Consider the following 898294-nt stretch of genomic DNA (forward strand, 5'->3'; position numbering starts at 1 on the left):
GAATCACTTAACCCGGGGGGATTAGGTATTCATCGCAGGTTCAGGCTGAATAGCTCAAAGTGATTGGCAGATAGGAGGAGTTACGATGAAAAAGCTCTTATCCGCCTTCGCAGCGATTGGCTTGGCCGCGACTTTCGCCTTGCCGCTGAGCGCCGCTCCGATATTCGTGCCGAGACCCGAAAACGTACAGACGGGCACTGTCGAACAGGTCAACCACCGGAGCCATCGTCATTGGCACGCAGACCGCCGATGGGATCGTCGATGGGATAGGCGCCAAGCCTGGCGTTCATGTGGCTATTACGGCAGGTGCTACCCGCGCCAATACGGGTACTTGGCGGCTACCGTGATCGCGGGTACTATGGCTACCATGACCCATACCGCTACCAACGCCGCTCAGGCGTCACGGTCTACTTCGATTTCTAGCGCACCGACCTTGGTCGGCGCTTGAAACAGCAGGTCGACGAGATCACGGCTTAAGTTCCGGGCTGATTTGTTCGACCTGCTCCTACGACCACGCGAGCGTCTACCAAGATGCTGAGCCGTTTGCTGCATGCATGTTCGTGACGCGTGTCGCCGCACGCGAAGTGGATTCTCCAAGCGACTGCAATCGCAATTGCCAATTTATTGGGTATTCGTGGTGAGCGCGCAGGGATTCGAACCCTGGACCTACTGATTAAAAGTCAGTTGCTCTACCGGCTGAGCTACGCGCTCCCTGGCCGCGGCCGTGAAGCCCGGCGGAAGTGGGCGGACATATGCACGGGTGTTTCCTGTCGGTCAACCGAAAAATTGCGGGTTTTGTGAAGAAACGGTGCATGGCGCAATGATCGCCAAAAGGTGATTGGTATCATCATGATCCTGCGGCTAAGGAATGGCCCAAATGCCGCGTGCCGGAGTTCTTGCCGTTGTCGATCGCCGATATTTCCATCTGGACCGCCGTTCTTGCCGGCGCCCTCTCGTTCCTTTCGCCCTGCGTTCTGCCTCTCGTTCCGCCCTATCTTTGTTACATGGCCGGCGTTTCGGTCGATCAGTTCCGCAGCGGTGATGCGGCAACGATCGGCAGCACCCGGCGTGCGGTCCTTCCGGCGGCACTGTTGTTCACGCTCGGCTTCGCGACGGTCTTCGTGGCGCTCGGGGCAGGGGCCTCGTCGATCGGCATGCTGCTCCGGCAGCACATGGATCTGCTGTCGCGCATCGGCGGCGTGATCATCATCATCATGGGCCTGCATTTCCTCGGCGTATTCAAGATCGGGCTCCTGGCGCGCGAGGCGCGCTTTCAGGGGGGCGGCAAGCCGGCAACGCTCTCTGGCGCCTATATTATGGGGCTCGCCTTCGCCTTCGGCTGGACGCCCTGCATCGGCCCGGTTCTCGGCACGATCCTCGGCGTAGCCGCTGCACGCGACACCGTGACCGACGGCGCCATGCTGCTCGCCGTTTATTCGCTCGGGCTTGCTATTCCGTTCTGGATCGCGGCGGGCTTCTCTGGTGCCTTTATGCGCTTCCTGTTCCGCTTCCGCCGCCATCTCGGCCTGGTCGAGAAGCTGATGGGCGGTCTTCTGGTGCTGGCGGGCCTGGCGTTTCTCTTCGGTTTCATCAGTTCCGTTGCCATCTGGTTCCAGACGACCTTCCCGATCCTGATGAAAATCGGCTAGGGCATACCCTCGTATTTCGGAATCACTTATCGCCGGACCCGGCCTAATCGTCTGGGCGGTTCCTGAGCTAGGCGTGCGAGGCGGGCGCCGGCGCAGGAAAGTGAAAGATGCGAGGGACAAGATGACGGAAATCGCGGGCCTGGTGCTGCCGTTCTTCGGCCTGATCTTCCTCGGTTATCTGACGGCGCGCTTCGTCCAGCATCCGGGCGAGGCGATGGGTTGGCTCAACACCTTCATCATCTATCTCGCGTTGCCGGCGCTGTTCTTCAAGCTGGTCTCACGCACGCCGATCGAGCAGCTGGCGCGCGCCGACTTCATCCTGACGACTGTCGGTGCGACCTACATCGTCTTTTCGCTGATTTTCCTCATCGGCGTCTATGTCAGGCGCAATTCCATTGCCGAGGCGGCGATCCAGGGTTTTGGCGCCGCTTACGGTAACATTGGCTACATGGGCCCTGGCCTGGCGCTTCTCGCCTTGGGCGATGCCGCCGCGGTGCCGGTGGCGCTGATCTTCAGCTTCGAGAATGCGGCCCATTTCGCCGTTGCGCCGGCGATGATGGCGATATCCGGCGGCCGGCAGGAAAAGCCGCTGGTGCTTGCCGCAAGCGTCGGGCGCAAGATCATTCTGCACCCGTTCATCCTAGCGACGCTTGCCGGCGTGGTTGCGGCCTTCTTCGCGGTACAGCCGCCGGTGCCGGTTCAGCGGCTCATCGACTATCTCGCGCAGTGCGCGGCACCTTGCGCGCTGTTTGCCATGGGCGTGACGCTGGCGCTGCGTCCGATCAAGCGCATTCCTGTCGAGATCGGCTACATCGTTCCAGCCAAGCTGCTGCTGCATCCACTCGTCATGTTCACGGCGATGAGCCTGATGGGGAATTATGATCCGGTCTGGGTGCAGACGGCGGTGCTGCTCGCAGCACTACCGACGGCAACGAACGTCTTCGTTATCGGCCATCAATACGGTGTGTGGCAGGAGCGCGCCTCGGCGACGATCCTGATCACAACGACGCTTTCCGTCGCCACCGTCACCGGCCTGCTTTACCTGATCCGTTCAGGCGCTCTTCCGCCCGATCTTTTCCCGTAAGCCTTCCTTGAGGGCGTGGAGCGCGCTGCCGGGATGAACGCCTTCGCGCATCAGGAGGCTGCGGAGCGGTCCAACGGCGGAAAGCACATGCAGCCCGAGCGCGCGTAGCGCCTGCACCGGCAGGAAGCCGGAAAGCAGCGACCGATTGAGCAGATCCACGCTCGCCGTGCGGCTGATGATATCAAGTCGGCGACGGCAGTCGAACCGATCACTGATGTCGGCGGCAAGTGCCTCTCCGTTTGCCACGCCGATGATATCGACGAGCGTCATCACATCGCGGAGGCTGAGGTTGAGGCCCTGGGCCCCGATCGGCGGAAAGGCATGGGCCGCTTCGCCGAGAAGTACGGCGCGGCCCTTGCCGAAGCGCTGCGCGGTCATGCCCGAGAGCGGGAAGGATTGCGGCGTGCCTTCGACCGTCACCTTGCCGAGTATCGATTGCATCCGTTCTTCGACCGCGCGGGAGAGTGCAGGAAGGTCCAGCGTCAGCGTTTGTGCGGCATCGTCCGGCTTGCGCACCCATACGAGGCTGGAGTGGTTGCCGGGCAGGGGAACCTGGGTGAAGGGGCCGCTTTCGGTGTGGAATTCGGTCGAGATGTTCTGGTGCGGCAGTTCGTGGCCAAAGTTCAGAACGACGGCTGTCTGCGGATAGGACCAGGTGCTGACGGAAATCTTCGCCGCCTCGCGCACCGGCGAGCGGCGACCATCGGCGCCGACAAGAAGATGCGCGCTGCATTGGCTACCGTTGGCAAGCGCGATCGTGGCGACAGTGTCCGAAAGATCGAAGCCGATAGCAGACGTGGTGATGCGCGTCAGCGTCGCACTCTCTTCAGCCCGCTGGCGCAGAATGTCGATGAAAGGTGCGTTGGGGATGTTGTAGCCGAAGGCGTCGAGCCCGACTTCGGCAGCACGGAAATTGACCGGCGGCGCGCGCAGCAGCCGGTTGGTTCCGTCCAGAATGCGCATGGTCGAAAGCGGTGCCGTCAGCGGTTCGACCTTTTCCCAAAGATTGAGCTTCTTGAGATACTCAATCGATTGGTCCATCAGTGCAGTGGTGCGTCCGTCGGCGACCGCCGGCTCCGGGCCGATCAAGGCAACGCGGTAACCGGCGTCGGCAAGTGCGATCGCCGCGAGCGACCCCGCGAGACCCGCACCGATGATGGCGATGTCGTAGTGATCCATGATCCAACCAACCTTTCAAGCACGCTGGGAGGCGTTCTTATCAAGCCTCGATCATACCCTTAGTCGCGGGCGAGAGCGAAATAAATGGGTAGAATCAGCGCAGAAGCAATTTGCAAGTGTCCACAGGACAATAGGGTTGTGGGATGGCGCTAAGCTTGAATTTTAGTGGCGATGCGTTGCAAAGGGTGCATATTACGCGCAATGCGCCGCAGAGCGGTTGAGGCGGGCCCCAAGCTCGCCCGGGAAAAACAACCCGTACGGGGAAAAGTCAGGGGTAGGCGGCGTCCGCAGATGAAGTTCTTTAACTACAGACGAGTTCCCTACGCCGAGATCCGAGCCTTTTCCGTGCACATCTTGACCGCATCGGGGTCGTTTCTTGCCTTCCTCGGCGTCGTCGCAGCAGCTGAGCACCGCTTTGTCGATATGTTCTGGTGGCTGGGCCTGGCCCTGTTCGTGGACGGGATCGACGGGCCGATCGCACGCAAAGTGCGTGTCAAGGAAGTGCTGCCCAACTGGTCGGGCGATACGCTCGACAATGTCATCGACTATGTGACCTATGTGCTGTTGCCGGCCTTTGCGCTCTACCAGAGCGGCATGATCGGCGAGCCCTGGTCCTTCGTTGCAGCCGGTGCGATCGTGGTTTCCAGCGCGATCTACTATGCCGACATGGGCATGAAGACGGATGAATATTTCTTCTCGGGCTTTCCGGTCGTCTGGAACATGGTGGTCTTCACACTGTTCGTCATTCAGGCGAGCGAGGTGACGGCGTCGATCGTGGTCTTCGTTTCGGTGGCTCTTACCTTCCTGCCGATCAATTTTCTCCATCCGGTCCGCGTCCAGCGTTTGCGACCATTGAACCTCGGTGTCTTCCTGATCTGGTCGGCGCTGGGTGTCTACGCGCTGCTCTTGCACTTTGCGACGCCGGCCTGGGTCGTGACCGGTTTTGTCGTGACAGGCATCTATCTCTACGTGATTGGCTTCGTGCTGCAGATTTTTCCAAGTCTCGGCCGGAAATAGGAGCAGGCAATGGCACAGGCGATTGTGGTACGCGATCTTGGTGGACCGGAGGTCCTGAAACTCGAAGGCGTCACGCTCTCGCCGCCAGGCCCGGGCGAGGTGCAGATCCGCCAGGTCGCCGTTGGCCTGAACTTTATTGATGTCTATTTCCGCACCGGTCTCTACAAGTCCGCCTCGGGCTTGCCTTTTGTGCCGGGCAAGGAAGGTGCTGGTATCGTCACAGCCGTTGGCGATGGCGTCAGCCTCTTCTCCATCGGTGATCGCGTCGCCTATGCTTCGGCCGATGGCGCCTATGCCAGCGAACGCAATGCCGACGCCTCGCAGCTCGTGAAGGTGCCCGACGGCATCAGCCTCGAGACTGCGGCTGCGATGATGCTGAAAGGCATGACGGCGCAATATCTGCTCAACCAGACCTATCAGGTCGGCCCCGGGACGACGATCCTCTTCCATGCCGCCGCCGGCGGCGTCGGCCTGATCGCTGGTCAGTGGGCCAAGGCGCTCGGCGCCACCGTGATCGGCACCGCGGGATCGCAGGACAAAATCGATCTGGCGCTGGCACACGGCTACGACCACGTGATCAATTACCGCACAGACAATTTCGTTACGCGGGTCAAGGAACTGACCGATGGCCGCGGCGTTGACGTGGTTTACGATTCCGTCGGGCGCGACACCTATCCGGCGTCGCTGGACTGCCTGAAACCGCGCGGCCTATGGGTCAGCTTCGGCAATTCGTCCGGTCCGGTGGATGCCTTCAGCATCGGTATTCTGGCGCAGAAGGGCTCGCTGTTTGCGACCCGTCCGACACTCTTCGGTTACGTTGCCACGCGGCCTGCGCTGGAAGCGTGTGCAAATTCCCTGTTTGATATTGTGCAAAGCAACAAAGTGCGTATCAATATAAATCAGACTTATCCGCTTGCCGACGCAGGGCGGGCGCATACGGATCTCGAGACAAGAAAAACAAGTGGAACAACACTGCTGATTCCGTGATCGAAGCCTTAAGGCGGACGCGGATCAACAGAGGGGAAAGAGGGCAGCGTGCCTGTTGAGGGAGTAGCAGCGAACGGTCATCTATTGGCTGTGAGCAACCTGACGAAATTGTTTGGCAGCTTCGCGGCCTGCAATGGGATCAATCTGCAGATTGAACAGGGCGAGATCCACGCCCTTCTCGGTGAAAACGGCGCCGGAAAATCGACCCTGGTGAAGATGCTGTTCGGCGTACTGGCGCCGACGGCTGGCGAGATCATCTGGCAGGGCCAGAGCGTGCGTATCGCCAATCCCGCCGCTGCGCGCAAGCTCGGCATCGGCATGGTTTTCCAGCATTTTTCGCTGTTCGAGGCGCTGACCGTCGCCGAAAACATTGCGCTCTCGATGGACGCGAACATCTCGCTGGCAAGGGTGGCGGAAGAGGCCTCGCGGCTGTCGCATGCCTACGGCCTGCCGCTCGACCCCAAGGCGCATGTGGCGGATCTTTCCGTTGGCGAGCGCCAGCGTATCGAGATCGTGCGCGCGCTGCTGCAGAATCCGCGCCTGATCATCCTTGACGAGCCGACTTCGGTTCTGACGCCGCAGGAAGCCGATCGCCTGTTCGAAACGCTCTACAAGCTGAAGGCCGAAGGCCGCTCGGTTCTATATATCAGCCACCGCCTCGAAGAGGTGCAGCGCATCTGCGACCGCGCGACGGTTCTGCGCCACGGCAAGGTGACCGGCGCCTGCGACCCGAAGGCGGAAACGCCGTCGTCGCTGGCGCGCATGATGGTCGGAAGCGACGTTGCGGCCGTGACGGCGGAAGGCACCAGCGCCAAGGGGCAGGTACAGCTAGAGGCACGTCATCTGACAGTTCCCGCACGCACGCCCTTTGCCGTATCGCTGAAGAACATCTGTCTGAAAGTTCATGCCGGCGAAGTACTGGCGATTGCCGGTGTCGCCGGCAACGGCCAGGGCGAGCTTTTCGATGCGCTCTCGGGCGAGTATCCGGTTGCTGACGACAATGCCGTGCAGATCCGCCAAAGACCGGTCGGCACCAGGCACATCAATGCCCGCCGGTTGATGGGCGCCGGGTTCGTTCCCGAAGAGCGCCACGGCCATGCCGCCGTGTCGGCGCTGCGGCTTTCGGACAATCTCGTGCTTGCCCGCAGTCGCTCGGACGCCAAAGCATTCCTTGGCGGCGGCTTCCTCAAAATCATCCGCCGTGATGCGGTGACGAGCGCCACGCAGCGCATCTCCGAGGCAATGGATGTGCGCAAGAGCGGGGAGGACCCGCCGGCCGGCTCGCTTTCGGGCGGCAACCTGCAGAAGTTCATCGTCGGGCGTGAGCTCGACCGCCAACCGAGCGTGCTGGTCGTCAACCAGCCGACCTGGGGCGTGGATGCCGGCGCGGCCAGCCGCATCCGCCAGGCGCTCGTCGATCTCGCCAAGGCAGGTTCTGCCGTTCTGGTCATCAGCCAGGATCTCGACGAGATCTTCGAAGTGGCGACGGAGATCGCCGTCATCAGCGACGGAAAGCTCTCCGATCCCTATCCGGCGAAAGAGCTTTCGCGCGAGAAGATCGGCCTGCTGATGGGCGGCATGTACGGCAAGACGGAAGGCACGGAGGCCGCACATGCGCATTGAACTGGAAAAGCGCGCCAAGGTCTCGACGCTGTTTTCAATCCTGTCGCCTTTCATTGCCTTCCTGCTGACGATCGTCTTCGGCGGCATCATGTTTGCTCTGCTCGGCAAGAACCCGGTCATAGCGCTCTACAGCTTCTTCGTAGAACCCTTGAGCGAAGTCTGGTCGCTGCACGAATTGGCGATCAAGGCAGCCCCCCTGATCCTGATTGCCGTCGGACTTTCGGTCTGCTTCCGCTCCAACAACTGGAACATCGGCGCCGAAGGCCAGTTCATCATGGGCGCCATCGCCGGCTCGATCCTGCCGGTGGTCTTCTATGACTGGCAGTCGCCGCTGGTGCTGCCGCTGATGATGTTGATGGGCATGCTCGGCGGTGCGCTGTTCGCTGCCATCCCCGCCTTCCTCAAGGCGCATATGAACACCAACGAGATCCTGACGAGCCTGATGCTGGTCTATGTCGCCCAGCTTTTCCTCGACTGGCTGGTGCGTGGGCCCTGGCGCAATCCGGGCGGCATGAATTTTCCGGAGACGCGCACCTTCGCCGTCGACGCGATCCTGCCGGAAATGCTTGCCTCAGGCCGTACCCACTGGGGCTTCGCTTTCGCCATCATCGCTGCGATCCTCGTCTGGTTCATGATGCGTTATACGCTGAAGGGCTTCGAGATTTCCGTGCTTGGCCAATCTGAGCGGGCAGGGCGCTTTGCCGGTTTCTCCTCGCGCAAGATGATTTGGTTTTCCATGCTGCTCTCTGGCGCCTTTGCCGGCCTTGCCGGCATTTCCGAGGTCAGCGGCGCGATCCAGCAGCTGCGCCCGGTCATCTCGCCCGGCTACGGCTTCACTGCCATCATCGTTGCGTTCCTTGGCCGCCTCAATCCGCTCGGCATCGTCGCCGCCGGCCTGGTGCTCGCCTTGACTTATCTCGGCGGTGAGGCAGCACAGCTTTCCATCGGCGTTTCCGAGAAGGTGACGCGCGTCTTCCAGGGCCTGCTTCTCTTCTTCGTGCTCTCCTGCGACACGCTCATCCACTATCGCATCAAACTGATCTTCGACCGGTTGACCGCGACAACGACGGAAGGTAGCCGCTGATGGGCATCGTCGAAGCGATCCTGTTGAGTGTCATCACCGCTGCTACCCCGCTGGTACTGGCCGCAATCGGCGAACTGGTGACGGAACGTTCCGGCGTGCTGAACCTCGGCGTCGAAGGCATGATGATCATGGGGGCGGTCTCTGCCTTCGCGATCACCCAGATCACCGGCTCGCCCTATCTCGGCATGCTCGCAGGCGTCGCCTGTGGCGCGATCTTCTCGCAGCTCTTTGCGTTCCTGACCCTGACACTGGTGGCGAACCAGGTGGCGACGGGCCTTGCCTTGACGCTGCTCGGGATCGGTGTCTCCGGCATGATGGGCGAGAGTTTCCTCGGCATGCAGGGCATCAAGCTGCAGCCGATCACGATACCGCTGCTTGCCGATATTCCCTATCTCGGTCCGTTGCTGTTCCGACAGGACATCATCTTCTACCTGTCGATCGCGATTGTCGCCGGCGTAAACTGGTTCCTGTTTCGCAGCCGCGCCGGCCTCAAGCTGCGCGCCGTCGGCGACAGCCACGCGTCGGCCCATGCGCTCGGCGTCAACGTGATCCGCACGCGCTATCTGGCCGTCATGTTCGGCGGCGCCTGTGCTGGCCTCGCCGGCGCACAGCTGTCGCTCGTCTACACACCGCAATGGGTGGAGAACATGTCGGCCGGCCGCGGCTGGATCGCGTTGGCGCTGGTGGTCTTCTCCTCCTGGCGGCCCTGGCGATTGGTCGCGGGTGGTTACCTCTTCGGTGCCGTTTCGATCAGCCAGCTGCACGCCCAGGCCTTCGGCCTTGGCATCCCCTCGCAGCTGCTTTCGTCGCTTCCCTATGTCGCGACGATCCTCGTGCTCATTCTCATTTCGCATAATCGGCGTATGACCTTGATCAATACGCCGGCATCGCTCGGCAAACCGTTCGTGCCGGACCGCTGACATCAAGCATTTCAGATAACTGTTTCTCAAACCGACAGGGGTGAAAAAATGAAGAAACTACTACTCGCTCTCACAAGTACGGCGGCCGTCATCGGCTTTGCATCGACTGCGGGTGCCCAGGAGAAGGCCAAGATCTGCTTCGTTTACGTCGGTGCCAAGACCGACGGCGGCTGGACCCAGGCCCACGACATCGGTCGCCAGGAGCTGGAAAAGGCGCTCGGCGACAAGATTGAGACGCAGTACCTCGAAAGCGTACCGGAAGGCCCGGATGCCGAGCGCGCCATCGAGCGCCTGGCGCGTTCCGGCTGCGGCCTGATCTTCACGACGTCCTTCGGCTTCATGGATGCGACGATCAAGATCGCGCAGAAGTTCCCGGACGTGAAGTTCGAACACGCCACCGGCTACAAGACCGCGCCGAACGTCGCGACCTACAACAGCCGCTTCTATGAAGGCCGCTACATCCAGGGCGTGATCGCCGCCAAGATGTCGCAGAAGGGCGTCGCCGGCTACATCGCCTCCTTCCCGATCCCGGAAGTGGTGATGGGTATCAACTCCTTCATCATCGGCGCGCGTTCGGTCAATCCGGACTTCAAGATCAAGGTCGTTTGGGCAAACACCTGGTTCGACCCCGGCAAGGAAGCCGATGCCGCCAAGGCATTGGTCGACCAGGGCGTTGATATCCTGACGCAGCACACCGACACCACGGCACCGATGCAGGTTGCCGCCGAGCGTGGCATCAAGGCCTTCGGCCAGGCGTCTGACATGATCAAGGCCGGCCCGGAGACGCAGCTGACGGCGATCGTTGATACCTGGGGCGCTTACTACATCAAGCGCACGCAGGCCTTCCTCGATGGCAAGTGGGAAACGACGTCGAGCTGGGACGGCCTGAAGGACGGCATCCTGACGATGGCGCCCTACACCAACATGCCTGACGACGTGAAGAAGCTTGCCGAGGACGCCGAAGCCAAGATCAAGTCGGGCGAATTGAAGCCCTTCACCGGTCCGCTGAAGAAGCAGGACGGCAGCGAGTGGCTTGCGGCCGGTGCGTCGTCCGATGACGGCACGCTGCTTGGCATGAACTTCTACGTCGAAGGTGTCGACGACCAGCTGCCGAAGTAAGCGATCGCGCAGAAATGAAGTTAAGCAAACCCCGCCGCCGTGGCGGGGTTTGTCTTTTTCAGGATAGAGGCGAACGCCGATTCTGCTTATCTTTCCGGGGGCTTTCCGGAATCGGTCGATCAAACTACACTTGCTTGCGCAAGTTTGAGGCAAGCGGTCGGCGGTGCTTCGGGGCATCGATATCCGTGCGTCGGCAGGAATCAGGCAGGGGAGTGCCTGGAGGAGATGGATTGAACAGGAGTTTGCTGGAAACCGTTGTGTCCGGCTCGCGCAAACGCACGAGCCATGCGCATGTCGTCGATCAGCTTGGAAAGGCGATCATATCCGGCGAGTTCCCCGTGGGCTCGATCCTTCCGGGTGACCCGGAACTCGCGGCACGCTTCAAGGTGTCGCGCACGGTTCTTCGCGAGGCGATGAAGACGCTGGCGGCCAAAGGGCTGGTCGTGCCGCGCGCACGCATCGGCACGCGCGTAACGCCGCGCAACGACTGGAACCTGTTCGACAGCGATATCCTGACCTGGCACTTCGAGTGCGGCGTCGATGAAGATTTCCTCTATCACCTGAGCGAAGTGCGCCTCGCCTTTGAGCCGCATGCGGCGGCGCTTGCCGCCAGAAATGCGTCGGAGGCCGAAATCAGCCGCATGATGCGCCTCGCCGTCGCCATGGGCGAGGAGGGCCATACCGCCGAGAGCCTTGCCGTCGCCGATCTGAAGTTTCACCTCGCTGTCGCCGAAGCCTCCGGCAATCCGTTCATGCGCACGGTCGGCGGGTTGATCGAAGCGGCGCTCGTTGGCGTCTTCAAGCTGAGTTCGCCCGTTGCCGAAAGAGGCGGTATCGACGAAGTCGCCCGCAACCATATCCGCATCGTCGAGGAGATCGGCCGCCGCGACGAAGTCGGCGCGCGGCTCGCGATGGAAAATGTCATCAAGATCGGTCGCGAACGGGTCCGCAGCGCCCTGCAAAACAGCAACTGACCTTTCTGAGCGGCCGGGATTGTTCGAAATTCCGCCATTGGGCGATCTTCAATGTTCGGCGATCGCATAGATTTCAACGCTTGCGCTTGCTCAGATCGCCCGCTGGGCTTATCTGGTGATTGGTCGTTCCCAGCGGAGCGGCTTTCGTCAACGGTGATCTGGAGACCATGTCCGAGTTTTTTGTCATTTTCGTCCTGCTTTTGATCAATGCATTTTTTGCTCTCTCGGAAATGGCAATCGTCTCGGCAAGCAAGCCCATGCTTCGCCAGATGGCAAAACAGGGAAATCACCGCGCCGAGGTTGCACTGAGGCTGGCGGAAGATCCGGGCAAGTTTCTTTCCACGGTCCAGGTCGGCATTACGCTGGTCGGCACGCTCGCCGGCGCCTACGGTGGCGCGACCATCGCCGCCAAGATCGCGCCGATCCTCGATGACATCGCCTGGATCCATCCCTACGGCAACACGGTTGCCGTTGCGCTCGTCGTCACCCTGATTACTTTCCTGTCGGTGGTCATCGGCGAACTGATCCCGAAGCAGCTGGCGCTGAAGAATTCCGAAGCGCTGGCGATGTTCGTTTCCAGGCCGATGCTGTTCCTGTCGCGCATCACTGCTCCGGTCGTCTACCTCTTCGAAACGGCCGCATCGGTCGCCATGCGCCTTCTCGGCATGCGCCCGGACGATCCCGATCACGTCACCGAAGAGGAAGTTCAGGCGATCATGGCCGAGGGTGTCGAGAGCGGTGCCATCGAAAAGTCGGAACATGAGATGCTCCGGCGAATCATCCGCCTCGGCGACCGCAACGTGAAGTCGATCATGACACACCGCACCGAGGTGAGCTTCATCGACGTCAACGACAGCCTGGAGGCCGTTGGCCGCAAGATCGACCAGTTCGGTCACTCTCGCTATCCGGTGGTCGATGGACCGAGCGGCGATGTACTCGGCGCCGTTCTGGCGAAGGAAGTCCTGAACGCACCGGCTTCCGGACCGTTCGACGTACGTAAATACATTCGCGAGATCCATACTCTGCCGGAAACCGCGTCCTGCTTGAAGGCGCTGGACGCCTTCAAGTCGTCGAGCATCAACATGGCGATGATCGTCGACGAATATGGAAGCACCGAAGGCATCATCACCATTGCCGATATCCTCGAAGCTATCGTCGGCGTGCTGCCGTCGAACTACGACGACATCGAACACGCGCTGATCCGCGTGCGCGAAGATGGCAGCTATCTCGTCGACGGCCGTACGCCGATCGATGAAATTCACCTGACGATCGGTATCGAGGGGATCGATGCCGACGGCAACTTCGAGACGATCGCCGGCTTCCTGGTACAGCAACTGCGCAAGACCCCGGAGGAAGGCGACATCGCCATCGCCCACGGCTACCGTTTCGAGGTGGTCGATATGGACGCGCGCCGGATCGACAAGATCCTGGTCAGCCGCAGCGACGAAGCGGCCAGCTGATCGAATCCATGAACTTGTCGCGAGGGCCGGGGACGCGTTTGCTCCGGCTCAGGGCGCTGGCGTCGTCTGGTGCGCCCAGTCACAGAAATGCAAAAGGCCGGGCTGAACCCGACCTTTCTCCAGATCACCGCGGGTCCGCTAGTACATCCGTAGTCGGACGTCCTCAGCGGCGATCAAGTAGCTCCCTTGTACAGGGCTATCATGTCGGCGCCATGACATCAGCCCCAGTTGTGGCGTGGAAATGAGCCCGCCCAGGTCACGGCGCTTCACAAGCCAATTCGCAGATGCCTGCAGCCGGACGCGATCGCGTCAGCGAAGCCTGAGAATGTCGCAGGATGCACCGATCGGCGCTTCTGCAGAGTGTGGCCGGCGCACGATCAGGCAGTCGGACTGCGCAAAGACCTTCATCATCGACGAGTCCTGCCGCGAGAAGGGGTGGGCGACGAGGTTCCGGTCTTCGTCTTTGGAGAGACGTGCGCGAACGTAGTCCTGCCTGACGTCGTTGGCCGGCAGCGGGCTTGCTAGCCTGGCGGTTGCCATGCGTTCGCGGGACGGTAATCGTGCGAGCTTGCGTGTCAGCGGTTCCAGGAACAGCAGTGCGCAAACGAGGCTCGAGACCGGATTGCCGGGCAGGCCGAGCACTGTCGTTTCTCCGAGTTTGCCCACCATCAACGGCTTTCCCGGTCGCATGGCGATACGCCAGAAGTCGAGCGTCATGCCGCAGGAAAGCAGCGTTGCCTGGACCAGGTCATGGTCGCCGACCGAGGCGCCTCCGAGCGTGACGAGCACGTCTACGTCGGCGGCCTGAGCCCGCGCGACCTGGGCGGCGATCGCCTGCTGGTCGTCGGCGACGATGCCGAGATCGATGACCTCTGCGCCGTTGTCGCGGGCGATTGCCCCGACGCCGAAGCTGTTCGAGGCGATGATCTGGTCCGGCCCCGGTTTGCTCCCGGGAGGCAGCAGTTCGTCGCCGGTCGCAAGGATTGCGATCTTCGGCCGCTTAAAGACGGGAAGGTTCGCACGGTTCATGCCGGCAGCCAGCGTCAGTCGCCCGGCGTCGAGCACGTCACCAGCCGAGAGCGCCTTCTCGTCCCGTGCAAAGTCCTGTCCGGCCAAGCGGATATGGCGACCCTTGCCGGGCACGAACTTGGTGCGGATCCGGTCTTCCGGCAGGCGCTCGGTATCCTCCTGGATGATCACCGTATCGGCGCCGACGGGTAGGGGCGCTCCGGTAAAGATGCGGACGGCCTGTCCAGGGCCAACCTCTCCCTTGAAGCCATGGCCGGCGGCCGATTGGCCAATTACGGCAAGTTCCGCGCCAATGGTCTCGATATCCTGATGGCGAATGGCGTAGCCGTCCATCGCCGAATTGTCGAAGGCAGGATGGGTGACGAGCGCCGCAATATCTTCGGCAAGGACCCGGCCGACAGCATCGTGAAGACCAAGATGTTCGGTCAGTGGTCTCGAAGCCGCGCTGCCAAGTATTCGGTCGAGCGCATCTTCGACGGATAGCAGCGACATGGCCTCAGTTCCCTTCGCGGCGAAAGTCGCCGGACCGACCGCCGGACTTGCTGACCACCTGGATTCCGCCGATCTCCATCTCGCGATCCGCAGCCTTCGCCATGTCGTAGATGGTAAGGCACGCGACACTCACGGCCGTCAGCGCTTCCATCTCGACGCCGGTGCGGCCGGTGAGCTTGGCAAGCGCCTCGACCCGGAGGCCGGGAAGCGTTGGGTCGGGCGTGATGTCGACCGCAACCTTGGTCAGCATCAGCGGGTGGCAGAGCGGGATGAAATTGGCGGTCTGTTTGGCGGCCATGATGCCGGCGAGCCGCGCCGTACCGATGACATCGCCCTTCTTGGCGTCGCCTTCGAGAATGAGCGTCAGCGTCTCCGCCTTCATGCGCACATGGCCTTCGGCGACCGCCACACGCACGGTCTCGGCCTTGTCGCCGACATCCACCATGTTCGCTTCGCCGCTGCCACCAAGATGCGTGAGCGTCGGCTTACCCATTACTCGGCCGCCAGCGTGGTTGCTGCGCCGGTCAGCAGGGTGCGTGTTGCCGCTTCCACATCGCTTTTTCGCATCAGGCTTTCGCCGACGAGGAAGGTGGTGATGCTGCTCTTTTCCAGGCGCTGGCAATCCTCATGGGTGAAGATGCCGCTTTCGCCGACCAGCAGCCGATCGGATGGAACCATGCCTGCAAGCTGTTCCGAGACGGCGAGATCGACCTCAAAGGTGCGCAAATTGCGGTTGTTGATGCCGACAAGGGGGGAGGCGAGCTTGAGTGCCCGTTCCATTTCCTCGGCGTCGTGCACCTCGATCAGCACGTCCATGCCAAGCTCGAAGGCCGCCTCTTCAAGGCGACGGGCGTCGTCGTCGCTGAGCGACGCCATGATCAGCAGAATGCAGTCCGCACCCCAGGCACGCGCTTCGAACACCTGGTAGCTGTCGAACATGAAGTCCTTGCGCAGGGCCGGCAGGCCGCAGGCCGCACGCGCGGCCTCCAGGAAGGCCGGCGCACCTTGAAAGCTCGGCGCATCCGTCAGCACGGAGAGACAGGCGGCCCCACCCGCTTCGTAGGCCTTGGCGAGCACCGGCGGATCGAAGTCCGGGCGAATGAGGCCTTTGGACGGGCTTGCCTTCTTGATTTCGGCGATCAGTCCGAACGTGCCGGCCGCCTTGCGCGCGGTGAGCGCTGAGTAAAAGCCGCGCGGCGCAGATTGGTCGGCGATGCGCGCCTTGAGCTCGGAAAGCTGTGTCTGTGCTTTCGCGGCTGCGATCTCGTCGCGCTTATAGGCTTCGATCTTGCGCAGGATATCCGTCATCGTTGCCGATCCTTCCTCAGGCCGCGTTCGAAACGCTGATCAGGCGCTGCAACGCCATCTTGGCGCCGCCGCTCGAAAGCGACTGGCGGGCGAGGGCCATGCCCTCGCCGAGGTCCTTTGCCCGTCCAGCTATCATCAGTGATGCCGCCGCATTGGCAAGGGAAATGTCTTTGTAGGGGTTCTCGGCACCATCGAGCACGGCCTGGAGCGCAACGGCATTGTGTGCGCCGTCGCCACCCTTCAGTGCATCGAGCGTCACTGTCTGAAGGCCAAAATCGGCGGGCGTCAGCGTGAAGGTCGAAATCTTGCCGTCCGCGAGAGCAGCCACCTGCGTCGTGCCGGTCGTGGTGATCTCGTCGAGGCCTTCGCCGTGAACGACCCAGACATTTTCAGACCCGAGATCGCGCAGAACCTCGGCGAGCGGCTGCACCCATTGCGGCGCATAGACGCCGACGAGCTGGCGCTTGACCCCTGCCGGGTTGGAAAGCGGGCCGAGCAGGTTGAAGATCGTACGCGTGCCGAGTTCCACCCGGGTAGGGCCGACATGGCGCATTGCCGAATGATGCTGCTGCGCGAACATGAAGCCGACGCCTGCCTCACGGATGCACTGCGAGATGGCTTCCGGCCCGATGTCGAGCTTGACGCCGAGGCACGAAAGCGCGTCGGCGGTGCCCGACTTCGAGCTCAGTGCGCGGTTGCCGTGCTTGGCGACCGGGACGCCCGCGCCAGCTACGATGAGCGATGCAAGCGTCGAGATGTTGTAGGTGCCGGCGCCGTCGCCGCCGGTTCCGACGATATCGACCGCATCGGCCGGTGCATCGACGGGCAGCATGCGAGCACGCATGGCGCCGACCGCACCGACGATCTCATCGACCGTTTCGCCGCGCACCCGCAGCGCCATCAGGAAGCCACCGATCTGCGATGGCGTCGCGGCCCCCGACATGATGATTTCGAAGGCGGCACGTGCGTCTTCGCGGTTCAGCGCCTCGCGGGCGGCGACCTTGGCAACGAATGGCTTGAGATCGCTCATCGGTTGTTTCCTCTGGGCCTATCGTTGCGCGACGGCGGTTTCGCCAAGCGTCTGGTTGATCGACACGCCGTAGGCGGCCTGCAACGTGGCGACCATCTGATCCAGGATGTCTTCGCCGCTGACGCGGGCCATGGCCTCGATCTGACGGCTATCGTCCTGCAGCGCGTCCGTCGGGCCGCCGTCTTCGACTGCGGTTACCTGCAGGAGCACCTGTCCCTCGCCACCGATGCCGGCAGCGTTGGTGACGAAACCGTTCGGGCCAGAGAAGGCAGCAGCGACGGCAGCCGGGCTGAGGGCCGCGTCCGAGGTGGAGCGCGTCAGGCCGGACTTCGTTTCAACGGCGAGGCCGAGTTCATTGGCGATGTCGGCGAGCTTTGCGCCCTGCTCGACACGCTGCTTGAGCTCGCCGGCCCTCTTGGCAAGGGCGGCGCGCTGCTGTTCGGCCATCCAGTCGGCGCCGATTTCGTCGCGAGCTTCGTCCAGTGTGCGGTCGCGCGCAGGGATGACTTCGTCGAGGTCAAACCAGACATAACCGTCGCGGCCGACATTGACCGGGAGTGTTTCTGCGCCGACATCGGCCTTGAAGGCTTCCTGTAGAAGGGCTGTCTGCTCCGGCAGGCCGGCAACGTCGTCGCCGTTCTTGTCCTTGCCAGTAGCGTCGGTCGCGTCGATGGTCACGAGTTTCAGCTTGAGCTGGTCGGCGACTTCCTTGATCGGAGCACCCGACGCGCGTTCATCCTCGATCTTGTCGTGGAGGCGCATGACTTCTTCGCTTGCCACGGAAAGGGCAAGGTCCTTGCGCAGTTCTTCCTTCACCTCGTCGAAGCTGCGGACCGCTTCCGGGCGGATATTCGTCACACGGACGATGACCGGGCCGAAGGCGCCGTCGACGACCGGAGATACGCCGCCGTCGGCGGCAATTGCGAAGGCCGCTTCGCCGATCTTGGCGTCAGGCACGCGATCTTTGGTGAACTCGCCGAGAAGGACGTCCGCCGACGTCTTGCCTTCGGCCTTCACCAGGTCGTCGAAGCTCGTGCCGGAAGAAAGCTTGGCCGATGCCGCGTCAGCCGCTGCACGCGACGGGAAGGTGAGCTGCTCGATGGTCCTCGTCGCAGGGGTGCGCAAGCTTTCCTTGCGCCGGTCATATTCGGCGCGGATCTGATCATCGGTAACGGCGGCAGTGTCTGCGACGTCGACCGGCTCGAGCTTCACGAAGCTGATCTTGCGATATTCCGGGGCGCGATAGTTCGCCTTGCGAGTATCGTACCAGGGCGTCAGTACATCGTCTCCCGGTGCCTTCACGGCGTCGATATTGGCGTTCGAGAGCAGCAGATAGTCGACGGTGCGCTTTTCGTGGCGGTAGGCGCCGATCGCGTCGGTCAGGACCTTGGGTGCGGCATAGCCGTCCGACAGCGCGTCGACGATCTGGGAACGGATAGCCGTCTGGCTCTGGCTGTTGATATAGTCCTGTTCGCGCAGGCCGGCATTGCGCAGAACGCTCGAGAACGTCAGGCGGTCGAACTGGCCGTTGACGCTGTGAAACGCCGGATCGTCGGCGATCAGCTTGGCCAGCCGATCCTGCGAAAGGCCGAGGTTCATGTCGTTGGCAAGCTGGTCGAGAGCAGCGCCGGCGACGACCTGCGAATAGACGCGCTGTTCGATGCCGAAGGCGCGGGCCTGCTGCGGCGTCAACCGGGTGCCGAGTTGGCGGGAGGCTTGAGCCAGCATGGTTTCATAGGCGAGCCGGAACTCCGGCGCCTTGACCTTGACGTCGCCGACGACCACCACCGCATCCGACTGGTTCGTCATCGTCAGCGATGAGCCGCCCCACACCATGAACGACAGAACGAGAACGATTAGCAGGCCTTTGACGACCCAGGTCTGGGCAGCGCTTCTCAGGAATTCGAGCATGGGGGCAGAAACCTCTTTGCAATGCGGTGGCCAACGGCCAAACGAAATCGTTCCTTAAAACAAACGAAACAGGAAATGAAGGGTTGTTTGCCGCAAATTGCGCGCACGCGTGCGATGGTTCGTCCACCCCGATTGCCCGGTTTTCAATGCCTGCCACCAGTCCGTCGTGGCAAAAGTGAGAGGTCGCCAAGGCCCGCTCGACGCATTGGGCGCACTCGGTACAATCCGTGTCGGATTCATTAGCCGGCAATCGAAATTTATCTGTCAGATTGAGTCGAATACGCGTTGGATCTGTGGTTCTGTTGCAGGAGTTAGGGGCGATTCTGAAGACCCCGCGGGAAGGCATGCCATGCAGTCGACAATCGTGATGGTCAATCTTTTCGGCGCAGTAGCGCTGCTTCTTTTCGGGCTGTCGCTCGTCAAGGATGGCGTAACGCGTGCTTTCGGCGCACGTTTGCGCGCCGCCCTCGCCCAAGGAACCAATGGGGGCGTCCGCTCTTTTGCGACCGGGCTTGTCGCGACGCTGGCCTTGCAAAGTTCGACGGCTACGGCACTGATGACCGCGTCGTTCGTGGAAAAAGGGCTGGTGCGCTCGCGCATGGCCCAGATCGTGCTCCTCGGCGCCAATGTCGGCACCGCCCTGACGGCCTGGATCGTCGCAACCGGTATCGAGTGGCTGTCACCGCTGGTAATCCTCGTCGGCGTGGTTCTGCATCGCGCCAGTCGTTCGAATGCCCGCCAGGGTCTCGGGGCGGCGTTCGTCGGCATTGGCCTCATGCTGCTGTCGCTGCATCTGCTGGGCTCTGCGACCGAGCCGATGCGTGATTCTCCAGCACTTGCCGCCTTCCTTGGCATGCTCGACAGTGCGTGGCCTGTCGCGCTCATCATATCCGCCGGGCTTGCCTTCGCCTCTTCCTCCAGTCTGGCGGTCGTCATGCTGGTGCTCTCGCTCTCGTCTGCAGGCATCCTGACCGTTGGGCTGACCGTGGCGCTCGTGCTGGGTGCGAACCTCGGAGGGGCGATCCCGCCGGTCATGGCAACCTTGGCCTCCGCTCCATCGGCGCGCCGCGTCACCCTCGGCAATCTCGTCATTCGCGCGATCGGCTGCTTGATCGCACTGCCGTTGACGAGCATGAGTGTGGAGTTCCTGCAAAGCCTGCCGCTGCCGCAGCAAAACCTGCCCGTCGATATCCACCTTGCCTTCAATCTCGCCGTGGCGATCCTCGCATGGCCCTTTGCCGGTCCGTTGTCGCAACTGATGGTCCGGTTCATTCCCGATACGGAGACCGAAGAGAGCGGACCGCGCTACCTCGATGAAAATGCGCTGCATACGCCGGTCATGGCGCTGTCGGGGGCGACCCGCGAGGTTCTGCGCGTCGGGGATCTGGTCGAAACGATGCTGATGCGCGCCGCGAGCGCCTTCGAAAACAATGATCTCTCGGATATTCGCGACATCGGCAAGTTCGAAAAGCAGGTCGACCAGCTGCAGCAGGAAGTGAAGATCTTCTTGTCGCGGTTGGGGCGCGATGGCTTGAGCCAGGAGGACGGCCGGCGCTCGATCGTCATCATCGACTATGCCATCAACCTCGAGCATATGGGCGATATCATCGAGAAGGGGCTCTGCGAGGAGATTGCCAAAAAGGTCAACAACGGACTGAAATTCTCGGAGGAGGGCTATCAGGAGCTGAAAAGCCTCTTCAATCTGACGATCGACAATCTTCGCGTTGCCCAGTCCATCTTCGTCAGCCGCAATGCCGATCTTGCCAGGCAGCTTATCGAAGTGAAGGTGAGCGTTCGCCACATGGAGAAGCGTTCGGCCGAGCGGCACATCGAGCGGCTGCGCGACGGGCTGGTTCAGAGCCTGCAGACCAGTTCGCTTCACCTCGACATGCTGCGCGACCTCAAGCGCGTCAACGCCCACGTCGCGTCCGTCGCCTATCCGATCCTGGAGGAGAGCGGGCTTTTGACCGAGAGCCGGCTGCGGCCCGAGGCCTAGTCGCCAACTCTCAAGAGCCGCTGGCCGCAGCCTTCAGGTCGTTGCGGATGAAGGCGTCATAGCACTTGGTCAGCGGCACCCGGCTATGGCCGGGCTCGAGGCTCGGCAGATAGAGCGACAGCAGCATGCGGTTGACGTTGGTGACCGGACAGGTCGGCACGAGCGCGACGTCGACCGCGCGGACGGCGGCGCGGACATTTTCATTCGGCGGCGGCACGGCGCGGAAGGGATCGGCGCCGATGGCGACATGGTGCGGGGCGCGGCGATCCATCAGCCAGGGAAAGGGATTGGTGAAGTCGATGTTGAGGATCGTCTTGAAGTGCACGCTATTTGCGGCTTCGTAAGCACGCATTGCATCGATGGCGTCGTCCACATTCTTCAGCCAGCCCGCCTGGAAATCGAAATCGCTGTAAAGCAGGAAGGACGGCAGCTCGCCGGCATCCGCGAAAGCATCGAATGTGGGGCGATGGGCCGCGTAGAGTTCGCGCAGGCGCTCCGCGCGCAGTGCCAGGATGGGGCGGAGATTGACGGCGCCCATCGTTTTGAGGTTCCGGCTCTCGAGCGGCACATTGTTGATCGCGCCGATCCAGGCGCGAGCGCTCTTTTGTAGGACGGCGGTGACCGGAGGCAGCGCGGCCGCTATTGCAAGAATGGCCGCTGTGATCGCACGCCGCTTGGGCGCGCCACCGGTGACCTCGTCGGCTACGATCTTGAGGAGCAGAGGCAGCAGAAAGATAAAGGCCTGGCTGCCGGTGTTCTGGCTTTCGAAAAGTACGCCGGCGAGGACGAAGGCGGCCAGCCAGAAGGACGGTTGGTCGAAGACTTGAGCGAGCGCCGAAGCAGAGGGCCGCCCGCCAAGCTGCCGCAAGGACCGCGCGAAGGGTGGAAGGTGCGTCACGAAAAGCACCAGCGTAAGCAGTCCGGCTGGGATCAGCAGGCCGGCGTTGAGCGATGCGGCCTGTAGCAGGCGTGGCAAAAGGCTGCCATCGTTGACCGCCAGAAGCGCAAGGATATCGTCGATGTAAGCCGAAACGGCGCCCACCGAAAATTCGACCACGCCGAGCACGGCGAAGAACAGCAAGGCAGCAGTGACCGCTGATTTGAGAGCGATGCGGCCTGCGGCAAAGGCCATCAGGCAAAGGACAGTGCCGGCAACAACGCCGGTGATCTTCACGAAGAAGAGAGCGGCCATCGCCGCTGCAACCACAAGCACAAGGATACGGCGGTCGCGGACATGAACCAGTGCTGCCGCCAGCACGTAGAGCAGCTGGCAGACCTGGCGGTTGTAGATACCGAAACCATCAGAGCCGGGGTAGGGATAGAAATCGCCGGTGTTGAACGGCAGCACCGAGAAGGCCAGAAACGGCAGCAGGATCGCATAGGCAAGCAACGCCGACCGCTTTTGGATGTCGAAGACGACGAGAGCGATCGTCGGCCCGGTGACGAGCAGCAGGCACCAGCTCGCCAACAACAGGGGCTGGCCGTTGGGGAAGATGCCCTGCAGACCCGTGAACAAGTAGTAGCCGAGCGCGCCGCCGGGCGTGAAAAAATCGACCGACGGCACCTGGCCGTCTCGAATTCGGTTGGCGGCATCGAGATAAAGATAGTGATCCCAGAACATCGGGCCGATCGGCTGCGGGATCGTGATGGAGAGCAGCAGCGCGAGCACGCCAAGAGAGAAGGCAAGCAGGAACAACGGTGAGCGGACGAAGCTGAGGGTCACGCTCGCCGGTCGTGCCTGTACATCCAATTCGGTGCGGCTATGCATTGCGGTTTCGTTCCCCCCGGGGGAGCGATGCACCCGCACTGTTTGCTGACACAGGCTCCGCGCCTTCTTATGCCATCATCCGGTTTTAAGCCGGTTAATGCGACGTGATTGTGAGAATTATGCTTCTCGCAATATCTTGGCGGTACCACCGCGCCGAATCGAGCGTGATTTTGTACTTGAGCCGATTTCGATTTAAGGAATTGTGCGAGGGGCTTCAGCCTCGGAAAGACCAAGGAGAGTATTGTATGGAACGCACGTGCCTGGCCATCATTCTGGCTGCGGGTGAAAGCACGCGGATGAAATCGTCCATGTCGAAGGTGCTGCATCCGGTTGCCGGCCGGCCTATGATCGCGCATGTCGTTCAGGCGCTAGCGAGCGCCGCGATCTCCGATATCGCCCTGGTGGTTGGTCGCGATGCGGAATCGGTTTCGGCGGCTGCCGATGTCGGCGGTGTTTCGGTTTCTTCCTATCTGCAGAAGGAACGGCTGGGTACGGGGCATGCGGTGCTCGCCGCGCGTGACGCCATTGCAAAAGGCTATGACGACATTCTCGTCGTCTTCGGCGACACGCCACTGATCACGCCAGAGCCGCTCAAGGCGGCCCGTGACGGCCTTACCGCCGGCAACGACGTGGTGGTGATCGGCTTCGAGGCGGCGGATCCGAGCGGCTATGGCCGTCTGATCGTCAAGGATGGTGCCTTGCTCGCCATCCGCGAGCACAAGGATGCGACCGAAGAAGAGCGCCGCATCACCTATTGCAACGGCGGGCTGATGGCGATCGACGGTCGCAAGGCGCTCGATCTGCTCGGCCGTATCGGCAACGCCAACGTCAAGGGCGAGTACTACCTGACCGACCTCGTCGAGATCGTGCGCGAAATCGGCGGCCGGGCGATCGCCGTCGAGGCCCCCGAAGAAGAATTGACCGGCTGCAACACGCGCGCGGAGCTCGCCTTCATCGAGCGGCTCTGGCAGCAGCGCCGGCGCCACGAACTGATGCTGTCGGGCGTATCGATGATTGCGCCGGAAACGGTGTTCCTCGCCTGGGACACGGTGCTCGGGCAGGACGTGCTGATCGAGCCGAATGTCGTTTTCGGCCCCGGCGCGCGGGTGGAGAGCGGCGCGATCATTCATGCCTTCTCGCATGTCGAGGGTGCGACGGTCCGGGCAGGGGCGACGGTTGGTCCGTTCGCGCGACTGCGTCCGGGCGCAGATCTCGGCGAAAAGTCCAAGGTCGGCAATTTCTGCGAGGTCAAGAAAGCGGAGATCGGCGCTGGCGCCAAGGTCAACCACCTGACCTATATCGGCGATGCTTTCGTCGGCGCAGGTTCCAACATCGGTGCAGGTACGATCACCTGCAACTATGACGGCGTGAACAAGCACGAGACCAGGATCGGCGAAAATGCCTTCATCGGCTCGAATTCGTCGCTGGTTGCACCGGTGGCGATCGGGGACGGCGCCCTGGTTGCCTCGGGCAGCGTGATCACGGAGGATGTTCCGGCGGATGCCGTCGCTTTCGGCCGTGCGCGCCAGGAGATCAAGCCGGGTCGGGCACGACTGCTGCGTGAGCGCTACCAGGCGGTGAAGGCGGCCAAGAAGGCTGCGAAGGCTGCGGAATAGGCCAAGATCGCTGCGCGTCCTGTGGGACGTGCAAAGGTCGCTGTGGCGCCTGGATCGCTGTCGATTTCTTGCCAGTGTCGGCTGCGATTTTGGGGAAACCTGCAGAGCGTTAAATACTGAAACCGAAAGTGAAATCGGGGCGGATTGCCTCGCCCGGCAAATGCTTTACCAAGGCAGCGCAAGAGGCGGGAGATCCGCCCCTAGGCTGAGGCGCCACGACCGGCGCGGGGACAAATCGGAGACGACTATGTGCGGTATTGTTGGCATCGTGGGCAACCAGCCGGTATCGGAGCGACTGGTCGATGCGCTGAAGCGTCTCGAATACCGCGGCTATGATTCCGCCGGCGTCGCGACCATCACCCGTGGCGCATTGGAGCGCCGGCGCGCCGAGGGCAAGCTCGTCAATCTCGAGATCCGGCTTCGCGAACAGCCGCTCGCCGGCACGATCGGCATTGCCCACACGCGTTGGGCGACCCATGGCGCGCCAACCGAGCGCAATGCCCATCCGCATTTCACCGACGGTGTCGCCGTCGTCCACAACGGCATCATCGAGAACTTCGCCGACCTGAAGGACGAACTGATCGGCAGTGGTGCCAAGTTCGAGACCGAGACGGATACCGAGGTCGTTGCTCATCTGCTCTCCAAGTTCCGTCGCGAAGGCCTTGGCCGGCGCGAGGCAATGCACGCGATGCTGAAGCGCGTCACCGGCGCCTATGCGCTGGCCGTGCTCTACCAGGACGATCCGTCGACGATCATGGCGGCACGCAACGGTCCGCCGCTGGCGATCGGCCATGGCAAGGGCGAGATGTTCCTCGGCTCCGACGCCATTGCGCTTGCGCCCTTCACCAACGAGATCACCTATCTGATCGACGGTGACTGGGCGGTGATCGGTGCGAACGGTGTGCATATCTTCGACCTTGACGGCAATGCCGTCGATCGGCCGCGCCAGATCTCTTCGGCCGCCGCCTATATGATCGACAAGGGCAACCACCGGCACTTCATGGAGAAGGAGATCTATGAGCAGCCGGAGGTGATTGCCCACGCGCTCAGCCACTACATCGACTTTGCCGGCAACCGCATCAAGGCAGCAGACGGCGCCATCGACTTTGCCAAGGTGCCGAGCCTTGCGATCTCGGCCTGCGGCACGGCCTATCTCGCCGGTCTCGTCGGCAAGTACTGGTTCGAGCGTTACGCCCGGCTGCCGGTGGAAATCGATGTTGCTTCCGAGTTCCGCTATCGCGAAATTCCGCTCTCGCCTGAGGCCGCGGCGCTGTTCATCTCGCAGTCCGGCGAAACGGCCGACACGCTGGCATCGCTGCGTTACTGCAAGGAACTCGGCCTGAAGATCGGTGCCGTGGTCAACACGCGCGAATCGACGATCGCCCGCGAGTCCGACGCGGTGTTCCCGATCCTCGCCGGTCCGGAAATCGGCGTCGCCTCCACCAAGGCGTTCACCTGCCAGCTCGCAGTTCTCGCGTCGCTGGCAATCGGTGCCGGCCGTGCCCGTGGTACCGTGAGTGCCGAGGAAGAGCGTGTCCTGGTGCGGCATCTCGCCGAAATGCCGCGCATCATGGGCCAGGTGCTGAACGCCATCCAGCCCGTGATCGAGCTGTTGTCGCGCGAGCTTTCGAAATGCCGCGACGTGCTCTATCTCGGCCGCGGCACCAGCTTCCCGCTGGCGATGGAAGGCGCGCTGAAGCTCAAGGAAATCTCCTACATCCACGCCGAAGGCTACGCCGCCGGTGAGCTGAAGCACGGGCCGATCGCGCTCATCGACGAGAACATGCCGGTCATCGTCATCGCGCCGCACGATCGCTTCTATGAGAAGACGGTGTCCAACATGCAGGAAGTGGCGGCTCGTGGCGGCCGTATCATTCTCATCACCGACGAGAAGGGGGCTGCGGCCTCCAAGCTCGAAACCATGGCGACGATCGTGCTGCCGAATGTCGACGAAATCATCGCCCCGATGATCTTCTCGCTGCCGATCCAGTTGCTTGCCTATTACACGGCGGTGTTCATGGGCACCGACGTCGACCAGCCCCGCAATCTCGCCAAATCGGTGACCGTCGAATGATCTACGTCCGGCATGAGCGTCAGGGAGACGAGAATGCGATCCGCGACGTCACCGCGGCCGCCTTCGAAGGGCATCCGCACAGCGACCAGAGCGAGCCTTTGATCATCGAGCGACTGCGCGAGGCTGGTGCGCTGAGCGTGTCGCTGGTTGCCGAGATGAACGACGAGATTGTCGGACACATCGCCTTTTCGCCCGTCACCCTCACGCCGGCAGAAACCGGCTGGTTCGGGCTCGGACCGGTCTCGGTGAAACCTGACGTTCAGGCGCAAGGCATCGGTAGGCAGCTGGTCCTTGAGGGGCTCGAATGGCTGCGGGCCGAAGGGGCAGCCGGCTGCGTCGTCGTCGGTGATCCCGCCTATTATCAAAAGTTCGGTTTCCGCAACGAATCGGCTCTTGTATTCGCCGGTTGTGCGCCGCAATATTTCATGGCGCTGGCTCTTTCCGGCGCGATGGCGGCGGGCACCGTCGCTTATCATCCTGCCTTCGGCGTCGAGTGAGGTTGAGACGGAAGAAAGCATGACGGAACATTCAAAACGCAGCTACATCGCGACGCGGCTGCGCAACTACTTCCTGACCGGCTTGATTATCTGTGCGCCGGTGGCAATCACCGTTTGGCTCGTGCGAACGTTCATCGATTGGGCCGATGGCTGGGTAAAGCCGTATCTTCCAAACTTCTATAATCCGGACACCTATTCACCCGTTGCTATTCCTGGCTTCGGTCTGCTTGTCGCCATTTTCGTGATCACCTTCGTCGGCTTCATGACCGCAAACCTCGTCGGTCGGTCGATCGTGAATCTCGCCGAATCCCTCGTCAACCGGACGCCGCTCGTCCGCACGATCTACAAATCCACCAAGCAGATCTTCCAGACGGTGCTGCAGGAGCAATCGTCCTCCTTCAAGAAGGCCGGACTGATCGAGTATCCGAGCCCGGGGATCTGGTCTTTGGTGTTCATTGCAACGGATGTGAAGGGCGAGATCGCCTCGAAGTTCGATGAACGTGGCATGGACATGGTGGCTGTCTTCCTGCCGCCGACCCCGATCCCGACAGCGGGATTTTTGCTGTTTATCCCGCGTGAAAAGATCATTCCGCTCGAGATGAGCGCGGAGGATGCGGCCAAGCTGCTGATATCAGGCGGTCTCGTGACGCCCGACCACAAGCCGCTCGCCAATGCACCATTAAAGATTGGCCAGCAGAAGACTGCCTGACACCGAGGCGTACCCTCGAATGCAAGCCGCTGCAGATATCCTGGGAAACGTCTAGCCGGCGCGCAGGAAGCGGATCGCTTCGTCGCGCCGGTAGAGATAGAGCAGCGTCCGGAGCGCTTCACCGCGTTCCGACGTCAGGTCCGGATCCCTCTCGATTACGTAGGCGGCGTCCTTCCGGGCGATTTCCAGGAGGTCACCATGCGCTTCCAGGCTGGCTATGCGGAAGCCTGGCGTGCCGGACTGGCGTGTCCCGAGCAACTCGCCTTCACCGCGCAGTTTCAGGTCTTCCTCGGCAATCATAAAGCCGTCCTCGCTGTCGCGCAGGATCGAAAGCCGTGATCGGCCATTTTCGCTGAGCGGTCCCTTGTAGAGCAGAATGCAGGTCGACGCCTCGTCGCCCCGGCCGACCCGTCCACGCAACTGGTGAAGCTGGGCAAGACCGAAGCGTTCCGCATGCTCGATCACCATGATTGTCGCGTCCGGCACGTCGACGCCGACTTCGACGACGGTGGTGGCGACCAGCAACCGGATCTCGCCGTTCTTGAAGGCGAGCATGACGGCATCTTTCTCGGCTCCGTTCATCCGGCCATGCACGAGGCCGACATTGTTGCCGAAGCGCTTGGCGAGGCCCTCGTATCTTTCTTCGGCGGACATGACGTCGACAGCCTCCGACTCCTCGACGAGCGGACAGATCCAGTAGGCTTTCTTGCCTTCGCGAAGCGCCGCGTCCAGTCGATCGACGATGTCGTCCGTACGCTCGGTCGGGATCGTCACGGTTTGGATCGGCTTCCGGCCCGCTGGCTTCTCCGTCAGCTTCGAAACGTCCATGTCGCCGAAGGCCGCGAGCACCAGCGTGCGCGGGATGGGCGTCGCCGTCATCACGAGCATATGCGGGGAGATCCCTTTGGCGGTCAGACGCAGGCGTTGGTGAACGCCGAAGCGATGCTGTTCGTCCACGACCGCCAGCGTCAATTCCTTGTAGTTCACCGTGTCCTGGAAGAGCGCATGGGTGCCGATCACCATCCGCGTTTCGCCGGATGCTATGCGGTCGACGATGGCGTCGCGCTCCTTGCCTTTCGTGCGACCGGTCAAGACGTCGATCGTGATGCCGGCAGGGGCCGCCATCCTGGCCAGGGTAGCGTGGTGCTGGCGGGCGAGGATTTCCGTGGGCGCCATCAGCACGGCCTGGCCGCCGGATTCTACGGCGGCGAGCATCGACATCAGCGCCACCATCGTCTTGCCGGAGCCGACGTCGCCTTGGAGCAGCCGCAGCATGCGTTCGGTGCCAGACATATCCTTGAGAATGTCGGCAATTGCCGTGGATTGGCTTGCTGTCAGCGAAAAGGGAAGCGCGTCGATGACCGGCCGGGAGAGCACACCGGTGGCGTGAACTGGCGTTCCCGCAACCTTGCGCAGCCGCTGCCGCACGAGTGCCAGCGACAGCTGACCGGCGAGAAACTCGTCATAGGCCAGGCGGCGGCGCGCGGGCGCCTGCGGATCTATATCCGTCGCGTCACGGGGATCGTGCATCGCCCGGAAGCTGTCGGCCGCGCTGCTGAAACCTTGTTTGGTGAGCAGTGCGTCGTCCACCCATTCCGGCATTTCCGGAACGCGCGCGACGGCCGCCTCGATCGACTTGCGCAATGTCCTGGGCGAAAGCCCGGCGGTGAGGCCATAGACCGGCTCGACCAGCGGCAGGTTTTCCGCCTCGCTTGCCCGAACCGCGTAGTCCGGATGGACCATGGACGGCCGTCCATTGAACCAGTCGACCTTGCCGCTGACGATCACCGTCTCATCAACCGGAAGCGACTTTTCCAGCCAGTTTCCCTTGACCCGGAAATAGGTGAGCGCCAGCTCGCCGGTCTCGTCATGCAGGAATACGCGGTAGGGCAGATTGGGTTTGCCGCGCGGCGGCGGCTGGTGGCGATCGACCCGGCCGGTAATCGTGACGATCACCCCTTGCGGGGCGTGAGCAATGCCTGGTTGCTGGCGGCGGTCGATCAGCGAATGCGGCGCATGGAAGACGAGATCGACGACGCGGCAGTCGTCGATCGCTTCACGGCCGAGCAGTTTGGCATAAAGTTCACCGATCTTCGGGCCGATGCCTGGAAGCGTGTCGAGCGGTGAGAAGAGCGGGTCGAGCAGGGCGGGGCGCATGGCGATGAAATTGCGATGATAAATCGGGCTTTGGCAAGGCTGACAATCACCTATTCAGCGTTTATAGAGCGCTGTGACGACAAACCGTAGCCTAGAGCGTCCCGCGTTCAAGTGATATCACCGGAGGCGACAAGTTGCTCTGGAAACAAGGTGCTAGAGCATTTTCGCGTGATCGTTCGAACGCGCGGTGCTCTCCTGCATGTCTTCTTTCTCCTTGGATCAATCCGATTTAAGGACAAAACCATGCAGCAACTTAAAGTGCTACAGCGACTTTCGTGCGCCTGGGAAGGTGCGCGGCGCAGTAGCAGGCGGCAGGAAGGAATTCCCATGACTGGCATTTCACGTACCAGCGCCGATCTTGATCCGCGTCGACGGCGGATCCTTTTCCGCGCCTGGCATCGCGGCATCCGCGAGATGGACCTGATTCTCGGGCAGTTTGCAGAGGCCGAGCTTTCGCTGCTTTCCGATGCGGACCTCGATGAACTCGAGACGATCATGCGCGAAGAGGACAATGATCTCGTCAGGTGGATCACTGGCGAACAGCCGGTGCCGCCCCAATATCAGACGTCGATGTTCGAGCGGATTGCCGCCTATCGTCCCGATTTCGAGAAGCTTCCCGAAGAGATAAAGTAACCGATGATGCTGGCTGGCCTTGATCCGAAGAAAATTGTCGAAGCGCAGCGGGAGATCACGATCGGGCCGGTTCCCTCCGGTGCCGAGGCACTGGTTCTCGCCGAACTTGCGCGTGCCGGTCAGCCGGTTGCCTATATTCTGTCGGATGGTCAACGGATAGCGGATCTTGAGCAGGTCCTCGGCTTCGTCGCGCCGGATATTCCGGTGCTGACGCTGCCGGGCTGGGACTGCCTTCCCTATGACCGCGTATCGCCGAGCGCCGACACGTCTGCGCGTCGCCTCGCAGCACTGAGCGCACTCATCGCACACAAGAAGAAGCCGCATGCAGCGATCGTGCTGGTGACCGTCAACGCTGCCCTGCAGAAAATCTCGCCTCAGGATGTGATCGAGAGCCTGGCGTTTTCGGCCCGTCCGGGCAATCAGGTACGCATGGATGACATCGCGATGCGGCTCGAGCGCAACGGCTTCGAGCGGGTCGCGACCGTGCGTGAGGTCGGCGAATACGCGGTGCGCGGCGGCATCCTGGATGTCTTCGTGCCCGGCAGCGGCGAGCCTCTGCGTCTTGATTTCTTCGGCGATACGCTCGAGACCATCCGCTCCTTCGATCCCGCAAGCCAGCGCACGACGGGCCAGGTCCGCTCGCTCGATCTCAACCCGATGAGCGAGGTGTCGCTGACGCCGGAGACGATCAGCCACTTCCGCAAGCAGTATCTGTCGCTGTTCGGTGCGACGAACCGCGACGATGCGCTTTACCAGGCGGTTTCCGAAGGGCGGCGTTACGCCGGCATGGAGCATTGGCTGCCGCTCTTCTTTGACGGGTTGGAAACGGTATTTGATTATCTCGATGGTTTCCGCATTGTCACCGATCACCTGGCGCGCGAGGCAGCCGCAGAGCGCTCGAAACTCATTCTCGATTATTACGACGCCCGCCTGGCATCGGCCTCTCCCGGCAAGACGCAGACCACCCAGGGCACGCCCTATAAGCCGGTCCCGCCGGAACTGCTCTACCTGAACTCGCAAGACTTCAACGCTGTGCTCACCTCGCGCGATGCCATTCGTTTGTCACCGTTCAACGAGCATGAAGGCGAAGCGCGGCAGGTGATCTCGGTCGATGCGCGTCAAGGGATGCGCTGGGCAAAGTCGGCCGGCGAGGGGGAGACGGACAGCGAACGCGTCAACGTCTTCGATCAGGCGGTCAAGTACATAGCCGAGCGGCGTTCAAAGGGCGCCAAGGTGATAATCTCGGGCTGGAGCGAAGGGTCGCTGGACCGCCTGTTGCAGGTGCTGGTCGAGCACGGACTCGGCAACATCAAGCCGATCAAGGCACTGGCCGAGGTCAAGAGCCTGAAGCCGGGCGAGGCGGGTGCGACCGTCCTCAGCATCGAGGCCGGTTTCGAGACAGGCGATCTCGTCATAATCGGCGAACAGGATATCCTGGGCGACCGCATGGTGCGCCGCTCGAAGCGGCGCAAGCGTGGTGCCGACTTCATCGCCGAGGTGGCAGGCCTCGACGAGGGCAGCTATGTGGTACACGCCGAACACGGCATCGGCCGCTTCGTTGGCCTGCGCACCATCGAGGCTGTCGGCGCGCCGCATGATTGCCTCGAACTCGTCTATGCGGAGAACGCCAAACTGTTCCTGCCGGTCGAAAACATCGAACTCCTGTCGCGCTACGGCGCAGAAGGGACCGATGCAATCCTCGACAAGCTGGGTGGCGTTGCCTGGCAGGCGCGCAAGGCCAAGCTCAAGAAGCGGCTGCTCGATATGGCGGGCGGTCTCATCCGCATCGCCGCCGAGCGGCACACGCGCCGGGCACCGTCTCTGATCGCTCAGGATGGCGTCTACGACGAATTTGCTGCTCGCTTCCCCTATGACGAGACCGAAGATCAGCTGAACTCGATCGAGGCCGTACGCGATGATCTCGGCAGTGGCCGGCCGATGGATCGCCTTGTTTGTGGCGATGTCGGCTTCGGCAAGACGGAGGTTGCCTTGCGTGCTGCCTTCATCGCGGCCATGAATGGCGTACAGGTTGCCGTCGTCGTGCCGACGACGCTTTTGGCGCGCCAGCATTTCAAGACCTTCTCCGAGCGCTTCCGTGGGTTGCCGATCCGCATCCAGCAAGCCTCACGTCTCGTCGGTTCCAAGGAACTGGCGTTGACGAAGAAGGAGGTGGCAGACGGCAAGACGGACGTCGTGGTCGGCACGCATGCACTGCTTGGCACGTCGGTCAACTTCGCCAATCTCGGCCTGCTGATCATCGACGAGGAGCAGCACTTCGGCGTCAAGCACAAGGAGCGGCTGAAGGAGCTGAAGTCCGACGTGCACGTGCTGACGCTTTCGGCGACGCCGATCCCGCGCACCTTGCAGCTCGCCTTGACCGGCGTTCGCGAACTATCGCTGATCACGACGCCGCCGGTCGACCGCATGGCGGTGCGCACCTTCATCTCGCCCTTCGATGCCCTGGTGATCCGCGAAACACTGATGCGCGAACATTATCGCGGTGGCCAGAGCTTCTATGTCTGTCCGCGCCTGAGCGATCTGTCGGAAATCCACGATTTCCTGAAATCGGACGTGCCGGAACTGAAGGTCGCGGTTGCGCACGGCCAGATGCCGGCAACCGAGCTCGAAGACATCATGAACGCCTTCTATGACGGGCGATACGATGTGCTTCTGTCGACGACGATCGTCGAATCCGGTCTGGACGTCCCAACGGCCAATACGCTGATCGTGCACCGTGCCGATATGTTCGGCCTCGCCCAACTCTATCAGCTGCGCGGTCGCGTCGGTCGCTCGAAGGTGCGTGCCTTCGCGCTATTCACCTTGCCGGTCAACAAGACATTGACTGGAACGGCCGAGCGCAGGTTGAAGGTGCTTCAGTCGCTCGACACACTCGGTGCCGGCTTCCAGCTTGCCAGCCACGACCTCGATATCCGCGGCGCCGGCAACCTGCTTGGCGAGGAGCAATCGGGTCATATCAAGGAGGTCGGCTTCGAGCTCTACCAGCAGATGCTGGAGGAAGCGGTCGCCGAGCTCAAGGGTGAGGAAGAAATCCACGATACCGGTTGGTCACCGCAGATTTCGGTCGGAACCCCGGTCATGATCCCAGAACACTACGTGCCGGATCTGCATCTGCGGCTCGGTCTCTACCGCCGTCTCGGCGAACTGACGGATCTCAAGGAAATCGACGGCTTCGGCGCCGAGATGATCGATCGCTTCGGCCCGTTGCCGATCGAGGTCCAGCACCTCTTGAAGATCGTCTACGTCAAGTCTCTGTGCCGTACGGCGAATGTCGAGAAGCTCGATGCCGGACCGAAGGGGGTCGTTGTGCAGTTCCGCAACAAGGAGTTCCCAAACCCCGCGGCGCTCGTCGGTTACATCGCCAAGCAGGGCACGCTTGCGAAGATCCGGCCGGACCATAGCATCTTCTTCCAAAAGGAACTGGCGACGCCGGAGAAGCGTCTTTCGGGCGCTGCGATGGTGATGACGCAACTCGCTGGACTGGCGAAATAGCCGACCGCAGGAATAGCGCTGCCGCCGGTTGCGGCAACGCCAGGATTGCGGCGGCTCAGTTCGGCTTGCCGCTGGCTTTCATCTCCGCGATTTCGCGCAGCGCATTTGTCAGCACGTCGACGGATTGCGCTCCCATCACGGCATATTGTCCCTCAAGGATGAAGCAGGGCACACCGGTCACGCCCATCTCGCGGGCCATGCCGACCTCTTCCTTGACTGCGTCCTTGTCGGCATCGGAGGTGAGCAGCGCCGTGATGACGGGGCGGTCGAGGCCGGCCTTCTCGGCGATATCGAGCAGCACGGCGTGATCGCCGACATTGCGGCCTTCTTCGAAATTCGCCTTGAACAGCAGGCCGACAACTGCTGACTGCGCTGCCTGGCCGTTGGTTGCGGCCCAGCGGACCAGCCGATGGGCGTCAAGCGTGTTCGGGCTGACTTTCACGGCATCGAAGTCGAAGGCGATGCCGTCGGCGTCTCCGAGTTCGCACAACATGTCATGTGCGCGATCGACGGCCGCTTGGCCGCCAAGCTTCTCGGCAAGGTGCTTCTTGTGGTCGATGCCTTCCGGCGGCAGGTCGGGATTAAGCTGATAGGGACGCCAATTGACCGTGACGAGCACATCCGGGACATTGGCAATTGCCTGATGGAGCCTTGCCTTGCCCAGATAGCACCAGGGGCAGACGACGTCCGAGACGATATCGATGCTGACGGTTTGCATGGTGCGGGTGCCTTTCCTTGTTTGGTATATCGGCGAGATAAGCCGGTTTCAGCCGGCTTTCAATGCGTTACCAAAAGGGAACCAGCCTCCTATTGCGCGTTTTGATCCCACCAGGTCGGAAGTTGGTAGCCATAGAGCGGCAACACATCGGGACGGCCGATATGCTTGCGCCGCGCCACCCACTGTGCGTCCAGATGATAGAGCGGCACGAGGTAGGAGTTGTTGATCAGCAGCCGGTCGTGCGCGCGCACGGCAGCCGTGAAATCCTCGGTCGTGCGAGCCTGGAGAATGTTGTTGATCATGCGGTCGACATCCTTGTCGGCGACGCCGGCAAAATTGTCGCTGCCCTGCCGGTCTCTCGCCTGGGACGACCAGCGCCCGGCTTGCTCGACGCCGGGTGACAGCGTTGACGGGAAGGATTTGATGATCACGTCGTAGTCGAAGGATTGGCTGCGCTGCTGGTATTGCGAATCGTCGACGGTACGCACCGACACCTGGATGCCGAGCGGGGCGAGGAAGCGCTGATAGGCGAGCGCAATCTTTTCCTGGCCCGCGTTCTGGCTCATGATTTCGAAGGCAAGCGGCGAACCCTTGGCGTCCACCATCTTGCCGTCCTTGATCTGGAAGCCCGCCTCCCGCATCAGCGAGACGGCGACGCGCAGGACGTTGCGATCACGACCGGAAGCGTCGGTCACGGGCAGCCGGTAGGTGCCGTCCAGGATCGCCGGGTTGATCCGGTCGCGTGCATCCCCGATGAGGCCGAGTTCACGATCGTCAGCCGGCGCGCCGAGGAAACTCAGTGTCGAGTTCTGCCAGTAGCTCTGGGTGCGTGTATAGGCACCATCGAAGAGGTTCTTGTTGACCCACTCGAAATCAAACACCAGAGCCAGGCCTTGGCGGAGCTTGAGATTGTCGAACATCGGCTTGCGGGTGTTGAACACGATGCCGAGCATGCCGGAAGGCGTCTTCGGCTTGAAGGTTTCCTTGACCACATCGCCGGAGCGGACGGCCGGAAAGTCGTAGCCGCGCGCCCACTTGGTGGCGCTGCCTTCCGGGTAGATGTCGATTTCACCCTTCTTGAACGCTTCGAACAGCGAGTTTTCCTGGAGGAAATACTCGACGGAGATTTCGTCGTAATTGTCCTGGCCGACCTTGGATGGCAGGTCCTTCGCCCAATAGTCCGGGTTTCTCTTGTAGACGATGCGCTCACCGGGCTTCACTTCGACGACACGATAGGGGCCGGAGCCGAGCGGCGGCTTCAAACTCGTCTGATCGAAGGTCGCAACATCGATGGCGTGCTTCGGCAGGACCGGAGAGAGGCTGAGCAACAGCGGAAGTTCGCGGTCGACGTCTTCGGTAAAGGTGAAGCGGACGCTGCGGTCGCCGACCTTCTCCATCTTTGCCACTTTTGCCAGGCGGTTGCTGAAGGGTACACGTCCCTTGTCGCGCAACAGTTCAAAGGTGAAGATGACGTCGTCGGCTGTGACCGGTTGCCCGTCGGCCCAGCGGGCGTTGGGGTTGAGGTTGAACTGGATGAAGGTCCGATCATCGTCCCATTCGACCGATTCGGCGAGCAGGCCGTACATGGTGAAGGCTTCGTCCCGCGAGCGTTGCATCAGCGATTCGTAGACGAGGTTGCCGTATTCCGGGTCCCACATGCCGCGCGCTGTCGTGCGCATGCTTTTCAGAATGAAAGGATTGAGGCTGTCGAAGCTGCCGACGACGCCATAGGAGATCTTCCCGCCCTTCTTCACGTTCGGATTGACGTAAGGGAAGTTCTTGAAATCGGCGGGCAGCGCCGGCTCGCCGTGCATGGCAATGGCATGCACTGGCGCGGCTACCGCAGCGTTGCCGAACGAAGTGACGGTCATGAGCAGGGCCAGACCGGAAAGAATTGCACGCAAAGTCACCTCCCGTGAGGGGTATCAACAGGCCGATTCCCTGAACGTTACCAATGGTGACCGATGAATCCAACCGATCAGCCGCCCAAATTCCGCCCAGTAGCAAGTCAAAAAATGACAGGAAACACTGGATAAACGAAGCGAGCCAATGTAACAGGTGTTTCCGGAAACGGGGTCATGCATTTGCCTTATTTGGCCAACAGGACAACGGCGGCTGACGATACTCACCTGCGGAACGATGTGTTCCGTTACCGGATTTCAGGAGACGGAATCACAATGATCTTCAAGTCGAATTTTACCAAACGCTCGGGTATGGCAGCGCTGGCGCTCTCTGTAGCTGCTGCGGGCGTACCGAGTGTTGCGTCCGCCCAGCAGGCAGGTGGCAAGCCTCCGCAGGGCTGGTTCAAGATCTGCACCAAGCAGGAAGACAATGACGTCTGCATCGTTCAGAACCTCCTGACTGCCAACAATGGTCAGCTCGTGACCGCTGTCGGCCTCATCACCGTAAGCGGCAAGGTCAACCGCAAGGTCCTGCAGGTTTCCGTACCGTCCGCGCGCCTGATCCCGACGGGTGTCCAGATGCAGATCGACGGTGGCAAGCCGGTAAAGCTCGACTACGCAATCTGCATGCCGGACAAGTGCGTCGCTGAAGCGCCGCTGTCCGACCAGCTGATCGCCAGCCTGAAGAAGGGCAACGAGGTGGTCTTCACCTCGGTCAACTACCAGCGGGCTCCGAACCCGATCAAGATGGCTCTCACGGGCTTCACCGGCATCTTCGATGGCGAGCCGATGGAACAGTCGCAGCTCGAAGAGCGTCAACGCCTCCTGCAGGAAGAAATGCAGAAGAAGGCTGAAGACGCCCGCAAGAAGCTTGAGGAAGCCCAGAAGGCTGCCAAGCAGAACTAAGCGATCTCACGATCCCAAAAAGAAACGCCCGGACTTTGTGTCCGGGCGTTTTTTATTTGTCCGGGGCGATGCCTTAATGTCGGAACGCCGCCTTTGGCCTGTAGTGGCCGACACCATCCTTGTCGAACAGCGCATCGACCTGTGCGTGGCGCATCGGTCGGTCGCTGTCGTCGAACTCCAGGTTCTGCTCGGAAACGTAGGCGACGTACTCGCTGTCATCGTTTTCGGCGAACAGATGGTAGAAGGGTTGATCCTTGCTCGGGCGGATCTCCTGCGGAATGGCGTTCCACCATTCTTCGGTGTTGGCGTATTCCGGATCGACGTCGAAAATGACGCCGCGGAACGGGAAAATCCGATGGCGAACCACCTGTCCGATCTCGAATTTGGCGTTTCTTTGTTTCATGACGCAAAACATCCTTTCAGGAGATTATCTGGGTTGGCGAACCCAAAACATCAATAGGGATCTCCCTTCCGTCCGGCGTTGGACAATTGCGCTGGGTATCCATCTAGACGCGCAAAAGTTGCCGTAGGCATAATATCACACAATTCTGCAAGGCGTGCTGTCGACCGCTGAGATGCAGTGTCTCCCAGGTGGGGGCAACGGGCCAAAAAGAAAGGCCGGCGCGTCGATCGAAGCGCCGGCCTTCTGCATAGGTTGCCCGGCCGGAAGCGATCTCGCTGCCGGCCGGCACGGCCTTAGACCGAGTAGTACATGTCGTACTCGACCGGATGCGGGGTCATTTCGAAGCGCATCACTTCCTGCATCTTCAGTTCGATGAAGGAGTCGATCTGGTCGTCATCGAACACGCCGCCGGCAGTCAGGTACTTGCGGTCCTTGTCGAGGCTTTCGAGTGCTTCGCGCAGCGAGCCGCAAACCGTCGGGATCTTCTTCAGTTCCTTCGGCGGCAGGTCATAGAGGTCCTTGTCCATGGCCTTGCCCGGATGCAGCTTGTTCTTGATGCCGTCGAGGCCAGCCATCAGCATGGCCGCGAAGGCGAGGTAGGGGTTGGCGGTCGGGTCCGGGAAGCGGACTTCGACGCGCTTGGCCTTCGGGTTGGTGCCGAACGGAATGCGGCACGAGGCCGAACGGTTACGGGCGGAGTAGGCGAGCAGAACCGGGGCTTCGTAGCCCGGGACGAGACGCTTGTAGGAGTTCGTCGACGGGTTGGTGAAGGCGTTAAGCGACTTGGCATGCTTGATGATGCCGCCGATGAAGTAGAGGCAGCTTTCCGACAGGCCGGCATATTCGTCGCCCGCGAAGGTCGGCTTGCCGTCCTTCCAGATCGACAGGTGCACGTGCATGCCCGAGCCGTTGTCGCCGAAGATCGGCTTCGGCATGAAGGTTGCGGTCTTGCCATAGGCATTGGCGACCTGGTGCACGACGTACTTGTAGATCTGCATCTTGTCGGCGTTGCGCACCAGTGCGTCGAACTTGACGCCGAGTTCGTGCTGAGCGGCAGCGACTTCGTGGTGATGCTTTTCGACCGTTACGCCCATCTCGGACAGAACTGTCAGCATTTCCGAGCGCATGTCCTGGCAGCTGTCGATCGGCGGAACCGGGAAGTAGCCGCCCTTGACGCGCGGACGGTGGCCAAGGTTGCCGGTCTCGTAGTCGGTGTCGTCGTTCGACGGCAGTTCCGAGGAGTCGAGCTTGAAGCCGGTGTTGTAAGGATCGGCCTTGTACTTGACGTCGTCGAAGACGAAGAATTCGGCTTCCGGACCGACGAATACAGTGTCGCCGATGCCGGATGCCTTGAGGTAGGCTTCCGCCTTCTTGGCCGTGCCGCGCGGATCGCGGTTGTAGGATTCGCCCGAGACCGGATCGAGAATGTCGCAGATGATAACCATCGTCGACTGCGCGAAGAACGGGTCCATATGCGCTGTTTCCGGATCGGGCATCAGCACCATGTCGGACTCGTTGATGGCCTTCCAGCCGCCAATCGAGGAGCCGTCGAACATGACGCCGTCGGCGAACATGTCTTCGTCGACGCAGACCACATCCATGGTTACGTGCTGCAGCTTGCCCTTGGGATCGGTAAAGCGCAGGTCGACGAACTTGACGTCGTTGTCCTTGATTTGCTTCAGAATATCGCTTGCAGTCGTCATTTGCCGTTATTCCCTGTGTGAGATGACGAGGTTTGAAAAGAACCGGGCCGGACGGCCCGTGATATCAGATGGCGTCGAGGCCGGTTTCGCCCGTGCGAATGCGGATGACTTCTTCCACATTGGAAACGAAAATTTTTCCGTCACCAATGCGGCCGGTCTGCGCGGCATTGCGGATCGCCTCGATGACGGCCTCCGCGTTTTCATCCGCCAACACGACCTCGACCTTAACCTTCGGCAGGAAGTCCACCACGTATTCGGCGCCGCGATACAGCTCCGTGTGACCCTTCTGCCGCCCGAAGCCCTTGGCTTCCGTGACGGTGATGCCCTGTAGTCCGACTTCCTGAAGGGCTTCCTTCACTTCGTCGAGCTTGAAGGGCTTAATGATCGCTTCGATCTTTTTCATGAGAAAATGTCTCTCCGCTTCTCCCTTGAAAGCAGGATCATGCCCGCTCGCCTTGAATATGCACGTTGCATGCCAGTTTTTCTGCGAAAATCTGTCAGAACGACAAAAAATCTACTGCCAGAACTGCGATCGCCGGGTTTCCATGCCATTCCAGGCCGTAATCTGCCTAATTTTTGTAATTTTCGATTGAAACATGCCCGGCTTTGACCGTGGTCTGTTGTCATCGATACGGCAACGCACGTTACTTGAGCAACAAATATGTGCAAATGCACATTTACAGGGCAATGCGCGTGGTGAGCGTGGGACCTTGCTTCATGCCGTTGGGCATGGATAAGTCTGGCGCATGCGCTCCGAACTTCAGCACTTGTTGATCACGCCCTCGGAAATGACGGCAATCGATCAGGCCGCCGCCCGATCCGGCATCGATAGCTTTACGCTCATGCGCAACGCCGGCCTGGCCGTGACTGCGGCGGCGCTGCGACGCTTCCCGGATGCCGCCCGCTTCGTCGTTCTCTGCGGGCCGGGCAACAATGGCGGCGATGGCTACGTCGCAGCCCGCGGTCTGGCGGAAAGTGGTGCGGACGTCACGGTCTTCGCACTCGGCGACGCAACAGTCCTTCAAGGAGACGCCGCGCGGGCTCGTTCGGAATGGAATGGGCCGGTAGCGGCGCTTGCAGCATTCGATCCCCAGCCCGGCGATGTCGTCATCGACGCGCTGTTCGGCGCCGGGCTTTCGCGTGATCTCCCGGGCAATGTCGTTCAGCTCATTGAACGCGTCAATGCAAGCGGGCTCCCGGTTGTCGCGGTCGATCTGCCAAGCGGCATCGACGGACGGACCGGCGAGATCCGTGGCGCTGCATTCGCGGCCCGCCATACGGTAACTTTCATGGCGCCGAAGCCGGGCCACTGGCTTCTGCCCGGGCGCCCCCTGTGCGGCACGCTCGAAGTCTTCGATATCGGCATTCCGGCCCGCGTCATGTTCTCCGGAGCCGGCTCGCTGCGTCTGAACGCACCGGCGGTCTGGTCGGGCTGGGGAGGTGACCTCGCACCATCGACGCATAAATTTAGGCGTGGTCACCTGGTCGTCTTTTCAGGTGACCGACAGGCGACGGGCGCCGCACGCCTGGCGGCCATGGCTGGTCTCGCGGCCGGCGCCGGATTGGTCACGGTGGCAACGGGAAAGGCGGCACTCGGGATCAATGCATCGCAATTGACCGCGGTGATGGTGAAGGAAGTGGAGGGTAAGCGTGACCTGACGAAATGGCTGCAGGATCACCGCTTGGGCAGCTTCGTTTTGGGGCCTGGTTTCGGTGTCGGCAAGAAGGCTAGGGACTTTGCGCTTGCGCTGTGCGATCGGTCGTTGGTGCTGGACGCAGATGGGATCACTTCATTTCAGGCGAACCGCGAGGAACTCTTTGCCGCGCTCCTAAGGGGCGGAGGTCGGATGGTTCTGACGCCGCACGAGGGGGAGTTTGCCCGCCTCTTTCCCGAAATTGCCGGCGACGGCAAACTTTCGAAGGTCGAAAAGGCGCAGAAGGCGGCCCGCGCGAGCCATGCCGTCATCGTCTACAAGGGGGCCGACACGGTGGTCGCCGCACCGGACGGACGGGCCGTCGTCAACAACAATGCGCCGCCGTGGCTGGCAACGGCCGGCTCGGGAGACGTGCTCGCCGGCATCACCGGTGCGCATCTTGCCCAAGGGATGCCGGCCTTCGAGGCGGCAGCCGCCGCCGTATGGCGACATGGTGCTGCCGGCGACCGGGCCGGGCAGGGGCTTACGGCCGAGACATTGATTGGCGCGATACCGCCAATGGCGTGAAGCCGAAAGATAAAGCGCCTCGAGCAGCCGGACTTCATGGAAGGAGCCACTCGAGGCGTCTTTGATACATGTTCGCCTGGCTGTTAGCCGCGGGTGCCCTTGGCAATCGGCTCCTGGTAGGTGAAGCCCAAATCCCAGGGGAAATAGATCCAGGTATCCTGGCTGACTTCGGTAACGAAGGTATCGACCAGCGGCCGGCCCTTTGGTTTGGCATAAACGGCGGCGAAATGCGCCTTCGGCAGCATGGCGCGCACTTCGGCTGCGGTCTTGCCGGTGTCAGTCAGGTCGTCGACGATCAGCACGCCTTCGCCGCCATCCTTGGTAATTTCAGGCGTAATGCCTTTCAGTACCTTCATCTGCCCCTGCGTATCGTAGTCATGATAGGAAGCGACACAGACGGTTTCGATCATCCGGATATTGAGTTCGCGGGAAATGATCGCGGCCGGAACCAGGCCGCCGCGGGTGATGCAGACCATGGCGCGCCATTCCTGGCCGTTGTCGGCGAGGCGCCACGCAAGCGCGCGCGCATCACGGTGGAACTGGTCCCAGGAGACGGGAAAGGCTTTATCGGGCAGCGACATCAGTGGGCTCCGGCTTGTCTGTATAAGGTAAAGGCGAAGCGTCCGGCAGATCGGGCAGGCGGGAACGCGTCATCCTGATTTGCCGACATGCAATAGCGGCAATGGCGCCCTGAGCGCAAGGCTCTACAGCGCTTCACGTCTCTCAAGACGCTTCAAGACCACTGTAACGTCGGAACCTTCCACCTGATTTCCCTGGATCGATGCTGATCCAGGGAAAAATGCAACAGCAATCAGGCCTTCGCGCGCGCTTCCGTGATTGCCTGGATCATCGCGTGCACGTCGGCTTCGGCAGCGGCCAGCGCTTCCGGATCACGGGCACGCACGACGATATCGGTCGAGAAGTTCTTGCCGTCGAACTTGGGGTAGGAGCCGATGCTGGTTTCCGGGTGGTTCTTCTGGACTTCTGTCAGCGGGCTGCCGATGTCGCCTTCGCCGAAGGGCGAGCGCACAGTGCGGGAGAGGAGGGGCGAGCCGACCTCGAGGCCGGGCAGCAAGGCATCGAGCATGGCCTGGAACACCTGCGGCACGCCGGCCATGACATGCACGTTGCCGATGGCAAATCCTGGCGCGGTGGAAACGGGGTTCGGGATATGGCGTGCGCCGAGCGGCATGCGCGCCATGCGCTTGCGCGCGTCGGTGAACTCCATGCCGCGACGCTCGTACATTGCGCCGAGCAGGGCCATTGCCTCGGGTTCGTAGATGCATTCGACGCCGAAGGCGCGCGAGACCGCGTCGGCGGTGATGTCGTCATGGGTGGGGCCGATGCCGCCTGACGTAAAGACGTAATCGTAGCGGCTGCGCACGGCGTTGATGGCTTCCACGATGGCAGCTTCGTCATCGGCGACGATCCGCACTTCGCGCAGGTCGATGCCGACCATGGTCATCATGTCGGCGAGATGGCCGATGTTCTTGTCCTTGGTACGGCCCGACAGGAGTTCGTCGCCGATGGCGACCATCGCGGCGGTGACGATTTTTGTGCTGCTCATCGGTGATCCCTATTTATTTCAGCTAATAGTTTAACAGTGATTGTTTATTGTTCGACGGGCGAGAACAGTCTGTTTCCCGGGCAGCTCCTGGCAAGCGGCCGCATTTTGATAAATCTTCCCGGCAGCGGTGATCAAGTGGGATCGCTTGAATCCAAAGGAGCATTTTATGGCCAAGGTTCTTGTTCTCTATTATTCGGCATACGGACACGTCGAAACGATGGCCTATGCGGTGGCCGAAGGCGCGAAAACGGCTGGCGCCGAAGTGGACGTGAAGCGCGTTCCCGAACTCGTATCGGAAGAAGTCGCCAAGGCTTCCTACTACAAGCTGGATCAGGCGGCGCCGATCGCCAATGTCGAAGAGCTGGCACAGTACGACGCAATCATCTTCGGCGCAGGCACGCGCTATGGCACCGTCGCCTCGCAGATGCGCAACTTCATCGATCAGACCGGCAGCCTGTGGGCCAAGGGCAAGCTGGTCGGCAAGGTCGGTTCGGTCTTCACATCGTCCGCAACGCAGCATGGTGGGCAGGAGTCCACGATTCTTGGCTTCATCCCGACGCTGATGCACCACGGCATGGTCGTCGTCGGCCTTCCCTATGCATTCCAGGGGCAGATGGGCCTCGACGAGATCAAGGGCGGCTCGCCCTACGGCGCTTCGACCATCACCGGCGGCGACGGTGCGCGCCAGCCCTCCGAGGTCGAGCTCGAGGCTGCTCGGTTCCAAGGCGCACACGTCGCCAAGATCGCCGCGAAGCTCGCCGGCTGATCGACCTAAGAGATTGGAATTCTTGATCAAGGGCGGCTCCGAAAGGGGCCGCCTTTTTGATTCGATATGAGCCAGATCCAAGTGATTCGCGAAGGTGGCTATTCGCACCATACCTGTGGTACTATCCGCGGCGTTCGGCATGAGAAATGCCTTTGACGAGGAGGAAAGAAGGGCCGTGCGGCAACGGCCCGCCGGAGACCGAAGGTTTTCGGACTGCTGGGAGGGAAGTATGGCGCGGATTACTTACACCATCGTTCCTCATGACGGAGGATGGGCCTATAAGGCCTCCGACGCATATTCGGAACCCTTTCCCAGCCGCGAGTTGGCGCTAGCCGCCGCCAAGGCTGCCGCCGCCGAACAACAGGTCGGCGGCGACGACGAAGATATCAGTTTCCAGGATGAAGAAGGCCACTGGCACTTCGAGCACACTGACGGCGGCGATCGGCCGGAAGCGACCGTAGAAGACGGCTAGTTCGCTACAAGGCAGCCGGCTCAATCCGAACACAAGCGTTAGTATTGCGTGCACACCATCTCTCCACGGAGGATATTCGATGCACTATAGCGTTCAGATCTTTACCTGGACCCCGCGGCAGGGAGTCCACCAGGTCGGATCGGCAATCGAGGTGGACGCCCCCAATTCCAAGGCGGCAGCGGTCTCCCTTCTCGGCCTCAGGCTCGAGAACCAGGGATGCGCAACGAAGCTCGCCGTCCGGGTATGGCACGACGATGCCTACCAGGCCGAATGCGATTGCTATTACTACAACAACTGAGCGGCCACTCTTTTCGGCGTAAACCTGTCGCTGCCGAGTGACAGTCAGACGCCCGCCGCCAAATGATCCCACAAGCCGTTTGCCTGGTGCGGGCGACGGGGGTCGAACCCGTACAGCCAAGGCCGAGAGATTTTAAGTCTCTTGCGTCTACCAGTTTCGCCACGCCCGCATGTTCCCTAGATCAATCACTCAAGGCGAACAGTCAAGTGCATCAGACGGGTGAAAGGCGTATTGATGGCCACGCAGCCTGTTGCCTCGACTTCAGGAAGTAGAAAACAACGGCGGCAATCAGTGCGGCGATACCATAGGGCACAAGCATTTCGAGGTAGGGCAGGCCGGAATTGACCGAGTAGACGGCGGGGGCCGCGAAGGCCAGGCCGATCAGTCTCGCCAGACGGGACGAAGAGCACGCTGAGCGCGGAGACCTTGCGCAGCAGCCATCCGAGCAGCACCATCAAGATTGTCGCGCCGAATATCTAGGCCATTCTCTCACTCTCCGTTGGCGAAATCGCGCGAGATTACCGCATTGAGTGGCGTGCAATGGATAGCGGATTCAATCCTGGGTTTGTTTAGCCTTCTCCCCGTGATGTGGCTAGAGCGGCAATCGTTCGAGGATCGACGGCAATCCGCCGAGGTCGTTGATCTCGCGGAACCGTGGATGGCTCTCGGGCTTGTCGTGGTGCTCGAACGCCCAGGTCAACGCATGCGGGACATAGACAGCCCAACTGCCCGCATCAAGCGCGGGCACGACATCGGACTTCAGTGAATTGCCGACCATCAGGCTCTTGGACGCGCCGTCGCCGTGACGCTTGAAGATGCGGTCGTAGGTGCTCGCATTCTTGTCGCTGACGATTTCGACGGCATCGAAGTAGTCGCCGAGGCCGGAGGCAGCGAGCTTGCGCTCCTGGTCGAAGAGGTCGCCCTTGGTGATCATGACGAGGCGAAACCGGCCGTGCAGCGCGTCGAGTGTTTCCTTGACATGCGGTAGCGGTTCGACCGGATGGACGAGCATGTCGCGTCCGGCCGCGAGGATTTCAGCAATGACCGAGGACGGGACCTTTCCGTCGGTCACGTCCACCGCGGTCTCGACCATCGACAGTACGAAACCTTTGATGCCGAAACCGTAGAGGCCGAGATTGCGTTTCTCTGCGGCAAGTAGCCGCTCGGAGAGATGCTCGGTGTTCGTATGGGGAGCAAGCAGTTCGGCAAAGCGCGTCTCGGTCAGGCGGAAGAACTGCTCGTTCTGCCAAAGCGTATCATCGGCATCGAAACCAACAGTCGTTATTGCATGGGGCATGGTCTTACGGTCCGGCAATCTTGAAGGGCTGGTCAACGCTGGCGCTCTTGCCGCTGTTGACGTCGTTGAAATGGAAGCGCAGCACGTAGTCCCCGGCCGGCGCTCCGGAAACATCGATGGTGAGCGTCGAATAGATTTCCTGGTTTCTGAGGTAACCGGTGAAGGTGAAGTCGCCGAAGGCCTTCTGCCCGGCGAGAACGTCACCCTTCGGATTAAGAATATCAAAATCGACGGTGAAGTGGCTCTCGAGCTTGCCCTTCTCCGTCGCATTCTTCCAGGAAAGACCGATCGGCTCGATATAGGAGATCAGCGATTCGCCTTCCTTGAAGACAGAGCCTTCGCGCGGTTCGTACATCGCATAGCCCGTCGGCTGCTTGGAGACGAAGACGGCCTTGCCGATCGCGAAGGGCAGCGTCTGCGAAAAGTCGCTCATGGCCTGCAGAAGCAGGTCTCGCGCCTTTGCCGCATCGCCCGAAGCGGCAAGTTTCTCCGCTTGCGCCGCCGCATCGGTCAGCGGTCCGGCGTGGGTGGTGGTATTCCCGGATAGTGTCGTGGCGACGGTCAGCGTCGCCAGAAGAAGCATATGTTTCACCATGACGTCCCCCATCGCCGGATGACACCGACTTTCGGCATCTGCCGCATCGAGTCAAGACGATAGGGCCGCCCGGCCATTGGTCAATGCTTCCAGAAGACCGGCGTCAGGATCACGAGCACGGTCAGCACTTCCAGACGGCCGAGAAGCATCATCAGCGACAGCAGATAGAGTTCAGGATTGCCGAGCGTGGAAAAATTGCCGGCCGGTCCGATGATGGGGCCAAGTCCGGGCCCGACATTGGAGAGACAGGTGATGACCGCCGAGGTCGCCGTAACCAGGTCGTAGCCGAGCGCGCCCATTGCGAGGCTGCCGAAGACCCAGAGCAGGATATAGGTGATGAAGAACAGGAAAATCGCGCGCTGCGTGTCGGCATCGACGGTATTCTTGCCGTAGCGCACCGCATAGATCGCGTTGGGATAGACGAGCTTGTTGAGCCCCGACCGGATCGCGTTGAAGAGCACAATGAACCGGTAAGCCTTGATGCCCCCGGCGGTCGACCCGGAGCAGCCGCCCAAGAAGGTGGCGACGAAGGCGGCCATGACGACGAAAGGCCCCCAGAGGCTGTAGTCCTGGCTGGCATAGCCGCTCGTCGAAAGGATCGAGGTGATGTTGAAGAAGGAATGCGCCAGTGCCAGGTGGAATTCGACCCCATTCGCGAGGCGGTGATAGACGGCCACTGCGATCGAGAAGGCCGCGAGGTACCCGAGGAAGACGATGATCTGCGGATCGCGCAGTGCATCGAAACGGCCGCGGGCGACAAGCACGATCAGGATCGAGAACGGCAGGCTGCAAAGCGCCATGAAGAAGGTCGCCGTCCAGAGCAGTGGGATGCTGCCGAAATAGGCGAAGGATGCGTCGTGGGTCGAGAAACCGCCGGTCGCAACCGTCGACATCGCGTGGTTGATCGCGTCGAACCGGTTCATGCCGGTCAGAAAGTAACCGATGGCGCACAGAAGGGTGATGACGACATAGACGACGAGGAAGGCGCGGCTGAAGCTCGCGAGGCGTGCAAACGGCTTGTCGTTGGTGTCGGAGGATTCCATCTTGAAGAAGGACATTCCGCCGACCCTGAGATAGGGGATGATGAACAGGCCGAGCACGACGATGCCGATGCCGCCGAGCCAGCAGAGCAACGAGCGCCAGACCAGCAGCCCCGGCGGCGCATCGTCGAGACCGACGATCACGGTCGCGCCGGTCGTGGTGATTGCCGATATCGATTCGAACAGCGCCTGGGCAAAATCAAGTTTCAGCGACGACAGCCAGAGCGGGATCGCGCCCGCCACCGAAAACACAGCCCACAGCATGTTGACGAGGACGAAACCGAATTTCTTGGAAAATGGTGGCGGTCCCATGCGTGTGGCCATGAAGGTCGTCAGCGACAGGCCACCGACGATGAAGGCGGATGCAGTGAAGATGCGCCAGTCCGGGTGTCCGTAGTAGAGGTCGACCATCGCCGGCACGAGCATCGCGCATGCGAGGTAGATGCCGAGGATCGCCGCGATATGCACAGCATGCCGGATCAATGTAGCGTTCAAGCGTTCAATTTCCCGGAAAGTGTTGCGGGCGTCCCGGCCGAAGGTATGCGGCTGTATTGTTCACGGCGGTCGATTCGAGTCAAAGCGATGGCCTCGCGCGTTGCAATGTGCAATAGCCACGGCCATCGACCAACTCAACGGAAGACCGCACGCGATGAAGCAGGATGTTGAAGCCGCAACCGAAGCCTTGCGGGAGATCTTCCCACCGACGCCGCTGCAGCTCAATGAGCATCTCAGCGCCCGCTACGGCGCCAACATCTACCTGAAGCGCGAAGATCTGTCGCCCGTGCGCTCCTACAAGATCCGCGGCGCCTTCAACTTTTTCCGCAAGGCACTTGGCGCCGGTGCTTCCGGCAAGACCTTCGTCTGCGCCTCGGCCGGCAACCACGCCCAGGGCTTCGCCTTCGTCTGCCGTCATTTCGGCGTGCCGGGCGTCGTCTTCATGCCGGTGACGACGCCACAGCAGAAGATCGACAAGACCCGCATGTTTGGCGGCGAGTTCATCACCATCCGCCTCGTCGGCGATATCTTCGACCAATGCTACAAGGCGGCGCGGGACCACGTGGAGGCGATCGGTGGCGTCATGGTGCCGCCTTTCGATCACGCCGACATCATCGAGGGTCAGGCAAGCGTCGCGGCGGAAATCGCCTGGCAACTGCCTGATGGCGTTACGCCGGATCTCGTCGTTCTGCCGGTTGGCGGTGGCGGCCTTGCTGCGGGCGTGACGGGATATCTCAAGGATGAGGTTGCGCCGGAGCATTTCATCTTCTGCGAGCCGGTCGGCGCGCCCAGCCTGCGCGAGAGTCTCGAAACCGGTAGCGTCGTGACGCTGGATCAGGTCGACAATTTCGTTGACGGTGCCGCCGTCGGACGGATCGGCGACCTCAACTTTGCAGCGCTTCGACGCTTCTCGGCCGATCAGGTGATGCTGCTGGCGGAAAACGCGATCTGCCTGACGATCGTCGAGATGCTGAACGTCGAAGGTGTCGTGCTGGAACCGGCCGGCGCCCTGTCGGTTTCAGCGTTGGAGGCGCTTGGTCCCGAGAAGCTTGCGGGCAAGACGGTCGTCGCCGTCGTCTCCGGCGGCAATTTCGATTTCGATCGCCTGCCCGACGTCAAGGAGCGGGCGATGCGTCATGCCGGGCTCAAGAAATACTTCATCCTGCGCATGGCGCAGCGACCGGGCGCGCTTCGCGATTTTCTCAATCTGCTCGGCGATGAGGACGACATCTCGCGCTTCGAGTATCTGAAGAAATCTGCGCGCAATTTTGGCTCCATCCTGATCGGGATCGAGACCAAACATGCCGAGAACTTCCCGGTCTTGAAGGCGCGTTTCGACGCTGCCGGGCTGCGCTACCAGGACATCACCGAGAACGAGATCCTTTCCAATCTGATCATCTAGAGCCTTTCGCTCTCGTGCCGAATAGTTGGAAGCGGAAAAGCGCTCCGGAATCAAAATGCCGGAGCGCCTTTGATGCGTCCGGCTGAATGCTCGGCGCTTCTTGTGAGGGTGGAGGCGCGTTGTCGCCGAAAATCGGCACTTAAGCTTTGACAGTGCCGGTCGCGGCGTCTAAGTCTTGGGCATGGCATCGTTTTTCTCGAAATTGTTCGGCCGTTCCGGCCCCTCTGAAAACCAGACGCAGGCTGCGCCCGGCAAGACCGAGGCTTATGCCGAATGCACCATTCGCGCGACGCCCATGCGCGAAGGCTCGCAGTTTCGTCTGGCCGGCAGCATCGAGAAGGCTTCTGCCGATGGCGGAGCCAAGGTCCGCAGCTTTATTCGCGCCGACCTTTTCACTTCCGAGCAGGACGCGATCGACGCTACCCTGCGCAAGGGCCGCCAGATCATCGACCAGACTGGCCCTTCGTTGTTTTCCGACGACGCCCAGTCGCGCCAGGTTTGATCGATCGCGCCAGCGGTGTAAGCAAATTTTCTCAGATAGATAGCGGACATTCCTAATGTCTCGCGTTCGCATTCCGCGCCCCGCAGAAGGGTTGGCGAATTCTCGCGCTTCCGGTCGAAATGATGGGCCGCCACAGACAGGCGGCCCGGTCCTGGTTCGCTGGAAACCTAGAGCTTGATCCGGAAACGGGCAAAGCCTTCGGCGGCATCGCCCGCATCTTCAATCGTCACACCTTTCACCTGTGCCAGGAACTGGCGGGCCTTCGGGCCACTTTCGAAGGTCACGCTGGTATTGGCGAGCGGCACGAAGGTCCAGTTGGCGTCGGCCGATGGGTTGATCGTGCCCTGGCCGATGATGTAGCGCACCACGACATCGCGATTGGTATCGGGCGCTACGAACACCACCTTGTCGGCGGCGATATCGGGGAAATTGCCACCGCCGCCAGCCCGGTAGTTGTTGGTGGCGACGACGAATTTCTGCGCGGGGTCAATCGGTTGCCCGCTGAACTGCAGGTTCTTGATGCGGTTCGAAGACGCATTGATCGTGGTGCCGTCCTTGTCGAACTTCGGCGGCTGCGAAAGATCGATCTGGTAGGTGACGCCGTCGATGACGTCGAAATTGTAGGACGGGAAACTGCCGTTGATCAGCGGCGCGTCCGAAGCGCCGGCTTCGACCTGATTGAAGATTCCGGCCGACATCTCCAGCCAGTTGCGCACCTGATCGCCGGTAATGACGACGGCCTGAACGGTGTTCGGATAGAGATAGAGGTCGGCGACGTTCTTGATCGCAATGTCGCCGGCCGGGACGTCGGTGTAGTAGTCCGCGCCGCCACGGCCGCCGGCCTTGAACGGAGCCGCTGCCGAAAGCACCGGCAGGTCGCGATACTCGGTGTCCTTCAGCATGTCCTTGATGTACCAGGTCTGCGCCTGGCTGACGATCTGCACGGACGGGTCGTCGGCGACCAGGGCAAAGTAGGAATAGAGCGGCGCACTGGTCTTGCCGACCGGTGTGCGCACGTAGGTCAGCGTCGCCTCGTGATCCATTTGAGCCGCAGCCAGCACCTCCGGCTTGTCGGCGACCTCGGCGATCACCTTCTTCTCTTCGCGGCGGTAGATCGGCCGCGCCTCGCTCGTGGAGTTGACGACGCGCCATGAGCCGCCCTCGCGTTCGACAAGCAGGTCGATCAGGCCGAGATGCGAGCCCCAGAAGCCGCCCATGACGCCGGGCTTGCCCGAGATCAGGCCCTTGTTGTTGTCGACGCCCGCGATGCCGTCGAACTTCGGTCCAGGGAAATCGAGGTGGCTGTGACCGGTGACGATGGCATCGATGCCTGCGATCGCAGCAAGCGGAACGGACGCGTTTTCGAGGTTCTCCGCATAGACCTGCTGACCGATGCCGGAGTGGGAGAGGGCGACGACGATGTCGGCGCCTTCTTCGCGCATCTGCGGCACCCAGGCTTCGGCCGCCTTGACGATGTCGCGGGCATTGGCCTTGCCCGCGAGGTTCTTGGCGTCCCAGGTCATGATCTGCGGCGGAACGAAGCCGATGAGGCCGACGCGAAGCTGGTGCTCCGTGCCGGAACCATCCTTCACCTTGCGGTCGAGAATGACGTAGGGCTTGAGAAACAGTTCATCCTGACGGGCATTGGCGGCAAGCGCACCCTTTGTCAGGTTGGCGCAGACGAGCGGGAAGTTCGCGCCGTTCAGGACCTTGAACATGAAATCCAGGCCATAGTTGAATTCGTGGTTGCCGAGCGTGCCGCAATCATAGCCGAGCACGTTCATCGCGGCGATAACCGGGTGGATGTCGCCATCGTTCATCCCGCGCTGATAGGCGATGTAGTCGCCCATCGGATTGCCCTGGAGAAAGTCGCCGTTGTCCACGAGGATCGAGTTTGTGGCCTCCGCGCGGATGGCGTCGATGATCGAGGCGGTACGGGCAAGACCGACCGTGTCGTTGGGCTTGTCGCCATAGTAGTCGTATGGAAAGACGTGAACGTGCAGGTCCGTCGTTTCCATGATTCTGAGATGCGCCTGGTTGGCGGCGGCGCTAACGGAGAACGGGTGCAGCATGACGAGCGCCGAGGAGGCCGCGGCCCCTGCGAGCAGCGAGCGGCGCGTGAGGTGGAGCGGGGATGTCATCGTTGGCATGCGGTCCTCCATTTATCAAGGATCCCGGTTTTTCCGAGACGAGTGCAATCCGGAGTTTTGTTCGCAGACGTGCGAACCACGGTGGGTTGGCGGCGACTATGCCGGAAAGGCGACATTTCCGAAAGCGGCAGATTTTCGCATTTCGAAGTCCGGCAATCGCCGGCTCCGCTAAAGTTTTCTTCAAACTTCCGGTTTAACCGTGCTTCGGGAAACGGAACTTTTTCAAGCACATGCCAAACGCCAACCTTCTTCTCTTCGTCGGCGAGGCGCTGGTCTACGTTACGGCGATGATCGGGCTGCTGCATCTTCGCGCCCGGCTGGGGCTTGGCGTCTTCGTCGCCGCGCTCGGCGTCATGCATTTCATCGAGACCTATCTCGCCGCAGTTTTCTATGTGCAACTGCCGTTCGGCGTGATCTCGCCAGGCTCTGCCGTGCTTTTCTCCGGCAAGCTGATGATGATCCTGCTGCTCTATGTCAAAGAGGACGCGGCGACCGTTCGCCAGCCGATCTACGGCCTGCTCGCCGGCAACTTCCTCACGGTCGCGCTCAGCCTTCTGCTGCGCCAGCACGACACCGTTTCGATCGTTGCGGAGCGATCCGCAGACCTCGCCTTCATCGATGAGATGGGCTGGCTGATGGTCTGGGGGACGACGATCCTCTATTTCGATTCGCTGATGATCATCCTGCTTTACGAACGCCTGGGCCGTTGGCTGCGGCGCTTCGTGACCATCCGTTTCCTTGTCTGCGGTATCGTGGTGCTTACATTCGATCAGGCGGCCTTCTATGCGGCACTGCGCTGGTGGAACGGCGCGCCGGCCGAAGTGTTCTGGGGCGGCTGGATGGCGAAGATGCTGGCAGCACCCTTCTATGCCGTGGCCGTCGGCCTTTATCTCAACCTTTCGCGTCACCCGTCGCTGGCAATGTCGGACCGGCCGCTTGGCGATATCTTCAACACGCTGACCTTCCGCGAACGCTACGAGGACCTGCTGTCGCGCTCCGGGCAGGATACGCTGACGGGCTCGCTCGACCGCAGCCGGTTCGAGGTCGAAGCGCCGGAAATGCTGCGTGCGGCGAGCGCCGACAATGCGGCCGTGACGCTGATGATCATCGACGTCGATCATTTCAAGGGCGTCAACGACCGCTTCGGCCACCAGGAGGGCGACCGCGTGCTGCAGCGGCTGGTCGAAACGGTGAAGTCGAAGCTGCGTCCGGTCGACCGGCTGTTTCGCTATGGCGGCGAGGAGTTCGTGATCCTCTGCCCGGCCATGGTCCACGGCGATGCCTTGCGGCGCGCGGACGAGATTCGCATTGCCGTGTCGGATCTCGTCTCGACGCCGGACGGACGGCCGGTGACGGCAAGCATCGGCCTGTCGTCGACGCCGGACGACGGCGCGGCGGTCGAGAACCTGTTGTCGGAGGCCGACCTTCGGCTCTACGCCGCCAAGGGGCGCGGCCGCAATTGCGTCGTCGGACGCTAGGCCGATTCCATTCGCTCAAATGCCGACATTCGGCCGGTCGATTACTTCGCGCAGCGAGAAGCTGGAATTGATCTTGACCACATGCGGCAGGGCCGAGAGCCAGTCGCGGTGGATACGCTCGTAGTCCTGCAGGTCCTTGGCCGCGACGCGAAGGATGTAGTCGTACTCGCCTGACATCAGGTAGCAGACGAGCACGTTCGGGCAGAGTTTCACAGCCGCTTCGAACTCCGCGAGCGTCTTGGCGAACTGGCCTGATAGCGAAATATGCACGATCACCATGATCTGGTAGTCGAGCGCCTTGTGCGCGATGCGGGCATGGTAACCGGCGATCGTTCCCGATTTCTCCAGGATGTCGACCCGTCGCGAACAGGCGGAAGGCGAGAGTCCGACCTTCGCCGCGAGGTCGGCATTCGAGATCCGACCGTTTTGCTGAAGTATGCGCAGAATCGCATGATCGATGGCATCAAGTTCGCTCATTCGTTATTTCCGCCAATCATGCATCCCTCCACGCAATATTCTTCGAAATCAATGCGCCTTGGGATTCGTCTTTGCAAGGACATTCGAAAGACGGCGTGTTTTGCTGAATGCCTCGTCAAAAGTGGCGCAAAGCCCATAACAGGAGAGGAACGCAAGGATGCGTGTCGGTTGCCCGAAGGAAATCAAAAACCATGAATATCGAGTTGGCCTGACGCCCGGCTCGGTGCGTGAATATGTTGCCCATGGCCACGAGGTGATCGTGGAAACCAAGGCCGGGGCAGGGATCGGCGCGGATGACGATGCTTACCGTGCCGCTGGCGCGAAGATTGTCGCGACGGCAAAGGACGTGTTCGAAAAGTCGGACATGATCGTCAAGGTCAAGGAGCCGCAGCCCTCCGAATGGGTGCAACTCCGCGAAGGCCAAATTCTCTATACCTATCTCCATCTTGCGCCCGATCCGGAACAGACCAAGGGTCTGCTCAATTCCGGCGTCACGGCGATCGCCTATGAAACCGTCACCGACGACCGCGGTGGGTTGCCGCTGTTGGCTCCGATGTCCGAGGTTGCCGGACGCCTGGCGATCCAGGCAGGCGCAACCTCACTGCAGAAGGCCAATGGCGGCCGCGGCATCCTGCTCGGCGGCGTGCCGGGCGTGCTGCCGGCGAAGGTGACTGTGATCGGCGGTGGCGTCGTCGGTCTGCATGCCGCACGCATGGCGGCAGGTCTCGGCGCCGACGTCTCCATTATCGATCGCTCGATCCCGCGCCTGCGCCAGCTCGACGATCTCTTTGCCGGTCGGGTGCATACACGCTACTCGACCATCGATGCGCTGGAAGAGGAAGTCTTTTCCGCCGATCTGGTGATCGGCGCAGTCCTCATCCCCGGTGCTGCGGCACCGAAGCTCGTGACCCGCGAAATGCTGACCGGCATGAAGAAGGGAGCGGTCATCGTTGACGTCGCCATCGACCAGGGCGGCTGCTTTGAAACGTCCCATGCGACGACGCACTCCGACCCGACCTACGAGGTCGACGGCATCGTGCACTATTGCGTTGCGAACATGCCGGGCGCTGTGCCGGTGACGTCGGCGCATGCGCTGAACAACGCCACGCTTCACTATGGCCTGCAACTCGCCGACAAGGGCCTGAAGGCAATCGCTGAGGACCGCCACCTGCGCGCCGGCCTCAATGTTCATCGCGGCCGCGTCACCAATGCGCCGGTCGCCGAAGCGCTCGGCTACGATGCCTACGCGCCCGAGGCCGTCCTGAGCGTCGCCTGACGATTGATCCTTTCGGCCCGGCAGCGATGCCGGGCCGATTTCACGTCAGCGCATTTCGATCCGGCACTGGTAGCAATTGTTCTTGGCTGAACGCACATGCACGGACGAAACGTCCGGTCGCGCCAGCAGTTCTTCCGCCCGCGCTTGCAGTTTTTCCGTCGGAACGACACCGCCGGTCCCGTAGACGATCCGTTCGTTCTCGCCATAACCGCGCAACAGATAGCTGACACTCGAGGCCAGGATCGGTGGAAGCGCGTTGCCGTCATGCGCCGGGCATTCTTCGGCATGCATGAACACCGGGCCGGTCTCGGCATAAGGCTGCAACGAGGAAAACGGCCGCAGCGCAAAGATCAGATAGGGCTCGCCGCCTCCGACATTGCGCAGGCAATGCCGACAGGGAACGCCATCCCCATCGGAAATCTCCCGTTCCGGCGGGTTGCCATAGGCATCTGGCCCGCCTTCTCTCATCCGGCGGGCTTCATCGTCGGACATGGGAATGTAGCGCAACGGCATGGTGTATCTCCTTGATCGGCTTGAATTCAGGAGAGTGCACCTGCCGCGATCATCAAGACACCCGGAACTTGCCGGATGGTGTTCGTCAGAGATTTTTTGCGAGCGCGAGCAGTTCGTCGTCGGTCAGAGGCTCGACCGTGGTCTCGCGGGTGGCGACCGGCGAGAAGCCGAATTGCTGGTAGAGCTGGAGCGCGCGCGGGTGGTCGAGATTGTTGGTCGTGACCGTCAGCTTGCTTGGATTCAGCGCCCAGGCGGCAAAAAGTGTCTGGAGCAGGAACCACTTGCCGAGGCCAAGGCCGAGTGCATGTTCCATCAGGCCGAAATGGACAAGCTCGACGACGTCGTCTTCGCCCTGATGCAGCTCGAAGAAGCCGGCCGGTGCGCCGTTCACATAAAGCACCGTGACGCTCGTCCGCTTGTCGGCGAGCGCCGCGGCAAGATCCTCGTCGCTCATCCGCAGCCGCTCGGTCCAGTGCCAGCGGCGGCCGACACGCAGATACAGAAAGCGGTAGTAGCTGAGCGGAATGTCCGAGACGCGCAGGATCGCGGTCTGGATATTGACCGGCATCGGCAGGCTCTGCTTCGGCGGCGCCGTCATTTCGAGTTCGGTTACGTGCACTGTCAGGGAGGCGAGCTTCGGCGAGCGCATGATATCACTCTCGACCGGTCACGATCGCCGTGTCTGAGCGGCCACCCCATTCAGACCAGGAGCCGTCATAGAGCGTGTTCTCCGTATGGCCGAGCGATTGCAGCGCCAGGGTGATGATGGCAGCGGTGACGCCCGAGCCGCAGGTCGTGACCACCGGTTTCGCAAGGTCGACGCCGGCGTCGGCGAACATCTGACGGAGGCTCGCGAGATCCCTAAATTTTCCGTTCTCTGAAAAGGTGCCGGACGGGAGGCTATGGGCGCCGGGCATATGGCCAGACCGCATACCGGCGCGCGGCTCTGGTTCTTCGGCGTAGAAACGTCCGGCGCCGCGGGCGTCGGCGATCTGGATCGAGCCATCCGCAACGATTTCCGTCATCCGCGCGAAGGAGGTCACGGCCGCCGGATTGAAATGGGCATTGAACGTCGCCGGCTTGGGTGAGGGCACCTCGGTGGTGACGGGGCGGCCTTCTTTGTTCCAGCCGTCCATGCCGCCGTCGAGTACGTAGACGTCTTTGGCACCCATGATGCGCAGCATCCACCAGACGCGCGGCGCGGTCATAATGCCGGGACCGTCATAGACGACGATCGTGTCCTTTTCGCTGACGCCCAGTGTGCCGACTGCCGAGGCGAAGGCTTCAGGCGAGGGCAGCGTGTGGGGCAGGCCGCTCGTGTGGTCGGCAATAACGTCCTGATCGAAAAACACCGCGCCGGGAATGTGTCCGGCATCGTATTCCGCCTTCGGGTTGCGGTTCTGCGCGGGCAGGTACCAGGCAGCGTCCAGGATCCGGATCGAGGGATCGCCAAGGCGCTCCTGCAGCCAATCGGCGGAAACGACAAAGGCGCTTTTGTTGTTGGTCACGGTCGCAACTCCCTACTCAAACTGATGCGCGATCTTCGGGCGTGCCGAAGCGGATACGGAACCTACGGTTTTCCTTGCCCTTCTTCTCGATCTTGGCGATGTGGATGGCGCCGACTTCCTGCGTTTCCGACACATGTGTGCCACCGCAGGGCTGGCTATCGATCGCCGAATTCTCGCCGATGCAGACAAGGCTGACGCGCCCTAAACCCATTGGGGGGCGCACATTCTTCGATTTGACGATGCCAGGGTTGGCGGCGAGTTCGTCGTCGGTGATCCACTGGACGTAGACGGGGTGATTTTCTTCGACGAGCTTCATCAGCGCCGCGGTGACGTCGTCCCTGTCGATCGTCTCGCTCATGTCGAAATCGACACGGCTCTCGTCCTCGCCGACCGAGGCTCCGGTAATCGGGAAGGGGCAGACGACCGAAAGCAGATGGCAGGCGGTGTGCATGCGCATCAGGCGATAGCGGCGCGGCCAGTCGATGTGAAGTACGAGTTTCTCGCCAATATCCGGTACCGGCTGTCCTTCAGCCGGCACATGGACGATGATGTCCTTGGTCGCGCCATGGCGCGCGACCGCGATGTCGATGCGGCTGCCGTCGGCGCGCTCCAGAAAACCGGTGTCGCCGGGCTGGCCGCCGGACGTTGCGTAGAAGCAGGTCTGATCCAGTTCGATCCCGCCGTCCTCCAGAATTCCCGTCACGCTCGCTTCGCAGGTCGAGAGGTAGAAATCGTCACGGAAGAGGGCAGTCACGGTCCTGATCATCGCATTCCTATCCCACTGATTCGTATGGCACGGCAATGTTGGAAGACGTCTTCAACCAGGCCGGCACAGGCAGCCCCTTGGAGGCCAGGAAGTCCGGGTTGAAGAGCTTCGACTGATAGCGGTTACCATAGTCGCAGAGGATCGTCACGATCGTATGTCCGGGACCGAGTTCCCTTGCGAGACGGACCGCACCGGCAATGTTGATGCCCGTCGAACCGCCGACGCAGATGCCTTCTTGCTCGATCAGGTCGAAGACATAGGGCACGGCTTCCGAATCCGGAATCTGGTAGGAGAAATCCGGGGTGAAGCCCTCGAGATTGACGGTAATGCGGCCCTGGCCGATTCCCTCTGTGATCGAGCTGCCCTCGGCCTTCAGTTCGCCATTGGTGTAGAAATTGTAGAGTGCGGCGCCTTGCGGATCTGCAAGGCCGATCTTGATAACCGGGTTCTTCGCCTTCAGTCCCTGCGCAACGCCGGCAAGCGTGCCGCCGGACCCGACTGCGCAGATGAAGCCATCGACCTTGCCATCCGTGTCGCGCCAGATCTCCGGCGCCGTGGTTTCTACATGCGCGTCGCGGTTGGCGACGTTGTCGAACTGATTCGCCCAGATAGCGCCGTTCGGCTCAGTCTTTGCCAGTTGCTCGGCAAGCCGGCCGGAGATCTTCACGTAGTTGTTGGGGTTCTTGTAGGGAACGGCCGGCACTTCGACCAGTTCGGCACCAAGCAGCCGCAAGGCGTCCTTCTTTTCCTGGCTCTGGGTTTCCGGGATGACGATGACGGTGCGGTAGCCGAGCGCCTGACCGACGAGCGCAAGGCCAATGCCGGTGTTGCCGGCCGTGCCCTCGACGATGACGCCACCGGGGCGCAACTGTCCGGTTTTTTCCGCATGCCGGATGATCGACAGCGCGGCGCGATCCTTGACCGATTGCCCCGGGTTCAGAAACTCGGCCTTGCCGAGGATCGTGCAGCCCGTGGCCTCCGATACGGCCTTCAGCCGAATCAGGGGTGTGTTGCCGATCGCTTCGAGGACGGACGGTAGAATGGCCATTTTCAGAACCTCGTGTTTGAGGACAGGCGCCGGAACAGGGCGGCGAGTACCAGGGAAAGACGAACGGCGACTGACGAAAATCAACAACGATCCCGGACCGCCGAAATGTTGGCGTGTTTTCGGCTCAGCCTGCACTTCAGGCAAGAAATAGCGTTTCGCCGCCGCTCTGTCCCGAACAAAAATCGTCTCCAAGGCATGTGGGGCTCAGCGGCAACGAAGCGTTGCCGCGATGAAGGGCCGGGCAAGTCTTTTCGCCCACAAGGAGATGCGTGCGTGTTTCCCGGCGCGTGCCGAGGAGTGAGTGATGAGTATTCAGTCTGCGCAATCCGAAAATAAACTGGCTTGGGTTACCGGCGCGAGCGTCGGCGTCGGCCGGGCCTTGGCGCTCAAGTTGGTGCGCGAGGGCTATTCGGTGGTCGTCACCGCCAGAAGCCACGAAAAGCTGGTGGACCTGCAGCACGAGGCAGCAGGCGAGGGAAGGATCACGGTTCTCGACGGCGACGTCACCGACCCGAAAGACATGGAGCGGGTGTTGGCGGCGATCGAGTACGACCATGGCCACTTGTCGCTGGTGATCCTCAATGCCGGAGTGGCCGTCCCGGTGCGGGGCGATGACCTTCATCGCGAAGCCTTCGAAAAGAGTTTTGCGGTCAATCTCAATGGGGTTGTCAACTGCCTGCTGCCTGCCGTCACGCACATGAAGGCGCAGGGCTTCGGCCACATCGCCATCGTGTCTTCCGTCGCCGGCTATGGCGGGCTGCCCACCAGCGCCGCCTACGGCGCTTCAAAGGCCGCGCTGATCAACATGGCCGAGAGCCTGAAGTTCGATCTCGACCGGATCGGCATCCGCCTGCAGATCATCTGCCCCGGTTTCGTCGATACGCCCGGCACGGCGCGGATACGCTTCCCACGCCCGGCTCTCGTCAGTTCCGAGCAGGCGGCGGATCGCATCATTGCGGGTTTGAAGTCGCGGCGCTTTGAAATCAGCTTCCCGCGGCATTTCACCTACGCGGTGAAGCTTCTGCGTCTGCTGCCCTATAGTCTCTATTTCGCGCTTGTCCGGCGGCTGACGGGTGTCGTTGCCGAAGCAAGGGACGCGAAAAAGCATGCGGGCTCCGGCGAGCGCCGGCGTCAGGCGGTGTGAAGTACCAGCACGGCGCCGAAGATCAGGGCAAGTCCGACCCAGCCGATCGGTTTCAGCTTCTGCCCAAAGAGCAGCCGTCCGCAGATGGCCGTTCCGAAGATGCCGGTTGCGCCAAGCACGGCATAGGCGATCGCGAGTTCCATGCCCTTGATCGCCTCGGCGAGGAGCGCGAAGGCGGCAAGCACCAGCAGAATGGAAAGCGCGCCCCAGCCACGGCGGGCAAAGCCTTCCGATTTCGTCGAGGCCAGGTTGGCGGCAACATCGAGAATGCCTGCCATCACGGCGAGCGCGAAATAGATGCTAGGCGCGCTCATTGGCTGCTCCTTCCGCCGCGGCTTCTTCCTCGTCGTGGCGCTCTCCCGCATTGACGAGCAGGATGCCGACGATCGCCATCGAAAGCCCGAGAATCTCGCGTCCGGTCAGCACGTGACCGAAGACGAAGACAGAAACGAGCGTGATGATCGCGACGCCCGAACCCTCCCATATCGCGTAGGCGACGCCGACGGAGATCGTCTTCACGGCCTTGGCAAGGAAGACGTAGGAGAGCGCGATCGAGACATACATGACGATGTGGCCGAGATAAGAGCCGCTTGAGGACGCGGCCTTCATCACCGTCAGGCCCACCACTTCGGTCGCGATGGCGAGCGCGAGGAAAAACCATGCAAGGCGCATGCGGAACCTTCAATTGAGAACTGGATAGACCGCCTCATAAGCGCTACGCGCGGCGCGGTAAAGACGCGCCAGTTGCGTTCCTATTCGAACACGATCTGCCGGACGTCGATGTTGCGGGCCCGGAACCCGGCTTCACAGTAGTAGAAATAGAACTCCCACAGCCGCTTGAAGCGCAGGTCGAATCCGAGCGGCTCGATCTTGTTCCAGACCGACCAGAAGCGCTGGCGCCATTCGCCAAGTGTGCGGGCATAGTCGATGCCGAAGCCGAAATCGTTGCTCATGCGCAAGCCGACATGGCGACCGAGATCGATGAGATGTTCGCGCGTCGGCAGCATTCCGCCCGGGAAGACGTATTTCTGGATGAAGTCCGGGTTGGCGCGGTATTCCTCATAGGCTTCGGGCTTGATTGTGATGATCTGCAGTCCGGCCTTGCCACCGGGCTTCAGGCATCGCTTGAGCTGCGAGAAATAGGTCGCCCAGAACTTTTCGCCGACCGCCTCGAACATCTCGATCGAGACGATGCGGTCATAGGTGCCATTCTCCTCGCGATAGTCCTGGAATTTCAGTTCGACGCGGTCGGCAAGACCTGCCCGGTGGATGCGTTCGCGGGCGAAGGCCAGTTGCTCGCGGCTGATCGTCAATCCCGTCACCTTGCAACCGATTTCGCCCGCGGCAAATTCCGCAAAGCCTCCCCAGCCACAGCCGATCTCCAGCACATGGTCTCCGGCGCGAAGGTTGGTCGCTTCTGCCAGAGCGCGATATTTGGCCGCCTGCGCGGAGCGGAGATCGTTGGCGCCGGTTGCATAGAGCGCCGATGAATAGGTCATGCTCGGGTCGAGCCATTCGCTATAGAAGGCGTTGCCGAGGTCATAGTGAGCGGAGATGTTGCGGCGCGCACCTGACTTCGTATTGGCGTTGCGCCAATGCAGGAATTTTTCGACAAGGTGAAGCAGGCCGTGCGCCCGGTTCGGGAAGTGTTTGCCGATCTCGGCATTGACGAGAAAGAGCTCGAGAAAGGCACCCACATCGGGACTGTCCCAGTCGCCGTCGATATAGCTTTCGGCAGCCCCGATCGTGCCGCCAGTCACGGCGCGTTGCGGCAGGTTCCAGTTGTTCAAGGTGAGGATCGCGCTCGGGCCCGCCCTCTTGCCCCTGATCACCAGTTTGCGGCCATCCGGCGCTGTAAGCATCAATGTGCCGGCCTGAAGATGCACGAGGGCGCCCAGCACCATGCGTGCCTTCAATGGGAAGTCCCTGAGGACCATCGAGAGATTCTCGGCAGAAAGCTCCTGTGCGCCTTTGAACGCGGCGAGACTTGCTTCCAGCTCACGCATACACCACCCCCTCAGCTGTTGCATCCGTAAGGTGAGCGTAGCGGCATTCGTCTGAGACGCCAACCGTGGAATTCTACCGGGGGCCTGTATTCGCTACGGCTCTCTCGGCGCGCTTGTGATCTCGCGGAACGCCGCGAGCGCGCGGTCCCGGGCCATGGCATGGTCGACGATCGGCTTTGGATAGGTTGCGCCGAGTTCGATGCCGGCATCTGCGAGGATAGCGGCCGGAGCAGCAAAGGGGCGATGGATGTAGCGCGGCTCCAGCCGATCGAGTTCCGGCACGAAGCGCTTTACATAGGCGCCGTCCGGGTCGAATTTTTCGCCCTGGAGAACCGGATTGAAAATTCGGAAGAACGGTGCCGCATCGGCGCCTGATCCCGCGACCCATTGCCAGCTTGCTGCATTATTTGCCGGATCCGCATCCACCAGCGTGTCGCGAAACCAGGCTTCTCCCCTTCGCCAGTCGATCAGGAGATCCTTGATGAGGAAGGACGCGGCGATCATCCGCACGCGGTTGTGCATATAGCCATGCCGCCAGAGCTGGCGCATGCCGGCATCAACGATCGGAAATCCGGTCAGGCCCTTGGACCACAGGGAAAAGTCGCCTTCGTGGTCAAGCCAGTGGAAATGATCGAATCGGCGATCGAGGTTGCGCCGGGGGAGTTCGGGATAGTGAAACAGCAGATGGTAGGAGAACTCGCGCCAGGCGACCTCCTTTCGGAAGGTGGCGACACCTTCACCGCCTTCGGTCTGTAACCCTTGTGTCGCGTGCCAAATCTGCGCCGGCGATATCTCCCCGAGGGCAAGGTGGGGAGAGAGCAGGGACGTGCCGTCAGCGTCAGGAAGGTCCCGGCGAACTTTGTAATCTTTGAGCTTTTCGTCGATAAATTCGTCGAGGCGAGCGGCCGCGCCTTTTTCTCCCGGCGTCCATATTTCGCTGAACGTGGCCGCCCAGTTCGGTTTTGTTGGCAGAAGCGACCATTGGCCAAGCGGTTCGGACGACGGCCAGGTTTCCGGTGACACGATTTGTTGCGGTTCGTCGATTGGCGGAGCCGGTTCAAACTTTGAATCGAGGGCGCGCCAGAAGGGCGTGAACACGCGATAGGGGCCGCCGGTCGTCGTCAGCAGGCGCATAGGTTCATGCAGCAATTGTCCGGCAAAACTCTCGGTGGCGATCCCCTGAGCTGAGAGCGCCTTCTTCAAGGCGGTATCGGTGGCGATGCCCGAGGGATCGTAGCGACGATTCCAATGAACGCGCTGCGCTCCTGATTTGCGCGCCACGTCGGTGAGCACGTCCAGCGGGTCGCCGGAGCGGAAAATGAGTTGCGAGCCGAATTGGGCGAGGCGAGCCCTCAACGCCTCCAGCGAATGATGCAGCCACCATCGCTGCGCAGCCCCCAGCGGACCGTTGCCGCTTTCGTCCGGCTCCCGGATATAGAGCGGAATGACGGGAGCCTCACCGACCGCGGCCGCAAGGGCGCGATTGTCGGCAAGACGCAGGTCCTTGCGGAACCAGACGATGATGGGCGCCGCCTTTGTCATGAATACCGTCTAGGTTTGGGATTGCTCACCCGCGGAACTTAGGTGCAAAATGAAAAAGAGCCATCTGCATCTCTGCAAATGGCTCTTTTAGAAAGTGGCTCCCCGGGCCGGAGTTGGCTCCGCCGTATGGGTTCATATGCTCTCATGAGTTTTCAAAGCGTTAGGCTGAGTATCTTCAAGTCGATCGCGGATGCGTGTAACCAGAATGTAACCAAAATGTAGGCCGGATGGCTCCGAATATTTTTGCTCATCGGGCAAAGAAAAGCCCCGCAGGCTCGGTGTGGGGCGGGAGTCTGCTCGATTGGGTCGAATCAGCTAGCTGGCGCTGATCATCTTGCGGATGCGGTCAACGGCTGTACCGCGTGCCTTGGCGGCCAGGTACTCACGCTCGAGGCGATCGAGGATTGGCTGCGCGATCGGGCCGCGCCGATCGACGAGTTCGGCGGCAATCAGCAGCATCTTTTCGATGCGTTCCACGGAGATCTCTTCGACGCCGGCTCTCATTGATCCCTCCGGGCGTCGGCGGCGATTTCGTCGCATGTGAATGCGGGGCCGCCGTTGTGACCGAGCATGCCGCGCTTCGCCTTTTCGCGGCGCTTGGCATTTTCTTTTCGGGTGACCATCTCGACGTGACCCTTCTCCGGCCGCACACAGCGCCGGTTGCGGCAATAGTGGTCGAGTTCCTTTTTGCCGGGGATGTAGCCATGTTCGTTCGTCCACATGGCGATATGCACGGCAACGGTTTGACCATCGAGCGACATGCGGGGATAGCCGAAGCCGCGGCCGTTCTTGCCGGAATCCGGGCCGGTCCATTCATGGCAGCCGGTTACCGGGTTGATCTCGACGCGCGCCATGATCTTTGCGCGGATGCGGTCGCGACGGCTGCTCATCGTCTTCTCCATGCGTCGAAGTCGGCGCGCAGGTTCTGCCAGCGGGCAGCGGCGGCCGGGTCATTGTTCAGCTCGGCGCGCGAGCGAATGTTCAGGATTGATCGGAGCTTCGTCACGACGCGGTGGTCGGTGAGCGGCCGATCGAGGCCGTGGCGCTCTTGCATGTATTTCTTGAAAGCAGGCTCAGTGCACTTCATCGCGCACTCGGCGGCGTAGTCCTTCGGCTTCTCCTGGCCCGGCCGCAGGCGTTCGATCTCGTCGAGGGCCTTGCGATAGTTGGCGGCAACAACCTGGTAGAGGTCGAGCAACCAGATCAGATCCTGCGGGGCATTCAAGACGAGTTCGCGATCGATGAAGTTCGCTGCATTCGGCACGATCGCGATCAGTTCCTTGCCATCCTCGCCGGCCAAAAGCCGCATGCCGTCGGCCTCGCCGGCGAAACCCCAATTTTTCGAGGCTTCGGCGGCGCGGGTGCGGATGGCATTCAAGCGACGTTGGCGGGGCGAGGTGGCGGGCTGGTTCATTTGGCGGCCTCGCCGCTTTCGATGGCGCCGGTGACGGGTTTTGCGTTGGAGCGATCGGTCATTGGCGATCGTCTCCGAGGGCGCGGACCTTCGCCGTCACCGATGCCTTCATCTCATCTATGAGTTGAGGAAGAGGCAGGGGGCCGAACGAAGCCTCTCCGAACCCATGCTGCCATCCATCGTAATAGCCGTTGCTGCGGCTCGGGTCGGCTCCGAGGTCTTGGTAAATTTTCCAGTGCAACTTCGGCGCCGTCTCTGCCACGAACGCCTCGAAGTCCTTTACGTGAGCACTTCCGGAGCGGGGTGTCATCGGCGGATCTCCGGGAAAGCCGTTGTGCTCGATGCCGTCGAGAAGGCGGCCGGCGGCCTTCTTACCCACATGCTCTAAAACCGTGGCGCCGCCAAAGAGGTCTATTTGGCGCGGCCAATGCCCGATCTCGACGACGTGCGCCGGCCAGAACTCCGAAGCGCCTTCAGGCGATGCGGCGAGCGCAAACCTGCCGGGGGTGCCGCTCGGCCGGGGTTTCGTCGGTTTTCCCCACGCTCCCCATTGCTTGAAGTGGAACGGTACGCCGGCGTCGGCGCACTGGTCTCGCAACTGGCGCGGCCAGTACGGATGCATAGGTCGCGCGTTCGGGCCGCTTTCGCCGCCAGCGACGACCCACTGCGGCAGACTAGATTGATGCACTCGCGCGTCGGGGCCGACCTCTCTTAACCCAGTCACTCGCAAGAGGATGCGCCCTAGCAAAGGCTCGGCCGACAGCCATGTCAGCCACCCAAGTTCCTGAAGCTCCTCCATGTAGGGCCAGCGGCTGCTATAGCGGTCCTGATCTTCCGCTGATGTGCCAAGCCAGACGTTCGGCAGGGGCCAGGGGATATCTTCGATCGCGCCGGCGGCACATGGCGATCCGGTCACCTCGGCGGCGGCCGTGCCCCATCGGCGGGAAAACTCAGCACTGTCATGCTCGAAGCAGCGGGCCATTTCTTGAAGATAGTCCCGCATGCGTTCCGGCCGTTTCGTCAGCACCTGGAAAGTGTGCTGCGGCGCCAGCGCCATGACGGCAAAGATCTGGTCAATCCATTCGTCAGGCACGCCCTCGGCGAAGAGATCGCCATGGGCGCAGACGAAGATCATGCGTGGCTTTTTCCAGCGCAACGGCTCGTCGAGCCACTGCGGATTGAAGCGGACTTCGCCAGTCCAGACAGGGCCTGCCTTGCTATTGCGCGTGAGGCCTTCTCGGCTCGGGTGATGCTTCAGCCGCGTGCCGGCGAGCTTCATCGCGTAGCAGTTGGTGCAGCCGGGGGAGACGACCGAGCAGCCGGTGATCGGGTTCCAGGTCGCGTCGGTCCATTCGATCTTGGTGCCGTCAGCCATTGGGATCCTCCGGCATCGGCTCGTTGCCTCGAGCGACGATCAATTCAGCGAGGCCAGTCAGGAAATCTTTGCCGTAGGTGCCGCGACCATAATCTGCGGCGACCTGCACTAGGACCGAGAGGCACTCGTCCAGCTCCATGCCTCGCAGCTGCGCAGCGTAGATCGCATCGGAAACAGCGTTCGCGAGGACAGTGAAATTGGGGCCTTGGCCTGTAATCATAGCGGTTTTAGCCATTGGCGATTACCTCGCCAAGCACCGCGTCGGCGCGCTTGAGGAGCGGCCCGAGGATGTCGCATTCATCACATTCCGGCGACTGGTATGCCCGGATTTCGGTCACGAAATCGCGCAGCACAACTTCGGCGCATCCGGCTTCCTGCTGGAAGCCAGCCGCATTGCGGTGGCCGCCGCCGCCGAAGCGCTTGGCGACCTCTGAGACGTCGAGGCGGTTGTCTTCAGAGCGAAGCGACCACTGCACCATGCCATCGGCACGGCGGAACCAGGCCGCGGCAAAGGGTGCCTGCGGATGCTGCTCGAGCAGCTCGTGCGCCGCGTCGCTGGCGTAGTGGTAGGGGACGTTGACGACAGGGACCGAGTGCCCGGCGATCTCGACGAGGTAGACCTCGGATGTGAATTTCCGGAGGTTGCTGCGATGAGCGCGCAGGATCGCCTCGCCGTCGTCGATCAGGCTGTTCGGCTTCCTGGCGATCTCGTCCCACACCTCGAAGGTTTGCGGGAAGGTGCGTAGCGCAGCCGAAAACTTGCGGGTGTCCTCGCCGAGCGCAAAGCGCCACAGATCGCGGTCCTCGATATAGGCGATCATCGCCGGAACCGTGCCGTTTGCCTCGTCGAGGCCGTGCGCAAACTCCCAGGCCATGCGGGCGCCGGAGCGGTTCATATCGAAGCAGACCGCAATCTTCGGGATGTTCTGCGTCCAGTTGATCTGAAACGCCTTGTCGAGGCCGGTCAGAGTGCCATCAAAGGGCGGCAGGCGCTGCAGCCCCTCCTGCGCCGTCTTGTGGTGATCGAGCACGACCAGGCTGCGGGCGGTGAACGACAAATCGACGAGCACTTCATAGGGCGCCGAGAAGTCGACGAAGAGCACGTCTTTGTCGGTGACGTCCGGAAGCGGCTTGCCATAGTGGCCGGGAACGAAGGCGCAGAGCGGCCAGCGTTTCCGGATTGCCCAGGCGGCGCCGAAGCCGTCGTCGCAATGGCCGTGATAAATGCAGATAGTCGGCTGCCAGTCAGCCATAGGCTTTCTCCTGAAGTTCGGCGCGCCGGCGGCGCAGCCAGGTTTCGCAGTCGCTGCGGAATTGCTCGGCGGCGGCGGTGTGTGCGCTCCAGGCCGGTGCGCGGCGAATGTGGGCGTTCCACTGGCGCAGCTCTGCCTCGAGTTCCTCGATCGACATGTCGCAGTGAGGCTTCGTGGTGACGGGCGCTTCAGCCATTGGCCGTCTCCTCGTCGAAGCCGGCCTGGATGTTGATGAGCGATGCGATCGTGAAGGCGATCGCCGAGACGACTGCGTCGTCGCGCTGGCCGTTGCTGTCGACGGTGAAGACGTCGCAACCGTCATCGTCAAGGATGACGCCGACATCCTCGTCGCAGAGCCGGAGCGGCAGCTTGACCTTCATGTCGGCAAAGCAGGCGCGGATAACGGCCTCGGGATTGTCTATCTCTGCCGAGTGCTGCGTGCTCATACCTGCTGCTCCATCGCCCTGACGTGCATGGTGACGCGCGGCAGGGAGATTGGCCTGACGTTATAGTTGCCGGTGTCGCGAGCGATGCGGGCATAGACGACGGTGCGGCGCTCGTCCTCGCGCACGCCGCTGTTTTCGAGCGATTCCCAGTTACGACGATGCTGGGCGACATAGGCGCGCATCACGTCCTCGGTGACGGCGAAGGCGGCGGCGAGCCGGTAGACCGTCAGGCCGGCGAGATAGCCGGCGCGGACCGCCGGCTCTTTCAGGTTCGCGGCAGTGCGCGACAGGCCGGCCGGCGGGCGGTGATTGACGACGTGGATCTTCATAGCTGGAACCTCTTCCCGGCGCGACGCGCTCCCTTGCGAATGCTTGCCTCGACTGCGGCGACCTCCGCATCGATCGCCGCGGCGTCGCGCTCGACCTTCGTTGCGTCGCGTTCGATTTTGGCGGCGACCTCGTCGATTGCCGGCCCGCACGGCGCCAGGCCGCCGCCGTGGAAGACGTATTCCTTCCAGTGGATCCAGCACCAACGGCCGTCGCGATGTTTCAGAAAGCCCCAGCGGCGTTCGCCCTTGCCGCGCCAGACGATCGTCACGATGCGGGCGCCGTCGGTCTGTGGCTGGTCGTGCTCGCCGAGCTGTTCGCCGATGTAGAGGAATCCCTCGGGCGTCACCCACCAGCCATCAAAGGCGCCGATGATGCGATGCAGGTGCTCTGCCGGCCGATGGTGCCAGCGGAAGGCGTGCACGACCTGGCGGTGCTTGTAGAACATGTTGGGAAACAACAGGCTCGGCCGCGTCACTTCCTCGACATAGGCGGTGAGCGGGAAGGTCCAGAAATCCCAGGGGTGATCATGCGGATCCGGATCGGCATCGCCGCGATAGAAGATGTGCAGCCGGAGGCGCCAGAACCAGAAGCGGGTGAGGTATGGCGTCGGATGCTTGCCGTCGATCCCGTAGATCGTATCCCAGCCGAAAAGGCGCGTTCTCATTTGCGGTGCTCCCATGCGACCATGCGCTCGAAGCCGGCCGCCTGCTTGGCGGTGAGCGTTGCGGCGAGGATCAGCAACAATCCGCTGATGAGGATCGCGCCGCCGAGAAAGAGGAAGATCGGGTTACGGCTGAGGTTGAGCGGGGACTGGTCGTCGACAGGTTCGGCGATCGTCTTGACTGCGGATTTCTGCTTCCTGCCTGCCATGGAATGCTGCTCCTGTGTGTTGTCGCTGACCTCTGAATGAAATCAGGCGATGTCCGCGTCGGATGCCTCAAACATCGAGGCCTGCCAGCGAGTTTCTGCGCTGAGTTGTTGCGTGGTCATCCGCCAAGAGCGGCCGCATCTGAAGCAGCGGGCCCGGCCTTCGAGAATGTCCGCGTCATAGTCCTCGCAGTCGCAATCGTCGGGTTCGTCGAGGTAATCCGAGTTATCGTCGTCCATCGCTCTGCCCATAGTTTGAGGTCGCTTTTGAACTCGGCCGGGTTCGCCGGCCGACGTCGAAGGCGATCGATCAAGGGAGGCTGAGGACTGCGCCGTGGCACATCTGGCCGTGACCGGAGGCGGTGCGGCCGATCTCGGCGAGGCGCGCCTTCAGTTGTGTGTTTTCCTCGGCGAGCTTGACGCCGAGTGTGGCGTTGATGGTGTCGACGAAGGATCCGATCACGTCGTTCGGTGTGATCTGCAGCGCCTTGCAGATGAGGATCAGCGCCGAGGTGGAAACCCGGTTAACGCCCTTTTCGTACTTCTGCAGCTGCTGGAACGTGATGCCGAGCTTGGCGGCCAGCGCGCCTTGCGACATGTCGCGGGACTTGCGAAAGCGGCGAATGCGGGCGCCGATTTCCCGGTCGATTTCTGCGGTGGCTGCTTTGAGATGTTTCGTCATCGTTTCGTTTCCCTTGTTTTCTGATTTTTGGAGGGGATGAGGCGTTTCCGGCTCATCCCCTGGGGATGCGGACCTTTTGTATTGGGGAGCAGCTGGCTACATGGGCGACCTCCTGGGGAACCGGGTTCCTTTGTTGGGTACGCCTAAAAAATTGCAGATTGTGCAAGTTGCGTCAAGCGGCAATCTTGCACATAGTGCAAGTCAAATCTTGCACGCAAGCGAATCGATTTTGTGCTGGTTCGGAACGGGTGCGGGGAAAATTAAGGGCGGCCCGTCGCAGGATAGGCTTTGACAGGGCTGAAAATTTGAATTTGTTTAAGCTAAAGTGCTAATTGAAATGCGGAGTGTGGGCTGGTGCTAGGGGTTGCGGCGATGCGGCCGATGACGAAGGCCGAAGGGGTGCGCCGCAACAGCGGGTCAGCTGTCCGATTTCTTCTGCCGCTCCATCGCGGCGATCAGCTGCTGGGTAAACTCGGCGACAATCGCCTTCATCTCGGTGGGAATGGGCTGAAAGCTCGTTTCGAGGCGCTCGATAATCTCGGCGGTCATGGAGCGGTTGTTGTCGGCCGCAGCCTCCTCAATCCTGCTCTTCAGGCCTTCCGGTATGCGCAATCGAAAATGGAGGTCGTCTCTCGCCATGGATGCACACATGACATAGAACGTGATTAGCTGATATGCCACACTGATGCCACACGTATGGCTGGGGCATATCTTCGCGACTGGGGGCTGTCATGGATGAGACTGTGAGAATGCAGGTTCGGCTGCCGAAAGACCTGGCGGATTTTCTGGAAAAGGCAGCCAAGGAAAACCTTACCTCGCGCAACGCGGAAATTGTCCGCTCGGTGCGCGAGCGCATGCAGGCTGAAAAACTCAAGGGGCAGGTTTCGGGGGTGCTGAATGAATGAGGAATACGGCAGGCGGGTCGAGAATGACACCGAGGGAGGCCTGCATTTTCAACGACTTTCGCTGAACGACGATCCGTTGATCCGCGCGATCGCAAGTTACAAAAGGCAGATGGCGCTGTTCAACCGCATGGCAATGCTTGGGGGCGAGGACCTCGAGGTGTTGGCGGAAAAGACCTATCGGCCTCCGTTGGCGGTGATTGCCGCCTGGGAGAAGCCGGCACTGTCGAGGGAAGGCGCCATGGCGGCGTTGAAACTGGCGGACGAGGGGTGTCGTGACAATGATCTGGTGATCACCGGGCCGATGATACGGGCGGCCTTGGCCTATCTTCAGAAAGAAATCTGACGATCAAGGCGTGCACGCCGCTTCGAACAAAGCCTCTGGCGTGCTTTTCCCCAAATATTTTTAAGAGCTTTATTACAGTCCGCTAAACGGCAGGGTTGCGATCAACCTTCTGTGCCGGTGCGCTCGTCATCCTTGAACAGCAGAAGCAGCATTTCGATCGCCTTGTTGCGTTCGGCCGGCGTGCGTGTGCGCAGGAGTTGTGCGATCCACTCCTCGTCGGGATGACGAAAGAGACCGTGCACGTCTGTCCCGAACAGCTCGGCGAGCTTCGGCAGATACTCGCTCGATGGCACGTTGCCGGCATACCAGCGCGACACGACGCCTTGAGAGGCGCCGACGCGCAGTGCGACCTCAACTTGCTTCATGCCTTTTGATTTCGCCCATTCGGGGATGAAGTGCAGCCGCTCTGGCATGTCCACAACATGTAACGGTTTGATGTTGTTCATGGTGCAAGTTTATCCCAAGTGTGCGCTGCTGTCCTTGGCTTGATGTGTAAGTCACCGGCTTGCTAAAACTTGCAGATTGTGCAAGTCTGCCCGCCATGGAAAACAAATCGCCTATCGCTCGCTACCGTGAAGAACACGAACTGACGCTGAAGGAATTCGGCGCGCTGTTCGATGTCGACCAGTCGACGGCGCTGCGCTGGGAGCGCGGCCTGCATCTTTCCGCGAAGAAGGCGATCGAGATCGAGGCCAAGACCGGCATTTCTCGTCACGCGCTGTTGCCGGATATCTTCGGCCCGCCGCCTGCCGCCAAAGTCGAGGCGGCCGAATGAAGTTCCCCGTGCAAGGCTCGCCTCTCTCCTCATTCTCCCAGGGCGGCCTTGCCACCTGGCAGGGACGCGGCACCTCGTCTCGCCGCGTCCCTGCCTTTTCTGCTTTTCCATGCGGGCCTCCCTTCGTGGAATTTGATTTACGTTAGGTGAAGCGGTCCGCCGTTTCACTGAATCATTCCGACAAAATGTTTCCCTGAACCCTTTTGACTCCTGGGGGTGATTTCGTGCGCACCATTCTTGAACAAGACCTTTTCGCGCTGAAGGGCGCCACCGAGGCCAGCTTCGTCCTCGGCGGCGGGTTGACCTCTTTCCAGCATTTCACGCGCGTCGGCGTGGCGAACCTTTCGAAATACGCTTCGCGCAATGACGATCAGTTCATTCCGATCGACGTCGCCATCGAGGCCGACAAGCGTGCGGGCGCCCCGGTTATCCTTTGCGAGGCGGCCCGGCAGCTCGGCTTCAGGCTCGAGCCGATGATCGAGGCCGACCAGGTCGAGCCGCACGAGCTGACCGATGCCGACGGCGTGACGCTGTCGCTCGAGACGGCCGACGTGGTGCGCGCCATCCATGAATCGCACGGCAAGGTGAAGGGCAGGCTCGACGAGTTGTCCCGCAAACGCATCAGCCGCGAGCTGCACGAATTGAAGCGGGCGGTCGACAACGCGATCGCCGCAATGTCGAGGGTCGCATGATGACCTCGGCAAAGAGAAGGCTCCGGCCCTATGCCGGATCACCACAGTCCGCTCCGCGGGTCGCGCGTGTTGCCGATGGCGGCCCGATTGGTCCTCGCGGCGTCGCCTTCCTTCGGCGTGTCCGTGAGGCGCGCGGTGTCTATCGCATCACGCTCAACGCCGATCGTGAGGTGCTCGACCGGGCGATAGATGGCGGCTTTGTCAGTGTCGATGCTGGTGATCGCGACGCGGTGAATCTCACCGAGGTGGGTGTTGCCTACCTCGACCATCTCATGAGGGCGTTGTGATGCGGAAGATCGCCATATCCGAACGCGAGATGGTCGCTGACGTCGATGCGGGTTCCGCGCCGATGTTGCAATGGATCGATATCGACAGGCTTGTCGTCGACGACGATTACCAGCGCGAGCTTCGCGCGGACAACTGGAAAACGATCCGGCGGATCGCGCGGCATTTCCGGTGGTCGATGTTCTCGCCGGTGTTCGTCGCGCCAGTCGAGGGGGGCGCGTATGCCATTATCGACGGCCAGCACCGCACCCACGCGGCGGCAATGTGCGGATTTTCGCAGGTCCCGTGCCAGGTGGTGCAGATGTCGCGTGCCGAACAGGCTGCAGCATTCGCCGCCGTCAACGGCAGGGTGACGAAAGTCACCAGCTGGCAGATCCTGCGCGCGTCGATTGCCGCCGGCGAGGAGTGGGCGGTGACGGCCGACCGCATCGCCCTCGAGGGCGGCTGCCGGCTAATGACCCGCAATTCGACCGCATCGCACAAGAAGCCGTGCGAGATCTATGCCGTCCGAGGCTTCGTTTCACTTGTCGGGCAGAGACGGGCGGCTGCGCTTGTCTCGGCGTTGAAGGTGCTCGCCGGGGCGGAGGGCTATGGCGACGTTGCGGCGATCTGGGATGGAAAGCTGTTGATCCCACTGATTGCCGCGCTCTCTGAACGGCCGAAGGCTTTGGCACAGCCCGCCTTCCGCAAGTCTTTCGAGGAGTTCGACATTTGGGACCTCATTGATCGCGAACAAGAGGAGCGGCGCCGAAAGGCGCGGACAGGCGCACCCACGCCGCCGCTGTCGGATGTCTTGCGCGCCGGCATCCTCGAATGGATCGACAAGACATTTCCCGAGCGCGTCGCGCTCCCGGTACACGCCGGGGCAGTCGTATGAATGGTCTCGGCTCCCAGCAATCGCGCGTTCTCGCTCTTATCGAGAAGCATGGCAGCTATCGCTGCGAGACGGCGCCCGAGCAGAACGCGGCGCGCAAGCTGAACGGCAAGGGCATTATCCGTCGTGACATGAAAGACGGATTCCTTTGGTATGCGGCGGCCGATAGGGCGCCGAGCGAAGAGGGAGGCGAAGGCGGACCTGACGCGCCGGAAACGGGCGTCGATCGCCTCCCTCAAGTCGTCGAGGCGACAGAGATCGCCGTTCCACGCCATGACGCATCGGATCTGCTGGCGACCGTCGAGCGGGCGCGAAAGCTGCTCGACGACGGCGACGTGATCGCCGCGCGGATGCTTGCCTCGGTCGCCTATGATCAGGCGAAGCTGGTGGCGCAATATGGCGAGCGGTTCAAGGCGGCAGAAAAGCTCGTCAGCAAGGCGCGGCAAATGCAGGCCGACGCGCTGCTGATTGAGACGCGCGCAAAGATCGGCATCGCACGGCAATGGGACGCCGCGACGGAAGCGGGTCAGACGCTGAAGGGGCGCCCGAAAAGCGTTCCAAACGAGAACGCTTTCACCGCCGCCGAGGCTGGCCTTACTCGCAAGGAAATTCATGAGGCTCGCAAGCTGGCTGCTGCCGAGGAGAGGGCGCCTGGCATCGTCGAGCGCGCGATTCAAGCGCGAATCGAAGCGGGGCTAGAGCCGTCTCGCGCCAATCTGCGCGCCGCCGTCGGCACCTCCAGTGCACCGAAGGAAGATCGCGGGAACAATCTCTATGAGACGCCCATCGAGGCGATGCATACGCTGATCGCGCTCGAGCAGTTCGCCTCGGTCGTCCTTGACCCCTCCTGCGGCCGCGGCGCGAGCAGCCGACCGTTGGAGGATGTCGGCTATACGGTCAGCCTCGCCGATATCGAGGATTATGGCACTGCCGACCAGTTCGGTGAGGTGCAGCGGGTCGAGGATTTCCTGACATCGGTAGCGCTCGACGGCCATCCGGATATCGTCACCAATCCGCCCTATGGGGCGTTGCTGAACCGCTTTGTCGCGCACGCGCTGCGGGTCCACCGGCCGCGCAAGATGGCGTTGCTGCTCAATCTCAACTTCCTCTGTGGTTTTGACGATGACGATCGCAACTTCGCCATGGATGAAAATCCGCCGTCGCGTGTGCTCGTCTTCAAGCGCCGCCTGCCGATGATGCACCGCGACGGCTGGGACGGGCCGGAGGCGACAAGCCGGATGAATACGGCGTGGTTCATCTGGGAGATGAACGAGGCGGGCGAGTACGTCGGGCCGACCGAGATCCGCCGTGTCGACTGGATGGATTACATGCCCGCGGAACAGGCGGAGGCGGCGGAATGAGACTGGTTATCCTTGAAAGCCCTTATGCCGGCGACATCGAAGCGAACATCGCCTATGCGCGCGCCTGCGTCCGGGACAGCTTACAGCGCGGCGAGGCGCCGATCGCGTCGCATCTGCTCTACACGCAAGCTGGCATCCTCAATGATGACATTCCCGGCGAGCGATTTCTTGGCATTGCCGCCGGACTGTCTTGGGGTCCGATGGCGGAGGCGACGGTCGTCTATCACGATCGTGGCATCTCGCGCGGCATGGAACATGGCATTGCCCGCGCGATCGCCGACGGCCGACCGGTTGAGTATCGCTCGATCGAAGGGGGGAAGGCGTGACCGATCCCTATCGACGCAAAGAAATGATCGGTAGCTCCGAGCTCTATCTGGGCGATTGCATGGGCGTAATGCCACTTCTTGGCCGCGTCGACGCGGTGGTTACTGACCCTCCATATGGGATCAATGAGAATTCCAAGAAGGTTGCCTCGCGGGGCAAAATCGCGGCGCCGAAAGATTACGGAGACTTTGATTGGGACAAGTCTCCTCCTCCTCCCGAATGCATCGAACTGATGCGGCGGATTAGCAAGCACCAGATCATTTTTGGCGGCAATTATTTCGACCTCGGGCCGACTTCGTGCTGGTTGGTTTGGGATAAGGAGAACGGCGCCAACGATTTTGCCGACTGTGAGCTTGCCTGGACGAACCTTCCGAAAGCGGTTCGCCGTATAAATTGGCGCTGGAATGGCATGATCCGGAAGGGGCAAGAAGAGCGGTTCCATCCGACGCAAAAGCCGCTTGGCGTTATGAAGTGGTGCCTCGGTCACATTCCTGAAGCGTCCACAATCCTCGATCCTTTCATGGGGTCCGGCACGACCGGCGTCGCGTGTGTTGGGGGGGGGCGTCGGTTTATCGGAATAGAGCGAGACGAGCGCTATTTCGAGGTGGCGTGCGAACGCATCCGCAAGGCCTATCACCAGGCGGATCTGTTCGTCGAGCAGCCAGCGGCTCCGGTGCCTTTCGACGAGCAGGTGAGCTTGTTCGGAGGCGCCGATGATTAGCCCTCTGGCGCGCCCTCTTCGTGTACTGGTCGGCTGTGAGACATCCGGCCGTGTGCGCCGTGCCTTTCTCGATCGCGGTCACGACGCATGGTCCTGCGATCTCTTGCGGGCTGATGATGGCAGCAACCGTCATATCGTTGGCGACGTCCGCGATTTGCTAGGCGACGGCTGGGATCTGCTCGCCGTCATGCATCCGCCATGCACGCGGCTCTGCAATTCCGGTGTTCGATGGCTCGACGATCCAGTGCAGAAGAACCCGCCGGATGAAGCCACTCCCGCAGAGAAGCTGGCATGGGCAGGCCTGTCACTTGATGAGCGCCGCATCATCATGCACCGGCTCCTCGACGAGGGCGCCGCGCTCTTCTCGGCCTGCTGGAACGCACCGATCCAGCGAGTGGCCGTCGAAAACCCGATCATGCACAAGCATGCGAAGGCGCGGATCGTAAACTACGAGCAGCCGGCTCAGACCGTCCAGCCATGGTGGTTCGGCGAAGCTGCCTTCAAGGGCACCTCATTCTACCTCCGCGGCCTGCCGCCGCTCACCGCCACCAATCGCCTTATTCCACCGAAATCCGGGACCGAGGAACACAAGGCGTGGTCTGCAATCCATCGGGCGTCGCCGGGGCCGGATCGCTGGAAGATCCGCTCCGCGACCTTTCAAGGCATCGCAGAGGCAATGGCGGAGCAGTGGGGCGGTCATGCAATGCGGGAGGTGGCAGCGTGACGCCGGCCCGTCCTGCACTTCGCTGGCACGGCGGCAAATGGAGGATGGCGCCATGGGTGATCAGCCACTTCCCTTCGCACCGGGTCTATGTGGAGCCGTTCGGGGGCGCCGCGAGCGTTATGCTTCGCAAGCCTGCTATCCCTGCCGAGGTCTACAATGATCTCGACATGACCGTCGTCACGCTATTTCGTGTGCTTCGGGATCCGGTTAAGGCGCTCGAGTTGCAGCGTCGATTGCGCCTGACGCCTTTTGCCAGAGCCGAATTCGATTGGTCTTACGAGGCGGCTGTCGACGACATCGACCGCGCGCACAAAACCATCATCCGCAGCTTCATGGGGTTCGGATCAGATAGTGTCACGCGCTCGTGCAGAACCGGTTTCCGCACGAAATTGAGTGACGAGAGGGCGCTGCCGTCGCAATCCTGGTCATCGTTCTGGGAGGCTGTTCCGAGTTTTACCGATCGCTTTTCAGGCGTGACCATCGAGAACAAGCCGGCGCTCGAAATCATCGATCGCTATGACATGCCGCAGACGCTGTTCTATCTCGACCCGCCTTACCTTCATGGCACCAGATCCTCGCTCGTCGGTCGCTCAAAGAGAACTCACGGCTACACCCACGAGATGAGTGACGACGATCACGAGCAATTGCTGGATCGGATCAATGCAATGTCTGGGATGTGCATCATCTCCGGCTATCCGTCCCCGGTTTATGACGCGGCTCTATCGGAGTGGCGAAGGGTCGAGCGCAAGGCGATGGCCGACGGCGCGAGGGCACGAACAGAGGTGCTCTGGCTGAACCCGGCTGCGACCGAGCAACTCGCCTCAGAACAACGTGCCGCCGAACGGCGGTCCCGCACCTATCGACAGCAATCTCTCTTTCAGGAGGCCGCGAATTGAGCATCGCGATTATGTCCGTACTCTTCAAGGCGCATCTCGGCTCGACGAGCCGCAAGATGCTGGCGGTGCGCCTTGCTGATTTTGCCGACGACGACGGAAAAGGCATTTGGCCGACAGTGGCCCGTCTTTCCCGCGAGACTGAGCTTTCGGAGCGCCAGGTGCAGCGTATTCTCGCCGAATTCGTCGACGAGGGGTTGTTGGTCGTCAAGTCGAGGGGCGGTAGCAAGCCTGGTGAGGCGACGCGCTACGATTTCAGCATGTCGGCGATTGCTCGCCTGAAGGACCCAAAAGCGAAAAGCGAAGGGTGTCATGGTGTCACCCATGACACGGAGTCACCCACGACACCGGCGGCGGCTATGGGTGACACTGACGACGCCGACGGGTGTCACCATGTCACCCAAACCGTAATAGAACCACCAGTAGAACCATCAGATCTGAGAGAGGGTGCGCGCGAAGGTTTTTCGGAAGAATGCCAAACCGAGACGTCGGGCTCTATCGAGCGGTCTTTCCGTCGGTGGATGCCAAGCTGGCCGACGTATGTCGGCGACAGTGTCGATGCGGCGAGGTCTGCGTGGGTTGCTCTTTCGCCCGAAGAGCGAGTAGCAGCCGAGGCGCGCACGGCTGACTACCTCGATGCGGCGAAGGTTGGTGGGCGCAAGACGATCTGCTCGATGGCGGTCTATTTGCGGGAAAAGCGCTGGGAGAAGCTACCAGCAAAGCCGGCCGCCGCTCAAGGTCCGAAACTTGCCGGGCCTTTCGGCAAGCTCTGGATGGCGACGCGCTTGGCTGATCTCTTCCGCAAGCCCTACGGCACGGGGATCGAACTAAACCAGTTTGAGCGGCGGCTTGCTGACAAGATACAGCAGCTTATCACCAGTGGCGCAGAGGTGCCGGCGGACCTGACGAAAATGGAGCTATCTATGCTCGCTGACGGTAATCCTGTCGGTTATCTGATGCGCGACAAGGTGCTTCGCCACGGCTGGCCGCTAGTCAACGAGATGCAGGCGAGGGCTAGCGAGGCGAAGGGATATCCTTGTCCGCAGGACCTGATGCCCTATGCGGAAGCCTTTCAGCAGGTCCCTCGTGAAGGCGAGCTGTTCTCCGCATGGAAGGCCGAGCACAGCCGGCGTGGATGGCCGTTCTTCTCCGAAGGGCGGTTGCCAGAGTGGATCTGGTTCCCACCGCTGATCACCATGGACGGCGGTGGCCTAGATGTGAGCGCAGCGCTCGATCACTTCCACCATCAGATTTCCGACTATCTCGCAGCGAGAGGCAGGGGCCATGACAATGCAGCGTAACGACTTCACCGGAACGCCGATCGCTGCCGAAACGGGCGACAGATACGCGGATCGCATGCGCATACTGACCGAGGAAATGCTGCATGAGGCGAGCCTGAAGGCTGCGGGTGATTCGCCCTGGTATGTGCTTCAAGTGATGACGGGCCGAGAGAACGCTGTGGAAAAGCTGCTCGGAGAAGCCGAAATTGAAGTTTGTGTGCCGATGCGGAAGGGGCGTAAAAGACGGGTCAGGCACCGGATTATCGATGGCGCTAGCACGCCAGTGATCATCGGATATGTGTTCGTTCGCTGCCGTTATTCATTGGCAGCGATGGCGGGCCTACTGGCTGCCGAGCACGTGGTGGGCATCCTCGGCGGCAGCGACAAGCCGCATGTTGTCTCTGCCGAGGAAGTGAATCAGTTCAATGAGAAGGCTAACACTGGTCTCTTTGATTGGGATGTTCAATCGGACGTCTTCAGGTCAGGTCAGAAGGTGCGTCTGAACGGCGGAATGTTCACCGGTTTCATCGGCACGATCGTCTCCTGTAGGGCGGACGGGATGGGCGACGCGGTGGTCGCGCTTGATGCTTTCGGCCGGATGAAGCCGGTCCTCGTGCCTCTTGCAATCCTCGAAAGAATATGAGTCTCTCTGCCTCGGAAGATCCGATGATCCAGAGTGAGCCCTTGAGCCGATGGCACTGACCGGAGGCGAGCGAAGCCCAAAGCTTCCGGGTCGGTACGCCGGTCGGACCCAGCCCTGACCGCCTCGACGAGGCACCGCTTCAGGGCAAGTGCGAAAGCATTGCCAGTCACCTCCGCATTCAGGCGGGCCTCAGACCGAGCGCCCGCCGACCCCGCCCTTCGGGTCCTTCCCGCCCAAAAACTGTAAGCGGGTGAGGCGGCAGCGCGGGCCTTTTGGCTGTGAGTGCGCCCGGCGCACTTTGTTTTGGACTTGTTGTTGTTTAGCTCCACATGACCGATCAACTCACCGAGACCGACATTGTCGACCTCGTGCAGCGCTATCCGCTGCCCGAGGTGGTGGAAGATTGCGTCATGACGCAGCAGGAACTCGCCGACGCAATGGATGTGTCGTTGCCGACGATCGCCGCCTGGATCTCGAAGGGTATGCCGGTCAAGCAAAAGGGCGGCGCCGGCAGCGCTTACGAGCTGCAGCTCTCGCATTGCTTCGCCTGGCGGCAGGCGCAGAAGGCAAACGAGGATCTGCGGTCGGAAAAAGTGCGCCAGGCGACGCAGGCGCTGCGGCTCGCCCTCGTCGGCGGATCCTCTGGCGACACGATGGCCGCGCTCGATCCAAAAACCCGCCGCGAGATCATGGCTGCACAGCGCGAACACGAGATGTTCGAGCGCGATCGAAACCAGCTGATGCGCCGCGATGATGTACGCGAGACCTTCGACGTGGTTTTCAGTCTGATCCGCGATCAGTTGAATGCAGCGCCTGACGTGATTGAGCGCAAGCATGCGCTCGAGCCGAAGCTAGTGCACGCGCTCATCGATATTTGCGACGACCTTGTCTCCGGTGTGAAAGAGGCGATCGACGCATTCTGGCGCGACCGGCCGGTGCGCGAAGCGACCGCGCAGAAGCGGGATCTCTTTGATTCATGAAAGAGGCTCGGGTCTGGGAGAAGTTCCTTCCTCCGGTTCCGCCGCCAGCCTTCGCCGATCCCTGGGACGTGGTCGGCGAGGCTTTGCCGGTACTGGCGCCGGCGCGGCGTATCGACGTACCGACCTGGGCAGAGAAGGGGGCTGACGGCAAGCAGGGTCGGAAGATCTCGTCGCCTGGCTTTTCCGGAGGCTGGCGAAACGACTTCGCGGCTTACATGGTCGAGCCGTCGCGCATGACGACTTCACGCCGCTTCGGTGCGGTAGTCTTTGCAGGGCCGGCGCGTACTTCGAAAACCGAGCCGCTGATCTTGAACACGATCGGCCATCGCATCGTTTGCAATCCGCGCGACATGCTGGTCGTCTGCTCGACGCAGGACGTGGCGAAGCAGTTTTCCGAGCGAAAGCTCGCCCCGATGATCCGTGCAAATAGCTCGATCGCCGAGCGGCAGATGACCGGCCGCGGCTCGGATAACATTCACGAGAAGCGGTTCGCGGGGAACATGAACCTGCAGATCCGCTGGCCGGTCATCGGCTATTTTTCGCAGAACGAATATTTCGACGTTCTGCTGACCGATTACGACCGCATGCCCGAGGATGTCGACGGCGAAGGGGCGCCGTTCATGCTGGCGCGCAAACGCACGCAACATGCTGGCTCGCAAGGCATGGTGATCTGTGAATCCTCTCCGGGTCGGTTGATCGAGCGCGACGACTGGCAGCCATCGACGTTGCACGAAGCGCCGCCCTGTTCGGGGATCCTCGCCGAGTACAATCTCGGCACGCGGGGCGGGTTCTACTGGACTTGCCCTTCTTGCGGTGACCCGTTCCGGCCGCTGTTTGAACGGCTGCACTATGAGCGCAAGGCGACGCCCGGCGAGTCAGCGCGCACCGTCGAAATGGTTTGCCCGAACGGCTGCTGCATCGGCGCCGATCGCAAGCACGAGCTGAATTGCTCTGGCATCTGGTTGCACGAGACGAATAACGGTCAGAACCTGGTCGAGATCGACGATCCGGCCGTGCGCGACACTGATGTCGTTTCCTACTGGCTCGAGGGGCCGGTCGCCGCGATGCAAAGCTGGGAACAGCTCGTGATGCGCGCCGAGCAGGGGCGGATCCAATTTGAGGAAACTGGCGACGAAGGCGCGCTGAAGGCGACGATCAACCTTGACCAGGGGCGGCCGCATCTGCCGCAGATCCGCACGGTCGGCGACACGCTCGCGCCGGAGACGCTGAAGGCGCTTTCCGAGGCCTTTCCGATGCGGGTTGCGCCGGCCGAGACGCGGTTCATCACCGTGCAGGCCGACGTGCAGCCGAACCGCTTCGTTGTCCAGGTCGACGCCTGGGGGCCGGGGCTCGAGCGTTGGTTGATCGATCGCTTCGACATTCACGAGCCGCCGGCCGATGCGCCGAACGCCGCGAACCGCTCGATCGACCCGCCGCGCTATTACGAGGACTGGTCAGCGCTCTCGGCGCTGCTCGAGCAGCGTTATCCGGTCGCCGGATCCGGCTTCGCGCTGGCGCCGCGGGCCATCGTCGTCGACTTGCACGGCGCCAAGGGCACGACGGATCACGCCTATCACTGGTGGCGGCATCATCGCCTGGCCGGAAACTCCGGTCGCTGCTTCATCCTGCGTGGTCGCGGCGGCGTCACTCGCGAGCGTGCGACGCTGAAAGTGCCTGAGAAGGTGCAAGGCACGAAGCGGCGTCGGAAGTCGGATCTTCTCTACATCGAGGCGGGCACCGATCCGCTGAAGGATGAGGTGATCATGTCACTCACCCGCAAGGATGCGGGGCCTGGCAAGTATCACCTGCCGGAGACGTTGGCTGAAAACGTCTTCGCCGAATTCTGTGCCGAGGTGCGCACCGATCAAGGCTGGCGCGAACGCAAAAGCGGGCTGCGAAACGAGGCGCTCGACCTTGCGGTGTACGGCAAGGCGATCGCCATCGTGCTCAAGGCCGAAAAAATCAACTGGACGCGGCCGCCGGCATGGGCGGCCGAGATGCCGGAGAATTCTTCCGCTCTTCCGGTCGAGACAGGCACCGCGCCGCCGAAGCGGGGCAGGGCGCCGAAGCCGTCGGAAAAGCCGACAGAGGCGGCGCCGGCAGCAGCAGCAACCCGGCCGGCGGCCTCGCCGGCCAACCAGTCATCATCCTGGATCCGCCCTCGCGGCAGCTGGTTCTCAAGGTAGGAACATGGCCTATACGCAAACGCAGATCGACGCCCTGAAAAAGGCAATCGCCTCCGGCGTCCTGACCGTTCGCCACGGCGACGAGCAGGTCACCTATCGCTCGTTTTCCGAGATGCGGCAGCTGCTGAAGGATATGGAGGCGGAGGTCAATCCGTCATCCCAGCCTTCGCGCCGCACTGTTGCCGGTTTCACGCGGGGGCTTTGATCCATGAACCTGATCGACCGGATCATTGCCGCGGTCTCGCCGTCGGTAGCGCTGAAGCGTGAGATGATGCGCGGCAAGGCCGCAGCCCTTTCCGACGCCCGTATGGCCTATGACGGCGCAACGCGCGGTCGCCGGGCTCAGGGCTGGCGGGTTGTGTCGACCGATGCCAATGCCGAGAACCTGCCGGCGCTGGGGCGGTTGCGGGATGTAGCGCGCGACATGGTGCGCAACAACCCTTATGCGGCGCGGGCAAAGTCGGCCCTGAAAAACAACATCGTCGGGCCTGGCATCTTTCCGTCGGTGGAAGCGAAGAACCGCAAGATCCGGACGCTGCTCGAGGATCTCATCAAGCGGCATTTCGACACGAGTGCCTGCGACGCGCATGGACAGAGCGACCTTTACGGCCTCGAAGCCCTGGTTATGGGAACGGTCGCCGAGGCCGGCGAGGCGCTGGTGCGCCGGCGGTGGCGCCGTGCCGAGGATGGACTGGCGCTGCCATTCCAGATCGAAGTGCTCGAGCCTGATTTCCTCGACACGTCGAGGGATGGGCCGCTTCCGAATGGCGGATTCATCATCCAGGGGATTCAGTTCACCCCTTTCGGTCGTCGTGAGGGCTACTGGATTTTTTCCGAGCATCCCGGCGCCGCATCGATGCGCGCGACTAACTTCGAAAGCAAGTTGGTGCCGGCGGCCGACATCGCGCATATCTATCGCGTAGATCGGCCGGGGCAGGTTCGCGGCGTCACCTGGTTTGCGCCGGTCATCCTGAAAATGCGGGATCTCGCGGACTATGCCGATGCGCAGCTCGTGCGGCAGAAGGTGGCGGCGTGCTTCGCTGCCTTCGTCACCTCCGAAGATGACGTGACCGGCGGCGGCGATGCGGTCAAGGATGCTGATACCGGCAGCCCTTACCTGGTCGAAGAACTGCAGCCGGGCATCATCCAGCGCCTGAAGCAAGGCGAGGACGTGACCTTCGGCACGCCGCCCTCGGTCGGGGAGTATGGGGCCTACAAGCGGGCCGAGCTGCAGGAAGTCGCCGTCGGCATGGGAATGTCGTACGAGGCGCTTTCCGGCGACCTTAATGGCGTCAACTTCTCGTCGGGCCGGATGGGCTGGCTTGAATTCCAGCGGACCATCGCTGCCGCGCAGTATCACATGCTGCTGCCGCAGCTCTGCGATCCGCTCGGCCGCTGGTTCCTCGAGGCAGCTGCGCTGATGCTTGGCGCGGGCGTCATGGACGCAAAGGTGCGTTGGACGCCGTCGCCGCGCGAGATGATCAATCCGGCCGAGGAGATTAAGGCTGCGGTCAGCGCGATGCGCTCCGGCCTTTCCTCGCGACCCAGCGAGCAGCGCAAGCTCGGTCATCATCCAGAGGATCTCGATCAGGAGATCGCCGACGCAAACAAGCGAGCCGACAAGCTCGGTCTCGTCTTTGACAGTGATCCGCGCCGCGTGACCAGCACCGGCAATGCCGTCGCCCTTGGCGGTGAAACTTCCAAACCGACAGGAGAAGAAGGCGATGTCTAGTCTGATCGTCAATGGTGAACTCGTTCTGTATGGCCCTGTCGGTTATTGGGACTGGTGGGAAGATACCGGCTTCAACTCGGCAAGGGTGATCGAGGCGCTGGCCGAGCTCTCCGGAGATATCGTCGTGCGGCTGAATTCCGGCGGCGGCATCGCTATGGAAGGCTCGGCGATCTACAACGCGCTGAAGCGCCACGACGGCAAGGTAACGATCAAGATCGACGCGATCGCCGCTTCGGCTGCTTCGGTCATCGCTATGGCCGGCGACGTGATCGAGATGCCGCACGGCACGCTGATGATGATTCACGAGCCGGCGGGTATCACCGCAGGGCCTGCCGATGAACATCGCCGCACGGCTGCCGTTCTCGATACGATGACCGGCGTCTTCGCGCAGCTTTATGCCGAGCGCACCGGCCTTTCCGAGGCCGAGATCCGCAAGATGATGAAGGATGAGACCTGGCTTTCGCCGACCGAGGCGGTCGCCAAGGGATTCGCCACGGCGGCGACTGAAGCGGAAGCTGCGGCGACCGCCGACAGCACCTTCGACTACCGGACTTACATGCATGCTCCTGCGGGCCTCGGCACGCAGGCTCGAGATCGCCAGGCACAAGGCCTGCCGATGGTCGCGGTGGCGTCCGCCCCGCTCTCTACAAAGGAGACGCATATGTCTAAACCCCTGATCCCGACGGCGGACAATCCTGCTCCCGCCCCGACTGCATCCATTACTCCGGCGCCGGCTCCGGCACCTGCCGCCGACCCGGCTGTCGTGGTGGCAACCGGCGACGTCGTCATGCGCATTCTGGAACTCTGCACGACTGCGAAGATGACGCTTGCCGATGCAAACAAGATCGTCGCGGATGCTGGTGGCGACTTCGGCAAGGCGCAGACGCTTGTGATCAATCACCTCGCCGGCCAGGATCCGACCGGCGGCCGCGTCAGCCCTGGCGCGACGACTGTCACCGCCGACGGCCGCGATCGCTTCAAGCAGGGTGCCGAAAAGGCGCTGCTGTTCAAGGCCGGCATGCAGGGAGGTGAGGTCAACGAATTCACCTCGATGTCGCTGCGCGAGCTCGCTCGCGAGCACCTGCTGATGTCCGGCGTCTCGAAGCTTACCATGGGTGATTCCATGGCGATGATCGGCATGGCGCTCGGCATGCGCCAGTTCTCGATGTCTGGCGCGGCTCATTCGAGCTCGGACTTCGTCGAGATCCTCGCCAACATCGCCAACAAGTCGATGCTGAAGGGCTATCTTGAAGCCGGTGAAACCTTCCCGATTTGGACCGGTCGCGGCGTTCTCACCGACTTCAAGCCCACGAAGCGCGTCGACCTGAACCTCTTTCCGGCTCTGTCCGCTGTGCCGGAAGGTGGCGAGTATTCGTTCGCGACGATTGGTGACCGTGGTGAACAGATCCAGCTTGCCACCTATGGCAAGATGTTCTCGATCACCCGCCAGGCGATCATCAACGACGACATGTCCTTCTTCACGAAGGTGCCGTCGCGCATGGGGCGTGCGGCAATCCGCACTGTCGGCAATCTGGTCTATGCCGTGCTGACCGCGAACGCAGCCATGGGCGACGGCATCACGTTGTTCCATGCTGACCACGACAACGTCGGCACTGGCGCCCTGACGACTGCCAGCCTCGACGCTGGCCGCGCCGCGATGGCGAAGCAGAAGGATCCGGACGAGCATGCAGCCGGCGGCCTCAACATCCGTCCGGCGCATCTGATCGTGCCGACCGAGCTGGAAGGCAAGGCTTCACAGGTCATCAATTCGGAATACGAGGTGACTGCCTCCGGCACGAATAATACGCGCGCCCCGAACTATGCCCGCTCGATGGCGCAGGTGGTTTCCGAGGCGCGCCTTTCCGCCGACTCCGCGCTGAAGTGGTATCTCGCCGCAAGTGCCGCGCAGCACGACACGATCGAGGTTGCTTATCTCGACGGTCGCGATCAGCCGGTGCTCGAGCAGCGAGACGGCTGGAACGTCGATGGCGTCGAGTTCAAGGTTCGCATCGACGCGGCCGTCAAGGCGCTCGACTTCCGCGGCCTCTACCGCTCGACCGGCGCCTGATAACGCGGCGCCCGGCTCTATCTCGGGCGCCACGTAACCCCCTCCGTTTTTTAGTTCAGCGAAAAGGAATCTGGCTATGAAGAATTACATCGGGCCGGGCACCCGGCTTGCCCTCACCGTCGCGGATACATCCGCCGCGGTCGATATCGCCTCGGGCGACGGCTATGTCGTCGGCTCCATCTTCGGTGTCGCCGTCAGCGATGTGGCGGTCGGCGAGGAAGGGATCTTCGAGACCGAGGGCGTTTTCGAACTGGCAAAGGTCTCGGCACAGGCCTGGACGGTCGGTCAGAAAATCTACTGGTCTGCATCCCTCGGGCAGGCGACGACAAGCTCGAGCGGCAACACGCTGATCGGTGTTGCTGTTGCTGTTGCGGCTAACCCGTCCGCGAAGGGCCGCGTTCGCCTGAACGGCTCGTTCTGATCGGGACATGAGCCATCCGGCGGCGTGGTCTGTTCCTCGAGAATGGGCCGGGGAACCGGCTTTCATTCTCGGCGGCGGCGCGTCGCTGGAGGGCTTCGATGCTTCCCGGCTGATTGGCCGGGGGCGCATTATTGCGGTGAACGATGCGGGGCTTGATCTCGCGCCCTTTGCCGATGTGCTTTACTTCGCCGACGGCATGTCGCGCTGGTTTCGGCTGGAATAGGGATCGGCTGCAGCTTTTCCGCGGCCGTTACGTACTCACCCGAGCCGTTGATGTGACGACCGTCGAAGGCGTTTGGATTCGAAGGCTCTGGCGCGACAAGACGTCCTCGCTGTCACGGGATCCGACGAAACTTGCCGGATTTTGCAGTGGTGCCAACGCGCTGAACCTCGCTTTCCACTTCGGCGCCAATCCGATCTATCTGCTCGGGTTCGACATGGGCGGCGGCCATTGGCACGGCAATCACCAGGCGCCGGCGCGGGATCTCTATCAAGCGGAGTTCATCCCCTCGCTCGAGCGCATGAGCCGTGAACTGGCAATCGAGGGCGTACGCGTCTTCAACTGCAATCCGGCCTCGGCGCTCAAGTGCTTCCCTTTTGCGGACGTCTCCACGGTGATCGGTCATGAATGAAGATATCGAAGAGGCGCTCGAATTGGCAGCCGGATTGCGAATTCCGTGCGGCCTCGACGATGGGCGCCGTACCGCGAGCCGCCGCGATGTGACGGTCACTCGCAAAACCATCCTCCTCTTCCTGGAGAGCCTCGACGCGGAACTGACGGTCGCCGAGTTGAGGGAACGTCTCGATCAATGACCGCTTGCCGAAAAGGAAAGATCATGAACACGAAGATGCGTGCGAAGGTGCGTGTCGGCTCAAGTGTGCCGTACCGCAATCCGGAAACCGGAGAAACCATCAACGAAACCTTGAGGTTTCACGGGGTGTCGAAGAGCGATGGCTATTCGGCTGATGGAAGCGACGAGAACAACACGTTCTCGAAGTTCTCTCCCGCCGTGGACTTCTGCATCGTTGTCGCCAATCCTGAGCTTTTCGGAAAATTCCAGGCTGGCGACACGTTCTATGTTGATTTCACGCCGGCTGAATGAACGTGGCTCGAAGTCAAACAGCCGAAGCGCTGACCATGCCGGAAGGCTATCGGCTCGAGCGCGGCCTTATGTGGCCGATCGAAGATCGTGCCTGCGCTGCGGTCGTGTTCGATACGGTGCCTGACATGGATCATGCGCTCGAGCATTGCCGGAAGTTTGATCTGGCTGTGCAGGCCGGCGGCAATATGGGCGTGTGGGCGCTGGCGCTTGCGCCGAAGTTCGGCCGCGTCGTCACCTTCGAGCCGGATCCTCGGAATTTTCGCGCGCTCGTGCACAACACTGCGTCGGCTGAGAACATCCTGGCGCTGCCCTGCGCGCTCGGCGCTGACGGCGGCGAGTGGTGCGGCCTCGAATTGTCGGCGCGTGAAGCGAACAATGTCGGCGCCTACCAGGTGACGAAGGGTGCCACCGCACCGATCGTCGCGCTCGATAGTTTCAACCTGCCGGCGCTCGATCTTCTCTATCTCGATATCGAAGGCTTCGAGATGCCGGCAATCCTCGGAGCGATGGAGACGATCCAGAAGTTTCGGCCGGTCATTGCGATCGAGGACAAGGGGCTCTCGGAGCGCTACGGCTATCTCAAGGGCTCCGCTGAACAAGCGCTTGCGCCGCTTGGATACGAGGTTGTCGCGCGACCGCATCGTGATGTCGTCATGGTGGCGCAGCGATGACCGAGCCGGTTCCTGTCTTTCTCCTCAAGTGGGGCACGAAATACTGCGCCGCCGATGTCAACCGGCTGACCCGATCGATCCGCCGGCATGCCGATCGGTCCGTCAATATCCTGCTCTTCACCGATGATCCGGCCGGCGTCGACGGGGTGAATGTCTTCAGGTTGCCCGCCGACGAGAACCTTATTGGCTGGTGGTGGAAGGTCTGGCTGTTCTCGGCGGGGATCCCGTTCCTCTATCTCGACCTAGACTGCGTCGTCGTCGGCGATATTACGTCGCTTCATCGTCCCGATCGGTCGCTGACCATCCTCAAGGATCCCTGGCAGGCGGGCTTCAATTCCTCGGTCATGTCGACCGATGGCAGCCTCACGCGGATCTGGCAGAGCTTCAAGGTTTCGAACGCGATGAAGGAAATGCACGGCGACCAGGACTGGATCACCGAGCAGGTGCCGGATGCGGCGCTTTACCAGGATGGGCTCTGCCGTTCGTTCAAGGCGGAAATGCAGGAGTTCGACCGGCCGCCGGCAGATTGCCGGCTGGTCTATTTCCACGGCAAGCCGAAGCCGCTCGATGCGCTGATGCGCGGTGCGAGCTGGATCCGCGACGAATGGGGGGTGCCGGCATGATCGACTATGGCTCGCTTCTCTTCGGTCCGATCTACGGCACGCTAGGGGTCGAGGCGGTGCTGACGCTCGCGGATACCGCCGAAACGCAAGTTACCGTCACGTTGATCGACAAGACGGGCGGTCTGCCGGTCGGCCCAAACGTCGAGATCGGCACGGTCGTGCCAGGCGCGACCGTGCAGGTCGCCGACCTCGCTGCGGTCGGTGTGACGGTCGAGCAGCTCGACGATGCGCACGTCTCGTTCTCTGGCAGGACCTGGAGGATCGCCAGCCATCATCCGAAACCGGTTCCATCAGGTGAGGCCGATGGCGAGCAGGTACTGATCCTGGAGGCGGACAATGGCTGATCACAGGGAACTGATTCTCGCACGGTTGCTGGAAATCGGCCGTTCGATCGAAGGCATCAAGACGGCTAAGCGCAATGAACTCGGTCTCCCTGAAACCGCGCTGCCGGCTTTCGTGGTGCTCGACGGCGACGAGACCGGTGACGATCGCGATCCAATCTCGCGGAAGCCGACCGCGCCACGCGTCGTGACGATGACGCCTGAAATCTATGTGGTGCTCCCGGAAAAGGCATCGGCGGTCGGGACGCAGCTGAACCTGCTGCGTGGTCGGGTGGTCAACGCGATCGCCACTGATGAGACGCTCGTGAACCTGACAAAGGATCGTGAGGGCGGTCGATACGAAGGCGGTGCCTCGGGCCTTTCTCGCGGCCGCTCGATGATCGGGGAGGTGGGGCTTTCCTTCTCGTTCCGCTACGTGCTTCGCCCCGGATCTGTCTGACGCCGGCCTCGCCGGTTTTTCCCATCATCCACAAAGGAGACCGAAATGGTTGCTTCTCCCAGCATTGACAACCTTGGCATTCTCAAGGGCATTCTCAAGTTCACGCCGTCGGGCGGCACGCTCCGGGATCTGGGCGAAGCGCCCGAAGTGGAGATCACGCCCGCTATCGAAAAGCTCGATTATCGTAGTTCCCGTTCCGGTGTCCGCACCAAAACCAAGTCTGTCGTCTTGGAAAAAACGCTGACGCTGCGTGCGGTCCTCTCGGAGCTGAATGCTCAGAACCTCGGTCTGTTGCTGATGTCCGAGGCGACGACAAACTCCGCCGGCAACCTGGAACTCGACATTTTCAGTGAGTCGGAGGTCAAGGGGGCGATTAAGTTCGAAGGCACGAACGATATCGGCAACAAGATCAACATGACTTTGCCCTCCGTGTCGTTCGGCCCGTCCGGATCCCTGAACCTCATCTCCGATGAGTGGGGGCAGATTGAGATCACCGGCGAAGTGCTGACCGTGAACGGCAGCTTTGGCACGCTCGAGGTCATCGACGAAGAGTAGGCCTCTCAATCTAAAAAAGCGGCGGCCATCGCCGCCGCTTGTCCTTTCATCCAAACCAACAGGAGACCCGCATGGCGGGATTGCTTGATATCGCTCCGGTCGCCGAGACCGTCACCATCAATGGCACTGCCGTCGAGGTGATTGGGATTTCGGCCGAGGGCATCGCCTATTTGTTCAACCGTTTCCCGGAAATCCGTATGGCTATTACCGGACGGAAAGTTGACGCCGATCGCTGGTCAAATATTGGCGCGGGCGCTGTTGCGGCGATTATCGCGGCGGGCTGTGGTGGCCTCGGAAGCGAGGCGCACGAAAAGAAGGCAGCAAGCCTGCCGGCCGTTGCGCAGGCGGACCTGCTCGACGCGATTATGAAGACGACGATGCCGGGTGGCCCGCTCCCTTTCGTTCAAAGGCTGATGGGAATGTTCGACCTCGACGGCGTTCCATCAAATACGGCGCCGGGTACGAAATCGCCGAAGGGGTCGAAGCCCTAATCGCGATGGGGCATGCGCCAGCGGCGGTCTGGCAATACACGCCGCGGCAGATTGCTGGGTTCCTTCATTTCGCATCCATCCGTCGCCGCCGTGAGCGGGCCGATGCCCTGGCAACCGGCTTCAATGCATCGCGCGGAAAGCCGCAGGATGTGAAGCAGCAACTGAAGGCTTTGCAGAAGGAATGACGCGCGGGATCACGATCACGGTCAAGGCGATCACCGAAGGCTTCGATGTGGCTCTGCGGGAGAAGTATCGCCCATTGGCCGAGGCGGGGCAGGAGACGATCATCGAGATCGCCAACGCCATCAAGAACGCAGGTCGCGCAGAAATCGCGGCTGCTGGATTCTCGGCGCGCTGGCAAAATGCGCTGCGCGCCGACGTCTACCCCAAGCGCAAGGTGTCGTTGAACGCGGCGACGCTGGTCTTTCACAAAATCCCTTACGCGGACGTTTTTGAAACCGGTGCCACGATCAGAGGCAAGCCGACATTGTGGCTTCCGCTGTCTTCGACGCCTAAGAAACTTGGGCGCTATAAGATGACGCCAGAGCGGTATTCAAAAGAGGTCGGTCCGCTCACCCTGTTAAGGCGGCCAGGAAAGAAGCCGCTGCTAGCGGCGAAAATGGCGGTCAGTGGCCGTCAAGCTGCATCGGGTGAACTAGGCAAAGTAACGTTGCCAAAGCTTCGCAAGGGCGCTTCCGGGAGCGGTGTCATCCGTTCTGTTCCGCTCTTCGTTGGCGTCGACAGCGTCACGATCCGAAAACGGTTCGGTTTGAGTGAGGTCATCGAGCGTGAGGCGGGCCGGATCGAGGCGGTCTTTACCGGCAATGTCGCCAAGAAGTTCCCGGATTGACCGAGGCCTATTTCGGGATGAGCAGGTTCTTCGCCATCGTTCCATTTGGGCCGAAGGCTTCAATCCCCTTAGAACACGCGAAGGTAGATAGGGGCATAGCCGTCGATACGATCTTATCGACCCTGCGATGAAACTCACGCTTGGCTTCTTCGTCTCCGAGGCCGGAAACGACCATCATCTCCGCAGCTAGCTTCGTGTTGAGCGTGCTGTGCTTGCAAAGGATCGCGTTGGCGGCCGCGGTAGCGATACCGTCCATCACGCCATCCTGAAGCTCCGAGTAGGCTGCCTGCGCTGCTAGGATTACAGCAAGTATCTTCATTGGCCCCTCTCATTCGACGACGGAGGGGTCCATCCATTCACGCAACCTCCGCGCACAAATCATGCACCAGCGATCGACGAACGTCGAATCGTGTCCGCACGGGAAGGCATTATGGCCCGCAAAACAATCAAGCAGCGCATCGCACTGGACGGGGGCAAGGAGCTTCAGCGGGAACTGGAGCAGCTTGGCGACAAGGGCGCAGCGGCGTTCAAGTTGCTTCAGGAGGCGGCAAACCAGGTCAAAGGTCCGTCGTCTGCCTTCCTTCAGTCGCTGGAGCAGGCGTCTCAAAAGCTCGATGCCTTCGGCAGAAAATTCCGCGACCTCGGCCAGCAGATGCGCGACGTTGGCAGCAGCTTTACTGCGAAAGTCAGCCTGCCGATTGCCGGTCTTGGTGCTGGCATCCTGAAAGTCGCAGGCGATTTCGAGTCCGGACTAAACCGCATCCAGGCCGTTTCGAGCGCGACCGGCGCTGAGATGGAGAAGGTACGCGAGCTGGCGCTGCAACTCGGCGCCGATACTGTGTTTTCCGGCAGGCAGGTGGAAGAGGGGATGGAATCCCTTCTGAAAAATGGGCTTGCGCTCGAGCAGGTGACGGGCGGAGCGATCCAGGGCGTGACGAAGCTCGCCGCCGCAACCGGCTCGGAGCTGGCCGGCGCCGCGGACGTTGCCAGTGACACCATGCAGAGCTTCCGGCTGGGAGCGGAACAGTTCAACACGTCCGTCGACCAGATCGTCGGCACACTTACTGCGTCAAAGTTCGGCTTCGACGATTACAAGCTTGCGTTGGGTCAGGCCGGCGGTGTTCTCGGTGCGCTCGGTGTCAGCTTCGAGGATTTCAATACCGTTCTGGCAGCCACATCGAACCTGTTCTCGTCAGGCTCCGATGCGGGCACGAGTTTCAAAACCTTCATGACGCGCCTGGTGCCGCAGTCGAAAGACGCGGCGGCGGCGATGAAGGAATATAATCTCCAGTTTTTCGACGCGCAGGGCAACATGCGATCGATGGCGGAGGTTGCCGAGGAACTGCGGACGAAGCTAGCGGGCCTCTCAGATGAGGATCTGAGCAAGACGCTGACGGATATCTTCGGTGTTGATGCTCTGCGCACCGCTGTCGGTTTGATGCGGAAGGGCGCTGATGGCCTCCGGCTCGTGCGTGAAGAAATCGCCAAGGGGGACGCCGAGGCGCAGGCGACCTCGCGCATGCAGGGGTTCAATGGCGCGCTCGAGCAGCTCGGTGGATCTCTCGAAACGCTGGCAAACCGCGTCGCGGATGCGGGACTTCTGAAATGGGCGACCGATCTGGTAAAGGGGCTGGATGGCCTCGTCGACCGGTTCTCTAAAACCAATCCTGCAACCTTTAAATTCGGGACCGTGCTGGCCGGCGTTGCCGCTGCGATCGGCCCGGTCATCTTTGGACTTGGTTCGCTGGTGGCGCAGGTCGGATTCGCATCCATCGGCTTTGCGCGTATCCTGGATCTGATCCGCGCTGTCAGGGTAGGCCTGATTTCGATGCAGGGTGTGATGCTTGCGAGCGGATGGCTTGCAGCAGTCGCCGTCATCGGTACCGGCATCGCGCTTTGGGCCAGCAGTACTGACGCCGCGACCAAGGCGATGGAGACGCATGAGGGCGTCGTTGGACGCGTCGAAGAGGCCTATCGAAAGGCGGGCTTCCAGGTCGCGAAGATGGCGCAGGATGTGCGCGATCGGCTGCTGCTCGAGACGCGTGCGGCATTGGAGGAGACGAGCAAGCAGCTTGCAGAATCTCTTTCGGCGGCACGAACTGAACTGACGCAATGGGAAACCGACGAAGCCTTTGCGCAGCCTCTGCTCGCTCTCGCCAAGCGGTTTTCCGACAGCAAGATTTCCGTCGAGGAGTTTCAGGCAGGTGTCGCCCGGCTGGCCGCCACAGACCCGCGCCTTGATTGGCTTGCTTCCAACATGCTCCGCATCACCGACGAATCCGCAAAGCTGAGCGGAGCCGTCAAAGAGGACGCCGACAAGGTCGCTCTTCTCAAGGGTGAAATGTCCGACGCTAGCTTTCAGGCGCGGAATTTCTCCGAAGAACAGCGGGCTGCTGCCGCGGCAGTCTCGGGGGCCGGCGAGGCGGCTGCGCAGACAACTCAAAAGGTCGAGGCTCTCGGCAAGACCATCACCGTCCATTCGAGTGACGGAGATAAGGTCGTGAAGCAGACCTTTTCCCTTGTTGATGGCGTCGCAAAGGCGGTCGATACGAGCAAAAAGAACCTCGACGATGTTGGTGAAAGTGCCGATCAGGCAGGGAAAAAGATCGCGAAGGTCAAGAATGACGTTTCGGACCTGATTATTCATGTCCCTGATGAATTGAAGAGCCAGGCCAGCCCGGCGGAGACGCTGACAGAAGGGCTTGACCAGGTCGGGCCGGCGGTGTCCTCGGCGGTAGAGGGATCGAAAGAGGGTATCGCATCGGTTGGCGAAGCCTGGAAGGCTAGCGGCGAAGCTGCTGCCGGAGCTTTCGCGGGGGCGTCTGAAAACACGAAGATCGCGGTCGATGGCGTGATCGCTGAAGTCTCTCGCGTCCAGCCGGCGGTGCAGGCGGCGCTCGCTGGTGGTGCTGTGCAGCAGCCCGGCGAGGAGGGGCAGCAGCAGGCGGCGGGCATCGCCGATGCGCTTGCAAGGCCCTTCGAGGACGGGCGCGACAGGATCGGCGTTGCGCTGCAAGAAGTGCCAATCAAGCTCACCGTTGCTGTCACGGCGATCCAGGCAACGATTGCCGAGGCCTCGGCCGGGCTTGGCGAGGGCCTTGTCACGCCGTTCGACACGGCCGCGACTGGGATTGCGCAGGTGCTCGAGCGCATGGTTTCGGTGGTGCAGTCGCAATTCGACGCGGTGCTTTCCGCCGTTCAATCGGCGGTCGCCCAGCTGCAGTCGTCCGTCGCCAGCCTCGAGGCTCTTGCGTCTCGGGCGGAAGCGGCGGCCGCGCGGGTTCGGGCTGCAAACAGCGATAGCGGCGAGCGGCGTGCCAACGGCGGGCCGATCGGCGTCTTGCACCGCGCCGGCGGCGGAGCTGTTTCCGGGCCGGGGACAAGTACCAGCGACAGCATCCTTTCCTGGCTTTCGAACGGCGAATTCGTCGTTCGTGCAGCCGCGGTAAAGAAGTACGGGCTCGATCTGCTTTATGCGCTGAATGGCATGCGGCTGCCTAAGAAGTTGCTCGAGGGGTTTGCCGCTGGCGGCGCGGTCGACTTCTCGGGCGTCGTCTCGCGTCTGACCGATGGCATGCGCATGCCGCGCATGATGCCGGCGCTTGCCGAGGGCGGAGCGGTTCCAGCCGCAAATGGTCTGCGGCCGTTGATCCTCGATTTCGGAGGGGAACGGTTTGAGACCTTCGCGCCTGAAGACGTCGCCGATCGCCTGGCGAAACATCAGGGCCGCAAGGGGCTGCGCAAGGCTGGCAAGAAACCGGGATGGAGGTGAGGCATGGCAAACGAAACCGTGCTTGTCATGGCAGGTATCGGCGTCGCGCCCTATTCGGCGCGCGGCCTCGAGCAAACCCTCCAGCCAATCAGCGGCGCCGGCCAGTTACGCCGGACGATCAACGGCACACTTGTCGATCTGTCAGAAAGCCAGATGCGTAAATTCACGTCGACGATCAGCGGGTCAGATCAGCTTTCACCGGCGCTGAACGGAATCTGGCCGGGGCAGGCGGTGACCGTCGATTGTATTGCGGAGCTTTGTTATCCGACCTCCGGCGGCTCGCCGGATCGCCCGGTTGTTTCCGGATCTCCGCGCGTCGAAGGGGCGATGACCTATTACCGGCCGCAGCTGTCGATGATGGTGACGGACTGGCAGCTGCGCGAGGACGAATATGGCCGGCAGGTTTCCTGGACGTTGCAGCTCGAGGAAGTGTGAATGACGACGTTCTATTTCGCCTGGGTCGACGAGACCGATACCAGCTTCGATAGCGCGTATTTGCGCGAGGACGAGCAGGCGCTGGCGTTCGAATTGAGCCAGGCCGAAGGCGAGTTTGCAGCACTGACCGTCGACATCCGCAACCCGCGCAAGGGCCTGCTGCATCCGACGCGTAAGCAATGGGCGTGGCTGTCGGCGGACTTTGGCGATACTGCCGGCGGACAGCCGCTGTTCTTCGGACGTCTCGTCGCCATGCCGGAAGAGATCATCGGCAATGCCGTGCGGCTCACCTTCGCGGCGCGACCGGTCGACTATGCCGCCGCCAAGGCTGCGGCTGCTGATCCGCTCAAGGTCGAGCCCTATTGGGATCCGGTATGGATCACGCCGGAGTTGCTGGAAGATCCGGATGCAGTGCTCGAAAGCCGAGCAGCGCTCTGGCACATCGACCGCGTAACGCATGCCGTGACCATCTCTGATGTGCTCGAGGCAGAGGATGGCGTTATCGATCTTGGCGGCAACGTCATGCGTGATAGCGTCGAGCTTTCCTTTGGCGTAGCGCCGGCGACCAAGATCACCTGCGAGGCCGTCGTCGGCTGGGATCAGACCGCAACCGGCGAGTACGATCTCGTTCCTGCGCTGATCGTCGCCTTCCGCACCGCCGGCACCTCTACGGCGAACATGATCTCGTCCTTCACGGGGCAGGGGCTGATGGAAGACTGGCCGAAGGCCGGCGCCAATATCGGCGGCGGCTGGTCGTTCGGTCAGTCCTCGATCAGGCGGGCTGACGGGTTCACGGTGCCCCTGGACTTTCAAACGCAGGTCTTTGTCGGCGGAAATGGCTGGTTCGGGCAAAAGGCCTCCTGGCCCTGCTGGAAGATGCTGCCGACGCTGACCGCCAAGTTCGATGTCAGCCGCACGCGCCGCGAGGTGCTGCGCTTCACGATGACGGCCGACGCCCAGGCCTTCATTAGCGATCCTGATGAAGCTGAACCGCTGATGCTTTCCCTGTCGTCGGACCTGGTCGGCGAGCCGATCGATCCTGGCGGGGTGCTGCCGATCGGCGCCCGTTCACGCCGGGCCTACTTCACGACAGAGCGCGGCCGGCGTTCGGCGGCCTATCTTATCGCGGTCTGCCGGGCACGGTTGCGGGCGCGGGCGCGTTCGGTCGAGATCAAGGGCGAGACGTCGCTTGCCGCCGGCGTGGCCTTCTCTTGCCGTAAGGCAATCCGTGTCGAGGATCCGCGCCTGCCGGGCGGCGCGGCTGTCGGCAAGATCATCTCCTATTCGCTGTCCATGAGCGGCGACAGCGGCAAGCCTGTCGCGGGCTTCGTCATCGGCTGCAGCATCGGCAAGGGCAACCCGGTCTCTGCGGCGACCGGCACGCCGACCTATGCCGAGGAAGGCTATGCCGAGACCGGCTGGCAGTTTTACACCGGCGCCTCGTCGTCTGTCGTCTCGGACGAAGTGACGATGGCTGACTTTTCCAACGTTCCGCCGAACGATGACGGGCTCGACTTCGATCACCTTACGGAGGCGCAGGTGATCGACACCTTCACCGTCTTCAATGGTGAGGCGGAGCAGCGGGCGTTAATCGCGGCCTATAGCTCTTCGTTTGAAGGCGTCGCAGCGGCGCTCGACCAGGCTTTCACAGAGGTCGAGCTGAAGCTGAAGCCGATCAGCAAGGGGCCATTCGAGACGGTGTACGACGTCACGGTCAGCGCGCTCGCGCTGCCGAAGACGATCGACCTCGAGGCGGCGTGAGGGCAGGACGATGAGCGGGACATTTTTCGGCGGCGGCTACGGCTTCAGTTCTCCCTCGGAGGACAATCGCGGGGATCGCTTTCTGGCGCGGCTGCTGGCGCGCAAGCCTTCCGAGGACCAGGAGGCCGAGGCGCTGGTGCGCTGGGGTGCTGCATCCGACTTCATCCAGGCGATGAGCGGGCAACCCTTTTATCCGTCCATCAACACGGTGAACTGGCCGGAGTTTCCGGGCGGTCAGGAAGGCGAGGAAGAGGAAGAGCAGGAAAAGGAAATCCCCGTCATCGACTGGACGGAAATGTGCCGCACGACGTCGGACGTTCGTGTCGAAAATCCTGACGATTCCGAGCAATACGTCATCGTGCAGCGGATCGAGGCGGTCGTCTTCCAGACCCGCAACGGCGAGCGGATCCGGCTCAACTTCCGCAATGGAGCTGTCTGATGCCGGGTTCTGCCAGTGATCCCGTCATTCTCGATCCGTTCCGCACCATCATTGAGGTCGGCTGGCGGAGCGTGCCGGAATATATCGAGATCCTGATCCCAATTGGCTCCGCCATCGCAGGTGACGGCCTGATCGCGTGTCCGGCCTTTTACCCGACTCCCTTTCCTTATTCCGGTGTCAATTTGACGGATACCTACCTGGTTTCCTACGTCGTCGACAACGTGATTGATGCGGGCGCGCCTTATGCACTTTCCGCTGCCGGTTACTGGCGCACGCATAGCAGGACGTTGACCGTCGATAGCGGCGAGCATCCGGTTACGATCTCGGGTGTTCCGGCGGGGCCGTTCATTAACGTGTCGCCGGGCGCGTGGACTTACACCTATGTCGGTCTGGCGAGTAGCAGTGGCTGCGGCGTGCGCATTGCGGCACTCACGGCGGACGCCTTCGAGGATCCGGACTATCCGGGCATCGGCGACTTTTTGACTACAACGTCGCAGCCGTTGGCTATGCTTGCGCATCAGATCACGGGCGCGCCGGAGTGCGGTTATCAGGATCCGGGACCGCCACCGACGAACTATATGCCGTCACAGACGGCGCCGGATACGGGCACCGGGGCCGATCCTGATCCGAACGTGTTCTTTGCTGCAGCCGCCACAATCGGCACTGCCACCTTGAGCTTCGCCGGGATCGCCGTCAGCTATCGCGGCGCCACCTATAGTCCAGTCGCCATCTCCGGATCGACTGAGAATGAGTACCTGGTTGAAAACGGCGCCATCACGATTTCCGTGCTCTGCAAGCGCGATCCTGTCACGCCTTAAAGGACCTCTAAATGACGCTCACTTATCGCACGTCCGGCGCCTGGGGCTCCGGCAAGGGTTCCAATCTGACCGCCGCAGAGATCGATGGAAACACCCATGAACTCGCCGAGCGCGTGGCGGAGCTCGAGGGCAGTGCTCCCGAGCCGAACCAAATTTCCAACATCACGCAGGCCGGCAACACGATCACCATTCACCTCGAGGATGGATCGACCTTCGGGCCGTTCATCCTGCCGCGGCCGGTGCAGCGGCCGACGCAGGCGGTCGACGTGACGGATGACACGCTGACGCCGGCGGTTGCGCAAGCGATGTACTATTTTCGCTGCGCTCACGGTTTCGGCTGCGAGATCACCATTCCCGCCAATTCCACCCATGCCTTCCTCGTCGATGCTGAACTGCACTTCCGGCAGAGTGACGCTGGGCCGCTGACCTTCGTTGCGGCGGATGGCGTGACGTTGAACCTGATCGATGGCTATTCCGCGGCGACCGATCGCCTCGGGGCGGTCGTGACGGTGAAAAAGGTCGATACCGACACATGGGATGTATTCGGCCTCCTGGCGCCGGAGACACCGTAATGTATGGCGCTGTTGCATCCCTATTGCTGCTGCCGCCGGTCGTGTCGCCGTTTTTCGGTCAGGTCTTGCTCTGCGGCTTCGATGGCTCGGACGGCGCGACCAGCGCGCCGGATGAGAGCGTGCGCGCACATACCCTGTCATTCGTGGGCAATGCGCAGCTCGACACGGCGCAGTCGAAGTTTGGCGGCTCGTCGCTGCTGCTCGACGGCACGGGCGATGCGGTGCTCGTCGACAACTCGCCGGACTTTCTTTTTGGCGATGGCGAATTCACGGTTGAATTCTTCGTCCGCTTCAATTCGATTTCACCGAACCCTTACCTGATCGGCGTCTATGACGTTTTCGGCGAACGGTCGTGGGCGATCGCCAAAGGCGCCGGCGGATCTGGGAAGTGGCAGTTTCTCGCATCGACTGGCGGCTTCAACGGCGATTCCACGCCGATCGATGCAGCCGCAACGACGGTCACCGGTCAGTGGTATCACATCGCCGTCGATCGTGATGCAAGCGGCGTGCTGCGCCTGTATCGCGACGGCGTCATGCTGGCGAAAGCGACTTACGCGGATGCCTTGCATCCTTCGATTGGCAAGTTGTCGATCGGCTGCAACACGAGCAACGGAAGCGCTAATGCCGGCTTCCACGATGGATGGCTCGAGGAGATCCGCGTCACGAAAGGCGAGGCGCTCTACGGGTCCGATTCCGGCTTTACCGTGCCAACTTCGGCCTATCCTCGGCCCGGTGCTCCGGCTGTGTTGTTGGCGGAAACAGGCACGTTAAGCTTGGCGGGCAATGCGGCGACGCTGAAGCGCAGCCTCGTTATGCCGGCTGCGAATGATGCCTTTGCCCTCGCGGGTAGCGCCGCCGTATTGCTCAAGGGTGCGCGCCTGTCGGTCGTGAACGGTACATTTACGCTGACTGGGGTCAATGCCGCTTTCCTGCGCTCGCTGAAGATGGCGGCGGGTTCCGCTGCCTTCACGGTTACCGGCAACAATGCCGGGCTGTCGACCGGTCATCCTGACCTTGTTGCGGATGCCGGGGCGTTCACGATCACCGGAAATGCGGCGGCTCTGTCTCGTGCGCTGCGCATGGCGGCGAGTGCGGGTTCGTTCTCGCTGGCCGGCAATGCGGCCGCGCTCCACAAGGCACTCAACCTGCTTGCTGCTTCCGGCACATTCACGTTGACGCGCGTCGGCAACGCCTTCAAGCGCGCGCTGGTCATGTCTGCCGTCAAGGCAACATTCACCCTGACGGGGAATGCGGCGACGCTGACCTATGGCGGCGGAGCGACATGGCAGACGGTGCGGAATAGCTCACTGTCCGGCAACTCGACCGGCTGGAGCGGATACACGCTCCGCTGCTTCTTGGACAAGAGTCTGTACCTCGTGTCCGGCGGCACTCAGATACGCGTGACTTTCCAGCCGGGCTCCACGGCCGGCTTCACGATTGACAATGCATTCATCGGCCATGGCCACCCCACGAATGACGACTACGATTTCGAGACGACGCCGACCCGGCTGACCTTCAGCGGCGCGAACGGCGTCACGACCTCCGCTGGTGTGGACGTTGTCTCAGATGGTGTCGCCTTCGTCCTGGATTCGGCTAAGGACCTGGTCGTCTCGGTGCACTTCAGCGCGGCGTCGGCCGTCGGCGGCCGGTCGGGATCAGGCCTGACAGAGCGCGGCTACTACAAGAGTGGGGTCAGCGAGGCCGCCACGGTGGACGTCACGAGCTACACCAACTCGAACCAGGCATACATGGTGAAGAAGATCGAAGTGCTGCTCTAAAGACCGACGCCCAAAAAACCGATCGGCCAGTCAAACAGCGCGGCTACCAGCATCATGAATGCAGCCAGCAATGCGGCGGCGAGGGCGGCGTGCTCCAAGGTCGATCGGCGCTGCTTCCCCTTAAACATGTCGATAGCAATTTCCTCCCGGCTGCGTTGCACAACTTTACGACGGCGCGGGCAGAAATCAACTGCGCGTTAGGCGCGATCTAACAGGAGACAGGCAATGGCATCATTCAACAAGTTCAATTCGTTCGTCGAGGCGCTGGCCGAGAAGGTGCATAACCTCGGGTCTGACCAGCTGAAGGTAGCGCTGTGCGCGGCCGCAAACGCGCCGGTAGCCACCAACACCCAGCTGTCGAACCTGACCCAGATCAGCTACACGAACCTCTCTGCGCGCGACATCACGACGTCCGCGTCTGCGCAGTCGTCCGGAACCTATAAGCTGACGCTGACTGACCTGGTATTGACGGCCTCGGGTGGTTCCGCCGCAGCCTTCCGCTATGTGGTGCTTTACAACGACACTGCCACCAACGACGAGCTGATCGGATGGTATGACTACGGCGCCGACCTGACGCTCGGCAACGGCGAATCCCTGACGATCGACTTCGACGGAACGAATGGCGTTCTGACGCTGGCGTAATATTTCGGCGCCGGCCCGCGTCGCACTTCTTTCATCCCTAAAGGGGTTCTCCATGCAGCTTGCTGAATTGAAGCGCTTCGCGCCGGCCGCGAAGCATACGATGCTGTCTGGCCTGATGCAGGCCTGGCCGCAGGCAGAAGCCGCCGGTATGGTCACGCCGGCGCGCATCTGTCATTTCCTGGCGCAGTGCTTCGTCGAGAGCCGGGGCTTTACCGATGTCGAAGAGGATCTTTCCTACTCGGCGAAGCGCCTGGTGCAGGTCTGGCCGAAACGCTTTCCGACAATCGAGAGTGCTGCGCCCTATGCGCACAATCCGGAGGCTCTGGCGAACAAAGTCTATGGCGGCCGGATGGGCAACACCGATCCTGGCGACGGCTGGAAATTCCGGGGGCGCGCCATCAAGCAGATCACCGGTCGGGCGAACTATAAAGCCTGCGGCGAGGCGATCGGTATCGATCTCGAGAAAGATCCGGACGCGCTCTTTGATCCGACGATCGGGGCGAGGGCTGCGATCTGGTACTGGTCGCAGGCCGGCTGCAATCGCTTCGCCGACCAGAACGATATCCGCGGCCTGACGAAGGCGATCAATGGCGGCTTCAACGGCCTCGCCGATCGGCGCGCCGCGTTTCGCAAGGCGGTGGCGATCTGGGGCGAAGATGACGTCGCAGAGACGGGGCGCAAGACGGCGGCAACGAGCAATATCGGCAGGGCATCGCTTGCGGCCGGGGGCCTGTCGCTCGCCGGCGTCGGCGGTCAAGCCTATGAGGTGGCGCAGGCAGTCGACAGCGGCCGCTCGATCGCCGATGCGTTCGGCGTCTCGATGTTCACGCTCGGGCTGCTGATCGTGATCATCCTCTTGCTGATCTACATCTTCCGGGACCGCCTCTTCATCTCGAAGTGGGAAGGGTTCTAAGGATGGGTGCATTCCTGCTCTGGATCGCCCGCCAGATCGGCATCACCGGCTGCGCCGTGCTCCTGCTCCTCGGCTACTACGAGGGAATTCCGGGCCTTCGCGATATTCCCTTCGTCGAGCGGATCCCGGTCGTGCGGGAATTCGTCGCTGGCCGGGTGGCGACGGCCTCGGCCGACGCAGCAGCGCGCGCGACAAAGAACCTGGTCGGCCGGGTCGAGCTGACCGCGGCCGAGGCGCGCGTCAAGGTGCTCGAGGTGCAGCTCCTCATTCACAAGCAAATGGCCGAGGCGGAACGCCGGCAGGCAGAACGGGCGCGGGAGCAGGCCGAAACCGCGCGCCGGGATTTGGAGGCGAAAATTGCGGAAGATACGGCGGACGATGGCGGGGCTTGGACTGCTGGTGATGACGAGTGGATGCGCGCACGATGAAGCCGCGCGTGTTGATGCGCCCGCCGCCGAGCTGGGGAAACTCTCGGCCGGCGTTCACCTTCCGGCCTGGCCTGCTTACTGCAGCGATCCCATGCCCGCCGTGGTTCCAAAGGTGGGCGAAAAATACCGATGGGCGCAGGCGCGGTGGGAAGTCGTCCGCGATCAGGAAAACCGTCGCATCGAATGGTGCGCCGAGCACTACCGTGCAACCGCCGAGAGCTTTGCACGAAGTTCGCCGTAGCGACCCTTCGGCGTATGGGGGCATGCAGTCCGAAGGTAGCGAGCGCGCAGAGGGGATCGAATTGGAGACACTCGAGGCATCCGTCCATCATCAATTGGGAATATTGCTTGCGGAGGTGCAGCACCTTCGCGAGGATCTGAGAAAGTCGGAAGACAAGTCCGACCGCAGCCGCAGCAAGATGCACGAACGTGTCGACGCCCTGGTCGATCGCATCGCCAAACTCGAAACGGCGAACACCGGGGCGCAGGCTGAAATCAAGGAAATGAAACCTGTCACCGAACAGGTGAAGAAATGGCAGTTGATGGGGATGGGCGCGCTCGGCGTCGTCGGGATCGGCGGCGCCGCTATGGGGGTGACCTTTGGCGACGCGATCCGACGGCTCTTGATGTTGCTGATGTCGAAGTAAAAGGAACTTTCCGGCCTGGCCGACGTTGTCCGCCATACCCTTATAGATGTCCATAAACTGGCCCTCCCGCCCACGGAGGGCCTTTTCTTTTTCAGGGGCTAGGGTTCGATCTTCCCATTCTTCGCCACCAGCACGATCCGCGCACCTTCGCGCAGGATCAGGCGGCGGTTACTGTATTGCGGCACCAGCGCATCGAAGGCGGCGCGGGCTGCACGGATATTGTCGGCGCCGGCAAGTGATCGCGTGCGCTTGCCGGCGTCGTCCGTTTCGTCGATCGCGTGGTGGAACTTGTCGCCGAAGAAATTAGGCCGATCGATATCCGGCATATCCTCGATCTGATGTTCCTTGCCGACCTCGCAGAAGAACTCGCCGTCGCTGTTGCGCAGCCAGGCGATGATCGGCCGGCCGTCGAGCTTGCCTTTCGCCTGGAAACAGATCTGCCATTCGGATTTCAGTCGCACGAGTTTCAGGTCTGACCGGTAGGGGATTTCCATATTAAGAGCGCGCGCCATCGCGGGCACCTTGCCTTTCAATTTTCGCCGCTTTGGTTTCAGGAATGGCGCGCCGCGCGCCGTGGGTATTTTACTACCGGCCGGGCGGCCAGGTGTTGTGCTTGTGTTCGAAGCAAAACCAGTTCGGGGCGGCCTTGCCGATCGCAAAGCCAAAGCCTCCCCATTTCTTGCAGCCGTCCCGGATGCTCGCACCAATGTTCGACGAGCACTGAATCCGTCTTCGGTTCGGTGCCTTTTTCGTCGTTCATGATCTGCCCTTTCGCTTGCTGGCGTTCTCAATATGTTCTCATGGCGGCAAGAGTCAATGAGACGTTTTCGACGAACTGTGCGTTAATGCCGAAATGGCCCGTACGCCCTCGAGGAAAACGCCCGAACCGCAGCCCGCCGACCCGATGCCGGCATGGGCTCCGCCCTGCGTGGCGACCCTTGCCAGCAAGCCACCGGAAGGCCCTGCGTGGGCCTATGAGGTGAAATGGGATGGCTATCGGATCGCGCTTCATATTGAGCCCGACCGCCTGCGGATCCTCACGCGCAACGGCCACGACTGGACGGCACGCTTCCCGGCGATCGTCGCCGATGTGCCGCAGCTCGGCGTCGCCAGTGCCATCATCGACGCGGAAGCCGTTGTCCTGGATGATGAGGGCCGATCTGATTTTCACATGCTCGAGCGCGCATTGGGACGCCGGCCGGCGGGGCGCGGATCGTCCGACTTCATCGCCATGGCCTTTGACCTCCTTTACCTGGACGGTCGCGATCTCCGCGGGCTTCCGCAAGCCGAGCGGCGGCAGTTGCTCGAGCCATTGATCTCTGGTCACGGCGGGGCGCTCCGCCTTTCCGAAGAGATCGAGGCCAGCGGCGCCGATAGCTTTCGGGCCGCCTGCGAACTGAAGCTCGAGGGGATCGTCTGCAAGCGGCGCGACAGCCCGTATAGATCCGGCCGGCGACCGGAATGGCTCAAGGTCAAATGCGCACGCCGCGACTTGTTCGTGATCGTCGGCTTTGAGCCGTCGTCGCCAGGCAAGATCCGCCGGCTGCTTCTGGCGGCAAGGAAAGGGCAGGGCCTTGTCTATGCCGGCAGCGTCGGAACCGGCTTCACCAACAGGATGTCACGCGAGTTGCGAGAGGCGCTCGAGATGATCGCCACGGCGTCGCCGGCGGTGGCGCTGGATCGAAAGGGGGTCGTTTTCACCGAGCCCCTGTCTGCCGCAGAGATCGAATATCGAGGCTGGACGGCGGATGGAAAATTGCGCCACCCGTCATTCAAGGGCGCGCAGAAGATTTCGCGGGCTGTGAAGGTCTATCGCTTCTAAGGATCATGCGGCCTCCGGCCAAGCGAATTTGATTCCCTCGAGGAAAGCCTGCCGGCGTTTCATCTCCGGGCCATCGCCATAGCGCGGCCGTCCGAATTCGTGGCCCATCAAGTCCGCCTGCATTCGATCGGAGCAATTGGCGTTTTCGATGCGGTCCTGGAAGCTGTGGCGCAGAGAGTAGACCGTGTGATCATCGGTCGGCATCAGTCCGTTGTTTCGGAGAACCTTGTTGATCAGCGCTGATGCGGAGTCTGCGTTGTCCTGGTATTTCGCGAAGCCGTTCGGACGCTGGCGCATCGCCCAGAGCGAGACGCCGACGAGAGGCACGCGGCGAATGGAATAATCACTCTTCTGCCGGCGATCGCTGCGCTCGGCGACCTCGATGTGCGGCACCTCATCGTCGAGGCGGATATCCTGCGGTCTGAGATTGCAGATCTCACCGAGCCGGGCGCCAGTCTCCACCATCGTGTAGACGACCAGGCGGGCATCGTCGTCGAGCATATCCATCGCGCCAGGCAGCAGGATCTTGTCGGTGATCCACTGGTTCGGGAAAGGCGGACGGCTGCGGCCCTTGGTGGCGTTCGTCTCCCTGATGCGGGCCTTCTCCCATACCGCGTGGTAATTCGTGTGCAGGGCCGCGTCTATGGGCGTGAGCATGCCCATGATGTCGCTGAACGATCGATTGGCCGTGTCGGCCTTCAGTCCCTCGTCGATGATCTTGTCGGTCCACCATTTCCGAAACTTCAGAACATCGGGGCGTCCGATCGCAGCTAGCTCGAGATCCTCCATGACGGCGATCGCATAAGTGATCGCGCGCTCGCGTGAGACCTTGTGCTTCCTCAGCTGGTTTTTGGACATTCCGGTCAGGCCGGCCGCGTTGTGCTGCTCGTAGAGCGTCCAGATGCTGCTGAGGCGCGGCGCGGGCTCGTCGATGGTTCCGGCCGCCGCGTCGACAATCATCTGTGACCGGTCGAAATTCTCGGAGACGACGAGCAGCCGTTTTTCAAGCTCCTCGAGGGGAAGTGCTGCAACCTCGGCAGCTGGCCGATAGGTAAAGCCGAGCGACTGCGCAAGCCTCACGGCCGCCTCGTATCGGGCAAAGGCTGTTTCGTTGTCGTTGCCGGCCAGAAGCGCTCGCCAAAAATTTTCTGCCGCATCGTGAATCGCCTGTGCCCTGTCGATCGCCTCTTTCAGGATCTTTGTTTTGAGCGATTGTTTGATGTGAGTTCGCTTGTCGAGGTGAGCGACCTCGAGCGGAACGCGCCGATAATAGCGATAGATGCCGCTGGCCGGGTGCTTCTTTACGAATTGGGAAACGTCATCGGAGCGCATGGGGATCGCTTTTCGGGGGGCTCTGTAGTCCGAAATGTACCCAAAATGTAACCAAAATTGCAAGCTTTGCAAGGGAAGCGGCGGGGCTTGCGCCTTATGGACCTGCCGTAAGGCATTGAAACCGCAAAGAAAAAGGGCCGTTCAGTTAAGAACGACCCTTTTAGAAAGTGGCTCCCCGGGCCGGATTCGAACCGGCGACCTGTCGATTAACAGTCGAATGCTCTACCGCTGAGCTACCAGGGATCATCCGCGCCGCTGTTTGCTGTGCGCTTCAGAAGTGAGGCTGCTAATACGCATGCTTTTCTGATTTGCCAAGCGGTTTTTTCAAAAAAAGTGACAAGTTCGGTTGCGAGGCTGTGGAGAAGTCCCCAATTGTGGGAAAAGACGCCGGATAGGGAATGATGAACAAAAACAGGAAGCAGATGCATTTCGGTATCGATCCGCAGACACGACAGATCGTGCTCGGCAAATGGCGCATCACGCTGCCGGAATCGCCACTGCTACGTATCCTGTTGGGTTCGCTCCTAGTGTTCTGCGGCTTTCTCGGCTTTCTGCCGGTGCTCGGCTTCTGGATGATACCGCTCGGCCTCATCGTCCTTTCGCACGATCTCCCATCCGTCCGCCGTCGCCGCCGCCGTCTGGCGGTCTGGTGGGCGCGCTGGCGCGGGCGGGCAAACTCGTCGAAGGGGTCGTGAGCCAAAATTCGTCGCGTCCGTCTCTCGGTGGCCGTGTTCGTCCACGCCGAACCGCACCGACCTGTCTCGTTCGATTCTCCTGCCACTTGATTCTTTCCGAGCCTGCATCTGGCTATTGAGGGGCTGCCGAAAACTTTTCGGCAACGCATCGAACGCATAATGCGGTCGCGAATCAGGATGAGGATGCATGGCCAAAGCCACTACGAAACGTCGAACCAGGAACTCCGGCCGGAGCAGGGGCAAACAAGGCGGTATGGCGCCGTGGTATCTGGCCGCCGCAGTTATCGTCGGCGGCGTAGTCGCCTATGATCATCGCGCCGAGTTGAAACACTGGCCGGTGGTATCGGATGTCGTGGCGTTTACGTCCCGTCATGATTCGAAGCCGAAGCCTGTACGTGTCGCACAGAAAGCGGACGAGCGTCCCGCGCAGCAAGCGGAGAAGCAAAAGCCGAATCCCGCGACAAGAGTTGCGCTTGCAGCTCCCGTGCCGTCCGTCGACGTCGGCGCGAACGCGCCGACACCCGCAGTGCGGCCGAGTGCGGAAGTCAAAACGGCATCGATCCGCACGGATCAGTTTTATTTCTGCGGGATTCGCAACGACAACTGCGTGATCGACGGCGCCACCTTCCTCTACCACGGAGAAACGATCCGCGTGGCGGACGTCGACGCACCGCGTATTCGCCAGGCAAGCTGCGACAAAGAGCGTTCGCGCGGCTTTTACGCCAAGCAGCGCCTGCGCGAACTGCTGAACGCAGGTGACTTCAGGCTGGAAACGTCGAACAGTCGTCAGGACGCCAAGGCCGGTGAAAAGTTGCGGCTGGTCACCCGCGGCGATCAATCCATCGGACGCGTCCTCGTTAACGAGGGACTGGTGCGGCCGTGGACGGGACACGCGACGCCCTGGTGCTGAGGCCGATATTTGCGGAACCGCAATGCCTTCGAAGGAAGACATTGCCGCAGCACGTTTCACTAATGTGGAGTTTTTTGGAAGCCTCAGCTCACGCGGTAGTGGTGTGATGATGGCCTCCTGACTGGATCGTCGCCTGTCCCGCCGATCCGCCGCCTCAACCGGTTCTGGCGGCAACGGCTCTGGCGTCGTGTTCGTCCGGTATCAGTACGAGAAAATCCCACCTTGGCTTCACTGTGCTGATCGCAGCTTACCCGCGTTCATGAATGGAAGAATGCGCGGGACGTCGAGCGCATAGGCAGGATAACCGGGGAACGCAGTCTGCAATACTCGTTCCTCGTTGATCATTCTGCGAATTTGCAGCAGCCACTGGACACCCCCAAGAAGTACTGACCAGACCGAAAGATTGAGGACGATCAAGCCGATCATGGCGATCTCTTCCGTTAGATAGAGCGGGTGGCGAACAATCGAGTAGGGTCCGCCCGTGATCAAGGTCCGGGCCTCGGGCATGATGCTGAAGGCGCGACCGAGCCAGAAAAGAACGACGGCTGACGAAACCATCCCGACCACGATCATAGCCGTGCCGGCCATTTGGAGCGCCAAACTTGTATCGGCGGGCTCGGGCAAGTATGCGATCAGGCCGAGAAGAAATGTTCCTGCCATCGCAGTCAAATAGGGTTCGAAGCCGGTGGCGGCTCTGATCGGCGGCAAGCGGGTAATGGCTACCACGCAGACCATTCCGAGGAATAGGACGGTGGCGGCGGTTGAAGTCAACGCCAAGACGTCAGCCGACTGCAACTCGTCTTTCGCTACGATTTGCGCGGCGTGAACGATGCGCCGCAACATCGCGATCGTAAAATACGCGCAGATACCGAACCTGCCGATGTAGTCGGCGGCGAGCAACATTCTACCCTTCAGCATCCAAATACCTCCCCTCTATCGCCGGTAAGAATGCCACGGTTGCGAGCGGCTTCAAGCGTAACTTTAGAAGTTGCTTAATTCAGAAGGTGGACGCCATGCTGTGCCGCCGCAGCGACGGGAAGGAACCCACGCTTAAGCCGCAGCGCGACTATGTTTTGCTGGCGACGATGTCGAAATACGCCGGCGAGGGATTTGTGCGATCTTTGACGGGTTTGGTGTCTCGGAACCCTTTCCGCGCCACGCCCAATTCGGCAAGGAGGCGCCTCTTAAGGGACGACAGACAGCATCAGGAGTACCTGTTGAGCCTCGAAAAAATCGCGGAGGTTGTCGTCGGAATCGTGCTCGCCGAGATCGATGTGAAGGGCGAGCGCTTCTTGCGGAAGGTGATGGAGTGGCAGCGTGACCGATCCCGTCGTGACCCTTATGGACGCTCACAGGGCGGCCCTGAGGGCACTATGACAGCCTTCGGCAGAGATGGTGACCTGCGACGTGTTTGTCGGCGCCGCGAAGGGAACCGGGGTTCAAGCACCTACAGCTGGTGAGCGGGTTTCTGGCTCGGGGTTCGCATTGAACATGTCGCATTTCATGTCGTGTGGATCCGCCGTCGCCTCGTGGAAGTGCAGGGAAAGCAAAGGATTCTCGCAGCAACATAGCGTTACGCGGAAGCGGTGTTTTTTCCGCTTCGCGACGACTGCAACATATTGATTATATTGGTGAATGTATTTGGAGGCCTCGCCCGGAATTGAACCGGGGTACAAGGATTTGCAGTCCTCTGCGTCACCACTCCGCCACGAGGCCTCACGGCTCGGATAACCGAGCGTTGGCGGGGATTTAGAATGATTGCAGAAAATCCGCAAGAGGCATTTTCGGAAAAAGCACAAAGCGAATTTGCGGTTCGGGCGCTTTCCACAGGCAGAACGTCCGGCAAGGCCGATTGCTCCTGCCCAGCGAGCAGCAATGCTTCAAGAAGAGGTCGGAACGATTACCTTCCTCAGCTTACTCCGGGTTGCGACGCGTAGGTGCTTTCGCTCAGGCATGCCACACGCCCGCACAAGCCACGTCTTCTAAGCCCCGTACGGATCTTATCGCTTCGGTGAAATCGGTAGAGGGGGAACGATGACTCCGCTGACATCAGCCGCATCGGTAGCGTCCGTCATCATCAAACGGAGGCAATGGCTTATATGAAGACGAAACTTGTCCTGACGGCGTTAATCCTCTTTGCTGCGACCACATTCGAGGCGCGGGCAGAGGACCTGGTTTTCAAGCTGAAGAACAACACAAGTGCAGTTCTGACCAATTTCTACACGTCGCCGGTAGGCGTCAACGAGTGGGAAGACGATGTTTTCGGCCGGCAGGTTCTGAATCCCGGCGAGAACATGGAAATCACCATCGCTGACGGCCGGGATGTCTGCAAGTACGACATGCGCTTCGAGTTCGAAGAGGATTCGGGCCTCGATACGACCGAAGATACGCAGGACCTTTGCGAACTCGGCGAATACACCATCCACGAGTAGGCGACGCGTTATCGGATGAACAAGAAGAACCTCGCTACCGCAAGCGGCAGCGAGGTTCTTCCGAGTACCAGATTTTTATCTGGGATCAGTGGTAGCGGCGGATCAGCCCAACGAGCTTGCCCTGGATCTTCACACGATCAGGCCCGAAGATCCGTGTCTCGTAGGCAGGGTTTGCGGCCTCAAGCGCAATCGATGCGCCCTTGCGTCGGAATCGCTTCAGCGTCGCTTCCTCGTCATCCACGAGCGCCACGATGATGTCGCCGGGGTTGGCGGTATTGCCATTTCGGATGATCACGGTGTCGCCGTCGAAGATGCCGGCTTCGATCATCGAGTCGCCCTTGACTTCGAGGGCGTAGTGTTCGCCGTTGCCGATCATGTCGAGCGGAACGGTGATGTCGTGCGTGTTGTTCTGGATCGCCGAGATCGGCACACCGGCAGCGATGCGGCCCATGACCGGCACGGAAACTGATGTGTTTTCGGCCACCGGCGCCGGCTTCGGTGGTGCGGCAGGGGCTGCCGCCGCCGGCTTGCCGAGGCTTCCCTCGATCACGCTCGGCGAGAAGCCGCGACGTGGCTGCTGCTGGCTGGACGCGTAGGCTTCCGGAAGCTTGATGACCTCGAGCGCGCGGGCCCGGTTCGGCAGACGGCGAATGAACCCGCGTTCTTCGAGCGCGGTAATCAGACGGTGGATGCCGGACTTCGACGCTAGGTCGAGCGCATCCTTCATTTCATCGAATGACGGTGGGACGCCCGACTCCTTCATGCGTTCGTGAATGAACAGAAGCAATTCCTGTTGCTTGCGGGTCAGCATGGCACGTCGCTCCAGAAGGCGTGAAACAAATCAAGAACAGACACTATCTGTTCCATATGTGTTCTGCAAGTGCCTAAAATTCCGTGAATTCAGTCAATTGGCGGGACTGCGCGTGCCGGTTGGTCACTTTTACGGGAGCAAAGCGGGTTTTGGTGATGATTGTGTGGTTGGAAACGACCGTATTGGACTGCGTCGAGCGAATCGCGAGCGTTCTGATGGCGAGGGTCAGGCCGGCTGCGTGGCGGCGCAGGCGTCTTCGAATTCCTTCACCGTCTCTGCGCTGTTGTCTTCGGGAAGCACCGCGTCCGCCGCATCGGTCGCGACGGGCGTGTCGCCGTCATAGACGAACGACTGGATGTAGAACGCAATGGCACCCTTCCACACGTTGCGTCCATCAATCTGGTGGCAGGGGACGGCGGTTTCGAAGTCCGTCTGGAGTTCATCGACCGTGGCGGCACTGAGCTTGACGTCAGGCATGTTAGGCGATGCGACTATCGAAGCGAGAAGCAGGGCGGCAAGCACGGTGATCGTCCACTTTGAGGCAAGGGTGGCACTACGGGGCGGTTAACGATGTGAACCGCGCTTTCGTTCCGAAGTCCAGCAAACTTGGCGATCACTCTCACGTGTTCAACAGGTCTTTGAGTTCAGGCTGTGACCGGTTTGCGCCAGAGGTGCGCGGCGGCAGGGCCCGTCGATCCTGGCGCGATTGGCCGACTTGCGATCGCATCGGTTGTAGCAGTCCGTGTCCTCGCTTTCGGCGCGCACAAATCCATGTTGTGATCGCGCTGCACTGTCTCGACAGGTTGCAAAAATACGATAACTTTGCGGGGAAAGTGGGGTGGTTGCATGCATAGATTGTCGTTGGCGGTTCTCGGTCTGTTGGCGGCGGCCGGAGCGGCCTCTGCTGAAGAAGGTCGTTCGAATATCTGGAAGCGGATCAATGCCTGGACGGTCGGTTCCGATCCGTCCTTGGGCGGCTCGTGCTACGCGGCGACGAGCTATGACGCCGGCGCGATCCTTCGTATCGGCTTCTATCCAAGGGGATCGGCGAACCTGGCGTTTCTTTCGATCGGCAATGCTACCTGGAAATCGATCGAGCCTCAAAGGGAGTATGACGTCGCCTTGCAGCTCGACCGCGGCCGCCAGTGGCCGGCCGTTGCGTTCGGCGTGGACCTCACGGGTTCGAAGGCCCTGGTCGTCAATTTCTCCAATACAGATTTCTTCACCGAATTCGTGCGCAAGAATACGCTGGCGCTGGCGTTCGAAGGGCGCGTGGTGGCGAGCCTCAGTCTGCGTGATTCGATGAAGGCCGTCAGCGAGATGTTCAAATGCCAGGAGGCCGTGAACGCGCTGATGCCGAACGGCGGGCAGGGGAAGGCCGCCGATCCCTTTGCGGGCGCCGGCAGTAATGCGCCGAACAATGACCCGTTTGCGGGCGGCGGCCAGACCAAGTCGTCGAAAGATCCCTTCGCCATGTAATTCCCTGGCGTGAGCATCGGTCTGCACGAGAGGTGAATATTCCTAAATATTGCGTGGGTACGGGTCGCCCACCCTCGACAGTCACGCGGCGACCTATCAAAATGCGCGCAAACGGGGGCTTTGCATGCGTAGATTGCTGTTCGGGTTGGTGGGCTGTCTGATGGTGACGGGGCCGGCCGTGGCTGAAGAGGCCGAGATCATCAAGTGGAAGGAAGTCGGCGGCTGGACCGTTGCTTCCGACACGTCGATGGAAGGCTCGTGTTTCATCACGTCGATGTTCGAGGGCGGGGTCACGCTGCGCCTGGGGTTTTATCCAAAGGGCTCCGAATCGCCACTCTATATGAGCTTCGCCAGCGACGACTGGAAGTCGCTCGAGATCGGCAAGGACTATGACCTGACGTTTCGCTTAGACAAGAGCGATCCCTGGAGCGCTTCGGCGACCGCCGCCGGAGACGAGAACGGCAAGTTCCTCTTCGTGAACGTCACCGATCCCGAATTCCTCACAGGCTTCGTGCGCAAACGGGCTTTGGCGATCGCCTTCGACGAACGCGTGATCGCAAATCTCAGTCTGCGTGGCACCGGTCCGGCGGCAGACGAACTCATGAAGTGCCAGCGCGCCGTGGATGAGATCATCGCCGACGAAGGGCGCAAGTCCAAGGAGAAGAAGGCCGATCCGTTCAATGCGCCGAGCGAGAAGCGATCAGCGCGCGACCCGTTCAGCCTCTAGCATTGTCGAATTCCGGGCTTCTTGCAGGCCTCCGGCAATCGGGTTGCGTTGAGGACGGAGAACGCCGGTTCCTTCTGCCTGCGGCGAACCAGCCGCGGTATCGGAAATTCAACTCAACCTTGCCGATGGGGCCCTATTGAGATGAAACGGCACCGCCGATGGCGGTTGTTGGTCGGTCTATATTCCTTGGGAGAATGGCGGACAGGGTGGGATTCGAACCCACGGTACGGTTTCCCGTACGCTGGTTTTCAAGACCAGAGCCTTAAACCACTCGGCCACCTGTCCTTGCACGAGTTTCGCAGCTAACTGCTTACCGGGCACGGCGTTATTGCGCGAAGCCCTGTCGCTTTGCAAGATTTAACATGCATCGCTGAAAGATTTTCTCCACGGCCGTATTGGAGAGCACGCGCCCGGTCGGATGGTAACCATCTGTAAACCATAATGCATGAAATCAGGCGCTGAACTGTGGATGAGTTCGCATTTTCGCCTTGTTGCTGTCATGTTTAATCGACTGTTCCGTTTCGGGACGCCGAGATTTCCGCTGGGGGCAAGAGCGGAAGGTTTCGAGTACGGCTTATTCGATCGATGTTGTGGGACAGATGACCTCCAGTAAGAATGCGGCATATCTGGTCAAGGGACTGCGCCTTGCAGCTATTCCTGCGCTGTGCGTAACGCTTGCAGCCTGTGGCTCCACATCGAGCCTCAAGAAAACCGCACGGAGCAAGGAATACTTTCCTGAATCGGTCTACGGCGTAAAGGCGAGCCCGCGTGTCGCCACCGGCAACAATATCCCGAAGGGCGGCGGACGCTTCCAGGTCGGTAAGGCCTATCAGGTCAAGGGCAAGTGGTATCAGCCGAAGGAAGACTTCGGTTATAACAAGACGGGTGTCGCTTCCTGGTACGGCTCGGCGTTTCACGGCCGCCTGACTGCCAACGGCGAGGTCTATGACAAGGCCCATCTGTCGGCCGCGCACCCGACATTCCCGTTGCCGAGCTACGCGCGTGTCACCAATATGGAAAACGGCACCTCGGTCATCGTGCGCGTCAACGATCGTGGCCCCTATGAATACGGTCGTATCATCGACGTGTCCTCGAAGACGGCCGACATGCTTGACATCAAGCGCAAGGGCAGTGCGCAGGTCCGGGTACAATATGTCGGTCGCGCGCCGCTTGAAGGCAATGACATGCCCTATCTGATGGCGTCCTACGTCGAGAAGGGTCAACGTGGGCCGAGCGTGATGCCGGAAGGCCAGATCGCGACCGGCGTCATGGTTGCCTCGAACGAACCGTTCCGCAATCAGAGCCTTGGCACGATCACCGTTCCCGCAAAGGCCTCGCTCGACGTCAGCGAGCCGGTGACGGCACTTGCCGCTCCCGTGCCGCAGTTCGCCCAGCCGCAGTCGTTCAATGAGTTCGTCATGCTGCCGGAAATCGGCCCGATCCCGCGCGAGCGTCCCGAATACATCCCGATGCCGAACGGCAACATGGCCTATGCGGCCGCCTATTACGAAGTTCGCGTCAGCGATGCCGAATCGCCGTTCGAAGCGATCATGGTCGACAAGAAGCAGCTGACGCCGCAGGTAATCGTCGATTACGCCAAGCGCCAGAAAGCAAGCGGTTCTGTCCGATAAGCACAGGCGGCGTTGTGCCAAAATGACCACGCTGCTATGCCCGACGGGAAACCGGAGTTTCCCATGCGCATGAAGATGTTTTCGGCGTTGTTTTTCGGCGTTTCGCTGCTTGCCGGTGTCGCACTCGCGCAGGCACCGGCGCCTGCCTTCGACACCAAGGCAAAGCAGATCCTGCTTGTTGATGCCGAAACCGGCACCGTGCTTTTTTCACGCGCCGAAAACCAACCGATACCACCCGCGTCACTAGCCAAGCTGATGACGATGGAAGTCGTGGCCGAGGCTATCGGCAAGGGTGAGCTTTCGGCCGAAACCACCTTCGAAGTATCCGAGCATGCCTGGCGTACCGGTGGCGCACCCGCCGGCACCTCGACGATGTTTGCCGCGTTGAAATCCCGCATCCGCGTCGCCGACCTGTTGCAAGGCGTTGCAGTGCAGCTTGCCAACGATGCCTGCATCATCCTTGCCGAAGGCATGACCGGCAACGAGGGCGCCTTTGCCGAACGGATGACGGCGCGCGCTCGCGAGCTTGGCATGCCGGTCGCAACGTTCCGCAACGCGACCGGGCTTCCCGATCCAGGCAACCAGATCACGATGAGCGAACTGGTGACGCTCATCCGGCATCTCCACGAGGCTCATCCGGATCTCTATCGGCTCTATTCGCAGCCGGAGTTCGAATGGAACAAGATCCTGCAACGCAACAAAAACCCGCTGATCTCGGCCAATATCGGCGTTGATGGTCTGGCGACCGGTTTTGCCGAAGGTTTCGGCTTTTCGCTCGCCGCTTCCCTCCAGCGCGGCGACCGCCGGGTCTATCTCGCCATGGGCGGTCTCGAGACCGACAAGGAACGCATCGAAGAGAGTCGCAAGGTACTCGATTGGGCAATGTCTGCCTTTGAAAAGAAGCGGATCTTTGCCGATGGGGAAGCGATCGGCGAGGCGGCCGTCTATGGCGGCGATGCCTCCCATGTCGCGCTGGTTGCCGGCGGCCCGGTCGACGTGCTGCTGCCGGTCGACAATCCGGATCGGTTGACGGCGCGCATCGTCTACAAGTGGCCCTTGCGGGCGCCGGTGACGGCGGGAACGGAGGTCGGCGTCGTCAAATTGTGGAACGGCGAGAAACTGCTGCGTGAAGTGCCGGTCAAGACCGCGAGCGCCGTCGGGCAGGGCACGCTGACCAGCCGTGCCCTCGATGCGCTGCAGGAACTGCTGTTCTTCTGGATTTAGCGACAGCAAGCCAAGGCGAGGGGAAGTTCCCGCCAATTCATCGCCACCTGACGGTTTCACAGCGCCGACCAATCGGCTAAACAGAGCCGGAGCGGGATGAGGATGGTTCGCGCAGTTTTCCGCCCCACCCCGCTCTAACCTATTAGAACCGGTCACGAGGTCGATTCGACCTGAACTCAGCGTGATCGGGGTCGCATGCCGATATGGGAACGCATGGTGTCGCTGAAAAAGGGTCTGTTCGTAACATTCGAAGGCGGGGAAGGCGCCGGCAAGTCGACGCAGCTCCGTCTTCTCGCCGAATCGCTGCGCGCGCGCGGCTGCGAAGTGCTGACGACACGGGAGCCCGGTGGTTCAGCTGGCGCTGAAGCGGTGCGCCACGTGCTGCTTTCTGGCGCCGCGGAGGCTTTCGGGGTGCGGATGGAGGCGATCCTCTTTGCCGCCGCCCGCAGCGATCATGTCGAAGAGGTCATTCGGCCGGCGCTCGATAAGGGCACTATCGTGCTTTGCGACCGCTTCATGGATTCCTCGCGCGTCTATCAAGGCATTACCGGGAACCTGGAGCAGAGCTTCGTCGAGAGCCTCGAGCGTGTGGCGATCAACGGCGTGGTCCCGGACCGGACCGTGATCTTCGATCTGCCGGCCAGCGTCGGCCTCGAGCGGGCGCAGCGCCGCGCCGGCGACGACAATCCCGATCGTTTTGAGAAGGAACAGCTCGAGACGCACGAGAAGCGGCGGGATGCCTTTCTCGACATCGCCAGACGCGATTCCGAGCGATGCCGCGTCGTGGATGCGACACAGCCTGTCGAGGCCATAGCCGCCGAGGTACTTTCGCTCGTCGAGACCCTCCTGCCGCATGGCGATGGCACCGATACGTCGGCCGAGGAAGTGGTGTCATGAGCGAACGAGCCGGCGTCCTGGATGGCGCCATCGCGCCCGCCGAGAACAATCGGCTCTTTGGCCACGAGCAGGCCGAAGCATTCCTCGCGCAGAGCTATCGCTCCGGCAAGGGACACCACGCGATCCTGATCGAAGGACCGGAGGGGATCGGCAAGGCGACCCTTGCCTTCCGCTTTGCGCATCACATCCTGAAACATCCCGAGCCCGCGGAAGCGCCTGAAACGATTTCCGATCCGGATCCGGCTTCCACCATTGGGCGCCAGCTTGCCTCGGGCGCTTCGCATAATCTGTTGCACCTGACGCGCCCGATCGATGAGAAGACGGGCCGGGCGAAGGGCGCGATCACGGTCGACGAGGTCAGGCGGGCCGGAAAATTCTTCAGCCAGACGTCCGGTACCGGCAATTGGCGCATCGTCATTATCGACCCGGCCGACGATCTCAACCGCAATGCGGCCAATGCCATCCTGAAGATCCTCGAGGAGCCGCCGCGCCGCTCGCTCTTCCTGGTGCTGACGCATGCGCCCGGAAAGTTGCTGCCGACGATCCGCTCGCGCTGCCTGCCGTTGCGGCTGAAGCCGCTCGACGCGGCGCCGCTGAGCCAGGCTCTGGCGCATCTCGGTTTCGATCTCGAGGGCGAGAATTCCGAGCGCATCATTGCGGCCGCCAATGGCAGCGTCGCCGAAGCGCTGAAGCTCATCAATTACGGCGGGCTGGAGATCGCCGCGACATTCGAAGGGATCCTCGCAGGGCAGGGCCCGTCGGTGCGCAAGGACATGCACAAGCTGGCAGACGTACTATCTGGCAAGGACAGCGAAACGATCTTCGAATTTTTCCAGGCGCTCGCGAGCGACCGCATCATGCGTGACGCGCGGGAGGCTGCGATCGCTGGAGACATCATGCGCGCCGAGCGCTTCGCGCGGCTTTCTGTCTCCGTGACTGAGCGCTTGACGGTCAGCGACGCCTACAATCTCGATCGAAAGCAGACCATCCTGTCGCTGCTCGATGACATGAAGGCGGCGCTATAGCGCGGCCTGGAAGCGCCACTTGCGCTCGATCGCCGCGCGGAGGTCGAGCTTGTGGTGGTGGGCGAACAGCAGCACATGCCCGAGTAGATCGGCGGTCTCGTCGGCCATCAGCGCTGTGAGTTCCTCCGTCGATACGCCGTGGCGCCGACCGCGGCCGCTGAGCTTGTTCCAGACCTGCGTCAACTCCCCCAATTCCTCCTGCATCTTCAGGATGAACCAATCGGGATCACGTTCTATGCCGTGCGCGCCGGCATAGCCGGCGGACGCAGTTTCAATTTGGCTGCCAAGCCGTTCCAGCATGATTCGTCCTTCAGTTTGTTTCTGTTTTGTTCTAATCGGCGCGTGCTAAGCGCGCAAGGCTGGGAGCAGCGACGACGATCGCGCGGCCCGGGCTTTTCACGGATCGCATGTTTCTTCCTTGCGGCGTATGCGCTAAGAGCGTGCGTAGCTTAATCCGAGATAGATCGAATCCGCCTATGAGAGACACGTCCCCCTTTTACATCACCACCGCGATCTCCTATCCGAACGGCAAGCCGCACATCGGCCACGCCTACGAATTGATCGCGACGGATGCCATGGCGCGCTACCAGCGCCTCGATGGACGTGACGTGTTTTTCCTGACCGGAACGGACGAGCACGGGCAGAAGATGCAGCAGACCGCGCGTAAGGAAGGCGTGACGCCGCAGGAGCTCGCCGACCGCAACTCAGCCGAATTCCAAAAAATGGCCGTGGTTCTGAACGCGTCCAACGACGACTTCATCCGGACGACCGAGCAGCGCCATCACCAGGCGTCACAGGACATCTGGACCCGTATGGGCGAGGCGGGCGACCTCTACAAGGACTCCTACGCCGGCTGGTATTCGGTGCGCGATGAAGCCTACTACCAGGAGAACGAGACGGAGCTGCGCGACGACGGCGTGCGCTACGGGCCGCAGGGAACGCCGGTTGAGTGGGTCGAGGAGCAGAGCTACTTCTTCAAGCTGTCCGAATACCAGGACAAGCTGCTGAAGCACTATGAGGAAAACCCTGACTTCATCGGCCCGGCGGAGCGCCGCAACGAAGTGATCTCCTTCGTGAAGTCCGGCCTCAAGGACCTCTCGGTTTCGCGCACGACCTTTGACTGGGGCATCAAGGTCCCGAACGACCCGGCGCATGTCATGTATGTCTGGGTCGACGCGCTGACGAACTACATCACCGCGACCGGCTATCTCGACGATCCCAAAGGACCGCGTGCCAAATTCTGGCCGGCGAACATCCATGTGATCGGCAAGGACATCATCCGCTTCCACGCGGTCTACTGGCCGGCCTTCCTGATGTCGGCCGGCCTGCCGCTGCCCAAGCGCGTCTTTGCCCACGGCTTCCTGCTCAACAAGGGCGAGAAGATGTCTAAGTCGCTCGGCAACGTCGTCGATCCGTTCAATCTTGTCGAGCATTTCGGCCTCGACCAGATCCGCTACTTCTTCCTGCGCGAAGTCTCCTTCGGCCAGGACGGCAGCTACAGCGAGGAGGGGATAGCGACCCGCATCAACTCCGACCTCGCCAACGGCATCGGCAATCTGGCGAGCCGCTCGCTGTCGATGATCGTCAAGAACTGCGACGGACAGGTTCCGGTCTGCGGTCCGTTGACCGACGAGGACAAGGCGATGCTGGCCGCCGCCGACGCGCTGCATGAGATTACGCGCGACGAGATGGGCAAGCAGATGATCCACCGGGCGCTGGCGGCCATCATTGCCGTTGTTTCCGAGACGGACCGCTATTTCGCCGGCCAGGAGCCCTGGGCGCTGAAGAAGACCGATCCGGCTCGCATGGGCACCGTGCTTTACGTCACGGCGGAAGTCGTGCGCCAGATCTCCATACTGCTTCAGCCGTTCATGCCGGGATCCTCGGCAAAGCTGCTCGACCTGGTGGCAGCACCTGCCGACAAGCGCGACTTTGCAGCCCTCGGCGAGGCGGGGCGTCTGGTCTCGGGAACGCCGCTCGAAGCGCCGAAGCCAGTGTTCCCGCGCTATGTGGCACCGGAAGCGCAAAAAGGCATTTGAGCATGCTGATCGATACCCACTGCCATCTGGACTTCCCCGATTTCGAAGCGGAGCGTGATGCCATCGTCGCGCGGGCGCGCGAGGCGGGTGTCGAGCAGATGATCACGATCTCGACCCGCGTGAAGCGGTTCGAGATGATCCTCGCGATCGCCGAAGCCTACCCAAACGTCTTCTGTTCCGTTGGCACCCATCCGCACAATGCGGACGAGGAACTGGACATCACGACGGAGGATCTCGTTCGGCTTTCGGCGCATCCGAAGGTGGTGGCGATTGGCGAGGCGGGTCTCGATTACTTCTACGACAACGCGCCGCGTGACGCGCAAATAGAGGGCCTGCGCCGTCATATCGCCGCGGCACGCGAGACGGGCCTGCCGCTCGTCATTCACAGCCGCTCGGCCGACGAGGACATGGCGGCGATCCTGACCGAAGAAACAGGGAAGGGGGCCTTCCCTTTCCTTCTGCATTGTTTCTCGTCCGGTCCTGACCTCGCCCGTGTCGGCGTCGAACTCGGCGGCTACGTCTCGTTCTCGGGCATCCTGACCTTCCCGAAATCCGAAGAGCTGCGCGAAATCGCCAAGACCGTGCCGCATGACCGCATGATCGTCGAGACCGACGCGCCTTATCTCGCGCCGAAGCCGTTCCGCGGCAAGCGCAACGAGCCGGCTTACGTTGCCCATACGGCCGCCGTGCTCGCCGAAACGATCGGCGTAAGCACGGAGGAAATCGCAACGATCACCGCGGAAAACGCCTTCCGCATCTTCTCCAAGATGCCGAGGCTCTGACGTGGCGTTCCGGCGCGCCTTCACCATTCTTGGCTGCGGGTCGTCGCCTGGCGTGCCGCGGATCACCGGTGACTGGGGCGTCTGCAATCCCGACAATCCGAAGAACCGGCGCTTGCGCGCTGCATTGCTCGTCGAGCAGACTGCGCCCGATGGCGGCAAGACGACTGTCGTCATCGACACCGGGCCGGACTTCCGTGCCCAGATGGTTGCCGCACAGGTGCGCCACATCGATGCGGTGCTATACACCCATTCGCATGCCGATCATCTGCATGGCATCGACGATCTGCGTGGCTACGTCATTGAAAACCGGAGGCGGGTGCCGATCTGGGCCGATGCCTATACGATGGGGCGCATCCGCGAGGGCTTCGGCTATTGCCTGGAGTCACCGCCCGGCAGCGGTTATCCGCCGATCGTCGAGCCGCGGATCATTCCCGACGATTTGTCGCCCGTGGTGATATCGGGCGCCGGCGGGCCGATCGCGTTCCGGCCGCTGATGCAGTTTCACGGCAACATCCATTCTCTCGGATTCCGCGTCGGAGATTTCGCCTATTGCAGCGACGTCAGTGATTTTCCGGCGGAGACCGTCGCTAAGCTCGGCGGCCTCGATCTGCTGGTGATCGACACGCTGCAGTACAAGTTTCATCCGAGCCATCTGTCGCTGGTACAATCGCTCGGCTGGATCGCCAGGCTGCAGCCGAAGCGGGCGGTGCTCACGCACATGCATGTGCCGCTGGACTACGACATGGTTCAGAGCGAAACGCCCGACCATATCGAGCCGGCCTATGACATGATGCAGCTCGAATTCGATGTCGACGATCCGGCATCCGCTGACACGTAAATTAGATTAATATTCCTATCTAATATACTGATTTATTTGGAATAATATGGAACGAGATTAGCCCGGATGCGATCCAGAACCGTGGCGCCGGAAAGATCCGGAACGAAGCGCTTGCCGGTGATCTTCTCGAAGGCCTCGATATAGACTGCCGAGGTCTGCTCGATGAGATCAACAGGAATTTCCGGGATCGGGTCCTTGTAGGGATCGCAGCGCGCGGTGACCCAGGCGCGGACAAAATCCTTGTCGAAACTTTTCGGGCGTTCGCCGCGCTCGAAGCTCTCTTGGTAGCTGTCGGCGATCCAATAGCGGCTGCTGTCGGGCGTATGGATCTCGTCGGCAAGAATGATCGTGCCGTTCTCGTCGGTGCCGAACTCGTACTTGGTATCGACGAGGATCAGGCCGCGCTCGGCGGCACGCTGCTGGCCGCGGGCGAACAGAGCCAGCGCATATTGCCAGACCGTGTCGAGCTGTTCCTTCGTCAGCAGTCCTTGCTCGAGGATCGCTTCAGCCGAAAGCGGCTCGTCGTGGCCGCCGTCGAAAGCCTTGCTGGTGGGCGTGATGATCGCCTGGGGCAGCTTCTCATTGTCGCGCATGCCGTCCGGCAAGGTAATGCCGTACATCTCGCGCTCGCCGTTGCGGTACTTCGTCAGGATCGAGGTGCTAGTGGTTCCGGCGAGATAACCGCGAACGACGACCTCGACCGGCAGGATGTCGAGCCGCTTGCCGATGACGACATTCGGATCCGGATAGCTGACTACATGGTTCGGGCAGATGTCGGCCGTTTCCTCGAACCAGTAGCGCGCGGTCTGCGTCAGCACATGACCCTTGTTCGGAATCGATGTCAGGATGACGTCGAAGGCGCTGAGCCGGTCTGTGGCGATGATGATGCGATTGCCGTCGGGCAGGTCGTAGTTTTCACGAACTTTGCCTTTGTAGCGGTTTGGCAGTTCCGGAATGAAAGCATCTGTAAGAACGCGCAATTCGCTCATCGCATCTGGCCTTGAAAGTGGTGTTCGGTGCCGGAACGCTAAGCAGGCTGCAAAGGCCGGGTCAAGCTCGGCAAGGCAAGGATTGGCCGCAATCCATGTTTTCCGGCATATGGAGTAGTTCCATAATCTATCTTATGTGATCTTTATTTGTAGCCGGGTACATTCTATTTCCAAGTGCGACATGCCAATGATTTCAATGGTTTCCCCTTGGAGATTTTGGCATGTCCCGCCGCTATTCGCAGCTGAATCTGGCCGATCGACGCCGGCTCTTCCACTTTGTCGAACGCAAACTGCCGATCAAAGAAATGGCGCGCGAACTCGGGCGTCATCGATCGACGATCTACCGTGAGATCCGGCGCAACACCTTCCACGATCGCGAGCTGCCCGACTATAGCGGTTACTTCCCGACCGTTGCTGACGACATCCGCAAAGAGCGGCGGCAGCGTTTGAGGAAACTTGTGCGGCACCCGCGATTGCGCGAACTGGTGATCGAGCAGCTGAAGGCACTGTGGTCCCCGCAACAGATCGCCGGTCGTCTGCTCGCCGATGGCGTGAGCGCCGTGCGGGTCTGCACCGAGACGATCTATCGCTTCATCTACGGCAAGGACGATCAGGCGCTGGAGCTCTATCAGCATCTGACGGAAGGCCGCCGCAAACGCCGTCCCCGCGGCGCGAGGAAACCGCGCGGCGGCACTTTTCCCGCTGCCTGCAGGATATCGCAACGTCCCGATTTCATTGGTGATCGTTCGCAGTTCGGGCATTGGGAAGGCGACTTGTTGATCTTCCAACGTGACCTGGGCAACGCCAACGTGACCTCACTGATCGAGCGCAAGAGCCGCTACACGGTGATGATCAAGAACCACAGCCGGCACTCGCGGCCGATCATGGACAAGATCATCGAAACGTTCTCTCCCTTGCCAGCCTTTGCCCGGCAGAGCTTCACCTTTGATCGCGGCACGGAGTTTGCCGGATTCAGGGCTTTGGAAGATGGCATCGGCGCGCGGAGCTGGTTTTGTGACCCCAGTGCACCGTGGCAAAAAGGTGCCGTGGAAAACATCAACAAGCGCATCCGTCGATACATGCCAGGCGATACCGATCTTGCAGGCGTGTCGCAACGCAAGCTCATCCAGCTTGCTCGCCATCTCAACGACCAGCCGCGAAAGTGCCTCGACTACAGGACGCCGGCCGAAGTGTTCCGCGCACATTTGCAAGAGGGAGGCTGAACCCCTACCCTGAAAACCGGCGTGTTGCACTTCAGTTAGGATCTCCCCCGGGCGGATTCAAGGATGACATGCGACCCTCTCTCCAACGTTTGCGCAAAGCGCGCCCTCGTCACTTGCGGCACGCCCCTGGCGCTCAAGCCGTCCCAAACGCGGCACGCTCTTCCATGTAGGCCAATGGATCAGGTTTGTCTTTCATCAGTGTCTTTCGCCAGGCTTCCTGCTCGGCGTTGATCAGCGCCAATTCCCAAACACAGGCAATGACCGGTCTCCTTGCAGCATCCATCGGCTCAGAAGCCGTATAGAGTTTCCGATAGTCTGCCGGGTTGGGATGACAAAGCCGAGACCATTGCTATCGCCCCCGGCCGCCATGCACGGAATGACGTCCTGTCGGACGAATGACTGAGCCAGCGTAACCATCGCGTCATCGATGCGCCTGCCATCGGCGGCAAGGCCACAGGCTTTGAGCTTGAGACCGCCGATGTTCCAGTCGCCCAGGGTGGAAACATCACGTGGGCGGTAAATCTCGATCGTTCCGGCATTCATCGGCGCGCTCCCATCGATACATTGCCTCCCGCCACCTTGGGTGGTGACATTCAGAGAAAAACGACGAACTGCCAAGCGGTCGGCAAACGTTAGCGTCGCGTCGCGTGGAGAAGCTCAACCGGGAACCTAACCCGGCTCAGCGCCTTTCCTTATGGCTGGCTCCATTGGGCGAGCCTGAATGGTTGGAAGGCTCCGCATAGCTGAGGTCGTGCATGTCAGCGGGCACTCGGCATTCCCCTACCCGCATTAGGTGCAATCATCGCCTTGACAAAAAAATCTGTCAAGGCGATGATTGCACCATGCTCGATCTCGATGTCATAGACGCGCCGGCCGCCGCCGCACTTGCCCTGGAGCCGATTAAGGCCCGTTTGCTGGCGGAACTTGCCGCGCCCGCATCGGCTGCCGCGCTGGCTGTGCGGGTGGGGCTGACGCGCCAGAAGGTCAACTACCATCTGCGTGCGCTCGAAGAGCACAAACTGATAGAACCGGCAGAGCAACGCCGCTGGGGCGGGTTGACCGAGCGCCTGATGGTCGCAACCGCCACGTCCTATGTAGTTTCGCCGGCGGCGCTGGGGCCGATTGCTGCCGACCCCGGGCGGAGCAGCGATCGCCTATCTGCGAGCTATCTGGTCGCACTGGCGGCCCGCATGGTCCGTGAGGTCGGCGGACTGCTGTGCAGCGCCCGCACGCAAAACAAGCGCCTAGCGACGCTGTCGATCGACACCGTGATCAACTTTCGTTCGCCTGCGGAGCGCGCCGCCTTTACCGCCGATCTCGCCCAGGCGGTGAGCGCGCTCGCCGCGCGCTACCACGACGAAGGCGCGCCGGACGCCCGGCCGCACCGGCTCATCATCGCCTCCTACCCTGCGCCAAGCGACGAGAGCGCAGCCAAGGGCGAACCCGACGACACCAACTCCTGAAAGGATAACCCATGCCGATCAAGAAGGATGGCAGCGGAAAGCGCTGGGTTGAAATGGAACTGATCGTGCCCGGCTCGCCCGAAGAGGTCTGGCGGGCGATCGCAACCGGCAGCGGCAACAATGCCTGGTTCACCAAGACGGAAATCGATGAGCGGGTCGGAGGCAAGATCGCCTTCGACTTCGGTCCGAACGGCAGCTCGACCGGCGAGGTGACGCATTGGGAGCCGCCTGCCCGCTTTGCCTATGTGGAACGCGAGTGGAGCGAGGGCGCGCCGCCGGTCGCAACCGAAATCACCGTCACGGCGCGTTCCGGCGATCGCTGCGTGCTGCGCATGGTGCATTCGCTGTTCACAGCGAATGACGACTGGGACGACCAGTTGGAAGGCTTCGAGGGCGGATGGCCGGCGTTCTTCGAGATCCTGAAGATCTATCTCGCACATTTCGCCGGCGAGAAGGCGGTCAGCAGCTTCGCCATGGTTTCAACCGGGGAACCGCAGGCAAGAGTCTGGGAACGCCTGACCGAAGCGCTGGGACTTCTCGGCGCCAATGTCGGCGAGGAGCGCAGCACGCCACCACGGCCCGAACGCCTTGCCGGCATCGTCGAACGGGTACAGCAGGACACCAAGCAACGCTATCTGCTGCTGCGCCTGAAGGAACCCGGCGCCGGCATCGCGCTCATCGGAAGCTATTCGACCGGCGAAGGCACCAATGCCAGCATCGCGCTCTATCACTATGGAGACGGTGCCAAGGCGCGCGCGAAAGACAGCGAGCCGAAATGGCAGAAATGGATGGCGACAACGTTCAACTAGATCGCCCATTGGCAGAGGGCGCTTCGCCGCCGCCAGCCTGCGCACGCCATTACGCGGACATCACCAACTTATGATATCTAATATCTGACTTTCATATCACCAGACAACAAATTGAATTAACACGATTTACATAGACAGATCTGAGCAACTATCTGAAGCTGCCACCAAAGCTCCTGTTTCCAAAAGCCGCGACTGTCCTATGGTCTTTCATTGCGGCTATGGAGATCGGCGATGTTCAGGACCCTTGCTATTGCCCTCGGTCTGGCGGCTCAACTGGCGGGCATGAGCGCTTCGCGCGCGGAAGAACCTGTCGATACGGCACGCGCCATCATTCAAGAACAGATCGCGGCCTTTCTGCACGACGATGCAGAGACGGCCTATTCTTTCGCCTCACCTGAGATCCGGGGAAAGTTCCCCGACAAGACCGCTTTTTTCGACATGGTCAAGCGCGGCTACCGGCCGGTTTATCGGCCCGGCAATTTCGCCTTCGGCCGATCGAAAGTCGTGGGCGACCAAGTGATCCAGGAAGTGCTGATCTCAGCCCCTGATGGTAAGGACTGGACCGCGCTCTATCAACTCGTGAAGCAGCCGGACGGCAGCTACAAGATCAATGCCGTGATGATGCTGCAGTCGGCGCCGGGGCCGGAGATCTGAGCGCTATCGCGTCTCAGACCGGCGGAAGGTCCCCTCGCCGCCAGGTTTCCTGCGTCTCGGCCATGAAGTCGGCGAAGCGGCCTTCGTCGATCGCCTGGCGGATGCCCGCCATCAGCTCCTGGTAGTAGGCCAGGTTGTTCCAACTCAAGAGCATGCCACCGAGCGATTCGTTCGAGCGGATCAGGTGATGCAGGTAGGCACGCGAATAGTCGCGCGTTGCCGGGCACGAAGATTGCTCGTCGAGCGGGCGCATGTCCTCAGCGTGGCGCGCATTGCGCAGGTTGATGCGGCCGTGGCGCGTGAACGCCAGGCCATGGCGCCCCGAGCGGGTCGGCATCACGCAGTCGAACATGTCGATGCCTTCGGCCACGGACCGCAGGATATCGTCAGGCGTGCCGACACCCATGAGATAGCGCGGCTTGTCCACAGGCATGATCGGGCAGGTAATGTCGAGCATGCGCAGCATCACCTCCTGCGGTTCGCCGACGGCGAGACCGCCAACGGCATAGCCCTTGAGGTCCAGACCCTTCAGCGCTTCGGCCGAACGTTCGCGCAGCTTCGGAATGTCGCCACCCTGGACGATGCCGAACATCGCCTTGCCCGGCTGATCGCCGAAGGCGACCTTGCAGCGCTCGGCCCAGCGCAGCGACATCTCCATCGCGCGCTCGATTTCCTTCGGTTCGGCCGGCAGCGCCACGCATTCGTCGAGCTGCATCTGGATATCGCTGTCGAGCAACCCTTGAATTTCGATCGAGCGTTCCGGCGACATGTGGAAGAGCGCGCCGTCGACATGGCTCTTGAAGGTGACGCCCTGCTCGTCGAGCTTGCGAAGGCCGGCGAGCGACATGACCTGGAAACCGCCGCTATCGGTCAGGATCGGCCCTTGCCAGCGGATGAGGCCATGCAGACCGCCGAGCCGCGCGACGCGTTCTGCGCCGGGCCGCAACATCAGGTGATAGGTATTGCCCAGAATGATGTCGGCGCCGAGGTCCTTCACCTGGTCGAGATACATCGCCTTGACCGTGCCGACTGTGCCGACCGGCATGAAGGCGGGCGTGCGGATCGTGCCGCGCGGCATGGAAACCTCGCCGCGACGGGCCTTGCCATCAGTCTTGTGCAGTTTGAACTGGAAGGTCTCGGTCATCTAGTCTTTCCGGAAAAGCAGGCTGGCGTCGCCATAGGAATAGAAGCGGTAGCCGGTTTCGATCGCATGCATATATGCCGCGCGCATCGTTTCGAGGCCAGAGAAGGCCGAAACCAGCATGAACAGCGTCGATTTCGGCAGATGGAAATTGGTCATCAGCATGTCGACGGCGCGGAAGCGATAGCCGGGTGTGATGAAGATGCCGGTTGGCCCGGACCACGGCTTGACGGTGCCCTCTTCCGAAGTTGCGCTTTCGATCAGCCGCAACGAGGTCGTGCCGACACAGACGATGCGGCCGCCCTTCGCCTTGATGGCGTTCAGCTGCTCGGCCGTGCGGGCGTCGACGTAGCCGATCTCTTGGTGCATCACATGGTCGTCGGTGTCATCGGCCTTGACCGGCAGGAACGTGCCCGCTCCCACATGCAGCGTCACGAAGTGCCGCTCGATGCCAGCCTCGTCGAGTTTGGCGAAAAGCCGGTCGGTAAAGTGCAGACCAGCGGTTGGGGCCGCAACGGCGCCCTCCTCCCGGGCGTACATGGTCTGGTAGTCGGCGCGGTCCTGTGCGTCCTCGGCGCGCTTCGAGGCGATGTAAGGCGGCAAGGGAATATGGCCGACAGCCATGATTGCTTCGTCGAGCGGCGGGCCCGAGAGGTCGAAACGCAGCGTCACCTCGCCGGCATCGCCCTTTTCTTCCACCGTCGCGTCAAGCGTTCCAAGAAGGCAGCTCGTGCTACCGTGGCCGAAGGCGATGCGGTCACCAATCTTGAGGCGCCGTGCCGGGCGGGCAAAGGCCTTCCAGCAATCCGGTGCCGCGCGCATGTGCAGCGTCAGCGAAACGGGTGTGGTGATCTCCTCGCCCCGGCGGCGAATGCCTTCGAGCTGTGCAGGGATCACCTTGGTGTCGTTGAAGACCAGCGCGTCGCCTGCCTTAAGGAAAGACGGCAGATCGAGCACGCCCTGGTCGGACAGAACGTCTGTGCCGTCAGGGCGGACGACGAGCATGCGGGCACTGTCGCGCGGGCTTGCGGGCCGAAGCGCAATCGAGGTTTCCGGAAGGTCGAAGTCGAACAGGTCTACGCGCATTGTTTTCTTCAGACAAAAGCAAACCCGCCCCGGCGCTGTTGGCGACCGGGGCGGGTTTGTGCATTAGCGCAAATCAGGCGTCGGCGGCAACCCGCATGGAGACGATGGTGTCGGGATCGCGCACCGGTTCGCCGCGCTTGATCTTGTCGACATTGTCCATGCCTTCGATGACCTGGCCCCAAACGGAATACTGCTTGTTGAGCCAGGGGGCATCGGTGAAGCAGATGAAGAACTGCGAGTTTGCCGAGTTCGGCATCTGGCTGCGGGCCATCGAGCAGGTGCCACGGATGTGGCTGACGTTCGAGAATTCAGCCTTCAGATCCGGCTTGGAGGAGCCGCCCATGCCGGCACGCGCCGGGTTGAAGTGTTCGCCGCCGGTCTTGCCGTACTGAACGTCGCCGGTCTGCGCCATGAAGTCCTCGATCACGCGGTGGAACACCACGCCGTCATAGGCACCTTCGCGAGCCAGTTCCTTGATGCGGGCGACATGACCCGGAGCGACGTCAGGCAGAAGCTCGATAACGATCTTGCCCTTGGTGGTCTCCATGATGATCGTGTTTTCCGGATCTTTGATCTCGGCCATGGGTTTTCTCCTTCTGTTTGACTTTACTTGCCGACCTTGACGCTGATCATGCGGTCGGGATCGGTAACGGAGCCGTTGTTGGCGTCGTCGCCGAGCTTGATCTTGTCGACGTTCTCCATACCCGAAACGACCTTGCCGACGACCGTGTACTGGCCGTTCAGGAAGTCGCCCGGTGCGAACATGATGAAGAACTGCGAATTGGCGCTGTTCGGATCCTGCGAGCGGGCCATGCCGACCGTGCCGCGTTCGAACGGAACGTCGGAGAATTCGGCCGGCAGGTCAGGCCGCGACGATCCGCCGGTACCGGCAGCCTGCGGCTGGTAGCCGTTTTCCATGTCGCCATACTGCACGTCGCCAGTCTGGGCCATGAAGCCCTTGATCACGCGGTGGAAGGCAACGTTGTCATACTCGCCGGCGGCCGCAAGCGCCTTGATCTGCTCGACATGCTTCGGGGCAATGTCGGGACGCAGCTCGATGACGACAGGCCCATCCTTGAGCGTGATCGTGAGAAAATTGTCGGCCGACTGTGCGAATGCCGTTCCCGTCCAGGAGGCAAGCGCAAGCGCGCCGGCAAAAGCGAGGTGGAGGATTTTCATGGTTTCTCCCTGCGTGGTGTAAAGGGTGCCGCGCTTCAAGCGCGGCGTTTGGCCTGCAGTGCTTGGTAAACTGCCGCGGGCACGAAGGCGCTGACGTCACCGCCCATGGCCGCGATCTGGCGGACCAATGTGGCCGTAATGGGCCGCGATGCCGTGCCTGCGGGCAAGAATAGTGTCTGGATGTCGGGGGCCATCTGCCGGTTCATTCCGGCCATCTGCATTTCGTAATCGAGGTCCGTGCCGTCGCGAAGTCCGCGCACCAGCAGTTTCGCGCCGCGCTCGCGTGCCGCGTCGACAACCAGATTGTCAAAGGCGACGACGTCGATGTCACTGGCCCTGTCGGGCAGAAACTCCTGAAGCGACTGACGGACGAGACTTGCACGCTCTTCGAAGGAGAAAAGCGGTGCCTTCCCGGGATGGATACCGATTGCGACGATAACCTTCGCCGCCACGTTCAGCGCCTGCACGAGCACGTCGAGATGCCCGTTCGTCATCGGATCGAAGGAGCCGGGATAAAATGCCGTGGTCATCGCACCTGTTTCCGTTTGGTGATGCCTTTTGTCATGGACGGCGACGGATCGCAAGAGTTGTGCCGAGAGCCAGAGGCTGTTCCCTGGGAAACAGCGGGGCAGAAAGAATGAATGCTAGATGAATGCCATGTTCAAAGGTGCTTCACACGCAAAACGCTAGTGTAGCGCAGTAAACAACGGAACTTTTTCGAACGTACTGCCGTTTAGGACGCGAAAGGATTACGGCTATGGGACTTGCTCTGTTTTCGATGGCGATGTTTTTCGCGATGCTCTTTGCGACGATACATGGACTTCGCGACGAGTCCCGTGACCGGCGCGATAAATTCGCGACCCAGAAGATCTTCCATTGATGGAGGGCGTCATGGCCACCCTGTTCATGATCGCGGCAGCGGTTATCAGTTTCGTATTCTTGATCGATTTCGCCCGAACGATACGCGACCTCCAGCGCGATCGCCAGGGTTCGGAGCGGCTCGACGGTTTCAACGTCTAGCGGTTTCGAGGCTTCGTCATCGAAGCTTGGTAGTAGGCGACGCCGTTCCCTTCCCCTGAGGCGGTCGCCATTCTAAGCCGGACGGCATCCCCTGCCCGTCCGGCTTTTTCTTTGCCTCCACTCTACATACCGCTCAGTGGGTCGCCATGGCGGCAGCCTTTGCCGACATGGCGTTGAGCATGCGGAAGAAGCGCCAATTCAACAGCACGGCCGCAGCGGCTAGCCCGAGCACGAAGCCGAACCAGACACCGATCCCGCCGAAGTTGAACAGGAAGGCGAAGGCCCAGGCGCACACAAAGCCGATCGGCCAATAGGAGATCAATGCCAGCAGCATGGGTACCTTGGTGTCCTTCAGCCCGCGCAGCATGCCGGCAGCGATCGCCTGCATGCCGTCGACGAGCTGGAAAGCGCCGGCAATGACGATGAGCGGCGCGGCAAAAGCAAGAACCGCGGCGGCGTCCGGCCGCTCGGTGTCGAGATAGAGCGCGGCGAGCTGGCTCGGGAAAAGCGCATAGATCGCGCTGCCGACGATGGCAAAGCCGGCGCCGAGCACGAGCGACGCAATCGCCGCCCGGCGCACGCCCAGGAGATCGCCGCGCCCATAGGAAAGACCTACGCGCACGGTTGCGGCTTGGGCGAGACCGAGCGGGATCATGAAAGCGATAGAGGCGAACTGCAGGGCGATGCCATGGGCCGCAAGCTCGACCGTGCCAATGGTCCCCATCAGCAGCGACGCGACCGTGAAGAGGCTGACCTCCGCAAGGATTGTCAGCGAGATCGGAATGCCGAGAAAGACGACTTCGCGAAACGCCACCCAGTCGGGGCGCCAGAAGCGCACGAACAATTCGTACTGGTTGAGCTCCGGCTTGCTTTTGATGTAGGCGATCGTCAGTGCCGCTCCGAGCACGGCAACGCCGAGGGCGGCGACGGCTGCGCCGAAAATGCCGAGTTTCGGAAAGCCGAAATGACCGAAAATCAGGACGTAGCAAAGCAGGGCGTTGAGCACGAGGGTTGCCAGCGTCACGTATAGAATGATGCCTGCCCTCTCCAGCCCGCTCAGGAAGGCGCGGAGCACCATGAAGATGAGACCGGGAAAGATCGCCCACTGCGCAATGCGGATGTACTCGCCTGCGAGTGCTGCGACCTTCGGCTGTTGCCCGGCAAAAAGCAGGATCGGCTCGGCCATCCAGAGCACCGGCGCCGTCAGGACGCCGTAAAGCAGAACCACCCACATGCCCATGCGCACGGAACGGCGCACCGAGACCTTGTCGCCTCGCCCGACGGCTTGGGCCGCCATAGGCACCACGGCGTTGGCAAAACCGTTCCCGAAGACATAGACCGTGAAATACATCTGCGTCGCGAGAATGATGGCCGCAAGCTCGGTCGCGCCGAGCTTGCCGACCATCAGCACGTCCGTCGTGTTGATGGCGAGCTGGGCGAGCTGGGCACCGATGAACGGGACGCCAAGATAGAAACTCGCGCGATAATGCGTCCGCCAGGAATTGTCGGTCGTCAAAGACGTAGGGCTCGCATTTGCGGTCAGCATGGCAGATTCCTGGCAGTCGATACGGCCTCAGGCCGCAACTAAAGATCGGAGGGAGGAAAACCGGAGATAGAATACCGCCGGGCAAAGAGCCAGCCGCAAGGGCGAGGTTGCTCAAACTTTCATCGATAGATCACGAAAATTGATCAATTTCCGTGCACTCGCGAACGCTCGACTGCCTCGGCCGCTTCCGGCGCTGCAACCGTGACCGGCTCGGCAGTCTCCGTGCCCTGCGGTGCGACCGCCCTGCTACTCGGGATCTTCATGAGGAAGACGATGAGCGCGCCGACGAGGAAGCAGCTCGCCAGCGCATAGGGGGCGCCGGCGAAGGCGGCGGGAGCGCTGGGGCTTGTGAAGTAGCCGAAGGCCTGGGTGAAGATCAGCGGGCCGATGATGGTTGTGATGCTGCCGATGCTGGTCAACGCCCCCTGAAGCTCGCCCTGTGCCGAAGGCGGCACATGGGCGGCCGCGATGCTGCGCAGCGGCGGATCGGCGAGACTTTCGAGCGCGGTTGCGATGATCACCGCATAGATCATCCATCCCTGCCAGGCGCCGGCATAGCCAATAGCGCCGAGCGTCGTGAAGGCCAGGCCGAGCGCCGCTGTCCGCCACTCGCCGAGCCGTGGCACGATGCGCGGCAGGATAACGGCCATGACGAACGCGCCGCCGATGCCGAAGATGCCCAGCGACAACCCGATCTGCCCCTCGCTCCAGCCATAGCGGTAGTTGGATACGAACGACCAGACCGACGGATAGACGGAGTGGGCGAGCCAGAAGAGAAAGAAGACGAGCCCGACCCAGCCGATGCCCGGATAGTTGCGCATCTGCTTGAGGGCGCCGAGCGGATTGGCGCGTTTCCATTCGAAACGACGGCGATGGGCACGGTCCAGCGTTTCCGGCAGCAGAAACACGCCGAGGATGAAGTTGAGGAAGGATAGTGCTGCAGCGCCATAGAACGGCACCCGCGGGCCGAGTTCGCCGAGCAGGCCGCCAAGCACGGGGCCGAGCGCGAATCCGGTGCCGAAGGCGATGCCGATCAGCCCAAAATTCTTGGCGCGGTTTCCGTCATGGCTGATGTCGGCGATATAGGCCGAGGCCGTGCCGAAGCTCGCGCCGCTGATGCCGGCGAGAACACGACCGATGAACAGCATCCAATAGCTGGTGGCGACCGCGCAGATCAGATTGTCGAGTGCGAAGGTGAAGACGGACGCAAGCAGTACCGGGCGCCGTCCGAAGCGGTCGCTGAGGTTGCCGATCAGCGGGGCGAAGAGAAACTGCATCGCCGCATAGACGAGCAGCAGCCAGCCGCCATCGATCGCCGCCTCGCTGACGCCCGAACCGGTCAATTCCTCGAGATAGGTCGGCAGCACCGGGACGATGATCGCGATACCGATGATATCCAGGAACAGGATGAGAAAGACGAGGAACAGACCACGTCGCACAAACTTCTCGTCGAGCATGCAACTCCTCCCCCCGAGCGCTGCCCCGAGGACAGGGACAGAACGTGAACAACGCGACCAATTTAGGTGTAACGGATCATTTCGGCCGAAACAATCCGTGAACAACTCAAATTATCTGATGGGACTATCGCGGTGGTTGATACGTCGGTTGACGTGCAGCCGCTTGTCAGCCGTTTTTGCGCCGCTGTTCGAGCTGCAGGAAATCCACGAAGGCGCGCAGCGCCGCCGGCATATGTCTGCGGCTTGCGTAGTAGAGAAACGGTCCGGAAAAGCTCGTCGTCCAGTCGCCGAGGATGGGCACGAGCCGCCCCGCGGCGATTGCGGGGGCGACGAACTCTTCGAAGGTTCTGATGATCCCGAGCCCATCGAGGGCAGCACCGAGTTCGAGGTCGATCGCATTTGCGGTCACTACCGCCGGCGGTGCGATCGTCAGTGCCATATCACCCTCGCCGAATTCCCAGGGAAGAGAAATGCCGCTTGAGAAACGGTGGCGAATGCAGGCGTGCTCGAGCAGATCGCGCGGATGTTGCGGCATGCCCCGCCTGGCGAGGTAATCCGGCGCAGCGGCGGTGACATAGCGTTGGCGGCGCGGCCCGATCGGTATGGCGATCATATCGCGTTCGACCCGTTCCTCGTAGCGCACACCGGCATCGAAGCCGGCCGCCAGAACGTCGACAAACCCGTCTTCGGCTGTCACTTCCAGGGCGATTGCCGGATGCTCGCTGAGGAAGCGGCCGACAATCGGTGGTAATATCTCCCGGGCGACGACGGTCGGAACATTCAGTTTCAGCGTTCCCGCCGGACTGTCGCGCATCTCGTTCACCTGGTCGAGCGCGCCGGCAATTTCGCCGAGCGCCGGCGTCAGCCGATCGAGCAGCCGCATGCCCGCCTCCGTCAGCGTCACGCTGCGGGTTGTGCGGTTGAGCAGGCGCACTTGTAGTTTGGCTTCAAGCCGCCGCAGCGCCTCGCTGAGCGCGGACGCAGAAACGCCGCGTGTCTTGGCTGCTGCGCGGAAGCTGCGTGCGGCGGCGACGGCGGTAAAGGCATCGAGATCGGCAAGTGGAAGGTCGTTCATTGTGCGAAATTTCGTACAAGGCGTTCGGTTGATATCGGATTATCGCACGACGCAGAGCGAAGTAAACAAGAGACCGAGCAAACGGCCGGCAGATTTCGGCCTTGTCGAAGGAGAACGAGAATGGATTGCGTTTCACTCGGAAAGACCGGCCCCTCGGTCTCGGCGCTCGGCCTCGGCTGCATGGGCATGTCCGGCATGTACGGCCCGGCCGACCGTGCCGAAAGCATCGCCACCATCCACGCCGCGCTGGAGGCTGGCATCACGCTGCTCGACACCGGCGATTTCTACGGCATGGGTCACAACGAGATGCTAATCGGCGAAGCGCTGAAGGGCGCAAAGCGCGAGAAGGCCCTGATAAGTGTCAAGTTCGGCGCCTTGCGTGACGCCGCCGGCAACTGGTCCGGCTATGATTCCCGCCCGAAGGCCATTCGCAACTTTCTCGCCTATTCGCTGCAACGCCTTGGCGTCGATCATATCGATATCTATCGCCCCTCCAGGCTCGATCCCGATGTGCCGATCGAGGACACGATCGGCGCGATCGCCGACATGGTGAAGGCTGGCTATGTCAAGCATATCGGCCTCTCCGAAATCGGTGCCGAGACCATTCGTCGTGCGGCTGCCGTCCATCCGATCTCGGATCTGCAGATCGAATACTCGCTGATTTCGCGCGGGATCGAGCACGAGATCCTGCCCGCCTGCCGACAACTCGGCATCGGCGTCACGGCCTATGGTGTTCTCTCACGTGGCCTGATCAGTGGCCATTGGGAGAAGGGCGCCGCCGGCAAGGGCGATTTCCGCGCCATGAGCCCGCGTTTCCAGGAGGGCAATATCGACAAGAACCTCGCCCTCGTGGAAGCGCTGAGGCAGATCGCTGAAAAGAAGGGTGTTTCAGTGGCGCAGATCGCGATCGCCTGGGTGGCCGCCCAGGGCAAGGACATTGTACCGTTGATCGGAGCACGCCGCCGCGACCGCCTGGCGGAAGCCCTTGCCTCGCGCGACGTCCATCTCAATGCGGGCGATCTCGCGGCGATCGAACTGGCGGTTCCGAAAAACGCCGCCGCGGGCGCCCGCTATCCCGAGGCGCAGCTCGCCCATATGGACAGCGAACGTTGAGGCAACAAAAGAAAGGGCCGGCAATCGTGCCGGCCCTGACGGTTTCTTGGCTTGGTGCAATCAGACGCCGCCGGAGAACGTATCGCAGGCCGACATCTTGCCGCTGTCAAAGCCGCGCTTGAACCAGCGCATCCGCTGTTCGGAAGTGCCGTGGTTGAAGCTCTCCGGCACCACGTAGCCCTGCATGCGCTTCTGCAGCGTGTCGTCGCCGATCTGGGTGGCGGCGTTCAGCGCCTCTTCGAGGTCGCCTTGCTCGAGCAGGCCCTTCTGCTCCGTGTATTTGCCCCAGACGCCGGCGAAGCAATCGGCCTGCAGCTCGACGCGGACGGACATCTGGTTGGCCTCGGTCTCGCTCATCGACTGGCGCATCTGGTTGAATTTCGGCAGGACGCCGATCAGGTTCTGGACGTGGTGGCCGACCTCATGGGCGACGACATAGGCCTGGGCGAAGTCACCCGATGCGTCGAACTTCTGGGCGAGTTCGTCGAAGAAGCTCATGTCGAGATAGACCTTGTGGTCGCCCGGGCAATAGAACGGCCCGGAGGCGGCAGACGCGAAGCCGCAGGCCGAGCGCACCTGGCCGCGGAAGAGCACCATCTTGGGCTCCTCATATTGCTTGCCATTCGCCTGGAAAATGCCGTTCCAGGTATCCTCTGTCTCTGCAAGCACCGTCGCCATGAACTGCTTCATTTCCTCTTCCTGGGCAGAGCCGCGCGGTGCCGGCGAACCGTCGCTCTGCTCGAAGCCGGGCTGCTGTACCTGACCGCCGCCGCCTTCCAGCACCTGCAGCATGTCGATGCCCACGGCCTTGAGAATGAAGTAGAGGATGACGAGGAAGATGATCGTGCCGAAGCTCATGCCGCCGCCGGCGCGCCGCATGCCGCCTCCGCCGCCCGGCATGCGAAATCCGCCACCACGGCCGAACGGATTGCCGCCGAGGCCCCCACCCGGGCTCGCGCCGCGCTGGTCTTCGATATTCTCGGATTGGCGGCGGCCTTTCCACTCCATGATCTGTCCTCCGGCGCTGTGCAAACAGGCATTGTCGGTACGTACATTTATAAGACGGCCCTAACGTCGTTGTAAAACGCAATCGCCACCCGTAAGTTCGCGATCTCGCCAATCTTTTTTGCAGCGCCAGCGAGGCGCCGCTTCGGACGCCGGCAGTGAAATGCACGCCGGCCGAAGATGGCACCGCTTGCCTTGACGCCATATCGCTTTGCCGCTCCTATGCCATGGCGGACAGGAGCGAGGAGGAGCGTTCATGAAGGCGTTGCGGCTTGAAGGAATCGGTCGGCTCAGCGTGGTCGAAGTCGAAAAGCCCCTGCCCGGTCCACGGGACCTGCTCGTCCGGGTCGAAGCCTGTGGCATCTGCGGCACCGACCGGCATCTGCTGCATGGCGAATTTCCCTCGAAACCGCCGGTCACCCTTGGTCATGAATTCTGCGGCATCGTCGAAGCCATAGGAAGTGAAGTCTCGGATATAGCAATCGGCGCGCGCATTACCGGTGACCCCAACATCGCCTGTGGCGCTTGCCCCCAGTGCAGCACAGGACGTGTCAACCTTTGCCGCAATCTGCGGGCAATTGGCATCCACCGTGATGGCGGCTTCGCCGACTATGTTCTTGTGCCGCGCAAGCAGGCTTTCGAACTGCCGCGGGCCCTCGATCCGGTTCGCGGCGCCTTTTGCGAGCCGCTGGCCTGCTGCCTGCATGGCGTGGACATGTCAGGCATTCGCGCCGGCTCCTCCGTCATCGTTCTGGGTGGCGGAGTGATCGGCCTGCTGGTGGTGCAGCTCGCCAGGCTCGCGGGCGCCACCACGGTGATCCTGTCGACCCGACAGGCGGTGAAGCGTCGCCTCGCCGAAGAGCTCGGTGCGACCGCGACCGTCGATCCCTCCTCGGCCGATATCGTCGAATTCGTCACTGGCGATTCCGGGCTCGTTCCCGGTGGGGTCGATGTCGTCATCGAATGCGCCGGTGTTGCCGAAACCGTCGGGCAGGCGACACGCCTCGCAAAGGCGGGCGGTACGGTTGTCATCCTTGGCGTCATGCCGCAGGGCGAGACCGTGGAGATCGAGCCCTTCGATATTCTCTTCCGCGAACTGCGCGTGCTCGGGTCCTTCATCAACCCGTTCGTGCATCGGCGCGCCGCCGAGCTGGTGGCCTCCGGTGCCATCGAGATCGACAAGCTGATCTCCCGGCGCGTGATGCTCGATGAGGCTGCGGGCGTCATCGCGCATCCGCCGGCAGCGGGCGAAGTGAAGGTTCTGGTGATCCCCGGTAGCGCCTGATGCTTTGGCGTGATTTCGATACCGCCTCGCAAGCGACAAAGCAGAGCACGCGCAAATATCCCCGCTTCTTGTCGATTCCGGAATTTTCGGGGTTTCGCTTGCAGATACATTTGCCTATAAGCCGCTTCTAGCCTGAAAAGACCCATCAATGCGTGCCCGGCCGGTGACCTCCCACTTTGGCCGGTTTTTCGCGCAGCTAGAAACGGATGACCGACCATGCCGAAGCGCCAAGATATCAAGTCCATTCTTATCATCGGCGCAGGGCCGATCGTCATCGGTCAGGCATGCGAATTCGACTATTCCGGCACCCAGGCCTGTAAGGCGCTGAAGGAGGAAGGCTACCGTGTCATCCTCGTCAACTCCAACCCCGCAACGATCATGACCGATCCGGGCCTCGCCGACGCAACTTACGTCGAGCCGATCACCCCGGAAGTTGTCGCCAAGATCATCGCCAAGGAGCGCCCCGACGCCCTGCTCCCGACCATGGGTGGCCAGACGGCGCTCAACACCGCGCTGTCGCTGCGCCGCATGGGCGTGCTCGACCGCTACAATGTCGAGATGATCGGCGCAAAGCCGGATGCGATCGACAAGGCCGAAGACCGCGCGCTCTTCCGTGAGGCCATGGCGAAGATCGGCCTGGAGACGCCGAAGTCGCGGCTGGCCAACGCGACCGACATCAAGGACCACGACCGTAAGGTGCATGAGGCCGAGCGCGCCGAACTGAAGAGCCGGCTCTCCGGCTCCGAGCTCGACAAGGCGCTGGATAATCTCGAAAACCAGTGGAACCTCGGTGAAGGCGATCGCAAGCAGCGCTACATGAACCACGCGATGGCGATTGCAGCGCAGGCGCTCGACGATGTCGGCCTGCCGGCGATCATCCGCCCGTCCTTCACGCTCGGCGGCACCGGCGGCGGCATCGCCTACAACCGCACCGAATTCTTCGACATCGTCGGCAGCGGTCTCGATGCATCGCCGACCACCGAAGTGCTGATCGAAGAATCGGTGCTCGGCTGGAAGGAGTACGAGATGGAAGTCGTCCGCGACACGGCGGACAACTGCATCATCATCTGCTCGATCGAAAACATCGACCCGATGGGCGTCCACACCGGCGATTCGATCACCGTTGCTCCGGCGCTGACGCTGACGGACAAGGAATACCAGATCATGCGCAACGCCTCGATCGCGGTTCTGCGCGAGATCGGCGTTGAGACCGGCGGTTCGAACGTGCAGTTCGCCGTCAACCCGAAGGACGGGCGCCTGGTCGTCATCGAGATGAACCCGCGCGTTTCGCGCTCTTCAGCTCTGGCGTCGAAGGCGACCGGCTTCCCGATCGCCAAGATCGCGGCGAAGCTTGCGATCGGCTACACGCTCGACGAACTCGACAACGACATCACCGGCGGCGCAACCCCGGCTTCGTTCGAACCGTCGATCGACTACGTCGTCACCAAGATCCCGCGCTTTGCATTCGAGAAGTTCCCGGGCGCCTCGCCGGTGCTGACCACCGCGATGAAGTCGGTCGGCGAAGTCATGGCGATCGGCCGCACCTTTGCCGAATCGCTGCAGAAGGCGCTGCGTGGCATGGAGACTGGCCTTACCGGCCTCGACGAAATCGAAATCCCGGACATGGACGAAAACGGCGATGGCCGTAACGCCATCCGCGCCGCGATCGGCACGCCGACGCCGGACCGTCTGCGCATGGTCGCCCAGGCGCTGCGTCTCGGCATGAGCGAGGCGGAAGTCCACGAGGCGAGCAAGATCGATCCGTGGTTCATCGCTCAGTTCAAGGCGATCGTCGACATGGAAGCCCGCATCCGCGAGCACGGCCTGCCCCAGGATGCCGACAACCTGCGCATGCTGAAGGCCATGGGCTTCTCCGATGCCCGTCTGGCAACGCTCGGCGGCAAGCGCCCGAAGGAAGTGGCCGAACTGCGCAATGCGCTGAATGTGCGTCCGGTCTACAAGCGCATCGATACCTGCGCCGCCGAATTCGCCTCGCCGACCGCCTACATGTACTCGACCTACGAGACGCCCTTCGTCGGTGCCGCCCGTTCTGAAGCCGAGGTTTCCGACCGCAAGAAGGTCGTCATCCTTGGTGGTGGCCCGAACCGCATTGGCCAGGGTATCGAGTTCGACTATTGCTGCTGCCACGCCGCCTTCGCGCTGAAGGATGCCGGCTATGAAGCGATCATGATCAACTGCAACCCGGAGACGGTTTCGACCGACTACGACACCTCCGATCGCCTCTACTTCGAACCGCTGACCGCCGAAGACGTGATCGAGATCATGCGCGCCGAGCAGGAAAAGGGCGAGCTCGTCGGCGTCATCGTGCAGTTCGGTGGCCAGACGCCGCTGAAGCTCGCCGAAGCGCTGGAAAAGAACGGGATTCCGATCCTTGGCACCGCGCCGGACGCGATCGACCTCGCCGAAGACCGCGACCGCTTCCAGAAGCTGCTGATGAAGCTCGATCTCAACCAGCCGAATAACGGCATCGCCTATTCGGTCGAGCAGGCCCGCCTCGTCGCTGGCGAGATCGGCTTCCCGCTGGTCGTGCGCCCGTCCTACGTACTCGGCGGCCGCGCGATGCAGATCATCCATTCGGAAAGCATGCTGCAGAGCTATCTGCTCGACACGGTGCCGGGCCTCGTTCCTGAAGACATCAAGCAACGTTACCCGAACGACAAGACCGGCCAGATCAATACGCTGCTCGGCAAGAACCCGCTGCTGTTCGACAGCTACCTGACGAACGCCACCGAAGTGGACGTCGACTGCCTCTGCGACGGCAAGGATGTGTTCGTCTCGGGCATCATGGAGCACATCGAGGAGGCCGGCATCCATTCGGGCGACAGCGCCTGCTCTCTGCCGGTGCACACGCTCGATACTGCCATGGTCGACGAACTCGAGCGCCAGACGGCAGCCCTTGCCAAGGCACTCAATGTCGGCGGCCTGATGAACGTGCAGTTCGCCATCAAGGACGGCACGATCTACGTGCTCGAAGTCAACCCGCGCGCATCGCGTACCGTGCCCTTCGTTGCCAAGACGATCGGCGCGCCGATCGCCAAGATCGCAGCCCGCGTCATGGCCGGCGAAGCACTTGATGTCGCGATCGCGGCCTACGGCGAAAAGCCCGATCCGCGCAACCTGAAGCACATCGCCGTCAAGGAAGCCGTGTTCCCCTTCGCCCGCTTCCCGGGTGTCGATACACTGCTCGGTCCGGAAATGCGATCGACCGGCGAAGTTATCGGTCTCGATACCGACTATGCGCTCGCCTTCGCCAAGTCGCAACTCGGCGCCGGCGTCGACCTGCCGCGCGATGGAACGGTATTCGTTTCGGTGCGCGACGAAGACAAGACCCGGGTTCTTCCGGCGATCCGCATCCTCGTCGACATCGGCTTCAAGGTCATGGCCACCGGTGGCACGGCCCGCTTCCTTGGTGAACACGGCATTGCCGCCTCCAAGGTCAACAAGGTCCAGGAAGGCCGGCCGCACGTCGAGGATGCGATCCGCAACCGCCAGGTCCAGCTCGTGTTCAACACCACCGACAGCAACAAGGCGATCTCGGACTCGAAGTCGCTGCGTCGCGCGACGCTGATGCAGAAGGTTCCCTACTACACGACGATGGCCGGCGCCGAAGCGGCAGCGCACGCGATCAAGGCACTGAAGGCCGGCAGCCTCGAAGTGCGTCCGCTGCAGAGCTACTTCAAGGCCTAATACGACGAGCGGCGCGTGATGACCTCACGCGCCGCTTCCATTTCCAGCGGACGCCTGTGATCGGCGCTTTCGTCCACCCCGTCCGGCTGAATGCAGCATGAATGGGCGGTTCAGGCTGCGTTCGTCCGCGCCATGCTCCAATATGTCTGCGCTTAGGTATCGGAGGGGCCTCCGGTGGGCGCGCTACGGGGCAAGATCGTGCAACTCTACTTCTTCGATTTGCATTGGGGTGACGAGCACTTCGTCGACGAGGACGGCATCATCCATTTCGATGAGGGCTCGGCCCTCTATTACGGTCAGCGCATCGCCGACAGGATCGGCCGCGATACGGACTATGGATCCCTGAAGGTCGAGGTTTTCTCCAGCAATCGCAGACTGCTCGCGACGATCTTTCCGTCGATTGGCCGCGGTGGCGAGCAGCGCGCGCTGCTTGGGCGCCGACAGGTCGGTGCGCCACTCCACGCGGCTGCCTAGTGCGCCATTGACCGCACCGCGCTCTAGTCTCCGGCGAACGCGCCGAGCGTCGCTCCGCCTTGGCCCGGCCGCGATCGTTTGGCGGCAAGCCGCACGGTTCTGAGGCCGAAATAGAGCGATGCCGTTGAGATCACGGACGCGACGACGAAGACGGTGAACAACGCGCCATGCATCGTCGCAACACTTGCCTTCTCGTCGAAGCCGCGGAGATTTGCCGTCAGTCCGCAGATTGCGGCGCCAATGGCGTAGCCGGCCGATTGCAGCGTCGGCAGGAACGCCGACGTCTTGTCGCGCTCCTTGTGTGGCGACACATCCATCATCAACTGGCTGAGCGTACCCCAGGAGATGCCGAAGCCGGCGCCGACCGCGATCTGGCTCGGGAAGACCAGCCGGAATTCGTCGATGGCCATCGCGACCGTCAGGCCGGCAAGTCCGAGGCTCAGAAGCGCCGGCCCCAACGGGATCAGTTTCACACGCAGGTCGTGTGAGCGAAGGCTCGCAACGAGGATTGCGGTAAAGCTCCATGAGATCGCCATCAGCGCACCGGAGAAACCGGCAGCCGTCGGGCTGAAGTCCCACACGTGCTGCAGTCCGTAGATGAGGTAGATCGAGCCGGACGCCTGCGCCAGCGGCATCAGCAACACGACCCAAAGGCCGGTGCCGAGCGGTTTTGTCAGCGCGAAGGCGCCGGCAGGCAGGATCGAGTGCTCCGCACGCCGGTCAGCCTGGACCACCGCCCAGAGGATTGTCAGAGCCGTTGCCAGCGCGGCGATCATCAAGGGAACACTTGCGGCCGTGGTCGACACCGAGATCAGCAAAATGCCGGTGCCGACGATGATTAGCCGCAGCAGCGGGATCGGACGGGATGTGCTGGCCGCAACCTTCTGTGCCGGCACTATAGCAAGGACGAGCACGACGAAGATTGCGGCTGCCGGGATATTGACGCCAAATGCTGCCCGCCAGGACCAATGCTCTGTGAGAAATCCGGAAACGAGTGGCCCGCCGAAGGCAGCCGTTGCCCAGACGATGGCTTCGGCTCCAAAGATCTTCGGTACCAATCGCGGCGGGAAGAGCGCGGGAATCAATGCATAACAAACCGCGGCTATGATTCCTTCGCCGAAACCCTGAAAGATCCGGCCGGCAAGCACCTGCGGCATGCTGCCTGCGGTCGTCGCGATCATGGTTCCGGCGACAAAGACGATGGCGGCGGTAATCAGCGTGCCGCGTGCGCCGAATCTTGTCTTGAGATTCGCGGCAATTGCGCCGCCGAGAATGGCGAAGACGAGATAGAGCGTGACAGCCCAGGAAAGCAGCGTGGCCCCGCCGATCTCGGAGACAGCCGTCGGCAGTGCGGTCGCAATGAAAAACTCGTTGAAGGCAAAGAGCGCGACCCCGAGGCAGAGCGTGACGGTCGCCGCCAGATAGTTCGGCCTAAGCAGTTCGCTCCAGCGGCCATCCTCCTGCGGCGGTACGTCCAGGTCTGCCCTGATGTTGTCGTCCTTGGCGAAATCCATGGGGCACGCTTCCTCATTGATATTTTCTGGGAGCAACTCTGATACGACCTCAAGCGCTGTTGAGGTAAAGCGGTTTCTGAAAAACTTGCCACCGGTTTCGTTCGTCTACAAGTTGCGGACCGTTTGTTGCCTTCGGTGGATGGTGGCGAAATATCTGGCTTTCGCGCTTCCGTTTCTGCTATAACGAAGGTTCGAAGTTTCGGACGGTTCCGGTGCTCGCGCGCCGGAGACCGTTTTCTTTTGCGTTGGCGCCGCCCCAAGGGCGGCGCCTCGTGCTTGATGAAGGACATTGAAATGGTCGAAAAAGTGCCGATGACACAGGGCGGATTCGTCAACCTGCAGGAGGAGCTGCGCTGGCGCCAGCAGGAAGAACGACCGCGAATCATCGAGGCTATTGCCGAAGCCCGTGCACATGGCGACCTGTCGGAAAATGCCGAATACCACGCTGCCAAGGAAGCGCAGAGCCACAATGAGGGCCGCATCACCGAGCTCGAAGACTTGATCGCCCGCGCGGAAGTCATTGATCTCACGAAGATGTCCGGCTCCAAGATCAAGTTCGGCGCCAAGGTCAAGCTCGTCGACGAAGACACCGAAGAAGAAAAGACCTATCAGATCGTCGGCGACCAGGAAGCCGACGTGAAGGCCGGCCGCATCTCGATCTCGTCGCCGATCGCGCGCGCCCTGATCGGCAAGGAAGTCGGCGATTCCATCGAAGTGAACGCCCCCGGCGGTTCCAAGGCCTACGAAATTCTCGCGGTCAACTGGGGCTGATCAGCCCCGGCAGGGGCGAAGCCTCCCTTCGCCCCGTTTTTTCCTCTTTCCAAAAGACGATCATTGCTCGCGCAAGGAGTGCGCTTTCGTGGCCGATATCCGGAACGTCGAGGTCATCGCTCCCAATTTCAAGCGCCGCCTCTCGGGCGTGACGTCCACCATCATCCAGTTGATTCCGATCCAGCGCGCGCTGGGCGAGAAGATCGCCGTGCTTGGCCCTGGGCTGCCGGACACCCTGCCCTCGATCCGCTTCCGCGATCTTCTGCGTTTGTGGAGCGCCCCGGATGGCCGGCCCTGTCGGGTCTGGCACGCACGCCGCAACGTCGAGATGCTGCCGGCGATTGTTCTGCGCGATCTCCTGGGCATGAAGCTGAAGATCGTCTTTACCTCCGCGTCGCAGCGCCGCCATACCGGCTGGAGCAAGTTCCTGATCGCCAGGATGGATGCGGTGATCGCCACGAGCGGCAAGACCGCCGCCTATCTCGAAGTGCCGAACACGGTCATCCTGCACGGCATCGACACCAAGCGCTTTCAGCCGCCGGCGGAAGCGGCCGCTGCCAAGTCGGCGCTCGGGCTCGACCCCGCGCAGAAATATGTTGGCTGCTTCGGACGCGTTCGTAAGCAGAAGGGTACCGATCTCTTCGTCGACAGCATGATCGCGCTTTTGCCCTGCCGGCCAGGCTGGAGCGCCATCGTCGCTGGCCGTGCGACCGGCCCGCACGTGGCGTTCGAGAACGAACTGAAGGAACGGGTCGCAAAGGCGGGCCTCACGGACCGCATCCGTTTCGTCGGAGAGCACACCAACATTCCCGATTGGTACCGTGCGCTCGATCTTTTCATCGCGCCGCAGCGTTGGGAGGGGTTTGGCCTGACGCCTCTGGAAGCGATGGCTACCGCCGTGCCTGTTGTTGCGACCGATGTCGGTGCGTTTTCGGAGCTGGTCGTCGTTGGCGAGCAGGAAACGGGCACCGTCATTGCCGCCAACGACTTGCAGGCGATGGTCGAGGCGGCCGCCGGCTTCATGGACGACGATCGCCGCCGCACGATGGCAGGCGCCAACGGCCTGGGACTGACGTCTGCTTCCTTCGCGATCGAGGGCGAGGCCCGGGCGATCAACACCGTCTACGAGCGTCTGATGCGCTTCTGACCGGCTGCCATCTGTAATGGCAGCCGCGCGATCGAGATTGTCTCAGCGCTTGGAGGCGAAGAGCTTCAGATAGGCGTCGGTGATCGCCTGCTTCGAGAACTGGTTCATCAGGGTATCGTGGCCGCGTTCGGCGAGGCGTTCGCCGAGCGACGTGTCGCTGGCAATGCGGTCGATTGCCTGGGCGAAGCCGTCAGCATCGCCGATATCGACCATCAGCCCGTTTTCGCCGTCACGCATGAACCATTGCGGCCCTTCCGAGCGGCTGGACACGACAGGCGTGCCTTGGGCCCAGGCCTCGAGGATCACGTTGCCGAGCGGCTCATGGCTCGACGCCATGACGAAAATGTCTGAGGCGGCGAGAAATGGCCGCGTATCCTTCTGCCAGCCGGCAAAGCGCACGCGCTTCGACACGCCGAGATCGGCCGCCAGCTTCTCCAGGTTTGCGCGTTCTTCGCCGTCGCCGACCAGCCAGAGATAGGCGTCCGGCACCTTGGCGACCGCCTGGATCAGCGTGTGGAAGCCTTTGCGCGGGACGAAGCGCCCCATCGACATGATGACCGGCGCGTTCTCGGGTGTGTCGAGCCTCGCGCGGTTGACCGGCGCGACGCGCTCGGTACCGGTGAAGTTGGAGATGACTTCGACATCGCGCTTCCAGCCGATCTTGCGCACATGCTCGGCGATCCCCGGCGTGTTGCAGACGAGGCAATCGGTGTTGCGGAAGTAGTCGAGGCGCAGCGGATAGTCGCCGAGGCGGGAGATCTTGATGCAGCCCTTGTAGTTCGGCATGAGACGGCTTGCACGCGGCATCCAGGCGAACAGCGCGTCCGGCTTCTCGCGGCGCGCCATGCTGCTGACTTTCATCGGCAGCAGGATCCGGTCGAGCGACAGGTTGCGGAAATTGCTTTCGATGATGCGCGTCGCGCCCTCGATGTCCTTCCGCCAGATGCGCCCTGGCCGGATGACGGAGGTCTGCTCGACGCCGCGCTCGCCAAGCGCATTCACCAGATGAACGAAGAAGCGCTCCGCGCCGCCATCCTTGCCGAAGTGGAAATGCATGACTTTCATTGGAACCTCACGGGCTGGTCTGGCGCCGATCCATGTCGTCATGGTTCGGGTGACGCTTCAGCGCGTGCCTCTGATAGATTTTGGCTGCGGTGAGAAAGGCGTAGACGGCGCCGGTCATCGCTTCGATGAAACCCGGAAACCCGCAGCGCCAAAGGCCGTTGCGGAAGTAGAGCCGGTAGAAATAGAGTGGCGGGCTGAACAGCATCTTGTAGGGGCGCGCGGACTTGCCGGCCGCAAACTGCTGGTCTGCCTTGAGCGTCGAATACTTGTTTTCCTTGAGGATCTGCTCGTCGATGATCAGCGGCCGGTAATGCAGCAGACTTCCCCTGCGTGCGGCGGCGACGGCGCCGTCCGGAACGATCCCCTCATGGACCTTCTGATTGAGGTCGTAACGCCCCCTGCCCTGGCGGATCAGTCTGAGGTTCCGTCGTTCATGCACACGCTCGGGCGTATAGCCGTAACCGATCAGATAGGGCCTGCGGGCCACGCGCCAGCCGACGGTCTCTGCCGGTGCGGCGAGCAGCGATGGCAGTAGCGCCTTCAACGGTTCGTCGAGGCGTTCGTCGGAATCGATGTTGAGGCACCACGGTTGCGTGCACTGGTCGAGGGCGAATTGCTTTTGGCCGGCATAACCGCGCCACGGCTCATGCAGGAAACGGATCGGCCACCCCTTGTCGATGTAGGATTGCACGAGCGCCGGCGTGCCGTCGGTCGAACCGGAGTCGACGATGACGATTTCCGCGCATTGTTCGAGGCTCTCGATGCAATTGCCGAGGTAGGCTTCTTCGTTCTGGCAGATGATGAAGGCGGAAAGCGGAAGCTTGCTCATGGGCGGGCCCTAGATCTGAACGAGGCCGATATCCTTGACCTGGCGAATGGTCAGCATCGTGCGCACCGTGTCGACCCGCTCGTTGGCCGTCAGCACTTCGATGACGAAATCCTGGAAAGTTGTCAGGTTCTCGGCGACACAATGCAAAAGAAAGTCGCTTTCGCCGGAAACCGTCCAGGCCTGGCGGACGATTTGCCATTCTGCGGTGGCTGCCGAGAACGCCTTGAGGTCGGCTTCCGACTGGCGCTTCAGGCCCACCATGCAAAAGGCGACCAGATCGAAACCGAGCGTCGGTGCGTTCAGTAGGGCATGGTAGCCCTTGATCACGCTGGTTTCTTCGAGCTTGCGCACACGCCTGAGGCAGGGCGGCGCGGAGATGCCCACCCTTTGGGCGAGATCGACATTGGTCATCCGGCCATCACGCTGGAGCTCGCGAAGGATCTTGAGATCGATTGCATCGAGCTCGACTTGTTTCGTCATGAACGTTCGTCCTTTTTGCGTGGTGACTTTGTGCGTGAGGGCAAAGTCGAAATCTTGTATCTGCTGATGGTTGGGCAGGCCTTGATGGTCGGCGACGTTGACCGCTACGTTCCCTATCCCGGCGCAGCCGCGACCATCTCGATCGAGATTGTCGGCAAGGCGCGCTCCCCAAGGGTGAGGTCGTCTCGAGTCGGTGCGTGGCCGAGCGCAGCGCGTTCGCGATGGAACCAAGCACGGCCGGCATTCAACCCCATATGCTTCTCCAGCAAAGTGAATCCGCGTGAAATATCGTCAAACCCGCTGGACAACAAGCAGTCCCGCCGACTATTCGCGGGAAAATGGCGTTGCCGACACCGATCGGGATACAAATAGCGGCGCACACTGCCCGAAGTGACGTGCGTCGCGCCATTGCACGGAGCATTCGCCGCCCCCAGAACGCCCAGGCACGAGACTTGGGCAGTATGATCGTCGGCCGAACCTGGTGCACAAACGCGTCATCTGGTGGCAAAACTAGATTTGGCGCTCAAGCACTTGTGTGTATCAGGGCTGACGCCCTTGAAAGTCATGGCAGGGAATCCCTAAACTATGGAACTATTTCCCATTGACGCAATGGAATCGGACGAGAGCCTTCCCTCTCCCCGTGAACGAAGGACAAGACTATGACTGCCCGTCACGTGAAAGTGCTGATCATCGGCTCCGGCCCGGCCGGTTATACGGCCGCCATCTATACTGCGCGCGCCATGCTTGAGCCGGTTCTGATCGCCGGCATGGAACAGGGCGGCCAATTGATGATCACCACGGACGTGGAGAACTATCCGGGCTATGCCGATCCGGTCCAGGGTCCCTGGATGATGGAGCAGATGCTGAAGCAGGCGACCCATGTCGGCGCCGAGATCGTCAACGATCTCGTGACCGACGTCGATCTGTCCGTGCGCCCGTTCCGCATCAAGACCGACAGCGGTAACGACTGGACGGCCGATGCCTTGATCATCGCCACCGGCGCCAAGGCAAAGTGGCTCGGCATCGAGACCGAGCCGACCTTCATGGGCTTCGGCGTCTCGGCCTGCGCCACCTGCGACGGCTTCTTCTACCGCAACAAGGATGTTATCGTCGTCGGCGGCGGTAACTCGGCCGTCGAGGAAGCGCTGTATCTGTCGAACCTCGCCAAGACGGTCACCGTCGTGCATCGCCGCGATTCCTTCCGCGCCGAAAAGATTCTGCAGGAGCGCCTGTTCGCCAAGCCGAACGTCAAGGTCATCTGGGACCACGAGGTCACGGAATACCTGGGCGCACCAGCCAAGCCGCCGATGCCGGCCTCGGTCAACGGCGTGAAGCTGCGCAACACCAAGACCGGCGAAACCCAGGACATGGTCACCGACGGCGTGTTCGTCGCGATCGGCCATGCGCCGGCGGTCGAGCTCTTCAAAGGCAAGCTTCGGCAAAAGTCCAACGGTTATCTGTGGACCGCGGCCGATTCGACGGCGACCGACGTGCCCGGCGTTTTTGCCGCAGGCGACGTGACGGACGACATCTATCGTCAGGCGGTGACGGCGGCCGGCATGGGCTGCATGGCAGCGCTTGAGGCCGAGAAATACCTGGCGGGTCATATGCCCGTCGCAATTGCAGCCGAATAGAAGCTGCGAATCGGGGTGGTGCCGCCAAGGCACCTCGCCCGAGTGGGAACAGACGCATCAGCCACATCCGGGAGACAAGACCCCGTCTCCCGGAGTGGTTTCATATGGGGGACTTCATGTCGCTGGACTGGGACAAACTGCGCATTTTTCACGCGGCGGCCGAGGCTGGGTCGTTCACGCATGCGGCAGACAAGCTTCATCTCTCTCAGTCTGCGATCAGCCGGCAGGTGAGCTCGCTTGAACAGGACGTCGGCATCAAGCTTTTTCACCGCCATGCGCGCGGTCTGATCCTCACCGAACAGGGCGAGATCCTCTATCGCACCGCGCACGAAGTGCTGATGAAGCTCGAAAGCGTCAAGGTCCAGCTGAGCGAAACCACCGACAAGCCGAGCGGCAAGCTGCGCATCACCACGACAGTCGGCCTTGGCCAGGGCTGGCTCACCGACAAGATTCAGGAGTTCATGTCGCTGCACCCGGACGTGCAGGTTCAGCTCATCCTCGACAATGAAGAGCTCGACGTGAACATGCGCCATGCGGACTGCGCCATCCGTCTGCGCCAGCCGCAGCAGTCGGACCTCATTCAGCGCAAGCTGTTCACGGTGCACATGCACGTCTATGCGGCACCGTCCTACATCAACAAATACGGCGAGCCGCAGTCGGTCGAAGATCTCGACAATCATCGGATCATCACCTTCGGCGAACCGGCGCCGAACTATCTGCTCGATGTCAACTGGCTCGAAATCGCCGGGCGGGATTCCGACAATCCGCGCGTCTCGCACCTGCAGATCAACAGCCAGACCTCGATCAAGCGCGCCTGCCTGCTGGGCATCGGCGTCGCCATGCTGCCCGACTATATTGTCGGCCGTGATCCCGGCCTCATCCAGCTGCCGATCAGCGCCGACATTCCGTCCTTCGATACCTATTTCTGCTATCCTGACGAGATGAAGAACGCCGCCAAGCTCAAGGTCTTCCGCGACTACATTGTCGCCAAGGCCCGGAACTGGAACTTCTGATGCCAGGTTGGCAAATGCTCTTTTTGTGAGCATTTCTCGGATTGGCTCGTAATTATCTGTTTTCAATGCAATATTTTGAATGCGCCCCTTTCGTTGTGCGGCGCATTTTTGCTGTGCGATGCAGAAATGGGCAGGGATGCGCACATGGCATGGCTGTCATGCATATTAAATGATTGCTGCACGCCCAAAAAAGCAGCATACCAAACTCAGCTGATGCATCTTTGGTGGCTTCTCCTCCCAGTGCCACCGCAGCAGCTGTTCCCCTCTGGAGGTTTAATTACCTTCACAACTTATAAGGGCCCAAGTCATCTTGTGGCCCTCTTTTTTTGTCTACTGTTAGATACAGGCGAACCGTGACGAAAATCACAGCCGGCTATTGAAAGCCGATACTTCGCTTCCCATATTAAAATGCAGCTGATGCATTCTTGGTGGCTTCTCCTCCCCGCCACCGCATTAGCTGTTCCCCTCTGGAGGTTCTCATTACCTTCACAACTACAAGGGCCCAAGTTTTCTTGAGGCCCTCTTTTTTTACCTTCCCGGTGCTCACGGTCTTGTGATTTGAATATCGTGATTTAGCGATACATCTATCGATAAAACACGATATGGCGATATACGATGGACAGAGACGAGATATTGAAGGCGCTTGCCCACCCGGTGCGGGTGAACATCCTTGCCTGGTTGAAAGAGCCACATCGTCATTTCCCGACGCAGGAACATCCGCTCGATCTCGGCGTATGCGCCGGCCAGTTCGAACGTTGCGGCCTGTCGCAATCGACCGTTTCCTCGCATCTCGCCGTGCTTCAGCGCGCCGGCCTCGTGACAACGCGCCGGGTCGGCCAATGGATATTCTACCGCCGCGACGAAGAGACGATCGCCGCCTTCCTCAAGAGCATCGGCGACCTCTGAGCCGAGCAACTCCTCCCAAGCAGACCTCCATGAAAGGACCTCCCATGGCCTCGCTTTTCGACCCCATCACCATCGGCGACATCGCGCTGAAGAACCGCATCGTCATGGCGCCCTTGACCCGCAACCGTTCTCCCGGGGCCGTTCCGAATACGCTGAACGTCACCTATTACGAGCAGCGCGCAACGGCTGGTTTGCTGATATCTGAGGGCACGGCGATCACCCAGCAGGGCCAGGGCTACGCCGACGTGCCCGGTCTCTATACGCCGGAGGCGCTCGAAGGTTGGCGCAAGGTGACGGATGCGGTGCACGCCAGGGGTGGCCGGATCGTCGTCCAGATGTGGCATGTCGGCCGTATCTCGCACAATTCGCTGCAGCCTGAAGGTCAGAAGCCGGTTGCGCCCTCCGCAATCCGCGCCAAATCCAAGACCTATCTGATCAATGCGGATGGCACCGGCTCCTTTGCCGAAACCTCCGAGCCGCACGCGCTGCAAATCGCCGAGATCGGGGCGATCGTCGAGGACTACCGCAAGGCTGCGCGCGCTGCGATCGACGCCGGCTTCGATGGCATCGAGATCCATGCGGCCAACGGTTATCTCATCGACCAGTTCCTGCGTTCCGGCTCGAACCATCGTACGGATGCCTACGGCGGTTCGATCGAGAACCGTGCTCGGTTCCTGTTCGAGGTGATGCATGCGGTGACGCAGGAAATCGGCGCAGGCCGTGTCGGCATTCGTCTCTCGCCCGTGACGCCTGCCAACGACGCCTTTGATCCGGAACCGCAGCCGGTGTTCGGTTACGTGGTCAAGAACCTTGCGCGCTATCCCCTCGCCTATATCCACATCATCGAAGGTGCGACGGGCGGCCCGCGTGATCACCAGCAGGGTGACCGGCCATTCGATTATGACGCGCTGCGTTCAACCTATGTTGCGGCCGGTGGCAAGGCCGCCTGGATGACCAACAACGGTTATGACAAGGCGCTGGCCGGACGGCGAAATCATCGTCACGCCCTCCAGCCATCTTCATCCCGTCCGCTATCGCAACCAGTCGGCGATGCTCAAGGTCGCGCAGGATCCGGAAGAGAAGTATGGCCGTCTGCCACTGCTTTATTGGAACGGGCAAGGCGCCGCAAAAGTCTATGAATCCGATGGAGATGCCGTTCTCATGGAGCGCACTGACAGTCAGCGCAACCTGTTCCATATGGCGATGACGGGAAGTGATGAGGACGCGACGCGCATCATCTGCCGCACCGTGGCCGAGCTTCATGCGCCGCGCCCGACACCGGTTCCGGACGATCTCGTCCCGCTCGACAAATGGTTCGCTTCACTGGAGGCGGCGGCACCCGCTCAAGGTGGCGTCTTTGCGCGCGCACTCGAGGCGGCGAAAAGCCTGTTTTCAGATCCCGAACCGCCGGTCGTGCTGCACGGCGACGTCCATCACGCCAACATCCTCGATTTCGGCGACCGTGGCTGGCTGGCGATCGATCCGAAGCGCGTGCTCGGCGATCGCGGCTACGACTATGCGAACCTCTTCTGCAATCCGGAACTGCCTCTCGTCACCGCGCCGGGCCGGCTGCAGCGGCATCTGCCCATCGTCGCCGTGGAGACGGGCCTTCACCCACGCCGCATCCTCCATTGGGTACTGGCCTATGCCGGGCTTTCCGCCGCCTGGTTCCTGGAAGACGGTGATGATTTCGGCGTCGAGAGCGACCTGACGATGGCTCGGATCGCCATCGCCGAGCTCGACCGCTAGGTTCAGCCGGTCCGCAATAGCACGACGGCATAGATACAGGTCTCGCCGCTGGCATTGCGGAAAACGCAATCCTGCGGCGGGCCAAGCTCCAGGCAATCCCCCTCGCCGAGCGCATGAGTCTCAAGGCCTTCGACGAAGGTCAGGCGGCCATGTTTCACCCATATCCAGCGACGATGAAGTGCGTAGGCAGATGCCGGGATTGGTACGTCGGCGCCGGCCGGAAGCTCGATCTCGACGAGTTCAAGCGGCAGGTCCGACATCGGTGAGACGTGGCGCCGGAGATATCCAGTCTGCGGATCGTGCCACACCGCCTGGTCCTCGCGTCGCGACAGCCTGCCCTGGCTCATCTCCGCGCGCGCGATAAGGCTGGACATGGTCAGCCCGAACGCGCCGGCGAGCTTTGCAAGCAGTGTCGCCGTCGGGCTGCTGTCGCCCCGCTCAACCTTGTGGATCATCGCGCGCGAGACGCTCGATCGCTCCGAAAGCTCGCTGAGTGACCAGCCGCGCGCCTCCCTTTCCAGACGAATTCGTTCACTGAGCCGTTGATCCAGGCTGTCTACTTTAGTATTCATATCGTAGTCATATAGTGAACGAATGCGAGGAGCAAGCATGCTGATCCGGGCGGCCATCCAAGACGATCTGCCAGTCATCTGCGAGATCTACAACGACGCCGTGGCGAACACGACGGCGATCTGGAACGAGACTTTGGTCGATGTCGCCAATCGCGCGGCCTGGCTGAAGGCGCGCACGGAGGCGGGCTATCCGGTGCTGGTGGCGGTCTCCGACGAAGGCGATGTCATCGGCTATGCGTCCTTCGGTGATTGGCGCGCCTTCGATGGCTATCGCCATACGGTCGAGCACTCCGTCTATGTCCACAAGGATCGGCGCGGTGGCGGCATCGGCCGGAAACTCATGGTCGCGCTGATCGCCGAGGCCGAACGGTCGGGCAAGCATGTGATGGTCGCGGGTATCGAGTCGGAAAACACCGCCTCGATCCGCCTTCATGCCCAACTGGGCTTCGTCGACACTGGCCGCATGCGCGAGGTTGGAACGAAGTTCGGTCGCTGGCTCGATCTGACATTCATGCAACTTGTGCTGCCGACCGGCTCTCCGCGCTAGGCCCCGACGCCCGCCTCGACAATGCCGTTTGTCGAGGCGACCGGAGATGCTATGAACGCTCAAGGACCTTTTCTGGAAATATTTTGGACGTGGGTCTTCGGCGGAAGGTCAGATCGAGCGCCTGGGCACGTGTCGCGAGAGCGGCACTGGTGCTGGCTGCCAGCTGTTCGGCATTGAGCGCGCTCCCCGCGACGGCTCGTATCGACGATCTCGTCCCACAGCCGAAATGCGTCTATTCCGGTCGATCGGTGACCGATCCCGCAAAGGCACTCTGCATCAGCAAGGAGAATTTCGCCCGCGACATCTGCGGCGTGATCGACCACTATGCGGCCGCCAACGGCCTGCCAGCGGCCTTCTTTGCCCGCCTGATCTGGCGCGAAAGCCTGTTCCGGCCAAACGCAGTCAGCCCCAAGGGCGCGGAAGGCATCGCGCAGTTCATGCCGGGAACGGCGAAGATGCGGGGGCTCAACAACAGCTTCGATGTCGTCGAGGCGCTCGGCAAGTCGGCGGAATATCTGAACGAACTCAAGTCGCGCTATGGCAACCTCGGCTTTGCTGCCGCCGCCTACAATGCCGGCGAGAACGGGCTGGAACGCTTCCTCGAGGTCGATTGGCTGCCGACCGAAACGCGCAACTACGTGCTCGCGATCACCGCCTACAGCGTCGAGGACTGGCGCGACAATCCGCCAAAGGCGCTCGACATGACGCTCGACAAGGGCAAGACCTTCCTCGATGGCTGCGTGGCACTCGCCAGCACCCGCAACCTTCGCGACATCGAGGTGATCGACGAAGCCGAATGGGCGCCCTGGGGCGTGCAACTCGCCGCGCATTTCCAAAAGTCCGTTGCCCAGCGACTGTTCGTCAGCGCGGTCAAGCGTCTTCCGGAACCAATCCGCAGCGAAAAGGCGCTTCTGCTTAAGGAGCGCAATGCCAGTTTCGGCCTGAGGATCCGCTACGCCGCCCGCATCGGCCGCGACACACAAGAGGAAGCAAACAAGCTTTGCGCCACCATTCGCAAGAGCGGCGGCGCCTGCCTTGTCTTCAAGAACTGACGGTCCCCGCGCCGCCAGCCGTATCGGGCGGCGCCCGGTCGTTCCTCGTCGAGCTACGCAGGCATGCGGCCAGCGGTTGTTGCCCTGGTGGCTATCTCCTTCGGCATGCAACCAAGCCCCTTGAGGGTCGTTGCGACCGCCTCGTCGATCGGCGTATGCGGTTCTTCGCCGAGAACTGCCAGCAGCCGCTCGTTCGGCATTCTCAGAGGCTCGCGCCAAACGTAGCGCATCCTGTGCAGTTCCCGGAAGAGCGGGACGAAGGGCGAAGCCAGGCCGATCAGCCACCACGGGAAGGACCGCACTGGCACGCCCGGTTTTCCGAGGGCACGGCGGATCGCCGCAACCATCTCCGTACCGTTCCGATCGAGGAAGCCGCGCATGTGGTAGACCGCAAAGCGCGGTAGGCTTTCGGCGCGTTCGACGAGGCGGACCATGATCTCCGCGACATCAGGTAGATAGGCCCACTGGTGCGCGATCCCTTCACGGCCGGGGTAGGAAATCGTCGTCACCGGTTTTCCGGGTTTTACCAGCCCTTGCGAGAACCAGTTGTTGGCGGCACCCGGTCCGAAGAAGTCGCCCGCCCTGACGATGATCACGCCGACGCCTGTCTCTGACGCATCTTTCAGGCGACGCTCCATCTCCTTGCGGATCAGGCCCTTGTCGGTATCCGGATTTTGCGGTGCGTCCTCGTTCAGGATTGGAAAGGCGTCGCGGCCGAAATTGTAGATCGTTCCTGGCAGCAGGACACGGGCTCCGACGGCTTTCGCCGCAGCAATCGTGCTGTCGAGCATCGGCAGTACCAGGGTGCCCCAGTTGCGGTAGCCGGGTGGATTGACGGCGTGCACGATCAGATCGGCTCCTTCGGCCGCGACGCGAACGTCGCGTGCGTTCATGGCGTCGCCCTGCCGCCAGTCGAATGCAGGCTCGACCTTTGCCGCCTTCTCTGCGTTGCGGTTCAAGGCGCGCACCTGCCAGCCGCGCTTGCTAAGCCCGCGGGCAACCGCGCCGCCAATGCCGCCCGTGGCGCCAAGGACCAGAGCTATCCTTGCTTTTTGCTGCATCTCGGTCATGCCATGCTCCATTCATCTCGAAGAAGGCAGGATCGCGCATCGATTGGCTAAACGGAATTGCCGAAAAATATTGATCAGATATACTGAAATTTATGAGCAAGATGGATCTGAGCTGGGACTTCTACAGGACGTTTCTCTCGGTGCTGCAGGAGGGATCGTTATCGGCGGCCGCCCGCGAACTTGGCTTGACGCAGCCGACCGTCGGTCGGCACGTGGACGCAATGGAAACAGCACTCGGTTATCCGCTGTTCGTGCGCTCTCCGCACGGCCTGCTGCCGACCGATGCCGCACTGGCGCTCAAGCCCTATGCGGATACGCTCTCCGCAACATCGGCGGCGCTGTTGCGTGCCGCATCCAGCCAGCGCGACATGGTCAGTGGCACGGTGCGCATCAGCGCCAGTGAAGTCATCGGCATCGAGGTTCTGCCACCGATCCTCGCAGACCTGCACGAGGCCTATCCGGCACTGACGATCGAACTCTCAGCCTCGGATACGGTCGAGGACCTGTTGCGCCAGGAGGCCGATATCGCGGTACGCATGGTCGCGCCGGCGCAGGATGCGCTGATCGCCCGCCATCTCGGCGTCATTCCTATCAGTTTTCACGCCCACCGCCGTTACATCGAGCGGCGCGGCATGCCGCGGGCGCTGACCGACCTCGCCGACCACAGCCTGATCGGCTACGACCGGGAGACCGCGGCGATCCGGGCGATCATCGCCCGCTCGCCGGAGCTGCCGGCCGCAAGCTTTGCGCTGAAGGCTGACAGCAACCTTGCCCAACTGGCCGCGATCCGCGCCGGCTTCGGCATCGGCGTCTGCCAGAACGGACTGGCGGCGCGCGACCCCGATCTTCTCCCGGTACTGTCGGGTCTGTTCGAGATGAAGCTCGACACCTGGCTGGTGATGCACGAGAACCTGAAGACCGCGCCGCGCTGCCGCGTCACATTCGATGCGCTCGCCAGGGGCCTGCGAGACTACATCCGCGGTGTCCCGCCCGAGGCCAACGATCCGTCCGTCGAGCACAGAGACTAGGCATCAAGCAGCGTCGTGCCATAGGAATTGTCGATGACGCAAAGCCATTTGCCGGCGTCGGTCTTGCGGAAGACGTAGGTCGCTCGCCGCACGATGGCGACGTCGGCGCCTTCCGGGTCCACCGTGTCGAGCACCGTTTCCATGATCACCAGGGCGGTGTCGCCGCCTTCGATCACTTTCATGGCGCCCTGGCGGACCTTCATCCGATTGTCGAAATGGGCGGCGATCGCCACGAACGCTTTTTGGATCTGGGACTTTCCGGTCGCGTTGAGGCCCGGTTTGACGACGAGCGTCGCGTCTTCGGCGTAGAAATCCATAGGGCTCCCGAAGTCTTCCGCCGTGATCGCACGGTCGGCAGCCTCGATAACCTGTTTCAGTTCGTGATCTGACATGTCCGTCTCCTGGTTGCGCAAGACGGATGGACAAAACCCGCCTTGCGGCGGGTTGCTGCTTTCAGAAAAGGAGCGCGCGTCAACCCACCATTCGATGAATGGCGCGAATAATCGAAGCGTTGCTGTTGCGGACCTTTTCCATGACGTGCGCGTAACATGGCTCGGCCGGTGTCGGCAAGCTTGCGTCATTGGTGAGGCAACACGACGACCCCAATAGAAAAAGCCCGCCAGGATGGCGGGCTTTCGATTTCAAGGCGTTTCGATTGTTTGGCGGTTAACCTTCGGATTCGGCAGACGTTTCCGGCGCACCGTTCTCAACGGCTGCCTCTTCGCCCTCCTCCTCGTCGCTTTCCGGCTCGCTGATGCGCTCGACCGAAACGACCTTCTCGTCCTTGGCGGTCGAGAAGATGGTGACGCCCTTGGTGGCGCGGCTTGCGAGCCGGACGCCATTGATCGGCACGCGGATCAGCTGGCCGCCATCGGAGACGAGCATGATCTGGTCGTTGTCTTCGATCGGGAAGGCCGCGACGAGCACGCCAATTTCCGTCGTCTTCGAGGTGTCGGTGGCGCGGATGCCCTTGCCGCCACGACCCGAGGTGCGGAAATCATAGGACGAGGAGCGCTTGCCGAAGCCCTTCTCCGAGACCGTCAGCACGAACTGTTCGCGCGCCTTCAGCTCCTCAAAACGTTCGTTCGACAGCTCTCCGCCGTCAGCGACTTCCTCGCCGACCAGTGCGATTTCTTCCTCGTCGCCGTTCGTCGCCCGACGCTCCGCCGCAGCGCGCTTCAGATAGGCCGCGCGCTCCCATGGTTCGGCATCGACATGACCAAGGATCGCCATCGAGATGATGCGGTCGCCGTCGCCGAGGTTGATGCCACGAACGCCGATCGAGTTGCGGCCGGCAAAGACGCGCACGTCGTCGACCGGGAAGCGGATGCACTGGCCGAGCGCTGTCGTCAGCATGACGTCGTCATGCTCCGTACACGTGTCGACGGAGAGGATCTCGTCCCCCTCTTCCTCGAGCTTCATCGCGATCTTGCCGTTGCGGTTGACCTGGACGAAGTCCGACAGCTTGTTGCGGCGAACCGTGCCGCGGGTCGTCGAGAACATGACGTCGAGGTTTTCCCAGGTCGCCTCGTCCTCGGGCAGCGGCATGATCGTGGTGATGCGTTCGCCGGGCTCCAGCGGCAGCATGTTGATCAGCGCCTTGCCGCGCGATTGCGGCGTGCCGATCGGCAGACGCCAGACCTTTTCCTTGTAGACGATGCCACGCGAGGAGAAGAACAGAACCGGCGTATGAGTATTAGCAACGAATAGCCGGGTAACGAAATCTTCGTCCCTGGTCGCCATGCCTGAGCGGCCCTTGCCGCCGCGGCGCTGCGCCCGGTAGGTCGTCAGCGGCACGCGCTTGATGTATCCGAGATGCGAGACGGTCACGACCATGTCTTCACGGGCGATGAGATCCTCATCGTCCATGTCCGGGCCGCCTTCCATGATCTCGGACCGGCGCGGGGTGCCGAACTCGTCGCGGATGACGACGAGTTCGTCCTTGACGATGGTCATGATGCGCAGGCGCGACGACAGGATGTCGAGGTAATCCTTGATTTCCTCGCCGATCTTGTTGAGTTCGTCGCCGATTTCATCGCGGCCGAGTGCCGTCAGGCGCTGCAGGCGAAGGTCGAGGATGGCGCGGGCCTGCTCTTCCGAGAGGTTGTAGGTACCGTCCTCGTTGATGCGGTGGCGCGGGTCGTCGATCAGGCGAATGAGGCTTTCGACGTCATGGGCCGGCCAGCGGCGCTCCATCAACTGCTCGCGCGCCGTCTGCGGATCCGGAGCATGGCGAATGAGCTTGATGATTTCGTCGATGTTGGCGACTGCGATGGCGAGGCCGACGAGCACATGAGCGCGGTCGCGCGCCTTGCGCAGCAGGTACTTCGTACGCCGGCTAACGACTTCTTCGCGGAACGCAACAAACGCCCTGAGCATGTCGAGCAGCGTCATGTGCTCCGGCTTGCCGCCGTTCAGCGCCACCATATTGCAGCCAAACGAGGTCTGCAGCGGCGTGTAGCGATAGAGCTGGTTCAGGATGACGTCCGCATTGGCGTCGCGCTTCAGTTCGACGACGACGCGATAGCCCTGACGGTCGGATTCGTCGCGCAGGTCCGAGATGCCCTCGATGCGCTTGTCGCGCACCAGTTCGGCCATCTTCTCGATCATCGTCGCCTTGTTCACCTGGAACGGGATCTCGGTGATGATGATCTGCTCGCGGTCGCCGCGCATCGGCTCGATATGGGCGCGGCCGCGCATGATGACTGAGCCGCGGCCGGTCTCGTAGGCCGAGCGGATGCCGGAACGACCGAGGATCAGCGCGCCGGTCGGGAAATCCGGACCCGGGATGATTTCCATCAGTTCCGGCAGTTCGATCGCTGGATTGTCGATCAGCGCCATGCAGCCATTGATGACTTCGACCAGGTTGTGCGGCGGAATGTTCGTCGCCATGCCGACGGCGATGCCGCCGGCGCCGTTGACGAGCAGGTTCGGGAACTTCGCCGGAACGACAGCCGGTTCCTGCAGGGTGCCGTCGTAGTTGTCGCGGAAGTCGACCGTTTCCTTGTCGAGATCGTCGAGAAGCGAATGCGCGGCCTTCTGCAGGCGGCATTCGGTGTAGCGCTCGGCTGCCGGTGGATCACCGTCGACGGAACCGAAGTTGCCCTGGCCGTCGATCAGCGGCAGGCGGAGCGACCAATCCTGCGCCATACGCGCCAGCGCATCGTAGATCGCCGCATTGCCGTGCGGGTGGTACTTACCCATCACGTCCCCGGTCACACGGGCGCATTTGACGTATTTCTTGTTCCAGTCGATCCCGAGCTCGCTCATCCCGTAGAGGATGCGGCGGTGCACGGGTTTCAGACCGTCACGCACGTCGGGAAGCGCGCGGCTGACGATGACGCTCATCGCGTAATCGAGATAGGACCGCTGCATTTCCTCGATGATGGAAATCGGCTCGATGCCTGGCGGAGTTTTTCCGCCGCCGGGGGTGCTTTGCTCAGTCAATGGTGATCACGATCTTTGTTCAGAATCAGTCGGATATTTATAGCGGATTGCCACCGGAAGCGCCAATTTGCGGCCCACGGCACCATTCGTCCGCCCAGGTGTGAAGATGTCACTGTAACGCTTTGAATCGCTGCATGATTCTCTCCGAAATCCAGATCCGGACCCGATGAGCCACGCGGCAGTTGTGAACAGTCTTTTGCCGCCGGAGCAGGCTTTTCTAGGGCATTGCGCGGGAAATCGGAAGACCCCGGTCGCCGATCGCCGAAATGCTGCGCATTTGCGGTCCGGTTGGCGGTAGGGATTGCTCAATAAGTCATTGCTGAGACTTTGTTTGCGGCCCTCTTCCCAAGCCTCTGCCGCTTGCCTAACAATACCCTCCTGCCACCGGGAAAACCCGGGGCGAAATCCGGAAGGGGAAACGGATGTTCAATGTCGACCTCCTGGTCAATGCGCTCACCACGCTTCTCGTCACGCTCGATCCGCCCGGCCTTGCGCCGATCTTCCTGAGCCTGACCGTCGGCCTCAGCCGGCAGGAGCGCTTTCAGGTGGCCACCCGCGGCTCGCTCATCGCCTTCTTCATTCTCGCCGCCTTCGCGCTTTTCGGCAACGGCATCCTGGGGCTGCTCGGCATTTCGATTGGTGCCTTCCGCATCGCCGGCGGCCTGCTGCTCTTCTGGATCTCCTTCGAGATGATTTTCGAGAAGCGTCAGGAGCGCAAGGAAAAGACCGGCGAGAACGCGACCACGAAGGATCACATCCATAACATCGCGGTCTTCCCCCTCGCCTTGCCGCTGATTGCCGGTCCGGGCGCGATTTCGGCGACGATCCTGCTTGCCGGCTCCTTCCCGACGGCCATAGAGCGCACCCAGCTCCTGATCGTCATCGCGCTGTCGATGCTCAGCCTGTTTCTCGCGCTGGTCATAGCCGAACGTATCGACCGGTTCCTCGGCGTCACCGGCCGCGCCATCCTCACCCGCTTGCTCGGTGTCATCCTGGCGGCCCTTGCCGTCCAGTTCGTTGTCGACGGGGTCAAATCCGCGATGGCCCTCTAAAGCATCCGCTTTGAAGTGGAGGCGCTCGAAGCCGAAAGATGGACTGGAAGCAGGCGGCTCGAGCGAGCCTTGTGCGTTCGTCTGAACGCGCTGCCATTTGAGCAATCAGCCGCTGACATCGCGAGATGGCACCTCCGCTCGAACAAAAAACGCCGCGCCCCCAAGGGACACGGCGTTTGAAACAGTCCGAGCCTGATACGACGATCAAAACGGTAATAGGGAGTGAGGAATGCAAACTGAGAGAGAGAACATAGAAGATTCAATCTGTTGTTGGCTTCGTATAACTAGCGTCACCGCGATTTCGTCAACTTACAAGACCAAATGCCGGATTTTCTCTTCGTAAGTTTACATTTTTGGTGCCCCAGAAAGGGCTTTTTCGCGAGAGCGCATCGTCCAGTCTTGCTCGTGTACGACCAGGAAGCTGAGCGAGCCTCAATGACCGGACTGGTTCACCTGCACGCGGACAACATGTTCCTGACCGCCTTGTCGACCTGCCATTCGCCGTCGAACATCTGCTCGAGACTCCATTTGTCATAGTCGAAGGTACTGAAGGCCAACCGCCCTACCTCGAGTTCGCTGTCAACAAGAGGAGGTAACGCAAGTTTCGTGGCAATCGACAGCGAGATCGTTAACGCGGGATCGAACGTCGCAGAACGAGCCCTCGCCGACTCGAGACCGGCCGACAGAAGATAATGGGTGGGAAGCGTCCAAGCCGTGTCGGGAAGCTTCGACTTCCCTTCCAGAATAGCAATAGCCTTGTCTCTGATCTCCGCGTCTGCCGGGAGGTTGGAAGCCTGCAGGCCGACCCTTAGCCAGCTCTCCACAGTACTGTCGGCCGACCAAGTGCCGGCGCTGATGCAGATGCAGGCGAATGCGAATGCCGGGTCCATGTTTTGCTTGGCGGCGTCGGTCCACTTGCCCCATGCGTTCATCACCTCGGGCGGTTTCAATTGCTCGAAATCGGCCTTGTCCAGGTTGAGACAAACAAACGCTAAGCTCGCCGCTACGCGATACGCTTGTGTGAAGTCGTCCAGCTTGGCGAACGAGGCGACCATTCGCACCGGCGCAGTGTAAATTGTAAGATCTGGATCGGAGAGAAGAACCTCAAGATCTTTCTCGATCAGGCGTTTCTCAACGACATCAGCGCCGGGCTTCAACGTGGCGGCTACCTCGAAACCAGTCGCGATCTCCGACCACGTCGCCGTGGTTTCGAGGAGCGCGCCGACAGTCATCGGTTGCCTGATGAAAAGCGTGCCGGATCCATAGAAGCGCACGAAGAGGATCGGACGCTGGTGGTCTTGGTGCCCCAGCGAATCGAACTCGATCCCGGCACTGAAGTCGACCGTGCTCTCTCGTGGCGCACCAAGCTTGCCCTCACCTTCCTGCACTCGGTAGTAGTCCGGATACATAAGACGACGCGTCTCGTCGTGGAGATAAACCATCTTCCAGAATTCGCCTTCCGAGCCTCGGGCTCGCAGCTTGTCTAGGATGCCGAGCACGGAATGGATGTCGTCCATATGACGGCGCCCCCAAAGGGTACCAGTCATGTCCGACCAATGGGTGAGTTCATGGAATATCGTCGATATTTCAAACCGTGAGTTGGCATAGTCGGCCGGTTCAGAACGCCCTTCGAACTGATCACGGTGGATCTCGTTGAGGCCGATAACTTGAGATCGAAAATGGAACTCCGCGATTGAACTCCTGGCGGGAAAGATCGATTTGCCACGAAGTTCGGCGAATTGCGTCTTGAAGTCCGGCATTGTCTTGCTGATGGCTCCTATTCTGTCCACGCGTCGACCACAGCACGCCAATCAACCGGCCGCGCTTGCTCGCCTGTCCACACGTCCCAATACGCCGGGTCTGCCGATCGCGGCTGGTGGGCCTCCGGAAGGTCGCGCATCTCGACCAGGATCGGGATTGGTGCCGCCCATCCCAGAAGCACCGCGTGCCTTGCTGGGAGGCTTGGCAGTTCCCGCAGCAGCCCGCCGACGGAGTCGGGCACCAACTTGCTGACGAGCCGCTGGTCTGCGTCGTTGACGATGCGGTGAAGAAGGAACGTATTGCATTGCGCCAGAAGCGTCGGAGATAGCTCGGAAGGGCGTTGCGACGACACTAGTAGGCCAAGACCGAACTTTCGTCCCTCCCGCGCAATCCGTTCGAACACGTCGCGGCAGAGATCTGCAGCCGACCACGTTTCCGTGTCGGATGATCCGATGCCCTTGACGAAATTGTGGGCTTCCTCGAGCACAAGAACGGTCGGCAAGGTCTCGCCGTCGTTCTCCCGCCTGTACCGCTGAAGCGCCTCGAAGACTAGGCGTGCAAGGACGGACACCACGATGTGCACGATCTCAGAGGGGATCAGAGATAGATCGATCACGGCGACGTTGCCATTGGAGGCTCCGTCTGCACCTACATATGTTTCCAGCCAGTCCTCGAAATTGAGGCGCTCGGGGTCATCGATCACACTACCGAGCCGACGATCGGCCAGCATGCTCTTGATGCGCAGCCCCAAGGTGGCGATGAAGCCGGCCATGTTGGAGCCCTGCCGCTGGGCAAGGCCCTCGAGGTGCGACGAGAGCAGTGGAAGGTCGAATGGGATCGGAGCATCCTCGTGCATGAACGCGCCCTGTCCTTCATTCTCAGGCTTGGCGCCGGCGACGGGAGCCAGAGCGTCTGAGATCGCCTGCAACTCAGCCGTAGCGAAATCTGACCAGAAGCCTCGGGCGTTGCGCCTTTCGCCGATCAGCGACAGCACAGCGTCCTCGAGAGCATCGACGTCATCTTTGATCGCGGCCGACGCGACCTGGCTCCATGCCGAACTGTCTTCACCCAAAGCTCTCAGGATGCCTCCTATGTTCAACGTTGGTTGAAAGCCGGTGTATTCCTGCCGTCCAGCAGCAAGGGCGGCATCGATGCTTGTCTTGTATGAATGAGCCACAACCCCTATCCGCTCATCCTCAGAGAGCTGAGCCTGATAGCCGCTCTTGAGCTCTCGAAGTCCCTGGCGCAGCAGAGGTCTTTGAACGCCTGGCTGCGCGTGCGAAAGAGTGCTCCACTCCAGCCCATTCCACAGCCACGCGGGAACCTTAAGAGCGGTCTCATCCCTGTCGAGCGGTGGCACGCGGAAGATGCGAGCGTTGCCGGGATCGTCGGCGAACGCCTGGCGATATTCGCCGTTCGGATCGAGAATTATGAAACGCCCGTTCGGTCGACCTTGTCTTCCACGTTTCTCGCGCTCTGAGGTTGCCGCATCGAGAGACCATCTGATGAGGCCCGCGACCGAACAGGATTTACCGCTCCCCGTATTACCGAGTACCGCAAGATGTCGTCCGAAGATCTTGTCCGGGTCGACCATGATGTCGGCGTCCATCGCCAACGGAGAGGTTCCGATCTGGACGCGCCTGTCTTCGTCACGCGCACCGACGATCGCGGAGATCTGAGCCGCGGTGGGTACCAGCACTTGGTCGCCGACGGATGGAAATGCGCGGACCCCACGCGAAAGTTCGAGCTCATCGCCGGATGGCGACGTCGATCTCACCATCAAAGTGCCGATAGGCGACACAGTCATTCGCCGAGTTGGAAATGGAAGGTCGATTACGTCGAGCTGTCTACCCTCACCTCTTGGAAGCGGCGACCGCGTTATGCCGATCCAAGTCACGTAGGCGACGGTGGCGCCCGCTTCGTTTGGTAACAGAACATAGCCGTTGATCCGTGGGAACGGCGTCGGCATTCCAGTGTTCAACGCGATTGCCTGAGGTGTTTCCCCGCCGAGAGAAACCACGATCTCGCTTGGCGACACCGCCTCCACCGTACCGACGACGAGATCGGCAAGCGCTTGGACCGGAAACGTCATGCAGAACTCGCTGTATCTTTCTGGCCGGCCTCGTTCCCCTTGCCATCATCGACCAGGCTCGGACGCCGCTTGAGAAGTTCTGCCAGACGTGTGCTGATGAAATCCAAGGCCGGCTTCGGCAAGTAGTGCCTCGTTAGCGTCTCAAGGTCCGTGAAATGCTTGCCGACGATCAGGGTGGTCTGGGCGTCGCGCGTTTTCTGTAGGAAGGACTCGAGGCGGTCGCTCATCGAACGCGCGGCGACCACGATATGCGTCGACGGGATGGCCAACATGTCTAGGATGATCCGGTTGATATGGTCGTCGCCGAAGCCATAGCCATATACGAAGAGGACGGCGTTCGGTCTGCACACCGATGCTGCAAAGTCCCGGAACAGTTCAGCGTAAGGATAGTAAGTTGTCTCGAAGTCCTTGGCAGGATTCGGATATATCATCACCGTGTCTACTGGTTCACTTGGGATATCCGTGTGAGTCTTCGGAGCGCCAAAAGGTAACCCGATGCGCTTGATGGATCTGCGCCGGGCGTCGTAGTTCCAATCGAGCGAGCCATGAAGCTTCGTTAGCCTCAATACGCCCTCCATGAACCTCGGTTCGCCTCGGATGCCCGGCGGATTGTAATGATAGTCCGCATCCACTCTTGACGCTCTGAACACTGGATTCAATGCGCCGACGAACCGATCGATGGTCCGGATTCCTGCAAGGTCGCAGCCGTACTCCAAAAGCCGGTCGTAATTGGTCGTGAAGACGTGGAGCCGCTCCCTCGACGCGGTCCTGCTTGCAAAGCTCAGGAGGAAGGACTGAAGTACAGAATCAGCGCGATCAGCCTTTTCGCCCTTCGCACTCTCGATGCCACGTTCGGTTTCCAGCAAAGATTCGAGGAAAAGCTTCAACTGCTTGTTCAGCTTGTCCCGCAGATCCTCGCCATCGCTCAAGTTCAGAATTTCGGAGCCTGCAAGCACAGCCAGCGCGCTTCGGAACTGATCTTCGATGTTCGGCGCACCTCGTCCCATTCGTTTTGCGGTTTCCGTCGCATGGGCGTCGATCTCGGCATCGAATTTGGTGTCTAGCGTGATCTTGTCCATCCCCGCTGCAGGGGAACCGGCTATGTGCCCGATGGCAGCCGTGAAACCACTCCCGAGCAGAAGGTTCAGATGTTCCGCCTGGCAGGTGGCGGTGAGCCACGGTTCTATCTTTTTTCGATGTTTGGCGATGAACTCGTCGAGTTCAGGAGCGTTCGTGGGGATAACGTCAGTCGAAAACGTCGACGTTCCTACCCGGTAGTAGTGTTGTGCCAGGTTGGCCATCCTCCCTCCCAACAGAGGCTACCCTCCAGCGAGCCCTTGATAACGTGGCTGACCATAAGTTGATTCATTTCGTTTAGGAAGGCAGTTCGGTGGGATCTGGCGTGGCATTCTGAAAAGCTCAATTTTGCCGCAACGGACATCGAATCATGTGATGCGATAGACGATGAAACTCTGGCTACCACGCCAGGTTCACAAAATAAGCTGTAGTACTTCGCAGAATCGGGAGTGCAGACTCAAGCCTCGCGCGATAGGGTTGTGAAAAACAAAGCATTTCACGCAAGGTGAGCCGCGCATGTCCGACAGCCTGACCGACCTGATCCTCAACTCGACGCCCGAGGATGGTACCTCCATTGGCAACGGAGCCATCCTGGCCCTGTTACGCGAGCGTCTGCCGGACCTGTCGGACGAAGAATATGTCGCCGCCCGTGACGCATTAATCGATGATGGAATCCTTGGACAAGGGCGTGGACGCGGCGGGTCGATCTATCGTGCAGATGTGATGGACCTAACGCTAGAGATACAGGATGAGGCAGAACCGGTACAGCCCCGAGGCAAAGCACGTGCCAGGGCGCGACGATCAGGAGAAGCGGTGCAAGTGCTCAGTTATCGCCACGGCGAGACGCGGGTGAACAATCCCGAGGTAGGAATGGTCCATGCCGGGACTGATCCGGACGGGGCCAGGACCACCTGGAGTTATGACCCGCATCTGGACCCGGTGCTAAACTTCGACAGCGCCCGTGCCGGGATCGAAAGGCTTATCGACTCAGCGCTCTCCAACGGAGATCCCGAAAGGATGAGGGATGCACTGATCGAGCTCAGGCGGTTGCAGGCTCCGTATCTAAATTGGACGGGAAAGGCCGAGCGGACGTCGTTCGAGGTCGATACCGTATCGCTTCACGTGCATGAACGCGTGGACCCGGCGACGATCCTCGCCAATGCGACAAAGCGGCTGAAGGGTAAAGACGCGAGCGCGCAGTGGCGTCAGCCGGACCTCTTCGCGGCGCCGTTCGAAAACCTGCCGCTGCGCCAAGCATTGGATTTCTACGCGCATGAAAAGGGCTGGTCGAACCGGCTGGTGGCGGGTGACAGCCTGCTGGTGATGAATTCGCTGCTGACGAAGGAGAGTATGGGTGGCAAGGTGCAGATGATCTACATCGACCCACCCTATGGCATCAAATACGGGTCGAACTTTCAGCCCTTCGTCAGCAAGCGCGATGTAAAGGACCGATCGGACGAGGACCTGACGCAGGAACCCGAGATGATCAAGGCGTTCCGTGACACCTGGGAACTAGGCATCCATTCATATCTTACTTATCTCCGGGACCGGCTGGTGCTGGCGAGGGAGCTGCTGAGCGAAACCGGCTCCGTATTCGTACAGATCTCGGACGAGAATTTGCACCACGTAACGGAAATCCTTGAAGAAATATTCGGCGGGGACAACCTTATCAGCGTTGTGACGGTTCAAAAGACAAGCGGCGCTACCTCAGAATTGATATCCAACACAGCAGATTATTTAGTTTGGTTCGCCAAGAACAAAGAGTCGGTAAAGTACCGCCAGCTCTATGAGTTTAAGGCGCTGGATGGTGCGGGCGGAGGTGAATACCAATACCTCCAGTTTCCAAACGGAGATTCGCGGCGCATAGCGGTAGAGGAAAGGTCAAAGTATCAATCTCTCCGTGAAAAGGGCTCGGTCTATGCGTCGCATCCGATGACCTCTCAGAGACCGCCGGGCGATTTCCCTGTCGATTTCATGGGGCAGACAATCCGGCCGCGTTCGGGCTATTGGAAAACCGGTGAAGTAGGCTTCCCGCGCCTCATAAAGGCAAATCGGATTCTGCCAGCAGGATCAATATTGAAGTATCGGCGTCTGTTCGAGGACTTCCCTGTGATGCCCCGTAATAACCTTTGGGGCGATGTGAGTAGCGGAGCAAGCGCATCTGATCCGAAGGTCTACGCGGTTCAAACGACCCCAAGGGTCATCGAACGATGCCTCCTCATGACTACCGATCCAGGCGATCTTGTTCTTGATCCCACTTGTGGCTCGGGCACCACCGCTTTTGTTGCGGAAAAGTGGGGGCGACGCTGGATCACATGTGACACCTCCCGCGTGGCGATCACGCTCGCCAAGCAGCGGCTGATGACCGCCAGTTTCGACTACTATTCACTCCGCTACCCGCACGAGGGGCTGAAGGGGGGCTTCGACTATGAAACCGTGCCGCACATCACCCTAAAGAGCATCGCCAACAATCCCGACATCGATACGATATACGCCGAGGATCACTCCAGGATCGAAGCGGCGCTGGCATCCCTAAACGCCGCGCTGACCGCCACTCCGCCGAGTCCCCTTCGCCCGGAGCAGGGCGTGCGCAAGGGGCAGCAGGTGAGGTTCCGTGACGGTGAGACGCTGTATGAATGGGAGGTGCCCTTCGATTGGCCGGACTATTGGCCCGAGGCAGCACGCGCACCCTTCGACGCCTTTCACTCCAACCGTCAGGCGATGCAGCGGCGCATTGATCAGAGCATCGCTGACCATGCCGAACAGGAAACGCTCTACGATCAGCCGCGCGTAGACCGGAACCGCGTGCGCATCACCGGCCCCTTTTCGGTTGAAGCCGTACCAGCGCCGACCGTCCTGTCGCTTGACGATAGTCTGCCGCCCACCGAGGCCAACGACAGTATCGCCCGAACAGGCGAAACGTCGCGCCAATCGGTTTGGCGCGACGAGCTCTTGAAAACGGGCGTCCGCGGAAAAGGTGGCGCGATGTTGACCTTCGCCGAGTTCGAGACACTGCCGGGGCTGCGGCATCTCCATGCCAGCGGATTCCTTGCCGAGACAGGAGAGCGCGTCGTCGTTAGCTTTGGCCCTGAGCATGCGGCCCTAGAGCAACGGCAGGTGGAACTCGCGCTGACAGAGGCAGAAAACCTGAGGCCTGCACCGAAGTTCATCCTCTTCTGCGCCTTCACCTTTGATCCTGAAGCCGCGAAGGACATCGACGAGGTAAATTGGCCCGGCGTAACCCTGCTTAAGGCGCAGATGAACACCGATCTTCTGACCGAAGATCTTAAGAAGGCACGGTCCTCGAATCAGTCCTTCTGGCTGATGGGCCAGCCCGATGTTGAACTGCGGACACGCAAGGACGGAATGTGGGAGGTCGAGGTCAACGGCTTCGATTATTTCGACCCAAAAGCTGGCGATTTGGTGTCAGGCGGAAAGAGGCAGATCGCCATGTGGTCCCTGGACATTGATTATGACCAGCGATCCCTTATGCCGCATCAAGTGTTCTTTCCGATGGCAGATGACAAAGGTGGGTGGAATCGGCTGAAGACGACGGTTCGCGCGGAACTGGACGAGGACCTGCTGGAGCAGTTCCACGGCACGGTGTCGCTGCCGTTCTCCGCGGGCGACAATAAACGTATCGCGGTGAAGATCGTCGATGACCGCGGCATCGAGTCCCTCAAGATCATGCCGCTAGAGGGTTGAGCGTCATGTCCCTCATTATAAATACCCCATTTGTCTGCCCGGCGCAGCATTGGGTCGAAGTCAACGGCGGCAAGCTCGAAATCAAGGCCGAGCGTCGTCCCGCGAGCTACGAAGTCTTCGACGCTCGCAACAACACCAAGCGGACCGAAGTTCTGGATTTGGTGAACACGATCCGCACCCGCGTTGACGCGTGGCGCGAGGCGGGCTGGCCCGGCGTAACTATCGTTACCCGCAAGCTACTGGAGCACTGGTACGACCGGGAGGCGCGGCAGCATCCGTTCTATTTCTGCCAGCTCGAGGCGATCGAAACCCTGATTTGGTGGGTCGAGGGAACCGAAGCATTTAAGCAGGGTATCGCGATTCCAGGCGACGGTGGCGGCTGGGAGCGACTCTGTAACAAAATGGCCACCGGCGCCGGCAAGACGACGGTGATGGCGATGATTATCACCTGGCAGGTGCTCAACGCTCTGACCTACCCCAAGCGGAACAAGAATTTCAGCCGCGCGGTCTTCATCGTAGCGCCGGGCCTTACGGTGAAAGAACGCCTACAGGTGTTGCTGCCTCGCGAGGGCAGCTATTACGACGAGTTCAATCTCTGCCCCTCGGAAGCGCTGCGTCAGAAACTCAACCAGGCCGAGGTCCTGATTGAAAACTGGCATACGCTGATGCCCCTGAAAGAGGTGGAACGCTCGGTTGTGAAGAAAGGGCAGGAATCCGACGAAGCATTCACGCGCCGTGTTCTTGGAAAGCTGGCCGCTCACAAGGACATTATCGTCATCAACGACGAGGCTCATCATGCCTATCGCAAGCCACCTGAGGTGAAGATCAGCAAGAAGCAGGCGGCCGAACAGGGGATCGATCTCGACGAGGCGACACGCTGGATCGAGGGCCTGGATCGCATCCATAAGACCCGCCGCATCCAACGCTGCTTCGACCTCTCGGCCACGCCCTTTGCCCCTACCGGCAAGAAGAGCACGGATACCGCGCTGTTCGACTGGATCATCTCCGACTTCGGTCTCAACGACGCGATCGAAGCTGGGCTGGTCAAGACGCCGCGCGTCGTGGTGCGGGACGACGCGCTCCCGGATGCTAGAACGCTGCGATCAAAGCTCTATCACATCTACCGCGACCCATCGGTCTCTGAGGATCTGAACAGATCGAAGGCGGAGCCGCACGAGGCGCTGCCCAAGCTGGTACAGGACGCCTACACCCTTCTCGGTGCAGATTGGCGTGAAACTCAGCGCCAATGGGCAGCGGCCGGGCATCATTCGCCTCCGGTCATGCTGACGGTCTGCAACCGCACCGAGACCGCCGCCCGTGTAGAGCACTATTTCAATAAGGGCGACTCGCACTGGCCGGAATTGCATGCCCCGACCAGAACGCTGCGCGTCGATTCAAGGGTGCTCGATAAGGCGGAGATCGGCGAAACCGCCACGTCCGACAGAGACTACGAAAACAGACTGAAGACCATCATCGAGGCGGCGGATCTGCAGGACAACCGAAAGCAGCAACTTCTCGCCCTAAAGAAAGAAGAGCTGCTGCGAGAAATCGTGGACAATGTTGGCAAGCGAGGCGCCGCAGGCCAGGACCTGCAGAATGTCATCTCGGTCGCGATGTTGTCTGAGGGATGGGACGCCAAGAATGTGACGCACATCATGGGCTTGCGCGCGTTCACCTCGCAGTTGTTATGTGAGCAGGTAGTGGGCCGTGGTCTGCGTCGGGTTTCCTACGACACGGATGAAAACGGGCTATTCCTGCCGGAATATGTGAATGTCTTTGGCGTTCCACTTTCTATTTCTGAAACCGGCGAAGGCGGCGAAGCGCCTCCGCCGCCCAAGCCGACAACCCAGATCGAGGTCGTCTCAGATAAGGCGCACCTCGAAATCAAGTGGCCCAACGTGCTGCGGGTGGAAACGGTGGTTAAGCCACAGTTGACCATCGCCTGGGACATAGTGCCGGCCCTTGTGCTCGACCCGGCATCAACCCCGATCAGTGCCGAACTGGCACCCGCATTGGGCGGAGCGGCGGATATGGGCAAGGTCAGAGAGATCGATCTTGAACGCCTTCCGGACGGATTTCGTCTGCAAAGGCTTGTTTTTCAGGCTTCGCGCAAAGGTTTTGCCGAGCTGAGGCACAACTTCTCTGGGACCGAGGAGTATCTTGCTGCGCAGTTAGTTCGCATCGTGGAGAGCTTCCTGAATTCCAGACTCCTTGATATTCCGTCACTTTTCCACTCCGATCCTCTGCGCCGACGCATCCTGATTGCGTTGAATATCGACTTGGTCGTCCAGCATCTCATGCGACATGTTCGCGAACAGAACACAGAGCGCCTTGTTCCGGTCTTCGATGAGGAAAACCCCATCGGAACCACGGGACAAATGCAGACTTGGTACACGACCAAGCCGTGCGTTCCGGCGACGAGGTCGCACATCAGCCACCTTGTCGGCGACTCCTCATGGGAGGGGCACGCAGCGAACATTTTCGAGAGCCGAAACGATATCGTCGCCTATGCAAAGAACGATCATCTGGGCTTTCAGATCCAGTACATGTGGGCTGGCTCTCGGCGCAGATATGTCCCCGACTTCCTTGTACGACTATCCAATGGCAAGACACTTGCACTCGAAATCAAGGGAACGGACGGCCCGCAGAACAAGGCGAAGCGCGACGCATTGAACGAATGGGTCAAGGCGATCAACGGGACAGGTGGATTTGGATTGTGGGCTTGGGATGTTGCATTCCGACCGAGCGATGTGCAGGACATAGTCAGCAAGCACTCGGAGTCGATCGGCGTAAAGTCCGGCTAGCAGCGCCTCGGCTAATCACGAGGACTTATGCTGGCGCAGGCTTCGCGATGGGGTCCGTCCAGGAAAGGCAACACCGTCGCCGAGCCAGAAGGCAAGATTGCCGTGGCCAGGGATCGGGTTGTCAGTCAATCATCGTGTCCAGTCCTACGGCTAGGTGAGAGTTAACCATCGGGTACCTGAGAACCGCGTACTATCCTTCGGAACCAGTGAGTGAACCACTGGACTCTCAGCGCTCGCCGTAGCCCTGTACTCCGTGCAACGAGAAATGCATCATCACGGCCGGGTGGTGCGAGGGCATCATGTAAATTAGAGCGCAAATCATCTGGACGCTCGTCGCCGCTAGTGAATTTCTAGTCCCAGTATCCTGAAAACGTGGCGGTTCTGTACAATATCGTCCTCTACAGCGCGCTGCAGTTGTTCGCATAGAAGCGACGCCTCCACATCGCCTTCTGTCACATCTCGCAAGTTCTCGAAATCTTGCAGCATGTCGGCAACCGCAACACGCATGGCGTGCCCACACGAGACGATCGTGCTGATTGATAGCGTCAAATTACGAATCAGTTTCCTCCGTTCTTCTCTGGAGAGTACGTCGTTCATTTCTCGATCCGTTCGCTTTTAGATTTCTTGGGCCAGACGTGTAAGCTTCGTCGAAAAACTACTTATTTTTCTTGTTTCTCGCCATCCCGAAGCTCTTTGCGCGAACTGTCTCGGTCAGCCAGATACCGCCTGAGCTTCCCCCTGGGGCGACCGTGCCCCACTATCAAACGCGCTCTACGGAATGCGCGAAAACCGAATTCCCTGAGCTCATCGAGGAGGCTCTTCGCGGGTTCTTCGTCCATCAGGCCACACCTAGGTTTCGGCAGCGCCAGCGCCGAATCCTCGCTTGGCGCGCGGCGATCCTCTTTATGAAGATCGGCGTTGTTCTACCCCTGCGGGCTGAGAGCAGTCAAAGCCGATGAAGGTTCACCAGGTTTGCCAGGCGTATGGTCATCGCTTGAACGCTGACCCTGTATTGGGTGGCGAGTTCTTTGATATAGCTTCTTCATATTCCAACATCTGCAGATGTGGCCAGGGCATCGCCCCCCTTTAAAGCGCATCAGTGACGCTCCTTACCATCGCCAATATCCAGGCGATACCAGCGGCTCATCGTCCGAGCTACTCCGACCTCAGTATCGATGTAGAATACTTGGCTTGTCGTGATCTTTCGACCGGAACCCAGCCTTGGATGTCCTTCAACGACTCCGGAAAGCATCCCTACCGAAAGTGGAAGGATACGATGGTTGTACAATATCGGTGCATCACGAAGATCGATAGCATTGACGCGTCCTGCTTCCACCAATCGCAGGTCATCAACCAGGAGCGCGAGCGCTTCCGCAGGTGCGAATTTTATTCTCATAATCTGTCCTTCGACATTCGGTATGTAGGCGATTTTACGGCTAGAAAGTGCTGTTTCCGTTCCCAACTGAGTATGTCGCAAGGACTCAATGGGTAGTCACTGAAGTCATATATGACGTCACTGACTACCTTGACAACAAGCATTTGCAAGCATTCAATTTTGATGTCACTCATCCAGTATGAGACCCCCGGACCGCATCTTAATTGCAGCACGAATCCTTGTCGGGCAGACCCAGCGCGAGCTGGCGAAAGCAACCGGCTTCACTCAAAAGACCGTTTACCTGATCGAAAAAGGCGAAGCGGGTTTTGGTGCAGTGGAGAGGCTCACGCAGCATTTTGAACAATGCGGTATTATCTTTATCAAACCGGACGGGTCGGAAGGTTGGGGGGTACGAGCTTCATTTTTGACCGCGGACTACCGAAGAAACACAAGCGATCAAAGTTCAAGCGACTGAGACATTGCCAATGGTCAAAACAAGGCGTCCCGATAGTTCTTAATCTAGCCAGAAAACAGGGGCTCATTGCCGCCCCTCTGACGTCCCTGCGGGCCGCCATTCACCCGCTAGGATATTTTCAGTGAACGATTTCCATGGTAGTTCAGGACTACGGTACAGCCGGGGACGGCGATGGCCGTGTGAACGACGACGGACTGGCGAGAGTCAGTCCGTTGCCATTTCAGCGGCTCGCAGTCCAAGTGCCACTTCCCTGTCCAGAGATCTGGGATGTGGCCGCACACCGCGGCCGAATCCAACCTCGGAACCAACGAGTACCACCCGATCGATCGCGCGCGTCACGGCCGTGTAGATCATCGCCCGATCCATGTTCGCGGTGGGCAGAACGGGCATGACCACGTTCTTGAACTGGCTGCCCTGAGCCTTGTGAACGCTGATGCAATAGGCAAGGCTAAGCTTCTGGATCTCGCCCGGTTCGATCCGATGGCTGTTCCCATCGAACGCCGCAACGACAGCGTCACGGTCGAAGCCCACGACCGTCCCCATCGATCCGTTCCAAAGATGGCGATCATAGTCATTGACGGTCCAGATGCAGGGGTCGCCCTCGGCGAACCCGTGCATCGCACTGAAGCCGGCCCGCTTTCGGAGATCATGGAAGTACGCGTTGATCGCGTCGATGCCCGCAGCTCCGGCATACACCGCCGCGACCACCTGCACTTCCTCGTGCCCAAGGTCGTGGAGGATGTCCTCGATGGTCTCGACGATGCTGGCTTCCGGAGTGGCGGCGAAGCTGCAGCCACCGCACTCACTATTGTATGTCGGAACCTGAGGGACGCGGCCCTGCCTGATGGCAAGCGACACCTCGGGAATTCCGGATTCTGCCGAGGCTCTCAGGATGCGCGTCAGTTCAGTCTTCGCAATCCGATCTTCGAGGACAAGACGATGGAGCGTGAGACCGAAGCCGATCGGCGGAAGCTGCGCGGTATCTCCCACCAGCAGACAGCGCGCGTCCTCCGGCAGATGGAAGAGTATCCGGTAAAGGGTCGGAAGATCGAGCATCGAGGCTTCGTCGACAATGACGAGGGTGTGCCGCCCGAGTTCGATCCGTCCGTCCGTCACCTCTTTCAGCCAGGATGCGACTGTCTGGGCTGGTTGTCCGGTCGTCTCGGCGATCCGCCCGGCGGCGCGCCCGGCAATCGCAAGCTGGTAGACGTTCATGCCGAAGTGCCGGGCTGCCGCGTTTATGGCTCTCAGCGCGGTGGTCTTTCCAACGCCAGCCCCGCCTATCAGGAGAGAGAATGCGTGCTGCATCGCCATCGCAACGGCATGGCGCTGCTCATCGGTCAGGTTCCGGGACGGGTCGAACCGCTCGAGGAAAGCCGAGATGTCTGCGGGACTGATGTCATCGAGAAAGAGGTCTCGGGATGTGCGCCGGAGATGTCCTTCGATGCGAGCTTCGATGAACCGTTCCATGTAGGCCGCGCCGGCGGGCTGGAACCCACCTTCGATCGGGATTGCAGCACCATCGGCCACCGCCAGTCGCACGGCGGCAGAAGCGCTCTCAGTGCTCGTTGAGAGCCGCTTCGCCACGAGCTCGACGAGAACGGCTTCGTCACACCAGGTATGCTTCCGGTCGAGGCGGTCGTAGAGGACGCTCTCGACTGCGGCGACGAGCCGCCGCGGATCGTCTTTCCGCATGTCGAGTGCCGTCGCGACCCGGTCGACCTGCGACCACGTGCAGACGGTCAGCAGGCGGTACGGGTTATCCCTCATCTTCAGGACGGCCTGATCGCCCCAGAAGTCGACGGCCTTGCGGGAGAGACCGATATCGATCCCGTGCTCGTCGAAGAATACCACGCAGTCGGCCAGCGCTTGCTGGTTCCGCCACGCCTCGATGACGATAGCAGCCTGATTGCGGTCGAGCAGTTCCGACAGGCGGTCGACATCGCCATCGCCAAGAATCACATAGAGGTCCGATCCGTACCGCTCCCACAGACGGGCGGCCGTCGCCTTGCCCACGCCGACGAACTCCGGTCGCGAGGCAAGGAATTCAACGATGTGGCGGCCCCGCGGTATTGCGGTCATGGCATCACTCGCCTCCCCGTCAGCGTGGCATGCTCATACCTCGCGAGCTTCCGCCTTAGCTCATAGTTCTCGCCTCTCAGCGCTGCGAGCTGCTGTTCGAGCATGGTGATGCGCGCCTTGTCGGCTCCATCGCGCCGCGGTGGCTCTGGTGCGGACGGGCCTTCCAGACCCAGCATCGCGACAGCCTCATCCAGCCGCTGCTCGAAGCGCTTGTTTTGGTTGAAGGTCTCCCGGTTGAACCCGCACGCTGTGGCGACGGCCGTCTTGTTGACCTTGCCGCCCCTGCTGGGAAGCTTGAGCCCAGCGTTTTGCATCTTCTCGATGTACGCCTCGAGCCGAAGGAAGTTTTCCTCGCTGATCTGCTGGAAGGAATTGAGGCTCATCGCTTCACCTCGCTCGCACCGCGGTTAACGGGAGGCAGCGCCTTGTTCAAGTCGGCTTCGCCAAGGCCGCGGCTTCTGGCGTTGTACAGCCAGGTGGCAAAAGTCTCGAGCAGCCTCTCCCGTTCGGCCTCGAGCCGGGTGACCTCTGCCGTGAGAGTGTCGATGCGCTGCTGGGAATGTGCAAGCTCAGGCGGCAGATCGCTTTCGACGCACTTCTTCTTCGGACGCGTCCGTATCCGATCCTTGGCCAGACCGAAGGCCAATTTGATGCTGTCGTTCTTGTCCAGTCCCTGCCGGGTGAAGGATCGCCGTAGAAACGGCTGCACCTGGTCGAGTAGCTTTTCCCAGGTCAGCGTACCCTTCCAGGAGGCAAGCGTTGCGACGATCATCTCGACTTCCTTGTCCGTCAGTCTCGCTCTCGCCATCGTCAGTCTTTCCACATGTCGGCGAGCAAAGCACGGAGCGCCTGATCCTCGTCCTCCGCAGCTCGATCCCGGAGCGCCATGGCGACTTCGTTGTCTGGCGAACCGTCGGGCAGAGCAATAACCGTGCCTTCCCGGATTGACTGATCGTCATGTATCGCCAGCATTCGCTGCATCCGATCTATATTCCTGCGATGAGCATCCACCCAGCGGTCGGCTCCATGGAATTCCTCGCCCATGGCTTCCAGAGCATGGGCGAGCTGGAGGTTCGCGAGAATCAGGCGCTGCTCGACATTCTCGCGATGCTTGATGTCGCCCTTGACGAACACGTTCTCGGAACATCCGACGCAGTCGCCGTGCTCCTGGCAAGGTAGCAGCGAATAGTCGTGGACGCAGATGCCGACATCGGTCACGAGTGCGGATCCGATCTGCGCTTCGATGAAGTCGCGGGGCTCGACGGGGCGGTTCGGCCCCTGAATCCTGGTCGCCTCGAACATCGGCCCGCTCGCGGTCCCATCGTCCACAGCCTTTCTGATCTGGGAAAGGATCTCCTCCGATGTCACATGGTTGTAGGCCTTGTTCTGCTCGATGTCGCGGCCGCTCCATTTGGCGATATCAAGGTCGCTCAAACCCTTGAACTGGGCAACGGTGTTCAGCCAGTGCCTGAACGAGTGGGTCGTGATCTTGATCCTGCTCCCATCGCGCTCGGTGAAGCCGTGGACCTCGAACACGCTCGGCCACTTGCCGTTGTCATGGCCGGACAGCCAGTACCCGAACCTCGACACGGTCGCCTTGTCCAGCAGTGCCGGGCAGGTGCCGCGCTGCGCATGTCCTTCGTTGTTAAAAAGGACGATGAGCGTTTCGGAGTACCGCTGATCCTTGTAGCCGTTGAAGTTGGGAAAGTCGGGAGGCATCATGTTGAGGAGAGCGGGCGCAAGCGAACTCAGCCTTGCGCTCTCGAACGTCTGTTCCACATGCAGCTCGCGAAGACGCTTTCGGATCGCCGACGGATCCACGTAGCCCATGACACCTGTCAGTGCGCCGATCGGAACCCAGTCGCTTTCCCTGTAGGTCTCGAGATGGTCCGGCAGCCACAGTTTCCCGGGGTTTCTTTCGCACCAAGCTGCCAGCTCCCGGGCAGACGCACACATAGTGCGGAGCCTCTGGACAGCCTCACGGACCACTGAGACCATCACAGTCGGAACCCACTTGACCTGCGGCGCATTGCCCTTGCCGGGCCAGATGCGAATGCCGTAGGTCTCGACTTCCTTTCCAGTCTCGGGCGACACAACTCGCCCCTCCACTTCGCAATTGAGCCGGAGCTGAAGGACTTCGTGAGCCCGTATCGGAACCGACACGCAAATAGCGGATATGGCCGAATAGAGCCGATCGATGAATGTCGTCGACGTCCGGAACACATCCGCGAGCGCATGGAAGGCTTCCGGCGTTGGCAGCTTCCTGTCACGCCGTTCCTTCGCGGCCGCGCCGATGGCCTCGCTATCGTCCTTCGGCTTTCGCACTCCATGTTTCCACGGGAACGGCGCGTCGAGGAAGTGCCGCGCCATGCAGAACCTGTAGACCGCCTGGATGCTTGAGGCGAACTGGTAATGCCTTGCAGCTCCGATGCCAGGCCGCGCGAGTTCGACGGCCTCGTTCAGTACGACGACGTTGAGGCGCTCGACAGCGGGTTCAAGGCCAAGCTTTCTGAAGGCGGCTTCGATGAACTCGATGGCCCCCATCCGTCTTCGCGTGCCCGAGTGGGCCACAGGGGACGTCGAATGCAGGTAACGGACATATGCCTTGGCAAAGTCCTTGATGAGCGGGTGAAGCGGCTCGCCGGTGACTACTTGCTGGCTCGATATAGTGGCGTCACTGTTGTAGAAAGCCAGAATGCGTTCTCCATAGTTGTGGCTCTTCTCGTCGAACTCGCCGGCGACCAGCCAAATGTCCTCGTCCCATTGCTCGGAAGGGATCAGCGCCGTGATTTCCTCCCGTGCCAGCCGGATGAAGTCGAGCACCCGGTCACGCGCGAGCACCAGCGTGTCGGGAGACAGCTTGTGGATGTTCATGCGGCGGCTTCTCCGCGCAGTTCGATCTCGGCGGCGCAGAGCTGGATCACTTCAGCGATGGCGAGGATGGTGCGGTCCCGGTTCGCGTAAGCCTGTGCCGGGATGCCCGCTTTCTCCATCCGCTCGCGGTTGGCGAGGAGGGCGGCCATGAACTGTTCGTGCGGACCATTGAGCCACGGCTGGAAGTTTCGGCAAGTGTAGCACGCCACTGGAGCAAGGAGACCGCAGAAGCTCATCTGACCACAGGTGCCGAGAGGATCGTTCACATTGTCCGCCAGTGATCTGTCGTAGATCCGGCTGCTACGGTCCTCCCCCCTCCTCGCCTCGGCTTCTGTTGCTACCAGGACACCAGAGAAGGCCTGCGCAAGGGGTGCCAGTTCCATCGCAAGGTGACGGTCGAGCCGCAGCACCAGGGCCGGGCTGGCCTCGTAGTAGACCTCGACGCTCTGCGTGTCCGAATGGTCGAGCATCTCGGCGACGGTAAACTTGTCCTTGCCGTCGTCGACGGCCCGCTGGGCGAGCGTGATCCGGAACCGCTTCGAGTTGGTCTTCAATCCGGTGAGCCTGCCCAGCGCTTTGACCAGCAATGTACCGATTTCGCTCGCTGACATATGGTGTTCAAAGCTGGGAAGTCCGCCAACTTTCGGCGCCATGAACATGGGCCAGTCCCCACCCGCCAGTCCCAGCTCGTCGCGAAGCTTGGAATTGTGCTCAATCACCTGCTCGAGGAGTAGGCCGATCTGCTTGCTGCAGTACCGCATTTTCAGGGACGAACGGAGCGGCATGCCCCGGCGCTTTGCCCGCGGGATCATCAACGCGTAGAGCTTCTGACCTTCTGTTTCAGAGACAACCAGATCCTGTTCCTTCAGCAAGGCAATCTGGGCTGGACGGGATCCGTAGCCCAGGAGCAGCCAACCCAGTGCGTAGGGATAGAGCTCGATCTCGCCCTTCGCGTAGGCATCGTTCAATGCGGACTGGATCGCCAGCAATTCGAGGTCGCTGAACCCGCCTTCATTGGGATCGCGTGTCCTGATGGAAGTGCCTTTGACATTGGCTTTGATGGTCGCCTCTGAGAGGTATTCGAGCCCCTCCCGGGAGACGATGCCAATCCCCAGCCCCTGCATGCTCTCGAACAGGATCCGAATGACACCAAGCTTCCAATCGGTCACGTCGGAAAGTGTCGCCCGATAATTAAGAATGTGCGCTAGTTCGACGACGTCGACGGGACGGCTCTGCTTCGCCAGCACTTCATCGTGGAACGCCTTGAAGCGGCTGTTTTGGTTGCGGGCATGGCTGAACGACGAGTTCTGGAGATGCCAGAGTATCGCCAGCTTGATCTTGTGGCGAACCTCATCAGAGATCGAAGTGAGACGAGCAAAGTCGAATGTCGTGCGGCCAAGTACCAATGATGCTACCGACCATAAATCGGGCCTAGGGTCGAAGGTCACCCCGTCTCTCGTTGTTGCGATCTCTGGAAGAGCGGGTGCTGCATAATCCAGCGCTAATGCGATGCCCTGAGTCATTCATCGTCCCTGCGCGCTGCAATGTCCAGTTTCTCCTGCATTTCCCTGAGCGCCTCGTCCGAACGGCGACGTACTGTCCGTCTCAGGTAGGATTGAGCTGAGCCCTCGCTCCGCCACCCCTGAAGACGCGTGCGCCACTTCACCTCGTCCTCGGCCGAGACCTTCTTTTCGTCCATATCCTCGGAGAAGGCGTCGTTCCAGGTGTGGCGGAGCCTGTGCGGCCCTAGCTCCTGCGGCATGTCCGGCACACGATCCCTGAGCGCCTCCATGATCTTGTTCACATTCGACAGAGACATGGGCTTGCCGCTGTCAGTGCTGACGATGAGGAACGGGTGCCGCCGAGCGTTGGGGATGCGCGCTCTGTGGTGGACGATGTACTCGTGGAGGATTTCGGCCAACCTTGGACTGAGTGCCAGATCCCGAGCCTTGGTTTTCGTTGCTGGCTTTTCCCGCCGGGGATCTGCGGGGTCGTCCGGCCTCCGGTGTATGGTGATCCGCCCCTTGGATCCGAGCTGGCAATCGGCGACCTTTATGCCGAGAAGTTCCCCGCGGCGAATGCCAAGGTCAAGCAGCAGCCTGACAATCAGATAGTTTCGAAAGCGGACCGATGGACGGAACGGGTTCTCGGGATGATCCGGTTCGATCACATCCCTGAGGCGCTTCACGGCCGCATCCGCAAGCCCCTCCGGAAGGTCGAGGTCGTGGCGGCCGGTCTTCACCAGCCCGGCAATGTGCCCGTCGATTAGTTCGAGGAACTGGTTGCGGACGGCGCCGTACCGGTGATGACGCTGAGGCCATCGAGCCAGATTCGAGAGGATTTCGGCGCTGGTGAAGACGATGAACGACCTGATGGCGGCAAGGCGAATGCGCTTCTCGTCGAAACCGACGACCTGAACCGCATTCTTCCTCCGGGTTTGCAACTTGACCACGTTCGACAGCCGCTCATGAATCTCGGCTATGGCCTCCCCCACCCGGCGACTGCAGAAGTTCACGATGTCCAGAGTTTCCGAGAGCGAGAAGAAGATGCCTTCCCTGATCCGCTCGACGACATCGATCCCGCGCGCGTCTCCCCACAGGAAGAGATGAGAGAGAGACCTGAGCTCGTTCGCCAATGTGTTTGGCTGCAGACCCAGCGGTCGCCTGTCCGCCAGGATCCAGAAGGTCGGCGCCTCCAATGGCACGCCCATGGCTCTCGGTACGAGGAACGGCATCCGCTCGCCATCGGCGAACTTGGACCACCGGATCAGATATGGATTTTCGCTCTTAGTTGACAAAAACCAGCGCTCCGCCCCATCTGAGGCGGAACGTATAAGTCATGGAATTTTTCGTCAACAAAAAAGGCAGCAAATACAATAACTTGCATTCTGCAAATTTGCATTTTGCGAACTATTCTTTTTTAGAACGGAATGTCGTCGTCCATATCGCGCGAGAAGCCGCCGCCCTGACCGCCCTGGCCACCTTGGCTGCCACCCGAACGGCCGCCGCCTGAAGACTGGCGCGGCTGCTGATCGTAGTCGTCGTAACCACCACCGCCACCGCCGTAGTTGCTACCGCCGAAGTCGCCGCCACCGCCGCCACGGCTGACGCCGGAGCCGCCGCCCTCGCCGCGACCGTCGAGCATCGTCAGCGTCGAGTTGAAGCCCTGCAGTACCACTTCCGTCGAGTAGCGGTCGTTACCGTTCTGATCCTGCCACTTGCGGGTCTGCAGTGCGCCTTCGATATAGAGCTTGGCGCCCTTCTTGACGTACTGCTCGACAACCTTGCAGAGGCCTTCGTTGAACACGACGACCGTGTGCCACTCCGTCTTTTCCTTGCGTTCGCCGCTGTTGCGGTCGCGCCAGGTTTCCGAGGTTGCGATGCGCAGGTTGGCGATCGGCCGGCCGTCCTGCGTGCGCCGGATTTCCGGGTCTGCCCCGACATTTCCGATCAAGATCACCTTGTTGACGCTTCCAGCCATTGTTGCTTTTCCCGTGGTTTCACCGCGCCTAGGGCCCGGCTTGGAATTTCAAGAGCGCGCATCTTAGCGGTCCGCTGCCGTCGATACGCCCCGCCTCGCACATAATCCACAACAGTTTTGGTCGTTTTATGGGCGATTTGTTCTTTATTTGTTCTAGTATTTGGCTATGATCCTGTCAACCGACTCGAATTGGCCACCTGTTTTGCCGATTGCGCCTCGACATGGGCGTTAGCGTCATTACATAGGGGGCTTTCAACAGACATGCAAAAGCTGGCTTCCGATGAGTGAACTCAAGACCATCTCCATTCGTGGTGCGCGCGAGCACAATCTGAAAGGCATCGACCTCGATCTGCCGCGCAACAAGCTGATCGTGATGACCGGCCTATCGGGCTCGGGCAAGTCCTCGCTCGCATTTGACACGATCTATGCCGAAGGGCAGCGCCGCTATGTCGAGAGCCTGTCGGCCTATGCGCGCCAGTTCCTCGAAATGATGCAGAAGCCGGACGTCGACCAGATCGACGGGCTGTCGCCGGCAATCTCGATCGAGCAGAAGACGACCTCGCGCAACCCGCGTTCGACGGTCGGTACGGTCACCGAAATCTACGACTATATGCGCCTGCTCTTTGCACGGGTCGGCGTGCCCTATTCGCCGGCGACGGGACTGCCGATCGAAAGTCAGACGGTCAGCCAGATGGTCGACCGGGTGCTCGAATTTGGCGAAGGCACGCGTCTCTATATTCTTGCGCCGCTCGTTCGCGGCCGCAAGGGCGAGTACAAGAAGGAACTCGCCGAGCTGATGAAGAAGGGTTTTCAGCGCGTCAAGGTCGACGGCACCTTCTACGAAATCGCCGAAGTTCCGCCGCTCGACAAGAAGTACAAGCATGACATCGATGTGGTTGTCGACCGCGTCGTCGTCAGGCCCGATCTTGCCTCGCGCCTGGCTGACAGCCTGGAGACCTGCCTGACTCTGGCCGATGGGCTTGCCGTTGCCGAGTTTGCCGACAAGCCGCTGCCACCCGAGGAGACCGCTGCCGGCGGTTCGGCCAACAAATCGCTGAACGAAACCCACGAGCGCGTGCTGTTCTCCGAAAAGTTTGCCTGCCCGGTTTCCGGCTTCACGATTTCCGAGATCGAGCCGCGGCTGTTTTCGTTCAACAACCCCTTCGGTGCCTGCCCGACCTGCGATGGTCTCGGCAGCCAGCAGAAGATCGACACGGCGCTGATCGTGCCGGAAGAACACCGGACGCTGCGCGACGGCGCAATTGCGCCCTGGGCTAAGTCCTCCTCGCCCTATTACAACCAGACGCTGGAAGCGCTCGGCAAGGTCTTCGGCTTCAAGCTCGGCAGCCGATGGAACGAACTGTCGTCCGCGGCGCAAGCTGCGATCCTGCACGGAACGGAAGAAAAGATCGTCTTCCACTATGAAGACGGTGCGCGCTCCTACAACACGACCAAGAATTTCGAGGGCATCGTGCCCAATCTCGAGCGCCGCTGGAAGGAAACCGACAGCGCCTGGGCGCGCGAGGAGATCGAGCGCTACATGTCGGCGGCGCCCTGCCCGGCCTGCGCCGGTTTCCGCCTCAAGCCCGAGGCGCTGGCGGTCAAGATCGACAAGCTGCATATCGGCCAGGTCACCGAGATGTCGATCCGCATTGCGCGCGACTGGTTCGAAGCTCTGCCGGCCCATCTCAATACCAAGCAGAACGAGATCGCCGTTCGCATCCTCAAGGAGATCCGCGACCGTCTGCGCTTCCTCAACGATGTCGGCCTGGAATATCTCAGCCTGTCGCGCAATTCCGGAACGCTCTCGGGCGGTGAAAGCCAGCGTATCCGGCTTGCGTCGCAGATCGGTTCGGGCCTGACGGGCGTTCTCTACGTTCTGGACGAACCATCGATCGGCCTGCACCAGCGCGACAATGCCCGTTTGCTCGACACCCTTCGCCACCTGCGCGACATCGGCAATACCGTGATCGTCGTGGAGCACGACGAGGACGCGATCCTGACGGCAGATTACGTCGTCGATATCGGCCCGGCCGCCGGTATCCATGGCGGCGAGGTCATCGCGCAAGGATCGCCTGCCGATATCATGGCCAATCCGAAATCGCTGACCGGCAAGTATCTGTCCGGCGAGCTTGCGGTCGACGTTCCCTCCGAGCGTCGTAAGCCGAAGAAGAAAAAGGAAATCACCGTCGTCGGCGCCCGCGCCAACAACCTCAAGAACGTCACCGCCTCGATCCCGCTCGGCGTCTTCACCGCGGTCACCGGCGTGTCCGGCGGCGGCAAGTCGACCTTCCTGATCGAAACGCTGTACAAGGCCGCTGCCCGCCGCATCATGGGTGCGCGTGAGAACCCGGCCGAGCACGACCGTATCGACGGATTCGAGCATATCGACAAGGTGATCGACATCGATCAGTCGCCGATCGGCCGCACGCCGCGCTCGAACCCGGCAACTTACACCGGCGCCTTCACGCCGATCCGCGACTGGTTCGCCGGGCTGCCCGAAGCAAAGGCGCGCGGCTATCAGCCGGGCCGCTTCTCCTTCAACGTCAAGGGCGGTCGCTGCGAGGCGTGCCAGGGCGACGGCGTCATCAAGATCGAGATGCACTTCCTGCCTGATGTCTACGTCACCTGTGACGTCTGCCACGGCAAGCGTTACAACCGCGAAACGCTCGACGTGCACTTCAAGGGTAAATCCATTGCCGACGTGCTCGACATGACCGTCGAGGAAGGTGTGGAGTTCTTCGCAGCCGTCCCGGCCGTGCGCGACAAGCTGGTGACGCTCAACCAGGTTGGCCTTGGCTACATCAAGGTCGGGCAGCAGGCAAACACGCTGTCAGGCGGTGAGGCGCAACGCGTCAAGCTGGCGAAGGAACTGTCGAAGCGTTCCACCGGCCGTACGCTCTATATTCTTGACGAGCCCACGACAGGCTTGCATTTCCATGACGTAGCCAAGCTTCTTGAAGTTCTGCATGAGCTCGTGAACCAGGGCAACTCGGTCGTCGTCATTGAGCACAACCTCGAAGTGATCAAGACAGCCGATTGGGTCATCGACTTCGGTCCGGAAGGTGGTGATGGTGGTGGCGAAGTGATCGCCAAGGGTACGCCTGAGGACGTCGTCAAGGAAAAGCGTTCCTATACCGGCCAGTTCCTGAAGGAGCTCCTGGAACGCCGGCCGATGAAGAAGGTCGAGGCGGCGGAGTGAGCCGCTCGGCTGAGATCTGCGGCCGGAAGGAGTGATCCCGGCATGATGCGGCCTGCTCGTCTGGAGGATCTGGCTGCGGTGCAAAGCGTGACGGCGGCAGCCTACGAGCCGTATCAGGCACTTCTTGGCGGGCCGCCGCTGCCGGTAACCGAGGACTACGCGCCCCGCATTCTGCGCGGCGAGGTCTGGCTTCGCGAGCGAGAGGACATTGTTTCGGCGCTTGCGGTCGTCGAGCGGCACGCCGATCACCTGATGATTTTCAGTCTCGCCGTTGCCCCGTCCTTTCAGGGTCAGGGGCTCGGCATCGAACTGCTGACGTTTCTGGACGGCAAAGCGGCCGAATGGGGCTTGCCGGAGATGCGGCTCTACACCAATTCACGCATGGAGCGAAACATCGCGCTCTATCGCACCTATGGATTTCAAGAAACGGGTCGCCGACCCAATCCGTATCGTCCAGGGTGGACACTCGTGGACATGACGAAATCAATCAAGGACTGAACGCACGCGACCGCATGTCGGTCGCTGTTGAGGAGGATGGCATGGCAAAATCCGGAAAGATCCGCGTCGGCATCGGCGGCTGGACCTTCGAGCCCTGGGAGGGCACCTTTTATCCGAGCACGCTGGCCAAGAAGCGGCAGCTCGAATACGCCGGCAAGCAGCTTCGCACGATCGAGGTGAACGGCACCTATTACTCCTCGCAGAAGCCCGAGACCTTTGCCAAATGGGCTTCTGAGGTCCCGGAGGATTTCATCTTTTCGTTGAAGGCGAGCCGCTTCGTTACCAACCGCAAGGTTCTGTCGGAAGCCGGTGAATCCATGGAGCGATTTTTGACGCAAGGGCTGACCGAGCTCGGGCCCCATCTTGGACCCATTCTCTGGCAGTTCGCGCCGACGAAGAAGTTCGAACCTGACGACTTCGAAGGTTTTTTGAAGCTCCTTCCGGAGAAGCAGGACGGGCTTCCGCTGCGTCATGTGGTCGAGGTGCGAAATCCCACCTTCCAGGCCCCGGAGTTCGTTTCACTGCTCGAGAAGTACGGCGTTGCCGTGGTGCTCGCCGAACATGCGGATTATCCGATGATCGCCGACGTTACCGCCGATTTCGTCTATCTCCGCCTGCAGAAGGGCAGCGACGATATTGAGACCTGCTATGCGCCCGACAAGCTCGACCTCTGGGCAGAGCGCGCGAAGACCTTTGCAGGCGGCGACGAGCCGAGCGGGCTTGAAAAGAGCGCCCCGGACCGCAAGGCGAAGAATGAGGCGCGCGATGTGTTTGCCTACTTCATTACTGAGGGCAAGGTGAACGCGCCGAACGGTGCGCGCGAACTGCAGAAGCGCGTCGATTGAGTTCCGATGCGGGATCAGCGCGCGCCGATCCCGCCTGCCCTTCACGAACCGGCCGGCGTTCGTGCCTGCGCCGGTATCACTGGCTGGGCGTGAGGCTGAACAGGCACCAGGAGCAGTGTCTGTGTTTCGTTGTGGCGACAAAAGGCCAGCGGTTACAGGGCGCGAGATCCGAATCACTCGGGCCACCCCATATCACTTGATCTGGCGCAACCGAGGGTGCCGTTAGGGATGGTTTTTATACGGCTTTTTACCCGTCAATTTTTTGATCTGGCGCGGATTGTTGCGGCAGTCTCACAGGCAAGCTGCGGAAGTGCCTGATTTTCATGGGGTTGCTCGATGTCCCCGTTTTCCACAGTCGGTCCACACAACATCTAGCGCTCAAACTTCCGTCACAAACCACCCCTTGACGCCCCCGGACGATTCACGGTTAATGGATTTTACGTTGCGACGGCGGCGGACCGGATTGTTTAGCGCCCGGTTCATCTCACCAAATCGGCGGTTCTGACAGGCGGCGGTCATGGATTTCACCATGCGGTCGCCGTGAGGATTTTTGTGCGATCTTTGAGGCCCGTTTGAGCAACAATTGGCTGGCATAAATCAGCTGTTAACACTATATTTAGTGCTTGCAGTCAGCCTATCTCACAAGATACAGGGTCACCCAACTGTGGGTTTCTCTCCAAAGGACGGAAGCTGAGACTGGCTGCGGGATGCCCCTCGCGGCCGGGCGGGGACAATTGCGCCTGTGGCGGGCGCTAGGCAACACGAAGGACCAGGGACAATGAAGATCGAACGTCGTTTCACCAAGGCCGGGCAATCTGCCTATGCGGAGATCGAATTCCGCAAGGCTACGAGTGAGATCAAGAACCCCGATGGTTCGATCGTGTTCCGTCTTGCCGATATCGACGTTCCGGCACAGTTCAGCCAGGTCGCTGCCGACATTCTCGCCCAGAAGTATTTCCGCAAGGCTGGCGTTCCGGCCAAGATGAAGCGCGTCGAGGAGAACGATGTCCCCTCTTTCCTCTGGCGCTCCGTTCCGGATGCTGAAGCGCTGAAGACGCTGCCCAAGGAAGAACACTACGGTTCCGAAACCGATGCTCGCCAGGTTTTCGATCGCCTGGCCGGTACCTGGGCCTATTGGGGCTGGAAGGGCGGCTATTTCGATACCGAAGAAGACGCCTCCGCCTTCCGCGACGAACTCGCCTACATGCTCGCCACCCAGCGCGTTGCGCCGAACTCGCCGCAATGGTTCAACACTGGCCTGCACTGGGCCTATGGCATCGATGGCCCCGGTCAGGGCCACTACTATGTCGATCCCTTCACCGGCAAGCTGACGAAGTCCAAGTCGGCCTACGAACACCCGCAGCCGCACGCCTGCTTCATCCAGTCGGTCGCTGACGATCTCGTCAACGAAGGCGGCATTATGGACCTTTGGGTGCGTGAAGCGCGCCTGTTCAAGTATGGCTCCGGCACCGGCTCCAACTTCTCGCACCTGCGCAGTGAAGGCGAAAAGCTCTCGGGCGGCGGCAAGTCCTCCGGCCTGATGTCGTTCCTGAAGATCGGCGACCGCGCCGCCGGCGCCATCAAGTCGGGTGGCACCACCCGCCGCGCCGCCAAGATGGTCGTCGTCGATATCGACCATCCCGATATCGAGGAATACATCAACTGGAAGGTCAAGGAAGAGCAGAAGGTTGCCGCGCTCGTTACCGGTTCGAAGGTCGTCGCCAAGCATTTGAAGGCGATCATGAAGGCCTGCGTCAACTGCGACGGCACCGACGACGCCTGCTATGACCCGAAGCAGAATCCGGCGCTGAAGCGCGAGATCCGCGCTGCCAAGCAGGCGCTGGTTCCGGAAAACTACGTCCAGCGCGTCATCCAGTTTGCCAAGCAGGGTTACAAGGACCTCGAGTTCAAGACCTATGACACCGACTGGGATTCGGAAGCCTACCTGACGGTTTCCGGCCAGAACTCCAACAACTCGGTCTCGATCAAGGACGACTTCCTGCGCGCCGTCGAAGCCGATGGCGACTGGAACCTGACGGCCCGCAAGGACGGTCGCGTCATGAAGACGCTGAAGGCGCGCGATCTCTGGGAGTCGATCTCCTACGCCGCCTGGGCATCGGCCGATCCGGGACTGCACTTCAACACGACGATGAACGACTGGCACACCAGCCCCGCCGCCGGCCCGATCCGCGCGTCGAACCCGTGCTCGGAATACATGTTCCTCGACGACACCGCCTGCAACCTCGCCTCGCTGAACCTGATGATGTTCAAGGATGCGGCGACCAAGCGCATCAACATCGCCGACTACGAGCACGCAGTCCGCCTATGGACCATCGTTCTCGAAGTTTCGGTCATGATGGCGCAGTTCCCGTCCCGCGAGATTGCCGAACTCTCCTATGAGTACCGCACGCTCGGCCTCGGTTACGCCAATATCGGCGGCCTGCTGATGTCCTCGGGCATCCCCTATGACAGCGCCGAAGGCCGCGCCATTGCCGGTGCGCTGACCGCGATCATGACGGGCATCTCCTACGCCACCTCCGCCGAAATGGCCGAGAAGCTCGGTCCGTTCCCGGGCTTTGCGCCGAACCGCGACAACATGCTGCGCGTCATCCGCAACCACCGCCGTGCCGCCTATGGCGAGACAACTGGCTATGAGGCGCTGTCGGTCAACCCGGTCGCCCTCATCCACTCGGACAACCCGGACCAGGACCTCGTCATCCACGCCATGAGCGCCTGGGACAAGGCCCTGGAACTCGGCGAGAAGCACGGTTACCGCAACGCCCAGGCAACCGTTATCGCGCCGACCGGCACGATCGGCCTCGTCATGGACTGCGACACGACCGGCATCGAGCCGGACTTCGCGCTGGTGAAGTTCAAGAAGCTCGCCGGTGGCGGCTACTTCAAGATCATCAACCGCGCCGTTCCGGAAGCGCTGCGTTCGCTCGGCTACAGCGAAAGCCAGATCGCCGAGATCGAGGCCTACGCGGTCGGCCACGGCAACCTGAACCAGGCGCCGGCGATCAACCCGTCAACGCTGAAGGCCAAGGGCTTCACCGACGAGAAGGTGGAAGCCGTCAACGCCGCGCTGAAGTCTGCCTTCGATATCAAGTTCGTCTTCAACCAGTGGACGCTCGGCGCCGACTTCCTCAAGGGTACGCTGAAGGTCTCCGACGAACAGCTCGCCGCGATGGATTTCAACCTGCTCGACCACTTGGGCTTCTCCAAGAAGGACATCGAAGCTGCCAACATCCATGTCTGCGGTGCCATGACGCTGGAAGGCGCGCCGTTCCTGAAGAACGAGCACCTGCCCGTCTTCGATTGCGCCAACCCCTGCGGCAAGATCGGCAAGCGTTACCTCTCGGTCGAAAGCCACATCCGCATGATGGCGGCGGCCCAGCCGTTCATCTCCGGCGCCATCTCCAAGACGATCAACATGCCGAATGAGGCGACCGTCGAGGACTGCAAGAACGCCTACATGCTCTCGTGGAAGCTGGCGCTGAAGGCAAACGCCCTCTATCGCGACGGCTCCAAGCTGTCGCAGCCGCTCAACGCCTCGCTGATTGAGGACGACAAGGACGAGGATGCGCTGGAGGATCTGATCCAGGCGCCCGCCGCCGCCCAGGCCGTGACCATCACCGAGAAGATCGTCGAACGCGTCATCGAAAAGGTGATCCGCGCCCGCGAAAAGCTGCCGAACCGCCGCCAGGGCTACACCCAGAAGGCCGTCGTCGGCGGTCACAAGGTGTATCTGCGCACCGGCGAGTTCGGTGACGGCCGCCTCGGCGAGATCTTCATCGACATGCACAAGGAAGGGGCCGCCTTCCGTGCGATGATGAACAACTTCGCCATCGCCATCTCTCTCGGCCTGCAATATGGCGTGCCGCTCGAAGAATATGTGGAGGCCTTCACCTTCACCAAGTTCGAGCCGGCCGGCATGGTCCAGGGCAACGACGCAATCAAGAACGCGACGTCGATCCTCGACTACGTCTTCCGGGAGTTGGCCGTGTCTTACCTCGGCCGCCACGATCTCGCTCATGTCGACACGTCCGACTTCAGCAACACGGCGCTCGGCAAGGGCATCCAGGAAGGCAAGACCAACCTGATCTCCACCGGCTGGACGCGCGGCTACAAGCCGACGATCGTTGGTGGTACGGCCGAACGCGCCGGTGAGCCGAAGGGTTCGTCGACGACCGCCCCTGCCCGAGCCTCTTCGACCGCCACCGTAACCTCGATTGCCGGCAACACGGTCCGCAAGATCGAGCAGACGACGGCGATCTCGACTTCTGAAATCGTTGCCTTCAAGCGCGACTACGAAGAGCGCGCGGCGGAACTGGCCGAGGAGATCGCCGAAGAAACGGTCGAGACCGCAACGGAAGTGACCGCCCTCTTCTCCGACAAGGCAGCTGCGGAAGCGGCATCGGCCAAGACGGACGCCAAGAAGGTGGAAGCCGAACGCCGCGCCCGCTCGATCATGCAGGGCTATACCGGCAACATGTGCACCGAGTGCCAGAACTTCACGATGGTGCGCAACGGCACCTGCGAGAAGTGCGACACCTGCGGCGCCACTAGCGGCTGCAGCTAAGCAGATCGCAAATGCGGTGGTGGTGGCCGCGGCAACAAGCGTCGCGGACACCGCTGAGATGACATGATGATATCGCGAAGGGCCGCTGGTTTTCGACCAGCGGCCCTTTCTGCTTGATCACGGGCGGACCTCCGCCCCTCGGAAGCCAAACACGCCAATGCAACCTTGCGCAGGCCGATGCGGTCTCTAAATAATGTGTCGCACCATCCGCATCCGCCACACGGCAAATAGGGAGAGTGTCAATGGGACTGTTCGATGGGCTGCTTGGTCATGGTTCGACGGTGGATCCTGCGGACGAAGAAGGAAACGGACGTCCAGGGTATTCAAAGGGCGCTTACGACGGCGGTCCTTCGATAGCGCCGGGGATTGCCGATCTAAGCGAAGGTGGCCCCGTCGGCCGATGATTTCAGCGGCAAACCGAGTTTTCGTCATGCCCGCCCCCATCATTGACATCATTCTCGAGGACCCCAGCAGAGATGACCTCCATGGCATCGTCGCCACGCTGGATGCCTACAATGAAGCCCATGCAGGCATGGCGGATCTGCCCGGCTTTGCCGTTCTGCTGCGTGACGCTGAGACCGGGACCACGATTGGCGGACTCTACGCGGCGGATGGTTACGGCTGGGCCTTCATCCGCTACCTCGCCGTTCCCGATGAGTATCGCGGCCAGGGCCTTGGTCGGCGATTGATCGAGGAAGCGGAGAAGATTGCGCGTGTCGGACTCTGGCTCGACATCTTCGAGTTCCAGGCCCGCCCCTTTTATGAGAAGCTCGGTTTCCTGGTGTTCGGTGAGCTTGAGGGCGGCGAAGGCGCGATTGCGCGCTATTTCCTGAAGAAGCGCTTCTTTTAGTGAATGCCGGGCGGTGGAGAGAGCCTCCGGCTTATGGCGTTGCGTCGCTCCCCTCTCGCAGTTCGTTTGGTATGACGGGGCCGGCCATCCAGTGTCGTTCGCTGGTGACGTGGTTACCTCGAACCCACTTGGCGATGCCATCAAAGAAGCGGCCGGCGCTGCCCGTTCCCGCAGGGTAAGGCATCTGCTCGGCGAGGCGGATGACAAAACCTTCCTGGCGCGACATATCCAAGCCCGCCACGACATTCTGGACGAGGTCACTGCCGAACGGTCCATCATAGAGGACCGGGACCGGTTCGACTTCCAGCATCGCCAGGATTTCGAGCGTGGTATCCCAATCCAGAAGCGTGTTGCGATCGTCCCAGACGCCAAAGCCGTAAAAGTACGACTGTAGAGCATTGCCGGATGCGCGAGTGTAGGCAATCGAGTGCCGGGCGTAGAGATACTCGCCCGAAACCCGCCAATCATTCGGGATATGAGCCGCACGGCGCGCATGGTAGGCGCGCAGCCAGTCGCGCGAGGGATGATAGCCACTGTCCGGCGATCGGGCAAAGCATCTGGTCGCGGTGAGCGTCGTGCATTCGCCGTCCATTTTTTCGGTGACGATCACCCGCCTACCCTGGAAAGGTGCAAGGTCCGGCATCCGCTTGTCGTCGCTTTGGAGCCCGGGACTGGTCGGCAAGTGATAGGTACGCGGATATTTCAGATCGTCCATCAAAGTCCCTGCACGAAAGTGTTGCCTTTCGATACGAGAAAAGCGCGCTACCTGTCAAAGTTGAGCTAGACCCATCGCAACCTGGGTGGACGGCCTGCCGCCACTCGCAGATTCCGGACGGACCTAGGTTCGTTACGTTGCTCTTGCAAAGACCATGGATTTGTTCATGATCCCACTGGAACGGGGCCGTAGCTCAGTTGGGAGAGCGCCGCAATCGCACTGCGGAGGTCGAGGGTTCGACTCCCTTCGGCTCCACCAGGAACATCCTGCGCACATCGAGACAGCGAAACCCGGTCGAGCGATGCACGGGTGTGCGCGCTCGCCTAGAAGCTGCAACGGGGTTCAGTTATCTGCAGCGCCCAACTCGAGTATCGCCCCACGAACAGGTTGTCGAACAGCCACGATAGGTTTACCTTACGCTCGCTGGTGACGGTACCAAAGTCCTTTTCGGGGTTGGATCGACATGCGCGTTAAAGATGTGATGACGACGTCCGTCGTCAAGCTATCCCCAGACAACAGCGTCAGACAGGCAGCCCGGATTATGCTCGACAATCATGTCAGCGGCATCCCCGTCGTTGACGATGAAGGCCGTCTGGTGGGGTTGATCAGTGAAGGCGATCTGATCCGTCGGACGGAGCTTGGCGGCGGCGTGCCGGTGGTAGACGCAACGCTGGGCGCCGATGATCGGGCCAGCGCCTATGTACGGCGGTCCTCCTGGCGCGTCGGCGACGCGATGACGGCCGATCCGGTCACGATCGACGAAGGTGCGTCCGTTGCGCGCGTGGCGGCGCTGATGCAGGAGCGCGGCATCAAGCGCATTCCTGTCCTCAGAAACGGAGTTCTCGTCGGCATCGTCAGCCGCGCCGATCTGTTGCAGGCGGTTTTGACAGCAAAGCAGGATGAGACGGCTGCGGGGGATGAAGCCATCCGGCGCAGCATTCTCGTGCGCCTCGGCGAGAACACCGGCCTCGAAGGGCTGGATGTGAAGGTCGCGGTCACCGACGGCATCGTCCATCTCTGGGGCAACGTGGAGACTGCCGACTGCCGGAAGGCCGCGCGGATCCTCGCCGAAAGCGTGCGTGGCGTTCGGGGCGTGGTCGAGCACTTCTCCGAGCCCTATCCGCAATAGCGCCCGCCGCGAGACCGCCGCGGCATGGACGTGTTCGCGGCGCCGAAATAGCAAGACGATCCATGCCGCTGTCGTCCGAAGACAGGCGTTCCACCTTCCGTCCGTCACCGGGAAACAGCAACAACCGTATCGAACTCACAAGACTGCAGTGGCTTGCACGACTGCAAGCCGGAGAAATCCAGGCAATGTCCTAATGATCGGGAGGTTCAGATGGTTTCGCCTGAAACGGCATCGATGAAAGAGACGGCATCCGGGAGCTCGCATTCAACAACGCCATTGTCGGCAGATGAACTCCGCCTGATGGACGCCTATTGGCGCGCCTCGAACTACCTCTCCGTCGGCCAGATTTACCTGCTCGACAATCCGCTGCTGCGCGAGCCGCTGAAACGCGAACACATCAAGCCACGCCTGCTCGGCCATTGGGGCACCTCGCCCGGCCTCAACATGCTCTATGTGCATCTCAACCGCGTGATCAAGCGCGACGATCTCAACATGATCTACATCATCGGTCCGGGGCACGGCGGGCCGTCGCTGGTGGCGCACGCCTATCTGGAAGGGACCTACACCGAGTTCTATCCGAACATCAGCGAAGACGCCGAGGGCATGCAGCGGCTGTTCAAGCAGTTCAGCTTTCCCGGCGGCATACCGAGCCATGTGGCGCCGGAAACGCCCGGCAGCATCCACGAGGGCGGCGAACTCGGTTATGCGCTGAGCCACGCCTATGGCGCCGCCTTCGACAATCCGGACCTCGTCGTCGCCTGCATCGTCGGCGATGGCGAGGCCGAGACCGGGCCGCTTGCGACCGGCTGGCAAAGCAACAAGTTCCTGAACCCTGCCCGCGACGGCTGCGTCCTGCCGATCCTGCATCTGAACGGCTACAAGATCGCCAATCCCTGCTTCCTTGCCCGCATTCCGCGCGACGAGTTGCAGAAGTTCTTCGAGGGCATGGGTTACAGGCCCTATTTCGTGGAAGGGCATGATCCGGCAAGCGTGCATCAGCAGCTCGCCGCTGTGCTCGATACGGCGATGGCCGAGATCCGCCGGATCTGGGACGATGCCCGCGTGAGGGGCAATCTGAAGCGGCCGGCCTGGCCGATGATCGTCTTCCGTACGCCGAAGGGCTGGACCTGCCCCCCGGAGATCGACGGCAAGAAATGCGAGGACTACTGGCGGGCGCACCAGGTGCCGATGGGCGAGATGGACAAGCCCGAGCACATCCGCATCCTCGAGCAATGGATGAAGAGCTATCGACCCGAGGAGCTTTTCAGCGATCAGGGCCGGCTGAAGCCGGAGATCGCAGCACTCGCGCCAAAGGGTCATCGCCGCATGAGCGACAACCCGCACGCCAATGGCGGGCTGTTGTTGCATGACCTGAAGATGCCGGCTTTCCGGGATTATGCCGTCGACGTTCCGCGTCCAGGCGCGACTACTGTGGAAGCGGCCCGCGTCATGGGCAAGTTCCTGTGCGACGTGATGAAGAACAACATGGATGCCAAGAACTTCCGTCTGTTCAGCCCGGACGAAAACAACTCCAACCGCTGGCAGGATGTGCTGGAGGTCACCAACCGCTGCTACATGGCCGAGATCTATCCGGAGGACGACCACCTCTCACCGGATGGACGCATCATGGAGGTGCTCAGTGAACACCAGTGCCAGGGCTGGCTCGAAGGTTATCTCTTGACCGGCCGCCATGGCTTCTTCTCGTGCTACGAGGCGTTCATCCACATCATCGATTCCATGTTCAACCAGCATGCCAAGTGGCTGAAGGTCTGCAACGAGATCCCCTGGCGCCGGCCCATCGGGTCGCTGAACTATTTCCTGAGTTCCCATGTCTGGCGCCAGGACCACAACGGCTTCAGCCACCAGGATCCGGGCTTCATCGATCACGTCGTCAACAAGAAGGCGGAAGTCGTGCGTGTCTATCTGCCGCCGGATGCCAACACGCTGCTGTCCGTTACCGATCACTGTCTGCGCAGCCGCAACTACGTCAATGTCGTCGTCGCTGGCAAGCAGCCAGGCCCGCAATGGCTGACGATGGAACAGGCCGTGCGCCATTGCAGCATGGGCGTCAGCATCTGGGAATGGGCGAGCAACGATGCCAATAGTGAGCCGGACGTCGTGATGGCCTGCTGCGGCGACGTGCCGACATTGGAAACGCTGGCCGCAGTCCAATTGCTGCGCGAGCATCTTCCGGAAGTGAAGGTCCGGGTCGTCAACGTGGTCAACCTGATGAAGTTGCAGCCGGCCGAAGAGCACCCCCATGGCCTCTCCGATCGGGATTTCGATGGCATCTTCACCCGCGACAAACCGATCATCTTCGCCTTCCACGGCTATCCGTGGCTGATCCACCGCCTCACCTACCGCCGGACCAACCACGACAACCTGCATGTCCGCGGCTACAAGGAGGAAGGCACGACGACGACGCCGTTCGACATGGTGGTGCTGAACGAGCTTGATCGCTTCCACCTCGCTGGCGATGTCATCGACCGTCTGCCGCAACTCGGCGCCCGTGCTGCCTATTTCAAGCAGGCAATCCAGGCCAAGCTGATCGAGCATCGGGAGTATATCGAGAAGCATGGTGACGACATGCCCTCGATCAGCGGCTGGAAATGGGGCGTCAAGGATGCGCAACAGGCAAAACCGTCGACGTCAACGGAAGGCGACAATGTCTAGGGCCTGCGTGCTGCCGCACTGACGACCTTGCTCCGATCGCTTGATCGGGCTCGCGGGTCGCTCCGGAGGGAGCGTCTCGCCTACGTTGGATGAATGAACCACGCGTCGCAATCGCAGCTGGCTGGCTATGTCGGAATTATTGTCGACAGATCCCGAACTGAACCGGATGCCGACCGAGCAGGATCTTGCGCGGCTGCAGTTCACCACCCTGCTCTACTATCTGCATTGCACGAACCCCGACAACGGGCTCGTGCGCGACAAGACGCAGGAAGATGCGCCCGCAAGCATCGCGGCGATCGGCATGGCGCTCGCGACGATCCCCGTGCTTGTCGAGCGCGGCATCGTCATTCGCAAGTTCGCCGCGAAGATCGCGCGTCGACGGTTGCAGTTTCTGCTGCAATGCCCGCAAGGTCCTGAGCCGGACGCCTCCGGCTACAAGGGCTTCTTCTATCACTTCCTCGATATCGAAACCGGCAGGCGCGTTTGGGAGTGCGAACTGTCGACGATCGACTCCGCCTTCCTTTTCGCCGGCGCGTTGACGGTTGCCGCCTATTTCGACGGCGACGATGCCGAGGAAGTCGAAATCCGCAGGGTGGCAAACGCACTCTATGAACGGGCCGACTGGAACTGGGCCTGCGACCACGGGTTAACGCTCACCCACGGCTGGCGGCCGGAAAACGGCTTCATACCCTATCGCTGGCGTGGATACGACGAGGGCCTGCTGCTCTATATCCTCGGCCTCGGCTCGCCCACCCATCCGCTACCGCCGGAAGCCTATACGGCCTATACGGCGAGCTACGATTGGCGGAACCTCTACGGTCGAGAATTGCTCTATTCGGGACCGCTATTTACCCACCAGCTCTCGCACATGTGGATCGATTTCCGCGGTATCCGCGACGAATTCATGCGCGAACACAACAGCGATTATTTCCAGAACAGCCGGCACGCCACCTTCGTCCAGCAGGAATATGCCATCCGCAACCCGCTGAATTTTGTCGGCTACGGCGAGCATTGCTGGGGCTTCACGGCGAGCGACGGACCGGGCTGGACCAAGCGCAATGTAAACGGCACCGAACGAGAGTTCTTCGACTACCTCGCCCGCGGCGCTCCCTTCGGCCCGGACGATGGTACCGTGTCGCCTTGGTCCGTCGTCGCCTCGCTGCCGTTTGCCCCGGAGATCGTGATCCCGACAGTCTGGAATTGCGCCCGCATGAACCTCGGCATGACCAAGCTTTACGGCTTCAAGCCCTCCTTCAACCGAAGCTTTCCCGTCGAGGGAAGCGAATCCGGCTGGTGGGTCAGCCCCTATCACTTCGGCATCGACCAGGGCCCGGTGGTCCTGATGATCGAGAATTACCGAACCGGCTTGCTATGGAACATCATGCGCGGGTGTGCGCCGATCGTGGTGGGGTTGAGGCGAGCAGGTTTCTCCGGCGGCTGGCTCTGAGGGCCAAATCAACAAAGGTACTCTGATGGACAGCCAGCCAGTGCCGATCAGAACAACCGCACTTCGCTTTGCACGGGCTGTTCGAATGCTCTTGACCTCCGAAGTCGGTGGCAGGGCCAGGTGGATGTTCGTCGGACTGATGGCGCTGCTGTTCGGCTTGAACGGCCTCAACGTCGTCAACAACTACGTCGGCCGCAATTTCATGACCGCGATCGCCGAACGCCAGATGGACGAGTTCATCCGGCAGGCCGTGTTTTATGTCTGCGTGTTTGCCGTCCTCACCGTTACCGGTGTCATCGCACGCTTTGTCGAGGAACGGTTGGCGCTGCTCTGGCGCGAATTCATGACCCGGCGCGCCGTCGATCTCTATCTGGAGAATGAGACTTATTACCGCGTGGAGGTCTCGGGCACGCTGAGCCATCCGGACCAGCGAATATCCGAAGACATCCAGGCGTTCACCGTCACGACGCTCTCCTACATCATCATGCTGTTCAGCAGCACGCTGACGGTGGTGACGTTCTCCGGTGTGTTATGGTCCATCAGCCCGCTGCTATTCGTCGTGGCTGTGCTCTATGCCGCCTGCGGCTCGTACATGACGATCGTGCTGGGACGGCCTCTCATCGGCCTGAACTACGAACGGCTCGACAAGGAAGCGAGCTTCAGATCCAGCCTCATGCATGTCCGCGAGAATGCCGAGTCGGTGATGGTGACGGGCGTCGAGGGGCAGCAAAGAACAAGGTTGATCCACCGCCTCGACGACCTCGTCGGCAACATCCGCATCATCACCGCTGTCAACCGGAACCTTTCCTATTTTACGAGCGGGTATAACTGGATGATACAGATCATCCCGGACCTGATCATTGCGCCCGCTTTCATGCGAGGGGAAATCGAGTTCGGCGTCATCACGCAATCCGGTGCGGCCTTCGCGATGCTCGTCGGCGCGTTCTCCCTGATCGTTCGGCAGTTCAACTCCATCTCGAACTTCGCCGCGGTGGTGTCGCGGCTGAGTTCCCTGCTGGAAGCCATTGAGAAGAGCCGAACAAGGGGTGCGACTGGCGTCGAACTGGTCAAAAAGGAGGGCGATCTGGTCTTCGACCACGTGACGCTGGGTTCAACTGGTGGTCACGCCTTGCTGCACGACCTGTCGATTTCGATCCCGCAGGGAATGCCGGTGCTGATATCGGGATCTCATGCGGCTGCCGGCGCAGCGCTCTTCAGGGCGACTGCCGGAATTCCGACCACCGGTACCGGGCGGATCACACGTCCGAACGAGGTGATGTTTCTTCCGCAGCGACCGTACCTGCCGCCGGGCTCGCTTCGGCAAATTCTTCTGCCGCCGGATGAACCGGGCGACATCTCCGACAGTCGAATGCTCGAGGTTGTGCACAGCCTCGGTCTCGGCAGCCTTGTTCACGATGCAAGCGGGCTGGAGAAGGAACAGGACCGGGAAATGTCGTTGGGCGAGCAACAGCTTCTGGCTGTCGCGAAGGTGCTATTCGCCAGACCGCGATATGTTTTTCTAGATCGGCTTGAAGCGACGCTCGGGCACGAAACCTTCCGGAAGGTGGCGAACCTGCTCACCGAAAACGCGATCACTTGTATCAACAATGGCGAAGAAGGCGATGCGCGTGATCTCTATGGCGCCGTCCTGGATTGTCAGGACGATGGCCGTTGGACCTGGACGCACCTGCGAACATGATCCGCTGGCACCGCTCTCGTTACCCGGCGCAGCGCCGAGGGCGATGCGGGCCGGCCGATGTCCTGCGGCACAGGCCGGGCTAGGCCACCCTATGCCTCTTGCGAAGGCGCCCGGATCAGCCAAGTGATCGATCGAGAACGACCGCTGTTACCGTGGGGCGACGATGCCCTGGTAGTAGTCGCCGTCACCACCGACATAGCGCGGGCCGCCGCCGCCGGTCTGCGAGCAACCGGCCAGAGTGGCGAGTGCGAACAGCAATACGATCGTTCTCATGAAGTCGGTTCCTTTCGGGCCTTATCAGCGGCTATGTCCTTGAGACTAGTGGGTATATAAGGACTATCGCACAGGACAAGCAGCATCTAGTTGGTGGTATAACAAAACGCTTGATCGTTGAAGATGTAAATTGTGCTGGCGACCGCTTGGCGGCTCGCGCACCCAGCAATTTCATGGATGAACGTGAAACGTGGTCAATGATCGGTGAGCGCGCTGGCTAGATCGGCTGGTGCTTGTCCGCCTGTTCCCGCTCCTGCCAATATCTGAGGCGCAGCCGCGGCGCCATGATCCAGGCGACGAATGGCGTCGTGACGAAACAGGCGACCACCAGCGCCGGGATCGAATATTTGGCGTTGTCGGCAAGCACCGGGACCGAGAGAACCGTCACGATGCCGATCCCGAACAGAATGGCATTGATCATCAGGCCGACCATGATGGCGAGTTGCAGGCGGACGGACATTTCGACCTCCCCGAGCTCCAAGGCGACATTGCGCCTCGAACATAATCCGTCATCGATTGTATCAGAGATCGGGAATGCGCGAAATGGTCGAAGGTACAGGTGGCTGCGTGGCGCGTCGGCGACAATGCGTCACGCATGGCGCACTGCCCCTGTCGCGCGCAGAAATCCGCCCTATGCTCTTAGGCATGACTATCGCGCACGCAGGGTGTCGGTGACCCGACCTTGATCGTTGCCGCCTGAGGGAGATCCATGACGAGCCCATACGAAACGCTCGGCGTCAGCCGCGAAGCGACACAAAAGGACATCCAGAGCGCCTATCGAAAGCTCGCCAAGAAACTGCACCCGGATCTGAACCCGGGAGACAAGGGGGCGGAAGACCGTTTCAAGGCGGTTTCGGCGGCTTACGCGCTCCTTAGCGACGAAGAGAAACGCGGCAAATACGACCGTGGCGAAATCGACGAAACGGGCGCAGAGACTGCGCCCCGCCACTACTATCGCGAATACGCCTCCTCCGGCGATACGGCGGGACGCTACGAGAGTGCCCACGGATTCTCGGATTTCGCAGATTCGGACGATATCTTCTCGAGTTTCTTTTCCCGTCGCGGCGGCCAGCAGCAACGCCAGCGGGGCCGCGATCTGCATTTTTCGATGGAGATCAGCTTTCTCGACGCGGCCAACGGCACCAGGACCGAGATCAACCTGCCAGGCGGCGGACCGGCGCTCGATCTCACGATCCCGCCCGGCACGCGCGATGGCCAGACGCTGCGGTTGCGCGGCAAGGGCGAGCCCGGCTTCAACGGCGCGCCGGCGGGGGACGCCCTGATCGACATTCGCGTCCGGGCCCATCCTCTGTTTGCGGCCGATGGCGATGATGTTCGTTATGAAGTGCCGATCTCGCTCAGCGAAGCGGTGCTCGGCGGCAAGATCCGGGTTCCGACGATCGACGGCGCGGTCAACGTCACGATCCCGCCGCACACCAACACCGGCAAGACATTGCGGTTGAAGGGCAAGGGTCTGCACAAGTCCGGCGGCGGCCACGGCGACGCCTATGTCAGCCTGAAGATCGTGCTGCCGCAGAGCCCTGATCCGGCGCTTTCCGCCTTCGTTGAAACCTGGGCAGCCGGAAAGACGGAAGACCCGCGCAAGGGCATGGGAGGCCAGGCATGAACGACCGTGAATTCTGCGAAAACCTCGATATCGAAGTGAAGGTCCTGCGCATCTGGGTCGAACAGCGCTGGCTGATGCCGCAGGAGGTGGAGGCCGGCTGGCTGTTCGAAGAGGCCGACCTTGCCCGCGCCCGACTGATCCAGGATCTGACAGGTCCGATGGGCGTCAACGACGATGGCGTCGATGTCGCCATGCGGCTACTCGACCAGATCCACGGCCTGCGTGGCCGTCTCGCCGTGTTGATGAACGCCATCCGATCCCAGAATCCGGAGGTTCAAAGGCTCATTCTGTCGAGAGTCGAGGGCGAATAGTCTACACCCGACCTGCCCAGCAGCCCCATCGTCTCGGCAACGAACAAGGTGTCGACGAACTCTGTCAGATCGACGATCCGGCCGTTACGGAACGTGAACTTGTCGATGATCTCGGTCCGTTCGCGGGTTTGCGAGGGAACGAAGCAGACGACGCCGGCGCGGTGGACGACGATGGTGTCGCCATCGGCGTAAGCGCCGACCATCTCCATCTCGCTCAGGTCCCAGTTCTGTACGAGCGCCTCGAAACTGCTGCGCACCGTCTCCGGTGTGTTGACCGCGAGCGCCATGGTGCCGAGCCTGGCGTTTCCGACGATGCGGAAGCTGAAGTCGGGATCGAGTTGCGCCATCATTGTGTCGAGGTCGTTGACATTGCGGGCGCTGTAGAGGGCCCGCACCCTGGTTTCCAGCATGCTTCGCTCGGTCATATGAAGCCTCCCCGTTTCTATCTGGGCGAGTGTGCGCGCACTTTAGTGACATCGCAAGTACAGCTTTGCGTTTCCGGTCTTTCGCCGCAAACGCCGCCAATCCGGCCGTCGTTAGGATTTTATTAAAAGGCAAGCACCGGTTTTTACACGCCTGCAAGTGGAGTTGAGCGAAAAGAATGGATTGACAATGGCAAGGCAGGAAAGACGTGACACAGGTCGTCACAGTATCCGCGACGACAGCGGCCTATGCAGCGGAAGCGCTGAAGCCGTCTGCACGCGTGCGTGGTGACGGCCCGACTGATGAAGCAATCACCTTGCTTGCGACACGGCGGCCCGAGGAGCCCGCGCTGACGCCGGTCTCGGTCCCCAAGACCAGGGGCGCCCTGCCCCTCGCCTTCATGCTGGCAAGTGCCGACGGCCGCCTGCCGGAGCGTTCGGAAGCCGATGCCCTGCGCCGCTACCTCGAATTCATGCGCGATGACGACGATGGTTCCGAGGACCAGGAAAACGAAGGCCGGCAGGATGAACCGGCCGGCCAGGAGGGTGAAAGCGACGCTGCCTGAGGCGGCCGTCGCAATCTCATTGATCAATGATGCTTGTGGCCGCCGGCCGCCTCGCCGCCCTTGGCCGAGCCGACCGGGAACGCCGCATCGACTTTGCCTGCCTTCTCGAAGACGAGCGTGACAGGAACGGCATCGCCTTCCTTGAAGGGCGTTTTCACGTCCATGAACATCAGATGCAGGCCGCCGGCCTTGAGCTCGACCGTCTCTCCGGCCGGCAGCGCAACGCCGTCATCCAGCTTGCGCATCTTCATCACGTCGTTTTCCATTTTCATCTCATGGATCTCGACGCGTGCGGCCGCAGGGCTTTCGACGGCGACGAGCCGATCTTCGCTCGAGCCGCCATTCTTGATTGTCAGGAAGCCGCCACCGACCTTGGCGCCGGGCAGCATGGCCTTCACCGAGCCGCCAGTGATCTCGAGGTCGCCGAGTTTCGCCGATCCGTCTGCGCCAGCCATATGTCCGCCATGGCCGGCATGCGGATCTTCGGCGTCGGCCATCGTGACCGTCACGGTCGGCGCCGGGCTCTTCAGGTCATGCGCGTTCTGACCCTCGGCGGCAACCTGGTCCCAGACGACCTTGCCTTCGGTTCCGCAAAGCTGCGTAGTCGGGAACGCAAGTACCGTCTCCTTGTCGAAGCCCGAGACTTTGCCGCGCACGACGAAGGTGTCGTAATATTCGTCCGGCAAGCTGCCGCCCTTCCAGCGGATTTCCACCGGGCCGGACGTGACCTTCTTGCCGTGATTGTCGTAGGCCTTCTTGTAGTCGCCCTTGATGATTTCGATTTCCCAGCCGGGCTTCGGCTGCGGCTGGGCGAGGACAAACCCTTCCGGCAGCTTGATCTGTACTTCTGTCGTTGGCTTGCCGTCGCAGCCGTGCGGTACCTGCAGCACCGCCTTGAAGGTGCTCTCAACCGGCGCCGTGTCGTTTTCGAACGTGGCGTGCGCGTGGCCAATGCCGCTTGCGGCAAGGGTAAGGCCGAGCGAAAGCGAAGCAATCCTGGTCTTTGTCATGTCGTAATCTCCTGACCACGCGCGGGACTTTGCCCGATTTGCGGTGGTCCAAGCCGCTTGACGGCGGCGCATTGAATGGGATGCGAGAGGAGGATTACGAACGCACGGGCGGCCCGCGTGAAGGCGGCAGCAGGCGCAGATGCTGATGTGCAGCGTCGTTTTCTTCAAGGGGCGGAGAAACGAGCCATGTGCCCGCCTCGGCGCGCACGCTCTCCACCGGCGGAACCGGCAGGAGGACCGAGCCCGAGAGACGGCAGGCTTCACAGACCGGGGCCATCGACTGGCCCTTGCCACTTTGGTGGTCGACACCGTCCATGCCGAAGCAGATTTCGGCGATCGAACCGTCAGGCAGTTGATAGGCGGCGATCTCGGCCGGTGTCAGCGTCTTGGCGCTGAGCGGCTTATGGGCAAAAGTCAGGAACACGAGCGCGAATACGGCGATCAGCCGCACCGCTATCCCGAACCTGCCTTCGCGCCCTGTCATCGTGATCGACTCTTGTGGGTTAGAGCGGCACGCGGGCGGAAAACGCACATGCCTTTCCACACCCCGCTCTGGTATCTGCTTTGGGTTATCCTCAACCGGAGAAGAAAGCAAAGGCAGAATTGCCGCAGTGGTGTCGGCTGCGTCTTTTGGTCATGCGACAAAAATGTGTTTCAGCGCGACACCGCCCTCTTGCCAAGCTCCCGCCTTCGCCGTTATCTGGAGACGATCTTGTTGGGAGAAGCCGGTTCAATCCGGTGCCGAAGGAGCAACCGCCCCGGAAACTCTCAGGCCAAAGGACCAGCAAGGTGCCGGTAGGACTCTGGAGAGAAGCGTTTTCACGCTCGCCGAAGGGATAACAATCTCAGGCAAAGGGACAGAGGGGGCTCGAATCGACGGCGATTGACGCCGGAAGTGTGAGCCGGCGCGGGAGCGCCAGACCTGGAGGCCGGATTTGGAAGACAATCCTCATTTGAAACATACGCCGCTGCATGCGCTGCACCTTTCGCTGGGCGCGCGCATGGTGCCCTTTGCCGGTTACGATATGCCGGTGCAGTACCCTGATGGCGTGATGAAGGAACACCAGCACACGCGTGTCGCCGCTGGCCTCTTCGATGTCTCGCACATGGGCCAGGTCATCGTCCGGCCGAAGTCCGGCAAGATCGAGGACGCGGCTCTGGCGCTCGAAAAGCTGGTGCCGGTGGACGTGCTGGGCCTCGCTGAAGGACGCCAGCGCTACGGCCTCTTCACCAATACCGAAGGCGGAATCCTCGACGACCTGATGATCACCAATCGCGGTGATCATCTCTTTCTCGTCGTCAACGCCGCCTGCAAGGACGCCGACTTCGAGCTTCTGAAAAAGGGCCTTTCCGACACCTGCGAGGTCACGCTGCTCGACGATCGCGCGCTGATCGCGCTTCAGGGGCCGCATGCTGAGGCCGTACTCGGTGAACTCTGGGCCGATGTCTCGGCCATGCGTTTCATGGACGTCGCCGAGGCCGACCTGCACGACGTGACCTGCATTATCGCGCGCTCGGGCTATACCGGCGAAGACGGCTTCGAGATTTCCATCCCCGTTGCCTCCGCCGTTGATGTGACACAGCGCCTGCTGGAGCATCCGGATGTGAAGCCGATCGGCCTCGGCGCCCGCGATTCGCTGCGTCTGGAAGCCGGACTTTGTCTCTATGGCAACGATATTGACACCAGCACGACCCCCGTCGAAGCCGGGCTCGAATGGGCCATGCAGAAGGCGCGCCGCGCCGGTGGCGCCCGTGAAGGCGGCTTCCCCGGTGCCGACCGTATCCTCGGCCAGTTCGCCGATGGCGCTTCGCGTCGTCGCGTCGGGCTAAAGCCCGAGGGACGCGCGCCCGTTCGCGGTGGGGCAAATCTCTTTGCCGATGCCGAGGGCAAGACTCCGGTCGGCCAGGTGACGTCGGGCGGTTTCGGTCCTTCCGTCGATGGTCCTGTCGCCATGGGCTACGTCGCCGCCGGCCACATCGAAAACGGCACCACCCTTTTTGCGGAAGTGCGCGGCAAGTACCTGCCTGTCGTCGTCGCCGCCCTGCCCTTTGTCAAACAAACCTACAAACGCTGATCAGGAGAGAGCGCAAATGTTGAAGTTCACCGACGAACACGAGTGGCTGAAGGTCGAAGCTGGCGTAGCAACGGTCGGCATCACCGAACATGCCGCCGGCCAGCTCGGCGACCTCGTCTTCGTGGAACTACCGGAAACCGGCTCCACGTTCGCCAAGGGCGATACTGCCGCGACCGTCGAGTCCGTCAAGGCGGCATCCGACGTCTATTGTCCGCTTGATGGCGAAATCGTCGAAGTGAACCAGGCGATCGTCGACGATCCGTCGCTCGTCAACAGCGATCCGCAGGGCGCTGCCTGGTTCTTCAAGCTGAAGCTCGCCGATCCGAACGCGGCCGACGCCCTTCTCGACGAAGCGGCCTACAAGGAGCTCGTCGCCTGATGAGCATGCCCAAGGATTTCACCTTCACGGACTATAAGCCGTATGACTTCGCCAATCGGCGTCATATCGGCCCGTCGCCGGCCGAAATGGACGAGATGCTGAAGGTCGTCGGTTATCCGACGCTCGACGCGCTCATCGACGACACGGTCCCGCCGTCGATCCGCCAGAAGACGCCGCTCGCCTGGGGCGCGCCGATGACCGAGCGCGAAGCGCTCGACAAGATGCGCGAAACGGCCAATCGCAATCAGAAGCTCGTTTCGCTGATCGGCCAGGGCTATTACGGCACGATCACGCCGCCGGTGATCCAGCGCAACATCCTGGAAAACCCCGCCTGGTACACGGCCTATACGCCCTACCAGCCCGAGATCAGCCAGGGCCGTCTCGAAGCGCTGCTCAACTACCAGACCATGGTCTGCGACCTGACCGGCCTTGACGTTGCCAACGCCTCGCTGCTCGACGAAGCGACGGCTGCCGCCGAAGCCATGGCGATGGCCGAACGCGTATCGAAGTCCAAGGCGAAGGCCTTCTTCGTCGACGAGAACTGCCATCCGCAGACGATCGCACTGCTGAAGACCCGTGGCGAGCCGCTCGGCTGGCAGATTGTCATCGGCAATCCCTTCACCGATCTCGATCCGGTCGACGTCTTTGGCGCGATCTTCCAGTATCCGGGCACCTACGGCCACGTGAACGATTTCACCGGCCTGATTGCCCGCCTGCACCAGACCGGCGCGATCGCGACCATCGCTGCCGATCCGCTGGCGCTGGCCCTGCTGAAGTCCCCCGGCGAAATGGGCGCCGATATCGCCATCGGCTGCACCCAGCGCTTCGGCGTTCCGGTCGGCTACGGTGGACCGCATGCGGCCTATATGGCCGTCAAGGATGCGCACAAGCGCTCCATGCCCGGCCGTCTTGTCGGCGTTTCGGTCGATGCCCGCGGCAACCGTGCCTATCGCCTGTCGCTACAGACGCGCGAACAGCACATCCGCCGCGAAAAGGCGACGTCGAACATCTGCACCGCGCAGGTTCTGCTCGCCGTCATGGCGTCGATGTACGCCGTCTTCCACGGACCGAAGGGCATCAAAGCGATCGCCCAGAGCGTTCACCAGAAGACCGTGCGTCTCGCCATGGGCCTCGAAAAGCTCGGCTACACCGTCGAACCGGACGTGTTCTTCGATACGATCACCGTTGAGGTCGGCAAGTTGCAGGGCATCATCCTCAAGACGGCTGTCGCCGAGGAAGTGAACCTGCGCAAGATCGGCGAAACCAAGATCGGCATCAGCCTCGACGAGCGCTCGCGCCCCGTCACGCTCGAAGCCGTCTGGCGCGCCTTCGGTGGCGACTTCAAGGTGGAGGAGTTCGAGCCGGGTTACCGCCTGCCGCAGCCGCTGCTGCGCACCAGCGAATACCTGATGCACCCGATCTTCCACATGAACCGCGCCGAAAGCGAGATGACGCGGTATATCCGCCGTCTTTCGGACCGCGATCTTGCGCTCGACCGTGCGATGATTCCGCTCGGCTCCTGCACGATGAAGCTCAACGCGACTGCGGAAATGCTGCCGATCACCTGGCCGGAATTTGCCGAAATCCATCCTTTCGTTCCGAAGGACCAGGCGGCCGGCTACCAGCACATGATCGAGGACCTGTCGGAGAAGCTCTGCGCCGTCACCGGCTATGACGCGATCTCGATGCAGCCGAATTCCGGTGCGCAGGGCGAGTATGCAGGTCTCCTGACGATCCGGGCGTACCACCTGGCGCAGGGCAACGCCCATCGCGACGTCTGCCTGATCCCGACCTCGGCGCACGGCACCAACCCTGCCTCGGCCCAGATGGCCGGCATGAAGGTGGTCGTCATCAAGGTCAGCGAAAACGGCGACATCGACATGGACGATTTCCGTGCGAAGGCCGAGCAGTACGCGGAAAACCTCTCGTGCTGCATGATCACCTATCCGTCGACCCACGGTGTGTTCGAGGAGAACGTGCGTGAGGTCTGCGAGATCGTGCACAAGCACGGCGGCCAGGTCTACTTGGACGGCGCCAACATGAACGCCATGGTCGGCCTCGCCCGCCCTGGCGACATCGGCTCCGACGTCAGCCACCTGAACCTGCACAAGACCTTCTGCATCCCGCACGGCGGCGGCGGTCCCGGTATGGGGCCAATCGGCGTCAAGGCGCATCTGGCACCCTACCTGCCCGGCCACCCGGAAACCGACGGCAATGACGGTGCGGTTTCGGCAGCGCCATTCGGCTCGGCTTCGATCCTGCCGATCTCGTGGAGCTACTGCCTGATGATGGGCGGCGAAGGCCTGACCCAGGCGACGAAGGTGGCGATCCTCAACGCCAACTACATCGCTGCCCGCCTGAAGGGCGCCTATGAGGTGCTCTACAAGTCGTCCAGGGGCCGCGTCGCGCATGAGTGCATCATCGACACCCGTCCGCTGGTCGAAAGCGCCGGCGTCACTGTCGACGATGTCGCCAAGCGGCTGATCGACTGCGGCTTCCACGCCCCGACCATGAGCTGGCCGGTTGCCGGTACGCTGATGATCGAGCCGACCGAATCGGAAACCAAGGCCGAGATCGACCGTTTCTGCGATGCGATGCTGGCGATCCGCGAGGAAGCCCGCGCGATCGAGGAAGGTCGCATGGACAAGGCCAACAACCCGCTGAAGAACGCTCCGCACACGGTCGAAGACCTGGTCGGCGATTGGGATCGTCCCTACTCGCGCGAACAGGCCTGCTTCCCGCCGGGCGCCTTCCGTGTCGACAAGTACTGGTCGCCGGTCAACCGCGTCGACAACGTGTATGGCGACCGCAACCTCGTCTGCACCTGCCCGCCGCTGGAAAGCTACGCGGAAGCGGCAGAGTAACGTCTAAAGAACCGGCGGGGCGCCCGCTCCGCCGGTTTTCCCCGGCGCTATTCCGCGGCCGTGGCAGCGTGCGTCCCGCGCCCATCTTCTCCAGAATCGTGTCAGAAGTTCGCGAAGATCTGTGCCGGCGTTTGCGCGATGCACAGAGCTACCGACGCGAGGTCATTCCGGGAGGCAGAATGGTGTTCTCGATCCAGAATCGCACGAAAGCCTCGGCAAAATGCCTGTAGCCGGCGACCGAAGCAGGCTTGGCCACATAGGCATTGGCGCCGGCCCGGTAACAATGGAGCACGTCGGTCGGATTGATGGATGAGGTCAGCACGATGATCGGGATCAGGACGGTCGCCTGTCCCCTGCGGATGCGCCGCAGAAGCTCGATGCCGTCGTTGCCGGGCAATTTGATGTCCAGGAGCACATAGTCGAAATGGGTTTGGGCAAGATGCTCGGTCGCGTTGTCTGCGTCTGCCGCCAACACCAGATCGATCGTTTCGTCGACCTGTGCGAAGGCACGCATAACGAAGCGCGCGTCGTGCGCGTCGTCCTCCACCAAGAGCACTCGCTTTGGCGTCGAGGCCACCTGTTTCGTCCTAGTTCGCCTTCCGTAGCCGCCTCGGAAGAAGCACGATGAAACGTGCGCCTTCGCGGAAGGTCGTGTCAAGTCGGATCGAGCCTTCGTGACTTTCAGCTATGCGTTTGGCCAGTGCGAGGCCGATGCCGGTACCGCCATAGACAGTCTCGTCCTTGTGCAGCCGTTGGAACACTTCGAAGATCCGGGCTGAAAAGCGCGGATCGATGCCGATGCCGTTGTCTTCGACCACGAACTCGACGATCTGATCGACGAGGCCGCCTTGAATGCGGATCACCGGTTGGCGGTCGGCGTACCGATACTTGATCGCATTGCCGATCAGGTTCTGAACCAGGCGGCGGAGAAGCTCCGGGTCGCCTTCCAGCTGCGGCAGGTCGCCAACCTCGAAGGTTGCCTGTGCTTCCTGTGCGTCGCCGGCAAGAATGGTCAGCGTCTCGGCAACGATGTCCGCGAGCCGCACCTCCGTCCAATGGCTGATCCGGTGCGCGATCTGCGCATAGTCGAGCAGGCTGTCGATTACCCGGTTCATGCGCCGGACGCTGTCACGCAGATGGCGCGCATTCTCGGCAAGTTCGATCTGGTTTCCTGCAGCGAGATCGTCTTCGATCATTTCAGAAAACATGGAGATGTGTCGGAGCGGCGCCTTGAGGTCATGGGACACCGTCGCAGTGAACTGGTCGAGCGCTTCGTTCTTGTGCTCCAATTCCTGCCGTTGGCGCTCGAGCGTGAGTTCCGCGCGCTTGAGGTCGGTGACATCGACACGCGCAACGACGGTGTTGCCGTCCTTCGCCTTGATGTTCTCCACGCGCAGCCAGCGATCATCAGCATAGCGATAGATTTTGGGCCGACCGTCGGGATGGCGGAAATCGTGCAGGCGTGAAGCGATCCATTCGTCGCCCTCGCGGGTGCCCGGCAAGGCATCGGGATAGTGACCACCCTGTCGCGCCAGAAGCATGATTTCTTCGGCGGTGATGCCAGGCTCCAGCGCTGCACCTGCCGGCCCGCAGATCACCTGATAGGCCCTGTTGTGGACGATCAGCCGCTCTTGCCGATCAAATATGGCAAAGCCTTCAGGCATGGCTTCCAGCGCCGCGTTGAGCATCTCGGACGCTTTCTGACGCTCGCCTACCGCCTCCGTGAGATCCGAAACATCGCGGATGATGCCGATGAGCGCCAGTTCCTCCCCCTGCTCGTCGAGCAGCGGCGTGGTGCGGAGGTGGCCGGAAAATGTAGATCCGTCGCGCCTGGCATAGAGATAGTTCGACGTCTGGGCGGCGGTTTCGTCGACGCGCGCTGCGCGGTTCCGCAGGCGCTTTTCATATTCAGCGTCGTTGGCATAGATCAGCCGCACCGAGCGGTCGATGAATTCTTCCGGAGAATAGCCGAACTGACGAAGGGCGGCGTTGTTTGCGGAGCGGATGATGCGCTCGGCATCGATGATGATCACAGGGTCGGGAAATGTCTCGTAGAGCGCCTTGAAGACGAGATCCTCATTGAACGCCGCCATACGCAATCCCCTGTTCCATGTTCACGCATCACAGCAGAAAAATGGCCCGGCGAAAACCGGGCCAACCTATCCGTTTGAAGGAATGGAGGAAACTTAGTTGGCGCGCACCACCGCATCGCCCTGAGCGGCGAGAGCCGCGAGGTCGGCGGGCTTCAGTTCCACCGATTCGCCGCAGCCGCACGCGGACGTCTGGTTCGGATTGTGGAAGGTGAATCCGGAACGAAGCGTCGTGACTTCAAAATCCATCTGCGTGCCAAGCAGGTAGAGCACGGCCTCCGGCGCGACCCAGACGCTGGCGCCCTGATGTTCGATCAGGTCGTCCTTGGGGTTGGGCTCAGTCACCAGGTCGACGGCATATTCCATGCCGGCGCAGCCGCCCTTCTTGATGCCGACGCGAATGCCCTTGGCATCGGCACCGGCGCCTTCCACGATCGAACGGACGCGATCAGCGGCAGCATCGGTCAGGCTCATTACGGCAAAGCCCATGGGCTCATTCTCCTTGTCGTCACCGGGGTAAAGGCCCGGCGCCTTACAGAATCAAATGTAGTATCCGTGCCTTAACGGATCAATATGCAGGTCCCGGCTCAGTACCAGCCGACCGCGACTTGCGCTTCTTCGGACATGCGGTCCGGCGTCCACGGCGGATCGAAGGTCATGGCGACTTCAACGCCCGATACGCCTTCGACGGCGCCGACGGCATTCTCGACCCACCCCGGCATTTCGCCAGCCACCGGGCAACCCGGCGCGGTCAGCGTCATGTCGATCTTGACCATCCGGTCGTCTTCGATGTCGATCTTGTAGATGAGACCAAGTTCGAAGATGTCGGCCGGAATTTCCGGATCGTAGACGGTCTTCAGCGCGGCGATGATGTCGTCGCTGAGCCGCGCCAGTTCCTCGGCCGGGATTTCCGAATGCACGATGCCTTCGCGAACATCGACCTTTTCTTCCGTAGCATCAAGGCTCATATCGGCCTCCTGGACTTTCTCTTTTGGTTCAGAAGATAAAAATAACTCTTTGAACCTTTTGCAGATTTTCAACTTTCAATTTCTCAGGCAAAGAACTTGCGTGCATGTTCCAGCGCATCCGCCAGCGCATCCACTTCGGCCCTGGTATTATAAAGCCCGAAAGACGCACGGCATGTGGAGGTAACGCCGAAGCGTTTCAAGAGCGGCTGGGCGCAATGCGTGCCGGCGCGAACGGCAACACCGGCGCGGTCGATCACCATTGAAACGTCGTGCGAATGGATGCCGGCGATCTCGAAGGCAAAGATGCTGCCCTTGTCCGGCGCATCGCCGAAGACCCTCAGCGAATTGACCGCCGAAAGCCGCTCGCGCGCATATGCCGTCAGGTCCGCCTCATGCGCCTGGATCGCGGCGCGACCGAGCTTTTCCATGTAGTCGAGTGCGTAGCCGAGCCCGATCGCCTGCACGATCGGCGGCGTGCCGGCCTCAAAACGGTGCGGCGGATCGTTGTAGGTGACGGTATCCTCGGTCACCACCTCGATCATCTCACCGCCGCCGAGGAACGGCCGCATTTCCTTCAGTCGGTCCATTTTGCCATAGAGCACGCCGACGCCGGAGGGGCCGTAAAGCTTGTGGCCCGTCATCACGTACCAGTCGCAGTCGATGTCCTGGACATCGACCGGCATATGTACCGCGCCCTGGCTGCCGTCGACCAGAACCGGGATGCCGCGCTCGCGGGCAATGCGGCAAATCTCCTTGACCGGAGCCACCGTGCCCAGCGCATTCGACATATGGGTGATGGCGATGAGCTTGGTGTGGTCCGTCAGGCACTTGACGAATTCTTCGACGTGCAGGGCGCCGTTGTCGTCGACCGGGATCCAGACCAGCTTGGCGCCCTGGCGCTCGCGGATGAAGTGCCAGGGGACGATATTGGAGTGGTGCTCCATGATCGACAGCACGATTTCGTCACCTTCGCCGAGCTTCGGCATGCCATAGCCATAGGCGACGGTGTTGATCGCTTCGGTCGAGGACTTGGTGAAGATGATGTTTTCGGCGGACGGGGCATTGAGGAAGCGGCGCACCTTCTCGCGCGCCGCCTCATAGGCTTCCGTCGCGGCATTCGACAGGAAATGCAGGCCGCGATGGACGTTGGCGTACTCGTTGGAATAGGCATGGGTCACCGCGTCGATCACGACCTGCGGTTTCTGCGCCGATGCGCCGTTGTCGAGGTAGACAAGCGGCTTGCCGTAGACGGTTTTCGACAGGATCGGGAAATCCTTGCGGATCGCTTCGACGTCGTAGGCGGGCACCGGTACAGAGTGTTCCATGTCTTTCAATCCAATTTCGCTACAGCGCCGCACGTCTTTCAAGGCGCACTAAGGTCGCTGCAACATGTTGAACTGCTGCATAATTTTATCCTCAAATCGATGCCGATTTAAGGATTTATGCAGGAGCCTATCAGGCGTGCTTGTCCAGCCACGTCGAGATGACGCCTTCCAGCGCTTCGACCAGCGGTTCGTCTTCGATCTCTTCGACAATCTCGGCCACGAAAGCGTTGACGAGCATGGCTCGCGCCTTGTTCTCCGGAACGCCGCGCGCCATCAGGTAGAAGAGCTGCGTGTGGTCGATATCGGCAACCGTCGCGCCGTGACCGCACTGAACGTCGTCGGCGAAGATTTCGAGCTCCGGCTTGGCCGAAAGATCGGCATCGTCGGAGAGCAGCAACGTATTGCACGCCATCTTTGCGTCGGTCTTCTGCGCGTCCTTGGCGACCAGGATCTTGCCCTGGAAGACACCCTTGGCGCGGTCGAAGACGACGTTACGGATGATCTCGGTCGAGGTCGTATGCGGCACGTTGTGGCCGAGCGTGAAGGTCACGTCGGTGTGGCTTTCGCCGCCGAGCAGGTTGATGCCGCGCAGCTTGAAATCCGCGCCCTCGCCGCTCGTCTTGCCGTGGATCTCCTGGCGCACCAGCTTGCCGCCGGCATTGATCACGAAGAGATGCAGTTTGGCGTTCTTGCCAAGGTCGAAGCGAGTCTGGCCGAGATGGGTATCGGCTGCCCCCTGCTGCTGCAGGATGATCCAGATGATGTCGGCACCTTCGGCAAGCGTCACGTCGCTGACCGAGGAGACGAAGCTCTCGGCATCGTTGGTCGACAGATGCCGCTCGATCACCGTTGCCTTGGTATTGGCACCGAAGGTCACCGGGAAGCGGGTATGCGCCTGGCCGAGGCTCTGCACCAGCTGGATTTCCAGCGGATCTTCGAGCGCTGTTTCAGCTGCCACTTCGATTTCCAGACCGCCGCGAACGAGGCCGCCATTGATGCGGCCGATCGCGTCATCAAATCCGAGCACCGCGAGACCGGCTGCCGCCGAACCGTCGAGCAGGCTGTCGACGTAGGAACGGACAGTCAACCCCTCGGGAAGGCTGCCCTTGACCTCAGCCTGGCCGTTGCGGACGGAAAGCACGGTCGACCCCGGAACCAGCGCGTCAACGCGGTCGGCAAAAGCCGTCGGATCGGCAGCCGGGACCGCGCGCAGCAGCGTGCGGAGATCGGTATAGTGCCAGGATTCGACGCGACGGGTCGGCAGGCCGGCAGTGCGCAGTTCGTGCACCAGCGTGTCGCGAACCGAGAGCACCGAGCCATCGCCCGGCAGGTCACCGATCTGGTTGGTGTAGGCGTCGACGAGCGCCGTCTCGGCAGCGGTCATCTTGATTGCCTGTTGCATATTCATTCGAACACTCCTTCAACAGGCCCTAGGCTGCAGCTTCGATGATGTCAGCGTAGCCGTTGGCTTCGAGTTCGTGTGCAAGCGTCTTGTCGCCCGACTTGATGACCTGGCCCTTGTAGAGCACGTGCACGCTGTCCGGCACGATGTAGTCGAGCAGGCGCTGGTAGTGGGTGATGACGACGACGGCGCGATCGGGCGAACGCAGGGCGTTGACGCCATCGGCGACGATCTTCAGCGCGTCGATGTCGAGACCGGAGTCGGTTTCGTCGAGCACGCAAAGCTTCGGCTCCAGCAGCGACATCTGCAGGATTTCGGCGCGCTTCTTCTCACCGCCGGAGAAGCCGACGTTCAGCGGGCGACGCAGCATTTCCGGAGCGATCTTGAGTTCGGCAGCGGCTTCCTTGACGCGGCGCATGAATTCCGGCGTCGTCAGTTCGTCTTCGCCGCGGTACTTGCGCTGCTCGTTCATCGCCACCTTCAGGAACTGCATGGTGGCAACGCCGGGGATTTCGACCGGATATTGGAAGGCAAGGAAAATGCCCTTGGCCGCACGCTCGGAAGCGTCGAGCTCCAGGATGCTCTCGCCGTTGTAGAGGATGTCGCCTTCGGTGACTTCGTAGTCTTCGCGGCCCGACAGGATGTAGGACAGCGTCGACTTGCCGGAGCCGTTCGGGCCCATGATGGCGGCCACTTCGCCGGCCTTCACGGTCAGGTTCAGGCCACGGATGATCTCGGTGCCGTCTTCGGCGATGCGGGCGTGCAGGTTCTTGATTTCAAGCATTTCTATCGTCCTCTTGGGAAACGAACGTCTGTTCGCGCGCAAGGCAATGCGCGCCATTCAATTACGGGTTCGGAGCCTTAGCCGACCGAGCCTTCGAGCGAGATGCCGATCAGCTTCTGCGCTTCGACGGCAAATTCCATCGGCAGCTCCTGGATGACTTCCTTGACGAAGCCGTTGACGATCAGCGCGATCGCCGCCTCGGTCGGGATACCGCGCTGCAGGCAGTAGAACAGCTGGTCCTCGGAAATCTTCGAAGTCGTCGCCTCATGCTCGAACTGTGCCGTCGAGTTCTTGGCCTCGATGTAGGGCACGGTATGCGCGCCGCACTTGTCGCCGATCAGCAGCGAATCGCACTGGGTGAAGTTGCGGGCGTTCTCGGCCTTGCGGTGGGCCGAAACCTGGCCGCGATAGGTGTTTTCCGAAACGCCGGCAGCGATGCCCTTGGAGACGATGCGGCTCGACGTGTTCTTGCCGAGGTGGATCATCTTGGTGCCACTGTCGATCTGCTGATGGCCGTTCGAAACGGCGATCGAGTAGAACTCGCCGCGCGAGCCGTCGCCGCGCAGAATGCAGGACGGATACTTCCAGGTGATCGCCGAACCGGTTTCCACCTGAGTCCAGGAGATCTTGGAGTTCTTGCCACGGCAATCGCCACGCTTGGTGACGAAGTTGTAGATGCCGCCCTTGCCTTCCTTGTCGCCCGGATACCAGTTCTGCACCGTCGAGTACTTGATCTCGGCGTCATCGAGCGCAACGAGTTCGACCACGGCAGCATGGAGTTGGTTCTCGTCGCGCTGCGGCGCCGTGCACCCCTCGAGGTAGGACACATAGGCGCCGTCTTCGCAGATGATCAGCGTGCGCTCGAACTGGCCGGTGTTCTTCTCGTTGATGCGGAAATAGGTCGACAATTCCATCGGGCAACGAACGCCCTTCGGCACGAAGACGAAGGATCCGTCGGTAAAGACAGCCGAGTTCAGCGTCGCATAGTAGTTGTCGGTCGTCGGAACGACGGAGCCGAGATACTTCTTCACGAGGTCCGGATGTTCGCGGATCGCCTCGGAGATCGACATGAAGATCACGCCGGCCTTCTTCAGCTCTTCCTTGAAGGTGGTGACGACCGAGACGCTGTCGAAGACGGCGTCGACGGCGATCTTCGACTTCTGCACGCCCGCCAGGATTTCCTGTTCCTTCAGCGGAATGCCGAGCTTCTCGTAGACCTTGAGGATTTCGGGGTCGACTTCGTCGAGCGACTTCGGACCAGTCACGCCCTTGGGAGCGGCGTAGTAGTAGATCTCGTTGAAGTCGATCTTCGGATAGCTGACGCGCGCCCAGGTCGGCTCTTCGAGCGTCAGCCAGCGGCGATAGGCCTCAAGACGCCACTCAAGCATCCATTCCGGCTCGCTCTTCTTTGCGGAGATGAAGCGAATGATATCTTCCGAAAGACCCTTCGGGGCCTTCTCGACTTCGATGGTGGTCTCAAAGCCGTATTTGTACTGGTCGACGTCGATCTGACGGACCTGATCAATGGTCTCCTGCACGGCAGGCATGTCGTTCTCCAATCTTGCCGGATCCAAGGTCCGGCAGCTTGTAAACACGATGCGCTCGGCGCACCGCTTATGTAATGGCTAAAAGGCGCTTTTCACCCTGTTTGCCAAGCGGAAAATTGCTTTTCCGCAATTTCATCCATTCGCTCCGCCTCAGGCGGCTTGCCCCGATGCACGGCGTCTTGCTGCTACCTTTGCAAAGGCGGCGGCGCAACGCTCGATTTCGGCCGCCGTCGTCGCCTCGCCGATCGAGATCCGCAGCGCACCCTGGCGCGGATCGTAACCCATCGCCGTCAGCACGTGGCTCTGCCCGACCTTGCCGGACGAGCAAGCCGATCCGGCGGAAAGCGCCACCCCTTCGAGATCGAAGGCGATCTGTCCCGTTTCCGCTTTCAGGCCAGGAAGCGTGAAGAATGTCGTGTTGCCAACGCGCGAAACGTCGCGACCATGTATGACCACATCGCCAGCAGCTGCCAGCATGTCGCCTTCGAGCTTGTCGCGCAGCGCGGCAATCGCGCTCATCCGCTGGCCGACGCCTTCGCCGGCGATCCTGGCGGCCGCGGCGAAGCCAGCAATTGCCACCGGATTTTCAGTGCCCGAACGATGGCCCTTCTCCTGTCCGCCGCCGCGGATTAGCGGTGCGGGCATCATCACCTCGCCGCGCGCCACCAGCGCGCCGGCGCCCTTTGGGCCACCGATCTTGTGCGAAGAGACAATGAGGAAATCGGCGCCGAGCTCTTCAATCGAGAGCGGCACGCGGCCGGCGGCCTGAACCGCGTCGACGACGAGAATGCCGCCATGGGCACGAACGATCTCGGCGATCTCGGCAATCGGCTGGATGATACCGGTCTCGTTGTTGACCAGCATGACGGCAACCATCGGCAAGCCAAGCTGGCGATCATGCACCGCCAACAGGTCCCGAAGCGCCTGAAGGTCGATGATTCCCGCGGAGGTCACGGGGATTTCACTGACGGCATCGCGCGGGAATCGCCCGCCTTCGCGTACCGCCGGATGTTCGATCGCCGAGGCATAGAGCCGGCCGATCTTCAGCGGTGTGCGTCCCATGCGGAAATCGGGCGTCAGCACAAGATTCGCTGCTTCCGTTGCGCCGCTGGTAAATATGACGCTCGCAGGCTTTGCGCCGCAAAGCGCGGCTACATCGCGGCGGGCATTTTCGATGAGCGTGCGCAGCGCACGGCCCTCGCCATGGACGGAAGAAGGGTTGCCGACAAGGTCGAGCGCGAACAGGCAGGCCTCGCGCGCTTCGCTCAGAAGCGGCGCCGTGGCGTTCCAGTCCATGTAGATGCGCGAACTCGACATGATTTCCTTCGCTAGAACAACAGGCTGCGACCCGGCAACCTCTGGCGATGCATTTTCCTTGAATTTTCCGCGTCGCTTGCCTTAAGAGACGAAGCACAAGGCGGAATGCCCGCACAGAAGTTTTGAACGGTTCTAAACTAGGTTTTAGAAAAGCTGACTGCTTTCGTCAAGACTGATCGCGATCTGAACCCAAGATTCGAACCAGGAACACTCCCGGAGAACCAATGCCCGAAATCATCTTCAACGGACCCGCTGGCCGCCTCGAAGGCCGCTATCAGCCTTCGAAGCAGAAGAGCGCACCGATCGCCATCATCCTGCACCCGCATCCGCAGTTTGGCGGCACGATGAACAACCAGATCGTCTACCAGCTCTTCTACATGTTCCAGAAGCGCGGCTTCACCACGCTCCGGTTCAATTTTCGCGGCATCGGTCGCAGCCAGGGTGAGTTCGACCATGGCGCCGGAGAGCTATCGGACGCGGCATCGGCGCTCGACTGGGTGCAGAGCCTGCATCCCGATTCCAAGAGCTGCTGGGTTGCCGGTTATTCCTTCGGTGCCTGGATCGGCATGCAGCTCTTGATGCGTCGCCCGGAGATCGAAGGCTTCATGGCCGTCGCTCCGCAGCCGAACATCTACGACTTCTCGTTCCTGGCGCCCTGCCCGTCTTCGGGCCTGATCATCAACGGCGATTCCGACAAGGTCGCGCCGGAGAAGGACGTGAATGGTCTCGTCGAGAAGCTTAAAGCCCAGAAGGGCATTCTCATCACCCACCGCACCGTTCCGGGCGCCAACCACTTCTTCAATGGCCAGGTCGATGGCCTGATGACGGAGTGCGAGGACTACCTCGACCGTCGCCTCAACGGCGAACTGACGCCGGAGCCGGCTGCCAAGCGCATTCGCTGACCCCTGGTAGATTGACAAAAAGGGCCGCGCGTTCTTCGGATCGCGCGGCCCTTTTCGTTTCAGGCTAGCCTTGCGGGCGGCTGATCCACTGCGGCACAGTCGGATTGACGACGGTGGTCGGCACATCCGCGCACTCGACGCGGTTTCTTCCGTTCGCCTTGGCTGAGTAGAGCGCCTTGTCGGCGCGCTGCATGACAGGATCAAGGGCCTCGCCGCTACCGGCGGCGGTGACGCCGAAGCTCGCCGTTACGCGCGCTGCTTCCGGCAAGCCGGCGATCTGCTGGGACATGATGGCAGCGCGCATGCCATGGGCGACGACGCGGGCTTCCGACAGGTCGGTACAGGGCAAGAACACTGCGAATTCCTCACCGCCAAGGCGACCGGCCACGGCACGGTTCGGCATGACGTCCATCAGCACCCGCGCAAAGCGACGGATCACCTCGTCACCGGCAAGATGGCCATAGGTGTCGTTGACCAGCTTGAAGCGATCGAGGTCGGCGAGAATAAGTGTGCCTGGCGTCTGGGTGGCACGCGCATGCAAGAGCGGCATGACGCGATCCATAAAGCCACGGCGATTGTAGAGCCCTGAAAGCAGGTCGATTTCCGAACGGGCCTGCACATCGTCGATGATGTCCTTGACCATCACGCCGAGCATGGCAAGTCCTGCTCCGACGATCAACATCGCACCGAGTGCCTGGGAAATGAGCGCGAACGGGCTCGAAACGTAATCTTGAGCGGAGGCGCCAGAGCCGGCGGCCACGGCCGCATAGATCTTCACGAGATAATAAAGCGAGCAGAGTGCCAGCAGGCCGAAAAGCAGCCAGTCGAAGAACGAGCGACGTCCTGAACGCAGCACCACGGACGCGGTCCACATCTGGATCAGGAAGAAGGGTAGCTGGTAGGGAATGGCATGCTGCCAGGTGCCGCGCGGCAGATCGAAAATGGCCACATCCAACGCGACACCGGCGATAAAGCATGCGCCCAGCACCGGCCAACGCACCGGGACCTCATAGAAGAGACCGAGCCCGAACCGCAGAAGGCAGAAGCCGCCAAGCATGCAGGCGAAGGCGCCGATAGCAAAGAGCCGCGGCGTGGACGAGAAGGGAACGATTGCTTCGCAAACGGCCGCAAGCGAGGCGACAGCGAAACCGGCGGCACACCACAGGGCCGCGCGGCGCTGGCGGCTTTTTGCAGCGATGGTGAGGAATGCGGCCGTGAAAATCTGCGCAATGATGAAGTTCACAGCCAGCAGAGAAAGCGCACCACCCATCGAAGAACCCGAAACCTTCGTATTGCGGCGAGCCGCTCTTCGCCACCACACGTGGTAGCGGATGCCGATCCTAATTGGCCGATGCGAAGAATTGATTAATCCGTACGGTGGATACGATACACCGTTTCGGGCTTTTCAGCGAGCAGGTCTGGCAGCTTGTTTTCCGCCCGTGACGGGCTGACGGACACCCGTCGTGCCTGGATAGGTGAGCGGTAATCTCCGCAAGGAGCGCACGGCGAGGTAAGCCCAGGCCTCGGCTTCCATGGAATCGCCGTTGAAGCCGGCATCCTCCGCCGGCAGAACCACGGCGCCCGTCTCCTTCGCCAGCGCCGCGAGGTCGCGCATGATCACCGGGTTGAGGCGGCCTCCGCCGCAAACGATGTAGGTGGATGGTCGCTGCGGCAAATGCCCGGCCGATTTGAGAATGGCTGCTGCCGTCACATGGGCAAGCGTGCGGGCACCGTCGGCCAGGCCGGCGTCGCTTCCCGACGGCGGCGCGAAATCGTTTCTGTCGAGCGAGCGGCGCTGCTTGGCTGTGAAGAAAGGACTGGCGAGGTAACGCGACGCGAGATCGGGCAGAACGGTGCCTTCGCTCGCGATCATGCCGCCCTGGTCGTAGGGAATGCCGGCGTGCGCCTCGACCCATTGATCGATCAGCGTGTTGCCGGGGCCGCTATCATAGGCAACGAGCGTCTCGCCGGCGCCGATGAAGGTCAGGTTGGAAATGCCGCCGATGTTGACGAAGACGACCGGCGCCGCGACGCCGGCTGCGCCTCGCGCCAGAGCGGCGTGATAGGCGGGGATCAGCGGTGCGCCCTGCCCGCCATGCACCATATCGTTGGCGCGCATGTCGTAGACGACGTCGATGCCGGTTTCGCCGGCAAGCAGCGCGCCGTCGCCGATCTGCACGGTCAAGGCGTCGTCGGGGCGATGCAGCACGGTTTGCCCGTGAAAGCCGATCACGTCGATGTCAGCCGGCTTCAGGCTGTTCTGCTGCAGGAAGGCGTTAACCGCTTCGGCATGACGCAGCGTCAGGTCGCGCTCAAGCTCCGACAGCGCTCCGGGCCTTTGGTCCCGCTGCTTGATGCTCTTCGCATCGACCAATCCCTGTTTCAGCCGGTCGCGGAAGCGGGCGTCATAGGCAAAGCCGGCAGAGGGGCCGCGCTCGACGATGGCGTCGCCGTCGGTCCTCAGCAAAGCGACATCGATGCCGTCCATGCTGGTACCGCTCATCAGGCCGATTGCCGTTCTTGTCTGTGTCATGCCGTCAATATTTCCAGAATCACTTTTGGAGTGATTATGCGCGGAAACAGTGCTAAACGCCCGTTCGTTCAAAAACTTCCCCGCAAGAGAGACAGATCATGTCCGGTTTCAAGTCCGATTTCCTTCACACCCTCAGCGAGCGTGGCTTCATCCACCAGATCTCCGACGAGTCGGGCCTGGATGAACTGTTCCGGAAGGAAACCGTGACGGCCTATATCGGCTTCGACCCGACCGCACCGAGCCTTCATGCCGGCGGTCTCATTCAGATCATGATGCTGCACTGGATGCAGGCAACCGGGCATCAGCCGATCTCGCTGATGGGCGGCGGCACCGGCATGGTCGGCGATCCGTCCTTCAAGGACGAGGCGCGCCAGCTGATGACGCCGGCGACGATCGACGCCAACATTGCCAGCATCAAGACGGTGTTCTCCAACTACCTGACCTACGGCGATGGCCCCAAGGACGCGTTGATGATCAACAACGCCGACTGGCTGCTCGGCATCAACTACCTCGAATTCCTGCGCGACGTCGGTCGCCACTTCTCGGTCAACCGCATGCTGTCCTTCGACAGCGTCAAGACGCGGCTTGATCGCGAGCAGTCGCTGTCGTTCCTCGAGTTCAACTACATGATCCTGCAGGCCTACGACTTCGTCGAGCTGCACAAGCGCACCGGCTGCCGTCTGCAGATGGGCGGATCGGATCAGTGGGGCAACATCATCAACGGCATCGACCTCGGCCACCGCATGGGGACAAAGCAGCTCTACGCGCTGACCTCGCCGCTTCTGACGACGTCGTCGGGCGCCAAGATGGGCAAGTCGGTCAACGGCGCTATCTGGCTCAACCCGGACATGCTGTCGGCCTATGACTTCTGGCAGTACTGGCGCAACACCGAGGATGCCGACGTCACCCGCTTCCTGAAGCTCTACACGACGCTGCCGATGGCGGAGATCGAGCGTCTCTCGAAGCTCGGTGGCTCGGAGATCAACGAGGTCAAGAAGATCCTCGCGACGGAAATCACCGCCATGCTTCACGGCCGCCCGGCGGCCGAGCAGGCGGCCGAGACCGCGCGCAAGACCTTCGAGGAAGGCGCGCTTGCCGACGACCTGCCTTCGGTCGAAATTCCGACCGCAGATCTCGAAGCCGGCCTCGGCCTGCTGACGCTGATCGTACGCGCCGGTCTTGCTGCGTCCAATGGCGAAGCTCGTCGCCACGTCCAGGGCGGTGCCATCAGGATCAACGATGAGGCCGTCAGCGACGAGCGCCGGCTGATCGGTACCGGCGACGTGACCGCCGACAATGTCGTCAAGCTGTCGCTCGGCAAGAAGAAGCACATTCTGGTGCGCCCGGCCTAAAGTCGGCGCATCAAACAACGATCGACAGGCCGGCCTAGCGCCGGCCTTTTTCATTGGAATTCGAAGATGCTGCGGAAGACGCCCGGCGCGATGATCGACAAGGGGTTGATCGTCAGCTTCGGCTGGTTGAAGGGGCCGTTGAGCTTGAAGGTGATGCCGAGCAGGCCACGGTCACGACCATTGCCCAGCAATGCGCCGATCAATGGCAGTTCGCCGAAAATGCGGTTCAGGCCGTAGGCCGGCATGAAGGTGCCGGTCATGTCCATGATGCCGTTGCCGTCGCGTACCGTTCCCTGGAAAGTCGCGCCGACATCGGTCCCGCGGAGCACGCCGCCATCGACGCGGATCGCACCGCGGTCGAGCGCAAGCTGCGCGAAGCCGCGCTCGAAGCGGGCCGAACTCACGTCGATGTCGCGGCGGACGGCCTGGTTGAGGCTCCGTCCATCTGCGCCCGTTGGCGTCGACACCATCGATTGCAGCCGCTGTTCGCCGACAAGTTGGAACTTGCGGATATCGACGCTGCCCCGCCAAGAGCGGCCGCCGCGGTCGCGCAGCTTGAGATTGAGCAGGCCGCCGCGCATGTTCTGGTAGATATCGGCAAAGCGCGCCAGCGCACCGGCATCGCCTGTCGTCAATTCCAGCGTGTTGTCGGCACCGGCCTTGGCGATCCGGGCAACGAGTGCTTGACCGCTACCCGTGACGGCCGAAAGGTTGACGTCCTCGATCTGGCTTCCGCGTTCCGCATAGACAAGGTTCACGTTCGACAGGGATTCGCCGTTGAAGCCGGTAATGCGATCGAGCTGGGCCTTGACGGTGATATCGTCACTGCCGCCCTGGTTCTGGTCGCTTCCCGCCTTCATCTGCGCGAGGATCGGCCTGATGTCTGCAGCCGCGCCTCTGAGCGTGGCCGTGTAGCCACCCTTGCTGCGGTCGACCGAGACCTTGAAGTCGTCACCTTGTGCCAGACGGACATTATTGAGATCGGCTGATACGAGGCCGCTATCGTTCACCTGCAGGTTGCCGCGCGCGCCGAAACCGTCGCCGGCAACGGCGAAATCGCTGATTGTGGCCAAATCGCCGTCCATGCTCGACGTGAACTGCGCCTCGGCCGGAATTCCGACACCCTTGCTCCAGCCGATCCAGGGCAGCGACAATGCCGCCTTGGTAAGGCCGACCTTCACCTTCTGCTTGCCGGTCTCGTCGATGGCGACGTCGACCGTGATCGGTCCGGAGATGATCTTGGAGGGACCCGACGTGATTTTTTGCCAGACACCGTCTTCCAGCGTGCCTGAGATATGGCGCGAGCGCTTCACGGTCGAACTTGGATCGACCGGCTCGGTCAATGCGACCTTGACCTTTGCGCCTTCGATTTTCGCATCGGCGTCCAGCACTGCCTGCTGATTGTCGACGCGGAACGTCCCCACCAGATCGGTCACAGGGCGCCCTTCGAGCGCCTTGTTGACGCTGACCTTGTCGAGCTGCATTTCCACCTGGTAGAGCGGCTTCGGCGGCTTCTGGTCGGAGATCAGGCCGAAGCGCGCACCGACGACAGCCGTCAGGGGGCCACTGAAATCCTCCGGCGACAACTTCGTTTTTTGCAGCGCCTGGATCGGCTTGTAGCTGACGAGCTCGGCGATTGCATCGGCCTCGCCACCCACCTCGATCTTCATTTCCGCCATCAGCGGCTTGGTGTAGACATCGGGAAGGATGAAGTCGCCGCCATTGAGCGCCACGGATCGTCCCGACGGAAAATAGGCAGTGCCCCGCCCGACGTCGACCGTCATGCGCTGTCCGCTCAGCTTGAATTTCCCGGATGTGTCGCGCAACGGCGGTATCTCGCCCGTTATGTTGATGCGCGTGTCGTCGATGTCGAAGTTGATGTTGAGCTCCTGCTCGTTGAGCTTCAACTCCCCCTCATTGTTGGCAATCCGGCCCTCGGCAACCGACACTTCGATGCGCGCATTGGTGACTATGCCGCCGAAGAGGTTGCCGATTGCCCAGCGGCGGGCGCCCTTGGCGAGCCACCACGGCCACAACTGCTTGACGGCCCTCGCCTCCATGCGATCGCTGACGGCGGCAAAGCTGATCTGCGGCGAGGTCTTGCCGAAGGCGACCGAAAGCGAACCGTACATCGAGCCGAGCGGACTCGAGACTGCGAGTTGATCGAAGATCAGCCGGTGGGTGTCCGAGGTGAACCGCCCGCTCGCCTTGGCATCAAAGATCAGCGGTTGCTCGGTGACGTCCTCCGGGGCCGAACTGGCGTTCTTCAGGAGAAGATCGATCGCGAAGCCCTTCTCCGTCGCGCCCGAGAGCTTGTCGAGGTCGATGATCGCGCCGGTGAACGGAAAGGTCGAACGGCCGATCTTGACGGCCGACGGCAGAATCTCGACCGAGGAGCGCTCGAAATCATAGGCGATGTCCATCTGTGATGGATTGAGTGTCGAGATGAGGCCGCCGGCATGGAACGCCCCCTTGGAGGTGCGCACCGCCACGCGCAGATCCGGCTTTGCTTCGCCCGCTGCCCGCGTCGCCTTCAGTGTCAGCCCTGCCGTTGCGTCGATGCCGAAGGCCTGCTCCGCACCGGACTTGCCGTGATAGAAGAACGGCGCAAGCGGCAGGTTGGTGATCGCCGCCTCAAAACCCGTGACGTGCCCCTTCTGACCGAGCGCGTCGGCGGTGAGATCGACCTCGACGCCATCGACGGAGGCGCTGCCTTTCACGCTCATGGAGCCGCTGGCATCGCGGTTGAATTCGAGCGCGGAGGCGACGACCGGAACGACGCGGTTGCGGGAGCCGACGACGGAAAAACTGAAATCGGAGAGCGTTACGGTCTGATCGCCGCGTCCGGCCGCCATCTGCGACATGCGGTCGACATGGGAGAACAGGGCTTCAAGTGCCTGGCCGACATCGGCGATGCGGATCTTGGTGAGATCGAGCGGTTCGCCTCGAGGAAGGAGCCCGGTATCGAAATCGCCGCCTTCCGCTTCGAGGCGCGAGACGGCGATGTGACCGGTCATCAGCGCCAGCGGGTCGAGCGCGATCGAGATCGAGCGCAGTTTCGCAACGGGCTGCCCGGATGTCGCCTCGCTGAGCTCCACTTCGCGCGCCTTGAGCGCAATTGCGCCGCTTGCCGTCATGCGGACAACCGTGCTGCCGACATCAGCGTGATAGGCGTTTCCGAGCGCCGAATTGAGGGCGGCCCGCGCACGCGCGTTCAGCGTGCTGTCCATCATGCCGCTTTCGATCACGGTCACGAGGATCGCTCCTAAGATGAGGGCGAGCAGCGAAATGGAAAGGGCAATCTTGGCGCAGAGGCGCAGGGGCGCGCTCTTGCGTGGTGCGTGCACGATAATGGGATCGTGTGCCTGCGCCGAAGGCAACGCATGCAACGCGACGATGTCTTTCTTGCGAAAGCCGACTTTTTCGCCGCGGATATCACTCATCAGCGCGGACGTCCTCCGTTCGATACGAGCCCTTCGCCGCGCCCTACTTGTCAGTCGTTGCGGGCGGCGGTTTCTCGTTTCTTGTAGACCACATGTCGCCGTGCAGAGTCACCATGAGACGCGGGACCATGCTGTGGACAGCCACCACCTGCAACCGGAATCGCGTTAAGCGAACGACTGCAACGTTTCGTAGCGGCGCGTGCCGTCCGAAACCTGTCGAATCTAGCACAAATGCGCTGGACGGCGGTCGACGAATTTCGATATGCCCTACAGCGCCGCGTGCCTTCCAAGGTGCGCGAAAGTCGCTGTAGAACTTTGAGTTATTGCATCTTTTACCCTTGACTCGGCGACGACCAAGGGAGACGTGCAATAGCGTCGGATTGTCTGGAAAACTTGGCCGAAGGAAGGTTTAATCATGGCAAGACCCGTTCCCGGAGATGTCGCTCCCGACTTCACGCTGCCGCGCGATGGCGGCGGCACGATCTCGCTGTCCGCGTTTCGCGGCCGACCCGTCGTACTGTTCTTCTACCCGAAGGACGACACGCAGGCCTGCACGCTGGAGGCGATCTCGTTCTCCGAGCTTGCCGAAGAATTTGCGGCAGCCGGCATCGTGCTGATCGGCCTTTCGCCCGATTCTGTGAAAAAGCACGATCGCTTCGCCAAGAAGCACAACCTCACGGTGACACTCGCCGCCGACGAGGAAAAGGCGGTAGTGACCGCCTATGGCGTCTGGGTTGAGAAGATGATGTACGGCCGCAAATACATGGGCGTCGAACGCAGCACCTTCCTGATCGGCGCCGACGGCGTCGTCGTCAGGGTCTGGGAAAAGGTGAAGGTCGACGGTCACGCCCAGGAGGTCTTGGCCGCCGCAAAGGCCCTCTGAGGAAACCCATGACCGAATTGCCCGTGTTTCATAGCCTGCGGGGCGGTGCCGTCGAAGCGATTCGTGCCGCGGACCTCGAGGTCAAGACGGCGCTTGCGCAAGAAGCGGCAAGACGCTGGCAGCGCCGCACCCTGTCGCTGCGCTCGCCGCTCGACAGGCCCGTTCCGGTCCGCCCCGGGCGGCCAGACAAGCCGGTGCTGACACCGCCGACACAGGTGAAGCGGCGGTCGCTCGGGTCCCTCAAGGGGCGCATCGCCTTGCTGCACTCGATTGCCCATATCGAGCTGAACGCCGTCGATCTGGCGCTCGATATCGTCGCCCGCTTTGCGACGGAGCCGGTGCCAAATTCTTTCTTCGACGGTTGGATGCGTGTCGCCTTCGAGGAGGCCAAGCATTTTCGCATGGTTCGCCAACGGCTGAACGATCTTGGCGCCGACTATGGCGACTTGCCGGCCCATGACGGGCTCTGGCAAGCGGCGCATGATACCCGCAACGACCTGACGGCGCGGCTTGCCGTGGTGCCGCTCATTCTCGAAGCGCGCGGTCTCGACGTGACGCCGGCGCTGCAGGCGAAGATGCGCGAATCCGGCGACTTCGAGAGCGCGGCCGTGCTGGATGTGATCTACGAAGACGAGAAAGGCCACGTTGCCGTCGGTGCCAAATGGTTTCGCTTTCTCTGTGCCCGCGAGAGGAAGGATCCCGCAGCGACCTTCCAGGCGTTGGTGCGTGCCAATTTTCGTGGGCCGCTGAAGGCGCCGTTCAACGATATTGCCCGCGCCGAGGCCGGGCTGACACCGTCCTTCTATCGCTCGATGACGGCCTCTACCAACCGATAGCCGCGTCACGCCCCTGCAATCGTCCTTACTAATTGTTAACCCTAACGAAGTGTAATGATCCGCAGGTGATGCGAGGCAACGCGCACATGGCGGGAGAGAACGGGTGTCTGGACGTTCGGCAAATCGTGCCTTCGGAAAACGTAAGGAAAATCACGTTCTGATACTGGCGAGTGGCGACAAGGTTCGCCACATGACGGTTCGCCCGTGGATGGCGGCAATGGCCGTATCCTTTGCCGGCGTCTGCAGCATCGGCTATCTCGCCGCCACATCCTATCTGGTCCTGCGCGACGATCTCATCGGCGGGACGATCGCCCGCCAGGCACGTATGCAGCACGAATACGAAGATCGAATCACGGCGCTGAGGGCGCAGGTCGATCGCGTCACCAGCCGGCAACTCCTCGACCAGCAGGTGGTGGAAGAAAAGGTCGAGAAGCTGCTGCGCCAGCAGATGGCGCTGACCTCGCGCAACGGAAAGCTTGGAGCCCTGGTCGAAAGGGCCGAAAGCTCGGGCCTGACGACGGAAAGCAACGAACCCCAGACCATCGAACCGCTTGCCTATGAGAAGCGAGCTGACGCCAGCGGCGGCGGCGTAAAGGCGATTGAGAAACTGATGGGGCTGAACACTGCCTCGGTCACCGGTACCGTCCGCCCCGCTCCCCTCGCCTACGTAGCCCCCGACGCGGCCGAATCGACATCTGATCGCGCCGATCGGATTTTCTCCAAAGTGACGCTGTCGCTGAAGGACGTCGAGCTCGAACAAATGACGCGGCTGAAACAGCTGACCGACGGCGCGGCAAAAACATCGGATGCGATTCGCTCGATCGTCGGCCGGACCGGCGTCGACCTTCCGGTCGGCGACGTCGCCGAAATGATCCCCGCCGTGACCTCGGACGCCGCCGATAGCGCTATCGGCGGCCCTTTCGTCGAGCCGGCAACCGATGACGAATTCGGCCGCTCGCTGGCCGCTCTGGACACCGCTCTCCTGGAGCTGGAGCAGACACGGGCGCAGGTCCGCACGCTGCCGTTCGGCAACCCATCTCCGGCGAGCGATATCACCAGTGACTTCGGCAACCGTCTCGATCCTTTCCTCGGTCGACTGGCGCTGCACGCCGGCATCGACTTCCGTGCGACGGTCGGCACGCGTATCCGCGCGGCAGCACCTGGTACCGTGACGAATGCCGGCCTGACCGGCGGCTACGGAAACATGGTCGAAATCGATCACGGCAACGGCGTGTCGAGCCGATACGCCCATCTCTCCGCCGTCCTGGTGAAGGTCGGTGACCAGGTTAAGGAAGGCGAAGTCATCGCCAAGTCCGGCAATACGGGCCGTTCCACCGGGCCGCACCTGCACTATGAAATCCGTCTGAACGGCGGAGCGGTGGATCCCATGCGGTTCATCGATGCCAGCCGGAAGCTTGCCTCCTACATGAATTGACGGTCGTTTGAACCGTCAGCGGGTCTTGCGCGGCTTGACAAGAAATGCGACAGATTCGCCACTATTTACCTTTTGCTGCTTCAACGTGCTGGATTTCTTGACTTTCAGCGACGTTCAGCTTATGAGCGCGGCCACGTGCTCGTGCGTTTTCCATCGATCGATCAGTGTTCTATTGAACCGGAACGGAAACAGATTTCCCTTTGACCAATTTTGCTGACCTTGGCCTGAGCCAAAAAGTTCTCTCCGCTGTCACCGATGCGGGCTACACAACCCCGACCCCGATCCAGGCTGGCGCCATCCCGCCGGCGCTGCAGCGTCGTGACATTCTGGGTATCGCCCAGACGGGTACGGGCAAGACGGCTTCGTTCGTGCTGCCGATGCTGACGTTGCTCGAAAAGGGCCGCGCACGCGCACGCATGCCGCGCACGCTGATCCTGGAGCCGACGCGCGAGCTTGCCGCCCAGGTCGCAGAGAACTTCGACAAGTACGGCAAGAACCACAAGCTCAACATCGCGCTTCTGATCGGCGGCGTGTCGTTCGATGAGCAGGATCGCAAGCTCGAGCGTGGCGCCGACGTGCTGATCTGCACGCCCGGCCGTCTGCTCGATCACTTCGAGCGCGGCAAGCTCTTGATGACCGGCGTCGAGATCCTCGTCATCGATGAAGCCGACCGCATGCTCGACATGGGCTTCATTCCCGATATCGAGCGTATCGCCAAGATGATCCCGTTCACGCGCCAGACGCTGTTTTTCTCGGCGACCATGCCGCCGGAAATCCAGAAGCTCGCCGATCGCTTCCTGCAGAACCCGGAGCGCGTCGAAGTCGCCCGCCCGGCCTCCACGGCACAGACGGTGACGCAGCGCTTCGTTGCGACGCACGCCAAGGATTACGAGAAGCGCGCCGTGCTGCGCGATCTGATTCGCGCCCAGGACGACCTGAAGAACGCGATCATCTTCTGCAATCGCAAGAAGGATGTCGCCGACCTTTTCCGGTCGCTTGACCGCCACGGTTTCTCCGTCGGCGCGCTGCATGGCGATATGGACCAGCGCTCGCGTATGACGATGTTGGCCAACTTCAAGGACAACAACATCACACTGCTCGTAGCATCCGATGTTGCTGCCCGCGGTCTCGATATCCCTGACGTCAGCCACGTCTTCAACTTCGACGTTCCGATTCATGCGGAAGACTACGTGCACCGTATCGGCCGTACCGGCCGTGCCGGTCGCTCCGGCGCCTCCTTCACGCTGGTGACGAAGCGCGACACGAAGTTCTCCGATGCCATCGAAAAGCTGATCGGCCAGAAGGTCGAATGGCTGAACGGCGACCTTTCCAATCTGCCTGAGCCGATGGAAAGCCACGATACCGGCCGCCGTGATCGCGGCCGCGATGGTCGCAAGGACCGGAAAAAAGATGGGGATCGTGCCTCGAAGGGCCGTTCCGATCATAAATCCGATACCGTGCGTGCCGATAGTGAGGCCGAAATTGAAACAGTCGCGGAAAGGGCGGAATCGGTGAAACCGGCACGCAGCGCAGAAAACAAGCAGGGACAGAATAACCGCGCCGATCGTCCGGTGCGCGCATCGAACCCGGCCAATGATGACAATCGTGACCGCCGCAACCGTCACCGCCGCGACTATGATGACGGCCCGACGCCCGTCGGCTTCGGCGACGAAATCCCTGCCTTCATGCTGATTGCCGGCAAGGCCTGATTAAACCTATGGGCCTGCCGGGCATCGATTTTCCGGGCTTCGGCTGCGGACTTGCGATCGTGCGCGATGGCAAGATCCTGCTTTACAAGCGCGTGAACGCGCCTGAAGCCGAGCACTGGAACATCGTGGGCGGCAAGGTCGACCATATGGAACGCTCGGAAGCCGCTGCGCGGCGCGAGGCCGAAGAGGAAAGCGGCCTCCAGATCCGTTCGAGCGAATTCCTCTGCCTCAGCGAACAGGTGATCGAGGCCGACCGTCAGCACTGGATCTCCATGATCTACGTGTCCCAGGACTTTGCCGGCGAACCTGAACTCACGGAGCCCCACAAGCTGTCTGCGCTCGGCTGGTTCGATCTCGATGCCCTGCCCCAGCCGCTATCACGCTTTGCGGCTGACGCGGTCGCAGCGCTACGGAAGTTGGAGCACTAGGCGCGCGACTGGCGGCCGTGCGACTACACGCATCTGCGATCCTATTCCTTCGATCGACGACCAGTGACGCGGCCGACGCGGGTCGCATCCGCCGAGGTGGTCGATCGGGCTATTTTTTCGATCGCAACGCTGCCTCATAGGCAAGCCGCACCCAGCGCGCCATTTCGTCGGGATCGTCAAACGCATCGTCCGGGATGCTCCAATAGGGCATCTTTACCGGTTTGCCTTTGCCGTCATAGGCCCATTGCCTTGAGCCAGCCGCCTCGAAGGTCGGAGCCGTCTGCTCATCACCCTTCAAGAGGATTTCTCCGTCCACTTCGAGCGCGAAGATAATGCCCTGGCAATAGACACCCTTGCCGCCGAACATCCGCTTGATAGTCACCGGCCCCAGCGTCTCGAACATCTCTTCGATGGCAGCATTGTCCACGCGTTCATTCCTCCAGGATACCGCCGGCAGCGACGATCTGCTCGGGCGTGTCGAGATCGAGTCGTGCCGCCGAGCCAAGCTCGACGTCGATGACCGGCAGGCCGCATTTCTCGATGATGTGTCTTGCGCCGACGTCTCCAACCAATTGACGGACGGCGGAAAAGGTCTGTTGCGGCAGGATGACCGGATTGCCCCGTTGCCCCTCGGCGGTTGCCCGAATGACGGCGCGGCCGTTTTCGGCAGTAAAGCGATCAAGCAGCTTGCGTAGATCGCTGCCGGTAACGCCCGGCATATCGGCGAGCATCACCAAAATGCCGCTGGCCTGATCGCTGACTGCGGATAGCCCGGTGGTCAGCGACGACGCCATGCCGGACAGGTAATCGGGATTGGAGACCAGCTTCGCCGGCAGGTTCTCCAGCGCGGCGCGGATATCGGCCTCGCGGTGACCGGTGACCACGACCACCCTGCCGGGCGCAGCGGTAATTGCGGCTTCGACGCTGCGGCGGACCAGCGGCACGCCGTCAAAGGTTGCAAGCAATTTGTGTCCGCCATCCGTGCCCATCCGGCTGGCACGGCCGGCGGCGAGAACCACAATCTCGACCTGTCCAGACGGTAACGCCGTTGCTTTTTCGCGTGGCTGCGGCCGGGTTGGGATTTCGCCCAGCAGGCCACCGACGCCCAGCCCGGTAATATCGTCGAAGCTCGGCCATTCGCCGGCAAGGATACGATCAAGGATCCAGTCGAAGCCATTTTCGCGCGGGCTGCGGGCGCATCCGGGCGCGCCGATGACAGGTGTCGCGCCGACACGGCCAAGAACAAGCAGATTGCCGGGATCGACGGGCATGCCGACATGGTCTACGACGCCGCCTGCGTGACGGACGGCTGCGGGAATCACATCGTCCGGATCGGCGACCGCAGACGCTCCGAAGACCACCAGCAGATCATGATCCGCCTGCAGCTCATTGATTGCCGCAGCGACCGCGCCTTCCGTGTGCGCAACCCGTCGCTCCGTCAGAAGCTCACTTCCCGATTGTCTGAGCCGCGCTGTCAGGATGGCTTTCGTCTTGTCCATCACTTGCGGCTTCAATGTTGGCAACTGAGTTGCTATTAGCGCCGCACGGCGCGCGGAAAAGGGTTTCACTTCAAACGCAGTGTGGTCTCTCAGCAGATTCTGTGCTTCCTCGACGAACGGAGCAGACACTGCGAGCGGAATGATCTTGATGGTCGCGACCATGTCGCCGGCCTGCACGGGCACGTGGTCGGCAAGGCAAGCGAGCGTGATCGCCGGATCGATGCGATTCAACTGGTCGACGGTCCGGCGTGTCGCGACGAAGAGACCGGCAACGCGAGAGTAGACGTTCACCCGCCCGGTGGCTGCCTGGGAGAAACGCAGGTGATCGGGCGCTATGGCCTCTGCAATGCGCGTCGCGGCCTCGTCTTCCATGAGGTCACCGGGCTCCAGGCGGGCAACGACCACCTCCAGTGTGCCGCAGGCGATCAGGGCGGTGACGTCGGTCGGCGAAAGCCGGTGGCCTTTCGGCAGCCGGGCTTCATTCAGCTTGACCGAATGCGCCAGTATGGCGCCGTCCGCTTCGCTTGTCCTGACCGGTCCGAACCTCACGCGATCGCTCCTTGGACCTGGCCGGTATCACGGCGGCGGAGTGAATCGATGATCTCGGCGAGGATTGCGACGGCAATCTCTGCCGGAGTTGCCGCCCCAATATCAAGGCCGATTGGTGCGCGAATGCGGGCGATGTCACCCTCGAAGACACCTGCCTGCCGCAACCGCTCGACCCGCGTCGCGTGGGTTTTCCGGCTGCCGAGCGCACCGACGTAGAAACAGCCCGCTGCAAGCGCGGCGCGGATCGGTTCGTCGTCGATCTTCGGGTCATGTGTGACGGCGACGAGCGCGGTGAAGCGATCGAGCGCCCTCACTTTCAGGGCATCCTCGGGCCATTCGGCGATAAGCTCGACCCCGGCGAAGCGCTCCGGCGTTGCGAAGGCGGTGCGCGGATCGATGATCGTCATGTCGAAGCCGGCGACGGGAGCCAGTTTGGCCAGAGCCTGCGAAATATGAACGGCGCCGATGACGAGAATGCGCGGCGGCGGCAGATAGACATTGAGAAAGAAGGAGCCCTGCTCCGTTTCCACGATCCCGGCTTTGCCGGATTGCAGGGCGCGAGCGACCGGAACGCGCCAGACGTCCGGACAGTCGTCGCCTTCAAGATAGACCTGGTTGCCGCCGCCGGCGAGGGCACTGAGAGTGACGGCGGCCCGACGCGCCGAGCGCGCCGCATTGAGTGCTACTAGGATCGTTCGTTCCATAGCTAGCCTTCGACCCGTTCAACGTAGACGCGGATCCTGCCGCCACAGGAAAGTCCCACGCGCCAGGCGGTTTCGTCGGCAACGCCGAAATCAAGGATCCTCGGCGCGCCCGAAGCGATCACGTCCGCCGCTTCGGCAATGACGGCGCCTTCGACGCAACCGCCGGAAACCGAGCCCTGAAAATTCCCTTCGCCGTCGATCACCAGATGGCTGCCGACCGGGCGCGGGGCCGATCCCCAGATCTCGATCACGGTGGCGATCGCCACCTTTCGCCCCTCCTTCATCCAGGTTTCGGCGATGTCGAGCGGATCCAGAACATTTGCAACTGCCAGCATGTCGCCACCCTCCCATCGGACGATTACCGTGAACCCAGGAAGCGCCTCGGGTCCGCCTGCCGGGAGCCCTGCCCGGAAAGCGCCTTCACCAGTTCCCCAATCGATTCAAGATTGTGCACCGCCCGGAATTCGTCAACATGCGGCAGCATCGCTCTGACACCGCGCGCTCGGGCTTCGAAGCCGTCGAAGCGCAGCAGCGGATTGAGCCAGATCAGCCGGCGGCAGGACCGGTGCAGCCGGTCGATTTCGATCTCGAGATCGCCCACGTCGTCACGCTCCAGGCCATCGGTGATCATCAGCACGATCGCGCCCTGCCCGAGGACGCGCCGCGACCAGCGTCTGTTGAACTCATGCAGCGTTTCGCCAATGCGCGTACCGCCGGACCAATCCTTCACCGCGGCGACACAGTCGTCGATCGCCGCATCCGGATCGCGATTGCGCAACTGTCGGGAGACATTGGTGAGCCGCGTGCCAAAGAGGAAGGTATGGACGCGCCGCCGTTCCTCGGTCAGCGCATGCAGGAAATGCAGGAAGATGCGGGTGTACTGGCTCATCGAGCCGGAGATATCGGCAAGCACGACGAGCGGGGGATACACAACACGCCGCTCCCGGAAGCGCGGCAGGATCAGTTCCCCGCCGAAACGCATGGCATCTCGCATCGTGGCGCGCGGGTCGATGCGGATCTGCCTCTTCGATGGACGGAAGCGGCGGGTGACGACGCGATCCAATGGCAGCGTCAGCGCGGAAAGAGCGCGCTTCGCCTCGGCGAGTTCGGCAGCGCTCATCTGCGCGAAATCGGCCCGTCGCAGCAATTCGCGGCCCGAAACCGTGAAGCGTGCGTCGATATCGATCTCGGGTTCCTCGCGTGCGGGACGATCTGCCTCGTGCCCGGACAGCAGCGCGTCGCTGACGCGTGTCTCGCCGGCCCGGCGTTGCTGGCGCTCGCTCTCGCGCTCCGGCGCCAGCGGCGACATCATCGCGATCATCTTCTCGACGAGACCGCGCGACCGCCAGAACAGACGGAAAGCTTCGTCGAAAACCGGCAGGTCCTCGTGGCGCTTGACGAAGACGCATTGCAGCGTCGCGTAAAACGCTTCGCGCCCGCCGATCCCGATCAGCGCCACCGCATCGATGGCGTCGGCGATGGCGCCAGGTCCGATCTTGATGCCGGCGCGACGCAGGGCGCGCGCGAAAAAGACGATGTTGTCGGCAAGGCGCCCGTCACCTTCGCCTGCCGGCGGGAGAATGGCACTATCGCTGCGCTCGCCCCGCTCCTCCATCTTCAGCCCGCCGCCAGCAGTTCCGCCTTGACTTCGGCGAGCAGCTTGCGCCCCTCGGCGCCCTCGATCCTGGCGATGTCGTCCTGATACTTGAGCAGCGTTCCAAGCGTGTCGGCGATCGTTTCCGGATCGAGCGCCAGCCGGTCGAGCTCGGTCAGCGCCGTTGCCCAGTCGATCGTCTCTGCAACGCCCGGGTTCTTGAAAAGATCGATCGTCCGCAGTCGCTGCACATAGGCGATGACTTCGCGCGACAGCGTCGCGTTGCAGCCGGGAACCTTGCGGCGGATGATTTCCAGCTCCTGCGCGGCCTTGGGGTAATCGACCCAATGATAGAGACAGCGGCGCTTGAGCGCGTCATGGATCTCGCGGGTGCGGTTCGTGGTGATGATGACAACAGGGGGTTCGTCCGCCCGGATCGTACCAAGTTCCGGAATGGTCACCTGGAAATCGGACAGAACTTCGAGCAGGAATGCCTCGAAGGCTTCATCTGTCCGGTCGAGCTCGTCGATGAGGAAAACGGGCGCGCGGCCCGAATTGGAAGAAATTGCCTGTAGAACCGGACGGCGGATCAGGAACCGTTCGGAAAAGATGTCGCTTTCGACCCGTTTCCGATCGACCTTGCCGGCCGCTTCCGAAAGCCGGATTTCCAGCATTTGCGCCGGATAGTTCCATTCGTAGACGGCAGAGGCGACGTCGAGACCTTCATAGCACTGCAGCCGGATCAGCGGCCGATCGAGCGCCTTGGACAGAACCTTGGCGATCTCGGTCTTGCCGACGCCTGCCTCGCCCTCGAGAAAAAGCGGACGCTTCATCCGGAGCGCCAGGAACAGCACCGTCGCCAACGCCGTTCCTGCGAGATAGTCATGCGCCGTGAGCAGCGCCATCGTCTCCTCGATGGACTGCGGCAGGCCAGTCGTCGCCTGTGTCGCCATGTCTCCTCCGCCACGGCTCGAATCGATCGTTTTGATATTGGCAAGCGAATGAATTCTCTCTGCCAACTCAAAGGCTTATGGCAATGTTCTCATGTCCGCCGGAACACGCGATCTCGCCACCTAAAACTTATAGCGAGTGGTATCCGCGGTCCACATAAATGAGCGGCGGTCGCGCCGGTCCGAGGGAGACGTCGACGACCTCGCCGAAGAGTACCAGGTGCGTGGCAATCGTCTTCACCTCGATAAGACGGCAATCGAACGAGGCGATCGCGTTGGTAAGGATCGGAGAGCCCGTCGTCAGTTTGGTCCACTGGCCAAGGGCAAAGCGCAGATCCATGTCGAGTTGATCGCGACCGGAAAAGGCGTGTGCCATCGCGCGATGCTCGTCGCCCAGCAGATTGAGCGCAAAACTGTCGCTGCGCGTGAAGATCTCGTTGCGCGGATTGGCGCCGTTCAGGCAGGCCAGAACCGTCGGCGGACTATCGGACACGGAGCAGGATGCCGTGACGGTGACACCACGCCGTTCGGTACCATCGGCCACGGTGATGATCTGCACGTGACCGGCCAGGCGACTCATTGCGTCACGGTAACTGATGGGGTCCAGCCGGGTCTTGTTCAACACTTCTTTCTCCGAGCGAAGTCAGTCACATACATAGACAGTACCGGGAAATATGAAACCCGCTGCGAGGAGAATCTTGCAGTTCTGCGACATGGCCGCGACGCGGATCGTGTCATCTGCGCCAGAACGCACATCTTTTCCTTTGACGCCGCGGGGCACATCCTTAAAACATGCGGCCACTACCGTGCCGCGCGCCCGTCGCATCCGGCAACGGATCAGGCAATGTTTGGCTCGCCGCAGTTCGGATCGCACCCGATCCGGAACAAGCGGCAGCGGAGAAAGTGAATGCTTCGATCGATCGTCGCCAGCCTCGTCGTGGCCGGACTGGTACAGGCCGCACCCGCCGCGGCAGCCGGCATCAAGGTGGCCGTCGTCGCCCCGGTCGAGGGCCCGTTTGCACTTCTCGGCAAGCAGATCATCGATGGCGCCGCATTCCAGGCGGGCGACCGCGGCAGCGAGATCGTCGTCATTCCGGAGACCTGCAGTGTCGCCGGCAACGAAGCGCTGACGAAGGCGCTGCTTGCGGCCAGCGCCGAGGCGGCGATCGGCTTCCTCTGCACCGAAAGCCTGGACGCGACACTTCCGGCGCTTGCCGAAGCAGGCATTCCTGCCATTACGCTGAGCGTGCGCTCCGATATCCTGATGGAGGATGCGCTGAAGAAGAAGTGGCCGCTCTTCCGACTTGCGCCGAGCGGTAACGCCGAGGCCGCGGGCATTGTCGACACGATCGTTCAGCGGTGGAAAGACAAGCCGATCGCATTGATCGACGATGGAACCATCCACAGCCGGGAACTGGTCGAGAGCGTGCGTTCCGCTCTGGGCGAGATCGGCCTGACACCGGTCTTCACCGACACCTATCGACCCGCCCAGGAGCAGCAGGTCAGCCTGGTGCGGCGACTGGTGAAGAGCGGCGCAACCCATGTCTTCACCGGCGGCGATCGACAGGACACGGCGGTCATTGCGCGCGATGCCCAAGGCGAAGGTGCGAGCCTGACGCTTCTCGGCGGCGATGCGCTCAATGCTGCCGATCTCACCGTGCCGCTGGCCGATGGCGTTTTGGCGGTCACCCTGCCCGAGGCATCCCAGTCGCCCGAGGGCAAGCCGGTTGCGGACGCCTTGCGCGCCGCGGGAACCGAGCCGGATGGTTACGTTCTGTCGGCCTTTGCCGCCGTCTCGCTGCTCGAGCAGGCCAAGGACCAGGCGGAGAAGGACGACAAGCCGCTTCTCGACGCCTTCGCAAAGGGACCCTACCCGACGGTGCTCGGCCCCATCGCCTTCAATGCGCAGCACGAGCGCGCCGACAATCCCTATCACCTGATGCAGTGGCAAGGCGGCCGCTTCGTGCCGGCGCCCGCTGAAGGAACCGCCCAATGATGCGCACCGGACCGCTGAACCTGATTACCGACGTTGCTGGCCTGACGGTCGGCAATGCCGAGGATCACCGGCTGAAGTCCGGCGTCACCGCCATCGTCTGCGATCCGCCGGCAACGGCCGCGGTTCAGGTGCTGGGCGGCGCGCCCGGCACGCGCGAAACCGATCTGCTCGATCCGCACAACACGGTGCAAACCGTGGACGGCCTGGTGCTTTCCGGCGGTTCGGCCTTTGGCCTCGATGCTGCATCCGGCGCCCAGGCGGCGCTCAGGGAAATGGGCCGCGGCTTTGCCGTTGGTCCGCACCGGATCCCGATCGTGCCCACCGCCATCCTGTTCGACCTCATCAATGGCGGTGACAAAGACTGGGGACGCTACCCGCCCTACCGCGAACTCGGCTTCGAAGCGGTTCGCCGCGCCGGCCCGTCGTTTGCGACCGGAACTGCAGGTGCCGGCACCGGTGCTTTGACCGCGACCTTCAAGGGCGGCCTCGGCTCGGCATCGACCGTTTTGCCAAGCGGCATCACCATAGGTGCGCTGGTCGCCGTCAACGCGCTCGGTTCGGCGACCGTTGGCGATGGCCGGCATTTCTGGTCGGCACCCTTCGAACTGAATGGCGAGTTCGGTGCCCTCGGCCTGCCGCATCCCCTGCCCGCCGACGCTGCCGATCTCCGGATCAAGTTCCGCGGCCGGCAGTCTGCGGCTGCGAACACGACGATCGCGGTGATCGCGACGGATGCGGTGTTGACCAAGGCCGAGGCGAAGCGCTTGGCGATCGCCGCCCATGACGGTTTTTCCCGTGGGCTCTGGCCGGCGCACACCCCGCTCGACGGCGATCTGATCTTCGCGCTTGCGACCGGCGCCAGCGGCAAGAACCCGACGGTGGAGGATTTCATCGACCTTGGCGCCGTGGCGGCGTCGACCATGGCACGCGCCATCGCCCGGGGCGTTCACGATGCGACGCCTGCGGAAAACGACCTCATGCGCTCCTGGTCTGAAAGCGCCTGACGCAGCTTTGATCGTCGGCATGTTGTTTGCCGGCCTCGGCGGTGCTATTCCCGGCGAAAATGAGAGCATATCGCGCAAAAATGCTGAGCGGTTTTGCGATAGCGACATGCAGAGTATCTAGCCGGAGCGCGCCATGAGCCACCCCATTCGCATTGCCCCGTCGATCCTGGCGGCCGATTTCTCCAAGCTCGGACAGGAAGTCCGCGACGTCGTCGATGCCGGCGCCGACTGGATCCATCTCGACGTCATGGATGGTCATTTCGTGCCGAACATCACCTTCGGCCCCGATGTGATCAAGTCGCTGCGCCGCTACACGGACGCGACCTTCGATTGCCATCTGATGATTTCGCCGGCGGACCCGTTCCTCGAAGCCTTCGCCAAGGCGGGCTGCGATATCCTGACTGTGCATGCGGAAGCCGGTCCGCACCTCCACCGTTCGCTGCAGACGGTCCGGTCTCTCGGCAAGAAGGCAGGCGTTTCGCTCAACCCGGCAACACCGGAAAGCGCCATCGAATACGTGCTCGATGAGGTCGATCTCATCCTGGTCATGACGGTAAACCCGGGCTTTGGCGGGCAGAAGTTCATCGATGCCACGGCTGAGAAGATCCGTCGCATCAAGGCGATGATCGGTGATCGTCCGATCGAGATCGAAGTCGATGGCGGCATTGCGCCCGACACGGCCGCCGTTGCCAGCGGTGCCGGCGCCAACGTGCTCGTCGCCGGTTCGGCGATTTTCAAGGGCGGCTCCGTCGAAGCCTATCGGGCGGCGATCGAAGCGATCCGCACGCCTGCCGAGAAGGCCTATCGATGAAGGCACGCGCGGCACTACCCGGCGTGCTTTTCGTGGCTGCCGTAGCAGCCGCATCGCCAACCTTCGCCGGCGACTATGCCGCGCTCCAGCCGATCGGCTTTTCGGCCGACGGCAATGTCTTCGCCTTCGAGGAATACGGCGTTCAGGATGGCTCCGGCTTTCCCTATTCGACGATCTACGTGATCGATACACGCGATGACAGTTTCCTTCCCGGCGCTCCGGTGCGAGCCGTCGGTCGCGAGGATGGCACCCCGCTCTCCAAGCCGCGCCACGAGGCACGCCGCCGCGCCGCGCCGCTGATCGACGCCTATCGCCTGGCCGATGCGCCAGGGCTGCTTGCCGCCTTCAATCCGATCACCGAGGCGAACGCCAAGCCGCTGGCGCTGACCTACGATTCCTTTGCCGCCGACGAAGGGTTCCGCGAGACCTATTCGGTGACGCTCGAAGAGAAAACTTTCGAGCCGGAAGGTATCTGCAAGGACTTCCTCAAGGAGGTCAAAGGCTTTCGTCTGTCGATGACGATGAAGGCCGGAAAGCCGACGACAGACGTGTTGCAGAACGATAGTCGCCTACCGGAGAGCCGCCGCTGCCCGACCGGTTATCAGGTCGGCGGCGCCATCACCCACCGGAATGACGATGGCTCGGAAACCCATGTCATCATGGTTCTCGTCAAGTCGCTCGGCTTCGAAGGCACGACCGATGGGCGTTGGATCGCGATCCCCACCCGGATCGCGAAATGAACGACACGGCGGCCGGCGTCGAGGCGAAGGCAGATCCGGCGCCGGAAGGCGCCCTGCCTCGAAGCCGGCTTACCCGATCCATCCCGACGATGCGCGAGCTCGTCGTCGGTGCGCCGCTCTGGGGCGGCGCAATGGCGCTGTCGGCCTGGTATAGCCTCTGGCTCCGCGAACGTGCACTCACGTTTCATCTCACCGAACTGCTTTTGATCTTCGGCTTCGGTGCGCTTCTGGCGTGGCCGCCATCGCTGTTCCTGGCTCGCTTTGCGGCGCTCGGGCGTCGGCCCGAGACGCGTCTTGCGGCCTACCTCTTTTTCCTGTCGCTCGGCACAATCGCGATGACGGCGATGCTCTATGCCCTCGACTATCGCCAATTCTACGCCCGATGGCACGCACCCTTCGGCACGCGGACATGGTTCTTCCAGTTCGCCTTCACCTCGCTCGTCGCGTTCTATCAGTTCCTGGCTCTCGGTCTTCGCCTCTATCTGCCGGTTGGCGGTGTTATACTGGTCGCCGTCAGCCTGTGGCTGGCAAGCGGCCGACGCCAATGTCGTTGAGCTTCACGGCTATCTTTGCTAGAGGCACGGCCATCCTCCACTGACGACGAAAGCTAAAGCCCATGATCCCGCGTTACTCCCGGCCGGAAATGGTGGCCATCTGGTCGCCGGAAACCAAGTTCCGCATTTGGTTCGAGATCGAGGCCCATGCCTGCGATGCGCTTGCCGAAATCGGCGTGATCCCGAAGGATGCGGCCCGCACCATCTGGGAAAAGGGTGGCGCTGCCACCTTCGACGTCGCGCGCATCGACGAGATCGAGGCCGTCACCAAGCATGACGTCATCGCCTTCCTGACGCATCTTGCCGAATTCGTCGGCCCTGACAGCCGCTTCATCCACCAGGGTATGACCTCGTCCGACGTGCTCGACACCTGCTTCAACGTCCAGCTCGTGCGCGCGACCGACCTGCTGCTCGCCGACCTCGACAAGCTGCTCGAAGCTCTGAAGCGCCGCGCTTTTGAACACAAGGACTCGGTGACGATCGGCCGCTCGCATGGCATCCATGCCGAGCCGACCACCTTCGGCGTCAAGCTGGCGCTTGCCTATGCCGAGTTTGACCGCTGCAAGCAGCGCCTGCTGGCTGCACGCGAAGAAGTCGCCACCTGCGCGATCTCCGGCGCCGTCGGCACCTTCGCCAACATCGACCCGCGCGTCGAAGAACACGTTGCCAAGGCGCTCGGCCTGAAGCCGGAACCGGTTTCGACCCAGGTCATCCCGCGCGACCGTCACGCCATGTACTTCGCGACCCTCGGCGTCATCGCGTCGTCGATCGAGCGCCTGGCGACGGAAATCCGCCACCTGCAGCGCACCGAAGTGCTCGAAGCCGAAGAGTATTTCTCGCCGGGCCAGAAGGGTTCGTCGGCAATGCCGCACAAGCGTAACCCGGTCCTGACCGAGAACCTGACGGGTCTCGCCCGCATGGTCCGCGCCTTCTCGATCCCGGCGATGGAAAACGTTGCCCTCTGGCATGAGCGCGACATCTCGCACTCCTCCGTCGAGCGCATGATCGGCCCGGATGCGACGGTGACGCTCGACTTCGCGCTCGCTCGCCTGACGGGCGTGATCGACAAGCTGCTCGTCTATCCCGAAAACATGACCAAGAACATGAACAAGTTTCGTGGTCTCGTTCACTCGCAGCGCGTGCTGCTGGCGCTGACCCAGGCCGGCGTGTCGCGTGAGGACGCCTACCGCCTCGTGCAGCGCAACGCCATGAAGGTCTGGGAACAGGGCAAGGACTTCTTCGAGGAACTGCTGGCCGACACGGAAGTCCGTGCGGCGCTTTCTGAAGAGGACATCCGCGAGAAGTTCGATCTCGGCTACCACACCAAGCACGTCGATACGATTTTCAAGCGCGTCTTCGGCTGAGCCTGACCGTCCGCGGGCCACGAGTCCGCGTTGCACCATATGAATATGCCCGCATTTGGCGCACATCGCTCAAATGCGGGCATTTTTGTTAGGTGGATGTTCAATCATTGCGTGCAACGATCAGGACCTGTCAACTAAGGTTTCTGAGGATCACATGACCTACAAGGACAGTGTCGAGCGGGCGACCCAGCGCACGCAAACGAAAATCACTGGAACGGTGACCGTCAAGTCCGGCTCCAGCAACGGCATCGTCAAGGACCTTTCGGCCGAGGGCATTTGCTTTCAGCTGCTCTTCGACATCGGCGCCAAGACCGGGCAGGAAGTAACGATCAGGAGCGAGGAACTCGGCTTCCTGACCGGCATGGTCCGCTGGTACCGCGGCGACAAGATCGGCATCAAGCTCAATCTGTCCTCCAATACGGCGGCGCAGATTTCCTCCTATTACAAGCACTTCCGCTAGACCGGGAGCCGGCCATCGCTCCCGCTGCAAAGCGCCGCAAGTCGATTGAACTGCGGCGCTTTTTGCGTTGAGCGGGTGCGTCGGCTTTCGCTGCGAAGCGGTTGCCGGCAATTACCGTGAACGGGCGCGCGGACCTGGCTCCACCATCTTGCGATAGAGATGCCATGTGGCGTGGCCGAAGATCGGCATGATGACGGCGAGACCGACAAAGACCGGGATCGAGCCTATTACGAGGCCGGCAGCAATGATGAAGCCCCAGAGCGCGACCGGTACCGGATTGACGAGGGTAGCGCGGATCGATGTCTCGACCGCTGCAACCGCGCCGACGTCCCGATCGATCAGCAACGGGAAGGACACGACCGTCGTCGACAATACGATGACGGCGAAGACGAAGCCGACTGCGTTGCCGACGAGGATCAGGTTCCAACCCTGTTCCGTGCTGATGATCCCGTTCCAGAAGGCCGCGATCGAATCCGGCGGTTCGGCTCCGAAGATCTGCACATAGAGTGCCTGGGCGACCAGCAGCCAGACGATGAAGACCGCGAACAGCATGGCAGCAACAGCCATGATCGACGGCAAGGCCGGGGAGCGATGCAGGCGAAGTGCATGCGGCCATGAATAGTCCATGCCGAGTTCACGCCGTCGACTGACTTCGTAAAGGCCAATCGCAGCAACCGGGCCGATCAGGGCGAAGCCCGAGACCAGTGGGTAGAGCAACGGCAGCATGTTTGCGCCCGCGCTCCAGGTGATCAGCACGGCGCCGGCAATCGGGTAGATCAGGCAAAGGAAGACGTAATGCGACGGCTTTTCGCGAAAATCCTCGAAGCCGAGACGCAAGGCGTCGAAGACGTCCGAGACGCCAATCTTCTTTATCCCGGGGTGGGCGACACTCGCGTCCGCCCCCGACAGAACATGGAATGTTGTCATGGCTCACACTCCTCAACGAACCAGAGCGGCCACGGAACAGCAATGCGACGAAACCAAGTCGCACCAACCGCGACCGTCATGTCGATTATACAGAAAATGCAGCCGCTGTCGCCTGCCGCATGTTTCCGGAGATCGGCGCCGATTTTAGGGAGCGAGCCATGCGGCACTTCGCGGTGCTGCGGCCACCTGGGCGCGCCTTGAATGATGCGCGGCGCCGCAGGCCTTGACTTCGGCCGCGTTCAGCGCCACATCGCGGCCATCATGAAGGTATCCGACGCCCATATCCTAATCGTTCCTGGTTACACCAACTCCGGACCGGAGCACTGGCAGACCCGTTGGGAGCGCAAGATGTCCACCGCACGCCGCGTCGAGCAGGCAGAGTGGGCAAAGCCCGTGCGCGAGGATTGGGTGGCGCGCATGGTCGAAGAGGTCAACGCAGCTGAAAAGCCGGTCGTCATCGTCGCACATTCGCTTGGCGTCGCGACTGCGGTGCACGCCCTGCCCCATTTCAACAAGCCAATTGCCGGCGCGTTCCTCGTCGCACCTCCGGATGTGGCCAATCCGACGGTCCGTCCGAAGCACCTGATGACGTTCGGCCCCTATCCGCGTGATCCCCTGCCGTTCCCGTCGCTGATGGTTGCAAGCCGCAACGATCCTTTCGGCTCCTACGAACATGCAGACGATATCGCCAATGCATGGGGTTCGCTGCTCGTCGATGCAGGCGAATCCGGCCACATCAACACTGAATCCGGCCATGGCCCCTGGCCGGAAGGGACGATGGTGTTCGCCCAGTTCCTGAGCCGCCTGAAGCCCTGATGCATCGACGGGCTGGTCGACGCCCTGGCAATCCTGCCCGCTCCTATTAATCCGACGTTCATTGTCCCCGGTCATCATCGGCCGGCATGGCAGCGTGACTCGCCCTCCAGAGGGCTTCGAGCGCTGTCGAATCTCGATTTGCAGCCAGATTTCCGGCTCTCAGCCTCAGGAACCGTGGTCGCAACGCTGGACATGGGATAAGTGGCCGTCAACGAAGGTCTCACCAAAGGCGCGCGCGGCGCGCCGGCGAACTCGGATGTTCTCACGCAGGCCGCCCTCGAGCGCTTGCCGGCCGGGGCAATCATTGCCAATGATCTGGGACGGATCATAACGACCAACGCACGTGCCGGCGAACTGTTGCAAAGGACGCCCGCTTCGCTGCGAAAGGCCCTTCTCGCAGATCTCGTGCTGGATGAGGACAGGCTCCTTTTGCCGGCGGGGAACAGGTTGCCGCCGGCAACGACTCGGTCCACGACGCTTCGCTTCGAAAGCCTCTCCGGGCCGCTGCCGATGCTTGCCTCCTGGTCTCCCGTGCATTTCGCCGGCGAGGATGCCTTTCTCCTGCTGCTGCTCCCCGTGCATGAGCTCGTCGCTGAAATCGCGGGACTGCGCAACGACGAAACCCGCTGGAAATACGCGCTCGATAGTGCACTTGAGGGGGTTTGGGACCACGATTTCGAAACTGGGGACCTCTTCTATTCAGCCACCTGGAGACGGCTTCGCGGCCTGTCCGATGACGCCGTGGTCGACGGCAGTCTTGAGACATGGATCCAGAACGTCCACCCGGACGACCACGCCCATGTGCGTGCCGCAATCGAACGGCAGGATTCCGGCGAGGCTGTATTCAACGCTTTCGAATATCGCGAGCGCCATGCGGACGGACATTGGATCTGGATCGAGAGCCGTGGGGCGTCCGTTGCCTATTGGCCGGATGGCAGACCCAGTCGCATCATCGGGACCGATACGGATATCACTGCCCGCAAGGAGGCAGAGGCGCGACTCGAAGAGGTCTCTCGCCGGCTGCGGCTTGCTCTCGGCGTTTCGAAGATTGGCGTCTTCGACTTCAACCTTGACGCCCTTAGGGACGACTGGGACGAGCGCATGTTCGAGATCTACGGCCTCGACCCGAGCGACGGGCCACCAAGCTCCGAGACCTGGGAAAACACGCTCCATCCCGACGACCGCGAGAAGGTCATTGCCCGGACCAACGAAGGCATCGCCTCCGGGAAGCCCTACAGCAACGCCTTTCGGATCGTGCGGCCGGACGGGTCCATCCGTCATATACGCTCCAATGCCGCGACCTATATCGACCACCTGGGAACACGAAAGCTTATCGGCGCCAACTGGGATGTCACCGAAGACATCGCCTTGCAAGAGGATTTGCGCCAGGCCCAGGCTTCCGCCGAGGCGCGCAACCGCGAGCTCGAGCAGGCACGGATCAGGATCGAGTACAACGCCCTGCACGACTACCTGACGGACCTGCCCAACCGGCGCTACCTTGACCAAATGCTGGCGGAGAACGTAGCGGTCAACGCCATCCTGCATATCGATCTCGATCGCTTCAAGCAGATCAACGACACGCTCGGTCACCAGGCCGGTGACGCCATGCTGACCCACGCGGCCGCCATCTTGCGCGCGCATGCCCGCCACGACGATTTCATTGCCCGTATCGGCGGCGATGAATTCGTCATTCTCTGCCGGCGTGGTCGCAGCCTGCCGCAACTCTCCGAGCTTGCCGAGCGCATCGTCCACGCCTTCCGCCGCCCCATCCCCCATGAAGGTCAGCTCTGCCGTCTGGGCGCAAGCATCGGCATCGCCTGGAAGGGGCACGACGATTTCGATGCGAAGCAGTTGCTGATGAATGCCGACATCGCGCTCTACCGGGCAAAGAGCCTTGGCCGGGACCGCGTCGAAGTCTTCTCCGAACAGATCCAGACACAGATCCTCAACGCCAAGCGCATCGGTGACGACATTCGCCAGGCGATCGAGGAAGGCCAGTTCACGGTTTACTATCAGCCGCAATTCGATGCGCATTCGCTGGAGATCACCGGTGTCGAGGCTCTGGTTCGCTGGAACCATCCCGAGCGCGGTGTGCTTGCCCCCTTCCATTTCCTGAAGGTCGCCGAGGAGATCAACGTGCTGCCGGCGATCGACCGGAAGGTGGTGGAGCTCGCCTATGCCGACTTTCAATCCTGGCAGCAGTCCGGCTTCGGAATTCCCAAGATCTCGGTCAATATGTCGTCGCCGCGCCTGCGTGATCCGGGCTTGATTGCAGACCTGCGCGATCTGCAGATCCCGCCGGGGGTCCTCTCGTTCGAGTTGCTCGAATCCATCTTTCTCGATGACCCGGAAGATGAAATCGCCGAGACGATCTCGGCCCTCGACGCGCTTGGTATCGAGGTGGAGATCGACGACTTCGGCACCGGCCACGCCTCCATCATCGGCCTGCTCAACCTCAATCCGGCGCGGCTGAAGATCGATCGGGCGCTTGTCGGGCCGATCACGGAAAGCGCGAAACAGGCCAAGCTGGTCCGCGCGATCATCGACATCGGTCATTCGCTCAACATTCAGGTTGTCGGCGAAGGCGTCGAAACCTGGGAGCATGCGGCGATGCTGCGCGAGCTCGGCTGCGACGTGCTTCAGGGCTATGCCTTGGCCCGCCCGATGGACCGCCTGGAACTCGAGCGCCGCCTGCTGCACGGATGGAAGCCGGTCTTCGGCAGCGTCGACAAATAGAAACGCCCGGCCGTGAGGCCGGGCGATGGTGGACGCAAGAGTGCGCGTCAATCAGGTGTTCTGGATCTGCTGGATCGCTTCGGCGAGAAGCTCGAGCATGCGCTTGCGGATCTGTTCTTCCGTCTGGGCAACGCCCGCAGTGTCGAAATCCGCCTTGAGCTTGCGGATGATCTCTTCGTGACCGGCATGCTCGAAGTCCACGGTCACGACTTCCTTGGCATAGGCTTCGGCATCGGGCTTGCCGAGCAATCCGGCAGCCCAGAGACCAAGGAGTTTGTTGCGGCGCGCTTCAGCTTTGAACTTCAGTTCTTCGTCCAGCGCAAACTTCGCTTCAAAGGCTTTTTCGCGATCCTGCATAGTGGTCATCAATTGATCTCCCTGAGAATTCGGTGCCCTGAACAGTTATCGCCATAACCAAAATGGAGGTCAAACTGAATTGCGCAGTTTTCGGGATTCGCGACTTTCATGCTACCCTCTGTAAATCAGTGGGACTGAAAGATACGCCGATTGTGAAATCCGTTCTTTTCAGCTATGGACCCCGAGAGATATTCCACGCGCGCCGCCCAAGAGCGCCAGCAAGCACAGAGACAGAATCCATGAATCGTCGCCGCCGTATCTACGAGGGCAAGGCCAAGATCCTCTATGAGGGCCCGGAGCCGGGCACGCTCATCCAGTTCTTCAAGGACGACGCGACCGCCTTCAACAAGAAAAAGCATGACGTCATCGACGGCAAGGGCGTGCTGAACAACCGTATTTCCGAATACATCTTCACGCACCTGAACAAGATCGGCATCCCGACGCACTTTATCCGCCGCCTCAACATGCGCGAGCAGTTGATCAAGGAAGTCGAGATCATCCCGCTTGAAATCGTCGTGCGCAACGTCGCTGCCGGCTCGCTGGCCAAGCGTCTCGGCATCGAGGAGGGCACCGTTCTTCCGCGTTCGATCATCGAGTTCTACTACAAGGCCGACGCACTCGAAGACCCGATGGTCTCTGAAGAGCACATCACCGCCTTCGGCTGGGCAAGCCCCCAGGAACTCGACGACATCATGGCGCTCGCCATCCGCATCAACGACTTCCTTTCGGGCCTGTTCCTGGGCGTCGGCATTCAGCTCGTCGACTTCAAGATCGAGTGCGGACGCCTGTTCGAGGGCGACATGATGCGCATCGTGCTCGCCGACGAGATCTCGCCGGACAGCTGCCGTCTCTGGGACATCGAGACCCGCGAGAAGCTCGATAAGGACCGCTTCCGCCGCGACCTCGGTGGCCTCGTCGAGGCTTACCAGGAAGTCGCCCGCCGTCTCGGCATCATGAACGAGAACGAACCCGTGCGCGGCACCGGTCCGGTTCTGGTAAAGTAACTTCGGGGAAATTCAAAGTGATCAAGGCACGTGTAACCGTGACGCTGAAGAACGGCGTTCTCGATCCGCAGGGCAAGGCAATCGAAGGTGCGCTCGGCGCACTCGGCTTCGACGGCATCGGCCAGGTCCGCCAGGGCAAGGTCTTCGACCTTCAGATCGAATCCGCAGACAAGGCCAAGGCCGAAGAAGACCTCAAGGCCATGTGCGAAAAGCTGCTCGCCAACACGGTGATCGAGAACTACAGCATCTCGTTCGCCTGATCTGTCAGGCATCGAAATCGTTCCGCGCTTTCGGGCGCGGAACCAGACGTTAAGAACGCCGCAGCAGCACGAGCGCCCGAGGGTGCGGTGCTGTTGTCGTCGCAAGAGGTGCCTGGCTCGTCGGGGTGCGGCATCAAGATTTGATCTCGCCGTATCGGAGACAGAGATATGAAGTCAGCCGTCGTCCAGCTTCCGGGCCTCAACCGCGATCGCGACATGATTGCGGCCCTCACCAAGATTTCCGGCAAGGCTCCGGTCACCGTCTGGCAGACGGAGACAGACATCCCCGATGTCGACCTGATCGTCATCCCCGGCGGCTTCTCCTATGGCGACTACCTGCGCTGCGGCGCGATCGCGGCGCGCATGCCGGTCATGCAGGCGATCAAGGCCAAGGCGGAAAAGGGCGTCAAGGTTCTCGGCGTCTGCAACGGCTTCCAGATCCTCGTTGAGGCTGGCCTGCTGCCGGGCGCCCTGATGCGCAACGCCTCGCTCAAGTTCGTCTGCCGCGAGATCAAGCTTGAAGTGGTCAACGCCGACACCGACTTCACCCGCGCCTACAGCAAGGGCCAGATCATCCGCTCGCCGGTCGCTCACCATGACGGCAACTACTTTGCCGATGCCGAGACGCTGAAGGCGATCGAAGGCAACGGCCAGGTGGTCTTCCGCTACGCCGAAGGCACCAACCCGAACGGCTCCATGAACGATATTGCCGGCGTCATGAACGCCGAGGGTAACGTGCTCGGCATGATGCCGCATCCGGAAAACCTGATCGAAGCCGCACATGGCGGTTCTGACGGTCGCGGCCTCTTTGCTTCGGCGCTCGAAGTAATCGCCGCTTAACCAACCGGCTGATAGAAGGCATCCGACCCATCCCCAAAATGCGAGCGAGACCGTCGATGCCTTCATTTGTCACTGCACGCCTGGCCGGCCTTGCCTGCGCAACATTCGGCCTGGCCCTCCTCGCTTCGTGCCAATCGCCGAAGCCGCCAGCGCCGACTCCGAACACGGCGGCGCTGCCGACCATGGAGCGCGTGGCGCTGGGTGCCAATAGCTGCTGGTTCAAGTCGGGCGATCCCGAGTTCAAGTCCTATCGCTTGGCGCCGGAACTCAATTCGTTCTCAGGTCGTCCGCGCATTCTGATCGTGCCGCGCAAGTCACCGGAAGCGCGCCCGCTTGCCGTCGTTCAGGCCGAGGGCAACCCGGCACGTCTCCAGGCCTTCGGGCCGTTGATGGACGAGTCGACGGGAACGCGCATGGCCGCCGATATCAAGCGCTGGGCTGCCGGCGGACAGGGCTGCAAGTAGACCCCACTCCTATCATCGAATCGATCCAAGGCCGGAGACCGCAAGGGGCGCCGGCCTTTGTGCTTTGTCGAACAGTTGTTCCGCTCCGTTAGCGCCAGAAAGGGACAATCGACTCCTGACGCGCATCCTTCTCGGAAACCCCGATATCCCTCAGTTGCCATTCGCTCATGTCCCCGAGCGCCAGACGGCTGCGTCGCTTCGCCGCCAATTCGCAATAAAGACCCCAAAGCCGCTTCAGCAGGCTTTCGCGTTCGTCCGAGTAGTCGCCGCCCAGCAATGTGCTGGAGCGCGAGGCGGACTTCGCTTCCGGGCGGGACAAACAAATTGTATCGATTGTACTCATTGATAACCCCAATGCAGCGATTGCTATCGTTGTATCGGTGATAATTGACATATTTCGCGCTGTAATCTAAAGAATTGTCACTATGACAAATTGGCTCCCAGATATTCAGCAGGGTCACGGTCCGCTCTATGCGCGGATTGCCGACCAGATCGAGCAGGCAATTGGTACCGGCGCCCTCGCCGTCGGGGCCAAATTGCCGCCCCAACGCAACCTCGCCTACGATATAGGCGTGACAATCGGCACGATCGGACGCGCCTACAACATCGTTCGCGAACGCGGATTGGTGAGCGGTGAAGTCGGGCGCGGCACCTATGTGCTCGATCATCCCGAAAGCCGCCCGCCGGAGCAGGCCGATCCTCTGACAACCTCCCTCGCCGGCACGCGACCGCTTGTCGCGCCGGCCGGCAAGCTCAGGTTCGACAGCACCGCGGCTCCGGATATCGGTCAAGGCACGGTGCTCAGCGAGTTGCTGAGCGAAATCAGCCACGACCACCATGCCGACATTGCAAGCTACGCCCGCAATTTTCCGGACCATTGGTTCGAGGCGGGTTGCCTGTGGCTGGCCCGCGGCGGCTTCCGCCCGCGGCCTGAAGACATCGTGCCGACGCTTGGTGCCCATGCGGCCGTCGTTGCCGTCATCACGGCAGTCACGGCGCCTGGCGATCGCATCGCCTTTGAGACGCTCACCTATTCGCAGGTGAGCCGAAGCGCCGGGCTGGTCGGTCGCCGGACGACGCTGGTCGAATCGGACGAATTCGGCATGATCCCCGAGGATTTCGAGCGCGTCTGCGCCCAGCAGCATCCGAAACTCGCCTTCCTGATGCCGAGCGCGCAGAACCCGACCGTCGCCGTCATGCCGCTGGCCCGCCGCCAGGCGATCGCCGACATCGCCCGCAAATATGGCGTGTGGCTTGTGGAGGACGATCTCTATGGCGCCATGACCGGTGATCAGACACCACTCCTGGCCGAGCTTGCACCCGAGCGCACCTTTTTGGTCGGTGGTCTTTCGAAGTCCGTCGCGGCCGGCGTACGTGGCGGCTGGGTCGCCTGCCCTCCGCATTTCAGCCAGCGTATCCGCATTGCCCACAAGATGGTGAGCGGCGGCCTGCCGTTTATCCTGGCGGAGCTTTGTGCCCGGCTCGTGCTTTCCGGGTCTGCTGCGATCCTTCGCAGCAAGGGCATCGAAGAAGTTCGCGCCCGTGAGGCGATGGCCCGCGAGATCTTCGACGGTATCGAGTTCACCTCGCATCCCTGCATTCCGTTTCTCTGGATGAAGTTGCCCGATCCGTGGCTGTCCGGCACTTTCAAGCAGGCCGCCCTGCAGGAGGGCGTGCTCGTCGACGACGAGGATGAGTTCAAGGCCGGCCGCACCGACCGCGTCTTTCACCGCATTCGCATCGGCTTCTCCTCACCGCCGGACCGAGCCCAGGTACGGGCGGGCTTTCAGACGCTGAAGCGGCTGCTCGACAGCGGACGCGCCGGCTACGACAGTTTCGAGTGACTATCGGAATCCACGGGGTGACTTTCGGGCAAGGTTGCGCAACATATTATTTTAGCAGTCTTGCGCATATGATTCGCCTTAAGGATTCCGCATGCCGCTACCGTTCAGCTCCGCCTCATCGCGTCGCGTCGCATCCCTTCTTCTCGCTACGACCACATTGATCACCGCCGCGCCGGCGGTGGCTGCGGATGGTGTCTTCGACGAAATGCGCTTCGGCGTGACGACGTCGATTGCTGCCGGCGGCAAGCAGGAAGACGGGGTGTTTCCGTCGTTCACCGTGTATTTCGACCCGTTCGATGCAGATGGCGCCGTCGATCTCGGCGAGAAGCTGCTGCGTCCGCGGGTCTATACCGGTGCGGCCGTTGCAACCGCGTCCAACGGTGTCAATCAGGCCTATGGTGGCTTGAGCTGGACCTTCGACATGACGAAGCGCCTCTTCGTCGAGTTCGGCGCCGGCGGTACGGTTCATGACGGCGACCTCGACAACCACAGCGGCTCCGGTCCCCAGCTCGGCTGCCGCTTCCTCTTCCGCGAATATGCCGCTGCCGGCGTTCGCCTGGACGAGCACTGGAACGTTTCGGCGACCGTGGAACACGCGTCTCATGCCAATCTGTGCGACGGCCCAAACAATGGCCTGACACGCGCCGGTCTCGCGCTCGGCTACAAGTTCTGACGCGAGCCGCCGCATCAGCCTCCTGCAAAGCTTTGTACGGGCGTCAACCGCTGTTGATCGCCCGTATTTTTCTGTCGCGCCGCGCCGCAGCATAGGCTAAAGAAGCCGCAAAGCGCCCACTTCAGCGCCGCGCGTCTCATCAGACGCGCAAAGGACGCTGTAGCACTTTAGGTTGCTGCATGTTTTTGTCCTGAAATCGGTACGATTTAGGGACACATGCAGTTGTGTCTGTTGCGGTTCGCACGCGCCCTATTCCTCTTGACGGGATTGCGCGCCGCCCGAAGGATTTGACGGTCGACGATGACGATTTCCAACACCCGCCCCATCACCCCGGACCTCATCGCATCGCACGGGCTGAAGCCTGACGAGTACGAGCGCATTCTGAGCCTGATCGGACGCGAGCCGACCTTTACCGAACTCGGTATCTTCTCGGCCATGTGGAACGAGCACTGCTCCTACAAATCTTCGAAAAAGTGGCTGCGCACGCTGCCGACCAAGGGGCCGCGCGTCATCCAGGGCCCCGGCGAAAACGCCGGCGTGGTCGACATCGATGACGGCGACTGCGTCGTCTTCAAGATGGAGAGCCACAACCACCCGTCCTATATCGAGCCCTATCAGGGCGCTGCGACCGGCGTCGGCGGCATCCTGCGCGACGTCTTCACCATGGGCGCCCGTCCCGTCGCGGCGATGAACGCGCTGCGCTTCGGTTCGCCGGATCATCCGAAGACCCGCCACCTCGTTTCCGGCGTCGTTGCCGGTGTCGGCGGCTACGGCAACTCCTTCGGCGTTCCGACTGTCGGCGGCGAAGTCGAGTTCGACGCCCGCTACAACGGCAACATCCTCGTCAACGCCTTTGCTGCCGGCCTCGCCAAGAGCGACGCGATCTTCTACTCGAAGGCTGAAGGTGTCGGCCTTCCGGTCGTCTATCTCGGCGCCAAGACCGGCCGTGATGGTGTCGGTGGCGCGACCATGGCGTCTGCCGAATTCGACGAGTCGATCGAAGAGAAGCGCCCGACCGTTCAGGTCGGCGACCCCTTCACCGAAAAGTGCCTGCTCGAAGCCTGCCTCGAGCTGATGCAGACCGGCGCCGTTATCGCCATCCAGGACATGGGTGCAGCCGGCCTAACCTGCTCGGCGGTCGAAATGGGCGCCAAGGGCGACCTCGGCATCGAGCTCAACCTCGATAGCGTTCCGGTCCGTGAAGAGCGCATGACGGCTTACGAAATGATGCTGTCGGAAAGCCAGGAGCGCATGCTCATGGTGCTGGAGCCCGCGAAGGAAGAAGTCGCCAAGGCGATCTTCGTCAAGTGGGGCCTCGATTTTGCGATCGTCGGCAAGACCACCGACGACCTGCGTTTCCGCATCCTGCACCAGGGCGAGGAAGTCGCAAACCTGCCGATCAAGGAACTGGGCGACGAAGCCCCGGAATATGATCGTCCCTGGACCCCGGCCAAGACCACGGCACCGCTTGCGACCAACGACATTCCGGCCGCCGATGTCGCCGACGCGCTCGTCAAGCTTGTCGGTTCGGCCAACAACTCCTCGCGCCGTTGGGTTTACGAGCAGTACGACACGCTGATCCAGGGCAATTCGCTGCAGCTTCCCGGCGGCGACGCCGGCGTCGTCCGCGTCGAAGGTCATGCCTCAAAGGCGCTCGCCTTCTCGTCCGACGTGACGCCGCGCTATGTCGAAGCCGATCCTTACGAAGGCGGCAAGCAGGCGGTCGCCGAGTGCTGGCGCAACCTGACGGCAACCGGATCACTGCCGCTGGCAGCCACCGACAACCTCAACTTCGGAAACCCGGAACGCCCCGAAATCATGAGTCAGCTGGTTCATGCCATCAAGGGCATCGGCGAGGCCTGCACCGCGCTCGACTTCCCGATCGTGTCGGGCAACGTCTCGCTCTACAACGAGACCAACGGCCAGGCGATCCTGCCGACCCCGACGATCGGCGGCGTTGGCCTGATCAGGGACTGGTCGAAGATGGCGCGCATCCGCTTTGCCGCTGAAGGCGAGACGATCCTGCTCGCCGGCGCCCCTGCTGGCCTCGGCTCCCATATCGCCCAGTCCGTCTACATGCGCGACGTCCACGGCCGTACTGACGGTCCGGCACCGCATGTCGACCTCGCGCACGAGCGCAAGGTTGGCGACTTCGTCCGCGGCCTGATCGTCGACGGTCTCGTGACCGCCGTTCACGATTGCTCGTCGGGCGGACTTGCACTTGCCGTTGCCGAAATGGCGATGGCATCGGGCATCGGCGCTGCCGTCGACGCCGTTGCCGGTCATGACCCGATTGCCACCTTCTACGGTGAAGACCAGGGTCGCTATGTCGTGACCGTCGCTGCCGGCGCGCTCGATGCGGTTGCCGCCCGTGCGAAGGCTGCAGGCGTCTCGCTCCCCGTGATCGGCAAGACCGGCGGCGACGCCGTCAAGCTCGGCGACGCCAAGGCGGTTTCGGTCGCAGATCTGCGTGCCGCCCACGAGGCCTGGTTCCCGGAATTCATGCAGGGCGACCTCGCACCGGAGAACTGAGACAGGAACAGCGCCACCACGGCAGGTGATTTTCCGGACGCGCCATGTTCGATTGGAACGACCTGAAATATTTTCTCGCCGTGGCGCGCACCGGCTCCACGCTTGCGGCTGCTCGCAGCCTCAAGGTCAATCAGACGACCGTCGCACGCCGGATCGACGCGCTCGAACGCGGTCTCGGCCTCACCCTCTTCGTGCGCCTTCCGAACGGCTATCGCCTGACGGAGCGCGGGGAAGCGACCGTCGCGCTCGCCGAGCAGGTCGAGCAAGGCGCGAGCACGCTCGCCGACACGGCCCGCGGCTGGAACCGGACGATTGCCGGCACCGTGCGTGTGACCACTACGGAGATTCTTGCCATCGACGTTGTGGCGCCGTTGGTCGCCGAACTGCGCAGTCAGCACCCGTCATTGTCTATTGAGTTGATCGCCGACGACCGCCGGCTCGATCTTTCGTGCGGTGAAGTGGATGTCGCGTTGCGTGTCGGCTCCTGTCCCGAAGAGCCGGGTATCGTCCGGCGCCGGCTTGCAACCAGCGTCTGGGCGCTTCATTGCGCCCGATCCTACGCCGAGCGCCACGGCTTGCCGGGCACCATTGCCGACCTCGGCCGGCATGAGATCGTTGGCGGAACTGGCAGTCTCAAGGAATTGGGCCCGCTCGTTGCCTTGCGCAAAGCGGCACCCGACGCCCCGATCGGCATCCGCTGCAATTCCGTGCCCAATCTGATAGCCGCAGTGCGCTCCGGGATGGCCATCGGCCCGCTTCCCTGCTGGGCTGCCTTCGAGGACGATGGCTTGCTGCGCTGTCCTGTTCCGGAGCTCGAGGCCCGTTCGGACATTTGGCTCCTCTATCACGAAAGCCTGCGTGAGAGCCCACATGTCCGGCTGTTCCGCGAAGCGGTGACGGCGCGCTTTGAAGTCGTCCGCCACCGGTTCGAGGGACGCTCCGCCCCGGGGGTTCAAGCGGTTTAAAACTCCTCTTCCTTACCCGCCGGACAATGGCTGGCGGCCTCCGGAAAACCCAGTTGCCGCGCCTGTGCGCCGCCGTCTCGCGCGCCCCACCGCCGTGCGATCTTGCCAGCCTTGAACTCGAACCATTCAATCGCAAGCAACTCGTAAGAGCGGCCCGTCGGTTGATTGAAGTCCAGAAACGGGCCGGTCCATTTGCCGGTTTCGCGCAGGCGAACCGCGACGGTGTCTTCGTATGCGACCATGGACAGGACGTCGAGCCTCATGTTCAGCCCGTGGTGAAGATCGTGCCAGACCCGTGCGGCAAAATCGAAGGCGCCGGCACCCACCACGCCCTGAATCTCCGCGTCGGTGGCAAAGAGCGGACGCAGGGCCTCGATGTCGCCTGCATTCATCGCCCGCACATAGGCTTCGACCGTTGCCCTATTCGCCTGATCACGTGACATATGACTTCCCTAGCGGTGCCCGGCACATCCGCGCGGGCTGTTGAAATGAAGGGGCGGCAACGGGCTTCCGCCTCGGCTCACCAGCCCTTGCGCACTAGAGCGGAACCGGCATTTCACTGCTATCAGCTTTGTCGCAGCAACCTTCTGCAGATTTGCAGAACGTCAATTGTCGGCCGCACCTCGTTGTTGCTCACCTGATTCAGCAATTGCGTTTCGCCCCTGAATCGTGGTTCCCTGAGGGTATGGAGCGGTACTGGCGACGCGGTCGGCACTGCAGAAAAACAAGGAGTTGGCGTATCATGCCCATGACACCAGGCGACATCGAAGACATGATCAAGGCCGGGATTCCCGGAGCCAAGGTCACGATCCGCGATCTGGCCGGTGACGGCGACCACTATGCCGCCGAAGTCGTGGCCGAAGCGTTTCGTGGCAAGACTCGCGTGCAGCAGCACCAGATGGTCTACAACGCGCTCAAGGGCAACATGGGGGGTGTCTTGCACGCCCTCGCCCTGCAGACGAGCGCGCCGGAGTGAGCCGGAATGGCTGATCTGATCAAGGAACTTGTCAGCGGCGTTGTCGATAGCGCGCTGAGGGAAATCCTCAAGAAGACCGGCGTCAAGCGAACCTCGACCAAGCGGACGAAGCGTCGGGCGCGGACGACTTCCGGCGGCGGCATCCTCGGGGATATCCTCGAGGCTGCCGTCAGCAAGCCGGCCAAGAAGCAGGTTAGCCGTCGCCGTACGGCTGCGGCGCGCAGCAAGACCCGTCGCCGCACCGCCTGACGGCGGCATGTTCCTTAATTCCTGGTCGATTTAAGGATTAAACGTGCAAGTCAAAGGTCTCTGCAGTGCGCTTTGCGCGTGGTCTGATGAGGCGCGTGGCGCGGGAGTGGTAATAAAACCACATCTTGAGGACCATCAATATTTGTTGCGAATGGGTGGTGAAAATCACCGATATGCATGCTATCTAAGAGCCAATAGATATCCGGCCCTTGAAGCCGGCGCAGGAAGGAAGACAAGATGAGCGGAATTCACGAATTCATCGACAATGAAGTCAAGACGAACGATGTGGTGCTCTTCATGAAGGGTACGCCGCAGTTCCCGCAGTGTGGCTTCTCCGGTCAGGTGGTCCAGATTCTCGATTACATCGGCGTCGACTACAAGGGCGTCAATGTGCTCGCCGACGCGGACCTGCGCCAGGGCATCAAGGATTACTCCAATTGGCCGACGATCCCCCAGCTCTACGTCAAGGGCGAATTCGTTGGCGGTTGCGACATCGTGCGCGAGATGTTCCAGGCCGGCGAACTGCAGTCGCACCTTGAGGCGCAGGGTATTGCCGTCAAGGGTGCCGCTGCCTGATCTAGCGACGCCTCGTCCCGATCTTTCGGAGAAGGCGGGCAACCGCCTTTTTTGATTCTGACGGTCGTTCCGGATCGCCTAATTTTCGTTGTTCTTCTGGAGGCTTTGCGCGCGTGTTCGCGTCGGAGCCGTCGAGATGCGTTAAGAGCGTGCTTCCTTTACGAGTGCCTGCCGGCGCTCAGGAGCGGGCGAAGGCCGGATATCCGATGTCCGGCCTGTCATGAATCGGTTGCGATCGTTCGGCATAAGCTGGCCGTAGAGGTCCTCGCCTCGCTCTGGCGCCGGAAGTCCGGTCCCCGCCGCTCGACGCACACCTTGCTTCATGCCGGCCCGGTCCGTGCGGTTTCATATCGCCCCGGCGGCCCCTGCTCGAAATTCATATGTCTGCCGGCGTGACGCCAGCAGACACCCTCTTTTTCCGGATCTGCTCCGGACCAACCTGTTCCGCTTGCGCCCGATGCGCCGTTAGGACTTTTTGAAAATGACAAGCACGACCAACGACGACGCCCGGCCCGGCCTCACGAAATTCCAGTTCATTGCATTGATGGCCATGCTGATGGCGACCAACGCGATCTCGATCGACATCATGCTTCCCGGCCTGCAGCAGATCGGCGCGAGCCTTGGCGTTGCCTCCGAAAATGAGCGGCAGTACATCATTACCGCCTATCTGCTCGGCATGGGCGTGGCACAACTGTTCTTCGGCCCGCTGTCGGATCGGTTCGGCCGTAAGCCGCCGCTTCTCGCTGGCCTCGTTCTCTACGCACTTTGTGCGCTCGCAATCGCCGTCGTGCCAAGCTTCGGCCTCATGCTGGCGTTGCGCTTCGTCCAGGGCGCGGGTGCGGCGGCGACGCGCGTCATCACCATTTCGATCGTGCGCGACGTCTATGGCGGCCGGCAGATGGCGGAGGTCATGTCGCTGGTCATGATGGTGTTCATGATCGTTCCGGTCATCGCGCCCAGCATAGGTCAGCTCATCATCAGCTTTGCGGAATGGCACATGATCTTCGTGGTCGTCGCAGTCTATGCGGTGATGATCATCGCGCTCGTCGTTTCAAAGCTTGACGAAACCCTTGATCCGGCGCATCGCCGCGACTTCACGCCGTCGGTCATCCTCAGCGGTTTCCGCATCGTGCTGACCAACCGGCTGTCGCTGCTCTATACGCTCGCGACCTCTGTGATCCTTGGCGCGCTCTTCGGGTTCATCAACTCGGCGCAACAGGTGCTCGTCGGCGTCTACGGCCTAGGCGTGTGGTTTCCGCTTGTCTTCGCGGCGTTTGCCGGTATGATGGCGGTCGCTTCCTTCACCAACTCCCGCCTCGTCCGCCGCTTCGGCATGCGGCCGCTTTCGCACGCAGCGCTCTGCGGCTTCACGCTCGCAAGTTTCGTCTGGATGTCGGCCTCACTCTATGGACCGTTGCCCTTCCCGGTTTTCGTCGTGCTCTACTGCGCCACGATGTTCCAGTTCGGGTTGATCGCGCCAAACTTCAACGCCATGGCCATGGAGCCGCTCGGACACGTCGCCGGAACCGCGTCCTCCGTGCTCGGCTTCATGCAGACGATCGGTGGAAGCATGATCGGAGCCTTCATCGGCCAGTCTTTCGACGGTACGGCTACACCCCTTGCCACTGGCTACTTCACCGTTGCCGCGATTGGTCTCGTTTTCGTTTTCATCGCCGAACGCGGCAAGCTGTTCAAACCGCACCATCAGCCGGCCGGCTGATCTCTACAGTGCCATGCGTGTCTTAAGACGCGAAAGGTCGCTGTAGCGCCCCAAACTGCCGGCCAGTCTCTCCAAAGATTGAATTTACGGGTTTTCCCAAATGTCCACCACTGCCAATCAATCCGAACATATCGACGGGGTTTCCGGGGCTCAGCGCCTCAACATGGGGATCGTCGAGTTCATCATCACCATCGCCGTCATGACGGCGAGCGTCGCCATCGCCATCGACAGCATGCTGCCGGCGTTGCCGGCCATCGGCCAGTCGCTGAACGTCGCCAACACCAACGATAGCCAGCTGGTGATTGGCGTCTTCTTCCTCGGCTTCGGCCTTTCGCAGATCTTCTTCGGCAGTCTTTCCGACGCCTTCGGCCGTCGCAAGGTACTGCTGGGCGGCCTCGCGTTCTTCACCGTGTCGATGTTTTCGGCTGCGCTTACCCAGAGCTTTGAGACGCTGCTCATCCTGCGCTTCATTCAGGGTATCGGCGCCGCCGCGATCCGCATCACCACCATGGCGATCGTGCGCGACTGCTTTGGCGGCCGCGAGATGGCGCGCGTCATGTCCTATGTCATGATCGTGTTCATGATCGTGCCGATCGTCGCCCCTTCGATCGGCCAGCTCGTGATCCTCTACGCCAACTGGCACTGGATTTTCATCCTGATCGGCGTCATCGGAGCGATCCTGTTCGTCTGGGCCTTTTCCCGCATGAAGGAGTCCCTGCCCCGCGAGGAGCGCATGCCGCTTTCCGTCGGTGCGGTCGTTTCCGGTTTCAAGACCGTTCTTACCAATCGCATCACCTGCGGCTACATGATCGGCATGACGCTCTTCACCGCCGTTATCTGCGCCTACATCGTCACGGTTCAGCAGATCTTCGGCGAGGTTTATGGCCTCGGCGACTGGCTGCCGATCGCCTTTGCCGGCACGGCGGGCGGCATCGCGGTCGCGAATTTCGCCAACGGCTTCTTCGTCCGCAGCTTCGGCATGCGCCGCATCTCGCACGTCTCGATGATCCTGTTCACGCTGATCTCGGTCGCGGGCTTCGTGATGTCACTCTCCGGCACGCCGGCCTTCGTCGTCAGCTACCTGATGTTCTCGGTGCTGCTGATGTTCTTTGCGGTCATCGCGACGAACTTTACTGCAATCAGCCTGGAGCCGATGGGCCACCTCGCCGGCACGGCAACGGCCATCACCGGCTTCGTCTCCACAACCGGTGGCGCCTTGATCGGCGGCGCCGTTGGCCAGCTCTTCAACGGTACGCTGCAGCCGCTTCTCGGTGGTTTCGCCCTCTTCGGCATCCTGACCATCCTGGCGACGCTCTGGGCCGAGAAGGGCAAACTCTTCACTCATCCCGGCGACAAAGACGTCTCCATGGATCACGGCGGCGGCCATATGTAATTCGCCCCTCGCGCTATGAAAAAGCCCGCCCGGAGTGATCCCCAGCCACTTACTTAAATGTGGAATCGACTTTCGGGTCGATTCCACATGATTTAGCTCTCTCTAAAATTCAGTCGAAATAGAGGATATCCTCGAAGCGAACTGGCCCCTTGGCGAGGCCCAAGCGCATGGCTGGTGTTTGGCCGTCCTTGCCCTTGGCGATGAAGTTGAAGTAGGTGCGGAAGATCACCAGGCACTTCTCGACCATGTCGGGGGAGTAGAACCCGTACAGGTACCATTTTCGCGCCGCACGCCTCGGATACGACGGCGCTCGTTCCAGCCCGGCGATGCTGCGGCGGACCTGCATGAAGAACCTGTCGACCTGGTGGAGCGAGACATCGTGGAGCACCCTTGCGATCTGCAGGCCAGTCCGTCTGCCGTCGTCCGTTAGCAGGCGGACGCGCTTTCCGGGTTCTGACTTGTTGATGTACGGGTAATCGACCTCGGTGGTCCTGAGGTGCTCGCTTCGCTCCGAGGTGCTCATCCGATCCAGCCCGCTAATCTGCAGGAAGAATGTCAGCCAAGCCACGAATGGATGAAGGAAGGGATAGGCCTCCTCGGCGAGCGCCTTGATCTTGTTGGCCGCCATCACCCGCTCGTTCTTCTCGTCGATGGTGGAATTCTTGTCGAACGACATAACCGCGACGTCGAGCTTGCGGGCCATGGCCTTGTCGACCCAGCCCGCCAGGACGGCGGTCGGGAGGCCGGGGTCAGCGTCGAGCGAAAAGTACACATGGTCGGCGCGGCCGAGCAGATGGCGGAGATATCGGAAGTGCCCTATTGCCAGATAATCGATGTGAACCATCGCCCCCTGCCTGGGTAGCTGGCGGTCTTCGGTCATGTGCTCTGGCGACTCCTGGTCCTCGCGGACTGGTCGAAACACGTTCGATGGAAGCGACAGGGCGCTGGCGTAATCCTCGAAGTTCCAAAGGCGGGCGTACTCCCGGAAGGCGGGCCGCTTCAGGAGATCGTCGCATTCCTCGACGAGCTGCTGGACCTCCAGCGTATTGAAACGTAGATCGAGCTGCGGGTGGCAGGCGAGGACGTATCCGGTGTTGAGGCAGCTCGTCACGATTGCCCGGAACTGGATCGTCTTGCGCATCGCCTTGGTCGGCCAGTTGACCATGTAGTCCTGCATGTCCGTGCAGAGACGCATGTCGCCCAGGTCCATCGTGGGAAGGCGACGCTCGCGGTCCGCGACGAACTTGGCGCACTGGCCGTGGATAAAATCGATCTTGTCGTAAACCGTCTTGATATTCAGGCCCGTGACCTGCGCGATCTTGGCAAGGGCGACCTTTGCGACGAGAAGCTGGAAGACGGTCTTGTTCTCGTGCGACTTCCGATGCCTTGCATGCCGCCTTGCCGCCGAAAAGGTCGTCCGGCATTCACGGCATCGGTATCGTGGGTCGCCGCTCGCGTTGGTGCCGTGGCGGTAGTATTCTCCGGGATGCGAATCAAGCGGCTTCGAGTGGTTCGAGCAGGTCTTCTTCGTGCACCTGTGGCCAAGAGGTGCGGCGAGCGACTGTAGGTGTCGGTCGAACTCCTCCCAAACGGCCTTGTTGCTTTTGACGATGGAGGACGTGCCGCATGTCGTGCACCTGAGGACAGCGTTATCGTCCCTCGCTGAAACCTTATACGGTGTCCGATTGTTGTCTGATCGGGATCGCCCTCGACCGTCCTCCAGCTCCGCTGCAACGCCGAAGTTTGGGCAGTGCGGATTTTTACAGAAGTTGACGTTCACTCCCTGGAAGGGGAGAGGCAGTCGCAAGCGTTTTTGGGTCTCCGAAAAAATCTCCGGCATACGCAATACCCCCGATAACCGGGGTTATAAGGGGTATTGCTGAAGACGGTCCTAACGATTCCACATTTAAGTAAGTTGAGCATGGACGGTGGATCAGACCGTGAAGACTTCGCGGCGAAGCGTCTCCCAGCTTTCCTTGTCTGTCGCCAGCAGAAGTCCGCCATTGAGATGGGCCGGCAGATAGGGCGAACCGTCGAAGCGGGCGGCATAGGCACCGGCTTCCTGCGAGATCAGCGTGCCGGCGAGATGATCCCAGGGCATCAGCTTCTGGTACATCAGGAAGTGAATGTGGCCGCCGGCAAGCATGCGGTACTCATGCGCGGCACAGCGATAGCTGGTGGCGATGCGGACCTTGGCCATGTTGGCCATGACTTCGCGTCGTGCTTCCTGCTGGTAGAAACCGGTCGACGCCCCGCCGACCATGGCTTCGAGCGGCACGCCGGCGGTGACCGACATGCGCTCCTGCGTTCCATCCGGGCGGCACATCCAGGCACCCGAGCCCTTCTCCGCGATCACCCAGTCGTTGCCGAGCGGATCGTAGATGATGCCGGCAACCGTCTCACCCTTCGCAACGACGCTCGCCATGACGCCGAAAAGCGGAACGCCGGCAGCGAAATTGAAGGTGCCATCGATCGGGTCGACGACAACGGCGAGGTCGGCATCGGCAAGCTTGTCGAGCAGCGCCGGGTCGGCGGCGACCGATTCTTCGCCAACGAACAGCGCGCCGGGCGCTATGTCTTCCATACGGGACTTGATCAGCCGTTCGGCTGCCTCGTCGGCTTCGGTCACGAGATCGATCGCTTCCGACTTCATCCGGACATCGTCCACCCCGAGATTGCGGAACCGCGGCAGGATTTCTTTGACCGCCGCCTCCTGCATGAGGTTGGCGAGGCCGGCGATGTCGACGGAATGGCTCATTCTTTGGGCTCCGGTGTAAGGGACTGGAAATCGAACAGCTTGGGATCGAGCAGATGCGACGGGTTCACATGGCCGAGCGCGCGCAGCATCGTGTCCTTGCGGCCCGGCATGCGCCGCTCGATATCGGAAAGCATCGCCTTCATCGCATTGCGCTCAAGTCCATCCTGCGAGCCGCAGAGATCGCAGGGGATGATCGGGAACTCCATCGCCGCCGCGAACTTGGCGAGGTCGTCCTCGGCCGCATAGGCAAGCGGACGAAGTACCATCAAATCGCCTTCGTCGTTGAGGAGCTTTGCCGGCATCGAGGCGAGCCGGCCGCCATGGAAAAAGTTCATGAAGAAGGTTTCGAGGATGTCCTCGCGGTGGTGGCCGAGAACCAGCGCGTCGCAGCCCTCTTCGCGGGCGACGCGGTAGAGGTTGCCGCGGCGCAGCCGCGAACAGAGGGAGCAGTAGGTGGCACCCGTCGGCACCTTCTCCTTCACGATCGAATAGGTGTCACGATATTCGATGCGATGCTTGACGCCGATCGATGCCAGGTACTCCGGCAGGATATGCTTCGGGAAGTTCGGCTGCCCCTGGTCGAGATTGCAGGCGATCAGCTCCACCGGCAGCAGCCCGCGCCATTGCAGATCCATGAGCAGCGCCAGCAGGCTATAGCTGTCCTTGCCGCCGGAAAGACCGATCAGCCAGCGCTTCGAGCCTTTCAGCATGCCGAAGTCGTCGAGCGCTTGGCGGGTCTGGCGCAGCAGGCGCTTGCGCAGCTTGTTGAACGAGACGGAGGACGGCATGCGGCTGAACAGCGGATGCGTGCCGGCGTCGATCTCGACCTCATCGAAAGTGGCTTCGACCGGGTCTTGCGACGACGTGAGCGAAAGGTCCATGGCAGGGGATCCTGTGCGGCAGGAGCGGGCGCAATCGGCGCCCGGCAAATCTTGGCCAGCACTTGCCCGCTCCAGCCGTCAAGATCAAGGAAAATCGCCCGCTGACCGGTCCTTACGACCCGAACACCGACCAGCCGGTGCGTGCTGCCAACATTTCGAGCGCCAGCGAACCGAGCAGCGAATTGCCGTTCTCGTTGAGACCCGGCGACCAGACGGCGACCGACGCCTTGCCCGGAGCAACCGCCAGAATGCCGCCGCCGACGCCGCTCTTTCCAGGCAGGCCGACGCGATAGGCGAAATCGCCCGAGCCGTCATAGTGGCCGCAGGTCAGCATCAGCGCGTTGATGCGCCGCGCCCGCTGGCGCGAGACCACGTTGTGGCCCGTCAGCGGGTTACTGCCGCCTGCGGCCAGAAACAGGCCGGCTTTCGCCAGCTGGCTGCAGGTCATCGCCAGGGCGCAATGATGGAAGTAGACGCCGAGCACATGGTCGACAGGATGGTCGAGCCGGCCATAGGAGCGCATGAAGTTTGCGAGCGCGAAGTTGCGGTAGCCGGTGGCCGTCTCCGAACGCGCAACCTCGTGGTCGATGACGATCTGGTCGTCGTCGGCAAGATAGCGGACGAACTGCACGATTTCGCCGATCAGTTCGCGCGGCGTATGGCCTGCGAGGATCAGGTCGCTGATGGTGATCGCACCGGCATTGATGAAGGGATTGCGCGGCTTGCCGCCCTCATGCTCGAGCTGCACGATCGAATTGAACGCGGAGCCGGACGGTTCGCGACCGACCCGGTGCCAGATGTTCTCGCCGTGTTTGCCGAGCGCCAGCGTCAGCGTGAACACCTTCGAGACGCTCTGGATCGAAAACGGCACCTCGGCATCGCCAACCCGATAGATCTTGCCGTCGGTGGTGACGATCGCCATGCCGAAATGCTTGGCATCGACCCGCGCGAGCTGCGGAATGTAGTCGGCGACCTTGCCTTGGCCGAACCTTGGGCTCAGTTCCCGGTGGATATCGTCGATGATCGCCTGCAGGTCTTGCGGAGCGTTCTGCTCAGGCATCGGCTTCCCTCTCGCTCACCGCCTTCGGAGACAAGGAGGTGAGATCACCATGATCGGAGTGCGGTCGCGTAGCGAAGGCTACAGACAAAAAAACCGCCCGGAAACGGGCGGTTTTCGAAACGTCACAAGGCGCGAGCCTCGGATTAACGCGAATAGAATTCGACGACCAGGTGCGGTTCCATGACGACGGCGTAAGGAACGTCGGAGAGAACCGGAACGCGGACGTAGGTCGCAACCATCTTGTTGTGGTCGACTTCGATGTAATCAGGAACGTCGCGTTCAGCGAGCGAAACCGATTCGAGAACGGTCACGAGCTGCTTGGACTTTTCCTTGACTTCGATGACGTCGCCCGGCTTGCAACGGTAGGAACCGATGTTGACGCGAACACCGTTGACCTTGACGTGGCCGTGGTTGACGAACTGACGGGCGGCGAAGACCGTCGGAACGAACTTGGCGCGGTAGACGATCGCGTCGAGGCGCGATTCGAGCAGGCCGATCAGGTTCTCCGGGGTGTCGCCCTTGCGGCGGGAAGCTTCAGCGAAGATCGCGCGGAACTGCTTCTCGCGGATGTCGCCGTAGTAGCCCTTGAGCTTCTGCTTGGCGCGCAGCTGTACACCGAAGTCCGAAAGCTTGGACTTGCGGCGCTGACCGTGCTGGCCCGGGCCGTATTCGCGGCGATTAACCGGGGACTTCGGACGGCCCCAGATGTTTTCGCCCATACGGCGGTCAATTTTGTACTTGGACGATTCGCGCTTGCTCATCGCATTTCCTTTCAAACGGTTACACCGGCCTGTTTCCAAGCCGGATCAAGGAAACACGCCCTCCTCTGAACCCATTTTCGGGGTTCTGACAGGTTTCTCACGATCACGCTGACGGAGAAGCCACGGGACATGTCAAATGAAACACCGGACATTTCTGCCCGGCGTTGGGGCGGCTTTAGTGTGTCGGGCCACTATTGTCAAACGAAATCGTGGCAATCGGCTTCGCTTCACGTCGGATCAACAGGTCAGGCCCGTTCCAGCGAGACGAGCAGCTTCCTGAGCAGCCCAGCCAGAGCGGTGCGGTCTTCCGCGCTCAATCCTTCGAGGTACCGTGCTTCGCTGGTCATATCTGCGCGAATCGCCGCTTCCGCAAGGGCTATTCCCTTGTCGGTCAATCCGACGACGCTGCTGCGGCCATCGGATGCGGAGCGTTCACGCACGATCAGTCCTGCCTTCTGCAGCCGATCGAGCCGGTGCGTCAGCCCACCCGACGAGATCATCAGCAACGTATAGAGGTCCGTCGGCGTCAGTCGATAGGGCGGCCCGGATCGCCGCAGCGTCGAAATCACGTCGAACTCGCCGCGGTCGAGGCCGAAGGAGGCAAAGGTCTCCTCGATCGACGGACGGACGAGATTGGAAAGGCGGTAGGCACGCCCGAGGATCGTCATCGGCTCGGTATCGAGATCGGGCAGTTCACGCTGCCACTGCCCCTGCAACCGGTCGACGTGATCCCTCGCCTCATTCTCGTTCCGCATCGTTCACCTCGATCTTCATCAATCTATCTTGACGGGAAGATAGATTAGCATAATATCTTCTCGTGAAGATAATTCATCCGCTTGAGAAAGCCAAGCCGGCGACTAGGGAGGCCAGCATGTTTCATGTCATTCCACGTGCAGAGCAGAAACAGAGCCCGAACCGGACGATCCTGTTCGAGGGCGGTCAATTCGGAACCCCGATTTCGCTCTTTCTCATGGATGCCGAACCCGGCCAGGGGCCAGCCCTTCACGTCCACCCTTATCCGGAGACGTGGATCGTTCATTCCGGCGAAGCGGAATTCACCGTGGGTGAACAGAAGATCAAGGGCAAGGCCGGTGACATCATCGTCGTCGACCCCGAAACGCCGCACCGTTTCGTCAACACCGGCACGGGCCGGCTGCAGATGACCTGCATCCACGCATCCGACCGGGTGGTTCAGAGTTGGCTGTAGCGCCGGCGATGGTCGGGCTGTTCCAGCACTGGGAGGCGGCACCCTAGGCAGAGCTTACTCGGCTGCTGCTGCCGTCGTGCTTGCCGTGTCGGGCCCGTTCGCATCGCCGGGCGCGGTCTCGCTGCCAAGGTCCGGGAACGCAACGATCCGTTTGCCGGTGAAATCGGCATGGATGACGATCAGCCCATGCTCCTCGAAATAGCCGAGCAGACGACGGGCCCGTCTTGCAGAATGCGTGCCGTAGGCACGTGCAATCATCGCGTCCGAAGGACACGGCAGGCTGCGAATTGCGGCCTGTGCCATCATCAGGAACACCGCCTGCAGGTCTTCGGTGACGCGATCGGCGAGCAGCAACGCCTGTGCCCAAACCTCTGTCGCTGCCGTCTCGGCGTCGATCCCGGAACGGGCGACCGCCATCTTACGGCGGAACGCGCTGAGGGAAAGAGCTGCGCCTGACGGGAGGCGACGGATGCGGCATCGCACCAGGAAGTCCTGAAACAGTTCCGCATCGGGCCGGAAGGCCGCCTCCGGATTGGTCAGAATTTCCGCGAAGACACTGTCGAGCAGGGTCTCCTTTTCTTCGGCAGACATCTCCTGCTGGGCCTGCCGTGCCTCAATCGGCGCAGCGGCTTCCGGCCGCGGACGCGACAGTTCGGCGAGGATGTCGGTCGTCGGCCGCGGCGGCGCGACGACGCGGCGCATGATCGGCCGGGTCAACTCGTCCGGATCCGGCGTGAAGATCAGGTCTTCGACGTCCTGTGGCGCTTCGGGCAGCGGCATCAACTTCGGGCTCGTCGAGCGGGCCGAGGTCTCGACCGTGCCGATCGTCACCTTGAGAGGGCGTCGCGAAAGCGCCGGGCCGAGCGCGACGAAGGAGCCACGCTTCAGGTCGCGGAACATTTCCGCCGTGCGCCGGTCCATGCCAAGCAGATCGGCTGCACGCAGCATGTCAATGTCGAGGAAGGTGCGTCCCATCAGGAAGTTGGAGGCTTCCGCCGCGACGTTCTTGGCAAGCTTCGCCAGGCGCTGCGTGGCGATGACGCCGGCAAGGCCGCGTTTGCGGCCGCGGCACATCAGGTTGGTCATGGCGCCGAGCGAAATCTTGCGCACCTCTTCGGTGACGTCGCCGGCAACCGATGGCGCAAACATCTGCGCCTCGTCGACGACGACGAGAACCGGATACCAGTATTCGCGGTCCGCATCGAACATGGCGTTCAGGAACACGCCGGCATTGCGCATCTGCTGCTCGATATCGAGCCCTTCCAGCGACAGCACGCAGGAGACGCGGTGCTGGCGGATGCGGGTGGCGATGCCGATCAGTTCCGCGTCGGTCCGCTCGCCCTCGACGACCACGTGGCCGAACTTGTCGGCGAGCGTGACGAAATCGCCTTCGGGGTCGATGATGCACTGCTGCACCCAGGGCGCCGATTGCTCCAGCAGCCGGCGCAGGAGATGCGACTTGCCCGAACCGGAATTGCCCTGCACCAGAAGACGGGTGGCCAGAAGCTCCTCGATATCGAGCGAGGCCGATGTCCCTTCGGACGTCGCTCCCATGTCGATGCCGACCTTCATTTCCACCTCTTCATGTTGAACTGATTCGCGATCACGCGGAGACCGCCCGTCGGGCGACACCTAGCACGGTTTTCCCGGAAATCGTGCCGCTGGCGCACAAAACCCACAGGGAATACGCGCAGGAAAGTCTCCGCAAAATAACCGGATGCAGAATCCGGTCGCTACAATATAAAGTTGAGGATCGTACTTTTGCGAGTAAGGACGAATGCCCATTTGGGTTTTAGTCGAAGCGATTTGCCAGGGGCAGGAATGGAGCACTACGAAACAGAACAGCAGATGGAGCTGCACAATCTCGATCAGCGTATGCGCGATGCTTACAAGGACACGCAACGGGTCGCCTCGAAAGACGACGCCGCACGGGCCGGCCGCATGCGCTTTCGCGCCGCCTGCGTGTTGGCCGTTCTGATCGGCCTGTTGCTGGCGATCTTCCTTTAGAGTGCCGTGCCGGTCGTAGCGACGCATGAACAGGGCTCTACCCGAGCGCTTCGGCGTGCCCTGCTCGTTTTTCCACGATGGCTTCAGGTGCCACCGTCAGCCCGAAGCCCTGCATCAGCCGGCGCGTGGCAAAATCGGGTTTGCCCGAGGTGAAGATCGCCGGGTCCTGGCCGTTCAGCGGCTCGAAGCCGTTGGGCTGCGGCACCAGCGAGCGCGCCCGCCGGGCGATCGCTTCGGCCGGATCCAGCCAGTCGACCGGCCAGGGTGCGAGCCTGCGGAAAACGTTGGCCATGAAGGGATAATGCGTGCAGGCGAGCACCACGATATCGGTCTTCCTGCCGTCCATCTCGACGAAGCACGGCGCGATCTCTGCCTGGACGGTCTCGTCGTCGAGCTTCTCGCCGCGAATATAGGCCTCCGCCATCTTGGCGAGGTTCTCCGAGCCGACAAGGCGCACATGGCACTGGCTGGCAAAGGACTGGATGAGATCGCGGGTATAGGCACGCTTGACCGTGCCGGGCGTCGCCAGCACCGAGACGAGGCCGGAGCGCGTGCGCTCGGCCGCTGGCTTGATTGCCGGGACCGTGCCGACAAAGGTCATTTGTGGATAGGCTGCGCGAAGATCGGCGCCGACGAGCGTGAAAGCGGTGTTGCAGGCGATTACGCAGATTTCCGGATCGTGTTCGGTGAGCAGTCGGCCAAAGAGATCGATCACCCGCTCTTTCAGTGCCGCCTCTTCCCAGCCACCATAGGGAAAGCCGGCATCATCGGCGACATAGATGAAATGTCGCTCGGGCATCAGCACCCTCGCCTCGCGCAGCACCGTCAAGCCGCCGATGCCGCTGTCGAAGACGAGGATGGGTTTCAGTTCACTCGCTGTCACCTTTGTCTCGCGCTTTCCTGCTGTGTTCACCCGGAGCGCCGGAGCCGCGCGGGTTTTCCCGCGTAAACCGGTCGAGCGAAGAAATGACGCCGCGTAGCACCTGGATTTCGGATTCGGTAAAGGACGGTCTGGTCAGAACCGCGCGCAGGTTCTCGACCAATTTCGGCTTTTTGTCGGCGGAACGGAAGTAGTTGCGCGCATCGAGTGCTTCCTCGACATGCTCGAACAGACCCTGCAGGTGTTCCTTGGTCGCCGGTCGCTGCTCGATCGCCTGGAACGAGGTCTCGTCCTCAGACTCCATCCCGGTCTTCAGCCACTCATAGGACATCAAAAGCACGGCCTGGGCGAGATTGAGCGAGGCGAAAGCCGGATTGACCGGAAAGGTCACGATCTCGTCGGCAAGGGCCACTTCCTCGTTCGTAAGGCCCGTGCGCTCGCGCCCGAACAGGATCCCGGTCTTCTCGCCACCCTGAAAGCGCTGGCGAAGCGTCCGCGCCGCGACGATTGGCGAGCGCACCGGCTTGTAGCCGTCGCGATCACGAGCGGTCGTGGCATAGACGAAGTTGAGGTCGGCGATCGCCTCTTCGACCGAGCCGTAGAGCTTGGCAGCGTCGATCACGTGGTCGGCGCGGCTCGCGGCGGAGCGCGCCTTTTCGCTCGGCCAGCCGTCGCGCGGATTGACGAGCCGAAGCTCGGCCAGGCCGAAATTCGCCATCGCGCGGGCGACCATGCCGATGTTTTCGCCGAGCTGCGGATAGGCGAGGATGATCGCCGGTCCTTCCGCCAGAAGTTCGCGCTCGCTATTCGTACCTGCCATTTTCTCGTGCCTTCGCCTGACGTTCGGCGCTTCCCTCGCACAAATGCTGCAGAAATTAAAGTCCACTACAGATGAAGGCGGTTGAGAGAGACGCCGATCATCTCAAGGCCGAGCTCGGCGTCGTCTCGCGATATCGGCAGATGCCGATCGACCGGCCCGCCGATCCGGCCGACCTCGTAGAAATAGGCCGACGCCTTGTCGCGCACGGACTGAACGAGTGCGAGATTGGCGTCGATGTCGTCCTTGAATGCCGCACCGACCGCGTCTGCATCCGTGCCGACGCGCCGCGCGAACACCCGTGCCCAATAGGTGCAGGCCATGAAGATCGCCAGCGCCTGGCGGACATGGCCGGGACGCGTGACGAGCTGCCAGGGAAGCCCGAGCGGCTTTGCCGCGGCAGCCAGATCGCGATAGGCCCGGTCGAGCGCCTGCGATCGGGTGATGAGCACCAACCCCGAGGCCCCGTCCCTCGCCGCCTGCAACAGGCCCGTCAGTTCGTCGCACCATGTTGCGACGGCGGCATCGAGCGTCGTGCGCGTCCGGGTCGGAAACACGACGAAGGCAACGGCTGCGCCGGCAATCGAGCCGATCATCGTTTCCTCGAGGCGGAGCTGCAGGAGATGTGGGGTCAGCACGCCCATGAGGCTGTAGACCAGCGACAGCACGACCGAGATGAAGAAAGTCATCGTCGCATAGGAGACTGCCAGGAAATAGAAGGCGAGAAAGACGCAAAGCGCGCTCAGTGGCAGCACCAGATAGATGCTGCCGCCGACCAGCGTGCCAACGACGATGCCGACCACGATGCCGAAGAGCGTACCCGCTGAACGCTGCAGCGCCTTTACGGCCGTATCGCCGCGCGAGCGCGTGTTGGTGAAGACCAGAAACGCGGCAAGCACCGCCCAGAACCAGCGCTCGCGTGAGAGCATCAGCCCAAAGATCATGGCGATGCCCGTAGCAAGCGTGATCTGGATCGCCGCCTTCAGCGCCGGGTCGGCAAGAGATGGCTTCCAGCGCGTCGCCGCGCCCCCCTCAAGCGCCGGCGGCTCTTCGAGATCAACCGGCGTCAGCTTCGCCAGGCTGCGGGCAAGCCGCTGCCGGACGTTGCGAAGCCAGAGCAGCGCCTTCACCGTCTCTTCGCGGCGCGGAGCGGCTTCGCCAAGGCGCGCGATTTCCTCGTCGATCTTTTCACCATCGCGGGCCAGCATTGCCTCCACCAGCGCCGGTGGCGGCATCGACTGGAAGCTGAGCACGATCACGCTTTCGGCGGCGAGGTGCAGGTCGAAGAGATTGATGACGAGATCCGAGGACGCAAGGCCTGGCTCCGGCCCCGGCCGCCGGCTCTCGGTAGGAATGAAGCTTTCCGCCATCAGCACCGCTTCCTTCAGCCGCTCTTCGGCCGTCAGCAGCCGACGCCGGTCGACCTCGGAAAGCACGGGCTTGCGGGCGATCTCCGCCAGTTGCAGCAGCATCTGGTCGACGCGACGCTGCACGCTGGCCGCGGCGCGCAGCAGATCGCGGTAGCGATCATCCGCCAGCAGCCGCGTACGGACGAGATGGGCGATCGTTGCCGACACCGCGGCCCCGAAGAACAGCGCCGGCAGCTGATCGGCCGTTGGTCGGAGATAGGCGCCGGTGAAATAGGACATGAACGCAAACATGCCGACGGCAAAGCCGCGTGGGCCGAACGAGCGGCCATAGACCGCGAGAAAGATGATCAGAAGGAAGACGACGTCCGAGACGTAGCGATGTTCCTCGAGCAGCGAAGCGAGCCAGATCATCGAAACGCCGACGAGGACGGCGATGATGCGCGTGACGCGTTGCCCTGCAATCGTGCGGTCGCGCACCGCTAATCCACCCTCGATCGAGAGTGACGCGGCAAGGCCATAGGCCGCCGGTGGCAGCGGCACGACGAGATAATGGACCGCCATCAGGATCAGCACGGAAACGACGATCGTCGCGGTGATGCGTGAGGCCTGCCGCAACCGCGAGAAGGCCGGATCGTTGGCAAGAAGCCAATCGCGCATACGGGAACGAAATGCCATCGGATGCCTTTGCCTGTCCGCGCTCGCCTTGGGACGCGCGCCGCTTTCGCCGGTTCTTCCTGCATAGCGGCAGAAGCGATCTTTGCAAGGCCGGCGGCACCGAAAGCCTACTGCCTGTCTCCGCTACAACATACTGTTGTTCGAGGTGTTGCAGCGCCCCTGTCGCGTCCTGAGACCCATGGCCCGCTTGGCCCAGAAAGTGCGGCCGAACCCTTGGTCGACGCCCGCCTTCGCCTCCATCCAAAGTTTCAGCCAAGCATGCTTTGCCTTGCCGGTTCTGAGTGCTATAGGGCACAGGATTTTTCAGAGAGGAAGGGACATCGCTCCCGCTGTCCCGCATAAGCTACGAGGCATATTCATGGCAAAGATCAAGGTCGCCAATCCGGTCGTCGAACTCGACGGCGATGAAATGACCCGCATCATCTGGCAGTTCATCAAGGACAAGCTGATCCATCCCTACCTCGACGTCGATCTGGAATATTACGACCTCAGCGTCGAAAACCGCGATGCCACCGAAGACCAGGTCACGATCGACGCCGCCAACGCCATCAAGAAGCACGGCGTCGGCGTCAAGTGCGCCACGATCACGCCGGATGAAGCCCGCGTCGAGGAATTCAAGCTGAAGAAGATGTGGAAGTCGCCGAACGGCACGATCCGCAACATCCTCGGCGGCGTCATCTTCCGCGAACCGATTATCTGCAAGAACGTCCCGCGCCTTGTTCCGGGCTGGACCAAGCCGATCATCGTCGGCCGTCACGCCTTCGGCGACCAGTACCGCGCCACCGACTTCAAGTTCCCGGGCAAGGGCAAGCTGACGATGAAGTTCGTCGGTGAGGACGGCAAGGAAATCGAATACGACGTCTTCGACGCACCGTCGGCCGGCGTCGCCATGGGCATGTACAACCTCGACGATTCGATCACCGAATTCGCGCGCGCCTCGTTCAACTACGGTATCCAGCGCAAGGTTCCGGTCTACCTGTCGACCAAGAACACCATCCTCAAGGTCTATGACGGCCGCTTCAAGGACATCTTCCAGCAGGTCTTCGACGCTGAGTTCGCCGAGAAGTTCAAGGAACTGAAGATCTGGTACGAACACCGCCTGATCGACGACATGGTTGCTTCGGCGCTCAAGTGGTCCGGCGGCTACGTCTGGGCGTGCAAGAACTACGACGGCGACGTGCAGTCCGACATCGTCGCCCAGGGCTTCGGCTCGCTCGGCCTGATGACCTCGGTTCTGATGACGCCGGATGGTAAGACGGTTGAAGCCGAAGCCGCACACGGCACGGTTACCCGCCACTACCGCCAGCACCAGAAGGGCGAGGAAACCTCGACGAACTCGATCGCCTCCATCTTCGCCTGGACCCGTGGCCTCGCCCACCGTGCCAAGCTCGACGGCAATGCCGAACTCGCCCGTTTCTCCGAAACGCTCGAAAAGGTCTGCGTCGATACCGTCGAAGCCGGCTTCATGACCAAGGACCTCGCGCTCCTCATCGGTCCCGATCAGCCGTGGCTCTCGACCACCGGCTTCCTCGACAAGATCGACGAGAACCTGCAGAAGGCCATGGCCGCCTGATAAGCTTGAAAGAGCTTGAAAATTGATCGCGCCGATTTCCCCGCGCAACGCCCTGACGATCGCTCGCATCGTCAGGGTCAATCACGCCGGGGAATTCGGCGCGATCCGCATTTATAGTGCCCAGATTGCCGTCGCTCGCCGGTTCTACAAGGATTGCGTGCCGATGCTCTCGGACATGCTTGGCCACGAGATCGAGCATTGCGCACTGTTTCGCGCGGCGATGCCCACGCGAAAATCCCGACCTTGCCGCATCATGCAGTTCTGGAGTTTGGGCGGCTGGTTGCTTGGCTTCCTGACCGCTCTTCTCGGTCGCCGCGGCATATGGGCTTGCACGGCAGCCGTGGAAGCTGCCGTGCACCGTCACCTTGATGATCAGCTACATTTTCTTGCGGGCAAGGATTCCGAGCTTCACGCTCTCATCCTGTCGATCCGCGAGGAAGAGTTGGCTCATCTCGATCACGCCGAGGCCCAGCTTTCGAGCGGCGACAGATTCACCGATGCGCTTCGCTCCATCATCTTCCTTGCCACCGATGTCCTGATCTGGCTTTCGACCTGGGGCGATTCCGCGCGCATGGCGGCGGCCCTGCGGCAGGCTGCGGTGCAATCCAGCCGGCGCTAAGTTCGATTGCTCCCGCCACAGCGCCTGTCAGCACCTAGAACATGTCGCGGCTGTTGCTTCGCGGGTCGTCGCTGACGATATGCGGATCGTAGATCCCACTTCTCGCCTGTCGACGCCAGGGGCGGGCGGGATCGCCGGGATCGCTGCCGATCTCGGCCACGACAATCGAAGGTCCGTCTCCGGCGCATCGCGCCGCCCATTGGCCGTCGGGAGCAACGATACCCGACGGCGCTGCAAGGCCCGGCCGCGAGAGAGCAGCAAAACTCGCCCAGTACCGGTTGGTCGATGCATGCCCCTGCACCTCGGCGGCAAAGGTCAGGTCTATCGGCAAAGGGCCACCGCTGGTCGAGAACAGGACGCAATCGACGTTCAACCGCTCGTATTCGATGAAAAGTTCGGGAAAGTGGCACTCGAGGCCGAGCGAGCAGCCGAAGCGGACGCCATCGACTTCGAAGGTCACCGGAATGGAGCCGGGCGTATACATGTGAGAAATCTTCGTATTCGACAGTATGCGTTCGTCGTAGCGCGTCGCGACCGTTCCCTTGTCCGAGATCACATAGAGGCTGTTGTGCGGACGGTGAGGTTCGGTGAGCCGGTGCACGGAGCCGAGGATGGTCCATAGTCCGAGTTCCCGCGCAAGCGTCCGTGTGGCATCGAGTTCATGGCGCAGGACCGCCCACTCGAAACGCCGCCAATCGGATGGGCCAATTTCGCGTGGACCGACCGCCGACATGATGCGCTTGTTCGGAAAGCACGTCGCGCCCTCGGGGAAATGCAGGACGCGCGCCCCTGCCCGATGCGCCTCCCGCATCAGGTGGCGAATTCCTTCGCCGGCAAGGCGAAGGGCTGCCGCATCGCGAGGATCGTCGAAGTAGCCGGATTGCGCCACGGCCAGGCGCAGCGATCTCTGTTGCGTCGCCACCTCATTCGACGAAGCGTGGCGAAGATGCATGAGTGCTGTGGTGTAGGGTTCGCCCGTCTTGGCGGCGCGGGCGCGCACCCGCCGTTTGAAATTTCGGTTTTCAGTCATGACAGGGCCTTTCGCGTCTCGGGCAAGTTCCCCAGCAACCGGACCCGAAACGGTGGGACCAGGTTTGCGGCCCGAGACGGAAGTCCCTTTGCCTCCGTGAAAGGATCGTGCTGGGGACGATCTTTGGAGGTTGGGCGCAGGCCACGCCGATCCAAAGGTGGCGGCGTGGCGCTGATTCGTCAATTGCGGCGTAGCGGATGGCCGCCCTCATTTCAACGGCAGGTAGATCTCGCTCAAGAGTTCCGTCGGCGCGACTTCGCGGGGATTGTTCAAATACTTCTCGAACATCAGGCTGTCGCGGATCTCGCGGCCGGACTGCGGCAGCCAGGTGCCGTAGAGCCACTGGTAGGCCTTGGGCATGTCCGCGTAGGGCCCTTTGTGACGCAGCACGGCGTAGCGGCCGCCGTCGAGGTGCTGAGCTGTGAGCGGGGCGTCCGTCGGCATCTGTTCGCGCGCGCTGACGCAGGCGAAGGAACGCAGCATGTCGGTCGGCACCAGTTCGGGATCGTCGAGATAGATGCCGATCATCTCCATCTCCGGCCGGAACAGCTGCCGCGAGAACAGGGTGCCATAGAGCGTCTCGAATGCCCGTCCGATCTCCATATAGGAGCCGCTATGGGCGACGCCGACGAGATCGAAGGCCTGGACGTCCTTGAGGGTAACTTCATACATGTCGGGGATTCCTTCCGTTGAGGCGGTTTCAAAGGCCACATGGCTCCCCTCCTTCCGGTAACGCGCCGGTGGCAGCCCGTAGGCGGCCTTGAAGGTGCGGTTGAAGGATTGCAGATTGGGATAGCCAGAGCGCTGCGCGATCGCTTCGACAGGAAGATCGGTTTGGGCGAGAGCGGCTGCGGCCCGCTGCAGCCGCAGCCGCTTCACCGTTCCGGCCAGGGTCTCGCCGTGGACAGCCCGGTAGATCCGGTGCCAATGGTGCGGCGACAGACAGGCAATCTCGGAGAGACGATCGAGGTCAAGATCGCCGTCGAGATGACCGTAGATATAGTCGCTGACCCGGTGCAGGCGCCGTTCATAGGTCGCCCACGCTACCCGCTCTTCCATGTCCAACCTTTCGTGCTTTGCTCACGGATCGGTAGACCATAGATCAATTTGACAAATCCTGCGGAGTTGCGCGCGGGCTTCGACTGAGATTTGTGCAAGCCTTCCGGGATATACGATCCCAGAACTGTGCCTTGGTCAGCAATCACGTCGCGGTTTGACCGTCCGAGGCGCAGAGGCTCTGTTCGTGGGGGCTGGTAATCCGGCGGGTTATGATACGCACGCTTGGAGCGGGCTCGCGGGACCGCGACCGTGAGCTGCACAAGCCTTGCCCGATGCAAACAAAAAGGGCGCCGCAACGGACGCCCCTTTTCCTATTCTGCTGTCGCTCGCAATCAGCCAGCGAGCGCGACTGCTACGGCCTCTATCGCTTCGGCCGCCTTGTCGCCATCCGGGCCGCCGGCCTGGGCCATGTCGGGACGGCCGCCGCCGCCCTTGCCGCCGAGAGCGGCAGACGCGACGCGAACGAGGTCGACGGCGCTGAGCTTCGAGGTCAGGTCATCGGTGACGGCCACGACCGCACTCGCCTTGCCGTCGCCGGACACGCCGACGAAAGCAACGACGCCCGAGCCGAGGCTCTTCTTGCCGTCGTCAGCAAGGCTCTTCAGATCCTTGGGCTCGACGCCCGAAACGACCTTGCCGAGGAAGCGGACGCCGGCGATCTCGCGGGCGGCATCGGCGGAACCCGCCTCGCCGCCACCGCCGAGCGCCAGCTTCTTCTTGGCTTCGGTCAGTTCGCGCTCAAGCTTGCGACGTTCGTCAAGCAGCGCTTCGACGCGGCCGAGCACGTCGGCCGGCTGAACCTTCAGCGTGCTGGCGAGCGTCTTCACGCGCTCGTCCTGCTCATTGAGATAGGCGCGCGCCGCTTCGCCGGTCAGGGCTTCGACGCGTCGGACGCCAGCGCCGACGGCACTTTCCGAGACGACGCGGACGAGACCGATGTCACCGGTGGCCGATACGTGGGTGCCGCCGCAGAGTTCGACGGAGTAAGGACGGTTGGCCTTCGAGCCATGAACGCCGCGACCCATCGAGACAACCCGCACTTCGTCGCCGTACTTTTCGCCGAAGAGCGCCATTGCGCCTTCGGCGATCGCGTCATCGACGCTCATCAGGCGCGTGGTTACCGGCGTGTTCTGCACGATGATTTCGTTGGCCATTTCTTCGACGACCTTCAACTCTTCCGCCGTCATCGGCTTCGGATGCGAAACGTCGAAGCGCAGGCGCTCCGGCGCCACGAGCGAGCCCTTCTGGGCGACATGGGTGCCGAGCACTTCGCGAAGCGCCTCGTGCAAGAGGTGGGTTGCGGAGTGGTTGGCGCGAAGGCGCGAGCGGCGCGCGTGATCGACATCGAGCTGGGCGGCGTCGCCCGTCTTGACCGAACCTTCGGCGACGGTTGCGAAGTGGACGAAGAGCCCCTCGCCGCGCTTCTGCGTATCCGTCACGGTGAGCTTGCCGCCTTCCGTGGTGATCGTGCCGGTATCGCCCATCTGGCCGCCCGATTCGCCGTAGAACGGCGTCTGGTTGAGCACCACCTGGACGGTGTCGCCCTTGGCAGCCGAAGCGACGACGGCGCCATCGCGAACGATCGCCTGGATCACCCCTTCGGCCGTCTCGGTGTCATAGCCGAGGAAATCGGTGGCACCGTGCTTTTCCCTGAGCTCGAACCAGATCGTTTCGGTTGCCGCCTCGCCGGAGCCGGCCCAGTTGGCGCGGGCCTCGGCCTTCTGGCGCGCCATGGCGGCCGAGAAGGCATCGGTGTCGACGGTGATGCCCTTGGCGCGCAGCGCGTCCTGGGTGAGGTCGAGCGGGAAGCCATAGGTGTCGTAGAGCTTGAACGCGGTCTCGCCGTTGAACTGGTCGCCTTCAGACAGATCGGCAGAAGCGTCGGAGAGCAGGTTGAGCCCGCGCTCCAGCGTCTTGCGGAAGCGGGTTTCTTCGAGCTTCAGCGTCTCGGAGATCAGCGCTTCGGCGCGCACCAGCTCCGGATAGGCGCGTCCCATCTGGCCGACGAGAGCCGGCAGCAGCTTCCACATCAACGGGTCCTGTGCGCCGAGCAACTGGGCGTGACGCATGGCGCGGCGCATGATGCGGCGCAGAACGTAGCCCCGGCCTTCGTTCGACGGCAGAACGCCGTCGGCAATCAGGAAGGCGGAGGAGCGCAGGTGGTCGGCGATGACGCGGTGGCTCGCGCGACGGTCGCCTTCGGCCTTGACGCCGGTTGCCTCTTCGGACGCGGCGATCAGGGCGCGGAAGAGATCGATGTCGTAGTTGTCGTGTTCGCCCTGCAGCACGGCTGCCAGGCGCTCGAGGCCCATGCCGGTGTCGATCGACGGACGCGGCAGGTTGACCCGCTCTTCCTTGGTGACCTGCTCGTACTGCATGAAGACGAGGTTCCAGATCTCGATGAAGCGGTCACCATCTTCGTCGGCCGAGCCGGGCGGTCCGCCCCAGATCTTGTCGCCATGGTCGTAGAAGATTTCAGAGCACGGGCCGCACGGGCCGGTATCGCCCATCGCCCAGAAGTTGTCGCTGGTCGGAATGCGGATAATACGGTCGTCGGAGAAGCCGGCGATCTTCTTCCAGAGGTCGAAGGCTTCGTCATCGGTGTGGTAGACCGTGACCAGCAGGCGCTTGGCGTCGAGGCCGTATTCCTTGGTGATCAGGTTCCAGGCAAGCTCGATGGCGTTCGCCTTGAAGTAATCGCCGAAGGAGAAGTTGCCGAGCATCTCGAAGAAGGTGTGGTGACGCGCGGTGTAGCCGACGTTGTCGAGGTCGTTGTGCTTGCCACCGGCGCGCACGCATTTCTGCGCCGTGACGGCCGTCGAATAGGGACGCTGCTCCAGGCCGGTGAAGACGTTCTTGAACTGCACCATACCGGCATTGGTAAACATCAATGTCGGGTCGTTGCGCGGCACCAACGGGCTCGACGACACGACCTCGTGACCGTTTCTGCGGAAATAGTCGAGAAAGGTCGACCGGATTTCATTCACGCCGCTCATCTTGCGTCCTATTCTTAAGCACCGATTCCGGCCCGGGTCCGGCCCACGCCGCGCCACTAAGCCATTGTCCCTAAACCCTGCAGCCACCCACGGCGACCGCACCCTCCAACGCGCTGGGTCGCCGGAACCAAAGGCTTTTATCGCTCACATATCCGACTGTCCAGACGCCAGCAAAAAACCGGCCGCCCATGGAACGACCGGTTTTCTTGTAACCTCAGTGGACCGAGCGGCTTATGCTTCCGGCGGCTCGTCACCGTCGTCCGCTTCCGGACCGCCATTCTCGAGGAACCGGTCGGCGATCAGGCCGGCGTTCTGGCGTAGCGCCGTCTCGATTTCGCGCGCAAGATCCGGATTGTCGCGCAGGAACGTCTTGGCGTTCTCGCGGCCCTGCCCCAGGCGCTGGCTGTTGTAGGAGAACCAGGCGCCGGACTTCTCGACGATGCCGGCCTTGACGCCGAGGTCGACGAGTTCGCCAGTCTTCGATACGCCTTCGCCATACATGATGTCGAATTCGACCTGCTTGAAGGGCGGTGCCATCTTGTTCTTGACGACCTTGACGCGGGTCTGGTTGCCAACAACCTCTTCGCGCTCCTTGACCGAACCGATGCGGCGGATGTCGAGGCGCACGGATGCGTAGAATTTCAGTGCGTTACCGCCTGTGGTGGTTTCCGGCGAGCCGAACATGACGCCGATCTTCATGCGGATCTGGTTGATGAAGATGACCATGCAATTCGACTTGGAGATCGATGCCGTCAGCTTGCGCAGCGCCTGGCTCATCAGACGGGCCTGCATGCCCGGCAGGCTGTCGCCCATTTCGCCTTCGATTTCAGCGCGCGGCACGAGCGCTGCAACGGAGTCGACGACGAGAACGTCGATCGCGCCGGAGCGTACCAGCGTGTCGGTGATCTCAAGCGCCTGCTCGCCGGTATCGGGCTGCGAGATCAGGAGGTTTTCAAGATCGACGCCGAGCTTGCGGGCATAGACCGGATCGAGCGCGTGTTCGGCGTCGACGAAGGCGCAGATGCCGCCCTTCTTCTGTGCTTCGGCGACGGTCTGCAGCGCCAGCGTCGTCTTACCCGAGCTTTCCGGGCCGTAAATTTCAACGATACGGCCCTTCGGCAGGCCGCCAATGCCGAGCGCGATGTCGAGGCTGAGAGAGCCGGTCGAAACCGTCTCGATCTCAATGATGCTGTCCTTCCCACCGAGCTTCATGATCGATCCCTTGCCGAACGAACGTTCGATCTGGGAAAGTGCCGCTTCAAGTGCCTTGCTTTTATCCACCGATTTGTCCTCTACGAGCCGCAAAGAGTTTTGTGCCATTTGGTCCACCTTTAGGTTATTGAAGCTACCGAGGCAATGAAGCCGCCGCAGGAGTTTTTGTACATGTTTTGTTCCGTATTTGCAAGAGCAGGACAATACATTGAAAAACGACCGATATTTTGGTTTCGTTCCGTTCATGTTCATGGATTGAAACCACGGGTTCTCGAAGACGAGGGATAGTCCTTCGAACCTGCCCGGTAAGGCTTTGCCGATTCGCCGACGACGAAGACGTCAGGCGCATCAGGTACTTGGAATTCGCCCATCGGCCATTGCAGATAGCCAACAGATATTTCGGCCGAACGGCCAAGCAGAGGAACATTCATGACGGAAGCTGAAATCGCCGTTTTCGGCGGTGCGCACATCGACAGGCGCGGCCGCATTTCGGGAACGACGGCACCGGGGTCCAGCAATCCCGGCACCTGGTTCGAAGAGGCCGGCGGTGGTGGCTTCAACGCGGCCCGCAACCTTTCGCGCCTCGGCCATGGCGTGCGCATGATCAGCACGCGTGGCGGCGATGCGGCTGGCGAAATGGTGACGGCAGCGGCGGCCGCCGCCGGCGTCATCGACAGCCCCCTCACCTTTCTCGATCGTCAGACGCCGAGCTACACGGCCATCCTCGAAAACGACGGCAATCTGGTCATCGCGCTCGCGGACATGGAGCTCTACCGGCTGTTCTCTCCCCGGCAGCTGCAGCGGCGGGCACTGCGCGAAGTCATCGCCACCAGCAAGCTCGTACTGACGGATGCCAACCTGCCGGAAGAAACGATTGCCGCGCTGGTGCAATCGGCTGCCGACAACGGGTGCCTTGTCGCCGGCATTGCGGTTTCGCCCGCCAAAGTCATCCGCTACCGTTCGTGCCTCTCATATCTGTCGTTCCTGTTCATGAACGAATCCGAGGCACGGGCGCTGACCGGCAAGGACGCGGCCGAGGCTGAAGAGTGGCCGTCGTTGCTGAGAAACGCAGGCCTCAAGGGCGGCGTGGTGACACGCGGCGGCCGCGCCGTCGTCGCATTCGATGGTGAGCGCACCTGCGTCGCCGTTCCGCCGGCCCTGCCGGCACTTGCCGACGTGACCGGCGCCGGCGACGCACTCGCTTCCGGATTCCTTTCCGCCCGCCTCGCGGGTCGCGGCATCGACGATTGCCTGCGGCACGGCATCGCAGCCGCCGGAATCACATTGCGCTCTCCCTTGGCCGCATCCGAAGAGATGTCCGCGGCCAATCTCGAACAGGCGCTGGCCCTTGTGCCCGCTCCCCAAATGCTGTCATGACAATTGCCAGCAGAACTCCCAAGGAAAGACGATGACCAAACCCGCTTCTCCCTCCCTGCCGATGGAATATTCGAACGAGGTCGCAGCCGCCAAGGCGCGTGGCGCGCCGATCGTGGCGCTGGAATCGACCATCATCACCCATGGCATGCCCTACCCGGGCAATCTGAACATGGCCCGCAGCGTCGAAGCGATCATCCGCGAACAGGGTGCCGTGCCGGCAACGATCGCCGTCATCCATGGCGTGCTGCATATCGGCCTTGAAGACGCCAAGCTGGAAGAACTGGCAAAGACGGAAGGGGCGATGAAGGTCTCGCGCGCCGACCTCGCCTTCGCGATTGCCGAACGCCGTACCGGCGCGACCACCGTTGCCGCGACGATGATTGCCGCTGCCCGCGCCGGCATTCGCGTCTTCGCGACCGGCGGTATCGGTGGCGTGCATCGCGGCGCCGAACTCAGCTTCGACATTTCGGCCGACCTCGACGAACTTGCCCGCACGGGTGTCATCGTCGTTTGCGCCGGCGCCAAGGCAATCCTCGACATTCCGAAAACGCTCGAAGTGCTCGAAACCCGCGGCGTACCCGTCGTCACCTATGACAGCGAAATCTTCCCGGCCTTCTGGTCGCGCGACAGTGGCCTCAAGAGCCCGCTGATGCTGAACAGCCCGGCAGCGATCGCCAACTTCCAGAACATGCGCGAACTGCTCGGCGTCGACGGCGGCATGCTGGTCGCCAATCCGGTTCCGGAAGAAAGCGAAATCCCGCGCGAAGAGATGGAAATCTACATCGCCCGCGCACTCGACAATGCCGAGAGCGACGAGATCACCGGCAAGGCCGTCACGCCTTACCTGCTCGACAATCTCTTCCACATGACCGAGGGCCGCAGCCTCGAGACCAACATCGCGCTGGTCGAGAACAATGCCCGCCTCGCCGGCGAAATTGCGGTCGCGTTGAACGCGCAATAACGCCACGCCGCAAGGTCACGAAAAATGCAAAAGCCCGGCACGCAAGTGCTGGGCTTTTGCATTTGCGAAGGTTGAGTATGCGCTGGAAGTTTAATCAAGTACCGAACGGTGCCTGCATTGCCTGACGCTCGGTCGTCGCTGGTCGTCGCATTCTCGTCGTCAAACACTACGATGACGATCATTCGTGGGCGTTCCTGGGAGGGCAACCGACGGGGATGGTGGCCGCGCTCGTGGTCGCGATGTCTGAGGTCATGGATATCCACCTCGACATTGGCGAGATCGCCGATCTTCCTCCGGGCTGGTCGGCAACGCGCACCGGTAACCTCGGTCAAGGCACAAGCACGATTGGTTCCGAATGCTTGACTTTGGAGCACCTGAGCCTCGATCCAGGCCGCTTCCGGCCGTTGGATCAATGGCTTCGATTTAGGAATCGAGCATCTCGCGTACTGCGACGGCCAGTTGCTTCAGCGAGAATGGCTTCGGCAGGAAGCCGAACTTCGCGTCAGCCGGCAGGTTGCGGGCAAAGGCATCCTCCGCATAGCCCGAAACGAAGATGAACTTCAGGTCCGGGTATTTCTTGCGAAGCTCTGTCAGGAGTGTCGGTCCGTCCATCTCCGGCATGACCACGTCCGAAACGACGATATCGACCGCGCCGTCGAGCTCGTCCATGATGTCCAGCGCCTCGACGCCGGATCCCGCCTCGTAGACGGTGTAACCGCGCGTTTCGAGCATGCGCTTGCCGCCACGGCGCACCGCCTCCTCGTCCTCGACGAGCAGGACGACAGCCGAGTCCCCGGTGAGATCGGCCGGCTCTTCGGCCTTCGCCACCGGTGCTGCAACCGCCTGTGCCACCGGCGCCGGTGCGGTCTCTGCCGCGGCAGACGCAGTCTGCGAAGTCTCTTCGACCGCTACCGGCACCTCGATGTGACGCGGCAAGAGGATACGGAAGGTCGTGCCCTTGCCGACCTCCGATTCCGGATAGATGTAGCCGCCCGACTGCTTGACGATGCCATAGACCATAGACAGGCCAAGGCCGGTACCCTTGCCGACTTCCTTGGTGGTGAAGAACGGCTCGAAAATCTTGTCGAGGATCTCCGGCGGAATGCCGGTACCCTGGTCGGCGACCTCGACCATCACGAAATCGTCGTCCGGCAATTCGCGGCGCCCGAAGGCCGCAACCTCTGCTGCGGGCAGGTTGCGCGTGCGAAGTGTGATGGTGCCGCCTTCAGGCATTGCATCGCGGGCGTTGACCGCCAGGTTCAGCAGCACCTGCTCGAACTGGCCGAGATCGGTCCTGACCGGCCAGAGATCGCGGCCATAGTCCACCTCGACCTTGACGTTGGTTCCGGTCATGCGGTCGACCAGCATGCGCAGATCGCCGATCACGTCCGTCATGTTGAGCACCGTCGGCCGCATCGTCTGCTTGCGCGAAAAGGCGAGCAACTGCCGCACGAGAACCGCAGCGCGGTTGGCGTTGCGCTTGATCTCCATCAGATCGGCAAAGCTCGGGTCTGCCGGACGGGCCGACAGAAGCAGGTGGTCCGACGAAAGCAGGATCGCCGTCAGCACGTTGTTGAAGTCGTGTGCGATGCCACCGGCGAGCGTGCCCACGGCGTTCATCTTCTGGGTCTGCGCCATCTGGTTCTCGAGCGCTTTCTGCTCGGTGATTTCAAGCGCATAGATGATCGCCGCTTCCTCAGGCGACTGATCGCTCTGGTCGATCACGGCGTTGATATAGAAGCGGAAATGGCGTTCGATATCGGTCGGATGCAGCGCATCGATCGGCGCGATATCGCCCTGCCGGTCCTTGGCCGCGGCCAGCGCCTCGTGCAGGCGCCCTTTTTCGGTTTCGTGCATCACGGCTTCGATCAACGCGCCGCGCTCGACGTCGTCCTGCGAGACGAGACCGGAGAAGAGCTTCAGGAATGGCGCGTTGGTGCGCAGAATTCGGCCGTTGCCGTCGACCGAGGCAATTGCCATCGGCGTATTGTTGAAGAAGCGGGTAAAGCGCATCGCCGCGCTCGATGCCGATTGCTCGTTGTCCTCGCTGCCTTCGCGCGACATGACGATGGTTCGGCTTTCGCCGGGTGCCCCGTCACGGGTCGAGGAGACGCGGTGGATCATGCGCACCGGCAGGCTCTGGCCGTTCATCTTGCGCAGATCGAGATCCAGCATCTTGGTCTTCTTCAGGCCAGGCTCTGCCTGAACCGCCTGGACGAGCGTCAGCCCCTCGCCCGCCACCAGGTCGCCGATGCTGATCGAGCCCGGCTGGAACTTGGTCAGGTCGATGCCGAGCCAGTCGGCGAGCGTGGCGTTGATGTAGAAGATCTCGCCCTTGCGCCCGGCGGAGAAGAAGCCGGCCGGGGCGTGGTCGAGATAGTCGATGGCGTTCTGCAATTCCTTGAAGAAGCGCTCCTGGTCGTCGCGTTCCGCCGTGATGTCGGCAATCTGCCAGAGATAGAGCGGGTTGCGCTCGCTGTCTTCAAGCGGCAGCACCCGCGCCTTCAAGCGAAACCAGTGGGCACCGGAGCCGCTGGAGGTGCTGGTCGCCAGCGGCTTCAGCAGTCGGAACTCCTCATGTCCCTGCTTGCCCTCATGCAGCCCGTTGGTCAGCCGGTAGATCGCTTCCGTCGCCTCGCGATTGCGCGACAGGATGGTCTCGAGCGACTGGATGCCGGCGGCGCTCTTTGCACCCGTCATCGCGCCATAGGCGGCATTGGCATAGATGATCCGGCCTTTGCGGTCGGTGACGATGGTGCCGTCCTCATGTGCATCGAGAAAGGCGCGCGCCAGTTCGTCGGGCCGCGACTGCGGCATGACCTCAATGAAGCCGATGACAGAGGAGACGAGAAAGAAGATGCCGACCATGGCAAGAACGCCGAGGATGCCGAGAACGATCTCGTTATCCATCTCGTTCTTGAAGAGCACGAAGGCGATGGCCGATACGGTAAGGACGATCGCGAGCAGAACGATCCGCAGCACGGTGCCCGGCCTGACGCCACGGTCAACAACCGGCATCTGGTAGTCGCCTGACTGCCGCAATTTCGTCATCTGGTCCTCTTATGCGGCCGGCGCCGCGCGGTGGCGCGGCCCAGCCCTTCCGGCCGGCATCCGCTCGATCCGCCGGGCGAAATCGGTCAATCCCGACACGCCCTCGATCATCCGGACAAGAATCATCTTTAACAATCAGAGATAACAGCAAAAAGCACCTCGGCGGAAGCATTGCAGCCAATTCACAGGGAATGTCGGCGAAGTCCTTGTCCGAGCCCGAAAAAAGCCGTCAAATACTGCCACTCGAAAGGCAGAAGGAGTTCAGCCTATGATGGAAACGATCATCGCAGACAATGGCAGCCGGTTCGTCATTGCCGCCGCAGCCGTCGCGATCGGACTTCTCTGCCTCGTGATCGTGCTCTGGGTCATGCGCAATCGTCCCTCCTCGCCCTTCATTCGCGGTGGCAAGAACCGCCAGCCTCGGCTTGCCGTGCTCGATGCCGCCGCCGTCGATACCCGTCGCCGGCTCGTCCTCGTGCGCCGAGACGATGTCGAACATCTGATCATGATCGGCGGTCCAACGGATATCGTCATCGAAAGCCGGATCGGTGCACCCGCGGAGCGCGCCGATGTCGCCGAGCGCAAGGTCGCAGAACCGCTGGCAGTGGAAAGCCGGCCGGCGACGCGGGAGATTCCGCAGCAGGCCGCACCCGCGCTTGAACCTGAAACCGTCGCAGCCATCACGCCGGTCCGCCCCGTTGCCCGGCCGGAAGAACAGCCGGTCGCCCGTGTCGAGCCGGTCGCGCCGCAGCGTGTCGTCGCCGAGCAACGCCCAGTCGCAGCGCCCGTTCTTGCGGCCGAACAGCGTCCGCTTGCCCGTCCATCCGTGCAGGCCCCGGAGATCCCGACCGTTGCGACCGCTTCGACGCCTCAGGCAAACTTCGACGTCGCGGTAAACAGGCCCGCTCCGGTGGTTCAGCAAGTCCAGGCACAGCCGATCCCGGTACAGCCCGTTCAGCTGCAGCGCCCGGCCCCCGCCATCCAGCAGCAGCCCCAGCCGGCGGCCGGCTTGACGGACTTCGAGCGCCTGCTTGATGCAGAGATCACCGGCGACCTGCAGCGCCTTGGCCCCGCCATAGCCGGCCCGGCAACGGTTACCTCCACGGCGGGCATGGTCGCGCCGGAGAGCCGCTCACTTGCGCCATCCGGTCGGCAGGAGCCCACGCTTGGCGCCCCCGGCGCCGAAGGCGGCCGCAAGGAACCAACGATCGAAGAAGAAATGAATCGCATGCTGGCCGACATCTCGGCCGGCCGGAAGCCGTAGCTTCCCCGCTGGCGGGTGGCGTCGTTGCACATCGTACGAAAAGAGCCACTCTTGATCCGCATCTGAACCAAGGAAAAAGGCGCGGTTTGACCCGCGCCTTTTTTCAGCAGTTCCGAAAGTCGGATATCCTATTCGTCCCGGTAGACCTTTTCCCGACGCTCGTGACGCTCCTGCGCCTCGATCGACAGGGTTGCGATCGGACGGGCGTCCAGCCGCTTCAGGCCGATCGGCTCGCCGGTCTCTTCGCAATAGCCGTATGTGCCTTCGTCGAGCCGTTGCAGCGCCGCATCGATCTTGGAGATCAGTTTGCGCTGGCGGTCCCGGGCTCTGAGCTCGATTGCCCGATCAGTTTCGGAAGAAGCTCTGTCTGCGAGATCCGGATGATTGGCGCTCTCCTCTGCCAAGTGATCCAGTGTCTCGCGTGCCTCGCGAAGGATGTCATTTTTCCAAGCGTTCAACTTGGCCCGGAAATACGCCCGGTGGTTGGCATTCATGAATTCATCGTCCTCGGAAAGGACGAAGGTACTAAGATCGATCTTCTCACTCAACGCGATTCTCCTGAAGAACATCTCATTGCGGCGGTGTATAGACCTATGGAAGCCTTGATTCAAGCCTCGGAAGAGACACTCAACCGTATTTTAATATTGCTCGCGATTCAGGCTAACTGACGAATATTTCATCAAAATTACACATTCGAACTTGAATACCTGCTTGTGCGTACCGCAGCGTCCGGCAGTTCTCGCTCAAAAGTGACACTGATGTGTTTGCGTCATTGGATCGCCTGATCGCGACCGCGGCAAAGCGCAGCAGCTTGCCGATCCCCTGAAAAAAGTGGCCGGCAGCTTGATCTTTGCCTTTCCTGCGGGAAAAGGTGGGGATCTGCCGGGCGATGCGCAAGCTGTGCCCCGACAACGACACTCGACCCTGGCGCCAGAGGCGGCAGGCAGCCACCGGAAACCGCTCGATGCAAGACAGCGCCCCCAAGGCCCTTCGCCTCTACCTTTTGCGGCACGCGCGTTCCGGCTGGGCGTTGCCGGGGCAGCGCGACTTTGATCGCGCACTGGACGACGTTGGCTACATCGATGCGGAACGGTTGGCGCAGACGGCTGCCGACCGTGGCATCCATCCCGAGCGCGTCCTCTGTTCCACCGCCGTGCGCTGCCGCGAAACCGCCGAGCCGTTCTTTCGCACCGTCAGCGAAGACCTCGACATTCGCTACATCGACGCACTCTATTCGGGACCGACGACCGTCTACTTCGATCTCATAGATGCGCATCGGGATCTGAACTCGCTGATGCTGGTCGGGCACAACCCGATGATCGAGCAATTGCTTCACCAGCTGATCGGAGACGACGCCGCGCTTGAGGCCTTTCCCTATGGGTATCCGCCGGCGGGGCTTTCGATCCTCGACCTGCCTGCCGTTGCGCCGAACGATGGTGCCGAATTCGCGACATTGGTCTCGATCCTGCTGCCCAGCCAATAGAAGAATTGCCGGGCCGTCGTTGCGGCCGGGCAAATATTGCCTATATCGCGGTGGCTGCCTGCGTGCGACAGTTCTTGCCGGACGACGTCAGCAGAACGCCTTACGGAAATACGCCGCAAGAAAGAGCAAGATTTGGCGCCCAACCTGACCAGCTTCAAAGACGACGCCCTGATCGCGCTCGACAATCTGACCGATCGAGCCTCCGGCCTCGTCAACCCCTCCATCCGCCTCGGTGTCACCGGCCTGTCGCGCGCCGGCAAGACCGTTTTCATCTCGTCGCTGGTGCACAATCTGCTGAACGGCGGACGCCTGCCGGTGTTCGAGCCGGTGCGTTCGGGCCGGGTCTCGAAGGTCAGGCTCGAACCGCAGCCGGATGATGCAGTGCCGCGCTTCCAATACGAGGATCACATCGCCGCTCTGGTGCGCGATCGCATCTGGCCGGATTCGACCCGCGCCATTTCACAACTGCGCATCACCCTCGACTATGAGAGCGCCAGCGGCTGGAACCGGCTGTTCTCACCGGGCCGCCTGTCGCTAGACATCGTCGACTACCCCGGCGAATGGTTGCTCGACCTGCCGCTGCTGGCACAGGATTTCCGCGCGTTCAGCAACAACGCCGTGACACGCGCCCGCGCCGCCAGCCGCAGCACCTTTTCAGCGGAATGGCTGACGCTCGCCGCTTCCGCCGGCCCGACTGCGGTTGCCGACGAGGCGAGCGCCCGCAGGCTTGCCGAGAGTTTCACGGCCTATCTGAAAGCCTGCAAGGCAGACGAACGCTCTCCCTCGACTCTGCCGCCTGGCCGCTTCCTGATGCCGGGCGATCTCGAGGGGTCGCCGGCCCTCACTTTCTCGCCGCTACCCGATCTTCCTGACGGTCGCGCACCGAAAGGTTCGCTTTGGGCGATGATGGAGCGGCGCTACGAGGCCTACAAGAAGCACGTGGTCAGCCCGTTTTTCCGCGAGCACTTCGCCCGCCTCGATCGCCAGATCGTGTTGGTCGACGCGCTGCAGGCGATCAACAACGGCCCGGAGGCCCTGCTTGACCTCGAGCAGGCGCTGGCCGACGTGCTTGCCTGCTTCCGCCCTGGAACCAACAGCTGGCTCTCGTCTTTTCTGACGCGACGGATCGACAAGGTGCTGATCGCCGCAACCAAGGCAGATCATCTTCATCACGAAAGCCACGACCGGCTGGAGCGGATCGCCGCGCGCCTGGTCGATCGGGCCGCCGAAAGCATCGGCATGAGCGGCGCCGGCCTGGAGGTCATGGCGCTCGCCTCGGTCAGGGCAACCCGGGAAGCGACCGTCAATCACGATGGCCACGCGCTGCCGGTCATCGTCGGTACCCCGATCGCCGGCGAGAAGATCAATGGCGAAATATTTGACGGCGAGAAGAAAACTGCGATATTTCCCGGTGACTTGCCGGAAGATCCTGAAGTGCTTTTCAAGGCGATCGAGATGCAGTCGGGGGGAACGACCTTCATCGAGGCCGCCCACCCGATGCCGGAGCTCAGCTTCGTGCGGTTCCGTCCGCCGCATCTCGAAGAAACCGGCGGCGGCCTTAAGTTGTCGGTACCGCATATCCGCCTCGACCGGGCCATGCAATTCCTGTTTGGAGACCGGCTGGCATGAGTGACGATAGCAATGGCCGCAGCCGCCGACCGGGCGCCTTTTCGGTTGGCGAGGAGAAGGTGACCCAGCCCGCCCCTCAGCCGCGCGCGCCGCGGTCGCCCGCGAGCTTCGGCGACAACGTCGTGCTGACGCCCGACGCGGAAGATCCGTTCCGCGAGACGACGCTTTCGGTCGAGGCACTCGCTCTGCCGGAGGCAAGCCCGCGCAAGCGACGCCTCTCGGTCGGCAAGATCGCGGTCGGCGCCTTCGGCATCATCCTCTCGCTGGCTGCCGGCCTTTGGGTCGATCGCCTGCTGCGCGATCTCTTCAGCCGCGCCGATTGGCTCGGCTACACCGCCCTTGCCGTCGTCGCGATCGGAATGCTGGCGCTGATGATCGTCGTTGCCCGCGAATTCTCGGGCATGATGCAGCTCACCGCCATCCAGAAGCTGAAAGCGGAAACGGAGACCGCAGCGACCTCCGGCAACACCAAGCTCGCGCGCTCGGCAAAGACGAAGCTCGTGCATCTGCTGGCCGGCAATCCGCGAACGGCACGCGGCCGCACGCGACTGAAGGAGACCGAGGGCGAGATCATCGATGGGCCGCATCTGATCGAACTCACCGAACGCGAACTCCTGAGCCCGCTAGACCGCGAGGCTCGTCGTCTCATCCTGGCGGCCTCAAAGCGCGTCTCGATCGTAACGGCGGTCAGCCCGCGTGCCCTGGTCGACCTCGGCTATGTGCTCTACGAATCCGCTCGCCTGATCCGCGCCATGGCCGAACTCTACGGCGGCCGCCCCGGCACGCTCGGTCTGCTCAGGCTGATGCGCGATGTCATCGCCCATCTTGCCGTCACCGGCTCGATTGCCGCCGGCGATAGCCTCATCCAGCAGGTGCTTGGCCACGGCCTCGCCTCGAAACTCTCTGCACGTCTTGGCGAAGGCGTGATCAACGGCCTGATGACGGCGCGCATCGGCATCGCGGCCATGGACCTTTGCCGTCCAATGCCGTTCCGCGCCTTGAAACGCCCGGGCATCGGGGATTTTCTCGCCGACTTGAGTCCGGGCGCCGGGCGCACCGGCAGCGAAAGCGGCGACCGATTCGCATGATGCGCCGCTTCAGCGCTCGTTGCGGCAGACTCTTGAAGCGGCTTTGCAGAGAAGATGCGAAGCCTGGCCTGAGGGGGCCAAAAGCGCTGTGCATAATTGGCGTCACGGCCACAAAGTTGCCTTGATATCGCCGCCTCAGAAACGCTCCATTAACCATTTCCGCGCAAATGTGACTTCCAGTTTCGGACGTTGACCCATCAAGGATCGTTTATGTTCTCGCGCCCCTCTTTGATCGCTCGCGGCACTGCCGCCCTCGCGCTTGCGGCTACCGTCAGCATTGCGACGCCAGCTCTTTCCGGCGCCAAGGACAAGGCCTTCTTCGAGAAGGTGGCCGGCCAATGGAAAGGCCCAGGCGAAATTGTCGCCGGCAAGTACAAGGGCACCAAGTTCACCTGCGATCTCTCGGGCGAGTCGGTGGCCGGTGATGACACGGGCATCAAGCTCGACGGCTTCTGCCGCGTTGGCGTGTTCAAGCAGCCGATGTCGGCCCTCATCACCCGCAAGGGCAACAGCTATACCGGCAAGTTTCTCGATGGCGCCGAAGGCAAGGGCCTCGATGTCGTTTCTGGCAACGTCGCCAAGGACAAGGTCGTCGTCGGCATCAACCGCAAGAAGCTGAACGGCGCGATGATCGCCCGGCTTCAGGACGACCAGACGATGAACATCACCATTTCGGTCAAGGTCGAAGACACAATGGTCCCGGTCATCGGCGTCAGCCTCAATCGCCAGATCGATGCGATCGCCGTCGGCTCGATCAAGTAAATTCAAGGCACGGTCAAACAACAAAGCCCCGGCAATATTTGCCGGGGCTTTGTTGTTTTCGAAGGTCTTGTCGGGTTAGCGGGATCACTCAGGAAACCGCACGCCACCAGGTCATGTCGCCATCGGCAACCTCTATCCCTGCAATATCTGCCTCACGCAACCAGTCGCCCACCGTACGTCCGCGCACCAACAAATCAGCAGCGAAGTCGGCAAGCGGCATGAGCACGAAACCGCGGTCCGTCATTCTCGGATGCGGCAGCTCCAGCCGCGTGTCAGCCTGGGCCACGCCCTCATAGGTCAGAACGTCGATGTCAAGCGTGCGTGGCCCCCAGCGTTCGTCACGCACCCGCTTCATCGACCGCTCGATGTCCAGGCACGTGTTCAGCAGGGCCTCGGGCTCAAGGGTTGTCCTGACCTGGGCGCAGGCATTGAAGAACCAGGCCTGGTCGGTCTTGCCCCAGGGCGGCGTGCGGTAGAGCCGCGACACGGCCTCGACGACGCAGTCTCCGCGTGCATCGAGAGCCTGCAGCGCTTCGGCCATCGCCTTGCGCGGATCGCCGAGGTTGCCGCCGAGACCGAGTGAGGCGACGCGCCAGCGCGTCTCAGACGACATGCTCGACCGTCACTTCGACATAGTCGAGCACGCCAGGCACCGGCGCGTTCGGCTTGCGGATCGAAACCTTGGCGCGCTTGATCTGCGGGAACCGCACGCAGAGCGTCTTGGCCACTTCCAGCGCCAGCGCCTCGATCAGATAACGCCGGCGCCCCGTGACGATACGCTCGATCTCCTGAAAGGCGATGCCGTAGTGGACGGTGTCCTCGATCGAATCGTCGACGAGCGCCGTTCCCTGCTCGACCTCGAGCTCGGCATCCACGAAGAAGCGCTGCCCGAGGAGCTCTTCTTCGTCGAAGACGCCATGGCGAGCAAAGAATGCACAATTCTTGAGAGTGATGGTGTAAGTCGGGCTCATGCTTCTCCGTCCCGTCGGCATTTTCTGGGATCACGCCGTTTTCGGTCGCGTGACCGTGTTCATGGCGTGATCGATTCTGGTAAGTGGCAGTCGCATGCGGGCAAAGGGCCGCGTGCGCTTTTCTTCATCCCGTTCTGGCACTGAGCATAGCATCGGCTATGGCCAGCGCATCCCTGCTGTTTGCGACATCGTGTACCCGGAAAATCGCTGCTCCGGCGGCGCGCAGCAGCGCGGTGGTCGCGGCCGTTGCCACATCCCGGTCGGCCGCTTCGCGTCCGCTCACTGCCCCGACGAAGCGCTTGCGGGAGGTTCCGACCAGGAACGGAAGCTCGAAGCGGTGCAACTCGGCAAAGCGCGCCATGAGTTCGAGGTTTTCATCCGTGTCCTTGGCAAAGCCGAAGCCTGGGTCCAGGACGACATGATCGCGCGTCACGCCCGCAGTACGGGCGATTTCGAGAGAGCGTTCGAGAAAATGGAACTGATCGTCGATCACGTCGGCGAGCTTTTGCCTGTCGCGTCCTGTATGCATGATGCAGAGCCCTGCCCCGGTATCCGCGGCAACGGTTGCGATATCCGGCTCGCGCTGCAGGCCGTGCACGTCATTGACGATATGAGCGCCGGCCTCGACCGCCAGCCGGGCTGTCGAGGCCCGGTAGGTATCGACGGAGATGAGAGCATCGGTGTCGCGGCTGAGCGCCGAGATCACCGGCAGGATACGCGCCTGCTCCTCCTCCGCACTGACCTTGGCTGCGTCCGGCCGCGTGGATTCACCGCCGATATCGAGGATCAGCGCGCCTTCCTGCAGGCATCGCACGCCCTGCGCTGCCGCGGCAACAGCATCGATGAAGCGCCCGCCATCGGAAAAAGAATCCGGGGTAACATTGACGATCGCCATCAAAACGCCACGCGGCCCGAGTTCCAGGCTGCGCCCATGCGCCAGCTTCCAGCTAAATTTCTGAAATGGATTGTAAGTCATTTTCCCTCACGATCCGCATTCGGCCGAGAGCCCTCGATTTGCTGTTGCGCCGACCGTGGCTATGCCCCAAGCTTGATCGAAGTTCAACTGAAGAGAACCACGCATTGATGTCCCGAGTACGCGTCCCGTTCAAAGCCGCCCTCCTCGCTCTCCTGGTCGCCGCTCCCCTCAGCGCCGCGTCGGGCGAAACCGTGATCAACAAGAGCTTTTCCTATTTCACGATCGGTGGACGGACTGCGGAGGAACTCGACAAGGCACTCTCCACCGGCGGCCCGATGATGAAATCCACCGGCGCGCGTCACCCGGGCGCGACCCGCATCAAGTTCGGAGGTTCGATCACCTATGTGAGCCGGGGCGGCCGTTGTGCGGTTGGCTCGGCGCGCGTAACGCTCAGCACCCGTATCATACTGCCGCGCTGGAAATACCGCCGTCAGGCGGGCCGTGACCTCGCTCTGGTTTGGGATACGCTTTCGAGCGATATCAAGCGTCATGAGGAGCGGCATGCGGAAATCGCCCGCAACCACGCACGGCGCATGGAGAAGATGTTCCTGGCGCTGAAGCCGGAAGCGGATTGCGAGCGCATGCAGGCGAGCGTCGCGCGGGTCAGCGCCACGGCGATCGAAGATCACGACAAGGATCAGGCGCGTTTCGACCGTACGGAAGCCGCAAATTTCGACAAACGCATGATCCGGCTTTTGCAATACCGGCTCGAAGCGCTGAAGAAAACGCAACAATAGGTAGCGGCGCACAGACCCCGAAGAAGAGCCGGACTATAGTCGGCTCCCGCCCGATTTCAGCGGCAATACCCACAGTATTTTATTGGTGAAATATAACGATGGCTGGCGGCCGCCGACTCATCTATATTGAAACCATGGAGCGAGGGGCCAGAATGAAGACTAGCCCTCGCCGAATGAGCGGGTTAAGCGCAGCGAAGTAGTTGTGCGAAGAGCTTAAATATTGCCGTTACTTTAGTTTAGGCGGCGTTGTTCAATATTAAAAAGAAGAATGTGAACAGCGGAGCCAGCATGGGTTCTCCTGGCGTGTCTTGGTGCTGCAGATGTCCCCTCCCTCATCTGTTAGCGATGCGCCCTCCTCGCCTCGCTTGTCCAACGACCGGCGAGGCGCTTTTTTTGTGCAAAGCTATGGATTGGAGAGCTGCCCGCAGTCCGATGCGGAGCGCTGAGGCCAGACGCTCAATTTGAGTAGCGGCGGCTGCGTCATAGCGCGATGCCGAACGCGCAAGCTGAAAGATCGCGATGCGACTTAAGCCTGACGCTCCGGCACATGCACGACGAGACCCTCGAGGGCATCGCTCATCTTGATCTGACACGAAAGCCGCGATGTCGGGCGGACGTCGTAGGCAAAGTCCAGCATGTCTTCTTCCATCGCTTCCGGAGCGCCGACGACAGCCGCCCAGGCGTCATCGACGTAGACATGACAGGTCGCGCAGGCGCAGGCCCCGCCGCATTCTGCTTCGATGCCGGGAACCGAATTGCGAACGGCGTTTTCCATGACCGTCGAGCCGTTTTCGACATCAAGTTCATGGCGCGCGCCATCAAAGGCAACGATCGTAAGTTTTGTCATGTTTCTTTCCGGAATGAACTGCTGGGACTGGCAAGGCGTAAAGCCTGTTCAGAACGCACGCCGCTCGGGCGCAAATTCAGTGGAAGTTCTTCCAACAAATCCGCCGGCCAGTCAACAACGGCCATCATCCCATGCCTCGCGCGCCACGGGCGCGAGGCCTTTATCTTGAAATGTGGGCGGCCACCCGCCCGATAGCGCCGCGAATTAGCGGCAGAGCTTCAAGATGAACAGCTCGGCTTCGAGCACAGCGGCCGAAAGAGCCTCGCAGAGCGATGCTTCGTCCGGGTTCTGCTCGATCGCGCCGGCAAAGCGGGCGACGTCGACGGCGCCAACCGCAAGCGCAGCCCCCTTCAGTCGATGGGCGGCCTGAGTACGAAGCGTGTGGTCGCCTTCGACCATCTCTTTCATCACCTGGCGCGCCTGACGCGCGAAGAGTTGGAGGACTTCGATTTCGAGCGCCTTGTCACCCATGGTCTGTGCTGCAAGGTGAGCGAGGTCGATCGGCTTCTTGCCGGTCGCTGCAGAGTTTCCCGGGTTGTCCGGAGCTTCGAAGGCAATTCTGAGGGCTGCCATGAGCCAAATTCCCTATTGTTTATTGTATGTTGGTCTTGTTTTCGGTGTCGCCTGTCATCGACACGCACACCCGTATTCTTCGGACATGCATCCTTTGCGGGTACGGGGCTGCTATCGGCTTAAATCGGGGCGCAATATGGGCGGGAATCTGGGAAAATGGTTAATGGCCGTTAAACCATCTGATTTCCTTGTATTTTCTGGCTTTGGTCCGGCTATCGTATTAAGATTTCATTAGGATTTTAATTAAGCCCGAGCGCTCTTAATTGTAAGAACCCGGCTAATGTGTCACTACGATACGCTTAGGAACGTGCCTTCGTGCGAAAATGGCAACCGTTCCGGTGGATAAGCTCAAGTCGTGGTCCCTTTCGGCCGCAAATGTGACTATCCGTCGAGGCAATGCAGTGTGTGATCAGTAGGGTATTGCGTAGATCCAATGCGCGTATCTTGCCGTCACAGCCCGCGAGGAAGAAGCCCGGCCCGCCCGTTTTGCGCGTGCGCTGGCAGCTTTGTCGCTGGCAAAAGGTAATGAGGCGTATCCCCATGGCGACGAAAAAGAGCAATGAGTCAATCGACGAGAAGGCCTTCCAGGCTTTGGAAGCGGCCCTGAAGATCGATTTTGACGAGCTTAACTCGAGCCCGAACGACAAGACTTCCTTGGATGATCCGGAGGAAAATGTGTCTCAGCCCGGCAATCAGGCGCCAGCGCCCGATCAGAATAAAAGAGCAAAGTCTCAACCGGAGCCATCCCGCGCGGCGCGTGCTGCCGAAGCGGCCAAGACGCTCGCCCCGGAACCTGCGCCGAAATCCCCTTCCCTTTCCGCCGCCAACGACGATGGTCGCCGTTCGCCGGCTGCGATGCTGCGTGCGCTAGACGTGCGCTCCAATCGCGCCGCGATCCGGGTCGCCGCGCTGGTGTCGATCGTCTGGGCCATCGCCGGCCTCGGCATCGCCAACCTTCTCTATGGGCCGCAGATCTGGCAGATCCGCACGCTGAGCGATCTGGCGGCAACCCCCGGCGCCATCGGCGTCGCGATCGGCATTCTGCTGCCGGTCATGCTCTTCTTCTCCTTCGCCATCATGATCGCCCGCGCACAGGAACTGCGCAATGCGGCTCGCTCCATGGCTGAAGTGGCCCTGCGCCTCGCCGAGCCCGAAACCGCCGCCGCCGATCGTGTCATGACCGTCGGTCAGGCCGTTCGCCGCGAAGTTTCGGCAATGAACGAGGGCATCGAGCGCACGATCGCACGCGCCACCGAACTCGAGACGCTGGTCCATTCCGAAGTCAACGCGCTCGAGCGTAGCTACAGCGAAAACGAACTGCGCGTCCGCACGCTGGTGCAGGAACTCGGCCTCGAGCGTGAAGCGATCATCGGCCACTCCGAGCGGATCCGTTCGGCAATCGCCGGGGCCCACGGCAAACTCAAGGACGACCTGGAACAGGCGAGCGACGACATCGCCTCGCGCATTGCGATTTCCGGCGAAGCCTTCGCGTCCCTCATCGACACGCGCGCCGCGGCCCTCAGCGAAAAATCCGACAGCGCCCTGCAGTCGATCGGCAGCATGCTGTCGGCCCGTACGGACACGTTGCTTTCGGGCCTGACTGCGGCCGGCCTTGGCCTCAGCACCGAATTCGATACGCGCCTTGACCAATTGAGCGACACGCTGACGAAGCGCGGCGAAGACCTGCTCAGCCAGTTCGAGACACGCGCCTCGTCGCTCGACGCCAGCACCGAACGGCTGAACGCGGCGCTTAACGACCGTGCACGCCAGCTCAACGAGACGCTGATTGCCCGCACCCGTGACCTCAACGAGAGCCTCAGTGTCGGCCAGCAGGCGATCACCGGCGGCCTCGATCACGTGCTTGCCTCGCTCAACGCCACGCTCGACGAGAAAGGCGCAAGCTTCCGTCAGAGCCTGCGCTCGAGCGCCGACGATGCGATCATGGATCTCGACCTGCGCGGCGGCTTCTTCGAAGAGAAACTGCAGACCACCGTTGGCCAGCTCGCTACCGCCTTCGACGAGCGCTTCCACGAGTTCGCCTCGGCCTTCGACAAGCGCGCGAGCATGCTCGACACCAAGCTCATGGAAAGCCTGCACCGCATCAACGAAACCGTCTCCGGCGGTTCGGAAGCGATCGGCGGCGCGCTCGACAGCAGCATCGAGAAGATCGGCTCCGCTCTCTCCGATCAGTCGCTGACGCTGGCCGCCACGCTCGGCGCGACGCAGGACTTCATCGAGGAGACGATCAGCAGCCGGACCTCTGAGCTCGGCAACCTGGTCGGCGACGCGCACAGCCGTATCGACAGCGTGCTCTCCGAGAAGACGAGCGGCCTCATGGGGGCCCTCTCCCAGGCGCAGGACCGCATCGAAAACGGCTTCGGCCAACGTGCCGATGCGCTTGCAAGCGCACTCACCACCAGCGAACAGCGCCTGACCGAAGGTCTCGATACCCGCACAGCAGCCTTCGTCGATGGCCTGCACGCCGCCCATGCCCGCATCGAACAGACGCTCAGCGGCTCGACGGACGAAATCACCAGCGCGATTGCCGCAAGCCAGCACCGCCTGGACAATACGCTCTCCGAGCGCACCCTCGCGCTTTCGACCATTTTGTCCATGGGCGCGGACTCCATCGACAACGCCGTCAGCGGCACGGCCGATCGGCTGGAGCGCGTTCTCTCCGAACGTGGCGAGGCGATCTCCGAAGCCCTCACGACCCAGACATCGGCGCTCGATGGCGTTCTTGCCGAGCGCGCCGCTGCGATCACCTCGACGATGTCGTCGCGCGCCAACGAGATGGCGAATACGCTGAGCCGTCACGCCGAAGACGTGGCCGACAGCCTGACGTTCCGCGCAACGGCGGTCGCCGAAACCATGACCGACCGCGTCGGTGATATCGAGCAAAAGCTCTCCGAAAGCGTCAACACGATCGCCGAAAACCTGGGCGGCCGCGTCAGCCTGATCTCCGATACCCTCACCCAGACGAGCGCCCGCATTGCCGAGGATCTCAGCGGCCGCGTCGGGAAGATCTCCGATACGCTGACCGAGACCAGCGCGCACATCGCCGATGCGCTGACTGCGCGTACGACCGAAGCGACCGCTTCACTCGCCGGCAAGGCAGCGGAGATCGAGCAGACGCTGAGCGGCCGTGCCGAACATCTGCGCGATACGCTGTCGTCGACGCACGAAGAGATCCGCGCCACGCTCGACGACCGGATCAACGCCATCAACCTGGCCGTCGGCCAGGGCCGTGATCAGCTCGAAGGCATGCTGGCCGACCAGTCGACCGCCATCGCCACGACGCTCGCCACCAGCGCCAGCATGCTCGAAATGTCGCTGGAAGAGCGCCAGTCGGCACTCGCCGGGGTCATCGACCGCAGCGGCGAAACGCTCGACGCACGTATGCGTTCGACGACCGGGCACATTGCAGAGCGCCTGGCTGAAACGGCCAACCAGATCAGCCTGGCGGCCGACAGCTTGACCAACCGCGTGGACCTGTCGATCAACGGCATCAACGACCGCCTCGACGATACGGGCCTGCGCATCGAGACGAGCCTTGGCGCTCTCGAAGATCGTATGCGTGAAAGCGCCGGCAACATCGGCTCGATCGTCGACGAAACGGGTATGCATATCGAAACACGCGTCGGCGTGCTCGAAGACCGCATTCGCAACACCGTCGGCAATGTCGGCACGGTTGTCGACGACACCGGCGCCCGCATCGAAAGCAATCTCGGCGCGCTTGAAAACCGCATCCGTGGCAGCGTAGCCAATGTCGGCTCCGTCGTCGACGATGCCGCTGCCCGCGTCGAGGGCGGCCTCAGCACCCTCGAAGAGCGGATCCGTGGCAGCGTCAGCAGCGTCGGCTCGGTTGTCGGCGACACCGGCACCCTCATCGAAAGCAGCCTCGGCGCTCTGCAGGATCGCATCCGCGGCAGCGTCAACGACGTCAACGCGCTGGTCGACGATACCGGCCTGCGTCTCGAAGTCAGCCTCAGCTCGCTCGAAGAGCGCGTCCGCGACAGCGTCGGCAACGTCAACGAGATCGTTGATGGCGCCGGCCAGCGCATCGCCGACAGCCTTGGCGACCGTGCCGGCGACATCGATCGCATGAGCGAAATCGCGGCAAGCCGCATCTCCGGTGCCATCGAGTCCGGTGCGGAACGCATCGCCGAGCGTCTCGGCACCATGGATCGTGCCCTCAATATCGGTCTTGAAAACGTCAATCGCACCATCGAAGGCAAGGCCGCCGGTCTCGTCAGCAGCCTGCGCGGCGCAGTCAGCGAAGCAACGCAGGACCTCGACGCGGAAGCCTCCCGTCTTGAAGGCAAGACGACCGATCTCGTCAGCAACCTGCGCAGCGCGGTTGGCGGTGTGGCCCAGGAGTTCGACGCCGAAGCCATCCGCATGGAAGACAAGACTGCCGGTCTCGTGACCACGCTTCGCGGCGCCGTCGGCGATGTCGCCCACGAGTTCGACGCCGAAGCAGCCCGCATCGAAGGCAAGGCTGCCGGCCTTGCGACCACGCTTCGTGGCGCCGTCGGCGATGTCGCCCAGGAATTTGACGCGGAAACAGCCCGCATCGAAGGCAACGCTGCAGGCCTCGCGACGACGCTCCGTGGTGCAGTTGGCGAGGTTGCCCAGGAGTTCGACACCGAAGCGGCGCGCATCGCAGGCAAGGCTGCCGGCCTTGCGACGACCCTTCGCGGCGCCGTCAGCGACGTTGCCCGTGAAATCGACGCGGAAGCGGCGCGCTCTGCCGAGCTCCTTTCCAGGGCTGGCGACGATTTCGCGTCGGCACTCGCTGCCCGTCAGGCCGAATTCGCCAACACGATCGACCAGACCGCAGCGGCAACCGCCGCGCGTCATGCGGACCTCGCCAATACGATCGAGCAGAAGGCTGCTGCCACAGCAGCGCGTCATGCCGATCTCGCCCGCTCGATCGCCGACGCGGCCGATACGGCAACGGCACGGCTCGCTGCGACGCACAGCCAGATCGCCAACCATGCGGACAACATCCACCAGGGCCTCGCCAACACCGAAAAGGCGCTGGAAGCCCGCGGCGAAGCGATCCGCAACACGCTCGACGACCGCACCCGCGAACTCAACTCGATGCTCGCCGGCCGTTCGCTCGAACTGTCGCGCCTGATCGACGAGCAGGCTCGCCCGGTCATCGACCAATATGCAGCAACCGGCCGCGAGGCAGCCGAACGCATCGCCGCCGTGACCCAGGAAAGCGCTGACCGCCTGCGTGCGGAAAATGCCGCCCTGGTCAACGCCATTGCCGAGCGCACCGGTGAAACGCTGAACGCGATTTCGCACCGCGCCGAGGAAACGGCGAAGGCGATGAAGATGGTCGAGAACCGTCTGCAGTCGACCGCGATGGGCCTGATCGACCAACTCGCCAACAACAATGCGGCGATCGCCACGGTCATCGACCAGGCAAGCAACAACCTTGGCGAGATGGACCAGCGTCTGGAATCGACGATCGCCCGTGTGTCGGAATCGACTCGCCAGGCTTCCGACATGCTGTCGACTTCCACCCGCCTCATCGAAGGCAAGGTCGACAAGCTCTCCGACATCTCCGCCTCGACGCTCTCGCAGATCGGCGGCATCGTCGGTCGCTTCGAGGACCATTCGAAGGTGCTTGGCCAGGCCTCGGACCTGCTGGGGGCCGCCCAGTCGAACCTCGTCAGCACGCTCGAGGAACGCCAGGACGCGTTGCGCACCCTGTCGGTCGGCCTCGTCCAGCGTTCGGAAGAGATCGAACGCACGATGCGTGCGCTCGAAGGCTTCGTCGATGGCGCCTTCCAGCGCGCCGAAGAGCGCTCGGGCCTCGTTGCCGGCAACCTGCGCAGCGGCATTCAGCAGTCCTTCTCGGATGTCGGCCGGCTGCTCACCAGCGCCGAACAGCGTGCAGTGGAAGCGGCAGAAGCGATGCGCAACACCCTCGCCCAGGCCGGCGACGAAGCTGGCGCCTCGGTCGAGCAGGTCTTCAGCCGAGCTGAGGAGCGTTCGCGTCAGATCGCCGATACGCTTCGCTCCGGTGTCGAGACCTCGTTTGCCGACGTCAACAAGACGCTGACCTCGGTCGAGGGCCGCGCGCTCGGCGCCTCTGAGGCGCTGCGCCAGGCGATTGCCAAGGTCGGCGAGGATGCTGGTGCGTCGATCGAAGGCGCCTTTGCCAACGCCGAGGAGCGCTCCAAGGAAGTGGCCTCGCGTCTGCGTGGCAGCGTCGCAGCCTCGGTATCCGACATCGAGCGCATGCTCACGGAAAGCGGCAAGAAGTCCGACGGCGTCGCAGGGCAACTGCGCGACGCGGTTCGGGTGGCAATCGACGAAGCGATCGGACGCTTCAGCGGCGCCACCGACGAAATCCGTCGCTCGGCCGGCGAGATCCGCAAGGAGCTCGACATGACCCGCGAAGAACTGAAGCGCGGTGCATTCGACCTGCCGGAAGAGGCCAAGGAAAACGCAGCGGTCATGCGTCGCGCCGTTGGCGAGCAGATCAAGGCGCTGCAGGAACTGTCCGACATCATCGGCAAGTCCTCGACGCAGCTCGAGGTCGCCCAGCCGCTGCGTCAACAGCCTGCCGCCGCTCCGGTCTCTCGTCCGGTCCAGCAACAGCCAGTCGCGCAGCAACAGCCTGTTGTTCAACAGCAGCCAATCGTCCAGCAGCAGCCGGCACCGCAGCCGCAGCCGATCGCTCAGCAGCCTGCAGTGCAGCAGGCGGTCGAGCAGCCGCGCCGGCAGGAACCGGCCCAGGCCCTGCGCGGCAGCCTCGGCATCGAACAGCCAGCCGTTCGCCAGCCTGCTCCGTCGCAGGCGGTGACCAGTGAGGTTGCTGAGGGTGGTGGCTGGATGCGTGACCTGCTGCGCGCGGCGTCGCGTGAAGAGGCACCCTCGCCTGCGCCGCAGCGTCCGGCGGAAGCGCAGCCTGCAGCCCGCACCGGCGATAGCCGCAATCCGCGCCACGTCGTCGAGTCGCTGAACTCGCTCTCGGTCGATATCGCCCGTGCCATCGATCACGATGCCTCGGTCGAACTGTGGCGCCGTTACCAGCGCGGCGAGCGCGACGTCTTCACCCGTCGGCTCTATACGCTGAAAGGCCAGCAGACCTTCGACGAGATCAAGCGCAAGTACGATCGCGAGCCGGAGTTCCGCACCGCCGTGGATCGCTATATCTCGGACTTTGAAAAACTGCTCGCCGACGTTGCCCGCAACGACCCGGACAAGCGCATCACCCAGACCTACCTGACGTCGGATACTGGCAAGGTCTACACGATGCTCGCCCACGCAGCCGGTCGCTTCAGCTAAGCGGTACTCGCGTCCAGAACAACAAACGGCCCCGTCTTGCGACGGGGCCGTTGTCGTTTGCGAGCGCGTCAGGGAAGAAAAGCGGCCGGTCGCTTCCGCTATGCTCAGGAGGACTGTTTGTCCGCTGGCAGACGCCAGGAACGGGGAGCAGCTAACATACGGGACCAATAGGCTCGCCGGCCCTCACGCTCAGCCCGAACCGGTTCAACGCAACGGCTGGCAGCCGCCGACGTCGGCAGGCTTCACGCGGCCAGCCTGGGGGTCCTTCAAGTAAGGCTTGTTCGGCTTCGGCCCGCCGAGCGCCGCGTCATAGGTCGCGCGGTCGATCTTGAGCATTCGCCCGCTTGCCGTGAAGCTCACCATCTCGTTCTGGTTGACATAGGCCGAGGCGACATTGAGCCGGCAAAGGAACTTCTTCTCGGTGTTGGCGACGACCCATCCCCAGGCGCCGGACTTACCTCCAGCAAGTTTGCCGATCGCATAGCCCTGCTTGGCAAGCGTCGAATAGCTCTCGGCCTGGGCGATGCCGGGAAGAAGGGCAAGGCCGATCGTACCGGCCAGCACCAGCCGTCTGAATAGACGGAGAGACGCAACTCTTCAGGTGTTCTTCGATCAAAAACTACAACCTCAATATGCGGATGTGCGCTTAATGCGTGAGCCGCGTGCTCAAGCCAAAGATGTTGACACTGGAGACGCTACGTCATGGATTTCGGTCATGAAGATTGAACCGCCTCACACTGCATCGCGGGTCGAAATTCTCAACTGGTCTCCTGATTGGCCGGAGAGGTTTGCGATCAAGGCAAATGCGATCCGCCACGCATTGGGAGACCATGCCTTGCGTATCGACCATGTCGGTTCCACTGCAATCCGGGGGCTGGCGGCCAAACCAATCATCGATGTCCAGCTTTCCGTTGCCGATCTGGAGCCCATCGAAATCATCGCGGAAAAGATGGCGACGATCGGCTACCTGTGGCGGCCGCTGAACGCTGATCGGACGAAACGCTACTTCCGTGAGCAGCCAGGCGGTGAACGCACGCACATCCACATGCGACGCTTCGGAAGCTGGCAGGAGCAATGGTCACTGTTGTTTCGCGACTACATGCGCGCGCACGTCCATGAACACGCCCCATATGCCAACCTGAAGCGCGCGCTGGCGGCACGATTTCGTCATGACCGGATGGCCTACACCGAGGGCAAGTCGGAGCACCTGTGGCAGATCATTCGACGCGCAGATCAGTGGGCCGCGGCCGGCGGCTGGAACCCAGGCCCTTCCGACGCATAGAAGCCGTTGGGCGTGATTTGCCAGGCCTGTCGCGCAGCCTCCTAAATCCATGGGGCGGCACAGGCACGATACGGAACGCTGTGGCGATCCGCCATCGCAAGCATATTGCAGGCGCGCTCGATATGCAGCCCCATGCGCTTCGGCTGACGCGCATCGATGCTTGAAACACCATGAAGCAGCACGTCCTCGTTGTTGTCTTTGGCTTGAGGTCAGGCGCCGCCGGATACGCAATAGCCAACAAAAAAGCCCCGGACGAACCGGGGCTTCTTCTTGGATTTCGATCGATCCGGCTTAGCCGGCGGTCGATCAATGTTCCTTGTTGGCGTAGACCGACTTCTTCGTGAGATAGACGAGGCCGGTGAAGATCAGCAGGAACACCATGACCATGAAGCCGGTGCGCTTGCGCTCTTCGAGGTGCGGCTCTGCCGTCCACATCAGGAATGCGCCGACGTCCTTGGCATACTGGTCGACCGTCTGCGGCGTGCCGTCGTCGTAGGTGACCTGGTCGTTGGAGATCGGCTGCGCCATCGCCAGAGCGGCGGCGTTCGCGAAGTACGGGTTGTAGTGCGTGCCTTCGGCGACTTCGACGCCCTGCGGCGGATCCTGGTAGCCGGTCAGCAGCGCGTGGATGTAGTCCGGGCCGCCTTCCTGGTAGGGCCAGAACATGTCGAAGACGAACTGCGGGAAGCCGCGCTCGATACCACGTGCCTTGGCGATCAGCGAGAAGTCCGGCGGGGCTGCACCGTTGTTCGATGCAGCAGCCGCTTCCTTGTTCGCGTAAGGCGACGGGAAGTGGTCGGACGGCAGAGCCTTGCGGGTGAACATCTCACCGTCGGCGTTCGGGCCGTCCTGGACTTCGTAGTTGGCCGCAAACGCCTTTACCTGCGCTTCCGAGTAGCCGAGGCCTTCGAGCGTACGGAAGGCCACCAGGTTCATCGAGTGGCAAGCCGAACAGACTTCGGTGTAGACCTTCAGGCCGCGCTGAAGCTGGCCCTTGTCATAGTGACCGAACGGGCCGGCAAAGCTCCATTCCTGCTGCTCCGGCTTGTGGATCGGATAGTGAGGCGTACCGCCGCCATGCTCCTCGCCGCCCTTCGCCTCTTCGGCGACAGCTGCACCGAGACCGAGACCAGCGACGACAGCGAGTGACAGAATGCCTGTAACAAGCTTTTTCATTGTTGTGGGTTCCTTATCAATCGCTGTTCTGATCAGGCGCGCGCGGCTACCGGCTGCGCCTTCGCATTCCGCTTTTCCAGCACCGCTTCGGTGATGGAGTTCGGGATGCGCTTCGGCGTCTCGATCAGGCCGAGAACCGGCATGATGACGAGGAAGAAGCCGAAGTAGTAAAGCGTGCCGATCTGCGACATCACGACGTAGAGGCCTTCTGCAGGGCGCGAGCCGAGCCAGCCGAGCATGATGGCGTTGACGACGAAGATCCAGAAGAACAGCTTGTACCACGGACGGTAGACGGCCGAGCGGACCTTGGACGTATCGAGCCAGGGCAGGAAGAACAGGATGATGATCGAACCGAACATCACCAGAACGCCACCGAGCTTGGAGTCGATCGGGCCGACGTTGAAAGTGATGGCGCGCAGCATCGCGTAGAACGGCAGGTAGTACCATTCCGGAACGATGTGAGCCGGCGTCTTCAGCGCGTCAGCCGGAATGTAGTTGTCCGGATGGCCAAGGAAGTTCGGCATGTAGAAGACGAACCAGGCGTAGACGAGCAGGAAGACGGAGACGCCAAGCGCATCCTTCAGCGTCGCGTAGGGCGTGAAGGGAACGGTATCGGTCTTGGACTTTACTTCAACGCCGGTCGGGTTGGTCTGGCCGGTCACGTGCAGAGCCCAGATGTGCAGGACGACGACGCCGGCGATCATGAAGGGCAGCAGGTAGTGCAGCGAGAAGAAGCGGTTCAGCGTCGGATTGTCGACCGCGAAGCCGCCGAGCAGGAACTGCTGGATCCACTCACCCACCAACGGGAATGCGGTGAAGAAGCCGGTGATAACGGTCGCGCCCCAGAAGGACATCTGGCCCCAGGGCAGAACGTAGCCCATGAAACCGGTCGCCATCATCAGGAGGTAGATGACAACGCCGAGGATCCAGAGGATTTCGCGCGGAGCCTTGTACGAGCCGTAGTAGAGACCACGGGCAATGTGCAGGTAAACGGCGATGAAGAAGAACGATGCGCCGTTGGCGTGCATGTAGCGCAGCAGCCAACCGTGGTTGACGTCGCGCATGATCTTTTCGACGGAGTTGAAGGCAACGGACGTGTCGGCACCGTAGTGCATCGCCAGCACGATGCCGGTCAGGATCTGGACGATCAGCATGACCGAAAGCATGGCACCGAAAGTGTAGGCGTAGTTCAGGTTCCGGGGAACCGGATAGCTGATGAAGCTATCATGAACGAGACGCGGCAACGGCAGACGGGAATCAACCCATTTCTCAATGCCTGTCGTCGGCGTGTAGGTTGAATGTTCAGCACTCATTATCAGTAGTCCCCTCAACCGATCTTGATAACTGTGTCGGAAACGAACGAGAAGGTCGGCACATGAAGGTTCTCCGGCGCCGGACCCTTACGGATACGGCCGGCCGTGTCGTAGTGCGAACCGTGGCAGGGACAGAACCAGCCACCGAAGTCACCGGCCTGACCAAGCGGCACGCAGCCGAGATGAGTGCAGGAACCGATCATGACGATCCAGTTTTCCTTGCCTTCGCCGGCCGAGCGATCGACGTCGCTTGCCTGTGCGTCAGCCGGAAGGTTGGCATTGCGCGCAACCGGATCCTTCAGGTCGTCGAGCTTGACGGCCTTTGCCTCTTCGACTTCCTTCTCCGTACGGTTGCGGATGAAGATCGGCTTGCCGCGCCATTTCGCCGTCAGCGACATTCCGGGCTGCAGGCTCGAAACATCAACCTCGATCGAGGCGAGCGCGAGCGTCGATGCATCCGGACGCATCTGGTCGATGAACGGCCAAGCGACAGCACCAGCGCCGACGACGCCTGCCATACCGGTAGCCAGATAAAGGAAATCGCGGCGAGTGGGCTCGCCCAAGGCCTCGCTTGAAGTGTCGTGTTCGCTCACGGCTAAACCATCCTCTCACGCAATTATTGCGGAAACCGCATCCGCCCCCGGCGAAATTCCTGCCCCTTGAGACTTGATCCAGGTCAAGGAACCACGCCCAATTCATAGTGCTGTCGCCCCCGTCGTCTTGCGTCTGCAAACACGACATCGGCACCAGAATCCGGAAAAATTCTGCGTACGCACGGCACACAGATTCCCCGTCAATCCGGCGCGTTCTATGCTTGATCGCAAATTATGTCCAGCCTTGACAAGGGGATGTGGGCAGATTGTCGCGGGGAAAAGCGCGGCCAATCGGCACAAGGACTTGACGGTCGCCAGTTAGGCTTAATCCAGGCCGGTCGAGCAGGCGTTGAAGTGCTCTCGAGCCGCCCTACTCCGCCGCTTCTTCGCGGGCAAGAAATCCGCCCGACTGGCGTGACCAGAGCCCGGCGTAAAGCCCGCCGCGGGCGACGAGCTCGGCATGCGTTCCCTCCTCGACGATCCGCCCCTTGTCCATGACCACGAGCCGGTCGAGTGCGGCAATCGTCGAGAGCCGATGGGCGATCGCCAGCACCGTCTTGCCTTGCATCAAACGGTCGAGATTGGACTGAATCGCCGCCTCGACCTCAGAATCGAGCGCCGAGGTCGCTTCGTCAAGGACGAGGATCGGCGCGTCCTTGAGCATCACCCGCGCGATCGCGATACGCTGACGCTGACCGCCGGACAGCTTGACGCCGCGCTCGCCGACATGGGCGTCGAAACCCTTGCGACCGCGCTGGTCTTGCAGGCCGAGGATGAAGTCATAGGCTTCAGCCTTGCTTGCTGCGGCGATCAGTTGCTCCTCGCCGGCATCGGGCCGGCCGAACAGGATGTTGTCGCGGATGGAGCGATGCAGCAGCGAGGTGTCCTGGCTGACCATGCCCACCTGCGCGCGCAGGGATTCCTGCGTGACTGCGGCAATATCCTGCCCGTCGATGCGGATACGCCCGCTTTCGAGGTCGTAGAAGCGCAAGAGCAGGTTGACGAGGGTCGACTTGCCGGCGCCGGAGCGGCCGACGATGCCCACCTTTTCTCCGGGGCGAACGACGAGCGAGAAATCGTCGATCACGCGTTCGCCCTTCCCGTAATGAAAGCGCACGTGTTCGAAGCGGATTTCCGGCTGGCTGACGGCAAGCTCCGTGGCGCCGGGACGGTCGACGAGCCCGATCGACTGCGACACCAGTTCGGCCGAGTTCTGGATCGTGCCGATGTTGCGCATGATCGAATTGAACTGCGTCATCATCCGGCCAAGCAGCATGTTGAGCCGCAGAACCAGCGCCAGGGTGAAGGCCACTGCCCCGGAACTGATCGAGCCGCCGAGCCAGAGATGGATCGAATAGACGGCGATGGCCGTGATCATCATGCCGGAAAGCAGCGCCAGCGACGCACGCACGGCCGTCAGAAGCCGCGTGAACGGAATGACCGCGCGCTGGAACCGGTCGAAGCCGGAGCGGATATAGCGGTCATTCTCTTCATCGCGGCCGAAGAGCTTCAGCGTCTGGATATTGGAATAGGCATCGACCATGCGGCCATTCAGCATCGATGCCATTTCGGCCGTATCGCGGGCATGTTTGCGGATGCGCGGGACAAAGAAACGCGCGAGCGCCAGGAAGACGACGATCCAGAAGGCGACCATCGCCGCCAGGCGCCAATCGAGCTGCGCCACCAGCGCCATGGTCGACGCGGTGTAGATCACGATGAACCAGACGACCTGCAGCAGCGAGACGATGAGGTCACTGGTCGCCTGCGCCCCGGCCCAGACCTTGGTGACGATACGGCCGGAAAAATCGTTCTGGAAGAAGGTCAGCGACTGGCGGGCGACATGCACATAGGACTGCCAGCGCACAAGGTTGAGAAAGCCGGTAATGATCGATTGCTCTTCGACCAGCGCTGCCAGCGACACCGCAAGAAAGCGAAACACCATCACCGTCAAGAGCATGAACAGGAGTTCCGGCCCGTTGGCGGCGATCAGACCGCTCCAGCCAGCTTCCGGCTTCACCGTATCGAGTACGTCGACCAACCGGCCGACGAAATAGAACAGCCCTGCTTCGAGCATCGCCACAAGGCCGCCAAGCACGGCCATCGCAATGAATGGCCCTTTCGCCTGGGTGGCGTAGAACCAGGCGAAACCCCACAGCGATTTCGGCGGCTGCAGGCGCTCGCGCGGCGCGAACGGCTTGATCCAGTTCTCGAAGAGGCTGACGATGGCGCTGAGCATGGTTCCGATATAGGCGGTTCGGCGGGAACAGCAATCGGTTTTGGTGCAATTGCTGATTACAAATGCGTAACATGTGAAAGAGCAGCCCGCCGCTCCGTCGAACGGCGGGCTGCGGTTTTTTACTCTGCCGCCTCTTCCTTCTCGACATCGTCGGCAATGAAGCCGCCGGACTGGCGAGACCAGAGATCGGCGTAGAGGCCGCCATGAGCGACGAGTTCGGCATGCGAGCCCGTCTCGACGATGCGGCCTGCTTCGAGGATCACCAGCCGGTCCATCTCCGTCAGGGTCGAGAGACGATGGGCGATCGCGATCACCGTCTTGCCGGCCATTAGCGCGAACAGGTTCTCCTGGATTGCCTGTTCGACTTCGGAATCGAGCGCCGAGGTCGCCTCGTCGAGGATCAGGATCGGCGCGTCCTTGAGGAACACGCGCGCGATCGCGATGCGCTGGCGCTGGCCGCCGGAGAGCTTGACACCGCGTTCGCCGACCTGGGCATCCAGGCCCTTGCGGCCCTGGTTGTCCTCGAGACCCTGAACGAAGTCCCAGGCATTCGCCTTCTTCGCAGCCGCGATGATCGCCTCGTCATCCGCTTCCGGGTGTCCATAGGCGATGTTGTCGCGAATGGAGCGATGCAGCAGCGAGGTATCCTGCGTAACGACACCGATCTGGGCGCGAAGGCTGTCCTGGGTGACGGTGGAGATATCCTTGCCGTCGATCCGGATCGCCCCGTCTTCCAGGTCGTAGAAGCGCAGAAGCGCAGCAGCAGGTTCATGAGCGTCGTCTTGCCTGCGCCGGAGCGGCCGACGAGACCGATCTTCTCGCCCGGCTTGATGTCGAGCTGCAGGTGATCGATGACGCCCTTGGCCTTGCCGTAGTGGAAGCGGATGTTGTCGAAGGCAATCGCCCCCTTCTCCGCCTTCAGCGCCTTGGCGTCCGGTTCGTCGACGATGTCATGCCCCTTGGTCATCATGCCGATGCCGTCATAGACCGTACCGATGTTCTCGAAGAGCGCCGAGACTTCCCACATGATCCATTGCGACATGCCGTTGATGCGCATCGCGAGACCGACGGCGATCGCAATCGCCCCGACCGAGATGGCGCTGGTCAACCAGAGGTGGATGCCGAGCGCTGCGATGGCAAAGAGTGCGATGCTGTTGTTGGCGTAAACCAGAATGTGGAACAGCGTCACCTTGCGCATCTGGCGATGCACGGTGCCAAGGAAGCTGTCCATGCCGTCCCGCGCATAACCTTCCTCGCGGCCGGCATGCGAGAAGAGCTTGACCGTGCCGATATTGGTGTAGCTGTCGACGATCCGTCCCGTCATCATCGAGCGCGCGTCCGCTTGCTCCTTGGAGATCTTTTGCAGTCGCGGCACGAAGTAGCTGACGATGCAGATGTAGATCGCAAGCCAGATGGTCAGCGGGATCACCAGACGCCAGTCGGCAGTCGCGACGACGGCTAGCATGGTCACGAAATAGCTGACGACATAGACGAAGACGTCGAGGATCTTCATGACCGTTTCGCGGACCGCCAGCGACGTCTGCATCACCTTCGTCGCCACGCGCCCGGCAAACTCGTTGGCAAAGAAGGTCATGCTCTGGCGCAGCAGATAGCGGTGCATCTGCCAGCGGGCGATCATCGGATAGTTGCCGAGCAGCACCTGGTGCATGATCAAGGAGTCGATCGCGACCAGACCCGGCAGACCGATGAGGACCAGCGCGCCCATCCAGAAGAGCCGGCCGCCCTCGGCTGCGAGGAACGTCTCGCGGTTGGCGCTCGACAGCCAGTCGACCATGTTGCCGAGGAACTGGAACAGCGCCACTTCCCCGACAGCAATCAGCATGGTGCAGACGGACATGATGAGAAGCCACGGCACGGCCGGCTTGGAATAATGCCAGCAGAAGCCGAACAGGCTTTTCGGCGGGAGCGTCGGCTCTTCCGCCGGGTATGGGTCAAGGCGGGATTCAAACCAGCCAAACATTGCATTTGCTCCTTCAGAGAATTTTGAAGGAAAGCGGGTTTCCCCGCGTTCTTATGATGAAAAAGTCAGTCCGGAAATGCAGCCCGAAAAAGGGCTTTGTCTTCCGGAGTCCCGGAAGCGCGTCGATCTCTTTAAAAGATAGGTCGCGGAACCGGTCAGGCCAAACGGTGGCCCACTACTCCAGGAAGGCGTGTCAACATCAATACATTCATGTTTGCCTCCGTCGGTTCGCGTTGAAGAGGCTCGATCTCTAACCCTATTTGCGCCGGCATGCCAGATTGTCGCAGGCTGTTTCTTGCACAATTTTTCATCGATTGCGTGCCTGTTGCCGTTTCGGCACAGATTAGCTTCAGCAATATGAGCGCCCTCAAAAGCAGGGAGCGGCGGCCATTTCGCACTGGAGAAGAAGCATGAACGCTTCATCGGATAGAGCTCCTGATCTGCAAGGCAACGGTTTCGTCCTTCGCCGCCCTCGCGACGGTGATGTCGATGCGCGTCTGAGGCTCGGCCGCGACCCGGAAATCTACCGGATGTTCGGCGCCGCCAGGTCGTTTCCTGGCCTCTTCGGTCACGGCGAGGCCACCGCCTGGGTGACGCGTGTCGCCGGACATCCGACCGCCTGGATCATCGATCAGGGCGGCCTCATCGGCGAAGTGCGGCTGGACAACCTCAACCATCAGGATCGGCGCGCGAGCTTCGCCATCGGCATTTTCGATCCGCAACGGCTGGGCAAGGGTCTTGGCACGGCGGTCACGAAGCGGGTATTGGCCTATGCCTTCGATGAACTTGCCCTTCACCGGGTCTCGCTCAGGGTTCTGGCCTTCAACGAACGGGCGATTGCGTCCTACCGCAAGTCCGGCTTCTCCATCGAGGGCCGCGAACGCGAGTCGGCCCTGATCGACGGTGCGTGGCACGACGACATCATGATGGGCATCCTGGCTGCGGAGTTTGACGCGCGGCGCGATGACCGCAAAAACGAGTGATCTGAAATGAGCAGCCTGCGCATCGCCCTCTACCAGCCCGATATTCCAGGCAACACCGGCACGATCCTGCGCCTGGCCGCCTGCCTCGGCCTTTCCGTCGACGTGATCGAACCAGCCGGCTTCGACCTCTCCGACCGCAATCTGAAGCGCGCCGGCATGGACTATATCGCTTCGGTCGCGCTCACCCGTCACGTCAACTGGGAGCGCTTCGAGGACTGGCGCGCGGCGAGCGGACGCCGACTGGTGCTCGCCTCCACCAAGGCTGCCCAGCCCTATACCCGCTTCGAGTTCCGCCCCGATGATATCCTGCTCTTCGGAAGAGAGAGCGCCGGCGTTCCCGACCACGTGCACGAACGCGCCGACGGGCGCATCTTGATCCCAATGGCAGAAGGCCAGCGCTCGCTCAACATCGCGATGTCCGTAGCGATGATCGCCGGCGAAGCGATCCGGCAAGTCTCTCCAGCCTGACGGCGCAAACATCGCCACCTCCTTGGCTCTTGACCACGGCCGGCGGCCGCTGAACGCGGAACCGACCGCTTTCAATGGCAGGTGCTACGCAGCCACTTCGTTGTAGGGCGCGCTTTTGCGCGCCTGCTTCAAAACGCGCGCCCACCAGGTCAGCCGGTCCATCATCAAAAACAGCGGCGCGCGCAATTCCTCGGGCTTGTAGAGGTTGCCGGCAGCATCGAACTTCGACCAGGCCTTGGGGAACGTGATCCCGTCGCGCAACGTCACCGTATGTAGTTCGCCGAAAACCTGGCGCAACTGCTCGACGGCCCGAATGCCGCCAGAGGCGCCACCATAAGAGACGAAGCAAACCGGCTTGGCCTGCCAGGGCTCGTAGACCGAATCGATCAGTTCCTTGAGCGCCGCCGGATAGCCGTGATTGTACTCGGGCGTGACGATGACGAAGGCATCAGCCTCGGCGATCTTGCGTTCGAGCCACTCGCCCGGATTGACCGCCGCCCCGAGCCCACGCGACGTCCGCAGCCGCGCCGGGTCGATCACCGTCAACGTAAAGGTCTCCGAAGCCGAAAGTTCCCGGATCAGCCAGTTGGCGACCGTATCGCAGAAGCGACCCTGGCGCGCACTGCCATAGATCACGGCAAGGGTCATTTTCTCAGTCATGGGGATCAAGCTCCTGTTGTCTGCATTATGGAGCCAATGCTATAAAACCTCAACAATAGTTGAGGTCAATAGGCATCATGACAATTGTGAAAAGCAGCGAATTGCGTCGCGAACTGACGGTCGGCGAAGTGGCGGAACGAAGCGGCGTCGCCGTCTCCACCCTGCACTTCTACGAGGCCAAGGGGCTGATCCGCAGCAACCGTACCCGCGGCAACCAGCGCCGCTATCCGCGCAGCGTCCTGCGACGCGTCGCGGTCATCAAGGTCGCCCAGCGCACCGGCATTCCCCTGTCTGAGATACAGGATGCTTTGTCTGTTCTTCCGGACGATCGTCCGCTGACAGTGGATGATTGGGGAAAATTGTCCGAAAACTGGCGCGAACAGCTGAACGAACGGATCACCAACCTGATGGCCCTGCGCGATCACCTGACGGATTGCATCGGCTGCGGCTGCCTGTCGCTGCGCGAATGTCCGCTGCGCAATCCGCACGACGTGCTTTCGATGGAAGGCGCCGGACCGCGACTGATGGACGAAGACACGCACCCTTGAGGGGCAGAACGGCTAATCAGCCGTCGGCAGGCGGCGCATTGTGAACTCGATCTCGCCACCATCGAGTTGGCGCCAGCTCTCGACCTCGGTCCAGTAGGCAGCTTTCGGCCAGGTATCGAACCATTCCCGGGCCTTCGCGCGGGCGGCACTGCGATCGAGACGAAAGGTTTCCCGCACGAAAAGGCCATCGCCTCGTGTCCGGTTGTCCCGGCGATGCCGGGCGATCTGCCGCCGCAAACCATCGAGCGGCGGGCCTGCAGGTATTCTTGCCATGGGCTATACCTCTAGTCGCTAAGATAGTGACGGCGCTCGCCCTTTGCCAGAGGCTTGTTCGAGAGCAGGCTTTCGCAAGCCCATAGGTGCTGTCGTTGCGACAGACCGCCCAAGGTGCTGGACCGGCGTTGCCATCGGCGCGAAAGTATGAACTGTGGCGACTTCAATAGAATCGGCGGCATTTCATCGGGAAATCCCGCCAACAGGACGCAATTTTCCATGGAACGACCGCAGCTACCCCCGGGCCTCCCCGCAGATATCGAAGACAAGAAGGCCGAGGCGCGCGCGTGGTTCGAAGGACTGCGCGACACTATCTGCGCTGCATTTGAAGCGATCGAGGATGATCTGACCGGTCCGCTCTCCGACCGCGCGCCCGGACGTTTCGTCGGCAAGGATTGGAGCCGCGACGATGGCAAGGGCGGCGGTGGCCGCATGTCGATGATGGAAGGCCGTGTCTTCGAAAAGGTGGGCATCCATACGTCGACGGTCTACGGCGAATTCTCGCCTGAGTTCCGCAGCCAGATCCCGGGCGCTGCCGAGGATCCGCGTTTCTGGGCTTCCGGCATTTCGCTGATCGCCCATCCTGTGAACCCCAATGTGCCGGCCGTTCATATGAACACCCGCATGGTGGTGACGACCAGCAACTGGTTCGGCGGTGGCGCCGACCTGACGCCGGTGCTCGATCGCCGCCGCGTCATGACCGATGCCGACACGCAGCTCTTCCATCGCGCCATGGAAATCACCTGCAGCCGTCATGCGGTCGCCGACCATGCCAAGTTCAAGAAGTGGTGCGACGACTATTTCTTCCTGCCGCACCGCAACGAGCCGCGCGGTACTGGCGGCATCTTCTACGATTGGCTGCATTCGGCGGAGGAACAGGGCGGCTGGGACGCGGACTTCGCCTTCACCCGCGATGTGGGCAAGGCGTTCGCCCTCGTCTACCCGAAGATCGTGCGCAGCAACTTCAATGCGCCCTGGACCGAGGAAGATCGGGACGAACAGCTTGTAAGGCGCGGTCGCTATGTCGAGTTCAACCTGCTCTATGACCGCGGCACCATTTTCGGCCTGAAGACCGGCGGTAACGTCGAGTCTATTCTGTCGTCGCTACCCCCGGTGGTGCGCTGGCCGTAAGCCGAGGGCGGAGAGCGTTTCGCCGATCGCGAACGCTCCCTCCCTGCATCAATTGCATATGCGGACCTTCTTCAGGATGACCGCGCCATAGGCGCCATAAGTCTTGACGGTTTTGACGACACAACTGGGCTTGCAGCCATAGCTGTAGTTCCCTGCCTGTGCCGGCGTACCCAAGGCAAGAGCCGTCACGATCGCCAGAGCCATGGCAAAAAAAGAACCGCGCATCGATATGTCCCCTGCATGCTGATTGTGGCCGCGACAGATCCCGTCGCTTGAAAACAGACATGGCACGGCTGAGGAATTCCCGCTGTTTCGAATGAAACAGTCGAACAAACCGGAGCATCCGGCGTTTCCTCTGCGTTGAGCGAGGTGGATGCGATGATTTTCAAGAAACGGACATTCTACGGCGATGAACCGGAGCGCTTGACGCCCGAGCATCCGGCTGAACTGGAGCGCCGCGTCGCCCACTTTCTCGCGGTCGCGCCCGGCCTCGATGCCGCCGATGTCACGGTGACGGCCAAGGGCAACACGATCATCCTTGCCGGCTTCGTCGCGACGGCAGCCGAAGTCAAGCGCGCCGAAGAGGCGACAAAACAGATGCAGGGCGTGGCGGAAGTCATCAACCGGATCGAGCCGGTTGGCACTGAATAGGCGTCGTCAGATCGAGCCGAGCGTCCAGCTAACGATCTCGGCCGAAACGCTTGCGAAAGCCTGGTCCATTGCCTTGATGAAGGCCGGGTTTCCTGCGCCCTTGACGCTGGCGGTCGCGCGAAACGCCTTTTGCGCCCGCACCGTACCGTTACGGTCGTTGAGGATCTTGGCGAAGATTTCGACGATCGCCGTGTCCGCACCTTCCGTCGAGACCTCGAAGGCGCGGATTTCGGTGATCACCTGATAATCGATCGCCAGCCCCTGGCCCGGCTTGCCGACGCCGCCGACCTTGCCGGTGTCCTCGAAGGCCTGCACCAGCTTCGACTGCACCAGCTTCGGCAGTCGGTCGCTCCATTGTGCCTTGGAGAGATATTGCAGCTCGGATCCGGACAGACGGATGACGACCTGGTCGCTGTCGAGCGCCTTCAGTGCCGTTGGTTCCGGCACGAGGATTTGCTTGCCTGTGGAGGCACGTCCTTCGACGGCTGGCGACGCCGAAAGACTGTATGTGTCATTGACCGCTTTTGTACCGCAGCCGGCAAGGCCTGCTGCCAGCATGAAAATCAGGGCGGAGCGCCGCGCTCCCGCTACTCGCATACCAACCAGCCCCTGAAAACTCATACTGCCAATACCCTTGTCCCACGCACCTTGGCGCCCCCTCGATCGAAAGCACACCGTCTGGCCCTAAGCCGGTCCCGCCACGCCCCGACTCAACGCCGGGTGCGACCATCATATTGTTTTACTGTCTCGCCGCCAAAGAGAAGACGCTGCGGGTTCTTGTCGAAGGTGGAGATCGTGTTTTCCAGGCTCTGGACCGTCCGCCGCGTATCGGTGACGAGCGCTTCGACGTCGCGCAGGCCGGAGCCCGAGAAGCGCCGCAAGTTGTCGGCAATCGGTCCGATCTGCGCGTTGAGCGTGTCTGCCACCTTGCGGAAGGATTCGAGCGTCGCGCGCGCCTCGGCCGAAAGCGACGGGGCATCCGCATCGCCCAGGAAGCCGTCGACCTTGACGAGGATGCTGTCGACCCGGTTGGCCGAATTGTTCAGCTTGCTCGCCAGTTGGGTGACATCGGTGATCGTGCGGTCGATGTCCTCCTGCCGGGCGGTAATCTTCGAGGCGAACTCAGAAATATTGGCAACGGTCTTGCGGGCGTCGGCGGTCGCTGCAGTGATGTCGTTGACGACGAGCTCGACCTTCTCCTTGTCGACCGAGGCCACCAGCGTATCGACCCGCTCCAGCGTCTTCTGGGCATTCTTGCCGAACTGCTCGTAAGTTTCGACCGTGCGTCGGAATGCGGCAACCGTTTCGGAAACGCCGCCTGAAGCGGCCTTCAGGTCGTTGCTGATCTGCTCGACGTTCGAGACGATGTGGTCGATCTTCTTCGGATCGACGGACTTCACCAGGGCATCGGCAGATTCAAGAGTCGAATCGAGTTTCTTGGAGGCTGCGCTGACCGAGCCCGAAAGCTCCGTCACGCTCCTCAGGAAGTCGTCGATCGCACCGGAATTGTTGGCGAGCGCGGTGGAAAACTTCTCCGCATTGCCGATCGTATTTGTCAGCGGGCCGCGCACGTCCGTTACGAAGCCCTGAATGTCGGTGATTGCGTTGTTGGCCCGGTCCATGATCTGGTCGGCCGTTGCGAGCAGGCTGGTCACGCTCGACTGATCCGCAAGGATGCGTGCCTGCGTGCCTTTTTCGATCGCGGTCTTCAGGATGTTCTCGTCGCCATTGCGACCGCCGCTAAGCTCGATGTAGGCCGCGCCCGTCAGCCCCTGCACTTCCAACGTAGCCTTGGTCGACTTCAGCACCGGCGCATCGACGGAAACCTCGGTGACGGCGATCGAATAGCGTGGATCATTGGCGTCGATCGCAAGATTGCGAACCGTGCCGACGGCAATGCCGTTGAAGCGCACCGGCGAACCGACGGAAAGACCGTTGGCGGAACCCGGAATATTGACCACAAGCTCCACCATCTCGCCGCTGCGGCCATATTGCGACATCCAGTAGACGAATCCGAATGCGGCCGCGATCACGAACACCGTGAAGAAACCGACAATGGCGTAGTTCGCTTTCGTTTCCATTCGTACCGACTACCTTCGTGGCCGCTTCACCGGCTCTACCTCGTATCTCGACGCCTGGGCGCCAAAACCGCATTCACTGGAGCGCCGTGTGTTCAAATGAACCCACGAAGAACCTCTTGCATTTCAGTTTCCGGCGCATCTTTCGGCTCCCAAGCGATTGGCTTGAGCACCGGATGCTCCCAGTCATGGATCGTGGCGTACGATCGCTCGAGCCCGCTTGCCACGGAAATAGGACTGCACCCAAGGGTCGTCGCAGGCCAGCATGTCTTCTACCGTACCCTCCACTAGCACCCTCTTCTTGCCGAGAACCGCGATGCGGTCGCAGACGGAAAAGAGGCTGTCGAGGTCGTGAGTCACCATATACACGGTCAATCCCAGCGTGTCGCGCAGCTTGGCGATGAGCTCGTCGAACTCCGCGGCACCGATCGGATCGAGGCCCGAGGTGGGCTCGTCGAGGAAGACCAGATCGGGATCGAGCGCCAGCGCCCGTGCGAGAGCCGCGCGCTTGATCATGCCGCCCGAAAGCTCTGAGGGGTATTTCTCCGCCGCTTCCGGCGCCAGGCCCACGAGCTCTATCTTCACCCGTGCCAGTTCATCCATCAGGCTCTGCGGCAGATCGAGGTATTCCCGCATCGGCACCTGGATGTTTTCGCGTACCGTCAGCGCCGAAAAGAGCGCGCCGTGCTGGAAGAGAACGCCGAGGCGCATATCGAGCGCGATGCGCTCACCCTCGGTGATCTTGTCGTAGTCGGCGCCCAGGATCTCGATCTTGCCCGAACGCTTCGCCAGCAACCTGAGCACGGTGCGCATCAGCACCGACTTCCCGGTTCCGGACGCGCCGACGAAGCCGAGGATTTCGCCCCGGTAGATTTCGAGGTTCAGCTTGTCGAGCACGATGTTGGAGCCGAAGCCAACCGTCAGGTCGCGAACGGAAAGCACCGACTCGCGCCCGTCCGCTTCCGTCGCCTCATCTTCCTCGTGTCGTTTCTCGACTGCGCTCACGCTGTTCCCCGCCTTAAAAATTGATTGCTGCGTAGAACATGGCAAAGAGCCCATCGATCAGGATCACCACGAAGATCGATTTGACCACCGAAGAGGTCACATGCCGGCCAAGCGATTCGGCGCTGCCGCCGACCTTCAAACCCTCGACGGCTGCGACCACGCCGATGATGAGCGCCATGAACGGCGCCTTGATCATGCCGGCAGCGACCGACGAAAAATCGACCGCTTCCTGCAGGCGCGCAAGGAAGGTCGGGATCGTGATGCCCGAATAGCCCCAGGCAACCAGGGCCGCGCCGGTCAAAGCGGCGAAGTTCGCGATGATCGTCAGCAGCGGCAGCGCGACGGTGAGCGCGACGAGGCGCGGAAAGACAAGGACGCCGATCGGGCTTAGCCCCATCACCTTCAGCGCGTCCACCTCCTCGCGCATCTTCATCGAGCCGATTTCGGCGGTGATGGCACTGCCTGAGCGGCCGGCGATCATGATCGCCGTCAAGAGAACGCCGATTTCGCGCAATTGCAGGATGCCGACGAGATCGACGACGAAGACTTCGGCGCCGAAGTAGCGCAGCTGGAATGCGCCCTGCTGTGCAATGATCGCCCCGATCAGGAAAGACATCAGCGTGATGATCGGTACCGCCATCACGCCCATCCGGTCGATCTGATGAACGATCGCCGCCGGCGAGACGCCGCTGTGCCGGCCGAGCTTGAGCTGGGCGCCGCGCACCGCGGACCCCAGAATGTACATGGCCGCGACGATATCGTCCCAGGTCGCCACCATCGCCTCGCCGACCGGCGCGAAAATACGCTGGAACAACGGAACGTGCCCGTTGCCTTTTTCCGGCGCGCGCAGTTCCGCCGGCAAGGCGTCGATAAGCTCGATATACCGCTGCCCGCCCTCGGCAAAATGCACGTCGTCGCGCGAAGTGCCGGCAATGCGGGTCATGAAGCGTCGGATGATCCAGGCACCGGCCGTATCCATCGCCGTCACGCCGGAGAGATCGAACTGCGTGACGCCATCGCTCTTGCGTGCGAGGCCATCGAGCTTCTTTGCCATCGCTTCCGCGGTTTCGTGCCGCCAGGTGCCCGTGAAGACATAGCTTCGCCCACCGGCACTTTCGGCCAGTTCGACATCGGCGGTAAGCTTGCGGGCGGATTGCGTCACGTGGTCTCGGTTTTCCTGATTTGCGATCGCATAATCCCTTAAATCAGAATCGACCTAAGGACAGAATTATGCAGCAGACCTAAAGTGTTACAGCGGCCTTTGTGCGTCTCAACGCGCGGCGCCGTAAAGATTCGTAAATGCTTACACCGTCATAACGGCTCGCACCGTAGCTGTCACCCGCACGTTGGGCCGGCGGCGATGCCGGACCCTCAGATTGCTCGCCGGAGACGCTTTCATGTCACTTTCCCTCGATGCTTCAGTGGAACATTTCCCGATCGCAGGCACCTTCACGATCTCGCGTGGCTCCAAGACGACGGCAAGTGTCGTCACCTGCCGAATCAGCGACGGCACCCACACCGGCGCCGGCGAGTGCGTGCCCTATGGCCGCTACGGCGAAACGATCGAGTCGGTACTTTCCGAGGTTGCCGCCATCCGCCCCCATATCGAGGCAGGCCTCAGCCGCGTCGATTTACAGCGCCAGATGAAGCCGGGTGCCGCCCGCAACGCCGTCGATTGCGCACTATGGGATCTCGAAGCCAAGCAGAAAAACAAGGCCGTTCATATACTTGCAGGCATTCCCTCCCCTCAGGAATTGACCACCGCCTACACATTGTCGCTGGCCGAACCGGATGCAATGCGCGAGCAGGCCGCAAAATACGCCCACCGTGCCCTGCTCAAGATCAAGGTCGGCACGCCGGACGATGCCGCGCGTATCCGCGCCGTACGGGCCGGCGCGCCGAAGAGCCGCATCATTCTCGATGCCAATGAAGGCTGGACGCCGGAAACGCTTGCCTATCATTTTGCGATCTGCGCGGAGGAGCGCATCGACCTGATCGAGCAGCCGCTCCCTGCCGGGTGCGACGAGGCACTGGCGACGATCGCCCGGCCCGTCCCCATCTGCGCGGATGAAAGCGTGCACGCGACCGGCGACCTTGCCGCCCTCGTCGGCCGCTACGATGCCGTCAACATCAAGCTCGACAAGACCGGCGGTCTCACCGAGGCGCTGCGAATGCGCGATCAGGCAACCGCACTTGGCCTGAAGATCATGGTCGGCTGCATGGTCGGCAGCTCGCTGGCGATGGCGCCGGCAATCCTCGTCGCCCAGGGCGCCGATTTCGTCGACCTCGACGGGCCGCTGTTGCTCGCCGCAGATCGCACGCCGGGCCTGCGCTACGAGGCGTCGCTGGTCTTCCCGCCGGAACCGCGTCTCTGGGGCTGAAGGTACCAGGCGGCGCCCGCGAAGCAGCAGCCGGCAAAGGCGACGACCGACATCGAATAGAATCCCTTTACACCGTACCAGGCATAGAAATAGCCGGACAGGAACGTGAAGATCGCGGTGAAGATGCCGGTATAGAAGAAATAGAGCCCCTGGGCGGACGCCTCCTGCGACTCCACCACCCGCTCCACCAGCTTGTGCTGCATGCCCGTGTGCATGATCGCATAGGTGAAGGCATGGAAGCACTGGAGGATGAAGTAGCCGCTGAAGCCGAGATCCATCGGGAAGATGATCCAGCGCACCACGGCGAGAAAGCAGCCGGACAGGATCATCACCCAGACGCTGAACCGACGGCTGATCGCCTTGGCAAAGATGAACATCGTCACCTCAGCCGCCACGCCCGCACTCCAGAGCAGGCCGATTTCGGTACCGCTATAGCCGATGTGCTGCCAATAGATCGCCGAGAAAGCGAAGAGCATCGCATGGCTGGCGTTCACCAGCGTCACACCGATCAACAGCAGTTGCAGGTCGAGCTGTCGCAGCGACTTCGGCGGCGGCTCCGTGAGCGCGGTGATCGGTGACGGCCGGCGGGGCTTGCCGACCCGGGGTGCCCCATACGCCATGGCGATGGTCAGCCCGAACCCGATCGCCATCGCCGGCAGCACCATGTCGCTGCCGAAGATACCGACCATCCAGCCGCCGAGCATCGTCGCGCCGATGAACGCAACCGAACCCCAGAGCCGCATATGGGCGTAGTCGAAACCCCAGCGGCGCACGCCCGAGAGCGCAATCGCCTCGACGATCGGCACATAGGGCGAATAGACGGCCGATTGCAGTGTGTAGATGACCAGCACCGGCCAGAAGTCGCGGAAGTAGAAGAGCACCAGGGCGGTCGCCAGCGACAGGCACCCGGACCAGATCAGCACGATCGCACGCTCGCCGAGACGGTCGGCAATGACGCCCGCGATCGGCGCGGTGATGACGCGCACGAACATCGGCAGCGCCAGCACGACGCCGATCTCGAAGTCGGTCATCGAGAGCGTGCTGAGCCACATCGGAAAATACGGCATCGCGAAGCCGTTGACGATCAGCGGCGCGCAGAAGAGCAAGGCGATGCGAAGCGCGAAATGGCGCGGCGGAGGGCCCACATATGCGGGCGCTGAGGAGGGAATCATCGGCTGACCTGGATGGCTGTACGTGATCTCTAGCACAGCCCGGGCATGCCTCGCCATAACCTAGTTTTCGCGACAGGACCGGCCTGCCGCCTCTGGGGTCAGGCGGCGCGCTGGGTCAGCAATTGCGCAAGCAGCTTGTCGGCTTCGCCCTCGAGGGCACCGCCGCGCATCTGGTGCCAGGTGATGAGCTCCATCGTGCCATCGTGGTGCTCGGCAATCGCGGTACAGCTTTCCACCCAATCGCCGGTGTTGATGTAGCGGATATCGCCGATGTCCTCGATGACGGCATGGTGGATGTGTCCGCAGATCACGCCCTGTGCGTCGTAGCGACGGGCCTCGTCGGCAACCACCTTCTGGAACTCGCCGATGAAGTTCACAGCATGCTTGACCTGGAGCTTGGCCCAGGAGGAGAACGACCAATAGGGCATGCCGAGACGACGGCGGATGGCGGCCAGGCCGATATTGATGGCGATCGCCGTGTCATAGGCCCAGTCGCCGAGGTAGGCCAGCACGCGGGCATTGCGCACTACCACATCGAACTCGTCGCCGTGCAATATGAGATACTTGCGGCCGTCGGCGCCCGCGTGGAGATAGCGCTGCGCCACCTCGATGCCGCCGAAGTGCACGCCGGGAAAATCGCGCAGGAACTCGTCGTGATTGCCGGGGATATAGACGATGCGCGTACCCTTGCGCGCCTTGCGCAGCAATTTCTGGACCACGTCGTTGCAGTTCTGCGGCCAGTACCAGCTGCGCTTCAGTCGCCACCCGTCGACGATATCGCCGACAAGCACGATCGTTTCGGCTTCGTGGTACCGCAAGAAATCAAGCAGGTAGTCCGTCTTGGCGGCCTTGGAGCCGAGATGGACGTCGGAGATGAACAACGTCCTGAGCTTTCGTACGGAGTTGTCTTGCTGCGCCGCCGTCATGCCAGCCTCGTCTCTGGTTACGCTTCCTGCCTCCGTGAAAACCAGACTCGTGTTTCAGGAAGATGACATGAGCGCCTTGCTGCCTGTCCGGCTCCCGAAATCAGCACGGCAAAACTGTACCTCGCTCCGAATTCATGCCAAAAGGCACGACCACGAATGAGGAATGTGAGAGCATGAACACGGGCGACAAAACGAAATCCCAGACAGGTCCGGCCAGCGGCGACATCGACCAGCAGGCCCTTTTCTTCCACCGTTACCCTCGCCCGGGAAAGCTCGAAATCCAGCCCACCAAGCCGCTCGGCAACCAGCGTGACCTGGCGCTTGCCTATTCGCCGGGTGTGGCAGCACCCTGTATCGCCATTCGCGACAACCCGGAAACGGCTGCGGATTTCACCGCCCGTGCCAACCTGGTTGCCGTGATCTCCAACGGCACGGCCGTGCTCGGCCTCGGCAATATCGGTCCGCTGGCTTCCAAGCCGGTGATGGAAGGCAAGGCGGTTCTCTTCAAGAAGTTTGCCGGCATCGACGTCTTCGACATCGAAATCGACGCGTCGAGCATCGAGCGCATGGTCGACGTGATCTCGGCGCTGGAGCCCACCTTCGGCGGCATCAATCTTGAAGACATCAAGGCGCCCGAGTGCTTCGAGGTCGAGCGCCGCCTGCGCGAAAAGATGCAGATCCCGGTCTTCCATGACGACCAGCACGGAACTGCCATCATCGTCGCCGCCGCCATCCTCAACGGCCTGGAACTCGCCGGCAAGGACATCGCCAAGGCGAAGATCGTCACCTCCGGCGCTGGCGCGGCCGCACTTGCCTGTCTCAACCTGCTCGTGACGCTCGGCGCCAAGCGCGAGAACATCTGGGTCCACGACCTCGAAGGCCTGGTCTACAAGGGGCGCGAAGTGCTGATGGACGAGTGGAAGTCCATCTATGCGCAGGACAGCAGCAACCGCGTTCTCGCCGACAGCATCGGCGGCGCAGACGTCTTCCTCGGCCTGTCCGCCGCAGGCGTGCTGAAGCCGGAACTGCTGGTCCAGATGGCCGAAAAGCCGCTGATCATGGCGCTTGCCAACCCGACGCCGGAAATCATGCCGGAAGCCGCCCGTGCCGCCCGCCCGGACGCGATGATCTGCACCGGCCGCTCGGACTTCCCGAACCAGGTCAACAACGTTCTCTGCTTCCCGCACATCTTCCGCGGCGCGCTCGACTGCGGCGCAAGCACGATCAACGAAGAAATGAAGATGGCGGCGGTCCGCGCCATTGCCGGTCTCGCCCGCGAAGAGCCGTCCGATGTTGCCGCCCGCGCCTATTCCGGCGAGACCCCGGTCTTCGGCCCGGACTACCTGATCCCCTCGCCCTTCGACCAGCGCCTCATCCTGCGCATCGCGCCGGCCGTCGCCAAGGCGGCTGAGGAAAGCGGTGTCGCCACCCGTCCGATCCAGGACTATGACGCCTACCTCGACAAGCTGAACCGCTTCGTCTTCCGCTCGGGCTTCATCATGAAGCCGGTGTTCGCGGCCGCCAAGAACGCCCAGAAGAACCGGGTTATCTTTGCCGAAGGCGAAGACGAGCGCGTGCTGCGCGCCGCTCAGGTGCTGCTCGAAGAGGGTACTGCCCGCCCGATCCTGATCGGCCGCCCGCAGATCATCGAGACCCGCCTGCGCCGCTACGGCCTGCGCATCCGTCCCGATGTCGATTTCGAAGTGGTCAACCCCGAGGGCGATCCGCGCTACCGCGACTATGTCGAGGACTACTTCGCCCTCGTCGGCCGTCTCGGCGTCATCCCGGAAGCCGCCCGCACTATCGTGCGAACCAACACGACGGTCATCGGCGCACTTGCCGTCAAGCGCGGCGAAGCCGATGCGCTGATCTGCGGCGTCGAAGGACGCTACTCCAGGCACATGCGCGACGTTTCGCAGATCATCGGCAAGCGTGAAGGCGTGCTCGACTTCTCGGCCTTGAGCCTGCTGATCTCCCAGCGCGGCGCCACCTTCTTCACCGACACCTATGTAAGCTACTGCCCGAGCGCCGAGGAAATCGCCCAGACGACTGTCATGGCCGCGCAGGAAATCCGCCGCTTCGGCATCACGCCGCGTGCAGCCCTCGTCTCGCACTCGAACTTCGGTTCGCGCGATTCGGAAAGCGCCACCAAGATGCGCAAGGCGCTTCAGCTCGTGCGGGAACTGGCGCCCGATCTCGAAGTCGACGGCGAAATGCATGGCGATGCAGCGATCTCGGAAGCGCTGCGCCACCGCGTCATGCCAGACAGCAGCCTGTCTGGCGAAGCCAACCTCCTGGTCTTCCCCAATCTCGATGCCGCCAACATCACGCTCGGCGTCGTCAAGACCATGACCGACAGCCTGCATGTCGGCCCGATCCTTCTCGGTTCGGCGCTTCCCGCGCACATCCTGTCGCCTTCGGTCACGTCGCGCGGGGTCGTCAACATGGCGGCTCTCGCGGTCGTCGAAGCCAGCCATCCGGGCTGAAATGATACCGCGGAGATCGCCTTCGATCTTCGCGGAGTTCGGGCGCCGCACCGGCGCCCCCAATGCCATATCCAGGCGCCGCGCAATCGTTGAGCGCGGCGCTCTATCGCCCGAGAATCACAGCGGAATCATCCTCTACCGCAGGCTCGCGCAAACCGACCGCGACGGTCGGCAATCGAAAATTGCAAAATTGGTATTACACACCAAACAGGTAAGTTTGCGCTGGACAAAAGGTGAACCCCTAACCATGCTGGAGCCTCGGACGAGATTCGGTGTTGTGGCATGACTGAGCAGCAGGCTGTCCTCGACATGCTGGAAATCCTGGAATGCGGCGGCTGTGTCGAGCCCGCTCATTTCTTTACGTTGATGCGCCGCACGTTCCGCATCGCCCATCTCCTGTATCTGGAAGCCGAGCCCTACGCGGACGAACTCAAGATCTGCCGGCTGCATCACACCTTCGGTGCCTATGCCGCAGAAATCTACCGGTCGCGCGGCCTTCATCGAATCGATCCCATACTGAAACTGGCGCTTGGCGGCGTTCGCCCGGTGGAGTGGACGATGGCGCGACACCGCTTCGCGGACTGCGAGCCGCTGTTCCAGGCGGCGCAGGAGATCGGTCTTTCGACCGAGGGCGTCGCCCTGCCGCTCCCCTCACCGGCCGGCCGGATGGCGATGCTGGCGATCAACGTCAACATGCCGGCTGACGAGTGGACGATCTATCGGCGCCATCACCTGCGCGATTTCCAGCTCGCGGCGAATCTCTTCCACGCCGCCATGCTGGAGCACGGCGCGATGGCCGGCAGCATTTCGACCCGCGACATGCGGCTCACCGGCCGCGAGACCGAGGTTTTGACCTGGGCCGCTGCCGGCAAGAGCTATTGGGAGATCGCAACGATTCTCGGCATTTCCGAGCGCACCGTGCGCTTTTTCATGACCAATGCGAGGCGCAAGCTCAATGTCGTCTCCAATACGCAGGCTGTTGCCCAGGCCGTCCGCCATGCGCTGATCCCCACCGTTTGACGCAGCTCGCGCCAAGCCCTCCAAAAAACCCCTCGAAATCTAGTGGGAAAGATCGCTGATTTAAACTGTCACTACCGACAGTTACGCGACCGCCGCCGGCCTGACAGCATCCGCCCATCCCCAAACAAGGATGGAGAAAAAGATGATCAGGATCCTGAACGGAAAGACCCGCGCACAGCACCCGCAGGCAGTCGACGATATGTTTCGGCTGCGCAAGCGCGTCTTTCACGATTTCCTGAAATGGGATGTGCAGACGGACGGCGAGTGGGAAATCGACAACTACGACAAGGCAAATCCGCTCTACGTGCTCTCCTATGCCCCCGACACCGGTCGTCTGCGTGGCGCGCTACGGCTGCTGCCGACGCTCGGCCCCAACATGCTGGACGACACCTTCCCGATCCTGCTCGGCGACAATCCGGAAATCCGCAGCGCCTCGGTATGGGAATCGAGCCGCTTCTGCATCGAGCCGGAGATTTCGCAGGACCGCGCCTCGAATCAGGTCACCGTTGCAGCGGCCGAATTGATGTGCGGCGTCGGTGAGCTCGGCCTCGCCTCCGGCATCAGCCATATCGTTACGGTTACCGACGTGTTCCTGGAGCGCATGTTCCGCCGCATGGGATGCCCCGGCGAGCGCATTGCCGAACCGCATCGCATCGGCTCGGTCTTTGCCGTTGCCGTTGCCTGGGAAGTGAATGAAAACTTGCTCCAGCGTATGAAAGCGGTTGCCGCCATCGAAGGCACTGTTCTCGAACGTCCGATGTCGCTGGAAACCGCCCGCGCCGCTTGAGCGCTTCGCTCAGCCGGACCCGTTAACGCAAACCGCCGCTTGTCGTTGCACGATCACCGACAAGCTCTATGATGGAGGTGAAACAGGAAATACCGCTGGCAGCCGCCCATATCAGAAGGCCGGCGTCGAGCGGTTGCAGGAAGAGACTTCGCCCGTGTTCCCGCGCTTGAAACACCTCGCTGCGGTGCTTGTGCCGTTTGCCCTGGTCGGTGCCGATCCTTCGCTGGCATCGACCGTGTGCGACCGGCTGAACACCCGTCTTGCGCAGCTGCCTGACATCGTCTCCAGCAATGCCGACGCCCGTGACTATGCGAGTGCGATCTCCCGCCAGAACATCGAGCTGCGCAGGGCGAAGAACGACCGCCGCCGTGCTGCCTGTGGTGGCGGCAGCGTCGTCACCTTCGATGGCGGCAACCCGGATATCTGTGGCGAACTCGACGGCCTCATTGCCGAGATGGAAGACAATCTGCGCATGCTGAAATCGGAGCGCGAGCAGATTGTTGCCGGGGGCAGCCAGGACAGCCGTCGCCGCATCCTTGCCGCGCTGGAGATCAATGGCTGCTATGGCGACCGCGAAGAGTTCGCGAGCGTCGACCCCGAAGAGCCCGAATCGCACCGCAACATCATCGCCGATCTGCCGCCTGACGACGCCTACGGCCCGATGCTTGGCGAAGACGGCTATGCGCCGCAGGAACGCTACTACAGCGGCACGCTGCGGACCATGTGCGTGCGCACCTGCGACGGCGCCTTTTTCCCGATCTCCTCGGACGCCACGCCGGCCGATTTCCCGCGGGACGAACAGGCCTGCCGGGCGCGCTGCCCGGGCGCTGAAACCGAACTCTATTTCCATGATATCAACACGGAAGAGAGCGATCAGATGGTCTCGGCCGTGACGGGCCGGCCCTATACCGAAATGCCGAATGCCTTTGCCTATCGCACCCGCGGCGTCAGCAAGCCCGGCATGTGCGGCTGCCAGATACCTCAGACCGCCGCAACCTCGCCGAAGACGACCGGCACCAAGATCGGTGACGACCAGTCGTCCATCGTCGTGATCGAAACCAGAAAGCCGGCGGAGACCACGACTGCCAAGGCACCGCCCGAGGAGCGGCCCTACGATCCGTCGAAGAGCAAGGTGCGCGTCGTCGGCCCGACCTTCCTGCCGCAACAGGAAACCTCGATCGACCTGAAGCACCCGAAGGGACCGGCCTATCAGCCGGTCCAGAACTGATCCCGGCGCGCCATCTCAAAGCGCGCCGCGATCTTCAGATTCGCTCATTGCGCTTCAAGTTCTCGATATCTCGCATGTCGCTGTCGAAAAACCGCTGCCCATTTTGGCGCAACGGGCTTTAGGAACGCTCGCTGCAGTTCCCCCAGCCTTCCTCGAACACCAGTTCTTCCAGCGGCAGACGCTGCCGCCATCCCTTTACCGCCAACTCCGGTTGTTGGTAGAGGCGATCGACATAGCCGAGGCAGAGCCAGGCGACGATCTCGATGTGACCAGGGATGCCGAGGATCGCCTTGATCTCCGCCTCGTGGAAGATGCTGACCCAGCCGACACCGACACCTTCGGCGCGCGCGGCAAGCCACAGGTTCTGCACGGCGCAAACCGTGGAATAGACATCCATCTGCGGATTATGGGTACGGCCGAGGACGACGGCGCCGCCGCGCGTGCGGTCACAGGTGACGCAGATGCTGAGCGGCGCCTTGCGAATGCCTTCGAGTTTCAGCGAACGGTACTTCGTCTGCTGTTCCGCCTCGAACATCAAGGCGGCCTCGTCGTTGGCGCGGCGAAAGGCCTGCCAGACGCGCTCACGCGTTTCTTCCGCTCGCACCAGCACGAAGTTCCAGGGCTGCATGAAGCCGACAGACGGCGCGCTGTGCGCAGCCGTAAGCAGGCGTTTCACCAAATCGTCGGGAAGAGGTTCTGCGAGAAATTCGTCGCGCACGTCGCGGCGTGTTTCGATGGCGCGGTAGACGGCCTCCCGCTCGTTGCGCGCGAAGGCACCGGCAGCCGCAAGGCCGCCCTTCGGTTCAGTCAGCATCGTTCGATCCCCAACAATGCGCAACCTCCCGCCGTCCGCGCGGGGTTCGGTCTATCTTGCCAGGCCGGTCTTCTGACTCCGGTTCAACCGGCCGCCTCACCTTCCCAGACCGATTGAAGATCCAGTGGCAAATCCTTGAATCAATTCAAGGCACTTAGAGGCGACCGTCCCCGTCACAGCGTTGGGCACGTTCCGGAATGACGCCGGATTCCCGATTCTCCCGCTCGCGCGGGCACCTGACGCCGCCATAAGCGCATAGCGGCAACCGAAAGACAAGCGCCGCCTATAGCGGCGCCACCGGATGCGGCGAACCGTCATAGCCGCCCCAGACCGATTGATCGAAGCAGATCACCGATCCGGTCATCAGCCCTGATTCAGCCGAAGACAGATAGGCGCAGGCGCGTGCCACCTCTGCCGGATCGACGAGCCGGCCGAAGGGCTGGCTGGCGGCCGCCCTTTCGAGCCAGTCCGCCGATGCTCCGTGAAACTCACGCTGGATCCGGTCCTCGCCTTCGGAAGCCATCCAGCCGATATTCAGGCCGTTGACCCGAATGCGGTTTCGCAGGAGCGCATAGGCCGTGTTCTTGGTCAGCGTCTCCAGCGCCCCTTTCGACGAGCAATAGGCGGCGATGAAGGGCTGCCCGGCCATCGCCGACATGGAGCCGATATTGACGATCGTGCCTTCGGTTCGCTCGCGCCGCATCACCTTCACCGTCTCCTGCATCAGGAAGAACGGCGCTCGCACGTTGATCCCGAACATCCGGTCGAAGAGCTCCGGTGTCGTGTCGAGGATCGTGCCGCGGTCGGTGATCGCGGCGGCATTGACGAGCGCATCGACCCGGCCGAACTCCGCATCACAAGCCGCAACGACCTTACGGGCGTCCTCGACCTTCTCGAGATCGGCCTCGACATAGATCACCTTCGCGCCGCTGGCCTTGCCGATCTCTTCAGCCTTCGCCCGCCCCTTGGCCGCATTGCGTCCGCAGATGACGATACCCGCCGCGCCGCGTTCGGCGAAGAGGCCGGCGATCGTTGCGCCCAACCCTTGCGTGCCACCGGTGACGATGGCGATCTTGCCTTCCAATTGTCCACTCATCGAATTCCCTCCTCGAAGATGATCGTGTCAAACAGCGACGGCTCCCGGGCGAAACGCACCGGGAGCCCGAATGGGTAATTGAACCGTCAGCTCAGCTTGCGCTTCGCCTGAGCGTCGAGCGCCGCGTGAAAATCCTGCTCGCTCGTTCCCGCCGCCAGCGCCCCGCGCATCAGCTGTGCCTGGGTCTTCGGCGCCAGCCCGCCGAGCGGCGGATCGCGGTCGAGATTGGTCGGGAAGGAATAGCCTTCGGCGCAGGACGCAATCGCATTGGCCGCTTCCGCTTCGGCCAGCTTGCCGTTTGCCAGCAACGCCTTCAGCGCCGGGTAGAGCGTTGCGCTCATTGTCAGCCGATCGACGGTCTCCATCGCCCGGCCAAAGGCGGAGGACACCTGCAGCAGGTTTGCAACGCGGCGGATATCGGCGGAGCGGTTGTTGCCGGCCGCATGGAAGAGGGCGGGATTGAAGAAGACGACATCGCCTTTTTCGAGCGGGAGCTGTACGTGATGTTCGTCGAAATAGGCGCGGAACTCCGGACGGTTGAGGGCCAGGTAACCCGGCACATAGGTCTGGCTGTACGGCAGGAACAGCGTCGGCCCGCTCTCGAGCGGCATGTCGCAATGGGCGACCGCGCCCTGTAGCGTCAGCACCGGCGAGAGCTTGTGCACGTGCGCCGGGTACTGCTCGATCACCGCGGAGGTCTGGAAGCCGAGATGATAGTCCCGGTGCGCCGACTGCGCAGCTCCACCCGGATTGACGCGGTTCACCTGCGCCGTCATCTGGTAGTTCGGCCCGAGCCAGGCTTCGCTGACGAGCGCGATGATGGCGTTGCCGTAGTAGGCGGCAAAATTCTCCGGCGCCTTGAGGCAGTGCTTTTCCAGCGAGTTCCAGATGCGATCGTTTGCGCCGGGCTTGGCAAAGTGATCGCCGCCGCCGCTGTTGCTGCGATGCTGTTCCTCGATGATCTCGTCGAAGACGGTGCTCGCGACATCGATCGCGGCGGTATCGGCAAAGGCGCGCTTGAAGACAGCCACGCCCGGGCCGGTCGCCAGCGCCTCGCAGATCTCGGCAAGCACCGCACGCCGCGTCTCGGAATTGCCGCAGGCGGCGACGAGATCGGCGCTGTTGTAGCTCAGCACGTTCTTGTCGCAGCCCGAGGCATGGGGATAGTCCGCCAGATTGGTTCGGCGCTCCACTTCCGCCCGGAATGCCTCGATATCGCAGGTCTCTTCGGTGAGCCACACACGCTCGATCCGCTGCCGCGCACTGTTGTCGGTCTTCATCCCGTTTCCTCCTCTGGAACACCTTGATGAACACGACTATAGGCGGCGGCAAAACATGATATAGGGCAAGAATCCATCAAAAATCCATCAGGAGATCCATGGCGATGGCCCATCCGTTTCTGGTCAAGGACATCGCCTTTCAGGCCGGCCTCAGCACCGCGACGGTCGATCGCGTGCTCAACGAGCGCCCGGGCGTCCGCCGCCAGACGAGCGCCCGTGTTCGCGCTGCCATCGAGGAACTGGAAAAGCAGCAGGCCGGACTCGACATTCAGGGCCGCAAGTTCGCGATCGATATCGTCATGGAGGCGCCCGAGCGCTTCACCGATGCGGTGCGACGGGCCTTCGAAAGCGAAGCGATGACATTGGCACCGACAAGCTTTCGCTGCCGTTTTCACTTCGCCGAGACCATGCGCCCACACGACATCGTGCAACTGCTCGATCGCATCCGCCTGCGAGGAACCGATGGGCTCGTCTTGAAGGCACCGGATGTGCCCGAGATCGTCGCGGCCGTCGCACGCTTCGAAACCAGCGGCATTCCCGTCGTGACGCTGGTGACAGATCTGCCCCATTCCCAGCGGACCGCTTATGCCGGCGCCGACAACAGGGCGGCCGGAGAAACCGCTGCCTATCTGATCGGCGAGCGCTTTGCCGGTGCCGAAGCCACGGTGCTCGTGACGCTATCCAGCGGCCGCTTCCGCGGTGAGGAAGAGCGCGAGATCGGTTTTCGCCGGGTGCTGCGCGAACATCATCCGACAATCCGGATCGTCGAGATCAGCGAAGGGCATGGTCGCGACAGCGAGACGGGCGCGCTGGCCGACGCGGCGCTTGCTGCCAACCAGGACATCAACGCCGCCTATTCGATCGGCGGTGGCAACCGCTCCGTACTCGCAGCCTTCGATCGCCTCGGCCGCCATTGCGCGCTCTACATTGCCCATGATCTCGATGAGGACAATCTGGCGCTGCTGCGCGCGCGGCGCATTCACTTCGTGTTGCATCATGATCTGAAGACCGACGCTCGCACGGCCTTCCGCACGATCATGCTCCGTGGCCGTGCTCCGTCCACCGTCATCGGCCCTCAGCTTTCAGCCGTCGTGGTCATCACGCCCTATAACGTACCGGAGTAGGAAAATCGCCCCAGCCCCCTGGTCCGGCAGGCGGCTCCTCGCCGGGCAGCACCGCATCGTCAGCGGTCTCGACGCGGTTGCGGCCGCGCCGCTTGGCGAGATAGAGCGCCTCATCCGCAGCCAGCAGCAAGCCGCGCGCCGTCAGGCCATGTCGTGGCGCGAAAGCGATGCCGGCGCTGCCACCAATGACGAGCAACTGGCCATTGAACGCGACCGGCGTCTGCGCATCGGCGACAAGGCCGACCGCAAAACCACGGGCTTCCGTCTCGCTGCAATCGGCGACGATGATGGCGAACTCATCGCCGCCAAGCCGCGCGACCGTCCCCTTGGGGCCGGCTCTGTTGCGAAAGCGCTCGGCCATGGCGACCAGAACGGCGTCGCCGGCCGCGTGGCCGTGGCGGTCGTTGACCGCCTTGAACTCGTCGAGATCGGCATAGACCAGCGTGAACGGATGCGTTTTTGCCCGCAGCAACGCTGCCGCCAGCATATCGTCGAAACCGCTGCGGTTGAGCAACCCCGTCAGCCGATCGTGCTTGGCGAGATGGCGGTTGAGCGCCTCGCTCTGCTGCAAGGCGGCAAAGAGCGTCGAGAAGCGAAAGGCGACGAACGCCATGAGCAGCGCCGCGACGATCGCCATGACGATGACGCTCGGCAGCAGTTCGGCGCGCACAAAGCCACCCGGCGACTTCGGCATCCACGCCGCCACCAGACAAGAGGCGTCGGAACAGCGCCCGATCGAGGCAAAGACGCTGCCCTCCGGCCTCTCGGCCAGCGGCACGAAGGCCAGCCCGCGGATACCCAGGCGCGCGGCGATTTCACGGGTCATCTTGGCCGTCACCGGCCGCACCGAGACCAGGAGCATCGGTGCCCGCCGCTCGGCTGGGATCACCAGTGTTTCCGGGATGACCGCCTGCACGACCGCCACGCTCATGCGCCCGTCGATCTCGCGCAGGTCTACCGCATGAATTCCGGGCACGGCCGGCATCAGCGATTGCGGGTCCGGGGTGACGACATCAAGCGCATAGGAACCATAGTTGTTTCTGAGCGAGTTGTCGTAGCGGCGCTTGGCTTCGTCGAGCAGATCATCGACCTCGTCGAGCGGCACACGGGCCGTGTCGCCCGGCACGACGACGCCATCCTTCAGCACCGTCGAAACGTTGTGATCGACGTCCGTCACGATCAGCCAGGAGAATCCGTAATCCTCCCACAGCCAGCCCATCAGCTCGTCCGCTGCAAAGATGTCGCTGACATGCCCCTTGGCGAGTTCCTGATAGGTTTTGTCCCAGAAGGAGATCTGAGCCTGAAATTGAACGACCGCATCCATCTGGTGGCGCAGCTCGTTTGCCACCAGGCGGCGCTCGGCCGACAGGCCGAAGCGGTCCGCCTCGGCGACGGACCGATCGAGAACGTAGATGAGGCTTGCGATGATCAGGACGGCGACCAGGGTGCAGGCGGCATGGATTGCCCAAACCGTTCTCCTCCGCTTCGCTAGCCGCAAAGTCTTGTCCATGATGCAATCGCCCCCTCGTCCGGCCGGCTGTCGCGAGCGTTCTCGCGCCTTTCCAAGCGCGATGCACGGCGACGGCGGCGGGCACGGGCAGCACCGTAGAGAGCAAAGTCAAAGTTTGGCTTAAATAAGCTGGTGTTGAAATACTTAACAGTTTCAACCCGCTGAATCCGTTGACAATCAGCAGTCGCAGGTGCGCTTGCAGGGAGCGCAAGCCAACGCCACCGCTCCCCCATTTGCACCAGGTGTTCTACTTCGGCACGGCCGTCGCGCGCAGAAAGGAGATGATCTCCTCGTCGCCCTTGTCGCGCGCCAGATCGCGGATCGATGGACCCGCGATGCCATCCCGCAATCCGGCATTGGCACCTCGATCAAGGAGCAGCCGCACGGCGGCTGCCTGCCCGTTGACCACGGCGAATGCCAGCGGCGTCATCCAATCCTGTTGCGGCTCCGGACGGCCGTGGCCCCGGAAGCGGCCGAACGGCGTTTCGAGCAAGTCTGGCTGCCGGTCGAGGTTCTCGGCAACGCGATGGATTACGCCGAACGATGCGGCCGCAAAGATATCCAGCGGCTCTTCCTTCAGGAAACGTACCATCTCGGCCCTGCCGTTGTACGCGGCCCAGCCGATCGGCGGCGCACGATGGTAGGGATCGCGGGCCGTTGCATCGGCGCCGTGATCTAGCAGCAGCCGCGCCATTGCGAGATGCCCGTGCAGCGCCGCCTCGTGCAGCGGAGTGCGCGATGTCATGCGGTTGACGTCGAAACCGAGTGAGAGCATGAGCGCCGCTTCGGCGCGCCTGTCCTCACCCGCGGCTTCATGCAGCAATGCCGGATGCGCTGTCTGCGTCTGTATGATCAGCGTCGGATGGGCGTCGACAAGTGCCCTTGCCGCGTCTCCGTCGTTTTCCGAGATCGCCCGGGCCAGCCGGTCGACATCGTCGAGCGGTGCTTCCAGAGCACCTTGCGAAATCAGATACTGTGCCAGCGCCCGGTCACCGCCGAGTTCCGCCCATTGGTAGGGCGTTCGCCCCTTGATGGTGCGATTGACGTCCGCGCCGTGCTCGACCAGAAGCCGCACGCGGTCGCCCATGCGTTTTTCAAGCGCCCAGGCAAGCTGGTAGTCGAAAACGCGCTCGCCGTTCTCGACGAAACCACCGTCGGCCCGTACCAGCCAATTGTTCCTGTCGTTGGCGTTGAGGCCATAGGCGAGCAGCAGCTTCAGGCAGCCGTTGTCAGGCTCGAACATCCGGTTGTAGAGCGCCTGGCTGTCATTGGGCTGGGCTCCGACGTCAAGCAGCAGCCGCGCGAATCCCGCGCAATCCGGGTGCGGCGGCTGGCGCTCGCGCCCGGCCTCGCCTTCGCCGAAGACGCCGGTCAGCGCCGTGAAACGATACTGGCCATCATCCAGCCAATGGGCGTCCGGATTGGCGCCGCGTGCGATCAGCCGCGCGCCCGCCTCGAAGGAGGAGCGACCGGGAACCCGGGCATAGGCGGCGTAGAGCAGCGGCTCCCAGTCGTAGGGGCCGCCGCGCCTGGTTGCGAGTTTCGGATCAAGATCGAGCCAACGGTCGACCGCAGCGGCATCGCCATTTGCTGCCGCGACATGAATGCTGTCCTCGGCGATTTCAGGACGGGTCTCGATCAGGGCGAGCGCCTCAGAAAAACGTTCGGGATCCGGCGCTATGTCACTGAAATAAGAAACGGTTGCAAGCGACAGGAAGCGGTTCGCAAGCTGCTCCGTTGCCGGATTTGCCGCTCCCGCATTTTCGAAATGCCGCTTCAGCCGGGTCCAGCTCGAGAAGCCGAACTCGCGCGCAAGCACCAGTTGGGCATCCTGAAGGCCCATCGCGGCGAAATCGGAAAAGTAAGGTAGCGCCCGCTGGCTTGCACTGCCATCGCCGGCCTTTACGGCCTTCAAAAGAGCCTTGGCCTGCTTGCGGAGTGTATCGAGGGTAAGGTTCGGGGAAAGATCGCGCGCGATCATGAAAGACCTCCTTTCATTCTCGTCCGGTATCCGCGCCCACAGACTGAAAAGAGGTGTGGCAACCAAGTTCAGTGAGACAGGTGGGCCTTGCCCTTCCCGCGGATCGGATGCGCCCTGCGAACGAGGTCAGCGCTAGCACGCTGGAAGTATACTTGTCCAGCTTTGTCAGCTTTCCGGTTCGTAGCGAACGAAGGCGAAGCGATCGCCCGCCGGCGACCAGTTGGGAACATTGATCGTTCCCTGCCCGCCGAAAAGCTCGAACAGCACGCGCGCATTGCTGCCATCCATGTCCATCAATCGCAGGCGGACGTCTAGATCCCTGGGATGATCGAACACGTCGCCGTCATAGGAGAGCACCAGCAAATGCTTTCCATCCGGCGAAGGGTGCGGAAACCAGTCGCCATAGGGGCTGTTCGTGATGCGCGCGACGGCGCTGCCATCGGGCCGAACGCGCCAGATCTGCATGCGTCCGGTGCGGCTGGAGTTGAAGTATATCCATTCGCCGTCCGCCGACCAGTCCGGCCCGTCGTTGCGCCCTTCCCCGTGGGTCAGCCGCCGCTCCTCGCCGCCATCGACGGAGATCGTGTAGATGTCGAAGACCTGGTCGCGGATTCCGCAATAGGTCACCGTTCGTCCATCCGGCGACCAGCCGTGCCAGTAGGACGGCAGGTTGCGGGTCACAAGCCGCGGCGTGCCGCCTTCGGCCGGCAGCAGATAGATTGCCGACTTGCCGAACTCGGTCTTGTCGCTGATTGCGATCGTGGCCCCGTCCGGCGAAATGCCGTGGTCGTTGTTGCAGAGTGTGGCAAAGCCGGTGTCGATCTCCACCGGCTCCGAACCGTCGAGGCCGAGGCGATAAAGCCGGCCATCGCCGTTGATGACCAGGTGCGTGCCGTCCCGCGACCAGTTCGGCGCCTCGACCAGCCGGTCCGTTTGCCAGACGACCTGTGTTTTGCCGGTGGTGATGTCGTGGATTTCGATGGAACTGCGCATTCCGCTCTCCTGCCTAGCTGCGGAGCTGTTTGCAGGCTTCGCCCGGCGGCAACGTCGCCAGAATTTTGGTGCAGATCGACTGCATCAGGATCAGATTACGTTGGTCCCGCCATGTCGAGACGAAGCCCCAGGCCAAAAGCAGCAGTGTGCAGACGAAGGCAACGCCGACGATGACAAGGCTGCCGATCGCAAGGCCGTAGATCCCAAAGACCGCCGGCGTCGCGAAATAGGCGACCTGCGCCGAAAGCTGCCTGCTCGCCGAAGCGTCGCTCAGCGACCATAGCCGAACGAGCCGGATTTCCTCCTCCGTGAACTCCGGACGGCTTTCCGTGCCGTCCCGCGCTTTTGCAGCCGCGCTCACCACCTACCCCCGATCGCGGAAACGGTTGGTGATCGGGTAGCGCCGGTCGCGGCCGAAGTTCTTCTTGGTAATCTTCACGCCCGGCGCCGACTGCCGGCGCTTGTACTCGGCGATGTAGAGCAGATGCTCGACCCGGTGCACCGTCGCCTCTTCATGGCCGCGCGCCACGATCTCGTCAGTGCCCATCTCCTTTTCCACCAGGCATTCGAGAATATCGTCGAGCACCGGATAGGGTGGCAGCGAATCCTGGTCCGTCTGGTTGGGACGAAGCTCTGCCGACGGCGCCTTGTCGATGATGTTCCGCGGAATGACGATGCCGGACGGGCCCAGTGCACCTGGGGGAACCGTGGTATTGCGCCAGCTCGAGATGGCATAGACCTGCATCTTGTAGAGGTCCTTGATCGGATTGAAACCACCGTTCATGTCGCCATAGAGCGTGGCATAGCCGACGGACATTTCCGACTTGTTGCCCGTGGTCACCACCATCGAGCCGAACTTGTTGGAGATCGCCATCAGGATGGTGCCGCGCGTGCGGCTCTGCAGGTTCTCCTCGGTGATGCCGGGCTCCGTTCCCTCGAACGTATCGGAAAGCGCGCTCAGGAACCCTTCGACCGGCTCGGAAATCGGCACGATGTCGTAGCGGCAGCCGAGTGCGGCGGCGCATTCCTTGGCGTCCTTCAGCGATTCCTGCGAGGTGTAACGGTAGGGCAGCATGACGGTGCGCACCCGCTCTTCGCCGAGCGCATCGACGGCCAGTGCGGCGCAGATCGCCGAATCGATACCGCCGGAAAGTCCGAGCACGACGTTCTTGAAGCCGTTCTTGTTCACATAGTCACGGAAGCCGAGCATGCAGGCGCGGTAATCCGCCTCCTCCCGCTCCGGCAGGCGAGACTTCAGGCCGCCTTCGCAATGCCAGCCGCCGTCGCCCTTCTTCCATTCGACGATCGAAATCGCCTCCTCGAACTGGCTCATCTGGAAGGCCAACGACTTGTCGGTGTTGAAGGCGAAGCTTGCGCCGTCGAACACAAGCTCGTCCTGGCCACCGAGCTGGTTGGCATAGATCATCGGAAGGCCGGTCTCGAGAACCTGCTTCAGCACCACCTGGTGGCGGACATCCACCTTGCCGCGATAGTAGGGCGAACCGTTCGGCGACAAGAGGATCTCCGCGCCGCTTTCCGCCAGCGTCTCGCAGACGCCGAGATCGCCCCAGATGTCCTCGCAGATCGGAATACCGATGCGCACGCCGCGGAAGTTCACCGGGCCCGGCATCTCCCCCTGATCGAAGACGCGCTTTTCGTCGAATTCGCCGTAGTTCGGCAGATCGACCTTGTCGCGGAATGCGATCACCTTGCCGTCGTCAAGCACCGCCACCGAATTGTGTCGCCCGGATTTGGCAAGCCGCGGCAAACCGATGATGACGCCCGGTCCGCCGTCGGCCGTCTCAGCCGCCAGCTTTTCGACTGCTTGCAGGCATGCCTTCAGGAAGGCCGGCTTCAAAACGAGATCTTCCGGCGGATAGCCGGAAATGAACAGCTCCGTCAGCAACAGGAGATCGGCGCCCTGGCGCGCGGCATCAGCGCGCGCCTCGCGCGCCTTGGCCAGGTTTCCGGCGATGTCACCCACCGTCGGATTGAGCTGGGCGACTGCGATGCGGAGGATCGTGGGGGCGGTCTTGTGAGCGGTCATGAGCGGGCCTGTCGGTCTTTTCTGAGCGATTGCGTCTGACTTTCGCAGTGTTCTTTAGCGCAATCCGCGGGAAAATACCCACAGCCAATCGCAGCTCCGCGAAAAAATACCGAAAAATTCTGTCTTTCCCGGTTCTTATGAAGGGCCGTTGCAGTGCCCTCACGTCACGAAAACCTGTTCCCAAACCACGTTAAGAAACCATTCATCCCCTGTTCAAAATGACAGGCGTATGACAGATACACGACGCATTTATGAAATTGGAGAATATGTTGGCTAGTATCGATTCCGCTGTCGCGAGAGGCTCGCGCGTCTACGTCGATAGACCCGGCTTCACCGCACGGCACGCCAAGACACTTGCGGCCACCCGCAGCGCATTGTTCTCCCTCTTCGTCGCAGCCTCCCTCGTCTTCGTCGTCGAACTGATCGTGCGTCAGTCGCTGTCCGATGCGCTCGCCTACATGCTCGATCCGACGCGCCCGGCGCTGACGACCGTCGGTGCATTCTTCCTGATCATGCTGGCGGTTGACGGCATTTTCGGTCGCGAGCACAAATCGGCCGTGGTGATCGCACCGCTTGCCATCATCCCTGCCGTCGTCTGCCAGCAGAAACAGGTCTTCCTCTCCGATCCGCTTTATCCGACCGACTTCCTGTTCGGCCGCCAGATCATGGAATTGATGCCAGTTCTGGTGAAGGATCGGCCGTGGACGGCCATCGGCATTGCCGTCGGCCTGATCGCCGCCGCCGTCGCGATCGCCCTTCTCCTGCGTTTTGCCTGGCGGACCTTCCCCAAGCTTTCGACGCGCGAGCGTGTCGCCCGTCTTGCCTTCGCGCTGCCGCTGCTCGTCGCCTTCTGGAACATCATGGATTACAACCAGTTCTCCTGGATCCGTGACCGCCTGAAGGTCATCCCCATCATGTGGGACCAGACCGAGAACTATAAACACAACGGTTTCGCCCTTGCGTTTGCCATCAACCTGCCGATGGCCAATGTCAGCGCGCCTGCCGGCTACATGGCCGACGCGATCGACCGTATTCCGGTGAAGCCGCTTCCGGCCGGCACCTCGCATCGCGGCAAGGCCGACGTCATCGTGCTGATGAGCGAATCCTTCTGGGATCCGACCCGCCTGCCGAACGTCAAGCTGTCGCCCGATCCGATGCCGACGATCCGCGAAATGCAGTCGGGCAACGTCTTTTCGCCGGAATTCGGCGGCATGACCGCCAATGTCGAGTTCGAAGCGTTGACCGGCTTCTCGAACGCCTTCCTGCCCTACGGCAGCATTCCGTATCAGCAGTACATCCGCAACCCGATCCCGTCGCTCGCGACGTTCTTCCGCGGCGAAGGCTATGTCTCGCGTGCCATCCATCCCTTCCAGAGCTGGTTCTGGAATCGCACCGCCGTCTACAAGGCCTTCGGTTTCGACATGTTCAAGTCGGAAGAGAACATGCCGCCGATGCAGAAGCGCGGCATCTTCGCCTCGGACGAGTCGCTGACCAACGAGATCATCCGCCAGGCCGACGCGATGGACGACCCGTTCTTCTTCTTCGCCGTCACGCTGCAGGGCCATGGCCCCTATGAGGCCAACCGCTACGCAAAGAACACCATCAAGATCGAGGGCGACCTGCCCGAAGCCGACCGCCAGGTGCTCGCCACCTATGCGCAGGGCATCAAGGAAGCCGACGACAGCCTGAAGAAGCTGATGGACTGGGCCAAGAAGCGCGACCGCGAGACGGTCATCGTGCTCTTTGGCGACCACCTGCCGCCGCTGAACACCGTCTATACCAGCACCGGCTTCATGAAGGGCGTCACCGCAGAGCGTAAAGGTTCGAAGGATCAGATGAAGGCGCAGCACGAAACGCCGCTCGTCGTCTGGTCGAACAAGACAGGCCCGAAGAAGAACGTCGGCACCATCAGCCCAGCCTTCCTCTCCTACCAGATCCTCAAGCAGTCCGGCTACGAGCACCCCTACTACACCGGGTTCCTCGGCAAGGTGTACGACCAGTACCGCGTCGTCGACCGCTATATGCTGATCCGCAAGAACGGCAAGGAGGTCGCCGAGTGGTCGCGCCAGCCTAAGGTGCCGGCACTGCTGCGTGACTACCGCTTCCTGCAGCACGACATGATGTTCGGCGACCGTTTCTCGACCGACCGGTTCTTCAAGTCCCACGCCGACCTCTTCGCGAGCGCGGCCGAGACCCACTGATCCATCGAAGCCGGACCGGCTACACCCGGTCCGGCTCTCGAGCTTCCGGGGCGACGCCGCGTCTCGCGGACAGAAAACCGCTACGGACTTTTGCTGGAAATGCTCTAGATTTTCTCCGTCCAACCCCGGAGATCGTCATGCCGCACTTCAACAATTTCTCACAACAGCTCTTCGGCAAGCCGCTCAGCGAACTCGGCGAGATTGAGCGCCGCATACTCGCCCACGCGCGCGAGCGGCGCCCGCTGACCACCGATACCAATGCGGCTTTCGCAGCCCGGCAGACCTTCGGCGACAGGCTCGCAGACAGCATTGCCCGGGTCGGCGGCTCTTGGACCTTCATCCTTGCCTTCTGTGGCTTCCTCGTCTGCTGGGTGATCGTGAATTCGCTGCTGCTCCTGGCTGGAGCGTTCGACCCCTACCCCTATATCTTCCTCAACCTGGTGCTTTCCATGCTAGCCGCCCTGCAGGCGCCGATCATCATGATGTCGCAGAACCGCCAGGCCGAACGTGACCGCTTCGCGGCGTCCAAGGACTATGAGGTCAACCTGAAATCCGAAGTCGAACTCATCGCCCTGCACCACAAGGTCGACGATGTATTGCTGCGCGAGATCTCGGAACTGCGCGCCGACCTTGCAACGCTCAATCGCCAGCTCGAACAATACCGGTCATCGCCCGGGCAGGACTGAACGCCCAAGCCAGTCTGATCCCTGGTGCCGCCCCAAAACGGGGTATCTCAGCGGTTTTGCAGCCATCTCCGAATTCGCTATTTCGGGGGTATGACAGGCAAGAACTCGATTACCTTCATAAACACTAAATCAACCGTGAATACGCCTTTTGCAACATGTGCGAAAAGTATGACGATTCAACAACTTATCGGAGTATGAGAAAATTAATATTTGAGGACCATCGTGTGGGTGCAGGGACATTTGAAAAACACAGCAACGTGGGTACGCGGAGATGCTGCAATGTCCAACTTCAAGCGCCTTACAGGCGGCCAAGACGGCGCCGCTGCAATCGAATTTGCAATCATAGCGCCGCTCTTCTTCCTTTGCGTGCTGACCTTGATCGCCTACGGCGTCTACCTCAGCACAGCCCATTCCATCCAGCAAATCGCCGCAGATGCCGCGCGTACAGCCATCGCCGGACTATCGGAAAACGAGCGTGAACGCCTCGCGACCGACTACATCCGGCGCACGACGATGGATCAGGCCTTCATCAAATCCTCGCACATGACCGTCACCGTCAAGGCCGACGCCAACAACGCCAACCAGTTCACGGTGCGGATCAAATACAACGCCGCCGACCTCCCGATCTTTAACCTTTTCACATTCGCCATGCCGAGTAGCCAGATAGAGCGCTTTGCAACCATACGGGTAGGAGGGGTCTGAGATGTCGTGGAAATCGACGCGCATGCGCGCGCTGCTCCGATCGCGAGGCGCCAATGTGGGAATCTCCGCCGCCCTGGTCATGCCATTGGTCGTCACCTCCATGGCACTCGGCATCGACTACGGCTATCTGACCGTCCAGAAGCGGGAGATGCAGTCGACGGTCGACCTGGCCGCGATCGCTGCAGCGGCCAACATCTCGTCTGCCGAAAAGGCCGTGCTCAACCATTTCTCCAACAATGGCCTCAACTACGCCGTGGCAACGCCGAGCGGCTTGATGACGGCGGATGGCAAGCTACTGCCATTGAGCGATGTCGGCACGGGAAAGGTCGACGGCGTCGCCACACTAACGCGCGGTCGCTACGTCCCCGACCCTTCGGTCGATGCCGGACAGCGCTTCATCAAGGACGCCACGCCCGCCGACGCCGTGCAGGTTCTGCTGGAAAAGAAAGGCCAGATCTTCCTTGCCTCCATCTTCAGTGCGCCGCCGGATCTCAACGTCGTCGGTACCGCCGCCAGTTCCAAGATTGCCGCGTTCTCCGTCGGCTCACGCCTCGCCAGCCTGAACGAAGGGGTGCTGAACTCGATCCTCGGCCAGATGCTCGGAACCACCGTCTCTCTCAAGGTCATGGACTATGAGGCACTCATCGACGCCGACATCGACGTCCAGCCGTTCCTGAAGGTCGTTGCGACGAAACTCAACCTGACGGCCGCCTCCTACGAGGACGTGCTGAAGGCCAACCTGACCATACCGCAGCTACTCTCCTCGATGCGGCTCGTGCAGGGCCTGTCGGGCACCGTGACGGCCGCACTGAAGAGCATCGAACTTTCGACAGCCAGCAACAGGAAGACCGTCACGCTGGCGCAAATCCTCAATCTCGACCCGAAAAAGAGCCTGCAAGTCAATGCCGGCTCCGACTGGGCGATGAAGGTCAGCGCGCTGCAGCTCGTCTCTGCGGCTGCCGCAATTGCCAATGGCGAAAACCAGATCGCGCTCAACGCCGTGACCGGGCTTCCCGGCATCGCCTCTGCCAAGGTCAAGCTCGCCATCGGCGAACCACCGGTGGAGACGCCAAGCCATCGGCTCGGAACACCGGGGGCAGCGGTGCGCACCGCGCAAACCCGCCTCGCCGTCGAAGTCTACGTCGACGGCCTTGCGGCCCTTGCCGGCATTCGCATCCGGCTGCCGATCTATGTCGAACTCGCCTATGCCGAAGCGAAGCTTGCCGACATTCGCTGCTATGGCGGCACACCGGATAATGCAGCGGTCAGCGTGGACGCGGTACCCGGCGTAGCCGAGATTGCCATCGGCGACGTCGACCCGACGGTACTCTCGAACTTCTCGTCCGATGCCCGCGTGAAAAGGGCGCGCCTCGTCGATGCCCTCGTCGTCAAGATCGACGCGCTCGCTCATGTGGAGGCCCAGAACCTCAAGGCTTCGCGCCTGAGCTTCAGCCCATCCGAGATTGCGGCTCGATCGATCAAGAGCGTTTCCACGAGGGATATTCTCACCTCCACAACCCAGACGCTGCTGAACAATCTCGACCTCAACATCCAGGTCCTGTTCCTGACGCTCGGCAGCCCCACGATCATTCAACAGGCGCTAGCCCAGACCCTGGGCTCCGTCACCAAACCGGTCGACGACCTCCTCTACAACCTGCTCCTGCTCGTCGGCATGCGGGTCGGCGAGGCCGACGTGCGCGTCACCGGCGTCAAGTGCCAGCCGCCAGTTCTGGTGCAGTGACCGGGTTCAGTTATACGTAAGGGGCGCCTGACGATGGGAGGTCAGGCGCCCCTTTTTGAACAAAATCGGTTGTTCGCACGTTATGGGCAGGCTAATCCTGCTATAAGGGGTAAGGCTGAAGGCGGTTGGCGACCGGGCAACTTGAAAAATCAAGAATCGGGCGAGCCGCGCAAGCATCGGGGGGTGTGCGCAGCAAATGCGTGTCGTGGCAGAGCATGAAGGCGTTGTACCGGCTGGTGCACTTGCCTTCACCGCAGAAGATTTTCGTAATCATCCGAACTTCCGGGCGATCCTTCAGGCGAGCGCGCGGGATCTCATGTCGGTGTTCGACATCTTCCCGCGGGTTGCCCGTCTCGTCGCCTCTCACCAGAAGTGGACGCTGAGCCAGGCTGTCTATACGCTGCATCTCGAGCGCGACCCGGGTAATCCGGAAACCGGCATCACGACTGCGCGCCTCCTGAAATTCATGCACGAAATGGGCGGCGCCAGCCGCAACACCGCTGCGGCCTTCATCGCCGAACTGCTGACCTACAAGCTGCTGCGCGATACGGATGGCGGCCGCGCCAAGAAGAAGGTGCGCCCCCTGGAGCCGACCGAAATCAGCGAAGGGGCGATGCTGCGCTGGTTCATGAGCCAGATGGGCACACTCGACCGCTTCGACGGCAAGGGCCGCCTTCAGCGCGTCGAAGCCGACCGGACTGTCTTTGAGCGCGCCCAGCCGATCGCGACCCGCCTGCTGCTGACCGATCAGCGGTGGAGCGAACCACCGGAAGCTGTGGCCGCCTTCGTCTGGACCGAATGCGGCGGCCTGCTGCTGGACGATCTGATGTCACGGCCAGACAGCCTGGAACCGGTCGATGGCAAGGTCTGGCTCGAAGCGAGCCTCTCGGAACTCGCCACGCACTACATGATCTCGAACACGCATATCAGGCGCATTTTCACCCGTGCTCAGGATGCGGGCCTCATCGGTCGCGCGGGCGAGGGCCAGCGCGGGCTGTTCTGGCTAGGCGAACGCCTGATCGACGAATATTGTCAGTGGCAATCGGTCAAGATGGCCGGCCTTGCCAATGGCTTCGAACAGGCGGTCCGGCAGGCAAAGACCGCGCCGGAGTGATCGCTCAACTGCGCCCAGCCGCATATTTCGGCAAGTCGTCGCTGATCTCGTAGAAGTCGCCCTGATCGTCGCAGAAGATATGATAGCCGGCCTTGAGCGCAGTCGGCTTCTCGAAGGAGCCGGCGAGGATCGAGGTGTAGTCCAGCCCATCCGCCTTCCAGAACAGGGCTGAGCCGCAATGCCGGCAAAAGCCGCGGCTGGCGCTCTCGCTCGCCCGGTACCAGGTGAGGTTCTCCGTCCCCTCCACCTCGAGATCCGCGTCCTGAACATTGGTCGCGGCATAGTAGAGACCGGTCTGCTTCCGGCACTGGCCGCAATGGCAATAGATCAGCTCGCGCAACTCGCCACGCGCGGCAAAGCGCACCGCCCCGCAAAGACAGCTCCCCTTGTGAACGTCCGGCATTGTCCCCCCCCAAAGCAAAAATCGTTGTGCATCACCCTGTCATGCGGTTGATCAGGCGGCACGATCACGCGCGGCGTATCCTGCTCCAGACACGAAAATGCCGGGCCAGCTTCCAGAGCCGACCCGGCATTGTCAAATTCAAAACTCCCAAGTGATGTTCAGAAAACCTGAACGATGCCAGAGATTTAGATCAGCCGTTGACGACCATCTTCTTCTCGTCGCGGCCGCCCTTCATGCGTTCGGCGAGCAGGAACGCGAGCTCCAGCGCCTGATCCGCATTGAGGCGCGGGTCGCAGTGGGTGTGGTAGCGGTCGGCAAGATCGTCGCCGGAAAGCGCGCGTGCACCACCTGTGCATTCCGTCACGTCGTTGCCGGTCATCTCGATGTGGATGCCGCCCGGATGCGTGCCTTCGGCGCGGTGGATCTGGAAGAAGCTCTCGACTTCCGACAGGATCCGCTCGAACGGGCGGGTCTTGTAGTTGTTGAGCGTGATCGTGTTGCCGTGCATCGGATCGCAGGACCAGACGACCTTCTTGCCTTCGCGCTCGACCGCACGGATGAGGCGCGGCAGATGCTCGGCTACCTTGTCATGGCCGAAGCGGCAAATGAGCGTCAGGCGGCCGGCTTCGTTGGCCGGGTTCAGAAGGTCGATCAACTCCAGCAAGCCATCGGCCGTCAGCGACGGACCGCACTTCAGGCCGAGCGGGTTCTTGATGCCGCGGCAATATTCGATATGCGCATGGTCGGGCTGGCGGGTACGATCGCCGATCCAGATCATGTGGCCGGAGGTGGCGTACCAGTCGCCCGAGGTCGAGTCGACGCGGGTCAGGGCCTGCTCGTAGCCAAGCAGCAGCGCCTCATGGCTGGTAAAGAAATCGGTCTCGCGCAGGCTCGGATGGTTCTCCGAGGTGATGCCGATCGCCTTCATGAAGTCCATAGTCTCGGAAATCCGGTCGGCGAGCTTGCGGTAGCGCTCGGCCTGCGGGCTGTCCTTGACGAATCCGAGCATCCACTGGTGCACGTTGTCGAGGTTGGCATAGCCACCCATCGCGAAGGCGCGCAGAAGGTTCAGCGTCGCGGCCGACTGGCGGTAAGCCATGATCTGGCGTTCCGGGTTCGGAATGCGCGCTTCCTCGGTGAACTCGATGCCGTTGATGATGTCGCCACGGTAGGACGGCAGCGTGACATCGCCCTGCTTCTCGACACCCGACGAGCGCGGCTTGGCGAACTGGCCGGCGATGCGGCCGACCTTTACCACCGGCTGCTGGGCGCCGAACGTCAGAACGACGGCCATCTGCAGGAAGGCGCGGAAGAAGTCGCGGATCGTGTCGGCGCCGTGTTCGGCGAAGCTTTCGGCGCAGTCGCCGCCCTGCAGCAGGAAGCCTCGGCCTTCGGCAACATTGGCAAGGGCGCTCTTCAGACGGCGCGCTTCACCCGCAAACACCAGCGGCGGATACTTCGCGAGGCGCGCTTCGGTCGCCTCAAGCGCTGCCAGGTCCGGATAGTCCGGCACCTGCTGGATGGGTTTTTGCCGCCAGCTGTTTGGAGTCCAAGTCTGTGCCATTTCGATCACCTGTTGTCTGCCGCGGTTCTGTCCGCGCGGGTCGCGCCCTGACGGCCGTAGATGGCCGCCCGGTATTCGGAAATTTCACTCACATCCGCGTGCCCTGCCCCGGACGCTGAGCCCGGCCTTGTGCCCACCCAAGGCGGAAACGCCGCGGAATGCGGGCTTATAGACGTTAAGGAAACGCTTGGAAAGCCATCCTACCAGAATTCATTGCTTTGCAGCACGCATGGAACGCAAGGATATGTCCGCGGAGCGCACGATCCCGAAAGTCCTGCTCTCTATATCGAAAGAACGATGCGCCGTTTCAATGGGATAGTGGCATCCCTGATGCTACAGCCGCCGCCAAGACAGGCGACAGAATGTTCAGTGATCGTGCCCGGCGGCTTGGGGCCGGCAATGGCTGGCCCTCGCGTCCCAGCGCGCGCCTGTGCGTTCCGTGAGTGGCGCATCGGAACGCGTCGAGCGCGCGTCCGATCTGCACCGGTTAAGCAGGAAAGAGAAGACCGGCAGCACCCAGTGCAGGCCACGCCACTCCGGTCCGTCGAGCGGATCATCCAAGCCGTTGCATGACCCGCGGCGACGTTCACGCTGAAGAACGGTCCACATGACTGCCCAATGTTCAAACATGTTCTCGCCTCCTTTGCCTTGAGACACCAGGAGACCTAATGTCTTCGCCGGCAGCGTTGTAGGCGCACCGTTGAAAGACGTCTTTCATCCGCGAACGGAAGCCAGGGCGGACGACCCGCGCTACTACGAGACAGTGACCGCCATGGAGTGCTTATGGCCGAGGCAGCCTGGGACGATTTGAAACTGTTTTATCACGTTGCGACCGAGGGTGGGTTGAGCGGTGCTGCGACGCGGACAGGCTTGAGCGCCCCAACCATCGGCCGTCGCATGCACGCGCTCGAGCGCACGACCGGCAGGGTGCTCTTCATTCGCAGCCAGCAGGGCTACCGCCTCGCCCACGACGGCCAGATACTGTTCGAACATGTCCATGCCATGCAGAATGCCGCCGTGAACATCTCCGATTGGCACCGCGATGCTTTTGCGCTGCCGATCGTGTCGGTCGCAAGCGACGCCTGGGTCTCAGGCTTCGTCGCCGAACATTCAACGGACATCCGCGCCTGGGGTGACGCCTTTCGCTTCTGCTGCAAGCACGTACGTCGCGGCTTCGACCTGACCTTCCGAGAGGCGGACGTCGCCGTGCTGCACGAACAACCCCGCTCCGGCAACGTAGCGGTGCGCCGCTCGGTGAACATCGCCTATGCCGTCTATCGCGCCGGCAACATGCCGGAGCGTGACGACTTTCCCTGGATATCGATGGGCACCGAAGTTGCCTGCTCGCCGGCAGAGAGATGGGTGTTTGAAAACCGCGAGCAGCAGATCCACACCTGGACCGACAGCCCCGCCCTGCTCGTGCGGCTGATCCGCAACGGCGCCGGGCGCGGCATGCTGCCTGCCTTTATCGGCGACGGTGATCCGCTCCTGAAGCGCGAAAGCGGTCTGATCGACAGCCTGACGCATCCGTTGTGGATCGCGGCAAACGACGACGATCGCCGCCGCCCGGAAGTCCGGACGGTCATTGATCGCCTCGCCGATCTCTTCAAACGCGAAGAAGCGCGGTTCGCAGGCGCATCCGCCTGAAGGTCAGACCCGCTCGCCCTTGCGGATGCGATAGGACGGCGAATACATCGTCACCAGTTCTTCGGCCGCCGTCGGATGCACCGCCATCGTCCGGTCGAAATCGTCCTTGGTGCAGCCCGCCTTCAGCGAGATGCCGAGCAGCTGCGCCATTTCGCCGGCGTCGTGGCCAAGGATATGCGCACCGAGCACCTTGCGGTCGGCGGCATTGACGATCAGCTTCATGATCATCTTTTCCTTTCGGCCCGAGAGCGTCGCCTTCATCGGTCGGAACTCGGCGCGATACACTTCCAGCTCGTCGAAGCGGCGCGCCGCTTCTTCTTCCGTCAGGCCGACGGTGCCGATTTCCGGCTGCGAGAAGACGGCAGTGGCGATCAAGTCGTGATCCGGCGACACCGGGTTGTTCTTGTATTCGGTCTCGATGAAGCACATGGCTTCGTGGATCGCAACCGGCGTCAGCTGGACGCGGTCCGTCACATCGCCGAGCGCGTAGACGCCGGCAGCGCTGGTGCGCGAAAATGCGTCTACGACAATCGCGCCGCGCTCGTCCGTCTTGACACCGGCTGCCTCAAGGCCCAGCCCCATGGTGTTCGGCACGCGGCCGAGCGCCAGCATCACCTGGTCGACGGCGAGATCGCCGTGCTTCATGGTGTGTGCGACGCGCTTGCCGTCGGCATCGAGGGTGACCGCCTGGATGATGTCTTCGCAGAGGATGCGAATGCCCTTCTCTTCCATCGCCACATGCAGCCCGCGGCGCAAATCCTGGTCGAAGCGCGAGAGAATTTCCTTGCCGCGATAGATCAGCGTCGTCTCGACGCCGAGACCGTGGAAGACATTGGCGAATTCGACCGCGATGTAGCCGCCGCCGGCAATCAGGATCGATTTGGGCAGTTCCGCAAGATCGAAGGCCTCGTTCGAGGAAATGCAGTACTCGTGCCCGGGCAACGCGTCATGCGGCGTCGGATGACCACCGACGGCGATCACGATGCGTTCGGCCGTCACAGTCTTGCCGCTGTCGAGCAGGCGAACCGTGTTCGGGCCGACGAGCTCTGCGCGCGTATGCAGGATTTCGGCGCCGGCATTGTTCAGGCCCTTCTGGTAGAGCCCTTCGAGCCGGGTGATTTCCTGCTCCTTGGCGGCGACCAGCTTCTTCCAATCGAACGTGCTCTCGCCGACCGACCAGCCGAAGCCGGCGGCATCCTCGAAATGCTCGGAGAACTGCGACGCGTAGACATAGAGCTTCTTCGGCACGCAGCCACGGATGACGCAGGTGCCGCCGTAGCGAAACTCTTCCGCGATCGCCACCTTCTTGCCGAGGCTCGCCGCCAACCGCCCGCTTCTGACACCACCGGACCCGCCACCGATTACGAAGAGGTCATAGTCGAACGCGGGCATGGGCAGTCTCCTGAAAGCAAGCGGGCCGGAATGGCGAAATGGAAGGCGCGCCGAACGATCGCGCGTTCGGCAAGCATCAGCGGCCAGCCGAAGGCCGCGCCGCAGGCACATATAGTGGTGCCACCGGCCAAAAGAAAAGCCCGGATCTCTCCGGGCTCCTCGAAACGTGATGAATGCCGCTGGCGCGTGATTATTGCGCCGGTGCCTGGACGGCGCCTTCGGCGGCCGGCTGCGTGCTGCCGACCTTGTCGTCGAGCGACTTGGTGGCTTCCTGGGTCAGGTCGCGCGAAACGCCCGAGGCCCAGATGTCGGCCGCCTTCAGCAGTTCGCGCGAGGCGATCGGACCGTCGTTCAGGAGCTTCTTGCCGGCAGCGGAACCGTAGAATTCCGTGATGGCGTTCAGCTCTTCCAGCGTAAAGGTCTTGGCATAGATCGTCGCGGCTTCGTTCTCGAGGTCGGCGCGGCGCGCGGCAAGAGCCAGCGCCTTGTCGTCAACCGTCGCGGTGATCAGTTCCTGATGGTTGGGCGAAGCCTGGATCAGGGTGTTCTTCAGCCGCTCAGCAAGGTTCGGCAGAATGTTGTCGAAGCTGTTGGTCACGCCGAGCGCTGCGATCGTCGCGCGCGCCGCCTTGATCTGCTCTTCGGAGACGTCCTGGGCCTGCACCGCCGGTACAGATGCGGAAAGCAGAACCGCGGTGGCAGCGAAAGTGCGGACAAGACCTGCGAGTTTGTTCATTTTTACCCTTGCTCCTGTGTTTGTCGCATGCTGCCCGGGCGATTGCCGCCGCCAGGCCCGCATGTATGGAAACCTGTTGTCTTTACCGCTCCCAGCCCGGTGCGGGCTGTCGGGAACCGGGTCAGGACGCAGTCAGAATGCGTGCCTTTTCCGGCCCTGCAATGATTGCCAGCGACGCGATATTGATGAAAAGCCCGTGCTCGACGACGCCGGGAATGGCATTCAGCTCTCCCGCGAGCGCATCTGCATCAGGAATACGGCCAAAAGATGCATCGAGAATGAGGTGTCCACCGTCGGTCTTGAAGGCGCCATCATGCGATTGGCGCACGGCGATTTCGCCGGAAAGGCCGAGGCGCGAAGCGACTTTCTCGATCGCGATCCGCGTTGCCACCTGTCCGAAGGGATTGACCTCGATCGGCAGTTTGAAGGCGCCGAGAACATCGACCACCTTCGATTCGTCGGCGATCACGATCATTCGCTGCGAAGCGCTCGCGACGATCTTTTCGCGCAGCAGCGCGCCGCCGCCGCCCTTGATCAGGCGAAGTTGGCCGTCGACTTCGTCGGCGCCGTCAATCGTCAGGTCAAGTTCCGGCAGCTCGTCGAGCGACTTCAGCGAAACACCGAGCTCGAGGCAGAGCCGGGCCGTCCGCTCCGAGGTAGGAACGCCTTCGATGCGGAAGCCCGCGGCAACCTTCTCGGCCAACAGCCGGACGAATTCCTCCGCCGTGGAGCCGGTCCCGATGCCAAGGCGCATGCCGTCTTCGACATATTCCAGAGCCGCAGCCGCGGCTTTGATTTTCATTTCGCGGGCGTCCATGCGCCAGTCGCTCCCTTGTAATTCCAACGGAGGCCTTTGCTGCAAACAGCGAACGGCCTGCCCGTTTTCCGCTGAGACACTTACACGCCCGGCGACGCAAACAAAAGTCAAAATGAAATTGCCGCCAAGGAATCCGTAGCGCTTGCGACGTGCACGCCCCATTGCATTTGGCCACCACTTCGCCTACCCGAACGGCAACGTTTCCGGTGCCATGAGGTTTTTTCGGTGTCATCTCCCACAGTCGTCTTCGATCTCGATGGAACGCTCGTCGATACCGCGCCAGACCTGGTCGCAAGCCTCAACCATGCCGTGACCCAGGCCGGCATCGCGCCGGTCGGCTACGCCGATCTCACCCATCTCGTCGGACACGGCGCGCGCGCCATGATCGAGCGCACCTTCGCACTTCGGCAAAAGCCGCTCGCTGAAGACGTGCTGGAATGGCAGCTCAAGGAGTTCGTCGATTTCTACCACGGTTCGATGCCCGGCGATTCGCTGCCCTATCCGGGGCTCGTCGACGCGCTCGACCGCCTCTCCGGCGCCGGCTTCAAGCTGGCGGTCTGCACCAACAAGCCGGAAAAACTGGCGACGCGTCTGCTCGAACGCCTGGGGCTGATCGAGCGCTTCGCCGCGATCTCGGGCGGCGATACCTTCGAAGTGCGCAAACCGAATGCCGAGCACCTGCTGAGAACGGTCACCAATGCCGGCGGCAAGGCCGAGCGCTCGGTCATGGTTGGCGACAGCCTCAACGACATCCTGGTAGCGCGCAACGCCGCCGTGCCCTCGATCGCAGTACCCTTCGGCTATTCGGACGTCCCGGTCGAAAGCCTCGAACCGACCAAGATCATCGGCCACTTCGATGAACTGACGCCGGACCTGGTCTCGGCACTGCTCGAAGCCCGATAACAGAACAGAAAAAAGGCCGCTCGAAGCGGCCTTTTCTTTTTCTTCTACCTTAGCCTTCGGCTCTGCGGGCGCCCCGCGTCGCGTCAAAAGCGCGGTTCATGTACATGTCGCGCTCGTAGACGTCGTTGTAATATTCGACGACCCCGTCCTTGTTCGGCCAGGCCGTGAAGTAGGCGACATAGACCGGCACCTTCACCGGCACCTGCAGCGCCTTGTTGCGACCACCGGCGATCTCCTTGCCGACATCCTCGACACTCGTTCCAAGCACCGCCGCCGCCATCCGGCGCGGATCGGCAAGCCGCACGCAGCCGTGGCTGAGCGCGCGGTTGTCACGCTTGAAGAAGCTCTTCGAGGGGGTGTCGTGCATGTAGATTGCATGCGCGTTCGGGAACAGGATCTTCAACTCGCCGAGCGCATTGTCGCTGCTCGGCGGCTGGCGCACTGCAACCGAAGCGGTCGAGCCGTTCCAGTTGACCGATGCGGAAGGCACCGGCCGACCGCCGACCTCCACCTGGTAACCCATGCGATCGAGATAGTTCGGGTCGCTGCGGAGCTTCGGCAGCATCTCGTTGACGATGATCGACTGCGGCACGCCCCAGTACGGATTGACCTCGACGGTCTGAATCTCGTCCTGGAAGAAGTAGGTCTGGTTCGTCTTCGAGCCGACGACGACACGCATCGAAAACTGCTCGGCGCCCTTGTCCGTATAGGTGGCAGTAAAGGCCGGCTGATTGATGAAGACGTAGCGATCGCCGAGGCCGTCCGGCAGCCAGCGTGCCTGCTCCATGGCGATCTCGAGCTTGTTGATCTTGTTCGCCACGCTGTCGCCGCCCGTCAGGAGGCGCACCGATGCCTGGCCAACGACGCCGTCAGCCTTCAGCCCATGCTCCTTCTGGAAGGCCTCGACCACCGTTACCAGTTCCGGCGTGTATTCCGGCGTTCCCTGGTACGCGGCAAGAACCGTCGCGTGTTCGGCCTTCAGCGCTTCCGATCCGCGCAGGCGGATGCCGGCGATAACGTTGGCAAGCTCAGGATTGCTCTGGCCCGGCTTCAACAGCGTATCCGGCGCGATCTCGACGCGCTGTTCGGCACCCGTTTCCGCCCGCAGCTTCTCCAACTCGACGGAGAGTGCGGCAAACTGCGCGCTCTTCGGGTTCTGGTCGTTGAGGAGCGTGGCGACATCTTCGCTCGCCGACAGCTTGTCGAGAAGCGGCGCGAGTTCGACCGTCTTGCGCTTGAAGTCGTGGTAGCCGGAGATCTTGTTCGGATCGATACGGCCACGCACGGTGTCCTGTGCGTAGGTCAGCGTCGCGGCCGACAGCGAGATCTCGAACTGCAGCAGTTCCTTTTCGCGGGCAATCATGTCGCCGCGATCGAATGTGTCCGACGGTACGTTGACGGCGTAGTCCTGCGGATCGAGGCCGACCTTGGCGGCGTCGGCGAGAACGGCGATCGCCGCCTTCGCCTTGGCATTCACGCCTTCGGCGCCAATCCAGATGTAATCCATGCGGGCGCCGTAGTGGGCCTCGACCGCCTTGGCGACGTCGCCCGAGGCACGCACGTTGATGCCGGGAAGGAACTGCCGCGCATCGGCCAGGGGCGTACGCAGCATCGGCGGCAAAGCGTCGTTGCGAACGGAACCGGTGACCACCGGATCGAGCAGCTTGTCGGTGGCGATCCGGCGCAGCGCTTCGGCCTTGTAGGTGTAGTATTTCGGTCCGGTGACCTTCGGCAGCGGCTTGGCAACCATGTTCTGCTGCGGGTCGATCATCCCGCCCAGGCCTGGGAGCGGCTGGGCAGGCTGCGTCTGTTCGGCGGAATCCGATTTCTTTCTGCCCGCCCGGATGAAATCGCCAAGCGAAAAGGCCGAAGCCGGCCGCGCATCCATGGTCGCGATCGCACAGCCGCTCATGAGCGCCACAATCGCTGCCGTCTTTATTACTCTCATATGAAACTACGTCCCCGTATCGCGTTGTCGCCGAATTCGGCTGAAGCCAGATTCTCGCCACGCCCTCGTGCACCGAAAGTTATAGAAAAGGATGGTGAATGAAAAGGAAACGCGCCCACGAACATCGACCTTGAATCTCCTTCTGCGCCTCAACAAACGCTTCGATTCCATAACGTTCGAAGGGGGATAAAAATTTGATCCATATGGATTTTATTTCAGCATGAGGTGATAGGCCGGCATCAGCAGCCGATCGGCGCCGGAAAAGTACGCCCCCGCTGTGACCGAAACATCACAACGGCTGCGGGGGCAGGAAGCACGCGAATCACATTCGCTGCCGAGCCGCCATGTTGCACTGCAACGTTTCAAACGATTGTAGCATGGCAAGCCGTGCCGCGCCCCTTTACAAGCTTCGGCAGGCGGGGCAGAGAGAGGCCCGGCACCCTGGGGAGTTTGCGCCATCCGGTCCCTCGCCCAGGCTTCATGAACCGCATGATCAAGGCAGGTATCACGATGACATCGACGCGCACGGAAACAGATACGTTCGGCCCCATCGAAGTGGCAAACGACCGCTATTGGGGCGCCCAGGCCCAGCGCTCGCTCGGCAATTTCAAGATCGGTTGGGAAAAGCAGCCGGCCTCGATCGTCCGGGCGCTCGGCATCGTCAAGCAGGCTGCCGCCCGCACCAACCAGGCGCTTGGCCGACTGGATTCGACCGTTGCCGATGCCATCGTCAAGGCATCGCAGGAAGTGATCGACGGCAAGCTGAACGACCACTTCCCGCTCGTTGTCTGGCAGACAGGTTCTGGCACTCAGTCGAACATGAATGCCAACGAGGTCATTTCGAACCGCGCCATCGAGCTGCTCGGCGGCGTCATGGGCTCGAAGAAGCCGGTGCATCCGAATGACCACGTCAACATGAGCCAGTCGTCCAACGACACCTATCCGACGGCCATGCACATCGCCTGCGCCGAGCGCGTCATTCATGACCTGCTGCCGGCACTGAAGCATCTGCACAAGGCGCTGGAAGCCAAGGTCAAGGCGTTCGACCACATCATCAAGATCGGCCGCACCCACACCCAGGACGCAACGCCGCTGACCCTTGGCCAGGAATTCTCCGGCTATGCCGCCCAGGTGGCCTCCTCGATCAAGCGCATCGAGATGACGCTTCCGGGCCTTTGCGAACTCGCCCAGGGCGGCACGGCCGTCGGTACCGGCCTCAATGCGCCCGTCGGTTTTGCCGAGAAGGTCGCAGAAGAGATCGCCAAGATCACCGGCATCGCCTTCACCACGGCGCCGAACAAGTTCGAAGCGCTCGCCGCCCATGATTCCATGGTTTTCAGCCATGGCGCGATCAATGCGACGGCCGCAGCCCTCTTCAAGATCGCCAACGACATCCGCTTCCTCGGCTCCGGCCCGCGCTCGGGCCTCGGCGAACTGTCACTGCCGGAAAACGAACCCGGCTCGTCGATCATGCCCGGCAAGGTCAACCCGACCCAGTGCGAAGCGCTGACCCAGGTCTGCGTGCAGGTCTTCGGCAACCATGCGGCGCTGACCTTCGCCGGCAGCCAGGGCCATTTCGAGCTCAACGTCTTCAACCCGCTGATGGCCTACAATTTCCTGCAGTCGGTTCAGTTGCTCGCCGATGCGGCCGTGTCCTTCACCGACAACTGCGTCGTCGGCATCGAAGCGCGTGAAGACAACATCAAGGCAGCGCTCGACCGCTCGCTGATGCTCGTCACCGCGCTCGCTCCGAAGATCGGCTACGACAACGCAGCCAAGATCGCCAAGACCGCGCACAAAAACGGCACAACGCTCCGCGAAGAAGCCGTCGGCGGTGGCTACGTGACGAACGAAGAGTTCGACGCGGTCGTGCGCCCGGAAACGATGATCAGCCCGGCCTGATCCATTTTGATACACCACGGCGCCTCGATGGCGCCGTGGTCTTCAAGCCGCAAACGCAGGGGATAGATCGGCGGGATGGCCGCAGTCGATCGAATTGCGGTTCGCGGTGGCGGCAAATATTAAGACTTCGCAAATCATTTGCCCCTAAAAATCATAACCCGTAAGCAGTGATTAATATTAGGGGGTTTGCACATGCAAACGGCAAACTCGGGCAAAACGCAAACGCCCGATATCGCAGCGCAGGTAACCCATGCCATGCGCATGATGGGTGTCGCGCCCATCCCCCGCAACTACGAACTCTATTACGAAGCCTATCTCGGTTCCAATCCGCAGCTCTCCAAGGAGCTCGCGGCACTCGGCAGCCGCGCGACCCAGGAAGAACTGGATGCGATCGGCGCGCAGTATTTCAGCCATATCCACCGCTCGAACGGCATCGAGCGTGCCCATACCACGCTGGCGGCCAAGCTTGCCGAACTCGTCACCCTGTTGCGCGACGAGCAGTACGCGCTCGAGAACTACAACAAGGTTCTCGATGAGGCCTATGTCAACATCGTCAGCAAGAGCGCATCGAGCGCCGATATTCTGCGCCACGCGATCGGCATCCTGACCGAGGCGACGGCCGAGACGATGAGCCAGGGCAAGGAGCGCGTCGAGACCGTCGTTCAGAAGTCCTTCGAGATGGAGGTCATCCGGCAGGAACTCGACGAGTACAAGCGTATCGCCAACACGGATTCGCTGACGCGTCTGGCCAACCGCCGCGCCTTCGACGACAATCTGGCGGCCGTGTACAACAATGAGCACCTGAGAAACTACACCGGCCTGCTCGTTGCCGACATCGACCATTTCAAGAAGGTCAACGACACCTTCGGCCATCCGGTTGGCGACAAGATTCTCGCGACCGTCGGCGGCGTCCTTCGCGCCAACCTGCGCCGCGAGGCTTTCGTGGCCCGCACCGGCGGCGAAGAGTTCGCTATCATCCTTGGCGACAGCACCCAGGAAGAATGCCTGCAGATCGCCGATCGCATCCGCACGGTTCTTGCAGCAACGCCCTTCCGGAACTCGAAGACCGGGGTCAATTACGGCCCGATCACGCTTTCCGTCGGGGTTTGCATGGCGACGGCGGCCGATGATCCGGTGGACCTCTACAACAAGGCCGATATCGCGCTCTATTCGGCCAAGAATGGCGGGCGCAACAAGACCGTTCTCTTTGAAGACGGCATGCGCAAGGAATCAGGTCGCAACTGGCTGATCTATCGACGTTGAGCCACGGGCAAGCCCTTCGATAAGACTGAAAATAAGCGCCCTTCCCGGGCGCTTTTTTGTTGTCCAGGGTTGGAAGAAGTCAGTCGCCTGAATGTTCAGCGGCGGTCGGCTAGCGGCCGCAGGCATCAGCGTCGGCCGCCCGCGCGATCGCGATCATTTCCGGCCGATATTCGAAATGCATCGTGTCGAAGTGGTACCAGCGTCCGCCCCAGATGAAGCCGTGTTTCTCGAAGGTCTCGACAATAGGGAGCGGATAGCGGTTGCGATAGCCCGGTGCACCCTTGCTCTTCCCGGTCCAGCGCCAGTAATCCGCAAAACCCGTGTTGAGATCGATAGCTGCGCCGAAGCTGTGGACCGATAGCGTGGTAGCGCCCGCAATTGGCCGCCAGTTGAAGGTGCCGGCACTTGGGCTGAGATAGCGCTTGAGTGCAGCATGGTGCGAGAGATCCGCAGCCACGGCCTTCAGCGCCGCCGCGGCTCCGTGCCTCCTCGTCACCGGCAGCCGTTGGCCGAACCAGTCGACGGTAACGAGATCCTGCCGGACGACCGCAGCGCTACCGCCGTAGAGCCGTTTCATCAGTGCTTCGCTGCGTATCCGCCCGGGGTCGAAATCGACGGCCGGCGGCCTTGCGCAGGCGCCCAGCGGATAGGTCTGCAACAGGCTGTCCTCGATATCCGCCGCGGCCAGCTTTTCGGCATGGCTCTTCGTCCTGCCGTCGTCGATGACAACAGCGGGGACGCCATCCCGAAGAACCAGGGTGTTACCATCGATCCGCTCGATCGCATCCGGGTAGGCTGCAGCCAGCAGGCCCAGCTTCTCCGATAGCGACGGATCGGCGGCTACAGCCCTGCCGGCCAGGAAACCGAGCAGGAGTGCACCTGTCAGAGCATTCCGCTGCACCCTCACCTCCGCCCGTGTGCTTCGCTGACCGTGCCGGTCAGCCCGGACGGCAGCCTACCACATGGTCTTGGCGGCGCGCTCCGGCCATTCGCGATCGTAGGTGTCGCGATCGAAATCCGCCTTGGCGGCCTTCAGCAGGGTGCCGGGCGTCGGCAGCAGGGCCGGATCGAGGAAGCGTTTGGGGTTCCAGAGCTGCGCCCGCATCACCGCGCGAGCGCACTGGAAATAGACCTCGCCGATCGTCACGACGATGACGCTGCGCGGGTGTTTGCCGTCGACCTCGAAGCTGTCGGTAAGCGCCGGATCGATGCTGAGGACCGCGGTACCGTTGATACGCATCGTCGTATTCGAGCCAGGAATCAGGAACATCAGCGCCACGCGCGGATCGCGCACGATATTGGCGAGCGAATCGACGCGGTTGTTGCCGCGCCAGTCGGGAAGCAACACCGTGCTGTCATCGGCGATCCGAACCACGCAATCGTCGTCGCCGCGCGGCGAACAGTCGAGCCCCTCCGGCCCGACGGTCGCGAGCGCGCAGAAGGGCGAAGCCTCGATCATCAGCCGATATTCCGCCGTCAGCGTCTTGGTGACCTTTGCCACCGAAGCTTCGCTGACACCGCCATAGAGCGCGTTGAGTTCCTCGACCGAGGTGATGACCGACATGCCGTCCTCCAATACCGAAAGATCTCCGGATCATGGTAGGGCGCGGATTGCGCGGGGGTTCCGGAGGCTAATGCGACCCTTTCGACCGATAGCATGACAGTCTGATGACGGCAGCAACGAAAAAGTGTCAGGCGGCGGCTTTTTGATCTTCCGCGTGTATGAAGGCATTGATCCGCGCGATGACCGGAGCGGCCGATACGATACGTCGGTGGCCGAAGCCGTTTGCCCAATGCATCTCGACATTCGGCCCCGCCGCGGCGTAGCGGCGGGCGTGATCGGCCGCGACCTCCTTGTCGTCCTCGGCATGGATGATCAGCGTCGGCACGGCGAGAACGCCGATAATCCGCGCGGCGTCGAACTCCTCGATGCGTCGGCCGGAAAGACGCTCGACAACCCCTTCGAAGGCGGCCTGCGTCTTAGGCGCCAACCGAAGAATTTTGCCGAAGCCTTTGAAAAGCCAGGTCATCTCGCTCGGCGCGCCGATCAGCACCAGCTTCCGCGCCACATGGCTGCGCACGTCGCAGACGATGCCGCCGGCTGCACAGGCAAGGCTCGCGCCGCCGAAGGAATGCCCGGCGCAGACGTCGAAATTGCCGAAATGCCGCCAGGCAGCATCGATCGCCCTCACCGCGGCCGGCATGGTGAGCGTTCGCCCGGGCGAGCCGCCATGACCCGGCCAGTCGAGCGTCACCACCTCGGCTCCCCCTTTGACCAGACCGTCGATCATCGCCGCCAGATAGTCGCTTCGCGATCCCCAACCGTGCACGAGCAAAATGCGCTTGGCATTCGCCGCCCCATGCGGCGCCGCGAACTGCCGCGCCAGCACCCAGCCGCCGGCATAGGACAGCGTCACCGGCTTCGCCCTGGCGATCACTGGTTCCGCCGCGGCAAGCGCTGCCTTCTCCTTGGCGTTCCTGGGCTTGCGCCCGGGCGTGACGCTGAAGAGCTTGAAGGCGAGGTTGCCGGCGGCCTCTGGCGAGAACGCGGCCACGCCTTTCAGCGCGTGGCGGATGACCTTGATCGCAAAGGATGCCATAGTGGGAATCTCTTATTATGTTCAATGCTGAACATAATTGTACAACGTTGAACAAAAATCAAGTGACGAGCGAACACCATTTTCCCTGGGATCATCCCCGTTTCCGCAGTTGGATCGCCGTGGCGCGTGCCTGCCAGCTCATGCAGCAGACCTTGACGCGCGAGATCGCCCATCTCGACATCAAGCCGCCGCATCTCGACATCCTGATCAACCTCTATCGGTTCGATGGCATCTCGCAGCAGGAACTGGCCCGCAAGCTGCTGGTCGGCCGCTCCAACATGAGCATGCTGCTGCCGCAGCTGGAAAAGCGCGGGCTGATCCTGCGCCGCGGTGACGAGAAGGATAAGCGCGTGCTGCGTCTCTCACTGACGCCGGAAGGCCGCACGCTGACCGAAGCCGCCATGGAGATCCACACGGGGCTTATCGAAAAATCGATGGTGGGCGCACCGATCGAGGAATGCATGATCGTCGCCCAATCCATGGAGCGACTGATCGGCATCCTGCTCAAGGAAGAAGACGAACTGGCCTGACGACCGGACCCTGAATGCTTCGCCCTTGCGCGGCTAAGAGAGCGCGCGGTCCCTGGCGGTCAGCGTGGCTTCTCGGCCTTGTCACGCGACATGCCCTTGTCAGCGAGTTCCTGTTCGTAAGTTGCGAACAGCTCTGCGCCCTTCTCGCCAAGTTCCCGCAGATAGCTCCAGGTGAAAATGCCGGTGTCATGAAAATCGTCGAAGCCAATGCGCACCGCATAGTTGCCGGTCGGCTGCATCGAGATGATCTGCACATTGCGCTTTCCTGGCACCGTGACCCGCTGGCCAGGCCCGTGGCCCTGCACTTCGGCGGACGGAGAAAGCACGCGCAGCATCTCCGCCGAGAGATCGAAGGAAGCGCCATCGTTGAAGGTGACGACGAGCCGATGGCGATCCTTGGAGACGCGCAGCTCCGTCGGCCAGATTTCACTCATGTTGCCTGCTCCTGTTTCTGGGCTGCAAAGGCAGTGCCTTGTTTCGCCGCTTATTTCACCTTCAAACCGATTCCGGCCCAAGGATAAAGTGACGCACTGCCCTGCGGCGCGAATTACCTGTCTGATCCGATCAACACTTTGCGACAGTATGCGCCTTGACGCGACCATTCGGAGCAACGACATTGAAAGGGCTGGGAGAAAGACGCTTGAACACAGCCACGATAGACAGGATCGGTGCACGACCGATCGAGCAGAGAGCCGCTCCGATGATCGACCCCTTCGGGCGGGCGATCACCTATCTGCGCGTGTCCGTCACCGACCGCTGCGATTTCCGCTGCACCTATTGCATGGCGGAGCATATGACCTTCCTTCCGAAGAAGGATCTGCTGACGCTCGAAGAATTGCAGCGGCTCTGTTCCGCCTTCATCGAAAAGGGCGTGCGCAAGCTGCGTCTCACGGGCGGAGAACCGCTGGTGCGCAAGAACATCATGTTTCTGGTGCGCGAACTCGGCAAGGAGATCGAGGCCGGCCGTCTCGACGAGCTGACGCTGACGACCAACGGCTCGCAGCTTTCGAAATATGCCTCAGAACTCGCCGACTGCGGCGTCAAGCGCATCAACGTTTCGCTCGACACGCTCGATCCGGCAAAGTTCCATCAGATCACCCGCTGGGGCGACCTCTCCAAGGTCATGGAAGGCATCGATGCGGCTCAGGCCGCCGGCCTAAAGGTCAAGATCAACGCGGTCGCGCTGAAGGGTTTCAACGACCAGGAGATCCCGGATCTCATGCGCTGGGCCCACGGCCGCGGCATGGACCTGACGCTGATCGAAACCATGCCGATGGGCGAGATCGAGGAAGACCGCACCGACCATTACATGCCGCTCTCGGAAATGCGCCGGCAGCTGGAAGAACAGTTCACCTTCTCGGACATTCCCTATCGCACCGGCGGCCCTGCCCGCTATCTCGAGGTTGCGGAGACCGGCGGTCGCCTCGGCCTCATCACGCCGATGACGCACAATTTCTGCGAAAGCTGCAACCGCGTGCGCCTCACTTGCACCGGCACGCTCTACATGTGCCTCGGCCAGAACGACGCCGCCGACCTCAGGACGGCGCTGCGCGCCTCCGAAGACGACGCCTATCTCAGCCAGGTGATCGACGAGGCGATCGGCCGCAAGCCGAAGGGCCATGACTTCATCATCGACCGCGAGCACAACCGCCCCGCCGTCGCCCGCCACATGAGCGTCACCGGCGGCTGATCTTCCGTTTTTCTGAGCAAGATGGCTTGCCGGCAGGCGGCCCCTCTTCCGCCTGCCGGCACCTTCTCCCTCATCAGGGGAGAATCGTGAGGAGAAATCTTCGTCCCCCTCACGGTATTCGCATGGATATCCAGAGAGCCCGGCCGCGACCGCGGCGGAGATCGAAGGTCTCCCGCCGCAGGCATCTCTCCGCCTTTGGCGGAAGGGGCAAGGAAGGGAAGCCATCCGGGCCGGCAACCAGTGTCCGCCGGGCCGGATGCACTGACGTTCAAGCCGCGTAGCTGCGACGGCCCTGCGCCTGCGCGCCGATGCCATCTGTACCGGTGCGGAAGCGCTCGATCTTCTCGTTGAGCATCTCCACCTGCCGGCGCAGCCCATGGATCTCGGCGGTGTTCTCCTCGACCATCGCGGCATTCTGCTGGGTGATCAGTTCGACCTCGTGCACGGCCGAGTTCACCTCGTTGAGGCCGGTATACTGATCGGCGGCCGATGCTTCGATGTTGCTGACGAGATCGTGGATGGTGGTGATATGGCTGTTGATGACGGTGAGCGCATCCCCGGTCTCCTGCACGAGGGCCACGCCGCTTCTCACCTGGGCCGAGCTTTCGGAGATCAGACCTTTGATCTCGCGGGCCGCCCCTGCGCAACGCTGGGCAAGCTCGCGCACTTCCTGTGCCACCACGGCAAAGCCGCGTCCGGCCTCGCCTGCCCGCGCCGCCTCGACGCCGGCATTCAGCGCCAGGAGGTTGGTCTGGAAGGCGATCTCGTCGATGACGCCGATGATCGTGCTGATCTTTTCGGAGGAACGGTTGATCTCCGCCATCGCGTCGATCGCCTTGGCAACCACCTGGCCGGAATGCTTGGCGTAGGAATTGGTCTCGCCGACTGAGACGGTCGTCTTGCGCGCGCTTTCCGCGGTGGCCCGGACGATCTCCGTCAGTTGCCGAAGCGCCCGCGAGCTTTCCTCAAGTGCTGCCGCCTGTTGCTCGGTGCGCCGGGCCAGATCGTCGGCCGAGGCCGCGAGGTTGCCGGTGCCGCCGGTGATCTCGCCGGTCACGACACGCACGTCGGCAAGCGTTGCGCGCAGCGCCTCGACGGCGTTGTTATAGGTGCGCGCCATGATCACGTAGTCGGCCGGCAGGTCTTCGGCCATGCCTTCCTCGAGGTTGCCGTCGGCCAATGCGGCAAGAACGTCCGAAAGGGCATTCAACGCCTGCATCTGCTCAGCCTCGACCCGGGCGCGTTCGGCCGCGCGGCGTGCTTCCTCTTCGGCCGAAAGCGCACGTGCCGCTTCCGCCTCGCGCCCCAGCCGCACGTTTTCGACCGCATTGTCGCGGAAGACGGCAACCGAGCGCACCATGTCGCCGATCTCGTCGCCGCGGTTGCGGCCCTCGATGGCGACGTCGAGATCGCCGCTGGCAAGCCGCGTCATCGTTTCGGTCACGCGCTTCAGCGGGCCACGCAGGGTTTCAACCAGCATCAGGCCACCGATGATGGCAAGCAGCGTACCGGCAATCATCGCGACGATCGAAACATCGGCCGAGCGCTGGCTGTCGACCTTGCCGGCCTCCTGCGCGCTGCTGACGAAGCTTTCAAGCGTCGTGCTGGCGGTGGCGACAAGCACCGAGGCTTCCGCCTTGGCGGCCTGCCAGCGACCGCCGACGTCGATCAGGGCTGCGGTGCCCTTGTCGATATTGTCGAGCGAAGGTCCGAGATTCGCAGGCAGATCACGGAGCGCCGCGTTCTTCCCACCGAGTTCGCCGAGCTTGGCCGCCGTTTCGCGAACCGCCTGGATGTCGGCCATGACCGGCTCGCGGCCGGCCGCATCGAGCTTGCGGTGCAGTTCGCTGATATGCAGTCGGGTACTGTCGAGCCCCTTGAAGGTATCGCCCATCAGCGCGATCAGGGTCTTCAGTTGTGAAATCTCGGCATCCATGCCGACGAAGCGCTTGGCCGCCGTATCCGAGTTCTTGGCCGCTTCCTTGGCGAAATCCGCCTCGTATTTCGAGAACTTGCTGAGGATCGGCACGAGCGCGTTCTTCTTTGCCTCGCTGTCTTCGGCGCCGGAAAGGATCGCCTGAACCTTGAGCGCCTGTTCCTTCACTTCCGCGATCGGCGCCTGCACCTTTTCCGAGGCGATCTTCTCCGCCTCTTCGATCTGCTTCAGGAGATGCGGCAGCAGCTTGTTCGCCTGGTCGATCTTGGCCTCGGGGTTGACGGCCATGGTCACCGGCAGGCGAAACTTCTTGATGCGCTCGGCCAGGCCCTGATAGGCGGCGGCATCGAAGAGCAGCGCCTTGGCGAAGGCTTCCTTCTCGCCGGATTCCTTGCGGATGATGTCGATCTGCTTGTAGGCGCCGTTGCCCTTTTCGGTCATGTCGGCGAGCGCTGCCTCCAGCGATGCCGTCACCTGGTCTCGTTCGAGCTTGGTCGCCCAGAGCTTTTCCGTCTGGCTGCGCATCGCATCACCTAGCGCTAGCACCGAGGCGATCTCCGCCTTGTCCTGATCGCGCGTCAGCAAGCCGTCGAGCGCCTTCACGCCGCTTTCCTGCTCGTCGATCTGGCTCGACAAAGCGGTCCGCGTTTCCTCGCTCGGCGCATCCGAGAAGGCCTGCAGCGCACTGCGCAGCGCCTGGAAATCCGAGAGATTGTTGATGGTTTCCCGTGTCACGGTCATGTGACCGTTGAGCGTGCGGGCGGTGAAGAAGCCAATGAGACCAATACCGGCGATCAACGCCACCAGTGGAACCACGAAGAGCAGAACCTTGGTGACGATCCGCAAGCGTTGCAGCAGGCGATCGATGAAAGACATTGCGCACCCCTGATTATTCTTATGGGAAGCAGGCCCGCGCGGCGGCTTTTCTTGGTGGAAACACCGATGGAACGCTTGCCGTAGGCTCTCCCAAGCCTTGGGCAGACATCCCTGGAATGGCCACCCTGCAAGGTTTACTGCGGTGCCACCCCGCCGATCGCGTCATGCGAATGGATGCGGAATTGCGGCGACGATAGGCAGCGAAACTTAAGATTCCGCGAATAAGCTCATGTTCGCCGGCGGTGCTTTATCTGCCAGCCGCAGTCTTCCGGGCAATTGAATTCGCCCGCAGCGGACCGTTCTACTTGCGCTGAAAGAAAAACCGCCGTCGGGTGCGAACCCGTTTGCACAAGCGGGCAGCCAATGCTTAAACATTGGGCGATCCATCCCGTGGATTCGCCTCCCCATTCGTCGACAGCGTCAACCGCTTTCCGGCGCCGCAGGACAGCAAGCATGCAAGCCTCCACCAACTTCCGTGGCATCCTGTTCATGTGCCTGGCGATGGTCACGTTCTCCTGCAACGATGCCCTGGTCAAATCGGTCACCGGCGCGATGAATGTGGGCCAGATCATCTTCGTGCGCGGACTGCTGACAACGCTGATGGTGGTGCTCGCCGCCTGGCAGTTTCGGGCCTTCCGGCCGCTCGGCACGCTGATGAAACCGGTGATCCTGCTGCGCATCGCCATGGAGGCGCTCGCCTCGGTCACCTACATCTCGGCCCTCGGCCAGATCCCGCTCGCCAATGCCTCGGCGATCATGCAGGCCCTACCTCTGGCGGTCACGCTCGGCGCGGCCCTTTTCCTTGGCGAGCCGGTCGGCTGGCGCCGCTGGACGGCGATCATTGCCGGCTTCATCGGCGTGCTGATCGTGCTCCGGCCCGGTCCCGAGGGTTTCACACCGGCAGCACTCACGGTCGTCGCCTGCGTCTTCGTGACGGCGACCCGCGATCTCTGTACCCGTCGCATCGGCCACGAGGTGCCCTCGCTTTACATCACCGTGTCGACTTCCCTCGTCACCACCATCGTCGGCGCCCTCCTCATACAGCCGATGGGCGGCTGGCAGCCGATGTCGGCCACGACCTTCGGTCACATCGCCGCGGCAAGCGTGCTCCTGATGCTCGGCTACCAGACGATCGTGCTAGCAATGCGCGCCGGCGATATTTCGGTGATCGCGCCCTTCCGCTACACCAGCCTGATCTGGTCGATCGCGATCGGCATCTTCTTCTTTGCGGAAGTGCCGGATCACTGGATGCTGGTCGGCGTTGCGGTCATCATCGGCTCGGGCCTCTACACCTTCTATCGCGAGACGCTGCGCGGCCGGAAGGCCGTCGCCCAACGTTCGCTGACCGGCCCGCTGGAATAGGAGCTATCGGATGCCGGAAACCAGCCCCTCGCCTCTGATCAGCGGACCGCTGCCCGCCGTCATCCTCGCCGGCGGATTGTCGCGCCGGATGGGAAGCCCGAAGTCCGATCTTCAGCTTGGCGGCCAGACGATGCTGTCGCACATCATCGCGCGGCTTCGTCCCCAGGTCACCGGCATCTCCGTCAACCTCAACGCTGCACCGGCGGACCCCATCGACGGCAATATCCCCATTGTCGCCGACACGATACCGGGCTTTCTGGGTCCTCTCGCCGGCGTGCTGACGGCCATGCGCCACGTCGCGGCGACGGCGCCGGACGCAAGCCATGTCGTCGTCGTCCCGACCGATACCCCGTTCTTTCCGGATGATCTCGTGGCGCGGCTGCTCGGCGCCCTGACCCAACGTCAGCAGATTGCCGTCGCGGCATCCGTCGGGCAGATGCATCCGCTGTTTGCGCTTTGGCCGGTCGCGCTTGCGGACGAACTGGAGCATTGGCTGACGAACGACCCGAAGCGCCGCGTGCGCGCCTTCATCGAACGCCATGCCTCGGTAACGGTCGATTTTCCTGTCACGATGACGCCGAAGGGCGCTTTCGATCCCTTCTTCAACATCAATACGCCTGAGGATCTCACCGAGGCGGAGCAATGGTTGAGTTTCTTTAAGGATAGCAGAGCATGAGCACCATGAAGATCTTCGGCATCGCCGGCTGGAAGAACTCCGGCAAGACCGGATTGATGGTACGGCTCGTCACCGAACTGACCGGGCGCGGCTATGTCGTTTCCACGGTCAAGCACGCGCACCACGACTTCGACATCGACAAGGTAGGCGCCGACAGCTACCGCCATCGCGAGGCCGGCGCTCATGAGGTGACGATCGTCTCCGGCACGCGTTTCGCAATCATGCACGAATTGCGCGGAGCGCCCGAACCTTCCTTCGAGGATATCCTCGCGCGGCTTGCCCCTTGCGATCTCGTGCTGGTCGAAGGCTACAAGCGCGAGCCGATCCCGAAGGTCGAAGCACGCCGCCTGGAATCGGCGAACCGCGAACCGCTTGCCCCCACCGATCCGCACATCTGCGCGATCGCCGCCGATCATCCGGTCGCGGGCATGGATCTTCCGGTCTTTGATCTCGACGACACAACAGCCATCGCGGATTTCGTCGAGAAGGTGACGGGCCTGCAGCGCAAGGGCACTTCTTCCTGACCAGGGGTCACGGCTGCGGGGCCTCATGATACGCTTTCGGCAGCCCGTCGAGCAACTGCTGCGCTTTCTGCATGCCTTGTACGGCCGCCTTGGCGTACCATTTCGCGGCAGCTGAAAGATCCTGCTCCACGCCGCTTCCTCTGGCATAGGCGATGCCGAGATTGAATTGCGCGTCGGGATTCCCCTGTTCGGCAGCCTTGCGAAACCATCTGGCGGCAGCCACAGCGTCGATCTCAATGCCAATGCCGTTGAGATAGGCCATCGCGAGGTTGTACTGGGCCAAGGCATAGCCTTGATCGGCAGAGAGCCTGTAGAGCCGCGCCGCTTCCTTCAGGTTCCTCTCAAGACCCTGGCCGTTGGCGTACATGGCCGCCAGATTGAATTGCCCCTTGGGATCTCCGCGCTCGGCGAGCATCAGGAACCAGCGGTGCGCTTCCGCGTAGCTTTCGGCGACGCCTGCACCCCTCAAGTACATGAGGCCGACATTTACCTGGGCCTGTGGGTTCCCCTGCCTTGCCGCCTTCAGGAACAACTGGAACGCCTGAGCTTCGTTCTTCTCGACGCCTCGACCCAGCATGTAGAAGATCGCCAGATCCACCTGCGCCGAGACCATGCCTTGATCCGCCGCCTTGCGGCACCATCTCGCAGCCTCCCGATCGTCGCGCCCGACGCCGAAGGCGCGCACGTAAACGCTGCAGAGCATGTTTTGCGCGTCCTTGTTGCCGGCGTCCGCAGCCGGCCGGAGCCAACGAATGCCCTCCCTGGCGCTGACCCGCCCGGCCCCGCCGTTGAAATAGAGCCGGCCGGCATTGGCTTGCCCATCCATGTTCCCCTGCTCGGCCGCACGCAGATACCAACGCAGCGCTTCGGCAAGGTTGGGTTCGATGCCAGCGCCTTTTTCGTACATGAATCCGAGATTGTACTGCGCACGGGGCTCCCCGGCGATCGCCGCTCGCGACGTCCACCGATATGCCTCCGCGTCATCCTTCAGCGTACCCTGCCCCTGAAAATAGGCGATGGACAGATTGTGCATGGCCGCAACCAGCCCCTGCTCCGCCGCCTTGCGATACCATTCGAAGGCCGCGACCGGATCGCGCGTCGTGCCGCGCCCCTCCTGAAACATGTGGCCGAGGTTGTATTGGGCTGCGGCGTAGCCCTGGTCTGCTGCGAGCCGGTAGTAGGCAATGGCCTGCGCGTCGTCCTTGGTGACACCCAATCCCTGTTCGTAGTGAACGCCGAGATTGTATTGGGCGGCCGGCGTCTTCTGGTCGGCGGAACGCCGGAACCAGCGCAGCGCCTCGGCATAGTTCTGCTTCACGCCGTCGGCACCGTTGAAATAGATGGTGCCAAGATAGAATTGTGCTTTCGGGTCGCCGTTCTCGGCCGCCCTCCCATACCAGCCGATCGCCTTAATGGCGTCGCGGGCAACACCTTCGCCGGTCTGGTAGCGCATGCCGAGATCGACCTGCGCCTCGACATCGCCCCGTTGTGCGCGCTCCAGCACCTGCGCGAACGGTGGCAATGGCGTGCCGGCGCTATGGGCACGCGTCGGCAGGGAAAACTGCACCAGCAGCGTAACAACGAGCCCGAAGACGACACGTTTCATCCATCCCTCCAGAACCGGGCGCAGAGCGCACCAAGCCTATGGGGAGCCGCCAGCAACGGAAAACGGATTTCGACAGACGGCTGTTTTGCGTCGAGCAGCGGCCTTCAGGCGGACTGGGTAAACGTGGCTTTACCAGCTCACCTCGCTCCACAGCGCGCACGTGCGGCTTGCACCGGGCGCCCTCGGCGCCTCGGGTTGCTTCAACGCTGCGGAAATTTTCCGGAATGAGCCGCCATAGGTCCGTCAGTTCGTCGCGCCGACAGTCATTTCGTCCGGAATATCGTTGAGACGGACGAAACTGTAGCCTTTGGCCTTGAGATCGAGAATGCCGCGCGCGACGCCGGCACCGGCGGAATGGGTCGGCTGGTTGATATGGGCGATAATGACGTCTCCGTCCTTGGCCGCGCGAATGCGCTTCTCGGCAACGGCGGCACCCAGCAGCGAGCCGCCGTCGCCGTTCACCGAGTAACCGGCGATGCGATAGCCCATGGCGCGGATCTGGCTCATCGACGAATGGGTGTACTTGGCCGTCGCGCCGCGGAACCAGCGCGGCGCCGGCAAGCCATGCGCCTTGATCGCCGTCGCCCCACCGTCGACCTCCGCCGCGACCGCCGCCTCGGAGCCGGCCGCAGCAAGACCGTAGACCGAGACCTTCACATCGATCGGCGGCACATGCATGGCGCCATGATCCTCGATCTCGAAGAGGTCCGGATGCGCCTTCATCACCTCGACGACAAGCCCGTTGCGCTTCAGCCAGCGCGCCGTCACGAAGATCGTCGCCGGGATGCGATTCTCGATCAGCGTGCCAAGGATACGCATGTCGGTCGCACCGCTACAGGCATCGAGCGTTATCGCGACGCGCGGCGTGCCGCTCTTTCCGGCCGGATTGGCAGGCAGGTGCAGATCCGGCTCCACAAGCCCGGGCGCGGCGGTGGCCGATTGGGCGAACATGGCGATGGCGAGAAGCGGGAAGACGACGGCTTTCATGGCAATCCGGGAAATGAATATTTGAGACGATATTCGAACGACAGAAACCCGCCTTTTGCGAGGCGGGATTTCACTGCATGTGTCCTTAAGTCGTTACGGATCTGAAGAAACGCGCAGCATTCAAAACGCGACAGCGCCGCGCACCTCATGAGATGCGCGGCGCTGTAGGCATTAGACAGGCAGTCCTGCCCGAAGCTTGATCAACGCTGGGCGACCGGGCGGACCAGCGGCGTGACGCGGCGTATGGTGACGCGGCGGTTCTGCTGCTCGGCTTCCTGGGTGCGAACCTTGAGGAAGCGTTCGCCGTAGCCCTGCGTCACCAGGTTTTCGGCCGGAATGCCGTAAACCTCGGTCAGGAGCGACGCCACCGATTCGGCGCGCTGGTCCGAAAGCACCAGGTTCGACCGGTCGGAACCGACGGCGTCCGTGTGGCCTTCGATGAAGAAGGTCTCGCCCGGATCCTTGGCCAGCACCTTCTCCATGGCGGCGGCGACGCTACGCATGGTCTTGGCCTGCGACATCGACACCTCGGCACTGCCCGTCGGGAAGGTGATGGTGTCGAGGTCGATGCGCCGCACCTTGTCGCGCAGACGAGCGGAGTGCCGGACTTCGTCCATCGTGTAGACGCGCTCGACCTGTTCCACCGGCGGTTCGGCCAGGAAGTCGTAGTAGTCGCGGCCCGGATCGTCGGAAACGTCGGCGATGTAGTCGCGTACCGGGATGCGCAGGCGCATCGGCGGCAGTTCGTAGCCGACGTCGACAATGGCCGGACGCGGACCTTCGTCGCGCTCGGGCGCGTAGATCATCAGATATTCGTTGCCGTCACGATCGACGCGCGAGCGCTGCAGAATGTCGCCGTAGCGATTGTAGACGGTGACAATCCGGTAGCCGCCCGGACGCAGGATGGTTTCGCGGGTACGGCCACGCGGAAGCTGATCGTAGTAGGTTTCTTCCGCATCGCGACGCAGGCGCGGGCGATCGTCACCACGAACGAAAATCTGATCGCCGACGCCGAGAATGACGCGGTTGTCAATTTCCTGCACGACCTTCACTTCGGTCACGTTGTTGGTGATGTTGTTGACCGTCGTGTTGTTGTTGATCACCGTGTTGTTGATGACGGTGTTGTTGACGATGTTGGTCGTCTCCGGCACCACGAAGACCGGCGCATCGTCGACACGCGTGCCCTTTTCCTTGAGATTCGCCTCGATCTTCTGCGGCAGGTCGGCTGGGATTTCGGCAGCGATCGCAGCCTGAGCTGCAGCATCGTCTGCCGGCGGCGCAACGTTTTCTTCCTGGGCGCGCAGCTCTTCGCGCAGCTTCTGGCGCTGTTCGCGTGCCTGGTTGCCACCGGTGTTGTCGGCATCCTTGTCGCTGTCGAGCACGGCGGCGCCGTTTTCAACAGGCAGAACCACGGTCTCGTCGGTTGCCGCCGGGTCTTCGGCGATCTTCACCTTTTCTTCCTCTGTGCGGGTGTCGACCACTTCCGGAGCCGGCTGCTGAATCTGCGGCTGCTGCTCGGCAGTTGCCGGCTGTTCCGCACCGGGTACGGGCTGGCCTTCGCCGGTCTGCGGCTGTTCGGCACCAGGCACCGGCTGGCCTTCGCCAGTCTGGGGCTGCTGCTCGGTCCCAGGCGCAGTTTCCGTCGGTGCGGGCTGTTCGCCCGCCTTCTGTTCTTCAGCAGCCTTCTGCTCTTCAGCAGCCTTCTGCTCCTCGGCAGCCTTCTGCTCCTCGGCAGCCTTCTGCTCCTCGGCAGCCTTCTGCTCTTCGGCAGCCTTCTGCTCCTCGGCAGCCTTCTGCTCCTCGGCAGCCTTCTGCTCCTCGGCAGCCTTCTGCTCTTCGGCAGCCTTCTGCTCCTCGGCAGCCTTCTGCTGGTCGGCAGCCTTCTGCTCTTCGGCAGCCTTCTGCTCGTCGGCAGCCTTCTGCTCGTCGGCAGCCTTCTGCTCGTCGGCAGCCTTCTGCTCTTCAGCAGCCTTCTGTTCCTCGGCAGCCTTCTGCTGCTCAGCGGCCTGTCGAGCGGCCTCTTCCTCGGCGGCCTTCTGCTGTTCGGCTGCCTGGCGGGCAGCCTCTTCCTCGGCGGCCTTCTGCTGCTCAGCGGCCTGTCGAGCGGCCTCTTCCTCGGCGGCCTTCTGCTGCTCAGCGGCCTGGCGAGCGGCCTCTTCCTCGGCGGCCTTCTGCTGCTCAGCGGCCTGGCGAGCGGCCTCTTCCTCGGCAGCCTTCTGCTGCTCAGCGGCCTGGCGGGCAGCCTCTTCCTCGGCCTGGCGCTGCTTCTGCAACAGCAGCTCCTCGTCAGACTGACCACCGCCCTCCTGTGCAACCTCGAATGGCTTCATCAGGCTATCGGCGACGGCAGGCGGAACCGCCACGGACACCGACAGCACCGGCAGCGCGACGGTTGCAAACAGTTTGGATCGAATCGACATTTGTCTTCCTTCCTCTTCTCGGGAGGTCCTGGTCCCGCATCCTCTTCCCGGTATATGACACGCCGAAGAATGGATACGAACTTGAATACTCACGGGGCCTTGGCCCAAGGTTCCGGCTTTTTTGTGTTGCCCGCGAGACGCGCCGTCAAGCGCGACGCCCGCGCCACGCGCCGGTTCCTTGATAAGGGCTAGCGGAGGCAAGATTAACCGCCGCTGAACGCACCGTTCATGTACATTGCGCGGTCCGCCATCACAATCTGCGGTCGAAATCCGATTCCCGGTGAGGACCTTCGCTTTCCTGTTGATTTTTACTGGAAAAGAGTACGAATATCGCCACAACCGGAGGCAAACGCCCCGGTCGAAATTGGTGTCCGTGAAAAAAGAAAAAACCGGACATCGACCAACAGAGAGGACTATCATGCGTATTTCCAGACGGCTGGCAGCCGCCGCATCGGCTGCCGTTTTCGTGCTCATGGCAGGCTCGGCCATGGCAGACGGCGAAAAGGTCGTTATCGGCACGGAAGGCGCCTACCCGCCCTTCAACAACCTGGAAGCGGACGGCACGCTGACGGGCTTCGACATCGACATCGCCAAGGCACTGTGCGCGGAAATGAAGGCCGAATGCACCTTCGTCACGCAGGACTGGGACGGCATCATTCCGGCACTGATCGCCAAGAAGTTCGACGCCATCGTCGCGTCCATGTCGATCACCGCCGAGCGCAAGGAAAAGGTCGACTTCACCAACAAGTACTACAACACGCCGCCGGCAATCGTCGTTCCGAAGGACTCGCCGATCACCGAAGCGACCGAAGCAGCACTTGCCGGCAAGACGCTCGGTGCACAGGGCTCCACCACCCACTCCAACTATGCCGAAGCGCATATGAAGGGTGCCGAGATCAAGCTCTATCCGACGGCTGACGAGTACAAGCTCGACATCGCCAACGGTCGCATCGACGCCGTCATCGACGACGTCGTCGTGCTCTCCGAATGGCTGAAGTCGACCGACGGCGCCTGCTGCAAGCTGCTCGGCACGCTGCCGATCGACCCGGTCATCAACGGCGAAGGCGCCGGCATTGCCGTGCGCAAGGGCGACGACGCGCTGCGCGAAAAGTTCAACAAGGCGATCGAAGCGATCCGCGCCAACGGCAAGTACAAGGAAATCAACGAAAAGTACTTCCCGTTCGACGTTTATGGCAGCTGATTGACGGGATCCGACACGATTTCCTAGTGAATCATGTCGGAGAAACGTCAGTTCATGCGAAAAATGCAACGGCGGATGGCTTGCCCTTCCGCCGTTTTTGTTTGACAAGAGCCTAAAACAAAGCGCGATCGATACACACAAAAACAGCGCAAAGGGGAACATTCTGACATGAGCGGGTTATTTGCCGGCTTCTATTCCATCCTCTCCTGGATAGGATCGATCGTCGATCCATTCTGCGGCCCGGTCGGGGTCTTTACCTGGCTGGCGCCCGGCACCTTGCTGGCCTGCGGCGATACCGGCTGGGGCGACGATATCGCCTACGGTTTCGTCGTCACCGCGAGCCTTGCCATCGCCACCCTGCCCGTCGGCCTGCTGATCGGCTTCTTCATCGCCCTCGGCAAACAGTCCGAAGAGCGCACCGTGCGGTTGGCAACCAATATCTACACGACGATCTTTCGGGGCCTCCCGGAACTCCTGACGCTCTTCATCGTCTATTACGGCCTGCAGATCCTCGTTCAGCAGTTGCTGGCCTCGCTCGGCTACGAGGGCCCGGTCGAGATCAATGCCTTCTTCGCCGGCATGATTGCGCTCGGCGTCGTCTTTTCGGCCTATTGTTCGGAAGTGCTGCTCTCCGCGTTCAAGGCCATTCCTCATGGCCAGTACGAAGCCGGTGACGCCCTTGGCCTCCATCGCGGCAGAACCATTCGTCTCATCATCCTGCCGCAACTCGTGCGCATCGCATTGCCCGGTCTTGGCAATCTCTGGATGGCGCTCCTCAAGGATACGGCCCTCGTCTCCGTCGTCGGCCTGACGGATATCCTGCGCCAGACCGGTGTTGCAGCCCGCGTGACCAAGCAGGCCTTCGAATTCTACGGTGTCGCCTGCGTGCTCTTCCTGATCCTCGCGATGATTTCCTCGATCGTCTTTGCGAACCTGGAACGCTGGACCAAACGTGCGGAGATGGGCCGATGAGTGCTGTTGCAACGATGATACCGCCGCAAGCCCCGCCTCCGGTTCCGCCGAAGCCTTACACGCTGACCCGCTTCGTCGGCAGCGTCGCGCTCGGCATCTGGCTGGCGCTTGGCGTCGGCATCTTCCTGACCGTCGTCGGTGGCTGGGATCCGGAGAAATTCGCGAAATACGGCCCGCGCTTCCTTTCAGGCCTCGGCGTGACGCTGATGCTGGTCTCGATCTCCATCGTCTTCGGCGCCATATTGTCGCTGCCGATTGCGTTTGCCCGCATGTCGAAGAACAAGTTCTGGTCGTGGCTCGCCTACTGCTATGTCTACTTCTTCCGCGGCACGCCGCTGCTCGCACAGCTCTTCCTCATCTATTACGGTCTCGGCAGCTTCCGCCCGCAGCTCGAAACGGTCGGGCTGTGGTGGTTCTTCCGCGATGCCTGGAACTGCGCGCTCTTCGCCTTCACGCTCAACACCGCAGCCTACCAGGCGGAAATCCTGCGTGGCGCAATCGAGAGCGTGCCGCGCGGCCAGCGTGAAGGTGCAGCAGCCCTTGGCCTGCCCGAGCGTGTCTCCTTCTTCAAGATTATCCTGCCGCAGGCGATGATCGTTGCGCTGCGCCCCTACGGCAACGAAATCATCCTGATGATCAAAGGCTCGGCGATCGTCGCGATCGTCACCGTCTTCGACCTGATGGGCGAAACCCGCTACGCATTCTCCCGCACCTTCGACTTCCAGATGTATATCTGGGCAGCCATTCTCTACCTGATCATGGTCGAGATCCTGCGCAACATCTGGAGCCTGCTGGAAGCGCGGCTGACACGCCACCTCAAGCGATAGTTCCGCTTTTGACCAATGACGAAGCTTGGCAGCACTCTCCGTGAGATGCTGCCAAGCTTTTGTTATTTCTTACGAAAGTTTCATTTCGGAGCAAGTATTAGCTCTTGATTAAGAAATCGAGCGTTTCATCATAGAGACCAACCTTTGCGAGAAGTGAGGTCCTAATGACAAACGAGATGGAACTTCAGCTTAAAGGCTATGGCCTGACGACGGCCCAGATCCTCTACCACATGCCGGATCATCCGACCTTCCTCCAGACCTATGTCTGGCAGCACTACGACATCGCCCCGGACTTTCCGGAGATGCGCAGCTTCCTGAAATTCTGGCAGGAAAAACTGGATGGCCCGCTGCATTCGGTGCGCTATGTACATCGCAAGCTGATCTCGGCGACGGAATGGCGAGCGTTGAAGGGCGAGTTCATCGTGCACTGAACCGCCGATTGAATCTGAGGAGCCAAGGGGACGGACTTCAGTCCGGCCACCACCCTTGCGATTGGCAGGCTTTGAGAACCGCGTGCTCAGGACCGTGAGCGCGACACCGCCTCAGACATGCACCTCCCCATGCGCCAGTTCGCCTTCGCGCGGTTCCTTATGCAGCGAGCCGTAGAGCACCAGCGCATAGAACAGCAAAACACCAACGATCACCGGCCAGCCGGACAACGGACCGAGCGCCGCATTTTGGGCGACATCGGCCCAGGAGCGCACATGACCGAAGGGCTCGCCATTGGTCGAAATCTTCGGCGAGGAAATCTTCAGCGTCCAGGCAAGCAGCAGGATCAGATACATCCAGCAATAGTTGCGCTGCAGCCGCCGGCAGACTGCCTCGCGGTAGCTCATCAGGAAGGCCGGTTTGCGCAGGCTCTTGCCGATTGCGATTGCCCAGTTGAGGTTCGGGGTACCATCCGGCGAAAGTATCTGCGCGAAATAGCCCCGCTCCAACTGCCTGACGCGCGCCCGGTAGACATCGAAGAAGCGGTACCGCCGCGCCTCGATCAGGAGCAGCAGCGTAATCAGCAGCATCGCGAACAGCAGCACGCTGTGGTGCGACGACGGGGTCGACAAGGAAACGGACAAAAGCGCTGCGACGACGGTGATCGCCCAGTTCGAGGTTCGGTCGATGCGATCGCGCCATCCCGCCATACGGCCCATTTCGCCGCGATAATAGTGCACGACCGCGTTGATCTGCTCCTGTGAGGTTTGCGGCAGCGGCGGCCCCTTCGGCTCCTTGATTTCGGTGCCAAGGATCAGCGGACCCAGTTCGGCGGACATCGGCATTCCCTCCGTCTTTTCTTATGCTTACGATCATGACTCCAATCGCTTCGCCGATAAATCCCAACCCGGGCCGGGCGGTCGGTTTTTCGGCGCAGCACATCCTTTTGCCGGTCTCTTTCGCACGGGACGGCGATTGCCAAAGCCCATTTGCGGACGTAAGAAACGGCCATGACCCAGAAGAGCACGAAAATCGACGAGGAAGCGCTGGCAGAAGCCTACAACCGCGCCCTCTCCCTGGAAAAATCCGGCAGCTTCGATGCCGCTGCCGACGCCTATGCCGAAGTGCTGGCGCTCGACCCGGAAGACCATGGCGGCGCTGCCGTGCGCTTGGCCTCGATGGGGCGCGGCGAGACGCCCGTGAAGGCGCCTGACGCCTATGTCGCTACCCTATTCGACCAGCATGCCGAAGTATTCGACAACGTGCTCGTCGACCAGCTCGGCTATTGCGTGCCGCTCCTCGTTCGCCAGCGCCTGCAGGCGCTCGAGCTCGGCCCCTTCGACCGGGTGCTCGACCTTGGCTGCGGCACGGGCCTCACCGGCGGCGCCTTGCGTGACATGGCCGAAGACATCACCGGCATCGATCTCTCGGAAAACATGGTCGAGATCGCACACGAGAAGGACCTCTACGAGACGCTCTATGTCGCCGAAGCGGTCGATTATCTCGACGACAACGATGACGAGCCCTTCAACCTGATCGTCGCAACCGACGTGCTTCCCTATATGGGCGCGCTCGAAGCGCTGTTCTTCGGCGCCGTCGACAATCTCCTGCCCGGTGGCCTGCTGATCTTTTCCAGCGAGACGCTGCCCGCAGAAGCCTTCGCCGGCCGCGACTTCATGGTCGGCCCGCACCAGCGTTTCGCCCACGCCGAAACCTACCTGCGCGACCGCCTCGCGGCTACCGGCTTCGAAATCGTCGAGGTCGGCGACATCACCGTGCGCATGGAAGAAGGCGAACCGATCGCCGGCCATCTGGTGATTGCCCGCTTCAAGCCCTGACGGCATCATGAGAAGGGAGCATCGCGCGATGCTCCCTTCTCTCTTTTCCGCATCCACGCCATCGGCTACACCAAAGCGAAAGCAATGGGAGTATTCGGAAAATGGCAAAGGTTGCATTCATCGGTCTCGGCGTGATGGGTTATCCCATGGCCGGCCACCTCAAGGTCCGCGGCGGACACGAACTGACGGTCTATAACCGCACCTTCGCCAAGGCCGAAAAATGGGCTGCCGAATTCGGCGGTCGCGCGGCACGCACGCCGGCCGAAGCAGCCGACGGCGCCGATTTCGTCTTCTGCTGCGTCGGCAATGACGACGACCTTCGCTCTGTAACGACAGGCAAGGACGGCGCCTTCGAAACGCTTGGCGCCAACGCGGTCTTCATCGACAACACCACCGCTTCCGCCGAGGTCGCCCGCGAACTCTACGAAGCGGCGAAGGCCCGCAACGCCCACTTCGTCGACGCGCCCGTCTCCGGTGGCCAGGCGGGTGCCGAAAACGGCATTCTGACGGTCATGTGCGGCGGCGATGAGCCAGCCTTCGATCGCGCCAAGCCGGTCATCGAGGCCTTTGCCCGCATGGTCGGCCTGATGGGGCCGGCCGGCGCTGGCCAGATCACCAAGATGATCAACCAGATCTGCATCGCCGGCCTCGTCCAGGGGCTCGCCGAGGGCATCCACTTCGGCAAGAAAGCGGGCCTCGACATCGAGAAGGTCGTCGACGTCATCTCCAAGGGCGCTGCCGGCTCCTGGCAGATGGAAAACCGCCACAAGACGATGAACGCCGGAAAGTACGACTTCGGCTTCGCCGTCGACTGGATGCGCAAGGATCTCGACATCGTGCTGGCCGAAGCCCGCCGCAACGGCGCCAAGCTGCCGGTGACGGCCCTCGTCGATCAGTTCTACGGCGATGTACAGGAAATGGGCGGCAATCGCTGGGATACGTCGTCGCTGCTTGCCCGCCTCGAAAAATGAGCCTCGGCCCATCCTCGACCGCAGACGAGATCACCGCTCATCTGCGGTCGCTCGGCTCTGAAGACAATCTCGCCGGAATGGCGCGCTTCGGTATTGTCACCGAAGCCGCTATCGGCCTCTCCAATGTCGAACTGCACAAGATCACCCGGCTGGTGAAGACCGATCACCACCGAGCGCTGGAACTCTGGCAGTCCGGTATTCGCGAAGCGCGCATCCTCGCCGCTTTCACCGCCGACCCGAAAGCGCTGAAACTGGAGGAGGCGCGCCGCTGGGCGGAAGATTGCAATTCCTGGGAAGTCGTCGACACCGTTGCCGACCTCTTCGTCACCGCGCGCTTCGAGCGCGAACTGATCCCTGAGTTCGCAGCCGACGAACAAGAGTTCGTCCGGCGCATCGCCTTTGCGATGATTGCCACGGCCGCAGTCCATCTGAAGAAGGAGCCGGATGCGATGCTCATGGACTGGCTGCCGCTGATCGAGCGATATGCAACGGACGATCGGAACTTCGTCAAGAAGGCGGTCAACTGGGCGCTCAGGCAGATCGGCAAGCGCAATGCGGCCTGCCATGGTCCGGCGCTGGCGCTCGCTGAACGCCTGGCCGAAAGCTCAAGCCGCGCCGCCCGCTGGACGGGCAAGGACGCGGTCAGGGAGCTTAGGAGCGACAAGGTGCTGGCACGGCTAGGCCTTGATCCAAGCCGCGCCCGCTAGCGCAGGCGCTCAATCCTCTGAGGATTTCGCCTGGTCGATCATCATGTAATCGAGCGGCAGTTCGGTGGTGTACTTGATCTGCTCCATGGCAAATGCGGACGAGACGTCACGGATCTCGATCTTGGCGATCATGCGCTTGTAGAAAGCATCGTAGGCGGCGATATCCGGCACGACTACGCGCAGCAGATAGTCGACGTCGCCGCTCATGCGATAGAATTCGACCACCTCGGGAAATTCGGACACGACCTCGGAGAAGCGGCGAAGCCATTCCATCGAGTGCGAATTCGTGCGGATCGACACGAAAACCGTGACCTTGGTGTTGATCTTCACCGGGTCAAGAAGGGCGACGCGGCGACGGATGACGCCGTCCTCTTCCATCTTCTGGATACGCCGCCAGCACGGCGTGGTCGAAAGCCCCACCTTCTTGGCAAGGTCGGCAACGGCCAGCGTGGAATCCTCCTGCAGCAGGCGCAGGATTTTGCGGTCTAGGCGGTCCATGAAAGTCCCTCTCGAATTATTTTTCCCTCTATAGCGCGAAATTGGTGAAGATAAAGAAAATTGTTTCAGGCAGTGAGCGTCAGCACCCGCTCCCGCAGGAACGGCAGTACATCCGCCTCGAACCAGGGATTGCGCTTCAGCCAGCCGGTATTGCGCCAGCTCGGATGCGGTAACGGAAGGATGGCGGGGTCGGCGTTGCGCAACGCATAGCGCCGCCAATCCTTCACCGTCTCGGTCATCGATTTCGGGCAGGCAGACCCGATATGCCAGCGCTGCGCATAATGACCGATCGCCAGCACCAGTTCGACCTGTGGCATCCGGTCCATGACCCGCTGCCGCCACAAGGGCGCGCATTCCCGACGCGGCGGCAGGTCACTGCCATGGGCGTCGTAACCCGGAAAGCAGAAGCCCATCGGCACGATCGCGAACTTCGCCGGGTCGTAGAAGGTTTCGCGGTCCACCCCCAGCCATTGCCGAAGCCGATCGCCGGACGCGTCGTTGAAGGGCAGCCCGCTTTCGTGCACGCGAAGTCCCGGCGCCTGCCCGGCAATAAGGATACGCGCGGTCGTCGAGATCACCGCCACCGGCCGCGGCTCATGCGGCAAGCGGTCGTCGACGCCGCGCAGCGGATTGTCGCGACAGATGCGGCAGGCGGCGATATCGGCCCGCAGCCGTTCCAGGTCTGGCAGATCGTCTTCAGGCATCGGCGATACCTGCAAACAAGGCGGTCAGTTGCTCCAGTAGCCAGCGCCTGATCGTCTTGAGCCAACCATCGACCAGATGCGGCCCCTCGTCCGGATGACCATTCGTGCGGCGCCATTCCTGCGGCGCCGTGAAAGTGCCGACCCAAATGCCGCGCTGGTCTTTCTCCGCCCGCGCCTCTTCCGCCTGATAGCGCCCGTAGCTGACCGCATAACCCGACAGCACCATCTCACGACCGATATCCCGCCCACCGGCTTCGCATGTGCCGAGGTCGCGACCGTATCGATCCCGCCCATGGAAGCGGCAGCGGACGTCGCCCGCAGAAATCAGGGCTCTCAAACGATCGCGTGCCTGGCGGCCACAATCCCAGGTCTCGCCGGCGCGCTCGCAGCTCTGGTCGAGTTCCGGCGCATCGATCCCCTCGATGCGGATGCGCTTTCCGTCAAGCCGAAGACTGTCGCCATCGCTTGCGATCGCGGCTCCACGCGCCTCACCGGTCGTGGCCCGCTCCCCCACGGGGAGCTTGTCGGCATAGTAGGCGACAATCGAAAGCAGCAGGAGGATGATCCATCCGCTGAGCATGCCGCCACGCCCGGCAGATCGCGATCGGCCCGTAGACCCTCCGCTTCGCCCGCCGGTGAAGCGGTATCTCGTGCGGCCCGATTTCACGTTTCCCTGCACCTCTACTGTTGCGCACGCCGCATCCGGGGCGAGACAACGTCATAAACATCGACGATTCCAAAAGCTTAGAGACGATAGCTCATGCAATGATCGTCACTTTCGGCAAAAAGACACCACCGCGCCATAATGGTTGTCGAATCCTTCACACACCGCAGCAACTTCTTAAGGATTGCTCACTAGACTGCAAGGAAACCATAACCTTTGCATAAGAGCATGAGTATCGCCGCCAGCACCTCGACAGATAAGATTATTGTCGACAAGTCGCGAAACCATCGAAACAAGGCAGTTTCGAGGACGGTTCGCGCGACGCGCGAACGGCTGCAAACGGGCTCGTCCGTACCTTCGGGGTTCGAGCGCGAGATGCTCAACCTCTACATCGAATCTGCCCTCCACAGCGCCATCGCCATACCGCTGCTCGTGACGCTGATCGCGGCCGTCGGTGTCTATCTCTCCGGCAGCCTCGGCATCGTCCTCTGGGCCTTGATGACCCTCTCGGCGCATGCCGTGACGCTCGTGCTGGCGAGGAAGGCACGCAAGAAGGACATCGTTGCGGAGAAGGTCCCGGTCTGGCGCCGGCGTTTCCTCTTCGGCCAGGTCCTGATGGGCCTCTGCTGGGCGGCCTTCGTTGCTCAGGATTGCGCCGCATGCGGCGATGTCCGCTTCGGTTTCTTCGAAGGCACCGCTCTGCTCTTTGCGCTCGCGGCCACCGCCATGGGCACGTTCCTGCTCCGCAATGCCCTTCTGTGCACCTTCACGCCGGTGATCGCCGCACTCGCATTCGCCGCGCTGACGACCGGCAATCCGATCTATATCGGTCTGACGGGCATCATCTCGCTGTCGATGCTGTTCCTGGTGTTCATGACCGACCGCATGAACCGCGCCAATGTCCACATACTCTCGGTTCAATCGGAAAAGGACGACCTGATCGCCGAGCTCGAAGTGGCAAAGTCGATGTCGGACGAAGCCCGGCGCAGGGCGGAGGAAGCGAACCTTGCCAAGTCGCGCTTCCTCGCCTCCATGTCGCATGAGCTGCGCACGCCGCTAAACGCCATCCTCGGCTTCTCCGAGGTGATGTCGACGGAGGTCCTGGGTCCGCTCAGCAACCCGACCTACAAGGAATACACCAACGACATCCATCGCTCCGGCGAGCATTTGCTGAACCTCATCAACGAGATCCTCGACCTGTCACGTATCGAGGCCGGCCGCTACGATCTGAACGAGGATGCAGTCAGCCTTGTCGAAATCGCCGAGGATTGCGTCGGCATGGTGCAACTGCGGGCGCGCGCCAAGAACATCACCATCCACTCGCAGTTCGAAGTCGGCATGCCCTCCGTCTGGGTCGACGAGAAATCGATGCGTCAGGTCATCCTCAACCTGCTGTCCAATGCGGTGAAGTTCACCAGTGCCGGTGGCGAAGTCACCTTCAAGGTCGGCTGGACCGCCGGCGGCGGACAGTATCTCTCGATCAAGGACAACGGTCCGGGCATCCCCGAAGAGGAAATCCCGATCGTACTGTCGGCATTCGGTCAGGGCTCCATCGCCATCAAGAGCGCCGAACAGGGCACCGGCCTCGGCCTGCCGATCGTCCAGGCCATTCTCGCCAAGCACAATGGCGAATTCATCCTGCGCTCCAAGCTCAGGGAAGGCACGGAGGCAATCGCCATCCTGCCGGCCCGCCGTGTGCTCGAAAGCCTGCCGGCGGTCGAGGACGTTGCAGCTCCAGTGCGCCGTCGCAAGAGCTTCGCCTGATCCATGCTCATCGAAACGCCACGCCTCAGGCTTCGGCCCTGGGAGGAGCGCGACATTGCGCCCTTTGCGGTCGCCAACGCCGACCCTGAGGTACGCCGCTACTACTTTCCCGACATTCTGACCAAGCTTGAGACCGACGCGATGATTGCCGATTGCGACCGGCACCTGCAGATGCACGGCTTCGGCTTTGTGGCGGTCGAGCGCAAGGCGGACGGAGCGTTGATCGGCGGCCTCGGGCTTTCGCGGGCCGGAGACGAAATCCCCGGCGGCCCGCATGTCGAAATCGGCTGGATACTCGCCCGGCCCTATTGGCGGCAGGGATATGCGCTCGAAGCGGCGAGAGCCTGCCTGGACCATGCCTGGGCGGCGCTCGGGCTTGCCGAAGTCATCGGCTATACATCCCGCATCAACGAACCGTCCCGCGCGCTCATGGAAAAGCTCGGCATGCGCTCGGACCCGGCGGAAGATTTCGATGACGTGACGGTGCCTGAAGGCAATCCGCTGCGCCCACACGTGCTCTATCGGATAAAGTCGACCGATCGCCGCTGACGGTTCAGTTCAGGAAGCCGTCGAAGATCACGACGTAGCCGGCATAGACGGCGTTGGCGATGATCAGGCAGAGGCACGCGAAGGAACCGAGGTCCTTGGCGTTCTTGCCCATCTCCGAGATTTCCGGCGATACACGGTCGACGATCTCCTCGATCGCCGTATTGATCGCCTCGAAGGCCATCATCAGGAGAAAGAGGATCGCCATCGCCACGAACTGGAAGAAGGTCGCGCCGACGATGATGAAGGCAACCATGGCGATGCCGAAGGCGATCAGCTCATGGCGAAACGCGGCCTCGCCGATCAGCCGCTTCGCGCCACCCAGCGAATAGCTGGCGGCAGCGAAGAGATGGCGAATGCCGGTCTGCTTCTCAACGGGACCCGTCTGTCCAATGCGGTGCGTGGTGTTCTTGGCGTCCATTTCTTCTCGACTGGCTTGAAACTGCGCTTGCTTCGACATCGTGAATGAGGCGAATGCAAGGCGTTTCGCGGTTGCAGGAGCCCAAGACGATAGTTAGGGCTGCATGTGCGCTTTGGATAGGCGAGAAGCACGCGACCATCAAGGCCCGTCACACGCTGGAATGGTGTGCGCGACAGGCGTTCGACAGCAATTGGCCGGCTTTGCCGTGAAAGCCGGCCGTACCTTGATCATTCCTTGTTGCTGACACCCGCCTGCGCAAACGTCGCCATGCCGCTGTGGCAGGCGGCCGCCGCCTTGACGATGCCGGCGGCAAGGGCTGCCCCCGTGCCTTCGCCGAGCCGCATGCCGAGCGCGAGCAGCGGCGTCTTGCCGAGCTTCTCGATCGCGCGGATATGGCCCGGTTCGCCAGAGACATGGCCGATCAGGCAGTGATCGAGCGCGGACGGATTGGCCGCCTTCAGGATCGACGCTGCCGCAGTCGCGACGTAGCCGTCGACGATAACCGGAACCTTCTGAACACGTGCTGCAAGGATGGCGCCCGCCATTGCCGCGATCTCGCGACCGCCGAGACGGCGCATCAGCTCCAGCGGGTCGGAAAGGTGGTCGCGATGCAGGGCCACAGCCTTCTCGACCGCCGCAATCTTGCGCTTCAGAACTTCGCCTTCGGAGCCGGTACCCGGCCCCACCCATTCCTCGGCCGTGCCGCCATAAAGGCCGAGATTGATCGCGGCCGCGATCGTCGTGTTGCCGATGCCCATTTCGCCGATGCACAGAAGATCCGTACCGCCGGCAACCGCCTCCATGCCGAAGGCCATCGTGGCGGCGCAATCCCGCTCGGAGAGTGCCGCTTCCTCGGTGATATCACCGGTCGGGTATTCGAGCGCCAGATCGAAGACCTTGAGGCCGAGGTCGTGACTTACGCAGATCTGGTTGATAGCAGCACCGCCGGCGGCAAAGTTCTCGACCATCTGGGCCGTGACGGAAGACGGGAACGGGGTGACGCCCTGTCGGGTGACACCGTGGTTGCCGGCAAAGATCGCCACCAGTGGCCGGTTGACCGCGGGCGCCTTGCCGGTCCAGGCAGCGAGCCAGAAGGCGATTTCTTCGAGACGCCCGAGCGCGCCCGGCGGCTTCGTCAGCTGTGCGTCCCGCTCCCGCGCCGCGACCAGCGCAGCCGAATCCGGCCCCGGCAGGTTGCGCAACAATTCGCGGAAATCATCAAACGGCAGGCCGCTGGCACTCATGCTGGGAATCCTTGCATCATCGTGAATCTCCGTTCCTCATAGAGGGCGTGGAATATTCGGGCAACGGCATTTGCGCCAATCCGCGTCGCCGGAGCATGATCCTTGACGGGATGGACGATTCGACGCACCGCGGTTCTCGATGCTCATCACGCTCTCACTTGCGGGCGGCTGTGACATCTGCGATTGCCGCTGAGGGCCAGATCTTTGGAGGGGCCATGGGCTTTCTGGGCGATTTCTGTGACGACGTGGCGCGCTCGATCGGCTTCCTGAGCCGCATCCCCATGCCGGGGCGCCACTTCGTCGGATATGACGGTCGTCTGGACCGGGCCGTGCGCGCCTTCCCGCTCGCGGGCATCGTGATCGCTCTGCCGTCTGCCGCCGCTGCCAGCGCCATGATCGCACTCAATGTGAGTTCGCTCTTTGCCGCCTTCGTCGTCGTCGCCATCCAGGCGCTCCTGACCGGCGCGCTGCACGAGGACGGCCTTGGCGATACGGCCGACGGTTTCGGCGGCGGACGCGACCGCGACGCGGCCCTCATGATCATGAAGGACAGCCGCGTCGGCAGCTACGGCGTCGTCGCGCTCATTCTCTCCTTCGGTCTGCGCGTCTCGGCGCTCGCCTCGATCCTGCCGCTGTTCACACCCTTGGGCGCCGGCATGGCGATCCTCGGCGCTGCAGCACTCAGCCGCGCCGCCATGGTCTGGCACTGGTCGAGCCTGCCGCCTGCCCGGCGCGACGGTGTTGCGGCCGCAGCCGGCGAGCCGGACCCGGCAGCCACGCGCTTCGCCCTTGGCTTCGGCCTGATTGCGGCCATGCTGCTCTTCTACTTCGCCCGGGTCCCGGCTCTCGGCCTGATCGCCGCGCTGCTCGCGGTCTTCGTCGCGGTCAAGGGGTTCGGTCGGATCGCCACCCGCAAGATCGGCGGCCACACCGGCGACACCATCGGCGCCACACAGCAACTCACAGAAATCGCGGTGTTGGGTGCCCTTGCGCTGACCGTGTGAAACATCGATATATCAAGGGAAAACTAGAGCAAGGCCATGGAATCTCCCTGCATTCTCGTCTGTTCGATCGATGACAAGACCGGCTACTGTTTCGGCTGCGGCCGCACGCGCGATGAAATCGGCCGCTGGACGCTGTACACCGATGCCGAACGCCGGGCGATCATGACCACGCTACCCGACCGGCTTGAGACGGTCGAACGCAAGCCCCGGCGCGAAACGCGCCGCAGCCGCATGGCGAGGGAACGCGGCCAAGCATGACCCGTCTCTTCATCCTGCTCTCGATCCTGGCCATCGGTCTCATCCTGCTGATCGTCAACCATGATGCCGGCCGCACCATGGGCCTTGCCAACGACGACTTCGGCAGGCTCGTGTCGTTGGGCGCCATCGCCACGCTGATCGGCGCCGGCGTTGTGCAAAGCCGTCACCGTTTCGGCGAGGGGCTGCGCCAGATCGCCATTTGGCTCCTCATCACGCTCGCCCTCGTCTCGGCCTATGTCTACCGCTTCGAGCTTCAAGGCTTCGGCAATCGCCTGCTTGCCGGCCTCGTTCCCGGCCGCGCCACCGTGATCACCGACAGCGAAGGCCAGCAGGAAGTGGTGCTGCACAAGATGCTGAACGGCCACTTCGAAACCGGTGCAATGGTCAACGGCAAGGATATCAGCATGCTGGTCGACACCGGCGCCAGCAGCATCGCGCTGACCTACGAGGATGCCGAACGGATCGGTCTCGACCCGGAAAACCTCAGCTACATCGTCACCGTCATGACGGCCAATGGCCGCGCGCAGGCGGCGCCCGTCATGCTCCAGGAAATCTCTGTCGGCCCCATCACCCGCCGCAACATCGGCGCGACGGTGGCCGCCAAGGGGCGGCTCGACCAGAGCCTGCTCGGCATGAGCTTCCTGTCGACGCTGGAGATGCTGCAGATGCGCACCGACGAGTTGCGTCTGCGCGACTGACCGGTCGATCGCGCTGGGCACACCTCCGCCCTTTCGGGCCAAGAGACGAAACCACGGACGCGAGAGGGCACCTCATGGATTTCATGCGACTGTTGAAGTCGATCGAGGAACTCCTATACGAGCTCGTCTGCTGGCTGCTCTTCTATCCGTTGACCATGTGGCGCACGCTTCGCCGCCCGCAGGCGATGATGCGCTACGCCGACGTCGAGCTTGGTGACGAGGTGCCCGATCAATATTCGGACGCGCTGAGCCCGCCGCTGTTTCTGCTGATCACCCTGCTCCTGGCGCACGCAATGGAACTCGGCCTCGTCAGGCAGGCTGCTCCCTGGTCGGCAACGTCGCTGCTCGCTTCCGATTCCAACCTGCTGATGTTTCGTGCAGTCGCCTTCAGCATCCTGCCCTTGCTGATGGCGGTGAAGCTGCTGCGCCACAAGGGCGCCAAGCTCACGCGTGACACGCTGCGTCCGCCCTTCTTCAGCCAATGCTACGCCACAGCACCCTTTGCCTTCGCGATCAGCCTGGGCGGCCAATTGCTGTTGGCCGGGCACAACGCCTTTACGCCCGTCGGCGCCGTCTTCGTGGCCGCCTCGATCGTCTGGTACATCGTCGCCGAGACGCGCTGGTTCGTGGCCGACCTCGGGCTTTCCGCCGTGCGGGCGCTTCTCCACGTCGTCGTGACGATCCTTCAGGCCCTGCTTGCGATGGTCGTCACCAGCGTCATCATTGCCTATGCGAGTGGAGCGGTGCGAGTGCCGGCACTCTGACGGCCGCTGGTTGTCAGTTTCTCAAGCGATAGCCGGTGCGGAAGATCCAGGCGAGGATCGTCATGCAGGCCGTCAGGAAGGCGAGGATGATCACCGCGCTGAAGATCGGGTTGACGTCGGACACCTCGAAGAAACTCCAGCGGAAGCCGCTGATCAGGTAGAGCACCGGATTGAAGTGGCTGACCGCCTGCCAGAAGGGTGGCAGCATCTTGATCGAATAGAAGCTACCGCCAAGGAAGACGAGCGGCGGGATCACCAACATCGGGATCAGGTTCAGCTGCTCGAAATCCTTTGCCCAGATGCCGATGATGAAGCCGAACAGGCTGAAGGAAATGGCCGTCAGCACGAAGAAGAATATCATGACGAACGGATGCGCGATCGTCAGGTCGACGAACAGCGAGGCCGTCAAGAGGATGATCGTCCCGATCATCAGCCCCTTGGTCGCCGCCGCGCCGACGTAGCCGAGCACGATCTCGAGCATCGAGACCGGCGAGGACAGGACCTCGTAGATCGTACCGGTGAATTTGGGGAAGTAGATGCCGAAGGAGCCATTGCCGATGCATTGGGTCAAAAGTGTCAGCATCATCAGCCCGGGGGTGATGAAGGCGCCGTAGGAAACGCCGTCAATCTCCTGGATGCGCCCGCCGATCGCAGCGCCAAAGACGATGAAATAGAGCGAGGTCGAGATGACCGGCGACACGACGCTCTGCAACAATGTCCGGCGGGTGCGGGCCATCTCGAAGAAATAGATCGACTTGATCGCTTCGATGTTCATCGCCCTGCCCCCACGATTTCGACGAAGATGTCCTCCAGCGAGCTTTGCCGCGTGGAGATGTCCTTGAGCCTGATACCGGCTTCAGCCAAGGCGGCCAGAAACGCGGTGATCCCGGTGCGTTCGGCGCTCGTGTCGTAATCGTAGATCAAACAATGGCCGTCCCCCTCGAGCGTGAGATTATAGTCGGACAGCGTTTCGGGAACCCCGTCCAGCGGATGGGCGAGATCGACCCGCAACTGCTTGCGCCCGAGCTTCGACATCAGCGCGACCTTGTCTTCGACCAGCAGGATCGTGCCGCCATTGATGACGCCGATGCGATCGGCGATTTCTTCCGCCTCTTCGATGTAGTGCGTCGTCAGGATGATCGTGACACCGGAGGCACGCAGCCGCTCGACCACCTCCCACATGCTCTTGCGCAGATTGACGTCGACACCGGCCGTCGGCTCGTCGAGGAAGAGGACCCGCGGCTCGTGCGACAACGCCTTGGCGATCAGCACGCGTCGCTTCATGCCGCCGGAAAGCTCGCGCAGCATGTTGTCCTTCTTGTCCCAGAGCGAAAGGTCCTTCAACACCTTCTCTATATGGGCAGGATTAGGCTTCTTGCCGTGCAGCCCGCGCGAGAAGGAGACCGTGTTCCACACGGTTTCGAAGGCATCGGTCGTCAGTTCCTGCGGCACGAGCCCGATCATCGCGCGGGTCTCGCGAAAGTCGCGTACCACGTCATGGCCGCCAACGGTGACCGTTCCGCCGCTCGGATTGACGATGCCGCAGATGATGGAGATCAGGGTCGTCTTGCCGGCGCCGTTCGGGCCGAGCAGCGCCAGGATCTCGCCTTCCTCGATATCGAGGCTGACGCCCTTCAACGCCTGGAACCCGGAGGCATAGGTCTTCGACAGGTTGGAAACGGAAACGATAGGCGCCATGAAGCTGATCCGGATGCGGGGGCGAAGTCGGCAGGTTTCGCCTATATGGGGCAATTGATTGCGATTTGCAGCCTACCGGATGGAAAAAACAAGGTGACGCTTTGTCAATGCGGCTGCGACAGGCGGGTCCCGGCGCCGGCCGTCTGTGTGGGCTTGCGCGCCACCAGCCGGTCGTGGATCAGCATCCCGGCCACCATCGCCGCCACGAAGAGCATCGTCGCCGGCAGGCCGAGCGACAGCGATGCGAGCGCCGGGCCCGGGCAAAGGCCAACCAGTCCCCAACCGACGCCGAAAATTGCCGAGCCGACGATCAGTCGCCTGTCGATGACCTGATTGTCCGGCAAATGGAAGGTTTCGTCGAACAAAGGTCGCTTGAGACGGCGTGTCAGCAGGACGCCGAGCGCAGAAACCAGAACGGCCCCGCCAAGTACGAAGGCAAGGCTCGGGTTCCAGTTGCCGGTGACATCCAGGAACGCCCGCACCCGCGCGGGATCGAGCATGCCCGACAGCGAAAGACCAAAACCGAACACGAGGCCGGAAACGAGCGTCGCCGCAAGGCGGAAAACTGCACCGTTCATCCGACCAGGCCCATGACAAAAACCGTGACGATCGCCGCGCCCATGAAGGTGGCGACCGCCGCCATCGAACGCCGCGACAACCTTGCAAGCCCGACGACGCCATGGCCGCTGGTGCAGCCGGAGCCCATGCGGGAGCCGAAGCCGACCAGCAGGCCGCCGGCCACCAGCAGCGGCCAGGATGACGTGACCGTCACCACCGGCCAGGTGCCGAAGACGAGATGAAAGACCAACGGCCCTGCCATCAGCCCCAGCACAAACAACGCTCCGGTGGAGGCCTGCACGCCTTGCAGCAGACGTCCAGCGATACCGCTGATCCCAGCCACCCGACCATTCGCCACCATCAGGATCGCTGCCGAGAGGCCGATCAACAGCCCGCCCGCCAGCGCATTCCCGTATTCACTCATGTTTTGGAACCATCCCGACAGAAGATCTGATAGAGCGCGCCAACGAGACGCGCCACCTTGTCGTGGCTAAGCCGATAGAAAACCTGCTTGGCCTGCCGACGCGTCGAGACAATGCCGGCATCGCGCAGCACGGTCAATTGCTGCGAGAGGGTCGGCTGACGAATGCTCAGGCTTTCTTCCAGTGCCGCCACCGAGTGTTCGCCCTCCAGCAAGGCGCTCACGATCAGCAGTCGATTTCGGTTGGCGAGAGTTCTCAGGATTTTCGAAACTTCGCCGGCGTGCGCGGCCATATCCGTGCGCACCCCCGGAAATTGCATAACAGTTCCCATAGTATCCTCCTGTCGTTGCCCTAGGAGTGTGTAGTGCCCCAATGCTTGCCGTGGCTTGCCGACCACTATCCATGATTGTTATACCAAATAATATAATATCGTATTACTTATTAACAAACCAGACAAAACATGACCGCGCTATCAGCGCTATTCCCCCTTACCTGTCCGTTGACTGTCAAATCATATAGAAAATTCAGTTCGTTACAACGCAACCGCAACAATTGCGAAAACGCCATATTTGGGGCAACCGGCCGGACAACTTCGGTCGATCATAAAACTTCTGGTATAGTGTCCCAAAATGCGAACCTGCGATGACGCTACGGGGTCCTCGGCCGGAACGCCCGATGGCTTCCGACGTGAATGCAGGCTTCAACCGTTACCCGGCGAAAGATCTACAAAATGAATCGTCGTCAGCCGCCTGCCCCTGTCACGAAACGGTGACGGAGTTCGAGCAATTTGCTCGCGCGGCGCGATATCGCCCTTTGATTTGCGCTCGTGATTTGCAAACCGGAGCCTCCCCCTTTTGCTCCGGTGGTTGGGCCGGCCTCCCCGCCGGCCTCTTTTTTTACCCGCTCCCGGCTCCACGGACCCCAGGAGCAAGATGCCGCGCTTCAGCCGTCAATCACAGTGGCGGTAGCCGGTCTTGCGGGTTCTCAGATCGAAGTGGAAATGGTCCTTGTGGAACGGGTCGCTGCCCGGCCCGAGCACCGTGTTGAAATATTTGCAGCTATCGGAGCGCACGGCCTTCAAGAGCCCCTTCTCGCGAAAGGCGAAGAAGCCCGGCTTGCGGACATCGATTTCCTTGCCGTTCTTGAGCACGAACTTGCCGACGTCGATGGCATTGCCGTGTGCGTGCTCGGACATCGGGTTACCGCGGCGGGAATTCATCGTGCGGCAGGAATAGCCGCCCAGCGGCTTGATGGTCTGGACGCCCGACCAGTAGCGGTAGCGGGACGATGGCGCGAGTTCGTATTTCACCCACTTGGCGAAGGCCTCCGTCACCTCGCAATTGAGCTTGACCGCCGGCTTCACGCCAATGCCACCGGAGAGGCCGCTAAGCTCGATCGGATAGTCGATGCCGCAGGACGGCCCGTTGCTGATACGCGGGATGTCGCGAAAGACGACACCGAGCTTCTTCAGGCGCTGGCGGCAAGAAATCTCCGAAGCCGGCATCTGGCCGGTATACTCGGGCGCCGACATCGGGTTGCGGACCCGCGGCAGGAACGCGACCTGTTGTGGCTCCTGCGCCCTTTGCACGGCACGCTGCTCCGCCATCGCGCGTGCCCGCTGGGCGTCTTCGGCCGCAGCCTTCTCGGCAGAAAGCGGTGGCAGATCGGGATCATAGCCAAGGTTCGCCTCGGACGCGGCCGCGCCTGCGGATGCGCGACCGAGCTGGCGCACATTGTCTTCGCCTATGCCGCCGACCACCGGCTGGCTGGCATTGCCCTCGGCGATCTCGTTGCTCTGCTCTTCCGCCAGGCCGACGACCGGCTGCTCGACGCCGAGCATGGCATCCATGTTGACGCCCTCATCGGGAATGGCAGTGGAACCCGTATTCGCCGGCTGCGCGCCGGAGGAGACCGCCTCGTCGCTGTCGATCATCGGCAGAGACCGCCGCGTTTGTTCCGGCGCGGCCTGCGCCGGCGCAGCATAGCCGCGGGTGCCATTGCTCATCGAACTCGACGTTGCGGCGGGATAGACGGCCACTTCTTCCTGCGGCACCGCATCGACGGGCACCGGCCCGATCGAGCCGACCCGGGAGCCGCCATCGATCCGTCCGGGCGGCGAAAGCGCGTCATCGGTCGAACAGGCGACAAGCGACAGTGAAAGAACGAGTGCCGTCAGCGGGCGATGGAGACCGGTAACATACGTCATACCGAACTGCGCCTTCCTCCAAACGGTCAAAGAGACCGTCATTCATCACCCCGCCGCCCCCGCAGCGGCGCACCCACCGGCACGCAAAGATCGCTGCAGCACATCGAATTGCTGCCTATCGCCTGTGTCGCAAACCGGGCACAGCAGCCGAAAGGTCAGATTTCGAAGGCATTTTATTCAAATACGGTAAACGAAGCCTTGCGACCGATGCCCGAGATCAAGGGTGGGGGACGTTTAGCGATGCCCGACTGTTGACAGCAAGAAGCCCGCGTCTTCGGCAGACGCGGGCTCCACATTTTCCGTAGTCAGGTGGCTGGATGTCAGCGGCACTCGCCGCGATGCACGATCCGGAATCCCGCACCGCCAGCCTCGCAGGCGTTCGAGAAGGTTTCCGTCCGACCGCCACGCTGGCCGCAGACCGGCGCGAATTCGCGCGTGCAGAACTGGCCCTGCGGCGGACGATCGTCACCGCGACGGCATTCACCGCGACCGATCACCTGGAAGCCCTCGGACCGTGCCTGGCAGGCATTGGAGAAGGTCTGCGTGCGGCCACCACGCTCGCCGCAGACGGGCATGTATTCCATGGTGCAGGCCTGCGGCGGCCGCGCCGGCGGGCGGTTGTCGGGACGGCACTCGCCGCGGTGGACGACATTGAAACCGTCGGCGCGCGCCTGGCAGGAATTCGGGAAGGTGCGCAGGCGATTGCCGCGCTCACCGCAAACCGGCGCATACTCCATCGTGCAGGCCGCCGGACGGGTCGGCCGCGGCCCAGGACGCGGCTCGTCGACGACAACGGTACAGGCGGAGAGAAAGCCGAGCCCGAGCATCAGCACGACGATCGGGCGCGTCAGAAGAAGTTTGAGAAGTGCCATGGATGTCCCCTCTTGTGCATGTTTCCTTTAATCGTGCCGATTAACGGACAAAAACATGCAAAAATTCAAAGTGCTACAGCGGCCCTTTGCGCTTCCTCTAGGACGCGCGGCGCTGTCGTGCAGCGGTCGGCAACCGGAGCGACGCCCCGTCGAACACCTCCCGCTTCTCGCGTATCTATCCGCGACACCCGCAAGGTCAAGCCTGCGCGCCTGCTTTGCACCGTTAACGAAGATCCCGAAGCAGAGCGCCGGCGCCGCCCTGTTTGGGGGAGCGGCGCAAGGAAAAACCCGCGCGGCATGCCACGCGGGTCTTGCTCATTCCCCGTCCGTATAGCTCAGGCGGCGCGGCCGTAGGACGAGTGCGATGTTGCCGACAGCCGGAACTTCGTCAGCAACGCCTTCAACTCACGGCTCTCCGCGGCCAGCGTTTGGCTTGCGGCCGTGGTTTCTTCCACCATCGCCGCATTCTGCTGGGTCATCTGGTCCATGCTGTTGACGGCGACATTGACCTCCTGCAATCCGGTCGCCTGTTCACGGGCGGCGGTCGCGATCGAAGCCACCTGCTCGTTGACCCGGTTGACCCGCGCTTCGATTTCCGACAACGCCTCGCCGGTCGAGCGCACCAGTTCCACCCCGGCACCGACTTCGCGGACCGAAGCGCCGATCAGTTCCTTGATCTCCTTTGCCGCACCCGCAGAGCGCTGCGCGAGTTCGCGGACCTCCTGTGCGACGACGGCAAAGCCGCGACCGGCCTCGCCGGCGCGCGCCGCCTCGACGCCGGCATTCAGCGCCAGCAGGTTGGTCTGGAAGGCGATCTCGTCGATCACCCCGATGATCTGGCCGATGCGGCCGGAGGAACCCTCGATCCGCCCCATGGCGTCTATGGCGTTGCGCACGATGCCGCCGGATTTGGCGGCACTCGCCTTGGTCTCGTTGACCATCTCGCGCGCCTCGTTCGCCCGCTCGGAAGCGTGGCGAACCGTCGAGGTGATCTCGTCGAGTGCTGCCGCCGTCTCTTCGAGCGCTGCGGCCTGCTGCTCCGTCCGGCGCGACAGGTTGTTTGCGGCCTCGGAGATGTCGCCGGCACTGGCGGTGACGATCTCGGTCGAGTGCGAGATGGCGCCGATGACATCGCGAAGTGCGGCAACGGCCGTGTTGAAATCCTGCCTCAACTTGCCGTATTCCGGCGCGATGTGGCCGATCTCGGCTGTCAGGTCGCCGCTTGCCAAGAGCTCCAGAGCGACACCGACCGTCTCCATTGCATCCGCTTGCGCTTCCGCCGTTGCCCGCTGGCGCTGCTCGTTGCCACGCCGCTCGGAGCTGAGCCGCTCCTGCTGCTCGGCTTCGCGTGAACGCAGTTCCAGTCGTTCGCGAACGGAATCGCGCAGCACCACCAGCACCTTGGCCATCTGGCCGATCTCGTCGCCGCGGTCCGTCTCCGGAACCTCCGAAGATAGATCCTCATCGGCGATCGCCCGCATCGAGGCCTTCAGCTTCTCCACCGGCTTGACGACGCTGCGCACGATCGCAAGTGCCGCCATCAGGATGGCGAGGGCGGCCGCTGCGAGAATACCCGCGACCTGCCAGGCGCGCTCGCGGAACATCGCCGCCAGGTCGTCCGCATAGACACCCGTGCCGACCACCCAGCCCCAGGGCTTGAAGCTGGCGACATGCGAGTATTTCAGCACCGGTGCGTCAGCGCCCGGCTTTGGCCAATAGTAGTCGACGAAACCCTGACCGCTTTTTTCGACCGTCTTCACGAATTCGACGAAGAGATGCTTGCCGTTCGGGTCCTTGTTTTCGGTGAGGTCCTTGCCGTCGAGCTCGGGCTTGATCGGATGCATCACCATGGTCGGATGCATGTCGTTGACCCAGAAATAGCCGTTGCCCTGGTAGCGCATCGCCTTGATCGCCTCGAGCGCGCGCTTCTGCGCCTCTTCCCGCGAGAGTGTCCCGACCACTTCCAGCTTGTGATAGGCGTCGAACACCGCGATCGCGTTCTCGTCCATCGCCGAGAGCATCGCCTTGCGTTCGCCGACGAGCTTTTCCTGCGCCTGGAACAGACCGAATGTCAGCGCCGCTGCCATGGTCAAAAGCGCAAATGCCACCAGCGCGTAGAGACGCGCCGAGATTCTGAATTTCTTCATTGCCAATCCCCTGCCCCTTCGGCGCTCCCCGCGCCGCCCTTTCAGAACCTGGTCGCCGCCAGCATGGCCGTCCGCACTCCAAGAGCTTGCAGGGTAGGAAGAGGTCTTTGCAAAGCCCCTAACAACCGATCCCTAAATTTGACTTTTCTCAAGAACCACTCCGAAAGTCTAAGGTGACGGCACGGTGGATTGCGACCCGTATGTGCGGCGGCGGGCCTTCCCTCGACAAGCGCGGTCGGGTTACATCTTTCATCCAACAGGGAGACAGGCCGCATGACCGAACAGATCAAACCGACCGGCGAACTGACCTTGCGCACGCTCGCCATGCCCGGCGACGCCAATGCGGCCGGCGATATCTTCGGTGGCTGGGTGATGGCGCAGATGGACCTTTCCTGCGGCATCCGCGCGGCCGAGCGCGCTCGTGGCCGCGTCGTCACCGCCGCAGTCAAGGAGATGGCCTTCGCGCTCCCTGTCAAGATCGGCGACACGCTCTGCATCTATACCGATGTCGTCAAGGTCGGCCGCACCTCAATGACGCTCAAGGTCGAGGCCTGGGCGCAGCGCTATCTCTCGCATCTCATGGAAAAGGTGACGGACGCGATCTTCGTCATGGTCGCGCTAGACGAAAACGGCAAACCCAAGCCGGTTCCGGCGGAGGAATAGGAGCCGCATCCCCATGGAGCAGATCCAGCCCGACCCGGCGATCTTCTCGCATATCCGCACTGTCATGGGCATGGTCGTCAGCCTCAGCCTGGCACGGCTCCTGAGTGGCGTGGCGCTCTTCGTACAACATCCCGGCAAGACGCGCGTCTACTGGATCCACCTCGGCTGGGTCCTGTTCATGTTCGTCTTCCTCGTGCATTTCTGGTGGTGGGAGTTCCACCTGCATTCACTGGCCGTGATCGACGTCAGCGTCTACCTGTTCGTCATTCTCTATTGCTGCGTCTTCTTCTTTCTCTGCGTAATGCTGTTCCCGACGACGCTCGACGACTATAGCGACTACGAACACTATTTCATGTCGCGCCGGGCCTGGTTCTTCGGTTTCCTCGCGCTGGCCTTTGCCGTCGACCTCGTCGACACCGCGCTGAAGGGCAAGCAGTATTTCGCCTCCTATGGCCTCGAATACCCTGCCCGCAACGCTGCCTATATCGTCTTCTGCATCGCCGCCGCCCTCACCTCTGACCGGCGCTTTCATGCAGCGTTCGTCGTCCTGGCGGTCGCCTATCAGCTGCTGTGGATGTATCGGGCCTTCGACCTCCTGGATTAAGGCAGCGACGGGATCGGCTGCGGAGGAATTCACCCTCGCCCCTTGATCCGAAGGCGAGGCGGTGCTTTATCCGTTAGTCATATTTGAATCTCGCATCCTGACACGTCGGGGGACTGTCGCATCATGGAAATCTTTACCGCTGCCGGTCTGGCAGCGCTTCTGCAAGTCATCGTCATCGACCTCGTTCTCGCCGGCGACAACGCCGTCGTGATCGGTCTCGCTGCGGCCGGGCTTCCGACCGAGCAGCGCAAGAAGGTCATTCTGGTCGGCATCATCGCGGCGACCGTCCTGCGCGTGGCGCTCGCCAGCGTCACCGTACAACTCCTCGAAATCATCGGCCTGCTGCTGGCCGGCGGCATCCTGCTTCTCTGGGTCTGCTGGAAGATGTGGCGCGAAATTCGTGAACAGCAGGCAGCGAACGCCGCAGGCGAAAGCGGTGCTGCCGCCGACATGCCGAAAAAGACCTTCATGCAGGCGGCCATTCAGATCGTCGTCGCCGACGTTTCGATGTCGCTCGACAACGTCCTTGCCGTCGCCGGCGCCGCCCGCGAACACCCGACGATCCTCGTCGTCGGCCTCGTGCTCTCGATCGCGATGATGGGCGTCGCCGCGGGCTTCATTGCCCGGCTGCTCAACCGCTACCACTGGATCGCCTACATCGGTCTCGCGATCATCCTCTACGTCGCGCTCGACATGATCTATCGCGGCTCGGTCGAAGTCTGGCCGCACGTGGCCCCGGCCGTGGCGGCGATGGTCTAGTACCGAACCGAAACGTTACTTTGACACATGGAAAGGCAGGGCCGGTGCCCTGCCTTTTCTCGTTTTTTCAGCGTTGGGAAACCGCAAGCGGCGCCACGAGGCGCCCCTCTTCAGCCCTTGAAGATGAAGGAAGCGCCGACGGCAATCAGGGCAAAGCCGACGAGATGGTTCCAGCCGATCGACTCCTTCAGCCAGAAGACCGAAAAGGCGGCGAAGACCAGCAGCGTGATCACCTCCTGCATCGTCTTCAGCTGCGCCGCGGAATAGACCTGATGGCCGATGCGGTTTGCCGGAACCGCCAGGCAATATTCGAAGAAGGCGATACCCCAGCTTGCCACGATCGCCATGTAGAGCGGTGACGATGTGTACTTCAGATGCCCGTACCAGGCGAAGGTCATGAAGACATTGGAAATCAGGAGCAGAAGAATCGGCCAGAGATAGGCCGGAGAGAGTGTGAAGGACATTGAGAACCTCAGTGCGCGAATCGTGCTCCGACGATGCGCCGCGGCCGTATTCGGGCGCAAGTCCTGCGGGCTCCGATCGGAACAACTGACGCCTTGGAGCGGGCTGATTCGAGATTTTCTGCCGGTCAGAGCGGCGAATCGCCATCGTACGGGCACTTTTTCCGTCATTTAGCAAGTGCTGCCCCAATATTTTACGGGTTTTGCCACAATTTTGTACTGGCGCATGAGCAATGTCGCTCGACTGTCCGACGGGACAGGCAGGGGAATACCACACTTCGAAACGGCGGTTGCCGTGAAGTTGGCTCCGCGCTTTGAGCGCGGTTCGCCGACAGGCCGATGCTGCGTCTTAGGCGCTGGGCACGCGCATGTCCGCTGAATTTTCCCAAGGGAACTTTGGAAACAGTTGAGCAACCGGGTGCCATGCCGGCGATCGCCAGGCCGCCCCGACTGTTAGCACCCAGCAACTTGTCAAGGAGACCTGACCATGAAGGTCCTGGCGTTTCTTGCGGCTGCCTATGTCGCGCTCCTTTCGCCAAATCTCGCCAGCGCGGGCATGCTTGCCCAGGCGCAGCAATACAAAGGCCTGCACGAGGTCAAGAACAACAAGACCCTTCGTGCAGCGCTCGGTATCAATCCGGCACGCACCCCCTGGTGCGGTCATTTCATGGGCATGGTTGCCCGCAAGTCCGGTCGCAGTCCACCACAGAGCTTCGGCTTCGCCCGCTCGTGGCTACGCTTCGGTGCACCGGTGAAGCTCGCCTATGCGCGCGCCGGCGATATCGTCGTGGTTCGAACCGGTCGCGGCTACCACGTCGGTATCCTGGCCGCGCTCACGAAATCGACGGCGCAGCTGATCGGTGGCAACCAGTCTGGCGGGGTCAGGGTCTCGCAGTTCGCCCGCCGCCAGGTGGTCGGCGTCAGGCGTTAGGCTGGAAGCTACGCGAATCCGGGCGCAGAACCGTTTCGCACCTTAAGCCGGGGTTGCACCCGAGCTTGGGAGCCGAGCCGGAACTGACATCTGTGTCGCTGCGTCGGGCGGGTCGCCGATGCGCGTCCCCTAGGCAAGCGTCAAGCGCATTGCGCAACGCCGCTCTGCCGGAAGGCCGTGCGCCGCTTCGTTGGCAAGGATCTGCGCCAGACGTGCGTCGAGTTCGTCCGCGGCAAGCGTTGAAAAGCCGAGTGTGCGGTAGAAGTGTTCGTTCCATTTGAGATCGCGGAACGTCGTCAGCGTGACCGCGGTGCGCGAATTGGCGCGCGCATGCCCGATCGCAGCCGCCATCAAGGCGCGGCCGAGCCCCCGGCCCTGGCATTCCTCAAGCACCGCAAGCTGCCAGATGTGCAAGTCCCCGTCGGCCGCCGCGGCGCAAAGGAAGCCCCTCGGACGATCATGCCCGTCGACGGATACCAGGGACAGGCCGGTGCGCAGAAACTCGACATGAGCCTCGGCGGACTGCACGTCGTCGTCGGCAATCCAGGCAAGGTCGGGGACGGTGCGAAAAAGCGTGCCGGACGAGCGTTCAATCTCGGGCAGCAGAATTGCATCGTCTTCGCGGGTGGGTCGAATCAGGGTCATGGCAACCGCATCCTATAGCGCCGAGCGCTTCATCTGTGGCCTGAAGTTCGCTGTCGGCGTTCATGTTCGAAATTTCATTACCCGGCTAACCTATCGCCAGCCGGCGACGGCGGACATTGCCGCCTCAAGTCCGGCTGCCGGGCTGGACAGTGGCCGCGGGCCGTTGCGGACGTGGTCGGCGGCACCGGTCATGGATGCCTGGGCGAGCGCAACGATCGTGGCGCCGTCCCCATATCCTGCTTCGGCCGCCTGCGCGACGGCCGCAAGGTAGCCGTCACGGTTTCCCTCCTTGAACAGGGCCCAGGCACCTTCGACGAGACGAACCTCGATATCGGCACCGGAACGATGTGCCGCCGCGGCGAAAAGCGCAGTCGTTGGGGCGACCGTCGTTTCCACCGCGCAGAGCGCCACGACTTTGCCGCCGGCCGCCGCCGCTTTCTCGGCCAGCGCGGCATCGACGCGCAGGATCGGGACGGCAGCCCCCATCCCGGCCTTTGCCACGCTTGGCCCGAGCGTCGAGCAGGTCAGCAGCACCACATCCGCCTCGCGCGCCAACGCCGATAGGATCACCGCGGTTTCTTCCGTGATTTCCTCGCTCAGGCCGCCCGCCAGTTCTGCAGCCCCCAGCAGATCGGCCCTGACCGCATGGCGCAACGTCACATCGGAAACTCCGAGCTGGCGCGCAGCGCTCTCGAAAACGGCAACGTTGCTATCGGCCGTATGCAGGCAGGAAATGATCATGTGAAGGCCCCGTGACTGAGGATCGCCCGCGACGCCGCGGTGTCGATTCCGCGAAACTTGCACAATCACCGCATTCAGGGAAGCGCCACTGGACACAATCTGCCGTAGAGACCGCTTGGGCTGTTTTTACGCCTCCGGCCCAGTAATGGACACAAATCGGGTAATTTATACTTCTCGCGTTTTCTAATTTAAGTTACGCTCATCTTCATTCTGACCAGATTGCCACGGGAGGGGCTGGCCCTCTTGGAACGGAAGCTCGCCGTGATCCTTGCTGCCGATGTCGCTGGCTACAGCCGCCTTGTCGCGATCGATGAGGAAGGCGCGCTCGCAACGCTGGCCACCTACTGCGCAACGATCTCGGGCCTTGTGAGCGAGCATGGCGGCCGCATCTTCGGCGGCGCTGGCGACAGCCTGGTTGCGGAGTTCCAGAGCGCGGTGCAGGCCGTCCGCGCAGCGGTGGCGATCCAGAGAACCTTGCAGCGGCGAAATGCCGACCTCTCGCCGGAGCGGCGCATGCAGTTCCGTATCGGCCTCAATCTCGGAGACGTCGTGGTCGACGGTGGCAACCTGCTCGGCGACGGCGTCAACGTGGCGGCGCGGTTGCAACAGGTCGCGCAGCCGACCGATATCTGCATTTCCGGTGCACTGCACGACCAGATCGTCGGCAAACTCGAATTTCCCGTGCATCGGCTTGGCGATCGGGCGCTCAAGAACATGCCGCGCCCGGTGCCGGTGCACCGCGTCGACTGGCATGAGAACCCCGTGAAGCCGGACCTGCCCGGCATGCCGCTTGCCCTGCCCGACAAGCCGTCGATCGCCGTGCTGCCCTTCGTCAACATGTCCGGCGACCCCGAACAGGATTTCTTTGCCGACGGGCTGACCGAAGACATCATCACCGCGCTGTCGCTCTACCGCTGGTTCTTCGTCATCGCCCGCAACTCCTCCTTCGCCTATAAGGGCCGCGCCGTCGACGTCAAACAGATCGGCCGCGACCTCGGCGTGCGCTACATCGTCGAGGGCAGCGTGCGCCGCGCAGGCTCGCGCGTCCGCGTCACCGGACAGCTGATCGAGGCCGAAACCGGCATCCACCTCTGGGCACAGCGCTACGAGCGCGAATTCGCCGACATTTTCGCCATCCAGGATGAGATCACCCAACATGTCGTCGCGGCGATCGAGCCCGAGATCCTGATCGGCGAGAACCGTCGGGCCCTCTTGCGCGGCAGCGACAATCTCGACGCCTACGAATGCCACATGCGCGGCACCCTGTTGCATAATGCGCAGGATTCCGCTGCCCATTTCAACGAGGCGATCGAATGGCAGCGACGCGCGATCGGCCTCGATCCCGATTTTGGCCGTGCGCACATGATGCTGGCCCGCTCGCTCTTTGCCCGCTGCTATTTCGGCTTCAGCGACGATATCGACCGCGACAGCGCGGAGTTGCGAGCGGAAGCGGAGCGCGCCGTCGTGATCGAGGATCACGATCCCTATTGCCACTACGTCATGTGTCTCGCGAATTTCGCCGTCCAGCGGCCGCATGCCGCAGTCCAGGAAGCGCAACAGGCGATCGATCTCAATCCCAACTTCGCCCTCGCCCATATGGCGCTTGGCTGGGCGCGCATCTACATCGGCCGCTTCGCCGAAGCGCTCGATCCGCTGCACACGGCGCTGCGGCTGAGCCCGCACGACCCGCTGACCTATCTCTTCCTCAACCGCATCGCGCTTGCCCACTACCACCTCGGTGACTACGAGCAAGCGCTGCAGCACGCCGAGCGGGCGCTGCTCCTGCGCCGCACCTATTTCAACCTGGTCATCCTGCTCGCCTGCCTGGGCCAGCTTGATCGCAAGGAGGAAGCCCGCAGGATCGTTCCCGAGGCCGTCGCCAACGCCCCCGTAGACCTGCCGCGCTACTGGCGCTTCTTCACCGGCTATGTCGATCCCGCCGACCACGCGCATTTCAAAGACGGGCTCGTCAAGGCGGGCCTGCCCATCGTCCCGTAGGCCGCCATGACACGAGCCCAGCTGTTTGGCGTTATCATCGGCCTCACAGTGGTGGCATTCTTCACGGTCCTGCGGGCCAACGATCCGCAGCTTCTGCGCCAGGCGCGCGACGTCACCTTCGACGAATACCAGCGGATCGCGCCGCGCAGCTTCGAGCCGATGCCGGTCAAGGTGGTCGATATCGACGAGACGTCACTGCGCGAATTCGGCCAATGGCCCTGGCCGCGCGACCGTCTGGCGAAACTGACCGACCGGCTGACCGAGATGGGGGCCGCGGCGATCGCCTTCGACGTACTCTTCGCCGAACCTGACCGCCTGTCGCCACGCACCGTCGTACGCGATGTCGGCGGCGTCGATCCGTCCTTCATCGCCACCCTGCCGGACAATGACGAGATCTTCGCCCAGGCGATCCTCGACAAGCCGGTCGTGCTCGGCTTCGGCCTCACCAACGAGGGCAGCTACCTGCCGCCGGTCAAGGCGGGCTTCGCCTTTACCGGCGAAACCGCCTCCGAGGCGCCGCCCCGGCTGCGTGCCGCAACGCCATTGAGGCCGCAGCTCGAAGCCAACGCTGCCGGCCTTGGCCATATCAGCCTCAATCCCGGCTCGTCCTCGGCTGTAGTGCGGGCCGCACCGCTGTTTCTGAGCGACGGGCGGCAATTTTATCCGAGCCTCGCTCTGGAAGCGCTGCGGGTGGCCCAGGGCGCCTCCACCTATGTGCTCGCGGCAGCACCGAACGTCGCCAACACGCTCACCGCCGTCAAGATCGGCGACTTCGTGGTGCCGCTCACCTCGACCGGCGAACTCTGGCTCTACGTCACGCCGGACACGACGGAACGCTACATTTCCGCCCGGCGCGTCCTGACGGACGAGGCCGCCTCGCCAGACGTGCGCGCGGCGATCGAAGGCAGCATCGTCTTCATCGGAACCTCGGCAGCGGGCCTTCAGGATGTGCGCACCACGGCGCTCGGGCAGAACGTGCCGGGCGTCTCCATCCATGCCCAGATCGTCGAGCAGATCCTTTCCGGCCGCTATCTCTCGCGTCCCGACTGGGCCGACGGACTCGAAATCCTCTCGATTGCGCTCGCTGGCACCTTGCTCGTGCTGCTGACCACGTTCGTCAGCCCGGTCGTGGCACTGGTCTGCGGCCTAGCGGTCACGGTGCTTGCGCTCGTCGCCTCGTGGCTCGCCTTCTATTATGTCGGGCTGCTCTTCGATCCGCTGGCGCCGATCCTTGCCGCGTCGATCACCCATTTCGCCGCCACTGCCTATCGCTTCCTGGTGACGGATCGCGAACGGCGCGAGGTCCGGCAGGCCTTCGGGCGCTATCTCTCACCGTCGCTGCTCTATCGCATCGAGCATACGCGCAACGCCCTGAGCCTCGGCGGCGACGACCGCGAGCTGACGGTGATGTTCGTCGACGTGCGCAGCTTCACCGAGATGAGCGAGCGCATGACGCCGACCGAGGTCGTCGCCTTTCTCAACACGCTGCTCGACGCGCTGAGCCGCCATGTGCTCGCCAATGAAGGCACGCTCGACAAGTTCATCGGCGACTCCATCATGGCCTTCTGGAACGCCCCGGTCGACGTGGTCAACCATCCGCAAAAGGCACTTCGCGCCGCACTCGGCATGCGCGAAACACTCGCCCGGCTGAACGCCGAGGACGCCTTCGGCTTCGGCGCCAGCCATGAGGTCCGCATCGGCATCGGCATCCATACCGGGCTCGCCTGCGTCGGCAACATGGGCGCCGAAACCCGCTTCAACTATTCGGCGGTCGGCGACACCGTCAACATCGCGGCCCGCATCGAAGCGGCCTGCAAGGATGTCAATTTCGACGTGCTCGTGTCGGAAGCGACCGCCGAGGCGTTGCCGGAATGTGCGCTGCTGGATGCGGGAAGCCTGGGCCTCAAGGGAAAGACGACGCGAACCCGGCTCTTCGCCGTTGCCGGCGACGAAAATCTCGCCGCCTCGCCCGCCTTTGCCGAATTGCGGCTGCTGCACGACAGGCTCGTCTCGGTGTTGCGCACGCGCGCGAGCTCAAGCCGCAGCATCATTAACGCGGCGAAGCTGAAGTCCGCGGCGCTCGTGCCCGGTCTCGTCGGTTTCTATGCCCGGATCTCGCGCCGGTCGGAACATTTCGCCGAAACGCCGATCGAGGGCGCCAAACGCCCGGCTGAATGAGCCAAGGCACCGCCGCGCGAATGGCGCGTCCGGCGGCGCTTCACCTCGACTCGGAGTCTCAGTTGTTTCGGTAAAGCTTTGAATCAAAATCGATATGTCGCCGACGCGCGTGGGGGATCAAGCGGCCGTTGCCGACGTGTCATGTGTCGCTGCAGATCGTGGCCCTCGCGGAACGCCGACCCAGCCGGCGGCGCGGCGGCTAGTTCTGGCTTTGGCTCTGGCTCTGGCTTTGGCTCTGTTCCTGACGCTGCGTTCCACCGCCCTGTTGCGACTGCTCTTGCCGCTGCGATTGCGACTGGGATTGCTGCTGGCCGCCCTGGCCTTGCGCCTGCTCCTGCCGCTGCGATTGCGACTGAGATTGCTTCTCGCCACCCTGCCCCTGCTCCTGTCGCTGGCGCTGTTCCTGGCTCTGCCGCTGGCCCTGTCCGTTCTGTTCCTGCCGCTGCCTTTGTTCCTGGCGTTGCGTTCCCGGTATCAGCGGCGGTTTCTGCTGGCGCGGCTTCTCCTGCTCGACGGCGGGGGGTTGCACAGTTTTCGGCTTCGGCTCAACGTCTTCGTTGATCGCCGCCGCAAGGCTGCAGCCACCCCCCGCCCAGCCCAGCGCTCCGGACAGTCGTTGCCCACCGGAGAGGAAAGGAAGGGCTTTCGCATTGCCAAGTGATTTCAATGTATTGCGACTGACTCTTCTGGGATCGCTGATGCCGCCGCCCGGCTTGGCGACGACGCAATCGCAGCGCTGCGTCAATTGCCGGCAACCGCCCGCGCCGCAGAAGCTTGCGGCGCCGCTAAGCAGCACGACGGCCGTCGTGCCGTCGCGGCCGACATAGAAATCGAAGGCGGTACCGCGAACGCCGATGGTGCCGGCCGGGGTGACGATCTGATAGGCAGAGTGGCCGGACTTGCCGCTGATCCAGCGGAACGTTCCCTTGGCGGCCATGATCGTCAGCTTCTTCACCGACTTCGCATCGTCGTAGACGAACTTGTCGATGACCACCGAGGAGCCCCACCCGACTGCAAGCTTGGTGCCATCCTGGAAGACGAACTGGCCAAGGCCGGATTTCGATGTCGAAATCCGCTCGTCCCGATAGACCGGGTCCTTGACCGCGATCGCCCCGCGCGCGCCGCTGACCGCCGTGCGAATCTCCACCGCCTGGCCGACAGGTTCGGCGGCAATGGTCGGACTGAACGTCACGGCACATAGCGCGATGAGTGCGGCACCACGTAAGCAGAACATGGCCCCCTCCAAAGCATTATTGTTATCACGTTGCAGGGATTTATGTCTTGTCGCCCAATCGGGGTAACGTTATGGCATACCGCAACCGTAAGAGTTATCTTGGCATGCAAAACCAGCCCGTTACGGTTGAACATCCCTTCGGCCGTAGCCGTGGCCGCCGAGATTGTCTCGATCCGGACCGGTCGCTGTCATCTCGGGATCACTGCCCCGCCGCCGCGCGCTCCTCCGTCGCACCGATACGACTGGCGAGCTTGGCGATCCTGACGCACAATGCGCAGAACCGCACCTGGACTGCCCCAAACGCCTGCCAATCAGCCGCACTTCGTAAAGGCGGCGCTGCTCTCATATCTCCCGAGGGATAACAGTCGCTCCAAGAGCCCAGCTGGCCGCACGCTTACCCCAATATGAATCGAGAACACCCAACGCGTGCTGCGATCACAAGCTGCGCCACCGGTTCAGCTATCGTCGGGCGTCCGATCGTCATTATTGGGGTCTCTCAGATCGCGCAACTCTTACGCATCCTTCGAAAATCCACAACCATGCGCCCCTGTAGATGTTGCCTTTTTGTACTCCCTCGCCCCTTCCCTTTCCGCCGGACTCTCTCCATATTCCCCGCCATGACCAAAGCTCCGAAGAATGCCCCGCAGAAGCCCTCCACCCCGTCCGGTTTCGACGAAGCGCCCCAGACGCCGTTCTCCGGCGCGCCTCTCAGCGGCAATGTCTCGGACTGGGTGAAGCAGCTCGAGGCCGATGCGGAGGCCTCTGCCTTCGAAACCCAGCGCCAGATCGCCTCCAAGGCCGGCAAGCACCGCAAGACGGTGGAGATCGCCGCCTCCAAGGCGGCGCGCAAGGCAGCCGGCGCGGATGACGAGGCACCGCCGAAGAAGGCGGGCAAGAAGGGCAAGGTCGAGATCGTCGGCAGCAAGTCGGCGCGCGGCACCTCCATGGGCGGCTCGACCGACCCGAAGACCCGCGCCGCCGCCGGCCTCAATCCGGTGGCCGGACTCGACGTGTCGCTGGAAGACGCCGCCAAGCTGACCTCCACGTCAGGCGTCACCGCCACGGTGGAAGCGCTGTCGGCGCTGATCGAGAGCGGCAACCCGCTGTTCAAGGACGGCAAGCTCTGGACACCGCATCGCCCGGCCCGCCCACCGAAATCCGAAGGTGGCGTCGAAATCCGCATGGCGTCGGACTACCAGCCGGCCGGCGACCAGCCGACGGCGATCGCCGATCTCGTCGAGGGCCTGAACTCCGGCGAGCGCAGCCAGGTGCTGCTCGGCGTCACCGGCTCGGGCAAGACCTTCACCATGGCCAAGGTGATCGAGGCGACGCAGCGCCCCGCCGTCATCCTCGCGCCGAACAAGACGCTCGCCGCCCAGCTCTATTCCGAGTTCAAGAACTTCTTCCCGGACAACGCGGTCGAGTACTTCGTCTCCTACTACGACTACTACCAGCCGGAAGCCTATGTGCCGCGCTCGGATACCTTCATCGAGAAGGAATCCTCGATCAACGAGCAAATCGACCGCATGCGCCACTCGGCCACCCGCTCGCTGCTCGAGCGCGACGACTGCATCATCGTCGCCTCGGTCTCCTGCATCTACGGTATCGGCTCGGTCGAGACCTATACCGCCATGACCTTCCAGATGAGCGTCGGCGACCGGCTCGACCAGCGCCAGCTTCTCGCCGACCTCGTGGCGCAGCAATACAAGCGCCGCGACATGGATTTCCAGCGCGGCTCGTTCCGCGTGCGCGGGGATACCATCGAAATCTTCCCGGCCCACCTGGAAGACGCGGCATGGCGCATCTCCATGTTCGGCGACGAGATCGACGCCATCACCGAATTCGATCCGCTCACCGGACAGAAGACCGGCGACCTGAAGTCGGTCAAGATCTACGCCAACTCGCACTATGTCACGCCGCGCCCGACGCTGAACGGCGCCATCAAGGCGATCAAGGAAGAGCTGGTGCATCGCCTGGCCGAACTGGAAAAGGGCGGCCGCCTGCTCGAAGCGCAGCGACTGGAACAGCGCACCCGCTACGACATCGAGATGCTGGAGGCGACCGGCTCCTGCGCCGGCATCGAGAACTATTCGCGCTACCTCACCGGCCGCAATCCCGGCGAGCCGCCGCCGACCCTGTTCGAATACATCCCCGACAACGCACTGCTGTTCATCGACGAGAGCCACGTCTCCGTCAGCCAGATCGGCGGCATGTATCGCGGCGACTTCCGCCGCAAGGCGACGCTGGCCGAATACGGCTTCCGCCTGCCCTCCTGCATGGACAACCGTCCCTTGCGCTTCGAGGAATGGGACGCCATGCGCCCCGATACCATCGCCGTTTCGGCGACACCCGGCTCCTGGGAACTGGAACAGTCCGGCGGCGTCTTTGCCGAACAGGTCATCCGCCCGACCGGCCTGATCGACCCGCCGGTTGAAGTGCGCTCGGCCAAGACCCAGGTCGACGACGTGCTTGGCGAAATCCGCGAAACCGCCGCGGCCGGCTACCGCACGCTCGTCACCGTGCTCACCAAGCGCATGGCCGAAGACCTCACCGAATACCTGCACGAACAGGGCATTCGCGTGCGCTACATGCACTCCGACATCGACACGCTGGAGCGCATCGAGATCATCCGCGACCTGCGTCTCGGTGCTTTCGACGTGCTCGTCGGCATCAACCTTCTGCGCGAAGGCCTCGACATTCCCGAATGCGGCTTCGTCGCCATTCTCGATGCCGACAAGGAAGGGTTCCTGCGCTCCGAGACCTCGCTGGTCCAGACCATCGGCCGCGCCGCCCGTAACGTCGACGGCAAGGTCATCCTCTATGCCGACCAGATCACCGGCTCGATGCAGCGCGCCATGGACGAAACCAGCCGCCGCCGCGAAAAGCAGATGGCCTACAACGAGGCCAACGGCATCACCCCGGAATCGGTAAAGGCCAAGATTTCCGACATACTCGACAGCGTCTACGAGAAGGACCACGTCCGCGCCGACATCTCCGGCGTCGCCGGCAAGGGCTTTGCAGACGGCGGCCACCTCGTCGGCAACAACCTGCAGGCCCACCTCAACGCGCTCGAAAAACAGATGCGCGACGCCGCCGCCGACCTCGACTTCGAAAAAGCCGCCCGCCTGCGCGACGAAATCAAGCGCCTCAAGGCCGCCGAACTGGCCGCGATGGACGACCCGATGGCGCGGGAAGAGGCGAAATCACTGGAGAGCCGCAAGGGTGCCTCCTCCCCGGCATCCCCATCTTCTCCGTCATCCTCGGGCTCGACCCGAGGATCCAGGCCGACTGACGAGAAGTCCTTGTTCCAAAAACCGTCCCTCGACGACATGGGCCCGGGCACCGACACGGAAACCCCGCTGTTCCGCAAACCCGACCTCGACGAAATGGGCCGCGACGTCGCGACACCTGCCGGCTCGGACAAATCGCTGTTCCGCAGGAACACCCTGGACGAAATGACCGTCGGCCGGACGGAAAAGCCGGTGATCGGCCATGTGCCGGACAAGCCGATCCTTACGCGGGCGAAGCCGGGTGTCGGGTCCTATGAGGATCCGGTGGACCAGAAGCGGCAGAAGGGACGGACGAAGGGGAAAACGGGGCGGCCGGGGCGGTAATTGAAGGCTTACTCGACTAACCTTCCAACGTATTGGTTACCGCACCGACGAAATTTCTGATTGTAGAGTCGCGATTGGACCTCTAGGTTGGGCCTGGGGACCTTACGCATGGACTATAACTTTCGCCGAACATGGGATGGTACAGCATGGCAGCGCCATGCGCATATTTTGGTTCAAATGCGCCACGGCCCGCCCAACGTTCAGCGGGTCCCAGATAAGGTACAAGGCGACGCTGGCCTAGAATTTTTTACGCTCGACGGCTGCCTTTATCAGTGCTTTGCTCCGGAAGACCCTGGGAACACATCCAAGACATCAAGCGCGATGAAGCAAAAAGCTACACGCGACCTGCCAAAGCTCAAAAAGTACGAAGAAACCCTAACTAAAATCCTCTGCGGATTGACGTTCAACCGATGGATACTGCTTTGTCCTGTTTTGGATGACAAGTCGGTAGTATCGCACGTCAGGGCGAAGGGCGCTGAAATCGCCGAACTAGGCCTTCCTTTTTTGTCGGACGATTTTGTGGCCCTGGTGCAATCCCAGGACGATTTTGCTGCTGAGGTAGCAAGACTTCGCGAACTTCCGATTGGGCCGGAGCTTGTAGTGCTTTCGCCAACTGAGGAGGAGATAGTCACCCGAGAGTCAACCGATTTGGTGCACACACTCGATGGTAAATTAACTCGAGCGTTTCCACGCGCAACAGATGTCAAGCGAGCTGGGATCCGCAGAACTTACGTCAAGAACCATATCAAGCGCGACAACACCTTAGCCTCATTGAAAACGGAGCACCCGGCGCTATGGGAGCGAGCTTGGCAAACCATAAGTGCGGAAGAATCACGTCTCGAAATGCTCGGTAGCGCGGGCGAAGCTGCACCTGCTGAGCGTTTGAAAGAAAGCCTTTCTCGAATCGAAGAAGGATTGAAAAAAGACCTTCCGCACGTCGCACACGCGACGATTACTGACCTTTCCGCCGGGACGCTATCTGACTGGCTAATGCGCTGCCCACTCGATTTTGACGGCGACTGCTAATGTCAATAGTTCCTTCTCAAACTCCTTTTACTTTTCGCGAGCGCCCCGCCCCGGTTCCTGGCGATCTACGAATATCCTGGCGTTTCGCTCTCAACCTGCTGATCCTGGTAAAGAGCCGGGGCAAGCGGTCTTCACTGGCGCGCCTCTACATTTTGAATGACGGTACACGTTCGTTTGACGATGCCGATCTCCTAGGTGACATCCTAGTGGGCGCAGCCAAGCTCGGAGAATGGCGCGTGAAAGTGGAACCAGCGCTTGGTCGGGCGCTGGATCTTATGGTTGGTGAAGGTTTGTTGGCATGGACGACTGTTAGCGATCGACTAGGTGTCGAGTTGTCCGCCTCGGGCCTAGCACTCGCATCCGAGATCCACAAAGATGACAGTGTGATGGCCGTAGAAAAAGGCCGGATAGAGTTTCTCGCGCCCCTCCTTACTGAGGGCCGTGTGATAGAATTTCTCAAGGTGCGACCAAACAATGCGGTTCATGATCTCTAAAATTATTCTGAGTTGAATTAGCCCCCGAAAGGTCCGGACATGCTCCCCCACTTAACTAAGTGGGTAGGAGTAATGTTGGTAATATGACTAGTAGCAACTTTAAGATGGAAGTCCTTTCGGGTCCGGAACGGCGACGGCGCTGGAGCACGGCGGAGAAGCTGGCCATCATTCAAGAGACCTACGAGGCGGATGCGACGGTGAGCGTCGTTGCCCGGCGGCACGGCATTCAGCCGAACCAGTTGTTCGCATGGCGCAAGCTGGCGTCTCAAGGGGCGCTGACGGCGACGGCCGCCGAGGAGGAGGTCGTTCCGGCTTCCGAATACCGGGCGCTTCAGGCCCAGGTGAAGGAGTTGCAGCGCCTGTTGGGCAAGAAGACGATGGAAGGCGAAATCCTCAAGGAAGCCCTCGAAATCGCCACCGGCCCAAAAAAACAGATGTTGCGTTCGCTCTCTCTTCCGAAGGACTTTTTGAAATGAAGACCGTCTGCGAGACTTTGGGTGTCGCCCGGTCGAATATCGCTGCCCGTGCCACAGGTTCCCCTTCCAGAGCCAGAGGGCGCCCGCCACTCCCGGATCGGGAGCTGGTGGAAGATATCAAGGCCGTCATCGCCGACATGCCCACCTACGGCTATCGCCGGGTCCATGCCATCCTACGCAGGAATGCCCGAAAACAGGGCAAGTCATGGCCCAATGCCAAGCGCGTCTACCGGGTCATGAAGCTGCATCATCTACTGCTCGTGCGACATACCGGAGCCGTCGATGATCGTCTTCATGACGGCCAGGTCGCCGTCGCCCGCTCGAACACCAGATGGTGCTCCGATGGCTTCGAGATCGGCTGCGACAACAAGGAGAAGGTCCGAGTGGCCTTCGCTCTCGATTGCTGCGACCGGGAAGCAATCGCCCATATCGCCACCACGGAAGGCATCAAGAGCCAAGATGTGCAGGACCTCGTGATCACGGCTGTCGAGAACCGCTTTGGCCGCATCAACATGTTGCCGCAGCCTATCGAATGGCTCACGGACAACGGCTCCTGCTTCATCGCCAAGGACACCAAATCCTTGCTCCGCGACATCGGCATGGAGCCGTGCTCGACGCCGGTGCGCAGCCCGCAGTCGAACGGGATGGCGGAGGCCTTTGTCAAAACATTCAAGCGCGATTACGTCTCGGTAAACCCAACTCCGGATGCCGAAACCGTCATCGCACAACTGCCCTTCTGGTTCGATCATTACAACGATCTTCACCCGCATAAGGCATTAGGATATCAATCACCCCGCGAGTTCATCAGCTCGCAATCTCAAACCTGAGCACGTCCGGTCTTTTGGGGGCAACTCCAAAAATTATTCTGAGTGTCACCACAGCGTCCGGCGAGTTTGGAACATCATTGGATCTTCACCGAGGCTTGAATGTTGTTAAGGCTCCGAACAGCTATGGAAAATCAACTTGCCTCCAAGCCGTTTTGTACGGACTAGGACTCGAGCGGATGTTGGGGCCTCGCGTTGAAACACCATTCGGCCACGCTTTGAAGGAGTACATTAGAGAACGCCCGACCGGACCGTCCTTTGTAGTTCAAGCATCTTACGTCGAGCTGGAACTACAGAATTTCAAGCGCGAAAGGCTAGCCATTCATCGCGACGTGAAAGGGGATTCGGACAACCGTTTGATTCGCGCGAGCATTGTTCGCACCGATGGAACAACCGAGAGGCGAGATTTCTTCCTTCACGATCCCGGCTCAGCTCAGCGAGAGGATGGCTTTCATCACTTTCTTGCGTCCTTTATCGGTTGGAAATTACCGGACGTGACCACGTTCGACGGTCGAGAAGTACCCCTCTATCTCGCTGCAATCTTTCCAATGCTCTTTGTAGAGCAGAAGCGAGGTTGGTCAGCCATACAAGGCCCCTTCCCGACTTTCTTGAGAATCCAAGATATCGCGCGACGGTCTATGGAATTCCTGCTCAATCTTGACGTCGGTGAAAGACGTAGACACCGCTTAGAACTACAAAAGCAAATAAGCGCACTTGAGGGTGATTGGTCCTCTGCGCGGCAAAATTTGATAGCAAAACTTGGCAATCTAAGCAGACTACAGAACATTCCTGCGGCGCCATCTAAGGAATTCGCGAACGATCCCTCAGTAGAGATCGAGGTTTATCTGGAGGATGAGTGGATTTCTCTTCAAGTCGCCGCTGAATACACTTCAGCATTGGTCGAGGAGTTGGAATCTAGCGAACTTCAGAATACGGAAGATGCAGCCCCAGGGTTGGAACAGGAAATGTCCAGGGCGCAGGCGGACATCTCGACACTGGAGGCCAAAGTTGACGAACTTCGGACCGAGATGGCTGCATCACGCGAAGAAATCAATCAGAATCGTAAACGCGTTACCTCCCTGAAAAGCGATCTGTCGAGAAACCTTGATGCGCAGAAACTGGAGAAATTCGGTTCGCGCTTAGGTCGCTCGGTGTCCGCTCATACTTGCCCTACTTGCCATCAAGAGCTGGAAACGGAACTGCTGCCAGTTGCACAAGTAAAGGGTATGGCAATCGATGAGAACATTCGGTTCATCAGGTCACAAATCGACCTCTATGAGGCCAGCGCTGCCGCCACCGAAAGTCACAGCAAAAGCCTTCAGCTTATTTACGATTCGATCACTGATGATTTGAGGGACAAACTCGGTCGAATTCGCGAACTCGGAGATGCATTACGTCGTCCATCTAGTACGATTACACGATCGTCGCTTGAAAGGCTGGTCCGCCTCCAGGCTCGACTAAAGCGGTTCGAATCCATGCAGAGCGAAGCGGATGGTTTGGTTGATCGCTTTGCACATATCGCCAAATCAACAACCGCTTTACGCGATGAATTGTCGAAGATTAAAGGCGACGAATTCACCGTCTCCGACAAAAACAAGATAGCTTACTTTGAGGAAAGGCTACAGACCAGACTACGAGATTTCAATTTCATCACATTCCAAGCTTCAGAAATTCGGGTATCCCTTGACGATTTTCGCCCGATCGCGATGATTACAGACGACGAAGGCGAACTTACTGTCAGAGAGCTCGGATTTGAAATGTCCGGAAGCGACGCTATTCGGATGAAGTGGAGCTATTACCTAGCTCTTCTGGATGTCGCTGTGGCCTTCGATACACATCATCCAGGCTTCATAGCCTTTGATGAGCCAGACCAACAAGCCATCGAGAGTAAAGACGTTCGAACATTCCTTCTGGAATCCGCAAAGTTTGGTGAGCGTGCCCAGGTTCTGGTTGCGGCGACAGCGGAAAAAATAGCGAGTTTTGATGCAGAACTGATTGCGGCAGGTGGAAATATCATGAGCTTTGGCGGATATACAATTCAACGTCTGCGCCGCGACTAGATTTGGAAGTTGCGCCTTACTTCATTGGGCCGCCCGATTTACCCCATCCCACTCCCCTTGCCGCCTCCCCCTTTCCCCGCTACAACCTCCCGCATGATCAAAACCGCGCACATCGCTGGCACCTATTATGCGGCGTCCCCATAGGGAGCGGCGCGTTTCGATCATGCCTTGAAACAAGCCGCCGTCAGGCGGCTTTGTTGTGTTCAGTGCTCCCTGGCGGGATAGCCATGGAGAGTACCGATGACCCAAACAGACAATCCCACCGATGCCCTTGAGCCGCGCTCGGCGCTCACCCGGACGCTGGTCGAGCGCGGTTATGTCAACCAGGTGACCGACCTTGAGGGCGTCGACGGCGCCTTTGCGGCCGGGATCGTGCCCGTCTATGCCGGCTTCGATGCGACGGCGGACAGTCTGCATGTCGGGCATCTCATGCCGATCATGGCGCTCAGGCGGATGCAGCAGGCGGGCCACAAGCCGATCGTGCTGATCGGCGGCGGCACCACGCGGATCGGTGATCCCAGTTTTCGCTCGGCGGCGCGGCCGATGCTGTCCGACGAGGAAATCGCGGCCAATGTCGCCGGCATCCGAACAGTGTTCGAGCGGCTGCTGACTTTCGGCGACGGGCCGACCGATGCCCTCATGGTCAACAATGCCGACTGGCTGGACAGGATGGCCTGGATCGACATGCTGCGCGATGTCGGCAAGCATTTCTCCGTCAACCGCATGCTTTCCTTCGACAGCGTGAAAACGCGGCTGGAGCAGCAGGAGAACCTGAGCTTCCTCGAGTTCAACTACATGATCCTGCAGGCGGTCGATTTCCTCGAACTGTTTCGCCGCACCGGCTGCCGGCTGCAGCTCGGCGGCGGCGACCAGTGGGGCAACATCGTCGGCGGCGTCGATCTCTTGCGGCGGATCGAGGGCGCGGAAGTCTTCGGCATGACCACGCCGCTTCTCACCACCGCCTCGGGCGTCAAGATGGGCAAGACGGCGGCCGGCGCCGTCTGGGTCAATGCCGACCGGCTGTCGCCCTACGACTACTGGCAGTTCTGGCGCAACGCCGAGGATGCCGATGTCGTGCGGTTCCTAAAACTCTTCACCGAGCTGCCGCTCGACGAGATCGAACGGCTCGGCCGCGCCGAGGGCGCGGAACTCAACGCGGTGAAGGAACGGCTCGCCAACGAGGCGACGGCGCTGGTGCACGGGGCCGACGCCGCCCGGCAGGCAGAGGCAACCGCGAGACAGGCTTTTGGGGCGGGCGAAGCGGCCGAAGGGCTGCCGACCGTCGTGCTCAGCGATGCCGAGCGCAGCGTGGGCGTGGCGCTGGTCGACCTGCTTGTCCGGGCCGGACTGGCGTCATCCAAGGGCGAGGCGCGGCGGGCCATCGCCGGCCGCGGCATTCGCATCGATGGCGAGGTCGTCGAGGATGCGGACGGGCTGGTGACCATCGACGGGGAGCCGCTCCGGCTCTCGCTCGGCAAGAAGCGCCATGTGGTGGTGAAGTAGGCCGGCTCTCGCGGCGGCTACCAGGCCCAGGCAGCCGCCGCTTCCGTTCTTGTGCCCGTCGCAAGATTCCAGCCGCACCGCGTCTGCGACGCGAACGCGCGTCGCGGCCCAGTGCAAGTGCGTAGCGTTGCTGGCGCCGTTTTCAGCCGTGCGGACGCACGGCTGCTGGATCCCTGTGACGAGCACGGGATGAGGGAGGATTGTATCCGCCAAGAACCGGGCCCCAGAGGCACGAGGTTGGGAATTGAGACGGAGCAGCGGCGAGATGACAGCTCCGCGAACCTCGGACAACGTCCCCTGGGTCCCCGCGTCACAATGTTCTCCGCAAACACCACAACAACACCATCGCCCTCATTCCTGTGCTCATCACAGGAATCCAGCCGCGCCGCGTCTGCGGCGCGAAGGAGACCTGCTGCCAGGTGTAAGAGCACAAGCGTGGTGGCGCATTTATCCGCCGCGCGAACGCGCCGCTGGAAGCAGGGATGTGAAGAGAAAGGGCTGCAGCCCCCCAAGATCGCGGCTCCAACGGCCCGGACAACACATCGGGGCTGTAGCGGGCGGCATCGTGGCGCCAACGCCGCCCGAAAGTGAGCCCGCCCACGGCCACGCCGACGTCGCGGCGATCAGCCCACCGCAACCTCCCTCGTCTCCACCCGCACCGCGTCATCGCCGTACTCCTCGCCCCACTTGCAGAGCCCTGCCGCCGCCACGTTCAGCGCCGCGCCGCGTGTCGTCAGCGAATAGACCACCTTGGGCGGAGTTTCCGGATAGGTCGTGCGGCTGACAAGGCCGTCGGCCTCCAGTTCGCGTAGCTGCTGCGCCAGCATCTTTTCGCTGATGGCTGGGATCGCCTGGCGCAGGCGGCCGAAGCGGCGGGCGGCGGTGCCGAGTTCACAGAGGATATCGACTTTCCACTTGCCTTCGATCGCCCTCAGCGCGGTGGCAAAGCCACAATTTTCCATCGGTCTCGTCACGTCCTTCTCCCTTACTTCAGCGTAACCACTAACCGCCGGGTGCGTATTGCGTCGCGGTGATCCCACCATACGTCTGACCCGCACCGGCAGCCGCCGGCCGCGTCACGGGTCAAGCGCGATACAGGCGAGAACAAACGCCCGCGCCATGGATATGGAGATTGGAAATGCAACCTGCAATCAGCGTTCTGGGAATGGGGCGCATGGGATCGGCGCTGGCGCGCGCGCTGCTGGCCGCCGGCTACCGCACGACGGTCTGGAACCGCACGGCCGAAAAGGCGGCGCCGCTCGCCGCAGCCGGGGCCGAGGTCGCCGCAAGCGTTGGCGATGCCGTTGCGGCGAGCGCCATCGTCATCGTCAATGTCAGCGACTATGCGGCGACGGAGGGCCTGCTGCGCAATGGCGCTGTTGCCACCGCGCTTCACGGCAAGCTGATCGTCGAGTTGACTTCGGGAACACCGGATGGCGCCCGCGAGGTGCAGGGCTGGGCCGCGCGGCACGGCATCCGCCATCTCGACGGCGCGATCCTGGCGACACCGGATTTCATCGGCACCGAGGCGGGCACGTTGCTGGTCTCCGGGCCGGCCGACGTCTTCGAGGCGGCGCGCGACGTGCTGCGGGCGCTCGGCGGCAATGTCCAGTACGTCGGCACGGATCCGGGCCTTGCCAATGCGCTCGACAGCGCCCTGCTCGCCCTGATGTGGGGCGCACTGTTCGGCGCACTGCAGTCGATCGCCGTCTGCCGCGCCGAGGCGATCGATCTCGAAACGCTTGACAAGCAGTGGTCGGCAACGGCGCCGGTGGTCGAGGGGTTGGTTGCCGATCTCATCAGGCGCAGCGCCGCCGGTCGCTATACCGCCGACGCCGAAACGCTCTCCTCCATCTCGCCGCACTTTGGCGCCTTCCGCCATCTCGTCGACCTGATGGAAGCCCGCGGCATCGACCGGACGATTACCGACGGCTACGAGGCGATCTTCCGTCGGGCGATTGCCGCCGGTCACCTGCATGACGACTTCGCGTCGCTGTCACAGTTCATGGGCCGGTCGGCCTAAGGCATGGTGGCGTCAGAGTGGGTGTCGTCCCGCCTTGACGCCGCCTGTTCCCGGCTACGCGTGCAGGCGAAAACGCCTGGCGTCATTTGCCTGCCTTCGCACCGCTGTCTTCGATCGCCGGATCGAGCACGCCGACCAGGGTCATGCCGTCGGTAAAATAGGGGTCGCCGCCGCCGTTGCGACCGGTTGTCGTCGCACCGACGCCGGGGATCTCGTAGGTCGACGGCACCTGCCCGGCCTTTCCGAGGTCGCCGATCACCAGATCGCGTTCGGCGTCGAGGTCGGGGCCGATGTGGTGCGTGATCTGTCCGGTGTCGTGGCTCAGGCCCACGCCACGGTCGAAGCTGGCCGAACCGAGCCAGAGCGGCCTGTCGCCCTCGGCCGTCGTCGTGGTCTGCCAGAAGCGCACATGGTTGCGCTGGTCGGCGCTGCGGCCGACCGGTTTTTCGAAGGCCAGGTCCTGCTTGCGCCCCTCGTAGAACAGCGGGCTGACGGGTGCATCCAGATCCGGGCGATCAAGCACGACGCTAAGGCCGATATCGATCGAAGACCGCAGCGTGACCTTGTCGGCGGCATCCCAGCCGGCGGCCGCGAAGGCACGAATGATCTGCTCCCTGGAGCCGACCAGCCCGACATTGATAGGGTCGCCCGGAATACCCTGTTCCGTCGATGTGACCATGGCATTGAGCGGAGTTTTCCGACGGTCGTCGTGAAAGATCCAGAGTTCGGGTACCAGGAAATAGCAGACCGCGAGATAGGCGATCAGCACGACCGCCGTCACGAAAAGACCGAGGCGCATGCCCGAGCGACGCCGCATCTCACTCCCCCCTCACCGTCGATCACGGCCGCAGTCTACGGCCAACCGGAACAGGACGGAAGATTATGACACCCAAGGCCGCGTCTGCACAGCGGGGGCCGTGGCAGAAGAAAATGCGCGGCTCCGTGGAGCGCGGACGGCAACGGTACCGCCGGCGCCAGGCGTGCACCGCACCTATAGTTGAGAGACGACCCTACTCCGCCGCATGCGCCTTCACCTCCAGCGCTTCCAGTTCGTAGGAATAGCCTTCCAGCATCTCATAGGCCTGCTCGATGGTCTTGATCTGCTCGTCGGTGTTCTTGATCGCCTCGGCAATCGACCGCGAGCGGGCGCGCAGCATCGAACCGAGCACGTCGGTCTCCGGCCGGCGGCCGAGGCGGTCGAGGTGCTTGCGCACGCGGGCGCGGTGGCGCTCAAGCTCGAGGATATGGAAACGGCTCTTGACGATATCGTCCGAAAGCTTGCGCCGCATGGCGGCGACGGGATCGAAGCTGCCGGGCTCGCGCTCGTCGAGAATGAACTCGTTGACCAGCGTTTCCAGCATCATCAGGCCCTTGAGGTCACGTGGATCGGCGAGCTGCGGATCGTAGCCGGTATCGTCATAGACCTTGCGGCGCACCGGATCCTTGAGCAGTTCGTAGGCTATCTGCAGCCGCGCAAACTGTTCGGGATCGCCGCCGGAATCCGGATGCGCCGATTTCGCCGCCTTGCGATAGGCGCTGCGGATTGCCTGATTGTCCGCGTCGCGTTCCAGTCCAAGCAGTTCGTAAGGGTCGATCACGCTGTCCCTCTCCGTAAGTCACTCCACCGCCCGGCAAAGCCGTCCGGCGCATTCTCCGGGCGACGCAGTCGTCCGGCCCTCGCAATACTCTCGTCCGGTCAAGACGACACATTATCCGATCCGGACGCCATTTGGTCCGGCCCGACCACACAATCTTCCGGCCAGAGCGACACTTCGTCCGGCCAAGGCGAAACTTCGCCCGGCCAAGGCGACGCTTCGCATGGCGCGGCCGCCGCCCCGGCCCCTTGGCTACGCCATCGCCGGCCAAGACGGAACCAACCTTCGGTAAAGCCTGCGCGTTATCCCGAAGATGTGCAAGCCTCCGGCTCGATGCCAGACGCAACGACGCCATCCGCTCGGGCGCAGCAAACAGCCCCGTCGGCGGCGCGCACGTTCGGTCGAGGTCGGGACGAAATTGTGTCGAGAAACGGGCCGTCCCCGATTTTTCTGACGGAGGAGTGAAGGGAGCTGCAAGAACCGGCAAATGCCTTGCGAAGACGGCAGGTTCGCCATTTGACGCAACGCACAAGGTACTTGCCTTTTTCTGCAAATACTGTCACTTCTTGCGCCGTTCGGGCGATTTCTATCCCGGAGACTGGACTTTCAACTGCGCCCGACCTCGTGTTGGGACTGCCGGCAGCGGCACCGTAGACGTCTTTTCCCCGAATCGTGACCACTCGACGCCTTTCCGCTTGCAAGCGGAAGACGAGATGCCCACATCCCCCAGGGGGCGCGGGCAACGCAAATTGACTGAAGGAAAAGGACTTCTTCCATGGCCACTAAGGGCATCGTTAAATTCTTCAACCAGGACAAGGGCTTCGGCTTCATCACGCCGGATGGCGGCGCGAAGGACGTGTTCGTACACATCTCCGCCGTTCAGGCCGCTGGCCTTGCAACCCTCAAGGATGGCCAGCAGGTCACCTTCGACACCGAGCCGGACCGCATGGGCAAGGGCCCGAAGGCCGTCAACATCCAGGCTGCCTAAGCCGGATCGTCCGATCGGACAGTCTTCAAGGAAACGGCGCTCCGCAAGGGGCGCCGTTTTCGTTTCAGGGGATCGATGCCCCAGGGACATGCCCCAGGGACATGCCTCGGACAATCTGGTCCGTCAGCTCCGAAGCCCCGCCTCGTAAGCGGCCTTGAGCTCCGGAAACAACTCGCCATACGGCGGGCAATCTACGCCAAGGATCGCGACCTCGATTTCGCCCAGCTCCTCGAAATAGTCTTCGATGTATGCGCCGCCGGTCGATCGGATCGCCGTATCCCCGAGCATGACGACGATGACGCTTTCTTCGGTGATCATGTCGCGGCGAAACGCAACGCCCATTGCGGCATCGCCGTTCTCGAACGCCGTATACCCAATGAGCTGATCGTCGACGTAGATTTCGAGCCGCTGCATTCGATAGTTCTCAGCGGTTCTCAGCGAGCTACTCGGCCGCCTGCTTCGCCGCCGTCGCCTCGAACACCGCACCGAAGGCTGCGTGGATCACTTCCGGCCCTGCCCCCTGGCGGGTCGCATCGGAAGACAGGATCTGTCGGTAGCGCCGGGCGCCCGACCAGCCCTGGAACAGACCGACCATGTGCCGCGTCACATGGATCAGCCGGCCGCCGTTGGCGATATGCGTCGCGGCATACGCGGCCATAGCGTCACGGACATCGCTCCAGAAATCGAGATCGAGCCGGTGACCCCGCTCGGAGAATTCGCCCGCAGGCTGCGCCGCCGTTCCTGTGACCGGGTGCGGGAAATGGCCATCGGCCGCCGTCAGCATCGCACTGTCGTGATAGGCGGCACGGCCGAGCATGACGCCGTCAAGGTGCCGCAGTTGCTCAAGCGCCTGGCTCAAGCTCTGAAGGCCACCATTGATGCCGATGAAAAGATCAGGATTTTCCTGCTTCAGCCGATGCACCAGCTCATAGTCGAGCGGTGGGATCTCGCGGTTTTCCTTGGGGCTCAAGCCCTGCAGCCACGCCTTGCGCGCATGCACCCAGACGGCGTCCGTGCCGGCATTGACCACTTGCGCAACCAGCCTGCGCAGCGCCACCTCCGGGTCCTGATCGTCGACGCCGATGCGGCATTTGACCGTAACCGGGATCTTGACCGCCGCCTTCATCGCCGAAACGCAGGCCGCGACCGTCTCCGGCTCCTGCATGAGGCAGGCGCCGAAGGTGCCCGATTGCACCCGGTCCGACGGACAGCCGACATTCATGTTGATCTCGTCATAGCCGAAGTCCTCGGCAATGGCCGCCGCCTCCGCCATCTTCCGGGGGTCGTTGCCGCCAAGTTGCAGCGCGACCGGGTTCTCCGAGACGTCAAAGCCGAGCAGCCGCTGCCGGTCGCCCCGCAGGATCGCTTCGGCGACGATCATTTCCGTATAGAGCAACGCATGCTTCGACAGCTGCCGCGCGAAGAAGCGATAGTGGCGATCGGTCCAGTCGATCATGGGCGCCACGGCGAAGACCGGTGCGTTGAAATAGTGGCGGTTGCCCGGATTTCCGGGCTGCGCGCGGCCTTCTGCCATGCTCGATCAACTCTCGTTATTCTGGCTTTGCACGCCGGTGCCGCAATGTAGCACGCACGGCGGATCAGTAGCACCGGCGCCCGATTGGCGCCAAGGCTCCCACAGGGGACCGCGCCTTATACAGCGCAACGCCCAAGAATGCGAGACGGTGCGAACGAAACGGACCGGCCCTCTCTCGACGCAACATTACGCTTGTCCCGACGCAACCAGGAGTCCGCCGTTCGCCGGACAGGGCATCCGGCTATCCGATTGATATTGCGACCCTCGCACTTGCCGGCTACAACCTGCGCGGCAAAATCTATGGGGAACATCGATGCTGAAATACCTCTACCTCGGACTGGCTGCACTTGCGCTCTCGGGCTGTCAGCCGCCGGCGCCGGAATCCGTCCTGGCAACGCAAAAGCCGCCGTCGGCGGCGGTGCGCAGGGAGTATGTTGCCGTGATGCGTTCCATCGACGCCAAGGGCGCCCAGTTCAAGACGGCGGAGATATCGAGCGTGGTCTTGCTCAATCCCGAAGCCAAGATCTACGCCTTCTGTGTTCGCTTCAGGGAAACGAGGATCCAGGAAGTATTGCAGGTCGGTGGCTATGCCCTGCGCGATGGGAAAATCGTTGACTCGAGCTCGTACGATTCCCGCTGCGGCGACAAGCGCCTGCGCTGGTACGACTTCCCGGAACTCCGCTCGATGCGGGGCTGACGGGATCGCCAGTCGGGCGGAGGCCGCACAACGTCGCGAGGACCGCCTCCGCCCCCGATACTCCGCCATCAGCATGGTTTCCATTTTGTTAAGCAGAATCGCCGATCGTCCCGCTTTGACACGATCGTCGTCGGAGCGAAGACATGAGCTACGATTGGAGCGGCGCACGGCGCCGACGCACAATAGCGACCGCGATAGGTGCAGCGTTCCTGTTGGCAGCGCTGGCCGCCACCGTCGCCGCGGCCGTTGCCGGCAGCCTGTTCTGACGCGCACTCTGCTGGCGCGCAAAAGACAGCAGGCCGCCCGGGTTCGAACCGACGCGCCGGGTCTCGGCGCTCGCCGGGCGGAAGCTTGCCTTCTTCGCCGGGAAATGATCGCCTCTCGCTGCAACCGAAAAGCGAAGGAATCATGCGATGTCGAAATCCCCGGACGATATGAGCGCTGAGGAGCTTCGCCTCCATGGCGATGCAGCGCAACTCGGACAGCTGTCGATCCTGAATGCGACGGTGGCAGCTCTCGTCATGCAGGCGCAAGACAAGCAGGCGATCGTCGATTCCATCGCCACGTGCCTCGCCGATCTCAGGGCCGCGTGGCAGAACGTCGAGGATGCCGGATCTTTCGGAGAAGCAGCCATGGCCGGTGCAGAGGCGTCCGCCAACCTCTTTCTCTACTACGCGGACCCGCCGGCGCAGCACGACGCGTGACGCGATTTCCACCCTTGCGGCTCCCCGGACTTGACAGGAACGACCCAAGGCGATTACAGCGCCGCGCGTCTATCGATATGCCAGTGGTCACTGTCCAAGCACCTGCTCCCTAGTTTCGCCTTTAATCCATTTCGAACTAAGGACCTATAAGGTAAGGCAGCGCCCTGTATCGATACAGTAGCCAGGAAAAAGGACGGACGGCATGAAACGCGCGATCGCGGCACTGTTCACGCTTCTATTGGCCGGATGCCAGTCGATGGAACTGGAGACGCCGGAAATCGCAAGGCCGAGGCCTGTCGCTCCCTCCGTGCCGACCCTTTCGGGTGACGCGCTCCGGGACTTCCTCGTCGGCAAGACGCTGCGCTACAATCTCAACGGTGTCGCTTCCACCTATTTCGCCGACGGGCGCTACGGCTATCGCGACTACGAGGTGCGCGATGGCGGCAGCTACACGATCACCGGCGACGAAGTCTGCATCGCCTTCGAGGATGGCGGCCACCGCTGCGACCAGTACGCCCTGATCGGATCCGACTACTACCGCATCGAAGAAGGCGGCCGCCGCACCAAGGTCGACCGCGTCGTCCCTGCGGCCTGATTGCCCGGAACTTGGGATCCTATCTCGCTGCCCTGAACAAAGTGGTCGGGGCGCCCTTCTGACCCCTCATTCCCAAGGGGTTCAATTCGGCCGCGTTCTGCCATAGTGCGCCTAAAAGCGCGGCCGAACGGGAGGGACGGGTGGCCCCATTGCGAGCGACACAATGCCTGGCGCTGTCGAAGGCCGACATGGCAAGGCTGCAGCGCGTCTTCGACGTGCTTTGCATCGAACAGGGCTGGGCGCGCGACGGCGAGCCGGCGCGGCGCCATGCCAGAATGCTGATCGACGACTATCTCGCCGGCAACACGAGCGAGGGGCGGCTGCTCATTGCCGGCCGCGCCTATGCCGAACGGCTGCAGCGCGACGTCTCCTGCTAGGCTCGTGACATCTCTCATCTGCCCCGCGGACTACCGCCGGCGCGTGCAGCGGACCGCAGAAACACGGAAAAGCTGCTTACAAATCCGTCCTCCTGCGCTACATTAGAAAGATCGACTGTCGAGGCCACTTGAGAGGAGCCAGGGGCCGACAGCCGCGGTGCCGGCATTCATTGAGATGATCTCGAGGAGGAGACGCATGCAATTAGTCTGGAAACAGCCGATCGAACTCGACTTTGTTGGCGGCGTTTGCCGCACCGTAAAAGGTCCTAGGGACGCGCTTGCTTGCCTTGCCGATCATTGGCCCCGTCGCGGGCCGTTCTATGTTGCCGCCCGCAGCGCCTGCCGCGCCGCCATTGATGGTCGCCGCACGGCCGAAGAGGCACGAACGCTGTTCATCTCGGCCGCCGAGGAAGCCGAACTAGGCACCCACTGAGGCGCGCCCGCGCCGGACATGTCTCGCCGCTCTGAGCGGCAAACGCCCGCCATCCGCGGGCGCAAGCTACCGTTTTAGTTGAAGTCGCATAGCCCGTCGCTTGCTGACTGACGGTTAGCTCAAATCTTGGGCATTTGCCCGAAAACTGCATCATTTCGGCGCATTGTCGCCCAATCGCGCATGATTTTTCCAGAAACGGCCCAATTTCTGTCGTGAAGCCTTCATTTCTCTGGCCTATATTCTGAGGTGCCTCATAAAAACCAATTTCGGAGCGCGTTAATCCCCGCAAGGGAATTCAAAAAAACGATATACGGGAGAGAAAATATGAGCGAGAGCAATCTCTATCGCATCGTTGAAGTCACCGTGAAGCGTGAAGGTGGCCGCCGCGACCTCGGCATCATGACCGTGCGCCAGGCGCTTGAGCTTCCCCAGGTTCCCAGTCTCGAATACAGCCATCCGGAGCTCAATTCGCGCTCGGACGGTCGATTCCTGACCCGAGATCAGCTTCAGGCCTACGCGCAGTGCGCCTGAGTTATCCGATCACGGCGCCTTGTCGGGTGCCGTGAATTCGCGCGCCCATCCGGGCGCGCTTCAGCCGCAACCCCATCCTTGATCCCTGTCTTATTTTCCTACGGATCGATTCCGATTCGCGGATTTATGCAGTAACGTCTGGATTCTCTCCTGCCTCGCTCGAAGCCGAAATCGGCCGACGGCGAGCGCTCATCAAACGCGCAGCGATCTTCCTGTCGATCGAAGACAGATAGACGCGCAAGACCGGACGATCATGGAAACAATCATCCCTCCTCCGCTTCCCGTGCTGTTGCCGATCTTCGGCGGCCTCGTCGGATTTCCGGTTCGCCGGGTCTATTGCGTCGGCCGCAACTATGCTGCCCATGCCATCGAAATGGGCCACGATCCGGACCGCGAGCCGCCGTTCTTCTTCCAGAAGAATCCGGACAACCTGCTTGCCGCCGGTACCGCCTTCCCCTACCCGCCGCTGACCGCGGACGTCCATCACGAGGTCGAACTCGTCGTGGCGCTGAAGCGCGGCGGCAGCAACATCGCCGTCGAGGATGCGCTGGATTGCGTCTACGGCTATGCCGTCGGCATCGATTTCACCCGCCGCGATCTGCAGGCCGAGGCCAAGAAGGCCGGCAAGCCCTGGGCCGCCGCCAAGGCCTTCGAGCATTCCGCCCCGGTCTCGGCGATCGCGCCGGCCGAGGCGATCGGCCATCCCGTCAATGGCAACATCTGGCTGAAGGTGAATGGCGAAACGCGCCAGCAGGGCGATCTCGACCAGATGATCTGGAAAGTGCCGGAGATCATCGCCGAACTCTCGAAACTCTTCACCCTGGCGCCTGGCGACGTCATCATGACCGGCACGCCCTCGGGCGTTGGTGCCGTAGTGCGCGGCGACGAGGTCACCTGCGGCGTCGACGGCGTCGCCGCCCTTGCCGTGAACGTTCTCTAGAGCCTCCAGCGTGCGGATGAACGTGCGAGGGATGCTCTAAGACACTGCGCCAGGAAAGGCATCAAACGCCCGTCCTGGCCTTGCATCATTTCAGACGATATGAAGGATACCTGCCGATGCCGCTTTATGCCCTTGGATCGCTTCGCCCGCTGACACCGCCGAAAGGCAGCTACTGGGTGGCGCCCGACGCAAACGTCATCGGCCAGGTCGAGATCGGCGACGAGGTCGGCATCTGGTTCGGAGTGACGCTGCGCGGCGACAATGAGCCGATCCGGCTCGGCGCCCGAACCAACATCCAGGAAAACGTCGTCATCCATGTCGACCCGGGCTTTCCGGTGACGATCGGCGAAGGTTGCACGATCGGCCACGGGGCCATCATCCATGGCTGCACCATCGGCGAGAACTCGCTGATCGGCATGGGCGCGACCGTGCTCAACGGCGCCAAGATCGGCCGCAACTGCCTGGTCGGCGCCAATGCGCTGGTGACCGAAGGCAAGGAATTCCCCGACAACTCGCTGATCGTCGGCGCACCGGCCAAGGCGATCCGCACGCTGGACGAGGCGGCGGTCGAAGGCTTGAAGCGCTCGTCAGCCCATTACGTCAAGAACTGGCGGCGCTACGCCGCCGATCTCACGCGGCTCGACTGAGCTCCAGCCAATCAGGCTGGTGCGTCCCGAATGGCAGCGCCGAACTTAGGCGCAGCTCTGGCAATGGCCGCGGATCTCGATCGTGGTCTTCTCGGTCTTGAAGTTCTGTGCCCGGGTCAGCGTCGAAAGCCGCTGCTCGATCGCCTCGTCATGAAACTCCGTCACCTGGCCGCAGCCTTCGCAGATGGTGAAGGCGGTGACGCCATGGTCGTGCTCGTGGTCGTGCGGGCAGGTGCAGGCAACGAAGGCATTGATGCTCTCCAGCCGGTGGACGAGGCCGTACTCGAGCAGCTTGTCGAGTGCGCGATAGACCTGAAGCGGCGCGCGGAAGCCATGATCGCGCAGCTTGTCGAGAATGGTATAGGCGCTCATCGGCCCTTCGGAATGGCTGAGCGCATCCATCACCAGCGTCTGGTTCTTGGTCAGTTGCGGCGTAACCATCAGTGGTGTCCTCCGGGCGTGGAATGATGCGCTGCCTCGATCGGGCGGCGGCCGATCGGTAGCAGACTCAGAACGAAAAGCCCAACCGCGGCAACGACGATAGACGGTCCCGACGGCGTATCCCAGTGCAGCGAGCCGAAAAGTCCGCCGGTGACGGCGAGCGCCCCGATGACCGAGGCAAGCGCCGCCATCACCTCTGGCGAAGTCGAGAAGCGCCGTGCGGTCGCGGCCGGGATGATCAGGAGCGAGGTGATAAGCAGAATGCCGACGATCTTCATGGCGATCGCGATCACAAGCGCCATCAAAAGCATGAAGAAGAGCCGTGTGCGCTCGGGCTTCAGCCCCTCGGCTTCGGCCAGCTCGGGATTGACGGTCGAAGCCAAGAGCGGCCGCCAGAGATAGACGATCGCAAAGATCACCAGGATGCCACCACCCCAGATGATGTCGATATCGGATTCGGAGACCGCGAGAATGTCGCCGAAGAGGAAGCCGACCAGATCGATGCGCACCCAGGTCATGAAGGCGACGATGACGAGGCCGACGGACAGCGCCGAATGGGAGAGGATGCCAAGCAACGCATCCGTCGACAGCGCGCCGCGCCGCTGCAGGAAGAGGAGCAGCACCGAGACGACGGAAGCGACGATGAAGACGCTGAGCATCAGATTGAGCTCGAGCAGCAGCGACAGCGCCACACCGAGCAGCGCCGAATGCGCCATGGTGTCACCGAAATAGGCCATGCGGCGCCAGATGACGAAGCAGCCGAGCGGCCCGGCCATGACGGCGATACCGATGCCAGCGATCAGCGCGCGCACGAAGAAGTCGTCAAGCATCGCGCTTCTCCTTCGCGTCGTAGCCATGCAGCCGGGTGTGATGGCCGCAGCCGCAATCCTCGCCGTGGTCGTGCACGTTTTCCTCGTGATCGTGGTGGTGGCCGTCGCCGGGGTAGCAATGCTCGGTAATCGAACCGTCCGCATGCAGCACCCGGCCATCGGGCAGATGGGTGTGATCGTGGTGGTGGCTGTAGACGGCAAGCGCATTGGCGGCCCGACGTCCGAAGAGCTTCTGGTATTCGGGGCTCTGGCTGACCACCTGCGGCGTGCCGCGGCAGCAGACATGGCCGTTCAGGCAGACGACCGTATCGGTCTCGGCCATGACGATGTGCAGGTCGTGCGAGATCAACAGGATGCCGCAGCCGGTGCGGTTGCGGATCTGCTTGATCAGTTCGTAGAGCGCGATCTCACCGCTGAAATCGACCCCCTGCACCGGCTCGTCGAGTACCAGCAGGTCCGGCTTGCGGGCAATGGCGCGGGCGAGCAGCGCGCGCTGGAACTCGCCACCGGAGAGATGCTGCACCTCGGATTTCGCCAGGTGCAGCACGCCGGTCGCCGACAGCGCTTCCTCGATCTCCCGGCCCTTCAGTGGCCCGGTCAGCGTCATCAGCCGTTCGACCGTCAAAGGCAGCGTCCAGTCGACGCTGAGCTTCTGCGGCACGTAGCCGACCTTCAGGCCCGGCTTGCGCTCGACATAGCCCTCGTCCGGCTTCAGCACGCCGATCGCCGTCTTCGCCGTCGTCGATTTGCCCGAGCCATTCGGCCCGATCAGCGTGACGATCTCGCCCGGGCTGATCGAGAACTCGACGCCGCGCACCAGCCAGCGGCCGTTGCGGCGCACGCCGGTATTGCTGAGATTGACCAGCGGCAGCGTTTCTGGGGAGCGGAAATTCAGCATGAAAAAATTCCGGATTGGATGGTTGCCACTGGCTATCGCACACGTTATAGCATAACGCAATTGATGTAATAACATTACATTACTGCTTCAAGACCGGCAACGGCCTCTCGCAGTGATGCCTCGCATGCCCGACAGCGCGCCCGGTCGATGCGGCCAGGTGCGTCATTCAAGCCCGGAGAACCCGATGAAATCGACATCCGCCCTGCTCTTTGCCTCCACCATGCTCTTCGCCGCGCCGGCATTCGCTGCCGGCCCCAATGTGGTGGTCTCGATCAAGCCGATCCACTCCCTCGTCGCCTCGATCATGCAGGGTGTCGGCGAGCCATCGCTGATCGTCGAGGGCGCGGCCTCCCCGCACACCTACAACATGAAACCCTCCAACGCCTCGGCCCTGCAGGCGGCGAAGGTGGTCTTCTGGGTCGGCCCCGGGCTCGAAGCCTTCCTCGACAAGCCGCTCGATGCGCTTTCCGGTGACGCAAAGGTGGTGGAACTCAGCGAGGCCCCGGGCATCGAGAAGCTGAAGTTCCGCGAAGGCGGTGCCTTCGAAGCCCATGACCACGGCGAAGAGGGCGAGGAAGGCCACAAGCATGCGGAAGGCGAAGCGGAACACGATCACGCCGCAGCGCCGGAAGCGGCCGAAGCGCACGAGGGGCACGATCACGACCACGGTCATGGCGACACCGACATGCACATGTGGCTCGACCCAATGAATGCCAAGGCGATGGCCGCCGAGATCGAAAAGACGCTCGCCGCGGCCGATCCGGACAATGCCGGCGCCTACAAGGCCAATCTGGAAGCGCTGAACAAGCGGCTGGATGGGCTCGACGCCAAGCTGACGGAGACCGTGGCGCCGGTGAAGGACAAGCCCTTCGTCGTCTTCCACGACGCCTACCAGTATTTCGAGCATCGCTACAAGGTCCGCGTCGCCGGCTCGATCACCGTCAGCCCGGAGGTGCTGCCGGGTGCGGAGCGGCTGTCGCAGATCCACGCCAAGATCAAGGAATTGGGTGCAACCTGCGTCTTTGCCGAGCCGCAGTTCGAGCCGAAGCTGATCAATGTGGTGATCGAGGGAACGCCGGCCAAATCCGGCACGCTCGACCCGGAGGCCGGCACACTCGACGCCGGCCCGGACCTCTATTTCCAGATGATGGAAGGCATCGGCACGTCGCTGAAGACCTGCCTCGCCTCGGCAAGCTGACCCGTCCTCCCAAGACGGTTTGGGTGGGCGCCAACTCGAACAAGGGCAGCGCCCACCTCTCTCCGCTGGCAAGACGTGGTATGGCATGCTTGCAAGCGGTTCCCCCCGCACTCCGTCATCCTCGCCCTTGTGGCGGGAATCCAGCGGCCCGACATCCGTCGGGTCAAAAGATTCTTCCGGCCCAATGACTTGGGCCAATCCGCAGTTCCTTTGGAACTGCCAGGGATTCCTGTGACAACCACAGGAATGACGGCCGTTATTGGCCGTGCCCTTGTCATCAGGCCCTCCCGATCAGAGGCGACCTTCTCAGCAGGCTGAGGCGGGCGATCGCGCTCGCCTTTTTCATCCGCAACATTCGTAACGATATAACATTATAGGATCGATCGATGGAAAAGCTTCCCGTCACCGTGCTCTCCGGCTTTCTCGGCGCCGGCAAGACGACCCTGCTCAATCACTTGCTCTCCAACCGCGACGGCCTGCGCGTCGCCGTCATCGTCAATGACATGAGCGAGGTCAACATCGATGCAGCGCTGGTGCGCGACGGCGGCGCCGGTCTGTCGCGCACGGAAGAGGAACTGGTAGAAATGACCAATGGCTGCATCTGTTGCACGCTGCGCGACGATCTCCTGAAGGAGGTCCGCATCCTCGCGGAACAGAGCCGCTTCGACTATCTGCTGATCGAATCGAGCGGCATTTCCGAGCCCCTGCCCGTCGCCACCACCTTCGATTTTCGCGACGAGGACGGTGAAAGCCTGGCCGATGTCGCGCGCCTCGACACGATGGTGACGGTCGTCGACGCCGTGAACCTGATCGCTAACTATTCCTCGCTCGATTTCCTCGCCGATCGCGGTGAGACCGCCGGCGAAGGCGATACGCGCACGCTGGTCGACCTCCTGGTCGAGCAGATCGAATTTGCCGATGTCGTCGTCCTCAACAAGATCGGCACGGCGACGCCCGAGCAGGTGGATGCCGCCCGCAAGATCATCGTCGGGCTCAATCCCGATGCGCGGCTGATCGAGACCGATTTCGGCAAGGTCAACCTGCGCGAGGTGCTTGGAACCGGCCGCTTCGATCTCGCCAAGGCGGAAGAGCATCCGCTCTGGTACAAGGAACTGCATGGTTTCAAAGACCACATCCCGGAGACCGAGGAGTATGGCATCCGCTCCTTCGTCTATCGTGCCCGCCGTCCGCTCGACCCCATGCGCTTCCAGGCGTTCCTCAACCGCTCCTGGCCGGGCGTGCTCCGCGCCAAGGGTTTCTTCTGGCTCGCGACCCGCCCACACTACGTCGGCGAGATCAGCCAGGCGGGGCCGCTGGTCCGTACAGGAAAGATGGGCCTTTGGTGGTCGGCCGTGCCGAAGGAGCAGTGGCCGCGTGATCCGGGTTTCCTGAAGGCAGTCGGTCCCTACCTGGATCCGGTCTGGGGCGATCGCCGCCAGGAGATCGTGTTCATCGGCGCCGACCCGATGGACGAGGCAAATCTTCGCGCCGAACTCGACGCCTGCTTGATTGCCGACGAGAGCTTCCATCCGGAGCGCTGGCGCGATCTCGCCGATCCCTTCGCCAGCTGGTCGCCACGGGCCGCCTGATGGCAGACACTGCGCGCGCGCCGCGCCGACCACGCTTCATCTGCATGGCGCTCAACTCCGCCGGGCGTCCGGTGCCGATGTTCGATCCCTTTCTCGGGGATGCACCCGGGAGCGAAGTGGATATGCTGGATGTAGCGGGCGAGATCGAAGGACTGCTGTTTGGAGAACGACCGGGCGCCGTCACCGCCCTTGGAAACGGCAAAGGGGCGGCGTAGTGAACGCCACCCCTTTGTTGTATCGGCGATCCGTGAGGATCAGCGAACCGTGGTCAGGCCGACGATGACGCCGGTTGCAAGGCTGATCAGCAGGAAGTCGTTGCCAGACCGCACCCACTGCTGGCCGCGCGGCGGCGGGCGCAGCTTGTAGTAACGGTAGTCGCGCACCTGCGCCATGTGGCGGCGTTCGGCCGGCGACAGGCGATGACCGCGCGCCCAGCGCTCCTTCTTCTTGACGATCACGCGCTTCTCGATCGTGACGTGCTTGTCGACATGGCGGTCGACGTGACGATCCATATGGCGATCGCCATTCCGGTCGATTGGGCGGCGGGAGCGATCATAATTCTGCGCCACCTCGAAAGATCCTGCCGGCTGGGCAAGGGCCGCGACCGGCGTGATCAGAACGGAGCTGGCGACCAGCGCGATCAGGAGACGTTTCATTCGGGTGTCCTTTCGTTGTATGCACCCGGAAACTAGGCCACGCTTCCTGAACCGAATATGAAACTCTACATTACAAATACGTAATGATATCTGATGCTTATTCGTATTTTCTAATGTTTTTGCATTAGCCCGCACCAAGACTGACGTAACGGAAGCAATCGAAATCGGCGGGCTTGCCGGCACCGGATGTATCGAAGGCGAACATGCCGGCGAAGGCGCCGGTGAAGGATCCATGCTCGCCGCGGCCACCCTCGTCCGAGACCACGCCCGCATCGAGAACCGGGCCGACCGCGCGCCAATCGCCTGCCCGCCTCTCCCGCCAGAAGAACTGCAGATCGTTGTCGCGGATCTCCATGGCAAGCTCGATCGGGCCATCCGGAATGGCGACGCCGCTGCCAAGCGGAAATTCCAGCCGGCCATGCGGGAAATCACCCGGACATGACAGGATCGTCAGCGCCCGCCCCAGCGTTTCATGCCAGGTGACGCCGAGTGCATGGAACTTGTGGCGGTTGTAGTAATGCGTCAGGCCCGCGACCTGCTGGTAGGTTTCGGCCGTGAAGTCGACGGCTGTTTCGGCGCGGAAGGAATGATGCTCCTGCCGCCGCGCCACCAGCGCCTGCTCGAACCAGCTGCCGATGCTCTCGCGGCCGAAGAGCCGGAGATGACCGGCTCTCCTCTCCGGCGAGAAGATCCGCTCCGGCCGCGGCGTGCGCAGCCACTGGAACTCCAGAGGAAGTGCGTCGTCGTCGAAATCCGTCTCCACGACATCAGGCGCCTGCAGCTCTTCCACCGGCCCCGGCGCGGGCACGAGCACCTCTGGCACCGGGCCGCCATTCTCCAGATAGAGCCAGCCGTCGTCGCGCCAGACGCATTTCTGCAGCGCCGTCTCGCGGCCGAGCGTGCAGCGGCGCAGAGGCGCAAGCGGCCGGCCGGTCAGGTGCGTGTGATAGGCCTGGCCATCAGGCGTTTCGACATATTGCCCGTGACCGGCACGCTGCAACGGCGCATCCGGGTGATCCTTTGACGTGATCAGATAGGTATCCGGGTGCATTTCATAGGGGCCGTCGATGGAGCGTGAGCGCGCCATTGTGACGGCGTGGTCGTAGCCGGTGCCGCCTTCCGCCGTCGTCAGGTAATACCAGCCGTTCTTCTTGAAGAGATGCGGACCCTCGACGAGGCCGAGCGGCGAACCGGCAAAGATGTTCTTCACCGGGCCGACGAGCTTGCGGGTGCGCTCGTCCCACTCCTGCAGCAGGATGCCGTCGAAGGCCGGATGTTTCGGCGAACCGCCGAAGCTTTCAGTCCGGTGGTTCCACTGCATGTTGAGGAACCACTTGCGCCCATCGTCGTCATGAAACAGCGACGGGTCGAAGCCTGAGGAATTGACGTAGACCGGATCCGACCAGGTCGTCTCGATCGCCTCTGCCGTGACGATGTAATTGTGCGCGTCCTTGAAGTTGCCGTCGAAGCGCTTGACGTCGGTGTAGACCAGCCAGAACAGGCCGTCGTCGTAAGAGAGACACGGCGCCCAGATGCCGCAGCTGTCCGGGTTGCCGCGCATGTCGAGTTGGCTTGCGCGCTCCAGCGGCCGGCGGATGACCTTCCAGTTCACCAGATCCCGCGAGTGGTGGATCTGCACGCCCGGGTACCATTCGAAGGTAGAGGTCGCGATGTAATAGTCGTCTCCGACGCGGCAGATCGATGGGTCCGGGTTGAAGCCCCTAAGGATCGGGTTGCGGATCATGGCGGTCATGTTTTAGGCGTCCTCCGTTGGTGCGCGCATCCGATCTTAAAAATCATACGATTTCAAGACTGCAACGTTGCAGTAAGACGCACGCACCGACCTCCGTGGCCACCTTTCCACACCGATTCGCACGGCTTGCGGGCCGGCAGGAACCGCCCGCCCATCGTCGGGCAGCCGTTGCAAAACGGGTTTGCACAAACAATGAGCAGAGCGCCGTGACAGCCTATTCTACTTTAGTCGGAGGCGGCCGAACTACACGGGAAAATCGCATCTCGGACTTGAACGCTCGCTTGAAATCGGCACTCTGGCTGTGCTTGGCACAACAACGATAAGAGCCACTGCGGGGAGGAAATCGATGAGAGCTTTGCTCGGCTTCAGCCGACTTATAGACACGATCACGGAATTCATCGGCAAGGCGGTTTCATGGCTCATCCTGGCGGCCGTGCTCGTCAGCGCCGGAAACGCCGTCATCCGAAAGATCTTCAACATGTCGTCGAACGCCTGGCTCGAGGCACAATGGTACCTGTTCGGCGCCGCCTTCATGTTCGCCGCCGCCTACACGCTCAGCCAGAACGAACATATCCGCATCGACGTGGTGTACGGCCAGTTCTCGCGCCGCGTGCAGCACTGGATCGACCTGCTGGGGCATATCTTCTTCCTGATGCCCTTCGTGCTGCTGGTGCTCTATTACCTCTTCCCCTACGTGAAGATGTCCTACGTATCGGGCGAGGTCTCTTCCTCGGCCGGCGGCCTGATCATCTGGCCCGCCAAGGCCATCCTGCTCTTCGGCTTTCTGCTGCTCGCGTTTCAGGGCGTATCCGAGATCATCAAGAAGATCGCGATCATGACCGGCAACATGGAGGACCCGACACCCTACGTGCCGACCCATGCGCCGCTTGACGATGTCGTTTCGCCGGAGACCCGTCCATGATCGAATTCATCGCTGAAAACCTGGCGCCGATCATGTTCGCGTCGCTGATCGTGTTCCTGTTGCTGGGATACCCGGTCGCCTTCTCCCTCGCCGCCAACGGCCTCCTGTTCTTCATCATCGGCGTCGAACTCGCACCGCTGTCGGACTCGATCAATCTTTCCTGGCCGCTGCTCAATGCGCTGCCGGACCGGTTCTGGGGGGTGATGTCGAACGACACATTGCTTGCCATCCCCTTCTTTACCTTCATGGGGATCGTCCTCGAGAAATCGGGCATGGCCGAAGACCTGCTCGACACGATCGGCCAGCTCTTCGGACCGATCCGCGGCGGTCTTGCCTATGCGGTCATCTTCGTCGGCGCGCTGCTTGCAGCCACCACCGGTGTCGTTGCCGCCTCGGTCATCGCCATGGGCCTGATCTCGCTGCCGATCATGCTGCGCTACGGCTATGACCGGAAGGTCGCCTCGGGCGTCATCGCCGCCTCGGGCACGCTTGCCCAGATCATCCCGCCGTCGCTCGTCCTGATCGTCCTTGCCGATCAGCTCGGCCGCTCGGTCGGCGACATGTATGCCGGCGCCCTGATCCCGGGCCTCGTGCTCACGGGTCTCTACATGGTCTACATTCTGATCATGACGGTCCTGAAGCGTGACTCGATGCCGGCGCTGCCACCGGAAGCCCGCACGCTCGGCTCCGGCGTCACCTCGCTGATCATCGCGCTCATCGTCGCCGGCGCCTTTGCCTATGCGGCGCATGTCTACCTCTATCCGACCCATGGCGAGAACGCCGATATCCTCGGCGCAACCGTGGGCGTCGCCTTCATCTACGTCGTCGCCCTGCTCGATCGCGGCCTGAAGATCAATGCGATGTCCAGGCTCGCCCAGCAGGTCATCATCGTGCTGATCCCGCCGCTGGCGCTGATCTTCCTCGTTCTCGGCACCATCTTCCTCGGCATCGCCACGCCGACCGAAGGCGGCGCCATGGGGGCCGTCGGTGCGCTGATCATGGCTGCCGCCAAGGGCCGGCTCCACATGGACGTCGTGCGTGGCGCGCTGACGGCAACGACACGGCTTTCGGCCTTCGTGCTGTTCATCCTCATCGGTGCGCGCGTCTTCTCGCTCACCTTCTACGGGGTCAACGGCCACCTCTGGGTCGAATATCTGCTGACGGCAATGCCGGGCGGCGAAACCGGCTTCCTGATCGCCGTCAACCTGCTCGTCTTCTTCCTGGCCTTCTTCCTGGATTTCTTCGAGCTCGCCTTCATCATCGTGCCGCTCCTGGCGCCCGCTGCCGACAAGCTCGGCATCGACCTCATCTGGTTCGGCGTGTTGCTCGGCATCAACATGCAGACGAGCTTCATGCATCCGCCCTTCGGCTTCGCGCTCTTCTATCTGCGCTCGGTCGCGGCAAAGGTTCCCTATCTCGACAAGCTCACCGGCAAGACGATCCAACCGGTGACGACCGGCCAGATCTACTGGGGTGCGGTGCCCTTCGTCGGCATCCAGATCCTGATGGTGGCGCTGACGATCATGTTCCCGCAGATGGTCATGCACTACAAGGGAACGGGACCGGTCGTCGACCCGAACACCATCAAGATCGAGGTTCCGGGATTTGCTCCGGGCGGCGGTCTCGGACTTCCGGACAATGGCGGCGGGCTCGGACTGCCGGGTGGCCTGCAGCTTCCGGGCGGCAGCCCGCTGGACCAGAAGCCCGCCGACCAGGGCGGCGGCGCTCAACCGCAGCCGGCACCGTCAAACGACCTCAGCCAGCCGCCGTCGTTTGGCACGGGTGCCCAGCCGCAGCCAGCGCCTTCAAACGATCTCAGCCAGCCGCCGTCGTTCAAGTAAGAAGGCTGACACACCAAACAGAAGGGCGGCCGCGCAAGGGTCGCCCTTTTCGTTTGCCGACAACGATGAACGATGCCTGCAGGCGGTCGGGCGCAACACACACTCTCCCTCATCCCCGTGCCTGTCAGAGGAATCCAGTCAACCCAAGTCCTCGGGCTGAAAAGAGCCTTTCGATCCGACGGACGCCGGATCGCTGGATCCCGCAAGGGCGAAGATGGGGGAGAACGAGGCACGCATATCGCCACAAGCAATCGTCGAGATCTGTCAACAATCTCAGGGCAGCCCCACCAAACGCACTCGCTCAATCGATCCGCTTGGCCGGGTTGTCGCGATACCAGTCGACGATCATGGGCATCATCTCTTCGAACGGACCTCCGACGAAGACATTGAGCAGCCCCATGCGCGCGGCGCTTTCATTGCGAAAATCATGCATCGTCCCGCGCGGGATGACGCAAAGCGAGCCCTTCGGCATCTGGTGCCAGATGTCGCCGACGAGCACGCTGGCGGTGCCCTCGATCACATAGAAGATCTCGTCATTGTCATCGTGCTTGTGGGCGCCCGGCCCCTCGTGTCGGGCCTCCAGCCACCATTCCGAGACGGAAAAGCGCCCCGCGGTCTCCGGCCCATCGGCTTTGAACACCGCCTGGATCGCGCCCATTTCGTACCGCCGGCCGCCATCGGGGCCGAGCACGACCGATTGAGCTTCGCTTGGCATGGCTGCTCCTCCGCTCCGTTGAGGCCGCAACCCTACCACGAAATCGCTTTGTTGGCCGGTCGATGTCTTCAGACGAAAAAGCCGCCCGCAACAGATGTTGCGAACGGCTCCTGACCTGTCGGCAATAGGCGAAAAGCTTAGAGCTTGCCGCCGCGCTGCTGGATCATCATGAAGGTATCGTAGTTGTATTCGGCGATCTGGGCGTTGAGGTAGTACTCGCCGCGGAAGGCCTTGATCGAGTCCCAGATCTTCTTGAAGGTCGGGTTCGAGTCTTCCATTTCGGCATAGACTTCGTTTGCCTTGTCGAAGCAGGCCGAGAGGATTTCGGCGCTGAACGGGCTGAGCTTGGCGCCGGACGCAACGAGGCGCTTGATCGCCGCCGGGTTCAGATAGTCGTACTTCTGCAGCATGTTCGCGTCGGTCGCATGGCACGCGGTGCGCAGCAGCGACTGGTAGTTCTTCGGCAGACCCTCGAAGGCCGCCTTGTTGAACATGGCGTGAACCGTTGGGCCACCTTCCCACCAGCCGGGATAATAGTAGTAGGGCGCGACCTTGTAGAAGCCGAGCTTCTCGTCGTCATATGGGCCGACCCATTCGGCAGCGTCGATGGTGCCTTTTTCCAGTGCCGGATAGATGTCGCCGCCGGCGATCTGCTGCGGCACGACGCCGAGCTTTTCGACGACCTTGCCGGCGAAACCGCCGATACGCATCTTCAGGCCCTGCATGTCGGCGACCGTCTTGATCTCCTTGCGGAACCAGCCGCCCATCTGCACGCCGGTGTTGCCGCCGGGGAAGCCGACAAGGCCCTGGGTGCCGAGGAATTCGTTGAAGAGATCGATCCCACCGCCGTGATAGTGCCAGGCGTTCATGCCGCGCGCGTTGAGCGCGAAGGGAACGGCCGCACCGAGCGCCCAGGTCGGGTCCTTGCCCCAGTAGTAGTAGGCGACCGTGTGGCAGGCCTCGACCGTACCGGCCGCAGCGGCGTCAGCCGCCTGCAGGCCGGGCACGATTTCGCCGGCTGCAAAGACCTGGATCTGGAAAGCGCCGTCGGTTGCTTCGGACACGTATTTCGCCAGCACTTCGCCGCCGCCATAGATCGTGTCGAGAGACTTCGGGAACGACGACGCCAGGCGCCAGTTGACCTTGGGGTTTGCCTGCGCGATGGCCGGCGTCGCAAGCGCGGCAGCACCTGCGGCCGCCAAGCCGCCGAGGCTTGCGTTTTTGATAAATGAACGGCGATCCATGGTTCCTCCCCTAGTTCTCGCCTGAAGGGCGGGCGCGATCAGCGCCACCACCCACTTATCCACCCCCTGCCCCTTCCCGGCCGATGGTGGCTCCTCCTCGTTACCCGCCGAAAGCGACACGGATCCGCGTCGCAACCGGTGGGCATTGTCGCACCTTACAGAAACACAAAACCATGTCCAGAAGGCGCCTTCCGGCGCATATTCGACTTTTGTCTAATGCGCCGGAAGATAGCCCGGTCTGCCCAAAATCAAGGCAAATCAATGTTTTCAGCAGACCTCAGCGTTCGGCCGAGGAGGCCCAGAGGTTGATGTCGGCTTCGCGTGCATAGAGATCGATTTCCGCCAGTTCGTCTGCCGTGAACGTGTCGTTCTCCAGCGCCTTGACGCAATCGACGATCTGCTCGGAGCGGCTGGCGCCGATCAGCGCCGAGGTGATCCGGCCTTCGCGCAGCACCCAGGCAAGCGCCATCTGCGCCAGCGTCTGGCCGCGCTTTTCAGCAATGCCGTTCAGCTTGCGAATGTTGTCGATGATCTCCGGACGAATGAAGTCCTTCTTCAGGAAGTGGTTCTGCGCCGCGCGGCTGTCGCTCGGAATGCCCTGCAGATACTTGGTCGTCAGCATGCCTTGAGCGAGCGGCGAGAAGACGATCGAGCCGATGCCGAGATCTTCGAGCGTGTGGATCAGGCCATCATCTTCGATCCAGCGGTTGAGCATGGAATAGCTCGGCTGGTGGATGAGGCACGGCGTGCCAAGATCCTTCAGGATCGCCGCCGCCTCGCGGGTGCGCTGCGAGTTGTAGGAGGAGATGCCGACATAGAGCGCCCGGCCGGACCGCACGATATGATCGAGCGCGCCGCAGGTTTCCTCAAGCGGCGTCTCCGGATCGAAGCGGTGCGAATAGAAGATGTCGACATAGTCGAGACCCATGCGCTTCAGGCTCTGGTCGCAGGAGGCGATCATGTACTTGCGGCTGCCCCATTCGCCATAGGGACCGGCCCACATGTCGTAGCCGGCCTTGGACGAGATGATCAGCTCGTCGCGCAGGCCCGCGAAATCCGTGCGCATGATTTCGCCGAAGGCGGTCTCGGCCGAGCCCGGAGGCGGGCCGTAATTGTTGGCGAGGTCGAAATGGGTGATGCCGAGATCAAACGCGGTGCGGCACATGTCGACCTTGCGGTCATGCGGCGTGTCGCCACCGAAATTGTGCCAGAGCCCCAGCGAAATCGCAGGCAGCTTCAGGCCGGAACGGCCGACGCGGTTATACTTCATGGTGTCGTAGCGGTTTTCCGCCGGTAGCCAGGTCATCGCAAATCCTCCGCGATCGGTATCCGGATGGCGTGGGAACAGCCATCCAGCGAACTCAAGGGGCTCCGCAGTGCTCGCGGAAACCCCACAGGAAAAGCTCTAGCGCATATGCGGAAGACCCGGAATCGATATCGAGGTGATTTGCACACTTTCGCGTTGCGGCCCAGGCTGCCTAAACCGCCTGGAGGTTATCCGATTTCGCCAAGAGCAAACGGTCGTCGTGTGTTTCATATCGGGTAGCTGGCGTTCGCCCCGTCGCAGGTACCGGCGTCGACAGGAGTTTCACCGGCAACGGGAAAGGCACATTCCGACCAGACGCTTCGATGCGCTCTTTTTTTGAAAGCATCATGTCAAGCAGTCCGGCATTGCTCTCGGTGGTACAAAGCCAATCCGGCGCCAATTCGTGACGTACGAAACTGGAATCCTCCGATCGCACGCCGATCATGGCGAGAAGCTTCACCTCCGTACTTTCGGCTCGCTTGTCACCAGGCTCGCACCATTGCGTACCGCCCGAAGCTATATCCATTGCGACATCCGGCGCCATGAGATGAAGGATGAGTATCGCCGTTGCAGCATCGCATTCGGGCTGCGTCACAACCCATAACAGGACGTCGTAGAGCTCTTCGTAGTCCCAATTGAGACCAGGCAACAGATGCCACAGATCTGGATCTCGCGGCGCTTCAGTCCTCAACCACTGCAAAATGTCTGGAATCTCCCAGAAATAATATTCTGCCGCCCAACGGGCATCCGAGGCCCGTTTAGCCTCCGCGTCGAGCTTGGCTTGGCGCCTCACCCGCCTGTACCTGGCCACGCGATCGATCATCCGTCGGGCGTACGATCTGCGTGGCGGCGGCCCACCGTAAATGTCGCGCAATTGTTGGAACGTCTTCTGCTCTTGCTTGGAAAGCCGGGTGAGCGTGCGCTTGAATTCGCGATCGTTCATGCACGTTGTCGCGTGCAACAATTCGACAAAGCGCATCTCACGTTTGGTAAGGTCGGCAAATGCCGGCGGCGGACCACCGCCCCCGGTGGTCTCGGAGATCGTTTCCAGCGTGCCAAGCATGGCGTGCCGCGGCCGCTTGGAGTGAGCCGATGCGCGCGAACCGGATAGAAACTCTGCACGCGCCGCGTCGTAGATTTCCGGCAATTTGCCGAGTGTCCTGTTCAGCCTTCGCCGGTCCAAATGCTGGTAGAGAAGAAACAGGCAACTCAGGACGACAACGGCGATCCAAAACAGTGTCTCGACACGCACTTCAACACCCCCAGATTGTATCTTGGGTGTATACGCACTCTGAATTGCCGAGGTGTTAAGCGCTGTTGGAAACGTGTCGTCACCGTCCATCTCACCGGGGCGCTTCACTCTTGGAAACGCCCCGGTGCAAGGTCGTAGAATTACGAGGCTGCGGCACGCCTTTCGCTCGATGCGTCCTCTTCCACCGCACGCAACAGCGCCCGCGCCTCCTCGATGCCGAGGGCGGCCGGCTGGGTGCAGGTGGTCGAAAGCTCGATGAAGCGTCCCTCCTCGCCCGACTTCAGGATCGAGACCATGACGTCGACGCCGTGCAGCGCCCGGTCGAGCGAGCAGCGGGCATCGCGGCCCTCAAGGATCGCCAGCGCCATGTCGGCTAGACCGGCGGTGCGGTAGTTCGCCATCGGTCCTTGCGGGTGCTCCTGGTTGGCGATGCCGAAGGGGTGATCCCAGGGTTCGAGCGGCTGGATGTTCTTGTCCTGACCGCTGATCTCCACCGTGCCGCCAAAGAAGTTCGGGTCGGGCACGTAGAGCGAGCCTTCGGTGCCGTAGAGCTCCATGTTGGCGTGGCGGTGTGACCAGACATCCCAGCTGGCTGACAACGTGATCGTCGCGCCATTCTCAAACTCGAGCAGCGCGTGAATGTTGGTCGGGGTCCTGACCGGGATGACCTCGCCCTTGCGCGGCTCGCTGGTGATCGTGCGGGTTGGGTTGGCCATGGTGGCGAGCGCCGCCACGCGCTTCACCGGCCCGATCAGGTTGATCAGGTTGGCGATGTAATAGGGGCCGAGATCGAGGATCGGGCCGCCGCCGGGCAGGAAGAAGAAGTCCGGGTTCGGATGCCACATCTCCATGCCGGGGCTCATGACGTGGCAGGTGCCGGAGGTCACCCGGCCGATCTTGCCGGCATCGACGGCGCTGCGGGCAAGCTGATGCGCGCCGCCGAGGAAGGTATCGGGCGCGCAACCGACCGAAAGGCCCTTCTCCTTGGCAATCGCCCGAAGCTCTTCGCCCTGCTCCAGCGAGAGCACCAGCGGCTTTTCCGAGTAGACGTGCTTGCCAGCTTCGAGGATCGCCTTCGACACCGGATAGTGCGCATCCGGGATCGTCAGGTTGACGACGATGTCGACATCGGGATTGGCCAGCAGCGCCTCGATGCTCTGGGCCTCGACTCCGTATTCAGCCGCCCTAGCCTCGGCGGCGGCCGGGTTGATATCGGCGCAGGCGACGACCTTGATGCCCTTAAACAGCGGGGCAAGCTTGAAGTAGGTGGTGGAGATGTTGCCGCATCCGATGATGCCGACGCCAAGTTCCTTGGTCATGGGTGAACCTGTTCTCAATAGGATTGGATGGAGGCGAGCGAGCGCTTGGCGAAGCGCTGGAAATCACTCGGATTGTCATGCTCGGCGATGAAGTAACGCGCCTTGGTTCCCGAGAGCGCCTGGAACAGGCCCTTCCAGTCGACCGTGCCTTCGCCGACGTCGGCCCAACCGTCCTCGTCCTTCTTCTCGCCCGTCGGAGCGATATCCTTCACATGCACGGCGGTGATGCGGTCGCTGTATTTCCTGATCCAGGCGATCGGATCGGCACCGCCACGGATGATCCAGGCGATATCGGCTTCCCAGGAAAGATCCGGCCCGCCTTCGAAGATCAGATCCTGCGGGATGCTGCCGTCAGGCAAGGCAAAGAATTCGAAGTCGTGGTTGTGCCAGCCGAAGATGAGGCCAGCATCGCGATAGGGCTTGCCGGCCTTCTGCAGCCGCTCGCCGAAGGCGCGCCAGCCGGCGGCATCGGTCGGGCGCTGATCGGGCATGAGATAGGGGCAGTAGATCGCCTTGATGCCGAGCGCCTTGGCGATCGCGAGCACACGCCCCGGATCGCTTTCGAGCATGTCGAGGCCGAAGTGCGCCGTGGGCATCGCCAGGCCGTTCTCGTCGAGCCCTGCCTTGAAACTCGCGATCTCGGCGTCGGTCAGCGCCGCATAGAGCGCGCCGTAACCTTCGACCTGGCTATAGCCGGCGTCGCCGAGTGCCTTCAGCACATTGGCGAAAGGCGGGAAGTTGCGGGCGCTATAGAGCTGGAAACTGACGTTCTTCATGAAATCCTCCTCGATTTCGTCTGGAGTGTCTTGGGATTGTCGGGGGCTTGGAATTACCTCAGCCAGGTGTCGTAGTCCGACACCAGCAGATGGGTGGGTGCCGCATCCTCCTCGATCGCCGAGAAGCGACCGACCGGCTCGCGGAAATAGTTGTCGGTGAGATCGTCGTTGACGGTCGAGACCTCGCCCATCAGCACGTCGGCGCCTTCCGCCCAGAAGGCATGCCAGTTGCCGGGCAGCAGCGTGACGCTTTCACCGGCCCTGAGCTTCAACAGTTCGCCGGCTTTGAGCGTCCGCAGCCGCGCGTCGGTCGCGACGACGACGTCGCTCTCCTCGTCGACCGAGCCATCGGCCTTGGAATTGTACATCTGCAGCACCAGCGCGCCGCCGCCGCGATTGATGATGTCCTCGGTCTTTATCGCGTGGCGATGCAGCGGATTGACCTGATCCTTGGCGGTAATCATCAGCTTTTCGGCATAGACCATGCCCTGCCCGGTCTTAAGGTTCGAGGCATTGCCGTTGCGCAGCGTGAAGAGCACCAGCCCCAACTTGTCGAAGCGGCCCTTGCCATAGTCGGTGATGTCCCAGCCGAGCCGGGCGTCGAAGATCGTCGGGCTGTCGGACCTGATACGCACCTTCAGCTGCTCCGGCGACCAATAGGCAAAGGGCGGCAGTGTGAAGCCGAAGCTCTTCATGAAGGCATCGCTTTCGGCGATGATGTCGTTGACGTGGCTGCGTTTCATGACGGTCAACCCTTTCCCTGGCAGGATTCGAGATCGAAGGCGGCAAAGCGCGGCAGCGCACCTGCGCCAAGCGGCACCTTCGGGGTGAAACGGATGACCTTGGCCTCACCGGCGGTGAGATCAAAGGCGTTGTCGGAATAGCGGCCGGCGACATCCGCCTCGATCATCACATGCAGCGCCAGGCCGCTCGCCTTGACCGTGACGTCGAAGACGCCCGCGCCTGCGGGCGCGACATCGAGCGTCAGGCCGGATGGCTTGAGGTCGAGCGCCTTGTAGGTGCCGTTGACGTGATGCCCCTCGCCGCGCATGCCGTTCGATGCCTCGAACGTCCAGAACAGCAGGTTGCCTTCGGGGATGTCAAAAGCGGCAATGCTCACCAGCGTGACGGCCCGGTCGGGGCTGCAGGTGCCGGCGGCCGCCGTCAGCGGCGTGCGCCTGCCGTCGAGCGAAACGAGGAACGTCTGCAGCTCCACCGTCACCGGCTCGGCCGTATCGTTGACCATCGAGAAGGCAATCTCCTTGCCGTCCGTGGACGGGATCGCTGCAACCGAAACCGGCTGGAAGAAGCGGCGCACCATATAGTGCATCGCCTTCCAGCTGCCGCCATAGTCGAGGCTCGACCAGGAAGCGACCGGCCAGGTGTCGTTGAGCTGCCAGTAGAGCGTGCCCATGCAATGGGGCTTCAGCGACCGCCAGTAGTCGACGGCGGTACGGATCGCCAGTCCCTGCTGGATCTGGCTCAGGTAAACGAAAGCCGGAAAATCCTTGGGGAAGCGGAAATAGCGGAACATCGTACCAGCGATGCGCTCGTTGCCGCCAACGTTCTTCTGGTGGCTCTCGATCACCGGCGACGCGATGTTGAGGTCCTTCTCCGCCGCAAACTGGCGAATGACCGGCATCGAGGTATAGGACTGGAAGCCGAACTCCGAGCAGAAGCGCGGACGCACGGTGCGGTAATTGTCGAAGGACTTGTTCTCGTGCCAGACCGACCAGTAGTGCATGTCACCGGAACCATCGGCATGCCAAGCGTCGCCGAAATCGAGATAGCCCGAAGCCGGGCTCGACGGCCACCAGATCGCCTCGGGCAGCGCCGCCTTCAGCGCGACCTCGATGGTGCGGTTCAACCGGTCATAGGAGACGAGATAACGGTCGCGATCCTTGCGCGGCTCGTCGAACCAGGTGAGCGCGCCGACAAGCTCGTTATCGCCGCACCAGACTGCGATCGACGGATGCGACGACAGGCGCTTGGCCTGATAATCCACTTCGGCCGCGACGTTCTCCAGGAAATCAGGCGTCGAGGGATAGAGGTTGCAGGCGAACATGAAGTCCTGCCAGACCATGAGGCCCAGCCGGTCGCAGAGATCGTAGAACCAGTCCGGCTCGTAGAAGCCGCCGCCCCAGACGCGGATCATGTTCATGTTGGCGTCGACCGCCGAGGTCAGGAGGTCCTCGCCCCCCTCCGGCGTCACCCGCGACATCAGCGCATCGGCCGGGATCCAGTTGGCACCCTTGCAGAAGATCTCACGGCCGTTGACGCGGAAAGCAAAGCGGCTGCCGGCCTCGTCCTTGTCGGTCAGAAGCTCGATGGTGCGGAAGCCGATCTGGCGCGCCACCTGTTCCTGCGGTACCTCGACGGTCAGCCGAGACAGGTGCTGCTCGCCGCTTCCAGCCGGCCACCAGCGCTTGGGCTCGCTCACGGTGAAGACATGGGTGATGCAGGTCTCGCCCTTGCCGACGGCGCAATCGAGCCGTTCGCGTTCTTCGTCGAGCGCAAAATGAATGGGCACGATGCCGGGACCGTCGGCAAAGAGCGTCACGGTCACCACAAGATCGACCGAACCGTCGTCCAGCCAGACCTGCTTGGTCGTCACATGCTCGATGCGGGCGATTTCCAGCCGGCAAAGCGCGATCTCGCCATAGACGCCGAGCGGCGCGATCGCGAGGTTCCAGTCCCAGCCGAAATGGCACTGGGGCTTCCTCAGCATGTTGCAGTTGGCGATCGGCGAATTGCCGGGGTGATAGGGCACATAGAACGGCTGCTCCGCCTGCCGCCGCGCGCCCTCGGCAATCGAGGAATGCAAGACGATACGGATGCGGTTTTCGCCGGCGACGAGCGCCTTGGAAACGTCCGGCCGGTAACGGCGGAAGCAGTTCTCCGCCTCGAGCACAGCCACGTCGTTGACGAAGACCGAGGCGACCGTGTCCAGGCTTTCGAGATCGAGATACCAGTAACCCGCGAGATCGCTGTCGGCCACGGACACCGTACGCTCGATCACCCAGTCCTTGTGCGCCACCCACTGCACGTCGTTTTCGTTGCGGCCGACATAGGGATCGTCGATCACGCCTGTAGCAAGCAAGGCAGAATGCACGTCGCCCGGCAGCGCGATCGTCAGCGCATGGCTATTGTCAACGGAGCTGAGCTGCCAATCCCCCTGCAAGTCGAGACGGATGGCGGTTGGGATATAGTCCTCAGAGAGCATTGTCGTATTCCATCGGTCGACCGGCGATGCCGGCGCTGTCATTGCTGGGAGGTGCCGGGCAGAGATCCCTGCCCGGCGCCTCCTTGTCTTTACGTCCGCACATGCCGTTTCAGCAAAACCGCTTCACACTTTTGCGCGACATGCGCCTAGAGTCGGTTCTCGCTTGTCGCGTCGAAGATCGAAGCGACCGCCATGTCGAAGGAAAGCGTCACCGCCGTGCCCGGCGCATAGCGGCGCTGGCCGGCGATGCGCACCGACATCGATTGACCTGCAAGCTTCAGCCACAACAGGTTGTCGGCACCCATCGGCTCCTCGATGTCGACCACCGCCCGGTGCGAGGCTGCCGCCCCGCTTGCCGCCTCGTCGACGCGCACATGTTCGGGGCGCAGGCCCAGCACCACCTTCTGCCCGTTGACGAACGGTGCGCGCGACGGATAGGCCGACACGTCGAAATCGACGCCGTTGGCGTGAACATAGGCGCGCTGGTCGCGAAGCTGCAGTTCGCCACGGAAGAAGTTCATCGACGGCGAGCCGATGAAGCCGGCGACGAACAGGTTTTCCGGCGCGTTGTAGATCGTCATCGGATCGGCAAGCTGCTGGATCACGCCACTTTTCATGACCGCGATACGGTCGGCCAGCGTCAGCGCCTCGATCTGGTCGTGGGTGACGTAGATCATCGTGTTCTTCAGCGACTGGTGCAGCCGCTTGATCTCGACGCGCAGCTCCGAGCGCAACTTGGCGTCGAGGTTGGAGAGCGGCTCGTCGAACAGGAACACGTCGACATCGCGCACCAGCGCCCGGCCGATCGCCACACGCTGGCGCTGGCCGCCCGAGAGCTCGGAAGGCTTGCGCTTCAGGAGCGGCTGGATCTGCAGGATTTCGGCAGCACGCCGCACGCGCTTGTCGATCTCCTCCTTCGGCACTTTCGCGACCTGCAGGCCGAACGAAAGGTTCTTCTCCACCGACATCTGCGGATAGAGCGCGTAGGACTGGAACACCATGCCGATGCCGCGGTCCTTCGGCTCCTCCCAGGTGACGTTCTTGTTCTTGATGAAGATCTGCCCGTCGCTGACGTCGAGCAGGCCGGCGATGCAGTTGAGCAGGGTCGACTTGCCGCAGCCGGACGAGCCGAGCAGCACCAGGAACTCGCCGTCCTTGATGTCGAGGTTGAGCGTGTCGAGCACAGTGACGGCACCGAAGTTCAACGACAGGTCTTTTACCGATACGCTGACGTTTTGCATGTCCTTACCCTTTCACTGCGCCGGCGGCGATGCCGCGGACAAAAAGCCGTCCGGAGACGAAGTAGACGAAGAGCGGCACGGCGCCCGTCAGGATCGTCGCTGCCATGTTGACGTTGTATTCCTTCACGCCCTGGACCGAGTTGACGATGTTGTTGAGCTGAACCGTCATCGGGTAATATTCCGGCCGGGTGAACACGACGCCGAACAGGAAGTCGTTCCAGATGCCGGTGACCTGCAGGATCATCGCCACGACGAAGATCGGCAGCGACATCGGCAGCATGATCCTGAAGTAGATGGTCCAGAAGCCGGCGCCATCGACGCGCGCCGCCTTGAACAGTTCCTCCGGCAGGCCGGCGAAATAGTTGCGGAAGAGCAGCGTCAGGATCGGCATGCCGAAGATGGTGTGCACGATGATGAGGCCCGTCAGCGTGCCGTAGATGCCCATTTCCCGGAGCACGATGACGATCGGATAGATCATCACCTGATAGGGGATGAAGGCGCCGACGATGAGGATGGTGAAGAACAGTTCCGCCCCCTTGAAGCGCCAGTTGGCAAGCGCATAGCCGTTGACCGAGGCGATCGCGATCGAGACGATCGTCGAGGGAACGGTGATGCGCACGGAGTTCCAGAAGCCGCGCGAAAGGCCGTCGCAGTTGAGCCCCGTGCAGGCGCTCGCCCAGGCCTTGACCCAGGGCTCGAAGGTGATTTCGACGGGCGGGGCAAAGATGTTGCCGAGCCGGATTTCCGGCATGCCCTTGAGCGAGGTCATCACCATCACGTAGAGCGGCAAGAGGTAGTAGAGCGCCACGACGATCAGCGTGCCGTAGATCATTATGTTGCGGCCCGAAAGCGCCCGGCGCGGCTTGCGACCACGTGGGCCGGCAATGACGCGGTCCGTCTGCGCCTGAGGCACCGCTTCGTCGGCCACCGAATTGAAAGCAACGATATCAGACACGCTTGCGCCCTCCCCCGAATTCCAGATAGGCCCAAGGCACGATGATGATGGCGACGGTAATCAGCATCATGGTCGAGGCGGCAAAGCCCTGACCGAGGTTCTGCGCCTGGAACATGTAGTCGTAGACATACTTTGCCGGCACTTCCGACGCGATGCCGGGGCCGCCGCTCGTCTGCGCCACGACCAGGTCGTAGACTTTGACGATGCCGCTGGCGATGATCACCAGCGTCGTGATGAAGACGCCGCGCATCATCGGAATGACGACGAAGATATAGGTCTTCCACATCGGGATGCCGTCGACGCGCGCCGCCTTCCAGATGTCCTCGTCGATGCCGCGAAGGCCCGCCAGCATCAGGCACATGACGAGCCCCGTACCCTGCCAGAGGGCGGCGATCAGGATGCCGTAGATGACGATGTCGGCATTGTAGAGCGGGTCGAAGGTGAAGCTTTCCCAGCCGAGCGAACGCACCACCGACTGGATGCCGAATTCCGGATTGAGCAGCCACTGCCACACCAGGCCCGTCACGATGAAGGACAGGGCGAAGGGGTAGAGCATGATGGTGCGGAAGGTGTTTTCGAAACGGATCTTCTGGTCCATCAGCGCCGCCAGCACGAAGCCGATCACCAGGCTGAAGATCAGCGAGAAGATGCCGTAGATCGCCAGATTCTGCACCGAGACGAGCCAGCGCGGCGCGTCCCAGAGGCGCTCGTACTGATCGAGACCGACGAAGGATAGCCGTGGCAACAGCTTGGAATTGGTGAAGGAATAGACGACCGTCCAGATCGTGCCGCCGAGGAAGATCACCACGGCCGTCAGGATCATCGGGACGGAGGCAATCTTCGCGTTCAGGTTCCGCAGCCACTGGTTCGGTCGGCCCGAACCTTGTGTGTGACCCGCCATGTTTCGTTCCTCCGGAACTGCATTGGGTTTCGGACGATGGGCAGCGCCGCGCGGAGATCGCGCCGGCGTCATGCCGCATCAGGGCGACAACCGCTCCCGAAGCGCTGGCGATACGAACCCGCACAGGCTGCCGGCGCGGTCACACCGCACCGAATGGGAGGCCTTGGCCGGCCCCGAACCAACGGAACGGAGCCGGTCAATCAAGGCAGTTGCGGTTACTCCGCGTTCGCGATGATGTCGGCGAAGCGCTTCTGCGCGTCTTCCGGCGTAATCGACGGATTGGCGAAGAATTCGGAGAACAGGTCTTCCTTCTGCTTCTGGCTGTCGGCCGAAAGCAGCTGGTCGGTGCCCTGGATCACGTTGCCCTTGGCAAGGATGTCCAGGCCCTTCTTCATGCAGTCGTTGGCAGCGGCCAGATCGACGTCGCCACGTACAGGCAGTGAACCCTTCTTCAGGTTGAAGGCAACTTGAGTCTTCGGATCGAGCAGTGTCGAAGCGAGCGCTTCCTGCGCCTTCGACTTTTCCTCGTCCTTCAGCAGCGGGAAGTAGAAGGCGTCGCCGCCGGTCGAGATGATCTCGTTGACGCCGAGACCCGGCAGGCAGGTGTAGTCCGTTCCGGCCTTCTGGCCGGCAAGCGCGAATTCACCTTGCGCCCAGTCGCCCATGATCTGGCCGCCGGCCTTGCCGGTGATGACCATGTTGGTCGCCTGGTTCCAGTCCTGCACATTGGTGCCCTTCGACATGCGGCGGGCATCGTCAGCGGCCTTGAAGACCTTGGCGATCTCAGGACCGGCTGCCACGTCCTCGTCCTTGTCGCCGAACACCTTCTGGAAGGTGTCCTTGCCGGCGATCGCCACCATCAAGACGTCGAACGCGCCGGCTGCCTGCCACGGCTGGCCACCGACGGCGAGCGGCACGATGCCGGCCTTTTCGAGCGCCGGTGCGGCCGCCACGAATTCATCCCAGTTCTTCGGAACCTCGACGCCTGCCGTCTTGAAGGCGGCGTTCGAAAGCCACAGCCACTGCCAGGAGTGGATGTTGACCGGCGCGCAATAGATCTTGCCGTCGATCGTGCAGGAATCGAGCAGGCTCGCCGGCTTGATGATGTCCTTCCAGTGCTCCCGGGTCGCGACATCGGTCAGGTCGCGCATCAGTCCGGCCTGAACCAGCTCCTCTGCCTGACGGCCATGGTTGAACTGCGTGGCGCCCATCGGGTCGCCACCGGTGATGCGACTGATCATGATCGGTCGGGCGGTGCCACCGGAGCCGGCGATTGCGCCATCGACCCAGTGATTGCCCGTCGCATCGAAGGCCTTGGCCAATTCGGCGACCGCAGCTGCTTCGCCGCCGGACGTCCACCAATGGGTTACTTCAAGATCGGCGGCGCTGGCCGCACCGAGCGGCAGGGCCACGGCGGTTGCGAGCATGGCTGCGAAAGAACGTAATTTCATGAGTCTCCTCCCTCACTGTAACGTTACCGTAAAAAACTTAGTGCAATCGATTACAGGACGCAACACCCACCACAATCGATTTAAACAGAATCTTGAAAAACACCTATTGCGTGCAGGCGACCGCGGGCGCCCAAAGCGCTTTGTGCCCGCCACCAACCTCCTCACATCTTGCAGATATTTCACTTATATAACTGATATTTATAGGCTTTCACCGAATGCCTTGCGTCGTTGTGGAGATCATCGCCTCACAAACGGAAAAAGCGCACGCCCAAAAGGGCGATTCAACCAGACCGCTCCATCTTTCGCAGTGCAGCAACGAAAACGCTCGACATCTCAACTGTATCGTTACAGATTTGAAGCAATTCGCTCCGTCCAAAGCAGGATAGCCGCTCGCCGCTTTTCATATATAAGGCGATAAAGTGACCGACGGGCAGCAGTGGACAGGGCTGAACCAACGTGTTTCGCCGCCGACGGACAACGCCGGCAGCGCGCGGGCAGAGAGTGGGCGGGTGACGACAATGGACAGCAAGACGAAAAACAGACCGCAGACGCCACCGCCGGATGGCGGCCGGCCGACGCTGAAGACGATCGCCTTCATGACCGGGCTCGGCATCACCACCGTGCCACGGGCGCTGAAGGATGCGCCCGATATCGGCGCTGAAACCAAGGAACGCGTGCGTCTCGTCGCCAAGCAGATCGGCTACCAGCCGAACCGCGCCGGCGTGCGCCTCAGAACCGGCAAGACCAATGTGATCAGTCTCGTTTTGACGCTGGAGGAAGAGATCATGGGCATCACCAGCCCGATGGTCGTCGGCATCACAGAGATTCTCGCCGGCACGCCCTATCATCTGGTGGTCACCCCCTATAGCGCCGTCAAGGACGCGATGGCGCCGATCCGCTACATCCTCGACACGGGTGCGGCCGACGGCGTGATCATCTCGCGCACCGAGCCGCATGATCCGCGCGTGGCGTTACTCACCGAGCGCGGCCTGCCCTTCGTCACCCATGGCCGCACCGAGATGGGGATCGTCCACCCCTACCACGACTTCGACAACGAGCGCTTCGCCTATGAGGCGGTGCGCAAGCTGGTGGCGCGCGGCAGGCGGAAGCTGGTGCTGCTCGAACCGCCGCCGCACCTCACCTTCTATTCGCACATGCGCGCCGGCTTCGAGCGTGGGCTTCGCGACTTCCAGGCCGATGCGGTCGGCTTCCACCAGACCAACATCGACCATTCGCTGATCGAGATCCGCGACGCCTTCGAGCCGCTGATGCGCTCGCAGGACGCGCCCGACGGCATCGTCTCCGGCAGCGGCTCCGGCGCGATCGCGCTGATCGCCGGCCTGGAGATGGCCAAGAAGAAGCTCACGGAAGACTGCGACATGGTCTCCAAGTCCCCGAGCGACTTCCTGCGCTGGCTGCGGCCGGAGGTGATGACCATGTACGAGGACATTCGCGTCGCCGGCCGGGAGCTGGCAAAGGCGGTGATCGGCCATATCGACGGCCAGCCGCCGGAAACGCTGCAGAGCCTCAGCCAGCCGGAGTTCCAGCCACCAATCACGCGCGGTTTGCGGGCCTGAAGCGATCGAGCACACAAGAGAGTAAGGGCCGGAGCATGGGCTGGCGAACAGTTCTTCACCCTCATCGCTGTGCCCCGTCACAGGGGTCCAGCAGCGCTGTGTCCGCGGCGCGGAGGGATCTTTTCAGTTGAATTCCTGTGACGAGCACAGGAATGAGGACCTTGTAGATGGCCTACCCCATTGCCTTGACCATCCGAAAGGTTGTCGTGGACGGGTGAAACGACGTGGAAACACGCTGAAGTCTTGCTTGTGACGCAGAAACCTGCGACAGGCCGGGGCAATGTATGGGCGCAACGGCGCCCCACTCCTCCCTTCAGGCTACCGCAGACATGATCCGCATCGAAAACATCAGCAAGCAGCTCAGCCACCGCATCCTTTTCATCGAAGCCTCCGCCGCGCTCAACCGCGGCGAAAAGGTCGGCCTCGTCGGTCCGAACGGCGCCGGCAAGTCCTCGCTCTTCCGCATGATCACCGGCGAGGAAATCCCGGACGAAGGCCAGGTCGCCGTCGATAAGGGCGTCACGATCGGCTACTTCAACCAGGACGTCGGCGAGATGTCCGGCAACAGCGCGGTTGCCGAAGTGATGAACGGCGCGGGCCCTGTCAGCGAAGTTGCCGCCGAGTTGCGCGAGCTCGAAGCGGCCATGGTCGACCCGGACCGCCTTGATGAAATGGACGCGATCATCGAGCGCTACGGTGAGGTGCAGGCGCGCTATGAAGAGCTTGACGGCTACGCGCTCGAGGGCCGCGCCCGCGAAGTGCTGGCGGGCCTGAGCTTCTCCCAGGAGATGATGGACGGCGATGTCGGTGCGCTTTCGGGTGGTTGGAAGATGCGCGTGGCGCTCGCCCGCATCCTGCTGATGCGCCCCGACGTGATGCTGCTCGACGAACCGAGCAACCACCTGGATCTCGAAAGCCTGATCTGGCTCGAAGACTTCCTCAAGAACTATGATGGCGCGCTGATGATGACCTCGCACGACCGCGAGTTCATGAACCGCATCATCACCAAGATCATCGAGATCGACGGCGGCTCGCTCAATGCCTATTCCGGCGACTATGGCTTCTACGAGCAGCAGCGCGCCCAGAACGAGAAGCAGCAGCAGGCGCAGTTCGAGCGCCAGCAGGCAATGCTCGCCAAGGAAATCAAGTTCATCGAGCGCTTCAAGGCCCGCGCCTCGCACGCCTCCCAAGTGCAGAGCCGGGTAAAGAAGCTCGAAAAGATCGATAGGGTGGAGCCGCCGAAGCGCCGCCAGACCGTCGCTTTCGAGTTCCGCCCGGCGCCGCGCTCCGGCGAAGACGTCATCAACATCAAGGGCGTACACAAGAAATACGGCAGCCGCAGCATTTATGAGGGTCTGGACTTCATGGTGCGGCGTCGCGAGCGCTGGTGCATCATGGGCATCAACGGCGCCGGCAAGTCGACGCTTCTGAAGCTCGTGGCCGGATCGACGGAGCCGGATGAAGGCAATGTCAGCCTCGGCGCCAGCGTCAAGATGGGCTATTTCGCCCAGCATGCGATGGACCTGCTCGACGGCGACCGCACGGTGCTGCAGCAGCTCGAAGACACTTTCCCGCAAGCCGGCCAGGCGCCTCTGCGGGCGCTTGCCGGTTGCTTCGGCTTCTCCGGCGATGATGTCGAGAAGAAGTGCCGGGTGCTTTCCGGCGGCGAGAAGGCCCGCCTCGTCATGGCGATCATGCTCTTCGACCCGCCGAACCTGCTCGTGCTCGACGAGCCGACCAACCACCTGGACCTCGACACCAAGGAAATGCTGATCAAGGCGCTCGCAGAATACGAAGGCACGATGCTCTTCGTTTCGCACGACCGCCACTTCCTCGCAGCCCTTTCCAACCGCGTGCTGGAACTGACGCCAGAAGGCATCCACCAGTATGGCGGCGGCTATACGGAATATGTCGCCCGCACCGGCCAGGAAGCGCCGGGCCTTCGGAGCTGATGGAGTAAGGCGAGCTGGGCGTCGCGCGCCGGCGCCCAGCATTTCGCAGTCACCGCCTTCCTCGGCGGGAACCGAGGACCTGCAAGCAGAGTCAGACGCGACCCCGCTCTAAATCGGAACTGAAAAAACTAGGTTCTTGTGAAGCGCCGCCGTGGCAGCACGCACAGATCCTAACGGATCGCCGTGCGAAATCGATGGGACTTTGGTCCGACTCGCGCAGCCAAAGGTCTGAGTGTCATTGCCGCGCCATGCACCAATCACATATTGCAGGGCTTGGGGCGCCATCGCAGCAAACAAATGTTGCCGACGAAAGCGCAAAGCATGACATCAAGAATTGCATGGAAAGACCGGTTGAGCGACGGCACCTGGGGTTTCCTGTCCAATCCCTTCACCATCGGCATCTATCTTGCGCTGGCCACGCTCTGCGCTTTCCTCGGCAGCGCGACGACCGGTATTCCTGCCTACCTGCTCATGGCCATCGGGTTCCTGCTGGTGATCTTTGTCGATCCGCCGAAGAGGCTGGGCAAGCTTCGGGAACGCCGCCGCTCGCCTCGGCCGAACACGGTGACGCCCTTCGTGCGGCGAACGGGCGAGCACGAAACGATGCAGGGCATGCGGAGCCCTGAGGCACGCCGCCGAACCCGGGCCGACCGCCAGGCCTCTCGGCGTTAGCCGCCCGCCAGCGCCGGACGGCCGCGCCGAAGGCTTCCCCGGCGGGGAACAATCGGCCTCTTCGGCAGTTTCCCGTCCGAGACACACTCTGAGGAACGGACGCATGACGTCCACGGTGCACGAAGGCCGTCCCGACGGATGGCGAAGAAAGCGCGTGGGCACGATGAAGACCAAACACTACGTGTTTCAGATTTTTCGCGCCGCCTTCACCGACAGGCTGGTGTTGATCATCGTTGTCCTGATGATTGCCTCGATTTACGCCGTGCTGCCAATAAAGTCCTGCTCCAATCCCGGCGCTTCGGGTGGTGGTGAAGCAGCGGAACGACCGGCTCCCGTCTCGATGGCCGGCTAGCATCCGATCCGGTCAGCGCGATCCTCAAACGCAAACGGGGCGGTCCGAAGGCCGCCCCGCATTGCATCACTGATCCCGCTCTCAGCCGTTAAGGCCGCTGCCCCACGGGCCGTGGTGGCTGTCGGCGCCGTCGACGCGGTCGAAGCCGTGGGCGCCGAAGAAGTCGCGCTGGGCCTGGATGACATTGGCCGTGCTGCGGCCGCGGCGGTAGCTGTCGAAATAGCCAAGCGCCGAGGCCAGTGCCGGAACCGGCAGGCCGCCGAGAACGGCTGACGAGACGACGCGGCGCAGTGCCCCGTCAGTTTCCTTGACCATGGCGGCAAAGGCCGGTGTGACGATCAGGTTGGCAGCGTCAGGCGCCTTGGTGAAGGCGGTGGTGATTTCGTCGAGGAACTGCGAACGGATGATGCAGCCGGCGCGCCAGATCTTGGCGATCGTCGGCATCGGCAGGTTCCAGTTGAACTCCTTGGAGGCCGCCGACATCACGGCGAAGCCTTGTGCATAGGCGCCGATCTTGGCGGCAAGCAGTGCGCTTTCGAGATCCTTGATGAAGGCTGCCTTGTCGGCGACCTTGAACTCGCCGACCGAGGGAAGCCCGAGGATCTTCTCGGCCGTTTCGCGCTCGTCCTTCATCGAGGAGATGCTGCGCGCCGCAACCGCCGCCTCGATGCCGGTTGCCGGCACACCCATGTTCTGCGCCTCGATCACCGACCACTTGCCGGTGCCCTTCTGGCCGGCCTTGTCGAGGATCATGTCGACGATCGGCTTGCCGGTCAGGGGATCGGCGGCCTTCAGCACCTTCTCGGTGATCTCGATCAGGTAGGAGTTGAGGCGGCCCTTGTTCCAGGTGCCGAAGACTTCGCCGATCTCGGTCGCCGACATCTTCAGGCCGTCGCGCAGGATGCCGTAGATTTCGGCGATCATCTGCATGTCGGCATATTCGATGCCGTTGTGGATGGTCTTGACGAAGTGGCCGGCGCCGTTTTCGCCGAGCCAGGCAACGCAAGGTACGTTGTCGTACTTGGCGGCAATCGAGGTCAAAACGGTCTCGACGCGCTTCCAGGATTCTTCCTTGCCGCCGACCATGATCGACGGGCCGTGGCGCGCACCCTCCTCACCGCCGGAAACACCCATGCCGATGAACGTCAGGCCCGAATCCTTCAGCGTCTCGAAGCGGCGCATCGTGTCGCGGAAGTTGGCGTTGCCGGCGTCGATCATGATGTCGCCCTTGGCGAGATATGGCTCGAGGATCTTCATCTGCTGGTCAACGGGCTCGCCGGCCTTGATCATGATGATGATCGGGCGCGGCGGGCGGATGGCGGCGACGAATTCTTCAATGGTGTCGCAGGGCACGATCTGGCCCTGGAGGTCGCCGGCTTCCGCGTAGAATTTGTGCGTCGCTTCGACGGTGCGGTTGAAGACCGCGATCTTGTTGCCTTTTTCAGCGATGTTGAGCGCCAGGTTCGAGCCCATGACGCCGAGACCGATTAGGCCGATTTCCGCCTGTGACACGTGATTGCCTCCTTGGACAGAAGTGCCGGGCGCGATCGGGATAAGCGCGTCAGAGCCGGCCCTTCGAATTGAACTGCGCCCTCTCGCGCGGGGCTCTGTCGAAGGCCCGGGCGCGAGAAGCGACGGCGGAGGTTGTTTTGGCATTCAAATCGATTAAGGACAAGGGATTACTGACGGAATCACTTCTTTTCAGGCTTGCCGTCACCATCGTCGAGCACGCGCCAGGAGGCCCCTTCGAGGTCTTCGTACTGGCCGCTTTTCAGCGCCCAGAGGAACGCAACGAGACCGATCCCGCCGAGAAAAAGCGCAATGGGAATGAGATAGATCAGTGTGTTCATGAGGCACTCCCGACCGGCCGCCGGGTGGCCGGTGCCTGCCGTTCCGCCTGCTCGGCGACATTGCCGGTTGCCGCGCGTAGGCGCAAGGCATTGGCAACGACGATCACCGACGAGGTCGACATGGCGACCGCCGCGATCAGCGGTGTCGCATAGCCGAGGATCGCGATCGGCACGGCGATCACGTTATAGCCGATCGCCAGCGCGAAGTTCTGGCGAATGAGCCGCCCGGCCCGCCTCGACGTATCGATCGCCATCGGCACGGCATTGAGACCCTGATGCAGGAAGACGAAGTCCGCCGCCTGCCGGCCGACATCGGCAGCGGTTGCCGGCGCCATCGAGACATGGGCCGCACGCAGCGCTGGAGCGTCGTTGATGCCGTCGCCGACCATCAGCACGCGATGACCGCCCTCAGCGGCAGCCGCGCATTCGTCCACTTTGCCGCGCGGCGTCAGTTCCGCCTTGAAGCGTTCGATGCCGATCCGGCGGGCAAGCGCCGCCACGACAGGCGCACGGTCGCCGGAAAGGATGCCGGTCGACAGGCCCAGCCGTCCGAGTTCGTCGATGCTTTCGCGAGCGAAGGGCCGCAACCGGTCCTCGAAGCGGAAGCAGCCAAGTTCACGGCCATCGAGCGACAGGATCACTTCAGACTGACCGGTCGCCTCGCCGGCATCGCCGCAGGCAAAAGCACGGCTACCGAGCCGGTAGACACCGGCTTCGGTATGCGCCTCGATGCCGGCACCGGGAATTTCGCGGATTTCGCCGTTGACGACGGGCGCGATGGTCGCCGCATCATGAATGGCCATCGCCAGCGGATGACGCGAGTGCACGGCAAGGCCTGCCGCCGTTGCCAGCACGGAGGGCTGGATCTCCTGACCGTTGACCAGCCGTGGCTCGCCCACCGTCAGCGTTCCCGTCTTGTCCAGCAGCACCGTATCGATCTCGGCAAGGCGCTCCATGGCCGAGCCGTCCTTGACCATGACGCCGTTCTGGAAGAGCCGTCCAGCGGCGATGACCTGCACGACGGGCACCGCAAGCCCGAGCGCGCAGGGGCAGGTGATGATCAGCACCGCGACCGCAACCAGCATCGCATGGTGAAAATCGCCATTGACGAACATCCAACCGATGAAGCTCAACAGCGCCAGCAGATGCACCGCAGGCGAATAGTATTGCGCCGCCCTGTCAGCGATACGGCGATAGCGCGCCCTGCCCCCTTCGGCGGCCTCCATCAGGCCCATGATCTCGGCCAGCAGCGAGTCACGCGCCGCGGCCGTCGCCTCGATTGTCAGCGGCCCGGTGAGGTTCAGCGTGCCGGCTTCCACGGTGTCGCCGACCTTGACCGGCGCCGGCGCACTCTCGCCATTGACGATCGAGCGATCGAGGTCGCTGGCGCCCGTGAGAATACGGCCGTCGACCGGAATGCGCTCGCCGGCTGATATCGCCAGCTTTTCGCCCGGCTTGATCTCGTCGACGGGGCGATATTCCCGCCCGCCAGCCGCATCGAGCACCATGGCGCCGCGCGGCGAAAGTCTCGCCAGGCTGCTGATCGCCGAACGGGCGCGACCGCGCATCATATGGTCAAGCGTGCGGCCGATCAAAAGGAAGAAGAGTAGCATCACCGTGCCGTCGAACCAGGCGTGGGTGCCGTGGGTGATTGTCTCATAGAGCGAGATCGAGAACGAAAGCGTGATCGCGAGCGCAATCGGCACGTCCATGTTGGTGCGGCCGTGCTTCAGCGCGTTCCAGGCCGACGCATAGAAGAAGCGCCCGGCATAGATCAGCGTCGGCGCGGCAATCAGCGCCGAGATCCAGTGGAAGAGATCGCGGGTCGCAGCCTCCGCCCCCGACCAGACCGAGACCGAAAGCAGCATGATGTTGGCCGAGGCAAAGCCGGAGACGGCAACGGCACGCACCAGCTTCTTCAGCGTCTGGTCGCCGTCTTCCTCGCCCGGCGCGAAGAGATGGGTCTCGTAACCGCGCGAGCGAATGGTCCGCGCGAGTTCCCGCGGATCGGTGCGGGCGCCATCGACTTCTTCCTTCCAGACGATCGAGACCCGCCGCGACGAAAGGTTCACGCGTGCCCGGTCGACTTCCGGCAGCACCTTCAGCGCGGCTTCCAGCGTGGTGATGCAGGCGCCGCAATGCACCCCGGGGACGCTGAGGTCCGTCTGGCGCAGGCCGCCGCCGAGCGACCGGCTCGTCAGCCACAGTTCTTCGGCTGTCGGCAGCCCCTGCCCGGCCCTGTCGGTCTCCAGAGCCATTTCGGTTCCTGGAGCACAGCAGCTCATTGCCCGGCTCCCGGCACCATGAAGCGGATCGCCTGTCGGTAGACGACCGCATCGCCCCTGGTCGCGGTGATATCGGCAATCCACTGACCACGCTTCAGGTTCGCAGCGGCAACGAAGACGCCCTCGCCCTGATGCGCCATCTCGACCGTCACATCCTCATGCTCCTCGACTGGCCGCTTGAGGATCGCGACCACCTTGTCGGCCGTCAGCTCCGGCTTGCCCTGGCGTGTCAGCGTGTAGCGCAGCGCCTCGTTCTCGACGCTGAGCTTGCCGTCGAGGCCAATGGCGGCAAAGGCCTTCGCCTCCTTCACCTTGCCGTTGAACTGCTGGCTGGCGACATAGGTGTTTTGCACCACCAGCCCGCTCCAGCTATGGCTCGCATTCCAGGCCATGATCAGGTTGACGGTGATGATCGTGCCGAAGAACAGCACCATGACGCCGAGCATGTGCCAGCCGGTGAAGGGCCGCGGTGCTTTTGCCTGCTTGGTGGTCATTTTGCGGCTCCCGGGCTGTTGAAGTTGGCCTTGTAGACGTCGCGCTCGTGGCTCGACGGATCCTCGACGATGAGGCTGAAACCGTCAGCCGCTTCGGTCAGCTTGTCCTTCGGCAGCGTCACGAAAACCTTGACCGCCGTTACCTTGTCCGGATCGACGCCCACTGCAAAGGTGCGGCCGTCGCCCGGCGCATGGCCGGCGATGCGCATGGTCGCCGAGGGCATGCCGTCGATCGCCAGCGTGATGGTGCGTTGTTCGGGGATCATGTTCAAGAGCTTGACCATGTAGCCGTTGCGCACCGAGCCATCGGATTCGACGACGAATTGCGGGTTGCGGTCGTGCAGCACGTTGAGTTCCAGCCGATCGCGCGACAGGAGCGCATAGAGCAGCCCGATGCCGACGAGCGTCCAGACGCCAAGATAGAGAAGCACACGCGGCCGGAAGACGATCTTCCAGTTGAAGTGGCGAACCTTGTCGACGAAAGCGCCGTCCGCGTCGCGTACCCGGCTCGGGTCGATCGTGGTCGTGCCGCCATTGGTGGCAAGTGCCATGTTGGCGGCATAATCGTTCAGCGTCGCATAGGAGATCAGCCCACGTTCGCGGCCGACCTTGTCCATGACGCTGTTGCAGGCATCGATGCAGAGCGCGCAGGTAATGCATTCGAGCTGCTGGCCGTCGCGGATGTCGATACCCATCGGACAGACGACGACGCAGGCGTTGCAATCGACGCAATCGCCCACGGCCTCCCCGGCGGCAACGGCCTTCTTCTGGTGGCGCGAACGCGGCTCCCCACGCCAGTCGTTATAGGTCACGACCAGCGAGTTCTCGTCGAGCATCGCCGCCTGGATGCGCGGCCACGGGCACATATAGGTGCAGACCTGCTCGCGCATCAGTCCGCCGAAGACATAGGTGGTGGCCGTCAGGATGCCGACGGTCATGTAGGCGACGGTCGGCGCCTCAAGCGAAATGAAGCTCTTGAGCAGCGTCGGCGCATCGGCGAAGTAGAAGATCCAGGCGCCGCCGGTGGCAATGCCGATCAGGATCCAGATCGAATGCTTCGACACCCGTTTGACGACCTTGTCGAACGTCCAGGGACCGGCATCGAGCTTCATGCGGGCGTTGCGGTCACCCTCGACATAGCGCTCGACCACCAGGAAGAGATCGACCCATACGGTCTGCGGACAGGTGTAGCCGCACCAGGCGCGGCCGACGGCCGATGTGACCAGGAACAGGCCGAAGCCCGCCATCACCAAAAGGCCGGCGACGAAGAAGAATTCCTGCGGCCAGATTTCGATGAAGAAGAAATAGAAGCGACGAGCGGCAAGATCGACCAGCACCGCCTGGTCAGGCGCATGCGCGCCGCGATCCCAGCGGATCCACGGCGTCAGGTAGTAGATGCCAAGCGTCACCAGCATCACCAGCCACTTGAACCGGCGGAAACTGCCCTCGGCGCGCTTCGGGAAGATCTTCTTGCGTTTTTCGTAAAGCGGCTTGCGCACATGCGCCGCATTGACCGGTTCGGCCTCGTGGCGTTCGACAGAGGCAGGATTTGCGGCTGAATGAGGGCTCATTTGTGGGAAATCCCCGGATATGTCATGTATTGCACCACCTTTTGCCCGATTTGGCAGCCGAAAACGTTGATCTGTGTCAAGTTTGAGGGCTAAAGCGCCAGCATGCGGCGAAAGGTCCGGACCTTCCCATGGAAGTGCCCAGGCTTCAAAAGAAGTGCACGGCCTTTCCCATTCGATCCGCATCGCGGTTCGCCACATCATCATACCTTGCAATACCAATGAGGAACCGCATGGACACGATCATCGGCTTTCTGAACACGATCTTTTGGGGCTATGTGCTGATCTACGGACTGCTCGCCGTCGGTATCTATTTCACCTTGCGCCTTGGTTTTCCGCAGATCGTGCATTTCGGCGAGATGTTCCGGGTCCTGAGCAGCGGCGGCTCGAGGGATGCGGCCGGTATCAGCCCGTTCCAGGCGCTGACCGTCAGCCTCGCCTCACGCGTCGGCACCGGCAACCTCGCAGGCGTCGCCGTGGCGCTCTATCTCGGTGGTCCCGGCGCCACCTTCTGGATGTGGATGGTGGCGCTGGTCGGCATGGCGACGGCCTATGCCGAAAGCGCGCTTGCGCAGCTCTACAAGGTGCGCAACGAGAATGGCCAGTATCGCGGCGGTCCCGCCTTCTACATCGCGCGCGGCCTCAACGCGCCCTGGGCGGCTACGATCTTCTCCGTCTGCCTGATTCTCTCCTTCGGCCTCGTCTTCAACGCCGTGCAGGCCAATTCCATCGCCGATGCCGTCCAGGGCGCCTTCGGCGTGCCGAAGATCGCCGTCGGCATCGCGGTCGCGATCATCTCCGGCATCGTCATCTTCGGAGGCATTCGTCAGATCGCCCGCGTCGCCGAAATCGTCGTGCCCTTCATGGCGATCGCCTATCTCTTGACGGCGATCTATGTGCTGGTCACCAATGCGGCGATCGTGCCGAGCGTGCTCTGGACGATCGTCTCCAGCGCATTCGGCCTGCAGGAAGCGGCAGGCGGCGTTGCCGGCGGGGTCACAGCAGCGATGATGAACGGTGTCAAGCGCGGCCTCTTCTCCAACGAAGCAGGCATGGGCTCTGCCCCGAACATCGCGGCTGTCGCCACGCCCGTGCCGCACCACCCGGCGTCGCAAGGCTTCGTGCAGTCGCTCGGCGTCTTCATCGACACCATCCTCATCTGCACTGCAACCTCGGTCATGATCCTGCTGTCGGGCACTTTGGAGCCGGGCTCAGGCGTCACGGGCACGCAGCTCACACAGGCCGCAATGAACGTGCATATCGGCTGGGCCGGCAGCTACTTCATCGCGATCGCGATCTTCTTTTTCGCCTTCACCTCGATCATCGGCAACTATTCCTATGCGGAGAATGCGCTCACCTATCTCGGCGGCGCCAACCGTCTGGGCGTCCTGATCATGCGCTGCGCCGTGCTCGTGATGGTGGTCTGGGGCGCCTCCGAGAGCATCACCACCGTCTTCGACGCCGCCGATGCCTCCATGGGCCTCATGGCGACGATCAACCTCATTGCCATCGTGCTCCTCTCCGGTACCATTGCCAAACTGACGAAGGATTATTTTGCCCAGCGTCGGCAAGGTCTTGATCCGGTGTTCCATGCGGCCGACTATCCGGAGCTGCAGGGACAGATCGACGGTGAGATCTGGTCGCGCGAAGGGACGACCGGCGCTACCCGGGGCGTGGAGAACAAGACATGGACGGCGCCTTCGAGCCCGTGACACGTACACGGCCGACACTGGCAAAGCCGACACTGGCCAAGCAACGCGGCATCTATCGCGAGCGCGCCGCACCAGGCGCGCTTGGCGCCCATGTCGAATGCCTCTGGAGCCACCAGATGCCGGACGCGCCGCCAGCACCGATGGCGGTGGTGCCAGACGGCTGCGTCGATATCCTCTGGTCCGATCGTGGCCTCGTCGTCGCCGGCCCCGATCGGGTGGCCGCCTTGCCGGTTATCGCCGGCGGCGCCAATATCGTCGGCCTGCGCTTCCGCCCGGGTGTCGCTGCGTCGTTCCTGCGCACATCCCTTTCGGAAATCACCGGTCAAATCGTTTCGCTTGACGCGTTCTGGGGCAAGGATGGCCGTGAACTCGACGCACGGCTTCAGGACGCACCGGATACGGCCCGCCGCGCCGACATCCTGGCGGATGCGGTGCTGCGGCGTCTGCCGGCCGTCTCCCCGCCGCCGGGCGATGTCGCGGCCGCCCTCGCCTATCTCCTGCAGAGCCCTGATTCGCCTGACAACCCCATCCGCGCACTGGCTACGGCCACCGGCACCAGCGAACGGACACTGCGCCGGCGCTGCCACGAGCATTTCGGCTATGGCGCCAAGACGCTCGATCGCATCCTGCGGCTGCAGCGCTTCCTAGGCGCATGCCAGAGGGAACCGTCGGCAACGCTCGGCCTGCTCGCGCTCGATGCCGGCTATGCCGACCAGGCGCATCTGTCGCGCGAAGCGCGGGAGTTGACCTCGCTGTCCCCGGCGGAAATTCGCCGCCAGCTCTCCGTCGACCGGCAAGCGGCCTGACTGGCCGTTTCGTTCAAGACCGGTGAGGCGACCCGTGCTAATCCCTCATGCAGGAGAACAAGGCATGGCAACACTCGAAGCAAAGATCGTTCACACCACCATCAATCGCGGCTGGCGCGAGGTCTATGCCTTCATGGCCAGGCCCGAAAACATGCCGCGCTGGGCGTCCGGCCTGTCGTCGGGCCTGACGCGCGAGGGCGACCATTGGCTGGCGCCCGGACCACTCGGAAACGCCCGCGTGCGCTTCGCTCCCGCCAACGACTTCGGCGTCTTCGACCACCTGGTGACGCTCGAAGACGACACCGAGGTCCACAATGCGCTACGGGTCGTGCCGAACGGCGATGGCGCGGAGGTGATGTTTACGCTTCTGCGGCAGCCGGGGATGAGCGCCGAACAATTTGCCGGCGATGCCGCTTGGGTGACAAAGGATCTCGCCACTTTGAAATCGATCATGGAATCCGGAGAAGACAAATAAAATGGGTAACAAGGGCAACGACAGCCGTATCGACTATGTCGAGTTCAACGTCTCCGACATCGCCGCAGCCAAAGCCTTCTACGGCAGTGCTTTCGGCTGGACCTTCACCGACTACGGCCCGGAATATTGCGAATTCCAGGACGGCCGGCTGACCGGCGGCTTTACCACAACTGGCCCCGTCGGCAGCGGCGGACCGCTGATCATCCTCTATGCCGACAATCTCGAGGACATGTTCGCCCGCGTCGAAAAGGCCGGCGGCAAGATCGTCAAGCCGATCTTTTCCTTCCCCGGCGGAAGGCGCTTCCACTTCGCCGACCCGGATGGGTACGAGCTGGCGGTCTGGTCGGCGCAGTAAGGCTGAGACACTCAGGGAGGTAGAGCGGGGACGATGGCAGCAGCCTCGCCACACGGGCGCAGTGGCCGCCTCCTCTCCACCATCATCTCTGTGCTTGTCACAGAGATCCAGCGGCCGTGCGTCCGCACGGCAAGAGGCGCTGAGCCAAAACATGCGGGCCGCTTTTCTCGCGCCGCCGACGCGGGGCGGCTGGATTTCTGTGACAAGCACAGAAATGAGGGAGGTTGGAGAGACGGCAGCGCGCGTGCCGTTCGCGCTGCGTGCCTCGCTGCGTAATCGGCAATCAACCGATACGTCTGCGACTGCGTCGCCGCCATCCGTATCCTGTGGACGCACACTCCCGCTTTACGCCGGCTTAATCTCTACACGCCAGAATTGCGCGCAAAGAACACAAGGGCGCGCAAGAGCATGGCCGACACGCATAACTTTCTGAAAAATTCCGTCATCATCGGCGCCCATCCCGACGACGAACTGCTGTGGTTCACCTCGATCCTCAACAAAGTCGACGAAGTGATCATCCTTTACCGCGACATCTGGTCGGAACCGCAGATGGGGGATGCGCGCGCCGCTGCCATCAAGGCCTATCCGCGCGGCAATGTCCGCTTCCTGGAAATGGAAGAAACCGGCTCCTTCGACTGCGCCGACTGGACCAATCCGAAGCCCGGCCCCTTCGGCATGGAATTCGGCACAGAAGGAACGCGGCGCGAGGCCAAACGCATCGTCAAGAAGTCGCTGTCGCAGATCATGCCCGGCAGCTTCCGCCACTCGACGAGACCGATTGCGCAGGCCTATCGCGACAACTACGAAACGCTCTACCGCACGCTTTACCCGCTGCTGAAGCCCGAGATGAACGTCTTCACCCACAATCCCTGGGGCGAATACGGCCATGAGGATCACGTGCAGGTCTTCCGCGTGCTCGACCGCCTGCGCGGCGAGATCGGCTTCAAGCTCTGGATGTCCAACTATTGCACCGAGCGCTCAATGCCGCTCGCCATGCAATATTTCAGCCGCAGGCCGCAAGACTATATCCGCCTGCCGGCCGACAAGGGCTTTGCCGAGCAGGTTGCCAATATCTATCGCCAGCACGGCTGCTGGACCTGGCGCGACGACTGGATCTGGTTCGACGACGAATGCTTCATGGAAGCGCCATCCAGCAAGCCGGAAGGTGGCGGCTTCCACCTCTTGCCGATGAACCTCTTCAATTTCGGCACGGTGGTGAAGAAGCCGGTCAACGCCCCGCTGCTTCTCGGCACCGCGTTATCGAGCGTCGTGGTCGGCGCCACCATCGCTGCCGCCCTGGAATGAGAAAGGCCGCGTCCTGACGCGGCCTTTTCCCGAATGGGTAGATTGGTGCGGCTGCGCTCTGCGCTGCCCTCACTGTCCTGCCTGACATCTCTCCCCGCAGGCGGGGAGAAGGTGGCGGCAGCCGGGGCAACCGCCTGCTCAGTCGCCAGTGCCCTACTCGCCGCCACCCAGCGAATGCACGAACACGGCAAGCTGCTTGACCGTGGTGTCGCCGAGGCGCGGCAACCAGGCCGGCATCACGCCGTGCTTCGGCGTCTTCATCTGGGCGATGATCGCCTGTTCGCCCGAGCCGTTCAGCCACAACGCGTCGGCGAGATCAGGTGCACCGAACTCGCGGTTGCCCTTGGCATCGGGGCCATGGCAGGAGGCGCAGTTGGCTTCAAACAGCGCCTTGCCCGGCTCGACCATAGACGCATCCGACGGCGTACCGGTGAGGCTGACGACGTATGCGGCCGTCTGCTTGATCTCTTCCGGCTGCAGGATTTCGGCGAAGGACGGCATTTCCGACACGCGGGTCTCGCCATCGCCGTTGTAGCGGATGCCGTGGGCGATCGTCTGGTAGATCTCCTCGGGCTTGCCGCCCCAGAGCCAGTCGTCGTCGTTCAGGTTCGGGAAGCCGGCAGAACCGGCCGCACCCGAGCCATGGCACTGGGCGCAGTTGACCTTGAAGGCCGAAGCGCCGCCGGAGACGGCGAACTGCTGCAGCTGCGGATCGGCAATGATCTGCTCGATCGTGCTCGAGGCGATCTTCTCGAGGTTGCCGGCCTGCGCGGCCTTGGCGCTGGCAAGCTCGGCGCTCACCTCGGCACGGCTCGAATAGCCGAGCACGCCCTTGGTCGCGTCGGTCAGAAGCGGTACCGCCGGATAGACGATCATGTAGCCCACCGCCCAGACGATGGTCGCGTAGAAGGTATAGACCCACCAGCGCGGCATCGGGTTGTTGAGTTCGCGGATACCGTCCCATTCGTGGCCGGTGGTCTCAACGCCGCTGATTTCGTCGACGTGTTTGTCCGCCATTATTTTAATCCTCCTTCAGAGGGATGGCTGCGGCCTGGTCGGCGGCCTTCTTGGCGCCGGGCCGGAAGATGAAGGCGACGACGCCGAGGAAGAAGAGGGTCATGCCAAGCAGCGCCCAGCTATCGGCGAACTGGCGCATGGCCGTGTAGGTTTCCATGTGCGTCTCTCCTTAGCGGTATCCGGTCGTGTCGTCGTAAGTGGAGAAATCGACCAGCGTGCCGAGCATCTGCAGATAGGCGATGAGCGCATCCATCTCCGTCAGCTTCTGCGGGTTGCCGTCGAAGTCGCCGAGCTTGGCCTTCGGATAGCGCGCCTCGACGCCGGAGGTGTCGGCGTTCGGATCGGCCTGCGCCTTGATGTCGGCCAGCGCGTTGTCGATCATCTCGTCCGTATAGGGAACGCCGACCGCCTTGTTGGCCTTCAGGTTCATGGCGATGTTCTTCACGTCGAGCGTCGTCTCCTTGAGGAAGGCATAGCTCGGCATGACCGATTCCGGCACCACCGAGCGCGGCTCGGTCATGTGCTGCACGTGCCACTCGTTGGAATAGCGGTCGCCGACGCGGGCGAGATCCGGCCCGGTGCGCTTGGAACCCCACTGGAACGGATGGTCGTACATGGATTCCGCCGCCAGCGAATAATGGCCGTAGCGCTCCACTTCGTCGCGGAACGGGCGGATCATCTGGCTGTGACAGACATAGCAGCCCTCACGGACATAGATGTCGCGCCCGGCGAGTTCCAGCGGCGAATAGGGCCGCATGCCTTCCACCTTCTCGATGGTGTTTTCGAGGTAGAAGAGCGGCGCGATTTCCACGATGCCGCCGATGGAGACGACGAGCAGCGAGCCGACGAGCAGCAGGGTTGCGTTGCGTTCAAGGGTCGCGTGTTTGTCGAGAATGGACATGGTCTGGGCCCTCCTATTCCGCAGCTTTCAGTGCGGGCTGAGCAGCACCGAAGATCGGGGCTTCGTCGCGCACGCGGCCGAGGATGGTCATTGTTACGTTGAAGGCCATGAGCAGAGCCCCGGCGAGGAACAGTGCGCCGCCAAGAGCACGCAGCACGTAGTAGGGCAGCATGGCCGCGACCGATTCGGCGAAGGAATAGACGAGGAAGCCCTGGTCGTCGTACTCGCGCCACATCAGGCCCTGCTGGATGCCGGCGACCCACATGACCGCCGCGTAGACGACGATGCCGAGGGTGGCGAGCCAGAAGTGCCAGTTGACCATGCGCACGCTGTAGAGGCGCTCGCGGTTCCACAGCTTCGGAACGAGATAGTAGATCGCGCCGAAGGTGATGAGGCCGTTCCAGCCGAGCGCACCGGAATGCACGTGGCCGATGGTCCAGTCGGTGTAGTGGCTGAGCGAGTTGACCGTCTTGATCGACATCATCGGACCTTCGAAGGTCGCCATGCCGTAGAAGGCAACGGCCATGACCATCATGCGGATGATCGGGTCGGTGCGGATCTTGTCCCAGGCGCCCGAAAGCGTCATCAGACCGTTGATCATGCCGCCCCAGGAGGGCATCCACAGCATAACCGAGAACACCATGCCGAGCGTCTGAGCCCAGTCGGGCAGCGCCGTATAGTGCAGGTGGTGCGGACCCGCCCAGATGTACATGAAGATCAGCGACCAGAAGTGGATGATCGACAGGCGGTAGGAATAGACGGGGCGGTTGGCCTGCTTCGGAATGAAGTAATACATCATGCCGAGGAAGCCGGCCGTCAGGAAGAAGCCGACGGCGTTATGCCCGTACCACCATTGCGTCAGCGCATCCTGCACGCCGGCGAAGGCCGAGTAGCTCTTCGAGCCGAGGAAGGAGACCGGTACCGCCAGGTTGTTGACGATGTGCAGCATCGCGATCGTGACGATGAAGGCGAGGTAGAACCAGTTGGCCACATAGATATGCGGCTCCTTGCGCGTCAGAAGCGTGCCGAGGAAGGCGATGAGATAGGCGACCCAGACGATCGTCAGCCACAGGTCGACATACCATTCCGGCTCCGCATATTCCTTCGACTGGGTGATGCCGAGCAGGTAGCCGGTGGCCGCCATGATGATGAAGAGCTGGTAGCCCCAGAACACGAACCAGCCGAGATTGCCGCCGAACAGACGCGCGCGGCTGGTGCGCTGAACGATATAGAAGGACGTCGCGATCAGCGCGTTACCGCCGAAGGCGAAGATCACGGCCGAGGTGTGCAGCGGCCGCATGCGGCCAAAGTTGAACCAGGGCTCGATATTGAGGTCCGGAAAGGCGAGCTGGAGCGCAACCACGACGCCCACGAGAAAGCCGACGACGCCCCAGAAGACGGTGGCGATCACGCCATACTTGACCACGTCGTCGAAATATTCCGACTGCGGCGGTGGTGGTGGCGTCCTGCCCGCGGAAACCGGGCTGAACTCGATGCGTCGCATCAGCAGGATGGTGCCGGCGAGGAGCACGAAGAACAGCACCCACATATGGGCTTCAAAGTGCCGGTCCTGCGCAAACCCGGCGCCGACAAGCGCCAGGAAAGCACCGACCCCGAGCAGGATCATCTCGAATGTGTATTTCATGGTTGGGTCCCCAACTTGGTCCGAACGCACGCGGCGACGCGCCCGGAACGAGGCACGCCACTGCAGCTTGCCGGAAAGTGTCAGAATCGGGGCAGCCTGGCCTTGATTCAGATCAAGGCTGGAGCACCTCGAATGCATCATCCTCGGCAAACAATAGGGAGCGCCATGGGAGCTGGCGTCTGAAGCCGATGAAAAAGACATTCGAGGATGGACGAATCCGGAGCCGGCCAGAGCCGCCTCCCCGCCCCATCCCGATGGCCGAGCCCTTCGCATGGCTCGCCCGCGCACATGAAGAACAACTCGCGCTCTGCAACAGCCTCGAGGAAATCGCCGACAGTCTGCCCGCCGAGATCGACCGACAGAAGTGCGTCTACGCAGCAAAGGTCCTCGGACCTATGATCCGTGAGATGCATTCCGGCGAGGAAAGCCTGGTCTTTCCGTGGATCGAGCGCACCTTCCGCAGCGATCCGACGATCGGCTCGACGCTGGAGCGGCTGAAATACGAGCATTGCGAAGACGAGTGCTTCGCCGAAGAACTGACGGAAATGCTGGAGCGCCTCGGCGCCGCCGACCAGACGGTCAATGCCGAGACCGCCGGCTACATGCTGCGCGGCTTCTTTACCAGCCTGCGCCGACATGTCGGTTTCGAGCAGGAATGTCTGCGCAGCATCACCGCGCCGGCCGGGTGAAGGCGCTATAGGTCACGCCGGAATGCAGAACAGGATGACGCGCGACCGCACTCCGGTCGCGCGTCATCGTTTTGGAGATCGTTTGGCCTTGGTTGATCCTCAGGCCGCGATCGCGCGGCGGCGGTCGGCATGCTCCTGGATCACCAGGATGGCGCCGATCAGCTTGCCGTTGCTTGACGTACACGGCGTCAGCCGGCAGCGCACGACGACCGTACGCGCATCGACGGTCTTGGCGAAGGTGTAGTCGACCACCTCGCCGGCAAAACAACGATCGAGATAGGACTTCACCCGCTGTTCGAAGCGCTGGATGCCGATGAACTCGACGATGTGCCGGCCGATCAAATCCATCGGGCGGCTCGCCAGATGGTTGGCGTTGAGCGGGTTGGTATAGAGGTAGCGGTAGTCGGGCGTGATCACCGCGATCCGATCCGGGAAGCTATCGAGGATGGCCTCGTTGAGGAGCCCTTCATCCGCCCTGCCCTTGCTCGGCTGCGCCGGCAGGCGCTCAAGCTGCAGGTCGGCGAACTTCTCCGCGCCGGTCGCGGCGAAATAGCGGTTGATCAGCGATTGCAGCAATTGCGAGTGCCGGAGCACGCAGGAGATGTCGTCGGCCTCGACGCGCAGGATGTCGATCAGAAACTGGAACTGAAGTCGGGCGTCTTCGACGCTCACCGCCTTCTCGTCGTAGACGGAACGAAGGATCGGATCCAATTCGCGATCCAGAATGCTGATCAAATGCTCGTCTGCCGTACGTACGGCATACTGCAGCTGCGAATACTTGAACCAGAACAGCTCAATCAGTGCGTTCAATTCGAAACCCCAATTCCCCCACGGCAGAGCCGCTTCGATGCACTTACAAAATAGGCGTTATGCTGCAGACACTGATCTAGTTTTTGGCGTTTCCCCACCCCTTCCGTGCAAAACCACACCGCTCCGGCCACCCAAAGCGCTTGCAGTCTTCCCCGCTGAAAGACAACGAAGAGTTTACACTCATTGCGTTAGCGTTCAACAGCAGAAAGAAAAACTTAACCTTTTGAAGCATTTTCGGGACAAACCGGCATGTGCTGCCGCAAATGGGCAGAAGCGTGGAGACCGCCGAGGGCGGTATCCACCACGCGTCCGGAATTATCAAGCTCCGCAGAAGGAAGCTCGAGCGCGATCGTTCGCGGTGAAGGGAATCAATCCTTGAGATAGCGCTTGATGTGCCAGCGGTCGTGGTACCAGAGCCACTGACCGGGATATTCGCGCACCCAGCTTTCCACCTTGTCGTTCAGCACCTGCGCCGTGGCGGTGACATCGACATTGCCATCCGCCTTGCGGGGAATGGTGATCGCCGGCTCGATTTCCAGCCGGAAACGCCCGCCGGGCAGACGGATGCAGCGGGCCGGATAGACCTCGCAGTTGAACTGACGCACGAGCTTGGCGAGCAGCGGATTGGTCTGCACGTCCTGGCCGAAGAACTTGGTTTTCAGCCCCTTGCGGAACTTCTGATCGACGAGAACACCAACGCCTTGGCCGCGCTCGAGCTGGCGGGCGAGCGCGAAGGAGGAGCCGGCATGGGACGGCACGAGGTTGCCCATGCGCTCCTCGCGGAACTTGAACACCTTTTCTGCCACATAAGGATTGTTCGGCGGCCGGAAGAGTACCGTCACGTCGAGACCGAAGGCGGACCCGGCAACAGGCAGCATCTCGAAGTTGCCGCTATGTGCCGTGAAGACGATGAAGGGACGCGGATTGTCCCGGAGCTCCAGGAACAAGGGAATGCCCGACACTTCGATCCGACCGGGCGTCGTACGCTCCGGATCGAAATCGAACAGACGGTCGAGAAACACGTATTCGGCCGCCATGCGGCCCATGTTGCCCCAGCTTTCGAGCGCGATCGCCTCGATTTCGGCCTCGCTCTTTTCCGGAAAAGCGTTGCGCAGATTGGTCAGTGTCAGCTTGTGGCGGCTGGTCCTCGGGCCGATGAAGCGCACCGCGCGATCCATGAAGTTGATCGCGCCATCAGCCGGGAACATCTTCAGGATCGTCAAAAGCAGGAACACGAACTGCGCGATCAGCCACTGGCGGAAACGATCCGCCGCCAGCACCAGCCGTGTGATCAGCATGCGCACGTCGATCAATCCATCTTCAGGATGATCTTGCCGAAGATCTGGCGCGATTCCATGCGCTCCAGCGCCCGGTCGATCTGATCGAGGCTGATTTCAGTGTCGATAACCGGATGAACGAGGCCGCGCGCCATCTTCTGCATGGCATTCGCCATGTTCTCCATGCGGCAGCCGAAGGAGCCGAGCAGCTTCAGCTGCTGCTGGAACAGCATCATCAGGTTCATGTCGGTGGAGACGCCTGAGGTGGAGCCGCAGGTGACCAGACGGCCACCGCGCTTCATGCAGAGCATGGAGCCCGCCCAGGTGTCCTTGCCGACGTGTTCGAACACGACGTCGACGCCCTTCTTCTTGGTGAGCTTGCGTACCACGCCTTCGAAACGGTCGGTGCGGTAGTTGATGACGTGATCGGCGCCGAGCGCCTTCGCCTTCTCGATCTTGTCGTCGGAGCCGACGGTGGTGATCACGGTGCAGCCAATCTTCTTGGCAAGCTGGATCGCGGCCGAACCGATGCCGGAGCCGCCGGCATGGACGAGAATGGTTTCGCCGGGCTCAAGCTTGGCGTTGTCGAACAGCATGTGCTCGACGGTACCGAAGGTGACCGGTGCAAGCGCTGCCGCAACCGCATCGACACCCGGAGGGGCCGGAACCAAGAGGCGGGCCGGCAGATTGATCTTTTCCTGCGCGAAGCCATCGAGGTGGAAGCCGTGCACGCCGCCAACATGTTCGCAGAGATTGTCGCGACCTTCCTTGCACGGACGGCAGAGGCCGCAGGTGCGCGCGCCATAAATCGACACGAGCTGACCCGGCAGCACGCTCGAAACGCCTGGGCCGATGCTGTCGACCACGCCGGACGCTTCCGCGCCGATGACGAGCGGCATCTTGCGCTTGGCAAATGCCATGCCGCGCCAACCCCAGACGTCGATATGGTTGAGTGCCACCGCCTTGACGCGCAGCGTCACCTCACCCGGGCCGGGCGCTTCCGGTTCCGGAATATCGGTGATTTCAAGCTTGCGGTCATCGAGCAGTTGCAGGGCGCGCATGGTTCTTCCTTTAAATGTTCAGATCGACAGGCGGCATATACACGTCTTGTGGACATGTCGCCATTCTACAGAGGGTGGCGCTGGCGCCCCCTCTGCCCTGCCGTGCATCGCCCCACAAGGGGCGAGATTGGATATGGCCCCCCTTGCCCTTCAAGAAAGCCCCCAATGCGAGCCTTGCTATTGGAGCGACCGGCCGACCGCGCGTCGATCTCCCCCTTGTGGAGGAGATGGCCGGCAGGCCAGGGGGGGGTATTTCGCTTGACCGATCTCCGGCTCAGGCCGGCTCGGCAGTCATGACAAGGCTGGCGTTCTGGCCGCCGAAGCCGAAGGAGTTCGACAGCACGGCAGTCACCTGCTGGCTGCGCTTCACGTTCGGCACCACGTCGAGCACGATCGCCGGATCGGGGTTCTGGTAGTTGATCGTCGGCGGCAGCGTGCCGGTCAGCATCGTCTGGATCGAGAACACCGCCTCGACGGCTCCTGCCGCCGTCAGCGTGTGGCCGATCATCGACTTGTTGGACGAGACCGGGATCGACGGCAGGCGGTCGCCGAAGACAGCCGACATCGACAGGTATTCCATCTTGTCGTTCTCGGGCGTCGAGGTGCCGTGGGCGTTGATGTAGCCGATACCCGTTTCATCGATGCCGGCGTCGGCAAGCGCGGCGCGGATCGTCGCGATCGCCGGGCCACCGTCTGGAGACGAGCGCGTGCGGTGGAAGAGATCGGCCTTCTCGCCGCAACCCTTCAGGATGCCGTAGACGCGGGCGCCGCGGGCAACGGCTGCTTCCAGCGATTCGAGCACCAGCGTCGCTGCCCCTTCGGCAATCACGAAGCCATCGCGATCCTTGGTGAAGGGCTTGGATGCCTTCTCCGGCGGGTCGTTCTGGGTGGAGAGCGCCGAAAGCAGCGCAAAGCGGATCAGGGCCTCGGCGCTGACCGAGCCATCGGTCGCAACCGTCAGCGCGCGCTCGGTGCGGCCCTGGCGGATCGCCTCGACGCCGAGCTGGATTGCGGTCGCGCCCGAAGCGCATGCAGTCGACAGCGTCACCGGCAGGCCGCGCGTGCCGAAGCGATCGGCAAGGCGTTCCGAGATCGAGCCGAAGAGCACGGCCTCATGAAACACCGGATCGGCCTTCTGGCGCATGGCGGCGAGGAAGCGGTTATAGGCGTCGCCCGGCTGTTCCGACGGCGGCGAACGATCGGCAAGTTCGAAGCGCGCGCTCCATTCCGGCTCGACCGGCGGGGCAGCCAGGAACAAGGGGCCGTTGAAATCGCCGGAAATGCCGGCCTGCGCCAAGGCCTCCAGCGTCGTTTCGCGCGCCATGGCGTAGGAACGCTCGACGGAGTTGGCGGCGGGGATGTCGATGAAATCGACAGTGCCGGAAATGCGGGTGTTCAGACCCTCCGTTGGGAAACGGGTGATCTTGTGAATACCCGAGACGCCGCCCGAAAGCGCTGCCCAATTGTCTTCGACGCCCTGGCCGAGCGAGGTGATGACGCCCATGCCGGTGACGGCGATGATCGGGCGGCCGAGATGGTCCTTGTAAGCGTTGCTCATGGTCCGCTCCTAATTATTCGGCCGAAAGAACGGCGACGCCTTCGCCGCGCGAATGGCCGACGGTGGTCACCACCGCAGCCTTGGCCGCTGCCGTCATCGGCTTTTCAGCACCGGCATCGAAAGCCGGCACCTTGGCTCCCTCGCCCAGCGACAGAGCCGCAAGCGCCAGACCCAGCGGGAACTGCGCCTCGATGCTGTGACCGACCAGGCCGCCATAGGCGCGCACAGGCGCACCGGTCAGATTCGCCTCGAGAAACGCCTTTTCGCGTGCCACGAGGTCATGGAAGCCGGAGGTACCGGAGAACACGATGGTCGAGGTCGGGTCGAGCTTTTCCGCAGGTTTTGCGAGGTCGGCAAGGCGGGCTTCCAGCTTGCCGCCGTCACGCGCGCCGCGGTCGCCACCGATCGCGTCGATCGAGGCATAGATGCGGGCGCCGCGGGCTTCGGCATATTCGCGCGATTCCAGCACGAGGAAGGCGCCGACCGAACCGAGGATCATGCCGCCGCCGGCGTCCTTGCTGCGAGACCAGATCGGATGCCAGTCGCCAAGCGCGTGCCCCTGGATCGCTTCGATCAAGAGAATGATGTCGAGACGTTCGGCCGAAAACGCGCCACCGACGAGCGTGTGGGTCGACTGGCCGGCCTTGATGCGGGCAAAGGCAGTTTCGATCGCCGAGATGCCGGCCGCTTCCTCGCCCATGAAGGTGCGCGACGAACCGGTGACCTTGTGCACGATCGAGATGTTGCCGGCGAGCAGGTTCGAAAGCTGGGCGAGGAACAGCGTCGGGCGCAGTTCGGTCGTCAGCTTTTCATTGAGGAGCTGTTCGCGGTCGTTGCGCTTCAGCGCTTCGTCGACGATCAGCGAGTCGACATTGATGTCGCGCTCGCCGCCGCCGGCAGCGACGATCATGTCCATGCTGCCGCAGGCTTCGAGATTGTCCTTGAGACCGGCGTCATCGAGCGCCAGGCCCGCGGAAAAAACGCCGAGACGCTGCCAGTTTTCCATCTGGCGCTGGTCGCCACGCTTGGCGATCTGCTGCGACCAGTCGATCTCCGGCAACGGATGCACCGGATAGGGGCTGAACTTTTCGGTCTCGACGCACACAGCCGGCGACGTGCCGGCAGTAAGCAGCGCCAGATGCGGCTCGACGCCGACGCCCTGGCTGGTGACGATACCGACGCCGGTAATGACAACGTCGTTTGCGGATTTGCTCATCTTACTTCTCCGAACCGGCTGACGCCGAAAGAGCTGCCATCAGGCCGACTTCCCCAGCCCGCTTGCGCACGATATCGCCGAGAGGAACCTGATCGAACGGCATCGTCCGCAGCTTCAGTTGCGCGTCGCAGACCTTCTTGCCGGCCGAGGTGATCTTCGCCTTGGTGACGGCAAAGCCCGAGCCTTCGTGTTCGAGGAACGCCTCGATCTCGAGTTCGGCCGAGGGCTCGACGAATGTCCGCATCTTGGCGCCGTCGACCGACATCAGGAAGGGCATGGCGGCAAAATTGGTGGCCGCGAGCACCAGGAAACCTGAGGCTTGCGCCATTGTTTCGATCAGAAGCACGCCCGGAACCAGCGGATAGCCTGGGAAATGGCCTTCGAATACCGGGCTCTTCTCGGGCACCACGGAGCGCGCCGTCAGCCGGCCAGCCGAAAGATCGACCGTTTCGACACGATCGATCATCTGGAAGTATTCAAGGAGCATTGAGGCTCACCCTGTTCGTTTTCGGGCCGTTCGTTTCGGGCTCAAGTAAAAACGCCAATGCCGCCTGTCAAGCGCGGGGCGCGACGGGCGGCATTGGAAATCGAGTAGCAAGGCTCGGGCGAAAGCCCGATCAGCCCTTGGCTGCCCGCAGTTCGTCGATCTTGGCGCAGAGGTTCTTCAGAACGAAGTATTCTTCGGTCGAAACCTTGCCTTCGTTGACTTCCTGCGTCCACTGCTCGAGCGGGATCTTGATGCCGAATTCCTTGTCGATCGCAAACACGATGTCGAGGAAGTCCAGGCTGTCGATGCCGAGATCGTCGATCGTGTGGCTTTCCGGCGTGATCGTCTCGCGATCGATCTCGCTCGTTTCCGCGATGATGTCGGCAACCTTGTCGAATGTAGCTGTCACGCGCATACCTCTTTATTCTTATGTCGAGTCTCGGCGATCCTATAGGTAAATGCGCTGCAAAAGCCAATGGGCTAGATGGCAACGGCTTGCAAAATGGGGACCGGTGTTGCCAGAGCGCCGCGCGCCTGAAGGCGCGCAGAAGACGGCCGAACGGGAATAAGCATCGGTCAAACAGCCACAGAATGCCGACCGCGGCCATTGCCGAGATAGGCGTCGAAGGCGGCCGCCACCGAGCGGGCAAAAGGCCGTCCGCGCTCGGTCAGGCGGAAGGTACCGTTTTCGATCGTCGTCAGACCATCGGCATCGCGCGCCCGATAGAGCCGCGCTTCCCCGATCACAGCGGCGGCCAGACCCGGAAACGTCTGCTCGACCTCGTCAAAGGAGAAGGCGAAGCGGCACATGATGTCGGCGATCACTTTTGCTCTCAGCCGGTCGTCCGGCGTGAAATGGTAGCCGCGAACGGCCGCCAACCCCGTGCTCTCCACATGGCGCAGGTATTCGCCGGTTGCCGGCATGTTCTGGACATAACCTTGACGAAACTGGCCGATCGCCGAGGCACCAAGACCGATCAGCGTCTCGGCGGCGTCATCCGTATAGCCCTGGAAGTTGCGGCGGAGCTTCCCTTCCCGGCTGGCCCGCGCCAGGCTGTCCCCAGGCTTTGCGAAGTGGTCGATGCCGATTGCCTCGTATCCGGCCGCCAGCAGCATTTCGGAAGCCCGGGTCATCTGGGCGAAGCGCTCGACGATACCGGGCAGGCTTTCGTCGGGGATCATCTTCTGGTGCGTCTTCATCCACGGCACATGCGCATAGCCGAAGAGCGCGACGCGATCGGGGGCAAGCGTCAGCACCGCCTCCATGGTGCGCTCCAGTGACTGCAGGCTCTGGTAGGGCAAGCCATAGAGAACATCGCAATTGACCGAGTGCACACCCCTCGCCCGCGCCGCCTCGATCGCGCCGCGTGTCTGCTCATAGGTCTGGATGCGGTTGATCGCCTTTTGCACCACCGGGTCGAAATCCTGGATGCCGAAGCTCGCCCGCGTCATGCCGATCGCCGCAAGCGCATCGTGGCGTGCCTCGTCGAGGTCGTTCGGATCCATCTCCACGCTGATCTCGCAATCGGACGCAAAAGTGAAATTCTCGGTGAAGGCGCGCTTGAGCGCGATCATGTCGTCCGGCCGGACGAGCGTGGGTGAACCGCCGCCGAAATGCAGCGCCGTGACCCTGGCCTCGCGGCACACCCGCCCGCCGACCTCTGCAACCTCGCGATGCAGTCCCTTGAGATAGGTCGCGACCGGATCGTAGCGCAGCGTCTGCTTGGTGTGGCAGGCACAGAACCAACAGAGCCGGTCGCAATAGGGAATATGGGCATAGAGCGAGATCGCCTCGTCGGGGCCGATCGTACCGAGCCAGCTTTCATAGTCCGCAGAGCCCACCGTCTCGGAGAAATGCGGGGCGGTCGGGTAGCTGGTGTAGCGCGGCACTGGGCCTGCATGCTTGAGGATGAGCGCGTCTTCCATCGGTCTCTCCACTGTCATGAAGTTGGCATAGGACGGATGGACAAGGGTGCCTTTGATTTTGATCAAGTTGCCGAATTAACACGTTAAAATTGACAATGCGCAATTCAACGTGAGACATTGTTTCGCGCTTTCGAAATTAGCACCTGTCAACTCTTGATTTAACGACCAGCATCCTCTTTGGTCATTCCAGAGAGCATCGACATGCAGGTAGAAAGAATTGCAGATCGTGAACGAACATCGCCGCAAGGATATCCATAACTCGGACATTCCGGCCGTCTGCGCAGCCTGCGAGGCTCGTCATGGCGGCGTATGCGGGACGCTCACCCCGGATCAGCTTCTCGACCTCAGCCGCCACTCGACTCGCCGTAGCATCGAGCCGGGCCGCGAAGTCGTCGGCCAGGGTGAGACGACCGACAGCTACGCCAACATCATCTCGGGCGTCGTCAAGCTCAGCAAGGTGCTCCACGACGGCCGCCAGCAGATCGTCGGCCTGCAGTTTGCCCCCGATTTCATGGGCCGCCCCTTCACCCGCGAAAGCGCGCTGACGGCCGAAGCGGCTGTGGACACCGACATCTGCTGCTTCCCGCGCAACGTCATCGAGCGGCTCGTTTCCGAGGCGCCGAACCTCGAACACCGGCTGCACGAGCAGGCGCTGAAGGAGCTCGACGAGGCGCGCGACTGGATGCTGACACTCGGCCGCAAGACGGCCCAGGAGAAGGTGGCGAGCTTCCTCTACATCATCGCCACCCATATCCACCCGGAAGAGGGCACCGCGAACGAATTCGACCTGCCGCTTTCCCGCGCCGACATCGCCGACTATCTCGGCTTGACGATCGAAACCGTCAGCCGGCAGATCACCAAGCTGCGCAAGGAAAACGTCATCCGCATCGAAAACAGCCGACACGTCACCGTGCCGAGCCTGGACCGGCTGATGCATGTGGCCGGGATCGACTGAGCCGCGCACCAGGGAAAGCGGGCCACGGTCTTAACGGACCGCGTGGAATTCCTCTCACCTGTCGCCAGGTCTGCCCCTCACCCTCTGCCCGTATGCAGGGAGAGGGAACGAGGCTTACGCACCAGTATCGTCTGCTGCGCGCTCTTGAGCGACCAAACGGTCGTGTTGAGAACGAGCGCATGTCCCAAAGTCCCTTCTCCTGCGGGGAGAAGGTGCCGACAGGCGGATGAGGGGCCAGGCCCGTCAACGAGACGAGAAACTGGCATTCGTCGGCAGTCCAAACGTCAGCGCGTGATGACGATGCGGGTATTCGCCAGCCCATGCTCCTGCGCGAGCGCGAAGAACTCTGCGGCATTGTTCGGGTGTAGCCGCACGCAGCCGTGCGATGCCGGGCGGCCGAGCCGTTTGATGTCATAGGTGGCGTGAATCGCATAGCCGCCATTGAAGAAGACGGCATAGGGCATCGGCGCGTCGTCGTACTTGCTCGAGCGATGGTAGCGCGACAGCCACTTTGCCTGCCAGCTGCCACGCGGCGTGATATAGCCCTTGCGGGCGGTCGAAACCTTCCAACGATACATGACGACGCCGTCCTGCGTCACGGTCATGGTCTGCGAGGACAGGCTGATATCGGCAATGAGATTGGCGGCGTTGGCCGGCTGAGCGGAAAATTGCATCAACGCGGCGACGAGCACAGTCAAAAACGCATTCCGCATGCTTCTCTCTCCGGGATGACAAACACTTACCGGTGGAACCAGACGTCCGAAGAGAATAACCGGCTGAGTATGAAGCAATCTTAATACATATGGAAAGCAAAGTCTTAACGCGAAATTCGGTTTCGCAAGACCGCGTCGCCGAAACGATCAAATCATCGCGATGGCAAGAACAAAAACGGTCATCACCGTGCAGGCGCCATAGAATACCGCGATGCCGGCATCGATGTCTTCGCTACCGGCAACAGCGCGACCCGGACCGTTGATCATCGGCTCGCTGACCTTGACGCCGCCATAGATGCGCGGGCCTGCAAGCTGCAGGTCGAGCGCGCCGGCCATTGCCGCTTCCGGCCAGCCGGAATTCGGCGAGCGATGAAGACCATGATCGCGAAGCGCCGCAACCAGCGCATCCTTGGCAGCGCGCGCGCCACGGTGGATCAGCGCGCCGGCGGCGATCAACAGGATCGAAAGCCTCGCGGCGGGCAGGTTGGCGAGGTCGTCGAGCCGCGCCGAGGCCCAGCCGAACTGCAGATATTTCGGCGACTTATGACCGATCATCGAATCGGCGGTGTTCAGCATCTTGTAGGCGAGAAGCCCCGGCAGACCGGCAATCGCGTACCAGAAGGCCGGTGCCACGACGCCATCGGAGAAATTCTCGGCGAGGCTTTCGATCGCCGCGCGGCAAACGGCCGGCTCGTGGAGCGTCTTCGGATCGCGACCGACGATCATCGATACGGCGGCACGCCCGCCTTCGAGCCCGCCCTGCCGCAAGCCTTCGGCCACGCGACGCACGTGATCGGCAAGGCTCTTCTGCGCCAGGAAGACCGCCACCAGCACCGCCTCCAGCACGAAACCGAGCGGACCGAACACGGCTAACAGGCGATGCAGCAGGTGGCCGAACCAGGCGCTGGCGGCAAGCAGAACCAAGATGGTGACGACACCGCGGAGCTTGCGGGCACTGTCCTCCAGATCCTCGCGGTTCAGCCTGTCGTCAAGAAAGCCGATGGCCTTTCCGAAGAACACGACCGGATGCGGCACGCGCGCCCAGAGCCAATCCGGATCGCCGACGACACGGTCGATCACCAGCGCCAGCGCGAGAATGAGAAGGATGGTCTCCGACATTCAGGGCTCCATCAGGGCAAGCGCGTCCGCCAGCCGCCGGTCGCCCGCAGCGTCCGGCGCCAGGCCGATCCGCAGCCAGGTCGGCGCATAGTCGAACTTGCGCGTGAGGATATGGGCTTCGCAGAGGCGCTCCTGTAGCAATGCGGCACGCGGATGCTCGACCAGCACGAAGAGACCCGTGCCGCCGATGCGCTTGAGCCCTGCCCCAACGAGAGCGGCATCTAGGCCGGCGCGTCGTTCAAGAATGCCGGCCGCAATCGCCGTCGTATCGCCCTGCATCAACGCTTTGGAGATGGTCAGCGCCGGGCCGGAGACAGCCCAGGGACCGAGCCAATCGGCAAAGGACGCAAGCACCGGCTCCGTCGCGACGACGAAGCCGAGGCGCAGGCCCGCAAGGCCGAAGAACTTGCCGAAGGAACGGAAGACGATGAGATTGCCCTGCCCCGGCACATGGCCGGCAACGCTCAATTCCGGCTGCAGATCGCCGAAGGCCTCGTCGACCAGCAGCAGCCCGCCGCTTGCCTTCTGCCTCGCCGCCATCGCCAGAAGTTCGGCGGGCGCGAAAGCGCGGCCCGTCGGATTGTTGGGGTTCACCACGATCACCAGGGCATGCTCGGCGCTGAGCGCATCGGCGTCCTCGACGCGATCGACGGCAAAACCGGCCGCCGACAGGACACGGGCATATTCGCCATAGGTCGGCCCGAAGATAGCGACGCGCCCGTGAGCTGGCGTCTTCCCGTATTCGTTCATCAGACGCGGCAAAAGCTGGATCACCGATTGGGTACCGGGTACCGGCAAGGGCAGCACGCCATCGGTGCGGTAATATTCTCGGGCCGCCAGACGCGCATTGTCCACCGTCTGCCGGTCCGGCAGCCGGTGCCAGGCGCGCTCGGGCACGTCAGGCAAGGCAACGGGGCACGGGTTGATGCCAGTCGATAGGTCGAGCCAGTCTTCAAGCCCGCCGCCAAAGTGCGCTGCGGCTTCGGTGATGCCGCCACCATGAACGATCGGTGCGCTCATGCCGCACCTGCGACGTCGATCAGATGCATGAAGGAACCGGCGACAGGGCCGCGCCGAAGGCCCGCCTGGCCAAGATCCTCGCCGGCAGCGTCGCTGACCGCAAACAGCCGATCGGCCGCCCCTTCGGCGACGATGGTCGCATAATGGAATTCGTGCGCCGTCATGGGTCCATCGAAGAAGGCGTTGTCGACAGGCACGACGCGGCGATAGCCGAGGTGCCGCCTGCGCTCGGCAAAACTGGTTACGAGCGGCAGCAGGCCGAGCATGTCGTAGCGTGTACCATCGGCAGCGACAAGCCCTTCACCGAGCACCATATAGCCGCCGCACTCGCCGAAGATGCGGGCGCCGCGTTCGGCCGCCGAATGTATGCCGGAACGGAAGCGGGCGGCGGCACTCAGCTGCCCCGCATGCAGCTCCGGATAGCCCCCCGGAAGATAGACGGCATCGGCAGCCGCGTCCGGCGCCTCGTCGGCGAGCGGCGAGAAGAAGGAAATCTCCGCGCCGCCTTGCCGCCAGCCGTAAAGCAGATGCTCGTAGCAGAAGGCAAAGGCGATATCGCGCGCGACCGCGATCCGCTGACCGAGCGGCCGCAACCGCGCGGCATTGGCCGCCGCGGGCACCTGCGGGAAAATCGTCGCGATCAGGCGGATGGCATCGAGGTCGCAGGCCGCCTCGACCCGCGCGGCGGCCGCCTCGATGAAGCCTTCGAGGGCTGAATGCTCGCCCGCCTGTACGAGGCCGAGATGGCGCTCCGGCAGTTGCAACGCGCTGTCCTGCCGAAGCACGCCGAAGACAGGCATGCGCACCTTGCCGAGCGCATCGCGCAGCATCATTTCATGCCGGTCGCTGCCGACCTTGTTGAGGATGACGCCGACGACCCGGATATCGTCGCGATGATCCGCATAGCCGCGCACGAGCGCGGCCACCGACTGGGACATGCGGGCGCAATCGACCACCAGAATGACCGCAAGATTGAGCGTCGCGGCGAGATCCGCCGGCGTTCCCGAGCCGTCGGCAGCACCGTCATGCAGTCCCATCATCGCCTCGACGATCAAGGTGCGCCCGCCGGAGGCCGCATGCGACGCGTTGGCAAGCAGCAGTTCCGGGCGCATCGCCCAGGGATCGTAGTTGAAGCAGGGCTCGCCGGTCGCGGCCGCGTGGAAAGCGGGATCGATATAGTCCGGCCCCGCCTTGCCGGGCGCGATCGCCACGCCGCTCCTCTTCAAGGCGCGCATCAACCCAAGCGTCACCGTCGTCTTGCCGGAGCCGGACGACGGTGCGGCGATCAGCAGTCCGCTCATGCCGGGTTCCTGAGTATGCGATTGGCGAAGGGGTCTGCCGCAAGCTTGCGCCCGTCGAGCGCGCCGATCCAATCGAGCGCTGCACGCAGCCGGACCACCTCGCCGACGACGACGATCGCCGGAGGCTCCAGACCTGCCGCCTCGACATCGGCCTCGGCGCGTGAAAGCGTCGTTTCCAGCACCGCCTGCTCCGGCGTCGCCGCATTGCAGACGAAGGCGACCGGCTCGTCCGGCGAGCGGCCGCCGGCAATGAGGTTGGCGGTGATCGCACCGATATGCTTCATCGCCATGTACATGACGATGACGGGCGAGCCGCTGGCGATGCCCTGCCAGTTAATGCGGTCCGGCACCAGCCCGGAGGAATCGTGGCCCGTCAGAAACGTGACCGCGTGATTGACCTCGCGGTGGGTGACCGGAATGCCGGCATAGGCCAGGCCCCCGATGCCGGCGGTGATGCCCGGCACGATGCGAAACGGGATCTGGTGTTCGACCAGCGTCAACGCCTCCTCGCCACCACGACCGAAGACGAAGGGATCGCCGCCCTTCAGCCGCAGCACCCGGTTGCCGGCGCGTGCGAGCTCGACGAGGCGAAGCGAGATGTCGCGCTGCTTCGGCGACGGCTTGCCGCCGCGCTTGCCCGCAAACTCCAGCACGGCACCCGGCCGCGCGAGCTTGAGGCAATCCTCGTTGACCAGCGCATCATGCACGATCACATCCGCCTGCCGCAGCGCATTGGCTGCATGCAGCGTCAGAAGGCCCGGATCGCCCGGACCGGCACCAACCAGCCAGACCGAGCCTTTCTCGAGCGCCGGCAATCCGGCAAAGAGGTCGTCGATCATAGCTGCCCCACCTGTATCCCGGCACCGCCTGACGGTGCACCTGACGCGATCTCTAAAGAACCGGATTCCATTTCACAGCAAACCCGGACAAAAGATTGATTCAATTCAACAACATAAGAGCGCATCAGACAGCCTCCGCCACCTGGGCGCCCAGATCCACACGCAAGCTCGCCGGCCCGGCAAGCGCCGCCGTCGCATGCGCGGAGACGAGCTTCGGCACGATCAGCACCGCTTCACTGCCGGCGCCAACGAGTGCCGCCCCTTCGGCAACGCCATGGCAGCCCGTGTGGGCAAAGACGATCTCGGAAGGGTTGGCGAGCCGGGAGGCTTCGGCTTCGAGCGTGGCCGCATCGTAGAACGCGGTCGGTACCGAGAAATGGTCGGCGGCCGCCAGGATCGCCGGTTCTTCCGCGCGGGCATTAAGCGAGGCGACCAGCCGCAGATCGTCCGCGGTGGCGCCGGCATCCGCCAGGGCGCGCTCGGCAAGCGCGATCACCTCTTCGGCCGGTGTGCGACGCTCGCAGCCGAGCCCGAGCACCAGCCCGGCACCTTCTCTCATCGTCTGTGCGACAGCGTTATTGTCACGCAATTCGGCACGCAAAGCCGCTGCGCGCTTTTGCTGGAACTGCTTCGATCCCCTAACCGATGCCATCGGCGGCCGGCCCCCTTCGTCGGTTCTCCTTAACGAAGCGCCGGCTGGAACAAATCGTCCCGGGCCGATCTGGACAGCACCGGCTGATGGCCCCCTGGCTGGGTCGGCCGCACCGGACGCTCTTTCAGTCCGCCGAAGCGGACGCCGTCGCATATCCGTCATTTTTACCGGAGCGCGGGAGACCGGTCAAACCGGATTGCGCCATCGCCATGTCGCGATTGGCGAAGGCGAACGGTGATCCGGTGCATCGCGACGGTGGCCTCCTTCGGCCGCCGCTCGATCGCCAGTGTTTCCATCCAAAAACACAGCGACTCAGCGCAAGATTTTGATTCCGCGAAAGATTCGAAGTGCGGTCACAGAGAGTGCAAAGAGGGTCGCAACAGAAGGCTTTGCAAATCGCGTCCGGCTCTGACACAAGGCGGCAAAGCTCAAATCTCCCTTCCCGAGTCCCTCCCGTGCAAGACCTCGCCTTCCACCTGCTCGCCTTCCTGTTCGTTGCCGCCTTCATCGCCGGCTTCATCGATTCGATCGCCGGCGGCGGTGGCATGATCACCATTCCCGCCATGCTGATCGCCGGCATCCCGCCGCTGCAGACGCTCGGCACCAACAAGCTGCAGGGGCTGTTCGGCTCAGGCTCGGCAAGCCTTTCCTATGCGCGGCGCGGCCACGTGAACCTGAAAGAACAGTTGCCGATGGCGCTGATGTCGGGATTGGGCTCGGTGTTCGGGGCGCTGCTCGCGACTGTCGTTCCAGGCGACGTGCTGAAGGCCGTTCTGCCCTTCCTGCTGATCGCCATCGCGCTCTATTTTGGTTTGAAGCCGAACATGGGCGACGTCGACCAGCACCGTCGCATCACGCCCTTCGTCTTCACGTTGACGCTGGTACCGCTGATCGGCTTTTACGACGGCGTCTTCGGGCCGGGCACCGGCTCCTTCTTCATGCTCGGCTTCGTTACGCTCGCCGGCTTCGGCGTGCTGAAGGCGACCGCGCACACGAAGTTCCTGAACTTCGGCTCCAACATCGGCGCATTTGGCGTTTTTCTCTTCTTCGGCGCCATCCTCTGGAAGGTTGGCCTGATGATGGGCGTCGGCCAGTTCCTCGGCGCCCAGGTAGGCTCACGCTACGCCATGGCCAAGGGCGCCAAGATCATCAAGCCGTTGCTCGTCATCGTCTCGATCGCGCTCGCCATCCGGCTGCTCGCCGACCCGTCGCATCCCTTGAGGATGTGGCTGGGGCTCTAAGGCCAGGCGCACGGTCCCGGCTCGCAGAAAACGCAGCAATGTACCGCGACTTAGGCGAACGTCACTTGACCGTCACACCAACATCCGGCGCACCTGTGGTCGACCAGCACGAGCATTCTTCGCCTGCTGGCCCCGCGCCGTAGCCACAAGTCTGCTTGGGGGTCTTGCATTGCCGGGGGCTGCGCGCTTCGGCACGCGCCTTTGCCTCGGCTTCGGCCGCGGCTCTTTGCTTTCGGCTCATTTTTGGTGTCGGAGCCGCCTTCGCTTTTTCCACCTTCTGGATCGCGGATGGGCTGGTCCTGGAAGTTTGGGATGAGCCGGTTTCACTGCACGATACGATTAGCACAAGCGATGCAACAGCAAACGCAACTCTAGCAACGGTCTTCAAGCTTCACCCGAAATCTGAACCATGTGGGAGCATTTATATGCATGCTTCCTTGAGCCCCTTCAAGTGCCGATCATGCTGCCGGACCACAGGCCCACTACGCCCTCATTCCGGCGCGAGGCCACGAGCCTTCTCAAGTAGCGTTTCATCGCCATCGCCCAACGCCTCCAGCAAGCGCTTCATCTCGGCGCCGAATATTTTCCAGAAGTTCGGATCGCCGGCTTTGATCGCTATCGCATTGTCGATCAGATCGGCCAGCTTGATGGTTTTCGCTGCGACAGGCGCCAATGCGAGGTGCTGGCGATCCAGTTCCTTGCGCATCTGCCGGTTGCCGTGAAACGGCGTGGCGATGTCGGTGAGCCATGCAACGAGTGTTGCAACCTTGGGGCCGAACGCCTCGCTGATGTCCAGCAGCGTCGCGTCGGTGTCTTCGACCGTGTCGTGAAGCAGCGCCGCCGCGATCATCTCAGTCGTATGGGGGATAGTCCGCACGATGTCCGCCACCGCAATCGGATGAACGATATAGGGCCGGCCGTCATACTTGCGCTTCTGGTCCCCATGGGCGCGGGTTGCGAACTCGAGAGCGCGACGTTCCAGGTCGGTCATCTTTCTGCTTTCAGCGCCGGATTCCATCAGTCAATTCCGATCCCATTCTTGCAAAACACCTTAGGCGACCTAGCGTTTCCCCTCTCAAGAGGCCGCATGATCGGCTCCGATTCTCGCGGCAATCCCTATCACATGCAAAGAGCTATCAAGCTGCAATCTCAGGGCCGGGTTTGGCAGCAGGCGCTAACGCCCACCGTGTGGTCCCGTCATCGCCGTTCTCTGGTCAAGATCCGGTAACCAAGACGAAAGTCGAGCAAGGCGGCCACTTGAACCTCTAGCCACTAGAGATTGCAAGGTGCTGTACATGCTTCGCCGGTGAGGCCACCGCAAGGAGGTGCCTGCCCGGCAAGCCTTGCTGTCCCGTCGTCCCGCTTACGCCCGAGGTTCTGATGTCCACCACCCTTCCCGCCATTCTGATGCTCATCGTCGGCCTGTCCACGCTGGCGCTAGCGATCCTCCGCCGCATGCAATCCGGCCGCTCACCGGTCGTATTGAGCTATGGCGACGATGCGGAGGGGTTTGCGGGCAAGCTTTTTCGCCTGATCGTCGCGGCGCTGGTGATCCACCTGCTGGCGGTCGCCATGCTCCCGGCGTCCGTCGATGCCGCCCTCGGCCGGATTCCGGCGCTCGACACGCCCATCCTCCACGCCGTCGGCCTGGCGCTGATGACGCTCGGCGGCGGGCTGACGATGCTGTCGCAATGGGCCATGCGCCATTCCTGGAAGATCGGCATCCCCGAAAAGCAGGACACGCCCCTTGTCACCTCTGGCCTCTATGCCTTCTCGCGCAACCCGATCTATGTCGGCATGGTGACCGCGCTCATCGGCACCGTGTTGGCGGTGCCCAACGTCGTCTCGGTGGCGCTGACGCTCTCCGCCTGGATCTCGATTTCCTACCAGATCCGCATGGAGGAAACGCATCTTGGCCGATCCTTCGGGGAGGCTTACGGCGCCTATTGCAGGCGTGTTCGCAGGTGGGTCTGATGGAAACTCACTGGCAGGCGACAATGCTCGCGCCGTCAGCCGGCCTGCGCGACGTGCCCCGACGGATCAAAAACACGGCCGAAAGCCCGGCAACGACGTTGGACAAACCAAGTCCGAGGAAGGCGCCCATCGAAATCGGCACGCTCTTCCTGAGCACGTCTTCGCTCAAGCTATGGGCCATCGCTCCTCCGACGAGAAAGGCTGACAACGAAAGGATGATGAGGACTGAGCTCTGCCGGACCACTCTGCTCTTGAGAAACTGGTCAAGCAACATGGTCAGCAATGCAACGGCCGCAAAGACCCGATAGTTCAAAAGCCATGTCTCGATAGCGCCGACCGGCAGAGCGCTGTCGAGGTCCTCCTGTGTCATGATGCCGAGAATGTGCGCGGTGGCTGCGAGAACAGGCAAGGAGAGCGCCGCGGCGGCCGGCGCGGCAAAGCCGGCGGTCCGCAGGATGCGCATGAATTCTCGCGTGGAAGCTGCCTGTTGCGCAGTTTGTGCCCCGAGGCCGCGGCGATCAGGGAACCAGATGGCGGCGCAAATGGCAGCTGACAAGGCACCAAGAAGGCCTCCGAAAGGCAACAGGAACGCCTGACTGCTGGTGGTGTCGTCTGCATAGTCAAACAGAAGCGTGAAGATTGCGCCGACGTGCAAGCCGACGAAAAAGGCGGCAAGCCAGGCCGAGCGACGGGAACGATTGGATAGCAGCGCAAGAACGAGCACGGCGCTGATCGCCGCCGCGTAAGCGCCACCGAAGTAGTATCGCAGCATTGCCCATGACAGTTTCGGCGCGCCGAGCGCGGTTTCCGGACTGAAGATCATCTCCAGCAAGATCAGCGGGAGCATAATGACCACCGGACCGACCAGAACAGAGAGCCAGAAATAGCGCTCTTCCGCCCGCCATTGCCAACTGCGAGCGAATGCGCGCTCGTGTGGAGCAAGCGGAATGAGCTCCGAAGCGGCCCCGTCCCGCCGGTCAGCGCTGTTGCGTTCCATACTCCTGTCGCGCAGCAGCCACAGTCCGAAGGTCGCGCCGGCGAAGAGCGCACCGGCGCCCGAAAACACCGGGAAACCGGACGTCAGAAAATTGTGCGTCAGCACTGGGTAGGCCACGGCATATCCACCCGGGTCCCAGCTCGCGAAACTCATGGTCAAAACGTAGACGCCGATCAAGCCGGCGACCATGGCGAAGCCACACCCGGACGAAAATGCCATCAGTTGCCAAGGGCTGCGGCGGGATCGGCTGAACGCGATCGTCAACCGCGCTGTCGCCATCGACGGGAAAATGCCAAGGAGAACGACGACAAGCCCCAGGGGGCAGCCCGCGGCCGGTATCGCGAGGTAATAGACGGCAGCACAGAGCGCCGACAGCACCGCCGTCACCCAGGTTGCGAAGAAAAGATAGTCTCTTTCAAGGCGCTCGCGCCAATCGCCGTCAACCTGCATGTCCCCCTCCCGACAATCACAACCACTGCATGTGCCGGGATTACGCCTTGATTGAGGCAAACATTCAGTGAACAAACTAGCGGGAGGCAAGCGCGCTCAAAACACCGCCAGAAGCAGCGCCCCGGCAGCAATGAAAGCAACGCCGAGCCAGTTCATCAGGTTGAGCTTTTCGCCGAGGAAGAGCACTCCGAATATCGCGACCATGACGATCGAGAGCTTGTCGATGGGGGCGACACGGGCCGCATCGCCGAGCTTCAGCGCGCGGAAATAGGCAAGCCAGGAGGCGCCGGTGGCAAGGCCGGACAGCGCCAGGAACAGCCAGGTGCGCCCGGAGATTTCCGATGGCTTCTGCCATTGCCCGGTCGCCGCCACGATGGCGGCGATTACGCAGAGGATGACGACGGTGCGGATCAGGGTTGCGAAGTCGGAGTTGATCTGCGCAACCCCGACCTTGGCAAACACCGCCGTCAATGCGGCAAAGGCCGCCGAAAGCAGTGCCCAGAACTGCCAGCTCTGGCTCATCAGAATTCCACGCCCTGCTGCGCCTTGATGCCGGAGCGGAACGGATGCTTGATCAGCTCCATCTCGGTCACCAGATCGGCGATCTCGATCAGGTCCTCCTTGGCGTTGCGGCCGGTGAGCACGACATGCGTCATGTGCGGCTTTTCCTCTTTCAGGAAGCGGACGACCTCGGCGACGTCGATATAGTCGTAGCGCAGCGCAATGTTGATCTCGTCGAGCAGCACCATCGAGTTGCGCTCGTCGCGGATCAGCTCCTTCGCTTTCTCCCAGGCTTTCTCGGCCATCGCCACGTCGCGGGCGCGGTCCTGCGTTTCCCAGGTGAAGCCCTCGCCGAGCGTATAGAACTGGCAGACATCGCCGAAATGCTTCTCGATCAGCTCGCGCTCGCCGGTCGCCATCGCACCCTTGATGAACTGCACGACGGCGCAGGGCATGCCGTGGGCGATATGGCGGAAGATCATACCGAAGCCGGCGGTCGACTTGCCCTTGCCCTTGCCGGTGTTGACGATGAGCAGACCCTTCTCATCGGTCTTGGTCGCCATGATCTTTTCACGCGCCGCCTTCTTCTTCGCCATCTTCATGGCGTGGCGGGCATCGTCCTTCTCGGCCGGCGCTTCGCCGCCTGCTGTCGTCTCGTCGCTCATGATCACTCCCTCAGTTCTCAGGTTCGCGGAATGGGCAGCCGCCCTCGTCCCGCTTCGGTTCTGTCCCGCGCTTCAATGAACAGCGAAACAAAACCAGGTCTTTGCTTCCAAGCAATTCCGGACGGAAATCGCCAGCCCGGAACCGCGCTATTCGTTGCCGGCACGACGCCGGGTTGCGGCGGTGCCAATGGCGGCAAGCTCAAAGCGTGCCGAGTTCGAGCGCGGCGTCCAGAGATTGCGGTCGATCGCTTCGAGGAAGCGCTCGGAAAGCTCGGCAAAGGCGGCCGGGTTCTTATCACGCAGGAAATCCGCCACGCGCTCGTCGACGATGAAGGCCTGATAGGCCGCCTCGAAATGATGGTCGCGCACGGCACCCGTGGTCGCCGCAAAGGCGAACATGTAATCGACCGTGGCGGCGATCTCGAAGGCGCCCTTGTAGCCATGGCGCATGACGCCATCTATCCATTTGGGATTGACGACGCGCGCCCTGACGACGCGGCCGATCTCTTCTTCCAGCGAGCGGATGACAGGCTTTTCCGGCCGGGAATGGTCGTTGTGATAGATCGCCGGCCGGCTGCCGCCAAGCTGCTCTGCGGCGGCGCTCATGCCGCCTTCGAACTGATAATAGTCGTCGCTGTCGAGCAGATCGTGCTCGCGGTTGTCCTGGTTCTGCACCACCGCCTCGATCGTACGCAGGCGTTCTTCGAAGAGGTCGCGCTCGGCCTTGCCCTCCTCGCCGGCGCCATAGGCATAGGCACCCCAAGTGAGATAGGCCTCGGCGAGATCGGCCTTGGTTTCCCACCCCTTCTCGTCGATCAAGGCCTGCAGGCCGGCGCCATAGGCGCCGGGCTTGGCGCCGAAGACGCGGTAGGAGGCTCGACGGGCCGCCTCGGCGGCCTCCACTCCTTCCGACTCCAGCCGCTGAGCTTCGGCGCGCATGCGCGCGGCGATCATATTGTCGGCATCATCTTCCTCCAGCGCGCCGACGGCGCGGATCGCCTTGTCGAAGAGCGCTATCTGGTCCGGGAAGGCATCGCGGAAGAAGCCGGAAATGCGCAAGGTCACGTCGACGCGCGGTCGTCCGAGGATTGCAAGCGGCACGATCTCGTAGCCCATCACCCGGCGCGAGACCATGTCCCAGGTGGGCTTGGCGCCGATCAGCGCCAGGGCCTGGGCGATGTCGTCGCCGCCCGTGCGCATGTTTGCCGTGCCCCAGGCCGTCAGGCCAAAGGAGGACGGCCATTCCCCGTGATCCTGCAGGTAGCGGCGAATCAAAAGCTCTGCCGACTTCTTACCGAGTTCATAGGCCGCCGGCGTCGGCACCGCTCGACTGTCGACCGAGTAGAAATTGCGCCCCGTCGGCAGCACGTCCGGGCGGCCACGCGTCGGTGCGCCGGAGGGTCCGGGGGCAACGAAGCAGCCGTTGAGACCGGTGAGGAAACCGGCCATTTCAGCGGCGCCGGAGTTGGAGATCGAGGGCTTGAGGCGGGTTTCGATTTCGCCGAGAACGGCGCGGGTGTGGGGCCAGTCATGCGGACAAGACTGCTCGCCTGCAACGAGCTTCGCTGCCAGCAGTTCGATGCGCTCGACGGTGTCTCCGTTTGTGCGCCAAGGAGCGTCCGAGAGGTCGGTGAGGATCGCTGGTTTCGGGCCGGTCCAGGCGTCCGACATTACGCAATCGAGCGGGTCGAAGGATTGTCCTTTGGGAGTGATTTCGCCCTCAGCGCCACTCAACCCCGCATCCGCAGCAATCGCCCGCTGCAGGCTCTGATCGCCGCCTTCGCCGAGCCCGCGTGGGACGCGCGCCAGCGCGACGGTCAGGTCGGTCAGCAAGCGCCCCTCCGGCGCCACGCCGAAGATGTGCAGGCCGTCGCGGATCTGCATTTCCTTGAGGTCGCAGAGATAGGCGTCGAGCTTTTCCAGCGCCTTGTCATCGCTGTCACCCTTGTGAATGCCAGCGTCGCTGTCGAGGCCGATGTCGCGCACGAGATCGAGGATCTGGCGGCTCAGGAGCCTGAGGCGTCGCGGGTCGCCGCCGGCGGCGTCGTAATACTCGTCGACGAGCGCCTCCAGATCCTTAAGCGGCCCGTAGGACTCGGCCCGCGTCAAAGGCGGCGTCAGGTGATCGATGATGACGGCGCTGGTGCGGCGCTTGGCCTGCGTGCCTTCGCCCGGATCGTTGACGATGAAGGGATAGATGTGCGGCAGCGGCCCGAAGATCGCCTCGGGATAACAGGTCTCAGACAGCGCCAGCGCCTTGCCCGGCAGCCATTCGAGATTGCCGTGCTTGCCCATGTGCACGATCGCCTGAGCCGCGAACTGCTGGCGCAGGTGGGCATAGAAGGCGAGATAGCCATGCGGCGGCACGAGGTCCGGCGAATGGTAGCTTTCCTTCGGGTCGATGTTGTAACCGCGCGCCGGCTGGATGCCGACCATGACCTCGCCGAAGCGGGCGAGCGGCAGCGCGAAGGCACCGTCGAGGAAGAAGGGATCGGCCTCCGGTGCACCCCAGCGACCGGCAACTTGATCCTGAATCTGTTTCGGAAGCGAATCGAAGAACGTTTTGTAATCCTTAAGCGAAATACACTCGCGGATCTCGCGGTCATGACTTGCCGCATTGGTCGGTCCGGCCATCAGGTAGCGCATCAGCGCGTCACCGTCGGCGGGAACCTCGCCAACCTCATAGCCTTCCCGCGCCATGGCGCCAAGCACCTCGACGGTACCGGCCGGCGTGTCGAGCCCGACGCCGTTGCCGAGGCGGCCATCGCGGTTCGGATAGTTGGCCATGACGATGGCAATGCGCCGTTCAGCCGGCTTGGCGCGACGCAGGTTCGCCCAGTTGACGGCAAGGTTTGCGGCAAAACGCACCCGGTCATCGAGCGGCTCGTGCCCGACGATATTGGCCTCGACCTTGGCGTCATAGATCGACGCCGCCTTGAACGAGACCGCGCGAGCAAGAATACGGCCGTCGACTTCCGGCAAGGCGACGTTCATGGCGAGATCGCGCGCCATCAGCCCTTGCGGTGACGTCTCCCATTGCGCTCGCGAGGAGCCTGAGAAGATCACCTGCAGGACAGGCGCGCCGGTCGATTCGAGCACGGTCGGCTGGCGATCGGCCCCGGGCGACGAGACGGCAAAACCAGTGGCATTCATCACCACATCGGGTGCGGCCTCGGCAAAGATCGCCTGCAGCGTGCCGACGGAGACGGCATCCTTGAGGCTCGAAACGAACACCGGCAGCGCGCGGACGCCCTGTTGCGCCAGCGCATCGATCAGCGCTTCGACGGGACGCGTCTCGCCGCTCTGGACGAGGGCGCGGTAGAAGCAGATGGCGATGGTGGGTTGGAATTCCACCCTGTCCGTCTTGTCGGCACCAACGCCGGCGACGACCTGCAACCATTCCGAAACCCCGATCACGCCCCGGGCCGGCCACCAGATGCCGGCTTTCAGCAGCGGCTTGGCCGGTTGCGGCTTCTCGGCACTGGTGACCAGCGCCTCGGCATAGTCGAGAAACAGGCCGGCATTGTCGGCACCGCCCTCGGTGAAATAGGCCCAGAGGCGCTGGCGATCGTCTGCTGCGACGGTGGAGAAAGGCTCCAGCCCCGGATCCGGCTTGTCGTCGCCCGGTAGCACCGCAATCTGGAAACGATGGCTGACGGCGGCCGCATGCAGGGCTTCCAGCAGATAACGGAAATAGCTGGCACCACCGAGCGGCCGGACGACGATCAGCTTCGCGTGACGCGCCGTGCGCTCGACGTAAGTGTCGACCGACATCGGGTGCATCAGGCTCATCAGGCTGGCGATGCGCAGGCTCAAGCCTCCGTCGCGTCGGCCGTGAGCCGCGGCGATCGAGGAGAGCTCGGTGTCGGCGGCCGAGAGGAACAGGATATCGGCCGGCGTTTGCCCGAGGTCGATTGCCTCGTTGCCGTCGGCGATCGTTCCTTTCTGGGCGAGAAGCAGATGCATTCGTCTTGTCCGTTCGGGCAATTCCGAACGAAAACGCCTGAAGCGGATTCCGTTCGGAACTGCATTATTTCAATGCGTTAGATCATTTCATTCAACGAATGATCAGACGAGCGCGGCAATCGCAGCACGAACCGCCGCCTCGTCCATGTCGTGCAGGCCGATGACGACGAGGCGCGTGCCGCGCTTTTCGCCGGCAGCCCAGGCGCGATCATAATACTGGTCGATGCGGGCACCGACGGCCTGGATCAGGAGACGCATCGGCTTGCCGGGCACATCGGCAAAACCTTTCAAGCGCAGCACGTCGTGCTCGGCAATCACGCCCTTCAGGCGATCGATGAAGGCGGCCGGATCGGCGATCGAACCAAGCTCGACGACGAAGCTGTCGAACTCGTCGTGGTCGTGCTCCTCGCCCGACTCGTGCTCCATTTCATGATGCGACTTGCGGTTGGCGATATCGCTTTCCGTGCCGACACCGAGGCCAAGCAGGATGGCAGCGGCAACTTCGCCGTTCTTCGCCTCGATCATGGTCGGCTTGCGGCTGGTGCGCGAGGACACCTCGTCGCGCACGGCCTTGAGGCCGGAGGCGTCGATCAGGTCGGTCTTGTTGAGAACGATGAGATCGGCAGCCGTCAGCTGGTCCTCGAACAGCTCCTCGATCGGGCTTTCATGGTCGAGATTGTCGTCCTCGACGCGCAGCGCGTCGACCTTGTCATGGTCGTCGGCAAAGCGGCCGGCGGCAACGGCAGCACTGTCGACCACGGTGACGACGCCATCAACCGTCACTTCGCTGCGGATATCCGGCCAGTTGAAGGCGGCGATCAGCGGCTGCGGCAGCGCGAGACCCGAGGTTTCGATGATGATGTGGTCAGGGCGGTTTTCGCGCTCGAGCAGCTTGGTCATGGTCGGGATGAAATCGTCAGCCACGGTGCAGCAGATGCAGCCATTGGTGAGCTCGATGATGTCGTCCTCGGTGCAGGCCTCCGCACCGCAGCCCTTCAGCACGTCGCCATCGACGCCGAGATCGCCGAACTCGTTGATGATCAGCGCGATGCGCTTGCCGTCGGCGTTCTGCAGCAGATTGCGGATCATCGTCGTCTTGCCGGCGCCAAGGAAGCCGGTGATGACGGTCGCCGGGATCTTGCCCTGGTTGGCTCTCGCAGTGGTCATTTTTCAACCCTTCATTTTCAGCGGCAAACCGGCCGCGACAAAGTAAACTTCAGCGGATTTCTCCGCAACGATCTGGTGAAGCCGGCCGGCATGGTCGCGAAATTCGCGGGCCATGCGGTTCTCGGGCACGATGCCGAGGCCGACCTCGTTGGAAACAAAGATGAGGCGCGCCCGCGCCTCAGGCAGATACGCGGCAAGGGCGGCGAACTCCGCCGTCATGTCGCGCTCTTCGAGCATGAGATTGGTGACCCACAGCGTCAGGCAGTCGATCAGGACCACATGACCCGGATTGTCGATGCGCCTGAGGGTGCCCAAGAGATCAAGCGGTTCCTCATGCGTTGTCCAGCCTTCGCCGCGGCGCGTCCTGTGATGATCGATCCGCTCGCGCATTTCGTCGTCCCAGGCTCGTCCCGTGGCGACATAATGCATGGTGAGGCCGGACGCTTCGACGAGCCTCTCGGAAAAGCTGGATTTGCCGGAACGGGCGCCGCCAAGGACCAGGACCGGCCCGGCACTATGAGTGCTCATCGCCGCCGCCTCAGAAAACCCGCCTCAGCGGCGGATGGCAAAAGCCGTTCGACGCGCCGGCGGCGCGTGCGGGAAAACATCTGCGAGCCAAAACAACCTCCGTGATGGCGTTGGAGACGACACGTCTCCTCGGGCGGAATGCCCATGCCGGATGGCAGGTCTCCTGGCTCACGGCGTCACAGGCCCGCATCGCCTCGCCCATGAGGGCGAGGTTCCGATGTCAGGACCCGAGCGGCCCGCCTTACCTTCCCGGCGTCTTTCCGGTGCCACAGCGAACCTTTGCGCGTCGTCTCCGACACGCGGCGCTGTGAGGGACATCGTGAAAGGCGGACGATTCGTAGAAGAAGAGGCGTCCAACCCGGCTGATCACGATGCCACGCCAGTGGCTTTTCCGGCTCGACCGCGACCTGCCTCGGTTGCCCCATGCAACCGGCTGACAGCCCGATATCGAACCCGATGGCGAACCCTGACCGTTCTACAGTCGCGGGGTCGGCTGCGATAAGGATGCCCGATTTGGGTCCATCCGTCACATTCCCAATTATTCCCCCCTATCGCCACGATGAGGGGGAACCATCCAACACCTGATGATTAGGAAGCGGCCGACCCAAAGTCAATCGACGCTTGCGACACCTCCCCGGCTTGGTTGCGCCGCGCGACGATTTGTCGAGCGGCAGGCAAACGGCCACAGCCCGCCACATACCGCCGAACGAACTGCTCATCCGCCTGCACCCGAGGCCGACATCCATTCACTCTCACTTTGCGCCAAAGCGCTATCAGAATGTGCCAAAGTGGCATCGGGCTCTGGCGCGCCTTTGTTCCCGAGTGCAGAAAAGAGGAGAACGATGAACTCAAATTTGCAGGCGACCATGTCAAACCGCCTTTATCCCGTGGCGAGATCCATCACCCAGGTGGCCAAGCTGCTGAAAATCTCCGCCGAACAGGCGGTGCGCCGCGCCGGGCTGCCGCGTGATATCCTTCGCCACGAAGGCAAGGGCCTGACGCCAACCCAGGTTTTCGCCCTGTGGCGCGCCATCGAGCTAGAGGCTGAGCGGCCCGACCTGCCGCTTTACCTGAGCAAGCTCTTTGCCCATGCGCCGTTCACACCGGCCATGTTTTCTTTCTCCTGTTCGCCAGACGTGCGCGTCGGGTTCAAGCGTCTGTCGGTGTTCAAGCCGCTGATGGGACCGATGAAGCTGGAGGTGTGCGAAGACGACAGCTTCCTGCATATCGAGATCGGTACGGTGGACCCAAATGTTCCGGCCCCACCACAACTGGTCTGGTTCGAGGCGCTCTACCTCCTGGAATCCGCCCGCTGTTACACCGCAGAGCTTATTCGGCCATCGCGGCTCCAGCTGCCCCAACTGGCCAACCTCAGCAACGACGTGCTGGACTTCCTTGGCTGTGAACCCGAGCTTGACGGCGGAGCGCGCCTCTCCCTGCGCAGAGAAGATGCCGACCTGCCGCTGATCACCGAAAACGAGGAATCCTGGCCCGATTTTGAGAAAAGGCTACGCCGCGAGATGGAGGCGCATGAAACCGACACACCGATCGTGCTGCGGGCAAAGCGGGTTTTGCATGACATGCTGCCGTCGGGGGAAGCCAGTATCGAGGCGATGTGCAGACGGCTCGCCATGTCGAAGCGCACCCTGCAACGGCAATTGAAGGAGGAAGGCGAAACCTTCCAGACGGTGCTGGCATCGACCCGCGCGGAACTGGCGATGCATTATCTCGGCGAAGACGGGCTGAACGTCGAGGAAATCTCCTATCTGCTGGCCTACCGCGAGCCGAATTCCTTCTATCGCGCCTTTCAGGGCTGGACCGGCATGACGCCCGCCGAGGCGCGGGGAACGGTGACGCACTGAGAGAGTGCGCCATGTCTGCACCGGAAGATAGCGGTTTGGCGCGTTCCGATAGTTGATTGGCACGAAGCGATTTTGAGGAAATTCAGGCGATACGCCAGATTGATCTCCAACGAACAAAGGGCATGACGCCCGCAAGGATTGGAGAAGATCATGGCAATCGCACGGAAAACCGCTCTCGTCACCGGCGCCTCCTCGGGCATGGGCAAGGTCATCGCAAAGCAGCTGATCAAGGACGGTCTGACCGTCATCGTTGCCGCCCGCCGGATGGAGCAGATGGACGATCTGAGAGCGCTCGGCGCACATCCTGTCTCGCTGGATGTCGCGGACGAAGCCAGTCGAAAATCCGCGGTCGCCGAGATCATCATGAAATTCGGCGGGGTCGACGTGCTGGTCAACAATGCCGGTTTCGGACTTTACGGCTCGGTCGAAGACGTACCTCTCAGCGAGGCCCGCTATCAGTTCGACGTGAACCTCTTCGGCGCGGCCGCACTGATCCAGGATCTGGTGCCCTACATGCGCGAGAAGCGCGCCGGCAAGATCATCAACATCACCTCGATGGGCGGCAAGATCTACACGCCGCTCGGTGCCTGGTATCACGCGTCGAAACACGCGCTCGAAGGCCTGTCGGACTGCCTTCGCCTGGAACTGCAACAGTTCGGCATCGACGTGGTGGTCGTCGAGCCCGGCGTCATCCAGACGGCATTCGCCAACGTGATGGAAGGCCCGATGATGAAGTTCTCGGGCAACACCGCCTACGGCGCGATGGCAAAGAACGTCTCCAAGGCCACCGCCGACAGCTACAAGGACGGCGGCGGCTCCGCCCCGCAGGTCATCGCGGACGTGGTTTCCAAGGCCTTGAAAGCCCGCAAACCGAAGACCCGCTATGCCGCCGGCAAATTCGCCAACATGATGATCAACATCCGCAAATGGTTCGGCGACCGTGCGTTCGACCGCATGATCCTGTGGACCGTGCGCTGATTGGCGGGAAACCGCGCCAGCGCCGGCAAGAATGACGCGGGCGCCCTATACCCGCTGCAACACGCTGAACTGAAAGGCCTGGATCAAGTTCCACGGGGTCCGGTGCTGGTGTTCCATGTGCTCGACCAGCCGGAAGCACGGCCCGATCACATCGGCGAGTGCGGCGGGGTCATAGCGCACCACTGGCAGGCCGCTGCAGCGCTCCGGGCCATCGGGCGCGAAAGTGGCGATGATGGCGTGCCCGCCGGGCACGACGGCCGCCGTCAGCCGCTCGATATAGGCCGCCCGGTCGTCGGGATCGGTGAGGAAGTGAAAGGCGGCGCGATCATGCCAGATATCGTAGCTGCGATCCGGCTTCCACGCGGTCACATCGGCTGCAACCCAGTGCACATCACCGGCGCGGGCACCGAGGCGCGCCTTGGCGGCGTCCAGTGCGGCCGGTGACAGATCGAGCACCGTGATCGCTTTCATACCCGCGTCGAGCAGCGCATCCACCAGCCGCGACGCGCCGCCGCCGATATCGATCAGTGACGACGAGGCGAACGCCGCATGCCCGCGGATGAGGTCGAGCGAAACGGCCGGCGTACCCTCGAACCAGCTGACGCCCGCCTCGCCCTTCGACCGATAGGCATTGTCCCAATGGGTCCGTCTGCTTTCGTCCTGCACCGCAACACCTGCACCTTCACGCCCAGCCGCCAGGCGCTCGGATCTACTCGACGAATTCTATCGCGGAACGACGGAGCATGCGGGATTTTCCGCAAACATGTCGTTCATGCCTTTCAACTCGGTCAGCTGGTGCCCTCGTCTGAGGCTAGCGGCCGAGCAGCCCATCCAGCCAGCGCCGGTCGAGCACCGTCTCCAGCTCGTTCGCGACATCATCCAGCGCCGCATCGACCGACTGGCGGTAGTTGCTGGCACCACCTTCGATGCCGAAACTTTTCAGCAGCGCGGAGCGGTAGGCGTCGCTGGTGAAGAGCCCGTGCAGATAGGTGCCCATCACCCGGCCATCGACCGAAAGCGCGCCATCGGCGCGATTGTCGATGCGCACTGACGGCCGCTCACAGTCCGCACCTTGCGTGTTGCCGAGGTGGATTTCGTAGCCCTCGAGCGCCACGTCATGCTCCAGCGACCAGGCGCGGCTGTTGCGCACCGTCTTTTCCGGCGCCATCTCGGTCTCGACGTCGAGCAGCCCGAGACCCTCGACCGCACGTTCGCCGCCCTCGATGCCGAGCGGATCGGTGACGCGCCGGCCGAGCATCTGGTAGCCGCCGCAAATGCCGATCACCCGGCCGCCGCGGCGCACATGCCGTTGAAGGTCTCTGTCCCAGCCCTGCGCCTTGAAATCGATGAGATCGCCGATGGTCGATTTCGAGCCGGGAATGACGACGAGCCCGGCATCGGCCGGAATGGGATTGCCCGGCCGCACGAAGACAAGATCGACTTCCGGCTCGGCGGCAAGCGGATCGAGGTCATCGAAATTGGCGATGCGCGAGAGCACCGGCACGGCAACCTTCAACGCCCGCCCCTCGCCGCGCGCCAGCTTTTCCAGCACGACGGAATCTTCCGCCGGCAATCGCGCGGCGGCCTTCAGCCAGGGCACGACGCCGAAACAGGGCCAGCCAGTGAAGCGGTTGACCGCGGCAATGCCGTCGTCGAAGAGCGTGACGTCGCCGCGGAACTTGTTGATGAGATAGCCCGTCACCATGCGCCGATCTTCCTCGGGCAAGATTGCATGCGTGCCGACGAGCGAGGCGATCACACCACCGCGGTCGATGTCGCCGACAAGCACGACCGGCACCTCGGCCCGGGTCGCGAAGCCCATATTGGCGATGTCACCGGCTCTAAGGTTGATTTCCGCCGGCGAGCCCGCGCCTTCGACCACCACCAGATCGGCGCCGGCCGACATCTGTTCGAAGCTTTCCATCACGGCGCCAAGCAGCTTGGGTTTGAGCGCCTGATACTCCCGGCCCTTGGCCTGCCCGGCCACCTTGCCCTGGACGACGATCTGGCTGCCGACATCGGATTGCGGCTTCAACAGAACCGGGTTCATGTGCACGGACGAAGGCACGCGGGCCGCCAACGCCTGTAGCCATTGCGCCCGGCCGATCTCGCCACCGTCGTCGGAAACGGCGGCGTTGTTCGACATGTTCTGCGGCTTGAACGGCCGGACCTTCAAGCCCTGGTTGGCGGCGAGCCGGCAGAGCCCCGCCACCAATACCGATTTTCCGACATCAGAGCCGGTTCCCTGCAACATGATCCTGCGTGTCATGGAGCCATCGGTAACACTGAAACGGTCAGCGGCAAAGGTCTGTTTCGACACGATTTCGCCGCAATTGAACCCGGCTGCTCACGCATTGTTTCGGCCTTTCGCAAGGCTTGTCGAAAATGCCGCGGCCGGTAGCCAAAATGCGACATCGTGTGGCGAGTTTGGCATTCATTTTTTTGCGGTGCACACCTATATCAACGCCATAGCAACATGCACCGGAGGAATAGGCTTCCGGCTTCTCAAGGTTCACGTCCATGCTGTACATCTTCAGCAAGCAGAATTTCGTTCAGATCGCCTGGAACTCCAAGGTTCCGACCAGCCAGTCGCGCGTACGCAACCTTGTCGTTGACGCTCCCTTCGGTCCGCTCGGCGTCATCCGCACGTCGAACGTAGGCTAAGCCTGCGATCGGGGCACAATGCCCCTTCGAGCTCTCCTCCCAGAGCCTCCTCCACCGCCCCCTCCGGGGCGGTTTTTTTATGTCCGGCGATGGCCCTGAAATGCGAAGGCCGCATCAACCTCGCCAAGAGGGATGCGGCCGCCAAAAAACGCCTGGTCACTTCGGGGTAACGCACCGAAGGTTCGCTCCAAGTCCGGGACGCACTACCTGATCCGGACCTGCGGCAGTCCCCCGCCGCGAGAAGAACAATTAGCTGGACATCGTTACCGGATGGTTATTGAGGATTTAACCAAAGATGAATTCCGGCATTTTTTGAATTTTTTTCGCGACATGCGCGCCGATCTCCGTGGCGCAATCACGACAGGAAACGTCAGGATCTCGACAGGGTTGCGAGCGATGTGGCGCATGGCGCCATTTTTTGCGGCAGGAATTGTCGTTATTGCTTAAATTCGGCCTTTCTCATGCTCGAAAAGCGCCCTCCGACGATGTCGCAGACAGAACGCGCGAAGAGCTCCTTCAACCCGACCTTCCGATTGAAGAGGTTGATTTCTCAACGAGAATACTTAGGCTTGGCTGGCGGTATAAGAGGAGATTGGCTGGCGACAGGGTTCCGCGGCCAGGGCTGAAAAGAACTCCCGCACCGTCCGCAGCAAGGGTGAACCTTGGCTTGTTTGATGCCGAACCCAAGGCTGCATAGTTGCTCCGGGTGACGGAGGATGCTCGGCATCCCCCGTGGATTCCCGTTTGGATATTGGCTGCAAATAAAGACTGGGAGGTCTTGCAACATGAAGAAACTCCTCGCTTCCACCATTCTCGCCGCGGGCCTCTATGCCCTGGCGGGTTCCGCGCAGGCCGCGGAATGCGGTGAAGTCAGCATTGCCGAAATGAACTGGGCTTCCGCCGGCGTTGCCGCCCAGGTGGACAAATTCATTCTCGAAAACGGCTACGGCTGCACCGTGACGCTGGTCACTGGCGACACCATGCCGACCTTCGCCTCGATGAACGAAAAGGCGCAGCCCGACATGGCGCCGGAACTCTGGGTCAACGCCGTGCGCACGCCGCTCGACGCTGCGATCAAGGAAGGCCGCCTGATCGAAGCCGCCAAGATCTTGAGCGAGGGCGGCGTCGAGGGATGGTGGATCCCCAAATTCCTCGCCGACGCCCATCCGGACATCAAGACCGTGCAGGACGCATTGAAGCACCCGGAACTTTTCCCGGCACCCGAGGACTCGTCGAAGGCCGCCGTGCACAATTGCCCATCCGGCTGGAATTGCCAGGTCTCGACCGCCAATCTCTATAAGGCGCTGGATGCGGAAAAGGCCGGCTTCCTGCTGGTCGACACCGGCTCGGCCGCCGGCCTCGACGGCTCGATCGCCAACGCCTTCGAAAAGAAGACCGGCTGGCTCGGCTACTACTGGGCGCCGACCGCCATCCTCGGCAAGTACGAGATGACCCGCCTCTCCTTCGGCGTCGACCATGACAAGGCCGAATGGGACGCCTGCACGGCGGTCCCGGACTGCCCGGCCCCGAAGGTCAACTCCTATCCGGTCTCGGACGTCTTCACGGTCGTCACCAAGTCGTTCGCCGACAAGGCAAGCGTCGCCATGGATTACGTCAAGGCGCGCAAGTGGGACAACGGCACGGTCAACAAGGTGCTCGCCTGGATGGACCAGAACCAGGGCACCAACGAGGATGCTGCCAAGCACTTCCTCGCCGAGTTCCCGGATATGTGGACGCAGTGGGTGAGCCCGGAAGTCGCCGAAAAGGTCAAGGCGGCCCTCTGATACGAGACAAAGGCAGGCGCGTCGGCCGAGACGGCCGCCTGCCCGTTCCGGTGGAATCAACCGGAACAGGAACAATGCAGCGTTCTTGCGGGTTCCGTTTGAGCGCGCGTCGTTCCAGAGGCGGCGAAGCGTGGCCGTCCGCGTCGCAAACAGTAAAGCGGACGCCACATTTCGCTGACACAGTTTAAACGCCGGGCCCAAAGAGGCCACCCGAAGTGTTGCGCAGGCATCGATGGAGATCGACGCCGGGATGCGACCGGCGCGACAAAAGACTTCCGGCCAAGAAGGGGAAACATATGGCATCCATCTGCAGTGTCTTGCCAGCTTTGCTTTGCAAGTTCCCTGCCATTGACGAGAGCACGATCCGCCTGGCACGCAAGACCGTCGACGACGGTTTCAAGGGCTTCGTCCGATCCTACGGCAACGCCATCGACACGGTGGTGCAACCGCTTCAATGGTTTCTGAACTATCTCGAAAGCCTGTTCGTCGGTTCGCCCTGGATCGTGATCCTGGCACTCATGATCGCGGTCGTCTATTTCGGCAGCCGCAACATCGCGATCACCATTGGAACAGCATTGTCGATGATTTTCATCGGCCTTGTCGGGCTTTGGAACGACACGATGATCACGCTTGCGATGGTCACCGTCTGCACGCTGATATCGATCCTGATCGGCATTCCGATCGGCATCCTGATGGCGCGCTCGGACCGGGTGCAGGCCTTCGTCAACCCGGCCCTCGACGTCATGCAGACGATGCCGAGCTTCGTCTATCTGATCCCCGTCGTCATGGTCTTCGGCATCGGCAAGGTGCCGGGCCTGATTGCGGTGGTTATCTATGCCGTGCCGCCGATGATCCGGCTCACCAATCTCGGCATTCGCCTCGTCGACAAGGAAGTGCTGGAAGCGGCCGACGCCTTCGGCTCGTCCGGATGGCAGAAACTGAAGAACGTGCAGATGCCGCTGGCCCTGCCGACCATCATGGCCGGCATCAACCAGACAATCATGATGTCGCTGGCGATGGTCGTCGTCGCATCGATGATCGGCGTCGGCGGCCTCGGCAAGAACGTGCTGCAGGCGATCGCCAACCAGTTCTTCACCGTCGGCTTCCTCAACGGCTTTGCCCTTGTCGGTATCGCCATCATTTTCGACCGTACCAGCCAGGCCTTCGGCAAGCGGCTGCAAAAGCACTCGGAGGTTATCCATGGCTAGTCACGCGATCGAGGTGAAGAACCTCTACAAGATCTTCGGCCCCCGCGGCGGCGACTTTGTCGACGCCGTCAAGAAAGGCCTGGGCAAGGCCGATCTCAACGAGAAGCACGGCCACGTGCTCGGCCTTCAGGACATCAACATCTCCATGCCCGCCGGCAGCGTCATGGTGGTCATGGGTCTCTCAGGCTCCGGCAAGTCGACGCTGATCCGCCACATCAACCGGCTGATCGACCCGACCGCGGGCGAAGTGCTCTATGACGGCGTCGACGTCTGCAAGATGAACGACAACGACCTTAGGGAATTCCGCCGCCACAAGACGGCGATGGTATTCCAGAAGTTCGCGCTGCTGCCGCACCGCACCGTGCTCGACAACACGGTCTACGGCCTCGAAATCCAGGGCGTCGAACGCAAGGAGAGCGAGAAACGAGCCCGCGGCTGGATCGAGCGCGTCGGCCTCAAGGGCTTCGAGAACCACTACCCGAACCAGCTTTCGGGCGGCATGCAGCAGCGCGTCGGCCTTGCCCGCGCGCTCACCAACGATGCCGACATTCTCCTGATGGACGAAGCCTATTCGGCGCTCGATCCGCTGATCCGCGTCGACATGCAGACGGTGCTGCTCGACCTGCAGAAGGAACTGAAGAAGACCGTCGTCTTCATCACCCACGATCTCGACGAGGCGCTGCGCCTCGGCGACAAGATCGCGATCCTACGCGATGGCCGCGTGGTGCAGCAGGGTACGGGCCAGGAGATCGTGCTTTCGCCGGCCGACGACTACATCACCGCCTTCGTCAAGGAAGTGAACCGCGGCCGGGTCATCAATGTCGAGACGATTATGCGGCCGCTTTCCGGCAATGCCGAGGGCGTACCGCTGGCGGCCGGGACGGTGCTGGAAGCAGCAGCCCGCAGCATGACCGCCGCCCGCGTTTCAAGCGCCCACGTGGTCGATGGCAACGGCCGCCCGATCGGCGCCCTCGATCTCTCAACAGTCATCGCCGCCATGGTCACACCGGTCAGCCATGAGGATCGCGCAGCAGCATAAATCGCGAGGGGCGACCTATTAACCCTCATCCGCGCGGTGAGGATGCCCCTCATCCGCCTGCGGGCACCTTCTCCCCGTTCCGACGGGGAGAAGGGACAAGCGGCAAGGCCGCATTCCCCGACGAGCGATGCCATTTTGAGGTTACCGGCCAGGACGCCGCCCCAAGGGCTGGCGGTTGCCGTAGCCCTCGTCCCCTCGCCCCGCTTGCGGGGAGAGGGTTACGGTGAGGGGCAAGCTTCGCACCAATGTGTTGAGAGATCAGTTCGTCGTGGTCGTCGACGTTGCTGCGGCGACCGGTTCGGCGGCGCTGGCAGCACTTGCGTCTTCCTTCGGCGGCAGGAACTTGTCGAGGAGCGAGATCATGTCGTCGTCGCGCGATTGCGCAGTCTTGCCACCCATGACGACGGCGACCAGCCGCGTGCCGCCACGCTTGGCAGAGGTCACGAGATTGTAGCCGGAGGCGTCCGTATAGCCGGTCTTGATGCCGTCGACGCCTTCGTAGCGCTTCATCACGCCGTTATGGCCGCGCAGCTTCATGCCGCGGAATTCGATCGTCTTGTTGGCGAAGAGCTGGAATTCTTCCGGAAAGTCGCGCATCAGCGCGAGGCCGAGCGTCGCCATGTCGCGCGCGGTCGTCACCTGCGCTGGATCCGGCAGGCCGTTGGCATTCTTGAACACCGTGCGGCTCATGCCAAGCGCCTGCGCCTTGCTGGTCATCATCTGGCCGAACGCCGCTTCCGTACCGGCCAGTTGCTCGCCGATGACGACGGCCGCATCGTTGGCCGACAGCACCACCATGCCCATGACGGCTTCGCGCACGGTGATCTGGCGTCCAGCACCGACGGCGAGCTTGAACGGTTCAAGACCGTTGGCGTGCTCCGAAACGGTGAGCTTCTGGTCCCACTTGAGCGTGCCGTTCTTCAGCGCCTCGAAAGCGAGATAGATGGTCATCATCTTCGTCAGCGACGCCGGATAGTTCAGCTCGTCGGCATTGTCGGCTTCCAGGATCGAACCGGTCTCGGCGTTGACGACAAAATGTGCCTGTCCGGCGGCAGCAAAGGAGGCGCTGCCAAGCAGCAGGCTCACGGAGACCGCGGCAGACGCGACCATACGGATAAGGGACTGCATATCGTGTTTTCTCGTTTCGACGCTATCGAACGACCTCGGGACGAAAATCGTGATCGAATTATGGAAGACATACCGCTCTAAACGGCAGCGGCCGCGTTTTCCACGGCCGAGACACCCCCGCCTTTTTACGGGCAGGAAGCCCTTGCGGCAAGCACCTGCGGCAATCCGCCTGCAAATATCACACTTAAGGCGGACTGAGACACGAGACCCTTGTCTCGGGCCGGCCTCTCCTACGCTTCACCTCGGTTTAACCTGATTGCGCGAAGGTGGCGATCACCGCCCTGTCCGGCCAGTCTCGATGGTGACGCCAGGCGGGCCACCAACGAAGGCGCCGCCCGGGATCGCGGCAATCTTGCTCCACCCGTTTCGGCAGGCCATGCACTCGAACACAGCCACGGCAAACCTATCTTCCGAGCGTCAGCGGGTGCCGGCTGCCTTCGATGCGGGCCTGGCGGAGCTCGTCAACGGCCTTGCCGCACTGCTCTCGGGCATCGGCCTGTTCCTGATCGTCTTCACCCTGATCCCGTTCCAGGGCGCGGTGGTGACCGATCCGAACGCCGCCAACGAAGGCAACATCATCAACCAGGTCGGCTACCTGGTGCTGGGTGCGATCTATCTCTTCGCCATGCTGCTCACCGTCGACAGGCGCATCCTGGCCCGGCTCGTCTCGCCAAGCTGGATCGCGATCTTCGCCATCGCCTATCTCTCCTGCCTGCAGTCCTACGATCCCGCGGCCTCCGCCCGCGGCCTGACGTTGAGCCTGATCGCCATGATCATGGTGGCGGGTGTTCTGGTGCTGCCGCGCAGCGAGCGCGATTTCGTCAATGCCGGCGCCAACGCCATCCTGCTCCTGATTCTGATCGACTATGCGGCACTGTTCGTGGTGCCGGACCGCGCCATCCATTCGGCCTTCGGTGACGAGCCCTGGCATGCCGGCTTCTGGCGCGGCCACCTGTTGCACAAGAACGTCTCGGCACCGGTCTTCTCCATCCTTTGCATGTTCGGCATCTATTGCCTGCGCGCCGGCGCGCCGCTTCGCGGTTGGGCAATCACGCTGCTTGCGGCCAATTTCGTGCTGCACACCGGCTCGAAGACGACGATCGGCTTCCTGCCGATCGCAATCGGCCTCGTCCTTGCCGGTCGCGCGGTGCGCAGCCCCGGGCTGATGATCCTCGCCCACCTCGCCATGTCCGTGCTGGTCTTCGGCCTGACGCTCGGCACCATCTATTCCGACACGCTGCTTTCAATCACCACGGCGCTGATCGACGACGCGACCTTCACCGGCCGCGACGACATCTGGAAATTCGCAAGCGCCAGCATCGCCGAGCGCCCCTGGTTCGGCCAGGGCTATGCGAGTTTCTGGCTCTCGCCAGTCATCATGGGCATGGAAGCGAATTTCGAGGCGAGCTGGGATGTGCGCGGCATCGTCACCGGCCACAACAGCTATCTCGACGCGGTGCTGATGTTCGGCCTGCCCGGTGGCATCCTCATGACCGCTCTGCTCTTCGTCAAACCGCTCTTCGACTATGCGCGGGCATATCGCCGCCCGCAGGCGCGCATCTTCGCCGACTTCTGCGTCATGGTGGTGATCTTCATGACCTATAACGCCATGCTCGAGAGCTTCTTCCTGAACCGTGCCGACCCGATGTGGCTGCTGACGGCGCTTTGCGTCTTCGGGCTTGGGCTCGCCGGCCGCATGAGCATGCGCGCAGAACCGGAAGCCTCCCATCGCTGAACGCTTGCCAAGACATAAAGATATCTTTATATCTTGTTGCAATCCATTCTAGCCGGGAAAAACCGATGACCGCAGCATCCAATGCCCTTTCCGCTCTGCTCGCCGAAAAAGGCGTGCTTCTCGCCGATGGCGCCACCGGAACCTCGCTCTTCGCCATGGGCCTGGAGGCCGGCGAAGCGCCTGAGCTCTGGAACGAGACGAAGCCGGAGAACATCACCAAGCTGCACCAGGACTTCGTCGACGCTGGCGCCGACATCATCCTCACCAACACTTTCGGGGGCACCCGCCACCGCCTGAAACTGCACTACGCCCAGGATCGCGTGCACGAACTCAACAAGCGCGCCGCCGAGATCGCCCGCGCCGTCGCCGACAAGGCACCGCGCAAGGTCATCACCGCCGGCTCCGTCGGCCCGACCGGCGAACTGCTGATCCCGCTTGGCGCGCTCTCCTATGAGGATGCGGTTGCCGCCTTCGTCGAGCAGATCGAAGGCCTGAAGGCCGGCGGCGCCGAAGTCGCCTGGATCGAGACCATGTCTTCGCCGGATGAGATCCGCGCGGCAGCCGAAGCCGCTGCCAAGGTGGGCCTTCCTTACGTCTATACCGGCTCCTTCGACACCGCCGGCAAGACGATGATGGGTCTGCACCCCAAGGATATCCACGGCGTTGCCACTGAATTCGGCGACGGCCCGGTTGCCGTCGGCGCCAATTGCGGCGTCGGTGCTTCGGACATCCTCTCCTCGCTGCTCGACATGACCGAGGCAGCACCTGGTGCGACCGTCATCGTCAAGGGCAATTGCGGCATTCCGGAATTCCGCGGCTCCGAGATCCACTATTCCGGCACGCCGCCGCTGATGGCTGAGTATGTGCGCCTTGCGGCCGATGCCGGCGCCAGGATCATCGGCGGTTGCTGCGGCACCACCTGCGGCCATCTCGCCGCCATGCGCGTGGCACTCGACGAGCACGTGCGCCGCGAACGTCCGACGCTGGACCTGATCATCGAGAAGATCGGCCCCTTGCGCAACAAGACCGCCAACGAAACGGCCGCCGCGCCTGCCCGCGAGCGCCGCAGCCGCCGCGCCTGATCCGCGCGACAAGGCAAATCAAAGACGAACGCCCCGGCATCATATGATCCGGGGCGTTTGCTTTTGGAAATGGATGGATGGCGTAGGCGGCTAGAGATCGGCACTGCCGAAGAGCGGCAGGCGGCCGGTCTCACGCCATGAGAGGATGTCGCGCTCCGCCGCCTCGGTGAAGGCGCGGTAGAAGTCGAAGGTGCGACCCATCTGCCGGGATCCTTGCGCGGAGAAATGCCCGAAGTCCTCGAAGAGCGAGATGCCCTTGTCCTCGACCTTGCAGCTATCGGCATCGCAGAGATAGTTCATGAAGCTCACGACCGGGTATTCGTCGGCAATATCGGCGACCACCTTCAAGACGTCCTGATCGTACTTGCGCACGTCCTTCAGCGCCGGCTCGCAGCGCTGGTCCGGCTCGCCGAGCAACCTCGCCCTGGCAACGCAGAGCCCCGTATCGCGGCCATCATGCGGCGTCGGCGCCACGAAGACGGCCTCGAAGCCGTTGGCCTCCAGCCAGGCGAGCGTCGTGCGCAGGCCATCGCTGAGACGGTTGATTTCCGACGGCATTTCCTTGCGGCCGTCGACGAGCACCGTCTCCGGCTGCAGGTACTGGCTGAGCTGCGAGGAGAGAATGACGTAGCGGATCGACCGGTTGGCGAGCAGAAAGCGGCGAACGTCGTCATTGTAGCGCGCGCAATCCTGCGGCCAGTTGCGGCCGAGCCGGGGAACGACGGGCGCCAGGTTCAGGAACGGGCCGCAATTGTTCTTGGCAAGCTGCACCAGCCGCACGTCCGGCTTGGAGGCGATCACGCCGTCGACGAGGTGGCGGGCAAAGGAATCGCCCCAGACCGCGACTTCCGGCTTCTGGCTCGTGGCGCAGGTGAGATCGGCGACGGCATCGCACTTCTTGCCGAGCCCGACGCTCGGCTGCGTCAGTTGCGCAAGCTCGCGGTTCCGGGAAACCAGTCCGTCCGAACCATCGAAGCCGAAGCCGAGCGCGATCGCCGCCGATCCGGCGGCAAGCGTTGCGCCGAAGACCGCGCCGCGGCCGATGCGATTGGGTTTGCGGAAGGGCTTCTCGACAAAGTGCCAACTGAGATAGGCGAGCGCGAAGCATAGCGCGATCAGCAGCGCGTAGCCCTCGGCTGGGACGCCGTCGATTGCCCTCAGCCGCGCGAAGGCGAAAACCGGCTGATGCCAGAGGTAAAGGCTGTAGCTGATGAGGCCGACCGCCACCAGCGGCTTCAGCGCCAACAGCCGGCCGACGGCGGTGTCGCCGCGGGCAAAGGCAAGGACGAGCGCCGTGCCGAGCACCACGGGCACCGTCGTCCAGCCGGGATAGAAGGCCGATCCCGGCACGATGAGATAGCTGCCGACGATCGCCGCCAGGCCAAGCCACGCCAGCCATTCGCGCCGGTCCTTTGCCAGACCGAGCCGATCGGCACCTGCAAGCGCCAGGGCGGAACCGATGCCGAGCTCCCAGAAGCGGCTCGGCAAAAGATAGAAATTCGCCGCCGGATCGACGCGCGCAAGAAGTTGCGTCATGGCAAAACTCAAGGCGACGAGCGCCAGCACCACCTTCAGGGTCGTGGTCGCAGATGCACGACGCAGCCCGAGCAGGAGCAGCGGAAAGACCAGATAGAACTGCTCCTCGACCGCCAGCGACCAGGTGTGCAGAAGCGGCATCAGGTCGGTGCTCGGCTCGAAATAGCCCGTCTGGTCCCAGAACAGGAAGTTCGAGGCGAAGAAATTCACCGCATAGAGGCTCTTGCCGAAATTGTTGAGCTCTTCCGGCAGCATCCACATGACAGCGAAGGGAATCGAGACGGCGCAGACCAGCAGGAGCGCGGGCGCCAGTCGGCGCGCGCGCCGCTCGTAGAAACTGATGATGCTGAAGCTACCATCGCGGATTTCGCGATGAATGATCGAGGTGATCAGAAAACCGCTGATGACGAAGAAGACGTCGACGCCGGCAAAACCGCCGGTCATGAAGCCGAAACCGGCATGGAACAGGAGAACTGGGACCACGGCTAGCGCGCGCAGCCCATCGATTTCGGGTCTATATTGCATCAGTGGGAAATACTCGAAAGGCGGGGCGGTTCCGTTAGCACGGCCTTTGCCGTTCGGGCCACGTCCCGCCTGTCTATATCCACACCTGTGCAATTTCCGGGCAGGAAACGGGCCATACCGAGGCATCGGAGCCGACCCGGTACCGGTCGGCATCGAAAATGCCTCAGGTGGGGGTGCCGGTCTCGGTCAGATGTCGGCGCCAGGCATCGAGTCCGACCTCGATGTCCTTGCGGCCGAATCCGACTCGGAAGCGATCGGTCGCGACCGGCAGCAGATCGGAAACGAAGAGGCTCGATGGCAAAAGCAGGACGCCCGCCTCCTCCACCAGCCGCCGGCAATGGGTCTCGACACCGTCGGCACCCAGATAGCGGGCAAAACCGACACAGCCGCCATCGGGCGCCCGCCATTCGTAGAGATCGGGGAATTCCGCAAAGAAAGCGCCGAGCTTTTCGAGATTGGCTGAAACCAGCGCCCGGTTGCGATCAAGGATGACTGCGCGGGCTTTCAGCGCAATCGTCGCCAGCACTTCCGACGGGCGCGAATTGCAGATGGAGAGATAGTGCTTCATCTTCTCCATGCGTTCGAGCAGGGCGTGGTCGCGGCAGGCGATCCAGCCGATCCTGAGGCCGGGAAGCCCGTAGGCTTTGGACATGACATTCAGCGAGATGCCGCGTTCGAACAGTTCGGCCGCCTGCGGCAGTCGCAACGAGGCGTCACGCTCGAGGCCCCGATAGACTTCGTCGCTGAAGAGATGGATGCCGCGCTCGGCGCAGAGCTTGGCGAGCGCCGCGAAGGTTTCCTGGTCGGCGATGGCACCGGTCGGGTTGTTGGGGAAGTTGACGCAGATCAGCTTCGTGTTGGGGCGCAAGGCCGCGCGCACGTCGGCGATATCGAGCCGCCAGTTGTTTTCCGGACGGAGCGGCACGCCGGTGACAGTGCCGGCGATGGTTACCGGCAGGGTCTCCATCGACTGGTAGTTCGGTACCGTCACGATCGCATGGTCGTCCGGCCCGAGCAGCGCCAGCATGGCGCAGTAGAGCCCTTCTTCCGCACCGGCAAAGCAGAGGATGTCGGCGGCCGAAAGCCCCTCATAGGTGGCGGCGATGGCCGCTCTCAGCGCCGGCGCCCCGTAGGTCTCGGTATAGCCAAGCGTGATGTTTTCCCAGGCAGCGCGGTCCTCCACGTCGGCAAGCGCCAGAAGGTCGCGCATGCTTGTCATCTGGCTGTCGCTCGCGGTCATATGGTGGCGGGCGCTGAACTCCCAGCGGGAAAAATGGGTTTCGAGCCGGAAATCGGGCAAGGTCGTCATGGAAGTCTCCTCCTCTCGCGGCTGAGGCGCACGCGAACGGTTATGGGGCTGGCAAGTCCGGAGACGCGCAAAGCGGTATCCGTCCGGCTTATGCGTGTTTCAGTCAGGGCGCCTCGCCGCGGGCGGCAGCGAGGTAATTGTAGATCGAGGCGCGCGAGGCGCCGATGAGGCCTGCTAGGTGATCAACGGCGTTGCGTGTCTGGAAGAGGCCGCGCTCGTCGAGTGCCGCCACCAGGGCCACGCGATCGCCGCGCTTCAGGGCCGAAAGCGCCAGCCCCCGCTCCTTCAGCCAGCCATGCAGCGTCGCATTGATCTCCTCGCGCCAGTCGCGCGAAAACAGCGCCTGCGGCTTTGGCTGTTCGGCACCGGCGAAAGCCGAAAGCAACTTCACCGCCGTGTCGATCATCGACATGTCGAGATTGATGCAGAGCAGGCCGACCGCTTCGCCCGTCCCGTCGCGCAGGACGGCCGAGATCGACTTCAAGCGCCGGCCATCCGCGCCGGTCTTCTCATAGGGGCCGAGCACCGCCTCGGTGCTGCCAAGGGCTGCGAATTCCTCTTCGATCAGCGAATCCTCGCCGACGGCGCGGCCGGAAAAACAGTTCCAGAGCCCCGCGATCGTGCCGACCTTGAGATCATGCAGCACCACTTCCCCATGTGGGTAAAGCAAAGCGCTGATCGCAGCAGCCGTGGGCGCATGCGTGGCGAGGATGGAGGCGAAGGCGGGTGCAATGGTCATGCGCCGCTTATTGTCCAATATAGACTTATTGTCAATATTGGACAAAATGTTGAATAGTGGCATATGCGCTGCCGCTTGCGCACCGATGGCGGCTGGCCTATCCCCGATGACAGGAAGATTCGTTGCGCACCTGTTCGTACCCGGTCACGGGACGAAAACATGCAGCAATTCAAGGTGCTACCGCGACCCATGTGCGTCTCGTTGAACGCGCGGCGCGGTCGCAGACGCAGACGGGAGACTTACATGAACGCCGGCCCAGCCTCCTTTCCCGACCGCGACACCGTCGCCGAAAAGTTCGGCACCTTCGGCGAGGCCGACCAGTCCTTCCTGCGTCTGCTGATGGAAAACCCGGAGCAGGACGAGCGGCTGATGGATGGCCTCTACCGCTGCCTCGACCTTGCCTCCGAGGCCAAGTTCCTCAACTCGCTGAGACTGGAAAAACTCGGCCAGTGGCTGGGCAGCACCGCACCCGCCCGCCTGCAGATGCGTCTGATGGAGGCCGGCCGCTCCAGCCAGCACGCGGCCTACCAGGCGTTCAAGGCAGGTCTCTCGAAATCCGGCGGCCTGGACCGCGCCTTTCCGAAGGCTTGAGGCAGCCAAACGGTCTTCGACCTTGTCCCGGTACTCGTCAAATCTGAGGAAAGTGGTCTCAGCCGCTCACCCGAACCCTCTCCCCGCAGGCGGGAGAGGGAACGCGATTGATCGCTGCTTCACCGCCTGTAGGCTGACTTCGGCAGGCTGGGAAACGGGCGAGTGCTCCGGGTCCCCTTCTTCCCGTAGCGATGGGGAGAAGGTCGTGGCAGCGGCATGAGGGGCACGGCGCGCCGTCCATTGGCGAAGCGCTGACAGGGATACCCCCGCCCCAACAGACATCACTTCCCGGAACCACCAAGCCCCTTCGCCAGCCGCACCAGATTGACGAACTCAGCTCGATAACCGAACGGATCGGCACCCTTGGCTGCGGCCGCCAGATCGATGACCGAGTCATAGGAATAGTCGGCGAGTGCCGAGACACCCGAAAGCTTCTGTCCGAAGGCGGCGACCGCCACGGAGAAGCGGACGTCCTCGGACGCCTCGGCGAGCGCCGGTACCGCATTCGCCTCGGTCACCGGCGTGGTGATCAGCTCGCTCTTGTCTCCATCCGGCTTCTTGTAGCGGATCTTGAGGAAGGCGAGTTCGCCGCTGTTTCCTGTTGCTTCAGCCGCCGGTTTTTCGGCCGTCGCATAGCGCAGGTCGTCGTTCAGCACCGCCGGGCTGCCCTTCGGCGTCACCTCGTAGATCGCCGTCACGCTGTGGCCGGAGCCGATGTCGCCGGCATCCACCTTGTCGTTGTTGAAGTCCTCGCGCTTCAGAGCGCGGGTCTCGTAGCCGATCAGCCGGTATTCGGCGATCGCGGTCGGATTGAACTCGACCTGCAGCTTGACGTCCTTGGCGATCGCAAAGAGCGACGAACCCGCCTCCTCCACCAGCGTCTTCTGCGCTTCGGCGAGCGTGTCGATATAGGCGGCCGTGCCATTGCCGTTCTGGGCGATCGTCTGCATCAGCGCGTCGTTGTAGTTGCCGCGGCCGAAGCCGAGCACCGAGAGGAAGATGCCGCTCTTGCGCTTCTCCTCGATCAGCCGCTTCAGATCGTCGTCGCTCGACGGGCCGACATTAAAGTCGCCGTCCGTCGCCAGCATGATACGGTTGACCCCGCCCTTGACGAAGGCTTTTTCGGCGAGCGCGTAAGCCGCATCGATGCCTTCGGCACCGGCAGTCGAGCCGCCTGGCTGAAGCGTGTCGATCGCAGCGAGAATCTTTGCCTTGTCCTTGACTACGGTCGGCTCCAGCACGGTTCCGGCATTGCCTGCATAGGTGACGATCGAGACCGTATCCTCCGGCTTCAGCTTCTCCACAAGCAGCCGGAAGGCGCCTTTCAGGAGCGGCAGCTTGTCGGGCTCGTCCATCGAGCCGGAAACGTCGATCAGGAAGACAAGGTTTGCCTTGGGCGCTTCCGCCGGCACGACGTCATAACCCTTGATCGCCACATGCATCAGCCGCGTGCCGCCGTTCCAGGGCGTCGGCGTCAGCGTCACCGTCGCCTTGAACGGCGCGGCTGCGGTTTCAGGCCGCGGCCAGTCATAGGGGAAGTAGTTGACCATCTCCTCGACCCGCACGGCGTCGCGCTCCGGCATCTGCCCTTCCATCAGCGAGCGGCGGACGAAGGCGTACGAGGCGGTGTCGACATCGACCGAGAAGGTCGAGACCGGGTCGGTCGCAACGCTTTTGACCGGATTGCTCTCGGCCTTGCCGAAACGCTCGCGGTTTTCCGGTGGCGCAACCCGCATCTCCTCCTGGACGACCGGCGCTGGCAGATAGGTCATCTGCGGCTGCACGGCACCGACGGCAGAAAGCGGTGCGGCGCTGTCGCTCGCCATGCGGTTGGCAACCGCATCGGCTTCCGCGGACGCCGCAGCTTCGCGCTCGGCCTGTATGGCAGCCGGCGCCGCCGCAGTTTTTTCCTCCCGCTGCCGCGCAAACTCATCTGCAGCCGCTTTCTTCGCGGCCGCTTGCGGTTCCGCCTCCTGCTTCGGCTGATCCTTCAGCGCGATCTCCCGCGCACTCTCACCGAAGGGCGCACCGTTGCGCGTGAGTTCCAGCGTCAGGAAGGCGGCGGCGGGCACGACCAGGAGTGTGGCAAGTGCCGATCCGGCAAGCAGTTTCCGGTTCATGATGGGGCTCCATATCCGGTTGAAGATGGAGCTTTGACGAACCGGCCGGACCGATCCTTGGGTGGCTGTCGAATTTTCTTCGTTGGCATCGAAGGCCTGCATGGCCAAGGCAAGTGCGCGGGCGCGCGCTTCCGCAGAAGCCTTCGGCGCGTCGAGCCGGCCAAGCTTGTCGAAATCGTCGCTCATGGTCACACTGCCTCCTTGCCAAGCAATGTCTTCAGGCGCTTGCGCGCCTCATGCACATGCCAGGAAATCGTTGCCTCCGAACAGCCGAGCACGTCGGCGGCCGCCGCATGGCTCAAGCCTTCGGCATAGACGAGCAGCACCGCATCGCACTGCTTTTCCGGCAGCGCCCTGACTGCCGCCCAAAGCACCTCGCGCTGCTCCTCTTCAGGATCCTGCGGCGGTACTGCCGTCGCCTGCTCGCTGGCATAGGCCTGCATGCGGCTGATATCGCGCGCCTGCCGCCGCCTATGGTCGCGCGCGGCGTTCAACGTCAGCGTATAAAGCCAGGTGCGAAACCGGCTGGTGCCGCGAAAGCCGCGAATGGCTGCCCCCAGCCGCAGGCAGACATCCTGGGCGATGTCTTCCGCATCCGAAACATTGCCCGACCATCGCCAGGCGACGCCAAGGACAAAATCATAGTGTCGCTCGACCAACTGGCCGAAAGCCTGCCGGTCTCCCCCTACCGCCTTTTCGACGAGTTCAGCGTCCAAATCCGTGCCCGCCCTCACCTCATTTGAACCTTAGACGTCGCAGGCAAACCATTCCTTGGGTGGAAAGGAAGATTTTTTTGCGGGGTGACGAAAAGTGTATGCGGGCGCACCCCGCGCCCAGCGAAGTCAGCGTGGAAACTTCCCGACGACGGCGATGATCGGCCCCATCGGAAACAGCCGGTCATGACGGTTGATGTCAGGCGCATAGACGCTGGAAATCGTACCGTCGAGGAAGAGCGCGTTGGGGCAATCCAATGTATCGCGAAACAGCGTCGCGAAATCATGGAAGCGCACCGGCCGCTTCGAGACGACGAAAACCACCTCGCCCCCTGTCGTCACGCCGACGCCGTTGCGGGTCTTGAAGCTCGTGCTGTCGGGCAGGAAACGCGGATGCAGCTTGCCGTCGATCACCAGCATCGGCCCGGATTGCGTGGCGAAGCTTGGCGTAAGCTTGGCGTCGCGATAGGCATCCGCCGCCATAACCCCCGCCTTGCCGTCATCGACGTAGAACACCCCGTTCGGCAGCAGGTGGAAATTGCCCCAGCCGGAATTGGTGTTGAGCGGCGCCTGCTCGCGGCCCTCCTCGATATGCAGACCGACCGGCGACAGGTCGTCGTGGTACATGCCGCCATTCATGGCAAAGCTCATATATTCGTCGCGATGGCGCAATTCGAGCGACAGCGCCCGGAAGGAGCGAAAGGGCACGCCGGCCTGGTCCTTGTTGTAGAGGCGGATATCGCTTTCCGCAGGATCAAAGCTGCAGGCGACATAGTCCTGGCCGAGATGGCTGACATCGCGGCAGGCGCCGAGCGCAGGCCCGGCAAGGCCAGCGGAAAGAACGGCACCGACGAGAAAGGGTTTTGGAAAAAGCGGCATGGCGAAAGGTCCAATCGAATCAGCCACCAAGCATGACCGAGATTGCGGCGGTTCTGGCGCAATGCCACTGCGGCATCTCGCGCTTGCCGCTAACCGCCCGCAATCATCCCCATGGCTATCACGAGACCATAACATCCGGCCGCGGCCGCCAGCCCGAAGATCACGCAAAGGCAGGCAAAGCCGCCGACGCCTGCGAGCACATAGGACTTGGGATCGCGATTGAGCACGTCCTGCGACAGTGACAGCAGCAGGCGCTTTTCTCTCAGCGTCGTCGCAAGTTTCACCGCATGGCGCTTGGCTTCCTTCTGCACCTCACTGAAATTGTTGCCGATTGCCAGGAACGTGAGAAGCAGGCCAAGAGCGCTGACGGTCAGCGCGAACTTCCTCAAGATGTCGATCGCATCGGGAAGGAAGCCGCTGGAAAGCACCGAACGGTCCACCAGCGCATCGAAACCGGTGATGCAGGCGGCAATGACGGCGGCGTGGCCGGCGCCGATCGCCAGCAGGCGCTTGAAGGCCTCATCGAGGATCTGGCTGTTGGCGGCGTGAATGCTGTCGAGACGAGAGATCTGCGCTTCCACCTCCTCGCGCGACAGGTGCGGAGGATAGTTACTCACGGATACGACTGGGCTGCCTCTCATACGATGGACTCCAACGCCACGCCGTCCAGATCGGTGTAAATTCGATAATATTATCTTTCCAAGACATCTCCAATTTTAGTCATTTTGGAGATTTCCACCATCTTTGCGAGCGGCGCGACGAACCGGATTGTTGAAACCACCATGATCTTGGGGCTGGCGATCGCAAATCATAAAGGTGATCGATTCTCGTGGGTTAGAACGATGAGGCCGGAAGAGGCACGTCGTCCCGCTCCAGCACTTCGAGCCTAGAGCATCTCACTTGAGACCGTCGCACTAGAGGCTGAGCGCCACCATGTGGAAGCGGAGTTGTCCTTCGGGGTAGCGATAGCCGGCACCGACGGGACAGGCATTGCGAGAAAGACAGCCGGACGAGAGGCAACCCGCCCTGCCCGCTTCGCTGCGAAGATGGCTACGGCAGAGCCCGACATCGAAACGCTCGTCAGTGAGCGCGCTAACCGGACAGGCGGACATGCAGGGCTTGGCCGTGCAGCGGTCGCAAGGGTGCTCCGCCGCGCGCTCGCCGGTCTCCGGAAGTGGCCTGTCGAAAACAAGCGCACCGCGATAGCCATGCCAGAGCCCGTAGCGCGGATGGATGAGGATGCCTGGTGGCGACGCCTTCAAGCCCTCGGCTCGCATGGCCCATTGCTGAAAGGGCTGCCAGGGCGGATCCGACGGGAAATAGGCGGTTGCGCCACGCGCGTCGGCAATCGGCTGGATCACCGCCTTCGACCAGTTGTCGAGCGGATCGGCACCACCACCACGATCCGGCAATCCATCTCGCCAGCGGCTGAAGGGCTGCCAGAACGAGCCGCCGACATTGCCGATCAGCACCACGCTTGCGGCCGGCCGCCCATCCGCAAGCAGCGGCGCTGCCTCCGCGGCGGAAAAATTCACCGTTCCACGCAAAAAAAGTCCGTGCGGCTGAAGCGCCGCACGGACTATCTCGATAATTGTGTCCGCTGTCGCGGAAGGCGCCATCATTTCGGTTTCGGCCCCTGATGTTCGTAATGCGGGCGCCAGACCTCCTTCTGGATCATGTCGGCCACCTGCGCCGCGCCGCCTTGCTCCCTGGCTCGCTCGGGACCCTTTCAGGTGAAGGCGTCCGGCATCGAGTTCTTGCGCTGATCAATGAAGGCCTTGAGTTTTTCGTCGATCTCGGGATCGAGGTAAGGCGCCTCGTAATGTTCCAGCCAGCTACGGCAGAGCGCATTGGCGCGCTGCTCGATGCGCTTTTCGCCTTCCACTTCCCACTGCTCGAAGGAATTGTTGTCGGCGAGCGGCGAACGGTAGAACGCAGTCTGGAAGTTGGCCTGGGTATGGGCGCAGCCGAGATAGTGGCTGCCGGGACCCACTTCGCGGATAGCGTCCAGCGCCTGGGCATTTTCCGAGAGATCCACGCCTTCGGCCATCTTCTGCATCATGCCGAGCTGGTCCTGGTCGATCATGAACTTCTCGTAGGACGAGATCAGACCGCCTTCGAGCCAGCCAGCCGCGTGCAGCACGAAGTTGGTGCCGGCAAGAAGCGTCATGTTCAGAGTGTTGGCCGATTCGTGCGCTGCCTGCGCATCCGGCACCTTGGAGCCGCAGAGCGAGCCGCCGGTACGGAAGGGCAGCTTGAGGCGACGCGCCAGCTGGGCAGCACCATAGGAGACCAGCGACGGCTCCGGCGTGCCGAAGGTCGGCGCGCCCGACTGCATCGAGATCGAGGCGGCAAAGGTGCCGAACAGCACCGGCGCGCCCTTGCGGATGAGCTGGGTAAAGGAGGCGCCGGCGAGAACCTCGGCAAGAATCTGCGTCAGCGTGCCGGCAACCGTCACCGGGCTCATGGCGCCGGAGAGAATGAAGGGCGAAAGCACGCAGGCCTGGTTATGGCGGGCATAGACCTTGAGCGCGCCCACCATGGTCTCGTCGAAGACCATCGGCGAGTTGGCGTTGATGAGGTTGAGGGTCACGCAGTTGTTTTCGACGAAGTCGTCGCCGAAGACGATCTTCGCCATGGCGATCGTGTCTTCGGCACGTTCCGGCGCCGTCACCGAGCCCATGAAGGGTTTGTCGGAATATTTGATATGGCTGTAGACCATATCGAGGTGGCGCTTGTTGACGGGGATATCGACCGGCTCGCAGACCGTGCCGCCGGACGAATGCATCGACGGCGCCATATAGGCTAGCTTCACGAAATTGCGGAAATCCTCGATCGTCGCGTAGCGGCGGTTGCCTTCAAGGTCGCGCACGAAGGGAGGGCCGTAGACCGGCGCGAAGATCGTGGCCTTGCCGCCAACCTGGGCGCTGCGCTCCGGGTTGCGGGCATGCCAGGTGAATTCGGATGGAGCGGTCTTCAGGAGCTCGCGGCAGAGACCCTTGGGAAAATGCACGCGCTGGCCGCGCACGTCGGCGCCGGCCTGCTTCCAGAGTTCGAGCGCCTCGGCATCGTCACGGAACTCGATGCCGATTTCCTCGAGAATCGTATCGGCATTGCGCTCGATGAGCTGCAAGCCTTCCTCGTCGAGAACCTCGTATTCGCGAATCTTGCGCTGGATATAGGGCAGAGACGGTCCCGGACCGCCACCGGTGCGCGATGCACGCCGTGCTGCCGCTCCCCGTCCCTCGCCACGCGCGCGGCGGCCGCCGCCTTCACCCTGATCTGTCACGTCGCTCATTCGCTTTTCCTCTCCCGCGCATCACTTTTTGCGCCTTCAAGCATCAATTGGTCCTAATGCTACCAAGCATCGGGGGCCTTGCGGGTCTCAATGCGCCAAGGAGTGGCGCAACTCGAACACTACCGAGAAGCGACCACAGGACGCGAAAAACCGCGTGGCGCGAATATATTGTTTTTGTTAAGAATATGCAGGCACCGAAAGAAGCTGCCGTCTCGTCGCTTTTTGTCATATGCGACGTCGCTTTCAAAAACAGATTTTTAGAGATCGAACGCTATGGATTGATCGACGCGTCTGAAAATTTCGCGCGACTGTGCCAGGAACCGAGGAACCCCAATATGGCAGACGATGAAATCATTCTCGAGGACCTTTCCGACGAAGAACTCGTGCAGCAGATGCACGACGACCTCTATGACGGCCTGAAGGAGGAAATCGAGGACGGGACCCACATCCTGCTCAAGCGCGGCTGGACGCCCTACGACGTCCTGACCCAGGCGCTGGTCGAAGGCATGCGCATCGTCGGCATCGACTTCCGCGACGGCATCCTGTTCGTGCCGGAAGTGCTTTTGTCGGCAAACGCCATGAAGGCCGGCATGACGATCCTGCGCCCGCTGCTCGCCGAAACCGGCGCACCGAAGCTCGGCAAGATGGTGATCGGCACCGTCAAGGGCGACATTCACGACATCGGCAAGAACCTCGTCGGCATGATGATGGAAGGTGCGGGCTTCGACGTCGTCGACCTCGGCATCAACAACCCGGTCGAAAACTATCTCGAAGCGATCGAGCGCGAGCAGCCGGACATTCTCGGCATGTCGGCGCTCTTGACGACCACCATGCCCTACATGAAGGTCGTCATCGATACCTTGAAGGAAAAGGGCCTGCGCGACGATTACGTCGTTCTCGTCGGCGGTGCACCGCTCAACGAGGAATTCGGCAAGGCTGTCGGCGCCGATGCTTATTGCCGCGACGCGGCGATCGCCGTCGAAACCGCCAAGGACTTCATGAAGCGCAAGCACAACCGCCTGGCGGCTGGCTAAAGCTTCGGATCATCCGAAATGAAAAAGCCGGCCGCAGAAGTGAAATCCGCGGCCGGCTTTCTTATGTCTGTCGGGCTCGCTGCTCGGTCAGAGGCATTGCACCGGATCCGCTCATCGTTTCATCGAAACACTGAACGGATCATGCTCTGTAGAGCCGCGCTCTTCGAGACAGCGTTAGTTGACGGAGTGTGCGACCTTCTTGCCAGCCGCCTGTGTCGCGTTGACCGTGTTTGCGGTATCCTGCCCGATGCCGCGGATGGTGTTGCCGCAGGCAGTGAGCGTTGAGAGGGCGACGAGGACGGCGCCGACGATCGCAAGACTCTTAACTTTCATGGTCAGGGTTCCTTCCCGCTATGTGCCAATTGGAATCAAGATGGAAAAAATATCGTCGGCAATAGAACGTGCACAACCGAAAAAAGTTCACGTGATCGGTTGTGGCGCCATCGCCCGTGAAATCCTGGCGATCTGCGATGCAAACGGGCTCGACCATATCGATCTCAACTGTCTGCCCGCCATCTGGCACAACACGCCGGAAAAGATCACGCCGGGCATTCGTGACGCCATCGCCAAGGCCCGCACCGAAGGCTTCGAGCGCATCTTCGTCGCCTATGCCGATTGCGGCACCGGCGGGCATCTCGACCGGTTGTGCGAGGAGGAAAAGGTCGAGCGCATCCCTGGCCCGCACTGTTATTCCTTCTTTGCCGGGAACGCGGATTTCGCCCGCCGCTGGGACGACGACATCACCGCCTTCTTCCTGACTGACTTCCTCGCCCGCCAGTTCGAAGCCTTCGTCATCGAGCCGCTCGGTCTTGATCGGCATCCGGAACTGAGGGACATGTATTTCGGCCATTACCGCAAGCTGGTCTATCTCTCGCAGCAGGAGGACAAAACCCTGCAGGAAAAGGCGAAGAAGGCGGCCGAGTATCTGGGCCTCGAATACGAATACCGCTTCACCGGCTATGGCGACCTGACGGGGTCGCTTCTCAGCGCGTGAGGCATGCAGACGACGGCGGGCCTCAAGCGGCGACAGCATCACCTGACAAGGAGCGGCGGTCCTGTGGTTTCAGCCCCGCGCCAGTTAGCGGTCTGCAGGCGGATCGAGGCTGACGTAGATCATGCGCCGTGGGGGCCGCTTGCGCTCCTCTTCTAATCGGGCACGTTCGCGCCCGAGCCACAGAGCGCCGGCCGCACCGACGAATAGCAAAAATCCGACGCCGATCAGGCCGAAAACCGCTACAAAGATGGGATTTTCAAAAAGTTCGCCTCTGCGGCTCGTTGTTTCCCAACCGACCGGCATCGGGACACCAACGGAAAAAGCGATCCCGGCAAAACTTGGCATTACAAAATGGCGAAAGGGTCTCCAAGGCAGAGACTGCGTCAAAGTAAATGGATAGCGTCGCCCGGTGCGGTAGCATTTCACGGCGGCAATCACAGAAGCGATGCCAACAGCCAAGTAAATGATAAGACACGCCGAAAAATAGAACCTTATGTCTTCGACAGGGACCGTTGCCTGAAGTTTCGGGCTTCGAACCAGAACTTCGGCAAGAACGTCATCGCTTTCTCTGCCCATGGAAGGTCGAACAGGTGGCGCGGCAGCAAGACCAGAAGACCATAGCTCCCGAAAACCGCAAGAAGTGGTCCCCATCCGGAGAGAAATCCATAAAATTTCTGAAAGGATGGATCATCGACGCCCTCCGCCAGTTGCAGAGGCGTTTGAACTTTCTTGCTTCTGGTCACCACCGGTCTCGCCTCCCCCGCATCACAGCCGCTAGACCACAACTAAGTCTGCGACCCTTTGCAATCAAGCGTTGCTTTTGCCAGGATTCGGAATCATGCGCTTTACGTCAAATCAAATATAGGGTACCCCCCTATATGATATTGCGGAGATCGGCATGAGCAACCACCACCATGATCGCCATCATCACCACCACGGGCATGCGCACGACGAGAAGCGCGTGCTTGCCGCACACCATGATCATGTCTTCCTTGGCGCCGGTCACCAGCGCAACGAGCGGCGGACCTGGATCGTCATCGCGGTCACCGCAACGATGATGGTGGTCGAGATCGCCGCCGGTCAGGTCTTCGGATCGATGGCGCTCGTCGCCGATGGCTGGCACATGTCCACCCATGCAGCCGCGATGCTGATCGCAGCGCTCGCCTATCTCTATGCGCGCAAGCACTCGAACAATCGCCGCTTCACCTTCGGCACCGGAAAGCTAGGTGACCTCGCGGGCTTCTCTAGCGCCATCGTGCTGGCGCTCATCGCGCTGTTGATCGGCTGGGAAAGCCTGCGCCGCCTCAACGCGCCGGTCACGATCGATTTCAGCGAGGCGATCCTCGTTGCCGTCGCCGGCCTCATCGTCAACCTCGTCTGCGCCTGGCTGTTGAAGGACGATCACAGCCACGACCACCATGGGCATCATCATGGACACCACCAGGCGCACCATGGCGGACAGGATCGAAACCTGCGCGCCGCCTATCTGCACGTCCTTGCCGACGCGCTGACCTCGGTTCTCGCCATCGTCGCCCTCGCTCTGGGCGCGATCTATGGCTGGCTGTGGCTCGATCCCGCCATGGGCATCGTCGGCGCGCTCGTCATCGCACGCTGGTCCTTCGGCCTCATCCGCGACACCGGCGCAACTCTGCTCGACTACCTCCCCGATGGCGAAGACCTGCCGGACGAGATCGGCGAGATCGTTGCCAAGGAAGATGCCGAGATCGTCGATCTGCACGTCTGGCAGCTCGGGCCGGGCCACCACGGCGCGATCGTCTCGATCGTTGCCGACAACCCGCGGGCGCCGTCCTATTATCGCGAGAAGCTTGCCGCCATCCACGATTTGTCGCATGTGACGGTGGAGGTGGAACCACGGGCCGCATAGCGGCTGCGCCCGAAACCGGAGTATCCGATGACCCATACCATCCGCGAGAAGCAAAAACTCATCAACCGGGTCCGCCGCCTGCGCGGCCAGATGGAGGCGGTCGAGCGGATGCTGGAAGAGGAAAAGGGCTGCGCCGAAGTCATGCAGGTGATCGCCGGCATCCGCGGCGCGGTCAACGGACTGATGGCGGAAGTCGTCGAGGACCATATCCACATGCACCTGGCCGCCGCCGACCTGTCACAGAAGGATCGCGACGAAGCGGCGGCCGAACTGGTGGACGTGGTGCGCGCCTATATGAAGTAGGCTGGGCAAAAACCACGCGAATGCCCGCTTCGCGCTTCCGGCAGAGGGCTAAGTCCCATGCGGCGGAATCAGCGAACAGGTGCCTTGCGAGCTGATTTCGAACGGGTTCAGGGGTCAGGCCCGCATTCATCCGCGCATCGGCGCGGCTGCCCTAAGCCGCCCTAAGATCTCAGAAGCGAAGCTCGATCACGTCGGGAGGGGTCCTGGTATAATCGGAGTAGCGAATCCACCGCGGTTCGACCCGGAACACGACGGCGCCCTTCTCGACAAACTCCCTCTCGGCCGGAACGCTTTTGATATGCGCTTCCTGGTATCGCTCGAGATCATCGGCAGAAACCTTCGCTGCCTCGCCCTCATATTGAATTGTGATGCCGTTATCCCAGCCTATGACGAGCGCCACATGGCTCTGGTCGGAGAGATTGGCGAATTTGCGCGTGTGTTCGAACGTGTCGAACACGATTGCCAGGTCGTCGCGCACCGAAAAGTCGATGGCAGCGGCTTCGGGCCTGCCATCCCGGCTGCTGGTCGCGATCACGGCCAGGGTGTGCTGCCTCAGGAATTCGAGGATCATGTGTCTGGCTTGAATGTCGCCCATTGCTTCATCCTCCGGGATGACCGGGTGCGTTGCCGGTGGAAGCGAATTCGGTCCATGCTGCCAAGCTCAGCTTGACAAGGCGGTGGAGCGAGTCAAGGTGATTGCATGGCTATCGGCAACCATGCGGCGAACCGGCGGCAGCGCGGCGCCCTTGCCGTGAGGCCAGGCTGAAGAAGTTCACCACGCCTGTCGGAGGAGACAGCAGTGAAAGTCCTCGACTATGTGCCCTACGCCCTGGGATGCGCGGCCGGGCTGCTTCTGGCTCTGCTGATCGGTGCGATCTGCAACCTGACAGAAGACGTCGCACTGGTTGAATCCGTGGCTCTCGTCGTTCTCGGCGGCGGTGTGGCCGAATGGTACTGGAACCAGTTAAGCCGGCGGTAACGGGCAAGCCCGCATATCTGTGGCCCTGTTCATCCGCGGGGCCGCCATGACCGAAATCGCCAGTCCGAATCAAGCCGCAGGCAAGCGCCCGGGCCGCGTCGTCGTCGTCACGGCGGGCGGGGAAAACCCGTGGATCATGATCAATGCGCTCGCGGCGCGCTTTGCCGATGTGACCGTTTTCGAGGAACAGCCGGAATCAAAGGGCCTGTTCCTGCGCCGCCGAGCCCGCAAGCTCGGCTGGGTAACCGCACTCGGCCAGCTTGCCACCATGATCGCCTCGCGCTTCGGCAAGCGTTTCACCCGCAGGCGTGCCGAAGAGATTCTCGCCATCTACAAGGTCTCGGGGAAATCCGCCCCCTCGATCCCGATCAGATCCGTCGCCTCGATCAACGACGCCGATGCAATCGCTCAAGCGCGCGCGCTGAAACCCGATGTCGTCTTCCTGATCAGCTGCCGCATGCTGAAGGCAGAGACGCTGGCGGCGATGCCCTGCCCCGTCATCAATTTCCACGCCGGCATCAACCCGGCCTATCGCGGTCTGATGGGCGGCTACTGGGCGCGGGTCAACAACGACGTGGAAAACTTCGGCGCCACCGTGCATCTGGTCGATGCCGGCGTCGACACCGGGGGCGTGCTCTACCAGTCGCGCCAGAAGCCGGCCAGAAGCGATACGATGCACACCTATCCACTGCTCCAGACGGCGGCATCCACCGAGATCGCGATCGCCGCAATCACGGATGCGCTCGACGGAAATCTGCGGACCATCGATGTCGCAGGTCCGTCACGGCAATGGTTTCACCCACCGATCTGGACCTGGGTATGGAACGGCCTGACGCGTCGCATCTGGTAGGCTAAAACGCACCGCTTCCGTCGGCTGGCTGCGGCCTAAAAGCCTGATACTGCGGGCAATCCGTCCCGATCTCTGGCGCCTACTTGCCAAGTGTCAACCGGCACTTGCGCATCACCGCCAAGACGTCTGATATGGCATCCGCGCCAGCGTCGTTTTTGGACATATCCGACGTCGTGGCGAGATGAGCCCGGACGCCGGTACATGCGCATTGTCGCAGGACGAGGAGAACAACACCCCATGGCAGATCGCATTATCGTCTACTGGCGCGACATTCCGGCCCAGGTCATCATCAAGAAGGGCCGCACGACGGCAAAGCGCGAGCTGTCGCTGCGTTTCACCGAGGCGATCGACATGTGCGCCATGCGCACCGGAGCGGCTGAAACCGACGACTATCTGGCCGAATGGCGCAAGGCCGATCCGGTGCCGGTCTCCGACGATCTGGAAACGGAAGCCGACAGCGCCGCCGCCGAGCTCGAAGCCGCCTATGACCGCGAACGTCTGGTCGCACTCGTCAAGGCCGGAGGCCGCGACAATGGCTGATGCCAAACCGCCGAGCGAGCAGAAGATCCTGAAGGGCAACGCAGCACCTGGCGCCAAGGCCGCAACCGGCGCGTTCACGCCCTCAGGCGTGTCGCCGAGCCGCCGCTCGCGCCACAAATATACCGTCCGCCTCTGGGCGGTCCGCAACTCCCGCTTCCTCGAATGGTTCTACAACCGATTCGCCGACATGTTCCTGCTGCTTCATCCGCTGTGGAACGCCATCGGCTACGGCCGGGTCGAGCGGCCGGTGACTTTCATCGAGCGCCACGTGAAAGGCTTCCTCTTTGACTGTCGCATGTGCGGCCAGTGCGCGCTGTCGTCGACCGGCATGTCCTGCCCGATGAACTGTCCGAAGCAGCTGCGCAACGGCCCCTGCGGCGGCGTACGCGCCAACGGCAATTGCGAAGTCGAGCCGGACATGCCCTGCGTCTGGGTGCAGGCCTGGAAGGGCTCGCAGAACATGGAGAAGGGCAAAGCGATCATGAACGTGCAGAAGCCGGTCAACCAGTCGCTGCGCGAAACCTCGTCCTGGCTGCGCGTGACGGCGGAAGCCGCAGCGCGCCGTGAAGCGGCATCCAAGGAAGGCCAGGCATGAGCCCCGATATCAATCCCTTCGACCCCGGCGCACCGCTCGAGCACCTGCCCGGCCATTCCTCCCGCGGCCGCCTGGAGCGCGTGCTGCGCCGCGGCGAGTTTGCCGTCACCGCCGAGCTCAACCCGCCCGACAGCGCCAACCCGCAGGACGTCTACGAGCGCGCCGCGATCTTCGACGGCTGGGTCGACGGCATCAACGCGGTCGACGCGTCAGGCGCCAACTGCCACATGTCCTCGGTCGGCATTTGCGCGCTGCTGACGCGTATGGGCTATGCGCCGATCATGCAGATCGCGTGCCGCGACAAGAACCGCATCGCCATCCAGGGCGACGTGCTCGGGGCGTCTGCCATGGGCGTGCAGAACATCATGTGCCTCACCGGCGACGGTGTGCAGGCCGGCGACCAGCCGGGCGCCAAGCCCGTCTTCGACCTCGATTGCATGTCGCTGCTCGAAACCGTGCGCATCATGCGCGACAACTCCAAGTTCCTCTCGGGCCGCAAGCTGACGACACCGCCGCAGGTGTTCCTCGGCGCTGCGATCAACCCCTTTGCACCGCCCTACGACTTCCGCCCCTATCGCCTCGCCAAGAAGATCGAGGCCGGGGCGCAGTTCGTGCAGAGCCAGTACTGCTTCGACGTGCCGATGTTCCGCGAATACATGAAGAAGGTGCGCGATCTCGGCCTGCACGAAAAATGCTACATTCTCGTCGGCGTCGGGCCGATGGCATCCGCCAAGACCGCCCGCTGGATCCGCTCGAACGTGCCGGGCATCCATATTCCCGATAGCGTGGTGGCACGCCTGGAAGGCGCGCAGGACCAGAAGAAGGAAGGCAAGCAGCTCTGCATCGACATCATCAACGAGGTAAAGGAGATCGAAGGCGTCTCCGGCATCCACGTGATGGCCTACCGCCAGGAAGAATATGTCGCAGAGATCGTGCATGAGTCGGGCGTCTTGAAGGGCCGCAAGCCCTGGAAGCGCGAGACGCTGCCCGCCGATCAGCTGGTCGCCGAGCGCCTGGAGCAGATCCGCGAAGGCAAGGAAGAGAACCAGCAGCAGATGGCCGAAGCCGCGGCCCATCATACGCATTGACCAGGAAAAGCCGGCACCGGTGACCCCGGCGCTATCATCGACTTCAAGGGCGTGGTTACATAGCGCCCGCCGCCACAGGACAAAGGACCCTGCATGACCCGGACCATCGTCGCTTCCGCCACCCGCGAGATCATCATCGGCTTCGACCAGCCGTTCTGCGTCATCGGCGAACGCATCAACCCGACAGGCCGCAAGAAGCTCGCCGCCGAGATGATCGAGGGTAACTTCGACACGGTCATCAAGGACGCGCTGGAGCAGGTTGCAGCAGGCGCGACCATGCTCGACGTCAACGCCGGCGTCACCGCCGTCAACCCGAACGAGACCGAACCGCCGCTGCTGGTCAAGACGCTGGAAATCGTCCAGGGCCTCGTCGACGTGCCGCTGTCGATCGACAGCTCCGTCACCGCCGCGATCGAGGCCGCGCTGCGCGTCGCCAAGGGCCGTCCGCTCGTCAACTCGGTCACCGGCGAGGAAGAGAAGCTCGAAGCGATCCTGCCGCTCTGCAAGAAATATGACGTGCCGGTCGTTGCCATCTCCAACGACGAGACCGGCATTTCCGAGGACCCGGACGTGCGCTTTGCCGTTGCCAAGAAGATCGTCGAGCGCGCCGCCGACTACGGCATCAAGCCGCACGACATCGTCGTCGACCCGTTGGTCATGCCGATCGGCGCCATGGGCACGGCCGGCCAGCAGGTCTTCGCACTGCTGCGACGCCTGCGTGAGGAACTGAAGGTCAACACCACCTGCGGCCTCTCCAACATCTCCTTCGGCCTGCCGCACCGCCACGGCATCAATGCCGGCTTCATCCCCATGGTCATCGGCGCCGGCATGACGTCTGCGATCATGAACCCCTGCCGTCCGCAGGAGATGGAAGCCGTGCGCGCCGCCAACGTATTGAACGGCACCGACCCGAACTGCACCCACTGGATCAAGACCTACCGCGACCACAAGCCGGCCGAAGGCGGCCACGTCGTTGCCGCAGCAGCCCCTGCCGGCGCTGGCGGCGGTCGCCGCGGCGGTCGCGCGGCCCGCACAGGTGGCGCCGCTGCAAGCGAATAGGTCTGTCTCTGCGAACATACCTGGAAGGGAGAAGGACGATGAGAAGCCAACTGCGCCTCCTTGCCGTCATTCTCCCTTTGGCCGTTATCACCAGATGCGCGTTGTTTGAGGATGCGGCCGAATTTCAGCGCTTCTAGGTGGCACTGCGGACCTATGTTGTACCGGTGATCATCGTCACTGCGGTCGTGCTTGGAGCAATCATCCTCGCCAGCGTCGCAAAGAAGGTCGATCTCGGGCCACAGGAGCGCGTGATCAAAACTTGCATCTGGGGCAGCTCAGCGATCCTGGCAGCGGCCTTTGCCTACGCATTCGCAGTCGTGAAGCTTGCCGGGACACAATAGCGGCGCACTTCATCGCTTCCATCTGCCAATGCAAACGTGGAGATCACCATGACACGCCGCCTTCGCCTCGATGCCGCAGCCCTCTGGTTCGAAGCCCCCTTCGTCATCGCCGTCCGGCTGCAGGAGATGCAGATGGCGGCGCTGACCGGCAAGACGCAGGATGTGACCGAGCTTCACCGCATGATCTCCGAGAAGATAGCGGCCACGGCCGAAAGCGTCGTTGCCGTCAATGTCGCCCTCTGGAAAGCCGCCTTCGACAATACCGTCCGCCTGATGACCGGCGGCACCGCTTCGGGCCACGGCGCGGCGATTGCTTCCGCAGCGCTGAGGCCCTATGGCAAGAGGGTGCGCAGCAACGCCCGGCGTCTGTCGCGCAAGTAACCCTGACCGGCCACCGAGCCTATGCCTTAACTGTTTGAAACAGATGCTTCCATGTCGGGATTGGACAACTATCGGGCGGCGTTCCGGTGCAGTCTGAAACCGTTTAGCCGTGCTTCGCTCACGAGATGAAGCACCTTATCGGTGCTTCACTCCGGAGTTGAAGCGGACCTGACGAAAGACCCGAGCATGCGCACCGAAGGCACTACCGAGATCGAGACCAACATGACCGAAGCCCCCCAAAAGGAACCTCTGGTGCTGTTCATGCCTTCGGGCAAGCGCGGCCGCTTCCCGGTGGGCACCCCGGTTCTCGATGCGGCCCGCAAGCTCGGCGTCTATGTCGAAAGCGTGTGCGGTGGCCGCGCCACCTGCGGGCGCTGTCAGATCGAGGTGCAGGAAGGCAATTTCGCCAAGCACAAGATCGTCTCCTCGCTGGAGCACATCTCGGAAAAGGGCGCCAAGGAAGAGCGCTACGAGAAGATCCGCGGCCTGCCGGATGGCCGTCGCCTCTCCTGCTCCGCCCAGATCCTCGGCGATCTCGTCATCGACGTGCCGCAGGACACCGTCATCAACGCCCAGGTCGTGCGCAAGGCCGCGACCGACCGGGTGATCGAACGCAACGCCGCCATCCAGCTCTGCTATGTCGAGGTGGACGAACCTGACATGCACAAGCCGCTCGGCGACCTCGATCGTCTGAAGGTGATGCTGGAGAAGGACTGGGGCTGGAAGGACCTGTTGATTGCGCCGCACCTGATCCCGCAGGTGCAGGGCATCCTGCGCAAGGGCAACTGGGCCGTTACCGCTGCCATCCACCGCGACATGGATTCCTCGCGCCCCTTCATCGTCGGCCTGTGGCCAGGCCTGAAGAACGAAGCCTATGGCGTTGCCTGCGATATCGGCTCGACCACCATTGCAATGCACCTGGTGTCTCTGCTTTCCGGCCGTATCGTCGCGTCTTCGGGCACGTCCAACCCGCAGATCCGTTTCGGCGAAGATCTGATGAGCCGCGTCTCCTACGTGATGATGAACCCGGACGGGCGCGAGGCGATGACCAAGGCCGTGCGCGAGGCCGTCAACGGCCTGATCGGCAAGGTCTGCGCCGAGGGTGAGGTCGACCGCCACGACATTCTCGACATGGTCTACGTCGCCAACCCGATCATGCATCACCTGTTCCTCGGCATCGACCCGACGGAACTCGGCCAGGCGCCGTTTGCGCTCGCCGTCTCCGGCGCGCTGCAATACTGGGCGCACGAGCTGGAGATCGACGTCAACCGCGGCGCCAGGCTCTATATGCTGCCCTGCATCGCCGGCCATGTCGGCGCCGATGCGGCGGGCGCCACGCTCTCGGAAGGGCCCTATCGCCAGGACAAGATGATGCTGCTCGTCGATGTCGGCACCAATGCCGAGATCGTCCTCGGCAACAAGGACCGCGTCGTCGCCGCCTCGTCACCGACGGGGCCTGCCTTCGAGGGTGCTGAAATCTCGTCGGGCCAGCGCGCCGCCCCCGGCGCGATCGAGCGCGTTCGCATTAACCCGGAAACGCTGGAGCCGCGCTTCCGCGTGATCGGCGTCGAAAAGTGGTCCGACGAGGATGGCTTTGACGAAGCCGCGGCTAGCGTCGGCGTCACCGGCATCTGTGGCTCGGCGATCATCGAGATCGTTGCCGAGATGTATCTCTCCGGCATCATCTCCGAGGATGGCGTCGTCGATGGCGCAATGGCGGCAAAGAGCCCGCGCATCATCCCGAACGGCCGCACCTTCTCCTATCTGCTGCATGACGGCGAGCCGCGCATCACGGTGACGCAGAACGACATCCGCGCAATCCAGCTCGCCAAGGCCGCCCTTTATGCCGGCATCAAGCTCTTGATGGAAAAGCAGGGCGTCGATCATGTCGACACCATCCGCTTCGCCGGCGCCTTCGGCTCCTTCATCGACCCGAAATACGCGATGGTGCTCGGCCTCATCCCGGACTGCGACCTCGAAGACGTGAAGGCCGTCGGCAACGCGGCCGGCACCGGCGCGCTGATGGCGCTCCTGAACCGCGGCCACCGCCGCGAGATCGAGCAAACCGTCAGCAAAATCGAGAAGATAGAGACGGCGCTTGAATCAAAGTTTCAGGAGCATTTCGTCAACGCCATGGCCATGCCCAACAAGGTCGACGCGTTCCCGAAGCTCTCGACCGTGGTCACCTTGCCCGAGCGCAAGGTGACGGCGGATGATGGCGAGGGTGGCGGCAGGCGGCGGAGAAGAAGCCGGGAGTAGTCCGGTAACCATTCCACGCAGTCGCTAATCTCTGCCGTGTCGAAATACGACAACCGCCGTATGTCCTCGTTCTCACCACAGGTCTACGCCGAGGTCGGCGCGCCTTTGCGCGTGCCTTGAACCAAGGAGAGACCAATGAAAATCATCATCGCGATTGCGGCATCGCTTGCATTTGCCGGGTCCGCCTTCGCTGCGGGTTCGCTGGCGCCCGCCGATAATCAGCCAGCTGCCAAGGCCATGAAAGCAATCGAGCTGGCCGCCGGCAGCGGAAAAACCAACACGACGCCGGGCCTTGGCAGTTCCAGCCGCCCGCGCGGCAAATCCCCGTCTTTTGGCTGATGCAAACGAAGGGCGGCACCGGCCGCCCTTCGTTCCCTGAAAGTGAACCCTGACGCACCGGCGAAAGTCGTCGTTCGGTCACGCATCGGGCCATCTTGCTCGTTGGTGAATGTGGACACTGGAGATTTCAGCTTGCCTTAAATCCGGCGGCAGGCGACGGTCTGATCAAACCTATTCTTTGAACTGGCATCCAAAACCGATGAACGACAAAATTCTCGATACCCTGACCGGCATGTATTTCACCGTCGACGATCCGGATGGAACCTACGGCACCGGCCAAGTGATCCGGCTTGCCGCCGAAGGCATCTATTTCATCCGCTACGACGGGAACGAGGTGGAACTGCCGATGGAACTCGTCTCGATCGGCGAGATGCTGCAGACCACCGAAGAGGACTACAAGCTCTGGCGGTTCTTCGACACGATCGAGGAACGGGACAAGTGGATCGAGTGGCTGGACGCACCGTCGAAGCCAAGGGTCATCTCGCTGGTGCGACCGACACCGACGCCAACCAAGTAACCGACCCGACCCGGCGACAATTGCTCCGAGCGCGTGCGATCGGCTCTTGCAGCCCGGTGCCGCATGAAGGCGGCCACCGGGGTTCGTGCCGATGGCCGTCGTCAATCAGGAGCGCCGGTCAATAATAGGGCGACACGCATTCCTGGCGCGGCCCGTAATAGGGCTGGAACGTATTGTCGTAGGCGTTGTACGAACGATAGCGGTCATAGCACCATTGCACGTGAGCAGACGGCGCGTTGGAATAGACCCTGCGGGGTGGCTGCGCGATCGCGCCACCGATGACCACGCCGGCCCCGAAGGCGGCCAGCGGATACCACCAACCGTCACTGTGGCGGCGGTATCCATCGCGACGGTAGCGGTAGCCCTCGTAGCCATTGTAATAGCCGTAACGTGGGCCTGCATTGTAGCGGTTGCCGCCGTAGCGGTAGCCGTCGTAGCCGCGCTTGTGCGGCGGGCCGCCGTAGTGACCTGGCTTGTGGTGGACCAGCTCGACCGGTTGGGTGGCGGCCTGCCCCACCTTAACGGGCGACATGGGCACGGCCTGCGCCGAGACCGCCGACAGTGCCGTAGCCGCGGCTACGAGGACTGCACCTATTCTCTTCATGACTTCATCCAACAGTTATTCGTCGTGGCATTTTCCGGAACTCGCCATGAACGTGGGATGAACGTGCGCGGCGTGGCGCTACATCAGGTCTTAACGCACGGCTAACCATGGCCAGATCTCGGGTCCGCCATCATCGTCGAAATACGGCAGCTGCCGTATGTCACCAAGGTGCTGCCAGCGCTAAGCCAAGGCGCTCGCGCCTGATGCGCGTGGCTTGAACCGAGGACACAACTCATGAAGATCATCATCGCCGTGGCGGCATCGCTCGCTCTTGCGGGCTCCGCTTTCGCTGCCATTTCGCCTGCGCCCGCCGAAAAGCATCCCGCAGCCAAAACCGTTGGAACAGTGGAACTGGCCGGCGGGGTCAACAAGCCCGGAAGCCTCGGCAAAAACGGCAAGATCAATGAGAACCGCCAGAGAGGCAAGGTATCGAAATACGACGATTGACGGCATTGAGGGCGGCTGGGGCCGCCCTCAATGTCTCACGCTGGCTATGGATCCGTTGCGTCTGATTTCTTGCCCTGCGAAGTGCCGGCCGATCGGCTGCCCCGCCTCGCCCGGCCCCCGCCTCACCCGATCCTCGCCGCAAACGCCCCGAGCAGCCCCGCCCAACCGCCTTCTGAATCGAGCGAATTGCGGGCCTCCTCCGCTTTGGCGCCATAGTTCTGGAGGTTGCGATGCTCGAGCCGCACGGTCGTGCCGCCGGCGTCCGCCGGCTCGAACGTCACCTCCACCTCGGTGCGGAAGTCCTCATCGAAGGTCCATTCGGCATTGAGCTGCCAGGCAAAGAGGATGCGCCTCGGCGGCTCGTAGGCGAGCACCCGCCCCCAGTCCTTCTCCTCGCCCGACATGCCGATTTCATACCAGCGCCCGCCGGCCCGAGGCTCGACGACGACAGTCTTCTGCCCGCTCGTGGTCAGGCTATGGGTCTTCAGCCACCAGTCGCCCATTCGGGCCGTGAAATTCTCGAAGACGCGCTCCGCTGGGGCGCTGACGGTGACAGATTTCCGTACCGGGGCTGGCACGATCACTTGCATTCGCTGCCTCCCATTGATCGTCACAGGCGATCGTCATAGGTCGCAAGTCCGCGGGTCAGACGGTTGTGGCTGACCGCCATCCTCTGAACCAAACATTGGATGGTCATCGATCATCGAGCAGCCGGCAAGCTTTTACCAGCAGAACCGATCAAGCCCTTTCCCGCAATTTTCAGGCCGATTGGATCGGCGGCACGTGAAGTCGGCCAATCGACATCAGGCAGAAGCGCTATGCAGACAACAAAAAAGGCCGGGGCGAAACCGCACCGACCTTCCTCATCATCGCTCTTACACCAGTGCCAGTACATCCGTGGTCAAAAGTCTAAAGCGACGCGGCAATTGCGAGCGGCGAGAATTTTCAGCGCTCATAAGCAATACCGATGTCCGGGTATATAGGGGGCGATTGTGTTCGAAACAAGGTCGGAAATGACGAAACCGCCGCGCATTCGATGGAACGCGCGGCGCTTGCGTTGATGGCGGTGGTGACCGGCTTTACTGCGGCGTCAGGTCGAAGCCGAACCACTTCTCGGACAGGCGCTTGATGGTGCCATCGGCCTTGGCAGCGGAAATCGCGTCGTCGAACAGCGCCTTCAGCTCTGGGTCGCTCTTGCGTAGGCCGACGGAGCTGCCGGCGCCGAGGAAGCCGCCCTGAAAGCGGGGGCCGGTGATGACCATGTCGCTGTTGGCGGGCTTTTCGACGGTCGTCTTCAGGTAACCCATCGATGCCATGACGAAATCGACGCGGCCGGCGACGAGATCGAGATCGTGCTGCTCGGTCGTCTTGTATTCGCGCACCTCGACCACGCCCTTCAGGTATTCGTCGATGAAGCGGGCGGCGATCGAGGCGGTCTGGACGCCGATGGTCTTGCCTTCGATCAGCGGCTTCAGCTCTTCGACCGCCTTGCGGGCACCGGCCTCGTTGGAGGCGAGCGAGAAGAGTTCACCCTTCATCGGCAGGGTTTCGAGATCGCCGCCCTTCAGCGTGGCGAAGGCCTGACCGGTGCTGCCATAGGAGATCGAGAAGTCGATGACTTCCTTGCGCTTCTCGGTGGCCGACATGCCGGCCATGATCGCGTCGAACTTGCCGGCGTTGAGCGCCGGGATCATGCCATCGAAGGACTGGGCGATGACGGTGCATTCGACCTTCATATGGTCGCAGAGGATCTTGCTGAGCTCGATCTCGTAGCCGTCGAGCGTGCCGTCCGCCTTGGTGAGGTTATAGGGAGGAAAGGCGCCTTCGGTGGCGATCGTCACCTTCGTCCACTTCTTGTCCTCGGCCTGCGCCGGCATGGACATCAGCCCCGCGGCGACGGCAAGTGCCGACGCCATGATTGCGGTCGTCTTCTTCATTACAGCATTCCCCTTTTGTGGATGTTGATTGGTCGTTCTCTTGCGATTGCCCGGCCGCAGCCGGCGCAATCAACTCTTGATGAACTGGCGGAAGCGTTCGGACTTCGACCGGGTGAAGACCTCGTGCGGCGGCCCCTCCTCCTCGATCGTGCCCTTGTGCACGAACACGACGCGGCTCGAGACGTCGCGGGCAAAGCCCATCTCATGGGTCACCACCAGCATGGTGCGCCCCTCCTCGGCGAGACCGCGCATGACGCGCAGCACTTCGCCGACGAGCTCCGGGTCGAGCGCCGAGGTCGGCTCGTCGAAGAGCATCGCCTTCGGGCGCATGGCAAGCGCGCGGGCGATCGCGGCGCGCTGCTGCTGGCCGCCGGAGAGATGCGATGGATAGTGGTTGCGCTTGTCGGCGATGCCGACCTTGGCAAGCAGGGCTTCGGCCTCCTCGATCGCCTCGACGCGCGGGCGCTTCAGCACATGCACCGGCGCCTCGATCACGTTTTCAAGCACGGTCTTGTGAGACCAGAGATTGAAGCTCTGGAACACCATGCCGAGTTCGGAGCGGATGCGGTCCACCTGCTTCTGGTCGGCCGGGCGGCTGCGCCCGTCGCTCGATGTCTTCAGCCGGATCGCCTCGCCGGCCACCTCGATCGTGCCGGAATTCGGCACCTCCAGCATGTTGATGCAGCGAAGCAGCGTCGACTTGCCGGAGCCCGAGGATCCGAGAATGGAAATCACCTCACCCTCGCGCGCATCCAGCGACACGCCTTTCAGCACTTCGACGGGGCCGAAGCTCTTGTGAAGATCGTGCACGCGGATGGCAACCGGTGCGGTGACGGCAGCGGACATGTTCAAAGGGCTTCTCCCTTGAGTTGGGCAGAGATCGCCAGCGGCGCGCGCAGTTGCGGGTTCAGCCTGTGTTCGGCAAAAGCGACAAGCCGGGTCAGTGCGAAATTGATGGCGAGATAGATGAACCCCGCGACGACGAAGACCTCAATCACCCGGTAGCTCTCCGAAATGAGTTTGGCGGCAACGCCGGTGATCTCCATCAGCGTGATGATGGAGGCGAGCGAGGTCGCCTTGACCATGGAGATCATCTCGTTGCCGTAGCCGGGCAGTGCCTGGCGCAGCGCCTGCGGCATGACGATGCGGCGGAAGATCATGAAGCGACCCATGCCGCAGGCCCTGGCAGCCTCCACCTGTCCATGCGGCACCGAGAGGAGCCCGCCGCGAATGATTTCGCTGGCATAGGCGGCCGTGTTCAGCATCAGCGCCAGCACCGCGCACCAGTAGGGCTCCCTGAGGAGCGGCCACAGAATGCTGTGGCGCACGGCCGGAAACTGGCTGAGACCGTAATAGATCAGGAAGATCTGCACGAGCAGCGGCGTGCCGCGAAACAGGAACAGGTAGGTCCGGGCGAAGAGATCGAGTGCAAGAATGCCGGAGAGACGCGCGAGCGCCAGCCCCAGGGCCAGGACAGAACCCAGCGCAATCGACGTCGCGGCGAGCTCCAGCGTCAGCGGCAGGGCCGCCGCCAAGCTCCAGAAGGTTTCAAGCGCGAATTTGATATCCATCAGCCCCTCCTGACGCCGCGCGAGAACCGGCGCTCGGTGGCCTGAAGAACGAGGCCCGAGACCGTGGAAATGGCGAGATAGATCATCGCCGCGATGAAGAAGAAGTCGAAGGGACGGCTGGTTGAGCCGGCGCCGATCTGCGCCTGGCGCAGGAGTTCGACGACGCCCGTAACCGAGACCAGCGCCGATTCCTTCAGCACCACCTGCCAGACGTTGCCGAGCCCCGGCAGCGCATAACGCAGCGTCAGCGGCGCGATGATGCGGCGGAACTTGAGGAACTGCCCCATGCCGCAGGCGGTTGCCGCCTCCAGTTCGCCCGGATGCACGGCACGAAAGGCGCCGCGATAGACCTCGGTCTGCTGGGCGCCGGAGGTGATGCCAACCGCGAGCGCGCCGGCGATGAAGCCGGGAAAGCTGACGAAACCCTCCGCACCGAACAATTGGCCGACGGCGGTCACCACGGCGCTGCCGCCGAAATAGAAGAGATAGATGACCAGGAGGTCGGGAATGCCGCGAAGCACGGTGGTATAGGTCTCGGCGCAACGGCGCACGATCGGTCCGCCGGAGATTTTCGCCCAGGCACCGAAGGTGCCGATGACGCCGCCGATCACAAACCCTGCGATCGCGATCAGGATCGTCATCCAGGCGCCGGCGGCAAGCGCCGGCCCCCAGCCGTCCGGCCCGACGCTGATGATGTCAAGGAAACCGGGCTCAGTCATCTCAGCGCCTCCCTTCGCTTGTCGATCGATGACTTAACCATGGTTCACCCCGGGGATCGGCGGGTCGACATCGTCAGGAATGGGATTGACGAAGGGCGTGCCCTCCAGCCGTGCCGCGTGGTCGGCCTTGGCAGCGGCAATAAGCGTGGGATCGAGGATCAGCTCGACCGCCGTGCTCGCCATCACCTTGGCCGCGTGCTCCATGCCCTTGTGCGCGGCCGGCAGCTTGCCCTGCGCGACCAGCTGCCAGGAATGGCCGGGCGTACCGATCGCGTAGGTCGCGCCGCGCATCTGCACGGTCGGCACCACCCAGCTCACCGTTCCGACATCGGTGGAGCCGACGAGCGTGCCGGCGCCGTTTTCCGGCGGAAAGATCGTGTCGCACAGCGAAATGCCGCGGCGCAACTTCAGCCCGAAACGCTCGAAGGCAGAGGCGATATCCTCGCCGGTAAAGGTCTCCTGGAACTTTGCCGCCATCCGCCGGTCATCCTCGTCGAACTCAGGCGGGCCCAGATGCTCGAGCTGGCGATGCATCAGCGCTTCGAGCGGCGTGTTGCCGATCAGGTTGGCGTCGCCGCTGACGATCTCGTCCGTGACCGTGGTGCCGGTCATCATGGCGGCGCCCTTGGCGACGCTGCGGACGCGTTCGACGAGGTCGAGCAGTTCCGGCAGGCTGCGGGCGCGCACGAGATAGCGCGCCTTGGCGCGGGCCTGCACCACATTCGGCGCATTGCCGCCCGTATCGGTCACCGCATAGTGGATGCGCGCCGACGACGGCACGTGCTCACGCAGATAGTTGACGCCGACATTCATCAGCTCGAGCGCGTCGAGCGCGCTGCGGCCGAGATGGGGCGCCGCCGATGCATGCGACGCCCGGCCACTGAAGCGGAAGTCGAGCTCATTGCAGGCAAGCGAGATCGGGTTGTTGACACCGGCAAAGGGTGCAGGATGCCAGGAGATGGCGACATCGACATCGTCGAACACGCCGGCGCGCACCATGAAACCCTTGGACGAGCCGCCCTCTTCCGCCGGGCAACCGTAATAGCGGACCCGCCCCTTGATGCCCTTGGCAGCGAGATAATCCTTGACGGCGGTTGCCGCCATCATCGCGCCGGCGCCAAGCAGATTGTGGCCGCAGCCATGACCGTTGCCGCCTTCGACAAGCGGGCGCTCCTCGGCGAGGCCTGCTTCCTGGCTCAATCCCGGCAGCGCGTCGAACTCGCCGAGAATGGCGATGACCGGTCCGCCCTCGCCCGCCTCGCCCATCACCGCCGTCGGCATGCCGGCAATGCCGCGCGACACGCGAAAGCCCTCGGCCTCCAGCAAATCGGCATGTTCGGCCGACGAGGAAAACTCCTCGTAATTGGTTTCCGGCGTATCCCAGACCCGGTCGCTGAGCACGAAAAACCGCTCGCGCTTGGCTTCGAGAAGGTCCCAGACGGCATCGGCATTTTTCATCGTTTCTTGACTTCCGCAATAATAGTAACCAGAATTGGCGCCAATTTATGATAACATTTTTGGATACACAAGAGGGTCCTGAAACATTTCGACCGATGTGCACAACGGCGAAGCCAGCATGGAACGCCGCTCCCGCGCATTGAATTGTTCAGGGCAGCATCATAGTTTCTCCAAAAATGGAGCCAATTCCGCCGCGACAGGCAACGTGGGCGCCCGCCGCCGAAGTGGCGCGCGCGCCGGCGACAGCGGCCAAGAAAGTGTAAGGCAGGGAATGAGCGACGATCTGACGGAAATGCTGGCGCCCGAGGAAAAGCCCGAGGAGAAGAAGGACGTCACCGACCTCTTGCTGCACGACATCCTGACCGGGACCTTGCCGGCGGGTGCCTGGCTCAAACAGATCGACCTGGAGCGCCGCTACGATTGCACACGGCCCGAAGTGCGCCGGGCGCTGGACCGCCTGTCGCAGCGCCGGCTGGTGCAGCACAATCCCAACCGCGGCTACCAGGTCTACGAACTCGACGACCAGCGCACCCGGGAGATCAGCGATATCCGCGTGATCCTGGAGACCGGCGTCGCCGACAGGATGATCGCCAATGTCACGCCGGCGGCGATCAGCGAGTTGCGCGGGCTTGCAAGGGAGTTTGACGAGATGTCGTTCCGCGGCTCCATCATGGAGCATTACGACGCCAACCTCGCCTTCCACCGCGCGCTTCTGCAGCTCGCCGGCAATTCCGAACTCGTCGACGTCGTTGCCGAAATCCGCCAGCGCACCGTGTCTGCCCCGGTGTCGCAATGGCGCACCCGCGCCCGCATCGAGCAGTCCGCGCGCGAGCATCATCTGATGGTCGATGCACTTGAGGCGAGAGACCTGGCCGAACTGAAACGCCTGATCGAAATCCACATCCGCCAGGCGCCGATCAAGGCGTGAGCCTTGCCGGCACCCTTGCGGTGACTATCCGCCAAAGAGGATCGTCACCGCCACCAGCACGGCCCCAATCGCCGCCATAGCAAAGGCCATCGGCCAGGGGCTGCGGCCCATGTAGCGGCCAAGACGCGCGCCGATGACGAAGAGCATGACGAGTGCGATGGCGTTCGAAACGCGCATTGCCAGCGCAACATCATCGACCAACAGGAACGGAATGCTGGGCGGCAGCGTCGATATGACCACGAGCAGGAAGATGGCGAAGGCCGCCTTCAGGTCATGCCCGGTGACCGCCCTGTGCCTGGGATCACAGGAAAGCGCCCTCACCCGCAAAAGCAGCGCCTCGGTCTCCTTTGGCGAAGACACGCGACGCACGTCATCCGGCAGGTTTTCCAGAAACATCTTGCGGGCACGATCGATCGGCTCACGCCGGAGCGCATCGAGGAAGCCGCGGCGACGCACCCTCTCGACCGCCGTCGTCAGCACATACATGACGCCGTCGACGATGCCCCAGGCGATGTTGCACCCCAAGGCGGCGACCAGCACGGCGTTGACCCCACCCTCTTCGCCGGCCACCGTGCTCATCGTTCCGGTGAAGGACAGCGCCATCAGTAGCCCGAAGATGATCTCCGAGAGACGGTCGATCGGATCGAGAACGGGGCGTGGATGGTCGCTCAAGGCCGTTCGCCCCGCGATACGAACCGAAGGGTGGCAGGCAAGGGTCGGAAGGCAGCAAACCGCATGCGGCCTCCCTATTGCATCTGCAGGTCGGCGAAGGCGTCACGCACGTGATCGGCAACCGCCAGCACCGGCGCCGGCGCATCGTTGATCACCTGCAGGCCGATATTGTAGTGGCCGAGATCCGGCAAGCCGTCGCGTTCGCCGAGTTGCACCATTTCGCCCTGGACGAGGTAACGCGGCAGCGGCGCGATCGCGAGGCCGGCGAGAACGGCCGCCCGCTGGCCGGTCGTATAGGCGCTGAGGAAGGCGATGCGGAACTTGCGCCCCGCCCGCGACAGCTTCTCCACCGCATCCGCCCGCCAGACGCAGCCATCCTCCCACATCGACACCGGCAGCGGATCCTTCAGATGCGCATTGCCGCACTTGGCGCCGGCCCAGACCAGCTTCTCCTGCATCAGGATTTCACCATTCTTCGGCGTCCCCTCGGTGAGACTGTTGAAGATGGCGATGTCGAGCCGATGTTCGTCGACCTTCTTGCGCATGGCATTGCTCATGCCGATCGACACGTCGATCGTCACGTTGGGATAGGAATCGGCGAAGCGCTTCAGCACCTCCGGCAGGATGCGCTCACCGACATCTTCCGGCGCACCGACCCGCACGACACCGTTCATGTCCGGCAGCAGGAAGCGCGACACCGTTTCATTGTTGAGCGACAGCAGCCGGCGGGCATAGCCAAGCAGCATCTCCCCCTTCGGCGTCAGCGTCACCGAGCGCGCGTCGCGCAGGAAGAGCGTGCATCCCAGCATCTCCTCCAGCTTCTTGATCTGCATCGAGACGGCAGACGGCGTGCGGTAGACGGTTTCGGCAGCGGTGGTGAAATTGCCGGTCTCGGCAATGGCGACAAAGGTCTTCAGCACATCCATTTCAAGAAGCGGAAGCGCGTGGCGCATCATCATGTTCATGGCGGCATCCTCATTCAGAAAAACTGAAAGATATGTTCACTTCATTTCGTTTGATTGAACATCAGGGATGGCCGATAGTCAAGCTCAAGGACGACGAAGGAAGGAGAAAGCCATGTCCGCCGCCGTACTTGTTATCGCCGCTTCGAAGAGTTCCCTTTGTAACAGCCCGCCGTCGCCGGCAGTGGTAAAAAATGAGCATAGCAGGAGCAACGACATGGTCCTCAACGCCCTTACCCAAGTGATTGCCGTCCTCGACGGCGTTGTCCGGCATCGACGCGAACGGCAAATCGCCCGAAATCGGGTGGAAGCCCGGCGCGAACTGGCCAAACTGCCGAAGCGAGTTCGCGACGACGTGATGTTTGCGGACCCGCTAATCAATCACTATGTTTGATGAAAGGCATCAAACATATTCGTTGGAATGATAGATCAGGTTGCGCCATACATAGCCTCATGGTCGCGACCTGCTGAGAAACTCAGAAGGAGCCATGAAATGTCCAACACTCAGTTTTCATCGGCCTCGGAACGGGCATCCTCCCACTCGTCCCTTCCGGGTCTCTTCAATCTGCAGGTTCGTGCCTGGGCAGCGTGGAAGCGCCATCGCCAGGAACGGGCTCTGGAAAACCTGTCCTATGACACGCTGAAGGACATCGGCTTCCCGTCGGTGGACGACGCAGTGCACAAGACCGGACAATGACGTGACGGCTTGATCTGCTTTACGCGGATCGAGACGGCCGGATACAGTAAAGGGCATCGCCGAAAAGGCGGTGCCCTTTCTCTTTGCGCGGCTCACTTGCGGCGCACTCCGCCGGCCCCGCCAAGCGCGCGAGAAATGGTCGCTCGAATGCGGCTCAAGAAATCTGCAAGAGAAGCGACGGTGAACTGAGAAAACCCCCGGCCACGAGGCCAACGAATCCCAGCGCCAACGCCCCCGCTACTCCGTGGCTCTCCCAGCCGATGTGAGCGCCCAAAGCGGTGGCCGTCGCGATAATCGAAACCGCCCACAGGATCTTGGCCCGCGAGACCAAACGGCGACCGGCTGTTGATCCATCCTGCTTCATACTAAATCGCCTTTCCGAAGTGCCTGCAGCTTTGCATGCATGTGGAAATCGCGCGCCGCCAGAGCTCGGCCATCGTCCATCAATACGCTTCGCACTTTTCCTGGAGCCGCCTTGGGGTCCGGAACGCCTGGCACTTTTCCTGGCCTTGAGAGCAGACTTGTCTCATACCGACACCCCACCCCCACATCGAAAACGTCGCAATCGGCAAACACAACCCTGGAGCGTGCTTTGTAATTATTGCGTATCTCTGGCAGTTCTTGTCAGATAACGTCAGACACGCTGGAAAAACTGTCGCTTTCCTTACAAAAGCCTGAAAGACCGGACGAACCGCCTTTTGCCGAGCGATGTCGCAATGCGAAATCACTTTGCGGTCGCTGCTATCCATGCGAATGTCGCAAACAGACAAGCCGAAGAGTATCTTCCAAGCGACGAATATACCCGCATCGCCAAGCATGGGAAGCCTCATGAACAAGCCACTGACCAAAAAGCGTTCTCTCGTCTTCTTCCTGGTGCCGAACTTTTCCATGCTGCCCTTTTCGGCGGCGATCGAAACGCTCCGCATCGCCAACCGCATGCTCGGCTACGAGGCCTATTCCTGGCGCCTCGCTTCGTCGGACGGCGAAAAGGTCCTCTCTTCGAGCGGCATCGCGCTCGAGGTGAATTCGTCGCTGGCCGACGAGCGCAAGTTCCTCGGTGGCGAAAATCGCCCGTCGATGGTGCTGGTCTGTTCCGGCATCTATGTCGAAGACTTCAACAACAAGTCGGTCAATGCCTGGCTGCGCGAAGTCTACAACCGCGGCGTTGCCGTCGGCAGCCTGTGTACGGGCGCCCATGTGCTGGCCTCGGCCGGCCTTTTGACCGGCAAGCGCTGCGCCATCCACTGGGAAAACCTGCCGGGCTTCTCCGAAAGTTTCCCGCAGGTCGACGTCTATGCCGACCTCTACGAGATCGACAGCAACATCTATACCTGCGCCGGTGGCACCGCCTCGCTGGACATGATGCTGAACCTGATCGACCAGGATTTCGGCGAGAACCTCGTCAACCGCGTCTGCGAACAGGCGCTGACCGACCGCGTGCGCGGGCCTCACGACCGCCAGCGCCTGCCGCTACGCGCCCGCCTCGGCGTGCAGAATGCCAAGGTTCTGTCGATCATCGAACTGATGGAGGCAAACCTCGCCGAGCCGCTGTCGCTTCTGGAAATCGCCGAGGGCGCCGATCTCTCGCGCCGCCAGATCGAGCGACTGTTCCGCCAGGAAATGGGCCGCTCGCCTGCGCGCTATTATCTGGAAATCCGCCTCGACCGCGCAAGGCACCTGCTCATCCAGTCGTCGATGCCGGTCGTCGAAGTGGCGGTCGCCTGCGGCTTCGTCTCCGCCTCGCACTTCTCCAAGTGTTATCGCGAACTCTACAACCGCTCGCCGCAGCAGGAGCGCGCCGACCGCAAGCTGACGCTGCAGATGGCGCGGTAGGGACCGATAGAAGGAAACCTTCAAAGGGCGGAGCAATCCGCCCTTTTTCGTTTTGCCGGCTCCACCAGCGAGATCAACCTGCTCAAGAGTTGAGTACGGCAAGCAACGCACCGGTACGCAACCTGTAGAGAACACATTTACAGAAATACAACCAGTTTCGACTTAGACTCCGCCTCATATTGGTACGGAGTTTTTATGGAAGATTTTTCTCAGGCTCGCCTATTCCTGATCGCGGGCACGATCTTTTCCTACGGGGCACTTTTGTTGACGTCATCCGTCTCCGGCTTTCCGCTGAGCTTTGAAGGATGGCTGTACGAGGCCGCCGCGTTCGCAACTGCCGTCTGCGCCGCCAGCTTCCTTGCGTTGCGCTTCAACTTTCACCAACTTCGGCCAATGATCGAATGTTGCGGATGCGGCCTACTCCTCGTAGTCCCGATCACCCTTTCAACCTACTTGTCGGCGCGGACAAACTTCCCTTTAGCCGACCATCAGCTCTCCGGATGGGACAAGTGGCTTGGAATCGACTGGTCGGCGATGATGGCATGGATCGATCGGCACTATCTCCTGTCCGAGGCGCTGAACAAGGCCTATCGTTCTTTCGCCTATCAGCTTCTGCTCTGCCCGGCCTTGCTGGTGCTGTCCAACCACCACAGGAGGGCCTATCAGATGGTTGGCGCCTACGCGCTCCTGTGCTTCCTGTCGAGCGCCATCTCGATTTTCTTCCCGGCGCTGGGCGCTTACGCCTACTACCAATTCGATGCGAGCAGCTTGCAACACATCAACGCAACCTACGGATACCTCTTCCTCGAAGAGTTTCATGCAGTCCGGAACGATCCCAACTTCATCTGGCGACTGCCAGAGAGCCAGGGCATCGTGACATTTCCGTCGGTGCATGCGGCCGTCGCTGTGCTCTGCGCATGGGCGCTGTGGCCTGTGCGCTTGCTCCGGTATCCCGCGCTCGTCCTGAACCTTGCAATGGGCTTCTCCGCGATACCCGCAGGAAGCCACTACGCCGTCGATGTCATCGCCGGCATGGCGGTCGCTGTGGCTTCCATAGGGTTCGTCACGAGGCCTGTGGGTCAAAGGTCCACCGCCTTGTCTGCACCGGCAACTCCTTCGCCCGTTCCCACCCAATCATGAAGCCAGTGCCCCATAATGCAGATCAGGCGCCACCGCTTGCACGCACCGCCATTTTCGGTTGAATGGTCGCCGTTTCAGCAGCTTGGAGCAATGCGTCTATGGCACCCGTCGAAATCAATCCCGCCAAGGTTCGCGAATTCGCGGATTTCGACAGCTTCTACCACTGGCTCAGCGCCCATCATCAAAGCGAAGACGAAGTCTGGATCAAGACCCACAAGGTAAACTCCGGCCTCGCCTCGATCACGCCGAAAGAGGCGATCGATGTGGTGCTCTGCTGGGGCTGGATCGACGGCGTGCGCAAGGGGCTCAACGACAAGAGCTTCCTGCAGCGTTATTCGCCGCGCGGCAAGAAGAGCATCTGGAGCCAGATCAACGTCGACAACGTCGCCCGGCTGATTGCCGAAGGCCGCATGACCGAGCACGGCCTGCGCCAGGTTGAAGCGGCCAAGGCCGACGGACGCTGGGACCGGGCCTATGCGAGCGGCAAGGACATGAAGATCCCCGACGACCTGCAGGCCGCGATCGACGCTGAGCCCGAAGCCCGCGAAATGCTTGGCAAGCTCAGCGCACAGAACCGCTTCGCGCTCGCCTTCCGCACCCACAACATGAAGACTGAAGCCGGGCGCAAGAAGAAGATCGAGACCTTCGTCGAGATGCTGAAGCGCGGCGAAACGATCTATCCGCAGAAAGGCAAATGAAGGGCTATTGCTAAACGCGACCGAAGCGCTCCCCCGCACCTCCGACCATGCGAACGCCCGACGGGCCGAAACGGTTGTCACCCTCGTCACCCGGAAGGAAGCCGAGCATGACGAGGCCCAGCAGCGGCCCGACGACCGGCACGAAGAGCGCCAGATTCCACCAACCGGACCTGCCGTGATCGTGCCAACGCTTGATGTTGACGACCAGGGAAAAATAGGTGCTGGCAACGAGCACGATGAAAACCATCAAATGCATGAGGCTGAAGCCCGCAGCGTAATTATCGACGCCTGAAAGCGCCAAAAGCGCCCCTCCGGCGAACACCGCGGCCGTCGTCGCAATCCAGACGACGATCTGCGCCAACCACCAGGTCTGGCGTCCGATACGGCCATCAATACTCGTAAAAGTCTGCGAATTCACGTCGTGTCTCGCGTTGACCTCCCAGGCGCGCCCCGCGCTGGCCAGTCATTTCATCATATAGAAAGCTCGCTAATAAACCGGTAGATGTTTTTATAGAAAAAGTGCCCGATGGTTGCAAAGGCAAGTTGCCTCGGGGCTGACACTCCGACCGTCGTTGGAGGCCGCACAAGGCTCGCTTGCCGCCCCACCCCTCACGGGTCCTGCACCCACGAAACAGCCGTCCCCTAGCCGTGAAAGGCGCGCTCCAGTTCGGCTATATCGAGCTTGATCATGCCGAGCATCGCCTCCGTGACGCGCTTGGCACGTACGCGGTCGGAATGGGCGACCATGTCGCCGAGCGCCCTCGGCACGATCTGCCAGCAGAGCCCCCAACGGTCGCGGATCCAACCGCATTGCTCGATCTGTCCGCCGTTTTCGCTGATGGCATTCCAGATCCTGTCGATCTCCTCCTGGGTGTCGCACTGGATCATGATCGAGAAGGAATGATTGAACGGATCGAGCGGCCCGGCTTCGAGCGCCAGGAATTCCTGGTTGCCGAGCGTGAACTCGATGGTCGTCACGCTGCCGGGCGGTCCGCTCGGGCTTTCTGCCGGCAAGCTGGTGATGCGGATGATCGCGGAATTGGGAACGAGCGAAATATAGAAGTCGACGGCCTCGCGGGCCTCCTTGGCGAACCAGAGATTTGAAACAACATTGGTCATGCGTCGTGTCCTCCTCGCAGCGCTGGATCATATGCAGCTAACCGAAGGACGTTCGACTTCGTTCCAAGCCGACAGGTCGTGAAGGTATATTTCTGGAGGCGGGCTTGCGGCCCAGGCGGGGCGCCTATGACGCCAGCGCGTCGAGAAGCGCCAGTTCCGAGATCACCCGGTTTCGGCCGGCATGTTTGGCCATATAGAGAAACTGGTCGGCGGCGTGCAGGTAGTTCTCGAAGGCTTCCGAGGTCTCGATGGTGGCAAGCCCGATCGAAACCGTAATCGTCAGTTCCTCGTCGTCGGCGACGATGCGGGATTTGGCGAGTTCCAGGCGCAGCGCATCGCAGAAGGCAAAGGCGCGGCGCACATCGCAGCCGTTGAAGAGAACGCCGAATTCCTCGCCGCCGAGGCGGGCAAGCAGGTGATCCTCGCCCACCAGCACCGAGAGCCGCTTGGCCACGTGTTTCAGCACGATGTCGCCGATCTCGTGGCCGTAGGTGTCGTTGAGGCGCTTGAAATGATCGATGTCGAGAACGGCGATCGCCGTCGGCTCGCCGCGTCTGAGGCACTGTTCCACGAGCCGCGGGCCGGCAAGGAAGAAGTGCCGACGGTTATAGAGATCGGTGAGATAGTCGCTTGCCGCCTGGCGCTGCAGGGTCTGCAGCCGCTTCTGCACGCCGGCGGTCTGGGCGATGCGGCCGTTGAATTCGGCTTCGAGGAAGGGCTTCTGGATGAAATCGGTGCCGCCCGCCTCCAGGAAACGGGCGCCGGCCCTTCGGTCGCCGCTGTCGGAAAGCCCGATCACCGGCAGCGCGCTATCGCCCTGCCGCCGCTCCACTTCGGCCAGTAGCGCTGCACCGGACATATCGGCGAGATCAAGGTCGGTGACGACGAGATCGACTGCCTCGCCGCTGTCGAGCACCTGCAGCGCATCGGCAGCAGACGCGACCTCGCAGACGGAGATCCGCTGCCGCCTGAGGATGCCGGCAAGCTCGCTGCGCGAGGCGGCATCGGAATCGGCGAGCAGCACCGTCGTCTTGCCATTGGTGAGCGCCCGGTCGACCGCACCGATCAGGAGGTTGATCGATTCCGGCTGATGCTTGATGACGCAGTCAAGCACGCCGCGCCCAAGGATCTCTTCGCGCGTACGGTCATTGAAGGCTGCGGTGAAGACGACGGCCGGCACCTGATTGTCGAGGACGAATTCTAGCGCCTCGCAATTGGGCGCATCGGGCAGGTTGAGATCGAGCACCGCCAGCGAGAAACTGTCCGGTGCCTCTTCCAGCGCTTCCCTGAGCGCCGCGAGCGAACTGCAATGGGTGACGCGGATGCCATGCACGGACTCGAGCCCGTATTTCAGCGCCGTCGCGAACATCCGGGAGTCTTCGACAAGGAGCATGCGCTTGTCGCTGTGCTTTTGCACAGAGTTCACCCGGCCTGGCGTGCGGCGCAATCTCACGTCCCTGCAACCCCTCTCGAGCCGCAGGCGTGCTTCCCTCAAGGGGTGACGCTGGCTCCAAATGTATCAACAAACCCCGCCACGAACCCCACCGGCCATTTGGCCGGCGTGGTCTGGTGTGACCGGGCTCCCCGCTCCTGCTGGGGCGGATTGAAGACCGATCGGATTGCAATTTCGTTAATACGGCAACCTGAGAGCGGCATTTTTGATGCACGTGCCCAATAAATTTTAGGGGTATATATGAGCCCTGACGAATTGCCCTACGCGGGAACCCTTACTTTTTCACTGAGTGTGCGGATCTTCGTCAGTGTGTCCAGGTTCTGGTTCACGCGGCAGTAAAATTCCTCGTTGACGAAGGGACGAACGACGAAGTCGTTGCCGCCGGCCTTGAGGAAGCGCGCGGACAAAAGCCGGTTGGTGGAGGACGAAACGCCGATGATGCGCAGCTGATGCGGCCCGTAGGAACCGCGGATACGCCGTGTCAGTTCGAAGCCGTCGATATCGGGCATGTTGTAGTCGGTGATGACCAGGCCGATATCGGGATTGTTCTTGAGAAGTTCGAGCGCCATCGCTCCGTTTTCCGCCGAGCTGGTGCGGAAATTGTAGCGCTTGAGCTGCGTCGTCAGAAGCGCGCGCGCCGTCGGGCTATCATCGACGATCAGCACGTGGTGCTTGTGGTTGGTGAGGAAGCGGCAGACGGATTCCGCCAGCATGTCGACGGCAAAGACGCTGTCCTTGATAACGTAGTCGACGATCTCCTTGGCGAGGATCTTCTCGCGCGTCGACTCCTGGAAGGAGCCGGTAAACACGACCGTCGGCACGCTCATGTCGATCAGATAGTTGAGCGCCTCACCGTTCTCCGCCCCCGGAAGGTTGATGTTGGAGATGGCAAGCGACGCCGGAAAAGTCGCGTTCTCGACGGCGAACTGCAGGTCGTCATAGTCGCGGCAGACGATGACATCGATGTCGAACAGCTCTTTCAGCCGCTTCGAAACCATCGCCGAGAAGAGGTTGGAGTCCTCGGCAAGCACGATACGGTGCTCGGCAAGGGATTCGCCGGAATAATACATTCCGGAAACGCCAAAAAACGACATTGAACGCCTATGTAAAAGAGTGTCCCCCTACAGCGCCCAAGCGTTCTTCATGCCCGCAAAGTCACTGTAACTTGCAGCCGCCATGCTAGAGGAGAAAGGCTTTCTCTGGTGTTAATGAGCGCCCGGCGAAATGACGAGGTCGCGTGCCGACATGGCACGTTCCAGCCGCTTCGACCACGGCAAGCCATCAATGCCTCGGCGCCGCGCCACGCCGCTCGTCGGCCGTCTTGCGAATGACGTCGGCGATCTCCGGATTGCTGCTCGACAGCATCTGAAAATCCTCCGAATAGAGCGTAAGCAGCGAAACCTCGGTGGCGGCACTGACGGTTGCCGAGCGCGGCTCGCCCGTTATCAGCGCCATTTCGCCGAAGAAGCTGCCGGGGCCAAGTTCTATCGGCGTCGGCAAAGGGGTGGCGATGCTCACACGCCCCTCGACGATGAAGAACATCTGGTCGCCCGCCTCGCCCTTGCGGCAGATGATGGCGCCGGCCGGCACCACCCGCGGGCGCAACGCCCGCACGATCTCGACGAAGGCGGCCGAACCGAGCTTCTCGAAGAGCGGCACCGCCGCAACCAGCTGCCAGTTGCGCACGAAGTCCTGGCGGCGCACCTCCTCGAAAAAGCCGGTGGCGAGAATGCCGGCCCAGAGAGCGAAGATGCCGATGCCGCTCATCATCACCAGGCCGGCAAGCACCCGCCCGGCAAGCGTCTGCGGGATCTCGTCGCCATAACCGGTGGTGGAAAGCGTCACCACCGCCCACCACATGGCCTGGGGAATGCTGCCGAACTTCTCCGGCTGGATATCGCGCTCGATGAGATAGGCGACGAGCGATGCGCCGAAGAGGACGATGCCGAAGAGCGAGGTGACGCCGATGAGATTGGGTGCGGCCCGTGACACCACCCGACCGAGAAGCCGGAAGAAAGTGGAGTGGCGGAGCGGCTTCAGCAGCCAGACGCCGCAATAGAGGCTCTGATCCCGGGTGCTGGCAAAAAGGAAGCCGACAAGCGGAACGATGACCGCGATCAGATCGATCGTCGCTTCGGGCACAGAGGCGCGGCCGTCCCTTGCTCCGAGCGCCATCAGCGTATCGGTGAGTTGCAGGACATAGAAGCCCCAGATCCCGACGAGGAAACCCTCGAGGGCAAGACGCGCGGCAGCGCCAAAGCTCGTTGCGGTCAGCGCCGCAACAACCACGAGCCCAGCCGCTGCCAAAATTCCATTGGCAGCGTCCGACATCCTCAACAAAGGCCGTGCCGACATTTACTCCCCCAGCGGCCCGCCACCCGCGCGGCAGTCTCGACCGCCGGTGAGATCAAAGCAGTAACGCTTTGATCTAAAGCACAATTCCATTCATGAATCGATGCTCAAGTAAAGAAACGCGGAAATCCGGAGACGAACCGCTCTAGAAGCGCCCGCCGGCGGCTCTCGGTTGCCGATCCTCTTCGAATTGTTCGGCCCCATCCACCGGCCTCAGCCAGGCCTCGCGGCGCTTGATCCAGAGCTCGTAGCTCGGCTTCAGGGGCGTCGGCGCTTCGGTGAGGATGCCGAGCTTGACCTCGGCCTCCTGTTCATCGACCGAAAAGACCCGCGAACCGCAATGCCGACAGAAGCAGCGCCCCTGAAACTCGGCAGTTTCACCGCTGGATTCGAACCGGGCCGCCGGCCAGATGCCATAGAAGGTGAAGGCGGAGCCGCTTTCCTGCCGGCAGTCGGTGCAGTGGCAGATGCCGACCCGCGTTGGCTCGCCGCGCACCGAAACCTTGACTTGGCCGCAAAGGCATTTTCCCGAAAGTATCGCCATGACTTTATCCCGCCTCGTAACTGCCGATATCTGAACCGGAAAACGACGCGTTCGGCTCTTGGGTTCCGTCGGAGCCACCGGCCGGCGCAGCGCTGTCGCGGAACCTTTCGCCTTTTGACGTCTTCTGCGGATATCGAAAACGGAGGGTAACCGCGATGGCGCATGCCGACGAACAGGAGATCATCGACCTCGAACAGGAGTTCTGGCGAACCATTCTGGAGAAAGACACCGAAGCGTCCATGGCCATGCTGCCCGAACGCTCGATCGTCGTGGGCGCGCAGGGCGCGGCGGTACTCACCCGCGACGACTACCGCAGGATGGCCGAGCAGGCCGAGAATTCCTGGAAGCTCAAATCCTTCCGCCTTGACGACGTCAGCGTGATCTTTCCGCGCGCGGACGTGGCCGTCATCGCCTACACGGTGACCGAAGAGATGGACGTCGATGGCGAGCCTTTGACGTTGAAGGCCGCCGACGCCACCACCTGGATCCGTGAAAACGGTGGGTGGCAGGCCTCGCTCCACACGGAATCCGTCCTCGGCGATCCCTTCGGCCGCGACCGCAAGGCCGCATAAGGTCCCGATTCATGCCGGAGCGGCCAAGATCGCTGCCGAGCGAAGTGAGGCGCGCGACAGGCGGCGCGCGCCAATCCCTGACCGCCTCATCCAATCCGATAAACCGTCTGCACCGCCGCTCGTTTTCGGTGTAGGATGCCGGCATGAGTGAAGCTCAGCCTCTCTTCGACATGCTGCGCCAAACCGTGCAGCCCGAGATTGCCGCAACTCTGGAGCGCTTTGTCCGGGAGGCGGCGGACCGCAAGCTCTGCCGCGTCAATGCGCTTGCCTTTGCCGCCGAACAGGGACTCAACGAGGAAAAGACGATCGCGGCTTTCCTGCACGCCTCGCGCCTCGGTCTCTTCGAGCTCTCCTGGAATGTGCTGTGCCCCGGCTGCGGCGGCGTGCTCGACGCCAACACCTCGCTGAAAACCGTGCAAAGCGACACCTATACCTGCTCGCTCTGTGCTGCCGGCTACGAGCCGACGCTGGATGAGATGGTGGAGGTCACCTTCACCGTGAGCCCGCGGATACGCCACATCGAGGCCCACAACCCGCACGAACTGCCGCCGCTCGAATATTTCCGCCAGGTCTATTGGGGCTCCGGCATCGAGCTGCCGGACGAGGGCTACGAGGCGCAGGTCGACGATTTCATGCTGGAGGCGCTGGAACTGCCGCCCGGCGAAAAGGCGGTAATCTCGCTGCAGCTGCCGGCGGAGTTCATCATCGTCTTCGAGCCCGTGACCCATGCCGCGCAGTTCATTGACGTCAAGGGCGAGCCGACCAGGGAGCGGCGCACGCTGTCGCTGGTCTTCGATCGCGGCCATCGCCACGACGAGGCGCTGGTCATGCAGCCGGGCCCGCTGCGTATCCAGGTGGAGAACCACACGGATGTCCGCACCCTGCCCTCGGTCTGCATCGCCAACGATGCGCTGCACGACATTCTCGGCCGCCGCCGGCCGTTCCTGACCGCCAAGCGGCTCCTCTCCAACCAGACCTTCCGCGACATCTACCGCACGGACACGATCGACGTGGACCAGCGGCTGAAGATCACCAGCCTCACCTTCCTGTTCTCGGATCTGCGCGGCTCGACCGAGCTTTACGAACGGGTCGGCGATCTCGCCGCCTTCGATCTGGTGAAGACCCACTTCAGCGTCGTCAACGAAATCGTCGCGGCCGAAGCGGGTGCGGTGGTGAAGACGATCGGCGACGCGGTCATGGCAACCTTCCCGACACCGGACCGGGCCGTTGCCGCCGCCATGCGCATGCGCGAGGCGATGCGGGAGCTCAACGATAACAGGGGCTCCGAGGATCTGTTGCTGAAGATCGGCATCCACGAAGGCCCCTGCATCGCCGTCAGCCTCAACGAGCGGCAGGACTATTTCGGCCAGACGGTCAACATCGCCTCACGCGTCCAGCATCTTGCAGGCTCGCGCGAGATTTTCGCCACCAGTTCGGTGCTCGACGACCCGCGCGCCGCGGGCCTGCTCAGCGACCGCGGCCTCAATCCGCAATCGCACAACGTCGCTCTGCGCGGCATTACCAACGAGATCAGCATTTTCTCGATCCCGTGAGCCTGGCCGGGAACGGAACGCGTATCTCCCGCGAGCGGCGATCAGCGTTCGGGCAACCCGGATTGCCGTAGCCCCTCGGCCATCTGATGCTGCCACTGCGGTATCCTCTGAAACCAGGGCAGCGCCCGATACCGCTCGATCGTGAACCCTGGCTCTGCTGCCAGCAGCTTCTGCGCCGCCCATCGGGCGGTCTCCATGTCCCCGGTCATAGCCGACCAAGCCGCGAGGTGGCGGTAGGACCAGGTCACATCAGGATAGTTGTTGACGACGTCCTGGGCTATCGCGATGGCTTGAGGGAGAGCCCCTTGCATGGCCATGGAAAAAGCCATCCCCAGTCTCATGTTGAATGCGAGCGGGTCTCTCGGGCTCAGCGTCATCCCACGCCGGAACCGCTCGGTTGCACGCGCGGGATCGTCCGTGAAGATCGCGATCCAGCCGAGGCGAGCCCATGCCCAGGCATTGTTCGGATCAAGCGCCAGCGCCTTTTCGATAAAGGTGGCGGCGCGCTCCTGATCGCCGCAGATGCTCGTTGCCGCGCCAGCCGCAGTCAAAGCAGTCGGATCGTCGCTGATCGAGCCTGCAACTTCGATCGCTGCACGTGCCTGATCCAATTCACGCTCCGGCTGGTCGGTCCACAGATAGGAAGCGTTCGAGGCGTGGCACCAGGCCAAAAGCGCATGCGCGCGGCCGTAGCTGGGATCGACGGAGATCGCCTGCCGAAGCAGCTCGATCGCCTGGTTGTTGCTATCCTTGCGACGCCCCCAGAGATTGGGGAAGGCGCGCATGACGAAGTCATAGGCGCGCAGACTGGCCGGCGGCTTGCGCTTGGCAAGCTCGATCTCGGCATCACGGATGGCCGGGTGAATGGCCCCTGCCACCTGCGCGGCGATCCGATCCTGGAACTCGAAAATATCCTCGATTGCGCCCTCGTAGCGGTCCGACCAGGATTGGGTCCGCGTCTCGGCGTCGACCAGTTGCACGGAAATGCGCAGCCGGTCGCCGCCGCGGCGGACGGTGCCTTCGACCACATAGGTGACGCCGAGCTCCCTGCCGACGTCACGCACGTCGACGAAACGCCCCTTGTAGGTGAAAGCGGACTGTCGCGCGATGACGAAGAAATCCCGGACGCGCGAGAGCGCCGCAGTGATCTCCTCCACGACACCGTCGACGAAGTATTCGTCGCCTTGACCGCTGAGATTGTCGAAGGGCATGACGACGATCGACGGCTGGTCCTTGCTGCGACCGGCCAGCGGCGCCCCGTCGAGGATGCCGCCTCCGACAGCGATCTCATCTTGCCAGTCGACCCGGAAAACCAGAATGGGCCGGGGGATGTTCTTCAAGTTCCGCTCGCCGAGGCTGGTCAGCCCGAAGGACACCTTGCCGTCTAGATGTTCGCGCACCGCCCCGGAAATGCAGATGCCCGACGGAGCGGCGATCTCCTGCAGGCGCGCGGCGATATTGACCCCGTCGCCGAGCAGGTCGTCTCCCGACACGACGATGTCGCCGAGATTGACACCGATGCGAAACTGCAGGCGGCATTCGGCAGGCATATCTTGCGCATCGAGAAGACCGCGCTGGATTTCCACCGCGCAGCGGACGGCCTGAACAGCGCTTGGAAATTCGGCGACGAGACCATCGCCGGCACTGCCGAAGATGCGGCCGCCATGGGCACCCACCAATTCGGCAATCCGACCCCGGCACAGCTCAAGCGCGCGAAGCGTGTTCTCTTCGTCGAGCGCTGCGAGGCGACTGAAGCCGGCGACATCGGCCGCAAGGATGGCTGCGAGCTTTCGATCCACAACGGTGACCGCTCCTGTGTCGGAGGATTTCGTTGCGTTTAATATGCGTGAATTTTCGAATATTCACAGATGCATATAGCAAGCCGGAGCCGATGAAGACCACTGCCGGGCAAGGAGCACCCCCGGCAGCCGTGCCGCGTGACAGCTTGCCCTTCTGCGGCCTGTCGGCGCCCTAGACCACAGGCGGCATCAAGGTCAACACGTCGCCATCATCCGGAATGAGCAGCCTGGTCAAGGCGATGCCATGGGCGCTGGCGGCGGCGCGCAGGTCGCCTCGGCTGACCGTCGCATGGTCGAGCGCCTCCATATGGGTGGCAACCACGATGCTCTTTTTGGAGGCCTCGCAGACCGCGATCGTCTGCGCCGCATCCATCACGATCAGGGCGCCGTCCCAGCGCGCACCGCAGGAGTGGGTGACGATCACATCCGGCTTCGTGTCGTGGATGGTCTTTTCGACGGCCGGATAGAGTACCGTGTCGCCGGCCCAGTAGACCGTCGGCTCGCCCCTGGCCTCAAGGCTGAAGCCCATGACCGGCCCCATGTCCTGAACGACAGGACCAAGGCCGTGGCTGCCGTCGCGTCGGGTGAGCTTCAGGCCCTGCCACTGCGCCTTGCCGAGGAGTGGCGTGACGTCGCGAAAGCCGGCGCCGCGGATCGCCTCCTCGTCGCCCGGCTGACAGAAAATCGGCAGGCCCTTCGGCACGCGATGCTTGGCGGTGTCGTCGAAGTGGTCCTCGTGCAGGTGCGAGAGGATGACGAGGTCGACGCCTGCGAGAATGGTGTCGGTGTCGAACGGCAGATCGACCAACGGATTGGGCGCACGCCCGGCAAAGGACGGCAGGCTGTCCTTCGGCCCGAGGAAGGGATCGATCAGGACCGTGTGACCGGCATAGTCGAGCTTGAGCGTGGCGTTGCGGATAAGCTGGAGTTTCATTGGGGGTCCTCCTTTGCCGGAACCGGCCTTGATTGTCGCGGCGATCCTTGCGCATGCGGCAGCGAAATCAAGCCCCGAAATGACGCGCAAGGGTTGAGAAACGCCATCGCCCGTCACTCCGGCCCCTGTTTGAAGGCGGCAGCATGCGCTGCCCCCTCACCGCCAGCCGCAATCCCACGGCTGGCCCCTTGCCACCCGGTGGCAGGCAAAGGCGCGGCCGCAGGAATGGGTGGCGGTGATCGTCGTCCGGCCGCGGCCGGAGCCGCGGGCAAACATCTGCCGGAAAGCGACACCCGCATTTTCAGGGCAACTGGCAAAGCTCTTCTTCTGCAGTTCGGCCGGCGGGCTAATCGCGCGGGTGCCGGCGTTTTTCTGCGGTGTCTTGACCATGCCTTGCGTCTCGCCCGGTTGCGGCAGCTTCGCCTCGCGCCGGATCGTGACGCAGCGACCGTCTCTTGCCTCTTCATTGCGGCCGCAGGCAAGCGGACAGATCCGCACCTTCTCCGACTTCAGACGATCGAGTACGTCGCTGGAAGGTTCGAGCGTCGCAAGTTCGAGCTTGCCGTACTTAGCGAAGGCTTCGAGCGCCCTGCGACTGCCGGCACCCCAGACGCCATCCTCGCTGCCGGCGCGACAGCCGAGCCGATTGAGCTCGACCTGTACTGAACGGGCCAATGTCCTGTCATCGGCATTGGGCGCAGCCAGCACCGGATCGATGGCCGCCACGGCCTGGCCACCCGATCCGTCGTTGACGCCTTCGGATGAAGGCGCTGAAGTCCGCTCGATGATCTTGATCTTTGCCTTGGCGAGCGATGCGAAGGCACCGCCCGGATATTGCTGCAGATAGGCGTCGAAGAGGTCGCGGTCGGTCGCATCCTTGATCGTTTCCCAATAGGCAAGCTCGGCGGCCTGACCCGTCGCGGGCGCCTCGGCCGGCGCCGGCTTGCCGTCAACGGCGGGCTTCAGCACCACTTCCCCGGTCAGCGAGGAATTGTCCCAGGGAACCTGCTTGCCGCCGGTTGCCGCCAGCACGTCGCGGCGCACATCGATCAGCTCGCGCGTGATGTCGCGCCCCGGCTGGCCGAGATGTTTCAAGAGCGCCGATGTGAACGGCGAATTGCGCCCCGATCCGTCGAGGGCAACATTGCCGGGCTGGGTGGAAAAGGCGATCAGCGTGCCGATGCCGGTGCCGACCTTGGCCAGACCACGGCCGACCGAGGCGGAACGCGTGCCCATCGAGCGGGCGAGATTGACCGCCAGCGGATTGTCGCGGCAGGCGTCGAGCAGGATGATATTGACCCGTGTACTGCGCTCCATCGCCGACAGGATCAGGTTCATCGGCACCGCCTCGAACTCGAGATCGACAGAGGAAGCGAGCGTGGCATCGACGGGGGCGAGATAATTCTCGCCGTTCACCTGCAGGCCGTGCCCGGCATAGAAGAACAGCGCCAGATCGGCGCCGTCGAGCCGGCCGACAAAGTCGCGCAGCACCCGCCGCACTCCGGCAAGGTCGAGATCCGCGCCGGCCACCACCTCGAAGCCGAGCCCTTCGAGCTTGGCCGCCATGTCGTGGGCATCATTGCCGGGATTGGGCAAGGCGGCCACATGCTGATAGGCGGAATTGCCGATGACCAACGCAACGCGCTTCTCGGCCAGCGCCTGCGAGGCGCAAAGGACCAGCAGAATGGACACGGCGATGCGAAGGAATGGCATGGCTCCCCCGGCAATTCGCTGATGATCGCGACGATGCGCGTCAGCCCTAACGACCAAGCGTGCTACCTGCAATGGGTCCTGTCAATGCAAGGACGGCGCCCACCAGACCCCACGCCTGGTTCATTGTCATAACGAGCGAGACCAGAGTTTCATTCGCTGATCATTTGGGATTAGGCATCAATCTCGCAGGCCGGCCATGTGGAAGATCCGCGCGCCGACACGCTTATCAGCAAGGGGCGTGACCTGCCGTCAGCAGCGGCTACCAGCGCATTGAACGCATGGATCTGGGAGAGAATATCAGGATTGTCGCCCGGCAACGGCGCGAGACGGTCGCACCGTTGCGGCGGAATGGGAAGGTTACTTCACGACGACATTGCCGTTGACGATGTCGACATTCTCGTCGCCCTGCAGGCCGATGCGGTCACCGCTTGGCGCCGTCACGAAACAACCGCTCGGGCAGATCATTTCCGTTGCTCCGGATGCGATGGCCACTTCCATGCGGCTTTCGCCCTCGACGACGACCAGGACGGCGGTCTCGCTGTCCTTGTTCGTGACGGTCGCGGCACTGGCAGCACCCGCCGTCGGCACGTAGGCCATCAGCACGCCGGAAAGCAAAGCAATCACAGATTTCTTCATCGCCCATCGGCGCCCGACGCGCCGCCCTCTTGCCGAGCCGGCCGCCCCGTCGGTTTCGCGACGCTGCGCCGGCCACCTCTTCAGCCGGTGACAAGCGTAGTCGGTCACCGAAAGAATTGCATGCTTTTTATCTTGGGCTGGCTGAATAGGCCGTGAATGCTCCGTTTATCAGCGGTTTGGGTTGGAACGCCGGCTGGCGGCGCGCCGGGCGCTGCCTTCCTCCACGCGCTCCTCGTCCAGCGGCGCTGCCGAAGCCGTCGCTTTGCTCGACGAGGTCGCCTTGGCCGAAACCCTGTCCTCGGCAGGGGTCGCGCCCTTCGGCTCGCCAACCTTCTCCGGCTCGTGGCTCTCAATGCCCGTCTGGTCCTCTACCGGCACGTCCTCGATCTTCACCGGGAACGGCTCGCCGATGCCTTCATCGCGGAAGCGCTCGTAGATCGACACGCGCAGGTCGTTGCGCACGCCACCACCGGTCAGCACGTCGGCCACGTAGATGCGGAGTTCGAAGGTCATGCGATCGTCGCCAAACGCAGTGAAGCCGACGCTCGGCGACGGGTTCTTGAGCACCATCGGATGGGCGGCGGCGATCTCGGACAAAAGCTCCATGATCCGACGCGGCTCGCTGGCATAGGTCACGGTGACGGCGATTTCGGAGCGGCCGAGCTTGTTGCGATGCGTCCAGTTGCCGACCGAGGCGTTGATCAGCAGCGAGTTCGGCATCATGATCGACTGGTGCTGGAAGGTCTCGATCTCGGTGGCGCGCACCGAGATGCGCTTGACGAAGCCTTCGGTCGTGCCGCTGACGATCCAGTCGCCCACCTTGAACGGCCGCTCGACGAGCAGGATCAGCCCCGAGACGAAGTTCGAGACGATGTTCTGCAGGCCGAAACCGACGCCGAGCGAGAGGGCACCGGCGACGAGCGCGAGGTTCGAGAGATCGATGCCCGCCGCCGACAGGCCGATGAGGCCCGCAAGGCCGACGCCGGTATAGCCGATGCCGGTGCGGATGGAGTTGCGCACGCCGGCATCGACCCGGCTGCGCGCCATGATGTTGCCGTCGATCCAGCGCTGCACGAAGCGGGTGACGACATAGCCGAGCGCAAAGAACAGGACGCCCGCGAGAATGCCGACCAGCGAAATGGTGATCGAGCCGATCTTGATCTCGGTCACCATCCGGTAGGCCCAGGACTCGATGTCGGCGATCTGGAAGCCCCACTGCAAGAGGATCAGCGGAATGAAGAAGAGAACGACCAGCGCATAGATGCTGAGGCCCGCGGCAAGACCGATCTGGTCGAGCGCCACCTGTTCCAGATTGTAACGCCGCTCCAGATAACGCCCGGCCGCCGTCTCGGCAAAGGCGCCCTGCTTTGCCACCGCCCGGCCGGTGAGGATGCCGATATACATCGTCACCAGGATCGCGCCGGTGATGATGATCTGCGTGGCGATGAAGCGCGCGAGACCGACATAGCCGGACACGGCGGCAATGATCAGCAAGGCGCCGGTCGCAAGCAGCGCGAAGGACACGACCCGCGGCCAGGCGTGGCCATGCCCATCGAAGGACTCGTCCTTTCGAAGTGTCGGCTTGATCCAGGCCGACGCCATGATGATGAGGCCGATGACGATGGAGGCGATGTAGCTCTTGACGACGGTGAGGACCACCGGCGAGCCGAGCGCCTCGCTGACGCCGCCGAACAGGTAATCGAGACCGTTGACCAGCGCCATGGCGAAGATCGCGATCATCAGCATCCTGGCGCCGCGATCGGAAACCCGGACGAGCCGCCAGCGCGCATCGCGCGGCGACAACACCGCCTGGGCGAGCCTGGTGACGAAGAACACCACCACCGCCACCCCGAGCGTAATGGCAATGATCGGTGCGATGTCGGAGCGCAGCACGTTGAAGCCACGCAGGAACAGGAAGCTCGAGATCGCGAAGGCGGCCGAGGCGATCGTCGGGATCAGCGTGGACCAGAAGGCGACCGACAGGCGGCGGAAGTAGCTCGGCTCCTCATCGGTAATGTCATGCTCGATCCAGGGACGGAACAGCCTGCGGCTGCCCGAAAGGAACACGAGCGCCGCCAGGAGCGACAGGAACAGCGCCGTCAGGAGCGGCACGCGCTTGTAGTTCCAGGCAAAGCTCAGCCAGCTCCCGACACTACGCGAGAGCACGCGGGTTTCGTCCGCCGTCGCCGTCAGCGCGTCGTCGAACATGCCGGTCGAGACTTCGGTGTTCTTCAGGAGCGTGTTGGAAAACAGCGCGCGCCTTGTCGCGGTAATGGCGTTGGAAAGCTTGGTCGCCTGCACCGACAGGCCCTCGGCCTCACCGGTCAGCGCGTTGATGGCACCGCGCTCCGCCACGAGGCGCTTGCGCTCGGCGGACACGATATCGGCCTCCGCGGGCTGCCCTTCGGCCGGCGGGTCGCCAAGTTCGGTGAGCCGCGCCTTGATCTCGTCGAGGCGTGGACGGGTCGAGACCGACACGCCGATGATCTGCTTGAAGAGTGCATCGACCTGCACCTTCAGTTCGGCAAGCGCGGTGTCATCGTCCTTCGCCTTTGATACGAGGTCCGTCAGCCGCTTCAGCTCGTCGCCAGCCTTGGCAAGCTGTTCGGTCGCCTGGCTCTGGCCGGGCGCTGCGCCATCGTCCTGCGCTGCGCTCTGCGCGGGAGCAGGCGCGGTCTGGGCCGGTTCCGCGGTCGTCGCGGCCGGCGCGGCCACATCCGGCGTCGCGTCGTTTGCACCTGGCTGGGCGTTATCCTCGGTCGGTGTCGTCGCCTTGCCAGCAGCCGGCTGCGATGCGGTCTGCGCCGACTGGGCCGGTTGCGTCGACTTCTGGCCGGACTGCGTTGTGCCCTGGGCGGTACCTTGTGCCGGCTGCGCCGCCTTCTGCGCTGCAACCGGACCGGCAGTGACCAGCCCCAGCAGGCAGATGAGAATGGCAGGCAGTTTTCCGACAGAACGCAATTTCATAGTCCTTGCAGGTTGAGACCGTGGAGCGGAATCGCGTCAGTGGCCATCCCAATGCGATGTGAATACGAAAGACGGCGGAAAGATGCAAAACCCGCCGTCAATTGCGCTCCAGCGTCGGATTTTTCGTCAGAATCCGGCACCCGGCCTTGCCAGATAGGCAAGCTCGGCGTCTGTCGAGACGCGAGCCAGCAAGGCATTTCGATGCGGGAAGCGGCCGAATTCCTCGATCACCTCGCGGTGGCGGATGGCGTAGTCGAGATATTCGGCATCGCCAAGCTCGGTGAAAAGCTTCACCGACATGGTCTGGTCGGTCAGATTTTCCGAATGCTCGAGGGGCAGGTAGACAAAGGCGCGCGCTTCCGGCTTGATCGCCATGTCGGCGCCGTTGCCGACGGCGAGCTTGGCCTCGTGCAGCGCCAGACAATCGGTCGCAAAGGCCAGCGGCGTACCGCGATACATGTTGCGCGGCAGCTGGTCGAGCAGGATGATCGCCGCCAGCCGGTTCTCCGGCGTCGCGCGCCAGATCTCGCCGACCCCGCGGGCCAGCCCCAGGTGCGACGCCTGGAAGCGGCGAATGCAGGCGTCGTCCAGTTCGTGGCTGACGGTGAACCAGTCGTCATAGGTGAGCTCGCCGAACCAGAAGTTCAAAACGTCTTCCGGCGTGCAGATTTCAACTTCTCTCGTCATTTTTTCCCTCATGCCGCTCTGCTGCCGGCCCTGCCCTTGTCGAACCGGAACGGCAGCCATGCATGCGCTAAGACATAGGCGCGCAACGGCCCATGTCCATGCATGACCAGTGTCCATGCATGACCAATGCCGATGCACGCCTTACGCGCGCCGCGTGAGGATGGCAACAAAGGCGATGCCGCCGACAATGCCGGTGACGACGCCGATCGGCATATCCTCGGGCGCCATGATCACCCGAGCGACGAGGTCGGCGAGGATCAACGTCAAGGCGCCGAAGAAGGCCGAGAGCGGAATGACCCGGACATTGTCGCTGCCGGCAAAGAGCCGCACGAAATGCGGCACCATCAGCCCGACGAAGCCGATTGCGCCTGAAAAGGCCACCATCACCCCGGTCAGGAGCGCGGTGACGACGAAGAGCGTCAGCCGGAAACGGCGTACGGGAATACCGAGCGTCGTTGCCGTCTCGTCGCCCATGGCAAGCGCGTTGATCTCACGCGAGCGCACGACCAGCCAGCCGAGCGAAACGAAGAGCACCAGCGCCGGGTAGACGAGATGCGGCCATTGCGCGAGGCCCAGGCCGCCGAGCATCCAGAAGATCACCGTGTGCGTCGCCCGTGGATCGCCGAGGAAGATCATGAGATTGCCGACCGAGGTCAGCACGAAGGCAACGGCGACGCCGGCAAGGACCAGGCGATCGGCACTGGTGCCGAGCGCGCGGGAAACGAAGGCGACCAGCACGGTGGCAAGCAACGCGCCGCCAAAGGCAAAGAGCGGCACCGTGAGAAGGCCGAGGATCATTCCGGTATGCAACAGCGCGACGATCGCCCCGAGCGCCCCGCCGGAGGAGACGCCGAGCAGATGCGGATCGGCAAGCGGATTGCGCGTCACCGATTGCAACACGGCGCCGGTCAGCGCCAGGCCGGCGCCGACAAGCCCCGCCAGCATCACCCGCGGCAGGCGCACGTCCCAGACGATGCTTTCGCGCCCGGCCGACCAGAAGGCCTCGATACTGCCGGGCACAAGCTTTCCGGCAACGATCGACCAGACGGTGGTCACGGGGATCGGCGCCGAGCCGAGCGACACGCCGGCGGTCACGGTCAGAAGCAGCAGCAGCACAGCCGCGAACAACCCGACCCCGCCGCGGAGCGCCCGCGCCGGGGAAACCCGCGAAACGGCAACGGGAACAGCCGACGTATCCTCAGCCAGCATCGGTTACAGGCCCTGCCCGTGAAATGCCTTCGAAAGCCGGGCGATGGCGTCGATGTTGCGCGGTCCGGGCGTCGCCTCGACATAATCGAGCACGACGAAGCGGTCGTTCTTCACCGCATCGACATTGGCGAAGGCCGGGTTGCTCTTCATGAAAGCGATCTTGTCCTCGGCTTTCACCTCGCCGTAGTTGACGATCATCACCACCTCCGGGTTCCGCTCGATCACCGGCTCCCAGGAGACTTCCACCCAGCTCTTGTCGACATCGTCCATGATGTTGGCGCCGCCGGCAGCCTCGATCATCGCGGTCGGAATGCCGAAGCGACCCGACGTGAAGGGCTTCTCCTCGCCGGAATCATAGACGAAGACGCGGGTCGGCTTGGCGTTGCCGACATTGGCCTTGGTGATCTCGGCGAGCTGGCTGCGATAACCCGCGACCAGCGCTTCGGCCCGATCCTCGACGCCGAAAATGCGGCCGAGATTGAGGAGATCGACGAACATGTCGTCCATCGAGGGCTTCTCCCTGGCCATGACGTGGATGCAGGATTCGGTGAGTTCGTAGACGCCGATCTTGAAGGGCGCCAATGTCTCGGGCGTCACTTCGCCACCGACCTTCATGCCGTAGTTCCAGCCGGCGAAGAAGAAATCGGCGTCGGCATTGAGGAGCACTTCCTTGGTCGGATATTTCTCCGCAAGCTCCGGCAGTTCCTTCACACCTTCGCGCAGTTTTTCATCGAGCGTCTTCCAGCCGGAAACGCCGGTATAGCCGACCATGTGGTCCTGCAGTTTCAGCGCCAGCATCATCTCCACCAGGTTGACGTCGTTGGCGATCGCCCGTTTCGGCGCGGCATCGAAGGTCACCTCGCGGTTGCAGCTCTTGACGGTCACCGGATAGGCGAGCGCCGGCGTGGCGGCGGCAATGAGAAACAGCAAGGTAGAGGAGGCAATATTGATCTTCATGAAATGGATCCCTGTCGAGGAAGTGAAAAGGAGAAACGGGCGCTGCCGGCAACGGCGGTGCCGTGGGCGGTGGCAGTGACGCCGAAGGCGGTGGAAAGCGCGCGCGGGTTCAGCACCGCATCGGGAGTTCCGAAGGCCGTCAGCCGCCCCGCGGTCACGATTGCGACGTCGGTCGCGAATTCGGCGGCGAGATTGATGTCGTGCAGCGTCGAAACGATCGTCAGCTTCAGCGTCTGCAAGAGCTCGAGGATTTCGAGCTGGTGACGGATGTCGAGATGGTTGGTCGGCTCGTCGAGGATGATGATGCGCGGCTCCTGGGCGAGTGCCCGGGCAATCAGCACCCGCTGCTTTTCGCCGCCCGAAAGTGTGGCGAACTGGCGGCCGGCGAGGTGGGAAAGATCGAGATGAGAGAGCGCATGCTGCACGCGCTCGCGGTCCGTCTCCGTCCAGCCGTTGAGCCCCTCTCGCCGCGGGATGCGTCCCATCATCACGACGTCACGCACGCTGAAGGGAAAGTCGCCGGGCATTTCCTGCAGCACGACGGCAATCGTCTTCGCCGCCTCGCGCGCCGAGATCGACCAGAGGTCGACGCCGTCGATCTCGATTCGGCCGGCATTCGGCTGCACCGCCCGGTAGAGGCAGCGCAGAAGCGAGGTCTTGCCGGCGCCGTTCGGCCCGAGGATCGCAAGGCGGCTGCCCGCTTCGATCGAGAAATCCATGTCTTCGACCAGGGTCAGCCCCGCACGGGGCCCCCAGCAAAGGCCTTCCACCTTGAGGGCAGCTCCCGTCGCTGAACAGGTCATGACCGCGTCCCTCCCCGCGCCGCGGCGCATTTCTGCCCGCGCACCAGAGGTCGCCGCCACCCTTTGCGTGTTGCGCTCATTGGAACCGTCCTCCAATGTCTTCGGAGACGAGCACTGCCGCCGGAATGCGAGCGAGCGTCTTTGTCTTGAGGCCGCGCGGACGCTCGGCGGCACGCGTCATGCCGTCGCCACGTTCGGCATAGGTGGCGGCGAAGCGGACGAGGTCGTCGATATCCTCTTCCGGCGAGATATCACCGAAGAGATAGGTCGCCTTGCCCGTCGCCTGGAAGGCGATGGTGCAGGGTCGCGTGCAAGCCGCCATGCAGACGGTGCCGGCGATCGAGAAATCACGATCGAGCGGCTCGCCGAGCGCGGCGATGCTGCGGTTGAGACGCTTTATCAGCTCGGCGCCCGGCACGCAGGGACCGCCGGTAAAACGGCAATCGGTGCAAACCGTTATCTTGTGCTGTCGGGAATTCGGCTCAGCCATTTTCTCTCTCCGCCGGAGTGACGGCAGGAGATGGCGAAGCGGCAGGATGACGGATGACCGTCGCGCGAAAGCCAGTTCTTTTCCATCGGAACACCCCGTCCGTTGTGGTTGATCGGTTCGATGGCAGGTCTCCTGGCTCGCGGGTCGCGGCGCATCCACGTCTTCCCGGTCTTTGACCAGTGACATGGTGTGAATGCGCTTTCCGCTCACAGTTGCGGGGGCAGCCACGGTTTCGGCCCCATTTGGGTCGTCCGTTCCGTGTTCCCTTTTCAGCCGCTTCCGCATTTCCGCGGACGCAGCACCATCACGCTCTTCCTCGCATGAATCGGCCGATGAAACAACTGCTAGGGGCATGCGCTACGGACCTATCAACATGCGGCGTTTCGTCATGCAGGATTTGTTATGAGATAACATAACGTATTGCAATGTCAAAGTTGAGTAGCCGGCGAAATTTGCCGCGGCGGCGCTGCCCGGCGCCCCCCGATCCGCCCTGCGCACGCCGATCGGCCGACCACCCGGCCCGATGCTTTCCGACTGGTGCCGCCGCGCCCACAAAAAGCGCCAGCGCCATGCGCAAATGCCGGCAATCTTAACGTACGTTACGCTCACGTAACCCCATGTCTGTTGAGAAAATCATCGGTCGAAGCGACAATCGGCAAAGCTAAGATTGGGCATCGGTAACGCACCAATAAACTCAACTTGGCCGCGCAGTACAGAAATGGCGCAATCCCGAAATGAAGTGATGGCAACTCAACTTTCTGAAGGGAAAAGTAGTGAATCCCATCGATTTCTTCGTCGACACACTTCGGACATACCCGCCCGTGGCCGTCTTCCTGGCACTCGGCATCGGCTTCCTGATCGGGCCGATCAAGGTCGCGGGATTCAATCTCGGAAACGTCACCGCAACGCTTCTTGCCGGTGTTCTCATCGGGCAGCTGGGCATCCAGGTTTCCGGTGACCTGAAATCCACCCTGTTCCTGATCTTCCTCTTCGCCGTCGGCTACGGCGTCGGACCCCAGTTCGTGCGCGGCCTCAGCACCGACGGACCAAAGCAGATCGCCTTCGCGCTGTCTGTCCTGGTGCTGTGCCTCATCGTTCCCTATCTCTGCGCGCTGATCGCCGGGCTTCCGCTCGGCTATGGCGCCGGCATGTATGCGGGATCGCAGACGATCTCGGCTGCAATCGGCGTCGCGACGGATCAGATCAACTCCCTCGGGCTGCCGGCCGAGCAGGCCAAGGCCTTTGCCGACCAGATCCCGATCGCCTATGCGGTGACCTATATCTGGGGCACGATCGGCTCGGCCATCATCCTCGCCCAGCTTGGGCCAAAGCTTCTCGGTATCGACCTTCCGGCGGCGTGCCGGGAATATGAGGCCAAGCTTGGCGGCGGCACCGAGAGCAGCGAACCCGGCATCACCCGCGCCTATCACGATTTCGGCCTTCGCGCCTACCGCGTCGATCAGGCAAGCGGGCTGACCGGCAAGCCGGTCAAGGACATTCTTCCCGGCATCCGTGTCTTTGTCGAACGTCTGCGTCGCGGCGACCAGATCATCGAAGCCGACGGCAACACCGTGCTGCAGCCAGGTGACGTCGTTGCCTTTTCGGGCCGGCGTGCCGTGCTCGTCGAAAACCTCGACAGCAAGCTCATCGAGGTCGAGGACAAGGAACTCTTGAACGCGGAAGCCGAAGTGGTCGACGTCTACGTCACCAGCAAGGCGCTTGCCGGCAAGACGCTCGCCGATGTCAGCACGATGGATTGGGCGCGCGGCGTCTATGCCCGCAAGATCATCCGCTCGCTGGTCGAGATTCCGGTGCTGCCCGGCACCACCGTCGAGCGCGGCGACATCGTCACCATCGGCGGCGCCAAGAGACACGTCGAAGCGGCGATCAAGGCGCTAGGCTTTGCCGACAGGCCCGTCGAGACGACCGACATTGCCTTCCTTGGCTGGGGTCTCTTCGTCGGCGCAATGATCGGAGCGCTCACGATTACGATCGGCGGCATCCCGATCGGCCTTTCCACCTCCGGCGGCGCGCTTCTCGCAGGCCTTGTGCTCGGCTGGCTGCGCACCACCTACCCCGCCTTCGGCCGAATCCCCTCGCCGGCGCTGTGGCTGATGAACACGCTCGGCCTCAACATCTTCATCGCCGTCGTCGGGATCGGCGCCGGCCCGGGCTTTGTCGCGGGCCTGCAGGAGGTCGGCATTTCGCTGTTCATCTGGGGCGTGGTCGCCACGTCGATCCCGATGATCGCCTCGGTGCTCCTCGGCCACTATGTCTTCAAGTTCCATCCGGCGATCCTGTTTGGCGCCTGCGCCGGCGTCAGAACGACGACGGCAGCGCTCGGCATGATCCAGGAGGCGGCCAAGAGCAAGGTGCCGGCGCTCGGCTACGGCATGCCCTACGCCATCGGAAACACGCTGCTGACCATCTTCGGCCTCGTCATCGTCATCATGCTCGCCTGAGGCGAGCGGGCGAAGCAGACCATCGTTCAAAATGCATAGATCACAGGGAGTGTGGACCATGTTGGACAGAAATTTCTACGATAGCCTTTCCGATCTCAGCCCGTTCGAAATCAAGGACGAACTGATCAAGCTCGCCAAGTCGAGCTCACAGAAATCCGCCAAGGCTTTCCTCAATGCCGGCCGCGGCAACCCGAACTGGACGGCGACACGCGCTCGCGAAGCCTTCTTCCTGCTCGGCCAGTTTGCGCTGACGGAAGCCAAGCGCGCCTATTACGACCCGAAGGCGGGTGTGGCCGGCATGCCGCCGAAGGACGGCGCCCACGCGCGGTTTGAGAAGTGGACGAAGAAGCAACTGCAGAGCACGGCCGACTGGGATGAAGAGGATGAGGGTATTCCGCCGGCAAAGACGCTTTCCGACGCCGTCAACTACGCCATCACCACCTTCCGCTTCGATGCGGACGCCTTCGTGCACGAGCTCACGGACTCGATCATCGGCGACAACTATCCGGTTCCCGATCGGGCGCTGCACCACAACGAGATCATCACCCACGAATACCTGATGTGGGCAATGTGCGCCGGCCACCGACCGAAGGCAAAGTTCGACCTTTACCCGGTCGAAGGCGGCACCGCCGCCATGTGCTACATCTTCAAGGCACTGAAGAACGCCCGCCTGCTTAACGCCGGCGACACGATCGCGCTCGGAACGCCGATCTTCACGCCCTATCTCGAAATGCCGGAACTGGAGGACTACGATCTCAAGACCATCAATGTCAGCGCCGAGCAGGAGGACCGCTTCCAGTTCACCGACGAAGACATCAAGGCGCTGGAGAACCCCAAGGTGAAGGCGTTGTTCCTGGTCAACCCCGGCAACCCGTCCGCCGTGGCGATGGATCCGGATTCGATCAAGCGCCTTGTCGACCTCGTCAACAAGAAGCGCCCCGACCTGATCGTGCTGACGGACGACGTCTACGGCACCTTCGTTCCGGGCTTCCAGTCGTTGCTTGGGCATCTGCCGCGCAACACGATCGGCGTCTACTCCTATTCGAAGTACTTCGGTTGCACCGGCTGGCGCCTCGGCGTCATTGCCGTCGCCGAGGACAACATCTTCGACGAGAAGATCAAGGCCCACGCCGAACCGATCCAGAAGCTCCTTGAAAAACGCTACAAGGCGATGACGCCGAAGCCGCGCGAGGTGAAGTTCATCGACCGCATCGTCGCCGACAGCCGCGACGTAGCGCTGAACCACACCGCCGGCCTGTCGCTGCCCCAGCAGGTGATGATGACGCTCTTCGGCCTCGTCGAGCTGATGGACGTCGAGAAGGCTTACCAGAAGGCCTGCATCGCCATCTGCACCAAGCGCTTCTGGAACCTGATCGAGGGCATGGGGGTCGAGTCCAATCCGGGCATCTATTTCGACCACTATTACGGCATCATCGACTTCGAGTTCTGGCTGCGCAAATATGTCGGCGAGGATGTCGTCACCTGGGTGAAGGACAACATCCACCCGCTCGACATTCCCTTCCGGCTTGCCGAGGACCACGGCATCGTGCTCCTCAACGGTTCAGGCTTCGACGCACCAAGCTGGTCGGCGCGCGTCTCCTTCGCCAACCTCAATGACGACGCCTACTCGCAGATCGGCCGTGCCGTGCGCTCGGTCGCCCGCGGCTATGTACAGACCTACCAGGCAGCCAAGGGCCTGAAGATCAGCTAGCTGATCGAAGCGGCCGGCAAACATGCCGGCCGCTTTCCCCTACCGCACCACGCGTCTTCCTGGACGCGCGGAGGTCGCTGTAGCACTTTGAATTGCTGCATGTTTTCGCCTATCAATCGGCCACGATCACGGGGAACATGCAGAAGGGCGTGAGCAGACGTCCTGTTGTCCAGCCACCCCAGATTTTCCGGCGGTTTCCCGCCGGCGAGCAAGCAGCGCATTGTCAGGCTGAAGGTGCCCCTTCGGCTGGAGTTGGGAGTAAAGCGGCGTGATCGATCATCTGTTCGGCATCCTCAGAGCGCATCCGGAGCTTGCCCTGTTTCTCGCGCTCGGCATCGGCTACGCCGTCGGCAAGATCACCATCTTCGGCGTGACCGTCGGCGCCGTCACCGGCTGCCTGCTGGCGGGCGTGCTGATCGGTCAGACGGGCGCGGTGTTGTCGAACGATGTAAAGCAGGCGTTCTTTCTGCTTTTCCTCTTTGCCATCGGCTACCGCACCGGCCCGCAATTCTTCCAGAGTCTCAACGCCGATGCCCTGCCCCAGATCGCCGTTACGGTGACGCTCTGCGTCGTCGCCCTCGGCGTCGCGATCATTCTCTCGATGCTCTTTGCATTCGATCTCGGAACGGCAGCCGGCGTGCTGGCAGGCGGAGCGACGGAATCGGCGACCGTCGGCGTCGCCATCGACACCTTCCGCAAGACGGCACCGACGCCCGAAGCGGCCAACCAGTTCGAATCCGCCGTTGCGACCGGTTTTGCCGTCGCCTACCTCGTCGGTGTCGTCAGCGCCATTCTCGTGCAGTCGCAGTTGGCTCCGCGGATGTTCGGCCGCAGCCTGAAGGAGGCCTGCGCCGAACTCGAAGCCGAACTCAACATCACCCCGCAAAACAACGGCGACACCGCCCGCCGCGAGATCGAAGCGCGTGCCTTCCAGGTCGCAGACAACCTGGTCGGCCTTACGGTTGCGGAAGCGGAAGCGAGGGTTCCTGAAAACCAGAAGGCCTATATCGAGCAGATCCGCAGGGGCCGCGAGATCATCACACCCACGAGCAAGGAGCGCCTGCAGGCAGGTGACGTCATAGCCGTTGCAGGCCTTCGCGGTTTCCTGGTCGAATATTCCAGCCGGATCGGCACCGAGATCGACGACCGCGAGCTGCTCGATATCCCTGTCGAGACCCTCGATGTGGTCGTCACCAACAAGGAAGTGGCCGGCAAACGCCTGTGGCAACTCAGGCAGCAGCCCGAGGCACGCTCGGTCTTCCTGCGCGGTATCCTGCGCGCCGGCCAGCCGATCCCGATCTTTCCCGGGCTGACGGTGCGCCGCGGCGACGTCATGTCGATCGCCGGCGCGCGCCGCCATGTCGAGGATGCCGCCGCGCGGCTCGGCTATGCCGACCGCGAGACGACGGCAACCGACATGGTCTTTGTCGGCGTCTTCATCTTTCTCGGCGGCCTGATCGGCATTCCCGCGCTGAAACTCGGTGCGCTGGAGATCGGGCTTGGCGTTGCCGTCGGCGTGCTGATTGCGGGTCTCGTCGCCGGCTGGCTGCGCTCGGTCCGGCGCACCTTCGGCTTCGTGCCGGAAGCAACCCTCTGGTTCTTCGACAGCGTCGGGCTCTGCGCCTTCATCGCCTGTGTCGGCATTTCGGCCGGCCCGAGTTTCGTGGCCGGTCTCGTCCAGTCCGGCCCGGCACTGGTCATCGCCAGCGCGCTGATCTGCGTGATTTCGCACTTGGCCGCGCTCGCGCTCGGCCGCTGGGTCTTCCGGATGAACGAAGGCGTGCTCGCCGGCACCTGCTGCGGCGCCGGCACTTCGGCACCGGCGCTCGCCGCCGTGCAGGAGGCGGCGGGAAGCAAGGTCCCGACGCTTGGCTACGGTCTCGGCTACGCCATCGGCAACGTGCTGCTCGCACTCTGGGGCGCCGTGCTTGTGACGGTTTTGGGGTAGCGCGAGCGCGTGGCGCAAGACGCTGACTTTCTAGCGGTATCGATTACCGGTCATGGAGATAGCGGCGGCATAGGAAAGGTCTCCGCGGCAAAGGCCGCACTATCGTCCCATCGCAACAATGCGCGTCCTGCATCGGTCCAGCGCCCAAATCGCGCGCCGAACTCCGACACCTCCATCTAACCAAAGGCCGTGAGTGCCTCGATTGCGTATTCCCCGGCCGACACCGCATAGTTATCGACCAGGCCGTCAGGACGCTCTTCGAGATATTGTCTCACCACTAGTGCCAGCGCTTTCAGGGCCAGCTTTTGGCGATCGTCCATGATGTAGCTTCCGGGCTGCAGATTCGGTTCGTTCATTTCGACAGGCTATCACCGCAGCGGCCACACCAGCATAAGCGTGGGTATGCTGACAATGACGATTACCAGCGATAGCGGCAGGCCGAGGCGCGGATAGTCGCTGAAGCGATAACCGCCCGGCCCCATGACCAGCGTGTTGCACTGGTGGCCGATCGGGGTCAGGAAATCGCAGCCAGCGCCAATGGCGACCGCCATCAGGAAGGCTTCCGGCTTGTAGCCGAGCGCACCGGCAAAGCTTGCGGCGATCGGTGCCATGACCAGCACGGTGGCGGCATTGTTGAGAAACGGCGTTACGGCCATGGCGGCCAGAAGGATTATCGTCAGCGCGCCGGCGGGCGGCAGGCCGGCGGCAATCGTGCCGAGCCATTGCGCGATGACCTCCGTGCCCCCGGTCGTGCGCAAGGAATCGCTGACCGGGATCAGCGCCGCCAGCATCACCAGGATTGGCCCGTCGACCGAGCGGTAGAAGTCGCGCAGCGGAATGATGCGCAGCACCACCATGGCAAGGGCCGCAGCAAAGAAGGCGATCGGCACGGGAACGAGGCCGACGGCGGTCGAGCCCATGGCAGCTGCGAGAACGAGAAGCGGCAGCGGGGCCTTGCGCGTGGTGCCGAGCAGGATTTCGCGCTGGGCCAGCGGAAGGCAGCCGAAGTCTTGCAGGAAGGACGTCAACTCGTGCCGTGCGCCTTGCAAGACGATGATGTCGCCGGCGCGCAAACGAATGCTGCCGAGGCGCTGCTTCAATCGTTCGCCTTGCCGGCTGACGGCAAGCAGGTTGATATTGTGGGTGTTGAACAGCGCCAGGCGCTGTGCCGACATGCCGTCCAGCGGCGAACCGCTGCCGACGACCGCTTCCACCGCTTCGATCTCGGATCCCGCCTTGTCTCGGGCGTGCGGAGCACGGTCACCGGCAATCTTCAGCTTGGCCTGGGAAACGATGCGATCGAGCGGTGCCGGCCCGCCTTCGAGCAGCAGCACATCCTCGGCTTCAAGCGTAACGTCGGGGAGCGGCGCCAGGTGAAGGCCGCGGCGAAAGATGGCGATGACGACGGCACCGCCGTCGCCGAGCTTGACCAGATTGCTGAGCGGCTTGCCGATCGCCGGGGAGCCGGCGGCAACCACGGCCTCGGAGGTGTAGTCGGTGATCTCTATCGCCGATTGCAGCGAGACCTGCTGGCTGGTGCGCTGCGGCACGAGCTTGTAGGCAAAGAGCAGGAAGATGCAGCCGACCAGCGCCAGCGTCGCTCCGACGGGCGTGAAGTCGAACATCGTGAAGCTCTCGCCGGTCAGCTCCTGGCGGACGCGCGAAACGACGATGTTCGGCGAGGTGCCGACCTGGGTCATCAGCCCGCCGATCAGCGATCCGAAAGCCATCGGCATCAGGAATACGGAGGGCTGGACATTCGACCGGCGGGCAAACTGGAAGGCGACCGGCAGCATGATCGCCAGCGCACCGATGTTCTTGATGAAGGCGGAGAGCACGGTGACGGTGATGACCAGCAGCGCAAGCTGCGCCCGGACCGACGAGATATTGGGTAGGAACCGCTGGATCGCTGCATCCACGATCCCGGAGCGCGCAACGCCCGCGCTGACGATCAACGCGCTGCCGACGATGATGACGATGTCGTCGCTGAAGCCATCAAAGGCATGGTCGTAGGGCACGATGCCGACGGCTACCGCCAGCATCAGCGCAGAACAGGCAATCACGTCGTATCGAAACCGCCCCCAGATGAAGAAGGCCATCATGGCGCCGATGACGATAAACGCGAGAGACTGTTCGGCGGTCATGCAATACCCGGGTTCGGCAAAAGGACTGGCGGCGGGACAGAGCTAGCGCTTGCCGCAAGGGCGAAACGCGCAGTCCGTGCAGAAGTTCACAAGAGACGTAACCGATGTTTCGGCAAATCGGAATTCGCCTCAGCGACAAATCTGGGTATGAGTGCGAAGCGCATTCTTCGCGCCGCCGCGCCGGCGGTGAGGCAGCGCCCCCTGCCACCCTGTCACTCGATGGTCCCGAATGAGGCCGCCCCCAGCGTATCGCCTCGTCCCGCTGCTTGCCCTACAGCAGAAAGGCAACCATCCGCCCGCCTGGTCGGAGCTGATCGCGAACAACATGTCGTCCCACGAAATCATCGACAACCCAGATGGTTTCGAGCGCCGTCTGCCTGCTGGTCAGCGGGTTGATAAAGGTCTGCGTCGACGGCGGTGGGGTGTCTCCGAAATCCTCCACCCGGGTCCGGTCATGGCCGGCAGATCCGCCGCGCGCGACACGGGCATATTGCAGGATCAACGTGTCGAATAACAACGGGAAGAAATGCAGCGCCAGGCGCGTCAAAAAGAGCTCGGAACGTACCCGGCTGCAGCTGTCGCAACCAAGCTTTCAAGACTGGGAAGACGTGAACATCTGCAAGCAATGCTTGCGAAAAGCCGCGAGGCGGAACTTGGAAATTTCCGTTGAAGCGCTACACTTTAGAAGAAAGTGCTGGACCTCGCGGGCAATGACCGTTCAAGGCAATTTCGCCTGACGCTCGATGACGCGCAGCCAAGCTCAGCCACATCTGAGGATCGCCGACATGAAACATGCCCTTGCCGCTCTCTCGGTCGTTCTGCTTCTCAGCGGCTGTACCGCCACGACCGGCCCCAATCTCACCTACGGCTATTCGCCGAACCTCCAGCCCATCCCCGGCAGCATCACCTATGGCGGCCAGCCGCGCACCAAGCTGAAGAAGGCGCCCGTCGGCAGCATCGTGCCGCACCAGTTCATCGATCAGTATGGCCGAAAGGTCTACGAGACCTACATCATCGAGCCCGACCGGTCCTTGCGCCTGACCAGCCGGCGCTGGCAGCCGGATGATATTTTCGACTTCGACTGAGCAAATCTGGGTCGCTAGGAAGGGGAGCGGCCATCGCCGCTGCCGAACTGCGCGTGCACCCAATCGCGAAGCACGCGAGTCGCTGGCCGGTCGGCCATGCGCGGGCTGTAGACGAAGTCGTAGCGGTCGCTCTCGAGCGTCAGGTCGAAAGGCTGAACGAGGATGCCCGAGGCGAGTTCATCCGCCACGAGCGTCAGGCTCAGGAGAGCGATGCCCTGCCCCGCAACCGCCGCCTGTACCGCGTGGATCTCATCGGTAAAGGAAAGTTGCGCGCTGGCATCGACACCGATCGCGCCCGCGCGCTCCAGCCATTGCCGCCAGACGGGCGCGCGGTGATCATTGCGGCGCGATGGGCCCCAGTCGAAGTGAATGAGCGTTTCCCGTTTGAGATCGGCCACACTTGCCGGTGCCAGTCTCGGGGCGCAGACCGGGGCAAAACGATCGGCAAACAACGGCTCGGTGACGAGACCCGGGTAGTGCCCGCCGCCGTAACGGATCGCAGCGTCCGCATCCGCCTCCAGGTCGACCGTCCTGTTGGAAGCGTCGAGCCGCAGTGTCCAGTCCGGATAGGCCTCGCGAAACGAGCCGGCGAGCGGCGCCAGACGCTTGGCGACGAAGGCAACCGTGGAGGTCAGCCGCGCCACCTTGCTCCCTTGCTGTCGACGCACGTCGGCAATTGCCTGTTCGAAACGATCGAGACCATCGCGCAGCACGGGAAACAGCGCCTTGCCAGCCGCCGTCAGATGCACCTGGCGCGTCTCGCGCTCGAAGAGCTTGACCTCCAGCATCTCCTCCAGCTGTCGGATCTGGTGGCTGACGGCGGTTGCCGAAACGTTCAGCTCTTCGGCGGCATGCTTGAAGCTCAGCCGACGCGCGGCCGCTTCAAAAACCCTGAGTGCACCGAGCGGCGGCAACTTCCTCATTCCATCCTCATAGATGAATTCACCTCATCCATCGGCTGAGAAATCACTCTTTGTCAGCCGATGATCACCCTAGCATATTGGGATCAACAGCCCAGGCAACAGCGCCGAGCTGAGAAAATCTCAAGCATGAAAGGACACCCCATGTCTCTCGAACAGGTCGTCACCAAGCCGGATCCCTATGCGCCCTTCCTGCTCTCCCAGGCGATCAAGGCCAATGGCTTCGTCTTCGTCTCCGGCCAGGCGGCGATCGGCGACGACGGCGAACTCGTCGGTGTCGGCGACTTCGACCGTCAGGCCGAGCAGGCCTTCCGCAATCTCGACCGGGCGCTGAAGGCGGCGGGCTCTGGTCTCGACAAGATCGTCAAGGTCACGATCTTCCTGCGCTCTATGGAGAATTTCGCAAAGATCATCGAACTCCGCCGCAAGTGGTTTTCCGCGCCCTATCCGGCCGACAGCATCATCGAGGTCTCCTCGCTCTATTCGTCGGACGCGCTGATCGAGATCGAAGCGATCGCGCTCGACGCGGGGCGCTGACATGAACGCGCCCCTCAGCATTCCATCACCGGTCTTCACCGGTGCCCGCCTCAAAGGGCTCGGTTTCGCCAACCGCCTGTCGGTCGCGCCGATGACCCGCATCAGCGCCTCGGCGGCGGGTGTGCCCGGCGAACGCATGCAACGCTACTACCAGCGCTTTGCCCGCGGTGGCTTCAGCCTGATCACCACGGAAGGCATCTACACGGACAAGGCCTATTCCCAGACCTATCGGGACCAGCCGGGCCTGACGGACAGGGAACAGGCGGAAGCCTGGCGGCAGATCGTCGATGCCGTTCACGCAGAAGGCGGCCGCATCTTCGCGCAGCTGATGCATGGCGGCGCGTTGGCGCAGGGCAATCCGCACAGGCCCGAGACGGTGGGCCCTTCCGCTGTCCGCCCGAAGGGCAGCCAGATGACCGGCTATCACGGCGACGGGCCCTATCCGCTGCCGCGCGAAATCAGCGACGCCCAAATCGCCGAGGCGATCGAGGGCTTTGCCGATGCCGCTCGCCTTGCGATCGACGTCGCCGGCTTCGACGGCATCGAAATCCACGGCGCCAACGGATACCTGCTCGATCAATTCTTCACCGATTATTCAAACAGGCGGACCGATCGCTGGGGTGGAGATATCGTTGAGCGTCTCGGCCTGTCGCTCGAAGTGCTGAAGGCGGTGCGCGCGGCGATCGGACCCGACGTTCCGCTGGGCCTCCGCCTCTCCCAAGGCAAGGTCAACGACTTCAGGCACAAATGGGGGGAGCGCGAACAAGGCGCTGCGCGCGTGTTCGAGGCACTCGGCAAAAGCCCGGCCGACTTCGTGCACGTGACCGAGTTCGAAGCCTGGCAGCCAGCCTTCGAGGGTGGCGACGCCTCGCTCGTCTCGCTCGCCCGCCGTCACGCGCCGCGCCTCCTCCTCATCGCCAATGGCAGCCTACACGACCTCGCCCGCGCCGAGGAGGTGATGGAAGCGGGTGCCGACATGATCGCGATCGGCCGCGGCGCGCTCGTCAACCCCGACTGGCCGCGGCTGACTGCCGAACGCAGCGGCTTGCGCCCCTTCGAACTACCGTTCCTTGCACCGATCAGCGACATCAAGGACAGCGAACTCGCTCTCTGAAAATAGATCGACGGACGCACCTCCCGTGGGGTGCGCCCGTCACTTGCCCCAAGGGGCAGCCGACCTGAGTTATTACAAAGCCGGCACGAAGCGATAGGCCGCCCCGTTGCGTTCCGCCCGCCCGATCCCCGGATACGCCCAATGGTAACCGAGCAGCGCCAGCCGCTCCGATGCGGCCCGATCGATCAAGGCCTTGCGGTTCTTCAAGGCCAGTTCCGCATCCGTGTCGAAGCCGAAATGCCAGTCGGGATGCTCGAAGAAGACGACGTTGCTGGTGACCGCATCGCCCGTGATCACCAGGCCCTCATGTCCGGCTCCGTCGCCGCCGGCAAGCTGGAGCGAGATATGGCCGGGCGTGTGACCTCGCGTGTCGAGCACCTGCATGCCACCGACGATTTCGTCGCCGGGCTTCACCAGGGTCAGCCGATCCTTGACCGCGAACAGGTCGCGCTGCGCACCCTTGGCAAAGCCATGCAGCACCTGCGGCATCACCCTTTCGAAGTTCGGATCGGTCCAGAACTGCCATTCCCCCTCCGAAACGAAGTACTGCGCATTCGGAAAGGCGAGCGTCCCGTCGGCGCCAACGGTGCCGCCCGCATGGTCAGGATGGGCATGCGTCAGCACCACCTTCGTCACCGCACTCGGGTCGATGCCGGCCGCAAGCAGATTGGCGTGAAGCTTGCCGGCGCTCTCCTGAAAACGTGTGCCCGAGCCGTCGTCGACCACGATCAGATCGTCACCAGAGCGGATGACCGGAATATTGGTGTGAAACGGCGCCTTTTCGGGCGTGCCGCCAAGCCGGCGCATGATCTCCGGCCGCTCTTCCGCCGCTGCATCCGGCAGCACGATGTTGACCGGCAGCATGATGAAGCCGTCGCTGACAACGGAAATGTCGAAGCTGCCGTGACGAAAGCGATGGATGTCAGCGGCATAGGCGCCTTTCGGCAGGAGAGCGGAGGCGGCAACCGCGCCGGAGCCGGCGATGAGTTGACGACGGTCGATCGGGAGAACGTCATTGGAGGAACGGGAGACGGTCATGACACTGATCCTTGGCTTAAGCGTTTGAGGAAAACCGGTACCGCCTTCTGGGCGGCACCGGGAGCAACCATCAGGCCTTGGCGAAGGCGAGCAGGTCGGCGTTGAGCCGGTCCTTGTGGGTGTCGGTGATGCCGTGCGGTGCGCCGGCATAGACCTTGAGTTCCGCATGCGGCACCAGCGTCTTCGAGGCCCGTGCCGCCGCATCGATCGGCACGATCTGGTCGTCGTCGCCATGGATGATCAAGGTCGGCACGTCGAACTTCTTCAGGTCCTCGGTGAAGTCGGTCTGCGAGAAGGCGACGATCGAGTCATAGGTGTTCTTGTGACCGGCCGTCATGCCCTGCAGCCAGAAGCTGTCGATCATGCCTTGCGAGGCGACCGCACCCGGGCGGTTGAAGCCGAAGAACGGACCGGACGCGATATCGCGGTAGAGCTTGGAGCGATCCTTGAGACTTGCCGCCTGCAGGCCGTCGAATACCTCCTTCGGCAATCCGCCGGGGTTCTTGTCGGTCTTGACCATCAGCGGCGGCACCGCCGAGATCAACCCGGCCTTGGCGATGCGGCCGGTGCCATGGCGGCCGATGTAGCGGCTGATCTCGCCGCCGCCGGTGGAAAAGCCGGCGAGGAAGATGTCCTTCAGGTCGAGCGCATTGATCAGATCCGCGAGATCATCGGCATAATGATCCATGTCGTTGCCGTCCCAGGGCTGCGACGAGCGGCCGTGGCCGCGGCGGTCATGGGTGACGACGCGGAAGCCGTTGGCGGCGAGATGGAAGGCCTGCGCTTCCCAGCTGTCCGACGACAGCGGCCAGCCATGGCTGAGCACGACGACCGGGCCATCCTTCAGGCCCCAGTCCTTGTAATAGATCTCGACGCCATCGCGGGTGATGATGCGGCTGCCCTTGCTGTTTGATCCCTCGGTGCCGGACGCGCCGGCGGTTGATGTCGTGTTGGATGCGGCCTTCGCCGGCGTGTTCATGGTGTTGACCGCGGCTGCGGTGGCCACGGCACCGAAGGCAGCCGAAAGAACCGTGCGGCGCGAAAGGTCATTGGAAATGCTTGCGGAAACTGCTCTTGCCTGTGTCATTGTCCTCACCTCTTTGATCTCTGTTGCCAGGCTTCCATCCCGTGGAAGCGATGGTTGAATTGATAAATCGGCGGGCCTAACCTCTCGACCGGCAAAGCTGACAACGATGGGGGCAGAAGTGACAAAACGATCGACAAGCGAACCGGCGGAGATCGGTATCGTCGTCTACCCGCGCGCACTGATGTCGGCGATCCATGGGCTGACCGACATGTTTCAGGTGGCGAGCATGCAATCGGTCGAACAGAGCGGGAGGGACGCTCCGCAGATCCGCATCAGCCACTGGAAGCTTCAGGAAGACGGCTCGGTGTCGAAATCACGTGACACCCACGAGGGGCCTTCGTCCGGTCTTGTGGCGCTGATCCTGCCGCCGACGCTCTCCGATTTGCCGGTCGGCGATCGCATCGGCGCCTTGCCCGCCTTCGTGCGCGAACAGCACCAACGAGGTACAACGATCTGCTCCGTCTGCGGCGGCGCCTATCTGCTGGCGGAATCCGGTCTTGCTGCCGGCCGCACCATCACCACCCACTGGTCGCACCAGGACCTGATCGCCGATCGCTATGGCGATATCCGCGTCGACACCGACAGGCTGCTCATCGACGAGGGCGATATCATCACGGCTGGCGGCATGATGGCCTGGATCGACCTCGGCCTGAAACTCGTCGACCGGTTTCTCGGAACCGACGTCATGTTGGCAACCGCGCGTTACATGATCATCGACCCCGGCGCGCGGGAGCAGAGCTACTACAGCGTCTTTGCGCCGAAACTCGATCACGGCGACACGATCATTCTGAAGGTCCAGCACTGGCTGCACGGCGCCAATACCAAGGGCGTGACGCTGCAGATGATGGCCGAGCGCGCCGGCCTCGGCGACCGCACCTTCCTGCGCCGTTTCCAGAAGGCGACCGGCTTCAACCCCACCGAGTATTGCCAGCGGCTGCGGATCGCCAAGTCGCGCGATCTGCTGGAGCGTTCGCATCTCTCGATCGAGCAGGTCGCCTGGCAGAGCGGCTATGACGACACCAACGCCTACCGCAAGATCTTCCGCAAGATCCTAGGCCTTTCACCCAAGGAGTATCGCCTTCGCTTCTCGGTATCGGATGGTGCCCGGCGCATGGCCGCCTCAGCGCCGCATGCGGTGCCGGCTTAGAGGCCGGAGATGGGATCGGGCTCCGTCGACTGGGCCGCATCGCTGGCCACGTTCGTTCGTAGCCGCGGCCAACGGCGCAATTCCAGGCGATTTAGCCGCCAGCCGACAAGGGACCAAGCAATGCCATCTCGGTGCCCCTCGAGGGCTAGAAAACGCAAAAACCGCCGCGCGCCCGTTGGGACGCGCGGCGTACATTGAATTCGCTGGTTGGAGCGATTTTCCCTGGACTATCGGTCAATCTAGATCTGATCTGCTTTGGAGCGTAACCGGCGTTTCGGTCAGCTCAAGGTATTCGACGCGTCCGATCACGGGCGCTGCCCGTCAGCCCTTGCCGACGATGACAAAGACGACACGACGGATCGCTTCGGCGAAGCCGACGCCCAGCGCCATCGCCGCGATGCCGGTGACGCCTAGTGCGCCGATCCCCATCAGTTTCCAGCGCCTGACATCGTCGGTCACGGGTTTCATCTCCGCAACGTCCCCACCGATCGCCGAGACAGACGCCTCGATCTCACCCACACGGTCGATCAGCTGCTCCATGCGCAGATGCACGCTGCCATGAATGGCCGCGTACTTGTCCTCGGCGCGGCGGCTCCCCTCCTCGATCCGGCGGATGGATTCCTGCAGGCCGCGCATGCCCGCAACCAATTCGCCAAGCTGGCGGTGAACGGCAACATCGATTTCAACTGCCGACATCGGTGCGCTCCCCATGCCTGGCACACTCCGCCCGTGTCCATATTTCCGCAGCGCAGAGACCGACAGCCGTGCGATCGATTCGCCGTTGATCGACAGCTGTCGCACCACGCGCACCGATGAGATCAGTTCCGACCACGCCTCTGAGGCCCGGAACACTCGCCGGTTGCGAAGTTCCACAGCCCGCCTGCATCAAGGCAGGAATCGTAATCAAGGCGCTTTTCGCGAGCGCGGCTCTGAGCGTCATTGTTCTGCCTTTCGATAGCATTGGCGATGGAACGGGCACCATCGGCCCGGATTTCGTGGACGAGCCAGACGAGGCCGGCGAGCACCAAACAGCCTGTCAGCAACTTGGGCCAGGGCAGCATCATCTGGCCCAGCCAAGACGGCGCGCGAGCACATACCAGGTTTCAGATAAAACGCCGGCAGCCAGGCCGACGCCAACCTCCAGCAGCATCTGAATGTCCGGGTCATCAGCAAGCGCGGGACCCATTTCAGGCGCCAGCAAGCCTTTGGCCACAAGCAAACCGGCGCCATAGCGCAGCACGATGCGAATCATCACAGCGCTCATTTCGCCCACCTCGCGAGAACAGCGACAACCGCTGCAACTAGGCGTACAAGCACGCTGCCGATAGACTTAGCCGCATCGCTGTCCCTTTCGCCCTTCTCCGCGGCCCCCGACTTCCCCGGCCGAAGCACAACGACGACGCCGGGCTTCGCCGGCGCCGCCTTTTGCTGGCCGTTCCGGCCATATCCGGCCTCCCGCAACGCCGCCTCGAACGCTCGGCCATAAGCCTCGATCTTTGGGCCATTCTGCCTGACATCAGCATTGACGATCGCGCGCGACGCCGCATACCGATAGCCGATTGCCGCCTCGGAAAGGCTCTCGTCCGTGTCGAAATCGGTGAGCCGCTTGCCAGTAAAGAGCCCCTCCGTCATGCCATCGAACAGGATGCGCACCGCAGTCGCCATCTCGCTCGCCTGCTCCGGCGCAGCCGCAAGGCCGAACTTCGCATAGTTCGCCTTGCCGGTAATCTGCGCCAGCCCGCGCCCGCGGAAACGCCACCCATCGTCCGCCGCGACATTCCCGAGCCGACCGCCATAGACCCGGTTCGCAAGCTTGCGCGGATTGCCGGCAAAGGGCTCTGCACTTGCAACTGTCGGGAATCGCGCGGGCCAAACCTGGGTGAGCCGCTTGGCGGAGTAGTTGAGGTTTTCGTCGATCGGCTGCATGGAGCCGCCAGTTTCGTGATAGACGGTCGCGAGTATTGCAGCGAGGTGGCAGTGACCGACACCTCGACCATGGGCTTCATCGAGGATCGCCTCGATACCCTTCGTCTGCTGCGCAGATAGAGAACTGCCGAATGCCGCGCTACCCCGTCGCCGGAGAGCGGCAAAAAATACCGAGTGATTCATAGTTCACCTGAATTGTGGAGAATGCCTAGAGATCGGCAGCAGCAAGCCACAGATTATCGATCTGGGCATCTGATAGACCGAGCTCTTTCCCTATCGTGGCGATCAGCGGGTGCTTGCGCTGAAACGTCTCGGCATACTCCCACTCGATCTGCGCCTTATCTTGTTCTGCGCCGACAGGCATAGCAGCAATCACAGTTGCCACAACGTTTGGTGAAACGCCCGCGCTGACGAGACCTAGACGGAATTGCCGCGCAGAAAGCGACGGCATCGCTCGTCGGCTCTCTTCGTCCGACGGGGGAACATACGCGGAGATCGGAAAGTCATCATTATCGACGAGCCACTTGCGAATGGCCGGATTGAGGCCAAAGCTATCCTCCGGCCGTGATACATAATCACAGTCGTAAACGACATCGTCTAGATCAGTGATGTTGCATTTGACCAGCAACACACCGTCTTCCTTGGTCTTTTGAACAGAATAGACCTCATTCAACGAAAGCGCCATCACGCGGTCCTCTGCATCTGAACCATGGAGTTCCCACTGGAGTATGTGACCTGCCCGCGTGCACGCCACGTTCCGCCCAACTGAGCGCCGGCCCCCACGTCCAGGGTATATTGATAGGCAGCGGTAGATAGATACGTTGCGTAACCTTGGTTCCGGTTTCGTATACCGTTTGAGTAGCAGAACACTGGATGGCCGACAGGAAAGTTGACCTCATCCTGGTTGGAACCGGCGTAGATTACAACGCGCGCGCTCAGAGCATCGCTGAGGTAGGCGCCAAACCCGGCCATTCCGCCAGCGAACTGGACGTTACCGTCACCGAAATATGCCGCGCCGCCGACGTACATCGTGCCTCCGATAGCATGGTTGCCGGTATTGGTGATATGTCCGGCTCGAGCATCGAAGACGATGCGGCAGTTGCCGGAACTACTATCGTAAATGCCAACGCCGTACCAAGTGGAGATGCGGAGGTTGTGAGAGGTATAAGTAGCGTTGTCGCCAGTGCCCGCCACCACGCCGTTACTACTGCCGAGGGCACCAGAGGTGAAAAAACCCGTCGGGCTATAGATGCTACCGCCGAGATTGGCGTTAGCTGCAGCGTCCCACCAAACCAAGGTTGAGGCGTTCGACCATTCGCTATTGGAATACTGGATGTAGAACGAGCCGCCCGAGTCGCTAAGTAGGCGATGGTCCCGGTTTGGGTTGGCGTTGAGGCGGAACTCCGACGTGCCCGCATTGTTGCCGACTTCGAGCATGTGGCCACCCCAGAAGCCAGCCCCATCTTCTCGAAGAGTGAACGATCTGACGAAGGTGCCAGAGGTGCTGTAGAGGAACGTTTGCATCGCGCCGATCGTGTTGTTGTGCACGATGACGCCACGATTCACTCCGGCGGCTGTCATGAAGTAGAGATAGCGGTCACCATTGAAACGGATCTGTACGTCGGCACAAGCAACAAAATTCGGAGCCCAGAGCGCGCCGGTGAAGGTCGTTCCGGCTGTCGTGACCAAGGGGATTCCGCCGTAGGTGGGCACAAGGGCGCCGGAGAAATTGTAACGAAAGCCCGCTTCAGCGTTAAGGTCGATGTTACCGCCAGCGTTTGGAGCATAGCCGATGTAGCCAGCCCGGTTTCCATCGGTTTTTCTAAAATCCACGTATCCGGTGTTCGTTGCGTTTCCGGTACTGAGCACTATGTGTCCCGTCCCAGGACCATTGTTGACGGCGATAGAGCCAACGAACGTCTTGCTCGACATCGTCGATGGCAAGCGTGCGTCATTGACTGTGCCACTCGTGAGGTTGCTAGCGTTGTCCGCACCGATCGTCGCCCGCATCGTTCCGGCATCGACATCATCAAGGAGGTTTCGCGCAAACGGCGTCAACGCCGTCGTCGCGTAAAGATCCGTCCCCGTCGTGTAGAGCATCTGATTGGTCGTTGTCGTCAATCCGGCGATCGATTGCAGGCCTGCGTCCTGCGCCTGGACATTGGTGCCGATCTCAAGACCGAGCGCCGTCCTGGCACCGCTTGCGCTCGTCGCACCCGTGCCGCCCGCGGTCAGCGGACGCGGTGCGTTGGCGTCGGCAGTCAGGTCGTCGATCAGCGTGTTGTAGGGCACGCTCTGGATCGTGGTATTGGGCACGCCTTTGGTGCCGGCGGGAGGCGAATAGACGCCACCTGTTCTGGGCATGGCTTGTCTCCATGGAAGCGCGTGTCCGCAAGCTTCCCTGTTGTTCCTGTTATCGATGGAATTGGTGATCCTCGGCGAGGCACGCTTCGGCCGTTGCTGGGTTCCCCAACCGCGGCCAGTGAGCTCGCTTCAAGGGCTCCAAATGAATGACCCTGAAGCTGTCGATAGACTCGGTGGAGGAACTACCGCTTGTTGCGACCTGCCGAAAAAAGCCGGCCATAGTCGACGCGGCGCATGCCGTCGGGGCCGCGGCTGACGACATCGGGGCGGGATTTTTCCACCTCTTGCGCCATCACGCCGAGATGTTTCGGGCCACGTCCGGCCTCGCTCTTGTAGCGGTACTCGTAGAGAGAATGCCCATCCAACTTGCCGACCTTCTTGATGTCCTTTTTCAGGCGACGGTCTGACGGCTTCGGTAAGGCACCAAGAATGCTCCCGAGCACACTGCTGATGCCTTCTCGCTTCTGATTGTACGCCGCCACGCGGTTCTGATAGTCCTGCTGCACCATCCCGGCATAATCCACCGGCTCAATCCTCTGCCCCTGCGTCGGGACAAAATTCGGGCTACTAACCTGGGCGCCCGATAGCAGGCTCGAAATCTCGTTGATCGGCTGGTTTCGCTGGGCATACATCTCGTTGAGATATTGCGCCCGCGCGGCGTTCTGCGCCGCAAGCTGCGCCTGCTGGGCGTTGAAGCTCTGGTCCTTCGCCGGTTGATGTGTTCTTCTCAAAAGGAAGAATAAGACCCCGCCGCCAGTTCTCAGGGCTCGCATCTTCGGCATGCCGTTCGACAGGTGTTCGACGAGGACCCGTCTCGTCGCGAAAATCCCTGAGTTCAAGAGGCGTCGCCGCTCCGACCAGCGAACGGCCAGTCAGAAGCCCACCGGGGTCGTAAGCCAGCCTGTTGGTTCTGTCCGTCATCCCGGCAACCCTCCGATATGCGCTGTCGTCAGCGCCGTTCCGCCGGCCATTTCGGCCAGGTTCTGCTCGCGTTTCAGGTTGAGTTCGGCGTCGATCTGGTAGCGTTTGAGCGCGCCATTCTGCTGGATCTCCGCAAGCTTCAGCTCGCGCTCCATCTCCAGCTTGCGCCTGGCGTTTTCGCCGTCCATGCGCGCCTTCTCGTTCGCCAGCTGCATCTGCATCTGCAGTTGCTGCATGCCGAGGTCAGGCTGTTGCTGCGGTTGGGCCGCCTGCATCCGCCGCTGGATGTCTTCGGGCGTCGGCTTGGTGAAGTAGAGATCAGGCGATTTCAGCCCCGCCGCCTCCACGGTCTTGGCAATGCCGTTGTAGAGATTGTCCGGCGAGACGTAAGGGTTGTCGGGCCCGAGCGTCGTCAGCAGCTTTTCCTGCAATTGCTGGATCATCTGGATCATCAGCATGTCGCGCTCGCGCGTTCCGGCACCAAGCCCGGTGTTGACGGTCGCATCCATGCCGGCGTTCCAGTGGCGCGGGTCGAAGGTCACCCATTTGCCGCGAAGCCTGACCGCCCGCGGCCGGTCCTGGTGCTTGATGGTCAGCCCGAGCAGGCCCTTGAACACCCGCCTGAGCCCTTGCGCAAAGGTGCGCACCATCAGCTCCGTCTGGCCGATGCCCGCCTGTTCGACGAGTGCCGTCGCCTTCGCCGTCATGTTCTGCAACGCATCCGGCGCCATGCCGCTGGAGGCATCGGAAATCCCGGTGCGATCGGTCGCCTCCTGGTCAAGATAGCCGAGCATGGAGAAGGACTCGCGCGCCACGAAGGGCACCGCCGTGTAGCCGACGGCGCCGCGCACATCGACGCCCTGGCCGACGCGGATCGGCTGGCCGAATTTTGGGTTCAGCACCGATTCCGGGTTCTGGATAACCCCTTCCTGCACGATCGGCTGCTGGTTGTTCTGCCAGTAGAGATTGTCGAGCGTCTGGCGCAGAAGCACGGTCTTCACCCGCTGGATCTCCGCCATGTCGTCGGTGATCGCATTGCCCTCGCGCTGGTGCGGCCGTCGCTCCGTGATGAGATCGGCAAAGGGCACCTCGTCCCATTCCGCATCTTCGAGCAGATTGTCGGCCCCGGTTCCACCGGCAAAGACCAGGCGGCGGAGTTCCGCAATGCCATCGTCGTCGGCATCGACCTTCACATAGAGCTCGTAATAGTCGACCTCCTGCAGCGCCGTCGCGGTCTCCTCGCCGTCGCCGAAGATGCCGCGCCGGCGCGCAAACTCCTCGTCCTCGCCGTCCGCCTCGCCGGCAATGGCAAAGCCTTCGACCAAGTCGCGGTCGTAGCCCATGGCGATCAGGTCCGAGCGGCGCATCCGCCGCTTGATCCCGGCAATCGGGCTATCGTCGATCGAGATCGCATCCGGATGCACGAGGAATTCTTCGAGCGGCACTGCGGCAAGCCGGGTCGCGCCGCGCTCGGCGGTGCGGCGAATCTTCACAGTGAAGACCGGCTGCTCCACCGGCCCGGTCGGCAGCTCGATCCGCTCGGTCGTCTGTGCCTGTTCCAGCACCTCCACCGTATCGTCGGCAATGAGCTGCACCAGCGCTGCCTCGTCGAGCCCGCTATGGGTCGAAACCTCGACGCACTTTTTCTTCTCGTACCACCAGCGGATCACGCCATTGCCGAGCTTCAGCGCGTCGTGCGCTGCATCCTGCACGGCGTCATAGCCGTCGCTTTCGGGAAAGACGATGTAGTTGATGTAGTCGGTCGCCTGCTCCGCACCCGCCTCGTCGCCCTGGTTGACCGGCTGGTATTCCACCACCTTGTCATTGCCGAGCACGGTGCGGATGAGCGACGGCAACACCTTCTTCACCGCCGCCCGCACATCGCGCGAAACCACCTTGGAGCGGTTGGCCTCCGCCGGCACGTCGGCCATCACCCCGTCATAATATTCCATCGCCCGGACCCGCGCCGCCGAAAGCTGGTCGCGATAGTCCTCGCAATCCCTGACGAGCTGGCTCACCATCTCAGTCAGTTCCATTTTCGTCATCGCAGCCATCTAGAGAACCTTCCGATCGGTAAAGGCCCAGGCGGCGCTGTCCGCCTTCACCCGGGCAAAGCGTTTCATCATCAGCGCGTAGCGGCTGGCCGAAATCACGTCGTCGCGTTCCTTGACGATCCGGCCGTCCTTGCGGTGGTAGAGCCTGAATTCCTCGAACCAGTCGCCAACGGTCGAAAACACCTTGAAGCGCCCGGTCTGCATCCTTTGCAGCATGTCGGAAATCCCCGCCTCGACGCCGTTGGTGCCGTCGTCGAAGGTGGCTCTTTCAGGCAGCATGACGAGCCCCTGCCCGCGATATTGCGCGGCGAGCTGCTCGCCCGAGCCCTTGTCGTGCTGCAGACCGTCATGCGGCCAAGCCCAGGGAAGCCAGGCCCCCCAGGGTTTCAGGCTCGCCGCATGGATGATCGGCGTCGCCTCGCGCTCGCGGTAACTGCGGGTCACGTAGAAGACGTCCGCGTCCCGGTCCCAGGCGCAGAGTGCGGCGGCAAAGGGGTGGTCCCAGCCGAAATCAAGCCCGCCGATCTGCACCCAGTGCCGGGGGATCTCGAAGGGCTCGACCCGGATCTGCTCCTCCGTCACCGGGAAGATCCGGCCGGAACCGAGCGTCGGCACGCCCTTGGTGCGCGCTTCCTTCTCGTGTGCCGGATAGCTGGCGACGATCTTCGCCCGTTCTTCCGGCGTATAATGTTCGGCATCGTCGATCGTCATGGTCACCACCGTCCGGTCGTCTGATGGCTCCAGCAAATAGCGGCTGACGACCGAGCTCATGCCCTTGAGCGGCGTAAACGTCACGGCGACCGATCCGCCCGTTGCATTGGTGCGGGTGATGCCCTCGAAATAGACGTCCTCCGGCGGCTCCTCGTCGAACCAGACATAGTCCACGGTGTTTGCCTGCCACTTCGCCCGCCCCTGCTCGTAGGCTTTAAGGAGCAGCGTCGAAGTACCGCCGCTTGCGTGGCGCACCGTCACACTGTCGAGGGCTCCTGAAGCACTGGACCTGCGCGTCCAGCCTGCAAGCGCCGCTTTCGGCAGATAGCCGGTGCCCCAGTCCTCCTCGCTCATCGGCGGGCCGACGAGCAGCCGCTGCACGCCATCGCGTGTCAGCTCGTGCGATTCCGATCCGCCGATCATTGTGATCGGCCGGTCGAACCGTCGGCCCGCCCACCAATGAGGATAGTCTCCGGTCAGGTGCATCGCCGCTTCGGCGGCGCCGGCCAGCGTCTTGCCGAGCTGGTTGCCGGCCATGAACAGCCGCTCGCGAAAGGTCGCACCCGCCGCGTGAAATTCCGTCTGCTTCGCATAGGGCCGGTAATAGGAAAGCCTATGCGTCTTCTGCCGCCGCCCGATCTCCATCGCCAGTTCCATCCGCTCCCGAAGAAGCGAGGAAAGGCCTGATGGTCTGGTCGAGTTTCTGGATCCGCTCAAGAAGTTGTTCATCCGTCATCTCGCCGATCTGGTTGGCATTGATGGTCACGTCCTTCGGCATCAGCGCCGCCACGGCCTTGAGGAAATCATGCGGGTTCTTCTCGATCAGCGCGTGGATCGCCGCCGCCCCCCGGCTCTCCCAGGCCGAAAGCATGTCCTCCAGAAAGAGCTCGCCGAGCTTGGTGCGCACCGCCTTGCGTGCACGCGGCCGGGGGATCGCCCCTGCCCGATCCGCACGCGGCAGAAAGCGCCCGGTCTTCGGGTCCTTGGCAGGTTTGCTTGTCATGGGTTTTGCTCCAGGCAGGCGCCGCGGCCGGTCGCGGCAGCCGCAGCATTGGCGAGATCGCCTTCGGCCCCGCGGTCCGGCACCTCGCCTTTGCTCGAACGGCTCAGGGCAGTTGCCAATCGTCAAGCGCCGTGCGCGCTCGCCGCAGAGGGCGCGCGAAGCGTGACAGCCGGTCACAGAAAATTGCGGATGTCACGCCTGATGTCACGCTTGCGAACTTGACTTCAGGTTGTATTCGTTCATCAATACTTCGCGTCGGCTCGCCCTGCCTCGGGCCTCCCCGGCGGAAGTGCAGCACCTGTGCCGATGCTTCGCAGGCGTAAGCCAGCAAAGAGCCAAAGTAGTTCAAATTTTTGAATAGTTTGTCAGTCTAGCAGCCTCGCGGCGGGAACCATGCAATGAATGCAACAGGTGCCAGATGATCCGCAGCACGTTCAGCAAGTTGAAGGCCATTTTCACCCCGCGGCCTTCGGCAAGGAATATCTCGCCCAGGTTGCTTGAACTGGCCACCTCGGGAAACGTCGACGCCCAGGCAAAACTGGCTGAAATCTACTTCAACGACGGCGGCGAGGAACACTACGCCGCCTCGCTTCACTGGAACCGGCAGGCCGCCCGACAGGGCCATCTCGCCGCGCAGGCTCGTCTCGTCACGATCTATCAAAGAGGCCTTGGCGTCGAACGTGACCTGAAAGAGGCCTCACGGTGGCTGCGCAACATCGGGCAACCGCGCTCGCGCGGCGAGTCCGTCCGCGCCGTTTCCGGCAAGATCGTCAAACAGGAAGCATAACGAGCGACAGCCGGTCTCTATCCTCTTGCCCGACTACCGCTAGGGCGGTGCGAGAACCGCGCCATTGCGTCAGGCCGAACGTTTCAAGCCGCACCCGGAATCAAAAAGGCCGCTTCAATGACGAAACGGCCAGCCTGCAATATCCTTAGCCCGCTTCCCGTCGCTTGGCAAGCCCTCCCGCCAAACTTTGTTTCCGTTTTGTTCGTTTTTCACGAACCGCATCCCACTCCTCTCCGGCGTTACCGGCAACTCAGGCGTCGTTTGGTGATATAATTGCGCCCGGCGCGCAACGCTGCCAGCGCCTGGCGTCCTACACGGCAATGGATCGTCGGGCAGGCCAGAGCGCGCGCCGGTGTCCGGTTCGATGGTGAGGCGGCCGAAGGCCCGCTCCCACGATGACGGGAGGATTTCATGACCCCACGATTTCTGATTGTCGCTGTGATCGCGGCGCTTGTTGCGCTTGCCGGCTGCACCACCGACCAGGCCAGTCGCAATACTGCCCCTGCCCCAAGCCCGGGCATGCAAGGCGGCCAAAGCATGGGTGGCGGGAGCATGGGTGGCGGAGGCATGGGTGGCGGAGGCATGGGTGGCGGAAGCTCCGGCTACTAGCGCACCGCACCTTTAGGCGCGGGTGGCGCCATCCTTCGCACGTCGCCCCGCATCGGCCATTTCAGATTGAACCTCCGGCGCCGAAGTGCGTTGAGTAACCATGACGCGCATTCTCGGTGCCACGCCATTTGTTTGCGCGCATTCTGTGTTAAGCTTCCCTTGGGAGGAAAATGCCATGGAGAATTTCTTCGCACTCGCCGCCATCGTCGTCGGCTCCGCCATCTTGGGGCTCGCGCTTGCCTACGGAATGCGCCGCAAGGACGCGCACCGTCCGCCCGATCATGACGACGCCCGGTTGAAATTCTAGGGCACAGGTTCTTCCGCAATAGGGCTTTCGGCGCGGCCATCTGCGCACGGCGCTCCATGCTGCTCGCACGGCACCGCCAGCGATCCGGCGGAGTTGCTTTGCAATCCCCGCGAGATTCATTCGGACGCCGCCAGGCGTCGCTCTCGCAACGACTCCGATGAAATTTCGCCTGCTTGTCGCTGGCCCCGCCGCCGCACTTCCATTTCCTGCCTCAGCCGAACTCTCCCCCGACAAACCAGACGTGGGCGAGAAAGGTCAGGGCGCTTTTCATGAACAACCTCCCGTCTCCTAAAGAAGACAAGCCCGGGAATGGCGGGTTGTCGTGGCTATGTCCGCAGGTCGTCGACGCGGCCGCCATGCCGATGCTGCGAAAAACGACGAAACTGCCGGTCTTTACGCCTGGCATGAATGACGCCGAACGCATGCTCAGGATGCCTGTCGTGTTCTTGGGCAAGGAACCGGGCACGGCGGGTCGCTAGCCTCGCCGCCTGCGAACCGGCAAAGTCCCACTTCGGCCCGCGCTCGCCTACCCTGTGCTCGGGCCGCCGGAACCTTTCCCGCCCCCTCGCCTTACTCCCTGGACACGAGCAAACAAGGAGATGCGAGGATGAGCAAGGCGAACCCGAAATCGCGCGATCCCAGCCAGACACCGGACGATCGGTCGCAACCCGTCGAACCGAACGTCGTGCCCATCGGCAGGATCCCGCCCTTGCCGGCCGATCAGGTGCCCGAGGGCGATGACCTGCCGCCCGGCGACCAGGGCCGCGTGCCGCCGATTCCGAGTCGCGATGAGGCCAATGTGAACCCGGACGATGCCCTGCCGGAAGACAGCGAGGAGAAGATCCTCGACGACGATCCGGGACGCGAAAAGACCCGCTTCGACGAGGAGCTTCCGAAAAGCAGCCGCTAGTGCGTTCTACAAAAAGCGGAAACCGGTGCCCGGTCCGGTGTCGCGTGACGTCAAAAGTCCGGACCACGCCAGTCGCCGACATGAAAAGGCCCGCCGGTCACACCGACCGACGGGCCTTTCTCTTCAAGGTTTCGCCTCTATCAATAGGGCGAGTAGCACTGCTGGCGCGGGCCGCCATAGGGCTGGTAGCTGTTGTCGTAGGCGCGGTAGGAGCGGTAGCGCGAATAGCACCAGTCGACGTGGCTCTGGCTCACGCCCGGTTCATAGCGGCGCGCCGGCGGAGCGGCAATCGCGCCGCCGATCACGACCCCTGCGCCAAAGGCCGCCAGCGGGTACCACCAGCCGTCATTGTGGCGCCGATAGCCGTAGCGCTCATAGCGATAGCCGCGGTAGCCATTATAGTAGCCCCCGTTCCAGCCCGGCCGATAGCCGCCGTTCCATCCCGGCCGGTAGCCCGGACGATAACCGGGACGGTAGGGCCGATACCCACCACCATGCCAGCGCTGACGATATCCGCCATGACCCCAGCCGTGGCCGTTGCCATGCCTGTCACGCACGAGCTCCACATCGCTCTTTTGCACCCGCTCGATGGCGACTGCCGGTACGGCATTCGCCGGCGTGATGCCCGAAAGAGCCGTAACCGCCGCCAAAACGACGATGCCAATCTTCTTCATTCCATCTCACCTGTCCGTTTGGAAACAGGCGCCAGTTTCGCGAAATGACGTGAACCTGCAATGAATGCGATATTCCTAATGTTAAATACAACCGAAAGCAGCGTAGACGACAGGGTTTCCACGGCCTACCCGCGCAGCGTCAGCGCATGCGCGATTAGCGTTTCCACGGCCGCGCCATAGGAAATGCCGTCCGCCGCAAGCGCCTTGGCATACATGCTGATATTGGTGAAGCCGGGAATGGTGTTGATCTCGTTGATGACCAGGCTTCCGTCCGGCCGCAGGAAGAAATCGACGCGCGCCATGCCGGCGCAGGCAAGCGCCCGGAAGGCCCGCTCGGCCATCTCCTGCGCGTGCGCGCCCACCTCCTCGGCAAGCTCCGCCGGCACCTTCACGATCGCGCCGCCGGCGTCCACATATTTGGCGTCGTAGCTGTAGAAACCGTGGCTCTCCGCGGGGATGATCTCGCCCGGCCGCGATACGGTGAGCCTGCCCTTGGCGTCTTCCAGCACCGAGCATTCGATCTCACGCGCCTGCACGAACTCTTCGATCAGCACCTTGTCGTCGTGGCGAAACGCCTCTTCCAGCGCCGCCGCAAGCCGCTCGAGGCTGTCGACACGGCTGACGCCGACGGAAGAGCCCTGCCGTGCGGGTTTGACGAAGACGGGCAGCCCCAAGGTCTCCAGGATGATTTCGGAGGAATAGGCGTCGTCCTGATGCAGCGCGATGGCGCGCGCGACCGGCAGCCCCTCGGCCGCAAGCAGGCGCTTGGCGAGCACCTTGTCCATTGCCGCCGCCGAAGCTGCAACGCCGCAGCCGACATAGGCGACATCGGCCGTCTCGGCATAGCCCTGCACCGTTCCGTCCTCGCCATAGGGCCCGTGCAGCACGGGAAAGATCAGGTCGACCGCGGGCAACAGCCCTTGCGTTCCGTCTTCGGCGATGGTGACCGCCCGCCCCTTGCCGCCCGGGATCAGCGCCACCTGCGTTCCCACCGCCGGAATGGCACGCGGCAGCTCACCGTCTTCAAGCGCGAGCAACAGCCAGCGCCCATCCCTGGTGATGCCGATCGGCACGATCTCGTAGCGGCTGCGATCGAGCGCGGCGACGACGTTGCGCGCCGACATCAGCGAAACCTCATGCTCCGCCGAACGGCCACCAAACAACACGGCAATGCGCAACTTCTCCGTCATGACGGCTTCCTCCAGAATCGTGGCCAATGCTGATCCGCAAGGAAGCGGCCGAAGATGGCAACAAGACGTCAAGGAAATGTGCTATCGCTGCGACAGGAAAATTTTCTCAGCCGACGCTCTACGTTCGGGCGGCCAAGACCGCGAGAACGGATCCGAAGGAGACCCCCGCCCATGGCCGAAGTCCTGCTCTTCCACCACGCCCAGGGGTTGACCCCGGGCCTCCACGCTTTCGCCGATGAACTGCGTGCCGCCGGCCACACGGTTCACCTTCCCGATCTTTTCGAGGGACGCACCTTCACGAGCATCGAAGAAGGCCTCGCCTATATCGGCGCCGTCGGCTTCGACGAGATGCGCGAGCGCGGCGTTCGCATCGCCGACGTGCTTCCCGAAGATCTCGTCTATGCCGGCTTCTCCTTTGGCGTCCTGCCGGCGCAGAAACTTGCGCAGACCCGGCCCGGTGCCCGCGGTGCCCTCTTCTTTCATTCCTGCATCCCGATCAGCGGCCAGTGGTCTTTCGGCCCTTGGCCGCAGGGCGTTCCGGTGCAGGTGCATGGCATGGACAACGACCCGATCTTCGTCGGCGAAGGCGATGTCGACGCGGCACGCGAACTCGTCGAAAAGGCCGACGATGCCGCACTCTTCCTCTACCCCGGCGACCAGCATTATTTCGCCGACAGCTCGCTGCCGTCCTATGACGCGGAGGCGACCGCCCTGCTCACCGGGCGCGTGCTCGCCTTCCTCGATCGCGTCTGACGCAGCGCGGGCGTCGGAACCTTGCCGCAGCCTTGGCCAACGCCCACAGAACCGGGCTGGGTCCGCAATGGGCGGCAACGGAGGCATTCTGGACCACACCAACCCCGGAAAACGAGGCCGCGGCAACCGCGCACCTGACCTTCGAGGGCACGCACGACCAATACGTCGCAGGCATCCCGGCCGAGGTGGCGGCGCGCATCCGGCTGAAAGCTGGGAGGAGGACTGGCGGGTGATGTACCAGCCGGGACGAATGGACACCCAGCGCGCCCTCATCAGGGACTATGGCAACCACGTCGCCCGCTTCGATACCATCGCCTGTTATCTTGCCCGCTGGCAGCCGCCCGCGCTCCTGCTCTGGGGCCGGCATGATGCCTTCTTCGACATCGCCGAAGTTCTCTCCTGGATCGAGGCCTTGCCGCGCATGGAGGCCCACATCTTCGACGCCGGCCACTTTCTGATCGAGACCCACGCCGCCGAAGCGGCATCGCTGAGCGCCGACTTTATCCGAAACACCGAAAGCAAAGCGAAGCTCGGAGATCGACAACGCTGAGCGCAGAAAAGGAAAACCCGCCAGAACCTCCGCCATCAGGCCCAACGTCACAGAATTGCAAGCCACTGGAAACCAGACATAAACTCGAATTACTATAGCGAACGAAGACATCCGGAGAACAATATCCCGGATATTCTCGTTATTTTAATACGAATATCGAATTATTTCGGAGTTTCTGTGCTCATCTACTCGGACGAAAACCTTGAGGTCATCCATCGCCCTGGCGCCTCGCCTTACCTTCTCGTCACCTTCAACGAGATGGAAATCCAGGCAAACGGCAGCCGCTACTGGGGCCAGCGTTTTTGCGAAAAGGCGGATATCGCCGCCCTCGGTTTCATCAGCCGCCGTCCCAACTGGTTTCCGGCAGCGAGCGTCGTCCGCGCGGTCGAGGCCGCAGCGCCGATCCTGAAGGCCGCGCCGGAGCGCATCCTCTACGGCCATTCGCAGGGCGGCTATGCAGCCCTTCGCTACCGCCGGCGTTTCAACGCCACCACGGCCATCGCGTTTTGCCCGCAGGTCTCCATCAACCCCAGAGCGGTCCCTTACGACAATCGATTTCTCCGGCATTTCTCACCCGAGCTGCATGCCAATATGGGCATTGCCCCGGATCACGCCGCCGGCCGCGCCTTCATCTTCTATGATCCCTTCCACGCGGTCGATCGCCGGCATGCGGAGCGTATCGCGAACCTGCAGGCGGAAACCCATCTCACCCCCGTGCAGATGACCGGCCACGGCACCGTCAGGGTGTTTACCGGCACCGAGCGCGCGCTGTCGCTGATCGATGCCTGCCGCGCCAACGACCTTGTCGCCCTGCGCGCACTTGCCCGCACCGCCCGAGCCGACGCGCCGATGCGGCCCTACCAGAACGCCGTCGCCGCGATGGTCCGCCACCCCGCCTGGGCCGATCGCCTGCACGACCGCTTCGGTGATCGTTTCGCGCCGATGGAAAAGGTCAATTTCCTCTACCACCGTGCCAACCGCCACATCGGCGACGGCAACCTCGGCGCGGCGCGCGACATGCTCATGAATGCGCTGGCGCTCCTGCCTGGCGACCCCGCCCTCAAGCATCGTCTGAGGGACCTCGACGCCCGCATCGCCCGCGAAGAAAAACCGGCGACCGCTTCCTGAAGCGGCCAGAGCGATCGGGAGTTGCGAGCAGTCGCCGTGAGGAATAGTGGCATGGGCTGCGGGTACCCTACTCCCGCTTGGGATTAGGTCGCCGACCGGCCGGATAGCAACCCTTCTGATCTCACCGCAATATCACCGAACCGAGGTCACAGATCGACCTCCGGCCGCCAAATGGCGTATTCCTTCCACTGCACGGCAAAACCGGCCTATGGATTGGACAAGCAATGACCACACCTCTGCCCCACCTGACCGAAATCCGCATGCACGAAGAGGCGCTCCACCGTCCCGAAATCCGCCGTTCGCGGGCGGCGGTCGAGGCGCTGCTGGCCGAAGGCTTCGTGGAGTTCGGGGCATCAGGCACGGTCTATCACCGCGCGGAAATCATCGAACTCCTGCTTCAGGAGGACGAAGCGGACGGCGGCAAGCTGCTGACGGATGATTACCGCCTGACGGCCATTGCGCCCGACGCGGTGCTGCTGACCTATAGAACGCATCGGGTCGAAGGCGACGGTTCGGAGCGGCATGTGCTGCGAAGCTCCATCTGGAAGCGGACCGGCGCGAAATGGCAAATGTTGTTCCATCAGGGAACCGTGACAGCACCCGCCCGGTAGTGTCGGCGCACAGCCCCCGTTACACGAAACGCCGCACCAAGGTCAGCGTCAGCATCAGCGCCGAGACGGAGACAATAAGGCTCGCCAGCAGGTAGGCGACCGATGCAGTCGGCTGGCCGCGCTCCCACAGCGACACCACGTCGAGCGAGAAGGTGGAAAATGTGGTGAAGCCGCCGATGAGACCGGTCGTCAGGAACAGCCGCGCATCATGGGCCGAAGGGTCGAGCGCGGCAAACAGCCCGGCGATCAGCCCCATCAGCGCCGAGCCGACGACGTTGATCGCAAGCGTGCCAAAGGGAAACTGGGCGCCGAGCATCCGCACGGCGAGAATCCCTACGCCGTGGCGCAAAACGCCACCGATACCGGAGCCGAGAAAAACAAGAAGAAACCGCATTCGAGCCTCCTGCGCGCTCCAGGGAGCGATCGTCAGCAGGCGTCATCAGCATCAGTGCGGTTGTAAGGGAGACACCATTCCCGTAACTGACATATAGGTCGAAAGCGCCCCCCGATCAACAGGCCCGACTTTTCGCCCGTTCGTTCGCGGTGCTCCGGCGCCTCTTCAGCTTCAGTCGACGACCGCCGCCCGGCAGACCAGCACCTCGCGCAAATTGCCCCGCCGGCGCCATCGCGGCAGCGCCAATTGCCGCCCCGGCCCTCCTCTGCGGACAGGCCGCGCACTCCGGCAAAAGCTCGCAAGGTGATCAACGTGGAAGCGACAGGATAAGTTTTTGCCGATGTTTTCATGGAGCGCCGGCTGTCCGGCAGCGCGACCAACGACCAGTTCTGCCTCCTCCCAAATGTGGGCGGCGGCGACGCCGGCACACCGATCCACGACCACGACCACGAATGCAACATTGAGACCGCCTGTAAGCGCAAGAGCCAGATGACCGTCGTGATCGACGGGACTTCGCACCGGCCTGCTGTGGGGCAAACATCAATCTCAAACGCAGCGTGCCCCACCCGCTATGTCAGCCGCCACACGGCGCGCTACATCCTCATCGGCACGCCAGCCATGTGCGACCGGTCGTCAAGGAAGCTGGCCGGGAGCGCCCGCGGAGTAAAGCAGTGAGAACGCCGACCCCTGAAGCGCTCGATCGCTTGCGCAGAGCGACGCCGAAACTCGGCATCACCCTCTTCCTCGCCTTTCGGGCCAAAGCCCACGGCCCGCCGCCGGTGTCTGTGCCTGTGTCTGGCGGGAGGTCGGGCATGCGACTACCTCGCCAGCTGCGCCGGGTCTGGAGATGCCGCGCCGCCCCGATATCGGCCGTTCGAATTTCAAGCTATGATCGCCCGAATGGAGCCAGTTCCAAGCGCTGTCGTCGACGACCTTTCAGGAGCAACCGACCATGACCCGCGATCAGATGCTCGCCCACCTTCGTGCCGCCGATGAGGTCGCGCGGGAGGCAGCCGTGCATGGCCACCATCCCTTCGGCGCAGTCCTGGTCGGCCCCGACGATCGCATCTTGATGCGCCAGGGCAATCTGGACACCGTACGCCACGCCGAGACGGAGCTTGCCCGACGCGCCGCGGCTGCCTATCCGGCAAAGTTCCTCTGGAGCTGCACGCTGGTTTCGACCGGCGAACCCTGTGCCATGTGCACGGGCACGCTCTATTGGGCAAATATCGGCCGCCTGGTCTATGGCTACGAAGAGGAAAAGCTGCTGGCCGAAACCGGCGACCACCCCGACAACCCGACCATGAACCTTTCCTCGCGCACGGTCCTTGCCTCCGGCCAGAAGCCGATCGAGGTCGTTGGTCCCTTCCCCGAGATCGAGGACGAGCTCCTCAGCCCCCACCGCACCTTCTGGCGGCGGTGACGCGGCCCGCCCGACAGCGGAACGTGCGACCATATCCGAGAACGCCGGAGCGACTCCGCTGGCATTTTCCAGAACAGCCGCACCGGCGTTCGCCTTACTGCACGAAAATTCAAAGTGCTACGGCGCTGCCCGTCTGACAAGACGCGCAGCGCCGTAGGGCGTCAGTTCATGTACCTGGCCAGATAGGACAGCACCTTCTCGGGGTGGCGGCCAAACCAGTTGTAGCCGTCCTCGAAGCGCTTTGTCGTGCCCTCGATCCAGTAGAGTTCCTTGTCGTTGCTCGCGAGCGCGTCGAAGGTGCTCTCGGCGTCACCAGGGTTGTTGATGACGGCATCGTCGAGCACCTGCCACATGAAGACCGGCAGCTTGACGTTCGGAGCCCACAATCTGCCCGACATGTCAGCGGCAGCAAATCCGCCGAGCTTGAGAAGCTCAAGGTCGATCAGTTCCTGGTATTGCGCAATGCCCTGATAGCCCGAGAGCTTGGTGAAGACCGACGTCATGTTCGGGACCAGCGGGCTGAGCAGGCACTTGACGTTCTCGAACAGCTCGGGGCGTTTGGTGATTGCCGCATACTGCGAAACGCCGCCCAGGCACTGGCTGAACAGGGCAACGTCCATCTTGCCCAGGCGCGGATGGGCATCGACGAATTTCTTGACGCCGACGCAGTCACGCCATTCCCACTGGCCGACGCCGCAGACGCCGCCATTGGCAGCCCCGCTCTGCCCGTGATTGCGGAAGTCGTAGGTCAGCACGTTGTAGCCGGCGTCGGTCAGGTGCTTGTACTGGATGACGAAGTCGATCTCGACCGGCTCGATGAAGTTGCCCCACGGCGCGCCCATGTGGCCGGGATAGCCGGCGCGGCACATCGGCAGGGCGTGGTTGAAGATGACAAGCTTGTTGCTCTCGCCGCCCTTGGCCGGAATGTACCAGGCTTCGAGCGGCGTGCCGTCGTCGGACGGGATGGACAGGTCATGCCAGCCTTCCATGCCGTATGTGTCGGGGTTCTTGAAGATGAAGCTGCGAGGCATCTTGATCATGCCGGCGAGCGCCTTGACCTTGGCGTGATCGTCCGCGGAGATGGTCTTTTCCTGCTCCAGGGCCTTCTGCATTCTTTCCTTTGAAATTCCGGTCATGACGAGGCTCCTTTGCCTGTTCGAAGATGCCCGCAACCCGAGACCATGCCCTTTATGCCAGACTGGATCTCGGTGGGTATGGGCTGAATTCTACGTGGGGGAATGGATCGGATAAACCGCCTGGACATGACATCAGTGTTAAGTGATAACTGACAATATGCCGCTAGATCCGTCTCTGCTTCCCGCCATGGCGTGGTTCGTGCACGTCGCCCGCCGCCGCAGCTTCACCAAGGCCGCCTTGGAAATGGAGGTGACGCGTGCAACCGTGTCGCAGCACCTGAAATCCCTGGAGCGGCACTTGAACGTGCGGCTCATCAACCGCACGACGCGCGACATGTCGTTGACCGAGGAAGGACAGCGTCTGTTCGACGTGCTTCAGCCCGCGTTTGCCGCGATCGAAGGTGCGGTCACGGACCTGGGCGAAGCCGGCACGGAGCCGTCGGGCACCATCCGCCTGTCCGTATCACGCGTCGCCGCACGCTCGTTGATCGAGCCGCATATGGCAGCGTTTCTGGCGCGCTATCCGAAGCTGCGGCTGGAACTGGTGACCGACGACGGCCTCTCCAACATCGTGGCTGAAGGCCTCGACGCCGGTATCCGCTTGGGTGAAAGCCTGGACGAGCACGTGATTGCCGTGCCCATCACGCCGCCGCTGGAGATGGCGATCGTTGGCGCGCCCAAGTATTTCGAACGCCACGGCGTCCCCGAGACGCCGCAGGAGCTGAAACACCACAACTGCCTGTCCTATCGTTTCACCTCAAGCGGCACCATCGACCGCTGGACGTTCCTTACCCCCGACCTGGAGGCGCGCACCGTGGTCTATGAGCCCCAGGGCAACGCCATTTTCAACGACGATGGCAGTATGTTGCAGGCAGCACTCGAGGGCCTCGGTCTGGTGCAGCACCTTGATCTCTGCGTTCGTCAGCATTTGCAGGACGGCTCTCTGGTGCGTGTCCTTCTCCCCTGGGCTCATCCCCGTCCCGCTTTCTATCTCTACGTGCCGTCGCGTGCCCAGATGCCCGCCAAGACCCGTGCGCTCGTCGACTTCCTTGTCGAACAGCGCAAACAGCTCGTACGGCGAACCGTGCATAGCGCTTGACGATGGTTCCGTGCCGTTGCGCTGCTTTCCGCTTGGTGCGCCCCTTGGCCACCGGGCGACGAGGAGGAGAAGCTGCTTGCCGAAACCGGCGACCACCCAGAAAAGCCGACCATGAACCTTTCGTCCCGCACGGTTCTCGCCTCCGGCCAGAAGCCGGTCGAGGTCTTCGGCCCCTTCCCCGAGATCGAGGACGAACTCTTGAGCCCCCATCGGACGTTCTGGAGCGGTGAGAATGCCGGTGGCGGTTACATGGCAACGGTCAAATGATGAGCGGAACGCCCGGGCTGCGATCTGAGCGTGTTTCTCCGGCAATCAACAGATCAAGCATCCTATCGAAGTCTTCGGCGCGTTGGAGGTGCTGCCGAACGTCAGGAAGATACTCCGCCCGACTTCGTATGGCCCCGGCGGCAGAGCGGAGGCTGAGCGAAATCTGCTTTGACAGTGCGGCCTCACTTTGAAGCCCTGCGGCCTTTTGCCAAAGGTGATCTTTTAGAGCGTCAAACGCGGGAGCATCAAAGGCATCGGCCTTCAGAAGTCTGCCGACGGCTCGATCAGTCAGTTCTTCCAACACGACATCAAAGTGATTTTCCGAGACGCCCGCTCCTCCGCCAACTTGCCGAGAAAGCAAGACACGCTTTCAACGCTCCGCGCAACGTGTTTGGGCATTGGACTGCACCCTGCCCAAACGCGAAGGCCACATACCACATCGTCCCAGGTGGAAGGGCAGCCAGATTTGAAAAGGACGCCGCCACCTTTGCTCATGACGGCGACGTCCAGATGATCGACAGCACGCCCGTTCGTGCCGATCAGGAGGCCGCAATCACAAGAAGATGGATCGAGATCATTGTCTCGGTGGCCTGGCCTTGTCGCTCCTATCGCAAGCGCTCTGCGCCTCACCCCACCTCCTTCTCCCGCGACAGCCCGAGATGCCAGTGCAGTTCCTTCAGCCCGCGCTTCAGCCAGGCAAGCTGCGGCTCCGGCATGGTGCGCAACATCTCGTAGTCCATGATGCAGACATTGAAGACGGTGGTTTTCACCTGCGGCCCGTCCTGAAGTTTCAAAAGCACGCCTTCCAGCTCCATCATCCGGTTTGCCGCCTGGCGGGCGCTGCGCGCGCGCTCGGCGCTCGTTTCGCCGGCAAAGCCCTTGACGCTGAAAAGCGACTGCGCCCTGACACTTGGAAAGGGAATGCCGGTGAGGCTGTAATAGCGCGCCATCTGCCGGGCATACTCGTCACCGGCCTCGCGCTCATGCGCAGTCAGCTTGCCGTCGAGGAACATGCGGCCGAGCGTGTAGCCGGCAAAGGGGCTCGCAACGTCGACGTCGCGCCTGCCGGAAAAATGCATGCGCTTGCGCGCGTCCAGCGCCACCGAGCGCACCTCCCTTTCGGTCTCGCCGTGCTTGATCTGCCCACCGGGATAGCGCGCCACGTCGGCCTTGCGCGGCCGGCCGACCCGGCTGGCGCGCTTGATGCGGATGCGTTCTGCCTTGGATGTCATCGTATCGTTTCCTCGTTTCATTGCTGCGCCATCGCTGCGCGCCGGCATCCCGACCTGGTTTTCGCTGGCGCAAGATCAGTCTAGATTTCAAAAGCTTGCCGTCAGCGACTGGCGCCGCGCCGGTTCACCGCGTGCAACACCGACGTATGGTCGCGGTGGAAGATGCGGCCGAGCGCCGGCAGCGAGAGATCCTTGCGCTCCTCGTAAACCGCCGCCATGCAACGGTGGCGCGGCTCGACCAGTCGCCGCTCGCGCCCGACGCCGATGATCTCGTCCCAGGTGACGCCGGGATAGGCGGCAAGCACATCCTCGATGATCTCGCGCACCGGCCGCCGGCTGAAGAGATCACCGCCCGCCGCATCCGCAGCACCGCAGATGACCCGCGCCTGCGAGAGAAGCCGCGCCTCGGCATCGGCGAGCGCCAGCTCCAGCTCGGCGATCCGCCTCGTCTGCGTGCGCACCTGAACGGCGACCATGCCCGCCAGATCTTCCAGTGTCGCAACCGGCGCCGCCTCAGCGTCAGCCGCTGCCATCCCGACGAAGCCATCGCTTCGCTGGCCGCGGGGCGCCACCAGCTGCCGCTTTGCCCTGTCTTCCGCCGACCTTCGCTCCACCGGGGCGTCTGTACCCAGCTCCGTGCGCGCCGGCCCACCGCGCCGTAACCGCCCGGCGGCCGCCTCACCCGGTGACACCGGCACGCCGCGCGCCCTCGCTGCAATGCCGTTCGTCATCCCGGCCGCTGAGTGTTCCCCTGGCATGAATTCCGTTGCCTCAGGCTGCATGGTGGATCTCCCTCGTTGCGGATGCGCTTGTCGTCCTTGCGGCCGCCTTGACCGCTGCATGGGTCTTGCGGAAGGCGTCCAACCTTGCGCGGACACGGGCGCGGCTGGCTTCGGAGCGGCCGGTCTCGCGGGGCTTGAGGGCGGCGACCGTCTCGCGCTTGCGGGCAAGTTCGGCTCGCATGCCCAGCGCCTCCGCCCTTGCCAGGGCCGCCAGAACCGGCGGCTTCGGGATCGTGCCCAGCAGCACATTGGCGTTGGCCGCATAGTCGCCGCGGATCAGCTTCTGCGTCGCAGCCGCCAGGCCGCAGGCCGGCACGCCACAGAGCGCATAGTGGTAGACCGCGAGGATCTTCTTCGGCTCGATCCCCTGCGGCATGGGCATGCCGGCCGTCTGCATCGCGTCCAGGCTCCGCAGCACCGCCGCCTCGCTCGCCGGCGCCAGCCGTTCAGTGAGCGCGGTAATCTCCCGGTTCAAGGTCGAAAGCCGGGCCTGCGCCGGCAAAGTCATCATTTCCAGAAACGTCATTGTCTCGGGTCCCTTTCAGTTCGTTTTCAATGGCTTGCCTGCATTCCCGCTGATGGCGGGCAAAGGCGGTTTCGTACGGCGGCGCCTGCTGGCGATGTCCGCGTCGTGGCGGTCCGGCGTCATCCATCTGGCCCACTTTCAGTCGGCCTGCGACGCGGGAAACGCCCGCCCCCTGTGGCCTGCCGGCATTGCGCATCCAGTTCCGCCAGGTGGCCGCCCAGTCGAGCTTGGTGGCATTGCGGCCGGCCTTGGCGCTCCAGTAGTCGCGAAACTTGTCGAATTCGACCGACGCCTCGGCCGGCTCGAAGCCGAGCCCGGCGGCGAAATCCCAGTCGGGTTCGAAGGCCGCAGGCAACCGGCTCGCCCTGCGCCCGCGCTGTGCGGACGGTCCTGCATCGGCTTCCCCCAGGTGCAGATCGAGTTGCGCATCGCTCCCGGCCGGAGTCGTGTCGGGAGAGTTAGTTTCTTTAGGGGGTGCGGGGGAGCTTTCTTTATCAGAGAGGACACCCGCCCCTGTCGCAGTGACATCGCGTGACGTCACGCGGGCGCGGCGGCGCTGCTGCCGTTCACGATCGCCGGCCCGGCGCCGCTCGAGCTCCGACTGCTGCCCCGCTTCGGCGGCGCGCACAGCGCAAAGGATCATTTCCGGCGAAGCACCGCATTGAACCAGCGCCTCGACGATCGCGGTGATGCGCATGGCCGTTACTCCCGGCCGAGCCGATATGTGGCGCCGGCCGTGGCCTTGCCGGCCACCGCAACGACAGAGTTGCGGCATGCCAAAGGCGGCAGGAAGCCTGCGTCCCTGCGCGCCCCGGTTCGTCCGCCCCGCTCGCCAGTCCCTTCTATCAGCCTGTCCTGCGCCATGCCTCTTCCCACACCTTCGCCTTTGGCCGCCCCATCTGGCACGGCCACTCCATCGCGCTTTCCGCGCGCCAATTCCGGTTGTCTCCCCCTGCCGGCAAGCCACCTCTGTGCCCGCCCTCGATGGGCGGACCGGTCAGGCCCTTCGGTCCCTTCCGCGCATCCGGAAGGAATGCACGCGGGACGACGGGTAGCGCTCGCAAGCAGCGGCCCACTCACAAGGAGCACGGTCGCCTGCTCGGGTGCCGAAACCGCGCGCGCCGCCGACCGCAACCCTTGCCGGTTGCGGAGACACATGCGCCAGTGACGGCTTGCCGACATCGAGTAGAAAGCGAGAGGCTCCGGGGAGGAAGCGGACCCTCTCGCCCGCTGCCAGCTCCGCGATCGTTGCGACCGGAAGACAAGCAGCATTTTCAAAAATGCTCGCCGCATGCGCTGCGGCGATCAATCTCCAGGCCTCAATCGGGCCCTCTGCGGATGAAGGCGGACATTGTCGTCCGCATCACCCAGGCGCCAGCATTGCCGGCCGCCGCTGGAAAGTTGGTGATTTGCACCGCTCATTTCCGTTGACATCCTATTCATAGTAGGATTTCCTACACTCATCAAGAGGAAATTTCCTATTGGACGTAAGAAACGGAATCTGGGATGCCAGTGCCATGGACGAGTTGCGCCGCCTTATCCGGGAAGCAGTCGATGCGAAGAAGACGACCTACAAGGATCTGTCGATCGCGATTGCGAAGAACCACGCCTATATCCAGCAGTTCGTCGAGCGCGAGACGCCGCGGGAGCTGCGCGAGCGCGACGCCCGCACGATCGTCGATCTGATTCAGGGCGCCCCCGTCGCCGGCGAAGCGGCACCCAGGCGCGCACCCGGCTTCGCGCCGCAGATCGTTCCGGGCGAACAGCTCGTCGGCCATCGCGACCTGCCGATCTTTGCCGCAGCCCAGGGCGGCGACGGCCACGTGATCGTCACTTTCGATGCTGTGGAATATGTGAAGCGCCCCTCGGTGCTCGAGGGCGTCAAGGGCGCCTACGGCATCTACCTCACCGGCAGCTCGATGATCCCGGCTTATGAGCCCGGCGACATGGCGCTCGTCCACCCGCACCTGCCGCCGGCCCGAGACAAGGACGTAGTGCTCTACCATGTCCCGCCCGCCAACGACGCCGAGGCGATCATCAAGCGGCTAGTCTCCTTCAACGACCGTGAATGGACGCTGCGGCAGTACAACCCCTTCCTGGAATTCACAGAGAGCCGGGTCGAGTGGTCCTTCTGCCACCGGGTCGTCGGCAAATACAGCGCCCGCTGAAGCCCACAAGGATAGATCGTAAATATCCCTGTATATTCAACAGGATATACCGCTTCCCTGATTCAATTCGTGCAGCACCGCCTGGCTGGTTGCGCGCTCAACTATTGAGCGATAGGCGCCGGCTCGCCGGCGATCGCCGCGGAAAATTCGTTTCGACCAACGGCGATTCAACTCCGCACCAATGCCCGCCGGCCCTCACACGGATCCCGCAAGAAGCGATGATTGCGGCGTGCTTTCACTGACGGGACAGCTGGGCAAGACATCGCCTCATGACCGGCAAGGCCTAGCAAGGCAAGCGCCCGAAGTCCCCATACCGCCGCCAGTCGTTCCGCCTGCTGCTTCCTGCATGTCGGCACTCAGGCCGCCATCTCCTCCTCGATCTCCATCGGCAGATCGCCCGACATGAAGAGCACCGTGGCATCCTCGAACTCTCCGGTCGCAAGGTCGCCCGCGCGGCTGAAGGCGACAACACCCACCTTGGTCGCTGCCAGCCTTTCGGCCAGCCGCACCGCATGTTCAGCCCCGGTCGCCTGCACCGGATTGTCGGCAAGCAATGCCCCGCGGCTTCCCAGCGTGAAGCTCTGAACGACGAAATAGGTGATCATCCCATGCTCCTTTTCCGCCACCTGGAATGGCGGCCCCAAGGTGGCGCAATCCATCGAACAAAACAAGAACAAATAATCGCCTATCGACAACTGCGCGTCGTCCCGCGCAGAAATTTCCTGCCGGCAGTGCGTTTCCTATTGACGCATAAATAGGAATTTTCCTATATTTCACCAATGACAAAACCGGAGGAACCGATGGCACCCGAAAGGGCACGCCAGCGCGCCCCTCGAACAGGCCGAGGTGAACGATGCCCGACGTGCTGATCGCGGATACCTTGACGGGTGCCACCCCTTTCCTTCGCGGATGTGAGATCATGCTCGCCGTCATGACGCTTGGCGCCGGCTATTTCTGTGAGGAGACCGAGACCGTCGGCACCACCTACCGCACCGCCGCCGACTGGCTACGTGTCCACGATGGTGAGCATGTCGCCAAACTGATCCGCTTCGATCTCGATGCTCTCCACGGCGAAGATGTGACCGAGACGGTCGCCGCCGCCTGGCTCGACGGTTACGACCAGAGCCCGGAGGAAGAGCACAAGCTGCCGGCCTTCGTGCGCACCTCCGATGCCTGGGAGCGATGGTGCGCGGACTTCGGCGCCGACCGCGGACCCTACAGCCAGGCCGTCCACGGCACCCTCAACCACCACCAGCAGTTCGGTGCCGATCTGCGATGACCATGACGCTCGACAAGTCCGCCCTCTTCGCTGCCATGGAAGCCTTCTGGGATGCCGAAGGCGGCAACGAGCGCGGCGTGGAAGCCGCGATCGCGGCCTATCTGCAGCGCCAGAACCTCGCCGCCTTCCACGACATGGCCACGCGCAAGCGCGCAGCCTTGGCCGCCGCAACCGCCCAGCGCGTATAAATCCTTTCAAGGGGATAGCGACTGCGCAAAATGCCCAATATTGGCAATCATTATTAATTTGCAAAAATGCTAATAAAGTAAGCGGGGAGCACAACGAGGAGAGATTCGATGCCGCGCCTTGCCCATCTGTACTTCAAGACCGCAATCATCTTCCTGATCATCGGACTCATTATCGGCCTGCATATGGCGATCAGCCAGGATCACGCCGCGACACCGGCGCATGCCCATACGAACCTGCTCGGTTGGGTCACGATGGCGATCTTCGGCATCTACTATGCACTCAATCCCGCCAAGGCCGAGCGCCGGCTCGCCCTGATCCAGTATTACGTCTACACGTCCGGCGTCGCCGTGCTGGTGCCCTCGCTCTATCTGATGGTCACCGGCAGGCCCGAGATCGAACCCGTCGTCGCCGCGGCTTCGATCGTCGCCTTCATCGGCGTGCTGCTGTTTGCGGTCGTCATCTTTTCGAGCAGCGAAACGGTCGCTCAACCGAGCGCGCTGCGGCCGCGATAGAGCGCATCCGGGCACCGAGCCCGCCGCGACCGGTGCAGGCAAACGCAGGAAAGGCCGGAACGCCTTTCCTGTCCTGACCTCGGTTGTCCTACTTCGAGGTCGACTTCAGCACCCGGTGCGTCGCATTGTCGAGTGCGTGGCCGGTCTCGACACTATCCTCACGAATGCCGCGCGCCGTGTTGCCGCACGCCGATAGGGCAAGAAGCGCCAGGCAGTGGACCATGAGCATCGTCTTCGACATCCTCGTCTCCGTCAGTTTCTCCTATCGGAAATGAGGCGGAGCGCCGCAAAGTCAATCGGTCGGCTTACAACCGGAACGACGAGGACGGCCGCAACACCGAGTGCCCGACGCCCCCGCCTTCCGGGGAATTATTTTGGCAAGCGTACCAGAATCGCCGAATCAGGCCTTCCCCCGGCCGCCTTGCGCGCGTTAGCTTCCGTACCGCGCAGTACGTTCTTTCTGGACTGCGCTTCCCCGCACCCTGAGCCATTTTGGGTGCCTGCTTGCCCCGCCCTCGTGCGGGGCTCTTTCTTTTTCGCGGGCTTTTGAGTGCGCTTCAGTCGACCTTGAACACGGCGTCGCCGACGAAGACGATCACATACTGTCCGCCTTCGCCCTCACGCGCCCAGCACTGCAGCGTCTGCGCATAGGGCGGCTGTTTCCAGATTTCAGGATGGTCCGGATCGACGAGAACCGTGACCTGCGGCCCCTGGCGATAGATCATCATCCGCGAGCGCGCCGGGTCCCAGGCGTCGTCCAGGTCCGCATCCGTGCGCCAGAGACAGAGGAAGTCGCGACACAGTTGCGGCCGCTGCGCGTAGATCCGGCACCCCTCGCCGTCCATACAATGCCGGCACCAGGCATTCGCCGGTTTCGCCAACGCGTCGATATCGGGCAGCCGGCAACAGAGCGTGCAGGTGCCGCAGGCCCGCGCGCCAAGCGGCGTAGAGGTCGAAGGGGTCGGATTGCTCATCGGCGAACGCTATATCACGGAGCCCTTACCCAAGGGAACGCACCGGCGATGTTCACGCCTTAGCATCGTGCCGAGCCAAGCGATCGGCGCCCCGAACCCATGGCATTGCGTGATTGCCTCACCCGCGTTCTTGATCTAAGTCCGAGCTATATTATGTATGAAAAATACATATCGGAATGGGAATGAAAGACATTACCTATCCTTTCAGGGATCAATCCGACGCTGGGATGATCGCGGACCGAAACGTCTTCGATCGTCTCGCCACCTGGTATGAAACGGCCAAGGTCGAGCGTCGCGAGAGCTCGGAAAGCCGCGAGGTGGAGCTGCGCTGTGTCAGCCCTCTCGGGCAGACATCGCTTTATCCCGACGACCTTCCGCTGGTTTTCCTCACGCGCAACGATGCCAGATTGATGCCGGGCTTTCTGGCGCATTACCGGTCGCTGGGCGTTACCCGCTTCATCTGCGTCGACGATGCCTCGACCGACGGTACGCGCGAATATCTGCTGGGTGAGCCCGATGTCGACCTGTGGGCGTCGACGTTGCGCCACTGGGAAGCCCGGCACGGCCGCCTCTGGCGGGAGGCGCTGTTTGCGCTCTATGGCGGCGAGCGCTGGTACGTGAATGTCGATTCCGATGAGTTCCTGGTCTACGACGATTGCGAGAACCGCACGCTCTGGTCGGTGATCCACGCGCTTGAAGACCTGAAAATCTCGCGGCTGCCGGCACCGATGCTGGACATGTATCCGATCGATCTCGGTGCGGCGGACGTCAACCAGCTGAAAACCCGCGCCCCCTGGGAAATCGCCGATCATTTCGACAGCCGCGGCTATTCGCTGGCGACCACCACGCGCGCCATCACCGTCAAGGGTGGCGCGCGCCACCGCGAGTTCGATTCCGACCTGGAACTGATCAAGTATCCGCTGATCTTCTGGGACGAGGACTGTCGCTTCGGCGCCGGCATCCATCAGCCGCTCCCCTTTCAGCGCAACTTTTCCTCCGTGCTCGGCGCGCTTCTCCACTTCGCGCTCTTCGCCGACTACAAGGAGATCGCCGAAGACGCCGTCTCAGGCGGCCCGCATTTCGATGGTTCGGCCGCACACGCCAGAACGCAGGAAGCGCGCAGCAGCACGGATCTGCTGCAACTCTTTACCCACTCCTCGGTGAAATTCGGCGGCTCGAAGCAATTGCTCCGGCTCGGCTTCATCACCCCTGTTCCCAGGGCCGCCGCCGGCGGCGAACGCTAGGGCGACAGCCCCGGCCCGCGCCACTCCGTATCTACACGGAAAAGCGCCAGCTCTCCCGGCGCGGCAACCCTGCGGCACCAGGCAATGCACCACTTGCGGCCATGTCCCATCCCCGACGCCATAATCGGCGCGATCAGTCGTCTCGCGACCGGATGGACCGTTTTTCAACCGACCCGCGAGCTTGGCCGTTGATTATTCGACCGACCGCTCCATTTACAGTTCTGAGGCACTTAACCTGAGGAGAAGCCTGCATGAATCGAAACACAGTCATCGGTATCGTGGTTGTGATCGTGCTCATCGTCCTTGGCGTCGTGTTCCTGAAACCGGGGGCCAACAAGCAAGCCACCGAGACAGCACCGGCGACGACGACGACGCAGCCCGCGAAGACCGAGCAGCCCGCAACGGCGCAGCCGCCGGCAACGACTGACCAGTCGACGACTCAGCCCTCGACCACTCAGCCGTCAACGACCCAACCGTCCACGACGACCCAACCGTCGACAACGCAGCCGTCTACGAGCCAGTAACGGCCCCAAGCCGCGACCACCCCTGCCGCACTGGCGGCCAGTGGGTGGTCGCATCGGCAGTTGAGCGACACTGCGGCGCTGCCGCGGCTCGGGATCGCCTTTTGCCAGCCATGATGGCAGCCGCCCCGGCGCAGGGCTTCATCAGGGTCGGCGAGGTTCGTATTGCCAATGAAAGCGCTTGCGCAGTTCTTTCAGGCTCTCATCCCAGGTGTCACGCTGGCAAGCCGCAATCGCCCTGTTCGCATGATCCCTAGGGACTGCGAAACTGTAGCGCGGTACTTCCATGTAGCGCGTGTCCGCGCTTCGGCGGGGCCTTTTGTCCGGGTGACGACGAGAACGGAAAAACATTCCGCCCAGCTCTCTTCCTTCATGCCGATATCCAGCTGCAGCAGGAAGGACACACCGTCCCGCACAGGCAGTTCGGGACCGACGTCGCCATCAAAATCGAACTCCGCCCCCCACTCCCGGTCGCCGCCATAGGCCCATTTCAGGTCGAGTTCCCTAAACATCCGGTGTTACTCGGCTGTCAGCGGTCGGGCTCAAAAACAAGAACAGCAACAGCGCAGCCGGGGCGACGACGGCCCAGGCGCCGAATGCCCGGCCAAGACCGCCGGCGGCGACGGAATATCCATAGAGAAACAGGAACGCGATGCCTGCGTTGGCGACGCCAAGATCCACCAAGCGCCGCAGCGTCAGAAAACCCGCGTAGCCGTAGCAGAAAATCAACGCGCTCTTCATAGACGTCCCTGCTTCGTCAGCCACCGCAAACGGCAAAAGTGCAGCAAGCACCAAAGCGAACAGCATGATGCCGAGCAGATAATCCACCCGGCCGAGCGGAACGGTGGCAAACAGTATTCTCCTGATCCTTGCCAATTGCATTCTTCACTCGCCCGCATTGATTGCATGGTGGCGACATACAGGCGACGACTGCAAGGCTCCATCCTCGCGACACCGCTTGCGCTCGGAAATGTCGAGGCCATCGACCGCCCGCATCGGCCGGTAGATCGAACGCCGCCACGCGCACATCCGCCGCGTCACCGCCCTGTTCCGTTCAGGCTCGCTGGTGCTATGAATTCGGCACCCACCCACGGAGCCCCGAATGCGCGTCGTCCTCCTTTGCTCGCTGCTGCTTCTCTCGTCCTGCATCCCCCACATCCCTGAAGAGGTTCTCGATGCCGGCTGGTGCCGGGATATGGCGGCGGCAAAGGCCGGGGCGACCGGCAAGGAGCGGGAAAACCTTGCCGCGGCGATGATCAGGCACCACTGCGCCGCCAAGCTCGCCGCCGCGCAACAGTCGGCAGCACCGTCCGATCAGGGCGACCCTGGGTCCCAACGACCCAAATCGTGAACCTTGATCGATGGAAGGAAGAGGCCCGCTCGGGGCGGGCCTCAGTTCTGCCTCGTCCACGGATAGCCGACCGGCAGTTGCCATAGCGAAATCTCGGCTATCGCAGGCTTCTTCACGCCTTCTTCCGCACCGATATCGCGCAACATGCGATCGGATAGGTGGCTGAGATGGTTGAGCGTCCGCTGACGCCTCCAGGCAGCAACAAGGAAGGCGCCGACGGTCCGTCGGAAGCCGAAGGTTCGGAACAGGTCGTCCATTATCGCCGGCAAGGTGCCAGCGGCGGTAAGTTGCAATTCGCGCATGATTAATCCCGCCGCTCGCAGCGGTCGGGTCCTCTAGATTATGGATGCGCGCGGACACGGAAACGCATTCCGGGAACCGGTCACATCAAGTCAAAATGGAAAATACGAAAAGGCGGAACTCGGGTCGCGCTTATGCGCCGAAGTAACCCGTAGAATTATGGCGTACTCGTCGTGACGGGCATGCCACTCCACCAGAGGTAAGCATCTGTACAAAATTATGATTCATCGTACGCCTCCTCTAGTTTGAGCTCCGATTTGGCGAAAGTTACACGAGTTTACTTTTGCCGCAAGAGGACAATCGCTGACTGTCGGAATGACGAACTGCCTGTTGCACCGGAGCAACAGGTGATGGTTGCGACCCTTTCATGCGTCAACCGACGAAAAGCGCGACCATTCGGGCTGCCGCTCTTTGGCAAGTCGACCCGGCCCGATCATCGACCTCGTCGCCAGCCCCACCGGCAATGGCTTCGACCGCCCGGTTTGCAACGAGCCTCGACCGCTCCAGCGCGGCTCAGAAATATGGCCACAATCTGTTGCCACCTGCCTGCTTGTGGTGGACACTGCACTTCAAAGGTTATTCGAGGTGGAGCGATGGACTTCGAGAAGATCGGTCGGGCCCGACTGATGATGCGACTGCCAAGACACCGGAAACAGATTTCGGAACTGAGGTTCCTGGCGCTCAACAGCCTGATGGCGGCCTATGGCGCCGCCGTGATCACGCGTGATGAGTTGAGAGAGCACGCGATGTCGGATGAACCTCTGACGGTTGCCTATGAAAGCAACTGCCAGGCGATAGAAGACAAGGTGGTGATGCTTCTCACCAATATCAGCCCACGCTTCGTCAATTGAAGCGCGCCGCCACAAACAAAATTTAATCAGCGCTTTAGGAGAAGTTTTGGTGGGTGATCACGGGCTCGAACCGTGGACCCGCTGATTAAGAGTCAGCTGCTCTACCAACTGAGCTAATCACCCATCCGCGACCGCTGCGGTGTGTCCCGCTGCTGTCGTGAGGGGGCGTATAAAGGCGTTCGATTGGGTTGTCCAGCGCCTTTGTGAAAATCTTTTGAAAAATCTCGCGGAGCGACGAAGGGCCCTGTGGACAACGTGCCGCGTGGCTGTTCGGTGTTCTTCAGGACGTAGCCGCGCGCCTTCTAGAGGTGCAGGCAGGAAACGAGGTGCGACGAAAGACGCGTTTGACGCGAGTTTCACGCTCGGCATACTTGCAGCGGAACGGCACAATAACGGCAGCCACAAGTGGAGAGGACATCCCTATGCGCAGCACGATCGCAATTGGCATGCTCGTCGGCGTGCTTGCCGGCATTGCTACCGAAGCGAACGCCGAAGTGCCCTTCTTCAATGCAACGTGCCCCGGCCGTATCGAGGTGCACGCGGATCGGGGTGGGCCGGTCTTCATCAACGGCAGCCAGGCGCGCCTGCGGCGATTCAGCAGTGATTACTACGAAGCAAGCCAGGGGCGAACGACGGTCTCGATCAGCGTCAACCGGGATGGCTCGCCATCGATCAGCTACACGCGCCGGGGCGCTGGCAATGGAGTCTGCCGCGTTGTCTCCGGCGGTGGCAACAATCGTCCGAGACCGGAACGCCCGCCGCAGTACGATGACACCCAGCAGCCGGATCGCGTCGACACGAGGATGATGCCGCGCTTCTGCCAGGGCGAGGCATCGGCCGCATTCGGTGTTCGTCCCAACCGGATCACCGTGAACATGGCCTTCCAGAGCGGCCGGTACTATTGGGTGCAGGGCAACTACGACAGCGGTGGCGGCAGGGCACAGTTTTTCAACTGCCGCTTCGACCTGCGCGGCCGGTTCATCGACGTGCGCTGATCGGGAGGGCGGGTAAAGCGAATGCAACGGAACTCAGAGCCAGAGTCGTCCGCCGGGAGATCGAAGCGGCTGTGGGTTTCTCATCGCGTGACGCAATTACCCTCTTGAGTGTCGTCCGGTCGTGCGCTAAAGCGACGCCATGGATGGGTGATTAGCTCAGTTGGTAGAGCAGCTGACTCTTAATCAGCGGGTCCACGGTTCGAGCCCGTGATCACCCACCAAAACTTCTAAAGCGCTGATTTCTTTTACTTTTCCCAAAGAATCTTCATCTTGTCGGTTACCGGCGATTGAGACTGGTTGCGATTCTCGTTCGGTGCTAGCGACCAATGGTAGCGCGCAGTCGGCGGGGATCATTCGTGAACGCTGGTAATCTCGGCAACCGCATCTTCGGGCTCGTCCGCCGGAACAAGATCACGACCGCGATCCTGTTGGCGGTTGGCCTGCTCCTGCTGCCCAATCGTGACGCTGTGGAGATTTCACTCCCGAACAGTCAGGCCACGGTGCGTGTAGGCCGGGACGGTGATGACTATTACGTCAGCGTCAAAACGCCCTTCGGCGCCTTCGACAAATGGATGTGGGAAGATTGGGCGCCTGCCCAACGGACGGGCCTGTATTTGACCTCCGAAGGTTGGATTGCCGCATTGGGCGCAGGCGGTGTTGCGACATTCATCGCCGTTCCCGAAGGCAGAGAACCAACCGAAGTCGACAGTGTCGAGGCGAAGCGCACCGACTCGTCCAAGTGGCGCTATCTGGGCGCCGTCGATCGTGACTATGGCACGCGCGGCCTGCGCTTCTTCGGCCCAAGCGATCAGCCTGAATGCTTCGACACGCTCGGCGCGGGCGAAAGCCCTTACAGGTTCCTGGCGCAGTGGGAGACGGCCTGCGACTGCGTTCAGCGTGCGGCGATGTCGGGCGAAGTCTGCAACATGAGTTCAATCCCCGACTCAATCCCGTGATCACGCCAAAGATCGCGATTGAAGCAAAGACTTCAAATTGTGCGGGAGCTTCAAACGTAGAGTTCGCCGGCTGCGATCTTCACCGCGTGACCGCCGATGCGGGCATTGCTGATCTCTCCGCCTGCAATATCCAGATGCAGGTGGATGAAGGACGGCCGCCCCATTTCTACCCCCTGCTCGACAAGCACCGGATGGTGGCCGTCCACGAACTGGTCGAAAAAATGGATGGCGCCGGAAAGAGCTGCCACCGCCGAACCGGTCGCCGGATCCTCGAGGCTGCCGGCACCGGGGCCGAACTTGCGGGCGTGAAAGCGCGCCGTATGGTTCACGCCGCCGCGGCAATAGACATAGGCCGAAGCCAGCCGCCCCTCCGCCATCGGCGTCAATTGCTCCCAGCGCAAAGAATCGAACTCGATCGAAGAAACCGCAGCAACGTCGTGCACCGGCACCATGACGAAGGGCGCACCGGCGCTCCAGAACGAAGGCACGTGGTTCTCGAAGCCAATCTGCGAAAGCTTCAAGCTCAGCGCATCGGCGATCGCCTGCCGGTCGAAGCGGGCATCGATACGGGCCGATTTGCGCGGCAGGTCGAACTCGGCAAAACTCGCCGCCCCGGGCTTGAGGCGGACGGCGCAGCGCACCGGCCCCACCTTCTCCTCCAGCACCTGCACGAGGTCGATCCCCTCCTCGGTCGCGCCGTGCTGGGCCTCGGCAATTGCGATGGCCGCACCGACCGTCGGGTGTCCGGCAAAGGGCAGTTCCTGGCTGGGGGTGAATATCCGGAGCTTGGCCGTATGCGCGGCGCCGCCGGGCCTGCGGATGAACACCGTCTCCGACAGGTTGAATTCCTGCGCGATCGCCTGCATCGCCTCGTCGTCCAGCCAATCGGCGCCGAAGACCACAGCCAGTGGATTGCCTTCGAGTTGCCTGTCGGTAAAGACGTCGTAGATCGCGTAGCTCAGCGCCATTCATGTCCCCTTGCGAATATGCCCCAAACTTTGCAGCGTCAGGACGCGTGCGGCAAGGCTTAAAAGCACCGGTACACAACTCGGCACGCATCACGACTACTTTAGTTGCGGTTGCGGGGGCGCGCACCTTGCCGGTGCGGCAGAGCGCGCGCTTGAGACTGGCCGGCACGCATACACCTCTCGTCGCCGCCCGGGCGGCAGGCGCTATAGCCTCACGAAATCAAACCATTAGACCGCCCGGCTGACTCAAAATCAGAGCGGGCCATTTCGCTTAAACAGCCAGTTGAGAATGGGCGGAATGAACGGCGGATAGTTGTACGCCCGCGGATCCGCGCCGAATATCGCGATAGCCTCGTCGATCTCCGGCTCGGGATCGTCGGCAATATGTGCCGCGACGCGGGCGACCAGGGCTGCCGCCTTTTCCGGATAGCGGTAGACGCGGATGACGGTCACGGCGCGGTCCATGTGCAACAGCTGATAGCCGGGTTCGGCGCTTGCCAGCGCCAGATCGATTCCGGTTTCCTCCAGCGCCTCGCGGCGGATGTTGCCGTCGATGTCGCAGCGACCGTCGACGATGTCCTCGGGCTCCAGCGAACCGGAAGGACTGTAGACGCGGGCCGGATTGGCGGTGTGCGAGCCCATGCGCACCAGGATCAGCGCTCCGTCGGATGAAAGGATCGCCGGCATGGCGAAGAGATGGAAGGCGCCCTCCACTCTCGTCTTCCGCCACCAGAGAAAGGTCGAATAGGGCACCACATGCCCCTCGCCTTTCACGCGTCCGCCCTCGATGCGAAGCGCCCGCTGCAGCACCATGCGGCCGTCGAAGAGGTGCGGGTTGGCCGCGATCTCGCGTTGCCAGTTTTCCTGTGCGCGGCCAACTTCCTCCAGGTGAAACGGATGCGCCGCGCCGTTGACGCGAATCTCGACATCGTCGATCGGAATGATGACGCCTTCGGCCGGCCACGCCGCCGTGTTGCTTTCAATTGTGCTCATGATCACACGTCCAGGGTGATGGCCACGGGGCAATGGTCCGACGCCTTTGGTCGGTCCCAGCCTGTGCGCGGATAGCGCTCCACTTCTAGCCCCGGCGGAAAGATGGTGCGGAACGGCTGGCCGCCGCGAATGACCTCGGGCACCTGGGAGTGGTTGCGCTTGGCAAGCGCCGGCGATAGCCAGATATAGTCAAGCTGGCAGAGGTGCCGCTCCTGCGGCCCGCGGCTGTGAAACAGCGTCCAGCGGTCCATCACCGGCCGGCGCAACATCGGGTTTTCGGCAAAGCCATCATGGCTGAATACGTCGAGCGAACTCGTGTCCTCCTCATGCGGCACGAACTGGTAGCCGTTACGCCGATCGCCGAGGATGTTCACCTTCTCCTGGTAGTCGTTCATGTCGCCGCAGATCGCGAACATCTTGTCGGCGGTGCGCCCGCGCCCGAAGCGGCTTTCGATGATGTGGCGCACGGCGCTGGCCTCGGCCACGCGCAGCGGCATTGTCGCCTGCCGGCCATCGAGCCCTTCGCGCGCCGGCCCCATCGATTTGAAGTGCACGACATAGAGCGTCAGCGGCCGCCCGCCGATCCTCAAGTCCAACTCCAGGCAGTCGCGCTTGAAGATCCGGTCAGCCGGGCGATTGGTGAGCGCGATCTGGTCGTTGAAGAGATCGAGATCCTCATAGGTCAGGCCCGCATGGCTCTTCACATCCAGGCACTCGATCGGCTGGCCGTCGCGCGTCTCCTCGCGCATCAGCACGGCAACATCGATGCCACGCGAATCATTGCCCTCGATCAGGTACTTCTGGCGATAGCCGCTGCCGACCATGCGGAAGAGATAGTTGTATTCGAAGGCCTGCAGCGAGGCCATGTTGTCGGCTTCCTGCAGGCAAAGGATATCGGCATCGCAATCGGCAATCGCCAGCGCCGACATCTGCCGCGTATCGTCCGTATGCGCGATGGTGCGCGCTTCTTCCAGCCGCTGGTACTCCGCCTCGGACTTCACGTCGAAAAGCCTGAGCACGCGATCCTGCTTCAGTTGGTTGCGAAAGCCGGAAAAATCGAAGCGGCTCAAAAGGTTTTCGATATTGAAGGTGGCAAGGCGAAGCGACATTTATCAATTCCGTGGCATGAAATGCCGGGAGCTTAAAGCAATTCCAAGAAAAGTGCGAAGCGGTTTTCCGTCAGGAATTGCGGCATCTCAGAAGCAATTCCAGGAAAAGTGCGAAGCGGTTTTCCGTCCGGGAGTTCGGCCATTACAAAGCGTTAGGTCAATTCACCGTTGGTGGGCCGGGCACCGCTCCCGGCATCAAGCCGCAAATACCGGGCCTGATGTCGTTGCCGGCCTCTCATCTCGCTGCAAGTGCGATTTCCGGCGATCGCCTTTACGTTCCTGCGCCCGCGACATGATCCATGTCATTCAAACCATGAACCAATGTGCTCAAATGGCGTTGGTACATAGCCCCCGCGCCCATGGAGGAAGGTTTGAATACGGAAATCGAACTCAAGCTCGCGCTCTCCGCCGAGGATCTTGCCCGCTTCGCCGCGTCCGGTCTCCTGGGTGAGCCGGCGCGCGTCGAAGAGCAACGGTCCGTCTATTTCGATACCAGCGCCCGTGACCTTCACCAGGCGGGCTTCACCCTGCGCATCCGCACGTTCGGCGCCGCCCGCATCCAGACAATCAAGGCGACCGGCCCAGGTGCATCGATTTTTGCCCGACCGGAGTGGGAACAGCCGCTTTCCGCAGACGAGCCCGTCGTCGACCGCACCACTCCGCTTGCTGCCGTCTTCGATCTGACGCCCGACGATCTGGAGCCGCAGTTCACCGTCGAGGTCGAGCGCAGCACCTGGGAGGTGGACCAGGACGGCACGCGGATCGAAGTCGTGCTCGACCGCGGCATGATCACCTCAGGCAGCCGCCAGACCGCCGTCGGCGAAGTCGAGCTCGAGCTGAAGGACGGCGACCCGAAGGCGCTCTTCACCCTTGCCCGGCGGATCGAGGCGATCGTTCCCATCCGCTTCGGCGTCATGTCGAAGGCCGAGCGTGGCTTCCAGTTGATCGATGCCGAACAGATCGTCTTCAAGGCCGAGCCAGTCGAACTCGACCGCGAGATGTATGTGACGAAGAGCTTCCGCACCATCGCGCTTGCCTGTCTCAGGCACTACCGGCTGAACGAGGACGTGCTGCGCGTGCGGCGAAACCCGGAGGCGCTGCACCAGGCCCGGGTCTCCCTTCGCCGCCTGCGTTCGGCCATCTCGCTCTACCGCGACATCCTTGGCGACGCGGAGAGCGAGCGCCTCAAGGGCGAGCTGAAATGGTTGGCCGGCGTGCTCGGCAGAGCCCGCGACGTCGACGTTCTCCTGACGCGCCAGCCGGAGCCGGAACTGCGCGAGCGCTTGAAGTCGGCCCGCAGCGCCCGCTACGCGGACGTCTTCGAGGCGCTGGATGGGGCGCGCGGCCGCGCCCTCCTGCTCGATCTCCATGAGTGGCTGCACTGCGGCGGCTATCTGTCGGTCGCTCCCGCCGAGCTTCGCGAAAAGCCGGTGGTCGATTTTGCCGAAGCCGTTCTCGACCGCGCACGCCGTAAGCTCAAGAAACACGGCCGCGCGCTGGCCAAGGTCAGCGACGAGCAGCGGCACGAGGCCCGCAAGGATGCAAAGAAGCTGCGCTATGCCGCCGAGTTCTTCGCCACGTTGTTTGACGACAAGCGCGGCGCCAGGCGCCACGGGCGCTTCATCGATGTCATGACCGGCCTGCAGGACCGGCTCGGCACGCTGAACGACCTCGTTTCCGGCCCGCAGGTGCTCGACGAGATCGGCCTGGAAGGTCACCCGGATGCCGAAACGCTGGTCCTGCACACCGACAAGGACAAGCTGATCGATCACGCGCAGAACGCCCTCGACGACGTGATCGACGCCAAGCGCTTCTGGCGCTGACCGGCGCTCGGCCGATCAACGCCCTCAAAACATCACGGTCCTTCGGGAAAGAGAAATGTGATTCCGGTCAGGACGCCCCATCCGTTCGGGCCGCTGTCGGGCGATGCCGCCAGGTCAGGACGCCTGCATCTTCATCGCCCGGTCGATCCGCGCTGCCAGTTCGTCGCTCACCGGCACCATCGGCAGACGCATTTCCGGACTGTCGATCAACCCCGTGCGCCAGAGCCAATGCTTGATGGGCCCGGGGCTCGGCTCTGCAAAGAGCAGCCGCGGCAGATCGGCGAGACGCTGCCAGTCGGCAAGCGCGCCCGGCTGATCGCCTGAAATCAACCTGTTGCGAATGGCGGCAAATGCGGCCGTATGCACATGGGCGGACGCCGTGATCCCGCCTTCCGCCCCTTGGGTGAGCGCCGTGTAAAACAGTGGATCTTCCCCGGTCAGCACCGCAAAATCCTGCGGCTTGTGGCGCAGCAGATCGAAGGATTGCGCCGCGTCGGCCGAACAATCCTTGACCCCGACGATGTTTCTCCGCTCCGCAAGCTGCAGCATCGTTTCGTTGCCGAGGTTGACGCCGGTCCGATAGGGAATGTTGTAGATCAGGATCGGCCGGTCCGTGGCATCGGCAAGCGCCGAGAAATGCGCAAACAGTCCGCGCTGCGACGGTCTTGTATAATAGGGGCAGGCGATCAGATAGCCGTCGACATCCCACGCCTCGGTGCGCGCAAGCGCCCTCACCGACTTTCGCGTATCGCTGCCGGAAAGCCCGAAATAGACCGGAATGCGCCGGCCCACGGCAGCCAGCATTTCCCGGGTGATCGCCACCAGCCGCTCGCATTCGCCCTCGTCGAGCGCCATGCCCTCGCCGGTGGTGGCGCCAAGGATGAAACCGTCGATCGGCTCTGCGGCGTAGTGCGTAACCAGCCGACGGAGCGAGCGCTCATCGAGTTCGCCATCGCGAAACGGCGTGATCAGCGGCAGCCAGAGGCCACCCGGTGCCGGCGGTCGTGTTGAACCTGTGCCTTCCATGAAATTCCATCTCCTTCAAAAACCGGAGACGGAGAGCGCAAGCGAAAACCCCGTCCGAACCGGCGGGGTCGATCTGATCCTTGTGCTTGCTATGCTCTGCGCGCAACGACCGACAGCCCCGAAAGCGGGGCTTTTTTCACAGTCGTCAGTTTTGCGAGGCGGCAGGACATGGCGAGGAAAGTCGAACAGTCCCCGCCCATTGTCAAGTCGCGACCGAAGCTTCGGTCCGACTGGCGATTGCTCCTGCGTCAACGTACCCAGTGCCGCATGTGCGCAGCACGCCACGAAATGCCACGGAGATATCATGCCCGCTCAGTTCGGGCATGAGCCAGAGCTCAGTCCGGACATTCCGCACCCGTATCCACCCAGGCGGCGATTAGCGCCGCGAGCTCCGGTTGCGAGCCGGGCGGCGCGCTGCGGCCCTCGCCCGGATGCCAGGCCCAGCCGACCAGGTGATCCTCGCCCATGTGTTTGATGAGATCGGCATGGGAGCGGTTGCCGTTGCGCTCCGTATCCTTCACCTGCTCGCAGATTTCGCGAACGCTCAGGCCCTGCCACGCCATGCTTTCGGGTGCCAGCTGCCAATGGGCATTGCCGGGTATGGATTTGAGGCGGCTGCCGACGATCTGGCGATTCTCCGCGCCATGGCAGGTGCTGCAGGCAAGGCCGGCCGGCCCCATGGAGCTATCGGCGGCGATCATCAGCGGCACATGCGGGTGCATGTCCTCGCCCTGTGTAGGGCTGCGTGTTGCCGGGTGGCAATTGATACAGCGCGGATGCGTCAGCACCCGGCTCGCCTCGGCGAAGATCGCCTTCGAGCGCGCGCTGGCATCGGCAATCGAAGAGAACTCGGCGACCGGCTTCAACGCGCCGCTACCGGGTGTTTCGGCATAGCCGCTGATCGGGTCGAAGACGGCAATGAGGCCGACGGCGGCCAGAGCGGCGGCAAGCGGAAGGCCAAGGGTTCGCCTGAACATGGTCACACCCTCCGCAAGTCGGTCTGGTTTATCGGCAGCGTTCTCAGCCGCTTGCCCGTCGCCATGTAGATCGCGTTGAGAAGCGCCGGCGCCACACCCGGCGTTCCGACCTCCCCTATGCCACCCGGCGCTTCCGAACTCGGCACGATATGCACCTCGATCGCCGGCGTCTCATGGATGCGCAGGACCGGCGCATCGTCGAAATTGCCCTCGACCACGGCGCCGTTTTCGACCGTGATGCGGCCGTAGAGCGCAGCACTCAATCCATAGACGACGCCGCTCTGGATCTGCACCTCCACCGTGTCCGGGTTGATGACCTGGCCGCAATCGACGGCGCAGACGATCCGGTCGGTCTTCAATTGGCCGTTTTCACCAAGGCTGACTTCGGCGATCATGGCGGCGAAACTGCCGAAATCCTCGGCAATCGCAATGCCCCGCCCCTTGCCTTTCGCAAGCGCCGCCGACCAGCCTGCTTTTTCGGCGGCGAGGTTGAGCGCGGCAAGAAGCCTGGGCTTGTGCTGCAGCAGCCGCCTTCGATATTCGAGCGGATCGATGCCGGCCACCTCAGCCAGTTCGTCGATGCCGCACTCGACCGGCGGCACGTTGCGCGTCGCTCCGACGCCGCGCCAGTTGCCGGTCAGCATGCCGTCGGGCGCCTCGTGGCGCGCAAAATCGGTCTGCTTGTTCGGGATCGAATAGGGTGTTTCCGCCCCGCCCATCTGGTCGAGGTCCACCCCGCCCTTGGTGAAGGCCGGCAGCCAGCGCGCCATCACAGAGGGACCTATGACGCGGTGCCGCCAGGAGACGGGCATGCCGTCGGGCCCGAGCGTCGCCGTGACCTTGCTGTAGTTGAGGTAGCGATAGCAGTCGTGGCGGATGTCTTCCTCGCGGCTCCAGGTCACCTTGACCGGACCATTCACCTGTTTGGCGATCTTCGTCGCCAGGATCACGCCGTCGACATCGAGCCTGCGACCGAAGCCGCCGCCGAGCAGGTGATTGTGCACCACAACCTTTTCGACCGGCAGGCCGGTGACATCGGCCGCCGCCTGTCTTGCCCGGCTCATGATCTGCGTTCCAACCCACACGTCGCAACCATCCGGCCTCACATGCACCGTGCAGTTCATCGGCTCCATGGCGGAATGGGTGAGGATCGGCATGCGGAAGATGAATTCGTGCACCGGCCCGTGCTCGGCCTCGGCCTTGGCAACATCGCCTTCGTCGACATGCGGCAAGGCGTTGCCGCCGATTGCCTCGTCCATGCGGCGCTCAAGCTCGTCCTGCGAGACCGAGGCGCTCGGCCCCGGATCCCATTCGATCGCAAGCGCCGCCAGCCCTTTTCGCGCAGCCCCGGTATTGTTGGCGACGACGGCGACGGCCTCCTCGATCCGCACCACCTGGGAGACGCCCTTGACTGCCATGGCCGGGGCCTCGTCGACCGCGCGCAGCTTGCCGTTGAAGTGCGGACAGATCGCGATCGCCGCGTAGGACACACCTTGCGGCCGGGCGTCGATGCCGAATTTCGCCGTGCCATTGACTTTTTCCGGGCTGTCGAGGCGGCGCACCGGCTTGCCGATCACCCGGTAGCTGGATGCTGGCTTCAGCGGCACCTCCTGTGGAACGGCCTGCGATGCCGCGGCCGCGATCAGGCTGCCGTAGGCCGCGCGCCGGCTGCCGGTCGTCTCGACCACATGGCCCGCCTCGGCCTTGCAGGCGTCGGGCGAAACGCCCCAATTGCGCGCCGCAGCGCCAACCAGCATGATGCGGGCCGTGGCACCCGCCTTGCGCATCTGCTCGTAGATGCCTCGAATCGCGAGCGAGCCGCCGGTGATCTGGTCGCCGAGCAGCGGATTGGCATATTGCTTTGGATCGGCGGGCGCATGTTCCAGCACCACCTGATCGAGGTCGACCTCCAGCTCTTCGGCGAGCATCATCGCGACCGCGGTGTAGATGCCCTGCCCCATTTCCACGGAGGGCATGACGAAGGTGATCTTGCCTTCGGGCGGAATGCGAATGAAGGCATTCGGCGCGAACGGTTCGGTTGCGGCGGCGGCCGTGGGCGGCCTGAGGCCGACCATCAGCCCCGCCCCTGTCAGCGTTGCGCCGATCAGAAGCTGGCGGCGGGATACGGCAAAGTCGGCCCTGTCGAAAATGGACATCGCATCACCCCTTTGCTGCCAGCTTGATGGCGGCGCGAATGCGCGGATAGGTGCCGCAACGACAGATGTTTCCGGCCATCACTGCATCGATGTCGGCGTCCGTCGGCTGCGAATTGGCAGCAATGAGCGCGGCCGCAGACATGATTTGCCCGGACTGACAGTAGCCGCACTGCACCACGTCGATCTCGAGCCAGGCCTTCTGCACCCGCGCACCCTCGGCTGTGTCGCCGATTGCCTCGATCGTGGTGATCGCCGCGGAGGCCGCTTCCGAAACCGGCATCACGCAGGAGCGCACCGCCTGGCCGTCGACATGCACCGTGCACGCGCCGCACATGGCGATGCCGCAGCCGAACTTGGTTCCGGTAAGGCCAATGGTGTCGCGCAGGACCCAAAGGAGCGGGATATCGCCGTCCACATCGACGGCATAGTTCTGACCATTCACAGTGAGATTGTAAGGCATGACACCATCGGCCGGAGCCGTCCCCTGTACATGCGAAGGCGCGAAAATAACAACAGGGTTGACGATCGGCCAAATTACAATCCCGTGAAGTCCAGCCGGAAACCCGCCCCTCCCATCATCCGCTGACGTCTCGCACCGAGGAACAACGCTCCCCCGAAACGGTATCGGGATGCGCCGCGGCTGGTGATCCAGGGCGGCACATCCCGATGATAATCAAAGAGAATCTTTCAGGCGAAATCAGAGGAGATTGGTCTCGACGTCGATATTGCCGCGAACCGCCTTCGAATACGGGCAGATGCCATGAGCGGCGTGGACAATTTCCTCGGCGACGTCGCGCTCGAGGCCTTCCAGGCGGACATTCAGGCGTGCGCGCAGGAAGTAGGACCCGTCGTTGACGTTGAGATCGATCTCGGTGTCAACCTCCGGACCGGCCGGGAGCTTCACCTTGCGCTGCAGTGCAGCAAGCTCGATCGCGCCGATGTAGCAGGCCGACCAGGCGGCGCCGAACAGGTTTTCCGCGGCCGGATGCGGCTGCGACAGCTTCAGTTCCAAGATACCATCCTGGCTCACGGTGCCGCCGTCGCGGCCGCCGGTGTTGTGGGTCTTGCCGGTGAAAAGGAGCTTCTCGGTCATGTCATTTTCCTCTCTATTTGATATTTAAAGCGTATCCGCTTCAATCGGATGCGATGTATATAGATGAAGTCGAACATCCCGTCAACACCATTGCGATTTAATCGGATGCGATTTATATTAAGTGCAGATACGGAAAGAGAAAAAAGGACACCCCAATGCCCGGCTCCAAGACAACGAAAGGCCCGCAGACCACGTCTGCCAAGGGCGGCAGGAAGCTCTCCAACTTCCTCTGCTTCGCGATCTATTCCGCAAACCTCGCCTTTGGCCGCGCCTACAAGCCCCTGCTCGACAAGCTGGGGCTGACCTATACCCAGTACGTGACCCTGGTGGCGCTCTCGGAAGAGGACGGCCAGACGGTCAGCATGCTAGGCGAAAAGCTCTTCCTGGAATCGAATACGCTGACGCCGATCCTGAAGAAGCTCGAGGCCGACGGCTACCTGCAGCGTCGGCGCGATCCCGCGGATGAGCGGCAGGTGCGCCTCACCCTGACGCCCGCCGGCCAGGCGCTCGTGGATGCCGACCCTGGCGCGGCACTGACCGACGCGATTGGCCTCGGCGACGACTTTGCAACGGTGCAGCAGTCTGTCGCCAAGCTGCGTGACAACCTGCTCGACGCCACGCAGCCGGGTTCACGGAAAGAATAGAGGGAATGATGGCGGCGGCCGGGATGCGTGAGCGCGTCCCGCAATGTCGCTCTTGTTCGTCGGGCTAAGCGCTCAGACGCTTGCGCGGATCCATCATCTCCGCCGCCTTGGCATAGCCGCCATCCATGCCATCGAGAAAATGCAGATGCGCATCGGGCCGGGCCGATGGCACCAGGCAGGTCATCAGCGCGTGGCTTTGCCGGTGCAGCCCGAAGATGACCTCGCCCCGTGCCCGCGCGGCAACCAGGATCGCTTCGGCCCGGTCGATCTGCTCGACCGCGCAATCGACCGTGAGACGCAGGCCGTCATCATATTTGCGGAAGTCCGAATTGGCGGCAACGCCCGCCCAGCGCTCGGGCGCAACCCGCACGCGCTCGTCCTTCGGCACGCCCATTACGCTCGGCAGCGGATGCGACTGCCGCGGCCCTTCGTCGAAAACGGCGATGACATCTCTGGCGAGAGCCGCGAAACGCTCGGGCGTCACGCGCTCGGTGGGCTCGACCAGCAGTGACAGGATCTGGCCCTGCCGGCTCGCAAACGGCCGCCATTCGCAGGCAAGCCCCGTGAGATCGGGCTCGCCGCCATCCATCTCCGGCTGCAGCCGATAATGCCCGTTCTTCAGCTGCTGCTCCGCCCATTTGAGCCCGCCGCCGGCAAACATCGCGTAAGTGGCGACGTCCGAAGCGGCGTAGCGGGCGATCCGCACGTCCTGCCCGCCGGCACGGATCTCCTGAACCGTCAGCAGGCCGATACGAAGGTCCAGACCAAACCGATCCTTCACGAACGCCGCAACCTGCCGCAGCGCCGTGGCCGCGGTCGCAGCCCCCTCCGGCGGCAGGGCAAAGGCCGCGCCATCGCCGCGAAAGACGAAGGGAAAATCGAAGTTGCCCCAGGCATTGCCGATGGCGGCAATCGCCGAGGCGCCGGTGTAATTGACGTCCTCATAGCGCCCCGCCCGGATCGCCCCGGTCGAATTCACCACATCGGTGATCCCGATCAGCCAGTCGCCGGGCAGCGGCTCATAGACCTTGGGATCGAGCACGTGCGTAAACTCGCGATAGGCCTGAGCGCGTTGAGCGTCGCTACTGTGCATGCGCTTCTTCCTTGCCGACGGCGCCTGGAGCGGCCCGGTGTCGTTGTCCATCCACGGCCATGCCGCAAAATTAAATCGGATGCGATATACATGCCGGTACGCATCAATGTCAATAGGAAGCAATTAAATCGCATGCGACAATAATAGGCGCACGTCTCCCTCCGACGGCCACGGCCGCCGGGAACGCACAGCCCGGATGGGAACCACCCTCAACCGTTTTCGGAAATCGCTTTCAGGCGATCGCGGTGATTTCGAGTTCCTGATCGCCGACGCTCATGACGTCGCCGACCGCCTTGCCCATGAGGATCCGGGCGACCGGCGAGACATAGGAGATCGACCCGGCCTTCGGATCGGCCTCGTCCTCGCCGACGATCCGGTACTTTTGCACCCGCCCGTCGTCACGGTTGAAGGTGACCGTGCTGCCGAAGGCGACGACCTTGGTCGAAACCGGTTCCGGCATCAGCTGGGCGGTGCGCAGCCGTTCGGTGAGATAGCGCGCGTCGCGCAAGGGGCCTGCCTGCTGGCGGCGCTTTTCGTTCACGTCGTCGATCGTGGCCGCCGCCTCATAGGCGACCCGTGCCTCCTGCATCTGCGCCTCCAGCGCCTTCAGCCCAGCTTCGGTCACCAGGTTCGGATGCGGCGAAATCGGACGATCCGGCAACAGTGTCTCGGCGGCGGTTTCGGCACTCTCTTCCTTGGTGAAGGCAACGCTCAATCTCTGGAACTCCGTAGCGGTATGGCTCGATGCAACTCGGCGACTGGTGCAATATCGCTCCGTTCCCCGCCGATCAACACTATAGCCATTTCCGCCTGACCCGTGCGAGAAGAATGGCGCTCGCGCGCCCTTTCGATTGCCCGAGGCACTCAAGCCATGGTTTTCCAAGCGTCCAGAATTCGCGGACCCGAATCCACCACCCGAGACTTTCCGGCCCAAGCCATCGGACAAAGCCGTCGGGGCTGGTCTCGCGGTGAAGGTTTACGTTCTGCAAGTCCTCGAGAAGCCCCACCGTTGCCGCCTCCCTGACATAGGCGTCGCCGTTGGTGTGCCAGCGTTCGACCACATCGAAAACGGCCCCGAAGTGACGCGTGTCGCCGGCCTCCAGTTTCTTGATCAGGTGGCAAGCCAGCTCCGCCAAAGCCAGGTAAAGCGGCGGATGGTCGTCGTCACGGTATTCTTCCTGGAACGCCGCCCAGGGTTCGCCAAAGGACGGGGCGGCCCGCAGAAGCGGCTCAAACATGTTCGATCGGTCGAACCCGAACGAAGGTGCGTCGGTACTTTCCTTTGGCATCGCTTCGTCCTGCCCGTGTTGAGCGCCTGGCGCAAGCCGCGCTCCCGATGGTAATTGCACAGTCCCGGTGCGGCCGTGATCCGTGTCTGCCACCCGCAGAGCCGGTATCCGATTCCCCGCACAACGCAAGAGAATCGCCTATAGCGCGAAGGCGACGATCCATGCGACAACCCGGAGTATGGAATGGAAGCGGCCGGACTTCGAGTCCCGGCCTGGGTCATGCAGGGAGAAAAATCGTTGGCCGAGCCGTTTGTCGTCTATGGAGCATCAGGCTCCGGATCCGTTCCGATCGAGGCAACCCTTCGCCTTCTCGACCTGCCCTATCGCGTGGAAGAACATGCCCCCTGGGCGGGAAAAGAGGAAGCAAGCCGGCTCGCCCGCATCAATCCCCTGGCGCAGGTTCCCGCCCTCGTGCTGCCGACGGGAGAGCTGATGACGGAAAGTGCGGCGATCCTGATCTGGCTGGCCGATACCCATCCCGACGGACGGCTCGCGCCGGCGCCGACAGACCCGGCACGAGCGGAATTCCTGCGGTGGATGACCTTCGTATCCTCGGCCATCTATGCCCTCTACTGGATCGCCGACAATCCCTCGCGCATTATCGAAAAGGCCGAGGACCACGCGGCCGTGAAAGCGCGCATCTTCGACCGGGTCGCCCATTGCTGGGAGCGGATGGGGGCACAGTTGCGCCCGGGCAGATACCTGCTCGGCGAGGAACTGTCGGTGCTCGACCTCTATGTGGCCACCGCCTCGCGCTGGTCGCCCGGCCGGCGTCGCTTCTATCAGGTCGCGCCCGCGCTCGCAGAACCGATCCGCCGCGTCGACGCCGATCCCAGGCTTTCGGCCCTGTGGGCGGAACGCTTTCCGTTTACGGAGGGCTGGGAGCGCTGAGCCTCCCGGAGACGTCAGGCCGGTGAACGAAACCGCCGGCATTCCGTTGGACCTGCCGCCCCCGTCTGCACAACGAAGTCGCATCCAATGACCGACGAAGCCCCCGCGCCGCTCCTGACTGAAGACGATCTGCGCCACATCACCCGCTGGGCGATCCTCTGCGCCGAACGCGCGCTTCCGCTCTTCGAGGCGGCGGTGCCGGGCGACAGTCGCCCGCGCGAGGCGATTGCCGCGGCCCTCGCCTTTGCTGAAGGGGGCCCGCGCACCGCGACCTTGCGCAAGGCGGCCTGGAGCGCCCAAGCGGCGGCGCGCGCGGTTGACGATCCCGCCGCCAAGGCGGCCGCCCGCGCGGCGATTGCCGCTGCCGGTGCGCCCTACACCCACCCGATCGAAACGCCGCACCAGATCAACCACATCCTCGGCCCCGCCGCCTATGCCATCCAGGCGCTGTCGCTCGGCGCGGAAGACGAGGCCGGCAGCATGGAGACCGAACTGCGCTCAGCGATCGCCGCCGCATCGCAGGACATCCGGCGTATCATCGGCAAGTTGCCGGGGCGCAAGCCCAGCAAGGGCGCCTTTCACGCGGTGCTCTACCGGCTCGATACCGCCCTGCGCCCCTGACCAAGCGCGCGGCGAGGCGGGAGATCACACCGGGGGCCGCATCCGCGCCTTGCCCGCTTCCTCGCTGATCCAGGCAATCACCGTCTGCAACGGCGGAGATTTGCGGTAGCGCGGCCAGACCAGATAGAAATCCGAGGGCCCGGACATCGACCCCGAGAAAATGCGGATGAGCCGGCCTTCGGCGATGTCCTGCGCCACGAAATCGCCATTGGCGAGCACGATGCCCTGCCCGGCGATCGCCGCCTCGATCGCATGCGAAGTCTGGTTGAAGCTGATGCCCTTGAACGAGGCCTGCCGGCTGCCGCCGAAATGCCGCTCGATGAACTCCGGCCAGAAATTGTGCGCATCGTGCAGCAGCGTGTAGCCGGCAAGCTCGTCCGCCGTCTCGGGCACCGGCCGGCCGGCCATCAGCATCGGGCTGCAGACCGCGACGATCTCCTGCTCGAACAACAGTTCCACCGCGAGCCCCGGCCCAAAGGGCGGCCGCCCGTAGCGCACCGCCAGGTCCACGCCATCGGCCTGGAAATTCGACATGCGATCGGACGCAAGAATATGCAGGTCGAGATCGGGATGGCGTGCGGTGAAATCCGGCAGCCGCGGGATCAGCCATTTCGAGGCAAAGGATGGCGTGGTGCTGATCGTCAGCCGCACCGGCTGCGGCTTCAGCCCATCGGTCGCCCGCGCGATGATGTCGAGTGCCCGACGGACGTCGGCGATATAGGCCCGTCCCTCGCCCGTCAGCGCCAGCATGCGCGGCAGCCGTTCGAAGAGCTTGACGCCGAGCTCGGCCTCCAGTGCGCGGATCTGCTGGGCGACCGCCCCTTGCGTGACGCCCAGCTCCTCGGCCGCAAGCCGAAAGTTCAGATGGCGTGCCGCCACCTCGAACACTTTCAGCCCATTCAACGAGGGCAGCTTTCCCGGTGCGTCACTCATCCGATAGTTTTTCTACTGCCACTTGAAAGCGAAACTTTCTCGTCGTCGCATGAAGGAGATGGTATTTCAATCACGAGAACCGCAAAATCCGGCATCATCCTGAATGCGACGAGGAGAATGGACACATGGCAGTAGAAAAAGTAGCCGTTATCACCGCCGGCGGCAGCGGCATGGGGGCAGAGAGCGCAAAGCGTCTTGCCGCCGATGGCTTCAAGGTCGCGATCCTCTCTTCCTCGGGCAAGGGCGAGGCCCTGGCCGCTGAACTCGGCGGCATCGGCGTCACCGGCTCCAACCAGGTAAACGACGACCTCAAGCGCCTGGTTGACCTGACCATGGAAAAATGGGGCCGGATCGACGTGCTGGTTAACAGCGCCGGCCACGGCCCGCGCGCCCAGATCCTCGAGCTCACCGACGAGCAGTGGCACACCGGCCTCGACGTCTACCTGATGAACGTCATCCGCCCGGTCCGCCTCGTGGCGCCGATCATGCAGAAGCAGAAGGCCGGCTCGATCGTCAACATCTCCACCGCCTGGGCCTTCGAGCCGTCGGCGATGTTCCCGACCTCGGCCGTCTTCCGCGCCGGCCTTGCCTCCTACACCAAGATCTTCGCCGACACCTATGCGGGCGACAATGTGCGCATGAACAACGTGCTGCCCGGCTGGATCGACAGCCTGCCGGCAACCGAAGAGCGCCGCGACGCCGTGCCGATGAAGCGCTACGGCACCAGCGCCGAAGTCGCCGCCACCGTCGCCTTCCTCGCCTCCGAAGGAGCCGGCTACATCACCGGCCAGAACCTGAAGGTGGACGGCGGCCTGACGCGATCGGTGTGAGCGCAACCCACGATCTATGATCGCTGCTCTCCCGCGCTTGTCGGGAGAGCAGCCGCCTCCCACAGACGGCGCACCGCCAAGGATACGAAGCCGTGGCACCCCGAAGGCGCGCTAGACGAATGTCGCAACGCGCCGGACCGGCCTCAACCGTTGACCGCTCCGGACCCCTGTGCCTATATCGCCCCTGCTTGCCTGAATTGTGCAGAGGAATTGTCGATGCTGGAGCTTGTTCTGAACCACTGACGTCTCGACCGGTCGAGACGCATAGCCGCCCTCAGCGGACGATGTCAGTCGTTCGCCAACGGCGGCGCGTGACCACGGTTCACAGAACAGGTTCATATCATGACCAACATCGAAATCCGCTCAGAGCGGACGAAAGACATCGCCGCCGTCCGAGCGATCACCAAGGCCGCCTTCGCGCCCATGGCATATAGCAGCCAGACGGAAGCCGAGATCATCGACGCCCTGCGCGTCGCTGGCGCGCTGACGATCTCACTGGTCGCAGTCGCCGACGACGACGTAGTCGGTCACGTCGCCTTCTCAGCGGTGACGATCGATGGCGAAGACAAGGGCTGGTACGCGCTCGGCCCGGTCTCCGTCAGACCCGATCGTCAGAATGGCGGCATCGGCGGCAGGCTCATCCGCGAGGGCCTAGCGCGCCTCGCCAAGACCGGCGCCAAAGGCTGCGTCCTTCTCGGCGACCCCGCCTACTACAAACGCTTCGGCTTCGAAACCCACACGGCCCTGCGGCTGGAAGGCGTACCGGCCGAATACTTCATGGCCCAGGCGTTCGAAGGCCCGGTGCCTTCGGGGCGCGTCAGCCACCACGAGGGCTTTGACGCAAGCTGATTGACTTGGCGGCAAAGCACCGGAGCGGGGTGAACAACGACACCCCGCTCCGATCCGTAACAACCGCAGGGTTGCAAGTACCACACCGTGCTGCTTAGGTTGCGCGATGAGCGTCGCGCCCCTCCACACCCATGCCTTCTTCGAAGAGGTTTTGAAGACGGGTTTCGTCTGGGCAATTCAAGACGAAGCGGGTTTTCCGACCTCGACGAACCAGTCGAATGAAACCGCGATGCCCTTCTGGTCGTCGCAGGCCAGGGCTCAGCTGACAATCGACCGAATGCCGGCCTATCGCAGCTTCAAACCTCATCGACTGCCACTGGACGTCTTTGTCGATCGCTGGTTAACAGGCCTCGAGAAAGACACGATAATGGTCGGTATAAACTGGAGCGGCGCGGCTGCGACCGGCTTTGACCTCCCGCCCACCGACGTGCGCCGATGGCTGCACGAGATGCAGGGTCGGTAGGCGCCGAGGCCATGCTGCCATGGCGGCGGCAGTTTCTCGGCGATCTGCCTGAACCTCCCGGCGGAGTATCCCGTCAATGTCGGCATTTCCCAATCGAAGAAGCGTCGGTCGGCGCGGAGACGGCAGCGTCAGGACGGCTTTGGCGATGGACGCGTGTGCCGTAAACGCCACCATCGACCGCTCTGGCGCCAAATCCAGGTGCCCCGCAGACCCGAACAAGGAAAGACCGAGGACGGCTTCGGCCGTCGCGTTCAGCCGCTATCCTGTTGTCTTTCCTGATGAAGCTCCTATTTCCCTGACAAAACCGAACACAGGAGCTCTGAATGAACCGAAACGGCCTCTATCTCGTCATCGCCCTGCTCGCTGTCGCGGTCGTCGGCCTCGGCATCTATATCTACCAGGAGGAGACGAAGCCGGGCGTCGAAATCAAGATCGGCCAGGATGGCGTATCGGTTCAGGAAAACTAAAATTCAGGAAGAGGGATGAACTGCCCGCTGAGCCCGGCCAGTCGCCGCAAGCGCGAGAGGCCGCCGGGGAGCCTTAAAGGCGGGCTTTGCCTGCTGGCGGTTCCGCGGTCGGGAAAGTCCGCCCTTTCGGCAACGGCGTGGTGAGCGCTCCGGCAAGGAATGCATGAGCGCCTTGATTTTGAGGCGGCGATGACCGCCCATGGCAGCGGGCGCCGAGTCGCTGCCGCGTGGCGACGCAGCCGCAACATGCCCGACACGCAAAGGTGCCGCGTTGACAGCAACGATTTCATGGACCGCCGCAATCCTGCTCGTAGCCACGTTTGCCCCTGCCGCGATGGCGGGCGAGACAAGCCGTGCGCCTTCGGGAACCTATTGCGGCCAACTTTCCTCCGCCGGCGTCCTGACGGACGCGCAAACGCACTTCGAGACCGATGCCAGCGGCACCGTCATCGGGAAATACGTGTTCTCCGATCAGGGCAACGCCGTCGAGGGCGAGCTTGCCGAAACCGGTGACGATGGCGACGGCAGCGATCTCACCCGAACCTTCATGTGGCGCGACAAATACGGCTACGGCCAGCTGATCGTCACCTTCACCCCGGACTTCTCCGAATTCACCGGCAAATGGAACGCCGGCGTATCGGACTTCCTGCCATGGAACGGCCGACGCTGCATGCAGACGATCAGCTAGCGCACGCGATACCACGCCCGCACCGCCCCTCACGCCGCAATCACGCCCCGCATCAGCGCTTCCAGCCAATCGGCGAACACCTTGAGCCGGCGCGACAGGTGCTGGCGGTGCGGGTAGAGCAGCGCCATCGGCATCGGCGCGGCGTTATGGTCGGGCATCACCTCCACGAGGCGCCCTTCCTTCAAGTGGTCGATCGCGTCATAGGCCGGAATCTGGATGAGACCGAGGCCGGCAAGGCAGCAGGCGATGCTGCCCTCGGCGCTGTTGACGCTGACCCGGCCGGCAACGGCAACCGTGCGCACCTCGCCGCCTTCTATCCACTCCCAGTCCTCCACCCGACCACTCGAGGGCGAGGCATAGTTGACCGCGAAATGTTCGGCGAGATCGGCGGGCGTCTTCGGCGTGCCATGGCGCTCAAGATAGTCGGGGCTTGCGACATTGATCAGCCGCAGCGTGCCGAACGGCCGGGCAATCAGGCCGGAATCGGCAAGCGGCCCGACGCGCAGCGCGCAGTCGACGCTTTCCTCGATCAGGTGCACCGCCCGGTCGGTCATGCCGAGATCGATATCGATGCCGGGGTAACGGTCGAGAAACTCCGGCAGCGCCGGCGCCACGATCAGCCGGCCGATGCGGCTCGGCAGGTCGACGCGCAGCCGCCCGGTCGGGCCGCTCGTATCGCGGCGAAAGAGGTTCTCCGCCTCGTCCATATCCGAAATCAGCCGCAGGCAGCGCTCGTAGAAGGCCGCGCCATCCTGTGTCGGCGCCACCTTGCGCGTCGTGCGGTGCAGCAGCCGCGTGCCGAGCCGGGTTTCGAGCGTCTGCACCGCCGCCGAAACAGAGGAGCGCGGCAGGCCCAGCGTATCGGCCGCGCGGGTAAAGCTCGCACTTTCGACGACACGGGTGAAGATGCGGAAAAGCTCGATCCTGTCCATGCCGATCCAAAAGCCATTGTTCGTATAATCTGACAAGTCATGTCACGAACGGTAGCTTTATACCAGCAGCGCGGACGATATTCTCAACCCTGCGATGCCTGTCGTTGCCCTGGCCTTTTGCACAGGCGGCGGCAAGGCCCGCGCAGTTTGAAACGCGGCGTGCGGCGCCCGGACGGTCATCGAGCACAGAACAAACCGCCAGAACGCACCGGGGACCTGCGCATCTCGCGCGCCGGAGCCCACGCTCGCCCGCAAACCGGCCGCAGCAAGCGGCCGATAAAGGAGACGACCATGGCAGACCACAGCATCAAGGGTAAATCCGTTCTGATCGCCGGTGGCGCGAAGAACCTCGGCGGCCTCTTGGCGCGCGATCTCGCCGAACACGGCGCCCGCGGCGTCGCGATCCACTACAACAGCGCCGCCACAAGGGCGGCCGCGGAAGAAACGGTGGCGGCAATCAAGGCGACCGGTGCCGCGGCCCACGCCTTTTCCGGCGATCTCACCCGCGCCGCCAATGTCGAGCAGCTCTTTGCCGATGCCAAGGCGGCGCTCGGCGGCATCGACATCGCCGTCAACACCGTCGGCAAGGTGCTGAAGAAACCCTTCGTCGAGATCACCGAGGCCGAATATGACGAGATGAGCGCGGTCAATTCCAAGTCCGCCTTCTTCTTCCTGCGTGAAGCGGGCAGAAACGTCAGCGACAACGGCAAGGTCTGCACGCTCGTCACCTCGCTTCTCGGCGCCTTCACGCCCTTCTACGCGGCCTATGCCGGCACCAAGGCGCCGGTCGAACACTTCACCCGCGCGGCCGCCAAGGAATTCGGCACCCGCGGCATCTCCGTCACCGCCATCGGTCCCGGCCCGATGGATACGCCCTTCTTCTACCCGGCCGAAGGGGCAGACGCCGTCGCCTACCACAAGACCGCGTCCGCCCTCTCCGGCTTCTCCAAGACCGGCCTCACCGACATCGAGGATATCGTCCCCTATATCCGCTTCCTCGTCTCCGACGGCTGGTGGATGACCGGCCAGACGATCCTGGTGAACGGCGGCTACACGACGAAGTGATCTCATGCCCGCGGAGAGGCCCCTTCCGCGCGGTGAGGGAATTTCATCCGTAAGGGAGTAGCCCCTCATCCGCCTGCCGGCACCTTCTCCCCGTTTCCACGGGGAGAAGGGACAAACGGCACCGGATTTGCCAAATCCGAAGCCGGACCACGAGAGGGTGAGGTTTGCATTCGAACGTGCGCCCAGCGTCTCTCCCCGTTAGCGGCGAGAGAGTTGGTCCCGGGGCTAAACCCGAAGAGAGCGGCAGCCGCTGCGAGGTCCTGTCGCTCAAAATACGATTGGAATTTTAGAACGTTATGTAATGTGATGCGTAAAGCCGTACGGCGCAAAACCGATCTTGTTGGATGAATTACATGGTGCGTGTCTCTTTCTTCTGCCGTCTCCTGCCGGCAATGCTCGCGCTGCTTCTGGCGGTCGCCCTGCCCGCTTTCGCCGAGACGCCACCGCCGATCACCGTCATTCTCACGCCCGGCCAAAGTGCAGCCGAGATTGAGGAGACGCTTAGGGCCGCGGCGAAGACCGGCGGGCCGGTCACGGTCGAATGGCGTGACGCGACAGGCCCGGCGGCAGCAGGCGACGCGACGAAACCCGGAAGTGCAGCCGGCGCGCCGACGGCCGAAGTCGCTTCACCGACGGCTGCCGAAAGCGGCGCGGCAGCGACCCCGCAAAGCGCTCCCTCGGCAAACCCCGAAGATTCCTTCGACACGCTTTCTGCGCGTTTTCTCAATGGCTTGCAGATGGGCCTTACGGGCATGTCCGGCATTGCCGGGGTGATGGCTGACGTCGCGGCAGGCATCCGCGCCGAGGGCTGGTCGGTCGTCTCCGTCGCCGCCATTGCTGTGCTCGCCATTGCCGCGGGGCTTGCCGCCGCCTTTGCCAGCCGGTCCCTCATTCACCGGCTCTTCGGCGCCTCTTTCGAGGTGGTGGATCTCCTGCACCGCATGCGCGCCTCGCTGATCCGGCTCGGCCTCGACATCGCCTATCTGGTGATCTTCGCCGTCATCGCCCATAGCCTCACCCGCCTGTTCCTCGCGCCGGGCACGGCCTCGGCAGAGCTTGCCCACGCGCTCGTTACCATCGGCGTCGTCTCCGCGGCCTATGCGGTCGGTGCCCGCTTCCTCTTCGCACCCACCCGGCCCGAGATCCGGCTGCTCGATATCGCCCATCCGCGCTTTCACGCCACCATGCTTGCCGCCTATGGCGCGCTCGGCGCCGTCGTCGGCGCCAGCGTGCGCTTTGCCCACCAGCGCGGGCTGGAGCTCGCCGCCACCGACGGCTGGCTGCTGATCGGCGTGAGCATCCTGACGCTGGTGAAACTCCATTGGTTCATTGCGGGCAGCGGCGATATCCGCGCACTCTTTGCCGGCCAGAACCCCGGCCCCGTGCGCCGGGCCATCGCCTTCGGCGTGCCGGAGTTCTATGCCTTGAGCGCCATCGTGCTCTGGCTGATGAGCGTCATCGTCGCCGGCAGCCCCAACAGCGCCGCCTGGAGCTTTGCCGGCGGCACCACGCAGATCATCCTGCTCGCCTTGCCGATCCTCGCCTTCGGCATTCATTCGCTGGCCGGTGCCGCAGCCGAGCGCCGCCGCACGCCCGCCTCCTCCAGGCTGCATGCGGCGATTTCAGGCAGCATCCAGACGGCGCTTGCCGGCGCCACCTGGCTGATCGGCCTGCATATCATCATCGAGCTCTGGCGCCCTGTGATGATCCGGGACGACACTGCCGCTGCCATCGGCTGGATCGTCATCCTCGAGCGCATCAGCCTTGCGGTCGTCGTCGCCTGGGTGATCTGCAGCTTCCTCTGGCGAAGCTTCGAGGCGTTTTCGCCGTCGGCCCGCGTCGCCATGCCCGGCGACAGCGAAGAGGAGACGATCGCTCATCAGGCAAGCCGGCTGTCGACCATCCTGCCGCTCGTCCGCAACCTCATCTTCGGCGGCATCTTCGCGGTCACAAGCCTCGTCATCCTCTCGGCGCTCGGCATCAACATCGCACCGCTCATCGCAGGCTTCGGCGTGCTGGGCCTCGCCCTTTCCTTCGGCTCGCAGACGCTGGTGAAGGATGTCGTCTCCGGCATCTTCTTCATCGCCGACGATGCCTTCCGCGTCGGCGAATATGTCGATACCGGCAAGCTCAAGGGCACGGTCGAGCGCATCTCGCTGCGGTCGCTGAGGCTCCGCCACCAGAACGGCCAGATCCACACCATCCCCTACGGCCAGCTGCAGGCGGTGACCAATTTCAGCCGCGACTGGAGCACCGTGAAGTTCGAGCTGAAATTCGAACGCGACGCCGACCCCGAAAAGATCCGCAAGACCATCAAGAAGGTCGGTCTCGCCATGCTGGAGGATCCCGAGATCGGCGGCGAGTTCCTCGTGCCCTTGAAGATGCAGGGCATCCAGGACGTCACCGAGAACTCCCTCGTCGTCCGCCTCAAGTTCACTGCAAGGCCCGGAAACCCCAGCATCCTTCAGCGCGAGGCGATGAAGCGACTGCTGCCGGCACTGCGCGAAGCCGGCCTCGACCTCGCCTCCAACGCCGTGACCGTACGCTCGGGCGCTGCCGGTGCCGCGGAAGCCGAGGCGGCAGCGGCAAACTTGGCACTGGCAAAGAAGCCGGCGGCGGCAGAGGCGGCCGACGCGGAGGGGTAACGGCCAATCCGCGCGATGCGGTGACAGACTTCCTGCGCCGTCGCGGGCTGGTGTCAGCGTGGCCTCGCCATCAAGCAAAGCCTGAGCCCTGTCAGCGACAACTCCTTCCACAGCTTGAGCGGCATGTATTTTCACGGTCGATGGAACCTAAGGCACAGGCCAGGTCATCCGGCTTGCTGCCGATGGAATGCGACAATGGGATCGGCTGGCTGCCCCCCGCAAAATCGCGGTTCATTTCGCTCGACAAGCCGGCCAAATAGGGCCGATCGGGACAAGCAAGGCCACGCAAGCAAAAAGAGCATCCGATGGCCAGCGCCCGCTACAGTTTTGACATCATTGTTGCATTACCTCAAGCACAACAGACGAGGCTCAGGCGCTGCGGCACCCTGCCGATGCTGTCATGTTGCCGCTGCCCCGAGGATGTTGCCTGATGCGATCCATGCGCCTCGCCCCGTCTGCTCTAGCCCTGTCTGCCCTTGCCCTTTCGCTTCTGCCTTTGGCCACCGTCCACGCCGAACCGCCCACCTACGCGCTGCACTATGCGCTGATGCTGGATGGTGAGGATCCCGTGGCAGGCGAGGTCGCCTGTTTCGTCGAGAAACCGTGCGAATTCACCCCGTCCGCCGAAAGCAAGATGACCTTCAAGTTCGGCAGGGGGAAGCGCGAACTTGAGATCACCTGCCCCGAGCGTGAATGTTCGCTTGGCTATGGCGAAAGCCGAACATATTGCGGCACCTGCGATGAAGTCGGCATCTTCGAGGGGCGCGATTACGGCGGCGTCGCAATCGAGTTGGTGCTGCGCAGGTACCCGCGGCTTGGCACGCTGCTGTTGCGCCACCAAACACCGTAGCCAGGCTTCCAGGCTTCCAGGCTGGCGCCGGCGCCGGCTGCAACCTTCACATACCCCACCTGAGAGACATATACTTTGGTCGCCCGATCAAAGGGCAAAACATGCAGCAATTCAAAGCGCGACAGCGACGGTGGCGCGTCTGATAGGACGCGCAGTGTTGCAGGAAATAGCACCAGGCGCTCGCCACGGATCACCACGCGCCTTGTGGCCACCTTCTTCAACCCTCCCGTAACCATCCCGAAATTTCGCGGGTCTTGCTACTCATGAACTACGGCAAGTGCCGTATGTCGCGCGGTCGCCAGAACATCTAGGCCCAAGCGATCCCGCGCTTGCTGCGCGTGGATCGAACTGAGGAGACTGCCCATGAAAACCATCCTTGCCACTGCGATATCACTCGCCTTCGCGACGTCCGCCTTCGCGGCCGTGCCCCAGGCCGGCTTTGCCGTGCCGACCGAAGAGAAGACCGTTCTCACGACGGAGCAAACGATCGAACTGGCCGTGGGGCCAAACCGTAACCCCGGCTACAGCACGAACAGGAACGGCAACGGCCCAAGCAACAACGGCGGACCGACCAAAGGAAAGACGTACGCCGGCTAATGCGCCGCGCTCAGGGCGGCCTGGTCGCCCTGAGTTCCCACGCGCCTCTTGGAGGTGAGGCACGGACCAGCCCTCCTCGCTCCATCGCGGCAGACCACAAGCGCATCCGGCTGCAAGGCGTGGCCGCCCCGTCCCTTCCCTTGCGCCCTGTCCCCGCGGGAACAACGCACGACCTCTCCCCTTGGTAAAAGAAGCACACAAAGGCCAAAGGCCTTTCAGCCGGGGCAGCGGTTCCGGTTCGGTCAACGCCTGACACAGCGAAGGATAATGGTCAGGCAGGAAGAGCTCGGAGCGCCCCAATGCGTATCATCCTGGTAGCACTTTTCGCATCGGTCATGAGCATACTGGCGTTCAAGTATGCCGACCACTCGCTCGGCAACCACCAGATCGTCGCAACGGCCGAGGAACTGGCCGCGCTGTAATGGCGCCGCCGCAGCCCTTCTTCGCAACCCGCTCCCGACAAGGCGGACGTACTCCCACCCGCAAATTCGCCCCCGCGAAATCTGACGTTTGGCTCCCGCATAGGTTTTATTCCGTCTTGCAGCGACCTCCGTCTTCTGCAATCATCGCCGCATGCAATCGTTTCGCGCCGTCATTGCTGCCAAACCTCTGACCGCTCCGGCGGCCGCATTCCCTATTTGCGTCTCTGGATAGCAGCGGGAACGGCTTGGCCGACCCTCCCGCTCTAGGGGCGGGAGATCAGGCCGACCCTCCCAACTGATATCGAGACGTTCACGATGCGACATGCGCTCTCCCGCAGCCTGGTGGTTCGGCTATGACCCGATCATCCAGCGCTTCCTTTACCTTCATCCTGCTCATCATCTGCACAGCACTTTCCCTTGCCGGCACCGATCTGATCCTGCCCGCCGTTCCGGTTCTGCCGGGCGTGTTTTCCACCAGCGAGGCGACTGCGCAGATGGTGCTTGCCGCCTATGTCGGCGGCAGTGCCTTCGGCCTCCTGCTCTTCGGCCGCCTTGCCGATCACTTCGATCGCAAGACGCTGATGGTCGCAGCCCTTGCCGCCTTTGCCGCCACTTCCTTCGCCGGGGCCTTCGCGCCGGATATCTACGTGCTCATCGGCCTTCGTTTCCTGCAAGGCGTTGCTGCCAGTGCAGCGCCTGTGTTTGCGCCGGGTGTCATCCGGCAATTGTTCAGCGAGAAGACGGCCGTGCGTGCCGTCGGCTTTCTCGGAAGCGTCGAGTCGCTCGTTCCGGCCCTTGTGCCGATTGCTGGCGTAGCGCTTCTTGCGCATTTCGGCTGGCAATCCTCGTTCGAGCTTCTCGGTGCCGCCGGCGCGATCGTCTTCGTGCTGATGCTGCTGATCGGTCTTCCCCGCGGGCAACGAACGGGCGGCACGCAAGGCACCTATCGACAACTGCTGACCGATCCCGTCTTCATGCGCTATGCGCTGAGCCAGGCGATGACGCTCGGCGGGCTTTTGACCTTCGTCTTCGGCATTCCCATGGTCATCGTCGAGACGATGGGCGGCACGCTCACTGACTTCATCATCGTGCAGATCGTCAGCGTCGCGGGCTTTATCGTCGCCGCCAACCTGACCGCGAAGATCGCCGAACGTTTCGGCACCGAAGAGGTCATACTGGCCGGCAGTGCGATGGCGGCCGCAAGCGCGCTTGCCCTCCTCGCCTATGGCCTCTCGGGCGGAACCAACCCGCTGCTCGTGCCCGTTCTCTTTCTGCCCATGGGCATTGGCCTCGGCCTGCGCGGCCCCATCGGCTTCTACCGCGGCATCGTCGCGTCCGGCAGCAATGATGCCCGGGGCGCAGCGCTCATCGTCTTCTTCGTCTTCATGACGACGACGCTGGGCACGATGGCGGCAGCGCCCGTCATCACCATGGGCCTGTGGGCCCTAGCCCTCGTCGTCAGCGCCATCCACTTCGCTTCGGTGGCCATCCTCTGCGCATTCCCGAAGTTGACAGAGGCGCGCTCCGGATAGCAGCGAGCGCCGATGACGGCCAAACACACCTGGCCGTCATCGGCACGCATCCGGAACGCACCGCGTGCAAAATCCCTTCGGGCTTGACCGGGATGCGCCGGACACTGATGCGCCGACGATACTCGATGAAGCCTGCCGCCAGTTCGGCCTCGACCTGCGAAAATACACAAAGGGCCCCGCGGCATAGGAGCCAGAAGCAGGTTTGCGCTTTCATCCCCGGGTGGTTCTGGTAAGACCACAACACGCATAACGGAGCGCTGCACCATGAAGAACGACAATCTCTGGTACTGTCTTGTCGGCACCGGCGACACCAACACCGGCATGCTGCGGTTCATCGGCGCCGTCGTCGCCTTCATCCTCGTGTTTGGCGCGTTCTTCTGGCTGTTGAGCCTCTAAACCGCCCCGTGGACGACCGACCTCTCGCGGCCTCGCTTGCCCCATCCGCGGCCTAGCCATCGCCCCGCCACATCGGAAATTGGTCGCGCCCAATTGCGCAAGGGCTAATACGCTACGAACGATGAGAGAACGCTCCGAGCACGAAAGCAGTTCTATCACACTCGCTTCCCCCAATTGGGTGAGGAACAATTCGTGAAAGGGAACCAAACGAGACTCGGCCGTCGGCCATTGCGAGTTCGCGCCGCCTCGCCCGAATTGTCGGGAGATCTTCAGGCACCTTGCCAAACGGCAAAGTTGCGATAGAAGATCACACAAAACAATTTATACGACAGTCATCATGAACCTCCGCTTCGTCGCCGCCGGCATGTGCGTCGCGCTTCTGTGCGCAACCGCCATCGTGCTGTTCGCGCCCCGGCCCGATCCGCTCATCGGCTATGCCAGGTACGAGCGGGGGATTGCGGCACTGCGCAAGCACCCGGGTGCCGCGCAGGAACTCGTGGCGACGTGCGCACAGGAAGCGGAGACCGAGTTCAAGGAGACGGACCTCGAGGGAACGTCCTATTCCAGTCGGGCCGAGATGGCGCTGGACCTCTGCCGGCGCTATGTCGCTGTCGCCATCGATGGCAGGCTGACGCTTGCGGAAATCAACCGCCCCTCCCTTCCGCTCTCCGTGCTCGAGGAAGCCGAACGGCGGGAACCGCGCTTCCCTTGATGACGGCACGTTCGCAGGTAGCCCTGCTGGCCCACCACATCGGCCCCTCGAGCCCCGCGCCAACAAAAAGGCCGGAGCGCGCGGCTCCCCAGCCACTTACTTTAATGTGGAATCGTTAGGACCGTCTTCAGCAATACCCCTTACAACGTCGGTTATCGGGGGTATTGCGTATGCCGGAGATTTTTTCGGAGACCCAAAAACGCTTGCGATTGCCTCTCCCCTTCCAGGGAGTGAACGTCAACTTCTGCAAGAACCCGCACTGCCCGAACTTCGGGATCGAAGCTGACATCGAGGATCAGCGTGGCAGAGGCAAGTCGAACGGCAGATCGCCATACGTGGTGTCCGGGAAGTCGGATGATGCCCTCCTCGTCTGCCGCACCTGCGGGGTATCCTCCATCGTCAAAAGCAACAAGGCGGTATGGGAGGAGTTCGACCGACACCTCCAGTCGCTCGCCGCGCCTCGTGGCCACAGGTGCACGAAGAAGGCCTGCTCGAACCACTCGAAGCCGCTTGATTCGCATCCCGGAGAATATTACCGCCACGGCACCAACGCGAGCGGCGACCCACGATACCGGTGCCGTAAATGCCGGACGACCTTTTCGGCGGCAAGGCGGCATGCAAGGCATCGGAAGTCGCACGAGAACAAGACCGTCTTCCAGCTTCTCGTCGCAAAGGTCGCCCTTGCCAAGATCGCGCAGGTCACGGGCCTGAATATCAAGACGGTTTACGACAAGATCGATTTTATCCACGGCCAGTGCGCCAAGTTCGTCGCGGACCGCGAGCGTCGCCTTCCCACGATGGACCTGGGCGACATGCGTCTCTGCACGGACATGCAGGACTACATGGTCAACTGGCCGACCAAGGCGATGCGCAAGACGATCCAGTTCCGGGCAATCGCAACGAGCTGCCTCAACACCGGATACGTGCTCGCCTGCCACCCGCAGCTTGATCTCCGGTTCAATACGCTGGAGGTCCAGCAGCTCGTCGAGGAATGCGACGATCTCCTGAAGCGCCCCGCCTTCCGGGAGTACGCCCGCCTTTGGAACTTCGAGGATTACGCCAGCGCCCTGTCACTTCCATCGAACGTGTTTCGACCAGTCCGCGAGGACCAGGAGTCGCCAGAGCACATGACCGAAGACCGCCAGCTACCCAGGCAGGGGGCGATGGTTCACATCGATTATCTGGCAATAGGGCACTTCCGATATCTCCGCCATCTGCTCGGCCGCGCCGACCATGTGTACTTTTCGCTCGACGCTGACCCCGGTCTCCCGACTGCGGTGTTGGCGGGCTGGGTCGACAAGGCGATGGCCCGCAAGCTGGACGTGGCAGTGATGTCGTTCGACAAGAACTCCACCATCGACGAGAAGAACGAGCGGGTGATGGCGGCCAACAAGATCAAGGCGCTCGCCGAGGAGGCGTATCCCTTCCTTCATCCATTCGTGGCTTGGCTGACATTCTTCCTGCAGATTAGCGGGCTGGATCGGATGGGCACCTCGGAGCGAAGCGAGCACCTCAGGACCACCGAGGTCGAATACCCGTACATCAACAAGTCAGAACCCGGAAAGCGTGTCCGCTTGTACACAGACGACGGCAGGCGGACTGGCCTGCAGATCGCAAGGGTGCTCCACGATGTCTCGCTCCACCAGGTCGACAGGTTCTTCATGCAGGTCCGCCGCAGCATCGCCGGGCTGGAACGAGCGCCGTCATATCCGAGGCGGGCGGCTCGGAAGTGGTACCTGTACGGGTTCTATTCACCGGACATGGTCGAGAAGTGCCTGGTGATCTTCCGCACCTACTTCAACTTCATCGCCAAGGGCAAGGATGGCCAGACACCCGCCATGCGCTTGGGCCTCGCCAAGGGGCCAGTTCGCTTCGAGGATATCCTCTATTTCGACTGAAAGTTAGCGATAACTAATAAATGTGGAATCGACCCGAAAGTCGATTCCACATTTAAGTAAGTGGCTGGGCGCGGCTCCGGCCTTCCTTTTCTTGCGCTCTCAAAACCGTGCCAGTACATCCGTGGTCAAAGTCGAAAGCAACGCGCGACTGCGAGCGTCGTGCTCAACAGTTTGCTTGTATTAACGTTATAGGACCGGGCGCGTTTCTGGACAAGCTGTCCCTTTGGGCTACAGCACACGCCAGGGATTAGACTTGACGATGCATCTCGGCCGGAAAACAGGGCCGCTTTCCGACTTTTCACACCAAGACAATCAGCGATTACTTAATTATAGTGATCTAGACTGGCGGCCGCAGAGGCCAGCGCTCGGCGGCCCCCTCGATGGGGGCGGCCGTCCCGTTCGCGGGCGTCGTCAGGGTCGTTCGGCGCGCCTGGGGAGGCATATGTCGGGGTTCGATCACAAGCACATGAATGGCGCGGTGCTTGCCGCGATCCTGGTGCTCGCCGCCCTCTTCCGCCTGCATGACGTTCAGCAGCCGCTGGTAGATGCCTTCAGCTGGCGCGAGGCCAGCACGGCGATGATGGCCGACAATTTCTTCCTGCGCAGCTGGAACATCTTCTTTCCGGAGGTCAGCTGGACCGGACCGGACCCTTCCTATCAGGGCCGCGAGCTGCAGGTCATCTCCTATATCACCGCTCTTCTCTATGCCGTCTTCGGCTGGGACGACACCTGGGGCCGGCTCGTCGCCATCGCCTTCGGCGTATGGGGCGTCTTCGCGCTGCATCGGCTGATCGCGCGGCTCTGGGACGAGGCCCACGCCCATGCCGGCGCCTTCCTTTTGGCGATCATGCCGGGCGCTGTCATGATCGACCGCTCGTTCCTGCCGGATCCGGCCATGCTGGCGCTGGTGACGACGGGCGCCTGGGCTTATGTCGCCTATCTTGAGAACGATCGCCTGCCCGTGCTCATCGCCGCCGGCCTGCTGACCACGATAGGCGTGCTCGCCAAGCTCCCGGGCATCGCCGTGGTCGTGCCGATGACCTACGCGACCTTTGTCATCCTGCACCAGCGCGGCAGGCTCAGCCTCGGCCGCCTGCTCGTGATCCTCGGTGTGGCGCTCGTCGCCGGCGCGCTGATCCTCGGCTACTATCGCTGGGCGCACTATCTCGGCACCAATTACCCGCCCTACCATGTGGCCGGCAGCGGCTACCTCTGGAGCGATGGCTTTGCCAGGTTCTTCGAAGAGGCTTTCTACATTCCCGCCACCTGGAAGATCGCCAGCAGCTGGCTCTTCACCCTGCCGGTGGTGATCCTCACGGGCATCGCGCTCCTGACCGCACCGCCGGCGGCAAACGAAGGGGCGCCGGACGACGCATCCGCCTCCAGCGCGCGCTGGTTCTTCCACGTCTGGTTTCTGGGGGCCGCGCTCGTCTATGTCTTCGCCGCGCGCGAGATCAAGACCAACCCCTGGAACTTCCATATCTTCAATGTGCCGATGGCGGCCCTTGCCGGGCGCGGCCTCATCCTGCTCGTCGGCATCGGCCGCGAACAGGGGTTGCACACCCGCGCGCTACGGCTTGCGGCCATCGCCGCCGTCGTCGTCATCGGCGGCAGCATCCCCGGCCTGTCGCTGATGAAAACGCCCTATGCCGATCACGGCGAAAAGCTCGGCACCAGGCTCAGCGAACTCAGCCAGCCCGGCGAGCTCGTCATCACCGCAACGCCGACGATCGGCGATCCCGTGGCGATCTATTACAGCCGCCGCCGCGGCTGGGTCTTCCCGCCCGGCGGCGGCGAAACCGAATGGTCAATGCTGCTGGAAGACGACGACGCGATCGAGGCGCTGGAAGAACTGCGCGCCAGAAACGCCAGCTGGTTCGGCATCACCAAGAACGCCCGCGACATGCAGCGACGCCGCTTCCTCGAATACAACAAAGGCCTGATTGCCCACCTCGACAAGACAGCCGAGCGCGTCGTCGACGACGACACGATGCTGATCTACCGGCTGGCGCCGCCGGGAAACCGCGGCAAGGCTGGCCGCGGGCGCGCCGCGCGCATGCTCGCATCAGGTCCTGACGAGCAGCCGGTCCTGCCCGATGCCACCCCTTGAGCGCCTCCGCCTGCCGCCTGAATTCTGCCTGTGTCGAACTCGACTTGAGGGGCAAAGACGCACAGCCGATCCAAGTGCGACTGCGGCATTGTCCGTCCAATAGCACGGGCAACACTGTCGAGGCCAATGACGGTCCTCACCCGGACAGGTCGCCGGCGCGCCGGGCGCTCGGTGGCGCCACACGCCGGTCACCGTCGAACAACGGCCCGCCATGGGGTTGCAGTTCTTCTTCGGCAAGCCGGATCAATTCCGCCACCTGCCCTTCGCCCGCCTGCCGGAAGGCGGCATCGAAGCGCTCGGCAAGGCCCTCGTCCAGGTGAGAAACCAGCCGCGGCAGCCACTTGCCGCGACCGGACCAGTGCCCGCGCCCACGAAGCATCAGGTCAGCAAGCGGCGTCACCAGCTCGGCGGCGATGGTGCGTGTCTCGGCAGCCGGGCGTGGATCGCGAAGGTCGTCGATGAGGTCGGTGATCTGATAGCGAAGCGCGTCGCGCTGCTCCGACGTCAGCGGTGGCGGCCCCATCCCGAGACGCCGCCGCGCACCGTCCTGAAGTGCTTCAGCGCGTGCCAGCCCGCGGCCGACCGCGACGCCGCCCGCCAGCATATCCAGAAGCACCGGCCGGCCGCCTGCGACATCCTGATCGGCGAACCAGTTGAGCGTCTCGGCATCGTGCACGAAGGCCTCCACCGGAAACCCATGGGAATGAAAACTCTCACGCCAGGCGGCGGGCACGGTCTCGTGCAGGACCACAAGGTCGATATCGGAGGACGCCGTGCCTTCGCCACGCAGGATCGAGCCCGCAACAATGGCAAAGCTTGCCTTCGGAAAGCGCTCGGCGAGAACCGCCTCGGCCGCAGCCAGCGCCTCGGCCACACGGTCGTCACTCTTGCTGCACATTCGAGCCCCCAAACGCAAGGATCCTCCCGATATGGCGTTCACATCGGGAGGATCCTTGAAGGAAGCGATGGACGCGTGAAGCTATTGCAGCGTGCGGACCGGTGCCGGTGCCGGCTGGCCGGCGGCAGCGCCCGCGGCATTGTTGGCCGATCGGCCGGAATCGAGGCCGGTCGCGACGACGGAGACGCGGAAGGTGCCGTCGAGCGTGCGGTCAAAGATCGAACCGACGACGATGTCGGCTTCGTCATAGACTTCTTCGCGGATGCGGGTCGCGGCCTCGTCCACCTCGAACAGCGTCATGTCCATGCCGCCGGAGATGGAGATCAAGACACCCTTGGCGCCGCGCATCGATACTTCGTCGAGCAGCGGGTTGGCGATTGCCGCTTCAGCCGCCTTCAGCGCGCGGCCCTCGCCGGTCGCCTCGCCGGTGCCCATCATCGCCCGGCCCATGCCCTTCATGACCGACTTCACGTCGGCGAAGTCGAGGTTGATCAAGCCTTCCTTGACGATCAGGTCGGTGATGCAGCCGACGCCGGAATAGAGCACCCGGTCGGCGATCACGAAGGCATCGGCAAAGGTGGTCTTGGCATCGGCGATGCGGAACAGGTTCTGGTTGGGGATGACGATCACGGTATCGGCCGCCTCACGCAGGCGCTCTATTCCGAGCTCGGCCGTTTCCATGCGGCGTTTGCCCTCGAAGCTGAACGGCTTGGTGACGACGCCGACCGTCAGGATGCCGGCCTTGCGCGCCGCTGCCGCAATCACGGGTGCCGCGCCCGTGCCCGTGCCGCCGCCCATGCCGGCGGTGACGAAGCACATGTGCGTGCCGCCAAGGTGGTCCATGATTTCGTCGATCGATTCTTCCGCCGCCGCCCGGCCGACATCCGGCAGCGAGCCGGCGCCGAGACCTTCGGTCACGGCCGCGCCGAGCTGGATGATGCGCGACGACTTCGACATCGCAAGCGCCTGCGCGTCTGTGTTTGCCACCACGAATTCGACGCCCTGAAGCCCTTCGTTGATCATGTTGTTGATGGCGTTGCCGCCACCGCCGCCGACCCCGATGACAGTGATCTTCGGGCGCATTTCGGTGATCGTGGGCTTCTTGAAATCGTTCATGGCTTGTCTCCTAGAGCCGGCGCCTCGCGCGGCACCGGCAGCGGCGAATCGGGGCAGCTTGTATTTTAGGAATTGAAAAAAGCCATGGAGAAGGCAAGGAAAAAGGACGGAAGCGCTATCCACATAAGTATTTTAGCGGGGCCGGAAAGGCGGAAGAGACGGCTTTGGCAGCGCTCTGTTCGGGAATGTGTTTGGCCATGCAATCAACGCTTTAGGTGACTTCACCCCTCGCCCTAACCCTCTCCCCGCAAGCGGGGAGAGGGGACGCGGACGGAGGCCACCTCGCCGAGTGGAACTGCCGCAAAACAACGCAGCGATTGGGAATGCCTGATGTAGAGCGAGCAGCTGCCGCGAGTCACCCTCTCCCCGTGACAACGGGGAGAGGGTGGCCGGCAGGCCGGATGAGGGGTCGATCTCGACATCTAGAGGCAATACGAGAGGCGCCCTTCCCTCAAACGTGGCGCTAAGCCTCAAAGCTCGGCCGCGAGCGCACCCGCTCCAGCCAGCGCTGGACGTTTTTCGCCGATGCCGGGATTTCCATGCCGAAGACGTCGCAGAGCCAGGCGGTGACGCCGGCGGTGATGTCGGCGATCGAAAACTCCTCGCCGGCGAGATAGGGCCGACCATCGGAGAGCTCGTCGTCGAGCCAGCCCCACTTCTTCGGCACCGCCACCCGCTCGGTCTCGGCAAAGGCCGGAAACTGCGTCAGCCGCTCGGCGAAGAAGGCATCCGAATGCAGGGCCACATTGCCGACGGTGCCGAGGATGACCAGTTCGGCGCGACGGTTCCACATCTCGACCTTGGCGCGGCTGACGGCGTCATGACCGAAAAGCTGCGGCTCACGCTTGGTCTCTTCGAGATAGCGGCAGATCGCGACGCTCTCGGTGATGATCGTGCCGTCGTCGAGTTCGAGCACCGGGATCTGGCCGAGCGAATTGACTGCCAGGAACTCCGGCGCCTTGTGCTCGCCCTTGCCGAAATCGACATCCACCATCGGCAGCGAAATCCCCTTCTCCGCCATGAAGATGCGAACGCGATACGAATTCGGGCCCATGCCCTGATAAAGCTTCATCTTATCCTCCTGTCGATGAGGCTATCCGCCTCGTTCCTCCTCAACCGCATAGCGCGGAGTACCGATTGCTTATAGCAACCGGTTTTATTTAACTCAATGGTTTATTTCGTCTCCCCCGAAATTCCTGAATTGTCCGCCAGTCTCCCATTGCCTGGGATAAATCGGAAGCGGAGCGGCAGCTTGAATATCGTCGGCCATCATGCTTGCCTCCTTTGAAACAGGAGCCCTGCCATGTTCACCCGGTCTGCCGCCTTTTGCCTCGCCCTCCTCCTTGCCGCCAGCCAGGCGGCGGCAGCCCTTGCGCCGAACTATCAGCGCGCTCGCGAACTCAACGCCGTCATCAACGCGGTCGCCGTCGCCGTTCCCAAATATCCGATCGACAAGATCATCAGCCAGGGTCGCGACCGCTATGCGGTCATCGCCGGCAAATGCACCGTCATCGCGCGGATCGTCGGCCTGCCATCGAAGCCCGGGGTGGTCGGCCCGCGCCAGTTCGAAGTCCAGCTCGACAAGCCCGATTGCGATTGAGGCCGACGCTAGAGCCGCCACCCCTGGCTGATGACGAAGCGCGCCGTTTCTCCCGGCATGATCGCCCTGTCGCCATAGGCCTTCAGCGCCTGGCCATCGGGCAGCGCCAGCGTCAGGGCGAAGCGTTCGCCTTCGAACACGCAGGAGATGACGCGAAACGCCATGCCCTCGCCGTCGTGGCGTACATGCTCCGGGCGCACGAGAATGTCACGCATTGGCACGTCACCAACGGCTGCGTTCCCCGCGCCCGCCTCGCCGCTACCGGCAAGTGCTGACCGCAGCGTCGGCCACTCCAGCGCCCGCGGCGCGCCCTCCGGCACCGCCAGCTTGAGAACCGAGCCTCGGCCGATGAGGCCGCCGACGACGGCGCCTTCGGGCCTGGCGTAGATCTCGGCCGGTGGCGCCATCTGCATCAGCCGTCCCTCGGACATCACGGCGACATCGGTCGCAAGCGCCATCGCCTCGGCCTGGTCGTGTGTCACATAGATCATCGTGGCACCCGAGCGCTCGTGGAAGATGCGGAAGGTCTCTTCCATCGATTTGCGCAGGTGCTGGTCGAGGTTGGCGAGCGGCTCGTCGAGCAGCACTACGTCCGGCGAGGTCACCAGGCAGCGGGCGAGCGCCACGCGCTGACGCTGGCCGCCAGAAAGCGCTGCCGGCCGGCGATCGGCGTAGTCCGTCAGTTTCACCAGCGCCAGCGCATCACCGACGCTTCTTTGCCACGCCGAACCCGAAACCCCGCGCACCTTCAGCGGATAGCCGACATTTTCTGCCACCGTCATATGCGGCCACAGCGCATAGGACTGGAACACCATCGCCATGTTGCGCCGTTCCGGCGGCAGCGCCCGTGCCGCGTCGGAAAGCCGTCTTTCACCGAAATCGATCGAGCCATCGCTTGGCTGCTCGAACCCGGCGATCATTCTCAGCACCGTCGTCTTGCCGCAGCCCGACGGCCCGAGCAGCGCCAGGAAGCCGCCTTCTCGTACCGTCAGCGATACATCCGCCACCGCCGGCCGGCCGCCGCCGAAATGCTTGGTGAGATGATTCAGGATCAGTTGCGCCATGGCAGCACGCCTTCGGGAAGATATCTTGCGAGCGCCTCGAGTGCGGCCATCAGGGCGACGACCATCACCACGACAAGCACCGAGAGCGCGGCCGCAAGGTCTGACGAGCCGCTGTCGTCGAGGTTGAAGATGGCAACGCCGAGCGTCTGGGTGCCGGCAGACCAGAGCAGCGCCGAAACCGTCAGCTCGTTGGCGGCAATCAGAAAGACGAGGATGATCGCAGCGCCGGCGGCCGGCGCCACCAGCGGCAGGATCACGTCGCGCATGCGCTGCAGGAAACCCGCACCCGAGAGACGCGCCGCCTCCTCCAGCGACGGATCCATCTGCAGGAAGGCGCTCATGACAGGCTTGAGGCTGACGGCGAGGAACGAGGAAAAATAGGCGATGAGGATGATCCAGATCGTGCCGTAGAGCGAAACGTTGAGCAGAGGCAGCGCTGCTGCAAAGGTTAGGATGAAGGCGACCGCCAGCACGATGCCCGGCAGCGCATAGGGAATTTCGATGAGAATGCCGAGCGTATCCGCCAGCCACCCCTTGCGCCGGGTCATGAGATAGGCAGCCGGCACGGAGACCGCGAGCAGGCCGAGTGCTGCGCCGGTCGCAAGGAACATCGAATTGCCAAGCGCCTTCAGCGTCATCGCCTGGCGGAAGAGGATTTCTTCGTAAGCGCGCAGCGACACGGTCTGCCAGTTGAGCGGCACGCCATAGGCTGGCACCAGCGAGCTTGCGACAAGGGCTGACAGCGGCGCCACCAGCACGAGAAACAGGATTGCCACGAGGGCCAGTTCGACGACCACGCGGAAACGCCCGAGCGAAAAGGCGGCATTGGCGCCGGAAATCCCGATGATGCGATAGTCCCGCCCCGCAAGCGCCCGCTGTTGCAGGATCAGCCCGGCGGCGGCGATCAAGGCGATCAGGCTGGAAAGCAGGGCGATCTCGCCGAAGGTGCCGGCGCCGAAACTTGCGAGCCGCGTATAGATCAGGGTCGGCAGCACCTCGATCCCCGCGGGAATGCCGAGGATTGCCGGAATGCCGAAATTGCCGACGCCGGAAACGAAGGCGATAGCAGCACCTGCAATCAACCCCGGCAACGACAGCGGCGCGACGATGTCGCGAAAGACGCGAAATGGCGTGGCCCCGGCAAGCCGTGCCGCCTCCACCCCGTCGCGCGGCGCGGCGGAAAGCCCGGCTTTCAGCGCCAGGAAGACCAGCGGCGCATGCTGGACGCCGAAAAGCAGCGAGATGCCAGCCAGCGAATAGAGCGGCTGCGGGCTTCCGAGCGGCGGTGCGATCCCGAGCGTCTTTAACAGCGGGCTCGCCGGCCCCGTCATCTCCACCCAGGCAAGCGCCGTCACCTGCGGCGGGATCATCATCGGCAGCATGAAGGCGAAGCTAAGCATGAGCTTGCCGCGCACATCCGTCAGCGCCACCGAGAAGGCAAAGAGCGCGCCGATGACGACGGAGACGACCATGCCGCCGGTCGCCGTTATCAGCGTGTTGCGGATCGCCGCAAAGGTCGCCGGCTCCGTGAGCACGCCAATCGACCGGCCAGAGACGAGCCCTGCGAAGCCGGCCTTCGCCAGGCTGAAGAGCGGCAGCAGGCAGAGGAGAAGCAGGCAGGCGAAAACGAAGGGCACCAGCCAGCGCGGCTCCGCAGCAGGGCTCGCCCCTGCCCGCACCTTGGACACGCCGATCGTCCGGCCCTGAAAGGGAAAGCGCAGCCAGCGGGACCGGCTGCGCGCATCACTACGTTCCAGCATTCCGGCAATCAGTTCGTGCCGAAGATGCCGGAGAAGGTTTTGAGATCCGCGTCGGAATTCTTCACGGCTTCAGCGGCGTTGACCGGCAGCACCTTGATCGTCTCGCGCGCCGGATAGCCCTCAGGCAGCGCCACGCCGTTGCGGGCCGGGATATAGCCCATCTTCACCGCCGCCTTCTGGCCTTCCTCGGACAGCAGGAAGTCAACGAACTTCTTGGCAGCATCCAGGTTCTTGGCGGTCTTCAGGATGCCGACCGGCTCGGTCACGGCAGACACGCCCTCGGCCGGGAAGACGAACTCGACACGCGCGCCCTTGGCCTTCTCGCGGATCGCCATGAAATCGACGAGCATGCCATAGGCCTTCTCGCCAGTTGCAACTGCCTTCAGCACGCCGCCATTGCCGCCGGCAGCCGTCGCACCGTTTGCGGCAAGCGCCTTGTAATAATCCCAGCCGAGACCGTCGATGCCGGTCAGCGTCTGCGCATGGATCAGAGCCGCACCTGAGGTCAGCGGACTCGGCATGGTGACGAGACCCTTGGCCCCCGACTTCGCCAGGTCCTGCCAGCCCGCGGGCTTCATGGCGGCGGACGTGTTGTAGACGATGCCGGTCGTGATCATCTTGGTGGAGTAATAGGCACCGTCCGCATCATAGAGAGCTGCGTCGAAGTTCGCCGCTTCCGGCGACTTGTAGTCGGCGAGATGGCCTGCTTCCTTCAGCCGCTGCATCGTCACGGTGTCGGCGATGAGCAGCACGTCGGCGACCGGATTGCCCGCCTCGATCTCGGCCATCAGCTTGGCCATGATCTTGGTCGTGCCTTCGCGCACCCACTCCACCTCAATGCCCGGATTTACCGCCTGGAACGCGTCGACCGTCGCCTGCGCATCCTCGTTCGGCTGGCTTGTATAGAGCACCAGTTTTTCGGCGTAAGCCGCGGTCGAAAGCAGGCCTGCGACCAGCGCGCCGGCAAGGACGGAAACGAACGATTTCATGAGTATACCCTCGTGTTGAAACTGGCGCCGAGGGATAGAGCGGCCCTTTTACAGGGGTGTGACAGGAAAGAACGGCAAGCTGCCTGTCGCGCTCCCCGACCGGAAGAACACAAGCTCCCTTGACATGAAGTGTGGACCAAGAAAATCTGCACGGAATGCGAGTAGAGGAACTACCATGGACGCGTTTCTGAAAATTGCCGGGGCGGTGGTCGTTGTCGTATCGCTGGCGATCGCGCTGCAGGCAACCGTGCCGTCGTTCGGCTGGTTGGGCATTGTCCTTGCCTTGCAGTCGGCAGCACCCACCATCGGCGCAGGTATCGCGCTTGCGGCCTTCGGCTCATTGCTCGCACAGCTCAAGAAAATTCGCCTCGCCACCGAACGCCAGGCCGATCTGTTTCAGTCGATCGTGGAACGCCGCAGCCAACCGGCCGCGGAATAGGCGCTGCCGGGCGCGCCACAAAAGATCCGTAAAAAAATTCACGGGCGATGTCACACCGGCCGTTCCTGTCTCGTCATGGTATCGGAACCAACGAAAGGAAACGGAACCATGACTGCCAAGATCGACCTTTTCGCCGCTGCCCCGCAACTGATGAAGAGCTGGACCAGTGTCTCGATGGCCGTCGCCGCGAGCCTGGACGCGACCGTCATCGAACTCGTCAAGATCCGCGCCTCGCAGATCAACGGCTGCGCCAACTGCATCAACATGCACACGCAGGAAGCCCGGGAAAAGGGCGAGACGGAACAGCGCATCTACCTGCTTTCGGCCTGGCGCGAGGCGCCCTGCTATTCCGATCGCGAGCGCGCCGCGCTAGGCTGGACCGAAGCGCTGACGCGTCTGTCTGAAGGCCACACTCACGAATCGGCCTATCAGGTGCTGAAGGATCATTTCACCGAGGAGGAACAGGTGAAGCTCACGCTGATGATCAACGTCATCAACGGCTGGAACCGTCTCGCCGTCGGCTTCGGCCTCTGGGTCGACCCGGCCGCCGCCAAGGCCGCCGCACAGGCTGCCGCCTGATGGCGGACAGCGCCCATGAGGACGCAGCGGCGGTGTTCGACCCGCTGCGTCCGCAGCTGATCCGCGTCGCCTACCGCATGCTCGGCTCCGTCGCCGATGCGGAGGACATGGTGCAGGAGGCCTTCATCCGCTGGATGGGGGCCGACCGCACGTCCGTGCGCGAGCCCGAAGCGTTCCTGCGCCGCACCGTCACGCGGCTCTGCCTCGACCAGTTGAAATCCGCGCGGCTGAAGCGCGAGACCTATGTCGGTCCCTGGCTGCCTGATCCCGTCGTCGAGGCGGAGCCGGAGGACGACGTCACCCTGCCCCTGATGCTGGCACTCGAACGGCTGTCGCCGCTGGAACGCGCCGCCTTCCTGCTGCACGACGTCTTCGGCCAGAGCTTCGACGAGGTGGCCGTGACGATCGAGCGCGATGCCGCCGCCTGCCGCCAGCTGGCGGCCCGTGCCCGCACCCATGTGCGCGAGGAACGCCCCCGCTTCCAGATCGAGCAGCAGCGCGGCCTCGAATTTGCCAACGCCTTCTACGCCGCCTCGCGCGGCGGCGACATGAAGACGCTCGGCGCTATGCTTGCAGCCGACGTCAGCGTCCATTCCGACGGTGGCGGCAAACGCCCGGCCGCCCTGCAGCCGATCCTCGGCTTCGATGCTGTGATGAAGGTGCACGCGCAGCTGGCCGTCCTCTTTGCCAAAAACGGCTCGACCCTGGTACGCGCCGGCTTCATCAACGGCCTGCCGGGCTTTGTGACCCGAGAGGCCGACGGCGAGCTGCAATCGACCGCCCTCGAAATCGCGGACGGCAAGGTGGTGGCGATCTATGTGGTGCGCAACCCGGACAAGCTCACGCATCTGCATTAGCCGGCGATAGACAGGCAAACACCGTTTGTGGGTTTTCGAGAGAACCTGGTGCACCCGCCAAGGTCTCCGTCATTCCTGTGCTCGTCACAGGAATCTCGAGCAGTTCAGCTTGAACTGCGGAACCAGCCCGAGTCCTTGGGCTGAAAGCAGCCCTTTGACCCGACGGACGTCGGGTCGCTGGATCCCAGCCACACGGGCGAGGATGAGGGAGATTGGGACACCGCTCGCGATAAGGCATCTTCGGCTCCGCAGCCTGCCAACAGTCCCGCGCGAACTAAGCCGCCCGCTCCTGCTCGGCGCCACCCTTCTCCGGAATCCGCGCGATCACCTTGATCTCGAAATCGAAGCCGGCGAGCCAGTTGACGCCGATAGCGGTCCAGTTCGGATAGGGTTTTTCGGAAAAGACGCGGTCCTTGACCGCCAGGATCGTTTCGAACTGGTTCTCCGGATCGGTATGGAAGCTTGTCACGTCGACAATATCGTCAAAGGTGGCGCCGGCGGCTTTCAGCGTCGCTTCGAGATTGTCGAAGGCGCGCTCGACCTGGCGGGCGAAATCCGGCTCCGGCGTGCCGTCCTCGCGGCTGCCCACCTGGCCGGAAACAAACAGCAGATCGCCGGAGCGGATGGCGGCGGAATAGCGGTGCGCCTCGTAGAGTGCGTGGCGGTTGGCGGGAAAGATTGCATCACGTGTCATTTCTCTGGCCTTTCTGAAATTCGAGCTAAATCCAGGGCGCAGAAACGGGCGCGCGCTGCCCGATCAGGCAGAACTTCACAAAAGCCGCTTCATTTGATATACGCCACGTATATGAACTAACCAAATACGACGCGTATGTCAAATCCATATACGCACCGTATCTGAAATTGAGGGCGATGATGGCCAGAAGCCGCCAGGAAACGATGGAGGAAAACCGCGCGAAGCTGATTGCGGCGGGCCGAAAGGCTTTTGCGGAAAAGGGCTATGCCGCCGCCTCGATGGATGAACTGACGGCCGATGTCGGGCTGACGCGCGGCGCGCTCTATCACAATTTCGGCGACAAGCGCGGGCTCCTGGCCGCGGTCGTAACCCAGATCGACGGCGAAATGGCCGCCCGCGCCAAGGAGATCGGCGCAGATGCTGCAGCCGGCGACCACTGGCAGGCGATGCTTGCCGAGGGAGCCGCTTATATCGAGATGGCACTCGATCCCGAGGTCCAGCGGATCGTGCTGCTCGATGGCCCGGCCGTGCTCGGCGATCCCTCGAAATGGCCGAGCCAGAACAGCTGCCTCGTGGCGACGCAGCGGTCGGTGGAGCAGCTGCTGGACAAGGGCATCCTGAAGCCGGTGGATCCCGAAGCGGCAGCCAGGCTGCTCAGCGGTGCCGCGCTCAACGCCGCCCTCTGGGTCGCCGCCAGCGATGAGCCGAAGACGGTTCTGCCGAAAGCGATCGACGCCTTCCGCGCCATGGCAACCGGCCTGCTGGCGGGTCGCTGAGGCGCACCTGTTCGAGGCGGCGAAGCGGCGAAGGCTAGCCGGCCTTCCCGCTGACCAGCTCCCAGAGATCGACCCCTCCGGAGCGTCCCTTGACGTGCACCATGCCCATCGCGCGGAAGTCGAATTGATCGGCAACGGCGGCATGCACCGCCCCGCTCACCAGGATCGAGGTGTTGTACTCCTTGTTCAGCCCTTCGAGCCGCGAGGCGACATTGATCGTGTCGCCCATCGCCGTGTATTGCTGGCGCGCAATCGCGCCGAAGCTGCCAACGACCGCCGGGCCCGTATGCACGCCAAACCGCGTGAACAGTTCGGGACGGCCGTTCTTGCGGTTGGTCTCGTTCAGGCGGTCGACCGCCGCCTTCATCGCCAGCGCGCAATGACAACCATGCTCGATGTGCTGCGGATCCTCTACCGGCGCGTTCCAGATGACGAAAATGCTGTCGCCGAGATACTGGATCACCGTCCCGTGGTATTGCTCCGCCACCGTGTTCAGCATCTCGAAATAGGCCGAGAGGATATCGACGACCTCCTCGGGAGAATGCTGTTCGGAGATGGTCGTGAAGTCGCGCACGTCGGTGAAGAGCGCGGTCACGTTTTGCCGCCTGCCTCTGACGGTCGCGCCGCCCTCGGGATCGATGATGCGCCGCACCACCTCTCGCGGAACATAGAGGGCAAACTGGACGATGGCGCGACGGCTGGCGGAAAGTGCGCCCCCGAGCGTGTTGATCTCGGTGATCCAGGAATGCGGGGCATCCTTGCCGGCAAAGTTCAGGTCGCCGATCCGCCGCGCCTCGTCGGCAAGATGATAGAGCTTGCGGCTGACCACGCGCGACAGCATGAGCGAGCCGACGACGCCCGCCACCAGTAGGCCCCCGGCAATCAGGAGATTGCGCAACAGCAGCCGGTTTGCCTGCGCCACGAGATCCTGCAGCGGCACGACGATTGCGACCGAGCTGCCCTTGAACAGGCCGGAAACGCTGACCGGCGCCATCTGGACCAGATAGCGTTCGCCGGCGAAATCGGCTTCGGCAAGGCCGCCGCCCGCATAGGCCGGGTCCTTGCGCAGCCGCGCGACGACGTCGAGGCTCGGGTCCAGGCTGTGCATGTCGGCCCCGCGGCCGCCCGACCATGCGCCAAGGATCGTGCTCATGACCGCGGGATCAGAATGGGCGACGAGGTTGTTGTCGCTGCCGATGACATAGGATCGCGCTCGCGGCGATATCTCCCGCGCATCGAGCAGGCGGCTGACGGTCTGCAGGTGAATGTTCGTGCCGACCACGATGCCGTTTTGGCCCTTCAGCGGCGCCGCCAGCGCCAGGGTCGGCACCTTGAGCGTTCCGGTGACATAGGGCCCGACGGACACCGCGCCGCCGCTTTTGGTGGCGGCCTGATACCAGGGGCTCTGCCGCGGGTCGAAATTCGTCCGCTCGAACGGGCGCTCCCCGATCTGCCTGGCTTGGCCGTCGAGGAACCGAAGGGTCGAAACGGTTCCCGTGTCCTGCCCATGCGCGAGCAGCCGTACGGCAAAGGCCGTGCCCACCGGTGCCGCGAGGCTCTGGCGAACATAGTCCCGTTCCGTATTGATGACCTGCAGGTAAGAACCGTCAGGATAGCCGGCATAGACGCTCGTCGCGTTGGAAACGCTTCTGAGCACCTCCAGGAAGAACTGCTCCTTCGGCTCCAGGTCCCCCGGCGGTGCGACGGCCAGTTGCGGCACGGTGGAGGCGAGCGCGACCGCCTCATGGCCACCCTCCAGCGCGTTCCTGTATCCCTCGATCAGCCGCAGGCTCATCTCGCGCATATGCTTCTCGCCGGCAAGGATCGCCGCCTGCCGTCCCTGGCTGAACGCCATCCAGATGATCGGCGTCGCCGTGAGAAGCAGGAGCGCGACGACGAGCACGCTGAGATGCACTCTGAGAGGCTTGGACCAGTTCACGCAATTCCCCCGAAACGCGACTGTATTTCACGGAACCTATCACCTGCTCGGGCCGGCAGGAATGCGCAATCTTTCAAACAAATAGGCCATTTCATTGAATCGATGAGACAATGAAATGGCCCGGTGCAGGTAAAGGCTTTTCGCGCGTCAGTTCAGCGGGATCGCGTTGTCGTCCTTGCTCGCCTGGTAGACGGCGGAGAGATCGTCGTACTTGGCGCGGATGGCATCGGCGCGGGACTTCAGCTCGTTGCGCTGCGGCGCCGGCAGACTGTCGATCAGCTTATAGATCGACTGGCCCTTCCAGAACGCGTTCGTCCGGTTGTAGCCGCCCGGCTCCAGCGTGAAGACCTCCTTCAGGATCTTGAGATCGTGGGGAATGGAGAACGAGTCACGCGAATCCTCGTGGCTGAAGAAATAGAAGAAATTGTCGAAACCTGCCCAGGTTATCGCCGAAAGGCACATCGAGCAGGGTTCATGCGTCGAAAGGAAAATGAGATCGCGGCTGTCCGGCCGCTCGGTTCCTTCGATCTCGTAAAAGCGCTTCAGCGTGTGCACTTCGCCATGCCAGAGCGGATTTTCCGTCTCGTTGTTGGTTTCGACGAGTACGGTGGAGAGATCGGATTTGCGCATCAGCGCGGCACCGAAGATCTTGTTTCCGGCTGCAACGCCTTTTTCCGTCGCCGGAATGATGCCGTGCTCCATGGTGCCAAGCAGCGCGTCCAGCAGTTGGTAGGTGTCGGTCTCCGTTGTCATTCCCAATGTCCTTTTGTTGGGTTTTTCAATCAACGCCAGGAAAAACAGGAAGCGGTTCCTGCCCGGAATGGCGGGCTCTCAAAACAATCCGAAGCGGCCTTCGGATTGCGCATTTCAAGGCAATTCCGCAAGACGTCTCAAGAGGGCGTCCACCCGGGATTGCATGTACGAGGCGACGGTCGGCTCAGTGCGCCTCCGCCGCAATCAGTGGCACCTCGACGCCCTTGGCGTCATAGAGCTTGCCGTTGAGGAAATAGTCGCCGTCATGAAGCCGCGCAATATCCTGGTAGCGGATCGTGCGCTCCGTCGCCGCGACGAACACCGACTGCTGGTCCGAGTTTCCAACCGTGAAGTGATTGAACAGCAGGTTGAGCAGGATCGCCATGACTGCCGCCGACGAGATGCCAGAATGGAAGATCGTCGCGACCCAGGCCGGGAAATGCTCGTAGAAACCGGGGGCTGCGATCGGGATCATGCCGAAGCCGATGGAGGTCGCAACGATGACCAGGTTCATGTTGTTGTTGTACTCGACCTTGGACAGCGTGCGGATGCCGCTTGCCGCAACCGTGCCGAAGAGCACGATGCCGGCGCCGCCGAGAACCGAGGTCGGAACGGAGGCTACGATGCGCCCCATGATCGGCAACAGCCCGAGCGTCACCAGGAACAGGCCGCCGGTTGCCACCACATAGCGGCTCTTGACGCCGGTGACCGCAACGAGCCCGACATTCTGGGCAAAGGCGCTCTGGGTGAAGGAACCGACGATCGGCGCCAGGATACTCGACAGCATGTCGGCGCGAAGCCCGTCGCCGAGCCGGCGCGAGTCCACCTTGGTCTCGACGATCTCACCGACGGCGAGAATATCGGCCGAGGTCTCGACCAGCGTCACCATGATGACGATCAGCATCGAGATGATCGCGGCAAGCTCGAAGGTCGGGTAGCCGAAATGGAAGATCTTCGGCAGCGCGAAGACCGGGCCGTTTGCGACCTGAGAGAAATCTGTCATGCCGGCGACATAGGCAATGCCGGTGCCGATCACGATCGAAAGCAAGATCGAGAGCCGCGAGATCGAGGCACTTCCGAGCTTGCTGAGCAGCAACACGATGATCAGCGTGACCGCCGCGAGCTGGATGTTGGCGGTGCTGCCGAAATCCGGCGACGCCTTGTTGCCGCCCATGGCCCAGAATGCCGCCACCGGCATCAGCGTAAGCCCGATGGTGGTGATGACGATGCCGGTAACCAGAGGCGGGAAGAAGCGGGTGATGCGCGAAAATACCGGCGTGATCAAAAGGCCGATCAGCGAGGCCGCGATGACCGCGCCCAGGATCGCCGGGATGCCGCCGTTGCCCGAAATCGCGATCATCGTCGCGACGCCCGAGAACGAAACCCCCTGCACCAGCGGTAGCCGGCTGCCGAAGAAAGGCACGCCGATCGTCTGCAGGATGGTCGCAAGACCGCCGGCAAAGAGCGAGGCGGTGACGAGCAGGCCGACATCGGCGGAATTCAGGCCCGCCGCCTGGCCGAGGATCAACGGAACGGCAACGATGCCGCCATACATGGTCAGGACATGCTGCAGACCATAGGCCAGATTGGCGCCGATGCTCAGCCGTTCGTCTTCGGGATTCTCTGGTAGTGCGTTATCCTCTGCAATGCTTGCCAAGGGTATCTCCTCCATACCTTTGTGATTGCCCCGTCTCCAGCGGGACAACCAAAAGGTAACGGAAGGTATGCAAATCGCGCCTTCCTAAAAAACGCGAAACACCTTTCGGGATTCGGACGGGAATGCGTGGGAGCCGCTCCGGCGTCCGTGCGGGCCCTTCGGCAACGGCGTTCAACGCCAACCTCGGGACGATTTCGCCGTCACCTGCCGGCCCGGTCGAATAGATCCCGATAGACCCAAAGATGGTACGACAGCGACCTTTAGATCGGTTTCGAGTTCGGCTAAAGAACTTCCGCAGTACTTCGCAATAACATATTCCAACAGGTTGAAAACATGAAAAAATTTCGCTTCGCCTTTTTGGCGTCGGCGGCCGTGCTGTGCGCATCGACCGCAGCCCATGCCGAGGATCTCGTCTTCACGCTGAAGAACGGCACGAACTCGGTTCTGAACAACTTCTACGCCTCGCCGACCGGCGTCGACAGCTGGGAAGACGACATCTTCGGCCGCCAGGCTCTTGGCCCCGGCGAAGAGATGGAAATCACCGTCGCCGATGGCCGCAGCGTCTGCCGGTATGACATGCGCTTCGAATTCCAGGGCGAGGATCTCGACACGACGACGGATACGCAGGACCTCTGCGAAATGGGTTCCTATACGATCCACGAGTAATGAGCACCCGGCGGGGGCCCTAGCGGACCCCCGCCGCATGCGTCTTCAGGCGGCTTTCAATACACCGCTTGCGAGACAGGCTTCGGCAAAGGCGGTCGAAACGGCCGAAAGCTTGATGGCCTGCCAGTAGCGGTAGTCGTGCACCAGCGCCGTCGAAATCCAGCACGCGCCGCGATTGCTCTTCTTCGCCCAGCCGATCAGCCCCGCCTCCCGCGCCAGGCCAAAGAGCCGCGCCGTGTGCGTTCTGGAAATACGGTATCGGCTCGACAGGGCGTTGGGAGACACCTTTCCGATCCAGACCGACGCCGTGCTATCGGCAGGCAGCGACGGCACTTTCTTGATCAGGTCGTGCAGGACGCTGCTTCCGGAGTCGGAGCGGACGAACTTGGCAATGCTTGGCGGCGGTTTGTGCCAATCGCGCCGTTCCAAGAGCAGGCGCGCAAAACGGGGTTGCGCCCGGTGCAAGAGGTCCGGCTGCTGCCGCGACAGCGCGAAGCGCCCGCCGCCATCGATGATGTCGAGCGCCCTGAGATGAATATCGAAATATCGCCGGATGAGCTGTTCGCTCATCTCGGTTGCGCGAACCGCGCGCTGCCGGCCGTCCTCGCTCTCCAACGGCTCGACAAAACCGTATCTCCGCATTTCAAAAAGGAATGCATGCGCGGTGTTGCGGCTGGCGATCGCACTCATGGTGCGGGCGAGATTGCCCGGCGAAATCGGCAGGCATGTGCGGTCCTGGCTATGCTCGAAATGCATGGCCATCGTCATCTGGCTGAGCATCCAGCGCCGCAGATCGGCCACGTAGTGCACCTCGCGCGGCAGGGCGAGATGGGTTTCCAGCAGTTCGCGCGCAGCGGAATCGAGCCCCTCGCGAAAGCGATCCATCCGGACCAGATCTTCGGCAGAATAAGGCGGCGATAGCGCCGCGGCGGGAACGACGGATAACGACATGATGGGAGTTTTCGGCGCGCTCAACCGCGCGGATGGCGGCCAAGCGGAAAGAGGGCTGGACCCCCATCATACTGGGAATGCAGACGAAATCCAGCGGCAGCGGACCCGGCGGCAGCGGCCTTTCGATACGCCCTTGCGCCTTCCGCTCAGGCAGGAAGCGGCGGCATTTCCGGCGCAGTGAGGCCGCGGAAAGGATCACGCCAGGCGTCGATCTCCTCGAGTTGGCGAGACCAGCGCCTGAGCGCCGGATAGTCCTCGACCGGCAGCCGCGCCGCATCGTTGTAAGGAAGGAACGTCGCCATGCGAAAATCGGCGAAGGAGACGGTATCGCCAACCAGCCAGGCGCGGCCGGAGAGCTCGGCCTCAAGCAGCCGGGCGGCCTTGTGAAAGGCCTTCAGCCCCTCCTCCACCATGGCCTCGTCACAGGAGCCGATACCGTAGCGCAGCTTGGTGCCGCGCTCCCAATGCACCATGTCGCAGGCCCTGATGAAGTTCTCCTTGCCCCAGCTGATCCAGCGGATCATCTCGGGCTCGTCGTCATCCGCTCGCCAGAAGTTGGAGCCTGTCCTGCGCGAGAGAAAGCAGGCGATCGCATCCGCCTCCCAGAGCGAGCGGCCCGGCCGTTCCAGGATCGGCAGCAGCAGGTTGGGGTTGAGCGGCCGATAGCGCTCCGCCTTACCCGGCGCCAGCGGCTCGGCAAATTCGAACGCGACCTCCGCCCTCAGGAAGCGGGCGGCGGCGACCGCCAGTCGAGGATTGGGGTTACGGCTGAAATAGAGCTTCATGCGGTCTCTCTCCCTGCATACACGCTATGAAGACGAACGAAGGCGCCGCTCGCCGACAGGCGCGAGAGAAAAATCGAGCGCCGCTTCGGCTTGAATGAACAGTCATCCGCCTAAATATGGTTGCCGACGGGTGAACAGGAGCATCCCGCTCTCAAGTGGAAGCACCGGAGGCGAAAGATGCTCTGGAATGAGAGTTCCAGGGCGTCCTTGGTACGTTCGGTTGAAGGCACCGCACTCTAGCTGGTGTTGGATTTGTCACGACTGCGCCAAAGCAGGACCGACAGAACCGCATGAACTGCGACCGCTGGCCACAGAAGGACGCCCACGGAACCGTCCGTCAGTCCGAAGAAAGCGAGATAGAGCGTGACTGCCGCGCTGTAGATCAGCATGCCGAGAAGACCTGAATTCCTCCAGCAGGCAAGCCCGAGTGCGATCAGGGCAATTCCTGCCACCCGGGCCGTCGGGATAGCAGGGCCGGTCAGTACTTCGCCAAGCAATACCTGCCCCACAAACGAAGGCACGACCACCAGCGCGAGCCCTGTTGCCAACTCCCCGAAGGCGGCGAGATCAAGCACGCGTATCATAGGAACGCACCTCCGCCAGCCGTTTAAGTCCAAGCCTTGCGATCCACCGGCGCTAGAGCTTCCCGCCCTCAAGTGGAATCACTGAAAGCGGAAAAGATGCTCTAGATTCAAAGAGCCAGAGCGTCCTTAGTGCGTTCGCTTGAACGCACGGCGCTTAGAGCATCCCGCTTTCAGTGGACCCACTGAAAGCGGAAAAGTCGCTCTAGGGCGTTGCGTTTGGCTTCAATTCGAACGTCAGCTTGTCGATCTTGCCCGTGAAGCGGAACGGCGTGTCATAGCGGTATTCCAGCAAGGCGACGCCGGTGCGTGTGTCGAGACCGACGTCGAAGGTCTCATCCTCGGGGAAGGTAACCGGGATGCCATGGTCTATGCTGTTCCTGGCAGCCTCCTTGCCGTCCACCGACAGTACGCCCATGCCGCCGGCGCCAAGTCCCTTTCCATCGGACTTGAAGTCGAAGACGATCGTGTGCCTGCCGGGTTCGAGCTCCGGTCCCTCCCACATGATGCGCTTGAGGTCGAGGAGATTGTAGAGGAACACGACCTTCCCGCTGCCGACACCGAAGTCTCCCTTGCTGAGGAAGAGGCCGTAACCGCCAAAGCGGCCGCCTTCGGTAACGATCATGCCTTGGGCACCGCCGTCGGGTATCTCGACCTCGGCGGTAATCGTATAGGACTTGTTCAAGGTGCTGGGCGCGGCACTGGCCGGTACACCGCTCAATTCTCCCCGATAGGTGAATTCCGTCCGTCCGGCCGTCAGGTTGGGTCGAGGGGCGTTCCAGCGTGCGAGCGTCGAATTGTCGAGCGGCAGCACGTTGTACTTCTTCGCTTCGGCATAGAAGAGGTCCTGCAACGCCTTCAGCTTGTCAGGCATCTTGGCGGCAAGATCGGAGAACTGCGTCGGATCTTCGTCGACGTTGTAGAGTTCCCAGTTATAGCCGGTGATCACGTCGGGAGGCGTCTTGGTGCTGAGTTCCCACGGCAACGTCGCGGGCGTCGTCGCGGCGACCCATCCGTCGTGGTAGATCGCGCGGTTTCCCAGCATCTCGAAGTACTGCGTCTGGTGTTGCGTCGGGGCCGTGGCATTCGCCTTGTCCCATGTATAGGCCATGCTGACGCCTTCGATCGGCTCCTGCGTGATGCCGTTGATCGTCTCCGGTTGCGATATCCCGGCCGCTTCGAGGATCGTCGGCACGATATCGATGAAGTGGTGGAACTGCGCGCGGATACCGCCGGCATCATTGATGTGGCCCGGCCAGGACATGACCATGCCCTGCGCCGTCCCGCCGAAGTGCGAAGGCACCTGCTTGACCCACTTGAAGGGCGTATCCATCGCCCAGGCCCATCCGGCTGCGAAATGCGGGAATGTCCGCTCCGAACCCCAGAACGGATACCAGAGAAACTGGTCCTTTACCGGTACCTCGACACCGTTGAACGTGGTGAACTCGTTCGGTGTACCGTTGACCATGCCTTCGGCGCTCGCTCCGTTGTCGCCGCCGATGTAGATGATCAGGGTGTTGTCGAGCTCTCCGAGGTCTTCCACCGCCTGGATGACGCGCCCGATCTCGTTGTCAGCATAGGCAAGGTAGGCACCGTACACATCGGCCTGCCTGATAAACAGTTTCTTCTCCTCGATACTGAGGGAATCCCATTGCGGCAGCCCTTCCGGCCATGGTGTGAGCTTCGCGCTCTCAGGCATGATGCCGAGCCGCTTCTGATTGGCGAAGATCGTCTCGCGAACCTTGTTCCAGCCCTCGTCGAAGAGGTGCATGTCGCTGATCTTCTTGATCCATTCGGATGTCGGATGGTGCGGCGCATGGGTGGCACCGGGCACGTAATAGACAAGCCAGGGCTTGCCGGGGGCGATCTCGCTCAACTGCTTGATGTGCTGGATCGCCTCGTCGGCCATGGCTGTTTCCAGGTTCCATTTGGGGTTGCCCTCAAACGGATAGATGGCGGTCGTGTTGCGGAACAGGTTCGGCTGCCACTGGCTGGCATCGCCGCCGACGAAGCCGTAGAAATAGTCGAAGCCCATGCCTGTCGGCCATTGGTTGAACGGCCCCGCCTGGCTCGATTGGTAGGACGGCGTGTTGTGGTTCTTGCCGAACCACGCGGTGGCATAGCCATTCTCCTTGAGGATCGTGCCGATCGTTCCTTTCTCGATGGGAATGATCGAATCGTAACCGGGATAGCCGGTAGCAATTTCACCGACCACGCCGAAACCGACGGAATGGTGATTGCGCCCGGTGATCAGAGCCGCGCGAGACGGCGAGCAAAGCGATGTCGAGTGGAAGTTGGTAAAGCGCAACCCCTCATTGGCGATACGGTCCATCGCCGGTGTCGGAATGACCCCGCCAAAGGTGCTCGGTGCACCGAAGCCCTGGTCGTCCGTCATGATGAGCAGCACATTGGGGGCGCCTTTCGGAGGCACGACGCGCGGCGTCCACCAGGGCGTCGATTCCGAGGCCTTTTCCTTGATCACGCCGCCAAAAGCCGGACTTGGCGACGGCAACTGATTACCCGTGATTGTCGTGGTCGCTCCGGGTGCGCCGAGCGTCCCTGAAACCTGCTGTGCCCATGCGGGCGTAAAACCAAGCGCGAAGAAAGCTGCACCCGCAAGCATGCTCTGGCCAATGGTCATGGCGAACACCTCTGTTGCAGATCGTTGAACCCTCTCCGAATTAGGGTGACCTAATATACGCAAATCACCGCGCACGGGAAAGGTAGAACAACCTGACGCGCGTTTGCTTTACGACCGGTCTTTTCGAGCCCCAGTCATCTCCGGCCAATGCGCCGCAGACGGTCTGTCCGGGTGGCCGGACCCCGCGTCTTTCGTTGCGCGAACAATTCCGTTCGGGCTGCGTTCATAAACAGAAGCGTTAGATAGGCTACCGATTCGGAGGTATATCCATGAGAAAGATCATTTCAATCAGCCTGATGCTCGCGTCGTTGATACCCGGCGCAGCCCTGATGCCGGGCGATGCCCATGCTCAGGGCGTAGAGCTCTATATCGATGGCGGTGGGCCAAGATATGACGATGGCCGACGCTACTACGACGAGGACTATGGCGACGATTATTATCGCGACCGCAACTATCGCGACCGCAACTATCGCGACCGCTACTATCGTGATCGCCGCGCCGGCCGCATTTGTACCCCGCAGCGCGCTTTGGCGATAGCACGGGCCGAGGGCCTGCAGAACGCCAGAGTCGGTCGAACCACCAATCAGTGGATCGAAATCAGAGGATCGCACCGCCGGACGATCATCTTCGGCCTTCAGCCCAGCTGCCCGGTTCGCGGCTACAACAACTGGTAAAATGCATCTGCGGCTTGACGTCGACGGTTGGGGCGATCTTCGCCCCCACCCCGGTGGACGGGCCTACCTTGAGCGTCTCCAGCTGAGAACGACTGTCCGGCCGGCGCGGTGAAGATCATCAGCGCGTCCAAGGACGATACTGGCGCTCTGCGAACACCGTGACCGCGTGAAGACCCGTGCTCGCTATCGAGCTATCGAGGCCTCGGCCACTCCCCGGTGAACTTTCCAAGCAGCGTCTTGCCCCATTGCCCGCCCGGCCTTTGCCGGGCCGCGTAACCCGTTCGTCTCCCAGCGCTGCCAGACGAGCGAGCCCGCAATGGCGGCCCGCACCCCGCGCCGACAGATCGATCGCCTCTACGCACCCGGAGCGTTGGCCGGGCGGTCCCATTCGGCGTCGAGCCCAGCGCCGCGAGATTGCGAGCGCCATGCCACACCCGAAAGATCGACTGTCTCGGCATCTGTGAATTCGCTTCCCAGATGTTGCGAAACCCGCACGGCTACCGGCCATCCGCCGCCTGACCTATCTCTCTACCCAACGGCGATGCACTTCACCAAACATCGTCCCGGGTATCACCAACGTAGACTTCAACGACGCAGGCACGACCTGCCTCTCGATCAAAGGACAAGGCAATGGCACTCAAGGATATTCTTCCCGGCAAGCTCGGCTTCGGCGCAGCACCGCTCGGCAACATGTTCCGCGAAATTCCGGAACAGGAAGCGCTTGGCACCGTCGAGGCCGCCTGGAACGACGGCATTCGCTACTTCGACAACGCCCCGTTCTACGGCGCCGGCCTTGCGGAAATCCGCATGGGCGAAGCGCTCGCAGGGCGCCCGCGCGACGAATATGTCATCAGCACCAAGGTCGGCCGGGTCATCCTCGACGAGATCGAGGACGTCAGCGCCCGCGATCTCGGCGAAAAGGGCGACGTCTTCCGCTATGGCCGCCCCAACAAGATCGTCAACGACTATACCTACGACGCGACGCTGCGCTCGATCGAAGACAGCCTCAAGCGCCTGAAGACCGACCGCATCGAGATCGCCTTCGTCCACGACGTTGCCCAGGATTTCTACGGCGACGAATGGCTGAGTGTCTTCGAAACCGCGCGCAACGGCGCCTTCAAGGCGCTCGACAAGTTACGCGACGAGGGCGTGATCAAGGCTTGGGGCCTCGGCGTCAACCGGGTCGAGCCGATCGAACTGCTGCTGGCGCTCGAAGGTCCCCGGCCAGACGGCTTCCTGCTTGCCGGGCGCTACACGCTGCTTGACCATGACCGCGCCCTCCAGCGCGTCATGCCTGCGGTCGCCGAACGCGGCCTCGGCATCATCGTCGGCGGCCCCTACAGCTCGGGCGCGCTGGTTGGCGGACCGAACTTCGAATATGCCCCGGCGACGCCCGCAATCCTGCAGAAGGTGGCAAATATCAAGGCGATCGCCGACCGCCACGGTATCTCGATGAAGGCGGCAGGCCTGCAATTCGCGCTTGCCAACCCGGCCGTCGCAGCCGTCATCCCCGGCGCCAGCCAGCCGAGCCGCATCGCCGAAGACCGCGCCGCCCTCAACGAGGTCGTACCGGCCGACTTCTGGCGGGAACTCAAGTCAGCCGGCCTCGTCAACCCGGCCGCTCCGCTACCGATCGCCGGCTAAACCAATTCCAGGAAAAGTGTGAAACGGTTTTCCGGTCGGAATTGCGACAACTCGATACCCCGAAACCACCATCCCCGCCCGTCATCCCACGGGCGGGGAAAGCTCTGCCGGTTCCTCGGCCAGAAAGCGCTGCAGGCGGGGCACGGCAAAATCGAGGAAGGCGCGCACACGCGCCGGCAGAAGCTGGGCGCCACGAAACAGCGCATGGATATCGTCGGCCTCGGCAATCGCGCTGTCGGCCAGCACCTCCACCAGTTCGCCACGGGCGATCGGACCGCGCACGTGATAGTCGGCAATCCGCCCGATGCCGACGCCTGCCATCGCCATGCGGCGGATGGTTTCGCCGTTGTTGGTCAGAAGCGAGCCGCTCAGCATCCGCTCGACGATCCGCCCACCTTCGCGCATCGGCCACACCGGATTGGCCCGGCGAAAGTTGAAGCCGATGCAATTGTGATGAAGCAGGTCTTCCGGCGTTTCCGGCACGCCCCGCCTTTCGAGATAGGCGGGGGACGCGACGATCCGCCGCTTGGTCTCGCCGATCTTGCGCGCCACCAGGTTGGAATCCGGCAGCCGCCCGACCCGGATCGCCACATCCGTCCGTTCGAGGTAGAGATCGACGACTTCATCCGACAGCGAAAGGTCGATGACGATCTTCGGATAGGCTTCCCAGAAGGCAGGCAGGATCGGCTCCAGCGCCGCCGCCCCGAAACTGACGGAGGAGTTCACCCGAATCAGCCCCTCGGGCTCGGCACCTCCGTGGGCAATCTGCTGTTCGGTCTCGTCGAGATCGGCAAGCAGCCGCTGGCTCCGCTCGTAGTAAAACTCGCCTTCCCTCGTCAGTAGCAGCCGCCGCGTCGAGCGCTCGACCAGGCGGATGCCGAGACGTGCCTCCAGCCGCTGGATGAGCTTGGACACGGTCGACGGCGTCATCAGCAATTGCCGCGCGGCCTCGGAAAAACTGCCAGCCTCGACCACCTGGACGAACACCATCATCTCGCCTGCCCGGTTATCCATGACGCCCCCCGATTTGAATTCATAGATCTGCCGCCAGATTAGCGCTGAAAACCCACTGTGTCGCGGCGTTGCAGGCCCCCGCCGCTGCATCTGTGAATTTCCCTATCAGATCCTGGGAACCCTCACCGTCTACTGCTTCGCCGCCTGTCGTGAGATCTGTTGTCTCAAGCGAACCGTCCAGAAGCGACGGTCCAGCACAACAGGAAAAGGATCACCGAGATGTCCCACACCGTCGAAGCCAGCCTTGCCCCGCCGACCGCCGCATTCGATTTCGCGAGCCTGCGCCAGCGGGTCAGTGGTGCGCAGATCGCAACCCGGAAGCGCGCAGAACCGCCGGTCGTCGAGGCCCCGACCCAGCGCAACAACCGCCTGACGCTGCTTGCGCTGGCGCTCGGCAGCTTTGCCATCGGCACTTCGGAATTTGCCAGTATGGGCATCATCCAGCTCTTTTCTGAAGCCATGAACATCGGCGTGCCGGAAGCCACCAGCGCCATCACCGCTTACGCCTTCGGCGTCGTCATTGGCGCGCCGCTGATGACGCTGGCGGCCGCGAAAATGAACCGGCGCACGCTGCTTCTGGCGCTGATGGGGCTGTTCATCCTCGGCAACGTGCTTTCGGCGATTGCCGCAAACATGGGCATGCTGATGGTCGCCCGCTTCATCAGTGGCCTGCCGCAGGGCGCCTATTTCGGCGCCGGAGCCGTGGTCGCCTCCTACGTCGTCGGCCCCGGCCAGGCCGGCAAGGCCTTTGCCATCGTCATGACCGGGCTGACGGTCGCAACCATCGTCGGCTCGCCGCTCGCCACCTTCCTCGGGCAGACGCTTGGATGGCGTGAAACCTATCTGGCGATCGCCGCCTTTGGCGTCCTCGCCTTCCTCGCGATCTGGGCCTGGGTACCGCGCACCAAGGCGCTCGATGGGGTTCCGGTCGTGCAGGAGCTCTCGTCGCTGCGCAAGCCAAGTGTGTGGGGCGTGATGCTCGTGGCAGCGGTCGGTATCGCCAGCATCTTTGCCGTCTACACCTTCATCGCCCCCATCGTCACCGATGTCGCTGTCCTTTCGCCGGCCATGATCCCGGTCGCTCTGGCACTGTTCGGCATGGGCATGACGGCCGGCAACCTCGTCGGCGGCAAGCTTGCCGACCTCTATCCCGCCCGCGGCATCGTGCTTGGCTTTGCCGCAGCGCTCGCAACGCTGGCAGTGCTTGCCCTCGGCGCGGCAAATACCTGGGTGCTCTTCCCCGCCCTCTTCGGAGTTGGTGCTGCCACCATGGCCGCCATCCCTACGATCCAGGTGCGCCTCACCCGCTTTGCTCCCGAAGCCCCGAGCCTGATGGGCGCCATGAATCTTGCCGCCCTCAACGTTGCCAATGCCGTCGGCGCCGAGGCCGGAGGTGCAGCGATCGCCGCCGGCCATGGTCTGCTTTCGGCCGTCTGGGCGGGCTTTGTCCTCACGGCTGCTGGTCTCCTCCTCTTCGGCCTCACCCTGCTGTCGAAGGGGGCAAGGAAGTAGAGGCCCGCACGGCACCGGCAGTCTTGTCCCCAGTTCGCCGGTGCCGCCCTTCGCGTTTGTCTCGCCCGTACCGACTGGCCCGCGCCGGCGAAAATGGGCCTCTCCCACCACCAGGCCTCAAAAATCAAGCCCCGCGGTGATCCGACCGCGGGGCTTCGACATATTCGCCCCGGGAACGAGCACCGGTTACGCTTGGAGATCGGTAGATAACGGCCGACCACTCCTTCCGTATCAGCGGGGCGCCTGGAAGACCCGCACCGCCCCGATCAGGCCGGCACGAAAGGCCGCAGAGCCTCGACCAATCCCGTCGTTCCGTAGCGAACCTCGCCGCCCGGCTCGACATCGATCAGCCCACCTTTGTTATGGGCGTCGTAGAGATCGACCAGAAGCCGCGCGGTGCTGGCGCTCAAAGTCTTCTCCAGCGCTTCCTGCCATCGGCTGCGCGGCACCGCCTGGGCCGTGATCGTGCGCCCGAGCAACGGACCCAAGGCCACGGCCACGTCGCTGGCGCTATAGCGGCGCGGCCCCTCGACATGCACGATCTGCTCTGCTTTATCCGCGCCCGGGCGGTAGAGTAGGTCTGCAGCCGCGCACCCCACGTCTCCAGTCGAAACGACGGCAAAGGTCCGCTCGACCGGGTGATGCAGGCTCGGCAGGGTGCCGGTCGCGATCGCCGCCGGAATGCTGCGCGCCCAGCCTTCCATATGCTCGGCCGATCGCAGCAAGATCTTGGGCATGTCGAGCCGGCGAAGGCGTTCCTCGAAGAGACGGAAGACGGTCGGCATGCCGATATCCTCGGGCACATGGGCACCATAGTCGGAGATCGCCAGCACCCGTTTCGGCCGCGCCTGCGCCAGCGCCTCGGCCATGCTCTCGGTGAGCGCACGCATTTCCCATCTGGCATCCTCGGCCCCAAGCGGCGGCGGCAGGATGATCTGCACGGCCTCGGCCCCCGCGATCGCCACGCCGAGCGCTGCCGTGTCGCGCAGATCGGCAAAGGCGATGTCACAGCCGATCGCCTGCAATGGCCCGGCCTTTGCCGCATCGCGCAGCACTGCCCGCACCGGCAGCTTTGCCGCGCGCAGAGCCGACGCCGTTGATATCCCGACCTTTCCGGCCGCTCCGAGAATGACGAACATGATCTCTTTTCCTTGCTGAAGACGGGCAAGGACTAGGGATCATGCCGAGGCCCGTCGCACAGGTTCGGCCAGGATTTTGCAGCTTCGGTCAGATTTCGCTGGAGCGTCGCATGATTGTACCCGGCGTCTCGCCGAGAAGTCGGCGCATGGTCGAGGCCATATGGCTTTGATGGGAGAAGCCCGCGGCGACAGCGATCTCGCTTGCCGGCATCGCCGTCGTGGTCATCAGCGCACGGGCAAATTCCACACGGCGGCGGATGACATATTGATGCACCGGCAGGCCGGTGCTGTTGCGAAACAGGACCTTCAGCCGCGTGGCGCTCAAGCCCGCGACCGCCGCGAGATCGGCGAGATGCAGCCTACCGTCGAGATGGGTCTCGATGTACTCGGTTAGCACCCGCAATTGCCGCGCCGAGAGCTTCGGCGCGCTGCACCCTTCTGCCTGTTGCGCACCACCGGTCGCGGTTTCGATCAGCCGGACCGCCAGGGCATTGGCAAGAAGGTCGACATAGAGCGGATCGGACGGTGTCTCGGCCTCCAGATCCGCCTTGATCGCCCAGCCGATCGCCTCGAGCCTGATATCGCGCACCTGCATCTGCGGCAGCAGCTCGACGCTCCCCCGCCCGAGATCCGCCGCCACGCCATCGAGCAGCGAACGCGAGAAACTCAGCCTGAGGATCCGGCAGTCCGCATCATCCTCCCAGGACCCGTCGACGCCCGCCGGCACGATGTCGATATCCCCCGGCTTCTGCACCCGGCGCATGCGACGCCCGCCACAGCGACAATCGGCGTTGACCGGCGGGCCGAAATGCATGCCCAGCCGATGCATTTCGCCGCCGGGCACATCGACCCGCCCGCGGGGAATATGGATGAAATCCGCGGCAAGCCCGCGCCACGCTCTGCCGGCGCTGGTCAACAGCACTTGCGGCGTCTGGATTGCGGAAAGTGTCATGATCTGTCGCGGCTCTGATCCGGGTGTGCGGACGCCATGCTATGTCCCAAACGGTCGCTTAACAACCACTGGCACGAGGCTGCGTATGACAAAGAATCAGAACGGATTGATGTAGTTGGTGATCGCGATCTGGCGCAGGAGAACCCGGCGGATCACGTGCGCCGCCTTTACCCGGTCGGTAAAGATCGCCGCATCTCCCGCAGCACCGGCGGGCAGCCGTGCGGCGAAGGCCTGGTCGTCGAGTTTCACCCGCACGACGAAGGGTGCGGCCGCGACCGCCTCCGGCGTTACCGCCGTGCCGGAGACGCGCGCCTGCCCGGAGGCGATTGCCTGCAGCACGCCTTCGACCGTCCCGGTATAGGTCTCGCCGGGCGCGAACTTGAACGTCGCCTCCACCCTCTGGCCGGGCTCGATGTAGCGCGCGTCGATCTGGTTGATCTCCACCCCGATGATCGTCTCGGACGTATCGATGAAGGCCATGGCCGGCGACAGCGGCAGGGTCGCGACCCGCGCGCCCTTGCGGAGCGCAAGATTGGTCACATAGCCATCGGCGGGTGCGCGGACCGTCGTCTTGTCGAGGTCCCATTTGGCATTGGTAATCTGCGCCTTCAGATTGTCGACATCCGCCTGGCGCTGCTGGACGTCGAATTCGGTCGCGGCGTCGCGCGATTGCAGCTTCGTCATCTGCGAAAGCCGGAGCTCCTGCAGCGAAAGCTGCGCCTGCAGCGCGTCCACCTTCGCCTTGTAGGGCACGGGATCGATGCGGAAGAGCACATCGCCGGCCTTCAGCGGGCTGTTGGAAGCGACCGCCACCTCCAGCACCTCGCCGGCGACATCGGGCACGATCGCCACGGAATTGCGCACCACCAGCGCCTTGCCCTGCGGCGCGCCCCAGTTCATCGGGATGAACAGGCCGATGAGGAGCAGCAGGAATACGATCGCCGGCGAGACCTTCCAGAAGAGGTTGAAGGTAACGATCCTGAATTTCACCAGGCAGAAGAGGATGGCCAGATAGACATTGAGCAGGACAACGATCATGGCTGGCCCGCCTCGCTCGAGTGGCCCCCATTTGTATGCGCCTCATGCGCGCGCGGCACATCCACATAGGCCCAGACGAGCGCGATCGGCCACAGTGCGAAACCGAGGAACAGCGTCACCCAGCCGGCGACATTCACAGCCTCGGCCCATGGGTGATTGCGACGCCTCGCGATCGACCCCGGCAGCATGGCGAGAAACACGAGGACCGCGACCGTGCTCGCCACGAGCACGATCAGCACGATCCAGGCGAAAAGATCGATGAAGCTCATGACGTTTCGCTCCCCTTCATGATGGGGAGGCTAGCTCCGGAGACCTCGCGCGCGGAAGTACGTAACGGTTACCATCCGTGCCGCATGGGCCGGTGAACGACAGCGCGCCTCAGCCGAGTTCACCACCATCCAGCGGATAGACCGGACGTCGCACGCGCTTGTATTTCCGCGCGCCGATATTGGCGCTGCTCAGGCCATCGCCGTCGATCTCGACGACCTCGGACGCGATCGGGCCGAAGGCGGCGCGGAAATGCTGCTGCGATTTGACGACGACGATCTGGTAATCGGAAGGCTCGATGCCGACGGCGCGGAAGAGGTTGCGGTCGAGCATCTGTTGGCGTTCGCTGCAGATGAGGATGTCGATGCCCGCGACGTGAAAGCGCACGCTCGGCCCCATCGTCGCCGGCAGCCCCTGAAACATCGGCCCCTCGAACACGATCCTGCCGTCGGAGATCGCCTCCACCCTGCCCCGGACCCTAATCGGCCCGCCGCCGACGGCGGGGTCGATCTTGCAGCCGAGCGTCACTTCACGCGTCGCACCGATACCGGCAGAGATCAGCTCGGCCGCTGCCTCCGGGTCGCAGAGCGCGCCGAAGGCCGCCCTCTCGACGCCGATCTCCAGCAGTCGCGCGAGCACGCAGGTGGAATCGCTATAGGCGCCACAGCCGGGATTGTCGGAAAAATCGGCGATGACCAGCGGCCCGGCGCGATCTTTCGCTGAATGCGCCGCGACGATGCCGGGCAGCGCGTCGAGTGGCAGCTGCACGTCCTGGTGCTCGCGTCGGTCCCAGATCTCGCGGCAGAGGCGCGCGGCCTCGGCTTCCGCCTCTTCGGCCCCCACCCGGTTGCGGTCGTAGCAGATGACGGCCGATGGGCCGGTGTTGAAGATATCGGCATCGTAGAAGCCGGCGTTGATCGAGGTCGCGAGCATGCCGTCGCGGGCGGCGATCTCGTCGGCAATTTCCAAAAGCTCGGTCATGGCGCAGGCATGGGTCGTGCGCCCGTCGTTGCAGCCGTTCAGCATCGGCGGCTGGCGGATGGCGAGCGCCGGGCGGACTTCGCCACGCATGGCGCGGTTCAAGAGCGCACCGGCCTTGTGGGCGCATTCAGCCATGTCGACATGCGGATAGGTGCGGAAGGAGACGGCGATATCGAGCAGGCCGGCCATCTCGGGTGCCGAATTGGCATGCAGGTCGAAGGTCGCGGCGATTGGAAGCTCCGGCCCGACAATGCCGCGCACCACCTCCAGCAACTGGATCTGCGCATCGTCCGCCGTTTCCGTGCACATGGCCCCATGGAAGACGATGAACACGCCGTCGAGCCTTTCGCCATCAAGCGCGCTTTGGAGATCAGCGACGAAGCGCTGCCGCATCGCCTCTTCTATCCTGCCGCCGGGCTCGGCCCGCGCCGCCACGGTATAGACCGGTTGCCAGCCATAGCGCTCGCAGCAGTCGATGAAGCCGCCGATCTCCGAATTGGTGCCGCGGCAATGGCTTTCGATCTCGGCGCCGACGAAATAGTGGCACGCCTCGAAGTCCCTGAAGCCGGTCTTGAGCTTCGAGAACGTGTTGGTTTCCTGGTTGAATTCGAGAACGGCGACCCTGAAGCTCATTGCATGCACTTTCATCTTCGGATTGGAGAAGGAGACGGGCGCCGGGGAAAACGCGAAACCCCGGCGCCGCGCCTGTCCGCCTGACTAGCGATGCATCGAGCGCAGCACGCGGCAGGCGAATTCTGGGCAAGCGGCCCACGGCCGCTTCACCTCTGACAACGGGTTGCTGGTCATTCGACGAGCGCGTGGCCAGGCAGCCTTACGCGCATCCGGTCGGGGCTCTCCCTCACTGCTCGGATCGGGATTTGCCCCTCACCCTAACCCTCTCCCCGCAAGCGGGGAGAGGGAACGAGAGCGAGCCGCGAACGTGCGCACGCGGGGCACTCCGCCGCCGCCAGAGAAAACCGCGAACGTGGGAGGTTACGGGCGAGCGGGTCCGGCAGCATCCCTTCTCCCCGCGAGCGGGGAGAAGGTGGCCGGCAGGCCGGATGAGGCCGGAACCTCAAACCTCGGCAGGCAAAGCCGCAAACCTCAGCGGAAATACTCGCTCGTGGTCTTCGGCTTCGCCATGATGTCGAAGTCGAAATACTGCTTGCGGATCTTGTCGTAGGTGCCGTTTTCCATGATCGTCTTCAGGCCGGCATTGAGCTTGGCGAGCAGCGCCTCGTCGCCCTTGCGCACCGCCATCGCGTTGCCTTCGGCCGTGTCGAGCACGAAGCTCTCGCCGACGAAGGCACAGCAGCCGCTTTCTTCCTTGGCGAGCCATTCGGTAAAGGCCATCTGCCCTTCGAGGATCAGGTCCAGCCGGCCGTTTTCCATGTCGAGAAACACTTCGCTCATCGTCGGATAGAGCTTCACTTCACTGTCTGGAAAGAACTCCTGCAGCGCCTCGACCGCGACCGAGCCGGACTGCGTGCCGATCACCTTGCCCTTCAGCGCCTCGGGCGAGATGTCCTTGAGACCCAGATCCTTGCGGGCGACGAAGCGCATGGCGTTGAAGTAATAGGGATTGGTGAAATCGACCTGCGTCTTGCGGTCCGGATTGATCGCCATCGAGGCGATCATCACGTCGAACTTCTTGGCCTGAAGTGCCGGAATGATGCCCGCCCACTCGTTGGTGCTCCAGACGCAATCGACCTTGATCTCGGCGCAGACCGCCTGGCCGATATCGTAGTCGAAGCCTTTGATCTCGCCGGCCGCGGTCACGTAGTTGAACGGCGCGTAATCGCCCTCCGTGCCGATCGCCAGCGTTTCGGCACTGGCAGTGCCGACCATAAGCAGCGTGGCAACGACCGATGCGGTCATGAACTTCTTTATCATTTCGTTCCCTCTGTCGTTCCCGTCGGCCGGACAGGAAGCCTCAACCGCAAGGACATTCGGGTCGCACCCGACATGCCAATCTGCGCGAAACTGCCTGGATTTTCGGCCGATTTCAGTTTTCGTTTTGCTTTATTATGCTTCGACAATGCGGGAGCGAGCGGACCTTCGCAATGTGAAAGAAATCATTCCAGCCATCGAAAAAATTCATGCTAGGTTACCGGCGATCCTGACCCCGGAGAAGCGGATGCGTGACCTGCCGAGCCTCAAATCCCTGCGCGCCTTCGAGGCGGCCGCGCGCAACGGCAGCCTGACGGCGGCCGCCGACGAGCTCTGCATCGGCCAGGGAGCGATCAGCCACCAGATCAGGAATCTGGAGCTTAACCTCGGCCTTCGGGTCTTCGTCAGAAAGCAGCACGGCGTCGAATTGACGCCGGAAGGCGGGCTGCTCTATGCCTCCTGCCAGCGCGCCTTCGACGATCTCGAGGGCGTGGTCCAGCACATCCGCCCACGCACGAGCGACAAGATCCTGCGGGTCCGTGTCGGGCCGTTCTTCTCGATGAAGGTGATCGCGCCGCGCATCTCGGAGTTCCTCGCCGCCAATCCCGGCGTGCAGATCCACCTTTCCCACCTCGAAACCATCACCGCCGGCACCGGCCCGGCCGACGTGATCATCAATTACTGCCTGCAGCCGCCACCCGGCCGCTTCGCCCGCAAACTGCTGCGCGAACGCCTGGTTCCCGTCTGCGGCCGCGACCTCTGGCAGAGGCAGGAAGACAAGCAGGCGCTGCTTTCCGGCAACCGGCTGCACTACCGCGCACTGTCGGAATGGCAAAGCTGGATCACCTCCTCGGGCCTGGCGCTGCCGCGCAGCCATCAGGACCTGATCTTCGACGACCAGCACATCATTCTCGAAGCGGTGAAGGAGGGCCAGGGCGTGGCCTTGATCGACCGCACCATGGTGGAATACGAGCTGAAGACCGGTCAGATCTGCCTGGTGCACGACCACTTCTACGAACCCGCAGAAACCTACCAGTTCGTCTGCCAGGAGGAACTGTTGCGCACCAAACCGGTGACGAAGAGTTTTCTCAACTGGCTGATCGCGGAGATCGAGACACGCGAGCGGCAGATGGCAGGAGGCGGCGCCGGTCACAGCGAGTAGTGCAGCGAGGTCGCGCGCCCGCGCCCCTCTCCCCATCCCTGCAAAGGCCGCAAAGGTAGAGGGGCCAGCCGCCTATTGGACGGCTGGCCGACAGAGTAGTTGTTACGGCGTGACGATGTTGAACCAGAATTCGAAGTTGTCCATCATCGACATCACCTGCACGAGTTTGGCGCTGTCCCCGTCAACCTTGATCTTGCCGTCGGACATCGCCTTGTCGAGTGTGGTCTCGCCGAGCACGATGCTATCAAGGCTGGCGCGCTCCAGCGTGACCGTGGCGTCTGCCTTCTCCGCTTGCAGGTCAGGGGTGTTGTTGAGCACCCCGTTTTCGAGCTGGACGAGGTATTTTCCGTCCTTTTCGCCGAAGTCGAAGTTGAGCGTGATCCTGCTATCGCCGGCTTTCTCGCGGTTCAACCGAACGCCGAGATAGTCGAAGAACAGGTCGAGCGACATCGCGCGAACCGTGTCCGGGCTGGCGGTGCTTGGCGTTCCTGCCTTCACCAGTCCGTTGCGCAGTTCCTGTGCGCCCGACAGGTAGAAATTGCGCCACGGGCCGGATTCCGCCTGGTATCCCATCTGCTCCAGCGCGTCGGCCACCAGATCCTTGGCCGCCTGGTTGCTGGGGTCGGCGAAGACCACATGGTTTACGACCTCGGCGACCCAGCGATAGTCGCCCTTTTCATAGGACTTTTTCGCCTTCTCCAGGACGGCGTCCGCTCCGCCCATGAATTCGACATACTGCTTGCTGGCGTCGACCGGCGGCAGTTCGTGAAGGGTCGAGGGATTGCCGTCGAACCAGCCGAGATAGAGCACGTAGGTTGCCGCAACGTCATGGTAGACGGATCCGTAATAGCCGCGGTTCGCCCAGAAGGTCGACAGGCTGTCGGGAAGCTTGAAGGCCTCGGCGATCTCCCGCATCGTCATGCCCTGGTTGGCCATGCGCAGGGTCTCGTCGTTGATGTAGCGGTAGAGGTCGCGCTGCTTCGACAGGAGAGCGACGACCTTGTCGTTACCCCAGTTCGGCCAATGGTGCTGGGCGAAAATGACTTCCGCCTTGTCGCCCCACATCACCAGCGCCTGGTTGAGATATTTCGACCAGGGCAACGGCTCGCGGATCTTGGCGCCGCGCAGCGAGTAGGTGTTGTGCAGAGTATGGGTCGCGTCCTCTGCAGCGGCGATCGCCTTCTTTTCTTCGATATACCAGAGCATCTCCGAGGGTGCCTCGGATCCCGGAGCCATCAGGAATTCGTAGGTCAGCCCGTCGATCGTTTTTTTCTCGCCGGTCTTGGTGATGATGTCGGTCGGCGGGATCAGGGTCACGGTGCCTGCGGAGGTCGTCGTGCCGAGGCCGGCGCCCACTTGCCCCTTCGGATCGGGCGGCAGCAGATTGCCATACATATAGCTCGCGCGCCGGCTCATCGCCGTTCCCGCCATGACGTTCTCCGCGACGGCGGCTTCAAGGAAGCCTTCCGGGGCATAGATCTTGACCTTGCCGGAGGCGACGTCGGCTTCGTCGACCACGCCGCGCACGCCGCCATAGTGGTCGACATGGCTGTGGGTGTAGATCACCGCCTTCACCGGCTTGTCGCCGCGATGCTTGCGGTAGAGTTCAAGGCCGACCTTCGCCGTCTCTGCCGACACCAGCGGGTCGACGACGGTGATGCCCTCCTTGCCCTCGATGATCGTCATGTTGGAAAGGTCGAGGTTGCGCAGCTGATAGATACCGTCGGTCACCTCGAAGAGGCCGCTGATGTTGATCAGCTGCGATTGCCGCCAGAGACTGGGGTTGACGGTGTCGGGTGCCGGCGCCCCTTCCTTGATGAAGCCGTATTGCTGCGGGTTCCAGACGGGATCACCGCCCTCGGTCTTGACGATCTCGGCGGGCAGCGGCGCAATCAGTCCGCGCTTGGCGTCCTCGAAATCGCTGGTGTCATTGAACGGCAGCTGCTTGAGCAGTTCCGCGTTGGCGGCCTTCGTCGCCTCGGTGGCGTCCTTCTGCGGGCTTTGGGCTTGAGCAGACACTGCACCGGCCGCCACCAGCGCGATGATCGAAAGGCCTGACAAATAACGCTGAATTCGCATTCTCACTTCTCCTGTTTTGTTCGGATGAAAGTGCCGGGCGACGTGGTCGCCTGGATGAGACTGCACTTGAAGAAGGCGTCGAAGCGCTTTCTCGCAACAGCCGTCGCTGTCGGGATCGATCAACTACCAATTATGATCGGACGGGAAGTACGTAACTGTTAATTGTAACCTTGGCCGACGCGCTTTGCCTAAGCCAGCGATCGCGAGTGCCCCTTCTGGGGCAAGCGACGGCAAAGTGTCGGAAGACACCGCACATACAAGAGCATTTTCCGATCGTTCCGGTGCCCCGTTGAAACCTTGAGGCCATCCGGCCGTTAGACAGATGCCCAACGAATACCGAGGTTTATCCATGGAAGAACATGCGATGGAAGAAGCCGTAAGGGCGTTGTTCACGCGCTACGAAGCCACGTTTGGCCGCGCCCTCGCCGGAAAGGTCGAGATGGACGAGGTCCTGACCCTCTACGCCTCGGATTTCATCGCCGCCTCGCCGACCGGGGTGACGTCGGGAAAGAACGACGACGCGCTTCGACAGGTAATGGCGAAGGGCTACGAGCACTACCGGGCGATCGGCACCCGGCAGATGAAGCTGCGCGATCTCCGCCTCTCTCCGATCGATGACTGCCATTGCATGGCGCATGCCGCCTGGACGGCCACCTATGCCCGAAAGGGCCAGGCGGATACGTCGATCGATTTCGACGTCCACTACCTCGTCCAGGTCGTGGGTGGAGAGGCAAAGGTCTTCGGCTGGATCTCCGGCGACGAGCAGGCGCTGCTGAAGGAACACGGCATCATCTGACGTCCGCCCGCAGGCCGGTCAGCAGCGTGGAAGCAACAGTCCCGGCTGCCGCCGGCATGCCGGCAGCGGCAAGCCCGCAACTCTCATCCCGCCTGCTGCGCCCCATGCGCGTGGATGACCGCATCCGCTTCCTTGCCGTAGAGCTCCTCGAAATGGTCGAAGCTCTTGGAGAAGTAGCCGATGCCTTGTGTGGCCGCCCTTAGCGCCCGGGCGAGATCGTCGAGCGCCGATCCCGGCACCAGGGCGCGAAAGATGTCCCAGCCCTTGGCGGTCTCGTCGCGGTCGAAGCCGAGCACCTGGCCCTTGTAGGTGGAGACGATCGGCACGAGGCTGCCGGAATAGATCGAGGGGATGTGGATCTCGATGCGGATGACCGGTTGCATCAGCACGGCTGAAGCCTGCGACAGCGCCTGGCGCACGCCCATCTTGGCGGCCGCGCGGAAGGCGAAGTCGTTGCTGTCGACCGAATGGTGCTGGCCGTCGGTCAAGGTCACGCCGACATCGATCACCTGAAAGCCGAGCGGGCCCTTCTCCATCGCCTCGCGGGCGCCGGCCTCGATCGCCGGGATGAAGTTGCGCGGCACCGCCCCGCCCTTCACCGTTTCGGCGAAGGAGAAGCCTGTCCCGCGCTCGTTCGGGTGCACGCTGAGCTTGACGTCGGCGAACTGCCCGGCGCCGCCCGTCTGCTTGCGGTGGCGGTAGTGCACGTCGGAGGGCTTCAGCACCGTTTCGCGATAGGTCGGGCTCGGAGATTTGTCGGTGACGCCGACATGGAAGACGTCGGCGAGCGTCCTGCAGAGATCGCGCAGATGCATCGGCCCCTGCACGCAGACGAGCTGGGCGCCGGTTCCCTCCTCCTGCATGACGGCAAGCCCGCGGTCGGTCTCGGCGAGCTTGGCGAGCGTGCCGGAAAGCTTGGTCTCGTCGCGCTCGCTGTCGGGCACCAATATGCGCTCCAGCATCGGCGTCGGCGGCACCGTCCAGTCCGGCGCTTCCGCTGTGGTGTTGGCGGCAAGCAGCGCCGGCACCGGCAGGTGCTCGGATTTGACCGCCGCGATGATCGCGCCCGCCTCTGGCGTGGCGTTCGGCAGCGGCTTTCCGGTTGCCGGATCCTGCAGCGAGCCGAGGCTGCCGCCGCCGAGCGCCGAGCCCTGCTTGATCCCCGATGTCAGCGCCCTCACCAGCACGGTCTTGCCGACATTGGCGCGGTGGTAGGCGTGGAAGCTCACGGCGGAGAGTGCTGCCTCGGCCATCGGACCGGCCGCCGCCAGTCTTTTTCGCAGCGCCTCGACATCAGGCGCCTCATGGCGCAGCGCCTTCATCAGCCGCAGGATGCCGTTGGCATGGCTCGCAGAGCCGACGAGCACCGGGATGATCCGGTTTTCCTTCAGCAGCCGCGTGGAGATCGCATAGATCGTGTCGCTCGCCGGCGCCCGGTCCTCGATCAGCTCTTCGAGCAGCCAGTCGTCGAATTCGGAGAAATGTTCGAGAAGCTCGGCGCGCGCCTCCTTCTCCCGCTCCATCACCGTATCGGGAATCTCGACCAGCGCCGAAGTCTGCCCTTCACGGTAGCGCCAGGCACGCTCGGAGATCAGGTCGCAGGTGCCGACGATCTTGTCACCTTCGCGGATCGGTACCTGGCGCAACAGCAGCATGTGGCCGGAATAGTCCTGCAGCGCCGCGATCACGTCACGCAGCCGCGCCCGCGGTTCGTCCATGCGGTTGATGAAGAGAATGCAGGGCGTGCCGGAGGCCTCGATGACCTTGAGATAGGGTGCGGCCAGCACGGCCTCTTCCGGCGTCGGCGAGACGCAGAGCACACAGGCGTCGCTGGCGATCAGCGCATGTTGCGCGTGGCCTAGCGCCTCGGTTCCGCCGGGCGCATCCAGCGCGCACCAGGGTTCGCCGCCAAACTCGAATTCCGTGAGGTTCAGTCCATAGGGTGAAACAGCTTTTCTGGAGGCCCCCTCCAGACCGGCCAGCTTTTCTACCAGCGTGGTCTTTCCGGTCTGTGAGGGCCCAAGTACCGTGAAGCAGCGCATCGGCGATCCTCCCCTGTCGCGATTGCCAATACATGTCTCCTCAAAACGGCGTCGATTTAAGGACAAAGACATGCAGCAGATCAAAGGACTACGGCGACCTTTGCGCGCCTGATGAAGACGCGGTGCCGTAGAGGCGCCGAGCGTTACGACACCCTTCCCTCTATTAATTCTAGGGCAGCTTTTGCGCTTTCAATGGCTGTGCGCAAAATCGGCACAGATCCGGCGCCCGCCGCCGCATTTATCAGCTTCGCTCGGCGTCAAAATCCGATTGTTTATGCAAACCGGTTGTGAAATTATATCATTTATCGAGATCGACAATCGAAAGCGTGGCGCTAGTTCTATCGCAACGCCATCGGCCCATTGGACCCGTCCGAACCGGAGACCCTCCGCATGTCCCTCACACTCTACCAGCATCCGCTCGCATCCTTCTGCCATAAGGTGCTGATTGCGCTTTATGAGAACGAGACGCCCTTCAAGAGCAGCCTTGTCGATCTGCTGGATCCGGAGGAGGCAGCGCGCTTCGCCGCACTCTGGCCGGTCGGCAAGATGCCGGTTCTCACCGATAGCGCCCGTGACGTTGTGATGCCGGAAACGTCGATCATCATCGAATATCTCGATCGCCATTATCCCGGCCGCCAGCGGCTGATCCCCGATGATCAGGACACCGCGCTGAAGGCGCGGCTTTGGGATCGCTTCTTCGATCTCTATATCCATGTGCCCATGCAGAAGATCGTCACGGACACGCTGCGCGCATCCGGCGAAAACGACCACCGCGGCGTCAGCGACGCCCGCGCGGCGCTTGGCCTTGCCTATGGCATGGCCAACAAGCACTTCGCTGACAACACATACGCCGCCGGTGATGCCTTCAGCCTTGCCGATTGCGCCGCGACGCCCGCACTCTTCTATGGCGGCATCGTCGAGCCCTTCGATGAGAAATACCCGCACCTCTCGGCCTATTTCGAGCGCCTGCTGGAGCGCGCCTCCGTGCGCCGTGTGCTCGCCGAAGCGCGGCCCTATTTCCACATGTTCCCATACAGGAACCTGATGCCGCCGCGCTTTGTCGATATGTAGGCGCGCAATTCACCCTACAGCCCGCGTCAGACGCGCAAAGGTCGCCGTATCGCGTTGAAGTCAGGCATCCGAGCGGCGCCATGTGGCGCCGAAGTGCTGCTCCAGCCACATGGCGCTCTCGAACAAAGCCGTCTCGTCGGAAATACCGCTGCGGAGCTGACCCGTGAGCTGGCGCGCCAGCCGATCGGCGCGCTTTCCATAACGTGGGATGTTGCACCAGATGCACACCCGATCGAAGGTGCGTTGAAGCATGTCGAGTTCGTCCGGGCTGATCTGGCCGTCCACTTCGCCTGCGATCTCGTGTATCAAGACCTCCCGGCTCCCGTGGACGAGCTTGTCAGCGTTTTCCCGAGACACCGATCTCAGCTCGAAACCGATCGTGTATTTCAGGGCTCCGGCCTCACGGATCCCCCGCTGGTAGCAATTGAGGATGCGTTTTGCGATTGTGGACGCGGCCTCGCAATCTCGCGTCAGGCCGCGCTCACGCAGAATGTCACCGAAGATCTGATCTATCTCGTTCATTTCGTGGGGGAGAAGCATCTTCGCGGAATACATCGCGCGACCTCCTGAACTGGGGCGAAAGCGCGATGATCTTCCAGCCGCCGGGGCCCTTAGCACAGCCCAGCGATAACGACAGTATGCGCCGATCCGGCGACAAAGCAACTCCGGCTGCGCCCGAGGCCGAAAGAGCCGGCGCAGCAGGCGCTGACGAAGCTTACTTCACCTGCGCCGGTGGCGTGCCGATCGGGAAGGCAACGGTGACGAAACCGGCGGTACCTTCCGGCCGGTTCTTGGCGCCGAATTCCTGGAAGACCTTCAGCGTCAGCGACACCGGCGTCTCGGCCATCTTGAAATTGTAGCCCATGGTGCCGCCAATCGCGGCGATACGGCCCTTGAAGGGGCCGAGCCTTGCGCCGGCGCCGCTGTCGCCAGTCACCTGCTGGTAGAAATAGCCCGCGACACCGGCGGAAAATTCCGGATTGAAGTGCTGGGTGACCGCCCATTCCGCGTGGAATTCCGTACCCGTGCGATAATCGGTCGCCGGGTTCTCACCGTTGAAGGTGAAGCCCGCCGCACCCGAAAGGTCGAGGCCGGTTTCCGGATTGAACCAGGTGCCGGCGAGCGTGAAGTCACCCGCCCAGCGATTGAACGACAGGTTGGCGAGCTGACCCTTCTGGTAATCGCCGATCGGCACGTTGACCGTGGCGTTCGCCGTCCAGTGAAAATCGCCCTCGTGCCAGCCGAGTACGGCGCCGAACACGGGATCGCCGATCGTGAAGATCGAGTCGCTGACAGAGGCCGAGCGGCCGGCCCTGGGGGCGGAAAGCGTGGCCTCGACGTTGGGGCCGCCGAAAGGCACGATCGCCGTGAAGCCGAGATTGCCGCCCATCACTTCCTCGGGCAGGACCCAGAGGCCGGTGACGAAGTCGCCAAAGAGCTTCGCATCGACTTCGCCGACAATCTCGCCGCCAAGCGGAAGCTGCTTGTTGCCCTTGAGCTCGCCGAAATAGAAATAGGTATCGTTCTGGATGTAGTGTCCGGGCGGTGCCAGCAGGCCGGCCATCGGGCCGCGCGCACCGAGCAGATAGAAGCCGGCGCCGTTTTCAGCCGCATTCGCCGTCGAAGGCGCAACCATGGAACCCAGGCCGGCAACGATTGCCGATGCGGACAGCAAACTCTTCGCAACGCTCATCGAGTGATTCCCCTCATCTCTCGGCCGGGACGATACCATTTCACCGTGTGCAAGCCAGCCCTAAGAAACAGGAGCCTCACCAAGCGTGAACATCCGTTTGCAGGGTGTTGCAGGCGTACACACCTTGCCCGGCCGGAACACGCTGCTACCTTACGGCCAGAAACACGCTCGGCTTGATCCACAACGGTGGCTTGCGTCCCGTTCCGTTCTGCCTGCACCAGCAAAGGACCCGCGACCATGGAATACCGGCTGCTCGGCCGCTCCGGCCTGAAAATCTCCACGATCACCATGGGCACGATGACCATCGGCGGGCGCGGCAAGTTCGCAGAGGTCGGCAACGTCGGCCTCAAGGAGGCGAGCCGTTACGTCGATCTTTGCCTCGATGCCGGTGTCAACCTGATCGACACGGCCGACATCTACTCGACCGGCGCCTGCGAGGAGATCATCGGCGACGTGCTCGGCGGCAAGCGCAAGAATGGCGTGCTGGTTGCAACCAAAGCGCGTTTCTCCATGGGGCCTGGACCCAACGACGGCGGCCTCTCGCGCCAGCACCTGATCGCCGCCTGCGAGGCGAGCCTGAAGCGGCTGAAGACCGACGTCATCGATCTCTACCAGGTGCATGAATGGGACGGCCTCACACCGCTCGAAGAGACGATGGAGGCGCTCGACAGCCTCGTTCGAAGCGGCAAGGTTCGCTACATCGGCTGCTCCAATTTTTCCGGCTGGCACATCATGAAGGCGCTCGGCATCAGTGCGCTCGAAGGCCGGCAGCGCTTCGTCAGCCAGCAGATCCACTACACGCTGGAGGCGCGCGAGGCCGAATACGAGCTGATGCCGATCTCGATCGACCAGGGGCTCGGCGTGCTCGTCTGGAGCCCGCTTGCCGGCGGCCTGCTCTCCGGCAAGCACCGCCGAAACGAAACGCCCGAGGGCACCCGCCAGCTCGCCGGCTGGAAGGAGCCGCCGATCCGCGACGAAGAGCGGCTGTGGAAGATCGTCGACATGCTCGTTGCCATCGCCGGCGAGCGCGGCGTGTCGCCGGCGCAAGTGGCGCTTGCCTGGCTGATCGGCCGCAAGGGCGTCACCTCGGTCATCATCGGCGGCCGCACGGATGTGCAGTTCTCGGACAACCTCGCCGCCGCCAACCTGAAGCTGTCCGACGAGGAACGCGAACTGCTCGACGCCGTCAGCCTGCCGCCGGTGATCTACCCCTATTGGCACCAACTCTGGACCGCGAAGGACCGTCTCGGCGAGGCCGATCTGTCGCTGCTGGGGCCGCATCTGTAGAGGGCGGTTCCCTATCCGGCCCGCCAACGCTCCTTCGGCATTATGGAGCAAGTGCCATTGAAGGCGGCACTCCCTTAGCGTCGCCAGATGACCGCCGCGGTGGTATCATCAACCGGCATGGTCGCGGTGTCGGGCAGCCGGATTGTGCATGTCGCGTCAATCGCCTGGGGTTCATTCGGCGGATCTCCTGAGGGGGAGACAGCCATGGCAACTGCAAGAGCAGAGCGGCGGCTGGCCGCGATCCTGGCCGCTGACGTCGTCGGCTATTCCCGCCTCGTCGAACATGACGAGGCTGGGACGTTGTCGGCTCTCAAGGATCTGCGCCGGGTGGTGATCGATCCGCTGCTCGCCGAGCATCAGGGCCGGATCGTCAAGCTGATGGGCGACGGTGCGCTCGTGGAGTTCGGCTCGGTCGTCGATGCCGTGGCGTGCGCGGTCGCCATCCAGAAGGGGGTAACCGAGAACCAGGCCGATGTCGCGCGGGAGCGACGCATCATCTTTCGGATCGGCGTCAATCTCGCGGATGTGATCCATGAGGTTGATGGGGATCTCTACGGCGATGGCGTCAACATCGCCGCCCGCCTCCAGACCGTGGCGGATCCAGGCGGCATCTGCATCTCCGGCACGGCCTACGATCACCTCCAGGGCAAGCTTGACTGCGACTACGAGTATCTCGGCGAACGCGCGCTCAAGAACATGGACCGGCCGGTGCGGCTGTACCGCCCCGTTCTGGAAAGGACGACCGCACAAACGGCATCGCCGAGGCCCGCACTTCCGGACCGACCATCCATTGCCGTGCTGCCGTTCAACACCATGAGCGCCGACCCGGAGCAGGACTTCTTCAGCGATGGGCTCACCGAGGACATCACGACCGCGCTGTCCAAGCTCAAGGGCTTCTTCGTGATCGCCCGCAACACGATGTTCACCTACAAGGGAAAGCCCGTGGATGTGCGCGCCATCGGGCGCGAACTCGGGGTCCGCTATATTCTGGAGGGGAGTGTCCGCAAGGCCGGCAACCGGATGAGAGTGAGCGCGCAGCTCATCGATGCGGCCTCCGAAGTCCATCTCTGGGCCGAGAGGTACGACGGCGACCTCGGCGACATCTTTGCCATTCAGGACGAAATCACCGCAAGCGTCGTCGGCCGCATCGGGCCGGAACTGCTCGCGGCAGAGCATGCCCGCGAAAGTCCCAAGCCGCATCATGGCCTTGATGCCTGGGAGTGCGTCGTGCGGGCGGTGTTCCTATGTTCGCAATTGTCTGAGGAGAGCAGCGAAAAGATGCTCCCCCTGCTCGACCGGGCAATCGGACTGGCTCCCGGTTATGCCCAGGCGCTCGCCATGAAAGGCTGGATTACCATGTGGCGCGCGTTCCAGGGGTGGGAGGACATGGGGTACGCCCTGGCCGTTGGCAGGGATTTCGTCCAGCAAGCCATTGCCGCGGACGACAAGGAACCGTGGACCTACCTTGCGCAGGCGATGATCGCCTTTGCCACGCGTGACAATGTTCTGGCAATGGCGGCAATCAGCCAGGCTGTCGCGATCAATCCCAACTCCGCGTTTGCACACGGCCAGTTGGGACTTGCGCATGCCAACGGGGGCCGCGCAGCGGATGCCATTCCTTGCATCGACTACGCCCTCAGGCTGAGCCCGCGCGAGGCTTTTCTCGGCGACTTTCAGTTTTACTACGCCATGGCCTATTTCCAGGGCGCGAATTACGAGCTTGGGTTGAGTTACGCGCGAGAGGCGCATCGCTTGCGATCCGGCCACGCGGTTCCGCTGATCATCGGCACGGCCTGTGCCGGGCTTCTGGACAACCAGGAGGCTGCCAAGGACCTGCTCGGACGGCTGAAATCGATCGTTCCCGACATCTCACGCGACGCTGTCGGAGCAACATCGTCTTTCGTGCGCGCCGAGGATCGCGCGCGCCTGATCGAGGGACTAGCCCGTGCCGGCCTCAATTGACGAGTTGGATTGACCTCGACCGAATGCCGGACAAAGCCGAGCCTCGCCACCGATATCCCTTCGGCAACACTCCACACAGCAAACTCGTCATCGTCCCTTGACTTTCCTCACCACATCGCCATTTCATATCATATGATACATTCAGTCACCGCATAGGAGACGACCATGACCAGCGCTCAACCGGCTTTCGCCCCCGACAGGCAAGCGGCCCGCCAGGAAGAGGCCGTCATCGTCAAGGCCGTGGTCAAAGCCTGTGACCTCTGGCATCTCACCAACAGGGAGGCCGCCCAGCTCTTCGATGTGCCGATCGCCACCTGGAACCGCATGAAAGCGGGGGACTTCAAGGGCAAGCTCGACCAGGACAAGCGCATGCGCGCGAGCCTGATCGTCGGCATCTTCAAGGGGCTGCGCCTCTTCTTCAACGGGCCGCTCACCTACCAGTGGCCGAAGGCGGTCAACACTGGCCCACTGTTCAATGGCCATTCACCGGTCGATCTGATGATCGAAGGCGGCATTCCCATGATGCTGAAGGTGCGGCGCTACCTCGATGGCCTGCGCGGCGGCCTGTGAACGGATGATCCCGGAAATCGATTTCAACGAGCCGGCGACCGTCCGCCTGATCTCGACCGCTTACATAACCGAGCCCGCGGTCAAGCCGCTGGCCGACGATGACGACGAGGTCGAGATCCTCAACCGGCTGGAGGCGATGACCTCGGCGCGGCTGAGCCCGCTTGCCCTGCCCGTCGGCGTCGATCCGGCCGAGCTTCTGAACGAGACCTTCGGCTATGGCTGGTCGCTGATCAATGCCGCCTTCTGCCATGCCCGCCTGCCGGGCAACCGCTTCAATGGCGAGGAGCGTGGCGCCTGGTACTGCGCCTTCGGCCCGGGCGCACTTCAGACCTGCCAGGCGGAGATCGTCTACCACCGGACCCGGGCGCTCCGCGAAGCCGGTAGCTTCCACGATATCGGCCGTTACCGCGAGTTGATCGCCGGCTTCACCTGCCGCTTCCATGACGTGCGCGGCGAAAAGGAAGCCGCCTATCTCTCCCCCGATACCGCTGTCGCCTACCCCGCCGGCCAGGCGCTCGCCGCCACCATTCTTGCCGAAGGCGGTAACGGCCTGATCTATCCCTCCACCCGCGATCCGGAAGGCGAGTGCCTCGCCGTCTTCCGCCCCTCGGTCATCCAAAACGTCCGCCAGGGCCGCACCATCACCTTTCAATGGTCGGGCGCGCCGGAGCCGCGCATGGACGAGGATTGAGCGGCGAACCGGTGTGACCGCGGAGCCGCCAGCGATCCGCAATGTTCCCGCAATGCGCATCCCCGACAAGGGCTCGCCTTTCCGGTTTCTCGCGCTACACTTGCCGAGGCCGGCTTCGGCCTGAATAGAAAACACCTATAAATCAAATTGTTATTGACGCCTTTGCCCCGATGGATATGCGCCGGCACCTGGAAGCCATGCCTCACCTTCTCCTAGGCTGCGAGGAGAGGAAAACGGCCGCACCACGTTCCACTTGACGACCGCCCGTTTCGCGTAGGCTGCGACGCGACCGGCGCGTTCTCCAGGCTTGGGATGTGGCCGTTGCGAGCGCCGCATCGTCCGTTCTCCCCACTGTGGGGAGAAGGCGCCTGCAGGACGGCCGGGAAGCAAAGCGTCGACCATGAGGAACGAATGACGATTACACTTTTGCCCGTGGATGCCGTCGATGCCGAGGTCATCCGAAAGCTCGATGTTCACGAAAACCAGATGAATTTCATCGCCAGCAACGAGGAGTCTCTCGAAGAACTCGCCGAGCGCCCGGAATGCGTGGGTTTTGCCGTCATGGCCGAGGGCGCCCCCGTCGGCTTTGCAATGTATGCGCTCGATCCGGATGACGGCAATCACTGGATCTACCGGCTGATGATCGACGCCCGCCACCAGGGCAAGGGCTATGGCGCCAAGGCGCTGGCCGCCCTGCTCGACCACATGGCCACGATCCCCGAATGCGGCGACATCTATCTCGGCGTCTACCCGGACAACACCCGCGCCCACGCCCTTTACCACCGCTTCGGCTTCCGCGAGACCGGCATGATGCTCGGCGAGGAAAAGGTCATGTGGCTGGATCGCACGTCGAAGTAGACCACGGGGCTGCGTCCCGCTCGGCGCGGATGGGATCAATCCGGTCCCATCCGCGTACCATAACCCTGCCCTCGGCGCGCTACGACGCGACCGGGGCCGCCACCGGCTTCGTCAGGCGCAGGCCGAGCACCAGCAAGCCGCCCAGCGCGTAGACGAAGACGACGGACAGCCAGACGGCGCCCGGCCATTGTTCGCGAACGGCAAAGTAGATGCTCGAAAAGGCGAGCGGGCTGATGATCGAGGCGAGGCTCACGGCCGAGGCCAGCACACCCTGGAACTGGCCCTGCTGGCTCTCGTCGACCTGCCGGGTTGCCAGCGACTGCAGCGCCGGCACGCCGATGCCGCCGAGTGCAAAGACCGGCATGATCGCAAAGATCATCCAGCCCTCGCTCGCAAAGGCCATGACGGTGAGCGCAAGGCATACGCCGGCGATACCCGCCAGAATGGCGCCGCGCTCGCCGAAGAGTTTTACTGCCGGCCCCGGAAGAAACGCCTGGGCAAGCGTCTGGCAGACGCCGAAGGCGCCAAGCGACAGGCCAATCCAGAAGCCGTTCCACTGAAACGTCTCGCTGCCCCAGAGCGCCCAGCAGGTGCCATAGGCTTCTCCCGTGGCGCTGAAGATCAGGAAGAGGAAGACGATCGGCAGCACGCTCTTGACCGAGAACACCCAGCGCAGCGGCTTAAGCGGGTTGAGCGCATGGAGGTCGATCCTCTCCCGGCTCGGTGTGCGCGATTCCGGCAGCACGAGATAGGCGAGGCCCAAGTTGCAGCCGTTCAGCGTCGCTGCGGCGATGAAGGGCAGACGCAGCCAGTGATCGCCGGCAACACCGCCAAGAACAGGTCCGATGATGAAGCCGATGCCGAACATGGCGTTGAACAGGCCGAAGCGCTGGGCGCGCTTGTTCTCGGGCGTGATGTCGGTGATATAGGCTGACGCGACCGACATGTTGGCGCTCGTCAGCCCCGCAATGGCGCGGCCAATGAAGAGCATCCAGAGACTGGGCGCAAAGGCGAGAAACAGGTAGTTGATGGCAGCGCCTGCAAGCGAAATCAGGAGCACGGGCCGGCGGCCCAGCCGGTCGCTGAGCGCCCCCAGAACCGGCGCGAAGATGAATTGCATGACCGCGTAGAGCGCGGTCATGGTGCCGATATAGGGCGCGACGTTTTCGGCCCGGGTAACCTCCTTCAACAGCGAAGGCAGGATGGGAAAAATGAGGCCGATGCCCACGGCATCGAGCACGATGGCAGTGAAAATGACGATGAGAGGTTTCTTCATGATGCGTTCCGATCGACGCAAGCACGCGCACGCCAACAGGCGCCGATGCCTTGCGATTGGGTGACCTGACGATGCAGGCGATAGGTTTTGGGAAACGCTGGCCGATCCGCGCACAAAAGCAGGGATGGCGTGTGCTTGACCGCCTGGACGGGAATTCGTCCACCTGTTTACTCCGCCACTGAGCGGATCAAGGGAGGCAGTCGCTTTTCGCGATGGCAGGCACTTAACACCGGATGGCGGAACGCGGCAAGCCCCACGATATTGCCGCACGAGCCGGCAGAAGCCGCCAGACCTGATGCGTCGGCCCGAACCTCGTGGTTTCGGTAGCGTGCGATGGGAGCAGAAGCGCGCCGCGCTCGGCACGGGCAAATGATCAGCAAGGCCATTTTCGATTACAGTTGGGGCAGAAACCACGACTTCGTTAGTCTGGTCGCCCCACCCGATGACAACGCCTGGAAGCGCTCTTCACCGTGCCGTGTTCAGTTCGGAGACCGGCATGGAGATGGTGCAGCGTAGGCCATCCGGCGTGAGGGTGAAGCTCGATCTTGCCTGAAGTTGATAGGGCAGTGCCCGCTCGATCAGTTCGCGCCCATGCCCCATGCCCTCGCCGGCTTCGGCTGCAGGCGGCATGCGCACGCCGTATTCGTGCCAGTCGATGTGAAGCCAGAGCTTTTGGTCCTGCCCGGCGTCGATGCGCCAGCGAACGGATAGCGTGGCGCCGGCCTGTCCCAGGGCGCCATACTTGACGGCGTTGGTCGCCAGCTCATGCAGCGCCATCGCCAGCGTTTGCGCCGTCGATGAACGCAGCTTTACGCCAGCGGGGCCTTCAAGCCGCACGCGGCCGATATCCGCATCCACCGCCGCCAGTTCCGCCCGGATAAGCTCATCGAAAGCCACTCGCTGCTGGTCGGTCAGGCGCGACAACAGGCCCTGGACCCTGGCCAGCGCCGAAAGGCGACTGTGGAAATGAGCGTAGAAATCCGGCAGGTCCTTGGCTCTGCGCGCGGTGGTCTCGGCAATGGCCCTGACGACCGCCATGAGGTTTCGCGTGCGGTGCTGGAGCTCGGCGACGAGCACCTTCTGGCGGTTTTCCCATTCCCGCCGCTCGGTGGTGTCGGTCATGGCGCCCACCATGCGCACTGCCTGCCCGGCCTGATCGTAGAAGAAGCGGCCGCGCGCCTGCAGCCAGCGAACGGCGCCATCCGGATGCTTCGTGCGAAACTCCGTGACGAACTCGCTGCGCGTCGCCTGCGCCCGCTCCAGCAGGGCTTCGGTCTCCGCCCGGTCGTCCGGGTGAATGCGTGCGGACCAGTTTTCATAGCTCGGCGCCACCTCGTCCACGCCATAGCCCAGCATGCGAAAATGCCCGTCGCTCCAGTGCACGTCTCCAGTCAGGACATTCCAGTCCCAGAGGCCGAGGCCGCCTACCTGCATCGCCGTTCGCAGCCGCTCCTCGCTCGCCCGAAGCGCCATCTCCGCCTGTTCGCGCTCGATCAGGTCGGCCGCCTGACGCGCCACCACGTCCAGCAGCCGCAGCTCCCGCTCCGTCGGCTCGTGAACCTGCTCCCAATGCGTCGACAGCATGCCGATGATCGCGCCACCACGGGAATACAGCGGGGTCGTCTGAATGGCACGAATACCCGCCTGTCGATAGGCAGCAAGGTCCGCGGTTCCACGCATGAATTCCGCGGCCTCGACGTCGGCGACGATGACGCGCTTTCCCGTGTGAAGCGCACGCGCGCACGTGCACCCGGAGCCCAGGCGAACCCATTGCCAGAACTGGGCTGCCTCGTCGCTGAAGCCGCGATGGGAAAGCAGGTTCAACGCGCCGCCCGGTCCCCGGTCGGCATGCAGCATCTGCAGGCTGGCGAATTGCGACCGCATGATGCCGACGGCGCCGTCCAATATGGTCTCGTAGACGGCCTCCGGCCGTCCGTCCTTGATCAGTTCCAGGCTGATGGCCTGCAGCCGCTCGCTGTCTTCCAGCTCGGCACTGATCTGCTGCCGGCTTTGATGATGCGCGATGATCATCGAGGCGGTGCGCGTCAGGTTTTCGGCAACGGCCAGATCGTCCGCAGTCGCCTGCCGCGGCTCTGCGAAAAACATGGCGAAGGTACCGACGACTTTGGACGCAGCCGTTTCGACCGGAAATGACCAGCAGCCACGATAGCCGGATTCCCGCGCAAGCCACAGCCAGGGCTTCCACCTGGGCTCGTCTTCCACGTCGGGCGTGATGAGCGGCTTGCCGAAATCGATGGGAAGGCCGTGGGCGAGCGCGCCCGGCCCGAGCTTGAAGCCGTTGACCCCGCCCGCAAAGGTATCGGGTATGCCCGTGACATAGTTGAGCTCGGTGCCGTCGGCACTGGCGATATAGAAGGCGCAGCGCGCGATCCCGGCCACCTGGCGCAACGCCAGCGCGATCAGGATATCGAGCGAGGCCGTGAGCGGAGCGCCGTTGACGGCGGCCTGGAACGCCTCCATCTGCCCGGTCAGCCAGGCACTGCTGCGCTCGAACTCTTCATGAGCCGCAAGGGACAGGCTTGCGTCGTCGTTCATAATCGAGGCGCTCCCTTTTCAACTTGGGCCCGAGGGCGGAGCGGCAATCGTGGCAGAGATGCTTGCGGCGAGTCCGGACAAGAACCTCCGGGGTCGTCAAGGCGCCATTCGGGCGCCTCTGCGCTTCCCTGTCTATATACCATTTCGGCCCGCCCTTGGCCGAAAACGGCCGAGACGGCAGTTCGTTCCGCCTGACGAAACGTCGCAGCGGCCACGTCAACCTGTCGGCAGTGTCTGCCCGTCACAGGTCACCATTGCAGCCACCGGCCAGCCGGCGCAGTATTCCTCCACCTCAACAACGGGATCGATGCACCATGCTGAAAGGCTCATGCCATTGCGGCAACGCGAACTGGTCACTCGAAGGCGACCCCGGATCGATCACCGCCTGCAACTGCACGCTCTGCCGCCGCTATGGCACGCTCTGGGCCTATGACTACGAGGGCGAGCGGATCGCCGTGACCGGGAAAACCACCTCCTACACCCGCGCCGACGAGAAGACCCCCTCGCTCGAGATCCTCTTCTGCCCGACCTGCGCCGGCGTCGTCGCCTGGCGGAGCCTGCATCTCGACGAACACGGACGCCGGCGCATGGCCGTCAATCTCAGGCTGGCGGAACTGGAGCAAGTCGCCGATCTCCCCATCGACCATTTCGACGGCTTCGACACCTTCGAGGACCTGCCGTCCCGGGGAAAATGCGTGCGCGATCTCTGGGCGTAACGCGTGGCTGTCGTCGGGCATCGACGCATCGCCACACAGCGGCCGGCGCATGTGATCAAAACCTCTCGAGGATGCTTGGGCGACTTCCAAAGGTCCTCGCGCCCCGTTCCCACGCCTCACCCATGGGTTGAGGCACTCAATTTCGGGGGATGAAGGCATAGAAGCAGGCCGGAGCGCATTTTCTTCGGATGACAGATACCGGTGCACTGCGTAGCCTGGGGAGCATGGGCGCAGGGGATTGGACAGATGAGGAAAATGACGCGATCGTCGCGAGCTATTTTTCCATGCTGAGCAATGAGCTTTCTGGTCGCCCTTACAACAAGGCCCTGCAAAACCGGGTTCTCCAGGGAGAGCTCGCAAGAAGTCGCGGCTCGATAGAATTCAAACATTGCAACATTTCAGCAGCTGCAAAAAGCTTTGGCCTTCCTGTCCTCAGCGGTTACCAGCCGCGTTTCAATTTTCAGATGTCGCTGGCAGAGGCAATATCCCGGTGGTTGGCCCAACATCCGCAATGGGATAGCGCCCTTGGCCCTGACCTTGTGTCCGGTGTGGCGGAGCCACCTGCGCTTTTCATCGGCGTCGCGCCCACTTTGCACAATGCCCCACCACCCGCTGAATTGACGCAGATGCAGACGGTTGCACGGCGTTTCGATGTGGCCGGGAGAGACGAACGCAATCGCGCCCTTGGCCGCGCTGGGGAAGAGCGCGTACTCCACCATGAGCGCCTGCAGCTGCAACAAAGCGGCCGCCAGGATCTGGCCCGCCAGGTTCGATGGGTGGCCCAGGAAGATGGCGATGGAGCGGGTTATGACATCGCAAGCTTCACGCCTGATGGGCGAGTGCGTTTGATTGAGGTAAAGACCACCAATGGTTGGGAACGAACACCTTTTCATATTTCCCGCAACGAGCTTGAGGTGGCCGAGATGCGACGCCAGGAATGGTGTCTCCTCCGTCTCTATGATTTCTCGCGCCATCCGCGAGCCTTCGAACTGCGCCCGCCTCTTGACGCTCATGTCTCCCTCATAGCGACCAGCTATCAGGCGAGCTTCCACTGAGTAAGCAGCAACGCTTCATCCATTCAAACAGCATTACACTCGCCGAACTGCCAATGCTCGCCAACAATTTCTGCGGTCCTGCGACGAAATCGAAGGGCACGCCTGGCCCCGGCGCACGGGTGGCGATCGCGGGACGCGGCTGGCAATGGGGCGTCTTTGCCAGCGATGTCAGGCAGATCGACTGAGCGTGAACCGCCTTTCGCCAACGCACTTGCCTTTACTGGGAGCGATTGTTGCGCGGCCCCGGCTTCTTGGCTACGAAGGGCCATCCACAAGATCTTCTTCGCCGGCAAGGTCGCAAAACTCTTCAGCGTGAGCAAAGCGAGGAGATCACCGGCACCACGACCTACCGCGTGTCAGGCCAGATCGTCTTCGCCTCGGCCGAAAGCTTCGTGCAGGCGTTCGATTTCGCAAACGTGGCCCGGAAGGTGGTGATCGATCTGAATGCGGCTCATCTCTGGGACATCACCGCCGTCGGCGCGCTCGACAAGATGGTGATCAAGTTCCGCCGCCTCGGCGTCGAGGTCGAGGTGCTCGGCTTCAACGAAGCCAGCGCCGACATGGTCGATCGCTTTGCGTTGCACGACAAGGACGAACGGTAGGCAGCAAGCGCCGCCCTGCATTGACCGGCAAGGCGCTTGCCGCGCACCGGCGGTGCGACGCTGTCGCTCCCCCGGCCCCGTCAATGCGTCGCCAGTACCCACGCCTCAACCGGCTGGTTGATGCCCTTCAGCACGAGCAGCCGCGTTCCGGCGCCAGCCGTCAGCGCCTGAGCCTCGGCCGCAGTCTCGGGCGAGACGAGGATCTCACCCGCCTCGGCCTGGGATTCGAGCCGGGACGCCAGGTTGACCGTACCGCCGATCGCGGTGAAATCGCTGCGGAAGGTCGAGAATTCGCCGATCTCGACATCGCCGGTGTGAATGCCGACCCCGACGCCGAGCGTCTCTCCCTTGAGATCGCCGAGCTGGAGGCTGCCGAGGGCGGCCGCGCAGAGCTGCTGGATATCGCGGGCCGCCAGGATCGCCGCCTCGGCGTGGTCTTTCCGGATGATCGGGAAGTTGAAGATCGCCATCAGGCCGTCGCCCATCTGCTTGTTGACGATGCCGTCATGCGCCCAGATCGCCTGCGCACAGCGATCCTGAAACAGGCTGACGATCTCGCTCAGGCGGATGCGCTCGATCCGCTCCGAAAGATGGGTGAAACCGCGGATATCGGCAAACAGAATGGTCGCGCTTGCCGCAACGTGACTCTGCTTCTTCACGTAACGGAACGAGCGCTCGCAGATCGTGCAGATGTTCGGGTTCATCTTGCTGCGGGTGATGCCGAAGGCACGAAACGGCAGCGCCAGGGGCCCGCGAATGGGGATCGGCACATGCATCTGATCCCAGCATCCCCGGCAGATGCGGGCGTCGCCGCGTTGGGTCGGCTGGGTAGTAGAAGCTTCTGTCATGGTCTGCATCTGCTCCGGCTCACTGGGCCCGAGGGGCGTGAACGAAGCTTCTGCCATTTGGCAAGTTTTAGCAACGGCTGGAAGAACCTGAGGTCAGCGAAAGCCGGCCATCGATGCACGCACTTGGCCGCGCAGCCTTCTCCTCTCTCGACGCGCCGCCGCCCCATCGCATGGACGCCTGCGCGCACAGGTGGTATCGCCGTCACCTTCCGCTTCAGGCAAGGCCCGTCACCCCGATGAAAAACGTTCTCTTCGTCTGCAGCCAGAACAAGCTTCGCAGCCCCACCGCCGAGCAGGTTTTCGCCGACTGGGCGGATATCGAGGTCTCATCGGCCGGCCACCAACAACGACGCCGAAAATCCGCTGTCGGCGGAGCAGATCGAATGGGCCGACATTATCTTCGTGATGGAGCGCGCCCACCGCACGAAGGTGCAGGCAAAATATCGAACCGCTCTCAAGAACAAGCGGCTCATCTGCCTGCACATTCCCGACGACTATGCGTTCATGGAGCCGGCCCTCATCCAACTGCTGAAGGTGAAGGTCCCGCCCTATCTCTAGCGTCGCCGATGCCGACGTTTTCGAACTGGTCCGTCTTCAAGCCTTCTTGACCGGCGGGATGACCCAGGAACCGTCGAGAATGGAAGGCGGGCTGTCATCCGGCCAGTAGAGCCGCATCATCAGGATGAACTTGCCCTTCGGCGCCGGCAGCCAGTTGGCCTCCTTGTCCTTGCCGGGTGATTCATTCTGGATATAGATCTCGGTCGATCCGTCGGCATTGGTCTTGGGGCTCACGCGGGCGCTGATCGAATAGCGGTTGAGCGGATTGTCGACGAAGAAATAGTTCTGGTCATACATGGTGATCGACCAGAAGCCGCGCACCGGCGGCAACTGCCCCTTCGGGAAGGTGACGATGTATTTGTTGGCGCCGTTATAGGCCCGGGAGAAAAGCCCGTCCTTGGATTTCAGCGACGTCGGATAGATCGCATCCTGCGGGCGATTGGCGCCCAGCCCGATTGCCGTGATCAGTGCGCGCTGCAGATAGCCGTTCCCGTAGATGCCGGTCTTGGTGGTAAAGCCCCAGCCGTTGATCTCCTGAATATCGCCATCGCTGAACTTGAAATGCAGCATGATGCGATGGAACGCGGTTACCGGAATGCGCGAGACGAAGGCGGCGTCCAGCTTGCTCTTGTCGAAATCCTTGCCGGGCACGATGCCGATCTGGGCAAACTTGGCGATCGCTTCTCCGTCCGCGGCCGTCGGCGGATTGGTCTTCATCAACTCGCAAAGCAGCGTGAAGTACTCGACCGCATCCATGCTGTTGACCTGCTCGCGCACCGCCGTCTTCATGTCGATGTGCGGATCGACCTTGCCCGGTGGCGGAGTCCAATCCTTGCCGTAGGCGCTGAGTGGCACCAGCTTGCATTCGTCCTGCAGCGCGTGAACCGCCTTGTAGTCCTCGGGCGAGCCGTCGCAATAGATACGGCCGAGGATCCAGACGATGCTCGTCGGCGACTTGTATTCGGTGACGCCATCAGGGACGGTGCCCTGCCAGCCGGGCCCGGTGATTGCGTAGGACTGCGCGCCATCGCCACTCGTCCGTTTTCCAGGCACCTGGAACACCGTCGTCCAGCCGTCGAGCATCGGAAACAGGAAGTAGCGATCCTTCATGTCGGGGATCGACAGAACCCAGGGCTCCTTGCCCACATCGACGAAGGCGGTCGTATAGAGCGTATCGGCGTTTGGTGCCGTGACGTCCTTGAAGGATGCGTTCGGATATTCGCGCAGCTTGATGATGTGGCCCATCGGGCCCTTGGTTCCTTCGGGCTGTTCGACATTGGTGACGACCCGGCGGGTCATTTCGGTGGTCACCAGCGGATAGCCGTAGATATAGGCTTCGACGGCCAACCAGAAATCGTCAGCCGCCTCGATGGGATCGATCAGCGGAGATTCCAGAGCATTCGCATGTGAAAATGATACCGTTGCCAGCAGACCGGCACCGCCCAAAGCGACGGCACGACGTGTCATATCCATGTTCGCCTCCCTCTTGCCTTCATGGCGGCAAGAAAGTTAGCACACACTAAATAACACTACTAGGCATTGTATCGGCCCGGATTTCGCGCCAGATCGCGACAACTGCCCGATCGCGCCGCCGGGCCCTCCTGAGACCCGTCTCTGCCGGCAAATTCGCAACGCAACCCGGAGTGGGTCGGCAACGGCTGCCCCGGAGGCGGGGCAGCGCAAGATGCATTCGGCTGCGGAGCAGCCGATCAGAACGACAGGCGGTTGCTGGACCAGACCGGGCCGAGGCGCTCTTCTTCCTTGAGCGTCGCCGAACCGTAGGAGAAGCGCAGACCACCGAAGATGGTACTGGTGTCGCCGGAGACCGAAGCGCTCAGGCCTGAAAGCTCCTCGTTGGTGTATTTGTAGCCGGCAAAGAGCGTGACGGGGAAAGCGTCCAGCCGGTAGTTCGCCGTCAGCTTCAGGCTGCGCAGATCGTAATCGATGTCGTCTTCGCTGATGCGATGGAGCGAACCATCGACGTCGAAGCGCAGGTTATCGGTCGCGTAAACGCGTGCGCCGAGCGAACCCATATAGTGGTTGGCGTCAATGTCGTCGAAGTCTTCTATGCTCGCCTGGCCATAGCCGACCGAGCCATGCAGCGTCCAGGTATCGAGGAAATAGGCCGCTTCGAAGCCACCCATGTAATCGTTGAGGTCGACGCCGATGCCCGGGTCGAGGCGTGCGCCTTGCACGAAGACACCTGCCGCATAGAGATCGTTGCGATAGTAGCCGTGCAGCGCACCGTCATAGCTGTTGGTGTCGAGGTCCTCAAAGGAGGCGCGCGTGTAGCCGAGATCGACCTGCAGGTTGAAGCCGGCGCCGGCATCGAAGTTCACCGCACCCCGCAGATCCCATGCATCCGCATCGATATCGCCAGGCGAGTCCACGGCAGCGCCGTAGGACGTCTCGACGTAGCCGACGATACCGCCGGACGCCTGTTCCACCGGCACTTCATAGGCATCCTGCGGCCCCACCAGCGGACCATCGATATCGGCCGCGGCCGCGATCGAAACACTTGAAAGAAGAAAAATGACGAAACCGCTCGCCCTGACCATTGCCCCACTCCGGTTCAAACCCCGGGGGAAAGGTAAACGAACACGGTTAATACAATCTCTACGGGAAACAGATCAGACACCCTGCCAAAGTCGACACGATCCGGACACTGTGGCAGCCGTTCATCTCGCGGGCGACCTTCGTCCCCACTCGCCGCGCCGCGCAACACATTGTCGCCGCACGACACCAGCGGCTGCCCTCATCCCGCGGTGAGGACCGGCCCCTCATCCGCCCGGTGAGGGCTCGTCCCTCATCCGGCCTGCCGGCCACCTTCTCCCCGCCTGGCGGGGAGAAGGCCACCGCTCGCCTCGACAGGAAATACCACAGGTTCACTTTGCGCCAATTGCTTGGCCCGAGACGAAACCCGCTTCGACGCTGACCGCGGCCGCATCCGAAAATGCCGGCGATCCGGCTCGTCCCCTCTCCCCGCCTGGCGGGGAGAGGGTTAGGGCGAGGGGCAAGCAGGCTTGGCTCTCGGGTTAAACCCGAGGTGAGGCCAAACTCGCCCTTGCGCAGAAGGCGTCCCTACTGGTTGGCGATCTTCTCGCGCAGCCGCTCATCCTGGGCGGCGATCTCGGGCGTCACCAGGTCGCCGAAATCTTCCATCTCGAACACCGGGCGGATTTCGATTTCGCTCGGACCCGGCATCGGGTTCGGGCAGCGCTTCACCCAGGCGATCGCCTCGGCCATGTCCTTCACCGTCCAGATCCAGAAGCCGGCGACGAGTTCCTTGGTCTCGGCAAACGGGCCGTCGATAACCATGCGGTCCGCCCCGTCGAAGGCGACGCGGGCGCCGCGCGACGAGGGCTGCAGCCCCTCGCCCGCCTGCATGATGCCGGCATTGACCAGTTCCTCGTTATACTTGCCCATGGCGGCCAGCAGCTCTGTCGAGGGCATGTTGCCCGCTTCGCTGTCCTCGGTCGCCTTTACAAAAACCACTACGCGCATTGTCCATTCTCCTCTGTCACGCCGGTCCCGGTCCTCGTGACCTCAAGGGGTGCCGGCATGGTGAAACCCAGATAGGTAGAGCAGGTTACGGGCGAAAGACCCGCGCGGATTTTTTTCCTATCCCGCTCCGGTGGAGGAAGCCGGATTGGCCTCCCTGACTAAATGACGAACGGGAAATGACGGTGCCGACAGGGGCGTCGAAAATTTTCCGAAAAAAGATTGGCGCGGAGAAACGAGGAGAAAAAGCGCTGCGCGACGAGACCATCGCTGCCGATCCAAATGTGCGCCGTTGGCTCAGGGACAGCCTCCCCGTCCACCCTCATCTGGCAATTTGGCAGGAGGCCAGCGCCACCCCCTCATTCCTGTGCTTGTCACAGAGATCCAGCAGCCGTGCGTCGGCACGGCGGGAAATGCGGTCCTGGCGTACCACCTTTGTGCCACCAGGTTTCTCGCGCCGCCGACGCGACGCGGCTGGGTTCCTGTGACAAGCACAGGAATGAGGGCGGCTTGGCGTTACACGGCACAAGACCTCAAAAAAAGAGGGCCACGCCGCGCCGGCATGGCCCTCCGTCATCGCTGTTGCTCCTGCCGAATGCCGCGGCAGCCAAGCGCCTATTGCACCTGCGTGTGCAGGTCCGCCAGCGCCTGCCGCAGATCGTCGATCGGCGTCTGGTTGGCCATCTTCTTGCCTTCCAGTTCCGGCGGCATCTTCCAGCCGGGATCGATGCCTTCCATGTTGGGCAGCTCGTGCGCGATGCCCTTGTGGCAGTCGATGCAGGTGGCCTTGCCGGAAAGCAGGTAGCGGGTGTGGATCTCGGCGGCGCGCTGGGTCTGCTTCTGCAGGTCCATGGCGACCGAGGAATGACAGTTGCGGCATTCAAGGCTGTCGTTGGCCTTCATGCGCGCCCATTCGTGCTGCGCCAGTTCCAGCCGCTTTTCGAGGAACTTCGACCGGGTGTTGATCGTGCCGAAGATCTTGCCCCAGACCTCCTTGGAGGCCTGCATCTTGCGGGCGATCTTGTCGGTCCACTGGTGCGGCACGTGGCAGTCCGGACAGGTGGCGCGCACGCCCGAGCGGTTGGAGAAGTGGATCGTGCGCGTCAGCTCCTGGTAGACGTTGTCGTGCATCTCGTGACAGGAGGTGCAGAACTTTTCAGTGTTGGTGAGCTCCAGCGCCGTGTTGAAGGCGCCCCAGAACATGACGCCGCCGATGAAGCCGCCGAGCGTGAGGAAGCCCAAGCCGAGCGTGCCGGCCGGTGTCTTCATGATCCCCCAGGCCCAGAGGATGATTTTCCTGATCCATGCGATCATGTCGTCACTCGCTTCCGGCCGGCTTGAAACCCAACTCGCTCATGTCCTTGAAGTTGCTCGGCACCAGAGGATTGGTGTCCGCCTGCGGCACATGGCAGGCCGTGCAGAAGTAGCGCCGCGGCGAAACGTCGGCGATCATCTGCCCGTCGCGCGTCATGTAGTGGGTGACGCTGATCATCGGCGCGCCGGAATCCTGGGTGAACTCGCGCTTATGGCAGGAAAGGCAGCGGTTGGCATTGACCGAAAGCTCGTAGCCCTCGATCGAATGCGGGATGACCGGCGGCTGGTCGGGATAGGCGCGCATCCGACGCTTGTCGTCGACCACCCATTTCGGCAGCGGTGCCGCCGCCTCGGTCGCCATCTGCGGTGTGGGCCCCTCGAGCTGCGGCACCAGTTTTTCCGCAACCTGGGCGACCGCGGCGGTGGTGACGAACACCATCACGCCGGCGGCGATTGCCATCCAGACGGGCCGCTTCGGGCCGGCAAAGGTGCGAAGCGGCTGAGCCTGAGGAACTGCCCCGAAACAAAGAGACAGGACGTTTCCAGCAATCCGCTTCAGCCGAGAAAACCCTAGAGGGTTACGGGAACGATCTTGACCGCGCATTTTTTGAAATCCGTCTGTTTGGAGATGGGATCGGTGGCGTCGAGGGTAACCTTGTTGATCAGCTGGCTGGCGTCGAACCAGGGAACGAAGATGACGCCGGGCGGCATGCGGTTGCGGCCGCGGATATCGACGCGCGAGCGGATTTCGCCGCGCCGCGAGACGATGCGCACTTCCATGCCCTGGTTGATGCCACGCTTGCGGGCATCCTCCGCATTCATGAACACGCGCGCGCCCGGAAACGCCTTGTAGAGTTCCGGCACCCGCATGGTCATCGAGCCCGAGTGCCAGTGTTCCAGCACGCGGCCGGTCACCAGCCAGGTGTCGTATTCCTCGTCGGGGGATTCGGCCGGCGGCTCGTAAGGTACGGCGAGAATGACGGCCTTGCCGTCCTTGTTACCGTAGAACTTCACGCCCTCGCCCGCCTTCACATACGGGTCGAAGCCTTCGCGGTAGCGCCACTTCGTCTCCTGGCCGTTGACGACGGGCCAGCGCAGGCCGCGCACCTCGTGATAGGTATCGTAGGGCGCCAGGTCATGGCCATGGCCGCGGCCGAAGGTGGCATATTCCTCGAACAGGCCCTTCTGGATGTAGAAGCCGAAGTCCTTCGCTTCGTTGTTGTCGTATTCGGCGCTCACCTCCGTCAGCGGGAAGCGGTCGACCTCACCGTTCTTGAACAGAACCTCAAACAGCGTCTTGCCGCGATAGTTGGGGTTGGCGTCGAGGATTTCCTTCGGCCAAACCTCGTCGGTGGTGAAGCGTTTGGAGAACTCCACCAGCTGCCAGAGATCCGAACGCGCTTCGCCGCGCGCCTGCACGAGCTGGTGCCAGACGTGGGTTCGCCGCTCGGCATTGCCGTAGGCCCCTTCCTTCTCCACCCACATGGCTGCCGGCAGGATCAGGTCGGCGCTCATCGCGGTGATCGTCGGATAGGCATCGGAAACGACGATGAAGTTGTCCGGGTTGCGATAGCCCTGCCAGGTCTCGTTGGCGGTATTCGGCCCCGCCTGGACGTTGTTGTTGACCTGCACCCAGTAGAAATTGAGCTTGCCGTCCTTCAGCATCCGGTCCTGCTGCACGGCGTGGTAGCCGGGCTTTTCCGGGATGATGCCGTGCGGAATGCGCCAGATCTCTTCCGCATGCTTGCGGTGCTCGGGATTGGTCACGACCATGTCGGCCGGCAGGCGGTGTGCGAAGGTGCCGACCTCACGCGCGGTGCCGCAGGCAGACGGCTGGCCGGTCAGCGAGAACGGGCTGTTGCCGGGCTCGGAGATCTTTCCGGTCAGAAGATGCAGGTTGTAGACCATCTGGTTGGCCCAGACGCCGCGCACATGCTGGTTGAAGCCCATGGTCCAGAGCGACATGACCTTGCGGCTCGGGTCGGCATAAAGCTCGGCCAGCTGTTTCAGGAACTCCGGTTCGACCCCGGTCAGTTCGACGGTCTTTTCCAGCGTGTATTCGGAAACGAATTCCTTGAACGCCTCGAAATCCATCGGCTCGGTCTTGCCCGGGTCCTTGGAGTTGGCGGCATTGACCTCGATCGGGTTGTCGGGCCGCAGACCATAGCCGATATCGGTCACGCCGCGCGCAAACTTCGTGTGCTTCTTGACGAAGTCCTCGTTGACCTTGCCGCTCTCGATGATGTGGTTGGCGATGTAGTTGAGGATCGCCAGATCCGAGCCCGGCTTGAAGACGATCGGGATATCGGCGAGATCCATGCTGCGATGGGTGAAGGTCGAGAGCACCGCGACGCGCACATGCGGCTGGCCGAGACGCCGGTCGGCGACGCGGGTCCAGAGAATCGGGTGCATCTCCGCCATGTTCGAGCCCCAGAGCACGAAGGCATCGGCGTTCTCGAAATCGTCATAGCAGCCCATCGGCTCGTCCATGCCGAAGGTGCGCATGAAGGCGACGGCGGCGGACGCCATGCAGTGGCGGGCATTGGGGTCCAGGTTGTTGGAGCGGAAGCCCGCCCGCATCAGCTTGGTCGCCGCGTAGCCCTCGAAGATCGTCCACTGGCCGGAGCCGAACATGCCGAGCGCCGTCGGGCCTTTCTCCTTCAGGACCTTCTTCGCCTGCTCGGCCATCACGTTGAAGGCCTCGTCCCAGCTCACCGGCTCGAACTCGCCGTCCTTGGCGTAGACGCCGCCGCGCTTCCTTAAGAGCGGCGTCGTCAGCCGGTCATTACCGTACATGATCTTGGACAGGAAATAGCCCTTGATGCAGTTGAGGCCGCGGTTGACCTCGGCCTGCATGTCGCCATGGGTGGCGACCACCTGGCCTTCCTTCACGCCCACCATCACGCCGCAGCCCGTGCCGCAGAAGCGGCATGGCGCCTTGGACCATTTGATCTCCAGCGCGTTGACACCGCCCGGCACCGGCTGTGCGGCCGCAGGCAGCGCAATGCCGGCCGTGGCGGCGGCGATGCCGGCCGCATGGGCCTTCAGAATGTCACGCCGCGTCAGTTCTCCGCTCATGGCTCCTGCCCTTCCTCTTCCATTTCGACATGCTCGAAAACCATGTTGGCCGAGATCACCCCGTCGAGCAGCGAGATCTGCGTCAGGCATTCGCCGAGCGCGCCCGTACTTCTGCCTTCGATGACGATGACGATCTTGCCGCCGCCATGGCCGTGGATTTCGACGTTTTCCATTCCTGCGAGCGTCGCTAGCACCGCTTCCGTGCTCTGCGGCATCGTGGCGACCACGGCGCTCGAAATGTGATAGGGCGTGCCCGCCTTTGCCATTGCGGCCTCAGACATGAGCCACCTCCGCTTCCAATGCCTTGACCACGATGGCGCTCACCGGGCAGCCGCCAAGGCAGGCGCCGCAGCCGGTGCATTTGGCTTCGTCGAGTTCCGGCAGGAACGGCCCGCCCATGCGTGGGCGAAAACGGATCGCCTGCTCCGGACAGCTTTCGCCGCAGGACTGGCAGGCGACGTAGCGGCGCGCGAGGCACGTGTCGGCAATGCTTGCGACATGCGGGAAACGCCGCACGTCCTTGGCCTCGAACACAGGTTCGGGACAGGCTTGCGCACAGGCGCCACAGAAGGTGCATTCGCCGCCGGAAAAGTCGACGAAGGGTAAACCGCCTTCAAGACGGATTATGCCGGTGGGACATCGCTCCGCGCAGGCGCCGCAGCCGGTGCAGGCGGCAAGGCTCAGATCCGAAACGCCCGGCGGACGGATGCGAACGGGCTTTGCAGCAACCCGGCCGGTGAAGAGTTCACGGCGTGAAAGAGGCTCAGCGCCCATGGCTCACCTCAATGTCCGGGCGGGCCCGGCGGGCCGAAGACGATCTGCAGCATCCAGACGAGGAAACCATAGCCGCCGACAACGCCGACGGCGACGATCGGCCAGATGCCGAAGGCGAGCACGAAGAAGGTAATGAGCTCCGCACGCCGCGAACGCGGACGGTTTTCAGTCGGCTGTTGCTGAACGAGCTCTGGCATTCCTGCGTCCCCCAACACAATCTACGGTAAGATGCGCCAACCGAAATAAAAATCAATCCCATGACCTAAGGATGACACTTCCGCATCCTGCCGCAGAGTAGAGGCCAAACAGAGCCGGTCATTGATCTGTGTCAAAGCGACAGGAATCCGATGCAAAAATCGACGGCAATTCTCCGATCGTGCGCCGAAATAACACACGGAGATCAATCAGATTTACGATATTCGTTATATTTACAAGAATATATCGCTTGCGTCACTTTCGCCGGCCCGGTGGCCCAATGCAAGCACAGGGCGAATCTCACGGACGGCGAATGCCGCGGCTTCAAGGCGGCAACGCCTGTCCAGATCGCCCTTGCAACCCAGGGCTTCACCTTCTATTCCTCGTCGCATGACACAACTCATCGAAATCGGAACCGCGCGCGTGCTGAAATGCGCAAACGAAGGAACGCTGCTCAAGGCGGCCGGCGACGCCAACGATTTTCTTGGCGACGCCTGGGCACATGAGGCGACCGTCGTGGCGATCCCGGTGGAACGGCTCGGGGCCGATTTCCTCAATCTTTCGACGCGTATCGCCGGCGAAGTGTTCCAGAAGTTCGTCAACTACCGCATGCGGCTCGCCATCGTCGGCGATATCGGCCCGAGGCTTGAGGCCAGCAAGGCGCTGACCGATTTCGTGCGCGAGACCAACAAGGGCAATGCCATCTGGTTCGTGCCGGATTTCGAGGCGCTCCGCGTGAAGCTGGAGGGCGCCGCGGCCACCTGATTGCCCACAGACCGGCATCCCTTGTCATCATCGGAAATGCCGATGGCGCTATCGGTTTTCTCCGTTTCCGCTGGCGTCGATGCTCTGCCACGTCTCCTTCCGGTCACCACCGAAAGGAACAACGGACAATGAATGCAATCGCCATCAAGAGGATCCTGATCGCCGGCGGCGCTTCCGGCATGGGCCTGGCGCTAACGAAGCGGGCGCTCGCCGAGGGCGCCGAGGTCATCGTCGTCGGACGCAACGAAGAGCGGCTGCACCGCCTGCGCCAGGACCTCGACCACTCTTCGCTGACGACGATCGCCGCCGATATCGCGCGCGAAGACCAGGTCGCGGCGCTTTTCCGGCAACTCGGCCGCCTCGATCATATCGTCAGCACCGCTGCCGATATCGAAGGCGCCTACGAACTCCTGCCTTCCATCGATCTTGCGGCAGCGCAGAAGGTGGTGGAGACGAAGTTCTTCGGCCCGCTGCTCCTGGCGAAATACGGCGCGCCGGCGCTTTCGACCGGAGGCTCCCTCACCTTCACCTCGGGCATCGCCGCCTACCGCCCGGCCGCCCGCGGCGCTGTCGTCGCCGCGGTCAACGCCGCACTCGAAGGGCTGGTGCGGGCGCTTGCCGTCGAGCTGGCGCCAATCCGGGTCAATGCGGTTTCGCCCGGCTGGGTCGATACGCCGATCTGGACCTTCGTTGCCGGCGACAGGAAGGACGAGACGTTGAGCGCGATGGCCGAGCGCCTGCCGGTCGGGCGCATCGGCAAGGCCGACGACATCGCCGATGCCATAGAATTTCTCATCGGCAACGGCTTCACAACGGGCACGGTGCTGCATGTCGAGGGCGGGCACCGACTGATCTGAGCCGGGTCTAGGCCACAGCCGGCGCAAGATCGTCGCTCGCCGCGGCAAGCAGACGCCGGAGCGCCGGCAGCTGCACGCGGCGGCGGCGCCAGATCATGGAAAGCGGCACGCTGCGTGTCGGTCCCGGCCACGCGACCGCGCCGATTTCATCGCGCGCCAGTGCATCGGCAACGGCAAGGCGCGGTACCAGGGCAACACCTGCGCCTTTCGCCACCAGCCTTGCGATCGCAGCAAGGCTGCCCACCTCGGCCGCGCGCCGTGGCGAAACCCCGGCCTCGGCAAAGGCCCTGTCGGCGATCGCGCGGTAGATGCAGCCGCGCTCCGTGATGAGAAAATCCGCTGCCGCAAGCTCGGCCATCGTCGGCATCTTCGCCAGCGCCGCATGCCCCGGCGGCACGATCAGAACGATCGGCTCGGCGGCGATCACCCGCCGCACCAGCCGCTCGTCGACCGTGCCTTCGCCAAACGAAAAGGCGACGTCGATCTCTCCGGTTTCGAGCCTGCGCAGCAGGTCGCCGCTGCCGGCAACCGTCAGCCGCAGATCTATGTCGCCATGGGCGGCGCGAAACCGCGACAGGAAGGGCGCAAGCTGCGCCGAGGCGATCGTCTCCAGCGCGCCGATCGTCAGCGCGCCCGCCTGCTGCCCGGCCGCGGCCGCCACTGCCGCCCGCGCCTCGTCGGCCAGGGCAAGCATCTCCTCGGCATAAAGACGCAGCGCTTCGCCGGCCGCCGTCAGCTCCAGCCCGGCCTTGGCGCGAACCAGCAGCGTAGCGCCGAGCTCGGCCTCGAGCGACTGGATCTGATCACTGACGCTCGATTGCGCCAGATGCACCTCCGCCGCCGCCCGCGTGATGTTGCGATGACGGGAGACGGCAAGGAATGTCGTGAGAAGGCGAGGATGCATCGGGAGGAAGCCGCCGGGAGAGATGGGGAAAGGGTGTGGCACCAAGGCTGCCACAGGCATTCGCCGGGCGTCAACCGCGCCCGGCGGCAGGCCCCGGCCCCGCCCGCTAGGCCGACGCTTCCCCGCGGCGCAAGGCGCGCTTGCCGAGCGCCCTGCTCCCGGCCGCGATCAAAAGCGCGATCGCCGTCAGCAGCCCTGCGACAGCGAAGGTCACCTGCATGCCCCAGGCCACCGCCTCCGGCGCGGCCTTGGCGATATCGCTTGCCGCAACCGCCGCGGCGAAGACCGCCCCCATGACCGACGCGCCGGTAACGAGGCCGAGATTGCGCGAGAGGTTGAGCAGGCCGGAGACGACACCGCGCCGGTCCGCCGCCACCTCAGCCATGACGGCCGTGTTGTTGGCCGCCTGGAACAGCTGATAGCCGGGCGTCAGCAGCGCGATCGCCGCGATATAGCCGGCAACACCGGCCAGACCGGGCAGAACGGCGAGCGCAACGCAGCCCGCGACCATCGCCACCAGACCGACCGAGACCACGGAGCGTGCACCCAGGCGATCGACGATGCGACCGGCGACCACGCCGCCGAAGGCCGAGATGACGGGACCGACCGACATGACGAGCCCGACCATCGCCGCATCGAGCCCCAGCCCGCGCGACAGATAAAACGGCCCGACCACCAGCGTCGCCATCATCACGGTCGAGACCAGCGCATTGGTCGAAATCCCCAGGCTCAGCGTCGGCTCACGAAACATCGCCAGCCGGATGAGTGGCGAGCCTACCTTCGTCTCGACCAGCAGGAACAGCCCAAGGCCGATGGCAGCCGCCAGGAGCAGCGCGACATTCAGAACGCCGAAGCTGCCGCGCCCCGCCGTCATCGCCAGCGCATAGGCGCCGAGCGAAAGCGCAAGCAGCAGCGTGCCGGCCAGATCGAAGCGCGGGCGCTCCCTGCCCTTGAGGCTTCGGTCTGCGGGCAGATACCGATGGGCAAGCACGAGCGCCAGGAGCCCCAGCGGCACGTTGACGAGGAAGATCGTCCGCCAGCCGGGGCCGGCAATCAGCGCGCCGCCGAGCGATGGCCCGAGCGCGGTGCCGATGGCCGACATGGTGCCGAGCAGGCCCATGGCGCTGCCGGTCTTCTCCTTCGCCACGGCCTCGCCGACAAAGGCCATGGTCAGCGCCATCATGATCGCCGCGCCGATCCCCTGCACCGCCCGTGCCGCGATCAGCAGCGCAAGGCTCGGCGTCAGGCCGCAAAGGACCGAGGCTGCGGTAAAGAGCGCGATGCCGGCAAGAAGCAGCCGCCGCCGGCCGACGATATCGCCGAGCCGCCCGACGCTTACGATCAGCGTGGTGATGGCAAGCAGATAGGCGAGCACCACCCATTGCACCGCCTGAAACGACGCGCCGAAGGCATCCGCCAGCGCCGGAAGCGCCACATTGGCGCTGCTGGTGCCAAGCGAAGAGAGCAGCATCGATAGCGACAGGCTGGCGAGCACCCAGCGAACCGGTGCGGCGGCGGGAGCGATGGCAGTCTTCGTGACGCTCATCGGCCACCTCCCGCGCGCGAGGCTTCGCGACGCCCGTTCCTGGCGCAAGAAATGGCGTTAAAACAAAGAGATATAGCGCCGTCATGAATCAAGATATGCGGCAATTGCTTCCGGTCAGACCGGGAAATCGGGGATGGTGCCGCATGCGTAAGCAGGTATGGGATCATCGGAAAACCCTCCAATTCGGTTCTCCGAAAAAATAGGCCCCGGCCGTACATGGCGGAAGGCGCAGCATTTGCACTTCATTCGTGCGTTCAACGCCACATCTGACATGAACTCATGTTATGAAGGACGATGACCAGACCGGATCTCAACCTGCTCGTGACCCTCGATGTGCTGCTTTCGGAAGGCAGCGTCGCCCGCGCCGCCCGGCGCCTGCAGCTCAGCCCCTCGGCCATGAGCCGGGCGCTGGCAAGGCTACGGGAGGCTACCGGCGATCCGCTCCTGGTGCGCGCCGGCCGCGGCCTCGTCCCCACACCACGGGCGCTGGAACTTCGCGGCCGCGTCGGCCCACTGGTGGAAGCGGCCGAAGCCTGCCTCCGCCCCGCCGAGAACCTCGACCTGAAGACGCTCACCCGCACCTTCACGCTCAGGAACCGCGAAGGTTTCGTCGAAAATTTCGGTCCTGATCTGATTGCCCGCGTCGGCGCCGAAGCCCCCGGCGTGCGCCTCCGCTTCGTGCAGAAGCTCGACCGGGACAGCAGTCCCTTGCGCGAAGGCGGCGTCGACCTCGAAACCGGTGTTGTCGGCGACATGACCGGCCCGGAACTTCGCGCCCAGGCCCTTTTCCACGACCGTTTCGTCGGGGTGATCCGCCCCGGCCATCCGCTGGCATCGGGCGAAATCACAACCGCCCGCTACGCTAAAGCCCGCCACGTCCAGATCTCGCGCCGTGGCAACGACACCGGCCCGATCGACACCGCCCTTCAGGCGGTCGGTCTCAGCCGTCAGATCGCAGCCTCCGTCGGCAGCTTCTCCGAGGCGTTAGCGCTCGCCCGCGCCACGGATCTCGTCGCCAGCGTGCCCGAACGCTACACCGGAACGCTGCGCCAAGACCTCGTCACCTTCCCGCTCCCCGTCGCGCTCCCCGAAATCACCATCTCGCTGCTCTGGCACCCGCGCCTGGATGCGGATCCGGCGCACAGGTGGTTAAGGGCGTGCGTGCGGGAGGTGTGCACCACGTAAGGTCCCGCTTACGTCCGGAGCAAAATGCCAGCCCCGTGGACTGACACCATCCGCGATGCGCCGCGCCGGAGACCTGCAGGGCCATGTCCGCCGCTGTTGCCTATGGCAGGCCATCGCGGTATCAGCCCAATCCCGGCCGCGAAGCGCCGCCTCGCCAGCGCAAGTCAAACCCGCACAGGAGAACGCGATGTTCGACCACGTCAAATTCGGTGTCCGCGACTATGCGGCAAGCCTCGACTTCTACCTGAAGGCGCTCGAACCGCTCGGCGTCTCCGTGGTCGATCATGGCGCCCACGGCGTGGAAATGAGCACGGACGGCAAGTCGTCGCTGTGCCTCTACCAGACCGAAGAAACGCCGGCGCACCTTCACCTCGCCTTCATGGCCGCGACCCGGCAGCAGGTCGACGCCTTCTACCAAGCAGCCCTTGCGGCCGGCGGCAAGGACAACGGCGCCCCCGGCCTGCGCCCGCGCTACCACGCCAACTATTACGCCGCCTTCGTCCTCGATCCGGACGGGCACAATATCGAGGCCGTCTGCCACGAGGCTGAGGCCTAAGCCTCGCGGACAGCGGCACCTGAGGCGCTCATGCGCTTTCCGAAAGGGACCCCTTGGCGACTGCCGGTGCCGCCTCGTACCAGCCCTTCGACCTGTTCACGATCCAGACGACCGACAGCATTACCGGCACCTCGATGAGCACCCCGACGACGGTGGCAAGCGTCGCGCCCGACTGGAAGCCAAAGAGGCTGATGGCAGCGGCAACGGCGAGCTCGAAGAAATTCGATGCTCCGATGAGGGCCGAGGGGCCGGCCACGCAATGCTTCTCGCCTGACAGGCGATTGAGCAGATAGGCCAGCCCGGCGTTGAAATAGACCTGTATGAGGATCGGCACTGCCAAAAGAGCAATGATGGTCGGCTGTGCGATGATCTGTTCGCCCTGAAAGCCGAACAGCAGCACCAGTGTCGCAAGCAGGGCGACCAGCGATATCGGCTGAACCTTCGCGAGGAACCGATCGAGACCTGACGACGATTCACCTACCTTGAGGTACTTGCGAAGCATCTGCGCGACGATCACAGGAACGACGATGTAGAGCACGACGGACAGGGTCAAGGTCGCCCATGGGACGGTAATCGCAGAGAGCCCGAGCAGAAGTCCGACGATCGGCGCGAAGCCGACGATCATGATCGCATCGTTGAGCGCCACCTGGGACAGGGTGAACAGCGGGTCGCCGCGCGTCAGGTTCGACCACACGAAAACCATCGCCGTACACGGTGCAGCCGCAAGGATGATCAGTCCGGCGATGTAGGAGTCGATCTGATCCGCAGGCAACAGCGGACGGAACAGCCAGCCGACGAACAACCAGCCAAGCAGCGCCATCGAAAACGGCTTGATCGCCCAATTGATGAAGAGCGTCACGCCGATGCCGCGCCAGTGGCGCCCCACCCCTGAAAGCGACTGGAAATCGATCTTCACCAGCATCGGGATGATCATGAGCCAGATGAGGGTCGCGACCGGGATGTTGACCTTCGCGATCTCTGCCGCGCCGATGGCCTGAAACACGCCGGGCAGGAGATGGCCAAGCGCGATACCAACGACGATGCAGACGGCAACCCACAGGGTCAGATAGCGCTCGAAGGCCGACATCACGAAGCACTCCGGCCGGTCGAGCCTTCCATGCCACCGATCTCGCGAAGCTGGCGCTCCAGCGCCATGCGATCGATCGAAGCCATCGGCAGGTTGATGAAAGCCGCAATCCGGTTCTTCAGGAATTTTGCGGCCTTCGCAAAAGCCTGTTGAATTTCGGCCTCGGTTCCTTTGACCTCGGCCGGGTCCTCGATACCCCAATGGGCGGTCATCGGATGGCCGATCCAGACCGGGCAAGCCTCGCCGGCCGCGCTGTCGCAAACCGTAAAGATGAAATCCATCCGTGGAGCATCAGCGCCGGAAAACACGTCCCAACTCTTCGAGTGCAGCCCGCCCGTCGGATAGCCGAGAGCGTCGAGTTCAAGGATGGCGTGCGGATTGACCTGCCCCTTCGGCTGGCTACCGGCCGAAAAGGCGCGGAAACGGTCCTTTCCCTCCTTGTTGAGGATGGCTTCGCCAAGAATGGAACGCGCGGAATTGCCCGTGCAAAGGAAGAGCACGTTGTAAACACGATCAGACATGGGTGTCCCTTTAGGTGGAGTGCTCGGGGAGAACGAGCTTCATCAAGGTTGCTGACGACGGGCAGAGCGAGGACGCCTGCCGGGTATTGAGAATTTCCGCCGGGGCCTCCGAACGCTCGATGCATCTGAAGCCGAGACGCTCGAAGAACGGCACCGCCGTTTCCGTGAGCAGAAACACCGATCTCATCGCGAACCGATAGCCGTGCCCGAACATGAGAGGTGGCAATCGGCTTCCGATACCGCGCCCTTGGTATTCCGGCAGGACGACGAGGGAACGCAGCAACGTATGCTGGCCACTCTGTTCCATACCGCCGTATCCGACGACCTTGCCGTGCGAATTGAAGGCAAAGAACTGACGTCCCTCCTCTTCAAGATCATCAACTGGAAGGTTTGCCGCCATCAATGCGGTCCGCAGCCCGGGGTCGCTTCCGGGAATGGGGTGCAAGTAGAGCTCTATCATCCTTTGGCCCCTGAAGGCGCACAACATGGCGCCACGGCGACCGCAGGCGCGCAAATCTCCGGATGCCCGCCGCAGCAGTCTTCCATGAGGAAACGGACCAGACCGCCGAGCGCATCGTAGTCTGCGCGATATATGATTGAACGGGATTCCCGTTGTTGCGTGATCAGGCCTGCCCGCTCCAATTCCTTGAGATGAAAGGAAATGTTCGAAGGCGACACCTCCACCCTTTCCGCCAGAGCACCCGCTGCCATACCGTCCGCGCCGGCGATGACCAGCAGACGGACGATCTGTAGGCGAGTCTCCTGCGAAAGCGCTCCGAAGGCAGAGAGGGCTTGACGCTCATCCATATTTCAATAATCCTTGAATCGTTGAAATGAGGATTAACCCAGATGAATGTTCTCGACAAGCCCAAAATCAGCGACCACGACCTCAACCTTTCCGACTTGCTCAGCGCGCTCCGGATCGCCGGGGATTTGCCGCTCGTATTTCACTACGATGGGCGTCAGGTGAAATCCGGCTACCATGTGACAGAGGTTAAGGCTGGCCAGTTCTCGGCCCTCGATTGTGCCGCCAATCCGGAGGCCTGGTCCGAGATCTTCGTGCAGCTATGGGATGTTGAGGAAGCCCGTCGAACGCACCTTTCCGCCGGAAAATTCTCGGCCATCGTCCGCAAGGTTTCCGAACACGTTCGCCTTAATGCCACGGCCCGCCTTACCTTCGAGGTCAGCGACGGCGTGCGTCCGATGCAGCTCTACTGCGCCGATGCTCCTGTCGTGAATGATGGCAGCATTCACGTTCACCTGGTGCCGAGGCCTGCCAGCTGCAAGCCGCGAGATCGCTGGCTTGCCGAAACCAGCCGCCCGACGGCATGTTGCGCGCCCAAAGCTTCGCCCGGCGCTTGCTGCGCTTGAGGCGATCCGCCACGGATGGACGGGGGGTCGTACCCGGGCCCGCCGGCCAGGCGAAACATTCGGTAGCAACAACCACCAGACCTGAGGCGCCCCCACCACATTCGTCGAGATGGCCGAACTGCCGGGCACCTCGGCGCGACGCCGGCGCGCAAGGAGTTTTTCGAAGCCCTCGTTTCGACCGGCATCATCGGCGGGCACGACCACGAGCTTGAGCCGGTGCGGTCGTCGGCTGATTGGGCGTATCGGCGGTCGAGGTGGCTTAAGGATCGGTCGCTTGCTACTTCCGGACCTCGATCACAAGCGGATAGCCCTCGTCGTCCCACTCCAGAAATCCGCCGGCAAAATAGTAGACATGCGTGTAGCCCCAGGCGATCGCCTTGGCCGACGCATAGGCGGCATGGGTGCAGTTTCGGCCCTGACAATAGAAGGCGACCTCGTCCGCCTTCCCCGCCACCTTGGCGAGGCTTTCCTTCGACAATCCGGTCAGGAGCGACAGGTTGACGGCCTTGGGGAGATGGCCATTGTCATAGGTGAGCGGCGCCCGCACATCGATGAAGGTCACGCCGCGCGCAAGCAGTGCCTTTACTTCCGCCACGTCGACCTTGATCGTTCGCTCGACGCTCAGTTCACCCTTCGCCATCGTCATGAGCTTGGCATAGTCGTCGAAGGCAAGGTCCGTGCCGGCGCCTTCAGGTAATCCGGCCTTGCGGAGCCCCTCCTGCAGCAGCGCGATGTAGGGCCTGTGGTAGCTGAACGCGCTGCCATACCAGTCATAGGCGCTTTCCTGGACGGTGAGCGGATCTCCCAAAGAGGACGCCGCCAGTTTGTTGTACTGGTCGGTCAGCCCCTGAATGTCGCCCGTGCGGCCGAGCTGTCCGTAGGCCGATATCAGCGTTGCATAGTCCCCCAAGAGGTCGGACCTTTTTCCGATCACCCGCTCGAAGGCGTCGGCGGCCTCGTCGTATTTGCCTTGAGAAAACAGCGAGACCGCGAGCATGCGCAGCGTTGCCCGGGCCGGATGGGGATCGAACCGCATTGCCAGGCGCGCCTCCTGTTCCGCCTCCGGCGCGCGTCCCGTCGCGTTGAGGATCCGCGCCATGCCGACATGGTTGTCGGGATCATTCGGCGCCAGCTTCATCGCCCGGTCGATGGCCGCGAAGGCTTCGTCATAACGCCCCTGCTGCGCAAGCACCTGCGCCGAGACGGCATAGGCAAGCGGCGTCGGCCGCTCCATCGCCTTCGCCAGGTTCCTGGCAAGGTTCCTGGACGCGGCTTCCCTGCGGGAAAAATCCCAGGACAGAATGCTCGCCCGCCAGTTTGCCGCCGCCAGCGACGCGTAGGCGCGGCTATAGTCCGGATCGAGAATGATCGCCTTCTGGAAGAATGCGGAAGCTGCGACCGTTTCAGCTTCGCTGTCCCGGCGCAGGTGCTCCCAGCCGCGCAACAAGGTATCGTAGGCCTGCGGGTTGGTCGTTTCCGGCACCGCAGCCACGCTTTTCTCGGCACTCGTCAGCTTCACGGACAGCGTCGAGACGATCTGTCCGATCACCTTGTCCTGCAGGCCGAACACGCCGCTCATTTCGCCATCGTAGCGCTCGGCCCAGAGGTGGTGCCCGTCGATCGCGTCGATCAACTGGGCATTGACCCGGACATGGCTCCCCTCGCGACGCACGCTGCCCTCGAGGATGTAGTGCACCCCCAGTTCCTCGGCCACCTGCTGCGCCTTCGTGGGCTTGCCCTTGTAGGCAAAGGTCGAGTTGCGCGCGATCACGAAGATGCCCGACAGCTTTGAAAGTTCGGTGATCAGGTCGTCGGTCATCCCGTCGACGAAATAGGTCTGCCCCGCATCGGAGCTGAGATTTTCGAAGGGCAGGACCGCGATCGACGGCGTTTGCGGCAGCGCCAGGGCCGTCCCTGCAACCGAGGCGGCGTCGGCGCTTTCGCGCCTCTGCGCCAGCCACGTCGCCGAAGCGGCTATGAGCATCAGGAGGACCAAGGCGGCCGCAACTCTCCAGCCGTAAAGGCTCTTCAGGTTGAAGCGCCTAGGCAGGGTCCCTCCCTCAAACCGCACCCGGTAGACGCGGACGGGCCGCTGGATGTTCTTCACGTGGTGCTCGCCGATGAATTCCAGCGGCAATTCGAACTTGCCCTGCAGGTGGTCGAAGGCAGTGCCGGATATGAACAATCCTCCAGGCTCGCACATCTGCTCGAGGCGGGCCGCGACGTTGACGCCATCGCCGAGCAGATCATCCCCGTCGACGACGACATCGCCGAGATTGATGCCCATGCGCAGCAGAAGCCGATGCTCCGGCCGAGCCTCCGTTTGGCGAGCGGCAACCTCATTCTGTGACGCGACGGCACAGGCGACGGCGTCGACGACGGAGCCGAACTCAACGATCGCACCGTCGCCCATGAGTTTGACGATGCGTCCGTGATAGTCTTCCCTGAGAGGATCGAAGATTTCGCAACGCCACGCCTTGATGGCCGCGAGCGTCCGGGCCTCGTCCGCCTCCATCAGTCGCGAGTAACCAACGATGTCCACGGCAAGAATTGCCACCAGCCGTCGTTCTGCGCGAACTGCTTCCATGACCACCTCTCCCGAAGGTGCAGAAGGCCTCGCTCATGCCTTGTCCCCGGGCGGAAACTCGGCGCTCTGACTTCAGAAGCCGGGCTTCATCGATCGAGCAGGAAGGACGCAGACCGGCTCTCACGCCCCCGCCCTGGTGAGCCCCTCGCGCAGATGCTGCGCATCGCTTTCCTGCGCATAATGCAGCGTGCCCAGAAACCTCTTTATCTCGAACTCCGGCGCCAGCGCCCGCACCTTCTCCATATGCGCGCCTGCGGCGATCGCATCGCCGAGCCAGCCGTAGCAGGCGGCGATGAAGGCGTGTTGGGTTTCGTCCATGCTCGAAAGGTGCATGAAGGCCTCGATCGCCTCGCCATATTGACGGGCGGCGAAATAGGCCTTGCCGAGGTGGCTCCAGAAGCGTTCCGGGTGGTGCGGATTGAGGCGCATGGCCTTGCGGATCCACTCCACCCCCTCCTCCGGCCGGCCGAGCCAAGTCAGAAGCTCGCCCTGCTGCACCACCACCAGATCGTAATTGGGGTTGAGAAAGAGCGCCCGCTCCTGGTGATAGCGCGCCGTGGTCAGCGCATTGTTGTTGACGTTGACGGCGGCAAGGATGCGGTGCACGTCGGCATCGTTGTCGTCGAGTGAAAGCGCCTGCTCGAGCTCGGCATTGACCTCGAGCCACGTCGCCTCCTTGTCTTCGCACCAGCCATAGACCCAGGCCTGGCCGAGAATGCAGGCCCGCCAGGCGTGCGCATGGGCATAGCCGGGGTCGAGCGAAACGGCTCGGTCGATCAGCGATTGCGCCTGGGCGTTGTCGGCAACGGTGCTGCGATGGTGCAGCACCTTGGCGGCCAGCGCACATTCGTAAGCCGCCATGTTTGCCGGCTTGGTGCGCGAGAGCTGGTCGCGCTGCGCGGCCTCCAGGCGCCCGGGCACGGTTGCGGCGATCGCCGCCGTCACCTCGTCCTGAATGGCAAAGATGTCGTCGAGCTGCCGGTCGTACTTGTCGGCCCAGATATGGGCGTCATTGACCGCGTCGATGAGCTGGACGGTGACGCGCACCCGCTCGCCGATCTTGCGCACGCTGCCTTCGACCAGATATTGCGCCCCGAGGCTCGCCGCCACCTCGCGCGCGTTTACCGACTGGTTCTTGTAGACGAAGGAGGAATTGCGCGAGATGACGAAGAGCTCGTGCCGGCGCGAAAGCTCGGTGATGATGTCTTCGGTCAGGCCGTCGGCGAAAAACTCCTGGTCCGGATCGCCGCTCATGTTGTCGAAGGGCAGCACGACGATAGTCGGCTTGCAGACGCCCTTTTTCGCGTCGCTCGCCCCCGTCGCGGCCGGAAGGTCCAGGCCCTCGAGAGCGATGCGGTAGAGGCGCACCGGCCGGCTGATGTTCTTCAGCGTCTTTTCTCCGAGATCTTCGATCGGCAATGCCAGCCGGTCGGCCACCTGCGTTGCTACCGCCGCGGTCACGCAGATGCCGCCGACCTCGGCCAGTTGCTCGGCCCGCGCGGCGATGTTGACGCCATCGCCGAAAATGTCGTCGTCCTCGAAGATGATGTCGCCGAGATTGATGCCGGTGCGGAATTCGATCCGCCGGTCCTCCGGCACGTCGGAGTTCCGCCGCTTCATGCGCTGCTGGATCTCGACGGCACATTTGACCGCGTCGGTCACGCTCTGGAATTCCACCAGCAGGCCGTCCCCGGTGGTCTTGATCAGCCGGCCCTTGTTCTTGGCGATCGCGGGATCGATGAGCTCGATGCGGTGGGTTCGAAGCCGCGCAAGCGTGCCCGCTTCGTCGGCCTCCATCAGCCGACTATAGCCGGCCATATCGGCCGCCAGCACTGCGGCGAGTCTTTGCTCCATGGGCTTGCCAAAAACGTTGAAAAGCGGCCCGTTCCGGACTTCCGGACCAAGGAGGTTCCCGGTGCAATACTATCGCACGGTCGGACATTCGCCTATCTAAATTAGCGAGTTCTGCCCCTCTATCGGCACGGCTCCGCAGCGCATCGAAGGCCCGATCGCAAGCGCACCTTGGCCATGGCAAGCTGGCACCAAGCGAGCACCGCAATCTTTCGTTGTAGCCAGTGCGAAAGTGCCTAATCTCTTGTCGTGCGGGGCCCCTCAGTGAGCCTCACCTGATCTGGGGTCGTGCAAGCACGACATGGGAGTACGGCATTGGAGATACCGCGGCACCTGCACATTACGGAAACAGACGGATGGCTCGTGAACCACCGTATCGACTCGGCCTTGCCCGGCTACCTCATGATCAGTTCGAAGACAGACACCAATGACCTGTCTGACTTGCCGGCGAGCGCGCTAAGCGAACTCGGTCCGTTGCTGGCAACCGCCCAAACCGCACTGAAGAAACTTCATGCTCACCGCGTCTACATAGGCCGGTATGGCCACATGCGCGGCTATCCAATCCATTTTCACGTGATCCCCATCTATCATTGGGTCGAGGCGTTATTCTGGGGGGATTCCCGATATCGCTTGCTTCAGAATTTCGCCGACACCCGGGAAGCATCGACGGATGGCGCCGAACTGACGCTGTTTGTCTGGCGCGAATTCTGCGAGCGGCCGGATCCGCCTCTCGCCGAAGGGCCAACGGTGCCTGAAACCGTGGAATTGTTGCGGCACGTCATGCGTCCGCCGGCGCAAACTTGAATCACGACCTCGAATTTCGTCAGCCCGCGCTTGACATTATTTGCCTATGGCAACTATTTATGTGCCAAAGGCAAATTCATAAAGGCGTCACCATGCCTCCGCAGCAAATCGACGACCTCGCCCTGACGGTGCGGCGCTTCAACCGCTTCTATACCCGCCAGATCGGCCTGCTTCACGAGCACCTGCTTGCCAGCGCCTTCTCGCTGACGGAGGTCCGTATTCTCTATGAACTGGCGCACCGGCCGGCGTTGACGGCGACAGATCTCTGCCGTGAACTCGGGCTTGACGCCGGCTATCTCAGCCGCGTCATCGCCGGCTTCGAGAAGAAAGGGCTGGTCGCCAAGACCCGCTCGCCGGCCGATGGCCGGGTTGTCCAGCTTGAACTGACGGAAGCGGGGCGCGAAACGCTTCAGCCCCTGGAGGATGCGTCGCAGCGCGAAGTGATCGCCATGCTGGAAAAGCTTTCCGTGCCGGAACAGCGGCAATTGGTCGGCGCGATGGTAGAGATCGAGAGCCTGCTTGCCGACGAGCGGACACCGGGCTTTGTCCTGCGTGATCCGCAGCCGGGCGACATGGGCTGGGTGATCCACCGCCAGGGTGCGCTCTATGCCGAGGAATACGGCTGGACCACCGAGTTCGAGGCGCTGGTCGCCGAGATCGTGGTCAAATACATGCGCGAATACGACCCGGCATCGGACCGGTGCTGGATCGCCGAAAAGGACGGCAAGGTCGTCGGCTCGGTGTTTCTCGTCCGGCATGACGAAACAACGGCAAAGCTCCGGCTGCTCTATGTCGAGCCGAGCGCCCGCGGCCTCGGCATCGGCCGCCGCCTGGTCGAGGAATGTATGCGCCACGCCCGGCTTCTGGGCTATACACGCATGATACTCTGGACCAATGCCGGCCTCGACGCCGCCCGCCACATCTACGAGAAGGCCGGTTTCGCGCTGGTCGAGGAAGAACAGCATTACAGCTTCGGCAAGGACCTCACCGGCCAGACGTTTGCACGGGATCTGTGAGGCAGGCGCAGGCCGGAAGCAGGCCGCTTTTATGCCGCCAGATCACCGCCCTCGCCGCGCCCGAGCAGATGCGCTGCCGAGCGCCAGGCGTGGTGCGCCATCCGCTCGAGCCGGCGCACGGCGTCGATCTCGGTAAAGGCATCGGCGGCGGTGAGATTTCCCGGGGCAACGGAGGCGAGCGTCATGGCGCGGTGCTCCCGCTGCAGCGCGTCGAGCGCCGTCGCCGCACGCTGCGCCTCGGCGAGTGCGGCGGCGATATCGGACGAAACGGTCCAGGCGATCGGGGCTGCCCGGTCGCTCAGCGCCGATTCCGCTGTGATCGAGCCGCCGATCACCTCCGCCGCCCGCATGGCATTGAAGCAAAGTTCGGCCACGTTCCGGTCCGCCGACGTGCCATTCGGCTCGGCCGCAGCCCCATGATCTGCCAGGGTTTCCACCAGGCGGGAAGCGTGGTCGAGTGCGTGCAGCGTGCTCGTCAGGCGGTGACGCTCGGCCTCCGTCTCCGGCGGCTCCGTTAGCTCCGAGAGAAAGTCCCTGATCTTTTCGAGCGCTACGGCGGCAGCCTGCGCGCTCTCGGGCGTCAAGCGCCCGCCCCCGGAAACCGCCGCGGAGACGTCGCCGGCCACCGTCTTCAGAACGGCGGCGACGACCCGCCGGGCGGTCTCGACCGCAACCACGGGGTTTGCCAGAGTGCTCGGATCGAGCGCGCGCTCGAGCGCCGTCTGCCGGGAAGGCAGCAGCCACTCGACCGCCCGCGTGAACCATCGCGTTGCCGGCAGCAGCACGGCAACGCCCACGACGTTATAGGCCGTGTGATAGGCGGCAAGCAGCGTCATGCCGTCGACGGAAGCCGAGAATGTTTTCATCAGCGCTACGGTAAACGGGAAGGCGGCGATCGCGATCAGTGCCGCAATCAGCTTGAAGAGCACATAGGCAAGCGCCAGGCGCTTGGCCGTCGTGCTGGCACCAATGGCAGCCAGCGCCGAGCTCGTCGCGGTGCCGATGTTCTGGCCGATGATCAGCGCGGCCCCCTGCTCCAGCCCGACGGCACCGGCATAGAAGGCCGAAATGGTGACGGCGATGGCAGCCGTCGAAGATTGCATGACCGCAGTCATCGCAAGGCCGACGACGATCAGCGTCAGCAGGCCGACCGAGCCTGCCGCCCAGCCGACATCGGGCATGCCGAGCACGGCGGGCAAATCGGAGGGGTTGAGGCTTTCGGCAAGGCCGCCCATGCCCTGCTGCAGCGTCGTCAATCCATAGAGCACAAGCGCGAAACCGGCGAGCGCGCCGCCGGCCGCCGCAATCCTCCCGCCGCCGAGCAGCCTCATCAGCGCACCGAGGAAGATCAACGGTAGCGCATAGCTCGACAGCGAAACCCGAACCCCGATCAGCGCCACCAGCCAGCCCGTTCCGGTCGTGCCGACATTGGCGCCGAAGACGAGGCCGAGCCCCTGCGGAAAGGTCAGCAGGCCGGCGCTGACAAGCCCGATCGTCGTCATCGTCACGGCGCTCGACGATTGCACCAGCAGTGTTACCACCGCGCCCCAGAGCGCGCCTGAAAGTGGCGTCGCCGCCGCCTTGCCGAGCACGGTGCGCAGCGCCGATCCCGCCAGCGCCTTCAGGCCGTCGGTCATGACGGTCATGCCGAGCAGGAACAGCCCGACGCCGCCGAGAATGGCAATTGCTGTCGACATGCGCGCACCTCGCCTGCGAAGCGAACATGGCTTTGGCCATGGAACCCACAATGCAGCCGGAAATCGCGCGGAGGAAGTACGTAACCGTAACGCCGCGTATTCCCGGGCACGGCCCAGATTCATGCGCCCTGCGACAGCAGGGCGCGGCGCTCACGCCGGAGCCGAAGGAATACCCGGGAACCGGCGCGAAGATACCGCGCCGGCCCCTTCACTCGGATGCGGGTGCCAGTTTCCGGCTGATCGACGCGCCGGTGACGAGGCTGAACGCCCCGCCGCAAAGCCGATAGAACCCATCCTGCGGCACCGGCAGCTCCAGCATTTCCCGCCTGGAGAGGCCGGCATAGACGCCGCGCAGCAGCCGGCCGAACAGCCCATGGGAAATCGCGACCGTCGGCCGCCGGATATCCGCAAGCCAGCTTTTCGCCCGTGTGCAGGCGGCATCGAAGCTCTCCCCATCCGGCGAGCGGAAGTACCAGTCGAAGACATCGGAACCATCGAGTTGGCCCGGATACTCCATGTCGATCTCGAACTTGGTCATGCCATCCCAGCATCCGACGGAAACCTCCATCAACCGCGCGTACTCGCGGCTCGCAAGCGGCAGCACCCGCTGTATCCTTTCGGCAGTTTCGCGGGTCCGGCCGAGCGGGCTCACATGCATTTCGAAAGCTTGAGTCTCGCCTTCGATTTCCGCACGAAGGAGATTGGCGACGAAATCCGCCTGCTCGACGCCACGCGTCGTCAGCGGCGAATCCTGTTGCCCCTGGAAGCGGCCGAGCGTGTTCCAGACGGTTTCGCCGTGGCGCAGAAGATAGATCAAGAGCTGGCCTTCCTTCAAAATTTGTGGCTATCGGTTGCTGACGTTCGAACCGATGTTCGCAGATGCCTTGCCGCCGCAACGCGCCAAGGCCAGGGTCTCACCGTAGCGATTGCCGTCATCTTCAGCGCGACAGGTCCCAATACTCCACCTGATCGCGTTGACCGAAGGCCACTTCGATGGCAACCGCCGCCGCAGATTTGGGCTGCTCGATCACACACAGCACATAGTAGGTCACATCCGGAAGCGGATTGTGCTCCGGTTCATCGTGTCGGGAGCACATCGCGTAACGCATCCGATCGACTTCCCTTGCTCCTGCTTCGATAAAGACGCGCCGAGTGTGGTTCGCGACAGGGTAGTTGCTGACCTTGGCAATCTCGCGCTTCGATTGCATGGCTGTAGTTACCTTCAGGCCACGACAAGACGTACAGTATTTGCTTTATCTGGCGCGTGGCCAGAAACGCTCCGAATGTTCCGCATTGCTCCCCCACCAGTCCGCTCTCCTTCACGACATCAGCGTCGATGGGGTGCTGAGAAGAGGCATGGAAAGTCAGGATTCTATGAGCGAACGTGACCGACCGCATTGTTACTCCGTCATACTCGCGGGGAAGCCCCCTCATTCCATTCGGCGACTTGGGCTTGAGAGATCGGGCTTGCCGGGAGGCGCGATACGTTCAACGCCAGCGAAAGAGCATAAGCAGTTAGGAATACATACGGCCAACGGATGCCGAACCTCCATCGGCCAATGACCGCTAGAAAAGCAGGAATTAGCATTTGTATTGCCAGCCATGGCAGCCAATCAGCGGTGTTCCAATAGAGTTCTCCCCAGACTGCGCTCAATATGTCGATCATCATAACTCAGCGATTGTGAAAGCGGACGAAATGCTCGCGCCCGGCTTGCGAATCGCGAGCGCAGTTTTTGGTTGTATTTGTCTTGTTTGCAACGAGCAACGCGGCTAACGGGTCGTTCGCCTAATCCACCGGATCCAAAATATCAGGCGTATCGTTCTTCGGCGAGCCGACCTTGCTCCCGATCTTCCACATGGTCATCAGCTCAGGCGGAAACGGCTTCATCAGATCGGGCGCTTCCGGCTCGGGCGAAAGCCAGCGCTCATAATCGTCGGGGTTGAGGATCACCGGCATCCGGTCGTGGATGTCGGCCATCATGGCGTTGGCATCGGTGGTGACGATCGCAAAGGTGCGGATGTCCTCGTCGGTATCGGGGTTGCGCCAGCTCTCCCAGATGCCGGCAAGGCAGAAGGGCTCGCCCGTCTTCATGGCGATCGCGTAGGGCTGCTTGTCCTTGCCGGTGCCGTGAATGTCCTTCCACTCGAAGAAGCCGTCGATCGGCACCAGGCAGCGCCGGCGCTGATAGCTCGATCGGAACTTGCTGGCGATCGTGTCGGAGCGCACATTGACGAGCGGCCGCCCCGCCTTCGGGTCCTTCGTCCAGCTCGGGATCAGCCCCCAGCGCGCCGAAACGAAGACCGGGCCGAAGAGATCGGGATCGCGGATCACGTCGCGGATGATGATCGGATAGATCAGCGTCGGCGCACCGTTATAGCGCGGAAACTGGTTGGCGATCGCTTCGACGCTGCCGCGTGTCGCGAAACCAAAGGCGCGCAATAGTCCCTCGAGATTGGTCTTCAGATAGACGCGTCCGCACATGGTGGCTGCTCTCCGCAGAGTTTCCAGGCTCGCATTCAGGAGTATGAGGATGCAGCAGTTCGATGCCCGTGGGCAAGCGCTGGCCTTGCGAAGGCAATTTAGGCCGCCCACAAAACCACAGGGCGGCCATTGCCAGAAAAACGATCCAGGCCGCCAAGCCGGTTCGGCGACCGGCCGGCGGCGTCACTTCACCTCTTCGAAATCCGCCGGCTTCCAGCTGCCGTCAAAGGCCGGGCCTTCGGGGCCGTAGATGCGGATATAGGCAAACCAGCCGCGGCCGGGCACGGTCTTGATGAAGCGGTTGTCACTGCCCTTTGGCGCTTCTGGGCCGAAATAGAGATCGACCGGCTCGGTCCCCTTCACGTCCTTCAGCTCGAACAGCGAGCGCAGCGCCGCCTTGTCCTGGTCGGTCTGCACCTCCGAGCGGGTCTGGGCGTCATAGACGGTGACTGACCAGAAGAGCTTGCCGGGAACCGGCTGCGGGATCGAAAGCCTGTAGGTCTTGCCGCCGTCGAGATAGGCGCCGGTGCCGTCGCGCGCGCCGAGCCAATAGAGCGAGCCGGCACCGGCGGTGCGCCGGAACATCGCCGGGGAAGTCACGATTGCCTGGGCGAACCAGCGGTCGCGGGCTTCCATATCGACCCCCGCCTTCGTCTCGAACTGGGCGCTGTCGGGCACCAGCCCCGCCCATTCCCACTTGCGGTCTGACCAGGCGAACCGATCCGGGCGGCTGCTGTCGAAGGCGGACACGAGCAATTGGTCGCGGCCCTCGCGCGCGGCTTTTTCGAGGATCGCCGTCATCCGCTCATCCGGGTTGAAGTCCTTGCCCTTCTCGATACCGAGAGCTGAGAGGAGGCCGTACATCGGCAGGTACTTCTCGACGATCGGCTCCTGCTGGATGATCTCATTCAGCTTCTGCCAGAACTGGATGTTGTCCTCCCACTTGAGCGAGGTGCTGTCCATCGCCATTTCGGTGGTGTCGACAACCTTGATCGGCTTCGGATCGGCAGCCTCCGCCAGCGGATAGATCTTGATCGCCTTCAACGCCTCGAGCGCTTTCTGCTGATCGCCGCCGACAGGCAGCGCCCGCACCGCGGCCACGTTCTTGTAGGTGGGCGTATGGCCGACCAGATAACCCTCGGGAATGGCGCCCTTGTAGTCCGGGCCGACGATCAGGTGTTTGCCGCCCTTGCCGGCGTCCGGGCCGGGAATGCCCATGTCCTGCACCCAGCCCTGGTTGTGATCGTTGACGAGGCCGATATAGGCTCCCTCGCGCAGCTCGATCACCATTGGCCCCTTGGAAACGTCGATCGTCGCCGAGCCATAGGGCGTGTCTGAATTCAGGGTGAAGCCCACCTGGCGCGGACCGGCGGCCGCAACACCCATCGCCTCGTTGTCGTTGATGCCGACGGCGCGGTTGCCGTTGAAGATACCCTCGACGGAAACCGTCGGGTACCAGAAGCGATAGGCGGTGATCGCACGCTGCAGGTCCGCGTCGTCATAGGCCCTGGCGCTTGTCTCGGCCGTCGGGAACCCCTGCTCGAAGGTGTAGCCGGATGTCCCGTTCGCCCATGCAGGCGCGCCCTGGATCAGGCTGACGGATGCCAAGGCGGCGAGGATGAACATGGTCTTGGCTTTAGAATGCGCCACGATGGCCTCCATTGCGTTCATTGGATATCGGCATGGTCGTCACTGCCACCTTCATGGCATCTTCTCGACGTCCGGCAGCTTCCACGTCTTCTCGAACAGCGGCTTTTCCGGTCCGTAGAGCCGGAAGAGCAGTTCGAACTTGCGGGCGGGATCGACCGGCACCCAGTTCGCCTCCTTGCCGTCAGGCGCCTTGGCGCCGAAATAGACATCCACCGAGCCATCGGCGTTCTTCTCTACGCCCTTTCCGATCGAGGCGACGCTGGCCTTCGCCATGTTGCGGATCAGCGCATGTGTTTCGCGATCATAGGCCGTCACCGACCAATATTGCTTGACCGGAGCATCCTTCGGCACCACGAGCTTGTAGCTGGCGGCGCCATCGAAAGCGTTGCCGTCCTTGTCCCTGTTGGTCATCAGATAGAATTGCGCCGTGCCGATGTGTTTGATGCCGGTGAAGCCGAGCGTGTAGGTCACGCCGCGGGCATCGACCGGATAGCTGTTCTGGTCCGTATAGGCGTCCGATGCGGCGGCGACCATGTCCGGCAGGCCGGCCGGAAACCAGCGAATGCCCTCGTTGATCACAGGGAAGCCGGCGTCATAGCGCGCGGAAAGCTCGGCCTTGGCTTCGGCCGCCGCGGCGTCGAGCAGCCCCTTCGTCTCAGCGCTTGGCTTGTAGGGTTTGCCCTTCTCGATCCCAAGCGACTTCAAATGATCGATCATGATCCGGTCACGGTTGAGCCATGGCTCGGTCTGCACGACGCGGTCGAGGTTTTCAAAGAAGCTTGCGTCAAAGCGGATGGTGCTGTCGAACAGCACGTCATAGGCGTCGGTAAAGGTCGTCGCCGGCGGCTTGGAAGCCTCGGACATCCGGTAGATCTTGACCGTCTTGCCATAGGCGACCGACTTTTCGATATCGGCGTCGGCATGGCTCTTGAGATTGGAGCGCAATAGCGCAAAGCCGGTGAAGGTGTCCGAGCGGAGCGGGATGAAACCTTCCGGCACCTCGCCCATATAGTCCGGCGGCAGGATCAGGTACTTGCCGCCCTTGCCCTTGTCCGCCCCTTCCGGCCCGGCGTCCTCCAGCGGCATCTGCCAGGCGTTGACGATATTGCCGGCGATCGATCCGCCTTCGGCCGGCGGGATCTCGATGATGATGGGTCCGTCCTTCACGTTCCAGAACGACATCAGATAGATCGAATCCGGATTGGGCGTCAGCGTCTGGTTCTTCCAGTTCACCGGGCGCGACCAGTAGACGATCTCGTTGGTCTTGGCCTTGGTCTTCGAAAGCATCTCCTGCAGCATCAGGTCGGCGTTGACCGCCGGCATACCCCAGATAACGGCGTCCGTCGCCCGGCGTTCGATGGCGCGGCGCTGGAGGTCTTCAGGTAAGAGGTCCTGTGCCGATACGCTGACCGTCCCGGCAAGGAGCGCAAGCGCTGTAAAGGCAACCCGAAGCATGTGGATCCTCACTTTCGACGTTTGAAAGCCTGGGCACCAAGCCGTGAAGCGCTTGGCCCCGCTCCGACAAAATCTGCTGTCACCAAGTAGAGCCCTCCGGCGCGAGGGGAAGTACGTAACAGTTACCGCCGCGGCGAATCCGCCACCGGAACGCCATCACGTCCACGCCTTTCAGTCCCGGGGCTTGACATCGGAACAAATTAGGTAGATCGGTCTACCTATAAGACTGGAGAAAGCGATGAGCGAGAGAGCGCCGGCGCGCGAGCGCCTGCTGAAAGCGGCAGCCGAACTTTTCTATCGGGATGGTGTCGGCGCCACCGGCATCGATGCGATCACGGCCCATGCCGGCGTCGCCAAGATGAGCCTCTACAACAACTTCTCCTCAAAGACCGACCTGGTGAACGCCTATATCGAGGCGCGCCACCGGGAATGGCAGGACCTTTACCGCGAGCGCCTGGCCCATGCGGCAACGCCGCGAGAGCGGGTTCTCGCGATCTTCGACAGCTATGTCGACCATGCCGAAATGGCCTATTCCTGGGGCTTTCGCGGCTGCGGGCTCTTGAATGCCGCAGCCGAGCTTTCCGTCGGCGATCCCGCCCGCGAGATCGTCGCCTCGCAGAAGGACGAGGTGGAAACGCTGTTCAAACAATATCTCCGGGAAATGCGGCCCGACGCGGGTACCGCCGTCGACGAGACGGCGGAGCACCTCTCCTTCTTGCTCGAAGGCGCCATGTCGCGCGCCGGGCTCGACGGTCACGATGCCCGGCTGAAGACCGCGCGCCGGATCGCCATCTCGATCATGGACCAGCTATGACCTCCAGGACTTCCGCTTCTTTCGTCGGCTTCGCCTGCGTGCTTACCGCTTCCGCACTTTGGGGCACCACCGGCACGACCGCCACCTTTGCTAGAGGTGTCAGCCCACTCGGCATCGGTGCCGTCGCCATGGGCCTTGGCGGCCTGCTGCTCGCGCTGACGGCGCTGCACTCGATCGTCAGGAGCCGAACGAAGATCGCCGCGCAATGGCCGATGCTGATCCTCGGCTCGCTCTCGGTCGCGATCTATCCGCTCGCCTTCTACTCCTCCATGCATCTGGCCGGCGTCGCCATCGGCACCGTCATCTCCATCGGCTCGGCGCCGCTCGCGGCCTCCGTGATCGAGCGAATCTTTGACGGACAAAAACTGACGACCCGTTGGCTGCTCGGTGCTGCCGCCGGCCTCTCGGGCGCCGTGCTTCTCGTCCTTTCGGAAGGCCACGGCAGTGTGGGCGCTGCCGACGGGCCGACCGTGCTCTACGGCATCCTGCTCGGTCTCGTCTCCGGCTTGCTCTATGCGCTCTATTCCTGGGTGGCGCGGCGGCTGATGCAGGCGGGCATTCCGCCGCGCGCCGCCATGGGCTCGATCTTCGGCGTCGGCGGCACCCTGCTCCTGCCGGTGCTCGCCGTCACCGGCGCGCCGCTTTTGGCGTCGTGGACCAACGTCGCCGTCGGCATCTACATGGCGCTCGTGCCGGTGCTCGTCGCCTATGTGCTCTTCGCCTATGGCCTCGCCCGCGTGTCGGCCACCATGGCGACCACGCTGTCGCTGCTCGAACCGGTGATTGCCGCCGTGCTTGCCGTCGTCATCGTCGGCGAGCGCCTGCCGGCCGAGGGCTGGGCGGGCATCGGGCTCATCGTCGGCTCGCTCTTCATCCTCACACTGCCGATACCGGGCGGCCGCCGCCGCACCAAGCCTCGGCAATCCGCAGCCGCTATCGACGTGGCCCTCCCCACCCGCTGACACCGGATCCCTTGATATGAGCGACGTTGCCGCGCTGCCTTCCCGCAGGTCAAACCGAGTGTGGGCGATTTTGGTCCTGGTCCTGCTCGAGGCAGCGCTGGTGGTCTCCTGGAGCGCCGGTTTCGTCGGCATCCGCTTCGCCATCGATCACGCGCCGCTTTTTCTGATCCTGCTCTGGCGCAGCCTCGTCTCCGGCCTGGTATTGCTGCCTTTCGCGCTGACGATCGGGCCGAAGATCCGCCTCAAGGAGGCCGTGCCGCAGATGCTCTTCGGTGCGCTCGCCATGTCCGGCTATCTCGCCGGCTTCGCGCTGGCGATCTCCTATGGCGTGCCCACCGGGCTGGTGGCGCTGATCACCGACATGCTGCCGCTTGCCGTCGCCATTCTCTCCTGGCCGGTCCTCGGCCAGGCGCTCACCGCCCGCCAGTGGCTCGGCTCCTTCATCGGGCTGACCGGTGTCCTGATCGCCTCCGGCTGGTCGCTCGATATCGGCGACGTGCCGCTCTGGGCCTATGGCCTGCCCGTTCTCGGCACCCTGTCGCTGGCGCTGGCGACCCTCCTGCAGAAGCGCAGCCCGGCGGGCGCCATGCCGGTGCACCAAAGCCTCTGCATCCAGTGCCTTTCGGCGGCAGCCATCTTCGCGCTCTTTGCCTGGCATGAAGGCAGCGTTCTGCCGGTTCTCGATCCGGGCTTTGTCGGTGGCATCCTCTGGCTGGTCTTCGTCGCCACCTTCGGCGCCTGGAGCCTCTATTACCTGGCGCTGAAGAAATCCTCGCCCGCCCGCGTCACCGCAATTTTGTATCTCAGCCCGCCGGTGACGATGATCTGGGCCTTCGTCATGTTCGGCGAGCCCCTCTCCTGGGCCATGGCCGCCGGCCTCGTCGTCTCGCTGGTCGGCATCGTCATCGTAGCACGGGGCCAGAGTCCGACGCACGCCTAAGAAAGCCACCCAGTGACGGATTGCATCTTGCAGTGGTGTCTGCGACAGCTTCGCTGAGACCACTTGGGGGCATCGGTCATGAGCTTTTCCGAAATCGAACCACGTCACGTGCTCTGCCTGCTCGGCGCAGAACGCCCTTTCTCCGAACTCTGTGAAATGATCCAGTCGGCGATCGAGCGTTTCGCCCCCGGCTTCGAGATCGACTACACCTTTTCCGAGGACGCGCCGGACGACCGCATGCCGATGTCCTTCGATGTCTGCTGGGATCGCGTGCAGGAGGGCGCCTGGAACGAAGCCGACGAGGAGGCCGTCAGCGACCATCGCTCGGTCATCTATGTGCTCGGCCCGCCGATGAGGGCGGCGGATGCTGTTACCAATTCAGCCATGGCGCTTCGCCTCATCGTTCATGCCCTCGAAAACGGCATCGTTGCCGCCAAGGGCGAGAGTGCCGGCGTCGCGCACGGCGTCGCCAGATGGAGAGAGCTTGCCCGCGACGCGGAAGGCCAGACGGGCGCCGCCCTTGCCCGCCCCTGCCGCCTCGCCTTTGGCAAGCGGCCGATCGGGACGACTGACCACCTCTACAGCATCGGCTTCCACCTGATTGGGATACCCGAAGTCTACGTACCAAGAAGCGTCTCCGACAACGAACTGGCGCTAAGCGCGATCATCGATACCGTCGCCGAGGAACTCTTTGGCGACGGCGTCGAGACGGTGCTGGCCCGCCGCGGCGCCAAATTGCTGCCCGTCGACGGCTACGACGAGGACGATTTCAAGTACAATCCCTACGGCGCCATCCATCTGGCGTCGTAATCGCGCTTGGCGGATGCTTCCCCACCCTCATCCCTGCGCGCGTCACAGGGCGAGGCGGCGGCGCGTCTTCTGCGCGAAAGAGTCGTTTCAGCCCAAGGACTTGGGCTCCTTCATTCCTGTGACAAGCACAGGAATGAAGGAGCCCTTGTTAGCGTCACTGGCGCCGAAAGTTCCCTGTCTGCTTGCCACAAGGGGCCCCCACCCACCCTCATCTCCGTGCTCGCCACAGAGATCCAGCAGCCGCGCGTCAGCGCAGGATATGCGATCCCGGCGCGACGCCTTTCGGTCCACGGGAAGAAACCCTCGGGCTGCGAAAATGCGTTGCCCCACTGCGTGACTTGAAATCGAAAGCTGGGCTCCGAAACCCACCTGGCTCCGTTCCCCGTTCGCCTCTTGCATCGCGGCTCGATTCGTAATAATTGAAGTTACATGAAAAAAGACAGCCGCCTTTCCTCCGTCCTGCACGCGCTCCTGCACATGGCCGAGCGCGGCGAGCCCTTGACCTCGGACGAGCTTGCCACGTGCATGCGCACCAATCCGGTGGTCGTTCGTCGCACCATGGGTTTCCTGCGCGATGCCGGCATCGTTTCCTCCGCCCGCGGCCATGCGGGCGGCTGGGCGATCACCGCCGATCTCAAGACCGTGACGCTTCGGCAATTGCACGAAACACTCGGTGAACCCGCGATCTTTGCCATCGGCAACCGGCAGGAAATGCCGGAATGCCTCGTCGAACAGGCGGTCAACGCCGCCCTCGATACCGCCTTTGCGGAGGCCGAGGCGCTGCTGCTAGACCGTTTCGCCCACGTGACCCTTGCCGACCTCGCCGAGGACTTTGCTCGGCGGCACCGGCTCCGATCGCACTGACAGCAGCCGATCGATCCGTCCTGACGTGATCGATCCCGACACATCCGGTTATCCCGGGACCGCTTAGATCGCGGTTTTCCGGCCGGAACCCTATTGCCCAAAGCCCGGGTAGAAACACTGGTTCAAGAAACCGGTGGGCTGGCCTGCGCCCAACCGAAAGGAAGCCCCATGCAACAGGACGTCATCATCATCGGCGGCAGCTATGCCGGCATGGCCGCCGCCCTCCAGCTGCTGCGTGCCCGCCGGCGCGTGACGATCATCGACGAGGGCATTCGCCGCAACCGCTTCGCCAGCCACTCCCACGGCTTCCTCGGCCAGGACGGCATCGACCCCGGCGAGATCGCCGCGAGCGCCCGCAAACAATTGCGCGCCTACCCCACGCTCACCTGGATCGACGGCCGCGCCGAAAAAGCCAGCGGCAAGCAGGATGTCTTCGTCGTCACCACAGCCAATGGCGCCGCGCTTGAAGGCCGGCGCCTGCTCTTTGCAACCGGCGTCAAGGACGGCCTGCCGCAGATCGAGGGGCTGACCGAGCGCTGGGGCAAGAGCGCCTTCCATTGCCCCTATTGCCACGGCTACGAGCTGAACCAGGGCGAGATCGCCGTCATCGCCGCAAGCCCGATGTCGATCCACCAGGCCCAGCTCATTCCCGAATGGGGCAAGGTCACCTTCTTCACCAACGGCATCGTCACACCGGACGCCGAAGCACGCGCCGACCTCGAAAGGCGCGGCGTCACCATCGACGAGACCCCGGTCGCAAGGCTCGAAGGCCATGTCGATGTGGTACTGACGGATGGCCGCCGCCTGCCCTTCGCAGGCCTCTTCGTCGCCACCCGCACCACGCCCGCAAGCGACATCGCCGAACGCTTCGGCTGCGAGATCGAGGAGACGCCGATGGGCTTGCAGATCCGGGCGACGGCCGCGAAGGAAACCACCATTCCCGGCGCCTATGCCTGCGGCGACGTCGGCCGCGTTCCCCACTCCGTCTCGCTTGCCGTCGGCGACGGCGCCTGGGCCGGCGCGCAACTGCACCGCTCGCTGGTGTTCGGATAGAAGGCACACCTAGCAAGGACGCTGGCATGCAGGAATACCGGACGGACGCAACCGCTTTGCGCCGTTCGGTTTCCAGCCTTGCCAAATCGACGGCCTCTGTGCTTCGTTCGCTGCAAACGCGAGTTGGAGCCACCACCGATGCCCATTGCCCTTACCTGCTTTCAGGGTCGCGCCGGCGATCACAACGACCTCGGCATTCCCGGCGCGAAGTCCGTTGCCGCCCATCTCGCCAGAAAACTCGGCCTCGAAGCTGTCACGATCGGAGTCCCGGAACCGGCGATGAACGGCCATTGGACGGTTGAGCTCGAAGCCGCGATGCCGGCGCTCAGGCGCATGCGAGATCGCTTCGACGCAGTTTACGCCGAAGGATCGTTTTCGCTTGCCGCGACTAGCCGTTGCGCCGTCGCGCTGGCAACGCTGCCTTCCGTCGCCAGGCACCACGCGGATGCGGTCGTCGTCTGGTTCGACGCCCATGGCGACCTCAACACACCAGAGGCAAGCAGCACCGGCTATCTCGGCGGGCTGGCGCTGTCAGGGCCCTGTGGCCTCTGGCAATCCGGCCTCGGCGACGGGCTCTCGCTCGAAAACATCGTGCTCGTCGGCCAGCGCGACCTCGATCCCTTCGAGGCCGAACTCATCGAGACGAAGCGCATTCCGCATATCCGCCCCGGTCCCGACCTTGCGCAAAGGCTGGCGGAGGCCATCGCCGGCCGGCCGGTCTATATCCACCTCGACTGCGACGTGCTGAACCCCGGCATCGTGCCCACCGACTACCAGCATGAAAACGGGCTGTCGCTCGATGAGCTGCGCGCAGCTTGCGGTATCCTTGCCCGGAGCGAGGTCGTCGGGCTGGAGATCGCCGAATTCCAGAACGCCTGGTCCGAGGGCGGTGACCCGATTTCGCCCGAACCGCTGATTGAGGCCCTGGAACCGCTTCTGCAGAAGCTTGGCCGCTGACGCCGAAGCCGCGCCGCATTGCGCAAAGCCGGTTTGGGCGTAGCATGATCCTCCCGCTTGCGCTTGGGTCACGGCTGCGATGGTGCTCAGATCGGTCCTTCTTGCCTGCGCCTTTTTGCTTTGCGGAAGCACCTCCGCCGAGCCGTTCAGGGTCGACCTCGAACTGGTGCTCGCCGTCGATGTCTCCTACTCCATGGAGCTTGACGAGCAGCGTATCCAGCGACAGGGCTATGTCGCCGCCTTTCTGGAGCCCGCGCTGATCGAGGCCGTCGCGAACGGCCCACTCGGGCGCATCGCCGTTACCTATGTCGAATGGGGCGGCGCAGCGGTACAGGTCACGCCCTGGACGCTGATCGATGGTCGCGGCACGGCAGCGCAATATTCCGAGCTTCTCGGCCGGCAACCGATCCGGCGGATCGCCTTCACCTCAATTTCCAACACGCTTGCCTTCACCCGACGGCTGTTCGATCTCAGCCCCTTCGAGGGCAGCCGCCGGGTCATCGATATCTCCGGCGACGGCCCCAACAATTCCGGTGTGCCCGCCCCCGTCGCCCGCAATTCCACCGTCGCCCGTGGCATCACCATCGATGGCTTGCCGATCATGCTGAAGACGCAGCAACCCGATAGCGCCTCGATCCCGGACCTCGACGCCTACTACCGCGAATGCGTGATCGGCGGCGACGGCGCCTTTCTCGTGAAGGTGACGGACAGCAGCGAGTTCGCCAAGGCGATCCTGCGCAAACTCGTCACGGAGATCTCCGGCCAGGAAGTGAGCCGCCTGGATAGGGCGCCAGTGCGGCCGGCCCAATACGGCAAGGACTACAATTGCTTCATCGGCGAGGAGATGCAGGAGCGCATGATCGGACGTTAGACCGGCACACCGCCCCATCCACAGCCAAGAACGCGCAATTGCTTGACTCTGGTTAGGCGCCTTATTATCTGTCGCCTTATGACAATGCTGGAACAGAAACACCGGGCCCTGCTGCAGGAAGCCGAGCGTCGGGCGGTCGCCGAGACCGGCAACATGCGCGCCTGCTTCGAACTGCTGGCGCTCTCCGGCGCGATCGACCGGGACTGCGCCGCAAGACTGGCACCCCACCGGCTTTCGGAAGGCAAGTTCGTTATCCTCTTCCTGCTCAACGATCAACCCGCGGGCCTGTCTCCGCACGAGCTTGCCGACCGGGCCGGCGTGACGCGCGCCACCATCACCGGGCTCATCGACGGTCTGGAGCGTGACGGCTTCGTCGTGCGCCGCTCGGGCCTCGATGACCGCCGCAAGATCGCGGTCGTCCTGACCGAAACCGGCCGCAAGACCGCAGGCAACCTGCTCGGCGAACACAGCGCCTGGATCGCCTCGCTGTTTGCCGGCTTCAACGCTGAAGAGCACCAGACGTTCCACAGACTGCTGCAGCGCATCCGGCAAAATCTTGAGGCCGGGGCCACGCCGCGCAACAGCCCGGAAACGCAGCCGTGACCGAAAGCGAGACCAAAGCACGCGGCGTCGCCAGCATCGGCTCCGAGCGTCTGGCGCAACTGAACGCCGGCGCGGAAGCCGCGACCTTGACCGAGTGCCTCGCGGTCGATTTTGCGGCACTCATGGGCAGCATCCTGCCCGGCATCGGCGACGATGCCCTTGCCGAGATGAGAGCGGCCGCCTCGGCCGGCATTTCCCGGCGCATGCCGCTCGCCGCAAAGCTGATCGCGGAAAGCCTCGGTCCTTCTGCGCTGCAAGAGCTTGCGCATCATTCCTCGGACACGGCGCGGGGCTGGGCCTGTTTCATGGTCGCAGCCGTGGATGGCATGCCCCTCGCCGAGCGGCTGGCCGCAATCCGGCCGCTGGCCGACGACGGCCATTTCGGTGTGCGCGAATGGGCCTGGATTGCCGTCCGCCCACATCTTTCCGCCGATCTGGATCAAGCGATCGCCCTGCTGGCGGCCGGCTGGACATCAGATCCATCCGAACGCATCCGCCGGTTCGCCTCGGAATCAATCCGCCCGCGCGGCGTCTGGTGCACCCATATCGCGCCCTTGAAGAAGGAGCCCGAACGCGCGCTGCCCGTGCTCGAGCCGTTGCGCGCCGATCCCTCGCCTTACGTGCAGGATTCCGTCGGCAACTGGCTGAACGATGCGGCCAAGGATCGGCCCGAGTGGGTCCAAGCGCTCTGCGCGCGTTGGTCCGCCGAAAGCTTGAGCCCGGCGACGGCGCGCATCTGCCGCCGTGCACTTCGGTCCATCCCCACGAAATCCACGTCCCGAGACGGGTGAAACCGCACCCGCCCGCAATTGCATAACCTCAGACTGACAAGAAGAAAGCAGACTATGCCTCACTACCTGACCGAACTTTACAGCGCCAAGCCGGCCTGGCTCGCCCTTCCCCACCAGGGACGCCAGCAGTTCCTGACCGCGATCGGCTCCGCCATGCCGGCTCTCTCGGCACTCGGCGTCGAGCTCATCACCTTCGGCAAGGTCGACCAATCGAAGCTGCATGCGGCATCGCAGAGCTTCTTCGCCGTCTGGCGCTGCCCGGATGCGTCAGCGCTCGAAGCCCTCGTCGCCGGTATCGCCCAATCGGGCTGGCACGAATATTTCGACACCATCAACGCCGGCGGCAAGGGCACCGACTTTGCCGGCCACCTCACGCAACTCGGCGAAGCCGCTTGAGCCGCCAATGCCAAATCGGCCCCCTCAAGTCGCGTTCGGCTCGAGGGGGCTGTAGAACACGATCTCCGGATCGTTCTCGTCAAGATTGTCGATATAGCCGCTGGGCCGGAATCCGGCCTTGACCAAGAGGTCCTGCATCGGGCGGTTCGACATGTTGGTCGAGCTGAAGAGCTTCGCCCCCGAGGACATCGCCTGGAAATGCGCGATCAGCGCCGCACCGAGGCCACGCCGGCGCCAGGACGCACCGACCATCAGCATCTCGATGAACGCATGGCCAAAGAAATGGTGCGTCAGCACGCCATAGGCCGCCACTTCGCCATCGATCTCGACCAGATGGCAGCAGCCCTGCGCGACCCAGCCGGCGATGTCGACCGTTCGCCTCGGATCGCCCACTGCAACGGTGTCGATCGCGCAGAGCGCCGGATGGTCGTCCTTGACCGCAGGTCGAATGCGCATGGTCAGTTCCCGCAAATTTCGCGGGAAACTAGTCCGGCAAGCGGCGCTGTGCAACCACTGCGTACAGTCAATCCCCGCCGCCAGCGCAAGCCGGCGGCGGGGATTATCTCATCAGCGCGGAGCCAGGCTCTCCAGTTCATTGAGCTTCTTCAGCGCCGCCTGCTGTTGCAGCCAGCCGTAGTTGATGCCGCTGGCATTCAGCGTGCTTCCGGACTGGTACGGATAATCGTTGAAGTCGGCGAAGAACTCCTTGATCTTGCCCTGGATCGGCACCAGCAGCCACATGTTGCGCGCCAGGAACTCGATCGCCCCGCCGCCGTCTTCCATGCCGCGCTCATAGGGGTCCATGCGCAGGTTGGCGATGACGGCCCAGCTCGGCACTTCACGAGTGGCGGTGGCGATGTTGCCGTGGCTTGCCTGGGCAAAACTCAGCTTCCAGTCGTTCCATCTGATGGCGTTAAGGTTGCCGCCCTGGTCGAAGTAATAGACCGAGTCACGCGGCGGCTCCTTCGCCTCGCCCTTCAACAGCCCCGTCAGGTCGTAGCCGTCGAGATGCACCTTGAAGGTCTTCGACGTGCCCTTGAAGCCCTTCTTCATCTCCTCCTTGACGTCGGTAATGCCTGCAGCCGTCGCAAAGGTCGGCAGCCAGTCCATCAGCGTCACCGGCTCGTTGATCTGCGAGCCCGGCTTCACCACGCCCGGCCAGCGCACCATCATCGGAATGCGGAAACCGCCTTCCCAGGTGGTACCCTTTTCGCCGTGGAACATCGTCTGCGCGCCATCCGGCCAAAGCGCCAGTTCGGCGCCGTTGTCTGTGGTGTAGAGCACGATGGTGTTGTCGGCGATGCCGAGCTCGTCGAGCTGCTGCAGGAGTTGGCCGACGTGACCGTCATGCTCGACCATGCCGTCGGCATGGATGCCCTTGCCGGTCTTGCCGAGCGAGTCGGGCTTCAGGTGGGTGAAGACGTGCATGCGGGTCGAGTTGAACCAGCAGAAGAACGGCTTGTCGGCCTTTACCTGCCGGTCGATGTAATCCTTGGCGGCTGCCAAGAACTCCTCGTCGATCGTCTCCATGCGCTTGGTGTTGAGCGCGCCGGTGTCTTCGATCTTGCCGTCGGCGCTAGACTTTATGACGCCGCGCGGGCCGTACTTCTTCTTGAATTCCGGATCCTTCGGATAGAAATAGCCTTCCGGCTCTTCCTCGGCATTCAAGTGGTAAAGGTTGCCGAAGAACTCGTCGAAGCCGTGATTGGTCGGCAGATGCTCGTCATGGTCGCCGAGATGGTTCTTGCCGAACTGGCCGGTCGAATAGCCCTTGGTCTTCAAGACGTCGGCGATCGTCGGCATCCAGTCCTGGATGCCGTGCGGGTCGCCCGGCATGCCGATCGTCAAGAGGCCGGTGCGGAACGGCTCCTGGCCGAGGATGAAGGAGGCGCGGCCTGCTGTGCAGCTCTGCTGGCCGTAGCTGTCGGTGAAGATCGCACCTTCCTTGGCGATCCGGTCGATATTGGGCGTGCGGTAGCCCATCAGGCCCATCGTATAGGCGCTGATCTGCGGAACGCCGATATCGTCGCCGAAGATGACGAGGATGTTTGGCGGCTTGCCGCTGGAGGAGGAAGATTGCTGTGCCCTGGCCGGGCTCACCGAAGCGCCGGAGGCGACCAGCGAGGCGGCTGCGAAGATGGTGCCACTCAAGAGCAGGTCTCGGCGACTGACATCCGTTACCCCGCAACCATTGTCGGCCGTCGCGGAACTGGCTTTACCGTCATGCGCGCTCATCGCTTTCTCCTTGGCTCAAGTCGATGGGGTGAAATGCACTGCGATTTCCGGTTGAACGAGATGATGCGCTTCAACGATGACGGGGCAAGTACGTAACAGTTACGAAGTGGGACGCCCTGCATGCGGCGCTGCCTGCTTCGCCAGCGCAAGTATTCCGTGGATGAAGCGGGAGCGATCAGGCGGTTGCCATCCACTATCGCTTCCACGTATCAGGCGGTTGCCATTAGTATCGCCGCAAACTGCCAGCGCTTTGAAAACGGGGAGCGACAGAAAAGGGCCGCATGAAATCGACCAAGAAAGACAGCCCACCAAAGCCCGCCAAGGCCGGAACGATCTTGCAGCAACTGGCAAGATCGCCCGAAAAGCTGTTTTCAGGATCGTTCCGCCAGCAATATGCAGCCCTGTGTTTCCGCCGCGTGAAAGAGAGCCGCGACATCGAGATCCTGGTGGTTACCTCGCGCGAGAGCGGCCGCTGGGTCATTCCCAAGGGCTGGCCGATGAAGCGCAAGAAACCGTTCGAGGCCGCAGCGATCGAGGCCTGGCAGGAGGCGGGCGTACGCGGCAAGGTCAGGAAGAAGCCGGTCGGCAGCTACACCTATCTGAAAGCGCTCGACGATGGCGACGTGGTGCCCTGCGTGGTCGATATCTTCCAGATCGAAGTCAACGAAATCAGCGACGACTTCAAGGAGCGCGGCGAGCGCATTCTCGCCTGGGTCAGCCCCGACGAGGCGGCGCGCCGCGTGCGCGAGATCGAGCTGAAATCGCTATTGGTCGAGTTCACGCCGCGCTGAGTGCCGGCGCGGTGTCGCCACTCGCTCCATGCGCATTGAAGACAGATTGCCGCAATCGGCGGCTCGGCCTTTGGCAGCGGCGGCGCAAGCGCTTATATGAGGCCGCAGAGCCGAGTGGCCCAAGCCGGGAACCCATGCCGGGGTAAAGAGATGAACGACGAATTGCAGGGCCGTGCCGCCCATGTCGCGGCGATCCGCGATCGGGCGGAAGCCGAAATGAAGGCGATCGGCGTCGATGACGCCTTCATCAGCCATCTGGTCGATACGTTCTATGGTCGGGTGCTCGCCCATCCGGAGCTCGGCCCGGTCTTCGACGCGCGCCTTTCCGGGCGCTGGCCGGAGCACATGGAAAAGATGAAGAGCTTCTGGTCGGCCGTCGCCTTCCGCAACGGCGCCTATGGCGGCAAGCCGGTTCAGGCCCATGTCGGCGTTGCCAACATGACGCCCGATCTCTTTCCGAAATGGCTGGCGCTTTTCTCAACGACGCTCGACGACATCGCCCCCAACCCGGAGGCAAAGGCCTGGTTCATGGCCACGGCCGAACGCATCGCCCGCAGCCTGACACTGTCCCTCTTCTACAATCCCGCGCTTGACGACCCCGCGCTGAAACGCGGGTGAAGCGCCAGCGTAAGGGCCGCGGCCATCAGAGCGAGCGGCCCTCGATCAGGATTTCCTCGGCCTCGTCGAACGACATCGAAAAGACCCGCTTGCCCAGTTCGAAACTGAAGCCGCCCCGCGCAAAGGCGGAGAGCTCCTTTGCCGAGCGCTTCTCGTCGAGATCGACCTTGCGAAACGGACCGAAGGCGCGTTTTCTCGCAAGCACCACGGCGGCGTAGAGATCGTCGGCCTCTGCGATCGCGGCAGCGACATCGCCCTTGGCGACGCCCTTCTGCGATAGTTTCTGCGCGATCGCGCGCTTGGATTTTCCGCCCCGCATGCCCGACCGGGTCTTGACCTCGGCATAGGCGGCATCGTTGAGCGCCCCGTTGTCGTAGCCAAAGGTCACGGCGGCAGCGGCCAGCAGCTCCACCTGCGTGACGCTGATATCCTCGAACTTCTCCCGCGCCTTGCGGGCGATCGCGTCGAAGAGCTGCTTCTCCGTCAGCATCTGGCGATGAAGGCGATAGGCAGCGGAATTGCGCGCCCAGGCATACATGCGCGGCGTCGGCTGATCCGATTGATCCGTCTCGTCTTCCAGGTCCAAATTCGTCTCGTCCCTCGCCCAATCAAGGAAGGTCGCATTGAAGGGGAGAAATGACCTGACTCCCTGAAGCAAGGCAATTGCGCGGGAGGGCCCGTGCCCCACTTTTCCCGGATTGTTTCGGCCGCGAGCCGCGGCAGCAACGTCAGCCGGCCATTTCCGAGGCCGGCGCCGCCTTTGCCCGCCCCACTTCCGAAAGCAGCCAGTCGCTGAAGGCCATGATCCGCGGATCCTGGCTCGCGCTTTCGGGATAGACCAGGTGATAGGCATAGTCCCCGCCAAGACTGACGCCGATGTCGAACAGCCGCACCAGGCGGCCCTCCGCCAGTTCGTTCTTGATCATCGCCAGGTCGACGAGCCCGACGGCACCGCCGTCGATCACCGCCTCTACCACATGGCTCGTGTCGGAAAAGGCGACGCATCGGCTGTCGTCGAAATCGTCGATGCCGGCCGCCGCCATCCACATGCGCCAGTTCGGCCAGAGCATGCCTTCGGTGTAGCACTCGACGTGAGAGAGCGTATGGCCGAAGAGGTCGCGCGGGTTTTTCGGTTCGCTGCCGGCGGAAATCAGCTTTGGGCTGCAAACCGGCGCAATCACCGCCTCGAACAGCCGCTCCGCCCGCATCTGCGCATAGCGGCCGGAACCGAAGCGGATGGCGATGTCGACATCTTCGGTTTCTAGGTCCCTCACCTCGTCGTTGATGTCGAATGTCAGCTCGATCGCCGGGTGGGCGGCGCGGAACTGCGACAGCCGCGGCAGCAGCCAGTTGGTGGCAAAACGTGGGCTGAGCGACAGGCGCAGCTGCCGGGCGCCACGCGCCATCTTGCGGGCGCGGCCGACTGCCCCCTGCAAGGTCTCGAGCGCCTGGACGGCCGCTTCGAACACGACCGCGCCAGCCGGTGTCAACTGGATGCTGCGGCTGGTGCGCGTGAACAGCACGAGGCCAAGCTGATCCTCGATTTCCTTGATCTGGTAGCTGACGGCCGCTGGCGTCAGCCCCACCTCGTCGGCCGCGCGGGTGAAGTTCAGATGGCGGCCGGCCGCCTCGAATGTCCTCAGCGCGCGCGTCCCTGGCAGCATTCGGCTCATGGATATCTTCAAGCCCAGTTTAATGATCAATCGAGAACTACTTGTTTTTCATAGTTTGATCAATCGGGGAAGATCTGACGCATTGATGATCCGGGTGATCGGGACCGCGTATGTCCGCGTGCCGACGCCCCATTTCCGTGGAGAGAATATATGTCAGTTGGCTTGACCCCGAGTGACGAGCGGGCCGTCGGCGACCCGCCGGTCGGCCGCAGCGATGCGCTCAAGTGGCCGCCCCGCCTTTGGGTGGCGCTCTTCATCTTCAGCGGGGTGATCCTGCTCGATGGGCTCGATATCTCGATGATCGCCGTGGCAATCCCCGAAATCCAGGCGGAGTTCGGCATCAGCGCCGTCACCGCCCAATGGCTGGTCAGCGCCTATATCCTCGCCTTTGGCGGCTTCCTGCTGCTCGGCGGGCGCTGCGCGGACCTTTTCGGCCGCCGGCGCGTGCTGGTGGCCGGGCTCGGCGTCTTTGCCGTGGTGTCGCTGTTCGGCACGGTCACCAACGATCCGCTTCTGTTGATCGTTTCGCGCTTCATCAAGGGCATGACGGCGGGCTTTACCGGGCCGGCCGCCATGTCGCTGCTGACCACGACCTTCCCCGAAGGTCCGCACCGCAACAAGGCCTTCGGCATCTTCAATCTCTTCGAAGCCTCGGGCTACTCTTCCGGCCTCATCGTCGGCGGCCTGCTCGCCGGGCTCGATTGGCGGTACATATTCGTATTGCCGGCGCCGATCGCCGTGCTCCTGATGATCGCCGCCCTGCGATTTCTTCCACCGGACCCGCCGCGCACCGGACGCCTGCGGCCCGATATCGCCGGCGCCGTCACCCTCGTCGCCGGCATGCTGCTCTTCGTCTTCACCGTCGCCGCGACGGCCGATGCCGGCTGGAGCTCGCTGCGCACGATCGGTGGCCTTGCGCTCTCCGCCCTGCTCCTCCTCGCCTTCGTGCTGATCGAGCGCCGTGTCGCCGAGCCACTGATCCGGCTCGGGATCTTCCGCAACAAAAGCTTGGTGGCGGCCAATGTCAGCGCCGCCCTGCTCTATGGCGGCGCCATGGGCTTTCAGTTCCTGATGGCGCTCTACCTGCAGAACCTGCACGGCTGGAAACCGCTGCACATGGCGCTGGTGCTGCTGCCGGCCGGCCTCATGGTCGTCATCCTCGGGCCGAAGCTCGGCGCGCTGATGAACCGCTTCGGCGTCAACCGCGTGCTGATGGTCGGCCTTGTCGCCTTCGTGCCCTGCTATCTCATGATGCTACGCATCGGCCCGACGCCCGATCTGTGGACCGTGCTCCTGCCGGCTTCGCTCCTCTGGGGCATCGGCTTTGCACTCAGCATCTCGGCGCTGATGGTCACCGGCACCAACGGCGTCGCCGATGAGGAACAGGGGCTTGCCGCCGGTCTGCTCAACAGCGCGCTGCAGGTCGGCGGCGCCTGCGGCCTTGCCGTCGTCACCGCTGCGATCACGCCCGGCACCGAGCTTGCAATGCTCTATCCCGGCGTTGTCGTCATCCTCGCACTCGCCGTGCTGACGTTGCTTGCGCAGCTGATCAATCGCCGCGGCTGAGAGAGCCCGACGCCGGCTGCGGCCTTGCCACAGCGGAGCGCCCGGCAACGAACGTGGTCGATCGCCAGGCTGTCCTCGGTGATCGACCACACGTCCGGGGGCTATTCGAACTTCTCGGTACTGTCCGCCTTGCCCTTCAACCAGTAGCCGGAGGCCTTGAGCCAGGAAAGCGGCAGGCCCCGCTCCTCGACGAAATGGGCGCGGATCGCCCGCGTCACCGTCGCTTCTGCCGCGACCCAGACGAAGGTGCCGGGCTCGAGCGGAACCTGACGCACGACCGCGAGCAGCGTTCCGGGATCGTGCGCTTCAGCGAGCGGGCGATAGGCCCAATGGGTGGTGAGCGCCGCCTCGGTGCGGAATTTCTGTCGCTCGTCCAGCCCGGTGACAGCGGCGATACTGGTGATCTGATGACCCGCCGGCGTTTCCTCGATCCGCCGCCCGATCGCAGGCAGTGCCGTCTCGTCGCCGATCAGCAGCCAGCGCCTGAAATCTCCAGACACGACCGCCGAACCGCGCGGCCCGCCGATTTCGAGCCTGTCCCCGACGGAGGCCGCCATCGCCCAGGCGGTCACAGGGCCCGCCTCGTGCAAAGCGAAATCAAGCGCCAGAATGCGCGCGTCGTTGTCGTAGCGCCGAGGCGTATAGTCCCGGCGTTCCTCGGTGCCATCGGCGCCGGGCACGAAGACCTTGATATGATCATCAGCCCCGAGGCTGACGAAGTCGGCGAGATCCTCACCGGAAAGCGTGATCCGGAGCATACCCGGCGTCACCCGTTCAATGCCGGAAACGACGAGCGAGCGGCGCTTCAGCTCATGGCGAACACGCTCGATGCGCGGCGTCGGGAGATCGGAATAGGTGGGAGAATTGTCCATTTTCATCCTTTGGAGGGCCTTGAAAGCTCGATCCGCAGGACACAGTCGCGCAGATCGAAGCCGCTTCTGGCCGTTCGATCATACGCGTTGAGTGACGTTAACGCTTACGTGGCCGGGAGTGGCCCGGTCATGTCACGTTCTAACTATCGGAAGGCCCTGCTTCGATCAATGCGTCATCTTGACTAAAACAGGAAGGTTTTTCCAGCCAAAAGAAAAACGCGCCCGCCGGAACGGACGCGTTTCTCAAAACAGGAGCGCTCGAAGCCTTAAGCGGCCAGCGCCGCGACCTCACCGCGGATGAGGTCACCGAGACGGCGGATGCCCTCGTCGATCATCTGGTCGTTGGCGCAGGAGAAGGAAACGCGCAGCGTGTTCTCGCCCGAGCCATCGGCAAAGAAGGCGCGGCCGGGAACGAAGGCGACCTTGGCGGTCTCGATCGATTTCGCCAACAGTGCCGCGCCATCCATGCCCTTCGGCAGCGTGACCCAGACGAACATGCCGCCTTCCGGCTTCGTCCAGGAAACGCCTTCGGGCATGTACTTTGCAAGAGCCGCCAGCATCGCGTTGCGGCGTTGCTTGTAGACCCGGTGGATCTTGGCCACCTGCTGGTCGAAGCCGCGCTCGGCAACGGTGCAGATCGCCATCTGGTTGATGGTCGACGAGTGCAGATCGGCGGCCTGCTTCATCAGCACGAGCTTGCGGATCACCTTGTCCGAGGCGACGACCCAGCCGACGCGAAGGCCGGGAGCGAGCGTCTTGGAGAACGAGCCGCAATAGATCGTGCGGGTGTTGTTGATGTCGCCCTTCTTGGCGATTTCAAGCGCCAGGATCGGCGGGATCGGCTCGCCGTCGTAGCGCAACGACTGGTAGGCCGCGTCTTCGATCACGGCGATGTCGAGCTCTTCGGCCAGTGCCAGCACGCGCTCGCGGCCGGCCCGGTCGACGGTCTCGCCGGTCGGGTTGGCGAAATCGGCAGAAAGATAGGCAAACTTGACGCGGCCGCCGGCTTCGTCTGCCGCCTGGCGGTAGGCCTCCGGCGTGCGGTTGCCGTTCGGGTTCAGCTGGTCGTAGGTCGGCTCATAGGCATTGAAGGCCTGCAGCGCGCCGAGATAGGTCGGCCAGGTGACGAGCGCCGTGTCGTTCGGCGACAGGAACAGCTTGCCGAGATAGTCGAGGCCCTGCTGCGAGCCCGAAGTGATGAAGATGTTGTCGACGCCGGCGGGAATACCGAGCGCCGCCATCTGCTTGGCGAGCCATTCGCGCAGCGGCTTGTAGCCTTCGCTGACCGAGTACTGCAGCGCCGCGCCTACGGTCGGGCCTGCAAAGATTTCCGCATAGGCGTCCTTGAATTCCGCATCCGGAAACAGCGCCGGATCGGGAATGCCACCGGCAAACGAGATGATGTCGGGGCGGTCGAGCAGCTTCAAGAGTTCGCGGATTTCCGAGGCGCGCATCCGGCTCGAGCGCGTCGCGAAGATATGTTCCCAATCCAGCATGGGTCGTTTCCTCAGAGATTATAGTGCGGAAAGCGGTTCTCCGCTTCCTCCCGCGTCATTCTAGAGCGCCGTGCGTTCGTGTGAACGCACAAAGGACGCTCTGGTTTTTTGTTAGAGCATCTTTCCGCTTCGAGCGATCCCCCTTGAAAGCAGGATGCTCTGGACGGTGAAACGGACAGGACCACGACGGCTAATTTATGTCAATATTATTGACCTAATTCCGTGCGTTTTTCGGGCTTTTCGGGCTCTTTGCACGTAGCGTCCAAGACCTGACGTTACGTCAGTTCAACCGGAATGCCACGCGCCATAAGGTAAAGCAAGGCACCGTGTAACTGTTACGCCCTTGGCGTCTGGTTCAACCGCGCGCACAGTCTCGCGTCCACCGATTGTCTTTCATGACAGTGCCGTATGTCCGATGGGACGCTGACGGCCGCTGTAGCACTTTATCGTGCCGCATGATTTTCCCTCGGCCCATCCCGATCGCAGGAACGACGCGGCACAAGGTTTCAAGCCCCTCTGGCGATATGGAGCGACGTGCCATGAACAAGCCTCCGGTTTCCGATGCCGATTTCGCGTGCCGATGCTGATCCGCTGGCCGGGCGTGATCAAGCCGAACACGGTCTACAACGAGATGTTCTCGCATTACGACCTGATACCCACCTTCTGTGCCGCCGCCGGCGAACCGGATGTCGTCGCCAAATGCCTCACCGGCTATCAGGCCGGCAGCAAGACCTTCAAGGTCCACCTCGACGGCTACAACCTGATGCCCTTCTTCCGCGGCGAAGTTGCCGACGGCCCGCGCCGCGAATTCCTCTACTGGAACGACGACGGCGAACTGGTGGCCGTGCGCGTGCAGGACTGGAAGATCAACTTCAAGATCCAGGAACACACCGGCATCGGCGTCTGGCAGCGCGAATTCACCAATATGCGTGTACCGTTGATCTTCAATCTGCGTTCCGACCCGTTCGAGCGCGGCCCGGAATCCTTCGAATACGACCGCTGGATGGCCGAACGCGCCTTCCTGCTCGTGCCCTCGCAGGCGATGATCGCCAAATGGCTCGAAAGCTTCGAGGAATTCCCGATCCGCCAGAAACCGGCAAGCTTCAACCTCGACGAGGTGATGGGCAAGCTGACCACCGGCGGCAAGCAGTAGGCAAGATACCCCCTCGGCCGTCCCCATCCCGCAGCACAGCGTCTTGCGGGATGGTGTTTCGTTGCCTTTCGACCGGATGGCTCAGCCCGCCCGATGCGGCGCTTTGCGAGGCCTTCAGTACGGGTCGACCGCAGTACCCGGTGCCCTGATAATCCAAAGTGGCAAATTGCCGGGCAAGCAAGCGGAGCGTAAAATTCCGGCCCTCAATTCGACCGGAGGGACTAGGCTATGAGCAGACTGTTTATCCTGTCAGCTGGCGCCATCCTGGCGCTGGCGCAAGCGGCGTCCGCCGCACCCGCAGCGCCGGAGACGCACCCCCTCAAGATCGCCAAGGAGTGCAGCCAGTTCACCGGCGACACCCCGAGCTTCTGCACCATCACGGAATCGAACCTCGAAGCGATCCCGGCTGGCACCAGGATCCTCTATTATGGACCGGTGGTCGCCAATCCCCTCTTCTCCAGCAGCACCGCCGTCATCTCGGTTGGAAACGGTGACTCGGCGCTCGGCTATTGCGTCGTCTACGATACGGCCAAGCCGCCGCTCGGCACCTGCGCGTTTCATGCCGGCAGCGGCACGCTCGCGGGCTTCCAGGCGATCGTCAAGGTCACGGTCGACGACAAGCAGATCTGGCACTGGGACGGAGACTACGTCCTCGGCACCACCCAGGCGGCCAAGTGAGGCCGTAGGAAGGATCGGTCTCGCAGCAACCGGCCACGACCAACATGAAGAGGCAGAGCGCGGCAATCCGCCGGGCACTCGACCTGTTGCCGCCAGATCGCCCAATGCGCTGTCCCCGCCATCAGCGGGGGCAGGCGCCGCGTCACGTTCTGACCGCTGGTGTGCTGGCGTTGCCTGTGAACAGAAGCCGGAAACCGAGCCCGAGCATGACCGCACCGGTGAAACGCTGCTGCCAGACGAGCAGCGTCGGAAAACGGTAGAGCGCCTGCCCGACCGTACCCGAAGCGAGTGCTACCGACCCGAGCGAAAGGATACCGGCAAGCTTCTGCACGGTGCCGAGCACGGCAAGCTGCAGCCACACCGGGCCGGCAGCCGGGTCGACGAACTGCGGCAGGAAAGCGAACATGAAGAGCAGCGACTTCGGGTTCGTCAGGCTGTTGATCGTTCCCTCGCGAACCGCGCGCCAATCGGAGACGTCGGCCGCTGCCAGCCGCTTCTTGGTGGCAGCCTTGCCGAAACTCGACGAGACCATCCGCGCACCGAGATAGAGCATGTAGGCAGCGCCCACCCATTGCAGCAACAGGAGACCGGCGGGATAGGCCTTCAGCAACGAGGCGACCCCCAGAACCAGGAGGCTCACCTGCACCACGCCCGCAACGAACACCATGCCGACGACCGTCAGCAGCGCCACGCGGCGGCCCTGCCCGATCCCGCGTGCGAGAACCAGCATCATGTCCGGACCGGGCGTGATTTCGAGAACGAATAGTGCGGCAACGAAGGTCAGGAGAATGGGAAGATCGGCCATCGGAGATTCCGGTTCGGGTCAGCATTCACACGCTTAGCCGGAAGCTTCCGGCCTGTCGATCAGCCGCGCGGTGACGGCGGGCCGACTTTTTTCTTCGCCTGCCGCCATCTTCGTCTAGTCTGTGCGAAAACGTCGCCGGCAGAGGACTTCGGCGGGAATGAATGGTGAGCGGAAAACCTCGACGTCTGCAGATCCCGCAATAGAAGGCGGGACGCCCACCCTTCCCCAGCCTCGCCTCCCCGTCTCCTGCAGCATCGACATCCCAAAAGCACCCATGACAAAATCCGAAACGAACGACACCCTCGCCTTCTACCGCGACAATGCCGCCACCTATGCGGCGCGCGAACGCAAGCCGCCGACCGCTCGCCTTGAGGCCTTCATGCGTCGACTGTCGCCGGGCGCTGCCGTACTCGACCTCGGCTGCGGCGGCGGCCACGATAGTCTCATTCTTCTGGAGCACGGGTTCGACGTCACCGCCTGCGACGGCTCGGCGGATCTCGCGCGGGAAGCCGAACTGCGCATCGGCCGCAAGGTCGAAGTGACAAGGTTTCAGGAGATCGTTTGGGAAGAACGGTTCGACGGCATCTGGGCCGAGGCCTCGCTCTTGCATGTGCCGCGCGCGGAGCTTGCCGACGTGCTCACGCGCATTCGCCGGACGCTGAAGCCGGGCGGTCTTCTGCAGGCGAGTTTCAAGGCAGGCGAGACGGAAGGCCACGACCGCTTCGGCCGCTACTTCAACTATCCCTCGGCCGAATGGCTCCACGGCCGCTTCGAGGACGCCAGATGGTCGGACATCGAGATCAGCGAGGCCGATGGCAGTGGCTACGACGGCGAGCCGACCCGCTGGCTGCATGTGGCGGCAATCCGTTCGGCCTGATGCGCGTTCTTAGCCAGCATCTTCACTTGGCCGGCCCCGTCACTGAGGGGAGCGACGCCTAAGACTGTCGCGTAAAAGGCTTCACACACCAAGCAACAACATCAAGCCCAGCAGCACGCTGGGCATGGAGACCATTCGCAAGTAGGTGCTTGGCGCGAAAAAGACAGCCCACAGGCCGATACCCGCGCCGAGCAGCGGGATAAACAGGAAATTGTCGATGAAGCGCGCCCAAACGGCAGCCGCCGACGGCCCGCAGCGGCTACAACCGGTATCCCCAATCCTGACGCCTCAGGCTTCGCGACTGAAGTAACTCAGGATCAGAAGCGTGCAGATCGCCGCAACGATCAAGGCGTCGAAAAGTGCAAAGTGCTCGAAGAATGAGAGCATGGCATGTCCTCCTTCCAACTAAACCTATGAGAGCACATATTTTTTAGGTTTGAAAGAAAAATCCCGGGATATACTGAATTTTCGTGAATATTACTCAACACTATTATTGCCTTGCAGCAAAATATTTCGGCAGTGCACAATGGTATTTTCGTTTTCCCTTGCCGAGACTGATCGCAAATCCATCACCCCGCCTGAACATCGAACGGCTTGATTTCGCTCCAATCGGTCGACGTTGGGCGGCCCCTCTGAGGCAACGGTCCGGAGCCGAAGTCGACATCCTCCTCCTTGCCCGTGACCGAAGCGATGTGAGGCAAAACCCGACCCTTGGTCGCCCGCCAAACCGATTGACGGCGCTACCGGGAGGTGTAGACATTAGGAATTTCGAATAGACGAGATCCACCGTCCGGTGGGGCAAATTTCCAGGGGGTGCGCATGTCTGAACTGCAAGCGGGCCGCGCGGGCGCGAGCGCTCGTGACCTTGAGGCGACCGGAACCGGCAAGGGCAGCAAGGGCCCGACGCGGCGGCAGGCGCTGCTCGGCGGAGGGGCGGCGATGGCCGTTGCGGCCGGCATGCCCTTGAGCCTTGGCGGGCTTTCGCCCTCCCCGGCCCTCGCCAATGGCACGACGCCGCCGAACATCGTCTACATCATCGCCGACGATCTTGGCTTTGCCGATGTCGGCTTTCATGGCTCGGACATCAGGACGCCCAATCTCGACAGGCTCGCCGAAACGGGCGTGACCTTCGATGCATTCTACACCCAGCCGATGTGCACGCCGACGCGCGCCGCCTTCCTCACCGGCCGCTACCCCCTGCGCTACGGGCTGCAGACCGGGGTCATCCCCTCGCCCGGCTCCTACGGGCTGGCGCTCGACGAGTACCTCTTGTCTCAGGTCATGAAGGACGCCGGCTACAGGACCGCGCTCGTCGGCAAGTGGCATCTCGGCCATGCCAAGGTGGAATACTGGCCAAAACAGCGCGGCTTCGACAGCTTCTATGGCGCGCTGGTCGGCGAAATCGATCACTTCAAGCATTCCTCCCACGGCGTGAAGGACTGGTATCGGGAGAACAAGCCGCTTGAGGAAACCGGGTTCGACAACACGCTCTTCGGCGACGAGGCCGTGCGGGTGGTGGATGGGCACGATCCCGCAGCACCGCTGTTCCTCTATCTCGCCTTCACCGCGCCGCACACGCCGTTCCAGGCGCCCGAAGAATATCTCGACCGTTACAAGCACATTGCGGATGAAAACCGCCGTGCCTATGCGGCGATGATCTCCGTGCTCGACGATGGCATCGGCAAGCTGCTGGCGGCGCTTGAAAAGCGTGGCATGCGCGACAACACGCTGATCGTCTTTCACAGCGACAATGGCGGCGTGACAAGCTCGCTCTTTGCCGGCGACAGCAAGGTCAGCGGCGGATTGCCGGCGAGCAACGGCCCCTTGCGCGATGGCAAGGGCACGCTCTACGAGGGCGGCACCCGCGTCGCAGCGCTTGCCAATTGGCCCGAGAGGATCAAGCCGGGCAAGGTCGGCGGCATGGTCCATGTCGTCGACATGTACCCGACGCTGGCCGCGATCGCCGGCGCACCACTTGGCAAGAACAAGCCGCTCGACGGCATGAACCTCTGGCCGGCCCTGAGCGAAGGCAAGCCTTCGCCACGCGGGGAACTCGTCTACAATGTCGATCCGCTGGCCGGTGCGGTGCGCAAGGACAATTGGAAGCTCGTGTGGAAGGCGGCCCTGCCCTCCAGGCTGGAACTCTTCGACCTGGCCGCCGACCCGTCCGAGACCAGGGATCTTTCGGCGGACAACGGCGACAGGGTGCACGAACTTCAGGACTGGATCACCAGGCTTGCCGGCGAGATGGTCCAGCCGCTTCTTCTCATGGATGCCGCGCGGCTGACCTTCTACGCGCCGCCGGTCGTCGCCGACCCTGCAACGCTGTTCAGCCTGGGTGACTGACCATTGACGACAGGCCCGGCGCCTGGCCGCCTAAACCGGCGTCACCGATTTCACGCTGCCGGTGGTATCGACGATGCAGCTGTATTTGCGGCCGCCAGCGTCGAGGTCGACGCTGTAGGAGGTCGCGTCGAGCGCCCGCGAACTGGTCGGCAGCACCTTGGAGCTGTCGACCAGCGCTGCGCCGGCCGCGGCATGGGCGCAGAGCAGCTGCAGGTCGGCCGGCGCCGTCTGCAGGCTGGTGCGGGCCATGTCCTCCGGCTTGGGCGCGGACTGGCAGCCGCTGATCGCGGTCATGGCCGCCAGCGCCAGAACAAGGCCTTTCATACGCAATATCCCCTCGCTCACCACGTATCCTCCCCTTCGGATCTTCTATCCCTGTTCCTTCGAACGATCGGTCGCGCGAACCCCCGGGCGGCTGATCTCTAATGTCCCGGCGCTCGCAAGGCGCACCACCGGGCGGGCGACCCGCCTCATCCCTGCCGCCTCAAACGCCCTTGTAGAGCGCCGCCCCCTGCATCAGCACGATCACCTTGGCGCCGATCGCGATGCGCGAGTGCAGGTCAATGACGTCGTCGTTGTTCATGCGGATGCAGCCGGAGGAGACGTCGAGCCCGATCGTCCAGGGCTCCACCGTCCCGTGGATGCGGTAGATCGTGTCCTGGTCGCCCTCGTAGAGATAGAGCGCGCGGGCGCCGAGCGGATTGTCCGGCCCGCCGGGCATGCCGGCTGCCCATTTCGCCGCGTTCGGGTCGCGTGCCACCATTTCGGCAGGCGGCGTCCAGGTCGGCCATTCGGCCGTGCGACCGACGCGCACGATGCCGGCCCAGCCGAAACCTTCGCGGCCGACGCCGATGCCGTAGCGGATCGCCTGGCCGCCGGGCTGCACGAGGTAGAGGAAGTGCTGATTGCCGTCGATGATGATCGTGCCGGGCTGCTCCGCCGTGCGGAAGGTCACCACCTGGCGGCGGAAGGCCTCCGGCAACTGGTTGTTGCGGGCGAAATATTGCCGCGCTTTCTTCTTGTCGTAGTTCACCCACTTCTTGGTGCGGGCGTCGTAGATCTGCGTCTGCGCCCAAGCAGCGAGCGGGCCGAGGGCAAGGGCAGCGGCAAGCACCGCGACGCCGAGCTTGCGCCGGGTCCAAACGGGCTGACCGACGTGATCAAAGCCGTTGTCTTCAGAATGTCCGGTCATGGCTTGGCCCACCCGTCGATGCGCGCCGCATTGTCCTCGGCCCATTTCTTGGCATAGTCGGCCGGCGTCTGCCGCTCGACCTCCAGCGCGTAGCTCATCTTCGTCACTTCCTCCGGCGAGAAATCCACCTTCTCCAGGAACTTCGCCACGTCAGGGTGTTTCTTGCCGAAGGCGGTGGCATAGGCGATCTGGAAATGCGCCGCCTCCCAGGCCGTCGAGGCGCTGGACTTCGAGACCCAGAGCGGGTCGCTCGGCGGCAGGATCTTCCACTTGGCGGCATCGTGCGGCGGTTCTTCGAGCCGCGCGATCTGGTGCAACTCGAACACGTGATGCGGCGCGTAGCAGTAAAAGACCATCGGCCGGTCGGTCGCGACCGCGGCATCGACGGCCGCCATCGCCACCTCCTCTTCCGCCTCGAACAGCGTCAGCGTCTTGTCGTAGCCGTAGCCGGCCGCCCGCGCCCGCTCGATCCCGGTCGAAAGCCAGGTGGCAGCGCCGATCCACATCTCGCCCTTGCCGTCGCCGTCAGTGTCGAGGATCTTGGTCTTGTCAGGATTGCTGAGATCAGCCGCCGACTTGATCGTCTTGGCCGCTTCCGGCGTGGCGCAGAGCCCCTGCCAGGCCGGTACGCTGCGCTCGGTCAGTTGGCCGACACCCTTGTCGGTCACGTATTTGCGCACGACATCCTCGAAATTCGGCCGCCAGACTTCCGGCTGGATATCGACCGTACCCGTCTCGAAGCCGACGAAGGCATTGAGCGTGCCAAGCTCCTTGACCTCGGCGTCGAGACCGAATTTCTTGGCGATGCCCACCTTCAGGATATTGGCCGTTGCCTGGCCGGACGGCCAGTTCGGCATGGCGATCACCAGGTCGGCGGCCATGACCGGAAGGGCCACGGATGCGGCGAATATGGCAGCCAGCGCCGCTGGCAGAAACCTCGACTTTCCCTTCACAGTCCCCTCCGGCCTCGAGCAATCGATGCGAATGACGTCGTGAATGCGTATGTCGTGTTCCGGGCAACGCTGGAGCGTGCCGGTGCTCTGCACGTTTCCCTGGATCGCAGCCGACCGAAGGACAAACATGCAGTCATTCAAAGTGCTTCGGCCGCCTCTCGCGTCTCGTGGGACGCCCGGCGCCGCGCGTGAATGCGAAGCTTATCAATGCTTTGGCCCTCAGGCCCTGCCATTCCCCGTGCCGTAACCGGCATCTTCATTTCTGGCCGGCAGGATGCATAGAACGGCAGGCTTCGTCAACGTATTAGCTACACCGCACGTTGCATGGCCGGCCCGCCGATCGTTGAAGCGGAAGTGCCTGCTGGCTCGCAAGGGATTGCCTGCCGAAGGGCGCTCAGTGCCCGCTCTTTCTTGCCGGCTCGCTGTAGACGGGATGCGGCGGGCCGCACCCCCGGCCCGCCTGCCCGGCAACGACAGGGCATCTTCGCCCTGCCCGTCGCTCCATAAAGTCTCAGGCCGCCCGTGCGTCGCCTGCGCGGCGCCGGTCGCCAATTCCGCCCATCGCTGCCCCCGTGCCCGCCTCGCGCCGCTCGGCGCGGCGGTTCAGCTGGAAGCGGTTGACGAGGTCCGTCAGCCGCTGCGCGCCCTCGGCCAGCCGGACGCTGACATCGGCGGTGCGGTCCACCATGCCGGCGTTCTGCTGCGTCATGGCGTCGATGTCGTTGACGGCAAGGCTGATTTCCCCGAGGCCGGTCGTCTGTTCGGTCGCAGCCATTGCGATCGCCTCGATCCGCGTATCAATCGCGGCAACGAAATCTTCGATTTCCTTGAGCGCGTTGCCGGTGTCGCCAACGAGACGCACGCCTTCGGCCACTTCCGTCACCGAGTTGTGGATGAGATCCTTGATTTCCTTGGCGGCCTTGGCCGACCGCTGGGCAAGCTCGCGCACTTCCTGCGCCACGACGGCAAAGCCCTTGCCGGCATCACCCGCCCGCGCCGCCTCGACGCCGGCGTTGAGCGCCAAAAGGTTCGTCTGGAAGGCGATCTCGTCGATCACGCCGATGATCTGGCTGATCTCTTCGGACGCCGCCTTGATGCGCTGCATCGCGGTCACCGCATCACGAACCACGCCGGACGAAGCATGGGCGGACTGGCGCGCATTCTGCACGAGCGTCCGCGTCTGCTGCGTGTTTTCGGTGGAAGTGCGCACGGAAACGGTCGCCTGTTCCAGCGCCGCCGAGGTCTGCTCCAGGGCGCTTGCCTGCTGGCGCGTGCGCTCGGACAGGTGCTCGGCCGCATCCTTCATCTCTTTGCTGTTGTCGTTCAGTTCGCGGGTTTGGCGCAGCACCGCCGAGAGCGTCTCCTGGAACATGCCGATCGAGGTGTTGAAGTCGCGCCGGAGGCCTTCGAGCTCGCCGACAAAGGGCTCGTCCAGCGTCATGCGGATATTGCACTCGGCAAGGCGGCCGAGCCCGGCGCCGATCTCCCTGACCGCCAACACGCGATCGGAAACGTCGAGCGCGAACTTCACCACCTTCAGTACCCGCCCCGCATCGTCGAGGATCGGATTATAGGAGGCCTGGATGAAGACTTTTCGCCCACCCTTGCCGAGGCGCATGAACTGGTCGGTGGCAAAGCGCCCGGCCGAAAGATCGCGCCAGAAGGCCGCATAGTCGGGCGAGTGGGCGTAGTCCGGCTGGCAAAACATGGAGTGATGCCGGCCGACGATCTCATGGAGTTCGTACCCCATCGTCTTCAGGAAATTCTCGTTGGCGGTGATGATCTCGCCGGCAGGCGTGAACTCGATGATCGCCTGGGCCCGCGAAAGCGCGTCGATCTTGCCCTGGTCGTCCGTGCTCTTTGCCTTGGTCGCGGTGATGTCGGTCGCGAACTTCACCACCTTGTAAGGCGTCTTGCCCTTGAACACCGGATTGTAGGAGGCCTCGATCCAGATCTCGCGGCCACCTTTGCCGATGCGCTTGTACTGCTGGCGGTCATATTCGCCGCGCGCAAGCCGTGCCCAGAAGTCGCGATAGGCAGCCGACGCCGCCTCTTCCGGCTGCACGAAGATGCGGTGATGCCGGCCCACGATCTCCCTGAGCTCATAGCCCATGGCACGGCAGAAGTTCTCGTTGGCTGTCAGGATATTGCCGGTGAGATCGAATTCGATGATCGCCTGCGACCGGTTGATCGCATCGAGCATGGCTTTGGCATCGGACGAAAAAAGAGACGGCAGGCCAGTCATGGAGGGCGGGACCTATAGCTAACAAATCGAAAAGGGATACATGCGAATTGTAGCTATTCGTATGATAAATTCCTTAAGCGATTGTTTTCGAGTGCGATAGAACCCCTAAGATTGCAGTGCTTTTGCTCTCAGGCGGCCCCGGTCCCGATTGCGGGCTTCGCCCTGAAATCCCGCAGGGCGAAGTGACCGGCGACCAGCCAGATCAACAGTTCGAGCGCGAAGGTCCAGTGCAGCAGGAAGTTCAGATACCAGGGCCGATAGACCGCCTGGACATGCACCAGGTTCACCCGGAGATCGGCGAAGGGAAAGAACCAACGGATATCCGCCGCGATCGAATCCAGCACCAGATGCAGAAGCACGCTGATGAGCCCGACGCCGACGAGCACGAGCTGGTTGCGCCGTCCGGTGGCAATGAGGAGAAGCGCGATCGCCGCCGCCAGCACCAGCCAGAAAACGGGTGTGTGTACCCAGTAATCGTGATGCAGCGTGCGGCGCTGGTCGATCAGGTAGAAATAGGCAAGATCGAAATCCGGCAGAACGGAACAGACAAGCCCAGTACCCAAGATGGCGCGGGCCTGCGAGGGACTGCGGCGCGCAAAGGGGCGGCTCAGCAGATAGCCTGCCGGCAGATGGGCAATGAACAAGACCAGTTTCCTCCCGAAGCGCAATCACGCGATATCAGCGCCTCTCGCAGGCACAGTCGTGACGCGAATGCTTGAGGATTTGCAACCGATCATGTCGGATTCGTGGCCTCACAGCTATCGTGGCCAGCGGCACTACCAGTTACCGGGGTCCGCCGTGTGATCGGCGCTGGCGAATTCGTCCGCCTTCTCCCGGTCGAGCGTCAGGCTGGTGATATCCTTCGTTTCGTCAATGACGGTGTAGGAAAGCGGCGCCGGCTCGCGGGTCAGGTACTGGTACATCAGGAGCGCCGCCTCCTCGGCGCTATCGGCCTCGAACTCCCTGACGACGCTGACGGAGAACTTGTGCATGGCGAGACCTGCCCTTGCTCGTTTCGACCCACTTCGACCTGGTTAGGACATGGCGCGCCGGCGCGGAAGGTCAATGCGTCACCATCAATGGGTCACGGGCCCATCCGCCTTCTTCCAGGCGGCGATGCCGCCCTCGATATGGCAGGCGGTCGTGAGGCCGGCGGCCTGGGCCGCTTCCACCGCCATGGCGGAGCGCTCGCCGAAGGCGCAGTAAAAGACGATGCGCTTGCCCGTCGCCTCCGCCAACTCGTGCAGCACACCGCCGGCGGCGATGTTTTCTGCGAGATCCGGATAGGGCGCGTGCAGCGAGCCCGGAATGACGCCGTGCTTTTCCCGCTCGGCCTTTTCCCGGAGATCGACGAGCGCGATCTTCGCCCGGCCGCAAAGCACCAGCGCCTCCTTGGCCGAAAGCGCCCAGCCGCGGCGCGCAATCTCGTCCTGGTGCAGGCCGATATGGACGTTGGCCGGCACCGCGACATCCATCATCTTCGGGTTCGGCAGATTGAGGTTGTTCATCAGGTCGACATATTCGTCGACGGACTTCACCCGTAGGCGTGGGTTGAAGTGCTTCTCCTCGCCGATGGTCGAGACCGTGTCGCCCTTGTAGTCGTGTGCCGGATAGACGAGCGTCTCGTCCGGCAGCTTCAGGAGCTTGTTGAAGATCGAGTCATATTGCTGGCGCGGATCGCCGTTCTGGAAATCGGTGCGGCCCGTGCCGCGGATCAGCAGCGTGTCGCCGGTAAAGACCCGCCGGCCCATGTCGCCGCCCATCAGGAAGGAATAGGAATCGTCGGTGTGGCCGGGCGTGTAGAGCACGTCGAGACTCAGGCCCTCGATCGACACCCGGTCGCCCTCCGCCACCCGCATGGAAACGACGTCGGCCGCCGTCTGCTCGCCCATCACGGTGATGCAATGGGTCTGGTCGCGCAGCGCCCCGAGCCCCGTAATGTGGTCGGCATGCAGATGCGTATCGACGGCCTTGACCAACCGAAGGTCGAGTTCTCGAACAAGCTGAAGGTAGCGCTCGACCTTTTCCAGCACCGGATCGATGATCAACGCCTCGCCGCCCTGGCGGCTGGCGATCAGGTAGGTGTAGGTGCCCGACACGCTGTCGAACAATTGGCGGAAGATCATCGGCGGCTCCCTTTGCGGAGGATAACGCAGCTTCCTTTCGGCCTCGCGGCAAGCGACGGTGGACGCCCATCGTCTTAACGGTGAGGCTCCTCATCCTCGCGGTGAGGAGACGCCCCTCACCGCGGGGATGGGGGAGCATCCCTCAACGAGAGGATGCCCTCACCTCATGCCAGTTGCCCCGCCTCAGCCCTTCGGCTGCGGCACGATGCGGATATAGGGCTTTGGTGCCTTCCAGCCGTCCGGATAGACCTTGCGAGCATCGTCGTCGCTGACCGAGCCGGCAATGATCACGTCGTCGCCCTGCTTCCAGTTCACCGGCGTCGCCACCTTGTGCTTGGCCGTCAGCTGCAGGGAGTCGATGACGCGCAGCACTTCGTCGAAGTTGCGGCCGGTCGTCATCGGATAGATGAGGATCAGCTTGATCTTCTTGTCCGGGCCGACAACGAAGACGTTGCGCACCGTCTGGTTGTCGGCGGGCGTGCGCTGTGTCGGGTCGCCGGAAACCGGGGCCGGCAGCATGCCGTAGAGCTTCGACACGGTGTAGTCGACGTCGGCGATCATCGGGAAGTTCGGCGCATGGCCTTGGGTTTCCTCGATATCGGCGGCCCAGCCGGCGTGACGGTCGAGCGGATCGACCGAAAGACCGATGATCTTGACGCCGCGCCGGTCGAATTCCGGCTTGATGCGCGCCATGTAGCCGAGCTCGGTGGTGCAGACCGGCGTAAAGTCCTTCGGATGCGAGAAAAGCACGGCCCAGGAGTCGCCGATCCAGTCGTGAAACCGGATCGTGCCGTCGGTCGTTCCGACCTCGAAGTCCGGTGCGAGGTCATTGATTGCAAGCGTCACGATACCCTCCAATTGTGTGCGAGCGCCGCGCCCGTCCGGGCGCGATGGGAGCGCTCTATTTTCTTGACAGCGCCGCATCCGGCAGGGCGCCGACAGGCCGCTGTAACTCTCTGCTTTCTTCCATTGTTCACGCTCCGACGGCAAACGGCCGGAGCAAAAATTCCTTTAGAAAATCAAGATATTACAGTAGCCCTGGACCGTGCCGGGGAGCCCGGCGCCAAAGCGCGATGCACAGTGTGCCACTTTTGCCGTTGAAGGCAACCGGAAAGACGCGCCATTGCAACGCTCGGGTTGCGCTCCGGCCGCATATACATGGCGTTCGGCCCGGAAGCTCTAGCCCTCGCGCAGCAGCGCGCCGAACGTCGCGAGATCGACATTGCCGCCGCTGATCAGAATGCCCACTCTTTGCCCGGCACAAGGCAACACGCCCTGCAGCACGGCGGCCGCCGCCAGGCACCCGGTCGGCTCGACGATGATCTTCATGCGCTCGGCAAAGAAGCGCATGGTCTCGACCAGCTGGGCGTCGCTCACGGTGACGATCTCTCGGACCTCGCGCCGGAGGATCGGAAAATTGTGCTCGCCGATGTGGTTGGTCAATGCGCCGTCGGCGATCGATTTCGGCACCGGGATATGGACGATTTCACCCTTCCTGAGCGATTGCTGGCCGTCATTGCCCGCCTCCGGCTCGACGCCGATGACGACCGCACCCGGCGAACGCGCCTGAGCGCTGAGCGCGGACCCGGCGAGCAGCCCGCCGCCGCCGAGCGGCGTGACGATCAGGTCGAGTTCGCCCACCTCCTCGATCAGTTCCAGAACCGCGGTACCCTGCCCCGCTATGACCTCGGGATGGTCGAACGGCGGAATGAGGACGGCATCGCGCTCGGCCGCAAGCTTGGCGCTGATGGCCGACCGGTCTTCGGTGTAGCGATCGTAGAACACCACATCGGCGCCATAGCCGCGGGTCGCAGCCACCTTCATTTCGGGCGCATCCTTCGGCATCACGATCGTCGCGGCGACACCCTGCAGCCGCGCGGCATAGGCAATCGCCTGCGCATGGTTGCCGGACGAGAAGGCAACGACGCCCCGCTTCTGGCCGCCGTGCTGCAAGGCTGCGATCGCGTTGTAGGCGCCGCGGAGTGGGCAACCCTTCGGTGTGGCGGTGTGGCCTTCATGAGATCCCTTCGCATCCATCCCCAGCTTCACGACGTGTTCGGCAAGGAGCAGCCGCCGGCCTATCTGCTGGCGATCCTCCTGTTCGGCCTTGGCGTCGCCGCAGCCTTTGCCCTCTGGTCCTGCCCGCTTCTTGTCGCCTTGCTATGAGTGGGCGCCGCCAGGGCGCAAGCAGCTAACCGTAACGCGCGGCCATGGACGCCGCGCCGGACACATCGCTGCGTTCCCGCGCAGGCGGGGACCACTCCATGACCGCTTCGCGCCGCTAGCCGGCGACCTTACCGGCGGCGAGCATGATCTCGCGCGTCGTCGGGAAGATGCCGATCTCCTCCGGCCCGAAGCGCGCCTCGGTCTCGCTCCACTGCACTATGCCGGCTGCATCGATCAGAAAGTGGCCGACAAGCTGCGTGCCGTGCTCGGCGTAGATGCGGCTGTCGGTCTCGTCGGGCTCGAATCCGTCCTTGGCATTGAGCAGATCATTGGCCTGCATCGGCTGCACCGCTTGCGGCAATTCGCCCGTGGGGTTGATGCGCGCCGCTTCGAAATCGGCCAGCCTCGCACGATAGGGCCATTGCGGCGGCTCGTCGCTTTCGGGCGAAAGGAATACGCCGTGCGGCACGCCGAAATCCCGATGCGTCCGACATTCCGGATCCGAGAGGAGCGTGACCGGTGTCGGCTGATAGCGGAAGTAGAGGCGCGCGCGTTCCACCGGCGTGTTGACGACTGCCAACGTCTCCACGCCGACGGCGCGAAGAGCTGGCTCGACAGCGGAAAACTGCCGGAGCTGACGGCGGCAGAAGGGGCAATGCAATCCGCGGAACAGGCCGATCAGAAACGGACGTCCGCTCAGGCTTGCAAGCGAGATCGGCACATCGCGATTGGCGCTCGCAAGCATGAAGTCGGGAGCCGGCTCTCCCGGCTGCAACGGCCGTGCCCTCGGTTCTGCCATCGGCCTCGCCTCCTGATTACGCCGCTCTTCGGCAAACCCTCGAAAATCGATCCCGGCTCGGACACGCCGGCCGCGCGACCGTCACCGCCGCCCCTTTGCGCGTGGCTACCTCGCGCCTGTGGCGGCGCCGACAGGACTATAGCGGAGATGGCAGCGCCACACTACAGCACCGCAAGACGCGCAGCAGTCGCTGAAGCACTTTGAACTGATGCAGGTTTTTCCTTGGGCCGGATAGGATTCAAGAAGACAAGCACTCGCGGATGGCCGTCCTAGCCGCGCAACACCCTGGCAAGTGCCGCAACACCCTTCCCGATCTTGGAGACGTCGAGGCTGGCATAACCCATGAGGACCCCTGCCCGGTCCGGTCGGTGGCCGGCTTCGCAATCCGCATAGAGCGGTGAGACCTGATAGAGACCGATACCCGCCGCCCGCGCCCGCGCGATCAGCGCACCTTCCTCTGCCTTTTCCAGCCGATCGAACCAGACGACGACGTGCAACCCGGCATCGGCGCCCGTTATCGTCACCTGGTCGCCAAGCTCAGCCTTGAGCGCTGCAAGCAACGCCGTACGGCGGCGGCCGTTGCTGCGTCGGTTCCGCCGGATATGGCGCTCATAGGCGCCACTGGCGATCATCTCTGCCAGCGCCTCCTGATCGAGACTTGGCGAATGGCGGTCGACCAGCTGCTTGGCGGCCGCAAAGGCCGGGTAGAGCGGCGGCGGCACGACGAGATAGCCGAGCCGGAGCATCGGCGACAGGCTCTTGGAGATCGTGCCGAGGTAAAGCACATTCTCCGCATGGGCCATGGTCTGCAGCGGCGGGATCGGCCGGATGTCGTAGCGATATTCGCCGTCGTAATCGTCCTCGATCACATAGGCGCCCGTTCGCCCCGACCAGGAGAGAAGCTCCTGGCGGCGCCGGGCCGAGAGCACACTGCCGAGCGGAAACTGATGCGAGGGCGTGACATAGGCGAGCCTGACGGCGTCGAGCCCTGCAAGCGCCTCGGTCCGCAGCCCCTCCTCGTCGACGGCAATCGGAACCACCTCGGCGCCGGCCGCCGCAAAAACCCGGCGTGCCATGACATAGCCGGGGTCCTCCACCGCGACCCGGTCGCCGGGATCGACAAGCACGCGGGCGGCAAGATCCAGCCCCTGCTGCGAGCCGTTGACGATGACGATTTGCTGGGGCTCGCACCGGAGCCCCCGTGCCCGCCAGAGATAGGCCTGGAGTGCCGTGCGCAGGTGCGCGGACCCGCCAGGGTCATCATAGGCAAGGCGCGGCTGCCGGCGGCGCAGAGCCGCATTGACCGACCGCCGCCAGGCCTGTGCCGGGAAATCGGGCGCCGACAGATCGCCATAGCGAAAATCGGCGATCAGCGCATCGGATTGGGGCGGCGCCCAGACCGGCCCTTCCGCAAGGGTGGCTCCAAAACGCGAAAGGCGAACGGGTGTCGCCGGCAATGACACCGCCCCTGAAGGTGTCCCTTCAGCAAGCGGCTTGACGGTCTGCTGATCATGCAACAGAGCCACCCTGGAAGGCGCGCCCTGTCGGCTCTCCAGAAACCCCTCCGATAGAAGCTGTTCGTAGGCCGCCGTCACGGTGGTGCGCGACACGCCGAGCTCGGCCGCCAGCGCCCGCGTCGACGGCAACCGGTCCTTAGGACCGTAGGTGCCCGCAAGGATCTGCGCCTTCAGCGCCCCATAAATCCGCCGGGTGGTCCCGCCCCTGGGCTTATCCTTTTCCGTTACCAACTGGCCCACTCATTTATGCAGGAACTGGATATTCTTGTCCGTCCAGTTTGCATCTATGAAACGGGGAGCACAAGGAGCGAGATCATGTACACACCCCCGGCCTTCAAGGAAGAGACGCTCAGCGTGCTGCACGCGATCATCGAGGCCGCGTCTCTTTCGACCCTCGTCACCGCAACGGCCGACGGTCTGATTGCCACCCCGCTGCCGCTGCTGCTCAATCGGGGCGAGGGCCCTTACGGCACGCTCTACGGCCACCTCGCCCGCGCCAACCCACAAGCAACGACGCCGGCGATCGGTGCCGCCATGGCGACCTTCATGGGTCCGGACGCCTATGTCACGCCCTCCTGGTATGCCTCCAAGCAAGAGCACGGAAAGGTCGTCCCGACGTGGAACTACTCGGCCGTGCACGCCTATGGCGAAGTCGAATTCTTCACCGACGAGGACCGGCTTCTCGATGTCGTCACGAGATTGACCAATCGCCACGAAACGGCCCACGCCGAACCCTGGCAGGTGAGCGATGCGCCCGCCGCCTTCGTCAAGGCCCAGCTCCGCGGCATCGTCGGCCTCAGGCTGCCGATAGAGCGCCTCGACGGCAAGCGGAAGTTCAGCCAGAACCGCAGTGCCGAGGACAGGGAAGGCGTTGCCGCCGGGCTTGCGGCCAGCGCCCGGCCGGAGGATCGGCTCGTCGCCAAGGAGATACCGGTCTGACGCTCGACGGACGCCCCGCCGCGACGCCCGTCGCCTCTCGACCTGTCCGATGAGGCGCTGCCATTTTCCTTCAACTTTCCCGCGCAAAACCTTACAACGACTCCCGAAAGAGGCCGCGCACCAGCAGACGAGGTATAACCCACATGCCATCGCTCGACATTCTCCTCACCTTCTTCGTCACCACGGCGATCTTCGCCTATATCCCGGGCCCCGCGATGCTCTATGCGGCCGCGCAGACCATGGCGCGTGGCCGCTTCGCCGGGCTCATGGCCTCGCTCGGCATCCATCTCGGCGGCTATGTGCACGTCTTTGCTGCGGCTGCCGGTCTTTCGATCCTGTTTCATGCGGTGCCGACGCTCTATCTCGCGGTGAAGCTTGCGGGTGCAGCCTATCTCGTCTGGCTGGGCTTCACGCTGATGCGCGCCAAGGCAAGCGGCGATGGCAACGGCCACATGCCTCAGGTCGAGGCAAAGTCGGCCCGTCGCGCCTTCTTCGAAAGCATCACCGTCGAGGTGCTGAACCCGAAGACGGCGATCTTCTTCGTCGCCTTCCTGCCGCAGTTCACCGATGCCTCCGCCGCCTTCCCGGTCTGGGTGCAGTTCCTGCTGCTCGGCACCGTCGTCAACCTGATGTTCTCCTCCGCCGATCTCGTCTGCGTGTTTCTCGCCGATGCGGTCGTCGTCAAGATGCGCCGCTCCACCCGGGCGCAGCGCCTGTTGCAGCGCGCCGGCGGCACGGTGCTGATCGGGCTTGGCGCCCACCTCGCCTGGCAGCGGACCTGAGGCCGGCGCCGACGGGGGCCAAGCCCCCCGAAACCCACCTTGCACGCGTGCGGCGAGCCGCTATCATGCCCCCGAGGGTCATCGGGGGATACGCGCATGGGAGAAGGCGGCCAACGGATTCGCACCAGCGGCGCGGACATCCTCGTCGACACGCTGCTCGCAAACGACGTTGACGTCTGTTTTGCCAATCCCGGCACGTCGGAAATGCACTTCGTCGCGGCTCTCGACCGCAAGCCGGAGATGCGCTGCATTCTCGGCCTTTCCGAAGGCGTCGTCACCGGTGCCGCCGATGGTTTTGCGCGCATGGCCGGCCGCCCGGCCGTGACCCTGCTGCACACCGGCCCCGGCCTCGCCAACAGCCTTGCCAACCTGCACAATGCGCGTCGCGCACGCACACCCGTCATCAACGTCGTCGGCGACCATGCCTCCTACCATCTTGCGCTCGATGCACCGCTGACCAGCGATATCGAGGGACTGGCCCGCCCGATGTCGAACTGGGTGCGGCGGGCGAAAGATCCCTCCGACGTGGGGCCGACGGCGGCGGAAGCCTATCGCGCATCGTTGACGCCACCGGGTGTCGCCACGATGATCCTGCCGGCAGACGCGTCCTGGGGCGCGTTCTCCACCGAGGCGCCAGCGCAGAAGGTGCTCCTCGATACGCCCCAGCCTGCGAGCCCCGAGACGGTGCGCGAAATTGCCCGCCTCATCCGTGCGAATCCTGCGGGGGTCGCCATGGTCTTGAGCGGCGCTGCCGCAAAGGCAGAGAGCCTCGCTATCGCCGGGCGGATCGCGGCGGCCTGCAATATCCAGCTTTTCAACGAGGTGCTTGTCGCCCACACCCATCGGGGTCGTGGACGGGTGGCGCCGCGGCGCATCCCCTACCCAATCGACATGGCGCTGGAGGCACTGCGCGACGTCAAGGTTCTGATCCTCGTCGGCGCACCGGAGCCGGTGGCTTTCTTCGCCTATCCGGGAAAGCCCGGCCGTCTGGTGCCAGAAGGCTGCACGGTCACAACACTTGGCCGCCACGGTGAGGACCTCAAGGCGACGCTCGAAGCACTGCGCGACGAACTCGGCATCAGCCCGACCCACCCGCTTCCCGCGGCAGGCGTACCCATCGATGAGGGCGAACCTTCCGGCACGTTGACGGAAGACGCGGTCGCCGTCATCGTCGCCCACAAGGTGCCGGAAAACGCCATCGTCTGCGACGAGGCGGCGACTTCCGCCCGCCGCTTCTTCGCCCTCTCCGCCTTCTCGGCCCCCCACGACTTCATCATGCAAAGCGGCGGCGCCATCGGCGAAGGCATCCCGCTTTCGATCGGGGCCGCGATCGCCTGTCCCGAACGCAAGGTGATCTGCCTGCAGGCCGATGGCTGCGCCATGTACAATATCCAGGGCCTGTGGACCCAGGCGCGCGAAAATCTCGACATCGTCACCGTCATCTTTTCCAACCGGACCTACGCGATCCTGCACGCAGAAATGCGCAATGTCGGCGTCGAGGAGATCGGCACCAACGCGCGCCGCATGCTGAACCTCGATCAGCCCGCACTCGACTGGGTCTCGCTCGCCCGCGGCTTCGGCGTCGAAGCCGCCGTCGCCACATCCTGCGAGGCCTTTGCCGCGCTCTTCGACGCCGCCCTGTCGCGCCGCGGACCGTTCCTGATCGAGGCGCGCCTCGTGTAATTATCCATGTCGTTTTTGCGCTGAGTCGAAGCCCGGCGTGCCGCGAAAATCATGCCCCGGATTTCCGCACTTCGCTTGCGCCCAATCGCGGAAATCACAGGGCAAGGCATTGATTGAAATAGATATTTCACAAAAATTCGGCCGCAAACTTGCGCCCGGGGACTTCTCGCTTATATTAGCGACGCCCTAGGTTCGCGCTCATCTGTCCGAGTCGCATTTCAGTTTTGGGCCCCCTTCAACCGACAATGTTCTTTGTCGGTGGACCAACGAAGGAGACACTTCATGTCCTTTAAGAAAGACCTAACCAAGGCCCCCGGCGCATCTCTGTCCCGCGTCAATATCGGAGCCACCATCAAGCAATCGCGTGAAACCGCCGGCTATTCGGTCGACGATCTCTCGGTAACGACTGGCCTGACGGAAATTGAAATCTCAAAGATCGAGCTTGGCGCCGATACCGATCCCGCCAAGCTGCAGCGCATCGCCGCCGCATTGCAGGTCTCGCCGCAGACCTTTAACGCCGCCTGACAAGCGGCGGCGGTGCGCCAAAGACAAGCGCGCCGCCGCCTTCCTCCCACCCCATCCGCCAGCGATCCGGTCGCAACCGCCCGAAGCCGCCACGGCGAAGCGGGCAGCCCCATCTCCAGCGCCCCGCCCCTTGGCGATGAACGCCGCGCCGGTTCAAAAAGAGAAAAATTATCGGACGAAAAGCTTGGCATTCCAGGTTCGTAGCCTGGTCCGCACAAGCACCGGCAATCGCGATTCCGGAGATTTTTGTTGATCTGAAAAAAGTATCGCCTATATATCGTCGCATCGAATATTGCTTGTGACCTTTGACGAAGCGCTTCCGCGCGGCCAGATTTCCTCTCAAATATCGATTACGGCCGGTAGACCATCTTCCGGATAACTCAACGAATGAAAGGAAATCATCATGGCTTCAGGCACCGTAAAGTGGTTCAACAGCACCAAGGGCTTTGGCTTCATTCAGCCGGATGACGGCAGCACCGACGTGTTCGTGCATATCTCTGCTGTAGAACGCGCTGGCATGCGCTCGCTCGCCGAAGGCCAGAAGGTCACCTTCGACGTCGTCGCCGACCGTCGCACCGGCAAGAGCTCGGCTGACAACCTCAGAACGGCATGATTTGTCATTCGCTCTCCTCTGACCACGGATGTACTGGCAGGGAAGCGCTTGAATGACGGGAAGAGGTCGGGGAAACAGCCCGACCTTTTTGCGTCTATGGATCCTTCGATCTTCGTCCTCGGAGATCAACGTGCGCCGCAAGCCTACGAGATGAGTGACTTAGCCTCGCTCACGGCAAGCGCCACGCCGGCCTTCCTTCCCGAAGCAACGGGTCGGACCGCCATCACCGCTCGACCTTGGCTCAGCCTTTGAGCGCTCGATAGGCCGACAGTCAGATAGTCACGGCATCCTTGATGCTGCCCAGGATTGATAAGGGAGAACGTATTTTGCAGGTACTTGTCAGAGACAACAACGTTGACCAGGCTTTGCGCGTCCTGAAGAAGAAGATGCAGCGCGAAGGTCTGTTCCGCGAGTTCAAGGCGCGCACCAGCTACGAAAAGCCTTCGGAAAAGCGCGCCCGCGAGAAGGCGGAAGCCGTACGCCGCCAGCGCAAGCTGCAGCGCAAGAAGCTTCAGCGCGAAGGCCTGCTGCCGGCACCCAAGCGCGCTGTAAAGTCGCGCTGATTGCGCTTCGGTCCCGCATTGCGGTGACTGCGAAATGACAAGAACGGTGGCGCCGTCGGCGCCACCGGGACCGGCAACTGAGCGGGTCCAGGGGCGAAGCGAAACCGCCTGAACAAACCCTGCGCACCGTCGGCATAATTCCTTTAGGCCCGACGCAATTTGCAGGTAAAATTACCCGGAGAATCAAAAGGCTACAGCGCTGCGCGACCGCGTAGCGTTTATGAAGCGAAGACAGCACTCCTGCGGCGTGTCTGCCCGTTCACGGCGTCACGCCCATCCCGCGGAGACAAGCCATGACTTCTACCGGCAGCAATCTCTTCAAACCCGGCAAGGCTTCGGCCGCCGACAAGGCCAGCGCCAGCGACCATTCGGCGAAAACCATCATCGCCGCCGAGAAGATCGCGCGCGACAAGAAGACGGAGAAGCTGAAAGCGCTCCGCCTCGAACGCGCCGCCGCCGAACCGCAGGCAGCACCTCCCGCCCCCAAAAGAGCCGGCAAATCGCAGCGGCCGTAATCCGCCGCCGCAGGCTCCGCCGCTTTCGCGCGATCGCCCGCCGGGCGAGAGAACGACCTTGTATTGGGCGCATTTGAAGCGCATCTTTGACCAATCGAGATAGGCCGACTTGGCTTTTCGCGGCGTCAGAGGTCCACGGCCCGCCAATTTCCCTTTATCGACGGCGAGGCTTGCGCGACCGACTGGAAAGCCGTGCGCGAGCGCAGGCTCACCGGCAGATCTGAACCACATCCTGCAACGCTCCTTAGGCTGACCCGGCAGGAAACAGTGGCTCAGGACGGCTTGAGACGGATGCGCTTCTGCCCAATGGAACGAGGGCGCGCTGCACGATCTGCAACGCCTCCATTCGGACGGTCGACCCCGACGCAAGCCGCTTGTACAACGACGCGTCGCAGGCAACACACGATTGGACGACCACATGTTCCAGGCCCTCGCACACAGAATTCGCCGATACGACTACACGCTTGCGGCAATCAAGGCATCGCTCGTCTTGTCCCTGCTGTTCGTCGCATTCGTAATCTTCAGCGGGCTTCTCTGGTAGCATTGCCAGATCGCACCTTTTGAACCCCGGACCGCCGGGCGCACACCACCGTTGCCGATGACATGGCCGAGCGACTTGCGGCAAGGCCGCGATCTCAGGCAAACTCCACCCTCAAGAATCTCCGAGACACCTTTTGCCGGCTCGGCGCGAGCCGGTATTGCGCTTTTACGGAACGTCCCATGGCACTGCATCTCGAAACTCCGCTGATTGAATCCCGCCCCTTGAGCCTCGCTTCGGAGCGCTCCATCTGGCTGAAGATGGATGCACTGCAGCCATCGGGCTCGTTCAAGATTCGCGGCGTCGGCGCTGCCTGCGAGCACCATGCGCGAAACGGCAAACGGCGCTTCGTCTCCTCCTCCGGCGGCAATGCCGGCATGGCGGTCGCCTATGCCGGGCGGCGCCTCTCGATCCCCGTTTCCGTCTTCGTTCCCGAAACGACGACAGAACGGGCAAAGGCGCTCATCCGCCAGGAAGGTGCCGAAGTGATCGTGCACGGCGGTGCATGGGACGAAGCAAACGCCCGCGCGCTGGCGTCCGTCGATGCCGAGACCGCCTTCATCCACCCCTTCGACGATCCGCTGCTGTGGGCCGGGCATGCGACGATGATCGACGAGGTCGTCAGATCCGGCCTTTCCTTCGATGCGGTCGCGCTCTCGGTCGGCGGCGGCGGACTGCTGTCGGGCGTTGCCGAAGGGCTGGAGCGCAATGGCCTGCGGGACATTCCCATCATCACCGCAGAGACCGAAGGCACCGCGTCCCTCGTCGCCTCCGTCAAGGCGGGCACGCTGGTGGAGCTTCCCTCTGTCACCGGCGTCGCCACCTCGCTCGGCGCCCGAAAGGTCTGCGAGCAAGCCTTCGAGATTAGCCAGACCCGACCGGTCGAATGCGTCGTGGTCAACGACCAGTCGGCGGTCGACGCCTGCATCCGCTTCCTCGACGATCACCGGGTACTGGTGGAACCCGCCTGCGGCGCCGCGCTCGCGATCGCCTATGGCCATGCCGGTCAGCTGCTGCGCTTTGAACGCGTGCTGATAATCGTCTGCGGCGGCGCGACGACGACCGTCGAACGGCTGCAGGCCTGGCAGGCCTGAGCGGCAAGCTGCCCCATTCGCATTGCTGGAAATCGGAACGGACGCCCCTGGCGAACATGCCCACGCGAACTTATCTGCAATTTGGAACCGCAGATTGTTCCGCTATCGGCTGGGAGCCAGGAATGAGCAAGATGTTCAGGTTTACCGCTCGGTGCCTATGGAGCGTCTCCGTCATCGCAGCCGCGACGACCATCGGCGCCATGATCGGGTGGCACAGCAGTGGCTGGGGTGGAGCCGTCGGCTTCGGCCTCGTCGGGTTCGGCACCGGCTCGGCGCTGGCCGCCTTCCCTTCGTTTTTCCTGGACATGTTCTTGAGCTTTGTTTTTGCCTAGCTCCCGCCTATGCCGCACCCCGCGCCGGCGACACGCATGTCGGCCTCACGAAAAAAGCCGGGGCACTGCCCCGGCTTGTCTCATTCGACCGTTCGATAAGGCTTAGTTCTTCGCCTTGTCGACCAGCTTGTTCTTGCCGATCCACGGCATCATGCCGCGAAGCTTGGCGCCGACTTCTTCGATCTGGTGGCTGTCGTTGACGCGGCGGATGCCCTTGAAGCGGGCCGCACCCGACTTGTATTCCTGCATCCATTCCGAGGTGAACTTGCCGGTCTGGATGTCCTTGAGGACGCGCTTCATCTCGGCCTTGGTTTCTTCGGTGATGATGCGCGGACCGGTGACGTATTCGCCCCACTCGGCCGTGTTCGAGATCGAGTAGTTCATGTTGGCGATACCGCCTTCATAGATCAGGTCGACGATCAGCTTCACTTCGTGCAGGCACTCGAAATAGGCCATTTCCGGGGCGTAGCCGCCTTCGACCAGCGTTTCGAAGCCAGCGCGGATGAGCTCGACGAGACCGCCGCACAGAACGACCTGTTCGCCGAAGAGGTCGGTTTCGCACTCTTCCTTGAAGTTGGTTTCGATGATGCCCGAACGGCCGCCGCCGACGCCGCAGGCGTAGGAGAGCGCGAGGTCGAGGGCGTTGCCCGAAGCGTCCTGGTGAACGGCAACGAGGCAGGGAACGCCGCCGCCCTTCTGGTATTCGCCGCGAACCGTGTGGCCCGGGCCCTTCGGCGCGATCATGACGACGTCGAGCGAAGCCTTCGGCTCGATCAGGCCGAAGTGAACGTTGAGGCCGTGGGCAAAGGCGATCGCAGCGCCGTCACGGATGTTGCCGGCGATTTCGGCCTTGTAGATTTCGGCCTGCAGTTCGTCCGGCGTTGCCATCATGATCAGGTCGGCCCACTTGGCAGCTTCAGCAACCGAAAGAACCTGGAGACCGTCGGCCTCGACCTTGGCAGCCGTTGCCGAGCCCGGCTTCAGCGCAATGCGGATTTCCTTGGCGCCGGAATCCTTCAGGTTCAGCGCATGGGCGCGGCCCTGGCTGCCGTAGCCGACGATGGCGACCTTCTTCGACTTGATCAGGTTGATGTCGGCATCACGATCGTAATAGACGCGCATTTTTGTGGTCCTTCCCGTTGCTTTTCAGTTGCTTGAGACGAGGCTTGCCCCGCCGTTACCCTTTCGTACCGTAAAGCGCGAGGAAGGCTGAAACTGCCTGCTCCGCCTTGCGGCCAAAACCTTTTTTCATCTCGCCGGCCTCTTCGCCGAGCAGCATCTTCAGATGCCAGTCGGAGACGATCAGGCCGTAAAGTGCGCCGTAAGCCTCGTCGGCATCGTCAAACGTCAACAGCCCCGCCTTGCGGCCGGCTTCCAGCAGCGCTGCCGCCCGGCGGCCAATCTGCCGACGCCCGCGCTCCTGCAGCATGTGGCCGAGCTTGGAGCCGTCGCGGCTCGCCTGACCGATCGCCAGGCGATTGAGCGCCAGCGACACGTCGCCGGCAAGAACCTCCAGCAGGTCCTTGGCGAAGGTGACGAGATGGCCGCGCAGGCTCCCGGCATCGAGCGTGCGGGCGGCAACATCCTGCGTGCGCACCTTGCTCGCCTGGAAGCCGATCATCGCCGAGATCAGGCCGTCGCGATCGCCGAACCACTTGTAGAGGCTTTCCTTGGAGCAATTGGCCGCCCGCGCGATGCCGGCCGTCGTCAACGCCTTTTCGCCGCCGTCGACCAGAAGACGCAATGCCTGCTCGAGAACGGCGCCCTGACGTTCCGTCAGCCCCTCCCCGGCATTCGCCTCCCGCATCGCCACAGCCATCTGCACGTCGCCTCGCTCCCGATCAGTACCGTACGGTACGGTTCGCATCCTTCTAGTGAAGCGTCTCCGGGGCGTCAAGACGATTCTCATAAGCAGGCAAAATTTCGGCGGTGACGGCGAAAGCCAGAGCCAATAGGCTGGCGGCGCAACCCGGAGAGAGGTCGACGGTGCCGCCCGTTCACAAGGCATACATCCTGATCGTCGTGAGTTTCTTCGTCGCGGCCTGCATCAACGTGGCCAGGCGCTCGCGGCGCGAGAGAGACGCGATCGCTGCGTGGTTCTGGGGGCTAGCCGGTCTTGGCGGGGCGCTTGCGCTTGCCCGCTTCTTTTACGTCGCCTGGGGCTGAGTATATGCGCCGCCCGCGCGAATGCCGTCAGTGTGAAAGCGACATACCGAAGAGGCCTGACCCGGGAAAACAGATCACTCGATCATGTGAAGGAGTTCAACGCATGCAGCAGCCAACCCCTGGTATTCTGATCGGAGGAAGCTCGCATGTCGGAAAGTCGACGCTCGCTGCGACCCTGGCACGATCGCTTGGCCGCGAGTTGATCTCGACGGACGCGCTCGGCCGCCATCCCGGCAGGCCATGGCCGTCGGTGCGCCCGCAGGTGACCGAGTACTATGCCAGCCTGACGGACGAGACGATCCATTGGTTCCTGAAGGTGCACCACGAAAACATGTGGCCGCGCATTCGCCAGATCATCGACAGCCATCGCCAAGTCGCAAGGCCGTTTGTGCTCGAAGGGGCCGCGCTGAGGCCGGAATATGTGGCTGAGCTCGACCCCGGCAGCGTCACCGCCCTGTTCCTATACGCGGATGACGACTTCCTGCGCCGGCGGATGATGGACGAAGCGCGCCGTGACGAAGCGTACGAGCAGAAAGCCGGGATCGTCGAGAAATTCATCGAGCGCTCGCTGCGCGAAAACAGCGAAATGCTCGAAGCCGCCAGAACAGCCGGCATCCGCTGTGTCGATGTCGCAGTGCCGGGCGCGCTCGACGCTTTGACGAAGGAGCTTTCGGCGGACTGATCGATCACGGCCGACGATCGCCTGTAGGCGGTCATGCGTGGTTTTGGTTCTGGTGGTCCAACGACGGCGCCCCTCATCCGCCTGCCGGCACTTTCTCCCCGCAAGCGGGGCGAAGGACGGACGCCGCGCCTGCTCTGGCCCCTAGGGGGTCTGCGTTTACCACATGCGCCGACAACTGCCCCAAGTAAGAACCGCAGTTGCTATCTGAATCCCTCTCCCCGCCTGCGGGGAGAGGGGCAAAGCCGTGCGACGCCCGCACGCGCCACCTATTTCCACCCGCGCATCGTCCCCTGAACAAAACTGCCACCGCCGCCACACTCGGCACCAGCCTCCTCTCGAGATGCCGGGCCTTCGGCTTGCGGGCCATCAGACGCGGTCGGACGGCGATGGGACTTGGATTTGATGCGGGCGCTGCAGTTTGACCTCATGCAGATTCCAGAGAATCAGAAACAAAGTCGCCATTGCGAAAAATGCCAGCGCTGTCAGGTGTATTTTGCCGATGCGACGCGCGAAATAGGAACTGGCCCTCGCCTCGATGGCTCGACTTGCGGCTCCAGCTTGCCGGGCATTTTCATTCAAAAACCGGGTTATTCGTCCACCGGGACGATCCTGCGCGCGGGCCAGATCATCGTCACTTGGCCCGGCACCAAGTCCAGTACGAACGGCGCTAAAGAGCGGGATCGCAAACAGTACCCAGAACACCAGAAAAGATAGTGCAGCAAGTTGGCCGCTGGGGCTATTGGTATCCATTGCCGTGTCCAGGTAGCGCAGCAATCATCGCCTGTACCGTCCAGCCGCTTCCTTCGCCACGTGCCGAATACATTCTCCCATTTGGCGTAGAATTTTCAAGCCTAGCCCGGAAGAGTTGCAGAGCGTGGCAGAAGCGGGCGCCTACCGCCACGCCCGCATCGTCTCTTCGATGAAGGCCGCAACCGCTGCCACGCTCGGCACGCGCGCCCGCTCGGGATGCATCATCAGGTAGACCGGACGCTCGGCGGTCGCCCCCGGCTCGTTCACCGCCTCGAAACGCGGATCGCGCATCGCCGAGACTTCCGGCAGCATCAGTTCGGCGCCAAGCGAAAGGGCTGCCTCGATCAGGATCTCCAGCTTGTCGGCGGTCAGCGCCACGCGCGCCCCGGGGCGCAGCCGGTCCAGCGCCTGCATCTCCGGCACATGCGCCAGCGCCGGGCCGTAGCGCACGACCGGGCATGGGCCGTCTCCCTGCCCCTTCGGCCGGAACAGCCGGAAACGGAGCGTGCCGAGGCTCTTCACCCGCACGGTGTCTTCGCCGGTGCGCGCCATGCGGATGGCGATGTCGGCCTCGCGCCGCTCGATGCTCAGCATCTGGTTGTCGGCGATGAGATCGAGCGTCAGGCCTGGATGGCGCTGCTCGAGCCGGGACAGCGACGGCGCCAGTATGGCGCTGAGCACGAAACCGATGCTGGTCACCCGCACCTGGCCCTTCAGCTCCGCCGTTCGCCGCAGGAGCGTCGCAAGCGATAGCGAGGCCTCCTCGGAGATCGTCCGCAGTCGCTCGACGACCGGGGCCAGCACCGGCGTCGGCGTCAGCCGGCCATCGATGCGGTCGAAGAGCGCCGCCCCTACCCGCCGTTCCAGCGCCGAAAGCCTCCGCGACACCGTCGTCTGGTCGACGCCGAGCGAGCGCGCCGCCTGGCTCAGCGTCGCGCCGCGCACCAGATGATCCAGCAGTTCGAGATCTGCCCACCGCCCTGCATTCATGCAGATTTCCCTCCGATAAATTCGGATCACTCTGCGTCAATGCAGCCGCTAAGATCAAGCCCATCAACAACCGCGCTTCGAAAAAGCAAGGAGCCTGACGATGACCGCCGCCACCCTTTCGCCCGCTGCCCCCGCGACCCTCTTCACGCTCGCCGGCGTCACGCTCACCCCGCCGCCGCTTGATCAGGCGACGCTGATCCTGATCGACTACCAGAACGAATATCTCGTCGGCCCCTTGCGGCTTTCCGAACCGGAAGCGGCGATCGAAAAGGCGCGCGAACTGCTGGTTGCGGCTCGGGCCGCCGGCGCGAAGATCATCCATGTCGCCCATCGCGGTGCTGCCGGCGGCGTGTTCGACCGGGCCCAACATCGCGGCGCGATCGTCGATGCTCTGGCCCCGCTGCCAGGCGAAGCCGTCGTCGAGAAGCCGCGGCCCAACGCCTTCTCGGGCACAGACCTTGCAGAGATCGTCGGCCCGGCCGGAACGCCGGTCATCATCGCCGGCTTCATGACCCACAATTGCGTCTCCTCGACCGCACGCGCCGCCAAGGATCTCGGCTACGGCATCACCATTGCGGCCGATGCCTGCACCACCCGCGACCTGCCATCAGCGGCAGGCACGATTTCCGCCCGTGCCCTGCATGAGGCCGAGCTTGCGGGCCTTGCCGACCACCACGGCGCCGTCGTCGACGTCGCCGCCCTGGTTGGCCCGCGCGGTTGAGCGACCGGTCATTTGCATGAGAAATCTTCGGGCGCCCGCCGATCGCGGGCGCCCTTTGCCGCAGCCGGAACCAGGAAGATTACGAAAATATAATGATCTCAATGCTTTTCGCCGCGTCCATTCGCTTCTATTTTTGACCTATCCATTTTTGGCATCGACGATGCCGGTTAGGCGCAAGCGATGAACAAGACAGCCAAGACGGCGCGAGCCGACACCACGCCCCGCGACGACGCGGCCCCCAACGTCACCTTCATTCCCGGTGCGGTCAAGAAGGTGAAACGCAAGCGGCGCTCGCGGTCCTGGCTGTGGATCCCGGTCGTGCTCGCGGTCATCGGTGCCGGCTATTACGGCTGGACGCGCTATGGCGACGAGCCGGCAACGGCGGCGATGGTCACCGACGTGGTGATGCGCGGCGACATCGAAAACAGCGTCACCGCCGTCGGCACGCTCGATGCGGTCAAATCCGTCGATGCCGGCGCGCAGGTCTCCGGCCAGTTGAAGGCGCTGCATGTCGAGATCGGCGACAAGGTCACGCAGAATGCGCTGGTCGCCGAGATCGACCCGGCAACGATCGAAAACCGCATCGAGATCGACCAGGCGGAGCTTGCCAACCTCCAGGCGCAACTCATCTCCAAGAAGGCGCAACTCGTCCTCAAGCAGGCCAATATCGACCGCCAGCGCAATCTCGTCGAAACCAGGAGCGTGGCGCAGTCGACACTCGACCAGGCGATTGCCGACCTCGCTGCGGCCGAGGCCGACGTCAACGCCATCGAGGCGCAGATCCGCAAGCAGCAGGCGACGCTCGCGGGCGACAAGGTCGATCTCGGCTACACCAAGATCTATGCGCCGATGACCGGCACCATCGTCGCCAATCCGGCCAAGGAAGGCCAGACGCTGAACGCCAACCAGACGACGCCGACCATCGTCACCATCGCCGACCTATCGACCATGACGGTCAAGGCGCAGGTGTCGGAGGCCGACGTCACCCGGCTGAAGGTCGGCATGGATGCCTATTTCACCCTGCTCGGCCAGCCCGGCAAACGCTTCGTCGGCAAGCTGCGGCAGATCCAGCCGATGCCCGACACCGCCAACAATGTCGTGCTCTATTACGCGCTTTTCGATGTTCCCAATCCCGATGGCGAACTGATGATGTCGATGAGCGCGCAGGTGTTCTTCGTGCAGGCTGCCGCCAAGGATGTGCTGATCGTGCCGAGTGCTGCGCTCAGCCACCCGGCCAAGGGCACCGACGAAGCGGCAGGCCAGGGCAGCGGCCGGCGTGATGGCCAGAGGGGCAACCAGACGGATGGCGCCCGCGGCGAGCCGCGCAAGGCTGAGGTGACCGTCGTCACCGCCTCCGGCGCGCTCGAAACCCGCGAAGTCGAAGTGGGCATCCGCAACCGCGTCAGCGCCGAAATCAGGAGCGGCCTGGAGGAAGGCGAGAAGATCGTCGTCACCACCGGTTCCGGCAGCGGCAGCAACGCCCGTGACAGCCGCAGCCAGCGCGGCATGCGCATGCCGCCGATGTTCTGAGGCAGCTCCCGAGAATGGCCATGTCCCCGCTCATTTCGCTCAAGCACGTCAGCAAGACCTATTTCAACGGCGACCTCGCCGTCGAGGTTCTGCACGGCCTGTCGCTCGATATCGAGGCGGGCGAGTTCGTGGCGATCGTCGGCCAGTCCGGCTCCGGCAAGTCGACGCTCATGAACATTCTCGGCTGCCTCGACCAGCCGACCGGCGGCGACTACCTGATCGACGGCGAGAGCGTCGCGGACCTTGACACCGACGAACTGGCGGCGCTGCGCCGTCGCACCTTCGGCTTCGTCTTCCAGAGCTACAATCTCATCCCGACGGCCAGCGCGAAGGAGAATGTCGAAGTACCGGCCGTCTATGCCGGTATGTCGGCGCGCGACCGGCACGACCGCGCCGAGGCGCTCCTGGAGGCACTGAAGCTCGGCGAGCGGCTCGACCACAGGCCGAGCCAGCTTTCAGGCGGCCAGCAGCAGCGTGTTTCGATCGCCCGCGCGCTGATGAACGGCGGCCGCGTGATCCTTGCCGACGAGCCGACCGGCGCGCTCGACAGCCAGAGCGGCTCCGACGTGATGGCGCTGCTGCGTGACATGAACGACCAGGGCCACACGGTCATCGTCATCACCCACTCGCGCGAGGTCGCCGAACAGGCCGACCGGCTGATCGAGATCCATGACGGCCGCATCGTCGCCGATCGCGCCAAGAAAGCGCGTGTGAATGCCGAGGGTGCGGCCGCCCTCGCCCGTCATGTCAGCGAAGGCTCGGCCGCGATCGCCGATGTCACCGAGGCGGTCAAAATGGCGTTTCGCGCGCTGAAGGCCAATCTCTTCCGCACCATCCTCACGCTGCTCGGCATCGTCATCGGCGTCGGCTCGGTGGTCGCGATGCTGGCGATCGGCACCGGCGCGCAGGATTCGGTTCTGAGCCGCATCTCGTCGATGGGCTCGGACCTGCTGGTGGTACGCCCCAGCATGGCGAATTTCCGCGGCAGTGCGGGCGGCAGCAACGTGACACTGGTGCCAGCCGATGCCGATGCGATCCTCGAAGTGCCGAACGTCGCCTTCGCCGTGCCGGAGATGACGAGTTCCGTCACCCTTCGCCGCGGCAATGTCGACTATCAGACCACCGCCAACGGCACCGTGCCGCAGTTTACGACGGCAAAATCCTGGAAGATGGCCAGGGGCGAGTTCATCAACCAGAACGACATGGACACCTATGCGCCGGTCGCCGTTCTGGGTCAGACAGTCGTGAAAACGCTTTTCCCTGATGGCGACAACCCGATCGGGCAATATGTGCTGGTCAACAAGATCCCCTTCCAGGTGATCGGCGTGATGGCCGAAATGGGCGCCACCTCCTTCGGCAACGACCAGGACGACGTTGTGCTGGTGCCGTTGACCACCGGCAGCATCCGCCTCTTCGGCCAGCGCAACATCCGCACCATCACCGTTCAGGTGAAGGACGGGTCGGCGATCGACATCACCCAGCAGACGATCCAGGCGCTGCTCGACCAGCGCCATAAGCGCCAGGACACGCAGATCACCAACATGTCCTCCGTGCGTGAGGCCTTCACCGAGACCTCGAACACACTGAAACTGTTCCTCGCCTCGGTCGCCGCGATCTCGCTTTTGGTTGGCGGCATCGGGGTCATGAACATCATGCTCGTCTCGGTCAGCGAGCGCACCCGCGAGATCGGCGTGCGCATGGCGACCGGCGCCCGCCAGCGCGATATCCTGCTGCAGTTCATCATCGAGGCGCTGGTCGTCTCGGCGATCGGCGGCACGCTCGGCGTGGCGCTCGGGCTCGGCACCGGCGCGCTTGCAGGACAGTTCGGCATGCCCGTGTCCTTCACCCTCGGCCCGGTGGCGCTCGCCTTTGCCTGCGCCTTCCTGACCGGCCTTGTCTTCGGTTTCCTCCCCGCCCGCAACGCCTCGCGCCTGCAGCCGGCGGTGGCGCTGAGCGCGGACTAGGCAAGAGCGATGTTCTTGCCCGTCAGACGGTAGACAAGTATCGCGACACGACCCAAGATAGCAGGCACTGCTCGCTTGGGGGATGATTCGCGATGTGGAAGGCGTTTGCCGTTTTTTACTGCCTGTTGGCGACGTTCGGCGTTCTGCTTGGCGGCTACATCATGGCGGGCCGGTCAGTGCCGATGTCGACTATCGGCCTTGGCCTGGCTTCCGTGGCCTTCGTGATGGTGTTGTTGACCGCCGTCGGGCTCGTCGCCTACGCCTTCAACCTGAATGCCCCACCCTATGGGCTCTGGCGGCCGCTGAGCTGGCTCATCGGCGTCTATCAGTTGCTGGTGTCGGTGCTCAGCGTCGTGCGGTTCGCACAGATGTTCGCCACCATCCCGGCCGGGAGCGACGTTGGCGTCACGAACCTCATCTGGCTGGTCCTCGGCCTGGCTCTCAACTATTTCAGCTGGCTCGGCGTCTGGCGCTATGGACAGCGCATGGCGCAGCAACCGGCGCAAGCGCGGTAGAGGCAGGCGTTGCAGCATCTACTTCACGCTGGTGCGGATGCTGCGGCAAGACCTCGTTCCTGCTGAGGACGGACGAAGCATGCTGGTTCGGAGATACTGATCGCGATGTGGAAGGCGTTTGCCGTTCTCTACGGGCTGATTTTCATGTTCATGCTGTCATTGGCTTTCGTCACGCCGCCCCCTGAAATCGCGGTACAGCTGTCGTCCGCCGACCGAGCCCTGTTCCATGCGGGCCTGGCCGTGGAATTTGCGGCCATGATAGGCGTCTTTGCCTACGCCTTCGACCTGAGGGTCCCGCCCTCGTCATTTTGGCAGCCATTCAGCTGGGTTCTCGCCTGCTGGTGTCTCTACACGTCGCTGGCTAATGCCTGGGATCTCGTCACGCTCATCACCAGCCCCCAGCCCGGAGACGAAGGCCTGCTGTCGGCCTCCCTCGGTTTGTTGTTCCTGCTCCTTCTCAACTATTTCGGCTGGCTCGGCGTCTGGCGCTATGGCCGCCGCATGGAGCAGCAGCCGGCCGGCATGGGCTGACAGCGGAACGTCAGCGCGCCAAGCACTCCGGTGAACGAATGCGGGAGCGGGCGGCATGCACGCCGTTTGAGGCGTAAGGCCTTGCGACAACCTCGCCCGCCGAACGATAGACAAGGCGCCGATCACCACCGAAGCTGCCACCAACGCAGATAGAGGATGATTCGCGATGTGGAAGGCATTTGCAATTTTCTACGTGCTCAGCCTTGCTTTCGGCCTGGTCCTAGGCGCGACGCTGCTCCTGGGCCTGTGGGACGAGATGGCATACGCGATCAAGATCCTCGGCGGCATCAGCCTGATCATGGCGCTGGCAACGGCAATTGGCCTCATCGCTTACGCCTTTGACCTGCAGGTCCCTCCCATCGGGTTCTGGCGGCCTTATAGCTGGCTGTTCGGCATCCTTGTCGGCGGGCTGTCGCTGATCAGCGTCGTGCGATTTGCCGGCCAGTTCGAAGGCAGTGACGACCTCACCCCTCTGCTCTGGCTGTGCCTGTCCCTTCTGGTCAACTATTTCAGTTGGCTCGGGATCTGGCGCTACGGCCGCCGTGTGAAGGCGATCGCGGGCTAACCCGAGTAAACCGGCCCGCACCCCTTCGTCACGATAGGAAAGACATGCTCAACCTCGTCCTCTACAGCGACCAGATCGTCCCCGCCTGCGCGGCGATCGATCTCAGGCTCGGCGAGCTGATGGCGGCACGCGGCGCCGGAAAACGCATCGCCTATGTCGCCTCCGGCCCGGAACCGGAACGCGACTTCTTCCTCGCCGGGCAGGCCTATTACGGCAGGCTGGGTCTCGATCTCGCGCTGTTCTTCGATCTGGACAAACCGCATTCGGCGGACGACATTGCGGCGCTTTTCGCCTCAGACGCCATTCACCTGGCAGGCGGGCATACCGGCGGCTTTCTCCAACGGCTGAAGCAAAGCGGCATGCTCGGGCCCCTCAGCGACTGGGCGCTTTCCGGCGGCATCCTCATCGGCGTCAGCGCCGGCGCCATTCTCATGGCCCCGACGATCGCGACCGACGCGATCTTCATCGGTGAACGGCCCGAGGACATCGAGGACGGCGCTGCACTCGGTCTCACGCCCTTCGAGTTCTTCCCGCATCTCGGCGACGACGACACCTACGTGCCCGCGCTTTTGCGCTACAGCCTGTCGACGCCGCGAACGATCCTTGCCTGCAACGACGGCGACGGCATCGTCGTTTCGGGCACCCGGATCGAATGTTTTGGAGATCCCGTGTGGATCGCCGCTGGAACCGTGCAGACGGCGGTCAATATCAGGATAGACGGATTCTCGGTATCCAGGGCGTGACATGGCAGATCCCGAGACCCTCTCACACCGAAGGCAACATCCAATACGCGAGCGCGAGGAACTGCGGGCCATCGTCCTCAAGAGCCCGCTGCTTTCTCCGATCCTCGCAAACTGGGAGAGGATCGCCCTGCCGGATGGCTGGCTCGTGGCCGGGGCCATCGCGCAAACTGTCTGGAACCACGCCTTCGGGTTGCCGCCCACGCACGGCATCAGCGACATCGACATCGTCTATTTCGACGGCGACGACCTCTCCGAAGAGACGGAGGCCGGACACGCCGCCCGCATTGGAGACCTGTTCTGCGACCTGCCCGTCCGGATCGACGTCAAGAACGAGGCGCGCATTCACCTCTGGTACGAGGAGAAGTTCGGCACGCCGATCAGGCCCTATGTCTCGACCCGAGCCGCGATCGCGACATTCCCGACGACCGCGACCGCCATTGGCATCCGCCCTTCCCGCCATGGGCTGGAGATCTCAGCACCCTTTGGCCTTGCCGACCTGATGTCGCTCGTCGTGCGGGCCAACAGGCGCCAGATCACGAGCGAAATTTTTGAACAGAAGGTCGAGCGGTGGCGCGCCGTTTGGCCGGGCCTGACGGTCGAAAGCTGGGATCGGCAGCCGGGTTGAAGCGAGCCCTCCAAGCGCCTGACGGGCCGCACTCGCCCCATCGCATCCGCCCCATCGCGTTCAGGCCGACAACGGCGCCTTATCGCGCAAGGTCACATCGCGCCCGCCCGGGCGGCTTGGCTCTGTCTCACGGCCGCCGGCACCGGCAGCGGATCCGCCCTGCGCCTCCCGGCCCGCGCCTCTTTCGCGGTGATGCCGATGTCGGCGAGGCGCTCCGCGTCCAGTTCGCGCAGATGCTGCAACTGCCAGTACCGCGAGCGCGGCGAGGCGACGAGATAGAGACCGAGTTCCCGGATCATGTCGAGCACCCATGTTTTGCTTCCAACCATGGGCACAGTCTGCACCTCGACTTTTCATAAAAGAAGCTTATCATTCCTATTCAACGCATAATAGAAACTTTGATATGAGTGCTCTCAACCTCGACTATCTCAAAACCTTCGCGCTGGTCGCCGAGCTCGGCAGCTTTTCGGCCGCCGCCGAGCGCCTGGGCCTGACCCAGCCAGCAGTCAGCCTGCAGGTGCGGGTCCTGGAAAAGCAGCTCGGCGTGCGCCTGGTCGAACGGGTCGGCCGCAGGGCGAGGCCGAGTGCGGCCGGCGAGGAACTGCTCGCCCATGCCGCCAGCATCGAGGCTGCCACCAGCCGGGCGATCGAGGCTGTTGCGCGCCATGCCAGGGGCGTTCTTGGCCGCGTGCGGCTCGGCACCGGCGCCACCCCGTGCGCCTTCCTGCTGCCACCGCTGCTTGCCGATCTCAAGCGCCGCTTTCCCGACCTCGACATCACGGTGACGACAGGCAACAGCGCCGACATCGTGCGCGCGGTCGACGAGAACCTCCTCGACATCGGCCTCGTCAGCCTGCCCGTCTCCGGCCGCATCTTCGAGATCATGCCGCTCTTCGACGAGCGCTTCGTGGCGGTTGCGCCGTTTGGAACCGCCCTGCCCGAGACAGTGACGCCCGCGATCCTGGCTGAACGGCCGCTGATCCTTTACGAGCCCGGCGCCAACACGCGGAGGATCACCGACGAATGGCTGGCCACCACAGGCACGACCGTCAAGCCCGTGATGTCGCTCGGCAGCGTCGACGCGATCAAGGAAATGGTCGCCGTCGGCCTCGGCTCAGCCCTCGTCCCGGAAATCGCCCTGCGACCGAACGACCGTGAACGGCTGGTGGTGCGCCCGCTATCGCCCCCGCTCTTTCGCCGCTTCGCCATCGTGCTTCGAAGCGACAAGCGGCTCGACCGGGCGCTGCGCGAAACACTGGCGGCGCTGAAGACAACGGCGTCGCTTGAACAGGACTAGATAAGCCCAAAGGCCGGGTGCAGGGCCGCTAGAGAGGCCGTAGCGACGACGGGCGGGCTGTGGAAGCATGCCAGGGCCTGCGCAGTGTAGGCCTTGACCTCATCGATTAGTTTTGGTTTGGCCATTGGTCTGTCAAAGTCGAAGGAGCAAGCAGTGACGAAGTACGATCCCGATAGATTGAAACTCCGCATCCAGGGGCGCGGCCTGAACACATGGAACTGGCAGCTCCTGCTTGATGGCAAGCAGATCCTAAAGTCCGGGACCATCTCGGGCTCGAGACGCAATGCCGAAGTCGCGGCTGAGGCAGTCTTGCGCGATATGTCGACTGCGTCGGATAAAGACTAAGCCACTCGAAGCTGGCAGGTGGCGCATGCATGCGCGATCTGCACTCTGGCGATCTCGGGTTCTGGTTGGCTGCACCGACCATGGCCCGGACGCCGGCACATCTGCACGAGACGGCTGACCACTCCGGCGAACGCCCCGACGTCGTGTGCGCGGCCGACGAAGGCTGACCGGACTGGGCGGCCGGTTGCGGCCGCGATAGTCGGTCGGTGCCGCCTCCCCGGCGATCAGCCGGGAGGCGTCAGGCTTCGCCGCCGCACCCGGATCCGCATCTTAACGCATGCCGTGCAGTTGCATTTCTCCGTGCCAGCGCTGGTGTCGAGGTCCGCCTCCGTCCGCGCCGCGCCGCAATGGCAGCTGCCGCTGTAGGTCTTCAGCATCCCTTGCTCCCTGCCCTCGTTGTCGGCCCGGATTATGCCACCGGCGCGATTGAAAATCTGCACCGTCACAATCACCGATCGGAAATCGGGTGGGCGCTGGACCCAGCCGGCAGTAGTCAGGGCGCCTCAATCAAGAGAAGGGAAAAGTCCATGACCATGCTGCAAGACAAGATCGTGATCGTCACCGGTGCTTCCTCCGGCATCGGCCGCGCGGTCGCCAGGCTCTTTGCCGCCGAGGGTGCAAAGATCGTCGCCAATGCCCGCGGCGAAGAGCAGCTCGACGCCGTCGTCGAAGCGATCCGCGAGGACGGCGGCGAAGCGATCGCGGTTGGCGGCGACGTTACCGCGGAAGAAACCCATATCCGGCTGGTGGAAGCGGCGCTCAAGCATTTCGGCGGCCTCGACATCGCCGTCAACAATGCCGGCGCGGTCAACGTCATGAAGCCGGTCGCCGAGATTACGCTTGCGGAATGGCAGCAATCGCTTGCCACCAACCTCACCTCCGCCTTCCTCGGCGCCCGCCACCAGATCCCGGCGATGCTCGCCCGTGACGGCGGCTCGCTGGTCTTCACCTCCACCTTCGTCGGCACCAGCGTCGGCATCCCCGGCATGGCCGCCTATGGCGCGGCAAAGGCCGGCCTGATGGGCCTCGTCAAGGGCATCACCGCCGACTATGGCGCACAGGGCATCCGCGCCAACGCGCTGCTTCCCGGCGGCGTCGACACGCCGGCAGCCGGCAGCAAGGAGAACAAGGAATGGGCGGCCGGCCTGCACGCGATGAAGCGCATCGCCCAGCCGGAGGAAATCGCCCAGGCCGCCCTCTTCCTGTCGGGCCCGATGGCAAGCTTCGTCTCGGGCGCGGCACTCTTTGCCGATGGCGGCAACGCAGCGGTGAAGTGACGACAGCAAAAGCGCCGGGGAGACGGGTCCCGGCGCTTCTTCACGCCCGATAGCCTTCGCCCGTCATGGCCGCGACACGCTTTCGGCGACCACTTTCACACCGGTATCTCCGTCGTCTCCTTGCCGGTGCGGATCACGAAGGCGGTGTAATAGCGCGCGACATTGGTTTCCTCGCGAAACAGCCGTTCGGTCAGCGCGTCGAGTTCGTCCATGTCTTTCAGCCGCAGCATCAAGATCGCGTCGGTCTCGCCGCTGACGCTGTAGGCCTGGATCACCGCCGGCTCCTTTTCCGCCATGTCGAGGAAGCGGCGGATATATTGTTCGCCATGGCGCTCGAGCTCGACTGTGATGATCGCCTTCATGGTGCGACCCGCCTTTGCGGGATTAAGCACCGCGACGATCCGGTCGATGACCCCGGTCTCGTGAAGCCGCCTTATGCGGCGCAGGCAGCTCGATGGCGAAAGGCCGACCTCTTCCGCAAGCTCGGCATTGGTGCGCGAGGCATCCACCTGCAAGAGCCTCAAGAGCTTGCTGTCGATCTTGTCCATCCCCGTCCTTGCCCCCTGTTGCGGTCTCTTGCAATTTTATTGCACAAACATGCATATTTTGACCACAACTGCGAACGGCCTCGCGTTAGTCCTTGGACAACATCCCAAGGAGAGACCGCCATGACCGTATTGATCATCCTCTACCGCAAGACCCTTGCCACCCTCGAAGTCTACTTCGACCTGGTGCGCATTATCGTTCCCGTCACCATCGTCACCCACGTGCTGCAGGAACTCGGCGTGATCCGCGCGGTCGCACCGGCCTTCGAGCCGATCATGACGGTGATCGGCCTGCCGCCCGAGTTTGCCTTCGCGTGGCTCACCGGCCTGCTCGTCGGCATCTGGGGCGCCGTCGTCGTGGTCTTCGCGCTGGTGCCGGTCTCGGAACTGACGACCGCCGACATGACGGTGTTTTCAGCGCTGATGCTGGTGGCGCATGCCATCCCGATCGAACAGCGCATCATCCAGAAGGCAGGCCCAAGCTTCCTCGTCACCGCTGCGATAAGGATCGGCGGCGGCCTCATCTTCGCAGCCCTCCTACATCAGACCTTTGCCTTCACCGGATGGCTTGCAACCCCGCTCGCCCCCACCTGGATCCCCGCCAACGAGGGCTCCGGCTGGGTCGCCTTCGCCTTCGGCACCCTGAAGACGCTTCTGACCATGCTCGTCGTGCTGCTCGTGCTCAGCTGGACGATCGAGATCCTCAAGCTCGTCGGCATCCTCGCATGGCTGAACCGGGGCATGGCGCCGCTCTTTCGCCTCGCGGGCGTCAAGACCGAGACCGTGCCCTTTGCCGCCGTCGGCGTTCTCTTGGGCATCTCCTATGGTGGTGCGCTTCTGATCCGAGAGGCGCGCGAGGCCAAGGTCGAGCCGCGCCAAGTGTTCCTTGCCTGCGTCTTCATGGGCTTCGGCCATAGCCTCATCGAGGACACGCTGGTTGTCGTGGCGCTGGGGGCGGATTTCACCAGCGTCTTCTTCGGCCGGCTCGTCTTTGCCATCATCGCCACGGCCATCGTCGCCCGGGTGATCGCCGCAGCACCCGACGCCGTGTTCTTCCGGTCCTTCTTCCGCAAGGACGGCGCCGAACCGGCGCTATCGGAGGCGTAGCGGCCGGCGGGTCGCTGCGGTTTATTCCGCAGCGACCCCCACAGCCAACCCCACCTTATGTCCCATCCGCCCGAAGGCGGCACGGTAGGCAGCCGGCGTCGTCGAAAGCTGCTGGCGGAAGTGATGGCGCAGCGTCTGGGTGGAGCCGAAGCCGGAGGCCTCAGCCACCTGCTCCATGCCGAGCGCCGTTTCCTCCAGCAATTGCCGGGCGCGCGACAGCCGCTCGGACAAAAGCCAGCGCGCCGGCGTCGTGCCGGTCGCCGCCTCGAAGCGGCGCAGGAAGGTGCGCTCACTCATGCCGGCGGCCTTTGCAAGCGCGGCGATCGAAAAATCCTCGCCAAGCCGCGCGCGCATCCGGTCAAGCAGCGGCCCGAGCCGGGCGCTCTCGTGCACGTCCGGCACCGCCCGCTCGATGAACTGTGCCTGGCCGCCGTCGCGATGCGGCGGCACGACGAGGCGACGCGCCACGCGGTTGGCCGCCTCGCTGCCGAAATCGCGGCGGATCAAGTGCAGGCAGAGATCGATGCCGGCCGCACTGCCAGCCGACGTCAAGACCTGACCGCCGTCGACATAGAGCACATCCGGCACCACCTCGACATCGGGATAGAGCGCCTTCAGCTTGTCGGTATAGCGCCAGTGGGTCGTCGCCCGCCGGCCGGAAAGCAGTCCGGCCGCCGCCAGCACGAAGACGCCGGAACAGATGGAAAGGACGCGCGCGCCGTGGGCGTGGGCCTGCCGAAGCGCCTCACAGACCGCCTCCGGTACCGGCTGGTCGGCCCCGCGCCAGCCGGGCACGATGATCGTGCCGGCCTGCCCCAAAAGCTCGATGCCGCCATCAGTGACAAAGCGCACGCCGCCGGTTGCCCGGAGCTCTCCGGGATCGACCGAGGCGACGGCGAAGCAATACCAACCCTCGCCCATTTCCGGCCGCGGCAGGCCGAACATCTCGACCGCGACTCCGAATTCGAAGGTGCAGAGCCCGTCATAGGCAAGCGCCACGACGAGCGGGTTCTGAAGCGGTTGGGCGGTGGAAAACGACTTTGGCATGATCTTGAGCATATATGGCAAAGCTGCCAACTGCCAGCCCCCTTCGACCGCTGCTACACATCTCCTCGTCAACCCGCACCGAGCCAAGGAGAGCCCCCATGAGCTTTGTCACCGAAACCCCTGCCGCTTCCCCCGAGATCGCCATCGCCCATTTTGCCAAGCGCCTGAGCGTCGAGACCGACTGCGCGGACGTTGCTCACGCGCTGAAAAGCGGCGAGCAGGATTTCGTACTTCTGCACGTGGTCGGATCGGACGCCGCCTATGCCCGCCGCCATGTGCCGGGCGCCATCCACCTGCCCCACCGGCAGATCACCGCGGAGCGCATGGCGGAATGGCCTGAAGACACCCTCTTCGTCACCTATTGCGCCGGTCCGCATTGCAACGGCGCCGACCAGGCGGCGCTCAAGCTCGCCCGCCTCGGTCGTCCCGTGAAGATCATGATCGGCGGCATCACCGGCTGGGAAGACGAGGACCTTGCCTTCGCCAGCGGCGCGGCTCCGGGCGAAGCACAGGCCCTGCTCGCCGCCTGAGCCAGGCGCGACGGTGCTCATTCCCGCGCCGCGCGCCTTGTCGGACGCGCGGCGCTGCAGCATCCGGGATCGCGCTTGATTTCACCCTGAAATCGATCGCGATCCCGGCAAATGGTGCAGTGCGGGCGGTCTTTCGCCGGCCTTGCGTAACCCGCGCCTTCCCATTAACCCCTTTGCACGAGCGATCGAGATGCAGGCATCACCCCTCACCATCAGGCCGTTCGAGCATCGCGACGTGGCCGACGTGCTGCGGCTGATGCGCGGACTTGCGGTGTTCGAAGGCTACATCGACAAGTTCTGCGTTACCGAAGCGGATCTGGTCGGGCATGGCTTGGGCGCAAACCCGCGGTTCGGCGTGCTGGTCGCCGAGCGCGGCGGCCGGGCGGTCGGCATCGCCGTGTACTATGTCATCCCCTGGACCTACGATCTGAAGCCGACGCTGGTGGTGAAGGAACTTTCGTCGATGAAACAGCACGTTCCTCGGGCGCTGGCGCCGCACTGATCGACGGCCTGAAACGCCATGCCGCCAACATCGGCGCCCCGTGCATCAACTGGACGGTGCTGGCGACCAACGAAACTGCCAAGCATTTTTACCGCCGCGAAGGCGGCAGCCACGACGCCACCTGGGAACCCTGGACGATGCCGATCGGACGTTCAAGGCGGTAACGAAAGCCAGTGATCGCACGGGCCACGGCACCGGAACGGCGTCTAATCCCGTCAAAGCCTTGATAACCCGCCTGGGTAGGGCAGCGCGCGGTTTTGCCTAGCCCAAATTGACTACTCAAATGCCACTTAAATTTTATTGATTTCAGGCACCGCTTTTGCCAAACTGTACCTGTAATTGCACACCGCAGACATACAATCCCCGGAAGAGTTCGTATGGTTGCGTTTTTATTGCCGTGCAGTTGCATTATTTATTTTTATTGCGCGCTTGGGCCTCCGCTCCCCGCGGAGGCCCAATTCATTTGAGAAATGGGGAACGAGAAAAGGCCCCGACCATTTGCGGTCGGGGCCTTTTCATTTTGACTGCCACAGGGCCTTTCAGAGGCTTGTGCGCCCCTCAATGCCCGCCGAGCACCAGCGTCTGTACCGGCAGCATCAGCGCCTGCATGCGCAGGATCATCGCATGGACGAGACCCACGGTGTCGACCACGTGCAGATAGATCCAGCGGCCGGTGCTGATATCGGCCGACTCCAGCTCGTCGTGGCTGTTGGTATAGGCATTGGCGATGCAGCTGCTGCCCGGAGGAACGCCATCGAGCACACCCGGATAAAGCGGCTCCATGAAGACGGTCAGCGTGCCGGGCTGCGAGATCTGCGTGATATCGATCAGCTGGTCGCTGGCGCGCACCTGGCCGGCGGCAATCACGTCCTGCACTTCGGTAACGACGAGCGGAATGATGGTGAAGGGCTTGCCGATGCAGGTCGCCTCCCCGATCATGCCGACCTTCATCACCTGCGTCTCGATCTGGCCGAAGCCGGCCACGAGCCGCGCCCGGCCGGCATCCTCCGGCACCAGGACGCCCGCCGGCCTGAGAAGCGGGTTGACGACTTCGCCGACGCGGAGCGTGAACTGCTGCAACGAGCCTGAGACACCGGCGCGCACCGTGGCCTTGGTGATATCGACTTCCGCCTCCTTCAGCGCCGCTTCGGCGCTCGCCTTCTGCGAAGGCAGCAGCGACTGCAGCTTGGTCTCCAGCGTCTGCTTGTTGGATTGGGCCGCGGTCAACGCACCCTTGCTGCCTTCAAGCGCGACCTGCCGGCGTTCGATTTCGCGCCGGGCGACCACGTTGGGGTTCAACTTGTTGAGTTCGACCTGGGTGTCGTACTCGTCCTGGGCCTGCTGCACGGCCGCCTGGGCCTGCACGATCGCGCCATCGGCGGCGATGAGCTCGGTACGCGAGACGGTCATCTCGGCATCGACTTCGGCAATCTGCCGGCGCGCGACCTCGGCGGCGGCTTCCTCTTCCGAGCTGTCGAGCTTGAACAGCGGCTGGCCGGCCTTCACCTTCTCGAAGCGCGAGACGTAGATCTCGGCAACGCGCCCGCCGGTTTCCGGCAGGACCGCGACCGTACGGAACGCCGCGGTGACGTTCTTCGTCGACGGGTGGAAGTAGAAGATCAGCGTGATCAGCGAGATCGTCAGGATGATGCAGGCTGTGATGCCGTAACGCAGTTCGAACCAGACGGAGTAGATCGTGATCTCCTTGCCGAACCTCCTGCCCTGGACATAGCGGCGGAAGAGATAATCCGGCAGGATGGTCAACATCGAGCAAAGCATGAATTCGAACATGGCTCAGACCTTCCCTTCCACCGACGGCTGTTCTGCAGGTGCGGCCGGATGGTCCGCGGACGGCTCGGGCTCACCCGGCACCGGTTCACTGGCTGGATCCACCTTGCCGGCGATCCTCTCCAGCGAACGGGAGATCGACGAGAGCGGCGACGAAAAATCCGGCAGGTCGATCAACGCCAGAATCAGCGCCGCGATCCAGAAGATGTTGTTGTGCGTGAGCAGCGAGATCAGCCCCAGCACCGCCACCAGTTCGTATTGAACCTTGTGGCTCTTGTGCGCCATGGTTTCCGGCAGCGAATGCAGCCGGAGATAGAAGGTGCCGAGGGCGAAGATCGCCAGGACCATGAAGATGACAACGACGTTGAACAGGACGTCGCTCTGTCCCGGCGCTGTGATGAATGCTGGTAAGTGATGAATGGCAGTCGGATGTATGCTGTCGGACATCATGTCTTCCCCGAGAGAAGATGGACCATAGAATCGCACATTAGCACCCCCAAAAAAAAACAAAACAACAGCTTGCACATCAACCACAACTTGACCTTGCGACGTCACGCACCCTAACAAATCGGCGCACTGCCACGGTGAAGTGCCGCCGGGTTCGAGCAGGATCAAAGCGCCCTTGCTGTTCCCTCGGGAACGGCGTTGCATGTCCGCCCGCCCTAACGCGCGCGGCAGTGTCGCGCCCGCCCATTGCCGCAAGAAGGAGACCGCCATGGCCCAGAATATCTACGACAAGCCGGAATTCTTCGAAGGCTACAGCCAGCTCGGGCGCTCGTTGCATGGCCTTGCCGGCGCTGCCGAATGGCCGGCGATTCGCGCCCAATTGCCGGATCTGTCGGGAAATCGCGTCGTCGATCTCGGCTGCGGCTATGGCTGGTTTTCGCGTTATGCCCGCGAGGCCGGAGCCGCCCATGTGGTCGGGCTCGATCTCTCGGAAAAGATGATCGCCCGCGCCAAGGCCGACACGTCCGATGCTGCGATCGATTACCGCATCGCCGATCTCGACCAGCTCGACCTCCCCGAAGCGAGCTTCGACTTCGCCTACAGCTCGCTCGCCTTCCACTATGTCGAGGACTTCGGCCGGCTCGTCGCCACCATCCACCGGGCGCTCGTGCCGGGCGCCCACTTCGTGTTCACCATCGAGCACCCGATCTACATGGCCTCCCACAATCCCGGCTGGCGGATCGATAACGGCGAACGCACCTGGCCGATCGACCACTATTCCGAGGAAGGACCGCGAACGACCGACTGGCTGGCAAAGGGCGTGATCAAACACCACCGCACGCTCGGCACCACGCTCAACACGCTGATATCAACAGGCTTTGCCATTCGCCATGTCGAGGAGTGGCGCCCGACCGAAGCGCAGATCGCCGAAATCCCGGCACTGGCCGAAGAGGTCGATCGCCCGATGATCCTGATCGTGAAGGTGCAGAAGTAGGGAGGCCATCTCCCAGCCTGGCTTGCAGTCAGTTGGCTGAAAGGAACGCCTCAGTGGCGCCGCCGCGGCAGGCATGAAACGTCCCGATCACAACTGCTTCCCCACTGGAAACATTTGCTTTTCCCCAAAGCGTTTTTCCGGTCTTGCGGTTTGGCGAGGTGAGAGACCGGAAGGACGCAGGCATGGTTTCATTCACGCAGCCGAGGACAAGGGCACGCACCGTCTGAACCCCGCATTCGAGACCGCGCGCGTTCAAGCGGTTTTGCGGGATTTCCCTGAGCCGCTGCTCCACGCCCTTCACCAGAAACCGCACGTCGTCGCCGGAAACCGCGCTTGAGGACAAGAACTGCTGCAGTTTGCTGCGCTCGGCGGAATAGCTGATCTTTGGGCAGGCGCCGGCGGCCTCTACCGCCGCTGCACCAAAGGCAAAGAACAGGAAGACAGCGGCAGAGAGGCAGTTTAGGTGCTGGTATTTCGTCATCGGTTCTTCGGCTTCACGCAATCGCAGAGCGGGAACATAACGAGGAAGACACCACCTAGAAAGTGCATCCAGGACTAGTTCAACCCTTTTCCTTCAACGTCTCCTTCTGGGTGATCAGCCGGGCGCTGTGCTGGCCGCTCAAATAGGTCCAGAACCAGCTCCAGGCAACGGCGAAGCGGCTGCGGGTACCGATCAGGAAGTAGATGTGGGCGATGCCCCAGATCCACCAGGCAAGCGCGCCCTTGAGCTTGAAGCGGCCGAAATCGATGATCGCGGCACGGCGGCCGATGGTGGCGAGACTGCCCTGGTGGCGGTAGCGGAAATCGGCGGGCGATTTGTCGCCTGAAAGCCGCGCGCGGATGACATCGGCCACATAGGCGCCCTGCTGCTTGGCGGCGGGTGCTATGCCCGGCACCGGCTTGCCGCCGTCATAGGTGACGGAAGCCGTATCGCCGATGACGAAGACATCCGCATGGCCTGGGGCCGTGAGGTCATTCCCGACGATTGCCCGGCCGGCGCGGTCGGCCGGGATATCCAGCCAGCGGGCGGCGGGCGACGCCTGGACACCGGCGGCCCAGACGAGCGTGCGGCTGCCGACGAATTCTTCGCCGATGACAACACCCTCTTCGGTGCAGGATGTCACCGGCGTGCCGGTCAGAACCTCGACGCCGAGCCGCTCCAGCTCCTTGACCGCATAGGCAGAGAGATCCCCGCTGAAGGCGGCAAGAATGCGCGGCCCCGCTTCAACCAGGATGACGCGGGCCTGCCGCGTATCGATGCGGCGAAACTCGTCCGGAAGCGTGCGGTGCGCCATCTCGGCGATGATGCCGGCGAGCTCGACGCCGGTCGGCCCGGCACCGATGACGGTGAAGGTCAGCAGTGCAGCGCGCGCGACCGGATCCTCTTCCAGCTCGGCGCGCTCGAAGGCGAGCAGCACCCGGCGGCGGATCGTCGTCGCATCTTCCAGCGTCTTCAGCCCGGGGGCGAACGGCTCCCATTCGTCATGGCCGAAATAGGCATGCGTCGCCCCGGTCGCCAGCACCAGCGTGTCGTAACCAATGCGCTTTCCGTCCCTGAGCACCACGGCCTTTCCGGCCTCGTCGACATCGCTCACCTCGCCGAGAAGCGTCGTCACCTCCGGCCGGTCGCGCCAGAGGCTGCGGATCGGCCAGGCGATTTCCGACGTCGCGATCAGCGTCGTTGCGACCTGATAGAGCAAGGGCTGGAAGAGATGATGGTTGCGCCGGTCGATGAGGGTGATCCTGACCGGCGCGCCGGCAAGCCCCTTGACGAGCTGCAATCCGCCGAACCCGCCGCCGACGACGACCACGTGATGCCTGTCCTGCATGTTTGCTTCCAGCTGGCTGCCCAGCCGGCCTTCCTATTGGACATGCCACAACATTGGGGTTGTGGCGGCCAAGGACAAGCGCAACCACCTCATGCCACCCTTGCAAAAAGTCAAGAACGGCCCCTGATTGCGTTCTCGACGCATCTTGCCGGATTGCCCAGCCGTCAGCGTTCGCCGGGAGCAAGATGCCGGATCCGCGCCACATGTGACCGAATCTCCTGCGCCGTGAAGGGTGAGTGGCGGCGGACCTCGCTTGCCGGATCGAAACCCAGGCCCAACCGCTTTTCCGGTCGCCAGGATCTCGTGGGCCGAATGGGCCGCGGCGCAAACCCGCCGCCACAGGTCGGGCAGACATTTTCGAGAATCCCCTCTACGCAGCCTGCACAATAGGTGCACTCGTAGCTGCAGATGCGCGCATCTTCCGATTCCGGCGGCAGCTCGCAATCGCAAAGCTCGCAGTTCGGCCTGAGTTCAAGCATGTCCGTCTCCAATGAAAGAATGCAAGGGGCAAAACGCCTTGAACTGGCGGCTTTTCCTTGGGTGCGGTTCAGTTTTGACCGGCGTTTTTGCCGATCGGCTAAAGATGCTCCTTCCGCTGGACGGTTGTTTCCGTCCTTCGGTTCTTGAACCAGTCTCCAATGCGTGACCTGATGCCTTGGCTTCGGTCACAGAGTGGCGTTCGGCTCCCGGTTTCCCATTCTCCTGAAAGAGCGCAGCCCAGTCCTGCCGGGCTCGCTAGACGAACATCAGGACAACCGGGATATCGTCGACGCGCTTTCCATGGGGGTGCCGCGCGGCTCATAGGCGCGCTGGTCACGCAGGATCTGGAAGGCGATCGTCAAAAGCTTGCGCGCAATCGCCACGCGCGCCTTGTTGGTTCCTCTGATCTTCAGGTGCTCGTAGTGGGCGCGCAGCTCAGGATCACTGGCGACGGCCGGCGTTACCGCCTCGACAAAGGCCCAGCGCAGCCACTTGTTGCCCTGCTTGATGATCTTGCCGTGGAAGGTCTTGCCGCCAGACGAATAGGTCGACGGCACCAGTCCCGCATAGGCGGCCAGCTTCTTCGGGTTGCGAAAGCGGGATATATCGTCGATCTCCGCCTCGATCAGCCGGGCGAAGAATTCGCCGATGCCGGGGATCGTCTTCAACAGCTTGACGTTGGCATTGGCCTTGGTCAGTGCCCGGATCGTTGTCTCCGACTGCTTGATCCGCCCATCGATGTCGCCGATGAAGGCGAGGCCACGGTCGATCTGGACGCGGTCGATCGCGGAGAGCTCAATCTGCGCCAGCTGGATGCGGCCGGCCTTGCCAAACAGGTCGCCGAGCTTTTTGAACTGGGCCGTCTGCTCCGGATAACGATCAAACACCGTGACGATGCGGTTCTTCGTCATTGTGCGCAGCCGCACGTAAAACATCCGCTCGCGCAGCGCGACACGCAACGCGCGGGCCTTGTCGCTCGGTGCCCAAGCCTCCGGCACCAGATCGGCGCGCAGCAGATGCGCCAGCACCGTCGCGTCGATCTTGTCGGTCTTGATCTTGGCGTCGGCGATCGCCTTGACCTTCAACGGATGGGCGAGAACGACATCATCACAAATGTCGTCGAGCCAGTCGTACATCACCATCCAGTTGCGGGTTGCCTCGACAACCGCATGGCTGTTCTCGCGGTAGCGCTCGAGAAAGCTGTCCAGCGACTGGCGGTCGTTCTTCACCCGGCCGGATCTGAGCGTCTTACCGCTGCTGTCCTGCACCACCAGGTGGCTATAGGATTTGTGGTAGTCGACCCCGATATGGTAATCATAGGACGCAGTCATGCTTCCAACTCCCGTGTTGAGATCTGCAAAACCCCAACAGGATAAGCCGAAAGGCTGGAAGCGTGACTGTCCCTCGATCATCATCGCCATCTCAATGATCCGTTCTCTCAGCGGGCGTGGCCTCTTTCATGCCACCTCCTTTGGCTGCGGATGAAAGCTTCCTCCTTGCTGCCATGGGCACGCACTGGCATAAATGACAATATGCCCTCGTTTTACGCCAAGCCGGATCGAATGACCCGAAATGTCGCCTTCGTGCTCTTTGATCGCACCAAGCTGATCGACGTGACCGGCCCGCTGCAGGTCTTCAACGACGCGCGCACCGCCTCGGGATCGCCGGCCTATGCCATTTCGCTCGTCTCCGAGACCGGCGGGCCGATCGCCACCGACACGGGCGTTGCCCTTGAAACGCGGCCTTTTTCCATTTGCGCATCGGCCCCGCCCGACACATTGCTCGTCTCGGGCGGTCAAAGCGCGCTGGAAGCAGCGAATTCGGATGCGCTGCTCGCCTTTCTCGCCGACATGGCCGGCAAATGCAGGCGCCTCGGCTCCATCTGCCTCGGCGCCTTCATTCTCGCGCGGGGCGGCCATCTCGATGGGCGGCGGGCAACGACCCATTGGGAAGACTGCGAGCAGTTTCGCCGGGATTTCCCGGCAATCGAGGTGCGGGAAGATTCGATCTTCGAGGAGGATCGCGGCATCTGGACCTCCGCCGGCGTCACCGCCGGCATCGATATGGCGCTGGCCATGGTCGAAGAGGACCTCGGCCGCAGCGAGGCCCTGCGGCTGGCGCGTTCCCTGGTGCTTTACGTCAAAAGAACCGGCGGCCAGCGCCAGTTCAGCGCCGCCCTGCATCAGCAGATGACGAGCCGGGGCGACCGCTTCGATGCGCTGGTGGCGGAGATCCGCTCCGATCCCGCGGCCGACCTTTCCGTGCCTCGCCTTGCGGAGATGGCGCGCATGAGCGAACGGAACTTCTCGCGCCTGTTCACGCAGACGATGGGTGCTAGCCCGGCGCAGTTCATCGAGGAACTGCGTGTCGATGCGGCCTGCGAGGCGATCCAGCGAGGCGACGCGTCCGTCTCGCAAGCGCCGTTCCTTTTCGGCTTCGGCAATGCCGAGCGCATGCGCCGCGCCTTTCAGCGCCGCAAGGGCATCTCGCCTTCGGACTACGCGGCTCGCTTCGGGCCAGGCCGCCTGCCGAGCGCATCTTGAGCCGCTGGGGCGACGCCGCGGGCGGCAGGCTCAGGAAGACGAAGGCGCTACCGCAAAAGCGATGTCCTCGACACCATCCACCAGCACGATCTCGTCGCCCAGCGACCATTCGGCGGCCCGTGCTGCCAGACGCGCCGGCACCATCGGCGAACGGCCGGGACCGGGCGGCACGTCATAGGTCGCGTGCGCGTCGTTGGCGAGGATCACGGTGAAGTCCTTCGCCATCGCCGACCGGGCCGTCGCCGCCAGGCACATTTCGGAGAGCATGCCGCAGATCGCGATCGTCTCGACCTTCCCTGCCCGAAGCAGTTCTTCGAGATCGGTACCGTCGAAACCGTCGTCCTTGCGCTTGCGCACCACCGCTTCTCCTGCCTCTGCGGGGAAGAAGAGCTCCCAGCCGTCGGTCTTCGGCTCGTCGGGGGCACCCTCGGGCCCATCGTTCTGCAGGAAGATCACCGGCACGCCAGCCGCCCGCGCCTGCCTCAATAGGACGCCAACGGCCCGCTGGAGGTCGACATGACCCGGCACGGCCTCCGGCCCGGAGATGAAGGCGCGCTGGACATCGACCAGCAGCAGCGCATCGGCAACGTCGCCGTCATTCGCCACACCCGCGTCGTTTGCCTCACCCGTCATTGCTTCCTACTCCGCATAGTCGACCGGCACCGCCGTGCCGCTCTTCAGGATTTCCATCGAGATTGAGGCCGAGACGTCGAAGAGTTCCACCTTGCGCACGATCTGCTTGTAGACCACGTCGTAGTGCTCGACGCGCGGCAACACGACCTTGACGATATAGTCGTAATTCCCGGTCAATCGATGCGCCTCGACGATTTCGGGGATATCGCTGATCGCCCGTCGGAAGGTCTCGATCCACTCGTCCGAATGGTGCGCCGTCTTGATCAGCGCAAAGACCGTGGTCGGCACGCCCATGCGTTCGCGATCGAGCACGACGATGCGCCGGGCGATGTAGCCCGCCTCCTCCAGACGCTGGATGCGCCGCGAACAGGCCGACAGCGAAAGATTGACCCTTTCCGCCAATTCGCCGACGGCGACACTTGCATCCTGCTGCAGCAGCGCCAGCAGCTTCCTGTCTCTCTCGTCAAGCACGCCGATCCCTCCCCCCATTGTCGCTCATTGCCGCCCATGTTTGCACAAATCCAATTCAGCGCGCAAATTTTTCGCGCGGAACCGCATTTTCGTCGCTAACAAAGCGAACCATTCCGGCGGCTTCGGCGGCATAGTTCCGGCCATCGAACAACGGCGTGCCCGGCACGCCCCAGAGTGAAAAAGGAACGGTTATGCGCAAGATTGGTCTGATCGGCGGCATGAGCTTCGAGAGCTCGGCAATCTACTACCGCATGGTCAACGAGGCCGTCCGCGAACGCCTGGGCGGCCTGCATTCGGCCGAAGTGCTGCTGCATTCCGTCGACTTCCAGTCGATCGTCGACCTGCAGAAGGCCGGCCGCTGGGCCGATGCCGCCGAGCGCCTTACCGATGTCGCCCTCGGTCTCGAGGCGGCCGGTGCCGATTGCGTGCTGATCTGCACCAACACCATGCACCTGATCGCAGACGCAGTGCAGGCGGCGGTCAACATTCCGCTGATCAACATCATCGATGAGACGGCCGTGCGCCTGAAGGCTGCCGGCAGCCGCAGGCCGCTGCTGCTTGCCACCCGCTACACCATGGAGCACGGCTTCTATGCAGAGCGCATGCTCAGCCACGGCATCGACATCATGGTGCCGGATGCCGAAGGCCGGGCACTAACCCATAACATCATCTTCGACGAACTCTGCGCCGGCAAGGTGCTGCGCTCTTCCCGCCGGGCGCTGATCGACCTGATCGACAAGGCGGAAGCCCATGGCGCCGACTCCGTCATCCTCGGCTGCACCGAGATCTGCCTGACCCTCGACCCGCGCGCCCTGCCGCTGCCGGGCTTCGATTCCACCGCGATCCACGCGGAAGCCGCCGTCGAGTTCGCATTGAAGAGCCCTGCGCTGGCATGGGCTGCCTGAACGAAAAAACGAAAAAGGCGCAAGCAAAGAGGGCGCAACCCCGCCTTTGCTTGCGTCCGGTCATTCGGCTCTTGGAAGCGGCTGCAGGAAGATGCGGTCGTAGCTGAGGAAAGGCGGATCATCCGCATACCGCGCATTGGCCGCAATGCCATCCGGATCTTCAGCAACCTCACGGCGATAGCGCCGATACGCCTCCTCGTCCGGAAAGGTGAAGAGCGCCACGGCGACATCACCACCGCCCTCCGCGCCGACGCCGGGGAAACTCGTCGCGATGCCTTCGGGCTTTTCGCGCGGGATGAAATAGCCGTGATGTTTGCCGCCGTGACGCTCGATCAGGGTCATCCAGGTTTGGGCATAGGCCTCGAATTCCGCCAACCGGCTTTCATCGAGCCGGTAGCGAATTTCGCAGGTGACGGGACCTTCTACCATCAGGCTTCGTCTCCCTTGTGCCCAGGCCTCGCCCCGCGAAGACCGATGCAATTGCCCCAGGGATCCCGCACCTGGCACATCCAGTACCCCTCCTGTATCACCATCGGCCCGCGATACAGATGCGCGCCGAGCGCTTCGAAATGCGCAAGCGCACGGTCGAGATCGTCGACCGCCCAATAGACGACGGAGCCTGCAGCACCGCTCGTCACCTTCTCGTCCGCCTGGACGATTTCGAGATCGACGGCGCCGATCCGCAAGTAGCTGAAATCGAATTCGTCGAGCCGAAACCGCTCCGCTTCGGGGAAGGCACTGGCGTACCAGGCAAGGCCCGCTTCCGGATCCGGAACATGCACGAGAATTGCCGCCACACCGTTGGTCATCGCACGCTCCGCATTCACAATTCCGACCGGCAACCCCTGCCGTCCAAACCTCCCTACAGGATTCGCGGCCACCTTCACGGTGGAAACTGCGCCCCCCACCTCTTAGGCGCTCACCGCTTTCGATGGTCCGACCGACAGGCGCTGCGGGCGCGTGCCGATCGCCGGCCAGTCGCATTCGGCTAGTCCCGCCGGCTTGAACGGATCGACCAGCGTGCCTGAGACGATCGAGGCGAGCAGCGCCTGCATCGGCGGCGTGCGCGCGACCGTGGCCACCAGCCTGTCACGCAGCCAGGCGAGAGCCGTGGCGTCCGACTGGTAGAAGGGCGTGAAGAGGAGCGACAGCAGCTGGAACAGCGCGACGTGATTGCGGCGTGCCGCGGCATGGGCGGCAAGTGCGGCATCGAGATCGCCAGCGGTCTCCAGCGCATGCGAAAGCGCTGCGACGTCGAGCAGCGCCATGTTCGCCCCCTGCCCGAGTTGCGGGCTGGTCGAATGGGCGCTGTCGCCGACAAAGGCGATACGGCCGGAGACGGGCGGGCGCATCGTACGATGCGCATAGCGCGCCAGCGTCAGTTGCTCCCAGTCGGTGATCTGATCGAGCAAGGGCGCACAATCCGGCCAGTAATCGCGGATACGCGCCTTCCAGCGGTCGAGACCGGCCTGCCGCACGGCGTCCGCGTCCGTGACCCTCAGGCTCCAGAAGAAGGCGACCCGCTCCTTTTCGCCGACCCGAGCCCGGCCCGCCGGCAGGATCCCGATCATCACCTTCGCCTGGTCGTAGCGCTGCACCAGGGCGTGGGGATCATGGACGAGCCCGTCGCTGTCGAGCGTCGCCCAGAAGGCACCATAGGTGAGCTCGCGCACCTTGGGCGCGACAGTGGAGCCGGCCGAAAGCGTCGAGCGCGCACCGCTCGCGTCGATCACCAGATCATAGGCGCCCGCCTCGCGCGCCCCTTCATCCAGCAGTACGGCCTTGTCGCCTGCCATGCGAACATCGCTCAGCGTGACGCCGGTGCGAACCGGCAAGTCGGCGGCGACCACAGCGTCATGAAGCGTATTGAACAGTGCAGCGCGCTGCACCGCCAACCCGAAGCGGCCACCGGCCAGCGCGTCGTAGCGCACATCAAGCACCGTGCGGCCGGATTTGGCATCGGCACCATAGAGCCGGTGGATCCGGCTGCCGAGCGCAAGCATCGGCTGCAACAGGCCGAGCGCGTTCAGGACCGTCAGTCCCGTCGGCTGCAGCATCAGGCCGGAACCGACCGGCGACGCCTCGGCGAACCGCTCGAGGATTTCCACCCGATGCCCCTGCCGCGACAGCATCAGCGCCGCCGCGAGCCCCGCCGGGCCGGCGCCCGCAATGCCGATGTTCAATGGTCTCATGATCCCTCGAGCTGGGCGCGCTATCAGGCGAAACGGACTCGCTTCATTGGCAAACTATAGGGAAAATCAAGGTGCTAGCGCAAGCCTGCACGACGGGACACGGCGTCGCGCGTCGCAACCGCCCCCTCATCCGGCCTGCCGGCCACCTTCTCGCCGCAAGCGGGGCGAAGAAGACTCGCGGCATCCACTCGCTTCATCCTCGCTTGCCGCAAAAGTGCAACCGCCTCGTCTATGCAGTGGGCGCCTCGGTTACCCTGACGGCAGCTCAGTTTGACAACACCGAAAAGCGGGACACGTCCCCTCTCCCCGCCTACGGGGAGAGGGTTAGGGTGAGGGGCAACTCCCGCGAACGATCGCCAGGAAACGAGAGATGACGGCGCCCGAGAGGAGCGAGCGAGCTGCCCCTGCAACCTCCAGCGCCTCAGGAACGCGCCTACGCCTCCGCGTCATAAACCTCGCGTGCGGCGCGGATCGCTCCGTGGTTTTCCACCGACCAATCGACGAAATGCTTGAGCAGGCCGAGCAGCGAGCGGCCGAGATCGGTCAGCGCATATTCCACGCTCGGCGGCTGGGTCGGGTAGACGGTGCGCTGGAGATAGCCGTCGCGCTGCAGGTCGCGCAGCGTCTGGGTCAGCATGCGCTGGGAGATGTCCGGGATCAGCCGGCGAAGCTGCGAGAAGCGCAAGGGACCGTCGGCCAGCGACAGGATCATCAACGAATTCCACTTGCCGCCGATATTGTCCATGACATCGCGAACCGGGCAATTCTCCATATCCATCGGCACGCCGCAGATGATCGCCACGCGCTTGCCCTTCACCTCGCCCGTCACCTTGTTCATAGGCGGTACCCTTCCTGTTACCACGAGAGAAAAAACTGCCTCCTTTACAGCTCTATCGAGATTACTAGATAAGAGCAAGTCTCAAAAAGAGACCATGCGGCCAGCACCTCCTCCCAGGCGGCCGGCCGTAACCGGCGGGGTGGGCAAACCCGATCTCGCCGCTCAATTCCGAAAGAGGAAAAGGAAGACATGTCCGATACATTGCTCGTCACCGGTGCAACCGGCCAACTCGGCAAGCTCGTGCTCGATCAGCTTCTTGGCTCCGGCGTCGAGCCGGGCCGGATCATCGCCACCAGCCGCGACACAGCAAAGCTTGCCGACTACACGGCCAGGGGCGTTCAGGCCCGCGTCGCCGATTTCGACGACGCGGCGTCGCTCGACAAGGCCTTTGCCGGCGCCGACCGGATCCTGATCATTTCGACCGACGCGCTGGACCAACCGGGCAAGCGGCTGAAGCAGCATCTGGCCGCCGTAGCGGCCGCACGGAAGGCAGGTGCGAAGCACATCCTCTACACCTCGATGCCGAGCCCCGAGACATCGGTCATCCCCTTTGCGCCCGACCACCTCGGCACCGAAAACGCCATCAAGGCGACCGGCATCCCCTACACCATCCTGCGCAACGGCTGGTACATGGAAAACCTGTTCATGGCGCTGCCGCATGCGCTTGAAACCGGTCAATGGTATTCCTCCTCGGGTGAAGGCCGCCTCGCCCATATCGCCCGCGCCGATGCCGCCAAGGCCGCTGCAGCAGCGCTTGCCGCAAGCACGAACGAGAGCCGCACCTACACTCTGACCGGCGGCGAGCAGCGCTCGACTGACGAGATCGCAGCCCTCGTCGCCAAGGCAACCGGCAAGCCGCTTGGCGTCGTGCACATTTCGGACGATGCCCTTGCGGGTGGCCTGAAGGGCGCCGGCCTTCCGGACTTCCTGATCCCGATCGTCGTCTCCTTCGACGCCAACACCCGCGAAGGCCACATCGCCATGGTGACGAACGACGTGACATCGCTGACGGGCGCGACGCCGGTGAAGCTCGGCGCCTTCCTGGAGGCGAGCAAGGCGCGTCTTGCCGGCTGAGTGATAGCGACCACGATGATAAGAGCCCGGCCGTTTGCGCCGGGCTCTCGAAAGACCTCTCCTATGCCGCTGCTGCCTGGCGCGCGCGCCGCTCCTGCCGGCGAGACAATTTCGTCGCGGTCTCCGCCGCAGTTTGTTCTTGATTTGTTCACGTTTGCGTTCTATGAATCCCCCCGACTTCACCGCTGCAAAAGGGGAAATCATGAGCGTTTACTTGACCGTCGGCGCATTGGATTCTGCCAGGTCCAATGCCTTCTACGATGCCGCCCTGGCGACGATCGGCTGGAAAACGCACACGGAATTTCCGGACTGGCGCGCCTACTCCGAAGGCGGAACCGGCAATGGTCCGGTGTTGTGGGTCTGCAAACCCTTCAACAATGAACCGGCGAGCGCTGGAAATGGCTCGATGGTCGGTTTCATGGTCCAGTCCCGTCGGGAGGTCGACGCTTTCTACCAAGCCGCCATGGCCAATGGCGGAACGGATGATGGCGCCCCCAACCCGCGGCCGCATTATGGGCCGCACTGGTACGCCGCCTACATGCGCGATCCCTCCGGAAACAAGATTTCCGTCGTCTATAACGGTTAGTGCATCGCCGCCTTGGCAGGGCACGAACCGAGGATCCGCATCAGCGAGGCCGGTGTGGGAAGGCTCGTCACGTGGCCCTGCCCGGCGGTTGCCACCGCCTACCGTATGGCTTCCACCGGCGCGGCATCGGCCCTGAGCGCAAGCTCAGCAAGCACGAGCGCGCCGACGCCAGCCAGAAAGAAGCCGGCCGAAAGATTGAGCGCCGTGCCATCATAGAAAGCGCCCACCACAATCGAAAACACGGTCGCCACAAGGCTGGAGCCGGAGGCGATCAGCGACGCGCCGAGCCCTGCAACCTGCCCCAGGGAGCGCATGGCCATGGCATTGAGATTGCCGAACAACACGCCGACCGCAAAGAAGGCGGCAAAGCCCAACATCAGCAGCACCGTCAGCGGCGGACGCCCGCCCCAGAAGAGGGATGCCGCGAGCATCGCCAGTCCTGCGGCGGCCAACCCCAGAAAGCCCCGTCGCGCCATGACCTCCGCACCGAAGCGCTGCACGAGCTTGGCATTGAGGAACGAAGCAAGCCCGATGCCCGTCGCCAGCATGGCGAAATAGAGCGGGAAGGTCTGGCCGATCCCATAGGCGTCGAAGAAGAGGTCGGCCGCCGTGCTCAGATAAAGAAGCTGCGCGCCAAAGACGAGCCCGGTCGCCACGATCAGCAGCGACACCCTCCGATGCGACAGGATGCGCCGCCCATTCGCGAGCAGAAGCCGCGGCCGAAAGGGAATGCGTTTGTCCATCGGCAACGTTTCGGGCTGTCGCATCACCAGCCACAGCCCGAGAAACCCCGCCACGCCGAGATAGACGGCAAAGACGCTGCGCCAGCCGGCTAGAGTGATGATGCCTTGCGCCAACGTCGGCGCGAGCATCGGCACGAGAATGAACAGCGTGAACATGAAGGACATGACGCGCGCCATCGCGTCCCCCTCGAACTGGTCGCGGATCATCGCCCTGGTCGCAATCTTCGGCCCCGAGACCCCGATCCCCTGCAGGAACCGGCCAAGGATCACCATCTCCAACGAACCCGCGGCAAACGCGATCACGGTTCCGATCCCATAGACGCCGAGCCCCAGAACAAGGGCCCTCTTCCGCCCCATCGCGTCCGAGAGCGGCCCGAGCAGCAGCTCTCCGAACGCCATGCCGAGGATGAAAAGCGAGATGATGTGCTGGGTGGAGAGTGGCGGCGCGACGCCAACGTCGGCGCCGATCTGCCGCAAGGCCGGCAACAGGGCGTCGATGCTGATCGAGGTGAGCGAGGTCAAAAGCGCATAGAGGGCGATGCGCTCGCGGAAGCTGGTGGGAGATGTCATGGGCGGCACACAAGGGAAAATCTGGATTCGACCTATAGCAGTCCGCGCGCGGGTTTGCGCGCGCCAGTCGAAAGGTCGACCGCGAGAATCTGGGTTTTACAGCTGTTTTGCGACTGGCGTTGCCGGAAGGTCGACCTCCGCTGCAGGATATCTGCGGGCTCACGCGCTCAGGTGTGCAACATCCGCCAGACGTACAACTGCCCGATTCCGGAAGAAATCATCCTGGCGCAGATGCGTGATGCTGCCGGATTTCGCCGGGAAACTGAGAAAGCCCGTCGCCTCGACCGGAACCCGCATCCAGGCGGCGATGACGAGCGTCAGCGTGAAGCCATGGGTGACGATGATCTGTGTTTCGCAAGGCCGCGCCACGATCGCTTCGACACAAGGATAGACGCGAAGCGCCACATCTCGTCGGGTTTCCGCACCTTCTATTCCGCAATCATGATCCAGCCGATTGTCGTCAGGCGCCGGGGAGTAGCGCGCATCGAGCCAGGCCTGCGGCTTGCCGCCCGCGACACCATAGCTGATTTCCCGGAGATCGGCGGTTTCCGTGACCGACCGCGACAGGCGCGCGGCGATCGCCGCCGCGGTTTCTGCAGCGCGCAACAGATCCGAACTGTGGATCTCCAAATCACACGAACCGACGAGAGTCGCCAGGCGTTCAGCGGTCGCTTGCGCATCCCGTCTGCCGCGCGCCGTCAGGCCCGTGTCATACCAACCGCCCACCTTGCCTTCCAGGTGATGGACGGATTCCGTGTGGGTGACGACAAAGAGGTCCTTCATGACTGAGCGTTCAAGGCGTTGCGGACGGGTACCCGAAAAAGCGCGGCGCCACCGCACAAGAGCGCTGAACCGTGCCAAACTCTGCCGGCGCTCCAATCGCGATGGAACGCCGGACTGTCATGATGCGGAGGCGCAGTGCGCCTCAGACTTCCTGGCCGCAGGCGCGGCGGAAGCGGCGCACGGTTTCGGCCATGCCATATTCAAGCGCATCCGCCGTCAGGCCGTGGCCGATCGAGACTTCGGCAAGGTTCGGAATGTGTCTGGCAAGCAAGGGCAGGTTGGCGACCGTCAGGTCGTGCCCGGCATTGACCTCGAGGCCAAGCTCGGCCGCCATCGCCGCCGTACGGCCGAGTTCGCCGGCGATCTTCTCCGCCTTTTCCGGATCGTCGTAGCAGCCGCCATAGGGACCGGTATAGAGCTCGATGCGGTCGGCGCCGGTTTCCTTGGCGATGCGCAGCGCCTCCTGGTCCTCGTCGCCATCGGCAAACAGCGAAACGCGGAAGCCCTTCTTCTTCAGCCGGCCGACGACGTTGCCCAGCAGGTTGTGGTTCTTGTGGAAGTCCCAGCCGTGGTCGGAGGTGGCCTGCGCCGGATCGTCGGGCACCAAAGTCACCTGCTCCGGCCGATGCGTTTCCACGAGGCCAAGGAACTCCTCGTTCGGATAGCCTTCCATGTTGAATTCCGTCTCCGGAAACGCCCCGTCGATCAGGTCGCGGATCGGCTGCAGATCGCTGAAGCGGATGTGGCGCTGGTCGGGACGCGGATGCACGGTAAGACCGGCAGCCCCCGCTTCGAGCGCAATCCGGCCCAGCGCAGTGACGGAGGGCCAGGGCAGATCGCGCCGGTTGCGGAGCATTGCGACGGCATTCAGATTCACGGACAGTTTTGCAGGCATGTCTGAACTTTCCAGAAAGCGGACCCTGAAGCGGCCCGGACGCAGGCAATGTGGTTGCAATGTTCTACTGCATAATTGCCGAAACCAGAAACGGTTTGAGGTCCGATTATGCAGCAATTCCAACGAGGTCGCAGAAGCACGATGCGGCGTTTGCGCGCGGTTCGTTTGTCGGCTTTGTCTTGACCAAGTCTTGACAATCGCCATCTCTAATATGCGAGAAGGCTCAATCATGAGCGGCGAAAATGGCCGTGTGGGCCTCCGCTACCATCTGCCACAGGACGAACAGGCGCAATTTTCAGGTTTATTTCAGAAAAAACTCAAACTTGGCGTCTACTACCCCTGACAACCACCTTTTTTGGGCTTAACTTTCCGAATCAGATCGAATGGCCCAGCCCGTGCCGCGATCGCATTTCATAGATTTTAATTCATATGACCCTGGAGCAAGAACCGATGATGACGGTCGAAAGACCCTGCGACGAGACGATTCGGCGGGCGCTCCGCCGTATCCTCGAAAGCAAGGCTTTCGCGCGTTCAGAGCGCCTCAGGGCCTTCCTCTCCTATGTGGTCGAGAAGGAGATGGCCGGCGAAGGCCATCAGCTCAAGGGCTATTCGATCGCGATCGACGTCTTCGACCGCCCCCAGGCCTTCAACGCCGACAGCGACCCGCTCGTGCGCGTGCACGCCGGTAAACTGCGCAAGCTGCTCAAGGCCTTCTACGAGGGCGACGGGGCCGATGACGAATGGCGGATCGCCATTCCCAAGGGCACCTATGTTCCGGAGTACCAGCGCGCCCGCAACGAGGAAGAGCATCAGGCCGCCGCGTCGCCCCGACAGCCGAAGCCGACGAAGCGACGCTTCGCCGGGCACCGGCCCGCCTGGCCGCCGGCGCCCTTCTCCTCGCCGCTTTCGGTGCTGACCGTGCTGCCGCTGCTCCTTTTCGCGCCCATGCCCTCGCAGGAGATGACGTTGGACATCGACGCGCAGGCAAAGCTCTTCAACGCGCGCCACGCGACCGAGCGGGTACTGCCCTCGGTGCAGGTGACGATAGCCGGCGTCGAAAATGACGATGCCAAGTCTTTTGCCACGGCGCTTCGCCTTGCGGCCCAGCGCCACAAGACGCTGGCCCGCGCCACCGATGGCGACACCGGCCGCCCCGTATCGCGCAATTCCGCCCTCTCCTTCACCGTGCAGGTGACCTGGTACGATGCGCCGGCACAGGGCATCCGCGTTACCCTCTCCCATGATGGCGAGAACGTGCCCCTGCGTCAGGACTTCATCACCTGGAAGCGGCTGGAATCGGAGCCGGACCTGCTTTACGAGAGCATGTCGCTGGCGTCGGAACTGTTTTCACTCGACGGCGAGATCTACCAGCACGCCCGCCAGGAGCAGATCGAAAGCCCGCTGATGGGCTGCATGGCCGCCACCCAGCGCTATCGCAAGCACCTGACGCGCGATGCCTTCGAGGCGGCCTGGTCCTGCCAGCAGCAGCTGTCGCCACTGCGCGGGGACGAGCCGCTGTTCATCCTGAGCTCCAACAGTCCGCTCAAGGTAATCGGGCACTGACCTTGTCAGCCCGCGGGCCGCGTCTTCGAGGACGCGGCATTTTCACCGTAACACCATGAATTGATGCATGTTTTCCGGATCATCGACGACGGGCAACGGCCACGGTTCGGCCATTCGGGGAGCGGTCGTCAGCCTACAATATTAAAGACTGGTCATGTATTCGATTCGCGTATACGGTGCACGCATGCGTTGGGAATGGATGCCTGGTTGCTCGTCAGGCAAGCATCGAAGTCCAGAGTAACGCCGCGTCGTCCACGCGGGATGCCCCAGCCGAGCAGCAGGCACTGTCGTTGTCGGTCAACGAGTGGCTCAGCACGCGGACAAGGATCCGCACCTGTGAGAAACCCGGTGATTGCCGCCGCTTCCGGACGTGGACTGCGCCTCCCTGGGTCGGTCTCGATCCAGGCAAAATATGCGGAAAATCAAACGTTACAGAGACAACGCGCTGGATAGGCGCGGCCTGTAGACCGGGGACAATCGATATGCCGCGAGATCACTGGAAATACGAAGGCATGCTGGCCGCGCCTGACCGCGGCGGCTTCCTGCCCATTCTTCCCCTTCCCCACCACGACCCGACGACGCCGCTGGCGATTGCCGACATGGCCGATGCCTTCGGCGTCACCCATCGCACCCTGCACTTCTACGAGGAGAAGGGACTTCTGACCGCCGCCCGCATGGGGCCGATGCGGATTTATAACGAAGAACACATCCGCCGCATGGCCGTCATCAACGCCTGTCGTGAGATCGACATGCCGATCGCCGCCATCCTGGAGCTTTTGACCGGCCTTGCCGCGACCGAGGATCAGGCGGATGCCGACCGGTTGTTTCGCGAAGCGCTCCTGGCGCGGCGCCGGGAACTGGCGGCCCAGCAGGCGAACCTTCGCCGCCAGATGCAGCGCATCACCGAATTGCTCGAAAGCGGCGATGGCAGCGGCCCCGAGGCGGACGATGATGACCATGTCCACCTGTCTCCGATAGAGAGCGAATGCCTGACCTTCATGGCCGAAGGCTATCCGGCCCCGCGCATCGCCCGCCTGATGGAGATGGATGTCGCGGCGGCCCTCACGCTCGAAGCCGGCATCATCCGCAAGTTCGGCGCCAACAACCGCTTCCAGGCAATCGCCAAGGCCGTGATCGCCGGCATGATCACGGCGGAGTAGCCGAAGCGGCCTTCAGCGGTCGACGCCTCGCCCAACCGCGTCGCGGCGCAGTGCCGTTGTGCGCAGCTCGTAGAGCGACCAAGGTTCCTCCTGGTGGCCGGTCGCACTGCCGTTTGGGTCGCGATTCTCGCGGGAACGGCGACAATGGGATGTCTTCAACGGCACGCTCATGTTACGAGGCGCTGAAACGACACACGTGAGATACCCCGATGCTTCCCTGGATCCAGCTAGACCGCGCAACCATTCCCGGCGACGGCGACGAGTTGCGCCTGAAGCAGCGCGGCCAGGAATTTTCGATCATGCTCGGTTCGACTGAACTGATGAACAGCCGGCTGAGCGGTTCGGAAGAAGCGCTGGCGACGCTCGCCTACGAGCGGATCGCCGGCCGAAAAAACATGAGCATGCTGATCGGCGGGCTCGGCATGGGGTTCACGCTCAGGGCTGCCCTCGGCGTTCTGCCGGAAGATGCCCGGGTGACCGTCGCCGAACTCGTGCCGGCCGTGGTCGACTGGGCACGCGGGCCGATGGCCGAACTCCACAAAGGCACGCTCGACGACCCCCGTGTCGATATCCATATCGGTGACGTCGGCGCGCTGATCCGCGCGAAGAAGGCGGCCTATGATGCCATCCTGCTCGATATCGACAACGGCCCGGATGGCCTGACGCGCGCCTCCAACGACAGCCTCTACAGCCATACCGGTCTTCGCGCCGCGCAGGCTGCGCTACGCCCGAATGGTGTTCTGGCCGTCTGGTCGTCCGCGCCGGACAGCGCCTTTACCCGCCGCCTGCGTGAAGTCGGCTTTGCCACGGACGAGGTGAATGTGCGCGCCAACGGCAAACGTGGCGGTGCCCGCCACGTGTTGTGGATGGCGACCAAACGCTGAAGCAGCCCTTCCCCGTAACAGCCGTCAGCGAACGATGGTCAGCCGCTCTGCTGCCCGCGTGATCGCGGTATAGAGCCAGCGTTCCCGCGTATCGCGAAACGCCCAGCTTTCGTCGAAGAGCACGACATTGTTCCACTGCGAGCCCTGCGCCTTGTGCACCGTCAGCGCATAGCCGTAGTCGAACTCGTCGTAGCGCTTGCGCGTCGTCCAGGGAATCTCGCCCTCGACATCCTCGAAGGCAGCCTTCAACAGCTTGATCTTGGCAGCCCCCCGGTCCATGTCGTCGTCTTCCGGCCGGATCATCAGGTTGATGCCCGGCTTCACCGTCTCCTTCGAAGAGCTCATCACCTGCCAAAGCGAGCCGTTGAGCAGGCCCTTGGCCGGGTCGTTCCTGAGGCAGACGAGTTTGTCGCCGGATTGCGGGTAGTCGCTGGTAAAGCCCTTGAGTTCGCGCAGACGCTGGTTGTAGCGCCGCCGGGTCTTGTTGGTGCCGACCAGCACCTGGTCGGCTTCGAGCACCAGTTCCTGGTTGACCTGGCCGCGACCGATCACATGCGTGGTGCCGTAGTCGCCATGCATGATCTCCTTGCCTTCGCGCACCTGCATGGCGAGCTGGATGATCGGATTGTCGCGCGCCTGGCGGTGAATGTCCGTCAGCAGGTAGTCCGGCTCCTGATTGGTGAAGTAGCCGCCGCCCGATACCGGCGGCAACTGGCCGGGGTCGCCGAGCACCAGGATCGGCGTGCCGAAGCTCATCAGGTCCTTGCCGAGCGCCTCGTCCACCATCGAGCATTCGTCGACGATGATCAGCGCCGCCTTGGCAACCGGGCTCTGGCGGTTGATCGAAAACATCGGCGCTATCGAGGTCTTGCCGGTCTCCTCGTCGGAAACTTCCTCTTCGCCGCGCGGACGATAGATCAGCGAATGAATGGTCTTGGCGTTGCTTGCGCCCTTGGAGCGCAGCACCTGCGCGGCCTTGCCGGTGAAGGCGGCAAACAGCACCTCGCCGTCGACATGTTCGGCGAAATAGCGCGCAAGCGTCGTCTTGCCGGTGCCGGCATAGCCGAACAGCCGGAACAGCGGCGAGCGGCCCTCTTTCAGCCACTGCGAAACGGCCTTGAGGGCCTCATCCTGTTGCGGTGCAAATTGCATGAGGCTGAGTGTCAGGATTCGGGCGGCACAAGCAAGCCCGGATTTGTGGGCGACCCGGACCACCTGGCGGCGGCTTTGAGGATGTCTCCCGTTCCCGTGGGAGTTTTCCTCGTGAAATCAATGGTTTTCGACGTGATTGCAGTTATCGCCTCGCTCACGCCGAAGATCCTTTGTTCACGTTTTTTTCTCATCACCGGGCTTCGTTACGCGGCCACGAGCCTCTGCGGCAGGGGCGGCGGCGTCATCACCCGCACTTGCGGCCGACGATCGCTGTGGCACTTTCTTGCCTTGCCCCTTGAATGCACCGCCGCATTGTTGCTAACGAGCAAGGCGTGATGGCGCCGCGATCCGCCGCTATAGCGTGGCGCTGCCGTGATCACCATTGCTCGAAGCCCGTTGAGGCCGGCCACCGATGGCCGCTCCCGCCTTTCGGGGCCACGCCGGAGAATGCCTGTGACGACCGACAAGCCCAAAGCCGCGTCCTCTCCGGAAAAGGTCGGCATCGGACGGCTGGCGCCGTGGCTGCAGTGGTGCCTGCTCTCGGTCGTGTCCCTCGTCTTTGCCACCTGCTTCGAGTTCATCGGCATTCCCGCCGGCCTCTTGATGGGGCCGATGCTCGCAGCCGTTCTCGTCGGCCTGAACGGCGGCACGATCCGCCTGCCGCGCCAGCTCTTCTTCTGCGTGCAGTTCATCCTGGCGATGATGATCGCCGGCGCCGTTACCCCGGGCATGCTCGTCACCTTCTCCGGCAACTGGCCGCTGTTCCTCGCCGTCGTCCTGTCGGTCATTGCCGTCAGCACTCTGTGCGGCTGGGTGATCACCCGCATGCGCATCCTGCCGGGCACGACCGCGATCTGGGGCTCTTCTGCCGGTGCTGCCTCGACCATGCTGTTGATGGCGGATGCCTATGGCGCCGATGCCCGCCTCGTCGCCTTCATGCAATATCTGCGCGTCGTCTTCGTCGCCAGCACCGCGACCGTGGTGGCGCATATGTGGGTCACCAGCACCGAGGCCGAACAGACCACCCATTGGTTCGCGCCGGTCGCGGGCCTGCCTTTCCTCGAAACCATCGCCGTCGGGCTGGGGGCAGCACTAGCCGGCCGGTTCCTGCGTGTGCCCGCCGGTGCCTTCCTGCTGCCCTTCCTCATCGGCGCGGCGCTCAATGTCAGCGGCGTGATGACAACCGTGCTGCCGCAATGGCTGCTGGGGCTCTGTTATGCCCTGCTCGGCTGGAACATCGGCCTCGGCTTCACCCGGCAGATCCTCGTCCACGCACGCCGCGCTCTGGTGCCGACGGTCATCTCGATCATCGTGCTGATCTCTTTTTCCGGCCTGCTCGCCGTCCTCCTGATCAAGGTCGTAGGCATCGATCCGCTCACCGCCTATCTCGCCACCAGCCCCGGCGGATTGGACTCGATCGCGGTCATTGCCGCTTCCAGCAACGTCGATCTGTCCTTCGTCATGGCGCTGCAGACCGCCCGCCTGCTGATCATCACCATGATCGGCCCGGCGCTCGCCCGCTTCGTCGCCGATCGCGCCTGAGGCGCGCCGATTGGCGCTTGCACGCCTATCCTGGGGTTGAAACACGGGCGGCACCGCCGCCGATCGTGGTTTTCCGGCAGCATTCCCCTCCTCTCGCCTTTTCACCAGTTCTCCGGGAATAAATCCGCCACGCACCGTGTCTTACGGCTGGATCTGCACCATGCGGCTCTCACGGAAGCGGAACGAGGAGGCATTCGGCCGTTTCCGGATAGGAAAATCATCTTGAGGAAGGACAATTGCCATGAGAACGTTTCCACTGACGATCGCCATGCTGCTTGCCGCCACTGTCACGGCCTTTGCCGCGCCGCCGGTCAAGGAAGTTGAATCGGCCAAAGGCAAGGTGCTGGCCGACGAAAACGGCATGACGCTCTATACCTACAAGGACGACCATGGTGGCAAGTCCAGTTGCTACGACGCCTGCGCCAAGAACTGGCCGCCGTTCCTGGCGGAAGCCAGCGCCAAGGCGGACGGCGCCTATACGCTCGTCGAGCGCAAGGACGGCAAGAAGCAATGGGCCAAGGATGGAATGCCGCTCTATTTCTTCGTCAAGGACAAGAAGATGGGTGACATTGCCGGCGACGGCATGAAGAAGGGCGAGTGGAATGTCGCCAAGCCGTAGTGGCGGAAATGCGGATGCGGGGGCCGACGGCCCCGCATCCGACCGGTTCGAGGAGGATGTGCTGGCCCTGGTGCCGGCGCTGAGGCGCTATGCGCGCAGCCTCGTGCGCTCGGACCCGGATGGCGAGGACCTGCTGCAGGACTGCGTGGAGAAGGTGCTGGCGCGCCGCGCACAGTGGCGCGGCGTCAACCTGCGCGCCTGGGCCTTCACCATCATGACCAATCTCGGGCGCAACCGGCACCGCTACCTTGCCATGCACCCGCAGGTCGCACTGGATGAAGATCTGGGGCTGGAGGCGGAGAACCGCGAAAGCGATCCGCTCGAACGCTCCAGGCTCGAACGGGCGCTGAACGGCCTTTCCTCGGATAACCGTTCGGTGCTGATGCTCGTGGTGATCGAAGGATACCGCTACCAGGACGTGGCCGAGATGATGGCCATTCCGATCGGCACCGTGATGTCGCGGCTGTCACGCGCCCGACGCCAGCTTGCCGAAGCCATGAAGGACGACAATGTGATCAGCATGCGGAGACCGAAATGACGGAAGATCTCAACACTGTCTCCGAAGACGACCTGCACGCCTATGTCGACGGGTTCGCGACCCCACAGGAACGCGAACGGATCGAGCAATGGCTGGAGCGCAACCCCGCCCGCGCCGAAGAAGTCCGGCAATGGCAGGCGCAGGCGGTAGACCTTCGTTCGCTCTTCGGCGGTTACGCGCGTAGCGACGCACGCGATCGCGCCTTGCTTTCAAGCAGCAGCAACGACCCTTCGCAGGCGCTCCCGAGCAAGGGCACCCGATCCGTCACCGGCCGTCTGCGCGCCATCGCCGCCGGCCTCGCCCTCTTTGCCGCCGGCGGGCTTACCGGCCTCTACGCGCCGTCCCTGCTTTCAGCAGATGGCGCCGACCGATCGATCGAGACCGCCGACAGCCTGCCGCGACAGGCGCAATCGGCCTTCCTGGTCTATGCCAGCGAAGTACGCCACGCCGTCGAAGTCGGCGCCGACGATCAGAGCCATCTTGCCACCTGGCTCGGAAAACGCCTCGACCATCCGCTGACGATCCCCGACCTCTCCTCGCTCGGCTTCTCGCTGGTCGGCGGCCGGCTGCTGCCGGTCAACGGCAAGGCGGGCGCGATGTTCATGTATGAGGATGGCACCGGGCGCAGGCTGACCGTTCTTCTCGGCCGCAACGACGACAACCGCGAAACCAGCTTCCGCATCGACAGCTCCGAAGGCGTCGAAACCTTCTACTGGATCGACGGCCCGATCGGCTACGCCGTCACCGGCGAGGTGCCGCGCAATCTGCTGCAGCAGGTGGCTGACGAATGCTACCGTCAGTTCGACAAGAACGAGGCGACAGGAAGCTGAGACGGCGGCGTGCCGCCTCAGGCGCGTTCCGGCCCGCTCAGAAAAAGCCGAGCAGCTTGTAGCGGGTCTTGCGACGCGCGTCGTTCCAGAACATGCGGATCAGCAGGAACTTCGTCCACGGCGACATCGGCGGCAGCTTGTCCTTCAGCCGGTAGCAGCCGACCGTATACTCCCAGCGCTGCGAGAACTTTTCCCGGAAGGTCTTTGCACCATAGCGCTGTTGTGATCCCGATCCCTCGATGAAGTGAAATTCGGGCCCCTCCACATAGGCGACGAGATCGCGCACCACGAACTCCGTGACGATGTAGGAGGCGCCGGTCCAGGGATAGCTGAACTCCGCATAGCGCCGAAGCAGGATCTCCAGGCTGCCTTGCGAGCGGTAGATGCCGTACACCCATTCGGACGGATAACTCAGATTGCGCGGGATGGTGCCGTCGCGCACGCGCTGGGCAAAATTGAAGACATCGCGGTTGGGGCTGGCAAGGCGCCCTTTGCCGTCTTTGAACCGCCTGACGTCCGAAACTCCGAGCAGCTTGGTCTTGTCCGCGTCCAGGGCGGCAACGAGGCGCGACAGATAGTCGAGCGTCGAAAAGTCGTCGCAAGCCCTGAGGCAGAAGTATTCGCCGAGTTCGGTGCCGAGGTGGAAGCACTTGAGAAAGTTGTCGTCGGCCTTGAGATGGACCTCGTTCTCCAGCACCTCGAACCGAGGATCCTTCGCCGCGAAGGCCCTGGCGATTTCCAGCGAGCCATCGGTCGACTTGTTTTCGACGATGATGGCGCGGAAATCCCTGAAATCCTGGTCCGCAATGCACTGCAGGCATTTTTCCAGCGTCTTCGCACCATTGAAGACCGGAAACAGAACGACGAGTTTCGCCTTCTCCATTCTCACTCCAAACCATTTGCCGAGCAGCGCCTCAGGCGCGCTCAAGCCGCGTTATAAATCCGAGATTCAGCAATTGCTTCGATCCGGTGAAGCGCACCGAGACGTCCGACGTCAACTGCAGGCCGCCGGCGCTTGCGATGCTCTCCTTGATCGTCACATAGACGGCAGACGTATTGAAATACTGCCCGCCCGCCGCCGCCGCATCGACGACCTCAGCATAATCGGCAAAGAACTTGAAATGCAGCAGCACGCCCATGGCGGCCGGAAAATTCCTGTCATAGGGCAAGGGCTGATGGATGCTGGGGCCGAAGCAGCATTCGCCGTCCCAGAACATCAGCGGGTATTTGACCATCTCCAGGTCCGTGCCGAACTTGCGGTGGCGCGGCCCGCCCTTGACGCTGAACGCCCGCTTCATCGCGTGCATGGTGTAGCCGGTGGAGTCGAAGTGATCGGCGATCTCCCAGGGGGCCTGGTGCTTCAGCTTTTCCACGTCCGCCCGCTCGAGATCGACCGGATACATGTCGAGCATCGGCGCCAGCAGGCGGCGCGCGCCCATCCGCTCCAGCGTCGGAATGAGCCACCTGAGCCCGCGTTCCTCATAGCCGTCATAGACGAGATACTCGTCGGAATCGACATTGACGTACCACCGGCCGGTGCCATAGCGCTCGAACAGCGTTTCCCGCCATTCGCGTCCGCGCCTTGCCTCCTTGAACCGGACGGTGGACGACCAGGCGTCGACGTCCGGCTGCGACACCAGATATTCGCGCGTGCCGTCGGCCGAGACGTCATCGATGCAGATGAAGCGCGTCACCCCGAGCTTGCGGTAATGCGCCAGGAACGACGGCAACAGCTTGAGGTCGTTGTGGGTAATGAACATCAGCGGGATATCGTCGGCCGACAAGGTCGCCGGCCCCCGCGCGTTCAGGCAGGTCAATTCGTGCCGGCGCTTCTTTTTCCTCTCGCGCCGGGCCATCCTTTTCGTTTCCAGCCATGTGCTGAGGCGTTCGAGCGGCGTTCTTTTGAACATCTCCGCCGCCGCCTCCATGGAGGGAAAAGGATATTGCGTATCGCCCACGACGAGCTCCAGATCGTTAAGATTAGCAGCCTCTACGTGAAAAACGGTCTGCGATCAACTTGCCAGGTCCAGCGGATCGGCGCCTTTGAAATCAGGCCCTCTCGGGATCGTTGGCAAGCACGATCGGCTGCCCATGCGGCGTGGCCTCCGCCGCGCGCTGCCAGCTCTCGGTCAGGTGCTCGAGCTCGCGGCCGGAGGCGATCGAGAGCTCGGTGACGAGGCGCGAGAGGGCCGCCACCCAGCAATCGTAATAGTCGCTGGCATCGGCCTTGCGGCCGGGCTTGTAGAGCTCGGCCGAGAGCGCCTCGGCCCATTCCGGCCAGGAAAAGACGCCCTTTTCGTGCAGACGCACGGTCATGGCAAATGCGGCCGCCTGCCAGGGCTCGGCAAAGACAGGGTCGCCCTCCGGCGATTTCGGCAGCTCGGCCGAGGCGACGAGCGGTGACGTCACCTTACACGTGTTCAAGGTAGCTCTCCCAGGCATCGATCGAGACCGTCAGCGTCGGGTCGGCGCCCTCGCCCCAGATCTCGGACCCGTCGAAAACGACGGTATAGACCCATTGCGGATTCTCGCCGCGGCCATGGGCGTTGTCGTCGGGGAAGACGAAGGAGCCCTGCACCGCCTCGACCCGGCCAAGCTTGGCTCGGATGTAGCGCGGCAGGCGGGTATGGGTTTCCGGATTGAAGTTCTTCGTGCGCACTCGGTCGCCGACGGCAAAGCGTGGGAGCTCCTCCACCGGCCGATCACAGGGGCCGCCCTTGGCGAGGACGCCCGCCACCATGTCGGCCTTCAGCACCCGCTTGGGCGCCGCGCCCTGCTCCAGCCTGTGGCCGCCATCGAGTTCGGCCTGGCTCACGAAGCCGTGGCGCTTCAACAGCGTTTCCAGCGCGCGGGTCCAGATCTCGTAATAGCTCGCCGAAAGATACGTCGCCGGCGGCAGGTTTTCGCGCGCATGCCGGCTTTCGTCGATCGTCCAGGCGCCGAAGGCACCACAGGAGAGCGTGACGCCGAGCGCCCGCTTTTCCCATTCGGCATGGAAATAGGGCTCATTCTTTTCCGGCGCCACCGGGCCGAGGCCATGCGCACCGCCGAGATCGTGGGGACCGTTCATCGAAGCGCCTCCGCGGAAAGCGCCAGGCCCGTGCCGATCATCGCGTCACGCGTCACCAGCGCGGCAAGTTCTTCCTCGCTGAACCCGCCCGTATCGGCCGGCCGTTCCGGCACGACGAGATAGCGCAGCTCCGCTGTCGAATCCCAGACGCGGATGCGCGTCGCTTCCGGCAAGGTCACGCCGAATTCCTGGAGCACCCCGCGCGGATCGATGACGGCGCGCGAGCGATAGGGCGGCGCCTTGTACCAGACCGGCGGCAGCCCGAGCACGGACCAGGGATAGCAGGAACAGAGCGTGCAGACGACGAGGTTGTGGGTATCAGCGGTGTTGAACACGGCGCGCATGTGCTCGCCCTGGCGGCCGGTGAAGCCGAGGCTGGCAATCGCCTCCGTCGCATCGCTCTTCAGCCGTTCGGCGAAATCCGGATCCGCCCAGGCCTTCGCCACGACGCGTGCCCCGTTGCGTGGCCCCACCTTCGTCTCATAGGTCTCGACAATCGCATCGATCGCCGCCGGGTCGATCAACCCCTTCTCCGTCAGCACCGTTTCCAGCGCCTTCACCCGCGCTTCCATGTCGGTGAAATGGTTGTCGTGGTGATGATGGTCGTGATCGTGGTGGTCGTGGCCGTAATCGTGTTCGGACATTGCCTGGCTCCTCACAACGCCGTGCCATCACAGGCACAAAGATGGCGCTGCCTCCTCCTAAAGTCGTAGCGCATAAACCCCGGATTCGAAATCGATTTCAACGCCTGCGGGTACCCGCAATTGTCACCGTAACAAGTCTGGTCCGCATTTCGGAATCTGGCGTGGCCGCCCGCCCACTAAACTTTGACGACACGTGGTGCTGTCGCACGCAACCGCCTCCTCTATTCTAGCACGATGAAGGTTCTGATTCTCGGCGCCACCGGCTTCATCGGCTCGGCCCTCCTCGATCGACTGGCAAGCGACGGACACAAGGTGACCGGGCTTGGCCGCAATGTGACCCGCGCCCGGCTGAAGCGGCCGGAGGCGCAATGGCTTGCCGCCAATCTTGCGCACATGCGCGACGCCGGCGACTGGCGGCCGCTCATCGAGAGCCATGACGTCATCGTCAATTGCGCCGGTGCGCTGCAGGATGGTCTTGCCGATGATGTTGCCGCAACGCAAGAGACGGCGATGCTGGCGCTCTATGCGGCAGCGAAGGCGTCTCCCGTCCGCATCGTCCAGATCTCCGCACCGCGTGGCAGCGCCGGCAGCGACAGCGCCTTCCTCGCCACCAAGTTTCGCGCCGACGAGGCGCTGGCGGCAAGCGGCATACCACATGTCATCCTGCGGCCGACGCTGGTGCTTGGCCGCAACGCCCATGGCGGCACCGCCCTTCTGCGCGCGCTCGCGGCTCTGCCCTTCGTCACACCGCTCGTCCATGCGGAGGCCCGTGTCGAGACCGTTGCCCTGAGCGATGTGGCCGAGGCCGTCAGCGCCGCCGTCGCCGGCCTGATACCTGAAGGCAGCGATTTCGTGCTCGGCCATGGGGAACCGCCGATGCTCGCCGAACTCGTCTCACTGCACCGGCAATGGCTCGGCCTTCCGGCGGCAAGGACCATTTCCCTGCCGCCGGCTCTTGCGGCCCCTGTCGGCCTCCTCGCCGATATTGCCGGAAGGCTCGGCTGGCGTTCTCCGTTGCGCTCGACCGCGCTCTCGGTCATGGCCGGCGGCGTCTCGGCCAAGGACGGCGCTCGCGCCAAGGTCCCACTTCTTTCGGCGCGCCAGAGCCTCTCCGCCAATCCATCGGGCGTGCAAGACCTCTGGTTTGCCCGCCTCTACCTCCTGAAACCGGCGATGATCGTCGGGCTCTCGCTCTTCTGGCTGCTCTCGGGCCTCATCCCGCTGTTCGATCTCGACGCAGCCCGCCAACATTTCCTGCGGTTTCTTGGCGATGGCCCGGCAACCACGCTGACGCTTGCAACCTGCATTGCCGATATCGCGCTCGGCATCGCCGTGCTCGTCCGCCCGTGGGCAAGACGCGCGCTTGTCGGCATGATTGGCTTGACGGTGACCTATCTCGCCTCTGCCACCCTCGTCGAACCCGAGCTCTGGGCTGATCCGCTCGGACCGCTCGTCAAGGTGCTGCCGTCGCTCCTTCTCACGCTGGCGACGCTGGCTGTTCTGGATGAACGCTGATGCCGCTCGAAGATCTGCTGCGCCTTGCCCATGTGATCGGTGCCGCCGTGCTCCTCGGAACCGGCGCCGGTATCGCCTTCTTCATGGTGATGGCCAGGCGCACGCGCGATGCCCGACTGATCGCCCATGTCGCCGGCACTGTGGTGATTGCCGACACGGTCTTCACCGCGACCGCCGTGGTGATCCAGCCGATCACCGGTTATCTGCTGGCGCAAAGCATCCGCTGGTCGTTGACCGAGGGATGGATCACGCTGTCGCTGATCCTCTATGTGGTGACCGGTCTCTTCTGGCTGCCGGTGGTGTGGATCCAGCTGCGGTTGCGCGATCTCGCTCGGCTTGCAACGGCAAACGGTGCGCCGCTGCCACCGGAGTTCGACCGGCTCTATGCCATCTGGTTTGCCTGCGGCTTCCCGGCCTTCTTTGCCGTCACCGGCATCTTCTGGCTGATGCTGGTGAAGCCGCAGTTCGCACTATTTTAGCATCGGCCAGAGGCTGACGACGAGCAGCACCGCCATGGTCATGTTGAACCATTTCAGCCGCGACGGCTCCGACAGCCATTGGCGCAGCGCCGAGCCGAAGCCCGCCCAGGTGGAAACGCTCGGCACGTTGACGAGCGCGAAGACGAGGCCGACGACGAGCACGCTCATGAGATAGCTGTCACTGCTTGTATAGGTGGCCATCGCCGAAACCGCCATGACCCAGGCCTTGGGATTGACCCACTGGAAGGCTGCGGCAGCAAGGAACGTCATCGGATTGGCGCCTGCCTTGCCCTCGCTCAGAGAACGCGAGGTGCCGATCTTCCAGGCGATCCAGACGAGATAGGCGCCGCCGGCGAACTTCAACGCCGTGTAGAGCAACGGCACGGAGTGAAGCAGCGCGCCGAGGCCGAACCCGACGGCGATGAGCAACAGGAAGAACCCGGCACCGATGCCCAGCATGTGCGGAACGGTGCGCACGAAGCCGAAATTCACACCCGATGCGAACAGCATCATGTTGTTCGGCCCCGGCGTGATCGAGGTGGTGAATGCGAACAAAAACAGCGCCAGCAGCGTATCGGCCTGCATGGTTTCCTCCGGCTCAATTGGGTCAACATAATTGACCTATTTGCCGGCATCAGCCGCGAACTTGTCATGGTGACAAGTTTCCCCACGGCGAAGATTTGCAAAATAACCATTATAATACAGCAATTTGGCTATCAACGTCCGTGCGACCATGGACGTAGGGCATCTAGGATACCCGCCTGCGCCCAGCGCCCCCACACCCCGCTATGCCGTACCCAGCCCCGATGGGCCGGCGGGATCTTGCTGGGGGCCGTCAAGGTCTCTACACGCCTCTTGGGCTCCGGCTTACCGGTAGATGGTCGGAGCAAGGAAGCGACAGTCGGGTCGATCGAGCGGCTTGCCGAGAGGCCTGGTTGATGGGGTGGCAATGAGATGGCAAACGCCCCAAGCCCCTTGTTGTACAGCCGTAGCCGCGTGTGTACTCTCGCTGTCATAGATGTGGGTAGGAGGCCACGATGAGGAGGACGATTATTGCCGCTCTCGCCACCTTCGTGTTTGCGGCCCCAGCCATGGCGCGATCAGAGGAGAGGCAGTCTATGACAACGCCATCCTTCACCGAATGTCAGAAGGTGCAGCAGGAGGTCATGCGGCTCGTCACAGGTGGAAGGGACTGGAAGCTGGTGCCGTGGGAGGGTGGCGCAGTCGCTCTATTTCTCCAAATCGACGGCACAATCGCCATCACATGCAGCAGCGACGGCACAGCCGAAATCTACGCGACGGGCGTCGCTACCAATGCGTTTCCGGGATTTGTTCGCGCCTTTGAACTCCTAAAGTAACAGTGTCCTTGGTCTTGGTGCGCACCGTTTTCAGCGTCCGTACGCTCCTGTGACCGGTCGCCACCTCGCCTGTGCAAGAACGGTGGTCGACCTCAGCCCCACTTCATCTCGCCCTTGGCGACCTTGGCTCCGAGTTCGAGCGTCGAGACGCCTGCGAGATCCGGATAGCGCTTGGTCATCTCCGCAATCAGCTCGGCGCTATCCTTGGTGGCGGCCGCCGCTTCGTTGAAGGCTGCGAGATAGTCGCGGGTGAAGCGGACGGCCTCGACGCCTTCCGGCCCGCCCGCACTCTTGTGTGCCGGCACGACGACCGCGGGTTTGCGCGCCGCCATGGCATCGAGCGCCTCGATCCACTTCTGCCGCCCTTCCACCGTCGACTCGTCGGCCACCCAGACATGCGATCCGGAATAGACGAGCACGCCGCCGAAGATGGCGTTCAGTTCCGGCACGAAGAGATAGCGCCGGTCCTTCATCCCCTCAATCGTGACGATCTCGATCGTGCTGCCTTCGAGCGTTAACGCGGCGCGGTCGTCCGGCGTCGGCATCACCACATCGGCGAGCGTCTGCGGGCCGTTGTCCTTCAGCTGCGGCCCCCAGGTTTCAAGCTTGCCCTGAACATTGGCCTTGATCGCCTCGACGGTAGCCGAAGCGGCGATGACCTTGGCATCCGGAAAGGCTTCGACGATCGGCTTGAGGCTGAAATAGAAATCCGGATCGTTGCAGCTGACATAGATGGTCGTCAGCCGTTTGCCGGTTGCCTTGATCGCCTCGGCGACGGCACGGCCGTCGGAAAGCGTGAAGCCGCCATCGATCAGGATCGCTTCGCTCTTGCCGGTCAGGAGGACAGGGGTGCGGTTGAAGCCGGCATCATCCGCCTGGAAATAGCGCCATTCGAGTTTCGAGGCAGCCCTGGCAAGGCTGCTGCCAATGGGCTGGATGAGCATGGCGGCGCCGGCCGCCGCCACCGTCGTGAGCGCGCTCCGCCGGGTCAACTGGATCTGCATGGGGTCTCCTTGGGCTTTTGTCGTGCCCGGGAGGATGCCGACAGGAGCGCTCTTGAAAAAGCCCGACACTCCGAACAAACTGTCCGATAAATTCAGACAATCACGAAATTTTCGGATGACTGTAAATCTAAATAGGCTCTCCCACTTCGTTGCCGTGGTCGAGTGCGGCTCCTTCACCGCGGCTGCTGAACGGCTGGGCCTTGCCAAGGCCGCCGTCAGCCATCAGGTCGCCCAGCTCGAAAAGGAGCTGGGCACCACCCTGCTCGTGCGCACCACCCGGCGGCTGAGCCCGACCGCAACCGGCCAGCGCTTCTACGAGCGCTGTGTGCTGATCCTGCGCGATGCGGACGAAGCCGTCGGCGCGGTCTCCGCCGAAACCGAGATCCCGAGCGGCACGCTGACGTTGACGGCGCCGCTCGACTATGGCGCCAAGGTCGTGACCAACGCCGTCGCCGCCTATCTCGCGGCCTATCCCGCCATGCGGGTGGAGCTGAGCTTCAACGACACGGTGCTCGATATGATCGAAAAGCGCCTCGATCTCGCCATCCGCGCCGGCTGGCTCACCGACTCCAGCGAGCGGGCAAGGCGCATAGGCACATTTCAGCAGCACCTCGTCGCATCGCCCGCCTACGTAGCAAGGCTTGGTGTCATAACCTGCCCTGAGCAACTCACCGACGCAGACTGGATCGCCAACGGCGCGCTGAAAGCGCCGCTCGACTGGACCTTCACCGACACAGCCGGCGAAGCGGCGATGGTCGTCGGCCGAGCGCTGGTGACCGCCGACAGCACCGATTCCGCCCATTGCTGCACTGTGGCCGGTATCGGCCTTGCCGTGCTGCCGGACTATCAGGTGCGAACCGACATCGCCGAAGGCCGCCTGGTGCGCTTGCTCGCCGACTGGTCGCTGCCCTCGGGCGGCATCCATGTCGTCTATCCGCCCTCCCATTTCCGTCCGGCGCGCGTGCGCGCTTTTGTCGAAATCCTGCAGCGCATGGAGAAGGAGCGCGGGCGGCTCGCTGCCTGACGGGCCATGGCTCGAAAGACCGACAGGATGCACTAGATTGCCCGCTACCCGCATATTTCCTGAAAGCGTTTACGCTTTAAGGATAGCAACAGGGCACACGTCAAAGTGCTACAGCGTCTGAGGCGTATCTTGAAAGGCGCGCCCGCTGTGGGCAATTTTGGCCGCGAGGAGAACAGCATGCACGATCCGATCCCGACGACGACACTTCGCGACGGCCGCGCGATCCCGGTTCTCGGCCAAGGCACCTGGCGTATGGGCGACAGCGCAGCGCGCAGGGCCGATGAGGTGAAGAGCCTGCAACTCGGCCTCGATCTTGGCCTGACGCTGATCGACACGGCCGAGATGTATGGCAACGGCGCCTCGGAGCGCGTGGTCGGCGAAGCGGTGCGCGGGCGCCGCGACGAGGCCTTCATCGTCAGCAAGGTGCTGCCGTCGAACGCCAGCCGCATTGGCACCGAGGCCGCCTGCGAGCGCAGCCTGAAGCATCTCGGCGTCGACCACATCGATCTCTACCTTCTGCACTGGCGTGGCGGCTACCCGCTGGCGGAAACGGTTGCCGCCTTCGAGGCGCTGAAGAAGGCCGGCAAGATCGGCGCCTGGGGTGTCTCCAATTTCGACGTCGACGACATGGAGGACTTGCTCGGCGTGCCGGACGGAAAGAACGTTGCCGTCAACCAGGTGCTCTACAACCTCTCGCGCCGCGGCATCGAGTTCGATCTGCTCTCCTGGTGCCAGAGCCAAGGCATCGCCATCATGGCCTATTCGCCGCTCGACGAAGGCCGGCTGCTGCGCAACCCCGATCTCATCCACATCGCCAAGGCGCATCAGGCGACGCCGTCGCAGATCGCCCTTGCCTTCCTCAAGACCCGCCCCGGCGTGATCTCGATCCCCAAGACCGGTTCGGCCGACCGCCTCCGCGAAAACCGCGACGCGATGGACATCCATCTGACGGCGGAAGACCTCGCCAACCTCGACCGCGCCTTTCCGCCGCCGAAGCGCAAGCGGTCGTTGGAGATGATCTGAGGGCTCTCGCTTCGCGCCAAACTGCCCCATCATCCGGCCCTGCCTCCGGGGAGCAGGAAATCCGTGTAACAGATGCCACCAGCTGCGCCCCGCAAACCGGCGGACGATTTGCGCCGTGGTGTGAACCGCGCCGAATTCCTGTATGCTTTTCGCAGCGCGTCACGTCGTATGCGATCCGGGAAATGAGGCCGAAATGTCCACTCACGTGCTGCTAATAGTGCATGCGGATGTTCCGAATGAGGTGGACCGAGCGCCCTTCGACGAGTGGTATGATCGCCATATGCCAGAGGCATTGCGCGCATTTGGTGCACGTCGGGCGTGGCGCACCTGGAGCCGGACCGATCCCTCGAAGCACACTGCCTTCTATGAGTTCTCGAACATGGAGTCGGCGAACGCTGCCATTCAATCGCCGGGCAACGAATTTGATGCCAAATGGGGCGGGCGGGCAACACGCACGCGCGACATCGTCGAGGTTGTTCAGCAGCTACCGGATTAGGCTGAAACAGGTGATGGCCGCAAAGCCCGCACGACGCGCCTGGCCCTGCGAGGCCCATATTTCGGCGTTCCCGGGACGGCAGATTTCGATCACGCCTGCCGGCTCGCAATCTCCACGACCACCTTGCCCTTGGCGTGGCCGGCTTCCAGGTAGGCAAAGGCTTGCGCCACATCCCTGAGCGGAAACACCCTGTCGATGACGGGCCGGATCGTCCCGGCATCGATCAAATCGCCGAGCTCGGCAAGCTCGACACCATCAGGATGCATGAAGAGGTAGCGGTAGGAGACGCCATGTTTTCGCGCGACGGCGCGTATCCTGTAGGACGCAAGCCAGAAAAGCGTCCTTAGAAGCATGCCCCGATCCAGATCCTTTCGCGCGGTTTCCGGCTCGGGCATGCCGGCGATGGAAACTACCTTGCCGCCGCGTTTGACGACGCCGAAGGATTTTAGAAGTGTTTCGCCGCCCAGCAGGTCGAAAGCGCCGTCCATGTCGCGCAGTTGCTCCTCGAACCGCTCCTTGGTGTAGTCGATCACCACGTCTGCGCCGAGTTCCTCGACAAGCGCGCGGCCGCGGGGCGATGCCGTCGTCGTCACCTCCGCACCTAGCCATTTGGCCAGCTGGACGGCGAAGGTGCCGACACCGCCGGCGCCGCCGGGAATGAAGATCCGGCTCCCCGGGCGAACGCGGAGCTCGTCGCGTAGCGCCTGCAATGCGGTGAGGCCCGCAAGGGGCACGCCGGCTGCGGTGTTGAAGTCGATGGACGCGGGCATCTTTGCCAGGAATTTTTCGGGCACGACCGCATATTCGGCGAGAGCGCCCATGGCCCCCTTGGGCATACGCGCAAACACCCGGCCTCCCGGCGCAAACGACGTGACGCCCTCTCCCAGCGCCTCGACGACGCCCGCTAGCTCATTGCCCATGACAACAGGCAGTGGGTAGCGCTGGACGACCTTGAGCATGCCCTCCCGTGTCTTGTAATCGACAGGATTGAGCCCTGCGGCCTGCACCCGCACGAGCACGTCGCCGCGTGCCGCTCTCGGACGCGCCACCTCTCGCAACTCAGCAGCGTCGGAGCCGCCGTAGCGGGTCAGAACGAATGCCTGCATCGTCGTCGTGCTCATCCGGGCCACCTGATATCTCTCTGTCCGCGATTAGTCGGCGAGAAGTCCCGGCAGAGTCAACCGCGCGTGGCGGCGGGCAATTTCAGCGGCCGCTTCGCCTGCCCCTCATCCCCCCGTGGAAGGCCTGCCCCTCATCCGGCCTGCCGGCCAACTTCTCCCCACCTGCAGGGAGAAGGAAAGGTGCGGCGGACGCCCGGCACAAATGCACCGCCGAGATTGTAGAGACCGATGTGTTTGGAGGGTCTGGAAGGGAATTGCATGTTCGGCGCCAGTCCCCTCTCCCCGTCTGCGGGGAGAGGGTTAGGGTGAGGGGCAAGTCCGGCGCGAAGGTGTGAGGGGCGTTCCCCGAGAAAGAGAGGCGACCCCGCCTCAAACGACAAAGGCAGCCCCCGCGTGAAGCGAGGGGCTGCCCAAGTTTGAATTCTGATGCGCAGCGACCGGCGCCGGAGCCGCGAAAGCGGCCCCGTCTGCCCGAAATCACATGCCCTGCGGGCCGCGGTTCATCGCCGCGATGCCGGTACGGCAGACCTCGATGAGGCCGAGCGGCTTCATGATGGCGATGAACTGCTCGATCTTCGACGGCTTGCCGGTGATCTCGAAGACGAAGTGATCGATGTTGGCGTCGATGACCGAGGCGCGGAATGCGTCGGCAAGGCGAAGCGCCTCGACGCGGTGGTCACCCGAGCCGTGCACCTTGACGAGCGCGAGTTCGCGCTCGATCGGCCGGTCGTGGCCAAGGCCCGCGGCGCGCACGGTCAGGTCGACGACGCGGTGGACCGGAACCAGCCGTTCCAGCTGGTTCTTGATCTGGTCGAGCACGTGCGGCGTGCCGCGCGTGACGATGGTGATGCGCGACAGGTGCGCCTCGTGTTCCGTTTCCGAAACCGTGAGGCTCTCGATGTTGTAGCCGCGGCCGGAGAACAGGCCGATGACGCGGGCAAGGACGCCCGGCTCGTTATCGACGAGGACCGAGAGCGTGTGGGTTTCGGCGACCTCGGTCTCCTTGGCGATGAAGTAGGCGGAGCCGGTCGGTTGAAGGTGTGCGTTCATTTCGGTTGGTTCCTCTACCTATCTCAGACCAGCTGGCGGCCCTTGGCGTCGATCGCGTTGGCGACCGCTTCGTCCGTGGCTTCGTCGGGCAGCAGCATCTCGTTGTGGGCCTTGCCCGAGGGGATCATCGGGAAGCAGTTGGCGAGGTTGGCGACGCGGCAATCGAAGATAACCGGCGCCGGTGTGTCGATCATCTTGCGGATCGCTGCATCGAGCTCGCTCGGCTTGTCGCAACGGATGCCGACGCCGCCATAGGCTTCCGCCAGCTTGACGAAGTCAGGCATCGCTTCGGTGTAGGAATGCGACAGGCGGTTGCCGTGAAGCAGCTGCTGCCATTGCCGCACCATGCCCATGTACTGGTTGTTGAGGATGAAGATCTTGACCGGCAGGCCGTACTGGACCGCGCAGGACATTTCCTGGATGCACATCTGGATCGAGGCGTCGCCGGCGATGTCGACGACGAGGCTGTTGGGATGCGCGACCTGCACGCCGATGGCCGCCGGGAAGCCGTAACCCATGGTGCCGAGGCCGCCCGAGGTCATCCAGCGGTTCGGTTGCTCGAAGCCGAAGAACTGCGCTGCCCACATCTGATGCTGGCCGACTTCCGTGGTGATGTAGGTGTCGCGGTCCTTGCTCAGCTCATAGAGCCGCTGGATCGCATATTGCGGCATGATGACGTCGTCGTTCGGCGCATAGGCGAGCGAATTGCGGGCGCGCCACTTGGTGATCATCTCCCACCAGTCCGAAAGCCGCGCCTTGTCGGCCGACTTGGAGGCCGCGCGCCACAAACGAACCATGTCTTCGAGAACGGTGCCGACATCGCCGAGGATCGGCACGTCGACGCGGACGTTCTTGTTGATCGACGACGGATCGATGTCGATGTGGATCTTCTTGGAGTTCGGCGAGAACGCGTTGAGGCGGCCGGTGATGCGGTCGTCGAAGCGGGCGCCAATGCAGATCATGACGTCGCAGTCATGCATCGCCATGTTGGCCTCGTAGGTGCCGTGCATGCCGAGCATGCCGAGCCAGGCCTTGCCGGAAGCCGGATAGGCGCCGAGGCCCATCAGCGTCGAGGTGATCGGGAAGCCGGTCAGTTCGACCAGTTCGCGCAGCAGATGCGAGGCTTCCGGTCCGGAATTGATGACGCCGCCGCCGGAATAGATGATCGGCTGGCGCGCGGTGCGCATCAACTCGACCGCTTCTTCGATCTTCTTCAGATCGCCTTGCTTCTTCGGCTGGTAGCTCTTCTGGGTCGGGACGGCCGATGGCGGCGTGTAGGTGCCGGTCGCAAACTGCACGTCCTTCGGGATATCGACGACAACCGGGCCTGGGCGGCCGGACTGGGCGACGCGGAAGGCCTCATGGATGATGCGGGCGAGATCGTTGACGTCCTTGACCAGCCAGTTGTGCTTGGTGCACGGCCGGGTGATGCCGACGGTGTCGCATTCCTGGAAGGCGTCGGAGCCGATCAGCGAGGTCGGAACCTGGCCGGAGATGCAGACGAGCGGGATGGAATCCATCAACGCGTCCTGCAGCGGGGTCACCGCATTGGTGGCGCCGGGACCGGAGGTAACCAGCATGACGCCGACCTTGCCGGTGGAGCGGGCATAACCTTCGGCCATGTGGCCGGCGCCCTGCTCGTGGCGAACGAGGATGTGCTGGATATCGTCCTGCTGGTGGATTTCGTCATAGATCGGAAGCACGGCGCCGCCGGGATAGCCGAAGATATGCTCGACGCCGTTGTCTCTCAGAGCCTGGAGAACGATCTCCGCGCCTGTCATCTGGTTTTCTGTACCGCTCATTGACTTGCTTCCGTCCCTTTTCCCAGTTGGGTGCTTAGCTTGTTTGAAGGCATAAAAAAAGGCCCCGTCAGGAGCCTCGTTCAGCGCATGGGTGGCTACCGCCGGATGGTTACACCATCCTGCCCATGCGCCGTCCCACCACAAGAATAACCGCAAAATTTTTCATGGGGCGAGTTGATAACCACAAATGCGGAAGGCGTCAACGGCTTTTAGTTACACGACCGGGCTTCGCCGCGGAACATTGTTGCGCAGCCGAAGCGCTCGCCTCCCCGGGGCCGGCCCGAGAAAGCCGCACGTCTGCGGACGGGCGAAGACCATCGAAGCGCCGGCTTGACGGCGATGCGGCTTGGCGCTACCTCCCATTCCGGGCTTCAGATCCCCGCCGCTCGCAGGCTTCCAGTCTCGGTGAAATCTGACTTCTGACGATATCCTCTCGCCCCGATCGCATTTCGTGTGGCAGGCAATGCGAGCCCCTCCTCCTTCTTGAAATGCGAAGAACAGGAGTGCGGGATGTCCAAGGACACCTCCAGCCAGAATATCTTTCTGACCGCGCCGCTCGGCGCGATCTTCTTGAAAACAGCACTGCCGATCATCTTCGTCATGAGCATGAACGGGCTGTTGACGGTCGTCGATGCCATCGTGCTCGGGATCTATGTCGGCACTGAAGCCGTCGGCGCCGTGACCACGGTGTTTCCGATCTTCATTCTCACGGTGGCGCTGGCGACCCTCGTCGTCAGCGGCATGGCGAGCCTGCTTGCCCGTCATCTTGGCGCCGGCCGCATTGCCGAAGCCCGCAGCGTCTTTGCCGGCGCCCATATGCTGGCGCTGACGATCGCCACAGCGCTGATCGCGCTGTTCGTGGTCTTCGGCGAACGACTGGTGCTGACGCTCACCAATGGTCCGGGTCCGCTCGCCGGCATGGCCGAGCGCTATATCGCGATCATCATCTTCTGCGCGCCCGTCCAGTTCCTTCTGGCGGTGCAATCGGATGCGCTTCGATGCGAGGGACGCGCCGGGCTGATGGCCGGCCTCAGTGTGCTGGTCTCGGTCGCGAACCTCGTCCTCAACTATGTGCTGATCGCGCTGCTGGACCTGGGTGTTGCGGGGTCCGCCACCGCCACCGTGCTGGCGCAGGTCCTGGCCCTTGGCCTCATCGCCCTCTTCCGCCTGTTCGGACGCACGGAACTGCGGCTCTCCGCCCTACTCCGGTACAGTCCACTGACGGGATGGAGCCGCATGATTGCGCTGGGCAGCCCGCAAAGCCTCGGTTTCATCGGCATGGCCCTGGTTTCGGTGACGATCATGGCGGCGCTGCAGAAGACTGCGGCCGAAAACTACGACACCACGGTCGCCGCCTACGGCATCGTCACCCGCATCATGACCTTCGCCCTTTTGCCGCTCTTGGGCTTGAGCCAGGCGATGCAGGCGATCGTCGGCAACAATGTCGGCGCCGGCCTTGCGGATCGGGCCGAAAGGATGCTGCGGCTCGGGCTACTTGTGGCGCTGGCCTACTGCCTCACCGTCGAAGTGCTGCTCGTCGGCTTTGCCCGGCCGATCGGCGCGACCTTCGTCGACAGTGATGCGGTCATCGCAGACGTCGCGCGCATCATGCCCGTGATGGTCGCGATGTATGTCTTGTCCGGACCGCTGATCATGCTCGGCAGCTACTTCCAGGCGATCGGTGATGCCGGCCGGGCGGCGGTCCTGGGGCTTGCCAAGCCCTATCTCTTCACCATGCCACTGGTCGCCTTCTACGCGTCGACTTTCGGCGAACCCGGCATCTGGTTTGCCACGCCGACGGCGGAAGCGCTGCTGCTCGCGGTCGCGATGCTGGTGTTGTGGCAGGCGGCGCGGCGGCGCGGCGCTGCGGGCCGGGTGTCCTGACGAAAATACGATCGACCCCGGATGGGGTCGATCGGCTCCGCAACCGGACGCTTCATGCTCCGAAGCGGAGCGCTCTAGGCCGAAGCGGCGAGCGCCGGGTAGTCGACGTAGCCTTTCGCCGTGCCGCCGAAATAGGTCATGCGATCGGCCTCGTTCATCGGCGCGTCGGCCTTCAGTCGGTGAACGAAATCCGGATTGGCCAGCACCATCTGACCGTAGGCTTCCAGATCGGCGAGCCCCGAAGGGAGATCGGAACCGATCTCGTCGCGCACGCGCCCGGGGCGGTTCAGGATCAAGGGCCGCGACCAGAGCTTGCGGATCGAAGCGAGCAGCGGTTCGTCGCCCGCGTGCATGATGTGCAGATAGGCAAGGCCGAGCTTGTCGAGTTCGGCAACCAGATAGCGGTAGAGATCCGGGCCGTCCGCACCTTCGTCGATGCCCCACATCTTGAGGCCCGGAGAGAGGCGGATGGCCGTGCGGTCCGCGCCGATCTCCTCGGCGATGGCCGTGGCGACCTCAATGGCAAAGCGCGCGCGGTTCTCGATCGAGCCCCCATACTCGTCGGTCCGGGTGTTGGCGCTCGGCGCCAGGAACTGGTGGACCAGATAGGCGTTGGCGCCATGGATCTCGACGCCGTCGGCGCCGGCCTCGATCGCGCGGCGGGCCGCATGGCGGAAGTCGGCGATGGTCTGGCGCACCTCTTCAGAGGTCAGCGCCCGCGGCGTCGGAATGTCCTGCATGCCCGTCGCGGTGAACATCGTGCTGCCGGGCGCGATCGCCGACGGCCCAACGCCCTGGCGATGGTGCGGCGTGTTGTCGGGGTGCGACATGCGTCCTGCATGCATGAGCTGGATGAAGATACGACCGCCCCGCGCGTGTACGGCGGAGGTGATCGTCTCCCAGCCGGCGACATGCGCATCGGTGTAGATGCCGGGCGTGGTGAGATAGCCCTGCCCGTCATCCGAAGGCTGCGTGCCTTCGGTCACGATCAGGCCGACGCTGGCGCGCTGGGCATAGTATTCGGCGGCGAGCGCGCCGGGCGTACCATCGTAGTCGGCGCGGCTGCGGGTCATGGGCGCCATGGCCAGCCGGTTGGCAAGCGTGTGGCGGCCGATACGAACGGAGGTGAACAGCAGGCTCATCGGGGTCTCCTTCGAGAGTTCCAAGTGTTGATACCCTTGTCCACTATTCCGCATTCGGGATAAATACGGGCAATTTGGAATTACAGTTCCATTAATGGAGCAATCGGATGAGCCATCTGAACGACATGGCGCTGTTCGTCGAAGTGGCGAAAGCCAGAAGCTTTCGCAAAGCCGCCGACATCGTCGGCATGCCCAACTCTACCCTGTCGCGACGAATCAGCGAATTGGAGAAGGCGATCGGGCTGAGGCTGCTTCACCGCACGACGCGAAAGATCGAGCTGACCGAAGCGGGCCAGCTCTACTTCGAGCGCAGCAAGCGCATCGTCGATGAAGCGCGCCTGGCGCACGAGCAGCTGGGCGCCATGCTGGAGCAGCCGAGCGGCCTGCTGCGCGTGTCGATGCCGGTCGATTTCGCCACCATCTACATGACACCGCTGATCGCCGAATTCGCCCGGCGCTATCCCGGCATCACCTTCGATTTCGACCTGACGCCGCGGCGCGTCGATCTGGTGACGGAGCCCTTCGACGTGGTGATCCGCGCGGGAGAGCTGCAGGATTCACGCCTGATTGCGCGACTTGTCGGCCGTCACGCACGCTATCTCTACGCCTCCCCTGTCTATCTGGCAGCCCACGGCGAGCCGCAGGAGCCGGCGGACCTCGGCCGTCACGACTGCATCTCCATGCCGAGGGCAACCGACTGGACGCTCCATGATGGCCACAACAACAGGATCGACGTTTCGGTCACCGGCCGCTTCACGGTCAACAATGTCGGCATGATGCGCGCGCTCGCCGTCAACGGCCAGGGCATCGCGCTCCTGGCCGAACGCATCGCCGGCGACGACTTTACTGAAGGTCGGCTGAAACGCGTGCTGCCCGGCTGGGAGGGCACCTCCATCGCCATTCACGCCATCACCGAGACGCGTCTGCTGCCGGCCAAGACCCAACGCTTCATCGAGTTTCTGCAGCAGGAGATGGCCCGCGCCTAGCCGCGATGGCGTCGTCTTCCTGCCCCCATGAGAACACGCTAAAATATAAGCGATTGGGGAGAACGGGATGGCGAACGAGCACGTCGAGCGGCGACTTGCGGTCATCATGGCCACCGACATCGTCGGCTATTCCCGCATGGCCGAGGCCGACGAACTGCGCACGATCGGCACGATGAAGCGGCTGCAGAACGCGATCCTCGCCCCGGAAATTGCCGCCCGCGGCGGCCGGATCGTCAAGCTCATGGGCGACGGTTCTCTGGTTGTCTTCAACTCCGCCGTCGATGCGGTGGACTGCGCCATCTCGCTTCAGGGGGCGCTCGCCTGCGACCAGAAGGAGCAACCGGCCGATGACCGCATCCTCGTCAGGATCGGCATCAACCTTGCCGACGTCGTCATCGAGGGGGACGATCTGCTCGGCGATGGCGTCAATGTCGCCGCCCGTCTTCAGGCGTCGGCATCGCCCGGCGGCATCTGCATCGCCGATGTCGTCCACCGGCAACTGAGCGCCAAGAGCCGATCAGCCTTCCTCGACGGCGGCGAGATCGCGCTGAAGAACATCTCGCGCCCGGCCCACGTCTGGCACTGGACGGACGCACCGACGATGGGGCCGGCAGCCTCGCAAGCCTGCGCGCGCACCTCGATCGCGGTGCTGCCGTTCGAAAACCTCGGCGGCGCGCCGGATCAGACCTTTTTCAGCGACGGGATCAGCGAGGATATCATCGGCGGCCTTGCCCGCTTCCGCTCGCTTTCCGTCACGTCAGCCAGTTCGTCCTTCAGCTTCCGCGACAAGAATACGGACAGGAGAGAAACCGGCCGCAGGCTCGGCGCCACCTACCTGGTCGAGGGCAGCGTGCGGCGCGTCGGCGAGCGGATCCGCATCACCGCGCAACTGGTGGAAGCCGCAACCGGCGCGCACCTCTGGTCGGACCATTACGACCGGAGCCTCACGGATATTTTCGCAGTCCAGGATGAGGTGACGCAGACGATCGTGTCGACCCTCGTCGGCCAGATCGAAAGCGCCGACCTGCGCCAGGTGCTGCGCAAACCGCCGACGAGCCTTGCGGCCTATGAATTCTACCTGCGCGGGCTTGCCCATATTCGCGGCTACGAGCCGGACGACAACCGGCAGGCCCGGGCCATGTTTCAGGCGGCGATCGAACGCGACCCGCATTTTGCCCTGGCCCACGCCTATCTGGCGCTCGCCACCATCGCCGAGCAGGGCTACGGCAACGCGCCGGCGGATGTTCTCGACGCGGCGATGGCGATGGCCCGCAAGGCCGTGTCGCTCGATGAGGCCGAAGGCGGCTGCCAGCGGCTGCTGGCACTCATTCACGTCAATCGCCGCGAATTCGAGTTGGCGGAGCGGCACTATCGCCGCGCCTATCTGCTGAACCCCAACGACGCCAATACACTGGTGCAGATGGGTGGCCTCTTTGCCCGGCGCGGCAAGCTCGACGAGGCGATGGAGTGGATCAATGAGGGCTTCCGGCTGAACCCGTTTCCGCCGCCCTGGTACAGCGCCGCCCTCGGCAACGCCCTCTATATTCTCGGCCATTACGATGAGGCCGCGGCAGCACTCAAGGAACTGCCCAATCCCGGCGCGTTCACGCTCGCCCGTCTCGTCGCCTGCCATACGCAGGCCGGCAACAGCGTCGCCGCCGAGGAGACGAAGGCTCGACTTCTGCAAGCGCGTCCGGACTTCTCGACGGAAGATTTCATCCGGCACGGCCTGTTGCTCGAACGGGACGAACACCGTGACCTGTTCCGCCAGGGCCTGTTGAAGGCGGGGCTGCCGAAATGAAGCGGGCGCTCGGCCCGATTCACGCCGTCATTCCCCGAGGACGCCCAAGTCCGAAGCGGCTTGGAAGAGCCTAACTACAGTTGAGATCAATACTCGCGGAACCACAAAGATTTTAGTGGCCGAGCCTGTCGCGTGCACCTTGCATTAACAACTCGCATGCAAATTAGCATTGCTGCATGAAGCAGCTTCAAACCAAGGGCAATGATATGCTTGACCTTCCTGTGCTGATGCCGCTCGTGATCAGCTTTGCCGCGATCTATCTGTTCTTTCGCTGGGTCGTGTTCGACATGAACTCCCCCAAATAACGGTCGCCCCGCGCGCTTACAGCGTCGCCCCTCGCTTACAGCGTAGATCCGGCCATCCCACCTAAAGTTCCCTGGATATTGCCAAGCAGCCGGGAGGCGTGCCTCACGGCTGTACCGGCGGCAGCAGGAACAGGGTCATGCCGAAGATCACATAGACCGTGAGCGCGAGCACGCCCATGTACCAGGCCGAACGCCCGCCGTTGGAAAGCAGCGTCGCAGCCATCGTCGCGATCAGCATCATCACGACAGCACCCGGCCAGAATTGCAGGTCCATCGGCTGCGGGCCAATGACATAGCTCAGCAGAACCAGCAACGGCGCCACGAACAGGGAGATCTGCGCAGCGCTGCCGAGCGCAACGCCAACGCTGAGGTCCAAGCGATCCTTGCGCGCGGCCGAAAAGGCCGTCGCCATCTCGGCCGCGGCACCGGCCAGAGCCACCACGATGAAACCGACGAAGGCCGGTGTCATGCCCAGTTCCTGGGCGGCCACCTGCACCGATCCGACGAAGACCTCGCTGACCAGCGCCACCAGCACCGTAACTGCCAAAAGCACGACGATGCCCGTCGCCAGCGGCCAATGCACCTCTTCCTCGCCATGCCCGCCACCGGCCGAGGCGAAGAGCTCGCGGTGGGTCTTCAGCGAAAACAGCATCCAGAGCGCGTAAACGACGATCAGCACGACGGAGAGGCCGGCGCTGAGCTGTTGGGTGAAGGCCGTCTGCGGCTGGCTGTCGGCGCTGCCGATCAGCGATGGCACCAGCACGGCGACCGTCGCCAGAAACAGGAGGCTCGCCTGGAAGCGTGCATTCACCCGGTTGAATTCCTGCAGGTGATGGCGCAGGCCGCCGAAGAGGAATGAGCCGCCGAGCATGAACAGCGTGTTGGTGACGATCGCGCCGGCGATCGATGCCTTGACCAGCAGATATTGGCCGGCCTGGAGCGCCATCAGCGCGATGACGAGTTCCGTCAGGTTGCCGAGCGTCGCGTTGAGAAGTGCGCCGATCGTGTCGCCGGTCCGCGCCGCAACCGCCTCCGTCGCCTGGCTGAGCAGGGCCGCGAGCGGCACGATGGCGGCGACCGAGAGCAGGAAGAGCAACGTGTGCGCCCCCGGCCAGATATGCTCTCCGGCGATGACGACGGGTACGAAGACGAGCAGCCAGAGAATGGGTGTCCGGCGAACATAATCAAATGCACTGCCCAAGGCCGCCTCCCCAGCTCCAACCGGCAAGCATCCGTGATCGGTCGCGCCCGGCCGGATTCGGTTGGCTATGCCCCATGATTATGCCGCTTCGGGCAAAGGCGCATTGACTTTTGTCAAGTCAACGCAGCCGACGTGCAAATCTGGCGCAAGGCACGGACCGCGTGTCCCAGCCCTCGCCTATTCGTCCACCAGCCGTGCCACGAGATCGCTAAGCAGACGCTCGAGGTCCTCGTCCTTGTCCCGGCTCAGCGCCTCGAACCCGACCACCTGGCGCGGAAAAGGCCCGAAACGTCCTGGGTTTCTCGCCGCGCACGGCCAGCGCCACGATCGTCGACTGCGCGGCAAGCCTGATCCGGGCCGGCAGCAACAGCAATGGCGCGTAACTAGAGCGGCAACTCCGTCGAAAGCTTCACCTTCTGCATCGGCACATCCGTCTTGACGCTCTGTACCCCCTTGATCCGGGTCAGGTGCTCGATCTGAAAGCGCCGGTAATCATCGAGATCGCGGGCGACGATGCGCAGCAGGAAGTCGCACTCCCCGGCCATCAGGTGACATTCGACGATCTCCGGCAGCCGCTTCACCGCCTCGTTGAAATCGTCGACCGACTTGGCGTCCTGCCCCTTCAGCCATACCCGGGCAAAGACCGTGAGGCCCATGCCCACCTTGGAAGCGTCGAGCAGCGCGACGTAACGGCTGATCACCCCGGCGTCTTCCAGGAGCTTGACGCGCCTGAGGCAGGGCGAAGGCGAAAGCCCCACTTCCTTGGCAAGCTCCACGTTCTGCAGGCGGCCGTTTCGTTGCAGGGCGGCAAGAATGCGCCGATCGATTGCATCCAATTCGATTGGCATCGCGCGCCTCTTATCTTTCTATTTTGACATTCTGATGCCAAATTTTCGCAACTTGGAAGCATAAAAGCAACCCAATTGCGCGGCCGCTTGACTAGTCTCCGCCGGCATAAGGAGACACCATGAGCAGCATAGAATTGGATAGCCTCGGCGAGGTCGCAAAGCCGGTCGGGGTCAGCGAGTTTCTCCGGGGGCTGACCGCAGCCGTACCGGTCCAGATCGGTTTTGTTCCCTTCGCGCTGGTGCTCGGGGCACAGGCTCAGCAGAAGGGCCTCAGCCACGCGGAGGTTCCGCTGATGACCGGCCTCAATTTCGGCGGCGGCTCGGAATTCGCGGCCATCGATCTCTGGACCTCGCCGCCACATATCGCGCTGATCGTCGCCATCACCTTTCTGATCAACAGCCGGCACCTGCTGATGGGCGCGGCGCTCGCGCCCTTTCTCGGCGCCTTGCCGAAGCGGAAGGTTCTGCCGGCGCTGTTCTTCATGTGCGATGAAAGCTGGGCCATGACCCTTGCCGACGCCCGCGCCCGGTCCTGCTTCAGCATGCCCTATTTCCTCGGCGCGGGTATTGCGCTCTGGGCCTGCTGGATGACCTTCACCGCCGTCGGCGCGGCGATCGGCCCGATGATCGGTAATGTCGAGGCCTATGGCTTCGACATGGCCTTTCCTTCCGTCTTCCTCGTGCTGCTGAAGGGCATGTGGACCGGGCTTCGCGCAGCCCGCCCCTGGCTCGTCAGTCTCGTGACCGCGGCCCTCGTCTACCTGCTTGTCCCCGGCGCCTGGTATGTGGCCGCCGGTGCGCTCTCCGGCCTCGTCTCCAGCTATCTCCTTGCGAAGCAGCCATGATCGACACAGTCACCCTCCTCACCATCCTGCTGATGGCATCCGTCACCTACACGACCCGCGCGCTCGGCTATCTGGCGTTCCGCGGCCGCACGCTCGGCTATCGTGCAACCGCCGTGATGGAGGCGGCCCCGGGCTGCGTGCTGATTTCCGTCATCGCCCCGGACTTCGTCTCCGACAAGCCCGCCAGCCTGATCGCGCTGGTCATCACACTTGTCGCCGCCACCCGGTTCTCGCTGCTCCCAACCGTGCTGATCGGCATCGCTTCGGCCGGCTTCCTCCGCCATTTTCTCGGCTGAGCGACAGGCAAATCCGTGAAACCACTTGTTAAATCCCCCCGGCTAACATGAGCGGGCCGTGAAGCCGGGGTTTTTTGCGTTGCTGAACAATGATCTCCATTCTTCCATCCGCGCAGGAGAGCAGGATCGCCGTGACGGGCTGAAACCTGGAAACCGCTTTCTGGGGCGCGTCGTTGCCTGCAACGGCGCCCGTGCCACGATTGCCGCCGTCTCCGAAGGCGGCGAGACGTCCCTGGCCGAACTCTGGTCCGTCGGAAGGCTCATCTCCATCTCCGTCGGTAGAAACCGCGTCGTGGCGCTGGTCTATTCCATGCAGACCGCCTCCGCCGAATGGGGCGAAGACAGCGACAACACCTTCCGCATCGAAGTCGAGCTGATGGGTGAGGTCCACATCGGGCCGGACGGCCGCGAAGAGTTTTCCGCCGGCATCAGCCAATATCCCTTTCTCGGCGCCATCGCGCACCGCATTCGCGGGTCCGACCTGGCGCGGATCTACGACAACGGTCGCAACGACAGCTGCATCATCGGCAAGCTCACCCAGGACGAGAGCCTCGACGCGACGATCCACGTGCCCTCGATGCTGGCCAAGCATTTCGCCATCGTCGGCACGACCGGCGTCGGCAAGTCGACCGCGGTCACGCTCTTGCTCAACAAGGCGATCGCTTCCGATCCGAAGCTGCGCGTGCTGATCCTCGATCCGCACAACGAATTCGCCGCCGCCTTCCCGGAGCTCGCGGTTGTCATCGATACCGATACGCTCGACCTGCCTTTCTGGTTCTTCCGCCTCGAGGAATTCGCCGAGGTGATCTTCCGCGGCCGCCCGGCGCCGCCGGACGAACTCGACATGCTGCGCGACATCATCCCCGAAGCGAAGAAAGCTTTCCGGGGTGGGGAATCGGGGCTCATGCGGCGCCAGACCGAGAAGAGCTCGATTACCGCGGATACGCCGGTACCCTACCGCATCGCCGACCTGCTGGCGCTGATCGACGAACGCATCGGCCGGCTGGAGGGGCGCAACGACAAGCCGCATTTGCGCTCGCTGAAGGTCAAGATCGTCTCCGCGATCAACGACCCGCGCTACCATTTCATGTTCTCCTCGAACACGATCACCGACACGATCCAGGATACGATCGCCAAGATCTTCCGCATTCCCGGCGACGGCAAGCCGATCGCCACCTTCGAGCTTGCCGGCATCCCTTCGGAAGTCGTCAATTCCGTTGCTTCGGTGCTCTGCCGCATGGCTTTCGAAATCGGCCTGTGGAGCAATGGCGGCATCCATATGCTGGTCGTTTGCGAAGAGGCGCACCGCTACGTGCCGGCCGATCCCTCGCTCGGCTTCCTGCCGACCCGCCAGGCTATCGCCCGCATCGCCAAGGAAGGCCGCAAATACGGCGTGTCGCTCGGCGTCATCACCCAGCGCCCCGGCGAACTCGACCCGACGATCCTGTCGCAGTGCTCGACGGTCTTTGCCATGCGCCTTGCCAACGACCGCGACCAGGAGATCATCCGTTCGGCCATTCCGAACTCGTCGACCTCCACCACCAGCTTCATCTCCTCGATCGGCAACGGCGAAGCGATCGCCTTCGGTGAAGCCGTCGCCGTGCCGATGCGCATGCGCTTTTCCCGCATCTCCGAAGAGCGCCTTCCGCGCGCCCACGGCATCATCGATCGCGTCGACGAGGACGCGCCACCGATCGTCGACCTGCGCTCGATCGTCAGCCGCATGCGCTCGATCAGCGGCCCCGACATTTCCGGTTTCCAGCAAAGCTACATGGCGGCGCAATCCGGCAGCGAGGCGCGCCTCTGGGACGCCGAACTCGGCGCTTCTGCGGAAGACGCCGCGCCCGATCCGGCCCCCCACGACGCGCCGCCCGAGATCGAACCCTATCGCCCGGACATGCTGCCGCGTGCGGCTCCAGCCGTTAATCCGGAACTGGAGCGCTTCAACCTGATCCGCCAGCAGCTTCTGAACGAGAAGCCCGCCGCCGAGCAGCCGGCGCCCCGCTTCGGAGCGTCGCCAACCGGACACGGTTCGTCGGCCACCGGCAGCGATCGGCCACGCGAAGGTTCGCTCCGCGAAAGCCTGCTGAAGCGTCCGCTCGGCAGCATCATCCGCAAGACCTAGCGCGAACGCCTGGCCGTTCTGGCGCGATACCTGGCAATTGAGCCGCCATTCAACGACGCGCGTCCGGTCAGACGCGCAAGCGTCGCTGTGGTACTTTGAAAGCCCGCAAGTTTTGTCCTTCGACCGGCTACGATTGAAGGCAACATGCAGTAGAATTCAGGTTTTGATTGACTCGTGATCCGAGTGCTCGCCCAAAGGGGGGGGCCCGCGCGGAGGAAGATCTTGCCTGAGAATGACTATGATGCGTTTGCGGCCTCCTATGATGCCGACAACGAGAACAACGCCTGGAACGCCTATTACGAGCGGCCGGCGGCCCTTGCCCTCGTCGGCGATGTCGCCGGGCTTCGGGTGCTGGACGCCGGCTGTGGTGGCGGCGCCCATGCTGCAGCACTGCTCGCGCGCGGCGCGACGCTGACGGGCATCGACAGAAGCGCCGGCCTCCTGGAGATCGCCAGCCGCCGCCTCGAAGGACGCGCACGCCTGCTGGTCGCTGACCTGAACGACCCTCTGCCCTTCGAAGACGGCGCCTTCGACGTCGTGCTTGCGTCCCTCGTCATGCACTATCTGCACGACTGGTCGCCCGCTCTCCTCGAGTTCAGGCGGGTGCTGTCGCCGAGCGGGCGCCTGGTGCTTTCGACGCATCACCCGTTCATGGATCACCAGCTCTCCGGCCACGACAACTATTTCGAGACCTACAGTTTCGACGACACCTGGGAACGCGGTGGCCGGACGATCGAGATGCGATTCTGGCACCGGCCGCTCCACGCCATGGTCGAGGCGCTCACCTCTGCAGGGTTTCGCATCGAGACGATAAGCGAACCCCAGCCCGACCCGCGCGCCCGCACCCTCTTCCCCGAGGCGTATGAGAGCCTGACGACCAGGCCGCGCTTCCTCTTCTTTTCGGCGGCGAAGGCTTGAGCCCAGCTCCTGGATTGCGGCTTGACAGGAATGGCGGGAAGACTGTCCTCGGCGCGTCCCGACAACAGCCGTCGGTCCTCAGGACCGATCCCTGGGGAACTTTTGCGCTGGACGCATCGTTGCTGAGGATGGCTCTACGGGCATCCCTTGTCTTGTTTGAATAGCGCACGCATCGATCGGAGGCTGGCATGGTCACAAGCATAACCCCTTTCTTGATGTTTCAGGATGGCATGGCCGAAGCCGCCATGGCCTTCTACGTCTCGCTGTTCCCGAACGCCGAGGTGCTGGAGATCGAGCACTATGGCCCGGGCGAGCAGGGAGCTGAAGGCAGCATCAAGGTGGCGCTCTTCCGGCTCGGCGCGCAGCGGGTCAAGTGCATCGACAGCCCGGTCAAGCACGCCTTCGAATTCACCCCGTCCTTCTCATTCTTCGTCGAATGCCAGAGCGAGGACGAGATCATCACGCTCGCGACCATGCTGGCCGAGGGCGGCGCCATACTGATGCCGCTCGACAATTACGGCTTCAGCCAGCGCTTCACCTGGATCAACGATCGTTTCGGCGTGTCCTGGCAACTGAACCTCGCCGACTGATCGACCGAAACACTTGGAGCGGGATGCGGGCGGAAAGCCGCGCACACTTTTCCTCGTCCCGCTCAGAGCACTTCGTCGGCGCTCTCGATGCGCCGCCAGCTCTCGTCGAGCTGGTTGCGGAACCAGGTCATCTGGCGCTTGGCATATTGCCGCGTGGCTGCGGCACCCATCTCGATCACATCGGCCTCGTCGAGCTCGCCCTTCAGAAGTGCCGCGATCTGGCTGACGCCGATCGCCTTCATCACGGGCATTTCCGGCGGCAGGTCGAGCGCAAGCAGTGCCCGCACCTCGTCGATCGCGCCGCCGGCCAGCATCAATGCGAAGCGGCGATTGATGCGGTCGTGCAGAAGCTTGCGTTCCGGCAGCACCACGTATTTTGCCGCCCGGTCCGGATCGACGATGACGGGGCCGTTCTGCTTCTGGAAGAACCGGATCGGCTTGCCGGTCGCTTCCACCACTTCGAGCGCCCGGACGATCCGCTGGCCGTCACCGACGTTCAGCGTCGCCGCCGTTTCCGGATCCCTGACCTCCAGGTCGCGGTGAAGTGCCTCCGGCCCTTCCGCCTTCAGCCGTTCGCGCAGCCGCTCGCGGATCGCGGCCGGGATTTCGGGCATATCGGAGAGGCCGCCGGTCAGCGCCTTGAAATAGAGCCCGGTCCCGCCGACGAAGACCGGCAGCCGGCCTTCCTGGCGCAGCCTTTCGACCAGCGCCTGCGCCTCGCGTGCCCAAGCGCCGGTGGAATAGGCTGATGCCGCCGGCACATGGCCGTAGAGACAGTGCTCTATGCCGCCCATGTCGGCCTCGTCCGGCCGCGCCGTCAGCAGCCGCAGCGTATCATAGACCTGCATGCTGTCGGCATTGACGACCACGCCGCCATGCCGGCGCGCCAGTTCGACAGCAAGCGCAGACTTGCCGCTGGCGGTCGGCCCGGTTATCAGGATCGCGTCGCTCTCGGTTTCAAGGTTATTGTCCATGGCTCTCGTTGCCACGCTTATCGCCAATCCGTCAAATCCTGTTCTGACGCCAGCACTGGCGGAAGCCGCCGCCGATGCCGTCAAGGCATCCGGCCTCTACTGGCTGGCCGATGGCGTCGCCTGCGATATCGCGCTTACCGATGGCACCGACACGGGCGCCGCGGAAGCCCTGCTGCGCGGTGTGATCGGCAGCGCCCCGGTCGATGTCGCCGTGCAGGACGCCGAGAGCCGTCGCAAGAAGCTTTTGATCGCCGACATGGATTCGACCATGATCGGCCAGGAATGCATCGACGAACTCGCCGCCGAAGTCGGCCTCAAGGACAAGGTGGCTGCGATCACCGCCCGCGCCATGAACGGCGAGATCGCCTTCGAGCCGGCGCTGATCGAGCGCGTCTCGCTCTTGAAGGGCCTGCCGCTCAGCGTCGTCGACGAGGTGATTGCCAGGCGCATCACGCTGACGCCGGGTGGAAAACAACTGATCGCGACGATGAAGAGCAAGGGCCACTATACCGCGCTCGTCTCCGGCGGCTTCACCGTCTTTACCGGACCGATCGCCGAAATGCTCGGCTTCGATGAGAACCGCGCCAACACGCTGATCGCCGAAGCGGGCGTGCTCACCGGCGAGGTCGCCAATCCGATCCTCGGCAAGCAGGCCAAGGTCGATGCTCTCATCGATATTGCCGACCGCCTCGGCATCTCGACAGACGATGCCCTTGCCGTCGGCGACGGCGCCAACGATCTCGGCATGATCCAGCTTGCCGGCACGGGCGTTGCGCTGCACGCCAAGCCCGTGGTCGCCGAGCAGGCGAAGGTGCGCATCGACCACGGCGACTTGACCGCTCTTCTCTATCTGCAGGGCTATCGCAAGACGGACTTCGTCGGATGATCATCTCCGAGACCGAGCGGCTGCGAATCCGGACCTGGAAGGAAAGCGATCGCGATCTCTTCTTCGCGATCAACAGCGACCCCAGGGTCATGGAGTTCTTTCCCTTCCGCCGCAGCCGTGCGGAAGCCGACGCATTGTTCGACCGCGTCGGCCGCGGCATCGCCGAGACCGGCTTCGGCTTCTTCGCCGTGGCCTTGAAGGCCGAAGACCGGCCGATCGGCTTCTGCGGTCTGGCGCTGACGGATCTGGAACCGCACCTGCCCAACGGAACGGTCGAGATCGGCTGGCGACTGGCGACGCCCTATTGGGGCAAGGGCTATGTCACGGAAGCCGCATCCGCCCTGCTGCGCTACGGCTTCGAGGAAAAGGGGCTCGACGAAGTTGTCTCCTTCGCCGTCGCCGCCAACACCCGCTCGACGGCGGTGATGCAACGGATCGGCATGCACCGCGACGCCAGCCGTGATTTCGACCACCCCCGCGTCTCGGCCGACTACCCGACGCTGGTGCGGCATGTGCTCTACGCGATCAGCGCCGCCGATTGGCGGGCGAAGGCCGAGAAATAGTCGGCCATAGCCCCTCACCGTCCTGCCGGACATCTCTCCCCACAAGCGGCACGAGAGACGCCAGTCGCAACGTGGTGCCCTATTCAACGTTGATAAGCGCCGTGCACTCACGCCATGGGTCCTTCTCCCCTCCTGCGGGGAGAAGGTGCCGGCAGGCGGATGAGGGGCGAACCCTCGCCGCGGGATAAGGGACAGCCCCGTTGCCGGGCATCGCCACGTCAGAACGCGCCTCCAATTGTCATGCAACGATCCGGCAGGCTCCGCGCCCTCGGCACGTGGTGGCGTGCTGGCTCCTAGGCGCTCTCTCCCCGGAGGGGAGAGACGTCCGGCAGGACAGCGAAGGAAAAACCACAACGCCTCCACCGCAGCTCACCTTTCCTGCCCCGCCCCCGGGTAGCTCCGCTCGAGCCAGTCAACAAATGCCTTCGCCGCATCCGAAAGCGCATCGAAGCGCCGCGCCACGATGAAGAACGCGCCATAGGGCACGGAAATTTCGAAGGGCTGGATCAGCCGCCCGGCATCGATGTCATCGCGTGCATGGTCGCGGTCGATCAGGCCAATGCCGCTGCCCCTGAGCGTCGCCTGCAGCACCATCGAGCCATCGGCGAAGATGGCACCACGATCCAGCTGCACAGGCGCGGTACCGGCGGCCGCAAACCACTGCGCCCAGAGCTGTCGGTTATCCTCATGCAAGAGCGCGTGCTGCAGCAGGTCCTCGGGTCGATCGAGCGTCCGCCCGGCACTGGCGAGCGCCGGCGCCATCACCGGCACCATCTCGACCTTGGCGAGCAGGCGCGTCTCCACCCGCGGCCATGAGCGGGCGGCCAGGCTGTGGCGGATGGCGATATCGGCGTCACCGCTGCGAAACTCGGCCAGCCGAGGGTCCGCGTCGATCACCAGATCGATATCCGGATGCTGCTCCTGAAAGTCCTGCAGATGCGGCACCAGCCAACACCCGGCAAGGGACGGTTCGGCGCTGACCTTCAGCGTCTGCGACAGCCGCCGCCCGGAGAGCGCGTCGAGGCTCTCGCCCACCATATCGAAGGCCGCCGTCAACGTGCCGAGCAGCGCACGGCCGTCCGTCGTCAGCCGAACGCTGCGGTGGCGCCGCTCGAACAGCGGCCGGCCGATCAGCTCCTCGAGTTCGCGCACCTGCCGGCTGATCGCGGCCTGCGAGACGAAAAGCTCGGCAGCAGCCAGCGTGAAGCTCTCCAGCCGCCCGGCCGCCTCGAAACTCCGCAACGCCGTCAGAGGCAACCGTCCGCGCTTCATGCATAACCTCAAGTTATCCGAAGGCGACAGTAAACTCGTTTGAGGGCCGCGGGCAAGTGCGGTGAAATACTGAGGCATTCCGCCCTCGCATGAACCCAACGGTGGCGGAGAAGGTGCTTTAAAATCACACCGCCAGAGCGTCCCGCGTGCGTTCGTCCGAGCGCATGACGCTCGCCCCACGAACGGAGGTCTGGCCATGCTTGCTATCATCGAGATCCTGCTCGAAGCCCTGCGGCTGATGACCTTCCAGCCGGCACGAAAGTCCCGTTCATCCGCCCCCACAGCAGTCGGCGACGACCGCTGAGAACTACCACGCTTTGCTCGCCACGCGGTGCCCGTAGCCGCCCCTCGCCCTCGCCCTCACCCCGCAAGTGGGGAGAGGAAACGCGCTCCGCCGCAGGCGCTCGGCTGGCGGCACAGCCCGAGAAGTCACAGAGGGGCATATGGAGGCGCCGGGATGGGATCGCCGCAATGTTGCGAGCGGACGCGACATGCCCCTTCTCCCCGCCTGCGGGCAGAAGGTCGCGGCAGCGGGATGAGGGGCAGGCGCTTGCCTGCTCACGTTGGCAACAGACTATCAGCCGAGCGCACGCTTGAATCAAAACCTCAAGAAGCGGATTCAGCCTGCCAGCCCACTGCCCGACACCCTTGAAAAGACTCGCTCAATTGCCTTCGGCTGAAACAACGTCGCGGCATCGATCCGATGCCGCGACCGCAAAACCCGCAAAGGCGCAACGCGCCCTACTCTACCCGCACCGTGACGAAGCGCAGTTCGCCAGTCTTGTTGGAGAGCATCAGGAGCGCGTTGTGCCGACCGTCCGACTTCAGCTCCTCGACACGATCGGCAACGTCACCGGGCGTGTCCATCGCCTCCTGGCCGACTTCGACGATCACGTCGCCCGGCTCGACACGGCGTTCCGCAGCGGCAGAATTCGGCGAGACCTCGGTGATCACAACGCCGTCCACGTCGTCGGCAATGCCGTACTTCTTGCGCGTCTCTTCGTTGAGCGTCGCAAGCTTCATGCCGAGCACGACATCGGTCGCGGGCAGCGGCGCGGCTTCGGGCTTGTCCGGCTTCTGCGTCTCGTCATTGGATGTCGCCGCCGGTGCGCTGGCGACATCGGCGCCATCTTCGAGGCGGCCGAGCGTCACCTTGACCGTCTGCTCCTTGCCATCGCGGACCACCACCACGTCGACCGCCTTGCCGACGGGGCTTTCGGCAACGGCGCGCGGCAGGTCACGCATCTCGGTGACGTCGCGGCCGTCGAACTTGACGATGACGTCACCCGCCCTGATCTCGCCGTTCGCGATCGGTCCGCCCTCGATGATGCCGGAGACGAGCGCACCGTGCGGCGTCGCCATCTTCAGGCTTTCGGCGATATCGTCGGTCACCGGCTGGATACGCACGCCAAGCCAGCCGCGCCGGGTCTCGCCGAAATCCTTGAGCTGCAGCACGACATTGGCGGCAAGCTCCGTCGGAACCGAGAAGCCGATGCCGATCGAGCCGCCGGAGGGCGAGATGATCGCCGTATTGATGCCGATCACTTCACCGGCCATGTTGAAGAGCGGTCCGCCGGAATTGCCGCGGTTGATCGCCGCGTCGGTCTGGATGAAATTGTCATAGGGGCCGGCATTGATGTTGCGGCCACGTGCCGAAATGATGCCGACGGAAACCGAGCCGCCGAGGCCGAAGGGATTGCCGATCGCCATCACCCAGTCGCCGATGCGCATCTTGCGGGAATCGCCGAAAGGCACGGCTTTCAGCGGCGCCTTCGGCTCCACCTTCAGGACCGCGAGATCGGTCTTGGTGTCCTTGCCGACAAGCTTGGCCTTCAGCTTGCTGCCATTGGCGAAGTTGATCTCGATGTCGTCGGCGCCTTCGATCACGTGGTTGTTGGTGACGATGAAGCCTGAGGGGTCGATGACGAACCCGGAGCCGAGCGAATCGACCGTGCGTTGGCGGCTGCCGCCCTGGCCACCCTGCCCTTTGAAGAATTCGTCGAAATAGGGCTGGTAGGGCGAGCCCTCCGGCACCTGCGGCGCCGGCGCATTGTCGTCGTTCTTGACCTTCTGCGAGGTCGCGATGTTGACAACGGCGTCCAACAGTCCGGCCGCGAGATCGGCAACGGAAGCAGGGCCGTTGGTCGGCGGGCGGATGGCCGTGTTCTGGGCGAGCGCGGTGGAGCTAAAGGCCAGCGCGCTTGCGAGCGCCAGAACGCCCAAGGCGGTGCCAAGCGAGTGCGCTCGGGATTTCGTTCGCGTGGACAAGTCGCTTAAGCTCCTCTGGCTTTTCGATGGTCGGCCACTTCCTTAGGCCTCCCACCTCTCCTGCCTATGCGCCGAGGCGTCATAGTACTTTGATTCTTCGCATAATTTCGCGTCGACCGGAACCGGCAACAGCGCTTATGCAGTCAGAACCGTCACCGCAATCCGCAAACCGCGTGGCTTGCGATTTTCACCTGAAGATAAGGCGGAATTCGGAAGCGTCCACACACGATTTCCTGATCCCCGCGCAGATGACTGCTGGAGGTCAAGAGGTCCCGGCTGCGCGTTCTTGGAAGGAGGCGCGACGTGTCAGGTCGTCAGGTCGTGCCCGTGGTCTTTCAGAGCCTGCACCGCCTTGTCGAGATCGGAACCGGCGACGAAGATATAGTCGGTGCTGAAGGTCGAATTGGCGAAGACGCCCACGCCGGCGGCCGAAAGCGGCCGGAGCACGGACGAGAGCACGCCCGGCACGTCAAAGGCAAAGTGCTGCTCGACGCGGAAGCAGCGCCAGCCGAGCGAGCTCTGGACGCTGGAAGGCACGCGGGCGGCTCGGCAGACCAGCGTCATCTCCTCGCGGGAGCTCGACACGGTCCAGAAGCCTGGCCCCGGCAACCATTCCGGTATGCTGGAACCGATATTGAGGCGGGTGATGGCGTATTCGGCATCGACCAGCCGGATCAGCAGTTTATGTGGCATTTCGCATTATCCTCGAAGCAACCATACAAGTCCGACCCCGGCAGCCACGGAAACGAGCCCCGCCAGTCGAAGCTGATGTTCGGGGACATACGGCAAACGCTTCGCCATTTCCACCAAAACCAAAGGGGCCAGTGCGTACACCAGCCCCTCGATGATCAGGAAGAAAGCGATTCCCGTCAGGAAATCCGACATCGCTCGCCTAGTTCCCGGTGGTTGGCTGCGGCGCCGGACCAGCCGGTGCAGTACCTTCGGAATCGTTGAAGTAACGGAAGAATTCCGAATGGGGCGAAAGCACCAGCGTCGTATCCGGGCTCGCGATCGACTGGGTATAAGCCGTCATCGAGCGGTAGAATTCGAAGAACTTCGGATCGCGCGCAAAAGCGTCGGCAAAGGTCTTCGTCCGTTCGGCTTCGCCCTCACCGCGCAGAATTTCCGAATCGCGCTGGGCGTCGGCGACGATCTCGACGACCTGACGGTCGGCGATAGCGCGACGGCGCTGGCCCTCTTCGTTACCGCGAGCGCGGATCAGTTCGGCTTCTGCCAGACGCTCGGCCTTCATGCGGTCGTAGGTCTGCTGCGAGACTTCCTGCGTCAGGTCGGTGCGGCGGATGCGAACATCCTCGATGTTGAGGCCGAGCGACTCGGCATCGCCTTTGAGGTCGGCGCGAACTTCACGCATCATCGATGCGCGCTCGTCCGAAAGCGCTGCCTCGAAACCACGCAGACCGTAGACGCGACGCAGCGAAGCGTCGAGACGGGTCCTCAGACGCGACTCCGCAGCATCGCGATCGCCCGATACGGTTTCACGGAAGCGGCGAGGATCGGCGATCTTGTAGACGACGAAGGCATCGACTTCATAGAACTTGCCGCCCGAAACCTGGACGCGGATGTTGTCGAGATCGAAGCGCAGCGCCTGGTCTTCGACATACTGGACACGGTCGGCGTCCATGAAGGCGAAGGGCAGCTTGAAGTAGAGACCCGGCTGGCTCTTGACGTCCTTGATCTGACCGAAGCGCACGACGATCGCCTGCTGGCGTTCGTTGACGACGAAGACCGAGGAATAGATGCCGACGAAGACGACGGCGAGCAGGATCAGGATGACGGAGGTACGATTGTTGATCACTGGCCTGCTCCCGATGCTGCTGCTGCTCCCGACTGGAGAGGCCTGCCGATTTCATTCAGCGGCAGATAGGGCAGAACGCCCTGCCCGTTCTTCTCGTCGAGGATCACCTTCTTCGACTTGCCGAGAACGCCCTGCATCGTTTCGAGATAGAGGCGCTTGCGGGTCACTTCCGGCGCCTTGGAATATTCGTCGTAAACCGAGATGAAGCGCTGCGCTTCGCCCTGTGCTTCCTTGACGACACGGTCCTTGTAGGCGGCCGCTTCTTCGCGGATCTGCGCACCCTGACCGCGTGCCTTGCCCAGTACCTGGTTGGCATACTGGTTGGCTTCTTCGACGAAGCGGTCTTCGTCCTGCTCGGCACGCTGCACTTCGTCGAACGCATCGGCCACTTCGCGCGGCGGTGCTGCGTCTTCGATCGCGACCGTGTTGACGGAAACGCCGGCACCGTAAGTGTCCATCGTCGCCTGGATCGTGCTCTTCACGTCGGCAGCGATCGCCTGACGATTGTCACGGAAGATGTCCTGTGCCGGACGGCGACCAACCACTTCGCGCATGGCGCTTTCAGAAACCTGCTGCAGCGTGTCGGAAGGGTTCTCGACATTGAACAGGTAGGCCTTGGGATCGGTGACCGAGTAGAGCACCGAAAACTGCACGTTGACGATGTTCTGGTCGCCGGTCAGCATCAGGCCGGAATTCGCCTGGCCGCTCGAGCGCCCACCGATATTCTGCTGCTGCTCCGTGATCTTGACGAATTCGACGGTCTCGAACGGCCAGAAATGATAATGCAGGCCGGGCATCGAGATCTCGTCCTTCGGCTTGCCGAAGCGCATCTCGACGCCACGCTCGTCCGGCTGGACGGTGTAGATCGAGTTGATCAGGATGAAGCCGACGATCAGCAGACCGACAATGGCGAAAACGCCGCCGTTGAAACCGCCGGGAACGACGTTCTTAAGCTGGTCCTGGCCACGGCGAATGATCTCTTCCAGATCCGGCGGGCCGCCCTTGCCGCCACGCGGCCGGTTTGGCCCCTGGCCCCAGGGCCCCCCCTGATTGCCGCCGCCACCGCCGCCCCATGGGCCGCCGCCGCCATTCTGATTGCTCCAGGGCATCAAAACCTCTCTATTGAAACTTCCCACGCCAAACAGCCGCGCCACCGCACGGTCGTTTATGATGTGAAACCGTTATAGGTATCACCTGCACCGCTTTCAACGCGGTAGGCCCGAGTTCACCGTAAATGGTTCAAAATAGTTGACGATCCGGCGCGTCAGGCTGTCGCACGCCGCCGCCAGGTGACGAAATGCATGGCGTGGCTGTCTTTTTCGCCCTGCGGCAGATCCTCTTCGAACACCTTCTGGAAGACTTGCGGGTCGATATCGGGGAAGCGCGTGTCACCATCGACCTCGGCCTGGACCTCGGTCACGTGCAGAATGTCGGCCAGCGCAATCGACTGGCGGTAGATCTCGCCGCCGCCAATGACGCAGATCTCATCCACGCCCGTCGCCTCAGCCTCGCGGCGGGCAAATGCGATCGCCGCATCGAGCGACGGCACGACCTCAGCGCCCTCAGCGGCAAATTCCGCATTGCGAGTGACGACGATATTGGCGCGACCGGGCAGCGGACGGCCGAGCGAGGCCCAGGTCTTGCGCCCCATGATCACCGGCTTGCCGATCGTCAGCGCCTTGAAACGCTTGAGATCGGTCGAAAGGCGCCACGGCAGATCGCCGTCACGGCCGATGACGCCGTTGGCGGCGACTGCGACGACAATCGATATCTTCGGATGGGTGCTCTTCGTCTCGGTCATGGAAGCCTTTTCAGTCGTGGAAACCTTGCGGTTTGCTGTCGATTTCCCTTGCCCGATCATGGGCCGGCCGGTCCGTTACCACGCGGATGTAGCGATCGATCACCGAGCTCTCCGGCAGGATCTTGCGCATCCATTGCAGCGCGCTGGCAAGCAGCAGGTCGGCCGCGCAGATCGTCTCGCCGAGCAGATAGGTCTGGCGGGTGAGCACGTTGATCACATGCGCGCACATTTCGCTATAAAGCTGCGCCTGCGCCGGATTGTTGATGGTGGCACCGGAGATATGGGCGAACGCCGTCGGCTCGATCACCCCTGCATAATAGGCAAGCCAGGAAAGATAGGCGCCGCGTTCCTTGTGGCCCGGAGGGCGGCCGAGGCTGCAATCGGGATGGAGATCGGTGAGATACTGCACGACCGCCACCGTTTCCCAGATCACCGCGCCATTGTGCAGCAGCGCCGGCACCTGTTTGTGCGGATGCGGGTTGTCATCGTCGGGGGCGCCTGAGCCGTCCCGACGGCGGATCGAGACATAACGGATCTCGTATTCGGCGCCCAGCTCCTCAAGCAGCCAGACGATGCGAGACGACCGCGACAAGGGCGCATGGATCAATGTGAGCATCATACCTCCCTGGAGGACAAACCCTCCCCGGTCCCTGCCCGTTGCAACCCTGGCAGTCAGCCTTGCGGCAGCACCAGCAGAACCTCGGCGACGGCATCTTCCGGCAGACGATACCCGCCTCGTCCGGTGCCTAGACGGCGATCGGCGCCTTGATGGTTGAATCAGCTTCGTAGCCAACGAGCGTAAAGTCTTCGAAGCGGAAAGAAAACAGGTCCTTCACGTCAGGATTGATTTCCATTCGCGGCAGCCCCTTCGGCGTGCGGGTCAGCTGCAACCGGGCCTGGTCGAAATGATTGTGATAGATATGCGCGTCGCCGAGCGTGTGCACGAAATCACCGAGCTTGAGGCCGGCCACCTGCGCCACCATCATCGTCAAAAGCGCGTAGGACGCGATGTTGAATGGCACGCCGAGAAAGATATCGGCGGAGCGCTGGTAAAGCTGGCAGGAGAGCTTGCCGTCCGCCACGTAGAACTGAAACAGGCAGTGGCATGGCGGCAGCGCCATCTCGTCCACCAGCGCCGGGTTCCAGGCCGAAACGATGTGACGGCGCGAATTCGGGTTGGTCTTGAGGCTTTCGACGAGGCCGGCGATCTGGTCGATATGGCGTCCGTCCGGCGCCGGCCAGGAGCGCCACTGATAGCCGTAGACCGGGCCGAGGTCACCATTCTCGTCGGCCCACTCGTCCCAGATGGTGACGCCGTTTTCCTTGAGGTAGCGGATATTGGTATCGCCCTTCATGAACCACAGCAGCTCATGGATGATCGAGCGCAGGTGCAGCTTCTTCGTCGTCAGCACCGGGAAGCCCTCGAAGAGATCGAAGCGCATCTGGTGGCCGAAGACCGAGCGCGTGCCCGTTCCCGTCCGGTCGCCCCGGTCGGTTCCGTTGGTCATCACATGGTCGAGAAGGTCGAGATATTGCTGCATGGTCTGGCGCCGCCGATTCGTAATGACCCAAATTTAGGACGAAGCCGGCGGCGAACCAATGACCTCCGGGTGATTATCCCGGATAAATCGGCGCAGCTACAGCGCCTGCAGCTTCCCGAGGTTCTTGGCCACCAAGTAATAGAAGGTGACGCGCGACTTGGAGCGATCGGCCGACATCGCCTTGACGGTCGCTGCGATCGCCGTATCCGCATCGGCGCCGCTGATGCCCAGCTTCTTTTCGCACCATTTTTCCTTGACCCGGTCGAGCTCCTTCGGATCCGTCGCCGAAACGAGCGAAGAGTCCCGGTTGCGAAGGGCAATGCCAAGGTGACGCACGATCTTGTTCACGATCGCTTCGTCGGCGCCGCTGTCGTATTTCTGCACATCTGCGAGGTAGTCCGTCATGAGGCCTCCAGCTTGCTTTGCTTTTCGAAATTGCGGCCGCAGGTGGCGGCCGCGTGGCAGCAGCGGGAGTTTTTCATGGATGTCGGGCAAGTCAAGGCAGTTCGACACCCGCACGGTGCGGGACAAAGTCATATATCCGCCACATCCCCCTTTTCTTGGCGACCGGAAAGACCTATATGAACCGTGCCGTCTTCGGGCGGCTATGGCAATAAACGGGCGATGAAATAAACCCATTGGACCCGGGGGCGGTACCCGGCGCCTCCACCAAAAGCCGATCATTGACCGATCGGCTTTTGATGGGGGCGAAATAGGATCGACAAGGGCGTAAAGATCGACTTTTTGCTCGGCATTGTACCACCGTTATCGGGCTAAACTTATAGTTGCAAACGACAACTATGCTGAAGCACGTCTCGCTGCCTAACGGCGGTGCGACACTTCAAATCAAGTCCTTCCGGGTAGCACCGTAAGGCGGGGTCCGAAGGCACCTGGCAACAGAAGCCTTCACCTTCTCCCCCGCCTCGAAATGGTCTATAGATGCTCAAATAATTGACTCGTCCCCTGTGGACGGGCAATGAAAAGTCGACGGCAGGGTAGCCGGCAGCAAAGCAGTAAGATTGAGTTCGAGGAAAGACGGGACACTCATGGGCCAGGACCACATCCGCTACGACATTCTGGCACAGGACGCGCTCCGCAGCGTCATCCGGAAGGTCCTGACCGAGGTCGCGACGACCGGCCACCTGCCCGGCGAGCACCACTTCTTCATCACTTTCCTGACCGGCGCGCCGGGCGTACGTATCTCGCAGCACCTGAAAGCCAAGTATCCCGAGCAGATGACCATCGTCGTCCAGCACCAGTTCTGGGAACTGAAGGTGACTGACGTCGGCTTCGAGATCGGCCTGTCCTTCTCCGACACGCCGGAACGCCTGGTCATCCCGTTCAACGCCATCCGCGGTTTCTACGATCCCTCGGTGAATTTCGAGCTGGAATTCGATGTCGCCGCCGGCGAGGAAGAGGAAGTGGAATCGGCCGAAATCACCGCTTATCCGGCTCCGGAAGAAAACGGCGAAGCCTCGGCCAAGGACGACAAGCCCACCGAACCGAAGAACGGTGGCGGCTCCGTCGTTTCGCTCGATTCCTTCCGCAAGAAGAACTGATCACCACCGGCTGCATGCCTCCTCTCGTCGCAGCCGACGGGGGAGCGGGATCATGCGGCCACGCGCAGTGCTACAGCGACCGAGTGCGTTGAAGACGCGTAAGCGCTGAAGGAGCATCGGATCATGACCGGCGACGTCGTCAATCTGCGCCAGTTCCGCAAGCGCCGCGAGCGCACGGACAAGGAAAAGCAGGCCGAACAGAACCGCATCTCCTTCGGCCGCACCAAGGCTGAAAAGTCCCTGACGAAGGCGCTGAACGACAAGGCGGAGGACCGCCTCGACCAGGGCCGCCTCGAACGGCCCGCCAAGGACGAAGGCGGCGACAGCAAGGACTGAGCCGCCCTCCCCGTACAAAATCGATTCCGGAGCAAGGACTTGCGACCGCTTTCCGAATCGAATTGCCAGGAAGTTGAAGCGATCTCGCAGCGCCGCTGCGCGCGATTTTCTGCCGGCATCCCGCTCCAGATTATTACAATCGATCGCACTTTATGGGGCGCCCCGTCCCAAAGTCATTTTGATCCAGAGACCGGACAATGATCCGTAAGCATTCCGCAACGCTCCACGGCCACCGCACCAGCTTCTCGCTCGAGGACGCATTCTGGCAGGAACTGAAGGCAATCGCCGAGATGAGGGCGATGCCGCTTGCGCAGCTTATCGCCGAAATCGACGACCAACGCACACCCGACAGCAATCTCTCCTCGGCGCTGCGTGTCTACGTGCTCGAGTGGCTGAAATCGCCCCCGGCGTCTCCCGGCGAGGCGTGACGCCGCCGCCGTACGGCAAGAGGTCCCGACATAAGGAAAGCCCGGCCGCAGGGCAGCCGGGCTTTCACGCGCAACGCAAAGCATTCGTTGATGCCTGGCGACACAACACCCTCAGAGCGTCGCCCCGCGCTGCCCCCAGCCGCCTGATTGTTTTTTGTTATCTGACCAGACGGATTGCACCCGGATTGTTGATGGTGTTGTTCGCAAGCGCTGCCTTGCAATCCAGCTTGAAGCTGCTGTTGCCGATCATGGTGATCTCCTGCGCGACGATGCGCACGCATTCGCCGCCGGTGGTACCACTGCCGGCATACTGGATCTCACGCGATGCCGGCATGTAGATGATGCCCGCAAGCGACGAGGCGCTGTTGCCGTTGATCGTCGCCGTCGCCGTATTGTTCCTGGCGGCAACGATCGAGAAGCCTGCCCAGTCCCCAGTCTGGGATGGCGTGATCTTGAAGGTCGAGCCGCCGTGAATGTCGAGCTGGGCACCGTTCATCAGGAAGAATGTAACGCCCTCACCCGTCAGCACCGACTGACTGGCGAGTTTCAGGGTACCGCCATCGATGATGTAGGAACCCGGCCGCAGCAGAACCTTGCCCTTGATCTCCAAGCCGCCGTAGGTGCCGGGCTTCAGCTCGACAGTGTAGTTGGCGGGTGCGTTGTTCGGCGTTTTGCTCGTGCCGTTGCAATTGCCGTTGCCGCCACCGCCGGCGACGAAATTCTGCCCGCACCCCGCAAGGTTCACCCAGCTCCCCGTCGTCGGCATTTTCTTGGACGAGAACGGGTCCGGGATCGGCGGAACGTCTTCCACCGCCTTGTCGCAGGCGAGCTGGAGATGGGCAAGCGTCGCCGACACCTTGCCGGTCGCATACAGACACTCGGCCTTCAAGGTCGCAGATCCGCTGAGATAGATCGACTGTGCATCGTTCGAGTCCGACGTGATCGTACAGCCGGACGTATCGACGGTGGCGCTGCCGCTCACTTCGAACGCCCGGCTTGCGGTCGGATGAAGCGCCAGAATGCACGCTTCCCGCCCCGGCATGCGCGCAGCGACGCTGACGCGATCGATCGTATAGGGCTGAAGACCGAAGAAGAGCGGCGCGTATTTGAGCTGATAGGTCGCCGTTGCGGTGCTCTCCATGCCGAGTGCCCCGAAAGCGACCTTGATTGCCTGGGTCGCCACCGGCGCCGAGCTCCCCGACCCGAGCTCTTCGACGGTGTCCGGCACCCCGAAATTGGCGAAGAAGGTGTTGTTCGCGAGGTCCTTCGCCGCGGCCGCATCCCCGCCTTCGCCATAGGACTTGACCGCGGAAAATGCAGCAGCATCGAGTGCATCCTGCATCTTGGCGGACTCGAGATTGATCCGGGCGAGATTGATGGCGATGGAAGCTCCCGTAAGCAACGGCACCATCACCAGAGCTGTCAGGACGGCAAAATTGCCGGTTTCATCCTTAAGGATGCGGATGAGATTGTTCTTCAGATTGCTGCGCATCTTGCTTCGTTGCCCCTCAACAGATCACGACGACTTCGGAGCCACACGGCTCCAAAGCAAAAGGCGTCATCGATTCCAATGAGTTGGAGCGAAATGCGACCAGCTGGCCGCGTCCCTCCCTGCGCTCCAAAACAGATTGCTAATTTAGTGATCAATCGTGGAGAAATGACTTCAGAAATTGCTAAACTTTTTCTGAACCCGCGCTGCGAGAGCGTTAATCCCCAGCGAAATCCGGCACTATTGCCGATACCCCAAAATTGGCGCACTTCCAGTCATGTGGGGGCCCGCTACTTACGCGGATTGTGCAGGCGCGGCTGTTGTACGGACTCAACGCGCGGAAGGCGGTTGCGGGGCGCGCCGATCTGTTACGATCCGAGCGTCGGTTATTGCACCCGGACGTCCGGCAACACATCGAAATCGAGCTTCTGGCTGGGGGCACGCCCGGTGCTGCCACCCTGGGCGTCGTCCGCCCCGCTCGGCGGCAGGACCGGCTGCTGTTCCTGACCGGCACCGCGCACGCTTGCCGGCCCCTGCTGTGCCCGGCGCGCAGCCTCGGCCTGCCGTTCGGCTTCGGCCTTGCGCTCGGCCTCGGCGCGCGCTTCCAGTTCGGCCTTGACCCGAGCCGCTTCCGCAGCCCCCGCGACGCGCCGGCGTTCTTCGGCAACGGCACGCCGCCGTTCGATCTCCCGCGCTTCTGCCTTCGCCTTGTAAAGCGCCACTTCGCGGCGCAGCCGCTGCTTCTCCAATACGTTTGCCTGCAGGATCTCGACCCGCCGACGCTCGCGCTCAAAAGCGCGCAGCGACAGGAAATTGGCGAGATCAGCAACGTCGAGGCTGACGCCCGGCGCCTCCAGCAGGCCGGCATAGCCAATCCGCACACGCGGTTCGGTACCGGAAAGCGCTTCCTCTCCGGGGCGGAAGGTCAGGTCGATGCCGCCATCGATCCGGCCGGCCGCAAGATCGAGGGCGGCAGCGCCCATCAAGGCGGCATTGCCGTCGCCAGCGGTCACGTTCTGCGCCCGCAGCACGCCGCCGGCAACACTGAACGGAGCCTTGACGACGCCGACAACCGATTGACCCGAGAAAACCGCCGCCTCCGCCACGCTGCGGATGCTATCGGCCGAGATCTGCGTCTTCTGGCCATCGGCCGCAGCAATCAGTTGGGGCAGAGCCGCACTGTTGATGCCGTTCAGGGTCATGCCGTTGAAGGTCGCGGTGCCGGAACCGCTTGCCGAATGAGCCATCGCCTCCGGTGTCGCGCCGGATGCTTCGAGCGCGACGGAGAGATCGAAAGTTCCGGTCGCCACCGGTGCGCCGGCATGGGTCCAGCCCGCCTGGGTCAGATCGCCACCCTTGACGTCCAGGCGCGAGCGCAGGAAGCCGGAGCCGTTGGCGTTCCCGACCTGCACTCGGCCCGCAAGCTTGCCGCCCAGCCAATCGCCGGTGGCGTCCGTCAGGGAAAGCTCGTCACCCTTCCATTCCATCTTGCTGGCAAAGCTCGTAACCGCGCCATAGACGCCCGGCCAGAACTTTCCGGCCTGCACGTCGAGCGCGACGTTGAGGCCCGTCCAGGCCGGCTGCGCCAGAGCGCTTTTCGAAAACGCGCCGTTCGCATCCTCGACCGGACCCAAGATCGCCTCGCCCAGCCAGGCAAGATCGAGCGTATCGACGGTGAGCTGGCCGCTGGCGGCACCGGGCGCCTTGCGGTCGACCGTCAGTGTGCCGGTAAAGCTGTTGTTGTCCGCCTTGCCCTCGACCGTTGTCAGGGCGATCGCCTCCGGGCTTGCGGCAACATCGGCCGAAATCGTCAGCGGCAGGCCGCTCCCCATCTGCGGCAGTGCCACCCCCTGCAGGAGCAGATAGGGTTCCAGATCCTGGGTCTGGAGCGTGACCTTTGCCTGCCCTTCGAGGAAGTGATCGCGCGAAAGATCGACATTGCCCTTGGCGGCGAGCGACGACTTCTCGGTCGTGAACGTCACCGTACCGTTCGCCTTCGAACCCTCGGTGCTCTGCAGCTTGACCGAGAGAATACCGTTGGCATCCGCATCAAAAGGCAAGGGATCGAAACCGGTCTGCCCAAGCAGAAGGCGGGTTTCGGGGTTTTCGAGCGTCGCTTCGAGAAGTATGGCCTTGCCGGTCATCGCCTGCACCATGTCCGGCGCCTGATAGCTGGCGGCGATCTTGGTGCCGTTCGCCGTACCGAAAATGCCGAAAGTCGCCGGCGCATTGCCTTCCTTGTTGCCGGCCGTCAGCGTCACGTCAAAAGCCGTGTCGCTGTAGTAAGGACCAGCCTTGATCAGCTGCCGAAGGGCGGGATGGTTGACCGCGTGCCGTCCGATCATTTCCAGGAACGGCGTCAGGTTCTTGGCGGCAAGTTTCATCTTGGCCGAGACGACGGGCTTTTCCAGATCGCCGCTTGCCCGGCCGGAAAAGGCGAGCTGGGCGCCGGCAAGCGAGCCGATCGCCACACGCTCGGCCTGAAGCTGGCCGTTCTTCAGCGTCAACACCGCCTGCACGTCCTGCGCCTCTTCGCCGAAGGCGGAGAACTCGTCGGCCGAAAGGTCGGCGGCGATGGCGTGCTGCAGCAGCGTGTCGGTGGAAGCGTCGCCCGCCACCAGTCCGGTCAGCGCCTGAAGCGCCTCGAAATCGATGCGGTTGCCCTTGAGCTGCAGCGAGAGGTTCGGCTGCTGCTCGGCAAAGGACTGCCGCTCCAGCCGGCCCTTGAGGCTCGCCTCGCCCGCCGCCAGTTCGAGGTTCTCGAACTGTTGCAGCGTATCGGTCAGGTTCACCGTGGCAGAAAAGCCGGCAGTCTTCAGTTTGCGGATCGCCGGGTCGACCGAGCCCGCCAGCCAGTTCGCCAGGCCCGACGGCTGGTTGGAGGCGAGCAGCAGGTCGCCGCGGAAACTCCGCTGCCCCTTGAGGTTCAGCCGCCCCTTGGCTTCGAGCTGGGTGCGCCCCGGCAGCAGCGCCACGACATTGTCGATCACCCAGCCGGCGCCGTCGGGCTGCACGTCGATACGCACGTCACGCACCGTCGTATCGCCGACGACGATCGCCGGCAGCTTCAGGCTCGCCCGGCCCGGCACCTGCGGAATGGGAATGTCGGCGGCAATGGCAAGCATCGCCTCCAGCCGCTGGCGCATGGAAATCGCCGGGTCGCGGCCGGTCTTGGTGTTGCGGTTGGGGCCGATGCGGCTGACGTCGATCTGCTGGCCGTCGGCGATCAGCAGGAATTTCTGGTCCTTGCCGGTATCGAGCGTCGCCTCGCCGGTCACCACATAGGGGTCTTCCGACGAGCCGACCTCGAAACGATAGTCCGGAACGCGGATGCTTTCGTTGGTTAGCTGGAAATCACCATTGATGCGCAACGGCGCCCGCGTGTCATCCTTCTCCTCGCCCTGCCGGTTTTCGGTCAGGGTGAAGCGACCGCTATAGACCGGCTTGAAGTCGACGATCTTCAATGCACCATCGGTTTCGACGCCGAAGGGGCGCTTGTCGGGCGTTACCCGTGCCTTGAGGCTCAGCGCACCCGCTGCGTCCACCTCGTTGCTGGTGAAGGAGAAGCTGCCGGCTTCGCCGTCGAGCGCCGCGCGCCCCTCCACTTTCCAAGGGCCGGCAAGCGTCCGGGCCGAAACGTCGGCAGCAAGCCCGCTTACGCGGCGGGTGCGGCCGGTCTGCTCGTCGATGAATTCGATCTGGCCATTGGTGATCTCGACGTTTTCAAGCACGACGGTCTTGGCCGGGATCGAGGTGCGGCGACCGCGCGCCCAGTCGAGCGTACCGTCCGGCAGCAGTCGTACCTTGGCCTTGGGCCGGTCGAGCCGCATGTCGAAGATCAGCGCTTCGCCACTGAGGAACGGCGCCAGTTCCGCGCTCATCGAAAACTGCGCCACCTGGATCAGCGGCTCGCCGTCTTCGCTGCCGACGCGCACGTCATTGAGCGTCACGGTCGGGAACGGGATCAGCCGCGCATCGACGCTGCCATGAACGACGACCGGCTTGCCCATGATGCGGCTGGCTTCGCGTTCGAATTCCTTGCGAAAATCGGTCCAGTCAATGAACCACGGGGCGATCAGCGCCGCAAAAAGCGCAACGACCACAAGTCCACCGACAGCAAGCAAAATTCGCGAAAGCACCGTGCCTACATTCCATCCAGTTCATCGGCGCATATGTGCGCCGCATGTCAGTTTGCGCGCCAGAGATTGGCGCCTGCAACGTCGCGCCCCATCAGGCGCGCAAAGGTCGCTGCAGCATTTTGAAGTCCCGCATGTTTCGTCCTCAAATCGGAAACGATCCAAGGAGACATACAGTGGCGCTCTCATTTGACGCATAATTCGTTCGGGGTCGATTCCGACTTCGGAACTATGCAGTACCACACTTTGGCGCCGGCGCATTGCCCGAAAAATTGGGCCAAATGCTGACGCCCCCACACGGGGTTCCGCCTCAGGCGAAGATCTTGCCCGGGTTGAAGATATTGTCCGGATCGAGCGAGCGTTTGACCTGCCGCATCAGGTCCAGCGCATCGCCAAGCTCTGCGTCGAGAAACGGCATCTTTCCCTGACCGATGCCGTGCTCGCCGGTACAGGTCCCGTCCATTTCGAGCGCCCGGGCATTCAGCCGCTCGACGAAAGCCTCCGCGCGCGCCACGTCGGCCGCGTCCTTGTCGTCAAACAGCAGGCCGACATGGAAGTTCCCGTCGCCCGCATGGCCGACGATCGGCGCGGTCAGACCATGGGCGGCGCTGTCCTCCTGGGTCGCCACCACGCATTCCGCCAGCCGTGAGATCGGCACGCAGACGTCCGTCGACAGGATCGCCGCACCCGGGATCAGGCTTTTCTGCGCCCAATAGGCATTGTGCCGCGCCTTCCAGAGCCGCGCCCGCTCCTCCGGATTGGTCGTCCAGAGGAAATCGCTGGCGCCGAACTCCGATGCGATTTCGCCAAACTGGCGCGCCTGCAGTTCGACGCTCTCGGGACTGCCGTGAAACTCGACGAAGAGCGTCGGCGTCTCCTGATAGGAAAGGCCGGAATAGCCATTGCAGGCCTTCATCTGCAGGGCATCGAGAAGCTCGATGCGCGCCACCGGAATGCCGGACTGGATAGTGAGGATCACCGCGTTGCAGGCGTCTTCGATCGTCGGGAACGGGCAGACGCCGCCGGAAATCACCTCCGGGATGCCCTGCAGCCTGAGCGTGACCGAAGTGATGATGCCGAGCGTGCCTTCGGCGCCGACGAAAAGCCGCGTCAGGTCGTAGCCGGCGGATGACTTGCGCGCCCGATGGGCGGTGCGGATCTCGCGCCCGTCTGATGTCACCACCGTCAGCGCCAGCACATTGTCCTTCATCGTACCGTAGCGTACCGCATTGGTGCCCGAAGCCCGCGTCGAAGCCATGCCGCCGATCGAGGCATTGGCGCCGGGGTCGATCGGGAAGAACAGGCCCGTGTCGCGCAGATAGGTATTGAGTTCCTCACGGGTGATGCCGGGTTCCACCCGGCAGTCGAGATCCTCAGCGTTGACCTCCAGCACCTTGTTCATGCGGGCGAGATCCACCGAGATGCCGCCATTGGGCGCATTGATATGCCCCTCGAGCGAGGAGCCGGTGCCGAAGGGGATCAGCGGCACCTTGTGCCGGGCGGCGATCCGGACGATCTCGCGCACGTCTTCGGCGCTTTCGGCAAATACCACCGCATCGGGAAGCTGCGCCGGGATATATGTGGTGGTGTGGGCATGTTGGGCGCGGATCGCCTCGCCTGTCTGGAGCCGGTCGCCGAAGCGGGCGGCCAGTTCCTGCTTCGCCGCCGTGATGCCGGCCTCGTTTCTCTCGCCAGCTCTGATCGCCTTCAATGCCACGGAAAACGCCCTTCCTGTTGCATGCGCCTCCCTGCCGAAGCGATGCTTCGGAAGCGCAGTCATTTCAAGGCGCTACTGTGCAAATCGGAATCACTTTGTCCAGACGCTCGCGCTCTTGGTCGCGAGCCTAGCGCAGGAAAACGCCTGACGTGAGACCGGAGTGTCACAAGACTGTACGACAGCGTGGAAAACAACGGACTATTCAGCGCGGCAACCGTCTCAGCGCCGGCACGCAAAGAAGATAGAGCCCGATGCCGGCAATCCACACCCAGCCGTCCCAGGAAGCGAGCGTCAGCGAATAGAGGCCGATGAAGAGAAGCGGCCCGACGATCGACGCGAGGCTGGTGAGGCTTGCCAACGCCCCCTGCAACCTGCCCTGCCCTTCCTCGTCGACGGCGCGAGACAGGAGCGCCTGCAAGGCCGGCGAACCGATGCCGCCGGCGGCAAGCAGCAGCATGATCGGCAGCACCATCCAGCTTGCGCTGGCGAGCGCCAGCAGCCCGTAACCGAGACTGTCGAGCACGATGCCGAGCTCAACTGCACGTCGCTCGCCGAGCCGCGCCGCCGCCGGCCCGGCGATCACGCCTTGCGCCACGGCATGCAGCAGGCCGAAGGCGGCTAGCGACACGCCCGTCATGCGTGCGTCCCAGCCGAAACGGTGCTCGCCGAAAATGACCCACAACACGGCCGGGACCTGGCCGACCAGCTGCATGACGAAGAATACGGTTACGAGCCGCAGGAGGAGCGGACCGTGCAGGGTCTGTCGCAGCCCTGCCAAGGGATTGAGCCCGCCTGCGGGCGCATTCGCCGGGCCATCTTTGCGGCTCTCCGCCAGGAAGAACAAGGCGAAGAGAAAGCCGAAGCCGTTCATGACAGCCGCAGCGGCGAAGGGCGCGTGCAAGCCGATGGAGCCGAGCAGACCGCCCGCGACCGGCCCGGCGATCATGCCGACACCGAAACAGGCCCCGAGCGTGCCGAAGTGCCGCGCCCGTGCCTCACCTTCCGTCGTATCGGCAATGGCCGCACCGGCAACGGCGCCCGTCGCTCCCGTGATGCCGGCGATCATGCGCCCCAGATAGAGCACCGTGAGCGTCGGCGCCGTTGCCATGATCGCATAGTCGATTGCCGCACCGGCGAGCGAGACGAGCAGAACGGGCCGCCGACCATATCGGTCGGAGAGGAAGCCGAGCACCGGCGCGAAGGCAAATTGCATCACGGCATAGAGCGAGACCAGGACGCCGTAGTGCCCGGCGACCTGATCGGCATGGGTGAGGTTGCGCAGGAGGCCCGGCAGCACCGGCATGACGAGGCCTATGCCGAATGCATCGAGCGCCACCGCCGCAAAAAGCACCCACAGCGCCTTGCACCCTGCCCTTGTGCCGTCGCCTGCACAGGGGGCTGCCTCATCCGTCTTTTCAAGGGCCATCACCGATTCCTTATCATTGATAAATTAATGCACAGGAAACTTATCAATGATAAATTGTCAAGCGACGGATGGAGACAACGATGACGAAGCTGCAACGGGATACGGTGGTGCGCGCCGCGCTGACACTGCTGAACGAAGTGGGGCTGGACGGCCTGACGACCCGCCGGCTTGCCGAGCGGCTGGGCGTGCAGCAACCGGCGCTCTATTGGCACTTCAAGAACAAGCAGGCGCTGATTGGGGCGCTGGCCGAGGGGATGATGGCCGAGAACCATGATCGCTCCGTGCCAGAGCCGGACGAGGACTGGCGCGCATTCCTCACGTGCAACGCCCGCAGCTTCCGAAGAAGCCTGCTTGCCTATCGCGACGGGGCGCGCATTCATGCCGGCACCCGGCCGAGCGCACAGCAGATGGCATCCGTCGAAGCGCAGATCCGCCTGCTGCATGCGCAAGGCTTCACCCCGGCCGAAGCCGCTTCCGCCCTGCTCGTGATCAGCCACTATGTCGTCGGCTCGGTCCTGGAACAGCAGGCCGCATTGGAAGCAACCGAAGGAAGGACCGACGGCGAAACGGCATCTGACGAGACGGCGCCGCTTCTGGCCGCCGCGATGCGGGAACTCGACGAGAGCGGCCCCGACGCCAGCTTCGAATACGGCCTCACCACGATCGTCGAAGGCCTGGCACAACGGCGCAAACGCTAGGCGATCCACCCGGCGAGAAAGCGATTCTGTTTCAAGGCGCTGCCACCGAAACCGGAATCAGTTCCGGAGGATCCGCGCCCACCTATGAGGGCAAAACGGAAGAAACCACCTGCTCAATTGCGGGCGTTGGATTATCATGTCGGGGTGAAGGAGAGAGGCAATGTTGGGTCTCACCGCTTTGCTCACCGCGTCGATCTTTTTCGGCGCCGCCGTCTACATCAATCTGGTCGAGCAGCCCGCAAGGCTCCATCTCGACGATCGCGCGGCCCTCGCGCAATGGGTACCTTCCTACCGCCGCGCCTTCGAGATGCAGGCGACACTCGCCCTGATCTCGGGCCTGCTCGGCGCTGCTGCCTGGGGAAGGACCGGCCACGTGCTCTGGGGCATGGGAGCAGCGATCATCATCCTGAACTGGCCCTATACGCTGCTCTTCGTCATGCCGGTCAATCGCAAGCTGGAGACAACGCGGCCAGATGAGGCCGGGGAAGAAAGCCGCACCCTGCTCAAGCGCTGGGGCAGGCTCCATGCCGGGCGAACCGCGCTCGGCGGGCTGGCGGCAACGATCTTTCTCATTGCCGCCTGGCTCGAAATATAGCGTCGAAGAGACCGGCTAGTGCGTCTCCAGCGCCGCTGCCGCTTCCATTTCCTCGTGCAGCTTGCGCTCTTCGTCCGCATGCGGCTTGGTAAAGCGCGCAATCACCAGGTAGGCGACCGGCGTCAGGTAGAGCGTGACGATCACCGCCAGCCCCAGGCCGCCGACAAGCACCCAGCCGAGTGCGATGCGCGCTTCCGCGCCAGCACCACTTGCCAGCACCAGCGGCACCGCCCCGACGATGGTGGCGATCATCGTCATCATGACCGGACGCAGCCGGATGTTGGCGGCATTCTCGATCGCCGAACGCACGTCCTGGCCGCGGTCGCGCAGCTGGTTGGCGAATTCCACGATCAGAATGCCGTTCTTCGCCATGATGCCGACGAGCATGACCAGGCCGATCTGGCTGTAGATGTTCAGCGTATTGCCGGTCATGATCATCGCGAACACCGCGCAGGCAAGCCCCAGCGGCACCGTCGACATGATGATGAGCCCGCTGACGAAGCTTTCGAACTGCGCCGCCAGCACCAGGAAGATGATGACGATCGCAAAGCCGAAGGTCACGAACAGGCCATTGGCGTTTTCGTTGAGCGTTGCGGCTTCGGCGAGCGGCATGATGCGTGAGCCCGCCGGCAGCAGCGGCTCGGCCATCTGCTCGACCATGGTCAGCGCCTCGCCGAGCGCGAGGTCGGACTTGAGCCCGGCCGAGAGCGACACGGCGCGAAGCTGCGATTCGCGCGAGAGCTGCGGCGCCACCGCCTTCTCCTCGACGCTGGCGATCGTTGACATCGGCACGATCTTGCCGTCGCCGGCCTTCAGGAAAATGTTCTGGAGGTCGGTCGGGTCGTTGACCGGGTTGGTCGAAGACAGGAGCTTCACCGGATAGGATTCGCCGTCGACATAGACGTCGACGACGCTGTTGCCGTCGAGCATGGCCTGCAGTGCCCAGGCAAGGCCGCCGATGTCGATACCCATATCGGACGCACGTTCGCGGTCGATGGTGATCGAAAGCTGCGCCTGGTTGGCTTCATAGTTGAGGCGGACGTTTTCGAAGCGACCGGAATCTTCCATCTGGCGCACGAGCTTCGCCGCCGCATCGCCGAGCTTGTTGTAGTCGTTGCCGACGAGCGCCACCTGCAGGCCGCTGCCGGCGCCGCGAATGCCCAAACTGTTCGGCTGCATGGCGAAGACGCGGACCGAGGGGATGCGCGCCGTCACCTTGTTGATCTCGGCAACGATCTCCTGCTGCGTGCGGTCACGCTTTTCCCAGGAGGCGAGCGTCAGCACCATGAAGCCGCTGTTGACCGAACCGCCCTGGCCGGAGATCGAGAAGATGTTGTCGATCTCGCCGGATTGGACCAGCGGCTGCAGCCCGTCTTCGATGCGGCGCATCTGCGATTGGGCGTATTCGAGCGAGACGCCCTGCGGCGCATTGATGCGCATCATCACCTGCGACCGGTCTTCGCTCGGCGTCAGCTCCGATTTCAGGGTCAGGAAGCCGGCGGCGCCCATGGCCGTGAAGAAGCCGGCAACGACGAAGACGATCAGCGGCGAATTCAGGCAGGCCCGCAGCGTCACCCGGTAGAAGCCGGCGGCGCGGGCGCCGAACCGGGCCATCGGCCCCGGCACTGTGTGCTTCTCCTTCGTCAGCATGCGCGAGGCCAACATCGGGCAGAGCGTCAGCGACACGAAGGAGGAAAGCAGGATCGAAAAGGCGAGAACGAAGCCAAACTCGCGGAAGAGACCGCCCGTCTGCCCCGGCAGGAACGACAGCGGCACGAAGACGGCGGCAAGCGTCGCCGTCGTCGCCAGCACCGCGAAGAACACTTCAAGCGTGCCGTGCACCGCGGCTGCCCGCGGCCCCAGGCCCTCGGCCCGTCGCCGCACGATGTTTTCGAGCACCACGATCGCGTCGTCGACGACGAGACCGGTCGCAAGCACGATCGCAAGCAGCGTCAGGATGTTGATCGAGAAACCGGCGAGATAGATCGCCGCCACCGTTCCGATCAGCGCGATCGGCATGGTGATCGTCGGGATCAGCGTCGCCCGCCAGTCGAGCAGGAACATGTAGATGACGAGCGTCACGATGAAGACGGCGACGAGAAGCGCGATCTCCACCTCATGGATGGCGCCGTTGATGAAGACGGCATCGTCGCTGGTGATCCGAAGCTGCGTCCCCTCGGGCAGGATCTGCGTCTGGATGGTGTCGACGACCTTGCGCACGCCCTCGGAAATATCGACCGTGTTCGATTGCGCCTGGCGGATGATGCCGAGGCCGATGCCCTGGCGACCGTTGGAGCGCAACGCCGTCGTGCCCGTATCCGGGCCGAGCGTCACGGTGGCGACGTCACGCAGGCGCACATTGTTGACGAGGATCAGGTTTTCGAACTGTTCCGGCGTCTGCAGATCGGCCGTGGCGCGCACCGAGATATCCTGGCTGGCGCTGGTCAGCTTGCCGGCCGGAACGTCGTAGGAGGCGTTGGCGAGCGCGGTCCTGAGATTGGCGACCGTCACCCCGCGCCCGGCGAGCTTCGCCTGGTCGAGATCGATGCGGAAGATCTTCTCCTGGTCGCCATAGACGGCGACGTCGGCCACGCCTTCGACGGCGGCCAGCCGGTCGCTGATCTCGTTTTCGACGAGCAGCGTCATGTCTTCCATCGACATCGTGTCGGAGGTCAGCGCCAGGCGCATGATCGGCTGGCTATCGGCATCGGCCTTCACGATGCTCGGCTCGTCGACATTGTCGGGCAGCTGGTTGCGCACCCGGCCGAGCGCGTCGCGAATGTCGTTGGAGGCCTGGCCGATATCGGTGGTGTCGGAAAACTGCAGCGTCACACGGCTGCGGCCGAAGGAGGACGTCGAGGAGATGTCGCGGATGCCCTGAACGCGCGAGACGGCACCCTCGACCACCGAGGTTACCTCGCGGTCCATCGTCTCGGGTGCTGCGCCATCGAGCGTCGTCGTCACCGAAATGACCGGCTGGTCGACCTGCGGCAACTCGCGAATCTCGATTCCGTTCCAGGCCGCAAGGCCGGCCACGACGATCAGCGTGTTGACGACGAGCGCGAAGATCGGCCGGCGGATGAAGAGTGCGGTAAAGCCGGTCTTGCCGCGCTCGCGGGCGGATGGCTTGCTGTGCCCCTCGCCCCCGCTCACTTGGTTTCCTCCGCAACCTTCTGCGCTGCATCCTGCTTGCGCTCGCGGCCGGCAATGCGGACTTCGCCGCCGTCACGCAGGCGCTGCACGCCCTCGGTCACGATCTCATCGCCTTCCGAAAGGGCCGCATCCACCAGCACCTTGTCCGGGTTGCGCTGGATGATCTTCACCGGCACCTTCTCGCTCTTGTCGCCCGTCACGCGCCAGATATAGGAGCCTTCCGAGCTCCACTGGATCGCCAGCGGATCGACCGTCGGATAGGTGTCGCCGTCAAAGGCCACGGTGACGGAGAAGGACATGCCTGCCCTCAACCTGTCCTCGGGGTTCTCCAGTCGCGCGCGCACACGCAGCGTCCGGCTTGCCTGGTCGAGCCGGTTGTCGATCGCGTGGATTACGCCATCGAGCTGGTTGCCCGGCTGGGCGATCGCAAAGGCGGTAACCGGCTGGCCGACGACGATCTTGTTGGCGAACCGCTCCGGCACCCAGAAGTCGACGAGGATTTCCGAACGGTCGTCGACGACGGCAATCGGCGTCGTGGTGGTGACATAGTCGCCGACATTGACGGTGATGATACCGACCACACCCTTCGAAGGCGCTACGATGTCGCGGCGCTTGAGATCGAGTTCGGCGGTCTTCAGCGCCAGTTCGGCGGTCTGCATCGCGATTTCTGCGTCGCGCACGTCCACGGCCGTCACCGCGCGGGCGGTGCTGAGATTACGGTAACGCTCCACCTTTTCACGGGCGCTGTCGCGGTTCAGCCGCGCCTGGTCGGCGGCGATCTTCTGGTCGTCGCTGTCGAGCCGGGCGATCACCTGGCTCTCGGCCACCTTCTCGCCGGAGCTCACGAGGATTTCGGTGAGGTTTCCGGTCGCCGTCGGCGTCACGGTGACGGAATGGATCGCCTCGCCGTTGCCGATGGCATTCAGCCGGTCGTTGACGACGGAGGTTGCCGAGGGACGAACCATCACCAGAATTGCCGCATTGCCGCCCTGACCGCGGCCGTTGCCGCGCTCGCCACCCTGGCCACCGCCGGTCGTGGGCTTCGACAAGGCATCGATCAGCGGGTGAGAAACGCCGATGGCGGCGAGCGTTTCACCTGCGCCGGGCACGAACCGCACCCAGACGGTTGCGCCCACGAGAAGCACAGCGGCGCTCACCGCAAGCTGTTTCCAAACCCGCATTCAAGTCTCCAAATTAAGCAAAAAACACGCCCCAGCGCGGCACGTCCGGCGGTTCGTTCCGATTGCGCGGAGTATCCCTGTTCGCGCGCGTCGGGGCAATGACGGAATGCCATCATTACGCAATTGTAATAAAAGCGAATTTGTTGGCGGCATGATGACGCGCGGAGCAATTGTGCCGCAGCTTTCGGCGTGAATCTCACTTTGCTGCGCAAGCCGGCATTTACAGCGGCTTCGGCCGCGCTATCCTGCAACCGCTGGCCGCTTTTGCCGAGCGGTTTCGCCGTCTGGTTTTTCAGTTTCTTGAAGGGGAGCAAGAACGATGTGCGATGCCTGTGTGATGGAAACGGTGAAGGAGCGCATGCTCTCGCGCCGCAGCTTCTTCAAAGCCGCTGCAATTGGAACCGCCGGCCTCGCCGTGGCGAGCACCGGCGCAGCACCTCCCGCGCTCGCCCAGGGACATGGCAGCGTCACGGACCTGACCCACGAACTGCATGAGGATTTCCCGACCTTCTTCGGCCAGCAGCAGTTCTTCCGCGAGGAGAAGTTCAACTACGCCAAGGACAAGTTCAACATGTTCGAGCTCAGGGTGAACGAACACACCGGCACCCATGTCGACGCGCCCCTGCACTTTTCCGCCGATGGCCTTTCCGTTGCCGAACTGCCGGTCGACAAGCTCGTCGTGCCGCTCGTGATCGTCGACATCCGCGCGAAGGCTGCAGCAGATGCGGACGCTCAGGTGACGCCGGACGATCTCAAGGCCTGGGTCGCCGCCAATGGCGAGATCCCGGAAAATGCCTGCGTCGCCATGCTTTCGGGCTGGAGCGCGCATATGGGCACCGACAAGTTCCGCAATGCCGATGGCGGCGGCAAGCTGCATTTCCCGGGCTTCCACGTGGAAGCGGCGAAGTATCTCATCGAAGAGAGCAAGGCGGCCGGCATCGCCGTCGATACGCTGTCGCTCGATCACGGCCCTTCGCCCGATTTCGCCACCCACTATGCATGGCTGCCCGAAGGGCGCTGGGGGCTTGAGGCTGCCGCCAACCTCGACAAGCTGCCGGCCAAGGGCGCGACGCTCATTCTCGGCGCGCCGAAGCATCGCGGCGGCACCGGCGGCCCGGCGCGCGTCTTCGCGCTGGCCTAGGTCACGGACCTATAGAGCACACCCAGGTTTTGGCTGAAGCGAGTTTGACGGGAGCAAGGTCGTTTTCGCTTCCATGGCAACCACATGTTGCCGATCGTCGACCAGTTCCGCACCGGCTGCGTCACCATGAATCACGGTGCGCCAGCACGACGCCGATCGCGGAAAGGTCAACGGCTACGCCTGACGCGCCAAGGCACCCTACCCTCCAACGACTTCACTGATCTGAACGATGGGCGTGATGTCCGTATAGTTGGCGACATCCGCGGAGATCTCGGCGCGGTGCGGACCTAACGCCTCCTGGAATGTCTCGAGGCTCGGCGAGTAGACGTGGCACGCCGCGACAAACTGTGGCGCGCTTCCAGGCTCGCGACCGGCAACGCCCCTGTCGATCTCGTAGCGCAGGCAGGCATCGCCGAGCCGCTCCTCGAGCAAGGGCATGTGGGTGGTGCGGTAGTAGTCGTGGTCGAACTTCGAGCCGCCATCGGCCGGATAGTAGACGCTCATCTTGATCATGATCGGGCTCCTGCCTGAACGCCGCTTCGAGCGTCCGAAGCTACTTCTAGGTTACCGACCTATGGAGCACAACCAGGTTTTGGCTGAAACACGTTTGACGAGCGCAAGGTCGTTTTCGCTGTGCTTTTCGAAGCGGGTGACGACGGCACCGCAGACTTTCAGATCACGCAATCGGCCGTGGCCGCTGCAGGCACGGCTTCGGGTACGTTCCCGCCGGGTAGTTCCACACCGCTCAGCCGCGCCTCGACCGCAACCATTCGCATGGCCGACACGCCTTACGGGGCCTGCAACCCCAAGACCGTCACTGACGCCAGCGGCCAGACACGCGTGGTTGCCGCACGGCCGACGGGCTTCTGCGGACGCAGGGTCTTCATCGTCACGCAGAACGGCAACGCCTATCAGGGTTCGAGCAAAGGCGTGCTGTTTACATCAGGACCATTCGGCGCGAACAACCAACCCTGCAACGAAATCCCCAATTGAACGCATCGACGACGGCTGCCCCAAACGCAACGCTGGCAATCGCTGCGACCTTGGCTATCGTCATCGCATCAAGCGACCGGCCCGCCCGCGTGCGCCACCAGGCGACAACAGTGAAGGACACCCATGAGCACCGTTACCCCGCCCCAAAACCCGGAAGCCGACCCGCGCGTCAAAGCCGTGTTCGACGACATCCGCGCCACGCGCAAATCCGATTTCATCAACAACATGTGGCTGTGGCTCGCCTTCGATCCGGAGCTGCTGGAGCAGACCTGGCGCGACGTCAAGGCTGTGATGGCAACACCTTCGGCCCTCGATCCGCTGGTGAAGGAGATGCTCTACATTGCCGTCTCCGTCACCAATGGCTGCGGCTACTGCGCCCATTCCCACACGGCGGCCGCGAAGGCCAAGGGCATGAGCGATGCCCAGCACGCGGATCTGCTTCGGGTGATCTCGCTTGCCGCCCGCACCAACCAGCTTGCGACCGCTCTGCAGGTGCCGGTCGATGCCGTCTTCGACAAAACCACAGAATAAATCGGGCGACCAAGAATAAGCGGTTTCGAAATCGCCTGTCTTTCCACAGGCTTGGTGCGCCGGGCGCAGAAAACGGAATAAAAGAAGAACATCCTTTCTGGCCTTTCCCCACCGAATCACTACATTGAGCCGCATGATGAGTGGTTTCGACGATATTCCTTTCTTCGACGAGGAGCCGGCGCCGCGCAAGCAGTCGCCAGCCCCTGGAGGTATTCCAGCCGCCGGAGGTATCGCTGCGCGCGCCATGGCGGCGCGTGATCGCGCCCAGCCGCGCCCGGATTATCTCTCCGGCCTCAACCCGGAACAGTCCGAAGCGGTCGAAACGCTCGATGGGCCGGTTCTCGTGCTTGCCGGCGCCGGCACAGGCAAGACCCGGGTGCTGACGACCCGCATCGCCCATATCCTTTCCACCGGCCGCGCCTTCCCCTCGCAGATCCTGGCGGTGACCTTCACCAACAAGGCGGCGCGCGAGATGAAGGAGCGCATCGGCGTGCTCGTCGGCCATGCGGTCGAAGGCATGCCCTGGCTCGGCACCTTCCACTCGATCGGCGTCAAGCTGCTGCGTCGCCACGCCGAGCTCGTCGGCCTGCGTTCCGATTTCACCATTCTCGACACCGATGACGTGATCAGGCTGATCAAGCAGCTGATCCAGGCCGAAGGCATCGACGACAAGCGCTGGCCCGCCAAGCAGTTCGCCGGCATGATCGACGGGTGGAAGAACAAGGGCCTCGATCCCGCGCAGATCCCCGAGGGCGACGCCCGCGCCTTTGCCAATGGCAAGGGCCGCGAACTCTACGCCGCCTACCAGAACCGGCTATTGACCCTGAACGCCTGCGACTTCGGCGATCTTCTCCTGCACCCGATCCGCATTTTCCGCATGCATGCGGACGTGCTGAAGGACTATCACGACAAGTTCCGCTACATTCTCGTCGACGAGTACCAGGACACCAACACGGCCCAGTATATGTGGCTGCGGCTCTTGGCCCAGCGGCCGAAGGGCGTGCCGCAGAACGTCTGCTGCGTCGGCGACGACGACCAGTCGATCTACGGCTGGCGCGGCGCGGAAGTGGATAACATCCTGCGCTTCGAGAAGGACTTCCCGGGCGCCAAGGTGATCAAGCTCGAGCGCAACTACCGCTCGACCGAACATATCCTCGGCGCTGCCGGTCATCTGATTGCCCACAACGAAGGCCGCCTCGGCAAGACGCTCTTTACCGACCGTACCGATCCGGACGATGAAAAGGTGCAGGTGCACGCCGCCTGGGATTCCGAAGAGGAAGCCCGCGCCGTCGGCGAGGAGATCGAGCAGCTCCAGCGCCAGAAGCACAATCTGAACGACATGGCGATTCTGGTGCGCGCCTCGTTCCAGATGCGCGAGTTCGAAGACCGGTTCGTCACCCTCGGCCTCAACTACCGCGTCATCGGCGGCCCGCGCTTCTACGAGCGCCTCGAAATCCGCGACGCCATGGCCTATTTCCGCCTGGTCTGCCAGCCGGCCGACGACCTCGCCTTCGAGCGCATCGTCAACACGCCGAAACGCGGCCTTGGCGACACCACCGTGCGCACGCTGCACGACTATGCCCGCGCCCGTGATGTGCCGATGCTCGCGGCTGCCTCCGAGATCATCGAGACCGACGAGCTGAAGCCGAAGGCGCGGAAAGCCCTGTTCGATGTCGTCACCGATTTCCGCCGCTGGCAGAGCCTGCTTGAGACGACGGTCCATACCGAACTCGCCGAGCAGATCCTCGACGAGAGCGGCTACACCGCCATGTGGCAGAACGACAAATCGGCAGAAGCTCCCGGACGGTTGGAAAACCTGAAGGAACTCATCCGCTCGATGGAAGCGTTTGAGTCACTGCGCGGCTTCCTCGAACACGTCGCTCTGGTCATGGATGCCGAGCAGAACGAGAACCTCGATGCCGTCTCGATCATGACGCTGCACTCGGCCAAGGGCCTGGAGTTCGACACCGTCTTCCTGCCCGGCTGGGAGGAAGGCCTGTTTCCGCATCAGCGCGCGCTCGATGAGGGTGGTCGCTCCGGCCTCGAGGAAGAACGGCGCCTCGCCTATGTCGGCATCACCCGCGCCAAGCACCGCTGCCACATCTGGTTCGTCTCCAACCGCCGAATCCACGGCCTCTGGCAGTCGACCATGCCGTCGCGCTTCCTCGACGAACTGCCGCTCGCCCATGTGGACGTGGCCGAAAACGAACAGTCCTATGGCGGCTATGGCCGCGGCGGTTACGGCCAGTCACGCTTCGACAAGGCCGATCCCTTCCAGAACAACTATTCGACACCCGGCTGGAAGCGTGCCCAGCAGCACCGCTCCGATGCCACCCGCGACAACTGGGGCACGCGCTCCGGCCATGCGGTCGAACGCATCGGCTACGGCGAAAGCGGCCCGCGCGGCCGCACCATCGACGGCGAGCTGGTGGCGAAATCGACGGCCACCGAACCCTCGCGCTTCTCGGTCGGCGACCGCGTCTTCCACATGAAGTTCGGCAACGGCAACATCGCCGCCATCGAAGGCAACAAGCTCACCATCGACTTCGACCGGGCAGGACAAAAGCGAGTGCTGGATGGTTTCGTAGAGAAGGTGTGAGCAGGTCAAACCCTCCTCACTTGCACCCTCTAGAGACTGCGCAACCATCGATCTCATGGCGCTGAGCGGCGAAGTGCAATAATATTGCAGGCGCAATTCTCGCGTTTGAACGACACCTTGTACCGATCTCCCTCGACGAGAAGTGGATGGAGACATGTCCTGGACGAGCGCTGTTCGCGGCCTGCTGGAGCTGGGCGCGGCAAATGTCGCCGAGGGTGACCGCGAAGGCATCCTCGTCGCGAATGTCGCGGCTTGCGTGATCGTCGTCACCACGACCGGCTTTGCGCTCATCTACGCGCTCTACGGCGAACCAAGCCTGGTGCCGCTCGTCTACGCCAATCTCGCCCTGGCGGTCGCGGCCGCGCTGACGCCACTTTTCCATCGGTTCGGGCGCGTCGCGTCAGGGCTTTGGGAATTCGGGATCTGCGTCGTGATCCTGGTGTGGATCGCTTCCTATGTCGGCAGAGATTCCGGCGTGCTGCTGACCCTGCTCGGCGTGACGCCGGTCGCCTTCGCGATCCTCGGGTTTCAGAACATCGCCCTGGTGGCGGTCCTGAGCGCCGTGACGACGATCACGGTCATCGCCGCATCCATCGCGTTTCCCGAGGCGCAATCGGGCGTCTATGACGACAACCGCTTCCTGCAGCTTCTCCATTCGTCGTCGATCGTCACCCTCACGCTCATGTGCTTCGCCACGATCTACTATGCCTTTCACCTCGCACGAGAAGCGCAAGGCCGGCTCGCCCGCCTGATGGCGTCGATCATGCCGGATGAAATCGTCGGTCGGCTGCTGAGAAACGAGCGGGAGACGATCATCGATGAATTCGAGCATGCGACCGTGGTCTTGACCGACATCGTCGAGTTCGTGGCCCTGTCGAACAGCCTGGGACCGGAAAGAACCGTCAGCCTGCTCAACGAACTCTTCAGCGCGTTCGATCGCCTGGCGGCAACAGTCGGCGTCGAGAAGATCAAGACCATCGGAGACGCCTATCTGGCCGTGGCCGGCGTGCCCACCAGGCACCCCGCGCCCGAGGAGGCGGCAGCGGCGTTCGGCTTCGGCGCGATCGGAGCGGCCCGCGAGGTCGGCGAACGCTATGGCGTCACGCTTAAGCTGCGCGCCGGCATGGCATCGGGATCAGTCACGGCCGGCGTGCTTGGGCGAACGAAATACGCCTATGACGTCTGGGGTGCGCCGGTGAACCTTGCAGCGCGCCTGGAGGCGATCGGCAAGCCCGGCTGCATAACCACGACCGCGGAGATCAGGCAGCGGCTAAACGGCCGCTTCGAGTTTTCCAGCTCCGGCCATGAGGACATCAAGGGTTTCGGTCCGACCGAAATCTGGGACATGCAGTTGCCGAGCCGCGATGGAAGCGTGGCTGGCAGCCGGGCGGAGGCGGAAACCTGAAGTACGGCTCGCCGGGCCAGCCACACCTCAAACCATCTTGCGGTACACCAAGAACCCGGACTTCTCCGCCACCTTGTCATAGAGCGCCATCGCCGTCACATTGGTCTCGTGCGTCTGCCAATAGACGCGCGGCGAACCGGCTGCCCGCGCCGCGTCGTAGACCCCCTCGATCAGCGCCCGCCCGACACCCTTGCCGCGCGCCTCTGCATTCGTGAAGAGGTCCTGCAAATAGCAGTTCGGCTGGATCGCCGTCGTGTTGCGGTGAAAGAGGTAGTGGGTGAGCCCGATCAATCGCCCCTCGCTCTCGGCCACTAGCGCATGAACATGCTCATAGGCATCAAAGAAGCGCGACCAGGTCATGGCAGTGATCGCGGGGTCGAGCGCAGTTTCGCCGGAACGGCCGTAGAAGGCGTTATAGCCGTCCCAGAGCGGCAGCCACTGTTCGTAGTCTGTCCGGGCTATCGGGCGGATGCAGAGATTGTCGGTCATTTCTAATCCTGTGGTAGATGGGATGGAGGGGCACTGAGCACATGACGCCGTGTCATCGGCGCGGTAGTCGCTGATCTAATCGCCGGAACATAGGTCATGAACGCACCGCCGATGAAAGTGATCTCTTCGTCGCGTGCTCGCGGCGAACTGAGACTTCTGGAGGATGGAGCAGCACGGGCGCCTGGTCATCGCCCCTTGGCCATCGCCGCCGTGATTGCCTGAACGTCGGTCATGATCGCGTCCCCCATGAAGACGATGTTTTCCATCGAACGTTCGCCGGCTTCGTGATGGCCGGCCCCGCAGGCATCCCGCACGACGATCGGCACGAGGCCGAGATCGGTCGCGTGGCGCACGGTCGGGTCGATGCCGATCTCGGTGGCAATGCCGCAGATCGCAAAGGAAGTGAGCCCGAGATCGCGCAGGATCATGGCGAGGGGCGTGCCTTCAAAGGCTGAGAAAGTGATCTTGTCGAGGATAGCCTCGTCCGCGCGAGGCTGCAGCTCCGGCACCAGCTCGAACCCCGGTGTGCCGCGCAGGAACCACGGATGCACGGCATCCGGATCATCCGTCCGCTGCCAGGCCATCGCCTGGCGCATCTGGAAGGCACCCATCAGCGGCTTCGGCATCGACAGATGCCGCAGGAAGATCACCGGAAACCCGCCTGCCCGCGCCGCCTCAAGAACCTTCAGCACCTTTTCGGTAATCTCGGCGCCATTCTTCATCTGTCCGGTGATGCCAACCTGCATGTCGTAGACGACGAGCGCCATGCGCTCCGGACGGCAGAAATCCTCAAGCGTCTTTCCAATTTCCAGCTTCGCGGTCATAGCCTCTCCTCGGGGTCGCCTCCTCCGGCGCCCACTCCGCCAACATCTCGCGCCGGGAATGTGGCGCGCGTGCCCCGCAGTTGCAATACGGCAGAACGCGCTTCATGCAACTATATGGATGGGTGACTGCAAATGCAGCAACCGACGCGCCGGCCTGTTCCAAGAGCCATTCAAGCCTCATCCTCCCGCCGCGCCTTCTTCATCAAGGCGATCACTTCCTCGTCGCTCGTTTGCTCGAAGTCGCGGTAGTGCAGGCCGACGGCGCGGAAAGCGGCGGGGGTGGCGAGGCAGATGATGCGATCGACGGAGCTGCGCAACTCGTTGAGCTCACTTTTCGGCGCGACCGGAACCGCCAGCAGCAGGCGGCGTGGCTGTGCCCGGCGCAAGGCCTTGATCGCCGCGCGCACAGTGCCGCCGGTGGCAATGCCGTCATCGACGAGGATCACGTCGCGGTCCCTCGGCGAGAGCGGTTGGCGATCTCCGAAATAAAGCGCGCGGCGGCGCAGGATTTCGGCGTGCTGGCGCCCGGTCTCCGCCTCCACATAGCCTTTTGCGGGGCGCACGAGCAGGATGGCCTGGCGGTTGAGAACAAGCTCGGGCTCCTCGCCGTCGACCAGAGCACCAAGTCCGAATTCCGCATGCCCGGGCGCGCCGATCTTGCGCACGATCAGGATATCGAGTGGCGCACCGATGCGAACGGCAATCTCATAGGCGACCGGCACGCCGCCCCTTGGCAGCGCCACCACCAGCGGGTTGGTCAGCGTCTCCCCCGCGATCGTCTCGGCGAGCTGCCGTCCGGCGTCCGTCCTGTCTTCGAAGAGCCATGTTCCCGTAAACACCTCACCTCTCCCAGATTGCGCCCGTCGCCGCGGGTCGGATCCCATTCAACGCACGAGGAGGCACTTGGTCCCGCAGAAACGGAACAAGAAGACCCGGTCGGGTTCCGCGACGTTTGGCCTTGCATTCAAGGCTCTGTTTCCCGCGCCCCTGCCCGGCCCAAGGACATCTGAGGAGCTGGCATGAAGCCACGCATGAAAGCGGGGGCGATCCACCATCCGTCAGTTGCCCGGGTGCCCTTGTGAACAACCGTGCCAATCCCGACCAATCGGTAAAATTGCAACGGATTTCGCCGGGTTTCGTTAAGGCGCCCTCGCTACCAATTGGCCTCGCATATCTGGCTGAGACGCAAGCCGCCTTTGTTGATTTTAGCACGACAGGCCGTTTCGAAATGAGCTTTCTCCCTGCCATATCGATCATCGCTCTTCTGGCGATGCTCCCGGTCCTTGTTTCGCTGCGGGCCTCGATGATCGAGGGCGGCACGGACTTCGCCACGGCTTGCGCATTTGCAAGCGCGGCGACCCTGTTCATGTTGCT

General features: G+C 62.7%; 891 protein-coding genes, 8 tRNA genes, 1 other RNA gene, 7 pseudogenes and 5 riboswitches (1 of these 912 cut by a window edge). Of the genes and pseudogenes, 446 read left to right on the forward strand and 461 right to left on the reverse strand.

What is annotated here, in order from left to right; translation table 11 throughout:
* The first annotated feature begins 85 nt into the window (after positions 1-85).
* Positions 86-423 (forward strand): annotated as a pseudogene (locus LAC81_RS07200) (hypothetical protein).
* Between the two features lie 212 nt (positions 424-635).
* Here the strand turns inward: LAC81_RS07200 and LAC81_RS07205 are convergent.
* Positions 636-711: transfer RNA gene (locus LAC81_RS07205), tRNA-Lys, on the reverse strand.
* A 191-nt stretch (positions 712-902) separates the two neighbouring features.
* On the opposite strand from LAC81_RS07205, the gene LAC81_RS07210 reads away from it, so the two are divergent.
* Together LAC81_RS07210 and LAC81_RS07215 are read left to right on the forward strand one after the other, a co-directional pair.
* Positions 903-1649: a cytochrome c biogenesis CcdA family protein gene (locus LAC81_RS07210; RefSeq protein ID WP_113537114.1), complete on the forward strand. Its 747-nt coding sequence runs from the start codon at positions 903-905 to the stop codon at positions 1647-1649.
* Positions 1650-1770: 121 nt separating this feature from the next.
* Positions 1771-2733: an AEC family transporter gene (locus LAC81_RS07215; protein WP_223727258.1), complete on the forward strand. Its 963-nt coding sequence runs from the start codon at positions 1771-1773 to the stop codon at positions 2731-2733.
* Here the strand turns inward: LAC81_RS07215 and LAC81_RS07220 are convergent.
* Positions 2701-3912, reverse strand: a complete 1212-nt coding sequence (locus LAC81_RS07220) for a UbiH/UbiF family hydroxylase (RefSeq protein ID WP_223727259.1) — start codon at positions 3910-3912, stop codon at positions 2701-2703. The two genes, LAC81_RS07215 and LAC81_RS07220, sit on opposite strands and share 33 nt — an antisense overlap.
* Positions 3913-4203: 291 nt before the next feature.
* Between LAC81_RS07220 and pcsA the strand changes: the two genes are divergently transcribed.
* The 8 genes from pcsA (at position 4204) to LAC81_RS07260 (ending at position 13096) form a co-directional block, all read left to right on the forward strand.
* Positions 4204-4929, forward strand: a complete 726-nt coding sequence (gene pcsA / locus LAC81_RS07225) for a phosphatidylcholine synthase (protein ID WP_223727260.1) — start codon at positions 4204-4206, stop codon at positions 4927-4929.
* 9 nt (positions 4930-4938) lie between these two features.
* Positions 4939-5916, forward strand: a complete 978-nt coding sequence (locus tag LAC81_RS07230; protein ID WP_223727261.1) for a quinone oxidoreductase family protein — start codon at positions 4939-4941, stop codon at positions 5914-5916.
* Positions 5917-5964: 48 nt separating this feature from the next.
* Positions 5965-7539 carry an ABC transporter ATP-binding protein gene (locus tag LAC81_RS07235; protein ID WP_223727262.1) on the forward strand — a complete coding sequence of 525 codons (1575 nt, stop codon included), beginning with the start codon at positions 5965-5967 and terminating at the stop codon, positions 7537-7539.
* Positions 7529-8623, forward strand: a complete 1095-nt coding sequence (locus tag LAC81_RS07240; protein WP_223727263.1) for an ABC transporter permease — start codon at positions 7529-7531, stop codon at positions 8621-8623. Before LAC81_RS07235 ends, LAC81_RS07240 begins: the two co-directional genes overlap by 11 nt.
* Positions 8623-9543, forward strand: coding sequence for an ABC transporter permease (locus tag LAC81_RS07245; protein ID WP_223727264.1), 921 nt, complete (start codon positions 8623-8625; stop codon positions 9541-9543). The genes LAC81_RS07240 and LAC81_RS07245 overlap by 1 nt, the downstream gene beginning before the upstream one ends.
* Positions 9544-9591: 48 nt before the next feature.
* Positions 9592-10662, forward strand: a complete 1071-nt coding sequence (locus LAC81_RS07250) for a BMP family ABC transporter substrate-binding protein (protein WP_223727265.1) — start codon at positions 9592-9594, stop codon at positions 10660-10662.
* Between the two features lie 230 nt (positions 10663-10892).
* Positions 10893-11636, forward strand: coding sequence for a FadR/GntR family transcriptional regulator (locus tag LAC81_RS07255; RefSeq protein WP_113537123.1), 744 nt, complete (start codon positions 10893-10895; stop codon positions 11634-11636).
* 167 nt (positions 11637-11803) lie between these two features.
* Positions 11804-13096, forward strand: a complete 1293-nt coding sequence (locus LAC81_RS07260) for a hemolysin family protein (RefSeq protein WP_223727266.1) — start codon at positions 11804-11806, stop codon at positions 13094-13096.
* A 309-nt stretch (positions 13097-13405) separates the two neighbouring features.
* On the opposite strand, the gene glp is transcribed toward LAC81_RS07260, so the two are convergent.
* The 5 genes from glp to LAC81_RS07285 are packed head-to-tail and all read right to left on the reverse strand — an operon-like array spanning position 13406 to position 18866.
* Entirely contained in the window at positions 13406-14617 is a 1212-nt protein-coding gene (gene glp / locus LAC81_RS07265) for a gephyrin-like molybdotransferase Glp (RefSeq protein WP_223727267.1), read from the reverse strand.
* A gap of 4 nt (positions 14618-14621) precedes the next feature.
* On the reverse strand, positions 14622-15110 hold the full coding sequence (gene moaC / locus LAC81_RS07270; RefSeq protein ID WP_223727268.1) for a cyclic pyranopterin monophosphate synthase MoaC: 489 nt from the start codon (positions 15108-15110) through the stop codon (positions 14622-14624).
* Positions 15110-15925 (reverse strand): indole-3-glycerol phosphate synthase TrpC, encoded by an 816-nt coding sequence (gene trpC / locus LAC81_RS07275; protein WP_223727269.1) that lies wholly within the window; start codon positions 15923-15925, stop codon positions 15110-15112. Before trpC ends, moaC begins: the two co-directional genes overlap by 1 nt.
* A gap of 16 nt (positions 15926-15941) precedes the next feature.
* Positions 15942-16955 carry an anthranilate phosphoribosyltransferase gene (gene trpD / locus LAC81_RS07280; protein ID WP_223727270.1) on the reverse strand — a complete coding sequence of 338 codons (1014 nt, stop codon included), beginning with the start codon at positions 16953-16955 and terminating at the stop codon, positions 15942-15944.
* A gap of 18 nt (positions 16956-16973) precedes the next feature.
* Entirely contained in the window at positions 16974-18866 is a 1893-nt protein-coding gene (locus LAC81_RS07285; RefSeq protein ID WP_223727271.1) for a peptidylprolyl isomerase, read from the reverse strand.
* Between the two features lie 349 nt (positions 18867-19215).
* Here LAC81_RS07285 and LAC81_RS07290 point away from each other — a divergent pair, with 349 nt between their 5' ends.
* Positions 19216-20862, forward strand: coding sequence for a Na/Pi cotransporter family protein (locus LAC81_RS07290; RefSeq protein ID WP_223727272.1), 1647 nt, complete (start codon positions 19216-19218; stop codon positions 20860-20862).
* 10 nt (positions 20863-20872) lie between these two features.
* Here LAC81_RS07290 and LAC81_RS07295 read toward each other — a convergent pair whose 3' ends face one another.
* Positions 20873-22630, reverse strand: coding sequence for a hypothetical protein (locus LAC81_RS07295; RefSeq protein WP_223727273.1), 1758 nt, complete (start codon positions 22628-22630; stop codon positions 20873-20875).
* 245 nt (positions 22631-22875) lie between these two features.
* Here LAC81_RS07295 and glmU point away from each other — a divergent pair, with 245 nt between their 5' ends.
* The 4 genes from glmU (at position 22876) to LAC81_RS07315 (ending at position 27526) form a co-directional block, all read left to right on the forward strand.
* Entirely contained in the window at positions 22876-24246 is a 1371-nt protein-coding gene (gene glmU, locus LAC81_RS07300) for a bifunctional UDP-N-acetylglucosamine diphosphorylase/glucosamine-1-phosphate N-acetyltransferase GlmU (protein ID WP_223727274.1), read from the forward strand.
* A 247-nt stretch (positions 24247-24493) separates the two neighbouring features.
* Complete coding sequence (glmS, locus tag LAC81_RS07305) at positions 24494-26320, forward strand: glutamine--fructose-6-phosphate transaminase (isomerizing) (protein ID WP_223727275.1); 1827 nt, start codon at positions 24494-24496, stop codon at positions 26318-26320.
* The gene (locus LAC81_RS07310) at positions 26320-26817 is read left to right on the forward strand and encodes a GNAT family N-acetyltransferase (RefSeq protein WP_419195817.1); all 498 of its coding nucleotides are present in this window, start codon (positions 26320-26322) and stop codon (positions 26815-26817) included. Before glmS ends, LAC81_RS07310 begins: the two co-directional genes overlap by 1 nt.
* A gap of 19 nt (positions 26818-26836) precedes the next feature.
* On the forward strand, positions 26837-27526 hold the full coding sequence (locus tag LAC81_RS07315) for a DUF502 domain-containing protein (protein WP_223727277.1): 690 nt from the start codon (positions 26837-26839) through the stop codon (positions 27524-27526).
* A 51-nt stretch (positions 27527-27577) separates the two neighbouring features.
* On the opposite strand, the gene recG is transcribed toward LAC81_RS07315, so the two are convergent.
* Entirely contained in the window at positions 27578-29683 is a 2106-nt protein-coding gene (gene recG / locus LAC81_RS07320; RefSeq protein WP_223727278.1) for an ATP-dependent DNA helicase RecG, read from the reverse strand.
* Between the two features lie 327 nt (positions 29684-30010).
* Between recG and LAC81_RS07325 the strand changes: the two genes are divergently transcribed.
* Together LAC81_RS07325 and mfd are read left to right on the forward strand one after the other, a co-directional pair.
* Entirely contained in the window at positions 30011-30316 is a 306-nt protein-coding gene (locus LAC81_RS07325; protein ID WP_113537137.1) for a succinate dehydrogenase assembly factor 2, read from the forward strand.
* A 6-nt stretch (positions 30317-30322) separates the two neighbouring features.
* The gene (gene mfd, locus LAC81_RS07330) at positions 30323-33826 is read left to right on the forward strand and encodes a transcription-repair coupling factor (RefSeq protein ID WP_223727780.1); all 3504 of its coding nucleotides are present in this window, start codon (positions 30323-30325) and stop codon (positions 33824-33826) included.
* Positions 33827-33881: 55 nt separating this feature from the next.
* Here the strand turns inward: mfd and LAC81_RS07335 are convergent, their stop codons facing one another.
* Together LAC81_RS07335 and LAC81_RS07340 are read right to left on the reverse strand one after the other, a co-directional pair.
* Positions 33882-34544, reverse strand: coding sequence for a DsbA family oxidoreductase (locus LAC81_RS07335; protein WP_223727279.1), 663 nt, complete (start codon positions 34542-34544; stop codon positions 33882-33884).
* An 89-nt stretch (positions 34545-34633) separates the two neighbouring features.
* Positions 34634-36415: an extracellular solute-binding protein gene (locus LAC81_RS07340; RefSeq protein WP_223727781.1), complete on the reverse strand. Its 1782-nt coding sequence runs from the start codon at positions 36413-36415 to the stop codon at positions 34634-34636.
* Between the two features lie 306 nt (positions 36416-36721).
* Here LAC81_RS07340 and LAC81_RS07345 point away from each other — a divergent pair, with 306 nt between their 5' ends.
* Positions 36722-37351 carry an invasion associated locus B family protein gene (locus LAC81_RS07345; RefSeq protein ID WP_223727280.1) on the forward strand — a complete coding sequence of 210 codons (630 nt, stop codon included), beginning with the start codon at positions 36722-36724 and terminating at the stop codon, positions 37349-37351.
* 73 nt (positions 37352-37424) lie between these two features.
* Here LAC81_RS07345 and hspQ read toward each other — a convergent pair whose 3' ends face one another.
* From hspQ to LAC81_RS07360, 3 genes are all read right to left on the reverse strand, one after another.
* Positions 37425-37754, reverse strand: a complete 330-nt coding sequence (gene hspQ, locus LAC81_RS07350; RefSeq protein WP_057255944.1) for a heat shock protein HspQ — start codon at positions 37752-37754, stop codon at positions 37425-37427.
* Between the two features lie 293 nt (positions 37755-38047).
* A complete protein-coding gene (glnA, locus tag LAC81_RS07355) occupies positions 38048-39457 on the reverse strand; it encodes a type I glutamate--ammonia ligase (protein ID WP_034791062.1) in 1410 nt (469 codons plus the stop codon).
* Positions 39458-39521: 64 nt separating this feature from the next.
* Positions 39522-39860 carry a P-II family nitrogen regulator gene (locus tag LAC81_RS07360; protein ID WP_003528058.1) on the reverse strand — a complete coding sequence of 113 codons (339 nt, stop codon included), beginning with the start codon at positions 39858-39860 and terminating at the stop codon, positions 39522-39524.
* Positions 39861-40203: 343 nt separating this feature from the next.
* On the opposite strand from LAC81_RS07360, the gene LAC81_RS07365 reads away from it, so the two are divergent.
* Positions 40204-41679, forward strand: coding sequence for an NAD(P)H-hydrate dehydratase (locus LAC81_RS07365; protein ID WP_223727281.1), 1476 nt, complete (start codon positions 40204-40206; stop codon positions 41677-41679).
* Between the two features lie 83 nt (positions 41680-41762).
* Here the strand turns inward: LAC81_RS07365 and gpt are convergent, their stop codons facing one another.
* The gene (gene gpt, locus LAC81_RS07370) at positions 41763-42260 is read right to left on the reverse strand and encodes a xanthine phosphoribosyltransferase (RefSeq protein WP_034791068.1); all 498 of its coding nucleotides are present in this window, start codon (positions 42258-42260) and stop codon (positions 41763-41765) included.
* Between the two features lie 230 nt (positions 42261-42490).
* The gene (locus tag LAC81_RS07375; RefSeq protein WP_223727282.1) at positions 42491-43246 is read right to left on the reverse strand and encodes a competence/damage-inducible protein A; all 756 of its coding nucleotides are present in this window, start codon (positions 43244-43246) and stop codon (positions 42491-42493) included.
* Between the two features lie 166 nt (positions 43247-43412).
* On the opposite strand from LAC81_RS07375, the gene wrbA reads away from it, so the two are divergent.
* The 3 genes from wrbA (at position 43413) to LAC81_RS07390 (ending at position 44782) form a co-directional block, all read left to right on the forward strand.
* Complete coding sequence (gene wrbA, locus LAC81_RS07380) at positions 43413-44012, forward strand: NAD(P)H:quinone oxidoreductase (RefSeq protein WP_223727283.1); 600 nt, start codon at positions 43413-43415, stop codon at positions 44010-44012.
* Between the two features lie 229 nt (positions 44013-44241).
* Positions 44242-44484, forward strand: a complete 243-nt coding sequence (locus LAC81_RS07385) for a DUF2188 domain-containing protein (RefSeq protein WP_223727284.1) — start codon at positions 44242-44244, stop codon at positions 44482-44484.
* Positions 44485-44563: 79 nt separating this feature from the next.
* Positions 44564-44782: a hypothetical protein gene (locus LAC81_RS07390; RefSeq protein ID WP_034791089.1), complete on the forward strand. Its 219-nt coding sequence runs from the start codon at positions 44564-44566 to the stop codon at positions 44780-44782.
* An 84-nt stretch (positions 44783-44866) separates the two neighbouring features.
* Here the strand turns inward: LAC81_RS07390 and LAC81_RS07395 are convergent.
* The 4 genes from LAC81_RS07395 to LAC81_RS07410 all read right to left on the reverse strand — a co-directional run bounded on the left by LAC81_RS07395 (position 44867) and on the right by LAC81_RS07410 (position 48209).
* Positions 44867-44951: transfer RNA gene (locus LAC81_RS07395), tRNA-Leu, on the reverse strand.
* A gap of 423 nt (positions 44952-45374) precedes the next feature.
* On the reverse strand, positions 45375-46079 hold the full coding sequence (locus LAC81_RS07400; RefSeq protein ID WP_223727285.1) for an HAD family hydrolase: 705 nt from the start codon (positions 46077-46079) through the stop codon (positions 45375-45377).
* A gap of 4 nt (positions 46080-46083) precedes the next feature.
* Entirely contained in the window at positions 46084-46674 is a 591-nt protein-coding gene (locus LAC81_RS07405) for a hypothetical protein (RefSeq protein ID WP_223727286.1), read from the reverse strand.
* 80 nt (positions 46675-46754) lie between these two features.
* Positions 46755-48209: a TrkH family potassium uptake protein gene (locus LAC81_RS07410; protein WP_223727287.1), complete on the reverse strand. Its 1455-nt coding sequence runs from the start codon at positions 48207-48209 to the stop codon at positions 46755-46757.
* Between the two features lie 154 nt (positions 48210-48363).
* Here LAC81_RS07410 and ilvA point away from each other — a divergent pair, with 154 nt between their 5' ends.
* Together ilvA and LAC81_RS07420 are read left to right on the forward strand one after the other, a co-directional pair.
* Positions 48364-49611 (forward strand): threonine ammonia-lyase, encoded by a 1248-nt coding sequence (gene ilvA, locus LAC81_RS07415; RefSeq protein WP_223727288.1) that lies wholly within the window; start codon positions 48364-48366, stop codon positions 49609-49611.
* A gap of 181 nt (positions 49612-49792) precedes the next feature.
* Positions 49793-50113, forward strand: coding sequence for an HlyU family transcriptional regulator (locus tag LAC81_RS07420; RefSeq protein ID WP_223727289.1), 321 nt, complete (start codon positions 49793-49795; stop codon positions 50111-50113).
* 167 nt (positions 50114-50280) lie between these two features.
* On the opposite strand, the gene LAC81_RS07425 is transcribed toward LAC81_RS07420, so the two are convergent.
* Positions 50281-52254 (reverse strand): bifunctional 2',3'-cyclic-nucleotide 2'-phosphodiesterase/3'-nucleotidase, encoded by a 1974-nt coding sequence (locus LAC81_RS07425; protein ID WP_223727782.1) that lies wholly within the window; start codon positions 52252-52254, stop codon positions 50281-50283.
* Between the two features lie 239 nt (positions 52255-52493).
* Here LAC81_RS07425 and LAC81_RS07430 point away from each other — a divergent pair, with 239 nt between their 5' ends.
* Complete coding sequence (locus LAC81_RS07430) at positions 52494-53741, forward strand: sensor domain-containing diguanylate cyclase (protein WP_223727290.1); 1248 nt, start codon at positions 52494-52496, stop codon at positions 53739-53741.
* Between the two features lie 15 nt (positions 53742-53756).
* Here the strand turns inward: LAC81_RS07430 and LAC81_RS07435 are convergent, their stop codons facing one another.
* Positions 53757-54218, reverse strand: a complete 462-nt coding sequence (locus tag LAC81_RS07435) for an Lrp/AsnC family transcriptional regulator (protein ID WP_057255972.1) — start codon at positions 54216-54218, stop codon at positions 53757-53759.
* Positions 54219-54375: 157 nt separating this feature from the next.
* Here LAC81_RS07435 and ald point away from each other — a divergent pair, with 157 nt between their 5' ends.
* On the forward strand, positions 54376-55494 hold the full coding sequence (ald, locus tag LAC81_RS07440) for an alanine dehydrogenase (protein ID WP_113537216.1): 1119 nt from the start codon (positions 54376-54378) through the stop codon (positions 55492-55494).
* Between the two features lie 45 nt (positions 55495-55539).
* Here the strand turns inward: ald and LAC81_RS07445 are convergent, their stop codons facing one another.
* The 5 genes from LAC81_RS07445 to LAC81_RS07465 form a co-directional block, all read right to left on the reverse strand.
* Positions 55540-56007 carry a DUF1203 domain-containing protein gene (locus tag LAC81_RS07445; protein ID WP_223727291.1) on the reverse strand — a complete coding sequence of 156 codons (468 nt, stop codon included), beginning with the start codon at positions 56005-56007 and terminating at the stop codon, positions 55540-55542.
* An 85-nt stretch (positions 56008-56092) separates the two neighbouring features.
* Positions 56093-56656, reverse strand: a complete 564-nt coding sequence (locus LAC81_RS07450; RefSeq protein ID WP_223727292.1) for a GNAT family N-acetyltransferase — start codon at positions 56654-56656, stop codon at positions 56093-56095.
* Between the two features lie 4 nt (positions 56657-56660).
* The gene (sseA, locus tag LAC81_RS07455; protein ID WP_223727293.1) at positions 56661-57515 is read right to left on the reverse strand and encodes a 3-mercaptopyruvate sulfurtransferase; all 855 of its coding nucleotides are present in this window, start codon (positions 57513-57515) and stop codon (positions 56661-56663) included.
* A gap of 16 nt (positions 57516-57531) precedes the next feature.
* On the reverse strand, positions 57532-58281 hold the full coding sequence (locus LAC81_RS07460) for an alanyl-tRNA editing protein (RefSeq protein ID WP_223727294.1): 750 nt from the start codon (positions 58279-58281) through the stop codon (positions 57532-57534).
* Positions 58282-58288: 7 nt separating this feature from the next.
* Positions 58289-59329: a cysteine synthase A gene (locus tag LAC81_RS07465; RefSeq protein ID WP_223727295.1), complete on the reverse strand. Its 1041-nt coding sequence runs from the start codon at positions 59327-59329 to the stop codon at positions 58289-58291.
* Between the two features lie 304 nt (positions 59330-59633).
* Between LAC81_RS07465 and LAC81_RS07470 the strand changes: the two genes are divergently transcribed.
* Complete coding sequence (locus LAC81_RS07470) at positions 59634-60473, forward strand: SDR family NAD(P)-dependent oxidoreductase (RefSeq protein WP_223727296.1); 840 nt, start codon at positions 59634-59636, stop codon at positions 60471-60473.
* Here the strand turns inward: LAC81_RS07470 and LAC81_RS07475 are convergent.
* The 18 genes from LAC81_RS07475 to LAC81_RS07560 form a co-directional block, all read right to left on the reverse strand.
* On the reverse strand, positions 60461-60787 hold the full coding sequence (locus LAC81_RS07475) for an SMR family transporter (RefSeq protein WP_065373692.1): 327 nt from the start codon (positions 60785-60787) through the stop codon (positions 60461-60463). The two genes, LAC81_RS07470 and LAC81_RS07475, sit on opposite strands and share 13 nt — an antisense overlap.
* Positions 60774-61145 (reverse strand): SMR family transporter, encoded by a 372-nt coding sequence (locus LAC81_RS07480; RefSeq protein WP_223727297.1) that lies wholly within the window; start codon positions 61143-61145, stop codon positions 60774-60776. Before LAC81_RS07480 ends, LAC81_RS07475 begins: the two co-directional genes overlap by 14 nt.
* 80 nt (positions 61146-61225) lie before the next feature.
* A complete protein-coding gene (locus LAC81_RS07485; RefSeq protein ID WP_223727298.1) occupies positions 61226-62479 on the reverse strand; it encodes an SAM-dependent methyltransferase in 1254 nt (417 codons plus the stop codon).
* Positions 62480-62572: 93 nt separating this feature from the next.
* Entirely contained in the window at positions 62573-64021 is a 1449-nt protein-coding gene (locus LAC81_RS07490; RefSeq protein ID WP_223727299.1) for a cryptochrome/photolyase family protein, read from the reverse strand.
* A 315-nt stretch (positions 64022-64336) separates the two neighbouring features.
* Entirely contained in the window at positions 64337-64525 is a 189-nt protein-coding gene (locus LAC81_RS07495; RefSeq protein WP_223727300.1) for a hypothetical protein, read from the reverse strand.
* On the reverse strand, positions 64522-64911 hold the full coding sequence (locus LAC81_RS07500; protein ID WP_223727301.1) for an HNH endonuclease signature motif containing protein: 390 nt from the start codon (positions 64909-64911) through the stop codon (positions 64522-64524). Before LAC81_RS07500 ends, LAC81_RS07495 begins: the two co-directional genes overlap by 4 nt.
* Positions 64908-65435: a hypothetical protein gene (locus LAC81_RS07505; protein WP_223727302.1), complete on the reverse strand. Its 528-nt coding sequence runs from the start codon at positions 65433-65435 to the stop codon at positions 64908-64910. Before LAC81_RS07505 ends, LAC81_RS07500 begins: the two co-directional genes overlap by 4 nt.
* Before the next feature lie 58 nt (positions 65436-65493).
* Entirely contained in the window at positions 65494-66810 is a 1317-nt protein-coding gene (locus tag LAC81_RS07510) for a DUF5131 family protein (RefSeq protein WP_223727303.1), read from the reverse strand.
* On the reverse strand, positions 66803-67045 hold the full coding sequence (locus LAC81_RS07515) for a hypothetical protein (RefSeq protein WP_223727304.1): 243 nt from the start codon (positions 67043-67045) through the stop codon (positions 66803-66805). The genes LAC81_RS07510 and LAC81_RS07515 overlap by 8 nt, the downstream gene beginning before the upstream one ends.
* Complete coding sequence (locus LAC81_RS07520) at positions 67038-68063, reverse strand: DHHA1 domain-containing protein (protein ID WP_223727305.1); 1026 nt, start codon at positions 68061-68063, stop codon at positions 67038-67040. Before LAC81_RS07520 ends, LAC81_RS07515 begins: the two co-directional genes overlap by 8 nt.
* On the reverse strand, positions 68056-68259 hold the full coding sequence (locus LAC81_RS07525; RefSeq protein WP_223727306.1) for a hypothetical protein: 204 nt from the start codon (positions 68257-68259) through the stop codon (positions 68056-68058). The genes LAC81_RS07520 and LAC81_RS07525 overlap by 8 nt, the downstream gene beginning before the upstream one ends.
* Complete coding sequence (locus tag LAC81_RS07530) at positions 68252-68509, reverse strand: hypothetical protein (RefSeq protein WP_223727307.1); 258 nt, start codon at positions 68507-68509, stop codon at positions 68252-68254. Before LAC81_RS07530 ends, LAC81_RS07525 begins: the two co-directional genes overlap by 8 nt.
* Positions 68506-68838: a hypothetical protein gene (locus LAC81_RS07535; RefSeq protein WP_223727308.1), complete on the reverse strand. Its 333-nt coding sequence runs from the start codon at positions 68836-68838 to the stop codon at positions 68506-68508. Before LAC81_RS07535 ends, LAC81_RS07530 begins: the two co-directional genes overlap by 4 nt.
* On the reverse strand, positions 68835-69503 hold the full coding sequence (locus LAC81_RS07540; protein ID WP_223727309.1) for a hypothetical protein: 669 nt from the start codon (positions 69501-69503) through the stop codon (positions 68835-68837). Before LAC81_RS07540 ends, LAC81_RS07535 begins: the two co-directional genes overlap by 4 nt.
* Positions 69500-69709 (reverse strand): hypothetical protein, encoded by a 210-nt coding sequence (locus LAC81_RS07545; protein WP_223727310.1) that lies wholly within the window; start codon positions 69707-69709, stop codon positions 69500-69502. The genes LAC81_RS07540 and LAC81_RS07545 overlap by 4 nt, the downstream gene beginning before the upstream one ends.
* Positions 69710-69751: 42 nt before the next feature.
* Positions 69752-69946, reverse strand: coding sequence for a hypothetical protein (locus tag LAC81_RS07550; RefSeq protein ID WP_223727311.1), 195 nt, complete (start codon positions 69944-69946; stop codon positions 69752-69754).
* Between the two features lie 70 nt (positions 69947-70016).
* Positions 70017-70388 carry a helix-turn-helix domain-containing protein gene (locus LAC81_RS07555; protein WP_223727312.1) on the reverse strand — a complete coding sequence of 124 codons (372 nt, stop codon included), beginning with the start codon at positions 70386-70388 and terminating at the stop codon, positions 70017-70019.
* Between the two features lie 417 nt (positions 70389-70805).
* On the reverse strand, positions 70806-71027 hold the full coding sequence (locus LAC81_RS07560; protein WP_223727313.1) for an Arc family DNA-binding protein: 222 nt from the start codon (positions 71025-71027) through the stop codon (positions 70806-70808).
* Between the two features lie 92 nt (positions 71028-71119).
* Between LAC81_RS07560 and LAC81_RS07565 the strand changes: the two genes are divergently transcribed.
* Together LAC81_RS07565 and LAC81_RS07570 are read left to right on the forward strand one after the other, a co-directional pair.
* Positions 71120-71293 carry an Arc family DNA-binding protein gene (locus tag LAC81_RS07565; protein ID WP_223727314.1) on the forward strand — a complete coding sequence of 58 codons (174 nt, stop codon included), beginning with the start codon at positions 71120-71122 and terminating at the stop codon, positions 71291-71293.
* On the forward strand, positions 71286-71636 hold the full coding sequence (locus LAC81_RS07570) for a hypothetical protein (protein WP_223727315.1): 351 nt from the start codon (positions 71286-71288) through the stop codon (positions 71634-71636). Before LAC81_RS07565 ends, LAC81_RS07570 begins: the two co-directional genes overlap by 8 nt.
* Before the next feature lie 101 nt (positions 71637-71737).
* Here LAC81_RS07570 and LAC81_RS07575 read toward each other — a convergent pair whose 3' ends face one another.
* The gene (locus LAC81_RS07575; RefSeq protein WP_223727316.1) at positions 71738-72082 is read right to left on the reverse strand and encodes a helix-turn-helix domain-containing protein; all 345 of its coding nucleotides are present in this window, start codon (positions 72080-72082) and stop codon (positions 71738-71740) included.
* Positions 72083-72177: 95 nt separating this feature from the next.
* On the opposite strand from LAC81_RS07575, the gene LAC81_RS07580 reads away from it, so the two are divergent.
* From LAC81_RS07580 to LAC81_RS07715, 28 genes are all read left to right on the forward strand, one after another.
* On the forward strand, positions 72178-72411 hold the full coding sequence (locus tag LAC81_RS07580; protein ID WP_223727317.1) for a helix-turn-helix domain-containing protein: 234 nt from the start codon (positions 72178-72180) through the stop codon (positions 72409-72411).
* Between the two features lie 224 nt (positions 72412-72635).
* Entirely contained in the window at positions 72636-73103 is a 468-nt protein-coding gene (locus LAC81_RS07585) for a hypothetical protein (protein WP_223727318.1), read from the forward strand.
* Positions 73100-73390 (forward strand): hypothetical protein, encoded by a 291-nt coding sequence (locus LAC81_RS07590; protein ID WP_223727319.1) that lies wholly within the window; start codon positions 73100-73102, stop codon positions 73388-73390. The genes LAC81_RS07585 and LAC81_RS07590 overlap by 4 nt, the downstream gene beginning before the upstream one ends.
* Entirely contained in the window at positions 73390-74265 is an 876-nt protein-coding gene (locus tag LAC81_RS07595) for a ParB N-terminal domain-containing protein (RefSeq protein ID WP_223727320.1), read from the forward strand. Before LAC81_RS07590 ends, LAC81_RS07595 begins: the two co-directional genes overlap by 1 nt.
* Positions 74262-75623, forward strand: a complete 1362-nt coding sequence (locus LAC81_RS07600; RefSeq protein WP_223727321.1) for an SAM-dependent methyltransferase — start codon at positions 74262-74264, stop codon at positions 75621-75623. The genes LAC81_RS07595 and LAC81_RS07600 overlap by 4 nt, the downstream gene beginning before the upstream one ends.
* Positions 75620-75949: a hypothetical protein gene (locus tag LAC81_RS07605; RefSeq protein ID WP_223727322.1), complete on the forward strand. Its 330-nt coding sequence runs from the start codon at positions 75620-75622 to the stop codon at positions 75947-75949. The genes LAC81_RS07600 and LAC81_RS07605 overlap by 4 nt, the downstream gene beginning before the upstream one ends.
* Positions 75946-76668 (forward strand): DNA-methyltransferase, encoded by a 723-nt coding sequence (locus tag LAC81_RS07610; protein ID WP_223727323.1) that lies wholly within the window; start codon positions 75946-75948, stop codon positions 76666-76668. The genes LAC81_RS07605 and LAC81_RS07610 overlap by 4 nt, the downstream gene beginning before the upstream one ends.
* Positions 76661-77392, forward strand: coding sequence for a hypothetical protein (locus LAC81_RS07615; protein ID WP_223727324.1), 732 nt, complete (start codon positions 76661-76663; stop codon positions 77390-77392). The genes LAC81_RS07610 and LAC81_RS07615 overlap by 8 nt, the downstream gene beginning before the upstream one ends.
* Positions 77389-78288 carry a DNA adenine methylase gene (locus LAC81_RS07620; protein WP_223727325.1) on the forward strand — a complete coding sequence of 300 codons (900 nt, stop codon included), beginning with the start codon at positions 77389-77391 and terminating at the stop codon, positions 78286-78288. The genes LAC81_RS07615 and LAC81_RS07620 overlap by 4 nt, the downstream gene beginning before the upstream one ends.
* On the forward strand, positions 78285-79586 hold the full coding sequence (locus LAC81_RS07625; protein WP_223727326.1) for a helix-turn-helix domain-containing protein: 1302 nt from the start codon (positions 78285-78287) through the stop codon (positions 79584-79586). Before LAC81_RS07620 ends, LAC81_RS07625 begins: the two co-directional genes overlap by 4 nt.
* Positions 79576-80208, forward strand: a complete 633-nt coding sequence (gene nusG, locus LAC81_RS07630) for a transcription termination/antitermination protein NusG (RefSeq protein WP_223727327.1) — start codon at positions 79576-79578, stop codon at positions 80206-80208. The genes LAC81_RS07625 and nusG overlap by 11 nt, the downstream gene beginning before the upstream one ends.
* 449 nt (positions 80209-80657) lie before the next feature.
* Positions 80658-81188 carry a terminase small subunit gene (locus tag LAC81_RS07635; RefSeq protein WP_235693169.1) on the forward strand — a complete coding sequence of 177 codons (531 nt, stop codon included), beginning with the start codon at positions 80658-80660 and terminating at the stop codon, positions 81186-81188.
* Positions 81185-83374 (forward strand): terminase gpA endonuclease subunit, encoded by a 2190-nt coding sequence (locus tag LAC81_RS07640; RefSeq protein ID WP_223727328.1) that lies wholly within the window; start codon positions 81185-81187, stop codon positions 83372-83374. The genes LAC81_RS07635 and LAC81_RS07640 overlap by 4 nt, the downstream gene beginning before the upstream one ends.
* Positions 83375-83378: 4 nt before the next feature.
* The gene (locus LAC81_RS07645; RefSeq protein ID WP_223727329.1) at positions 83379-83579 is read left to right on the forward strand and encodes a phage head-tail joining protein; all 201 of its coding nucleotides are present in this window, start codon (positions 83379-83381) and stop codon (positions 83577-83579) included.
* Between the two features lie 3 nt (positions 83580-83582).
* Positions 83583-85106: a phage portal protein gene (locus LAC81_RS07650; protein ID WP_223727330.1), complete on the forward strand. Its 1524-nt coding sequence runs from the start codon at positions 83583-83585 to the stop codon at positions 85104-85106.
* Positions 85099-87174, forward strand: a complete 2076-nt coding sequence (locus LAC81_RS07655) for a ClpP-like prohead protease/major capsid protein fusion protein (protein WP_223727331.1) — start codon at positions 85099-85101, stop codon at positions 87172-87174. The genes LAC81_RS07650 and LAC81_RS07655 overlap by 8 nt, the downstream gene beginning before the upstream one ends.
* Positions 87175-87250: 76 nt before the next feature.
* Positions 87251-87595 (forward strand): DUF2190 family protein, encoded by a 345-nt coding sequence (locus LAC81_RS07660; RefSeq protein WP_223727332.1) that lies wholly within the window; start codon positions 87251-87253, stop codon positions 87593-87595.
* A gap of 7 nt (positions 87596-87602) precedes the next feature.
* The gene (locus LAC81_RS07665) at positions 87603-87818 is read left to right on the forward strand and encodes a hypothetical protein (protein WP_223727333.1); all 216 of its coding nucleotides are present in this window, start codon (positions 87603-87605) and stop codon (positions 87816-87818) included.
* Positions 87819-87870: 52 nt separating this feature from the next.
* Complete coding sequence (locus tag LAC81_RS07670; RefSeq protein WP_223727334.1) at positions 87871-88227, forward strand: hypothetical protein; 357 nt, start codon at positions 87871-87873, stop codon at positions 88225-88227.
* Positions 88220-88408, forward strand: a complete 189-nt coding sequence (locus LAC81_RS07675; protein WP_223727335.1) for a hypothetical protein — start codon at positions 88220-88222, stop codon at positions 88406-88408. Before LAC81_RS07670 ends, LAC81_RS07675 begins: the two co-directional genes overlap by 8 nt.
* A 23-nt stretch (positions 88409-88431) precedes the next feature.
* A complete protein-coding gene (locus tag LAC81_RS07680) occupies positions 88432-88698 on the forward strand; it encodes a hypothetical protein (protein ID WP_223727336.1) in 267 nt (88 codons plus the stop codon).
* A 2-nt stretch (positions 88699-88700) separates the two neighbouring features.
* Complete coding sequence (locus LAC81_RS07685; RefSeq protein WP_223727337.1) at positions 88701-89369, forward strand: FkbM family methyltransferase; 669 nt, start codon at positions 88701-88703, stop codon at positions 89367-89369.
* A complete protein-coding gene (locus tag LAC81_RS07690; protein WP_223727338.1) occupies positions 89366-89992 on the forward strand; it encodes a hypothetical protein in 627 nt (208 codons plus the stop codon). The genes LAC81_RS07685 and LAC81_RS07690 overlap by 4 nt, the downstream gene beginning before the upstream one ends.
* Positions 89989-90336 (forward strand): hypothetical protein, encoded by a 348-nt coding sequence (locus LAC81_RS07695; RefSeq protein WP_223727339.1) that lies wholly within the window; start codon positions 89989-89991, stop codon positions 90334-90336. Before LAC81_RS07690 ends, LAC81_RS07695 begins: the two co-directional genes overlap by 4 nt.
* Complete coding sequence (locus LAC81_RS07700) at positions 90329-90772, forward strand: hypothetical protein (protein ID WP_223727340.1); 444 nt, start codon at positions 90329-90331, stop codon at positions 90770-90772. The genes LAC81_RS07695 and LAC81_RS07700 overlap by 8 nt, the downstream gene beginning before the upstream one ends.
* Positions 90773-90817: 45 nt before the next feature.
* Positions 90818-91327: a hypothetical protein gene (locus LAC81_RS07705; RefSeq protein ID WP_223727341.1), complete on the forward strand. Its 510-nt coding sequence runs from the start codon at positions 90818-90820 to the stop codon at positions 91325-91327.
* 71 nt (positions 91328-91398) lie between these two features.
* A complete protein-coding gene (locus tag LAC81_RS07710) occupies positions 91399-91818 on the forward strand; it encodes a hypothetical protein (RefSeq protein WP_223727342.1) in 420 nt (139 codons plus the stop codon).
* A gap of 181 nt (positions 91819-91999) precedes the next feature.
* Positions 92000-92668, forward strand: a complete 669-nt coding sequence (locus LAC81_RS07715) for a DUF6441 family protein (RefSeq protein ID WP_223727343.1) — start codon at positions 92000-92002, stop codon at positions 92666-92668.
* Positions 92669-92675: 7 nt separating this feature from the next.
* Here the strand turns inward: LAC81_RS07715 and LAC81_RS07720 are convergent, their stop codons facing one another.
* A complete protein-coding gene (locus LAC81_RS07720) occupies positions 92676-92987 on the reverse strand; it encodes a hypothetical protein (RefSeq protein ID WP_223727344.1) in 312 nt (103 codons plus the stop codon).
* A gap of 111 nt (positions 92988-93098) precedes the next feature.
* Here LAC81_RS07720 and LAC81_RS07725 point away from each other — a divergent pair, with 111 nt between their 5' ends.
* Genes LAC81_RS07725 through LAC81_RS07755 form a run of 7 tightly spaced genes read left to right on the forward strand, consistent with a single transcriptional unit; the run spans position 93099 to position 102243 of the window.
* Complete coding sequence (locus LAC81_RS07725) at positions 93099-96440, forward strand: phage tail tape measure protein (RefSeq protein ID WP_223727345.1); 3342 nt, start codon at positions 93099-93101, stop codon at positions 96438-96440.
* 3 nt (positions 96441-96443) lie between these two features.
* Positions 96444-96875: a hypothetical protein gene (locus LAC81_RS07730; RefSeq protein ID WP_223727346.1), complete on the forward strand. Its 432-nt coding sequence runs from the start codon at positions 96444-96446 to the stop codon at positions 96873-96875.
* Positions 96876-98636 (forward strand): hypothetical protein, encoded by a 1761-nt coding sequence (locus LAC81_RS07735; RefSeq protein ID WP_223727347.1) that lies wholly within the window; start codon positions 96876-96878, stop codon positions 98634-98636.
* Between the two features lie 10 nt (positions 98637-98646).
* Positions 98647-99075, forward strand: a complete 429-nt coding sequence (locus tag LAC81_RS07740; protein WP_223727348.1) for a hypothetical protein — start codon at positions 98647-98649, stop codon at positions 99073-99075.
* Positions 99075-99893, forward strand: coding sequence for a hypothetical protein (locus LAC81_RS07745; protein WP_223727349.1), 819 nt, complete (start codon positions 99075-99077; stop codon positions 99891-99893). Before LAC81_RS07740 ends, LAC81_RS07745 begins: the two co-directional genes overlap by 1 nt.
* Before the next feature lie 11 nt (positions 99894-99904).
* Complete coding sequence (locus LAC81_RS07750; protein ID WP_223727350.1) at positions 99905-100465, forward strand: hypothetical protein; 561 nt, start codon at positions 99905-99907, stop codon at positions 100463-100465.
* Positions 100465-102243: a LamG domain-containing protein gene (locus tag LAC81_RS07755; RefSeq protein WP_223727351.1), complete on the forward strand. Its 1779-nt coding sequence runs from the start codon at positions 100465-100467 to the stop codon at positions 102241-102243. Before LAC81_RS07750 ends, LAC81_RS07755 begins: the two co-directional genes overlap by 1 nt.
* On the opposite strand, the gene LAC81_RS38300 is transcribed toward LAC81_RS07755, so the two are convergent.
* The gene (locus LAC81_RS38300; RefSeq protein ID WP_268906797.1) at positions 102240-102371 is read right to left on the reverse strand and encodes a hypothetical protein; all 132 of its coding nucleotides are present in this window, start codon (positions 102369-102371) and stop codon (positions 102240-102242) included. The two genes, LAC81_RS07755 and LAC81_RS38300, sit on opposite strands and share 4 nt — an antisense overlap.
* Positions 102372-102468: 97 nt before the next feature.
* On the opposite strand from LAC81_RS38300, the gene LAC81_RS07760 reads away from it, so the two are divergent.
* The 4 genes from LAC81_RS07760 (at position 102469) to LAC81_RS07775 (ending at position 104873) form a co-directional block, all read left to right on the forward strand.
* The gene (locus tag LAC81_RS07760; RefSeq protein WP_223727352.1) at positions 102469-102885 is read left to right on the forward strand and encodes a hypothetical protein; all 417 of its coding nucleotides are present in this window, start codon (positions 102469-102471) and stop codon (positions 102883-102885) included.
* A gap of 52 nt (positions 102886-102937) precedes the next feature.
* Entirely contained in the window at positions 102938-103798 is an 861-nt protein-coding gene (locus tag LAC81_RS07765; protein WP_223727353.1) for a glycoside hydrolase family 19 protein, read from the forward strand.
* A 2-nt stretch (positions 103799-103800) separates the two neighbouring features.
* Positions 103801-104226, forward strand: a complete 426-nt coding sequence (locus tag LAC81_RS07770) for a hypothetical protein (protein WP_223727354.1) — start codon at positions 103801-103803, stop codon at positions 104224-104226.
* A gap of 263 nt (positions 104227-104489) precedes the next feature.
* Positions 104490-104873, forward strand: a complete 384-nt coding sequence (locus tag LAC81_RS07775; RefSeq protein WP_223727784.1) for a DUF1515 family protein — start codon at positions 104490-104492, stop codon at positions 104871-104873.
* Positions 104874-104971: 98 nt separating this feature from the next.
* Here LAC81_RS07775 and LAC81_RS07780 read toward each other — a convergent pair whose 3' ends face one another.
* Together LAC81_RS07780 and LAC81_RS07785 are read right to left on the reverse strand one after the other, a co-directional pair.
* The gene (locus LAC81_RS07780; RefSeq protein WP_223727355.1) at positions 104972-105385 is read right to left on the reverse strand and encodes a hypothetical protein; all 414 of its coding nucleotides are present in this window, start codon (positions 105383-105385) and stop codon (positions 104972-104974) included.
* Between the two features lie 38 nt (positions 105386-105423).
* On the reverse strand, positions 105424-105633 hold the full coding sequence (locus LAC81_RS07785) for a hypothetical protein (protein ID WP_223727883.1): 210 nt from the start codon (positions 105631-105633) through the stop codon (positions 105424-105426).
* Positions 105634-105726: 93 nt separating this feature from the next.
* Here LAC81_RS07785 and ligD point away from each other — a divergent pair, with 93 nt between their 5' ends.
* Entirely contained in the window at positions 105727-106695 is a 969-nt protein-coding gene (gene ligD, locus LAC81_RS07790; RefSeq protein ID WP_223727356.1) for a non-homologous end-joining DNA ligase, read from the forward strand.
* 3 nt (positions 106696-106698) lie between these two features.
* Here the strand turns inward: ligD and LAC81_RS07795 are convergent, their stop codons facing one another.
* Positions 106699-108027: a DUF6538 domain-containing protein gene (locus LAC81_RS07795; RefSeq protein ID WP_223727357.1), complete on the reverse strand. Its 1329-nt coding sequence runs from the start codon at positions 108025-108027 to the stop codon at positions 106699-106701.
* 168 nt (positions 108028-108195) lie between these two features.
* A tRNA-Asn gene (locus LAC81_RS07800) sits at positions 108196-108270 on the reverse strand.
* A gap of 158 nt (positions 108271-108428) precedes the next feature.
* Here LAC81_RS07800 and LAC81_RS07805 point away from each other — a divergent pair.
* A complete protein-coding gene (locus LAC81_RS07805; protein ID WP_223727358.1) occupies positions 108429-108722 on the forward strand; it encodes a hypothetical protein in 294 nt (97 codons plus the stop codon).
* 187 nt (positions 108723-108909) lie between these two features.
* Complete coding sequence (locus LAC81_RS07810) at positions 108910-109632, forward strand: thermonuclease family protein (protein WP_223727359.1); 723 nt, start codon at positions 108910-108912, stop codon at positions 109630-109632.
* Between the two features lie 228 nt (positions 109633-109860).
* Here the strand turns inward: LAC81_RS07810 and LAC81_RS07815 are convergent, their stop codons facing one another.
* Positions 109861-110550 (reverse strand): methyltransferase family protein, encoded by a 690-nt coding sequence (locus LAC81_RS07815; protein ID WP_223727360.1) that lies wholly within the window; start codon positions 110548-110550, stop codon positions 109861-109863.
* A 95-nt stretch (positions 110551-110645) separates the two neighbouring features.
* On the opposite strand from LAC81_RS07815, the gene LAC81_RS07820 reads away from it, so the two are divergent.
* A complete protein-coding gene (locus tag LAC81_RS07820) occupies positions 110646-111092 on the forward strand; it encodes a hypothetical protein (RefSeq protein ID WP_223727361.1) in 447 nt (148 codons plus the stop codon).
* Between the two features lie 182 nt (positions 111093-111274).
* On the opposite strand, the gene LAC81_RS07825 is transcribed toward LAC81_RS07820, so the two are convergent.
* A tRNA-Cys gene (locus LAC81_RS07825) sits at positions 111275-111348 on the reverse strand.
* A 383-nt stretch (positions 111349-111731) separates the two neighbouring features.
* Between LAC81_RS07825 and LAC81_RS07830 the strand changes: the two genes are divergently transcribed.
* Positions 111732-112064 (forward strand): hypothetical protein, encoded by a 333-nt coding sequence (locus tag LAC81_RS07830; RefSeq protein WP_223727362.1) that lies wholly within the window; start codon positions 111732-111734, stop codon positions 112062-112064.
* An 85-nt stretch (positions 112065-112149) separates the two neighbouring features.
* Here the strand turns inward: LAC81_RS07830 and lexA are convergent, their stop codons facing one another.
* Complete coding sequence (lexA, locus tag LAC81_RS07835) at positions 112150-112875, reverse strand: transcriptional repressor LexA (RefSeq protein ID WP_223727363.1); 726 nt, start codon at positions 112873-112875, stop codon at positions 112150-112152.
* 225 nt (positions 112876-113100) lie between these two features.
* Entirely contained in the window at positions 113101-113352 is a 252-nt protein-coding gene (locus LAC81_RS07840; RefSeq protein WP_223727364.1) for a hypothetical protein, read from the reverse strand.
* Positions 113353-113754: 402 nt separating this feature from the next.
* On the opposite strand from LAC81_RS07840, the gene LAC81_RS07845 reads away from it, so the two are divergent.
* Positions 113755-114354, forward strand: a complete 600-nt coding sequence (locus tag LAC81_RS07845) for a hypothetical protein (RefSeq protein WP_223727365.1) — start codon at positions 113755-113757, stop codon at positions 114352-114354.
* 124 nt (positions 114355-114478) lie between these two features.
* On the forward strand, positions 114479-115081 hold the full coding sequence (locus LAC81_RS07850; protein WP_223727366.1) for a hypothetical protein: 603 nt from the start codon (positions 114479-114481) through the stop codon (positions 115079-115081).
* Positions 115082-115276: 195 nt separating this feature from the next.
* Here LAC81_RS07850 and LAC81_RS07855 read toward each other — a convergent pair.
* Positions 115277-115366 (reverse strand) — tRNA-Ser (locus tag LAC81_RS07855).
* 314 nt (positions 115367-115680) lie between these two features.
* Here LAC81_RS07855 and LAC81_RS07860 point away from each other — a divergent pair.
* The 4 genes from LAC81_RS07860 (at position 115681) to LAC81_RS07875 (ending at position 119858) form a co-directional block, all read left to right on the forward strand.
* Positions 115681-116712 carry a septal ring lytic transglycosylase RlpA family protein gene (locus LAC81_RS07860; RefSeq protein WP_223727367.1) on the forward strand — a complete coding sequence of 344 codons (1032 nt, stop codon included), beginning with the start codon at positions 115681-115683 and terminating at the stop codon, positions 116710-116712.
* A 63-nt stretch (positions 116713-116775) separates the two neighbouring features.
* Positions 116776-117936: a D-alanyl-D-alanine carboxypeptidase family protein gene (locus LAC81_RS07865; protein WP_223727368.1), complete on the forward strand. Its 1161-nt coding sequence runs from the start codon at positions 116776-116778 to the stop codon at positions 117934-117936.
* 216 nt (positions 117937-118152) lie between these two features.
* On the forward strand, positions 118153-118833 hold the full coding sequence (tmk, locus tag LAC81_RS07870) for a dTMP kinase (protein WP_223727785.1): 681 nt from the start codon (positions 118153-118155) through the stop codon (positions 118831-118833).
* Entirely contained in the window at positions 118830-119858 is a 1029-nt protein-coding gene (locus LAC81_RS07875; protein ID WP_223727369.1) for a DNA polymerase III subunit delta', read from the forward strand. The genes tmk and LAC81_RS07875 overlap by 4 nt, the downstream gene beginning before the upstream one ends.
* Here LAC81_RS07875 and LAC81_RS07880 read toward each other — a convergent pair.
* On the reverse strand, positions 119853-120158 hold the full coding sequence (locus LAC81_RS07880; RefSeq protein ID WP_223727370.1) for a pyrophosphatase: 306 nt from the start codon (positions 120156-120158) through the stop codon (positions 119853-119855). The genes LAC81_RS07875 and LAC81_RS07880 overlap by 6 nt on opposite strands.
* 176 nt (positions 120159-120334) lie before the next feature.
* On the opposite strand from LAC81_RS07880, the gene metG reads away from it, so the two are divergent.
* The 3 genes from metG to LAC81_RS07895 are packed head-to-tail and all read left to right on the forward strand — an operon-like array spanning position 120335 to position 123517.
* Positions 120335-121897: a methionine--tRNA ligase gene (gene metG, locus LAC81_RS07885; RefSeq protein WP_223727371.1), complete on the forward strand. Its 1563-nt coding sequence runs from the start codon at positions 120335-120337 to the stop codon at positions 121895-121897.
* A gap of 2 nt (positions 121898-121899) precedes the next feature.
* Complete coding sequence (locus LAC81_RS07890; protein ID WP_223727372.1) at positions 121900-122679, forward strand: TatD family hydrolase; 780 nt, start codon at positions 121900-121902, stop codon at positions 122677-122679.
* A 1-nt stretch (position 122680) separates the two neighbouring features.
* A complete protein-coding gene (locus LAC81_RS07895) occupies positions 122681-123517 on the forward strand; it encodes an MBL fold metallo-hydrolase (protein WP_223727373.1) in 837 nt (278 codons plus the stop codon).
* Between the two features lie 32 nt (positions 123518-123549).
* On the opposite strand, the gene LAC81_RS07900 is transcribed toward LAC81_RS07895, so the two are convergent.
* Positions 123550-124506, reverse strand: a complete 957-nt coding sequence (locus LAC81_RS07900; RefSeq protein ID WP_419195808.1) for a phosphoribosylaminoimidazolesuccinocarboxamide synthase — start codon at positions 124504-124506, stop codon at positions 123550-123552.
* Between the two features lie 221 nt (positions 124507-124727).
* Here LAC81_RS07900 and LAC81_RS07905 point away from each other — a divergent pair, with 221 nt between their 5' ends.
* Positions 124728-125729, forward strand: coding sequence for an IS30 family transposase (locus LAC81_RS07905; protein ID WP_223727374.1), 1002 nt, complete (start codon positions 124728-124730; stop codon positions 125727-125729).
* Between the two features lie 231 nt (positions 125730-125960).
* Here the strand turns inward: LAC81_RS07905 and LAC81_RS07910 are convergent, their stop codons facing one another.
* Complete coding sequence (locus LAC81_RS07910; RefSeq protein WP_223727375.1) at positions 125961-126272, reverse strand: hypothetical protein; 312 nt, start codon at positions 126270-126272, stop codon at positions 125961-125963.
* Positions 126273-126571: 299 nt separating this feature from the next.
* On the opposite strand from LAC81_RS07910, the gene LAC81_RS07915 reads away from it, so the two are divergent.
* The 3 genes from LAC81_RS07915 (at position 126572) to LAC81_RS07925 (ending at position 128655) form a co-directional block, all read left to right on the forward strand.
* Positions 126572-127192 carry a helix-turn-helix domain-containing protein gene (locus LAC81_RS07915; RefSeq protein ID WP_223727376.1) on the forward strand — a complete coding sequence of 207 codons (621 nt, stop codon included), beginning with the start codon at positions 126572-126574 and terminating at the stop codon, positions 127190-127192.
* Positions 127193-127203: 11 nt separating this feature from the next.
* Positions 127204-128001: an SRPBCC family protein gene (locus tag LAC81_RS07920; protein WP_223727377.1), complete on the forward strand. Its 798-nt coding sequence runs from the start codon at positions 127204-127206 to the stop codon at positions 127999-128001.
* Between the two features lie 231 nt (positions 128002-128232).
* Entirely contained in the window at positions 128233-128655 is a 423-nt protein-coding gene (locus LAC81_RS07925) for a DUF4864 domain-containing protein (RefSeq protein WP_223727378.1), read from the forward strand.
* A gap of 13 nt (positions 128656-128668) precedes the next feature.
* Here the strand turns inward: LAC81_RS07925 and tgt are convergent, their stop codons facing one another.
* The 5 genes from tgt to coaD form a co-directional block, all read right to left on the reverse strand.
* Positions 128669-129799 (reverse strand): tRNA guanosine(34) transglycosylase Tgt, encoded by a 1131-nt coding sequence (gene tgt / locus LAC81_RS07930; RefSeq protein WP_223727379.1) that lies wholly within the window; start codon positions 129797-129799, stop codon positions 128669-128671.
* Positions 129800-130882 carry a tRNA preQ1(34) S-adenosylmethionine ribosyltransferase-isomerase QueA gene (gene queA, locus LAC81_RS07935; RefSeq protein WP_223727380.1) on the reverse strand — a complete coding sequence of 361 codons (1083 nt, stop codon included), beginning with the start codon at positions 130880-130882 and terminating at the stop codon, positions 129800-129802. It abuts the gene before it with no gap.
* Between the two features lie 73 nt (positions 130883-130955).
* Positions 130956-131465 carry a peptidylprolyl isomerase gene (locus tag LAC81_RS07940; protein ID WP_113538809.1) on the reverse strand — a complete coding sequence of 170 codons (510 nt, stop codon included), beginning with the start codon at positions 131463-131465 and terminating at the stop codon, positions 130956-130958.
* Positions 131466-131488: 23 nt separating this feature from the next.
* The gene (locus tag LAC81_RS07945; RefSeq protein ID WP_223727381.1) at positions 131489-132061 is read right to left on the reverse strand and encodes a peptidylprolyl isomerase; all 573 of its coding nucleotides are present in this window, start codon (positions 132059-132061) and stop codon (positions 131489-131491) included.
* Between the two features lie 35 nt (positions 132062-132096).
* Positions 132097-132591: a pantetheine-phosphate adenylyltransferase gene (gene coaD / locus LAC81_RS07950; RefSeq protein WP_223727382.1), complete on the reverse strand. Its 495-nt coding sequence runs from the start codon at positions 132589-132591 to the stop codon at positions 132097-132099.
* Positions 132592-132952: 361 nt separating this feature from the next.
* On the opposite strand from coaD, the gene LAC81_RS38305 reads away from it, so the two are divergent.
* Positions 132953-133081, forward strand: a complete 129-nt coding sequence (locus LAC81_RS38305) for a hypothetical protein (protein ID WP_255571450.1) — start codon at positions 132953-132955, stop codon at positions 133079-133081.
* A gap of 133 nt (positions 133082-133214) precedes the next feature.
* Here LAC81_RS38305 and LAC81_RS07955 read toward each other — a convergent pair whose 3' ends face one another.
* The 3 genes from LAC81_RS07955 to LAC81_RS07965 form a co-directional block, all read right to left on the reverse strand.
* Positions 133215-134627, reverse strand: coding sequence for an MATE family efflux transporter (locus tag LAC81_RS07955; RefSeq protein ID WP_223727383.1), 1413 nt, complete (start codon positions 134625-134627; stop codon positions 133215-133217).
* A gap of 143 nt (positions 134628-134770) precedes the next feature.
* Complete coding sequence (locus LAC81_RS07960; RefSeq protein WP_223727384.1) at positions 134771-136084, reverse strand: TCR/Tet family MFS transporter; 1314 nt, start codon at positions 136082-136084, stop codon at positions 134771-134773.
* 166 nt (positions 136085-136250) lie between these two features.
* Positions 136251-137159 carry a LysR family transcriptional regulator gene (locus tag LAC81_RS07965; protein ID WP_223727385.1) on the reverse strand — a complete coding sequence of 303 codons (909 nt, stop codon included), beginning with the start codon at positions 137157-137159 and terminating at the stop codon, positions 136251-136253.
* A 120-nt stretch (positions 137160-137279) separates the two neighbouring features.
* Between LAC81_RS07965 and LAC81_RS07970 the strand changes: the two genes are divergently transcribed.
* Entirely contained in the window at positions 137280-138272 is a 993-nt protein-coding gene (locus LAC81_RS07970) for an aldo/keto reductase (protein ID WP_223727386.1), read from the forward strand.
* A 60-nt stretch (positions 138273-138332) separates the two neighbouring features.
* On the opposite strand, the gene LAC81_RS07975 is transcribed toward LAC81_RS07970, so the two are convergent.
* The gene (locus LAC81_RS07975) at positions 138333-139280 is read right to left on the reverse strand and encodes a neutral zinc metallopeptidase (protein WP_223727387.1); all 948 of its coding nucleotides are present in this window, start codon (positions 139278-139280) and stop codon (positions 138333-138335) included.
* Between the two features lie 253 nt (positions 139281-139533).
* On the opposite strand from LAC81_RS07975, the gene LAC81_RS07980 reads away from it, so the two are divergent.
* From LAC81_RS07980 to LAC81_RS07990, 3 genes are all read left to right on the forward strand, one after another.
* On the forward strand, positions 139534-140562 hold the full coding sequence (locus tag LAC81_RS07980; protein ID WP_223727388.1) for a zinc-dependent alcohol dehydrogenase family protein: 1029 nt from the start codon (positions 139534-139536) through the stop codon (positions 140560-140562).
* A gap of 216 nt (positions 140563-140778) precedes the next feature.
* Positions 140779-144270 carry a carbamoyl-phosphate synthase large subunit gene (gene carB / locus LAC81_RS07985; RefSeq protein ID WP_113539966.1) on the forward strand — a complete coding sequence of 1164 codons (3492 nt, stop codon included), beginning with the start codon at positions 140779-140781 and terminating at the stop codon, positions 144268-144270.
* Between the two features lie 198 nt (positions 144271-144468).
* Entirely contained in the window at positions 144469-144744 is a 276-nt protein-coding gene (locus LAC81_RS07990) for a hypothetical protein (RefSeq protein WP_223727787.1), read from the forward strand.
* A gap of 23 nt (positions 144745-144767) precedes the next feature.
* Here the strand turns inward: LAC81_RS07990 and LAC81_RS07995 are convergent, their stop codons facing one another.
* A complete protein-coding gene (locus LAC81_RS07995; RefSeq protein WP_223727389.1) occupies positions 144768-146258 on the reverse strand; it encodes an MFS transporter in 1491 nt (496 codons plus the stop codon).
* A 294-nt stretch (positions 146259-146552) separates the two neighbouring features.
* Between LAC81_RS07995 and greA (LAC81_RS08000) the strand changes: the two genes are divergently transcribed.
* Positions 146553-147029 (forward strand): transcription elongation factor GreA, encoded by a 477-nt coding sequence (greA, locus tag LAC81_RS08000; protein ID WP_104664035.1) that lies wholly within the window; start codon positions 146553-146555, stop codon positions 147027-147029.
* Positions 147030-147117: 88 nt separating this feature from the next.
* Entirely contained in the window at positions 147118-148176 is a 1059-nt protein-coding gene (locus LAC81_RS08005) for a glycosyltransferase family 4 protein (RefSeq protein WP_223727390.1), read from the forward strand.
* A gap of 42 nt (positions 148177-148218) precedes the next feature.
* Here the strand turns inward: LAC81_RS08005 and LAC81_RS08010 are convergent, their stop codons facing one another.
* The 4 genes from LAC81_RS08010 to LAC81_RS08025 all read right to left on the reverse strand — a co-directional run bounded on the left by LAC81_RS08010 (position 148219) and on the right by LAC81_RS08025 (position 150804).
* The gene (locus tag LAC81_RS08010) at positions 148219-149241 is read right to left on the reverse strand and encodes a glycosyltransferase (RefSeq protein ID WP_223727391.1); all 1023 of its coding nucleotides are present in this window, start codon (positions 149239-149241) and stop codon (positions 148219-148221) included.
* 7 nt (positions 149242-149248) lie between these two features.
* A complete protein-coding gene (locus LAC81_RS08015) occupies positions 149249-150070 on the reverse strand; it encodes a glycosyltransferase family 2 protein (RefSeq protein WP_223727392.1) in 822 nt (273 codons plus the stop codon).
* A gap of 9 nt (positions 150071-150079) precedes the next feature.
* A complete protein-coding gene (locus LAC81_RS08020; protein WP_223727393.1) occupies positions 150080-150550 on the reverse strand; it encodes an Lrp/AsnC family transcriptional regulator in 471 nt (156 codons plus the stop codon).
* Positions 150551-150663: 113 nt separating this feature from the next.
* The gene (locus tag LAC81_RS08025) at positions 150664-150804 is read right to left on the reverse strand and encodes a hypothetical protein (protein ID WP_223727394.1); all 141 of its coding nucleotides are present in this window, start codon (positions 150802-150804) and stop codon (positions 150664-150666) included.
* A 405-nt stretch (positions 150805-151209) separates the two neighbouring features.
* Between LAC81_RS08025 and trxB the strand changes: the two genes are divergently transcribed.
* From trxB to LAC81_RS08050, 5 genes and pseudogenes are all read left to right on the forward strand, one after another.
* On the forward strand, positions 151210-152184 hold the full coding sequence (trxB, locus tag LAC81_RS08030; protein WP_223727395.1) for a thioredoxin-disulfide reductase: 975 nt from the start codon (positions 151210-151212) through the stop codon (positions 152182-152184).
* Positions 152185-152300: 116 nt separating this feature from the next.
* Entirely contained in the window at positions 152301-153197 is an 897-nt protein-coding gene (locus LAC81_RS08035; protein WP_034791460.1) for a LysR family transcriptional regulator VtlR, read from the forward strand.
* Between the two features lie 615 nt (positions 153198-153812).
* Positions 153813-154103 (forward strand): ArsR/SmtB family transcription factor, encoded by a 291-nt coding sequence (locus LAC81_RS08040; RefSeq protein ID WP_223727396.1) that lies wholly within the window; start codon positions 153813-153815, stop codon positions 154101-154103.
* Positions 154104-154147: 44 nt separating this feature from the next.
* Positions 154148-155086 (forward strand): annotated as a pseudogene (locus LAC81_RS08045) (alkene reductase); the annotation flags it as partial.
* Entirely contained in the window at positions 155070-155852 is a 783-nt protein-coding gene (locus tag LAC81_RS08050) for an aminoglycoside phosphotransferase family protein (RefSeq protein ID WP_223727397.1), read from the forward strand. The pseudogene LAC81_RS08045 and the gene LAC81_RS08050, both read left to right, overlap by 17 nt.
* A gap of 2 nt (positions 155853-155854) precedes the next feature.
* On the opposite strand, the gene LAC81_RS08055 is transcribed toward LAC81_RS08050, so the two are convergent.
* On the reverse strand, positions 155855-156424 hold the full coding sequence (locus LAC81_RS08055) for a helix-turn-helix domain-containing protein (RefSeq protein WP_223727398.1): 570 nt from the start codon (positions 156422-156424) through the stop codon (positions 155855-155857).
* A gap of 37 nt (positions 156425-156461) precedes the next feature.
* Between LAC81_RS08055 and LAC81_RS08060 the strand changes: the two genes are divergently transcribed.
* Together LAC81_RS08060 and LAC81_RS08065 are read left to right on the forward strand one after the other, a co-directional pair.
* A complete protein-coding gene (locus tag LAC81_RS08060) occupies positions 156462-156971 on the forward strand; it encodes a GNAT family N-acetyltransferase (RefSeq protein WP_223727399.1) in 510 nt (169 codons plus the stop codon).
* Between the two features lie 80 nt (positions 156972-157051).
* Positions 157052-158023, forward strand: a complete 972-nt coding sequence (locus tag LAC81_RS08065) for a lytic transglycosylase domain-containing protein (RefSeq protein ID WP_419195818.1) — start codon at positions 157052-157054, stop codon at positions 158021-158023.
* 53 nt (positions 158024-158076) lie between these two features.
* On the opposite strand, the gene LAC81_RS08070 is transcribed toward LAC81_RS08065, so the two are convergent.
* Positions 158077-159093, reverse strand: a complete 1017-nt coding sequence (locus LAC81_RS08070) for an SDR family NAD(P)-dependent oxidoreductase (protein WP_223727401.1) — start codon at positions 159091-159093, stop codon at positions 158077-158079.
* A 101-nt stretch (positions 159094-159194) separates the two neighbouring features.
* Here LAC81_RS08070 and LAC81_RS08075 point away from each other — a divergent pair, with 101 nt between their 5' ends.
* A complete protein-coding gene (locus tag LAC81_RS08075) occupies positions 159195-160121 on the forward strand; it encodes a LysR family transcriptional regulator (protein WP_419195819.1) in 927 nt (308 codons plus the stop codon).
* On the opposite strand, the gene LAC81_RS08080 is transcribed toward LAC81_RS08075, so the two are convergent.
* Together LAC81_RS08080 and gyrA are read right to left on the reverse strand one after the other, a co-directional pair.
* Complete coding sequence (locus LAC81_RS08080; protein ID WP_223727403.1) at positions 160118-160513, reverse strand: YybH family protein; 396 nt, start codon at positions 160511-160513, stop codon at positions 160118-160120. The genes LAC81_RS08075 and LAC81_RS08080 overlap by 4 nt on opposite strands.
* 274 nt (positions 160514-160787) lie before the next feature.
* The gene (gene gyrA / locus LAC81_RS08085) at positions 160788-163568 is read right to left on the reverse strand and encodes a DNA gyrase subunit A (protein ID WP_223727404.1); all 2781 of its coding nucleotides are present in this window, start codon (positions 163566-163568) and stop codon (positions 160788-160790) included.
* A gap of 422 nt (positions 163569-163990) precedes the next feature.
* Here gyrA and LAC81_RS08090 point away from each other — a divergent pair, with 422 nt between their 5' ends.
* Complete coding sequence (locus LAC81_RS08090; RefSeq protein ID WP_223727405.1) at positions 163991-164620, forward strand: MarC family protein; 630 nt, start codon at positions 163991-163993, stop codon at positions 164618-164620.
* A 449-nt stretch (positions 164621-165069) separates the two neighbouring features.
* On the opposite strand, the gene LAC81_RS08095 is transcribed toward LAC81_RS08090, so the two are convergent.
* The 3 genes from LAC81_RS08095 to LAC81_RS08105 form a co-directional block, all read right to left on the reverse strand.
* Complete coding sequence (locus LAC81_RS08095) at positions 165070-166380, reverse strand: hypothetical protein (protein WP_223727406.1); 1311 nt, start codon at positions 166378-166380, stop codon at positions 165070-165072.
* Positions 166381-166397: 17 nt separating this feature from the next.
* The gene (locus tag LAC81_RS08100) at positions 166398-167990 is read right to left on the reverse strand and encodes an ATP-binding protein (RefSeq protein WP_235693174.1); all 1593 of its coding nucleotides are present in this window, start codon (positions 167988-167990) and stop codon (positions 166398-166400) included.
* Between the two features lie 479 nt (positions 167991-168469).
* Positions 168470-169774, reverse strand: a complete 1305-nt coding sequence (locus LAC81_RS08105) for an SIR2 family protein (RefSeq protein WP_223727407.1) — start codon at positions 169772-169774, stop codon at positions 168470-168472.
* Between the two features lie 292 nt (positions 169775-170066).
* Here LAC81_RS08105 and LAC81_RS08110 point away from each other — a divergent pair, with 292 nt between their 5' ends.
* Entirely contained in the window at positions 170067-173255 is a 3189-nt protein-coding gene (locus LAC81_RS08110; RefSeq protein WP_223727408.1) for a site-specific DNA-methyltransferase, read from the forward strand.
* A 5-nt stretch (positions 173256-173260) separates the two neighbouring features.
* On the forward strand, positions 173261-176059 hold the full coding sequence (locus LAC81_RS08115) for a BPTD_3080 family restriction endonuclease (protein ID WP_223727409.1): 2799 nt from the start codon (positions 173261-173263) through the stop codon (positions 176057-176059).
* A 339-nt stretch (positions 176060-176398) separates the two neighbouring features.
* Here the strand turns inward: LAC81_RS08115 and LAC81_RS08120 are convergent, their stop codons facing one another.
* From LAC81_RS08120 to LAC81_RS08160, 9 genes are all read right to left on the reverse strand, one after another.
* The gene (locus LAC81_RS08120; RefSeq protein WP_223727410.1) at positions 176399-176656 is read right to left on the reverse strand and encodes a hypothetical protein; all 258 of its coding nucleotides are present in this window, start codon (positions 176654-176656) and stop codon (positions 176399-176401) included.
* A 499-nt stretch (positions 176657-177155) separates the two neighbouring features.
* Positions 177156-177521 carry a DUF6634 family protein gene (locus LAC81_RS08125; protein WP_223727411.1) on the reverse strand — a complete coding sequence of 122 codons (366 nt, stop codon included), beginning with the start codon at positions 177519-177521 and terminating at the stop codon, positions 177156-177158.
* Between the two features lie 592 nt (positions 177522-178113).
* A complete protein-coding gene (locus LAC81_RS08130; RefSeq protein WP_223727412.1) occupies positions 178114-179991 on the reverse strand; it encodes an AAA family ATPase in 1878 nt (625 codons plus the stop codon).
* On the reverse strand, positions 179988-180374 hold the full coding sequence (locus LAC81_RS08135) for a hypothetical protein (protein WP_223727413.1): 387 nt from the start codon (positions 180372-180374) through the stop codon (positions 179988-179990). The genes LAC81_RS08130 and LAC81_RS08135 overlap by 4 nt, the downstream gene beginning before the upstream one ends.
* Complete coding sequence (locus tag LAC81_RS08140) at positions 180371-180799, reverse strand: hypothetical protein (RefSeq protein ID WP_223727414.1); 429 nt, start codon at positions 180797-180799, stop codon at positions 180371-180373. The genes LAC81_RS08135 and LAC81_RS08140 overlap by 4 nt, the downstream gene beginning before the upstream one ends.
* A gap of 2 nt (positions 180800-180801) precedes the next feature.
* Positions 180802-182865, reverse strand: a complete 2064-nt coding sequence (locus LAC81_RS08145) for a hypothetical protein (protein ID WP_223727415.1) — start codon at positions 182863-182865, stop codon at positions 180802-180804.
* A complete protein-coding gene (locus tag LAC81_RS08150) occupies positions 182862-184388 on the reverse strand; it encodes a site-specific integrase (protein WP_223727416.1) in 1527 nt (508 codons plus the stop codon). Before LAC81_RS08150 ends, LAC81_RS08145 begins: the two co-directional genes overlap by 4 nt.
* A complete protein-coding gene (locus LAC81_RS08155; RefSeq protein ID WP_223727417.1) occupies positions 184385-185662 on the reverse strand; it encodes a tyrosine-type recombinase/integrase in 1278 nt (425 codons plus the stop codon). Before LAC81_RS08155 ends, LAC81_RS08150 begins: the two co-directional genes overlap by 4 nt.
* Before the next feature lie 122 nt (positions 185663-185784).
* The gene (locus LAC81_RS08160) at positions 185785-186345 is read right to left on the reverse strand and encodes a single-stranded DNA-binding protein (RefSeq protein WP_223727418.1); all 561 of its coding nucleotides are present in this window, start codon (positions 186343-186345) and stop codon (positions 185785-185787) included.
* Between the two features lie 280 nt (positions 186346-186625).
* On the opposite strand from LAC81_RS08160, the gene uvrA reads away from it, so the two are divergent.
* From uvrA to LAC81_RS08185, 5 genes are all read left to right on the forward strand, one after another.
* Positions 186626-189547 (forward strand): excinuclease ABC subunit UvrA, encoded by a 2922-nt coding sequence (gene uvrA / locus LAC81_RS08165; RefSeq protein WP_223727419.1) that lies wholly within the window; start codon positions 186626-186628, stop codon positions 189545-189547.
* A gap of 42 nt (positions 189548-189589) precedes the next feature.
* Positions 189590-190045 carry a GNAT family N-acetyltransferase gene (locus tag LAC81_RS08170; protein ID WP_223727420.1) on the forward strand — a complete coding sequence of 152 codons (456 nt, stop codon included), beginning with the start codon at positions 189590-189592 and terminating at the stop codon, positions 190043-190045.
* Between the two features lie 41 nt (positions 190046-190086).
* Complete coding sequence (locus LAC81_RS08175; protein WP_223727421.1) at positions 190087-190890, forward strand: DUF72 domain-containing protein; 804 nt, start codon at positions 190087-190089, stop codon at positions 190888-190890.
* 778 nt (positions 190891-191668) lie between these two features.
* Positions 191669-195472 carry a vitamin B12-dependent ribonucleotide reductase gene (locus tag LAC81_RS08180; RefSeq protein WP_223727422.1) on the forward strand — a complete coding sequence of 1268 codons (3804 nt, stop codon included), beginning with the start codon at positions 191669-191671 and terminating at the stop codon, positions 195470-195472.
* A 430-nt stretch (positions 195473-195902) separates the two neighbouring features.
* Positions 195903-196322, forward strand: a complete 420-nt coding sequence (locus LAC81_RS08185) for a GNAT family N-acetyltransferase (protein ID WP_223727423.1) — start codon at positions 195903-195905, stop codon at positions 196320-196322.
* Between the two features lie 31 nt (positions 196323-196353).
* On the opposite strand, the gene LAC81_RS08190 is transcribed toward LAC81_RS08185, so the two are convergent.
* Positions 196354-197037, reverse strand: a complete 684-nt coding sequence (locus LAC81_RS08190; protein WP_223727424.1) for an RNA ligase family protein — start codon at positions 197035-197037, stop codon at positions 196354-196356.
* A 182-nt stretch (positions 197038-197219) separates the two neighbouring features.
* Between LAC81_RS08190 and LAC81_RS08195 the strand changes: the two genes are divergently transcribed.
* The 5 genes from LAC81_RS08195 to LAC81_RS08215 all read left to right on the forward strand — a co-directional run bounded on the left by LAC81_RS08195 (position 197220) and on the right by LAC81_RS08215 (position 203985).
* Positions 197220-197295: transfer RNA gene (locus LAC81_RS08195), tRNA-Ala, on the forward strand.
* A gap of 205 nt (positions 197296-197500) precedes the next feature.
* Positions 197501-198166 carry a CBS domain-containing protein gene (locus tag LAC81_RS08200; protein WP_223727425.1) on the forward strand — a complete coding sequence of 222 codons (666 nt, stop codon included), beginning with the start codon at positions 197501-197503 and terminating at the stop codon, positions 198164-198166.
* 210 nt (positions 198167-198376) lie between these two features.
* Positions 198377-200839 (forward strand): phosphoketolase, encoded by a 2463-nt coding sequence (locus LAC81_RS08205; protein WP_223727426.1) that lies wholly within the window; start codon positions 198377-198379, stop codon positions 200837-200839.
* Between the two features lie 127 nt (positions 200840-200966).
* Positions 200967-202286, forward strand: a complete 1320-nt coding sequence (locus LAC81_RS08210) for a glucoamylase family protein (RefSeq protein WP_223727427.1) — start codon at positions 200967-200969, stop codon at positions 202284-202286.
* Between the two features lie 25 nt (positions 202287-202311).
* Positions 202312-203985 (forward strand): ABC transporter ATP-binding protein/permease, encoded by a 1674-nt coding sequence (locus LAC81_RS08215; RefSeq protein ID WP_419195809.1) that lies wholly within the window; start codon positions 202312-202314, stop codon positions 203983-203985.
* A gap of 147 nt (positions 203986-204132) precedes the next feature.
* On the opposite strand, the gene LAC81_RS38310 is transcribed toward LAC81_RS08215, so the two are convergent.
* Complete coding sequence (locus LAC81_RS38310) at positions 204133-204258, reverse strand: hypothetical protein (protein ID WP_268906803.1); 126 nt, start codon at positions 204256-204258, stop codon at positions 204133-204135.
* 217 nt (positions 204259-204475) lie between these two features.
* Positions 204476-204718, reverse strand: coding sequence for a hypothetical protein (locus LAC81_RS08220; protein WP_113539993.1), 243 nt, complete (start codon positions 204716-204718; stop codon positions 204476-204478).
* A 249-nt stretch (positions 204719-204967) separates the two neighbouring features.
* Between LAC81_RS08220 and LAC81_RS08225 the strand changes: the two genes are divergently transcribed.
* Positions 204968-205885, forward strand: coding sequence for a DnaJ C-terminal domain-containing protein (locus tag LAC81_RS08225; RefSeq protein ID WP_223727429.1), 918 nt, complete (start codon positions 204968-204970; stop codon positions 205883-205885).
* Entirely contained in the window at positions 205882-206196 is a 315-nt protein-coding gene (locus LAC81_RS08230) for a chaperone modulator CbpM (protein ID WP_223727430.1), read from the forward strand. Before LAC81_RS08225 ends, LAC81_RS08230 begins: the two co-directional genes overlap by 4 nt.
* Here the strand turns inward: LAC81_RS08230 and LAC81_RS08235 are convergent.
* A complete protein-coding gene (locus LAC81_RS08235; RefSeq protein WP_223727431.1) occupies positions 206160-206621 on the reverse strand; it encodes a nuclear transport factor 2 family protein in 462 nt (153 codons plus the stop codon). The two genes, LAC81_RS08230 and LAC81_RS08235, sit on opposite strands and share 37 nt — an antisense overlap.
* Before the next feature lie 206 nt (positions 206622-206827).
* On the opposite strand from LAC81_RS08235, the gene LAC81_RS08240 reads away from it, so the two are divergent.
* Complete coding sequence (locus LAC81_RS08240) at positions 206828-207184, forward strand: hypothetical protein (RefSeq protein ID WP_223727432.1); 357 nt, start codon at positions 206828-206830, stop codon at positions 207182-207184.
* A gap of 23 nt (positions 207185-207207) precedes the next feature.
* Here the strand turns inward: LAC81_RS08240 and LAC81_RS08245 are convergent, their stop codons facing one another.
* Positions 207208-208194 carry a DUF1775 domain-containing protein gene (locus LAC81_RS08245; protein WP_223727433.1) on the reverse strand — a complete coding sequence of 329 codons (987 nt, stop codon included), beginning with the start codon at positions 208192-208194 and terminating at the stop codon, positions 207208-207210.
* Between the two features lie 94 nt (positions 208195-208288).
* A complete protein-coding gene (locus LAC81_RS08250; protein WP_223727434.1) occupies positions 208289-208678 on the reverse strand; it encodes a hypothetical protein in 390 nt (129 codons plus the stop codon).
* Positions 208679-208900: 222 nt separating this feature from the next.
* Positions 208901-208988, forward strand: a riboswitch (glycine riboswitch).
* 141 nt (positions 208989-209129) lie between these two features.
* On the opposite strand from LAC81_RS08250, the gene gcvT reads away from it, so the two are divergent.
* From gcvT to gcvP, 3 genes are read left to right on the forward strand one after another with little or no spacing between them, the layout of a single operon-like run.
* Positions 209130-210269, forward strand: coding sequence for a glycine cleavage system aminomethyltransferase GcvT (gcvT, locus tag LAC81_RS08255; RefSeq protein WP_223727435.1), 1140 nt, complete (start codon positions 209130-209132; stop codon positions 210267-210269).
* Positions 210270-210285: 16 nt separating this feature from the next.
* On the forward strand, positions 210286-210648 hold the full coding sequence (gene gcvH / locus LAC81_RS08260; protein ID WP_025427112.1) for a glycine cleavage system protein GcvH: 363 nt from the start codon (positions 210286-210288) through the stop codon (positions 210646-210648).
* On the forward strand, positions 210648-213512 hold the full coding sequence (gene gcvP / locus LAC81_RS08265) for an aminomethyl-transferring glycine dehydrogenase (protein WP_223727436.1): 2865 nt from the start codon (positions 210648-210650) through the stop codon (positions 213510-213512). Before gcvH ends, gcvP begins: the two co-directional genes overlap by 1 nt.
* Before the next feature lie 148 nt (positions 213513-213660).
* On the opposite strand, the gene LAC81_RS08270 is transcribed toward gcvP, so the two are convergent.
* From LAC81_RS08270 to LAC81_RS08310, 9 genes are all read right to left on the reverse strand, one after another.
* The gene (locus LAC81_RS08270) at positions 213661-214089 is read right to left on the reverse strand and encodes a response regulator (RefSeq protein ID WP_223727437.1); all 429 of its coding nucleotides are present in this window, start codon (positions 214087-214089) and stop codon (positions 213661-213663) included.
* Positions 214090-214099: 10 nt separating this feature from the next.
* Entirely contained in the window at positions 214100-215605 is a 1506-nt protein-coding gene (locus LAC81_RS08275; RefSeq protein ID WP_223727438.1) for a sensor histidine kinase, read from the reverse strand.
* A 93-nt stretch (positions 215606-215698) separates the two neighbouring features.
* Complete coding sequence (gene sufA, locus LAC81_RS08280; RefSeq protein WP_223727439.1) at positions 215699-216091, reverse strand: Fe-S cluster assembly scaffold SufA; 393 nt, start codon at positions 216089-216091, stop codon at positions 215699-215701.
* A gap of 98 nt (positions 216092-216189) precedes the next feature.
* Positions 216190-216570: an SUF system Fe-S cluster assembly protein gene (locus LAC81_RS08285; protein WP_113540005.1), complete on the reverse strand. Its 381-nt coding sequence runs from the start codon at positions 216568-216570 to the stop codon at positions 216190-216192.
* A gap of 83 nt (positions 216571-216653) precedes the next feature.
* Complete coding sequence (locus tag LAC81_RS08290) at positions 216654-217895, reverse strand: cysteine desulfurase (protein ID WP_223727440.1); 1242 nt, start codon at positions 217893-217895, stop codon at positions 216654-216656.
* 130 nt (positions 217896-218025) lie between these two features.
* Positions 218026-219303, reverse strand: a complete 1278-nt coding sequence (gene sufD / locus LAC81_RS08295) for a Fe-S cluster assembly protein SufD (RefSeq protein WP_223727441.1) — start codon at positions 219301-219303, stop codon at positions 218026-218028.
* A 22-nt stretch (positions 219304-219325) separates the two neighbouring features.
* Positions 219326-220081 (reverse strand): Fe-S cluster assembly ATPase SufC, encoded by a 756-nt coding sequence (gene sufC, locus LAC81_RS08300; protein ID WP_113540008.1) that lies wholly within the window; start codon positions 220079-220081, stop codon positions 219326-219328.
* 77 nt (positions 220082-220158) lie between these two features.
* On the reverse strand, positions 220159-221628 hold the full coding sequence (gene sufB / locus LAC81_RS08305) for a Fe-S cluster assembly protein SufB (protein ID WP_223727442.1): 1470 nt from the start codon (positions 221626-221628) through the stop codon (positions 220159-220161).
* Between the two features lie 150 nt (positions 221629-221778).
* Entirely contained in the window at positions 221779-222945 is a 1167-nt protein-coding gene (locus LAC81_RS08310; protein WP_223727443.1) for a cysteine desulfurase family protein, read from the reverse strand.
* A 224-nt stretch (positions 222946-223169) separates the two neighbouring features.
* Between LAC81_RS08310 and LAC81_RS08315 the strand changes: the two genes are divergently transcribed.
* A complete protein-coding gene (locus LAC81_RS08315) occupies positions 223170-223847 on the forward strand; it encodes an alpha/beta hydrolase (protein ID WP_113540012.1) in 678 nt (225 codons plus the stop codon).
* 64 nt (positions 223848-223911) lie between these two features.
* Here LAC81_RS08315 and LAC81_RS08320 read toward each other — a convergent pair whose 3' ends face one another.
* Both LAC81_RS08320 and LAC81_RS08325 read right to left on the reverse strand, forming a co-directional pair.
* Positions 223912-225117 (reverse strand): sensor domain-containing diguanylate cyclase, encoded by a 1206-nt coding sequence (locus LAC81_RS08320; protein ID WP_223727444.1) that lies wholly within the window; start codon positions 225115-225117, stop codon positions 223912-223914.
* A 135-nt stretch (positions 225118-225252) separates the two neighbouring features.
* Positions 225253-226380, reverse strand: coding sequence for an anhydro-N-acetylmuramic acid kinase (locus LAC81_RS08325; RefSeq protein WP_223727445.1), 1128 nt, complete (start codon positions 226378-226380; stop codon positions 225253-225255).
* Between the two features lie 98 nt (positions 226381-226478).
* On the opposite strand from LAC81_RS08325, the gene tyrS (LAC81_RS08330) reads away from it, so the two are divergent.
* Entirely contained in the window at positions 226479-227732 is a 1254-nt protein-coding gene (gene tyrS / locus LAC81_RS08330) for a tyrosine--tRNA ligase (RefSeq protein ID WP_223727446.1), read from the forward strand.
* A gap of 50 nt (positions 227733-227782) precedes the next feature.
* Here tyrS (LAC81_RS08330) and LAC81_RS08335 read toward each other — a convergent pair whose 3' ends face one another.
* A complete protein-coding gene (locus LAC81_RS08335) occupies positions 227783-231175 on the reverse strand; it encodes a DUF3971 domain-containing protein (RefSeq protein ID WP_223727447.1) in 3393 nt (1130 codons plus the stop codon).
* Positions 231176-231590: 415 nt separating this feature from the next.
* Between LAC81_RS08335 and LAC81_RS08340 the strand changes: the two genes are divergently transcribed.
* From LAC81_RS08340 to LAC81_RS08360, 5 genes are all read left to right on the forward strand, one after another.
* Positions 231591-232058 carry a peroxiredoxin gene (locus LAC81_RS08340; protein WP_223727448.1) on the forward strand — a complete coding sequence of 156 codons (468 nt, stop codon included), beginning with the start codon at positions 231591-231593 and terminating at the stop codon, positions 232056-232058.
* Positions 232059-232066: 8 nt separating this feature from the next.
* Positions 232067-232894: a ferritin-like domain-containing protein gene (locus tag LAC81_RS08345; protein WP_223727449.1), complete on the forward strand. Its 828-nt coding sequence runs from the start codon at positions 232067-232069 to the stop codon at positions 232892-232894.
* Between the two features lie 103 nt (positions 232895-232997).
* Positions 232998-234329: a M23 family metallopeptidase gene (locus LAC81_RS08350; RefSeq protein WP_223727450.1), complete on the forward strand. Its 1332-nt coding sequence runs from the start codon at positions 232998-233000 to the stop codon at positions 234327-234329.
* Positions 234330-234529: 200 nt separating this feature from the next.
* Positions 234530-236038, forward strand: a complete 1509-nt coding sequence (locus LAC81_RS08355) for a DEAD/DEAH box helicase (protein WP_113540020.1) — start codon at positions 234530-234532, stop codon at positions 236036-236038.
* An 8-nt stretch (positions 236039-236046) separates the two neighbouring features.
* Positions 236047-236466 carry an NUDIX domain-containing protein gene (locus tag LAC81_RS08360; RefSeq protein WP_223727451.1) on the forward strand — a complete coding sequence of 140 codons (420 nt, stop codon included), beginning with the start codon at positions 236047-236049 and terminating at the stop codon, positions 236464-236466.
* A gap of 109 nt (positions 236467-236575) precedes the next feature.
* On the opposite strand, the gene LAC81_RS08365 is transcribed toward LAC81_RS08360, so the two are convergent.
* The 7 genes from LAC81_RS08365 to LAC81_RS08395 form a co-directional block, all read right to left on the reverse strand.
* Positions 236576-236893 (reverse strand): TfoX/Sxy family protein, encoded by a 318-nt coding sequence (locus LAC81_RS08365; RefSeq protein ID WP_113540022.1) that lies wholly within the window; start codon positions 236891-236893, stop codon positions 236576-236578.
* Positions 236894-236897: 4 nt separating this feature from the next.
* Positions 236898-238514: an NTP transferase domain-containing protein gene (locus tag LAC81_RS08370; protein ID WP_223727452.1), complete on the reverse strand. Its 1617-nt coding sequence runs from the start codon at positions 238512-238514 to the stop codon at positions 236898-236900.
* Positions 238511-239218 (reverse strand): XdhC family protein, encoded by a 708-nt coding sequence (locus LAC81_RS08375; RefSeq protein ID WP_113540024.1) that lies wholly within the window; start codon positions 239216-239218, stop codon positions 238511-238513. Before LAC81_RS08375 ends, LAC81_RS08370 begins: the two co-directional genes overlap by 4 nt.
* Before the next feature lie 2 nt (positions 239219-239220).
* Positions 239221-239553, reverse strand: coding sequence for an XdhC family protein (locus LAC81_RS08380; protein ID WP_223727453.1), 333 nt, complete (start codon positions 239551-239553; stop codon positions 239221-239223).
* A gap of 23 nt (positions 239554-239576) precedes the next feature.
* A complete protein-coding gene (locus LAC81_RS08385) occupies positions 239577-240833 on the reverse strand; it encodes a vWA domain-containing protein (RefSeq protein ID WP_223727454.1) in 1257 nt (418 codons plus the stop codon).
* 2 nt (positions 240834-240835) lie between these two features.
* Entirely contained in the window at positions 240836-241765 is a 930-nt protein-coding gene (locus tag LAC81_RS08390) for an AAA family ATPase (protein WP_223727455.1), read from the reverse strand.
* 127 nt (positions 241766-241892) lie between these two features.
* Positions 241893-242342 (reverse strand): flavin reductase family protein, encoded by a 450-nt coding sequence (locus LAC81_RS08395; protein ID WP_113540134.1) that lies wholly within the window; start codon positions 242340-242342, stop codon positions 241893-241895.
* Positions 242343-242669: 327 nt separating this feature from the next.
* On the opposite strand from LAC81_RS08395, the gene LAC81_RS08400 reads away from it, so the two are divergent.
* The 7 genes from LAC81_RS08400 (at position 242670) to LAC81_RS08430 (ending at position 248691) form a co-directional block, all read left to right on the forward strand.
* Positions 242670-243758, forward strand: a complete 1089-nt coding sequence (locus LAC81_RS08400) for a branched-chain amino acid ABC transporter substrate-binding protein (RefSeq protein WP_223727456.1) — start codon at positions 242670-242672, stop codon at positions 243756-243758.
* Positions 243755-244762, forward strand: a complete 1008-nt coding sequence (locus LAC81_RS08405; protein ID WP_223727457.1) for a P1 family peptidase — start codon at positions 243755-243757, stop codon at positions 244760-244762. Before LAC81_RS08400 ends, LAC81_RS08405 begins: the two co-directional genes overlap by 4 nt.
* Before the next feature lie 133 nt (positions 244763-244895).
* Positions 244896-245573 (forward strand): ribulose-phosphate 3-epimerase, encoded by a 678-nt coding sequence (gene rpe, locus LAC81_RS08410; RefSeq protein ID WP_223727458.1) that lies wholly within the window; start codon positions 244896-244898, stop codon positions 245571-245573.
* On the forward strand, positions 245570-246313 hold the full coding sequence (locus LAC81_RS08415) for a DUF2259 domain-containing protein (protein WP_223727459.1): 744 nt from the start codon (positions 245570-245572) through the stop codon (positions 246311-246313). The genes rpe and LAC81_RS08415 overlap by 4 nt, the downstream gene beginning before the upstream one ends.
* Positions 246310-246867, forward strand: coding sequence for a hypothetical protein (locus tag LAC81_RS08420; protein ID WP_419195810.1), 558 nt, complete (start codon positions 246310-246312; stop codon positions 246865-246867). Before LAC81_RS08415 ends, LAC81_RS08420 begins: the two co-directional genes overlap by 4 nt.
* Positions 246868-246929: 62 nt before the next feature.
* Positions 246930-248231, forward strand: a complete 1302-nt coding sequence (gene purB, locus LAC81_RS08425) for an adenylosuccinate lyase (RefSeq protein WP_223727460.1) — start codon at positions 246930-246932, stop codon at positions 248229-248231.
* A 154-nt stretch (positions 248232-248385) separates the two neighbouring features.
* Positions 248386-248691 carry a PilZ domain-containing protein gene (locus tag LAC81_RS08430; RefSeq protein WP_113540031.1) on the forward strand — a complete coding sequence of 102 codons (306 nt, stop codon included), beginning with the start codon at positions 248386-248388 and terminating at the stop codon, positions 248689-248691.
* A 111-nt stretch (positions 248692-248802) separates the two neighbouring features.
* Here the strand turns inward: LAC81_RS08430 and LAC81_RS08435 are convergent, their stop codons facing one another.
* Positions 248803-249618 carry a DUF2189 domain-containing protein gene (locus LAC81_RS08435; RefSeq protein WP_113540032.1) on the reverse strand — a complete coding sequence of 272 codons (816 nt, stop codon included), beginning with the start codon at positions 249616-249618 and terminating at the stop codon, positions 248803-248805.
* 261 nt (positions 249619-249879) lie between these two features.
* On the opposite strand from LAC81_RS08435, the gene LAC81_RS08440 reads away from it, so the two are divergent.
* Together LAC81_RS08440 and LAC81_RS08445 are read left to right on the forward strand one after the other, a co-directional pair.
* On the forward strand, positions 249880-250434 hold the full coding sequence (locus LAC81_RS08440) for an RBBP9/YdeN family alpha/beta hydrolase (RefSeq protein ID WP_223727790.1): 555 nt from the start codon (positions 249880-249882) through the stop codon (positions 250432-250434).
* A 201-nt stretch (positions 250435-250635) separates the two neighbouring features.
* Positions 250636-253170 (forward strand): putative bifunctional diguanylate cyclase/phosphodiesterase, encoded by a 2535-nt coding sequence (locus LAC81_RS08445; protein ID WP_223727461.1) that lies wholly within the window; start codon positions 250636-250638, stop codon positions 253168-253170.
* Positions 253171-253221: 51 nt separating this feature from the next.
* Here the strand turns inward: LAC81_RS08445 and LAC81_RS08450 are convergent, their stop codons facing one another.
* On the reverse strand, positions 253222-253536 hold the full coding sequence (locus tag LAC81_RS08450) for a DUF1476 domain-containing protein (protein ID WP_223727462.1): 315 nt from the start codon (positions 253534-253536) through the stop codon (positions 253222-253224).
* Between the two features lie 230 nt (positions 253537-253766).
* Between LAC81_RS08450 and purC the strand changes: the two genes are divergently transcribed.
* The 4 genes from purC to LAC81_RS08470 all read left to right on the forward strand — a co-directional run bounded on the left by purC (position 253767) and on the right by LAC81_RS08470 (position 256095).
* On the forward strand, positions 253767-254531 hold the full coding sequence (purC, locus tag LAC81_RS08455; RefSeq protein ID WP_034794646.1) for a phosphoribosylaminoimidazolesuccinocarboxamide synthase: 765 nt from the start codon (positions 253767-253769) through the stop codon (positions 254529-254531).
* Positions 254532-254548: 17 nt separating this feature from the next.
* Positions 254549-254791 (forward strand): phosphoribosylformylglycinamidine synthase subunit PurS, encoded by a 243-nt coding sequence (purS, locus tag LAC81_RS08460; protein WP_034794427.1) that lies wholly within the window; start codon positions 254549-254551, stop codon positions 254789-254791.
* A gap of 168 nt (positions 254792-254959) precedes the next feature.
* Entirely contained in the window at positions 254960-255631 is a 672-nt protein-coding gene (gene purQ / locus LAC81_RS08465; RefSeq protein ID WP_113540035.1) for a phosphoribosylformylglycinamidine synthase subunit PurQ, read from the forward strand.
* Positions 255632-255687: 56 nt separating this feature from the next.
* Positions 255688-256095 carry a hypothetical protein gene (locus LAC81_RS08470; RefSeq protein WP_223727463.1) on the forward strand — a complete coding sequence of 136 codons (408 nt, stop codon included), beginning with the start codon at positions 255688-255690 and terminating at the stop codon, positions 256093-256095.
* Positions 256096-256183: 88 nt separating this feature from the next.
* On the opposite strand, the gene LAC81_RS08475 is transcribed toward LAC81_RS08470, so the two are convergent.
* A complete protein-coding gene (locus LAC81_RS08475; RefSeq protein WP_223727464.1) occupies positions 256184-256489 on the reverse strand; it encodes a DUF1127 domain-containing protein in 306 nt (101 codons plus the stop codon).
* A 31-nt stretch (positions 256490-256520) separates the two neighbouring features.
* On the opposite strand from LAC81_RS08475, the gene LAC81_RS08480 reads away from it, so the two are divergent.
* From LAC81_RS08480 to LAC81_RS08495, 4 genes are all read left to right on the forward strand, one after another.
* Positions 256521-257939, forward strand: a complete 1419-nt coding sequence (locus tag LAC81_RS08480) for a PLP-dependent aminotransferase family protein (RefSeq protein WP_223727465.1) — start codon at positions 256521-256523, stop codon at positions 257937-257939.
* Between the two features lie 91 nt (positions 257940-258030).
* Positions 258031-258612, forward strand: a complete 582-nt coding sequence (locus LAC81_RS08485) for an acyloxyacyl hydrolase (protein WP_223727466.1) — start codon at positions 258031-258033, stop codon at positions 258610-258612.
* A gap of 300 nt (positions 258613-258912) precedes the next feature.
* Positions 258913-261144 (forward strand): phosphoribosylformylglycinamidine synthase subunit PurL, encoded by a 2232-nt coding sequence (purL, locus tag LAC81_RS08490; RefSeq protein ID WP_223727467.1) that lies wholly within the window; start codon positions 258913-258915, stop codon positions 261142-261144.
* Positions 261145-261188: 44 nt separating this feature from the next.
* Positions 261189-262109, forward strand: coding sequence for a LysR family transcriptional regulator (locus tag LAC81_RS08495; protein ID WP_223727468.1), 921 nt, complete (start codon positions 261189-261191; stop codon positions 262107-262109).
* On the opposite strand, the gene LAC81_RS08500 is transcribed toward LAC81_RS08495, so the two are convergent.
* The gene (locus tag LAC81_RS08500) at positions 262106-262501 is read right to left on the reverse strand and encodes an ester cyclase (RefSeq protein WP_235693170.1); all 396 of its coding nucleotides are present in this window, start codon (positions 262499-262501) and stop codon (positions 262106-262108) included. The genes LAC81_RS08495 and LAC81_RS08500 overlap by 4 nt on opposite strands.
* Positions 262502-262851: 350 nt before the next feature.
* On the opposite strand from LAC81_RS08500, the gene LAC81_RS08505 reads away from it, so the two are divergent.
* The 5 genes from LAC81_RS08505 to LAC81_RS08525 all read left to right on the forward strand — a co-directional run bounded on the left by LAC81_RS08505 (position 262852) and on the right by LAC81_RS08525 (position 267023).
* Positions 262852-263085 carry a BolA family protein gene (locus LAC81_RS08505; RefSeq protein ID WP_057248940.1) on the forward strand — a complete coding sequence of 78 codons (234 nt, stop codon included), beginning with the start codon at positions 262852-262854 and terminating at the stop codon, positions 263083-263085.
* Between the two features lie 6 nt (positions 263086-263091).
* Entirely contained in the window at positions 263092-263334 is a 243-nt protein-coding gene (locus tag LAC81_RS08510; protein WP_223727470.1) for a hypothetical protein, read from the forward strand.
* Positions 263335-263571: 237 nt separating this feature from the next.
* Entirely contained in the window at positions 263572-263910 is a 339-nt protein-coding gene (gene grxD / locus LAC81_RS08515; protein ID WP_058328257.1) for a Grx4 family monothiol glutaredoxin, read from the forward strand.
* 481 nt (positions 263911-264391) lie between these two features.
* A complete protein-coding gene (locus LAC81_RS08520) occupies positions 264392-265630 on the forward strand; it encodes a multidrug effflux MFS transporter (protein WP_223727471.1) in 1239 nt (412 codons plus the stop codon).
* A gap of 100 nt (positions 265631-265730) precedes the next feature.
* Positions 265731-267023: a multidrug effflux MFS transporter gene (locus LAC81_RS08525; protein ID WP_223727472.1), complete on the forward strand. Its 1293-nt coding sequence runs from the start codon at positions 265731-265733 to the stop codon at positions 267021-267023.
* 109 nt (positions 267024-267132) lie between these two features.
* On the opposite strand, the gene LAC81_RS08530 is transcribed toward LAC81_RS08525, so the two are convergent.
* The 6 genes from LAC81_RS08530 to LAC81_RS08555 form a co-directional block, all read right to left on the reverse strand.
* Entirely contained in the window at positions 267133-268830 is a 1698-nt protein-coding gene (locus LAC81_RS08530) for a hypothetical protein (protein WP_223725502.1), read from the reverse strand.
* A gap of 126 nt (positions 268831-268956) precedes the next feature.
* On the reverse strand, positions 268957-269781 hold the full coding sequence (locus LAC81_RS08535) for an inositol monophosphatase family protein (protein WP_223727473.1): 825 nt from the start codon (positions 269779-269781) through the stop codon (positions 268957-268959).
* Positions 269778-270662: a tRNA 2-thiocytidine(32) synthetase TtcA gene (gene ttcA, locus LAC81_RS08540; RefSeq protein WP_223727474.1), complete on the reverse strand. Its 885-nt coding sequence runs from the start codon at positions 270660-270662 to the stop codon at positions 269778-269780. The genes LAC81_RS08535 and ttcA overlap by 4 nt, the downstream gene beginning before the upstream one ends.
* Before the next feature lie 112 nt (positions 270663-270774).
* Positions 270775-271722 (reverse strand): glutaminase, encoded by a 948-nt coding sequence (locus tag LAC81_RS08545; protein WP_113540046.1) that lies wholly within the window; start codon positions 271720-271722, stop codon positions 270775-270777.
* Positions 271723-271865: 143 nt separating this feature from the next.
* On the reverse strand, positions 271866-272483 hold the full coding sequence (gene rpsD, locus LAC81_RS08550) for a 30S ribosomal protein S4 (RefSeq protein ID WP_113540047.1): 618 nt from the start codon (positions 272481-272483) through the stop codon (positions 271866-271868).
* Positions 272484-272728: 245 nt separating this feature from the next.
* On the reverse strand, positions 272729-273238 hold the full coding sequence (locus LAC81_RS08555) for a MarR family winged helix-turn-helix transcriptional regulator (RefSeq protein WP_223727475.1): 510 nt from the start codon (positions 273236-273238) through the stop codon (positions 272729-272731).
* Between the two features lie 116 nt (positions 273239-273354).
* On the opposite strand from LAC81_RS08555, the gene LAC81_RS08560 reads away from it, so the two are divergent.
* Entirely contained in the window at positions 273355-273690 is a 336-nt protein-coding gene (locus tag LAC81_RS08560) for a cupin domain-containing protein (RefSeq protein WP_223727476.1), read from the forward strand.
* Between the two features lie 54 nt (positions 273691-273744).
* Here LAC81_RS08560 and LAC81_RS08565 read toward each other — a convergent pair whose 3' ends face one another.
* Complete coding sequence (locus tag LAC81_RS08565; RefSeq protein WP_223727477.1) at positions 273745-275262, reverse strand: ATP-binding protein; 1518 nt, start codon at positions 275260-275262, stop codon at positions 273745-273747.
* A gap of 249 nt (positions 275263-275511) precedes the next feature.
* On the opposite strand from LAC81_RS08565, the gene LAC81_RS08570 reads away from it, so the two are divergent.
* Positions 275512-275697, forward strand: coding sequence for a hypothetical protein (locus LAC81_RS08570; RefSeq protein WP_113540051.1), 186 nt, complete (start codon positions 275512-275514; stop codon positions 275695-275697).
* A 37-nt stretch (positions 275698-275734) separates the two neighbouring features.
* On the opposite strand, the gene murI is transcribed toward LAC81_RS08570, so the two are convergent.
* The 3 genes from murI to LAC81_RS08585 form a co-directional block, all read right to left on the reverse strand.
* On the reverse strand, positions 275735-276580 hold the full coding sequence (murI, locus tag LAC81_RS08575; protein WP_223727478.1) for a glutamate racemase: 846 nt from the start codon (positions 276578-276580) through the stop codon (positions 275735-275737).
* Positions 276567-277397 carry an RNA methyltransferase gene (locus tag LAC81_RS08580; RefSeq protein ID WP_223727479.1) on the reverse strand — a complete coding sequence of 277 codons (831 nt, stop codon included), beginning with the start codon at positions 277395-277397 and terminating at the stop codon, positions 276567-276569. The genes murI and LAC81_RS08580 overlap by 14 nt, the downstream gene beginning before the upstream one ends.
* 65 nt (positions 277398-277462) lie before the next feature.
* Entirely contained in the window at positions 277463-279439 is a 1977-nt protein-coding gene (locus tag LAC81_RS08585; RefSeq protein ID WP_223727480.1) for an FUSC family protein, read from the reverse strand.
* Positions 279440-279797: 358 nt separating this feature from the next.
* On the opposite strand from LAC81_RS08585, the gene LAC81_RS08590 reads away from it, so the two are divergent.
* Together LAC81_RS08590 and LAC81_RS08595 are read left to right on the forward strand one after the other, a co-directional pair.
* Positions 279798-281012 (forward strand): NADP-dependent isocitrate dehydrogenase, encoded by a 1215-nt coding sequence (locus LAC81_RS08590; RefSeq protein WP_113540055.1) that lies wholly within the window; start codon positions 279798-279800, stop codon positions 281010-281012.
* Positions 281013-281034: 22 nt separating this feature from the next.
* Positions 281035-281631: a demethoxyubiquinone hydroxylase family protein gene (locus LAC81_RS08595; protein WP_223727481.1), complete on the forward strand. Its 597-nt coding sequence runs from the start codon at positions 281035-281037 to the stop codon at positions 281629-281631.
* Positions 281632-281665: 34 nt separating this feature from the next.
* Here LAC81_RS08595 and LAC81_RS08600 read toward each other — a convergent pair whose 3' ends face one another.
* The 4 genes from LAC81_RS08600 to recA form a co-directional block, all read right to left on the reverse strand.
* On the reverse strand, positions 281666-282661 hold the full coding sequence (locus LAC81_RS08600) for a carbon-nitrogen hydrolase family protein (protein WP_223727482.1): 996 nt from the start codon (positions 282659-282661) through the stop codon (positions 281666-281668).
* A 207-nt stretch (positions 282662-282868) separates the two neighbouring features.
* Positions 282869-283720: an AraC family transcriptional regulator gene (locus tag LAC81_RS08605; RefSeq protein WP_223727483.1), complete on the reverse strand. Its 852-nt coding sequence runs from the start codon at positions 283718-283720 to the stop codon at positions 282869-282871.
* A 332-nt stretch (positions 283721-284052) separates the two neighbouring features.
* Positions 284053-286716 (reverse strand): alanine--tRNA ligase, encoded by a 2664-nt coding sequence (alaS, locus tag LAC81_RS08610; protein WP_113540059.1) that lies wholly within the window; start codon positions 286714-286716, stop codon positions 284053-284055.
* Positions 286717-286947: 231 nt separating this feature from the next.
* Entirely contained in the window at positions 286948-288036 is a 1089-nt protein-coding gene (gene recA, locus LAC81_RS08615; RefSeq protein ID WP_043614579.1) for a recombinase RecA, read from the reverse strand.
* Between the two features lie 321 nt (positions 288037-288357).
* Here recA and LAC81_RS08620 point away from each other — a divergent pair, with 321 nt between their 5' ends.
* Both LAC81_RS08620 and LAC81_RS08625 read left to right on the forward strand, forming a co-directional pair.
* Complete coding sequence (locus LAC81_RS08620) at positions 288358-289305, forward strand: carbohydrate kinase family protein (protein WP_223727484.1); 948 nt, start codon at positions 288358-288360, stop codon at positions 289303-289305.
* A gap of 31 nt (positions 289306-289336) precedes the next feature.
* Positions 289337-290266: a pseudouridine-5'-phosphate glycosidase gene (locus LAC81_RS08625; protein WP_223727485.1), complete on the forward strand. Its 930-nt coding sequence runs from the start codon at positions 289337-289339 to the stop codon at positions 290264-290266.
* Between the two features lie 423 nt (positions 290267-290689).
* Here LAC81_RS08625 and cckA read toward each other — a convergent pair whose 3' ends face one another.
* A complete protein-coding gene (cckA, locus tag LAC81_RS08630; protein ID WP_223727486.1) occupies positions 290690-293317 on the reverse strand; it encodes a cell cycle histidine kinase CckA in 2628 nt (875 codons plus the stop codon).
* 268 nt (positions 293318-293585) lie between these two features.
* Between cckA and LAC81_RS08635 the strand changes: the two genes are divergently transcribed.
* Complete coding sequence (locus LAC81_RS08635) at positions 293586-294581, forward strand: flagellar biosynthetic protein FliO (protein WP_223727487.1); 996 nt, start codon at positions 293586-293588, stop codon at positions 294579-294581.
* Positions 294582-294709: 128 nt separating this feature from the next.
* Here LAC81_RS08635 and dksA read toward each other — a convergent pair whose 3' ends face one another.
* Complete coding sequence (gene dksA, locus LAC81_RS08640) at positions 294710-295129, reverse strand: RNA polymerase-binding protein DksA (RefSeq protein WP_034794589.1); 420 nt, start codon at positions 295127-295129, stop codon at positions 294710-294712.
* 112 nt (positions 295130-295241) lie between these two features.
* Positions 295242-295478 carry a hypothetical protein gene (locus LAC81_RS08645; protein ID WP_223727488.1) on the reverse strand — a complete coding sequence of 79 codons (237 nt, stop codon included), beginning with the start codon at positions 295476-295478 and terminating at the stop codon, positions 295242-295244.
* 67 nt (positions 295479-295545) lie between these two features.
* Here LAC81_RS08645 and LAC81_RS08650 point away from each other — a divergent pair, with 67 nt between their 5' ends.
* The 4 genes from LAC81_RS08650 (at position 295546) to LAC81_RS08665 (ending at position 299543) form a co-directional block, all read left to right on the forward strand.
* Positions 295546-296064, forward strand: coding sequence for a SixA phosphatase family protein (locus LAC81_RS08650; RefSeq protein ID WP_223727489.1), 519 nt, complete (start codon positions 295546-295548; stop codon positions 296062-296064).
* A 132-nt stretch (positions 296065-296196) separates the two neighbouring features.
* A complete protein-coding gene (locus tag LAC81_RS08655; RefSeq protein ID WP_223727490.1) occupies positions 296197-297693 on the forward strand; it encodes a YcjX family protein in 1497 nt (498 codons plus the stop codon).
* Positions 297690-298781: a YcjF family protein gene (locus tag LAC81_RS08660; protein WP_223727491.1), complete on the forward strand. Its 1092-nt coding sequence runs from the start codon at positions 297690-297692 to the stop codon at positions 298779-298781. Before LAC81_RS08655 ends, LAC81_RS08660 begins: the two co-directional genes overlap by 4 nt.
* A 210-nt stretch (positions 298782-298991) precedes the next feature.
* Complete coding sequence (locus LAC81_RS08665; RefSeq protein WP_223727492.1) at positions 298992-299543, forward strand: hypothetical protein; 552 nt, start codon at positions 298992-298994, stop codon at positions 299541-299543.
* Positions 299544-299631: 88 nt separating this feature from the next.
* Here LAC81_RS08665 and folK read toward each other — a convergent pair whose 3' ends face one another.
* The 3 genes from folK to folP all read right to left on the reverse strand — a co-directional run bounded on the left by folK (position 299632) and on the right by folP (position 301490).
* Entirely contained in the window at positions 299632-300156 is a 525-nt protein-coding gene (folK, locus tag LAC81_RS08670) for a 2-amino-4-hydroxy-6-hydroxymethyldihydropteridine diphosphokinase (RefSeq protein WP_223727493.1), read from the reverse strand.
* Positions 300146-300514, reverse strand: a complete 369-nt coding sequence (gene folB / locus LAC81_RS08675) for a dihydroneopterin aldolase (protein ID WP_057248908.1) — start codon at positions 300512-300514, stop codon at positions 300146-300148. The genes folK and folB overlap by 11 nt, the downstream gene beginning before the upstream one ends.
* Before the next feature lie 124 nt (positions 300515-300638).
* A complete protein-coding gene (gene folP / locus LAC81_RS08680; protein WP_223727494.1) occupies positions 300639-301490 on the reverse strand; it encodes a dihydropteroate synthase in 852 nt (283 codons plus the stop codon).
* 107 nt (positions 301491-301597) lie between these two features.
* Between folP and LAC81_RS08685 the strand changes: the two genes are divergently transcribed.
* Positions 301598-302227, forward strand: a complete 630-nt coding sequence (locus LAC81_RS08685) for a DUF922 domain-containing Zn-dependent protease (protein WP_223727495.1) — start codon at positions 301598-301600, stop codon at positions 302225-302227.
* Between the two features lie 526 nt (positions 302228-302753).
* Here the strand turns inward: LAC81_RS08685 and LAC81_RS08690 are convergent.
* Both LAC81_RS08690 and LAC81_RS08695 read right to left on the reverse strand, forming a co-directional pair.
* The gene (locus LAC81_RS08690; protein WP_113540071.1) at positions 302754-303074 is read right to left on the reverse strand and encodes a 2Fe-2S iron-sulfur cluster-binding protein; all 321 of its coding nucleotides are present in this window, start codon (positions 303072-303074) and stop codon (positions 302754-302756) included.
* Between the two features lie 204 nt (positions 303075-303278).
* Entirely contained in the window at positions 303279-303647 is a 369-nt protein-coding gene (locus LAC81_RS08695) for an Hpt domain-containing protein (RefSeq protein ID WP_113540072.1), read from the reverse strand.
* Between the two features lie 540 nt (positions 303648-304187).
* On the opposite strand from LAC81_RS08695, the gene LAC81_RS08700 reads away from it, so the two are divergent.
* The gene (locus tag LAC81_RS08700; protein ID WP_223727496.1) at positions 304188-310958 is read left to right on the forward strand and encodes a kinesin; all 6771 of its coding nucleotides are present in this window, start codon (positions 304188-304190) and stop codon (positions 310956-310958) included.
* A gap of 204 nt (positions 310959-311162) precedes the next feature.
* On the opposite strand, the gene LAC81_RS08705 is transcribed toward LAC81_RS08700, so the two are convergent.
* Positions 311163-311522, reverse strand: a complete 360-nt coding sequence (locus tag LAC81_RS08705) for a hypothetical protein (RefSeq protein ID WP_223727497.1) — start codon at positions 311520-311522, stop codon at positions 311163-311165.
* A 151-nt stretch (positions 311523-311673) separates the two neighbouring features.
* Here LAC81_RS08705 and LAC81_RS08710 point away from each other — a divergent pair, with 151 nt between their 5' ends.
* Positions 311674-312240: a GrpB family protein gene (locus LAC81_RS08710; RefSeq protein ID WP_223727498.1), complete on the forward strand. Its 567-nt coding sequence runs from the start codon at positions 311674-311676 to the stop codon at positions 312238-312240.
* Positions 312241-312546: 306 nt separating this feature from the next.
* Here LAC81_RS08710 and LAC81_RS08715 read toward each other — a convergent pair whose 3' ends face one another.
* From LAC81_RS08715 to LAC81_RS08735, 5 genes and pseudogenes are all read right to left on the reverse strand, one after another.
* Positions 312547-313416 carry a cytochrome c1 gene (locus tag LAC81_RS08715; protein WP_113540076.1) on the reverse strand — a complete coding sequence of 290 codons (870 nt, stop codon included), beginning with the start codon at positions 313414-313416 and terminating at the stop codon, positions 312547-312549.
* 32 nt (positions 313417-313448) lie between these two features.
* Positions 313449-314729 (reverse strand): cytochrome b, encoded by a 1281-nt coding sequence (locus LAC81_RS08720; protein WP_113540077.1) that lies wholly within the window; start codon positions 314727-314729, stop codon positions 313449-313451.
* Between the two features lie 14 nt (positions 314730-314743).
* On the reverse strand, positions 314744-315322 hold the full coding sequence (petA, locus tag LAC81_RS08725) for a ubiquinol-cytochrome c reductase iron-sulfur subunit (RefSeq protein WP_113540078.1): 579 nt from the start codon (positions 315320-315322) through the stop codon (positions 314744-314746).
* A gap of 370 nt (positions 315323-315692) precedes the next feature.
* Positions 315693-317558, reverse strand: a complete 1866-nt coding sequence (locus tag LAC81_RS08730; RefSeq protein ID WP_113540079.1) for an ABC transporter ATP-binding protein — start codon at positions 317556-317558, stop codon at positions 315693-315695.
* A 119-nt stretch (positions 317559-317677) separates the two neighbouring features.
* Positions 317678-319539 (reverse strand): annotated as a pseudogene (locus LAC81_RS08735) (ABC transporter ATP-binding protein).
* A gap of 410 nt (positions 319540-319949) precedes the next feature.
* Between LAC81_RS08735 and LAC81_RS08740 the strand changes: the two are divergent.
* Both LAC81_RS08740 and LAC81_RS08745 read left to right on the forward strand, forming a co-directional pair.
* The gene (locus LAC81_RS08740; RefSeq protein ID WP_223727499.1) at positions 319950-320522 is read left to right on the forward strand and encodes a GNAT family N-acetyltransferase; all 573 of its coding nucleotides are present in this window, start codon (positions 319950-319952) and stop codon (positions 320520-320522) included.
* Between the two features lie 6 nt (positions 320523-320528).
* The gene (locus LAC81_RS08745) at positions 320529-320990 is read left to right on the forward strand and encodes a tRNA (cytidine(34)-2'-O)-methyltransferase (RefSeq protein ID WP_223727500.1); all 462 of its coding nucleotides are present in this window, start codon (positions 320529-320531) and stop codon (positions 320988-320990) included.
* Between the two features lie 84 nt (positions 320991-321074).
* On the opposite strand, the gene LAC81_RS08750 is transcribed toward LAC81_RS08745, so the two are convergent.
* The gene (locus tag LAC81_RS08750) at positions 321075-321650 is read right to left on the reverse strand and encodes an NADPH-dependent FMN reductase (protein WP_223727501.1); all 576 of its coding nucleotides are present in this window, start codon (positions 321648-321650) and stop codon (positions 321075-321077) included.
* 77 nt (positions 321651-321727) lie between these two features.
* On the opposite strand from LAC81_RS08750, the gene soxR reads away from it, so the two are divergent.
* Positions 321728-322198, forward strand: a complete 471-nt coding sequence (soxR, locus tag LAC81_RS08755; RefSeq protein WP_223727502.1) for a redox-sensitive transcriptional activator SoxR — start codon at positions 321728-321730, stop codon at positions 322196-322198.
* A 12-nt stretch (positions 322199-322210) separates the two neighbouring features.
* Here soxR and LAC81_RS08760 read toward each other — a convergent pair whose 3' ends face one another.
* Complete coding sequence (locus tag LAC81_RS08760; protein ID WP_223727503.1) at positions 322211-322471, reverse strand: hypothetical protein; 261 nt, start codon at positions 322469-322471, stop codon at positions 322211-322213.
* 219 nt (positions 322472-322690) lie between these two features.
* Between LAC81_RS08760 and hemF the strand changes: the two genes are divergently transcribed.
* A complete protein-coding gene (gene hemF, locus LAC81_RS08765; protein WP_223727504.1) occupies positions 322691-323602 on the forward strand; it encodes an oxygen-dependent coproporphyrinogen oxidase in 912 nt (303 codons plus the stop codon).
* 48 nt (positions 323603-323650) lie between these two features.
* Here hemF and LAC81_RS08770 read toward each other — a convergent pair whose 3' ends face one another.
* Entirely contained in the window at positions 323651-323827 is a 177-nt protein-coding gene (locus tag LAC81_RS08770) for a hypothetical protein (protein ID WP_162768895.1), read from the reverse strand.
* Positions 323828-323980: 153 nt separating this feature from the next.
* Here LAC81_RS08770 and LAC81_RS08775 point away from each other — a divergent pair, with 153 nt between their 5' ends.
* On the forward strand, positions 323981-324253 hold the full coding sequence (locus LAC81_RS08775) for a BON domain-containing protein (RefSeq protein WP_223727505.1): 273 nt from the start codon (positions 323981-323983) through the stop codon (positions 324251-324253).
* 6 nt (positions 324254-324259) lie between these two features.
* Here the strand turns inward: LAC81_RS08775 and LAC81_RS08780 are convergent, their stop codons facing one another.
* The 4 genes from LAC81_RS08780 to LAC81_RS08795 form a co-directional block, all read right to left on the reverse strand.
* Positions 324260-324874 (reverse strand): ABC-type transport auxiliary lipoprotein family protein, encoded by a 615-nt coding sequence (locus LAC81_RS08780; RefSeq protein ID WP_113540087.1) that lies wholly within the window; start codon positions 324872-324874, stop codon positions 324260-324262.
* Between the two features lie 89 nt (positions 324875-324963).
* The gene (locus tag LAC81_RS08785) at positions 324964-326334 is read right to left on the reverse strand and encodes an MlaD family protein (RefSeq protein WP_113540088.1); all 1371 of its coding nucleotides are present in this window, start codon (positions 326332-326334) and stop codon (positions 324964-324966) included.
* Between the two features lie 183 nt (positions 326335-326517).
* Positions 326518-327336: an ABC transporter ATP-binding protein gene (locus LAC81_RS08790; protein ID WP_223727506.1), complete on the reverse strand. Its 819-nt coding sequence runs from the start codon at positions 327334-327336 to the stop codon at positions 326518-326520.
* A 13-nt stretch (positions 327337-327349) separates the two neighbouring features.
* On the reverse strand, positions 327350-328498 hold the full coding sequence (locus LAC81_RS08795; protein ID WP_223727507.1) for an ABC transporter permease: 1149 nt from the start codon (positions 328496-328498) through the stop codon (positions 327350-327352).
* 235 nt (positions 328499-328733) lie between these two features.
* On the opposite strand from LAC81_RS08795, the gene dgcA reads away from it, so the two are divergent.
* The gene (gene dgcA / locus LAC81_RS08800) at positions 328734-329717 is read left to right on the forward strand and encodes an N-acetyl-D-Glu racemase DgcA (RefSeq protein WP_223727508.1); all 984 of its coding nucleotides are present in this window, start codon (positions 328734-328736) and stop codon (positions 329715-329717) included.
* On the opposite strand, the gene LAC81_RS08805 is transcribed toward dgcA, so the two are convergent.
* The gene (locus tag LAC81_RS08805) at positions 329669-330889 is read right to left on the reverse strand and encodes an MFS transporter (RefSeq protein WP_223727509.1); all 1221 of its coding nucleotides are present in this window, start codon (positions 330887-330889) and stop codon (positions 329669-329671) included. The genes dgcA and LAC81_RS08805 overlap by 49 nt on opposite strands.
* A gap of 98 nt (positions 330890-330987) precedes the next feature.
* Positions 330988-331815, reverse strand: a complete 828-nt coding sequence (locus LAC81_RS08810; protein ID WP_223727510.1) for a UDP-2,3-diacylglucosamine diphosphatase — start codon at positions 331813-331815, stop codon at positions 330988-330990.
* A 173-nt stretch (positions 331816-331988) separates the two neighbouring features.
* On the opposite strand from LAC81_RS08810, the gene LAC81_RS08815 reads away from it, so the two are divergent.
* From LAC81_RS08815 to LAC81_RS08830, 4 genes are all read left to right on the forward strand, one after another.
* Positions 331989-334301 (forward strand): NADP-dependent malic enzyme, encoded by a 2313-nt coding sequence (locus LAC81_RS08815; protein ID WP_223727511.1) that lies wholly within the window; start codon positions 331989-331991, stop codon positions 334299-334301.
* A gap of 282 nt (positions 334302-334583) precedes the next feature.
* Positions 334584-335321: a helix-turn-helix transcriptional regulator gene (locus LAC81_RS08820; protein ID WP_223727512.1), complete on the forward strand. Its 738-nt coding sequence runs from the start codon at positions 334584-334586 to the stop codon at positions 335319-335321.
* A 142-nt stretch (positions 335322-335463) separates the two neighbouring features.
* On the forward strand, positions 335464-336108 hold the full coding sequence (locus LAC81_RS08825; protein WP_223727513.1) for an acyl-homoserine-lactone synthase: 645 nt from the start codon (positions 335464-335466) through the stop codon (positions 336106-336108).
* A gap of 154 nt (positions 336109-336262) precedes the next feature.
* Positions 336263-337336, forward strand: coding sequence for a DUF2865 domain-containing protein (locus LAC81_RS08830; protein ID WP_223727514.1), 1074 nt, complete (start codon positions 336263-336265; stop codon positions 337334-337336).
* 118 nt (positions 337337-337454) lie between these two features.
* Here the strand turns inward: LAC81_RS08830 and bluB are convergent, their stop codons facing one another.
* The 3 genes from bluB to LAC81_RS08845 form a co-directional block, all read right to left on the reverse strand.
* The gene (gene bluB, locus LAC81_RS08835) at positions 337455-338150 is read right to left on the reverse strand and encodes a 5,6-dimethylbenzimidazole synthase (RefSeq protein WP_223727515.1); all 696 of its coding nucleotides are present in this window, start codon (positions 338148-338150) and stop codon (positions 337455-337457) included.
* Positions 338151-338194: 44 nt separating this feature from the next.
* A riboswitch (cobalamin riboswitch) is annotated at positions 338195-338405 on the reverse strand.
* A gap of 28 nt (positions 338406-338433) precedes the next feature.
* Positions 338434-339246 carry an SDR family oxidoreductase gene (locus LAC81_RS08840; RefSeq protein WP_223727516.1) on the reverse strand — a complete coding sequence of 271 codons (813 nt, stop codon included), beginning with the start codon at positions 339244-339246 and terminating at the stop codon, positions 338434-338436.
* Positions 339247-339332: 86 nt separating this feature from the next.
* Positions 339333-340526 carry a phytanoyl-CoA dioxygenase family protein gene (locus LAC81_RS08845; protein ID WP_223727517.1) on the reverse strand — a complete coding sequence of 398 codons (1194 nt, stop codon included), beginning with the start codon at positions 340524-340526 and terminating at the stop codon, positions 339333-339335.
* 104 nt (positions 340527-340630) lie between these two features.
* Between LAC81_RS08845 and LAC81_RS08850 the strand changes: the two genes are divergently transcribed.
* Complete coding sequence (locus tag LAC81_RS08850; RefSeq protein ID WP_223727518.1) at positions 340631-341650, forward strand: LacI family DNA-binding transcriptional regulator; 1020 nt, start codon at positions 340631-340633, stop codon at positions 341648-341650.
* On the opposite strand, the gene LAC81_RS08855 is transcribed toward LAC81_RS08850, so the two are convergent.
* The 5 genes from LAC81_RS08855 to LAC81_RS08875 all read right to left on the reverse strand — a co-directional run bounded on the left by LAC81_RS08855 (position 341625) and on the right by LAC81_RS08875 (position 348181).
* On the reverse strand, positions 341625-343160 hold the full coding sequence (locus LAC81_RS08855; RefSeq protein ID WP_223727519.1) for a sensor domain-containing diguanylate cyclase: 1536 nt from the start codon (positions 343158-343160) through the stop codon (positions 341625-341627). The genes LAC81_RS08850 and LAC81_RS08855 overlap by 26 nt on opposite strands.
* Positions 343161-343407: 247 nt before the next feature.
* Positions 343408-345141, reverse strand: a complete 1734-nt coding sequence (locus tag LAC81_RS08860) for an ankyrin repeat domain-containing protein (protein WP_223727520.1) — start codon at positions 345139-345141, stop codon at positions 343408-343410.
* A gap of 165 nt (positions 345142-345306) precedes the next feature.
* A complete protein-coding gene (locus LAC81_RS08865) occupies positions 345307-346134 on the reverse strand; it encodes a TolB family protein (protein ID WP_223727521.1) in 828 nt (275 codons plus the stop codon).
* A 13-nt stretch (positions 346135-346147) separates the two neighbouring features.
* Positions 346148-346495, reverse strand: coding sequence for a hypothetical protein (locus LAC81_RS08870; protein WP_223727522.1), 348 nt, complete (start codon positions 346493-346495; stop codon positions 346148-346150).
* A 3-nt stretch (positions 346496-346498) separates the two neighbouring features.
* A complete protein-coding gene (locus LAC81_RS08875; RefSeq protein ID WP_223727523.1) occupies positions 346499-348181 on the reverse strand; it encodes an NAD+ synthase in 1683 nt (560 codons plus the stop codon).
* Between the two features lie 269 nt (positions 348182-348450).
* On the opposite strand from LAC81_RS08875, the gene LAC81_RS08880 reads away from it, so the two are divergent.
* The 5 genes from LAC81_RS08880 (at position 348451) to LAC81_RS08900 (ending at position 354625) form a co-directional block, all read left to right on the forward strand.
* Positions 348451-350382 carry an LTA synthase family protein gene (locus tag LAC81_RS08880; RefSeq protein ID WP_223727524.1) on the forward strand — a complete coding sequence of 644 codons (1932 nt, stop codon included), beginning with the start codon at positions 348451-348453 and terminating at the stop codon, positions 350380-350382.
* Positions 350383-350519: 137 nt separating this feature from the next.
* Positions 350520-351068, forward strand: a complete 549-nt coding sequence (locus tag LAC81_RS08885) for a DUF1003 domain-containing protein (protein ID WP_223727525.1) — start codon at positions 350520-350522, stop codon at positions 351066-351068.
* 279 nt (positions 351069-351347) lie between these two features.
* Positions 351348-351770, forward strand: a complete 423-nt coding sequence (locus LAC81_RS08890) for a TadE/TadG family type IV pilus assembly protein (RefSeq protein WP_223727791.1) — start codon at positions 351348-351350, stop codon at positions 351768-351770.
* Between the two features lies 1 nt (position 351771).
* Positions 351772-353511, forward strand: coding sequence for a TadG family pilus assembly protein (locus LAC81_RS08895; RefSeq protein WP_223727526.1), 1740 nt, complete (start codon positions 351772-351774; stop codon positions 353509-353511).
* Between the two features lie 196 nt (positions 353512-353707).
* Complete coding sequence (locus tag LAC81_RS08900; RefSeq protein ID WP_113540109.1) at positions 353708-354625, forward strand: hypothetical protein; 918 nt, start codon at positions 353708-353710, stop codon at positions 354623-354625.
* A 4-nt stretch (positions 354626-354629) separates the two neighbouring features.
* On the opposite strand, the gene LAC81_RS08905 is transcribed toward LAC81_RS08900, so the two are convergent.
* A complete protein-coding gene (locus tag LAC81_RS08905; RefSeq protein ID WP_223727527.1) occupies positions 354630-355028 on the reverse strand; it encodes a GFA family protein in 399 nt (132 codons plus the stop codon).
* Between the two features lie 190 nt (positions 355029-355218).
* Positions 355219-356592: a class II 3-deoxy-7-phosphoheptulonate synthase gene (locus LAC81_RS08910; RefSeq protein ID WP_113540145.1), complete on the reverse strand. Its 1374-nt coding sequence runs from the start codon at positions 356590-356592 to the stop codon at positions 355219-355221.
* 783 nt (positions 356593-357375) lie between these two features.
* Here LAC81_RS08910 and LAC81_RS08915 point away from each other — a divergent pair.
* Complete coding sequence (locus tag LAC81_RS08915) at positions 357376-358239, forward strand: LysR family transcriptional regulator (RefSeq protein ID WP_223727528.1); 864 nt, start codon at positions 357376-357378, stop codon at positions 358237-358239.
* 3 nt (positions 358240-358242) lie between these two features.
* On the opposite strand, the gene gor is transcribed toward LAC81_RS08915, so the two are convergent.
* The 3 genes from gor to rpiA all read right to left on the reverse strand — a co-directional run bounded on the left by gor (position 358243) and on the right by rpiA (position 361184).
* On the reverse strand, positions 358243-359631 hold the full coding sequence (gene gor / locus LAC81_RS08920) for a glutathione-disulfide reductase (RefSeq protein ID WP_223727529.1): 1389 nt from the start codon (positions 359629-359631) through the stop codon (positions 358243-358245).
* A gap of 190 nt (positions 359632-359821) precedes the next feature.
* Entirely contained in the window at positions 359822-360367 is a 546-nt protein-coding gene (locus LAC81_RS08925) for a DUF2059 domain-containing protein (RefSeq protein ID WP_113540113.1), read from the reverse strand.
* A 121-nt stretch (positions 360368-360488) separates the two neighbouring features.
* Positions 360489-361184 carry a ribose-5-phosphate isomerase RpiA gene (rpiA, locus tag LAC81_RS08930; RefSeq protein ID WP_113540114.1) on the reverse strand — a complete coding sequence of 232 codons (696 nt, stop codon included), beginning with the start codon at positions 361182-361184 and terminating at the stop codon, positions 360489-360491.
* Between the two features lie 225 nt (positions 361185-361409).
* Between rpiA and LAC81_RS08935 the strand changes: the two genes are divergently transcribed.
* A complete protein-coding gene (locus tag LAC81_RS08935; protein ID WP_223727530.1) occupies positions 361410-362087 on the forward strand; it encodes an HAD family hydrolase in 678 nt (225 codons plus the stop codon).
* Positions 362088-362136: 49 nt separating this feature from the next.
* Here the strand turns inward: LAC81_RS08935 and LAC81_RS08940 are convergent, their stop codons facing one another.
* Positions 362137-364035, reverse strand: a complete 1899-nt coding sequence (locus LAC81_RS08940; RefSeq protein ID WP_223727531.1) for a L,D-transpeptidase family protein — start codon at positions 364033-364035, stop codon at positions 362137-362139.
* Between the two features lie 510 nt (positions 364036-364545).
* On the opposite strand from LAC81_RS08940, the gene fumC reads away from it, so the two are divergent.
* Together fumC and LAC81_RS08950 are read left to right on the forward strand one after the other, a co-directional pair.
* Positions 364546-365937 carry a class II fumarate hydratase gene (gene fumC / locus LAC81_RS08945; protein WP_162768898.1) on the forward strand — a complete coding sequence of 464 codons (1392 nt, stop codon included), beginning with the start codon at positions 364546-364548 and terminating at the stop codon, positions 365935-365937.
* Between the two features lie 192 nt (positions 365938-366129).
* Positions 366130-367200: a GGDEF domain-containing protein gene (locus LAC81_RS08950; protein WP_223727532.1), complete on the forward strand. Its 1071-nt coding sequence runs from the start codon at positions 366130-366132 to the stop codon at positions 367198-367200.
* 109 nt (positions 367201-367309) lie between these two features.
* On the opposite strand, the gene LAC81_RS08955 is transcribed toward LAC81_RS08950, so the two are convergent.
* The 3 genes from LAC81_RS08955 to LAC81_RS08965 form a co-directional block, all read right to left on the reverse strand.
* On the reverse strand, positions 367310-368101 hold the full coding sequence (locus LAC81_RS08955) for a M15 family metallopeptidase (RefSeq protein ID WP_223727533.1): 792 nt from the start codon (positions 368099-368101) through the stop codon (positions 367310-367312).
* 54 nt (positions 368102-368155) lie between these two features.
* A complete protein-coding gene (locus tag LAC81_RS08960) occupies positions 368156-368764 on the reverse strand; it encodes a pyridoxamine 5'-phosphate oxidase family protein (protein ID WP_223727534.1) in 609 nt (202 codons plus the stop codon).
* A gap of 127 nt (positions 368765-368891) precedes the next feature.
* Positions 368892-369800 carry an alpha/beta fold hydrolase gene (locus tag LAC81_RS08965; RefSeq protein WP_223727535.1) on the reverse strand — a complete coding sequence of 303 codons (909 nt, stop codon included), beginning with the start codon at positions 369798-369800 and terminating at the stop codon, positions 368892-368894.
* A 47-nt stretch (positions 369801-369847) separates the two neighbouring features.
* On the opposite strand from LAC81_RS08965, the gene LAC81_RS08970 reads away from it, so the two are divergent.
* Positions 369848-370330, forward strand: a complete 483-nt coding sequence (locus LAC81_RS08970) for a MarR family winged helix-turn-helix transcriptional regulator (protein ID WP_419195811.1) — start codon at positions 369848-369850, stop codon at positions 370328-370330.
* A gap of 59 nt (positions 370331-370389) precedes the next feature.
* On the opposite strand, the gene LAC81_RS08975 is transcribed toward LAC81_RS08970, so the two are convergent.
* Positions 370390-370764 (reverse strand): gamma-butyrobetaine hydroxylase-like domain-containing protein, encoded by a 375-nt coding sequence (locus LAC81_RS08975; RefSeq protein WP_223727536.1) that lies wholly within the window; start codon positions 370762-370764, stop codon positions 370390-370392.
* 206 nt (positions 370765-370970) lie between these two features.
* Between LAC81_RS08975 and moaA the strand changes: the two genes are divergently transcribed.
* On the forward strand, positions 370971-372020 hold the full coding sequence (gene moaA, locus LAC81_RS08980; RefSeq protein ID WP_223727537.1) for a GTP 3',8-cyclase MoaA: 1050 nt from the start codon (positions 370971-370973) through the stop codon (positions 372018-372020).
* Between the two features lie 268 nt (positions 372021-372288).
* Here moaA and LAC81_RS08985 read toward each other — a convergent pair whose 3' ends face one another.
* On the reverse strand, positions 372289-374832 hold the full coding sequence (locus tag LAC81_RS08985; RefSeq protein WP_223727538.1) for a methyl-accepting chemotaxis protein: 2544 nt from the start codon (positions 374830-374832) through the stop codon (positions 372289-372291).
* 453 nt (positions 374833-375285) lie between these two features.
* Here LAC81_RS08985 and LAC81_RS08990 point away from each other — a divergent pair, with 453 nt between their 5' ends.
* From LAC81_RS08990 to mobB, 3 genes are read left to right on the forward strand one after another with little or no spacing between them, the layout of a single operon-like run.
* A complete protein-coding gene (locus tag LAC81_RS08990) occupies positions 375286-376194 on the forward strand; it encodes a DMT family transporter (protein ID WP_223727539.1) in 909 nt (302 codons plus the stop codon).
* A gap of 10 nt (positions 376195-376204) precedes the next feature.
* Positions 376205-376870, forward strand: a complete 666-nt coding sequence (mobA, locus tag LAC81_RS08995) for a molybdenum cofactor guanylyltransferase MobA (protein WP_223727540.1) — start codon at positions 376205-376207, stop codon at positions 376868-376870.
* On the forward strand, positions 376867-377394 hold the full coding sequence (gene mobB, locus LAC81_RS09000; RefSeq protein WP_223727541.1) for a molybdopterin-guanine dinucleotide biosynthesis protein B: 528 nt from the start codon (positions 376867-376869) through the stop codon (positions 377392-377394). The genes mobA and mobB overlap by 4 nt, the downstream gene beginning before the upstream one ends.
* 7 nt (positions 377395-377401) lie before the next feature.
* Here mobB and LAC81_RS09005 read toward each other — a convergent pair whose 3' ends face one another.
* The 3 genes from LAC81_RS09005 to LAC81_RS09015 form a co-directional block, all read right to left on the reverse strand.
* Positions 377402-379000 (reverse strand): tetratricopeptide repeat protein, encoded by a 1599-nt coding sequence (locus tag LAC81_RS09005; protein WP_223727542.1) that lies wholly within the window; start codon positions 378998-379000, stop codon positions 377402-377404.
* Positions 379001-379243: 243 nt separating this feature from the next.
* Entirely contained in the window at positions 379244-379987 is a 744-nt protein-coding gene (locus LAC81_RS09010; protein WP_223727543.1) for a polysaccharide deacetylase family protein, read from the reverse strand.
* 200 nt (positions 379988-380187) lie between these two features.
* On the reverse strand, positions 380188-382407 hold the full coding sequence (locus tag LAC81_RS09015; protein ID WP_223727544.1) for an OmpA family protein: 2220 nt from the start codon (positions 382405-382407) through the stop codon (positions 380188-380190).
* 418 nt (positions 382408-382825) lie between these two features.
* On the opposite strand from LAC81_RS09015, the gene LAC81_RS09020 reads away from it, so the two are divergent.
* From LAC81_RS09020 to LAC81_RS09035, 4 genes are all read left to right on the forward strand, one after another.
* Positions 382826-383608 carry an ABC transporter substrate-binding protein gene (locus LAC81_RS09020; RefSeq protein WP_113539433.1) on the forward strand — a complete coding sequence of 261 codons (783 nt, stop codon included), beginning with the start codon at positions 382826-382828 and terminating at the stop codon, positions 383606-383608.
* A 168-nt stretch (positions 383609-383776) separates the two neighbouring features.
* On the forward strand, positions 383777-384580 hold the full coding sequence (locus tag LAC81_RS09025; RefSeq protein WP_223727545.1) for an ABC transporter permease: 804 nt from the start codon (positions 383777-383779) through the stop codon (positions 384578-384580).
* Positions 384577-385407, forward strand: coding sequence for an ABC transporter permease (locus LAC81_RS09030; protein WP_223727546.1), 831 nt, complete (start codon positions 384577-384579; stop codon positions 385405-385407). Before LAC81_RS09025 ends, LAC81_RS09030 begins: the two co-directional genes overlap by 4 nt.
* A 164-nt stretch (positions 385408-385571) precedes the next feature.
* The gene (locus tag LAC81_RS09035; RefSeq protein WP_223727547.1) at positions 385572-385838 is read left to right on the forward strand and encodes an usg protein; all 267 of its coding nucleotides are present in this window, start codon (positions 385572-385574) and stop codon (positions 385836-385838) included.
* 111 nt (positions 385839-385949) lie between these two features.
* Here LAC81_RS09035 and LAC81_RS09040 read toward each other — a convergent pair whose 3' ends face one another.
* Positions 385950-386675, reverse strand: a complete 726-nt coding sequence (locus LAC81_RS09040) for a DUF2270 domain-containing protein (RefSeq protein WP_113539429.1) — start codon at positions 386673-386675, stop codon at positions 385950-385952.
* Positions 386676-386846: 171 nt separating this feature from the next.
* Here LAC81_RS09040 and LAC81_RS09045 point away from each other — a divergent pair, with 171 nt between their 5' ends.
* The 3 genes from LAC81_RS09045 (at position 386847) to LAC81_RS09055 (ending at position 389352) form a co-directional block, all read left to right on the forward strand.
* Positions 386847-387674, forward strand: coding sequence for a class I SAM-dependent DNA methyltransferase (locus LAC81_RS09045; RefSeq protein ID WP_223727548.1), 828 nt, complete (start codon positions 386847-386849; stop codon positions 387672-387674).
* Positions 387675-387775: 101 nt separating this feature from the next.
* A complete protein-coding gene (locus LAC81_RS09050; RefSeq protein WP_223727549.1) occupies positions 387776-388645 on the forward strand; it encodes an NAD(P)-dependent oxidoreductase in 870 nt (289 codons plus the stop codon).
* Positions 388642-389352: a DNA alkylation repair protein gene (locus LAC81_RS09055; protein WP_223727550.1), complete on the forward strand. Its 711-nt coding sequence runs from the start codon at positions 388642-388644 to the stop codon at positions 389350-389352. The genes LAC81_RS09050 and LAC81_RS09055 overlap by 4 nt, the downstream gene beginning before the upstream one ends.
* Before the next feature lie 9 nt (positions 389353-389361).
* On the opposite strand, the gene LAC81_RS09060 is transcribed toward LAC81_RS09055, so the two are convergent.
* The 3 genes from LAC81_RS09060 to LAC81_RS09070 all read right to left on the reverse strand — a co-directional run bounded on the left by LAC81_RS09060 (position 389362) and on the right by LAC81_RS09070 (position 391134).
* Positions 389362-389850 (reverse strand): Lrp/AsnC family transcriptional regulator, encoded by a 489-nt coding sequence (locus LAC81_RS09060; protein WP_113539425.1) that lies wholly within the window; start codon positions 389848-389850, stop codon positions 389362-389364.
* Positions 389851-389915: 65 nt separating this feature from the next.
* Positions 389916-390554, reverse strand: coding sequence for a uracil-DNA glycosylase family protein (locus LAC81_RS09065; protein WP_223727551.1), 639 nt, complete (start codon positions 390552-390554; stop codon positions 389916-389918).
* A complete protein-coding gene (locus tag LAC81_RS09070; protein ID WP_223727552.1) occupies positions 390547-391134 on the reverse strand; it encodes a thermonuclease family protein in 588 nt (195 codons plus the stop codon). Before LAC81_RS09070 ends, LAC81_RS09065 begins: the two co-directional genes overlap by 8 nt.
* A gap of 312 nt (positions 391135-391446) precedes the next feature.
* Between LAC81_RS09070 and LAC81_RS09075 the strand changes: the two genes are divergently transcribed.
* A complete protein-coding gene (locus LAC81_RS09075; RefSeq protein WP_223727553.1) occupies positions 391447-392982 on the forward strand; it encodes a sensor histidine kinase in 1536 nt (511 codons plus the stop codon).
* A 3-nt stretch (positions 392983-392985) separates the two neighbouring features.
* A complete protein-coding gene (locus LAC81_RS09080; RefSeq protein ID WP_223727554.1) occupies positions 392986-393531 on the forward strand; it encodes a GNAT family N-acetyltransferase in 546 nt (181 codons plus the stop codon).
* A 4-nt stretch (positions 393532-393535) separates the two neighbouring features.
* Here the strand turns inward: LAC81_RS09080 and LAC81_RS09085 are convergent, their stop codons facing one another.
* Complete coding sequence (locus LAC81_RS09085; RefSeq protein WP_223727555.1) at positions 393536-393949, reverse strand: diacylglycerol kinase; 414 nt, start codon at positions 393947-393949, stop codon at positions 393536-393538.
* A 227-nt stretch (positions 393950-394176) separates the two neighbouring features.
* A complete protein-coding gene (gene cobT, locus LAC81_RS09090) occupies positions 394177-395193 on the reverse strand; it encodes a nicotinate-nucleotide--dimethylbenzimidazole phosphoribosyltransferase (protein WP_223727556.1) in 1017 nt (338 codons plus the stop codon).
* A 215-nt stretch (positions 395194-395408) separates the two neighbouring features.
* On the opposite strand from cobT, the gene LAC81_RS09095 reads away from it, so the two are divergent.
* The 4 genes from LAC81_RS09095 to LAC81_RS09110 all read left to right on the forward strand — a co-directional run bounded on the left by LAC81_RS09095 (position 395409) and on the right by LAC81_RS09110 (position 397917).
* Positions 395409-396197, forward strand: a complete 789-nt coding sequence (locus LAC81_RS09095) for an adenosylcobinamide-GDP ribazoletransferase (RefSeq protein WP_223727557.1) — start codon at positions 395409-395411, stop codon at positions 396195-396197.
* Between the two features lie 36 nt (positions 396198-396233).
* Entirely contained in the window at positions 396234-396455 is a 222-nt protein-coding gene (locus LAC81_RS09100) for a DUF1289 domain-containing protein (protein WP_173516725.1), read from the forward strand.
* Positions 396452-397153 (forward strand): retropepsin-like aspartic protease family protein, encoded by a 702-nt coding sequence (locus tag LAC81_RS09105; protein ID WP_113539416.1) that lies wholly within the window; start codon positions 396452-396454, stop codon positions 397151-397153. Before LAC81_RS09100 ends, LAC81_RS09105 begins: the two co-directional genes overlap by 4 nt.
* 74 nt (positions 397154-397227) lie before the next feature.
* Entirely contained in the window at positions 397228-397917 is a 690-nt protein-coding gene (locus LAC81_RS09110; protein ID WP_223727558.1) for a permease, read from the forward strand.
* A 13-nt stretch (positions 397918-397930) separates the two neighbouring features.
* On the opposite strand, the gene LAC81_RS09115 is transcribed toward LAC81_RS09110, so the two are convergent.
* From LAC81_RS09115 to LAC81_RS09150, 8 genes are all read right to left on the reverse strand, one after another.
* Positions 397931-398692, reverse strand: coding sequence for an ABC transporter permease (locus LAC81_RS09115; protein WP_223727559.1), 762 nt, complete (start codon positions 398690-398692; stop codon positions 397931-397933).
* A complete protein-coding gene (locus LAC81_RS09120) occupies positions 398689-399615 on the reverse strand; it encodes an ABC transporter ATP-binding protein (RefSeq protein ID WP_113539413.1) in 927 nt (308 codons plus the stop codon). Before LAC81_RS09120 ends, LAC81_RS09115 begins: the two co-directional genes overlap by 4 nt.
* A gap of 104 nt (positions 399616-399719) precedes the next feature.
* The gene (locus LAC81_RS09125) at positions 399720-400193 is read right to left on the reverse strand and encodes a YeeE/YedE family protein (protein WP_223727560.1); all 474 of its coding nucleotides are present in this window, start codon (positions 400191-400193) and stop codon (positions 399720-399722) included.
* Positions 400190-400597: a YeeE/YedE family protein gene (locus LAC81_RS09130; RefSeq protein ID WP_113539411.1), complete on the reverse strand. Its 408-nt coding sequence runs from the start codon at positions 400595-400597 to the stop codon at positions 400190-400192. The genes LAC81_RS09125 and LAC81_RS09130 overlap by 4 nt, the downstream gene beginning before the upstream one ends.
* Positions 400594-400926, reverse strand: a complete 333-nt coding sequence (locus LAC81_RS09135; RefSeq protein ID WP_223727561.1) for an ArsR/SmtB family transcription factor — start codon at positions 400924-400926, stop codon at positions 400594-400596. Before LAC81_RS09135 ends, LAC81_RS09130 begins: the two co-directional genes overlap by 4 nt.
* A gap of 618 nt (positions 400927-401544) precedes the next feature.
* Positions 401545-402801 (reverse strand): extensin family protein, encoded by a 1257-nt coding sequence (locus tag LAC81_RS09140; protein ID WP_223727562.1) that lies wholly within the window; start codon positions 402799-402801, stop codon positions 401545-401547.
* A 320-nt stretch (positions 402802-403121) separates the two neighbouring features.
* Positions 403122-403673, reverse strand: coding sequence for a Kazal-type serine protease inhibitor family protein (locus LAC81_RS09145; protein ID WP_113539408.1), 552 nt, complete (start codon positions 403671-403673; stop codon positions 403122-403124).
* A 335-nt stretch (positions 403674-404008) separates the two neighbouring features.
* Positions 404009-405820, reverse strand: a complete 1812-nt coding sequence (locus LAC81_RS09150) for a methyl-accepting chemotaxis protein (protein WP_223727563.1) — start codon at positions 405818-405820, stop codon at positions 404009-404011.
* A gap of 273 nt (positions 405821-406093) precedes the next feature.
* On the opposite strand from LAC81_RS09150, the gene LAC81_RS09155 reads away from it, so the two are divergent.
* The 3 genes from LAC81_RS09155 (at position 406094) to LAC81_RS09165 (ending at position 407846) form a co-directional block, all read left to right on the forward strand.
* The gene (locus tag LAC81_RS09155) at positions 406094-406483 is read left to right on the forward strand and encodes an acyl-CoA thioesterase (RefSeq protein WP_113539406.1); all 390 of its coding nucleotides are present in this window, start codon (positions 406094-406096) and stop codon (positions 406481-406483) included.
* A gap of 13 nt (positions 406484-406496) precedes the next feature.
* The gene (locus LAC81_RS09160; RefSeq protein WP_223727564.1) at positions 406497-407087 is read left to right on the forward strand and encodes a hypothetical protein; all 591 of its coding nucleotides are present in this window, start codon (positions 406497-406499) and stop codon (positions 407085-407087) included.
* Positions 407088-407210: 123 nt separating this feature from the next.
* Complete coding sequence (locus tag LAC81_RS09165; RefSeq protein WP_223727565.1) at positions 407211-407846, forward strand: TerC family protein; 636 nt, start codon at positions 407211-407213, stop codon at positions 407844-407846.
* 110 nt (positions 407847-407956) lie between these two features.
* Here LAC81_RS09165 and LAC81_RS09170 read toward each other — a convergent pair whose 3' ends face one another.
* A complete protein-coding gene (locus LAC81_RS09170; RefSeq protein WP_223727566.1) occupies positions 407957-408310 on the reverse strand; it encodes a DMT family protein in 354 nt (117 codons plus the stop codon).
* Positions 408311-408794: 484 nt separating this feature from the next.
* On the opposite strand from LAC81_RS09170, the gene LAC81_RS09175 reads away from it, so the two are divergent.
* Positions 408795-409238 carry a TIGR02594 family protein gene (locus tag LAC81_RS09175; RefSeq protein WP_223727567.1) on the forward strand — a complete coding sequence of 148 codons (444 nt, stop codon included), beginning with the start codon at positions 408795-408797 and terminating at the stop codon, positions 409236-409238.
* Positions 409239-409367: 129 nt separating this feature from the next.
* On the opposite strand, the gene LAC81_RS09180 is transcribed toward LAC81_RS09175, so the two are convergent.
* Together LAC81_RS09180 and LAC81_RS09185 are read right to left on the reverse strand one after the other, a co-directional pair.
* Positions 409368-409883 carry a GNAT family N-acetyltransferase gene (locus LAC81_RS09180; RefSeq protein WP_223727568.1) on the reverse strand — a complete coding sequence of 172 codons (516 nt, stop codon included), beginning with the start codon at positions 409881-409883 and terminating at the stop codon, positions 409368-409370.
* A 90-nt stretch (positions 409884-409973) separates the two neighbouring features.
* Positions 409974-410624: an Asp/Glu racemase gene (locus LAC81_RS09185; RefSeq protein ID WP_223727569.1), complete on the reverse strand. Its 651-nt coding sequence runs from the start codon at positions 410622-410624 to the stop codon at positions 409974-409976.
* Positions 410625-410867: 243 nt separating this feature from the next.
* On the opposite strand from LAC81_RS09185, the gene LAC81_RS09190 reads away from it, so the two are divergent.
* The gene (locus LAC81_RS09190) at positions 410868-412622 is read left to right on the forward strand and encodes an adenylate/guanylate cyclase domain-containing protein (protein WP_223727570.1); all 1755 of its coding nucleotides are present in this window, start codon (positions 410868-410870) and stop codon (positions 412620-412622) included.
* Between the two features lie 6 nt (positions 412623-412628).
* Positions 412629-414800 (forward strand): CHASE2 domain-containing protein, encoded by a 2172-nt coding sequence (locus tag LAC81_RS09195; protein ID WP_223727571.1) that lies wholly within the window; start codon positions 412629-412631, stop codon positions 414798-414800.
* 199 nt (positions 414801-414999) lie between these two features.
* Here the strand turns inward: LAC81_RS09195 and LAC81_RS09200 are convergent, their stop codons facing one another.
* The gene (locus LAC81_RS09200; RefSeq protein WP_223727572.1) at positions 415000-416034 is read right to left on the reverse strand and encodes a FecR family protein; all 1035 of its coding nucleotides are present in this window, start codon (positions 416032-416034) and stop codon (positions 415000-415002) included.
* Between the two features lie 617 nt (positions 416035-416651).
* Here LAC81_RS09200 and uvrB point away from each other — a divergent pair.
* From uvrB to tyrS (LAC81_RS09230), 6 genes are all read left to right on the forward strand, one after another.
* Positions 416652-419648, forward strand: coding sequence for an excinuclease ABC subunit UvrB (gene uvrB / locus LAC81_RS09205; RefSeq protein WP_223727573.1), 2997 nt, complete (start codon positions 416652-416654; stop codon positions 419646-419648).
* Positions 419649-419756: 108 nt separating this feature from the next.
* Positions 419757-420674 carry a hypothetical protein gene (locus LAC81_RS09210; RefSeq protein WP_223727574.1) on the forward strand — a complete coding sequence of 306 codons (918 nt, stop codon included), beginning with the start codon at positions 419757-419759 and terminating at the stop codon, positions 420672-420674.
* Positions 420674-421168 carry a hypothetical protein gene (locus LAC81_RS09215; protein ID WP_223727575.1) on the forward strand — a complete coding sequence of 165 codons (495 nt, stop codon included), beginning with the start codon at positions 420674-420676 and terminating at the stop codon, positions 421166-421168. The genes LAC81_RS09210 and LAC81_RS09215 overlap by 1 nt, the downstream gene beginning before the upstream one ends.
* 83 nt (positions 421169-421251) lie before the next feature.
* Positions 421252-422471, forward strand: a protein-coding gene (locus LAC81_RS09220; protein WP_223726516.1) for an IS3 family transposase whose coding sequence is annotated in 2 segments (ribosomal slippage) — positions 421252-421585 and positions 421585-422471 — 1221 coding nt in all. Because the reading frame shifts where the segments join, the coding sequence is not laid out codon by codon here.
* 176 nt (positions 422472-422647) lie between these two features.
* On the forward strand, positions 422648-424528 hold the full coding sequence (locus LAC81_RS09225) for a hypothetical protein (RefSeq protein ID WP_223727576.1): 1881 nt from the start codon (positions 422648-422650) through the stop codon (positions 424526-424528).
* A 240-nt stretch (positions 424529-424768) separates the two neighbouring features.
* Positions 424769-426031: a tyrosine--tRNA ligase gene (gene tyrS / locus LAC81_RS09230; protein WP_223727577.1), complete on the forward strand. Its 1263-nt coding sequence runs from the start codon at positions 424769-424771 to the stop codon at positions 426029-426031.
* 623 nt (positions 426032-426654) lie between these two features.
* Here the strand turns inward: tyrS (LAC81_RS09230) and LAC81_RS09235 are convergent.
* On the reverse strand, positions 426655-427005 hold the full coding sequence (locus LAC81_RS09235) for a winged helix-turn-helix transcriptional regulator (RefSeq protein ID WP_223727578.1): 351 nt from the start codon (positions 427003-427005) through the stop codon (positions 426655-426657).
* Positions 427006-427169: 164 nt separating this feature from the next.
* Here LAC81_RS09235 and LAC81_RS09240 point away from each other — a divergent pair, with 164 nt between their 5' ends.
* Entirely contained in the window at positions 427170-428054 is an 885-nt protein-coding gene (locus tag LAC81_RS09240; RefSeq protein WP_223727579.1) for an NAD(P)-dependent oxidoreductase, read from the forward strand.
* A gap of 82 nt (positions 428055-428136) precedes the next feature.
* Here LAC81_RS09240 and LAC81_RS09245 read toward each other — a convergent pair whose 3' ends face one another.
* Positions 428137-428871: an LssY C-terminal domain-containing protein gene (locus LAC81_RS09245; RefSeq protein WP_223727580.1), complete on the reverse strand. Its 735-nt coding sequence runs from the start codon at positions 428869-428871 to the stop codon at positions 428137-428139.
* A 193-nt stretch (positions 428872-429064) separates the two neighbouring features.
* A complete protein-coding gene (locus tag LAC81_RS09250; RefSeq protein WP_113539389.1) occupies positions 429065-429652 on the reverse strand; it encodes a J domain-containing protein in 588 nt (195 codons plus the stop codon).
* Positions 429653-430424: 772 nt separating this feature from the next.
* Between LAC81_RS09250 and LAC81_RS09255 the strand changes: the two genes are divergently transcribed.
* On the forward strand, positions 430425-430637 hold the full coding sequence (locus LAC81_RS09255) for a cold-shock protein (protein WP_034788487.1): 213 nt from the start codon (positions 430425-430427) through the stop codon (positions 430635-430637).
* A gap of 123 nt (positions 430638-430760) precedes the next feature.
* On the opposite strand, the gene LAC81_RS09260 is transcribed toward LAC81_RS09255, so the two are convergent.
* Together LAC81_RS09260 and dusA are read right to left on the reverse strand one after the other, a co-directional pair.
* Positions 430761-431051 (reverse strand): hypothetical protein, encoded by a 291-nt coding sequence (locus tag LAC81_RS09260; protein WP_223727581.1) that lies wholly within the window; start codon positions 431049-431051, stop codon positions 430761-430763.
* Positions 431052-431079: 28 nt separating this feature from the next.
* Positions 431080-432171 carry a tRNA dihydrouridine(20/20a) synthase DusA gene (gene dusA, locus LAC81_RS09265; protein WP_223727582.1) on the reverse strand — a complete coding sequence of 364 codons (1092 nt, stop codon included), beginning with the start codon at positions 432169-432171 and terminating at the stop codon, positions 431080-431082.
* A gap of 313 nt (positions 432172-432484) precedes the next feature.
* Here dusA and LAC81_RS09270 point away from each other — a divergent pair, with 313 nt between their 5' ends.
* The 9 genes from LAC81_RS09270 (at position 432485) to LAC81_RS09305 (ending at position 437095) form a co-directional block, all read left to right on the forward strand.
* Positions 432485-432868, forward strand: a complete 384-nt coding sequence (locus tag LAC81_RS09270) for a hypothetical protein (protein WP_328717243.1) — start codon at positions 432485-432487, stop codon at positions 432866-432868.
* 143 nt (positions 432869-433011) lie between these two features.
* Positions 433012-433134, forward strand: a complete 123-nt coding sequence (locus LAC81_RS38315) for a hypothetical protein (protein ID WP_268906811.1) — start codon at positions 433012-433014, stop codon at positions 433132-433134.
* A gap of 147 nt (positions 433135-433281) precedes the next feature.
* Positions 433282-433572, forward strand: a complete 291-nt coding sequence (locus LAC81_RS09275; RefSeq protein ID WP_113539386.1) for a hypothetical protein — start codon at positions 433282-433284, stop codon at positions 433570-433572.
* Between the two features lie 202 nt (positions 433573-433774).
* Entirely contained in the window at positions 433775-434167 is a 393-nt protein-coding gene (locus LAC81_RS09280) for a hypothetical protein (RefSeq protein ID WP_113539385.1), read from the forward strand.
* A 140-nt stretch (positions 434168-434307) separates the two neighbouring features.
* A complete protein-coding gene (locus tag LAC81_RS09285) occupies positions 434308-434544 on the forward strand; it encodes a hypothetical protein (RefSeq protein ID WP_113539384.1) in 237 nt (78 codons plus the stop codon).
* Between the two features lie 196 nt (positions 434545-434740).
* Positions 434741-434977, forward strand: a complete 237-nt coding sequence (locus LAC81_RS09290; protein ID WP_113539383.1) for a DUF982 domain-containing protein — start codon at positions 434741-434743, stop codon at positions 434975-434977.
* A gap of 324 nt (positions 434978-435301) precedes the next feature.
* Positions 435302-435508: a hypothetical protein gene (locus tag LAC81_RS09295; RefSeq protein WP_043625188.1), complete on the forward strand. Its 207-nt coding sequence runs from the start codon at positions 435302-435304 to the stop codon at positions 435506-435508.
* A gap of 253 nt (positions 435509-435761) precedes the next feature.
* On the forward strand, positions 435762-436448 hold the full coding sequence (locus tag LAC81_RS09300) for a fumarylacetoacetate hydrolase family protein (protein ID WP_223727583.1): 687 nt from the start codon (positions 435762-435764) through the stop codon (positions 436446-436448).
* Positions 436449-436564: 116 nt separating this feature from the next.
* Positions 436565-437095: a gamma carbonic anhydrase family protein gene (locus LAC81_RS09305; RefSeq protein WP_223727584.1), complete on the forward strand. Its 531-nt coding sequence runs from the start codon at positions 436565-436567 to the stop codon at positions 437093-437095.
* A 45-nt stretch (positions 437096-437140) separates the two neighbouring features.
* Here the strand turns inward: LAC81_RS09305 and LAC81_RS09310 are convergent, their stop codons facing one another.
* The 3 genes from LAC81_RS09310 to LAC81_RS09320 are packed head-to-tail and all read right to left on the reverse strand — an operon-like array spanning position 437141 to position 439264.
* Positions 437141-437536 carry a Fur family transcriptional regulator gene (locus LAC81_RS09310; protein ID WP_223727585.1) on the reverse strand — a complete coding sequence of 132 codons (396 nt, stop codon included), beginning with the start codon at positions 437534-437536 and terminating at the stop codon, positions 437141-437143.
* A complete protein-coding gene (gene znuB, locus LAC81_RS09315; protein WP_223727586.1) occupies positions 437536-438366 on the reverse strand; it encodes a zinc ABC transporter permease subunit ZnuB in 831 nt (276 codons plus the stop codon). Before znuB ends, LAC81_RS09310 begins: the two co-directional genes overlap by 1 nt.
* Positions 438359-439264: a metal ABC transporter ATP-binding protein gene (locus tag LAC81_RS09320; protein WP_223727587.1), complete on the reverse strand. Its 906-nt coding sequence runs from the start codon at positions 439262-439264 to the stop codon at positions 438359-438361. The genes znuB and LAC81_RS09320 overlap by 8 nt, the downstream gene beginning before the upstream one ends.
* 184 nt (positions 439265-439448) lie before the next feature.
* Here LAC81_RS09320 and znuA point away from each other — a divergent pair, with 184 nt between their 5' ends.
* The 3 genes from znuA to LAC81_RS09335 all read left to right on the forward strand — a co-directional run bounded on the left by znuA (position 439449) and on the right by LAC81_RS09335 (position 442266).
* Entirely contained in the window at positions 439449-440462 is a 1014-nt protein-coding gene (znuA, locus tag LAC81_RS09325) for a zinc ABC transporter substrate-binding protein ZnuA (RefSeq protein ID WP_273700176.1), read from the forward strand.
* A gap of 386 nt (positions 440463-440848) precedes the next feature.
* Positions 440849-442051 carry a GTP-binding protein gene (locus tag LAC81_RS09330; protein WP_223727588.1) on the forward strand — a complete coding sequence of 401 codons (1203 nt, stop codon included), beginning with the start codon at positions 440849-440851 and terminating at the stop codon, positions 442049-442051.
* A complete protein-coding gene (locus LAC81_RS09335) occupies positions 442051-442266 on the forward strand; it encodes a hypothetical protein (RefSeq protein WP_223727589.1) in 216 nt (71 codons plus the stop codon). The genes LAC81_RS09330 and LAC81_RS09335 overlap by 1 nt, the downstream gene beginning before the upstream one ends.
* Before the next feature lie 39 nt (positions 442267-442305).
* Here the strand turns inward: LAC81_RS09335 and LAC81_RS09340 are convergent, their stop codons facing one another.
* Both LAC81_RS09340 and LAC81_RS09345 read right to left on the reverse strand, forming a co-directional pair.
* Positions 442306-442707: an RcnB family protein gene (locus LAC81_RS09340; RefSeq protein WP_113539374.1), complete on the reverse strand. Its 402-nt coding sequence runs from the start codon at positions 442705-442707 to the stop codon at positions 442306-442308.
* Between the two features lie 124 nt (positions 442708-442831).
* Positions 442832-444460, reverse strand: coding sequence for a glycoside hydrolase family 43 protein (locus LAC81_RS09345; RefSeq protein WP_223727590.1), 1629 nt, complete (start codon positions 444458-444460; stop codon positions 442832-442834).
* Between the two features lie 346 nt (positions 444461-444806).
* On the opposite strand from LAC81_RS09345, the gene LAC81_RS09350 reads away from it, so the two are divergent.
* Both LAC81_RS09350 and LAC81_RS09355 read left to right on the forward strand, forming a co-directional pair.
* Positions 444807-445382, forward strand: coding sequence for a TRAP transporter small permease subunit (locus tag LAC81_RS09350; protein ID WP_223727591.1), 576 nt, complete (start codon positions 444807-444809; stop codon positions 445380-445382).
* Entirely contained in the window at positions 445379-447223 is a 1845-nt protein-coding gene (locus tag LAC81_RS09355) for a TRAP transporter large permease (protein WP_223727592.1), read from the forward strand. The genes LAC81_RS09350 and LAC81_RS09355 overlap by 4 nt, the downstream gene beginning before the upstream one ends.
* A gap of 301 nt (positions 447224-447524) precedes the next feature.
* On the opposite strand, the gene LAC81_RS09360 is transcribed toward LAC81_RS09355, so the two are convergent.
* The 12 genes from LAC81_RS09360 to LAC81_RS09415 form a co-directional block, all read right to left on the reverse strand.
* Positions 447525-447938 carry a cupin domain-containing protein gene (locus LAC81_RS09360; protein ID WP_223727593.1) on the reverse strand — a complete coding sequence of 138 codons (414 nt, stop codon included), beginning with the start codon at positions 447936-447938 and terminating at the stop codon, positions 447525-447527.
* 137 nt (positions 447939-448075) lie between these two features.
* Positions 448076-449182 carry a TRAP transporter substrate-binding protein gene (locus tag LAC81_RS09365; RefSeq protein WP_223727594.1) on the reverse strand — a complete coding sequence of 369 codons (1107 nt, stop codon included), beginning with the start codon at positions 449180-449182 and terminating at the stop codon, positions 448076-448078.
* Between the two features lie 277 nt (positions 449183-449459).
* Positions 449460-450488 carry an L-glyceraldehyde 3-phosphate reductase gene (gene mgrA / locus LAC81_RS09370; RefSeq protein WP_223727595.1) on the reverse strand — a complete coding sequence of 343 codons (1029 nt, stop codon included), beginning with the start codon at positions 450486-450488 and terminating at the stop codon, positions 449460-449462.
* 172 nt (positions 450489-450660) lie between these two features.
* Positions 450661-451740, reverse strand: a complete 1080-nt coding sequence (locus LAC81_RS09375; RefSeq protein WP_223727596.1) for a DUF4274 domain-containing protein — start codon at positions 451738-451740, stop codon at positions 450661-450663.
* Positions 451741-451880: 140 nt separating this feature from the next.
* Positions 451881-453059 (reverse strand): Gfo/Idh/MocA family protein, encoded by a 1179-nt coding sequence (locus tag LAC81_RS09380; RefSeq protein ID WP_223727597.1) that lies wholly within the window; start codon positions 453057-453059, stop codon positions 451881-451883.
* A 14-nt stretch (positions 453060-453073) separates the two neighbouring features.
* A complete protein-coding gene (locus LAC81_RS09385) occupies positions 453074-453835 on the reverse strand; it encodes a sugar phosphate isomerase/epimerase family protein (protein WP_223727598.1) in 762 nt (253 codons plus the stop codon).
* A gap of 53 nt (positions 453836-453888) precedes the next feature.
* Positions 453889-454578: a D-lyxose/D-mannose family sugar isomerase gene (locus LAC81_RS09390; protein WP_223727599.1), complete on the reverse strand. Its 690-nt coding sequence runs from the start codon at positions 454576-454578 to the stop codon at positions 453889-453891.
* Between the two features lie 5 nt (positions 454579-454583).
* Entirely contained in the window at positions 454584-457058 is a 2475-nt protein-coding gene (locus tag LAC81_RS09395; RefSeq protein WP_223727600.1) for a beta-mannosidase, read from the reverse strand.
* A gap of 146 nt (positions 457059-457204) precedes the next feature.
* Positions 457205-458299: an ABC transporter ATP-binding protein gene (locus LAC81_RS09400; protein WP_223727601.1), complete on the reverse strand. Its 1095-nt coding sequence runs from the start codon at positions 458297-458299 to the stop codon at positions 457205-457207.
* Positions 458300-458303: 4 nt separating this feature from the next.
* Positions 458304-459227: a carbohydrate ABC transporter permease gene (locus LAC81_RS09405; protein WP_223727794.1), complete on the reverse strand. Its 924-nt coding sequence runs from the start codon at positions 459225-459227 to the stop codon at positions 458304-458306.
* A 19-nt stretch (positions 459228-459246) separates the two neighbouring features.
* Positions 459247-460155 (reverse strand): carbohydrate ABC transporter permease, encoded by a 909-nt coding sequence (locus LAC81_RS09410; RefSeq protein WP_223727602.1) that lies wholly within the window; start codon positions 460153-460155, stop codon positions 459247-459249.
* A gap of 215 nt (positions 460156-460370) precedes the next feature.
* Positions 460371-461606 (reverse strand): ABC transporter substrate-binding protein, encoded by a 1236-nt coding sequence (locus LAC81_RS09415; protein ID WP_223727603.1) that lies wholly within the window; start codon positions 461604-461606, stop codon positions 460371-460373.
* 518 nt (positions 461607-462124) lie between these two features.
* On the opposite strand from LAC81_RS09415, the gene LAC81_RS09420 reads away from it, so the two are divergent.
* The 4 genes from LAC81_RS09420 to LAC81_RS09435 all read left to right on the forward strand — a co-directional run bounded on the left by LAC81_RS09420 (position 462125) and on the right by LAC81_RS09435 (position 466159).
* Complete coding sequence (locus LAC81_RS09420) at positions 462125-463183, forward strand: LacI family transcriptional regulator (protein WP_223727604.1); 1059 nt, start codon at positions 462125-462127, stop codon at positions 463181-463183.
* Between the two features lie 329 nt (positions 463184-463512).
* On the forward strand, positions 463513-465135 hold the full coding sequence (locus LAC81_RS09425; RefSeq protein ID WP_223727605.1) for an ABC-F family ATP-binding cassette domain-containing protein: 1623 nt from the start codon (positions 463513-463515) through the stop codon (positions 465133-465135).
* A 321-nt stretch (positions 465136-465456) separates the two neighbouring features.
* Positions 465457-465807, forward strand: coding sequence for a hypothetical protein (locus LAC81_RS09430; RefSeq protein ID WP_223727606.1), 351 nt, complete (start codon positions 465457-465459; stop codon positions 465805-465807).
* A 103-nt stretch (positions 465808-465910) separates the two neighbouring features.
* Entirely contained in the window at positions 465911-466159 is a 249-nt protein-coding gene (locus LAC81_RS09435; protein WP_223727607.1) for a hypothetical protein, read from the forward strand.
* Positions 466160-466240: 81 nt separating this feature from the next.
* Here the strand turns inward: LAC81_RS09435 and gndA are convergent, their stop codons facing one another.
* From gndA to ccoG, 5 genes are all read right to left on the reverse strand, one after another.
* The gene (gene gndA / locus LAC81_RS09440; protein WP_223727608.1) at positions 466241-467671 is read right to left on the reverse strand and encodes an NADP-dependent phosphogluconate dehydrogenase; all 1431 of its coding nucleotides are present in this window, start codon (positions 467669-467671) and stop codon (positions 466241-466243) included.
* Between the two features lie 179 nt (positions 467672-467850).
* The gene (gene ccoS, locus LAC81_RS09445) at positions 467851-468009 is read right to left on the reverse strand and encodes a cbb3-type cytochrome oxidase assembly protein CcoS (RefSeq protein ID WP_043615060.1); all 159 of its coding nucleotides are present in this window, start codon (positions 468007-468009) and stop codon (positions 467851-467853) included.
* Complete coding sequence (locus LAC81_RS09450) at positions 468006-470294, reverse strand: cation-translocating P-type ATPase (protein WP_223727609.1); 2289 nt, start codon at positions 470292-470294, stop codon at positions 468006-468008. The genes ccoS and LAC81_RS09450 overlap by 4 nt, the downstream gene beginning before the upstream one ends.
* Positions 470291-470788 carry a FixH family protein gene (locus LAC81_RS09455; RefSeq protein ID WP_113539354.1) on the reverse strand — a complete coding sequence of 166 codons (498 nt, stop codon included), beginning with the start codon at positions 470786-470788 and terminating at the stop codon, positions 470291-470293. The genes LAC81_RS09450 and LAC81_RS09455 overlap by 4 nt, the downstream gene beginning before the upstream one ends.
* On the reverse strand, positions 470785-472359 hold the full coding sequence (ccoG, locus tag LAC81_RS09460) for a cytochrome c oxidase accessory protein CcoG (protein ID WP_223727610.1): 1575 nt from the start codon (positions 472357-472359) through the stop codon (positions 470785-470787). The genes LAC81_RS09455 and ccoG overlap by 4 nt, the downstream gene beginning before the upstream one ends.
* A gap of 230 nt (positions 472360-472589) precedes the next feature.
* Between ccoG and LAC81_RS09465 the strand changes: the two genes are divergently transcribed.
* The 5 genes from LAC81_RS09465 (at position 472590) to LAC81_RS09485 (ending at position 477009) form a co-directional block, all read left to right on the forward strand.
* Positions 472590-474068, forward strand: coding sequence for an alanine/glycine:cation symporter family protein (locus tag LAC81_RS09465; protein WP_223727611.1), 1479 nt, complete (start codon positions 472590-472592; stop codon positions 474066-474068).
* On the forward strand, positions 474044-474874 hold the full coding sequence (locus tag LAC81_RS09470; protein WP_223727612.1) for a helix-turn-helix domain-containing protein: 831 nt from the start codon (positions 474044-474046) through the stop codon (positions 474872-474874). Before LAC81_RS09465 ends, LAC81_RS09470 begins: the two co-directional genes overlap by 25 nt.
* A gap of 64 nt (positions 474875-474938) precedes the next feature.
* Positions 474939-475349 carry an SRPBCC family protein gene (locus LAC81_RS09475; protein WP_223727613.1) on the forward strand — a complete coding sequence of 137 codons (411 nt, stop codon included), beginning with the start codon at positions 474939-474941 and terminating at the stop codon, positions 475347-475349.
* Position 475350: 1 nt separating this feature from the next.
* The gene (locus LAC81_RS09480) at positions 475351-475704 is read left to right on the forward strand and encodes a VOC family protein (RefSeq protein ID WP_223727614.1); all 354 of its coding nucleotides are present in this window, start codon (positions 475351-475353) and stop codon (positions 475702-475704) included.
* A 408-nt stretch (positions 475705-476112) separates the two neighbouring features.
* Positions 476113-477009 (forward strand): hypothetical protein, encoded by an 897-nt coding sequence (locus LAC81_RS09485; protein WP_223727615.1) that lies wholly within the window; start codon positions 476113-476115, stop codon positions 477007-477009.
* Positions 477010-477162: 153 nt separating this feature from the next.
* On the opposite strand, the gene ccoP is transcribed toward LAC81_RS09485, so the two are convergent.
* The 4 genes from ccoP to ccoN are packed head-to-tail and all read right to left on the reverse strand — an operon-like array spanning position 477163 to position 480572.
* Positions 477163-478026, reverse strand: a complete 864-nt coding sequence (ccoP, locus tag LAC81_RS09490; protein WP_113539348.1) for a cytochrome-c oxidase, cbb3-type subunit III — start codon at positions 478024-478026, stop codon at positions 477163-477165.
* Between the two features lie 4 nt (positions 478027-478030).
* Complete coding sequence (locus LAC81_RS09495; protein ID WP_113539347.1) at positions 478031-478183, reverse strand: cbb3-type cytochrome c oxidase subunit 3; 153 nt, start codon at positions 478181-478183, stop codon at positions 478031-478033.
* 12 nt (positions 478184-478195) lie between these two features.
* Positions 478196-478927, reverse strand: coding sequence for a cytochrome-c oxidase, cbb3-type subunit II (ccoO, locus tag LAC81_RS09500; RefSeq protein ID WP_223727616.1), 732 nt, complete (start codon positions 478925-478927; stop codon positions 478196-478198).
* A gap of 13 nt (positions 478928-478940) precedes the next feature.
* Positions 478941-480572: a cytochrome-c oxidase, cbb3-type subunit I gene (ccoN, locus tag LAC81_RS09505; RefSeq protein WP_223727617.1), complete on the reverse strand. Its 1632-nt coding sequence runs from the start codon at positions 480570-480572 to the stop codon at positions 478941-478943.
* Between the two features lie 188 nt (positions 480573-480760).
* Here ccoN and LAC81_RS09510 point away from each other — a divergent pair, with 188 nt between their 5' ends.
* Positions 480761-481261 carry a hemerythrin domain-containing protein gene (locus tag LAC81_RS09510; protein ID WP_113539344.1) on the forward strand — a complete coding sequence of 167 codons (501 nt, stop codon included), beginning with the start codon at positions 480761-480763 and terminating at the stop codon, positions 481259-481261.
* Between the two features lie 99 nt (positions 481262-481360).
* On the opposite strand, the gene LAC81_RS09515 is transcribed toward LAC81_RS09510, so the two are convergent.
* From LAC81_RS09515 to hemN, 8 genes are all read right to left on the reverse strand, one after another.
* Positions 481361-482071 carry a PAS domain-containing protein gene (locus tag LAC81_RS09515; protein WP_113539343.1) on the reverse strand — a complete coding sequence of 237 codons (711 nt, stop codon included), beginning with the start codon at positions 482069-482071 and terminating at the stop codon, positions 481361-481363.
* 368 nt (positions 482072-482439) lie between these two features.
* Positions 482440-483369: a lipid A biosynthesis lauroyl acyltransferase gene (locus LAC81_RS09520; RefSeq protein ID WP_223727796.1), complete on the reverse strand. Its 930-nt coding sequence runs from the start codon at positions 483367-483369 to the stop codon at positions 482440-482442.
* An 11-nt stretch (positions 483370-483380) separates the two neighbouring features.
* Positions 483381-484409 carry a zinc-binding dehydrogenase gene (locus LAC81_RS09525; protein WP_065376515.1) on the reverse strand — a complete coding sequence of 343 codons (1029 nt, stop codon included), beginning with the start codon at positions 484407-484409 and terminating at the stop codon, positions 483381-483383.
* Positions 484410-484683: 274 nt separating this feature from the next.
* A complete protein-coding gene (locus LAC81_RS09530; RefSeq protein ID WP_223727618.1) occupies positions 484684-485967 on the reverse strand; it encodes a beta-ketoacyl-ACP synthase in 1284 nt (427 codons plus the stop codon).
* 13 nt (positions 485968-485980) lie between these two features.
* Positions 485981-487183 (reverse strand): beta-ketoacyl-ACP synthase, encoded by a 1203-nt coding sequence (locus LAC81_RS09535; protein ID WP_223727619.1) that lies wholly within the window; start codon positions 487181-487183, stop codon positions 485981-485983.
* A gap of 1 nt (position 487184) precedes the next feature.
* Positions 487185-487670 (reverse strand): 3-hydroxyacyl-ACP dehydratase FabZ family protein, encoded by a 486-nt coding sequence (locus LAC81_RS09540; RefSeq protein ID WP_113539340.1) that lies wholly within the window; start codon positions 487668-487670, stop codon positions 487185-487187.
* Between the two features lie 130 nt (positions 487671-487800).
* Positions 487801-488085 (reverse strand): acyl carrier protein, encoded by a 285-nt coding sequence (locus LAC81_RS09545; protein WP_089044188.1) that lies wholly within the window; start codon positions 488083-488085, stop codon positions 487801-487803.
* Positions 488086-488246: 161 nt separating this feature from the next.
* The gene (gene hemN, locus LAC81_RS09550) at positions 488247-489596 is read right to left on the reverse strand and encodes an oxygen-independent coproporphyrinogen III oxidase (protein ID WP_223727620.1); all 1350 of its coding nucleotides are present in this window, start codon (positions 489594-489596) and stop codon (positions 488247-488249) included.
* Positions 489597-489813: 217 nt separating this feature from the next.
* Between hemN and LAC81_RS09555 the strand changes: the two genes are divergently transcribed.
* Positions 489814-490551, forward strand: coding sequence for a Crp/Fnr family transcriptional regulator (locus LAC81_RS09555; RefSeq protein WP_223727621.1), 738 nt, complete (start codon positions 489814-489816; stop codon positions 490549-490551).
* Positions 490552-490835: 284 nt separating this feature from the next.
* On the opposite strand, the gene LAC81_RS09560 is transcribed toward LAC81_RS09555, so the two are convergent.
* The 6 genes from LAC81_RS09560 to LAC81_RS09585 form a co-directional block, all read right to left on the reverse strand.
* Entirely contained in the window at positions 490836-491264 is a 429-nt protein-coding gene (locus tag LAC81_RS09560) for a L,D-transpeptidase (protein WP_223727622.1), read from the reverse strand.
* Between the two features lie 147 nt (positions 491265-491411).
* Positions 491412-492383 (reverse strand): adenosylcobinamide-phosphate synthase CbiB, encoded by a 972-nt coding sequence (cbiB, locus tag LAC81_RS09565; RefSeq protein WP_223727623.1) that lies wholly within the window; start codon positions 492381-492383, stop codon positions 491412-491414.
* Positions 492384-493403: a threonine-phosphate decarboxylase CobD gene (cobD, locus tag LAC81_RS09570; RefSeq protein ID WP_223727624.1), complete on the reverse strand. Its 1020-nt coding sequence runs from the start codon at positions 493401-493403 to the stop codon at positions 492384-492386.
* A complete protein-coding gene (locus tag LAC81_RS09575) occupies positions 493400-494704 on the reverse strand; it encodes a cobyrinate a,c-diamide synthase (RefSeq protein WP_223727625.1) in 1305 nt (434 codons plus the stop codon). The genes cobD and LAC81_RS09575 overlap by 4 nt, the downstream gene beginning before the upstream one ends.
* The gene (gene cobA, locus LAC81_RS09580) at positions 494701-495540 is read right to left on the reverse strand and encodes a uroporphyrinogen-III C-methyltransferase (RefSeq protein ID WP_419195820.1); all 840 of its coding nucleotides are present in this window, start codon (positions 495538-495540) and stop codon (positions 494701-494703) included. Before cobA ends, LAC81_RS09575 begins: the two co-directional genes overlap by 4 nt.
* A 127-nt stretch (positions 495541-495667) precedes the next feature.
* Positions 495668-496102, reverse strand: a complete 435-nt coding sequence (locus LAC81_RS09585) for a cobalamin biosynthesis protein (protein WP_223727797.1) — start codon at positions 496100-496102, stop codon at positions 495668-495670.
* Between the two features lie 548 nt (positions 496103-496650).
* Between LAC81_RS09585 and LAC81_RS09590 the strand changes: the two genes are divergently transcribed.
* Positions 496651-497436: a TSUP family transporter gene (locus LAC81_RS09590; RefSeq protein WP_223727627.1), complete on the forward strand. Its 786-nt coding sequence runs from the start codon at positions 496651-496653 to the stop codon at positions 497434-497436.
* A 490-nt stretch (positions 497437-497926) separates the two neighbouring features.
* Here LAC81_RS09590 and LAC81_RS09595 read toward each other — a convergent pair whose 3' ends face one another.
* A complete protein-coding gene (locus tag LAC81_RS09595; protein WP_223727628.1) occupies positions 497927-498427 on the reverse strand; it encodes an HD domain-containing protein in 501 nt (166 codons plus the stop codon).
* A 389-nt stretch (positions 498428-498816) separates the two neighbouring features.
* Here LAC81_RS09595 and LAC81_RS09600 point away from each other — a divergent pair, with 389 nt between their 5' ends.
* A complete protein-coding gene (locus LAC81_RS09600) occupies positions 498817-499410 on the forward strand; it encodes a methyltransferase family protein (protein WP_223727629.1) in 594 nt (197 codons plus the stop codon).
* A 7-nt stretch (positions 499411-499417) separates the two neighbouring features.
* Here LAC81_RS09600 and LAC81_RS09605 read toward each other — a convergent pair whose 3' ends face one another.
* The 6 genes from LAC81_RS09605 to cobU form a co-directional block, all read right to left on the reverse strand.
* Complete coding sequence (locus LAC81_RS09605; RefSeq protein ID WP_223727630.1) at positions 499418-500857, reverse strand: hypothetical protein; 1440 nt, start codon at positions 500855-500857, stop codon at positions 499418-499420.
* Positions 500858-500953: 96 nt separating this feature from the next.
* Positions 500954-501379 carry an EamA family transporter gene (locus LAC81_RS09610; protein ID WP_060520612.1) on the reverse strand — a complete coding sequence of 142 codons (426 nt, stop codon included), beginning with the start codon at positions 501377-501379 and terminating at the stop codon, positions 500954-500956.
* Positions 501379-502023, reverse strand: a complete 645-nt coding sequence (gene cobO / locus LAC81_RS09615) for a cob(I)yrinic acid a,c-diamide adenosyltransferase (protein WP_223727631.1) — start codon at positions 502021-502023, stop codon at positions 501379-501381. Before cobO ends, LAC81_RS09610 begins: the two co-directional genes overlap by 1 nt.
* A 147-nt stretch (positions 502024-502170) precedes the next feature.
* Positions 502171-505989, reverse strand: coding sequence for a cobaltochelatase subunit CobN (gene cobN / locus LAC81_RS09620; protein ID WP_223727632.1), 3819 nt, complete (start codon positions 505987-505989; stop codon positions 502171-502173).
* Between the two features lie 102 nt (positions 505990-506091).
* Positions 506092-507156 (reverse strand): cobalamin biosynthesis protein CobW, encoded by a 1065-nt coding sequence (cobW, locus tag LAC81_RS09625; protein WP_223727633.1) that lies wholly within the window; start codon positions 507154-507156, stop codon positions 506092-506094.
* A 3-nt stretch (positions 507157-507159) separates the two neighbouring features.
* A complete protein-coding gene (gene cobU / locus LAC81_RS09630) occupies positions 507160-507684 on the reverse strand; it encodes a bifunctional adenosylcobinamide kinase/adenosylcobinamide-phosphate guanylyltransferase (RefSeq protein ID WP_223727634.1) in 525 nt (174 codons plus the stop codon).
* A gap of 135 nt (positions 507685-507819) precedes the next feature.
* Positions 507820-508274: riboswitch (cobalamin riboswitch) on the reverse strand.
* A 276-nt stretch (positions 508275-508550) separates the two neighbouring features.
* Between cobU and LAC81_RS09635 the strand changes: the two genes are divergently transcribed.
* Both LAC81_RS09635 and LAC81_RS09640 read left to right on the forward strand, forming a co-directional pair.
* Positions 508551-509546, forward strand: a complete 996-nt coding sequence (locus LAC81_RS09635) for an AraC family transcriptional regulator (protein ID WP_223727635.1) — start codon at positions 508551-508553, stop codon at positions 509544-509546.
* A gap of 150 nt (positions 509547-509696) precedes the next feature.
* The gene (locus LAC81_RS09640; RefSeq protein ID WP_223727636.1) at positions 509697-510524 is read left to right on the forward strand and encodes an oxidoreductase; all 828 of its coding nucleotides are present in this window, start codon (positions 509697-509699) and stop codon (positions 510522-510524) included.
* Between the two features lie 45 nt (positions 510525-510569).
* On the opposite strand, the gene LAC81_RS09645 is transcribed toward LAC81_RS09640, so the two are convergent.
* The 3 genes from LAC81_RS09645 to LAC81_RS09655 form a co-directional block, all read right to left on the reverse strand.
* Entirely contained in the window at positions 510570-511190 is a 621-nt protein-coding gene (locus LAC81_RS09645) for a class I SAM-dependent methyltransferase (RefSeq protein ID WP_223727637.1), read from the reverse strand.
* 145 nt (positions 511191-511335) lie between these two features.
* On the reverse strand, positions 511336-512793 hold the full coding sequence (locus LAC81_RS09650; protein ID WP_223727638.1) for a cobyric acid synthase: 1458 nt from the start codon (positions 512791-512793) through the stop codon (positions 511336-511338).
* A gap of 25 nt (positions 512794-512818) precedes the next feature.
* Complete coding sequence (locus LAC81_RS09655) at positions 512819-513046, reverse strand: hypothetical protein (RefSeq protein ID WP_223727639.1); 228 nt, start codon at positions 513044-513046, stop codon at positions 512819-512821.
* On the opposite strand from LAC81_RS09655, the gene LAC81_RS09660 reads away from it, so the two are divergent.
* The 5 genes from LAC81_RS09660 to LAC81_RS09680 all read left to right on the forward strand — a co-directional run bounded on the left by LAC81_RS09660 (position 513045) and on the right by LAC81_RS09680 (position 517219).
* On the forward strand, positions 513045-513188 hold the full coding sequence (locus tag LAC81_RS09660; protein WP_223727640.1) for a hypothetical protein: 144 nt from the start codon (positions 513045-513047) through the stop codon (positions 513186-513188). The genes LAC81_RS09655 and LAC81_RS09660 overlap by 2 nt on opposite strands.
* A gap of 270 nt (positions 513189-513458) precedes the next feature.
* Positions 513459-513635: a hypothetical protein gene (locus LAC81_RS09665; protein WP_223727641.1), complete on the forward strand. Its 177-nt coding sequence runs from the start codon at positions 513459-513461 to the stop codon at positions 513633-513635.
* 338 nt (positions 513636-513973) lie between these two features.
* A complete protein-coding gene (locus tag LAC81_RS09670) occupies positions 513974-514972 on the forward strand; it encodes an ABC transporter substrate-binding protein (protein WP_223727642.1) in 999 nt (332 codons plus the stop codon).
* A gap of 296 nt (positions 514973-515268) precedes the next feature.
* Entirely contained in the window at positions 515269-516180 is a 912-nt protein-coding gene (locus tag LAC81_RS09675; RefSeq protein WP_223727643.1) for an ABC transporter permease, read from the forward strand.
* A complete protein-coding gene (locus LAC81_RS09680) occupies positions 516173-517219 on the forward strand; it encodes a quaternary amine ABC transporter ATP-binding protein (protein ID WP_113539322.1) in 1047 nt (348 codons plus the stop codon). Before LAC81_RS09675 ends, LAC81_RS09680 begins: the two co-directional genes overlap by 8 nt.
* Before the next feature lie 258 nt (positions 517220-517477).
* On the opposite strand, the gene LAC81_RS09685 is transcribed toward LAC81_RS09680, so the two are convergent.
* Positions 517478-518347 (reverse strand): D-alanyl-D-alanine carboxypeptidase family protein, encoded by an 870-nt coding sequence (locus LAC81_RS09685; protein ID WP_223727644.1) that lies wholly within the window; start codon positions 518345-518347, stop codon positions 517478-517480.
* Positions 518348-518723: 376 nt separating this feature from the next.
* On the opposite strand from LAC81_RS09685, the gene LAC81_RS09690 reads away from it, so the two are divergent.
* A complete protein-coding gene (locus tag LAC81_RS09690; RefSeq protein ID WP_223727645.1) occupies positions 518724-520082 on the forward strand; it encodes an O-antigen ligase family protein in 1359 nt (452 codons plus the stop codon).
* Positions 520083-520147: 65 nt separating this feature from the next.
* Positions 520148-521164 carry a betaine--homocysteine S-methyltransferase gene (gene bmt / locus LAC81_RS09695; RefSeq protein WP_223727646.1) on the forward strand — a complete coding sequence of 339 codons (1017 nt, stop codon included), beginning with the start codon at positions 520148-520150 and terminating at the stop codon, positions 521162-521164.
* A gap of 90 nt (positions 521165-521254) precedes the next feature.
* On the opposite strand, the gene LAC81_RS09700 is transcribed toward bmt, so the two are convergent.
* From LAC81_RS09700 to LAC81_RS09710, 3 genes are all read right to left on the reverse strand, one after another.
* Positions 521255-523225: an acyltransferase family protein gene (locus LAC81_RS09700; RefSeq protein WP_223727647.1), complete on the reverse strand. Its 1971-nt coding sequence runs from the start codon at positions 523223-523225 to the stop codon at positions 521255-521257.
* 163 nt (positions 523226-523388) lie between these two features.
* Positions 523389-524534 (reverse strand): aminotransferase class I/II-fold pyridoxal phosphate-dependent enzyme, encoded by a 1146-nt coding sequence (locus LAC81_RS09705; RefSeq protein WP_223727648.1) that lies wholly within the window; start codon positions 524532-524534, stop codon positions 523389-523391.
* Positions 524535-524637: 103 nt separating this feature from the next.
* Positions 524638-525273 (reverse strand): helix-turn-helix transcriptional regulator, encoded by a 636-nt coding sequence (locus LAC81_RS09710; RefSeq protein ID WP_223727649.1) that lies wholly within the window; start codon positions 525271-525273, stop codon positions 524638-524640.
* Positions 525274-525516: 243 nt separating this feature from the next.
* Here LAC81_RS09710 and LAC81_RS09715 point away from each other — a divergent pair, with 243 nt between their 5' ends.
* A complete protein-coding gene (locus LAC81_RS09715; RefSeq protein ID WP_223727650.1) occupies positions 525517-525864 on the forward strand; it encodes a hypothetical protein in 348 nt (115 codons plus the stop codon).
* A gap of 281 nt (positions 525865-526145) precedes the next feature.
* Here the strand turns inward: LAC81_RS09715 and LAC81_RS09720 are convergent, their stop codons facing one another.
* From LAC81_RS09720 to LAC81_RS09745, 6 genes are all read right to left on the reverse strand, one after another.
* Positions 526146-528170, reverse strand: coding sequence for a vWA domain-containing protein (locus tag LAC81_RS09720; protein ID WP_223727651.1), 2025 nt, complete (start codon positions 528168-528170; stop codon positions 526146-526148).
* Positions 528171-528172: 2 nt separating this feature from the next.
* Positions 528173-528700 carry an RNA polymerase sigma factor gene (locus LAC81_RS09725; RefSeq protein ID WP_223727652.1) on the reverse strand — a complete coding sequence of 176 codons (528 nt, stop codon included), beginning with the start codon at positions 528698-528700 and terminating at the stop codon, positions 528173-528175.
* A 126-nt stretch (positions 528701-528826) separates the two neighbouring features.
* The gene (locus LAC81_RS09730; RefSeq protein ID WP_223727653.1) at positions 528827-529576 is read right to left on the reverse strand and encodes a phosphodiester glycosidase family protein; all 750 of its coding nucleotides are present in this window, start codon (positions 529574-529576) and stop codon (positions 528827-528829) included.
* Between the two features lie 89 nt (positions 529577-529665).
* Positions 529666-530217, reverse strand: a complete 552-nt coding sequence (locus tag LAC81_RS09735) for a hypothetical protein (protein WP_223727654.1) — start codon at positions 530215-530217, stop codon at positions 529666-529668.
* 273 nt (positions 530218-530490) lie between these two features.
* A complete protein-coding gene (locus LAC81_RS09740; RefSeq protein WP_223727655.1) occupies positions 530491-531198 on the reverse strand; it encodes a ferredoxin in 708 nt (235 codons plus the stop codon).
* Positions 531199-531305: 107 nt separating this feature from the next.
* Positions 531306-532874 carry a trimethylamine methyltransferase family protein gene (locus tag LAC81_RS09745; RefSeq protein ID WP_223727656.1) on the reverse strand — a complete coding sequence of 523 codons (1569 nt, stop codon included), beginning with the start codon at positions 532872-532874 and terminating at the stop codon, positions 531306-531308.
* A gap of 335 nt (positions 532875-533209) precedes the next feature.
* On the opposite strand from LAC81_RS09745, the gene LAC81_RS09750 reads away from it, so the two are divergent.
* Entirely contained in the window at positions 533210-533908 is a 699-nt protein-coding gene (locus LAC81_RS09750) for a corrinoid protein (RefSeq protein ID WP_057254147.1), read from the forward strand.
* Between the two features lie 174 nt (positions 533909-534082).
* Here LAC81_RS09750 and LAC81_RS09755 read toward each other — a convergent pair whose 3' ends face one another.
* The gene (locus LAC81_RS09755) at positions 534083-534241 is read right to left on the reverse strand and encodes an entericidin (protein WP_223727657.1); all 159 of its coding nucleotides are present in this window, start codon (positions 534239-534241) and stop codon (positions 534083-534085) included.
* A gap of 40 nt (positions 534242-534281) precedes the next feature.
* Here LAC81_RS09755 and LAC81_RS09760 point away from each other — a divergent pair, with 40 nt between their 5' ends.
* Positions 534282-534902: a DUF1638 domain-containing protein gene (locus LAC81_RS09760; RefSeq protein ID WP_223727658.1), complete on the forward strand. Its 621-nt coding sequence runs from the start codon at positions 534282-534284 to the stop codon at positions 534900-534902.
* Positions 534903-534986: 84 nt separating this feature from the next.
* On the opposite strand, the gene LAC81_RS09765 is transcribed toward LAC81_RS09760, so the two are convergent.
* On the reverse strand, positions 534987-535478 hold the full coding sequence (locus LAC81_RS09765) for a hypothetical protein (protein WP_223727659.1): 492 nt from the start codon (positions 535476-535478) through the stop codon (positions 534987-534989).
* 322 nt (positions 535479-535800) lie between these two features.
* On the opposite strand from LAC81_RS09765, the gene dmeF reads away from it, so the two are divergent.
* Both dmeF and LAC81_RS09775 read left to right on the forward strand, forming a co-directional pair.
* Positions 535801-536787 (forward strand): CDF family Co(II)/Ni(II) efflux transporter DmeF, encoded by a 987-nt coding sequence (gene dmeF / locus LAC81_RS09770; protein WP_223727660.1) that lies wholly within the window; start codon positions 535801-535803, stop codon positions 536785-536787.
* Positions 536788-536814: 27 nt separating this feature from the next.
* Positions 536815-537090 carry a metal/formaldehyde-sensitive transcriptional repressor gene (locus tag LAC81_RS09775; RefSeq protein WP_043619696.1) on the forward strand — a complete coding sequence of 92 codons (276 nt, stop codon included), beginning with the start codon at positions 536815-536817 and terminating at the stop codon, positions 537088-537090.
* Between the two features lie 169 nt (positions 537091-537259).
* Here the strand turns inward: LAC81_RS09775 and LAC81_RS09780 are convergent, their stop codons facing one another.
* A complete protein-coding gene (locus LAC81_RS09780; RefSeq protein WP_223727661.1) occupies positions 537260-537661 on the reverse strand; it encodes a pyridoxamine 5'-phosphate oxidase family protein in 402 nt (133 codons plus the stop codon).
* A gap of 228 nt (positions 537662-537889) precedes the next feature.
* Here LAC81_RS09780 and LAC81_RS09785 point away from each other — a divergent pair, with 228 nt between their 5' ends.
* From LAC81_RS09785 to LAC81_RS09835, 11 genes are all read left to right on the forward strand, one after another.
* Positions 537890-538069, forward strand: a complete 180-nt coding sequence (locus LAC81_RS09785) for a hypothetical protein (protein WP_113539305.1) — start codon at positions 537890-537892, stop codon at positions 538067-538069.
* A 46-nt stretch (positions 538070-538115) separates the two neighbouring features.
* Positions 538116-538919, forward strand: coding sequence for a formyl transferase (locus LAC81_RS09790; RefSeq protein ID WP_223727662.1), 804 nt, complete (start codon positions 538116-538118; stop codon positions 538917-538919).
* Between the two features lie 237 nt (positions 538920-539156).
* On the forward strand, positions 539157-539459 hold the full coding sequence (locus tag LAC81_RS09795) for a virulence factor (RefSeq protein WP_113539304.1): 303 nt from the start codon (positions 539157-539159) through the stop codon (positions 539457-539459).
* Positions 539452-540054 carry a methylenetetrahydrofolate reductase C-terminal domain-containing protein gene (locus LAC81_RS09800; RefSeq protein WP_223727663.1) on the forward strand — a complete coding sequence of 201 codons (603 nt, stop codon included), beginning with the start codon at positions 539452-539454 and terminating at the stop codon, positions 540052-540054. Before LAC81_RS09795 ends, LAC81_RS09800 begins: the two co-directional genes overlap by 8 nt.
* Positions 540051-541142 carry a methylenetetrahydrofolate reductase gene (locus tag LAC81_RS09805; protein WP_223727664.1) on the forward strand — a complete coding sequence of 364 codons (1092 nt, stop codon included), beginning with the start codon at positions 540051-540053 and terminating at the stop codon, positions 541140-541142. The genes LAC81_RS09800 and LAC81_RS09805 overlap by 4 nt, the downstream gene beginning before the upstream one ends.
* A 93-nt stretch (positions 541143-541235) precedes the next feature.
* Complete coding sequence (locus LAC81_RS09810) at positions 541236-542201, forward strand: methyltetrahydrofolate cobalamin methyltransferase (RefSeq protein ID WP_113539301.1); 966 nt, start codon at positions 541236-541238, stop codon at positions 542199-542201.
* Between the two features lie 137 nt (positions 542202-542338).
* Complete coding sequence (locus LAC81_RS09815; protein ID WP_162768846.1) at positions 542339-542542, forward strand: hypothetical protein; 204 nt, start codon at positions 542339-542341, stop codon at positions 542540-542542.
* Between the two features lie 48 nt (positions 542543-542590).
* Positions 542591-542923, forward strand: a complete 333-nt coding sequence (locus LAC81_RS09820; protein WP_113539300.1) for a hypothetical protein — start codon at positions 542591-542593, stop codon at positions 542921-542923.
* Between the two features lie 186 nt (positions 542924-543109).
* Positions 543110-545182 (forward strand): ASKHA domain-containing protein, encoded by a 2073-nt coding sequence (locus tag LAC81_RS09825; RefSeq protein ID WP_223727665.1) that lies wholly within the window; start codon positions 543110-543112, stop codon positions 545180-545182.
* A gap of 135 nt (positions 545183-545317) precedes the next feature.
* Positions 545318-545521: a hypothetical protein gene (locus tag LAC81_RS09830; RefSeq protein WP_113539298.1), complete on the forward strand. Its 204-nt coding sequence runs from the start codon at positions 545318-545320 to the stop codon at positions 545519-545521.
* A gap of 199 nt (positions 545522-545720) precedes the next feature.
* Positions 545721-546038: a hypothetical protein gene (locus tag LAC81_RS09835; protein WP_113539297.1), complete on the forward strand. Its 318-nt coding sequence runs from the start codon at positions 545721-545723 to the stop codon at positions 546036-546038.
* 118 nt (positions 546039-546156) lie between these two features.
* Here the strand turns inward: LAC81_RS09835 and LAC81_RS09840 are convergent, their stop codons facing one another.
* Positions 546157-546642, reverse strand: coding sequence for a BA14K family protein (locus LAC81_RS09840; RefSeq protein WP_223727666.1), 486 nt, complete (start codon positions 546640-546642; stop codon positions 546157-546159).
* A 234-nt stretch (positions 546643-546876) separates the two neighbouring features.
* On the opposite strand from LAC81_RS09840, the gene LAC81_RS09845 reads away from it, so the two are divergent.
* Positions 546877-547089: a hypothetical protein gene (locus tag LAC81_RS09845; protein WP_223727667.1), complete on the forward strand. Its 213-nt coding sequence runs from the start codon at positions 546877-546879 to the stop codon at positions 547087-547089.
* 122 nt (positions 547090-547211) lie between these two features.
* Here the strand turns inward: LAC81_RS09845 and LAC81_RS09850 are convergent, their stop codons facing one another.
* The 6 genes from LAC81_RS09850 to LAC81_RS09875 form a co-directional block, all read right to left on the reverse strand.
* A complete protein-coding gene (locus LAC81_RS09850) occupies positions 547212-547679 on the reverse strand; it encodes an SRPBCC family protein (protein ID WP_223727668.1) in 468 nt (155 codons plus the stop codon).
* A 489-nt stretch (positions 547680-548168) separates the two neighbouring features.
* Positions 548169-549026: a transporter substrate-binding domain-containing protein gene (locus tag LAC81_RS09855; RefSeq protein ID WP_223727669.1), complete on the reverse strand. Its 858-nt coding sequence runs from the start codon at positions 549024-549026 to the stop codon at positions 548169-548171.
* Between the two features lie 69 nt (positions 549027-549095).
* A complete protein-coding gene (locus LAC81_RS09860) occupies positions 549096-549872 on the reverse strand; it encodes an ABC transporter ATP-binding protein (protein ID WP_223727798.1) in 777 nt (258 codons plus the stop codon).
* Positions 549873-549874: 2 nt separating this feature from the next.
* The gene (locus LAC81_RS09865; protein ID WP_223727670.1) at positions 549875-550597 is read right to left on the reverse strand and encodes an ABC transporter permease; all 723 of its coding nucleotides are present in this window, start codon (positions 550595-550597) and stop codon (positions 549875-549877) included.
* The gene (locus LAC81_RS09870) at positions 550597-551316 is read right to left on the reverse strand and encodes an ABC transporter permease (protein ID WP_223727671.1); all 720 of its coding nucleotides are present in this window, start codon (positions 551314-551316) and stop codon (positions 550597-550599) included. The genes LAC81_RS09865 and LAC81_RS09870 overlap by 1 nt, the downstream gene beginning before the upstream one ends.
* Positions 551317-551349: 33 nt before the next feature.
* Positions 551350-552774 carry a M20 family metallopeptidase gene (locus tag LAC81_RS09875; protein ID WP_223727672.1) on the reverse strand — a complete coding sequence of 475 codons (1425 nt, stop codon included), beginning with the start codon at positions 552772-552774 and terminating at the stop codon, positions 551350-551352.
* A 271-nt stretch (positions 552775-553045) separates the two neighbouring features.
* Here LAC81_RS09875 and LAC81_RS09880 point away from each other — a divergent pair, with 271 nt between their 5' ends.
* Positions 553046-553702 (forward strand): GntR family transcriptional regulator, encoded by a 657-nt coding sequence (locus tag LAC81_RS09880; protein ID WP_223727673.1) that lies wholly within the window; start codon positions 553046-553048, stop codon positions 553700-553702.
* A gap of 24 nt (positions 553703-553726) precedes the next feature.
* Here LAC81_RS09880 and LAC81_RS09885 read toward each other — a convergent pair whose 3' ends face one another.
* Positions 553727-554374, reverse strand: a complete 648-nt coding sequence (locus tag LAC81_RS09885; RefSeq protein WP_223727674.1) for a VIT1/CCC1 transporter family protein — start codon at positions 554372-554374, stop codon at positions 553727-553729.
* A 74-nt stretch (positions 554375-554448) separates the two neighbouring features.
* A complete protein-coding gene (locus LAC81_RS09890; RefSeq protein WP_113539286.1) occupies positions 554449-555339 on the reverse strand; it encodes a LysR substrate-binding domain-containing protein in 891 nt (296 codons plus the stop codon).
* A gap of 112 nt (positions 555340-555451) precedes the next feature.
* Here LAC81_RS09890 and LAC81_RS09895 point away from each other — a divergent pair, with 112 nt between their 5' ends.
* The 5 genes from LAC81_RS09895 (at position 555452) to LAC81_RS09915 (ending at position 559704) form a co-directional block, all read left to right on the forward strand.
* A complete protein-coding gene (locus LAC81_RS09895) occupies positions 555452-555730 on the forward strand; it encodes a hypothetical protein (RefSeq protein WP_223727675.1) in 279 nt (92 codons plus the stop codon).
* A gap of 99 nt (positions 555731-555829) precedes the next feature.
* The gene (locus LAC81_RS09900; protein ID WP_223727676.1) at positions 555830-556033 is read left to right on the forward strand and encodes a hypothetical protein; all 204 of its coding nucleotides are present in this window, start codon (positions 555830-555832) and stop codon (positions 556031-556033) included.
* Positions 556034-556861: 828 nt separating this feature from the next.
* Positions 556862-557866 (forward strand): GlxA family transcriptional regulator, encoded by a 1005-nt coding sequence (locus LAC81_RS09905; protein ID WP_113539282.1) that lies wholly within the window; start codon positions 556862-556864, stop codon positions 557864-557866.
* Between the two features lie 195 nt (positions 557867-558061).
* A complete protein-coding gene (locus LAC81_RS09910; RefSeq protein WP_223727677.1) occupies positions 558062-559006 on the forward strand; it encodes a phosphatase PAP2 family protein in 945 nt (314 codons plus the stop codon).
* Positions 559007-559104: 98 nt separating this feature from the next.
* Positions 559105-559704 (forward strand): YdeI/OmpD-associated family protein, encoded by a 600-nt coding sequence (locus LAC81_RS09915; protein ID WP_223727678.1) that lies wholly within the window; start codon positions 559105-559107, stop codon positions 559702-559704.
* 10 nt (positions 559705-559714) lie between these two features.
* On the opposite strand, the gene LAC81_RS09920 is transcribed toward LAC81_RS09915, so the two are convergent.
* The 6 genes from LAC81_RS09920 to LAC81_RS09945 all read right to left on the reverse strand — a co-directional run bounded on the left by LAC81_RS09920 (position 559715) and on the right by LAC81_RS09945 (position 565172).
* Positions 559715-560122, reverse strand: a complete 408-nt coding sequence (locus tag LAC81_RS09920; RefSeq protein WP_223727679.1) for a DUF805 domain-containing protein — start codon at positions 560120-560122, stop codon at positions 559715-559717.
* A 224-nt stretch (positions 560123-560346) separates the two neighbouring features.
* Positions 560347-560823, reverse strand: coding sequence for a VOC family protein (locus LAC81_RS09925; RefSeq protein ID WP_113539278.1), 477 nt, complete (start codon positions 560821-560823; stop codon positions 560347-560349).
* A 124-nt stretch (positions 560824-560947) separates the two neighbouring features.
* The gene (locus LAC81_RS09930; RefSeq protein WP_223727680.1) at positions 560948-562240 is read right to left on the reverse strand and encodes a diguanylate cyclase; all 1293 of its coding nucleotides are present in this window, start codon (positions 562238-562240) and stop codon (positions 560948-560950) included.
* A gap of 296 nt (positions 562241-562536) precedes the next feature.
* A complete protein-coding gene (locus LAC81_RS09935) occupies positions 562537-563370 on the reverse strand; it encodes a response regulator (protein WP_223727681.1) in 834 nt (277 codons plus the stop codon).
* 187 nt (positions 563371-563557) lie between these two features.
* Positions 563558-564631 (reverse strand): cyclic nucleotide-gated ion channel, encoded by a 1074-nt coding sequence (locus LAC81_RS09940; RefSeq protein WP_223727682.1) that lies wholly within the window; start codon positions 564629-564631, stop codon positions 563558-563560.
* 142 nt (positions 564632-564773) lie between these two features.
* Complete coding sequence (locus LAC81_RS09945; protein ID WP_223727683.1) at positions 564774-565172, reverse strand: GFA family protein; 399 nt, start codon at positions 565170-565172, stop codon at positions 564774-564776.
* A 155-nt stretch (positions 565173-565327) separates the two neighbouring features.
* Between LAC81_RS09945 and LAC81_RS09950 the strand changes: the two genes are divergently transcribed.
* On the forward strand, positions 565328-565744 hold the full coding sequence (locus tag LAC81_RS09950) for a nuclear transport factor 2 family protein (RefSeq protein ID WP_223727684.1): 417 nt from the start codon (positions 565328-565330) through the stop codon (positions 565742-565744).
* A 143-nt stretch (positions 565745-565887) separates the two neighbouring features.
* Positions 565888-567297, forward strand: a complete 1410-nt coding sequence (locus tag LAC81_RS09955) for an adenylate/guanylate cyclase domain-containing protein (protein ID WP_223727685.1) — start codon at positions 565888-565890, stop codon at positions 567295-567297.
* Between the two features lie 41 nt (positions 567298-567338).
* Here the strand turns inward: LAC81_RS09955 and LAC81_RS09960 are convergent, their stop codons facing one another.
* From LAC81_RS09960 to LAC81_RS10005, 10 genes are all read right to left on the reverse strand, one after another.
* Entirely contained in the window at positions 567339-569096 is a 1758-nt protein-coding gene (locus LAC81_RS09960; RefSeq protein WP_223727686.1) for an adenylate/guanylate cyclase domain-containing protein, read from the reverse strand.
* Positions 569097-569268: 172 nt separating this feature from the next.
* Entirely contained in the window at positions 569269-570030 is a 762-nt protein-coding gene (locus LAC81_RS09965; protein WP_223727687.1) for an MBL fold metallo-hydrolase, read from the reverse strand.
* Between the two features lie 156 nt (positions 570031-570186).
* Complete coding sequence (locus LAC81_RS09970; protein ID WP_223727688.1) at positions 570187-571743, reverse strand: caspase family protein; 1557 nt, start codon at positions 571741-571743, stop codon at positions 570187-570189.
* Between the two features lie 357 nt (positions 571744-572100).
* Positions 572101-572379: a hypothetical protein gene (locus LAC81_RS09975; RefSeq protein WP_162768842.1), complete on the reverse strand. Its 279-nt coding sequence runs from the start codon at positions 572377-572379 to the stop codon at positions 572101-572103.
* A 168-nt stretch (positions 572380-572547) separates the two neighbouring features.
* Complete coding sequence (locus tag LAC81_RS09980; protein ID WP_419195812.1) at positions 572548-575346, reverse strand: mechanosensitive ion channel domain-containing protein; 2799 nt, start codon at positions 575344-575346, stop codon at positions 572548-572550.
* A 126-nt stretch (positions 575347-575472) separates the two neighbouring features.
* Entirely contained in the window at positions 575473-576033 is a 561-nt protein-coding gene (locus tag LAC81_RS09985) for a DUF924 family protein (protein WP_223727689.1), read from the reverse strand.
* A gap of 141 nt (positions 576034-576174) precedes the next feature.
* On the reverse strand, positions 576175-577242 hold the full coding sequence (locus LAC81_RS09990) for a FecCD family ABC transporter permease (protein WP_223727690.1): 1068 nt from the start codon (positions 577240-577242) through the stop codon (positions 576175-576177).
* A gap of 3 nt (positions 577243-577245) precedes the next feature.
* Positions 577246-578199: an ABC transporter substrate-binding protein gene (locus tag LAC81_RS09995; RefSeq protein ID WP_223727691.1), complete on the reverse strand. Its 954-nt coding sequence runs from the start codon at positions 578197-578199 to the stop codon at positions 577246-577248.
* The gene (locus LAC81_RS10000; RefSeq protein ID WP_113539265.1) at positions 578196-579002 is read right to left on the reverse strand and encodes an ABC transporter ATP-binding protein; all 807 of its coding nucleotides are present in this window, start codon (positions 579000-579002) and stop codon (positions 578196-578198) included. The genes LAC81_RS09995 and LAC81_RS10000 overlap by 4 nt, the downstream gene beginning before the upstream one ends.
* A gap of 76 nt (positions 579003-579078) precedes the next feature.
* Positions 579079-579492 (reverse strand): DUF1636 family protein, encoded by a 414-nt coding sequence (locus tag LAC81_RS10005; protein WP_113539264.1) that lies wholly within the window; start codon positions 579490-579492, stop codon positions 579079-579081.
* 104 nt (positions 579493-579596) lie between these two features.
* Positions 579597-579813, reverse strand: a riboswitch (cobalamin riboswitch).
* Between the two features lie 452 nt (positions 579814-580265).
* Between LAC81_RS10005 and aspT (LAC81_RS10010) the strand changes: the two genes are divergently transcribed.
* From aspT (LAC81_RS10010) to aspT (LAC81_RS10020), 3 genes are all read left to right on the forward strand, one after another.
* Positions 580266-581954 carry an aspartate-alanine antiporter gene (gene aspT, locus LAC81_RS10010; RefSeq protein WP_223727692.1) on the forward strand — a complete coding sequence of 563 codons (1689 nt, stop codon included), beginning with the start codon at positions 580266-580268 and terminating at the stop codon, positions 581952-581954.
* Between the two features lie 58 nt (positions 581955-582012).
* A complete protein-coding gene (locus tag LAC81_RS10015) occupies positions 582013-583665 on the forward strand; it encodes a bifunctional aspartate transaminase/aspartate 4-decarboxylase (protein ID WP_113539263.1) in 1653 nt (550 codons plus the stop codon).
* Positions 583666-583933: 268 nt separating this feature from the next.
* A complete protein-coding gene (gene aspT / locus LAC81_RS10020) occupies positions 583934-585613 on the forward strand; it encodes an aspartate-alanine antiporter (RefSeq protein WP_223727693.1) in 1680 nt (559 codons plus the stop codon).
* A gap of 176 nt (positions 585614-585789) precedes the next feature.
* Here the strand turns inward: aspT (LAC81_RS10020) and LAC81_RS10025 are convergent, their stop codons facing one another.
* The 3 genes from LAC81_RS10025 to LAC81_RS10035 all read right to left on the reverse strand — a co-directional run bounded on the left by LAC81_RS10025 (position 585790) and on the right by LAC81_RS10035 (position 588304).
* Positions 585790-585969, reverse strand: coding sequence for a hypothetical protein (locus LAC81_RS10025; protein ID WP_223727694.1), 180 nt, complete (start codon positions 585967-585969; stop codon positions 585790-585792).
* A gap of 12 nt (positions 585970-585981) precedes the next feature.
* A complete protein-coding gene (locus LAC81_RS10030; RefSeq protein WP_223727695.1) occupies positions 585982-587757 on the reverse strand; it encodes an SLC13 family permease in 1776 nt (591 codons plus the stop codon).
* Positions 587758-588028: 271 nt separating this feature from the next.
* Positions 588029-588304 (reverse strand): hypothetical protein, encoded by a 276-nt coding sequence (locus LAC81_RS10035; RefSeq protein ID WP_223727696.1) that lies wholly within the window; start codon positions 588302-588304, stop codon positions 588029-588031.
* Between the two features lie 238 nt (positions 588305-588542).
* On the opposite strand from LAC81_RS10035, the gene LAC81_RS10040 reads away from it, so the two are divergent.
* On the forward strand, positions 588543-588842 hold the full coding sequence (locus LAC81_RS10040; RefSeq protein ID WP_113539259.1) for a hypothetical protein: 300 nt from the start codon (positions 588543-588545) through the stop codon (positions 588840-588842).
* A 14-nt stretch (positions 588843-588856) separates the two neighbouring features.
* Here LAC81_RS10040 and LAC81_RS10045 read toward each other — a convergent pair whose 3' ends face one another.
* Positions 588857-589765 carry a LysR substrate-binding domain-containing protein gene (locus LAC81_RS10045; RefSeq protein ID WP_419195813.1) on the reverse strand — a complete coding sequence of 303 codons (909 nt, stop codon included), beginning with the start codon at positions 589763-589765 and terminating at the stop codon, positions 588857-588859.
* A gap of 141 nt (positions 589766-589906) precedes the next feature.
* Between LAC81_RS10045 and LAC81_RS10050 the strand changes: the two genes are divergently transcribed.
* Positions 589907-590299, forward strand: coding sequence for a RidA family protein (locus tag LAC81_RS10050; protein WP_223727697.1), 393 nt, complete (start codon positions 589907-589909; stop codon positions 590297-590299).
* A gap of 1 nt (position 590300) precedes the next feature.
* A complete protein-coding gene (locus LAC81_RS10055) occupies positions 590301-591413 on the forward strand; it encodes an NADH:flavin oxidoreductase (protein WP_223727698.1) in 1113 nt (370 codons plus the stop codon).
* Positions 591414-591485: 72 nt separating this feature from the next.
* Here LAC81_RS10055 and LAC81_RS10060 read toward each other — a convergent pair whose 3' ends face one another.
* Together LAC81_RS10060 and LAC81_RS10065 are read right to left on the reverse strand one after the other, a co-directional pair.
* Positions 591486-592451: an MBL fold metallo-hydrolase gene (locus tag LAC81_RS10060; RefSeq protein WP_223727699.1), complete on the reverse strand. Its 966-nt coding sequence runs from the start codon at positions 592449-592451 to the stop codon at positions 591486-591488.
* Between the two features lie 70 nt (positions 592452-592521).
* Positions 592522-593538, reverse strand: coding sequence for an alpha/beta fold hydrolase (locus tag LAC81_RS10065; RefSeq protein ID WP_223727700.1), 1017 nt, complete (start codon positions 593536-593538; stop codon positions 592522-592524).
* Between the two features lie 118 nt (positions 593539-593656).
* Here LAC81_RS10065 and LAC81_RS10070 point away from each other — a divergent pair, with 118 nt between their 5' ends.
* The gene (locus LAC81_RS10070) at positions 593657-594685 is read left to right on the forward strand and encodes a GlxA family transcriptional regulator (RefSeq protein ID WP_223727701.1); all 1029 of its coding nucleotides are present in this window, start codon (positions 593657-593659) and stop codon (positions 594683-594685) included.
* A gap of 321 nt (positions 594686-595006) precedes the next feature.
* On the opposite strand, the gene LAC81_RS10075 is transcribed toward LAC81_RS10070, so the two are convergent.
* From LAC81_RS10075 to LAC81_RS10120, 10 genes and pseudogenes are all read right to left on the reverse strand, one after another.
* The gene (locus tag LAC81_RS10075; protein WP_223727702.1) at positions 595007-595381 is read right to left on the reverse strand and encodes a DUF1515 family protein; all 375 of its coding nucleotides are present in this window, start codon (positions 595379-595381) and stop codon (positions 595007-595009) included.
* Positions 595368-595625 (reverse strand): hypothetical protein, encoded by a 258-nt coding sequence (locus LAC81_RS10080; protein ID WP_223727703.1) that lies wholly within the window; start codon positions 595623-595625, stop codon positions 595368-595370. The genes LAC81_RS10075 and LAC81_RS10080 overlap by 14 nt, the downstream gene beginning before the upstream one ends.
* 120 nt (positions 595626-595745) lie before the next feature.
* A complete protein-coding gene (locus LAC81_RS10085; protein ID WP_223727704.1) occupies positions 595746-595949 on the reverse strand; it encodes a hypothetical protein in 204 nt (67 codons plus the stop codon).
* A complete protein-coding gene (locus LAC81_RS10090) occupies positions 595946-596794 on the reverse strand; it encodes a hypothetical protein (RefSeq protein WP_223727705.1) in 849 nt (282 codons plus the stop codon). The genes LAC81_RS10085 and LAC81_RS10090 overlap by 4 nt, the downstream gene beginning before the upstream one ends.
* A 25-nt stretch (positions 596795-596819) precedes the next feature.
* Entirely contained in the window at positions 596820-597296 is a 477-nt protein-coding gene (locus tag LAC81_RS10095) for a hypothetical protein (RefSeq protein WP_223727706.1), read from the reverse strand.
* On the reverse strand, positions 597296-598975 hold the full coding sequence (locus tag LAC81_RS10100) for a tail fiber protein (RefSeq protein WP_223727707.1): 1680 nt from the start codon (positions 598973-598975) through the stop codon (positions 597296-597298). The genes LAC81_RS10095 and LAC81_RS10100 overlap by 1 nt, the downstream gene beginning before the upstream one ends.
* 182 nt (positions 598976-599157) lie before the next feature.
* Positions 599158-599682, reverse strand: a pseudogene (locus LAC81_RS10105) (tail fiber domain-containing protein); the annotation flags it as partial.
* Between the two features lie 210 nt (positions 599683-599892).
* A complete protein-coding gene (locus LAC81_RS10110; RefSeq protein WP_223727708.1) occupies positions 599893-601950 on the reverse strand; it encodes a portal protein in 2058 nt (685 codons plus the stop codon).
* Positions 601951-603318 (reverse strand): terminase large subunit domain-containing protein, encoded by a 1368-nt coding sequence (locus tag LAC81_RS10115; RefSeq protein ID WP_419195814.1) that lies wholly within the window; start codon positions 603316-603318, stop codon positions 601951-601953. It abuts the gene before it with no gap.
* Positions 603275-603664, reverse strand: a complete 390-nt coding sequence (locus LAC81_RS10120; RefSeq protein WP_223727710.1) for a hypothetical protein — start codon at positions 603662-603664, stop codon at positions 603275-603277. Before LAC81_RS10120 ends, LAC81_RS10115 begins: the two co-directional genes overlap by 44 nt.
* Positions 603665-604082: 418 nt before the next feature.
* Here LAC81_RS10120 and LAC81_RS10125 point away from each other — a divergent pair, with 418 nt between their 5' ends.
* The 5 genes from LAC81_RS10125 to LAC81_RS10145 all read left to right on the forward strand — a co-directional run bounded on the left by LAC81_RS10125 (position 604083) and on the right by LAC81_RS10145 (position 606277).
* Entirely contained in the window at positions 604083-604451 is a 369-nt protein-coding gene (locus tag LAC81_RS10125; RefSeq protein ID WP_223727711.1) for a tetratricopeptide repeat protein, read from the forward strand.
* A gap of 411 nt (positions 604452-604862) precedes the next feature.
* Positions 604863-605060 (forward strand): hypothetical protein, encoded by a 198-nt coding sequence (locus tag LAC81_RS10130; protein WP_223727712.1) that lies wholly within the window; start codon positions 604863-604865, stop codon positions 605058-605060.
* 100 nt (positions 605061-605160) lie between these two features.
* On the forward strand, positions 605161-605367 hold the full coding sequence (locus tag LAC81_RS10135) for a hypothetical protein (protein WP_223727713.1): 207 nt from the start codon (positions 605161-605163) through the stop codon (positions 605365-605367).
* 269 nt (positions 605368-605636) lie between these two features.
* Positions 605637-605846, forward strand: coding sequence for a hypothetical protein (locus tag LAC81_RS10140; RefSeq protein WP_223727714.1), 210 nt, complete (start codon positions 605637-605639; stop codon positions 605844-605846).
* A 128-nt stretch (positions 605847-605974) separates the two neighbouring features.
* Positions 605975-606277: a hypothetical protein gene (locus tag LAC81_RS10145; protein ID WP_223727715.1), complete on the forward strand. Its 303-nt coding sequence runs from the start codon at positions 605975-605977 to the stop codon at positions 606275-606277.
* Between the two features lie 140 nt (positions 606278-606417).
* On the opposite strand, the gene LAC81_RS10150 is transcribed toward LAC81_RS10145, so the two are convergent.
* Positions 606418-606951 (reverse strand): BA14K family protein, encoded by a 534-nt coding sequence (locus LAC81_RS10150; RefSeq protein ID WP_223727716.1) that lies wholly within the window; start codon positions 606949-606951, stop codon positions 606418-606420.
* Between the two features lie 125 nt (positions 606952-607076).
* A complete protein-coding gene (locus LAC81_RS10155) occupies positions 607077-608141 on the reverse strand; it encodes a D-alanine--D-alanine ligase family protein (RefSeq protein WP_223727717.1) in 1065 nt (354 codons plus the stop codon).
* A 171-nt stretch (positions 608142-608312) separates the two neighbouring features.
* On the opposite strand from LAC81_RS10155, the gene LAC81_RS10160 reads away from it, so the two are divergent.
* The 4 genes from LAC81_RS10160 to LAC81_RS10175 all read left to right on the forward strand — a co-directional run bounded on the left by LAC81_RS10160 (position 608313) and on the right by LAC81_RS10175 (position 611183).
* Positions 608313-608894 (forward strand): dienelactone hydrolase family protein, encoded by a 582-nt coding sequence (locus tag LAC81_RS10160; RefSeq protein WP_223727718.1) that lies wholly within the window; start codon positions 608313-608315, stop codon positions 608892-608894.
* A gap of 232 nt (positions 608895-609126) precedes the next feature.
* Positions 609127-609444: an alpha/beta fold hydrolase gene (locus LAC81_RS10165; RefSeq protein WP_223727719.1), complete on the forward strand. Its 318-nt coding sequence runs from the start codon at positions 609127-609129 to the stop codon at positions 609442-609444.
* Positions 609445-609621: 177 nt separating this feature from the next.
* Complete coding sequence (locus LAC81_RS10170; RefSeq protein WP_223727720.1) at positions 609622-610572, forward strand: alpha/beta hydrolase; 951 nt, start codon at positions 609622-609624, stop codon at positions 610570-610572.
* A gap of 224 nt (positions 610573-610796) precedes the next feature.
* On the forward strand, positions 610797-611183 hold the full coding sequence (locus LAC81_RS10175) for a DUF4440 domain-containing protein (protein ID WP_223727721.1): 387 nt from the start codon (positions 610797-610799) through the stop codon (positions 611181-611183).
* A 19-nt stretch (positions 611184-611202) separates the two neighbouring features.
* Here LAC81_RS10175 and crcB read toward each other — a convergent pair whose 3' ends face one another.
* Positions 611203-611577, reverse strand: coding sequence for a fluoride efflux transporter CrcB (gene crcB / locus LAC81_RS10180; protein ID WP_223727722.1), 375 nt, complete (start codon positions 611575-611577; stop codon positions 611203-611205).
* Between the two features lie 29 nt (positions 611578-611606).
* Positions 611607-611668, reverse strand: a riboswitch (Fluoride riboswitch).
* A 257-nt stretch (positions 611669-611925) separates the two neighbouring features.
* Here crcB and LAC81_RS10185 point away from each other — a divergent pair.
* Positions 611926-612252, forward strand: a complete 327-nt coding sequence (locus LAC81_RS10185) for a hypothetical protein (protein WP_223727723.1) — start codon at positions 611926-611928, stop codon at positions 612250-612252.
* 277 nt (positions 612253-612529) lie between these two features.
* Positions 612530-613000: a nucleoside deaminase gene (locus tag LAC81_RS10190; protein ID WP_113540530.1), complete on the forward strand. Its 471-nt coding sequence runs from the start codon at positions 612530-612532 to the stop codon at positions 612998-613000.
* Positions 613001-613161: 161 nt separating this feature from the next.
* Here LAC81_RS10190 and LAC81_RS10195 read toward each other — a convergent pair whose 3' ends face one another.
* Positions 613162-614136 (reverse strand): alpha/beta hydrolase family protein, encoded by a 975-nt coding sequence (locus tag LAC81_RS10195; RefSeq protein WP_223727724.1) that lies wholly within the window; start codon positions 614134-614136, stop codon positions 613162-613164.
* 142 nt (positions 614137-614278) lie between these two features.
* On the opposite strand from LAC81_RS10195, the gene LAC81_RS10200 reads away from it, so the two are divergent.
* Both LAC81_RS10200 and LAC81_RS10205 read left to right on the forward strand, forming a co-directional pair.
* Entirely contained in the window at positions 614279-615235 is a 957-nt protein-coding gene (locus tag LAC81_RS10200) for a LysR family transcriptional regulator (protein ID WP_223727725.1), read from the forward strand.
* A 111-nt stretch (positions 615236-615346) separates the two neighbouring features.
* Positions 615347-615502 (forward strand): hypothetical protein, encoded by a 156-nt coding sequence (locus tag LAC81_RS10205; RefSeq protein ID WP_223727726.1) that lies wholly within the window; start codon positions 615347-615349, stop codon positions 615500-615502.
* Here the strand turns inward: LAC81_RS10205 and LAC81_RS10210 are convergent.
* On the reverse strand, positions 615495-615803 hold the full coding sequence (locus tag LAC81_RS10210; RefSeq protein ID WP_223727727.1) for a hypothetical protein: 309 nt from the start codon (positions 615801-615803) through the stop codon (positions 615495-615497). The two genes, LAC81_RS10205 and LAC81_RS10210, sit on opposite strands and share 8 nt — an antisense overlap.
* A gap of 173 nt (positions 615804-615976) precedes the next feature.
* Here LAC81_RS10210 and LAC81_RS38525 point away from each other — a divergent pair.
* A pseudogene (locus tag LAC81_RS38525) lies at positions 615977-616089 on the forward strand (IS5/IS1182 family transposase); the annotation flags it as partial.
* Positions 616090-616128: 39 nt separating this feature from the next.
* Here the strand turns inward: LAC81_RS38525 and LAC81_RS10215 are convergent.
* The 4 genes from LAC81_RS10215 to LAC81_RS38405 form a co-directional block, all read right to left on the reverse strand.
* The gene (locus tag LAC81_RS10215; protein ID WP_223727728.1) at positions 616129-616734 is read right to left on the reverse strand and encodes a hypothetical protein; all 606 of its coding nucleotides are present in this window, start codon (positions 616732-616734) and stop codon (positions 616129-616131) included.
* Between the two features lie 101 nt (positions 616735-616835).
* Positions 616836-617516: a helix-turn-helix domain-containing protein gene (locus tag LAC81_RS10220; RefSeq protein WP_223727729.1), complete on the reverse strand. Its 681-nt coding sequence runs from the start codon at positions 617514-617516 to the stop codon at positions 616836-616838.
* Positions 617506-618042, reverse strand: coding sequence for a hypothetical protein (locus LAC81_RS10225; RefSeq protein ID WP_223727730.1), 537 nt, complete (start codon positions 618040-618042; stop codon positions 617506-617508). The genes LAC81_RS10220 and LAC81_RS10225 overlap by 11 nt, the downstream gene beginning before the upstream one ends.
* Positions 617963-618739 carry a hypothetical protein gene (locus LAC81_RS38405; RefSeq protein ID WP_328717297.1) on the reverse strand — a complete coding sequence of 259 codons (777 nt, stop codon included), beginning with the start codon at positions 618737-618739 and terminating at the stop codon, positions 617963-617965. Before LAC81_RS38405 ends, LAC81_RS10225 begins: the two co-directional genes overlap by 80 nt.
* A 784-nt stretch (positions 618740-619523) precedes the next feature.
* Between LAC81_RS38405 and LAC81_RS10235 the strand changes: the two genes are divergently transcribed.
* Positions 619524-620210 carry a S24 family peptidase gene (locus LAC81_RS10235; protein ID WP_223727731.1) on the forward strand — a complete coding sequence of 229 codons (687 nt, stop codon included), beginning with the start codon at positions 619524-619526 and terminating at the stop codon, positions 620208-620210.
* A 356-nt stretch (positions 620211-620566) separates the two neighbouring features.
* On the opposite strand, the gene LAC81_RS10240 is transcribed toward LAC81_RS10235, so the two are convergent.
* The gene (locus LAC81_RS10240) at positions 620567-620815 is read right to left on the reverse strand and encodes a hypothetical protein (protein ID WP_113540523.1); all 249 of its coding nucleotides are present in this window, start codon (positions 620813-620815) and stop codon (positions 620567-620569) included.
* A gap of 248 nt (positions 620816-621063) precedes the next feature.
* Between LAC81_RS10240 and LAC81_RS10245 the strand changes: the two genes are divergently transcribed.
* From LAC81_RS10245 to LAC81_RS10255, 3 genes are all read left to right on the forward strand, one after another.
* Positions 621064-621489, forward strand: coding sequence for a hypothetical protein (locus LAC81_RS10245; RefSeq protein ID WP_223727732.1), 426 nt, complete (start codon positions 621064-621066; stop codon positions 621487-621489).
* Positions 621486-621677, forward strand: a complete 192-nt coding sequence (locus tag LAC81_RS10250) for a hypothetical protein (RefSeq protein WP_223727733.1) — start codon at positions 621486-621488, stop codon at positions 621675-621677. Before LAC81_RS10245 ends, LAC81_RS10250 begins: the two co-directional genes overlap by 4 nt.
* 108 nt (positions 621678-621785) lie before the next feature.
* Positions 621786-622190 carry a hypothetical protein gene (locus LAC81_RS10255; protein ID WP_223727734.1) on the forward strand — a complete coding sequence of 135 codons (405 nt, stop codon included), beginning with the start codon at positions 621786-621788 and terminating at the stop codon, positions 622188-622190.
* 88 nt (positions 622191-622278) lie between these two features.
* Here LAC81_RS10255 and LAC81_RS10260 read toward each other — a convergent pair whose 3' ends face one another.
* Positions 622279-622431: an entericidin gene (locus LAC81_RS10260; protein WP_223727735.1), complete on the reverse strand. Its 153-nt coding sequence runs from the start codon at positions 622429-622431 to the stop codon at positions 622279-622281.
* Between the two features lie 316 nt (positions 622432-622747).
* On the reverse strand, positions 622748-623164 hold the full coding sequence (locus LAC81_RS10265; RefSeq protein ID WP_223727736.1) for a hypothetical protein: 417 nt from the start codon (positions 623162-623164) through the stop codon (positions 622748-622750).
* Positions 623165-623391: 227 nt separating this feature from the next.
* Here LAC81_RS10265 and LAC81_RS10270 point away from each other — a divergent pair, with 227 nt between their 5' ends.
* Both LAC81_RS10270 and LAC81_RS10275 read left to right on the forward strand, forming a co-directional pair.
* Complete coding sequence (locus tag LAC81_RS10270) at positions 623392-624408, forward strand: glycosyltransferase family 2 protein (protein ID WP_419195821.1); 1017 nt, start codon at positions 623392-623394, stop codon at positions 624406-624408.
* Between the two features lie 251 nt (positions 624409-624659).
* Positions 624660-624932, forward strand: coding sequence for a hypothetical protein (locus tag LAC81_RS10275; RefSeq protein ID WP_113540517.1), 273 nt, complete (start codon positions 624660-624662; stop codon positions 624930-624932).
* Between the two features lie 191 nt (positions 624933-625123).
* Here LAC81_RS10275 and LAC81_RS10280 read toward each other — a convergent pair whose 3' ends face one another.
* Positions 625124-625441 carry a hypothetical protein gene (locus tag LAC81_RS10280; protein WP_223727738.1) on the reverse strand — a complete coding sequence of 106 codons (318 nt, stop codon included), beginning with the start codon at positions 625439-625441 and terminating at the stop codon, positions 625124-625126.
* On the reverse strand, positions 625434-625811 hold the full coding sequence (locus tag LAC81_RS10285) for a hypothetical protein (RefSeq protein ID WP_223727739.1): 378 nt from the start codon (positions 625809-625811) through the stop codon (positions 625434-625436). The genes LAC81_RS10280 and LAC81_RS10285 overlap by 8 nt, the downstream gene beginning before the upstream one ends.
* Positions 625812-626031: 220 nt before the next feature.
* Between LAC81_RS10285 and LAC81_RS10290 the strand changes: the two genes are divergently transcribed.
* Positions 626032-626280 carry a hypothetical protein gene (locus LAC81_RS10290; RefSeq protein WP_223727740.1) on the forward strand — a complete coding sequence of 83 codons (249 nt, stop codon included), beginning with the start codon at positions 626032-626034 and terminating at the stop codon, positions 626278-626280.
* Positions 626281-626321: 41 nt separating this feature from the next.
* Here the strand turns inward: LAC81_RS10290 and LAC81_RS10295 are convergent, their stop codons facing one another.
* Complete coding sequence (locus tag LAC81_RS10295; protein WP_113540513.1) at positions 626322-626582, reverse strand: DUF1127 domain-containing protein; 261 nt, start codon at positions 626580-626582, stop codon at positions 626322-626324.
* A 591-nt stretch (positions 626583-627173) separates the two neighbouring features.
* On the opposite strand from LAC81_RS10295, the gene LAC81_RS10300 reads away from it, so the two are divergent.
* Positions 627174-627431, forward strand: coding sequence for a hypothetical protein (locus LAC81_RS10300; protein ID WP_223727741.1), 258 nt, complete (start codon positions 627174-627176; stop codon positions 627429-627431).
* A 47-nt stretch (positions 627432-627478) separates the two neighbouring features.
* On the opposite strand, the gene LAC81_RS10305 is transcribed toward LAC81_RS10300, so the two are convergent.
* A tRNA-Lys gene (locus tag LAC81_RS10305) sits at positions 627479-627554 on the reverse strand.
* Positions 627555-627853: 299 nt separating this feature from the next.
* Here LAC81_RS10305 and LAC81_RS10310 point away from each other — a divergent pair.
* From LAC81_RS10310 to LAC81_RS10320, 3 genes are all read left to right on the forward strand, one after another.
* The gene (locus LAC81_RS10310) at positions 627854-628426 is read left to right on the forward strand and encodes a hypothetical protein (RefSeq protein WP_223727742.1); all 573 of its coding nucleotides are present in this window, start codon (positions 627854-627856) and stop codon (positions 628424-628426) included.
* Between the two features lie 145 nt (positions 628427-628571).
* Positions 628572-628647: transfer RNA gene (locus LAC81_RS10315), tRNA-Lys, on the forward strand.
* A gap of 105 nt (positions 628648-628752) precedes the next feature.
* Positions 628753-629382, forward strand: coding sequence for a hypothetical protein (locus LAC81_RS10320; protein ID WP_223727743.1), 630 nt, complete (start codon positions 628753-628755; stop codon positions 629380-629382).
* A gap of 50 nt (positions 629383-629432) precedes the next feature.
* Here the strand turns inward: LAC81_RS10320 and LAC81_RS10325 are convergent, their stop codons facing one another.
* The 3 genes from LAC81_RS10325 to LAC81_RS10335 all read right to left on the reverse strand — a co-directional run bounded on the left by LAC81_RS10325 (position 629433) and on the right by LAC81_RS10335 (position 632452).
* Positions 629433-630350, reverse strand: coding sequence for a PhzF family phenazine biosynthesis protein (locus tag LAC81_RS10325; RefSeq protein WP_223727744.1), 918 nt, complete (start codon positions 630348-630350; stop codon positions 629433-629435).
* A gap of 252 nt (positions 630351-630602) precedes the next feature.
* Positions 630603-631343, reverse strand: coding sequence for an NUDIX hydrolase (locus LAC81_RS10330; RefSeq protein WP_223724694.1), 741 nt, complete (start codon positions 631341-631343; stop codon positions 630603-630605).
* Positions 631344-631345: 2 nt separating this feature from the next.
* Positions 631346-632452: an endonuclease/exonuclease/phosphatase family protein gene (locus LAC81_RS10335; protein ID WP_223724695.1), complete on the reverse strand. Its 1107-nt coding sequence runs from the start codon at positions 632450-632452 to the stop codon at positions 631346-631348.
* Positions 632453-632823: 371 nt separating this feature from the next.
* On the opposite strand from LAC81_RS10335, the gene LAC81_RS10340 reads away from it, so the two are divergent.
* On the forward strand, positions 632824-634275 hold the full coding sequence (locus LAC81_RS10340) for a CHAD domain-containing protein (RefSeq protein WP_223724696.1): 1452 nt from the start codon (positions 632824-632826) through the stop codon (positions 634273-634275).
* 114 nt (positions 634276-634389) lie between these two features.
* On the opposite strand, the gene dapA is transcribed toward LAC81_RS10340, so the two are convergent.
* From dapA to LAC81_RS10365, 5 genes are all read right to left on the reverse strand, one after another.
* Positions 634390-635301, reverse strand: a complete 912-nt coding sequence (dapA, locus tag LAC81_RS10345; protein WP_223724697.1) for a 4-hydroxy-tetrahydrodipicolinate synthase — start codon at positions 635299-635301, stop codon at positions 634390-634392.
* A 335-nt stretch (positions 635302-635636) separates the two neighbouring features.
* Positions 635637-636278 (reverse strand): Isoquinoline 1-oxidoreductase subunit, encoded by a 642-nt coding sequence (locus LAC81_RS10350; RefSeq protein WP_223724698.1) that lies wholly within the window; start codon positions 636276-636278, stop codon positions 635637-635639.
* Between the two features lie 2 nt (positions 636279-636280).
* The gene (locus LAC81_RS10355; protein ID WP_223724699.1) at positions 636281-638434 is read right to left on the reverse strand and encodes a xanthine dehydrogenase family protein molybdopterin-binding subunit; all 2154 of its coding nucleotides are present in this window, start codon (positions 638432-638434) and stop codon (positions 636281-636283) included.
* A gap of 4 nt (positions 638435-638438) precedes the next feature.
* Positions 638439-638894 carry a (2Fe-2S)-binding protein gene (locus LAC81_RS10360; RefSeq protein WP_113540503.1) on the reverse strand — a complete coding sequence of 152 codons (456 nt, stop codon included), beginning with the start codon at positions 638892-638894 and terminating at the stop codon, positions 638439-638441.
* Positions 638895-639131: 237 nt separating this feature from the next.
* Positions 639132-639527: an Ohr family peroxiredoxin gene (locus tag LAC81_RS10365; RefSeq protein ID WP_113540502.1), complete on the reverse strand. Its 396-nt coding sequence runs from the start codon at positions 639525-639527 to the stop codon at positions 639132-639134.
* Positions 639528-639682: 155 nt separating this feature from the next.
* Here LAC81_RS10365 and LAC81_RS10370 point away from each other — a divergent pair, with 155 nt between their 5' ends.
* On the forward strand, positions 639683-640171 hold the full coding sequence (locus LAC81_RS10370; RefSeq protein WP_113540501.1) for a MarR family winged helix-turn-helix transcriptional regulator: 489 nt from the start codon (positions 639683-639685) through the stop codon (positions 640169-640171).
* Between the two features lie 64 nt (positions 640172-640235).
* Here the strand turns inward: LAC81_RS10370 and LAC81_RS10375 are convergent, their stop codons facing one another.
* From LAC81_RS10375 to LAC81_RS10385, 3 genes are all read right to left on the reverse strand, one after another.
* Positions 640236-641264: a DUF3095 family protein gene (locus LAC81_RS10375; RefSeq protein ID WP_223724700.1), complete on the reverse strand. Its 1029-nt coding sequence runs from the start codon at positions 641262-641264 to the stop codon at positions 640236-640238.
* 232 nt (positions 641265-641496) lie between these two features.
* Entirely contained in the window at positions 641497-641979 is a 483-nt protein-coding gene (gene greA, locus LAC81_RS10380) for a transcription elongation factor GreA (protein ID WP_223724701.1), read from the reverse strand.
* Between the two features lie 79 nt (positions 641980-642058).
* Positions 642059-642646: a DUF7674 family protein gene (locus tag LAC81_RS10385; RefSeq protein WP_223724702.1), complete on the reverse strand. Its 588-nt coding sequence runs from the start codon at positions 642644-642646 to the stop codon at positions 642059-642061.
* Positions 642647-642790: 144 nt separating this feature from the next.
* Here LAC81_RS10385 and LAC81_RS10390 point away from each other — a divergent pair, with 144 nt between their 5' ends.
* Both LAC81_RS10390 and LAC81_RS10395 read left to right on the forward strand, forming a co-directional pair.
* Positions 642791-643444: a glutathione S-transferase family protein gene (locus LAC81_RS10390; protein WP_223724703.1), complete on the forward strand. Its 654-nt coding sequence runs from the start codon at positions 642791-642793 to the stop codon at positions 643442-643444.
* Between the two features lie 87 nt (positions 643445-643531).
* The gene (locus LAC81_RS10395; RefSeq protein WP_223724704.1) at positions 643532-644065 is read left to right on the forward strand and encodes a putative immunity protein; all 534 of its coding nucleotides are present in this window, start codon (positions 643532-643534) and stop codon (positions 644063-644065) included.
* A gap of 24 nt (positions 644066-644089) precedes the next feature.
* On the opposite strand, the gene gcvA (LAC81_RS10400) is transcribed toward LAC81_RS10395, so the two are convergent.
* The gene (gene gcvA, locus LAC81_RS10400; RefSeq protein WP_223724705.1) at positions 644090-644998 is read right to left on the reverse strand and encodes a transcriptional regulator GcvA; all 909 of its coding nucleotides are present in this window, start codon (positions 644996-644998) and stop codon (positions 644090-644092) included.
* A gap of 125 nt (positions 644999-645123) precedes the next feature.
* Between gcvA (LAC81_RS10400) and LAC81_RS10405 the strand changes: the two genes are divergently transcribed.
* From LAC81_RS10405 to LAC81_RS10425, 5 genes are all read left to right on the forward strand, one after another.
* The gene (locus LAC81_RS10405; protein WP_223724706.1) at positions 645124-645828 is read left to right on the forward strand and encodes an SDR family oxidoreductase; all 705 of its coding nucleotides are present in this window, start codon (positions 645124-645126) and stop codon (positions 645826-645828) included.
* Between the two features lie 351 nt (positions 645829-646179).
* Positions 646180-646677 carry a GNAT family N-acetyltransferase gene (locus LAC81_RS10410; RefSeq protein ID WP_223727801.1) on the forward strand — a complete coding sequence of 166 codons (498 nt, stop codon included), beginning with the start codon at positions 646180-646182 and terminating at the stop codon, positions 646675-646677.
* A 106-nt stretch (positions 646678-646783) separates the two neighbouring features.
* Positions 646784-647140 (forward strand): DUF2750 domain-containing protein, encoded by a 357-nt coding sequence (locus LAC81_RS10415; protein ID WP_223724707.1) that lies wholly within the window; start codon positions 646784-646786, stop codon positions 647138-647140.
* A 323-nt stretch (positions 647141-647463) separates the two neighbouring features.
* On the forward strand, positions 647464-647607 hold the full coding sequence (locus tag LAC81_RS10420) for a hypothetical protein (RefSeq protein ID WP_223724708.1): 144 nt from the start codon (positions 647464-647466) through the stop codon (positions 647605-647607).
* A gap of 199 nt (positions 647608-647806) precedes the next feature.
* On the forward strand, positions 647807-648295 hold the full coding sequence (locus tag LAC81_RS10425; RefSeq protein ID WP_223724709.1) for a hypothetical protein: 489 nt from the start codon (positions 647807-647809) through the stop codon (positions 648293-648295).
* A gap of 29 nt (positions 648296-648324) precedes the next feature.
* Here the strand turns inward: LAC81_RS10425 and LAC81_RS10430 are convergent, their stop codons facing one another.
* Positions 648325-649227, reverse strand: a complete 903-nt coding sequence (locus tag LAC81_RS10430; protein WP_223727802.1) for a LysR family transcriptional regulator — start codon at positions 649225-649227, stop codon at positions 648325-648327.
* Positions 649228-649518: 291 nt separating this feature from the next.
* On the opposite strand from LAC81_RS10430, the gene LAC81_RS10435 reads away from it, so the two are divergent.
* The 10 genes from LAC81_RS10435 to LAC81_RS10470 all read left to right on the forward strand — a co-directional run bounded on the left by LAC81_RS10435 (position 649519) and on the right by LAC81_RS10470 (position 661454).
* Complete coding sequence (locus LAC81_RS10435; protein WP_223724710.1) at positions 649519-650292, forward strand: SDR family oxidoreductase; 774 nt, start codon at positions 649519-649521, stop codon at positions 650290-650292.
* 353 nt (positions 650293-650645) lie between these two features.
* Positions 650646-652937: a mechanosensitive ion channel family protein gene (locus LAC81_RS10440; protein ID WP_223724711.1), complete on the forward strand. Its 2292-nt coding sequence runs from the start codon at positions 650646-650648 to the stop codon at positions 652935-652937.
* Positions 652938-653367: 430 nt separating this feature from the next.
* Positions 653368-653787, forward strand: coding sequence for a hypothetical protein (locus LAC81_RS10445; protein WP_223724712.1), 420 nt, complete (start codon positions 653368-653370; stop codon positions 653785-653787).
* Positions 653788-654150: 363 nt separating this feature from the next.
* Positions 654151-654384, forward strand: a complete 234-nt coding sequence (locus LAC81_RS10450; RefSeq protein WP_113540489.1) for a hypothetical protein — start codon at positions 654151-654153, stop codon at positions 654382-654384.
* A 299-nt stretch (positions 654385-654683) separates the two neighbouring features.
* Entirely contained in the window at positions 654684-654806 is a 123-nt protein-coding gene (locus LAC81_RS38320) for a hypothetical protein (RefSeq protein WP_268906696.1), read from the forward strand.
* Between the two features lie 353 nt (positions 654807-655159).
* The gene (locus LAC81_RS10455; RefSeq protein WP_223724713.1) at positions 655160-656338 is read left to right on the forward strand and encodes an MFS transporter; all 1179 of its coding nucleotides are present in this window, start codon (positions 655160-655162) and stop codon (positions 656336-656338) included.
* Positions 656339-656602: 264 nt separating this feature from the next.
* Positions 656603-656734 carry a hypothetical protein gene (locus tag LAC81_RS38325; protein ID WP_268906697.1) on the forward strand — a complete coding sequence of 44 codons (132 nt, stop codon included), beginning with the start codon at positions 656603-656605 and terminating at the stop codon, positions 656732-656734.
* A 337-nt stretch (positions 656735-657071) separates the two neighbouring features.
* Positions 657072-657446: a hypothetical protein gene (locus LAC81_RS10460; protein ID WP_223724714.1), complete on the forward strand. Its 375-nt coding sequence runs from the start codon at positions 657072-657074 to the stop codon at positions 657444-657446.
* A 203-nt stretch (positions 657447-657649) separates the two neighbouring features.
* Positions 657650-659344: a hypothetical protein gene (locus LAC81_RS10465; RefSeq protein WP_223724715.1), complete on the forward strand. Its 1695-nt coding sequence runs from the start codon at positions 657650-657652 to the stop codon at positions 659342-659344.
* A gap of 442 nt (positions 659345-659786) precedes the next feature.
* Positions 659787-661454 carry an ArnT family glycosyltransferase gene (locus tag LAC81_RS10470; protein WP_223724716.1) on the forward strand — a complete coding sequence of 556 codons (1668 nt, stop codon included), beginning with the start codon at positions 659787-659789 and terminating at the stop codon, positions 661452-661454.
* Positions 661455-661590: 136 nt separating this feature from the next.
* Here LAC81_RS10470 and LAC81_RS10475 read toward each other — a convergent pair whose 3' ends face one another.
* The 3 genes from LAC81_RS10475 to LAC81_RS10485 all read right to left on the reverse strand — a co-directional run bounded on the left by LAC81_RS10475 (position 661591) and on the right by LAC81_RS10485 (position 664540).
* A complete protein-coding gene (locus LAC81_RS10475; protein ID WP_223724717.1) occupies positions 661591-662352 on the reverse strand; it encodes a nucleotidyltransferase domain-containing protein in 762 nt (253 codons plus the stop codon).
* An 81-nt stretch (positions 662353-662433) separates the two neighbouring features.
* Positions 662434-663468, reverse strand: coding sequence for a cell division protein FtsZ (gene ftsZ / locus LAC81_RS10480; protein ID WP_223724718.1), 1035 nt, complete (start codon positions 663466-663468; stop codon positions 662434-662436).
* A gap of 463 nt (positions 663469-663931) precedes the next feature.
* Positions 663932-664540: a glutathione S-transferase family protein gene (locus LAC81_RS10485; RefSeq protein WP_223724719.1), complete on the reverse strand. Its 609-nt coding sequence runs from the start codon at positions 664538-664540 to the stop codon at positions 663932-663934.
* 231 nt (positions 664541-664771) lie between these two features.
* Between LAC81_RS10485 and LAC81_RS10490 the strand changes: the two genes are divergently transcribed.
* Entirely contained in the window at positions 664772-665068 is a 297-nt protein-coding gene (locus LAC81_RS10490) for a hypothetical protein (protein WP_223724720.1), read from the forward strand.
* Between the two features lie 8 nt (positions 665069-665076).
* Here the strand turns inward: LAC81_RS10490 and LAC81_RS10495 are convergent, their stop codons facing one another.
* Genes LAC81_RS10495 through LAC81_RS10505 form a run of 3 tightly spaced genes read right to left on the reverse strand, consistent with a single transcriptional unit; the run spans position 665077 to position 668881 of the window.
* Positions 665077-666132 carry an ABC transporter ATP-binding protein gene (locus LAC81_RS10495; protein ID WP_223724721.1) on the reverse strand — a complete coding sequence of 352 codons (1056 nt, stop codon included), beginning with the start codon at positions 666130-666132 and terminating at the stop codon, positions 665077-665079.
* Positions 666120-667892 carry an ABC transporter permease gene (locus LAC81_RS10500; protein WP_223724722.1) on the reverse strand — a complete coding sequence of 591 codons (1773 nt, stop codon included), beginning with the start codon at positions 667890-667892 and terminating at the stop codon, positions 666120-666122. Before LAC81_RS10500 ends, LAC81_RS10495 begins: the two co-directional genes overlap by 13 nt.
* Before the next feature lie 8 nt (positions 667893-667900).
* Complete coding sequence (locus tag LAC81_RS10505) at positions 667901-668881, reverse strand: ABC transporter substrate-binding protein (RefSeq protein WP_223724723.1); 981 nt, start codon at positions 668879-668881, stop codon at positions 667901-667903.
* Between the two features lie 175 nt (positions 668882-669056).
* Here LAC81_RS10505 and LAC81_RS10510 point away from each other — a divergent pair, with 175 nt between their 5' ends.
* The 3 genes from LAC81_RS10510 (at position 669057) to LAC81_RS10520 (ending at position 670756) form a co-directional block, all read left to right on the forward strand.
* Positions 669057-669320: a malate:quinone oxidoreductase gene (locus LAC81_RS10510; protein WP_223724724.1), complete on the forward strand. Its 264-nt coding sequence runs from the start codon at positions 669057-669059 to the stop codon at positions 669318-669320.
* A 108-nt stretch (positions 669321-669428) separates the two neighbouring features.
* The gene (locus tag LAC81_RS10515; RefSeq protein WP_223724725.1) at positions 669429-669899 is read left to right on the forward strand and encodes a carboxymuconolactone decarboxylase family protein; all 471 of its coding nucleotides are present in this window, start codon (positions 669429-669431) and stop codon (positions 669897-669899) included.
* Positions 669899-670756, forward strand: a complete 858-nt coding sequence (locus tag LAC81_RS10520; protein WP_223724726.1) for a sigma-70 family RNA polymerase sigma factor — start codon at positions 669899-669901, stop codon at positions 670754-670756. The genes LAC81_RS10515 and LAC81_RS10520 overlap by 1 nt, the downstream gene beginning before the upstream one ends.
* A 274-nt stretch (positions 670757-671030) precedes the next feature.
* Here LAC81_RS10520 and LAC81_RS10525 read toward each other — a convergent pair whose 3' ends face one another.
* Positions 671031-671450, reverse strand: coding sequence for a RidA family protein (locus LAC81_RS10525; protein ID WP_223724727.1), 420 nt, complete (start codon positions 671448-671450; stop codon positions 671031-671033).
* A gap of 179 nt (positions 671451-671629) precedes the next feature.
* Between LAC81_RS10525 and LAC81_RS10530 the strand changes: the two genes are divergently transcribed.
* Positions 671630-672226, forward strand: a complete 597-nt coding sequence (locus LAC81_RS10530) for a TetR/AcrR family transcriptional regulator (RefSeq protein WP_223724728.1) — start codon at positions 671630-671632, stop codon at positions 672224-672226.
* Positions 672227-672260: 34 nt separating this feature from the next.
* Here the strand turns inward: LAC81_RS10530 and LAC81_RS10535 are convergent, their stop codons facing one another.
* The 3 genes from LAC81_RS10535 to LAC81_RS10545 all read right to left on the reverse strand — a co-directional run bounded on the left by LAC81_RS10535 (position 672261) and on the right by LAC81_RS10545 (position 676590).
* Complete coding sequence (locus LAC81_RS10535) at positions 672261-674165, reverse strand: adenylate/guanylate cyclase domain-containing protein (RefSeq protein WP_223724729.1); 1905 nt, start codon at positions 674163-674165, stop codon at positions 672261-672263.
* A gap of 147 nt (positions 674166-674312) precedes the next feature.
* Complete coding sequence (locus LAC81_RS10540; RefSeq protein ID WP_223724730.1) at positions 674313-674918, reverse strand: deaminase; 606 nt, start codon at positions 674916-674918, stop codon at positions 674313-674315.
* Between the two features lie 184 nt (positions 674919-675102).
* Positions 675103-676590 (reverse strand): nucleobase:cation symporter-2 family protein, encoded by a 1488-nt coding sequence (locus tag LAC81_RS10545; RefSeq protein ID WP_223724731.1) that lies wholly within the window; start codon positions 676588-676590, stop codon positions 675103-675105.
* 318 nt (positions 676591-676908) lie between these two features.
* Here LAC81_RS10545 and LAC81_RS10550 point away from each other — a divergent pair, with 318 nt between their 5' ends.
* On the forward strand, positions 676909-677241 hold the full coding sequence (locus tag LAC81_RS10550; protein ID WP_223724732.1) for a hypothetical protein: 333 nt from the start codon (positions 676909-676911) through the stop codon (positions 677239-677241).
* A gap of 45 nt (positions 677242-677286) precedes the next feature.
* Here the strand turns inward: LAC81_RS10550 and LAC81_RS10555 are convergent, their stop codons facing one another.
* The 4 genes from LAC81_RS10555 to LAC81_RS10570 all read right to left on the reverse strand — a co-directional run bounded on the left by LAC81_RS10555 (position 677287) and on the right by LAC81_RS10570 (position 682199).
* The gene (locus LAC81_RS10555) at positions 677287-678126 is read right to left on the reverse strand and encodes a hypothetical protein (RefSeq protein ID WP_223724733.1); all 840 of its coding nucleotides are present in this window, start codon (positions 678124-678126) and stop codon (positions 677287-677289) included.
* Between the two features lie 212 nt (positions 678127-678338).
* Positions 678339-678977 carry a glutathione S-transferase family protein gene (locus LAC81_RS10560; protein WP_223724734.1) on the reverse strand — a complete coding sequence of 213 codons (639 nt, stop codon included), beginning with the start codon at positions 678975-678977 and terminating at the stop codon, positions 678339-678341.
* Positions 678978-679213: 236 nt separating this feature from the next.
* Positions 679214-679561: a hypothetical protein gene (locus LAC81_RS10565; RefSeq protein ID WP_223724735.1), complete on the reverse strand. Its 348-nt coding sequence runs from the start codon at positions 679559-679561 to the stop codon at positions 679214-679216.
* A gap of 202 nt (positions 679562-679763) precedes the next feature.
* Positions 679764-682199 carry an arylsulfatase gene (locus tag LAC81_RS10570; RefSeq protein ID WP_223724736.1) on the reverse strand — a complete coding sequence of 812 codons (2436 nt, stop codon included), beginning with the start codon at positions 682197-682199 and terminating at the stop codon, positions 679764-679766.
* A 269-nt stretch (positions 682200-682468) separates the two neighbouring features.
* On the opposite strand from LAC81_RS10570, the gene LAC81_RS10575 reads away from it, so the two are divergent.
* Both LAC81_RS10575 and LAC81_RS10580 read left to right on the forward strand, forming a co-directional pair.
* The gene (locus LAC81_RS10575) at positions 682469-682873 is read left to right on the forward strand and encodes a hypothetical protein (RefSeq protein WP_223724737.1); all 405 of its coding nucleotides are present in this window, start codon (positions 682469-682471) and stop codon (positions 682871-682873) included.
* A gap of 630 nt (positions 682874-683503) precedes the next feature.
* Positions 683504-684517, forward strand: a complete 1014-nt coding sequence (locus LAC81_RS10580) for an aldo/keto reductase (RefSeq protein ID WP_223724738.1) — start codon at positions 683504-683506, stop codon at positions 684515-684517.
* 81 nt (positions 684518-684598) lie between these two features.
* On the opposite strand, the gene LAC81_RS10585 is transcribed toward LAC81_RS10580, so the two are convergent.
* Entirely contained in the window at positions 684599-685531 is a 933-nt protein-coding gene (locus LAC81_RS10585) for a LysR family transcriptional regulator (RefSeq protein ID WP_113539029.1), read from the reverse strand.
* A gap of 219 nt (positions 685532-685750) precedes the next feature.
* Here LAC81_RS10585 and LAC81_RS10590 point away from each other — a divergent pair, with 219 nt between their 5' ends.
* Positions 685751-687043 carry an MFS transporter gene (locus LAC81_RS10590; protein ID WP_223724739.1) on the forward strand — a complete coding sequence of 431 codons (1293 nt, stop codon included), beginning with the start codon at positions 685751-685753 and terminating at the stop codon, positions 687041-687043.
* A 266-nt stretch (positions 687044-687309) separates the two neighbouring features.
* Here LAC81_RS10590 and LAC81_RS10595 read toward each other — a convergent pair whose 3' ends face one another.
* The 6 genes from LAC81_RS10595 to LAC81_RS10620 form a co-directional block, all read right to left on the reverse strand.
* On the reverse strand, positions 687310-688182 hold the full coding sequence (locus LAC81_RS10595) for an NAD(P)H-binding protein (RefSeq protein ID WP_223724740.1): 873 nt from the start codon (positions 688180-688182) through the stop codon (positions 687310-687312).
* A gap of 88 nt (positions 688183-688270) precedes the next feature.
* Positions 688271-689134, reverse strand: a complete 864-nt coding sequence (locus LAC81_RS10600) for a helix-turn-helix transcriptional regulator (protein WP_223724741.1) — start codon at positions 689132-689134, stop codon at positions 688271-688273.
* A gap of 96 nt (positions 689135-689230) precedes the next feature.
* On the reverse strand, positions 689231-690172 hold the full coding sequence (locus tag LAC81_RS10605; protein ID WP_223724742.1) for an HlyD family secretion protein: 942 nt from the start codon (positions 690170-690172) through the stop codon (positions 689231-689233).
* On the reverse strand, positions 690169-690441 hold the full coding sequence (locus LAC81_RS10610; RefSeq protein ID WP_223724743.1) for a DUF3302 domain-containing protein: 273 nt from the start codon (positions 690439-690441) through the stop codon (positions 690169-690171). Before LAC81_RS10610 ends, LAC81_RS10605 begins: the two co-directional genes overlap by 4 nt.
* A gap of 109 nt (positions 690442-690550) precedes the next feature.
* A complete protein-coding gene (locus LAC81_RS10615) occupies positions 690551-692053 on the reverse strand; it encodes a M81 family metallopeptidase (protein WP_223724744.1) in 1503 nt (500 codons plus the stop codon).
* Between the two features lie 471 nt (positions 692054-692524).
* Complete coding sequence (locus LAC81_RS10620; protein ID WP_223724745.1) at positions 692525-693313, reverse strand: transporter substrate-binding domain-containing protein; 789 nt, start codon at positions 693311-693313, stop codon at positions 692525-692527.
* Positions 693314-693557: 244 nt separating this feature from the next.
* Here LAC81_RS10620 and LAC81_RS10625 point away from each other — a divergent pair, with 244 nt between their 5' ends.
* Entirely contained in the window at positions 693558-694472 is a 915-nt protein-coding gene (locus tag LAC81_RS10625; protein WP_223724746.1) for a LysR family transcriptional regulator, read from the forward strand.
* 102 nt (positions 694473-694574) lie between these two features.
* On the opposite strand, the gene LAC81_RS10630 is transcribed toward LAC81_RS10625, so the two are convergent.
* Positions 694575-696551 (reverse strand): alkyl/aryl-sulfatase, encoded by a 1977-nt coding sequence (locus tag LAC81_RS10630; protein ID WP_223724747.1) that lies wholly within the window; start codon positions 696549-696551, stop codon positions 694575-694577.
* A gap of 364 nt (positions 696552-696915) precedes the next feature.
* Here LAC81_RS10630 and LAC81_RS10635 point away from each other — a divergent pair, with 364 nt between their 5' ends.
* Positions 696916-697347 (forward strand): nuclear transport factor 2 family protein, encoded by a 432-nt coding sequence (locus LAC81_RS10635; RefSeq protein WP_223727803.1) that lies wholly within the window; start codon positions 696916-696918, stop codon positions 697345-697347.
* Between the two features lie 83 nt (positions 697348-697430).
* Here LAC81_RS10635 and LAC81_RS10640 read toward each other — a convergent pair whose 3' ends face one another.
* Complete coding sequence (locus LAC81_RS10640; protein WP_223724748.1) at positions 697431-699389, reverse strand: elongation factor G; 1959 nt, start codon at positions 699387-699389, stop codon at positions 697431-697433.
* A gap of 390 nt (positions 699390-699779) precedes the next feature.
* On the opposite strand from LAC81_RS10640, the gene LAC81_RS10645 reads away from it, so the two are divergent.
* On the forward strand, positions 699780-700460 hold the full coding sequence (locus LAC81_RS10645; RefSeq protein WP_223724749.1) for a glutathione S-transferase family protein: 681 nt from the start codon (positions 699780-699782) through the stop codon (positions 700458-700460).
* A gap of 60 nt (positions 700461-700520) precedes the next feature.
* On the opposite strand, the gene LAC81_RS10650 is transcribed toward LAC81_RS10645, so the two are convergent.
* Both LAC81_RS10650 and LAC81_RS10655 read right to left on the reverse strand, forming a co-directional pair.
* Positions 700521-701015, reverse strand: a complete 495-nt coding sequence (locus LAC81_RS10650; RefSeq protein ID WP_223724750.1) for a hypothetical protein — start codon at positions 701013-701015, stop codon at positions 700521-700523.
* 160 nt (positions 701016-701175) lie between these two features.
* Positions 701176-702153 carry a SphA family protein gene (locus LAC81_RS10655; protein ID WP_223724751.1) on the reverse strand — a complete coding sequence of 326 codons (978 nt, stop codon included), beginning with the start codon at positions 702151-702153 and terminating at the stop codon, positions 701176-701178.
* A gap of 237 nt (positions 702154-702390) precedes the next feature.
* Between LAC81_RS10655 and LAC81_RS10660 the strand changes: the two genes are divergently transcribed.
* From LAC81_RS10660 to LAC81_RS10680, 5 genes are all read left to right on the forward strand, one after another.
* On the forward strand, positions 702391-703440 hold the full coding sequence (locus LAC81_RS10660) for an aldo/keto reductase (protein ID WP_223724752.1): 1050 nt from the start codon (positions 702391-702393) through the stop codon (positions 703438-703440).
* Positions 703441-703644: 204 nt separating this feature from the next.
* Positions 703645-705402 carry an adenylate/guanylate cyclase domain-containing protein gene (locus LAC81_RS10665; RefSeq protein WP_223724753.1) on the forward strand — a complete coding sequence of 586 codons (1758 nt, stop codon included), beginning with the start codon at positions 703645-703647 and terminating at the stop codon, positions 705400-705402.
* Between the two features lie 165 nt (positions 705403-705567).
* Positions 705568-705972: an antitoxin Xre-like helix-turn-helix domain-containing protein gene (locus LAC81_RS10670; RefSeq protein WP_223724754.1), complete on the forward strand. Its 405-nt coding sequence runs from the start codon at positions 705568-705570 to the stop codon at positions 705970-705972.
* A 4-nt stretch (positions 705973-705976) separates the two neighbouring features.
* Positions 705977-706663 (forward strand): RES family NAD+ phosphorylase, encoded by a 687-nt coding sequence (locus tag LAC81_RS10675; RefSeq protein WP_223724755.1) that lies wholly within the window; start codon positions 705977-705979, stop codon positions 706661-706663.
* Between the two features lie 411 nt (positions 706664-707074).
* Positions 707075-707521, forward strand: coding sequence for a GNAT family N-acetyltransferase (locus LAC81_RS10680; protein ID WP_223724756.1), 447 nt, complete (start codon positions 707075-707077; stop codon positions 707519-707521).
* A gap of 79 nt (positions 707522-707600) precedes the next feature.
* On the opposite strand, the gene LAC81_RS10685 is transcribed toward LAC81_RS10680, so the two are convergent.
* Together LAC81_RS10685 and LAC81_RS10690 are read right to left on the reverse strand one after the other, a co-directional pair.
* Positions 707601-708797: a TCR/Tet family MFS transporter gene (locus tag LAC81_RS10685; protein ID WP_223724757.1), complete on the reverse strand. Its 1197-nt coding sequence runs from the start codon at positions 708795-708797 to the stop codon at positions 707601-707603.
* 465 nt (positions 708798-709262) lie between these two features.
* Positions 709263-711353, reverse strand: a complete 2091-nt coding sequence (locus tag LAC81_RS10690; protein ID WP_223724758.1) for a GAF domain-containing protein — start codon at positions 711351-711353, stop codon at positions 709263-709265.
* Positions 711354-711667: 314 nt separating this feature from the next.
* Between LAC81_RS10690 and LAC81_RS10695 the strand changes: the two genes are divergently transcribed.
* The 4 genes and pseudogenes from LAC81_RS10695 to LAC81_RS10705 form a co-directional block, all read left to right on the forward strand.
* Positions 711668-712069 (forward strand): GFA family protein, encoded by a 402-nt coding sequence (locus tag LAC81_RS10695; RefSeq protein ID WP_223724759.1) that lies wholly within the window; start codon positions 711668-711670, stop codon positions 712067-712069.
* Positions 712070-712257: 188 nt separating this feature from the next.
* Entirely contained in the window at positions 712258-713124 is an 867-nt protein-coding gene (locus LAC81_RS10700) for a DUF3883 domain-containing protein (protein WP_223724760.1), read from the forward strand.
* Positions 713125-713177: 53 nt separating this feature from the next.
* On the forward strand, positions 713178-713309 hold the full coding sequence (locus tag LAC81_RS38330) for a hypothetical protein (protein WP_268906698.1): 132 nt from the start codon (positions 713178-713180) through the stop codon (positions 713307-713309).
* Between the two features lie 91 nt (positions 713310-713400).
* Positions 713401-713726: pseudogene (locus LAC81_RS10705) on the forward strand (STAS domain-containing protein); the annotation flags it as partial.
* An 80-nt stretch (positions 713727-713806) separates the two neighbouring features.
* On the opposite strand, the gene LAC81_RS10710 reads toward LAC81_RS10705, so the two are convergent.
* On the reverse strand, positions 713807-714574 hold the full coding sequence (locus LAC81_RS10710) for an adenylate/guanylate cyclase domain-containing protein (protein WP_223724761.1): 768 nt from the start codon (positions 714572-714574) through the stop codon (positions 713807-713809).
* Between the two features lie 236 nt (positions 714575-714810).
* Between LAC81_RS10710 and LAC81_RS10715 the strand changes: the two are divergent.
* A pseudogene (locus LAC81_RS10715) lies at positions 714811-715132 on the forward strand (low molecular weight protein tyrosine phosphatase family protein).
* Positions 715133-715168: 36 nt separating this feature from the next.
* Here the strand turns inward: LAC81_RS10715 and LAC81_RS10720 are convergent.
* From LAC81_RS10720 to napE, 9 genes are all read right to left on the reverse strand, one after another.
* A complete protein-coding gene (locus LAC81_RS10720) occupies positions 715169-716605 on the reverse strand; it encodes a DUF1254 domain-containing protein (RefSeq protein ID WP_223724762.1) in 1437 nt (478 codons plus the stop codon).
* A gap of 236 nt (positions 716606-716841) precedes the next feature.
* Positions 716842-717690 (reverse strand): hypothetical protein, encoded by an 849-nt coding sequence (locus tag LAC81_RS10725; RefSeq protein WP_223724763.1) that lies wholly within the window; start codon positions 717688-717690, stop codon positions 716842-716844.
* 523 nt (positions 717691-718213) lie between these two features.
* Entirely contained in the window at positions 718214-718636 is a 423-nt protein-coding gene (locus LAC81_RS10730; RefSeq protein ID WP_113539004.1) for a YciI family protein, read from the reverse strand.
* Between the two features lie 612 nt (positions 718637-719248).
* The gene (locus LAC81_RS10735) at positions 719249-719947 is read right to left on the reverse strand and encodes a NapC/NirT family cytochrome c (protein WP_223724764.1); all 699 of its coding nucleotides are present in this window, start codon (positions 719945-719947) and stop codon (positions 719249-719251) included.
* 4 nt (positions 719948-719951) lie between these two features.
* A complete protein-coding gene (locus tag LAC81_RS10740) occupies positions 719952-720407 on the reverse strand; it encodes a nitrate reductase cytochrome c-type subunit (protein WP_113539002.1) in 456 nt (151 codons plus the stop codon).
* A gap of 110 nt (positions 720408-720517) precedes the next feature.
* Positions 720518-723025, reverse strand: a complete 2508-nt coding sequence (gene napA / locus LAC81_RS10745; protein ID WP_113539001.1) for a periplasmic nitrate reductase subunit alpha — start codon at positions 723023-723025, stop codon at positions 720518-720520.
* Positions 723022-723306: a chaperone NapD gene (locus LAC81_RS10750; protein ID WP_419195765.1), complete on the reverse strand. Its 285-nt coding sequence runs from the start codon at positions 723304-723306 to the stop codon at positions 723022-723024. Before LAC81_RS10750 ends, napA begins: the two co-directional genes overlap by 4 nt.
* Positions 723299-723799 carry a ferredoxin-type protein NapF gene (gene napF / locus LAC81_RS10755; RefSeq protein ID WP_223724765.1) on the reverse strand — a complete coding sequence of 167 codons (501 nt, stop codon included), beginning with the start codon at positions 723797-723799 and terminating at the stop codon, positions 723299-723301. The genes LAC81_RS10750 and napF overlap by 8 nt, the downstream gene beginning before the upstream one ends.
* Before the next feature lie 8 nt (positions 723800-723807).
* Positions 723808-723996 (reverse strand): periplasmic nitrate reductase, NapE protein, encoded by a 189-nt coding sequence (napE, locus tag LAC81_RS10760; protein ID WP_223724766.1) that lies wholly within the window; start codon positions 723994-723996, stop codon positions 723808-723810.
* A gap of 421 nt (positions 723997-724417) precedes the next feature.
* Between napE and LAC81_RS10765 the strand changes: the two genes are divergently transcribed.
* Positions 724418-724759 (forward strand): DUF4180 domain-containing protein, encoded by a 342-nt coding sequence (locus LAC81_RS10765; protein WP_235693163.1) that lies wholly within the window; start codon positions 724418-724420, stop codon positions 724757-724759.
* 128 nt (positions 724760-724887) lie between these two features.
* Entirely contained in the window at positions 724888-725616 is a 729-nt protein-coding gene (locus LAC81_RS10770) for an SDR family oxidoreductase (protein WP_223724768.1), read from the forward strand.
* Between the two features lie 7 nt (positions 725617-725623).
* Here LAC81_RS10770 and LAC81_RS10775 read toward each other — a convergent pair whose 3' ends face one another.
* Entirely contained in the window at positions 725624-726520 is an 897-nt protein-coding gene (locus LAC81_RS10775) for a LysR family transcriptional regulator (RefSeq protein ID WP_223724769.1), read from the reverse strand.
* Positions 726521-726626: 106 nt separating this feature from the next.
* Positions 726627-728066, reverse strand: a complete 1440-nt coding sequence (locus tag LAC81_RS10780) for an MFS transporter (protein ID WP_223724770.1) — start codon at positions 728064-728066, stop codon at positions 726627-726629.
* Between the two features lie 294 nt (positions 728067-728360).
* On the opposite strand from LAC81_RS10780, the gene LAC81_RS10785 reads away from it, so the two are divergent.
* Complete coding sequence (locus LAC81_RS10785) at positions 728361-729251, forward strand: LysR family transcriptional regulator (protein ID WP_223724771.1); 891 nt, start codon at positions 728361-728363, stop codon at positions 729249-729251.
* Between the two features lie 187 nt (positions 729252-729438).
* On the forward strand, positions 729439-729807 hold the full coding sequence (locus LAC81_RS10790) for a VOC family protein (RefSeq protein WP_223724772.1): 369 nt from the start codon (positions 729439-729441) through the stop codon (positions 729805-729807).
* Between the two features lie 28 nt (positions 729808-729835).
* Here LAC81_RS10790 and arsB read toward each other — a convergent pair whose 3' ends face one another.
* The 4 genes from arsB to LAC81_RS10810 are packed head-to-tail and all read right to left on the reverse strand — an operon-like array spanning position 729836 to position 732222.
* Positions 729836-730894: an ACR3 family arsenite efflux transporter gene (gene arsB, locus LAC81_RS10795; protein ID WP_223724773.1), complete on the reverse strand. Its 1059-nt coding sequence runs from the start codon at positions 730892-730894 to the stop codon at positions 729836-729838.
* The gene (locus tag LAC81_RS10800; protein ID WP_223724774.1) at positions 730894-731415 is read right to left on the reverse strand and encodes an arsenate reductase ArsC; all 522 of its coding nucleotides are present in this window, start codon (positions 731413-731415) and stop codon (positions 730894-730896) included. The genes arsB and LAC81_RS10800 overlap by 1 nt, the downstream gene beginning before the upstream one ends.
* A 10-nt stretch (positions 731416-731425) precedes the next feature.
* Positions 731426-731815 (reverse strand): arsenic resistance N-acetyltransferase ArsN2, encoded by a 390-nt coding sequence (arsN2, locus tag LAC81_RS10805; RefSeq protein WP_235693164.1) that lies wholly within the window; start codon positions 731813-731815, stop codon positions 731426-731428.
* Positions 731816-731871: 56 nt separating this feature from the next.
* A complete protein-coding gene (locus LAC81_RS10810) occupies positions 731872-732222 on the reverse strand; it encodes an ArsR/SmtB family transcription factor (protein WP_223724776.1) in 351 nt (116 codons plus the stop codon).
* A 42-nt stretch (positions 732223-732264) separates the two neighbouring features.
* Between LAC81_RS10810 and LAC81_RS10815 the strand changes: the two genes are divergently transcribed.
* Positions 732265-732786 (forward strand): DUF6428 family protein, encoded by a 522-nt coding sequence (locus LAC81_RS10815; RefSeq protein ID WP_223724777.1) that lies wholly within the window; start codon positions 732265-732267, stop codon positions 732784-732786.
* A gap of 277 nt (positions 732787-733063) precedes the next feature.
* Here the strand turns inward: LAC81_RS10815 and LAC81_RS10820 are convergent, their stop codons facing one another.
* Both LAC81_RS10820 and LAC81_RS10825 read right to left on the reverse strand, forming a co-directional pair.
* Positions 733064-735373, reverse strand: coding sequence for a rhodanese-like domain-containing protein (locus LAC81_RS10820; protein WP_223724778.1), 2310 nt, complete (start codon positions 735371-735373; stop codon positions 733064-733066).
* Positions 735374-735493: 120 nt separating this feature from the next.
* Entirely contained in the window at positions 735494-737227 is a 1734-nt protein-coding gene (locus LAC81_RS10825; protein ID WP_223724779.1) for an adenylate/guanylate cyclase domain-containing protein, read from the reverse strand.
* A 312-nt stretch (positions 737228-737539) separates the two neighbouring features.
* Between LAC81_RS10825 and LAC81_RS10830 the strand changes: the two genes are divergently transcribed.
* Positions 737540-738028: an HIT family protein gene (locus LAC81_RS10830; protein WP_223724780.1), complete on the forward strand. Its 489-nt coding sequence runs from the start codon at positions 737540-737542 to the stop codon at positions 738026-738028.
* A gap of 92 nt (positions 738029-738120) precedes the next feature.
* Positions 738121-739044 carry a bifunctional helix-turn-helix transcriptional regulator/GNAT family N-acetyltransferase gene (locus LAC81_RS10835; protein WP_223724781.1) on the forward strand — a complete coding sequence of 308 codons (924 nt, stop codon included), beginning with the start codon at positions 738121-738123 and terminating at the stop codon, positions 739042-739044.
* A gap of 29 nt (positions 739045-739073) precedes the next feature.
* On the opposite strand, the gene LAC81_RS10840 is transcribed toward LAC81_RS10835, so the two are convergent.
* The 6 genes from LAC81_RS10840 to LAC81_RS10865 all read right to left on the reverse strand — a co-directional run bounded on the left by LAC81_RS10840 (position 739074) and on the right by LAC81_RS10865 (position 746328).
* Complete coding sequence (locus LAC81_RS10840) at positions 739074-740741, reverse strand: Na/Pi cotransporter family protein (RefSeq protein WP_223724782.1); 1668 nt, start codon at positions 740739-740741, stop codon at positions 739074-739076.
* 208 nt (positions 740742-740949) lie between these two features.
* The gene (locus LAC81_RS10845) at positions 740950-741558 is read right to left on the reverse strand and encodes a histidine phosphatase family protein (protein WP_223724783.1); all 609 of its coding nucleotides are present in this window, start codon (positions 741556-741558) and stop codon (positions 740950-740952) included.
* A gap of 121 nt (positions 741559-741679) precedes the next feature.
* Positions 741680-741949 (reverse strand): hypothetical protein, encoded by a 270-nt coding sequence (locus LAC81_RS10850; protein ID WP_223724784.1) that lies wholly within the window; start codon positions 741947-741949, stop codon positions 741680-741682.
* Positions 741950-742527: 578 nt separating this feature from the next.
* A complete protein-coding gene (locus tag LAC81_RS10855; RefSeq protein ID WP_223724785.1) occupies positions 742528-743223 on the reverse strand; it encodes an SOS response-associated peptidase in 696 nt (231 codons plus the stop codon).
* Between the two features lie 183 nt (positions 743224-743406).
* Complete coding sequence (locus tag LAC81_RS10860; RefSeq protein ID WP_223724786.1) at positions 743407-744873, reverse strand: DUF1254 domain-containing protein; 1467 nt, start codon at positions 744871-744873, stop codon at positions 743407-743409.
* 51 nt (positions 744874-744924) lie between these two features.
* Complete coding sequence (locus tag LAC81_RS10865) at positions 744925-746328, reverse strand: DUF1214 domain-containing protein (RefSeq protein ID WP_223724787.1); 1404 nt, start codon at positions 746326-746328, stop codon at positions 744925-744927.
* Positions 746329-746566: 238 nt separating this feature from the next.
* Between LAC81_RS10865 and LAC81_RS10870 the strand changes: the two genes are divergently transcribed.
* The 11 genes from LAC81_RS10870 to LAC81_RS10920 all read left to right on the forward strand — a co-directional run bounded on the left by LAC81_RS10870 (position 746567) and on the right by LAC81_RS10920 (position 755389).
* The gene (locus LAC81_RS10870) at positions 746567-747142 is read left to right on the forward strand and encodes a TetR/AcrR family transcriptional regulator (protein ID WP_223724788.1); all 576 of its coding nucleotides are present in this window, start codon (positions 746567-746569) and stop codon (positions 747140-747142) included.
* Positions 747139-748104: a DMT family transporter gene (locus LAC81_RS10875; protein ID WP_223724789.1), complete on the forward strand. Its 966-nt coding sequence runs from the start codon at positions 747139-747141 to the stop codon at positions 748102-748104. Before LAC81_RS10870 ends, LAC81_RS10875 begins: the two co-directional genes overlap by 4 nt.
* A 16-nt stretch (positions 748105-748120) precedes the next feature.
* Complete coding sequence (locus LAC81_RS10880; protein WP_223724790.1) at positions 748121-749044, forward strand: DMT family transporter; 924 nt, start codon at positions 748121-748123, stop codon at positions 749042-749044.
* A gap of 78 nt (positions 749045-749122) precedes the next feature.
* Complete coding sequence (locus LAC81_RS10885; RefSeq protein WP_223724791.1) at positions 749123-749854, forward strand: hypothetical protein; 732 nt, start codon at positions 749123-749125, stop codon at positions 749852-749854.
* Between the two features lie 429 nt (positions 749855-750283).
* Positions 750284-750718: an Rrf2 family transcriptional regulator gene (locus LAC81_RS10890; RefSeq protein ID WP_223724792.1), complete on the forward strand. Its 435-nt coding sequence runs from the start codon at positions 750284-750286 to the stop codon at positions 750716-750718.
* A gap of 168 nt (positions 750719-750886) precedes the next feature.
* Positions 750887-751771 (forward strand): NAD(P)/FAD-dependent oxidoreductase, encoded by an 885-nt coding sequence (locus LAC81_RS10895; RefSeq protein WP_223724793.1) that lies wholly within the window; start codon positions 750887-750889, stop codon positions 751769-751771.
* A 138-nt stretch (positions 751772-751909) separates the two neighbouring features.
* Positions 751910-752728, forward strand: a complete 819-nt coding sequence (locus LAC81_RS10900) for an arginase family protein (protein ID WP_223724794.1) — start codon at positions 751910-751912, stop codon at positions 752726-752728.
* 79 nt (positions 752729-752807) lie between these two features.
* Entirely contained in the window at positions 752808-753599 is a 792-nt protein-coding gene (locus LAC81_RS10905; protein WP_223724795.1) for a DUF1194 domain-containing protein, read from the forward strand.
* A 78-nt stretch (positions 753600-753677) separates the two neighbouring features.
* The gene (locus LAC81_RS10910; RefSeq protein WP_223724796.1) at positions 753678-754202 is read left to right on the forward strand and encodes a MarR family winged helix-turn-helix transcriptional regulator; all 525 of its coding nucleotides are present in this window, start codon (positions 753678-753680) and stop codon (positions 754200-754202) included.
* On the forward strand, positions 754199-754993 hold the full coding sequence (locus LAC81_RS10915) for a DNA alkylation repair protein (protein ID WP_223724797.1): 795 nt from the start codon (positions 754199-754201) through the stop codon (positions 754991-754993). The genes LAC81_RS10910 and LAC81_RS10915 overlap by 4 nt, the downstream gene beginning before the upstream one ends.
* Positions 754994-755047: 54 nt before the next feature.
* Positions 755048-755389 (forward strand): DUF6616 family protein, encoded by a 342-nt coding sequence (locus tag LAC81_RS10920; protein WP_223724798.1) that lies wholly within the window; start codon positions 755048-755050, stop codon positions 755387-755389.
* A gap of 24 nt (positions 755390-755413) precedes the next feature.
* Here LAC81_RS10920 and LAC81_RS10925 read toward each other — a convergent pair whose 3' ends face one another.
* Both LAC81_RS10925 and LAC81_RS10930 read right to left on the reverse strand, forming a co-directional pair.
* Positions 755414-755845 (reverse strand): GNAT family N-acetyltransferase, encoded by a 432-nt coding sequence (locus tag LAC81_RS10925; protein WP_223724799.1) that lies wholly within the window; start codon positions 755843-755845, stop codon positions 755414-755416.
* A 111-nt stretch (positions 755846-755956) separates the two neighbouring features.
* Positions 755957-757624 (reverse strand): arylsulfatase, encoded by a 1668-nt coding sequence (locus tag LAC81_RS10930; protein ID WP_223724800.1) that lies wholly within the window; start codon positions 757622-757624, stop codon positions 755957-755959.
* A 281-nt stretch (positions 757625-757905) separates the two neighbouring features.
* Here LAC81_RS10930 and LAC81_RS10935 point away from each other — a divergent pair, with 281 nt between their 5' ends.
* Both LAC81_RS10935 and LAC81_RS10940 read left to right on the forward strand, forming a co-directional pair.
* The gene (locus LAC81_RS10935; protein ID WP_113538965.1) at positions 757906-758415 is read left to right on the forward strand and encodes an NUDIX hydrolase; all 510 of its coding nucleotides are present in this window, start codon (positions 757906-757908) and stop codon (positions 758413-758415) included.
* A 150-nt stretch (positions 758416-758565) separates the two neighbouring features.
* Complete coding sequence (locus tag LAC81_RS10940; protein WP_223724801.1) at positions 758566-759033, forward strand: group III truncated hemoglobin; 468 nt, start codon at positions 758566-758568, stop codon at positions 759031-759033.
* A gap of 25 nt (positions 759034-759058) precedes the next feature.
* Here the strand turns inward: LAC81_RS10940 and recX are convergent, their stop codons facing one another.
* Both recX and gcvA (LAC81_RS10950) read right to left on the reverse strand, forming a co-directional pair.
* Positions 759059-759613, reverse strand: coding sequence for a recombination regulator RecX (recX, locus tag LAC81_RS10945; protein ID WP_223727804.1), 555 nt, complete (start codon positions 759611-759613; stop codon positions 759059-759061).
* Positions 759614-759761: 148 nt separating this feature from the next.
* The gene (gene gcvA / locus LAC81_RS10950) at positions 759762-760706 is read right to left on the reverse strand and encodes a transcriptional regulator GcvA (protein WP_223724802.1); all 945 of its coding nucleotides are present in this window, start codon (positions 760704-760706) and stop codon (positions 759762-759764) included.
* 150 nt (positions 760707-760856) lie between these two features.
* On the opposite strand from gcvA (LAC81_RS10950), the gene LAC81_RS10955 reads away from it, so the two are divergent.
* Positions 760857-762272, forward strand: coding sequence for an MFS transporter (locus tag LAC81_RS10955; protein ID WP_223724803.1), 1416 nt, complete (start codon positions 760857-760859; stop codon positions 762270-762272).
* Positions 762273-762373: 101 nt separating this feature from the next.
* Here LAC81_RS10955 and LAC81_RS10960 read toward each other — a convergent pair whose 3' ends face one another.
* A complete protein-coding gene (locus LAC81_RS10960) occupies positions 762374-763144 on the reverse strand; it encodes a siderophore-interacting protein (RefSeq protein WP_223724804.1) in 771 nt (256 codons plus the stop codon).
* Between the two features lie 266 nt (positions 763145-763410).
* A complete protein-coding gene (locus LAC81_RS10965) occupies positions 763411-764640 on the reverse strand; it encodes a PLP-dependent aminotransferase family protein (RefSeq protein WP_113538958.1) in 1230 nt (409 codons plus the stop codon).
* 580 nt (positions 764641-765220) lie between these two features.
* On the opposite strand from LAC81_RS10965, the gene LAC81_RS10970 reads away from it, so the two are divergent.
* Positions 765221-765793, forward strand: coding sequence for a hypothetical protein (locus tag LAC81_RS10970; protein WP_223727805.1), 573 nt, complete (start codon positions 765221-765223; stop codon positions 765791-765793).
* Positions 765794-766021: 228 nt separating this feature from the next.
* Positions 766022-766471 (forward strand): hypothetical protein, encoded by a 450-nt coding sequence (locus LAC81_RS10975; protein ID WP_223724805.1) that lies wholly within the window; start codon positions 766022-766024, stop codon positions 766469-766471.
* Positions 766472-766613: 142 nt separating this feature from the next.
* On the opposite strand, the gene LAC81_RS10980 is transcribed toward LAC81_RS10975, so the two are convergent.
* Positions 766614-767276 (reverse strand): LysE family translocator, encoded by a 663-nt coding sequence (locus tag LAC81_RS10980; protein ID WP_223724806.1) that lies wholly within the window; start codon positions 767274-767276, stop codon positions 766614-766616.
* Between the two features lie 274 nt (positions 767277-767550).
* On the opposite strand from LAC81_RS10980, the gene LAC81_RS10985 reads away from it, so the two are divergent.
* Both LAC81_RS10985 and LAC81_RS10990 read left to right on the forward strand, forming a co-directional pair.
* A complete protein-coding gene (locus LAC81_RS10985; protein WP_223724807.1) occupies positions 767551-768153 on the forward strand; it encodes a class I SAM-dependent methyltransferase in 603 nt (200 codons plus the stop codon).
* Between the two features lie 819 nt (positions 768154-768972).
* Positions 768973-770499 (forward strand): arylsulfatase B, encoded by a 1527-nt coding sequence (locus LAC81_RS10990; protein ID WP_223724808.1) that lies wholly within the window; start codon positions 768973-768975, stop codon positions 770497-770499.
* A gap of 30 nt (positions 770500-770529) precedes the next feature.
* Here LAC81_RS10990 and LAC81_RS10995 read toward each other — a convergent pair whose 3' ends face one another.
* The 9 genes from LAC81_RS10995 to LAC81_RS11035 form a co-directional block, all read right to left on the reverse strand.
* On the reverse strand, positions 770530-770823 hold the full coding sequence (locus LAC81_RS10995) for a hypothetical protein (RefSeq protein ID WP_223724809.1): 294 nt from the start codon (positions 770821-770823) through the stop codon (positions 770530-770532).
* 160 nt (positions 770824-770983) lie between these two features.
* The gene (locus LAC81_RS11000; RefSeq protein ID WP_223724810.1) at positions 770984-771691 is read right to left on the reverse strand and encodes a L,D-transpeptidase; all 708 of its coding nucleotides are present in this window, start codon (positions 771689-771691) and stop codon (positions 770984-770986) included.
* The gene (locus tag LAC81_RS11005) at positions 771688-772572 is read right to left on the reverse strand and encodes a glycine betaine ABC transporter substrate-binding protein (RefSeq protein ID WP_223727806.1); all 885 of its coding nucleotides are present in this window, start codon (positions 772570-772572) and stop codon (positions 771688-771690) included. Before LAC81_RS11005 ends, LAC81_RS11000 begins: the two co-directional genes overlap by 4 nt.
* Before the next feature lie 583 nt (positions 772573-773155).
* Positions 773156-774847 carry a methyl-accepting chemotaxis protein gene (locus LAC81_RS11010; RefSeq protein ID WP_223724811.1) on the reverse strand — a complete coding sequence of 564 codons (1692 nt, stop codon included), beginning with the start codon at positions 774845-774847 and terminating at the stop codon, positions 773156-773158.
* A 170-nt stretch (positions 774848-775017) separates the two neighbouring features.
* Positions 775018-775533: a metal-dependent hydrolase gene (locus LAC81_RS11015; protein ID WP_223724812.1), complete on the reverse strand. Its 516-nt coding sequence runs from the start codon at positions 775531-775533 to the stop codon at positions 775018-775020.
* 132 nt (positions 775534-775665) lie between these two features.
* A complete protein-coding gene (locus LAC81_RS11020; RefSeq protein ID WP_223724813.1) occupies positions 775666-775881 on the reverse strand; it encodes a hypothetical protein in 216 nt (71 codons plus the stop codon).
* Positions 775882-775965: 84 nt separating this feature from the next.
* Entirely contained in the window at positions 775966-777015 is a 1050-nt protein-coding gene (locus LAC81_RS11025) for an MBL fold metallo-hydrolase (protein WP_223724814.1), read from the reverse strand.
* A gap of 183 nt (positions 777016-777198) precedes the next feature.
* A complete protein-coding gene (locus LAC81_RS11030; protein ID WP_113538948.1) occupies positions 777199-777861 on the reverse strand; it encodes a peroxiredoxin in 663 nt (220 codons plus the stop codon).
* A 333-nt stretch (positions 777862-778194) separates the two neighbouring features.
* Positions 778195-779052, reverse strand: coding sequence for a pyridoxal-phosphate dependent enzyme (locus LAC81_RS11035; protein WP_223724815.1), 858 nt, complete (start codon positions 779050-779052; stop codon positions 778195-778197).
* Between LAC81_RS11035 and LAC81_RS11040 the strand changes: the two genes are divergently transcribed.
* The gene (locus LAC81_RS11040) at positions 779032-779181 is read left to right on the forward strand and encodes a hypothetical protein (protein ID WP_223724816.1); all 150 of its coding nucleotides are present in this window, start codon (positions 779032-779034) and stop codon (positions 779179-779181) included. The two genes, LAC81_RS11035 and LAC81_RS11040, sit on opposite strands and share 21 nt — an antisense overlap.
* A gap of 115 nt (positions 779182-779296) precedes the next feature.
* On the opposite strand, the gene LAC81_RS11045 is transcribed toward LAC81_RS11040, so the two are convergent.
* Together LAC81_RS11045 and LAC81_RS11050 are read right to left on the reverse strand one after the other, a co-directional pair.
* Positions 779297-779980 carry a peroxiredoxin-like family protein gene (locus LAC81_RS11045; protein WP_223724817.1) on the reverse strand — a complete coding sequence of 228 codons (684 nt, stop codon included), beginning with the start codon at positions 779978-779980 and terminating at the stop codon, positions 779297-779299.
* A gap of 269 nt (positions 779981-780249) precedes the next feature.
* Positions 780250-781728: a PLP-dependent aminotransferase family protein gene (locus LAC81_RS11050; RefSeq protein WP_223724818.1), complete on the reverse strand. Its 1479-nt coding sequence runs from the start codon at positions 781726-781728 to the stop codon at positions 780250-780252.
* 84 nt (positions 781729-781812) lie between these two features.
* Here LAC81_RS11050 and LAC81_RS11055 point away from each other — a divergent pair, with 84 nt between their 5' ends.
* From LAC81_RS11055 to LAC81_RS11095, 10 genes are all read left to right on the forward strand, one after another.
* Positions 781813-782436, forward strand: coding sequence for an FMN-binding negative transcriptional regulator (locus LAC81_RS11055; RefSeq protein WP_223724819.1), 624 nt, complete (start codon positions 781813-781815; stop codon positions 782434-782436).
* Positions 782437-782579: 143 nt separating this feature from the next.
* On the forward strand, positions 782580-783218 hold the full coding sequence (locus tag LAC81_RS11060) for a LysE family translocator (RefSeq protein ID WP_223724820.1): 639 nt from the start codon (positions 782580-782582) through the stop codon (positions 783216-783218).
* A gap of 96 nt (positions 783219-783314) precedes the next feature.
* On the forward strand, positions 783315-784901 hold the full coding sequence (locus tag LAC81_RS11065; protein ID WP_223724821.1) for an acetolactate synthase large subunit: 1587 nt from the start codon (positions 783315-783317) through the stop codon (positions 784899-784901).
* 282 nt (positions 784902-785183) lie between these two features.
* Entirely contained in the window at positions 785184-785426 is a 243-nt protein-coding gene (locus LAC81_RS11070; RefSeq protein WP_113536009.1) for a helix-turn-helix domain-containing protein, read from the forward strand.
* A 403-nt stretch (positions 785427-785829) separates the two neighbouring features.
* Positions 785830-786039: a cold-shock protein gene (locus LAC81_RS11075; protein WP_113536010.1), complete on the forward strand. Its 210-nt coding sequence runs from the start codon at positions 785830-785832 to the stop codon at positions 786037-786039.
* Between the two features lie 326 nt (positions 786040-786365).
* Positions 786366-786602, forward strand: coding sequence for a 30S ribosomal protein S21 (gene rpsU / locus LAC81_RS11080; protein ID WP_223724822.1), 237 nt, complete (start codon positions 786366-786368; stop codon positions 786600-786602).
* Between the two features lie 293 nt (positions 786603-786895).
* A complete protein-coding gene (locus LAC81_RS11085) occupies positions 786896-787117 on the forward strand; it encodes a hypothetical protein (protein WP_113536012.1) in 222 nt (73 codons plus the stop codon).
* Between the two features lie 418 nt (positions 787118-787535).
* Positions 787536-787658, forward strand: a complete 123-nt coding sequence (locus LAC81_RS38335) for a hypothetical protein (protein ID WP_268906700.1) — start codon at positions 787536-787538, stop codon at positions 787656-787658.
* A 179-nt stretch (positions 787659-787837) separates the two neighbouring features.
* On the forward strand, positions 787838-788749 hold the full coding sequence (locus tag LAC81_RS11090; RefSeq protein ID WP_223724823.1) for a pyridoxal-phosphate dependent enzyme: 912 nt from the start codon (positions 787838-787840) through the stop codon (positions 788747-788749).
* A 122-nt stretch (positions 788750-788871) separates the two neighbouring features.
* Positions 788872-789081 carry a hypothetical protein gene (locus LAC81_RS11095; protein ID WP_223724824.1) on the forward strand — a complete coding sequence of 70 codons (210 nt, stop codon included), beginning with the start codon at positions 788872-788874 and terminating at the stop codon, positions 789079-789081.
* 102 nt (positions 789082-789183) lie between these two features.
* On the opposite strand, the gene ilvC is transcribed toward LAC81_RS11095, so the two are convergent.
* Both ilvC and LAC81_RS11105 read right to left on the reverse strand, forming a co-directional pair.
* Entirely contained in the window at positions 789184-790203 is a 1020-nt protein-coding gene (gene ilvC / locus LAC81_RS11100) for a ketol-acid reductoisomerase (protein WP_034792899.1), read from the reverse strand.
* A 55-nt stretch (positions 790204-790258) separates the two neighbouring features.
* Positions 790259-790906: a TetR/AcrR family transcriptional regulator C-terminal domain-containing protein gene (locus LAC81_RS11105; RefSeq protein WP_223724825.1), complete on the reverse strand. Its 648-nt coding sequence runs from the start codon at positions 790904-790906 to the stop codon at positions 790259-790261.
* Between the two features lie 161 nt (positions 790907-791067).
* On the opposite strand from LAC81_RS11105, the gene LAC81_RS11110 reads away from it, so the two are divergent.
* A complete protein-coding gene (locus tag LAC81_RS11110) occupies positions 791068-791247 on the forward strand; it encodes a hypothetical protein (protein ID WP_223724826.1) in 180 nt (59 codons plus the stop codon).
* A 103-nt stretch (positions 791248-791350) separates the two neighbouring features.
* Positions 791351-791929: a hypothetical protein gene (locus tag LAC81_RS11115; RefSeq protein ID WP_223724827.1), complete on the forward strand. Its 579-nt coding sequence runs from the start codon at positions 791351-791353 to the stop codon at positions 791927-791929.
* A 366-nt stretch (positions 791930-792295) separates the two neighbouring features.
* Here LAC81_RS11115 and LAC81_RS11120 read toward each other — a convergent pair whose 3' ends face one another.
* Together LAC81_RS11120 and LAC81_RS11125 are read right to left on the reverse strand one after the other, a co-directional pair.
* Positions 792296-792679, reverse strand: a complete 384-nt coding sequence (locus LAC81_RS11120) for a hypothetical protein (RefSeq protein WP_223724828.1) — start codon at positions 792677-792679, stop codon at positions 792296-792298.
* Positions 792680-792820: 141 nt separating this feature from the next.
* The gene (locus tag LAC81_RS11125; RefSeq protein ID WP_223724829.1) at positions 792821-793669 is read right to left on the reverse strand and encodes a LysR family transcriptional regulator; all 849 of its coding nucleotides are present in this window, start codon (positions 793667-793669) and stop codon (positions 792821-792823) included.
* A 100-nt stretch (positions 793670-793769) separates the two neighbouring features.
* On the opposite strand from LAC81_RS11125, the gene LAC81_RS11130 reads away from it, so the two are divergent.
* The 8 genes from LAC81_RS11130 to LAC81_RS11165 all read left to right on the forward strand — a co-directional run bounded on the left by LAC81_RS11130 (position 793770) and on the right by LAC81_RS11165 (position 800863).
* The gene (locus tag LAC81_RS11130; protein WP_223724830.1) at positions 793770-794390 is read left to right on the forward strand and encodes a cysteine hydrolase family protein; all 621 of its coding nucleotides are present in this window, start codon (positions 793770-793772) and stop codon (positions 794388-794390) included.
* Between the two features lie 180 nt (positions 794391-794570).
* The gene (locus tag LAC81_RS11135; protein ID WP_223724831.1) at positions 794571-795920 is read left to right on the forward strand and encodes an efflux RND transporter periplasmic adaptor subunit; all 1350 of its coding nucleotides are present in this window, start codon (positions 794571-794573) and stop codon (positions 795918-795920) included.
* Between the two features lie 20 nt (positions 795921-795940).
* Positions 795941-797884: a MacB family efflux pump subunit gene (locus tag LAC81_RS11140; protein ID WP_223724832.1), complete on the forward strand. Its 1944-nt coding sequence runs from the start codon at positions 795941-795943 to the stop codon at positions 797882-797884.
* 92 nt (positions 797885-797976) lie between these two features.
* Positions 797977-798399 carry a hypothetical protein gene (locus LAC81_RS11145; RefSeq protein ID WP_223724833.1) on the forward strand — a complete coding sequence of 141 codons (423 nt, stop codon included), beginning with the start codon at positions 797977-797979 and terminating at the stop codon, positions 798397-798399.
* Between the two features lie 105 nt (positions 798400-798504).
* A complete protein-coding gene (locus LAC81_RS11150) occupies positions 798505-798930 on the forward strand; it encodes a hypothetical protein (RefSeq protein WP_223724834.1) in 426 nt (141 codons plus the stop codon).
* A gap of 166 nt (positions 798931-799096) precedes the next feature.
* Complete coding sequence (locus LAC81_RS11155; protein WP_223724835.1) at positions 799097-799495, forward strand: hypothetical protein; 399 nt, start codon at positions 799097-799099, stop codon at positions 799493-799495.
* 44 nt (positions 799496-799539) lie between these two features.
* Entirely contained in the window at positions 799540-800238 is a 699-nt protein-coding gene (locus LAC81_RS11160; RefSeq protein ID WP_223724836.1) for a Type 1 glutamine amidotransferase-like domain-containing protein, read from the forward strand.
* Position 800239: 1 nt separating this feature from the next.
* Positions 800240-800863: a nucleotidyltransferase family protein gene (locus LAC81_RS11165; RefSeq protein ID WP_223724837.1), complete on the forward strand. Its 624-nt coding sequence runs from the start codon at positions 800240-800242 to the stop codon at positions 800861-800863.
* A gap of 92 nt (positions 800864-800955) precedes the next feature.
* Here the strand turns inward: LAC81_RS11165 and LAC81_RS11170 are convergent, their stop codons facing one another.
* Positions 800956-801192 carry a hypothetical protein gene (locus LAC81_RS11170; protein WP_223724838.1) on the reverse strand — a complete coding sequence of 79 codons (237 nt, stop codon included), beginning with the start codon at positions 801190-801192 and terminating at the stop codon, positions 800956-800958.
* A 74-nt stretch (positions 801193-801266) separates the two neighbouring features.
* Between LAC81_RS11170 and LAC81_RS11175 the strand changes: the two genes are divergently transcribed.
* The 4 genes from LAC81_RS11175 to LAC81_RS11190 all read left to right on the forward strand — a co-directional run bounded on the left by LAC81_RS11175 (position 801267) and on the right by LAC81_RS11190 (position 803782).
* Positions 801267-802160, forward strand: a complete 894-nt coding sequence (locus LAC81_RS11175; RefSeq protein ID WP_223724839.1) for a LysR family transcriptional regulator — start codon at positions 801267-801269, stop codon at positions 802158-802160.
* Positions 802161-802313: 153 nt separating this feature from the next.
* Positions 802314-802505 carry a hypothetical protein gene (locus tag LAC81_RS11180; RefSeq protein ID WP_223724840.1) on the forward strand — a complete coding sequence of 64 codons (192 nt, stop codon included), beginning with the start codon at positions 802314-802316 and terminating at the stop codon, positions 802503-802505.
* 29 nt (positions 802506-802534) lie between these two features.
* Positions 802535-802672: a hypothetical protein gene (locus LAC81_RS11185; RefSeq protein WP_223724841.1), complete on the forward strand. Its 138-nt coding sequence runs from the start codon at positions 802535-802537 to the stop codon at positions 802670-802672.
* Between the two features lie 360 nt (positions 802673-803032).
* Positions 803033-803782, forward strand: a complete 750-nt coding sequence (locus LAC81_RS11190) for an SDR family oxidoreductase (protein ID WP_223724842.1) — start codon at positions 803033-803035, stop codon at positions 803780-803782.
* A 95-nt stretch (positions 803783-803877) separates the two neighbouring features.
* Here the strand turns inward: LAC81_RS11190 and LAC81_RS11195 are convergent, their stop codons facing one another.
* Complete coding sequence (locus tag LAC81_RS11195) at positions 803878-804330, reverse strand: Lrp/AsnC family transcriptional regulator (RefSeq protein ID WP_034792802.1); 453 nt, start codon at positions 804328-804330, stop codon at positions 803878-803880.
* Between the two features lie 120 nt (positions 804331-804450).
* Between LAC81_RS11195 and LAC81_RS11200 the strand changes: the two genes are divergently transcribed.
* On the forward strand, positions 804451-805434 hold the full coding sequence (locus LAC81_RS11200) for a nucleoside recognition domain-containing protein (protein ID WP_223724843.1): 984 nt from the start codon (positions 804451-804453) through the stop codon (positions 805432-805434).
* Positions 805435-805455: 21 nt separating this feature from the next.
* Here the strand turns inward: LAC81_RS11200 and ftrA are convergent, their stop codons facing one another.
* A complete protein-coding gene (gene ftrA, locus LAC81_RS11205) occupies positions 805456-806493 on the reverse strand; it encodes a transcriptional regulator FtrA (protein WP_419195822.1) in 1038 nt (345 codons plus the stop codon).
* Between the two features lie 86 nt (positions 806494-806579).
* On the opposite strand from ftrA, the gene LAC81_RS11210 reads away from it, so the two are divergent.
* From LAC81_RS11210 to LAC81_RS38530, 3 genes are all read left to right on the forward strand, one after another.
* Entirely contained in the window at positions 806580-807011 is a 432-nt protein-coding gene (locus LAC81_RS11210; protein WP_223724844.1) for a rhodanese-like domain-containing protein, read from the forward strand.
* A gap of 190 nt (positions 807012-807201) precedes the next feature.
* Positions 807202-807513, forward strand: coding sequence for a hypothetical protein (locus LAC81_RS11215; protein WP_223724845.1), 312 nt, complete (start codon positions 807202-807204; stop codon positions 807511-807513).
* A complete protein-coding gene (locus LAC81_RS38530) occupies positions 807426-807677 on the forward strand; it encodes a GNAT family N-acetyltransferase (RefSeq protein ID WP_223727808.1) in 252 nt (83 codons plus the stop codon). The genes LAC81_RS11215 and LAC81_RS38530 overlap by 88 nt, the downstream gene beginning before the upstream one ends.
* 394 nt (positions 807678-808071) lie before the next feature.
* On the opposite strand, the gene LAC81_RS11225 is transcribed toward LAC81_RS38530, so the two are convergent.
* On the reverse strand, positions 808072-809304 hold the full coding sequence (locus tag LAC81_RS11225; protein WP_223724846.1) for an HlyD family secretion protein: 1233 nt from the start codon (positions 809302-809304) through the stop codon (positions 808072-808074).
* Positions 809305-809307: 3 nt separating this feature from the next.
* Positions 809308-810018, reverse strand: coding sequence for a hypothetical protein (locus LAC81_RS11230; RefSeq protein ID WP_223724847.1), 711 nt, complete (start codon positions 810016-810018; stop codon positions 809308-809310).
* Between LAC81_RS11230 and LAC81_RS11235 the strand changes: the two genes are divergently transcribed.
* Positions 810017-810742 (forward strand): class I SAM-dependent methyltransferase, encoded by a 726-nt coding sequence (locus LAC81_RS11235; RefSeq protein ID WP_223724848.1) that lies wholly within the window; start codon positions 810017-810019, stop codon positions 810740-810742. The genes LAC81_RS11230 and LAC81_RS11235 overlap by 2 nt on opposite strands.
* Positions 810743-810770: 28 nt before the next feature.
* On the opposite strand, the gene LAC81_RS11240 is transcribed toward LAC81_RS11235, so the two are convergent.
* The 4 genes from LAC81_RS11240 to LAC81_RS11255 form a co-directional block, all read right to left on the reverse strand.
* Positions 810771-811223 carry a hypothetical protein gene (locus LAC81_RS11240; protein WP_223724849.1) on the reverse strand — a complete coding sequence of 151 codons (453 nt, stop codon included), beginning with the start codon at positions 811221-811223 and terminating at the stop codon, positions 810771-810773.
* 79 nt (positions 811224-811302) lie between these two features.
* The gene (locus LAC81_RS11245) at positions 811303-812571 is read right to left on the reverse strand and encodes an NAD(P)/FAD-dependent oxidoreductase (protein ID WP_223724850.1); all 1269 of its coding nucleotides are present in this window, start codon (positions 812569-812571) and stop codon (positions 811303-811305) included.
* Between the two features lie 164 nt (positions 812572-812735).
* A complete protein-coding gene (locus LAC81_RS11250) occupies positions 812736-813050 on the reverse strand; it encodes a DUF1272 domain-containing protein (protein WP_223724851.1) in 315 nt (104 codons plus the stop codon).
* Positions 813051-813317: 267 nt separating this feature from the next.
* Positions 813318-814382 (reverse strand): IS110 family transposase, encoded by a 1065-nt coding sequence (locus LAC81_RS11255; protein WP_223724852.1) that lies wholly within the window; start codon positions 814380-814382, stop codon positions 813318-813320.
* 231 nt (positions 814383-814613) lie between these two features.
* On the opposite strand from LAC81_RS11255, the gene LAC81_RS11260 reads away from it, so the two are divergent.
* Positions 814614-815594, forward strand: a complete 981-nt coding sequence (locus LAC81_RS11260) for a GlxA family transcriptional regulator (RefSeq protein ID WP_223724853.1) — start codon at positions 814614-814616, stop codon at positions 815592-815594.
* A 30-nt stretch (positions 815595-815624) separates the two neighbouring features.
* Here the strand turns inward: LAC81_RS11260 and LAC81_RS11265 are convergent, their stop codons facing one another.
* Positions 815625-816227 carry an isochorismatase family protein gene (locus LAC81_RS11265; protein WP_223724854.1) on the reverse strand — a complete coding sequence of 201 codons (603 nt, stop codon included), beginning with the start codon at positions 816225-816227 and terminating at the stop codon, positions 815625-815627.
* Between the two features lie 6 nt (positions 816228-816233).
* Complete coding sequence (locus LAC81_RS11270; protein ID WP_113536042.1) at positions 816234-816698, reverse strand: Lrp/AsnC family transcriptional regulator; 465 nt, start codon at positions 816696-816698, stop codon at positions 816234-816236.
* A 191-nt stretch (positions 816699-816889) separates the two neighbouring features.
* Between LAC81_RS11270 and LAC81_RS11275 the strand changes: the two genes are divergently transcribed.
* Positions 816890-817603: an aspartate/glutamate racemase family protein gene (locus LAC81_RS11275; protein WP_223724855.1), complete on the forward strand. Its 714-nt coding sequence runs from the start codon at positions 816890-816892 to the stop codon at positions 817601-817603.
* A gap of 60 nt (positions 817604-817663) precedes the next feature.
* On the opposite strand, the gene LAC81_RS11280 is transcribed toward LAC81_RS11275, so the two are convergent.
* The 4 genes from LAC81_RS11280 to LAC81_RS11295 all read right to left on the reverse strand — a co-directional run bounded on the left by LAC81_RS11280 (position 817664) and on the right by LAC81_RS11295 (position 820633).
* Positions 817664-818032 carry an NIPSNAP family protein gene (locus LAC81_RS11280; protein ID WP_223724856.1) on the reverse strand — a complete coding sequence of 123 codons (369 nt, stop codon included), beginning with the start codon at positions 818030-818032 and terminating at the stop codon, positions 817664-817666.
* A complete protein-coding gene (locus tag LAC81_RS11285) occupies positions 818032-818412 on the reverse strand; it encodes a VOC family protein (protein ID WP_223724857.1) in 381 nt (126 codons plus the stop codon). Before LAC81_RS11285 ends, LAC81_RS11280 begins: the two co-directional genes overlap by 1 nt.
* A gap of 102 nt (positions 818413-818514) precedes the next feature.
* The gene (locus tag LAC81_RS11290) at positions 818515-819795 is read right to left on the reverse strand and encodes an FAD-dependent oxidoreductase (RefSeq protein ID WP_223724858.1); all 1281 of its coding nucleotides are present in this window, start codon (positions 819793-819795) and stop codon (positions 818515-818517) included.
* Between the two features lie 433 nt (positions 819796-820228).
* Entirely contained in the window at positions 820229-820633 is a 405-nt protein-coding gene (locus LAC81_RS11295; RefSeq protein WP_113536046.1) for a winged helix-turn-helix transcriptional regulator, read from the reverse strand.
* Between the two features lie 189 nt (positions 820634-820822).
* On the opposite strand from LAC81_RS11295, the gene LAC81_RS11300 reads away from it, so the two are divergent.
* A complete protein-coding gene (locus LAC81_RS11300; protein ID WP_223724859.1) occupies positions 820823-821707 on the forward strand; it encodes an NmrA family NAD(P)-binding protein in 885 nt (294 codons plus the stop codon).
* A 202-nt stretch (positions 821708-821909) separates the two neighbouring features.
* A complete protein-coding gene (locus LAC81_RS11305) occupies positions 821910-822293 on the forward strand; it encodes a VOC family protein (RefSeq protein WP_223724860.1) in 384 nt (127 codons plus the stop codon).
* Positions 822294-822391: 98 nt separating this feature from the next.
* On the opposite strand, the gene LAC81_RS11310 is transcribed toward LAC81_RS11305, so the two are convergent.
* The 3 genes from LAC81_RS11310 to LAC81_RS11320 all read right to left on the reverse strand — a co-directional run bounded on the left by LAC81_RS11310 (position 822392) and on the right by LAC81_RS11320 (position 825284).
* A complete protein-coding gene (locus LAC81_RS11310; protein WP_223724861.1) occupies positions 822392-823606 on the reverse strand; it encodes a multidrug effflux MFS transporter in 1215 nt (404 codons plus the stop codon).
* Positions 823607-823765: 159 nt separating this feature from the next.
* Complete coding sequence (locus LAC81_RS11315; RefSeq protein ID WP_223724862.1) at positions 823766-824485, reverse strand: histidine phosphatase family protein; 720 nt, start codon at positions 824483-824485, stop codon at positions 823766-823768.
* Between the two features lie 46 nt (positions 824486-824531).
* On the reverse strand, positions 824532-825284 hold the full coding sequence (locus LAC81_RS11320; protein WP_223724863.1) for a pyridoxine 5'-phosphate synthase: 753 nt from the start codon (positions 825282-825284) through the stop codon (positions 824532-824534).
* Between the two features lie 450 nt (positions 825285-825734).
* Here LAC81_RS11320 and LAC81_RS11325 point away from each other — a divergent pair, with 450 nt between their 5' ends.
* From LAC81_RS11325 to LAC81_RS11335, 3 genes are all read left to right on the forward strand, one after another.
* Positions 825735-826847, forward strand: coding sequence for a hypothetical protein (locus tag LAC81_RS11325; RefSeq protein WP_328716170.1), 1113 nt, complete (start codon positions 825735-825737; stop codon positions 826845-826847).
* Positions 826848-827329: 482 nt separating this feature from the next.
* Positions 827330-828007, forward strand: a complete 678-nt coding sequence (locus LAC81_RS11330; RefSeq protein WP_223724865.1) for a MerR family transcriptional regulator — start codon at positions 827330-827332, stop codon at positions 828005-828007.
* A gap of 209 nt (positions 828008-828216) precedes the next feature.
* A complete protein-coding gene (locus LAC81_RS11335) occupies positions 828217-828891 on the forward strand; it encodes an MnmC family methyltransferase (RefSeq protein WP_223724866.1) in 675 nt (224 codons plus the stop codon).
* Positions 828892-828915: 24 nt separating this feature from the next.
* Here LAC81_RS11335 and LAC81_RS11340 read toward each other — a convergent pair whose 3' ends face one another.
* Positions 828916-830043 (reverse strand): ATP-dependent DNA helicase, encoded by a 1128-nt coding sequence (locus LAC81_RS11340; protein ID WP_223724867.1) that lies wholly within the window; start codon positions 830041-830043, stop codon positions 828916-828918.
* A gap of 111 nt (positions 830044-830154) precedes the next feature.
* Here LAC81_RS11340 and LAC81_RS11345 point away from each other — a divergent pair, with 111 nt between their 5' ends.
* The 5 genes from LAC81_RS11345 to LAC81_RS11365 all read left to right on the forward strand — a co-directional run bounded on the left by LAC81_RS11345 (position 830155) and on the right by LAC81_RS11365 (position 833572).
* Positions 830155-830379: a hypothetical protein gene (locus LAC81_RS11345; protein ID WP_223724868.1), complete on the forward strand. Its 225-nt coding sequence runs from the start codon at positions 830155-830157 to the stop codon at positions 830377-830379.
* Between the two features lie 117 nt (positions 830380-830496).
* Positions 830497-831585, forward strand: coding sequence for an AbrB family transcriptional regulator (locus LAC81_RS11350; protein WP_223724869.1), 1089 nt, complete (start codon positions 830497-830499; stop codon positions 831583-831585).
* Positions 831586-831826: 241 nt separating this feature from the next.
* Positions 831827-832204 (forward strand): hypothetical protein, encoded by a 378-nt coding sequence (locus LAC81_RS11355; RefSeq protein WP_113536056.1) that lies wholly within the window; start codon positions 831827-831829, stop codon positions 832202-832204.
* On the forward strand, positions 832188-832742 hold the full coding sequence (locus LAC81_RS11360; protein ID WP_223724870.1) for an RNA polymerase sigma factor: 555 nt from the start codon (positions 832188-832190) through the stop codon (positions 832740-832742). Before LAC81_RS11355 ends, LAC81_RS11360 begins: the two co-directional genes overlap by 17 nt.
* Entirely contained in the window at positions 832739-833572 is an 834-nt protein-coding gene (locus LAC81_RS11365; protein ID WP_223724871.1) for an anti-sigma factor family protein, read from the forward strand. The genes LAC81_RS11360 and LAC81_RS11365 overlap by 4 nt, the downstream gene beginning before the upstream one ends.
* 37 nt (positions 833573-833609) lie before the next feature.
* On the opposite strand, the gene LAC81_RS11370 is transcribed toward LAC81_RS11365, so the two are convergent.
* The 5 genes from LAC81_RS11370 to nthA form a co-directional block, all read right to left on the reverse strand.
* Positions 833610-834455 carry a glycosyltransferase family 2 protein gene (locus LAC81_RS11370; RefSeq protein WP_223724872.1) on the reverse strand — a complete coding sequence of 282 codons (846 nt, stop codon included), beginning with the start codon at positions 834453-834455 and terminating at the stop codon, positions 833610-833612.
* 31 nt (positions 834456-834486) lie between these two features.
* A complete protein-coding gene (locus tag LAC81_RS11375) occupies positions 834487-835428 on the reverse strand; it encodes a glycosyltransferase family 2 protein (protein ID WP_419195823.1) in 942 nt (313 codons plus the stop codon).
* 193 nt (positions 835429-835621) lie between these two features.
* Positions 835622-835996, reverse strand: a complete 375-nt coding sequence (locus LAC81_RS11380; protein ID WP_223724873.1) for a nitrile hydratase accessory protein — start codon at positions 835994-835996, stop codon at positions 835622-835624.
* A complete protein-coding gene (gene nthB, locus LAC81_RS11385; RefSeq protein ID WP_223724874.1) occupies positions 835983-836642 on the reverse strand; it encodes a nitrile hydratase subunit beta in 660 nt (219 codons plus the stop codon). The genes LAC81_RS11380 and nthB overlap by 14 nt, the downstream gene beginning before the upstream one ends.
* The gene (nthA, locus tag LAC81_RS11390; protein WP_223724875.1) at positions 836639-837286 is read right to left on the reverse strand and encodes a nitrile hydratase subunit alpha; all 648 of its coding nucleotides are present in this window, start codon (positions 837284-837286) and stop codon (positions 836639-836641) included. The genes nthB and nthA overlap by 4 nt, the downstream gene beginning before the upstream one ends.
* Before the next feature lie 234 nt (positions 837287-837520).
* Between nthA and LAC81_RS11395 the strand changes: the two genes are divergently transcribed.
* Together LAC81_RS11395 and LAC81_RS11400 are read left to right on the forward strand one after the other, a co-directional pair.
* Positions 837521-838801: an SDR family oxidoreductase gene (locus tag LAC81_RS11395; RefSeq protein WP_223724876.1), complete on the forward strand. Its 1281-nt coding sequence runs from the start codon at positions 837521-837523 to the stop codon at positions 838799-838801.
* Positions 838801-839280, forward strand: coding sequence for a DUF2269 family protein (locus LAC81_RS11400; protein WP_223724877.1), 480 nt, complete (start codon positions 838801-838803; stop codon positions 839278-839280). Before LAC81_RS11395 ends, LAC81_RS11400 begins: the two co-directional genes overlap by 1 nt.
* On the opposite strand, the gene LAC81_RS11405 is transcribed toward LAC81_RS11400, so the two are convergent.
* On the reverse strand, positions 839272-839865 hold the full coding sequence (locus tag LAC81_RS11405) for a LysE family translocator (RefSeq protein ID WP_223724878.1): 594 nt from the start codon (positions 839863-839865) through the stop codon (positions 839272-839274). The genes LAC81_RS11400 and LAC81_RS11405 overlap by 9 nt on opposite strands.
* 533 nt (positions 839866-840398) lie before the next feature.
* Between LAC81_RS11405 and LAC81_RS11410 the strand changes: the two genes are divergently transcribed.
* Positions 840399-840638, forward strand: coding sequence for a hypothetical protein (locus LAC81_RS11410; protein ID WP_223724879.1), 240 nt, complete (start codon positions 840399-840401; stop codon positions 840636-840638).
* A gap of 92 nt (positions 840639-840730) precedes the next feature.
* Here LAC81_RS11410 and LAC81_RS11415 read toward each other — a convergent pair whose 3' ends face one another.
* Complete coding sequence (locus tag LAC81_RS11415) at positions 840731-841642, reverse strand: MBL fold metallo-hydrolase (RefSeq protein ID WP_223724880.1); 912 nt, start codon at positions 841640-841642, stop codon at positions 840731-840733.
* 115 nt (positions 841643-841757) lie between these two features.
* On the opposite strand from LAC81_RS11415, the gene LAC81_RS11420 reads away from it, so the two are divergent.
* The 3 genes from LAC81_RS11420 to LAC81_RS11430 all read left to right on the forward strand — a co-directional run bounded on the left by LAC81_RS11420 (position 841758) and on the right by LAC81_RS11430 (position 844185).
* On the forward strand, positions 841758-842666 hold the full coding sequence (locus LAC81_RS11420) for a LysR family transcriptional regulator (protein ID WP_223724881.1): 909 nt from the start codon (positions 841758-841760) through the stop codon (positions 842664-842666).
* Positions 842667-842843: 177 nt separating this feature from the next.
* Positions 842844-843689, forward strand: coding sequence for an aldo/keto reductase (locus tag LAC81_RS11425; RefSeq protein ID WP_223724882.1), 846 nt, complete (start codon positions 842844-842846; stop codon positions 843687-843689).
* A gap of 193 nt (positions 843690-843882) precedes the next feature.
* Positions 843883-844185 carry a hypothetical protein gene (locus LAC81_RS11430; protein WP_113536068.1) on the forward strand — a complete coding sequence of 101 codons (303 nt, stop codon included), beginning with the start codon at positions 843883-843885 and terminating at the stop codon, positions 844183-844185.
* Positions 844186-844274: 89 nt separating this feature from the next.
* Here LAC81_RS11430 and LAC81_RS11435 read toward each other — a convergent pair whose 3' ends face one another.
* The 3 genes from LAC81_RS11435 to LAC81_RS11445 all read right to left on the reverse strand — a co-directional run bounded on the left by LAC81_RS11435 (position 844275) and on the right by LAC81_RS11445 (position 848158).
* Positions 844275-845306, reverse strand: a complete 1032-nt coding sequence (locus LAC81_RS11435) for an NADP-dependent oxidoreductase (protein ID WP_223724883.1) — start codon at positions 845304-845306, stop codon at positions 844275-844277.
* Positions 845307-845783: 477 nt separating this feature from the next.
* Entirely contained in the window at positions 845784-846356 is a 573-nt protein-coding gene (ilvN, locus tag LAC81_RS11440; RefSeq protein ID WP_113536069.1) for an acetolactate synthase small subunit, read from the reverse strand.
* A 23-nt stretch (positions 846357-846379) separates the two neighbouring features.
* The gene (locus LAC81_RS11445) at positions 846380-848158 is read right to left on the reverse strand and encodes an acetolactate synthase 3 large subunit (RefSeq protein ID WP_223724884.1); all 1779 of its coding nucleotides are present in this window, start codon (positions 848156-848158) and stop codon (positions 846380-846382) included.
* A 510-nt stretch (positions 848159-848668) separates the two neighbouring features.
* Between LAC81_RS11445 and LAC81_RS11450 the strand changes: the two genes are divergently transcribed.
* Positions 848669-850042 (forward strand): MATE family efflux transporter, encoded by a 1374-nt coding sequence (locus LAC81_RS11450; RefSeq protein WP_223724885.1) that lies wholly within the window; start codon positions 848669-848671, stop codon positions 850040-850042.
* Positions 850043-850116: 74 nt separating this feature from the next.
* Here the strand turns inward: LAC81_RS11450 and LAC81_RS11455 are convergent, their stop codons facing one another.
* Positions 850117-851184 carry an alkene reductase gene (locus LAC81_RS11455; RefSeq protein ID WP_223724886.1) on the reverse strand — a complete coding sequence of 356 codons (1068 nt, stop codon included), beginning with the start codon at positions 851182-851184 and terminating at the stop codon, positions 850117-850119.
* Positions 851185-851291: 107 nt separating this feature from the next.
* On the opposite strand from LAC81_RS11455, the gene LAC81_RS11460 reads away from it, so the two are divergent.
* The 3 genes from LAC81_RS11460 (at position 851292) to LAC81_RS38340 (ending at position 854276) form a co-directional block, all read left to right on the forward strand.
* Positions 851292-852170, forward strand: coding sequence for a LysR family transcriptional regulator (locus LAC81_RS11460; RefSeq protein WP_223724887.1), 879 nt, complete (start codon positions 851292-851294; stop codon positions 852168-852170).
* A 67-nt stretch (positions 852171-852237) separates the two neighbouring features.
* A complete protein-coding gene (locus tag LAC81_RS11465; protein WP_223724888.1) occupies positions 852238-853971 on the forward strand; it encodes an adenylate/guanylate cyclase domain-containing protein in 1734 nt (577 codons plus the stop codon).
* 176 nt (positions 853972-854147) lie between these two features.
* The gene (locus LAC81_RS38340) at positions 854148-854276 is read left to right on the forward strand and encodes a hypothetical protein (protein WP_268906704.1); all 129 of its coding nucleotides are present in this window, start codon (positions 854148-854150) and stop codon (positions 854274-854276) included.
* Positions 854277-854379: 103 nt separating this feature from the next.
* Here LAC81_RS38340 and cax read toward each other — a convergent pair whose 3' ends face one another.
* Positions 854380-855477, reverse strand: coding sequence for a calcium/proton exchanger (gene cax, locus LAC81_RS11470; RefSeq protein WP_223724889.1), 1098 nt, complete (start codon positions 855475-855477; stop codon positions 854380-854382).
* 383 nt (positions 855478-855860) lie between these two features.
* Positions 855861-856325: an Lrp/AsnC family transcriptional regulator gene (locus tag LAC81_RS11475; RefSeq protein ID WP_113536076.1), complete on the reverse strand. Its 465-nt coding sequence runs from the start codon at positions 856323-856325 to the stop codon at positions 855861-855863.
* A 119-nt stretch (positions 856326-856444) separates the two neighbouring features.
* On the opposite strand from LAC81_RS11475, the gene LAC81_RS11480 reads away from it, so the two are divergent.
* From LAC81_RS11480 to LAC81_RS11500, 5 genes are all read left to right on the forward strand, one after another.
* Positions 856445-857170 carry an AzlC family ABC transporter permease gene (locus LAC81_RS11480; RefSeq protein WP_223724890.1) on the forward strand — a complete coding sequence of 242 codons (726 nt, stop codon included), beginning with the start codon at positions 856445-856447 and terminating at the stop codon, positions 857168-857170.
* Positions 857167-857466: an AzlD family protein gene (locus LAC81_RS11485; RefSeq protein WP_113536078.1), complete on the forward strand. Its 300-nt coding sequence runs from the start codon at positions 857167-857169 to the stop codon at positions 857464-857466. The genes LAC81_RS11480 and LAC81_RS11485 overlap by 4 nt, the downstream gene beginning before the upstream one ends.
* Positions 857467-857545: 79 nt before the next feature.
* Positions 857546-859591, forward strand: coding sequence for an ATP-binding protein (locus LAC81_RS11490; protein ID WP_223727810.1), 2046 nt, complete (start codon positions 857546-857548; stop codon positions 859589-859591).
* Positions 859592-859813: 222 nt separating this feature from the next.
* On the forward strand, positions 859814-860509 hold the full coding sequence (locus LAC81_RS11495; RefSeq protein WP_223724891.1) for a class I SAM-dependent methyltransferase: 696 nt from the start codon (positions 859814-859816) through the stop codon (positions 860507-860509).
* Positions 860510-860697: 188 nt separating this feature from the next.
* A complete protein-coding gene (locus LAC81_RS11500) occupies positions 860698-861099 on the forward strand; it encodes a VOC family protein (RefSeq protein ID WP_223724892.1) in 402 nt (133 codons plus the stop codon).
* A 62-nt stretch (positions 861100-861161) separates the two neighbouring features.
* Here the strand turns inward: LAC81_RS11500 and miaA are convergent, their stop codons facing one another.
* Positions 861162-862073 (reverse strand): tRNA (adenosine(37)-N6)-dimethylallyltransferase MiaA, encoded by a 912-nt coding sequence (gene miaA / locus LAC81_RS11505; protein ID WP_223724893.1) that lies wholly within the window; start codon positions 862071-862073, stop codon positions 861162-861164.
* Between miaA and serB the strand changes: the two genes are divergently transcribed.
* Positions 862072-862959 (forward strand): phosphoserine phosphatase SerB, encoded by an 888-nt coding sequence (serB, locus tag LAC81_RS11510; protein WP_223724894.1) that lies wholly within the window; start codon positions 862072-862074, stop codon positions 862957-862959. The two genes, miaA and serB, sit on opposite strands and share 2 nt — an antisense overlap.
* Positions 862956-863522 (forward strand): GNAT family N-acetyltransferase, encoded by a 567-nt coding sequence (locus LAC81_RS11515; protein ID WP_223724895.1) that lies wholly within the window; start codon positions 862956-862958, stop codon positions 863520-863522. Before serB ends, LAC81_RS11515 begins: the two co-directional genes overlap by 4 nt.
* A 369-nt stretch (positions 863523-863891) precedes the next feature.
* Here the strand turns inward: LAC81_RS11515 and LAC81_RS11520 are convergent, their stop codons facing one another.
* The 10 genes from LAC81_RS11520 to LAC81_RS11565 form a co-directional block, all read right to left on the reverse strand.
* Positions 863892-864794 (reverse strand): LysR substrate-binding domain-containing protein, encoded by a 903-nt coding sequence (locus tag LAC81_RS11520; protein ID WP_223724896.1) that lies wholly within the window; start codon positions 864792-864794, stop codon positions 863892-863894.
* Positions 864795-865535: 741 nt separating this feature from the next.
* Positions 865536-867062, reverse strand: coding sequence for a DegQ family serine endoprotease (locus LAC81_RS11525; protein WP_419195766.1), 1527 nt, complete (start codon positions 867060-867062; stop codon positions 865536-865538).
* Between the two features lie 306 nt (positions 867063-867368).
* Complete coding sequence (locus tag LAC81_RS11530; RefSeq protein ID WP_223724897.1) at positions 867369-867755, reverse strand: ACT domain-containing protein; 387 nt, start codon at positions 867753-867755, stop codon at positions 867369-867371.
* Between the two features lie 6 nt (positions 867756-867761).
* Positions 867762-867947, reverse strand: a complete 186-nt coding sequence (locus LAC81_RS11535; protein WP_113536087.1) for a DUF2065 domain-containing protein — start codon at positions 867945-867947, stop codon at positions 867762-867764.
* A 7-nt stretch (positions 867948-867954) separates the two neighbouring features.
* Entirely contained in the window at positions 867955-868878 is a 924-nt protein-coding gene (gene hflC, locus LAC81_RS11540; RefSeq protein ID WP_223724898.1) for a protease modulator HflC, read from the reverse strand.
* The gene (hflK, locus tag LAC81_RS11545) at positions 868875-869987 is read right to left on the reverse strand and encodes an FtsH protease activity modulator HflK (protein ID WP_223724899.1); all 1113 of its coding nucleotides are present in this window, start codon (positions 869985-869987) and stop codon (positions 868875-868877) included. Before hflK ends, hflC begins: the two co-directional genes overlap by 4 nt.
* A 155-nt stretch (positions 869988-870142) precedes the next feature.
* Positions 870143-870679 carry a dihydrofolate reductase gene (locus tag LAC81_RS11550; protein WP_223724900.1) on the reverse strand — a complete coding sequence of 179 codons (537 nt, stop codon included), beginning with the start codon at positions 870677-870679 and terminating at the stop codon, positions 870143-870145.
* Positions 870680-870689: 10 nt separating this feature from the next.
* Entirely contained in the window at positions 870690-871295 is a 606-nt protein-coding gene (locus LAC81_RS11555; RefSeq protein ID WP_223724901.1) for a glutathione S-transferase family protein, read from the reverse strand.
* Between the two features lie 130 nt (positions 871296-871425).
* Positions 871426-872220 (reverse strand): thymidylate synthase, encoded by a 795-nt coding sequence (locus LAC81_RS11560; RefSeq protein WP_223724902.1) that lies wholly within the window; start codon positions 872218-872220, stop codon positions 871426-871428.
* A 96-nt stretch (positions 872221-872316) separates the two neighbouring features.
* The gene (locus LAC81_RS11565; protein ID WP_223724903.1) at positions 872317-872625 is read right to left on the reverse strand and encodes a DUF2853 family protein; all 309 of its coding nucleotides are present in this window, start codon (positions 872623-872625) and stop codon (positions 872317-872319) included.
* A gap of 146 nt (positions 872626-872771) precedes the next feature.
* Between LAC81_RS11565 and ssrA the strand changes: the two genes are divergently transcribed.
* The 4 genes from ssrA (at position 872772) to LAC81_RS11585 (ending at position 874543) form a co-directional block, all read left to right on the forward strand.
* Positions 872772-873131, forward strand: a transfer-messenger RNA (tmRNA) gene (ssrA, locus tag LAC81_RS11570).
* 135 nt (positions 873132-873266) lie between these two features.
* On the forward strand, positions 873267-873779 hold the full coding sequence (locus tag LAC81_RS11575) for an SspB family protein (protein ID WP_223724904.1): 513 nt from the start codon (positions 873267-873269) through the stop codon (positions 873777-873779).
* A 123-nt stretch (positions 873780-873902) separates the two neighbouring features.
* Entirely contained in the window at positions 873903-874115 is a 213-nt protein-coding gene (locus LAC81_RS11580) for a DUF4169 family protein (protein ID WP_223724905.1), read from the forward strand.
* A 197-nt stretch (positions 874116-874312) separates the two neighbouring features.
* Positions 874313-874543, forward strand: coding sequence for a ribbon-helix-helix domain-containing protein (locus LAC81_RS11585; protein WP_223724906.1), 231 nt, complete (start codon positions 874313-874315; stop codon positions 874541-874543).
* A gap of 157 nt (positions 874544-874700) precedes the next feature.
* Here the strand turns inward: LAC81_RS11585 and LAC81_RS11590 are convergent, their stop codons facing one another.
* From LAC81_RS11590 to tet, 4 genes are all read right to left on the reverse strand, one after another.
* The gene (locus LAC81_RS11590) at positions 874701-876035 is read right to left on the reverse strand and encodes a TadE/TadG family type IV pilus assembly protein (protein ID WP_223724907.1); all 1335 of its coding nucleotides are present in this window, start codon (positions 876033-876035) and stop codon (positions 874701-874703) included.
* 383 nt (positions 876036-876418) lie between these two features.
* Positions 876419-880135, reverse strand: a complete 3717-nt coding sequence (locus tag LAC81_RS11595) for an AsmA-like C-terminal region-containing protein (RefSeq protein ID WP_419195824.1) — start codon at positions 880133-880135, stop codon at positions 876419-876421.
* A gap of 343 nt (positions 880136-880478) precedes the next feature.
* Complete coding sequence (locus tag LAC81_RS11600) at positions 880479-881885, reverse strand: FAD-binding oxidoreductase (RefSeq protein ID WP_223724909.1); 1407 nt, start codon at positions 881883-881885, stop codon at positions 880479-880481.
* A 202-nt stretch (positions 881886-882087) separates the two neighbouring features.
* A complete protein-coding gene (gene tet, locus LAC81_RS11605; RefSeq protein WP_223724910.1) occupies positions 882088-883311 on the reverse strand; it encodes a Tet(A)/Tet(B)/Tet(C) family tetracycline efflux MFS transporter in 1224 nt (407 codons plus the stop codon).
* Between the two features lie 80 nt (positions 883312-883391).
* Between tet and tetR the strand changes: the two genes are divergently transcribed.
* Positions 883392-884009 carry a tetracycline resistance transcriptional repressor TetR gene (gene tetR, locus LAC81_RS11610; RefSeq protein WP_223724911.1) on the forward strand — a complete coding sequence of 206 codons (618 nt, stop codon included), beginning with the start codon at positions 883392-883394 and terminating at the stop codon, positions 884007-884009.
* Positions 884010-884169: 160 nt separating this feature from the next.
* Positions 884170-884604 carry a DUF1772 domain-containing protein gene (locus LAC81_RS11615; RefSeq protein ID WP_223724912.1) on the forward strand — a complete coding sequence of 145 codons (435 nt, stop codon included), beginning with the start codon at positions 884170-884172 and terminating at the stop codon, positions 884602-884604.
* 15 nt (positions 884605-884619) lie between these two features.
* Here the strand turns inward: LAC81_RS11615 and LAC81_RS11620 are convergent, their stop codons facing one another.
* Genes LAC81_RS11620 through LAC81_RS11630 form a run of 3 tightly spaced genes read right to left on the reverse strand, consistent with a single transcriptional unit; the run spans position 884620 to position 889252 of the window.
* A complete protein-coding gene (locus LAC81_RS11620) occupies positions 884620-887757 on the reverse strand; it encodes an efflux RND transporter permease subunit (protein ID WP_223724913.1) in 3138 nt (1045 codons plus the stop codon).
* Positions 887754-888938 carry an efflux RND transporter periplasmic adaptor subunit gene (locus LAC81_RS11625; RefSeq protein WP_223724914.1) on the reverse strand — a complete coding sequence of 395 codons (1185 nt, stop codon included), beginning with the start codon at positions 888936-888938 and terminating at the stop codon, positions 887754-887756. The genes LAC81_RS11620 and LAC81_RS11625 overlap by 4 nt, the downstream gene beginning before the upstream one ends.
* Positions 888911-889252 (reverse strand): hypothetical protein, encoded by a 342-nt coding sequence (locus LAC81_RS11630; protein WP_223724915.1) that lies wholly within the window; start codon positions 889250-889252, stop codon positions 888911-888913. The genes LAC81_RS11625 and LAC81_RS11630 overlap by 28 nt, the downstream gene beginning before the upstream one ends.
* Positions 889253-889257: 5 nt before the next feature.
* Between LAC81_RS11630 and LAC81_RS11635 the strand changes: the two genes are divergently transcribed.
* Entirely contained in the window at positions 889258-890079 is an 822-nt protein-coding gene (locus LAC81_RS11635) for a cyclase family protein (protein ID WP_223724916.1), read from the forward strand.
* A 198-nt stretch (positions 890080-890277) separates the two neighbouring features.
* Here LAC81_RS11635 and LAC81_RS11640 read toward each other — a convergent pair whose 3' ends face one another.
* Positions 890278-890592, reverse strand: a complete 315-nt coding sequence (locus LAC81_RS11640) for an EthD family reductase (protein ID WP_113540684.1) — start codon at positions 890590-890592, stop codon at positions 890278-890280.
* Positions 890593-890712: 120 nt separating this feature from the next.
* Between LAC81_RS11640 and LAC81_RS11645 the strand changes: the two genes are divergently transcribed.
* The 4 genes from LAC81_RS11645 (at position 890713) to LAC81_RS11660 (ending at position 895607) form a co-directional block, all read left to right on the forward strand.
* Positions 890713-891072 (forward strand): hypothetical protein, encoded by a 360-nt coding sequence (locus LAC81_RS11645; protein WP_223724917.1) that lies wholly within the window; start codon positions 890713-890715, stop codon positions 891070-891072.
* Between the two features lie 123 nt (positions 891073-891195).
* Positions 891196-891603 (forward strand): carboxymuconolactone decarboxylase family protein, encoded by a 408-nt coding sequence (locus LAC81_RS11650; protein WP_223724918.1) that lies wholly within the window; start codon positions 891196-891198, stop codon positions 891601-891603.
* A gap of 133 nt (positions 891604-891736) precedes the next feature.
* Positions 891737-894202: an ATP-dependent helicase gene (locus LAC81_RS11655; RefSeq protein ID WP_223727812.1), complete on the forward strand. Its 2466-nt coding sequence runs from the start codon at positions 891737-891739 to the stop codon at positions 894200-894202.
* A 154-nt stretch (positions 894203-894356) separates the two neighbouring features.
* Entirely contained in the window at positions 894357-895607 is a 1251-nt protein-coding gene (locus LAC81_RS11660) for an adenylate/guanylate cyclase domain-containing protein (protein WP_223724919.1), read from the forward strand.
* A 27-nt stretch (positions 895608-895634) separates the two neighbouring features.
* Here LAC81_RS11660 and LAC81_RS11665 read toward each other — a convergent pair whose 3' ends face one another.
* The 3 genes from LAC81_RS11665 to LAC81_RS11675 form a co-directional block, all read right to left on the reverse strand.
* Complete coding sequence (locus LAC81_RS11665) at positions 895635-896096, reverse strand: GNAT family N-acetyltransferase (RefSeq protein ID WP_223724920.1); 462 nt, start codon at positions 896094-896096, stop codon at positions 895635-895637.
* 185 nt (positions 896097-896281) lie between these two features.
* Positions 896282-896920 carry a cysteine hydrolase family protein gene (locus LAC81_RS11670; RefSeq protein WP_223724921.1) on the reverse strand — a complete coding sequence of 213 codons (639 nt, stop codon included), beginning with the start codon at positions 896918-896920 and terminating at the stop codon, positions 896282-896284.
* A 170-nt stretch (positions 896921-897090) separates the two neighbouring features.
* Entirely contained in the window at positions 897091-897759 is a 669-nt protein-coding gene (locus LAC81_RS11675; protein ID WP_223724922.1) for a phosphoribosyltransferase, read from the reverse strand.
* Positions 897760-898148: 389 nt separating this feature from the next.
* Here LAC81_RS11675 and LAC81_RS11680 point away from each other — a divergent pair, with 389 nt between their 5' ends.
* Positions 898149-898294, forward strand: the beginning of a protein-coding gene (locus LAC81_RS11680; RefSeq protein ID WP_223724923.1) for a sensor domain-containing diguanylate cyclase. The gene runs 1099 nt beyond the window's last position; only the first 146 of its 1245 coding nucleotides appear in the window; it begins with the start codon at positions 898149-898151; its stop codon lies beyond the right edge, outside the window.

The organism is Ensifer adhaerens (genome assembly GCF_020035535.1).
GTDB lineage: Bacteria > Pseudomonadota > Alphaproteobacteria > Rhizobiales > Rhizobiaceae > Ensifer.

Excerpts from the sequence above, each read along its gene's own strand:
- tyrS (WP_223727446.1), top strand. The coding sequence starts at position 226,479 with ATGTCCGGTTTCAAGTCCGATTTCCTTCACACCCTCAGCGAGCGTGGC.
- LAC81_RS09485 (WP_223727615.1), top strand. The coding sequence starts at position 476,113 with ATGGCCGACACGCATAACTTTCTGAAAAATTCCGTCATCATCGGCGCC.
- LAC81_RS10420 (WP_223724708.1), top strand. The coding sequence starts at position 647,464 with ATGAACCGAAACGGCCTCTATCTCGTCATCGCCCTGCTCGCTGTCGCG.
- LAC81_RS10820 (WP_223724778.1), bottom strand. The coding sequence starts at position 735,373 with ATGGAAGCAGTTCGCGCAGAACGACGGCTGGTGGCAATTCTTGCCGTG.
- LAC81_RS07900 (WP_419195808.1), bottom strand. The coding sequence starts at position 124,506 with ATGAGCGAATTGCGCGTTCTTACAGATGCTTTCATTCCGGAACTGCCA.
- LAC81_RS07880 (WP_223727370.1), bottom strand. The coding sequence starts at position 120,158 with ATGCTGGAACGGCTTGGCAGCCAAATTGAAACTGCGTCCGCCGGCTAT.
- LAC81_RS09640 (WP_223727636.1), top strand. The coding sequence starts at position 509,697 with ATGGCAATCGCACGGAAAACCGCTCTCGTCACCGGCGCCTCCTCGGGC.
- LAC81_RS07230 (WP_223727261.1), top strand. The coding sequence starts at position 4,939 with ATGGCACAGGCGATTGTGGTACGCGATCTTGGTGGACCGGAGGTCCTG.
- LAC81_RS09320 (WP_223727587.1), bottom strand. The coding sequence starts at position 439,264 with ATGCTGAATTTCCGCTCCCCAGAAACGCTGCCGCTGGTCAATCTCAGC.
- LAC81_RS09810 (WP_113539301.1), top strand. The coding sequence starts at position 541,236 with ATGACCCGGACCATCGTCGCTTCCGCCACCCGCGAGATCATCATCGGC.
- LAC81_RS10310 (WP_223727742.1), top strand. The coding sequence starts at position 627,854 with ATGCGCAGCACGATCGCAATTGGCATGCTCGTCGGCGTGCTTGCCGGC.
- LAC81_RS07965 (WP_223727385.1), bottom strand. The coding sequence starts at position 137,159 with ATGAACGACCTTCCACTTGCCGATCTCGATGCCTTTACCGCCGTCGCC.
- LAC81_RS09465 (WP_223727611.1), top strand. The coding sequence starts at position 472,590 with ATGGACACGATCATCGGCTTTCTGAACACGATCTTTTGGGGCTATGTG.
- LAC81_RS08335 (WP_223727447.1), bottom strand. The coding sequence starts at position 231,175 with ATGAGTGATATCCGCGGCGAAAAAGTCGGCTTTCGCAAGAAAGACATC.
- LAC81_RS07250 (WP_223727265.1), top strand. The coding sequence starts at position 9,592 with ATGAAGAAACTACTACTCGCTCTCACAAGTACGGCGGCCGTCATCGGC.
- LAC81_RS10135 (WP_223727713.1), top strand. The coding sequence starts at position 605,161 with ATGACGCGCATTCTCGGTGCCACGCCATTTGTTTGCGCGCATTCTGTG.
- LAC81_RS10980 (WP_223724806.1), bottom strand. The coding sequence starts at position 767,276 with ATGGCCGATCTTCCCATTCTCCTGACCTTCGTTGCCGCACTATTCGTT.
- LAC81_RS09025 (WP_223727545.1), top strand. The coding sequence starts at position 383,777 with ATGAGCGGGTTATTTGCCGGCTTCTATTCCATCCTCTCCTGGATAGGA.
- LAC81_RS07840 (WP_223727364.1), bottom strand. The coding sequence starts at position 113,352 with ATGCCTGACGTCAAGCTCAGTGCCGCCACGGTCGATGAACTCCAGACG.
- LAC81_RS09105 (WP_113539416.1), top strand. The coding sequence starts at position 396,452 with ATGACCCGTCTCTTCATCCTGCTCTCGATCCTGGCCATCGGTCTCATC.
- LAC81_RS09160 (WP_223727564.1), top strand. The coding sequence starts at position 406,497 with ATGGAGCAGATCCAGCCCGACCCGGCGATCTTCTCGCATATCCGCACT.
- LAC81_RS11170 (WP_223724838.1), bottom strand. The coding sequence starts at position 801,192 with ATGGTTGGAAGCAAAACATGGGTGCTCGACATGATCCGGGAACTCGGT.
- tyrS (WP_223727577.1), top strand. The coding sequence starts at position 424,769 with ATGACCCAAACAGACAATCCCACCGATGCCCTTGAGCCGCGCTCGGCG.
- LAC81_RS09330 (WP_223727588.1), top strand. The coding sequence starts at position 440,849 with ATGGAAAAGCTTCCCGTCACCGTGCTCTCCGGCTTTCTCGGCGCCGGC.
- LAC81_RS10770 (WP_223724768.1), top strand. The coding sequence starts at position 724,888 with ATGAATGCAATCGCCATCAAGAGGATCCTGATCGCCGGCGGCGCTTCC.
- nusG (WP_223727327.1), top strand. The coding sequence starts at position 79,576 with ATGCAGCGTAACGACTTCACCGGAACGCCGATCGCTGCCGAAACGGGC.
- LAC81_RS09155 (WP_113539406.1), top strand. The coding sequence starts at position 406,094 with ATGACCGAACAGATCAAACCGACCGGCGAACTGACCTTGCGCACGCTC.
- LAC81_RS09865 (WP_223727670.1), bottom strand. The coding sequence starts at position 550,597 with ATGGATATCAAATTCGCGCTTGAAACCTTCTGGAGCTTGGCGGCGGCC.
- LAC81_RS10975 (WP_223724805.1), top strand. The coding sequence starts at position 766,022 with ATGAGCAGACTGTTTATCCTGTCAGCTGGCGCCATCCTGGCGCTGGCG.
- LAC81_RS09150 (WP_223727563.1), bottom strand. The coding sequence starts at position 405,820 with ATGAAGAAATTCAGAATCTCGGCGCGTCTCTACGCGCTGGTGGCATTT.
- LAC81_RS09115 (WP_223727559.1), bottom strand. The coding sequence starts at position 398,692 with ATGAACATCGAAGCGATCAAGTCGATCTATTTCTTCGAGATGGCCCGC.
- LAC81_RS07695 (WP_223727339.1), top strand. The coding sequence starts at position 89,989 with ATGATCGACTATGGCTCGCTTCTCTTCGGTCCGATCTACGGCACGCTA.
- LAC81_RS10120 (WP_223727710.1), bottom strand. The coding sequence starts at position 603,664 with ATGACAAGCAAACCTGCCAAGGACCCGAAGACCGGGCGCTTTCTGCCG.
- LAC81_RS10870 (WP_223724788.1), top strand. The coding sequence starts at position 746,567 with ATGAGCGAGAGAGCGCCGGCGCGCGAGCGCCTGCTGAAAGCGGCAGCC.
- LAC81_RS09800 (WP_223727663.1), top strand. The coding sequence starts at position 539,452 with ATGGCTGATGCCAAACCGCCGAGCGAGCAGAAGATCCTGAAGGGCAAC.
- crcB (WP_223727722.1), bottom strand. The coding sequence starts at position 611,577 with ATGCGGTTTCTTCTTGTTTTTCTCGGCTCCGGTATCGGTGGCGTTTTG.
- LAC81_RS10030 (WP_223727695.1), bottom strand. The coding sequence starts at position 587,757 with ATGACCGCCGAACAGTCTCTCGCGTTTATCGTCATCGGCGCCATGATG.
- LAC81_RS11520 (WP_223724896.1), bottom strand. The coding sequence starts at position 864,794 with ATGAAGCGCGGACGGTTGCCTCTGACGGCGTTGCGGAGTTTCGAGGCG.
- LAC81_RS08210 (WP_223727427.1), top strand. The coding sequence starts at position 200,967 with ATGTCGGAATTATTGTCGACAGATCCCGAACTGAACCGGATGCCGACC.
- LAC81_RS09075 (WP_223727553.1), top strand. The coding sequence starts at position 391,447 with ATGAGTATCGCCGCCAGCACCTCGACAGATAAGATTATTGTCGACAAG.
- LAC81_RS07390 (WP_034791089.1), top strand. The coding sequence starts at position 44,564 with ATGCACTATAGCGTTCAGATCTTTACCTGGACCCCGCGGCAGGGAGTC.
- cobO (WP_223727631.1), bottom strand. The coding sequence starts at position 502,023 with ATGAGCGACGAGACGACAGCAGGCGGCGAAGCGCCGGCCGAGAAGGAC.
- LAC81_RS09935 (WP_223727681.1), bottom strand. The coding sequence starts at position 563,370 with ATGTCGTTTTTTGGCGTTTCCGGAATGTATTATTCCGGCGAATCCCTT.
- LAC81_RS11045 (WP_223724817.1), bottom strand. The coding sequence starts at position 779,980 with ATGGCAGAACCGAGGGCACGGCCGTTGCAGCCGGGAGAGCCGGCTCCC.
- LAC81_RS09685 (WP_223727644.1), bottom strand. The coding sequence starts at position 518,347 with ATGCAGTCCCTTATCCGTATGGTCGCGTCTGCCGCGGTCTCCGTGAGC.
- LAC81_RS10685 (WP_223724757.1), bottom strand. The coding sequence starts at position 708,797 with ATGAAGAAACCTCTCATCGTCATTTTCACTGCCATCGTGCTCGATGCC.
- LAC81_RS10040 (WP_113539259.1), top strand. The coding sequence starts at position 588,543 with ATGAAACATGCCCTTGCCGCTCTCTCGGTCGTTCTGCTTCTCAGCGGC.
- bluB (WP_223727515.1), bottom strand. The coding sequence starts at position 338,150 with ATGCTGACTGAACCGAAGGGCGGCCTTGCGGCTGCCGGTGCCTTCGCG.
- LAC81_RS08665 (WP_223727492.1), top strand. The coding sequence starts at position 298,992 with ATGTTCTCGCGCCCCTCTTTGATCGCTCGCGGCACTGCCGCCCTCGCG.
- LAC81_RS08855 (WP_223727519.1), bottom strand. The coding sequence starts at position 343,160 with ATGGACAAGACTTTGCGGCTAGCGAAGCGGAGGAGAACGGTTTGGGCA.
- purC (WP_034794646.1), top strand. The coding sequence starts at position 253,767 with ATGAATCGTCGCCGCCGTATCTACGAGGGCAAGGCCAAGATCCTCTAT.
- LAC81_RS09520 (WP_223727796.1), bottom strand. The coding sequence starts at position 483,369 with ATGCTGATCACACGGCTGGTGCTGGCGGCGGATCGTTTCCGCCAGTGG.
- LAC81_RS09670 (WP_223727642.1), top strand. The coding sequence starts at position 513,974 with ATGAAGAAACTCCTCGCTTCCACCATTCTCGCCGCGGGCCTCTATGCC.
- LAC81_RS09760 (WP_223727658.1), top strand. The coding sequence starts at position 534,282 with ATGGAAAAAATATCGTCGGCAATAGAACGTGCACAACCGAAAAAAGTT.
- LAC81_RS10650 (WP_223724750.1), bottom strand. The coding sequence starts at position 701,015 with ATGTATTCCGCGAAGATGCTTCTCCCCCACGAAATGAACGAGATAGAT.
- LAC81_RS11375 (WP_419195823.1), bottom strand. The coding sequence starts at position 835,428 with ATGGCCCGGCGCGAGAGGAAAAAGAAGCGCCGGCACGAATTGACCTGC.
- LAC81_RS08570 (WP_113540051.1), top strand. The coding sequence starts at position 275,512 with ATGGAGCACTACGAAACAGAACAGCAGATGGAGCTGCACAATCTCGAT.
- LAC81_RS09420 (WP_223727604.1), top strand. The coding sequence starts at position 462,125 with ATGGACAGCAAGACGAAAAACAGACCGCAGACGCCACCGCCGGATGGC.
- grxD (WP_058328257.1), top strand. The coding sequence starts at position 263,572 with ATGAGCGGAATTCACGAATTCATCGACAATGAAGTCAAGACGAACGAT.
- LAC81_RS10640 (WP_223724748.1), bottom strand. The coding sequence starts at position 699,389 with ATGCGCTGCTTCACGGTACTTGGGCCCTCACAGACCGGAAAGACCACG.
- LAC81_RS10150 (WP_223727716.1), bottom strand. The coding sequence starts at position 606,951 with ATGAAGAAGATTGGCATCGTCGTTTTGGCGGCGGTTACGGCTCTTTCG.
- ald (WP_113537216.1), top strand. The coding sequence starts at position 54,376 with ATGCGTGTCGGTTGCCCGAAGGAAATCAAAAACCATGAATATCGAGTT.
- LAC81_RS07690 (WP_223727338.1), top strand. The coding sequence starts at position 89,366 with ATGACCGAGCCGGTTCCTGTCTTTCTCCTCAAGTGGGGCACGAAATAC.
- arsN2 (WP_235693164.1), bottom strand. The coding sequence starts at position 731,815 with ATGGCGGCAAACCTTCCAGTTGATGATCTTGAAGAGGAGGGACGTCAG.
- LAC81_RS11585 (WP_223724906.1), top strand. The coding sequence starts at position 874,313 with ATGATCCGTAAGCATTCCGCAACGCTCCACGGCCACCGCACCAGCTTC.
- LAC81_RS08850 (WP_223727518.1), top strand. The coding sequence starts at position 340,631 with ATGGCCCATCCGTTTCTGGTCAAGGACATCGCCTTTCAGGCCGGCCTC.
- LAC81_RS09910 (WP_223727677.1), top strand. The coding sequence starts at position 558,062 with ATGGAAGATTTTTCTCAGGCTCGCCTATTCCTGATCGCGGGCACGATC.
- LAC81_RS11005 (WP_223727806.1), bottom strand. The coding sequence starts at position 772,572 with ATGGCCGCCGACCTGGTGATCGCCATGCCGAACTGGCCGTCCGGCCAG.
- LAC81_RS09690 (WP_223727645.1), top strand. The coding sequence starts at position 518,724 with ATGCACTCGAACACAGCCACGGCAAACCTATCTTCCGAGCGTCAGCGG.
- LAC81_RS09745 (WP_223727656.1), bottom strand. The coding sequence starts at position 532,874 with ATGAGCGACGTGACAGATCAGGGTGAAGGCGGCGGCCGCCGCGCGCGT.
- LAC81_RS07435 (WP_057255972.1), bottom strand. The coding sequence starts at position 54,218 with ATGAGCGAACTTGATGCCATCGATCATGCGATTCTGCGCATACTTCAG.
- LAC81_RS11085 (WP_113536012.1), top strand. The coding sequence starts at position 786,896 with ATGACTTCTACCGGCAGCAATCTCTTCAAACCCGGCAAGGCTTCGGCC.
- LAC81_RS08040 (WP_223727396.1), top strand. The coding sequence starts at position 153,813 with ATGGACAGAGACGAGATATTGAAGGCGCTTGCCCACCCGGTGCGGGTG.
- LAC81_RS09845 (WP_223727667.1), top strand. The coding sequence starts at position 546,877 with ATGAAGATCATCATCGCCGTGGCGGCATCGCTCGCTCTTGCGGGCTCC.
- LAC81_RS09435 (WP_223727607.1), top strand. The coding sequence starts at position 465,911 with ATGACGTCCACGGTGCACGAAGGCCGTCCCGACGGATGGCGAAGAAAG.
- LAC81_RS11125 (WP_223724829.1), bottom strand. The coding sequence starts at position 793,669 with ATGAATGCAGGGCGGTGGGCAGATCTCGAACTGCTGGATCATCTGGTG.
- LAC81_RS08070 (WP_223727401.1), bottom strand. The coding sequence starts at position 159,093 with ATGACCGAGATGCAGCAAAAAGCAAGGATAGCTCTGGTCCTTGGCGCC.
- LAC81_RS10560 (WP_223724734.1), bottom strand. The coding sequence starts at position 678,977 with ATGAAGCTCTATTTCAGCCGTAACCCCAATCCTCGACTGGCGGTCGCC.
- LAC81_RS09125 (WP_223727560.1), bottom strand. The coding sequence starts at position 400,193 with ATGAACGGTGCAGTTTTCCGCCTTGCGGCGACGCTCGTTTCCGGCCTC.
- LAC81_RS08135 (WP_223727413.1), bottom strand. The coding sequence starts at position 180,374 with ATGAGCCTCAATTCCTTCCAGCAGATCAGCGAGGAAAACTTCCTTCGG.
- LAC81_RS09560 (WP_223727622.1), bottom strand. The coding sequence starts at position 491,264 with ATGCGGAATGCGTTTTTGACTGTGCTCGTCGCCGCGTTGATGCAATTT.
- LAC81_RS10460 (WP_223724714.1), top strand. The coding sequence starts at position 657,072 with ATGAACCTCCGCTTCGTCGCCGCCGGCATGTGCGTCGCGCTTCTGTGC.
- cbiB (WP_223727623.1), bottom strand. The coding sequence starts at position 492,383 with ATGTCGGAGACCATCCTTCTCATTCTCGCGCTGGCGCTGGTGATCGAC.
- LAC81_RS09060 (WP_113539425.1), bottom strand. The coding sequence starts at position 389,850 with ATGGACCGCCTAGACCGCAAAATCCTGCGCCTGCTGCAGGAGGATTCC.
- LAC81_RS10365 (WP_113540502.1), bottom strand. The coding sequence starts at position 639,527 with ATGACCGAGAAGCTCCTTTTCACCGGCAAGACCCACAACACCGGCGGC.
- LAC81_RS09400 (WP_223727601.1), bottom strand. The coding sequence starts at position 458,299 with ATGCAAAACGTCAGCGTATCGGTAAAAGACCTGTCGTTGAACTTCGGT.
- glmS (WP_223727275.1), top strand. The coding sequence starts at position 24,494 with ATGTGCGGTATTGTTGGCATCGTGGGCAACCAGCCGGTATCGGAGCGA.
- LAC81_RS07680 (WP_223727336.1), top strand. The coding sequence starts at position 88,432 with ATGAACACGAAGATGCGTGCGAAGGTGCGTGTCGGCTCAAGTGTGCCG.
- LAC81_RS09240 (WP_223727579.1), top strand. The coding sequence starts at position 427,170 with ATGCAACCTGCAATCAGCGTTCTGGGAATGGGGCGCATGGGATCGGCG.
- LAC81_RS10505 (WP_223724723.1), bottom strand. The coding sequence starts at position 668,881 with ATGAAATCGTTCGTTTCCGTCCTTGCCGGCGCGCTGGTCGCAGGCCTG.
- LAC81_RS09850 (WP_223727668.1), bottom strand. The coding sequence starts at position 547,679 with ATGCAAGTGATCGTGCCAGCCCCGGTACGGAAATCTGTCACCGTCAGC.
- LAC81_RS07995 (WP_223727389.1), bottom strand. The coding sequence starts at position 146,258 with ATGGATTTCGCCAAGGACGACAACATCAGGGCAGACCTGGACGTACCG.
- miaA (WP_223724893.1), bottom strand. The coding sequence starts at position 862,073 with ATGGACAATAACCTTGAAACCGAGAGCGACGCGATCCTGATAACCGGG.
- LAC81_RS08580 (WP_223727479.1), bottom strand. The coding sequence starts at position 277,397 with ATGGCAGGTACGAATAGCGAGCGCGAACTTCTGGCGGAAGGACCGGCG.
- LAC81_RS10165 (WP_223727719.1), top strand. The coding sequence starts at position 609,127 with ATGTACCAGCCGGGACGAATGGACACCCAGCGCGCCCTCATCAGGGAC.
- LAC81_RS08625 (WP_223727485.1), top strand. The coding sequence starts at position 289,337 with ATGACCAAACCCGCTTCTCCCTCCCTGCCGATGGAATATTCGAACGAG.
- LAC81_RS10455 (WP_223724713.1), top strand. The coding sequence starts at position 655,160 with ATGACCCGATCATCCAGCGCTTCCTTTACCTTCATCCTGCTCATCATC.
- LAC81_RS08820 (WP_223727512.1), top strand. The coding sequence starts at position 334,584 with ATGACTGAGCAGCAGGCTGTCCTCGACATGCTGGAAATCCTGGAATGC.
- LAC81_RS09210 (WP_223727574.1), top strand. The coding sequence starts at position 419,757 with ATGGACTATAACTTTCGCCGAACATGGGATGGTACAGCATGGCAGCGC.
- LAC81_RS10725 (WP_223724763.1), bottom strand. The coding sequence starts at position 717,690 with ATGGTCAGGGCGAGCGGTTTCGTCATTTTTCTTCTTTCAAGTGTTTCG.
- LAC81_RS10970 (WP_223727805.1), top strand. The coding sequence starts at position 765,221 with ATGCTGATCCGCTGGCCGGGCGTGATCAAGCCGAACACGGTCTACAAC.
- LAC81_RS10995 (WP_223724809.1), bottom strand. The coding sequence starts at position 770,823 with ATGAAAGGCCTTGTTCTGGCGCTGGCGGCCATGACCGCGATCAGCGGC.
- LAC81_RS10250 (WP_223727733.1), top strand. The coding sequence starts at position 621,486 with ATGACCATGACGCTCGACAAGTCCGCCCTCTTCGCTGCCATGGAAGCC.
- LAC81_RS09130 (WP_113539411.1), bottom strand. The coding sequence starts at position 400,597 with ATGAGTGAATACGGGAATGCGCTGGCGGGCGGGCTGTTGATCGGCCTC.
- LAC81_RS09300 (WP_223727583.1), top strand. The coding sequence starts at position 435,762 with ATGGAAACAATCATCCCTCCTCCGCTTCCCGTGCTGTTGCCGATCTTC.
- ttcA (WP_223727474.1), bottom strand. The coding sequence starts at position 270,662 with ATGGACCTTTCGCTCACGTCGTCGCAAGACCCGGTCGAAGCCACTTTC.
- LAC81_RS10740 (WP_113539002.1), bottom strand. The coding sequence starts at position 720,407 with ATGGCAATCGCCGCCGGCGTGATGGTGTTCGTCACCACCGCCGCGGTC.
- LAC81_RS09735 (WP_223727654.1), bottom strand. The coding sequence starts at position 530,217 with ATGAGAGGCAGCCCAGTCGTATCCGTGAGTAACTATCCTCCGCACCTG.
- hflK (WP_223724899.1), bottom strand. The coding sequence starts at position 869,987 with ATGCCCTGGAGCAATCAGAATGGCGGCGGCGGCCCATGGGGCGGCGGT.
- LAC81_RS11450 (WP_223724885.1), top strand. The coding sequence starts at position 848,669 with ATGTCCAAGGACACCTCCAGCCAGAATATCTTTCTGACCGCGCCGCTC.
- LAC81_RS10260 (WP_223727735.1), bottom strand. The coding sequence starts at position 622,431 with ATGTCGAAGACGATGCTCATGGTCCACTGCCTGGCGCTTCTTGCCCTA.
- LAC81_RS07595 (WP_223727320.1), top strand. The coding sequence starts at position 73,390 with ATGCGGAAGATCGCCATATCCGAACGCGAGATGGTCGCTGACGTCGAT.
- LAC81_RS08215 (WP_419195809.1), top strand. The coding sequence starts at position 202,312 with ATGGACAGCCAGCCAGTGCCGATCAGAACAACCGCACTTCGCTTTGCA.
- LAC81_RS10675 (WP_223724755.1), top strand. The coding sequence starts at position 705,977 with ATGATCCCGGAAATCGATTTCAACGAGCCGGCGACCGTCCGCCTGATC.
- LAC81_RS09595 (WP_223727628.1), bottom strand. The coding sequence starts at position 498,427 with ATGACCGACCTGGAACGTCGCGCTCTCGAGTTCGCAACCCGCGCCCAT.
- LAC81_RS10405 (WP_223724706.1), top strand. The coding sequence starts at position 645,124 with ATGGCAGTAGAAAAAGTAGCCGTTATCACCGCCGGCGGCAGCGGCATG.
- LAC81_RS09425 (WP_223727605.1), top strand. The coding sequence starts at position 463,513 with ATGATCCGCATCGAAAACATCAGCAAGCAGCTCAGCCACCGCATCCTT.
- LAC81_RS09030 (WP_223727546.1), top strand. The coding sequence starts at position 384,577 with ATGAGTGCTGTTGCAACGATGATACCGCCGCAAGCCCCGCCTCCGGTT.
- LAC81_RS10775 (WP_223724769.1), bottom strand. The coding sequence starts at position 726,520 with ATGCATCCTCGCCTTCTCACGACATTCCTTGCCGTCTCCCGTCATCGC.
- LAC81_RS11615 (WP_223724912.1), top strand. The coding sequence starts at position 884,170 with ATGTTGGGTCTCACCGCTTTGCTCACCGCGTCGATCTTTTTCGGCGCC.
- LAC81_RS09480 (WP_223727614.1), top strand. The coding sequence starts at position 475,351 with ATGGGTAACAAGGGCAACGACAGCCGTATCGACTATGTCGAGTTCAAC.
- LAC81_RS07875 (WP_223727369.1), top strand. The coding sequence starts at position 118,830 with ATGAGCGAACGAGCCGGCGTCCTGGATGGCGCCATCGCGCCCGCCGAG.
- LAC81_RS08275 (WP_223727438.1), bottom strand. The coding sequence starts at position 215,605 with ATGGCGGCGTTCAATGAGGATCTCGTCTTCAAGGCGCTCTACGAGACA.
- alaS (WP_113540059.1), bottom strand. The coding sequence starts at position 286,716 with ATGAGCGGCGTGAATGAAATCCGGTCGACCTTTCTCGACTATTTCCGC.
- LAC81_RS07980 (WP_223727388.1), top strand. The coding sequence starts at position 139,534 with ATGAAGGCGTTGCGGCTTGAAGGAATCGGTCGGCTCAGCGTGGTCGAA.
- LAC81_RS07650 (WP_223727330.1), top strand. The coding sequence starts at position 83,583 with ATGAACCTGATCGACCGGATCATTGCCGCGGTCTCGCCGTCGGTAGCG.
- LAC81_RS09270 (WP_328717243.1), top strand. The coding sequence starts at position 432,485 with ATGCTGAAATACCTCTACCTCGGACTGGCTGCACTTGCGCTCTCGGGC.
- LAC81_RS07375 (WP_223727282.1), bottom strand. The coding sequence starts at position 43,246 with ATGAGCAGCACAAAAATCGTCACCGCCGCGATGGTCGCCATCGGCGAC.
- znuB (WP_223727586.1), bottom strand. The coding sequence starts at position 438,366 with ATGCTTGACGACTTCTTCGTGCGCGCGCTGATCGCTGGCATCGGTATC.
- LAC81_RS07345 (WP_223727280.1), top strand. The coding sequence starts at position 36,722 with ATGATCTTCAAGTCGAATTTTACCAAACGCTCGGGTATGGCAGCGCTG.
- LAC81_RS09005 (WP_223727542.1), bottom strand. The coding sequence starts at position 379,000 with ATGAAACGTGTCGTCTTCGGGCTCGTTGTTACGCTGCTGGTGCAGTTT.
- LAC81_RS08055 (WP_223727398.1), bottom strand. The coding sequence starts at position 156,424 with ATGAATACTAAAGTAGACAGCCTGGATCAACGGCTCAGTGAACGAATT.
- LAC81_RS10085 (WP_223727704.1), bottom strand. The coding sequence starts at position 595,949 with ATGAGCGCTGTGATGATTCGCATCGTGCTGCGCTATGGCGCCGGTTTG.
- LAC81_RS11365 (WP_223724871.1), top strand. The coding sequence starts at position 832,739 with ATGACGGAAGATCTCAACACTGTCTCCGAAGACGACCTGCACGCCTAT.
- LAC81_RS10930 (WP_223724800.1), bottom strand. The coding sequence starts at position 757,624 with ATGAGCGCGCATGACGGTAAAGCCAGTTCCGCGACGGCCGACAATGGT.
- LAC81_RS11290 (WP_223724858.1), bottom strand. The coding sequence starts at position 819,795 with ATGAGACCATTGAACATCGGCATTGCGGGCGCCGGCCCGGCGGGGCTC.
- LAC81_RS10205 (WP_223727726.1), top strand. The coding sequence starts at position 615,347 with ATGAACCTTTCGTCCCGCACGGTTCTCGCCTCCGGCCAGAAGCCGGTC.
- LAC81_RS08170 (WP_223727420.1), top strand. The coding sequence starts at position 189,590 with ATGATGCGGCCTGCTCGTCTGGAGGATCTGGCTGCGGTGCAAAGCGTG.
- LAC81_RS09135 (WP_223727561.1), bottom strand. The coding sequence starts at position 400,926 with ATGGGAACTGTTATGCAATTTCCGGGGGTGCGCACGGATATGGCCGCG.
- LAC81_RS08975 (WP_223727536.1), bottom strand. The coding sequence starts at position 370,764 with ATGAGTGAAATCTGGCCGACGGAGCTGCGCGTCTCCAAGGATCGCCAT.
- LAC81_RS10965 (WP_113538958.1), bottom strand. The coding sequence starts at position 764,640 with ATGCTGGATTGGGAACATATCTTCGCGACGCGCTCGAGCCGGATGCGC.
- LAC81_RS09610 (WP_060520612.1), bottom strand. The coding sequence starts at position 501,379 with ATGAGCCAGAGCTGGCAGTTCTGGGCACTGCTTTCGGCGGCCTTTGCC.
- LAC81_RS09635 (WP_223727635.1), top strand. The coding sequence starts at position 508,551 with ATGTCAAACCGCCTTTATCCCGTGGCGAGATCCATCACCCAGGTGGCC.
- LAC81_RS10605 (WP_223724742.1), bottom strand. The coding sequence starts at position 690,172 with ATGATCGTTGTCCTGCTCAATGTCTATCTGGCCATCCTCTTCTGCCTG.
- LAC81_RS10075 (WP_223727702.1), bottom strand. The coding sequence starts at position 595,381 with ATGTCGGCAGTTGAAATCGATGTTGCCGTTCACCGCCAGCTTGGCGAA.
- LAC81_RS07480 (WP_223727297.1), bottom strand. The coding sequence starts at position 61,145 with ATGCGCCTTGCATGGTTTTTCCTCGCGCTCGCCATCGCGACCGAAGTG.
- LAC81_RS10355 (WP_223724699.1), bottom strand. The coding sequence starts at position 638,434 with ATGTCCATTTTCGACAGGGCCGACTTTGCCGTATCCCGCCGCCAGCTT.
- cobU (WP_223727634.1), bottom strand. The coding sequence starts at position 507,684 with ATGAGCACTCATAGTGCCGGGCCGGTCCTGGTCCTTGGCGGCGCCCGT.
- LAC81_RS07575 (WP_223727316.1), bottom strand. The coding sequence starts at position 72,082 with ATGAACAACATCAAACCGTTACATGTTGTGGACATGCCAGAGCGGCTG.
- LAC81_RS10565 (WP_223724735.1), bottom strand. The coding sequence starts at position 679,561 with ATGATACGCGTGCTTGATCTCGCCGCCTTCGGGGAGTTGGCAACAGGG.
- LAC81_RS08940 (WP_223727531.1), bottom strand. The coding sequence starts at position 364,035 with ATGAGAGTAATAAAGACGGCAGCGATTGTGGCGCTCATGAGCGGCTGT.
- LAC81_RS07325 (WP_113537137.1), top strand. The coding sequence starts at position 30,011 with ATGACTGGCATTTCACGTACCAGCGCCGATCTTGATCCGCGTCGACGG.
- LAC81_RS09855 (WP_223727669.1), bottom strand. The coding sequence starts at position 549,026 with ATGAAGAAGACGACCGCAATCATGGCGTCGGCACTTGCCGTCGCCGCG.
- carB (WP_113539966.1), top strand. The coding sequence starts at position 140,779 with ATGCCGAAGCGCCAAGATATCAAGTCCATTCTTATCATCGGCGCAGGG.
- LAC81_RS07360 (WP_003528058.1), bottom strand. The coding sequence starts at position 39,860 with ATGAAAAAGATCGAAGCGATCATTAAGCCCTTCAAGCTCGACGAAGTG.
- LAC81_RS11025 (WP_223724814.1), bottom strand. The coding sequence starts at position 777,015 with ATGATCTTCCGCCAATTGTTCGACAGCGTGTCGGGCACCTACACCTAC.
- LAC81_RS09795 (WP_113539304.1), top strand. The coding sequence starts at position 539,157 with ATGGCAGATCGCATTATCGTCTACTGGCGCGACATTCCGGCCCAGGTC.
- LAC81_RS08340 (WP_223727448.1), top strand. The coding sequence starts at position 231,591 with ATGGCAAGACCCGTTCCCGGAGATGTCGCTCCCGACTTCACGCTGCCG.
- LAC81_RS07765 (WP_223727353.1), top strand. The coding sequence starts at position 102,938 with ATGCAGCTTGCTGAATTGAAGCGCTTCGCGCCGGCCGCGAAGCATACG.
- LAC81_RS07500 (WP_223727301.1), bottom strand. The coding sequence starts at position 64,911 with ATGAGCAGCCGTCGCGACCGCATCCGCGCAAAGATCATGGCGCGCGTC.
- LAC81_RS10445 (WP_223724712.1), top strand. The coding sequence starts at position 653,368 with ATGCGATCCATGCGCCTCGCCCCGTCTGCTCTAGCCCTGTCTGCCCTT.
- LAC81_RS10530 (WP_223724728.1), top strand. The coding sequence starts at position 671,630 with ATGGCCAGAAGCCGCCAGGAAACGATGGAGGAAAACCGCGCGAAGCTG.
- LAC81_RS11480 (WP_223724890.1), top strand. The coding sequence starts at position 856,445 with ATGAGCAGCATAGAATTGGATAGCCTCGGCGAGGTCGCAAAGCCGGTC.
- LAC81_RS09295 (WP_043625188.1), top strand. The coding sequence starts at position 435,302 with ATGAGCGAGAGCAATCTCTATCGCATCGTTGAAGTCACCGTGAAGCGT.
- LAC81_RS08145 (WP_223727415.1), bottom strand. The coding sequence starts at position 182,865 with ATGAACATCCACAAGCTGTCTCCCGACACGCTGGTGCTCGCGCGTGAC.
- LAC81_RS10730 (WP_113539004.1), bottom strand. The coding sequence starts at position 718,636 with ATGCGCGTAGTGGTTTTTGTAAAGGCGACCGAGGACAGCGAAGCGGGC.
- LAC81_RS10515 (WP_223724725.1), top strand. The coding sequence starts at position 669,429 with ATGACTGCCAAGATCGACCTTTTCGCCGCTGCCCCGCAACTGATGAAG.
- LAC81_RS09085 (WP_223727555.1), bottom strand. The coding sequence starts at position 393,949 with ATGGACGCCAAGAACACCACGCACCGCATTGGACAGACGGGTCCCGTT.
- LAC81_RS10215 (WP_223727728.1), bottom strand. The coding sequence starts at position 616,734 with ATGACATCCAAGGCAGAACGCATCCGCATCAAGCGCGCCAGCCGGGTC.
- LAC81_RS09145 (WP_113539408.1), bottom strand. The coding sequence starts at position 403,673 with ATGGCACTTCTCAAACTTCTTCTGACGCGCCCGATCGTCGTGCTGATG.
- LAC81_RS09985 (WP_223727689.1), bottom strand. The coding sequence starts at position 576,033 with ATGACGAGAGAAGTTGAAATCTGCACGCCGGAAGACGTTTTGAACTTC.
- LAC81_RS10360 (WP_113540503.1), bottom strand. The coding sequence starts at position 638,894 with ATGCCTTACAATCTCACTGTGAATGGTCAGAACTATGCCGTCGATGTG.
- LAC81_RS10025 (WP_223727694.1), bottom strand. The coding sequence starts at position 585,969 with ATGAACGAACCGAATCTGCAGCCCGGAAGCTACATCATGGACGATCGC.
- LAC81_RS08815 (WP_223727511.1), top strand. The coding sequence starts at position 331,989 with ATGAACACGGGCGACAAAACGAAATCCCAGACAGGTCCGGCCAGCGGC.
- glp (WP_223727267.1), bottom strand. The coding sequence starts at position 14,617 with ATGTCGCTGCTATCCGTCGAAGATGCGCTCGACCGAATACTTGGCAGC.
- LAC81_RS11310 (WP_223724861.1), bottom strand. The coding sequence starts at position 823,606 with ATGACATCTCCCACCAGCTTCCGCGAGCGCATCGCCCTCTATGCGCTT.
- LAC81_RS08375 (WP_113540024.1), bottom strand. The coding sequence starts at position 239,218 with ATGGAACGAACGATCCTAGTAGCACTCAATGCGGCGCGCTCGGCGCGT.
- LAC81_RS08840 (WP_223727516.1), bottom strand. The coding sequence starts at position 339,246 with ATGAGTGGACAATTGGAAGGCAAGATCGCCATCGTCACCGGTGGCACG.
- LAC81_RS10470 (WP_223724716.1), top strand. The coding sequence starts at position 659,787 with ATGTCGGGGTTCGATCACAAGCACATGAATGGCGCGGTGCTTGCCGCG.
- znuA (WP_273700176.1), top strand. The coding sequence starts at position 439,449 with ATGAAATCGACATCCGCCCTGCTCTTTGCCTCCACCATGCTCTTCGCC.
- fumC (WP_162768898.1), top strand. The coding sequence starts at position 364,546 with ATGACATCGACGCGCACGGAAACAGATACGTTCGGCCCCATCGAAGTG.
- LAC81_RS08565 (WP_223727477.1), bottom strand. The coding sequence starts at position 275,262 with ATGAAGGTCGGCATCGACATGGGAGCGACGTCCGAAGGGACATCGGCC.
- LAC81_RS11500 (WP_223724892.1), top strand. The coding sequence starts at position 860,698 with ATGGTCACAAGCATAACCCCTTTCTTGATGTTTCAGGATGGCATGGCC.
- LAC81_RS09390 (WP_223727599.1), bottom strand. The coding sequence starts at position 454,578 with ATGAAACGCAGCCACGTCAACGACATCATCGCCGAAAGCGATGCCTTC.
- LAC81_RS07290 (WP_223727272.1), top strand. The coding sequence starts at position 19,216 with ATGCAGTCGACAATCGTGATGGTCAATCTTTTCGGCGCAGTAGCGCTG.
- LAC81_RS09360 (WP_223727593.1), bottom strand. The coding sequence starts at position 447,938 with ATGCCAAGCGAAGCTCAATCGGTCGTGCTCGGCCCCGATGGCGGCCGG.
- LAC81_RS11280 (WP_223724856.1), bottom strand. The coding sequence starts at position 818,032 with ATGGTAGAAGGTCCCGTCACCTGCGAAATTCGCTACCGGCTCGATGAA.
- LAC81_RS07750 (WP_223727350.1), top strand. The coding sequence starts at position 99,905 with ATGACGCTCACTTATCGCACGTCCGGCGCCTGGGGCTCCGGCAAGGGT.
- LAC81_RS10865 (WP_223724787.1), bottom strand. The coding sequence starts at position 746,328 with ATGCTTCGGGTTGCCTTTACAGCGCTTGCGCTCCTTGCCGGGACGGTC.
- LAC81_RS10985 (WP_223724807.1), top strand. The coding sequence starts at position 767,551 with ATGACAAAATCCGAAACGAACGACACCCTCGCCTTCTACCGCGACAAT.
- tetR (WP_223724911.1), top strand. The coding sequence starts at position 883,392 with ATGACGAAGCTGCAACGGGATACGGTGGTGCGCGCCGCGCTGACACTG.
- gcvA (WP_223724802.1), bottom strand. The coding sequence starts at position 760,706 with ATGAGCCGAATGCTGCCAGGGACGCGCGCGCTGAGGACATTCGAGGCG.
- LAC81_RS10920 (WP_223724798.1), top strand. The coding sequence starts at position 755,048 with ATGCCTCACTACCTGACCGAACTTTACAGCGCCAAGCCGGCCTGGCTC.
- LAC81_RS09310 (WP_223727585.1), bottom strand. The coding sequence starts at position 437,536 with ATGGTTACGCCGCAACTGACCAAGAACCAGACGCTGGTGATGGATGCG.
- LAC81_RS09080 (WP_223727554.1), top strand. The coding sequence starts at position 392,986 with ATGCTCATCGAAACGCCACGCCTCAGGCTTCGGCCCTGGGAGGAGCGC.
- LAC81_RS09995 (WP_223727691.1), bottom strand. The coding sequence starts at position 578,199 with ATGAAGATCAATATTGCCTCCTCTACCTTGCTGTTTCTCATTGCCGCC.
- LAC81_RS09065 (WP_223727551.1), bottom strand. The coding sequence starts at position 390,554 with ATGCCTGAAGACGATCTGCCAGACCTGGAACGGCTGCGGGCCGATATC.
- LAC81_RS07450 (WP_223727292.1), bottom strand. The coding sequence starts at position 56,656 with ATGCGCTCGCCGAAGCTCGCCTCCCTGACAGTGCACGTAACCGAACTC.
- LAC81_RS10195 (WP_223727724.1), bottom strand. The coding sequence starts at position 614,136 with ATGACCGGAATTTCAAAGGAAAGAATGCAGAAGGCCCTGGAGCAGGAA.
- LAC81_RS08420 (WP_419195810.1), top strand. The coding sequence starts at position 246,310 with ATGAACGACACGGCGGCCGGCGTCGAGGCGAAGGCAGATCCGGCGCCG.
- LAC81_RS10090 (WP_223727705.1), bottom strand. The coding sequence starts at position 596,794 with ATGAATCACTCGGTATTTTTTGCCGCTCTCCGGCGACGGGGTAGCGCG.
- LAC81_RS11275 (WP_223724855.1), top strand. The coding sequence starts at position 816,890 with ATGCGCAAGATTGGTCTGATCGGCGGCATGAGCTTCGAGAGCTCGGCA.
- LAC81_RS09335 (WP_223727589.1), top strand. The coding sequence starts at position 442,051 with ATGGCAGACACTGCGCGCGCGCCGCGCCGACCACGCTTCATCTGCATG.
- LAC81_RS07580 (WP_223727317.1), top strand. The coding sequence starts at position 72,178 with ATGGAAAACAAATCGCCTATCGCTCGCTACCGTGAAGAACACGAACTG.
- LAC81_RS08015 (WP_223727392.1), bottom strand. The coding sequence starts at position 150,070 with ATGAGCAAGCTTCCGCTTTCCGCCTTCATCATCTGCCAGAACGAAGAA.
- LAC81_RS11335 (WP_223724866.1), top strand. The coding sequence starts at position 828,217 with ATGCTTCCCTGGATCCAGCTAGACCGCGCAACCATTCCCGGCGACGGC.
- LAC81_RS09020 (WP_113539433.1), top strand. The coding sequence starts at position 382,826 with ATGCGTATTTCCAGACGGCTGGCAGCCGCCGCATCGGCTGCCGTTTTC.
- trpD (WP_223727270.1), bottom strand. The coding sequence starts at position 16,955 with ATGAGCGATCTCAAGCCATTCGTTGCCAAGGTCGCCGCCCGCGAGGCG.
- LAC81_RS07830 (WP_223727362.1), top strand. The coding sequence starts at position 111,732 with ATGAAGACGAAACTTGTCCTGACGGCGTTAATCCTCTTTGCTGCGACC.
- LAC81_RS07550 (WP_223727311.1), bottom strand. The coding sequence starts at position 69,946 with ATGGACGACGATAACTCGGATTACCTCGACGAACCCGACGATTGCGAC.
- LAC81_RS10140 (WP_223727714.1), top strand. The coding sequence starts at position 605,637 with ATGAACAACCTCCCGTCTCCTAAAGAAGACAAGCCCGGGAATGGCGGG.
- LAC81_RS11560 (WP_223724902.1), bottom strand. The coding sequence starts at position 872,220 with ATGCAGCAATATCTCGACCTTCTCGACCATGTGATGACCAACGGAACC.
- LAC81_RS10335 (WP_223724695.1), bottom strand. The coding sequence starts at position 632,452 with ATGTCGCTTCGCCTTGCCACCTTCAATATCGAAAACCTTTTGAGCCGC.
- LAC81_RS10155 (WP_223727717.1), bottom strand. The coding sequence starts at position 608,141 with ATGACGGAGAAGTTGCGCATTGCCGTGTTGTTTGGTGGCCGTTCGGCG.
- LAC81_RS10695 (WP_223724759.1), top strand. The coding sequence starts at position 711,668 with ATGCTGAAAGGCTCATGCCATTGCGGCAACGCGAACTGGTCACTCGAA.
- LAC81_RS11650 (WP_223724918.1), top strand. The coding sequence starts at position 891,196 with ATGAGCACCGTTACCCCGCCCCAAAACCCGGAAGCCGACCCGCGCGTC.
- LAC81_RS07775 (WP_223727784.1), top strand. The coding sequence starts at position 104,490 with ATGCAGTCCGAAGGTAGCGAGCGCGCAGAGGGGATCGAATTGGAGACA.
- LAC81_RS11405 (WP_223724878.1), bottom strand. The coding sequence starts at position 839,865 with ATGCAGGCCGATACGCTGCTGGCGCTGTTTTTGTTCGCATTCACCACC.
- LAC81_RS11535 (WP_113536087.1), bottom strand. The coding sequence starts at position 867,947 with ATGTCGGATTTCCTGACGGGAATCGCTTTCTTCCTGATCATCGAGGGG.
- LAC81_RS08180 (WP_223727422.1), top strand. The coding sequence starts at position 191,669 with ATGAAGATCGAACGTCGTTTCACCAAGGCCGGGCAATCTGCCTATGCG.
- LAC81_RS10750 (WP_419195765.1), bottom strand. The coding sequence starts at position 723,306 with ATGTCTGAGGCCGCAATGGCAAAGGCGGGCACGCCCTATCACATTTCG.
- LAC81_RS08140 (WP_223727414.1), bottom strand. The coding sequence starts at position 180,799 with ATGGCGAGAGCGAGACTGACGGACAAGGAAGTCGAGATGATCGTCGCA.
- LAC81_RS09730 (WP_223727653.1), bottom strand. The coding sequence starts at position 529,576 with ATGCCGCTTTTTCCAAAACCCTTTCTCGTCGGTGCCGTTCTTTCCGCT.
- LAC81_RS08175 (WP_223727421.1), top strand. The coding sequence starts at position 190,087 with ATGGCAAAATCCGGAAAGATCCGCGTCGGCATCGGCGGCTGGACCTTC.
- LAC81_RS09040 (WP_113539429.1), bottom strand. The coding sequence starts at position 386,675 with ATGTCCGCCGAACTGGGTCCGCTGATCCTTGGCACCGAAATCAAGGAG.
- LAC81_RS09455 (WP_113539354.1), bottom strand. The coding sequence starts at position 470,788 with ATGACCACCAAGCAGGCAAAAGCACCGCGGCCCTTCACCGGCTGGCAC.
- LAC81_RS07535 (WP_223727308.1), bottom strand. The coding sequence starts at position 68,838 with ATGAAGATCCACGTCGTCAATCACCGCCCGCCGGCCGGCCTGTCGCGC.
- LAC81_RS11150 (WP_223724834.1), top strand. The coding sequence starts at position 798,505 with ATGTGGAAGGCGTTTGCCGTTCTCTACGGGCTGATTTTCATGTTCATG.
- LAC81_RS10655 (WP_223724751.1), bottom strand. The coding sequence starts at position 702,153 with ATGAGCGTTGCGAAGAGTTTGCTGTCCGCATCGGCAATCGTTGCCGGC.
- LAC81_RS08500 (WP_235693170.1), bottom strand. The coding sequence starts at position 262,501 with ATGAATGCAGGCGACATCGAGGCCCTGCGTCCGCTCTTTGCCACCGAC.
- LAC81_RS08200 (WP_223727425.1), top strand. The coding sequence starts at position 197,501 with ATGCGCGTTAAAGATGTGATGACGACGTCCGTCGTCAAGCTATCCCCA.
- LAC81_RS11090 (WP_223724823.1), top strand. The coding sequence starts at position 787,838 with ATGGCACTGCATCTCGAAACTCCGCTGATTGAATCCCGCCCCTTGAGC.
- LAC81_RS10960 (WP_223724804.1), bottom strand. The coding sequence starts at position 763,144 with ATGGACAATTCTCCCACCTATTCCGATCTCCCGACGCCGCGCATCGAG.
- LAC81_RS07815 (WP_223727360.1), bottom strand. The coding sequence starts at position 110,550 with ATGCTGAAGGGTAGAATGTTGCTCGCCGCCGACTACATCGGCAGGTTC.
- LAC81_RS11250 (WP_223724851.1), bottom strand. The coding sequence starts at position 813,050 with ATGCTTGAACTCAGGCCGAACTGCGAGCTTTGCGATTGCGAGCTGCCG.
- LAC81_RS09120 (WP_113539413.1), bottom strand. The coding sequence starts at position 399,615 with ATGGCGCCTATCGTTTCCGTTTCCAACCTGTCGAAGACCTATGCCTCC.
- LAC81_RS08120 (WP_223727410.1), bottom strand. The coding sequence starts at position 176,656 with ATGAACGACGTACTCTCCAGAGAAGAACGGAGGAAACTGATTCGTAAT.
- LAC81_RS11370 (WP_223724872.1), bottom strand. The coding sequence starts at position 834,455 with ATGGAGAAGGCGAAACTCGTCGTTCTGTTTCCGGTCTTCAATGGTGCG.
- LAC81_RS11660 (WP_223724919.1), top strand. The coding sequence starts at position 894,357 with ATGTCCTGGACGAGCGCTGTTCGCGGCCTGCTGGAGCTGGGCGCGGCA.
- LAC81_RS10370 (WP_113540501.1), top strand. The coding sequence starts at position 639,683 with ATGCCCGGCTCCAAGACAACGAAAGGCCCGCAGACCACGTCTGCCAAG.
- LAC81_RS09245 (WP_223727580.1), bottom strand. The coding sequence starts at position 428,871 with ATGCGGCGTCGCTCGGGCATGCGCCTCGGTCTTTTCGTGACGGCGGTC.
- LAC81_RS07730 (WP_223727346.1), top strand. The coding sequence starts at position 96,444 with ATGGCAAACGAAACCGTGCTTGTCATGGCAGGTATCGGCGTCGCGCCC.
- LAC81_RS07475 (WP_065373692.1), bottom strand. The coding sequence starts at position 60,787 with ATGAGCGCGCCTAGCATCTATTTCGCGCTCGCCGTGATGGCAGGCATT.
- LAC81_RS09450 (WP_223727609.1), bottom strand. The coding sequence starts at position 470,294 with ATGAGCTGCTGTGCTCCAGGAACCGAAATGGCTCTGGAGACCGACAGG.
- LAC81_RS09975 (WP_162768842.1), bottom strand. The coding sequence starts at position 572,379 with ATGAAGAAATCTGTGATTGCTTTGCTTTCCGGCGTGCTGATGGCCTAC.
- LAC81_RS08360 (WP_223727451.1), top strand. The coding sequence starts at position 236,047 with ATGGGCCTGCCGGGCATCGATTTTCCGGGCTTCGGCTGCGGACTTGCG.
- LAC81_RS08150 (WP_223727416.1), bottom strand. The coding sequence starts at position 184,388 with ATGACTCAGGGCATCGCATTAGCGCTGGATTATGCAGCACCCGCTCTT.
- LAC81_RS10280 (WP_223727738.1), bottom strand. The coding sequence starts at position 625,441 with ATGTTTAGGGAACTCGACCTGAAATGGGCCTATGGCGGCGACCGGGAG.
- LAC81_RS08810 (WP_223727510.1), bottom strand. The coding sequence starts at position 331,815 with ATGACGGCGGCGCAGCAAGACAACTCCGTACGAAAGCTCAGGACGTTG.
- napF (WP_223724765.1), bottom strand. The coding sequence starts at position 723,799 with ATGGGCGCTGAGCCTCTTTCACGCCGTGAACTCTTCACCGGCCGGGTT.
- LAC81_RS07460 (WP_223727294.1), bottom strand. The coding sequence starts at position 58,281 with ATGATCAGGACCGTGACTGCCCTCTTCCGTGACGATTTCTACCTCTCG.
- LAC81_RS09525 (WP_065376515.1), bottom strand. The coding sequence starts at position 484,409 with ATGCGCGCCCTGCAACTGCTCGATGACCGCAAGCTTGAAATCACCGAT.
- LAC81_RS07570 (WP_223727315.1), top strand. The coding sequence starts at position 71,286 with ATGAATGAGGAATACGGCAGGCGGGTCGAGAATGACACCGAGGGAGGC.
- LAC81_RS10055 (WP_223727698.1), top strand. The coding sequence starts at position 590,301 with ATGAACGCGCCCCTCAGCATTCCATCACCGGTCTTCACCGGTGCCCGC.
- LAC81_RS11465 (WP_223724888.1), top strand. The coding sequence starts at position 852,238 with ATGGCGAACGAGCACGTCGAGCGGCGACTTGCGGTCATCATGGCCACC.
- LAC81_RS07445 (WP_223727291.1), bottom strand. The coding sequence starts at position 56,007 with ATGCCGTTGCGCTACATTCCCATGTCCGACGATGAAGCCCGCCGGATG.
- LAC81_RS08290 (WP_223727440.1), bottom strand. The coding sequence starts at position 217,895 with ATGGAACACTCTGTACCGGTGCCCGCCTACGACGTCGAAGCGATCCGC.
- ccoG (WP_223727610.1), bottom strand. The coding sequence starts at position 472,359 with ATGAGCCCTCATTCAGCCGCAAATCCTGCCTCTGTCGAACGCCACGAG.
- LAC81_RS09680 (WP_113539322.1), top strand. The coding sequence starts at position 516,173 with ATGGCTAGTCACGCGATCGAGGTGAAGAACCTCTACAAGATCTTCGGC.
- LAC81_RS10015 (WP_113539263.1), top strand. The coding sequence starts at position 582,013 with ATGTTGGACAGAAATTTCTACGATAGCCTTTCCGATCTCAGCCCGTTC.
- LAC81_RS10735 (WP_223724764.1), bottom strand. The coding sequence starts at position 719,947 with ATGATCGCATGGATCAGGAAAATCATCCTCTGGGCCTGGGGGATCATG.
- LAC81_RS08925 (WP_113540113.1), bottom strand. The coding sequence starts at position 360,367 with ATGAACAAACTCGCAGGTCTTGTCCGCACTTTCGCTGCCACCGCGGTT.
- LAC81_RS08990 (WP_223727539.1), top strand. The coding sequence starts at position 375,286 with ATGCAAGCCTCCACCAACTTCCGTGGCATCCTGTTCATGTGCCTGGCG.
- LAC81_RS07810 (WP_223727359.1), top strand. The coding sequence starts at position 108,910 with ATGGCCAAAGCCACTACGAAACGTCGAACCAGGAACTCCGGCCGGAGC.
- LAC81_RS11640 (WP_113540684.1), bottom strand. The coding sequence starts at position 890,592 with ATGATCAAGATGAGCGTCTACTATCCGGCCGATGGCGGCTCGAAGTTC.
- LAC81_RS09095 (WP_223727557.1), top strand. The coding sequence starts at position 395,409 with ATGGGCTTTCTGGGCGATTTCTGTGACGACGTGGCGCGCTCGATCGGC.
- LAC81_RS07725 (WP_223727345.1), top strand. The coding sequence starts at position 93,099 with ATGGCCCGCAAAACAATCAAGCAGCGCATCGCACTGGACGGGGGCAAG.
- LAC81_RS11135 (WP_223724831.1), top strand. The coding sequence starts at position 794,571 with ATGAACAAGACAGCCAAGACGGCGCGAGCCGACACCACGCCCCGCGAC.
- LAC81_RS09970 (WP_223727688.1), bottom strand. The coding sequence starts at position 571,743 with ATGCCATTCCTTCGCATCGCCGTGTCCATTCTGCTGGTCCTTTGCGCC.
- LAC81_RS09775 (WP_043619696.1), top strand. The coding sequence starts at position 536,815 with ATGACCCATACCATCCGCGAGAAGCAAAAACTCATCAACCGGGTCCGC.
- LAC81_RS08750 (WP_223727501.1), bottom strand. The coding sequence starts at position 321,650 with ATGACTGAGAAAATGACCCTTGCCGTGATCTATGGCAGTGCGCGCCAG.
- mgrA (WP_223727595.1), bottom strand. The coding sequence starts at position 450,488 with ATGACCTGGCTACCGGCGGAAAACCGCTACGACACCATGAAGTATAAC.
- LAC81_RS09780 (WP_223727661.1), bottom strand. The coding sequence starts at position 537,661 with ATGATCCTCGAATTCCTGAGGCAGCACACCCTGGCCGTGATCGCGACC.
- LAC81_RS10485 (WP_223724719.1), bottom strand. The coding sequence starts at position 664,540 with ATGAAGCTTTATCAGGGCATGGGCCCGAATTCGTATCGCGTTCGCATC.
- LAC81_RS10375 (WP_223724700.1), bottom strand. The coding sequence starts at position 641,264 with ATGCACAGTAGCGACGCTCAACGCGCTCAGGCCTATCGCGAGTTTACG.
- LAC81_RS07745 (WP_223727349.1), top strand. The coding sequence starts at position 99,075 with ATGCCGGGTTCTGCCAGTGATCCCGTCATTCTCGATCCGTTCCGCACC.
- LAC81_RS08600 (WP_223727482.1), bottom strand. The coding sequence starts at position 282,661 with ATGACTGAAAACCGAAATTTCAAACGGCGGGTGCGCGCCCGCGCCGCC.
- LAC81_RS07540 (WP_223727309.1), bottom strand. The coding sequence starts at position 69,503 with ATGAGAACGCGCCTTTTCGGCTGGGATACGATCTACGGGATCGACGGC.
- LAC81_RS09925 (WP_113539278.1), bottom strand. The coding sequence starts at position 560,823 with ATGACCAATGTTGTTTCAAATCTCTGGTTCGCCAAGGAGGCCCGCGAG.
- LAC81_RS10125 (WP_223727711.1), top strand. The coding sequence starts at position 604,083 with ATGATCCGCAGCACGTTCAGCAAGTTGAAGGCCATTTTCACCCCGCGG.
- LAC81_RS09715 (WP_223727650.1), top strand. The coding sequence starts at position 525,517 with ATGAACGCCGGCCCAGCCTCCTTTCCCGACCGCGACACCGTCGCCGAA.
- LAC81_RS09655 (WP_223727639.1), bottom strand. The coding sequence starts at position 513,046 with ATGGACGTGAACCTTGAGAAGCCGGAAGCCTATTCCTCCGGTGCATGT.
- LAC81_RS07555 (WP_223727312.1), bottom strand. The coding sequence starts at position 70,388 with ATGACGAAACATCTCAAAGCAGCCACCGCAGAAATCGACCGGGAAATC.
- LAC81_RS07315 (WP_223727277.1), top strand. The coding sequence starts at position 26,837 with ATGACGGAACATTCAAAACGCAGCTACATCGCGACGCGGCTGCGCAAC.
- LAC81_RS07850 (WP_223727366.1), top strand. The coding sequence starts at position 114,479 with ATGCGTAGATTGCTGTTCGGGTTGGTGGGCTGTCTGATGGTGACGGGG.
- LAC81_RS09665 (WP_223727641.1), top strand. The coding sequence starts at position 513,459 with ATGGTTATTGAGGATTTAACCAAAGATGAATTCCGGCATTTTTTGAAT.
- LAC81_RS10840 (WP_223724782.1), bottom strand. The coding sequence starts at position 740,741 with ATGTCGACAGCAATTGCCATTCTCGGCGGCGTCGGGCTGTTCCTGCTC.
- LAC81_RS08185 (WP_223727423.1), top strand. The coding sequence starts at position 195,903 with ATGCCCGCCCCCATCATTGACATCATTCTCGAGGACCCCAGCAGAGAT.
- coaD (WP_223727382.1), bottom strand. The coding sequence starts at position 132,591 with ATGACCACGGCATTTTATCCCGGCTCCTTCGATCCGATGACGAACGGG.
- LAC81_RS10635 (WP_223727803.1), top strand. The coding sequence starts at position 696,916 with ATGGAAGAAGCCGTAAGGGCGTTGTTCACGCGCTACGAAGCCACGTTT.
- LAC81_RS08865 (WP_223727521.1), bottom strand. The coding sequence starts at position 346,134 with ATGCGCAGTTCCATCGAAATCCACGACATCACCACCGGCAAAACACAG.
- LAC81_RS07715 (WP_223727343.1), top strand. The coding sequence starts at position 92,000 with ATGACGCGCGGGATCACGATCACGGTCAAGGCGATCACCGAAGGCTTC.
- LAC81_RS07260 (WP_223727266.1), top strand. The coding sequence starts at position 11,804 with ATGTCCGAGTTTTTTGTCATTTTCGTCCTGCTTTTGATCAATGCATTT.
- LAC81_RS08635 (WP_223727487.1), top strand. The coding sequence starts at position 293,586 with ATGATGGAAACGATCATCGCAGACAATGGCAGCCGGTTCGTCATTGCC.
- LAC81_RS09545 (WP_089044188.1), bottom strand. The coding sequence starts at position 488,085 with ATGCGCGTGACAGCTACATTCGACAAGGTTGCCGACATCATCGCGGAA.
- LAC81_RS10450 (WP_113540489.1), top strand. The coding sequence starts at position 654,151 with ATGAAAACCATCCTTGCCACTGCGATATCACTCGCCTTCGCGACGTCC.
- LAC81_RS10800 (WP_223724774.1), bottom strand. The coding sequence starts at position 731,415 with ATGTCTGATCGTGTTTACAACGTGCTCTTCCTTTGCACGGGCAATTCC.
- LAC81_RS08545 (WP_113540046.1), bottom strand. The coding sequence starts at position 271,722 with ATGCCTGAGCAGAACGCTCCGCAAGACCTGCAGGCGATCATCGACGAT.
- LAC81_RS10575 (WP_223724737.1), top strand. The coding sequence starts at position 682,469 with ATGAGAAAGATCATTTCAATCAGCCTGATGCTCGCGTCGTTGATACCC.
- LAC81_RS08430 (WP_113540031.1), top strand. The coding sequence starts at position 248,386 with ATGACCTACAAGGACAGTGTCGAGCGGGCGACCCAGCGCACGCAAACG.
- LAC81_RS11475 (WP_113536076.1), bottom strand. The coding sequence starts at position 856,325 with ATGCCAATCGAATTGGATGCAATCGATCGGCGCATTCTTGCCGCCCTG.
- LAC81_RS08475 (WP_223727464.1), bottom strand. The coding sequence starts at position 256,489 with ATGTCAATTATCACCGATACAACGATAGCAATCGCTGCATTGGGGTTA.
- sufC (WP_113540008.1), bottom strand. The coding sequence starts at position 220,081 with ATGCTTGAAATCAAGAACCTGCACGCCCGCATCGCCGAAGACGGCACC.
- LAC81_RS08205 (WP_223727426.1), top strand. The coding sequence starts at position 198,377 with ATGGTTTCGCCTGAAACGGCATCGATGAAAGAGACGGCATCCGGGAGC.
- LAC81_RS11330 (WP_223724865.1), top strand. The coding sequence starts at position 827,330 with ATGCCGCGAGATCACTGGAAATACGAAGGCATGCTGGCCGCGCCTGAC.
- LAC81_RS09965 (WP_223727687.1), bottom strand. The coding sequence starts at position 570,030 with ATGAAACTCCAGCTTATCCGCAACGCCACGCTCAAGCTCGACTATGCC.
- LAC81_RS09070 (WP_223727552.1), bottom strand. The coding sequence starts at position 391,134 with ATGCTCAGCGGATGGATCATCCTCCTGCTGCTTTCGATTGTCGCCTAC.
- LAC81_RS11260 (WP_223724853.1), top strand. The coding sequence starts at position 814,614 with ATGACCCGAAATGTCGCCTTCGTGCTCTTTGATCGCACCAAGCTGATC.
- LAC81_RS08020 (WP_223727393.1), bottom strand. The coding sequence starts at position 150,550 with ATGACGAAACAAGTCGAGCTCGATGCAATCGATCTCAAGATCCTTCGC.
- ccoN (WP_223727617.1), bottom strand. The coding sequence starts at position 480,572 with ATGAAATACACATTCGAGATGATCCTGCTCGGGGTCGGTGCTTTCCTG.
- LAC81_RS08245 (WP_223727433.1), bottom strand. The coding sequence starts at position 208,194 with ATGACAAAGACCAGGATTGCTTCGCTTTCGCTCGGCCTTACCCTTGCC.
- LAC81_RS08890 (WP_223727791.1), top strand. The coding sequence starts at position 351,348 with ATGTCCAACTTCAAGCGCCTTACAGGCGGCCAAGACGGCGCCGCTGCA.
- LAC81_RS10665 (WP_223724753.1), top strand. The coding sequence starts at position 703,645 with ATGGCAACTGCAAGAGCAGAGCGGCGGCTGGCCGCGATCCTGGCCGCT.
- LAC81_RS07245 (WP_223727264.1), top strand. The coding sequence starts at position 8,623 with ATGGGCATCGTCGAAGCGATCCTGTTGAGTGTCATCACCGCTGCTACC.
- LAC81_RS09350 (WP_223727591.1), top strand. The coding sequence starts at position 444,807 with ATGAGAGCTTTGCTCGGCTTCAGCCGACTTATAGACACGATCACGGAA.
- LAC81_RS09170 (WP_223727566.1), bottom strand. The coding sequence starts at position 408,310 with ATGTCCTTCACACTCTCTCCGGCCTATCTCTGGCCGATTCTTCTGCTC.
- LAC81_RS07420 (WP_223727289.1), top strand. The coding sequence starts at position 49,793 with ATGGCATCGTTTTTCTCGAAATTGTTCGGCCGTTCCGGCCCCTCTGAA.
- LAC81_RS11395 (WP_223724876.1), top strand. The coding sequence starts at position 837,521 with ATGAAGGTTCTGATTCTCGGCGCCACCGGCTTCATCGGCTCGGCCCTC.
- LAC81_RS09700 (WP_223727647.1), bottom strand. The coding sequence starts at position 523,225 with ATGCAATATAGACCCGAAATCGATGGGCTGCGCGCGCTAGCCGTGGTC.
- LAC81_RS08310 (WP_223727443.1), bottom strand. The coding sequence starts at position 222,945 with ATGTCGAGTTCGCGCATCTACATGGACTGGAACGCCACGGCGCCGCTT.
- LAC81_RS11460 (WP_223724887.1), top strand. The coding sequence starts at position 851,292 with ATGAGCCATCTGAACGACATGGCGCTGTTCGTCGAAGTGGCGAAAGCC.
- LAC81_RS07645 (WP_223727329.1), top strand. The coding sequence starts at position 83,379 with ATGGCCTATACGCAAACGCAGATCGACGCCCTGAAAAAGGCAATCGCC.
- LAC81_RS09305 (WP_223727584.1), top strand. The coding sequence starts at position 436,565 with ATGCCGCTTTATGCCCTTGGATCGCTTCGCCCGCTGACACCGCCGAAA.
- LAC81_RS10660 (WP_223724752.1), top strand. The coding sequence starts at position 702,391 with ATGGAATACCGGCTGCTCGGCCGCTCCGGCCTGAAAATCTCCACGATC.
- LAC81_RS07530 (WP_223727307.1), bottom strand. The coding sequence starts at position 68,509 with ATGAGCACGCAGCACTCGGCAGAGATAGACAATCCCGAGGCCGTTATC.
- LAC81_RS08380 (WP_223727453.1), bottom strand. The coding sequence starts at position 239,553 with ATGCTGGCAGTTGCAAATGTTCTGGATCCGCTCGACATCGCCGAAACC.
- LAC81_RS10710 (WP_223724761.1), bottom strand. The coding sequence starts at position 714,574 with ATGACAGAAGCTTCTACTACCCAGCCGACCCAACGCGGCGACGCCCGC.
- LAC81_RS11210 (WP_223724844.1), top strand. The coding sequence starts at position 806,580 with ATGAGCTTTGTCACCGAAACCCCTGCCGCTTCCCCCGAGATCGCCATC.
- LAC81_RS10130 (WP_223727712.1), top strand. The coding sequence starts at position 604,863 with ATGACCCCACGATTTCTGATTGTCGCTGTGATCGCGGCGCTTGTTGCG.
- LAC81_RS08895 (WP_223727526.1), top strand. The coding sequence starts at position 351,772 with ATGTCGTGGAAATCGACGCGCATGCGCGCGCTGCTCCGATCGCGAGGC.
- ilvC (WP_034792899.1), bottom strand. The coding sequence starts at position 790,203 with ATGCGCGTCTATTACGATCGTGATGCCGACATCAACCTGATCAAGTCG.
- LAC81_RS09380 (WP_223727597.1), bottom strand. The coding sequence starts at position 453,059 with ATGACCAAGGAACTTGGCGTCGGCATCATCGGATGCGGCAACATCTCC.
- LAC81_RS08105 (WP_223727407.1), bottom strand. The coding sequence starts at position 169,774 with ATGGCCAACCTGGCACAACACTACTACCGGGTAGGAACGTCGACGTTT.
- LAC81_RS07785 (WP_223727883.1), bottom strand. The coding sequence starts at position 105,633 with ATGAACGACGAAAAAGGCACCGAACCGAAGACGGATTCAGTGCTCGTC.
- LAC81_RS08485 (WP_223727466.1), top strand. The coding sequence starts at position 258,031 with ATGCCGCTACCGTTCAGCTCCGCCTCATCGCGTCGCGTCGCATCCCTT.
- LAC81_RS09915 (WP_223727678.1), top strand. The coding sequence starts at position 559,105 with ATGGCACCCGTCGAAATCAATCCCGCCAAGGTTCGCGAATTCGCGGAT.
- LAC81_RS10815 (WP_223724777.1), top strand. The coding sequence starts at position 732,265 with ATGAATGTTCTCGACAAGCCCAAAATCAGCGACCACGACCTCAACCTT.
- LAC81_RS08090 (WP_223727405.1), top strand. The coding sequence starts at position 163,991 with ATGTTCAATGTCGACCTCCTGGTCAATGCGCTCACCACGCTTCTCGTC.
- LAC81_RS08405 (WP_223727457.1), top strand. The coding sequence starts at position 243,755 with ATGATGCGCACCGGACCGCTGAACCTGATTACCGACGTTGCTGGCCTG.
- LAC81_RS08025 (WP_223727394.1), bottom strand. The coding sequence starts at position 150,804 with ATGGGGTTGAATGCCGGCCGTGCTTGGTTCCATCGCGAACGCGCTGCG.
- LAC81_RS07385 (WP_223727284.1), top strand. The coding sequence starts at position 44,242 with ATGGCGCGGATTACTTACACCATCGTTCCTCATGACGGAGGATGGGCC.
- uvrA (WP_223727419.1), top strand. The coding sequence starts at position 186,626 with ATGAGTGAACTCAAGACCATCTCCATTCGTGGTGCGCGCGAGCACAAT.
- LAC81_RS07660 (WP_223727332.1), top strand. The coding sequence starts at position 87,251 with ATGAAGAATTACATCGGGCCGGGCACCCGGCTTGCCCTCACCGTCGCG.
- LAC81_RS10835 (WP_223724781.1), top strand. The coding sequence starts at position 738,121 with ATGCCTCCGCAGCAAATCGACGACCTCGCCCTGACGGTGCGGCGCTTC.
- LAC81_RS10050 (WP_223727697.1), top strand. The coding sequence starts at position 589,907 with ATGTCTCTCGAACAGGTCGTCACCAAGCCGGATCCCTATGCGCCCTTC.
- LAC81_RS10825 (WP_223724779.1), bottom strand. The coding sequence starts at position 737,227 with ATGGAGCAAAGACTCGCCGCAGTGCTGGCGGCCGATATGGCCGGCTAT.
- LAC81_RS11590 (WP_223724907.1), bottom strand. The coding sequence starts at position 876,035 with ATGCGCAGCAATCTGAAGAACAATCTCATCCGCATCCTTAAGGATGAA.
- LAC81_RS38405 (WP_328717297.1), bottom strand. The coding sequence starts at position 618,739 with ATGCGCATCACCGCGATCGTCGAGGCGCTGGTTCAATGCGGTGCTTCG.
- LAC81_RS07505 (WP_223727302.1), bottom strand. The coding sequence starts at position 65,435 with ATGAACCAGCCCGCCACCTCGCCCCGCCAACGTCGCTTGAATGCCATC.
- LAC81_RS08440 (WP_223727790.1), top strand. The coding sequence starts at position 249,880 with ATGAAGGTATCCGACGCCCATATCCTAATCGTTCCTGGTTACACCAAC.
- LAC81_RS10000 (WP_113539265.1), bottom strand. The coding sequence starts at position 579,002 with ATGACCTGTTCAGCGACGGGAGCTGCCCTCAAGGTGGAAGGCCTTTGC.
- LAC81_RS08965 (WP_223727535.1), bottom strand. The coding sequence starts at position 369,800 with ATGGCATCCTTTGCGATCAAGGTCATCCGCCACGCGCTGAAAGGCGTG.
- LAC81_RS11445 (WP_223724884.1), bottom strand. The coding sequence starts at position 848,158 with ATGAGCGGTACAGAAAACCAGATGACAGGCGCGGAGATCGTTCTCCAG.
- LAC81_RS10440 (WP_223724711.1), top strand. The coding sequence starts at position 650,646 with ATGGTGCGTGTCTCTTTCTTCTGCCGTCTCCTGCCGGCAATGCTCGCG.
- LAC81_RS07220 (WP_223727259.1), bottom strand. The coding sequence starts at position 3,912 with ATGGATCACTACGACATCGCCATCATCGGTGCGGGTCTCGCGGGGTCG.
- LAC81_RS08660 (WP_223727491.1), top strand. The coding sequence starts at position 297,690 with ATGAGTGACGATAGCAATGGCCGCAGCCGCCGACCGGGCGCCTTTTCG.
- LAC81_RS11325 (WP_328716170.1), top strand. The coding sequence starts at position 825,735 with ATGATGACGGTCGAAAGACCCTGCGACGAGACGATTCGGCGGGCGCTC.
- napE (WP_223724766.1), bottom strand. The coding sequence starts at position 723,996 with ATGCCAGAGCTCGTTCAGCAACAGCCGACTGAAAACCGTCCGCGTTCG.
- LAC81_RS08845 (WP_223727517.1), bottom strand. The coding sequence starts at position 340,526 with ATGAAGACCGACAACAGTGCGCGGCAGCGGATCGAGCGTGTGTGGCTC.
- LAC81_RS10435 (WP_223724710.1), top strand. The coding sequence starts at position 649,519 with ATGGCAGACCACAGCATCAAGGGTAAATCCGTTCTGATCGCCGGTGGC.
- LAC81_RS09705 (WP_223727648.1), bottom strand. The coding sequence starts at position 524,534 with ATGACGACCTTGCCCGATTTCCGGCTCGAAACCCATTTTTCCCGCTGG.
- LAC81_RS10610 (WP_223724743.1), bottom strand. The coding sequence starts at position 690,441 with ATGAGCTTCATCGATCTTTTCGCCTGGATCGTGCTGATCGTGCTCGTG.
- LAC81_RS08605 (WP_223727483.1), bottom strand. The coding sequence starts at position 283,720 with ATGGAAGAGCGGGTAGCGTGGGCGACCTATGAACGGCGCCTGCACCGG.
- LAC81_RS11190 (WP_223724842.1), top strand. The coding sequence starts at position 803,033 with ATGACCATGCTGCAAGACAAGATCGTGATCGTCACCGGTGCTTCCTCC.
- LAC81_RS08315 (WP_113540012.1), top strand. The coding sequence starts at position 223,170 with ATGCCCGAAATCATCTTCAACGGACCCGCTGGCCGCCTCGAAGGCCGC.
- LAC81_RS07740 (WP_223727348.1), top strand. The coding sequence starts at position 98,647 with ATGAGCGGGACATTTTTCGGCGGCGGCTACGGCTTCAGTTCTCCCTCG.
- LAC81_RS07215 (WP_223727258.1), top strand. The coding sequence starts at position 1,771 with ATGACGGAAATCGCGGGCCTGGTGCTGCCGTTCTTCGGCCTGATCTTC.
- LAC81_RS09765 (WP_223727659.1), bottom strand. The coding sequence starts at position 535,478 with ATGGGCAGAGAAAGCGATGACGTTCTTGCCGAAGTTCTGGTTCGAAGC.
- LAC81_RS10670 (WP_223724754.1), top strand. The coding sequence starts at position 705,568 with ATGACCAGCGCTCAACCGGCTTTCGCCCCCGACAGGCAAGCGGCCCGC.
- LAC81_RS10325 (WP_223727744.1), bottom strand. The coding sequence starts at position 630,350 with ATGGCGCTGAGCTACGCGATCTACGACGTCTTTACCGACAGGCAACTC.
- recG (WP_223727278.1), bottom strand. The coding sequence starts at position 29,683 with ATGCGCCCCGCCCTGCTCGACCCGCTCTTCTCACCGCTCGACACGCTT.
- LAC81_RS09875 (WP_223727672.1), bottom strand. The coding sequence starts at position 552,774 with ATGAAAAATGCCGATGCCGTCTGGGACCTTCTCGAAGCCAAGCGCGAG.
- LAC81_RS10510 (WP_223724724.1), top strand. The coding sequence starts at position 669,057 with ATGGACGCGTTTCTGAAAATTGCCGGGGCGGTGGTCGTTGTCGTATCG.
- LAC81_RS09355 (WP_223727592.1), top strand. The coding sequence starts at position 445,379 with ATGATCGAATTCATCGCTGAAAACCTGGCGCCGATCATGTTCGCGTCG.
- LAC81_RS08130 (WP_223727412.1), bottom strand. The coding sequence starts at position 179,991 with ATGACCGCAATACCGCGGGGCCGCCACATCGTTGAATTCCTTGCCTCG.
- LAC81_RS11455 (WP_223724886.1), bottom strand. The coding sequence starts at position 851,184 with ATGAGCCTGCTGTTCACCTCCGTTCGTATCGGCCGCCACACGCTTGCC.
- cobN (WP_223727632.1), bottom strand. The coding sequence starts at position 505,989 with ATGCATCTGCTTCTCGCCCAGAAAGGAACGATCGCCGACGGCAACGAG.
- tgt (WP_223727379.1), bottom strand. The coding sequence starts at position 129,799 with ATGACCGAGACCTTCCAGTTCAAACTGCACAAGACTGATGGCAAGGCC.
- LAC81_RS09100 (WP_173516725.1), top strand. The coding sequence starts at position 396,234 with ATGGAATCTCCCTGCATTCTCGTCTGTTCGATCGATGACAAGACCGGC.
- soxR (WP_223727502.1), top strand. The coding sequence starts at position 321,728 with ATGACAATTGTGAAAAGCAGCGAATTGCGTCGCGAACTGACGGTCGGC.
- LAC81_RS09740 (WP_223727655.1), bottom strand. The coding sequence starts at position 531,198 with ATGATGGCGCCTTCCGCGACAGCGGACACAATTATCGAGATAGTCCGT.
- LAC81_RS10190 (WP_113540530.1), top strand. The coding sequence starts at position 612,530 with ATGACCCGCGATCAGATGCTCGCCCACCTTCGTGCCGCCGATGAGGTC.
- LAC81_RS10175 (WP_223727721.1), top strand. The coding sequence starts at position 610,797 with ATGACCACACCTCTGCCCCACCTGACCGAAATCCGCATGCACGAAGAG.
- LAC81_RS10895 (WP_223724793.1), top strand. The coding sequence starts at position 750,887 with ATGCAACAGGACGTCATCATCATCGGCGGCAGCTATGCCGGCATGGCC.
- LAC81_RS38315 (WP_268906811.1), top strand. The coding sequence starts at position 433,012 with ATGAGCTACGATTGGAGCGGCGCACGGCGCCGACGCACAATAGCGACC.
- LAC81_RS07945 (WP_223727381.1), bottom strand. The coding sequence starts at position 132,061 with ATGAAAATCCTCCACCTCGCTTTTGCCGGCGCGCTTGCGCTTGCCTCC.
- LAC81_RS09900 (WP_223727676.1), top strand. The coding sequence starts at position 555,830 with ATGTCCAACACTCAGTTTTCATCGGCCTCGGAACGGGCATCCTCCCAC.
- LAC81_RS10885 (WP_223724791.1), top strand. The coding sequence starts at position 749,123 with ATGAGCTTTTCCGAAATCGAACCACGTCACGTGCTCTGCCTGCTCGGC.
- LAC81_RS10890 (WP_223724792.1), top strand. The coding sequence starts at position 750,284 with ATGAAAAAAGACAGCCGCCTTTCCTCCGTCCTGCACGCGCTCCTGCAC.
- rpsD (WP_113540047.1), bottom strand. The coding sequence starts at position 272,483 with ATGAGCAAGCGCGAATCGTCCAAGTACAAAATTGACCGCCGTATGGGC.
- LAC81_RS07865 (WP_223727368.1), top strand. The coding sequence starts at position 116,776 with ATGCGCATGAAGATGTTTTCGGCGTTGTTTTTCGGCGTTTCGCTGCTT.
- LAC81_RS10330 (WP_223724694.1), bottom strand. The coding sequence starts at position 631,343 with ATGAGCACAATTGAAAGCAACACGGCGGCGTGGCCGGCCGAAGGCGTC.
- arsB (WP_223724773.1), bottom strand. The coding sequence starts at position 730,894 with ATGTCGGCCTTCGAGCGCTATCTGACCCTGTGGGTTGCCGTCTGCATC.
- LAC81_RS08910 (WP_113540145.1), bottom strand. The coding sequence starts at position 356,592 with ATGGCACAGACTTGGACTCCAAACAGCTGGCGGCAAAAACCCATCCAG.
- LAC81_RS07565 (WP_223727314.1), top strand. The coding sequence starts at position 71,120 with ATGGATGAGACTGTGAGAATGCAGGTTCGGCTGCCGAAAGACCTGGCG.
- LAC81_RS08985 (WP_223727538.1), bottom strand. The coding sequence starts at position 374,832 with ATGTCTTTCATCGATCGCCTGCTGCAACGCTTGCGGATCGTCACCAAG.
- LAC81_RS10925 (WP_223724799.1), bottom strand. The coding sequence starts at position 755,845 with ATGCGCATTCGACCTGCGGTCAAGGACGACCATCCGGCGCTCTGCGCG.
- LAC81_RS07960 (WP_223727384.1), bottom strand. The coding sequence starts at position 136,084 with ATGCTCGACGAGAAGTTTGTGCGACGTGGTCTGTTCCTCGTCTTTCTC.
- LAC81_RS10935 (WP_113538965.1), top strand. The coding sequence starts at position 757,906 with ATGAAATCGACCAAGAAAGACAGCCCACCAAAGCCCGCCAAGGCCGGA.
- LAC81_RS09710 (WP_223727649.1), bottom strand. The coding sequence starts at position 525,273 with ATGACCATTGCACCCGCCTTCGCCTCCATCCTCGCCACGCATGCGCCC.
- LAC81_RS07615 (WP_223727324.1), top strand. The coding sequence starts at position 76,661 with ATGATTAGCCCTCTGGCGCGCCCTCTTCGTGTACTGGTCGGCTGTGAG.
- LAC81_RS09945 (WP_223727683.1), bottom strand. The coding sequence starts at position 565,172 with ATGGCGATACTTTCGGGAAAATGCCTTTGCGGCCAAGTCAAGGTTTCG.
- LAC81_RS11070 (WP_113536009.1), top strand. The coding sequence starts at position 785,184 with ATGTCCTTTAAGAAAGACCTAACCAAGGCCCCCGGCGCATCTCTGTCC.
- LAC81_RS08060 (WP_223727399.1), top strand. The coding sequence starts at position 156,462 with ATGCTGATCCGGGCGGCCATCCAAGACGATCTGCCAGTCATCTGCGAG.
- LAC81_RS08100 (WP_235693174.1), bottom strand. The coding sequence starts at position 167,990 with ATGGACGCCGACATCATGGTCGACCCGGACAAGATCTTCGGACGACAT.
- LAC81_RS10630 (WP_223724747.1), bottom strand. The coding sequence starts at position 696,551 with ATGCGAATTCAGCGTTATTTGTCAGGCCTTTCGATCATCGCGCTGGTG.
- nthB (WP_223724874.1), bottom strand. The coding sequence starts at position 836,642 with ATGAACGGTCCCCACGATCTCGGCGGTGCGCATGGCCTCGGCCCGGTG.
- LAC81_RS11435 (WP_223724883.1), bottom strand. The coding sequence starts at position 845,306 with ATGAGCACGACGACGATGCAGGCATTCGTTCTGACCCGCTACGGCGGC.
- LAC81_RS10320 (WP_223727743.1), top strand. The coding sequence starts at position 628,753 with ATGGTAGCGCGCAGTCGGCGGGGATCATTCGTGAACGCTGGTAATCTC.
- LAC81_RS09055 (WP_223727550.1), top strand. The coding sequence starts at position 388,642 with ATGAGCCTCGGCCCATCCTCGACCGCAGACGAGATCACCGCTCATCTG.
- LAC81_RS10940 (WP_223724801.1), top strand. The coding sequence starts at position 758,566 with ATGAACGACGAATTGCAGGGCCGTGCCGCCCATGTCGCGGCGATCCGC.
- LAC81_RS08775 (WP_223727505.1), top strand. The coding sequence starts at position 323,981 with ATGATTTTCAAGAAACGGACATTCTACGGCGATGAACCGGAGCGCTTG.
- LAC81_RS10625 (WP_223724746.1), top strand. The coding sequence starts at position 693,558 with ATGCGTGACCTGCCGAGCCTCAAATCCCTGCGCGCCTTCGAGGCGGCC.
- LAC81_RS11055 (WP_223724819.1), top strand. The coding sequence starts at position 781,813 with ATGTACACACCCCCGGCCTTCAAGGAAGAGACGCTCAGCGTGCTGCAC.
- LAC81_RS10100 (WP_223727707.1), bottom strand. The coding sequence starts at position 598,975 with ATGCCCAGAACAGGTGGCGTCTATTCGCCTCCCGCCGGCACCAAAGGC.
- LAC81_RS10005 (WP_113539264.1), bottom strand. The coding sequence starts at position 579,492 with ATGGCTGAGCCGAATTCCCGACAGCACAAGATAACGGTTTGCACCGAT.
- sufA (WP_223727439.1), bottom strand. The coding sequence starts at position 216,091 with ATGGGCTTTGCCGTAATGAGCCTGACCGATGCTGCCGCTGATCGCGTC.
- LAC81_RS09870 (WP_223727671.1), bottom strand. The coding sequence starts at position 551,316 with ATGACTGAGCCCGGTTTCCTTGACATCATCAGCGTCGGGCCGGACGGC.
- cobD (WP_223727624.1), bottom strand. The coding sequence starts at position 493,403 with ATGAGCGCACCGATCGTTCATGGTGGCGGCATCACCGAAGCCGCAGCG.
- bmt (WP_223727646.1), top strand. The coding sequence starts at position 520,148 with ATGACCGCAGCATCCAATGCCCTTTCCGCTCTGCTCGCCGAAAAAGGC.
- LAC81_RS09035 (WP_223727547.1), top strand. The coding sequence starts at position 385,572 with ATGACAAACGAGATGGAACTTCAGCTTAAAGGCTATGGCCTGACGACG.
- LAC81_RS08650 (WP_223727489.1), top strand. The coding sequence starts at position 295,546 with ATGCAAGACAGCGCCCCCAAGGCCCTTCGCCTCTACCTTTTGCGGCAC.
- LAC81_RS07970 (WP_223727386.1), top strand. The coding sequence starts at position 137,280 with ATGGATTGCGTTTCACTCGGAAAGACCGGCCCCTCGGTCTCGGCGCTC.
- serB (WP_223724894.1), top strand. The coding sequence starts at position 862,072 with ATGGCTCTCGTTGCCACGCTTATCGCCAATCCGTCAAATCCTGTTCTG.
- LAC81_RS10220 (WP_223727729.1), bottom strand. The coding sequence starts at position 617,516 with ATGCAGCCTGAGGCAACGGAATTCATGCCAGGGGAACACTCAGCGGCC.
- LAC81_RS08510 (WP_223727470.1), top strand. The coding sequence starts at position 263,092 with ATGGCTGATCTGATCAAGGAACTTGTCAGCGGCGTTGTCGATAGCGCG.
- LAC81_RS10265 (WP_223727736.1), bottom strand. The coding sequence starts at position 623,164 with ATGAGCAATCCGACCCCTTCGACCTCTACGCCGCTTGGCGCGCGGGCC.
- LAC81_RS09510 (WP_113539344.1), top strand. The coding sequence starts at position 480,761 with ATGAAAAAGACATTCGAGGATGGACGAATCCGGAGCCGGCCAGAGCCG.
- LAC81_RS11245 (WP_223724850.1), bottom strand. The coding sequence starts at position 812,571 with ATGCAGGACAGGCATCACGTGGTCGTCGTCGGCGGCGGGTTCGGCGGA.
- LAC81_RS08450 (WP_223727462.1), bottom strand. The coding sequence starts at position 253,536 with ATGACCACTATGCAGGATCGCGAAAAAGCCTTTGAAGCGAAGTTTGCG.
- LAC81_RS11040 (WP_223724816.1), top strand. The coding sequence starts at position 779,032 with ATGAGATCCCTTCGCATCCATCCCCAGCTTCACGACGTGTTCGGCAAG.
- LAC81_RS09940 (WP_223727682.1), bottom strand. The coding sequence starts at position 564,631 with ATGTCGGCACGGCCTTTGTTGAGGATGTCGGACGCTGCCAATGGAATT.
- LAC81_RS09475 (WP_223727613.1), top strand. The coding sequence starts at position 474,939 with ATGGCAACACTCGAAGCAAAGATCGTTCACACCACCATCAATCGCGGC.
- LAC81_RS08620 (WP_223727484.1), top strand. The coding sequence starts at position 288,358 with ATGACGGAAGCTGAAATCGCCGTTTTCGGCGGTGCGCACATCGACAGG.
- LAC81_RS10780 (WP_223724770.1), bottom strand. The coding sequence starts at position 728,066 with ATGAGCGTCACGAAGACTGCCATCGCTCCCGCCGCCGCACCGGTTCGC.
- LAC81_RS10475 (WP_223724717.1), bottom strand. The coding sequence starts at position 662,352 with ATGTGCAGCAAGAGTGACGACCGTGTGGCCGAGGCGCTGGCTGCGGCC.
- LAC81_RS09755 (WP_223727657.1), bottom strand. The coding sequence starts at position 534,241 with ATGAAAGTTAAGAGTCTTGCGATCGTCGGCGCCGTCCTCGTCGCCCTC.
- LAC81_RS08555 (WP_223727475.1), bottom strand. The coding sequence starts at position 273,238 with ATGCGGAACGAGAATGAGGCGAGGGATCACGTCGACCGGTTGCAGGGG.
- LAC81_RS10350 (WP_223724698.1), bottom strand. The coding sequence starts at position 636,278 with ATGTTCAGGCGAACCCTTGGCCTTCCGCTTGCCGCCGCTCTGGCCGCC.
- LAC81_RS08905 (WP_223727527.1), bottom strand. The coding sequence starts at position 355,028 with ATGCCGGACGTTCACAAGGGGAGCTGTCTTTGCGGGGCGGTGCGCTTT.
- LAC81_RS07655 (WP_223727331.1), top strand. The coding sequence starts at position 85,099 with ATGTCTAGTCTGATCGTCAATGGTGAACTCGTTCTGTATGGCCCTGTC.
- mfd (WP_223727780.1), top strand. The coding sequence starts at position 30,323 with ATGCTGGCTGGCCTTGATCCGAAGAAAATTGTCGAAGCGCAGCGGGAG.
- LAC81_RS09430 (WP_223727606.1), top strand. The coding sequence starts at position 465,457 with ATGACATCAAGAATTGCATGGAAAGACCGGTTGAGCGACGGCACCTGG.
- LAC81_RS09585 (WP_223727797.1), bottom strand. The coding sequence starts at position 496,102 with ATGAGAGAAGGTGCCGGGCTGGTGCTCGGGCTCGGCTGCGAGCGTCGC.
- LAC81_RS07955 (WP_223727383.1), bottom strand. The coding sequence starts at position 134,627 with ATGCTGACCGCAAATGCGAGCCCTACGTCTTTGACGACCGACAATTCC.
- LAC81_RS38310 (WP_268906803.1), bottom strand. The coding sequence starts at position 204,258 with ATGAGAACGATCGTATTGCTGTTCGCACTCGCCACTCTGGCCGGTTGC.
- LAC81_RS09860 (WP_223727798.1), bottom strand. The coding sequence starts at position 549,872 with ATGTCCGCTGCCGTCACCGCACCGGTTGCCATCCGCGTGCACGATCTT.
- hemF (WP_223727504.1), top strand. The coding sequence starts at position 322,691 with ATGGAACGACCGCAGCTACCCCCGGGCCTCCCCGCAGATATCGAAGAC.
- sufD (WP_223727441.1), bottom strand. The coding sequence starts at position 219,303 with ATGAATATGCAACAGGCAATCAAGATGACCGCTGCCGAGACGGCGCTC.
- LAC81_RS07940 (WP_113538809.1), bottom strand. The coding sequence starts at position 131,465 with ATGGCCGAGATCAAAGATCCGGAAAACACGATCATCATGGAGACCACC.
- LAC81_RS09185 (WP_223727569.1), bottom strand. The coding sequence starts at position 410,624 with ATGATCATTTCCTGCCTGCATACGGCCGATAGCAACGTTGCCGTTTTC.
- LAC81_RS09790 (WP_223727662.1), top strand. The coding sequence starts at position 538,116 with ATGACCGAAATCGCCAGTCCGAATCAAGCCGCAGGCAAGCGCCCGGGC.
- ccoS (WP_043615060.1), bottom strand. The coding sequence starts at position 468,009 with ATGAACACACTGATCTATCTCATTCCCATTGCGCTTTTTCTCGGCGGG.
- LAC81_RS07430 (WP_223727290.1), top strand. The coding sequence starts at position 52,494 with ATGCCAAACGCCAACCTTCTTCTCTTCGTCGGCGAGGCGCTGGTCTAC.
- LAC81_RS09385 (WP_223727598.1), bottom strand. The coding sequence starts at position 453,835 with ATGAAGAACGTCAGTTTCCAGCTCTATAGCGCCCGCAACTTCCCGCCT.
- LAC81_RS09880 (WP_223727673.1), top strand. The coding sequence starts at position 553,046 with ATGAGCGACGATCTGACGGAAATGCTGGCGCCCGAGGAAAAGCCCGAG.
- LAC81_RS08050 (WP_223727397.1), top strand. The coding sequence starts at position 155,070 with ATGACAAGGCGCTGGCCGGACGGCGAAATCATCGTCACGCCCTCCAGC.
- LAC81_RS08785 (WP_113540088.1), bottom strand. The coding sequence starts at position 326,334 with ATGGAAACGAAAGCGAACTACGCCATTGTCGGTTTCTTCACGGTGTTC.
- LAC81_RS08730 (WP_113540079.1), bottom strand. The coding sequence starts at position 317,558 with ATGCTCAGCGCCATCGTCAGCCTCTTCGAGAACTGGATCAAGCCGTTC.
- LAC81_RS11240 (WP_223724849.1), bottom strand. The coding sequence starts at position 811,223 with ATGACGAAATACCAGCACCTAAACTGCCTCTCTGCCGCTGTCTTCCTG.
- napA (WP_113539001.1), bottom strand. The coding sequence starts at position 723,025 with ATGAGCGGAGAACTGACGCGGCGTGACATTCTGAAGGCCCATGCGGCC.
- LAC81_RS11360 (WP_223724870.1), top strand. The coding sequence starts at position 832,188 with ATGTCGCCAAGCCGTAGTGGCGGAAATGCGGATGCGGGGGCCGACGGC.
- LAC81_RS07605 (WP_223727322.1), top strand. The coding sequence starts at position 75,620 with ATGAGACTGGTTATCCTTGAAAGCCCTTATGCCGGCGACATCGAAGCG.
- ligD (WP_223727356.1), top strand. The coding sequence starts at position 105,727 with ATGGCCCGTACGCCCTCGAGGAAAACGCCCGAACCGCAGCCCGCCGAC.
- LAC81_RS09530 (WP_223727618.1), bottom strand. The coding sequence starts at position 485,967 with ATGAGCAACGCTTACAAGGACCATCTCGGCCGCCCGATCATCGCCGTC.
- LAC81_RS11575 (WP_223724904.1), top strand. The coding sequence starts at position 873,267 with ATGGGCCAGGACCACATCCGCTACGACATTCTGGCACAGGACGCGCTC.
- sufB (WP_223727442.1), bottom strand. The coding sequence starts at position 221,628 with ATGCCTGCCGTGCAGGAGACCATTGATCAGGTCCGTCAGATCGACGTC.
- ftsZ (WP_223724718.1), bottom strand. The coding sequence starts at position 663,468 with ATGAACGATTTCAAGAAGCCCACGATCACCGAAATGCGCCCGAAGATC.
- cobT (WP_223727556.1), bottom strand. The coding sequence starts at position 395,193 with ATGAGTGCCAGCGGCCTGCCGTTTGATGATTTCCGCGAATTGTTGCGC.
- LAC81_RS08715 (WP_113540076.1), bottom strand. The coding sequence starts at position 313,416 with ATGAAAAAGCTTGTTACAGGCATTCTGTCACTCGCTGTCGTCGCTGGT.
- LAC81_RS11320 (WP_223724863.1), bottom strand. The coding sequence starts at position 825,284 with ATGCCTGCAAAACTGTCCGTGAATCTGAATGCCGTCGCAATGCTCCGC.
- LAC81_RS09950 (WP_223727684.1), top strand. The coding sequence starts at position 565,328 with ATGGCGCATGCCGACGAACAGGAGATCATCGACCTCGAACAGGAGTTC.
- LAC81_RS11075 (WP_113536010.1), top strand. The coding sequence starts at position 785,830 with ATGGCTTCAGGCACCGTAAAGTGGTTCAACAGCACCAAGGGCTTTGGC.
- folB (WP_057248908.1), bottom strand. The coding sequence starts at position 300,514 with ATGAGCCCGACTTACACCATCACTCTCAAGAATTGTGCATTCTTTGCT.
- LAC81_RS38325 (WP_268906697.1), top strand. The coding sequence starts at position 656,603 with ATGAAGAACGACAATCTCTGGTACTGTCTTGTCGGCACCGGCGACACC.
- LAC81_RS07470 (WP_223727296.1), top strand. The coding sequence starts at position 59,634 with ATGAGTATTCAGTCTGCGCAATCCGAAAATAAACTGGCTTGGGTTACC.
- LAC81_RS38320 (WP_268906696.1), top strand. The coding sequence starts at position 654,684 with ATGCGTATCATCCTGGTAGCACTTTTCGCATCGGTCATGAGCATACTG.
- LAC81_RS08230 (WP_223727430.1), top strand. The coding sequence starts at position 205,882 with ATGAACGACCGTGAATTCTGCGAAAACCTCGATATCGAAGTGAAGGTC.
- LAC81_RS08285 (WP_113540005.1), bottom strand. The coding sequence starts at position 216,570 with ATGAGCCTTGATGCTACGGAAGAAAAGGTCGATGTTCGCGAAGGCATC.
- LAC81_RS11195 (WP_034792802.1), bottom strand. The coding sequence starts at position 804,330 with ATGGACAAGATCGACAGCAAGCTCTTGAGGCTCTTGCAGGTGGATGCC.
- LAC81_RS10110 (WP_223727708.1), bottom strand. The coding sequence starts at position 601,950 with ATGGCTGCGATGACGAAAATGGAACTGACTGAGATGGTGAGCCAGCTC.
- LAC81_RS09365 (WP_223727594.1), bottom strand. The coding sequence starts at position 449,182 with ATGGATCGCCGTTCATTTATCAAAAACGCAAGCCTCGGCGGCTTGGCG.
- LAC81_RS09660 (WP_223727640.1), top strand. The coding sequence starts at position 513,045 with ATGCTGTACATCTTCAGCAAGCAGAATTTCGTTCAGATCGCCTGGAAC.
- moaC (WP_223727268.1), bottom strand. The coding sequence starts at position 15,110 with ATGGGTAAGCCGACGCTCACGCATCTTGGTGGCAGCGGCGAAGCGAAC.
- LAC81_RS10300 (WP_223727741.1), top strand. The coding sequence starts at position 627,174 with ATGGACTTCGAGAAGATCGGTCGGGCCCGACTGATGATGCGACTGCCA.
- LAC81_RS08520 (WP_223727471.1), top strand. The coding sequence starts at position 264,392 with ATGACAAGCACGACCAACGACGACGCCCGGCCCGGCCTCACGAAATTC.
- LAC81_RS07510 (WP_223727303.1), bottom strand. The coding sequence starts at position 66,810 with ATGGCTGACGGCACCAAGATCGAATGGACCGACGCGACCTGGAACCCG.
- LAC81_RS10545 (WP_223724731.1), bottom strand. The coding sequence starts at position 676,590 with ATGGAGGAGATACCCTTGGCAAGCATTGCAGAGGATAACGCACTACCA.
- LAC81_RS08685 (WP_223727495.1), top strand. The coding sequence starts at position 301,598 with ATGTCCCGAGTACGCGTCCCGTTCAAAGCCGCCCTCCTCGCTCTCCTG.
- trxB (WP_223727395.1), top strand. The coding sequence starts at position 151,210 with ATGACTGCCCGTCACGTGAAAGTGCTGATCATCGGCTCCGGCCCGGCC.
- dusA (WP_223727582.1), bottom strand. The coding sequence starts at position 432,171 with ATGGCAGAAGGCCGCGCGCAGCCCGGAAATCCGGGCAACCGCCACTAT.
- LAC81_RS07920 (WP_223727377.1), top strand. The coding sequence starts at position 127,204 with ATGCCGATCAAGAAGGATGGCAGCGGAAAGCGCTGGGTTGAAATGGAA.
- LAC81_RS11060 (WP_223724820.1), top strand. The coding sequence starts at position 782,580 with ATGCCATCGCTCGACATTCTCCTCACCTTCTTCGTCACCACGGCGATC.
- LAC81_RS10275 (WP_113540517.1), top strand. The coding sequence starts at position 624,660 with ATGAATCGAAACACAGTCATCGGTATCGTGGTTGTGATCGTGCTCATC.
- LAC81_RS07665 (WP_223727333.1), top strand. The coding sequence starts at position 87,603 with ATGAGCCATCCGGCGGCGTGGTCTGTTCCTCGAGAATGGGCCGGGGAA.
- LAC81_RS07490 (WP_223727299.1), bottom strand. The coding sequence starts at position 64,021 with ATGACAAAGGCGGCGCCCATCATCGTCTGGTTCCGCAAGGACCTGCGT.
- LAC81_RS09980 (WP_419195812.1), bottom strand. The coding sequence starts at position 575,346 with ATGAAATTGCGTTCTGTCGGAAAACTGCCTGCCATTCTCATCTGCCTG.
- LAC81_RS10245 (WP_223727732.1), top strand. The coding sequence starts at position 621,064 with ATGCCCGACGTGCTGATCGCGGATACCTTGACGGGTGCCACCCCTTTC.
- LAC81_RS08700 (WP_223727496.1), top strand. The coding sequence starts at position 304,188 with ATGGCGACGAAAAAGAGCAATGAGTCAATCGACGAGAAGGCCTTCCAG.
- LAC81_RS09180 (WP_223727568.1), bottom strand. The coding sequence starts at position 409,883 with ATGACCCTGATTCGACCCACCCGCGAAGACGATGCAATTCTGCTGCCC.
- LAC81_RS10785 (WP_223724771.1), top strand. The coding sequence starts at position 728,361 with ATGACCAGACCGGATCTCAACCTGCTCGTGACCCTCGATGTGCTGCTT.
- LAC81_RS11400 (WP_223724877.1), top strand. The coding sequence starts at position 838,801 with ATGCCGCTCGAAGATCTGCTGCGCCTTGCCCATGTGATCGGTGCCGCC.
- LAC81_RS07910 (WP_223727375.1), bottom strand. The coding sequence starts at position 126,272 with ATGAATGCCGGAACGATCGAGATTTACCGCCCACGTGATGTTTCCACC.
- LAC81_RS10540 (WP_223724730.1), bottom strand. The coding sequence starts at position 674,918 with ATGACAACGGAGACCGACACCTACCAACTGCTGGACGCGCTGCTTGGC.
- LAC81_RS08560 (WP_223727476.1), top strand. The coding sequence starts at position 273,355 with ATGTTTCATGTCATTCCACGTGCAGAGCAGAAACAGAGCCCGAACCGG.
- LAC81_RS10525 (WP_223724727.1), bottom strand. The coding sequence starts at position 671,450 with ATGACACGTGATGCAATCTTTCCCGCCAACCGCCACGCACTCTACGAG.
- LAC81_RS09275 (WP_113539386.1), top strand. The coding sequence starts at position 433,282 with ATGTCGAAATCCCCGGACGATATGAGCGCTGAGGAGCTTCGCCTCCAT.
- LAC81_RS10395 (WP_223724704.1), top strand. The coding sequence starts at position 643,532 with ATGACCGACGAAGCCCCCGCGCCGCTCCTGACTGAAGACGATCTGCGC.
- LAC81_RS10855 (WP_223724785.1), bottom strand. The coding sequence starts at position 743,223 with ATGTGCGGACGCGTCTATCTGAAGACCAATCTCGAGGGACTATTGCGC.
- LAC81_RS10590 (WP_223724739.1), top strand. The coding sequence starts at position 685,751 with ATGTCCCACACCGTCGAAGCCAGCCTTGCCCCGCCGACCGCCGCATTC.
- LAC81_RS11120 (WP_223724828.1), bottom strand. The coding sequence starts at position 792,679 with ATGGATACCAATAGCCCCAGCGGCCAACTTGCTGCACTATCTTTTCTG.
- rpiA (WP_113540114.1), bottom strand. The coding sequence starts at position 361,184 with ATGGACGCCCGCGAAATGAAAATCAAAGCCGCGGCTGCGGCTCTGGAA.
- LAC81_RS11340 (WP_223724867.1), bottom strand. The coding sequence starts at position 830,043 with ATGCAATTTGCACCGCAACAGGATGAGGCCCTCAAGGCCGTTTCGCAG.
- LAC81_RS08190 (WP_223727424.1), bottom strand. The coding sequence starts at position 197,037 with ATGGACGATCTGAAATATCCGCGTACCTATCACTTGCCGACCAGTCCC.
- LAC81_RS07285 (WP_223727271.1), bottom strand. The coding sequence starts at position 18,866 with ATGCTCGAATTCCTGAGAAGCGCTGCCCAGACCTGGGTCGTCAAAGGC.
- LAC81_RS11185 (WP_223724841.1), top strand. The coding sequence starts at position 802,535 with ATGCGCGATCTGCACTCTGGCGATCTCGGGTTCTGGTTGGCTGCACCG.
- LAC81_RS11225 (WP_223724846.1), bottom strand. The coding sequence starts at position 809,304 with ATGTTCGAATTCATGCTTTGCTCGATGTTGACCATCCTGCCGGATTAT.
- LAC81_RS10570 (WP_223724736.1), bottom strand. The coding sequence starts at position 682,199 with ATGACCATTGGCCAGAGCATGCTTGCGGGTGCAGCTTTCTTCGCGCTT.
- LAC81_RS08435 (WP_113540032.1), bottom strand. The coding sequence starts at position 249,618 with ATGACAACATTCCATGTTCTGTCGGGGGCGGACGCGAGTGTCGCCCAC.
- LAC81_RS11255 (WP_223724852.1), bottom strand. The coding sequence starts at position 814,382 with ATGACTGCGTCCTATGATTACCATATCGGGGTCGACTACCACAAATCC.
- LAC81_RS10240 (WP_113540523.1), bottom strand. The coding sequence starts at position 620,815 with ATGATCACCTATTTCGTCGTTCAGAGCTTCACGCTGGGAAGCCGCGGG.
- LAC81_RS07720 (WP_223727344.1), bottom strand. The coding sequence starts at position 92,987 with ATGAAGATACTTGCTGTAATCCTAGCAGCGCAGGCAGCCTACTCGGAG.
- LAC81_RS10490 (WP_223724720.1), top strand. The coding sequence starts at position 664,772 with ATGTTCACCCGGTCTGCCGCCTTTTGCCTCGCCCTCCTCCTTGCCGCC.
- LAC81_RS10790 (WP_223724772.1), top strand. The coding sequence starts at position 729,439 with ATGTTCGACCACGTCAAATTCGGTGTCCGCGACTATGCGGCAAGCCTC.
- LAC81_RS10555 (WP_223724733.1), bottom strand. The coding sequence starts at position 678,126 with ATGGATCGCTTTCGCGAGGGGCTCGATTCCGCTGCGCGCGAACTGCTG.
- LAC81_RS07780 (WP_223727355.1), bottom strand. The coding sequence starts at position 105,385 with ATGGCGCGCGCTCTTAATATGGAAATCCCCTACCGGTCAGACCTGAAA.
- LAC81_RS11145 (WP_223724833.1), top strand. The coding sequence starts at position 797,977 with ATGTGGAAGGCGTTTGCCGTTTTTTACTGCCTGTTGGCGACGTTCGGC.
- LAC81_RS07545 (WP_223727310.1), bottom strand. The coding sequence starts at position 69,709 with ATGGCAGGCAGGAAGCAGAAATCCGCAGTCAAGACGATCGCCGAACCT.
- LAC81_RS11200 (WP_223724843.1), top strand. The coding sequence starts at position 804,451 with ATGACCGTATTGATCATCCTCTACCGCAAGACCCTTGCCACCCTCGAA.
- LAC81_RS10850 (WP_223724784.1), bottom strand. The coding sequence starts at position 741,949 with ATGCAATCGAAGCGCGAGATTGCCAAGGTCAGCAACTACCCTGTCGCG.
- LAC81_RS08805 (WP_223727509.1), bottom strand. The coding sequence starts at position 330,889 with ATGATTCCCTCCTCAGCGCCCGCATATGTGGGCCCTCCGCCGCGCCAT.
- LAC81_RS07590 (WP_223727319.1), top strand. The coding sequence starts at position 73,100 with ATGATGACCTCGGCAAAGAGAAGGCTCCGGCCCTATGCCGGATCACCA.
- LAC81_RS08075 (WP_419195819.1), top strand. The coding sequence starts at position 159,195 with ATGGATCTGAGCTGGGACTTCTACAGGACGTTTCTCTCGGTGCTGCAG.
- LAC81_RS10595 (WP_223724740.1), bottom strand. The coding sequence starts at position 688,182 with ATGTTCGTCATTCTCGGAGCGGCCGGAAAGGTCGGGATATCAACGGCG.
- LAC81_RS08095 (WP_223727406.1), bottom strand. The coding sequence starts at position 166,380 with ATGCCGGACTTCAAGACGCAATTCGCCGAACTTCGTGGCAAATCGATC.
- LAC81_RS07805 (WP_223727358.1), top strand. The coding sequence starts at position 108,429 with ATGAACAAAAACAGGAAGCAGATGCATTTCGGTATCGATCCGCAGACA.
- LAC81_RS10160 (WP_223727718.1), top strand. The coding sequence starts at position 608,313 with ATGGCCGAAGTCCTGCTCTTCCACCACGCCCAGGGGTTGACCCCGGGC.
- LAC81_RS09825 (WP_223727665.1), top strand. The coding sequence starts at position 543,110 with ATGCGCACCGAAGGCACTACCGAGATCGAGACCAACATGACCGAAGCC.
- rpe (WP_223727458.1), top strand. The coding sequence starts at position 244,896 with ATGAGCCACCCCATTCGCATTGCCCCGTCGATCCTGGCGGCCGATTTC.
- LAC81_RS11130 (WP_223724830.1), top strand. The coding sequence starts at position 793,770 with ATGACCGCCGCCACCCTTTCGCCCGCTGCCCCCGCGACCCTCTTCACG.
- LAC81_RS11635 (WP_223724916.1), top strand. The coding sequence starts at position 889,258 with ATGTGCGATGCCTGTGTGATGGAAACGGTGAAGGAGCGCATGCTCTCG.
- LAC81_RS11295 (WP_113536046.1), bottom strand. The coding sequence starts at position 820,633 with ATGAACAAGGTGACGGGCGAGGTGAAGGGCAAGCGCGTGGCGATCATC.
- LAC81_RS38340 (WP_268906704.1), top strand. The coding sequence starts at position 854,148 with ATGAAGCAGCTTCAAACCAAGGGCAATGATATGCTTGACCTTCCTGTG.
- LAC81_RS09015 (WP_223727544.1), bottom strand. The coding sequence starts at position 382,407 with ATGTCGATTCGATCCAAACTGTTTGCAACCGTCGCGCTGCCGGTGCTG.
- LAC81_RS09470 (WP_223727612.1), top strand. The coding sequence starts at position 474,044 with ATGGACGGCGCCTTCGAGCCCGTGACACGTACACGGCCGACACTGGCA.
- LAC81_RS07525 (WP_223727306.1), bottom strand. The coding sequence starts at position 68,259 with ATGGCTGAAGCGCCCGTCACCACGAAGCCTCACTGCGACATGTCGATC.
- lexA (WP_223727363.1), bottom strand. The coding sequence starts at position 112,875 with ATGCTGACCCGCAAGCAACAGGAATTGCTTCTGTTCATTCACGAACGC.
- LAC81_RS10495 (WP_223724721.1), bottom strand. The coding sequence starts at position 666,132 with ATGGCGCAACTGATCCTGAATCATCTCACCAAGCATTTCGGCGGCGGC.
- LAC81_RS11625 (WP_223724914.1), bottom strand. The coding sequence starts at position 888,938 with ATGCGGGTTTGGAAACAGCTTGCGGTGAGCGCCGCTGTGCTTCTCGTG.
- LAC81_RS07770 (WP_223727354.1), top strand. The coding sequence starts at position 103,801 with ATGGGTGCATTCCTGCTCTGGATCGCCCGCCAGATCGGCATCACCGGC.
- LAC81_RS11215 (WP_223724845.1), top strand. The coding sequence starts at position 807,202 with ATGCAGGCATCACCCCTCACCATCAGGCCGTTCGAGCATCGCGACGTG.
- LAC81_RS07515 (WP_223727304.1), bottom strand. The coding sequence starts at position 67,045 with ATGGCTAAAACCGCTATGATTACAGGCCAAGGCCCCAATTTCACTGTC.
- LAC81_RS11485 (WP_113536078.1), top strand. The coding sequence starts at position 857,167 with ATGATCGACACAGTCACCCTCCTCACCATCCTGCTGATGGCATCCGTC.
- LAC81_RS07405 (WP_223727286.1), bottom strand. The coding sequence starts at position 46,674 with ATGGTGAAACATATGCTTCTTCTGGCGACGCTGACCGTCGCCACGACA.
- LAC81_RS10145 (WP_223727715.1), top strand. The coding sequence starts at position 605,975 with ATGAGCAAGGCGAACCCGAAATCGCGCGATCCCAGCCAGACACCGGAC.
- LAC81_RS09895 (WP_223727675.1), top strand. The coding sequence starts at position 555,452 with ATGTCCGCCGCCGTACTTGTTATCGCCGCTTCGAAGAGTTCCCTTTGT.
- LAC81_RS07240 (WP_223727263.1), top strand. The coding sequence starts at position 7,529 with ATGCGCATTGAACTGGAAAAGCGCGCCAAGGTCTCGACGCTGTTTTCA.
- LAC81_RS11410 (WP_223724879.1), top strand. The coding sequence starts at position 840,399 with ATGACAACGCCATCCTTCACCGAATGTCAGAAGGTGCAGCAGGAGGTC.
- LAC81_RS11230 (WP_223724847.1), bottom strand. The coding sequence starts at position 810,018 with ATGGCGGTCTCCTTCTTGCGGCAATGGGCGGGCGCGACACTGCCGCGC.
- purQ (WP_113540035.1), top strand. The coding sequence starts at position 254,960 with ATGAAGTCAGCCGTCGTCCAGCTTCCGGGCCTCAACCGCGATCGCGAC.
- LAC81_RS11095 (WP_223724824.1), top strand. The coding sequence starts at position 788,872 with ATGAGCAAGATGTTCAGGTTTACCGCTCGGTGCCTATGGAGCGTCTCC.
- LAC81_RS11420 (WP_223724881.1), top strand. The coding sequence starts at position 841,758 with ATGACTGTAAATCTAAATAGGCTCTCCCACTTCGTTGCCGTGGTCGAG.
- LAC81_RS10430 (WP_223727802.1), bottom strand. The coding sequence starts at position 649,227 with ATGGACAGGATCGAGCTTTTCCGCATCTTCACCCGTGTCGTCGAAAGT.
- LAC81_RS10185 (WP_223727723.1), top strand. The coding sequence starts at position 611,926 with ATGGAGCGCCGGCTGTCCGGCAGCGCGACCAACGACCAGTTCTGCCTC.
- LAC81_RS09675 (WP_223727643.1), top strand. The coding sequence starts at position 515,269 with ATGGCATCCATCTGCAGTGTCTTGCCAGCTTTGCTTTGCAAGTTCCCT.
- LAC81_RS11000 (WP_223724810.1), bottom strand. The coding sequence starts at position 771,691 with ATGACCGGACATTCTGAAGACAACGGCTTTGATCACGTCGGTCAGCCC.
- LAC81_RS08480 (WP_223727465.1), top strand. The coding sequence starts at position 256,521 with ATGACAAATTGGCTCCCAGATATTCAGCAGGGTCACGGTCCGCTCTAT.
- LAC81_RS07465 (WP_223727295.1), bottom strand. The coding sequence starts at position 59,329 with ATGGCCATTCTACCGTCCGTCCTCGAAGCGATCGGCAACACACCCCTG.
- LAC81_RS09050 (WP_223727549.1), top strand. The coding sequence starts at position 387,776 with ATGGCAAAGGTTGCATTCATCGGTCTCGGCGTGATGGGTTATCCCATG.
- ftrA (WP_419195822.1), bottom strand. The coding sequence starts at position 806,493 with ATGCTCAAGATCATGCCAAAGTCGTTTTCCACCGCCCAACCGCTTCAG.
- wrbA (WP_223727283.1), top strand. The coding sequence starts at position 43,413 with ATGGCCAAGGTTCTTGTTCTCTATTATTCGGCATACGGACACGTCGAA.
- LAC81_RS10600 (WP_223724741.1), bottom strand. The coding sequence starts at position 689,134 with ATGACACTTTCCGCAATCCAGACGCCGCAAGTGCTGTTGACCAGCGCC.
- LAC81_RS38335 (WP_268906700.1), top strand. The coding sequence starts at position 787,536 with ATGTTCCAGGCCCTCGCACACAGAATTCGCCGATACGACTACACGCTT.
- cobW (WP_223727633.1), bottom strand. The coding sequence starts at position 507,156 with ATGACCACTGCGAGAGCCAACCAGGGCAAGATCCCGGCGACCGTCATC.
- LAC81_RS08710 (WP_223727498.1), top strand. The coding sequence starts at position 311,674 with ATGAAGATTGAACCGCCTCACACTGCATCGCGGGTCGAAATTCTCAAC.
- LAC81_RS08010 (WP_223727391.1), bottom strand. The coding sequence starts at position 149,241 with ATGAAAGTCATGCATTTCCACTTCGGCAAGGATGGCGGCGCGGAGCGC.
- LAC81_RS09990 (WP_223727690.1), bottom strand. The coding sequence starts at position 577,242 with ATGCTGGCTGAGGATACGTCGGCTGTTCCCGTTGCCGTTTCGCGGGTT.
- LAC81_RS08220 (WP_113539993.1), bottom strand. The coding sequence starts at position 204,718 with ATGTCCGTCCGCCTGCAACTCGCCATCATGGTCGGCCTGATGATCAAT.
- uvrB (WP_223727573.1), top strand. The coding sequence starts at position 416,652 with ATGACCAAAGCTCCGAAGAATGCCCCGCAGAAGCCCTCCACCCCGTCC.
- LAC81_RS07915 (WP_223727376.1), top strand. The coding sequence starts at position 126,572 with ATGCTCGATCTCGATGTCATAGACGCGCCGGCCGCCGCCGCACTTGCC.
- LAC81_RS08950 (WP_223727532.1), top strand. The coding sequence starts at position 366,130 with ATGCAAACGGCAAACTCGGGCAAAACGCAAACGCCCGATATCGCAGCG.
- gcvH (WP_025427112.1), top strand. The coding sequence starts at position 210,286 with ATGTTGAAGTTCACCGACGAACACGAGTGGCTGAAGGTCGAAGCTGGC.
- LAC81_RS11670 (WP_223724921.1), bottom strand. The coding sequence starts at position 896,920 with ATGACCGCGAAGCTGGAAATTGGAAAGACGCTTGAGGATTTCTGCCGT.
- LAC81_RS07860 (WP_223727367.1), top strand. The coding sequence starts at position 115,681 with ATGACCTCCAGTAAGAATGCGGCATATCTGGTCAAGGGACTGCGCCTT.
- LAC81_RS09540 (WP_113539340.1), bottom strand. The coding sequence starts at position 487,670 with ATGCTCCTTGAATACTTCCAGATGATCGATCGTGTCGAAACGGTCGAT.
- LAC81_RS07640 (WP_223727328.1), top strand. The coding sequence starts at position 81,185 with ATGAAAGAGGCTCGGGTCTGGGAGAAGTTCCTTCCTCCGGTTCCGCCG.
- recA (WP_043614579.1), bottom strand. The coding sequence starts at position 288,036 with ATGGCACAAAACTCTTTGCGGCTCGTAGAGGACAAATCGGTGGATAAA.
- LAC81_RS09835 (WP_113539297.1), top strand. The coding sequence starts at position 545,721 with ATGAACGACAAAATTCTCGATACCCTGACCGGCATGTATTTCACCGTC.
- gcvP (WP_223727436.1), top strand. The coding sequence starts at position 210,648 with ATGAGCATGCCCAAGGATTTCACCTTCACGGACTATAAGCCGTATGAC.
- LAC81_RS09605 (WP_223727630.1), bottom strand. The coding sequence starts at position 500,857 with ATGCAGGTTGACGGCGATTGGCGCGAGCGCCTTGAAAGAGACTATCTT.
- LAC81_RS10225 (WP_223727730.1), bottom strand. The coding sequence starts at position 618,042 with ATGACGTTTCTGGAAATGATGACTTTGCCGGCGCAGGCCCGGCTTTCG.
- LAC81_RS08250 (WP_223727434.1), bottom strand. The coding sequence starts at position 208,678 with ATGACAGGGCGCGAAGGCAGGTTCGGGATAGCGGTGCGGCTGATCGCC.
- LAC81_RS08860 (WP_223727520.1), bottom strand. The coding sequence starts at position 345,141 with ATGATCGCGCGCGATCTTTCCCCGAACCTTACCCTCGATACACTCCGC.
- LAC81_RS10580 (WP_223724738.1), top strand. The coding sequence starts at position 683,504 with ATGGCACTCAAGGATATTCTTCCCGGCAAGCTCGGCTTCGGCGCAGCA.
- LAC81_RS11155 (WP_223724835.1), top strand. The coding sequence starts at position 799,097 with ATGTGGAAGGCATTTGCAATTTTCTACGTGCTCAGCCTTGCTTTCGGC.
- folK (WP_223727493.1), bottom strand. The coding sequence starts at position 300,156 with ATGTCGTCTGAGACGCGCTGGCGCGTCGCCTCACTCGGTCTCGGCGGC.
- LAC81_RS09890 (WP_113539286.1), bottom strand. The coding sequence starts at position 555,339 with ATGAACATGATGATGCGCCACGCGCTTCCGCTTCTTGAAATGGATGTG.
- LAC81_RS07760 (WP_223727352.1), top strand. The coding sequence starts at position 102,469 with ATGGCATCATTCAACAAGTTCAATTCGTTCGTCGAGGCGCTGGCCGAG.
- LAC81_RS11425 (WP_223724882.1), top strand. The coding sequence starts at position 842,844 with ATGCACGATCCGATCCCGACGACGACACTTCGCGACGGCCGCGCGATC.
- LAC81_RS09575 (WP_223727625.1), bottom strand. The coding sequence starts at position 494,704 with ATGAGCGGACTGCTGATCGCCGCACCGTCGTCCGGCTCCGGCAAGACG.
- LAC81_RS08720 (WP_113540077.1), bottom strand. The coding sequence starts at position 314,729 with ATGAGTGCTGAACATTCAACCTACACGCCGACGACAGGCATTGAGAAA.
- mobA (WP_223727540.1), top strand. The coding sequence starts at position 376,205 with ATGCCGGAAACCAGCCCCTCGCCTCTGATCAGCGGACCGCTGCCCGCC.
- LAC81_RS11655 (WP_223727812.1), top strand. The coding sequence starts at position 891,737 with ATGATGAGTGGTTTCGACGATATTCCTTTCTTCGACGAGGAGCCGGCG.
- purL (WP_223727467.1), top strand. The coding sequence starts at position 258,913 with ATGACGATTTCCAACACCCGCCCCATCACCCCGGACCTCATCGCATCG.
- LAC81_RS08400 (WP_223727456.1), top strand. The coding sequence starts at position 242,670 with ATGCTTCGATCGATCGTCGCCAGCCTCGTCGTGGCCGGACTGGTACAG.
- LAC81_RS08535 (WP_223727473.1), bottom strand. The coding sequence starts at position 269,781 with ATGAGCCATTCCGTCGACATCGCCGGCCTCGCCAACCTCATGCAGGAG.
- LAC81_RS10680 (WP_223724756.1), top strand. The coding sequence starts at position 707,075 with ATGACGATTACACTTTTGCCCGTGGATGCCGTCGATGCCGAGGTCATC.
- LAC81_RS07890 (WP_223727372.1), top strand. The coding sequence starts at position 121,900 with ATGCTGATCGATACCCACTGCCATCTGGACTTCCCCGATTTCGAAGCG.
- LAC81_RS09415 (WP_223727603.1), bottom strand. The coding sequence starts at position 461,606 with ATGAAATTACGTTCTTTCGCAGCCATGCTCGCAACCGCCGTGGCCCTG.
- hemN (WP_223727620.1), bottom strand. The coding sequence starts at position 489,596 with ATGGAAGACGCGCTCATCCTCAAGCATGCAGGCCCAGTGCCGCGCTAC.
- LAC81_RS08235 (WP_223727431.1), bottom strand. The coding sequence starts at position 206,621 with ATGACCGAGCGAAGCATGCTGGAAACCAGGGTGCGGGCCCTCTACAGC.
- LAC81_RS11140 (WP_223724832.1), top strand. The coding sequence starts at position 795,941 with ATGTCCCCGCTCATTTCGCTCAAGCACGTCAGCAAGACCTATTTCAAC.
- ccoP (WP_113539348.1), bottom strand. The coding sequence starts at position 478,026 with ATGGCGGACAAACACGTCGACGAAATCAGCGGCGTTGAGACCACCGGC.
- LAC81_RS09215 (WP_223727575.1), top strand. The coding sequence starts at position 420,674 with ATGTCAATAGTTCCTTCTCAAACTCCTTTTACTTTTCGCGAGCGCCCC.
- LAC81_RS11415 (WP_223724880.1), bottom strand. The coding sequence starts at position 841,642 with ATGCAGATCCAGTTGACCCGGCGGAGCGCGCTCACGACGGTGGCGGCG.
- LAC81_RS10080 (WP_223727703.1), bottom strand. The coding sequence starts at position 595,625 with ATGACGCTCAGAGCCGCGCTCGCGAAAAGCGCCTTGATTACGATTCCT.
- LAC81_RS07675 (WP_223727335.1), top strand. The coding sequence starts at position 88,220 with ATGAATGAAGATATCGAAGAGGCGCTCGAATTGGCAGCCGGATTGCGA.
- LAC81_RS10585 (WP_113539029.1), bottom strand. The coding sequence starts at position 685,531 with ATGGATAACCGGGCAGGCGAGATGATGGTGTTCGTCCAGGTGGTCGAG.
- LAC81_RS07820 (WP_223727361.1), top strand. The coding sequence starts at position 110,646 with ATGCTGTGCCGCCGCAGCGACGGGAAGGAACCCACGCTTAAGCCGCAG.
- LAC81_RS08320 (WP_223727444.1), bottom strand. The coding sequence starts at position 225,117 with ATGGGTGGTGCGCTTTCTCTGCTGGCTGTGAACTTCATCATTGCGCAG.
- LAC81_RS11665 (WP_223724920.1), bottom strand. The coding sequence starts at position 896,096 with ATGACCGACAATCTCTGCATCCGCCCGATAGCCCGGACAGACTACGAA.
- LAC81_RS09535 (WP_223727619.1), bottom strand. The coding sequence starts at position 487,183 with ATGAGCAAATCCGCAAACGACGTTGTCATTACCGGCGTCGGTATCGTC.
- LAC81_RS10615 (WP_223724744.1), bottom strand. The coding sequence starts at position 692,053 with ATGAGCTTCAGGGTCGCCGTTCTCGAATTCAACCAGGAAACCAACACG.
- LAC81_RS10255 (WP_223727734.1), top strand. The coding sequence starts at position 621,786 with ATGCCGCGCCTTGCCCATCTGTACTTCAAGACCGCAATCATCTTCCTG.
- LAC81_RS11580 (WP_223724905.1), top strand. The coding sequence starts at position 873,903 with ATGACCGGCGACGTCGTCAATCTGCGCCAGTTCCGCAAGCGCCGCGAG.
- LAC81_RS07520 (WP_223727305.1), bottom strand. The coding sequence starts at position 68,063 with ATGGCTGACTGGCAGCCGACTATCTGCATTTATCACGGCCATTGCGAC.
- LAC81_RS09720 (WP_223727651.1), bottom strand. The coding sequence starts at position 528,170 with ATGAGCGACGATTTCGACAAGCTTGGCCGGCTCGACGCGCCGAAGGCT.
- LAC81_RS08900 (WP_113540109.1), top strand. The coding sequence starts at position 353,708 with ATGCGTGTCGTGGCAGAGCATGAAGGCGTTGTACCGGCTGGTGCACTT.
- LAC81_RS07600 (WP_223727321.1), top strand. The coding sequence starts at position 74,262 with ATGAATGGTCTCGGCTCCCAGCAATCGCGCGTTCTCGCTCTTATCGAG.
- LAC81_RS10700 (WP_223724760.1), top strand. The coding sequence starts at position 712,258 with ATGACAGATACCGGTGCACTGCGTAGCCTGGGGAGCATGGGCGCAGGG.
- purB (WP_223727460.1), top strand. The coding sequence starts at position 246,930 with ATGATCCCGCGTTACTCCCGGCCGGAAATGGTGGCCATCTGGTCGCCG.
- LAC81_RS08885 (WP_223727525.1), top strand. The coding sequence starts at position 350,520 with ATGCCGCACTTCAACAATTTCTCACAACAGCTCTTCGGCAAGCCGCTC.
- LAC81_RS11300 (WP_223724859.1), top strand. The coding sequence starts at position 820,823 with ATGTCCGATACATTGCTCGTCACCGGTGCAACCGGCCAACTCGGCAAG.
- LAC81_RS10880 (WP_223724790.1), top strand. The coding sequence starts at position 748,121 with ATGAGCGACGTTGCCGCGCTGCCTTCCCGCAGGTCAAACCGAGTGTGG.
- LAC81_RS11305 (WP_223724860.1), top strand. The coding sequence starts at position 821,910 with ATGAGCGTTTACTTGACCGTCGGCGCATTGGATTCTGCCAGGTCCAAT.
- LAC81_RS11285 (WP_223724857.1), bottom strand. The coding sequence starts at position 818,412 with ATGACCAACGGTGTGGCGGCAATTCTCGTGCATGTTCCGGATCCGGAA.
- LAC81_RS09045 (WP_223727548.1), top strand. The coding sequence starts at position 386,847 with ATGACCCAGAAGAGCACGAAAATCGACGAGGAAGCGCTGGCAGAAGCC.
- LAC81_RS38300 (WP_268906797.1), bottom strand. The coding sequence starts at position 102,371 with ATGTTTAAGGGGAAGCAGCGCCGATCGACCTTGGAGCACGCCGCCCTC.
- LAC81_RS07340 (WP_223727781.1), bottom strand. The coding sequence starts at position 36,415 with ATGACCGTCACTTCGTTCGGCAACGCTGCGGTAGCCGCGCCAGTGCAT.
- LAC81_RS11115 (WP_223724827.1), top strand. The coding sequence starts at position 791,351 with ATGCAGCAGCCAACCCCTGGTATTCTGATCGGAGGAAGCTCGCATGTC.
- glmU (WP_223727274.1), top strand. The coding sequence starts at position 22,876 with ATGGAACGCACGTGCCTGGCCATCATTCTGGCTGCGGGTGAAAGCACG.
- LAC81_RS10060 (WP_223727699.1), bottom strand. The coding sequence starts at position 592,451 with ATGACCGTCTCCCGTTCCTCCAATGACGTTCTCCCGATCGACCGTCGT.
- LAC81_RS09905 (WP_113539282.1), top strand. The coding sequence starts at position 556,862 with ATGAACAAGCCACTGACCAAAAAGCGTTCTCTCGTCTTCTTCCTGGTG.
- LAC81_RS08470 (WP_223727463.1), top strand. The coding sequence starts at position 255,688 with ATGCCTTCATTTGTCACTGCACGCCTGGCCGGCCTTGCCTGCGCAACA.
- LAC81_RS08110 (WP_223727408.1), top strand. The coding sequence starts at position 170,067 with ATGTCCGACAGCCTGACCGACCTGATCCTCAACTCGACGCCCGAGGAT.
- LAC81_RS10955 (WP_223724803.1), top strand. The coding sequence starts at position 760,857 with ATGTCAGTTGGCTTGACCCCGAGTGACGAGCGGGCCGTCGGCGACCCG.
- folP (WP_223727494.1), bottom strand. The coding sequence starts at position 301,490 with ATGACTTACAATCCATTTCAGAAATTTAGCTGGAAGCTGGCGCATGGG.
- LAC81_RS10905 (WP_223724795.1), top strand. The coding sequence starts at position 752,808 with ATGGTGCTCAGATCGGTCCTTCTTGCCTGCGCCTTTTTGCTTTGCGGA.
- LAC81_RS10550 (WP_223724732.1), top strand. The coding sequence starts at position 676,909 with ATGAAAAAATTTCGCTTCGCCTTTTTGGCGTCGGCGGCCGTGCTGTGC.
- LAC81_RS10910 (WP_223724796.1), top strand. The coding sequence starts at position 753,678 with ATGACAATGCTGGAACAGAAACACCGGGCCCTGCTGCAGGAAGCCGAG.
- LAC81_RS09600 (WP_223727629.1), top strand. The coding sequence starts at position 498,817 with ATGTCCACCACCCTTCCCGCCATTCTGATGCTCATCGTCGGCCTGTCC.
- LAC81_RS08160 (WP_223727418.1), bottom strand. The coding sequence starts at position 186,345 with ATGGCTGGAAGCGTCAACAAGGTGATCTTGATCGGAAATGTCGGGGCA.
- LAC81_RS07925 (WP_223727378.1), top strand. The coding sequence starts at position 128,233 with ATGTTCAGGACCCTTGCTATTGCCCTCGGTCTGGCGGCTCAACTGGCG.
- hspQ (WP_057255944.1), bottom strand. The coding sequence starts at position 37,754 with ATGAAACAAAGAAACGCCAAATTCGAGATCGGACAGGTGGTTCGCCAT.
- metG (WP_223727371.1), top strand. The coding sequence starts at position 120,335 with ATGAGAGACACGTCCCCCTTTTACATCACCACCGCGATCTCCTATCCG.
- LAC81_RS07905 (WP_223727374.1), top strand. The coding sequence starts at position 124,728 with ATGTCCCGCCGCTATTCGCAGCTGAATCTGGCCGATCGACGCCGGCTC.
- tet (WP_223724910.1), bottom strand. The coding sequence starts at position 883,311 with ATGGCCCTTGAAAAGACGGATGAGGCAGCCCCCTGTGCAGGCGACGGC.
- LAC81_RS38305 (WP_255571450.1), top strand. The coding sequence starts at position 132,953 with ATGGCCACCCTGTTCATGATCGCGGCAGCGGTTATCAGTTTCGTATTC.
- LAC81_RS08035 (WP_034791460.1), top strand. The coding sequence starts at position 152,301 with ATGTCGCTGGACTGGGACAAACTGCGCATTTTTCACGCGGCGGCCGAG.
- LAC81_RS10290 (WP_223727740.1), top strand. The coding sequence starts at position 626,032 with ATGCGCGTCGTCCTCCTTTGCTCGCTGCTGCTTCTCTCGTCCTGCATC.
- LAC81_RS07425 (WP_223727782.1), bottom strand. The coding sequence starts at position 52,254 with ATGACATCCCCGCTCCACCTCACGCGCCGCTCGCTGCTCGCAGGGGCC.
- LAC81_RS11265 (WP_223724854.1), bottom strand. The coding sequence starts at position 816,227 with ATGACGGGTGAGGCAAACGACGCGGGTGTGGCGAATGACGGCGACGTT.
- LAC81_RS09175 (WP_223727567.1), top strand. The coding sequence starts at position 408,795 with ATGAAGGTCCTGGCGTTTCTTGCGGCTGCCTATGTCGCGCTCCTTTCG.
- LAC81_RS09290 (WP_113539383.1), top strand. The coding sequence starts at position 434,741 with ATGCAATTAGTCTGGAAACAGCCGATCGAACTCGACTTTGTTGGCGGC.
- LAC81_RS09840 (WP_223727666.1), bottom strand. The coding sequence starts at position 546,642 with ATGAAGAGAATAGGTGCAGTCCTCGTAGCCGCGGCTACGGCACTGTCG.
- LAC81_RS11065 (WP_223724821.1), top strand. The coding sequence starts at position 783,315 with ATGGGAGAAGGCGGCCAACGGATTCGCACCAGCGGCGCGGACATCCTC.
- LAC81_RS10045 (WP_419195813.1), bottom strand. The coding sequence starts at position 589,765 with ATGAGGAAGTTGCCGCCGCTCGGTGCACTCAGGGTTTTTGAAGCGGCC.
- LAC81_RS09820 (WP_113539300.1), top strand. The coding sequence starts at position 542,591 with ATGACACGCCGCCTTCGCCTCGATGCCGCAGCCCTCTGGTTCGAAGCC.
- LAC81_RS11550 (WP_223724900.1), bottom strand. The coding sequence starts at position 870,679 with ATGACCGAGACGAAGAGCACCCATCCGAAGATATCGATTGTCGTCGCA.
- LAC81_RS11175 (WP_223724839.1), top strand. The coding sequence starts at position 801,267 with ATGAGTGCTCTCAACCTCGACTATCTCAAAACCTTCGCGCTGGTCGCC.
- LAC81_RS09200 (WP_223727572.1), bottom strand. The coding sequence starts at position 416,034 with ATGTTCTGCTTACGTGGTGCCGCACTCATCGCGCTATGTGCCGTGACG.
- dapA (WP_223724697.1), bottom strand. The coding sequence starts at position 635,301 with ATGGAAGGCACAGGTTCAACACGACCGCCGGCACCGGGTGGCCTCTGG.
- LAC81_RS08690 (WP_113540071.1), bottom strand. The coding sequence starts at position 303,074 with ATGACAAAACTTACGATCGTTGCCTTTGATGGCGCGCGCCATGAACTT.
- LAC81_RS10620 (WP_223724745.1), bottom strand. The coding sequence starts at position 693,313 with ATGATAAAGAAGTTCATGACCGCATCGGTCGTTGCCACGCTGCTTATG.
- LAC81_RS10990 (WP_223724808.1), top strand. The coding sequence starts at position 768,973 with ATGTCTGAACTGCAAGCGGGCCGCGCGGGCGCGAGCGCTCGTGACCTT.
- LAC81_RS09225 (WP_223727576.1), top strand. The coding sequence starts at position 422,648 with ATGTTGGGGCCTCGCGTTGAAACACCATTCGGCCACGCTTTGAAGGAG.
- LAC81_RS07700 (WP_223727340.1), top strand. The coding sequence starts at position 90,329 with ATGGCTGATCACAGGGAACTGATTCTCGCACGGTTGCTGGAAATCGGC.
- LAC81_RS10095 (WP_223727706.1), bottom strand. The coding sequence starts at position 597,296 with ATGGCGCTTTCGTTGAATGAGGTCTATTCTGTTCAAAAGACCAAGGAA.
- mobB (WP_223727541.1), top strand. The coding sequence starts at position 376,867 with ATGAGCACCATGAAGATCTTCGGCATCGCCGGCTGGAAGAACTCCGGC.
- gpt (WP_034791068.1), bottom strand. The coding sequence starts at position 42,260 with ATGTCGCTGCCCGATAAAGCCTTTCCCGTCTCCTGGGACCAGTTCCAC.
- LAC81_RS09010 (WP_223727543.1), bottom strand. The coding sequence starts at position 379,987 with ATGAAAGCCGTCGTCTTCCCGCTTCTCGCCATCGCCATGTTCGCCCAA.
- LAC81_RS08915 (WP_223727528.1), top strand. The coding sequence starts at position 357,376 with ATGGCCGAGGCAGCCTGGGACGATTTGAAACTGTTTTATCACGTTGCG.
- LAC81_RS09395 (WP_223727600.1), bottom strand. The coding sequence starts at position 457,058 with ATGCTCTCTGAGGACTATATCCCAACCGCCATCCGTCTCGACTTGCAG.
- LAC81_RS11020 (WP_223724813.1), bottom strand. The coding sequence starts at position 775,881 with ATGCACAAGTTCTCCGTCAGCGTCGTCAGGGAGTTCGAGGCCGATAGC.
- LAC81_RS09410 (WP_223727602.1), bottom strand. The coding sequence starts at position 460,155 with ATGGCGGGTCACACACAAGGTTCGGGCCGACCGAACCAGTGGCTGCGG.
- LAC81_RS11035 (WP_223724815.1), bottom strand. The coding sequence starts at position 779,052 with ATGGATGCGAAGGGATCTCATGAAGGCCACACCGCCACACCGAAGGGT.
- LAC81_RS08770 (WP_162768895.1), bottom strand. The coding sequence starts at position 323,827 with ATGCGCGGTTCTTTTTTTGCCATGGCTCTGGCGATCGTGACGGCTCTT.
- LAC81_RS08390 (WP_223727455.1), bottom strand. The coding sequence starts at position 241,765 with ATGGCGACACAGGCGACGACTGGCCTGCCGCAGTCCATCGAGGAGACG.
- LAC81_RS08395 (WP_113540134.1), bottom strand. The coding sequence starts at position 242,342 with ATGAGTCGCCTGGCCGGTCACGTGCAGATCATCACCGTGGCCGATGGT.
- LAC81_RS08385 (WP_223727454.1), bottom strand. The coding sequence starts at position 240,833 with ATGGAGGAGCGGGGCGAGCGCAGCGATAGTGCCATTCTCCCGCCGGCA.
- LAC81_RS09110 (WP_223727558.1), top strand. The coding sequence starts at position 397,228 with ATGGATTTCATGCGACTGTTGAAGTCGATCGAGGAACTCCTATACGAG.
- LAC81_RS10065 (WP_223727700.1), bottom strand. The coding sequence starts at position 593,538 with ATGACACAGGCAAGAGCAGTTTCCGCAAGCATTTCCAATGACCTTTCG.
- LAC81_RS08495 (WP_223727468.1), top strand. The coding sequence starts at position 261,189 with ATGTTCGATTGGAACGACCTGAAATATTTTCTCGCCGTGGCGCGCACC.
- LAC81_RS11165 (WP_223724837.1), top strand. The coding sequence starts at position 800,240 with ATGGCAGATCCCGAGACCCTCTCACACCGAAGGCAACATCCAATACGC.
- LAC81_RS38330 (WP_268906698.1), top strand. The coding sequence starts at position 713,178 with ATGCTCGCCAACAATTTCTGCGGTCCTGCGACGAAATCGAAGGGCACG.
- LAC81_RS09495 (WP_113539347.1), bottom strand. The coding sequence starts at position 478,183 with ATGGAAACCTACACGGCCATGCGCCAGTTCGCCGATAGCTGGGCGCTG.
- LAC81_RS07735 (WP_223727347.1), top strand. The coding sequence starts at position 96,876 with ATGACGACGTTCTATTTCGCCTGGGTCGACGAGACCGATACCAGCTTC.
- LAC81_RS08960 (WP_223727534.1), bottom strand. The coding sequence starts at position 368,764 with ATGTCGGTCATCACCTCGGTCGAGGAACTCAACGCGCTCTATGGCGGT.
- LAC81_RS09750 (WP_057254147.1), top strand. The coding sequence starts at position 533,210 with ATGGCAGACGATGAAATCATTCTCGAGGACCTTTCCGACGAAGAACTC.
- trpC (WP_223727269.1), bottom strand. The coding sequence starts at position 15,925 with ATGACGGATATCCTGCGCAAGATCGAAGCCTATAAGCGCGACGAGATC.
- LAC81_RS08115 (WP_223727409.1), top strand. The coding sequence starts at position 173,261 with ATGTCCCTCATTATAAATACCCCATTTGTCTGCCCGGCGCAGCATTGG.
- queA (WP_223727380.1), bottom strand. The coding sequence starts at position 130,882 with ATGCGCGTAGACCTGTTCGACTTCGACCTTCCGGAAACCTCGATTGCG.
- dgcA (WP_223727508.1), top strand. The coding sequence starts at position 328,734 with ATGTCACTTTCCCTCGATGCTTCAGTGGAACATTTCCCGATCGCAGGC.
- LAC81_RS09345 (WP_223727590.1), bottom strand. The coding sequence starts at position 444,460 with ATGACCGCCATGATCCGCAACCCGATCCTTAGGGGCTTCAACCCGGAC.
- LAC81_RS09805 (WP_223727664.1), top strand. The coding sequence starts at position 540,051 with ATGAGCCCCGATATCAATCCCTTCGACCCCGGCGCACCGCTCGAGCAC.
- LAC81_RS10270 (WP_419195821.1), top strand. The coding sequence starts at position 623,392 with ATGATCGCGGACCGAAACGTCTTCGATCGTCTCGCCACCTGGTATGAA.
- LAC81_RS10285 (WP_223727739.1), bottom strand. The coding sequence starts at position 625,811 with ATGCAATTGGCAAGGATCAGGAGAATACTGTTTGCCACCGTTCCGCTC.
- LAC81_RS07795 (WP_223727357.1), bottom strand. The coding sequence starts at position 108,027 with ATGCGCTCCGATGACGTTTCCCAATTCGTAAAGAAGCACCCGGCCAGC.
- LAC81_RS07335 (WP_223727279.1), bottom strand. The coding sequence starts at position 34,544 with ATGCAAACCGTCAGCATCGATATCGTCTCGGACGTCGTCTGCCCCTGG.
- LAC81_RS09140 (WP_223727562.1), bottom strand. The coding sequence starts at position 402,801 with ATGACGTATGTTACCGGTCTCCATCGCCCGCTGACGGCACTCGTTCTT.
- LAC81_RS09650 (WP_223727638.1), bottom strand. The coding sequence starts at position 512,793 with ATGACACGCAGGATCATGTTGCAGGGAACCGGCTCTGATGTCGGAAAA.
- LAC81_RS07755 (WP_223727351.1), top strand. The coding sequence starts at position 100,465 with ATGTATGGCGCTGTTGCATCCCTATTGCTGCTGCCGCCGGTCGTGTCG.
- pcsA (WP_223727260.1), top strand. The coding sequence starts at position 4,204 with ATGAAGTTCTTTAACTACAGACGAGTTCCCTACGCCGAGATCCGAGCC.
- gor (WP_223727529.1), bottom strand. The coding sequence starts at position 359,631 with ATGCCCGCGTTCGACTATGACCTCTTCGTAATCGGTGGCGGGTCCGGT.
- LAC81_RS10690 (WP_223724758.1), bottom strand. The coding sequence starts at position 711,353 with ATGAACGACGACGCAAGCCTGTCCCTTGCGGCTCATGAAGAGTTCGAG.
- glnA (WP_034791062.1), bottom strand. The coding sequence starts at position 39,457 with ATGACGACTGCAAGCGATATTCTGAAGCAAATCAAGGACAACGACGTC.
- gcvA (WP_223724705.1), bottom strand. The coding sequence starts at position 644,998 with ATGAGTGACGCACCGGGAAAGCTGCCCTCGTTGAATGGGCTGAAAGTG.
- ccoO (WP_223727616.1), bottom strand. The coding sequence starts at position 478,927 with ATGTCCATTCTCGACAAACACGCGACCCTTGAACGCAACGCAACCCTG.
- LAC81_RS07485 (WP_223727298.1), bottom strand. The coding sequence starts at position 62,479 with ATGCGTGAGCTGGAAGCAAGTCTCGCCGCGTTCAAAGGCGCACAGGAG.
- LAC81_RS11235 (WP_223724848.1), top strand. The coding sequence starts at position 810,017 with ATGGCCCAGAATATCTACGACAAGCCGGAATTCTTCGAAGGCTACAGC.
- LAC81_RS07560 (WP_223727313.1), bottom strand. The coding sequence starts at position 71,027 with ATGGCGAGAGACGACCTCCATTTTCGATTGCGCATACCGGAAGGCCTG.
- LAC81_RS10900 (WP_223724794.1), top strand. The coding sequence starts at position 751,910 with ATGCCCATTGCCCTTACCTGCTTTCAGGGTCGCGCCGGCGATCACAAC.
- LAC81_RS10520 (WP_223724726.1), top strand. The coding sequence starts at position 669,899 with ATGGCGGACAGCGCCCATGAGGACGCAGCGGCGGTGTTCGACCCGCTG.
- LAC81_RS09195 (WP_223727571.1), top strand. The coding sequence starts at position 412,629 with ATGACACGAGCCCAGCTGTTTGGCGTTATCATCGGCCTCACAGTGGTG.
- LAC81_RS07365 (WP_223727281.1), top strand. The coding sequence starts at position 40,204 with ATGCGCTCCGAACTTCAGCACTTGTTGATCACGCCCTCGGAAATGACG.
- LAC81_RS11530 (WP_223724897.1), bottom strand. The coding sequence starts at position 867,755 with ATGCCACATAAACTGCTGATCCGGCTGGTCGATGCCGAATACGCCATC.
- LAC81_RS09255 (WP_034788487.1), top strand. The coding sequence starts at position 430,425 with ATGGCCACTAAGGGCATCGTTAAATTCTTCAACCAGGACAAGGGCTTC.
- LAC81_RS10115 (WP_419195814.1), bottom strand. The coding sequence starts at position 603,318 with ATGGAACTGGCGATGGAGATCGGGCGGCGGCAGAAGACGCATAGGCTT.
- LAC81_RS10425 (WP_223724709.1), top strand. The coding sequence starts at position 647,807 with ATGGCAGCGGGCGCCGAGTCGCTGCCGCGTGGCGACGCAGCCGCAACA.
- LAC81_RS11430 (WP_113536068.1), top strand. The coding sequence starts at position 843,883 with ATGTCCACTCACGTGCTGCTAATAGTGCATGCGGATGTTCCGAATGAG.
- LAC81_RS07710 (WP_223727342.1), top strand. The coding sequence starts at position 91,399 with ATGGCGGGATTGCTTGATATCGCTCCGGTCGCCGAGACCGTCACCATC.
- ilvN (WP_113536069.1), bottom strand. The coding sequence starts at position 846,356 with ATGAACGCACACCTTCAACCGACCGGCTCCGCCTACTTCATCGCCAAG.
- LAC81_RS09340 (WP_113539374.1), bottom strand. The coding sequence starts at position 442,707 with ATGAAACGTCTCCTGATCGCGCTGGTCGCCAGCTCCGTTCTGATCACG.
- LAC81_RS10295 (WP_113540513.1), bottom strand. The coding sequence starts at position 626,582 with ATGCGCGAATTGCAACTTACCGCCGCTGGCACCTTGCCGGCGATAATG.
- dmeF (WP_223727660.1), top strand. The coding sequence starts at position 535,801 with ATGAGCAACCACCACCATGATCGCCATCATCACCACCACGGGCATGCG.
- LAC81_RS10645 (WP_223724749.1), top strand. The coding sequence starts at position 699,780 with ATGTCCCTCACACTCTACCAGCATCCGCTCGCATCCTTCTGCCATAAG.
- LAC81_RS10810 (WP_223724776.1), bottom strand. The coding sequence starts at position 732,222 with ATGGATGAGCGTCAAGCCCTCTCTGCCTTCGGAGCGCTTTCGCAGGAG.
- LAC81_RS08080 (WP_223727403.1), bottom strand. The coding sequence starts at position 160,513 with ATGTCAGATCACGAACTGAAACAGGTTATCGAGGCTGCCGACCGTGCG.
- LAC81_RS10415 (WP_223724707.1), top strand. The coding sequence starts at position 646,784 with ATGAGCGTCGCGCCCCTCCACACCCATGCCTTCTTCGAAGAGGTTTTG.
- LAC81_RS08345 (WP_223727449.1), top strand. The coding sequence starts at position 232,067 with ATGACCGAATTGCCCGTGTTTCATAGCCTGCGGGGCGGTGCCGTCGAA.
- LAC81_RS07295 (WP_223727273.1), bottom strand. The coding sequence starts at position 22,630 with ATGCATAGCCGCACCGAATTGGATGTACAGGCACGACCGGCGAGCGTG.
- LAC81_RS07705 (WP_223727341.1), top strand. The coding sequence starts at position 90,818 with ATGGTTGCTTCTCCCAGCATTGACAACCTTGGCATTCTCAAGGGCATT.
- LAC81_RS08740 (WP_223727499.1), top strand. The coding sequence starts at position 319,950 with ATGAACGCTTCATCGGATAGAGCTCCTGATCTGCAAGGCAACGGTTTC.
- LAC81_RS09830 (WP_113539298.1), top strand. The coding sequence starts at position 545,318 with ATGAAAATCATCATCGCGATTGCGGCATCGCTTGCATTTGCCGGGTCC.
- LAC81_RS11565 (WP_223724903.1), bottom strand. The coding sequence starts at position 872,625 with ATGACGGACTACCTCGCAGATGTGCAGAAATACGACAGCGGCGCCGAC.
- cckA (WP_223727486.1), bottom strand. The coding sequence starts at position 293,317 with ATGACGAAATTGCGGCAGTCAGGCGACTACCAGATGCCGGTTGTTGAC.
- LAC81_RS08875 (WP_223727523.1), bottom strand. The coding sequence starts at position 348,181 with ATGACCGCTCACAAGACCGCCCCCACGATCCTCCGCATCGCAGTCGCC.
- LAC81_RS08225 (WP_223727429.1), top strand. The coding sequence starts at position 204,968 with ATGACGAGCCCATACGAAACGCTCGGCGTCAGCCGCGAAGCGACACAA.
- LAC81_RS08695 (WP_113540072.1), bottom strand. The coding sequence starts at position 303,647 with ATGGCAGCCCTCAGAATTGCCTTCGAAGCTCCGGACAACCCGGGAAAC.
- LAC81_RS11355 (WP_113536056.1), top strand. The coding sequence starts at position 831,827 with ATGAGAACGTTTCCACTGACGATCGCCATGCTGCTTGCCGCCACTGTC.
- LAC81_RS10500 (WP_223724722.1), bottom strand. The coding sequence starts at position 667,892 with ATGCTGGAACGTAGTGATGCGCGCAGCCGGTCCCGCTGGCTGCGCTTT.
- LAC81_RS08415 (WP_223727459.1), top strand. The coding sequence starts at position 245,570 with ATGAAGGCACGCGCGGCACTACCCGGCGTGCTTTTCGTGGCTGCCGTA.
- LAC81_RS08825 (WP_223727513.1), top strand. The coding sequence starts at position 335,464 with ATGATCAGGATCCTGAACGGAAAGACCCGCGCACAGCACCCGCAGGCA.
- LAC81_RS11555 (WP_223724901.1), bottom strand. The coding sequence starts at position 871,295 with ATGCTCACATTGATCCATGCGCCCTTGTCGCGGTCGTCTCGCATCGTC.
- LAC81_RS08760 (WP_223727503.1), bottom strand. The coding sequence starts at position 322,471 with ATGGCAAGAATACCTGCAGGCCCGCCGCTCGATGGTTTGCGGCGGCAG.
- LAC81_RS07975 (WP_223727387.1), bottom strand. The coding sequence starts at position 139,280 with ATGGAGTGGAAAGGCCGCCGCCAATCCGAGAATATCGAAGACCAGCGC.
- LAC81_RS08745 (WP_223727500.1), top strand. The coding sequence starts at position 320,529 with ATGAGCAGCCTGCGCATCGCCCTCTACCAGCCCGATATTCCAGGCAAC.
- LAC81_RS07400 (WP_223727285.1), bottom strand. The coding sequence starts at position 46,079 with ATGCCCCATGCAATAACGACTGTTGGTTTCGATGCCGATGATACGCTT.
- LAC81_RS08525 (WP_223727472.1), top strand. The coding sequence starts at position 265,731 with ATGTCCACCACTGCCAATCAATCCGAACATATCGACGGGGTTTCCGGG.
- ilvA (WP_223727288.1), top strand. The coding sequence starts at position 48,364 with ATGAAGCAGGATGTTGAAGCCGCAACCGAAGCCTTGCGGGAGATCTTC.
- LAC81_RS10720 (WP_223724762.1), bottom strand. The coding sequence starts at position 716,605 with ATGGATATGACACGTCGTGCCGTCGCTTTGGGCGGTGCCGGTCTGCTG.
- LAC81_RS09165 (WP_223727565.1), top strand. The coding sequence starts at position 407,211 with ATGGAAATCTTTACCGCTGCCGGTCTGGCAGCGCTTCTGCAAGTCATC.
- LAC81_RS08590 (WP_113540055.1), top strand. The coding sequence starts at position 279,798 with ATGGCAAAGATCAAGGTCGCCAATCCGGTCGTCGAACTCGACGGCGAT.
- LAC81_RS11010 (WP_223724811.1), bottom strand. The coding sequence starts at position 774,847 with ATGCTCGATGCGATCAACCGGTCGCAGGCGATCATCGAATTCGATCTC.
- LAC81_RS09280 (WP_113539385.1), top strand. The coding sequence starts at position 433,775 with ATGAAACGCGCGATCGCGGCACTGTTCACGCTTCTATTGGCCGGATGC.
- LAC81_RS08780 (WP_113540087.1), bottom strand. The coding sequence starts at position 324,874 with ATGAGTTTTCAGGGGCTGGTTGGTATGCGAGTAGCGGGAGCGCGGCGC.
- greA (WP_104664035.1), top strand. The coding sequence starts at position 146,553 with ATGGTCGAAAAAGTGCCGATGACACAGGGCGGATTCGTCAACCTGCAG.
- LAC81_RS07495 (WP_223727300.1), bottom strand. The coding sequence starts at position 64,525 with ATGAGAGCCGGCGTCGAAGAGATCTCCGTGGAACGCATCGAAAAGATG.
- nthA (WP_223724875.1), bottom strand. The coding sequence starts at position 837,286 with ATGTCCGAACACGATTACGGCCACGACCACCACGATCACGACCATCAT.
- LAC81_RS08325 (WP_223727445.1), bottom strand. The coding sequence starts at position 226,380 with ATGACACAGACAAGAACGGCAATCGGCCTGATGAGCGGTACCAGCATG.
- LAC81_RS10875 (WP_223724789.1), top strand. The coding sequence starts at position 747,139 with ATGACCTCCAGGACTTCCGCTTCTTTCGTCGGCTTCGCCTGCGTGCTT.
- LAC81_RS09955 (WP_223727685.1), top strand. The coding sequence starts at position 565,888 with ATGAGTGAAGCTCAGCCTCTCTTCGACATGCTGCGCCAAACCGTGCAG.
- LAC81_RS08585 (WP_223727480.1), bottom strand. The coding sequence starts at position 279,439 with ATGGCATTTCGTTCCCGTATGCGCGATTGGCTTCTTGCCAACGATCCG.
- LAC81_RS08505 (WP_057248940.1), top strand. The coding sequence starts at position 262,852 with ATGCCCATGACACCAGGCGACATCGAAGACATGATCAAGGCCGGGATT.
- LAC81_RS11160 (WP_223724836.1), top strand. The coding sequence starts at position 799,540 with ATGCTCAACCTCGTCCTCTACAGCGACCAGATCGTCCCCGCCTGCGCG.
- LAC81_RS09260 (WP_223727581.1), bottom strand. The coding sequence starts at position 431,051 with ATGCAGCGGCTCGAAATCTACGTCGACGATCAGCTCATTGGGTATACG.
- LAC81_RS11515 (WP_223724895.1), top strand. The coding sequence starts at position 862,956 with ATGATCATCTCCGAGACCGAGCGGCTGCGAATCCGGACCTGGAAGGAA.